This window comes from Arthrobacter sp. B3I9 (assembly GCF_030816935.1).
Taxonomy (GTDB): domain Bacteria; phylum Actinomycetota; class Actinomycetes; order Actinomycetales; family Micrococcaceae; genus Arthrobacter.
On sequence record NZ_JAUSYO010000001.1, the window covers coordinates 565,282 to 1,475,748 of the forward strand.

Annotated in this window: 838 protein-coding genes, 7 tRNA genes, 16 pseudogenes and 5 riboswitches (2 of these 866 cut by a window edge); of the genes and pseudogenes, 506 read left to right on the top strand and 355 right to left on the bottom strand. The window is 66.3% G+C overall.

Going from position 1 to position 910,467, the window contains the following annotated elements:
• Together QFZ65_RS02730 and QFZ65_RS02735 are read left to right on the top strand one after the other, a co-directional pair.
• Positions 1–825 carry the 3' portion of a UDP-N-acetylglucosamine 1-carboxyvinyltransferase gene (locus tag QFZ65_RS02730; RefSeq protein WP_306908041.1) on the top strand. The gene continues 699 nt to the left of window position 1, outside the view, so 825 of the gene's 1,524 nt are visible here — the last part of the coding sequence; the start codon falls outside the window, past its left edge; it ends in the stop codon at positions 823–825.
• A 149-nt stretch (positions 826–974) separates the two neighbouring features.
• Positions 975–2,162 (top strand): glutamate--cysteine ligase, encoded by a 1,188-nt coding sequence (locus tag QFZ65_RS02735; protein WP_306908042.1) that lies wholly within the window; start codon positions 975–977, stop codon positions 2,160–2,162.
• Between the two features lie 78 nt (positions 2,163–2,240).
• Here QFZ65_RS02735 and QFZ65_RS02740 read toward each other — a convergent pair whose 3' ends face one another.
• From QFZ65_RS02740 to QFZ65_RS02750, 3 genes are read right to left on the bottom strand one after another with little or no spacing between them, the layout of a single operon-like run.
• The gene (locus QFZ65_RS02740; RefSeq protein ID WP_306908043.1) at positions 2,241–3,449 is read right to left on the bottom strand and encodes an O-succinylhomoserine sulfhydrylase; all 1,209 of its coding nucleotides are present in this window, start codon (positions 3,447–3,449) and stop codon (positions 2,241–2,243) included.
• A complete protein-coding gene (locus QFZ65_RS02745; RefSeq protein ID WP_306908044.1) occupies positions 3,450–3,869 on the bottom strand; it encodes a rhodanese-like domain-containing protein in 420 nt (139 codons plus the stop codon).
• Positions 3,866–4,114, bottom strand: coding sequence for a DUF1737 domain-containing protein (locus QFZ65_RS02750; RefSeq protein WP_306912484.1), 249 nt, complete (start codon positions 4,112–4,114; stop codon positions 3,866–3,868). Before QFZ65_RS02750 ends, QFZ65_RS02745 begins: the two co-directional genes overlap by 4 nt.
• A 98-nt stretch (positions 4,115–4,212) precedes the next feature.
• A riboswitch (SAM riboswitch) is annotated at positions 4,213–4,329 on the bottom strand.
• A gap of 810 nt (positions 4,330–5,139) precedes the next feature.
• On the opposite strand from QFZ65_RS02750, the gene QFZ65_RS02755 reads away from it, so the two are divergent.
• Both QFZ65_RS02755 and QFZ65_RS02760 read left to right on the top strand, forming a co-directional pair.
• Positions 5,140–6,081, top strand: a complete 942-nt coding sequence (locus QFZ65_RS02755; RefSeq protein ID WP_306908045.1) for an ATP-grasp domain-containing protein — start codon at positions 5,140–5,142, stop codon at positions 6,079–6,081.
• Positions 6,068–7,156 (top strand): glycosyltransferase family 2 protein, encoded by a 1,089-nt coding sequence (locus QFZ65_RS02760; RefSeq protein WP_306908046.1) that lies wholly within the window; start codon positions 6,068–6,070, stop codon positions 7,154–7,156. The genes QFZ65_RS02755 and QFZ65_RS02760 overlap by 14 nt, the downstream gene beginning before the upstream one ends.
• A 75-nt stretch (positions 7,157–7,231) precedes the next feature.
• On the opposite strand, the gene QFZ65_RS02765 is transcribed toward QFZ65_RS02760, so the two are convergent.
• A complete protein-coding gene (locus QFZ65_RS02765) occupies positions 7,232–8,227 on the bottom strand; it encodes an aminodeoxychorismate lyase (protein ID WP_306908047.1) in 996 nt (331 codons plus the stop codon).
• Between the two features lie 78 nt (positions 8,228–8,305).
• On the opposite strand from QFZ65_RS02765, the gene cls reads away from it, so the two are divergent.
• On the top strand, positions 8,306–9,796 hold the full coding sequence (gene cls, locus QFZ65_RS02770) for a cardiolipin synthase (RefSeq protein ID WP_306908048.1): 1,491 nt from the start codon (positions 8,306–8,308) through the stop codon (positions 9,794–9,796).
• Between the two features lie 21 nt (positions 9,797–9,817).
• Here the strand turns inward: cls and QFZ65_RS02775 are convergent, their stop codons facing one another.
• From QFZ65_RS02775 to QFZ65_RS02815, 9 genes are all read right to left on the bottom strand, one after another.
• Positions 9,818–11,956: a chorismate-binding protein gene (locus tag QFZ65_RS02775; RefSeq protein WP_306908049.1), complete on the bottom strand. Its 2,139-nt coding sequence runs from the start codon at positions 11,954–11,956 to the stop codon at positions 9,818–9,820.
• Entirely contained in the window at positions 11,953–12,528 is a 576-nt protein-coding gene (locus tag QFZ65_RS02780) for a low molecular weight protein-tyrosine-phosphatase (RefSeq protein ID WP_306912485.1), read from the bottom strand. The genes QFZ65_RS02775 and QFZ65_RS02780 overlap by 4 nt, the downstream gene beginning before the upstream one ends.
• Positions 12,529–12,708: 180 nt before the next feature.
• Positions 12,709–13,962 carry an MFS transporter gene (locus tag QFZ65_RS02785; RefSeq protein WP_306908050.1) on the bottom strand — a complete coding sequence of 418 codons (1,254 nt, stop codon included), beginning with the start codon at positions 13,960–13,962 and terminating at the stop codon, positions 12,709–12,711.
• On the bottom strand, positions 13,959–14,420 hold the full coding sequence (locus tag QFZ65_RS02790) for a MarR family winged helix-turn-helix transcriptional regulator (RefSeq protein ID WP_306908051.1): 462 nt from the start codon (positions 14,418–14,420) through the stop codon (positions 13,959–13,961). The genes QFZ65_RS02785 and QFZ65_RS02790 overlap by 4 nt, the downstream gene beginning before the upstream one ends.
• Positions 14,421–14,683: 263 nt before the next feature.
• On the bottom strand, positions 14,684–15,307 hold the full coding sequence (locus tag QFZ65_RS02795; protein ID WP_306908052.1) for a LysE family transporter: 624 nt from the start codon (positions 15,305–15,307) through the stop codon (positions 14,684–14,686).
• An 83-nt stretch (positions 15,308–15,390) separates the two neighbouring features.
• Complete coding sequence (locus QFZ65_RS02800) at positions 15,391–15,942, bottom strand: dihydrofolate reductase family protein (RefSeq protein ID WP_306908053.1); 552 nt, start codon at positions 15,940–15,942, stop codon at positions 15,391–15,393.
• 203 nt (positions 15,943–16,145) lie between these two features.
• On the bottom strand, positions 16,146–16,607 hold the full coding sequence (locus QFZ65_RS02805) for a hypothetical protein (RefSeq protein WP_306908054.1): 462 nt from the start codon (positions 16,605–16,607) through the stop codon (positions 16,146–16,148).
• 332 nt (positions 16,608–16,939) lie between these two features.
• A complete protein-coding gene (locus QFZ65_RS02810) occupies positions 16,940–17,755 on the bottom strand; it encodes a methyltransferase domain-containing protein (protein WP_306908055.1) in 816 nt (271 codons plus the stop codon).
• 81 nt (positions 17,756–17,836) lie between these two features.
• Positions 17,837–18,367 (bottom strand): MarR family winged helix-turn-helix transcriptional regulator, encoded by a 531-nt coding sequence (locus QFZ65_RS02815; RefSeq protein WP_373427626.1) that lies wholly within the window; start codon positions 18,365–18,367, stop codon positions 17,837–17,839.
• A gap of 242 nt (positions 18,368–18,609) precedes the next feature.
• On the opposite strand from QFZ65_RS02815, the gene QFZ65_RS02820 reads away from it, so the two are divergent.
• Positions 18,610–20,856: an MMPL family transporter gene (locus tag QFZ65_RS02820; RefSeq protein ID WP_306908056.1), complete on the top strand. Its 2,247-nt coding sequence runs from the start codon at positions 18,610–18,612 to the stop codon at positions 20,854–20,856.
• Between the two features lie 84 nt (positions 20,857–20,940).
• On the opposite strand, the gene QFZ65_RS02825 is transcribed toward QFZ65_RS02820, so the two are convergent.
• Positions 20,941–21,906, bottom strand: a complete 966-nt coding sequence (locus QFZ65_RS02825; RefSeq protein WP_306908057.1) for an NAD-dependent epimerase/dehydratase family protein — start codon at positions 21,904–21,906, stop codon at positions 20,941–20,943.
• A 226-nt stretch (positions 21,907–22,132) separates the two neighbouring features.
• Here QFZ65_RS02825 and QFZ65_RS02830 point away from each other — a divergent pair, with 226 nt between their 5' ends.
• From QFZ65_RS02830 to treS, 7 genes are all read left to right on the top strand, one after another.
• Positions 22,133–22,621, top strand: a complete 489-nt coding sequence (locus QFZ65_RS02830; RefSeq protein ID WP_306908058.1) for a hypothetical protein — start codon at positions 22,133–22,135, stop codon at positions 22,619–22,621.
• 252 nt (positions 22,622–22,873) lie between these two features.
• Entirely contained in the window at positions 22,874–24,736 is a 1,863-nt protein-coding gene (gene dnaK, locus QFZ65_RS02835) for a molecular chaperone DnaK (RefSeq protein ID WP_306908059.1), read from the top strand.
• A 2-nt stretch (positions 24,737–24,738) separates the two neighbouring features.
• Positions 24,739–25,395: a nucleotide exchange factor GrpE gene (locus QFZ65_RS02840; RefSeq protein WP_306908060.1), complete on the top strand. Its 657-nt coding sequence runs from the start codon at positions 24,739–24,741 to the stop codon at positions 25,393–25,395.
• Between the two features lie 162 nt (positions 25,396–25,557).
• On the top strand, positions 25,558–26,538 hold the full coding sequence (locus QFZ65_RS02845) for a DnaJ C-terminal domain-containing protein (protein ID WP_306908061.1): 981 nt from the start codon (positions 25,558–25,560) through the stop codon (positions 26,536–26,538).
• A 15-nt stretch (positions 26,539–26,553) separates the two neighbouring features.
• On the top strand, positions 26,554–26,976 hold the full coding sequence (locus tag QFZ65_RS02850) for a heat shock protein transcriptional repressor HspR (RefSeq protein WP_306908062.1): 423 nt from the start codon (positions 26,554–26,556) through the stop codon (positions 26,974–26,976).
• Positions 26,977–27,058: 82 nt separating this feature from the next.
• The gene (locus tag QFZ65_RS02855; RefSeq protein WP_306908063.1) at positions 27,059–27,487 is read left to right on the top strand and encodes an ester cyclase; all 429 of its coding nucleotides are present in this window, start codon (positions 27,059–27,061) and stop codon (positions 27,485–27,487) included.
• 299 nt (positions 27,488–27,786) lie between these two features.
• Complete coding sequence (gene treS, locus QFZ65_RS02860; RefSeq protein WP_373427627.1) at positions 27,787–30,048, top strand: maltose alpha-D-glucosyltransferase; 2,262 nt, start codon at positions 27,787–27,789, stop codon at positions 30,046–30,048.
• A gap of 122 nt (positions 30,049–30,170) precedes the next feature.
• Here the strand turns inward: treS and QFZ65_RS02865 are convergent, their stop codons facing one another.
• The 8 genes and pseudogenes from QFZ65_RS02865 to QFZ65_RS02900 all read right to left on the bottom strand — a co-directional run bounded on the left by QFZ65_RS02865 (position 30,171) and on the right by QFZ65_RS02900 (position 39,777).
• On the bottom strand, positions 30,171–31,574 hold the full coding sequence (locus QFZ65_RS02865; RefSeq protein ID WP_306908065.1) for an MFS transporter: 1,404 nt from the start codon (positions 31,572–31,574) through the stop codon (positions 30,171–30,173).
• A gap of 66 nt (positions 31,575–31,640) precedes the next feature.
• Positions 31,641–33,146: an NAD-dependent succinate-semialdehyde dehydrogenase gene (locus QFZ65_RS02870; RefSeq protein WP_306908066.1), complete on the bottom strand. Its 1,506-nt coding sequence runs from the start codon at positions 33,144–33,146 to the stop codon at positions 31,641–31,643.
• A 20-nt stretch (positions 33,147–33,166) separates the two neighbouring features.
• Positions 33,167–33,982, bottom strand: coding sequence for an HpcH/HpaI aldolase/citrate lyase family protein (locus tag QFZ65_RS02875; protein WP_306908067.1), 816 nt, complete (start codon positions 33,980–33,982; stop codon positions 33,167–33,169).
• Positions 33,967–34,752: a 2-oxo-hept-4-ene-1,7-dioate hydratase gene (hpaH, locus tag QFZ65_RS02880; protein ID WP_306908068.1), complete on the bottom strand. Its 786-nt coding sequence runs from the start codon at positions 34,750–34,752 to the stop codon at positions 33,967–33,969. Before hpaH ends, QFZ65_RS02875 begins: the two co-directional genes overlap by 16 nt.
• Positions 34,753–34,754: 2 nt before the next feature.
• Positions 34,755–35,852, bottom strand: coding sequence for a 3,4-dihydroxyphenylacetate 2,3-dioxygenase (gene hpaD, locus QFZ65_RS02885; protein WP_306908069.1), 1,098 nt, complete (start codon positions 35,850–35,852; stop codon positions 34,755–34,757).
• A 123-nt stretch (positions 35,853–35,975) separates the two neighbouring features.
• Positions 35,976–37,517 (bottom strand): 5-carboxymethyl-2-hydroxymuconate semialdehyde dehydrogenase, encoded by a 1,542-nt coding sequence (hpaE, locus tag QFZ65_RS02890; RefSeq protein WP_306908070.1) that lies wholly within the window; start codon positions 37,515–37,517, stop codon positions 35,976–35,978.
• A gap of 38 nt (positions 37,518–37,555) precedes the next feature.
• Entirely contained in the window at positions 37,556–38,290 is a 735-nt protein-coding gene (locus QFZ65_RS02895) for a GntR family transcriptional regulator (protein WP_306908071.1), read from the bottom strand.
• Positions 38,283–39,777 (bottom strand): annotated as a pseudogene (locus QFZ65_RS02900) (fumarylacetoacetate hydrolase family protein). The gene QFZ65_RS02895 and the pseudogene QFZ65_RS02900 overlap by 8 nt, the downstream one beginning before the upstream one ends.
• Before the next feature lie 231 nt (positions 39,778–40,008).
• Between QFZ65_RS02900 and QFZ65_RS02905 the strand changes: the two are divergent.
• On the top strand, positions 40,009–41,919 hold the full coding sequence (locus QFZ65_RS02905; protein WP_306908072.1) for an FAD-binding monooxygenase: 1,911 nt from the start codon (positions 40,009–40,011) through the stop codon (positions 41,917–41,919).
• Positions 41,920–42,000: 81 nt separating this feature from the next.
• Here the strand turns inward: QFZ65_RS02905 and QFZ65_RS02910 are convergent, their stop codons facing one another.
• From QFZ65_RS02910 to QFZ65_RS02940, 7 genes are all read right to left on the bottom strand, one after another.
• The gene (locus QFZ65_RS02910; RefSeq protein ID WP_306908073.1) at positions 42,001–42,654 is read right to left on the bottom strand and encodes an IclR family transcriptional regulator; all 654 of its coding nucleotides are present in this window, start codon (positions 42,652–42,654) and stop codon (positions 42,001–42,003) included.
• A 21-nt stretch (positions 42,655–42,675) separates the two neighbouring features.
• Positions 42,676–44,364 (bottom strand): thiamine pyrophosphate-binding protein, encoded by a 1,689-nt coding sequence (locus QFZ65_RS02915; RefSeq protein ID WP_306908074.1) that lies wholly within the window; start codon positions 44,362–44,364, stop codon positions 42,676–42,678.
• A 124-nt stretch (positions 44,365–44,488) separates the two neighbouring features.
• Entirely contained in the window at positions 44,489–45,922 is a 1,434-nt protein-coding gene (locus QFZ65_RS02920) for a 2-hydroxycarboxylate transporter family protein (protein WP_306908075.1), read from the bottom strand.
• A gap of 51 nt (positions 45,923–45,973) precedes the next feature.
• On the bottom strand, positions 45,974–46,849 hold the full coding sequence (locus QFZ65_RS02925) for a hydroxymethylglutaryl-CoA lyase (protein WP_306908076.1): 876 nt from the start codon (positions 46,847–46,849) through the stop codon (positions 45,974–45,976).
• Positions 46,850–48,085, bottom strand: coding sequence for a CaiB/BaiF CoA-transferase family protein (locus tag QFZ65_RS02930; protein WP_306908077.1), 1,236 nt, complete (start codon positions 48,083–48,085; stop codon positions 46,850–46,852).
• Between the two features lie 175 nt (positions 48,086–48,260).
• Positions 48,261–49,118 carry a prephenate dehydratase gene (locus QFZ65_RS02935; RefSeq protein WP_306908078.1) on the bottom strand — a complete coding sequence of 286 codons (858 nt, stop codon included), beginning with the start codon at positions 49,116–49,118 and terminating at the stop codon, positions 48,261–48,263.
• 127 nt (positions 49,119–49,245) lie between these two features.
• Positions 49,246–50,655, bottom strand: coding sequence for an aldehyde dehydrogenase family protein (locus tag QFZ65_RS02940; protein ID WP_306908079.1), 1,410 nt, complete (start codon positions 50,653–50,655; stop codon positions 49,246–49,248).
• A gap of 320 nt (positions 50,656–50,975) precedes the next feature.
• On the opposite strand from QFZ65_RS02940, the gene QFZ65_RS02945 reads away from it, so the two are divergent.
• Positions 50,976–52,451 (top strand): APC family permease, encoded by a 1,476-nt coding sequence (locus QFZ65_RS02945; protein WP_306908080.1) that lies wholly within the window; start codon positions 50,976–50,978, stop codon positions 52,449–52,451.
• Positions 52,452–52,570: 119 nt separating this feature from the next.
• On the opposite strand, the gene QFZ65_RS02950 is transcribed toward QFZ65_RS02945, so the two are convergent.
• Together QFZ65_RS02950 and QFZ65_RS02955 are read right to left on the bottom strand one after the other, a co-directional pair.
• Entirely contained in the window at positions 52,571–53,533 is a 963-nt protein-coding gene (locus QFZ65_RS02950) for a helix-turn-helix domain-containing protein (RefSeq protein ID WP_306908081.1), read from the bottom strand.
• A gap of 129 nt (positions 53,534–53,662) precedes the next feature.
• The gene (locus QFZ65_RS02955) at positions 53,663–54,256 is read right to left on the bottom strand and encodes a TetR/AcrR family transcriptional regulator (RefSeq protein WP_306908082.1); all 594 of its coding nucleotides are present in this window, start codon (positions 54,254–54,256) and stop codon (positions 53,663–53,665) included.
• A 120-nt stretch (positions 54,257–54,376) separates the two neighbouring features.
• Here QFZ65_RS02955 and QFZ65_RS02960 point away from each other — a divergent pair, with 120 nt between their 5' ends.
• The 3 genes from QFZ65_RS02960 (at position 54,377) to QFZ65_RS02970 (ending at position 57,416) form a co-directional block, all read left to right on the top strand.
• Positions 54,377–56,320, top strand: coding sequence for a primary-amine oxidase (locus QFZ65_RS02960; protein WP_306908083.1), 1,944 nt, complete (start codon positions 54,377–54,379; stop codon positions 56,318–56,320).
• 9 nt (positions 56,321–56,329) lie between these two features.
• Positions 56,330–56,773 carry a hypothetical protein gene (locus QFZ65_RS02965; protein WP_306908084.1) on the top strand — a complete coding sequence of 148 codons (444 nt, stop codon included), beginning with the start codon at positions 56,330–56,332 and terminating at the stop codon, positions 56,771–56,773.
• A 211-nt stretch (positions 56,774–56,984) separates the two neighbouring features.
• Complete coding sequence (locus QFZ65_RS02970; RefSeq protein ID WP_306908085.1) at positions 56,985–57,416, top strand: hypothetical protein; 432 nt, start codon at positions 56,985–56,987, stop codon at positions 57,414–57,416.
• 6 nt (positions 57,417–57,422) lie between these two features.
• Here QFZ65_RS02970 and QFZ65_RS02975 read toward each other — a convergent pair whose 3' ends face one another.
• Entirely contained in the window at positions 57,423–60,878 is a 3,456-nt protein-coding gene (locus QFZ65_RS02975; protein ID WP_306908086.1) for a DEAD/DEAH box helicase, read from the bottom strand.
• Positions 60,879–61,062: 184 nt separating this feature from the next.
• The gene (locus tag QFZ65_RS02980) at positions 61,063–61,593 is read right to left on the bottom strand and encodes a hypothetical protein (RefSeq protein WP_306908087.1); all 531 of its coding nucleotides are present in this window, start codon (positions 61,591–61,593) and stop codon (positions 61,063–61,065) included.
• A gap of 184 nt (positions 61,594–61,777) precedes the next feature.
• On the opposite strand from QFZ65_RS02980, the gene QFZ65_RS02985 reads away from it, so the two are divergent.
• Both QFZ65_RS02985 and QFZ65_RS02990 read left to right on the top strand, forming a co-directional pair.
• Positions 61,778–62,278 carry a sigma-70 family RNA polymerase sigma factor gene (locus QFZ65_RS02985; RefSeq protein WP_306908088.1) on the top strand — a complete coding sequence of 167 codons (501 nt, stop codon included), beginning with the start codon at positions 61,778–61,780 and terminating at the stop codon, positions 62,276–62,278.
• 5 nt (positions 62,279–62,283) lie between these two features.
• Positions 62,284–62,970 (top strand): anti-sigma factor, encoded by a 687-nt coding sequence (locus QFZ65_RS02990; protein ID WP_373427557.1) that lies wholly within the window; start codon positions 62,284–62,286, stop codon positions 62,968–62,970.
• A 38-nt stretch (positions 62,971–63,008) separates the two neighbouring features.
• Here QFZ65_RS02990 and QFZ65_RS02995 read toward each other — a convergent pair whose 3' ends face one another.
• A complete protein-coding gene (locus QFZ65_RS02995; RefSeq protein ID WP_306908090.1) occupies positions 63,009–63,821 on the bottom strand; it encodes a DUF1206 domain-containing protein in 813 nt (270 codons plus the stop codon).
• A 127-nt stretch (positions 63,822–63,948) separates the two neighbouring features.
• Complete coding sequence (gene trmB / locus QFZ65_RS03000; protein WP_306908091.1) at positions 63,949–64,872, bottom strand: tRNA (guanosine(46)-N7)-methyltransferase TrmB; 924 nt, start codon at positions 64,870–64,872, stop codon at positions 63,949–63,951.
• A gap of 120 nt (positions 64,873–64,992) precedes the next feature.
• Between trmB and QFZ65_RS03005 the strand changes: the two genes are divergently transcribed.
• Positions 64,993–66,252 (top strand): MFS transporter, encoded by a 1,260-nt coding sequence (locus QFZ65_RS03005; RefSeq protein WP_306912487.1) that lies wholly within the window; start codon positions 64,993–64,995, stop codon positions 66,250–66,252.
• 9 nt (positions 66,253–66,261) lie between these two features.
• Positions 66,262–67,680 (top strand): MFS transporter, encoded by a 1,419-nt coding sequence (locus QFZ65_RS03010; RefSeq protein ID WP_306908092.1) that lies wholly within the window; start codon positions 66,262–66,264, stop codon positions 67,678–67,680.
• Positions 67,681–67,701: 21 nt separating this feature from the next.
• On the opposite strand, the gene QFZ65_RS03015 is transcribed toward QFZ65_RS03010, so the two are convergent.
• A complete protein-coding gene (locus tag QFZ65_RS03015; RefSeq protein ID WP_306908093.1) occupies positions 67,702–68,361 on the bottom strand; it encodes a bifunctional 2-polyprenyl-6-hydroxyphenol methylase/3-demethylubiquinol 3-O-methyltransferase UbiG in 660 nt (219 codons plus the stop codon).
• A gap of 149 nt (positions 68,362–68,510) precedes the next feature.
• Between QFZ65_RS03015 and QFZ65_RS03020 the strand changes: the two genes are divergently transcribed.
• The gene (locus QFZ65_RS03020) at positions 68,511–68,945 is read left to right on the top strand and encodes a hypothetical protein (RefSeq protein ID WP_306908094.1); all 435 of its coding nucleotides are present in this window, start codon (positions 68,511–68,513) and stop codon (positions 68,943–68,945) included.
• 446 nt (positions 68,946–69,391) lie between these two features.
• Positions 69,392–71,284 carry a DEAD/DEAH box helicase gene (locus QFZ65_RS03025; protein ID WP_306908095.1) on the top strand — a complete coding sequence of 631 codons (1,893 nt, stop codon included), beginning with the start codon at positions 69,392–69,394 and terminating at the stop codon, positions 71,282–71,284.
• A gap of 191 nt (positions 71,285–71,475) precedes the next feature.
• Here the strand turns inward: QFZ65_RS03025 and QFZ65_RS03030 are convergent, their stop codons facing one another.
• The 5 genes from QFZ65_RS03030 to QFZ65_RS03050 all read right to left on the bottom strand — a co-directional run bounded on the left by QFZ65_RS03030 (position 71,476) and on the right by QFZ65_RS03050 (position 74,847).
• Positions 71,476–72,126 carry an MBL fold metallo-hydrolase gene (locus tag QFZ65_RS03030; RefSeq protein WP_306908096.1) on the bottom strand — a complete coding sequence of 217 codons (651 nt, stop codon included), beginning with the start codon at positions 72,124–72,126 and terminating at the stop codon, positions 71,476–71,478.
• Between the two features lie 21 nt (positions 72,127–72,147).
• Positions 72,148–73,164: an aldo/keto reductase gene (locus tag QFZ65_RS03035; RefSeq protein ID WP_306908097.1), complete on the bottom strand. Its 1,017-nt coding sequence runs from the start codon at positions 73,162–73,164 to the stop codon at positions 72,148–72,150.
• 178 nt (positions 73,165–73,342) lie between these two features.
• The gene (locus QFZ65_RS03040) at positions 73,343–73,738 is read right to left on the bottom strand and encodes a multidrug efflux SMR transporter (RefSeq protein WP_306908098.1); all 396 of its coding nucleotides are present in this window, start codon (positions 73,736–73,738) and stop codon (positions 73,343–73,345) included.
• A 2-nt stretch (positions 73,739–73,740) separates the two neighbouring features.
• Positions 73,741–74,064: a multidrug efflux SMR transporter gene (locus tag QFZ65_RS03045; RefSeq protein ID WP_306908099.1), complete on the bottom strand. Its 324-nt coding sequence runs from the start codon at positions 74,062–74,064 to the stop codon at positions 73,741–73,743.
• 9 nt (positions 74,065–74,073) lie between these two features.
• Positions 74,074–74,139: riboswitch (guanidine-III (ykkC-III) riboswitch) on the bottom strand.
• Between the two features lie 21 nt (positions 74,140–74,160).
• Positions 74,161–74,847: a HutD family protein gene (locus tag QFZ65_RS03050; protein WP_306908100.1), complete on the bottom strand. Its 687-nt coding sequence runs from the start codon at positions 74,845–74,847 to the stop codon at positions 74,161–74,163.
• Positions 74,848–74,957: 110 nt separating this feature from the next.
• On the opposite strand from QFZ65_RS03050, the gene QFZ65_RS03055 reads away from it, so the two are divergent.
• Entirely contained in the window at positions 74,958–75,557 is a 600-nt protein-coding gene (locus QFZ65_RS03055) for a phosphoribosylanthranilate isomerase (RefSeq protein ID WP_306908101.1), read from the top strand.
• Positions 75,558–75,574: 17 nt separating this feature from the next.
• Here QFZ65_RS03055 and QFZ65_RS03060 read toward each other — a convergent pair whose 3' ends face one another.
• The 8 genes from QFZ65_RS03060 to QFZ65_RS03095 form a co-directional block, all read right to left on the bottom strand.
• Positions 75,575–76,297, bottom strand: a complete 723-nt coding sequence (locus QFZ65_RS03060; RefSeq protein ID WP_306908102.1) for a hypothetical protein — start codon at positions 76,295–76,297, stop codon at positions 75,575–75,577.
• 88 nt (positions 76,298–76,385) lie between these two features.
• Positions 76,386–76,556: a hypothetical protein gene (locus QFZ65_RS03065; protein ID WP_306908103.1), complete on the bottom strand. Its 171-nt coding sequence runs from the start codon at positions 76,554–76,556 to the stop codon at positions 76,386–76,388.
• Complete coding sequence (locus QFZ65_RS03070) at positions 76,553–76,930, bottom strand: hypothetical protein (protein ID WP_306908104.1); 378 nt, start codon at positions 76,928–76,930, stop codon at positions 76,553–76,555. Before QFZ65_RS03070 ends, QFZ65_RS03065 begins: the two co-directional genes overlap by 4 nt.
• Positions 76,920–78,797, bottom strand: coding sequence for a hypothetical protein (locus QFZ65_RS03075; protein WP_306908105.1), 1,878 nt, complete (start codon positions 78,795–78,797; stop codon positions 76,920–76,922). The genes QFZ65_RS03070 and QFZ65_RS03075 overlap by 11 nt, the downstream gene beginning before the upstream one ends.
• The gene (locus QFZ65_RS03080; protein ID WP_306908106.1) at positions 78,794–80,902 is read right to left on the bottom strand and encodes a glycosyltransferase; all 2,109 of its coding nucleotides are present in this window, start codon (positions 80,900–80,902) and stop codon (positions 78,794–78,796) included. The genes QFZ65_RS03075 and QFZ65_RS03080 overlap by 4 nt, the downstream gene beginning before the upstream one ends.
• Positions 80,903–80,913: 11 nt before the next feature.
• A complete protein-coding gene (locus tag QFZ65_RS03085; protein ID WP_306908107.1) occupies positions 80,914–82,014 on the bottom strand; it encodes a hypothetical protein in 1,101 nt (366 codons plus the stop codon).
• Positions 82,015–82,072: 58 nt separating this feature from the next.
• A complete protein-coding gene (locus QFZ65_RS03090) occupies positions 82,073–83,068 on the bottom strand; it encodes a glycosyltransferase family 2 protein (protein WP_306908108.1) in 996 nt (331 codons plus the stop codon).
• Between the two features lie 38 nt (positions 83,069–83,106).
• On the bottom strand, positions 83,107–83,850 hold the full coding sequence (locus QFZ65_RS03095; RefSeq protein ID WP_306908109.1) for a glycosyltransferase family 2 protein: 744 nt from the start codon (positions 83,848–83,850) through the stop codon (positions 83,107–83,109).
• A 648-nt stretch (positions 83,851–84,498) separates the two neighbouring features.
• On the opposite strand from QFZ65_RS03095, the gene QFZ65_RS03100 reads away from it, so the two are divergent.
• Positions 84,499–85,188 carry a glycoside hydrolase family 16 protein gene (locus QFZ65_RS03100; RefSeq protein WP_306908110.1) on the top strand — a complete coding sequence of 230 codons (690 nt, stop codon included), beginning with the start codon at positions 84,499–84,501 and terminating at the stop codon, positions 85,186–85,188.
• Positions 85,189–85,246: 58 nt separating this feature from the next.
• Here QFZ65_RS03100 and QFZ65_RS03105 read toward each other — a convergent pair whose 3' ends face one another.
• Positions 85,247–86,104 carry a metallophosphoesterase gene (locus QFZ65_RS03105; RefSeq protein ID WP_306908111.1) on the bottom strand — a complete coding sequence of 286 codons (858 nt, stop codon included), beginning with the start codon at positions 86,102–86,104 and terminating at the stop codon, positions 85,247–85,249.
• A 40-nt stretch (positions 86,105–86,144) separates the two neighbouring features.
• On the opposite strand from QFZ65_RS03105, the gene QFZ65_RS03110 reads away from it, so the two are divergent.
• Both QFZ65_RS03110 and QFZ65_RS03115 read left to right on the top strand, forming a co-directional pair.
• On the top strand, positions 86,145–86,357 hold the full coding sequence (locus tag QFZ65_RS03110; protein ID WP_306908112.1) for a hypothetical protein: 213 nt from the start codon (positions 86,145–86,147) through the stop codon (positions 86,355–86,357).
• A gap of 239 nt (positions 86,358–86,596) precedes the next feature.
• The gene (locus QFZ65_RS03115) at positions 86,597–87,142 is read left to right on the top strand and encodes a YceI family protein (RefSeq protein ID WP_306908113.1); all 546 of its coding nucleotides are present in this window, start codon (positions 86,597–86,599) and stop codon (positions 87,140–87,142) included.
• 18 nt (positions 87,143–87,160) lie between these two features.
• On the opposite strand, the gene QFZ65_RS03120 is transcribed toward QFZ65_RS03115, so the two are convergent.
• The gene (locus tag QFZ65_RS03120; protein WP_306908114.1) at positions 87,161–87,556 is read right to left on the bottom strand and encodes a hypothetical protein; all 396 of its coding nucleotides are present in this window, start codon (positions 87,554–87,556) and stop codon (positions 87,161–87,163) included.
• 191 nt (positions 87,557–87,747) lie between these two features.
• Between QFZ65_RS03120 and QFZ65_RS03125 the strand changes: the two genes are divergently transcribed.
• Together QFZ65_RS03125 and QFZ65_RS03130 are read left to right on the top strand one after the other, a co-directional pair.
• Positions 87,748–88,161: a YccF domain-containing protein gene (locus QFZ65_RS03125; protein ID WP_306908115.1), complete on the top strand. Its 414-nt coding sequence runs from the start codon at positions 87,748–87,750 to the stop codon at positions 88,159–88,161.
• Between the two features lie 19 nt (positions 88,162–88,180).
• A complete protein-coding gene (locus tag QFZ65_RS03130) occupies positions 88,181–88,699 on the top strand; it encodes an SRPBCC domain-containing protein (RefSeq protein ID WP_306908116.1) in 519 nt (172 codons plus the stop codon).
• Positions 88,700–88,714: 15 nt separating this feature from the next.
• Here QFZ65_RS03130 and QFZ65_RS03135 read toward each other — a convergent pair whose 3' ends face one another.
• From QFZ65_RS03135 to QFZ65_RS03145, 3 genes are all read right to left on the bottom strand, one after another.
• The gene (locus tag QFZ65_RS03135) at positions 88,715–89,584 is read right to left on the bottom strand and encodes a DUF4031 domain-containing protein (protein ID WP_306908117.1); all 870 of its coding nucleotides are present in this window, start codon (positions 89,582–89,584) and stop codon (positions 88,715–88,717) included.
• A gap of 36 nt (positions 89,585–89,620) precedes the next feature.
• A complete protein-coding gene (locus QFZ65_RS03140) occupies positions 89,621–90,106 on the bottom strand; it encodes a carboxymuconolactone decarboxylase family protein (RefSeq protein WP_306908118.1) in 486 nt (161 codons plus the stop codon).
• A gap of 257 nt (positions 90,107–90,363) precedes the next feature.
• A complete protein-coding gene (locus tag QFZ65_RS03145; protein ID WP_306908119.1) occupies positions 90,364–91,101 on the bottom strand; it encodes a polysaccharide deacetylase family protein in 738 nt (245 codons plus the stop codon).
• A 208-nt stretch (positions 91,102–91,309) separates the two neighbouring features.
• Here QFZ65_RS03145 and clpB point away from each other — a divergent pair, with 208 nt between their 5' ends.
• On the top strand, positions 91,310–93,982 hold the full coding sequence (clpB, locus tag QFZ65_RS03150) for an ATP-dependent chaperone ClpB (RefSeq protein WP_306908120.1): 2,673 nt from the start codon (positions 91,310–91,312) through the stop codon (positions 93,980–93,982).
• A gap of 136 nt (positions 93,983–94,118) precedes the next feature.
• Here the strand turns inward: clpB and QFZ65_RS03155 are convergent, their stop codons facing one another.
• The 6 genes from QFZ65_RS03155 to QFZ65_RS03180 all read right to left on the bottom strand — a co-directional run bounded on the left by QFZ65_RS03155 (position 94,119) and on the right by QFZ65_RS03180 (position 100,716).
• Complete coding sequence (locus QFZ65_RS03155; RefSeq protein WP_306908121.1) at positions 94,119–94,958, bottom strand: septum formation family protein; 840 nt, start codon at positions 94,956–94,958, stop codon at positions 94,119–94,121.
• Positions 94,959–95,160: 202 nt separating this feature from the next.
• Positions 95,161–96,387, bottom strand: coding sequence for a glycoside hydrolase family 26 protein (locus tag QFZ65_RS03160; RefSeq protein ID WP_306908122.1), 1,227 nt, complete (start codon positions 96,385–96,387; stop codon positions 95,161–95,163).
• Between the two features lie 178 nt (positions 96,388–96,565).
• Positions 96,566–97,885, bottom strand: a complete 1,320-nt coding sequence (locus tag QFZ65_RS03165; RefSeq protein WP_306908123.1) for a PP2C family protein-serine/threonine phosphatase — start codon at positions 97,883–97,885, stop codon at positions 96,566–96,568.
• Between the two features lie 87 nt (positions 97,886–97,972).
• A complete protein-coding gene (locus tag QFZ65_RS03170; protein ID WP_306908124.1) occupies positions 97,973–98,401 on the bottom strand; it encodes an ATP-binding protein in 429 nt (142 codons plus the stop codon).
• Positions 98,394–98,726 (bottom strand): STAS domain-containing protein, encoded by a 333-nt coding sequence (locus QFZ65_RS03175; protein ID WP_306908125.1) that lies wholly within the window; start codon positions 98,724–98,726, stop codon positions 98,394–98,396. The genes QFZ65_RS03170 and QFZ65_RS03175 overlap by 8 nt, the downstream gene beginning before the upstream one ends.
• Positions 98,716–100,716: a glycosyltransferase family 2 protein gene (locus tag QFZ65_RS03180; RefSeq protein ID WP_306908126.1), complete on the bottom strand. Its 2,001-nt coding sequence runs from the start codon at positions 100,714–100,716 to the stop codon at positions 98,716–98,718. Before QFZ65_RS03180 ends, QFZ65_RS03175 begins: the two co-directional genes overlap by 11 nt.
• Before the next feature lie 265 nt (positions 100,717–100,981).
• Here QFZ65_RS03180 and QFZ65_RS03185 point away from each other — a divergent pair, with 265 nt between their 5' ends.
• Together QFZ65_RS03185 and QFZ65_RS03190 are read left to right on the top strand one after the other, a co-directional pair.
• The gene (locus tag QFZ65_RS03185; RefSeq protein WP_306908127.1) at positions 100,982–101,215 is read left to right on the top strand and encodes a DUF3073 domain-containing protein; all 234 of its coding nucleotides are present in this window, start codon (positions 100,982–100,984) and stop codon (positions 101,213–101,215) included.
• Positions 101,216–101,528: 313 nt separating this feature from the next.
• Entirely contained in the window at positions 101,529–102,326 is a 798-nt protein-coding gene (locus QFZ65_RS03190) for a VOC family protein (protein WP_306908128.1), read from the top strand.
• 124 nt (positions 102,327–102,450) lie between these two features.
• Here the strand turns inward: QFZ65_RS03190 and purM are convergent, their stop codons facing one another.
• The 3 genes from purM to QFZ65_RS03205 form a co-directional block, all read right to left on the bottom strand.
• The gene (gene purM / locus QFZ65_RS03195) at positions 102,451–103,614 is read right to left on the bottom strand and encodes a phosphoribosylformylglycinamidine cyclo-ligase (protein ID WP_306908129.1); all 1,164 of its coding nucleotides are present in this window, start codon (positions 103,612–103,614) and stop codon (positions 102,451–102,453) included.
• Positions 103,611–105,305, bottom strand: coding sequence for an amidophosphoribosyltransferase (purF, locus tag QFZ65_RS03200; protein ID WP_306908130.1), 1,695 nt, complete (start codon positions 105,303–105,305; stop codon positions 103,611–103,613). The genes purM and purF overlap by 4 nt, the downstream gene beginning before the upstream one ends.
• Positions 105,306–105,372: 67 nt before the next feature.
• The gene (locus tag QFZ65_RS03205) at positions 105,373–105,732 is read right to left on the bottom strand and encodes a hypothetical protein (RefSeq protein WP_306908131.1); all 360 of its coding nucleotides are present in this window, start codon (positions 105,730–105,732) and stop codon (positions 105,373–105,375) included.
• Positions 105,733–105,856: 124 nt separating this feature from the next.
• Between QFZ65_RS03205 and QFZ65_RS03210 the strand changes: the two genes are divergently transcribed.
• The gene (locus QFZ65_RS03210) at positions 105,857–106,705 is read left to right on the top strand and encodes a class I SAM-dependent methyltransferase (RefSeq protein WP_306908132.1); all 849 of its coding nucleotides are present in this window, start codon (positions 105,857–105,859) and stop codon (positions 106,703–106,705) included.
• Between the two features lie 84 nt (positions 106,706–106,789).
• Here the strand turns inward: QFZ65_RS03210 and bcp are convergent, their stop codons facing one another.
• A complete protein-coding gene (gene bcp / locus QFZ65_RS03215; protein WP_306908133.1) occupies positions 106,790–107,269 on the bottom strand; it encodes a thioredoxin-dependent thiol peroxidase in 480 nt (159 codons plus the stop codon).
• A 150-nt stretch (positions 107,270–107,419) separates the two neighbouring features.
• Here bcp and QFZ65_RS03220 point away from each other — a divergent pair, with 150 nt between their 5' ends.
• The gene (locus tag QFZ65_RS03220; protein WP_306908134.1) at positions 107,420–107,659 is read left to right on the top strand and encodes a hypothetical protein; all 240 of its coding nucleotides are present in this window, start codon (positions 107,420–107,422) and stop codon (positions 107,657–107,659) included.
• Between the two features lie 73 nt (positions 107,660–107,732).
• Entirely contained in the window at positions 107,733–108,674 is a 942-nt protein-coding gene (locus QFZ65_RS03225) for a serine hydrolase (protein ID WP_306908135.1), read from the top strand.
• A 76-nt stretch (positions 108,675–108,750) separates the two neighbouring features.
• Here the strand turns inward: QFZ65_RS03225 and QFZ65_RS03230 are convergent, their stop codons facing one another.
• The 8 genes from QFZ65_RS03230 to QFZ65_RS03265 all read right to left on the bottom strand — a co-directional run bounded on the left by QFZ65_RS03230 (position 108,751) and on the right by QFZ65_RS03265 (position 118,951).
• Positions 108,751–109,875, bottom strand: a complete 1,125-nt coding sequence (locus QFZ65_RS03230) for a phosphotransferase (protein WP_306908136.1) — start codon at positions 109,873–109,875, stop codon at positions 108,751–108,753.
• Positions 109,876–109,879: 4 nt separating this feature from the next.
• On the bottom strand, positions 109,880–111,010 hold the full coding sequence (locus QFZ65_RS03235; RefSeq protein ID WP_306908137.1) for a phosphotransferase: 1,131 nt from the start codon (positions 111,008–111,010) through the stop codon (positions 109,880–109,882).
• A gap of 81 nt (positions 111,011–111,091) precedes the next feature.
• On the bottom strand, positions 111,092–112,813 hold the full coding sequence (locus QFZ65_RS03240) for an ABC transporter ATP-binding protein (RefSeq protein ID WP_306908138.1): 1,722 nt from the start codon (positions 112,811–112,813) through the stop codon (positions 111,092–111,094).
• Positions 112,814–112,974: 161 nt separating this feature from the next.
• Positions 112,975–114,153 carry a glycosyltransferase family 4 protein gene (locus QFZ65_RS03245; protein ID WP_306908139.1) on the bottom strand — a complete coding sequence of 393 codons (1,179 nt, stop codon included), beginning with the start codon at positions 114,151–114,153 and terminating at the stop codon, positions 112,975–112,977.
• Positions 114,150–115,370, bottom strand: a complete 1,221-nt coding sequence (locus QFZ65_RS03250) for a glycosyltransferase (protein ID WP_306908140.1) — start codon at positions 115,368–115,370, stop codon at positions 114,150–114,152. Before QFZ65_RS03250 ends, QFZ65_RS03245 begins: the two co-directional genes overlap by 4 nt.
• Positions 115,357–116,580: a glycosyltransferase family protein gene (locus tag QFZ65_RS03255; RefSeq protein WP_306908141.1), complete on the bottom strand. Its 1,224-nt coding sequence runs from the start codon at positions 116,578–116,580 to the stop codon at positions 115,357–115,359. The genes QFZ65_RS03250 and QFZ65_RS03255 overlap by 14 nt, the downstream gene beginning before the upstream one ends.
• Positions 116,581–116,698: 118 nt before the next feature.
• Positions 116,699–118,273, bottom strand: coding sequence for a HAMP domain-containing sensor histidine kinase (locus QFZ65_RS03260; RefSeq protein WP_306908142.1), 1,575 nt, complete (start codon positions 118,271–118,273; stop codon positions 116,699–116,701).
• 12 nt (positions 118,274–118,285) lie between these two features.
• Positions 118,286–118,951, bottom strand: a complete 666-nt coding sequence (locus QFZ65_RS03265; protein WP_306908143.1) for a response regulator transcription factor — start codon at positions 118,949–118,951, stop codon at positions 118,286–118,288.
• Positions 118,952–119,286: 335 nt separating this feature from the next.
• Between QFZ65_RS03265 and QFZ65_RS03270 the strand changes: the two genes are divergently transcribed.
• A complete protein-coding gene (locus tag QFZ65_RS03270; RefSeq protein WP_306908144.1) occupies positions 119,287–119,520 on the top strand; it encodes a hypothetical protein in 234 nt (77 codons plus the stop codon).
• A gap of 64 nt (positions 119,521–119,584) precedes the next feature.
• On the opposite strand, the gene QFZ65_RS03275 is transcribed toward QFZ65_RS03270, so the two are convergent.
• The 3 genes from QFZ65_RS03275 to QFZ65_RS03285 form a co-directional block, all read right to left on the bottom strand.
• Positions 119,585–120,694 carry a hypothetical protein gene (locus tag QFZ65_RS03275; protein ID WP_306908145.1) on the bottom strand — a complete coding sequence of 370 codons (1,110 nt, stop codon included), beginning with the start codon at positions 120,692–120,694 and terminating at the stop codon, positions 119,585–119,587.
• 9 nt (positions 120,695–120,703) lie between these two features.
• Positions 120,704–121,513 carry an SDR family oxidoreductase gene (locus QFZ65_RS03280; protein ID WP_306908146.1) on the bottom strand — a complete coding sequence of 270 codons (810 nt, stop codon included), beginning with the start codon at positions 121,511–121,513 and terminating at the stop codon, positions 120,704–120,706.
• Positions 121,514–121,638: 125 nt separating this feature from the next.
• Positions 121,639–121,887, bottom strand: coding sequence for a hypothetical protein (locus QFZ65_RS03285; RefSeq protein ID WP_306908147.1), 249 nt, complete (start codon positions 121,885–121,887; stop codon positions 121,639–121,641).
• A gap of 218 nt (positions 121,888–122,105) precedes the next feature.
• Here QFZ65_RS03285 and QFZ65_RS03290 point away from each other — a divergent pair, with 218 nt between their 5' ends.
• The 3 genes from QFZ65_RS03290 (at position 122,106) to QFZ65_RS03300 (ending at position 128,480) form a co-directional block, all read left to right on the top strand.
• The gene (locus tag QFZ65_RS03290; protein ID WP_306908148.1) at positions 122,106–123,845 is read left to right on the top strand and encodes an ABC transporter ATP-binding protein; all 1,740 of its coding nucleotides are present in this window, start codon (positions 122,106–122,108) and stop codon (positions 123,843–123,845) included.
• Entirely contained in the window at positions 123,842–125,845 is a 2,004-nt protein-coding gene (locus QFZ65_RS03295; RefSeq protein ID WP_306908149.1) for an ABC transporter ATP-binding protein, read from the top strand. Before QFZ65_RS03290 ends, QFZ65_RS03295 begins: the two co-directional genes overlap by 4 nt.
• A 490-nt stretch (positions 125,846–126,335) precedes the next feature.
• Positions 126,336–128,480: an AAA family ATPase gene (locus QFZ65_RS03300; protein WP_306908150.1), complete on the top strand. Its 2,145-nt coding sequence runs from the start codon at positions 126,336–126,338 to the stop codon at positions 128,478–128,480.
• 768 nt (positions 128,481–129,248) lie between these two features.
• On the opposite strand, the gene QFZ65_RS03305 is transcribed toward QFZ65_RS03300, so the two are convergent.
• Together QFZ65_RS03305 and QFZ65_RS03310 are read right to left on the bottom strand one after the other, a co-directional pair.
• The gene (locus tag QFZ65_RS03305) at positions 129,249–129,947 is read right to left on the bottom strand and encodes a hypothetical protein (protein ID WP_306908151.1); all 699 of its coding nucleotides are present in this window, start codon (positions 129,945–129,947) and stop codon (positions 129,249–129,251) included.
• Between the two features lie 287 nt (positions 129,948–130,234).
• On the bottom strand, positions 130,235–130,537 hold the full coding sequence (locus tag QFZ65_RS03310; protein WP_306908152.1) for a hypothetical protein: 303 nt from the start codon (positions 130,535–130,537) through the stop codon (positions 130,235–130,237).
• An 89-nt stretch (positions 130,538–130,626) separates the two neighbouring features.
• On the opposite strand from QFZ65_RS03310, the gene QFZ65_RS03315 reads away from it, so the two are divergent.
• The 4 genes from QFZ65_RS03315 (at position 130,627) to QFZ65_RS03330 (ending at position 134,418) form a co-directional block, all read left to right on the top strand.
• Positions 130,627–130,959 (top strand): phosphotransferase, encoded by a 333-nt coding sequence (locus tag QFZ65_RS03315; RefSeq protein ID WP_373427558.1) that lies wholly within the window; start codon positions 130,627–130,629, stop codon positions 130,957–130,959.
• A gap of 40 nt (positions 130,960–130,999) precedes the next feature.
• Entirely contained in the window at positions 131,000–132,478 is a 1,479-nt protein-coding gene (locus QFZ65_RS03320; RefSeq protein WP_306908154.1) for an HNH endonuclease signature motif containing protein, read from the top strand.
• A gap of 184 nt (positions 132,479–132,662) precedes the next feature.
• Positions 132,663–133,001, top strand: coding sequence for a hypothetical protein (locus QFZ65_RS03325; RefSeq protein ID WP_306912488.1), 339 nt, complete (start codon positions 132,663–132,665; stop codon positions 132,999–133,001).
• 208 nt (positions 133,002–133,209) lie between these two features.
• On the top strand, positions 133,210–134,418 hold the full coding sequence (locus tag QFZ65_RS03330; protein ID WP_306908155.1) for an MFS transporter: 1,209 nt from the start codon (positions 133,210–133,212) through the stop codon (positions 134,416–134,418).
• A gap of 13 nt (positions 134,419–134,431) precedes the next feature.
• Here QFZ65_RS03330 and QFZ65_RS03335 read toward each other — a convergent pair whose 3' ends face one another.
• From QFZ65_RS03335 to QFZ65_RS03350, 4 genes and pseudogenes are all read right to left on the bottom strand, one after another.
• The gene (locus QFZ65_RS03335) at positions 134,432–135,160 is read right to left on the bottom strand and encodes an LssY C-terminal domain-containing protein (protein WP_306908156.1); all 729 of its coding nucleotides are present in this window, start codon (positions 135,158–135,160) and stop codon (positions 134,432–134,434) included.
• A gap of 236 nt (positions 135,161–135,396) precedes the next feature.
• On the bottom strand, positions 135,397–136,032 hold the full coding sequence (locus QFZ65_RS03340) for a LysE family translocator (RefSeq protein ID WP_306908157.1): 636 nt from the start codon (positions 136,030–136,032) through the stop codon (positions 135,397–135,399).
• 78 nt (positions 136,033–136,110) lie between these two features.
• Positions 136,111–137,610 carry a SulP family inorganic anion transporter gene (locus QFZ65_RS03345; RefSeq protein WP_306908158.1) on the bottom strand — a complete coding sequence of 500 codons (1,500 nt, stop codon included), beginning with the start codon at positions 137,608–137,610 and terminating at the stop codon, positions 136,111–136,113.
• A 188-nt stretch (positions 137,611–137,798) separates the two neighbouring features.
• Positions 137,799–138,441, bottom strand: a pseudogene (locus tag QFZ65_RS03350) (DNA alkylation repair protein).
• 189 nt (positions 138,442–138,630) lie between these two features.
• On the opposite strand from QFZ65_RS03350, the gene QFZ65_RS03355 reads away from it, so the two are divergent.
• Both QFZ65_RS03355 and QFZ65_RS19080 read left to right on the top strand, forming a co-directional pair.
• Positions 138,631–139,236, top strand: coding sequence for a Clp protease N-terminal domain-containing protein (locus QFZ65_RS03355; RefSeq protein ID WP_306908159.1), 606 nt, complete (start codon positions 138,631–138,633; stop codon positions 139,234–139,236).
• A 19-nt stretch (positions 139,237–139,255) separates the two neighbouring features.
• Entirely contained in the window at positions 139,256–139,396 is a 141-nt protein-coding gene (locus QFZ65_RS19080; protein WP_373427628.1) for a hypothetical protein, read from the top strand.
• A 32-nt stretch (positions 139,397–139,428) separates the two neighbouring features.
• Here QFZ65_RS19080 and QFZ65_RS03360 read toward each other — a convergent pair whose 3' ends face one another.
• Entirely contained in the window at positions 139,429–141,339 is a 1,911-nt protein-coding gene (locus QFZ65_RS03360) for a transketolase (protein ID WP_306908160.1), read from the bottom strand.
• A 228-nt stretch (positions 141,340–141,567) separates the two neighbouring features.
• Here QFZ65_RS03360 and QFZ65_RS03365 point away from each other — a divergent pair, with 228 nt between their 5' ends.
• Complete coding sequence (locus tag QFZ65_RS03365) at positions 141,568–142,581, top strand: SDR family oxidoreductase (protein WP_306908161.1); 1,014 nt, start codon at positions 141,568–141,570, stop codon at positions 142,579–142,581.
• Positions 142,582–142,679: 98 nt separating this feature from the next.
• On the opposite strand, the gene QFZ65_RS03370 is transcribed toward QFZ65_RS03365, so the two are convergent.
• The 3 genes from QFZ65_RS03370 to QFZ65_RS03380 form a co-directional block, all read right to left on the bottom strand.
• Complete coding sequence (locus QFZ65_RS03370; RefSeq protein ID WP_306908162.1) at positions 142,680–143,003, bottom strand: hypothetical protein; 324 nt, start codon at positions 143,001–143,003, stop codon at positions 142,680–142,682.
• A gap of 117 nt (positions 143,004–143,120) precedes the next feature.
• Positions 143,121–144,233, bottom strand: coding sequence for a glutamate--cysteine ligase (locus QFZ65_RS03375; protein WP_306908163.1), 1,113 nt, complete (start codon positions 144,231–144,233; stop codon positions 143,121–143,123).
• An 818-nt stretch (positions 144,234–145,051) separates the two neighbouring features.
• A complete protein-coding gene (locus QFZ65_RS03380) occupies positions 145,052–146,110 on the bottom strand; it encodes a D-2-hydroxyacid dehydrogenase (protein ID WP_306908164.1) in 1,059 nt (352 codons plus the stop codon).
• 315 nt (positions 146,111–146,425) lie between these two features.
• On the opposite strand from QFZ65_RS03380, the gene QFZ65_RS03385 reads away from it, so the two are divergent.
• The 6 genes and pseudogenes from QFZ65_RS03385 to QFZ65_RS03410 form a co-directional block, all read left to right on the top strand.
• Positions 146,426–147,772: an MFS transporter gene (locus tag QFZ65_RS03385; protein ID WP_306908165.1), complete on the top strand. Its 1,347-nt coding sequence runs from the start codon at positions 146,426–146,428 to the stop codon at positions 147,770–147,772.
• 26 nt (positions 147,773–147,798) lie between these two features.
• Positions 147,799–148,443, top strand: coding sequence for a bifunctional 4-hydroxy-2-oxoglutarate aldolase/2-dehydro-3-deoxy-phosphogluconate aldolase (locus tag QFZ65_RS03390; protein WP_306908166.1), 645 nt, complete (start codon positions 147,799–147,801; stop codon positions 148,441–148,443).
• Positions 148,440–149,405 (top strand): sugar kinase, encoded by a 966-nt coding sequence (locus QFZ65_RS03395; RefSeq protein ID WP_306908167.1) that lies wholly within the window; start codon positions 148,440–148,442, stop codon positions 149,403–149,405. The genes QFZ65_RS03390 and QFZ65_RS03395 overlap by 4 nt, the downstream gene beginning before the upstream one ends.
• A 10-nt stretch (positions 149,406–149,415) precedes the next feature.
• Positions 149,416–150,459, top strand: coding sequence for an Ldh family oxidoreductase (locus QFZ65_RS03400; protein WP_306908168.1), 1,044 nt, complete (start codon positions 149,416–149,418; stop codon positions 150,457–150,459).
• 84 nt (positions 150,460–150,543) lie between these two features.
• Positions 150,544–151,332 carry an IclR family transcriptional regulator gene (locus QFZ65_RS03405; protein ID WP_306908169.1) on the top strand — a complete coding sequence of 263 codons (789 nt, stop codon included), beginning with the start codon at positions 150,544–150,546 and terminating at the stop codon, positions 151,330–151,332.
• A gap of 160 nt (positions 151,333–151,492) precedes the next feature.
• Positions 151,493–151,788: pseudogene (locus tag QFZ65_RS03410) on the top strand (enolase C-terminal domain-like protein); the annotation flags it as partial.
• Between the two features lie 35 nt (positions 151,789–151,823).
• Here QFZ65_RS03410 and QFZ65_RS03415 read toward each other — a convergent pair.
• The 10 genes from QFZ65_RS03415 to QFZ65_RS03460 all read right to left on the bottom strand — a co-directional run bounded on the left by QFZ65_RS03415 (position 151,824) and on the right by QFZ65_RS03460 (position 165,022).
• Complete coding sequence (locus tag QFZ65_RS03415) at positions 151,824–153,089, bottom strand: amidohydrolase family protein (RefSeq protein WP_306908170.1); 1,266 nt, start codon at positions 153,087–153,089, stop codon at positions 151,824–151,826.
• Between the two features lie 64 nt (positions 153,090–153,153).
• The gene (locus tag QFZ65_RS03420; protein WP_306908171.1) at positions 153,154–153,609 is read right to left on the bottom strand and encodes a GAF domain-containing protein; all 456 of its coding nucleotides are present in this window, start codon (positions 153,607–153,609) and stop codon (positions 153,154–153,156) included.
• Positions 153,606–155,144 (bottom strand): CdaR family transcriptional regulator, encoded by a 1,539-nt coding sequence (locus QFZ65_RS03425; protein ID WP_306908172.1) that lies wholly within the window; start codon positions 155,142–155,144, stop codon positions 153,606–153,608. The genes QFZ65_RS03420 and QFZ65_RS03425 overlap by 4 nt, the downstream gene beginning before the upstream one ends.
• A complete protein-coding gene (locus tag QFZ65_RS03430) occupies positions 155,137–156,219 on the bottom strand; it encodes a DUF917 domain-containing protein (protein ID WP_306908173.1) in 1,083 nt (360 codons plus the stop codon). Before QFZ65_RS03430 ends, QFZ65_RS03425 begins: the two co-directional genes overlap by 8 nt.
• The gene (locus tag QFZ65_RS03435; RefSeq protein WP_306908174.1) at positions 156,216–157,538 is read right to left on the bottom strand and encodes a methylhydantoinase; all 1,323 of its coding nucleotides are present in this window, start codon (positions 157,536–157,538) and stop codon (positions 156,216–156,218) included. The genes QFZ65_RS03430 and QFZ65_RS03435 overlap by 4 nt, the downstream gene beginning before the upstream one ends.
• Positions 157,539–157,612: 74 nt before the next feature.
• Positions 157,613–158,596, bottom strand: a complete 984-nt coding sequence (locus QFZ65_RS03440; protein WP_306908175.1) for an ABC transporter permease — start codon at positions 158,594–158,596, stop codon at positions 157,613–157,615.
• Between the two features lie 8 nt (positions 158,597–158,604).
• On the bottom strand, positions 158,605–160,128 hold the full coding sequence (locus QFZ65_RS03445) for a sugar ABC transporter ATP-binding protein (protein WP_306908176.1): 1,524 nt from the start codon (positions 160,126–160,128) through the stop codon (positions 158,605–158,607).
• A gap of 98 nt (positions 160,129–160,226) precedes the next feature.
• Positions 160,227–161,249, bottom strand: a complete 1,023-nt coding sequence (locus QFZ65_RS03450; RefSeq protein ID WP_306908177.1) for a sugar ABC transporter substrate-binding protein — start codon at positions 161,247–161,249, stop codon at positions 160,227–160,229.
• A gap of 37 nt (positions 161,250–161,286) precedes the next feature.
• Positions 161,287–162,960, bottom strand: a complete 1,674-nt coding sequence (locus QFZ65_RS03455) for a hydantoinase B/oxoprolinase family protein (protein ID WP_306908178.1) — start codon at positions 162,958–162,960, stop codon at positions 161,287–161,289.
• 10 nt (positions 162,961–162,970) lie between these two features.
• The gene (locus QFZ65_RS03460) at positions 162,971–165,022 is read right to left on the bottom strand and encodes a hydantoinase/oxoprolinase family protein (protein ID WP_306908179.1); all 2,052 of its coding nucleotides are present in this window, start codon (positions 165,020–165,022) and stop codon (positions 162,971–162,973) included.
• Between the two features lie 393 nt (positions 165,023–165,415).
• A riboswitch (cyclic di-GMP riboswitch) is annotated at positions 165,416–165,490 on the top strand.
• Positions 165,491–165,836: 346 nt separating this feature from the next.
• On the opposite strand from QFZ65_RS03460, the gene QFZ65_RS03465 reads away from it, so the two are divergent.
• The 4 genes from QFZ65_RS03465 to QFZ65_RS03480 all read left to right on the top strand — a co-directional run bounded on the left by QFZ65_RS03465 (position 165,837) and on the right by QFZ65_RS03480 (position 172,029).
• Complete coding sequence (locus tag QFZ65_RS03465) at positions 165,837–166,430, top strand: Clp protease N-terminal domain-containing protein (RefSeq protein ID WP_306908180.1); 594 nt, start codon at positions 165,837–165,839, stop codon at positions 166,428–166,430.
• A gap of 173 nt (positions 166,431–166,603) precedes the next feature.
• Positions 166,604–166,678, top strand: a riboswitch (cyclic di-GMP riboswitch).
• Between the two features lie 278 nt (positions 166,679–166,956).
• Positions 166,957–169,932, top strand: coding sequence for an EAL domain-containing protein (locus QFZ65_RS03470; RefSeq protein ID WP_306908181.1), 2,976 nt, complete (start codon positions 166,957–166,959; stop codon positions 169,930–169,932).
• A 117-nt stretch (positions 169,933–170,049) separates the two neighbouring features.
• Positions 170,050–170,481: a hypothetical protein gene (locus tag QFZ65_RS03475; protein ID WP_306908182.1), complete on the top strand. Its 432-nt coding sequence runs from the start codon at positions 170,050–170,052 to the stop codon at positions 170,479–170,481.
• Positions 170,482–170,733: 252 nt separating this feature from the next.
• Positions 170,734–172,029 carry a DUF4832 domain-containing protein gene (locus QFZ65_RS03480; protein WP_306908183.1) on the top strand — a complete coding sequence of 432 codons (1,296 nt, stop codon included), beginning with the start codon at positions 170,734–170,736 and terminating at the stop codon, positions 172,027–172,029.
• A 197-nt stretch (positions 172,030–172,226) separates the two neighbouring features.
• Here QFZ65_RS03480 and galE (QFZ65_RS03485) read toward each other — a convergent pair whose 3' ends face one another.
• The 5 genes from galE (QFZ65_RS03485) to QFZ65_RS03505 form a co-directional block, all read right to left on the bottom strand.
• Positions 172,227–173,291 carry a UDP-glucose 4-epimerase GalE gene (gene galE / locus QFZ65_RS03485; RefSeq protein ID WP_306912489.1) on the bottom strand — a complete coding sequence of 355 codons (1,065 nt, stop codon included), beginning with the start codon at positions 173,289–173,291 and terminating at the stop codon, positions 172,227–172,229.
• The gene (locus tag QFZ65_RS03490) at positions 173,269–174,351 is read right to left on the bottom strand and encodes a putative glycoside hydrolase (RefSeq protein ID WP_306908184.1); all 1,083 of its coding nucleotides are present in this window, start codon (positions 174,349–174,351) and stop codon (positions 173,269–173,271) included. The genes galE (QFZ65_RS03485) and QFZ65_RS03490 overlap by 23 nt, the downstream gene beginning before the upstream one ends.
• The gene (locus QFZ65_RS03495; RefSeq protein WP_306908185.1) at positions 174,348–174,689 is read right to left on the bottom strand and encodes a glycosyltransferase; all 342 of its coding nucleotides are present in this window, start codon (positions 174,687–174,689) and stop codon (positions 174,348–174,350) included. Before QFZ65_RS03495 ends, QFZ65_RS03490 begins: the two co-directional genes overlap by 4 nt.
• Positions 174,596–175,990 carry a GT4 family glycosyltransferase PelF gene (pelF, locus tag QFZ65_RS03500; protein ID WP_306908187.1) on the bottom strand — a complete coding sequence of 465 codons (1,395 nt, stop codon included), beginning with the start codon at positions 175,988–175,990 and terminating at the stop codon, positions 174,596–174,598. Before pelF ends, QFZ65_RS03495 begins: the two co-directional genes overlap by 94 nt.
• Before the next feature lie 152 nt (positions 175,991–176,142).
• Positions 176,143–177,531: a hypothetical protein gene (locus QFZ65_RS03505; protein ID WP_306908189.1), complete on the bottom strand. Its 1,389-nt coding sequence runs from the start codon at positions 177,529–177,531 to the stop codon at positions 176,143–176,145.
• A 900-nt stretch (positions 177,532–178,431) separates the two neighbouring features.
• Between QFZ65_RS03505 and galU (QFZ65_RS03510) the strand changes: the two genes are divergently transcribed.
• A complete protein-coding gene (gene galU / locus QFZ65_RS03510; RefSeq protein ID WP_306908191.1) occupies positions 178,432–179,322 on the top strand; it encodes a UTP--glucose-1-phosphate uridylyltransferase GalU in 891 nt (296 codons plus the stop codon).
• Between the two features lie 200 nt (positions 179,323–179,522).
• Here the strand turns inward: galU (QFZ65_RS03510) and QFZ65_RS03515 are convergent, their stop codons facing one another.
• Both QFZ65_RS03515 and QFZ65_RS03520 read right to left on the bottom strand, forming a co-directional pair.
• A complete protein-coding gene (locus QFZ65_RS03515; protein ID WP_306908193.1) occupies positions 179,523–180,266 on the bottom strand; it encodes an SCO1664 family protein in 744 nt (247 codons plus the stop codon).
• 1 nt (position 180,267) lies between these two features.
• On the bottom strand, positions 180,268–180,939 hold the full coding sequence (locus QFZ65_RS03520; RefSeq protein WP_306908195.1) for an MSMEG_4193 family putative phosphomutase: 672 nt from the start codon (positions 180,937–180,939) through the stop codon (positions 180,268–180,270).
• A 214-nt stretch (positions 180,940–181,153) separates the two neighbouring features.
• On the opposite strand from QFZ65_RS03520, the gene QFZ65_RS03525 reads away from it, so the two are divergent.
• The 5 genes from QFZ65_RS03525 to QFZ65_RS03545 all read left to right on the top strand — a co-directional run bounded on the left by QFZ65_RS03525 (position 181,154) and on the right by QFZ65_RS03545 (position 187,978).
• Positions 181,154–182,542, top strand: a complete 1,389-nt coding sequence (locus tag QFZ65_RS03525; RefSeq protein ID WP_306908197.1) for a sigma 54-interacting transcriptional regulator — start codon at positions 181,154–181,156, stop codon at positions 182,540–182,542.
• 15 nt (positions 182,543–182,557) lie between these two features.
• A complete protein-coding gene (locus tag QFZ65_RS03530) occupies positions 182,558–184,561 on the top strand; it encodes a VWA domain-containing protein (protein ID WP_306908198.1) in 2,004 nt (667 codons plus the stop codon).
• 76 nt (positions 184,562–184,637) lie between these two features.
• On the top strand, positions 184,638–185,678 hold the full coding sequence (locus QFZ65_RS03535; protein ID WP_306908200.1) for an Ldh family oxidoreductase: 1,041 nt from the start codon (positions 184,638–184,640) through the stop codon (positions 185,676–185,678).
• 107 nt (positions 185,679–185,785) lie between these two features.
• Positions 185,786–186,922 carry an AI-2E family transporter gene (locus tag QFZ65_RS03540; RefSeq protein ID WP_306908202.1) on the top strand — a complete coding sequence of 379 codons (1,137 nt, stop codon included), beginning with the start codon at positions 185,786–185,788 and terminating at the stop codon, positions 186,920–186,922.
• A 108-nt stretch (positions 186,923–187,030) separates the two neighbouring features.
• A complete protein-coding gene (locus tag QFZ65_RS03545; protein ID WP_306908204.1) occupies positions 187,031–187,978 on the top strand; it encodes a sugar phosphate isomerase/epimerase in 948 nt (315 codons plus the stop codon).
• 61 nt (positions 187,979–188,039) lie between these two features.
• Here QFZ65_RS03545 and QFZ65_RS03550 read toward each other — a convergent pair whose 3' ends face one another.
• Positions 188,040–189,443, bottom strand: coding sequence for an MFS transporter (locus tag QFZ65_RS03550; RefSeq protein ID WP_306908206.1), 1,404 nt, complete (start codon positions 189,441–189,443; stop codon positions 188,040–188,042).
• 190 nt (positions 189,444–189,633) lie between these two features.
• Here QFZ65_RS03550 and QFZ65_RS03555 point away from each other — a divergent pair, with 190 nt between their 5' ends.
• The 8 genes from QFZ65_RS03555 (at position 189,634) to QFZ65_RS03590 (ending at position 198,162) form a co-directional block, all read left to right on the top strand.
• Positions 189,634–190,731 carry a Zn-dependent alcohol dehydrogenase gene (locus tag QFZ65_RS03555; protein ID WP_306908208.1) on the top strand — a complete coding sequence of 366 codons (1,098 nt, stop codon included), beginning with the start codon at positions 189,634–189,636 and terminating at the stop codon, positions 190,729–190,731.
• Positions 190,732–190,801: 70 nt separating this feature from the next.
• Positions 190,802–191,344, top strand: coding sequence for a TetR/AcrR family transcriptional regulator (locus tag QFZ65_RS03560; protein ID WP_306908210.1), 543 nt, complete (start codon positions 190,802–190,804; stop codon positions 191,342–191,344).
• The gene (locus QFZ65_RS03565; RefSeq protein WP_306908212.1) at positions 191,341–191,694 is read left to right on the top strand and encodes a multidrug efflux SMR transporter; all 354 of its coding nucleotides are present in this window, start codon (positions 191,341–191,343) and stop codon (positions 191,692–191,694) included. Before QFZ65_RS03560 ends, QFZ65_RS03565 begins: the two co-directional genes overlap by 4 nt.
• Entirely contained in the window at positions 191,691–192,020 is a 330-nt protein-coding gene (locus QFZ65_RS03570; protein WP_306908213.1) for a multidrug efflux SMR transporter, read from the top strand. Before QFZ65_RS03565 ends, QFZ65_RS03570 begins: the two co-directional genes overlap by 4 nt.
• 76 nt (positions 192,021–192,096) lie before the next feature.
• Positions 192,097–192,681 (top strand): TetR/AcrR family transcriptional regulator, encoded by a 585-nt coding sequence (locus tag QFZ65_RS03575; RefSeq protein WP_306908215.1) that lies wholly within the window; start codon positions 192,097–192,099, stop codon positions 192,679–192,681.
• Positions 192,682–193,063: 382 nt separating this feature from the next.
• Positions 193,064–194,773: a choline dehydrogenase gene (gene betA, locus QFZ65_RS03580; RefSeq protein ID WP_306908217.1), complete on the top strand. Its 1,710-nt coding sequence runs from the start codon at positions 193,064–193,066 to the stop codon at positions 194,771–194,773.
• A 28-nt stretch (positions 194,774–194,801) separates the two neighbouring features.
• Positions 194,802–196,355 carry an aldehyde dehydrogenase family protein gene (locus QFZ65_RS03585; protein WP_306908218.1) on the top strand — a complete coding sequence of 518 codons (1,554 nt, stop codon included), beginning with the start codon at positions 194,802–194,804 and terminating at the stop codon, positions 196,353–196,355.
• A gap of 121 nt (positions 196,356–196,476) precedes the next feature.
• On the top strand, positions 196,477–198,162 hold the full coding sequence (locus tag QFZ65_RS03590) for an APC family permease (RefSeq protein WP_306908219.1): 1,686 nt from the start codon (positions 196,477–196,479) through the stop codon (positions 198,160–198,162).
• An 84-nt stretch (positions 198,163–198,246) separates the two neighbouring features.
• Here QFZ65_RS03590 and QFZ65_RS03595 read toward each other — a convergent pair whose 3' ends face one another.
• Positions 198,247–199,740 (bottom strand): PucR family transcriptional regulator, encoded by a 1,494-nt coding sequence (locus QFZ65_RS03595; protein WP_306908220.1) that lies wholly within the window; start codon positions 199,738–199,740, stop codon positions 198,247–198,249.
• A 148-nt stretch (positions 199,741–199,888) separates the two neighbouring features.
• On the opposite strand from QFZ65_RS03595, the gene QFZ65_RS03600 reads away from it, so the two are divergent.
• The 3 genes from QFZ65_RS03600 (at position 199,889) to QFZ65_RS03610 (ending at position 203,675) form a co-directional block, all read left to right on the top strand.
• Entirely contained in the window at positions 199,889–201,454 is a 1,566-nt protein-coding gene (locus QFZ65_RS03600; RefSeq protein ID WP_306908221.1) for a cytosine permease, read from the top strand.
• A 26-nt stretch (positions 201,455–201,480) separates the two neighbouring features.
• Positions 201,481–202,737, top strand: coding sequence for an aminopeptidase P family protein (locus tag QFZ65_RS03605; protein WP_306908223.1), 1,257 nt, complete (start codon positions 201,481–201,483; stop codon positions 202,735–202,737).
• 128 nt (positions 202,738–202,865) lie between these two features.
• Entirely contained in the window at positions 202,866–203,675 is an 810-nt protein-coding gene (locus QFZ65_RS03610; protein WP_306908225.1) for a creatininase, read from the top strand.
• Here QFZ65_RS03610 and QFZ65_RS03615 read toward each other — a convergent pair.
• A complete protein-coding gene (locus QFZ65_RS03615) occupies positions 203,672–204,244 on the bottom strand; it encodes an MOSC domain-containing protein (protein WP_306908228.1) in 573 nt (190 codons plus the stop codon). The two genes, QFZ65_RS03610 and QFZ65_RS03615, sit on opposite strands and share 4 nt — an antisense overlap.
• Positions 204,245–204,343: 99 nt before the next feature.
• Between QFZ65_RS03615 and QFZ65_RS03620 the strand changes: the two genes are divergently transcribed.
• The 3 genes from QFZ65_RS03620 to QFZ65_RS03630 all read left to right on the top strand — a co-directional run bounded on the left by QFZ65_RS03620 (position 204,344) and on the right by QFZ65_RS03630 (position 207,737).
• Positions 204,344–204,961 carry a helix-turn-helix domain-containing protein gene (locus tag QFZ65_RS03620; RefSeq protein ID WP_306908230.1) on the top strand — a complete coding sequence of 206 codons (618 nt, stop codon included), beginning with the start codon at positions 204,344–204,346 and terminating at the stop codon, positions 204,959–204,961.
• Positions 204,962–205,188: 227 nt separating this feature from the next.
• Positions 205,189–206,418, top strand: a complete 1,230-nt coding sequence (gene argE, locus QFZ65_RS03625; RefSeq protein ID WP_306908232.1) for an acetylornithine deacetylase — start codon at positions 205,189–205,191, stop codon at positions 206,416–206,418.
• The gene (locus tag QFZ65_RS03630; protein ID WP_306908234.1) at positions 206,415–207,737 is read left to right on the top strand and encodes an MFS transporter; all 1,323 of its coding nucleotides are present in this window, start codon (positions 206,415–206,417) and stop codon (positions 207,735–207,737) included. The genes argE and QFZ65_RS03630 overlap by 4 nt, the downstream gene beginning before the upstream one ends.
• 75 nt (positions 207,738–207,812) lie before the next feature.
• Here QFZ65_RS03630 and QFZ65_RS03635 read toward each other — a convergent pair whose 3' ends face one another.
• Positions 207,813–208,523 (bottom strand): GntR family transcriptional regulator, encoded by a 711-nt coding sequence (locus QFZ65_RS03635; RefSeq protein ID WP_306908237.1) that lies wholly within the window; start codon positions 208,521–208,523, stop codon positions 207,813–207,815.
• Positions 208,524–208,765: 242 nt separating this feature from the next.
• On the opposite strand from QFZ65_RS03635, the gene QFZ65_RS03640 reads away from it, so the two are divergent.
• Genes QFZ65_RS03640 through QFZ65_RS03655 form a run of 4 tightly spaced genes read left to right on the top strand, consistent with a single transcriptional unit; the run spans position 208,766 to position 212,607 of the window.
• Positions 208,766–209,680, top strand: a complete 915-nt coding sequence (locus QFZ65_RS03640; RefSeq protein ID WP_306908239.1) for an ABC transporter substrate-binding protein — start codon at positions 208,766–208,768, stop codon at positions 209,678–209,680.
• Positions 209,681–209,687: 7 nt separating this feature from the next.
• Entirely contained in the window at positions 209,688–210,647 is a 960-nt protein-coding gene (locus QFZ65_RS03645; RefSeq protein ID WP_306908240.1) for an amino acid ABC transporter permease, read from the top strand.
• The gene (locus QFZ65_RS03650; protein WP_306908242.1) at positions 210,644–211,408 is read left to right on the top strand and encodes an amino acid ABC transporter ATP-binding protein; all 765 of its coding nucleotides are present in this window, start codon (positions 210,644–210,646) and stop codon (positions 211,406–211,408) included. The genes QFZ65_RS03645 and QFZ65_RS03650 overlap by 4 nt, the downstream gene beginning before the upstream one ends.
• A gap of 14 nt (positions 211,409–211,422) precedes the next feature.
• Positions 211,423–212,607, top strand: coding sequence for an alpha-hydroxy acid oxidase (locus QFZ65_RS03655; protein ID WP_306908244.1), 1,185 nt, complete (start codon positions 211,423–211,425; stop codon positions 212,605–212,607).
• A gap of 140 nt (positions 212,608–212,747) precedes the next feature.
• Here QFZ65_RS03655 and QFZ65_RS03660 read toward each other — a convergent pair whose 3' ends face one another.
• The 4 genes from QFZ65_RS03660 to QFZ65_RS03675 are packed head-to-tail and all read right to left on the bottom strand — an operon-like array spanning position 212,748 to position 214,927.
• Positions 212,748–213,614 (bottom strand): class II glutamine amidotransferase, encoded by an 867-nt coding sequence (locus tag QFZ65_RS03660; RefSeq protein ID WP_306908246.1) that lies wholly within the window; start codon positions 213,612–213,614, stop codon positions 212,748–212,750.
• A gap of 21 nt (positions 213,615–213,635) precedes the next feature.
• On the bottom strand, positions 213,636–214,184 hold the full coding sequence (locus QFZ65_RS03665; protein ID WP_306908248.1) for a peptidase dimerization domain-containing protein: 549 nt from the start codon (positions 214,182–214,184) through the stop codon (positions 213,636–213,638).
• Positions 214,141–214,599 (bottom strand): M20/M25/M40 family metallo-hydrolase, encoded by a 459-nt coding sequence (locus QFZ65_RS03670; RefSeq protein WP_306912490.1) that lies wholly within the window; start codon positions 214,597–214,599, stop codon positions 214,141–214,143. The genes QFZ65_RS03665 and QFZ65_RS03670 overlap by 44 nt, the downstream gene beginning before the upstream one ends.
• On the bottom strand, positions 214,580–214,927 hold the full coding sequence (locus QFZ65_RS03675) for a hypothetical protein (protein ID WP_306908250.1): 348 nt from the start codon (positions 214,925–214,927) through the stop codon (positions 214,580–214,582). Before QFZ65_RS03675 ends, QFZ65_RS03670 begins: the two co-directional genes overlap by 20 nt.
• A gap of 195 nt (positions 214,928–215,122) precedes the next feature.
• Between QFZ65_RS03675 and QFZ65_RS03680 the strand changes: the two genes are divergently transcribed.
• On the top strand, positions 215,123–216,082 hold the full coding sequence (locus QFZ65_RS03680; RefSeq protein WP_306908253.1) for a D-2-hydroxyacid dehydrogenase family protein: 960 nt from the start codon (positions 215,123–215,125) through the stop codon (positions 216,080–216,082).
• Between the two features lie 141 nt (positions 216,083–216,223).
• Positions 216,224–217,684 carry an MFS transporter gene (locus QFZ65_RS03685; protein WP_306908256.1) on the top strand — a complete coding sequence of 487 codons (1,461 nt, stop codon included), beginning with the start codon at positions 216,224–216,226 and terminating at the stop codon, positions 217,682–217,684.
• A gap of 172 nt (positions 217,685–217,856) precedes the next feature.
• On the opposite strand, the gene QFZ65_RS03690 is transcribed toward QFZ65_RS03685, so the two are convergent.
• On the bottom strand, positions 217,857–219,263 hold the full coding sequence (locus QFZ65_RS03690; protein WP_306908258.1) for a ferredoxin reductase: 1,407 nt from the start codon (positions 219,261–219,263) through the stop codon (positions 217,857–217,859).
• The gene (locus tag QFZ65_RS03695; protein WP_306908259.1) at positions 219,260–220,564 is read right to left on the bottom strand and encodes an aromatic ring-hydroxylating dioxygenase subunit alpha; all 1,305 of its coding nucleotides are present in this window, start codon (positions 220,562–220,564) and stop codon (positions 219,260–219,262) included. The genes QFZ65_RS03690 and QFZ65_RS03695 overlap by 4 nt, the downstream gene beginning before the upstream one ends.
• Before the next feature lie 203 nt (positions 220,565–220,767).
• Between QFZ65_RS03695 and QFZ65_RS03700 the strand changes: the two genes are divergently transcribed.
• Positions 220,768–221,700, top strand: coding sequence for a LysR family transcriptional regulator (locus tag QFZ65_RS03700; protein WP_306908262.1), 933 nt, complete (start codon positions 220,768–220,770; stop codon positions 221,698–221,700).
• A 119-nt stretch (positions 221,701–221,819) separates the two neighbouring features.
• Here the strand turns inward: QFZ65_RS03700 and katG are convergent, their stop codons facing one another.
• From katG to QFZ65_RS03720, 4 genes and pseudogenes are all read right to left on the bottom strand, one after another.
• Positions 221,820–224,114: a catalase/peroxidase HPI gene (gene katG / locus QFZ65_RS03705; RefSeq protein ID WP_306908264.1), complete on the bottom strand. Its 2,295-nt coding sequence runs from the start codon at positions 224,112–224,114 to the stop codon at positions 221,820–221,822.
• A gap of 176 nt (positions 224,115–224,290) precedes the next feature.
• Entirely contained in the window at positions 224,291–226,339 is a 2,049-nt protein-coding gene (locus tag QFZ65_RS03710; protein ID WP_306912491.1) for a BCCT family transporter, read from the bottom strand.
• Between the two features lie 190 nt (positions 226,340–226,529).
• Positions 226,530–226,660 (bottom strand): annotated as a pseudogene (locus tag QFZ65_RS03715) (GTP cyclohydrolase I); the annotation flags it as partial.
• A 63-nt stretch (positions 226,661–226,723) separates the two neighbouring features.
• Positions 226,724–229,051 carry an FdhF/YdeP family oxidoreductase gene (locus tag QFZ65_RS03720; protein ID WP_306908266.1) on the bottom strand — a complete coding sequence of 776 codons (2,328 nt, stop codon included), beginning with the start codon at positions 229,049–229,051 and terminating at the stop codon, positions 226,724–226,726.
• 228 nt (positions 229,052–229,279) lie between these two features.
• On the opposite strand from QFZ65_RS03720, the gene QFZ65_RS03725 reads away from it, so the two are divergent.
• Positions 229,280–229,972 carry a GntR family transcriptional regulator gene (locus QFZ65_RS03725; RefSeq protein ID WP_306908268.1) on the top strand — a complete coding sequence of 231 codons (693 nt, stop codon included), beginning with the start codon at positions 229,280–229,282 and terminating at the stop codon, positions 229,970–229,972.
• A 54-nt stretch (positions 229,973–230,026) separates the two neighbouring features.
• Here QFZ65_RS03725 and QFZ65_RS03730 read toward each other — a convergent pair whose 3' ends face one another.
• The 4 genes from QFZ65_RS03730 to purU (QFZ65_RS03745) all read right to left on the bottom strand — a co-directional run bounded on the left by QFZ65_RS03730 (position 230,027) and on the right by purU (QFZ65_RS03745) (position 235,117).
• Complete coding sequence (locus tag QFZ65_RS03730; protein WP_306908269.1) at positions 230,027–230,902, bottom strand: bifunctional 5,10-methylenetetrahydrofolate dehydrogenase/5,10-methenyltetrahydrofolate cyclohydrolase; 876 nt, start codon at positions 230,900–230,902, stop codon at positions 230,027–230,029.
• Entirely contained in the window at positions 230,899–231,525 is a 627-nt protein-coding gene (locus tag QFZ65_RS03735) for a cyclodeaminase/cyclohydrolase family protein (RefSeq protein WP_306908271.1), read from the bottom strand. Before QFZ65_RS03735 ends, QFZ65_RS03730 begins: the two co-directional genes overlap by 4 nt.
• Positions 231,526–231,655: 130 nt before the next feature.
• Positions 231,656–234,148 carry an FAD-dependent oxidoreductase gene (locus tag QFZ65_RS03740; protein WP_306908273.1) on the bottom strand — a complete coding sequence of 831 codons (2,493 nt, stop codon included), beginning with the start codon at positions 234,146–234,148 and terminating at the stop codon, positions 231,656–231,658.
• A gap of 54 nt (positions 234,149–234,202) precedes the next feature.
• Complete coding sequence (purU, locus tag QFZ65_RS03745) at positions 234,203–235,117, bottom strand: formyltetrahydrofolate deformylase (RefSeq protein ID WP_306908275.1); 915 nt, start codon at positions 235,115–235,117, stop codon at positions 234,203–234,205.
• A gap of 122 nt (positions 235,118–235,239) precedes the next feature.
• Here purU (QFZ65_RS03745) and QFZ65_RS03750 point away from each other — a divergent pair, with 122 nt between their 5' ends.
• The 12 genes from QFZ65_RS03750 (at position 235,240) to QFZ65_RS03805 (ending at position 249,391) form a co-directional block, all read left to right on the top strand.
• Positions 235,240–235,917 (top strand): GntR family transcriptional regulator, encoded by a 678-nt coding sequence (locus tag QFZ65_RS03750; protein WP_306908277.1) that lies wholly within the window; start codon positions 235,240–235,242, stop codon positions 235,915–235,917.
• A 203-nt stretch (positions 235,918–236,120) separates the two neighbouring features.
• On the top strand, positions 236,121–237,419 hold the full coding sequence (glyA, locus tag QFZ65_RS03755; protein WP_306912492.1) for a serine hydroxymethyltransferase: 1,299 nt from the start codon (positions 236,121–236,123) through the stop codon (positions 237,417–237,419).
• Entirely contained in the window at positions 237,416–238,636 is a 1,221-nt protein-coding gene (locus tag QFZ65_RS03760) for a sarcosine oxidase subunit beta family protein (RefSeq protein WP_373427559.1), read from the top strand. The genes glyA (QFZ65_RS03755) and QFZ65_RS03760 overlap by 4 nt, the downstream gene beginning before the upstream one ends.
• Positions 238,637–238,673: 37 nt before the next feature.
• Positions 238,674–239,096: a sarcosine oxidase subunit delta gene (locus QFZ65_RS03765; RefSeq protein WP_306908279.1), complete on the top strand. Its 423-nt coding sequence runs from the start codon at positions 238,674–238,676 to the stop codon at positions 239,094–239,096.
• Positions 239,093–242,047: a sarcosine oxidase subunit alpha family protein gene (locus QFZ65_RS03770; protein WP_306908281.1), complete on the top strand. Its 2,955-nt coding sequence runs from the start codon at positions 239,093–239,095 to the stop codon at positions 242,045–242,047. Before QFZ65_RS03765 ends, QFZ65_RS03770 begins: the two co-directional genes overlap by 4 nt.
• Positions 242,040–242,678: a sarcosine oxidase subunit gamma gene (locus QFZ65_RS03775; RefSeq protein WP_306908282.1), complete on the top strand. Its 639-nt coding sequence runs from the start codon at positions 242,040–242,042 to the stop codon at positions 242,676–242,678. Before QFZ65_RS03770 ends, QFZ65_RS03775 begins: the two co-directional genes overlap by 8 nt.
• Positions 242,679–244,052 (top strand): L-serine ammonia-lyase, encoded by a 1,374-nt coding sequence (locus QFZ65_RS03780; RefSeq protein ID WP_306908285.1) that lies wholly within the window; start codon positions 242,679–242,681, stop codon positions 244,050–244,052.
• A gap of 32 nt (positions 244,053–244,084) precedes the next feature.
• The gene (locus QFZ65_RS03785; RefSeq protein ID WP_306908287.1) at positions 244,085–244,282 is read left to right on the top strand and encodes a hypothetical protein; all 198 of its coding nucleotides are present in this window, start codon (positions 244,085–244,087) and stop codon (positions 244,280–244,282) included.
• Between the two features lie 375 nt (positions 244,283–244,657).
• A complete protein-coding gene (locus QFZ65_RS03790) occupies positions 244,658–246,154 on the top strand; it encodes a GntP family permease (protein ID WP_306908288.1) in 1,497 nt (498 codons plus the stop codon).
• Positions 246,155–246,171: 17 nt separating this feature from the next.
• Positions 246,172–247,416 (top strand): CaiB/BaiF CoA-transferase family protein, encoded by a 1,245-nt coding sequence (locus tag QFZ65_RS03795; protein ID WP_306908289.1) that lies wholly within the window; start codon positions 246,172–246,174, stop codon positions 247,414–247,416.
• Complete coding sequence (locus QFZ65_RS03800) at positions 247,413–248,402, top strand: hydroxymethylglutaryl-CoA lyase (RefSeq protein WP_306908290.1); 990 nt, start codon at positions 247,413–247,415, stop codon at positions 248,400–248,402. Before QFZ65_RS03795 ends, QFZ65_RS03800 begins: the two co-directional genes overlap by 4 nt.
• Positions 248,402–249,391, top strand: a complete 990-nt coding sequence (locus QFZ65_RS03805) for a D-glycerate dehydrogenase (protein ID WP_306908291.1) — start codon at positions 248,402–248,404, stop codon at positions 249,389–249,391. The genes QFZ65_RS03800 and QFZ65_RS03805 overlap by 1 nt, the downstream gene beginning before the upstream one ends.
• A 45-nt stretch (positions 249,392–249,436) precedes the next feature.
• On the opposite strand, the gene QFZ65_RS03810 is transcribed toward QFZ65_RS03805, so the two are convergent.
• Both QFZ65_RS03810 and QFZ65_RS03815 read right to left on the bottom strand, forming a co-directional pair.
• Positions 249,437–250,219 (bottom strand): IclR family transcriptional regulator, encoded by a 783-nt coding sequence (locus QFZ65_RS03810; protein ID WP_306908292.1) that lies wholly within the window; start codon positions 250,217–250,219, stop codon positions 249,437–249,439.
• 54 nt (positions 250,220–250,273) lie between these two features.
• On the bottom strand, positions 250,274–251,176 hold the full coding sequence (locus QFZ65_RS03815) for a LysR family transcriptional regulator (RefSeq protein WP_306908293.1): 903 nt from the start codon (positions 251,174–251,176) through the stop codon (positions 250,274–250,276).
• Between the two features lie 151 nt (positions 251,177–251,327).
• Here QFZ65_RS03815 and QFZ65_RS03820 point away from each other — a divergent pair, with 151 nt between their 5' ends.
• The 12 genes from QFZ65_RS03820 (at position 251,328) to QFZ65_RS03875 (ending at position 265,512) form a co-directional block, all read left to right on the top strand.
• Complete coding sequence (locus tag QFZ65_RS03820; RefSeq protein WP_306908294.1) at positions 251,328–252,419, top strand: tartrate dehydrogenase; 1,092 nt, start codon at positions 251,328–251,330, stop codon at positions 252,417–252,419.
• A 177-nt stretch (positions 252,420–252,596) separates the two neighbouring features.
• A riboswitch (glycine riboswitch) is annotated at positions 252,597–252,694 on the top strand.
• A 158-nt stretch (positions 252,695–252,852) separates the two neighbouring features.
• On the top strand, positions 252,853–255,720 hold the full coding sequence (gene gcvP / locus QFZ65_RS03825) for an aminomethyl-transferring glycine dehydrogenase (RefSeq protein ID WP_306908295.1): 2,868 nt from the start codon (positions 252,853–252,855) through the stop codon (positions 255,718–255,720).
• Positions 255,721–255,729: 9 nt separating this feature from the next.
• On the top strand, positions 255,730–256,863 hold the full coding sequence (gcvT, locus tag QFZ65_RS03830; RefSeq protein WP_306908296.1) for a glycine cleavage system aminomethyltransferase GcvT: 1,134 nt from the start codon (positions 255,730–255,732) through the stop codon (positions 256,861–256,863).
• Positions 256,864–257,137: 274 nt separating this feature from the next.
• The gene (gcvH, locus tag QFZ65_RS03835) at positions 257,138–257,521 is read left to right on the top strand and encodes a glycine cleavage system protein GcvH (protein ID WP_306908298.1); all 384 of its coding nucleotides are present in this window, start codon (positions 257,138–257,140) and stop codon (positions 257,519–257,521) included.
• A complete protein-coding gene (gene glyA / locus QFZ65_RS03840; protein WP_306908300.1) occupies positions 257,518–258,843 on the top strand; it encodes a serine hydroxymethyltransferase in 1,326 nt (441 codons plus the stop codon). The genes gcvH and glyA (QFZ65_RS03840) overlap by 4 nt, the downstream gene beginning before the upstream one ends.
• Positions 258,844–259,123: 280 nt before the next feature.
• Positions 259,124–260,536, top strand: coding sequence for an L-serine ammonia-lyase (locus QFZ65_RS03845; protein ID WP_306908301.1), 1,413 nt, complete (start codon positions 259,124–259,126; stop codon positions 260,534–260,536).
• A gap of 13 nt (positions 260,537–260,549) precedes the next feature.
• On the top strand, positions 260,550–261,557 hold the full coding sequence (lipA, locus tag QFZ65_RS03850; RefSeq protein ID WP_306908302.1) for a lipoyl synthase: 1,008 nt from the start codon (positions 260,550–260,552) through the stop codon (positions 261,555–261,557).
• A 30-nt stretch (positions 261,558–261,587) separates the two neighbouring features.
• Entirely contained in the window at positions 261,588–262,424 is an 837-nt protein-coding gene (locus tag QFZ65_RS03855; RefSeq protein ID WP_306908304.1) for a methylenetetrahydrofolate reductase, read from the top strand.
• Positions 262,414–263,880, top strand: coding sequence for a D-serine/D-alanine/glycine transporter (gene cycA / locus QFZ65_RS03860; RefSeq protein WP_306908305.1), 1,467 nt, complete (start codon positions 262,414–262,416; stop codon positions 263,878–263,880). Before QFZ65_RS03855 ends, cycA begins: the two co-directional genes overlap by 11 nt.
• The gene (purU, locus tag QFZ65_RS03865) at positions 263,877–264,830 is read left to right on the top strand and encodes a formyltetrahydrofolate deformylase (protein ID WP_306908307.1); all 954 of its coding nucleotides are present in this window, start codon (positions 263,877–263,879) and stop codon (positions 264,828–264,830) included. The genes cycA and purU (QFZ65_RS03865) overlap by 4 nt, the downstream gene beginning before the upstream one ends.
• 71 nt (positions 264,831–264,901) lie before the next feature.
• Positions 264,902–265,072 (top strand): hypothetical protein, encoded by a 171-nt coding sequence (locus QFZ65_RS03870; RefSeq protein ID WP_306908309.1) that lies wholly within the window; start codon positions 264,902–264,904, stop codon positions 265,070–265,072.
• A 197-nt stretch (positions 265,073–265,269) separates the two neighbouring features.
• Positions 265,270–265,512, top strand: a complete 243-nt coding sequence (locus QFZ65_RS03875) for a hypothetical protein (protein ID WP_306908311.1) — start codon at positions 265,270–265,272, stop codon at positions 265,510–265,512.
• A 215-nt stretch (positions 265,513–265,727) separates the two neighbouring features.
• Here the strand turns inward: QFZ65_RS03875 and QFZ65_RS03880 are convergent, their stop codons facing one another.
• From QFZ65_RS03880 to QFZ65_RS03900, 5 genes are all read right to left on the bottom strand, one after another.
• A complete protein-coding gene (locus QFZ65_RS03880) occupies positions 265,728–267,101 on the bottom strand; it encodes a DUF3100 domain-containing protein (RefSeq protein WP_306908312.1) in 1,374 nt (457 codons plus the stop codon).
• Complete coding sequence (locus QFZ65_RS03885; protein WP_306908314.1) at positions 267,098–268,324, bottom strand: amidohydrolase; 1,227 nt, start codon at positions 268,322–268,324, stop codon at positions 267,098–267,100. The genes QFZ65_RS03880 and QFZ65_RS03885 overlap by 4 nt, the downstream gene beginning before the upstream one ends.
• Before the next feature lie 15 nt (positions 268,325–268,339).
• Positions 268,340–269,887: an aldehyde dehydrogenase gene (locus QFZ65_RS03890; protein ID WP_306908315.1), complete on the bottom strand. Its 1,548-nt coding sequence runs from the start codon at positions 269,885–269,887 to the stop codon at positions 268,340–268,342.
• Between the two features lie 36 nt (positions 269,888–269,923).
• A complete protein-coding gene (locus QFZ65_RS03895) occupies positions 269,924–270,880 on the bottom strand; it encodes an NAD(P)-dependent oxidoreductase (protein ID WP_306908316.1) in 957 nt (318 codons plus the stop codon).
• Positions 270,881–270,949: 69 nt separating this feature from the next.
• Positions 270,950–271,849: a MurR/RpiR family transcriptional regulator gene (locus QFZ65_RS03900; protein WP_373427560.1), complete on the bottom strand. Its 900-nt coding sequence runs from the start codon at positions 271,847–271,849 to the stop codon at positions 270,950–270,952.
• 189 nt (positions 271,850–272,038) lie between these two features.
• Between QFZ65_RS03900 and QFZ65_RS03905 the strand changes: the two genes are divergently transcribed.
• Together QFZ65_RS03905 and QFZ65_RS03910 are read left to right on the top strand one after the other, a co-directional pair.
• A complete protein-coding gene (locus tag QFZ65_RS03905; RefSeq protein ID WP_306908317.1) occupies positions 272,039–272,692 on the top strand; it encodes a GPP34 family phosphoprotein in 654 nt (217 codons plus the stop codon).
• 51 nt (positions 272,693–272,743) lie between these two features.
• On the top strand, positions 272,744–273,685 hold the full coding sequence (locus tag QFZ65_RS03910; RefSeq protein WP_306908319.1) for a 2-hydroxyacid dehydrogenase: 942 nt from the start codon (positions 272,744–272,746) through the stop codon (positions 273,683–273,685).
• A gap of 97 nt (positions 273,686–273,782) precedes the next feature.
• Here the strand turns inward: QFZ65_RS03910 and QFZ65_RS03915 are convergent, their stop codons facing one another.
• Positions 273,783–273,986: a hypothetical protein gene (locus QFZ65_RS03915; protein ID WP_306908321.1), complete on the bottom strand. Its 204-nt coding sequence runs from the start codon at positions 273,984–273,986 to the stop codon at positions 273,783–273,785.
• Between the two features lie 325 nt (positions 273,987–274,311).
• A complete protein-coding gene (locus QFZ65_RS03920; RefSeq protein WP_306908323.1) occupies positions 274,312–275,301 on the bottom strand; it encodes a sugar-binding transcriptional regulator in 990 nt (329 codons plus the stop codon).
• A gap of 315 nt (positions 275,302–275,616) precedes the next feature.
• Here QFZ65_RS03920 and QFZ65_RS03925 point away from each other — a divergent pair, with 315 nt between their 5' ends.
• The 7 genes from QFZ65_RS03925 (at position 275,617) to QFZ65_RS03955 (ending at position 283,054) form a co-directional block, all read left to right on the top strand.
• Complete coding sequence (locus QFZ65_RS03925; protein ID WP_306908325.1) at positions 275,617–276,579, top strand: sugar phosphate isomerase/epimerase; 963 nt, start codon at positions 275,617–275,619, stop codon at positions 276,577–276,579.
• Positions 276,580–277,548, top strand: a complete 969-nt coding sequence (locus tag QFZ65_RS03930; RefSeq protein WP_306908327.1) for a PfkB family carbohydrate kinase — start codon at positions 276,580–276,582, stop codon at positions 277,546–277,548.
• Between the two features lie 96 nt (positions 277,549–277,644).
• Complete coding sequence (locus tag QFZ65_RS03935; RefSeq protein WP_306908329.1) at positions 277,645–278,712, top strand: substrate-binding domain-containing protein; 1,068 nt, start codon at positions 277,645–277,647, stop codon at positions 278,710–278,712.
• A gap of 14 nt (positions 278,713–278,726) precedes the next feature.
• Positions 278,727–280,232, top strand: coding sequence for a sugar ABC transporter ATP-binding protein (locus tag QFZ65_RS03940; protein WP_306908332.1), 1,506 nt, complete (start codon positions 278,727–278,729; stop codon positions 280,230–280,232).
• Entirely contained in the window at positions 280,229–281,311 is a 1,083-nt protein-coding gene (locus tag QFZ65_RS03945; RefSeq protein ID WP_306908335.1) for an ABC transporter permease, read from the top strand. Before QFZ65_RS03940 ends, QFZ65_RS03945 begins: the two co-directional genes overlap by 4 nt.
• 30 nt (positions 281,312–281,341) lie before the next feature.
• A complete protein-coding gene (locus QFZ65_RS03950; protein WP_306908337.1) occupies positions 281,342–282,289 on the top strand; it encodes an amidohydrolase in 948 nt (315 codons plus the stop codon).
• An 84-nt stretch (positions 282,290–282,373) separates the two neighbouring features.
• Positions 282,374–283,054 carry an HAD-IA family hydrolase gene (locus QFZ65_RS03955; protein ID WP_306908338.1) on the top strand — a complete coding sequence of 227 codons (681 nt, stop codon included), beginning with the start codon at positions 282,374–282,376 and terminating at the stop codon, positions 283,052–283,054.
• Positions 283,055–283,102: 48 nt separating this feature from the next.
• Here QFZ65_RS03955 and QFZ65_RS03960 read toward each other — a convergent pair whose 3' ends face one another.
• The 3 genes from QFZ65_RS03960 to QFZ65_RS03970 are packed head-to-tail and all read right to left on the bottom strand — an operon-like array spanning position 283,103 to position 284,967.
• Positions 283,103–283,612: a gluconokinase gene (locus QFZ65_RS03960; RefSeq protein ID WP_306908340.1), complete on the bottom strand. Its 510-nt coding sequence runs from the start codon at positions 283,610–283,612 to the stop codon at positions 283,103–283,105.
• On the bottom strand, positions 283,612–283,923 hold the full coding sequence (locus tag QFZ65_RS03965; RefSeq protein ID WP_306908342.1) for a putative quinol monooxygenase: 312 nt from the start codon (positions 283,921–283,923) through the stop codon (positions 283,612–283,614). The genes QFZ65_RS03960 and QFZ65_RS03965 overlap by 1 nt, the downstream gene beginning before the upstream one ends.
• 9 nt (positions 283,924–283,932) lie before the next feature.
• Positions 283,933–284,967: a LacI family DNA-binding transcriptional regulator gene (locus QFZ65_RS03970; protein WP_306908344.1), complete on the bottom strand. Its 1,035-nt coding sequence runs from the start codon at positions 284,965–284,967 to the stop codon at positions 283,933–283,935.
• Positions 284,968–285,190: 223 nt separating this feature from the next.
• Here QFZ65_RS03970 and QFZ65_RS03975 point away from each other — a divergent pair, with 223 nt between their 5' ends.
• The 4 genes from QFZ65_RS03975 to QFZ65_RS03990 all read left to right on the top strand — a co-directional run bounded on the left by QFZ65_RS03975 (position 285,191) and on the right by QFZ65_RS03990 (position 290,612).
• Entirely contained in the window at positions 285,191–286,543 is a 1,353-nt protein-coding gene (locus tag QFZ65_RS03975; RefSeq protein ID WP_306908346.1) for an NAD(P)H-dependent oxidoreductase, read from the top strand.
• Positions 286,544–286,637: 94 nt separating this feature from the next.
• Positions 286,638–287,669 (top strand): DctP family TRAP transporter solute-binding subunit, encoded by a 1,032-nt coding sequence (locus QFZ65_RS03980; RefSeq protein ID WP_306908348.1) that lies wholly within the window; start codon positions 286,638–286,640, stop codon positions 287,667–287,669.
• Positions 287,670–287,754: 85 nt separating this feature from the next.
• Positions 287,755–289,674, top strand: coding sequence for a TRAP transporter large permease subunit (locus tag QFZ65_RS03985; protein WP_306908350.1), 1,920 nt, complete (start codon positions 287,755–287,757; stop codon positions 289,672–289,674).
• A gap of 11 nt (positions 289,675–289,685) precedes the next feature.
• The gene (locus tag QFZ65_RS03990) at positions 289,686–290,612 is read left to right on the top strand and encodes an NAD(P)-dependent oxidoreductase (RefSeq protein WP_306908352.1); all 927 of its coding nucleotides are present in this window, start codon (positions 289,686–289,688) and stop codon (positions 290,610–290,612) included.
• Between the two features lie 66 nt (positions 290,613–290,678).
• Here QFZ65_RS03990 and QFZ65_RS03995 read toward each other — a convergent pair whose 3' ends face one another.
• From QFZ65_RS03995 to QFZ65_RS04005, 3 genes are read right to left on the bottom strand one after another with little or no spacing between them, the layout of a single operon-like run.
• Positions 290,679–292,199 (bottom strand): carboxyl transferase domain-containing protein, encoded by a 1,521-nt coding sequence (locus QFZ65_RS03995; RefSeq protein WP_306908353.1) that lies wholly within the window; start codon positions 292,197–292,199, stop codon positions 290,679–290,681.
• Between the two features lie 2 nt (positions 292,200–292,201).
• Positions 292,202–293,431, bottom strand: a complete 1,230-nt coding sequence (locus QFZ65_RS04000) for a CaiB/BaiF CoA-transferase family protein (protein WP_306908354.1) — start codon at positions 293,429–293,431, stop codon at positions 292,202–292,204.
• Positions 293,432–293,482: 51 nt separating this feature from the next.
• On the bottom strand, positions 293,483–294,883 hold the full coding sequence (locus QFZ65_RS04005; RefSeq protein WP_306908355.1) for an SLC13 family permease: 1,401 nt from the start codon (positions 294,881–294,883) through the stop codon (positions 293,483–293,485).
• 126 nt (positions 294,884–295,009) lie between these two features.
• Between QFZ65_RS04005 and QFZ65_RS04010 the strand changes: the two genes are divergently transcribed.
• From QFZ65_RS04010 to QFZ65_RS04025, 4 genes are read left to right on the top strand one after another with little or no spacing between them, the layout of a single operon-like run.
• The gene (locus QFZ65_RS04010) at positions 295,010–295,717 is read left to right on the top strand and encodes a FadR/GntR family transcriptional regulator (RefSeq protein ID WP_306908356.1); all 708 of its coding nucleotides are present in this window, start codon (positions 295,010–295,012) and stop codon (positions 295,715–295,717) included.
• 6 nt (positions 295,718–295,723) lie between these two features.
• Entirely contained in the window at positions 295,724–296,542 is an 819-nt protein-coding gene (gene modA / locus QFZ65_RS04015) for a molybdate ABC transporter substrate-binding protein (RefSeq protein WP_306908357.1), read from the top strand.
• Position 296,543: 1 nt separating this feature from the next.
• Complete coding sequence (locus QFZ65_RS04020) at positions 296,544–297,362, top strand: ABC transporter permease (protein ID WP_306908358.1); 819 nt, start codon at positions 296,544–296,546, stop codon at positions 297,360–297,362.
• Positions 297,359–298,408 carry a sulfate/molybdate ABC transporter ATP-binding protein gene (locus tag QFZ65_RS04025; RefSeq protein WP_306908359.1) on the top strand — a complete coding sequence of 350 codons (1,050 nt, stop codon included), beginning with the start codon at positions 297,359–297,361 and terminating at the stop codon, positions 298,406–298,408. Before QFZ65_RS04020 ends, QFZ65_RS04025 begins: the two co-directional genes overlap by 4 nt.
• A 5-nt stretch (positions 298,409–298,413) precedes the next feature.
• On the opposite strand, the gene QFZ65_RS04030 is transcribed toward QFZ65_RS04025, so the two are convergent.
• The 7 genes from QFZ65_RS04030 to QFZ65_RS04055 form a co-directional block, all read right to left on the bottom strand.
• Positions 298,414–301,080, bottom strand: coding sequence for a PEP/pyruvate-binding domain-containing protein (locus tag QFZ65_RS04030; protein ID WP_306908360.1), 2,667 nt, complete (start codon positions 301,078–301,080; stop codon positions 298,414–298,416).
• Positions 301,081–301,278: 198 nt separating this feature from the next.
• Positions 301,279–301,758: a DUF5655 domain-containing protein gene (locus QFZ65_RS04035; protein ID WP_306908361.1), complete on the bottom strand. Its 480-nt coding sequence runs from the start codon at positions 301,756–301,758 to the stop codon at positions 301,279–301,281.
• Between the two features lie 13 nt (positions 301,759–301,771).
• On the bottom strand, positions 301,772–302,008 hold the full coding sequence (locus QFZ65_RS19085) for a hypothetical protein (protein WP_373427561.1): 237 nt from the start codon (positions 302,006–302,008) through the stop codon (positions 301,772–301,774).
• A gap of 10 nt (positions 302,009–302,018) precedes the next feature.
• Complete coding sequence (locus QFZ65_RS04040) at positions 302,019–303,347, bottom strand: FAD-dependent oxidoreductase (protein ID WP_306908362.1); 1,329 nt, start codon at positions 303,345–303,347, stop codon at positions 302,019–302,021.
• Between the two features lie 159 nt (positions 303,348–303,506).
• Complete coding sequence (gene trxB / locus QFZ65_RS04045) at positions 303,507–304,514, bottom strand: thioredoxin-disulfide reductase (RefSeq protein ID WP_306908363.1); 1,008 nt, start codon at positions 304,512–304,514, stop codon at positions 303,507–303,509.
• A 28-nt stretch (positions 304,515–304,542) separates the two neighbouring features.
• Positions 304,543–304,965, bottom strand: coding sequence for an arsenate reductase ArsC (locus QFZ65_RS04050; RefSeq protein ID WP_306908364.1), 423 nt, complete (start codon positions 304,963–304,965; stop codon positions 304,543–304,545).
• A gap of 189 nt (positions 304,966–305,154) precedes the next feature.
• Positions 305,155–305,826 carry a metalloregulator ArsR/SmtB family transcription factor gene (locus QFZ65_RS04055; protein ID WP_306908365.1) on the bottom strand — a complete coding sequence of 224 codons (672 nt, stop codon included), beginning with the start codon at positions 305,824–305,826 and terminating at the stop codon, positions 305,155–305,157.
• Positions 305,827–305,872: 46 nt separating this feature from the next.
• Here QFZ65_RS04055 and QFZ65_RS04060 point away from each other — a divergent pair, with 46 nt between their 5' ends.
• The 4 genes from QFZ65_RS04060 to QFZ65_RS04075 all read left to right on the top strand — a co-directional run bounded on the left by QFZ65_RS04060 (position 305,873) and on the right by QFZ65_RS04075 (position 308,101).
• Positions 305,873–306,613 carry an MIP/aquaporin family protein gene (locus tag QFZ65_RS04060; protein ID WP_306908366.1) on the top strand — a complete coding sequence of 247 codons (741 nt, stop codon included), beginning with the start codon at positions 305,873–305,875 and terminating at the stop codon, positions 306,611–306,613.
• Positions 306,614–306,684: 71 nt separating this feature from the next.
• Positions 306,685–307,035, top strand: a complete 351-nt coding sequence (locus QFZ65_RS04065) for a helix-turn-helix transcriptional regulator (protein WP_306908367.1) — start codon at positions 306,685–306,687, stop codon at positions 307,033–307,035.
• A 23-nt stretch (positions 307,036–307,058) separates the two neighbouring features.
• A complete protein-coding gene (locus QFZ65_RS04070; RefSeq protein WP_306912495.1) occupies positions 307,059–307,544 on the top strand; it encodes a GNAT family N-acetyltransferase in 486 nt (161 codons plus the stop codon).
• Between the two features lie 29 nt (positions 307,545–307,573).
• Positions 307,574–308,101, top strand: coding sequence for a DinB family protein (locus tag QFZ65_RS04075; protein WP_306908368.1), 528 nt, complete (start codon positions 307,574–307,576; stop codon positions 308,099–308,101).
• A gap of 42 nt (positions 308,102–308,143) precedes the next feature.
• Here QFZ65_RS04075 and QFZ65_RS04080 read toward each other — a convergent pair whose 3' ends face one another.
• The 5 genes and pseudogenes from QFZ65_RS04080 to QFZ65_RS04100 form a co-directional block, all read right to left on the bottom strand.
• Positions 308,144–308,833, bottom strand: a complete 690-nt coding sequence (locus tag QFZ65_RS04080) for a thioredoxin domain-containing protein (protein ID WP_306908369.1) — start codon at positions 308,831–308,833, stop codon at positions 308,144–308,146.
• Positions 308,833–309,273: pseudogene (locus QFZ65_RS04085) on the bottom strand (cation diffusion facilitator family transporter); the annotation flags it as partial. The gene QFZ65_RS04080 and the pseudogene QFZ65_RS04085, both read right to left, overlap by 1 nt.
• Positions 309,274–309,320: 47 nt before the next feature.
• On the bottom strand, positions 309,321–309,542 hold the full coding sequence (locus QFZ65_RS04090; protein ID WP_306908370.1) for a hypothetical protein: 222 nt from the start codon (positions 309,540–309,542) through the stop codon (positions 309,321–309,323).
• 114 nt (positions 309,543–309,656) lie between these two features.
• Entirely contained in the window at positions 309,657–310,499 is an 843-nt protein-coding gene (locus tag QFZ65_RS04095) for a cation diffusion facilitator family transporter (protein WP_306908371.1), read from the bottom strand.
• On the bottom strand, positions 310,496–310,822 hold the full coding sequence (locus QFZ65_RS04100; protein WP_306908372.1) for a helix-turn-helix transcriptional regulator: 327 nt from the start codon (positions 310,820–310,822) through the stop codon (positions 310,496–310,498). Before QFZ65_RS04100 ends, QFZ65_RS04095 begins: the two co-directional genes overlap by 4 nt.
• A 137-nt stretch (positions 310,823–310,959) precedes the next feature.
• Here QFZ65_RS04100 and QFZ65_RS04105 point away from each other — a divergent pair, with 137 nt between their 5' ends.
• Entirely contained in the window at positions 310,960–311,277 is a 318-nt protein-coding gene (locus QFZ65_RS04105) for a hypothetical protein (RefSeq protein ID WP_306912643.1), read from the top strand.
• Between the two features lie 148 nt (positions 311,278–311,425).
• Here QFZ65_RS04105 and QFZ65_RS04110 read toward each other — a convergent pair.
• Positions 311,426–312,004: pseudogene (locus tag QFZ65_RS04110) on the bottom strand (isocitrate lyase/phosphoenolpyruvate mutase family protein); the annotation flags it as partial.
• 88 nt (positions 312,005–312,092) lie between these two features.
• Here QFZ65_RS04110 and QFZ65_RS04115 point away from each other — a divergent pair.
• Together QFZ65_RS04115 and QFZ65_RS04120 are read left to right on the top strand one after the other, a co-directional pair.
• Positions 312,093–312,836 carry a GAF and ANTAR domain-containing protein gene (locus QFZ65_RS04115; protein WP_306908373.1) on the top strand — a complete coding sequence of 248 codons (744 nt, stop codon included), beginning with the start codon at positions 312,093–312,095 and terminating at the stop codon, positions 312,834–312,836.
• Between the two features lie 60 nt (positions 312,837–312,896).
• Positions 312,897–313,838 (top strand): 5'-3' exonuclease, encoded by a 942-nt coding sequence (locus QFZ65_RS04120; RefSeq protein ID WP_306908374.1) that lies wholly within the window; start codon positions 312,897–312,899, stop codon positions 313,836–313,838.
• Between the two features lie 83 nt (positions 313,839–313,921).
• Here the strand turns inward: QFZ65_RS04120 and QFZ65_RS04125 are convergent.
• The 3 genes and pseudogenes from QFZ65_RS04125 to otnK all read right to left on the bottom strand — a co-directional run bounded on the left by QFZ65_RS04125 (position 313,922) and on the right by otnK (position 316,915).
• A pseudogene (locus tag QFZ65_RS04125) lies at positions 313,922–314,843 on the bottom strand (2-hydroxyacid dehydrogenase).
• 117 nt (positions 314,844–314,960) lie between these two features.
• Positions 314,961–315,635, bottom strand: coding sequence for a class II aldolase/adducin family protein (locus tag QFZ65_RS04135; RefSeq protein WP_306908377.1), 675 nt, complete (start codon positions 315,633–315,635; stop codon positions 314,961–314,963).
• Entirely contained in the window at positions 315,632–316,915 is a 1,284-nt protein-coding gene (gene otnK / locus QFZ65_RS04140; protein ID WP_306908378.1) for a 3-oxo-tetronate kinase, read from the bottom strand. The genes QFZ65_RS04135 and otnK overlap by 4 nt, the downstream gene beginning before the upstream one ends.
• A 190-nt stretch (positions 316,916–317,105) precedes the next feature.
• On the opposite strand from otnK, the gene QFZ65_RS04145 reads away from it, so the two are divergent.
• The 5 genes from QFZ65_RS04145 to QFZ65_RS04165 all read left to right on the top strand — a co-directional run bounded on the left by QFZ65_RS04145 (position 317,106) and on the right by QFZ65_RS04165 (position 323,891).
• Positions 317,106–318,422 carry an MFS transporter gene (locus tag QFZ65_RS04145; protein ID WP_306908379.1) on the top strand — a complete coding sequence of 439 codons (1,317 nt, stop codon included), beginning with the start codon at positions 317,106–317,108 and terminating at the stop codon, positions 318,420–318,422.
• Between the two features lie 101 nt (positions 318,423–318,523).
• Positions 318,524–319,498, top strand: a complete 975-nt coding sequence (locus QFZ65_RS04150) for a 3-hydroxyacyl-CoA dehydrogenase family protein (protein WP_306908380.1) — start codon at positions 318,524–318,526, stop codon at positions 319,496–319,498.
• A gap of 80 nt (positions 319,499–319,578) precedes the next feature.
• Positions 319,579–320,400: a DeoR/GlpR family DNA-binding transcription regulator gene (locus QFZ65_RS04155; protein WP_306908381.1), complete on the top strand. Its 822-nt coding sequence runs from the start codon at positions 319,579–319,581 to the stop codon at positions 320,398–320,400.
• Positions 320,401–320,578: 178 nt separating this feature from the next.
• The gene (locus tag QFZ65_RS04160; protein WP_306908382.1) at positions 320,579–322,972 is read left to right on the top strand and encodes an excinuclease ABC subunit UvrA; all 2,394 of its coding nucleotides are present in this window, start codon (positions 320,579–320,581) and stop codon (positions 322,970–322,972) included.
• A gap of 103 nt (positions 322,973–323,075) precedes the next feature.
• Entirely contained in the window at positions 323,076–323,891 is an 816-nt protein-coding gene (locus QFZ65_RS04165) for a GAF domain-containing protein (protein WP_306908383.1), read from the top strand.
• 19 nt (positions 323,892–323,910) lie between these two features.
• Here QFZ65_RS04165 and QFZ65_RS04170 read toward each other — a convergent pair whose 3' ends face one another.
• The gene (locus QFZ65_RS04170; protein WP_306908384.1) at positions 323,911–324,183 is read right to left on the bottom strand and encodes a hypothetical protein; all 273 of its coding nucleotides are present in this window, start codon (positions 324,181–324,183) and stop codon (positions 323,911–323,913) included.
• A 238-nt stretch (positions 324,184–324,421) separates the two neighbouring features.
• Here QFZ65_RS04170 and QFZ65_RS04175 point away from each other — a divergent pair, with 238 nt between their 5' ends.
• Positions 324,422–324,631 (top strand): hypothetical protein, encoded by a 210-nt coding sequence (locus tag QFZ65_RS04175; RefSeq protein WP_306908385.1) that lies wholly within the window; start codon positions 324,422–324,424, stop codon positions 324,629–324,631.
• A gap of 12 nt (positions 324,632–324,643) precedes the next feature.
• On the opposite strand, the gene QFZ65_RS04180 is transcribed toward QFZ65_RS04175, so the two are convergent.
• Positions 324,644–325,777, bottom strand: a complete 1,134-nt coding sequence (locus tag QFZ65_RS04180; RefSeq protein ID WP_306908386.1) for a glycosyltransferase family 9 protein — start codon at positions 325,775–325,777, stop codon at positions 324,644–324,646.
• A 186-nt stretch (positions 325,778–325,963) separates the two neighbouring features.
• Complete coding sequence (locus QFZ65_RS04185) at positions 325,964–326,932, bottom strand: glycosyltransferase family 9 protein (RefSeq protein ID WP_306908387.1); 969 nt, start codon at positions 326,930–326,932, stop codon at positions 325,964–325,966.
• 103 nt (positions 326,933–327,035) lie between these two features.
• Between QFZ65_RS04185 and QFZ65_RS04190 the strand changes: the two are divergent.
• From QFZ65_RS04190 to QFZ65_RS04205, 4 genes and pseudogenes are all read left to right on the top strand, one after another.
• A pseudogene (locus tag QFZ65_RS04190) lies at positions 327,036–327,375 on the top strand (ArsR/SmtB family transcription factor).
• A gap of 20 nt (positions 327,376–327,395) precedes the next feature.
• Positions 327,396–327,893 (top strand): SRPBCC domain-containing protein, encoded by a 498-nt coding sequence (locus QFZ65_RS04195; protein WP_306908388.1) that lies wholly within the window; start codon positions 327,396–327,398, stop codon positions 327,891–327,893.
• Between the two features lie 222 nt (positions 327,894–328,115).
• Positions 328,116–329,276 (top strand): aminotransferase class V-fold PLP-dependent enzyme, encoded by a 1,161-nt coding sequence (locus tag QFZ65_RS04200; protein WP_306908389.1) that lies wholly within the window; start codon positions 328,116–328,118, stop codon positions 329,274–329,276.
• Between the two features lie 5 nt (positions 329,277–329,281).
• Positions 329,282–330,055: a DUF4386 family protein gene (locus tag QFZ65_RS04205; protein WP_306908390.1), complete on the top strand. Its 774-nt coding sequence runs from the start codon at positions 329,282–329,284 to the stop codon at positions 330,053–330,055.
• Here QFZ65_RS04205 and QFZ65_RS04210 read toward each other — a convergent pair.
• Complete coding sequence (locus QFZ65_RS04210) at positions 330,052–330,678, bottom strand: DedA family protein (protein ID WP_306908391.1); 627 nt, start codon at positions 330,676–330,678, stop codon at positions 330,052–330,054. The genes QFZ65_RS04205 and QFZ65_RS04210 overlap by 4 nt on opposite strands.
• 94 nt (positions 330,679–330,772) lie before the next feature.
• Here QFZ65_RS04210 and QFZ65_RS04215 point away from each other — a divergent pair, with 94 nt between their 5' ends.
• The 4 genes from QFZ65_RS04215 to QFZ65_RS04230 all read left to right on the top strand — a co-directional run bounded on the left by QFZ65_RS04215 (position 330,773) and on the right by QFZ65_RS04230 (position 337,724).
• Positions 330,773–333,349, top strand: coding sequence for a DUF4118 domain-containing protein (locus QFZ65_RS04215; protein ID WP_306908392.1), 2,577 nt, complete (start codon positions 330,773–330,775; stop codon positions 333,347–333,349).
• Entirely contained in the window at positions 333,324–333,995 is a 672-nt protein-coding gene (locus tag QFZ65_RS04220; RefSeq protein WP_306908393.1) for a response regulator, read from the top strand. The genes QFZ65_RS04215 and QFZ65_RS04220 overlap by 26 nt, the downstream gene beginning before the upstream one ends.
• A 241-nt stretch (positions 333,996–334,236) precedes the next feature.
• Complete coding sequence (locus QFZ65_RS04225) at positions 334,237–336,219, top strand: amino acid transporter (RefSeq protein ID WP_373427562.1); 1,983 nt, start codon at positions 334,237–334,239, stop codon at positions 336,217–336,219.
• Positions 336,220–336,392: 173 nt separating this feature from the next.
• Positions 336,393–337,724: a TrkH family potassium uptake protein gene (locus tag QFZ65_RS04230; protein WP_306908395.1), complete on the top strand. Its 1,332-nt coding sequence runs from the start codon at positions 336,393–336,395 to the stop codon at positions 337,722–337,724.
• Positions 337,725–337,743: 19 nt separating this feature from the next.
• Here the strand turns inward: QFZ65_RS04230 and QFZ65_RS04235 are convergent, their stop codons facing one another.
• A complete protein-coding gene (locus QFZ65_RS04235) occupies positions 337,744–338,565 on the bottom strand; it encodes a DeoR/GlpR family DNA-binding transcription regulator (protein ID WP_306908396.1) in 822 nt (273 codons plus the stop codon).
• Between the two features lie 179 nt (positions 338,566–338,744).
• Here QFZ65_RS04235 and galT point away from each other — a divergent pair, with 179 nt between their 5' ends.
• Both galT and galK read left to right on the top strand, forming a co-directional pair.
• A complete protein-coding gene (galT, locus tag QFZ65_RS04240; RefSeq protein WP_306908397.1) occupies positions 338,745–339,911 on the top strand; it encodes a galactose-1-phosphate uridylyltransferase in 1,167 nt (388 codons plus the stop codon).
• Positions 339,908–341,080, top strand: coding sequence for a galactokinase (gene galK, locus QFZ65_RS04245; RefSeq protein WP_306908398.1), 1,173 nt, complete (start codon positions 339,908–339,910; stop codon positions 341,078–341,080). The genes galT and galK overlap by 4 nt, the downstream gene beginning before the upstream one ends.
• A 175-nt stretch (positions 341,081–341,255) precedes the next feature.
• Here the strand turns inward: galK and QFZ65_RS04250 are convergent, their stop codons facing one another.
• Together QFZ65_RS04250 and QFZ65_RS04255 are read right to left on the bottom strand one after the other, a co-directional pair.
• A complete protein-coding gene (locus QFZ65_RS04250; RefSeq protein ID WP_306908399.1) occupies positions 341,256–342,605 on the bottom strand; it encodes a permease prefix domain 1-containing protein in 1,350 nt (449 codons plus the stop codon).
• On the bottom strand, positions 342,605–342,967 hold the full coding sequence (locus QFZ65_RS04255; protein ID WP_306908400.1) for a PadR family transcriptional regulator: 363 nt from the start codon (positions 342,965–342,967) through the stop codon (positions 342,605–342,607). Before QFZ65_RS04255 ends, QFZ65_RS04250 begins: the two co-directional genes overlap by 1 nt.
• 262 nt (positions 342,968–343,229) lie before the next feature.
• On the opposite strand from QFZ65_RS04255, the gene QFZ65_RS04260 reads away from it, so the two are divergent.
• The 4 genes from QFZ65_RS04260 (at position 343,230) to QFZ65_RS04275 (ending at position 347,076) form a co-directional block, all read left to right on the top strand.
• Positions 343,230–343,406 carry a CsbD family protein gene (locus tag QFZ65_RS04260; protein ID WP_306908401.1) on the top strand — a complete coding sequence of 59 codons (177 nt, stop codon included), beginning with the start codon at positions 343,230–343,232 and terminating at the stop codon, positions 343,404–343,406.
• Between the two features lie 182 nt (positions 343,407–343,588).
• Entirely contained in the window at positions 343,589–344,602 is a 1,014-nt protein-coding gene (locus QFZ65_RS04265; RefSeq protein WP_306908402.1) for an LssY C-terminal domain-containing protein, read from the top strand.
• Positions 344,603–344,681: 79 nt separating this feature from the next.
• Positions 344,682–346,046, top strand: coding sequence for a cytochrome ubiquinol oxidase subunit I (locus QFZ65_RS04270; RefSeq protein WP_306908403.1), 1,365 nt, complete (start codon positions 344,682–344,684; stop codon positions 346,044–346,046).
• A gap of 10 nt (positions 346,047–346,056) precedes the next feature.
• Positions 346,057–347,076 (top strand): cytochrome d ubiquinol oxidase subunit II, encoded by a 1,020-nt coding sequence (locus QFZ65_RS04275; protein WP_306908404.1) that lies wholly within the window; start codon positions 346,057–346,059, stop codon positions 347,074–347,076.
• A gap of 15 nt (positions 347,077–347,091) precedes the next feature.
• Here the strand turns inward: QFZ65_RS04275 and QFZ65_RS04280 are convergent, their stop codons facing one another.
• Positions 347,092–347,922, bottom strand: a complete 831-nt coding sequence (locus QFZ65_RS04280; RefSeq protein WP_306908405.1) for a DeoR/GlpR family DNA-binding transcription regulator — start codon at positions 347,920–347,922, stop codon at positions 347,092–347,094.
• Between the two features lie 236 nt (positions 347,923–348,158).
• Here QFZ65_RS04280 and QFZ65_RS04285 point away from each other — a divergent pair, with 236 nt between their 5' ends.
• The 8 genes from QFZ65_RS04285 (at position 348,159) to QFZ65_RS04320 (ending at position 356,216) form a co-directional block, all read left to right on the top strand.
• A complete protein-coding gene (locus QFZ65_RS04285; protein WP_306908406.1) occupies positions 348,159–349,457 on the top strand; it encodes a sugar ABC transporter substrate-binding protein in 1,299 nt (432 codons plus the stop codon).
• A 70-nt stretch (positions 349,458–349,527) separates the two neighbouring features.
• On the top strand, positions 349,528–350,475 hold the full coding sequence (locus QFZ65_RS04290; protein ID WP_306908407.1) for a carbohydrate ABC transporter permease: 948 nt from the start codon (positions 349,528–349,530) through the stop codon (positions 350,473–350,475).
• A gap of 3 nt (positions 350,476–350,478) precedes the next feature.
• The gene (locus QFZ65_RS04295) at positions 350,479–351,321 is read left to right on the top strand and encodes a carbohydrate ABC transporter permease (RefSeq protein ID WP_306908408.1); all 843 of its coding nucleotides are present in this window, start codon (positions 350,479–350,481) and stop codon (positions 351,319–351,321) included.
• Between the two features lie 65 nt (positions 351,322–351,386).
• On the top strand, positions 351,387–352,247 hold the full coding sequence (locus QFZ65_RS04300; protein WP_306908409.1) for a ketose-bisphosphate aldolase: 861 nt from the start codon (positions 351,387–351,389) through the stop codon (positions 352,245–352,247).
• A gap of 8 nt (positions 352,248–352,255) precedes the next feature.
• Positions 352,256–353,479, top strand: coding sequence for an ADP-dependent glucokinase/phosphofructokinase (locus QFZ65_RS04305; RefSeq protein ID WP_306908410.1), 1,224 nt, complete (start codon positions 352,256–352,258; stop codon positions 353,477–353,479).
• A 36-nt stretch (positions 353,480–353,515) separates the two neighbouring features.
• Positions 353,516–353,695 (top strand): hypothetical protein, encoded by a 180-nt coding sequence (locus QFZ65_RS04310; RefSeq protein WP_306908411.1) that lies wholly within the window; start codon positions 353,516–353,518, stop codon positions 353,693–353,695.
• A gap of 74 nt (positions 353,696–353,769) precedes the next feature.
• Positions 353,770–355,458, top strand: coding sequence for a long-chain-fatty-acid--CoA ligase (locus tag QFZ65_RS04315; RefSeq protein WP_306908412.1), 1,689 nt, complete (start codon positions 353,770–353,772; stop codon positions 355,456–355,458).
• Positions 355,459–355,619: 161 nt separating this feature from the next.
• Positions 355,620–356,216, top strand: coding sequence for a DUF1992 domain-containing protein (locus QFZ65_RS04320; RefSeq protein WP_306908413.1), 597 nt, complete (start codon positions 355,620–355,622; stop codon positions 356,214–356,216).
• Here QFZ65_RS04320 and QFZ65_RS04325 read toward each other — a convergent pair.
• Positions 356,213–356,983, bottom strand: coding sequence for a FadR/GntR family transcriptional regulator (locus QFZ65_RS04325; RefSeq protein WP_306908414.1), 771 nt, complete (start codon positions 356,981–356,983; stop codon positions 356,213–356,215). The genes QFZ65_RS04320 and QFZ65_RS04325 overlap by 4 nt on opposite strands.
• Before the next feature lie 208 nt (positions 356,984–357,191).
• On the opposite strand from QFZ65_RS04325, the gene QFZ65_RS04330 reads away from it, so the two are divergent.
• The 9 genes from QFZ65_RS04330 to QFZ65_RS04370 all read left to right on the top strand — a co-directional run bounded on the left by QFZ65_RS04330 (position 357,192) and on the right by QFZ65_RS04370 (position 367,256).
• Complete coding sequence (locus QFZ65_RS04330) at positions 357,192–358,556, top strand: MFS transporter (protein ID WP_306908415.1); 1,365 nt, start codon at positions 357,192–357,194, stop codon at positions 358,554–358,556.
• A gap of 142 nt (positions 358,557–358,698) precedes the next feature.
• Entirely contained in the window at positions 358,699–360,444 is a 1,746-nt protein-coding gene (locus QFZ65_RS04335) for a dihydroxyacetone kinase family protein (protein WP_306908416.1), read from the top strand.
• Positions 360,441–360,911 (top strand): ribose-5-phosphate isomerase, encoded by a 471-nt coding sequence (locus QFZ65_RS04340; protein WP_306908417.1) that lies wholly within the window; start codon positions 360,441–360,443, stop codon positions 360,909–360,911. Before QFZ65_RS04335 ends, QFZ65_RS04340 begins: the two co-directional genes overlap by 4 nt.
• Positions 360,895–361,749, top strand: a complete 855-nt coding sequence (locus QFZ65_RS04345) for a triose-phosphate isomerase family protein (protein WP_306908418.1) — start codon at positions 360,895–360,897, stop codon at positions 361,747–361,749. The genes QFZ65_RS04340 and QFZ65_RS04345 overlap by 17 nt, the downstream gene beginning before the upstream one ends.
• Entirely contained in the window at positions 361,746–362,561 is an 816-nt protein-coding gene (locus tag QFZ65_RS04350; protein WP_306908419.1) for a sugar phosphate isomerase/epimerase, read from the top strand. The genes QFZ65_RS04345 and QFZ65_RS04350 overlap by 4 nt, the downstream gene beginning before the upstream one ends.
• A gap of 1 nt (position 362,562) precedes the next feature.
• The gene (locus QFZ65_RS04355) at positions 362,563–363,423 is read left to right on the top strand and encodes a phosphogluconate dehydrogenase C-terminal domain-containing protein (RefSeq protein WP_306908420.1); all 861 of its coding nucleotides are present in this window, start codon (positions 362,563–362,565) and stop codon (positions 363,421–363,423) included.
• A gap of 230 nt (positions 363,424–363,653) precedes the next feature.
• The gene (locus tag QFZ65_RS04360; RefSeq protein ID WP_306908421.1) at positions 363,654–365,012 is read left to right on the top strand and encodes an NAD(P)H-dependent oxidoreductase; all 1,359 of its coding nucleotides are present in this window, start codon (positions 363,654–363,656) and stop codon (positions 365,010–365,012) included.
• Between the two features lie 85 nt (positions 365,013–365,097).
• A complete protein-coding gene (locus tag QFZ65_RS04365) occupies positions 365,098–365,823 on the top strand; it encodes a FadR/GntR family transcriptional regulator (protein ID WP_306908422.1) in 726 nt (241 codons plus the stop codon).
• 365 nt (positions 365,824–366,188) lie between these two features.
• Complete coding sequence (locus tag QFZ65_RS04370; protein WP_306908423.1) at positions 366,189–367,256, top strand: MFS transporter; 1,068 nt, start codon at positions 366,189–366,191, stop codon at positions 367,254–367,256.
• A 114-nt stretch (positions 367,257–367,370) separates the two neighbouring features.
• Here QFZ65_RS04370 and QFZ65_RS04375 read toward each other — a convergent pair whose 3' ends face one another.
• The 6 genes from QFZ65_RS04375 to QFZ65_RS04400 all read right to left on the bottom strand — a co-directional run bounded on the left by QFZ65_RS04375 (position 367,371) and on the right by QFZ65_RS04400 (position 373,804).
• A complete protein-coding gene (locus QFZ65_RS04375) occupies positions 367,371–369,245 on the bottom strand; it encodes a Na+/H+ antiporter (RefSeq protein ID WP_306908424.1) in 1,875 nt (624 codons plus the stop codon).
• Positions 369,246–369,305: 60 nt separating this feature from the next.
• On the bottom strand, positions 369,306–370,661 hold the full coding sequence (locus QFZ65_RS04380) for an ammonium transporter (protein ID WP_306908425.1): 1,356 nt from the start codon (positions 370,659–370,661) through the stop codon (positions 369,306–369,308).
• A 193-nt stretch (positions 370,662–370,854) separates the two neighbouring features.
• On the bottom strand, positions 370,855–372,171 hold the full coding sequence (locus tag QFZ65_RS04385; RefSeq protein WP_306908426.1) for a S8 family serine peptidase: 1,317 nt from the start codon (positions 372,169–372,171) through the stop codon (positions 370,855–370,857).
• Positions 372,172–372,491: 320 nt separating this feature from the next.
• Positions 372,492–372,809, bottom strand: a complete 318-nt coding sequence (locus QFZ65_RS04390) for a DUF6221 family protein (protein ID WP_306908427.1) — start codon at positions 372,807–372,809, stop codon at positions 372,492–372,494.
• A gap of 34 nt (positions 372,810–372,843) precedes the next feature.
• A complete protein-coding gene (locus QFZ65_RS04395) occupies positions 372,844–373,095 on the bottom strand; it encodes a DUF2630 family protein (protein ID WP_306908428.1) in 252 nt (83 codons plus the stop codon).
• Positions 373,096–373,381: 286 nt separating this feature from the next.
• Positions 373,382–373,804 (bottom strand): Hsp20/alpha crystallin family protein, encoded by a 423-nt coding sequence (locus QFZ65_RS04400; RefSeq protein ID WP_306908429.1) that lies wholly within the window; start codon positions 373,802–373,804, stop codon positions 373,382–373,384.
• Positions 373,805–374,052: 248 nt separating this feature from the next.
• On the opposite strand from QFZ65_RS04400, the gene QFZ65_RS04405 reads away from it, so the two are divergent.
• Positions 374,053–374,619, top strand: coding sequence for a type 1 glutamine amidotransferase domain-containing protein (locus tag QFZ65_RS04405; RefSeq protein ID WP_306908430.1), 567 nt, complete (start codon positions 374,053–374,055; stop codon positions 374,617–374,619).
• 133 nt (positions 374,620–374,752) lie between these two features.
• Positions 374,753–375,166, top strand: coding sequence for a VOC family protein (locus QFZ65_RS04410; RefSeq protein ID WP_306908431.1), 414 nt, complete (start codon positions 374,753–374,755; stop codon positions 375,164–375,166).
• Between the two features lie 17 nt (positions 375,167–375,183).
• On the opposite strand, the gene QFZ65_RS04415 is transcribed toward QFZ65_RS04410, so the two are convergent.
• The gene (locus QFZ65_RS04415) at positions 375,184–375,450 is read right to left on the bottom strand and encodes a hypothetical protein (protein ID WP_306908432.1); all 267 of its coding nucleotides are present in this window, start codon (positions 375,448–375,450) and stop codon (positions 375,184–375,186) included.
• Positions 375,451–375,662: 212 nt separating this feature from the next.
• Here QFZ65_RS04415 and QFZ65_RS04420 point away from each other — a divergent pair, with 212 nt between their 5' ends.
• Positions 375,663–376,487, top strand: a complete 825-nt coding sequence (locus tag QFZ65_RS04420) for an alpha/beta fold hydrolase (protein WP_306908433.1) — start codon at positions 375,663–375,665, stop codon at positions 376,485–376,487.
• Entirely contained in the window at positions 376,484–377,155 is a 672-nt protein-coding gene (locus QFZ65_RS04425; protein ID WP_306908434.1) for a triacylglycerol lipase, read from the top strand. Before QFZ65_RS04420 ends, QFZ65_RS04425 begins: the two co-directional genes overlap by 4 nt.
• A gap of 29 nt (positions 377,156–377,184) precedes the next feature.
• Here the strand turns inward: QFZ65_RS04425 and QFZ65_RS04430 are convergent, their stop codons facing one another.
• Entirely contained in the window at positions 377,185–377,949 is a 765-nt protein-coding gene (locus QFZ65_RS04430; RefSeq protein WP_306908435.1) for a GAF and ANTAR domain-containing protein, read from the bottom strand.
• Between the two features lie 369 nt (positions 377,950–378,318).
• On the opposite strand from QFZ65_RS04430, the gene QFZ65_RS04435 reads away from it, so the two are divergent.
• Complete coding sequence (locus QFZ65_RS04435; protein ID WP_306908436.1) at positions 378,319–379,674, top strand: phosphoribosyltransferase; 1,356 nt, start codon at positions 378,319–378,321, stop codon at positions 379,672–379,674.
• 78 nt (positions 379,675–379,752) lie between these two features.
• Complete coding sequence (locus QFZ65_RS04440; RefSeq protein WP_306908437.1) at positions 379,753–380,625, top strand: NAD(P)-dependent oxidoreductase; 873 nt, start codon at positions 379,753–379,755, stop codon at positions 380,623–380,625.
• Positions 380,626–380,677: 52 nt separating this feature from the next.
• On the opposite strand, the gene QFZ65_RS04445 is transcribed toward QFZ65_RS04440, so the two are convergent.
• Positions 380,678–381,415 carry a FadR/GntR family transcriptional regulator gene (locus QFZ65_RS04445; protein ID WP_306908438.1) on the bottom strand — a complete coding sequence of 246 codons (738 nt, stop codon included), beginning with the start codon at positions 381,413–381,415 and terminating at the stop codon, positions 380,678–380,680.
• Positions 381,416–381,554: 139 nt separating this feature from the next.
• On the opposite strand from QFZ65_RS04445, the gene QFZ65_RS04450 reads away from it, so the two are divergent.
• From QFZ65_RS04450 to manD, 7 genes are all read left to right on the top strand, one after another.
• On the top strand, positions 381,555–382,853 hold the full coding sequence (locus QFZ65_RS04450; RefSeq protein ID WP_306908439.1) for an ABC transporter substrate-binding protein: 1,299 nt from the start codon (positions 381,555–381,557) through the stop codon (positions 382,851–382,853).
• 113 nt (positions 382,854–382,966) lie between these two features.
• Positions 382,967–383,920, top strand: coding sequence for a carbohydrate ABC transporter permease (locus QFZ65_RS04455; protein WP_306908440.1), 954 nt, complete (start codon positions 382,967–382,969; stop codon positions 383,918–383,920).
• Positions 383,917–384,813, top strand: coding sequence for a carbohydrate ABC transporter permease (locus QFZ65_RS04460; protein WP_306908441.1), 897 nt, complete (start codon positions 383,917–383,919; stop codon positions 384,811–384,813). The genes QFZ65_RS04455 and QFZ65_RS04460 overlap by 4 nt, the downstream gene beginning before the upstream one ends.
• 7 nt (positions 384,814–384,820) lie before the next feature.
• Entirely contained in the window at positions 384,821–385,969 is a 1,149-nt protein-coding gene (gene dgoD, locus QFZ65_RS04465; RefSeq protein ID WP_306908442.1) for a galactonate dehydratase, read from the top strand.
• Between the two features lie 52 nt (positions 385,970–386,021).
• A complete protein-coding gene (locus QFZ65_RS04470) occupies positions 386,022–386,708 on the top strand; it encodes a bifunctional 4-hydroxy-2-oxoglutarate aldolase/2-dehydro-3-deoxy-phosphogluconate aldolase (RefSeq protein WP_306908443.1) in 687 nt (228 codons plus the stop codon).
• The gene (locus QFZ65_RS04475; protein ID WP_306908444.1) at positions 386,705–387,694 is read left to right on the top strand and encodes a sugar kinase; all 990 of its coding nucleotides are present in this window, start codon (positions 386,705–386,707) and stop codon (positions 387,692–387,694) included. The genes QFZ65_RS04470 and QFZ65_RS04475 overlap by 4 nt, the downstream gene beginning before the upstream one ends.
• Positions 387,695–387,754: 60 nt before the next feature.
• Positions 387,755–388,984: a D-mannonate dehydratase ManD gene (manD, locus tag QFZ65_RS04480; RefSeq protein ID WP_306908445.1), complete on the top strand. Its 1,230-nt coding sequence runs from the start codon at positions 387,755–387,757 to the stop codon at positions 388,982–388,984.
• A gap of 111 nt (positions 388,985–389,095) precedes the next feature.
• On the opposite strand, the gene QFZ65_RS04485 is transcribed toward manD, so the two are convergent.
• Positions 389,096–389,305 carry a hypothetical protein gene (locus QFZ65_RS04485; protein ID WP_306908446.1) on the bottom strand — a complete coding sequence of 70 codons (210 nt, stop codon included), beginning with the start codon at positions 389,303–389,305 and terminating at the stop codon, positions 389,096–389,098.
• A 321-nt stretch (positions 389,306–389,626) separates the two neighbouring features.
• Between QFZ65_RS04485 and QFZ65_RS04490 the strand changes: the two genes are divergently transcribed.
• Positions 389,627–390,409, top strand: coding sequence for a phosphatase PAP2 family protein (locus tag QFZ65_RS04490; protein ID WP_306908447.1), 783 nt, complete (start codon positions 389,627–389,629; stop codon positions 390,407–390,409).
• 41 nt (positions 390,410–390,450) lie between these two features.
• Positions 390,451–390,759, top strand: coding sequence for an MmcQ/YjbR family DNA-binding protein (locus QFZ65_RS04495; RefSeq protein ID WP_306908448.1), 309 nt, complete (start codon positions 390,451–390,453; stop codon positions 390,757–390,759).
• A 52-nt stretch (positions 390,760–390,811) separates the two neighbouring features.
• On the opposite strand, the gene QFZ65_RS04500 is transcribed toward QFZ65_RS04495, so the two are convergent.
• Positions 390,812–391,147 carry a MerR family transcriptional regulator gene (locus QFZ65_RS04500; protein ID WP_306908449.1) on the bottom strand — a complete coding sequence of 112 codons (336 nt, stop codon included), beginning with the start codon at positions 391,145–391,147 and terminating at the stop codon, positions 390,812–390,814.
• 140 nt (positions 391,148–391,287) lie between these two features.
• Here QFZ65_RS04500 and QFZ65_RS04505 point away from each other — a divergent pair, with 140 nt between their 5' ends.
• The 4 genes from QFZ65_RS04505 to QFZ65_RS04520 all read left to right on the top strand — a co-directional run bounded on the left by QFZ65_RS04505 (position 391,288) and on the right by QFZ65_RS04520 (position 394,342).
• Positions 391,288–391,713 (top strand): Hsp20/alpha crystallin family protein, encoded by a 426-nt coding sequence (locus QFZ65_RS04505; protein ID WP_306912497.1) that lies wholly within the window; start codon positions 391,288–391,290, stop codon positions 391,711–391,713.
• A gap of 114 nt (positions 391,714–391,827) precedes the next feature.
• Entirely contained in the window at positions 391,828–392,241 is a 414-nt protein-coding gene (locus tag QFZ65_RS04510; RefSeq protein ID WP_306908450.1) for a DnaJ domain-containing protein, read from the top strand.
• Between the two features lie 35 nt (positions 392,242–392,276).
• The gene (locus QFZ65_RS04515; RefSeq protein WP_306908451.1) at positions 392,277–392,666 is read left to right on the top strand and encodes a hypothetical protein; all 390 of its coding nucleotides are present in this window, start codon (positions 392,277–392,279) and stop codon (positions 392,664–392,666) included.
• Between the two features lie 104 nt (positions 392,667–392,770).
• Positions 392,771–394,342, top strand: a complete 1,572-nt coding sequence (locus QFZ65_RS04520) for a glycoside hydrolase family 1 protein (RefSeq protein ID WP_306908452.1) — start codon at positions 392,771–392,773, stop codon at positions 394,340–394,342.
• A gap of 58 nt (positions 394,343–394,400) precedes the next feature.
• On the opposite strand, the gene QFZ65_RS04525 is transcribed toward QFZ65_RS04520, so the two are convergent.
• Positions 394,401–395,471, bottom strand: coding sequence for an App1 family protein (locus QFZ65_RS04525; RefSeq protein WP_306908453.1), 1,071 nt, complete (start codon positions 395,469–395,471; stop codon positions 394,401–394,403).
• A gap of 227 nt (positions 395,472–395,698) precedes the next feature.
• Here QFZ65_RS04525 and QFZ65_RS04530 point away from each other — a divergent pair, with 227 nt between their 5' ends.
• The 4 genes from QFZ65_RS04530 to QFZ65_RS04545 all read left to right on the top strand — a co-directional run bounded on the left by QFZ65_RS04530 (position 395,699) and on the right by QFZ65_RS04545 (position 398,581).
• Positions 395,699–396,511, top strand: a complete 813-nt coding sequence (locus QFZ65_RS04530; RefSeq protein ID WP_306908454.1) for a hypothetical protein — start codon at positions 395,699–395,701, stop codon at positions 396,509–396,511.
• 154 nt (positions 396,512–396,665) lie between these two features.
• Positions 396,666–396,854: a hypothetical protein gene (locus QFZ65_RS04535; RefSeq protein WP_306908455.1), complete on the top strand. Its 189-nt coding sequence runs from the start codon at positions 396,666–396,668 to the stop codon at positions 396,852–396,854.
• On the top strand, positions 396,851–397,150 hold the full coding sequence (locus QFZ65_RS04540) for a hypothetical protein (protein ID WP_306908456.1): 300 nt from the start codon (positions 396,851–396,853) through the stop codon (positions 397,148–397,150). The genes QFZ65_RS04535 and QFZ65_RS04540 overlap by 4 nt, the downstream gene beginning before the upstream one ends.
• 63 nt (positions 397,151–397,213) lie before the next feature.
• Positions 397,214–398,581, top strand: coding sequence for a ferredoxin reductase family protein (locus QFZ65_RS04545; protein ID WP_306908457.1), 1,368 nt, complete (start codon positions 397,214–397,216; stop codon positions 398,579–398,581).
• A gap of 28 nt (positions 398,582–398,609) precedes the next feature.
• On the opposite strand, the gene QFZ65_RS04550 is transcribed toward QFZ65_RS04545, so the two are convergent.
• On the bottom strand, positions 398,610–399,341 hold the full coding sequence (locus tag QFZ65_RS04550; RefSeq protein WP_306908458.1) for a DUF72 domain-containing protein: 732 nt from the start codon (positions 399,339–399,341) through the stop codon (positions 398,610–398,612).
• A gap of 135 nt (positions 399,342–399,476) precedes the next feature.
• Between QFZ65_RS04550 and QFZ65_RS04555 the strand changes: the two genes are divergently transcribed.
• The 3 genes from QFZ65_RS04555 to QFZ65_RS04565 all read left to right on the top strand — a co-directional run bounded on the left by QFZ65_RS04555 (position 399,477) and on the right by QFZ65_RS04565 (position 402,398).
• Positions 399,477–401,270, top strand: a complete 1,794-nt coding sequence (locus QFZ65_RS04555; protein WP_306908459.1) for a glycoside hydrolase family 15 protein — start codon at positions 399,477–399,479, stop codon at positions 401,268–401,270.
• A gap of 98 nt (positions 401,271–401,368) precedes the next feature.
• On the top strand, positions 401,369–401,677 hold the full coding sequence (locus tag QFZ65_RS04560; RefSeq protein WP_306908460.1) for a hypothetical protein: 309 nt from the start codon (positions 401,369–401,371) through the stop codon (positions 401,675–401,677).
• Positions 401,664–402,398: an HAD family hydrolase gene (locus QFZ65_RS04565; protein ID WP_306908461.1), complete on the top strand. Its 735-nt coding sequence runs from the start codon at positions 401,664–401,666 to the stop codon at positions 402,396–402,398. The genes QFZ65_RS04560 and QFZ65_RS04565 overlap by 14 nt, the downstream gene beginning before the upstream one ends.
• A gap of 21 nt (positions 402,399–402,419) precedes the next feature.
• Here the strand turns inward: QFZ65_RS04565 and QFZ65_RS04570 are convergent, their stop codons facing one another.
• A complete protein-coding gene (locus QFZ65_RS04570) occupies positions 402,420–403,301 on the bottom strand; it encodes a CHAD domain-containing protein (RefSeq protein ID WP_306908462.1) in 882 nt (293 codons plus the stop codon).
• 86 nt (positions 403,302–403,387) lie between these two features.
• Between QFZ65_RS04570 and QFZ65_RS04575 the strand changes: the two genes are divergently transcribed.
• Both QFZ65_RS04575 and QFZ65_RS04580 read left to right on the top strand, forming a co-directional pair.
• Positions 403,388–403,702 carry a hypothetical protein gene (locus QFZ65_RS04575; protein WP_306908463.1) on the top strand — a complete coding sequence of 105 codons (315 nt, stop codon included), beginning with the start codon at positions 403,388–403,390 and terminating at the stop codon, positions 403,700–403,702.
• 70 nt (positions 403,703–403,772) lie between these two features.
• Positions 403,773–404,534 (top strand): SDR family oxidoreductase, encoded by a 762-nt coding sequence (locus QFZ65_RS04580; RefSeq protein WP_306908464.1) that lies wholly within the window; start codon positions 403,773–403,775, stop codon positions 404,532–404,534.
• Between the two features lie 44 nt (positions 404,535–404,578).
• On the opposite strand, the gene QFZ65_RS04585 is transcribed toward QFZ65_RS04580, so the two are convergent.
• The 3 genes from QFZ65_RS04585 to QFZ65_RS04595 are packed head-to-tail and all read right to left on the bottom strand — an operon-like array spanning position 404,579 to position 407,627.
• Positions 404,579–404,968: a sterol carrier family protein gene (locus QFZ65_RS04585; RefSeq protein WP_306908465.1), complete on the bottom strand. Its 390-nt coding sequence runs from the start codon at positions 404,966–404,968 to the stop codon at positions 404,579–404,581.
• A gap of 8 nt (positions 404,969–404,976) precedes the next feature.
• Complete coding sequence (locus QFZ65_RS04590; protein WP_306908466.1) at positions 404,977–405,993, bottom strand: asparaginase; 1,017 nt, start codon at positions 405,991–405,993, stop codon at positions 404,977–404,979.
• Between the two features lie 35 nt (positions 405,994–406,028).
• Entirely contained in the window at positions 406,029–407,627 is a 1,599-nt protein-coding gene (locus QFZ65_RS04595) for a molybdopterin-dependent oxidoreductase (protein ID WP_306908467.1), read from the bottom strand.
• Positions 407,628–407,987: 360 nt separating this feature from the next.
• Between QFZ65_RS04595 and purD the strand changes: the two genes are divergently transcribed.
• Positions 407,988–409,298: a phosphoribosylamine--glycine ligase gene (gene purD, locus QFZ65_RS04600; protein WP_306908468.1), complete on the top strand. Its 1,311-nt coding sequence runs from the start codon at positions 407,988–407,990 to the stop codon at positions 409,296–409,298.
• Between the two features lie 2 nt (positions 409,299–409,300).
• On the top strand, positions 409,301–410,257 hold the full coding sequence (locus tag QFZ65_RS04605; protein ID WP_306908469.1) for a phosphoribosylaminoimidazolesuccinocarboxamide synthase: 957 nt from the start codon (positions 409,301–409,303) through the stop codon (positions 410,255–410,257).
• Positions 410,258–410,264: 7 nt separating this feature from the next.
• Here QFZ65_RS04605 and QFZ65_RS04610 read toward each other — a convergent pair whose 3' ends face one another.
• A complete protein-coding gene (locus QFZ65_RS04610) occupies positions 410,265–411,533 on the bottom strand; it encodes a helix-turn-helix domain-containing protein (RefSeq protein ID WP_306908470.1) in 1,269 nt (422 codons plus the stop codon).
• A 127-nt stretch (positions 411,534–411,660) separates the two neighbouring features.
• On the opposite strand from QFZ65_RS04610, the gene QFZ65_RS04615 reads away from it, so the two are divergent.
• On the top strand, positions 411,661–411,879 hold the full coding sequence (locus tag QFZ65_RS04615; protein WP_306908471.1) for a hypothetical protein: 219 nt from the start codon (positions 411,661–411,663) through the stop codon (positions 411,877–411,879).
• Between the two features lie 139 nt (positions 411,880–412,018).
• Here the strand turns inward: QFZ65_RS04615 and QFZ65_RS04620 are convergent.
• The 5 genes from QFZ65_RS04620 to QFZ65_RS04640 all read right to left on the bottom strand — a co-directional run bounded on the left by QFZ65_RS04620 (position 412,019) and on the right by QFZ65_RS04640 (position 419,345).
• Positions 412,019–412,095: transfer RNA gene (locus tag QFZ65_RS04620), tRNA-Pro, on the bottom strand.
• A 123-nt stretch (positions 412,096–412,218) separates the two neighbouring features.
• Positions 412,219–414,048 carry an ABC transporter ATP-binding protein gene (locus tag QFZ65_RS04625; protein ID WP_306908472.1) on the bottom strand — a complete coding sequence of 610 codons (1,830 nt, stop codon included), beginning with the start codon at positions 414,046–414,048 and terminating at the stop codon, positions 412,219–412,221.
• A complete protein-coding gene (locus QFZ65_RS04630; protein WP_306908473.1) occupies positions 414,045–415,892 on the bottom strand; it encodes an ABC transporter ATP-binding protein in 1,848 nt (615 codons plus the stop codon). The genes QFZ65_RS04625 and QFZ65_RS04630 overlap by 4 nt, the downstream gene beginning before the upstream one ends.
• Before the next feature lie 160 nt (positions 415,893–416,052).
• Positions 416,053–417,000, bottom strand: a complete 948-nt coding sequence (locus QFZ65_RS04635; protein WP_373427563.1) for a metallophosphoesterase — start codon at positions 416,998–417,000, stop codon at positions 416,053–416,055.
• 2 nt (positions 417,001–417,002) lie between these two features.
• Positions 417,003–419,345: a transglycosylase domain-containing protein gene (locus QFZ65_RS04640; protein ID WP_306908475.1), complete on the bottom strand. Its 2,343-nt coding sequence runs from the start codon at positions 419,343–419,345 to the stop codon at positions 417,003–417,005.
• A gap of 37 nt (positions 419,346–419,382) precedes the next feature.
• Between QFZ65_RS04640 and QFZ65_RS04645 the strand changes: the two genes are divergently transcribed.
• From QFZ65_RS04645 to QFZ65_RS04655, 3 genes are read left to right on the top strand one after another with little or no spacing between them, the layout of a single operon-like run.
• Positions 419,383–419,538, top strand: a complete 156-nt coding sequence (locus QFZ65_RS04645; protein ID WP_003797879.1) for a DUF4177 domain-containing protein — start codon at positions 419,383–419,385, stop codon at positions 419,536–419,538.
• Positions 419,539–419,540: 2 nt separating this feature from the next.
• Positions 419,541–420,113 (top strand): RidA family protein, encoded by a 573-nt coding sequence (locus QFZ65_RS04650; RefSeq protein WP_306908481.1) that lies wholly within the window; start codon positions 419,541–419,543, stop codon positions 420,111–420,113.
• A 17-nt stretch (positions 420,114–420,130) separates the two neighbouring features.
• Positions 420,131–421,045: an NUDIX hydrolase gene (locus tag QFZ65_RS04655; RefSeq protein WP_306908483.1), complete on the top strand. Its 915-nt coding sequence runs from the start codon at positions 420,131–420,133 to the stop codon at positions 421,043–421,045.
• Positions 421,046–421,433: 388 nt separating this feature from the next.
• Here QFZ65_RS04655 and QFZ65_RS04660 read toward each other — a convergent pair whose 3' ends face one another.
• Positions 421,434–422,111 (bottom strand): Crp/Fnr family transcriptional regulator, encoded by a 678-nt coding sequence (locus tag QFZ65_RS04660; RefSeq protein WP_011693220.1) that lies wholly within the window; start codon positions 422,109–422,111, stop codon positions 421,434–421,436.
• Between the two features lie 217 nt (positions 422,112–422,328).
• Between QFZ65_RS04660 and QFZ65_RS04665 the strand changes: the two genes are divergently transcribed.
• Positions 422,329–423,513, top strand: coding sequence for a MarP family serine protease (locus QFZ65_RS04665; RefSeq protein WP_306908492.1), 1,185 nt, complete (start codon positions 422,329–422,331; stop codon positions 423,511–423,513).
• Here the strand turns inward: QFZ65_RS04665 and QFZ65_RS04670 are convergent.
• From QFZ65_RS04670 to acs, 3 genes are all read right to left on the bottom strand, one after another.
• A complete protein-coding gene (locus QFZ65_RS04670) occupies positions 423,503–424,564 on the bottom strand; it encodes a DUF2332 domain-containing protein (RefSeq protein WP_306908494.1) in 1,062 nt (353 codons plus the stop codon). The genes QFZ65_RS04665 and QFZ65_RS04670 overlap by 11 nt on opposite strands.
• A gap of 2 nt (positions 424,565–424,566) precedes the next feature.
• Positions 424,567–425,040, bottom strand: coding sequence for a type II 3-dehydroquinate dehydratase (gene aroQ / locus QFZ65_RS04675; RefSeq protein WP_306908495.1), 474 nt, complete (start codon positions 425,038–425,040; stop codon positions 424,567–424,569).
• A gap of 63 nt (positions 425,041–425,103) precedes the next feature.
• Positions 425,104–427,152 carry an acetate--CoA ligase gene (gene acs, locus QFZ65_RS04680; protein ID WP_306908497.1) on the bottom strand — a complete coding sequence of 683 codons (2,049 nt, stop codon included), beginning with the start codon at positions 427,150–427,152 and terminating at the stop codon, positions 425,104–425,106.
• Between the two features lie 367 nt (positions 427,153–427,519).
• On the opposite strand from acs, the gene QFZ65_RS04685 reads away from it, so the two are divergent.
• From QFZ65_RS04685 to QFZ65_RS04695, 3 genes are all read left to right on the top strand, one after another.
• A complete protein-coding gene (locus QFZ65_RS04685) occupies positions 427,520–428,890 on the top strand; it encodes a hypothetical protein (protein ID WP_306908499.1) in 1,371 nt (456 codons plus the stop codon).
• 103 nt (positions 428,891–428,993) lie between these two features.
• The gene (gene nth / locus QFZ65_RS04690) at positions 428,994–429,785 is read left to right on the top strand and encodes an endonuclease III (protein ID WP_306912498.1); all 792 of its coding nucleotides are present in this window, start codon (positions 428,994–428,996) and stop codon (positions 429,783–429,785) included.
• Entirely contained in the window at positions 429,782–430,462 is a 681-nt protein-coding gene (locus QFZ65_RS04695) for a CoA pyrophosphatase (RefSeq protein WP_306908500.1), read from the top strand. Before nth ends, QFZ65_RS04695 begins: the two co-directional genes overlap by 4 nt.
• A gap of 128 nt (positions 430,463–430,590) precedes the next feature.
• Here the strand turns inward: QFZ65_RS04695 and QFZ65_RS04700 are convergent, their stop codons facing one another.
• Together QFZ65_RS04700 and QFZ65_RS04705 are read right to left on the bottom strand one after the other, a co-directional pair.
• The gene (locus QFZ65_RS04700; protein WP_306908502.1) at positions 430,591–430,890 is read right to left on the bottom strand and encodes a YegP family protein; all 300 of its coding nucleotides are present in this window, start codon (positions 430,888–430,890) and stop codon (positions 430,591–430,593) included.
• Positions 430,891–430,993: 103 nt separating this feature from the next.
• Positions 430,994–432,751 carry a bifunctional 3'-5' exonuclease/DNA polymerase gene (locus QFZ65_RS04705; RefSeq protein WP_306908504.1) on the bottom strand — a complete coding sequence of 586 codons (1,758 nt, stop codon included), beginning with the start codon at positions 432,749–432,751 and terminating at the stop codon, positions 430,994–430,996.
• A gap of 92 nt (positions 432,752–432,843) precedes the next feature.
• On the opposite strand from QFZ65_RS04705, the gene ssd reads away from it, so the two are divergent.
• The 8 genes from ssd (at position 432,844) to QFZ65_RS04745 (ending at position 440,507) form a co-directional block, all read left to right on the top strand.
• A complete protein-coding gene (gene ssd / locus QFZ65_RS04710; RefSeq protein WP_306908505.1) occupies positions 432,844–433,965 on the top strand; it encodes a septum site-determining protein Ssd in 1,122 nt (373 codons plus the stop codon).
• 136 nt (positions 433,966–434,101) lie between these two features.
• Positions 434,102–435,382 carry a TadA family conjugal transfer-associated ATPase gene (locus tag QFZ65_RS04715; protein WP_306912499.1) on the top strand — a complete coding sequence of 427 codons (1,281 nt, stop codon included), beginning with the start codon at positions 434,102–434,104 and terminating at the stop codon, positions 435,380–435,382.
• 230 nt (positions 435,383–435,612) lie between these two features.
• Entirely contained in the window at positions 435,613–436,314 is a 702-nt protein-coding gene (locus QFZ65_RS04720) for a type II secretion system F family protein (RefSeq protein ID WP_373427629.1), read from the top strand.
• Positions 436,311–436,922 (top strand): type II secretion system F family protein, encoded by a 612-nt coding sequence (locus tag QFZ65_RS04725; RefSeq protein ID WP_306908510.1) that lies wholly within the window; start codon positions 436,311–436,313, stop codon positions 436,920–436,922. Before QFZ65_RS04720 ends, QFZ65_RS04725 begins: the two co-directional genes overlap by 4 nt.
• A 192-nt stretch (positions 436,923–437,114) precedes the next feature.
• A complete protein-coding gene (locus QFZ65_RS04730; RefSeq protein ID WP_306908512.1) occupies positions 437,115–438,968 on the top strand; it encodes a hypothetical protein in 1,854 nt (617 codons plus the stop codon).
• Between the two features lie 260 nt (positions 438,969–439,228).
• Complete coding sequence (locus QFZ65_RS04735) at positions 439,229–439,513, top strand: DUF4244 domain-containing protein (protein WP_306908514.1); 285 nt, start codon at positions 439,229–439,231, stop codon at positions 439,511–439,513.
• 128 nt (positions 439,514–439,641) lie between these two features.
• A complete protein-coding gene (locus tag QFZ65_RS04740) occupies positions 439,642–440,103 on the top strand; it encodes a TadE family type IV pilus minor pilin (protein ID WP_306908515.1) in 462 nt (153 codons plus the stop codon).
• Positions 440,104–440,135: 32 nt separating this feature from the next.
• Positions 440,136–440,507, top strand: coding sequence for an Rv3654c family TadE-like protein (locus QFZ65_RS04745; RefSeq protein ID WP_306908517.1), 372 nt, complete (start codon positions 440,136–440,138; stop codon positions 440,505–440,507).
• Here the strand turns inward: QFZ65_RS04745 and QFZ65_RS04750 are convergent.
• Complete coding sequence (locus QFZ65_RS04750) at positions 440,491–442,929, bottom strand: DEAD/DEAH box helicase (protein WP_306908519.1); 2,439 nt, start codon at positions 442,927–442,929, stop codon at positions 440,491–440,493. The genes QFZ65_RS04745 and QFZ65_RS04750 overlap by 17 nt on opposite strands.
• A 43-nt stretch (positions 442,930–442,972) precedes the next feature.
• The gene (locus tag QFZ65_RS04755; RefSeq protein ID WP_306908520.1) at positions 442,973–443,665 is read right to left on the bottom strand and encodes a GNAT family N-acetyltransferase; all 693 of its coding nucleotides are present in this window, start codon (positions 443,663–443,665) and stop codon (positions 442,973–442,975) included.
• A 155-nt stretch (positions 443,666–443,820) separates the two neighbouring features.
• On the opposite strand from QFZ65_RS04755, the gene QFZ65_RS04760 reads away from it, so the two are divergent.
• Positions 443,821–444,714 carry a rhodanese-related sulfurtransferase gene (locus tag QFZ65_RS04760; protein WP_306908522.1) on the top strand — a complete coding sequence of 298 codons (894 nt, stop codon included), beginning with the start codon at positions 443,821–443,823 and terminating at the stop codon, positions 444,712–444,714.
• Between the two features lie 95 nt (positions 444,715–444,809).
• Here QFZ65_RS04760 and QFZ65_RS04765 read toward each other — a convergent pair whose 3' ends face one another.
• Together QFZ65_RS04765 and QFZ65_RS04770 are read right to left on the bottom strand one after the other, a co-directional pair.
• The gene (locus tag QFZ65_RS04765; protein WP_306908524.1) at positions 444,810–445,361 is read right to left on the bottom strand and encodes a hypothetical protein; all 552 of its coding nucleotides are present in this window, start codon (positions 445,359–445,361) and stop codon (positions 444,810–444,812) included.
• Positions 445,362–445,458: 97 nt separating this feature from the next.
• On the bottom strand, positions 445,459–445,929 hold the full coding sequence (locus tag QFZ65_RS04770) for a hypothetical protein (protein WP_306908525.1): 471 nt from the start codon (positions 445,927–445,929) through the stop codon (positions 445,459–445,461).
• Between the two features lie 143 nt (positions 445,930–446,072).
• On the opposite strand from QFZ65_RS04770, the gene QFZ65_RS04775 reads away from it, so the two are divergent.
• The 10 genes from QFZ65_RS04775 (at position 446,073) to QFZ65_RS04820 (ending at position 457,255) form a co-directional block, all read left to right on the top strand.
• Positions 446,073–446,837 carry a MerR family transcriptional regulator gene (locus QFZ65_RS04775; protein WP_306908527.1) on the top strand — a complete coding sequence of 255 codons (765 nt, stop codon included), beginning with the start codon at positions 446,073–446,075 and terminating at the stop codon, positions 446,835–446,837.
• Positions 446,838–446,846: 9 nt separating this feature from the next.
• Positions 446,847–448,484 carry a methyltransferase gene (locus QFZ65_RS04780; RefSeq protein WP_306908529.1) on the top strand — a complete coding sequence of 546 codons (1,638 nt, stop codon included), beginning with the start codon at positions 446,847–446,849 and terminating at the stop codon, positions 448,482–448,484.
• A 72-nt stretch (positions 448,485–448,556) separates the two neighbouring features.
• Entirely contained in the window at positions 448,557–449,300 is a 744-nt protein-coding gene (locus QFZ65_RS04785) for a helix-turn-helix transcriptional regulator (protein WP_306908531.1), read from the top strand.
• A gap of 113 nt (positions 449,301–449,413) precedes the next feature.
• On the top strand, positions 449,414–452,158 hold the full coding sequence (gene topA, locus QFZ65_RS04790) for a type I DNA topoisomerase (protein ID WP_306908533.1): 2,745 nt from the start codon (positions 449,414–449,416) through the stop codon (positions 452,156–452,158).
• 59 nt (positions 452,159–452,217) lie between these two features.
• Positions 452,218–452,682, top strand: coding sequence for an SseB family protein (locus QFZ65_RS04795; protein WP_306908535.1), 465 nt, complete (start codon positions 452,218–452,220; stop codon positions 452,680–452,682).
• Between the two features lie 42 nt (positions 452,683–452,724).
• Complete coding sequence (locus tag QFZ65_RS04800) at positions 452,725–453,735, top strand: Ppx/GppA phosphatase family protein (protein WP_306908537.1); 1,011 nt, start codon at positions 452,725–452,727, stop codon at positions 453,733–453,735.
• Positions 453,736–453,846: 111 nt separating this feature from the next.
• Complete coding sequence (locus QFZ65_RS04805) at positions 453,847–454,188, top strand: YciI family protein (protein ID WP_306908538.1); 342 nt, start codon at positions 453,847–453,849, stop codon at positions 454,186–454,188.
• A gap of 27 nt (positions 454,189–454,215) precedes the next feature.
• Positions 454,216–455,520 carry an RNA polymerase sigma factor gene (locus tag QFZ65_RS04810; RefSeq protein WP_306908539.1) on the top strand — a complete coding sequence of 435 codons (1,305 nt, stop codon included), beginning with the start codon at positions 454,216–454,218 and terminating at the stop codon, positions 455,518–455,520.
• Between the two features lie 261 nt (positions 455,521–455,781).
• Positions 455,782–456,615 (top strand): pyrroline-5-carboxylate reductase, encoded by an 834-nt coding sequence (proC, locus tag QFZ65_RS04815; RefSeq protein WP_306908541.1) that lies wholly within the window; start codon positions 455,782–455,784, stop codon positions 456,613–456,615.
• Between the two features lie 55 nt (positions 456,616–456,670).
• Complete coding sequence (locus QFZ65_RS04820; RefSeq protein WP_306908543.1) at positions 456,671–457,255, top strand: HhH-GPD-type base excision DNA repair protein; 585 nt, start codon at positions 456,671–456,673, stop codon at positions 457,253–457,255.
• A 156-nt stretch (positions 457,256–457,411) separates the two neighbouring features.
• Here QFZ65_RS04820 and QFZ65_RS04825 read toward each other — a convergent pair whose 3' ends face one another.
• Both QFZ65_RS04825 and QFZ65_RS04830 read right to left on the bottom strand, forming a co-directional pair.
• Positions 457,412–458,050 (bottom strand): TrkA family potassium uptake protein, encoded by a 639-nt coding sequence (locus QFZ65_RS04825; protein ID WP_373427630.1) that lies wholly within the window; start codon positions 458,048–458,050, stop codon positions 457,412–457,414.
• 40 nt (positions 458,051–458,090) lie between these two features.
• A pseudogene (locus QFZ65_RS04830) lies at positions 458,091–459,525 on the bottom strand (TrkH family potassium uptake protein).
• A 103-nt stretch (positions 459,526–459,628) separates the two neighbouring features.
• Between QFZ65_RS04830 and QFZ65_RS04835 the strand changes: the two are divergent.
• Both QFZ65_RS04835 and QFZ65_RS04840 read left to right on the top strand, forming a co-directional pair.
• Positions 459,629–460,840 (top strand): acetoin utilization protein AcuC, encoded by a 1,212-nt coding sequence (locus QFZ65_RS04835; protein ID WP_306908547.1) that lies wholly within the window; start codon positions 459,629–459,631, stop codon positions 460,838–460,840.
• Positions 460,841–460,936: 96 nt separating this feature from the next.
• Positions 460,937–461,503: a helix-turn-helix transcriptional regulator gene (locus QFZ65_RS04840; RefSeq protein WP_306908549.1), complete on the top strand. Its 567-nt coding sequence runs from the start codon at positions 460,937–460,939 to the stop codon at positions 461,501–461,503.
• Positions 461,504–461,513: 10 nt separating this feature from the next.
• Here the strand turns inward: QFZ65_RS04840 and QFZ65_RS04845 are convergent, their stop codons facing one another.
• Positions 461,514–462,854, bottom strand: coding sequence for an alpha-hydroxy acid oxidase (locus QFZ65_RS04845; RefSeq protein ID WP_306908551.1), 1,341 nt, complete (start codon positions 462,852–462,854; stop codon positions 461,514–461,516).
• Between the two features lie 120 nt (positions 462,855–462,974).
• Here QFZ65_RS04845 and QFZ65_RS04850 point away from each other — a divergent pair, with 120 nt between their 5' ends.
• The 4 genes from QFZ65_RS04850 (at position 462,975) to QFZ65_RS04865 (ending at position 465,751) form a co-directional block, all read left to right on the top strand.
• Positions 462,975–463,664: a FadR/GntR family transcriptional regulator gene (locus QFZ65_RS04850; RefSeq protein ID WP_306908553.1), complete on the top strand. Its 690-nt coding sequence runs from the start codon at positions 462,975–462,977 to the stop codon at positions 463,662–463,664.
• A gap of 246 nt (positions 463,665–463,910) precedes the next feature.
• Entirely contained in the window at positions 463,911–465,023 is a 1,113-nt protein-coding gene (locus QFZ65_RS04855; protein ID WP_306908555.1) for a 3-deoxy-7-phosphoheptulonate synthase, read from the top strand.
• Between the two features lie 212 nt (positions 465,024–465,235).
• On the top strand, positions 465,236–465,448 hold the full coding sequence (locus QFZ65_RS04860; protein WP_306908557.1) for a helix-turn-helix domain-containing protein: 213 nt from the start codon (positions 465,236–465,238) through the stop codon (positions 465,446–465,448).
• Between the two features lie 204 nt (positions 465,449–465,652).
• Positions 465,653–465,751, top strand: a complete 99-nt coding sequence (locus tag QFZ65_RS04865; RefSeq protein WP_003792170.1) for a 30S ribosomal protein bS22 — start codon at positions 465,653–465,655, stop codon at positions 465,749–465,751.
• Positions 465,752–465,874: 123 nt separating this feature from the next.
• On the opposite strand, the gene QFZ65_RS04870 is transcribed toward QFZ65_RS04865, so the two are convergent.
• Positions 465,875–466,690: an HAD family phosphatase gene (locus tag QFZ65_RS04870; RefSeq protein WP_306908559.1), complete on the bottom strand. Its 816-nt coding sequence runs from the start codon at positions 466,688–466,690 to the stop codon at positions 465,875–465,877.
• Positions 466,691–466,781: 91 nt separating this feature from the next.
• Between QFZ65_RS04870 and QFZ65_RS04875 the strand changes: the two genes are divergently transcribed.
• Complete coding sequence (locus tag QFZ65_RS04875; protein WP_306908561.1) at positions 466,782–467,054, top strand: glutaredoxin family protein; 273 nt, start codon at positions 466,782–466,784, stop codon at positions 467,052–467,054.
• A 73-nt stretch (positions 467,055–467,127) separates the two neighbouring features.
• Positions 467,128–467,823 carry a redox-sensing transcriptional repressor Rex gene (locus QFZ65_RS04880; protein WP_306908564.1) on the top strand — a complete coding sequence of 232 codons (696 nt, stop codon included), beginning with the start codon at positions 467,128–467,130 and terminating at the stop codon, positions 467,821–467,823.
• Between the two features lie 47 nt (positions 467,824–467,870).
• Here the strand turns inward: QFZ65_RS04880 and QFZ65_RS04885 are convergent, their stop codons facing one another.
• Together QFZ65_RS04885 and QFZ65_RS04890 are read right to left on the bottom strand one after the other, a co-directional pair.
• On the bottom strand, positions 467,871–468,614 hold the full coding sequence (locus QFZ65_RS04885; RefSeq protein WP_306908565.1) for a hypothetical protein: 744 nt from the start codon (positions 468,612–468,614) through the stop codon (positions 467,871–467,873).
• Between the two features lie 236 nt (positions 468,615–468,850).
• The gene (locus tag QFZ65_RS04890) at positions 468,851–469,399 is read right to left on the bottom strand and encodes a YceI family protein (RefSeq protein WP_306908567.1); all 549 of its coding nucleotides are present in this window, start codon (positions 469,397–469,399) and stop codon (positions 468,851–468,853) included.
• 208 nt (positions 469,400–469,607) lie between these two features.
• On the opposite strand from QFZ65_RS04890, the gene QFZ65_RS04895 reads away from it, so the two are divergent.
• The 5 genes from QFZ65_RS04895 to ccsB are packed head-to-tail and all read left to right on the top strand — an operon-like array spanning position 469,608 to position 474,663.
• The gene (locus QFZ65_RS04895; RefSeq protein ID WP_306908568.1) at positions 469,608–470,273 is read left to right on the top strand and encodes a histidine phosphatase family protein; all 666 of its coding nucleotides are present in this window, start codon (positions 469,608–469,610) and stop codon (positions 470,271–470,273) included.
• A 2-nt stretch (positions 470,274–470,275) separates the two neighbouring features.
• Positions 470,276–470,917: a TlpA disulfide reductase family protein gene (locus QFZ65_RS04900; protein ID WP_306908570.1), complete on the top strand. Its 642-nt coding sequence runs from the start codon at positions 470,276–470,278 to the stop codon at positions 470,915–470,917.
• A gap of 10 nt (positions 470,918–470,927) precedes the next feature.
• Positions 470,928–471,683: a cytochrome c biogenesis CcdA family protein gene (locus tag QFZ65_RS04905; protein WP_306908572.1), complete on the top strand. Its 756-nt coding sequence runs from the start codon at positions 470,928–470,930 to the stop codon at positions 471,681–471,683.
• Positions 471,683–473,548, top strand: coding sequence for a cytochrome c biogenesis protein ResB (locus QFZ65_RS04910; RefSeq protein ID WP_306908573.1), 1,866 nt, complete (start codon positions 471,683–471,685; stop codon positions 473,546–473,548). Before QFZ65_RS04905 ends, QFZ65_RS04910 begins: the two co-directional genes overlap by 1 nt.
• Positions 473,548–474,663, top strand: coding sequence for a c-type cytochrome biogenesis protein CcsB (gene ccsB / locus QFZ65_RS04915; RefSeq protein WP_306908574.1), 1,116 nt, complete (start codon positions 473,548–473,550; stop codon positions 474,661–474,663). The genes QFZ65_RS04910 and ccsB overlap by 1 nt, the downstream gene beginning before the upstream one ends.
• 321 nt (positions 474,664–474,984) lie before the next feature.
• On the opposite strand, the gene QFZ65_RS04920 is transcribed toward ccsB, so the two are convergent.
• Positions 474,985–475,950, bottom strand: a complete 966-nt coding sequence (locus tag QFZ65_RS04920) for a hypothetical protein (RefSeq protein WP_306908575.1) — start codon at positions 475,948–475,950, stop codon at positions 474,985–474,987.
• Between the two features lie 569 nt (positions 475,951–476,519).
• Positions 476,520–476,948, bottom strand: coding sequence for a PLD nuclease N-terminal domain-containing protein (locus QFZ65_RS04925; RefSeq protein WP_306908577.1), 429 nt, complete (start codon positions 476,946–476,948; stop codon positions 476,520–476,522).
• Positions 476,949–477,071: 123 nt separating this feature from the next.
• Between QFZ65_RS04925 and QFZ65_RS04930 the strand changes: the two genes are divergently transcribed.
• Complete coding sequence (locus tag QFZ65_RS04930; protein WP_306908579.1) at positions 477,072–477,380, top strand: DUF4229 domain-containing protein; 309 nt, start codon at positions 477,072–477,074, stop codon at positions 477,378–477,380.
• A 95-nt stretch (positions 477,381–477,475) separates the two neighbouring features.
• Here the strand turns inward: QFZ65_RS04930 and QFZ65_RS04935 are convergent, their stop codons facing one another.
• The 5 genes from QFZ65_RS04935 to QFZ65_RS04955 form a co-directional block, all read right to left on the bottom strand.
• On the bottom strand, positions 477,476–478,357 hold the full coding sequence (locus tag QFZ65_RS04935; protein WP_306908581.1) for a 1,4-dihydroxy-2-naphthoate polyprenyltransferase: 882 nt from the start codon (positions 478,355–478,357) through the stop codon (positions 477,476–477,478).
• 48 nt (positions 478,358–478,405) lie between these two features.
• Positions 478,406–479,560, bottom strand: coding sequence for an AMP-binding protein (locus QFZ65_RS04940; RefSeq protein WP_306908583.1), 1,155 nt, complete (start codon positions 479,558–479,560; stop codon positions 478,406–478,408).
• 8 nt (positions 479,561–479,568) lie between these two features.
• Positions 479,569–480,522 carry a 1,4-dihydroxy-2-naphthoyl-CoA synthase gene (locus QFZ65_RS04945; RefSeq protein ID WP_306908585.1) on the bottom strand — a complete coding sequence of 318 codons (954 nt, stop codon included), beginning with the start codon at positions 480,520–480,522 and terminating at the stop codon, positions 479,569–479,571.
• Positions 480,523–480,543: 21 nt separating this feature from the next.
• Positions 480,544–480,984 (bottom strand): VOC family protein, encoded by a 441-nt coding sequence (locus QFZ65_RS04950; protein WP_306908587.1) that lies wholly within the window; start codon positions 480,982–480,984, stop codon positions 480,544–480,546.
• A gap of 70 nt (positions 480,985–481,054) precedes the next feature.
• Positions 481,055–481,816 (bottom strand): CPBP family intramembrane glutamic endopeptidase, encoded by a 762-nt coding sequence (locus QFZ65_RS04955; RefSeq protein WP_306908588.1) that lies wholly within the window; start codon positions 481,814–481,816, stop codon positions 481,055–481,057.
• Positions 481,817–482,148: 332 nt separating this feature from the next.
• On the opposite strand from QFZ65_RS04955, the gene QFZ65_RS04960 reads away from it, so the two are divergent.
• Positions 482,149–483,609 carry an amino acid permease gene (locus QFZ65_RS04960; protein ID WP_306908590.1) on the top strand — a complete coding sequence of 487 codons (1,461 nt, stop codon included), beginning with the start codon at positions 482,149–482,151 and terminating at the stop codon, positions 483,607–483,609.
• Between the two features lie 66 nt (positions 483,610–483,675).
• Here the strand turns inward: QFZ65_RS04960 and QFZ65_RS04965 are convergent, their stop codons facing one another.
• Positions 483,676–484,416, bottom strand: coding sequence for a dienelactone hydrolase family protein (locus QFZ65_RS04965; RefSeq protein WP_306912500.1), 741 nt, complete (start codon positions 484,414–484,416; stop codon positions 483,676–483,678).
• Positions 484,417–484,624: 208 nt separating this feature from the next.
• Positions 484,625–484,801, bottom strand: coding sequence for a CsbD family protein (locus QFZ65_RS04970; RefSeq protein ID WP_306908592.1), 177 nt, complete (start codon positions 484,799–484,801; stop codon positions 484,625–484,627).
• Positions 484,802–484,942: 141 nt separating this feature from the next.
• Here QFZ65_RS04970 and QFZ65_RS04975 point away from each other — a divergent pair, with 141 nt between their 5' ends.
• From QFZ65_RS04975 to QFZ65_RS04995, 5 genes are all read left to right on the top strand, one after another.
• On the top strand, positions 484,943–485,422 hold the full coding sequence (locus QFZ65_RS04975) for an SRPBCC family protein (RefSeq protein ID WP_306908593.1): 480 nt from the start codon (positions 484,943–484,945) through the stop codon (positions 485,420–485,422).
• A complete protein-coding gene (locus QFZ65_RS04980; protein ID WP_306908595.1) occupies positions 485,422–486,099 on the top strand; it encodes a pentapeptide repeat-containing protein in 678 nt (225 codons plus the stop codon). The genes QFZ65_RS04975 and QFZ65_RS04980 overlap by 1 nt, the downstream gene beginning before the upstream one ends.
• Positions 486,100–486,259: 160 nt before the next feature.
• Entirely contained in the window at positions 486,260–487,489 is a 1,230-nt protein-coding gene (locus QFZ65_RS04985) for an acetyl-CoA C-acyltransferase (protein WP_306908597.1), read from the top strand.
• Positions 487,489–488,292, top strand: a complete 804-nt coding sequence (locus QFZ65_RS04990) for an enoyl-CoA hydratase/isomerase family protein (protein WP_306908599.1) — start codon at positions 487,489–487,491, stop codon at positions 488,290–488,292. The genes QFZ65_RS04985 and QFZ65_RS04990 overlap by 1 nt, the downstream gene beginning before the upstream one ends.
• Positions 488,293–488,297: 5 nt before the next feature.
• Positions 488,298–489,227 carry a 3-hydroxyacyl-CoA dehydrogenase family protein gene (locus tag QFZ65_RS04995; protein ID WP_306908601.1) on the top strand — a complete coding sequence of 310 codons (930 nt, stop codon included), beginning with the start codon at positions 488,298–488,300 and terminating at the stop codon, positions 489,225–489,227.
• Positions 489,228–489,231: 4 nt separating this feature from the next.
• On the opposite strand, the gene QFZ65_RS05000 is transcribed toward QFZ65_RS04995, so the two are convergent.
• Positions 489,232–489,471 (bottom strand): DUF6480 family protein, encoded by a 240-nt coding sequence (locus tag QFZ65_RS05000; protein ID WP_306908603.1) that lies wholly within the window; start codon positions 489,469–489,471, stop codon positions 489,232–489,234.
• Between the two features lie 166 nt (positions 489,472–489,637).
• Between QFZ65_RS05000 and QFZ65_RS05005 the strand changes: the two genes are divergently transcribed.
• Positions 489,638–490,246: a GNAT family N-acetyltransferase gene (locus tag QFZ65_RS05005; protein WP_306908605.1), complete on the top strand. Its 609-nt coding sequence runs from the start codon at positions 489,638–489,640 to the stop codon at positions 490,244–490,246.
• A 92-nt stretch (positions 490,247–490,338) separates the two neighbouring features.
• On the opposite strand, the gene QFZ65_RS05010 is transcribed toward QFZ65_RS05005, so the two are convergent.
• Complete coding sequence (locus QFZ65_RS05010) at positions 490,339–491,202, bottom strand: SGNH/GDSL hydrolase family protein (protein ID WP_306908607.1); 864 nt, start codon at positions 491,200–491,202, stop codon at positions 490,339–490,341.
• A 160-nt stretch (positions 491,203–491,362) separates the two neighbouring features.
• On the opposite strand from QFZ65_RS05010, the gene QFZ65_RS05015 reads away from it, so the two are divergent.
• Positions 491,363–494,050, top strand: a complete 2,688-nt coding sequence (locus QFZ65_RS05015; protein WP_306908609.1) for a trypsin-like serine protease — start codon at positions 491,363–491,365, stop codon at positions 494,048–494,050.
• Between the two features lie 8 nt (positions 494,051–494,058).
• Here QFZ65_RS05015 and QFZ65_RS05020 read toward each other — a convergent pair whose 3' ends face one another.
• Positions 494,059–494,475, bottom strand: coding sequence for a PaaI family thioesterase (locus tag QFZ65_RS05020; protein WP_306908611.1), 417 nt, complete (start codon positions 494,473–494,475; stop codon positions 494,059–494,061).
• Positions 494,476–494,629: 154 nt separating this feature from the next.
• Between QFZ65_RS05020 and paaZ the strand changes: the two genes are divergently transcribed.
• The gene (paaZ, locus tag QFZ65_RS05025; RefSeq protein ID WP_306908613.1) at positions 494,630–496,741 is read left to right on the top strand and encodes a phenylacetic acid degradation bifunctional protein PaaZ; all 2,112 of its coding nucleotides are present in this window, start codon (positions 494,630–494,632) and stop codon (positions 496,739–496,741) included.
• Positions 496,742–496,915: 174 nt separating this feature from the next.
• Positions 496,916–497,323 carry a VOC family protein gene (locus tag QFZ65_RS05030; protein WP_306908617.1) on the top strand — a complete coding sequence of 136 codons (408 nt, stop codon included), beginning with the start codon at positions 496,916–496,918 and terminating at the stop codon, positions 497,321–497,323.
• Between the two features lie 135 nt (positions 497,324–497,458).
• Here QFZ65_RS05030 and QFZ65_RS05035 read toward each other — a convergent pair whose 3' ends face one another.
• The 4 genes from QFZ65_RS05035 to QFZ65_RS05050 form a co-directional block, all read right to left on the bottom strand.
• Positions 497,459–498,292, bottom strand: a complete 834-nt coding sequence (locus QFZ65_RS05035; protein WP_306908619.1) for a DUF427 domain-containing protein — start codon at positions 498,290–498,292, stop codon at positions 497,459–497,461.
• A 114-nt stretch (positions 498,293–498,406) separates the two neighbouring features.
• A complete protein-coding gene (locus QFZ65_RS05040; RefSeq protein WP_306908621.1) occupies positions 498,407–499,012 on the bottom strand; it encodes a TetR/AcrR family transcriptional regulator in 606 nt (201 codons plus the stop codon).
• Positions 499,013–499,036: 24 nt separating this feature from the next.
• Positions 499,037–500,377, bottom strand: a complete 1,341-nt coding sequence (paaK, locus tag QFZ65_RS05045; RefSeq protein WP_306908623.1) for a phenylacetate--CoA ligase PaaK — start codon at positions 500,375–500,377, stop codon at positions 499,037–499,039.
• 9 nt (positions 500,378–500,386) lie between these two features.
• Positions 500,387–500,923 (bottom strand): hotdog fold thioesterase, encoded by a 537-nt coding sequence (locus tag QFZ65_RS05050; RefSeq protein ID WP_306908624.1) that lies wholly within the window; start codon positions 500,921–500,923, stop codon positions 500,387–500,389.
• A gap of 143 nt (positions 500,924–501,066) precedes the next feature.
• Here QFZ65_RS05050 and pta point away from each other — a divergent pair, with 143 nt between their 5' ends.
• The 3 genes from pta to QFZ65_RS05065 all read left to right on the top strand — a co-directional run bounded on the left by pta (position 501,067) and on the right by QFZ65_RS05065 (position 505,037).
• Complete coding sequence (gene pta / locus QFZ65_RS05055; RefSeq protein ID WP_306908626.1) at positions 501,067–503,223, top strand: phosphate acetyltransferase; 2,157 nt, start codon at positions 501,067–501,069, stop codon at positions 503,221–503,223.
• A gap of 8 nt (positions 503,224–503,231) precedes the next feature.
• Entirely contained in the window at positions 503,232–504,404 is a 1,173-nt protein-coding gene (locus QFZ65_RS05060) for an acetate kinase (RefSeq protein WP_306908628.1), read from the top strand.
• A 69-nt stretch (positions 504,405–504,473) separates the two neighbouring features.
• Positions 504,474–505,037 carry a GNAT family N-acetyltransferase gene (locus QFZ65_RS05065; protein WP_306908630.1) on the top strand — a complete coding sequence of 188 codons (564 nt, stop codon included), beginning with the start codon at positions 504,474–504,476 and terminating at the stop codon, positions 505,035–505,037.
• 135 nt (positions 505,038–505,172) lie between these two features.
• Here the strand turns inward: QFZ65_RS05065 and QFZ65_RS05070 are convergent, their stop codons facing one another.
• The 7 genes from QFZ65_RS05070 to QFZ65_RS05100 form a co-directional block, all read right to left on the bottom strand.
• Positions 505,173–507,710 (bottom strand): hypothetical protein, encoded by a 2,538-nt coding sequence (locus QFZ65_RS05070; RefSeq protein WP_306908632.1) that lies wholly within the window; start codon positions 507,708–507,710, stop codon positions 505,173–505,175.
• 7 nt (positions 507,711–507,717) lie between these two features.
• Positions 507,718–508,497 (bottom strand): peptidoglycan-binding protein, encoded by a 780-nt coding sequence (locus tag QFZ65_RS05075; protein WP_306908633.1) that lies wholly within the window; start codon positions 508,495–508,497, stop codon positions 507,718–507,720.
• A 105-nt stretch (positions 508,498–508,602) separates the two neighbouring features.
• Positions 508,603–509,802, bottom strand: a complete 1,200-nt coding sequence (locus QFZ65_RS05080; protein WP_306908635.1) for an NAD(P)/FAD-dependent oxidoreductase — start codon at positions 509,800–509,802, stop codon at positions 508,603–508,605.
• Positions 509,803–509,806: 4 nt separating this feature from the next.
• The gene (locus QFZ65_RS05085; protein WP_306908636.1) at positions 509,807–510,013 is read right to left on the bottom strand and encodes a DUF2945 domain-containing protein; all 207 of its coding nucleotides are present in this window, start codon (positions 510,011–510,013) and stop codon (positions 509,807–509,809) included.
• Between the two features lie 108 nt (positions 510,014–510,121).
• Positions 510,122–512,335, bottom strand: coding sequence for a S9 family peptidase (locus tag QFZ65_RS05090; RefSeq protein ID WP_306908638.1), 2,214 nt, complete (start codon positions 512,333–512,335; stop codon positions 510,122–510,124).
• A 27-nt stretch (positions 512,336–512,362) separates the two neighbouring features.
• Positions 512,363–513,370 (bottom strand): LCP family protein, encoded by a 1,008-nt coding sequence (locus tag QFZ65_RS05095; protein ID WP_306908639.1) that lies wholly within the window; start codon positions 513,368–513,370, stop codon positions 512,363–512,365.
• A 67-nt stretch (positions 513,371–513,437) separates the two neighbouring features.
• The gene (locus QFZ65_RS05100) at positions 513,438–514,043 is read right to left on the bottom strand and encodes a low molecular weight phosphatase family protein (protein ID WP_306908641.1); all 606 of its coding nucleotides are present in this window, start codon (positions 514,041–514,043) and stop codon (positions 513,438–513,440) included.
• Between the two features lie 222 nt (positions 514,044–514,265).
• Between QFZ65_RS05100 and paaA the strand changes: the two genes are divergently transcribed.
• From paaA to galU (QFZ65_RS05135), 7 genes are all read left to right on the top strand, one after another.
• Complete coding sequence (gene paaA, locus QFZ65_RS05105) at positions 514,266–515,303, top strand: 1,2-phenylacetyl-CoA epoxidase subunit PaaA (RefSeq protein ID WP_306908643.1); 1,038 nt, start codon at positions 514,266–514,268, stop codon at positions 515,301–515,303.
• On the top strand, positions 515,300–515,779 hold the full coding sequence (gene paaB / locus QFZ65_RS05110) for a 1,2-phenylacetyl-CoA epoxidase subunit PaaB (protein ID WP_306908645.1): 480 nt from the start codon (positions 515,300–515,302) through the stop codon (positions 515,777–515,779). The genes paaA and paaB overlap by 4 nt, the downstream gene beginning before the upstream one ends.
• Positions 515,780–515,901: 122 nt before the next feature.
• Positions 515,902–516,765 (top strand): 1,2-phenylacetyl-CoA epoxidase subunit PaaC, encoded by an 864-nt coding sequence (paaC, locus tag QFZ65_RS05115; protein WP_306912501.1) that lies wholly within the window; start codon positions 515,902–515,904, stop codon positions 516,763–516,765.
• 11 nt (positions 516,766–516,776) lie between these two features.
• Positions 516,777–517,319 carry a 1,2-phenylacetyl-CoA epoxidase subunit PaaD gene (paaD, locus tag QFZ65_RS05120; RefSeq protein WP_306912502.1) on the top strand — a complete coding sequence of 181 codons (543 nt, stop codon included), beginning with the start codon at positions 516,777–516,779 and terminating at the stop codon, positions 517,317–517,319.
• A gap of 9 nt (positions 517,320–517,328) precedes the next feature.
• Positions 517,329–518,570 (top strand): 1,2-phenylacetyl-CoA epoxidase subunit PaaE, encoded by a 1,242-nt coding sequence (gene paaE, locus QFZ65_RS05125; protein ID WP_306908647.1) that lies wholly within the window; start codon positions 517,329–517,331, stop codon positions 518,568–518,570.
• Positions 518,571–518,612: 42 nt separating this feature from the next.
• Positions 518,613–519,392, top strand: a complete 780-nt coding sequence (locus tag QFZ65_RS05130; protein ID WP_306908649.1) for an enoyl-CoA hydratase/isomerase family protein — start codon at positions 518,613–518,615, stop codon at positions 519,390–519,392.
• Positions 519,393–519,488: 96 nt separating this feature from the next.
• Positions 519,489–520,379, top strand: coding sequence for a UTP--glucose-1-phosphate uridylyltransferase GalU (gene galU / locus QFZ65_RS05135; protein WP_306908651.1), 891 nt, complete (start codon positions 519,489–519,491; stop codon positions 520,377–520,379).
• A 79-nt stretch (positions 520,380–520,458) separates the two neighbouring features.
• Here galU (QFZ65_RS05135) and QFZ65_RS05140 read toward each other — a convergent pair whose 3' ends face one another.
• From QFZ65_RS05140 to QFZ65_RS05155, 4 genes are all read right to left on the bottom strand, one after another.
• A complete protein-coding gene (locus QFZ65_RS05140; RefSeq protein ID WP_306908653.1) occupies positions 520,459–521,433 on the bottom strand; it encodes a GDP-L-fucose synthase in 975 nt (324 codons plus the stop codon).
• Positions 521,433–522,461: a GDP-mannose 4,6-dehydratase gene (gmd, locus tag QFZ65_RS05145; protein WP_306908654.1), complete on the bottom strand. Its 1,029-nt coding sequence runs from the start codon at positions 522,459–522,461 to the stop codon at positions 521,433–521,435. Before gmd ends, QFZ65_RS05140 begins: the two co-directional genes overlap by 1 nt.
• The gene (locus QFZ65_RS05150; protein WP_306908656.1) at positions 522,458–523,732 is read right to left on the bottom strand and encodes a glycosyltransferase family 4 protein; all 1,275 of its coding nucleotides are present in this window, start codon (positions 523,730–523,732) and stop codon (positions 522,458–522,460) included. Before QFZ65_RS05150 ends, gmd begins: the two co-directional genes overlap by 4 nt.
• Positions 523,733–523,870: 138 nt before the next feature.
• Positions 523,871–524,335 (bottom strand): Lrp/AsnC family transcriptional regulator, encoded by a 465-nt coding sequence (locus tag QFZ65_RS05155; RefSeq protein WP_306908658.1) that lies wholly within the window; start codon positions 524,333–524,335, stop codon positions 523,871–523,873.
• A gap of 159 nt (positions 524,336–524,494) precedes the next feature.
• Between QFZ65_RS05155 and pdhA the strand changes: the two genes are divergently transcribed.
• From pdhA to QFZ65_RS05190, 7 genes are all read left to right on the top strand, one after another.
• Complete coding sequence (gene pdhA / locus QFZ65_RS05160; RefSeq protein WP_306908661.1) at positions 524,495–525,688, top strand: pyruvate dehydrogenase (acetyl-transferring) E1 component subunit alpha; 1,194 nt, start codon at positions 524,495–524,497, stop codon at positions 525,686–525,688.
• Positions 525,685–526,797 (top strand): alpha-ketoacid dehydrogenase subunit beta, encoded by a 1,113-nt coding sequence (locus QFZ65_RS05165; RefSeq protein ID WP_306908663.1) that lies wholly within the window; start codon positions 525,685–525,687, stop codon positions 526,795–526,797. The genes pdhA and QFZ65_RS05165 overlap by 4 nt, the downstream gene beginning before the upstream one ends.
• Before the next feature lie 2 nt (positions 526,798–526,799).
• Positions 526,800–528,485, top strand: a complete 1,686-nt coding sequence (locus tag QFZ65_RS05170) for a dihydrolipoamide acetyltransferase family protein (protein WP_306908665.1) — start codon at positions 526,800–526,802, stop codon at positions 528,483–528,485.
• 165 nt (positions 528,486–528,650) lie between these two features.
• Positions 528,651–529,982, top strand: a complete 1,332-nt coding sequence (hisD, locus tag QFZ65_RS05175) for a histidinol dehydrogenase (RefSeq protein WP_306908666.1) — start codon at positions 528,651–528,653, stop codon at positions 529,980–529,982.
• 14 nt (positions 529,983–529,996) lie between these two features.
• Positions 529,997–530,806, top strand: coding sequence for an ABC transporter substrate-binding protein (locus QFZ65_RS05180; protein ID WP_306908667.1), 810 nt, complete (start codon positions 529,997–529,999; stop codon positions 530,804–530,806).
• Between the two features lie 85 nt (positions 530,807–530,891).
• A complete protein-coding gene (locus tag QFZ65_RS05185) occupies positions 530,892–531,545 on the top strand; it encodes an amino acid ABC transporter permease (RefSeq protein WP_306908669.1) in 654 nt (217 codons plus the stop codon).
• The gene (locus QFZ65_RS05190) at positions 531,538–532,374 is read left to right on the top strand and encodes an amino acid ABC transporter ATP-binding protein (protein WP_306908671.1); all 837 of its coding nucleotides are present in this window, start codon (positions 531,538–531,540) and stop codon (positions 532,372–532,374) included. Before QFZ65_RS05185 ends, QFZ65_RS05190 begins: the two co-directional genes overlap by 8 nt.
• Before the next feature lie 12 nt (positions 532,375–532,386).
• Here the strand turns inward: QFZ65_RS05190 and QFZ65_RS05195 are convergent, their stop codons facing one another.
• Positions 532,387–532,989 carry a TMEM175 family protein gene (locus QFZ65_RS05195; protein ID WP_306908673.1) on the bottom strand — a complete coding sequence of 201 codons (603 nt, stop codon included), beginning with the start codon at positions 532,987–532,989 and terminating at the stop codon, positions 532,387–532,389.
• A 209-nt stretch (positions 532,990–533,198) separates the two neighbouring features.
• On the opposite strand from QFZ65_RS05195, the gene QFZ65_RS05200 reads away from it, so the two are divergent.
• The 4 genes from QFZ65_RS05200 to QFZ65_RS05215 all read left to right on the top strand — a co-directional run bounded on the left by QFZ65_RS05200 (position 533,199) and on the right by QFZ65_RS05215 (position 537,531).
• Positions 533,199–534,014 (top strand): MBL fold metallo-hydrolase, encoded by an 816-nt coding sequence (locus QFZ65_RS05200; protein WP_306908675.1) that lies wholly within the window; start codon positions 533,199–533,201, stop codon positions 534,012–534,014.
• A 237-nt stretch (positions 534,015–534,251) separates the two neighbouring features.
• Complete coding sequence (locus QFZ65_RS05205; RefSeq protein ID WP_306908677.1) at positions 534,252–535,460, top strand: MinD/ParA family protein; 1,209 nt, start codon at positions 534,252–534,254, stop codon at positions 535,458–535,460.
• A 58-nt stretch (positions 535,461–535,518) separates the two neighbouring features.
• Positions 535,519–536,256 (top strand): GAF and ANTAR domain-containing protein, encoded by a 738-nt coding sequence (locus QFZ65_RS05210; RefSeq protein ID WP_306908679.1) that lies wholly within the window; start codon positions 535,519–535,521, stop codon positions 536,254–536,256.
• A 60-nt stretch (positions 536,257–536,316) separates the two neighbouring features.
• Positions 536,317–537,531, top strand: coding sequence for an MFS transporter (locus tag QFZ65_RS05215; protein ID WP_306908681.1), 1,215 nt, complete (start codon positions 536,317–536,319; stop codon positions 537,529–537,531).
• A gap of 102 nt (positions 537,532–537,633) precedes the next feature.
• On the opposite strand, the gene QFZ65_RS05220 is transcribed toward QFZ65_RS05215, so the two are convergent.
• Positions 537,634–538,851, bottom strand: a complete 1,218-nt coding sequence (locus QFZ65_RS05220) for an aminotransferase class I/II-fold pyridoxal phosphate-dependent enzyme (protein WP_306908682.1) — start codon at positions 538,849–538,851, stop codon at positions 537,634–537,636.
• A 72-nt stretch (positions 538,852–538,923) separates the two neighbouring features.
• Positions 538,924–539,820, bottom strand: coding sequence for a phosphatase PAP2 family protein (locus QFZ65_RS05225; protein ID WP_306908684.1), 897 nt, complete (start codon positions 539,818–539,820; stop codon positions 538,924–538,926).
• A 54-nt stretch (positions 539,821–539,874) separates the two neighbouring features.
• Between QFZ65_RS05225 and QFZ65_RS05230 the strand changes: the two genes are divergently transcribed.
• The 5 genes from QFZ65_RS05230 (at position 539,875) to menD (ending at position 548,134) form a co-directional block, all read left to right on the top strand.
• The gene (locus QFZ65_RS05230) at positions 539,875–541,245 is read left to right on the top strand and encodes a glycoside hydrolase family 32 protein (RefSeq protein WP_306908686.1); all 1,371 of its coding nucleotides are present in this window, start codon (positions 539,875–539,877) and stop codon (positions 541,243–541,245) included.
• A gap of 77 nt (positions 541,246–541,322) precedes the next feature.
• Positions 541,323–542,363 (top strand): o-succinylbenzoate synthase, encoded by a 1,041-nt coding sequence (locus tag QFZ65_RS05235; RefSeq protein ID WP_306912503.1) that lies wholly within the window; start codon positions 541,323–541,325, stop codon positions 542,361–542,363.
• Positions 542,364–542,426: 63 nt separating this feature from the next.
• Positions 542,427–544,511, top strand: coding sequence for a PhoX family phosphatase (locus tag QFZ65_RS05240; RefSeq protein ID WP_306908688.1), 2,085 nt, complete (start codon positions 542,427–542,429; stop codon positions 544,509–544,511).
• A 111-nt stretch (positions 544,512–544,622) separates the two neighbouring features.
• On the top strand, positions 544,623–546,413 hold the full coding sequence (gene argS / locus QFZ65_RS05245; RefSeq protein WP_306908690.1) for an arginine--tRNA ligase: 1,791 nt from the start codon (positions 544,623–544,625) through the stop codon (positions 546,411–546,413).
• Entirely contained in the window at positions 546,410–548,134 is a 1,725-nt protein-coding gene (gene menD, locus QFZ65_RS05250) for a 2-succinyl-5-enolpyruvyl-6-hydroxy-3-cyclohexene-1-carboxylic-acid synthase (RefSeq protein ID WP_373427564.1), read from the top strand. Before argS ends, menD begins: the two co-directional genes overlap by 4 nt.
• Positions 548,135–548,209: 75 nt before the next feature.
• Here the strand turns inward: menD and QFZ65_RS05255 are convergent, their stop codons facing one another.
• The 4 genes from QFZ65_RS05255 to QFZ65_RS05270 all read right to left on the bottom strand — a co-directional run bounded on the left by QFZ65_RS05255 (position 548,210) and on the right by QFZ65_RS05270 (position 552,477).
• On the bottom strand, positions 548,210–548,986 hold the full coding sequence (locus QFZ65_RS05255) for an amino acid ABC transporter ATP-binding protein (RefSeq protein WP_306908692.1): 777 nt from the start codon (positions 548,984–548,986) through the stop codon (positions 548,210–548,212).
• On the bottom strand, positions 548,983–549,948 hold the full coding sequence (locus QFZ65_RS05260) for an amino acid ABC transporter permease (protein ID WP_306908694.1): 966 nt from the start codon (positions 549,946–549,948) through the stop codon (positions 548,983–548,985). Before QFZ65_RS05260 ends, QFZ65_RS05255 begins: the two co-directional genes overlap by 4 nt.
• 35 nt (positions 549,949–549,983) lie before the next feature.
• On the bottom strand, positions 549,984–550,937 hold the full coding sequence (locus tag QFZ65_RS05265; protein WP_306908696.1) for an ABC transporter substrate-binding protein: 954 nt from the start codon (positions 550,935–550,937) through the stop codon (positions 549,984–549,986).
• Between the two features lie 217 nt (positions 550,938–551,154).
• Complete coding sequence (locus QFZ65_RS05270) at positions 551,155–552,477, bottom strand: isochorismate synthase MenF (protein ID WP_306908698.1); 1,323 nt, start codon at positions 552,475–552,477, stop codon at positions 551,155–551,157.
• Positions 552,478–552,563: 86 nt separating this feature from the next.
• Between QFZ65_RS05270 and QFZ65_RS05275 the strand changes: the two genes are divergently transcribed.
• The 4 genes from QFZ65_RS05275 to QFZ65_RS05290 all read left to right on the top strand — a co-directional run bounded on the left by QFZ65_RS05275 (position 552,564) and on the right by QFZ65_RS05290 (position 557,010).
• Complete coding sequence (locus tag QFZ65_RS05275; protein ID WP_306908701.1) at positions 552,564–553,355, top strand: demethylmenaquinone methyltransferase; 792 nt, start codon at positions 552,564–552,566, stop codon at positions 553,353–553,355.
• Positions 553,356–553,367: 12 nt separating this feature from the next.
• Positions 553,368–554,723, top strand: coding sequence for a geranylgeranyl reductase family protein (locus tag QFZ65_RS05280; protein ID WP_306908702.1), 1,356 nt, complete (start codon positions 553,368–553,370; stop codon positions 554,721–554,723).
• Positions 554,720–555,820: a polyprenyl synthetase family protein gene (locus QFZ65_RS05285; RefSeq protein ID WP_306908703.1), complete on the top strand. Its 1,101-nt coding sequence runs from the start codon at positions 554,720–554,722 to the stop codon at positions 555,818–555,820. Before QFZ65_RS05280 ends, QFZ65_RS05285 begins: the two co-directional genes overlap by 4 nt.
• 368 nt (positions 555,821–556,188) lie before the next feature.
• A complete protein-coding gene (locus QFZ65_RS05290) occupies positions 556,189–557,010 on the top strand; it encodes a type IV toxin-antitoxin system AbiEi family antitoxin domain-containing protein (protein WP_306908705.1) in 822 nt (273 codons plus the stop codon).
• A gap of 132 nt (positions 557,011–557,142) precedes the next feature.
• Here QFZ65_RS05290 and QFZ65_RS05295 read toward each other — a convergent pair whose 3' ends face one another.
• Positions 557,143–557,565 (bottom strand): hypothetical protein, encoded by a 423-nt coding sequence (locus tag QFZ65_RS05295; protein ID WP_306908707.1) that lies wholly within the window; start codon positions 557,563–557,565, stop codon positions 557,143–557,145.
• A 13-nt stretch (positions 557,566–557,578) separates the two neighbouring features.
• Positions 557,579–558,250, bottom strand: a complete 672-nt coding sequence (locus tag QFZ65_RS05300) for a trimeric intracellular cation channel family protein (protein ID WP_306908709.1) — start codon at positions 558,248–558,250, stop codon at positions 557,579–557,581.
• A 61-nt stretch (positions 558,251–558,311) separates the two neighbouring features.
• Here QFZ65_RS05300 and QFZ65_RS05305 point away from each other — a divergent pair, with 61 nt between their 5' ends.
• The 9 genes from QFZ65_RS05305 to QFZ65_RS05345 all read left to right on the top strand — a co-directional run bounded on the left by QFZ65_RS05305 (position 558,312) and on the right by QFZ65_RS05345 (position 568,584).
• Positions 558,312–559,046, top strand: coding sequence for a sirohydrochlorin chelatase (locus QFZ65_RS05305; RefSeq protein ID WP_306908711.1), 735 nt, complete (start codon positions 558,312–558,314; stop codon positions 559,044–559,046).
• 142 nt (positions 559,047–559,188) lie between these two features.
• On the top strand, positions 559,189–560,937 hold the full coding sequence (locus tag QFZ65_RS05310; RefSeq protein ID WP_306908713.1) for a nitrite/sulfite reductase: 1,749 nt from the start codon (positions 559,189–559,191) through the stop codon (positions 560,935–560,937).
• Positions 560,934–561,743, top strand: coding sequence for a phosphoadenylyl-sulfate reductase (locus tag QFZ65_RS05315; RefSeq protein ID WP_306908714.1), 810 nt, complete (start codon positions 560,934–560,936; stop codon positions 561,741–561,743). Before QFZ65_RS05310 ends, QFZ65_RS05315 begins: the two co-directional genes overlap by 4 nt.
• Positions 561,740–562,717 (top strand): sulfate adenylyltransferase subunit CysD, encoded by a 978-nt coding sequence (gene cysD / locus QFZ65_RS05320; protein ID WP_306908716.1) that lies wholly within the window; start codon positions 561,740–561,742, stop codon positions 562,715–562,717. The genes QFZ65_RS05315 and cysD overlap by 4 nt, the downstream gene beginning before the upstream one ends.
• Positions 562,717–564,210 (top strand): sulfate adenylyltransferase subunit 1, encoded by a 1,494-nt coding sequence (locus tag QFZ65_RS05325; protein WP_306908717.1) that lies wholly within the window; start codon positions 562,717–562,719, stop codon positions 564,208–564,210. The genes cysD and QFZ65_RS05325 overlap by 1 nt, the downstream gene beginning before the upstream one ends.
• Before the next feature lie 63 nt (positions 564,211–564,273).
• Positions 564,274–565,440, top strand: a complete 1,167-nt coding sequence (locus tag QFZ65_RS05330; protein WP_306908718.1) for an RtcB family protein — start codon at positions 564,274–564,276, stop codon at positions 565,438–565,440.
• A gap of 223 nt (positions 565,441–565,663) precedes the next feature.
• Positions 565,664–566,860 (top strand): ABC transporter substrate-binding protein, encoded by a 1,197-nt coding sequence (locus QFZ65_RS05335; protein ID WP_306908720.1) that lies wholly within the window; start codon positions 565,664–565,666, stop codon positions 566,858–566,860.
• A 43-nt stretch (positions 566,861–566,903) separates the two neighbouring features.
• Positions 566,904–567,629 (top strand): ABC transporter ATP-binding protein, encoded by a 726-nt coding sequence (locus QFZ65_RS05340; protein WP_306908722.1) that lies wholly within the window; start codon positions 566,904–566,906, stop codon positions 567,627–567,629.
• Positions 567,619–568,584 (top strand): ABC transporter permease, encoded by a 966-nt coding sequence (locus tag QFZ65_RS05345; protein WP_306908724.1) that lies wholly within the window; start codon positions 567,619–567,621, stop codon positions 568,582–568,584. Before QFZ65_RS05340 ends, QFZ65_RS05345 begins: the two co-directional genes overlap by 11 nt.
• Positions 568,585–568,638: 54 nt before the next feature.
• Here QFZ65_RS05345 and QFZ65_RS05350 read toward each other — a convergent pair whose 3' ends face one another.
• Positions 568,639–569,100 carry a DUF4383 domain-containing protein gene (locus tag QFZ65_RS05350; protein ID WP_306908727.1) on the bottom strand — a complete coding sequence of 154 codons (462 nt, stop codon included), beginning with the start codon at positions 569,098–569,100 and terminating at the stop codon, positions 568,639–568,641.
• Positions 569,101–569,274: 174 nt separating this feature from the next.
• Here QFZ65_RS05350 and QFZ65_RS05355 point away from each other — a divergent pair, with 174 nt between their 5' ends.
• A complete protein-coding gene (locus QFZ65_RS05355) occupies positions 569,275–570,018 on the top strand; it encodes an MBL fold metallo-hydrolase (RefSeq protein WP_306908729.1) in 744 nt (247 codons plus the stop codon).
• Positions 570,019–570,099: 81 nt separating this feature from the next.
• Here QFZ65_RS05355 and QFZ65_RS05360 read toward each other — a convergent pair whose 3' ends face one another.
• Entirely contained in the window at positions 570,100–571,464 is a 1,365-nt protein-coding gene (locus QFZ65_RS05360; RefSeq protein ID WP_306908732.1) for an extracellular solute-binding protein, read from the bottom strand.
• Between the two features lie 199 nt (positions 571,465–571,663).
• On the opposite strand from QFZ65_RS05360, the gene QFZ65_RS05365 reads away from it, so the two are divergent.
• The 5 genes and pseudogenes from QFZ65_RS05365 (at position 571,664) to QFZ65_RS05385 (ending at position 577,513) form a co-directional block, all read left to right on the top strand.
• Positions 571,664–572,617 carry a carbohydrate ABC transporter permease gene (locus QFZ65_RS05365; protein WP_373427631.1) on the top strand — a complete coding sequence of 318 codons (954 nt, stop codon included), beginning with the start codon at positions 571,664–571,666 and terminating at the stop codon, positions 572,615–572,617.
• Positions 572,617–573,570 (top strand): carbohydrate ABC transporter permease, encoded by a 954-nt coding sequence (locus tag QFZ65_RS05370; protein ID WP_306908736.1) that lies wholly within the window; start codon positions 572,617–572,619, stop codon positions 573,568–573,570. The genes QFZ65_RS05365 and QFZ65_RS05370 overlap by 1 nt, the downstream gene beginning before the upstream one ends.
• 85 nt (positions 573,571–573,655) lie before the next feature.
• Positions 573,656–574,927, top strand: coding sequence for a uroporphyrinogen-III C-methyltransferase (gene cobA, locus QFZ65_RS05375; protein WP_306908738.1), 1,272 nt, complete (start codon positions 573,656–573,658; stop codon positions 574,925–574,927).
• An 89-nt stretch (positions 574,928–575,016) separates the two neighbouring features.
• Positions 575,017–576,472 (top strand): annotated as a pseudogene (locus QFZ65_RS05380) (FAD-dependent oxidoreductase).
• A 39-nt stretch (positions 576,473–576,511) separates the two neighbouring features.
• Positions 576,512–577,513 (top strand): DNA topoisomerase IB, encoded by a 1,002-nt coding sequence (locus QFZ65_RS05385; protein ID WP_306908740.1) that lies wholly within the window; start codon positions 576,512–576,514, stop codon positions 577,511–577,513.
• A gap of 13 nt (positions 577,514–577,526) precedes the next feature.
• Here QFZ65_RS05385 and QFZ65_RS05390 read toward each other — a convergent pair whose 3' ends face one another.
• Positions 577,527–578,354, bottom strand: coding sequence for a DUF1206 domain-containing protein (locus QFZ65_RS05390; protein ID WP_306908741.1), 828 nt, complete (start codon positions 578,352–578,354; stop codon positions 577,527–577,529).
• Positions 578,355–578,390: 36 nt separating this feature from the next.
• Entirely contained in the window at positions 578,391–578,684 is a 294-nt protein-coding gene (locus QFZ65_RS05395; RefSeq protein WP_306908743.1) for a hypothetical protein, read from the bottom strand.
• A gap of 188 nt (positions 578,685–578,872) precedes the next feature.
• Here QFZ65_RS05395 and QFZ65_RS05400 point away from each other — a divergent pair, with 188 nt between their 5' ends.
• A complete protein-coding gene (locus QFZ65_RS05400) occupies positions 578,873–579,409 on the top strand; it encodes a hypothetical protein (protein ID WP_306908745.1) in 537 nt (178 codons plus the stop codon).
• 228 nt (positions 579,410–579,637) lie between these two features.
• On the opposite strand, the gene QFZ65_RS05405 is transcribed toward QFZ65_RS05400, so the two are convergent.
• The 3 genes from QFZ65_RS05405 to QFZ65_RS05415 all read right to left on the bottom strand — a co-directional run bounded on the left by QFZ65_RS05405 (position 579,638) and on the right by QFZ65_RS05415 (position 583,084).
• Entirely contained in the window at positions 579,638–580,318 is a 681-nt protein-coding gene (locus QFZ65_RS05405) for a FadR/GntR family transcriptional regulator (RefSeq protein WP_306908746.1), read from the bottom strand.
• Positions 580,315–581,574: a CynX/NimT family MFS transporter gene (locus QFZ65_RS05410; RefSeq protein WP_306908749.1), complete on the bottom strand. Its 1,260-nt coding sequence runs from the start codon at positions 581,572–581,574 to the stop codon at positions 580,315–580,317. Before QFZ65_RS05410 ends, QFZ65_RS05405 begins: the two co-directional genes overlap by 4 nt.
• A 67-nt stretch (positions 581,575–581,641) precedes the next feature.
• Positions 581,642–583,084: a PucR family transcriptional regulator gene (locus QFZ65_RS05415; protein ID WP_306908752.1), complete on the bottom strand. Its 1,443-nt coding sequence runs from the start codon at positions 583,082–583,084 to the stop codon at positions 581,642–581,644.
• Between the two features lie 143 nt (positions 583,085–583,227).
• Here QFZ65_RS05415 and QFZ65_RS05420 point away from each other — a divergent pair, with 143 nt between their 5' ends.
• The 8 genes from QFZ65_RS05420 to QFZ65_RS05455 all read left to right on the top strand — a co-directional run bounded on the left by QFZ65_RS05420 (position 583,228) and on the right by QFZ65_RS05455 (position 594,684).
• Entirely contained in the window at positions 583,228–584,658 is a 1,431-nt protein-coding gene (locus tag QFZ65_RS05420; protein WP_306908754.1) for a gamma-aminobutyraldehyde dehydrogenase, read from the top strand.
• A gap of 49 nt (positions 584,659–584,707) precedes the next feature.
• Positions 584,708–586,063, top strand: a complete 1,356-nt coding sequence (gabT, locus tag QFZ65_RS05425; protein WP_306908756.1) for a 4-aminobutyrate--2-oxoglutarate transaminase — start codon at positions 584,708–584,710, stop codon at positions 586,061–586,063.
• A gap of 673 nt (positions 586,064–586,736) precedes the next feature.
• Positions 586,737–587,051 carry a hypothetical protein gene (locus tag QFZ65_RS05430; RefSeq protein ID WP_306908758.1) on the top strand — a complete coding sequence of 105 codons (315 nt, stop codon included), beginning with the start codon at positions 586,737–586,739 and terminating at the stop codon, positions 587,049–587,051.
• Positions 587,052–587,053: 2 nt separating this feature from the next.
• Entirely contained in the window at positions 587,054–588,394 is a 1,341-nt protein-coding gene (locus QFZ65_RS05435) for a glycosyltransferase (RefSeq protein ID WP_306908760.1), read from the top strand.
• 19 nt (positions 588,395–588,413) lie between these two features.
• Positions 588,414–590,186 (top strand): polysaccharide deacetylase family protein, encoded by a 1,773-nt coding sequence (locus tag QFZ65_RS05440; protein ID WP_306908762.1) that lies wholly within the window; start codon positions 588,414–588,416, stop codon positions 590,184–590,186.
• Positions 590,187–590,243: 57 nt separating this feature from the next.
• Positions 590,244–592,028 carry a polysaccharide deacetylase family protein gene (locus QFZ65_RS05445; RefSeq protein WP_306908767.1) on the top strand — a complete coding sequence of 595 codons (1,785 nt, stop codon included), beginning with the start codon at positions 590,244–590,246 and terminating at the stop codon, positions 592,026–592,028.
• Entirely contained in the window at positions 592,028–593,716 is a 1,689-nt protein-coding gene (locus QFZ65_RS05450; RefSeq protein ID WP_306912505.1) for an endo-1,4-beta-xylanase, read from the top strand. Before QFZ65_RS05445 ends, QFZ65_RS05450 begins: the two co-directional genes overlap by 1 nt.
• Before the next feature lie 95 nt (positions 593,717–593,811).
• Complete coding sequence (locus QFZ65_RS05455) at positions 593,812–594,684, top strand: universal stress protein (protein ID WP_306908770.1); 873 nt, start codon at positions 593,812–593,814, stop codon at positions 594,682–594,684.
• Positions 594,685–594,714: 30 nt separating this feature from the next.
• Here QFZ65_RS05455 and rarD read toward each other — a convergent pair whose 3' ends face one another.
• Positions 594,715–595,635, bottom strand: coding sequence for an EamA family transporter RarD (rarD, locus tag QFZ65_RS05460; protein WP_306908772.1), 921 nt, complete (start codon positions 595,633–595,635; stop codon positions 594,715–594,717).
• Between the two features lie 274 nt (positions 595,636–595,909).
• Here rarD and QFZ65_RS05465 point away from each other — a divergent pair, with 274 nt between their 5' ends.
• From QFZ65_RS05465 to QFZ65_RS05485, 5 genes are all read left to right on the top strand, one after another.
• Positions 595,910–597,346, top strand: a complete 1,437-nt coding sequence (locus QFZ65_RS05465) for an FAD-dependent oxidoreductase (RefSeq protein ID WP_306912506.1) — start codon at positions 595,910–595,912, stop codon at positions 597,344–597,346.
• Positions 597,347–597,426: 80 nt separating this feature from the next.
• Positions 597,427–598,809 (top strand): GAF domain-containing protein, encoded by a 1,383-nt coding sequence (locus QFZ65_RS05470; RefSeq protein ID WP_306908773.1) that lies wholly within the window; start codon positions 597,427–597,429, stop codon positions 598,807–598,809.
• A 134-nt stretch (positions 598,810–598,943) separates the two neighbouring features.
• Positions 598,944–600,467, top strand: a complete 1,524-nt coding sequence (locus QFZ65_RS05475; protein WP_306908775.1) for an aldehyde dehydrogenase family protein — start codon at positions 598,944–598,946, stop codon at positions 600,465–600,467.
• 165 nt (positions 600,468–600,632) lie between these two features.
• The gene (locus tag QFZ65_RS05480) at positions 600,633–601,040 is read left to right on the top strand and encodes a DUF779 domain-containing protein (protein ID WP_306908777.1); all 408 of its coding nucleotides are present in this window, start codon (positions 600,633–600,635) and stop codon (positions 601,038–601,040) included.
• Between the two features lie 115 nt (positions 601,041–601,155).
• On the top strand, positions 601,156–602,724 hold the full coding sequence (locus QFZ65_RS05485) for an APC family permease (RefSeq protein WP_306908778.1): 1,569 nt from the start codon (positions 601,156–601,158) through the stop codon (positions 602,722–602,724).
• 143 nt (positions 602,725–602,867) lie between these two features.
• Here QFZ65_RS05485 and QFZ65_RS05490 read toward each other — a convergent pair whose 3' ends face one another.
• From QFZ65_RS05490 to QFZ65_RS05510, 5 genes are all read right to left on the bottom strand, one after another.
• Complete coding sequence (locus QFZ65_RS05490) at positions 602,868–604,442, bottom strand: HNH endonuclease signature motif containing protein (protein WP_306912507.1); 1,575 nt, start codon at positions 604,440–604,442, stop codon at positions 602,868–602,870.
• 890 nt (positions 604,443–605,332) lie between these two features.
• The gene (locus QFZ65_RS05495) at positions 605,333–605,968 is read right to left on the bottom strand and encodes a DUF2461 domain-containing protein (protein WP_306908780.1); all 636 of its coding nucleotides are present in this window, start codon (positions 605,966–605,968) and stop codon (positions 605,333–605,335) included.
• A 165-nt stretch (positions 605,969–606,133) separates the two neighbouring features.
• Positions 606,134–607,651 (bottom strand): catalase, encoded by a 1,518-nt coding sequence (locus QFZ65_RS05500; RefSeq protein WP_306908782.1) that lies wholly within the window; start codon positions 607,649–607,651, stop codon positions 606,134–606,136.
• Between the two features lie 24 nt (positions 607,652–607,675).
• Entirely contained in the window at positions 607,676–608,143 is a 468-nt protein-coding gene (locus QFZ65_RS05505; RefSeq protein WP_306908784.1) for a Fur family transcriptional regulator, read from the bottom strand.
• A gap of 274 nt (positions 608,144–608,417) precedes the next feature.
• A complete protein-coding gene (locus tag QFZ65_RS05510; RefSeq protein ID WP_306908786.1) occupies positions 608,418–608,933 on the bottom strand; it encodes a hypothetical protein in 516 nt (171 codons plus the stop codon).
• Positions 608,934–609,071: 138 nt separating this feature from the next.
• Here QFZ65_RS05510 and QFZ65_RS05515 point away from each other — a divergent pair, with 138 nt between their 5' ends.
• Positions 609,072–609,221: a hypothetical protein gene (locus QFZ65_RS05515; RefSeq protein ID WP_306908788.1), complete on the top strand. Its 150-nt coding sequence runs from the start codon at positions 609,072–609,074 to the stop codon at positions 609,219–609,221.
• Positions 609,222–609,675: 454 nt separating this feature from the next.
• Here QFZ65_RS05515 and QFZ65_RS05520 read toward each other — a convergent pair whose 3' ends face one another.
• Positions 609,676–609,978: a hypothetical protein gene (locus QFZ65_RS05520; RefSeq protein ID WP_306908789.1), complete on the bottom strand. Its 303-nt coding sequence runs from the start codon at positions 609,976–609,978 to the stop codon at positions 609,676–609,678.
• 107 nt (positions 609,979–610,085) lie between these two features.
• Entirely contained in the window at positions 610,086–610,832 is a 747-nt protein-coding gene (locus QFZ65_RS05525) for a hypothetical protein (RefSeq protein ID WP_306908791.1), read from the bottom strand.
• A gap of 535 nt (positions 610,833–611,367) precedes the next feature.
• Between QFZ65_RS05525 and QFZ65_RS05530 the strand changes: the two genes are divergently transcribed.
• On the top strand, positions 611,368–611,697 hold the full coding sequence (locus QFZ65_RS05530) for a tyrosine-type recombinase/integrase (RefSeq protein WP_306908793.1): 330 nt from the start codon (positions 611,368–611,370) through the stop codon (positions 611,695–611,697).
• 19 nt (positions 611,698–611,716) lie between these two features.
• On the opposite strand, the gene QFZ65_RS05535 is transcribed toward QFZ65_RS05530, so the two are convergent.
• Positions 611,717–612,208, bottom strand: a complete 492-nt coding sequence (locus QFZ65_RS05535) for a YajQ family cyclic di-GMP-binding protein (protein ID WP_306908795.1) — start codon at positions 612,206–612,208, stop codon at positions 611,717–611,719.
• Positions 612,209–612,409: 201 nt separating this feature from the next.
• Here QFZ65_RS05535 and QFZ65_RS05540 point away from each other — a divergent pair, with 201 nt between their 5' ends.
• Positions 612,410–612,664, top strand: coding sequence for a hypothetical protein (locus QFZ65_RS05540; RefSeq protein WP_306908796.1), 255 nt, complete (start codon positions 612,410–612,412; stop codon positions 612,662–612,664).
• Between the two features lie 150 nt (positions 612,665–612,814).
• Positions 612,815–612,896, top strand: a tRNA-Tyr gene (locus tag QFZ65_RS05545).
• 65 nt (positions 612,897–612,961) lie between these two features.
• Here QFZ65_RS05545 and QFZ65_RS05550 read toward each other — a convergent pair.
• Together QFZ65_RS05550 and QFZ65_RS05555 are read right to left on the bottom strand one after the other, a co-directional pair.
• Positions 612,962–613,228 (bottom strand): hypothetical protein, encoded by a 267-nt coding sequence (locus tag QFZ65_RS05550; protein ID WP_306908798.1) that lies wholly within the window; start codon positions 613,226–613,228, stop codon positions 612,962–612,964.
• 158 nt (positions 613,229–613,386) lie between these two features.
• A complete protein-coding gene (locus QFZ65_RS05555) occupies positions 613,387–613,572 on the bottom strand; it encodes a hypothetical protein (protein ID WP_306908800.1) in 186 nt (61 codons plus the stop codon).
• A 95-nt stretch (positions 613,573–613,667) separates the two neighbouring features.
• On the opposite strand from QFZ65_RS05555, the gene QFZ65_RS05560 reads away from it, so the two are divergent.
• From QFZ65_RS05560 to QFZ65_RS05570, 3 genes are all read left to right on the top strand, one after another.
• Positions 613,668–614,309 (top strand): DinB family protein, encoded by a 642-nt coding sequence (locus QFZ65_RS05560; protein WP_306908802.1) that lies wholly within the window; start codon positions 613,668–613,670, stop codon positions 614,307–614,309.
• Between the two features lie 89 nt (positions 614,310–614,398).
• On the top strand, positions 614,399–614,575 hold the full coding sequence (locus tag QFZ65_RS05565) for a DUF1059 domain-containing protein (RefSeq protein WP_306908804.1): 177 nt from the start codon (positions 614,399–614,401) through the stop codon (positions 614,573–614,575).
• The gene (locus QFZ65_RS05570) at positions 614,572–615,765 is read left to right on the top strand and encodes an EAL domain-containing protein (protein ID WP_306908806.1); all 1,194 of its coding nucleotides are present in this window, start codon (positions 614,572–614,574) and stop codon (positions 615,763–615,765) included. Before QFZ65_RS05565 ends, QFZ65_RS05570 begins: the two co-directional genes overlap by 4 nt.
• A 5-nt stretch (positions 615,766–615,770) precedes the next feature.
• Here QFZ65_RS05570 and QFZ65_RS05575 read toward each other — a convergent pair whose 3' ends face one another.
• The gene (locus tag QFZ65_RS05575; protein WP_306908808.1) at positions 615,771–616,244 is read right to left on the bottom strand and encodes a DUF1810 domain-containing protein; all 474 of its coding nucleotides are present in this window, start codon (positions 616,242–616,244) and stop codon (positions 615,771–615,773) included.
• Positions 616,245–616,385: 141 nt separating this feature from the next.
• Here QFZ65_RS05575 and QFZ65_RS05580 point away from each other — a divergent pair, with 141 nt between their 5' ends.
• The 5 genes from QFZ65_RS05580 to QFZ65_RS05600 all read left to right on the top strand — a co-directional run bounded on the left by QFZ65_RS05580 (position 616,386) and on the right by QFZ65_RS05600 (position 619,241).
• Positions 616,386–617,114 carry an MgtC/SapB family protein gene (locus tag QFZ65_RS05580; RefSeq protein ID WP_306908810.1) on the top strand — a complete coding sequence of 243 codons (729 nt, stop codon included), beginning with the start codon at positions 616,386–616,388 and terminating at the stop codon, positions 617,112–617,114.
• A complete protein-coding gene (locus tag QFZ65_RS05585; protein ID WP_306908812.1) occupies positions 617,104–617,511 on the top strand; it encodes a DUF1801 domain-containing protein in 408 nt (135 codons plus the stop codon). Before QFZ65_RS05580 ends, QFZ65_RS05585 begins: the two co-directional genes overlap by 11 nt.
• A 58-nt stretch (positions 617,512–617,569) precedes the next feature.
• Positions 617,570–618,121 carry a GNAT family N-acetyltransferase gene (locus QFZ65_RS05590; RefSeq protein WP_306908814.1) on the top strand — a complete coding sequence of 184 codons (552 nt, stop codon included), beginning with the start codon at positions 617,570–617,572 and terminating at the stop codon, positions 618,119–618,121.
• A gap of 93 nt (positions 618,122–618,214) precedes the next feature.
• The gene (locus QFZ65_RS05595) at positions 618,215–618,760 is read left to right on the top strand and encodes a thioesterase family protein (RefSeq protein ID WP_306908816.1); all 546 of its coding nucleotides are present in this window, start codon (positions 618,215–618,217) and stop codon (positions 618,758–618,760) included.
• 67 nt (positions 618,761–618,827) lie between these two features.
• Positions 618,828–619,241: a co-chaperone YbbN gene (locus QFZ65_RS05600; protein WP_306908819.1), complete on the top strand. Its 414-nt coding sequence runs from the start codon at positions 618,828–618,830 to the stop codon at positions 619,239–619,241.
• Positions 619,242–619,285: 44 nt separating this feature from the next.
• On the opposite strand, the gene QFZ65_RS05605 is transcribed toward QFZ65_RS05600, so the two are convergent.
• Entirely contained in the window at positions 619,286–619,564 is a 279-nt protein-coding gene (locus QFZ65_RS05605; RefSeq protein ID WP_306908821.1) for a putative quinol monooxygenase, read from the bottom strand.
• A gap of 102 nt (positions 619,565–619,666) precedes the next feature.
• Between QFZ65_RS05605 and QFZ65_RS05610 the strand changes: the two genes are divergently transcribed.
• Complete coding sequence (locus QFZ65_RS05610; RefSeq protein ID WP_306908823.1) at positions 619,667–621,343, top strand: AMP-binding protein; 1,677 nt, start codon at positions 619,667–619,669, stop codon at positions 621,341–621,343.
• A 20-nt stretch (positions 621,344–621,363) separates the two neighbouring features.
• Here the strand turns inward: QFZ65_RS05610 and QFZ65_RS05615 are convergent, their stop codons facing one another.
• Positions 621,364–622,344: a DNA-3-methyladenine glycosylase gene (locus QFZ65_RS05615; protein WP_306908825.1), complete on the bottom strand. Its 981-nt coding sequence runs from the start codon at positions 622,342–622,344 to the stop codon at positions 621,364–621,366.
• A gap of 229 nt (positions 622,345–622,573) precedes the next feature.
• On the opposite strand from QFZ65_RS05615, the gene QFZ65_RS05620 reads away from it, so the two are divergent.
• Complete coding sequence (locus tag QFZ65_RS05620) at positions 622,574–623,020, top strand: VOC family protein (protein ID WP_306908826.1); 447 nt, start codon at positions 622,574–622,576, stop codon at positions 623,018–623,020.
• 9 nt (positions 623,021–623,029) lie between these two features.
• Here the strand turns inward: QFZ65_RS05620 and QFZ65_RS05625 are convergent, their stop codons facing one another.
• The gene (locus tag QFZ65_RS05625; protein ID WP_306908829.1) at positions 623,030–623,782 is read right to left on the bottom strand and encodes a FadR/GntR family transcriptional regulator; all 753 of its coding nucleotides are present in this window, start codon (positions 623,780–623,782) and stop codon (positions 623,030–623,032) included.
• A 195-nt stretch (positions 623,783–623,977) separates the two neighbouring features.
• Here QFZ65_RS05625 and QFZ65_RS05630 point away from each other — a divergent pair, with 195 nt between their 5' ends.
• The 5 genes from QFZ65_RS05630 to QFZ65_RS05650 all read left to right on the top strand — a co-directional run bounded on the left by QFZ65_RS05630 (position 623,978) and on the right by QFZ65_RS05650 (position 630,631).
• Complete coding sequence (locus QFZ65_RS05630; protein WP_306908831.1) at positions 623,978–625,510, top strand: ABC transporter substrate-binding protein; 1,533 nt, start codon at positions 623,978–623,980, stop codon at positions 625,508–625,510.
• Positions 625,511–625,574: 64 nt separating this feature from the next.
• Positions 625,575–626,522 carry an ABC transporter permease gene (locus tag QFZ65_RS05635; RefSeq protein WP_306908833.1) on the top strand — a complete coding sequence of 316 codons (948 nt, stop codon included), beginning with the start codon at positions 625,575–625,577 and terminating at the stop codon, positions 626,520–626,522.
• A gap of 2 nt (positions 626,523–626,524) precedes the next feature.
• Entirely contained in the window at positions 626,525–627,385 is an 861-nt protein-coding gene (locus tag QFZ65_RS05640; RefSeq protein ID WP_306908835.1) for an ABC transporter permease, read from the top strand.
• Positions 627,386–627,387: 2 nt separating this feature from the next.
• Positions 627,388–629,211: an ABC transporter ATP-binding protein gene (locus QFZ65_RS05645; protein ID WP_306908837.1), complete on the top strand. Its 1,824-nt coding sequence runs from the start codon at positions 627,388–627,390 to the stop codon at positions 629,209–629,211.
• Positions 629,212–629,221: 10 nt separating this feature from the next.
• Positions 629,222–630,631, top strand: coding sequence for an amidase (locus tag QFZ65_RS05650; RefSeq protein ID WP_306908840.1), 1,410 nt, complete (start codon positions 629,222–629,224; stop codon positions 630,629–630,631).
• Between the two features lie 8 nt (positions 630,632–630,639).
• Here QFZ65_RS05650 and QFZ65_RS05655 read toward each other — a convergent pair whose 3' ends face one another.
• From QFZ65_RS05655 to QFZ65_RS05665, 3 genes are read right to left on the bottom strand one after another with little or no spacing between them, the layout of a single operon-like run.
• Complete coding sequence (locus QFZ65_RS05655) at positions 630,640–631,416, bottom strand: FadR/GntR family transcriptional regulator (protein ID WP_306908842.1); 777 nt, start codon at positions 631,414–631,416, stop codon at positions 630,640–630,642.
• A gap of 28 nt (positions 631,417–631,444) precedes the next feature.
• Entirely contained in the window at positions 631,445–632,218 is a 774-nt protein-coding gene (locus QFZ65_RS05660) for an SDR family NAD(P)-dependent oxidoreductase (RefSeq protein ID WP_306908844.1), read from the bottom strand.
• A 41-nt stretch (positions 632,219–632,259) separates the two neighbouring features.
• On the bottom strand, positions 632,260–633,708 hold the full coding sequence (locus tag QFZ65_RS05665; protein WP_306908845.1) for an aldehyde dehydrogenase family protein: 1,449 nt from the start codon (positions 633,706–633,708) through the stop codon (positions 632,260–632,262).
• A gap of 170 nt (positions 633,709–633,878) precedes the next feature.
• On the opposite strand from QFZ65_RS05665, the gene QFZ65_RS05670 reads away from it, so the two are divergent.
• The 7 genes from QFZ65_RS05670 to QFZ65_RS05700 all read left to right on the top strand — a co-directional run bounded on the left by QFZ65_RS05670 (position 633,879) and on the right by QFZ65_RS05700 (position 641,695).
• Positions 633,879–634,613 carry a GntR family transcriptional regulator gene (locus QFZ65_RS05670; RefSeq protein WP_306908848.1) on the top strand — a complete coding sequence of 245 codons (735 nt, stop codon included), beginning with the start codon at positions 633,879–633,881 and terminating at the stop codon, positions 634,611–634,613.
• On the top strand, positions 634,610–635,746 hold the full coding sequence (locus QFZ65_RS05675; protein ID WP_306908850.1) for a 3-isopropylmalate dehydrogenase: 1,137 nt from the start codon (positions 634,610–634,612) through the stop codon (positions 635,744–635,746). Before QFZ65_RS05670 ends, QFZ65_RS05675 begins: the two co-directional genes overlap by 4 nt.
• A 10-nt stretch (positions 635,747–635,756) precedes the next feature.
• Positions 635,757–637,142 carry a cystathionine beta-synthase gene (locus QFZ65_RS05680; protein WP_306908852.1) on the top strand — a complete coding sequence of 462 codons (1,386 nt, stop codon included), beginning with the start codon at positions 635,757–635,759 and terminating at the stop codon, positions 637,140–637,142.
• A gap of 84 nt (positions 637,143–637,226) precedes the next feature.
• Positions 637,227–638,408, top strand: coding sequence for a cystathionine gamma-synthase (locus QFZ65_RS05685; RefSeq protein WP_306908855.1), 1,182 nt, complete (start codon positions 637,227–637,229; stop codon positions 638,406–638,408).
• A 5-nt stretch (positions 638,409–638,413) separates the two neighbouring features.
• Positions 638,414–639,718 carry a glycosyltransferase family 87 protein gene (locus QFZ65_RS05690; RefSeq protein ID WP_306908856.1) on the top strand — a complete coding sequence of 435 codons (1,305 nt, stop codon included), beginning with the start codon at positions 638,414–638,416 and terminating at the stop codon, positions 639,716–639,718.
• Positions 639,719–639,812: 94 nt separating this feature from the next.
• On the top strand, positions 639,813–640,352 hold the full coding sequence (locus QFZ65_RS05695) for a helix-turn-helix domain-containing protein (RefSeq protein ID WP_306908860.1): 540 nt from the start codon (positions 639,813–639,815) through the stop codon (positions 640,350–640,352).
• Positions 640,349–641,695, top strand: coding sequence for an MFS transporter (locus QFZ65_RS05700; protein ID WP_306908861.1), 1,347 nt, complete (start codon positions 640,349–640,351; stop codon positions 641,693–641,695). The genes QFZ65_RS05695 and QFZ65_RS05700 overlap by 4 nt, the downstream gene beginning before the upstream one ends.
• 106 nt (positions 641,696–641,801) lie before the next feature.
• Here the strand turns inward: QFZ65_RS05700 and QFZ65_RS05705 are convergent, their stop codons facing one another.
• From QFZ65_RS05705 to QFZ65_RS05720, 4 genes are read right to left on the bottom strand one after another with little or no spacing between them, the layout of a single operon-like run.
• Positions 641,802–642,992, bottom strand: a complete 1,191-nt coding sequence (locus QFZ65_RS05705) for an acyl-CoA dehydrogenase family protein (protein WP_306908863.1) — start codon at positions 642,990–642,992, stop codon at positions 641,802–641,804.
• A gap of 9 nt (positions 642,993–643,001) precedes the next feature.
• Positions 643,002–644,534 carry an APC family permease gene (locus QFZ65_RS05710; protein WP_306908865.1) on the bottom strand — a complete coding sequence of 511 codons (1,533 nt, stop codon included), beginning with the start codon at positions 644,532–644,534 and terminating at the stop codon, positions 643,002–643,004.
• Complete coding sequence (locus QFZ65_RS05715) at positions 644,531–645,748, bottom strand: glutathionylspermidine synthase family protein (RefSeq protein ID WP_306908867.1); 1,218 nt, start codon at positions 645,746–645,748, stop codon at positions 644,531–644,533. Before QFZ65_RS05715 ends, QFZ65_RS05710 begins: the two co-directional genes overlap by 4 nt.
• Before the next feature lie 2 nt (positions 645,749–645,750).
• On the bottom strand, positions 645,751–646,431 hold the full coding sequence (locus tag QFZ65_RS05720) for a Tat pathway signal protein (RefSeq protein WP_306908869.1): 681 nt from the start codon (positions 646,429–646,431) through the stop codon (positions 645,751–645,753).
• Positions 646,432–646,543: 112 nt separating this feature from the next.
• Between QFZ65_RS05720 and QFZ65_RS05725 the strand changes: the two genes are divergently transcribed.
• The 6 genes from QFZ65_RS05725 (at position 646,544) to QFZ65_RS05750 (ending at position 652,119) form a co-directional block, all read left to right on the top strand.
• Positions 646,544–647,197, top strand: coding sequence for an MOSC domain-containing protein (locus QFZ65_RS05725; protein WP_306908871.1), 654 nt, complete (start codon positions 646,544–646,546; stop codon positions 647,195–647,197).
• 407 nt (positions 647,198–647,604) lie between these two features.
• Positions 647,605–649,698: a DEAD/DEAH box helicase gene (locus QFZ65_RS05730; protein WP_306908873.1), complete on the top strand. Its 2,094-nt coding sequence runs from the start codon at positions 647,605–647,607 to the stop codon at positions 649,696–649,698.
• 154 nt (positions 649,699–649,852) lie between these two features.
• A complete protein-coding gene (locus QFZ65_RS05735) occupies positions 649,853–650,899 on the top strand; it encodes an AAA family ATPase (protein ID WP_306908875.1) in 1,047 nt (348 codons plus the stop codon).
• A 198-nt stretch (positions 650,900–651,097) separates the two neighbouring features.
• Positions 651,098–651,169, top strand: a tRNA-Thr gene (locus QFZ65_RS05740).
• Between the two features lie 61 nt (positions 651,170–651,230).
• Positions 651,231–651,304 (top strand) — tRNA-Met (locus QFZ65_RS05745).
• Between the two features lie 155 nt (positions 651,305–651,459).
• Entirely contained in the window at positions 651,460–652,119 is a 660-nt protein-coding gene (locus QFZ65_RS05750) for an NAD(P)-dependent oxidoreductase (RefSeq protein ID WP_306908877.1), read from the top strand.
• Here QFZ65_RS05750 and QFZ65_RS05755 read toward each other — a convergent pair.
• Positions 652,116–653,108: an IS481 family transposase gene (locus QFZ65_RS05755; RefSeq protein WP_306908879.1), complete on the bottom strand. Its 993-nt coding sequence runs from the start codon at positions 653,106–653,108 to the stop codon at positions 652,116–652,118. The genes QFZ65_RS05750 and QFZ65_RS05755 overlap by 4 nt on opposite strands.
• Positions 653,109–653,353: 245 nt before the next feature.
• Between QFZ65_RS05755 and QFZ65_RS05760 the strand changes: the two genes are divergently transcribed.
• The gene (locus QFZ65_RS05760) at positions 653,354–654,925 is read left to right on the top strand and encodes a Na+/H+ antiporter (RefSeq protein WP_306908881.1); all 1,572 of its coding nucleotides are present in this window, start codon (positions 653,354–653,356) and stop codon (positions 654,923–654,925) included.
• A gap of 6 nt (positions 654,926–654,931) precedes the next feature.
• On the opposite strand, the gene QFZ65_RS05765 is transcribed toward QFZ65_RS05760, so the two are convergent.
• Positions 654,932–656,110 (bottom strand): ROK family protein, encoded by a 1,179-nt coding sequence (locus tag QFZ65_RS05765; protein WP_306908884.1) that lies wholly within the window; start codon positions 656,108–656,110, stop codon positions 654,932–654,934.
• Positions 656,111–656,215: 105 nt separating this feature from the next.
• Between QFZ65_RS05765 and QFZ65_RS05770 the strand changes: the two genes are divergently transcribed.
• The 3 genes from QFZ65_RS05770 (at position 656,216) to QFZ65_RS05780 (ending at position 659,863) form a co-directional block, all read left to right on the top strand.
• Entirely contained in the window at positions 656,216–657,922 is a 1,707-nt protein-coding gene (locus QFZ65_RS05770; RefSeq protein ID WP_306908886.1) for a glycoside hydrolase family 13 protein, read from the top strand.
• Between the two features lie 35 nt (positions 657,923–657,957).
• Positions 657,958–658,917, top strand: coding sequence for an aldo/keto reductase family oxidoreductase (locus QFZ65_RS05775; RefSeq protein ID WP_306912508.1), 960 nt, complete (start codon positions 657,958–657,960; stop codon positions 658,915–658,917).
• 82 nt (positions 658,918–658,999) lie between these two features.
• Positions 659,000–659,863 carry a CoA ester lyase gene (locus tag QFZ65_RS05780; RefSeq protein WP_306908888.1) on the top strand — a complete coding sequence of 288 codons (864 nt, stop codon included), beginning with the start codon at positions 659,000–659,002 and terminating at the stop codon, positions 659,861–659,863.
• Between the two features lie 97 nt (positions 659,864–659,960).
• On the opposite strand, the gene QFZ65_RS05785 is transcribed toward QFZ65_RS05780, so the two are convergent.
• Positions 659,961–660,353, bottom strand: coding sequence for a VOC family protein (locus tag QFZ65_RS05785; RefSeq protein ID WP_306908891.1), 393 nt, complete (start codon positions 660,351–660,353; stop codon positions 659,961–659,963).
• A gap of 52 nt (positions 660,354–660,405) precedes the next feature.
• On the opposite strand from QFZ65_RS05785, the gene QFZ65_RS05790 reads away from it, so the two are divergent.
• The 5 genes from QFZ65_RS05790 (at position 660,406) to QFZ65_RS05810 (ending at position 664,000) form a co-directional block, all read left to right on the top strand.
• Complete coding sequence (locus tag QFZ65_RS05790) at positions 660,406–660,630, top strand: DUF3188 domain-containing protein (RefSeq protein ID WP_306908893.1); 225 nt, start codon at positions 660,406–660,408, stop codon at positions 660,628–660,630.
• 22 nt (positions 660,631–660,652) lie between these two features.
• A complete protein-coding gene (locus tag QFZ65_RS05795) occupies positions 660,653–661,126 on the top strand; it encodes a MaoC family dehydratase N-terminal domain-containing protein (protein WP_306908894.1) in 474 nt (157 codons plus the stop codon).
• 2 nt (positions 661,127–661,128) lie between these two features.
• The gene (locus QFZ65_RS05800) at positions 661,129–661,572 is read left to right on the top strand and encodes a MaoC family dehydratase (protein WP_306908897.1); all 444 of its coding nucleotides are present in this window, start codon (positions 661,129–661,131) and stop codon (positions 661,570–661,572) included.
• A gap of 84 nt (positions 661,573–661,656) precedes the next feature.
• On the top strand, positions 661,657–662,877 hold the full coding sequence (locus QFZ65_RS05805; protein ID WP_306912509.1) for an MFS transporter: 1,221 nt from the start codon (positions 661,657–661,659) through the stop codon (positions 662,875–662,877).
• Between the two features lie 55 nt (positions 662,878–662,932).
• On the top strand, positions 662,933–664,000 hold the full coding sequence (locus QFZ65_RS05810) for a UDP-N-acetylmuramate dehydrogenase (protein ID WP_306908899.1): 1,068 nt from the start codon (positions 662,933–662,935) through the stop codon (positions 663,998–664,000).
• A 12-nt stretch (positions 664,001–664,012) separates the two neighbouring features.
• Here QFZ65_RS05810 and QFZ65_RS05815 read toward each other — a convergent pair whose 3' ends face one another.
• A complete protein-coding gene (locus tag QFZ65_RS05815) occupies positions 664,013–664,510 on the bottom strand; it encodes a hypothetical protein (RefSeq protein ID WP_306908901.1) in 498 nt (165 codons plus the stop codon).
• A 97-nt stretch (positions 664,511–664,607) separates the two neighbouring features.
• On the opposite strand from QFZ65_RS05815, the gene QFZ65_RS05820 reads away from it, so the two are divergent.
• Positions 664,608–665,717 (top strand): winged helix DNA-binding domain-containing protein, encoded by a 1,110-nt coding sequence (locus QFZ65_RS05820; protein ID WP_306908903.1) that lies wholly within the window; start codon positions 664,608–664,610, stop codon positions 665,715–665,717.
• Between the two features lie 3 nt (positions 665,718–665,720).
• Here the strand turns inward: QFZ65_RS05820 and asd are convergent, their stop codons facing one another.
• The 8 genes from asd to QFZ65_RS05860 all read right to left on the bottom strand — a co-directional run bounded on the left by asd (position 665,721) and on the right by QFZ65_RS05860 (position 673,878).
• Positions 665,721–666,851: an aspartate-semialdehyde dehydrogenase gene (gene asd, locus QFZ65_RS05825; protein ID WP_306908905.1), complete on the bottom strand. Its 1,131-nt coding sequence runs from the start codon at positions 666,849–666,851 to the stop codon at positions 665,721–665,723.
• An 87-nt stretch (positions 666,852–666,938) separates the two neighbouring features.
• Entirely contained in the window at positions 666,939–667,157 is a 219-nt protein-coding gene (locus QFZ65_RS05830; RefSeq protein WP_306908907.1) for an NF038396 family protein, read from the bottom strand.
• Between the two features lie 3 nt (positions 667,158–667,160).
• Positions 667,161–667,751: a dihydrofolate reductase gene (locus tag QFZ65_RS05835; RefSeq protein WP_306908908.1), complete on the bottom strand. Its 591-nt coding sequence runs from the start codon at positions 667,749–667,751 to the stop codon at positions 667,161–667,163.
• Positions 667,748–668,551: a thymidylate synthase gene (locus QFZ65_RS05840; RefSeq protein ID WP_306908910.1), complete on the bottom strand. Its 804-nt coding sequence runs from the start codon at positions 668,549–668,551 to the stop codon at positions 667,748–667,750. Before QFZ65_RS05840 ends, QFZ65_RS05835 begins: the two co-directional genes overlap by 4 nt.
• A gap of 53 nt (positions 668,552–668,604) precedes the next feature.
• Entirely contained in the window at positions 668,605–669,582 is a 978-nt protein-coding gene (locus QFZ65_RS05845; RefSeq protein WP_306908912.1) for an NUDIX hydrolase, read from the bottom strand.
• An 11-nt stretch (positions 669,583–669,593) separates the two neighbouring features.
• Positions 669,594–671,858 carry an RNA degradosome polyphosphate kinase gene (locus QFZ65_RS05850; protein WP_306908914.1) on the bottom strand — a complete coding sequence of 755 codons (2,265 nt, stop codon included), beginning with the start codon at positions 671,856–671,858 and terminating at the stop codon, positions 669,594–669,596.
• Positions 671,859–671,985: 127 nt separating this feature from the next.
• Positions 671,986–672,957 carry a mycothiol synthase gene (gene mshD / locus QFZ65_RS05855; protein ID WP_306908917.1) on the bottom strand — a complete coding sequence of 324 codons (972 nt, stop codon included), beginning with the start codon at positions 672,955–672,957 and terminating at the stop codon, positions 671,986–671,988.
• Positions 672,958–673,179: 222 nt separating this feature from the next.
• The gene (locus tag QFZ65_RS05860; protein ID WP_306908919.1) at positions 673,180–673,878 is read right to left on the bottom strand and encodes a response regulator transcription factor; all 699 of its coding nucleotides are present in this window, start codon (positions 673,876–673,878) and stop codon (positions 673,180–673,182) included.
• A 227-nt stretch (positions 673,879–674,105) separates the two neighbouring features.
• Here QFZ65_RS05860 and QFZ65_RS05865 point away from each other — a divergent pair, with 227 nt between their 5' ends.
• The 7 genes and pseudogenes from QFZ65_RS05865 to QFZ65_RS05895 all read left to right on the top strand — a co-directional run.
• Positions 674,106–674,840, top strand: a complete 735-nt coding sequence (locus QFZ65_RS05865) for a permease (RefSeq protein ID WP_306908922.1) — start codon at positions 674,106–674,108, stop codon at positions 674,838–674,840.
• A 184-nt stretch (positions 674,841–675,024) separates the two neighbouring features.
• Positions 675,025–675,639, top strand: a complete 615-nt coding sequence (locus QFZ65_RS05870; protein ID WP_306908924.1) for an FABP family protein — start codon at positions 675,025–675,027, stop codon at positions 675,637–675,639.
• 8 nt (positions 675,640–675,647) lie between these two features.
• Positions 675,648–676,358 carry a flavodoxin family protein gene (locus QFZ65_RS05875; RefSeq protein ID WP_306908926.1) on the top strand — a complete coding sequence of 237 codons (711 nt, stop codon included), beginning with the start codon at positions 675,648–675,650 and terminating at the stop codon, positions 676,356–676,358.
• Between the two features lie 22 nt (positions 676,359–676,380).
• On the top strand, positions 676,381–677,463 hold the full coding sequence (locus tag QFZ65_RS05880; protein WP_306908928.1) for a folate-binding protein YgfZ: 1,083 nt from the start codon (positions 676,381–676,383) through the stop codon (positions 677,461–677,463).
• Positions 677,460–677,855, top strand: a complete 396-nt coding sequence (locus tag QFZ65_RS05885) for an ankyrin repeat domain-containing protein (RefSeq protein WP_306908930.1) — start codon at positions 677,460–677,462, stop codon at positions 677,853–677,855. Before QFZ65_RS05880 ends, QFZ65_RS05885 begins: the two co-directional genes overlap by 4 nt.
• A gap of 176 nt (positions 677,856–678,031) precedes the next feature.
• Positions 678,032–678,595 carry a PadR family transcriptional regulator gene (locus QFZ65_RS05890; RefSeq protein ID WP_306908931.1) on the top strand — a complete coding sequence of 188 codons (564 nt, stop codon included), beginning with the start codon at positions 678,032–678,034 and terminating at the stop codon, positions 678,593–678,595.
• 74 nt (positions 678,596–678,669) lie between these two features.
• A pseudogene (locus QFZ65_RS05895) lies at positions 678,670–680,196 on the top strand (DHA2 family efflux MFS transporter permease subunit); the annotation flags it as partial.
• A 77-nt stretch (positions 680,197–680,273) separates the two neighbouring features.
• Here the strand turns inward: QFZ65_RS05895 and QFZ65_RS05900 are convergent.
• The 5 genes from QFZ65_RS05900 to QFZ65_RS05920 all read right to left on the bottom strand — a co-directional run bounded on the left by QFZ65_RS05900 (position 680,274) and on the right by QFZ65_RS05920 (position 685,137).
• Positions 680,274–680,984 carry a GNAT family N-acetyltransferase gene (locus QFZ65_RS05900; RefSeq protein WP_306908933.1) on the bottom strand — a complete coding sequence of 237 codons (711 nt, stop codon included), beginning with the start codon at positions 680,982–680,984 and terminating at the stop codon, positions 680,274–680,276.
• Between the two features lie 833 nt (positions 680,985–681,817).
• Positions 681,818–682,843, bottom strand: coding sequence for a 6-phosphofructokinase (locus tag QFZ65_RS05905; protein WP_306908935.1), 1,026 nt, complete (start codon positions 682,841–682,843; stop codon positions 681,818–681,820).
• A gap of 184 nt (positions 682,844–683,027) precedes the next feature.
• On the bottom strand, positions 683,028–683,282 hold the full coding sequence (locus QFZ65_RS05910; RefSeq protein ID WP_306908937.1) for a PspC domain-containing protein: 255 nt from the start codon (positions 683,280–683,282) through the stop codon (positions 683,028–683,030).
• Positions 683,283–683,285: 3 nt separating this feature from the next.
• The gene (locus QFZ65_RS05915) at positions 683,286–683,582 is read right to left on the bottom strand and encodes a hypothetical protein (RefSeq protein ID WP_306908940.1); all 297 of its coding nucleotides are present in this window, start codon (positions 683,580–683,582) and stop codon (positions 683,286–683,288) included.
• 1 nt (position 683,583) lies between these two features.
• A complete protein-coding gene (locus QFZ65_RS05920) occupies positions 683,584–685,137 on the bottom strand; it encodes a PspC domain-containing protein (protein ID WP_306908942.1) in 1,554 nt (517 codons plus the stop codon).
• Positions 685,138–685,261: 124 nt separating this feature from the next.
• Here QFZ65_RS05920 and QFZ65_RS05925 point away from each other — a divergent pair, with 124 nt between their 5' ends.
• Both QFZ65_RS05925 and QFZ65_RS05930 read left to right on the top strand, forming a co-directional pair.
• The gene (locus tag QFZ65_RS05925; RefSeq protein WP_306908944.1) at positions 685,262–686,716 is read left to right on the top strand and encodes an ATP-binding protein; all 1,455 of its coding nucleotides are present in this window, start codon (positions 685,262–685,264) and stop codon (positions 686,714–686,716) included.
• A gap of 14 nt (positions 686,717–686,730) precedes the next feature.
• Complete coding sequence (locus tag QFZ65_RS05930; protein ID WP_306908946.1) at positions 686,731–687,405, top strand: response regulator transcription factor; 675 nt, start codon at positions 686,731–686,733, stop codon at positions 687,403–687,405.
• 82 nt (positions 687,406–687,487) lie between these two features.
• Here QFZ65_RS05930 and QFZ65_RS05935 read toward each other — a convergent pair whose 3' ends face one another.
• Entirely contained in the window at positions 687,488–688,705 is a 1,218-nt protein-coding gene (locus QFZ65_RS05935; protein WP_306908948.1) for a pyridoxal phosphate-dependent aminotransferase, read from the bottom strand.
• A gap of 276 nt (positions 688,706–688,981) precedes the next feature.
• Here QFZ65_RS05935 and QFZ65_RS05940 point away from each other — a divergent pair.
• From QFZ65_RS05940 to rplL, 9 genes and pseudogenes are all read left to right on the top strand, one after another.
• Positions 688,982–689,054 (top strand) — tRNA-Trp (locus QFZ65_RS05940).
• Positions 689,055–689,132: 78 nt separating this feature from the next.
• Positions 689,133–689,417 (top strand): preprotein translocase subunit SecE, encoded by a 285-nt coding sequence (secE, locus tag QFZ65_RS05945; RefSeq protein ID WP_306908950.1) that lies wholly within the window; start codon positions 689,133–689,135, stop codon positions 689,415–689,417.
• Between the two features lie 113 nt (positions 689,418–689,530).
• A pseudogene (gene nusG, locus QFZ65_RS05950) lies at positions 689,531–690,366 on the top strand (transcription termination/antitermination protein NusG).
• 129 nt (positions 690,367–690,495) lie between these two features.
• Complete coding sequence (rplK, locus tag QFZ65_RS05955) at positions 690,496–690,927, top strand: 50S ribosomal protein L11 (RefSeq protein WP_024365990.1); 432 nt, start codon at positions 690,496–690,498, stop codon at positions 690,925–690,927.
• 180 nt (positions 690,928–691,107) lie between these two features.
• Positions 691,108–691,815, top strand: coding sequence for a 50S ribosomal protein L1 (rplA, locus tag QFZ65_RS05960; RefSeq protein WP_078027250.1), 708 nt, complete (start codon positions 691,108–691,110; stop codon positions 691,813–691,815).
• 88 nt (positions 691,816–691,903) lie between these two features.
• On the top strand, positions 691,904–692,998 hold the full coding sequence (locus QFZ65_RS05965; RefSeq protein ID WP_306908959.1) for a GNAT family N-acetyltransferase: 1,095 nt from the start codon (positions 691,904–691,906) through the stop codon (positions 692,996–692,998).
• 103 nt (positions 692,999–693,101) lie between these two features.
• Complete coding sequence (locus QFZ65_RS05970) at positions 693,102–694,211, top strand: GNAT family N-acetyltransferase (RefSeq protein ID WP_306908961.1); 1,110 nt, start codon at positions 693,102–693,104, stop codon at positions 694,209–694,211.
• Between the two features lie 319 nt (positions 694,212–694,530).
• The gene (rplJ, locus tag QFZ65_RS05975; protein WP_306908963.1) at positions 694,531–695,154 is read left to right on the top strand and encodes a 50S ribosomal protein L10; all 624 of its coding nucleotides are present in this window, start codon (positions 694,531–694,533) and stop codon (positions 695,152–695,154) included.
• A gap of 76 nt (positions 695,155–695,230) precedes the next feature.
• Positions 695,231–695,608, top strand: a complete 378-nt coding sequence (rplL, locus tag QFZ65_RS05980; RefSeq protein WP_306908965.1) for a 50S ribosomal protein L7/L12 — start codon at positions 695,231–695,233, stop codon at positions 695,606–695,608.
• A gap of 184 nt (positions 695,609–695,792) precedes the next feature.
• On the opposite strand, the gene QFZ65_RS05985 is transcribed toward rplL, so the two are convergent.
• A complete protein-coding gene (locus QFZ65_RS05985) occupies positions 695,793–696,311 on the bottom strand; it encodes an aminoacyl-tRNA deacylase (protein WP_306908967.1) in 519 nt (172 codons plus the stop codon).
• Positions 696,312–696,318: 7 nt separating this feature from the next.
• Positions 696,319–697,518, bottom strand: coding sequence for an acetyl-CoA C-acetyltransferase (locus tag QFZ65_RS05990; protein ID WP_306908968.1), 1,200 nt, complete (start codon positions 697,516–697,518; stop codon positions 696,319–696,321).
• Between the two features lie 411 nt (positions 697,519–697,929).
• Between QFZ65_RS05990 and rpoB the strand changes: the two genes are divergently transcribed.
• The 7 genes from rpoB to QFZ65_RS06025 all read left to right on the top strand — a co-directional run bounded on the left by rpoB (position 697,930) and on the right by QFZ65_RS06025 (position 710,775).
• Positions 697,930–701,448 (top strand): DNA-directed RNA polymerase subunit beta, encoded by a 3,519-nt coding sequence (rpoB, locus tag QFZ65_RS05995; RefSeq protein ID WP_306908970.1) that lies wholly within the window; start codon positions 697,930–697,932, stop codon positions 701,446–701,448.
• A 105-nt stretch (positions 701,449–701,553) separates the two neighbouring features.
• Positions 701,554–705,453, top strand: a complete 3,900-nt coding sequence (locus QFZ65_RS06000) for a DNA-directed RNA polymerase subunit beta' (RefSeq protein ID WP_306908972.1) — start codon at positions 701,554–701,556, stop codon at positions 705,451–705,453.
• 521 nt (positions 705,454–705,974) lie between these two features.
• Positions 705,975–706,349, top strand: a complete 375-nt coding sequence (rpsL, locus tag QFZ65_RS06005) for a 30S ribosomal protein S12 (RefSeq protein ID WP_018773658.1) — start codon at positions 705,975–705,977, stop codon at positions 706,347–706,349.
• 1 nt (position 706,350) lies between these two features.
• Positions 706,351–706,821, top strand: a complete 471-nt coding sequence (gene rpsG / locus QFZ65_RS06010; RefSeq protein ID WP_011692813.1) for a 30S ribosomal protein S7 — start codon at positions 706,351–706,353, stop codon at positions 706,819–706,821.
• Positions 706,822–706,890: 69 nt separating this feature from the next.
• Entirely contained in the window at positions 706,891–709,005 is a 2,115-nt protein-coding gene (gene fusA, locus QFZ65_RS06015) for an elongation factor G (RefSeq protein ID WP_306908974.1), read from the top strand.
• Positions 709,006–709,266: 261 nt separating this feature from the next.
• The gene (tuf, locus tag QFZ65_RS06020) at positions 709,267–710,457 is read left to right on the top strand and encodes an elongation factor Tu (RefSeq protein ID WP_028269583.1); all 1,191 of its coding nucleotides are present in this window, start codon (positions 709,267–709,269) and stop codon (positions 710,455–710,457) included.
• Between the two features lie 192 nt (positions 710,458–710,649).
• Positions 710,650–710,775: a hypothetical protein gene (locus QFZ65_RS06025; RefSeq protein ID WP_306908977.1), complete on the top strand. Its 126-nt coding sequence runs from the start codon at positions 710,650–710,652 to the stop codon at positions 710,773–710,775.
• 2 nt (positions 710,776–710,777) lie between these two features.
• Here the strand turns inward: QFZ65_RS06025 and QFZ65_RS06030 are convergent, their stop codons facing one another.
• A complete protein-coding gene (locus tag QFZ65_RS06030; RefSeq protein ID WP_306912510.1) occupies positions 710,778–712,214 on the bottom strand; it encodes a GH1 family beta-glucosidase in 1,437 nt (478 codons plus the stop codon).
• Between the two features lie 438 nt (positions 712,215–712,652).
• Between QFZ65_RS06030 and rpsJ the strand changes: the two genes are divergently transcribed.
• The 31 genes and pseudogenes from rpsJ (at position 712,653) to QFZ65_RS06185 (ending at position 730,944) form a co-directional block, all read left to right on the top strand.
• Entirely contained in the window at positions 712,653–712,961 is a 309-nt protein-coding gene (gene rpsJ, locus QFZ65_RS06035; RefSeq protein ID WP_003803825.1) for a 30S ribosomal protein S10, read from the top strand.
• A gap of 17 nt (positions 712,962–712,978) precedes the next feature.
• Positions 712,979–713,629: a 50S ribosomal protein L3 gene (gene rplC, locus QFZ65_RS06040; protein WP_003803812.1), complete on the top strand. Its 651-nt coding sequence runs from the start codon at positions 712,979–712,981 to the stop codon at positions 713,627–713,629.
• Between the two features lie 4 nt (positions 713,630–713,633).
• Positions 713,634–714,257 carry a 50S ribosomal protein L4 gene (gene rplD / locus QFZ65_RS06045; protein WP_306908979.1) on the top strand — a complete coding sequence of 208 codons (624 nt, stop codon included), beginning with the start codon at positions 713,634–713,636 and terminating at the stop codon, positions 714,255–714,257.
• Positions 714,254–714,559 (top strand): 50S ribosomal protein L23, encoded by a 306-nt coding sequence (gene rplW / locus QFZ65_RS06050; protein WP_018773664.1) that lies wholly within the window; start codon positions 714,254–714,256, stop codon positions 714,557–714,559. Before rplD ends, rplW begins: the two co-directional genes overlap by 4 nt.
• 29 nt (positions 714,560–714,588) lie before the next feature.
• Positions 714,589–715,428, top strand: a complete 840-nt coding sequence (gene rplB / locus QFZ65_RS06055) for a 50S ribosomal protein L2 (protein WP_306908981.1) — start codon at positions 714,589–714,591, stop codon at positions 715,426–715,428.
• A 12-nt stretch (positions 715,429–715,440) separates the two neighbouring features.
• A complete protein-coding gene (gene rpsS / locus QFZ65_RS06060) occupies positions 715,441–715,722 on the top strand; it encodes a 30S ribosomal protein S19 (protein ID WP_120951155.1) in 282 nt (93 codons plus the stop codon).
• A gap of 38 nt (positions 715,723–715,760) precedes the next feature.
• Positions 715,761–716,126 carry a 50S ribosomal protein L22 gene (gene rplV, locus QFZ65_RS06065; protein ID WP_003803798.1) on the top strand — a complete coding sequence of 122 codons (366 nt, stop codon included), beginning with the start codon at positions 715,761–715,763 and terminating at the stop codon, positions 716,124–716,126.
• On the top strand, positions 716,127–716,975 hold the full coding sequence (gene rpsC, locus QFZ65_RS06070) for a 30S ribosomal protein S3 (protein ID WP_306908983.1): 849 nt from the start codon (positions 716,127–716,129) through the stop codon (positions 716,973–716,975).
• Complete coding sequence (gene rplP, locus QFZ65_RS06075; protein ID WP_018773668.1) at positions 716,976–717,392, top strand: 50S ribosomal protein L16; 417 nt, start codon at positions 716,976–716,978, stop codon at positions 717,390–717,392.
• A gap of 2 nt (positions 717,393–717,394) precedes the next feature.
• Positions 717,395–717,730: a 50S ribosomal protein L29 gene (gene rpmC, locus QFZ65_RS06080; protein WP_136321878.1), complete on the top strand. Its 336-nt coding sequence runs from the start codon at positions 717,395–717,397 to the stop codon at positions 717,728–717,730.
• Positions 717,727–718,035: a 30S ribosomal protein S17 gene (rpsQ, locus tag QFZ65_RS06085; RefSeq protein ID WP_306908991.1), complete on the top strand. Its 309-nt coding sequence runs from the start codon at positions 717,727–717,729 to the stop codon at positions 718,033–718,035. The genes rpmC and rpsQ overlap by 4 nt, the downstream gene beginning before the upstream one ends.
• Positions 718,036–718,395: 360 nt before the next feature.
• Entirely contained in the window at positions 718,396–718,764 is a 369-nt protein-coding gene (rplN, locus tag QFZ65_RS06090) for a 50S ribosomal protein L14 (RefSeq protein ID WP_009358299.1), read from the top strand.
• A 3-nt stretch (positions 718,765–718,767) separates the two neighbouring features.
• Complete coding sequence (gene rplX, locus QFZ65_RS06095) at positions 718,768–719,127, top strand: 50S ribosomal protein L24 (protein ID WP_306908992.1); 360 nt, start codon at positions 718,768–718,770, stop codon at positions 719,125–719,127.
• Positions 719,127–719,708, top strand: a complete 582-nt coding sequence (gene rplE, locus QFZ65_RS06100) for a 50S ribosomal protein L5 (RefSeq protein WP_306908993.1) — start codon at positions 719,127–719,129, stop codon at positions 719,706–719,708. Before rplX ends, rplE begins: the two co-directional genes overlap by 1 nt.
• Positions 719,709–719,801: 93 nt before the next feature.
• Positions 719,802–720,200, top strand: a complete 399-nt coding sequence (gene rpsH, locus QFZ65_RS06105) for a 30S ribosomal protein S8 (RefSeq protein ID WP_306908994.1) — start codon at positions 719,802–719,804, stop codon at positions 720,198–720,200.
• 18 nt (positions 720,201–720,218) lie between these two features.
• Complete coding sequence (gene rplF, locus QFZ65_RS06110) at positions 720,219–720,755, top strand: 50S ribosomal protein L6 (protein ID WP_306908996.1); 537 nt, start codon at positions 720,219–720,221, stop codon at positions 720,753–720,755.
• 2 nt (positions 720,756–720,757) lie between these two features.
• Positions 720,758–721,141 carry a 50S ribosomal protein L18 gene (gene rplR / locus QFZ65_RS06115; protein WP_306908998.1) on the top strand — a complete coding sequence of 128 codons (384 nt, stop codon included), beginning with the start codon at positions 720,758–720,760 and terminating at the stop codon, positions 721,139–721,141.
• 26 nt (positions 721,142–721,167) lie between these two features.
• Complete coding sequence (rpsE, locus tag QFZ65_RS06120; RefSeq protein ID WP_264354701.1) at positions 721,168–721,854, top strand: 30S ribosomal protein S5; 687 nt, start codon at positions 721,168–721,170, stop codon at positions 721,852–721,854.
• 3 nt (positions 721,855–721,857) lie between these two features.
• Positions 721,858–722,064 carry a 50S ribosomal protein L30 gene (gene rpmD, locus QFZ65_RS06125; protein ID WP_306909000.1) on the top strand — a complete coding sequence of 69 codons (207 nt, stop codon included), beginning with the start codon at positions 721,858–721,860 and terminating at the stop codon, positions 722,062–722,064.
• Positions 722,065–722,559, top strand: a complete 495-nt coding sequence (rplO, locus tag QFZ65_RS06130) for a 50S ribosomal protein L15 (RefSeq protein ID WP_306909002.1) — start codon at positions 722,065–722,067, stop codon at positions 722,557–722,559.
• 186 nt (positions 722,560–722,745) lie between these two features.
• Complete coding sequence (gene secY, locus QFZ65_RS06135) at positions 722,746–724,056, top strand: preprotein translocase subunit SecY (protein ID WP_306909004.1); 1,311 nt, start codon at positions 722,746–722,748, stop codon at positions 724,054–724,056.
• Between the two features lie 5 nt (positions 724,057–724,061).
• Positions 724,062–724,631 (top strand): adenylate kinase, encoded by a 570-nt coding sequence (locus QFZ65_RS06140; RefSeq protein WP_306912511.1) that lies wholly within the window; start codon positions 724,062–724,064, stop codon positions 724,629–724,631.
• Positions 724,632–724,737: 106 nt separating this feature from the next.
• Complete coding sequence (gene map / locus QFZ65_RS06145) at positions 724,738–725,565, top strand: type I methionyl aminopeptidase (RefSeq protein ID WP_306909006.1); 828 nt, start codon at positions 724,738–724,740, stop codon at positions 725,563–725,565.
• Positions 725,566–725,658: 93 nt separating this feature from the next.
• Positions 725,659–726,624 carry a P1 family peptidase gene (locus QFZ65_RS06150; protein WP_306909007.1) on the top strand — a complete coding sequence of 322 codons (966 nt, stop codon included), beginning with the start codon at positions 725,659–725,661 and terminating at the stop codon, positions 726,622–726,624.
• A gap of 169 nt (positions 726,625–726,793) precedes the next feature.
• Complete coding sequence (gene infA / locus QFZ65_RS06155; protein ID WP_009358723.1) at positions 726,794–727,015, top strand: translation initiation factor IF-1; 222 nt, start codon at positions 726,794–726,796, stop codon at positions 727,013–727,015.
• A 69-nt stretch (positions 727,016–727,084) separates the two neighbouring features.
• Positions 727,085–727,198, top strand: coding sequence for a 50S ribosomal protein L36 (gene rpmJ, locus QFZ65_RS06160; RefSeq protein WP_009358722.1), 114 nt, complete (start codon positions 727,085–727,087; stop codon positions 727,196–727,198).
• A gap of 181 nt (positions 727,199–727,379) precedes the next feature.
• Complete coding sequence (gene rpsM, locus QFZ65_RS06165) at positions 727,380–727,754, top strand: 30S ribosomal protein S13 (protein WP_306909009.1); 375 nt, start codon at positions 727,380–727,382, stop codon at positions 727,752–727,754.
• Between the two features lie 51 nt (positions 727,755–727,805).
• Positions 727,806–728,207: a 30S ribosomal protein S11 gene (rpsK, locus tag QFZ65_RS06170; RefSeq protein WP_066436904.1), complete on the top strand. Its 402-nt coding sequence runs from the start codon at positions 727,806–727,808 to the stop codon at positions 728,205–728,207.
• Positions 728,208–728,339: 132 nt separating this feature from the next.
• Positions 728,340–729,351, top strand: a pseudogene (locus QFZ65_RS06175) (DNA-directed RNA polymerase subunit alpha).
• Between the two features lie 77 nt (positions 729,352–729,428).
• Positions 729,429–730,022, top strand: coding sequence for a 50S ribosomal protein L17 (gene rplQ / locus QFZ65_RS06180; protein WP_306909012.1), 594 nt, complete (start codon positions 729,429–729,431; stop codon positions 730,020–730,022).
• Positions 730,023–730,053: 31 nt separating this feature from the next.
• Complete coding sequence (locus tag QFZ65_RS06185; RefSeq protein ID WP_306909014.1) at positions 730,054–730,944, top strand: tRNA pseudouridine(38-40) synthase TruA; 891 nt, start codon at positions 730,054–730,056, stop codon at positions 730,942–730,944.
• A gap of 3 nt (positions 730,945–730,947) precedes the next feature.
• Here QFZ65_RS06185 and QFZ65_RS06190 read toward each other — a convergent pair whose 3' ends face one another.
• Positions 730,948–732,651, bottom strand: coding sequence for an ATP-binding protein (locus QFZ65_RS06190; protein WP_306909016.1), 1,704 nt, complete (start codon positions 732,649–732,651; stop codon positions 730,948–730,950).
• A gap of 250 nt (positions 732,652–732,901) precedes the next feature.
• Here QFZ65_RS06190 and QFZ65_RS06195 point away from each other — a divergent pair, with 250 nt between their 5' ends.
• Positions 732,902–733,735, top strand: a complete 834-nt coding sequence (locus QFZ65_RS06195) for a response regulator transcription factor (protein ID WP_306909018.1) — start codon at positions 732,902–732,904, stop codon at positions 733,733–733,735.
• 18 nt (positions 733,736–733,753) lie between these two features.
• On the opposite strand, the gene QFZ65_RS06200 is transcribed toward QFZ65_RS06195, so the two are convergent.
• The 10 genes from QFZ65_RS06200 to QFZ65_RS06245 all read right to left on the bottom strand — a co-directional run bounded on the left by QFZ65_RS06200 (position 733,754) and on the right by QFZ65_RS06245 (position 742,214).
• On the bottom strand, positions 733,754–734,212 hold the full coding sequence (locus QFZ65_RS06200) for an Hpt domain-containing protein (RefSeq protein ID WP_306909020.1): 459 nt from the start codon (positions 734,210–734,212) through the stop codon (positions 733,754–733,756).
• A gap of 45 nt (positions 734,213–734,257) precedes the next feature.
• Positions 734,258–735,145 carry a type II secretion system F family protein gene (locus QFZ65_RS06205; RefSeq protein ID WP_306909022.1) on the bottom strand — a complete coding sequence of 296 codons (888 nt, stop codon included), beginning with the start codon at positions 735,143–735,145 and terminating at the stop codon, positions 734,258–734,260.
• Between the two features lie 6 nt (positions 735,146–735,151).
• A complete protein-coding gene (locus tag QFZ65_RS06210; RefSeq protein WP_306909024.1) occupies positions 735,152–736,087 on the bottom strand; it encodes a type II secretion system F family protein in 936 nt (311 codons plus the stop codon).
• Between the two features lie 7 nt (positions 736,088–736,094).
• Positions 736,095–737,609 (bottom strand): CpaF family protein, encoded by a 1,515-nt coding sequence (locus QFZ65_RS06215; protein WP_306909026.1) that lies wholly within the window; start codon positions 737,607–737,609, stop codon positions 736,095–736,097.
• Positions 737,610–738,800, bottom strand: a complete 1,191-nt coding sequence (locus QFZ65_RS06220; RefSeq protein ID WP_306909028.1) for an AAA family ATPase — start codon at positions 738,798–738,800, stop codon at positions 737,610–737,612.
• Positions 738,797–739,531 (bottom strand): Flp pilus assembly protein CpaB, encoded by a 735-nt coding sequence (locus QFZ65_RS06225; protein ID WP_306909030.1) that lies wholly within the window; start codon positions 739,529–739,531, stop codon positions 738,797–738,799. Before QFZ65_RS06225 ends, QFZ65_RS06220 begins: the two co-directional genes overlap by 4 nt.
• A gap of 82 nt (positions 739,532–739,613) precedes the next feature.
• Positions 739,614–740,654, bottom strand: a complete 1,041-nt coding sequence (locus tag QFZ65_RS06230) for a TadE/TadG family type IV pilus assembly protein (protein WP_306909032.1) — start codon at positions 740,652–740,654, stop codon at positions 739,614–739,616.
• Positions 740,642–741,016 (bottom strand): TadE/TadG family type IV pilus assembly protein, encoded by a 375-nt coding sequence (locus QFZ65_RS06235; protein ID WP_306909034.1) that lies wholly within the window; start codon positions 741,014–741,016, stop codon positions 740,642–740,644. The genes QFZ65_RS06230 and QFZ65_RS06235 overlap by 13 nt, the downstream gene beginning before the upstream one ends.
• Positions 741,017–741,108: 92 nt before the next feature.
• On the bottom strand, positions 741,109–741,345 hold the full coding sequence (locus QFZ65_RS06240) for a Flp family type IVb pilin (RefSeq protein ID WP_306909037.1): 237 nt from the start codon (positions 741,343–741,345) through the stop codon (positions 741,109–741,111).
• A 182-nt stretch (positions 741,346–741,527) separates the two neighbouring features.
• Positions 741,528–742,214, bottom strand: a complete 687-nt coding sequence (locus QFZ65_RS06245) for a prepilin peptidase (RefSeq protein ID WP_306909039.1) — start codon at positions 742,212–742,214, stop codon at positions 741,528–741,530.
• A gap of 305 nt (positions 742,215–742,519) precedes the next feature.
• On the opposite strand from QFZ65_RS06245, the gene rplM reads away from it, so the two are divergent.
• The 3 genes from rplM to glmM all read left to right on the top strand — a co-directional run bounded on the left by rplM (position 742,520) and on the right by glmM (position 745,019).
• Positions 742,520–742,963 (top strand): 50S ribosomal protein L13, encoded by a 444-nt coding sequence (rplM, locus tag QFZ65_RS06250; RefSeq protein ID WP_015937805.1) that lies wholly within the window; start codon positions 742,520–742,522, stop codon positions 742,961–742,963.
• A gap of 38 nt (positions 742,964–743,001) precedes the next feature.
• Positions 743,002–743,508, top strand: coding sequence for a 30S ribosomal protein S9 (gene rpsI, locus QFZ65_RS06255; protein ID WP_306909041.1), 507 nt, complete (start codon positions 743,002–743,004; stop codon positions 743,506–743,508).
• A 149-nt stretch (positions 743,509–743,657) separates the two neighbouring features.
• Positions 743,658–745,019 (top strand): phosphoglucosamine mutase, encoded by a 1,362-nt coding sequence (glmM, locus tag QFZ65_RS06260; protein ID WP_306909043.1) that lies wholly within the window; start codon positions 743,658–743,660, stop codon positions 745,017–745,019.
• Between the two features lie 85 nt (positions 745,020–745,104).
• Here glmM and QFZ65_RS06265 read toward each other — a convergent pair whose 3' ends face one another.
• Positions 745,105–746,001, bottom strand: coding sequence for a D-alanyl-D-alanine carboxypeptidase family protein (locus tag QFZ65_RS06265; RefSeq protein WP_306909045.1), 897 nt, complete (start codon positions 745,999–746,001; stop codon positions 745,105–745,107).
• A gap of 5 nt (positions 746,002–746,006) precedes the next feature.
• Positions 746,007–746,973, bottom strand: a pseudogene (coaA, locus tag QFZ65_RS06270) (type I pantothenate kinase).
• Between the two features lie 135 nt (positions 746,974–747,108).
• Between coaA and glmS the strand changes: the two are divergent.
• The 8 genes from glmS (at position 747,109) to QFZ65_RS06310 (ending at position 759,842) form a co-directional block, all read left to right on the top strand.
• Positions 747,109–749,001, top strand: coding sequence for a glutamine--fructose-6-phosphate transaminase (isomerizing) (glmS, locus tag QFZ65_RS06275; protein WP_306909048.1), 1,893 nt, complete (start codon positions 747,109–747,111; stop codon positions 748,999–749,001).
• Positions 749,002–749,005: 4 nt separating this feature from the next.
• The gene (locus tag QFZ65_RS06280) at positions 749,006–749,353 is read left to right on the top strand and encodes a holo-ACP synthase (RefSeq protein ID WP_306909050.1); all 348 of its coding nucleotides are present in this window, start codon (positions 749,006–749,008) and stop codon (positions 749,351–749,353) included.
• Between the two features lie 60 nt (positions 749,354–749,413).
• Positions 749,414–750,928: an NAD(P)H-hydrate dehydratase gene (locus QFZ65_RS06285; protein WP_306909053.1), complete on the top strand. Its 1,515-nt coding sequence runs from the start codon at positions 749,414–749,416 to the stop codon at positions 750,926–750,928.
• A 99-nt stretch (positions 750,929–751,027) separates the two neighbouring features.
• Entirely contained in the window at positions 751,028–753,406 is a 2,379-nt protein-coding gene (gene glgX, locus QFZ65_RS06290; RefSeq protein WP_306909056.1) for a glycogen debranching protein GlgX, read from the top strand.
• Positions 753,403–755,715, top strand: coding sequence for a malto-oligosyltrehalose synthase (treY, locus tag QFZ65_RS06295; RefSeq protein ID WP_306909058.1), 2,313 nt, complete (start codon positions 753,403–753,405; stop codon positions 755,713–755,715). The genes glgX and treY overlap by 4 nt, the downstream gene beginning before the upstream one ends.
• Positions 755,716–755,754: 39 nt before the next feature.
• A complete protein-coding gene (treZ, locus tag QFZ65_RS06300) occupies positions 755,755–757,518 on the top strand; it encodes a malto-oligosyltrehalose trehalohydrolase (RefSeq protein ID WP_306909059.1) in 1,764 nt (587 codons plus the stop codon).
• 30 nt (positions 757,519–757,548) lie between these two features.
• On the top strand, positions 757,549–758,586 hold the full coding sequence (gene mgrA / locus QFZ65_RS06305; protein WP_306909061.1) for an L-glyceraldehyde 3-phosphate reductase: 1,038 nt from the start codon (positions 757,549–757,551) through the stop codon (positions 758,584–758,586).
• A gap of 170 nt (positions 758,587–758,756) precedes the next feature.
• The gene (locus QFZ65_RS06310) at positions 758,757–759,842 is read left to right on the top strand and encodes an inositol-3-phosphate synthase (RefSeq protein ID WP_306909063.1); all 1,086 of its coding nucleotides are present in this window, start codon (positions 758,757–758,759) and stop codon (positions 759,840–759,842) included.
• Positions 759,843–759,925: 83 nt separating this feature from the next.
• Here QFZ65_RS06310 and QFZ65_RS06315 read toward each other — a convergent pair whose 3' ends face one another.
• From QFZ65_RS06315 to QFZ65_RS06330, 4 genes are all read right to left on the bottom strand, one after another.
• Positions 759,926–760,843: a DUF559 domain-containing protein gene (locus QFZ65_RS06315; protein ID WP_306909065.1), complete on the bottom strand. Its 918-nt coding sequence runs from the start codon at positions 760,841–760,843 to the stop codon at positions 759,926–759,928.
• A gap of 123 nt (positions 760,844–760,966) precedes the next feature.
• On the bottom strand, positions 760,967–762,691 hold the full coding sequence (locus QFZ65_RS06320; protein ID WP_306909067.1) for a formate--tetrahydrofolate ligase: 1,725 nt from the start codon (positions 762,689–762,691) through the stop codon (positions 760,967–760,969).
• 61 nt (positions 762,692–762,752) lie between these two features.
• Entirely contained in the window at positions 762,753–764,039 is a 1,287-nt protein-coding gene (gene mshA / locus QFZ65_RS06325) for a D-inositol-3-phosphate glycosyltransferase (RefSeq protein ID WP_306909069.1), read from the bottom strand.
• 119 nt (positions 764,040–764,158) lie between these two features.
• Positions 764,159–765,616, bottom strand: coding sequence for a 6-phospho-beta-glucosidase (locus QFZ65_RS06330; RefSeq protein WP_306909071.1), 1,458 nt, complete (start codon positions 765,614–765,616; stop codon positions 764,159–764,161).
• A gap of 95 nt (positions 765,617–765,711) precedes the next feature.
• Between QFZ65_RS06330 and QFZ65_RS06335 the strand changes: the two genes are divergently transcribed.
• The 6 genes from QFZ65_RS06335 (at position 765,712) to tsaD (ending at position 771,251) form a co-directional block, all read left to right on the top strand.
• Positions 765,712–766,803: a carbohydrate kinase family protein gene (locus tag QFZ65_RS06335; protein WP_306909073.1), complete on the top strand. Its 1,092-nt coding sequence runs from the start codon at positions 765,712–765,714 to the stop codon at positions 766,801–766,803.
• A gap of 207 nt (positions 766,804–767,010) precedes the next feature.
• Complete coding sequence (alr, locus tag QFZ65_RS06340; RefSeq protein ID WP_306909075.1) at positions 767,011–768,294, top strand: alanine racemase; 1,284 nt, start codon at positions 767,011–767,013, stop codon at positions 768,292–768,294.
• Positions 768,291–768,941, top strand: a complete 651-nt coding sequence (tsaE, locus tag QFZ65_RS06345) for a tRNA (adenosine(37)-N6)-threonylcarbamoyltransferase complex ATPase subunit type 1 TsaE (RefSeq protein ID WP_306909077.1) — start codon at positions 768,291–768,293, stop codon at positions 768,939–768,941. The genes alr and tsaE overlap by 4 nt, the downstream gene beginning before the upstream one ends.
• A complete protein-coding gene (gene tsaB / locus QFZ65_RS06350) occupies positions 768,941–769,612 on the top strand; it encodes a tRNA (adenosine(37)-N6)-threonylcarbamoyltransferase complex dimerization subunit type 1 TsaB (protein WP_306909079.1) in 672 nt (223 codons plus the stop codon). Before tsaE ends, tsaB begins: the two co-directional genes overlap by 1 nt.
• Positions 769,613–769,665: 53 nt before the next feature.
• A complete protein-coding gene (rimI, locus tag QFZ65_RS06355) occupies positions 769,666–770,145 on the top strand; it encodes a ribosomal protein S18-alanine N-acetyltransferase (protein WP_306912512.1) in 480 nt (159 codons plus the stop codon).
• Entirely contained in the window at positions 770,142–771,251 is a 1,110-nt protein-coding gene (gene tsaD / locus QFZ65_RS06360; RefSeq protein ID WP_306909081.1) for a tRNA (adenosine(37)-N6)-threonylcarbamoyltransferase complex transferase subunit TsaD, read from the top strand. Before rimI ends, tsaD begins: the two co-directional genes overlap by 4 nt.
• Positions 771,252–771,273: 22 nt before the next feature.
• Here tsaD and QFZ65_RS06365 read toward each other — a convergent pair whose 3' ends face one another.
• Positions 771,274–772,425 carry a glutamate--cysteine ligase gene (locus QFZ65_RS06365; RefSeq protein WP_306909083.1) on the bottom strand — a complete coding sequence of 384 codons (1,152 nt, stop codon included), beginning with the start codon at positions 772,423–772,425 and terminating at the stop codon, positions 771,274–771,276.
• Between the two features lie 262 nt (positions 772,426–772,687).
• Between QFZ65_RS06365 and QFZ65_RS06370 the strand changes: the two genes are divergently transcribed.
• Complete coding sequence (locus QFZ65_RS06370) at positions 772,688–773,530, top strand: shikimate 5-dehydrogenase (RefSeq protein ID WP_306909085.1); 843 nt, start codon at positions 772,688–772,690, stop codon at positions 773,528–773,530.
• A gap of 26 nt (positions 773,531–773,556) precedes the next feature.
• On the opposite strand, the gene QFZ65_RS06375 is transcribed toward QFZ65_RS06370, so the two are convergent.
• Positions 773,557–774,771: a class I SAM-dependent methyltransferase gene (locus tag QFZ65_RS06375; RefSeq protein ID WP_306909087.1), complete on the bottom strand. Its 1,215-nt coding sequence runs from the start codon at positions 774,769–774,771 to the stop codon at positions 773,557–773,559.
• Between the two features lie 56 nt (positions 774,772–774,827).
• Here QFZ65_RS06375 and QFZ65_RS06380 point away from each other — a divergent pair, with 56 nt between their 5' ends.
• From QFZ65_RS06380 to groL, 3 genes are all read left to right on the top strand, one after another.
• Positions 774,828–775,262 carry a hypothetical protein gene (locus QFZ65_RS06380; RefSeq protein WP_306909089.1) on the top strand — a complete coding sequence of 145 codons (435 nt, stop codon included), beginning with the start codon at positions 774,828–774,830 and terminating at the stop codon, positions 775,260–775,262.
• A 233-nt stretch (positions 775,263–775,495) separates the two neighbouring features.
• The gene (gene groES / locus QFZ65_RS06385) at positions 775,496–775,792 is read left to right on the top strand and encodes a co-chaperone GroES (RefSeq protein ID WP_284976420.1); all 297 of its coding nucleotides are present in this window, start codon (positions 775,496–775,498) and stop codon (positions 775,790–775,792) included.
• A gap of 77 nt (positions 775,793–775,869) precedes the next feature.
• Entirely contained in the window at positions 775,870–777,480 is a 1,611-nt protein-coding gene (groL, locus tag QFZ65_RS06390; RefSeq protein ID WP_306909094.1) for a chaperonin GroEL, read from the top strand.
• 68 nt (positions 777,481–777,548) lie between these two features.
• On the opposite strand, the gene QFZ65_RS06395 is transcribed toward groL, so the two are convergent.
• Complete coding sequence (locus tag QFZ65_RS06395) at positions 777,549–778,151, bottom strand: dihydrofolate reductase family protein (RefSeq protein ID WP_306909096.1); 603 nt, start codon at positions 778,149–778,151, stop codon at positions 777,549–777,551.
• 92 nt (positions 778,152–778,243) lie between these two features.
• Here QFZ65_RS06395 and QFZ65_RS06400 point away from each other — a divergent pair, with 92 nt between their 5' ends.
• The 5 genes from QFZ65_RS06400 to QFZ65_RS06420 all read left to right on the top strand — a co-directional run bounded on the left by QFZ65_RS06400 (position 778,244) and on the right by QFZ65_RS06420 (position 786,464).
• Positions 778,244–779,767, top strand: coding sequence for an ATP-dependent DNA ligase (locus QFZ65_RS06400; protein WP_306909099.1), 1,524 nt, complete (start codon positions 778,244–778,246; stop codon positions 779,765–779,767).
• A gap of 114 nt (positions 779,768–779,881) precedes the next feature.
• Positions 779,882–781,516 carry a helix-turn-helix transcriptional regulator gene (locus QFZ65_RS06405; protein WP_306909101.1) on the top strand — a complete coding sequence of 545 codons (1,635 nt, stop codon included), beginning with the start codon at positions 779,882–779,884 and terminating at the stop codon, positions 781,514–781,516.
• A 132-nt stretch (positions 781,517–781,648) separates the two neighbouring features.
• Positions 781,649–782,755, top strand: a complete 1,107-nt coding sequence (locus tag QFZ65_RS06410) for an NAD(P)/FAD-dependent oxidoreductase (RefSeq protein WP_306909103.1) — start codon at positions 781,649–781,651, stop codon at positions 782,753–782,755.
• A 214-nt stretch (positions 782,756–782,969) separates the two neighbouring features.
• On the top strand, positions 782,970–784,481 hold the full coding sequence (gene guaB / locus QFZ65_RS06415; protein ID WP_306909105.1) for an IMP dehydrogenase: 1,512 nt from the start codon (positions 782,970–782,972) through the stop codon (positions 784,479–784,481).
• 132 nt (positions 784,482–784,613) lie between these two features.
• A complete protein-coding gene (locus QFZ65_RS06420; protein WP_306909107.1) occupies positions 784,614–786,464 on the top strand; it encodes an ABC transporter ATP-binding protein in 1,851 nt (616 codons plus the stop codon).
• Here QFZ65_RS06420 and QFZ65_RS06425 read toward each other — a convergent pair.
• Positions 786,451–787,071: a hypothetical protein gene (locus QFZ65_RS06425; RefSeq protein WP_306909109.1), complete on the bottom strand. Its 621-nt coding sequence runs from the start codon at positions 787,069–787,071 to the stop codon at positions 786,451–786,453. The genes QFZ65_RS06420 and QFZ65_RS06425 overlap by 14 nt on opposite strands.
• A gap of 54 nt (positions 787,072–787,125) precedes the next feature.
• Here QFZ65_RS06425 and QFZ65_RS06430 point away from each other — a divergent pair, with 54 nt between their 5' ends.
• From QFZ65_RS06430 to QFZ65_RS06460, 7 genes and pseudogenes are all read left to right on the top strand, one after another.
• Positions 787,126–788,262, top strand: coding sequence for a GuaB3 family IMP dehydrogenase-related protein (locus QFZ65_RS06430; protein WP_306909111.1), 1,137 nt, complete (start codon positions 787,126–787,128; stop codon positions 788,260–788,262).
• A 74-nt stretch (positions 788,263–788,336) separates the two neighbouring features.
• Positions 788,337–790,088 carry a glycerol-3-phosphate dehydrogenase/oxidase gene (locus QFZ65_RS06435; protein WP_306909113.1) on the top strand — a complete coding sequence of 584 codons (1,752 nt, stop codon included), beginning with the start codon at positions 788,337–788,339 and terminating at the stop codon, positions 790,086–790,088.
• A 75-nt stretch (positions 790,089–790,163) separates the two neighbouring features.
• Positions 790,164–790,652: a PTS sugar transporter subunit IIA gene (locus QFZ65_RS06440; RefSeq protein ID WP_306909116.1), complete on the top strand. Its 489-nt coding sequence runs from the start codon at positions 790,164–790,166 to the stop codon at positions 790,650–790,652.
• 86 nt (positions 790,653–790,738) lie between these two features.
• Positions 790,739–791,656, top strand: a complete 918-nt coding sequence (locus QFZ65_RS06445; RefSeq protein ID WP_306909118.1) for an SURF1 family protein — start codon at positions 790,739–790,741, stop codon at positions 791,654–791,656.
• Positions 791,656–792,168 (top strand): DUF3817 domain-containing protein, encoded by a 513-nt coding sequence (locus tag QFZ65_RS06450; RefSeq protein ID WP_306909120.1) that lies wholly within the window; start codon positions 791,656–791,658, stop codon positions 792,166–792,168. Before QFZ65_RS06445 ends, QFZ65_RS06450 begins: the two co-directional genes overlap by 1 nt.
• Before the next feature lie 114 nt (positions 792,169–792,282).
• Positions 792,283–793,874 (top strand): annotated as a pseudogene (gene guaA, locus QFZ65_RS06455) (glutamine-hydrolyzing GMP synthase).
• 247 nt (positions 793,875–794,121) lie between these two features.
• A complete protein-coding gene (locus QFZ65_RS06460) occupies positions 794,122–798,276 on the top strand; it encodes a DUF4011 domain-containing protein (protein WP_306909121.1) in 4,155 nt (1,384 codons plus the stop codon).
• A gap of 111 nt (positions 798,277–798,387) precedes the next feature.
• On the opposite strand, the gene QFZ65_RS06465 is transcribed toward QFZ65_RS06460, so the two are convergent.
• From QFZ65_RS06465 to QFZ65_RS06475, 3 genes are all read right to left on the bottom strand, one after another.
• A complete protein-coding gene (locus tag QFZ65_RS06465; protein WP_306909122.1) occupies positions 798,388–799,005 on the bottom strand; it encodes a Flp pilus assembly protein CpaB in 618 nt (205 codons plus the stop codon).
• Between the two features lie 335 nt (positions 799,006–799,340).
• Positions 799,341–799,598 carry an FmdB family zinc ribbon protein gene (locus tag QFZ65_RS06470; protein ID WP_306909125.1) on the bottom strand — a complete coding sequence of 86 codons (258 nt, stop codon included), beginning with the start codon at positions 799,596–799,598 and terminating at the stop codon, positions 799,341–799,343.
• 135 nt (positions 799,599–799,733) lie between these two features.
• The gene (locus QFZ65_RS06475; RefSeq protein ID WP_306909127.1) at positions 799,734–800,372 is read right to left on the bottom strand and encodes a 5-formyltetrahydrofolate cyclo-ligase; all 639 of its coding nucleotides are present in this window, start codon (positions 800,370–800,372) and stop codon (positions 799,734–799,736) included.
• Positions 800,373–800,482: 110 nt separating this feature from the next.
• Here QFZ65_RS06475 and galU (QFZ65_RS06480) point away from each other — a divergent pair, with 110 nt between their 5' ends.
• The 5 genes from galU (QFZ65_RS06480) (at position 800,483) to QFZ65_RS06500 (ending at position 804,145) form a co-directional block, all read left to right on the top strand.
• Positions 800,483–801,400 carry a UTP--glucose-1-phosphate uridylyltransferase GalU gene (gene galU, locus QFZ65_RS06480; protein WP_306909128.1) on the top strand — a complete coding sequence of 306 codons (918 nt, stop codon included), beginning with the start codon at positions 800,483–800,485 and terminating at the stop codon, positions 801,398–801,400.
• Positions 801,401–801,405: 5 nt separating this feature from the next.
• Complete coding sequence (locus QFZ65_RS06485; RefSeq protein WP_306909130.1) at positions 801,406–802,032, top strand: GNAT family N-acetyltransferase; 627 nt, start codon at positions 801,406–801,408, stop codon at positions 802,030–802,032.
• A 111-nt stretch (positions 802,033–802,143) separates the two neighbouring features.
• Positions 802,144–803,127 carry a hypothetical protein gene (locus QFZ65_RS06490; RefSeq protein WP_306909132.1) on the top strand — a complete coding sequence of 328 codons (984 nt, stop codon included), beginning with the start codon at positions 802,144–802,146 and terminating at the stop codon, positions 803,125–803,127.
• A 95-nt stretch (positions 803,128–803,222) separates the two neighbouring features.
• On the top strand, positions 803,223–804,023 hold the full coding sequence (locus QFZ65_RS06495) for an SDR family oxidoreductase (protein ID WP_306909134.1): 801 nt from the start codon (positions 803,223–803,225) through the stop codon (positions 804,021–804,023).
• Between the two features lie 46 nt (positions 804,024–804,069).
• A tRNA-Ala gene (locus QFZ65_RS06500) sits at positions 804,070–804,145 on the top strand.
• A gap of 286 nt (positions 804,146–804,431) precedes the next feature.
• Here QFZ65_RS06500 and QFZ65_RS06505 read toward each other — a convergent pair.
• On the bottom strand, positions 804,432–804,575 hold the full coding sequence (locus QFZ65_RS06505; RefSeq protein WP_306909136.1) for a hypothetical protein: 144 nt from the start codon (positions 804,573–804,575) through the stop codon (positions 804,432–804,434).
• A 682-nt stretch (positions 804,576–805,257) separates the two neighbouring features.
• On the opposite strand from QFZ65_RS06505, the gene QFZ65_RS06510 reads away from it, so the two are divergent.
• Positions 805,258–805,536: a hypothetical protein gene (locus tag QFZ65_RS06510; RefSeq protein WP_306909138.1), complete on the top strand. Its 279-nt coding sequence runs from the start codon at positions 805,258–805,260 to the stop codon at positions 805,534–805,536.
• A gap of 853 nt (positions 805,537–806,389) precedes the next feature.
• Here the strand turns inward: QFZ65_RS06510 and QFZ65_RS06515 are convergent.
• From QFZ65_RS06515 to QFZ65_RS06565, 11 genes are all read right to left on the bottom strand, one after another.
• A complete protein-coding gene (locus QFZ65_RS06515; RefSeq protein WP_306909140.1) occupies positions 806,390–806,833 on the bottom strand; it encodes a hypothetical protein in 444 nt (147 codons plus the stop codon).
• 23 nt (positions 806,834–806,856) lie between these two features.
• Positions 806,857–807,123, bottom strand: coding sequence for an FAD-dependent monooxygenase (locus QFZ65_RS06520; protein WP_306909141.1), 267 nt, complete (start codon positions 807,121–807,123; stop codon positions 806,857–806,859).
• Positions 807,124–807,400: 277 nt separating this feature from the next.
• A complete protein-coding gene (locus QFZ65_RS06525; protein WP_306909143.1) occupies positions 807,401–809,521 on the bottom strand; it encodes an acyltransferase family protein in 2,121 nt (706 codons plus the stop codon).
• Positions 809,522–809,549: 28 nt separating this feature from the next.
• Positions 809,550–809,963 carry an alpha/beta hydrolase gene (locus QFZ65_RS06530; RefSeq protein ID WP_306909145.1) on the bottom strand — a complete coding sequence of 138 codons (414 nt, stop codon included), beginning with the start codon at positions 809,961–809,963 and terminating at the stop codon, positions 809,550–809,552.
• An 857-nt stretch (positions 809,964–810,820) separates the two neighbouring features.
• Positions 810,821–811,306, bottom strand: coding sequence for a hypothetical protein (locus QFZ65_RS06535; RefSeq protein WP_306909147.1), 486 nt, complete (start codon positions 811,304–811,306; stop codon positions 810,821–810,823).
• Between the two features lie 5 nt (positions 811,307–811,311).
• Positions 811,312–811,707, bottom strand: coding sequence for a hypothetical protein (locus QFZ65_RS06540; protein WP_306909148.1), 396 nt, complete (start codon positions 811,705–811,707; stop codon positions 811,312–811,314).
• Positions 811,708–811,717: 10 nt separating this feature from the next.
• Positions 811,718–812,074: a hypothetical protein gene (locus tag QFZ65_RS06545; protein WP_306909149.1), complete on the bottom strand. Its 357-nt coding sequence runs from the start codon at positions 812,072–812,074 to the stop codon at positions 811,718–811,720.
• Between the two features lie 395 nt (positions 812,075–812,469).
• Positions 812,470–812,640, bottom strand: coding sequence for a CsbD family protein (locus QFZ65_RS06550; RefSeq protein ID WP_306912513.1), 171 nt, complete (start codon positions 812,638–812,640; stop codon positions 812,470–812,472).
• Between the two features lie 201 nt (positions 812,641–812,841).
• Positions 812,842–814,635 (bottom strand): selenocysteine-specific translation elongation factor, encoded by a 1,794-nt coding sequence (gene selB, locus QFZ65_RS06555; protein WP_306909151.1) that lies wholly within the window; start codon positions 814,633–814,635, stop codon positions 812,842–812,844.
• Between the two features lie 3 nt (positions 814,636–814,638).
• Entirely contained in the window at positions 814,639–815,970 is a 1,332-nt protein-coding gene (gene selA / locus QFZ65_RS06560) for an L-seryl-tRNA(Sec) selenium transferase (RefSeq protein WP_306909153.1), read from the bottom strand.
• A gap of 36 nt (positions 815,971–816,006) precedes the next feature.
• Positions 816,007–816,101, bottom strand: a tRNA-Sec gene (locus tag QFZ65_RS06565).
• A 66-nt stretch (positions 816,102–816,167) separates the two neighbouring features.
• On the opposite strand from QFZ65_RS06565, the gene selD reads away from it, so the two are divergent.
• Positions 816,168–817,169 (top strand): selenide, water dikinase SelD, encoded by a 1,002-nt coding sequence (selD, locus tag QFZ65_RS06570; protein ID WP_373427632.1) that lies wholly within the window; start codon positions 816,168–816,170, stop codon positions 817,167–817,169.
• 33 nt (positions 817,170–817,202) lie between these two features.
• Here selD and nrfD read toward each other — a convergent pair whose 3' ends face one another.
• The 3 genes from nrfD to fdh form a co-directional block, all read right to left on the bottom strand.
• Positions 817,203–818,294 (bottom strand): NrfD/PsrC family molybdoenzyme membrane anchor subunit, encoded by a 1,092-nt coding sequence (gene nrfD, locus QFZ65_RS06575; protein WP_306909157.1) that lies wholly within the window; start codon positions 818,292–818,294, stop codon positions 817,203–817,205.
• Positions 818,291–819,301 (bottom strand): 4Fe-4S dicluster domain-containing protein, encoded by a 1,011-nt coding sequence (locus QFZ65_RS06580; protein ID WP_306909159.1) that lies wholly within the window; start codon positions 819,299–819,301, stop codon positions 818,291–818,293. The genes nrfD and QFZ65_RS06580 overlap by 4 nt, the downstream gene beginning before the upstream one ends.
• Before the next feature lie 104 nt (positions 819,302–819,405).
• On the bottom strand, positions 819,406–822,741 hold the full coding sequence (gene fdh, locus QFZ65_RS06585; RefSeq protein ID WP_306909161.1) for a formate dehydrogenase: 3,336 nt from the start codon (positions 822,739–822,741) through the stop codon (positions 819,406–819,408).
• Positions 822,742–823,003: 262 nt separating this feature from the next.
• Between fdh and QFZ65_RS06590 the strand changes: the two genes are divergently transcribed.
• Positions 823,004–823,204: a hypothetical protein gene (locus tag QFZ65_RS06590; protein ID WP_306909163.1), complete on the top strand. Its 201-nt coding sequence runs from the start codon at positions 823,004–823,006 to the stop codon at positions 823,202–823,204.
• 37 nt (positions 823,205–823,241) lie between these two features.
• Positions 823,242–824,003, top strand: coding sequence for a glycosyltransferase family 2 protein (locus tag QFZ65_RS06595; protein ID WP_306909165.1), 762 nt, complete (start codon positions 823,242–823,244; stop codon positions 824,001–824,003).
• Between the two features lie 18 nt (positions 824,004–824,021).
• Here QFZ65_RS06595 and idi read toward each other — a convergent pair whose 3' ends face one another.
• Positions 824,022–824,561, bottom strand: coding sequence for an isopentenyl-diphosphate Delta-isomerase (idi, locus tag QFZ65_RS06600; protein WP_306909167.1), 540 nt, complete (start codon positions 824,559–824,561; stop codon positions 824,022–824,024).
• A 34-nt stretch (positions 824,562–824,595) separates the two neighbouring features.
• On the opposite strand from idi, the gene QFZ65_RS06605 reads away from it, so the two are divergent.
• The 6 genes from QFZ65_RS06605 to QFZ65_RS06630 are packed head-to-tail and all read left to right on the top strand — an operon-like array spanning position 824,596 to position 829,720.
• Positions 824,596–825,666, top strand: a complete 1,071-nt coding sequence (locus QFZ65_RS06605; protein ID WP_306909169.1) for a polyprenyl synthetase family protein — start codon at positions 824,596–824,598, stop codon at positions 825,664–825,666.
• Positions 825,663–826,577, top strand: coding sequence for a phytoene/squalene synthase family protein (locus tag QFZ65_RS06610; protein ID WP_306909171.1), 915 nt, complete (start codon positions 825,663–825,665; stop codon positions 826,575–826,577). The genes QFZ65_RS06605 and QFZ65_RS06610 overlap by 4 nt, the downstream gene beginning before the upstream one ends.
• The gene (gene crtI, locus QFZ65_RS06615; RefSeq protein ID WP_306909173.1) at positions 826,574–828,184 is read left to right on the top strand and encodes a phytoene desaturase family protein; all 1,611 of its coding nucleotides are present in this window, start codon (positions 826,574–826,576) and stop codon (positions 828,182–828,184) included. The genes QFZ65_RS06610 and crtI overlap by 4 nt, the downstream gene beginning before the upstream one ends.
• Positions 828,181–828,528, top strand: coding sequence for a lycopene cyclase domain-containing protein (locus tag QFZ65_RS06620; protein WP_306909175.1), 348 nt, complete (start codon positions 828,181–828,183; stop codon positions 828,526–828,528). The genes crtI and QFZ65_RS06620 overlap by 4 nt, the downstream gene beginning before the upstream one ends.
• Complete coding sequence (locus QFZ65_RS06625; RefSeq protein ID WP_306909176.1) at positions 828,525–828,860, top strand: lycopene cyclase domain-containing protein; 336 nt, start codon at positions 828,525–828,527, stop codon at positions 828,858–828,860. The genes QFZ65_RS06620 and QFZ65_RS06625 overlap by 4 nt, the downstream gene beginning before the upstream one ends.
• Positions 828,857–829,720, top strand: a complete 864-nt coding sequence (locus tag QFZ65_RS06630; RefSeq protein ID WP_306909178.1) for a prenyltransferase — start codon at positions 828,857–828,859, stop codon at positions 829,718–829,720. The genes QFZ65_RS06625 and QFZ65_RS06630 overlap by 4 nt, the downstream gene beginning before the upstream one ends.
• Before the next feature lie 30 nt (positions 829,721–829,750).
• On the opposite strand, the gene QFZ65_RS06635 is transcribed toward QFZ65_RS06630, so the two are convergent.
• On the bottom strand, positions 829,751–830,629 hold the full coding sequence (locus QFZ65_RS06635; protein WP_306909180.1) for a neutral zinc metallopeptidase: 879 nt from the start codon (positions 830,627–830,629) through the stop codon (positions 829,751–829,753).
• 346 nt (positions 830,630–830,975) lie between these two features.
• Here QFZ65_RS06635 and QFZ65_RS06640 point away from each other — a divergent pair, with 346 nt between their 5' ends.
• Both QFZ65_RS06640 and QFZ65_RS06645 read left to right on the top strand, forming a co-directional pair.
• A complete protein-coding gene (locus QFZ65_RS06640) occupies positions 830,976–832,568 on the top strand; it encodes an ABC-F family ATP-binding cassette domain-containing protein (RefSeq protein ID WP_306909182.1) in 1,593 nt (530 codons plus the stop codon).
• Positions 832,569–832,633: 65 nt separating this feature from the next.
• Entirely contained in the window at positions 832,634–832,957 is a 324-nt protein-coding gene (locus QFZ65_RS06645) for a hypothetical protein (RefSeq protein WP_306909184.1), read from the top strand.
• Between the two features lie 46 nt (positions 832,958–833,003).
• Here the strand turns inward: QFZ65_RS06645 and corA are convergent, their stop codons facing one another.
• A complete protein-coding gene (gene corA / locus QFZ65_RS06650; RefSeq protein ID WP_306909186.1) occupies positions 833,004–833,999 on the bottom strand; it encodes a magnesium/cobalt transporter CorA in 996 nt (331 codons plus the stop codon).
• A 43-nt stretch (positions 834,000–834,042) separates the two neighbouring features.
• On the bottom strand, positions 834,043–834,573 hold the full coding sequence (locus QFZ65_RS06655) for an Lrp/AsnC family transcriptional regulator (protein WP_306909188.1): 531 nt from the start codon (positions 834,571–834,573) through the stop codon (positions 834,043–834,045).
• A gap of 176 nt (positions 834,574–834,749) precedes the next feature.
• Here QFZ65_RS06655 and QFZ65_RS06660 point away from each other — a divergent pair, with 176 nt between their 5' ends.
• Positions 834,750–835,991 (top strand): MFS transporter, encoded by a 1,242-nt coding sequence (locus tag QFZ65_RS06660; protein WP_306909189.1) that lies wholly within the window; start codon positions 834,750–834,752, stop codon positions 835,989–835,991.
• 14 nt (positions 835,992–836,005) lie between these two features.
• On the opposite strand, the gene QFZ65_RS06665 is transcribed toward QFZ65_RS06660, so the two are convergent.
• Together QFZ65_RS06665 and QFZ65_RS06670 are read right to left on the bottom strand one after the other, a co-directional pair.
• Positions 836,006–836,512, bottom strand: a complete 507-nt coding sequence (locus tag QFZ65_RS06665; protein ID WP_306909191.1) for an Lrp/AsnC family transcriptional regulator — start codon at positions 836,510–836,512, stop codon at positions 836,006–836,008.
• 168 nt (positions 836,513–836,680) lie between these two features.
• Positions 836,681–838,027 carry an MFS transporter gene (locus tag QFZ65_RS06670; RefSeq protein WP_306909193.1) on the bottom strand — a complete coding sequence of 449 codons (1,347 nt, stop codon included), beginning with the start codon at positions 838,025–838,027 and terminating at the stop codon, positions 836,681–836,683.
• Positions 838,028–838,120: 93 nt separating this feature from the next.
• Here QFZ65_RS06670 and QFZ65_RS06675 point away from each other — a divergent pair, with 93 nt between their 5' ends.
• Positions 838,121–839,104 (top strand): LysR family transcriptional regulator, encoded by a 984-nt coding sequence (locus QFZ65_RS06675; RefSeq protein WP_306909195.1) that lies wholly within the window; start codon positions 838,121–838,123, stop codon positions 839,102–839,104.
• A gap of 14 nt (positions 839,105–839,118) precedes the next feature.
• Here QFZ65_RS06675 and QFZ65_RS06680 read toward each other — a convergent pair whose 3' ends face one another.
• Positions 839,119–840,171 carry a nitronate monooxygenase gene (locus tag QFZ65_RS06680; RefSeq protein ID WP_306909196.1) on the bottom strand — a complete coding sequence of 351 codons (1,053 nt, stop codon included), beginning with the start codon at positions 840,169–840,171 and terminating at the stop codon, positions 839,119–839,121.
• 36 nt (positions 840,172–840,207) lie between these two features.
• Here QFZ65_RS06680 and QFZ65_RS06685 point away from each other — a divergent pair, with 36 nt between their 5' ends.
• From QFZ65_RS06685 to QFZ65_RS06725, 9 genes are all read left to right on the top strand, one after another.
• Entirely contained in the window at positions 840,208–841,170 is a 963-nt protein-coding gene (locus QFZ65_RS06685; RefSeq protein WP_373427565.1) for an N-acetylglucosamine kinase, read from the top strand.
• 89 nt (positions 841,171–841,259) lie between these two features.
• On the top strand, positions 841,260–841,724 hold the full coding sequence (locus QFZ65_RS06690; RefSeq protein WP_306909197.1) for an NUDIX hydrolase: 465 nt from the start codon (positions 841,260–841,262) through the stop codon (positions 841,722–841,724).
• A 245-nt stretch (positions 841,725–841,969) separates the two neighbouring features.
• The gene (gene rsgA / locus QFZ65_RS06695) at positions 841,970–843,130 is read left to right on the top strand and encodes a ribosome small subunit-dependent GTPase A (protein ID WP_306912515.1); all 1,161 of its coding nucleotides are present in this window, start codon (positions 841,970–841,972) and stop codon (positions 843,128–843,130) included.
• A gap of 176 nt (positions 843,131–843,306) precedes the next feature.
• On the top strand, positions 843,307–844,401 hold the full coding sequence (locus tag QFZ65_RS06700; RefSeq protein WP_306909199.1) for an ABC transporter ATP-binding protein: 1,095 nt from the start codon (positions 843,307–843,309) through the stop codon (positions 844,399–844,401).
• Positions 844,401–845,129 (top strand): ABC transporter permease, encoded by a 729-nt coding sequence (locus tag QFZ65_RS06705; protein WP_306909200.1) that lies wholly within the window; start codon positions 844,401–844,403, stop codon positions 845,127–845,129. The genes QFZ65_RS06700 and QFZ65_RS06705 overlap by 1 nt, the downstream gene beginning before the upstream one ends.
• Positions 845,126–845,872 carry an ABC transporter permease gene (locus QFZ65_RS06710; protein ID WP_306909201.1) on the top strand — a complete coding sequence of 249 codons (747 nt, stop codon included), beginning with the start codon at positions 845,126–845,128 and terminating at the stop codon, positions 845,870–845,872. The genes QFZ65_RS06705 and QFZ65_RS06710 overlap by 4 nt, the downstream gene beginning before the upstream one ends.
• Positions 845,869–846,831, top strand: coding sequence for an ABC transporter substrate-binding protein (locus tag QFZ65_RS06715; RefSeq protein ID WP_306909202.1), 963 nt, complete (start codon positions 845,869–845,871; stop codon positions 846,829–846,831). Before QFZ65_RS06710 ends, QFZ65_RS06715 begins: the two co-directional genes overlap by 4 nt.
• Before the next feature lie 168 nt (positions 846,832–846,999).
• Entirely contained in the window at positions 847,000–848,220 is a 1,221-nt protein-coding gene (locus QFZ65_RS06720; RefSeq protein ID WP_306909204.1) for a pyridoxal phosphate-dependent aminotransferase, read from the top strand.
• A gap of 68 nt (positions 848,221–848,288) precedes the next feature.
• On the top strand, positions 848,289–849,143 hold the full coding sequence (locus tag QFZ65_RS06725) for a polyphosphate kinase 2 family protein (RefSeq protein WP_306909206.1): 855 nt from the start codon (positions 848,289–848,291) through the stop codon (positions 849,141–849,143).
• A gap of 11 nt (positions 849,144–849,154) precedes the next feature.
• Here the strand turns inward: QFZ65_RS06725 and QFZ65_RS06730 are convergent, their stop codons facing one another.
• Together QFZ65_RS06730 and xseA are read right to left on the bottom strand one after the other, a co-directional pair.
• Positions 849,155–849,400 carry an exodeoxyribonuclease VII small subunit gene (locus tag QFZ65_RS06730; protein ID WP_306909208.1) on the bottom strand — a complete coding sequence of 82 codons (246 nt, stop codon included), beginning with the start codon at positions 849,398–849,400 and terminating at the stop codon, positions 849,155–849,157.
• A gap of 76 nt (positions 849,401–849,476) precedes the next feature.
• On the bottom strand, positions 849,477–850,763 hold the full coding sequence (gene xseA / locus QFZ65_RS06735) for an exodeoxyribonuclease VII large subunit (protein ID WP_306909210.1): 1,287 nt from the start codon (positions 850,761–850,763) through the stop codon (positions 849,477–849,479).
• Positions 850,764–850,999: 236 nt separating this feature from the next.
• Here xseA and QFZ65_RS06740 point away from each other — a divergent pair, with 236 nt between their 5' ends.
• Positions 851,000–851,842 carry a hypothetical protein gene (locus QFZ65_RS06740; protein WP_306909212.1) on the top strand — a complete coding sequence of 281 codons (843 nt, stop codon included), beginning with the start codon at positions 851,000–851,002 and terminating at the stop codon, positions 851,840–851,842.
• Positions 851,843–851,931: 89 nt separating this feature from the next.
• Positions 851,932–853,023 (top strand): 4-hydroxy-3-methylbut-2-enyl diphosphate reductase, encoded by a 1,092-nt coding sequence (locus tag QFZ65_RS06745; protein WP_306909214.1) that lies wholly within the window; start codon positions 851,932–851,934, stop codon positions 853,021–853,023.
• On the opposite strand, the gene QFZ65_RS06750 is transcribed toward QFZ65_RS06745, so the two are convergent.
• Complete coding sequence (locus QFZ65_RS06750; RefSeq protein ID WP_306909215.1) at positions 853,020–854,240, bottom strand: DNA recombination protein RmuC; 1,221 nt, start codon at positions 854,238–854,240, stop codon at positions 853,020–853,022. The two genes, QFZ65_RS06745 and QFZ65_RS06750, sit on opposite strands and share 4 nt — an antisense overlap.
• A gap of 115 nt (positions 854,241–854,355) precedes the next feature.
• On the opposite strand from QFZ65_RS06750, the gene ychF reads away from it, so the two are divergent.
• On the top strand, positions 854,356–855,441 hold the full coding sequence (gene ychF, locus QFZ65_RS06755) for a redox-regulated ATPase YchF (protein ID WP_306909217.1): 1,086 nt from the start codon (positions 854,356–854,358) through the stop codon (positions 855,439–855,441).
• Between the two features lie 326 nt (positions 855,442–855,767).
• On the top strand, positions 855,768–857,243 hold the full coding sequence (locus tag QFZ65_RS06760; RefSeq protein WP_306909219.1) for an aldehyde dehydrogenase family protein: 1,476 nt from the start codon (positions 855,768–855,770) through the stop codon (positions 857,241–857,243).
• Positions 857,244–857,600: 357 nt separating this feature from the next.
• On the opposite strand, the gene QFZ65_RS06765 is transcribed toward QFZ65_RS06760, so the two are convergent.
• The 3 genes from QFZ65_RS06765 to QFZ65_RS06775 are packed head-to-tail and all read right to left on the bottom strand — an operon-like array spanning position 857,601 to position 859,639.
• Entirely contained in the window at positions 857,601–858,368 is a 768-nt protein-coding gene (locus QFZ65_RS06765; protein ID WP_306909221.1) for an SCO1664 family protein, read from the bottom strand.
• On the bottom strand, positions 858,368–858,922 hold the full coding sequence (locus QFZ65_RS06770; RefSeq protein WP_306909223.1) for a DUF3090 domain-containing protein: 555 nt from the start codon (positions 858,920–858,922) through the stop codon (positions 858,368–858,370). Before QFZ65_RS06770 ends, QFZ65_RS06765 begins: the two co-directional genes overlap by 1 nt.
• 24 nt (positions 858,923–858,946) lie before the next feature.
• Positions 858,947–859,639, bottom strand: coding sequence for a histidine phosphatase family protein (locus QFZ65_RS06775; protein ID WP_306909225.1), 693 nt, complete (start codon positions 859,637–859,639; stop codon positions 858,947–858,949).
• A 277-nt stretch (positions 859,640–859,916) separates the two neighbouring features.
• Here QFZ65_RS06775 and QFZ65_RS06780 point away from each other — a divergent pair, with 277 nt between their 5' ends.
• Positions 859,917–860,327 (top strand): hypothetical protein, encoded by a 411-nt coding sequence (locus QFZ65_RS06780; protein ID WP_306909227.1) that lies wholly within the window; start codon positions 859,917–859,919, stop codon positions 860,325–860,327.
• Positions 860,328–860,511: 184 nt separating this feature from the next.
• Entirely contained in the window at positions 860,512–860,850 is a 339-nt protein-coding gene (locus QFZ65_RS06785; RefSeq protein ID WP_306909229.1) for an SRPBCC family protein, read from the top strand.
• Between the two features lie 177 nt (positions 860,851–861,027).
• Here the strand turns inward: QFZ65_RS06785 and QFZ65_RS06790 are convergent, their stop codons facing one another.
• Positions 861,028–861,591 (bottom strand): dihydrofolate reductase family protein, encoded by a 564-nt coding sequence (locus QFZ65_RS06790; RefSeq protein WP_306909231.1) that lies wholly within the window; start codon positions 861,589–861,591, stop codon positions 861,028–861,030.
• Positions 861,592–861,857: 266 nt separating this feature from the next.
• Here QFZ65_RS06790 and QFZ65_RS06795 point away from each other — a divergent pair, with 266 nt between their 5' ends.
• The 14 genes from QFZ65_RS06795 to QFZ65_RS06860 all read left to right on the top strand — a co-directional run bounded on the left by QFZ65_RS06795 (position 861,858) and on the right by QFZ65_RS06860 (position 878,147).
• Positions 861,858–862,355: a DUF2199 domain-containing protein gene (locus tag QFZ65_RS06795; RefSeq protein ID WP_306909233.1), complete on the top strand. Its 498-nt coding sequence runs from the start codon at positions 861,858–861,860 to the stop codon at positions 862,353–862,355.
• Positions 862,355–863,098 (top strand): hypothetical protein, encoded by a 744-nt coding sequence (locus QFZ65_RS06800; protein ID WP_306909235.1) that lies wholly within the window; start codon positions 862,355–862,357, stop codon positions 863,096–863,098. The genes QFZ65_RS06795 and QFZ65_RS06800 overlap by 1 nt, the downstream gene beginning before the upstream one ends.
• A gap of 10 nt (positions 863,099–863,108) precedes the next feature.
• Positions 863,109–863,546, top strand: coding sequence for a VOC family protein (locus QFZ65_RS06805; protein ID WP_306909237.1), 438 nt, complete (start codon positions 863,109–863,111; stop codon positions 863,544–863,546).
• A 320-nt stretch (positions 863,547–863,866) separates the two neighbouring features.
• Complete coding sequence (locus QFZ65_RS06810) at positions 863,867–864,307, top strand: SRPBCC domain-containing protein (RefSeq protein WP_306909239.1); 441 nt, start codon at positions 863,867–863,869, stop codon at positions 864,305–864,307.
• A 329-nt stretch (positions 864,308–864,636) separates the two neighbouring features.
• Entirely contained in the window at positions 864,637–865,620 is a 984-nt protein-coding gene (locus QFZ65_RS06815; RefSeq protein WP_306909240.1) for a DUF808 domain-containing protein, read from the top strand.
• Between the two features lie 57 nt (positions 865,621–865,677).
• Positions 865,678–866,661: a lipid kinase gene (locus tag QFZ65_RS06820; RefSeq protein ID WP_306909242.1), complete on the top strand. Its 984-nt coding sequence runs from the start codon at positions 865,678–865,680 to the stop codon at positions 866,659–866,661.
• Positions 866,662–866,864: 203 nt separating this feature from the next.
• Positions 866,865–868,613 carry an ABC transporter family substrate-binding protein gene (locus tag QFZ65_RS06825; protein WP_306909244.1) on the top strand — a complete coding sequence of 583 codons (1,749 nt, stop codon included), beginning with the start codon at positions 866,865–866,867 and terminating at the stop codon, positions 868,611–868,613.
• A 275-nt stretch (positions 868,614–868,888) separates the two neighbouring features.
• Positions 868,889–870,532, top strand: a complete 1,644-nt coding sequence (locus QFZ65_RS06830; RefSeq protein ID WP_306909246.1) for an ABC transporter substrate-binding protein — start codon at positions 868,889–868,891, stop codon at positions 870,530–870,532.
• A gap of 215 nt (positions 870,533–870,747) precedes the next feature.
• Positions 870,748–871,677 (top strand): ABC transporter permease, encoded by a 930-nt coding sequence (locus QFZ65_RS06835; RefSeq protein WP_306909248.1) that lies wholly within the window; start codon positions 870,748–870,750, stop codon positions 871,675–871,677.
• Positions 871,674–872,657, top strand: a complete 984-nt coding sequence (locus tag QFZ65_RS06840) for an ABC transporter permease (RefSeq protein WP_306912516.1) — start codon at positions 871,674–871,676, stop codon at positions 872,655–872,657. The genes QFZ65_RS06835 and QFZ65_RS06840 overlap by 4 nt, the downstream gene beginning before the upstream one ends.
• A gap of 11 nt (positions 872,658–872,668) precedes the next feature.
• The gene (locus QFZ65_RS06845; protein ID WP_306909250.1) at positions 872,669–874,384 is read left to right on the top strand and encodes an ABC transporter ATP-binding protein; all 1,716 of its coding nucleotides are present in this window, start codon (positions 872,669–872,671) and stop codon (positions 874,382–874,384) included.
• A 300-nt stretch (positions 874,385–874,684) separates the two neighbouring features.
• Positions 874,685–876,613 (top strand): translational GTPase TypA, encoded by a 1,929-nt coding sequence (typA, locus tag QFZ65_RS06850; protein ID WP_306909253.1) that lies wholly within the window; start codon positions 874,685–874,687, stop codon positions 876,611–876,613.
• Positions 876,614–876,692: 79 nt separating this feature from the next.
• On the top strand, positions 876,693–877,025 hold the full coding sequence (locus QFZ65_RS06855; protein ID WP_306909255.1) for a hypothetical protein: 333 nt from the start codon (positions 876,693–876,695) through the stop codon (positions 877,023–877,025).
• Positions 877,026–877,337: 312 nt separating this feature from the next.
• Positions 877,338–878,147 carry a type IV toxin-antitoxin system AbiEi family antitoxin domain-containing protein gene (locus tag QFZ65_RS06860; RefSeq protein ID WP_306909257.1) on the top strand — a complete coding sequence of 270 codons (810 nt, stop codon included), beginning with the start codon at positions 877,338–877,340 and terminating at the stop codon, positions 878,145–878,147.
• 300 nt (positions 878,148–878,447) lie between these two features.
• Here the strand turns inward: QFZ65_RS06860 and QFZ65_RS06865 are convergent, their stop codons facing one another.
• Positions 878,448–878,690 carry a hypothetical protein gene (locus QFZ65_RS06865; RefSeq protein WP_306909259.1) on the bottom strand — a complete coding sequence of 81 codons (243 nt, stop codon included), beginning with the start codon at positions 878,688–878,690 and terminating at the stop codon, positions 878,448–878,450.
• Positions 878,691–878,857: 167 nt separating this feature from the next.
• Between QFZ65_RS06865 and fdxA the strand changes: the two genes are divergently transcribed.
• The 3 genes from fdxA to QFZ65_RS06880 all read left to right on the top strand — a co-directional run bounded on the left by fdxA (position 878,858) and on the right by QFZ65_RS06880 (position 881,898).
• Positions 878,858–879,184 carry a ferredoxin gene (fdxA, locus tag QFZ65_RS06870; RefSeq protein WP_306909261.1) on the top strand — a complete coding sequence of 109 codons (327 nt, stop codon included), beginning with the start codon at positions 878,858–878,860 and terminating at the stop codon, positions 879,182–879,184.
• A 13-nt stretch (positions 879,185–879,197) separates the two neighbouring features.
• Positions 879,198–880,346, top strand: coding sequence for a succinyldiaminopimelate transaminase (dapC, locus tag QFZ65_RS06875; RefSeq protein ID WP_306909263.1), 1,149 nt, complete (start codon positions 879,198–879,200; stop codon positions 880,344–880,346).
• 268 nt (positions 880,347–880,614) lie between these two features.
• Complete coding sequence (locus QFZ65_RS06880; RefSeq protein WP_306909264.1) at positions 880,615–881,898, top strand: citrate synthase; 1,284 nt, start codon at positions 880,615–880,617, stop codon at positions 881,896–881,898.
• 111 nt (positions 881,899–882,009) lie between these two features.
• On the opposite strand, the gene galE (QFZ65_RS06885) is transcribed toward QFZ65_RS06880, so the two are convergent.
• Positions 882,010–883,023 carry a UDP-glucose 4-epimerase GalE gene (gene galE, locus QFZ65_RS06885; protein WP_306909266.1) on the bottom strand — a complete coding sequence of 338 codons (1,014 nt, stop codon included), beginning with the start codon at positions 883,021–883,023 and terminating at the stop codon, positions 882,010–882,012.
• A gap of 103 nt (positions 883,024–883,126) precedes the next feature.
• Here galE (QFZ65_RS06885) and QFZ65_RS06890 point away from each other — a divergent pair, with 103 nt between their 5' ends.
• A complete protein-coding gene (locus tag QFZ65_RS06890; protein ID WP_306909268.1) occupies positions 883,127–883,792 on the top strand; it encodes a TetR/AcrR family transcriptional regulator in 666 nt (221 codons plus the stop codon).
• A gap of 83 nt (positions 883,793–883,875) precedes the next feature.
• Positions 883,876–884,487 (top strand): hypothetical protein, encoded by a 612-nt coding sequence (locus tag QFZ65_RS06895; protein WP_306909270.1) that lies wholly within the window; start codon positions 883,876–883,878, stop codon positions 884,485–884,487.
• A gap of 37 nt (positions 884,488–884,524) precedes the next feature.
• On the opposite strand, the gene QFZ65_RS06900 is transcribed toward QFZ65_RS06895, so the two are convergent.
• Together QFZ65_RS06900 and dapD are read right to left on the bottom strand one after the other, a co-directional pair.
• Positions 884,525–885,376 (bottom strand): hypothetical protein, encoded by an 852-nt coding sequence (locus QFZ65_RS06900; RefSeq protein WP_373427566.1) that lies wholly within the window; start codon positions 885,374–885,376, stop codon positions 884,525–884,527.
• 78 nt (positions 885,377–885,454) lie between these two features.
• Complete coding sequence (gene dapD, locus QFZ65_RS06905; protein WP_306909272.1) at positions 885,455–886,465, bottom strand: 2,3,4,5-tetrahydropyridine-2,6-dicarboxylate N-succinyltransferase; 1,011 nt, start codon at positions 886,463–886,465, stop codon at positions 885,455–885,457.
• Positions 886,466–886,604: 139 nt separating this feature from the next.
• Here dapD and dapE point away from each other — a divergent pair, with 139 nt between their 5' ends.
• Positions 886,605–887,756 (top strand): succinyl-diaminopimelate desuccinylase, encoded by a 1,152-nt coding sequence (gene dapE / locus QFZ65_RS06910; protein WP_306909274.1) that lies wholly within the window; start codon positions 886,605–886,607, stop codon positions 887,754–887,756.
• 66 nt (positions 887,757–887,822) lie between these two features.
• Here dapE and QFZ65_RS06915 read toward each other — a convergent pair whose 3' ends face one another.
• From QFZ65_RS06915 to QFZ65_RS06930, 4 genes are all read right to left on the bottom strand, one after another.
• On the bottom strand, positions 887,823–888,668 hold the full coding sequence (locus QFZ65_RS06915) for an amino acid ABC transporter permease (RefSeq protein WP_306909276.1): 846 nt from the start codon (positions 888,666–888,668) through the stop codon (positions 887,823–887,825).
• Entirely contained in the window at positions 888,665–889,315 is a 651-nt protein-coding gene (locus QFZ65_RS06920) for an amino acid ABC transporter permease (protein ID WP_306909278.1), read from the bottom strand. The genes QFZ65_RS06915 and QFZ65_RS06920 overlap by 4 nt, the downstream gene beginning before the upstream one ends.
• Positions 889,316–889,411: 96 nt before the next feature.
• Positions 889,412–890,299, bottom strand: coding sequence for a glutamate ABC transporter substrate-binding protein (locus QFZ65_RS06925; RefSeq protein WP_306909279.1), 888 nt, complete (start codon positions 890,297–890,299; stop codon positions 889,412–889,414).
• A gap of 62 nt (positions 890,300–890,361) precedes the next feature.
• Positions 890,362–891,117: an amino acid ABC transporter ATP-binding protein gene (locus QFZ65_RS06930; RefSeq protein WP_306909283.1), complete on the bottom strand. Its 756-nt coding sequence runs from the start codon at positions 891,115–891,117 to the stop codon at positions 890,362–890,364.
• A 182-nt stretch (positions 891,118–891,299) separates the two neighbouring features.
• Here QFZ65_RS06930 and QFZ65_RS06935 point away from each other — a divergent pair, with 182 nt between their 5' ends.
• From QFZ65_RS06935 to QFZ65_RS06950, 4 genes are all read left to right on the top strand, one after another.
• Positions 891,300–892,196 (top strand): TIGR00730 family Rossman fold protein, encoded by an 897-nt coding sequence (locus tag QFZ65_RS06935; RefSeq protein WP_306909285.1) that lies wholly within the window; start codon positions 891,300–891,302, stop codon positions 892,194–892,196.
• A 47-nt stretch (positions 892,197–892,243) separates the two neighbouring features.
• The gene (locus QFZ65_RS06940) at positions 892,244–892,594 is read left to right on the top strand and encodes a DivIVA domain-containing protein (RefSeq protein ID WP_306909287.1); all 351 of its coding nucleotides are present in this window, start codon (positions 892,244–892,246) and stop codon (positions 892,592–892,594) included.
• A gap of 95 nt (positions 892,595–892,689) precedes the next feature.
• The gene (locus tag QFZ65_RS06945; protein ID WP_306912518.1) at positions 892,690–893,994 is read left to right on the top strand and encodes a hypothetical protein; all 1,305 of its coding nucleotides are present in this window, start codon (positions 892,690–892,692) and stop codon (positions 893,992–893,994) included.
• Positions 893,995–894,226: 232 nt separating this feature from the next.
• Complete coding sequence (locus tag QFZ65_RS06950; RefSeq protein ID WP_306909290.1) at positions 894,227–894,394, top strand: DUF3117 domain-containing protein; 168 nt, start codon at positions 894,227–894,229, stop codon at positions 894,392–894,394.
• Positions 894,395–894,561: 167 nt separating this feature from the next.
• Here QFZ65_RS06950 and QFZ65_RS06955 read toward each other — a convergent pair.
• Positions 894,562–895,195 (bottom strand): annotated as a pseudogene (locus QFZ65_RS06955) (O-methyltransferase).
• Positions 895,196–895,470: 275 nt separating this feature from the next.
• On the opposite strand from QFZ65_RS06955, the gene sigE reads away from it, so the two are divergent.
• From sigE to QFZ65_RS06970, 3 genes are all read left to right on the top strand, one after another.
• Positions 895,471–896,094, top strand: a complete 624-nt coding sequence (gene sigE, locus QFZ65_RS06960) for an RNA polymerase sigma factor SigE (RefSeq protein WP_306909292.1) — start codon at positions 895,471–895,473, stop codon at positions 896,092–896,094.
• Positions 896,095–896,201: 107 nt separating this feature from the next.
• Complete coding sequence (locus tag QFZ65_RS06965; protein WP_306909294.1) at positions 896,202–897,413, top strand: hypothetical protein; 1,212 nt, start codon at positions 896,202–896,204, stop codon at positions 897,411–897,413.
• A gap of 81 nt (positions 897,414–897,494) precedes the next feature.
• The gene (locus QFZ65_RS06970; RefSeq protein WP_306909295.1) at positions 897,495–897,893 is read left to right on the top strand and encodes a twin-arginine translocase TatA/TatE family subunit; all 399 of its coding nucleotides are present in this window, start codon (positions 897,495–897,497) and stop codon (positions 897,891–897,893) included.
• Here the strand turns inward: QFZ65_RS06970 and QFZ65_RS06975 are convergent.
• From QFZ65_RS06975 to QFZ65_RS06985, 3 genes are read right to left on the bottom strand one after another with little or no spacing between them, the layout of a single operon-like run.
• The gene (locus QFZ65_RS06975) at positions 897,890–899,056 is read right to left on the bottom strand and encodes an Mrp/NBP35 family ATP-binding protein (protein WP_306909297.1); all 1,167 of its coding nucleotides are present in this window, start codon (positions 899,054–899,056) and stop codon (positions 897,890–897,892) included. The two genes, QFZ65_RS06970 and QFZ65_RS06975, sit on opposite strands and share 4 nt — an antisense overlap.
• 39 nt (positions 899,057–899,095) lie before the next feature.
• Positions 899,096–899,845: a DUF1003 domain-containing protein gene (locus QFZ65_RS06980; protein WP_306909299.1), complete on the bottom strand. Its 750-nt coding sequence runs from the start codon at positions 899,843–899,845 to the stop codon at positions 899,096–899,098.
• Complete coding sequence (locus QFZ65_RS06985; RefSeq protein ID WP_306909301.1) at positions 899,826–901,109, bottom strand: magnesium transporter MgtE N-terminal domain-containing protein; 1,284 nt, start codon at positions 901,107–901,109, stop codon at positions 899,826–899,828. The genes QFZ65_RS06980 and QFZ65_RS06985 overlap by 20 nt, the downstream gene beginning before the upstream one ends.
• A 77-nt stretch (positions 901,110–901,186) precedes the next feature.
• On the opposite strand from QFZ65_RS06985, the gene QFZ65_RS06990 reads away from it, so the two are divergent.
• Positions 901,187–902,059, top strand: coding sequence for a general stress protein (locus QFZ65_RS06990; RefSeq protein ID WP_306909303.1), 873 nt, complete (start codon positions 901,187–901,189; stop codon positions 902,057–902,059).
• Positions 902,060–902,173: 114 nt separating this feature from the next.
• Here the strand turns inward: QFZ65_RS06990 and QFZ65_RS06995 are convergent, their stop codons facing one another.
• Complete coding sequence (locus tag QFZ65_RS06995) at positions 902,174–903,757, bottom strand: aminopeptidase P family protein (protein ID WP_306909305.1); 1,584 nt, start codon at positions 903,755–903,757, stop codon at positions 902,174–902,176.
• A gap of 70 nt (positions 903,758–903,827) precedes the next feature.
• Between QFZ65_RS06995 and QFZ65_RS07000 the strand changes: the two genes are divergently transcribed.
• Complete coding sequence (locus tag QFZ65_RS07000; RefSeq protein WP_306909308.1) at positions 903,828–904,673, top strand: PHP domain-containing protein; 846 nt, start codon at positions 903,828–903,830, stop codon at positions 904,671–904,673.
• Positions 904,674–904,746: 73 nt separating this feature from the next.
• On the opposite strand, the gene QFZ65_RS07005 is transcribed toward QFZ65_RS07000, so the two are convergent.
• The 3 genes from QFZ65_RS07005 to QFZ65_RS07015 form a co-directional block, all read right to left on the bottom strand.
• Entirely contained in the window at positions 904,747–905,619 is an 873-nt protein-coding gene (locus QFZ65_RS07005) for a site-specific DNA-methyltransferase (RefSeq protein ID WP_306909310.1), read from the bottom strand.
• An 8-nt stretch (positions 905,620–905,627) separates the two neighbouring features.
• Complete coding sequence (locus tag QFZ65_RS07010; protein ID WP_306909312.1) at positions 905,628–907,370, bottom strand: DEAD/DEAH box helicase; 1,743 nt, start codon at positions 907,368–907,370, stop codon at positions 905,628–905,630.
• A gap of 316 nt (positions 907,371–907,686) precedes the next feature.
• Complete coding sequence (locus QFZ65_RS07015; RefSeq protein WP_306909314.1) at positions 907,687–909,174, bottom strand: RNB domain-containing ribonuclease; 1,488 nt, start codon at positions 909,172–909,174, stop codon at positions 907,687–907,689.
• Between the two features lie 41 nt (positions 909,175–909,215).
• Here QFZ65_RS07015 and QFZ65_RS07020 point away from each other — a divergent pair, with 41 nt between their 5' ends.
• Positions 909,216–909,887, top strand: coding sequence for a ferritin-like fold-containing protein (locus QFZ65_RS07020; protein WP_306909315.1), 672 nt, complete (start codon positions 909,216–909,218; stop codon positions 909,885–909,887).
• A gap of 77 nt (positions 909,888–909,964) precedes the next feature.
• On the opposite strand, the gene thiE is transcribed toward QFZ65_RS07020, so the two are convergent.
• A protein-coding gene (gene thiE, locus QFZ65_RS07025) for a thiamine phosphate synthase (RefSeq protein ID WP_306909316.1) crosses the window boundary here: on the bottom strand, positions 909,965–910,467 show its 3' portion. Its footprint extends 193 nt past the window's final position; only the last 503 of its 696 coding nucleotides appear in the window; the start codon falls outside the window, past its right edge; its stop codon occupies positions 909,965–909,967.

Genomic DNA, 910,467 nt, shown 5'->3' on the forward strand with positions numbered 1-910,467 from the left:
AGCGAGCGCGGTGACACCGTCACCGAGAACGCGATCATGGCCGCCGCCCACCGCCCCGGCACCACCATCATCCGCAACGCAAGCCCCAACTACATGGTGCAGGACCTCTGCTTCTACCTCCAGGTGCTCGGCGTCGAAATTGCAGGCGTGGGAACCACCACCCTGAAGATTACGGGCCGCCCGACCGTGGATGCCGACATCGAGTACTTTCCCTCCGAGGACCCGATCGAGGCGATGAGCCTCATCACCGCGGGCATCGTGACGAACTCGGAAGTCACCATCCGCCGGGTCCCCATTGAATTCATGGAGATCGAACTCGCCACGCTGGAACAGATGGGCCAGGGCCTTGAGGTGTCCGGCGAGTACCTCGCCCGCAACGGCCGCACCCGGCTTGTGGACGTCACCACCAAACCCTCGAAATTGCGGGCACCGGAGGACAAGATCCACCCGATGCCGTTCCCCGGGCTGAACATCGACAATCTGCCGTTCTTTGCGGTCATCGCCGCCAACGCCCATGGCCAGACCATGATCCACGACTGGGTTTACGAGAACCGGGCCATCTACCTCACGGAACTAAACAAGCTCGGCGCCCAGGTGCAGTTGCTGGACCCGCACCGGATCTATGTCAACGGCCCCACCAGGTGGCGTGCGGCGGAAGTGGGCTGCCCGCCGGCGCTCCGCCCCGCTGCCTGCCTGCTGCTGGCGATGCTCGCTGCCCGTGGTGTCTCCGAACTGCGGAACATCTACGTGATCGAGCGCGGTTACGAGGATCTGGCCGAGCGGCTCAACACCATCGGCGCGAAAATCGAGTACTTCCAGGACTGAGCTGGTTCCGGGCCGGACAGGGTTCCCGGCGCCCCCTACGGCGCCCTTTCCGGCTCCGCCCCGCGCCCTTCCGGCTCCGCCCCGCGGCCGCGTCGCGGAGCCGGGAAGGGGGTAGGGCGTTTCCGCGAATCCTGTCGCACAATGGATGCATGCGCACCTTCGGTGTCGAGGAAGAGCTCTTGATCGTGGACCCTGAAACGGGGATGCCGCTGGCGCTGGCTGACGTGATACTGCCCAGCCTGGTACCGCCGGCGCCGGAGACCGGGCGCGTAGTCGCAGCGCAGCGGCCGGTCCACGAGGACGCCGGTTTCAGCTTCGAACTCAAGCTGGAGCAGATCGAAACCCAGACGCCGCCGTGTTTGGACTACAACGGGCTGCTCCGGCAGCTCCGACAGGGCCGGACCCTGGCCGACCAGGCCGCCCATGCGCACGGCGCCCGGGTCGCGGCCTTGGCCACCTCGCCCCGCGGCTCCGCGACGCACACCACGCCCTCGCCCCGTTATGTGACCATGCAGGAGCGATTCGGCCTCACAGTCCGTAACCAGCTCACCTGCGGCTTCCACGTCCACACGTTCGTGCACTCCGCGGAGGAGGGCGTGGCGGTGCTGGACCGGATCCGCGACAAGCTGGCCGTGCTGATAGCCCTCAGCGCCAACTCCCCGTACTGGAACGGTGCGGAGACCGGGTTTGAAAGCTACCGCACCCAGGCCTGGAACCGCTGGCCGGGCTCGGGCCCGGCGATGATCTTCGGCAGCCTGCCCGTTTACCGCCGGGTTGTGACCCGGCTGGTGGAAAGCGGTGTGCTCCTGGACGAAGGGATGATCTACTTCGACGCGCGGCTCTGCCGGCACCACCCCACCGTTGAGGTCCGGGTCGCCGACGTCTGCCTCCGCGCCGAGGACGCGGCCTTGATCGCTGTGCTGGTACGTGCCCTTGTGGAGTCCGCCAGCCGGGAGTGGGCCGACGGCGTGGAACCGGCCCCGGTGCCCACCTTGCTGCTGCGGATGGCCGCGTGGCAGGCCAGCAACTGTGGGGTCCGCGGCGAGCTGCTGGACTTCGGAACGTTCCTGCCCACCCCGGCGGCCCGGGTGGTCCGGGCACTCGTGGACTATCTGGCCCCGGTGCTCGCGGAGCAGGACGAACTGGAGCTGGTGCGCGACGGAATCGCCCGAATCCTCGCGGAGGGCACCGGTTCCCAGCTGCAGCGCCAGCCGTTCCCGCACGGCGGACTGCTGGCCGTCGTCGCCCGCGGGGTCGAGGTGACCACCCAGGGCGCGGACCCCTCGCGACGCGCGGACCAGGCCGCTGCGGCGGGTCCACCGGGCCTGAGCCGGTAGCCGCTGCCGAGATGACAGTTCGCGTCAGTGCCTCACGGACATCCTGCCGCGAAGTGTGCCTCGCGGCAGGACGCCGCCTTAGACCTGCTTGAGCGCCTGGCCGAGGTCGCGGATCAGATCGTCAACGTCTTCCAGGCCCACGGAAAGCCGCACCACCCCGTCGCTGAGGCCGATCGCCGCGCGGCCCTCCGGCCCCATGGCGCGGTGCGTCGTCGTCGCGGGATGGGTAATCAGTGATTTGGCATCCCCCAGGTTATTGGAGATGTCGATGATCCGCAGCGCATCCAAAAGCGCGAAGGCTGCCTCTTTCGCGGAGCGTCCGGGGGAAGGTGACAGCTCCAGCGTCAGTACGGTGCCGCCCGACTTCATTTGCTTCGCCGCCAGCTCGTACTGCGGGTGCGATGGCAGCAGCGGATACTTCACCCAGTTGACCGCCGCCTGCTCCTCGAGCCACTCGGCCAGCCGCAGGGCCGATGCGGAGGAATGGTTCACCCTCAGGGCCATTGTCTCCAGGCCCTTCGTGAGCACCCAGGCGTTGAACGCCGAAAGCGCCGGACCGGTGTGGCGCATCAGCTGCTTGACCGGGCCCTCGATGAATTCCCTGGTGCCCAGGATTGCCCCGCCGAGCACTCTGCCCTGGCCGTCGATGTGCTTCGTGCCGGAGTAGACCACGACGTCGGCCCCCAGGTCTCCGCAGCGCTGCAACAGCGGGGTGGCGAAGACGTTGTCGACGACGACCGTAGCGCCGGCGGCGTGTGCCAATGCGCTCACGGCGGCGATGTCCACGATTTCCTGCATCGGGTTCGACGGCGACTCGAAGAAGACCGCCGTCGTCGGCTCGGCCAACGCCAGGCGCCATTGCTCCAGATCCGGCCCGTCCACGAAGACCGTCTCCACGCCCCAGCGGGGCAGGACGTCGTTGAGGATCACGAAGCAGGAGCCGAACAGCGAGCGGGCTGCAACCACGCGGTCGCCGGCGCCAAGCAGGGCGCCGAGTGCGGTGAAGACCGCGGACATGCCGGACGCCGTCGCAAAGCATGCCTCGGTGCCCTCCAGCAGCCGGAGCCGTTCCTGGAAAGTGGCCACCGACGGGTTGCCGTACCGGGAGTAAACGAACCTGTCGTCCTCACCCGTGAAGGCGCGTTCCGCGGCGGCGGCGGATTCGTAGACGAAGCCGGAGCTGAGGAAAACCGGCTCGGTGGTTTCCTGGAAGCCGGTGCGGTCGAGACCCCCTCGGACCGCCTGGGTTTCGGCACTCCAGTCTGCGGCGTCAGGATTGAAGCCCACTTAGATCTTTCCAAGCCTGGTGGGAAGGCCGCGGTTCTTCCAGCCGTTGACGCTCCGTTCACCATATTGGTCCGGTACGCCCTCGAAGCCCTCCAGGACGTTGTAGGCGACGAAGCCGGCCTCCGACGCGGCGCGGGCGGCGGCGACGGAGCGGACGCCGGAACGGCACAGGAACAGGTATTCCGTCCCGGCAGCATTGGGGGCCTGTTCTTTCAGCTGCTCCACGAACTTCGAGTTGGGGATGCCCCCCGCCAGGTTCCACTGTATGAACAGCGGATCGTTGTGCCGGTCGTTTGCGGACGCGGTGTCAGGGACGCCGACATAGGTCCACTCGGACTGCGTGCGGACATCGACGAGGACGGCCCCGGCCTCGAGCTTTGCCCAGGCCTCCTGTGGGCTGAGGTCTCCGGCGTAGCTCATGAGAGTCCCTCGGTTGTCTCTTCGTAGCCGAAACCGTCTATTTCCAGGCCTTCCACAGCGTCCGCGACGGCGGCGCCGGCCCTCGCAATGGCGGCGGGCAACACAACGGCCTGTGCCACGATCACTGTGCTGCCGTTGAACGTCGCCGACGGGCTGCCGTGCAAAACGTAACCCTCTGCCAGCGCCGCGGAAACGCGCTCGCAGAAGGAGCGGTCGTCGGGACCGGTGAAGAGGCGGTAGGCCAGCCTTTCGTCCGGGGCAACACCGGGGACGGCAGGGGACGGCGCGGTTGCTGTGTTTGGAACAGTTGGGGCAGAAGCCTCGGGCACGACGATACTCCTTCTTCTCACGCTTGCAGCTCGAATGGTCGATATGCCGAGTAGTCACCTGAGGCACCCCGCCGCGAAAAAGGGAGGGTTGCCGACCGGCCAGTCAGGGCTTGGCACCGGTTCTCATTACTCCCCAAAAACGTAACACCTGCGCCAGGGGCGAGCACCGCCGTCGCCGTCATGTTCCGTAACCGGTGCGACCACCACCCGCGTGCCGGAACGAACGCGGACGCGGACGCCCCGGCCCCCGACGCCCCGGCCCGCTGTCCGGTGCCCCGCGGCCCCGGCCCGCTGTCCGGTGCGGGGCAGCCGCCCCTCGCCGGTGGACATGCCCTCTCCTCGGCTGCAGCAGTGGACATAGGGGCATCATGTCCGTCCGTTCACGGGCCCGGTGGACATGCTCTCCCGCGAGCAAGGCCAACGCCGGACATGCTCATTCCCGCACTCGGCCGGTGGACATGCCCTCTTCCCGGCCGCAGCAGTGGACATAGGGGCATTATGTCCGTCCGTTCGCGGGCCCGGTGGACATGCTCTCCCGCGAGCAAGGCCACCGCGGGATATGTCCAGTGCTGCACTGGGCCGGTGGGCATGCTCTCCGTCGAGCAAGGCCAACGCCGGACATGCTCATTCCTGCGCAGGAGCCGTTGGACATGCTCCCCCCTCCGGTGAGACCAACGCGGGACGCCCCTGCAGGCCGGGCCGGTGAGCCTCCTCTGGGTAGCCGCAGGCCGAATCCACGTACCGTGCGCCGCCACAGTATGCGCGCGGGGGACAGTTTCGAGTATCCGCTACTCGGGCGTTGTGATAGGCCGCTCGCTTTTACTGGTGAATAGAGGCCGCGGCGCATGGCGGCCTCAAGGTGCAAGGCCGCAGCTGGTTGAGGAAGTGTCACTCGGGCGTGCCGGGCTTTGCATATCGCCTCGGCACTGAATGGAGAAACCGTGAAACCCCGCGTCCTGATCACCGGCGCCGGCAGCCCTGCCGGCCGTGCACTCGCAGCGCAGTTGAGGTCCCGAGACATACCTTTCCTGGGAGCCGATAGCCGTGAACTGCCAGCTGGCGCCTGCTTCGACGCGGTGCGGGTGCCCTCCGCGACCGACCCCGAAATGGTTCCAGTGCTGCGGCGCCTCGTGGTCCGCGAGGGCATCAATCTCCTCATTCCGACCTCCAGCGAGGAACTGATTCACCTCTCGGCAGCCCGGGCCGGATTCGGCGGTGACGTCCGCGTCATCGTTGCAGACCCCGGTCCTGTGGCCTTGGCCAGCGACAGGCTCTTCACCGCATGGCAACTCCGCTCAGCGGGCGTCCCGGTCCCGCGCTTCGGCGTTCCCGGGGATTATCCCGACGCCGACGCGGCCATGGACGCGATGGACGGCCCCTTGGTCGTCCGGCCGCGGCTTCCGCGCAACGGAAACCCTGCGATCGTCATCGACGGAAACGACCAAGTCGACTGGTCTGCGCTACCCGACGGGCAGATCGTCCAAGAATACATTCCCGGCGCAGAATATGTTCTCATGGCCTTCGGTACTCCCGCCCACAACGGCACCGCGCCTTTCGTGATCGTGGCTGATCGGACCGCTACGGCAGATGGACTGGCCGGAACCCAGGAGGCCCGCCGGGCGGTTGCCGGGCAGGGGATCGACGTCGGCAACCTTGCGATGGCCGCCGTCCGTTCGCTGGGCCTGACGGGCCCGGTTGAGCTCCACGTTCGACGGCGGTCCGACGGGACGCCGGTGGTGCTGGATGTGAACGCCCGCTTCGGGGCCAGCAGCGGGGCCGCACCCGAACTGCTCGACGCCGTCCTGGCCTCCTTCAACCTTCCGTCCTTCAATCCGGCGTCGTTCCGCCAGCCATCCCGAGCCTTTGCCCATGCGGTGGTTTAGCGCAGCCGAACCGGACATCCAGCTCCTTCTGCTACTCATTGCCGGCGTTCCGGCCATCGCGACGATGTTCCTCCAGCTCCTCGTGGTGCCGCTTGCAGTGGGGTTCGAGGTCCGGGCGGCAAGCCGCCGGCGGCGTGAAGTCCCAACGCTCTGGGACACCTGGCCCACCGTGTCGGTCATCGTCGTGGCACACAACGCATCCGCCACTATCGAGAACTGCATCCGGTCCATAGGGCTGACCCGCTATGCCCGGTACGAGCTGGTCTTGGTCGATGACGGCTCCACGGACAACACCGGCGAAACAATGGCCTCCGCCGCCGCGGCCGATCTCCGGATCAAGGTTCTGCGGCAACCCCATCAGGGACGGGCCGCCGCCCTGAATCTGGGTGTACGCCATGCCACCGGCGACGTCGTGATGGTCGTCGGCGCGGATACTGTCCTCTCCCGGTGGACCGTGGATCACATGCTGCAGGGCTTTGAGGATCCCCGTACAGGAGCCGTGTGCGGGGAGGGGCGGCCGGCCCGCTGGCAACAGGGCGGGCTCCTGGCGACGATCAGCCGTCAGGGTGCGGCCCTGACGCGGCGTGCGCTGACCGGCCTTTTGGGTCTTCCATTCCCTCCCTGCGGTATCGAAGCGGTCACAAGCAAGATCCTCTCGGAGCTCGGGCCGTTTCAGGACGCCGCGGCCGGCGCGGAGTTGGAGCTGCTCTGGGGCGTGCATAAGGCGGGCTATCGGATCGCCTTTGAGCCGCTGGCCCGGGTGCACACCGCGTCTCCGTCGACGCTGCCTGCCCTCTGGCGGCAGCGCTCGCACCGGGCGCGCGGCCTCCTGCGGGCGGTCGTGGCCCCCCGCGGACGGACCGGCACGTCCTGGCAGGGCGTGGTCCTGCGCACCGAGCGGCTGGCTCCGTTCTTCCCGGTCTATTCGGTGTTCACGGCGCTGAGCATGCTGGCGGGCGTTCTCAGGCATGTCTGCGGACTGGTGGAGCGCCGGCGCCAGCCAGGAAGGGCGGGCGCCGGCGCAACCGACCGCCACGACGACGCCCGGCGCGAACTCCAGGACGCCTGGGCCTGAGCGCCGCGGTCCTCCGGCGGGCCCGCTGACCCGGCCGGCCTGAACGCCGTGGCCCCCGGAGACCCGCCGGGCCCGCTACTCGATGGTGGCGTAGAGTGCGTTCAGCTCTGCGGTCAGCTGCTTGCGCAGCTCCGGGGTGCCGATCTCCTTGCCGTCAATATGGTTGACCGGCGCCAGCAGCCTGATGCTGGAAATGAGCCACACAGCATCGGCGTCGAACAGGTCCTTGGGCTCCAGCGGCCCGTAGCCGAGCTCCCAGCCGGCGGCCTTGGCCGCGGTGAATAAGGCGCCCTGGGAGGTTCCGGGCAGGATGCCGCTGTCCAGCTGGGGCGTGATCAGCCTGCGGATCGTGCGGACGCCTCCCCGGCCGTCGTCGGACGTTTCCAGGTGGGCCAGCAGGACGGTCGACGTCGGCCCCTCAAGCACGCGGTCGTCCGCGGAGGTGAAGATGACATCGTCCGCGCCCTGGTGGTGGGCGTAGCGCAGCGCTGCCATGTTGACGGCGTAGGAGAGAGTCTTGGCACCAAGGAGCAGCCACGGGGCGCGTTCACCGACCTCGCTGTCGTAGCCCCGGTCCAGGAGCAGGACGTCGATCCCCGTCTCCCGCTGGCGTCGGCCGGCGGCGCCGGGAGCGGAGGCCTGGACCCAGCAGGTGGGACTGCCGCCGCCCTCCACCCCGCGCGTCACGAGGAGCTTCACCACAAGTTCGTCACCCTGCCCGGTTGCGGGGCCGGTGGCGGGGGAAGCCGCGGGGGACTCCGACACGTCATGCCCGTGCTGGCCCCGGAACTCGCGGATCGCCGTCTCGATGGCGCGCCGCCACCTGTCCTCCGCCGGGATGTCCAGCTCAAGCACCCGTGCGGAGCCGGCCAAGCGGTCCAGATGCGCCTGCAGCTTCCGGGGGCGGCCGCCCACGGCGAGCAGCGACTCGAAGACGCCGTCTCCGCGGGTGGCACCCTGGTCGGTGGCCATCAGCTGCGGTTTGGCTGCGTCGGCAACCCGGCCGTCTTCAAAATCGGGATCCAGGAACACCAGCACCGTAGCGGGGCCGGCAACAGAGGCAGAAGTCATGGTTTCAGCTTAGTGCGGCCTGGCCCGCGATAGGATCGATAGGTTGCCCGTTCCGGAAACGATCCGCGGGTCTGGAACATGAGGGGTTCGCTTGTGCTGTGGCCATTTCCGCTGGTGGGGACGCTTCCGTCCTGGGCGATACTGATCCTGACCCTGGTCGATTTTGCCATCCGGGTGCTGGCGCTCGGCATCATTCCCGGTAACCGGCGGCCCACCACGGCCATGGCGTGGCTGCTGGGCATCTTCTTCGTTCCGGTCCTGGGCCTGGTGCTGTTCCTGCTCTTCGGCAATTTCCGGCTCTCCCGCCGGCGCCGCGCCCAACAGCAGGCCGTCAACACGAGGATCCGGGCTGGCACCTCAGAGCTGGCGGACCTGGAGAGCCATTACGACGGCCCGGAATGGGTGGCCTCCGCAGCCGAACTGAACAAGACCCTGGGTTCCCTGCCGATGGTGGACGGCAACCGGGTGGACTTGCTGCCCGGCTATCCGGATTCCATCACGGCCATGGCGGCGGCGGTCCGCGAGGCGAAGGTTTTCGTCAACGCAGAGTTCTACATCATGAGCACCGACCACATCACCGACGAACTCCTGACAGCCCTCGAGGAAGCCGCGGAGCGCGGAGTCGAAGTCCGCCTGCTCTTCGACCACCTGGGCACCCTGCGGATCAAGGGGTACCGCAAGCTGATCGCCCGGCTCAAGGCCAGCAAGATCAGCTGGCGTCCCATGCTGCCGCTGCGGCCCGTCCACGGTCAGTGGCGCCGGCCCGACCTGCGCAACCACCGCAAGATCATGGTGATCGACGGCGAAGTCGCCTTCACCGGTTCGCAGAACCTGATCGAGCCGTCGTACAACAACCCGCGGCACCGGAAGGTCGGCCGGGAGTGGGTGGAGCTGATGGCCTGCCTGCGCGGACCGATCGTGAACACCCTCAACGTTGTTTTCGCTACTGACTGGCTCAGCGAAACCGACGAGTCGCTCGAGCACCAGCTGGGGCACCGGCCCGAGCTGCATGCGGGCGACATCACGGCGCAGGTGGTCCCCAGCGGTCCCGGCTTCATCACCGAGAACAATCTGCGGCTTTTCAACACGCTGATCTACTCGGCGCAGCACAAGGTGTCGATCTGCAGCCCGTACTTCGTTCCCGACGACTCGTTGCTTTATGCGGTGACGACGGCGGCGCAGCGCGGCGTCGACGTCGAACTGTTCGTCTCCGAAAAGGGGGACCAGTTCCTGGTCCACCACGCCCAGCAGTCGTACTACCAGGCCCTGCTGGAGGCCGGTGTGCGGATCTACCTGTACAGGGCACCGTTCGTGCTGCACGCGAAGCACTTTACGATCGATGATGAAGTGGCCGTGTTGGGCTCCAGCAATATGGACATGCGCTCGTTCTCGCTCAACCTGGAGGTCTCGGTGATGCTTCTGGGCGACGACATCGTGCAGAGGCTGCGTGCAGTGGAGGACACCTACCGGGACATCTCGCACGAGCTCGTCCTTGAGGACTGGATGCAGCGTCCGATGCTCGTCAAGTACGTGGACAACGTCGCCCGCCTGACGGCAACCCTGCAGTAGCCGCCCCCCGCGGACCCGGGCTCAGCCGGCAGGGAAAGCGGCGCCGAGGGCCGAGAGTACGCCGAACGCCTTGGTCCGCACCTCCTCGTACTCCTCCTCGGGGGAGGAGTCCGCGGTGATTGCCCCTCCGACGCCGAGGCTCAGCCGCGCTCCGCCGTCCCCGCCGGCGGACTCGCTGACTACCAGCGTACGGATCGCCACGGCGAGGTCCGTGGCCCCGGTGAGCGAGAAGTACCCGATCGCGCCCGAGTACACGCCCCGCGGCACGCGTTCCAGCCGGTCCAGAATGGCCATCGTGCTGACCTTCGGCGCCCCGGTCATGGACCCCGCGGGGAAGCACGCCGCCACGGCTTCCGCCCGCGGCATGCCGGGCCGGAGCCGCGCATCGATGGTGCTGACCATCTGGTGGACGGTGGCGTAACTTTCGACGGCGCACAGTCGGCTGACCGATACGGAACCGGGCACGGCGAAGTGGCTCAGGTCGTTGCGCAGCAGGTCCACGATCATGATGTTCTCGGCCCGGTCCTTGGGCGATGCTTCGAGCTCACGTTTCAGCCCCGCATCCAGGACGGTGTCCGTGTCCCGTCGCCTGGTGCCCTTGATCGGCTCGGCGCGCATGCCGCCGTCTGCCGCGATGCGCAGGAAGCGCTCCGGCGAGGTGCTGGCCACCGTGAGGTCCCCGAAGCGCAGGTAACTGGCGAACGGCGCCGGATTGCGGCGGCGCAGCGCCAGGTAGGCCTGCCAGGGATCCAGGCCGCCCGCCGGCACGCGCGCCGTCAGGGCCGTGGTGAGGCAGACCTCGTAACTGTTGCCTTCGGCGATCTGGTACTGCGCCTCTGAAACCTTGGCCTTGTAGGCGATCTGCGTGTCCCGCGCGGCAAAAACCGGACCGGCAGGCAGCCCGGCGGCGCCGCCGCCGCCCGCCGTCGCCCGCGCCGCAGCAGGGCCGGCGCCGGCGTGCTCTCCGTTCTCAGCCGCGGGCTCCGCCTCAGCGTCCGCTACGGCCGACCGGGCAGCAGCGAGCCAGTCCCCGGCGTCGGGGGCGTCCAGGGCGAGCAGCCACACCACGCCCTCCAGATGGTCCAGCACGACGCCGCGTCCGGCGAAGAGCAGGCAGGCGTCGGGAGTCTCGGAGCGGATGTCGCTGCCGCCGGTCTCACGCTTGAGCTCGTAGCCGAGGTATCCAAGCCAGCCCAGCACGAACTCGCCCGGATAGCCCTGCGGAGCCTCCACAGCACTGCGGCCCCACGCGTCGTCGAGCCAGCGGAAAAACGGTCCCTCGGTCTTGACCGTGGCGCCGCCCACGCTCACGGAGGTCTCGCCTGAACTGTGCCGGACCGTCTGGCCGAACCGGCCCCCGTCGTCGGCCAGAATGCTGAACCGGCTCCTCTCGGCAGCGGGCGCCGGCCGGTCCGTGCCGTCTCGGTCCTCGGGCGCTGGCTGAAGGGAATGCGGATCGAGGGAGGAGTCCAGCCATACCGCATTGGCGGAGCCGCCGAAGAGGCGCTCGAACAGTCTGGCGGCATCCGGCGCGGCATCGATTCGTTCGGTCCGGAGCTGCAGCCCGTGGCGAGCCGCGAGCTCGGGGCTCAGTGCCGGGGCCAGCGCGGGCAGGTGCTGCAGGGCCTCCAGCACGTGCTCCGGGGCGGCGCCGTCAGCGAGGTTCAGGACGCGCACGTCGACATGTGCCTGGACGTCGTCCGCGGCCAGCCATTCCTGCTCCTGTGCGGCCCACTGGTCCCAGTAGGGTTCGTAACTTGCGCCGTCGCGCCCGAGTGCCCGGCGGCGGCGGTCCTGTTCTGGAGCCTCCGCCCAGACGGCGGCGTGCAGGAATGGCCGGGCGGCCGCGGCTGCCGCCCCTACGCCTTCCACCAGCACTATCTCGGCGGGCAGGGTGGTGCGGGTTGCGCCGTCATAGTGGCGGTTCCAGTCCCAGCTCACCCATTCGGCGGGCTGCCCGCGCCGCAGTGGTTCCAGGACGGTGGAGACGTACTGTTCGATGCCGGCCGCAAGTCCGTTCCAGCCGGGATAGATGTCCTCGAGGTGGAACAGCGAGACCTTGTGGTGTTCCCGCAGCCGCGCGGCGAGTTCGATCGCCAGGGTGGTCTTTCCTGCACCGGACCGGCCGTCGATGGCGATGATCACGGGCGCAGGGGTCATGAAATAGAGCGTACCCGCTGCTCCGGGCGCTGCGTTTGGTCCGCGCCCGCTTGGTCCGGGCCCGGTTGGTCCAGCTGGGCCCGGACGTGCTCCACGATGCCGGGAACGGCGGCGCGGATGAGGCTCCAGGTCAGCTCGAAGTCCGAGTGGCCGCCGTACCAAGGGTCCTCGATGCCCTGATCCAGGGGATCCTCGCCCGCCACGGCCGGATCAAAGCTGCGCAGCATCCGGATCTTGGACAGGGAACCGCGGTCCGGCGCTCCCTGCCGGAGCCAGCCGTAGTGGTCTACGTCCAGGGCCAGGATCAACTCACGGCTCTGGAACCATTCCGGCCGCCACTCACGCGCCACGTGGCGGTCGGAGTTGATGCCGTACGCCAGAAGCGTCCGGGCGGCGCGGTGATCAATCGGGCGCCCGACCTCATAGCCCGTGGTGCCGGCGGAGTCCACGACGACGCCGGCAAGGCCCTCTGCGTCGAAAGCCTCCGTGAGCATCAGCGCGGCCATCGGGGACCGGCAGATGTTTCCGGTGCAGACCGTGATGATCCGGAACGGGCTGGGCGGACTCGACAATGAGGTCATGCTGCTAAGCATGGATGACCGGACCGTCTCTTGGCTAGCTGGCTCGCCTTGAAGTGTGACTGAAGCTGTCAACGGCTGTAACTTTTTGTCATACCCGACGTTGCCGGGTGCTGCCCAAGGACGTTGGGAGCCGGCGGGGCGGCGTTGGGAGCGTTGCCGCCGTCGTACGTTCTAGGCGGCAGCCTCACGGCGGAAGGCCAGACGGAGGGACTGGCGGAGCGTCAGTTCATTCCGCCGCGCCACCGCAATCACGGCTGCGATTCCGGTGAGGAGTACCACGATGCCGCCGCTGGCGACGCACCAGCGGGCGCCGAACTGGCTGCCGATCCAGCCCATCAGGGGTGCGCCCAGGGCTGTGCCACCTTGCAGGATGGCCAGGTACAAGGCCAGCACACGGCCGCGGAACTGCGGCTCCACCGAGAGCTGGATGCTGGTGTTGCAGCTGTTCAGGAACGTGATGGAGGCCAGGCCCACCGGGATCAGGACCGCCGCGTAGATCCAGAATGACGGCGAGACGCTGCAGACGAGTGTGAAGATCCCGAGGCCCAGCGCCCCGGCGAGCATGAACCGCAGCCTGGGGCCGGCCCGGCGCGCTGCCAGCAGCGCGCCCGCCAGGGTACCCACGGCCATGATGGAGCCGAGGAGCCCGAATTCGCCCGGGCCCACCCGGAATTCGGTAGTGGCCATGAGGGAGTTAGTGACGGCGAAATTCAGACCGAAGGCGCCTACCACTCCCACCAGGACCATGATCAGCATCAAATCCGGGCGGCCGCGCACGTAGTTCACGCCCTCGGCCACCTGGTGCTTGCCGCGGGTCGCTGGAGCCGGAGGAGCCGGCTGGGACGTGCGGATCCGGAACAGCGCGATGAGGACCGCGGCGAAGCTGGCGGCGTTGAGCAGGAAGACCGCGCCGGTGCCCACCCAGGCAATCAGTGCGCCCGCGATGGCGGGGCCGGTGAGCCTGGCGGTATTGAAGGAGGCGGAATTCAGCGCCACGGCGTTCGCAATGTTGTCCTGGCCGACGAGTTCGGAGACGAAGGCCTGCCGGGCCGGGGCGTCGATGGCACTGGCGATGCCGAGGCAGACGGCGGCCAGGTAGGCGTGCCACAGGTGAGCGGTCCCGGTGACCACCAGGAGTCCCAGCCCGAGTGCCGTCAGGCCCATGGCCAGCTGGGTCCAGAGCAGGATGACGCGCTTGCGGTACCGGTCTGCCAGCACGCCCCCGTAGGGCCCCAGCAGCAGCATGGGCAGGAACTGGAGCCCGGTGGTGAGGCCGACGGCGGCGCCCGAGTGGTCCGTGAGGACTGTCAGGACCAGCCAGTCCTGGGCTACCCGCTGCATCCAGGTGCCGATATTGGACACCAGTGCTCCGGCGGCCCAGGTCCGGTAGTTGGGGTTCTCAAGGGCGCGGAACATGGCGCTCATTTGCCGCTCATATCCTGCATCAGCTGGGCCGCGCGGCTGAGGATGAGGCGGTCCGCGTCATTGAGGCCGGCCACGCGTTGGGCCAGCCAGGCGGTGCGCTGGTTCCTCGCTTCCTCGAGGACCGTCTTGCCGGCGGGGGTGATGTCCACCCGGATCTGGCGGCCGTCGTCGGGGTGCGTCGTCCGGGTGACGAAACCTTGGTCGGCGAGGGCGTTGACGATGCGGGTCATGGACGGGGCCTGAACGTGTTCCTGTTCCGCCAGTTCCCGCAGGGTGCGCGGACCGCTGCCGTTGAGCTGGGCCAGGACGGTGTACTGCCCGGGGGTGATGGTCTCGCCGGTGGCCTCGACCCGGAGGCGGCGCGATGTTCGCATGACGGCGGTGCGGAGGTCGATGGCCAGGGTGTCCGGGGCCGAGGGGTCGGGTGTGGGCTGCTTCGTTGTGGGGGTGGGGGTCATATGGGCGGGTGCGCCTCCAGCAGGATTGGTTAGCATTGCTAATTAGCTCTGCTAACTATTATGCTCCCGTCCGGGTTTGCTGTCGACCCGTGGGGCGGATCCGGACCCGCCTGGCTGGACGGAAAGGCACAGCGAAAGCAGCAACGGCCGGGCTGGAAGCCCGGGACGTTGCTGCTTTCGCGTGCATCTGAGTTGTACCTGTGCGGTGGATGTCCCGCGGCCTGCGGGTACTGGGCCGAATGGCAGCCCAGGGACCACCTCGGCTAGTGGATGAGGGCGAGCAGGATGCCGACGCCGACAAACAAGACGCCGAATGTCCGGTTCAAGATGAGCTGCCCCCGCGCGTCGTGCGTGAAGCGCTGGAAGGACTTGGCCGCCGCCGCGAAGAAGAACCACATGACGAGGATGTCGATCGCGATCACGGTGGCGGACAGGACCAGGTACTGCGGCGCCAGCGGCTGCTGCGGGCGGATGAACTGCGGCATGAACGCCAGGAAGAAGACGACTGCTTTGGGATTGAGCAGGTTCACCCAGAGTCCGCGGCGGAACATCGACAACGCCGGCTCGTTGCGCAGGGCCACGGCCCGTTCCTGGTCCAGGTCGGGCTTGTGCAGGAACTGGCGGACGCCCAGGTAGACCAGATAGGCGGCGCCGGCATAGCGGATGACGTTGAATGCCACGGGCGAGCTGGCAACGAGCACCCCGACGCCCAGGGCCACGATGAGGATGTGCACCACGAGCGCGGCCTGCTGGCCCAGGATGCCCCAGATGGAGCGGCGGAAGCCCGAATTGAGGGAGTTGCTCATGGTGTTGATGGCCCCGGCTCCGGGGGTGAAACTGATCAGGGCGCCGGCGCCGGCCAGGGCCAGCCAAAGGGAGGGTTGCACTGATCCAGTTTACGGCGGGAAGAAGTCCGTTTTTCCCGTGCGCTTAGCCCGGAGCCGCGGCACCTCCGGCCGGAAGCGACGGTTCAGCTGCTCCGCACGCCGTAGCTCAGGACCATGTTTCCCTTGCTGGTCCGTTCTGATTCCTGCAATTCCAGCCGGGTCAGCGGGTCGCCGTCGTTGAACAGCCGCCTGCCGCTGCCGGCGATGACGGGGTGGACCATGAGCATCAAGGAATCGAGCAAGCCGGCGAACAGCAGCTGGCGGACCAGTGAGATGCTGCTGAAGATGCCGATGTCGCCGCCGTCGCTGTTCTTGAGGTCAACCACAAAGTCCTCCAGCGGCCCCTCGATCAGGTGCGAGTTCTGCCACTCGAGCTCGCCGCTAAGGGTCCTGGAGGCGACGAACTTAGGCAGGGGATTGATGAACCCCGCGAATTCCGCGTCCCTTTCGGCCTTCGGCCAGTACTCTGCCCACTGCTGGTATCCGATCCGGCCCATCAGGGCGGTGTCTATCCTGCCCATCATCACGCCCATGCCGGCGCCCAGCTCCTCGTCGAAACTGTCGAACTGCCATTTGAACGGGTCTTCAACCACCCCGTCCACGGAGCAGAAAAGGCCGGCCGTCAGTTTGCGCATGGGTTCTCCTCGTTCGGGTCCTCCGTGCACAATAACCGCGGATAAGCGCGTTGGGAATGGCTGGCGGCGGTGCGCTCGCGGAAGTGGTCCGGGAACCGCCCCGACGGCGGTACTGCCCGCTGCGTGTGTGCACGACGCCGGACGACGGCGGTGCCGCCGCCCGGCGTCGTGCCCGGCAGCCCGAAGGAACGGTCCTGTGGTGGTCAGCCGGCGGAGGTGGAGCTGTCCGCAGCGGCACCTCCGGAGCCGCCGTGGCCCCGGCCTCCACCGCCGCCGCCCTGGCCCTGGTCCTGGGTGCCGGTGACGGTGAAGTTCGCATCCAGCAGGACCGTGGCGTGCGTGCCGTCGGCCTTGGTGATGTGTGCTTCGTAGGTGGCGCCGTCGGCGTCGGTTTCCATCCTTTCGATCGTTGCGCCCGGCTGGGCCGCCCTGACGGCCGCCTCGACCTTCGCCGCGGTATCGCCGGTGAGGATCTCCTCGGTCTTGCCGTTGGCCTGGTGCGGCCCGCGGGCGGCTCCAGTGCCGTAGCCATCGGTGGGCTGGGTCGAGGACGAACCGGTGGCGGAGTCGGCAGCCATCGCCGGGATGGCCGAAGCACCGATGGCGCCGCCACCGATCACCGCAGCGAGCATGATGCCCGCGGTTACCTTGTTGATCTTTGCCATTGTGTTACTCCTTTGCTGGGGCCCGAAGACCGGGCCGGCCGGGGGTTCGGCCTGGAACCAGCTTCGGGTCCGTAGATAGGGGGCGACTTTGGCATGGCTGTGGCGGGGCTGTGAGTGCTGAACGCGCCCGCTGCGCGCCCTAGCCCGGGGATCCGTCCAAAGGGCCGCAATGACACCGCCCGTTTGCCGCAAAGGGCCGCAAAGCAACCGCCCGTTTGCCGCAAAGGGCCGCAATGACGTCACCTTTTCCGGCCATTATTGGCAAACGGGCAATGGACCTAGGGCAAACGGCGTACGGGCAAGCGGCCAACGGGGCAAACCTGCGGATGGCCTCAGGCCCGGGCGATGATCTCGCCGTTGGGAATGAGGAACCAGCCGTCGTCGGTGGAGCCCCAGCGGTGCCATCCCGCGGAGATCCGGGCCAGTTCGGCAGGGGTGGCGAAGCCGTACTCGAGGGCTTGCTCCGCGAAGGCCGAGTGCAGAACCCGTTCGCCCCAGACGCGGGCCTGCCACCGCCGCTCCTGGCCCGTGGCGTAGAGCCAGTTGCTGCTGGTCGGTGCGACGTCCGTGAACCCGGCGGACTGCGCCCAGGAGACCAGGCGCCGGCCGGCGTCGGGCTCCGCCCCGTTCCGGCGGGCAATCCGCTGGTAGAGCTCCATCCATTCGTCGAGTTCAGGGAGTGCCGGGTACCAGCTCATGCCGTGGAAGTCGGCGTCGCGGACGGCGACGATTCCGCCGGGCTGGGCGACCCGGCGCATTTCCCGTAGAGCGGCGACCGGCTCGGTGAGATGCTGCAGCACCTGGTGCGCGTAGACGACGTCGAACGTCTCATCCTCATAGTCGAGGTCGTAGATGTTGCCGGCCACGAACTCGACATTAGGCACTTCCCGCTCGGCCGCAAGCGTGGTGGCCTGGGCAATGACCTCGGGGGAGCGGTCCAGGCCGGTGACCTTGCCCGGGGCGACGAGGGCGGCGAAATCGCAAGTGATGCTGCCGGGCCCGCAGCCGACGTCGAGGACCGATACACCCGGAGTGAGGTACGGGACCACGAACGCACCAGAGTTCTCCGCGGTCCGTGAGGCATGGGCTCGGACCACCGATTCATGGTGGCCATGGCTGTACACGTCGTCGGGCTGTTGGGCGGTCATAAGGAAAAACTACGCCCGCCACGCCCGGAATCGGCGCATCTGACTGGCACTAGTTGTCGTTTTGAGCCCGCAAAACGACAACTAGTGCGAGCTGGTTGGGGGAGGGGTCCCCTGGGCCGCTTCCTCGCCGGCCCGGACGGTGGCCTCGATCATCGCGTTCAGAAAGCGGGTGGCGACCAGGAGTTCGTCGGGAGTGAAGTCCTGCATTGCAACCCCCATCTGCTGCGCGAGCGGGCGGAACATGGCGCCGCCGTCGTGGTAGGCCTTCGGCGTCATCCGCAGCTGCACCTGACGGCGGTCCGTCCCCTGGCGTTCCCGCACCACGTGCCCCGACTTGTCCAGCCGGTCGATCAGGGCGGTGGTGGCGGGTGAGCTGAGGTGTAGTTCCTTGCGCAGCAGGCCGGGGGTGACCACCTGGTTCCTGGCGGTGTGCTGCATGATCACGGACAGGGCGTTGAGGTCGGTGCGGTGCATGTCATTCCTCCCGCCTGCCGCGTCGGCGTAGCGGTTGGCTTCGAGGCTGAATTCCTGCAGCAGCCGGACCAGCGGCGGCACCGCCGGCGGTTCCGGCTCGACTGCGTGGTCCGGCTCGACTGCGTGGTCCGGCTTCACTGTGTGGTCCGGCTTGCCGGAGGGGCCCCGTGATCCCGGTGCTTCAGCTGCCACGGCCAACCTCCTGTTCCTCGCCTCTGGACATGTGGCGCCGAGTGCGCCTTCCGGAGTTTACTGCAGCGGCCGGTCATGGGTCCCGATTCCGCTAACCAAAGAAACAGCGGGAAACGCATATCTCCATGATGGAGATAGTCTATGATGGATAAAATTTTACTCCTCTGACGCGCGTACCTGAAGGACCCATGACTACGACACCAGACCGCACGGCCCGCGTCCCCTTCTGGCTGCGCTGGCTGGTTCCCGCGCTGCTCGTCACCATCTGGCTGGCCGTCGCCGGCATAGGAGGTCCGACCTTCGGCAGGTTGGACGAGGTCTCCTCGAATGACCAGGCGTCCTTCCTACCGGCTGGAGCCGAGGCCACCGCCGCGCAGAACTGGCAGGCGAAGTTCCGGGACTCCCGCGAGGTCCCTGCCATCGTCGTGATCGAAAACGGCTCCGCCTTCACCCAGGCACAGCTAGGCCAGGCTGCCGCGCTCGCGGGCAGACTGGAGGCCCTGGGCGCCGGCAGTACCGTCATCGGCCCGATCCCGTCCCGGGACGCAAAAGCCGTCCAGTTCGTGGTCCCCATCGACTCCTCCCGCGAGGTGAAGGACATCGTCAAGGAGCTCCGGGACGAGATGCGCGCTTCTGCCCCGGCGGGGATGCAGACCTTCGTCACCGGCCCGGCGGGGCTGGCGGCGGACCTCGCAAGCTCCTTCTCCGGCATCGACGGGATCCTGCTGCTCGTGGCCCTCGGAGCGGTGTTCCTTATCCTGCTGATTGTCTACCGTTCCGTGCTGCTGCCGGTCGCTGTGCTCCTCACCGCAGTGTTCGCCCTGTGCGCCGCCATCCTGCTGGTGTTCGGCATGGCCAAACTGGGCTGGATCCAGCTCAACGGGCAGAGCCAGGGCATCCTCTCCATCCTGGTGATCGGGGCCGCGACGGACTATGCCCTCCTGTACGTGGCGAGGTTCCGGGAGGCGCTGACTCACACCCGCGACCGGACGGGGGCGGCGCTGACCGCGTGGAAGGCCTCGTGGGAGCCCATCCTCGCATCAGGGGCCACGGTCATCATCGCCCTGCTCTGCTTGCTGTTTTCCGATCTCAACTCCAACAAGGCCCTCGGCCCGGTGGCAGCCGCCGGAATCCTGTGTTCACTCTTCGCGGGCCTGACCCTGCTGCCGGCCATGATGGCCTTGCTGGGCCGCGCGGCCTTCTGGCCCTTCCGGCCCGGACTTCTCCCGCCAGCCGAGCGCGAGCCGGAGCTGGCCACGGGGCTGGAAGGCCAGAAAGGACTCTGGCGGGCCACAGGCAACCTCATTTCGCGCCGGCCGAGGACCGTCTGGACGGCGTCCGTCCTGCTGCTCGTCGTTGCCTCCGCCGGGGTCCTGCAGCTTAAGGCCCACGGTGTGCCGCAGACGGACGTCATTCTCGCCGCCTCCGACGCCGTGGACGGCCAGGACGCACTGGCCCGGCATTTCAACGCCGGCTCCGGCAGTCCGGTTGTGATCGTCGCGGACGAAACGAAAGCCCGGGCCGTGTTGGACCTCGTGAAGGCGAGCGACGGCGTCGGGGACGCCAACCTGCTCGCAGCGGAAGGGGTGCCCGTCCCCACCGGCGAACCCGGGGCACCATTAGCTGCCGGCGCACCCGCCGTGGCGCGTGGCGCCGCCGTCGTGCCGGCCGTCCGGGATGGCAAGGTTCTGATCAACGCGACGCTGGACTACGCCGCCGATTCCAGCGAAGCCGAGGGCGTCGTGGACGTCCTCCGGTGGGAGGTCAGGAAAATCGACGGCGGCGCGCTCGTGGGCGGCGTGACGGCCACGGCGCTGGACACCAACACCACCGCCCAGCGCGACCTCGTCACCATCATTCCGTTGGTCCTCGCCGTCATCCTCGGAATACTGATGCTGCTGCTGCGCTCCGTGCTGGCGCCGGTCCTGCTGGTTGCCTCGGTGGTGCTGTCCTACGGTGCGGCCATGGGAGTGTCCGCAGTGGTGTTCAACCACGTCCTCGGATTCCCCGGAGCGGACGCCACGGTGCCGCTCTTCGGCTTCGTCTTCCTCGTGGCGCTGGGCGTGGACTACAACATCTTCCTGATGAGCAGGGTCCGCGAGGAATCCCTCAAACACGGCACCCGTGCGGGGATCCTCCGGGGGCTCGGGGTGACGGGCGGGGTGATCACCTCCGCCGGCGTGGTCCTGGCCGCCACGTTCGCCGCCCTGGGGGTCATCCCCATCATGTTCCTCGTGCAGCTGGCCTTCATCGTGGCGTTCGGCGTCCTGCTGGACACCGTGCTGGTCCGTTCGCTGCTGGTCCCTGCTCTGGCCTATGACATCGGACCGCGCATCTGGTGGCCGAGCCCGTTGGGACGGCCCGGAGCAGGGCCAGCTGGCCGCCCGGCGCCGAGCGCCGAGGAGCTGGAAGCCCGGAACGTCGGGGCGGGCTAGCGCCACTCGACCGACGCCGGCCCGAAGGACTCGCCAACTCGGCCGACGCGCCGCAGAACACGGACGTCGATCGAGCGCCCGCAGTCAGCGGGCCTGGTTCCGCCACCATGCCACGGTCGCAGCCGCTGCCTCCGGAAGCGGCGTCGGCTGCAGCCCCAGCGCCGCCTCACTGGCCCGGGAGTCCATCACGAAAGGCTGCTCGAACTGGTAAACGGTTTCGGCCAGTTCCCGGAAGGCGGGGGCGAGCAACCCCATGGCCCGCAACGCCCAGCCCGGTAGCGCTGCCACACGGGGTGCCCGCACGCCCGCGGCGGAGGCGAATGCTGCGGCGAGCTGGCGCTGGCTGAGTGCGGGGCCTGTCGGGGTATGCCACACACGGTTCCACAGCGAGCCGTCCTGCGCGATGCGGATCATGGCGGCCGCAAGATCCGGTACGTAGCTGAAGGAGTGCGGCTGGTCGGTGCCGCCGATCACCACGAAGGGTTTGCCGGCAAGGACCGGCTTCAGCATGCGCTCGCCGGCGTGCGCAGCGCGGACGCGCGGCCCGAAAAAATCACCTGCCACAACGCTCGCGTTGTCCGTCGCCGACGCCGCCCGGGCCGTGAGCAGGGCCGTACGGATGCCCCGCTTCCCGCCCTGCGCCTCCCGTGGACTGTCCTCGCGCATGGGCAGATCCGGCTCGCTGTAGGAGTAAAGGCTTTCAGGGAAGACGACGACGGCGCCCGCCTCGCCAGCCGCGGCCAGGACGGTCTGCTCGGCGCGGGGTAGCTCGGTCTCCCAGGCCCTGGTGCTGTACTCGGAACCGTGGATGCAGTGGAACACGGCCGCAGCACCCGCGAAGAGGCCGCCGAGACGGGCTGGATCGGACACGTCGGCCGGCACCCTTTCGATGAGCGGGTGGGACGGGCCGCTGCCGGACCGGGTCAGGATGCGGACGCTGTGGCCCGCCGTGGCGAGCTGTTCCGCGACAGTCCAGCCGACGGGCCCTGCTCCCGTGACGGCGTACAGCGCCCGGGCTTCCCGGGGCTCAGGCACGTGCGGCTCGGTCATCTGGATCTCCCTGGGTCAGGCGGGGGCAGCTCTCGGTGGATCCAGCATGCCGGGCCGGGGGCTTAAAGTCTCGCAGCCGCGGGAGACGCATTCTGCAGCGAGGCCGGCAGCGCCGCCCGGCCAGGCGGAGGATCCGTCCCCCGCCTCTGTTGCCTCCCCGGGCCGCTCGATAGACTGCCCGTGCGCCCGTCCGGGCCCACCCGATGCTTCCAGGAAGGATCCAACGATGTCCGAGAACAACGAGTTTGATCGAGCGGCCGCGGAAGCCGAGGTCGAGGCGGATCGAGGCGAGCTTTCTGAAGGGCAGTATGTCGAAGGTGACTACGGCGAAGCAGGCACTGCAGGCGAGAATCCGGCCACGGCCGAAGAGGGAGAATACGCGGCCGGTGACTACGGCGACGCCGGGACGGCCGGTGCATCGACGGTCGGCGCCGAGGAAGGCGACTATCCCGAGGGTGACTACGGCGCTGCCGGTGCGGTGGGCGGGGAGCCCCTCGCCACGGAGGAGGGCGACTACCCCGAGGGAGACTACGGCACCGGTGGCACGGCCGGCGAGGGTGGCACGGCCGGCGAGGGTGGCACGGCCGGAGCCGATGGCACGGCCGGCGAGGCTGGCGAGGCGGGCACCGGTGGCGCCTCAGCGCGCCCGGCTTCCAGCGGCGGGCAGGCCGGGAACCGGGGCGCCGTCGAGGATGACACCCGCGAGGACCGCTGATTCCGGAAGGACTTCGCGCAGAGCGAAATGCCCGGCGGGACACGCGCATTTCTCCCGGAAAGCAGCGGAGTTGGCGCCTGCGGACCCGCGCTCACGGCTGTCCTCAATCCAAACTTGAGCGCACACGGCTCAACTTTGGATTGACATTCAAACCGGCCTGAGTAAGGTTGAGTGCAGAACGCTCAACCAAAGCGGGGCCCTCGCGGCCTGCAGCCCACTCGGTATGTTTCTCCGGAAAGAAGGAAGCAACACATGTCACGTGCAGTAGGTATCGACCTCGGAACCACCAACTCCGTCGTCTCCGTTCTCGAAGGTGGCGAGCCCACCGTCATTGCCAACGCCGAGGGTGGCCGCACCACGCCGTCGGTCGTTGCATTCTCCAAGTCCGGCGAGGTCCTCGTCGGCGAGATCGCCAAGCGCCAGGCCGTCAACAACATCGACCGCACCATCGCCTCGGTCAAGCGCCACATGGGCACCGACTGGTCCGTCGCCATCGACGACAAGAAGTACACGGCGCAGGAAATCTCCGCCCGCATCCTGATGAAGCTGAAGAACGACGCCGAGTCGTACCTGGGCGAAAAGGTGACCGACGCCGTCGTCACCGTGCCGGCGTACTTCAACGACGCCCAGCGCCAGGCCACCAAGGAAGCCGGCGAAATCGCCGGCCTGAACGTCCTGCGCATCGTCAACGAGCCGACCGCGGCCGCCCTGGCCTACGGCCTGGACAAGGGCAAGGAAGACGAGCTCATCCTCGTCTTCGACCTCGGCGGCGGAACCTTCGACGTCTCCCTGCTGGAAGTCGGCAAGGACGAGGACAACTTCTCCACCATCCAGGTCCGCGCCACCGCCGGTGACAACCACCTCGGCGGCGACGACTGGGACCAGCGCGTCGTCAGCTACCTGCTGAACCAGCTCAAGGTCAAGGGCATCGACCTGTCCAAGGACAAGATCGCCCTGCAGCGCCTGCGTGAGGCCGCCGAGCAGGCGAAGAAGGAACTCTCCTCCTCCACGAGCACCAACGTCTCGCTGCAGTACCTCTCCGTCACCCCCGACGGCCCCGTCCACCTGGACGAGCAGCTGACGCGCGCCAAGTTCCAGGACCTCACCAAGGACCTGCTGGATCGCACCAAGAAGCCGTTCCAGGACGTCATCAAGGAAGCCGGCATCAAGCTCTCCGAGATCGACCACATCGTGCTTGTCGGCGGTTCCACCCGCATGCCGGCCGTGTACGAACTCGTGAAGGAACTCGCCGGCGGCAAGGAGCCGAACAAGGGCGTCAACCCGGACGAGGTCGTCGCCGTCGGTGCCGCCCTGCAGGCCGGTGTCCTCAAGGGCGAGCGCAAGGACGTGCTGCTGATCGACGTCACCCCGCTTTCCCTCGGCATCGAGACCAAGGGCGGCGTCATGACGCACCTGATCGAGCGCAACACGGCCATCCCGACGAAGCGGTCCGAGACCTTCACCACGGCCGATGACAACCAGCCGTCCGTGGCCATCCAGGTCTTCCAGGGCGAGCGTGAGTTCACCCGCGACAACAAGCCGCTGGGCACGTTCGAGCTGACCGGCATCGCCCCCGCACCGCGCGGCGTCCCGCAGGTCGAGGTCACCTTCGACATCGACGCCAACGGCATCGTGCACGTCTCCGCGAAGGACAAGGGCACCGGCAAGGAACAGTCCATGACCATCACCGGCGGCACCGCGCTCTCCAAGGAAGACATCGACCGCATGGTCCGGGACGCCGAGGAGCACGCAGCCGAGGACAAGGCCCGCCGCGAGGCAACCGACACCCGCAACACCGCCGAGCAGCTGGCCTACTCCGTGGACAAGCTGATTGCCGACAACGCCGACAAGCTGCCCGAAGAGGTCAAGACCGAGGTCAAGGCCGACGTCGACGCCCTCAAGGCAGCCCTTGAAGGTACCGATGACGCCGCCGTGAAGACCGCGTTCGAGAAGCTCCAGGCTTCCCAGACCAAGCTCGGCGAAGCCATCTACGCCCAGGCCGGTTCCCCGGACGGCGCCACCGGTGCCCAGGGTGCCCCGGCCGGCGAGCACTCCGCCGCATCCGATGAGGACATCGTCGACGCCGAGATCGTTGACGAAGACGAGAAGAAGTAATCATGCCGCATCACGGTAACGAAGAAGAGCACGGTTCTTCGGAGAACCGGGGCCCGGGCAGGGAGCAGGAGAACGAGCCGCAGAAGCCCGTTGTCCACGACAACCGCAAGGTTGACCCGAAGACCGGCCAGGCCCGCCACCCTGACCAGGAGCACGCTGAATCCGGGGACGCACTGTCCCAGGCGGAGGACATCCTGAACAGTGTGGAGGTCCCCGCGGAGGAATCCGTGGCCCAGGGCGTGGAACGGGCGGAAGCGGAGGAGCTGCGGAATGACCTCCAGCGCTTGCAGGCCGAGTACGTCAACTACCGCAAGCGTGTGGAGCGCGACCGCGCCGTGGCGGGGGAGATGGCCGTCATCGGCGTCCTGAACTCCCTGCTCCCGGTGCTGGACGACGTCGACGCCGCACGCCAGCACGGTGACCTGAGCGACGGCCCGTTCGCCGCCATTGCCGCCAAGCTGGAAAATGCGCTGAAGACGTACGGCCTGACCCGCATCGATGAGACCGGCGTGGAGTTCGACCCCACTGTCCACGAGGCCCTCATCCAGCAGCCCGGCGACGTCGAGCTGGACACGGTCAGCCAGGTCCTGCGTTCCGGCTACAAGGCAGGCGACCGCGTCCTCCGGGCAGCACAGGTCATCGTCGCGGTTCCGGCCTAGTTGCCTTCTGGCGCTACGCCGGATAGGGGGCGGTGCCCGCTCCGCGGTGCCCTCCACACCGCCGCCCCCTATCCGGCCTCCGCGCCAGCGTGTTGCTCGCCTAAAGTGAGTGGACAAACAGCTGCGAAGCGCACTCTGCACGACTTTTGAAAGGAAACGCCATTGGCTAGCCAGGATTGGGTGGACAAGGACTTTTACAAGATCCTTGGTGTTGCCAAGGACGCTTCCGACGCCGACATCAAGAAGGCCTACCGGAAGCTCGCGCGGCAACACCACCCGGACACGAACGCGGGGGACACCGCCTCGGAGAAGAAGTTCAAGGACATCTCCGAGGCTTATTCGGTGCTCTCCGACCCCGACGAGCGCCAGCAGTATGACGCCATCCGGGCCATGGGTGGAGCCCGCTTCGCCCCGCGTGGGGCAAGCGGCGCGGCCGGCGGCGCCGGCGGGTTCGATGATCTCTTCGGCGGCCTCTTCACCGGCGGAGGCGGCCGGCAATCCGGCGGCTATGGCACCTCCGGCGGCATCCCGCCCGAGTTCGCGGACCTGTTCGGCGGCGGCGGCTTCGGCGGCGGTCAGTCATTCCAGCGGGCTCCGCAGAAGGGCGCGGACCGCACGGCGTCCACCAGCATCTCCTTTGCCGGGGCGATCCGCGGCACCACCATCGGGCTGCGCGAGCCGGATGGCGAAGTGATTGACGTCCGCATCCCGGCCGGCATCAAGGATGGCCAGAAGGTCCGCGTACGCGGCAAGGGCCAGTACGGCCCTGCCGGCAACGGTGACCTGATGGTCACCGTCTCCGTGAAGCCGCACGATTTTTACGTCCGCGACGGCGACAATCTCCGCATCCACGTCCCCGTCAGTTTTCCGGAAGCGGCCCTGGGGGCCGACATCGAGGTCCCGACGATCGAGGGCGACACCGTCAGGGTGCGTGTTCCGGCCGGCACGCCCTCGGGCCGCACCCTCCGGGTCAAAGGCCGTGGCGTCAAGCACGCGAAGGCAACCGGGGACCTGCTCGTGACCGTCGACGTCGCCGTTCCCCGGAAGCTCAACCACGAAGCGGAGGAAGCCGTGAAGGCCTTTGCGGCCGCCACCACGGGCGAGGACGTGCGCGCCGGCCTGGCAGCCAGGGCCCGGCTCTAGGAACGGGGTCCTGGAATGGACATCGAGTTCGACCAGCCCATCTTCGTCATCTCCGTCGCCGCGGAACTGGCGGACATGCACCCGCAGACCCTGCGGCAGTATGACCGGCTGGGCATCGTCTCGCCGAGCCGCGCCCCGGGGAAATCCCGGCGGTACTCCCAGCGGGATGTCACCATGCTTCGCGAAGTGCAGCGGCTCTCGCAGGAGGGCGTCTCCCTCGAGGGCATCAGGCGGATCCTCCAGCTCGAGAACCAGGTGGCGGCGCTCCAGCGCCGGGTCACCGAACTGACGGAGGAGCTCGGGCGCCGCCGCCAGCCGCTGGATGCCCGCGTTTTCGCGGCCGGCACCGCCGGCGACGTCGTCAGCCTGGCCCGCGGCAAACGGCCCCGGCCGCGGTCCCAGGCCCTTGTGGTGTGGAGGCCGCGGACGCCGGAATAGCCGCCCTTGTCCGCACCCCCCGCGGCGACCAGACTTGTCGTAGCAGCCTGTCCGGCTGCCAAGCGCCGTCGGAGGAGGAACAATGGGCAGCGCGGATGAACTGGGCCTGGCCTACAGGCGGCTGATCGCAGCCGTCGTTGCAAACGACGAGGTTGCGCTGGCCCGGGTCGTCAGCGCGGACATTGTGGACCACAGCCCCGTTCCCGGCCAACAGCCGGGCTTGGCCGGAATTGTCTTCTGGATGCAGGGAATCCATGCCGGGCTGTCCGGCCTCACCGGAAGCGTCGAGGACACTGTCGCGGAGGGCGACAAAGTCGCCGGCCGGGTGACGTGGCAGGGGACGCACTCAGGACCCTTCATGGGCCTGGCGGCCACCGGCTTGCCCGTAACGGTGGCAGCCATCCACATCCTCCGCTTTGAGGACGGCCTCGCTGTCGACTGGTGGGGCGTACCCGACCTGTATGGAGCGCTGACCAGGATGGGCGCCCGTTTCGATATCCCGCCCGACTGACCGTAACCCTCCCATCCCGTCGAGCCAGGCCTGCCTCCTCGCTGCGTCACGGGCGTCGCATCCGCCGAGGCCTGGACTGCGAACTACACGACCCAGCCGTTGCAAACCGACGGCGTTCACCCAATAGTCGGAACGTAGGGAATACGCTCTCCATGGGGAAGATTGCTGCCGCACGTTCCGCGAATGCTCACGTCGTTCGGGGGTACGTGCCCAGTGAGCCAAGGATTTATGGGCACCGGCGGCACCGAAGAAAGCTTGTGGAAGGGGAATTGGTGAGGAAAGACAGTATCAGCGAGAGCATTGCAGGGTCCGAGGCAGCTGCCGACGGAGACGGGAAGACGGCTTCGGCAGCCGCTGAACCAGCGGTGGACGCGGACATCAGTTACGACGAGCAGTTTTATCCCGCCCGCCCCAAGGCGCTGCGGCCGATAGCACGCCGGCGGCAGTACCTTGCCACCAGGCCGTCCTTCGAATTCGACGGACGCAATGCGGCCTACGTGGAATGGCTGCGGAACCAGGCGATGCTCGGAGACGCCAACGTGCTGGCCCGGCAACTCTCGGGGCAAGCCAGCATGTGGCAGAACTCCTACGCGCATCCGAACCCCAGGGCAGCCGTCGAACGCGCACCGGTGTGGTTCACCGCCTACCCCTTGTCCTTCATCACCAGGTCCAACCAGTCCTTCCTTTCCGCTCTGGGTGACCCGGGCATGTGGGAAGCCTTCCGGGAAATAGGCATCCGTGCGATCCACACGGGACCCGTGAAGCTGGCAGGCGGCATCAGCGGCTGGTCCCAGACGCCGAGCGTGGACGGGCACTTCGACAGGATCAGCATGGCGATCGATCCGGCCTTTGGCACCGAGGACGAGTTCCGCCGGATGTGTGAAGTCGCCGCGGAGCACGGCGGAACGATTATTGACGACATCGTTCCCGGCCACACCGGCAAGGGAGCCGACTTCCGCCTCGCCGAGATGAACTTCAGGGACTACCCGGGGATCTATCACATGGTGGATATCCCGGAGGAGGACTGGCACCTGTTGCCGGATGTGCCCGAAGGGCAGGACTCGGTGAACCTGAGTCCTGACTCCGAACAGGCATTGCAAAAAGCCGGGTACATCATTGGCCGGCTGCAGCGGGTCATCTTCTACGAGCCCGGCGTCAAGGAAACCAACTGGAGCGCCACCCGGCCCGTCGTGGACACCACGGGAAAGACCCGCCGCTGGGTCTACCTCCACTACTTCAAAGCAGGCCAGCCGTCCATCAACTGGCTGGATCCCACGTTCGCCGGGATGCGCCTTGTGGTCGGCGACGCTTTGCATTCCTTGGTGGACCTCGGCACCGGCGCACTCCGGCTGGATGCGAACGGCTTCCTCGGAGTGGAGAAGAGCGCTGAAGAAGAGCCCGGCTGGTCTGAGGGGCATCCGCTCTCTGAAGCTGCCAACCAGCTCATTGGTTCCATGATCCGCAAGGTGGGCGGGTTCTCGTTCCAGGAGCTGAACCTGACCATCGACGACATCAAGGCGACCTCGGAAGCTGGCCCTGACCTTTCCTACGACTTCATCACCCGGCCTGCGTATCACTACGCCGTGGTCACCGCCGACACGGAGTTCCTGCGCCTGACGCTCCGCCTCTCGATGGAGATCGGCGTGGATCAGGCCTCGCTGGTTCACGCGCTGCAGAATCATGACGAACTCACCTACGAACTGATGCACTTCGCCGCCGGGCACAGGGACGAGGTGTTTGAGCTGGGCGGCCAGGAACTGACCGGGGCGCAGCTCGCCGAGCACGTTCAACGCACTATGCAGGAGCGCCTGACCGGGGAGAACGCGCCGTACAACGCGCTGTTCACCACCAACGGCATCGCCTGCACAACGGTGAGCTTCATCATGGCAGCGCTGGGAATCCGGGAACCGGACGCGATAACACCGGAAGAGGAGGCGCGAATCCAGGATGTACACATCCTCATGTCCATGTACAACGCCCTCCAGCCCGGAGTTTTCGCGCTTTCCGGCTGGGATCTGGCCGGCATAACGGCACTCGACCGTAAGAGTGTCGCAGAACTTACCGCCCAGGGTGACACCCGCTGGATCAACCGGGGGGCACACGACATCATGGGCACCAGTCCGGACGCCGAAACCTCCTCCTCCGGCATGCCGAGAGCCCGTAGCCTGTACGGGCCGCTCCCCGAGCAGCTGCAGAACCCGGACTCGTTCGCCCGGAGGCTTCAGCGGATCCTCACCGTAAGGGAAGAGAACGGCATCGCCACCGGCACGCTGCTGGATGTGCCGGATGTTTCGCACCGCGGCCTGCTGGTGCTGTGCATGCGCCTGGGCAGCGGCGCACTCCAGGTCACGGTGCTGAACTTCTCGGACCAGGACGTCGCCGGCAGCATCCAGTCAAGCCATCTGCTGCCTGGTGCGAGCGTGCACGATCTGTTCAGCGGCGCTGAAATCGGGCAGGTGGACGACCTCCACAGTTTCTTCCTGGAGTTGCCGGCCTACCAAGGAACGGCCCTGCTGCTCACCCATGAGGATCTCGGGGACGAGGAATCGCAGGCATCATGAGGCTGGGCGCGCACGAACCCTCAGCTGAGAAGTAGCGGCTGAACGTGGAAAAGGCTGGCCGGGGCACACCATGAGAGGTGGGCCCCGGCCAGCCGGCGGGCATGCTTGCGGTCAGGCGCCGGTCAGACGCTGGTTGCCGCCTTGGCCCCGGCAGAATCCTGCCCGCGCCGTTTGTCAAAGACCGTGGCACCGACTTCCTGCTCGGCCTGGTTTCCAATGCCCAGATCGATGCCCCGGCGTTCCCGAATGACCAGGACCGCTCCCGTCGAGATGAGAGCCATGACGAGCAGGTACACGGAAACGGACGTCGTGGTCCCTGTGGCCTGCACCAGCGCGGTGGCGATCGTTGGAGCGAAGGCGCCGCCGATGATGGCGCCCAGGGCGTAGGAGATGGCAACCCCGGAGAACCGGACGGACGCCGGGAACAGCTCACTGTAGAGGGCCGCCTGCGGCCCGTAGGTCAGGCCCAGGCCGACACTGAACAGCGACAGGCCCAGAAGCATGGCCCAGATGTTGCCGGTGTTGATGAGCCAGAACAGCGGGAAGAACGTGACAATCAGGCAGGCATAGCCGATGAGGTAGGTCTTCTTGCGGCCAAGGCTGTCGGCGAGGTAGCCGGAGATCAGCGTAAAGACGAACCAAAGCGCGGCGGAGACCGTCACGGCCAGGAGCACCTGCGTGCGGTCCATGGCGAGTCCCTTGGGTGCGGTGGCGTAGCTGAGGATGTAGCCGCCGGTGGTCATGTAGCCGGCGGCGTTGTTGCCTGCGAAGACCAGGGCCGCAAGGATCACGAGCAGCCAGTGCTTCTTGAACAGCTCCACAATCGGAACGCGGGTCTGCTGCTTCCGGGTGGCGATTTCGGCAAAGACGGGGCTCTCCTCCACACTCCGGCGGACGATGAAACCCACGATGATCAGGACGAAGCTGAGCAGGAACGGCACACGCCAGCCCCACTCCACAAATGCCTCCCCGGGAGAGACCACGCCGGACATCAGGCTGAGGACGCCGGAGGCAAGGAGCATGCCCAGGGGGACTCCGAGCTGCGGAAAGGAGCCGAACAGGCCCCGCCGGGAGCGGGTTGCGTGTTCCACGGCCATGAGGACGGCCCCGCCCCATTCACCGCCTGCCGAAATGCCCTGCAGGATGCGCAGCAGCAGCAACAGGACGGGAGCGGCAAGGCCGGCGGTCTCGTAAGTGGGCAGGACGCCGATCAAGGTGGTTGCGGCACCCATCAGGATAAGCGTGAGGACCAGCATGGCCCTCCGCCCCAGCCGGTCACCGAAGTGTCCGGCCAGGAACGCTCCAAGGGGCCGGAACAGGAAGCTCAGGCCCACCGACGCGAACGAGATCAGCAGCGCGATGTCGTTGCCCGCCGGTTCGAAGAAGAGCTTGGCGAACACCAGGCCGGCGGCATTGGCGTAAATGAAGAAGTCGTACCACTCGATGGTGGTTCCGATGATGGTGGCAAACGCGACCCGGCGGTTTTCCCGCGCAGAATTGCGATGTTCGTGCGACAGAGCGCTCATGGTGTCTCTTTTCCCGTGGCCACATCAGTGTGGCCCGCCGTCGGAGTGATGGATGGTAACGAAAACTCAGGATGCGTAGGGGTCGGCGATGCCGATGTATTGGGTGGTGGTGTATTCGGCGATGCCCTCGGAGCCGCCTTCGCGGCCGAGCCCGGACTGCTTCACTCCGCCGAACGGTGCGGCGGCGTTGGAGATGATGCCGGCGTTGAACCCGACCATGCCGAATTCAATCTGTTCGGCCACCCGCAACAGCCGGTTGAAGTCCTTGCTGTAGATGTAGGAGGCCAGGCCGTACTCGGTGGCGTTGGCCAGCCGGATGGCCTCTTCCTCGGTGGCGAAGGTGGTCACGGGTGCCACCGGCCCGAAGATCTCCTGGCCCAGGATCGCGGCGTCGTTCGGCACGTTGCCCAGCACCGTGGGCTGGTAGAAGTAGCCGGGTCCGTCCACGGGCGCGCCTCCGGTGAGGATAGTGGCTCCGGCGTCAACCGCGGCGGCCACCAGGGCGTGGACGTCGTCACGGGCGGCCGCGCCGATCAGCGGACCCACCTGGGTGGCCGGGTCGGTGCCGCGCCCGGTGGCCAGGGCACCCATCGCGGCGGCGAACCTGGCTGTGAAGTCGGCCGCGACGGAGTCCTGGACCAGGAACCGGTTGGCCGCGGTGCAGGCCTCGCCCATGTTCCGCATCTTGGCGGCCATGGCCCCCTCGACGGCGGCATCGAGGTCGGCGTCGTCGAACACGATGAACGGGGCATTTCCGCCGAGCTCCATGGAGGTCCGCAGCACGTTCTGCGCGGCGTCCGCGATGAGCCGCTTGCCGACGGGAGTGGAACCGGTGAAGGAGACCTTCCGCAGGCGCGGGTCGGCCAGCAGCGGCCCGGAAACCCCGGAAGCTGAAGACGAGGACACGACGTTCAGCACCCCGGCAGGCAGGCCGGCATCGAGCATGGTCTGCGCGAAGTACTGGGCGGTGAGTGGGGTGAGCTTGGCGGGCTTGAGGACCATGGTGCACCCTGCCGCCACGGCGGGGGCGACCTTGCGGGTGGCCATCGCCAGCGGGAAGTTCCACGGCGTGATCAGCAGGCAGGGCCCGACGGGTTTGTGCTGGACGAGGATCCTGTTCTTGCCCTCGGGCGTGGTGAGGTAGCGGCCGTAGTCGCGGACCGTTTCCTCCGCGAACCAGCGCAGGAATTCGGCCCCGTAGGCCACCTCGCCGCGGGCTTCGGCCAGCGGCTTGCCCATCTCCAGGGTCATTAGCAGCGCAAAGTCTTCGGTGCGTGCGGCGACCAGGTCAAAGGCACGGCGGAGAATTTCGGCCCGTACCCGCGGTGCCGTCCGCGCCCAGGAGGCCTGGACCGCATCGGCCGCGTCCAGCGCCGCCACGGCGTCCTCGCTGGTGGCCGAGGCGAGGGTGGCGAGCACCTCCCCGGTGGCGGGGTCGTTCACGTCAAAGCTGCCGCCGTCGGACGCGTCCCGCCACTGCCCGCCAATCAGCAGGCCAGTGGGAACGGATGCGAGGAGGGAAGCCTCACGTTCCGGCAAAATGGCAGGGAAAAGCCCAGAGGTAACTGTCATCGGGAAGTCCTTAGGAAGTGTCAGTAGCTGGCCGGGGTGCCGCCGTCGGCAGGCCGGATGAATTGCGCGGCGAGGGCTTCGGAGCCTCGTGCGAGGAGGGCGACGTCGGCCCCCACCAGGATGAAGCCGGCGCCGTTGGCGAGGTAATGCTGTGCCGTGGCGGGATTGAAGGCGTTGACGCCGGCAGGTTTTCCGGCCGCTTCTGCGGCGGAAAGGCAGTGCTCGACGGCGGCGCGTACGTCCGGGTGTTCCTGCTGGCCCAGCAGGCCCATGGAGGCGGCGAGATCGGACGGGCCGATGAAGACGGCATCCACGCCGTCCACCTTGAGAATGTCCTCCACGGCCTCGACAGCCGCGGTGGATTCGATCTGCACCGTGACGCTGACGGTCTCGCCGGCGCGGACCAGGTAGTCCGGCACCCGGTTCCAGCGCGCGGCCCGGGCCAGGGCCGAGCCGACGCCGCGGACGCCCTCGGGCGGGTAACGGGTGGCCGCCACCGCAGCTTCCGCCTCCGCCACGGAGTTCACCATGGGAATGAGCAGGTTCTGCACGCCCAGGTCCAGGTACTGCTTGATCACCACGGTGTCGTTCACGGGCGGCCGGACCATCGTGTGGACCGGGTAGCCGTTGACGGCCTGAAGCTGGGACAGGATGGACTCGAGCCCGTTCGGGCTGTGCTCGGCGTCCACCAGCAACCAGTCCAGGCCGGATCCCGCGCAGAGTTCGGCGATGAGCGGGCTGCCGGAGCACACCCACATTCCTGCCAGCGCCCGACCGGCCTCGCCGTGTTCACTGCGAAGGGCGTCGCGGAAGGTGTCTTCTACTCGAAGCGGCATGTCACAGCTCCCAGCGGGCCGTAGTCGGCGTGCACGGTGTCACCCTTGAAGACCCAGAGCGGGCGGGTGAAGGAGCCGGCCAGGATGATGTCCCCGGCCTTCAAAGAGTCCCCGTGGGCGGCGATCTTGTTGGCCAGCCAATGGACGCCGTTGGCCGGGTGGTCCAGGACGCCGGCCGCCACGCCGGTCTCTTCCACCGTCTGGTTCTTGTACAGGATGGCGGACACCCAGCGGAGGTCGACGGCGTCCGGCTTCACCGGGTTGCCGCCCACAACCATGGCACCCATCGCCGCGTTGTCCGAGATGGTGTCCACGATGGTCCTGCCCTCCATCTCGATCCTCGAATCCAGGATCTCGAGGGCCGGAACCACGTAGTCGGTGGCCTTCAGGACGTCGAAGATAGTGCAGCCGGGGCCCTTAAGCCCGTCCTTGAGGACGAACGCCAGCTCCACCTCCACCCGCGGGTGGGTGTACTTGTCCCACTCCACGGAGCAGCCGGTCTCCAGCACCATGTCATCGAAGATGGCGCCGTAGTCCGGTTCAGTGATTCCTGTGGCTGCCTGCATGGCCTTGGACGTGAGGCCGATCTTGCGCCCCACCAGGGTCCGGCCGGCTTCCTCGTTGCGGCGGCGCCACAGCTGCTGGACGGCGTAGGAGTCCTCCACCGTCATGTCCGGGTAGCGGGCCGTCAGGCGGGGAACAGGGGTACGGTTCCGGCCGGCTTCCACCAGTTCATCCGCAATGGCCTCAATCGTCGTGGCATCCAGCATGGCTACAGCTGCGCTCCCAGCTTGAACCCTGTCTTTTCGCCGGCGGAGCCGTTTTCTTCGCCCTCCGGCTTGCGGGTGTAGGAGAAGCCGTCGGCGCCGACGGTGACTGCCATTTCGCTCTTTTCCTCGCGGACGATGACCGGCTGGGGGTTGCCGTCGAGGTCCAGGACCAGGGAGGCCTCGGTGTACCAGGACGGGACCACGGGGTTGCCCCACCAGTCCCGGCGCTGGTTGTCATGGACGTCCCAGGTGATGGTGGGGTTGTCCGGGTCGCCGGTGTAGTAGTCCTGGGTGTAGATCTCGATGCGGTGGCCGTCCGGGTCCAGGATGTAAAGGTAGAACGCGTTGGAGACACCGTGGCGGCCGGGACCACGCTCGATCCGGTCGCTGATGCGCAGGGCGCCCATCTTGTCGCAGATCTGGATGATGTTGTGCTTCTCGTGCGTGGCGAAGGCGACGTGGTGCATGCGCGGGCCGTTGCCGCCGGTGAGGGCGGTGTCATGCACCGTCTGCTTGCGGTGCATCCAGGCGGCGTACGTGACGCCGTCGGCGTCCTTGATGTCCTCCGAGACGCGGAAGCCGAGGTCCTCCAAGTAGGCACGGCCGCGCGGGACGTCCGGGGTGACCTGGTTGAAGTGGTCGAGGCGGACCAGCTCACCGGCGGAGTAGAGGTCGTAGCGCTGGGTGAGGCGCTCCACGTGCTCCACGTCGTAGAAGAACTCGTAGGGGAAGCCGAGCGGGTCCTCGACGCGGACGGAGTCGCCGATGCCCTTGGTGAAGCCGTCCCTGCGGCGTTCGGTGCGGCAGCCCAGTTCCTTGTAGTAGGCCTCGGCGGCGTCCACCTCGGCCGGGGACTTCACCCGGTAGGCGAAGGCAGCCACCGCGGCGATGGGGCCCTTGCGCAGCACCAGATTGTGGTGGATGAACTCCTCGAGGGAGCGGAGGTAGATGTTGTTCTCGTCCTCCTCGGTGACGTGCAGGCCCAGGACGTCCACATAGAACTCGCGCGACTTGGCGAGGTCAGTGACCACGATTTCCATGTAGGCGCAGCGGACAATGTCCGGTGCCGGGACGGTGGGGGTGGGAACGAAGTTGGTCATCGTGTTCTCTCTTCTTTGAAAGGGGGTCTGTGGGAACCCAACTGACTCGCAGTAGGTGTCGTTTTGAAGCCTCAAAACGACAACAAATGCGAGCTAGTTGGGCGGCTCGCGCCTGGTTGGCGCTCAGCCTTCGTTGGCGGCAGCGGCTTCGATGCTGCCGAACTTCGGGGTGTGGACACTGCCGAGCGTGATGTGCACGGCCTGCTGGTCGGTGTAGAAGTCGATGGAGCGGTACCCGCCCTCGTGGCCCAGGCCGGACGCCTTCACGCCGCCGAAAGGGGTGCGCAGGTCGCGGACGTTGTGGCTGTTGAGCCACACCATGCCGGCTTCGACGTTCTGTGAGAAGTTGTGCGCTCGGGTCAGGTTCTGCGTCCAGATGTAGGCCGCCAGGCCGTACTTGGTGTTGTTCGCCAGGGCGAGGGCCTCGTCGTCGTTCTCGAACGGGGTGATGGCCACGACGGGACCGAAGATCTCCTCCTGGAAGATCCGGGCGTCAGGAGCGACGTCGGCAAACACCGTGGGGGCGATGTAGTTGCCGTCCGGAAGGCCTTCCGGCCGGCCGCCGCCGGCCAGCAGCCGGCCTTCGGACTTGCCGATCTCCACGTAGGAGGCCACCTTTTCGTAGTGCTCCGGGTGGACGAGGGCGCCCACCTGGGTCTTGGGATCGTGGGGGTCGCCCACCACGATGTTCTTGGCGCGGGCGGCGTACTTCTCGCAGAACTCGTCGTAGATGGCGCGTTCCACCAGGATGCGGGAACCGGCCGTGCAGCGCTCGCCGTTGAGGGAGAAGACGCCGAACAGTGCGGAGTCGATGGCGGCGTCCAGGTCGGCGTCGGCAAAGACGACGCAGGGGGACTTGCCGCCGAGCTCCATGGAGAGGCCCTTGAGGTTGGCGGCCGCGTTGCGGAAGATGGTCTGGCCCGTGGTGGTCTCGCCGGTGAAGGAGATCAGCGGGACGTCGGGGTGCTTCACCAGTGCGTCGCCGGCTTCCTCGCCGAGGCCGTTGACCAGGTTGAACACGCCGTCGGGCAGGCCGGCTTCCTTGAAGATGGTGGCCCACAGCGAGGCGGACAGCGGGGTGAACTCGGCGGGCTTCAGGACCACGGTGTTGCCCGTAGCCAGTGCCGGTGCGAGCTTCCACGACTCCAGCATGAACGGGGTGTTCCACGGTGTGATCAGGCCCGCGACGCCGATCGGCTTGCGGTTCACGTAGTTGATTTGCGAGCCGGGGACCTTCATGGCGTCGTCGAACTGCGCCACGATCAGGTCCGCGAAGAAGCGGAAGTTCTCAGCCGCCCGGAGCGCCTGGCCCTTGGCCTGGGTGATGGGCAGCCCGGTGTCGAAGGTTTCCAGCTCGGCCAGCCGCGCCTCCTGGGCTTCGACGGCGTCAGCGATCCTGTTCAGGATGCGGGCGCGTTCGCGGGGCTTCATTTTCGGCCACGGGCCGTTGACGAACGCTTCGCGGGCGGCGGCGACAGCGAGGTCGACGTCTTCCTTCTGGCCCGCGGCGGCGGTGGCGTAGTTGGTGTTGGAGACCGGGTCCAGGACATCGAAGGTCTTGCCGCCCACGGAGTCAACGAATTCGCCGTTGATGTAGTGCTGGATGTGGGTGGGCAGGTTCTCCGGGACGTAATGCGTTGCTGCGGTTTCTACAGGGGTCGTCATCGTTGAGGTCCTAACTGTGGTCTCGGGCATTGGGGGTCTTAGGCGTTGGGGTCTTTGGAGGTGGCCTGGGCGAGGTAGGCGTCCAGGGTGGCGGAGCGGTGGAGCCGCGCCGCCTTTTCGATCGTGTCGGCGTCGGCGCCTGTTTCGATGAGCCTGAGCAGGTTCTCATGTTCATCAACGGACGAACGGGCCCGGCCGGGGACAAAGCGGAACGTGGAGGACCGCAGGGATGCCAGCCGGTTCCAGCCGCGGTGGACCAGGTCCAGGATGTGCGGGTTGGGGCAATGCTCGAACAGGACGCTGTGGAAGTCCTGGTTGAGCCGGGTGAACCGGACGGGGTCGAAGTGCTCGAGGCACTCACGCATCTCGGCGTTCACCGCGCGGGCCCGGGCGATGTCCGCCGGACCGACCAGGGGTGCGGACAACGCGGTGGCCGCTCCTTCCACAATGCTGAGCGTCTGCATGGTGTAGAGGTACTCCGTGGGATCGATGCCCGAGACGGTGGCCCCGACGTTGCGCTGGAACTTCACGAGGCCCTCGGCCTCAAGCCGGCGGATCGCTTCCCGTACAGGGACCACGCTGACCCCGAGGTCCTTGGCAATGGCGGCCAGGACCAGCCGGTAGCCGGGCGTGTAGGTGCCTTCCACAATCCGTGCCTTGACGGCCTGGTAGGCCTGTTCGGCCTTGCTGCCGGTGCTGCCGGCCGTGACGTCGGCGGTGCTGTCCGTGGTGCTGTCCGTGGTGTTGCCGGGCGCGGTGGCCGTTTCAGTCATCTTTGCCTGCTTCCCATTCCTCATACTTCGCGCGCCATTCAGCGTTGAGCGGGTAGAGCCCGTCGACGCTGTGGCCCTGCTCCACCATCTCGGCGATGAAGACCTCTTCGCGCTCCTGGATGATGGAGTCGTCCGCCACTTCCTCGGCCAGGGCCGGCGGGATCACGAGGATTCCGTCCGAGTCGGCCACGATGATGTCCCCGGGTTGCACCGTGGTGCCACCGCAGGCGATAGTGATGTCCGTGTCCCACGGGATGTGCCGGCGTCCGAGCACTGCCGGGTGCGGGTTGGAATAGTAGGTGGGCATGTCCATCGCTGCGACGGCGGAGAAGTCGCGGACGCCGCCGTCGGTGATGATGGCCGCGGCACCGCGCACCTGCGCCCGCAGGGCGAGGATGTCGCCGATGGTGCCGGTGCCTTTCTCCCCGCGGGCTTCCATGACCAGGATTTCGCCTTCATTGACCGAGTCGATGGCGCGCTTCTGGGCGTTGAAGCCACTGCCGTGGGTTTTGAAGAGGTCCTCCCGGTTGGGCACGTAGCGCAGGGTCCGGGCCAGGCCCACTACTTTCTTTTCCGGCCGGGTGGCGGCGAGGCCGTCGATGCTGACGTTGTTGAGGCCGCGCTTGCGCAGCTGGGAGGACAGGGTTGCCGTGCAGACGCTTTCGAGCTTCGCCTTCAGTTCCGGCGTCAGGACGGAAACCGGCGCTTCTGCTGCCTGGGCCGGAAGACCCGCCGCTTCCCGTGACCCGTACGCCTCTTCCCGCTGCAGGTCATCGACCTGGGGCAGTGCGCCGAAGCCGGCGAACGGCGTCGTACCTTCCTCCACCCGTGTCACCAGGCGGCCGGTGGTGAGTTCCGCGCCGGCAGCGCCCGCCGCCGTCGTGCTGACTTCCACCTCGAGGACGTCCCCCGGCACGGCGACGGGAAGCCCCGGCGGGGGTGCCCGTGAGGATGACGTCCCCTTCTTCGAGGGTGAGCAGCTGGGACAGATCCGCCACCAGCCGTGCGAAGGGAAAGAGGAGGTCCTCGGTGGTGTCGTCCTGCACCAGGTCGCCGTTGTGCCAGGTGCGGATGCGCAGCCCGGCCGGGTCGACGGCGTCTGCCGGGAGAAGTGCCGGGCCCAACGGCGTGAAGCCGTCGCCACCCTTGGACCGGAGGTTGGATCCCTTGTCCGCGGAGCGCAGGTCGTAGACGCCGAGGTCGTTGCTGGCGGTGACCGCGGCGACGTGGCTCCAGGCGTCGTCGATCGTGACGCGCCGTGCGCTCTTTCCGATGATCAGCGCGATCTCGCCTTCGTAACCGAGCAGTTCGCACCCCGCGGGGCGTTCCACCGGGTGGCCGCTCAGCGCCAGCGAGCTCGAGGGCTTGAGGAAGTAGGAGGGCTGTGCAGGGGTCCGGCCGCGCTGGGCCGCACGGCTGGGGTAATTGATATGGACAGCGATCACCTTTCGCGCTGCCGCCAGGGTGTCGTCGTTGACGTGCTCCAAAGCTGTCTCCTCATCAAGTACGAAATCGTATACGAAGACTATGGCGCATCCGTTGGGGTGGGTCAACCCCTCAAATGCGCGGAATTCCGCCGCTCGGAAAGTGCGGGTTGTCGGCCGCATCACATTTATCGTACAGTTGACGCAATCATTTTGATTCGATTATCGAATTTCCTGTTCAGGTATAGAACAACCTTTTAGCGACAGCCGCCCACAACGAAGTGAGGAAAGCCCGTGCAGTTCCACCACCACGGTTACGTATCCGGTGACCCGCGAATCCAACCACCGGCAGGCGTCGGCATCAACCGCCCCGCGGAACTTCCCGACGAAGTCGACGTGCTCATCGTGGGATCCGGACCTGCCGGCATGCTCGCGGCCGCCCAGCTGTCCCAGTTCCCGGGCGTCACCACACGCATGGTCGAGCGCCGTCCCGGAAGGCTTGCCATCGGGCAGGCCGACGGCATCCAGGCCCGGAGCGTGGAGACCTTCCAGGCCTTCGGCTTCGCCGAGCGGATCATCGCCGAGGCGTACCGCATCACCGAGATGGCGTTCTGGAAGCCGGACCCTGAGGACCACTCCCGCATCATCCGGACCGCCCGCGCCGTGGACGACGAAATGGGCATCAGCGAGTTCCCGCACCTGATCGTCAACCAGGCCCGGGTGCTGGACTACTTCGCCGAGGTCATGGCAAATTCACCCACCCGGATGGTTCCGGACTACGGCTTCGAGTTCCGCAGCCTCGAAGTCACGGACGAGGGGGAGTACCCCGTCACCGTGACGCTTCTGCACACCGCGGGCCCCAACCAAGGCCAGGAACGCATCGTCCGGGCCAAGTACGTCATCGGGGCGGACGGCGCCCGCAGCAAGGTGCGCGAGTCGATCGGCTGCCACCTCGCCGGCGACCAGGCGAACCACGCCTGGGGCGTCATGGATGCCCTCGCCGTCACGGACTTCCCTGATATCCGCACCAAGTGCGCCATCCAGTCAGGCTCCGGCGGCAGCATCCTGCTCATACCGCGCGAAGGCGGTTACCTCTTCCGGATGTACGTGGACCTCGGCGAGGTGGACCCCGAGAACAAGGGCGCCGTGCGCAACACCACTATCGAGGAGATCATCGCCAAGGCGAACGCGATCCTCCACCCGTACACGCTGGATGTCCGCAACGTCGCCTGGCACAGCGTCTATGAAGTCGGACACCGCCTGACGGACCGGTTCGACGACGTCCTGCCGGAGCAGCGCGGCACCCGGACGCCGCGGGTGTTCATCACCGGCGACGCATGCCACACGCACAGCGCCAAGGCCGGCCAGGGCATGAACGTCTCCATGCAGGACGGCTTCAACCTGGCCTGGAAGCTGGGGCATGTGCTTGAGGGCCGCAGCCCGGAGAGCCTCCTGTCCACGTACTCGGCCGAGCGTCAGGTGGTCGCGAAGGACCTGATTGAGTTCGACAAGGTGTGGTCCACGCTCATGGCGAAGAAGCCCGAGGAGTTCGAGGACCCCTCGGAGCTCGAGGACTTCTACGTCCGCACTGCCGAGTTCCCCGCCGGTTTCATGACCGAGTACGCGCCGTCCATGCTGATTGGGGCCCCCGAGCACCAGGGCCTGGCCACCGGCTTCACCATCGGCAAGCGCTTCAAGTCTGCGCCCGTGGTGCGGGTGGGCGACACCAACCCCATGCAGCTTGGCCACCACGCGAGGGCCGACGGACGGTGGCGGATCTACGTTTTCGCTGACGGTGCCCTGCCCCGCACGGGTTCGGCCACCGACCGGTTTGCCGAGTGGATCGCCACTTCACCGGACTCACCCCTCGCAGCCACCCCTGAGGGGTCCGACGCCGATGCCTGGTTTGATGTGAAGGTCATCTACCAGCAGCCCCACACCGCCATCGACATCGGCGCCGTCCCCGCGGCATTCAAGCCCGAGGTGGGGCCCTTCAGGCTCACGGACTACGAGAAGGTCTACGCCACCGATCAGAACGCGGACATTTTCGTACAGCGCGGCCTGGACCGCGGCGGCGTCGTGGTGGTGGTCCGCCCGGACCAGTACGTGGCCAACGTCCTGCCGTTGACTGCCACCGAGGAGCTCGCGGAGTTTTTTGCGCCGCTGCTTCCGGTCCGCAGGCCTCTCGTCAGCAAGGGGGCCTAGAACCCTGCGGGCGCCGGCGGCCTACGGGCCGCCGGCGGCCTACGGGCCGCCGGCGGCCTACGGGCCGCCGGCGGCCTTTCGCTACGTCTGCCGTTCCACCGCCTCGGCGATCCTGGCGGCAGCACGGACTACCAGCTCGCCGAAGTCCCGGCCCGGGGACCCGGACACCCGGGCCAGGGGCATGGCCAGGCAGACGGCCGCGACAATCCCCTCGTCGGTCCGGACCGGGGCGCTGACGGAGCCCAAGCCCGGTGTCCGAGCCCCGACAGACTCAACCCAACCCGTGGAGGCCAGCTCCGCCAGGGCGTCCTCCTCGGCTGCGAGAAGACGGCCGCTGGACCCCTGCGGCAGGGGCAGCCTGGAGCCAGGAGGCAGGGTGGCGCGGAGTTCGTGCCGGCTGTCGGCACTGACAAGGCACACCCGTTCATCACTGCGCCGGACCCAGAGCTGCGCCGTCTCGCCGGTGTGGTCGCGCAGTTCCCGGAGGACAGGCATGCCAGCATTTTCCAGTGAGGAGCGGACGAACCGGTCACCAAGCCTGAAGGCGCTGGTTTCCGTGCGGCGCAGGAATCCGTAGTCAACCATCTGCAGGGCCAGGCGGTGTGCCGTGGACAGCGACAGGCCGGTCCGTCGTGACAGCTCGCTTGCTGAAACGGCGGATCGACCCACGGCGTCGAGGATGGCGGCGGCACGTTCGAGGGTGCGGTTGCTTCCGTTGGTGTCTGTAGAAGGCATGTGGACAGCCTATGACGTGGCCTATCCCTTCGCGGCGACGGACTCTGTCATGTATTCGGCCACCACTTTCTGCGAGATTGCAACGTCCAACACGAAGACCCCTTCCTCATGCGTGACGAGCCAGTCCTGAAGTTTCTCCAGGTCCGCCATGGTGCGCGCCTTGATCCCCTGGGCGCCAAGCGCGCGGCCCACGGCGGCGAAGTCGACTTCATCGATGAGCATCGCCTGGTTGTGCAGCCCCTTGACGGCATACTGGTGCAGCTCCGCGCCGTAGGCGGAGTCGTTGAGTACCACCACCACGCCCTTGCGCGTGGCCCGGAGGAACGTCTCGAAGTCGGCCAGGCCCATCAGCCCGCCCCCGTCACCGCTGACCAGGACTGTCGTGCGGTCGGGGCGGGCCACCGAGACTCCCGCGGCGGAGCCGAAGCCCAGGCCGATGGACTGGAAGGCGGTTCCCACCAGGATCATGGCGTGCGGGTCCGGGACCGAAAGGTACATGGGGGCCCAGCCGATGAAGTGGCCGCCGTCCATGACCACGGAGCGTTCAGCCGGCAGGATCCGGTCCAGGGCGGCGACGACGGCGCGCGGGTTCAGCCGTCCGTCGGGGCCGAACTCGGCGGGGTCCTCGCTGGGACGGGATGAGCGGAAGTCCGCTTGCGCGACCTCCGGGGTGCGGTCGCGCCAGGTGGAGGTGGCGGTGGGGAGGCGTTCGAGGATGCCTTCGATGAAGGGCCGGATGTCCGCGCGGATGTACTCCGCGGATCCCGGGATTCCGGTGTCGGGCTCGTTGTCGATCCGGATGATGGTGGTGTCGGCGGGAAACAGCGTTCCGTAGCGGGTCTGGAAGATGTTCTGGCTGGCGCCGACCACCAGGACGAGGTCCGCCTGACGTGCGATGTCGAGGCGGTGGCGGCGGGTGAAGCCGCCCGCGATGCCCAGGTCCCAGGGGCTGTTGAAGGCGTTGGCTGCCATGACCGACGTCATGAAAAGTGCGCCCAGCCGGTCTCCCACTTCCTTTAGCGGGGCGGTCGCACCGGCCAGAAGCACGCCGCGTCCGGCCAGAATCAACGGCCGTCGGGCGGCGGCGAGGAAGCCAGCTACCCGGTCGAGGTCGCCGGCAGCTGCGGGCCAGACGGACTTTGCCGGCAGCGGTTCGAGAGATTCCGGGTCAGAGGGCTGGGCGGTGGCGAGGTCGTAGGGAATCGCCAGCACCACCGGCTGGACGGTTTGCACCGCGAGGTCGAAGGCCCGGTGGGTCATGGCGGCAGCGTTGCCCGGACCAGCCACCAGCGTCACCACTCCGGCTGCCTCAGCGGCCTTCGCCTGGTCGATGTCGAAGGGACGGCGTCCAGTGGAGGGCCCGTCTCCCACCACGAGAACCAGCGGGATGCGGGCAATCCGTGCCTCCGCCAAGGTGGTGTAGGAGTTCGTGAAGCCGGCGCCGTAAGTGGTGGTTGCGGCTGCCACTTTCCCGGTTGCCCGGTAGTACGCGTCCGCCATGGCCACGGTGGCGGACTCGTGGCGCGCCGAGGTGAAGGGAAAACCGCTCCGGGTCAGCCGGCTGATCAGGTGGACGTTGCCGTTGCCCATCAGTCCGAACAGATGGCCCGCGCGCTCTGCCACCACATCGGCCACAATCGCTGCCACGTGGCCCTCGTCCGGAAGCGCAGGCGCCTCGCCCGGCAGAAGTTCTGTGCTGGTACTCGTCATGTGTTTTCTCTTTTTCCTAGGTTCGGGCAAGGCCCGTCGGACGGAAAGGGGAATCAGGACGGCGGCGTCCGCAGTGAACGCGGGCGCCGCCGTCGTCTTCCCTGTTGTTGGGTGGGGATCTTCGTTAGGTAAGGAACGGCACGATCAGTGACGTCACGAAGAGGACGAGCGCTCCGCCGAGGCGGTTGGTGAGGGCTGCGAACGGCATGAGATGCATGCGGTTCGCTGCGCTCAGGACTGAGACGTCGCCGCTGCCTCCGGTGTCGGCCATCACCAGGCCCGGCGTGATGGATGCCTCCACGAAGTTGAACTTCACCAGCCATCCCAGGGCCCCGGAGGTCAGGGTGGCGATGATGACTGTGCAGATGGTGAGCAGCACGAACTGCGGATTGCTCAGGGATGCGAAGACCTGGGTCATGTCGATGTAGGTGATGCTGACACCCACCAGCAGGGCCGGAACCAGCACCGCGCCGATCAGGTCTCCCCAGTCTGCAGTGGAATCCTCCACATCCTGCGGGAGCAGCTTGAAGATCTTCACCGCAGCGGCGGCGATGATGGTCCACGCGTAGGGGTGCAGCCCCGGGATGAAGGCGGCGATCAGATTTCCGAAGACAAAGAGGCTCCCGGCGATCAGCAGGCCCTTGCCGAGGGCGACGAAAGAGGACGAATCACGCTTGGGCGGCAGGGCCAGCTGGTCCGAGCGGCCGGCAATCCGCAGCAGCTGGCCGTGCCCGTTGAAGCCGACGAAGAGCTGCTTCTTGCGCTTGCCCAGGCCGTTGTAGATGCCGGCAATGAGGATGCACACCACGTTGGCCATCACGACGGCGGACATCAGGTCGCCCATGAATGCGGCAGAGTCACCGCCGGTTGCCGAGGCGTACATCTTGGACATGGGAAGGGCTCCGACGCCCAGGCCGCCGGCCATGATGGGCGCGGCGATGAACAGGATGCCTTCAACGAATCCGAAGCCGGTCAATGTGCCGAGGAGCCCGATGAGGACGAACGTGGCGATGAGGCAGCCGATCAGCGGGACCGCGAAGCGCGGTCCCGCCTTCAGCAGCAATGCCCGCGGCATGCCAAGGATTGAGCCGGCGATGATGCCCACCACGAAGAAGTCCAGGAAGCCCTGGCCGTCAACGAAGTTCTTCACCACCGTGACGATGTTCTCCGGCATCACGCCAAAGAACACCAGGGTGGCCGGGACAAACGTGCACAGGATGGTGGGGAGGCCGAAGTCCCGCACCACCGGGAAGAGGTTGCCGATCCAGATGAAGAGCCCGCCGAGCAGGATGGTGGTGGCGAAGCCCACCACCATCGTGTCCGGAAGATTGCCGGTGATGGCAGCGGCCAGGACCAGGCCTGCGAGGACGAGGTAGAGCGGGGCGGGAACACTGGCGATCTTGGACCCCTGCCGGCCGGGGTAATGGGTGCCCGGACGGGTTCCCGCTGTCCGGGCGACCGGGTGTTCGACGCCGCCGGCGGGACCGGGGGCAGCATCGCCCAGGGAGTCGCCCGCCGGGTGGCTGTCAAATTCCGTGGTGCGTGGGCCTGTAGACATCGTCGTCTCCAAAACTGTGAGTAGGAATTTCTATATGTAGCTGGGTCGTTTTTATCGAGCAGGGTCAAGCAGCCCGATCGCGGGGGAGTTCGTGACGACGTCGCGGGCCAGGCGGACCGCTTCCGCGAGGCGGGTCTCGTCAATGCCGGTGTCGTGGCCGGCGTCATGCAGGTGCCTTACGAGTTCCTCGGTGGCGATGTTGCCGTGGGCGCCCGGGGCAAAGGGACAGCCGCCGTAACCGCCGAGGGCGGCGTCGAAACGGATGATGCCGGTGTCCACCGCAGCGCTCGCGGTAGCCAGGGCTTGGCCGTGGGCGTTGTGGAGGTGCAGGTAGTAGGTGAGGTCCGGTTCTGCCTGGCGTATGTGTTCCATGCTGGCCAACACCTGCTCGGTGGGCGTGGTGCCCAGCGTGTCGGCCAGTCCGACGTCGTTAATGCCCATGTCCTTGAAGGCGCGGACCACGCGCAGGAGGTATTCGGGGTCGACGGTGCCTTCGAAGGGACACGTGAAGGCGGTGGAGATGCCGGCGACGAAGCGGGTGCCGGGGAACCTGGCCACTGCGGAGGCGAGGCTTGCCAACGCGTCCTCGATGGCTTGCCCGGCGTTCGCGTTGCTGTGGGCCTGGCTGGCGGAGGTGACCACCGCGATGTCAGTCGCGCCGGCGTCGACGGCCCGTTCAATGCCCCTGCCGTTGAGGGCCAGGCTCGTGTAGGTGACACCCGGGGCAACCGGCAGCGCAGCGATGACCTCGGCGGCGTCGGCCATCTGCGGGACCCGCTTCGGGTTCACAAAGGAAGCGGCCTCGATGCGTTTCAATCCCGCTGCGATAAGAGCCTCGGCAATTTCCAGCTTGTGTGCTGTTGTGACGAGAACTGCTTCGTCCTGAAGCCCGTCGCGCAGGAAGACGTCGGTGATTTCCACCTTCATTTAGCCCACCTCCTGCATTCCGAGGCCGGCGATTTCTGCAGCATCCATGCCGGCAAGCTCCTGCAGGACCTCCTGGGTGTGCTCGCCCAGTTCCGGGCCCACCCACTTGACGCGGCCTTCGTGGCCGGGGATCTTGGGCACAACGCCGGGGAAGCGTATGAGCTCCGGCTCCTTCTCGATGACCACTTCGTGGGTCTGGATCATGTCGCGTGCCAGGTAATGCTTGTCGACGGCGATGCTCGGGGCGTCGTAGACCGGGCCGGCGGGCACACCGGCGTCGTCCAGCTTGTCCAGCACTTCGGTGAGGGGCATGCTGCCGGTCCAGGCCGAAATGGCGCCGTTGAGCTCCTCCTCGCGGGCGCCCCGGGCCTCGGTGGCCAGGAGGGTTTCGTCCTCGGCGAGGTCCTCGCGGCCAATGGCTCGCATGAGGCGGACGAACACGGAGTTCGAGTTCCCGCCGATCACCACCTCGAGGTCGTCCTGGCAGAGGTAGGAGCCTGTGGGCACGACGCCCGGCAGGGCGCCGCCGGTGCGTTGCCGGATCATGCCGTACGCGTCATAGTCGGGCACGAGTGACTCGAGGAGGCTGAAGACCCCTTCGTAGAGGGCGACGTCGACCACCTGCGAGCCCGCTGTCTGGACGCCGCGGGCCTTCTGCAGCATCAGCATCAGGGCCCCGATAACCCCGTAAAGGCCAGCCACGGTGTCACCCATGCTGGCAGCCGCACGGCCGGCGGGGCGGTCTGGTTCGCCGGTGATGTAGCGCAGCCCGGCAAAGGACTCGGCAGAACTGCCGAAACCGGCGCGGTTCTTGTAGGGGCCGGTCTGGCCGTAGCCGGAGATCCGCACCATCACCAGCTCAGGGTTGAGTTCATGGAGGACGTCCGGGCCCAAACCCCACTTCTCGAGGGTGCCGGGGCGGAAGTTCTCGATTACCACGTCGCACTGGGCTGCGATCTTCTTGACGGCTTCGCGGCCGGTCTCGGACCGCAGGTCAAGAACAACCGACTTCTTGTTGCGGCCAATGGTGCGGAAAAGCATGGACGTTGTGCCGCGGGTCTTGCGCCAGTCGCGCAGCTCGTCGCCACCCTGGGGCTTCTCGATTTTGATGACTTCAGCGCCGAAGTCACCAAAGAGGCGGGCCGCGAAGGGCGCAGCGATGAAGCTGCCTAGCTCCAGAACGCGTATGCCCTGGAGAGGGAGAGTGTTTCCCTCGAGATGAAGTTCCTGTGTCATGTCATTCCTGCCTGCGTCGTCGGCTTACTGCCGGGCTTCCCACTGGATGGGAGAGCCTTGTCATTGGGCGGAGAGACTGTAGCAGGGCGGTGTGATCTGCGCAACAAGTCATAGGGTTTTCGGCGTGGCTGGGTACGGGAACGTGCATGCCAGCGGCGGCCGCCGGAACTGACGTTTAGACAGCGGCTGCCTGCCGCGTCCTGTATTCGGCGGCGGCGTAGACGCCGAGGATACGAACCTCTGTGGTGAAGAACTCCAGTTCCTCCAGCGCCAGGCTGAGCGGCAAGTCCTCCGGGTGCCCCTCGACGTCGGCCATGAACATGGTGGCGGCGAATTCGTTGCCCACCATGTAGCTTTCCAGCCGGGTCATGTTCACGCCGTTCGTAGCGAAGCCGCCCAGCGCCTTGTACAGGGCGGAAGGGACGTTCCTGACCCGGAACACGAAGCTGGTGACGGCGGGCCCGGGCAGTTCACCCCGGGCCGGTAGTTCCTTTTCCCGGGCCAGGACCACGAAGCGGGTGGTGTTGGAGGGATCGTCCTCGACGGCGGACGCCAGCACCTCCAGCCCGTACAGCTGCGCGGCGAGCGGGGGAGCGAGGGACAGTTTCGTGGGGTCATTCCAGTCCCGGACCTCGCGGGCGGACCCGGCAGTGTCACCGGCGATGACCGGGCGGAGACCGGCGTCGCGGATCAGCCGGCGGCACTGCCCCAAGGCGTGGATGTGGCTGTGGACCTCGGTGGCCGCCTCGATGGTGCTGCCCGGAATGCCCAGCAGGTCGAAGTGGATGGGCAGGAAGAACTCGCCCACGATCTGCAGGTGCGACTGCGGCAGCAGGATGTGGATGTCGGCTACCCGGCCGGCGATGGAATTCTCGATCGGGATCATGGCCAGTTCGGCGTCACCGCTGGACACCAGTTCGAAGGCGTCCTCGAAGCTGGCGCAGGGGACGCTTTCCATCCCGGGGTACATCTGCTCGCAAGCGATATTGGAGTTGGCGCCGGGCTCACCCTGGTACGCAATCTTCTGGGCCATGCTCCGTATGGTTTCACGGCTTGGCGCCGCCCGCCCAAGTAAGTCGCAGCAGGTGTCGTTTTGAGGGCTAAAACGACACCTGCTGCTGGTCAGTTGGGTGGCCGGGCGCAGCCTGACCCGGAGCGGGTCAGCCGTTGATCACCTGGGGAACGCCCACGGCCTTCAGGCCTTCAACGCCGAATTCCAGGCCGTAACCGGACTGCTTGGCGCCGCCGAACGGGACGCGCGGGTCAACGGCACCGTGCTTGTTGATCCACACGGTGCCGGCTTGGATCCGGGCGGCGACCTCGCGGGCTGCGGGCAGGTCGGAGGACCAGACGGAGGCGCCCAGTCCCACGTCGAGACCGTTGGCGTGCGCGACGGCCTCGTCCACGGTGCTGTACCGGATGATCGGCAGGGCCGGGCCGAACTGTTCCTCGGCCACGAGGGGGTTGTCATTGTGGATGTCGGCCACGAGTGTGGCGGGGTAGAAGTAGCCGGGCTGCTCCGGGTCGGGGTTCCCGCCGAGCAGGATGCGGGCACCGGAGTCCCGGGCGGACTCTACCAGGCGGGCGACGACGTCGAACTGCGCCTTGTTCTGCAGCGGACCGAGGACGTTGTTCTCGTCCAGCCCGACACCCATCGGCATTGCCTTCGCCACGGCAGTCAGCTCGTCGCAAACGGCGTCATAGATGTCGTCGTGGACGTAGAGGCGCTTGAGGGCCGCGCAGGTCTGGCCGGTGTTGATGAAGGCGCCCCAGAAGAGGTCTTGAGCGATGGCCTTGGGGTCGGCGTCGGGCAGGACGATGCCGGCGTCATTGCCGCCGAGCTCAAGAGTGAGCCGCTTGACGGTGTCAGCGGAGGATCTGATGATCGAACGGCCGGCGTCGGTGGAACCGGTGAACATGACCTTGCCGATGGCGGGGTGCTCGGCCAGGCGCGCACCCACACCGCGGTCACCGGAGACCACACTGAGGAGGCCTTCGGGCAGTTCCTCGTTGAGGACTTTGGCCAGCGCCAGCACGGACAGCGGGGTCATTTTGGACGGCTTGACCACTACGGCGTTGCCCATCCGGAGGGCGGGGGCGATCTGCCAGATGGTGATCATCATGGGCCAGTTCCAGGGGCCGATGGCCCCAACGACGCCGATGGGGCGGTAGCGCAGTTCGGCATACGTTTCGCCGTCGTCAACCACCACTTCGGAGTCCAGCGGCGTCGTAGCGGCGGCACGGATCCAGGCAGCACAGGCGCCGACTTCGAAACGCGCGTTCGGGCCGTTCAGCGGCTTGCCCTGCTCGCGGGAGAGCAGTCTGGCAAGTTCCTCGGCGGAACGCTCGACGGCGTCGGCGGCCTTGAGGAGCGCCGCGGACCGTCCGTCGTGGCCCAGGGCGGCCCAGGCCGGCTGGGCTCCGGCGGCAGCGGCCACGGCGGCTTCGAGGTCCTCAACGGTGTGGACAGGAGCTTCGCCGACGACGGTGCCGGTGGCGGGGTCAAGGATGGTCCGGGTTTCGCCGGAGACCGGGGTGATCGAGGCCAGCAGGGCGTCGTAAGTTTCCAAGGAGTACTCCACTTCGAGTTGGCGATGCACACGGCCGGCGTGGCCTGAGGCTATGTCTCGAGTCTGCCGGGATGCCCTAAAGGTGTCTTGTGTTTCCGCGAACGCCCCTTGACACCAGGCGAACAGATGCCGTGGGCTGTGCCTAAACCGTGCCGGTACCACTCCGAAGGAGCAGCACGGCGTGACTGCGCTCACGCGCAACAACTGAGCGCTCCACGACAAGTCGCATCCGCGGCAGACTGCCATGCTGAATTTACGGTGCCATCCACCTGCAGGCACCCCCAACACCTTTCAGCACTCATGACCGTTAGAAGGATCCAATGAGTATTCCGAATCCCGAATCCCGGACCGCGGAACCCGGTTCCCGCCAGGAACACTCCACCGCCCTGCGCGCAGGCAGCATTGGAGTCCTGGGCATTCTGTTCTTTGTCCTGTCCGCTCAGGCGCCGCTGACCGGAATCGTCGGAGCAGCGCCGCTCGCTGCCGCGCTTGGCAACGGTGCCGGCGCTCCGGGCGCCTACCTCGTCGTCGGCGTCGTAATAATTATTTTCGCCGTAGGCTTCGTGGCCATGAGCCGGAAGGTTCAGACCAACGGCGCTTTCTACGCCTACGTCACGGCAGCGTTCGGACGCAAAGTAGGCGCCGGGGCAGCATGGTTAGCGCTGCTGGCCTACAGCACCGTGCAGGCGGCAATGTACGGACTGTACGGCGCGGCGTTCTCCGGAGTCCTGGCAGGCGCCGGGATTACCGTCCCATGGTGGCTGCTCGCCGTCGTTACGATGGCCGGAGTCCAGGCCCTGGGATCGATGAACATCGAGCTAGGCGCCCGGGTTCTTGCCGTGCTGGTTGGCCTGGAAGTCGCCATCCTGCTCATGTTCGGATTGTCCGTCCTGTTCCAAGGCGGTGGCCCCGAGGGGCTGAACATCGCAGCCTCGTTCGCGCCCGAAGCCATCGCCAGCGGCGCTCCCGGCGTCGCCATCATGTTCGCCGTCGCCTCGATGTTCGGTTTCGAATCGACCGCCATCTACTCCGCGGAGGCCAAGGATCCACACCGGACCGTCGCCCGCGCCACGTATCTCTCAGTGGGCATCATCGCCATCTTCTTCTCCTTCATCACCTGGATGCTGGTCAGCTTCTACGGACCGTCGCATGTGGCCGAAGCGGCCGGAGCGGCACTGGCATCCGGCGACGCGACCTCATTCGTGATCGGCCCGCTGGTGGAGTTGTTCGGCCCCTGGGCAGGTGTCACCGCCGGGATCCTGCTGGTGACGTCCCTCTTGGCAGGGATCATCGCCTTCCACAACGGCATCAACCGCTACCTGCACTCACTGGCGTTGCGTGGGTCCCTGCCCTCCGTCATTGCACGCACCAACAAGCACCGCGCCCCGGCCATGGCCGCATGGATCCAGACGGCGGTCGCGTTACTTCTCGTGGCACCCTTTGCGCTGCTGGGACTGGACCCCGTGCTGACCCTCTTCTCGTGGTTCAGCGGCCTGGCCGTCGCGGCCCTGCTGGTGCTGTACATGCTCTCGTCCCTCGCCGTCGTTGGCTATTTCCGCCGGGAACCGGTGGCAGGACACCACTGGCAGACGTTGATCGCTCCGGTGCTCGCGTCCGTGTTGCTGGGATGGGTGCTCTACCTGGTGGTCAGCAACTTCACCGCCCTCATCGGGGGAAGCGCCGAAACGGCCGCGGGGCTGCTGGCGGCTGTGCCCGTCATTTTCCTGGCCGGGGTGCTGGTGGAAGTCCGGGTGGAGAAGCTGGCCCGGATTCCGGAACCAGTGCTGGCCGGGTAGCAAACCTTCGACGGCGGCGGCAGGTGCCGCCGCCGCGGGCAGCCTCGCTGTGCGGAGCCGCCCGCAAGCAGCAGAAAGCCGCCGGGCAGCCTATGGGCACGCCGGCGGCTTTCGCAAGATCAGGCGCCGCGCCGCCAGTCGCTGGGGGAGACACCGAAGGCATCCCGGAACGTGCGGCTGAAATGCGCAGCGTCCAGGAACCCCCACCGGCCGGCTACAGCGCCGACGGACGAGCCGTTGTGCAGCGGGTCTCGAAGGTCACGGCGGATGCGTTCCAGCCGCTGGCTCCGGATCCAACTGGCAACGGTGCTGCCAGTCTCGTGGAAGACGTTGTGCAGGTGGCGGGTGGAGATGAAGTGTGCCGCGGCAATGCTGGCCGGCGAAAGCTGCGGATCGGCGAGGTTGGCTTCGATGTACTCGCGCACCGACGTGGCCAGCAGGACCTGGGGCTTCATGCTGTCCCGTGCCATGTCCAGTTCCGAGTGCAGCATGGTTGCCACGAGATCGAGGGCGTTAGTAGCCAGCCGCGAACCGCTCGGGCCGCTGAGGGCCTCGAACCGCTCCGCCAGCTGGGAAAGGAATGGTCCCACGATGCCGGCCAAGCCGCCGCCCCCGGCGAGGCGGACCGCGGAGAGCTGCCCCACGTAGTCGGGCGGCAGCGATAGTGCATCGTGCGGGAACATGACCACCATCATCCGGGCCTGCTCCTCGAACGCCAGTGTGTAAGGCCGGTTGGTGTCATAGATGGCCAGGTCGCCGGGGCGCAGCACGGCTTCGCGGTTGTCCTGGATGAGGAGCTCGGATCCCTCCAGCTGAAGGTTGAGCTTGAAATAGCGCTGGTCCGACTGCGCCAGGAGGGCGGGCGTACGGTGGACGCGGTGACCGGAGGCTGATATTTCCACCAGGCACATGCGGTCCAGTACACGCGACCGCATCCGGCCGCGGAAGGCGTCGGGGTGGTCCGTGTCGACGGACAGCGGCACAAACGACTGCGCCACCAGGTGCCGCCAATGGTCAAAGGAAGCGGCCGCAGTGGAGGTGAGGTCCTGTCCGGCAGGACGGGCTGTTGTTGCTGCAGACATGGATATTCCTGACGATGGATGGCCACGTGGCGTGAGGTCCCCCAGAGCTGTGTCCTGCGACACAGTCATTTCAGGTTAGCGTCGAACTCCCTCGCTGTCATCTTTTTTCAACAGACGTCGAATAAAGGTTTACGGGCGGGTCAGCAGGGCAAGGAAGCTCTCGAGCTGCCGGGGCAGGCCGAGTTCTGTCTGGCTCTCCGGGAGCAGTGCGGCGGCGATCTGGGCGCCCAGCAGCATGTTGAGGAGCTGGCCGGCCAGGCTCGCATCGTCCACGACGGCGGTTACGTCGCCGCTGTCGCGCGCCTCCGCGAGGTAGCCCGAAATGGCTTCCAGCCACTGCTGCATGGAGTCCCGGTGGATCCGGGCCTTTTCGGGGTCATTGATCGCCTTTTGCCAGAAGGGGATGACGATACGGGCCTCATTGATCCGTTCTTCATCCAGGGGAAGCACTTCGCCGCAGAATGCCCGGAGGGCCGCCAGCCCCGAGAGGCCGGCTGTGACATCGGCAATGCGCTGGTTGGTCCGGTTGAAGACGTGGCCGAAGGCAAACGTCAGCAGCGTGTCCTTGGTCGAAAAGTACGGCTTCAGTGCGCCGTTCGCGAACCCTGCCTCCAATGCGATCTCCCGCATGGTGGCACTTTCGATGCCCAGTCGGGCGATGATCCGCCAGGTTGCATCAACCAGCTCCAAGCGGCGTTCGTCGTGGTCAACAATCTTTGGCACGCTGCCGCTCCCCGTGAATATTTTCGCCCCGACCCTTGTGAGCTATCTTACGTTCGCTTATTATCTACAACTATAGAAAATAAAACCGGACCTGCCAAGGTCACGAACCAAAAGGCCATCATGCTCCCCTCAATAGCCGACACGACTACCCCGTACCGCATGGCGTCGGGTGTTGAAATCACCGACGTCCAAGCCATTCTGCGCGCCGAGGGGCTCCTGGGCCCGGAGAAGCGAATCGCTTACCTTGGCCTGCTGGACCCGCCCCGGGGTTCAGCCCGGGACGCCGAGGACCGTCGTTTCCGGATCTTTATCCACGATGTGTCCGGCGGGCGGCCGTTGGACGTCACCGTTTCCACGACGAACGCCACGGTGACCTCCGCCGTCGAGCTCGATACCGCCGCAACGGGCGAGCTGCCCGTCCTTGAGGAGGAATTTGGAATCGTCGAGGAGTTGCTCGCGGCTGATGCCCGGTGGCTCAAGGCCCTTGCGGAGCGTGGGCTGGACGTCGAAAAGGTACGCGTTGCCCCGCTTTCGGCCGGTGTATTTGAGTATCCGGAGGAAAGTGGCCGTCGCATCCTCCGCGGGCTGGCTTTCGTGCAGGAGTTTCCAGAGGACAGCGCCTGGGCGCATCCTGTGGACGGTCTTGTGGCCTACGTCGACGTCGTCAGCAAGGAAGTCACGCAGGTCATCGACCTCGGGGCTGTGCCGGTTCCCTCGGAGCACGGCAACTACACCGATCCGAAGCTCACCGGCCCGTTGCGCGACACGCAAAAACCCATCAGCATCACCCAGCCGGAAGGCCCCAGCTTCACGGTGACCGGCGGAAACCACGTCGAGTGGGAAAAGTGGAGCCTGGACGTCGGCTTCGACGTCCGCGAGGGCGTGGTGCTGCACAACCTTGCCTTCCAGGACGGCTCGAAAAAGCGCCCCATCATCAAGCGCGCATCCATCGCTGAGATGGTGGTTCCCTACGGTGACCCTTCGCCCGTCCGTTCGTGGCAGAACTACTTCGACACGGGCGAGTACCTCGTGGGCCAGTATGCCAATTCCCTGGAACTGGGCTGTGACTGCCTCGGTGACATCACCTACCTCAGCCCCGTCATCAGCGACGCCTTCGGCAATCCCCGTGAGATCCGCAACGGCATCTGCATGCACGAGGAGGACTGGGGCATCCTGGCCAAGCACTCCGATCTGTGGTCCGGCATCAATTACACGCGCCGCAACCGGCGCATGGTGATTTCCTTTTTCACCACCATCGGCAATTACGATTACGGCTTCTACTGGTACCTCTACCTGGACGGCACCATCGAGTTCGAGGCCAAGGCCACCGGAGTCGTGTTTACCAGCGCTTTCCCCGACGGCGGTTCGGACAACATCTCCCAACTCGCCCCGGGGCTGGGTGCACCGTTCCACCAGCACCTCTTCAGCGCACGGCTGGACATGGCGATTGACGGCTTCACGAACCGGGTCGAGGAAGAAGACGTGGTCCGGCAGCCCATGGGCCCGGGCAATGAACGCGGTAACGCCTTCTCCCGGAAGCGGACCGTGCTGGCCCGCGAATCGGAGGCGGTCCGCCAAAGTGACGCCAAGGCTGGCCGGACGTGGATCATTTCCAACCCGGAATCCCTCAACCGGCTGGGTGAACCCGTGGGCTACAAGCTCCATGGCCAGGGCATGCCCACGCTGCTCGCGGACCCGGATTCCTCCATTGCCCGGCGCGCGGCCTTCGCTGCCAAGGACCTCTGGGTCACCCGGTTCGCCGAGGACGAGCGCTACCCCACCGGCGACTTCGTCAACCAACATGGCGGGGGAGCGGGCCTGCCGGGCTACATTTCGCAGGACCGCGACATTGACGGCCACGACATCGTCGTCTGGCACACTTTCGGCCTGACGCACTTCCCGCGAGTGGAGGACTGGCCCATCATGCCGGTGGACACCGTTGGCTTCAAGCTGCGGCCGGAAGGGTTCTTCGACCGCAGCCCGGTGCTGGACGTGCCGCCGAACTCCAGAGAGGCCTCCGGTTGCCACAGCGGGCCCGCCGCCGGCGAGCATTGCCACGGCTAGGCGCACGACGTGACAGCCCTGCAGGGATGGGGCCGCGCCTCCGGCCCCATCCTTCATACCCGGACGTGCGCCGCAGTGACCGCCGCTTCGTGCGTCCTCCACGTGTGGTTTGTGATCGCCAACCAGCACGGCCCCTGGCTCAACATCCTCATGCTGGCCATGGTGGCCCTCTGCCTTCCGTGCGCCCTGCACATCTGGCGTTACAGCCGTGCCAACGCCCTTCGCCAGGTAATGGCTTCCGCGCTGGCCATGGCCCTGGTGCACACGCTGTTGCTGGTCGGCAGCCGTTCCTCGGCTCACGGTCACCATGGAACAGCCGCCGGCGCAATCCACTCCCGGACCGAAGTGTCCCTGGCTGTCATTGCACTGGAGATGGCCACGGCCCTGCTAGCTTCAACCCTGCTGGCCCGGTTGCGGATGCGTACTTCCGGACGTAGCGCCGAGCCTGCCTGACGTTCCTGAAGTAGCCGGGCGCGGCCTGACCCCGGGGCGGCACGCCACAAGTAGTGGCCTGCCGGAAAAGACAGGTAGCGCCTGCCGGTGACTTTCGTACTTCCCGGCCGTTGGATTGCCTTCTAAACAGTTCCATTGGGGGGCAAGGGATGTTCGACTCGGCCGCTATGTACTCTGGCGGAACCTGTCCGCGGCTGCCGGCGGACCGGCCATGAGTTCCGGGCTGCAGGCAGCCGTGGTCTTCGCAGGATCCGTGCCAGGCTCGCTCCTCATATCGCTGGGGCAGGCCCTCGTGGTGGTTTGTGCCTGCTCCGACATGGTGCGTGCGGTCTCGGTGCCGCGGTCCCACCGCCGGTACATGGCGAACAGCCTCTTCCTGGCTCTCGCCTGGCCCTCGATTCTGATCAGCGGGGCCGTCGTGCTGCTCGATGCAGCCCGGGGTGACTGGCAAAAAGTCGCGGCCGGGGTTTTCGTCCTGGTTTTCGTGATCTTCCGGTGGCACTCCGCCGGCGATGAGGACAGCTGGTGGAAAGGCAAGGGGAAGGCACTGGGCCGCTGGCTCAGGAGGCAGACCGCCGCGCGTTCCTTGCGTCTCCCTGTTGCTACGGGCACGGTGTCGGCGTTTCTAGGCGCCCGGTCCTGAACACCGTCAGTCGTTGAACAGCCCGGCCAGGTCCTCCGTCGTCAACGCGCCCCCGGAAAGCGCATCGCCCTGCAGAACATCCGCGAACAGCTGGGACTTTCTGGCCTTGAGCGCCATGACCTTTTCCTCGATCGTGTCCTTGGCCACCAGCCGGTAGACCATCACGTTCCGGGCCTGGCCGATGCGGTGCGTGCGGTCAACCGCCTGCGCCTCCGAGGCGGGGTTCCACCAGGGATCGAGCAGGAACACGTAGTCCGCCTCGGTGAGGTTCAGGCCGAAGCCGCCGGCCTTGAGGCTGATCAGGAACACGGGAGCCGCGCCGTTTTTGAATTCATTGACGACGTCGGTACGGTTCCGGGTGCTCCCGTCGAGGTAGCAGAACTCGATGTTCTCCTCGACGAGCCGGTCGCGCACCTTGCCCAGGAACCCCGTGAACTGGCTGAAGATCAGCGCCCGGTGTCCCTCCGCCACAAGGTCCCCGAGCTGTTCGAAGAGCACGTCGAGCTTGCTGGACCGCACTCCCGAGAGGGACGGATCAACCAGCGAAGGATCCAGGCTGAGCTGGCGCAGCAGGGTCAGCGACTGGAAGATGGTGAAGCGGTTCTTGTTGACGTCATCGATCAGGCCGAGGATCTTCTGGCGCTCCCGCTGCAGGTGCGTCTGGTAGACCTTCTGGTGTCGAGGATTGAGCACCACCTCCAGGACCTGTTCCTGCTTGGGCGGGAGGTCCTGGATGACCTGTTCCTTGGTGCGGCGGATCATCAACGGCCGTACCCGGCGCCGCAGCTTTTCCAGCTGCGCCTTGTCGCCGTTCTTTTCCACCGGCTTCTGGTAGTTCTCGGCGAACCGGCTGGGGCTGGAAAAGAGGCCCGGGGCCACGATCGACGTCAGTGCCCAGAACTCCATCAGGTTGTTCTCCAGCGGGGTGCCGGTGATGGCGAGTTTGAAACCTGCCGGAAGTTTCCGGGCGCACTGGTAGGCCTTGGACTGGTGGTTCTTCACAAACTGCGCCTCGTCCAGCACAAAGCCGGACCACTGCCTGGAGGCGTACGAGTCGTAGTCGATGCGGAACAACGCGTAGGAAGTGATCACGATGTCCGCCCCGGCCATCGCTTCCGCCGGATCCTGGCCGCTTTTCGCGAACGTTTCACTGATGGCGCGCACGGTCAGGCCCGGCGCGAAGCGCGCGCTTTCCGCCGCCCAGTTCCCGACGACGCTGGTGGGGGCGACCACCAGGAACGGCGCCTCCCCGGCCGGTGCCGCGGCGGCCTCCCCGGCGGCCTCTGCCGCCTCCTTGGCCGCGCAGATCAGTGCCAGCGCCTGGACGGTTTTGCCCAGGCCCATGTCATCGGCCAGCACCCCGCCCAGCCCGTGCCGGTACAGGAAGCTGAGCCAGTTGTACCCCTCAAGCTGGTAGGGGCGCAGTTCGGCGTTGAGGGTCGGCGGCAGGGGCAGGCCCTGCGCCCCGCCTTCCAGGAGGCCGCCCACGGCCTGGCGCCACGCGGCGGCCTGCTCCTCGACGATCCCGAGCTGGGCCAGTTCATCCCAGAGGCCCGCCTGGAAGCGGCTGATCTGCAGCGGCGCGTCCTTGTTGTCCTGCAGCGAGCGGGCTTCGTCGATGAGCGCCCGGAGCTGGTGGAGTTCGGGCAGGTCGAGGGAGAAGTACGCCCCGCTGGGCAGCAGCATGCGGGTCTGACCGGCGGCCAGGGCGGAGAACAGGGCCGCGAAGGAGACCGGCTGGCCCTCCAACGTGATGACAATGCCGAGGTCGAACCAGTCCCGGTTGTCGGTGGCTTTGGTCGAAATCGCCACCACGGGCGCTTCCTCCGCCTCGCGGTAGTCGGCGATCTCGCCGGCCGTGTCCACCGTGACGCCAGGCAGCTCGCGGAGCCGGGGCAGGACCTCCTCGGTGAAGGCCAGCGTGTCCAGGCCGCTGAGCTCGGCGGAGGCGGCCAGGCGCGGCGTCCCCCATCCGCCGGTGGCAGATTCGCCGAGGGCGGGAACCACGTCCCAGGGCTGGCCCACAGTTTCCAGGATGGCCGCTTCCGCGGGGTCATCGCGGTACCCGTGGTCGCCGGGGTGGCGCCACAGCGGCTGGGCCGTGACGAGCGTTCCGGACGTGTAGTGCCATTCCCAGTGCAGCCTTACCCGGTGGTCCGCGCCGTAGTTGGCCAACAACGACAGGGTGGGGACCGCCAGGGCCGGCAGCTCCACGGATTCGTCGGAGGCCGTGACCCGGGCGGTCTGCTTCAGCTTGGGATAGAAGCCCGTGAGGAAGCGGGTTTCATCCCGGGCGGGGATGTGCAGGGTGGTCCCGGCGGTCACGAAGGTCAGCAGTTCCTCGCTGAGCCCGCCTTCAAGGGGGGCAAGGGTGATGGTGGGGTCCGACGGCGCGACGCCGGGCAGGGCGTCTCCGTCCGAGGTCAGGAAGATCCCGTGCGCCGGACGTCCGATGGTGCCGACCTGGGCGGGGTCGACCACGGCGCCTTCTACCGTGATGGTGGGCGCGAGCGACAACCCTCCGCCGTGCTCGCCGGCGGCATCAGCGGCTGCGGCTCCGCGGGCACCGGAGGTGTCCCCGCTCGGCGCATCGCCGAAGCGGGTGAGGTTGAGCCCGGCGGCGGCGGGGGCGTCCACCACGCGGACCGGCTCCTGGCCGCGGCCGTGGACCAGGGCGACGCCGATCTTGGAGGCCTGGGCCAGGAGGCTCCAGAGGTTCTTGCCGGCGTAGGTGTTCAGGCCCAGCCAGGGCGCGGTGCCCGAGTGCTGGCGGTTGGCAAGGGCGGTATGCGAGGCGAGGAACTCCTGCATCCACTCGACATGGGCCTCGTTGCACTCCCGGCGGTAGTTCAGGTAGCTCAGCGTGTTCCACGAAACGTCGCCCCGGATCCACTTGCCTTTGGCGCCCATGATCACAGGCCGGGCCTTCAGCTGCCGGACGCTGCGCAGCGGGTCCCGGCGGCCGGTGTAGGAGAAATGCGGGGCCGGTTCCTCAATTTCGAACTGGAGCGCGAGCGGAATCCCGTTGGAGGACTGCGTAATGCCCGGGCGGGCGATCAGCGGGCTGAGGGCCTGTTCCCAGTCCGGCAGTTCCAGGGCCGGCGCCTGGCGGGACAGCCTGGACGCCTCGGCGGGGGCCAGCAGCTGCACCCGCGTTGCGGGGTTGTCTTCGGCTGCAAAAAGCAGGGCCGCCACGTGCTTGCAATCCTTCCGGACCGGGCAGGTGCAGACCCCGACGGTGCAGCTCCAGCCGCCCGCTTTCCGGACCAGCTTCGCCGTCGTCGAATAGGGCGCATCCGAGCCGCCCCGCACTTTGCCGAGCATCAACCCGGTAGCGGCGTCGAAGGAGATACCGGAAACCCGGCTGCCCATAGCGTAGGCAAGCCCGGCCGCGAGGGAGCGGTCGTTGATCGCAGGTGTCTGTATAGCCAGCGCCGCACTCTCGTCCGGATGGGATGGCATGTGCGTACAACTTTCAGCAGGTGGTCATCTGATCCATCTTAGCGAGCCTTGGGGACCTGCTGATCCTGCCTGCATTTACAGCGTCCGCCTGCCGGTGCTGGCTGTTTCGTTGCCGGATCCGCCGCCCCCCAGCGGCGGCAGGAACCCGGCGGGCCCGGCACCTTTACAACACAACACAGGACCTTTACGATCCGGCGGCGGTGGTGATCATTTCGCCCGACGGCGCCACGAGGTACCAGACGCTGTTAACGCCCTGGCCCGTGATGTCCCCTGCGGCCTTGTCCTTGGCGTAGTAGTAGATGGGCATGCCGTTGATGGTCACCTGCTTCTTGCCGTCGGGGGTTGTGATGGTGCCGAGGGCGCCCATGACGCCTTGGACGGACGGTGTGGCGGAGGTGGTGGTGACGGGCGGCCAGGCGGTGAGGCATCCACCGGTGCACGCGCTTGTCCCGGAGTCCTTGGTGTCCTTGGTGTAGTAGTACACGCTCATGCCTTTGCCGTCGACCACAATCTGACCGACCTTGGACTCCGCGACCTTCAGCTCTGACGCGGCGGCCGGGGCGGACATCGAACTGGCCGGTGCGGATGAGGTAGGAGCCGAAGTTGCCGCCGCGCTGGAGGGCGCCGTGGTTGTGCCGCCGCCTCCGCCCGCGCAACCGGAAAGTAGTGCGGCAACTGCGAAAGCGGACAGGCCAATGCTGAGGTGCTTTTTCATCTGTTGCTCCTAGACTCATACCGGCCAACTCGTCAGGCCAGGCCTAACCGTTAAGACGCCTCCCGGGAAAGAATGGTTCACGCCGGGGAAGTGAACGTTTGGCCGATTCTGTACGTCGTAGGGGGCACGAGGCCAGAGGGGCGGAGGGTACAAAGGCGCAGGGTACAAAACGGGGAGGCATCGCATGTCGCTGGACGAAGACGTGGTGGCCGCGATCTACCGCGACCACGGCACGGCCCTCAAACGCTTTGTCCTCAGCGCCTGCCGGGACCCGCAGCTGACGGAGGACGTGGTCCAGGAGACTGTCCTGCGCGTCTGGCAGCAGGCGCCGGAGATTACCGGCAGCCTGCGCAGCTACCTGTTCAGGACAGCCCGCAACATCATGATCGACAACTACCGCAAAGCCCAACGCCGGCCACTCGAGGCCGCGGCGCACGATGCGGCGGAGTTCGCCGACCCGACCGAACGCGTCGACGAACTCCTCAACCGGGTTCTCATCGAGGAGGCGCTGCTGCGGCTGAGCTCCGAGCACCGGGACGTCCTGGTCGCCCTCCACTACCGCCGCTACACCGTCCAGGAGGCATCGCAACAGTTGAACATTCCGAGTGGAACAGTGAAATCCAGGGCGTTCTACGCGGTCCGTGCTCTTCGGACCATCCTTGACGAAATGGGGGTGCAGCGGTGAACAGCATGGAGCTACACCAGCTGCTCGGCGCCTATCTGCTGGGCGGACTCGACGCTGCAGACGGTGCGGCCTTCGAACGGCATCTGGAGTCCTGCGCGGAGTGCCGGAAGGAACTGGACGAACTGGCCAGCCTCCCTGCGCTGCTGGATGCGGTGCCGGTAGGGGACGCGGTCGCGCTCACCGGCGCCGCCGCTGCCGGTCCGGCGCAGGCGCGGCAGGAAGCCATTGCCGTTCCCGTCCCCAAACGGCTGCTGGATGAGCTGGCTGTCCGGCGCCGCAGGGTGCGCCGCCGCTGGTCGGTGGCGGTGGCGGCTGTAGCCGTGGCCTGCCTCGGCGCCGGCGTGCTGGCCGGCCCGCTGCTCAACCCGCTGCTCAACCCGCCGGCCAAGCCGGACGCGAGCTACTCGGTGCAGACCGGCGAGGGGCTGCAGTTCACGGTGGGGCTGGTCAAGAAGACCTGGGGCACGGAGCTCGCCGTGGACGGCCGGAGCCTGCCGGTCGACGGCAGGTTCTCGCTCTGGGTCAAGGACCGCGACGGCGGCGAAGACCGCGCGTGCGCGTGGACGGCCACACCGAGCGGCCGGGTCAGGATCACCGGCGCCACGCCGGTTCAGCTCACCAGTATCGCCAGCGTCGAAATGCGGGACGCCAAGCAGCAGACGGTGGCCGTCGTCGCGGTTCCCCGGGGGTAAAGGGGGCCGTTCCGGCGGCCCCGGGCCGCGCATGCACGCTACATCTTCCCGAGTTTGGAGCGCACCATCATGTAAATGCCGTAGCAAATCAGCCCGACGCCGACGGCGGCCAGCATGTACATCCCGAACGGCTGCTCGCGCAGGCCCTTCAGGCCGCCGTCGATTCCGGTTGACTGCTCGGGGTGCGCCGTCACGGTGGCGATGAGAATCAGCAGGCCTGCCAGGAGCAGGGCGATGCCTTTTGCGGCATAGCCGGCAACACCAAGGACCGTCACCGCCGTACGGGCCCTGGGCGAGGGCGGAAGCCGAAGGTACTTAACAAAGGACTGACGGATGCCGCGGACAACGTAGATGATCCCGGTGATTGCGACGGCGGCGCCGATGGCGAGCAGAAGCCCAAAGCCTCCGGGTGCTTCCATCATGGAAACCGTGAGGTCACTCGTGGAGGTGGAGTGGTCCTTGCCCGCGCCGTTGGCAAACGACAGCAGTGTCACGGCGAGACCGGCGTACACCGCGGCCTGAAGCGCGGCCTTGGATTTCTTTCCCAGCTTTTTCTTGCCCGGGAGGTGCTCGTAATCGAAGACGGCATCGCTGGCCTGCCATAGCGCCAGGGCGATGCAGGCCGCGAAGGAAACCCAGAGGAGCGCCGGGCCGGCGGGCTGGTTGGCGAGCTGCGCCACCGCCCCGCTCACATCCGCCTCGCCCTCGCCCCCCATGGCGAGCCGGATGGCGACCACACCGATCAGGAAATGCAGGATCCCGCTTACTGCGAAGCCGGCCCGCGCCACCAGTTCGAGGGGACGGGCGTTGGTCACGTCCTCCGTCGCCTCCACGACGTTCTTCAGTTCCATGTGATCCCGGACCCCCAGCTGACTCGATTCCGCTCCGGACGCAACCCGGCCCGGTGTATGCCGTCGAGTAATCGTGCCATGGCGGGAATTCCGGGAACAGCATGGTGGAGCCCGGTTCGGACCCCGTCTAGCGGCGCCGGTACCTGAGATCGAAGATCAGCCGCCCCGCCTCGTGCGCCTTGTTCTCGAAACTGGTCAGGATTCTGCCTTCGAACCTCGGTGCCCAGCCACCGGTCTCATCGGTGCCTTCGTTGGGGCCCGTATGTTCGGTGCTCACCGGTGGCCGGCCTTCTTTGACGGGCGCCCCGCCAACCAGGGCTTCGACGCCGGATTCCCAGACCTGGGTCAGTGGGCTGTCCGCGCCGCTGCGCTCGCCCTCGTGCAGGTTCTCGAAGTCGGGGGAGCCGGCCAGCACGTCACGCACGTGGACCGCATAGTTGGACCAGTCCGTCGCGATCCGCCAGATACCGCCCGGCTTCAGGGCGCGGGCGACGAGATCGGCGAACTCCGGCTGGATGAGCCGGCGTTTGTGGTGCCGGGACTTGTGCCACGGGTCCGGGAAGAACACCCACACCTCTGTGACCGAGCCTGCCGGGAGCATCGTGGCCAGCACTTCGGGGGCGTTCGCCTCCACCACCCGGACGTTCGTGAGTCCCCGGCTGTTGATCTTGATCAGGGTGTTGGCCAGGCCCGGGGTGTACACCTCGACAGCGAGGAAGTCCTTGTCCGGATTCTCCTCGGCGGCATGGCAGACCGCGTCGCCGAGGCCTGAACCGATTTCCACGATCAACGGGGCCTTGCGCCCGAATTCGGCTTCCGCATCAAACTCGTACTCCGGGTGCACGGAAGTGTTGGCGACGTGGCGGGGCACCTCCACGGCCCAGCGGTCAGCGTGCTCTTCCCACGCGGCCTGGCGCCGGCCCTGCAGCCGGGTGCCGCGTCGCACGAAGCTCACCGGCCGGCCGCCGTAGGTGCCGAACGAGGCCTGGCTGCCGGGGGTCACCGGGCGGGAGGGCTGCGGCGCCTCGGGTATTTCTGGGGTTTCACTCATCCCTTCCAGAATAGTGGAGTCGCGCCGGATGCCGGATCCCTTGGCGGGGGCGCGGAGAAGCCTGCCAGAATAGGTCGGGTGACGTCACCGCAGAACGCCCAGGACTCCGCGCTCCAGCGCATCCCCGCCGGCGGGGACCGGCGCAGCACGCTCGTGGACGCGGAGATCGACGAAGTTCCTGCGGCCGCGCCCACCCACGTCGGCAGCCGGCGCGGGCTCGTCTATCTGGGACTCTGCCTGGTCCTGATCGCGCTGAACCTCCGCTCCGTTTTCTCCAGTTTTCCCGCGGTGCTTCCCGAGGTGACGGCCGACGCCGGACTGCCGGGCTGGGCGGTCACGGTGCTCACCACGGTGCCCGTCACACTGCTCGGGCTGTTTGCCCCGCTGGCACCCGTGCTTGCCCGCCGCTTCGGCGCCGAACGCGTGCTGCTCGGCGCCATGGCGGTACTGACGGCCGGGCTGCTGCTGCGTCCTGTGCACGTCGGGGGCGCCGGGCACCTTCCCGCCCTGCTCGCCGGCACGGCCGCCTGCGGGGCCGCCATCTCGCTCTGCAACGTCCTGCTGCCCGGCCTGGTCAAGCGTGACTTCCCGCACCGGCTGGGCCTGATGGGCGGTCTCTACACGACGGCGATCTGCGCCTCCGCGGCGCTCGGCGCCGGCTTCACCTACCCCATTTTCACCGTGACGGGGGAATGGACGGCGGCGCTTTGGTTCTGGGCGCTGCCTGCCGGCGTCGTCCTTGTGCTGTTCCTTCCGCTCGCCGTCCGGCAGCACCCTGGCCGGCACCAGCTGGCGGCCGACGGCGTGAACGTATGGCGCTCGGCCATCGCCTGGCAGCTCACTATCTTCATGGTCCTGCAGGCCATGATGTCCTTCAGCGTCTTTGCCTGGCTGGCACCCATCCTGCGCGAGCGCGGCATGGACGGAGGCACGGCCGGGCTGATTGTTTCCGCCTCGATCGTGCTGCAGATGCTTGGGTCCCTCTTCGCTCCTGCCCTGGCTGCCCGCTTGCGTGACCAGCGCGTCATCAGCGCGGTCGTGGCCCTGATGACGGGGAGCGGATTTGCCCTCAGCATCTTCGGGCCGCTGGAACTGACCTGGCTGTGGACCGGTCTCCTCGGCCTGGGCCAGGGCAGCATGACCGCCGTCGCGCTGACCATGATCATGCTCCGCACCCGCGACGGCCACACCGCGGCCCGCCTGTCCGGGATGATGCAGGGCGTGGGTTACGGCGTCGGCTCCACCGGGACACTCCTGGCCGGCCAGCTGCACCAGTCCACAGGGTCCTTCGCGGCGGCAGGTTTGTTCTTCCTTGCGGTCGGTGCGCTGGCCGCGGTGTTCGGCTACTGCGCCGGGCGGAACCGCTTCGTCGGCGGCTGACCGTAGCCCGTGTCCCGCACTGTTCCAGCCCCGGTCCCGGAATCAGCCGGCCTCTTCCACCGCAGCTACCTGCTGGTGACGCTCGGCGCCTGTGCCTTGGTGTTCCTCGCCGCCTTCGAGTCCATGGCGGTGACGACGATCATGCCGCTGGTCAGCCGTGAGCTGGGCGGAGCAGCGTTGTATGCGCTGGCTTTTGCCGGCCCTCTCGCCACCGGCGTCATCGGCATGGTGGCGGCGGGCAACTGGTCCGACCGGCACGGTCCGGCGGGTCCGCTGTTCGCGTCGGTGGCCCTGTTCGTGCTGGGCCTGGTGATCGCGGGAACGGCCGGAAGCATGGCCGCCCTGGTGGCCGGCCGGCTGGTGCAGGGCCTCGGCGGGGGTGCCATGACGGTTTCCCTCTACGTGGTTGTGGCCCGGGTATATCCGCAGGTGCTGCATCCGAAGATTTTCGCCGCATTTTCCGCTGCCTGGGTGATTCCCTCGCTTGTTGGCCCCTTCGCAGCCGGCCTGGTGGCTCAACTGGCGAGCTGGCATTGGGTTTTCCTGGGCGTGGTGGGGCTGGTGGTGCCGGCGCTGCTCATGATCGTGCCGGCAGTGCGCGGGCTGCGCGGCAGTCCGGAGCGGAAATCCCCGGAGCGGAAATCGCCGGAGCGGAAATCGCCGGAGCGGACCCGAAACGGGGAAGGGTACGTCCGGTTGGCTTGGGCTGCGCTGGCCGCGCTCGCCGTGCTGGGGCTGAATCTGTCCGTTGAATTGCCGGCCGGCGGTGGTGTGCTGGCGGCGGGTTCCGTGGCCGTGGCGCTCGTAGCCGTCCGCCCGCTCGTGCCCCGCGGAACCCTCATGGCCCGCCGCGGGCTTCCCAGCGTGATCCTCACGCGCGGGCTGGCCTCGGCGGCGTTCTTCGGTACCGAGGTCTACCTGCCGTACCTGCTGGTGGAACGCTACATGTTCTCACCGACCTTCGCCGGCCTGACCCTTACGGCGGGAGCCCTCGCGTGGGCCGCCGCCTCCGGCGTCCAGGGCAGGCTGGGACCCCGCCTGATGGACCGCCGCGCCGTGCGGACCGGGGCAGGGATGGTGCTCGGCGCCGTCGTTCTTGCTCTGGTGACTACCGTGCTCGGCTGGCCTGCAGCCGTGCCGATCGCCGGCTGGGTGTTTGCCGGCGGGGGAATGGGGCTGATGTATCCGCGCCTGAGCGTGATGACCCTGGCCCTGTCCACCAAGGACACGGAGGGCTTCAACAGCTCGGCGATGTCCATTTCCGATTCCCTCGGGGGCGCACTGGCCCTGGCCGCCACGGCCATCGTCTTTGCCGCTTACCCGGGGACTGCAGGGTCCTTCGCCGGTGTTTTCACGCTCACCGCGGCCCTCGGGGTTGCCGCCCTCGTGGTCGCGCCGCGCGTGGCCAGGGCGCCGCGCGAAGGCTGACGGACGGCCGCAGCGCCTGTTTCAGCGGGCGATGCGGGTGGCGCGCAGCACGGCATCCGTGAGCTCGGCCGCCTCGCCGTCGGGTCCGGTCGCACTCCGGACGCGGATGTCCAGGACGTCGCGGCGCCACTCGGGTGCCTCGATCCGAAGTTCCTGCGCCACCTCCTCGGCAGTAAAGTACTGCTCGTGCGAGTGGTGGTTTCCCCAGGACGGCAGTCCGTCCGGGTGGTGCCCGACAATGAGCAGAGTGCCGCCGGTGCGCACCGCTGCCGCGGCCAGCCGCAGGCCCTGCTGCCACGGCAACAGGGTCGAGTGCAGGAACTGGGCGCTGACCAGGTCGTACTGCCGGTCCGGCACCCAGGTGGCCAGATCCTGCTGCACCCACTCAATGTTGCCGTCCTGCCCCACCTCGCGGGCATGCGCAGCCGCCCTTTCGAGCGCGACGGCGGAGACGTCCAGGGCCGTCACGGTCCAGCCCTGGGTGGCCAGCCACAGGGCGTCAGCGCCCTCGCCGCAGCCCAGGTCGAGTGCGGATCCCGGCTGCAGCCCGGACGCTTCGGCCACCAGCTGAGGATTGGGCCGCCCGCTCCAGACCCTGGGCCGGCTGCGGTACCGTTCATCCCACAACTGCGCCGCCGTGCCCGCGTCCGTTCCGCCGGCGTCGTGATGGTGCTCCGTCATGAGTCTCCTCCAGTTGGTTCCCCTCATTTTGGCAGGCCAACCGCTGGATGGACACAAAGAAATCACCCGGCCGAAACGCCGTCGAAACGTTTCATCGGCAAGCTGAAGGCGTAATCGAAAGCGCTGGAACTTTAGGGGAGGAGCAGGCGATGGCTGCAGAGGAGGTCGGCAGGGTCCGAACAGGTGCGGAGTTGTCGGTCGGGGACGAAATCGAGGCCTGGCACAACGGCAAGCTGTTCCACCGGGGCTGCGTCAGCCAGACGGTTGCGTCGATGGACCTGGTGTGGATCCGGGACGCCCGGACCGGGGCCCGAAGGCTGATCGACGTCGAGGCGCTGGTCATTCTCCGCGCCCCCACGCCCGCAGACACTGCCCGGCCCGCAACGGCGACGGACTCGGCAAAAGCGGCCGCAACGCTTGGCACCGCCGGAACGGCAACGCTCCGCACCGCCGGACCGGCAACCGCGACGGCGGGAACGGCATCACCGGCAACTGTGGCGGCGGCGAAGGGCGGCGCCAGGGGAGTTCCTGCCCGGCCGGCGTCGCACGTCCCGCTGTTCCACGCACCCGGCCTCGCGACCTGACCCGGCCGGGTCAACGCCCGCCGGGCGCCCGCGGCACCTAGGACGCCGTCCCCACCCAGCTAGCTCGCACTTGATGCCGTTTCGAGCCCTCAAACGGCATCAAGTGCGAGCGGGTTGGGGGGAGGCTGGAAACGAGAGGGCCGCCGCAGATGGTAGACTGGTGGAACTTGATGTGCAGTGATGCCCACTTTGGTCTTGAATGATCGGTCCGGTTCATCAACCGGTTCCCCTGCTGGATTCCTCCGGAATCAGCTGGCGGAGTGGGCTTTTTTCATGTGAGAGGCACATCCTGCGTCGATGAACGCGTTCTATTTGGTCCCGACCGCCGCTGCCGCAAGGCTGGTGGAGGCCCGGTTGATCACCTGACTTTTCTTCGGCGAACCCCCTTGCCAACCGGCATCGGGGCCGATATCCGCACGGATACCGCCTGAAAGACCTTTGACTATATGACTACTTTTGCTGCCCTCGGCACGCCCAAGGCCCTCGCCGACACCCTCACCGCCCAGGGGATCGAAACCCCGTTCCCCATCCAGGTCAAGACCCTTCCGGACACACTGGCAGGACGCGACGTCCTGGGCCGTGGCCGCACCGGCTCGGGCAAGACGATCGCTTTCGCCATCCCGCTTGTGGCACGACTCGCCGAGCGGGAAGCCAAGCACTTCCGCAAGCCCGGCCGCCCCATGGGCCTGGTCCTCGCCCCCACCCGCGAACTCGCCACGCAGATCAACGCCACCATTGAGCCGATGGCCAAGGCCATGGGGCTGAACACCACCGTGATTTACGGCGGCATCTCGCAGGCGCGCCAGGAAAAGGCCCTGCGCGCCGGCGTCGACATCGTCATCGCCTGCCCGGGCCGCCTGGAGGACCTGATCCGCCAGCGCATCCTGACCCTCGAAGCCGTCGAGATCACCGTCCTGGATGAGGCCGACCACATGGCCGACCTCGGCTTCCTGCCTGTGGTCAAGAAGCTCATGGACATGACCCCCAGCCAGGGCCAGCGCCTGCTGTTCTCCGCCACCCTGGACAACGGCGTGGACAAGATCGTCCAGCGCTACCTGTCCAACCCGCTGACGCACTCCGTTGATGATCCGCAGGCCGCGGTGACCACCATGGAGCACCACGTGCTCGTGGTCAACGACCAGACCGTCAAGAAGCAGCTGATCGTCGAGCTTGCATCCGGTGCCGGCCGCCGCGTGCTCTTCATGCGCACCAAGCACCACGCCCGCAAGCTGGCAAAGACCCTCACCGATGCGGGGATTCCCGCCGTCGACCTGCACGGCAACCTCTCGCAGAACGCCCGTGACCGCAACCTGGCCGAGTTCTCCTCCGGTGACGTCCGCGTCCTGGTGGCCACCGACGTCGCGGCCCGCGGCGTCCACGTCGACGACGTCGAACTGGTCATCCACGTGGATCCGCCCACGGAGCACAAGGCATACCTGCACCGCTCGGGCCGTACCGCCCGTGCCGGCTCCGACGGCACCGTGGTCACGCTGACCCTGCCGGAGCAGCAGTCCGACGTCAAGAAGCTGATGAAGGCTGCCGGCGTCGAGGTCAACTTCGAGCGTGTCACCGCGAACTCCCCGCTGGTAGCCGAACTGGTCGGTGAAATGGCCGACAAGATCGATCCGCGCACCCGCGCCGCGCTGCTGGCGGCCAAGTCCAACCAGGGCGGCGGCACTTCCACCGGAGCCAACGCCGAGCGCAAGCGCGCCCGTCGCCAGGCCTCTCCCACCGCGGGTGGCCGTGGCGGCCGAGGCGGACGCGGACGTGTTGGAGCCGAGGCTCCCCGCACGGACCTGCCCCGTTCCGAGCGCCGCGCCGTGGCCTACGAAGGCCAGGCCGCAGCCCGCAACGCGGCAGACCGCGTCGCGGAGCAGAACCAGGACCGTGCCGACGCCGAGCGCGCTGCACGCCGCAACGCCCGCGGACGGACCACGGCCTACGCGCACCACAACGATGTTCCGGCCGCAGGCGGCCGCGCATCGGCCGGCCGCGGCTCGGATGGACGCACAGACTCACGCATTACCCGCAGCGACGCTCCCCGCGGAGGCACCGGACGCCCGGCTTCCTCCGGCGGACAGCGCGGCGGACGCCCGGCAACCGGCCAGCGCGCCGCCGCGGGCGCGGGTGCAGGCTCGCGTTCAGGCGGCGGACAGCGCTCCGCCGGCGCCGGTGCGGCCAGCGGCGGCAACAAGGCTGTCTGGTCCTCCAACACCGGCGGCACCTCGGGCGGATCGTACTCCGGCGGCGGCAACGGCCGCTCCGGCGAGGGCCGTCCGGCACGCAGCGGCCCCCGCCGCGCATCCGCTCCGGCGTCGAACGAACGCCGCAGCCGCTAATCCCCAACCGCTCCCTAACCTCGCAAGCTCGGTCAGGGAACCCGGCCGTCGTGGCCCCAGCTTAACCAGCATCGATTGCTCCGTAACCGCCGTTTAGAAGGTTCATAACGGCGGTTTGGGCCCACGCCGGCAGGGTTCCCTGGCCGAGCTTGCGAGGCGAGGGGGCCGGTGGGGAGCAATCGATGGGGTTTTTACCAGCCGCGGGCGCGCCACTCTTCCAGGTGCGGGCGCTCGGCTCCGAGGGTGGTTGGCTTGCCGTGGCCCGGGTGCACCACCGTGTCGTCCGGATAGATCTCGAACAGCCGCTCGCTTACATCGGCGAGCAGCTGGGCGAACCGTTCCGGATCCTTCTGGGTGTTGCCGACGCCGCCGGGGAACAGCGAGTCGCCGGAGAAGATGTGCGCCGGGCCGTCCGGGTCGCGGTACACGAGGGCAATCGAACCCGGCGTGTGGCCGCGCAGGTGAACGGCCGTCAGGTCGAAGCCGTCGAAGTGGACGGCGTCGCCGTCGTTGACCAGCACATCCGCCGGCACCGGTAGCTCCGGGGCATCGTCCGTCCCGGCCGCCGTCTTCACGCCGGTGGCCTCCACAAGGCCCGGCAGCGCGCGGACGTGGTCCCAGTGCTGGTGGGTGGTGGCAACCAGCTCCAGCTTCGACGTCCCGGATGTATCGGCGGCGGCGTCCCCAAGCAGCCGCTGGATGGCGGCCAGGTCATCGGCCGCGTCGATCAGCAGCTGGGCGCCGGAGGCCTTGCCCGTGAGCAGATAAACGTTGTTGTCCATCTCGCTGACCGAGATCCGGCGGATGGTGATGTCACGTAGGTCGTAAATGAGCGAGTCCATGGGCTCCAGTCTACGGAGGCGCTATTCCCGGCCCTCAGACACCCAGTTGGGATCCGCCGAGCGGGACCCCACGACGGCGTCCGCGGCGGCGTCGAGCTGCTCAAGTTGCGCTGCGGTGAAGTCGAGCGTGAGGGCCAGTGCTCCCCAGTTCTCGTCGATCCGGGCCGTCCTGCGCGTGCCGGGAATCGGAACCACGGGCAGTCCCAGCTTCCGGCCCTGGGCGAGCAGCCAGGCCAGCGCCACCTGGGCCGGGGTTGCTGCCTGCCCGTCCACGCTCAGCTCGGCAGCGATGGCCTGCACCGCTGCCACCACACCCTGGTTGGCGCTGGCGGCGTCGTCGGAAAAGCGCGGGATCTTGCGGCGGAAGTCGCCGCTGCCCAGCGCCGAGGTGTCCACGGTGCCGGTGAGGAATCCGCGCCCCAGCGGCGCGTAGGGTACGAAGCCGACGCCGAGTTCGGCCGCAGCCGGAACGACGTTGCGTTCCACGTCGCGGCTCCAGATGGACCATTCGCTCTGGACGGCGGCGATCGGGTGGATGCTGCTGGCCTCGCGCAGCTCCTCGGCGGTCACTTCGGACAGGCCCAGATGCCGGACCTTACCGGCCTGCACCAGCCCCGCCATGGCTTCCACGGTTTCCACAATCGGAACGCGGAGGTCACGGCGGTGCATGTAGTACAGGTCGATGGTGTCGGTGCCCAGCCGTTGCAGGCTGCGGTCCACGGCCTGGCGCACGTAGGCGGCATCACCCCGGATATCGGTATAGCCGGCCGACGGTGAGCCTACGAGGCCGAACTTGGTGGCCAGCTGCACTTCGCCGCGGCGCTCCTTGAGCAGCCGGGCAATCAGCTCCTCGTTGCTGCCGCTGCCATAGATGTCCGCCGTGTCGATGAAGCTGACGCCGGCATCCACCGCGTGGTGCAGTGTCCGGAGGGCTTCGGCCGGATCCACGTCGCCGTACACGGGCGTCAGGGCCATGCCCCCGAAACCCAGGGGACTGACCGTAAGGCCGTCGCCGAGCTGGACTGTTGCTGCCGTCATCTGGGGCTCCATTCGCGCGTTGAACAACTCCGGGTAGTTCCGTCCCTGCCAAGAACCCCGGGACGCGCGAGGCTATTCCGGCTCCGGTTGTGGCCCCTGCTGGCAGCGGTTTCCCCACCTATGGTTTGTTGGGCTGCGGGTACGACGGCGTGTCCCGGGCACACGCCGTCGTACTGCCTTAAAGGTGGGGAGGTTCCGGGGAGGCGGGCGGCTTCTGCGCCACCGGGTCCGTCTGCTCCGCCACCGGCAGGAGCTTGAGGCCTGCCGCGCAGCCAACGATTCCGGCGATGAACAGCAGCTTCAGCGGACTGGCGGGTTCGGCACCGGTGGCCATGGCCCAGCAGACCGTCAGTGCCGCGCCGATCCCCACCCACACGGCATACGCCGTGCCGAGCGGGATGCGTTTCACGGCCACCCCCAGACCCACCATGCTGAGGGTGGCGGTGGCGGCGAAGACGACGGTGGGCAGCGGCCGGGTGAACCCGTCGGAGAGCCCCAGCGCGGTGGCCCAGACTGCCTCCAGCACGGCAGAGCAGAGCAGGATGGTCCAGGAAAGCGCCGACGGACGGGACATGCTCAGGCCACCACTTTCAGGCCGGCCACGCAGGCAGTGATCCCGCACAGCAGGACTATGCGGGCGGCCGTCGGCCGTTCCACCTTGGCCGCGATTGCGTAACCGGAGGTCAGCACGACGCCGACCCCCACCCACACGGCGTATGCCGTTCCGGTCGGGATTGACTGCATCGCGACAGCCAGGCCGGCTGTGCTGGCGGCGGCGGCGATCAGGAAGACGAAGGCCGGGACCAGCCGGCGCGAGCCCCTCGCCTGTGCTGCGCGGTGCAGGGCGGCGGCCCAGACGGCTTCCAGTGCCCCCGAAAGAACGAGGATCAACCATGACATGACGGCTCCTGTGGCCAGTCTTGTCGCGTGCCGGGTACTGAACCGTCGTCCGGAGGCCGGGGGAGGAGGCCTTGGTCCTATGTTAACCCAGAAGGGTCACAACCCGCCCGCCACCTGGTCAATGGACACCACGGCCAGGAACCCCCGGCCCAGGATCTCCGGCGTGGCCGTGTCTGAGCCGACGACGGCGTCGTAGCGCTCGAGTGTCTCCGGCCCGGCAGGCAGGTCCGTACCGCTGGCCGATGCAGGGTCGGGTTCCGCCCCGGACCCCGCGACAGCAATGCCCGGGCTGACTGTGGCCTGGCCCTGGAGCAGGATGCCGAGCTGGCCTTCGAACACGGGATGGGCCCTTTTCTTGGAAAGCTCGACGATTGACGTGTATCCCTTGAAGGCGCCGCTGCGGGTGATCACGTTGAGGTTGCGGACATCACCGGTGGGCAGGGTACCGGAGGAGGCGGCGTCGCCGGAAAACCGGAACGGGCGGTACTTCTCGAGCGGATGCTCGACGCCGTCCACGCTCAGGAGCAGCAGGTCCCCCTCGATGACGGTCAGAACGCGGTCCATACCGGGAAAGGGGGAGAACGGGCCAGCCTTGGAAACGTCGGCGATACTGACCCGCCACTGCCAGCCGGCGTCCTGGCCCCGGACGGCGGGCGCGGCGCCGATGTCCGCCGGAGCCGCTGTGTCCGCTTCAGGGGAGCGGAACGCGGCCACTTCCCTGGTCACCCCGCCGCCGTTGCGCCACGGTTGGGGTTTCAGGCCGGCGTAGCGGATGATTTCCATCGCTCCAGCCTAGCCGGACCGCGGAGAACGGCCCGATCGCCGGGGGTATGGTCGGCAGGCCCTGCTACAACTTGCTAACGTCGAGGGAGGAACCCTTTAAAAGGAGTCGAATGTTCGTCAAGGTGTGCGGCCTCAGCACCCCCGAGTCCGTCCTGGCCGCTGTCGGAGCCGGCGCGGACGCCGTCGGTTTTGTCCTCACCCCCAGCCCGCGTCAGGTGACCCCGGACCGCGCCAGGGAACTCCTGGTACACGTTCCCGCGGGTGTCGCCGCGGTGGGTGTCTTTCGGCACGAGCCGGCCTCGGATGCTGTCGCACTGGCCCGCTCTGCCGGTCTGGCGTGGGTCCAGCTGCACGGCAAACGCACTCCGGACGATGTTCGGGCCGTGCATGAGGCCGGCCTGAAGGTCATCCGGGCCGTGACCATGGAGTCAGGCCCGGAGGCGTTCAGCAGCTGGGGCGAGGAGCTGCTTTTGATCGACGCTGCGGTGCCGGGGTCCGGGGCCGCGTGGGATTATTCGTCGGTCCAGGCGCTGGGTCTGGCTGGACGCGAGTGGCTTCTGGCCGGTGGGCTTGCCCCCACCAACGTTGCCGACGCCGCGGTGCAGGCGGGAGCGTGGGGTGTGGACGTATCCTCCGGCGTTGAAGCGGCCCGAGGCGTCAAAGATCTGGACAAGGTCCGCGCCTTCGTCAACGCGGCGAAATCGGTCTAGGCTCCGGCCAGCATCCTCTAACGCTTGATGGTGACGTCATCGATGAACTCGTCGCCCTTTTGCCGGTTGTGCTCGGCCCCGAGTTGGACTTTGCTCAGGCTGGTGGCGTTGATGTTGACGGCGCTGCTGGAGTACTTCAGGGCGCCGTCCAGCCACACTTGAACCGTTGACTTGGAGCCGTTAGTCGTGACTCGCATGGCCACGCGGTGCCAGGCCCCCATAGAGACGCTTCCGCTTGTCAGCTTCGTGTACACGAAGCCGCTGGGGGACGTTACGCGCAGCCACATCTGCCCGTTGCTGTTGTACCGGTAAGTGTCGGCAATCCGGGTGGTGCCTGAGAAGAAGCGCAAGTACGGCACGTTGTTGCCGCTGACGCCCGCGGTGGTGATGTTGAACCAGCCGTCGGCGTAGACGGTCTTGGTTCCCGAGGGGAACGCGGGCGTCGAGAGGTTTGCGATGGAGCCGGACGTGTCAGTCACATGCAGCTTGGCGGAGCGGGTCCCGGAGTTTCTCTGGGAGGTTGACATGGTGGCGGTGCCGTCTCCTCCTACCGAAGGCTTGAAGTCGCAAAAGCCGTTGGTTTCAAAGCTCGTGGCCGTCGAAACGGTTCCCGGAAAGGAGTTCGCGGCCACGGTACCGCAAGTGGTGGCGGAGGCCGACTGGGCGGAACCGAAAACGAGTGAACCGGCAACGAGCAGCCCGAGGGAGCCTGCGGAGCCGAGGGTCTTTATTGTTCTCATTTGATCTACCTCAGAATCTGTTGGGGATTGTTTTGAGTAGTCCCGGAATATCTGGGGACGGGTTCAGCGGCACGCAAGCTGCGTTCCGCTAGAGAAGGCGCACCAGCTGCGCCACAACAGAGATGACCACTACCGAAAGGAGGGCGGCGGTCGCATAGGCCGCAGCCCGGGGGAGCGGCTTTTCCGGGTGGAGTACCCGGAACACGTCACAGGTAACGAGCGAGGTTATGGCGGCCAGGCCGGTGAGGATAACTATCATTTGGCACCTGCCAGGGAGGCCCCGGCCCGCTTGGCCTCAAGCGCCAGCAGGCCGAGCGTGAGGAGGGACAGGATGCACACGCCCACGGGTGGTGACCAGAGGCGCGCGTAGATCATCGCCGTCGAGACGAGCGTTGACATCGCAAGGCTGAAGGCGATGGCGACGGCGATGGCAAGCGGCACCGCTCCGCCGCTCTCCGCAGTGGGCGGGGGGCCAAACCTCAGCAGCAGAACCAAGGCTGTTCCCGGACCGGCGAGCATTAACAGCCCGATGACGGCCAGCCGGAGGCCATCCGGACCGAAGAATGACAGCGGTATTGCGGCTATCGCTATCGCGGCCGTGGCGTAGCTTAGGTAGCGGTGTTCAATGGCCATTTCCTGCTCCTTGGATGTGGAAAACTACGCCGTCGTCATTCTCGGCAATCCTCGTCCAGCCCGGGTTCGCGCTGCAAGTAGAGACAAAATTCCGAAGGTCCCCGGCGGGTGTCGACCCGCGGAGTTCTGCGGCGTGAAGCTGGCTGACTGTGACGATCAGGTAGGCGCCGGTCCGGCCGGCGATCTGGTTGGCAGCATCACAGGTCAGCGGGCTCGCGCCGGGCCGGAATTCAGCGGGGACCAACGCCCGGTAGTCGTAGCCGGCGTAATGCTCGAACTTCCAGGGGGTGTTGTGGACCGCTTCGATCAGTTTGGAACCGGGTGGTGCCAGATCGTACAGACGGTTTACCAGTGCGACTTCGTCGGTGGTGAAACTCTCCATGATGTCGTTGCCGTACCTGGTCACGATGGTGGTGGTGGAGAGAACGGCACCGAGCACGAAGAGTGCGACTGTCCGCGGCAGACCCAGGCTGCCTGGTTTGTCCGACATCAGCGGCAGCACGGCCAGGCACACAGTGAAGGGCAGACTGAAGAGGTAGATGCGCAGCAGCAGCTCGCCTCCGTAGGGCTGGACCGGGATGAGGACCACCACCGCCACTGCGCCCGCGGCCGCCGTGAGCCATGGTGCCCCGCGCCGGCGGCCCAGAACAGCCCCGGCGGCAGCGAGCAGCCACAACACCCCTACTTCGGCCAAGCGGGTGTAGACGACAAACTGGTGGGAGTCGCTCCCGGACACTCTGGAACCCAGGCTGCCGAAGGCGTTGGCTCCGATGTTGCCGAAGGATCCGAACAGCTGTTCGTAGTGGCCCTGCAGGTAGGTCGAGGCAGCAAATACCAGCCACCCCACCGGCAGCATCACCGCCAGCACGGGCAGAAAGCGCAGTCGCAGCCGGCCTGTCAGCAGGAAGGCGGCCAGGATCGGGATTGCCGCAAACGGTGTGAGCTGGTGGGAAGCGGTCATGGCCAGAAGAAGGACCGCGCACACCACCACCAGGACGGCGCTTTCTGCCCTGGGCGGTCCGGGCAGGCCGTGGGGAGGCATGCTGGGGTCAAGTTTCCGCACGATCCGCGCCAATGCGGTGGTTAACCGGTTCTGGTCGGTCCGCCAGGCCCACCCGGTAAAGCTACTCAGGATGCACGCGAGGAGGGTGACCAGCAGGATGAAGGCGTAGGCCTGGGGGGCGAGGTAGTCCTGGCCGACCCAGCTCGTCAGGTAGAAAAGCCAGACGGCGGTCCAGGCGTGGCGCCGGTGGGCGGTCAGCCGGGCTGCCAGTGCCAGGAGCGGGGCCAGAAGGAGGACGTTGATTCCGACGGGAGCCCACGTCGCCAGACCAGCCAGATCCTTGGCGCCGGTCGAACCGGAAAGCATGCCCAGCAGGTCGAAAAACCCTGGCCAGTTAAAGTACGCGTCCAAGGCGGGGTTCAGCTGGCCCGACTGGGATATGGTGTCCGCGATCCCGAGATGCCGGTAGCTCGCCTCGAGCCGCGGGAGTCCGTGAATGAGGGGGTCGGCGCCATGCAGGATAAATACCGTCACCAAAATCTGCCACGTCTGTAGGGCTGGATAGATCCGGGGCAGGCTTAGTGAGGCGAGGAATCCGCCCAGACTCAGGGCGAGCGCAAAGAAATAGATGGGCGGCAGCACCCCGATCAGCCCGGCCCCTCCGATGCGCCGGGGATCCACGCTAAGCAGGCCCCAGGTTCCGAGGGTGAGGGCTACGGCGGCCAGGGCGGCGAGTAATACTGCCTGCCACCCTGGCGCCACGCGGGGTTTGTGGCCTGCCGGGGGTTCCGTACCGGATCGGAGAGTGTCCTTCGGGCTGCGCCCCGTCATGACGGCTACTGTACTGGTCGGATCGTGTGTCATGGTGTCTCCATCTGGGTCGGCTCTTGGCCTGCGGACGAAGGAACTTGGGCGGCCCGAGGGGACGCCTTGGTGCGGGTCAGTACGAACAGGCGCCAGCTGGCGATCAAGGCAACCGCGGATTGCGCCAGGGACCACAGCGTGGAGACACCCGCGAGGCCAAATGTATGTGCCACTGGCGGAGCGGGTGCCAGAACTAGGGCCGCGGCGCACACGGCGAGAGCTGTGGATTCAAAGAGTCGGCCCTGTGCCCGGCACAGCCCGTAGTAGACCTGCGTGATGCAGCTCAGGAGGAGCGCGGGAACGAGGATGGGAATCAGCACCCATGCTGAGGCGTAATCCCGGCCGAGGAAACGGAGCAGGAAGGGGCCGACAAACACCAGCATCCCACCGGCCACCAGCGTGAGCAGAAGACTGGCTCGGATGGCCGAGGTGACAAGCCCGGGCCGGGAACGCGTACCCGCCAGCGCGGTCTGGAGCGAAAACCCGGCCGACTGCGGCACGAAGAACACAGCCGAGGCCATCATCCACACGATGTACCAAGCTGCTGTCGCTGCGGGTCCCAGGGTGGCTGCGACGATCAGGGGAAGAAGGTATCCGGGCGCACGGTCAGCAAGCATCAGGGCATGGTTGGGCAGCCCGGGCTTCAGGATTTTGAGGGCGTGCCGTGACCGTAGCCCATGCCGCCAGTCGGGGGAGACGTGGGCCCGGCGGAGCTGGCGCAGCCCGACGACCACGCTGGCCAGCGCGCCGGCAGAGACCGCGGCGATCACGACCGACAGTTGATGGATTCCAAGGATAAAAGCAGCCGCCACCACGGCGAGCTGGACCACGCTTTGAACCACGCTGCGGATGAGCGCCCGGTCAGCGCGTTCCTGGGCAAGGCCGACGTGGTCCAGCTGGTAGGCGACGGCGGCAAGGACTGCTGTGGCGAGAAACAACACCGTCACCGCGGGGTCCTCCCACGCCTCCCCGACGCCCGAACCGAATGCATTTGTGCCGGCCGCGAGCCCGAGAGCCGCAGCGAGGGAAAAGGTCGCCACGGTGAGCAGACTCGTGGCGATGAGGCGACGGCCGCCGTCGGTTTCGCCAGGCAACAGCGTCAACGTGGCCGGACCCACTCCGAACATGCCCAGCTGCACGGTGAGGAGGGCCGCCGAGATCACCACGGACCCCAGGCCGGTCTGCGCGGGAGGCAGCACGAGGGCCACCAGGGCCCAGAACAGGAAGCCGGCCACCATCGGGGCCACCCTCGCCGCGGCCAGCCACGCCGCGTTCCCGCCCACAGATAGCGGCTGTCCGGCAGGGCGCAGGATTTCGCTGGCCATGGAGCGGTAGTTGAAGAGGAAGAAGCCCGGCCAGTACGGCAGGAAGCGGGGTGCCCTTACCAGCGACATTCCTACGCCGCGGACGGTAGCGAGCAGGGGGAGTACCACCATCCAGCCAGCGCGTGCGGGATGTTTGCGGATGGTTCGGGCGATTCCCGAACCGTCCTGTTCCCACTGGTCGCGTGCCCCGGCGAAGGTGTCGGCAAACCGGTGCCGCACTACGGTCGACGACGACACGCCGATCCGGTAGCTGTCCTTCTCGAGACGAATCCGCAGCTCAACGTCTTCCCCGGAGATGAAGGAGTCATCGAATCCCATTGACAGCAGCAAGTCACGGCGGATGAGCGTGGCGCAGACTCCGAACCAGGAGCGTACCCGGCTGTGGTTGTGGTGCCAGGCCAGGGCCGACCCCCAGTAGCCGGGCCCGTCGGCCTCGCTGGCAAGCCCGAACTGGAGGCCGTCAAAACCGCCGGCCTCAAATTCGCGAATGAGCCGCTCCAGGCTGCCGGGCGGCAGGACGACGTCAGCGTCTATCAGCGCGACCAGGTCGCACTGAGCGCTCCGGACGCCCAGCATCCGCGCCGTGGGCAGCCCCCGGCCCTCGTCGGAGAGGACCCGGGCCCCCAAGGAACGGGCGATGGCCACCGTGTCATCGGTCGAACAACCGTCAACCACGATCACCTCACGGGGCCCCTGCCCGGTAATGGACTCCAGGCATTCGCGCAGCCAGGCAGCAGCGTTTCGGGCCGGAACAATAACCGAGACGTCGAGTTGGACCACGTGCGCTCACCTCACCCGTCAAGCTTTGAGCGCACCATGTTTGCGACGAAGTCTGAGGCCTGGTCCGCGGACCAGGAGGCGGGCAGACGGAGCAGCGAGCACGGCACGTCGTCGAGGGCACGGCGTACGACGGCGGCTTTCTCCCCGAAGTGTTCCGCCAACGGAACCAGGCCGGACGCACCCAAGGCTTCGACGAGGCGACGGGAAACCATAGGCAGTTCGGAATGGAAGTTGCCCACAATCCGGGACGTCATCCAGTCGGCGCTGCGGGGTTCGAGGCGTGCCTTTGCCCCGTCGTAGCGCTCCAAGAAGACGGCAAGCCGGGCCGGTGCCGCTGATGAGATCCGCTCGGGCCCGAAGACCTGTTCAGGGTGCACCATCCGGTGCTCCGGGGACCAGCGCCTGGTGAAGGCGGCCGTCTTCGGATAACGCACAATCACCGGGTGGACAGCTGTGGCGAGGTGGGCCACCGGAGTCGTGAGCCAGCCCGGAGCCAGGGGTTTGCGGGCTCCCTGGAACAACTGCGGGTAGATAACCCGGTGGTGGGGTTTGATGAACATCGGCTTCGCGTAGCCCTTGAGCATGCCGTTTGCGCCCAGGAAGGCCCAGTCATCTGCCATGAAACCGACACCGGGCGTGGCAACGAGTTTGGCCACCGTGCTGGTCTTGCCCACGCCCCCCCAGGCCGGAAGCAGGACTCCGGAGCCGCGGAAATCGACGACGGCGGCATGGACCATCGCGGTCTCTTCAAGGACGCAGAGCCTGTCCAGCAGGGGAATAACCGCGGTCAGCAGCTCGCCACTGCCCTGGATCCGGTAACCCTCGGCCGTTTCAATGATCTGGACGCGGTCCGCGGGGAGATAGAGCGAGTTCTCGGTGAAGCGGTAGGCGTCCTCCGCGTAGGACTGACCGGTAACGGGAGATATCGTTCCGCTGATGGAAAGCCACCGGGCAGCGGCGGATTTTCCGAGAAAGGGGGCAAGCATGTCCCGCAGCTGCGACTCCCCGGGCGTGCCCGCAGCAACCTCGATTCCGACCACACCATGGATGTCGAATCCGGCGCCGCCAGCGGCGCCCGACTGCTGGACGACGCCTTTTTCGGACTGGCTCATGATGGGAACTTCCTGACGTCGTATCGGCTGCGGCAGCACATTATGGGGGCCCGGTGCTTCACTGGACTTCCCGCCACAACTCGTCCGTCGGCGTCGGGGCTGTTTTCGCCACCGGAACTGCACGCAGGCGGCGGCCCCGCAGGTAACCGGTTGCGGTTGCGGCAAATACGGCCACGATCGCCCCTGCACGCTCCAGGCCTGCGGGGTCATCGCCCCGGAACCAGCCGCGGATACCGGCAAAGACCGCCCGCGGCAGCACCTGCCTGATGTAGCGGCGTTCAGGTCCCAGAGCGCGCTTGTGGCCCACGATCCGGCTGACCTGAGCCTTGGAGATCCCCTCCGACCAGGAGCGCGACAGCATATAGCGGAACGTACCGCGCACGGCCGGAACGTGGTGCTGCACGACCGCTGCGGGTTCGTAGACAACCCGCGAGCCGGGGGCACCAAGGACGGCCCGGATGCAGAGCTCCGTCTCTTCACAGCCGAGGGGCAGGGTGTTTTGGCGTCCCAGCGAGGGGTTGAACCCGCCGACGCGGTCCACGACGTCAGCCCGGAAAGACATGTTCGCACCAATGACATTGCGGACTTCAGCCGCGACCTTGGGCATGCCCCGGTAGGTGCAGCCGACAATCCAGTCCAGCTCTTCCGCGAAGTACCCCGGCCGGCCGGCCTCCCAGCGCGGCTCAACCCGTCCGCCAACTGCCAGCACATCCGGATCGTCATACATGGCGGCGAGGCGTTCGATCCAGTCCGGGGCTGCTTCCGCGTCGTCGTCGAGGAAGGCCACCACCGTAGCCTTAGCGACGGCGGCTCCAGTGTTGCGGGCACCGGAGAGACCCTTCGGCCCGTTGTTCTCGACGATCACCACGTCGGGGACGGTGAAGATCAGCCGCTTGTAGAGGTCCATGTTGTAGTCGACGACGACGATCGTCTGCTGCGGGGGGCGGGTCTGGGCCCGGACGGAGTCCAGCGCCCCCATCAACCTGTCCCAACGGTCCTCAGTGTAGGAGCAAATGACCACGGAAATCGTGGGAAAGGCTGCGGCGTGGGACATCTTAGGCCCCCGGCCGCAGGCCCAGGACACTCTGGGGATCAGTTGGGATGTGCGGGAACATCTCGCTGGGGTACTTGTATTTGACCCGACGCAGGGCTTCGGGGCGGGCGCCGGCGGTGGGCGCCTCCCAGAGAACGCGTTCCCATGGCGAGGGTGCGCAATACCCGCCACCCGTCGCGGAAGGTGTGCAGGTTGGACTTTCCGGAGATCCTGCACAACTCGTGGCTGGGGACCTCGGCTATCCGCAGCCCTGCTCTTGAGGCCCGGACAATCAGCTCGGTCTCGATTTCAAAGCCGTCGGACTGCAGTTCCAGGATCTCCACGCATTCCCGGCGCAGGGCAATGTATCCGTAGCAAAGGTCCGAGAAGCCGCTGTGCAGGACGGCGTTGGCCAACTTGGTCAGCACCCGATTGCCGGAGCTCCGCAGCCTGGTCAGGTCATCCGAGCCGCCGCCGGTGACGTATCGGGAGGCCTTGACGAAATCGTATTCGTGCTGGAGCGGCGTGACGAGCCAGCCGATTTCCTGCGGATCCATGCTGCCGTCGCCGTCGAGCATGACAATGATGTCGCCGGAAGCAGCGGCAAATCCCGCCCGCACGGCGTTGCCCTTGCCCGAGCGAGGTTCGGCTACAACCACGACGTCCATCCGCAGGGCACGCGCAACATCGACGGTGCAGTCCAGGGAACGCCCGTCGACTATGACCACTTCATCCACGTATGCCGGCATCCGGCGGAGCACCCACGGCAGGTTCATTGCCTCATTGAGGGTAGGAATGACCACGCTTACTGAAGGACCAGTCGGCGGAGGCGTTGTCTGGGGGCGCAACTGTGGTTTGAGATTCGGGATGGACATCGGCCTCACCACTCAACGACGTAGTCTGCTGCCCCAGCCACAGCTTGCCCGAGCGCGAACCGGCAAGCACAGCCGTAAGGCTGGTTGATTGTGGGCATTTAGGTACATTTCCCCCGGCTAAATACTGCTTCCGTCACCTTCCGGAAACCTTGGGTTAAGTTGAACCTTTGAGTGCCTGAATCCAGGAGTTGCGCTGAAAACTGGCGCCGGGGCCGGGAAAGCCTGTTGATTGCCCGGCTTTGGACGTGCGAGACTGACCCGATGCGGACATCCGTACGACGCGCTGCTGGACGAACGAGGCTCCGAAGCTCCCGGTTGGCGCTTGTTCCTGCCGTCGTACTGGTTCTCGCGGGATGCGGGGAAGGGTCCGCTCCCCGGCCCGAGCGTCCCTTCGGCGCGGAGTCCGCGTCGCCCCCGGGCACTGCATCGGCCACGCTCCCGCCCCCGGGCACTGCATCGGCCACGCTCCCGCCGCAGAAGCCTGCGGCGCCCCGTGCGCGCACTCCGTCCCCCAACTCCGACCGCACTGCCGACGTGAGCCCGGTGGGCGACCTGCCCGGGTGGAAGCAAGTCTTCATGGAGGATTTCACCGCGGGCGACGTCCCGCTCGGCGCCTTCCCGGGGCCGTTGTACGAAGAGCGTTGGACTGAGGGTTACAAAGACGGCACGCCGGACACTGCACGGCAACTTTACGGCACCAAAACGGGCTACTACCCAACCAAAGTGCTCAGCGTCCAAAACGGAATGTTGGACTGGTTCCTGCACTCCGAAAACGGGATCATTATGGGGGCAGCGCCCGCCCCCAAGTTTCCCAACGCCAGCATTAACCCGCCGCGCGCCAACAGCCTCCTTTACGGGCGATACTCCGTTCGCTACCGTGCTGACCCGATGCCCGGGTACAAGACGGCATGGCTCCTATGGCCTGACAGCGGCGTCTGGCCTCGGGACGGTGAAATCGACTTTCCCGAGGGTGATCTCTCCAGGATAATTTACGGCGCGTTTCACTTTGCTAGACCCGTTGATGCCTTCGCAAAATTTGACTCTGACCAGTCAGCAAGTTCGTGGCACGTCGCCACAACGGAGTGGAGCCCAGGGCGGGTTGAGTTTTTCCTTGACGGTCGGTCCCTCGGCGCAAGTACCACCGACGTGCCGTCGGCGCCTATGCACCTCGTCCTGCAGACCGAATCCTGCCTTACGGGATGCCCCGCCCCGGAAACCCAGGGCCACGTCTATCTGGACTGGATCAGTATCTGGGTGCCGGCCTAGCCGCCGGCACCGGCCAAGCGGGCGCAGCCGATCCGATGCCGGATCCGCAGCCTCAGCCCTATCCGCGCTGGATCGCGAATGAATCCTTGAGGCTGTAACCCTTCGCGGGAACGAACCTGGCAGTGAGCTCCTCCGCCGTCGCCTTCACGTCCAGCGTGCCGAACGTGGGGTTGCGGTTCTTGCCGGATGTCATCGCGAAGTAGCCCATTTCGGGGTCCTTGCTGTTGATGTCGTACAGTCCGATGCCGCCCGTTCCGACGGTTGCAAAGACCGTCCCCTGGCCCTGCCGCATCGTGCCGTCTGAATCGGCCAGGCAACCCCGCGAGAAGGCGGCTGGCTTGAGCCCCGGGCAACTGGCGCCCGTGCTCAGCTGGTGGGTCCGCTGATAGACGTGGTCGTGGCCGGAAAGCACCAGATCAACCTTTTTCTCGATCAGCATGTTGGTGAATTCCTCGCCGGCCTGGCAGCCGTATCTGCCCACGCTGAAGCAGGGGACGTGCATGCCGACGACGGTCCACGGTATACCTTGTGACTTGGCCGAATCGATGGCGTCGGTGGTCCAGCGCCACCGCTCGCTGCCCTTCGAATAGTCGAGCGGGCCGTTCCGGAAGTCGATGCCAGGGGACACCAGAACGAAACGGACAACGGGATCTTTTTCGGGGACATCGGCGTACCACTGCGTTCCGTATTCGCCCTGCAGCCCGGGAAGTTTGTTGGGCAGGCAGCGGATGTAGTTCTCGATGTCCCCTTCGTGGCCGTCGCTCTCGTGGTTGCCGGTCACTAGCTGGTACGGCAGGTCGGTGCCCAGTTTGCCCGTGACCATGTCGCAGAATTGCTCCTCGATGCCGGACTCGTAACCCAGGTCCCCCAGGGCCAGGTTCAGCTGAGGTTTTAGTTCCGCGATGGCGTCGAGCACTTTCTTTGCTCCTGACCCGATCCCGACGTCTCCTTGCGCGGTGAAATGGACCGTGCCGCTCGGGCCCGGCTGGGACGGGCTGGGCGGCGAGCTGGACGTGGAAGGCGACGGCTGCGATGAATCCGACGGGGACGGCCGGGGAGGCTCGGGCTGGCAGGCCGTCACGAGCAGTCCCGCCGCCAGCAGGCCTGCCGCGAGATTGAATTTCGTGCGTCGTCGCAGCGTTCCGGCCATGATGCCTCACAAGAGTTGATGGATCAGGCTTCTACCAATACGGGGTCATTTTTACAGGCCAGACTAACGGTGCACCCCGCAGGGCACCAGATACCAAATGCCTTGGCGTCGGGGCACCGCAACCGTAGGTTCCGCAGCCCCTCGTTCCGCGGCCGCGCTCCCTAGCCGGGGACCAGCCGCCCCGTTAGCATGCTCATTAGGGGAGTACCCCGACGACCGGCGGGTATGGTCCGCCACCCTGAGCCGAAGGAGACCGTTGTGACTCTGCCCGAAGGTTTGATCCCCGGCGTCTGGACGCTGGACATGTCCCACAGCGAAATCGGATTCAGTGTCCGCCATGCAGGCATCAGCAAGGTCCGCGGCCGCTTCAAGGCGGCGTCCGCCGAAGCCCGCGTGGGCGACTCCCTGGCCAACTCCAGCCTGCACGCGAGCGTTGAGACTGCCAGCTTCGATTCCGGCGACGCCAACCGGGACGCCCATGTCCGCGGCCCTGACTTTTTCGACGTCGAGAACCACCCGGAGATGACCTTTCACGCCACGTCCATCCGGGGCGACGGCGAGGACTACGTCCTGACGGGTGACCTCACCATCCGCGGCACCACCAAACCGGTGGACCTCGAGGTCGAGTTCAGCGGCGTTGCCGTGGATCCTTTCGGCGCCACCCGCGCAGGGTTCAGCGCCGAGGCGGAAATCAGCCGCAAGGAGTTCGGGCTGACCTGGAACGCCGCCCTCGAAGCCGGTGGGCTGCTGGTCAGCGACAAGGTGAAGATCAACGTCGAAGCGGCCATGGTGAAACAGGCCTAACCGGCGGCCAGTCGGTGCTCAGAACAGCAGCACGACAAAGCCGCCGACCGTCGCCACGGCACCGGTACCGGTCAGGATCCAGCCGACGATCCAGGCGGCGTGGTCCCGTTTGGGCGGCGCCAGCCCCCAGCGGGACGGATGGCACACGTCATAGAAGAGGACGACGTCGGCCCCGTCCACCAGGCCTTGCGCCTCCGCGGCGGGCAGAAGGGAGCGGTGGTCCGCGTCGTCCTGGTCCGTCCAGCGGTAACCCTTGAACCCTCCGGCGCTGATCACGGTGCCCGTTGTTTCGGCCCACACGCACCGGCGCCGCAACGATATCCAGCCCCAGGCCAGAAGCGGCAGCCCCAGGACGAACCCGACCCAGGTCATGACCTCGAGAATAGGCCCGACGATGCCCGCAATAGCCGTCACCGGATCACCCCAAGTTCCCGCGGCGGCAAGGTCAGGGAAAGCAACAGGTACGCTGGCATGCTCCAAGTATCATTTCCGATCCGGCGCAGACCAAGTCCGCCCAATGCGTGACCGTCCGTCGGGCGGGGATTCGGGGACTGCCGGGCGCAAACCCTAGGCGGAATGAGGCAAGTACAGGAGAGAATGGGGCCATGAAGACATTGCTGAACATCATCTGGCTGGTTTTTGGCGGGCTGTGGCTCGCGATCGGGTATTTCCTTGCCGGGGTCGTCTGCTGCCTGCTCATCGTCACCATCCCCTGGGGGCTCGCCTCCTTCCGGATCGCCTCCTATGCGCTTTGGCCGTTCGGCCGCACGGTGGTGGACCGGCCCGGCGGCACGGGTGTGTTCTCGCTGCTCGGCAATGTTGTCTGGCTGCTCGTGGCCGGCATCTGGATTGCGATCGGCCACGTGGTCACGGCCTTCGCGATGGCCGTCACCATCATCGGTATTCCGCTGGCGATCGCCAACCTCAAGCTCATCCCGGTATCCCTGATGCCATTGGGCAAACAGATTGTCCCGAGTGACAGGCCTTTCGTGACGGCGTACAGCAAGGCCTACCGCTAACCGACAAGGAGGAACCGCAATGTCCGAACACGTCAGCCCTGATGCCGCAAGTCCTGCTGGCCAGGGCGCCGGCCCTGAGGCGCTCCCCGATGACCTCATGCTCGTCATCACCCGCGAGTTCCAGGTTCCTATCGCCACAGTGTGGTCGGCCCTGACGGACCTCGATCAGGCTCCGGCCTGGTGGGGGCCGCGCGGCTTCCACACGCCGCGTGAAAGCATCGACGCCGACCTGGAGGTGGGCGGCTTCTACCGCGCCTGCATGATCCAGGGCAACACAGGCCAAGAGCACTGGTGGAGCGGAGTCCATACGGACGTGGAACCGCCGAATTTGTTGGTTTTCACCCACGCCTGGGACAAACCGGACGGCACCCGCGGCTATGAAACCGAGGTCACCTTCGAGCTGGAGGAGATCGACGGCGGCACCCGGATGACGTTTACGCAGGGCCCCTTCGACACTCTGGACAACCGGGACGGTCACGGCGTCGGCTGGCGTGAGTCGTTCGACCGCCTGGCCGAGCACCTCCGCTCGAAGGCGTGACGGGCGGCCTTCCGCTCAGGCGAGCTCGCCGCGTAGATTCCAGTGCGCCGCTGCCAGCCAAAGCTCCCTTGCCCGGCTGGTGTGGAAGAGCGGGTCGAGTTCCAGCAGGTTGCGGACGACGGCGGCGCGGCCGGCCGCGAAGTCTTCGTCGCCAATGTGCGCAAAATCCTGCCGGACGGCTGCCACATAACGGGCGTAGGAGGCCGGGTCCCCGCCGAGGACGGACAGGTCAGCATCGCTGAGGAGGGCGCCGTCGTCGTCTCCGGGCTCCGGGCGGTGGTCGGCGGTCATCCGCACCAGCCGGGCAACCTCATCCACGTCGGCCCCGGGCAGCCCCGTCTTCGGGAGCAGGTCCTCCGCCAGGCGGGCGGACTCCTCTTCATCCTGGCCGGCGATGCCGCGGTAGACGGCGTCATGGAACCAGGCCGCCAGCAGCACGGTGCGGGGCGGTGCGGCCGGTTCGGTCAACAGGTCGAGCGCCTCGAGCACCGCGAGGAGGTGGGTGCGGCCGTGATACCGGCGGTGCTCCTCACCCCACCGGTCCAGGAGGTCCAGGAATAGCGCGTCGTGACCCGGAAGCACCTCGTTCCAGCGGGTCAGCAGGGGAAGCTTGAGTGAGGCGCTGCGGCGCCGGGCCGGGATCCGAAGGCCGCTTCCGATCAGCTTGCGTACCAGGATCCGTGCCTCGACGGGCACGGCACCGGCGGCCACGAGGGCTCCATACCGGGCCTCGGCGACGTCATAATGGTCGCCGTCGAAGGCCCGCTCCGGAATGCCGGCAGCCGCTGCGAAGGCGTGCAGCTCCTCGAGGGAGGTGTCCGAGACCAGGTGCGAGAAGTGGGTGCCGTGGGCAGGCCAGAGCGGCGGATCAAGGTAGACGGCCATGGGTGCAGTCTATTCCGAGTGGCAAGCTCCCGATGCTTAGCCGCGGGCCTTCCGGACGGGGTGCTGGCTGACGATCGAGACCCGGTTGAACGCGTTCATTGCGATGGCGAGCCAGCTTACGGCCGAGAACTCCGCGGCGGAAAGGTGCTTCCGGGCAGCGGATCCTTCCCGCTCGCGTGCTTCGGCGTCGGAGATGGCGGTGATCGCCTCAGCCAGTGTCAGCGCTGCACTTTCCTTTTCAGTGAAGAGGTCCGTGTCCCGCCACGCGGGGAGTACCGCGAGCCGCTGCGTGGATTCGCCGTTCTTCAACGCGTCTCCCACGTGGAGATCCAGGCAGTAGGCGCAGCCGTTGATCTGGGAGATGCGGACGTTCAGCAGTTCAATGAGCGTCCGGTCCAGGCCTGCTTCCTCGGCAGCTTCCTTGGCTTTCAGGCCCAGCCCGTTCAGGGCCCGCCAGGCGGCAGGGTGCTCCTTGTCGAGGAAAACGCTGCGCGTGTGCTGGTGTGCCGTGATCTCGTCCATGCTCAAAGAGTACCCACGGAAAACTCCAAAAAATAACGTGACAGATTTGTCATACCTGTGACAAGATGCAAGAACAGCGGCATCCTGCTGGAGCGGTTCCCCGGCCGCGATGGTGCTGGTCCGCCGACATCGGACCAGTCCCATCAATCGACGGTCGGCTCCTTGGGGGAGCCGACCGTCGGATGGCTTAAAAGGGTCCATTGCTCCCGGCGGGCCGCGGCAGTACGCCCGTCCGGGCGGGTCACGCCGGGCGGAAGTTACCGGGGCGCGACTACGACGCCGCGCGAGCCCTCGTTCACAGGGTTGGCCGTGGCGGAGGGGGCGACCACCCCGAACTCGTAGCCCTTGGCCCGCAGTGCGTCAATGGTGGATGCGAGGTAGGTCCACTGTGTCGAGCGGCAGGACAAGACGTCCTCAGCGTCGTGGAGCAGGATGATCGCGCCGGGTGCCGCCTCCGCCATCACGTACTTCTGGACGCCGGCCGCACCGGGGCACTCGAAGTCGCCGGGGTTGCCGACGTGCCAGCGCCAGAGAACCCCGCCGCTCATACCGAGGGTCTTAAGGTAGCCGTTCGCGTAAGAGGTGCTGTTGCCGAACGGGAACCGCATGAGGCTGGGCGCCTCGCCGGTGATGGCCTTGATGGCAGCGTTGGTGCGGTCTATCTGCTGCTTCTGCTGCGCCTGGCTGATGTCCTGGAAGTTGGCGTGGTCCCACGAGTGGTTGCCGATCACGTGGCCCTCAGCCTTGATCCGGCGGACAAGGTCGGGGTACTGCTGCGCGTGGGTGCCCTCGAGGAAGAATGTCGCCTTGACGCCCTTCTGCTTGAGGACGTCGAGGACGAACGCGGTGCGCTGGGGCGAGGGCCCGTCGTCGAACGTCAGGCCGATCAGCGGCTTGTCGGCGGCCGGGGCTGCCATGGTGGGGCCGCCGGCGAGCAGGGCCACGACCAGTGTCACTGCGGCCAGGGCCGCGACGGAAAACTTGCTCTTCCTCATGGCGCTCAACTTCCCTTCACCAGGCTGTCTGCAACCTTGGGTTAGGAGAGCACCTTACGGCGCCGCTGAGGCGGTGTAAACAACTATTTGCTTGCGGCCGGAAATGTGGTTTCGCCGTGGGCAAACATGGACCGCAGGGGTGTTCCGAACAGACTTGAGCGCGTTAGACTCAAGTTTGATATCAGCACGATTCCGGAAGGAGCTCTCTTTGGACGCCAAATTCACCACCAAGAGCCAGGAGGCTCTTTCCGCGGCCGCGATGAACGCCTCGACGGCCGGGAATCCCCAGGTTGAGCCGGCTCATCTGCTCAAGGCGCTGATGGACCAGCGCGAGGGTGTCGCCGTCGCGCTCCTCCGGGCCACCGGCGCTGATCCGGACGCGGTTAGTGTCCAGGCGAGCACCGCGATTAAGGGGCTCCCCGCCACGTCCGGCAGTTCGGTCCAGCAGGCCCAGCTGTCCCGGACGGCGATGCAGGCCATCAAGAACGCGCAGAACGAGTCGGAACGGCTCGGCGACACCTTCGTTTCCACCGAGCACCTGCTGCTCGGGCTTGCTGCCGGGAGCGACGCCGTCGGCAAGCTGCTGCGCGACGCCGGTGCCTCCCATGAAGCGCTGCTCGCGGCCCTGCCCGGGGTCCGCGGCGATCGCAAGGTGGATAACGCGGACCCGGAAAACACGTTTCAGTCACTGGAGAAGTTCGGCACCGACCTCACGGCGATTGCCCGCTCCGGCAAGCTGGACCCTGTGATCGGACGCGACTCGGAAATCCGCCGCATCATCCAGGTGCTCAGCCGGCGCACCAAAAACAACCCGGTGATCATCGGCGAGCCCGGCGTCGGCAAGACCGCCGTCGTCGAGGGCCTGGCCCAGCGGATCGTGGCCGGCGACGTGCCGGAGAGCCTGCGCGGGAAGACCCTGATCGCCCTTGACCTCGCCTCTATGGTGGCAGGGGCCAAGTACCGCGGCGAGTTCGAGGAACGCCTCAAGGCCGTGCTGGAGGAGATCAAGAACTCCGAGGGCCAGATTGTGACCTTCATCGACGAAATCCACACCGTGGTGGGTGCGGGCGCCACCGGGGACAGCTCCATGGATGCCGGCAACATGCTCAAGCCGATGCTGGCCCGCGGCGAACTGCGGCTGATCGGTGCCACCACCCTGGATGAATACCGCGAGAACATCGAAAAGGACCCCGCCCTGGAACGCCGCTTCCAGCAGGTCTACGTCGGGGAGCCGAGCGTGGAGGACACCATCGGGATCCTGCGCGGGCTCAAGGAACGCTACGAGGCGCACCACAAGGTGGCCATCGCCGATTCCGCCCTTGTCGCTGCGGCCACGCTGTCCAACCGCTACATTTCCGGGCGTCAGCTCCCGGACAAGGCCATCGACCTCGTGGATGAGGCCGCGTCCCGGCTCCGGATGGAGATTGACTCGGCACCGGAGGAAATTGACCAGCTGCGCCGGGCCGTGGACCGGCTAACGATGGAGGAGCTGGCCCTGGCCGGCGAAACCGATGCCGCCTCGATGGAACGCCTCGCTGCCCTGCGCCAGGACATGGCGGACAAGAAAGAGGAGCTCGCTGCCCTCAACGCCCGCTGGGAGGCCGAGAAGGCAGGCCTGAACCATGTCGGCGACCTGAAGGCGAGGATCGATGAGCTGCGTTCGGCCGCGGAGAAGTACCAGCGCGAGGGTGACCTCGAGGCCGCGTCCCGCATCCTCTACGGTGAGTTGCCCGCCCTGGAGCGGGAGCTGAACGCCGCCGCCGAGGCGGAGTCCGCCCGGGTGGCCGGCGGCGGTGCCAAGCAGGAGCTCATGGTGGCCGACGAGGTCACGGCGGATGACATCGCCGAGGTGATCTCTGCCTGGACCGGCATCCCCGCCGGGCGCATGCTGCAGGGCGAGAGCCAGAAGCTGCTGGAGATGGAGCAAGTGCTGGGCAAACGGCTCATCGGCCAGCAGAAGGCTGTCGCGGCCGTGTCCGACGCCGTCCGGCGTGCCCGCGCCGGCATCAGCGACCCCAACCGTCCCACCGGCTCCTTCCTGTTCCTCGGCCCCACCGGCGTCGGCAAGACCGAGCTGGCCAAGGCCCTCGCGGACTTCCTGTTCGACGACGAACGCGCCATGGTGCGGATCGACATGTCCGAGTACTCGGAGAAGCATTCCGTGGCACGGCTTGTCGGTGCGCCTCCGGGCTATGTCGGCTACGAGGAGGGTGGCCAGCTCACCGAGGCTGTCCGCCGGCGGCCGTACTCCGTGCTGCTGCTGGATGAGGTGGAGAAAGCGCACCCCGAGGTCTTCGACATCCTGCTCCAGGTACTCGACGACGGCCGGCTCACGGACGGCCAGGGCCGCACCGTGGACTTCCGCAACGTCATCCTGGTGCTGACCTCAAACCTGGGCAGCCAGTTCCTGGTGGACCCGGGCCTGGATGCAGCCGCCAAGCGCGACGCCGTGATGGCCACCGTGAATGCCTCATTCAAGCCGGAGTTCCTGAACCGGCTGGATGAGGTGGTCCTGTTCGATCCGCTGAGCGTTGAGGAACTCTCCCGGATCGTGGAGCTGCAGGTCAAGGATCTGGGCGAACGCCTCAAGGGCCGCCGGCTCAACCTGGAAGTCAGCGAGGGTGCCCGCGCCTGGCTGGCCGTGACCGGGTTCGACCCGGCCTACGGGGCGCGTCCCCTCCGCCGCCTGGTCCAGCGCGAGATCGGCGACCGGCTGGCCAAGGCCATCCTCGCCGGCGAGATTGTGGACGGTGACACTGTGGTGGTGGACACTGCCCCGGACCTCATGGAGCTCACCATGGGCGGCGCGGCGGACTCCTCGGACCGGCCCGACGGCGGTTTCCCCACCGGAGGCGGGCTGTCGGTGCGCCGGAAGGGGTAGTCCGGATCGTCGGCCGGCGCCGGCGCGAGCGGCAGGCGCCGGCGTAGGGCGCCGAGCAACACAACATAAAAAGGAGGCCGCCCGGGTTTGTTCCCGGGTGGCCTCCTTCGTGTTTGTCCGATTGCGTCTGCAGGGGCTACGGCAGCAGGGATTCCTGGATCACGTTGCCCGTACCCACCACGGCATAGCAGTCCACCCGGCGGTCGCCCTTTTCCCAGCTGGGGGAGCTCGGATAAGCGAGCTTGTAACTGAGGTCGTAGTCGCCGGCCTTGGCCACCAGGGGAGCGGCCTTGCAGGCATCGCGGGCCCGCTGCTTCAGTGCGTCCCGGCCCGGGTAGGCGTCCGCGGCGGCGTACTGCTCGACGGCGACAAGCTGGGCTGAGTGGCCTGTGCCGCAGTCCACCACGGTCGACTGCGGCGCGTCGGGGTCAAAGTCCTCAAGGCAATCGCCCAACCGGAAATCCAGCGGGGCGACGTCTTTGAGCGGAAGCGGTCCCCGGCCGGCGGGAGCCGACGGTGAGGTTGCCGCCGCGCGCGAGCTGTCCGCTTCTGACGATTTGGGGCCGCCCAGCGTGGAGGCAAGCAACCAGACGAGAAGCCCGACGACGACGAGCACGACTGCCGCCGCTCCCATCCGTGGGAGCCGCTGCTGCCGGACCCACCGGCCCAGCCTGGCGGCGTTCGCCGACACCTGCTTCGTTGCGCGGGCCACTGCGGTGCTCGCGGCGGCCGGGGCGGCCGGAGTCGCGGGCGGGACGGTCGGCTCAACGGGCGGTGCAGCCGGAGTCGCGGGCGGGACGGTCGGCTCAACGGGCGGTGCAGCCGGAGTCGCGGGCGGGACGATCGGCGTCGCTGAGGTGGGCGGCGTCGACGGCTTGGGCGGAACGGCCACGGGCGTGGACAGCCCTCCGGCACCTCCGGCAGGGGGAACTCCAGGCGTGCCGGCAGTGCCGGGCCTTGCGTTCTCTTCGGTCACTGAGAATTCACCGCTTTCCTGCGTCTTTTGCCGCGGCGAAGGCCCGGCGTTGTGGTGCTTCCTGAAAGTCCACCCCGAAACTCTATCCAAGAAACCTGCCGGGACTGTATTCCGCCGATCCTTGACGAGTACCGGCACGCGGAAGTGCGCCGCGGGCCCCGCAAGGGCCGGCACCGGGAAGCAGGCAGGCTGCGGTACGTTCCTACCGTGGCCTGCCCGCTAACGCAGCCCGCAGGGCGTCAGCCGATGATCCGCTGCTGTTGATCCGCCAGTCTGTTTCCTTGTTGAAGTTGAACCACGTGACTGCGCTGACGTCGCCCTGGGCCGCGAGGTAGCTGATCAGGGAAGCGTTCCACTCGGCCTTGGATCCGCCCTGCTCTGCCGAAGACGTTTCAGCGATGAGGATCTGCTTTCCGGGAGCCAGGCTGCGGAGCTGTGCCAGTCCTTCCCCGAAGAGCTGGGGAGGGGACACCCAGGCGCTGGTGGCGGAAGCTCCCCAGTTATAACCGTCCAGCGCCACCGCATCCACGTAGGACGGTCCGGGATACAGGGCGCCGAGCTCGGTGGACCCCCAGTAGGGGACATTGGGGTTCCAGACCCAGGTGATATTAGACGCACCGGTGGACCCGATCACATCATGCACGTGGCGCCAGGCGGCCACGAAGTCGCCCGGTCCGTTGGAGTTGAGCTGCTCCGACCACGGATACCAGTTGCCGTTCATCTCGTGGCCGAACCGCAGCATCACGGGATGGCCCCAGCCCCTCAGTGCTTGTCCCCATTGCTGCAGGTAGGGATCGTAGTCTCCGGCGGTGATCCGGTCCAGGGAGTAGGCAGGCTGGGAGGCGCCGCCGCCCCAGGTCCATGGCTCCCAGGTCAGCAGGACCACGGCTCCGCGGGCCCGGGCTGCGTCCAGCTCAGCCAGCGGAGGAGGCTGCTGAAAGTCCTTGTACGAGAGGATGATCGAAGGCGCCTCGTTGACCAGGGCCGTGACTTCGTCGAGTTCGGCCGCCGCCAAGGGACCCCCAGGAGTACCGACGCCAAAGCGCAGTGGGGCGGTGTCCGGTCCTGCGGGGGCGGGTGCTGGCTGGGCGGGGGAGCTGGTGGTGTACGTGAACTGGGCTGCAGCTTTGGACGTGGCCGCGACCGCCTGCACGGACAGCGTGGGACCCGCAGCGGCTGGAATTACGACGTCGACGGCGAAGAATCCGGAGGCACTGGCCGTGAATGCCGCACTCGCGGTTCCCGCTTTGACAGTGCCGGCACTTTTCTTGGGGAATCCGGTCCCCGTCACTTTGACCGTCGTGCCCGCCGGTCCGGAGTTGGGGCTGAGGCTGATGGAAGCGGCCGCGCCTTCCGATGCGGCAGTGCCCGTCGTCAGACAACCGGCCAGCAAGGCCAGAACACACAGTGACAACCTCAACAGCTTCATGAAACCTCCGCGGGGGATAGCCGGCGGCCTTGGCCCCGAGGGCCCCGGACTGCACGGCAACCAGCAAGGTGGCTTGTTCCACCTCCTTCAAGTGTCCGGCAAGAGCAGATTCCGCGAAGCCGATAGGGCCGAGGTCGGGCGCAGGATCAGCGCAGGATTGTTGCAGGGCGCGTGACAGCTACCCGGCCGGGGCCATCACGGGGGACTCTCGGGCGGAATTCTTCACGCTTCCGAGTACGCCCTGCTGGGCGTCCCGGCGAACGGCGAGGATGGTTACGTCGTCCGGGTTTGCCCGTCGGGAGGCGCGTTTGCGCACTGCGTTTACGAGTTCCTTGGCCGAGCCGGCGGCCGTGGCGAGCCGGGCAATCTCGTCGATCGCGCGCAGGGTGCCGTCGTAAAGGTCCAGCACGCCGTCGCTAAAACTGACGATCATGTCGCCCGGGCCAAGGTGGACTTCGAAAGAGCTCCACGTCGCTTCCGGGAGGAGGCCGACGGGTAGTTCCCGGGAGGCAAGCCGCTCCCAGGAGCCGTCCGCCCGGACGAGGAGTGTAAGGCCGTGGCCCGCGTCCGAAAACAATACGCGTCCGTCGGAGGCGCGAAGCCTCGCGTGGAAAAGGGTGGCGAAGGCTGCCGCTTGACTGAGTTCTGTGGCAAGGCAGTCCGAGGTCAGTGCCAGGGCCGTGACGGGGTCTTCGCTCTTCCTAGCACTGCGGATAACTGCTCGCGTCGTCGCGGCGATCATGCCCGCACCGGCGCCCTTGCCCATCACATCACCGAGGGTGAAGCCCAGGCCGCCCTCGATGGGGTACCAGTCAAAAAAGTCGCCGCCCACAGCTTTCGAAGGCCTGCACGCACCGGCCGTTTCGTAACCGGGAAGCGGCGCTGCCTCTTTTGGCAGAAGGAAACGCTGGATTTGAGCGGCACGGCTCAGTTCCTCACCGGCCGCCGCGGCCTGCTCACGGGCTGCTCCCAAACGCCGTCGTGCCCGCGAAGCAAGATTGTTAACAACCCAGCCTGTAACTGCAAAAATGATTGTGCTGTAGAGGCCGCGCAGCAGTTCATTGGGATTGTCCTGCGTCTGTGCGCCGAGGGCGAAGGGCACCAGGATAGCAACGGCGGCCCCCAGGGCGCCGTAAAGGACGTAACGGCGTCCCTCCAGTGCGGCAAACCAAAGGACGGGCAGGAGCACGAGGGAAGCATAGATCGAATGGCTCTCGCCGGTGACGTGGCGCAGGCAGCCGGCGGCGAGGAAATCCAAGGCCGGGACAATGGTGGCGAATTTCAGCAGGGAGGCCCGGCTGAGGACCGCAGCCAGCAGGGTCGCCGCGACGATCAGGGCGCAGCCAAGGACCAGCGCCGGCCCGAAACTGACCGTCAGGGTTGAAATGGAACTGCTCATGACCAGCGCTGCGGCGAAGAGAGCGAAGATTGGCACTTGCTTCAGCAGTGGCGAGACTTCGTCGACTCCCGCCAGCCCTTCACCCGGGTTGAACGTCATTGCCCTGAGGACCTTTCATAGCTGTTCATTTCGTCATCGGTCCCCACGGAAGTCCTGCAGCGGCCGTCGCCGCTCTTCCTCCCGGGGTCACTCAGGGTGGGAATCCCGCGACAGAACCCACGTGTTGGTCCCGTCCTGGCGGAGAAAGGTCACCGTGGTGACGAGGGCCCGGATGAGCGCCAGCCCCCGCCCGGACTCAGCGTCTTCGTCCGGCATCTCGGGTTCCGGGTTCCCGAGGTGCGGGTCGGTAGCGCCGAAGGCACTGACTTTGGCCCGCAGGCTCTCCTCCCGGACGCAGATGTCAACGCCCAGGTCAACGGGATCAGCAGTTTCCGGGACGGCGTGCTGGACGACGTTGCACGCTGCTTCAACGACCGCCGTGGCAAAGGTCATGCGGTCAATCTCCGGAACGAAGGACGCGTCCTCCCACAGGGAGTCCAGGTGGACGTGCACCGATTCGATAGCTTCCGGCGTAGCCCTCTCCCGGAAGCGGCGGCTGGCTAAAACGTCACCCATTAGTAAAGGCCTCTGCGGCAGAAGCGTAAGACGTGAGCACCCGGTCCATGCTGGTCAATTCAAGGACCATCTTCACCTGGGGCTGCACACCCGCAATCCGCAGGTCGCCGCCGGCCTGCCGGGCAGCCTTGAGGCACCCGATCAGGGCGCCGAGCCCTGAGGAGTCCATGAAAGCCGTATCACTGAGGTTCACCACGATCCTGTTGGACCCGGCGGCTACCACCTCGGCCACAAATTCTCGTAGTTTTGGTGCGGAGACCATGTTGAGGCGCCCTGCTGCCGAAATTTCGGCGTATGAATCCTTGATCTCGTAACTAAGCTCCACTGTGTTTCCTCTCTTCGGCATAACGGTCGTCGGTCAGCAGGGGGCCGGCTTCGGAGGCTGGTCCAGAGGGCTGGAACCCTTGGTACAGGACGGCCCGGACGAGGATGCTCATGACCACGATGTCGAACACCACCCAGATGACGTTGACCAGCGTACCGATCGGTTCGGACAAACCGGTGGCAAGGCGCGCGATTCCCACGACAGCGGCGACCACGAGGAGAACAGTCACGATGAGCTGGGGCCGGATCAGGCTCCAACGGGGGCCGCCCGCCTGGCGGTCCTTTGGCGTGACTGCGAAGCCCAGGGGGCGCCCGAACCAGACGTTGCTGGCCGCCGTCGTACAGGCTTTGATCCAGGTCGGAAACAGGGCAAGGCTGTATTGCTGGCCACGCCAGGTGGGTATGCCCCGGCCGGCGACAGCGAACAGCAGCTGGTTGACGATCATGAAGGGGATGAAACGGATGAAGAAATCCGAACTTAAGCTGCTGACCGGAAGGATGCCCAGCAGGAGGTAGACGATCGGCGCCGCAAAGTAGATCACGGCGGCGAAGCCGCTCAAGTACGTCCACATCGTGCCGAAGTACATCAACCGCTGGCCAAGCTTGAGACCGCGCTGCACCAGCGGGTTCTCCCGCAACAGGACCTGCATGGTTCCCTGTGCCCATCGAAGGCGTTGTGTCAGCATGGTCGCAATGTCTTCGGGGGCCAGCCCGTAGGCGAGGATCTCATGGTGGTAGACGCTCTGCCAGCCGAGAGCGTGCAGCCGCATGGAGGTCGCCATGTCTTCCGTCACCGAGATCGTGGCCAGCGGCATCACTGGCTGCGCTTCATCCGCCCGCTCCACCGAGAGGGCATCAAGCACCGCCTGCACCGATTCCATTGCCCCCAAGGGGGACCAGTCCCGGGCGGACATCCGGTGCACGGCGTCATCGGCGACCACGGGGACGCCTGCGTCGCCGAGGTGGGCGAGTTCCATGGCAGCGATCTCCTCGAGATCGGCCTGCAGGGCCGAAACGTCAGCCTGGACCAGGGTCTGGACAGCCTGGTCCACCTTCCGGCGGACCCGGTAGGTGATTTCGCTTATCGCTTGCCCATCGTCCAGCTGTTGCCGGGCGTCCTCGATTGCTGCCTCCACTTCGGCAAGCATCTGAAGTACCAGCGGCGAGTCGGCGTCAGCAGACTTGCGGGCCCGCCGCAGGGCCGAGCGGGACGCGGCCAACGCCCGCCGGACACCTTTTTCGGTTTCCCTGACGTAGCCAACGAGGCCCAGTTGCATGAGAGCTTCGCGCCGGAGCAGGGCATTCGAGCCGCAGAAGAAGGCAGCGTTCCAGCCGTCCTTGCCCTGCTGGATCGGGCCGTAGAACAGCGGTGCCTGGCTGCCGAGGAGATCTGCCGCGGGCACGTTGCTGAAATACTGCGGCGTCTGCACCAGCGCGACGCGCCTGTTGTTGAAGTACCCCAGCGTCTTTTCCAGGATGTCCGGTTCGGGTATCTGATCGGCGTCGAGAATCAGCAGGAATTCGCCGTGCGTGACCATCAGGGCATTGTTAAGGTTGCCGGCCTTGGCGTGCCGGGGCATGTCCGTCCAGTCCTCGCCGCGGGTCACATAGCCCAGCCCATGCTCGGCGGCGAGGTCGCGCAGTTCGCTCCGTGCGCCGTCGTCGAGGATCCAGGTGCTGTGCGGGTGCCGGATCGCCTTGGCAGCCAGGGCGGTTTTCATCACCAGGTCCAGCGGCTCGTTGTAGGTCGCTATGAAGACGTCCACGGTCGCGTCGGCGGGCGCCGCGGGAGGCGGCGTCCGGATCTTCTGCCGCCACACCGTCAGGCCAAACAACAGCACGTCGACCAGGCTGTACGTTTCCGCCGCCACCAGCGGCACGGCGATCCACCAGGCGTCCCAGTTCAACGACGCCAGCCAGCGCCACCCCACGTAGTTCACGCCTAGGATCGCCGTGAGCACGACCGCCAGCCGTGTGCAAAACATTTTCATACCGTCACCTTAAAGTGCGGGAGTGCGGACCTATGAATTTGTCCATTTGTTGGCAGTCCGAGGCCTTCCGTGGCGGGTGATTCCGCGGGCGGCGTCCAGCGGCCTGTGCCAGGGCGGCGCCGTACTGTCCACAGCAGCGGTGCCGGCGAGCAGTCGGGGCCGAAAGCATGTAATCTAGGTGTACGACAAATTGACCAAACATTCCGGGGCCTCACTAACGCCAATGGTGACCACCTCCGGTCCGAGTACAAAAGGGGGTCACGCCATGGGGCGCGGCCGTCAAAAGGCAAAAGCTACCAAGCAGGCTCGGGACATTAAGTACTATTCCCCGAACACTGATTACTCTGCGCTTCAGCGTGAGCTCAAGAGCTCGGAGGTCCGTGCACCGAGTCGCTTCTCGAGCGAGCCGGTGGAGCCGGATTATTCGGCCTACGTGGATAAGTACGCGGACGATGTGGAAGATGACGACGACGAGGTTAACTCCCGTCGCATAGGTTAGTCGACGCTTCTTTCCGGCACCCTGACCCGTTTCAGGTTGCCGACCAACTGATTTCCAGGCCCGCGGGCCGCGCCCTCCTGAGGCGTGGCCGGCGGGCCTTTCCTGTGCCCCGGTGCACCTCGCAGTCCACGTCACACGGCCGCTAAGACGGTTCCGGACCCACTCGACACACAGGGCACGAACGTCTACTAGCGCGCAGGGAACCGTCGAAGCGGCGGAGGAGTTGGGCCGCATGTTGTCCCCGTCCCCGTAGCCGGACTAGGTTGATTCTGCCGGCCTGTCCGGCGTCGAACGTCTTCCCGGAAGGAACACCATGACCAAGCGCACGGGCTTTTCTGAGGGCGAGGTCTGCTGGACGGACCTGCAGACCGGCGACGTAGAGGCAGCCAAGGCCTTCTATGCCGAAGTCTTCGGCTGGCGGTACGAGGACCTGCCGACGCCGGACGGCCGCAGCTACGCCCAGGCTTTCCTCGGTGACGACCTGGTGAGCGTCATCGCGCCGCAGAACCCGCAGCAGCAAGCCGCCGGAGCCCCCGGCCAATGGAACGTGTACTTCGCAACCGACGACGCGCGTGACCTTGCCGACAGCCTCACCCACTCGAACGGCACACTGGAGTTCGGTCCCGAGGCCGTGGGCGACACGGGCGTGATGGTCTTCTTCGCCCCGCCCGGCGGTGGCACCACCGGTTCCTGGGAGGCGGGGACCCACTTCGGGACCGCCCGGACCGAGGAGCCCGGGGCCCTGACCTGGGCGGAGCTGCTCACCCCGGAACCGCAGGCCGCCGTCGGATTCTTCCAGCAGCTGTTCCGCCATGAGGTCACCGAATACCCGCAGGACGACGGCGGGAGCTACACCACGCTGATGGTGGACGGCGCCGAGGTGGCCGGCATCGCCACGGTGCCCTCCGACGCCGAAGGAACCCTTACGCCCGGCTGGCAGGTGTACTTCGGCGTCGCCAGCGTCGCGGGCGCGGTGGCGGCGGCGGTGGCCGCGGGCGGCGTCGTGCTGATCGAACCCGACGAGGCCGAGGGAGGCGAGGCCGAGGAAGCCGGCACCATCGCCACGCTCCAAGACCCGCAGGGCGGCGTGTTCAGCGTGCTCGAGGTCTAAACCAAATCGAGTGCTCCCCGCCGGCCCCCTCGCCTCGCAAGCTCGGCCAGGGAACCCTGCCGGCGTGGGCCCAAACTGCCGTTATGAGGGCTCAAAACGGCCGTTACGGAGCACTCGATGGGGGTTAGGCGTAGGCGTTGACCAGGCGGACGGCGCCGCCGTCGACGCCCTTGGCGCCCTGTACGTAGTCCGGGCCGGTCTTGAGGATCGCGTCGGAGTTTTCCTCCACCGTTCCCATGATCCAGGCGGGCAGGCCGCGGTCGTTCAGGCGGTTCACCGCGGCGTCGGCGACGTCGGCGGAGACGATCGCCACCATGCCCACGCCCAGGTTCAGCGTGCGCTCGAGGTCGGCCAGGGGTACGTTGCCGAGCTCGGCGACGAGCTTGAAGATGGCCGGCAGTTCCCAGGTGGCGCGGTCGACCGTGGCGACCAGGCCCTGGGGCAGGACGCGCGCCAGGTTGGCGGCAAGCCCGCCGCCGGTGACGTGGCTGAAGCCGTGGACGCCGTGGGCCGAGTTCACCGGGAAGGTGCGGGCCAGGTCCAGGCAGTCGGCGGCGTAGACGCGGGTCGGTTCCAGGAGTTCCTCGCCGAGGGTACGGCCGAGTTCGGAGACCTGGCGGTCGAGGGCCCAGCCGGCGTGGTTAATCACGCGGCGGACCAGGGAGTAGCCGTTGGAGTGCAGGCCGGAGGATGCCATGCCGATCACCACGTCGCCGGCGCGGACGCGGTCCGGGCCCAGCAGTTGGTCCGCCTCGATCACGCCGGTGGCGGCGCCCGCGACGTCGTACTCGTGCTCGCCCAGCAGGCCCGGGTGTTCGGCCGTTTCGCCGCCCACGAGGGCGGTTCCGGCGACCGAGCAGGCGGCCGCGATGCCGCGGACAATGTCCGCAATGCGCTCGGGCACCACCTTGCCGCAGGCGATGTAGTCGGTCATGTAGAGCGGTTCGGCGCCAACCACGACGATGTCGTCCACCACCATGCCGACGAGGTCGAACCCGATGGTGTCGTGGATGTCCATGGCCTGCGCGATGGCCACCTTGGTGCCGACGCCGTCGGTGCTGGTGGCCAGCAGCGGGCGCTTGTAGGTGAGCAGCTTCGAGACATCGTAGAGGCCCGCGAAGCCGCCGACGCCGCCGATCACCGAGGCGTTGTGCGTCGCCTTGACCGCGCCCTTCATGAGTTCGACGGCGCGGTCGCCGGCTTCGACGTCGACGCCCGCGGAGGCATACGTGATCCCGGCGGAGTTCTGGGCAGCGTTCATGTCAGCGGCCGGTGAGGCGGAAGTCATACGGGCTCTTTCTTTTCGGCGCCGGGGTTGGTGGCTTCGTGGTGAATCTCGGGCACAAGGTCAGCTTCGGTGAGCAGCTCTTCGAACTCGGAGTCCGGTCCTGGGTCGCAGCCCGTGGCGCCGGCCTTCTCGGCCGGATCGACCTGGGGCGAGATGGCGGTGTCGCGAGCGGCATCGACGGCTACGGGGGCGCCCAGAGGGGCAGGAGTTCCGGGAAGGCCGCCGAGGTCCGTGCGCTCCAGCAGGTTCTTGCCCAGCTTGTCCGCGGCCGGCAGTTCGATCGGGTACTTGCCGGTGAAGCAGGCGGTGCAGAGCCGTGCGCGCGGCTGCCGGGTGGCCTCGATCATCCCGTCTTCGGAGATATAGGCGAGCGAATCGGCGCCGATGGCCTGGGTGATTTCATCAATGGTGGCGCCGTTGGCGATCAGCTCCGCACGGGAAGCAAAGTCGATGCCGTAGAAGCAGGGCCACTTGACCGGCGGAGAGGAAATCTTGATGTGCACACTCGCCGCGCCCGCTTCCCGCAGCATCCGCACGATGGCGCGCTGGGTGTTGCCGCGGACGATCGAGTCGTCCACAACGACAACACGCTTGCCGCGGATTACCGATTCCAGCGCGTTGAGCTTTAGCCGGATGCCCAGCTGCCGCAGCGTCTGGGAGGGCTGGATGAACGTACGTCCCACGTAGGAGTTCTTGACGAAACCGTGCGCGAAGGGGATGCCGGATTCCTCGGCGTAGCCCACGGCCGCGGGGGTGCCGGATTCCGGCACCGGGATCACGATGTCTGCTTCCTGGGTGTTCTCGCGGGCCAGCTGGCGGCCCATTTCGACGCGGGATTCGTACACGGAGCGGCCGGCGATGGAGGCGTCCGGGCGGGCGAGGTAGACGTATTCGAAAACGCAGCCCGCGGGCGTCGCTTCCGCGAAGCGCTGCGAACGGACGCCGTCCTCGTCGATCGCGATGAACTCGCCCGGTTCGATCTCACGGATGAAGCTGGCGCCGACGGTGGCCAGGGCGGACTGCTCGGACGCGACCACCCAGCCGCGTTCCAGCCGGCCCAGGCAGAGCGGGCGGATGCCGTAGGTGTCGCGGGCAGCGTAGAGGGTGCCTTCATCCATGAAGACGAAGCAGAAGCCGCCCTTGATCTTGGGCAGCAGCTCCATGGCGGTCTCTTCGAGGGACTTGCCCTCCTCGCCTTCCAGCAGGGCGGTGACCAGGGCGGTGTCCGAGGTGTTGCCCTGCTTCATTTCGCCGCTGAGCTGGCCGCCGCTGCGTTCCTCGATCATGGCTTTGAGTTCGGCGGTGTTGGTCAGGTTGCCGTTGTGGGCGAGGGCCACCGTGCCGGTCGCCGTCGCGCCCAGAGTGGGCTGGGCGTTCGCCCAATGGCTGGCGCCGGTGGTGGAATAGCGGCAATGGCCGACGGCCAGGTGCCCGGTCAGGGTGTTCAGCGTGGTCTCGTCGAAAACCTGGGACACGAGTCCCATGTCCTTGTAGACGTTGATCCGCTTGCCGTCGCTGGTCGCTATGCCAGCGGACTCCTGACCGCGGTGCTGCAGTGCATACAGCCCGTAATAGGTGAGTTTTGCTACCTCTTCGCCGGGAGCCCAGACCCCGAAGACGCCGCAAGCGTCCTGGGGGCCCTTTTCGCCGGGAAGAAGGTCATGAGAAAGTTTTCCATCGCCGCGTGCCACTGGTCGATTATCTCACGTTGAACGCCAGGACTTCTCCGGGCCCCGGTTTGTGACCTGTAGGGCGGGATCAGGACCGGGGTCCGCTGCCCGTTCCGCCGTCGAACGCGCCGCCGTTTTCCGTCCCCGTTTCGGGCACGCTGTCCTCAACGGGCTCGACGACGGCGTGCTCCGCTCGGCGGATGCTGAGGCGGTCCAGCACCAGGGCGACGACGGCGCCCAGGACTGCGCCGCCGGCGGCGCAGGGGACCAGGAAGAAGCCGAAAACCGTGGCGGCGTCGTAGCTCTCATTGCCCGGGACCGCGTAGGCGAGGATGGCCGCGACGGCGAAGCCCAGCAGTGCGCCCAGGATCAGGAACGGCACATATTTCGGCGCCCGCCGGACGGTGACTTTGCGCCGCCCGGACGCGGGAGATTCTGGGGAAGACATGGCATTAACCCTACTGCCCCGGCTGCCTGCCCCGTGCCGCTGTGCGAAGTCATTGATCAGCCCACGGGAGGGGCGCACACTAAGGTCTGGGGGCCGACAGGTAGGGACAAGCTTAGGAATTGACATGTCAGCCTCCGCCGACGCGATCCGTGACCAGCAGCGCATCATCTGGGACGAGTTCTCCGCCGGATGGAGGAAATGGGACGCCGAACTTCTCGGCTGGCAGGGGCCGTTCGGCGACGCCTTGATTCAGGAAGCGGAGCTGCGGCCGGATGCTGCTGTGCTGGATGTCGCGGCCGGTTCGGGTGAGCCGGGACTGACCGCGGCCCGTCGGGTACCGGGCGGCACCGTGGTGATGACGGACATCTCCGAAGGAATGCTGCGGGTTGCCCACGAGAAGGCATCGGCCGCCGGCCTGGACAATGTGCGCTTCGTCGTTTGCGACGCGGCCGCCCTGCCGTTCGAGGACCGCACCTTCGACGCTGAGTTCTGCCGGTTCGGCTTCATGTTGTTTCCGGAGATCTCGGCGGCGGTGCGCGAGATGGTGCGCACGGCCAAGCCCGGGGCCCGGATCAGCGCCGCCGTCTGGAGCAGGGCGGCCGAGAATCCCTGGGCCAGCCTCATTCTGGGAACACTCGCCCGGCACACCGAGCTGCCGCTGCCGCCGGCCAACACGCCAGGGTTGTTTCGCTGCGCCGCTCCCGGCTCCATGGCCCAGCGGTTCAAGGACGCGGGCCTCACCGAAGTCACGGAGCGGAAGGTCAGCGCCGAGCTGGTGCACGGGACGCCCGAGGAGTACTGGGAATTCATGACGGAAATCGCCACCACGGTTTCCATGCGGCTGGCCCGGGCTGACAGGACATCGCGGGAGCTGATCCGCGCCGACGTGTTCGAGCTGCTGGGGCGCTATGAGCACGACGGCGCCATCCGGCTGCGGTCCACGGCGACAGTCGTGGCGGGGACACGCGTATAGCCCCTGCGCGGGCCGGAACGTACCCCGCGTCCTCACGCCGGAGTCATCGGACCCGCGCCGTCAGCGATGACGGGGCGGAAACGGCTAGACGCCGAGTTCTTCCTTGAGCGCGGCGACATGGCCCTGGGCCTTGACCTGGTACTGCGCGAGCTTCACCTTGCCTTCGGGGTCGAGGACAACAGTGGAGCGGACGATGCCCTCGGTAATCTCGCCCTTGACCAGCTTCTCGCCCCAGGCGCCGTAGGCGAGGGCCACCGCGTGGTCCTCATCGGCGAGCAGCGGGAAGGTGAGGTCGAAGTCGCCGGTGAACTCGGCGAGGGCCGACGGCGCATCCGGGGAGATCCCCAGGACCTCATACCCGGACCCCTGCAGGGAAGAGAGGCTGTCGCGGAAGTCGCAGGCTTCGGTGGTGCAACCCGGCGTCGCGGCCTGCGGGTAGAAGTACACAATGACGTTCTTGCCCCGGTAGTCGGCGAGCGATACCGACCGGCCCTCGGCGTCAGGCAGGGTGAAGTCCGGCGCGGGGGTGCCGGGCTGGAGCTTGACGGTGACATTCTGGCTCATGGAGTTCCTTCGGCAGATGGGTTGCGGTCTGAGGTGGACAACGCCACGGGCCATCAGTGTATTCCGCCGTGGGTGCGCGGCCCGGGGCGCACCCGGCCGGTTCAGGCTACTGTGGAAAGTGGTCCCGTTCCCTCCGCGAAAGGAAGTCCCATGAGTGATCCGCAGGCAAGCAGCAACGATCCGGCTGAGCTGCGCGGGCCGGGCGACCCGGACGCCGTCGAAACCCCGCACCCCGAAGGCGAGACGGCCCAGGCCGGGAACATCCGGGAGGAGCAGCTGACCCACGCTGCGGGGACCGTTCCCGCCGCTTATGTCGGATCAGGGGATCCAGAGGCGAAGGACAAACCGGAAGAGGCGGCCGGGGCCGGCATGTGGGACGAAGACGCCTGAAAACGCGTCCGGGCCGCTGGTGACAGCGTGTTCATAGCCCGGGCACAGGCTGGCTGGCTAACGTGGAACCACCATGGACGAACGCGCACCGCACCTATCAAGCCCTTATCAGGGCCGCCACTTCCGCCGCGCCCGCCGCTTTCCTGGCATCCGGGCCTCCCTGCTGGCGCTGGGCGCCGCGGTCCTGGCGGTGGCGGTCGCCGCAGGCGTCCACTCTGCCGCCGAAGCCCGCCCGGCAAGGGGCCCGGTACCGGCCGCTGCGGCCGCCGCGGCTGCGACCAAGGGAACACCCGGCCCGGCGGCGTTGAACGGAACTGCGTCCGGCGGCGTTGACGCCCAGCTGGACGCGGAGATCAAGCGCATTATCGATGACAACGGCGACTACCAAATCGGCGTCGCGCTCCTTGACCTCTCGGGTGGGCCGGTCCACGGATACGGCGTTGAGGACCCATTCGTAGCCGCCAGCACGGCGAAGGTCTTGGCGGCGGAGGCGTACTACAGTCTGGTCGAATCGGGCGAGGCCTCCCTGGACGATCCCATGGGGGACTACACGGCGGGGTTTCAGCTCAAGGAGATGATCCAGCAAAGCGACAACGACTCCTGGTCGCTGATCATGGATGCCGTGGGCCACGCGGCGTTGGCGGACTATGCGGCCTCGATGGGCGTGGACTATGACCCCGAGTCGAACGCCCTGACCCCCGCGGGGATGGCCCGGATCCTGGCCGGCCTGTATACCGGGGAGCTGCTGGACGCGCAGGACACCGCCGAGCTCTTGTCCTACATGCAGGACACCAACTACGAGGCGCTCATCCCGGCCGCGGTTCCGGCCGGTGTCACCGTCTTCCAGAAGTACGGCCTGCTCGGCGGGGAACTGCACGACGCGGCGATCCTCGAGAAGGACGGGACCGCGTATGCCTTTGTCGTCTTCACCAAGGGCGACGACCTGGCCTCGGTGCCGGCACGCACTGAAGTCATCCACCAGCTCACGGAGGCCGTGACAGACGCCTTGTTCTAGGCCACTCGGGACGCGTCACCGGTAAGGCTCTGCCCGTGGAGTTGCCTGCCCAGTAGCGGCGGCTGCCGGCCCATGGTCAGTTTCGGGATCCAAAGTAGCGGCTGGTGGCGGTCGGCATGGTGGACTTATGATGCTTCACGCGTTCCTCAAGAACACGGGTCGCCAGCCATCCCGAAGGGAGCGAAGAACAGGCGAAGCGCAGCCACCGGGCGTCCCCGTAGGCTATGAACCGGTCCGGGCTCACCTGCAACTGTTCGGCGACGGCCATCACCTCCGTGTGGGCCTTGAGGTATCGCGACGGCGTCAAGTTGTTGCGACGCAGGCGCCGCTCCAGATGGAAATCCAGGTATGCGAGGTCACGCGCCGCCTCTGCCTGGGCTGCATCGTCGAAGTCAAGCAGCCCGAAAGGGGATCCGTCGTCGGCGCTGGCGATGATCTGCCGGTCATGCAGGTCTCCATGGGACCACACCAGCGGGTCCGGTGCCGTCCCAAGCAAGTTCGTGGTCACCTGCTCTGCCATGGCCACCAGGATGTCGCGTCGGGTGGACAGTGCCGGAACCTTTTCTGAATGCTGGAGCCAACGTTTCACCCAACGGGCCGCGGACTTGGCTTCCACCTCCGGTGAATGGACCGGCAGCGCGCTTAGAACGGTTTGTCTGCTCGGGTCAGACGTCGAGCTCAGCTGGGCGACCCACGCGCGGGACCACTTTTCCCAGACGGCGGCGAACTCTTTGTCCCCGATCGTGGTGTAGTCCTCGCCGATTTCGCCCAGCGTCCGTCCGGGGAGTGCGCTGAGAACGAGGGTGTCCGGGGAGCTCTGGATCACCTCGGGTGCCGTAAAGGCGCCGGTGTCCAGCAGGATGTCCATCTGGGCGCAGCGCGCAGCGGGGATGACGGCGCTGCCTGGCCGGAAGATCTTGATGTAACGGCCTTCGGCCCTGATGATCGCCCGCGTGTGGGGCCAATGGGAGATGATTTCTCCGAGCTGCCTTTCCGTCCGAAGGGCCGGCAGCTCCGGGTCATCCTCGGGCAGGAGCTCAAAGTGGCCTTGGTTCAGCTGGGCTCCCCGGACGCCCGGCCATCCTGCGGTTTGGACCTCCAGCAGGTATTTTCCGGGTTGTCTGTCGCGCCACGCTTTGTGGACGCGCCACGCGGTGCCAGCGTCGTCGGTGTAATTCCAAAGCGGCAGGTGTCCGGTCATGCGATCAGCTCCAAAAACCGGCTGGCTGGCTGCCCGTCAGATTCGAGGATCCAAAGGGCTGTGGGCGTTGTGCTCGCTCCTCGAGAACGCCGGTTGCCAGGGTTGAGCGCGCGGGGAGCGAGGAACATGCCAGTCGGATCCAGCTGGCGTCGGAATAGGCGTCGAACCGTCCCTGGCTGACCTGCAGCTGTTCTGCAGCCCGCATCACCGCGGTGTGGGCCACGGCGTAACGCTCCGGGGTCAGGGTGCTCTGCCGCAGGCGCAGTTCCAAGTGGACGTCCAAGTTGGCCAGATCACGCGCAGCCTCGCCCTGGGCCGCGTCGTCAAAGTCAAGCAGGCCAAACGGCGGCCCTCCGTCGCGGACGATGACCTGCATGTCGTGGAGATCCCCGTGGTTCCACACCATCGGGTCCGGCGCAGCCTGGAGCAGGTTCGTTATTATGCGGTCTGCGCTGGCGCGCAAGGCCTCCCGTTGGGACGCCAGTGCCGGTACACGCTCGGCGTGGTGGAGCCAACGCTTCAGCCACCTGGCCACGACAGCGACTTCCTCCTCCGGTGAATGGACCGGAAGGGTGCTGAGGACCTTGCGCCGGGTTGCGTCGGAGGCGGCGGTCAGTTGCGCCACCCACGCCCGGGACCATGCCGTCCACGTGGCGGCGAAGGCCTTTTCGTCGACAGTGCTGTGGTTTTCGCCAATTTCGCGCAACGTCGGTCCGGGGAGGGCCCGGAAGACCAGGGTGTCGGGGGAGTGGTGCAGGATCGCGGGCGCCGTGAAGGCGCCGGCGTCCAGCAGCAGGTCCATCTGGGCGCAGCGTTCCGCGGGGACGTCGGCGCTGCCAGGCTGGAAGACCTTGATGTAGCGGCCGTCCGCCCGGATGATGGCCCGCATATAAGGACGGTAAGCAATGACCTCCCCGTGCTCCCTTTCGGCCCGGAGGGCCGGCAGCTCCGGGTCGTCATCAGGTAGGAGCCTAAACCGACCGTGGCTGATCTGGGCTCCTCGGACCCCGGGCTGCCCGGGAGCGAGGACCTCCAGAACATAGTCCGAGGGTTTCTTGTCGTGCCAGGCACGGTGGACGTGCCACGCGATGCCGGCGTCATCGGTGTAAGTGGGAAGAGGCGGATGCCATCCCATGCGATCAGCTCCCAAGCTTGGCGGTTGTGCCATTGGGTGTCGGCCGGCCGGTCGTTAGCCGCAGGTCCCGCAGCACGCTGCTCATGTTGGCACCTCGAACAGCTCATCCGGTTGCTTGGCCCGCTGCCGTCGGACCCACCCGGAGAACCGCGAGCCGGGATCGGCCAGCAGTAACTGCGGCGGCCCGTCTTCGACAATCTCGCCGTCTTCGAGCCAGATCACCCGGTCGCATGACTGCGCAGAGTTGATGTCGTGGGTGATCGTTATAGAGGTGCGCCCCTCAGTGAGTTGATCGAGGGCGCTGAGCACCGAATCGCGGGAGGCAGGGTCTAGGCCCGAGGTGGCCTCGTCCAGAATCACCACCGGTGCCTTCCGAAGCATGGCGCGGGCGACGGCCAGCCGCTGGCGCTGGCCCCCGGACAGGTCGTTGGCGGACTCGCCGAGGACTGTGTCGTAGCCTTCAGGCAGGGCACGGATGAAACTGTCGGCCTGGGCGAGGACGGCAACGGCCTCGATTTCCTCGTCGGTGGCGTCGAGACGGCCGAACCGGATGTTTTCCCGCACCGTGGTGCCGAACAGGACGGAATCCTGGAGCAGGATTGAGACGTGTGATCGGACCGAAGCGATCGTCACGTCCCGCAGGTCCTTGCCGCCGAGGCTGACGCTCCCCTTCCCTGGGTCCACCATCCGAAGGACCATGCTGGCCAAGGTCGATTTTCCGGCGCCCGAGGGCCCAAGCAAGGCGCAGTGCTGCCCCGCCGGTATGGTCAGGTTGATCCCCTTTAGCACGGTGGTTCCGTCGATGTGTCCGGCCCAGACGTCGTCAAAGACGATGTCCGGATGCGGGCAGTCCAGGGCAACGGCGTGGGGTGCTTCGGGCAGGTCGCTCTGGGCCTCTAGAAGGTCGGCTACCCGTTCTCCGGAGGCGGTCGCGCGGGCTACCCGGCTGGTGTAGCGGGCCACATCCTTCAGCGGCCTCATTCCGGTCTTGAGGTAGAAGAGGAAAACAACGAGATCCCCAGGCGTCATTGCCTGCTGCATCACCCGCCACCCGCCGGCGGCCAGGACGGCCGCCGTCGCGATCCCTATCAGGACATCGGTTTTCCGCTGGAGGCTGGCGGCCAGCCGGAGTGCGACGACGCCGGAACCCAGGGCGGCCTGGTTGCTCTTGCGGAACCCGGAGCTGATGGTGTCTTCAAGCCCGTACGCCTGAACTTCCCGCATGGCTCCCAGGGTCTGTGCGGCGGTGGTTGCCAGGGCACTCTCTCCTTTGCGTGACTTGCGGGCCGCCGAGGTGATGGAGCCGGAGCTCTTACGGGACAGCAGGACGAAAATGCCGATGGCAAGGAGAGTCACGAGGGCGATCAAGGGATCGAGCCAGATCATAAGGAATGACATGGCAATCAGGGACACGGTGTTGCCGATGAGAGGCAGTCCTGCGGTGACGGCTACTTCCTGCAGCCGCGATACGTCTCCCACCAGACGCTGTACCGTATCGCCCGTTGAGGCATGGCTGTGGTGCCGCATGGACAGGCTCTGCACATGGCGGAAGGTCCGGGCGCGCAGCTCGGAGGAAATCCGGGTGCCCACGAGGGCAAACGAAATTGCCGAAAAATAGCCTGCGATGGCCCGGATAACACTGATGAGCACCACGGCGCCGGCGCAAAGAAGTAGGAGCTCGGGGCTCGCCTGCACACTGAACGGGGTCTTGCGCACGGTGGCCCCGAGTGAGTGTGAGACGGCATCGAGGACGACCTTCACGGGCCACGGCTCAAGAAGCCTGAGGAGAACTTCGGCGGCCATGGTGATAAAGCCCCACGTGATGAGCGCCCTGTGCCCGTGCAGATGGGGACGGACACAACGCAAAGTCCGCCGCAGCGGTGATGGTGCTGCTGGCGTCTTGACCGGGGACCTTCGCCAGAAGGTCCGCCACCTCCGTCGCGGTGACTGCTGGGCTGGTGTGCTCATTGGGCGGCCAACCTCCGAACGGGTGGCAGTGAGTGGGTGATGCGCGTGAGCACACCGTCCCAGCTGAAGCGCTGCACGGCTTCTGCCCGTGCCGCAGCCCCGAGCCGTTCCCGCAGGTCGGAATCCTGGGCGAGCCGGGCGAGGGCCTCAGCTACCGCGGCAGGCTCCCCGGGTGGCACGAGGAGGCCGGTACGCCCGTGCTCCAGGATGGAAGGGATCTGACCCACGGCGCTCGCGATGATCGGTAGCGCTGCCGCCATGTATTCGTAGACCTTCAGCGGAGAGAAGTAATCGGCCTGTCCTTCGATCTCAGCCGGGTAGGGGGCAGCGGCGGCATCGGCGGCGTCCAGCAGCCCCGGCACGGAGTCGGGCGGCACGGCACCGGTGAATTCGGCCTCCACGCCGAGACCGACGGCGAGCAGTTCGAGGTCCTCCCGGACAGGGCCGTCACCGACCACGAGCACACGCCAGCAGCGTGCGGGGTCCGGTGTCTGGGCGTTGGCCAGAGCAACACCGTGCAGCAGCCCAGGCACACCGTGCCAGGGCTTGAGCGTGCCGACAAAGGCAACTGTAAGGCGGTCCGGGTTGCGCCTGCCGGGCCGGCGGGGCGTGATCCGGCGGACGTTGACGCCGTTGGGCACCAACACCGTCCGGGCGGTTGGAACCCGCTCCCGCACCCAACGGACCACCGGTTCCGAGACGCAGGCGACGACGTCCGCCGTTCCGGCATTGCGCCGCAGTACGGTTTCGGCTTTCCTTACGTCCACCAGCTGGCGGTACCGCTGCTGCTCCTCGATCAGCGGGGCGTTGACTTCGAGCACCGACGGGATATCCAGCACGGGGGCAAGAACAGACAGGGCCGGACTAAATAGCGAGTAGCGTTCGTACACTAGGCCGCAACCGCGATGGAGCACGTCGTCCACTAGGGCAAGTGCGGCGTCCTCGATGGCTTGTTCGCGGGCCGCCCCAACGGGGGTTGAGGTCGGTCGGACTTCCACGACGTCCAGATCAACCAGATCGGCAGGGATGTCGGTGCCGCGGTGGGTGCAGTAGACGGTAACGTCGGAGCCGGTGCCGCGCCACGCCCGGACGATCTCCTGGACATGGACCGAGGAGCCCTTGGTGCCGAAGACAGGCACTCCCGGGTCGGCGCAGAGATAGGCTACGCGCGTCATGCGACTTGCCTCTCCGGGCGGGAGAGGGCGCGGAGCAGCCCGGCCTGGCGGCGGACGTCGTAGTCCTCCTCGACCAGTGCACGGGCGCTGCGGGCCAAGGCAGCCCGGTCCGTGCCGGGGGAAGCGAGCGTGTGGACAGCGCGGGCCAGCGCGTGGGGATTCCCCGGCCGGACCAGGACACCGGTGGAGCCGTTGCGGATGGCTTCTGGGATCCCGGTGACCGAGGTGCTGACGCAGGGGACTCCGGTGGCCATGGCTTCGAGCAGAACAGTGGGCATGCCGTCAGCGTTGCCGTCGGCGCCCACCACGCACGGGGCCACGAACACATCGGCCGAGTCGAGCAGTTCGTGGATCTGGTCCTGGGTCTGGGGCCCGAGCAGGCGGACGGTGTCCTGCAACCGAAGCTGCCGGATACTTGCCTCCAGCTCCTCGGCCAAAATGCCGGTGCCTGCGATGCGCAGCTCCAGCTTGATGCCCTCGTCCCGTAATTCGGCGGCAGCCGGCAGCAGATGCTGGAACCCTTTCTTTTCCACCAGCCGACCCACCGCGGCGAGGCGCAACGTCGTATCGAGCGGTCGCGGGTCGCGGTACGGGAAGCGCTCCAGCTCCAGTCCGTTGCGGACCAAATGCAGCCGCGAGGTGGCGGCCGGGAAGCGGCGGCGAAGGTAGCGCAGGTTGAACCGGCTGATGGTCACGGCGTGGTGGGCCTGTTGGAGCTTCAGCTGGAGGTCATCGTCACGGACCGACTCGTGGAAGATATCCACGGCATGGGCAGTGAAGGAGAAGGGGATGCCTGTCATCGCCGAGGCAAGCCGTGCCACCGTAGTGGCGCCGGAGGCGAAGTGGACGTGCATGTGCCGAATGTTCCGGCCCTGAAGGACGGTGGCCAGATTAATGGCCTGGACGGCGTCGTCGGCTGTGGCGGCGGCGAGTTGGCTAAGATTCCGGCCAATGGCGGGCGTAAGTCCGGCCGCGACCGCGGTCTGCAGGCTCTCCCACAGGGCCACGGTCTTGATGGGCCGGTCGATGTAGGTCACCGGTGCCTGGACCCGGGCCAGTTCGGCGTGGAACCGGGCATCGGTGGTAGGCCGCAGGGAGAAGATCTCGATCCGGTCCCCGGCGGCTTCACGTGCCAGGATCTCGGAGACAATGAACGTCTCCGAGAACCGCGGATACATCTTGAGGACGTACGCCGTCCCCGGTTCAGACGGCAACACGGGCGGCACTTCCTTTCGCAGCTGCAGGGACCTCAAGCGCGCTTACTGCCGCTTCGTCTGCGGCGATACCGGCAGCCACGGCAGGCCCAAGCAGCCCAGCTGCCAGCTGCGGTACGCGGATCAGCCCGTCCAGGACCGCCCGCCGGCGGTCCACGGTGGTGCCGCGCCGCGTGTCGAGCCACTCGGCTAGGATCTCCGGGGTCAGCGTGCTGATCTCGTGCTGTTCCAAATAGCCGGCCGTGGCGAGGGAGTTGGCCCGGATGCGCTGTTCAGCGCGCGACTCCGTGCGCGGGACTATGAGGGCGGGGACGCTGGTGCTCATGATCTCGCACACGGTGTTGTATCCCCCCATCGCCACTACGGCGGCCGCATGGCGGAGGTGGAAGACGACGTCGTCCAGTGCCGGAACTACCTTCACACCGGGGCGCGCGTGGCGAACGAGGTCCTCGTACTCCTTTGTGGGCATCTGGGGACCGGCTACGACGAGGTGGCCCAGCCCGGCCGGGAGCGGGGCCGCGACGGCGATGCGGGCCAGGGCATGGCCGTCCGAACCGCCGCCCACCGTGGTCATCACATACGGGCCGTCCATGCAGCTCGTACCGGAGACCGAAGGACGCCCGGCGGCGAGGTAGCCGGTGTAGCGGATGAGCTTGCGGAGTGAGAACGGGATCTCGCCGGACGCCACCGGGTCGTGGACGGCAGGGTCGCCGTAGACCCAGATCGCATCGAAAAGGGACTTGACCATCCGCGCTCCACCGAACCGGGCCCACTCGCTGAAGGCGGGGCCCGGGGCGTCCAAGACTTCACGCAGGCCCAGCACCACGCGCACGGGACCAGCGGCACGGGCATGCCGCAGGGCGCCCTCCAGTTCCCGGTGGACGCCGGTGGCGTGGCGGTCCACAATCACCAGGTCGGGGCGGAAGCCAGCCAGCACTCCCTGTAACAGCCGCGAACGTAGGGACACGAGCTGGTCCATGGGCAGGCTGAGATTGCGTGGCAGGTAGCCCGCCGGGCTCTTCCCAATTCCGGGAAGCAACACCCAGTCCCAGCCTTCCGGTGCAGGGAAGCCGGGGGCGTGCGAGGTTCCGGTGATGAGGATACCGGTGACGGGGCGGCCGGTCAGCCCTGGGAGCTGGTTGGCGAGCGCGTGTGCCAGCACTAGATTCCGGCGCACGTGGCCCAGGCCCACTGAGTCGTGTGAGTAAAACACTATCCGCAGTGGCTCCACGGTAATCCTCCCGGCTTTTCCTTAGCTACAGCTTGCGGCCGCAGCGTGAGGAACCGATGAGGAGAGGATTAATGATTCTTAATCAGCCGCCTGCGTGGGCTCAGAGCCGGGCTACGACGGATTGCAGCGGGATCCGGATGAGGAAGCGGGATCCGTGGCCGTATTCGGATTCGACGCCGGCCGTCCCGCCGTGCGCTTCGGCGATTGCCGAGACAATCGCCAGGCCCAGTCCGGATCCTTCGTTCCCGCGGCCGGGGTGCGCGCGGCCGAACCGCTCGAAGATCCGTTGTTGGTCTTCTGCGGCGATGCCGGTCCCGGTATCCCGCACCCACAGCACCAGCGTGTCAGCCTCCAACGGCAGGGCATCCGGCACCAACGGGTTGTCCGGACGCGCGGAGCCCCCCGGCGCCGTCGAGCATTCAAGTCGGCTGCCGAGGGCGATGGTGGAGGACGGCCCGGTGTATTTGACCGCGTTGGCAGCAAGTTGGACCAGGGCCTGGGTGAGCCGTTGGGGGTCCGCGTCCAGAACGGCATCGGCTGTCTCGTCAAGCTGCCAATGGCGGTCCGCCAGAACGTGGACTTTTTCCATCACCTGGTGCAGGAAGTCCGGGAACCGGACGGGCTGGTTCCTGAGGAAATCAGGCCGGCCGGCGTTGGCCAACAGGAGCAGGTCATCCACGAGCCGCTGCATCCGGTCCACTTCGTCGAGCAGCACCTCCCGCGTGGCCGTCACGTCGGCGGGATCGTCCACTGACACGAGTTCCAGATGCCCGCGGAGAATCGTCAGCGGGGTCCGCAGCTCATGACCGGCGTCGTCGAGGAACTTCTGCTGCTGCTGTGCGCCTTCGTCCAGCCGTTCGAGCATGGTGTTGAAGGTCTTCATGAGCAACGTTACGTCGTCGGCGCCCCGGCGGACTTCCACCCGCTGTGTCATGTCCTCGGGACCGAAATCCTGGGTGGCTTCGCGCAGCCGCCGCAACGGGTACAGCATCCTGCCGGCCACCGCGCCGCCGAAAATGGCTGCGGCGAGCAGCGTGGTAGTCGCCACGAGGACGTAGGTCTGGACCGAGGCCGCGAGGTGCTCCTTCACATCGTGGGTGTCCCGTCCGACCAACAGATACGTCACCGGTCCGGGCGGGCCTTTCACCGGCACCACGACCGCCCGGAAATGAAGCGTCTGGGCCGTGATCTCGCCGAAAGCTGCGTCGGGAGTGCCGGTCAGGGCCACGGCGCCACTGTACAGCTCTTCGGCGAGGAGGTTCTGGCCGGGGCTGCCATCCACGGTCCATTCGACCTTCCCTTCGGTGATGCCTGCCATGACCTCGTTGCTGCGCGGTTCGATGTCTTCCGCGGCCTCATGCAGCCCGTGCCTGAGGGTTTCCCGGTCGGACCGTTCCTGAGTCGGCACCAGCTTGACCACGGCATGGGCCTTGTCCAGGAGGGCCTGGTCCGTCCTCGCATCTGAGTCCTGGAACTGGACAGCGAAGGTGATGAGCCCCGCAACCACCAGCCCGGCGAACATCATGAGCAGCATGGCCGCCACCACGCGAAAGCGCACCGAATGCGCACGGGCGCTCCAGCCGGGCTGTTCCGGATTGCCGCCCGGCGGTGGAACCGGCTGTGTGGACCGCGCCGCCCTGGCGCTTTCCCGCAGCCGGGTCAAAGTTGCGGTCACGGTTTCTCCTTTCTAGGCCAGACGGTATCCGGCGCCCCGGGTGGTGAGGATCTGGTCTGCGCCCAGTTTCATCCGCAGCTGGCGCACGTACACGTCCACTACGTTGGAGGTGCCGTCAAAGTCGTAACCCCAGACGTGGCTGAGAAGTTGTTGCCGGCTCAGGACCTGCCCCGGGTGGAGCAGGAACATCTCGGCCAGAGCAAACTCGCGGGCTGAGAGCTCCACGGTCTTGTCCCCGATGCTTATGGTGCGGGTATGGAGGTTCAGTTCCAGTCCGCCATAACGGAGGACATTGCCGGCAGGCGGGTCTCCGTTGTCGCCTGGCCGGAGCCGGGCCCTGATGCGGGCCACCAGTTCCTCGAAGCGGAACGGCTTGACCATGTAGTCGTTGGCTCCGCCCTCCAAGGCGGCCACGGTGTCCGCGGCCGAGCCGCGGGCGGTCAGGAAAATGACCGGGATTCCCACTTGGGCCTGCCGCAGTATGGAAAGGACCGTGAAGCCGTCCAGCCGGGGAAGCCCGACGTCGAGCAGCAAGAGGTCGAATTCGCCACTGGACGCGTAGTCCACGGCTTTGATTCCGTCCGCAACGACCGTGGGGGCGAAACCGGCCGCCCGCAGCCCCTTCTCAATGAACCGGGAGATACGTTCTTCGTCTTCGGCGATGAGTATGCGGATCAAGGTGGCCCCCTGGAAAAGCCCGGAGCCGGAAGGCCGGCAAAGCGCATGCTGCGCTGCCGGTATCCCCGGGTCTCTCAGGCCTACTCCAAAACTGCGGCGTCTCCTGCACGTGAGCTGGGAGGTGTCCGAGGCCCCAGCAGCCTCGAGGCGCCCGCGTGGCGGGCGCGGAGCGGACATCGGTGGTGTCCGTGTACAAGCTTTCCCGGGTCCGTCATGTGCGCGTTGGACCCGGTTCCCTTATCTTGCCCCTAGATTGATGCCTGCACCACCCTGCGCGGCAGGCTTTTCCAAGGAAAACCGCAGGTGTGATGCTCCGCCGCCGGTTACCATGCGCTATGGAAACGGCGGAGCAGACGTACCGGTCGGCGGAACGGGAGTACGCGTTGCAGCAAGCGCCGGGCAGGCCCGTCATTGTCCTCCGGCCCGTGCCGGTGACAGTGAGGGCCGTCAGCGGGAATGCGATCGCCTATACCGTCACCCACGTGCTGGTGGAACGGGACGCCGGCGAGGAATACAGTCTCAGGTGGGAAGCCAGCTGGCAGGTAAAGCGGCTGGCGAAGGTTTCGTAAAACGGCACGGCTCAACCCCGTCGGCGAAGACCTTCTTTCTGCCGCCGAGGAGGATCCCTCAGTTCTATGACCCGCGCAGCCGTCTTTCGTCGAGGACGGCGAGGACCAGGGAGAAGCGGCCCCGCAGCGGCGTCGAGGCGAAACGGAGCCAGCGGGCGTCCGAGTAGGCGTGGAACCGGTCCGGACTCACGTGCAATTCGTGGGCAGTGGCCAGCACCTGCGTGTGTGCCGTCCGGTAGCGTTCGGGTGTCATGCGGTTTTCCCGCAGGCGAAGCTCCAGGAAGACGTCCATGCTGGCCATGTCGAGGGCGGCCTCGGCCCGGGCCGTTCCATCGAAGTCCAGCAATCCCAGCGGGGATTGGCCGCCCGTGGCGATGATTTGCTTGTCGTGAAGGCCTCCGTGGGCCCAGACGAGCGGGTCCGGCGTGGTCCCCTGCAGCTCTGCGGTGACGCGCTCCGCTGCTGCCCGTATGGCATCACGCCGGGATGACAACGCCGGGTTGTTTTCGTTGTGCTGCAGCCAGAGGTCAACTGACCGCCACACTTTTCGGGCTTCAAGCGCGGTTGAATGGACCGGAAGGCTCGCAAGAACGTTCCGCGAGGCGGGGCCGCCGGTGCCGCCCACCTGCGCCACCCAGGCACGCGACCACTTCTCCCACGCGGCGGCGAAAGACTCATCGTCTGAAGTGGAGTCGATGTCGAACAGGGTAGGTCCGGGGATGGCGCTGAAATCGACGACGTCTTGGGGCCTCTGAGCCAGAACCCGGGGGGTGGTCAACGTGCCGGCGTCGAGCAGGACGCCCAGTTGCGCGCAGCGCTCGGCGGCTGCGGCAGCGCGGCCGGGCCGGAAAATCTTGATGTAACGGCCCTCCGCCCGGACCACGGCGCGGTCGTAGGGCCGATATGTGATGAGCTCCCCCTGCTCCGCTTCCGCCCGCAGGCCGGGCAGCTTTGGATCATCCGGCGGGATGAGGCTGAAGTGCCCTTGCCGTAGCCGGGCGCCCCGCACGCCGCGCCGTCCTGGCGTAAAGACCTCCAGCACGTAGTCTCCCGGCGTCCTGTGGGGCCACGCCCGCCGGACCTCCCACGCGGTGCCCGCACTATCGTGGGCGGACAAGGGGACCGGGGAGGTCCAGTCCGTATCGTCGCTGCCGCCTACGATTTCCCTTGCCACCTGCGCGGTCTAACCCTTCCGCCAATCGTGCCCCGTGATGTGCGAGCCGGCCTGCGGCCCCATCTGCAGCATGCCGCCGTCCACAGCCCAGGTGGCGCCGGTGACATAGCTGGAGGCCGGGGAGGCCAGGAACGCGATGACGGCCGCCACCTCCCGGGCATCTCCCGGACGGCCGAGGGGGACACCCGGTCGGTCTGTCTGGGTGGGGTCCTGGTCCGTCTGTCCGGTCATGGGAGTGGCAATCTCCCCGGGGGCGACGTTGTTTGCGGTGATGCCGTGCTCGGCGAGTTCCAGGGCCATGGTCTTGACCAGCCCGCCCAGGCCGTGCTTGGACGCGTCGTAGGCTGAGGAGCCCACCCGCGGCTGGAGTTCGTGGACGCTGGTGACGGCAATGAGGCGTCCGCCCCGCCCCTGCTTGACCATGCGCCGGGCCGCTGCCTGCAGGCAGACGAACGCGCCGTTGAGGTTGGTGTCGAGGGTCTGCATCCAGGTCTCGAAGTCCAGGTCCAGGAAGGCCACGTTGTCGCCCGTGCCGGCGTTATTGACGAACACGTCCACACCGCCCAGCTCCTCCGCGAGCGCGTCAATGGCAGCCGCGGCTCCACGGACATCGGTGGTGTCCAGGCGGCGGACCACGGCCTGGCGCCCCAGGCTGCGGACCTCGTCCGCCGTTGCTTCGGCGCCTTCCTGATCGGAATGCCAGGTGATGCCGACGTCGAGTCCGGCGTTGGCCAGCGCCACAGCCGTGGCGCGGCCTATGCCGGAGTCCGAGCCCGTGACGATCGCTGTGGCAGGCGAGAAGCTGGTGGTGTCTTCCATCGTGCAGCCTTTCGTGTTGGTGGTCCCGAACCGGGAAACGCCTTCACGTTAGGGGCGTTGGCCGCAGCAGGCAAGAGGCAGTGCGGACGCATCCAGGAGCCTCACCTGCCGAACGGCGCGCACGGTCAGTGCGGAACCAGCCGTTCGCGGCCCGGGCCGCCGTGCAGGCGGGCGGTAGGAGTACGGATCTCCCGCGCCAGGAACCGGTACAGATCCACCGTCAAGACCTTGATCACGAGAACCGCGAGCGTGACCGAGCCGGCCAAGAGCAGCAGCAGGCCGATGCCGATAATCAGGGGCAGGTACAAGAGGAAAACGCCAACAACTGCCGCGATGTAGCCGCCGGCGTAGGCAATAAGAGTGCCTTGATCCATCGGAATCCTTCCGAAAAGCACGGGTTTCGGCGGGGGTGAACGGGCCGATAGATGTTTATAGCACCGGCCATCCGGACCCGCAAGAGGCCGCAAAATGGACACCGTGGACCGCCATGACACTCCGAGGATCACGGCTGGCTGCCAGCCAGCCGTTTGACCACGTGCGGACGTAGACTGGCGTTCGAATCACTGTGTGGGACATGTGGCTGGGAGTCCGGATGCTCTGGAAACTGCTCGTCGAATACCTGCGGCCGCAGCGGCGGCTGCTTCTCGCCGTCGTCGTCTTCCAGCTGGCGCAGTCCATCGCCTCGCTGTACCTGCCCACCCTGAACGCGGACATCATTGATGAGGGAGTGGCGAAGGGGAACACGGCGTACATCCTGGGAACCGGCGGCGTGATGCTGCTGGTCACCCTGCTGCAGATCGCCTGCACCATCGCCGCGGTGTACTTCGGTGCGAAGGCCGCCATGGGGATGGGCCGGGACCTGCGCGGCTCAATCTTCAGCCGGGTGGCGGAGTTTTCCGAGCAGGAGGTCACCCGCTTCGGCGCCCCCAGCCTGATCACCCGGTCCACCAATGACGTCCAGCAGATCCAGCAGCTGGTGCTGATGGCCGCCACCATGATGGTCGCGGCGCCCATGCTCAGCATCGGCGGGGTGATCATGGCCATCCGCCAGGACCCGCAGCTGTCCTGGCTGATCGCCGTCAGCGTGCCCGTACTGCTGGCCGGGATCGGGGTGATCATCACCCGGATGGTCCCGCTGTTCCGGATGATGCAGACCCGGATAGACACCGTGAACAGGGTGTTGCGCGAGCAGCTCACCGGTATCCGGGTGGTCCGCGCCTTCGTCCGGGAGGACATCGAGACCGGGCGCTTCGGGCGGGCCAACGCGGATGTCACGGACACTGCCCTGCGCGCCGGCCGCCTGATGGCGCTCGCGTTCCCGGTGGTGATGCTGGTGCTGAACGTCTCGAGCGTGGCGGTGATCTGGTTCGGGGCGTTCCGGATCGAGGACGGCTCGATGCAGGTGGGCACCCTCATCGCGTTCCTGAGTTACCTCATGCAGATCCTGATGTCCGTCATGATGGCCACCTTCATGGCTATCATGATCCCGCGCGCCTCGGTCTCGGCTGACCGGATCGGTGAGGTGCTGCGCACCGAATCCAGCGTCAGGCCGCCCGAGCATGCGGTCCGGTTCCCGGCGGGAACCCGCCGCGGCGAGCTGGAGATGCACGGCGTCGGCTTTGCCTACCCCGGCGCCGAGGCCCCGGTCCTGAGCGGCATCAGTTTCACCGCCCGCGCGGGGCAGACGACGGCGATCATCGGCAGCACCGGCTCCGGCAAGACCACCCTGGTGAACCTGATGCCGCGGCTCTTCGACGCTACGGCCGGGTCGGTCCGGATTGACGGCGTGGACGTGCGCGAGCTGCATCCGGACCTGCTCTGGGGGCACATCGGGCTGGTCCCGCAACGGCCCTACCTTTTCTCCGGCACGGTCCGCAGCAACTTGCTCTACGGCAAACCGGACGCCTCCGAGGAGGAGCTCTGGCAGGCGCTCAACATTGCCCAGGCAGAGGACTTTGTCCGCGACATGGAGGGCGGGCTGGACGCGCCCATTTCCCAGGGCGGCACCAACGTCTCCGGCGGGCAGCGGCAGCGGATCGCGATTGCCCGGGCGCTGGTGAAACGGCCGGAGCTCTACATCTTTGATGATTCGTTCTCCTCGCTGGACACGGCCACGGACGCCCGGCTCCGGCAGGCCCTCAAGCAGCACACCGCCGGCGCCACGCTGGTGATCATCGCCCAGCGGGTCTCGAGCATCCTCGACGCGGAGCAGATCCTGGTGCTCGACGACGGCCGGATCGTCGGGCGGGGCACGCACGAGGAGCTGCTGCAGACGTCTGCGACGTACCAGGAGATCGTGAACTCGCAGCTCGCGGCGGAGGAGGCGGCATGAGCACCACGGATAAGGCGACGCCGCCGGCCGCCCCCGCCGCGGCCCAGACCCCGGCACGGATTCCGCGGCCCGCCGGCGGACCCGGCCGCGGCGGACCCTTTGCGGGGATGAACATCCCGGCGGAGAAGGCGATGAACTTCGGCCCGTCGGCGAGGCGGCTGCTGGGGCAGCTGCGCCCGGAGCGGCAGTGGCTGGCGCTGGTCCTGGTGCTCGCGGTCGGGAGTGTGGCGTTATCGGTGATCGGGCCGCGGCTCCTCGGCGAAGGCACCAACCTGATCTTCGCCGGCGTCGTGTCCAAGGAACTGCCGCCGGGGGTGAGCAAGGCGGAGCTGCTCGCCCAGCTGCGCGCCGCGGGGGAGGACCAAAAGGCGGACATGCTCAGCGCCATGGCCCTGACGCCCGGCACCGGCATCGACTTCACCGCACTGTCCTCCGTACTGCTCTGGGCGCTGGCGCTGTATGTGCTGGCGTCCGCGTTCGGGTGGGTCCAGGCATACATCCTCAACGGCGTCGTGCAACGCACCGTTTACCGCCTGCGCGAGCGGATCGAGGCGAAGATCAACAGCCTGCCGCTGCGGTACTTCGACTCGGTCCAGCGCGGCGAGCTGCTCAGCCGGGTGACCAACGACGTCGACAACATCTCGCAGAGCCTGCAGCAGTCCATCAGCCAGGCCGTCACGTCACTGCTGACCGTGGCGGGCGTGCTGCTGATGATGGTTCTCCTCTCGCCCACGCTGGCGGTCATTGCGCTGGTAACCATTCCCCTGACGCTCGCGACGACGGCGGTGATCGCCAAGCGCTCGCAGAAGCTGTTCGTGGCGCAGTGGAAGCATACCGGCGAGCTGAACGCGCAGATCGAGGAGACCTACACCGGGCACGCGCTGGTGAAGGTTTTCGGCCGGCAGCCGGAAGTGGAGGAACGGTTCCGGCAGAAGAACGCCGAGCTGTACGGGGCGAGCTTCGGCGCGCAGTTCATCTCCGGGCTCATCATGCCGGCCATGACGTTCATCGGGAACCTGGTCTATGTGGGGATCGCCGTAGTGGGCGGGCTGCAGGTCGCATCGGGGGCGATGCAGCTGGGCGATGTGCAGGCGTTCATCCAGTACTCGCGGCAGTTCACCCAGCCGCTGGCGCAGCTCGGGGCGATGGCGAACCTGCTGCAGTCCGGCGTGGCGTCGGCCGAGCGGGTGTTCGAGCTGCTGGACACGGAGGAGCAGTCACCGGATCCCGTTCCGTCCGTGGCGCCGTCCGGCGGGCGCGGGCGGCTGGTGTTCGTGGACGTGTCGTTCTCCTACTCGCCGGACAAGCCGCTGATTTCGGACCTGAGCCTTGTGGCCGAGCCGGGGCAGACGGTGGCGATTGTCGGGCCGACCGGCGCAGGGAAGACCACGCTGGTGAACCTGATGATGCGCTTCTACGAGCTGGACGCCGGGCGGATCACGCTCGACGGCGTGGACGTCGCCGCGATGTCCCGGCACGAGCTGCGCTCGCGGATGGGCATGGTGCTGCAGGACACCTGGCTGTTCGGCGGGACCATCCGGGACAACATTGCCTACGGCCGGCCGTCCGCCACGGAAGCGGAGATCCTGGAGGCGGCGCAGGCGACGTACGTGGACCGGTTCGTGCGGTCCCTGCCGGACGGCTATGACACCGTGCTCGACGACGAGGCCTCCAACGTCTCCGCGGGGGAGAAGCAGCTGCTCACCATCGCCCGGGCGTTCCTGGCCCGCCCGTCGGTGCTGATCCTGGACGAGGCCACCAGTTCCGTGGACACCCGCACCGAGGTGCTGGTGCAGAAGGCGATGAGCGCGCTGCGGTCGGATCGGACGTCGTTTGTCATTGCCCACCGGCTCTCCACCATCCGCGACGCCGACCTCATCCTGGTGATGGAGAACGGCCAGATCGTGGAGCAGGGGACGCATGCGGAACTGCTGGCCGCCGGCGGGGCATACGCCGCGCTGTACGCGGCCCAGTTCGTGGCTCCGGTGGCGGAGGTTTAGGGCCGCTGCTGGTACAAGCGAAGAGGCCCGCAGCTCGGCTGCACGACTGGGCGGCGCACTGAACGATGAGCTCGTGTAGTGCGGTTCGTGCGAAGGGGCCGTCTTCGCGTGAATGGCGTTCGAGTCCCCGTGCAGGGTCGACGTTTTCAATGTGCGGACACCGTTCTCGTCCGCAGCTGCGAAGTTCAACTCCATACCGCAACTGCAAGGGCGGGGCAATGGTTCGCCCTACCGGGCCGTTCTTCGACACAACCGACATGCATCGGCACTTCGCTGTTCCTGTCCGAGGGTTGTTGCACAATCTACTAGATGGGCCTTCTGCTGAGGGTAACAACTACATGGGGATAACGTGCTTCGGCGAATAGAAAATATCAAGAACGTAGGGCTCTTTAGTGACGCAAGTGCTGCTAGTCACAAACTGCAGCAAGTGACTCTTGTGTATGCAGGGAACGGCAGAGGAAAATCTACTCTCACGAGTGTTTTGCGATCCGTGGGTACTGGCGACTCGTCACTCGTTAGCGAGCGCCAGACGATCGATACCACAAAGAACCCTGAGGTTGGGCTGCAATTTGAGTCTGGCCATCCGGTAAAATACTCAAACGGATCATGGAGCGAACGGCGCTCTGAAATTCAGCTCTTTGACACGACGTTCATCGAACAGAATGTCTATTCGGGAGCCGAAATTACTGCGGAGCATCGCAAGAACCTCTTGGACTTCGCCATAGGTGACAACGCAGTGCAAAGTCGCAAGAAAGAGGAGGTCGCAGTTGCGTGCCAGCAATCTGCAACTGCTTCCATCAAGAGTCTAACTCTACAACTCACGCCCTACCTTAAAGGAATGCATCTGCCTGTGTTCAGGTCCTTGAAGGCTCCTCTTGATGCAGCCCTGCAGCGGAAGGATCTCGAGGGGCGGCGGGCGAACGCAATGCGTGCGGGAGCAATTACATCTCAAACCCTTCCCGATAACCTAAGTATACCCGCCTTGAACATTGACGAAATCTTTGAAGTTCTGAACCTTACGCTTGATGATATTCACGCCGAAGCCGAAGAGCTTGTTTCCGCTCACATCCACACACTTAGAGGCGAAAATGTTAGTGAATGGCTAAGCCACGGTAAAGAGCTTGATGATCAAACTCATTGTCCCTATTGCGGACAGTCAACTAAAGACGTGCCGCTAATCAAAATGTATCAGACGCATTTCAATGCATCCTATCTTGTCCTTAAAGAGCGCGTCGCCCATGCGTCACATGATATAGCGACGGGCACTTCTGTTGCCATCGTTGAACAGCTGGTAGAGCAGCGAAATCGCGCAAATGAGCGTCTTGTTGCCTGGAAGCCTTATGTCGACATCGAGGAACTGGCATCTGAACCGGATGAACTAGCAGTGGCAACGCTGCTAAATTTGCAGGACCTTTTGGTTGGTCTTATATCCAAAAAGTCCTTGGCGCCCACAGACCTGCTTGGAGATGAAGGAGAACGAGCAGAAGCAGTTCGGTTGTGGGAGCAATTTACGGCGATCTACTCCGATCAGAATGAACTGATTCAATCCTGTCTGCAGCAGATTGAGGGGTACAAGGGAGATCTCGAGAATGAAGATATTTCCCAACTTGATGCTGAATTGGCTCGCTTGGACCTTGCAGAAACGCGATTTTCGAAGCCGGTCGTAGATCTCTTCAATGAGCTACGGGACGCGGAAGCTTCATTGAAAGAGGCTGAAGCCGCCAAGCGAGCTGCACGGGAAGATCTTACAGCTGTGATGACGCAAACCCTGACGCAGTACCGTATTGACATCAACAAGCACCTGGCCAACCTTGGGGCTGCATTTGCAATTGATGAGATAAAGACCAACTTCCTCGGTGGAGCACCAAGGACTGACTATGGAATCACGTTGCGCGGTAAGTCGGTCAAACTGGCGGGCGGCAAACCGACCTTTGCAACAGCGCTCAGCGAAGGCGACAAGAGGACGCTCGCCTTTGCGTTCTTCATGGCATCGATGTTGGCGGCACCGGACTTGCAGAATCGAGTAGTTGTCATTGACGATCCAGTGAGTAGCCTCGACCGCTCAAGGAGGGCCTACACAACTGGACTGTTGGTTGAGTTGTCTGCAAAATGCGCCCAGCTCATTTTGCTTGCACATGACCCTAGCTTTCTTCGTGAAACTCAAAGTGCGATCAGGAAAATCAAACCTACCCCGCCAGGTATGATTACCCTTCAAATTCGGCGTGTAACGAGTGCTTATTCCAACTTTAGTGCGGTTGATCTGGACCGTGAGTGCGAGACTCCCTTTTACACCAACTATCGTGTTGTGGACGAGTACGTAGATGGAAAGCATGCCGATGTCCGAGGTGCCGCGACTGCCTTGAGGCCACTATTAGAGGGACACCTTCACCGTCGGTTCCCCGGAAAGCTGCCCAGCGACTTGACTTTGGGGCTCGTGCTGAACGAGATAGATTCGGCGGTCAGCCCGAGTCCTCTGGTATGTCTTCAGCCACAGATCAAGGAGCTTCGGGAATTGAACGCTTTTGCGGGTAAGTTCCATCACGACACAAATCCTGGCTTTCACGCTGAATTACCTGACCCAGATGCGGTAGTAGCGTTCGGACGGCGCACCCTCACCGTGCTGCACGGAGGTTAGGAGCGGCCAGCGGGGGCGCGCGCTGGCCGTCCTTGGCTATCTCAGGAGGGAACGACAGCGGGCGTCGAGCTGTCGTTCCCCCCTACAGTTGGACCATCGCGGGAGCAGCCGGAAACCCAGCTTGCCGCGCCGGTAGAGCCCGGGCTGGAAATCGGACAGCGGCCTCCGGCTTGTGAATCCCTAGCCGGAGTCGCTTCCGTACGGGACTTGAACGTTGCTTCTGCGGGGGAGGCGCCCCCGGAGTTCAGCTCGGCCCTTGGTGACAGCTGTCAACCGAACACCGCCTGCCCGTTTCGCCACGTCTCAAGTCACGCTGTCCCAACTGCTATCCTCGTCGACCCACTCAAAGGTTGGGAGGGCGATTTAGCCCTGAGCAAGGGCGGGCGACTGATCTTCCGCTGTCGATATAGCAGAGGCCGAATCCGACCTGGCTGGAACAATAGCCACTTGCGTGCCCGCGTGGCGACCGCCCGCGGTTGCCCTCCAACCGCGGGCATAGAGGACATCGACCGAGAGCCGGCGAGCCGTTCAGCCTGGACCCACCCCCCGTCGGAGAGATGCAGAGCCGGGAACCGCCGCGGCAACACGGTGCCCACCGGGGAGCGTCCGGCTGCGCACAAACGGATTAGGCCAAGCCAATATCCACCAGTCCTCCGCTCGCAACAGATAGTGCTGACGACTGCGGGACCAGTGCTCTGGCGTGCGAGATCAATGCCCGAGGCCACTTAGTTGCGGCCCAAAAGCAGGGAGCAGTCAAGCGATTTGCTGCTAGCGCGCCCAGCCCCGTGGGATGGATCTGAGGAATTCATGAGAAATCTGGCGAACAGAGGCAGGAACCGGGCTGCTGAAAGGAGTCTCGTCTCCCGCCCCGACCGCTACCCACCCGGATGAGTTGGCCCGAGAGAGCCGGTGGTATGCCTCGTGAATCTCCGGATCCACATGTGCACCGCCATCCTGATTGCTGAGCGCGAGGACGAGATCGCGTCGTGAAAAGTCCGTTCGAAAACCATCACGGATGACCGTCATTGTCCACCACTCTTCAAACGGTAGACGCCTTCCGGCAGCTGGCTCTTGGCTCAGGCCGAAGGCCGTCGGCCTGTTAAGCCTGGTCCGGTGAGAATAGTCGTCGAGCACCGGCAAATATGAAGGGGCTGTGCGGCCTTCGTTGTCGATCACGGTGACTCTCTGCACTGTAAGGTTCGTGGTTGACGCCAGATTCGTGTCCAGCAGTTGCCCAGCAGTGTCGAGGAAAGGGATCTGCGATTTGACCCCGAGCTGCTCAAGGAGCGAGTGGCTCGACCTGGTGTCGTGAAGCAGCACTCGGATAGCCGTCGCTGCAAGTTTTGCGTAGGCGGACTTGCCCTTGTCGAACTCAGAGCAGGCAGTGCTCAGAAAACCGAGCTGTTCGGCTAGGTGAGCACGCAACTCGTCGTGTGTCTGTGGAATGCGCATGATGAATTCTGACACGTGCGTCTGCAAGCGCTTGCCCCGCCCTCTACCCGGCCGGGTCGCGCCGGTCGCGATCCCTGGCATGGATGTTCGGCTTCAGCCGGACCCTCCTGCCCCAGCTCGAGCGGGCGCTGATTGCTGGCCACGACGTCGTCCTGCTCGAAGGGGACACGGCAAGACCGCAGTCCGGCGGATCGGAGAGCGCGAGCTGCATCAGAGTCTGTCGAATCCAGGCTGGATGCGATTCTTCTGGGCCGGGGTTCAGCATGCGCTCCGTTCTGCTGCTCGGCATCTCAGACCTGCGCTCAGGGGAGCGCGTACACACGGCGGGCGTTGTCGTGGGCGATGGGTTGCACGATCTTGCGGCCGTCCGCTTCTGAACAGTCTTCGTCGTCGATCCATTCGCCGACCACCTTGGTGATCGCGTTGCGCTTCAGTCGCGCTCCGAGGTAGAGAAGTTCGGCCGGGCCGAGCGCGTCGGAGGAGTACAGGATCTTCGTGAAGGGAGCCAGTTCGAACGAGCGGGCCACCAGATCCCGGGTTCGTGACCCGGTGAAGTTCAAAGCCAGGCCCACCTCCATGTAGACGTTTTCATAGGCGTGGGCCAATAGCCAGCCTCGCGCTCGGACGGATAGCAGTGGAGCATCATGATGGGTGTGTCCCGGATTCCCCCGCCAGAGCCTGGCATGGTGTGGCGATGATGATCCACGGGGACCTCCACCCTGGCAACATCCTGCGGGCAGACGACGGCGCTCTCGCCGGCGTGATCGATTTGGGCGACGTCGGGGCTGGCGATCCGGCGGTCGATCTTGCCGTGGGGTGGCTGATGTTCGACGCCGGCACTCGCCACCGCTTCATGGGCGCCTTTGGCTCCGCAGTTGAAGGCGACACCTGGATGAGTGCCCGCGGGTGGGCTCTCATCCTGTCCACCGCCATGATGAGCAACTCCGACGATAATCCGCGGATGTTCACCGTAGGAAAGTTTGGGATCAGACAGATCCTGGATGAAGGCCTTCGCCTCCAACTCTGAGGCCTGCTTTATTGTCAGGGGCTCCTGTCATGCTGTGGGTATGGAAGGCAGAGCAGCTGCGGAGACGTTGGAGGCCATAGAGGCCTCCCTTGCCAGGTTGTCTGCATTTGCGGCCCGGGGAGCCGCGAATGCGCCTTCGACTCGCGTTGACCCTCTTCGGGACGAAGCGGATGCGTGCCTCGACGGTATGGCTGAGGTGGCCAGCATGGAATCCAAGCTGGCCGCGCTGAAAGTGCACTTCGCCGCCCGATATGCCCGCGTTGCCGCCGCCATGGCGGACCCAGCCGCCTCCCCGCAGGAGCGCACCGCCCAGGAAATGGCGGTGACAGCAGAGGTGGCCTGTGCCCTAACCGTGAGCGAACGATCGGCGGCCGCCCTCCTAGCGGAGTCAGCCACCCTGACCACCGGGTTGCCCCTGACTCTGTCTGCGCTGCAGGCGGGAACCATGTCATGGCAACACGCGCGGGTGATGATTGAGGAAACGTCTGGTCTGGACCCCGCCGGGACGGCTGCTCTGGAGGCTCATTTCCTGGATCCAGAAGCTCCCTCTGCCGCGCGTGGCTGCCCGGCGGGTGAGCTGGTGCCGGGCAGGTTCCGGGCCAAAGCGCGCAAATGGCGTGAGCTGCACCATCCCGTAAGTATCGAAACGCGCCACCGCAGGGGTGCAGAGGACCGCCGGCTGGAATTCGTGCCGGACCGGGACGGCATGGCCTGGATCTCGGCCTATCTGCCTGCTGATGTCGCGGTGGCTGCATGGTCCCGAGTCACGGAGGCGGCGCGTGCCCTGCAGGGGCCGAATGAACCCCGGACCCTGACCCAGCTCCGTGCGGACGTCGCCGCTGACTGGCTGGTGGCGGGGGTGGCGGAAGGAACTCCCTCACCCAAGGCGCAGGTCCTGGTGACCGTGCCGGTGCTGTCTCTTTTGGGCGCTGGGACGGAACCGGCCACGCTGGACGGGTATGGTCCCGTTCCGCCGAGCATCGCGCGCCGGCTCGTGGGGGATGGCGCCGGATCGTTCCTGCGTGTGCTGACCGACCCGCGCAGCGGAGCGCCGCTGGAGATCGGGCGCACGAGCTACCGGGTTCCGAAGGCGATGCGCCAATGGTTGCGGCTTCGGGACGGCCGGTGCCCTTTTCCGGGCTGCAACAACCATTCCCTGGATAACGAAGCGGATCATCTGTTGGCGTGGTCCGGGGGAGGCGGGACCGGCATCACGAACCTGGGCCAGCCATGCCGGCGGCACCACCGGCTCAGACACACCACAGCATGGAGGCCGGTTGACGCGACCCGGGACCAGCCACCCGGTTGGATCTCGCCTGCGGGACGCTCCTATCCCAGCGAACAACAAGACTGGGAACCACCGCACTGGCCGCAGCACCTCGGCCACGCAGACGAAAGCCGCGAGTTGGAACCGCCCGACTGGCTCGACGAATTTGCCGGCGCCGTCGGAACCGGAGAGACCGGGCAGCCATTGCCTGTGGATCCCTTTCCTGAGTGGGAACTGTTCATCGCGGCGTAGGATCGGCGCTCCATGTTCCTGCCAATGGCTTCGCCCTCCATCACCTTCCTGCTCAGCTGACGGCGCGGGAGACGGCTTCGCTCAAACGCAAGCGGACGAGCTGCACGATCAGGCGGGCGTCCGCCTCGGGGCAGTCGTCGTGCCAACCGTAGTTCCCCATGCCAGACTTTCAGCCATGGAGCCCATGGATTGTCTGGTCATTTACGTCCCCACCGCAGCCGCGCCCGCTGTCCGGCAGGCCATTGGCGACGCCGGGGCGGGCAGTTTGGGCAATTACTCGCACTGCTCGTTCAGTCTTGAAGGCACCGGGCGGTTTACGCCGCTGCCGGGCGCGAACCCGACGGTCGGCGTCGTCAATTCGCCCGAGGAGGTGCCGGAAACCCGGATTGAGGCCGTTTATCCGCGCTCCCAGCGCAACGCCATCGTCGCTGCCGCACTGTCGGTGCACCCGTACGAGACGCCTGCCTTTATGACCTTCCCTATCGATGCCAGCCTGCCGGACGGCACGGGCACCGAAACCTAGCGGCTGTTCGCCATTGCCCCCGGGTACGCGGCGCAGTTCGTGGCGCCGGTGGCGGAGGCTTAGGAGTCCGGCGCCATCGTTGGACCGGCTGGCGCGGAATTGCAACCAGCCCGGCATAAGGTGGGTCTGCCGGCAAGTTGAAGAGCCCGGGCCGGAAATTGCCTGACGGCTCGCGCCCCCGATCTCCCGAAGGATGGAAGAACACACCATGTCCGCTGCCACCACCCGGAACGCGCCGGACCGCACCGCCAGGATCGGGTTCGCCTTCATCGGCGTTCTGCTCATCGCAGTTAACCTTCGGGTGTCCTTCGTCAGCGTGGGCCCGGTACTTGCCAACATCAGCAGCGACCTTGCATTATCGAGCGCCGCAGCAGGGTTCCTCACAGGCCTTCCGCTCATTGCCTTCGCTCTCTTCTCACCCGTGGCGCCCGGCTTCGCAACCCGTCTGGGGCTCGACCGCGCACTGTGGATCTCCCTGCTGATCCTCGCCTCCGGCATTGTGCTTCGCTCCTTGCCTTTGCCGGGCTTCCTTTGGGCGGGCACCGCACTTATCGGCCTGGCTATCGCATTCCTCAATGTCTTAGTGCCCTCCCTTGTAAAGCGGGACTTTCCGATGCGGGTCAGCCAGATCACCGGAAGCTACACCGCAACACAGGCTGCCTTCGCCGCAATCGGCGCCGGCGTCGTCGTTCCCGTGGCAGAAACGTCCCCGTCGGGATGGCGCCTTGCCCTCGGAATCTGGGTGGGGCTGGCTCTGATCGCCATGGCGGTGCTCCTGCCGTGGCTGCGCCGGCACAAGTCAGGCACAGCGCGCGCCGCCACGGCGGAGGTTTCCTACCGGTCGCCATGGACGTCCGCCCTGGGCTGGCAGGTGACCATCTTCATGGGACTACAATCGATCGCCTTCTACGTCTTGATGGCATGGCTGCCCACCATCGAACAAAGCCAGGGTATTCCCGCCACCACTGCGGGCATCCACCTGTCCTTATTCCTGCTCATCAGCGTGTTCGCCAGCCTTGCCGCAGGAGGAATCCTTCACCGCGGTTCGGACCAGCGGCTTGTATCTTTCACGAGCAGCGGGCTCATGTTCGTGACGTTTCTCGGGCTGGCACTTGCGCCGGACCTCGTATTGCTGTGGGTCCTACTCGGGGCAGTGGGGTGCGGGAGCAGCATTGTCATCGCCCTGTCCCTGTTCAGCCTCCGGACCACGAACTACCCGCAGGCAGCGTCATTGTCCGGTATGGCACAATCCGTCGGCTACGGCCTAGCTGCAGTGGGGCCGGTAATGTTCGGCGCCCTCCGCGATGCAAGCGGAAGCTGGACGCTTCCGCTCCTGGTTACCGCGGCCATAATGGCGGTTCTCGCCGTCACCGGGGTTCTTGCCGGGCGTGACCGGGTCATCAGCGGTCCATCGTGACGTAAGTTCCCTCTCAGGGTCCGGGAAATGCCCGGGCGTCCGGGCGGGGCTGGCCAAGGGAAATGATGGGGAGATCACCGTCTGTTTCGATGGCATCCCCGCCTCCGTTGCGGCTGTGATACCCGGTGGAAAAGTGCCGCACCACGTGTACGGCCGCTCCCGCCTCGCGCAGGACGCCGACAATGAGATCCCGTTCCTCATCCGTATCACGGGCAATCTTGTGGGTGATCTGGAAGGTGAACAGCGAGAGGCCTACCCTGCGGTCGAATGTCGCCGCGCCCACCATGTCCACATCGAATCCGCCCGGCAATTTCCAATCAGGAGGGCAGATCCAAAACCGGACGTGATGGCGTTGGGCGGGGCTGCCGGCCACTTCCCGCTCGAATGCGAGATCCTGCCTTTGCTGGAACACGAACAGCGGGCTGACCGGAGCGCCGGGATAGCTCCTGTGCAGCAACGCGGCGCGGACGATGTGCCAGCTGCTCCGGAGCGTCACGGGATCCGGTTCGCTCCATCCCGCCGACACCATTGACGACCGCAGCTGCTCCGGTGTCCCGACTACCGCGAGGTTGATGGGGTCCCCGAGCAAGCCGTCGGACGTGGTGGTCCTGCCGATGAAGTAGCTGGGAACGTAGATCCGGGCCAGCACCCTGTTGAGTCGCGGCAGCAGAACGTAGGAGGCCAGAACCCAGATGACCAGGAAAGGCCAAAGCTGGCGTCCGCCGTCGTCGATCTCTGCCAAAGCCAGCTGATAGACCACCCAGCCGACCAGAAGCGTCAGGACAAAGAAGAATCGCCCGCTGAGCCCACAAGAGGAAGGTCTCCGTCACGCTGGCCGACGGCGGACGCGGCAGCTTCATGTTCTCCGTCGGACCCGCGCTGTTCCTGTCGGTCATGGTCACATTATGCGCGCGAAGGCCCGCCGTGGTGCTCTAGCGGCGCTGCGGGAGAAGACGCAGCCGCCCGCCGAACCGAAAGTCAGGAGCTGGCGCTCGATGCCAGAACGCCCAGGCCGAGTGCGGCGATGATGCCGCTGCTGCCGCGTTCGAGCACGCTGCTCACCCGTGGGCGCTGCAGCCAGGCCATGGCCTTCGCTGCCGCGACGGCGACCGCCACCAGGTAGAGGAAACCGATGACGCTTTCGATGGCTCCCAGCACCATGGCCGTGTCCAGGGTGTTGCCACCGTGCGGAATGAACTGCGGTACGACGGCCAGGTAGAACAGGCCGACCTTGGGGTTGAGCAGCGTGGAGAGCGCACCGGCCCCAAACCCTGCCTTCCGGCTGTAGCTGCGGCGTGGGGAGTGCTTGGACGCTGGAGAAGTCGTGGTGCGGCGGGCCCGGATCAGCGACGAGATTCCCAAGTACAGCAGGTACAACCCGCCGGCGACCTTCAGCCAGCGGAACACTTCCGCGGACTCCTCCAGCACAGCGGCGAGCCCAACGCCCACCAGTGCGGCCCAGACCAGGGACGCCACCGCCGAGCCGAATGCCGCGGCGATGCCGGCCCCCGCGCTCTGCAGCGAGATCCGCAGCACCAGGAAGGTGTCCGGGCCGGGGGTGACGGAGAGCAGCAGGCATAGCCCGGCGAAGGCGAACAGAGTCACGGCAGTCATGGGCCCATTGTCCGGGTGCCCGCTCCCCGGTTGCAATCCGTTACGGTCCCGGCCGGCCGGGCGGCCCAGCGGAGGGTGTCAGGCGCCCAGCTGGCCGGTGAGGCGGCGGTGGAACCCGGCGCTGCGCTCGTCCAGGCCGACAATCGTCACCGTGGCGCCGTGGTCTTTGTATTTCGCCTCGATGGAATCGAGGGCGGCGACCGTTGAGGCATCCCAGATCTGGGCCCGGCTGAGGTCGACGGTCACGGACGCCGGATCCTCGGCGTAGGAGAACTGGTCCACGAGGTCGTTGCTGCTCCCGAAGAACAGCGGCCCCGTCACCTCGTACCGGACGGTCCCGCCGTCGTCCGCCACGGTCCGGTCGACGCTGATGACGTGCGCAACCCGACGCGCGAAGAGCACCATCGCGAGGACGACGCCGACGACGACGCCGTAGGCGAGATTGCCGGTGAGGACCACGACGGCGACGGTGACGCCCATGACGATCGTCTCCGGGAGCGGCATCCGCTTCAGGGTGGACGGTTTGACGCTGTGCCAGTCGACGGTGGTGACAGCGACGACCATCATGACCGCGGCGAGGGCCACCATCGGGATCTGTCCCATGACCGAGCTGAGCCCGGTCACGAGGGCCAGGAGGAACACCCCGGCCACCAGGGTGGAGATGCGGGTGCGGGCCCGCCCGGTCTTCACGTTCAGGACGGTCTGGCCGATCATCGCGCAGCCGGCGATGCCGCCATAGAACCCGGCGAGGATGTTCGAGACGCCCAGGGCCCAGGACTCGCGGCCCTTGGGGGAGCGGGTGTCGGTGATGTCGTCAACGAGCTTTGCGGTGAGGAGGGTTTCCATGAGACCGACGAACGCGACGCTCAGCGCCGTCGGCAGGATCAGCTGCAGGGTCGCCAGGTCCAGCGGAACGAGGAACGGGGTGAGCCCGGGGAGCTTCCCGGTGAGGGGGCCCTCGTCGGCGACGTTGGGAACGGCGAGGTGGGCGATGATCACGATGGCCGTGACGGCCACGATCGCCACCAGCGGCGACGGGATGACGTTCGTGAAACGCGGAAGGATGAAAATGATGGCGAACGTCAGGGCGAACAGGGCATAGGCGAGCCAGGGGACGTTCAGCACGTGGGGCACCTGCGCCATGAAGATGAGCACACCCAGGGCGTTGACGAACCCGATCATCACCGAACGCGGGATGAACCGCATCAGGCGGGCAAGGCCGGCGAGTCCAAAGACGATCTGGATGACACCGGCCAGGATCACCGTGGGCAGAACGTACTGGACTCCGTGGCTGTGAACGAGCGGGGCGATGACGAGGGCGACGGATCCGGCTGCGGCGGTGATCACGCCCGGCCGTCCGCCAAGGAAGGACATCGTCACGGCCAGGACGATGGAGGCGACGAGGCTGACCATCGGATCGACGCCGGCGACGATCGAGAACGAGATGACCTCCGGGACCAGGGCGAGCGTGGTGACCATGCCGGCGAGGACTTCACGGGACAGCTGCTGCGGCGAGCGCAGAGCGCTCAGTACGGTGACCGGGGTGCGGATGACGCGCGGGCGTTCGGCGGTGGCCAAGGAGCGGCTCCAGGGGCTTGGCTCTCTCGGGAGAGCGGTGGGTTACATGTCTGCACGCCACGTTGCGCACGGGTCCAGCCCCGTCACGGAATCCAGAGGGGGTGGGGAGAACGAGCAGGCCGGTCACTTTTCAGCCGCGACAGCAACATTACCCTGACGTGAAGGTTGAGTCGGAGGGGTGAGCTCTCCTAGCTATCTTGCTGGCGACGCACCATCTCGCTGATCCAAATGGGCGCGTACGGAGATGTGCAGTTCGGGGGAGTCGGGTAGTCCTTGAGCACCTCGAGGCGCTCGCCGATGTCGATCGCCCGGGCGCGGTGCTCGGGGTGTTGGATCCCGATCTGGGCGAGGCAGGAGTTCATTGCCCACTGCAGCCGGTCCGGGGCGTCCTTCATCTCCGCCTCGATGGTGTCGAGAAGCCCACGGAGGTTGAGGTCCTCAGGGTCCTTGACCACGCGTTCGGCGGTCAGGGCCCAGCCCGCGCTCGCGACCACCGGGTCCTGGTCGGCGGACCAGGCCAGGCGGAGTTCTTCGGAATGCGGGTTTTTCTTCACCACGTAGTTCACGAGCCAGTCGTGCACCTTCCGGCGGCGCCTGGCGCATCATGTGGTCCAGGTCGTCACGCTCGAATGCCTTCGGGCGGCAGATCAGGGTGGCCAGCAGCCTTGCCGCGGTGTCCTCCGTCGCCCAGAGCTCGCGGGCGAGTTCCTGCTGGATCTTCAGCCGCTTCGCGAGGGCGCGCAGCTTTCCGAGGTTCACGCCGTGATCGTCGCCGTGTTTCTCGTTGACCCTTCGTGCGCCCGGGTCTTCAAGCCCTGCCAGCTCCTCCATCACCTCCGCCACTGTGGTTTCGGTCAAGGCGTTCTCCTGTCGGTCATGTAGGCGATGCAGCTGGGACGACGTTCGACCGCCGTCGAAGCGGCCGGAAGTTTACCTACAGACAGCAGGCTAACCTAGGTGCCTTCACCCGGTCGTCAACCACGGGTTGACGCGCGGTCCGCGTCAACCTAACGTTGACCCATGACAGATCCACTTCGAATGACGAACCCCGTCCGGCTCGACGAACTCATCGAGATGATCAAGAAGGTCCACCCGGATGCCCTGGACCAGCTGTCCGACGCGGTGATCGCCGCAGATCATCTGGGCGAAGTGGCCGACCACCTGATTGGCCATTTCGTGGACCAGGCGCGGCGCTCCGGTGCCTCGTGGTCGGACATCGGCCGGAGCATGGGCGTCAGCAAGCAAGCGGTCCAGAAGCGTTTCGTTCCCAAGGGTTCCGCCGAACCCCTGGACCTCGACCCAGGCCAGGGATTCAGCCGGTTCACGCCCCGTGCCCGGAACGTGGTGATGGGGGCCCAGAACGAAGCGCGCGCGGCAGGCAATGACGAGATCGACCCCGGGCACCTGGTGCTGGGGCTGCTCGCCGAGCCCGACGGCCTCGGTGCCCGGGCCATCATCTCGCAGGGGGTATCCCTCGACGCCGTCCGGCAGGCCGCCAGCGCCGCGCTGCCGCCAGCGGCGGACCAGGTTCCCGACCTCATCCCCTACGACGCGCAGGCGCGGAAGACGCTCGAACTGACCTTCCGGGAAGCCCTGCGCTTGGGGCCACAACTACGTCGGGACTGAGCACATCCTCCTCGCGCTGCTGGAACTCGAAGCCGGCGCGGGTGTTCTCGCCGGCCTGGGTGTCGACAAGGCGGCGGCCGAAGCGTCGATCACGGCGGCTCTGGCCGCAATCCGCGTTGCCCACGAAAAAACCGAGGATGACGGCGGCGCGGAATCCTGACGTCTGCGCAGGGCGCACGTGGACCGGTGTTGCTAACCGTTGGGCGTTGGTACGGACCGGACCAAGCCGCGGGCGGCTGCAGTGATGTGGCGAGCGGAGATGCCGGCGGCGTCGAGAAGCTCCTGGGGTTTGCCGGAGGTCGGCAACCCCTGGACGGCGAGCAAGGCAACGTGGAGTTCGGGAGTGTCGGTGCCGGCGAGAGCTTCCAGGACGGCGGACCCGATGCCGCCTTCGGGGTAGTGGTCCTCGGCGACGACGATCCGGCCCCCGGTTTCCCGGCAGGCCCGGCGCAGGGATTCGGCGTCGACCGGTTTGATGGAGTAGAGGTCGATGACGCGGGCGTTGATTCCGTCGTCGGCGAGCTGCCCGGCGGCGGTGAGGCACTCGTGCAGTGTCACTCCGGCACCTACGAGCGTGACGGCGTCGTCGGTTCCTGCGTGATGGACCTTGCAGCCGCCGAGGGGGAATTCTTCATCGGGCCCGTAGATGACCGGGTAGGCGCCGCGGGTGGCGCGGAGGTAGGAGATGCCGGCGGTGTCCGCCATCGTCCGGATGAGCTGGGCGGTGGAGGGTGCGTCTGCCGGGTACAGCACGGTCGAGGTGTGCACGGCCCGCATGGCGGCGATGTCCTCCAGCGCCATCTGGGACGGCCCGTCCTGGCCGATTTCAACCCCGGCGTGCGTGCCCACCAGCCTGATGCTGGCCTGCGAGACGCCCGCCATCCGAATGAAGTCGAAGGGCCGGGACACCAGGAAAGCAGCGAAACTCGCGGCGAAGGCGATGTACCCCCGGACCGAAAGCCCTATCGCGGACGCGACCAGTTGCTGTTCGGCGATGAACATCTCGAAGTACCGTTCCGGTGCCACGTCCTGGAACTCGCCGGCGTGGGTCGAGTTTCCCACCTCGCCGTCCAGGACGACGACGTCGGGACGGGCGGCCAGCGCGGAAATGGCAGCACCGAAGGCGGCCCGGGTTGCGACCTCCTCACCCACTTCCCACCGTGGCAGTTTGACGGTGGCGTGCGGATCGGGGGTGATGGCAGGCGTGCCCGGTTCCGGGAGGGCTGTCTTGATCCGGAGGTCGCCGGGTCCGCCGAGGGCTGCCACGGCGCGGTCGGCCAGGTCCTTGGGGAGCGCCTTGCCGTGCCAGCCGTTCTGGTCCTCGACCTCGGGGACGCCTTTGCCCTTGATGGTTCTGGCGAGGATGACCGTGGGCTGGTCGGGCCGGGACTGTGCCTGGGCGAACGCGTCGTCGATCGCGGCTATGTCATGCCCGTCGATGACGAGGGGATGGGCGCCGAAGGCCTCCACCCGCCGGGCGTAGCGGTCCATGTCCCATTGGAGTTCGGTGGGGCCGTCCTGGCCCAGCCGGTTGACGTCCACGATGGCGGTCAGGTTGCCCAGCTTGTAGTAGGCGGCCTTGTCCAGGGCCTCCCAGATGGATCCTTCGGCCAGTTCGCTGTCCCCGCACAGCACCCACGTGCGGTAGGGCAGTTTGTCCAGGTACCGTCCGGCCAGTGCGACGCCGACGGCGTCCGGCAGACCCTGGCCCAAGGACCCCGTCGCGACGTCGACCCACGGCAGGACAGGGGTTGGGTGGCCCTGCAGCCGGCCGCCGAACTGCCGGTAGGTATGGATCAGTTCGTCCTCGTCGACCACTCCCACGGCCCGGTACATGGCGTACAGCAGCGGGGAGGCGTGGCCTTTGGAAAAAATGAGGTGGTCGTTGGTCGCCAGCGACGGCTGGTCCCAGTCATAGCGGAGGTGGCGCTCGAGGAGGACCGCCATGAGATCCGCTGCCGACAACGACGACGTCGGATGGCCGGACCCCGCCTCCGTGCTGCACCGTATGGAGTCCACCCGCAGTTGGGCGGCCAAGCTTCTGACGACGTCGGACTGCGCTGCCGCCATCTGCTCTGGGGCCTGTTTCTGGTCGTCGGTCATTTTCGTTTGCCTTCCGTGTTGTCAGGCTTGCTCGCCTTGTCCGGACTCTTTCTCCCCGTCTTACGCGCAAGGCAGGGCCGGGGGAAGGGGTCAGGGGTACTGTCGGAGCGCGTTCTATGGCACACACCTTGATGAATGACGGGCCGGGCCGGCTTGGATGAATCGTTGCCCCCGGCGTCACACCTCGGTACCATCAAACAAATAAGCCTGCTTAGCATCGAGTGCTGAATGGGACTACGGCAACAGGTGGGGGATCAGGTGCGCTCCAAGGGTTTGGTTGTAGTTATTACCGGTGCGTCGAGTGGCATCGGCCGCGCCACTGCTCTGCGCTTCGCCAAAAATCGGGCGCGGCTGGTGCTGGCCGCACGCAGTACCAAGGCCCTCGAAACGGTGGCGGAGGAATGCCGGAAGCGCGGGGCCCAAGCAATCGCTGTGCCCACCGACGTGACCGACCCGGAGGCGGTGCAGGCGCTGGCGGCGCGGGCTGTCCACGAGTTTGGCCGACTCGACGTGTGGGTCAACAACGCGGCAATATCCGTCTTCGGACGCATTACTGATGTCCCGCTCCGTGATTTCCAGCGGGTGCTCGATGTTAATGTGTCGGGCTATGTCCACGGTGCCCGGGCCGCCCTGCCGTACCTGCGCAAGCAAGGTTCAGGCGTGCTCGTCAATGTGTCGTCCATCGTTGGAGAAATCGCCCAGCCCTACACAGCGGCCTACTCCATGTCCAAAGCCGCAGTCCGGGCCCTGGGCGTCAGTATCCGTTCGGAACTGCGGCTGGACGGCGTAACCGGAGTGAAGGTCTGCACGGTCATGCCGGCCACCATGGACACCCCGTTTTTCCAGCATGCCGCGAACTACACCGGCCGCCGGGTGGTTGCAATGCCGCCGCTGTACACCGCGGAACGCACGGCGCGCACCATCGTGAAGGCTGCGAGGAAGCCCCGGCGGGAAACTGTCGTTGGTCCGGGAGGCCGGATGCTGGCTCTCCAGCACAAGATCACGCCCGGCGCCGTGGAGGCGACGATGGCCGTCCAGGTGGACAAGACCCACTTGTCCCGTCGTTACGACGCCCAGGACTCGTCAGGAAACCTGTACCAGCCATCGGAGGAAGGGCGGAAGGGGTCCGTTAAAGGTGGGTGGGGTGGCCGCCGCCGGACCGCGCAACGGCGTGCTCTCACCGCGTTGCTGCTCGGCGGAGGGGTTGCGCTGGTGGGAAGAGCGGTCCGCTCCGGGCCGTAAGAGCGGAGTTTGCCGCCAGCCAGTTCACGCCTCCGACGGTTCGGTGATCCTTCAGCCCAACGGCAGGTGGAGGTCAGACGTCACCGTGACGGACTGGCCTAAGTGCTGAGTTGCCAATGGACTCGGATGGCCTCGGCAAATGGGGCAACTTTGACGTCGACTCGGAAAGCGACGGGCGCGGTCCCTGTCTCTTCGATGATCGCATCACGGTATACGCGGCCGCATGACGGACACAGAGTGTAGAGATCCTCATCCGCGGGCCACTCCGCGAGTTCGGCGGGGACCGGCGTGTTCTCTCCGGTGTGGACGGGGACACCTTCTGAGTTGGCCTGAATCAATCCGTCCTTGCCGACTGTGTTCCCGCAGACACAGGTGATGGTGGTGACATCATGACCGCTCACTTCGGCGGTTTCGATCTCCATAATGACCTCCCGGCGCTGGAAGAGACGCTCTGGTATCAGCTTATGCCTGCTGATTTGCGCGGGCGTACTGCAATTGGGCGAGGGGCCGCTCGGGATGTTCGGCGATCGTCCGACGCCTTAGGCGGCGTCTCCCTGCAGGCTCGATGCGCAGTGGCTCACGTCGATAGCCGCGGTGACCACATCGTGCAGGGCGTTTCCCTGCTGCAGCGCCAAGCGTTGTTGCTGTGCGCCGGTTCCCCTGCGGTGGAGCCGGTTCAAGAGAACCTCAGTGTGTTCTTCATCCCCGTTTTCGGCCAGGGCGAACCTCACATGGTTCAGGAACTGCTCCAGGACCGCCCCGGCGGGGCGGGCCGACGCGGTTACGGGATCCAGCAGCTCCCCGGTGATTCCGGACCTGCTGGCTCGCCAGGCGGCAAGGCGGAGGACGGCGGCCGGTACGGGAACCGGCGGGACACCCGACTGCCATTCGCGGGCTGCGGTATCCACCAAGGCCCGGCACAAGGCGGCGATCAGCACTGTGTCATCCGGGTGCAGGCAGACATCGGCTACGCGGATCTCCACGGTGGGGTAGTTGCGTGAGAGGCGCGCGTCCAGATAAAGCATGGCCTCGTCCAGCGGGACTCCGGTTCCCAGCATCGCCTTGACACTCTGCCGGTAGGAGCCGGCGGAGCCGTAGATTTCGGCTGGCCCGCCCATCGGCCACCGGTACAGGGACTGTGTGCGGTAGCTGGCGTAACCGGTGTCCACGCCCTGCCAAAACGGTGAATTCGCACTCAGCGCCGACAGCACGGGAAGCCAGTTCCGGATGCGGTCCAGTACTGCGACCCCCTCCTCCGGCGAGGAGACACCGACATGGACATGGCAGGCGCAGGTCAGCTGTTCCTGGGCGGTCATGCCGAAGCGCTCAGTCATCGTCTGCACCCGGGAGACCGGGGACAGGTGCGGGGTAAATGGCAGAACGGGGGTCGCCAGGGCGGCCACCCTTGCGCCGAGTCTGCTGGCAAGGCCGTCAGCCAGGGAGCGGCCTGCCACAATGTCTGCGGCCAGCTCCTTCAGATCCGTATGCACCGGTGTGATGACTTCAATCTGCTCCAACTGCAGCTCGGCCACGAGTTCCAGGCCGGGTGCAGTGCGCGTATCCAGGGAAAGCAGCTCAGGCACCCGGGGCGTGATGAAACCGCTCTCGGGGTCGATCAACAGAAGTTCCTCTTCTACCCCGAAAGTACGCACCGGCTCAGCCTACGGCCAAGGACCGGCGTCCTGCACATGCTGGCTGCGTCGCCAAGGCCGTGCTGCCCCGTTCATTGGGGGCGTGTCCGTGGGCGGCCGGCCTCGGGACTACGGCATCGCGCGGCGAGGCCGTCGACTTCCGGCTCAGCGGTACGCTCGACAACGGCTCTTCTGCGCATTCCCTGATAATGCCGATTAAGGATCTTCCGTCAGGTTGGGGGCTCACTAGATTGGGAAGCGTAGGTGTGCGGTTGTGCCGGTGCCTAAGATGCAACAGCCTGACCCGCACTAACTACGCGAGCGTTTCTGCCGGAGGCAGCGGCTGTGAAACGTGCCGCGGACTGGCCCAGGGCGCGGGGCGAAAAAGAAGACTTATGCAGATGATGCCGAAGCGAGAAATTCATTCGCCGTTGCGGAGGGAACGGAGACCAGGGTTGATCAGAACGGGCCCGTGCGACTTGACCTCGCAAAATCGGCGCGGGATGGTGAGAGTGAGGCCGCGCCGGTAATTGCCCTGCTGGCGGGCCGGAGCAGCATAGAAGAACGCACGAGTCCCCACGAAAAATTCAATAGCCTAACGCCGTAGTGGATCCCTCCTGAGGCTGGGGCTCTGGGGCGACGGCAAATGAACACTGCCGGGGGCAACACATGGCTCTCAGTCCGAGGCAATCTTGAGTAACGAGACGAATCAACTGACCAACGGGGGAACCCCGCAGCGCTCTCCGACATGCCCTGATCTACCGCGCCGGCGTCGTTTGCGCCGTCACAATCGGGCTACGTCATAAGGCGACATGCCTCAGCCGACCCGCTGGGCCTCCTTAGTAGAACTCGACGGTGTCAACCCTGTTGATCAGGGGCCTGCCATCGAGGAACCGGCCAGCGTTCTCTGCGAACAGTTCGGCGATCAGCCGGTCCTCGGCGGCATTGAGCGCGGCGGTGTGCGGGCTGATCAGCACGTTGGGCGAAGACCACAGCGGGCTCTCAGGCGGCAGCGGTTCATTGGCGAACACATCAAGGGCGGCGAATCCGATCCGACCATCCTCCAGTGCAGCTGTCAGGGCTGTCTCATCAATCACCGTCCCACGACCAATACTCACCAGCGTGGCACCGGGTTTGACGTTTCTTAGAACCTCAGCGCTGACCATACCTTCCGTAGAGCTTGTGCCGGGCAGTGTCACGACTATGCCGTCGACATTCTTTACGACCTCGGTAAGCGCCTCTGTGCGGACCAGTTCGTCCACTTTGTCCACGGCAGCATCGTGCCTGCTCGTGCCGATGACATGAGCGCCGAGGGCGTTAAGCTTTCGAGCGACGGCCCGGCCGATGCTGCCTAGGCCAACAATTAATATGCGCTGTTCGCTGATAAGACCCATGGTCCAGCGCCCGGACCATTCTCGCTTCTGCTGCTGTGCCAGCAACCGGGGGAGGCTTTTTGCTCCTGCAAGCAGGCCGAAGATCGCATATTCTGCCAGTGGTTCAGCATGCACCCCTGCCGAAGTGGTGAACGCTACCTGGTCCAGCTGGTCCTGGCTTAGGCTCGCCGCACGGACCTGGGCGCCGCCTCCGGCAGGCATGGTGTGAACCCAGCGGAGGTTCGCATTTGCTTCTACGGCGCGCTTCAGCGTGGCCGGCTTTTCATCAGGCACCCCGTACAGAACCTCGGCCGAGTGGACGAGGGCATCGAACCGGTCTTGCTGCTCCGGCGTGCGCAGGAAGGCCGGATCCCCAGCGTGGTCGCCCGGATAACGCATCGGCGGAAGCAGTTCTTGGTCCCGCACGAAGTCGATCCGGGGTTCGAGCGAAATGATGTGCTGAATGAGAGTCTCGCTGATCGGAGTCGAAGCTACCACTCGAAGTTTTTTTTCTGAATTGCTCACGCCATTGACCTTATCCTCCGGCCCAATGAACCTAAAACCGTTTCATTCTGCTTGTTAGGTGGACCGCGAAGAGGCCGGGTCGATGAGGGTCAAGCTGCTGGGGCAGGCGCGGATCGAGAAGGTTGGGCTCAGGTGCTCCGGCCGGGAACCGACTTGTCGAAGAGGACACAGCGTTTCGTAGTACGAAATGTGCATTTGACCTGACGAAACACACCTCATACGGTGGCATGGTTCCGTCCTCCTCGTTCACCTCCATCGCTGGCTGTCGGGGTTGCCTTGCGGACGTTTCATCAATGGCGATAGGGGAGGACACAGTTGTCCACGCACGTTTCAACAACCGCACCAATAAGGCCCAAGGGCCTGCGCAACAACTTCCGGTGGTTCGTTATCGGCATGTGCTCGGTATCGTTCTTCATCAACTACCTGGATAGGACGGTTCTGGGGGTTGCGCTGCCTTTCATCCGGCAGGACCTTCATATCCCTGATGCCTTGTCCGGGTTGCTTCTGGGTGCGTTCTTTGCCAGTTATGCCTTGACGCAGATGCCCGTGGGCCGGCTTTTCGACCGGTGGGCTGTCCGTCCGCTCTTCGCCGGGGGCGCCGTGCTCTGGGGCCTCGTCACCATGGCCATCTCGTTGTCCACGAATTCGGTTCACCTGCTCATCACCCGCTTCCTTCTTGGCCTAGGTGAGTCGGTCAACTACCCGGGCGCTGTCAAAGTGACGTCGAAGTGGTTCCCGGTGGAGGAAAGAGTTTTTGCCACCAGCGTGTGGGACAACGGATCTCGATTCGGTTCAGCACTTTCCCTTCCCATCGTCACAGGTCTTATTGCCCTTGTCGGTTGGCGCGGTACCTTCGTGGTGGCGGGAGCGCTGGCGGTGCTTTGGGCCATCGGGTTCTGGTTCCTTTACCGGGATCCGGGGCATGGGCGCGGCTCAGCAGCGGAATTGGAATACATTCGGGCCGGCGGCGCCCGCGTCGATGACGCGCCGTCCGGCGCCCCCTCGATCCCGTGGCGCCAGCTGTTCCGCTACAGGACCGTTTGGGCCATGATCCTCGGCTTTTTCTGCCTCAATTACGTTATCTACTTCTTCATTACCTGGTTCCCGAGCTACCTGGTGCAGGCCCGTGGTTTCGATATCCTCCAGCTCGGCGTATTCGGAATGATTCCGGGGCTGGTTGCCGTCCTAGGCAGTTTCGCCGGTGGCTGGACTTCGGATTACCTCCTTCGCAAGGGCTGGCCTGCGGGTAGGGCACGGAAGCTCTGCCTGGTAGGAGGCATGCTCGGCTCCTCGGTTATCATTTTTGCCGCCTTCGCCGACAGCGCTGTCTCAGCCCTGGTGCTTCTCTCCATCTCCTACGGTGCGGTTGCCTTCGCCGGGTGCAACGTGGCGAGCCTGCCCGCTGATGTTGCCCCTGACGCAGGTCAGGTCTCTTCTCTCGCCGGTATCCAGAACGCTTTCGCTAATGTTGCGGGCTTCATCGGCCCTGCGCTGACCGGCCTGCTGCTGACTATCTCCGGCGGATCGTACGTCGTACCCCTGGTCATATCCGGATGTGTGGCCATCGCAGGGGCACTCATCTATGCCTTCATGATCGGAAAAATCGAGCCGTTGGAGATTAAAAGCCAGACTCGGGAGAAGGCCTTGGCGGGTGCCCTATGACAACGTTGAACTACCAAGGGACACAAATGGACCGATTGCTTTTGCCTGAACGAAGCCGCGAGGGTCGTATCATCGCGGTCCTGCGGGCTCCTGACGCCACCCAGTACGCCCCCGTGATCCGGGCACTGATAGCAGGAGGAATTCCCAGCGTCGAGCTGACCCTGACCACCCCCGGAACCTTCGAGCACTTCGGCGAACTGCTTTCCGAATTCGGGGATGACATCGATCTCGGGATCGGCACTGTCACGCGAGTCGAACAGGTCGAAGCGGCAGCCCTGGCGGGGGCCTCCTATATCGTGACGCCCGTCACCGACCACTATGTGCTGAAAGCGGCCGCTGCTGCGAGCCTGCCGATTCTCCCGGGAGGACTGACGCCGACCGAACTTCACGCCGGATGGGTTCAGGGAGCCGCGGCAGTAAAGATATTTCCCGCGGCCACCGTCGGACCGGGATATCTGGCCCAGATCAGGGGCCCGTTCCCTGACCTGATGGCCATCCCCTCAGGGGGCGTCGACCTCGCCGCCGCCGAGGAATGGCTCCGGGCGGGCGCGGCGGCGGTCAGCATTGGTGGCCCCCTCACGGGCGATGCCTTCAAGGGCGGGAACCTGAAGGAACTGACCGACAGGGCGCGCGGCTACGTGGCTGCCGAGGCGAAAGCACGCCTTCAGTGACGGTACAGGAAGCCTCCAGGGTAGTTACCTTCGGCGAAACCATGGCCCTCATGCGCTCACAGGAGCCCGGGCCCATCGCGCACGCCGGCTCCCTGCGGTTGGGCATCGGTGGAGCCGAGAGTAACGTCGCCATCGGTCTGGTGCGAGCCGGCGTGGCCGTGACGTGGGCCGGAAGAACCGGTGACGACTCCTTCGGCGAGCTTGTCCGCCGGGAAATTCGGGCCGAGGGCGTCCACGTTCACGTGACCATCGACCCGAATGCACCAACTGGCCTGATGGTCAAAGAGCGCCGCACAGCGGAACAGACACGGGTGCAGTATTACCGCGATAGGTCAGCAGGGTCCCGCTTGGAGGCCAAGGATCTGCCGCACGACCACATACGGAGCGCAGAGATCCTCCACCTGTCCGGAATCACCCCCGCACTCTCTGATACGGCGAGGGAGGCGGCGTGGTCGGCCGTCCAAACAGCAAAGGCTGCAGGGACGCTGATTTCCTTCGACGTTAACTACCGGTCCGGCCTTTGGTCACCTGACGAGGCAGCCGCGTCTCTTGGCCCCTTCATTAATGAGTCCGACTTGGTGTTTGCCGGACCTGATGAAGCAGCCATCGTGGTAGGTGGTCGGTCCACCGAGGAAGCCCAGCTCGAGGCATTGTCCGGCGAAGGTCAGCGGACCGCAGTACTCAAATTGGGCGCTCTCGGTGCGTTGGCCACTGCAAACGGCCGAACGTTCAGATGCGCGGCGAACCCCGTACAACCTCTGGACACAGTCGGGGCAGGGGACGCTTTTGTCGCCGGCTACTTGGCCGCCACTTTGTCCGGGGCCGACATTCCTGCCGCACTGCGGCGCGGCAACGCTCACGGCGCGTACGCCTGCCTGGCTGCAGGCGACTGGGAAGGCTCGCCTCGAAACGATGAGTGGAAAACCTTTGAACAACACGGGTTGGATCCCGTGACTCGATAAGAGGGAAACAATGACGAATTCAGAAGTAAGAACCCCCCGCCCGGAACTGCAGGCACTTGCCTCAAAGACACTGCAGGCAGTCGGCGCCTCTTCCGCGGAAGCGGAACTTGTCGCCGCTTCACTGATAGACGCAGACGCTAAAGGCATCCACTCCCACGGCCTGCTTCGCCTTCCCCTTTACGTTGAGTCAGTCGAAGCGGGCGGCATCGTTCCGCAGGCACCCCTGAAATGGGTGCGAAGTGCAGGTGCAACCGCGGTCCTGGACGCCGGCTCCGGCTTCGGGCAGGTAGGCATGCGTGAAGCGCTCAAAAAGGCCCGACAATTGGTGAGCGAATCAGGGGTTGCCGTCGTGGCGGTGAAGAACAGCACTCACTACGGCGCCGGTGCCTACTGGACGGACCAGCTGGCCAGGGACGGCCTCATTGCACTGCTGGTCTCCACCACTGGAGCCACAGTGGCCCCCTACGGCAGCGCCGAGCAACTTATCGGAACTAACCCCCTTTCGGTGTCGTTCCCGACCGGCGACCGGCCGGTGACGGCCGACCTGGCAACCAGCGCCGGGGCCTTCGGCAAAATTGTTGCAGCAGCCGGGGCAGGAGACCAGATCCCCGAGGGGTGGGCGGTAGACGCCAACGGTGAGCCGACCACAGACGCGGCCACCGCGGTGCAAGGAGCCCTGATCCCCTTCGGCGGTCACAAGGGTTCGGCCATAGCGGTAATGGTTGAATTGCTCGCCGGTGCCGGCGGCGGGGGAAAGTTCGCGCACGAGACCGTCGACATCTGGACTGACCGAAGCTCGCAGATCGGCACGGGAAACCTGCTTATCGTCATCGATCCGGTGTTTGTGCACGGGACCGAGGCGCCCATTTCCCGCGCTTCTGAGTTCCGTGACGAGTTGCGTCAGCTCCGTCCGGCAACTGGCGTGGAACGGGTCCTCGCCCCCGGGGACCCGGAAGCCATCAAGGCGTCCAGCAACGTTGATACAGTGGGTCTCCCACAACACGTCGACGAAGCCATCCGCGCCACCGCCAGCCGCGTCGGCGTCACAATCTAGCTGCGTCCCAGGGCGCCCAGACAGCTATTTTTCTGGGCGCCCCGGCTACGCGACACGCTGCTCCAGATCAGGAAGGACTTATTAGTGTCGGATGAGGAATCGCCCCTGGGAAGCGTCGACAAGGCACTCAGGGTGCTGGATCTGCTCGCCGAAGTAGGCTCGGAAGGACTAGGTCTGGCTGATATCGCCCAGCAGCTCGCGCTCAATAAGGCCACCGTCCACAGAACCCTCGCTGCACTGAAGTTCCGAGGCTATGTCTCCCAGAATCAGCGAGACGGCGCGTACCGACTCGGTAGCCACCTGACGACCCTGATCAGCCAGTACTATCGCAGCGAGAACCTTCCCGCGTTGATGAAACCGTCGCTCATGGAACTGTGCTCGGCCACCGGCGAACTTGTACACCTGGGCGTGCTCGACGGGTCCTCCATTACGTACATCGATAAGGTCGAGCCGGACCGCGCGATTCGTGTCTGGTCCGCGGTCGGACGCACGGCCGCAGTATCGTCCACCGCCCTCGGGAGGGCCATTGTTGCCTTCAGCGGCACCGACCCGGCCACCCTGCACAAATATCTGCCGGACCATTCAACGCCGGACTTCTCCAGCAGGAAGGAAGCGTTCCTGAACGCGGTCAGCCAGGCACAAAGATACGGGTACTCGCTGGAACGCGAAGAAAACGAACCCGGAATCGTGTGCATAGGCTTCCCGCTGATCTATGGAGGCCATCCCTCGGCCGCTATAAGCATCAGTGCCCCCGTGAGCCGGATGAAAGCCTCACGTGTCCCGCTGCTGGCCAAGACCGTCCGCGAAATTTTGGCACTCACCCTGCCCCAGGGGTTCACAGTGCCCTCGCAGATCGGGACAAAGCACGCCTAGATCGCACCGCCGGCAGCGCCCCCAGGTACCGGTTGATTTTTTTGTGCCGATAACGGACCTTCCGTAAAGCTGGATGCCTGAGGCACCGTCAGGTTGGGGTGCCCAAGCGGACGATCACGCTCGTAACTTTCTTAGAGTCCGACCCCAATAACTCCGCCGGGCCCGGCAGATCCACGACATGGCACGGGCGAACGGCGTAGCGGTTCGGTGCCGAGGAATGCTTAAAACGGGGCTGGGAAGGGCAGCAAAACGCAGCGCTGGCCGCCCTCCCGCTGTTCACACTACCCGGAGACATCTCCGCCTCTGGCCGGTTCTACGAGAGACCTGACCAGAACGTTTGTCCTCGACCGCGGCTACATCAGGGTGCCGACCGGTCCGGGACTTGGCGTAGAGCCAATTCCCGAAGTTCTGCGGGAACTGACCACCGACCTCTATGAAGTGACCGGGGGTGCGTAAGTGCCCTGGGAAGGCACGAACAATGTCGGCCAAATTTAGCCTGCGCGAGTCAGAGAGCTCTCGTGACCTTCTTTCATGTCCCCTGTGGTGACGATATGCCCGTCCTTGATGACGGTCCGGGCCCGGCCCTCGTCCCAGAGGATTGAGGGTTCATCGAAAGGATCGCCGTCCAGCACTACGAGGTCCGCACACGCACCTTCTGCTATTCGTCCCAGGTCTTCACGCCGCAGCAGGGCAGCGTTGGTTGACGTAGCGGAGCGGAGGGCGTCATACACGCCCAAGACTTCGCATTGAAGGCGCAGCCCCGCTAGTTGCTCGTCCTCCAACTCACCCATGAGGTCAGATCCAAAACCGATCCGGACCCCGGCGGCCCGGGCAAGTTCGACTGCCTCCTTGCCGGCATTCAGTACTTCCCGATTCTTGGCCGCTCCCACGTCGGTGAGGCCGATCTCCGTTCCACGCCGGTCCATGGCATCGTAGGTGACAAGCGTGGGTACGAGAAAGACCTCATGTTCGGCCATGAGTTGGGCGGTTTCTGCATCCAGCAGGTTACCGTGTTCGATGCAGCGAACCCCGTTCAGTACGGAATGGCGGATGGCTTCGGGCGAGTAGGCATGGGCGGTAGCGTAGCTGCCCCTGCGGGATGCCTCCTCTGTCACAACGCGGATTTCCGCCGCGCTGTATTGCGGAACCCGGATCGGGTCGACGGGCGAAATGACGCCGCCCGACGTCATGAGCTTGACCGCCGTGGCACCGGTCCGAAACCTGTGCCGCACCGCGCGCAGCAGGTCGTCGACGCCGTCCACCACTTCGCACATGTGGCCCCCATGGAAACAGCTTCCGTCATTGTTGGCGCGGATATCTCCGTGGCCGCCTGTCTGGCTCAGCGCGGGGCCGGTGAAGAAGTACCGTGGGCCGGGGTACAGGCCTTCGTCGATGGCGTTCGCGAGGCCGATGTCTCCTCCGGCCACGTCGCGGACCGAGGTGAATCCGCGGCGCAACGCGGCTTCAAGGCGGCGTACTCCCGCCAGGGCGGAGTAGCTTAGCGGGCCCGTTTCGTTCCGCGCCGAGGTCAGGCTGAGCGCGTAGGCGTGGAAGTGGGCATCGATGAGCCCGGGAATCACCGTGCGGCCTCCGGCGTCGAGCACCGTCGCGGCAGCGGGCACTGCCGTCTCATCGTTGCCCAAGGCGGCTATACGGCCGGCGCGGATGGTGATGGAGCCTTCGAACAGGTCGCGCGATTCGCCGTTAAAGATCCGGGCGTTCCGGATGGTCAGGGTACCCGGCTGATTTCTTGTCATGCAGCGTCCTTCCTTTCTGTCGTCTTTCCGTACGTGGCGCCGAGTTGCCGTGCCGCGGTTGGCACTAGTTGTTCCCGGCCAGGGCTTCTTCCAGCAGCCGGACCGAGCGCCGCGCGATTGTCATGGCAGCCTCCACCGACTTCTGGTCGTAGCTTCCCTCGGGCCCTAGGAAATTCATTGAACCGATGGTCTCGCCGTTGCTCACCACCGGAACGTTGACGATCGCCCCGCACCCGAGCGACTCAATGGTTGCCGAGTCGAAAAAGAAGGCCCGGACTGCCTCGGTGTCAGCGCCCAGGAACGGCTGCTGTCCTTTGACGACCTGCTCCAGCCATACCGGGTTGGTGTCCCCGGTGAGTGTTTTCCTGCCTCCCACGGGGTAGACCTCGGGGTGGGTGGTGAAGATGCGTGCCATGCTGGTGCCGGCGTCGGCGATGACGGAGGCCGTGAAGAGACGAACGCCCACGGTGTCCTGCGCGGAAGCGTAGACGTCGTCAAAGGAATCAAACTGTGAACTCATGGGGAGTCCTTTCTGGTTTCGATGGTGGGTTTTTGGAAGTTTGGTTTACCGCGGATCGGCCCGCGCAGCACATTGAGGATGAGATGGACGGACAACATCTCCGCCGGGCTGTCGAGCGGGACACCAAGCTCGCGGGCCCGGTTGAGCCTGGCCTGGAGTGTGTTCCGGTGCAGGTCCAGTGCTTTCGCTGCGAGGCTCACAGATCCGTGGTGGTCCAGGAAGGCGGCCACCGCCGCAACAATCACATCCCGGTCGGCGCTGGCCATCAACCGCGGCAGTGCGAGCTCGGCCACGAGCCTGACGGCGTCCGACTCGACGAAAGTCGTGGCCGCCGCCACCCCGAGGTTGGCGAAGGACAGAACCGTGCCCGGCCCCGCTGCCCAAGCGGATTCGGCGGCCAGGCGTGCCTCGCGCACGATGGCTGGAAGTAAGGGCGGGTCCTCGCGCCAGGCTGAGAGTCCGGCAACAAGCCCAAGCTCGGCAAGAGTCTCGGCGAGACGTGTCCTGACCCGGGCTTCCAGCAGTGACGAGACGTCGCGGTTTTCGGCCGGCACGAGTGCAAGCCAGCCGCCGCTGACTTCAGCCAGGGGGCGGCGTGCTGCCACCTTCCGCCATAGCAGGCGCAGCACGGCCGTCAGCTCGGAACGGGGGTCGTTCCCTGCTTGGCTCCGGATCCACAGGGCGACGTACTTATCCTCCGGCCGCCAACCCAGTTGGGTCAGCAGGTGCCGGTGTTCTATTTCGAACGCGCGGCCGGAGGAACCGGGGCCTTGGTCCAGTCCGGCGAGTGCGGCGGTGGGGACAGCGCGCGAGGCCTCGAGGAAGTCGCCCAACAGCCAGGCAGCCCTGACCGCAGGGATGGCGACCTCAAGGATCGAACGGACCAGCTGCAGGTTGTGGACGCCGGATGCGGGAACGCGGGCTGTCAGAGTCGAGCGGACGGCGTTGTTCCCACCGCGTATTTCCACCGCGATGACTTCGGCCGCTTCCCGCAGGGGCATTCCGGCAGAGGCCAAGACAACGCCGTCGTACTCCACCGAGATGCCCACGCCGTCGAGTTCGTTGGAAATGGTTTTAAGTACATCGCCAAGGGAGGTGTCTTTTGCGACCGCGCGCGCGAAGCGGGCCAGTTCCGCGTCAACAACGGACAAGGCGGCACCGATTTCAGCCGCCATTGCCAAAGCGACGCCGGCCGGGTCCTCGTCGGAGGCCAGCAGCGTGATGCCAAGCCGCTCGGCCAGGCCGATGACGGCAGTGGAGTAGGTGCTTTCGGCGACGACGACGGCGCTGGCCCTCCGTTCCCACGCGTGCCGTAGCGCCGCTGATACCAGCCAGCCGCCGGCTCCCATCGCGGGGGAGAGGACGACGACCGTGTTGGGCCGTACGCGCTGGATAGCTTCAAGCTGGGAGACGAGAACGACATTTTCTATCGTCGCGCTTGAGGGCGTGAGATATAGCGGCGTCGTGCCCCGGAGGGACCCGTGGGCCAAAAGCCCTGCAACGTCCAACCGGGTGACGCTTTTCGACCTATGCATGACCCCGCCTTGGGTGCCGGAGGGGAATGCCAAACGCCTTTGGCTCGGTGAGGTCAAGGCCGGCCGGCGAATACCACTGGGCTGCAGCGGGGTATTTGAGGACGTCCACGACGTTGCCCACGCGTAAGTCGTCGGGGCTGGCCACCGTGCCATGCTCGGAGTTCAGCAGCGTCACCATGTCGGGGACGGCCGCCGCTATGGCACCATCGACCAGGACCAGGAGAATCTCATTCTGGATCTCCAGCCGGACGATCTGGCCGGTGCTTTCGTCCTCGAGGGTCACGCTCGACGGCTGTGCCGGTAGCCCGAGGTCCGTGGGCCGGGAGAGGCCTTCGATGTGGCTCACGCGGGCGCGGGCGACGCGCGTGGCACCGAGAAGTTCCGCGAGCATCTGGAACTTTCGCTCGACCGACGTTTCCGCATCCAAGATTTGGCCTATTCGGATCATCCGGCTGACGGACCCGTGGACGCCATGTTCCTTCAGCTGTGCGGCAGTGCAGGGATACATGGCCGTGGCGGCCCAGCCGCCTAGTTCGGTGACGAGTGCGCGCACCAGAGTCTCGGCCCGCTGCGGATTGTTGGCTTCCACGAGAGCGCGTTCTCCCGTAACTCCCGTCATGGCGATCGGGCTGATAGCGACCCCGCCCATGTTGAGGGTTGTTTGGCTGATCAGGGGAAAGACCCGGCCCATCGGGTCGGAGTCGATCACGGGCAGTGAGGACTGCAGCCCGACCATGAGCGGAATGATTCCGTTGATGTTGGCGGCAGCGAGTGGATAAATTGCCCGGACCCTCCTGCCGAGGCCCGCTTCTATGGCACTGATGCAACTAATGAACTCGTCACCGACTGGAGGCATGTCGGCTATGAAGAGGCCCTGCGTCACCATTCCGACTGCCACGACCAAGTCGTCAGGGGCGAGTTCGTCGATGGCGGCGAGCTCCAAGGGCTGGTGCTCCATGGCCCGCAAAATCATGTCCGTGTAGACGTAGATGGCCGTCGGGTCGATGGCGCAGGCCAGAAAGTGCGCTCCTGTCCTGAGGCACCGGACATCGTCCGCCGTGATCCGGGTGCTCATGGTGTGGCACCCCGTGCTCCTGCAGCCAGAAACTGCTCCGCGTCACTTGGGGTCTCCCCACCGGCCGCTTGGACGCGGATCCTGACAATGCCCGGGTTGCCGTAGGGCATTGCAAAGACGTTCGATTCAATGATGCGGGTTTGCCCCGGGTTGGCACCCAGTTGCACCGCCGCCGACTGGGCGTCCTCCTCGGCCCGACGCTGCACGGCTTGGAGGTCGGTGCGTCCGCTGACCGTCTCGAGTCTGTCGATCCAGGAAGTAAGGGGCGCTGCGGCAGAACCTACCAGCGCGACGTCCTCGGCAGCGGGCAGGGTCGCAATAAGCCCGAACGGAGGTGGAGTCTTCTGATCTGCACGAAGATCAGCTACGACTGATGCGACGTCCGGGCGGGTTGGGTGGTTGGGAGTGTAGGAGTCGACAATTGCAGCGTTGCTGGCCAGGCTCGCCTCATACCCTTGCCGGATTAGGCTGTTTGCAGCAGGAAGGCCGCGCCGGGTGTAGCCCACGCTGACACCGGAGTCGGTGCAGAGAATAACTTCGCCGTCGGGGACGCTGGCAAGAGTGGCCGCACCGAGGGTTGCCATGGCCGGTTCCGGCCGGAGCCCGTGAACGGGCATCATTGCCAGCCGCGGAAGGGGGGCCCGGCCGCCGTCGTTCCTGGCGAAGGACAGGGTAGCGGCCGGAAAATGGCGCCGGCCAGCCGCCTCCAGGACTGCCGCCAGCTCTTCGCCCGTCTCCATGAGCGCGCTGTTCAGGATTGCCGTGTAGTCGCGGTCCCGAAATGTGCTGGAAAAGAAATCGCTGGAGATGCTGATCCGCATTTCGCTGTCATTGCTGAGGATGGCGTCAGCAATGCGCGTCTCGTGTTCCCTCGACGCTGTTGATCCGACGGACGTAATGGCGACGTTCCGCACATCCCCGGACACTATGCCGGGAAGCGCCGTGAGGAAGGCCTCGAGGTCCAGGGGAGCCAAAAGCCGGCCGCGCATATCGTGGCCGCCGCAGACATGCACCGTCCGGCTGACCGCCGGTTCGACAAGGGCTGGCAGCCCAGCCACGTGAAACGCATCAGCCGGCGGGCGGGGCGAAATGCGGACAGCGACGACGTCGGCCAGCTTCCGGGCCGCCAGGACGCGTCCGACGTCGGCGGTGATGTCCGTGATGCCGGACCCGAACTCACGGCGGATCCCCGACAGCGCCGAGTCCAGCGCCTCTACCAAGCTGTCGGCGTGGATCTCGCGGGCCGCTGAGACGATGTTCCTGCCGTCCAGCACGAGACTCCGGCATCTGGTTTCCTGCAGCCGCAGTCCTAGCCGCATCCTTCAACTTCCTGCTGCACGGCGCCTACGGGCCGCTGAATCGGTTCCATGTATATAGGGTCCACTATGCCCCGTCATCTGATCGCTTTGCGGAAGAACAATCCGTCGGCGGCGACCGCAACCAGGATGAGGACCCCGGTGACCACCTGCTGGTATGTCGTGTCCCAGTGCAGCAGGTTGAAGCCGTTGCTGATGACCGTCAGGATCATGACTCCCGCGAACGCCCGCCACATTGCGCCCTGTCCGCCGAGGATGCTGGTGCCACCGATCACTACTGCGGCAATGGCCGTGAGTTCCACGCCAATCGCCATGGCCGGCTGCGCCGAACCGGCGCGGGAAGCCAGGATCATGCCGGCCATGGCGGAGCACACCCCGCTTATGGCGAAGACAGCAACGTGGATGGTGCCGGTACGGATACCGCTCAGCCGTGCCGCCTCCAGGTTGCCGCCCACCGCATAAATCCGGCGCCCGAAGGTGGTTCGCCATAAAACGATGCCCAGCACAGCCGTCATGACAAGCATCAGGACTGAGCCCGCGGTGAGGCCGAAGAGGCTGGGCCAGGTCCAAGTCTGGAAGGCAAAAAGCTGCTCGGGCAACGGTGCGACGATTGCGCCGCCCGTGATCACAATGGCCAGCCCACGGTAAATAATGCTGACCGCGAGCGTGCCTATGAACGAGTTGACCTTCGTGCCCACGACAATCAGACCGGTGACGGTTCCCAACGCTGCACCGACCAGCAAGGCCCCGATGAATCCGGCCGCCACACCAAAGTGTTGGGTGATCATGACGCCCGCAATGGCGGAAACGGCCAAAGTGGCCGTCGAGGACAGGTCGAACACACCGCTGATGATGCACAAAGTGGCGGCTGCGGCGAGCAGGCCCACGATGGCCGCCTGGTCGAAGAGATTGATGAAATTGCGGCCCGTGAGGAACGTCCCCGTGTTCAGGGTCAGGAACAGCATGATGGCGATGAGGCCAAAAAGGATCCCGAAGTCCTTGACGTTAATCTTGAATTTTTTCTCTACCGGTTTGGACACGGCAACGGAAGCTGTGGTCATTGGTTCACCTATTTCAGAAAAGCGGAAGTCATGACTTCGTCGCGGGAGGCATCCCGGTCGAATTCGGCGACGATGCGGCCTTGCCTCATGACATGGATACGGTGGGAGAGGCCGATGACTTCCTCCAGTTCGGAGCTCACGACGATAACGGCCGTGCCCTTTGCTGCGAGTTCGACGATCAGGCCGTGGATGAGCGCCTTGGCGGCAATATCGACACCGCGGGTTGGCTCATCCACCATGAGCACCGCCGGAGGGCTGAGCAGCCATTTGGCAAAGAGCGCCTTCTGCTGGTTGCCCCCGGAGAGGTCGGCAATGGGCCCAAGACGCACGCCACGGATATCAACGGACTGGCTGATACTTGAAACCACGGCCTTTTCCCGACCGACCCGGACGAAGCCGAACAACGACCGGTCTGAGAGCGTAGCAAGGGCGATGTTCTCGGGGGCCGGCCGGGACATGACCAGGCCCTGCTCTTTCCGCGACTCCGGCACGAGCGCGATACCGGCCGCGATCGCGTCCCGGATGGAATTGGGCCGGGTACGGCGTCCGTTGATCTCCACGTGGCCGGCGGTGACCCGGTCGGCACCGAAAGCGGCCAACAAAGTCTCACTGCGGCCGCTGCCCACCAGGCCGGCAAGGCCGAGGATTTCCCCGGCTCGTACCGTGAAGGAGACGTCCTCGACCTTCGCGCTGGTCAAGCCGACTGCCTCGAATACCGTCTTGGCGCCGGCCGGGACCGGGGGGATTTCGGGGATGAGGAAGTCGATCTCCCGGCCCACCATCAAGCCGACAAGCGATTCAGGCGTGTGTCCCGCCGCGTCTTCGGTGACGATGTGCCGCCCATCGCGCAGGACCGTCACCCGGTCAACGAGCCCCAGAACCTCTTCCAGGTAGTGGGAAACGAGGATGACGGTGGTGCCGGTGCGGGCCAGGTTCCTGATTACCTGCAGCAGTTGCGCTTTCTCTGCTTCGTTCAGGACGGCCGTTGGCTCGTCCATGCACAGCACCTTGGCTCCGCGGGCCAGGGCTTTAAGGATTTCCACCTGCTGCGCCTGGCCGATGGGCAGGGTCCCCACGATTGCCCGCGGGTCCAGGTCAAAACCTGTCTCCTCCAGCAGCCGGGCAAAGTGGGCGGCGTCCTTCCGGGAACGAAGGAGGCTTCCCGTGTTGGACCACCGGCCAAGAAAGACATTTTCCAGCACTGAGAGCCCTGGAATGAGCGCCAGTTCCTGGGAGATCAAGGAAATTCCGTGGGAGATCGAATCCCGCGGTGTGGTGAACCTGACTGGGCGTCCGTTCAATGACACGGTGCCGGCATCAGCCACGATGGCTCCGCCGAGGATTTTCAGGAGTGTGCTCTTCCCGGCGCCGTTTTCTCCCATGATGCCGTGGATTTCCCCGGGGGCAACGGACAGTGTGACGTCCTGTAAGACGGTGCTGGAACCGTACCGCTTGGCGATTCCGGAGACTGTGATCTCCGGGGCCCTGTCCGCACGGACGTGCTCTGGTGTTTCCAACTGCTCTATAGCCATCGTGACCTCGGGGGGATGGAAGGGGATTCTCGTGCGGGATTTCCCGGGCCGGATCAGGAGTGATCCGGCCCGGGGTCCCATGTTGATGCCCGGCAGGGCTAGTCGGAGTACTTCGAGACGTAGTTGGCGGCGTCCAGCGCCTGCTTGGTTCCCTTGGCCCGGTTCGGGGCCAGGGCCGCCTCGTCCACTGCCGTCTCGACCTGCTGCCCCCGGGCCTTGGCGAGGCCGAGTTCGGTGGCCTTCGCGCCGTTGGCCACGACGTCGCTCACGTAAATGGAGAACCATTTGCCGGACCGGACGGCCTCAACGTTGGATGTGGACGAGCCGTTGCCGATGAACTTAATGTCGCTGCCGCCCGCCGCAGCCGCCGCCCCGGTGATCGCCTGGGACGCGCCGATTACGACGTCGACATCCGGGGTCGCTTGGGAAACGTTCTGGAACGCTTGGCGACCGCTGTCTTGGGTGTAGCCGCCTTCCACACTGGCCACCAGCTTGATCCTGGGGTCCGTGGCCAGCTCCGCCTTCACGGCATCGGTCCGGGCGTTGTCCAGCGGGAGGGACTTGAAGCCCTCCAGGTAGGCGACCTTGCAGGTGTCCCCGGGAACGGTGGCGCAAGCTTCCTTGCCCATCTCGCCCAGGACTTTTCCGTTGCTGGTCGGGAGGTCGACGATGCTGATGGCACCAGGAATCTGCGGCTGGATTGTGTCGAACTTCGGTCCGATGACCGAGAATTCGACAACCACCGTGATGCCGGCCTGTACGGCCTGCTGCAGGGGCGCGATGAGCGCCTGGTTGTCGTTGGCCTGGACCACGATCACCTCGAACTGCTTGGAGGTGACGGCGTCCTGGATCTGCTGGACCTGGGTCTGTGCGTTGAAGTTGGGGTCCACGAACGTGGCGGTGGCGTTGTTGGCCTTCGCCGCCTGCTCGACGCCGAGGAAGGTCCCCTGGGCGAATCCGTTGGACTTGGCGAAACCGAAGAAGCCGACCTTGAGCTGCTTGCTGGCATCGGCAGCGGACGTCGGTCCTGAGGCGGCTTGCGTGGGCGGCGTGCAGGCTGAGGTCAGCAGGGCGAGGCTCGCAAGAGTGATAGCTGTGGCTGATCGCTTGAGGTATTTCACGGGCAATCCTTTTTGTTGGGTATCTGGCGGCGGGTGCTTAGTATCCGTAGTGCGTCCTGGCAAAGTCCTCGGTGATGAAACCGTTGACGATGTCGTAGGCGATGTCCTCGCGGGAGCGCTTGGAGACATCTCCGAAGCCGCCACCGCCTCCGACGGCGAGGCGAACTATGTCGCCGGCCTTGACCTTCCGGGCATTGGCCTTCAAGGTGCGGACTTCGTCGCTGCGGCCGGGGTTGATGACAACTTCGGGGCCCTGAGCATCCGAACCGCCGAAGAGGCCCCATGCCGGGGTCTTTGACCTTTCGAACCAGAGCCCGACGACGCAGTCGGCCAGGAACTCGTATTCACGCACTACGCCGTTGCCGCCGCGCCACTGGCCGGGGCCACCCGAGTTGGGGCGGATGGAGTATTCGTTGATGCGGAGCGGGTAGCGGGTTTCCATCATCTCGATGGGCAGGTCCTTTAGGGAGCCGTTGACGTTGTTGATCATGGCGGACTCGCCGTCGGTGCCCTGCCAGGCGCCCCAGCCGCCGAGGGTGGCCTCCATGCTGACGAAGTTCCGGCCGAAGCGGGGGTCGAAGCCGGCCGCCGTGATGATCATCGAGTCACCGTGGCTGGCGCTTGCAACGCGTTCGGGCATGGCAGGGGCCATGGCCTTGGAAACGAGGTCGATCAACAGGCCAAGGTGGGAAAAGTACCACTGGCAGGGTGCCGGTGCGACCGCTCCAAGAACGGAGCCGGAGCGCACCTGCGTGGTCATTGGCCGGAAGGATCCGCCGTTGGAGTTCGAGTCCGGGCTGATCAGCAGCTTGTAGCCCACCCGCAGGGCCGAGACGGCCTGGGCTGCGCCGCAGTTGACGGGTCCCATGGTCTGGTCCGCCGATTCGGTGACGTCGAAGTCGACGGTGTCGCCGTCGACGGTGATCCTCAGTTTGATCGGAATGGGGGATTCCAGGTTGATCCCGTCGTTGTCCAGCACGCCCTCGGCTTCGTAGACGCCGTCGGGGATGGCACGGACGGTTTCGCGCTCGATTTCTTCGGTCTGGCGGAAGATTTCGTCACGCGCCGCGTCCAATTGCTCCATGCCGTATCGGCCCACGAGCTCCTTCATGCGGGTGGTCCCCATCCGAAGGGCGGCGATCATCGCGTGCATGTCTCCGATGGTCTGGTAGGGGAAACGCACATTGGTGCGGATCAGGTCCACGACGGACGTTTCGACCCCGGCCTCCATAAGCTTGACCGGGCCCATTCGGAAGCCTTCCTGGAAGATGTCGGTGGCATCCATGGAGCCGCCTACGTCCTTGGATCCCATGTCCATCCAGTGCGCGCGGGTAGCGGCGAAGCCGACTACCGCGCCGGCGTCGAAAATCGGCGCGAAAATGGTGACGTCGTTCAGGTGGGTTCCGCCCAAGTAGGAATCATTGAGGATCCATACGTCGCCCTCCTTCCAGACCTCCCGGCCGTAAAGCTCCTCCACCGCAATGGAGCAGGTTTCCAGGTTGCCCAGGAACAGCGGCAGGCCGGCGGACTGGCCGAGCACCCGGTGCTCGGTGTCCAGGAGGGCCACCACACAGTCCCCGCCTTCGTAGAGGATGGGGGAATAAGCCGAGCGGATCAGGGTGGCGTTCATATCATCCGCAGCGCTGGTGAGCGCGTTGCGGATGATTTCCACGGTCACGGGATCAAGGGTTTTGACTGCTTCGATTGTCATGATCGGTACCTCAGTTTTCTTCGACGTCTTGGGTGCGGATGACCAGTGAGCCGAATTCGTCGACGGCGACGTCGAACCCTGGCGGCACCACGGTCGTGGCGGTCTGCTCCACGATGATGGCGGGACCTTCGAACTTGTGGCCCGCGGCCAGATCGTCCCGGCGGACCACCGTGGTGTCGTGTTCGACGTGGTCGAAGACCACGCGGCGGATTTCGTGCTTGAATTCGGAGCTCTCCGCCGGGGCGAAGAGCGGCGCTTCCAGCCGGCCAAGGTCCCCGACGGCCTGAGTCCGGAGCGCGACGATCTCGATGGGCGCGCCGAGGTTGGAGTGACCGTAGCGCTCGTGGTACATGGTCGAGAAGCGGACCGCGAGGTTGGCGACAAAGTCGGGGGACTCCGGTTCGTCGGCAGAGGTCAGCGGTACATTCAGCGAGAATTCCTGCGACTGGTAACGGACGTCTACAGAGGCGGTGGTGCGGCGGCTTTCCTCCGGAACACCTTCCGAGACCAACGAGCTCAGGCCTTCGACTTCCATGGACCGCAGGACGCTGGCCATGTCCGCCGGATCGATGTCCTCGTCAAGGTAGAAATACGGTTCGGAAAAGTCCTTGCGGATGTTGGTTTGCAGCATCCCCCAGGCCGAGAAGGCGCCGGGGAACCGGGGAACGACGGTTTCTGGGATGCCCAGTTCCTTCGCAAGAAAAACAGCGTGCATTGGGCCGGCGCCGCCAAAGGCCACAAGGGCGAAGTCGCGGGGTTCGATACCGCGGGAGATGGTGATGGTGCGGATGGCCTGCGCCATCTGGGAGTTGGCCACATCGCAGATGCCTTCCGCCATGGCGATGGGGTCCAGGCCCAGCTGGTCGCCAACCGTCTTCAGTGCGGTGATGGCCGCCTCCCGGTCCAAAGCGACCTGGCCACCGGCAAACCAGTCCGGGTCGACACGGCCCAGCACGAGGTTGGCGTCGGTGACGGTGGGCTCGGTGCCGCCGCGGCCGTAGCAGGCCGGTCCCGGCGTCGCTCCGGCCGAGCGCGGACCGACACGGAGCCCGCCGGCTTCGAGCCAGGCCACCGAGCCGCCGCCAGCGCCCACGGTGTGGATGTTGACGACGCTCATGAGCATCGGCAGGCCTTCAAGGTGCGCCTCCGTGGAGACGTCGGGCTTGCCGTCAACCACTAGGGAGACGTCGAAGGAGGTCCCCCCCATATCCACGCCGATGAGGTTACGGTTGCCGGAGACGCCAGCCAGTTCGACGTCACCCATTGCGCCGCCGACGGGACCGGAGAGCAGAGTCTGCAGCGGCCGCTTGCGGGCCGATTCGGCTGTGAGGACGCCGCCGGAGGACTGCATGATGTGCAGCGGGGCTTCAACGCCGCGGTCCGCTAGTTTCTCTTCCAGATCCAGGAGGTAATTGCGGACCACCGGGCCGGTGTAGGCCTCGACGACGGCCGACGAGGTGCGCTCGTATTCGCGCCATTCCTTAGCCGCTTCGTGCGACAGGGAGACGGTAAAGTCGTCACCCAGTTCCTCGAGCAGGATTTCGCGGGCGCGGAGTTCGTGCGTGGGATTCTTGTAGCTGAAGAGGAAGGCGACGGCAACGGCGCCGTACCCCTCGTCCACTGCGCGGCGCGCCGCCTGCCGGACGGCCACCTCATCGAGGGGGCGGATTTCGTGGCCCTGACCGTCAAGCCGACCTCCGACGCCGATAACATCTTTGCGCTCAACCAGCGGCTCCGGCTTGCGGTACTGGGCGTTGTAAAGCTCGAGGCGGGGGCCGCGGGCAATGTGGTAGGTATCCTCAACTCCGGCGGTAGCCAGCAGTAGCACAGGCACACCGCGGCGTTCCAGGAAGGCGTTCAAGCCTTGGGTCGTGCCGTGGACCAGGAACTCGATGTCGGACAGGTCCGTGACAATCGATTCGAGTCCGGCGATGACACCGGCGCTCAGGTTGCCCGGCGTGGTGGACGCCTTGGTCGCCTCATAGGTTCCGGACTGCTGGTCGTACGCCACGATGTCCGTGAACGTTCCTCCAATGTCCATCGACACCCTGTAGTTCGGCATGTGTATCTCCTCATAGCTCTGCTGGACACGCTGTGTGGAAAATCACGCTATAGATGGGGCACTGCCCGCTCGTGTGCCCTTTGCACAATCCGGCCTGACAGGGGAGTGCAATGTGCACGCGAGTGCTCCAGTTGCCACGAGTTTTGGGGACGTTTTTCAGTCCGAAACACCGAGTGGCAGGGGACGAACGATTGACTTGACAGTCCGAGGCCTGGTCATCCATTAGCCCGCATACCACCCTTGGCGGAAGCAGAAGCCGCGGATACCAGCAGGCAAGGCTCAGGCCAGGCACACCCCTGGAGAGCTTCACTTAGCATTCAATACATGCAGCCGAGCGGGTGGCGGATGCGCTGCCGCGTTCTTGCTAACATGGCCCTCCAATGGGCGTCCGCTCATCGATAAAGGCAAACCCGGCGCGAGCCGGGGACGCAAAGCCACGGGACCCACGAGGTCAGCCGGGCCGCCGAACAGCAAAGGTCTTTCCCATGCACCTGATAATCCCGTTCGCCCTCCCATAGGTCAGGCCCGGCCGAGTTCGAATGCAGGCAGATCCCGTTCGGACCGACACCGGCGATACCACGCGTGCCGGTCCCGGTGACGCCGGCGCCCCAGCCGCACGCGGACTGACCGGGCAAGCCCGGCATGGCGGTGGGGACGCGTCTCCTATCCCCGTGGCTCCCCACGACTCCAGCGTGCCCAAGACCACCCTCGCGCATCCATCCCCTCCGGCCTTGCTTCGGCCCTGCGGGCAATGACGCCTGCCCTGTTCCCGCGCGACCGAAGCTGGCAACACATGACGAGAAAAGACCGTTCAATGTTTCAAACTGAATCCCGAATTACTTGCCCTTTCCGCCGACTGTTCTCGCGGATCCGGCCGCCACGTCCTTCCCCTTCCCCCGTCCTGCCGGACGTAAAACCTAGCCTCCTTGAGCGACTGACCCCCGGAGCGCTGAAGAGCCTGTCCGTCGCCCAGGAGGAGGCAAAGTCGCTGGGCCACCGTCACATAGGAACGGAGCACCTCCTGCTGGCTTTGACGAAGGACCCGGAGTTCACTGCGTACAGCGTCCTGGAGCAGTTGGGAGCCGTTCCCTCCACGGTCCGGGCCCAAGTGCTCCAAGTCCTCGAAACGGGACCGGGACCGGGACCGGGGCCGGGTCTGGAGTCTGAGGCGCTGGCCCTGACGCCGAGAGCCCGTCTCGCGCTCGAACTGGCCCACCGGGCTTCGATCCGCATCAATGTTCCCGAAACCGGCACGGAACACTTACTGATCGGGCTGGCGGGGGAGAGTGAAGGCATAGGCGCCAAGACGCTGGGGAAATTCAGCATCTCCGCAAAGGACGCGGAGCATCAGGTCACTACCAATCTGGACCGCGGAAACGCCCGGCATCCGAGGGACCAGAACGGCTGAACGCCGGCCGGGTTGCTGGGACGCTTCCCGAGGATTGACCCGGCTGAAGACTTCCGCGGCCCCTTCGAGCTTGCAAAACCGCCTGTTACTGGTGGGGCCTATGTAAATCAGAGTGCCGAAGGAGACCGTTGAACATTAAACTTGCTAGAGTGGCGCTTGGCTCAGCATCCGCTAGTCGATAAAGGCAAACCCGGTGCAAGCCGGGGACGCAAAGCCACGGGACCCACGCGGTCAGCCGGGCCGCCGAACAGCAAAGGTCCCTCTCGTGCTCCCGATTCCCCTCAGCGCCCTCCTCCCCTAGCCTGGGCACGCGGCCTCAGCATCTGGCATTTCACCCCACCGGGCTATCGGCCGCCCCGCGGTTCTTGGGAGCCACTTCTGCGAGATCGCCCGGGATCAGGATCATCGTCCAGCCCGGTCCGGCGTCAGAATGCAGTGCAGCGCGCATAGCCCGGCCACGTGAAGGTGCTGCATGAGGCCAATCGCCGTGTGCCGCTTCCCTTTGTGTCAGACCAGAAAGACAATCGTGAAAATACTGCCTCAACCGGTTCCAGGTTCCGGCCCGCTCAAGATCGGTCCCCAGGTCAGGGCGGGCAGCGGTTCTGATCGTGGCGGAAGCGAGGTTGTGCCCGGTACCTCGACGCAGACGACGCGGCTGGTGTTGCGGATTGTGGCCGAGCAGGCCGGTCCGGAAGGTGTCAGCCGCGTCCTGGGGCATGCGGGTCTGCACGATCAGCAGGTAGCGCTGAGGACCGTGGGCGGAAGGATTTCCTATACTGACAAGATTCGGCTCTTTGACGCCGCTGCCGCCGAACTCGGCGATCCCCGTCTCGGGTTAAGGCTGGGCCCGGCTCTGATGGAAGACCCGGCAGCCGCGCCGATGCGGGTGCTGGCACGGGCGTTTGGTTCACCGGCGGCACTGATCCGCCGCATCTCCCGGCTGTCGACGCGCTTTGATACTGCTTGCGTGTTGCGCTGCGAATGGGTTCAATCTGGTGCGGCAGTTGTGGGCTGGAGGGCGCTGCGGCCCCACCGTCCCAGCCGGGCGGACTGCGACTACACCATAGGCCTCATCGCCCAAATACCTGTCGTGTTTGGTCTGCCGCCGGCACGGGTGGATCACGGTGTCATCTGCCAGCTCAACGGCGCTTCGGAATGCATCTATCATCTGGCCTGGACAGAACCCCCTGTCAGTCGCGTGCGGAACATGCTGCGCAGGTTCACCGGCGCCGAACGGGGCCTTGGCAGGGAGTCATCCGCAGAGCACCGGCTGCGGGTTCTCGAGGGGGCGGCATCAGAGCTGGTCAGCACCGCACCTTTGGAGGCGTTGCTCGACCGGATCGCGACACGTGCCGACAGCGTGGTGCACGCACCTGGGCACCTGCTCGCCGTCCGATTACCCGCAGGGGGGCGCCATATCCGGGTCCGTGGCACCGGTGAGGCTTTGGCAGCAGCCCTCGCCGACGACGGCACGGCCCTGAACCTGACCGATAGCGCACTGGTGGAGCTGCCGGTCCTGAGCGTCCCGGTGGCCTCCGCAACACACCACTATGGCGTGCTGGCAGCCGTCGCCCACTCCGGGCAGGAATTTTTTCCCGACGACACCGACACCCTGGCAGCGTATGCCCGGCACGCGGCGGCCGTGCTGGACAGCGCCGGGTTACTTGCCGAGGCCCGGGAGAATGGTGAAACGTCCGAGCTCCTGCTCGACGTCGCCCGCGCCCTGGCTGAAGGCTCCACCGTAAAAACGGTTGCCGGGGTGGTTGCCGACGCCGTCCCGACCCTCTCGGGAGCCACCCGCTCCGCCGTGGCACTCTGGGATGCGGACGCAGGCGAACTCCGGATCGCAGGGCTAAGCGGCTGGCATGGGGAATTGGCAGAAAAAGCGGTCGACTACATGACGACGGCCCAGGAAAGCCCGGAGCTTTCCGAGCTGCTACGCAACGGTGCCCCGCTGCTCGTGAACCGGAACGGTTCGGACTGGGCAAAGAGTGTCCTCGCTGACTTCGACCTCTCGGCGTTCGCGGCCATACCGATCATGGCCGGGGACCAGCTCACCGGCATCGTGCTTGCGTACTGGGCCGACGGGAGGGCCCCGGAGCGCCTCGAAGGAGCCCTGACCAAGCGCCTCACCGGGCTGGCCTGTCTGGCGACGGTGGCGCTGGATAACATCCGGCTGCTCGAGGATGCCCGGAGGCAGGCCCTGCACGATTCGCTGACCGGGCTGCCCAACAGGGCACTGCTGGAGGACCGGCTGGAAGCATCGCTGGCGAAGGCCGGACGAGACGGGCGTAGGGTGGGACTGCTCTTCTGCGATGTCAACCGGTTCAAAAGGATCAACGACAGCCTCGGCCACGGAGCCGGTGACAGGGTCCTCCGGCACGTCGCCAACCAGCTCCAGAGCGCAGTGCGCACCAGCGACACGGTCGCACGCTACAGCGGCGACGAGTTCGTCATTCTCCTGCCCGACCTTGAAAGCGAGGCCGAAGCCGAATATCTGGCCGCCAGGGTCCGTGCCAGCCTGACCGAATCCCTCGAAATCAATGGCACGAACATTTTCGTCGACGTGGCCATCGGCACCAGTGTCAGCGGCGCCCTACCGCACGAGAGCACAGATACGCAGTCCGAGGCAGCCCGTCTCCTCATCGAGGAGGCAGACTTGCAGATGTACCGGTCGAAAGCCCGAGCCCGGGGCCAGAGACCCCCGGCAAAGAGCAAAGACAGTCTCCGACTCGAAACAGAGCTGCGCGGTGCTGCCGGCCGAGGCGAGCTGCGGGTGCACTACCAGCCCCAAATCCACGTGGCAACGAACGAAATAGTCGCCGCCGAGGCCCTAGTCCGGTGGCAGCACCCCGAGCTCGGCCTGCTCCCTCCGGGAGAATTTATTCCCTTGGCCGAAGAGAGCAACCTGATTACGGAGGTCGGCGCCTATGTTCTGACCGAGGCCTGCCGCGCCGGGGCTGGCTGGAGAGCAGCAGGACATGACATCGAAATTTCCGTCAACGTCTCAGCGGCCCAGCTCGACAGCACAGAGTTCACGGCATTCGTTCGGGATACCTTGAACCGGACAAAGTTCCCGGCCGCCGCACTCATCTTGGAAGTCACCGAATCGCAGGCAGTGTCCGAAGCGTCGATGAACGACGGAATCCTTCGCAGGCTCCGGTCCCTGGGAATAGGGATTTCAGTGGATGACTTTGGAACAGGATATTCCTCCCTCGCCCAGCTGCACCGGCTTCCGGTCACCGAAGTCAAGATCGACCGGTCCTTTACCACACGGCTCGGCGAAGAGGGATCCGCCGCTTTCATCGCAGGCATCGTCGGACTCGGGCATGGGCTGGGACTGCGCGTTGTCGCAGAGGGCGTGGAAACCCGGGGCCAGTTCGACGCCCTACGCGCCATGGGCTGCGAGCGAGTCCAAGGTTATCTGTTCGGCAAGCCGGTCGAAGCAAGCGTCCTGGAAGACCTGCTTGGCGTACCGGTGCTCGACCCGGCACGGGGTTAGGCGGCTTTGACGGGGGCGTCCCAGTGGGCGGTGTAGCGGGGCGAGAGCAAACCTGTTTCGTAGTCCAGCCAAATCCGCCCCGGATTCTAGTCAGTGCCCAAGCCCGGGTGTCGGGTGGTGCTTGTCGAGAGCGAACACAAAGCAGGTCAGGATGACCTGTGCCTGGGCGGTTTCGAGTTCGGCGGCCTTGATGCTTCCGGCCAGCACGGCCAGGAGTACGGCTTGGTAGAACGCTGTCTGGTACTTGAATCGGGTGTCGAAGTCGATGACGTTTCCCGCCTCGACTGCTGCGTCAGTGAAGGTGCTGGTGCCGGAGCCTGTGGTGCCCTGGCCAAAGCCGTCCCAGTCGTCGGAGTGTGTGACCCCGGGCTGGTGGGCGTTGACGACGGCGCCGGCGATTTCGCCCTTGATGAAGCGTTCCAGCCAGTCGGCATGGGGTTGCCTTTCGTGAACGCTGTGAGGGAATCGAATTCGATGATCGTTGGAGAACGCTTAGGCGGAAGCGGGTTGGGCCACTGCGGCTGGTACGGGGCCGGCAGGATTCCCTGAACCTCCGGACTTGCTCAATCCGGCGGGTTGGCCCCCTGATCGGGCAGCGCTTTCACATGGGTCGTGCTTCCGTCCTCGGGGTGCGTCCGGTCCGTGGTTCAAAAAGTCTTGGTTAAGGTTTGAAGAATTTTTGAGGAAAACCCGGTTTGTGGCCTTAGGATCAGTCCGACGTGCTGAGTTATAAACGCCGCTTGGGTGGTGGCGTATGTACGTCCCGGTCTCACTGGTGCTTGTCACCGATTGGTCTCACTGGTGCTAGTCACCGATTTTCAAGGGGAATTGCAATTGGATACATTGAGGTATCGCCTGCGCAGGAAAAAGCAGGGCGGACAGCCTTTTATTGCCGCGGTTGTCTCATGCTTTTTGGCCGCTGTGTTATTGATAGTCCCTTCTACGTCCACCGTTCCTGCGGCGGAAGCAGCGAACTCCTCGGGGGAGTGGGTTTCCCTAGCGGCTGGTCCTGCTCCTGCGAGCAATCCTCTGGAAGGTTTCGTTCCTTACGCGGGCAGCTACGAACGTGTGCCTTACTCCATGGAGTGGTTCTATGTCCCCGTCAACTCTGTCGTTGTAGGGGCTCGAACGTATAACTGGTCAAGTTTTGAGTCGCAGTTGAACGCTATAGCCGCACGGGGTCACCAAGCAGTATTCAGGTTCTACTTGGATTACCCAGGCAAGGCCTCGGGCGTTCCCGAGTATCTTTTGAAGTCAGGACTCACCACCCGCGCCTATACCGACCATGACAACCGTGGTGTGAGTGTCTCCCCGAATTACGAGGACCCGCGCCTATTAGAAGCCCTGGATGGTTTCATTGCCGCCTTTGGGTCCCGCTATGACGGAGATCCGCGAATTGGGTTCATCCAGATGGGCCTCCTGGGCTTTTGGGGCGAATGGCACACCTACCCTCATGACGGGTCGGCGACCCCCGAAAATTGGCTCGCATCACCGGCGACCCAGCAGCGGGTGCTCCAGGCCTACACCAAGGCTTTTACGCGAACAAAGCTTCAGGTGAGGTACCCGGATGCGGCTAACAGCACCCTTAGCGTCGGCTACCACGACGACTCGTTTGCTGTAGGAACTCTGCCAGGGACGGGCTGGCACTTCATGGACAAATTGACGCAGGCCGGCGCGACTGAAAAGTGGCTCACCCAGCCGGTGGGAGGAGAACTGCGCCCCGAGATCCAGCACTGTATCTTCGACGGGCCAATGCGCTGCCCGGTGATTGAAAACGGTGCCGACAACGACTTCGCAGCAAGCGCCAAAGCGACGCATGCCTCCTGGCTGCTCAACCAGCATGCATTCAACCCGGGATACTCGGGGCAGGCGCTCACCAATGCCACGACAGCTTCCCGGTCGCTTGGCTACCGGTTCCAAGCGACTGCCTTCGCCGTTACTCGTGGAGCGGTGAAGGGCCAGAGTGATTTGAGTGTGACGGTACGCAACACCGGAACCGCACCTTTCTACTATGACTGGCCTGTCCGGTCGCTGCAGTCAATAACGCGGGGAAGATTGTTCGAACATGGGCGACATCGTGGAAGCTTTCTGGGGTGAAGCCGGGGAGGACGGTGCAGTGGAAAACAGCAATCGGTGGTAGCGGACTGGCCCCCGGTCACTACACCCTCCTTGTGCGGCCGGTTAACCCGCTGGCAAACGGAGTGCCCCTGCGTTTCGCAAATTCTTCGCAGGACCAAACCTTGACTGGGTGGCTAACGCTTGGCCGCAAGTATTTACCGGCTTCTTAGTGAGGGTTAGCACGGCGGCCCTTCGCCAGGCAGAGACGTCTTTGTCCTGTAACCGTCAGGGTTGTTTTGTTGCCAGCGCCAGGCATCTGCGCACATATCCTCCAGCGTCTCTGAAGCTTTCCATCCCAGATCGTAGAGGGCCCTGGAAGGGTCGGCCAGGCTAATGGGGGCGTCTCCCGGACGTCGGTCCACGAGCTCGTAGGGAATTGTGGTGCCGGACGCAGCTTCGAAGGCCTGGATGATTTCCAGCACGGAGTAACCTCTGCCGGTACCGAGGTTCCAGGTGTGCAGCCCTTGGTGTTCGGCCAGGAAGTTCAGTGCTGCGGCATGGCCGGCAGCAAGGTCCATGACATGGATGTAGTCCCGGACCCCTGTTCCATCAGGTGTGACGTAGTCGTTGCCGAAGACGTGCACTCTGTCTCTGTGGCCGACGGCTACTTGAGTCACAAAGGGGAAGAGGTTGTTGGGTGGACCCTGAGGGTCTTCCCCGATCAGCCCGGAGGGATGGGCGCCTACGGGGTTGAAGTAGCGCAGAAGCGCTATCCGCCATCGCGCGTCGGCGGCCTGGAGGTCCGTCAGGATTTGTTCGACGTGCTGCTTGGTCCGGCCGTAGGGATTTGTTGCCTGTAGCGGAAGGTCCTCCTTCAGCGGCATATCGGGGTTTGTCCCGTAGACGGTGGCCGATGAGCTGAAGACCAGATTCCGGATGCCATAGGCGTCCATGGTCTCCAGAAGATTCAGTGTCCCGCTGACATTGTTGCGGTAGTAGCTTAGGGGCTGCGCAACGGATTCTCCGACCGCCTTGAAGCCGGCGAAATGAATAACCGCTTCAATATTGCCCTGATCGAAAATCTTCTGCAGGCAAGAGGTGTCGGCGATGTCTCCTTCCACAAAGGAGACTTCCCGTCCGGTTAGTTTCTCTACCCGCAGCAATGATTCGGGCAGGGAATTGGTGAGATTGTCGATGACAGTGATGTCGTGTCCGGCCTCGAGTAAACGAAGGATGGTGTGTGATCCGATGTACCCGCAACCGCCGGTAATGAGTATCTTAACGTTTCTGCCCTCGCTGATAGATGACGCCGCGTTGTGCCGGTAGAACCAGAGATGATGGGGCCGGGTTTCCTGCCGCGTCTGTCAGGCCCGGAGGAACACTGATTCGCCGCTTGCGGCGGCCGTCTTTGTTGAAGTTCACAGCAGCCCATCCGTAATCGAATTCCCGGGACCAGACGTGTTGACGGCCTTTCGGTTTTTCTTGGGGGCTGCCCAGGGCCCAGTCGAGTTCGGGGATGTGTTGAATGCGGCTGTAATCGTCGTGTCCGGTTGCCGTGAAGGATCCCCGGCCGGCGCTGAAAATCCAGAAAGCCGCCAGCCCGTACTTGAAGTTGGGATGGTTATCGTCTCCGTCGGTCGGCACGCGCAGGATTGACAGGCCAGGGCCATCCGCCTGCGGAAGCTGTGCCTCGGCCGTGTGCGGGTCAAAGAGGTTTGCCGGTCCGTAGCCGAGCCACACTTCTTCGAAGCCGCCTCCGTAAGCTGCGTGAGAGGCCCATCGGCCGGGCTCCCGCCGGGATTCGGCGATGTTGGGTACGAGGATCTTCTTGACGTTGTTCAGGGACTGGCCTGCGGCATGCACAAGAAGATCAAGTCCCTCCCGGAGGTCGGCCATGGAGGCGGCTGCCTGGATTGGGAGGCTTAGCTGGTAATAGTCGTCGAACACGTCGTTATCAGCCATTACTCCGTCGAAGGGAGAGTCAGTCAGTTCCGCGGTGACGTTCTGAACCCAGCGTGCACGGTACTTGGGGTCGCGGACGTTCATCTGCCAGTGACCGGGATACCCGCTCCACTGGATGCGGCTACCGTCCAGTCGGGTGGCGAACCAGTTTCCTCCCTCGGCCTCGGCTTCCTGATGCGTGACTCCTGAGCTGTAGACCGGCCCAGGTTCGTAGGCCCGGGTTGAGGACAGGCATTTGTAGCAAAGAACAGTCATATCGGGGCGGCGTCGCTTCAGTTCTGCCGCTGCTTCGAGCTCCCATGGCTGCAGAATCGCGGCGCGGTAGTGGCTGGCAGCGAATGCTATCTGTTCCGGGGTAATCGGATCGCCATAACGGATCCACGCACCCACACCGCTCACAGCTCTACCGGTGCCAGTTCTTTGCTAGTCGGCTCAACGCTTCGGTCAGCAACCGGAAGGTCGCCCAGAGCGCGGTAGATCGCGTTGTACGAGGACATGACCTCGTGCATTTGGAAGAGTTCCTGGAGCCTGGTGCGGGCGTTGGCGGCATAATCGGCGTAGGCGTCGATGTTTGCGATCACTGCCTGGATGCCGTCAGCCATCTGCACGACGTCGCCGGGCGTGACAGTTTCACCGCAAGGACCTATGGTGCGTCCGTCCGAGGTGAGGAGGTCATCGGCGATCTGTTGAGCGACGCCTCCCACGTCGGACCCGACGGTTGGGATACCGGCGGCCATGGCTTCGAGGATGACGATGGGTTGAGGCCTTCGTTGTAGCTGGGAAGCACCAGAAGGTCGAACTGATCGAGCATCTCCCGAACGTTGACGGTTCCATGGATGGTGACCTTGTCATTCAAGCCAAGGGCATCGATTTTCGCGAGGCAGGCTTCATAGTATTCGGGAACATGCTCGGTGGGACCCAGGACATCCAGGTGCAGGTTGGGGTACCCGCGGTCCCGCAAAATCTCCATGCTTGACAGCAAATCCAGTAGACCCTTGATGGGGACTACCCGGGCGATGTAGACGAGCCGCCAGGTGTGGCCGGCACTGTCTTGCTTCAGCTTCTCCAAGGCTTGTTGACGGGCGCGGTATTTGTCATCAAATTCCGCGATGACCATGCCGTTGGGCACAACAACTGATTTATGGATGTCGGACCCGAGGCGCGCCGCCTCGGTGATGGCACTCGGGTAGAGGTAGGTGATCAGCCGTGCACTGGGGTAGCAGAAACGTCCCATTTCAGTCCACCACGCCATCCAGGCGCGCTGATCGGCGGTCACATCGAAGGTGCGGTAATCGTCTGCGGTAATGGACAGGGCCATGTTGCGGTCCAGCAGGGTGTTGACCGTGTCACGGACGTAGAGGTTGTGCTCGGTCAGCAGGAATGACGTGTCATGGTCCCGTGCCGCAGCTGCTCCGAGAAGTGATGCGTAGCCGGTGGTGTGGGCGTGATAGACGCTGGCGCGGGGCATGGTTTCACCGAGCACGGCGAAGGCCAGGGAGAAAAAGTTACGCAGTGTCCAGAATGAGTTAGCCAAGGACAGGTTCAACTGGGGCATGCGTTCCTGCAGGGTCTGCATAAATTCCCTGGATCCCAGAAGGGCCCACAGGGGGTACCGACGGGAGCGCTCATTCAGGCCCTCGTCAATCAGTTCCCACAGTGCGTTTACTTCGCCGTTTTCAGACAATGCATACAGGGCGTCGAAGAGCCGGTGAGAGAGTTCCTCACGCTGCAGTGCAGTCATGCCCAGGTCTTTAACTGACACCGCGAGGAAGTCCTGCCGGTGTTCTTCCATGCTGAGGAACACGGTTCGCACCCAGCGCACATTGGAGGGCATCCCGTACAGGTCCGTCATTGGCGAATCTGAATCCCATGTGATGTGAATGATGCCGTAAGTCAGATCAGGGTTGTGCGTCACGATGTCATGAACAACCGCCGAGACCCCTCCCTTGAGGAACGGATAGGTGGACTCCATCACGATGGCGACATCGACATCTTCATACACAGGCTTGGCAGATGTCTGAACGGCGGAGGTCGCCACTGGTGGCAGGGCCTTCGGCTGCGTGTTCCGGCTTCTCGCGATCGAGTACAAAGTTTTCCCCTTAAACAGTTTGGACATTTAGACGTGCGGCTAGACGTGCGGCATTGATGGGCGAAAGAGTCTTCGCCGGTGACTTGCGTGCGTGCGGCGGGTTACCAGGTGGTGGCGTGGCGCCAGAAGAGCGTGTATTCCGGCTGGCTCCAGTGACGCTTGTAAAGCATCCAGGCGATGCCGATCAGTACGATGTCCACGGCCCCCAACAGCAGGTAGCTTCCCGCCGCCCCGGTGAGGACGCCGAACAGTCCGCCGGCCGCGAAAGCCAGAACGCAGACCGCCAGATGCACCGCTCCGAGGATTTGGGGTGTGGTCTTCTCTCCGATGAAATCCAGTTCGTAGCTCAGCAGCGTCAGGACCATGAAAGCCCACGATGCTGCGGCAGCTGCAACCGCCAACAGCGTATGCAATGGATCAACGCCGGCCATGACCAGGGATACCGAAAGTGTCAGCAGTGCTGCGATGACACCCGTGAGCACTACTGAGCGGTCGACAACACGGGTGAGCCGGCGGGAACTGCCTTTAAGAGAACTGATGGGGGCTTCAGCGATGTCCCGGTGAAGGCCCTGCAGAGCCCTGTCCACGCCGGGCGCCAAGTGGACGAAGTAGAAGTTGTAGGCGATAACCGCCGGCAGCATGGCTGCGAACACTGCAACGACCTGGAAGTCTCCCCGGGTGGCCAGGAACAAGGCGAACTTGTCAGCCCAGAGGACTGCCCCCATGAGGAGACCGCGGACCAAGTCCAGGCTGAAGACGCGCATGCCCACGCGTTGAGCAAAACCGAGGTAACGGAGGCCGGAGCGCATGGCCAGGACCTGTGTAACCGTCCCGACCAGGGGCGGAAGCCACCAGACGGTGGGAGCTATGAAGAGCGCGGCAGCGTAGCCTGACCAGGCGATAGCCCACAGGCTGCGGCGGTTCGCCACGTTGGCGAGGACGAGCGACTGGACAAAGAGCAGATGCAGAACGCAGAGGGCTGCATAATCGAACATTACTGTTACGGACCATCCGGTTGCCAACCACATAGGCACGGCGAACGCCGCGATCAGGGGCAGGGACTGGACAAATGTCATGGGCCAGAACTGGCAGAACCTACGCGTGATGTCTTCGAGGTTCCGCTCAGCCATGAGGTCTCCCAGAACCCGGTAGATGGGAAGGCATGCGGCTTGAGCCATCCAGGGCACGGTGATGGAGGAGGCGAGCACCACTAACGTCAGCGGAACCCCGTCGACGTCGACGGCCGCCATTGAAGGACTCACCAATGGGTATACGACGTTCAGCAGGAGCACGGGGGAGAGATACAGAAGAAGGGCGGCCCCCAACCGCTCAGTTGCGGGACCATCCCCGACGCGATCCGGACCCGCAATGCCTGGCTTGATGATCAGGGCGAGGGCCAGCAGCAAGGGAAGTGCAGCTGCGATGAGAACGGGAAGGTCTGCACCGTCGGGAAGAAGTTGAACGCCAACAGGTACAAGAGCTGACAACACTAGTCCTGTGACAATGACCATGGACATCTGGCGGGTGTACGAATCTTGCAACAAAGACTTCAAAGGATCTAGTTCTTTCCTCTAAGACAGGCTGGGGCGGACGGTTTAGGGAGTCGACGGCGGACTGGGGGGGCAGCCCGGTCTCAGGGGCTGGCTTCCGCCGTCGACTCCGGCTGGTGCCGGCCCCGCGAAGGAGGCCGAAAGGTATCAAATCCAATAACGACAATTCGGCGTGATGGCGCCCAAAGAGGGTGAACTCTAATTTGCGTAACCGTCATACCTATATACATCTCTGGATTCCCGCAGCATTAGCAAGATGCGCCCAAAAGCAGTTCTACTGCATCCAAGGGCGGCGATAATCCGAAACCCAAAGGTTTTTCGGACGTTCAGCAGCTGCTACAAACCAAGCTAATCACCGTCATCTCAATGTGTCCCTCCGCTCTCGATCAAGGCTCCGTCAAGATGTCGACCCTTTCTCAAGAATCCCGCAACTCCGGGCCAAGAAGTCGGTATCGTCCCAGGTGGGGCGCTGCCAACTCCGGCCGGGCCAGTGGTGGCCGCCCGATACTCGACAAATATGACGCTTTATGGGACCCAGCCGACTCGTGAGGCGTAGCTACGGCATGGGCTGGGGCGGCCCCTCCAGCAGCTCCTCACGGCGGTTTAGTCAAAGCGCGTCACTGTTGCGACCCTTCCGATGTTTGCGCACAATGGCTGTCATCGCTGAGGTGCAGCAACGGGAGGTAAATCAGGGCTGAGGGCCTGTGTGGGCGTCGTCAATGCGATGCTGAAAGACAAACGAGTTCAAAGTGACGTTGTTGCTGCTAAGGATCGATAATCTAAAATGCCCCGCACTCAATAATTTGTCATATATGCGAATCCATTTGTAGGGTCTCAACTATGACAACGAGGAAAGCAATAACTAAAGCCGTCATTCCTGCTGCCGGATTGGGAACTCGCTTCCTGCCTGCCACCAAGGCGATGCCAAAGGAAATGTTGCCGGTGGTAGACCGGCCGGCCATTCAGTACGTCGTTGAGGAAGCCGTGAAATCCGGGCTCAACGACGTCCTCATGATCACGGGGCGCAGCAAGCGCGCCCTCGAGGACCACTTTGACCGCGCCCCGGGACTGGAACGCGTGCTGGAACTCAAAGGCGACAACGACCGGCTGGAGTCCATACAACACGCTTCCGAGCTGGGTCCCATGCACTACGTCCGCCAAGGAGAGGCCAAGGGTCTGGGCCACGCGGTGCTCTGCGCAAAGCAGCACGTGGGGGAGGAGCCCTTTGCCGTGCTTTTGGGCGACGATCTGATTGACGAAGCCGAAACCCTGCTGACCACCATGATGGAGGTGCAGCAAAAAACCGGCGGTTCGGTCATCGCCCTGATCGAGGTTGATCCAGCTCAAATCAGTGCCTACGGCTGCGCAGACATCACTCCCGTAGAGCACGAAGAATACGTCCGCGTCAACAGCCTCGTGGAGAAGCCCGCCGTAAGCGAGGCGCCGTCCAATCTCGCCGTGATCGGCCGATACGTGCTGCACCCGTCCGTATTCGGCGTCCTGGAAAAGACGACGCCGGGCCGTGGGGGCGAGATCCAGTTGACGGATGCGTTGCAGACTCTGGCCACGGGCGAGAGCGAAGGTTCGGGCGTGTACGGGGTGGTCTTCAAGGGCCGCCGCTTCGATACAGGCGATAAGCTGAGCTACCTCAAAGCGGTCATCACGCTGGCATCTGAGCGCGTGGAGTTCGGCGAGGACCTGAAAACTTGGCTGAAGGGTTTCGTTAACTAGGGGGCTTAGCCGAATTGCATATTCCTTTATCCGAGGAAAAGCGATGCAGGGCTGGTGGGAACATGGCTCAGCCACTGGCTGGCCTCATCCACGGAAGTGACGTGAGCACCGGCTGGAAGCTGGATCCGGTTGCGCCTCTGAACGGCTTAAGTTGATTTAGGATCAGATAGGTCAAGACGCGGCTTAACGATGCAGCTCTTCTACACGAGCGGCCACGGGTAGCGCATGCTGGTGGGGCCGACCGGGAGCACCTGTGCGTGCAGCAGGCGTTGCGCGCGACGCTGCAGGGCGGTGATCTCGTCGTCATCCAGGAGCTCGGCCACCTCGGGAGGGGTGGCCTCGGCGAGCGGAGCGATGTCCTCGAGCAGGGCCTCCGGGACGGGTTCACCCGCAAAGTCCCAGATCACGGTGCGCAGTTTGAAACTGGCCGAGAAGCACAGCCCGTGGTCGATGCCCCACACCCGGCCGTCGTAGCCGCGCAGCACATGGCCACTCTTGCGGTCCGTGTTGTTGGTGACGTAATCGAACACGGCGATCCGGGCCAGGTCGCGGTGCGTCTCGGGGGCGTCAGCGAACAGAGTGAAGTAATGCTCACTGAAGTCGCACTCGATAAACCACTGCAGCGAGCCGACCCCCAGCGGTGCGTCCTCGCGGATCACCGTCAGCGGCACGAGTCCCCAGTCCAGAAACTCGCTGAGCAGGTAGGCGGCGCGTTCCCGCCGGTAGAGCCCGGGCTCGAAATCCAGCAGGGGTTTCTCCCCGGCCTCCGGCTTGTAAACCGCGTGCGCGGAGTCGTCCCCGAAGGAAACCTCGACGAGGAACGTCTCGTTGCTGCTGCGGGGGATGCGTCCCAGCAGCTCGACGCCGCCCTTGGTGAGCAGGGTCAGCTCCCGGCCGGACGCCGGGGGTCCCGTTTCACCGTTTGTCTCACCGTAAGCCGCCATCTCACTGCCCCCTCAGCCCGCTGAGCGGCTCCGACGTCGAATTCACCATGAGCACCGCCGGATCCTGGCCCTCCACAAACGAGATGGCCGACACCGAACCCGGGCTGATCACAATGCGCTGGAACAGATCCAGCTGCGTGCCCAGGAAGTGGGCGACGGCGGCCTTGATGGGATCGGCGTGGGAGAAGCAAACCACCACGCCCCCGGCATGGGCTGTGCACAGCACCTCCAGCGCTCCGACGATCCGGGCCTGCATCTCCGGAAAGCTCTCGCCGTCCGGAAAGCGGAAGGCGGATGGACTGTGCTGGACCGTCTGCCATTCCGGAAGAACAGCTAGGTCGGCAATAGTGCCGCCGGTCCACTCTCCGAAATCGCACTCAAGCAGGCCGTCGTCGTGGATGACCTCCAGTTCCGTGCGGGCCGCCGTCGGCTCCGCTGTCTCGCAAGCGCGCTCCAGTGGCGAGGAATAGAGTGCGCTGACCGGGAGGCCGTCGAGCCGTTCCGCGATCCGTTCGGCCTGATCCCGGCCGCGGTCCGAAAGATGGAGCCCCGGCGCCCGGCCCGGCAGAACCACGCCCGTCGTCGGCGTCTCGCCGTGGCGCACCAGAAGCAGAAGCGTACTGCGGGGCCCCGGTGAAGGCTCCGATGAAGATCCAAGCGTTGCTGTGGTCATCAGGATCTAAGCGTAGCGGCAGGGGCCACGCCCGAGCTTGCGAGGGATGGGGGAGACCGCGGAGCGGGAGCGGCAGGGGCCACGCCCGAGCTTGCGAGGGATGGGGGAGACCGCGGAGCGGTAGCGGCAGGGGCCCCGCCCGAGCTTGCGAGGGATGGGGAAACCGGGAGCGGTAGGGGGTGCCATGGCCGGGTGCGAGGACTACCTTAGAGGAGTGAGTGATCGCCCCGATATCTTCACTGTTGGTGAACTCCGCGCCTCCGGCCACGTTCACAAGGACCTGCGCCGCGAAATCCGCGACAACCTGCTCGCCGCGCTCGCCGTGGGCCGTGATCCCTGGCCCGGGATGTTCGGCTTCAGCCGCACCGTCCTGCCCCAGCTCGAGCGGGCCCTGCTCGCCGGGCACGACGTCGTCCTGCTCGGCGAACGGGGACAGGGCAAGACGCGGCTCCTCCGCACCCTGGCCGGGCTGCTGGACGAATGGTCGCCCGTGATCGAGGACTCGGAACTGAACGAACACCCGTACGGACCCATCACGGAGCACTCCCGCGCCCTCGCCCTCACCGAAGGGGACCGGCTGCGGGTGGCGTGGCGCCACCGCTCGGAACGGTACGTCGAGAAGCTCGCGACGCCGGACACTTCCGTCGCGGACCTGATCGGCGACGTCGACCCGATGCGGGTGGCGGAGGGCCGCCGCCTGGGCGATCCGGAAACCATCCACTACGGCCTGGTCCCGCGCTCCAACCGCGGCATCATCGCCATCAACGAGCTTCCCGACCTCGCCGAGCGGATCCAGGTCTCCATGCTCAACGTGATGGAGGAACGCGACATCCAGATCCGCGGCTACGTGCTGCGGCTGCCGCTCGACGTCCTCGTCGTCGCGTCCGCCAACCCCGAGGACTACACCAACCGCGGCCGGATCATCACACCACTGCGGGACCGCTTCGGTGCCGAGATCCGCACCCACTATCCGATAGAGCTCGACGACGAGGTGGCCGTCATCCGCCAGGAGGGGCACCTGGTGGCCGGCGTCCCGCCCGTCATCCTCGAGATCCTGGCCCGCTACACCCGGGCGCTGCGGCAGTCCCCGGCCATCAACCAGACCTCCGGGGTGTCCGCGCGGTTCGCCATCGCGGGTGCCGAAACCGTCGCAGCCGCAGCCCTGCGCCGCGCCAGTGTGCGCGGCGAGGAAGAGGCCGTTGCCCGGATCATCGACCTGGAGGCAGCCGTCGACGTCCTCGGCGGGAAGATTGAGTTCGAGTCGGGAGAAGAAGGCCGGGAACAGGACATCCTCGACCACCTCCTGCGCACCGCCACCGCCGAAGCCGTGCGGGCGCACTTCCACGGCATCGATATGGGCGCACTCGTGACCGCTCTCGACGGCCGCCATACGGTGACCACCGGGGAACTGGTCACCGCGCGGGAGTTCCTCGAGAACCTCCCGGCCCTCAACGGGTCCCGCCTCTACGACCAGGTCAGCGAGCGCCTTGGCGCGACAAACGACGGGCAGCGCGCCGCCGCCGTCGAACTTGCGCTGGAAGGCCTCTACCTGGCCCGGCGGATCTCCAAGGAGTCCGACGACGAGGCGACCATTTACGGGTAAGGACAGGAAGGTGCCATGAGCGTTCACAACCGGTCCCGCTACGGCCGGTACACGGGAGGACCGGATCCGCTCGCCCCGCCGGTCGACCTGGCGGAGGCGCTGGAAGCTGTCGCTGAGGACGTCATGGCAGGCTACTCGCCCCGGCGCGCCCTGCAGGAGTTCCTGCGGCGCGGCGGCCGAAACCGGGAAGGGCTGGACGACCTCGCCGGCCGCGTCCAGCAGCGGCGCAATGAACTGCTGGACCGCCACCGGCTGGACGGCACCCTCAACGAAGTCCAGAAGCTCCTCGAAACCGCGGTGCTGGAGGAGCGCAAGCAGCTCGCCCGCGACGCGATGATGGACAACACCGACCGCGCCCTCCGGGAGATGCAGCTGCAGAACCTGCCCAAGTCCACGGCAGCAGCGGTCAACGAACTCGCCTCCTATGACTGGCAGTCCAGCACGGCGCGGGAAGCGTACGAGCAGATCAAGGACCTGCTGGGCCGCGAGATGCTGGACCAGCGGTTCGCCGGCATGAAGCAGGCACTGGAGAACGCCACGGATGAGGACCGTGCGGCCGTGGGCGAGATGCTGCAGGACCTCAATGAGCTTCTCGACAAACACCGGCGCGGCGAGGACACCGACGAGGACTTCCATGAGTTCATGGCCAAGCACGGCGACTTCTTTCCGGAAAACCCCCAATCGGTCGAGGAGCTGGTGGATGCGCTCGCCCAGCGTGCGGCCGCCGCCCAGCGGATGCTCCGGTCCATGTCCGTTGAGCAGCGCGAGGAGCTGATGCAGCTCTCCGCCCAGGCGTTCGGCTCGCCCGGGCTGATGGCACAGCTGGGCCAACTCGACGCCAACCTGCAGGCCCTGCGCCCGGGGGAGGACTGGAGCGGCTCCGAACGCTTCGAGGGTGAGGAGGGCCTCGGGCTCGGCGACGGCACCGGCGTGCTTCAGGACATCGGGGAACTGGACGAGCTCGCCGAACAGCTGTCCCAGGCCTATAACGGCTCACGCCTCGACGATCTGGACCTGGATGCCCTCGCCCGCCAGCTTGGACAGAATGCCGCCGTGACGGCCCGCACCCTCGCGGAGATCGAGCGTGCGATGCAGGACGGCGGCTACCTCCGCCGCGGAGCCGACGGCGATCTCCGGCTGTCGCCGCAGGCGATGCGGCGGCTCGGAAGGTCCCTGTTGCGGGACACCGCCAGGCAGCTCTCCGGCCGGCAGGGGCGCCGGGAGACGCGTGTTGCGGGGGCGGCGGGAGAACAGACCGGGTCCAGCCGGCAGTGGGAGTTCGGGGACGCCGAACCCTGGGACGTCACGCGGACCATCACCAACGCGATCCGCCGGACCATCGCCGACGGCGGCGATCCGGGCCGCGGCTTGCGTCTCGCCATGGACGACATCGAGGTGACGGAGACGGAGGCGCGCACGCAGGCCGCCGTCGCCCTTCTCGTCGACGTGTCCTTCTCGATGGCGGCCGAGGGGCGCTGGGTGCCCATGAAGCGCACCGCGCTGGCCCTGCACCACCTCGTCACCACCCGCTTCCGCGGCGACCGGCTGCAACTGATCACGTTCGGCCGCTACGCCCAGTCCATGGATATCGGCGAGCTGACGGCCCTGCCGGCGCTGCGGGAGCAGGGAACCAACCTGCACCACGGCCTGCTGCTGGCCAGCCGGTTCTTTCGCCAGCATCCGTCGATGCAGCCCGTCCTCCTGGTGGTGACTGACGGCGAACCCACCGCGCACCTGCTCGGCGACGGCGAGTCGTGGTTTAACTGGCCGCCGGACCCGGAGACCATCCGCGTGACGGTGGCCGAGCTGGACCGGCTGGGGCGGGCCGGCACGCAGGCCACGTTCTTCCGGCTGGGTGATGACCCGGGCCTGGAGCGGTTTGTGCAGCGGATGGTCCGCCGTATCGACGGCCGTGTCGTGGCGCCTGAAGCTGGAGACCTGGGAGCTGCGGTAGTGGGGGAGTACCTCCGCGCCCACTTCCGCGGCCGCCCCTTTGAGGACGCCGACTGGGCCGGTTAGGCGGGGCACGCGCCCCTGATAGTCTCGCTGAGCACTTGCAAGCCACGGACAGCGTGGACTCGAAAAAGGGGAAACCATGCCTACAACAACCCAAGACGGCGCTGAACTGGTGACAGTCGATGAGCTGCGCCGGACGACAGTCGCCGCGCTGGCCGAGGCCGGAGCCCACGAAGAGGACGCCCTGATCCAGGCCGACCAGCTCCTCGAAGCCGAACTCCGGGGGCACCCCTCCCACGGGGTCAGGCGCGTCCCGGTGCTGTGCGGCCGGCTCCGCGCCGGGCTCATCGTTACCGGGACCGCTCCGACCGTTATCTGGGCATCAGAATCAGCGCTGGACGTGGACGGCAACCTCGGCTTCGGACCGGTGTCCGCGCACGCGGCCCTGGACTCGCTCCTTCCCCGCGCCGCGAGCACGGGGATCGCGGTTGCTGCCATACGGCGCAGCCATCACGTTGGAATGTTGGCCCCGTATGTTGAACGGATGGCTGCGGCCGGGTTCGTGGGCCTTGTTCTCACCACCAGCGAAGGCCTCGTCCATCCGTGGGGAGGAGCAGGCGCGCTGGTGGGTACCAACCCGATCGGCATCGGGGTTCCGTCAGGGGACAAGCCCTTGATTCTGGACATGTCTACCGCCGCGGTCTCGATGGGCAAGATCCTTGACTACAAAGCCCGTGGACAGGAAATACCGCTCGGCTGGGCCGTGGACCGGGACGGCCATCCCACGACGGACGCTGCCGCAGCAGCGGAAGGAGCCCTTTCGCCTTTCGGCGGACCCAAGGGCTACGCGCTCGGCGTCGCAGTGGAAGCCGTCGTCGGGCTACTGAGCAGAACCGCCTTCGGAACTGAAGTCACGGGCACCCTGGACACCGTGAATCCGACGACGAAGGGGGACCTGTTCATCGCCATCTCAACTGGGGTCTTCGGAGCTGATCGCCATGCCGCGGGGCTCGCACAATATTTCGAGCAGATCCGCTCCAGCGGTGTTGATTCAACGAGCGTCGGGATCCCCGGTGACCGTGCCCGCCAAACGCGCTCGGACAGGCTCGAGCACGGTGTCCCGGTAGACCCCGCGCTTTGGGCATCCCTGCAGGCCCTGTCCACCGGGAGCCAGTCCTGACTGACCGGGAATTGGCAGCCGGGAGCTCTCACCCTGCCCCCGCCAATAATCAGCAGGCTTATGATTGTGAGGTGCCGCATGCCCGATGTGACCAGACAGGATCCCTGATGACAGTACAAGAAGCACCCCCGGCAACCTTGACTACGGCTTCCCCCGCACGCAACCTCTGGGCTGACGGCCTGGGGAGGGTCGGCGTCCGGTCCGCGCAAGTACTGCTGGTACTGACACTGGCCGTCGTCGCCATCTATGGACTGCTGCAGATCCGGCTGCTGGTCATCCCGGTCCTGATCGCACTGATCCTCGCGGCTGCGATAGGCCCGTTTGTGAACATGCTGCGGCGCCGTGGCTGGAAGGGAGGCCTGGCAACGGCGGCCGCCTTCATGGCCTTGCTGGTGCTGCTTGCCGGGGTCATCAGCGTCATTGTCCTCTCGGTCCGCAACCAGTGGGAGGACCTTTTCAGCCGGGCAGGGGCAGGTCTGGACCAACTTGAAAACTTCCTCCTGACGGGTCCGGTGCCCCTTGACCGGGAGCAGCTCAACCAGGCCCGCGCCAGCATCGTGGAATTCGGGCAGAGCAGTCAGGTCCGCTCAGGCGCCGTGTCAGGGCTGTCGCTGGTGACCGAGGTCCTCGCCGGAGCCAGCCTCGTCGTCGTCATCCTGTTCTTCTTCCTCAAGGACGGAGCGAAGATCTGGGAGTTCTTCCTGCGCCCGTTCAAAGGCCACCGGGAAGCACGGTTCCGCCGCATCGGCCACCGCACCATGGAGGTGCTGGGCGGTTACGTCCGGGGAACTGCGATTGTGGCTCTCGCAGACACCATCGCCATAGGCGCCGTATTGCTGATCCTGCAGGTGCCCCTCGCCATACCCTTGGCCATCATCGTCTTTATCGGCGCATTCATCCCGCTGGTAGGTGCAACGGTGGCAGGAATTCTCGCCGCGCTCGTGGCACTGGTAGCCAACGGCCCCGTCGTCGCGCTGATCGTCGTGGCGGCGGTTGTGGTGGTGAACCAGCTCGAAGGCGACCTCTTGCAGCCGATCGTCATGGGCAAATCGCTGCAGCTTCACGCACTGGTCATCCTGATGGCCCTCACCGCAGGCACGATCCTGGCCGGGATCATCGGTGCCATCCTGTCCGTGCCGATCGCCGCAGTCGCGTGGGCAATCATTCAGGTCTGGACAGCAGAAGACCCCGAGCTGGAGCCGATGAATCCGGACCTGGCTCCTGCCAACAGCCAGCCGGTGTAGCTTTCGACTGCCGTGAGTAAGGAACAGCCCCTTTCCCTCCGATAAAAGATCCTATAGGATTGCACTATCAGGGTATCAATGGGGTGCCCTCGACTCATAGGAGCTCAAATGCCCGACGCCTCGTACGAGTTCACGCGTGACGGCTGGCCAATCGCCACTTGCCTGCATGGCATCCCGTCCACCGACAAGGACGGGGTCGCTTTCCACGACGCCGACCCCGCCGTCTGGGAGGACGCATTTGCCCAGGTTCAGGACGTCGGGTTCACCCTTGCCGAACTGGCCGACAGCCATGTGCGCCCCGCCGATCTTGAGCCGGCCCGGCGCGATGAATTCCTTTCCATCGCTGCCGCCCACGGCGTGCGCATCCCCAGTGTCCATCTCCAGCGGCAGAGCGTCATCTGGCCCGGACATGAAGAAAAGAACCTTGCCTACGCGCACCGCACGATCGACGCGGCGGCGGAATGGGGCATGGAAGTGTTCTCGACCGGCCTGCACCAGCCTTTCAGCGCCGCCCAGAAGAAGGCTCTGTGGTTCTGGACCGCTGAGGGGCCGAAGGATCCCGAGGACCCGGACGTCTGGGCCGCGGCCGTCAGCCGGCTCCGCGAACTCGGCAAGCACGCCGCCGAAGTCGGGTTGAAGATGTCCCTCGAGATGTATGAGGACACCTACCTTGGAACTGCCGACAGCGCCGTGCGGCTCGTCCAGGACATCGGCCTGGACAACGTCGGTCTGAACCCCGATATCGGAAACCTCATCCGGCTCCACCGTCCCATCGAGGACTGGCGGGAGATGTACGCCAAGACGTTGCCGTACGCGAACTACTGGCATGTCAAGAACTACATGCGCGACGAGAATGCTGACGGGACCTCCTGGACGGCTTTCCCCACCAATCTCGAACTGGGCCTCATCAACTACCGCCAGGTGGTTCGGGACGCCGTCGAACTCGGCTTCCGGGGCATCTTCCTGATGGAGCAGTACGGCGGCGACTCGCTGGGCGTCTGCGCCTCCAACGCGCGCTACCTCCGCACGCTGCTGCCCGCCTCAGCCGGCGCTTAGCCTGCGCACGGACGACGACGGCGGGAAGCTCCCGCCGTCGTCGTTTTCGTAACCGACGCACTCAGTCTGAGGTTGAGGAGGTGGTGTCCGCCGCGGCGGACGCCTCTGCGCCCGCCTCTGTATACGACGCCGAGACGCGGCGGTAGACCGGGGTCAGGAAGGCCAGCAGCGCGGCCGCGACCATGATGATCCCGGCGACCAGGAACACCAGGGCGATGCCGCGGGAGGTACCCTCGCCCAGCAGCGGCGCCAGCTGGGCCGCGCCCTCGGCGGACCGGGCGTAGGGGATGATCCAGAACTGGGCGATCGGGGCAATGAGGAACGCGGTGATCGGCGCTGCCGCGGACTCGAAAGCCATGGCGAAGCCGAACACCCTGCCCTGCCGGGGCAGCGGCACCACCTGCTGGATGACCGTCTGTTCGGCGGCCTCCACGAAAGGTATCAGGACCAGGTACAGCCAGATCCCGGCGATGTAGAGCCAGGCCCACTCGCGGAGCGTGAACACCGCACCGAGGAGCCCCATCAGCATCACCGCGAGAAGCAGGGTGCGCAGCGGGTTGGCCCCAAGCCCGAACTTTCCGATCAGGGCGCCACCCACGATGAATCCGGTGGAGCCGAGCGCGAAGACGGCCCCCCACATTTCCACGGAGAACATCTCCAGACCGTACGGATCCATCAGCGCCATATAGACGCCGCCGATGAAGTTGTTGAAGGTGGAGAACACAATCAGTGCGAACAGCCCGGTGATGGCAAGCACGGCCGCGAGTGAGCCGCGGAGGTCGAACCCGCCGTGCGCGTCCGTGGCGGCAGCGCGCACCTCCTCGGGCATGCGCAGGGTGAGCAGGTGTGCGAAGGCCAGCAAGGTGAGCACCAGCGCGACGACGATGGTCCAGCCCATGCCTAGCAGCCCCACCGACAGCCCGGAGAGCAGCGAGGTGATGATGAACATCAGTCCCTGCACCATGCCCACCAGTCCGTTGGCGTTTGCCCGCCGGTCCGGCTCGATGAGGATGGTGACAGTGGTGGAAAGGGCGATGTTGCGCAAGTTCTCCACCACGGCCCCCACCAGGATGACCAATGTGAACACCCAGAACCAAGGGTGGGTCAGATCCAGCAGCGAGGAAGCAGGTATCAGCAGGAACATGACCCCGGACAGCAGGAACATCACCAGGGTGAAACCGGCGGCGAAGCGCATCACGGCCAGCTTGCGGTAGCGGTCAACAAAGGTCCCGAAGCTGATGCTGGACAGGGCGATCAGCAGCATGTAGGCGCCGCCCACCACCCCGGTGGCGATCACGTTGCGCGTCTCCAGATACAGCCAGAACGTGAGCGCAAACCACAGGTAGCTGGTGGTGATATTGGCGAGGGCGGTGTTGACCAGGACCCCGGTGAAGGTGCGGGTCCGCTGCGCAGGACTCCGCAGGGAAGTGTCGGCCCTGCCCCGGACCGGTTCCTGCTCGGTCATGGGTCCCAGTGTACTGACAACCAGCCGCCCCGGACACGGTCGCGGCCGGCCCGGGAGGACCAGGCTTCTCGGTAAGCGAGACACCGTTTTGACGCCGCATTGCCGGCCCGCCCATAGTGTTGGAGGACAACCCGGAATGACGTGGATCACAAGGGCGGTCCTGACGGATTCAGACTATGAAGGAGTATCGGTGAAAGCAGCCGTAATGCAGGCACCCAATGAGCCGCTGAGCGTGGTGGATCTTGTCCTCGACGCCCCTGGTCCTGGTGAGGTGCGGGTGAGGATCGAGGCGGCGGGCGTGTGCCACAGCGACCTGCATTACACCAACGGCGACCTCGCCTGCCGGACACCGATCGTCCTGGGCCACGAAGGGGCCGGCATCGTGGAAGCAACCGGGCCCGGCGTCACTTCCGTCCGGCCGGGAGACAAGGTTGTGCTGACCTGGCGTCCGCGTTGCGGGCAGTGCGAGTTCTGTTCCAGCGGCAGGCCGGCCCTCTGCGTCCAGGGCAAGGTGCACGCGGAATCCAACGGACTGCTCCGCGGAGGCACCCGCCTCTCGCTCGGGGATGAGCCGGTGCACCATCTGATGGGCGTCTCCTGCTTCGCCGAGGCGTGCGTGGTGTCGCAGGAATCGGTCATCAGGATCCCCAACGACGTCCCCTCGGAGGTTGCGGCCATCGTCGGGTGTGCTGTCATTACCGGGATGGGTGTGGTGCTGAACCGGATGCCCGGTGCCGCCGGCCAGGGCGTGCTCATCATCGGTGCCGGAGGCGTGGGGCTTTCCGCCGTGATCGGCGCCGAACTGGTGGGCGCCTCGCCCATCATCGTGGCCGATATCGCCGACGACAAGCTCGAAAAAGCCTCGGAACTCGGCGCCACCCACGTGATCAATTCCAGCAAGGAAGACCTTGTAGCGGCGGTAAAGGCCATCACCGGCGACGGCGTTCAGTACGTCGTCGAAGCCATCGGGAAACAGGCCACCATCCAACAGGCCATGGCCAGCCTGCGCACCGGGGGAACCACGTTCGCCGTCGGGCTCGGTAACCCCAACGATGTGGTCAGTGTGCCGCTCAACAACCTGGTGCAGTCCGAAAAGTCCCTGCAGGGCAGCCTGTACGGCTCGTCCAACATCGGGGTGCAGGTACCGCAGATCCTGGACCTGTACCGCTCCGGCAGGCTTCCCTTGGACAAGCTCCTCGGCGACACCTACCGGCTCGATCAGGTCCAGGAAGCGCTGGACGGCCTCGCCTCGGGGACCGTCGGCCGCTCGGTCATTGTTCCGAGCTAACCGCCGCCAGAGGCGCCGACCGGCCGAGCTGAGCGCTCAAACTATACCTTCCAGATGGTAAAGTTTGAGGGTGAGAGAGAGTCAGCGCCCCCGGATTCTTGAGGCGGGACTGCGGGTGGCAGCGCGCAGTCAAGGGGCCGCCATCACCCTCGACGCCGTGGCATCGGAGGCTGGGGTAACCAAGCCCGGCCTGATGTACCACTTCCCCAGCCGGGATGCACTCCTGGCCGCCCTGGTCGAGTATGCTGCCGGGCAGCTCGAGCGGAGAATGACTGAGCTCCTCGGCAAGCGGGAGGCCACTGTTTCCGAACGGTACCGCTCGTACATCCACGCTGCGGCTGACGGGCAGAACATGCGGGCGGAATGGGCGCTGTGGTTTCACTCCGCCTACAGTGCTGAGCTGCGGGAAGCCTGGGGCCGCCACCTGGACCCCTGGCTCTTGATTCCGGAAGAGACGCCGGCCGCCGAACGTACGCGTCTCCTCACTGCCAGGCTGGCGGCGGATGGGTTGTGGGCGGCCCAGGCCAGCGGCGTGGCGGCCCCGGGGGAAGCCGACCGGGCGGTAATTGTCACCCACATCCTCGGCCTGATTGGCGAAGAGGGCGCGGAGTGAAGCAGTGGCTATGCCTGGGCGGAGCCGTTATCACGGAGGTTTCCGCCACTCTGGCCTTGAAGGCGGCACTGGAAGCGCCCGGCTGGTACGCGCTAGTGATTGCCGGGTATGTCGCCGCATTCTTTCTTCTGGCCGTCTGCCTTCGTTTAGGCATGACCATCAGTGTCGCCTACGGCGCCTGGGGTGCCGGTGGTGTGACGGCCACCGCGCTGCTGTCGGCAGGCATCTTCAAGGAGCCGCTTACGTGGCTGATGGGTATCGGTATCGTGCTCATCCTGGCCGGAGTCATCACCGTTGAAGTCGGATCACAGAAGGCCCACCGTGCCAAACAGGGAAGCGAAGGCGCATGACCTGGCTTTTCCTGGGCCTGGCCATACTCACCGAAGTTGCAGCCACAATGTCACTGCGCGCCTCTGAAGGCCTGAAGAAGAAGTTGTGGCTCGTTCCCATTGTCTGCGGCTATCTCACTGCCTTCGGCTCCCTTAGTATGGCCCTTGCCCATGGGATGCCGCTTGGAGTGGCGTACGGCATCTGGGTCGCGAGCGGCGTGGCACTGACAGCGGTGGCCAGCCGCATCCTGTTCAAGGAGCCGCTGACGCCGGCCATGGCGGTCGGGGTCCTGCTCATTTCCGCCGGAGTACTTGTGGTCGAGATCGGTGCCCGCCAGGCGCACTAGGGGCAGGCTGCCTGCCAAATTCGCTCCGCCCGGTCTGCGATGTGCGGCAGCCCACGTTCCGCCCTATGCTGGCCAAGTGGATACAGGGACCGTAAACTCCGGCGAGCAGGTTGACAGGCAGTCGCGCATTCTCGAAGCGGCACTGGACCTGCTGTCGCGCCACGGGATCTCGGGTGTCAACATGCGGGCCGTGGCACGCGAAGCCGGCGTCGCGCTCGGGCTGGTGAACTACTACTACGAAGACAAGTCGAGCCTGATCCGTGCGGCGCTGCACAGCGTCGACGAACACGACCTCGCGCTGGTCGCACCGGATCCTGCATTGTCCCCGAACGAACAGCTCCAGAATGCCCTCCGCCGGGTTGCGGGCCCGGAACTTCTGACCACGCGGTACCTGTCCCTCCGCCTTCACCTCTGGGCCCTCGCGAGGGCGCATGAAGACTTCGCCGTGATCAACGCGGTGGCATTCGACCGGTACCTGGACGGTCTCGCGGCCCTGATCGGAAATGCCAAACCGGAGCTCACGAGCAAGGAATGCAAGGAGCGGGCGGCCGACATCGTCGTAGTGCAGAACGGGATGTGGCTGACCGCGCTCCTCGGTGTGGACAAGGAATCCATCCGGCGGAGCATTGCCCGCACCGAAGAGATCGCCTTCGCCGCTTAGCGGCCCGGCCGCACCACGCCTGCGGCCTGGCCGCACTGCGCCTCCGGATGGCCGCAACCCAGCCGCTCCCTCCGCCAGCTGCCCTTGCAACCCGTCCACTCCGCGTCACATTAGGACAGAAGCGCGACATCTGGAACGTGCGGGCGCCGCTTTCCGCGCTCCACCCCAGCGGATACGCTTCGGCCCAGTAAATTTTGAACGCTTGTCCAGTTTTTCTATTGAACACTTGTTCAACGTGCACTACTCTCCTTGGATATGACCTACGCCACACCAGGGGATACCGCGGATTCTCCGGCGAACACGGTCAGCCTTTCGCTTTTCGGAAGAACGACGACCCGCCCTGGGCCACTGACCGGCACCAGGTAGAAGGAGAGTTTGCAGCATGACAAAAACCCACTACGACTACGTCATCGTCGGCGGCGGAAGCGCGGGCTCCGTGCTCGCCAGCCGGCTGAGCGAAAGTGGCCAGAGCAGCGTCCTGGTCCTCGAGGCCGGGCGCAGCGACTACCCCTGGGACCTCTTCATCCAGATGCCCGCGGCGCTCACTTTCCCGAGCGGCAATCCTCTGTACGACTGGCGCTACGAGTCGGACCCTGAGCCGCATATGGGCGGCCGCCGCGTGGCTCATGCCCGGGGCAAGGTTCTGGGCGGCTCCAGCTCCATCAACGGCATGATCTTCCAGCGCGGAAACCCGCTCGACTACGAACGCTGGGGCGCGGACGCCGGGATGGAGACCTGGGACTTCGCGCACTGCCTGCCGTACTTCAACCGGATGGAAAACGCCCTCGCCGCGGACCCGGACGATGAACTGCGCGGCCACTCCGGACCGCTCGTGCTGGAGCGCGGCCCGGCCACCAACCCGTTGTTCCAGGCGTTCTTCGGCGCGGCCCAGGAAGCCGGTTACCCGCTGACCGACGACGTCAACGGCTACCGCCAGGAAGGTTTCGCAGCCTTCGACCGGAACGTCCACAAAGGCCAGCGGCTCTCCGCGTCCCGCGCCTACCTGCGGCCCAACTTCGGCCGCAGCAACCTGACCGTCCTCACCCGGGCCCTGGCCACCAAAATCAATTTCAAGGGCAACGTGGCAACGGGCGTCACGTACCGCCGCAACGGCAAGACCCACCAGGTGAATGCCGGGGAGGTTATCCTGGCCGGCGGTGCCATCAACACACCGCAGCTCCTCCAGCTCTCCGGCATCGGCGATGCAGCCCACCTGAACTCCCTCGGCATCAATTCCGTGGTCAACCTGCCCGGCGTCGGCGAAAACCTCCAGGACCACCTCGAGGTCTACATCCAGCACGCCTGCACCCAGCCGGTGTCCATGCAGCCGGCCCTTGACGTCTGGCGTATGCCGTGGATCGGCATGCAGTGGCTGCTGGGACGGAAGGGCCCTGCCGCCACCAACCACTTCGAGGGCGGCGGCTTCGTCCGCTCCAACGAGGATGTTGCCTACCCGAACCTGATGTTCCACTTCCTCCCGGTGGCCGTCCGCTACGACGGCCAGAAGGCCGATGCCAAGCACGGCTACCAGGTGCACATCGGCCCCATGTACTCCGACGCCCGGGGCACCCTTAAGATCAAGTCCACCGATCCCACGGTGCACCCGTCCATGGTCTTCAACTATCTCTCCACCGACCAGGACCGCCGCGAATGGGTTGAGGCCGTCCGAGTCGCCCGAGACATCCTGGGCCAGTCCGCCATGCTGCCCTTCAACGGGGGCGAGCTGTCTCCGGGCCAGGCCGTGCAGACAGACGCCGAGATCCTCGACTGGGTAGCCCGTGACGCCGAAACAGCACTCCACCCGTCCTGCACAGCGAAGATGGGCCCCGATTCCGACCCCATGGCCGTAGTGAACCCGCTGGACATGACCGTGCACGGCACCAGGGGCCTCCGCGTGGTGGACGCCTCCGCCATGCCCTACGTCACCAACGGCAACATCTACGCCCCCGTCATGATGTTGGCCGAAAAGGCTGCCGACCTGATCGCCGGCAAGGCGCCTTTGGCACCACAGCACACGGAGTTCTACCGGCACGGCGTCAGCCCGCTGGAGCGTAACGGCGACCCGCTCACTGCTGCGGCAGCAAAGGCCTAGGCATGATGGATGTAAAGAAGGAGACACGATGACCGCAACCGCTGAGCGAGTCCAGCAAACCGGGGAAGGCAGCACCACGATCAAGGGTCTGTACTTCGACGGCGCCTGGCAGCAGGCGTCCGACGGCGGGACGTCCACGGTGCATTGCCCCGCGGACGGCCGCGAGGTGTCCGTTGTCGCCTCATCGACAGTGGAGGACGCGGAGCGGGCGATCGCCAGTGCGCGGGCGGCGTTCGACGGCGGCCCCTGGCGCCGGCTTACGGACATCGAGCGGGGCACCGTCCTGCTCCGCGTGGCTGAGCTGCTCGGGCGGGACAAGGCGGCTTATGCGCGCGCCGAGGCACTGGACACCGGCAAACGCCTGGTCGAGGCCGAATTCGACATCGACGACATCGCCGCCTGTTTCCGTTACTACGGGAAGATCGCGGGACTTGACGCCGGCCGGGTGATCGACACGGGCCGGGCGGATGCCATCAGCCGTGTGGTCTACGAGCCGCTCGGCGTGTGTTCCCTCATCGCACCGTGGAACTATCCGCTCCTCCAGGCGGCATGGAAGGTGGCGCCCGCCCTGGTCGCGGGGAACTCGTTCGTGCTCAAGCCCAGCGAGCTCACGCCGTCGACGTCGATCCTGCTCATGGAGACCCTCGCGGAAGCCGGCGTCCCCGCCGGCGTCGCGAACCTGGTGACGGGAACCGGGTCCAAGGTGGGCGGACCGCTCAGCTCCGACCCGCGCGTCGACCTCGTTTCCCTGACCGGGAGCGTGGCGACGGGCCAGAAGATCATGGCGGCCGCCGCCGAGACGGTGAAACGCGTGGCGTTGGAGCTCGGCGGGAAGAACCCCAACGTTATTTTCGCGGACGCGGACTGGGAGGCCGCCGTCGACAATGCCCTGACGGCTGTCTTCCTGCACTCCGGCCAGGTCTGCTCGGCGGGGGCACGGCTCGTGGTCGAAGAGACGATTGCGGACCGCTTTGTGGCCGAGGTGGTGGAGCGGGCGAAAAAGATCCGGATGGGCGGGCCGTTTGATCCCGACGCCGAGACCGGGCCGCTCATTTCCGCAAAGCACCGCGAGCAGGTCCACGCCTACGTCCAGGCCGGGATCGCGGAGGGCGCCGAGCTGTTGTGCGGCGGCTATATTCCGGACGAGGGTCAGCTCGCGGAAGGTTTCTTCTACCCGCCGACAGTGCTCGGCAACTGCCGCTCCGGCATGAGCGTGCTGCGGGAGGAGTCGTTCGGCCCGGTGCTGACGGTCGAGACGTTCCGGACCGAGGACGAGGCGGTCGCCATTGCGAACGATACCGAGTACGGCCTGGCCGGCGCGGTGTGGACGTCGGACGCGTCGAAGGCACAGCGGGTCGCGGGCGCCCTCCGGCACGGGACGGTGTGGATCAACGACTACCACCCCTATGTCCCGCAGGCGGAGTGGGGCGGCTTCGGGAAGTCAGGGATAGGCCGTGAGCTCGGCCGCGCGGGCCTGGACGAGTACCGCGAGGCAAAACACATCTGGCAGAACATCCAGCCCGCGCCCAGCGGCTGGTTCGGCTCATCTGGGAGTGACGCCGGGGCGGGGGCCGCCGGCTAGCAAGTGCATTTGGGGGAAACGGCCGGGCGCCCGCAGCGCGGTGCCCGGCCGCTGATTTCACCCGCGTCCAAAGGCGGCCGCGGGGGCAGCACCATCGTGCTTTTCTGACTTAGGAGTTCGGATGTTGGAACCCAGCAAGAGTACTGATTCAAGCGGCATGGACGAGTTCGGCTATGCCCAGACCCTGGACCGGAGCATCGGCAAGTTCGCCAGCTTCGCCGCCGGCGTCAGCTACATCTCCATCCTCACCGGTGTTTTTCAGCTTTTCTATTTTGGTTTCTCCATGGCAGGCCCGGCGTATGCGTGGTCCTGGCCGATTGTCTTCGTCGGCCAGCTCATGGTGGCGCTCTGCTTCGCCGAGCTGGCAGGCCGCTACCCGGTGGCCGGCTCGGTCTACAACTGGGCCAAGCGGCTCGCGTCCGGGACGTCAGCCTGGCTTGCCGGCTGGCTGCTGCTGTTGTCCTCCATCATGGCGCTGGGGTCCGTAGCGCTGGCCCTGCAGATCACCCTGCCGCAGCTCTGGTCCGGCTTCCAGTTCGTCGGCGACGGCACGGGACCGTTTGACTTCGCCATGAACGGCGTGGTGCTGGCCACCATCATGATCACCATCTCCACCCTCATCAACGCGTTCGGCGTGAAGCTCATGACCCGCATCAACAGCATCGGCGTGTTCGTCGAGCTGACAGCAGCGGTGCTGCTCATCCTCGCGCTGGGCTGGCACGTGGTGCGTGGGCCCGAGGTCTTCTTCGACACCGCGGGGTTCGGCGAAGGCCACGATCTCGGCTTCTTCGGAGTATTCCTCATCGGCGCGATGGCCTCCGGCTACGTCATGTACGGCTTCGACACCGCCAGCTCCCTCGGCGAGGAAACGAAGGACCCCAAACGCACTGCCCCCAAAGCAATCATCCGCGCCGTCACCGCCTCCTTCCTGCTGGGCGGGCTGATCCTGCTCTTCGGCATCCTGGCGGCACCGGACCTCACCGACCCGAAGGTGGGTGCTGCCGACGGCGGCCTGCAGCACATCGTGCTTTCCGTCCTGGGCGGACCTTTCGGCAAGGCCTTCCTCGTGTGCATCGTGGTGGCCGTGGCGGTCTGCACGCTGGCCGTTCACGCCGCCGCCATCCGCATGATGTTTGCCATGGCGCGGGACAACAACCTGCCGTTCAGCAGTCAGCTGAGCAAGGTGGATCCGGTCCGCAAGACCCCCACGGTCGCGGCCATCGTCATCGGCATCATGGCCGTCATCCCGCTGCTGGTCAACGTCATGCAGCCGGCAATTTTCACCATCCTGTCCAGCATCAGCATCGTCCTGATCTACCTGTCCTACCTGCTGGTCACGGTTCCCATGCTGCGCAACAGGTTCCTGAAGAAATGGCCACTCGCCGACGACGGCTCCGAGCCGGGCTTCACCCTCGGCAAGTGGGGCGTGCCGGTGAACATCCTCGCGGTCCTCTGGGGCGGCGCCATGACACTGAACCTGATCTGGCCGCGGCCGGAGATATACAACTCGGTGCCGCCGTTCGAGTGGTACCTGCAGTGGGGCGGGGTTCTCTTCGTGGCAGCCGTCACCGGAGGCGGTGCGCTGCTCTACCGGGTGAAGATCCGGCACCAGACGGGCGTCCTGGCCGAGCATGCCGCGGCAGCCACAGCACATCCCATGCCCGGCTTGTCGCACGGGGAAACTTCGGCTTCCTCCAGTCAGGTACCGGCCCCTGTCCAAGCCGCAGCTGCACGGCCCGGAGCGGAAATGGGAAACGGGGTCGCTGATGCGCTGCCAGTTCAGGTTGGCGCATCAGGCAGCGAGTGATCCTGGGATGTAAAAACCGTCCTCAACAGCAGGCAGGAGTGGTACTGCGCCCTCGAAGGGTGCCGTACCACTCCTGCCTGCTATCTAGGGCGTCCGCCTGGCCGGGGCCGGGGCGGCGGCCGCAGCCGCGGCGATGTGGAGGGCAAGCAACCTTCCCGAGGTCCGCGGGTCACCGCCCAACAGGACCTGGATCTTGCTCAGCCGCTTGTGCATTGTCTGCCGCTCGACATTAAGGGTGGCGGCCGACGCCGTCGTGTTACATCCCGAATCGAGCCAGCACAGCAGGGTCGCCAGCAGGGTGGTGCCGTGTTTCCGGTCCCAGTCGAGCACCGCCCCGAGGCTCGACTCCACGTAGGTCTGGAGAAATGCCGGGTCGGGCACCGCATCCAGGATCCGCCGTTCCAGGAAGTCCATGGCGTCCAGCACCTCGCCGGCGGCAGGCATCCCGAGCCGGATGGTCTCGTGGGCCTCAACGTAAGAGTCATGCGCGCGGAGGCCATCGGCCACGGTAGGTCCGAAAGCCGCGTAGTCATCGGAGCCGCCCACGGCCCCGCGTGCTGCCCGGAGCAGGGCCTCGCGGGCAGCATGGGCATCTTTGCGCGGCAGGGTGAACAGCACGGCTCTTTCCCCGTCCCACTGGTGGGACTTCACGGTGACGCCTCCCACGTGGAGGGCACGTTCGACGGCGGAGAAGTTCGCCTCCCTGCCGGTCGTCCGGAAGACGGCGACAACAGCTGCCTGGCCGGGCCGCAGTCCGGCCTGCTGCCAGAGCTGCCCGACGGTTGCGGCGTCGGCGCCCTCGATCACCGACTCCAGCAGGCGTGCATCGGCCACCTGCGCCGGCGTCGGACGAAAGGCCTGCGCGAGTGCCAGGGCGAGGATGCCGGAGAGCCTGTCGGCTGCAAGCTCGAGAAGGAACGGATCCCGCGAGGGGGAGCGGAGGGTCAACTGGGCCGCCAGCTGCCCGCCGACCACAATGCCGGCCACCGCGCTGGAGCCTTCCTCCTCGCCCGCGCTCCCGGCGTGGCCGAGCGGCGCTCCGTCGGGTGCCAGCAGTAACACCTCGGCCTCCAGCGTTGTGGCAAGCAACTCGAGGATGGTCGGCAGGTGCGGCCCCCGGTCGGTGATCTGCCGTGCAATCCGGCGGGAGGCGTCGTCGACCACCAGATGGGCCGCCGCCTGCTCATTGACCACCATGCGGTTCACTGTCTCGGCGACGTCGACGAAGGGCACCACTGCCCGCAGGTCTATCAACGGCAGCCCGTACCGGTCGGCCGCGGCAATGAGCGCCTCCGGCATGGGAGCCGCCTGGCCGGCCGTCTGCAGCGCCAGGGCCGCGATGTTCCGGCCCGCGAGGCTGCGGATGTAGTCCTCCTGCGCGTCGGCTGGGAGGCCGAGGAGCGCCTCTCCCCCCGAGAGCAGCAGTTCCCCTCCGCGCAGGAGAGGGGCAATCTCGAGCACTTCACTGGAATGCACCCACCGGACGGCGCGTTCCAAGGTGCCGGGCACGTTGCTGCACACCACGGGGTCCCCCGCGGACATCGGGCGGGAGGTCAGGACTTCGGCGAGCGTGATCATGGATACCCCGGAGGTAGTGGTGCGACATTGTGTCGCCTTATGTGGGCTGACTGTAAGCATAAAGTATCTGGGCTGTGGGTCAGGTCACCAATAAGCTGGATGCACTCCCTCCCGTTCTTCATCACAACGAAGTGAATTGAGGCACAGCATGAACCAAGCTCCACAAGGCTCGCACGAAGCGGCCACTGTAGAGGTTGAGGATGTCCTGCAACCCATTCCGGAATCGGCCCGGACAACCAAGCTCTCCGGCCAGTTCTGGATCTGGGCCGGTGCCAATGTGGCCCCCATCAACTGGATCCTCGGAGCCCTGGGCATTCACCTCGGGCTGGGCCTCGGCGACACCATCCTGGTGCTCGTCGTGGGCAACCTCATCGGCATGGCGGGCTTCGGCTTCTTTGTCATCCTGGGGCAGCGGACCGGTGCCACCGGCATGTTGCTGGCCCGAGGCGCCTTCGGCCGCCGCGGCGCCTACCTGCCGGCAGCGATCCAAGCCACCATCGCCATCGGCTGGTCGGCGGTGAACACGTGGGTCATCCTCGACCTGATCCTGGCCCTTTTCGGCATGATCGGCTGGGTCGACCCCGCCGAACGCAACATCGGAGTGCGCATCCTCGTCGCGGCGGTCATCATGAGCGTCCAGGTTGCTATCTGTTACCGCGGCTACCGCGCCATCTCAAAGTTCGAGCGGATCACCATGCCGCCCACCATCCTCGTCCTGGTCGGCATGTCCATCGTCGCCTGGACGCAACTGGACATCAACTGGAGCTACGCCGGTCCCGAGGGCGCCATCCTTGAAGGGCTGCCGCGGCTGGCCGCCATGTCCTCGATCATGACCGTCATCGGCATCGGCTGGGGGATCGGCTGGTTTACCTACGCCCCGGACTACTCCCGCTTCGTCAGCCGCAAGGTCAAGCCCGCCAAGTTGTTCACGGTCAGTGTCCTGGGCCAGTTCCTGCCCGTGGTCTGGCTGGGGATTCTGGGGGCCAGCCTTGCGACCAAGAACGGCCAGGCCGACCCGGGGGAGCTCATCGTCTCCAATTTCGGCGCCCTGGCCATTCCGGTCATCCTGCTGGTCATTCACGGGCCGATCGCCACGAACATCATCAACCTCTACACCTTCGGCGTCGCCTTCCAGGCCCTCGATGTCAAGATCTCCCGGCGCAAACTGTCCATCATGGTCGGAATCCTGTCCATGTTCGCCGTCGTCGGCTTCATGTTCGCCGAGGACTTCGCGATGATCCTCGACTCCTGGCTCGGCGCCATCGTCGCCTGGGTGGCCACCTGGGGCGGCATCATGGCGGTCCATTACTTCATCTTTGAACGGCACCACAAAGACTTCTCCTACCTCTTCCTCGACTCGAAGAAGACTGCTCTGAAGTCCGTCAACCCCGCAGCCTTCATCGCCTTCTTTGCCGGCATCCTCATGACCTGGATGTTTATGTACGGCGGCATCCCGGCCCTGCGGGGCCCGATCGCCACGGCGATGGGCGGCGTTGACTTCTCCTGGTTGGCCGGGACCGTCACGTCTTCGGTGCTCTACTTCGCCCTCGGCTACGCCCGCTTCCGCCGGCGCATCCGGGCCGGCGTGCCCCTGGGCATCCGCCTCAACCTGCAGGAAGAAGCAGTGCTCGCCGAGCACGGCGACGCCTGCGAAGACAAGCACAGCATTCCGGAACCGGCCCCGCGGCCTCAACCGGCACAAGCCACCTCCTGAAAACCACCACAACGTAAGGAATACGCATGACCATCACAACTTCCGGCCCCGCTTCCAACGTCTCCGAACTGGAGCGCCTGAAGGTTCTGAACAACGGCGAAAAAGTCAGCCTGACGTTCTCCGACACCGAGTTTGAGCGGCGCCTGGCCGGCCTGCGCCGCATCATGGCGGACAAGGACCTCGACGCCGTCGTCCTCACCAGCTACCACTCCATCAAGTACTACTCGGACTTCCTCTTTACCTACTTCGGCCGCTCCTACGCCATGGTCGTCACCAAGGATGACACCGTGACCGTGACGGCCAACATCGACGCCGGAATGCCCTGGCGCCGCAGCTACGGCGACAACGTCGTCTACACGGACTGGCGCCGGGACAACTACATCTTCGCCATCCAGGAGGCGCTCCGAACCCGCGGCATCAACCCCCGCCGGCTCGGCGTCGAAGACGACTCGCTCCCGCTGGACAACCGCAACAGGATCCAGGCGGCCTCCGAGTCGGCCACCCTGGTGGACGTCGCCCAGCCAGCCATGCGCCAGCGGATGATCAAATCCGCCGAGGAGATCGAGGTCATCAAGCACGGGGCCCGCATCGGGGACCTCGGCGGCGAGGCCATCCGCAACGCCATCACGGCCGGGATCACCGAGTACGAGGTGGCCCTGATCGGCACCGAAGCGATGGTCCACGAAATCGCCCGGACGTTCCCGGACTCGGAAATCCGCGACACCTGGGTGTGGTTCCAGTCCGGCATCAACACCGACGGCGCGCACAACTGGGCCACCACCCGCAAGATCCAGGAACACGACATCCTGTCCCTGAACTGCTTCCCCATGACCTCCGGGTACTACACCGCCCTGGAACGGACCCTGTTCTACGGCGAACCCGATGCCCGCTCCCTGGAACTGTGGAACATCAACGTCGAAGTCCACAAGCGCGGCCTGGAGCTGATCAAGCCGGGAGCCGTCTGCAAGGACATCGCGGCTGAACTGAACGAGATTTACGTCGGCCACGGGCTGCTCGCCAACCGGACCTTCGGCTACGGACACTCCTTCGGTGTCCTGAGCCACTACTACGGCCGGGAAGCCGGACTGGAGCTCCGCGAGGACATCGACACCGTTCTCGAGCCCGGCATGGTGGTTTCCATGGAACCGATGATCACCGTCCTGGACGGGCAGCCGGGTGCCGGCGGCTACCGGGAACACGACATCCTCGTGGTCGGTGAGGACGGGGCCGAAAACATCACCAAGTTCCCCTTCGGCCCCGAATACAACATCATCGACGCCTGACCCGCGCCAGCAACCAGCAAGGGTGCGGCGCCACGGCCACCGTGGCGCCGCACCCTTGCCCAGCACTTAACCGAGGCACCAAGCGCCACGCACGAAGCGCCACGCACTTAACAAGGAGCACCACCAGTATGGACAAGTCAGTATTTCTGGAGGACATGGATGCCTTCACCTACCGCGAAGCCCTGGCCTCCGGGGAAGCGGTGGTCCTCATCCCCGTCGGCTCGCTGGAACAGCACGGGCCGCACCTCCCGCTGGGAACGGACAGCGTCCTGTCATGCCGTTTCGCTGAGGGTGTCGCCACGCGGCTGGGTGCGCTGGTGGCCCAGCCCGTCGCCTACGGATACAAGTCACAGCAGAAGTCCGGCGGGGGAAACCACCTTCCCGGCACCACCAGCCTGGATGGGACCACCCTCATCGGGGTGGCGCGCAACCTGGTTAAGTCCTTTTTGAACCAGGGCGTCCGGCACGTGGTCTTCATCAACGGCCACTTCGAGAACTACCAGTTCCTCTACGAGGGCATCGACCTGGCCCTGGAAGACCTGGGGATCAAATCCGGCGCGGAGCAGAGTGTGCTGCTGCTGTCCTACTGGGACTTTGTCAGCCAGGACACCCTCACGCAGGTCTACCCTGCCGGCTTCCCGGGCTGGGACATCGAGCACGGGGGTGTCCTCGAAACCTCGCTCATGCTGCACCTGGAACCTGCCCGGGTGGCAATGGACCGCCTGGTGGACGGCCCGGCGGCCGTCCTGCCACGCTTTGACCGGCTCCCCGTGGTGCCCGAGCGCACGCCGGCCACCGGCTGCCTCTCCTCGGCGGCGGGGTCCAGCGCCGCAAAGGGGAGCCTGCTGTACGGGCAAGTGATTGACGACCTGGCCGCCGACATTGCGAGTGAACTGCTCCGGGAACCCGCCGCGGCGGCTGTTCCGCTGGCAGGCTAAGGCAATCGCGAGGGCCGCAGCAGGTTCGCGTCGCCCGCGCGCCCGGGATCGAGCGGCACGGGGCTGACCAGCACGGCCGGTCCGCGGTACAGGACGCCGCCGGAAAGCACCTGGCACCGCACGCCGCCGCGCCCGCGCATGGCCTTATGGGCGCCGGGGGCGAGCATCTCATCCATCCACACGCAAGGGTGCGCAGGGCGCCCGGCCTTGAGCCGCACCAGCTCTCCGCGGGTCTCCAGTGCGAAATCGTGGCCGAGCAGCGGCGCCAGCTCGGCTCCTCGAATGACCACATTGCGACGCGTCAGCAGCGGGTCAAAAGGTGCCGTTCCCAGCTCGGCGGCCATTGCTTCGAGGGCCTCGACGGCGAACACCGTGACGGCGGCATCCATGTGCGCGGCCTTGCCGAAGAACCGGTCCCCGACGATTCCCTTGCCGGCCACCAGCGTCGCCTGGCCGGCGTCGGTGGCGGGGACGTCAGCGGCGCCTTCGCTGGCGCGGCCGAAGTAGGCGTGGGCCGGCGACACCAGCAGATGCAGCACCTCGACGTCGTATCTGTAGCTAGCCGTCATGCCACCAAACTACCGCCTCCGGGTTAGGGCAGCATGCGCCCAGAACCCAGAGGAGTTCATTATCTTGACGATATCTTCACTATGACGGAGGATCGAAGAATGGACAATCACGGCGGCGCCCATCTCGGCATGCTCATGGAACACCCCGGCGTGGAGGACCAGGCCGAGCGCGCGATGACGGCCGTGGGGGCGCTCGTCCTGCAACTCCGGCGCGAAGCCGGGTACAGCATCGGCAGCCTGGCCGCGGCGGCCGGGCTCAGCCCCGGCCTGCTCAGCCAGATCGAGCGCGGCCAGGGCAACCCCTCGCTGACCACGCTCATCAAGCTGTCCCAGGCCCTGAAGGTGCCGGTGGGACGCTTTTTCGACACCAAGGACCAGGGTGGCGCCCTGGTGCGGCGCAATGACAGGCGGCGCCTCGAAGTTGCCGAGGACAACCTCATCTATGAACTCCTGACTCCTGACATGAGCGGGCAGCTGGGTATGCTCCGGGCCCAGATCGCGGCGGGGTGGGACAACGAGGACGCCCCCTTCAAGCATGCCGGTGAGGAGTGTGTGACCATCGTGCAGGGCCGACTCCACGTCTGCGTCAACGGCGTGGGGTATGACCTGGAGGAAGGCGACTCGCTGACCTACGACTCGTCGTTGCCGCACTGGTACCGCAATCCCACGTCGGAGGATGCGGTGCTCATCGGCGCGATGACGCCGCCGTCGTTTTAACCGTTCCCTTCGGTTCCAGTGCGCAAGGAAGCGCGCGACGGCGGGGCGCCGCCTTGCCGGCGCGCTTAGGGGTCGTTCAATAAAATGAAGAAATCGCTCCTAAAGTGTTGACAGCGTCAGCGGGCGGCCCGAATACTAGTGGGAGTGCGTGCGGCCGACAGGCTGACAGCGCCTCCGCTGCCGGTCACTCAGCTCCGGCCCGTTCACCACTTCCGAGGAACTTGCCCATGACGCCCACCACCGCACCGGCACCCGCCGCTCCGGCCACTGCAGACCCCAGCGCCGCAGCGCTCGCCTGGGCCAAGACGCTTGTCTCGTTCGACACCACCAGCCGCAACTCGAACGTTGCGATGATCCAGTGCATTGCGGACGAGCTCACCGCCCACGGCATCACCCCCCTCATCGTTCCCAGCCCGGACGGCAACAAAGCCAACCTCTTCGCTACCATTCCGGCACACGATGGCGCAGTCACCGGCGGGATCATGCTCGCAGGCCACACCGACGTGGTCCCGGTTGACGGCCAGGCGTGGGAAAGCGACCCCTTCACCCCCGAGGTCCGCGAGGGCCGGCTCTACGGCCGCGGCACCACGGACATGAAGGCCTTCAGCGGCGCAATCCTGGCCTTCCTGCCGGAGTTCCTGTCCCGCCCGCTGGCGGAACCGCTGCACTTCGCCTGGACCTACGATGAAGAGGTCGGATGCCACGGCGCCGTCGTCCTCCTCGAGGAGCTGAAGGCGCGTGGTATCCACCCGCGGATAGGTTTCGTGGGCGAGCCGACCAGCATGCGTCCTGTCTCGGCGCACAAGAGCAGCCAGCTCTACCGCGTCACGGTCAGCGGCATCGCCGCCCACTCCTCGATGACCTCCACCGGTGTCAACGCGATCGAATACGCGGCCAGGGCCATCGCCTTCATCCGTTCCCTCGCAGATGAGCACCGGCTCACCGGCCCGTTCGACCAGACCTTCGTGGTCCCCTACACCACCGCGAATGTCGGCGTCGTAAGCGGCGGGGCAGCAGTCAACACCGTTGCGGAAAAGTGCGAGTTCGAGTTCGAGTTCCGGACCATTCCCGGCGACGACCCGGGATCGGTGATAGCCCGCATCGAGGAAACCCTGGCCGGGCTGAGGGCCGAGATCCAGCAGGAGAACCCGGCAGCGGAGATCCGGATGGACTCGCTGGGCAAAGTTCCCGGCCTCAACCCCGACGGCCAGCGCGATGCACTCGCACTGGCCCAGAACCTCACCGGCCAGGCCGTCGAGGAGTCCGTGGTCTACGCCACCGAGGCCGGCCTTTTCCAGCAGGCCGGAATCGACACCGTGGTGTGCGGCCCCGGCAGCATGGACCAGGGCCACACCGCCAATGAATACGTCGAACTGACCCAGATCGCCGCTTGCGAAGACTTCCTGCAGGCTCTTACTGCCCACCTCTCCACGACCGAACGGACCCCGCAGCCATGAGCCATCAAACTGCCACGAGCGCTGGATCCAGCGACCAGGTCACCGACCCCCGTCCGCCGGCCGTCCTGGCCCTCGAAAAAAGCAACGCCCGCAAAGCCGTCGTCGCCGCTTCCATCGGCAACGGCCTCGAGTGGTTCGACCTGATCGTGTACGGCACATTCGCCGTCACCATCTCCAAGCTGTTCTTCCCCACCACGAGCGAAGCCGCGTCGCTGCTTTTGACCTTCGCGTCGTTCGGCGTTTCCTTCATCATGCGGCCACTGGGCGGCATCCTGATCGGGCGCTACGCAGACAAGGCCGGCCGCAAGGCGGGCATGCTGGTTTCCATCCTTGTCATGTTCGTCGGCACCCTGCTCATTGTCGTTGCGCCGACGGCCGCAGCCATCGGGGTGGCCGCGAGTGTTCTGGTGCTGATCGCCCGGCTGCTGCAGGGCTTCGCCACCGGCGGTGAATTCGGCACGGCAACGGCCTACCTGATTGAGTACGCCCCCAGCCGGAAGGCGTTCTACGGAAGCTGGCAGGTGGCCACCCAGGGTGGCGGCATCCTGCTGGCAGGAATCTTCGGATTCGTGCTGAACAGCTATCTCGCCGCGCAGTCGCTCGAGTCCTGGGGCTGGCGTCTGCCGTTCATCTTTGCGCTGGCCATCGGACCGGTGGGCTGGTACATCCGGTCCAAGATGGAGGAAACCCCGGAGTTCAGGGCCACCGAGAAGTCCGCCGCGCCGCTGAAGGAAACCTTCATTGGCAACGGCGGCCGGCTCTGGGCCATCGTCGGCGTTGTGTCCCTCGGGTCCGTGGGCGTCTATATCGCCCTGTTCATGCCGACCTACGCGATCGTGAACCTCGGCATGCCGAAGACCGTGGCGTTCCTGTCCACCCTGATCTTCGGTGTGGTCATGAGCGTCGGTTCCCCGTTCATCGGCATGCTCGCTGACAAGGTGGGCCCGGCCCGGGTCATGACCTGGGCGGCTGCCGGAACCATCGTCGTCGGCATCCCCGCGTTCCTGGGGCTCATCGCTGCGCCGGAATTGCCCACCATGATCGTGGTGGAACTGGTGCTGTCGGTGCTGGCCACGGCCTACTTCGCACCGCTGCCGGCCATCATGTCCTCGATGTTCCCAGCCCGCATCCGGTCCACGGGACTATCGCTGGGCTACAACATCGGCGTCACTGTCTTCGGCGGCTTTGCCCCGTTCATCCTGACGTGGCTGATCGGCAGCACGGGCTCCCTGCTGGTGCCCGGCTACTACCTGGTGGCCATCGCGGTCATCGCGGCGATAAGCCTGACCATTTCGCGGAAGGTCTACCGCCAGGCCTGATCCACAAGAAAGCGGCTCCCGATCCACCGGATCGGGAGCCGCTTTTGTTTTGTCCGCGGGCAGTGAACCCCGGGCTCAGTGCTGATTTTTACCGGCAAATTTTGTGAGGCCGGACGAGCGCGACCGAATCCCCGCGATGTGCTCGTTCATCGCGGCCATGGCGGCCTCGGCGTCGTGTGCACGAAAGGCGTCAATGATCGCTTGGTGTTCCCGCACTGTATGTTCGCCGCTCATGTCGTTCTGCACCAGGAGCCGGAACCGCTGAATGTGGCCCTCGATTGAGCTGTAGGCCCTCAGCAGGAACTCATTGTCCGTGGCTTCCGCGATGCGGCGGTGAAAGCTCTCATCGGCTTTCCAGTAGGCGCGGTAGCCGGCGAAGGTGTCGCCGCCAAGACGAGACGCGTCGAGATCCCTGTTGAACTCCTCAAGTTCGGCCACCAGCCCGTCGGTCACGTTGGTGCAGGCGATCCGCGTGAGTGCAGGCTCAAGGACGTGCCGGGAGGTCAGGAGCGCCTCTACGTCGGCTGCCGTCGGTTCCGGAGCGACCTTGTATCCCCGAAGTGCCTCGCGCCGGACCATCCCTGTTGCCTCGAGCCGCGCCAGGGCTTCGCGGACCGGAGTGGAGGACACCTTGAAACGCTTGGCCAGTCCGTCGATGCTCAGCGGCGAGCCGGTGGAGATTTTGTCGTCCAGCAGCAGGGACAAGACGGCCTCGAACACCTGGTCCACCAGCATGGGACGTGCGGCGAATGGGCCCGCTTCTTCTTCCGGCGAGATGGCGTTCATGTGGAGATCCTCTACGAAGTGATGGTTCTGGTTGGAGCGTAGTCCTAGTGCCTGCGTGCCTGACCGTTAGGGACTGTAACTCGTTGCCGGAGGATCATGCATGATGTACGGTACATGATACCAAGCGCCTAGTGATCTGGAACACACAAAGGCGCTGTTGTCCCTCCGACAACGATCGGCGGTTGGGCCCAACGGCTTGAGCCTTCCGACTCGGCATGAACTCGACTCTCAAAGGTGTGCAGATGAAGCAGCTCCGAACAACGTTTTTGTCCCTCGCCGCAGTCTCCCTTGCAGGCGTCCTACTGACGGGATGCTCTAACCCGTCGACGGCCAGCGGAACCACTCCAGAGGCGGCAAAATCTTCGGGCTCCACGGCAGCGGTCCAAACCGATGCCGCCGCTGCTGCAGCGCTTCCCCAGGCCATCCGAGACAAGGGAACCCTGACGGTGACCATGAGCCAGAGTTCGCCGCCGCTGCACTTCATGGCAGCAGACGGGACCACCACCATCGGCGTGGACCCCGAGATTGCGGCCGCACTGGGGCAGGCGCTAGGGCTCAAGACCACCGTTGTCAGCGGGCCGTTCGACGGCATCATTCCCGGCATTGCCGCCGGCAAGTTCGACATGGCCATTTCCCAGATGTCGCCCTCTGCCGAGCGGATGAAGGTGCTCGACTTCGTCGACTACTACCAGTCCGGAAGTGGGATCGGTGTTGCCCCGGGGAACCCCCAGCACCTTAGCGTGGACGCCCTATGCGGCAAGCGCGTGGGCGTGCTGAAGGGCTCATTCCAAGATCTCAAGAGGCTTCCGGCGCTGTCCGAAGCATGCACGTCCGCCGGTAAGGAAGCCATCCAGGCCATGACCTACCCCGATATGCAGGCGCCCAACCTGGCGCTTACTGCCGGCAGGATCGATGCCGTGTACGTTGACGGCCCTACTCTCGGCTACGCAATCAAGCAGGGCGGCCAGATCGAGCTGCTGGGGGAGAAGGACCTGTCGCCCGTCAGCATCGGGTTCAAAAAGGGTGCGGGCCTGGAGAAGGCGGTGCAACTGGGCATGGAGTCTCTTGCCAAGAGCGGCAAGTACAAGGAGATTCTCGACAAGTGGGGTGTAGGCACCGGTGTCATCTCGGACTTCGCCTTCAACAAGGCACAGTAGGCCGGCCATGAGCGACACCGCCATGGCATCAGGCGACCGGGCGCTTGCCGGCGACGGCATAGACCGCCAGCTTCTGTTGGGCCGTCCGCATCAGCGTCACGGGCTGTTGTGGCTGACCGCTGCCATCGTCCTGTTCGCCATCTTTCTGGTCGGCTACTCACTGGTCACCAATCCCCGATTCGAATGGGGCGTAGTTTTCGGCTGGTTCACCTCGGAGCGGCTGTTTACAGGCCTGCTGCGGACTCTTCAGCTGACGGTTATCGCCATGACCGTCGGCATCGTCGTCGGGGTCCTGCTGGCACTTGCCCGGCTCGCCCCGAACTTCATCATCGCTGGGGTCGCAGCTTTCCTGGTCTGGCTTTTCCGGGGCGTTCCGGTATTCGTCCAACTCCTCTTCTGGGGGTTCATCGCCGCGATCTATCCCCGGATCGCCGTCGGGGTTCCGTTTGGACCAGAGTTCTTCTCGGTGGACGCCAACGTGATCATCACCCCTTTCCTCGCCGCAATCCTCGGCCTCGGCCTCAACGAGGGCGCCTACATGTCCGAAATTGTCCGGGCGGGCCTCTTGAGCGTCCACCGCGGCCAGACCGAGGCCGCGAAGGCGCTGGGAATGAGGCGGTTCACCATCCTTTGGCGAGTCGTGCTGCCCCAGGCGATGAAGATCATCATCCCGCCCACCGGAAACCAGACCATTTCGATGCTGAAAACGACGTCGCTGGTCAGCGTCCTGGCTTTTCCGGAACTGCTGTACTCCGCACAGCTCGTTTACAGCGCAAACTTCAAAACCATCCCACTCCTGATTGCTGCAAGCCTTTGGTACCTGCTGGTCACCAGCATTCTGAGCTTGGGCCAGTTCTACATCGAACGCCATTTCAACAGAGGAACGGCAGCGCCGGGGCGCAGTTCCCGCCGCAAGGCTAGAGAATTGCGGTCCCGCACCACCGCCGCGCAGGAGGTCCAATCGTGAACGACGTAGTGGTAGAGGCCAGAGGCGTCACCAAGCACTTCGGTGACCTCAACGTCCTCAAAGGGATCGACCTAACGATTAATAAAGGCGATGTCACCTGCATCATCGGACCCTCCGGTTCCGGCAAGTCCACGTTCCTGCGCTGTATTAACCAGTTGGAAACGCTCGACGGCGGCTACATCCTCGTTGAGGGACAGCCGGTGGGGGTGAAGATCAAGAACGGCCGCGTGCACGCGCAGAGCAACGCCGAGGCCGCGAGATCCCGCGAAAACATCGGCATGGTCTTCCAAGGGTTCAATCTCTTTCCCCACATGACTGTGCTCGAGAACGTCTGCGAGGCACCAATAAGGGTGAGGAAGGAAAACCGCAAGGTCGTCCAGGAGCGGGCCCGGTCCCTTCTGGAGCGGGTAGGGCTGGCAGCCAAGGCGGACTCGTATCCGGGTTCCCTGTCCGGCGGGCAGCAGCAACGGGTGGCCATCGCGCGGGCACTGGCAATGGAGCCGCGGTTGATGCTCTTTGACGAGCCGACGTCGGCCCTGGATCCGGAACTGGTGGGCGAGGTGCTCCACGTGATGCGTGGGCTGGCCGATGCCGGGATGACGATGATCGTGGTAACCCACGAAATCGGTTTTGCCCGGGAGGTCAGCGACCACCTGATTTTCATGGACGACGGCAGCATCGTGGAGCAGGGCGATCCGCGCACTGTCCTGCGGGATCCCCAGCATGAGCGCACCAGGCAGTTCCTGGCGAAAGTACTTTAGACCTTTGAATTGGAGTGGGCATCTTGAGAAATAAATGGATTGTCAGCATCGACGACTACCGCAGAGCGTCCCGGAAGCACCTTCCGAGGATGATTTCTGATTACCTGGAGGGTGGCGCGCTGGACGAAATCACCATGCGAGCCAACGAGGAGCACTTCGACGCCCTGATGCTTCGCCAGCGTTCCATGGTGGACGTGACGGGCATGGACACATCCACTACCGTCCTTGGACGGTCCCTGGCGATGCCGCTCATGGTGGCGCCCATGGGCATGCTCACCATCTTCCACCCAGGTTCTGACCCCGCGGTTGCCCGTGCCGCCGTCCGGGCGGGATCGATTTTCATTCACAGCGCCTGGGCCGGATGCTCCCTCGAAGAAGTCGCCAAGGTGGCTCCGAACAATCTGTGGGCACAGGTGGCTTTCTGGAAGGATCCCGAGGAGACTGCCAGCTACATCAAGAGGGCCCGGGCAGTCGGTGTCGATACGCTGGTGGTCGCCGGTGACGTCGGGTCCTCTAGCAAGCGGGAACGCGACCTCCACCACGGGTTGTCCATGCCGCCGCGTCCCCCGGTCGCAGACTACTTCAACGCGGCGACCCGCCCCGGATGGCTGTGGCGGTGGCTCACCGGCCGGAAGATGACGTACGGCAACTATGCGGTGAACGGCCGTCCACTCCGGATGGATGAAATGAACAGCTGGATGGCGTCGAACAAGAACCCCGCAGCAACGTGGGACGACTTCGCTAAGCTCCGCTCGGAATGGTCGGGAAACCTCGTCATCAAGGGAATCATGGATGCCGAAGATGCGGCCCGCGCCGTGGACGAAGGGGCGGACGGCATCTTTATCTCCAACCACGGCGGCCGGCAGTTTGACGCCCAGCCTGCCACCATCGACGTCCTGCCTTCCATCGTCGAAGCTGTGGGCGGGCGGGCGGAGATCTACCTTGACGGCGGAGTCCGGCGCGGCCACGACATCGTGAAGGCTGTGGCGCTGGGAGCCCGGGCAGTGCTTGCGGGGCGGCCGTTCGCCTACGCCCTTGCCACCGGTGGAGAACCTGCGGTTGACCGCGCATTCGGCATCCTGCGTGAGGAGCTGAAGGGGGCCATGGGTTTCGTGGGCAAGGCCTCTGTTGCGGAACTGGACAAAACCGTCTTCGCGAACCAGAGCCACTCGCCGGTGTTGAACGGCGTGCTCCTGTAAATCCTGCCAGGGCTGGCATCAACGCGTCGGGCTACCCCCGGGTGAATGTGCCGGCGGGCGGCACCGTGGAGCCCGTCCGCAAACCCGGCGCCGATACTGAGGCGGAGCACTGACCAGGAGCAACGACCAGCAGCTGGTGGTCAGGATGTCTGGGACGCCGCGGCCGAGGGTTCAAGGTCCGAAAGAGTGAGCAGGTGCCTGGGGCTGTCCGGGAAGGGAAACCTCGTGGTGACAGCGAGATCAGGGCCGACGTGCACCAGCTCGCCGGGACTTAGGGCGCACCAGTCCGGGTTGCGGTCCATCGGTTCGGTGGCGATGAGGACGTGCCTGGAACGGGAAAGCTCTTTACTCCGGGCGTTGATCCGTGAGCTCTGAGCCTCCAAAGGGGCAGGTTCGGGAGCCGCGGCAGGGTCACGTTGCAGCATGTGTAACTCGTGGGTGGCGGGATACCTGACAGCCCAGAGGTCCGTCGCGGTGGTCACCACGATGTTCAGGCTGAAGACGGGCAATTCCGTGGCGACCCACGTGATGGCCCGGGTGATGCCCTTCTCGACATCGCCGCCAGCCCTGCGGCACTCGGCGGTGATCAGCGCGAAGAGTCGTTCGCTGTCGGTCTGGCCGTGCACGAGGTCAGCGGCCCCCAGCTCCGCCAGGTGGCGATCGAGCCGTTCGAGGCCACCGAAAGCGCCGTTGTGCGCGAACAGCCGCCCGTCCTGCTCGAACGGGTGCGTGTTGGCCATCGTGTGCGCTCCGGTGCTCGCGTACCGCACGTGGGCCAGGAATGTCGTGCTTTGCAGATCGCGTGCCTCGCGCGCGAAGGCGTGGTCCTCCCAGGCAGCCAGCGGCTGCTTGGCCACATGTGCCCTGCCTTCCGCGTCGAAGGTGCCTATGCCGGCGCCGTCGGGCTCCCTCCGGCTTTGCACTGAGAGGCTGTCCGGGGCGTCCAGCAGCCAGAACGTGGCCCGGACTGGTTCGGGCCCGGCGTGCAGGCCAAATAGTCGGCACATGCCACTCTTTCTTGGGGCTGGCTAGTGGTGGAATGCCGGGATCGGCTCAGCCCGGCCAGCCGTGCCCAACCAGGCCATGGCTGCAGTGACGAGTGCTTCGGTTCCGGTTTGCAGGGTCGGCTGGAGGACGGGCAAGAACATCGGTGAATGGTTGGCAGGAATGTCCTCCTGCATACGTCCGGCCAGTACCGCGGCACGGTAGGCCAGCGGCTCGGTTCCGCCGATGCGCCAGTACGTGTAGGGGATATTGCCGGCGCGGGGAATATCGCTGAAGTCCTCGCTGGCGGTCTGGAGTTCCAGGCTCCCGGCGCGCTCGCCGAAATAGGCGCCGAATGCCTCGGCGACACGCGTGGTTGTGGCGTCGTCATTGACAGTGAGAGGAAAGCTGCCGAAAATCTCGAAATCCGGATCTTTGGGGGAGCCGCTGGCGGCACACTCGGCCTGGACGGCACGCCGGATCGCGGCAAGGATCCGCTGGCGTGTGGCGTCCGTGTAGGTGCGCAGGTTGAGTTCCATCACTGCCTGGTCAGGGATGACGTTGCTTGTGGTTCCGGCGTGGAGGCTTCCCACGGTGAGGACGGCAGGTTCGGTAGGTGGGGGTTTCGCGGGAGATGATGGCCTGCAGGCGCACCACGATCATGGCGGCCAGCACCACGGGGTCAACAGTGTTCTGCGGCATCGAGCCGTGGCCCCCGCGGCCGTGGACCGTGATGCGGATGCTGTCGGCGCTCGAAAGAACAGGACCGTGCCGGGTGGCGACAGAGCCCGCGACGCCGGGCAGCACGTGCTGGGCGAGGGCGACGTCGGGCGGCGGGATGCGTTCCAGGAGGGCGTCCGCGAGCATGCCGCGGGCTCCGTCGCCGGTTTCCTCGGCCGGCTGGAACAGGGCCACGAGGGTGCCGCGCCAATGGTCCTGATGTTCGGCGAACAGTCTGGACGCGCCCAGCAGGCACGCGACGTGGATGTCATGCCCGCAGGCATGCATGACGGGCACCGGGTCCCCGCCCGGGCCCTTTGGCTGTGACGGTGCTTGCGTAGTCCGCGCCGGTCCGCTCCTGCAGGGGCAGGGCATCCATGTCCGCGCGGAGCAGAACCGTCGGCCCGTCGCCGTTCCGCAGCACCGCTACGACTCCTGTTCCCCCGATCCCGGTCTCCACTTCGAAGCCCCAGGAACTCATGTTGCGCGCAACGTTGCCGGCGGTGCGGTGCTCCTGGTGTGAGAGCTCGGGGTTTTGGTGGAGGTCCTTGTAGAAGTCCTCCTGGTCCGCCCGGATTGACCCGTAGTGCTGCAGTATCTGTTCGGTCTCGCGCACCGTGCCTCCTCCGCTCTTCCCTCCCCATCGGGCGTCTGCCCTACGCTCGGGTCCCAACCTACGCCGCGCCAGCCCGGCCTGCTAGGGCCTGCCCCGGGTCGGCTGCCGCCCCGCCGTCGCACGGAAATCACGCGGAAGCGCACCGGACTCACGTACCGTCTCAGGAAAGCCTTCTGACTAGGGGACCTGACTAATATGACCGAGTACCGGCTGGCAATCCTGGATGACTACCAGCAGGTGTCGGGCGACTACGCCGACTGGGGCTCCCTGGGTGCCGATGTCAGCGTCACCGTTTTCAGCAAGCCCTTTGCCTCCGAAGCCGATGCCGTCCAAGCACTGCTGGCCTTCGACGTCGTCGTCGCCATGCGGGAGAGGACACCGTTTCCGCGAGCTGTGCTGGCGAAGCTGCCCCGCCTGAAACTGCTGGTGACAACGGGCGCCGCAAACTCCGCCATTGACCTTGCCGCAGCGCAGGACCATGGAGTTACCGTCTGCGGAACGGCCGGATCGCCTTCGGCCGCCCCGGAGCTGACGTGGGCGCTCCTCATGGCCTTGGCCCGGAACGTCACGGCCGAGGAGAACGCCCTCCGGGCCGGCCGTTGGCAGCATACCGTCGGTTTCGAACTTGCGGGGAAGACTTTGGGGATCGTCGGGCTGGGCAAGATCGGCCACAAGGTGGCCGGCTACGCACACGCGTTCGGCATGAACGTCCTGGCCTGGAGCCAGAACCTGGATGAGGCGACAGCAACGGCCGCGGGGGTCCGGCGAGTCGATAAGGACGAACTCTTCCGGGAGTCCGACGTCGTGACCCTGCACCTCCGTCTCTCCCAGCGCTCGCAAGGGACAGTGGGTGAAGCGGAACTCCGGCTGCTGGGCCCGGACGGCATGCTCGTCAACACGGCCAGGGGACCGCTCGTAAACCAGCCTGCCTTGGTTCGTGCCCTCGAAGAACGCTGGATCCGGGGCGCAGCCCTCGACGTCTATGATCAGGAACCGTTACCCGCGGGCCATCCGCTGCTGACCGCCCCGAACACCCTCCTGACGCCGCATCTGGGGTTCGTGACGCACGAGAGCTATGCCCGGTTCTACGGCGGCGCGCTCGAGGACGTGAAGGCGTGGCTGGCGGGTGCCCCGGTCCGGCAACTGACCAGCTAGGGGCGTTAAGTCCGGCCCTTGATGTCAAGGTTCCCGGTCCGGCACGTCCGGGACTAAGTTGGTAGACGGTGCAGCTAAGCAGACGGAGCCGGACCGGTTCTGCGCGCAATGCCTCCCGGCAACCGATGGGAATGAGATCACGTGACGACAACGCATGCCGAAGGAGTCGGCTTCCGCTCCGATCGAGGACCGGTGCTCATTGCGCTGATGCTCTCAACGGGGCTGGTCGCGATTGATGCGACGGTTGTGGCGACAGCGGTGCCCTCGATTGTGCATGACATCGGCGGGTTCACCTCGTTCCCGTGGCTTTTCTCCGCCTACCTCCTGGCGCAGGCCGTGTCGGTACCTGTCTATGCCAAGCTCTCCGACGTCATCGGCCGCAAGCCCATCATGCTCCTCGGAATAGGCCTGTTCCTGCTCGGTTCGATTCTCTGCGGAGTCGCCTGGAGCATGCCGGTCCTCATCGCATTCCGTGTGGTGCAGGGCCTTGGCGCCGGAGCCGTCCAGCCCATGGCCGTCACCATCGCCGGCGACATCTACACGCTGACCGAGCGGGCCAAAGTGCAGGGCTACCTGGCCAGCGTGTGGGCGATCTCGTCTGTTGTTGGCCCGACGCTGGGCGGAGTTTTTGCCTCACTCGGCATCTGGCGTGGCATCTTCCTCGTGAACATCCCGTTGTGCCTGGTGGCAGGGTGGATGCTGCTCCGGTCCTTCCACGAGAACATCGAGCGGGCCAAGCACCGGGTCGACTATCTGGGGGCAGCCTTACTCACGGTCGCGCTCACCCTGGCCATCCTCGGGGCCCTGGAGGGCGGCCAGGCCTGGGCATGGAACTCCGCGATCAGCATGGCCGTGTTCGCCGGCGGCGCGGTTTTGTTCGCCGCTTTCGTCCTGGTCGAGCGGAAGGCGGCGGAGCCGGTCCTGCCGCCGTGGGTTGTGTCCCGGCGCCTGCTGGTTACGACCGCGCTGGTCTCCTTCGGCGTGGGAGCCGTCATGCTCGGCCTCACCTCTTACGTTCCCACGTTCCTCGAAGGCGCCCTCTCCACCTCCCCGATCCTGGCCGGACTCGCCCTGGCGGCGCTCACGATCGGCTGGCCCATCAGCGCATCCCAGTCGGGGCGCCTGTACCTTCGCATCGGATTCCGGCGGACCGCACTGATCGGCATCACGGTCACCGTCATCGGCGCAGCAGTACTTGCCCTCACCGCCCCATTCCCCAGCGTCGCCTTGGCTGCGGGCAGCTGCTTCATCGTCGGGCTAGGGCTCGGGCTCGTGGCGACCCCGACCCTCATTGCCGCCCAGTCGAGCGTCGAATGGAACGAGCGTGGCGTGGTCACCGGGACCAACCTTTTTGCGCGGTCGATCGGCAGCGCCATCGGTGTCGCCGTTTTCGGGGCGATGGCGAACGCGGTCTACGCCGGCACCCCGAACGGCAACACCGATCCCGCAACAGTCGTGTCTGCTTCCGGCGCAGTGTTCCTCGCCGTCGTGGTCGCTGCCATCCTTACCGTGGTGGCCGTTGTGGCGATGCCGGAAACTAAAAAACCGGACACGTCCACGCCGGCACGCGGGCTTAACCCGGAAGATGCCGACAGGACCTGAGGCCTTGGAAGTGCTGATCAGCACGCGGGGGACGCCGGGAACGTCCCGGTTGATCAGCACGGTGGGCTGCCTGGCCTGCGCGCCGCCGGCATCCCTCGTGGGCAAGGGGGCATAGGAAGGAAGGCCTGCAGGGGGCCGGCGGCTTCCCTGCAGGCCTTCCAACCGGAGGCGGCTAGGCGTCGATCACCAAATCGGTCCGCGCCGTGGAGCAGCAGGGCAGGAACTTCCCTGCATCGATTTCCCGGGCCCGGATGCCGCCCTGGTGGTTCATCTCGACCTCCCCGGTAAGCTTGACGACTTTGCAGGAGCCGCACATGCCTTCCTTGCAGTTCGCGCCGATCCTGACGCCCGCACGCTGCGCCGCCCCAAGGATGTGTTCATCGGGGTCAATCCGCACATTGATCCCGGTGCGCATGAAGGACAGAGTCAGGCTTCCCGTTCCCACCGTGCCAAAGCTCGAGGCATCCGGGGACGCGGCCTCCGGTTCTGTAGGTGAACCGCCGTCGGGGGCGGCAGTGTCGGGGCCGGCCGTTTCCAGCGGCAGCCCCGTGGCCTGCAGGGTTCCCTCGGCGTCGTAGCCGGGCTCGTAAAGCCCGAAGGCGCTGGGCTGGCTTTCAAAATAGTCCTCGGCGGAATCGGCGATTTCCTCCGCAATTTCTTCCGCAATGTCCGAGGCGAGCGCGATTTCTGCCTGGTATTCAAGGAGTGTCTGGCGGTCCCCCGAGAAGAATTCCATGTAGATGGAGGTGTCATCGACGCCGACCTTTTGGAGCAGTTCGGTGGCGGAGTTGAGGTAACCCTCCGGGCCGCAGGCATAGACCTGACGGCCGTTGGCGTCGGGAGCCACCTGATCGATCATGGCCGCTGTCAGCCTTCCGCTAAGCCCTTCCCATTGCGTGGGTTTGCTGCGGTCGCCCAGCGAGTAGAAGATCTTGACGCGAGAGTCCACTGAGGCGATATAAGCGAGCTCCCGGTGGAAGGCAAAGCCGCCTGCCTCCGCACCGTGGTAAAGCACCACCACGTCAGCAGTTCCGGGCAGCGAGTGGATGGTCCGCAGCATCGACATGATGGGAGTGATGCCTGCGCCGGCGGCCAGGAAGAGGTACCGGGCGCGCCGGTCGGCGTCGGGCAGGTGGAAGGCTCCCACCGGCCCCAGCATGTCGAGGACGGTGCCCGGCTTGACGTTCTGGTGCACCCATGGGGAAACCAGTCCCGTGGGGTCGCACTTGACTGTGACGTTGAAGGTCCACGGCTGCGTGGGCGAACTCGACAGCGAGTAGCTGCGGTCCACCGGCTCCCGGTCTTCGCCGTTCACGGGGAAGGCGATGTTCACGTACTGGCCTGCGCGGAACGCCAGGGGTGCCCCGTCGCAGCGGCGGAACACGAAGGTCATCATGCCGCCCGCCTCGGGAATGGTTTCCACACACTCGGCCATGAACTCCTGCGGATGCCAGGGGCCCAGTGCGCGGGCGGCACCGGCGGGTCCTTCGGTGCTGCCCATCACCCTGTTCCACGGCATCTCAAGCCCGCGGATGCGCTGGGGCTCCTGAATTGCCGTCTCAGTGAGGAGTTCGGTCATGCCAAGTGCTCCTGAACGCGCTGCACGTACCAGTTGATGAACGCCTCCACCTGGTACTCGCTCTTCATGTAGGGGCCGGGCTCGTAGGCGGGGCTCCCGGCACCCTTCTGGCACAACTCCACGAACGCCTTGTCCTGCAGGTTCGTCTGCTTCCAGGTGTAGGTGAGTTTCTCGAGGTCGTAGTCGACGCCTTCCTCGGCGTCGTCAGCCACCAGCCAGGTGGTGCGGACCAGTGACTGGTGTTCGTTGATGGGGAAGACACCGAACGTGATCACGTGGTCCCCGAGGAAATGGAACCAGCTGTTGGGTTGCAGGTGCATTGAGCAGCGGCCAAGGCGGAAGTCACGCAAGTCGCCAAGCAGCTTCTTCGAAAGCCTGCGCCCGTCGGGGGAGAAGGATTCGCCCTCGCCGTCGAGCGACTCCCGCGAGATGCGGATACCCGCGACCCGCGTGTCCAGTTCCTCGACCACCTCGTAGGGAAGGCCGTAGCGGCGGCAGCGCTCCTCGAGCGAGGACTGCGCGTTCTTGTTGCGGTCCCACACTTCCTCTAGGTGCGGCGGGATGAGGCCCTCCGTCAGGCCCCAGGTGGGGAAGAGGGAGCAGGCAAGCTCGGGGTGGCCGTCGCAGTGGTAGCACTCACGGTTGTTCTCCATGACGAGCTTCCAGTTGCCCTCTTCGATGATGTTCTGCTGGTAGGCGATTTTCGTCTTCGACAGATCGTGGGGTGCGAGGTAGGGCTCGAAGATCTTTGCGGTTTCATCGAAGTCCGTCGGCGGTTCATCTGCGATGCAGACGAAAATGAGGCCGGCAACCTCGCGGCCGTGGGCGCGCTTGAGGCCGAAGCAGCTCTTGTCGAACTTCGATTCCCCGGGTGCCGAGGCATGGATCAAATCACCGCTCGGGGAGTAGGTCCAGGAGTGATAGCCGCACACCAGGTTTCCGGTTGACCCGGTGGACTCGGTCAGGACCCGGGCGCCGCGGTGGCGGCAGACGTTGTGCAGGACGTTCACACCGCCGTCGTCGTTGCGCAGCACGATCAGGGAGTAGGGACCGTAGTCGACGGTGACGTAGTCGCCCGGTTCCGGCAGTTCTGCGGTGCTGGCGGCGAAGATCCAGTGCTGGCCAAAAATGGCCTGCATGTCAATGTTGAAGATCGTCGGGTCCGTGTAGAAGGGGGCATCGAGGGAATATCCCGCGCGCCGGAAATCGAACAGCTCGGTGATTTCAGCCAACTGCTCGGCAGGCACTGATGAAGCGAGTTTTCCGCGTGAATTGAGGGGCACGTTCACTGGAGCAGACATGTGTTTCCTCCCGGGAGGGGGTGGGTAAGTGTGTGATTCGAAGGGACCACGGAGTTGGTGCGGACCACGGAGTTGGTGCGGAACCACGGAGTTGGTGGGGCGCAACCGGCATTTTTTGCAAAAGCGTTCTAGTCATGAGATTAGAGACGATCGATCTGCAACAAAAGCGCAAGATTTAGGGGATAACAGCGCACAATAGATGCATGATCGATGCGCGGCTCATGACACTTCGGGTGTTTGCCCAGTGCGGCACCATTGGCGCGACGGCCGAGCTCATGGGTTATTCTCCTTCGGCCGTCTCCGCCCAACTGAGGGAGCTCCAGCGCGTGCTTGGAATGCACCTGCTGACGAAGGACGGCCGGGGTGTGCGGCTGACCGCCACGGGCCGTTTTCTCGTGGCGGGCTCGGACACCCTCATTGCGGAATGGGAGAGCCTGCGCGCGGCGGCCATGGAGGCCGGCGACCAGGTGCCGTCCCGTTTCGGCCTCGGCGGATTCTCCACAGCGGCCGCCCAGTTGCTCGCGCCGCTGGCCGCGACCCTGCGCTCGACACGCCCGCTGTTGGAGGTGCAGGTACTCGAGGCCAACCCGGCCCGCTGCTTCGACTTGTTGGTTGCCGAGCGAATTGACCTCGCGGTCATCGTCGCCATGCAGTCCGATGCCTATGTTGAGGACGATCCTCGCTTCGAGCAGACCGTCCTGCTCGACGATCCCCTGGACGTGATCATTCCCTCCGACCATCCGCTGGCATCGCGGGAAACGGTGACGCTCGAAGAGCTGGCGTCGGAACCTTGGATCACCGAGGCCGCCGGTTCCACCTATCACGCCCTATTCACCGCGGCGTTCACCGCAGTCGGGGTGACACCGCGGATTGCCCACGAGGCCGTTGAGTGGGAAACCCAGATCGCCTTCGTTGGTGCGGGGCTGGGCGTGGGCCTGCTGCCGCGACTGGCGCCCCTGCATAGTGCCGAAAACGTGGTCCGACTGCGTATTACCGGTAGGGGGAAGCCCACGCGCCGCATTGTTGCTGCTGTGCGCAGGGGCAGCATCACATCGCCCCTGATCCAGGAGTCGCTCGGCATCCTGCAGGTCCGCGCCAATCGGATCCTCGCCGGCCGACCCGAAGACGATCTCTGAAATCGCATGGCCAACGCCCTGTCCTCCGTAGACCGAGGGCAGGGCGTTGGTGTTCGGCTTTTGCAGGTACGCGGTCATCGACCGCGATTGTGATGGCTTGGGCGGCCCGGAGGCGTCGGTCAGTTGAGGTCGAAGCGGTCGAGTTCCATGACCTTGACCCAGGCGGCTACGAAGTCGTTGACGAATTTTTCCCGGCCGTCGTCGCTCGCGTAGACCTCTGCCAGTGCCCGGAGCTGGGAGTTGGAGCCGAAGACCAGGTCTACCGGTGTGGCGGTCCACTTCAGCTCGCCGGTGGTGGCGTCGGTGATTTCGTAGACGTTCTCCTCCGCCTCGGAGGCCTTCCATTTCGTCCCGGGGGAGAGCAGGTTGATGAAGAAGTCGTTCGTCAGGACCTGGGGCTTGTCGGTGAGGACGCCGTGGGCGGTTCCGCCGACGTTCGTGCCGAGGGCGCGCATGCCGCCGATGAGTGCTGTCATTTCCGGTGCGGAGAGGTCCAGCAGGTATGCCTTGTCGAGCAGGAGGGTCTCGGGCTGGAGCTTCCCGCCGGGGCGGACGTAGTTGCGGAATCCGTCGGCCCGCGGCTGCAGGTATCCGAAGGACTCGGTGTCGGTCTGGTCCTGGGTGGCGTCGGTGCGGCCGGGCCGGAACGGCACGGTGACCGGGAAGCCGGCGTCGCTTGCGGCTTTCTCCACGGCCGCGGAGCCGCCGAGGACGATCAGGTCCGCGAGTGAGACTTTCTTGCCGTTTTTTTGGGCGGAGTTGAACTGTTGCTGGACCGTTTCGATTGCCTGCAGCGCCGTGGTGAGCTGTTCGGGTTCGTTGGCCTCCCAGCCGCGCTGGGGTTCCAGCCTGATCCGGGCGCCGTTGGCGCCGCCGCGCCTGTCGGTTTTGCGGTAGGTGGACGCGGCGGCCCATGCGGTGCCGGCGAGCTGGGAGACGGACAGGCCGGAGTCCAGCAGCGCGGCCTTCAGTGAGGCGATGTCCTCCTCGCCGATCAGTTCGTGGTCTGCTGCCGGGAGGGGGTCCTGCCAGAGCTGGGCCTCGGGGACCCAGGGTCCGAGCAGGTGGGGGCCGACGGGGCCCATGTCGCGGTGCAGCAGCTTGTACCAGGCCTTCGCGAACGCGGCCGCGAACTCGTCCGGGTTTTCCAGGAAGCGCCGGGAGATCTGCCCGTAGGCGGGGTCCACGCGCAGCGAGAGATCGGTGGTGAGCATGGTCGGCCGGTGCTTCTTTTCCGGGTCGTGGGCGTCCGGGATGATCCTCTCGGCGTCCTTGGCGACCCACTGGTGGGCGCCGGCGGGGCTCTTGATGAGCTCCCACTCGTGTTCGAACAGGATCTCGAAGAAGCGGTTGCTCCACTGGGTGGGCCGGTCGGTCCAGGTGACCTCCAGGCCGGAGGTGATGGTGTCCGGGCCCTTGCCGGAGCCGTGGCTGCTGAGCCAGCCCAGGCCCTGCGTTTCGAGGTTGGCGGCCTCCGGCTCGGGGCCGACGTGCGCGTCGGCGTCCCCGGCGCCGTGGGTCTTGCCGAAGGTGTGGCCGCCGGCGATCAGCGCGACGGTCTCCTCGTCGTTCATGGCCATGCGTTTGAAGGTCTCGCGGATGAATGCCGCGGCCGCCAGCGGGTCCGGGTTGCCCATGGGCCCCTCGGGGTTGACGTAGATCAGGCCCATTTCCGTGGAGCCGACCTCCTCGGACATCTGGCCTTCGCCGATGTAGCGTTCATCGCCGAGCCAGGTGTCCTCCGGTCCCCAGAAGATTTCCTGGGGCTCCCAGACATCCTCGCGGCCGAAGGCGAAGCCAAAGGTCTCGAAGCCCATCGATTCGAGGGCGACGTTGCCCGCGAGGACGAGCAGGTCGGCCCAGGAGAGCTTCTGGCCGTATTTCTGCTTCACCGGCCACAGCAGGCGCCGGGCCTTGTCGAGGTTGGCGTTGTCCGGCCAGCTGTTCAGCGGCGCGAACCGCTGGCTGCCGTCTCCTGCACCGCCGCGGCCGTCGTGGACCCGGTAGGTGCCGGCGGCGTGCCAGCTCAGCCGGATCATCAGGCCGCCGTAGTGGCCGAAGTCCGCCGGCCACCAGTCCTGGGAGGTGGTGAGGACCTCGATGATGTCCTGCTTGAGCGCCTCGACGTCGAGCTTCCCGAACTCATCCCGGTAGCTGAACGAGGTGCCGAGCGGGTTGCCCGCCGGGTGATCGGTGTGGAGCACGGAGAGGTCCAGCTGGTTGGGCCACCAGTCCGTGACGGTGCGGGGCCGGTGCGCCTTGGGCTGGGGCGAGTCGATCGCCGGGTTCTCACTCTCGCTGCCATGCGAGGTCACGCTGCCATGCGCCACCGGGCATCCGCCCTGGACCTTGCTGTCCAGGCCCTGGGCGCTTCCGGGGGTGGGGATCGGGGGATGTTCCTGGGGAACGGTCATGCGCTTCCTTCCATATGGCCGAGGCCCCGGAGGGACTCGGGCAGCCGGTGCAGGGTGGATTTATCCACCTCTATTGTGATGGCGTCTAGTGTGGCCGCCGGAGGCGGGGTGCCCAGGCGGCACGGGCCAAGACAAGCCGCGTGCCGCCGAGGTGCGTAGCTAGCTAAGGTGTGTAGCTATTTGCTGTTTGCGTCCGGATGCTGGGGCTTGACGGTTGGGATGCTCCCCGTGGGAGTCCCTCCGAGAGAGTCCGGGTCGGGGCACTTTTCGGCGCAGTCGTGCTTTGTTACGAGGTCGAACTGCACGCCGCCATGTTGTTCCACGCCCGTGCGTATGGCCCGCTCCACTACGGAGGTGGCCAGGCGGCGCCGCAAGGAGAGGGGATCCCGGCGCAGGTCCTTGGTGAGGGCAAAGCAGAGCAACATCATGACGATGACGAACGGTAGCGCTGCCACGATGGTGATTCGTTGCAGGCCAGCCAAGGCTTCCGAAGGTTCATCGCCGCCGGCCAGCAGCATGACCGCCGCCACGGCGCCGGTGAGGCAGCCCCAGAAGATGACCACTCCGCGGCGGGGGTGCTCGGCGCCATTGGAGCTGAGCGATCCCATCACGATGGAGGCAGCATCGGCGCCCGTGATGAAGAAGATAGCCACCAGAACCATAGCCAGCACGATAACGGCAGCGGTGGCCCAGTCAGGCATGCTCAGGTTCTTGATCAGGTCGAAGAGTGCTCCGTCGAAGTTGACGGAGGGTGTCCCGTTGACCATGGTGACCAGGCCGGGGGCATTCGCCTTGTCGGCTTCCTGCTGGACGTGGAAGGCGGCGCCTCCGAAGATGGCAAACCAGATCACGCTGACGACGCTGGGCACCAGCAGTACACCGGTGACGAACTGGCGGATGGTGCGGCCGCGGCTGATGCGGGCGATGAAAAGTCCTACGAACGGGGTCCAGGAAACCCACCAGGCCCAGTAGAAAATAGTCCAGCTGGTCATCCAGCTACGCAGGGACTCATCGCCCACCGCTTCAGTCCGGGACGACATCTCCGCCAGGTCGCGGGCGTAGTCGCCGACCGCGGAGGGGATCAAGTTAAGGATGAACAGGGTGGGTCCGGCGACGAAGACGATCAGTGCAAGGACGACGGCCAGGACCATGTTGATGTTGGAGAGCCACTGGATGCCGCGGCTGATGCCAGAGACGGCCGAAGCGACAAAGCATAAGGTCAGGACGGCGACGATTACCACGAGCACGGGGGTGCCGATTTCGCCGAACCAACCGTTGGAGGTCATACCGCTGCCGATCTGCAGGGCGCCCAGGCCCAACGATGCAGCGGTACCAAACAAGGTGGCGAAAATGGCCAGGATGTTGATGAACTTTCCGATTGGCCCTTCGATTGTCCTGACGCCGAAGAGCGACGTGAAGGCGACGGAGATCAGTTGCCTGCGACCCAAGCGGTAGGTGCCGTAGGCCATTGCGATGCCGACCACTGCATACATGGCCCAGGGGTGAAGGGTCCAGTGGAAGATCGAGGTGGCCATGGCAGTCTGGATGGCATCGGGGGTCCGTCCGTCCACGGTGCCGGGCGGCGGAGAGACGTAATGGTAGAGCGGTTCGGCCACTCCGTAGAACATCAGCCCGATGCCCATGCCGGCGGCAAACATCATCGCGACCCAGGAGACAGTACGGAATTCGGGTTTTTCGCCATCCTTGCCCAGCGGGATGTTGCCGAACTTGCCCAGGGCCAGCCACAGGACAAAGACCACGAAGAGCGAGGCCAGGAGCATGAACAGCCATCCGGTGTACTCCATGACCCAGTTGAGGGCACCGGTGGAAGTGTCGGACAGGCTGTCGCGTCCCACGAAGCCCCAGATAACAAAGGCAATGGCGATGACGCCCGTGATCCCGAACGTGACCTTGTCGAGAATGAGCTTATGGTTCCGGCGACCTTCAACAGCCTGCTCGGTCTTGGCATGACGCAGCTCTTCGAGGATTTGCTCGGACTCGGCGTCGGGCGGAGGCGGTGCGCCTCCTTCCTCCGGATCGAAGGCGGCGGAGTGTCTATCTACTCCGCCGGAGACACTGATGACTGCTTTACTCTTGTCCCTACTTCCAGGTTCTTCGTTACGCGGAGCCTCTGCCACCCCGTTCTCAGCAGGCAACTCCTCGGGTGTATGGGATTTTACGTCGCTATTAAAAGTCATGAGCGGGTCCTTTGCTCGGTGAGGCATGGCGCTGCGATAAGCAGTGGCCTCGGGGGTCAGACCGGGCGGAAGGTTGGGGGCCTCGTCCGATTCGATGATCATGATGTCGCCGTCGACGACGGGTGCTGAGACGCGATTCAACTCTGATATCTTGGGACAACCAGCAAAGATATATCAGTCATCGTATTGCAGGACAGGGCGCGTGTCCAGAGATTTCCTAGCGGACGTGGATCAGGCTAAGCGCCTCCCCCCGGGCCGCCGGCAGGCGGAGCTCCCCGCGAACGGTGAAGTGATGGTCTTGGCCCCGGGCTTGCGGACACCGCGCATCGACATGCAGAGGTGCTCGCACGGCCTGCTCGACCCGCGGCCCGTCCACGCCCTTGAACGCTGTCGCCGTCGTCATGTCGGCGCTCACGCTTCGGCCCGTTCGAGACGCACGATGACGGACTTGGATGTCGGTGTACCGCTGGTGTCAGCTACTGAATCGAGCGGCACGAGTACGTTCGTCTCCGGGTAATATGCTGCCGCACAGCCCCGCGGTGTCGAGTACGTGACGATCCGGAAGTTGTCGGCCCGCCGCTCTGTCCCGCGGAACTCGGAAATCAAATGAACCATGTCACCGTCCCTAAACCCCAGCTCAGCGATGTCAGCCGCGTTGACAAGAACCACCCGACGCCCACCGTGGATACCGCGGTATCGGTCATCCTTGCCATAGATCGTGGTGTTGTACTGGTCATGTGAGCGCAGGGTCTGAAGGACCAGCCGCCCCTCGGGTACTTTGATGAATTCCAGTTCGTTGCCGGTGAAGTGGGCCTTGCCCGACGCTGTCTTGAACTGCCTGGCGTCCCGGGGAGGGTGGGGGAGGACAAAGCCGCCAGGGTGCTGGATCCGCTCCTCGAAATTTTCGAAGCCGTCGATGACCGCCTCGATGTGTTTCCGGATCAGGGAATAGTCGTCTTTCATCGAGAGCCATTCAGCTTTTGGCGTGTTGGGCAGTGGAAGGTTGTCACTGTCGGTAAAGAGCTTATGGGCGAGGTTGCACACTATGGCCACTTCCGAGTGGAGGTGCTCGCTGGCCGGCTTAATGCGTCCACGGGACGCGTGGACGGCGCTCATCGAGTCTTCCACCGTCACCCTCTGGTCCCCGGTGCGCTGCGCGTCCTTTTCGGTCCGACCCAGCGTCGGGAGGATCAGCGCGCGTCGGCCCGTCGACACGTGGGAATGGTTCAGCTTCGTGGAGATCTGTACCGTGAGGTCTGTGTTGGCCAATGCCCGCTCCGTGACCTCGGAATCCGGGGCCGCTCGGACGAAGTTTCCACCCATTCCCACGAAGACGCGGACTTTGCCGTCCCGCATGGCACGAATCGCCGCAACGGTGTCGTAGCCGTGCTCGCGAGGGGAAACGAACTCGAACTCCTGGTCCAGCCTGTCGTGGAACGCGTCTGGCATCTTTTCGAAAATGCCCATGGTGCGGTCGCCTTGGACGTTCGAGTGGCCGCGGACGGGGCACACTCCTGCTCCCGTCTTACCGATGTTGCCCTGGAGAAGCAGCACGTTGACCACGTCCCGGAGCGTGGGAACCGAGTGCTTGTGCTGGGTTAGGCCCATGGCCCAGCAGACGATGGTGGCATTGGAGGCCAGCAGACGTTCGCCCGTGGCCTTGATCTGCTCCAAGCTCAGGCCCGTGGCTTCGACTATGTCACTCCACTGGACCTTTTCGAGGTGCCGCACGTATTCGCTGATGCCTACGGTGTGGTTATCGATGAATTCGTGGTCCAGGACCGTAGTCAGTCCCGGAGTCTTCCTCCCTTGCGCCTCCGCCCCAAGGAGGTATTTGCCAAGCCCCTGGAAGAGGGCCTGATCCCCGCCAGCCCGGATCTGCAGGAAGTCGTCGGTCAGTTGCGTGCCGACGAGCGTTCCGGAGATCGTCTGTGGATTCTCGAACCGGAGGAGCCCGGCCTCGGGAAGGGGGTTGACGGAGATGATGACGGCGCCGTTCTTCTTCGCTTTTTCCAGGGCGCTGAGCATGCGCGGGTGGTTGGTCCCTGGATTCTGCCCGGCAACGAAGATCAGCGAGGCCGTCTCCAGGTCACCGAGGCTGACCGAGCCCTTGCCGATGCCGATGGTTTCAACGAGGGCTGAACCCGTGGACTCATGGCACATATTGGAGCAATCGGGGAGATTATTCGTGCCCAGTCCCCGCACCAGGAGCTGGTAGAGAAAAGCGGCTTCATTCGAGGTCCGCCCGGAGGTGTAAAAGACGGCCTGGCCGGGATGGTCCATCCCTTTCATCTCCTGGGCGATCAGCTCATAGGCTGCGTCCCATTCGATGGGTGTGTAGTGCGTGGCTCCCTCGTCCAAAAGCATCGGGTGCGTCAGCCGGCCCTGCTGACCCAGCCAGTAGTCGTCCCGCGTTTTCAGGTCCTCGATGGAGTGTTTGGCGAAGAAGTCGGGGGTGACGCGGCGGCGGGTGCCCTCCTCGGCCACTGCCTTCGCGCCATTTTCGCAGAACTCGGCTGTGTTGCGCTTTTCGTGTTCGGGCCACGCGCAGCCCATGCAGTCGAACCCGTCGACCTGGTTGACTGCCAGCAGCGTTTGGACACTGCGCAGCGGCCCCATCTGCTCGAGGGAGATCTTGAGCGAGTTCACCACCGCGGGAATTCCGACGGCCTTGGTCTTGGGTTTGGTGACGGTCAGCCTTGACTCGTCGATGTTATGCACGGGGGCTTTTGACGCCATGTGATCTTCCCTTCAGATCTGGGCAGGAAACAGGGGGCAAAGCCCCCTCGCGGCCAGAGGGCGCCTGCCTTGGCTGAGCTCCGGGCCAGCTTGAGCCAACGGCCGACGCCGAGGGCTTGGGGCCCTTGACATTCTTATGCCCACTTATTGATATATTAGTTCTACGAACAGTAGGTACTGGGAGCCGGGGCGTCAAGACTCCGACGAACGTCGGGAGGGGACTTGATAATGGCAAACGCTGGCGGATTACCAGTGGAGGCGGGTTCCCCGGTGCCGCTGAGGCAGGACGAAGAATCCTTTGCCGACTTCGCTTACAGGGTCTTGTGCGATGAATTAATCGTTCTGGACATCAAGCCGGGTGAGCCCCTTAACGATGAAGTGATTTCCCGGCGTCTCGGCGTCGGCCGGACGCCGATCCGGGAAGCTATGAAGCGGCTCGAGGGTGACCATTTGGTGGTGGCCTACCCCCGGCGTGGAACGTTCGCCGCCGGGGTCGACATCAAGGATCTGGCTGAGATCTCCGAAATACGCCAACTTCTGGAGCCTGCGGCAGCAGCGCGGGCTGCGCGGGTGGCGTCGCCGCAGCTTCGCCAGGAGCTCAGGGACTTTGCCCGGGAAGTCGGGCAGATTCTGCCAGCCATGCACTCCCAGCGGGATCTCATGCGCCTGGATATGCGGATCCATCGCAGGATCTACCGGGCCGCTGGAAGTCGGCACCTTGAAGATATCCTGATTCGATACGACAACCTCGCAACGCGGATTTGGAGCCTGGTGCTGGAAAAGCTCCCGCCGGTGTCCGAGCATATTGCCCAGCATCGTGAGCTGCTCGAATGCATCGCGGAAGGGGACTCCGAAGCTGCTGCGCGGTTGACCACCCAGCACGTCACCGATTTCGAGAACCTCATCAGGGCTGTGCTGTAGCCCCGGCCAGAACCCGCTCAGTGTAAGGGCAGCCGCCCGGTTCGTCGGGCAGCGTCAACGCACCGCCCCCGGGACCAAGGAACGCAGCTGTTCCCGTGCGGCCTCGGTTGTGTGCAGAAGAAGCAGGGATGTGGTGACGGAGCCGACGCCGCCCGGAACAGGAGTCAGTGCCGCGGCGACGCCCCGCACACTGCCCTCGTCGACGTCCCCGGCAAGAGAACCGTCAGGAAGGACGTTGGTGCCGACGTCTATCACTGTGGCCCCGGACGAAACATGGCCGCCGTTCAACAGACCGGTACGCCCGGCTGCGACGACCACGACGTCGGCGGTCTTGGTGTATCGCTCCAACGGGCCCGACCTGGAGTGGCAGACCGTCACCGCGGCGTCACGCTCCAGCAGCAGCAGGGACAGCGGCTTTCCCACCACGGCGGAACGGCCAATGACCACCACATTCCGGCCTGCCAGCGGAATGTCGAAGTGGTCAAGAATCTCGATTACGGCGCGGGCGGTGGCAGGTGCGAACGAGGGCTGGCCCACAGCAAGGCGGCCAAGACTCAAGGGGTTCGCGCCATCGATGTCCTTCTCCGGGGCAATGTGCCCCACCAGCTCATCTGTTCCGACGCCGGGAGGCAGAGGCGTCTGGAGGATGATGCCGTTAACCGATGGATCCTCGCTGAGGTCCTTCAGGACTGAGGCCAAGACCTGTCCGGTGGCATTGGGGCCAAGGTCCACGATCCGGCAACTGATGCCGGCACTTTCGGCGGCTCGTTCGATGGACCGGACATACCAGTGCGTGGAGCCGTCGTCGGTGGCCACGACCACTGCGAGCGCGGGGCGTACGCCGTCGGCTTCGAGGGCCCGGGCCTCATGCTGGACCTTCTGCTTGATGATCTTTGCCAGTTGTTTTCCGGAGAGGAGTGTGGCGCTCAACCGAGGATCCTTTCACGCACGCGCCCCACGAGGGAGTCTGCTGCCAGGATGACCTTTTCCTCCAGGCCGTCGGTTTGGTCAGCCAACCGCGAACGGGCCGCGGCGTCTTTGATGGCCACCACGTTGATGTCGACGTTCACCCGGGCGGTGCTTGCGGCTGCGCGGGCTGCGTCGGCGGCAGCAGCGACGTCGCTGATCACGTTGGCATTCGCGACCTCGAAAAGTTCCGTGGCAAGGTCCACGATGGAGCCGGCGACCCTAATGAGCTGTGCGGGCGTTTGCGCCGCCAGGATGAGCGCCGCCTGGATGGATGCGGTCCGCGCGGCCTTAAGCTCTTCGGTCCCGGACGGAAGTTTGTACGAATCAATGACGCCTTGGAACGCCTGTTGGTCAGCATCCGCGAGGCCCAGGGCCTCGGCTACCAGTCCGTCTGCGGCGCTGATGATTCTTTGGACAAGTTCGTCGTGCTGCTCGTATTTCGGGCCGGTGGTGTACCTGGCAGCCATGGCGACGAGTGCTGCCCCCTGGGCGGCGTGGAGCGCCGCGGCTGCCCCGCCGCCTGGGGTTGGTTCGCGCGAGGCAAGCCTTGCGAGGTATGCGTTGATTGTTTCTGAGCTGATCATGTGTCTTCCTAGGCTGAAGCTTGAGTCGACTGGGCAGGGGGATGGAAACTGCCGTGGAAGAGCAGCGGCCCGGACTCTGGGCGAGGTGACGAGTCCGGGCCGCGTGCCCTTGAATGGAATGGCGGCCGGGTTAGCCCCGGAGCCTCGTCATCGTCGGGTCGTAAAGCGGATCCGCTGTGACTGTGGCCTGTATGCGCCGCCCGAAATACTCGATTTCAACAGAGTCCCCAACGCTGACAGCGGCAGGAAGATACGCGTAGGCGATCGGCTTGGCGACGGTGTAGCCGTAGGCGGCGCTGGTGACATAGCCGACTGCCTGGTCCTTGTAGAAGACCGGTTCCTTGCCCAGCACGATGCTCCGGCCGTCATCGACCGTAAGGCAGCGCAAGCGGCGGGCGGAGTTCTCCTCGGTGCGGCCTTCCAGCGCGGCCTTTCCGACAAAGTTTTCCTTGGTCATCTTCACGGCGAATCCGAGGCCGGCTTCCAGAGGGTCGTGCTCGGTGGTCATGTCAGTGCCCCACGAACGGTAACCCTTTTCCAGGCGCAGAGAGCTGAAGGCGGCCCGGCCCGCGGCGATGACGCCGTGGGGCTGACCTGCCTTCCACAGGGCATCCCAGAGGCGCTGGCCATTGTCTGCGCTCGTGTACAGTTCCCAGCCCAGCTCGCCGACGTAGGACAAGCGCATCGCGGTTACGGTGACGCCGCCGATGACGACCTTCTTGGACCGGAAGTAACGAAGACCCTCGTTGGAGAAGTCATCGCTGCTGACAGTGCTGATCAGGTCCCGGGCGAGGGGGCCCCATAAGCCGATGCAGCAGGTGCCGCCAGTCGTGTCGCGCACCTGTACCCAGTCGCTGGCAGTTCCGCTTTCGGTCTGGTGGCGTGCGGCCCGCTCAAAGTATGCGGTGTCGATGTTTCCGTTGGCGCCGAGCTGGAAGGTGTCTTCGCTCAGCCGGGCCACGGTGATGTCGCTTCGGATGCCGCCGGCGTGGTCCAGCAACAGGGTGTAAGTGACTGCCCCGGGCTTCTTGTCCATCTCCGCTGTGGTGAGCTCCTGCAGCAGCTTCAGCGCTCCCGGTCCGGAGATCTCGAGGCGCTTGAGCGGAGTCATGTCGTACATGGCGACCGCGGTACGGGTCTTCCAGGCTTCAGCGGCGGCGATGGGCGAGCTGAACATCCCGGACCAGGCATCACGGGCCGGGGGCTGCCACTCAGCCGGCATCTCCTTCAGCAGTTCCGCGTTAGCTTCGAACCAGTAGGGGCGCTCCCATCCGCCGCCCTCCAGGAAGAACCCTCCCAGTGCCTTGTGACGGGCGTGAAAAGGGCTGACACGAAGGTTGCGGGGGGAGAGCCGGGGCTGCAGGGGGTGCAGGACATCATAGATTTCCACGAAGTTCTGCTGGGAAGTCTCGCTGACATACTCAGGGGTCAGCTGGACTTCCTCGAACCGGTGGATATCGCACTCACCCAGGTCGGTCTCGGATTTTCCGGTGGTCAGGAGTTCGGCAACAGCCCGGGCAATGCCGGCCGAGTGCGTCACCCACACGGCCTCGGCGACGAAGAAGCCATCGAGCTCCTTGGACTCGCCCACCAGGGCCCCGCCGTCGGGGGTGAAGGAGAAGATGCCGTTGAAGCCGTCCTCGATGTCGCTTTCCCGCAGTGCCGGAAGCAACTGCTTGGTGGCCTCCCAGGCCGGGAGGAAGTCCTCCAGGGTGAAGTCGAGGCGCGAGGGCATATTGTGCTCGCTGATGCTGTCAGCGTCGTAGGAGCCCAGGTCCGCAAGGTCCACGGGCATGGGACGGTGCGCGTAGGAGCCGATGCCGTAGCGGTCGCCGTGTTCGCGGTAATAGAGGTCCTGGTCCTGGTGCCGCAGAATCGGCAGCGAAGCCCCGTTGGGTAGTTCGTTGTGTCCCTTCCGCGCCGGTACCGGAGTGGTCTTCACGTACTGGTGCGCCAACGGCAGGAGCGGGACCGACATCCCGATCATCTCGCCGATCTTGGCGCCCCAGAAACCTGCACAGGAGACCACGATGTCGGCGGGGATGATACCTTCGGAGGTCTCGACACCGGTCACGCGACGGCCCGACTGCTCAATGCCCGTGACCGTGGTGTTGCCCAGGTACTTGACGCCCGCGGATTCCGTGCGCTTGATCAGCAGCTGGACGGCCCGGGCGGCACGTGCCAGGCCGTCACTCGGGACGTGGAGCCCGCCCAGGATCTCTTCCTCGTTCAGGAGCGGGTAGAGCTCCTTGCACTCAGCGCGGGAAAGGATCTTGCCTTCGATTCCCCACGCGGCGGCGTATCCGAGTTTCCGCTTCAGATCCGCCAGGCGGGTCTCGGTAGTGGCGACTTCGAGGCCGCCGACCTGGTCGAAGCAACTGACGCCGTCCTCGGTCAGGGACAGGAACTTTTCCACGGTGTACTTGGCGAAGGTAGCCATGGTCTTTGACGGGTTCGTTTGGAAGACGAGACCCGGGGCGTGGGACGTGGAACCCCCCGGCATGTTCAGCGGTCCCTGGTCCAGGACAGTGATGTTGTTCCAACCCCGGGCGACCAGTTCATCGGCCAGGTTGGTGCCGACGATTCCAGCTCCGATGATGACAATGCTTGGCGTCGATGCCATGTGGTTTCTCCTGCTGATTTTCGTGTGTTGTCTTTGCTGGTGGGGTGGTCGTGCTTAGCGGAACACGACAGTGCTGGTCTGGTCCAGCAGCACACGGTGTTCGCAGTGCCACCGCACGGCGCGTGACAGTGCCAGTGCTTCGGCGTCCTGCCCGACTGTTGAGAGGGCGGTCGGTCCATAGCTGTGGTCGACCCTGATGACTTCCTGTTCGATGATTGGCCCCTCATCCAGTTCCGCCGTTACGTAGTGGGCCGTTGCGCCCACCAGCTTGACTCCACGGTCGTAAGCCTGGTGGTAAGGGCGCGCCCCCTTGAATCCCGGGAGGAAGGAGTGGTGGATGTTGATTGCCCGGCCTTCCAGCGAGCGGCAGAGGTCGTCGGACAGTACCTGCATGTACCGGGCGAGCACGACGAGGTCAATGTTGTGCTCGTCCACCAGTTCCAGCAGGCGGCGTTCGGCATCCAGCTTCGTCTCAGGGGTTACCGGGAGGTAAATGAAGGGGAGGCCGGCGGCCTCGGCCATGGCCCGGTGGGTTTCATGGTTGGAAACAATGAGGGCGATGTCGCCCCCGAGGCTTCCGCCACGCCAGCGGAAGAGCAGGTCGTTCAGGCAGTGGCCAAACTTGGACACCATCACGAGGATGCGTTGCTTGGTCTGGTCATGGAAGCTGAACTTCATGTCGAAGCGGTCAGCGATCGAACCAAATTCCTCCTGGAGCCTCTCCGGGGTGTACTCCGGCGAGCCGCAGAAGGCGGTACGAAGATGCAGTGTCTGGCGGAGGCCGTCGTCGAACTGCTGGTGTTCCTCGATGTTAAAGCCACGCTCGAAGAGAAAGGTGGTGACCGCCTGGACGATGCCCGCCCGTTCGCCGCACGACAGTGTGAGCACGAACTTCTGCGTCTGGTCTTTTACGGGGGCCTCCGACTGAGGCAGCGTGCTGGTAGCTGAGTCTGTCGCCACTAGGGTCATGTCTCCTCCTTTGAATATATTTCAAGAATCAGTACTGATATATTAGGACTGGCAATTAGCGTATACTGGTCAGTGATGGAGGTCAATAGCCTTCCTGGCTTGATGGAAAAGGGGTCCACGCTATGGCTTTTGAAGTGCTGGCAATTGCTGATGCGGCAAAGAGGTCGCTGGCTGACGTAGCGTACGAGCGCATCCGGGACCGGCTGCTGATGCTTGACATCAAGCCTGGCGACCTCATCAATGACGACGACCTCGCCAAGGACCTTGGGGTCGGTCGGACTCCGGTGCGTGAAGCCCTGAAGCGGCTGGAGCTTGATCGCCTCGTGGTTTCCTATCCGCGGAGAGGTACCTTCGCGACGCGGGTGGAGGTCACTGACCTTGCGTTCATTTCCGAAATCCGCATCCAGCTGGAGCCTCTCGCCGCCTCCCGGGCTGCGCGGGTGGCAACGGAGTCCATGAGGGAGCAATTGCGCGCTGTGATGCGCGCTGTCGAGTCTTTCGAGACACGTGCGGCCTCCGTCGTTGAAACCCTGCGCCTCGACGCCCGTGTTCACCAGGGCATTTACGCGGCCGCCGCCAATCCCCACCTCGAAGATGTCCTGATTCGCTACGACAACCTCGCGACACGGATCTGGTGCATGGTCCTGGACCGCCTTCCCGACCTGTCCCGCCACGTGCATGAGCATGTGGACCTGCTCCGCGCGGTTATCGACGGAGATGAGGCCCGGGCCGCGGAACTCGCGCGGACCCACGTCACCGGCTTCGAGCACGCTGTGCGCGAGGCTCTTTTCGCGGCCTAGCCCAGGTCTCGGCACCAGAAACGGAGCGCGGCCCGGAAGGGCGGCGCTCCGTTCGTTCAAGGCCTCCGCCTGCTGCGCGGCCACGCTTGCATCTGCGGGCGAAACCCTCAGAAACCTGTTGACACCCTCCGGGCTCGGTAGCATACTTGAGTCACCAAACTAATATATCAACAGGATATTAGTCAGCAGACTTAGGAGAAATGATGGTCGACGTTCTGACCCGCTCGCTCGCAGAGACCGATCCTCAGATCCACGCCGCTGTGCAGCAGGAACTCCTGCGCCAGCAGGGCACCTTGGAGATGATCGCCTCGGAAAACTTTGCCCCGACTGCGGTCATGGAGGCTCAGGGATCCGTCCTGACCAACAAGTACGCCGAAGGCTACCCGGGCAAGCGTTATTACGGCGGCTGCGAACACGTTGACGTGGTCGAGCAGCTGGCCATCGACCGTCTTAAGTCATTGTTCGGCTCGGAATTCGCCAATGTGCAGCCCCATTCAGGCGCTCAGGCCAACGCAGCGGCGATGTTCGCACTCATCCAGCCCGGCGACACCATCCTGGGGCTGAACCTGGCACACGGTGGCCACTTGACACACGGGATGCGGATCAACTTCTCCGGCAAGCTCTACAAAGTGGTCCCGTACGGAGTCGGCGAAGACACCATGCTGATTGACATGGCTGAAGTCGAGCGACTGGCGGTTGAGAACAAGCCGAAGCTGATCGTCGCCGGCTGGTCCGCTTACTCCCGGCAGCTGGACTTCGCCGAGTTCCGCCGTATCGCGGACTTGGTAGGTGCCTACCTGATGGTGGACATGGCGCATTTCGCCGGCCTGGTGGCCGCAGGGCTCCACCCCAACCCCGTGCCTCACGCCCACATCATCACGAGCACCACCCACAAGACCCTTGGCGGCCCGCGGGGTGGTGTGATCCTTACCAACGACGCCGACATCGCCAAGAAGGTCAACTCCGCGGTGTTCCCCGGACAGCAGGGTGGCCCCCTGGAGCACGTCATCGCCGCCAAGGCTGTTGCGTTCAAGCTCGCTGCTGAGCCCGCTTTCCGCGACCGCCAGGAGCGCACCCTGGAAGGCGCCCGCATCATCGCAGAACGCATGCTGTCCACCGACGTTGCAGAGTCCGGCGTGACCGTAGTCAGTGGTGGCACTGACGTGCACCTGGTTCTGGTGGATCTGCGCAATTCGGAACTGGACGGCCAGCAGGGCGAAGACCGCCTGCACCGGATCGGCATCACGGTCAACCGCAATGCCGTGCCTTTCGACCCGCGTCCGCCGATGGTCTCTTCCGGTCTTCGTATCGGCACGCCGGCACTGGCCGCGCGTGGCTTCGGAAAGGCAGAATTCACCGAGGTCGCGGACATTATCGCCGCAGCACTCAAGCGCGAGTTCAGCGACGAGACCGTGGCGGAACTCCGGCAGCGGGTTGAAATCCTGGCCGGAAAGTTCCCCCTCTACCCGAACCTCTCCTCTGACGCGACCGAGGTGGCATGATGGCCGATCTGCTTCCGGAGCACCCGGAATTCCTCTGGCACAACCCGGACCCCAAGAAGAGCTACGACGCCGTGATTGTTGGCGGCGGCGGGCACGGTCTGGCTACCGCCTACTTCCTGGCCAAGAACTTTGGGCTGACCAACATCGCCGTCCTGGAAAAGGGCTGGCTCGCCGGCGGCAACATGGCCCGGAACACCACCATCATCCGTTCCAACTACCTCTGGGACGAGAGCGCGGCCATCTACGAGCACGCCCTCAAGCTCTGGGAGATCCTGCCTGAGGAGCTGGAGTACGACTTCCTGTTCAGCCAGCGCGGCGTCATGAACCTTGCCCACACGTTGGGCGACGTCCGGGAAAGCATGCGCCGCGTGGGCGCCAACAAGCTCAACGGCGTGGACGCTGAATGGCTGGACCCGCAGCAGGTCAAGGAACTCTGCCCCATCCTGAACATCAGCGACAACATCCGCTACCCCGTCATGGGTGCCACCTACCAGCCGCGCGCCGGCATCGCCAAGCACGACCACGTGGCGTGGGCCTTCGCCCGCAAGTGCGACGAGCTGGGCGTGGACATCATCCAGAACTGCGAAGTCACCGGCTTCATCAAGGACGGCAACCGCGTCACGGGCGTTAAGACCAACCGCGGCACCATCAACACTGAAAAGGTGGGTCTGTGCGCCGCCGGACACAGCTCGGTCCTTGCCGAGATGGCCGGCTTCCGGCTGCCCATCCAGTCCCACCCGCTCCAGGCGCTGGTCTCCGAACTGCACGAACCGGTCCACCCCACCGTGGTGATGTCCAACCACGTGCACGTCTACGTTTCCCAGGCCCACAAGGGCGAACTGGTGATGGGTGCCGGCGTGGATTCCTACAACGGGTACGGCCAGCGCGGCTCCTTCCACGTGATCGAGCACCAGATGGCTGCCGCCGTCGAACTCTTCCCGATCTTTGCCCGGGCCCACGTGCTCCGGACCTGGGGCGGCATCGTGGACACCACCCTGGACGCCTCCCCCATCGTGGGCAACACCCCGGTGGAGAACATGTTCGTCAACTGCGGCTGGGGCACCGGCGGCTTCAAGGGCACCCCGGCGGCCGGCCTCACCTTCGCGCACAACATCGCCACAGGCGCTCCGCACAAGCTGAACAAGCCGTTTGCCCTGGAACGCTTCGAAACCGGCGCCCTGATCGACGAACACGGCGCCGCCGCCGTCGCCCACTAGCGGCCAGCGGCCGACGCACTTTAGAAAGAAGACGCACATGCTGCTCATCTCCTGCCCCAACTGCGGCTCACGCGACGAGACCGAGTTCCACTACGGCGGCCAGGCCCACGTGCCCTACCCGGAAAACCCCAACGCGCTGAACGACCGCGAGTGGGCCGAGTTCCTCTTCTACCGGGACAACACCAAGGGCGCCTTCGCTGAACGCTGGCTGCACAGCACCGGCTGCCGCCAGTGGTTCAACATGCTCCGCGACACCGTCACCTACGACATCCAGGCCGTCTACCCGATGGGTATGCCGCGACCGGATGCCGCTGGTCAGGTGACCGCCGAAAGCGGCACTGCCAGCACCGCCGCTGACAGCACCACCACCGGGACGGCGGCGCCCAGCACCGCTGGAACCAGCACTGCCACAAGCACGACACCTGCCAGCACCACCGCCCCGGAAGGAGCAACCAAGTGACTTCCCAGAAAGCCCGCTTCGCCGCCGGCGGACACATCGACCGCACCATCTCCTGGCGTTTCACCGTAGACGGCGAGGAATTTACGGGCCACCCCGGTGACACGCTCGCCTCCGCCCTGCTCGCCAACGGGCGCATCGCCGCCGGCAACTCACTCTACGAGGACCGGCCCCGCGGCATCATGTCCGCCGGCGTGGAGGAATCCAATGCACTGGTCAAGGTGCAGCCACGCTTCCCCGGTCACGTGGCCGAGTCCATGCTCCCCGCCACGACCGTCACCCTGGTGGACGGCCTGAAGGCTGAGCTGCTCAGCGGCCTAGGCAAGCTGGACCCGGAGGAGGACCGCGCCGAGTACGACAAGAAGTACGTCCACACCGACGTCCTGGTGATCGGCGGCGGCCCCGCCGGCCTGGCCGCCGCCCGGGAAGCGGTCCGCACCGGCGCCCGCGTGATGCTGCTGGACGACCAGCCCGAATTGGGCGGATCGCTCCTGTCCGGGTCAACGGCACCCGGACTGGCTGAGACCATTGAAGGCAAGCCGGCCTTGGAATGGGTGGCGGACGTCGAAGCGGAGCTCGTTTCCGGCCCCGAATCCACCGTCCTGAACCGCACCACAGCCTTCGGCGCCTATGACGCGAACTACGTGATCGCCGTTCAGAACCGCACCGACCACCTGTCCTCCCCGGCCGCGTCCGGTGTGTCCCGGCAGCGGATCTGGCATATCCGGGCCAGCCAGGTGGTACTGGCCCCGGGCGCACACGAACGCCCGCTGGTGTTCGAGAACAACGACCGCCCCGGCATCATGCTTGCCTCGGCCGTCCGCAGCTACCTCAACCGCTACGCCGTGGCCGCCGGGCAGCGCGTGGTCATCAGCACCACCAATGACAGCGCCTATGCCCTGGCTGCTGACCTGCGCGCTGCGGGCGTCAAGGTCGCCGCAGTGGTGGATGCCCGTCCGCAGCTCACCGACGTTGCCGCTGCGGCCGTCGAAGCCGGAACGCGGGTGCTGATCGGCAGCGCGGTGGCCAACACATCCTCCTCCGGAGAGGGCACAGGGGATGGCCGCGTGGACGGCGTCACGGTCCGCAGCATTAACGACGACGGCGAACTCACCTCGGGCATCGAGCAGATCGCCTGCGATCTGCTGGCTGTTTCCGGCGGCTGGAGCCCGCTGGTGCACCTGCACTCCCAACGGCAGGGCAAGCTGCGCTGGGACGACGAGCTGGCCGCTTTCGTGCCGAGCACCGTGGTCCGCAACCAGCAGATCGTCGGCTCCGGCCGGGGCAGCTTTGAACTCGCGGATTGCCTCGCAGAAGGCATCTCCGCCGGAGCCTCCGCCGCGATCGCAGCAGGCTTCGAAGCAACCACGCAGCCGTCCATCATCGGCGAACCGAAAGCCAGCGCACCCACCCGCCAGCTGTGGCTGGTCCCGGGGGAGCAAGGCACCCCGGACGACTGGCACCACCACTTCGTTGATTTCCAGCGCGACCAGTCCGTGGCAGACGTCCTCCGGTCCACGGGCGCCGGAATGCGGTCGGTGGAACACATCAAGCGCTACACCTCCATCAGCACCGCCAACGACCAGGGCAAAACCTCCGGCGTCAACGCGATCGGCGTCATTGCCGCCGCGCTCCGGACAGCCGGCGAAGCATCCCGGGGCATCGGCGACATCGGCACCACCACCTACCGGGCGCCGTTCACGCCCGTGGCCTTCGCGGCCCTCGCCGGCCGCCAGCGCGGCGAGCTGTTCGACCCCGCCCGCAAGACGTCCGTCCACCCGTGGCACGTCGCCAGGGGCGCCCTGTTCGAGGACGTGGGCCAGTGGAAGCGGCCCTGGTACTACCCGCAGGCCGGGGAGGACATGGACACGGCCGTGCTGCGCGAGTGCGCCGCCGTGCGCGAGTCCGTGGGCTTCATGGATGCCACCACGCTGGGCAAGATCGAAATCCGGGGCAAGGATGCCGGTGAGTTCCTGAACCGGATCTACACCAACGCCTTCAAGAAGCTTGCCCCCGGATCCGCCCGCTACGGCGTCATGTGCATGGCCGACGGCATGATTTTCGACGACGGCGTGACCCTCCGCCTCGACGAGGACACCTACTTCATGACCACCACGACCGGCGGCGCCGCCAAGGTCCTGGACTGGCTCGAGGAATGGCTCCAGACCGAATGGCCGGACCTGGACGTGCACTGCACCTCGGTGACCGAACAGTGGACCACCATCGCCGTCGTCGGGCCCAAATCCCGCGAGGTCATCGCCAAGGTGGCGCCGGACCTGGCCGCCAACGGCGGGCTGGAAGCCGAAGCCTTTCCGTTCATGACCTTCCGCGAAACCACCCTCGCCTCCGGCGTCCAGGCCCGGATCTGCCGGATCTCCTTCTCGGGTGAACTGGCCTACGAAATCAACGTCCCGGCCTGGTACGGACTGAACACGTGGGAGGCCGTGGCAGCAGCCGGTGCCGAGTTCGACATCACCCCGTACGGCACCGAGACCATGCACGTGCTCCGCGCCGAGAAGGGCTACCCGATCGTCGGGCAGGACACGGACGGCACCGTCACCCCGCAGGATGCGGGCATGGAGTGGGTCGTCTCCAAGGCCAAGGAATTCATTGGCAAGCGCTCCTACTCACGGGCGGACGCCCAGCGCGAGGACCGCAAGCACCTGGTCAGTGTGCTGCCGGTGGACGGGACGCTGCGCCTGCCGGAGGGCACCCAGCTCGTGGAAAAGGGCCGCTCCACCAACCCGGCCTACGGACCGGTGCCAATGGAAGGCTTCGTCACCTCCAGCTACCACAGCGCAGCCCTGGGCAGGTCGTTCGGCCTCGCTTTGATCAAGAACGGCCGCAATCGCATCGGCGAAACCCTGGTGGCCGCCGCCGGCGACCAGCTGGTGGACGTCGTCGTCGCAGAAACCGTACTCTTTGACCCCGAAGGAACCCGCAAAGATGGCTGAAACAGCAGCACCCGCAACCACCCGCCAGAAGGACCTCGCCGTGCGTGTCAGCCCCGCTGCCCAGCTGCGGGCAGCCTTTGAAACCGGCTCCGTGAAGGGCGTGGTGGAAATCAATGAAGTACCCTTCCTGACCATGGTGGGCCTCCGGGCCAACCGGGACAGCGACGCAGGACAGCGCGTCGCCTCCGTCACTGGCGGCCTGCCCGCAGCGTGCGGCGGCGTCAGCGGTTCCGGGGACACCTCCGTGCTGTGGCTCGGACCCCAAGAGTTCCTGGTGGTGGCACCGACTGAAGCCCACGAGTCCCTGGGCGGCGGCCTGATCCGGGCCCTCCGTGAAGCGTTGGCTGATGGTGAAGGCCAGGTGGTGGACCTTTCCGCCAACCGCACCACGTTCGAGCTCACCGGCCCGCGGGCACGTGCCGTCCTGGAAAAGGGCTGCTCGCTGGACCTGCACCCCCGCGTGCTCAAGGCCGGCACGGCACTGTCCACGGAGATCGGAAACATCCCCGTGGTCCTGTGGAAGACCGGCGAGGAGACCTTCCGGATTTTCCCCCGCGCCTCCTTCGCTGATTTCCTGGGCCGCTGGCTCCTCGACGCCATGCGGGAGTTCGCCTCTCCCGAGGTCCCCTAAATGGCCCTCAGCGTCCTGGACCTGTTTTCCGTTGGCATCGGGCCGTCGTCGTCGCACACGGTCGGCCCGATGCGGGCAGCAAAGCTGTTCGCCGATGGACTCAAGGGCGACGGACACTTGAGTTCCACCAGGCGGGTGCAGGCCGAACTGTTCGGCTCCCTCGGTGCCACCGGGCGGGGCCACGGCTCGGACAAGGCCGTGGTCCTGGGCTTCAAGGGGCTGGACCCCGAAACCGTGGACACATTCACGGCCGATGACCAGGTGGCCGCCGCAGCCCTCGACGCCGAACTGTGGGTCGGCGGCAGCCACCGGGTGGACTTCAACTGGGACGAGGACGTGGTCCTCCACCGGCGCAAGGCATTGCCGGCCCACCCCAACGGCATGACGTTCCGCGCCCTGGACCACACCGGGGCGGTACTCAGCGAGCGGAGCTTCTATTCGATCGGCGGCGGTTTCGTGGTGGACGGGGACGCCGACGCCGGTGACCGCGTGGTTGCCGACGCCACCGTCCTTCCCTACCCCTTCAACACCGCCGACCAACTCCTCGAGATCTGCAAGCGCGAAGGCATGTCCATCTCCGACGTGATGCTCGCCAACGAGCTCGTATGGCGGTCCGAAGCGGAGCTGAGGGAAAAGCTGCTGGGGCTGTGGACCGTGATGCGCGAATGCGTGGACAACGGCTGCGCCGCGGAAGGGATCCTTCCCGGCGGCCTCAACGTTCCGCGGCGGGCTCCGTCCCTATTCCAGACCCTGACCGCGGACACCGGGGTGACCGATCCGCTGCGGGCGATGGAGTGGGTGAACCTGTTTGCCCTGGCCGTCAACGAGGAGAATGCCGCCGGAGGACGCATCGTCACGGCGCCCACCAACGGCGCGGCAGGCATCGTCCCGGCCGTGCTGCACTATTACATGAAGTTCGTCCCCGGGGCGAACGACGACGGCGTGGTCCGCTTCCTGCTGGCCGCGGCCGCCGTCGGAATCCTGTTCAAGATCAACGCCTCCATCTCAGGTGCCGAAGTAGGCTGCCAGGGTGAGGTCGGCTCTGCCTGCTCCATGGCCGCTGCCGGGCTCTGCGAAGTGCTGGGCGGCATGCCTGCCCAGGTGGAAAACGCCGCCGAGGTGGGCATCGAACACAACCTGGGCCTGACCTGCGACCCGGTGGGCGGACTGGTGCAGATCCCCTGCATCGAGCGCAACGCCATCGCCAGCGTCAAGGCCATCAACGCCGCCCGCCTTGCCCTGCACGGCGACGGCAGCCACAAGGTATCCCTCGACAAGGCCATCAAAACGATGCGCGAAACGGGAGCGGACATGAAAACCAAGTACAAGGAAACCTCCCGCGGAGGCCTTGCCGTCAACGTCATCGAGTGCTGAGCCCTAAAGCACCGGTAGCCCCGGCCCCACGTGTGAACAAACGCGGGCCGCGTAGCGACTGGGCCCGGCTCACGGGTCACACGGTGGAGGTGTGGCTCCTGGGGGAGCACATCATGACCGGCGTCGTGGAACAAGCCGCTGATGACGGCTCCGTCCTTTGGATTGCGGCCGCCGGAGCCAACACCCGAAGGCTCTTCGACAAGCCGACGGGGTACCGGATTCTGGCCTAGCCGCTCAGGGAAGGTCGCTTCCGCCCCGTCATCGGGATGCACCATCAATGCCGGGCTGCCCACCGCGATCGGGGCGATCATGCCCGCGCCGTGGCAGCGCATCGTACCCACTACGCGGCGAACCTGATGTCGCGCCGGACCCCGCCGTCGTCCCTCCCTCGAGCCCGCGATCCTCCGGCATGTGCCGCCGCCGCATGTGCATGCGGAAAACGAGGGTCCTAGGTTCCACCGTCCTTTTCCCAAAATCTTTGTTGCGGGCAGATACCCCATCGGTGCACCCGCCGGCTTCCGTTGACTCATATAGTGAGTTCATGTTCATATTGTAGGAGTGTGACGCGGCTTACTGACCAGCATGGATCCAACGGAGGATTACTCATGGAAGATTGGCAAATACTTGGCATCACGGGGGCGGTGATCATCGGCATCGTCGTCATGATCCTGCGGCTTCGGATCAATCCGGCGTTGTCGCTCGTGATCGGAGCAATGGTCCTCGGCCTCCTCACCGGCCTGGGAACGGCAGAGACGACGAAGACAGCGATGACCGGCTTCGGCGACATCATGACCAAGGTGGGTCTGCTGATCGCCTGGGGTGTGCTGATGGGAGCCATCCTGAACGAGATGGGAGCCATTGCGAAACTGGTGGACAAGCTGCTGCACGTCTTCGGACCCAAAGGCGTGCCGTACGCGCTGGGCCTGACCATCGGCACGCTGCTGCAGTCCATATTCCTCGACGTGCTTTTGGTGATGAGCGCTCCGCTGGCCCGAAGGATCGCCCCGAAGCTGGGCAAGTTCGGCACCGCGAAAATGGCAACGGCCATGGCGGTCAGCCTGGAATGCGGGATAGTCCTGATGGTCCCCGGCGTGGCGGCAGTTGCCCTTGCCGGTCTTCTCCAGGTCCCGTTGGGCGAAATGCTCGTCTTCGGCCTTCTGGTCATCATTCCCACGATCCTCGTATCGATTTTCCTGATGAGCTTCTTCATCGAGCGCGGACTGTGGAAGACGGAAACGGACGAGGAACAGGCCATAGCGGAATCGCCCGAACTGGAGGACGTCGACGGGATGCTTGTCCACGCCGTCGCGCACGGACAGGAGCATGGCGGGTCCTCCGACGAGATGGGGTCCGAGCACGCGGTTGTTCACGGCGGCGGGGCCGAACGCACGGCGACGTCGAGCCGCGTGGGTCTGCTGCCCCATGACGTGCGCGGGCCCGAGGCCGGAACCTCCCGGGAGCCGGGGCTCCTGCTCATGTTCGCGCCCATGCTTGTGTCCCTGGTGCTGATCGCTTCCGGAGCGTTCATGAAAATGGCGGGTTACAGCCCGGACGCGGCGGTCTTCCTTTCAACTCCGGTGGTTGCCCTGTTGATCGGGCTGCTGGGAACCAGCGTCGTTGCCCGGATGACGATCGGCACCAAGCGTGTCGAGGCCGCGGTGGTGAACGGTTTCAAGGAATCCGGGCAGATCCTGATCCTGACCGGCGCAGGAGGCTCGCTCGCAGCGATGGTGGCGACCAGCGGGATGGGCGAAATCCTCGGAAAGTACTTCTCGGCGTCGACAGTTGCCCCGCTGCTTGTGGTCTGGGGCATCGCGGCCGTCCTGCACATCGCCGTGGGCTCCGTTTCCATTTCGGCCATCACCGCCGCCGGGTTGCTCGCCCCGATCGCGCCTGCGCTGGGAATCAACCCCGTACTGCTGGCCCTGGCGGCCGGGGCGGGATCGCTGTTCGTCGTCCACGTCACGTCGAACACCTTCTGGCTGCTGCAGTCCATGCTCGGCCAGACCACCCGAGGGACCCTGAAAAGCTGCACGCTGGGGGTTTCCCTTGCGTCGGTCGTGGCTCTGGGCTTCACCCTCGTCCTGAGCATCTTCATCTAAGAAAGAACCGAAGCCAAATGACGATTGACAACACGGCCGCGCCGCTTCATGGCGTCCGCGTCCTGGAACTGGGCAACTACATCGCCGCCCCCACCGCCGGCCGGCTGCTTGCCGACTTCGGCGCGGAGGTCATCAAGGTGGAACGGCCCCGCACCGGCGACGAGCTCAGAAACTGGAGACTGTACGCGGGGGACACCTCGATGCTCTACAGAACTATCAACCGGAACAAGAAATCTGTCGTTCTGGACCTGCGGACCGAGGAGGGCCGCCAGCTTGTCCTGGAGCTGGCCGCGGCGTCGGACATCGTGCTGGAGAACTTCCGGCCCGGCACACTCGAAAAATGGGGTTTGGGCCCCGAGGCGCTGAACGAGGCCAACCCCGAGCTGATCCTGACCAGGATTTCCGCCTTCGGCCAGACCGGACCGATGGCGTCCCGGCCCGGCTTCGCCGCCGTCGCCGAGGCCTTCGGAGGCTTCCGGGACCTGGTGGGGGATCCTGACCGTCCCCCGGTCCGGGTGGGCGTTTCCATCGGTGACACCATCGCCGGCCTGTATGCGGCCTTTGGTTCCGTCATGTCGCTCTTTGAGAGAGAAATCAGGCGCGGCAAAACCCCGGTGCCCCTCCAGCAAAGGATGATCGACGTAGCTCTCAATGAAGCGATGCTGTCGGTAACCGAATCCCTGATCCCCGACCACACCGCCTTCGGCATCAACCGGCAACGGACCGGCGGGCGCATGGAAGGCATAGCCCCCTCCAACGCCTACCTGTGCATCGACGGAAGCATCGTGGTCGCGGGCAACGGCGACGCCATCTTCAAGCGCTACATGGAGGTCATCCGGCGCCCGGACCTCGCCGACGACCCGGGGCTGCAGTCCAATGCGGCCCGGTGGGAACGGCGGGATGAACTCGACCAGGCGATCGGCGACTGGGCCAAACACCTCACCACCTCGCAGGCACTCGCCATCCTGGACGCGGCAGGGGTGCCCGCCGGGCCGATCTACACGGCAGCGGACATCGTTTCAGACACCCAATACGCTGCCCGGAACATGATCCAACGCTTCGATGTGTCCACCGGCGAGGAAACCCTGACCAACGTGGCGTTTCCCGGGATCATCCCCGTCATCGGGGGGAAGTCACTGCCGATCAGGAATCTCGGCCCGGATCTCGGCGCCGACACCAAGGACGTTTTCGAACGTGTGCTCGGCAAGACGGCCGTTGAGGCCGATTCGATCATTGCAAAGATGGAGATGGAAACAGTATGAACACCGCCGGACCTGATTTTCAGTTGCGGGACGTGACCCTCCGGGACGGGCTGCAGCTCACCGGGGGGATGCTCTCCACGGACCGGAAAGCCTCCATTGTGCGCTCCCTTCTGGAGGCCGGGGTGCCGGCCATCGAGATCGGCTCCATGGCTCGTGCGGACCTGGTGCCGTCGATGGCCAACACCGTTGAACTTATCGGCGCCCTGACCCCGGATGAACTGGAGAAATGCTGGGTATGGGTGGCGACACCCGGGCATGTGGCCAGAGCTGCGGCCGCCGGTGCGCGGAACTTCCAGTACTGCCTCTCGGCCTCCGACTCGCACAACAAGGCGAACATCGGCCGCACCACCGATGAAAGCCTTGCCGCGCTGCCCCAGGCGGTGGCCAACGCAACCGCCGTGGACGGCCGGATCCAGCTCTGCATCGCCACCTCGTTCACCTGCCCCTTCGAAGGAACGGTGCCGGAGGAGCGGGTCCTGGCCATCGCCAACGACCCGCGCGCGGCGGGAACGACGGACATCGTCCTCTGCGACACCCTCGGCCAGGCCATCCCGGCACAGGTCTCCGGGCTGGTCCGGCGCGTCCGCGAAGAGTCCCCGGCCCGCCGGATCGTCTACCACGGCCACGACACCTGGGGACTCGGCGTCGCAAACACCCTTGCCGCCATTGAGGCGGGGGCCACCATGGTCGACGGCGCGCTGGGCGGCCTCGGCGGCTGCCCCTTCGCCCCCGGCGCCAGCGGCAACACCTCCACCGAAGACATCCTGTTCGCCACCCGTCCCGACTGGCTGACAACCGGCAGGTTCGCCGGGCTCGTCGGGATGTCCGAGAAACTCCTTGCAGAACTTGGTGAGCCTAACCGGTCAAAATCAGCCCAGGGTGCGCGCTCGAAGGCAGCGGCCTTCGAGTGGGTCATCCCGTCCGACAGCCCGGGTTCCGCCAGCATGGATTCAGCCAGCGTGCCCTGCGGTGCGGGAGGCAATTGATGGCCATCCACTTTCTGGTGACCACCGCCATACCGGAACCGGGCCTCCAACTGCTTCGCGACGCCGGCCAGGTAACCGTCCTGGCCGAACCTCCCGACTACGGGACGCTGGCGGCGCTGTGCGCCTCGGGTGATTTCGACGTCGTCCTCACCCAACTGCGCGACCGGATGGACGCGCCCCTTCTGGCAGCCGCCCGCGTGCGGGGCGTGTCCAACTTCGCCGTCGGGTACAACAACATCGACGTCGATGCGGCCACCCGCCACGGCATCCTGGTGGGCAACACTCCCGGCGTGTTGACGGACGCGACCGCCGACATCGCCATGCTGCTGATTCTTGGAACCGCCCGCCGGGTGGTGGAAGCGGACCGGCTGGTCCGCGACGGCCGGTTCTCCGGGTGGGAGCCGGAACTCCTGCTGGGTCGAGACGTCTCCGGTGCGGTGCTTGGCCTCGCCGGATTCGGCAGGATAGCCCGGGCCACCGCCCGGCGGGCCCTCGGCTTCGGCATGGACGTGCTCTTTGCCCCGCGGCCGCCGGGGGACCGCCACGTCAGCGACGACGAACTCGGCGAGTTCGCGGGCAAGGTGCGGCAGGTTACGTGGAACGAGCTCGTCCAGCGCAGCGACTTCCTCTCCCTGCACGTGCCGCTGACCGACCAGACGCGGCACCTCGTGGACGACGATGTGCTGCAGCGCATGAAACCCGAAGCCATTCTGATCAACACAGCCCGCGGGCCGGTGGTGCACGAAGCCGCCCTCGTCGAGGCGCTCCACTCCGGAACCATCGCCGGTGCCGGCCTGGACGTCTTTGAGGACGAGCCGCAGCTGACGCCCGGGCTGGCGGCGTTGCCCAACACTGTCCTCCTGCCTCACATCGGCAGCGCGACGGTGCCGGTCCGTAACGAGATGGCCCGGTTGAGCGCCCTGAACGCGGTGGCCATCGCCGAGGGCCGCGTGCTGCCGCACGCCGTGAACCCGCTGCTGGGTGCCTGACGTCCTGAAGCTCCGGACAGCGTCAAGGCGGTGCTGCGCCTGGTGTCAGGCTTCTCCGGGGAACCGTCCCCCGATCAGGCGCGTCATGTTCTCGGCTGTGGCAAGAAGGGGTTCCACCCACGCCTCGCACGTCTCGCGCGGCATCCGCAGAGTCGGACCGCTGATGGTCACCGCGCCCACCAGGGCGGCCGCAGAGTCGAAAACCGGGGCCGACAGGCCGGAAGCGCCGTCTTCACGTTCACCGACCGTGATGGCGAATCCGTCGGTCCGGGTCTTCTTCACCGCCATTTCCAGGTCCTCGGAGCTGGTGATCGTGGAATCGGTGATCGGTTCCAAGGGATCCCGCATGACGGCATCCATGAGTTCGGTATCCCAGGCCAGCAGGACGCGCCCGGCGGATCCGGCATGAAGAGGGAGGATTTTGCCGAGATGCATCTCGCGGCGGAGCGCGTGGCGGGTTTCGGCCATGGCGACGCACACACGGTAATGCTGTTCGGCCTTGAAGAAGCAGGCGGTTTCGCCCGTGCTGTCCCGCAGCGTCTTCAGTAGCGGGCCGATGATGTCCAGGACTTCCATTCCGCGGGTGGCTGGGGCAGCCCAGTACGCCATCCGAACGCCGATCCGGAACCGGTCGTCCACCCGGTCGATGAATCCATGCCCCACCAGGTTGCCCACCAGGCGTTGCACAGTGGAGGTCGGAAGGCCGGTCGAGTCGCGGATTTCGGCCAGCGTCAGCTCGGGCCGGGCGAGCGAGAAGGAATCCAGGATGTCACTGATCTTGGCCAGTACAAGCAGAGGGGCGGGCCCTTGGTTCGTGGGAGTAACCATGGGCCAATTCTATGGTCGGCCCGCATCGCTTTGCGGACAGCGAAGGCACTCAGGCTAGGCCAGGCGTTCCGCCAGTCCTTTCCTGAGGTATTCGATGGCTTCACTGACCCGGCGGGGCGTGTGCACCGCGGCGGGATACACCGCATGGATGTCCGCTGCGGGCGTCGGCACATCCGCCAGGACCTGCTGCAGCTGCCCCTGCCGCAGCAGCGGGTTCACGTGCCAGCTGGAGCGCATGATGAGTCCAAGGCCCTGAAGGCACCATCCGGTGACGACCTCTCCGTCGTCGCTGACCATATTGCCGTTCACCCGCACGTTTTGTTCCCGGCCCTCGGATCCGAACCGCCAGACCGCGTAGTCGCTGCTGTCCTGCCGGAGGACGATGCAGTTGTGCTGTTCAAGATCGGCCACTGCGGTGGGCCGGCCCACGGTGTCCAGGTACTGCGGGGCCGCGCACACCACCCTGCGGCTCTCCGCGAGGCGTTTGGACTTCAGCCGCGAGTCTTCGAGGCTGCCCACCCGGATGCCGATGTCGAAGCTTGTCCCTGCGATGTTCAGCGGAAGCGCGGACAGCTCAAGGTCAACCGAGACCCGGGGGTGCTCCCGCACGAACTCGCCGAGCAGCGGGGCGATGTGGATGCGGCCGAGGCCGATGGTGGAGTGCACGGCGATCCGTCCCTGCAGTTCGCCGTACTTCCGGGAAACCCCCTCCTCGAGGTCCGTTTTCTGTTGGAGGATTGACAGGGCCCCGGCGGCGTACTGCTCCCCTTCGGGCGTGAGCGTCAGTTTGCGGGTACTCCGCCGGACCAGCAGCACGCCGAGCCGGGACTCCAGCTGGGTCAGTCTTTTGCTGACGGCGGGGAGTGACTTTCCCCAGCTTCTGGCGGCATCCGTCAGGCTGCGCGAGCGGGAGATCTGCTCAAAGAACTCCAGGTCATCCACGCTGCCCAAATCCACTGCTGCTACTTCTTTCCCTGGGAGAAACAATGCCTTGCCGGAAAACCCCTGAATCCTGCCCTTCTTCATCCATACACTGGTGGAACAGAAGGTGCAACGCACTCCTCGGGTGCAACAGGCCGGCATCATTGCCCGACAAGAAAGTCTTCCGATGACACAGACTCATAAGATTGCCGTAATTGCCGGAGATGGAATCGGCCAGGAAGTGGTCCCGCAGGGGATGCGGGCACTGGAAGCCGCAGCGGAGGCCTTCGGATTCAGGCTCCAGACCACAGACTTCGACTTTGCCAACGGCGACTACTACCTCAAGCACGGAAAGATGCTGCCCGACAACTGGTTCGACCAGCTCAGCGGCTTCGACGCCATCTTCTTCGGCGCTGTGGGCTCCCCGGACACCGTCCCGGACCACATCTCGCTGTGGGGGAGCCTCCTGCAGTTCCGGCGCCACTTCGACCAATACGTCAACCTGCGGCCCGTGAAGCTGCTGGCCGGCGTGAAGAGCCCGCTGGCGGACCGGGTTCCCGGGGATATCGACTTCTACGTCGTCCGGGAAAACACCGAAGGTGAATACTCCAGCGTCGGCGGCCGGATGTTTGAAGGGACCGACCGGGAAACGGTCATCCAGGAAACGGTCATGACCAGGACCGGCGTCGACCGCATCCTGAAGTACGCCTTCAACCTTGCCGACAGCCGCCCCAAGAAGCACCTGACGTCAGCCACCAAGAGCAACGGCATCGCCATCACCATGCCGTACTGGGACGAGCGGGTCGAGGCCATGGCGCAGAACTTCAGTGATGTCAGGACCGACAGCTACCACATCGACATCCTCACGGCGAACTTCGTGCTGCACCCGGAGAGGTTTGACGTCGTCGTGGCCAGCAACCTCTTCGGAGACATCCTGTCCGATCTGGGACCTGCGTGCACGGGAACCATCGGCATCGCGCCCAGCGGCAACATCAACCCCGAGCGTCGTTTCCCGAGCCTCTTCGAACCGGTCCACGGCTCAGCGCCGGATATCGCCGGAAAGGGCATCGCCAACCCCGTCGGCCAGATCTGGAGCGCAGCGATGATGCTGCAGCACCTTGGCGAAGATGCCGCGGCTGCCGCCGTTGTGCAGGCCTTCGAGAACGTCCTGGCAAGGGGAGGCGAAGCCCTCACCCCTGACCTGGGCGGCAACGGCAGCACCGAACTGCTGGGAAAGACCATCGCGGACGAGATCCGCACTGTAGCCGCGAACGGCTGACATCCGCGCCTGTGAGGTACCGGGGCGGTCTTGGTGGACCGCCGCGGCCGGGCCGCCGCGGTCTGCCAGACCTCTTCACCGGCGCCTTCGGGAGGCGCCACGTGCGGGCCCGTTTTTGCATCCGGCCCGTCCAGCAGGTAGAGTGTGAGCCGTGTCACCCACCAGTGGCACGGCTTATGATCTGCGGCGGGAGAGTCTTGCCGGTACGTTCAGCAGGCGCCGTAGGAGCAAATCCTCCCCAGGAATCTCTCAGGCCCACGTACCGCCGCGGCAAGGCAACTCTGGAAAGCAGTCCGGGAAACCGGGCTCACCGACGGTGCAAGCGGCGCGCTGCTGACAGCAGGCAAAGCAAAACTCTCAGGTCCAATACAGAGCGGGGAGGAACCCGAATCAACGTGGCGCACTGCGCCACCTGAATTATGGAGTTCCTCATATGACGGTTCAATCGTCCCCATCCACCTTCGCAGACCGCCACATCGGCGCCCGCCGCCAGTCCGACATTGACACCATGCTCAAGGCCGTCGGTTACGACAGCGTCGACGGCCTCGTTGACAGCGCGGTCCCCGAGTCCATCCGCCAGGAAAAGCCCCTCAGCCTTGACAGCGCCCTCAGCGAAGTCGAAGTGCTGGCCGAGCTGCGCAAGCTTGCCGCGAAGAACAAGACCGCTGTCCAGATGATCGGCCAGGGCTACTACGACACCGTCACGCCGCCGGTGATCCGACGCAACATCCTTGAAGCCCCGGCCTGGTACACGGCGTACACCCCCTACCAGCCGGAAATCTCCCAGGGCCGGCTCGAGGCGCTGCTGAACTTCCAGACCATGGTCCAGGACCTCACCGCACTGCCGGTCGCCAACGCGTCCCTGCTCGATGAAGCCACCGCAGTGGCCGAGGCAGTGCTGTTGATGCGCCGGGCGAACAAGAACAAGTCCGCCAAGGACGGCAAGACCGTCCTCGACGCCGACCTCCTCCCGCAGACCATCGCCATCGTGCTGGGCCGCGCTGAAGCCCTCGGCTTCGAGGTGGAGGTTGCGGACCTGTCCAAGGGATTGCCCGACGGCGACATCAACGGCGTGGTGCTCCAGCAGCCCGGCGTGTCCGGCCGTGTGTGGGACCAGTCCGGCGTCATCGCCGCGGCCAAGGACCGCGGCGCACTGGTCACCGTGGCCGCGGACCTGCTGGCCCTCACCCTGATCACTCCTCCGGGCGAACAGGGGGCGGACATCGCCGTCGGTTCCACCCAGCGCCTGGGTGTGCCGCTGTTCTTCGGCGGTCCGCACGCTGCCTACATGGCGGTCCGGAACGGCATGGAACGCACGCTCCCGGGCCGCATCGTCGGCGTCTCCAAGGACAACGCCGGCGTCCCCGCCTACCGCCTGGCGCTCCAGACCCGCGAGCAGCACATCCGCCGCGAGAAGGCCACGTCCAACATCTGCACCGCGCAGGCACTGCTGGCGATCGTCTCCTCGTTCTACGCCGTCTACCACGGCCCGGACGGGCTGAAGGCCATCGCCGAGACCGTCCACAACAACGCCCGTGCCCTGGCCGCCACGCTGAAGGTCGCGGGCCGGGAACTGGTCTGCGACTCGTTCTTCGACACCGTTACGGTCCGCGTGCCCGGCAAGGCCGACAAGGTCATCGCCGCCGCCGAGGCCCGCGGCATCAACCTGCGCCTCATCGATGCGGACACAGTTGGCGTGTCAGTCGATGAGACCACGACGCCGGAGATCCTCTCCGCGGTGGTCGTCGCCTTTGGCGCCGGTCCGGTCGTGGAGGCTGCAGGGTTCGAGTTGCCTGAGTCGGTGCTGCGCACCTCCACGTACCTGCAGCACCCGGTCTTCAACACGCACCGCTCCGAGACCCAGCTGCTGCGCTACATCCGGAAGCTCTCGGACCGCGACCTGGCCTTGGACCGCACCATGATCCCGCTGGGCTCCTGCACCATGAAGCTGAACGCCACCGCCGAGATGGAAGCCATCTCGTGGCCCGAGTTCGCCTCCATCCACCCCTTCGCGCCGGACTCCCAGACCGCCGGCTGGCGTGAACTCATTGCCGGACTCGAAGCCGACCTCGCCGAGATCACCGGGTACGACCAGGTTTCCATCCAGCCGAACGCCGGATCCCAGGGCGAGCTCGCCGGGCTGCTCGCCATCCGCGGCTACCACCACTCCCGCGGCGACCAGCAGCGCAACATCTGCCTGATCCCGGCCTCGGCCCACGGCACCAACGCCGCCTCCGCCGTGCTCGCCGGAATGAAGGTGGTTGTTGTGGCGACCGCCGCCGACGGAACCATCGACCACGCCGACCTGCAGGCCAAGATCGAGGCCCACAAGGACGTCCTCTCGGCGATCATGATCACCTACCCGTCCACGCACGGCGTGTACGACGCCGACGTCCGCGAAGTGTGTGACGCCATCCACGCGGCTGGCGGCCAGGTGTACGTCGACGGCGCCAACCTGAACGCCCTCGTCGGCCTCGCCCAGCCGGGCAAGTTCGGCGGCGACGTTTCGCACCTGAACCTGCACAAGACCTTCTGCATCCCGCACGGCGGCGGCGGACCCGGCGTCGGCCCGGTCGCGGCGAAGGCCCACCTGGCACCGTTCATGCCCGGTGACGCCAACAAGGCCGCACACGAAGCCGACGCTATCGAACCAGGAACTGGTGTCGCAATTTCGGCCTCGCGCTTCGGTTCAGCCGGCGTACTCCCGATTTCCTGGGCCTATGTGAAGCTCATGGGCGGCCAGGGACTGACCGAGGCGACCAAGTCCGCACTGCTGGCAGCGAACTACGTTGCCGCCCGGCTGGATGAGCACTTCCCGGTCCTCTACACCGGAGAGAGCGGCCTGGTGGCCCACGAATGCATCCTGGACCTCCGGGAACTGACGTCCCGCACCGGCGTGACGGCGGAGGACGTGGCCAAGCGCCTGATCGACTTCGGTTTCCACGCTCCCACGCTGTCCTTCCCGGTGGCCGGGACGCTGATGGTGGAGCCCACCGAGTCCGAGGACCTTGCCGAGATCGACCGCTTCATTGAAGCGATGATCACCATCCGGCAGGAAATCGACCAAGTGGCTGCCGGTGATTTCACTGTGGAAAATTCACCGCTGCGGAACGCACCCCACACCGCTGCCGCCGTCGTCGCCTCCGACTGGGACCGGGAGTACCCGCGTGAACAGGCCGTCTTCCCGGTCCACGCACTCCGGCAGGACAAGTACTTCCCGCCCGTCGGCCGCATCGACGGCGCGGCAGGGGACCGGAACCTGGTCTGCTCCTGCCCTCCGCTTTCTGATTTTGAGAACTAAGGATTCCTGATGACTGAGAACTACACCGCCCTCTACGAGCAGCACAAAATCGCAGGCGCCTCCTTCACGGACTTCGGCGGCTGGCAGATGCCCCTGAAGTACAGCTCCGAGCTGGCCGAGCACCACGCCGTCCGCAATGCCGCCGGTCTCTTCGACCTCTCGCACATGGGCGAAGTCTGGGTCACCGGCCCGGACGCCGCGGCCTTCCTGGACTACGCCCTGGCCGGAAAGCTGTCCGCGGTGGCGGTGGGCAAGGCCAAGTACTCGCTGATCTGCCAGGAAGACGGCGGCATCATCGATGACCTGATCACGTACCGCCCTGGTGAGGAGAAGTTCCTGGTGGTCCCCAACGCCGGCAACGCCGTGGTGGTCGCGGCGGCACTGGCCCAGCGGGCAGAAGGTTTCGACGTCGAGGTGCAGGACGTTTCCGCGGATACCTCCCTGATCGCCGTCCAGGGGCCGAAGGCCGAGGAGATCCTCCTGGCGCTGGTCCCGGCCGAGCAGCATTCGCTGGTGACCGAGCTGAAGTACTACGCCGCCGTGGAGGTGGGCATCACCGTCAACGGCACCGCCCAGGACCTGCTCGTGGCCCGCACCGGGTACACCGGCGAGGACGGTTTCGAGATCTATGTCCCCAACGAAGGCGCCGCCGGCCTGTGGGAGGCGCTGCTCGAAGCAGGCGCCGGCCACGGCCTCGTCCCCGCCGGGCTGGCCTGCCGCGACTCGCTCCGCCTGGAAGCCGGCATGCCCCTCTACGGCAACGAGCTTTCCCGCAACGGCAACCCATACGCCGCGGGCTTGGGCCCGGTCGTCTCGCTCGCCAAGGAGTCGGACTTCATCGGCAAGGCCATGCTGGCCGAGCTCAAGGCCCTGGGCGCCGGGTCCACTTCAGGCCGCAAGCTCGTGGGGCTCAAAGGCCTGGGCCGCCGGGCAGGGCGCAGCCACTACCCGGTCCTCAAGGACGGCAACGTCGTCGGCGAAGTAACCTCGGGCCAGCCCAGCCCCACGCTGGGGTACCCGATCGCCATGGCCTATGTCGACGTCGAATTCACCGAACCCGGCACGGCCCTGGACATCGATCTGCGCGGCAAACCAGAGCCCTTCGAAGTCGTCGCACTGCCGTTCTACAAGCGCTCGAAGTAAGTTTCTCCGGTCGGGTTCGGACCGGCAGACCGGACTTTTCACGCGTGCTGCTCCTTCGTCGCTTTGACGCACGCTTTCGAAAAGCCCGGCTCTGCCGGCCCTCCGATGCTCTCTCACCTTTCGCGGCGCTTGAGCCGACGCTCTCTCACCTTTCGCGCGTTCTGGGCGAACGCTCTCTCACCTTTCGCGGCGCTTGAGCCGACGCTCTCTCACCTTTCGCGCGTTCTGGGCGAACGCTCTCTCACTTTTCACACACCAGATTAAGGAAATGCACATGGCAAAAGTTATTGCTGAACTGAAGTACTCCGCTGAACATGAGTGGGTTGCTGTTGATGGGTCCGGGCCGGTGGGGATTGGGATCTCTGCTGTTGCTGCCGATGCCCTCGGTGACATTGTGTACGTGGACCTGCCCGAGGTCGGCTCGGCTGTGACGGCGGGGGAGACTTGTGGGGAGGTGGAGTCCACCAAGTCTGTCTCGGACCTGTACGCCCCGGTCACCGGCGAGGTTGTGGAGATCAACGATGACGTTGTCTCTGATCCTGCGCTGATCAACAGCGACCCCTATGGTGCCGGCTGGCTTTTCAAGGTCGCCGTGACCGAAGAGGGCCCGCTGATGTCCGGTGAAGAATACGCAGCAGCCAACGGCGGCGAGCTGTGAGCGCCGCAACGACGGGTACCGTCGCGTTCGAGCAGGTTGTTTCCCCGTCGCTGGACGCGGACCTTGCCGCGCTGGATCCCAAGATCGCTGGAAAGATCGACGACGAGCTGACCCGCCAGCGTGACGGGCTGGAGATGATCGCCTCGGAGAACCACACGGCCAGGGCGGTGATGCAGGCGCAGGGCTCGGTGCTGACCAACAAGTACGCCGAAGGTTATCCCGGCAAGCGCTACTACGGCGGCTGCGAGCACGTGGATGTGGTCGAGCAGCTGGCGATCGACAGGGTCAAGGCACTCTTCGGGGCCGAATACGCGAACGTCCAGCCGCACTCCGGTGCGCAGGCCAACGCCTCGGTGATGCACGCGCTGATCAAGCCCGGGGACACCATCATGGGCCTGAACCTGGCCCACGGCGGGCACCTGACCCACGGGATGAAGATCAACTTCTCCGGCAAGCTGTACAACGTGGTGCCGTACGGCGTCCGCGAGGACACCCATGCCGTGGACATGGCCGAGGTGGAGCGGCTGGCACAGGAGCACAAGCCCGCGCTGATCGTGGCCGGCTGGTCGGCGTACGCCCGCCAGCTCGATTTCGCCGCTTTCCGCCGGATCGCGGACTCGGTGGGCGCCTACCTGATGGTGGACATGGCCCACTTCGCCGGCCTCGTGGCCGCCGGGCTGCACCCCAGCCCGGTGCCGCACGCCCACGTCACCACCTCCACGACGCACAAGACTCTCGCCGGTCCGCGCGGCGGGATTATCCTGACCAACGACGCCGACATCGCCAAGAAGATCAACTCGGCAGTGTTCCCCGGCCAGCAAGGCGGCCCGCTGGAGCATGTCATCGCCGGGAAGGCAGTGGCATTCAAGATCGCCGCGTCGCCGGAGTTCAAGGAGCGCCAGGAACGTGTCCTGGCCGGCGCCCGGATCCTGGCCGAACGCCTGGTCCAGCCCGACGTCACGGCCAAGGGCATCTCCGTGGTCTCCGGCGGCACCGACGTGCACCTGGTCCTCGTTGACCTGCGCAGCTGCCAGCTCAACGGCCAGGAAGCCGAGGACCGCCTCGCGGAAATCGACATCACCGTCAACCGCAACGCCGTGCCCTTCGATCCGCGCCCGCCCATGGTCACTTCGGGCCTGCGGATCGGCACCCCGGCGCTGGCCACCCGCGGGTTCGGCGAAGCCGCCTTTGCCGAGGTGGCGGACATCATCGCCGAGGCCCTGATCGCCGACGCCGGCGCTGACCTGTCCGGTCTGCGGTCACGAGTAGAGGCACTCGCCGCCGCCCACCCGCTCTATCCTTCCGTCACGAACCTCGCCTGAGTGCGTTATTGCGGCTGGGTCCGCGTTGGCGGACCGGACTTTTCACGCGTGCTGGCTCGTTCCTCGCCTTGACGCACGCTTTCGAAAAGCCCGGCTCCGCCAACGCTCGCGCTTCCGTGACCTTTGGCGAGGGGAACCTCGGAGGGGGTGGGGCATCCGGCAGCATGCGTCTAAGGGAGCGTCACGTCCGCGCAGCGGGCGTCTTCGCGACCGAGCATGCAGAGGATGTCCCGCCACCTCCCCTCCCAACCCGACCACACTTCTAGTTAGGAACCCGGCTATGGCTGTTGGCGTCTTTGATCTTTTTTCTATCGGCATAGGTCCGTCCAGTTCGCATACTGTGGGGCCGATGCGGGCTGCCGCTGTGTTTGCTGAGGAACTTAAATCCCTGGGCAAGCTTGCGGAAGTGGCGTCGTTGCGGGTGGACCTTTATGGGTCGCTGGCCGCGACGGGGCATGGGCATGGGACGATGACCGCGATCCTGCTGGGGTTGGAGGGGTTTCATCCGGAGCTGATCCTGCCGGAGGAGGTGGAGGACCGGCTGGCGGCGATCGCGGAGAGCGGGTTGCTGCAGCTGGCCGGTGCTGTTCCTTTGCCGTATGGGGTGAAGGACATGGTGCTGCGTCCGTTGACGGTTTTGCCGCGGCATACCAACGGCATGACGTTCGCGGTGTCCGACGCCGGGGGCGGTGTGCTGCACAGCGCGACGTTTTTCTCGGTGGGTGGCGGGTTCATCATCCGTGAGGGTGAGGAGGACGCGGCGCAGCAGGAGCTTGAGGAGTCCAAGAAGGAATTGCCGCTGCCGTTCCGGACGGCTGCGGAGTTGCTGGAGCACTGCCGGGAAACGGGGCTGGGCATCAGCGACGTGATGCGGGTCAACGAGGAAGACAGCCGTACCCCGGAGGAGATCCGGGAGGGCCTGCTGCATATCTACTCCGTGATGGAGGGCTGCGTGGCGGCCAGCTTGAAGCGTGAGGGTTTGCTGCCCGGGGGGTTGAAGGTCCGCCGCCGCGCCCCGGACTGGCATGAGCGGCTGTTGAAGGAAAGCGCCGGGCAGGACCCGGAGTACCGGGATCCGAAGTACTGGCAGGAGTGGGTGAACCTGGTTGCCCTGGCGGTGAACGAGGAGAACGCCTCGGGCGGCCGGGTGGTCACCGCTCCGACGAACGGCGCGGCCGGGATCATTCCGGCGGTGCTGTATTACGCGCTGCATTTCGCGCCGGGGATGGACAAGGCCACGCAGGGTGACCGCGATGACGTCGTGGTGAGGTTCCTGCTGGCCGCCGGCGCGGTCGGGGTGCTCTACAAGGAGCAGGCGTCGATTTCGGGTGCGGAGGTCGGTTGCCAGGGTGAGGTGGGGTCGGCGTCGTCGATGGCTGCTGCCGGGCTGGCCGAGGTGATGGGCGGTACTCCGGCGCAGGTGGAGAACGCGGCGGAGATCGCGATGGAACACAACCTGGGCCTGACGTGTGACCCGATCGGCGGGCTGGTCCAGGTCCCGTGCATCGAGCGGAACGCGATCGCTGCGGCGAAGGCGATCAACGCCGCGAAGATGGCCCTCTGGGGTGACGGCACGCACCGGGTGTCCCTGGACGAGGTGATCATCACCATGCGTGAGACCGGCAAGGACATGAGCTCCAAATACAAGGAAACGGCCATGGGCGGCCTCGCCGTCAACGTCGTCGAATGCTGAAGGAAAGAGAACTATGACACTGGCACCAGAAGGCCGGAAGATGCTGCGCATCGAGCAGCGGAACGCGGCCACACCGGTGGAACGCAAGCCCGAATGGATCAAGGCCAAGGTCCAGATGGGCCCGGAGTTCGTGCAGCTCAAGAACCTGGTCAAGAAGGAAGGCCTGCACACCGTCTGTGAGGAGGCCGGCTGCCCCAACATCTTCGAATGCTGGGAAGACAAGGAAGCGACCTTCCTGATCGGCGGCTCCGAATGCACCCGCCGCTGCGACTTCTGCCAGATCGACACCGGCAAGCCCTCCCCGGTGGACATGTTCGAGCCGACCAAGGTGGCCCGCTCCGTGCAGTCCATGCAGCTGCGCTACGCCACCGTCACCGGCGTGGCCCGCGATGACCTCGCCGACGAGGGCGTCTGGCTGTACGCCGAAACGGTCCGCAAGATCCACGAACTGAACCCGGGCACCGGCGTCGAACTCCTCATTCCGGACTTCTCCGGGAAACCCGAACACATCGCGGCGATCTGCGACTCCAAGCCCGAGGTGTTCGCCCACAACGTCGAGACCGTGCCGCGGATCTTCAAGCGGATCCGCCCGGCCTTCCGCTACGACCGGTCGCTGGATGTGATCACGCAGGGCCGGAAGCTCGGCATGGTGACCAAATCGAACCTGATCCTGGGCATGGGCGAGACCCGCGAGGAGATCTCCGAGGCCCTGCGGGACCTGCACGAGGCCGGCTGTGACCTGATCACCATCACCCAGTACCTGCGCCCGTCCGAGCGGCACCTGCCGGTGGACCGCTGGGTCAAGCCGCAGGAGTTCGTTGACCTGCAGCAGGAAGCGGACGAGATCGGCTTCCTCGGCGTCATGTCCGGGCCGCTGGTGCGTTCGTCCTACCGCGCCGGCCGGCTCTGGGCCACCGCGATGCGCAAGAAGGGCTGGGAAATCCCGGCCGAGCTCGCCCACATCGAAAGCTCCGGAAGCACCCGCCAGGAAGCCAGCTCACTGCTGGCCGCCACAGCCTGACCCACCAACCCGGATGTTCAGAGAGGACCAATGATGTTCCCCGTCAGAATAGAAATCATCCCGTCCGCGGGAATCGTCGAGCGCGTCACGGACCTCGTGCCGTTGACCACCGCGCTCACCGTGACGTGCCTGCCGCACCACGGCATCGAGCGGACCATGCGCACCGCCGTGCAGCTCAGTGTGCTGGGCTACACCGTCATCCCGCACCTGGCCGCGCGCAGCCTGCATGACCGCGCCGAGCTGACCGGCATCCTCCGCGACTGCGATGCTGCCGGCATCCACGAGGTGTTTGTCATCGGCGGGGACCGGAAGCAGCCGGCCGGGCCGTATGAGTCGGCCCTTCCTGTGCTGGAGGACATCGCGCAGTACTCCGGCGGGCTGATGCGGGCAGGCGTTGCGGGCTACCCGGAAGGCCACCCCTCCACCGGCCCGGTCGACATGCTGGACGCCCTGCTGGCCAAGCAGCATCTGGCCTCCCACGTGGTGACCCAAATGTGTTTCGCCCCCGAAAAAATCCTCGATTACGCGGCGCTCCTGCTCCGCGAGGGCGTTGAACTGCCCGTCTGGGCGGGGGTGGCGGGCGCCGTCCCACGGACCAAGCTCGTATCCTTGGCGACGCAGATCGGCGTCGGCAGTTCCCTCAAGTTCCTGAGCCGGAAGGGTCCGCTGCCCCGCAAGCTTTTGAGCGGCGACCACTACTCCCCCCAAACCCTCTTCGCCGGGCTGGAAAACCGCCCCGGCAACCTCGAGGGCATCCATCTCTACAGCTTCAACAGCCTTGATTCGGTTCCCGGTGGACCGGACCTGGCATCAACCTCCGCAGCACTCCAGCCAGCATTGATCCGAGGAGCAGCACGTGACTACTAAATCCCTAACTTCCCAGCAAGAGCCGCACCTTGAACGGCAGCTCAGCAACAGGCACATCCAGCTGATCGCCATTGGCGGCGCCATCGGCACCGGACTCTTTATGGGCTCGGGCAAAACCATCTCCGCGGCCGGACCGTCCGTCATCTTCGTCTACATGATCATCGGCTTCATGCTGTTCTTCGTCATGCGGGCCATGGGCGAGCTCCTGCTGAGCAACCTGAACTACAAATCCTTCAGCGACTTCGCCGCGGACCTCCTCGGCCCCTGGGCCGGCTTCTTCACCGGCTGGACCTACTGGTTCTGCTGGGTCATCACGGGAATCGCCGACGTCATCGCCATCGCCGGCTACTCCAAGGAACTCTGGCCGGGACTGCCGCTGTGGATCCCGGGACTGGCCACCGTGGCCATTCTGCTGTTCCTGAACCTCGTGACCGTCAAGGCATTCGGCGAGACCGAGTTCTGGTTCGCGCTGATCAAGATCGTCGCCATCGCGGCGCTGATCATCGTGGGCATGTTCATGATCTTCACCGGGTTCCAGTCCGACGCCGGCCCCGCCACCTTCACGAACCTGTGGAGCCACGGCGGTTTCTTCCCGAACGAGTTCATGGGATTCGTGGCAGGCTTCCAGATCGCCGTGTTCGCCTTCGTGGGCATTGAACTGGTGGGCACCACGGCCGCAGAGGCCAAGGACCCCGAGAAGAACCTGCCCAAGGCCATCAACTCGATCCCCATCCGCGTGCTGCTCTTCTACGTGGGCGCCCTCATCATCCTGATGTCCGTCACCCCGTGGACCCAGTTCCAGGCCGGCCACAGTCCCTTCATTGCGATGTTCTCCCTGGCGGGCCTGGGCGCCGCAGCCACCGTGGTGAACCTGGTGGTGCTCAGCTCGGCCATGTCCTCGGCGAACTCCGGCATCTACTCCACATCCCGCATGGTGTACGGGCTGGCGCAGGAGGGCGACGCGCCGTCCGCCTTCGGCGCTTTGTCACGCCGCAAGGTCCCGCAGAACGCCCTGTTCCTGTCCTGCGTCCTCCTGCTCTCCGGCGTCGTGCTGATGTACGCGGGCCAGGACATCGGCAAGGCCTTCGACATGGTGACCACCGTGTCCGCCGTCTGCTTCGTGTTCGTCTGGTCCATCATCCTGGCCAGCTACCTGGCTTTCCGCGGGCGCAGGCCGCACCTGCACCAGGCATCGAAATACCGGATGCCCGGCGGCAAGCCCATGGTTTGGGTGGTCTTCGCGTTCTTCGCATTCGTTCTTTGGGCGCTGACCACCCAGCCGGACACCCTCCTGGCGCTCCTGGTCACGCCGGTCTGGTTCATCCTGCTGGGCGCTGCATGGCTCGTGCTGCGCCGACGCCCCGCGCACCTCGCCCGGTACGCGGCATTCCAGGCCGACCTTGCCCAGGAAGAGGAAGCGGCCAACGCCCGGGAATTCGAAGGTGTTCAGAAATGAGCGCGGCGCAGGCTGTGAAAAGAACTGCCTCCAAGCCGGAGGACACTCGAACGGCGGTTGAGCATGTCCTTACGGTTGACTGCGCCGAAGCGCCGGGCATCGTCCACGCGATCGCGGGATTCCTGCTCGAGCACGGGTGCGACATTCTGGACATCAAGCAGTACGGGGACAAGGGGCAGGGGCACTTCTTCATGCGTGTCCACTTTTCCTCCGCCTCCTCCTCCGGCTCCCCGCAGGAGTCCTCAGCGCAGGACTCCTCAGCGCAGGAGGCCGGCACCGAGCTTCTGCGCCGGGAGTTCGCGCCGGTGGCCGAAAAGTGGAATATGAGCTGGCAGTTGGAGCCGCACGGCCGCAAGCGCCGTGTCCTGGTGATGGTCTCCAAGATGGGGCACTGCCTCAACGACCTGCTGTTCCGGGCACGTACCGGTGACCTTCCCGTGGAGATCGTCGCGGTGGTGTCGAACCACCGCGACCAGGAAGCTCTGGTGCAGTGGCACGGCATCCCGTTCTTCCACCTGCCGGTCACCAAGGACACCAAGCCCGAGGCCGAGGCCAAGCTCCTGGAACTCGTGGACGCACTGGACGTGGAACTCGTGGTCCTGGCCCGCTACATGCAGGTGCTCAGCGACGAACTGTCAGCCAGGCTTGCAGGGCGGACCATCAACATCCACCACTCGTTCCTGCCCAGCTTCAAGGGTGCGAAGCCCTACCACCAGGCCTACGACCGCGGCGTCAAAACCGTGGGCGCCACGGCGCACTACGTCAACGCCGAGCTCGATGAGGGCCCGATCATCGCGCAGCAGGTCATCGAGGTGGACCACACGTACACCGCCGATGACCTGGTGGCCGTGGGCCGGGACGCCGAATGCGCCGCCCTCCGCAACGCTGTGCGCTGGCATTGCGAAGGCAGGATCCTCCTGCTCGGCAACCGCACGGTCATCCTGCGGTAGCGCTCGTGAAAGCGACAAGGTTTCTGGAACCGACAAATGAATCACGCTGGCGCCGGGTGTCATGGAACGCCTTGCCCACAGGGCAGCCGGTGCGGCTCTCCCGCGACGGGCGCTCTCTGGGCTCCGGCGTCGTGGACTGCAGTACCCCCGACGGTTCCATCATCTGGGTGGTCCTGGACGGCTGGCGGGAACGGCGGATGTTTCACAGGGAGGACTATGTGCAAGTGGAAATCAACGCGTAGCGGGTCATGGCGCGCCCACGACGTGATGCGGAAACAGGCCGGGCTCCGGTTGCGCCTGGAAACGTGGGCGGTCTCCGTCACGTTCCTGGTCCTGATAGCCATAACCGTTTCCCAGTCGTTGACCATGGGGCACTGACCGCATTGCGGAATTCGCCGCATGTGGTTGACCGCCCGGCGATGACCGGACACGATGAAGTATGACCGACTCAGCTGACACCGCAGGGGCCCCTTTTGACGACGATGACGGCGTCGAGGAGGTGGACAGCGGAGAAACCACGGAGAGAATCGCGGAGGAAATCCGCGATGAGATCCGCCTGGGCCACGTCCAAGACGACGTAAGCCACGTGCTCGAGGAACGCTTCGAGGAGGCAGGCATCCACTTGCGTCCCGAAGCTGTCGACGACCTCGCGGAAGAGATCGAAAGGGACGCGTCGAGCTAACAGGACTGTGCGGGCCGGAAACGGCGGAGAACAACCTGGATTAGTGCGCTGGCCGTGTTGGGCGCATGGCTCCGAAACAATACTGATCAATACGGAGCAATACCAATGATCCAGGTGGCCCGCGCTAGGGACCGCAACTGGCACCAACGTGAGCGGACGACGGCGGGAGGTCCCGCCGTCGTCCGCTTACTTCTGCCGCCTAAGCAGCGCTTTGCTTAGTGCCAGAGCCCCAATGCGAACTCCGCGATCACGGTGGAGAGCAGGAAGGACGCGGTGACCGCGACCAGCCCCACGGGAATGATCTTCCAGCCGATGTTCTTCAGCAGCGGGATGTCCTTGCCCAAGGACAGGCCCGCAAGCGTCAGCATGACGGTGGCGATGGACAGGAAGTCGACGGTCTTGATGACCGCCGTGAGCGCGTCGGCCGCGAAGAACCACGGGCTGGAGATGTACGCGCCGATGGTGGTGATGTAGACGATGGCCGAGATCTTCCTGGTGACTTTCGCCAGCGCGATGCTGACCAGGACCAGGGCGAGCATGACTGCGTAGCCGGCGACGATGGACAGGCTGAATCCCTTCGCCGCCACCGAGGCCGTGCCGATGCCCAGGACCGTGAGGACGGACAGGGACAGCCACAGCGGGAGCTTGATCACTGCCGAGGATTCGGCGACGCGTTCGCGGAAGCGGCGGTTCTCTTCGGCCTGGGCCTCGTCCCGCTCGATGTCGGCACGTCCGCGCTCCACGGTACCCGCAGCTGCGACAGCAACCGCCTCGCGGGTCTGGTTGCGGGTGAGGACCCGGTAGAAACGGTCGGCCAGCGGCAGGGCGAGGTAGATGCCGACGTAGACGCCCAGGACGGTGGTGATCAGGTTGGAGACCGCCGCCATGCCGAGGACGGCGTCCTGGTCCCCGGGGTACGCCGCGACGATGCTGGCCGAGGACGCCGCCATCATGGACCCGGACCCCACGCCGGCGCCCATGGCCAGCGCCAGGGGATCGAAGATCTTCCAGTTGGCCACCAGCGAGGTGAGCAACGTGATGTACACGGCCCCGAAAAGGGTTCCGAACACGTACATGGCCAGCACGCCCCGGTACTGGTCCGAATCCGGACCGTACTTTTCGGAGACCATGGCGAAGGACGGCTCGCGGTCAAGGGAGAACGTGGCCCCCACCGTTGCCTTGCCCATCTTGAGCAGGACTGCCAGGGGGAGGGCAAGGGCGATGGTGCCCAGCAGGTGGCCCACCTCCTGCAGCAGCAGGGCGGGGCCGGCCTTGACCAGGCTGGGGAGGCTGGGGCCGATGTTGAACGCCAGCCTGGCGACCAGGAGCAGCACGGCCACGCCCACCAGCGCGGCTGCGATCCGTTGCAGATCCAGGCCGAGGGGCTTGAACTTCTGGATGGAGACCAGGAGCCCGAGGATGAGTCCCCAGACCATGGGGAAGATGACGATTGCGCCGATTCCAAGGTCGATCTTGGCCTGGCCGATGAGCTGGACGGCGACGGCAATGACAAAGGCCAGCGCTGCGACCGGAAGCGTCAGCCGGGCACCGGCTTTGTCGAGCCGAGCGGTTGTGGTGCTGGTACTCATGAGGTGCCTTCCTGGGTGACAGTACGACGGCGGTATGCCGCTTTGGTGAAGCGCGCCCGTTCGGCGGGGGTGGAGGCTGCGGCGGCAACGGTCCAGGCCAGCGCCGTGGCGGCCTCGAACATCACGCCGTACGCCGCGGGGGAGTCCGCGAGGGCGGCGAACGCGTGCGAGTGGATAGGCACGTCGGCGCCGGGGATGCTCAGCCACGGATGCAGGGACGGGATGACCTGGGAGATGTTGCCCATGTCGGTTGAGCCGCCGCTGAGGCCGTCGGCGGGCGAGGTGTCCTTGCCGAACGCCTCCATTGCCTCCGTCCAGTGCGCGGCCAGGGCGTTGTCCTGCAGCAGGGGTTCGTAGAGGGGCTCTGTCGCCTCGATGGCCAGCGTGGTTCCGGTGGCGAGGGCGGCTCCTTCGAAGCAGCGGCGGACGCGCTCGAGCAGAGCCTCGTATTCCGCCAGGGTGAAGGCCCGGCACTCAAACTGGACCACTGCCCGGTCCGGAATGATGTTGGTGACGTGGCCGGCTTCGGCGACGTAGAGGGCTATGCGGTGGTCGGCGGGGATCTGCTGGCGCAGCAGCCCGACGGCGACCTGGCTCAGCACCGCGGCGTCGGCCGCGTTCACGCCGTGATGCGGGGCTGCCGCCGCGTGGGCCGCCTTTCCGGTGAACGTGGCCTTGTAGCGGCCCACGGCCTGGGCGCTGGTGCCGGCCGGGTTGTAGGTCACGCCGTCCTGGACCGGATGGACCATCAGGGCAAGGCCCACGCCGTCGAACGCCCCCTGTTCCAGCAGCAGGGCCTTGCCGCCGCCGTGCTCCTCGGCCGGCGTTCCGATCGCCTTCAGCGTGATGCCGAGTTCGTCCACGTAGGGCCGCAGGGCAAGGGCGGCGGCCACGGAGGCGCCCGCGATCAGGTTGTGCCCGCACGCGTGTCCAATGTCGGGGAGCGCATCGTATTCCACGCACAGGGCCACGGTCAGGTCGCCGCTGCCGGCGCTCGCCGTGAAGGCGGTGGGAAGGCCGCCGGTGCCGCGTTCCACGTCGAAGCCGCCGTCAGCCAGGAGCGCCGCTGCCGCTTCGGCCGAGCGGACCTCCTCGAAGGAGACTTCCTTGGTGGCATGGATTTCCCGGGCGAGGGCCAGGACGCGCGGCTTCCATTCCTCGACGGCGTCGGCAAGGGCCCGGCGCAGTGTGGCCGTGACGGACGTTGCGTTTGTCAGTTCCATAAGTATCAGCCTGCTTCAGTAGGACAGAGACGGGAAGGGAGAACCTGCTGCGCGAGTGGGCACCCAGATGGCCTTCGTCTGGGTGTACTCGTCAAGGACGCCGGGACCGGACGAACGGCCGTGGCCGGAGTCGCCGAAGCCGCCGAACGGAACGGCCACGTGGATGGTCTTGTAGGAGTTGATCCAGAACGTGCCGGCCTTTACCTCACGGGCGATGTGGTGGGCGCGGGAAACATCGGAGGTCCACACCGCACCGGCCAGGCCGAAAGTGGTGTTGTTGGCCCGGGCGATGGCCTCGGCCTCGGTGTCGAAGGCGTCCGCCCCCACCACCGGACCGAAAACCTCCGTGGTTTCGAGCCGGTTCTGGGGCGTCACGCCGTCGAGCAGGGTGGGCATGACCCAGTGCCCGCCGGCCAACGGGGACCCTGCGAGTGCCTCCGGGAGCGCCGCTCCGGTGACCCGGCGGCCGCCGTCGTCCAGCCCTGCCTCGATCAGCGACCTGACCGTGGCGAACTGCTGTGCCGTGATGATCGGGCCGACCTCGGTGTCCGCGCTCAGCGGGTCGCCGATCCGCAGCTGAGCGGCCCGGTCGGCCACCAGTTCAACGAACTGTGCGTGCACGCTGCGCTCCACGAGGAGCCGTGATCCGGCGACGCAGGACTGGCCCGCTCCGGAGAAGATTGCCGAGATGGCGCCGTCGGCGGCCCGGTCCAGGTCGGCGTCGGCGAACACAATGTTCGCGCTCTTGCCGCCGAGTTCCAGAAGCGCGGGAATCCCGGCCTGCGCGGCTGCTACTGCCACGCGGCGCCCGGTGGGGACGGAACCGATGAAGCTGATTTTGCCGACGCGCCGGTCGGTGGTGAGGGCAGCGCCCACGGTCTGGCCCAGTCCCGCGGCCACGTTGAACACGCCCGCGGGAAGACCCGCCTCGTGGGCCAGCTGGGCGAGGCGGACGGATGAGGCCGGCGTGAATTCGCTGGGCTTGATGATCACGGCATTGCCGGCGGCCAGCGGCGCCGCGGAGTTCCAGCCGGCGGTGAACAGCGGAGCGTTCCAGGGGGTGATGGCGACGACGACGCCCCACGGAACGCGTTCGGTGTAGGTGTGCCACGGCCCGGGAACGGGAATGGTCTGCCCCGTCAGCTTGTCCGCCCAGCCCGCGTAATAGCCGAACATTTCGGCCACCTTGGCAGCTTCGACACGGGCGTCGCGGATGGGCTTGCCCGTTGTGGCGGACTCGAGGATGGCCAGTTCCTCCGCGTGTTCTTCCACGACGCGGCTGACGTTGCGCAGGATGGCGGCCCGTTCAAATCCGTTCATTTCGCCCCAGGCGGCTGCGCCGGCCGTGGAGCTTTCCAGGATGGCATTGGCGCCCTCGGCGCCCGGGTCAGCGTAGGAGGCAAACGCCTCGCCGGTGGCCGCGACGGTGAGCGTAATGCTCTCACCGCCGCCGGGAACGGTCCTGCCGTCAAGGAAGGCGCCGAGGCCGGCCGGAAAGGCTGCGTCCAGGACTGCCCGGGCGGTGGCCGCCGAGGATGAGGTCGGTGCTGTGGTGATGCTCAATGGGATAGGTTCCTTCGGGGCTCGTGGCGGGCTGGCTCAGGCGACGGCGGTGGTGCCGTTTGTGGTGACAGGGGCGGGAGGAGCGCCGGCAGGCGTGGTGCCGGGAGCGCCCGCAGGCGTGATGGCAGGGGCCACGGTCCGGGCGATCTCGGTGAAGTCCGCACGCGGTCCGAGGACGGCCAACGCCTCCTGCCACTGGCCCGCGACGGCGGCCAGCAAGGCCGGTGTTTCGCCGATTTGCGCGGCGACTTGCACGGCGAGGGCGGCGTCCCGGGCCATGAGGCCCAGCGAGAATCCCGAATCGTGGGTACCGGTGAGGACCCAGTTCGGGTACATGTTCGCGGATACTTTGCTGCCGCCGGAGGCTTGGCTGATGCTGGCCGCCGCCGTGGCGGGATCGATGCCGTAGGCCTGGGCGACGCCCAGGGCTTCGCCGACGGAGACGAGGTTGGCTGCAGCCAGGACGTTGTTGAGGAGTTTGACGACGTTTCCGCTGCCGGGGCCCCCGATGTGGCTGTATTTGCCGCCGGTAAGCGCGAGCAGGACCGGCTCGGCGGCGGCAAGGGCGCCGCCGGTCGCCCCGACGAAGGCGCTGAGGGACCCCGACGCTGCCCCGTCGCGGCCACCGGAAACCGGAGCATCCACGAAAGCGGCACCCTGTGCTTCCGCGAGGTCCGCCATCTGCCTGCTCGTGGCCGGCTCGGAGGTGGTGGTGTCAATGATCGCGATGGTTCCCGGTGCTGCCAGGAGTTGGGGGACTGTGGTTTGGACCATGCTGGCAGCCGGCAGCGAGAGGACCACGTACGGGGTTCCGGCGAGATCGGAAAGGGTGTCGGTGGCGCGAATCCCCGCGTCCGAGGCGGCAGACCTGGCGGCTTCGGAGGGGTCGAAGCCGGTGACTTCCCAGCCGGCGCGGTGGAGCGTGGCGGCCATTGCTCCGCCCATGGCGCCGAGGCCTATGACGGCGATGCGGCGGTCGGTGCTGGTGTTCATGAACTGCTCCCGGAAAAGGTAGGTATGGAATGGATGCGGTGGAAAGGGCGGGCAACTTCGCGCTGGCGGTCAGTCGAGGTAAATGTCCAGGTCCTTCCACAGTTGCTGGGTCCGGCGGATGGCGGCGCGGCTGCGTTCGGGCTGGGCGGCCTCCATACCCGCGAGCAGGCCGTAGATCAAGGAGTTCGCGGCGGTGACGGACTGGAAAAAGGAGATTCCTTCCGAAGCCACCACCAGGAGGTGGTCGGCCGCAGCCGCCAGGCGGCCGCGCCGCATGTCACTGATGGCGATCACCGTGGCGCCCGCCTGTTTGGCAGCCTCGGCGGCGACGATGATCTGCCGCACGGAACGCCACATGTTGATAACCACCAGAACGTCCCCCTTGCCGAGGGAGTTGGTGCTGGACGCCAGATGGACACCTCCGCGGTTCTCCAGAGTGATGGGGTAGCCCATGGTGGAGCCAAGATGCGCCATGACGCTGGCGGGACCCGCGAAGGACCCCAGCCCGAGGACGGTGATGGACTTGGCGGCTGCCATCGCCGCGATGGCGGCTTCGGCGTCGTCGGCGGTATTGGAGTCCAGTGTCAGGCGCAGGTTCTCGATGTCGTGGTTGAGTGCGTCATGGAGCGGGCTGCGGTGTTCGCCGTGCTCGGTCAGGGTGTCCTCCGTGGAGATCATCACCAGATACCGGGAACGCAGCTCGCGCTGGAGATCCGGCCAGCCTCGGTAGCCCAGATGCTGAGCTGCGCGGACCACAGTGGAGTTGTTGACGTCGGCGCGCTGGGCGATCTCGGCGATGTCGGCGTAGGAGGACAGCTGCGGGTTACGGCCGATGACATCAACTACCCGGCTCTGGGCTTTGGACAGTGGAACGTCCGGGAGGACGTCACCTAGCCAGGCGTGGGAGACGTTCGGGGCGCTGCTTCCGCCGCCCGCGCTGGCCCCTATGTCCGCCGCGCTGGTATTCAAATCCCAACCTCCGTTGTAACGTAGCGCACTCTGCAAGTGAAGTTGCATTCAATGTACTCTGCAACTGCACTTGCGGCTAGGGGTTTGCGTTTCAGGCTTGTAAATCTTCTATAGCCCAGCAGGACCGAAGTCCGGCGCCGTTTTCCGGGCGCCGTTGTGATGGGGGCGTGGCTGCGCCACCATGATCGTATGGATGCTGAAACGCCACGGGCCCAGGAGCTGAACCTTCCCCAGGCTTTGCTCCTTCTGGCAACGAATGACAAGGACGGCGAGCCGGTTGTGCCGCAGTCCGTGCTTAGGGCTGCTTTGGCCGGGGCAATACTGGCCGAACTGGACCTGATCGGTGCAATCGGGCTGCAGGGGAAGCATGTCCGGGCGACCGGCGCCGACCCGCAGTCGGACTTCCGTCACCAGTTGGAACTCATCCGGGACAAGCCACGGCCCCACACTCCCAAGCGGTGGGTCTCGATGCTGGAGAGCCGCGCTGAACTGCACCGCGTCTACGAGGGGATGGCATCGCTCGGCATCGTGGACCATGTCGGCGAGAAGCACCTGGGCCTGTTCAGGACCACGCGGTACCCGGAAAAGAATCACGCTCCGAAAGCTGCGCTCCTGCAAAAGATCGAAGCTGCACTTACCGCCGGGCCCCCGGACGCCGCGCCGCCCGATCCGAGGACTGCAGCCCTGATCGCGCTGCTTTCCGCAGCAGGGCTGCTCGAGAAGCTCTTCCCGGCAACAGATGAGGCCCGGGTGCGGGAACTGGCGCAGCAGCACTGGCCTTCCCGCGCCCTGGCGGACGAGCTCCGCATGATCAGGCTGGCGGAGGCTGAAGCCGCGACCTAGGTGCGCTGTAGTAGATTTTGGAGTTCGGCCGCATAATCGAGAGGTTCTCCGATGCAAACAGTCCGCACCGTCAGCTTCCCCGACCGTCAGCTCCTCGCCGATCTCTCGCCCCTGCCCGAAGGGCTGAAGGGAGTGCTTTGGGATCTGAAGTCGGACCCCGAGGGCGGGACCGTCAGTGAGATCGACGGCGTCATCCTCCCCTACATCGGCGCCGCCGCCGTGCTGGGATCCCTGGCGCGCATCGACGGCTTGAAGTTCGTGCAGGCGCAGTCGACCGGGTACGACGGGATCATCGAGGCAGCCGGACCGGACGCGGGCGTGGCCAACGCCGCCGGCGTCCATGCCGCTGCCACCGCCGAGCTGGCCGTGGGGCTGATGCTGGCGAAGCTGCGCGGCATTGACCAGGCAGTCCGTGATCAGCAGCGCGGGCTCTGGCGGCCGGAGCGGCGGCAGTCCCTCGCTGACAGGCGGGTGCTGCTGGTGGGCGTCGGCGGGATCGGGCACGAGATCGCCCGCCGCCTGGAGCCGTTCGAAGTCACGCTCACCCGGGTGGGGAGTTCGGCGCGCACCGATGAACATGGCGACGTGCACGCGTCCGCGGAATTGCCCGCGCTCGCCGCTACACACGACGTCCTCGTTTCGGTGCTGCCCCTGAATGAGCAGACCCACCAGCTGATCGGTGAAAGTGTCCTCGCCTCCCTGCCGGACGGCGCCCTGGTGGTGAATGTGGGCCGCGGCTCCGTGGTGGACACGGCGGCCCTGACCAAGGAGGTCCTTTCCGGGCGCCTGCACTGCGCCCTCGACGTCGTGGATCCCGAACCTCTGCCACAAGACCACCCGCTGTGGTCCGCACCGAACGCACTGATCACGCCGCACGTGGGCGGCAACGCCTCGGCTTTCGAGCCGAGGATCCTGAAGCTCCTGCGGCGACAGCTCGAGGCGTTGGCGGCCGGAAGGGCTCCGGCCAACCTCGTGCAAAAGGGTCCGTTTTAGGAAGCGGCCGTTTGCAAGGCCGCGAGCTGGGCCGGTGACCCCAGCAAAAAGGCGACGGCGGGAGATGGTTCCTCCCGCCGTCGCCCGGTGGTGTTCGCTACAGGTTGACTGTTTCGAGGTTGCCCTCGCCGTGGTTCAGGCTGAGCGTGAAGGTGTTCGGCCCGCTGGCGTGGACCGCGATGTTGCTCTTCGGGGTGTTGTGGCTGACCGACAGGTCGTGGACCAGGGCATCCAGTTCGTTGTGCATGTTGGAACGGTCCCAGAGCTTGTGGGTCACAGAGGTGGCAGTTTCAAACGTCATTGTTCAGTGCTTCCATTCATATCCGGATGTCCGGCTGCCGCACCGATGCGGAGCCTGCGTGAGCCAACCAGGAACGCCTGAGACCTTTGGCAGCTCTGCGAGCTCACCGGTTTGGCCTCATTGCGTCCACCAGGATGGGTAAAGCTTCGCCGCTGACCACACCCGTGCGCTTACGCGTTCGAGTGGACGTCAGGGCTGCATCGGCCGTGCGGTTTCCCTCGCGACCGTGCCTTTCCATAGTGCACAGCGGGGTCCCCGGGGCTCAAGCCAGAGAGCGATTGTTGCTCGTGAGTCTCATCACAGGCCGGTGTGCCGGCCGTTTCATTTACAGTTGCGGCGGCTCCAGGAGTTGTCTCGCCACGTCAGCGTCCGTTATCAGGACATTGATCCATCCCCCCGCGACGGCACCGCGGATGGCAGCCAGTTTGCGCATGCCGCCGGCGACGCCGATGCGGCGGGGTACACGCATCATGGCGTCGGCGTCAATGGAGATCATTCTTTCTTCAATGGCTGGCTTCATGGGCTGGCCCTTGATGTCGAAGAATCGCAAACAGATCTCCCCGACTGCGCCGGCTTTGGACAGTTCCCGTTCTTCCGCTCTGCTCAAGGCATTCCCGCTGGCCTGCCACAAGGGAGACGCCGGAAACGCCCCGATCCCCACAAGCAGCGTGGTCAGGCGGTCCCAAGCGGCGATGGAGGACGCCACGTTGGGATCCCCGATGAACGCTTCACGAATCTGCTGGTTGGCTACGAGTCCCGGGCACCCCATGTAGTAGGGCTTGGCCGAGGTCAGTTCTGCCAGGTGGGAAACCAGGCGCGTAGCCTGAATCTGGGCCTGAGGGCTGCCCACGCCGCCGATTAGTTGGATAACCTCACTGGCGATTTTTCTCGGCCGTGACCGCATCGCTTCGACCGTGTGCAGGAGCGTCGTGCTCCACGAGGAGATTCCCACGTAATCGTCGGGGTCGATTGTCGTTTCGAGGTAAGTGGCCGCGGAGGAGCCCAGGCGCATTCCCAGCGAGGCGCCGTCCATGACGTCCACGACCACAACCTCCCGGAGCCCGTACTTCTCTTCAAGCGCTTTCTCGAGACCGACATAGATTCCGGCCGGCTGAACTATCGACGTCCGTACGATTCCCAGTTCTACGGCGTTCTTGAGGTAACGCGAAACCCTTGCCTGGGAGAGGTTCAGTCGCTGCGAGATGTCGCCTTGCGACAAGCCCTCCTCGTGATACAGCACAGCGATCTTGGTGAACAGCCGGAGCTGTTCGGTGCTGACCGACAGCAGGGAAGACGGCGGGGTGATCTGCGTCATATTTCGTCACTTTCAGTGCCAGTATGAATATTTATGCAGGTGCGAATGGCGGCTCCTGCGGCTGCGGGGACCGCGCCTTGAAGGGCTGCCAGCGGCCGGGGGAGGCGGTGTTCCTGCTGCACCGGCGCGGACCCTTCTGAATCGATATTCAGCAATGAAAAATTCTAGCCCCTGATTGATTTTTTCCCGCCAGCCTCGGTCCTACGCCTCTTAGACTTCCAACACCAGCCCAACTTCAGAGCCGAAGTTCCGACAGGAATTTCGATCGCCGTCCACCTGGACCAAGTAGCGTTCACGATCGAAAGCGACACACAAATGACTGAAATCAAGTACTCCACCCGGCTGAATTCCTTTGGTCTGGGCAAGGGCAAGAAGTATCCCTCCGGTGAAGACTCCGTGCTTGACCTGATCGCAACCGCGGGAAGCGTGAAGGGGCTGACTACGCTCGAACTGAACTACCCGGAGCACTTTCTCAAGGACTCCGTGGAAGACATAAAGGCAGCCTTGGACAAAGCCGGCCTGGACGTTCGCGGCATCCAGCTTCGCTGGCCGGCGCCGCAGTTCGCCAACGGAGGGTTCACCAACCCAGACCCCGCGCTTCGGGAGGCGGCAGTCGGAATGGTGAAGGAAGCCATCAGCCTGTGCCGGGAGTTCGGCGCCGACCACGTACTTCTCTGGCCGGCCCATGACGGGTATGAGTACCCTCTGCAAATGGACTACATGAAGTCCTGGAACTGGATGGTCGAAAGCCTTCAGGCCGTCGCCGACGTGGACCAGGACATCCGCATCTCGATCGAATACAAGCCTGCCGAGCCCCGGGGACGCACCATCCTCAACACCACCGGCGCGGTCATGAACCTCATCAAAGATTGTGCCCGCCCCAACCTCGGGGTGACCTTGGATTTCGGACACCTGCTGATGGCGCGGGAAAATCCGGCTCAGTCCGCCGCCATGTGCCTGCGGGACCAGAAACTTTTCGGGCTGCAGCTCAACGATTCACACGGCGTGGCCGACGACGGCCTCGTGGTCGGATCGATCCACCTCTCCGAGACACTGGAACTCGTGTACTACCTGCTCCGCGAGGGATACGACGGAACGTTCTATTTCGACACTGATCCGGTACGGGAGAACCCCGTCGCGGAATGCGAAATGAACATTGAGAGAATGGCGGCCATCATCGACATGGCCCGCGACCTGGTCCGCGACCATCCTGACTTGCCTCAGGGAGACGCACTGCAGGCATCGTCCGTCCTGTGGTCGAAAGTCGTGGGTGTCTAGGTGCGTTCAACCGGTATCTGCGTCGTCGGATCGATCAATACAGATCTCATTGCCTACGTAGGCGCGGATGCGACTGCCGCGAGCTACGCAGCCGGATCCAACTTCGAGATGGCCGCAGGCGGCAAGAGCCTCAATGCGGCAATGAGTATTGCATCGCTGGATCCGACGGTGACGCTCGTGGGACGAGTCGGAACGGATGATCTCGGCCATTTCATCGTCCGGGCCCTCCACGAACGGGGCATTACCACCGAGGGCGTCATCCGGGATGAGCGGGCTCATACCGGTGTAGGGCACGTACGGGTCAACCCGGAGGGCGAGTACGACACCGTCGTTGTTCCGGGAGCCAACGGGAATTTCTCGGCGGCCGATGTCGACGCCTACCTCGAAGATCATGAAGCGCCGGCCTTTGTGGTTCTCAATCTGGAGGTCCCCCTTCCCGCCGTCCGGCGGGCAGCGGCGCGTTTCCGTGAACTCGGCTCGACCGTGGTGCTCAACCTCTCCCCGGTACATCCGGAGGCGAGGACGCTCCTCGGGCTGGCCGACGTCGTGGTCATGAATCGCAGCGAGGCCTGCCACGTCCTGGACGTTTCGCCGGACACCGACGCGCGGCTGTTGGTTACGGCTCTCCGTGAAGCCGGCGCCAAGACCCCGGTTCTGACACTCGGCGAGGGCGGGGTGGTCTCACTGAACGGGAACGACCTGCTGCACGAGAAAGTTGGGCCGGTCCGCGTGGTGAACTCAGTGGGGGCAGGCGACAGCTTCCTGGGAATGATGGTTTTGGCCATGGCCAGCGACCACCCGTTCTCCGTATGTCTCCGGGCAGCCAACGAGGCCGGCAGGCTCGTCTGCGGTCGCTCCGAATCGTTCCTCACCCCCGCGGACGTCCAGCACATCGAGAACGTCCTGGGAGTTTCTCTCGCCAAAACCTCCACCAGATCCCCGGAAGCACCCGAAAAAATCCACGGCTGAGACCCGGCGCCGGCCTTCTCCTAGTGGGGCGGTTGCCACCAATGAACATGAATTCCCGCTCCCGCGGGCCTTCCAAAGATGAAAGGAACACAGATCATGAACAAACTTCCCAGGGCGGCTGCCCAAATCGCCGCCGCTACCGCAGCCGTCGCGCTGCTCGCGGCCTGCAGCGCCACTCCCGAGGGTCCCTCCGGACAGTCCGGCCAGTCCGGCCAGGCCGCGGGTCCGGTCAGCCTCGTTGACGCGCAAGCAAAGACACCCATCAAGGATCTCACCAGCAGCCTGGGGCCGCCGACCGGATCGGCGGATACCAAGCTCTGCTACATCACTCGAACCCTGTCCAATGAGTTCTGGGGATTCGAGCGGGATGGGTTTGAAGCCGAGGCCAAGAAGCTCGGCGTGAAGTACCAGACGTTTGATGTGACGGACGAGTCGTCCATCACCGAGCAGCTGGACAAGGCAAAGAGCGCCGCGAACCAGGGCTGCACCGCCTTGCTCGCATCGCCTATCTCGGCGACCGGCCTGGACACGGTCTTCACCGATGCCCTCGCTAAGGGCACGCCCGTCGTCATCCTCAATGATGCCAAGGGCACGGTGCCGGGAAGCGTTTACGTCGGTCCCGATGCGCTGACGATCGGTGGGACTGCTGCTGATTACATTGCAACTAAGCTCCCCGACGGCGGCAAGGTGGCCATGATCGAGGGTGACCCGGGATCATCTAACGCGCTGAACCGCGGCGAGGGTTTCAAGACGGGCCTGGCCAAGCATTCGAACCTGCAGCTGGTCGCCTCCCAGACGGCCAAATGGGATCAAACCAAGGCGCAGGAGATTGCTTCGGCCATGCTCACGGCCAACCCCGACATTAAGGCGTTCTACTCCCAGAACGACGGGATGGCCCTGGGGGTCGCCGCCGCCATCGCGGCCAAGAACCTCACGGGCAAGGTCCTGCTGGTCGGCACCGATGGCATTCCTCAGGCCAAGAAAGAAATCCAGGCGGGCAATATGACTGCCACGGTGAGTGAGCAACCCGTCACCGAAGGCGCCAGCGGCGTGGACGCAGCGCTTTGGCTGCTGGCCGGCAAGAAGGTTCCCGGCTGGGTCGACGTTCCCGCCTTCATCGTCGATTCCGCCAATGTCGGGCAGTACCCGACCGGAATGCCGTAGGGACGGTAATCATCATGGTTGCTCCGCTGCTTGAGTTGCAGAATATCGCGAAGTCATTCCCAGGTGTCCGGGCCCTGAACGACGTCAGCTTCACCCTGGAAAGGGGCGAAATCTGCACGTTGGCGGGGGAAAACGGTGCCGGCAAAAGCACCCTGCTCGCCATCCTCGGCGGTTCGCTCGTCCCTGACCACGGTTCCGTGATCATCGACGGTACCCGCAGGGCACACTTCTCACCCCGCCAGGCACTGGCTGACGGGGTGAGGATTGCCCACCAGGAACCCGCCATTGTTCCGCAGCTGTCGGTGGAGCAGAACCTGGTGCTCGGGCGCACCGCACGTGAGCGCCGGGACGCCGGCACACACATCGACCAGGCGCTGGCCGATGTCGCCCAGATGGGGTTCCCCCTGAACGCCAAGTCCCCGGTGCGGGGGCTGAGCCCCGCCCAACGCCACGCCCTGACCATCGCCCGGGCCCTGGCCTTTGGCGCGAAAATCGTGGCCCTCGACGAACCCACAACCAGCATGCTGGAACACAACGTCGAAGGCGTCCTGAACCGTGTGCGGGAGATCGCCCACACCCGCGGGGTAGGCATCATCTATGTTTCACACAAGATGCCCGAGGTTATGAGCGTCTCCGACAAGGTCGTGGTCCTACGGGACGGCACGGTCAACTACACCAAGCCGATTGTGGAGACATCGGAACAGGACATAGTACGGAACATGGTCGGCCGGGAACTCCTGTCGTTCAAACGGCAGCACCCTGTCAAGCATGACGCCCCGGTCCTGTTTTCCGCCTCGGAGGTCAGCCACCCGAGCGGCGGCGGACCCCTCTCCCTGGACGTGCGGGCTGGCGAAGTGCTGGGAATCGCCGGCCTGGTCGGCTCGGGCCGTACTGAGTTCCTGCGTGCAATCATCCGGGCCGACAAAGGCAGCACCGGCACGATAAGCGTTGACGGGAAAAAACGCAGGATCCGCTCGCCAAGGGACAGCAGAAACGCCGGTATCGCGTTCATCCCCGAGGAACGCAAACACCAGGGTCTGGTCCTGCAGGTTCCTGCCTACTTCAACATCGCCCTCACCGCGGACAGGCAGTTCAACGGTTTTGGACCGATCATTAGCCTTCGAAAACAAATCGCCGCCGCGGAAGAGGCTGCGGCGAGAATGTCACTGCGCCCCGCCAACGTCCGTCTCAACGCCCGCCAGTTCTCCGGCGGCAACCAGCAAAAACTCGTCATTGCCAAGTGGACCTGGCGCAACACCAAGGTCTTCCTCTTCGACGAACCCACCAAAGGCGTTGATGTCGGCGGCAAAGTCGAAATCTACGAACTCATCGACGCGCTGGCCAAAGCCGGCAGCGCCGTCATCGTAGTCTCCTCCGACCTTCCGGAAATCATCTCGCTCAGCGATCGGGTCAAAGTAATGCGGCAGGGACAGTTCGTCTCCGAACACACCGGTGACGACATCAACGAACACAGCCTCGTGGCCAATGCCATGGGCATCGCAGAAAGGACAACGACATGAGCCAGCCCACCCTGCCCAAACACGCGGGCGAACAGGACCAGAACACCGGCGTGAACCGGCTACAGGGGGCCACCGCCAAGGGGAGACTTCGAACACGGCCGACCCTGAACCTCCAGGCCCTGGGGATTTACATCGCAGCTGTGGTCATCTTCCTGATTTTCGGACTGCTGAACCCGAACTTCCTCACCTCCGGCAACCTCCGCGACATCGCCGTCTCAGCCAGCGTCAACGCTATCATCGGGCTCGGCATCACATTCGTCATTATCACCGGAGGCATCGATCTCTCTGTCGGCTCGATCGCGAGCTTCGTCGGGATTGCGACCGCCACCATCATGGTCAATTCCGGGACCTCGCCGTTCTTCGCTTTACTCGCTGGCATTGCCATCGGACTGGTCTGCGGCGCCATCAACGGCCTCCTGATCACCAAACTCAAGCTGCCCCCGTTCATCGCCACCCTCGGAACGATGAGCATTTACCAGGGCTTCGCATACGTGGTCACCAACGGGAAGCCCGTCTACAACATCCCCAAGGACTTCGTGTTCATGCTTAACAGCTACGTCGGCGGAGTGCCGGTCGCGGTCATCCTCGTTGCGGTCCTCGCAGTGCTTTGCTGGCTGCTGTTGCGCCGCACCGTGTTCGGCCAGAATGTCATCGCCACCGGCGGCAGCGAAGAAACAGCATGGCTCTCCGGGGTCCGCGTAGACAGGGTGAAGATCGCCGTTTACGCCCTGTCCGGTGTGCTGGCCGGAATCGGCGGACTGGTCATCGTTGCCCGGATCAACGCGGCCCAAACCGACGCCGGCAGCCCCTACCTGCTGACGGCCATCGCTTCCGCCGTGATTGGCGGAGCGAACCTCATGGGCGGTGAGGGACGGATCGCCGGAACCCTGGTCGGAGCGCTGATCCTTGGCGCCCTGACCAACGGCCTCGTTCTGCTCAACGTCCCCAGCTTCTACGAACAGATTGTCACCGGGCTCGTCGTCGTGATCGCCGTGGCCCTGGACCAGGGCAGCAAGGGCTGGCCGATGCGGAAGAAACGGTCAGCGGAGAAGTCCGAGAAGAAGGAGGCAACGGCCTGATGGCGTCCGCCCTCTTGGGACGAGGGGGCGATGATGCTCGATTTTGAAATAATTGATGCGCATCACCACCTTTGCGATTTCTCCCAGTCCTATCCATGGCTTGAAGGACCCGTCGAACCCTTCCGGTACCACGGGGACGACCGGGCGCTCCGGAGGAGTTACCTTCTGAAGGACTACCTGGCCGACACGCAAGGGTTCAATCTGGTCGGCTGCGTCCACATCGAAAACGGCGCAGCCGACCCCCTTTGGGAAGCTGACTGGATACAGGGCTTGCATGACGGCAATGGCCTGCCTTCCGTTCAAGTAGCCAAGGTGTCCCTCACTGACCCGGCAGTGTTGCCCCTCCTGGAACAGGTGGCGGCCTTACCGACAGTGCGGGGGATACGGGACATCCTCAATTGGCATCCCGACCCGCGGTACACGCACACTGCCCGTCCGGACCTGCTCACCGACGCGGCATGGCTGAAGGGATTCTCGCACCTTGCATCCCTGGGCCTGTCCTTTGACCTGCAGGTCTTCCCCGCCCAGCTGGAGCAAGCCGCGCGGCTTGCCGCGGACCACCCGGAAACGCTGATCGTTCTGGACCATGCGGGGATGCCCATCGAACGGGACCCGGTATCCCTGCAGCGCTGGCGCAAAGGCATGCACCGAATGGCGGACCAGCCGAACGTGGTCGCCAAGATTTCGGCACTCGGAACGAACGATCATTCCTGGACCACGGCTTCTATCCGACCGATTGTCTTGGAAACCATTGACGCCTTCGGGCCGGATCGGACCATGTTCGGAAGCAACTTCCCGGTCGACAGCCTCTACTCCAGCTTCACCGCCCTCTACACAGCCTTCGATGACATAACTGCCACCATGTCAGGGCACGAACGCCATCAGCTGTTCGCGGAAACGGCGCGGCGGACCTACAGGATTGGATCAGAGCCCACACGGAGCAAGCCAAGACAGCTTGGTGCCGTTGGGCCGGACTGAGAATTCTGGTCAAGGGCTGAGAGTGGCGGTCTAGGTTGTCGTCACACTCGCCATTCTGCCGGTGGATCGGGTCATGATTGACGGATGGATACCCCCACGCCTGCCGCTCCACGCACCCTCGTCTGCCGCGCTGTCCTCTTCGATATGGACGGCACGCTGGTGGATTCCACACCCGTCGTGGAACAAATATGGAGCGAGTTCGCTCTCCGATACGGTCTGGACTACGCAGAGATCCTGCGCACGTCCCATGGCGTACAAGCCATTGACACTGTTCGACGGTTCGCCCCGGCGGGCTCCGACGTTTTAGCGCTTACTGCCGAGCTTGACGCCATGGAACGTGTCCGGACCGAAGGGATTGTGCCGTTGCCCGGCGCCAGTGAACTGCTGCACATCCTTCCCGACGACGCGGTTGCCTTGGTGACATCAGCCGACCGGATCCTGGCAGACCTCCGAATGGACGCGGCCGGGCTGACCATGCCCGCGGCCGCCGTCACCGCCGACGTGATCACCCGCGGCAAACCGCATCCGGAAGGGTACCTGCGGGCGGCCGAACTACTGGGTGTGCAGCCTGCGGACGCCCTCGTCTTCGAGGACGCTCCAGCGGGGATCGCCGCAGCCCTGGCTGCCGGCATCCGCACGGTGGCAGTAGGCCCGCATACCGGCCAACTTCCCGACGGCGTATTGCACCTCAATGACTACAGTTCCGTCCGCGCCACGGTGGAAACGGACATTGACGGCTCCCGGATTATTTCACTCCGGCTTTAGCCTCGCCCGTGGCCGCACATAGTCGGACCGCGTCACCTTGGCGCTACGTCACTGTACGGCGGCCGTGGTCAAAAGTTGAGCGAGGATTTGGTCAACAATCGCCTCGATGCTGCTGTGCGTCGTCACGGCGAATCCCGCTTCGTCTGCTTGCAGGGGTTCCAGTGTTTCCAGTTGTGACTGCAGGAGGGAGTGAGGCATGAAGTGACCAGGGCGTTGGGCTACGCGGTCTTGAAGGACGGGCAGCTCTACGCTGAGTTGGATGAACACCGTTCCAGGTGCTATGGCTCTGATGGCGTCCCGGTAGGTCCGTTTCAGCGCCGAACAAGCGACGATGATCCCCTCCGGGTGGTTTGACGCCAACTCGGTGCCTACCAGGCTGAGCCAAGGCCAACGGTCCCGATCATTCAAGGGGTTGCCGGCAGCCATCTTCAGCACATTTGCCTGCGGGTGCAGGGAATCAGAATCGACGAAAGCGGCGCCTGTGCGGTGGGCCAGCGCTGCCCCAACGGTGGATTTGCCGGCGCCGGAGACTCCCATGACCACGATGGCGCGGCTCACTAGAGGCTTCCCTGAAGCGCGTCCCCCGCCGGAATCGGCACGTGGCGCTGCACTTCAACCGGCTTCTCCAGGAGTCCGACAAGCGACTCATTGAGGCGTTTGACGGGCTCACCTTCGCCGTGGGCGTCCAGCAGTTCCGCGGTCTCCCACTTCTCAATCATGAGGACTTCGCCGGTGGGGGATTCATGGATGGCGTAGAGCAGGCACCCCGGTTCCTGATGGACCTCGGCAATGGCGGGGGAGAGGGCGGCAACGACGGAATCGAAGGCGCCTTCCTTCGGCGTGAAAAGGGCGGTGACGATGACGGGCATGGGCTTTCCTTACTTGATAGGGGAGAGGACGTGAGGTGAGCAGCTGCTGCGCGGCACGAAGTCCGCGCTGACTTCGATCGTCCGCGGGGCGGACGGAAGCCGGCCCTGCATTCGACCGAGGACGAGTTCGAGGGAGTGCACGGCGAGCATGTCGATGGGCTGGCGGATCACGCTGAGCGGTGGGCTGGTCAGCTCTGTCCAGGGGTTGTCGTCAAAGACCACGACGGACAGGTCTTCAGGTATCCGCACCCCGATCTGGACGAGGCGCCGGACTGAGCTCTGCACTTGGGCCGTGTTTGCAACGATGAGCGCCGTCGGAGCGTCGCGCAGGCCCAGCAAGGACCCGACGGCATCCCCCCCGCCATCTCCGCGAAACGGCACATCCCGGATAAGCTGCGGATCGACGCTGGCTGAGAAGTTCTCGTGCGCCGTCCGGTAGCCCTGGATCCTTGAGCGCCCCGTTGACGTGGTGAGGGGACCGGAGATAAGGCCGATCCGCGTGTGGCCCAGCCCGAGGACATACTCCGTCGCGCGTCGGGCTGAATCGGTGTTTTCGATGCTGACGACGTCGACGTCGGCCAATTCCGCTATGGTGCGGTCAACAAAAACCACGTTTACCCCCAGGGCCTGGAGGCGTGCCCACTTGTCGACGTTGGCTCCGGTCGGCGTCGCGATAACTCCCCCGACAGAACGGTCCAGCAGTGTGTCCAGGGACTCGGCTTCGAGGTGCGGATCCTCCTGGGTGGTCATGACCACTACCTGCACGCCGTGGCTGCGGGCTTCCCACACGATGCGGTCGGCAAGCTGGGCGAAGAAGGGGTTGGCGAGGTCGGCGACCACCAGGCCGACGGTCAGGGCGTGCCCCACGCTCAACTCACGGGCCGCAGCCCGCGGACGGTATCCGAGCTCACCGATGACCCGCAACACCAACTCGCGTTTGGCCGGGGCCACGGGGCCTGACTCGGGGTTAAGGACCCGGGATACCACGGAGACGGAAACGCCAGCCTCGGCAGCGACATCGCGAATAGTGGGTGCCTTTTTCACTTCTCCTCCTCCTTGAGGTCCTGGTATAGGGCGCGGCAGGTGCCTGAAGGCCTGGCCGGCCAGTGCTCCTGGTTTCGTTCGTGACTGTTGACACAGCCTAACATCCGCTGGTACAAAAGTGGTACCGGTTCCACTCCGGTCCTAAAACTCCAGTTTGCGACGAAGATGTTGCTCCACCTCCCGGTGGGCTCTCTCGACGCAAACGTCAAGTAGAGAGAACCCCATGAACCTTCACAAGCTCCTCAGTGACCGCGAGCAGCAAGGCCGCCCCGTTCGAGTCGGGCTCATTGGAGCCGGCCGTTACGGAACCATGTATCTGGCGCAGGCCAACAACATCCCGGGCGTCCACGTGGTGGCAATCGCCGACATCAACGTCAAGCGCGCAGAAGGCGCATTCGAACTTGTTGGATGGCCCAAGAACCAGATTGCTCCGGATATCGCTACTGCCCTCAGGGACCGCTCGACGGCGATCGTGGCCAACGCGGACGAGCTCTTCGATGTCGACATCGACGTCATCGTTGAGGCAACGGGCAACCCGATCGTCGGTGTGAAGCACGCGCTGCGGGCGATCGAAACGAAGAAGCACATCATCATGGTCACCGTAGAAGCCGACGCCCTGGCAGGACCGGCCCTGGCCAAGCGCGCAGAAGTCGCTGGTGTTGTCTATTCCATGGCCTACGGCGACCAGCCGGCCCTCATCATGGAGCTCGTCGACTGGGCACGCACCAGCGGCTTCGACGTTGTCTGTGCCGGCAAGGGCGCGAAGTTCCTTGAGCACTACCACGAGATGAACCCGGACAACGTCTGGGAGAACTGGGAGTTTTCCAAGGAGCTCACCGATTCGGGCCAGCTGAACCCGAACATGCATACGTCTTTCCGCGATGGCACCAAGGCTGCCATTGAGATGGCCGCCGTTGCCAACAGCGCCGGGCTGGTACCTTCGGACACCGGGCTGACGTTCACGCCGGGGGATGTCGAGGAAATCGCAACAATCTGCCGCCCGGCCGACGTCGGGGGAGCTCTCGCCCACGAAGGCACCGTCGACGTCATGTCCAGCGTCAAGCGTGACGGCACCTGGATCCCCCACAACACGCAAGAAGGTGTCTTCGTCGTCGTGAAGGCCACGAACGCATACGTTTCCGGCTGCTTCAACGAGTACCCTTGGCACCCGGACCCCACCGGGCAGTACGCCGCGTTGTACCGCCCGTACCACTACGTCGGCCTGGAACTCAACGTGTCCATCGCCAACGCCGCCCTCCGCGGCATCTCCACGGGTTCGCCGATCGGGTTCTTCGGCGACGTTGTCGCGACGGCGAAGAAGGACCTTAAAGCCGGGGAATTCCTCGACGGCGAGGGCGGGTACGCAGTCTGGGGCCAGCTGGTTTCGGCCAAGCACTCGGTCGCAACCGGCGCCCTCCCGGTTGCGCTGGCCCACCACGTGGAACTGCGCAATGACATAGCCAAGGGCGCCATCGTCGGCTGGGACGACGTCGTTATGGACGACTCCCTGGCCCAGGCGCTGGAGGTTCGGCGGGAAACCGAAGCGCTCGTCGCGGAAACCGCAGTCAGCGCCTGACCCCTCCTCGCACCAACCGGGCGCGGCCCTGGACCTCATGCAATGTCGTTCACGCCTCCGGAACCAGACTCCTTCCAATGAAGAAAGGCATCACATGACATCCAAGACCCGCGCCCTCACCGGAGTGCTGGCATGCACCCTTGCCGCCTCAGTCCTCGCCGGATGCGCCTCTGGTGCCCCCGGCGGGGCTGGAGCCCCGCCGGCCAAGATCCAGCTGTCCATTCCGGATCCCCTGACCTCCTCAGTCGGCGTCGCCGCCCAGCACTTCGCCGACCAGGTCAAAACGACATCCAACGGCTCCGTTACGGTCACGGTTGTTCCCAACGGAACAAGCTTCAGCGGAGACCAGAACGCAGCAGTCACCCGGCTGCAGGGAGGTTCCCTTGACGCCCTGATCCTATCCACGTCCGTGTACGCCGCCGTCGTGCCGGAAATGAACGCTATCAGCATCCCCTACATCTTCAAGGACACCACCGAGGAGGCGGCGTTCCTCAGCGGTGAGCCCGGCCAGACCCTGAAGAAGAAGCTGGAAGCGAAGGATACCGTTGCCCTCAGTTTCCTGACCAGGACCGGGCGTGAGATCACCAACTCTGTGCGCCCCATCGAGCAGCCCGCCGACCTCAAGGGCCTGAAGATCCGCGTTCCGGGCAATCCGCTGTGGACCGATTACTTCGGCAAGCTCGGCGCCAGCCCGACCACCATGGCCTTCTCCGAGGTCTTCACCGGCCTGCAGACCGGAACGATCAACGGTCAGGAGAACCCGATCGAGGTGCCCTGGACGAACAAGTTCTCCGAGGTCCAGAAGTACGTGTCGATGACCAACCACATCAACGACGCCTGGGTCCTGGCCCTGTCCTCGAAAAAGTGGGGGACCCTGTCCGATGCCCAGAAGAAGGCCCTCACGGACGCCTCGGCCGAAACTGCGACGTTCAAGACCGGGTACGACGCCGAGCAGTCCAAGAAACAGCTCGACGAGCTCGTCGCCAAGGGCATGAAAGCCAATGAGCTGAGCGCCGCCGGCCTGGAGGAATTCAAAGCGGTCTCCAAGAGCCTCTACCCGGAGTTCTCACAGCTGATCGGCAAGGAATTCTTCGACCAGGCGATCTCCTTCGCCCCTACTAAGTAATCCCGGCAGGCCCGGGGCGCCGGCGGCGCCCCGGGCCTGCCGCAAGGAAACGTCCCCACTCTCAATGTCGACAGTCTGGAAGCCCATGAAACACGTCACTACTCCCGAGGAACTCGAGGAGGTCCTCCCCTCGGACGCGGAAGAGATCCTGCATCACGGCCACATCCCCCCGCGTTGGAGCGGTGCCCTCTGGCTCGACAAGACTCTCGAAGGGGTTGTGGGTGCTGCCATCCTCGCCGAGCTTGTCGTGATCCTGCTCAACATCCTGGTCAGGGTGGTCACCGGAGACTCAGTGCTCTGGACCCAGGAAGTTTCAGAAATCGCGCTGCTGACCATCGCCTTCATCGGCGGTGCCATTGCTTATCCCAAGGGTGCGCACATGTCCGTTCAGGCGCTCGTCATGCGGCTGCCGGCAACCTGGAAGCCTTATCTGGCGGCCCTCGTGGACTGCCTTGTCCTGGTCATGGGAGCCGGTGCCTTCGCCCTTTTCGTTCCCACCTTGGTCCAGCAGATCGAGGAAAAGACCCCTATCCTGCAGCTCCCCGTTTTCTGGGTGTCGCTGCCCTTCTCCATCGGCATGGTCCTCATCGCCTGGTTCGCCCTCCTGAAGCTGTGGCGCCAGGAGCGGCGCCCGGTCATTACGGCAGCGGGCATCACCGCAGTGTTGATTGTCCTCATCCTCGTGGTCCAGCCGCTTTTCTACTACGCCTCACCGAACGTCCTTCTCGCCGTCGTCCTTCTGCTGCTGTTCATGCTGCTGTTCCTGGGCTTGCCCATCGCCTTCGTTCTGGCGCTGGCCTCCGGAATCTACCTCTACTTGGGCGGCATCGCCGAAGTCAGCGCCATACCCATCGGAATGGCATCGGGGGCAAAGGGTTTCGTCCTTCTGGCCATCCCGTTCTTCATTCTCGCCGGAACGGTCATGAACTCGGCCGGGCTGACGCTCCCGCTGGCCAAGCTGGTTGACGCGCTGATCGGGCACCTGCGTGGCGGCCTGCTCCAGGTGGTCGTCGTGACGATGTACATCTTCTCCGGCATCTCCGGCTCGAAAGTCGCGGATGTGGCGGCGGTGGGAACCACGATGCGCGGCATGCTCGAGGAGCGGAAGTACCCCCGCGGGGAAGTCGTGGCCGTCCTGTCGGCCTCGGCCATCATGGGCGAAACCATTCCTCCGAGCATCGTGCTGCTCATCCTCGGGTCAATTACCACCATCTCCACCACTACCCTCTTCCTGGCGGGCTTCGTCCCCGCAGCCTTCCTCGCCTTGGTGGTCATGGCGCTCGTCTTCCTCCGCGCCCGGAAACAGGGCGGCATCGCCAGCCCGAAGGCCACCTGGCGGGCCCGGGGATCGGCAACGTTCTTCGCCATCCCCACCCTGCTGCTGCCCGTCGGCATGGTGGTCGGCATTCTGAGCGGCTTCGCGACCCCCACCGAAGTGTCCTCCGTGGCCGTCGCCTACGCCTTCGTCCTGGCCGCCGCGTACCGCCGTGGAAGCAAACGCCTGCTTGGGGACACGCTGCGGGAGACTACGACGACGGCGGGAATGGTGCTGTTCATCATCGCAGCAGCCTCCCCGCTCGCCCAGACCCTGGCCCTGGCCGGCGTCTCCCAGCAGATCCACGACCTGATGTCAGGGCTGGGCGACTCGCCGCTGCTGTTCATGCTCTTCACGGTGGTGCTGCTGATCATCATGGGACAGCTGCTCGAGGGCCTCCCGGCAGTGTTGATCTTCGCACCGCTGCTGCTTCCGATCGCCGTCGACTTCGGCGTCAACCCGGTGCAGTACGCCATGGTCCTGATCATCTCCATGGGAATCGGGTCGTTCGCGCCCCCGGCCGGCGTCGGGTTCTACGTGGCCTGCGCAACCGGTCACGAGACCGTGGAAAAGAGCCTCAAACACTTCTGGCCCTATCTCATTGCCGTGTTCCTTGGGCTGCTTGTCCTTGCAGCCGTGCCGTGGTTCAGCACCTTCCTGCCGGCCCTCGCCGGACTGATCCCCTTCTAGGCCATACGAAAATGTCGATATCTGAGAATCAGACGCTGCCCGGCTTCGCTGGGTCCGTTGCCCTCCTGGGCACCGGACCCATGGGGGCCCCGATCGCCCGCAACATCCTTGCCGGCGGTGTTCCCCTCACCCTCTGGAACCGCACGCCCGAAAAGGCGCACGCGGTCGGCGGTGGTACCGTCGCGGCTGCCCCGGCCGGTGCAGCAAGCGACGTGGTGCTGACGGTACTGCCCGACCTGCCCCAGGTGGCAGCCCTGCTTCCCGGCGAGAACGGCCTGCTGGCGGGATGGAAGAGCGCCGGGATAGACCATCCAATCCTCGTGATTCACGGGACCGTTTCTCCCGTGGCGGTCGCAGAGTTCGCCGAGGACTGCCGGCGCCGCTGGGGGCTGACGGTTCTGGACGCACCCCTCAGCGGCGGCACGATAGGCGCCGAGGAACGCCGGCTGAGCATCATGGTCGGCGGCCCTTCCAACGCTGTGGAACACGTCAGGCCGCTCTTCGAGCTGTACGGCTCGACAGTGGTGTGGTTCGGCGAGACCGGTGCGGGTTCGACTGTGAAGGCATGCAATCAGATCGTCGTCGCAGCCACAGTTACGGCCCTGGCCGAGGCGATGGCCCTGGCAAGCACCGCCGGACTCGACCTGGAGAAAGTGCAGTCCGTCCTTGCCGGTGGCCTGGCTAAATCGGAAGTCCTCACCCAGAAAGGGCGACGATGGATGGATCAGGACTTCGAGGGGGGCGGGTCCGCAAAAAATCAGCTCAAGGACCTCCGGTTCATCACCGACCTCGCCAGGCACACGGGACTGAAACTCCCCGTGGCCACCTGCCTGCAAAGCGCTTTTGAGGACATGATCGCAGCCGGTGACGGCGACCTGGACCACACCGGCATCTACCGCACCATCCTGGAGCAGAGCACCAAACCGGCGCCGCGGTAGAAACGCGGGGAAGGGTCATCCGACGCGGATGGCGCGGGGCACCGGCTCCTGGCCGTCGCCCCGCGGTCACGCAGTGGCCGGGATCCGGCCCAGGCGGTGGTACTTGTCGAGTCGGCGCGGGAGCAGGCCGCTGATGTCCGCCGAGGAGAGCTCGGCCAGCTCATATTCGATGGCCTGCGCCAGGCGCTGGCAGAACGCCCTGCCCTCGAGCGCGGCATCGGTGCGCTCGTCCACGATGTGTTCCACGAGTCCGTTTGCGTACAGGGACGCCACGTTGACGCCCTGGGCCTCGGACATGGCCGGGGCGAAATCCGGGCTCCGGTGCACGATGGCGCTGGCGCCCTCCGGCGGAAGTGGGGACAGCCACGCGTGCTGTGCGGCGATGGTGCGGTCCGCGGGCAAGAGGGCCAGGGCGCCGCCGCCGGCCCCCTGTCCGAGCAGCACCGACACTGTCGGCGTCTGCAGCCCGATCAGATCGTGCAGGGAGCGGGCGATCTCACCGGCCAGCCCGCCTTCCTCGGCCTCCTTGGACAGCGCGGCGCCGCCGGTATCGATGACCGTGAGCAGCGGCAGGACAAGTTCCTCGGCCAGCCGCATGCCCCGCCGCGCTTCGCGGAGCGACGCCGGTCCCATCGCGGTCTGCTGCGAGGGCCGGGGCCTGGTGTGGCCGATGACCACGCAGGACTTCTGGCCGAAGCGCGCCAACGCCAGCTGCAGTCCCGGGTCCTTTTCGCCCTGGCCGGTGCCGTTGAGCGGAAGCACGTCACGGGCGCCGGCAGCGAGCAGCTGCCGCAGGTCCGGCCGCCGCGGGTTCCGGGAGATCTCGATGGATTCCCAGGCGCCGGCGTCGGACGGTTTAACGGACAGGGTGCGCGGCGGGCTGACCCGCGGATTCGGGCCGGTGACCAGAATGCTGAGGGCGCGGTCGACGACGTCGGACAGCTGCCAGGGCGGGACGACGGCGTCAATGAGCCCCTTGTCGAAGAGATTCTCGGCGACCTGGACGCCTTCCGGGAACGGGGCGCCATGCAGCGCCTCGTAGACGCGTGGCCCGAGGAAGCCGAGCAGGGCACCTGGCTCGGCCACCGTGATGTGCCCGAGGGAACCCCAGGAGGCCATCACGCCGCCGGTGGTGGGGTGCCGAAGGTACACGAGGTACGGCAGCCCGGCCTGGCGGTGGGACCGGACGGCCGCGCTGATTTTCACCATGGACAGGAAGGCGATGGTGCCCTCCTGCATGCGCGTGCCGCCGGAGGCGGGGCCGGCCAGGAGCGGCAGCCCTTCCCGGGTGGCCCGCTCGACGGCGCTGGTGATCCGTTCCGCTGCAGCGAGGCCGATGGAGCCGGCGAGAAAGCGGAATTCGCTGACAATGACGGCGACACGGCGGCCGCGGATGAGTCCTTCGCCGGTGAGGACGGATTCGTCGACGCCGGTCTTCTCGCGGGCGGCCGCAAGCTCCGAGCGGTACTCGGGGCCCGGATTGGGGTCCGTCACGGGAAGGTCCCAGCTCCGGTAGGAGCCGGGGTCCAGCGCGGCGGCAATGAGCTCCGCCGCATCCAGGTGCCGGACCCTCTGTTCTGCCGGCACGGTCAGTTCCCTTCCCCGGCAGCGGCGGCATCGGCCGGAACAAGGCCGAGCCATTGCCTGATCTGTTCGCCGTTCTGGTCCAGCAGCGGCGGTGCCATGTGGGTCTTGAGTGTGGTTTCCGCGGTGTCCGCGGCGCTGAAGAAGCGCAACGGCGGTCCGGGCAGGGTGACGTTGCCGAGGATTTTGTGGTCGACGTCGATCATGAGGCCTTGCGAGTGGACCTGTTCCCATTTGTAGACCTCGTCCAGGCTGCGGACCTTGCCTGCGGGGATTCCGGCCTGATTAAGCTTGGCGAGCAGGGGCTCGGCCTCGTAGTCGGCGAATACGCGTTCCACTTCTTCGACGACTTTTTCCCGGTTCCGGACGCGCTCCGCGTTGGAAGCAAATTCCGGGCGGTCCGCGTCAATGCCGAAGGCAGAAGCGAACGTATGCCAGAGCTTCTCGCTGCCCACACTGATCTGCACCCGACCCTGCCGGCAGTGGAACAGGCCGTAGGGCGCGATGGACGGGTGGTGGTTTCCCTGTGCCTGGGGCACCTCGCCGGCCACTGTGGCCCGCGTGCCTTGGAACGCGTGCACCCCGATTATTGCGGCCAACAGCGAGGTGCGCACGATCTGTCCCTGGCCGGTCCGTTCGCGTTGCAGCAGCGCCGCGAGCGTGCCGAACGCCCCGTACATCCCGGAGAGCAGGTCGGCGATGGGCACGCCCACTCGCTGCGGATCGTCCGGCCCGGAACCGGTCAGGGACATCAGCCCCGCCTCACCCTGCAGGATCTGGTCGTATCCGCTCCGCCCGGACTCGGGCCCGTCGTGCCCGAGCCCGGTAATCGACAGGACCACCAGTGAGGGATTCAGGGCATGCATGTCCTCGGGTGAGAACCCCAGCCGGTCAAGGACGCCGGGGCGGAAGTTCTCGATGACGACGTCGGCGCGCTCCAGCAGCTCGCGCAACACGGTGCGCCCGTCGTCGCTCTTCAGGTCCAGGGCGATGGACTCCTTGTTGCGGTTGCAGGACAGGAAGTATGTGGCCTGCGGATCGTCCTCGGGTCCAACGAACGGCGGCCCCCAGCCGCGGGTATCGTCGCCGGAGCCGGGGTTCTCCACCTTGATGACACGTGCGCCGAGGTCCGCCAGCATCATCCCGGCGTGCGGGCCGGCGAGGGCCCGGCTCAGATCGACCACGAGGTAGCCCACGAGCGGGCCTTCAGTATTGACAGTGGGTGCGGTGCTCATAAGGGTGTTCCTTCGTTGGTTCTGGGCTGCGGAGCGGGGTGGACGGGCGGACTACATCCAGCCCGGGACAACCATGACCAGCCAGGCGATAACGGGTCCGGCCACGACGACGAGGCCGCTGTAGGCGAGAATCTGCTTGTAGAACCTGTCCTTGTCCACGTCTTCAGGAGCGTTGGCGAGCACCAGGGCGCCGTTGGTGGAGAAGGGCGATACGTCGACGATCGTGGCGGAGACTGCCAGGGCGGCGATAACCCCGACGGCGCCGACCTCCCCGGAGGCCAGGAACGGCACGGCCAGCGGGATCAGGGCGGCGAGGATTGCCGTGGAGGACGCAAAGGCGGATACCACGGCGCCGATGTAGCAGATCAGCAGGGCGGCCAGAAGCGGCATGCCCATGTGCGCCACGCCGTCGGACACGAACTTGATGGTGCCCGCTTCTTCGAGGACGCCCACGAAGGTGAGCATGCCGCAGATGAGCAGGACGGTGGACCAGCTGATCTTGTTCACGGCGCCCTTCTGGGCCGCGGGGGACACCAGCGCCAGGATGATGGCGATGGTGATGGAGACAAAGCCGACATCCACTTTGAAGCCGAGGGAAATGACGGCGAGGGCGATCAGGCCCAGGATGGTGACCAGCTGCGGCACGGTGGCGCGGGCGCCGTTGGATGCGTCCGCGCCGGCGGAACCGGCTACAGCGGAACCCGAGGTCCCCTTGGCCGAGACGCCGGCGGGGGAGATGTCGGAACCCGAGCCCCGCAGGGTGGCGCCGGAGGTAGAGGCACGGGCGCCTACGCTGACGGCCATCCGGGTTTCCGCAGCCTGCTCCACCAGCCGGCCGGCCTTTGTGGAGCGGAACCGGTTGCCACCCAGGACGATGGACAACACCACCGCAATGGCGAGGTTGAAGATGAAGCTTGCCAGGAAGATTGCGATAGGGCTGGCTTCCAGATCCGTTTTGGCGATGATGCCGTTGACCGTGACGCCGTAGACGGCGATGGGGGAGAAGCCGCCGGCCTGCGCACCATGGATGACCATCATGCCCATCATGAGCGGGTTGATTTTGTGCTTGGCGGCGAAGCTCAGCGCGATGGGGGCGATGATCGCGACGGCGGCCGGAGAGAGGGCGCCGACGGCGGTGATCACGGCGGTGATGGTGAACATGACCCACGGGATGAGGGCCACCTTGCTGCCCACCATCCGGACGGCGCCTCTGACCAGGAGGTCAATGGTGCCGTTGTTCTGTGCGATGGCGAACAGGTACGTGACCCCGACGATGGTCAGGAACAGGCCGCCGGGGAAGTTGGCGAGGATGTCGTTGGTGGACATCCCCAGTACGACTGAGCCCAGCAGGAATGCCCCTACGAAGGCCAGGGCGCCCATGTTGAGGGGCAACACCGTGGCCAGGAGGAACATCACCGCCAGGATGATGATGGACAGGACGGGAGCGGACATCTTTGTTCCTCCGGATCAGAGTGCTGGTGTGAAGTGGCCCACTGGCCTAGCCTCCTAGACACTAGGTCTCCATGTCAATAGTTCTCGGGTAGTCTTGGTGCCGACGGCCTTGCCGAAAGGAAGCGCATGCCCAAGCGGTCAGCAACGCCCCAGATTTCCCGCGTTTCGCGGCCCCGGCTCTATGAACAGCTTGTCGAGCAGCTCATGGACTATATCGAGGCTGCCCAGCTGGGCCCTGGGGATACGTTGCCCGCCGAGCGTGAGCTTGCCGAGCGGCTTGGCGTATCGCGCGCCACCCTTGCCCAGGCCCTGGTGGCGCTGGAAGTCCTCGGCGTGATCGATGTCCAGCACGGCACGGGCGCGGTGCTGGTGTACCGGCCGAACGTTCCTTCCGTAATCAAGGGCCTGCGCGAGCACCGCAGCAGGCTGCCGGAGATCGTTGAGGCCCGGAGCACCCTCGAGGTAAAGCTTGCCGAGCTGGCCGCGGAGAGGCGCAGCGATGAGGACATGAAGGCCATCGACCACGCACTGGACGTGATGGCGGAAGAAGTCGCGTCCGGCGCCAAGGGCGCGCGGGGCGACGAGCTCTTCCACCAGGCCGTGACCGGAGCGGCGCACTCGGCAGTGCTCGCCCAGCTGATGACGTTCATTGCGGGCATGATCCTGGAGACGCGCCTCGAATCGCTGGGACAGCCCGGCCGGCCGGAGCAGTCGCTGGCATCGCACCGGAAAATCGCCGACGCAATCCGGGCGGGCGACTCCCGGGCAGCGGCGGCAGCGATGCTGGAGCACATCGACCTCGTTTCCGATGTGGCACTGCTGAAGAACGGCTGAAGGATCATGGCCACCACCGTGACCAGACACATCACCGCGCTGGCTGCGGCCTGTGTCCTTGCCGCAGGTTCGTCCGGCTGCGCCGCGGGACCGGGCGCCACCGGGGCCGCCTCCACCGCCGGCGCGGGAGCCGGCGGGACCACCAGGCTTTCCGGAACGGTCACCGTCTTCGCCGCGGCCTCGCTTAAATCGACCTTCACAAACCTGGCCCGCGACTTCGAAGCGAAGAACCCCGGCACCAAGGTCACGCTGAATTTCGCAGGCTCCTCGGACCTGGCCACCCAGATCACCCAGGGCGCCCCGGCTGATGTCTTCGCCGCCGCGGACGCCAGGAACATGGCCAAACTCACCGGCGAGGGACTGGTCGACGGCGCCCCGGCCACCTTCGCCACGAACGCTCTGGAGATAGCGGTGCCGCCGTCCAATCCGGCGTCCATCGGCTCGTTCGCCGACCTGGCCAAGCCAGGCGTGAAGCTGGTCATCTGCGCGCCCCAGGTTCCCTGCGGCGCCGCAACCGGCGCTGTGGAAAAAGCCACCGGCACCACCCTGGCCCCGGTCAGCGAGGAATCTTCCGTCACGGATGTCCTGGGCAAGGTCACCGCCGGTGAAGCCGACGCCGGACTTGTCTACGTCACGGACATCAAGGCCGCCGCCGGCACGGTCAAAGGCATTCCCTTCGCCGAGTCGGACGCGGTGGTGAATACGTACCCGATCGCCACCGTCGGCACGAGCAAGAACAAGGACCTGGCCCGCGCTTTCATCGCCACCGTCACCGGCAGCGAGGGCAAAAAGGTCCTCAGCGACGCCGGATTCGGCACGCCTTAGGATGGACCGACGAAGCAACGGCTACACCGGCATCCCGCCGTGGATCTACGCCATCGCGGCGGCGGGAGCGGTGCTCATCCTTCTGCCGCTGGTGGCCATGGCAGCCAAAGTAAGCTGGCCGCAGTTCATCCCGCTGATCACCTCCGAGTCTTCGCTGACCGCCCTCGGACTGAGCCTGCGCACATCCGCAGCCAGCACCGCCTTCTGCGTGGTCCTCGGCGTGCCCCTGGCCCTCGTACTTGCCCGAAGCCGGTTTCCCGGCCAGCGGCTTCTCCGCGCCCTCGTCCTGCTGCCCCTCGTCCTGCCTCCCGTGGTCGGAGGCATTGCCCTGCTCTACACCTTCGGACGCCAGGGGCTCCTGGGCAAAAGCCTCGAGCTGGCCGGAATCCAGATCGCCTTTTCCACCACGGCCGTGGTCCTTGCCCAGACATTCGTGGCCCTGCCGTTCCTGGTGGTCAGCCTGGAAGGCGCCCTTCGCACCGCCGGCAACAGATACGAGGCTGTTGCCGCAACACTGGGGGCCCGGCCCAGCACCGTCCTGCGCCGGGTGACTCTCCCGCTTGTCCTGCCCGGTTTGGCGTCCGGAGCCGTGTTGTCCTTCGCACGCAGCCTGGGTGAGTTCGGTGCCACCCTGACCTTCGCCGGCAGCCTGCAGGGCGTCACCCGTACCCTCCCGCTGGAGATTTACCTGCAGCGCGAAACCGACGCTGACGCCGCCGTCGCGCTTTCCCTCCTGCTTGTCGCCGTGGCGGTTGCCGTCGTCGGCCTCTCCTTCCGGCGCGCCGGCACCGCCGCAGCACCGGAGAGGATATCCCCGTGACCTTCCAGCTGGACGCCGTGCTGGCCGCACGCGGCTTCGAGGTCTCACTCAGCCTGGGCCCGGCGGAGACCATCGCCATCCTCGGCCCGAACGGGGCCGGGAAATCAACACTGCTCTCGGTCATCTCCGGGCTGCTGCGTCCCGACTCGGGCAAGGCCATGCTCGGAGGCCGGGTCCTCTTCGACCTGGCGGCCGGCAGGCACCTCTGGAGCGCCCCGCACACCAGGGGCACGGCGCTCCTGGCGCAGGAGGCACTCCTCTTTCCGCACCTGAGTGCCCTGGACAACGTCGCGTTCGGACCCCGCAGCGCCGGTGCGTCGAGCACCGCGGCCCGGGCGACGGCCATGCGCTGGCTGACGGAAGTCGACGCCGCCGACCTTGCCCCGCGGCGTCCCGCCCAGCTCTCCGGCGGGCAGGCCCAGCGGGTGGCCGTGGCCCGCGCCCTCGCCGCCGACCCGGATCTGCTGCTGCTCGACGAACCCATGGCCGCCCTCGACATCCACGCAGCCCCGTTGCTCCGGCGGCTCCTCAAACGCGTCCTGGCCGGCCGCAGGGCCATCATCATCACCCACGACATCCTGGATGCCCTCATGCTGGCCGACAGGGTGATCGTCCTTGAGGAGGGCCGGATCAGCGAGTCGGGCCCCACCCGGGAAGTACTTGAAAAGCCACGCAGCAGGTTCGCCGCCGGCCTGGCCGGGCTGAACCTCGTGGCCGGCACCCTCGGCAGCGCGGGCATCACCACACCGCAGGGAATGGTGGTCGCGGGCCACCACGACGGCAGCATCGAGCCCGGGCAGGACGGCGTAGCGGTCTTTCCGCCCTCGGCAGTATCCGTGTTTCTCAGCGAAGAGCACGGCAGCCCGCGGAACTCGTTCCGGGTGACCCTTACAGACCTAGAGCCGCATGGCGACCAGATCCGTGTCCATGCCGGCGGCCTCTTCGCTGACATCACTCCGGCCGCGTCGGCCGACCTCGGCCTCGTGCCCGGAATGCCCGCCTACTTCGTGGTCAAGGCCGCCGCCGTCGCCATCCATCCGGCCTAGACAGGTCAGGAGGCCGGCGTAGCGGGTGGATGCTCGATGGTGACGGTGCCGGCGTCGCCGTCGACGCGGATCTGCTGGCCGCTGGCAAGCCGCTGGGTGGCGACGCCGGTGCCAAGCACGGCCGGGATGCCGTACTCGCGGGCCACGATCGAGCTGTGGCTCAGCGGCCCGCCGACGTCGGTCACCACGGCGGAGGCCATGGCGAACAGTGACGTCCACGCGGGAGTGGTGATGCGGGCTACCAGGACGTCCCCGGGCACCATCTGGTCGAAATCCTGGGGCCCGGCCAGGACGCGGGCGGGAGCAGTGACCCGGCCCGAACTGGCGCCGGTGCCCTTGATGATGTCACCGGGCTGGCCCTGCGAGCGGGCGGGCATCCACTTCCCGAAGATGCGCTCCATCCACCGGCTTTCAGGCAGCAGCTGCGGGGCGGCAGCCTTGGCCTGCCCCCGCCACAGCATCTTGCGCTCCTCCACGGTGGCGGCGCGCACGGGGCGGTCCGCACCCGCGATGGCCACGGCTGACGGAGCGCCCGGAGAGGCGAGGCCGAACTCGACGGCGCTCCGCAGCTCCTGGAAGCGCAGCCAGAACACGTCGGCGGGATCGGCGAGAACTCCCGAGCCAACCAGCCGGTGTCCGAGTTCGAGCAGCATCCGCCGCAGCAGCGGCCAGGCGAGTCCGACGTCGGCCAGCGCATCTTCGCGGATGGGCGCGGTGCTCTGCGCCCACCGGAGCAAACGGAGGAACGCGGCGCGGCGGCGCGGACCGAGCCGGGAAGTCATCTGAATGGTCAGGTCTTCCCGGCGTTCGGAGGAGAGCCGCTGCCGCTCGTGCGGGTCCGTGCCCTGCCCCCGCAAGTAGAACTTCACCGTCTCCAGCAGGGCGGACGGATCGTCGGCCGGCACTGGGACGGCGAAATCGAGGTTGTAGACCGCGTGGCCGAAGAGGTCCAGATGCTCCTGGAAGGCGAAACGCCACTCCTGCCAAAGGACGGTGTCCACACCCGGGGGCGGGGAGCCGGTGCGCTGGCATTCGGTGAGCGCCGCCGTCGGCGTATTCAATAGCGCCGATGACAGGCCGGGATCGCTGCGGGCCCAGCCAGCCAGGTCATAGAGCGACTTCTCGGCCCGGATGGGGGCGCTGTCGTAGCCGAGGAGGAACGTCTGCGCGGGGGGATCCCCGTCCCGCCGGACGAGCTTGTCGTAGAACGCCCGGAATGTGATTTCGCTGGTGGCCGCGAGCGGAATGATCGACTGCACGGCGGTGTAATACACGGTGCCGGCGTCCAGCAGCGCCTGGACTCCTTCCAGCAAGTCCTCACCGGGCAGCTCCGGGACGGGTTTCGCCTGCCAGTCCTTGATCACCCGTTCGTAGCGGGGGTGCGAATACTCGCGCCAGCCGGCCACTCCCATGTTGGCCTTGCCGCGGGCCAGCGCCATCATGGCAGTCGGCGACTTGGCCATCATGCGCCACATTCCGGAGGTGCGGTAGTAGTAATAGGCGTAGCCGTTGACGGTGGGCAGTCCGACGTCGTCTTCGCGGATGATGTTCTTGCCGACGGCCTCGGCCATCAAGGCTCGCAGCGACCGGTTTACCGAGCCGTCGATCAGGTCGGCAAACAGCGGTGAGAGCGGGTCGGGCAGCTGTTCCACAATACTGGCCCGGAAGTAGAGCCCGTTCGGATAGGGCACGGGCCAGGTGTCCGGGGTGTCGGCCGCAGGTTCGGGAAGCGCCGTGATGGGCCGGGATTGCAGGATGAAGAACCGGCCAGCGTCCCGTGCCCATTCGATGTCCTGCGGAGCCCCGAAATGATCAGCGATCCGCTTCCCGTAGCTGGCAAGCTCGGCGGCAGCCGGGTCATCCAGTACGGGCTGATGCCGCCGCGCCGGCGGCACCGGCTGCTCCCGGGTGCCGCGCTCCGCGTAGACCGTCATGACCTCCTTGTCCGCGGTCCGGCGCGACAGGACCCGGCCGGACGCCCCCTCGACGACGAGGTCATCCGTGCTCACGGTTCCGCCCACCACGGACTCGCCCAGGCCCCACGCCGCGCTGATCACGATCTGGTCCCGATGCCCGTTCGCCGGATTGGCAGTGAACATCACCCCGGCGGCCTCGGCCTGGACCATCCGCTGGATCACAACCGCGAGGCGCACGTCATCCGGGCCGATGCCTTCGCGAGCACGGTAGGCCATGGCACGGGCCGTCCACAGGGAAGCCCAGCAATCGGTCACGGCCGCGGCCAAAGCCTCCGTCCCGCGGACGTTCAGGTACGTTTCCTGTTGCCCGGCGAAGCTGGCCGAGGCGAGGTCCTCCGCGGTGGCGGACGAACGCACCGCCACCGCCGTGTCACCGCTGCCGAGCTGCCCGTAGGCGGCACCGAGTTCGGACGCAACCGCGGCCGGCATGATGCCCCCGGCGAACAAAGCGCGGATCCGCTCCGAGGCGTCGTCGTAGTCCTGGGGAGAGGCCTGGGCCGGGAGTGCCGCCAGTTCGCGGATGCCGGCCCCGAGGTGATTGGCGTCCACAAACTCCGCATAGGCTTCGGTGCCCAGTACAAAGCCCGGGGGAACGGGCAGCCCGGCCTGAACGACGCCGGCCAGGCCGACTGCCTTGCCCCCGGCGATGCCGACGTCGCCTGGCCCCACATCGGCCAAGGTGTAGATGTAGGTCATGACCGTGCGTCCCTTCCCTCCGGAGCCTGGCCGCCTTTATTGCCTCTGACTCGCAACATACTGGCACTGCTGCAGGCGGGAGGCCAGAGCTGTGCCGGCCGGATAGTTTGCGGCCGCGTCCCTGAAACGCCGTCACGGATTAGGCGTCAGGAACACCAGGACGAGGGGCGCCGAGGTCGGCCGAACCCGCCAGGAACCTCAGGCGGTGTGGGCGTATCCTTCACGGATCCAGGTGAGCAGTTCGGCGTCGATCTCTGCGGGGTTCTTCAGGATCACTTCGTTGTGCCAACGGTTGGCCGACACACGCTCAGCGCGGTGAATCCGTGCCGATTCGAGTTCCCTGGTCAGAACAATGTTGATCAGGATCCCGCCACGGCGGGGATGGACACCGAGAAACGCTCGTCCGTGAGCAATGTGGAATGACGACGCGTTCTCCTGCAGCTCACACCCGTCCAGCTCAAATACCTTGTCCATAAGCGAGCTGTAAACGCGGGACGAAATTGGATCACTATCAATGCGTTCTCTTGCCGTGCGAGCCATCCAGCCAGCATAAGGCAGAGCGATACAGCGCTCTTCCTCAGTCGAAAGGTATGTCCCTGAGTCTTGAAACGCTATGGATACCGTGACAGTCGCGCTTCGAGACCCTCTTCGGGTGGATGGCTGTCCAACATATGCCATTCACCTGAGAGCACTAGAAAGATCTCCAAATCTGGCCTCTCGAGGGCGGCGAAAATAATCCGTCAATAAACACCGCCTGAGTCCTGGTAAGCCGTTCCTGGGCCTTTGATATAGGCACGGGCAGGGCCAGCGGGGCCCGGCCGGAAAGGCTTTCCAAAAGTGCGTGGAGGTGGGCTGGCAGATGCGGTGGGCTGGTGATCTTGGCTGTCCGTGCGAGGGCGGTGTAGGACCCAAAGACGTAGCGTTCCACGGTTTCGGGGTTAGTTGATGCCGGAGCGGCCGTGCGCCAGGCCTGTTGGGAAGCCGACCAGCACGGGTTCGGGGACGTCGCAGCTGGTGCCGGCGTCGGTGGAGCAGACGCCGGTTTCGGGGAGCTCAAGCTGCACGGTGTCCGCGGCTTCGCGGTCCCCGGCCAGGGCGGCGACGACGGAGCGGACCTGTTCGTAGCCGGTGGCCAGCAGGAACGTAGGTGCGCGGCCGTAGGATTTCATGCCCACGATGTAGAAGTCTTTGTCCGGGTGGGCCAGGAGCTGAGCACCGTGGGGCGGGACGGTGCCGCAGGAGTGGAACTCCGGATCGATCAGGGGGCCCAGTTCCATGGGTGCTTCGACGGCGGGGTCGAGGTTGAGCCGGAGTTCGCGCAGTATCTCCAGGTCCGGGCGGAAGCCGGTGCAGGGGACGATGACGTCAGCCTCGAGAGTCCGGCCGTCGACGGCTTTGACGCTCAGATGGGAGTCGAGGTTCTTGAGGGCGCTGATGCCGAAGCTGGTGTGCAGTTCGATTTTGCCTGCGTCGACCAGCCGCCTGACCCGGGAGCCGAGCTGGCCGCGCGCGGGGAGCCCGTCCGCGTCGCCGCCGCCGTAGACCTTCTCGGCAGACGGGCCACGGACCGCCCACAGGATCCGGGTGTTCGGCTCTTCCTTGGCGAGTTCGGCAAGGTTGATGAGGGTGCTGGCCGCTGAGTGGCCGGCGCCGACCACCAGGACGCGGCGACCGGCGAAGGTTGCCCGGTCGCGTCCGGTGACGTCCGGCAGCGGCGCGGAGATCCGGCCCGCTGCCGCGTCTTCCCCAAGCGCGGGCAGGCCGGAGGTGCCCAGCGGGTTGCGGTTGGACCAGGTGCCGGAGGCATCAATGACTGCGGCGACGATGTGGTCGCGGGTTTCACCGTCGGCGTGCTTGACCCTGACGGTGAAGGGTGCGGTGCCGCGGTCTTTGATGTGGGTTTTGTCCATGCCCTGACGGGTGACGGCCACGACGCGGGCTCCGGTCTGGAGTCGCTGTGCTATCTGCGGGAGCGAGGCCAGGGGCGCGAGGTAGTTATCAATCAGCTCCCCGCCGTACGGGAGTGCGGTGGGCCGGGGTGATTGCCAGCCGGTGGCTTCGAGGAGGCGGACGGCGGCGGCGTCAAGGTTGAAGCGCCAGGGTGAGAACAGCCGGATGTGACGCCACTGCTCGATGGCTGCTGCGGCCGCAGGGCCCGCTTCGAAGACCAGCGGTTCAAGTCCGCGTTCGAGCAGGTGGGCCGCGGCCGCCAGGCCCACGGGGCCGGCACCGATCACTGCAACAGGAAGGCTTTTCGCTGATTCCATGCTGTCCTCTTCTCTCTCCAGGTTGTTAGTGAGTGGGCGCCTGCCGGTCCCCTTGGGGTCCGGCAGGCGGCGGAGGCTAGCAGCAGTCCTCGTCGTCGCAGCAGTCGTTGTCGCCGCAGCATCCTGTCGTCATTGCGCTCACCTCCTCCCAAGCTCGGGTTATGCGTGCGTGGGTTCTTCCACCAAGGCGGTGGCGATGCTGTCCGCATCCTCTAACGCAGCCAGGTAGCGTTCGGCGTCCAGGGCCGCAGCGCAGCCGGTGCCGGCGGCGGTGATGGCCTGGCGGTAGCGGTGGTCCACGGCGTCGCCGCAGGCGAAGACGCCGGAGAGGTTGGTGACGGTGGTGGGTGAGTCCACCTTGATGTAGCCGTCCTCGTCCAGGTCCACCTGCCCGGTCAGCAGCTCGGTGCGCGGCACGTGGCCGATCGCCACGAAGATGCCGGTCGCGGCCTGGTGCCGGGTTTCCCCGGTGACAGTGTCGGTCAGGGTGACGCCGGTGACCTTGCCGTCGCCGTGGATGGCGGTGACGGCGGAGTTCCACGCGAAGCTGATCTTGGGGTTGTCCTTGGCCCGCTGCGCCATGATGCGGGAGGCGCGCAGTTCGTCCTTGCGCACGACGACGGTGACGGTCTTTCCGAACCGGGTCAGGAAGGTGGCTTCCTCCATGGCGGAGTCACCGCCCCCGACGACGATGATGTCCTGCTCGCGGAAGAAGAACCCGTCGCAGGTGGCACACCAGGAGACGCCGTGGCCGGAAAACTTCTTCTCCTCCGGCAGGCCGAGTTCCTTGTAGGCGGAGCCGGTGGCAAGGATGACCGCCGGGGCCTGGTGGGTCTCGCCGCCGCCGGTAACGACCGTCTTCAGGTGGCCTTTCAGCTGGACTTCTGTGACGTCGTCGAACACGACCTTGGCGCCGAACTTCTCGGCCTGCTCCTGCAGCCCGTCCATCAGTTCCGGGCCCTGGACGCCACCGGGGAAGCCGGGAAAGTTCTCCACCTCGGTGGTGTTCATCAAGGCACCGCCTGCGGTGACGGAACCGGCCAGCACCAGCGGGGCGAGGCCTGCGCGGGCGGCGTAGATGGCGGCGGTGTAGCCGGCCGGGCCGGAGCCGATGATGATCAGCTGCTCGGTGGTGGCGGCCGCGGGGGTGGCGTTGTTGCTGCTCACGGGTGTCTCTCCTGATGTCCTGGGCTGGCTACTTGGCGGCGGGGATGAGGGAGTCGATCAGGCCCTCGATGCGGGTCTTGATCTCGTCGCGGATCGGGCGGACGGAGTCGACGCCCTTGCCGGCCGGGTCCTCCAGGACCCAGTCCTCGTAACGCTTGCCCGGGAAGTAGGGGCACTCGTCGCCGCAGCCCATGGTGATCACCACGTCGGATTCCTTCACGGCCTCGGTAGTGAGGACCTTCGGAACTTCGGCGGACATGTCGATGCCGACTTCGGCCATCGCCTCAACGGCGGCAGGGTTGATCTTGTCGGCGGGGTGGGACCCGGCTGAGCGGACCTCAATCTCGCCCTTGCCCAAAGTGGTGAGGAACGCGGCGGCCATCTGGGAACGTCCGGCGTTGTGGACGCAGACGAACAGAACGGAGGGCTTCTTGGCGGTTTCGGTGCTCACTGTTTTCTCCTGGAATCAGTAGTGGGGGTGAATCGGTCTTTTAGTTGCCCGTCGCACCCACACATCCACCATCCCTCAATATTGATGATGGTCGATGTATGGAGTATCGGACGGTTGATTGATGATTGTCAATATAGGGACTGGGGTGCACAGGGTTATTGCGGTGCTCCATCTTGCGCCCAAGCGGGTCTAGGCGGCGTGCACCCGGGGAGCGAGGTCGCTGATGCGGCTGGAGATGTCGGCGAAAGCGTTCTCGAAGGCCTCCTCGGTGTTGGTCCGGAGCGGATCCGGCACGGACCAATGGATACCGTTGAGGCTGGTGAGTTCCTCATGGGCGTTGTCGCAGACGGTGACGATGAAGTCGCCGCCGGCCACCTCACCTAGCCTCCGCGGCGGAACCTCCGGGAGGTCCACGCCGTGGCGGCGTGCCACATCGATGGCTCCCTGGGAGATGCGGTCCGCCGGGTGGGTTCCTGCGGACGTTGACGGTATTTCACTGACCTGGCGCCAGAGGGCGGCGGCAATCTGGGAACGGGCGCTGTTCCGGGTGCAGACAAACAGAACGCGCCGCGCGCCGTGTTCGGACCCTGGCGCCAGGCCTTCCAGTGCACCTGCGGCCAGGCGGATGTAACTGCGGCGCTTGTCGGCCTCGGAGCGGTGGCGGGTCAGCAGCCCCGCGTCCTCCAGCGCGCGCAGGTGGTGGGACAGCAGGTTCGAGGGCATTCCCAGCTCGGCCTGGAGTTCCGTGGGCGAGAAGTCCCCGAGGGTCAGCAGGTCAACAATGCGCAGCCGCGCCGGATCGGCGAGGGCCGCATGCTTGGCGACCCGCGACTGGAACGCGTCTACTGGTTCAGTTCTCATTGACTCAATTTTGACTGAGCTAATTTTCTGCGTCAAGCTTGGTGCCATGACTACAAAACAGCCGCCGTTGTGGCGCCGTGCCATCGCTGAACTTCTTGGCACCAGCCTGCTCGTGATGATCGTCGTGGGCTCGGGGATCATGGCCCAGCGGCTGTCCCCAAACGATGTCGGCCTGCAGCTGCTGCAGAACAGCACCGCGACGGTGTTGGGCCTGACCGTCCTGATCCTCGTGTTCGGGCCGGTCAGCGGCGCACACTTCAACCCTGTCGTCTCGCTCGCGGACTGGGTCCTGGGACGGCGCAGCGGCACCGGCCTGTACCTGCCGGAGCTGGGCACGTACGTGACCGCACAGACCCTCGGCGCGATCAGCGGCAGCGTGGTCGCGAACGCCATGTTCGAGGTGGGAACCTCGATCTCGGGCAAGGACCGCGCTACGGGAGGTCATTTGCTGGGCGAAGTCGTTGCCACAGCCGGGCTCATTCTGCTGATCTTCGCCCTGGCCGCCACCCAGCGGGGCGTCCTTGCAGCCCCGGCCGTCGGTGCATACATCGGTGCCGCCTACTGGTTCACGTCCTCGACGTCCTTCGCCAACCCCGCCGTGACAGTCGGCCGGATCTTCAGCGACACCTTCGCCGGCATCGCACCTGCCTCCGTCCCCGCGTTCATCATCGCCCAGATCATCGGCGCGGCAGCGGGCCTGGGTCTACTGTTCCTCCTGTTCCCCAGGGCGCACCGCGCCGCCGTCGACGTCGTACTCCCACACGACACCGCAAAGAGCACCTCCTAGTCGACCTCACTGGAATACCCGACTACCACCCCACTCATTGATGAGCGTCAATATCGGCGCATAATGGGTAGATGAATTTGCTGCCAGTTCTCGAGCCAGACACGGACAAAGCCTGCTGCCCGCCGGCAGGAGGGCCTGCCATGAGCGCTGAGGCAGCGAAGCAGCAGGCCATAGTCTTCAAGGCGCTGGCTGACCCGAACCGGCTCCGGCTGCTCTCCATCATCAAGGCCGCACCGTCCGGGTCGACCTGCGTGTGCGACCTCACCGAGCCTTTGGACCTCGGCCAGCCCACGGTGTCCCACCACCTGAAGATCCTGGTCGAAGCCGGGCTGCTGCGCCGCGAGAAGCGCGGCACCTGGGCCTACTTCTCCCTTGCCCCCGGCGGACTGGACCGCGCCGCGGACCTTCTGGCGAACCTGTGACCTCCACCCTGACCATCCGGGCCATGGAACCGGCGGACTGGCAACAGGTCCGGAGCATTTATCAGGAGGGCATCGACACCGGCCACGCGACGTTTGAATCCTTTGCCCCGGACTGGGAACACTTTGACCAGTCCAGGCTGCCCGGGCACCGGCACGTTGCGGCTTCCGGCGACGGGACGGTCGTGGGTTGGGCGGCGGTCTCGCCCGTATCGGCCCGGCCGGTGTACGCCGGAGTGGTAGAACACTCCGTGTACGTTGCCTCCACTGCCCGCGGGTTGGGCATCGGCAAAGCCCTCCTCCAAGCCCTCATTGACTCCACCGAGAACGATGGCATCTGGACCATCCAGGCCAGTGTCTTCCCAGAGAACGAAGCCAGCCTCAAACTCCACCTGACCACTGGCTTCACCATCGTCGGCCGCCGGCGGCGCATCGCCCGGATGACATACGGCCCATTGAACGGGCAGTGGCGCGACACCCTCCTGATCGAACACCGCTCACCCAGCATCTAAACAACCAGCCAGCGGTGGGGAGGGGGAACGTGGAACCGACAGAGGACGAGATCATGGCCGGATACGGCCGGGCCCGGGCGGACCTTGAGAGGTGGCTGGCGGGCGCTACTGCCGCGGACCTTGGCAGTAAGAGCAACGGTACGAAGTGGACCAATGAAGAACTGCTCTTCCACATGGTTTTCGGCTACATGGTGGTCCGTTCGCTGCTGCCGCTGGTCCACCTCATCAGCAGGCTCCCCGCACCTGTTGGAAAGGCCTTCGCCGCACTCCTGAACGCGGGCACCCGCCCCTTCGACGTCATAAATTACTGGGGCTCCCGCAGCGCAGCGGTGTACTTCAACAAGCGGCGGATGGCCCGGAAACTCGACAAAACCATCAACGCCATCACCCGCACCCTGAAGCGCGAAAGCATGACATCCCTATCCAGGTCGATGCCGTTCCCGGACCGGTGGGACCCGTTCTTCGCACCCACCATGACACTCAACGACGTCTACGCCTATCCCACCAAGCACTTCGACTTCCACGCGCACCAACTCAGCCTGAACGGAGCTGCCTGAGTTTCCAGTCGGGTCGGTTACTCCTTTGCCCCCGCTGGGTGGTCACTTGGCCGCGTCGTCGAGCAGCTGTCGGAACTGTTCTTCGCTGTTGAGCGTGAGTTTTTGCCCGTCAAGGAAGAATGAGGGAGTTCCGGTGACCCCGAGGGCTTTTCCGTCCGCGAAGTCCTTGCGGATCCGTTCCCTGGTTTCTTCGGCAGCCACGGCGGCGTCGTACTTTTCCATGTCCAGGCCAAGTCCTTCGGCGAACGTCCTGAACAGGGCGTTCTGGAACTCCTGCTTTTCGCCCCACTGCGGCTGGGTTTCGAACATCTTCGCGACCATTTCCTCGTATTTGCCCTGCTGCGCCGCGGCTTCCACCGCGAGGGCGGCCTGGCCGGAGTTCTTGTGCGACGGGAGGGGAAAGTAGCGGTGCACGAACGTGATCCGGTCCCCGTACTCCTGCTTGAGTTCCTGCACCAGCGGATCGGCGGCACGGCAAGATTCACATTCAAAGTCCAGGAACTCCACCAGCTGTGCTTTTTCGGTGGCGGGGCTGGTGACACGGTGGCTGTCGTCCCTGACCAGCTGCGCTTCCGCGACCGGTTTCAGGGCTGCCGGTTCGGGTTTGGTGGCGGTGAACACCGCGTACCAGATCAGGCCGACGCCAACGACGGCGGCGAGCAGGATCCAAAGGACGATGCGGACCTTGCGTGCGGGGTCAGTGGCTTTGGTGGCCGGTGCTGCTGGTGACATTAGTGGGGGATGCTTTCCTGATCGCGGTGGGCGGCTGGTTCAACCTGGAAGGTGGAGTGTTCGAAGCTGACGTCAAAGTGTTCGGCGACGCAGCGCTGGAGGTCCCCCAGGATGGTCGCGGAGTGACCGTCACGCATGCACTTGTCCTGGACGGTGACGTGGGCGGAGAGGACCGGGATCCCCGAGCCCACCAGGGAGGCATGCAGGTCGTGGACGTCGATGACATGCGGCAGGGCCAGGATGTGTTCGCGGACCTTTGCCAGGTCAAGTCCGCGGGGCACGCTTTCCATCAGCACATCGGTCGTTTCGCGCAGCAGTTTCAGGGTGCGGGGAATGATCAGCGCACCGATCAGCAGGGATACGACGGCGTCTGCCTGGACCCAGCCTGTAACGGCGATGATCACAGAGAAGGTGATCCCGAAGACGATGACCAGCTTGCCTCTGTGGCCGCCGACGTCAGAGGCGCCATGACTGTGGTCGTGCCCGCTCAAGCCTCGACCCCCGTCAGGTCGAATCCGGCCAGGCCACGCAAAGCAGCGCGCAGCGACTCAACGGACGGCAGACCCGAAAGACCTTGATCGGTTTGATAAACCCGGCAGCTGATCCCGGGCCCCGCCACGGAGGGAAAGAGGTCCTGGCCGGCGGCTATGAACGATGGGGACCCCTGGAAGTTCAGGGCGGCCACGTCGGCCTCTGACGTTATCTCCATGATCTTCGCGAGGTCAGGATCAATCTTTTCGTCCCTCAGCGCTGCCCGAAAGAGCTCGAGTGCGGGCAGACTGTTTGGACAGCCAGGTATGGTGCGGAGCTCGTAGTACATCGCTTAATCGTCCCGGCGCTTCACGGTAAGACCCAGGCTGCGGGGGCCTGGCTCCGACGCGGTGGTTGAGCTGCAATCGTCGCAGCAGGTCGGGGCCTTGGTTGCAGCCACAGTGGAACCTTCGCCGGGGGCGAGGGCTGTGATCTCCTGGTCCTCATGGCCGTCCGGCCCAGCCGGGGCGCAGCAGTCGTCGCCTTCGTCGTGGCCAGTGTCGGCGCCGGGAACGGTGCAGCACACGTCACCCTTCCAGGCGTTGACCCCTTCGCGGATCGCAATCGCGGCGATCACCAGGGCTGCTCCGGCGTCGGCCCACCACCAACCAAGGGTGCTGTTCAGGACCAGGCCAACCAGCAGGACTGCGGAGAGGTAGGTGCATAACAGCGTCTGTTTGGAATCAGCGACGGCAGTACGGGATCCCAGCTCCCGGCCCGCGCGGCGCTGCGCCCACGACAGGACAGGCATGATAGCCAGGCTCAAGGCCGCGATGATGATGCCGGGCGTCGAATGCTGAGCCTCGCCTCCACCGGCGAGGGACCGTACGGCGTCCACGGTCACGAACGTCGCGAGGGCGAAGAAGGAGAGGGCGATGATCCGCAGGGTCAAGTGTTCGCGGCGTTCGGGATCCTTTGCGGAGAACTGCCAGGACAGGGCCACGGCCGACGATACTTCGATCACCGAGTCCAGACCGAACCCGATCAGGGCTGAGGAATCGGCGACCCCGCCGGCCCAGAGCGCCACCACGGCTTCGATGACGTTGTAGGTGATGGTCCCGGCGGCGAACAAACGGATCCTGCGGGACAGGACGGCCCTCCGTTGCTGGATCGGGGTCTGCAGCGCGGCCGTCATGCGAAGCACGTCCCGTCCGGAGCGCAGCAGGAGGGATCCACGGCCAGGACAACGCCGAGCAGGTCCTTGATCGCGTGGCCCAGCCGGGCATCTGCCAGTTCGTACCGGGTCCTCCGTCCATCAGGGACAGCGACAACCAGGCCACACCCGCGCAGGCAGGTCAGGTGGTTGGACATGCTCTGCCGGGACACCCCCAGGGCATCGGCAAGATCAGAGGGATAGGCAGGGGCGTCCGAGAGCGTCAGGAGGATCCTGGCGCGGGTCGCATCCGAGACGGCGTAGCCAAAGCGGGCCAGCACGGGCGCCTGAGTGAGGGTTTCCATAACCTCAAAGTACATCTATGGATGTATTCAGGCAATCCTGTAATGACTTTTACGGCCTGGCTTCAGGGACTGCTGCAACCCCCAACATTTCTTGGCGGCTCGGAACCCTAGGGATTCGAGGCGGGCGAATTCCAGTGGTGCCTGCAACACCGGACTTAGTTGAGGTGCAGGCGAAGCTGCGGGACTTCAGCGCGCAGACCGGCCTGCCGATGGAGGAGCTGCTGGCCCGGGCGGATCCGCCGGACCCGGCCCGGTTGCTCGAATCGGCAGGCTGGAACTGTGCGGAACATTCAGTGGCGGGGCTGTCGGCCCGCTACGGCCGGGCCATCTCGCTCGACGCAACGGACGAGCTCCTGGGGGAAGACCGCAACGACGGCGCACGCGGCGGGTTCGTGACCGCGTGGCTGCCGGCGCCTGCCTCACGCCAGCGGACGCGCAGTTACGCAGGCGGTTGAACCCCGGCTGCCGGTCAGCCGGTGGTGCGCTGGCTGAATGACACGAGACGGGACTGCATCTCCCAGTACGGAGTGGCAACCGGCACCTGGTTGCCGCGTCAACCGCTGCGCGGTACGGCAGGGAGCCGGAACTCACCCGCCTGACCCCCAGCTCACCCAGCTCGGCCACAGTCAGCGAGGGATGTGCCAGCACGTTGACCGGCAACCCGATACCGGCGGTGATGGTCTGGATGTCCTCCGGTGCCTTGAGGCCGGGGACAAAGATCCCGTCCGCCCCGGCGTCGGCGTAGGCGTTGGCCCTGCGCAAGACGGCAGCCACGGTGGCCTGTTCGCCGAACCAGATGTTGTCAACGCGGGCGTTGATGAACATCGCCGGGCTGCGTCGCTTGGCGGCGGTAACTTTCGCGGCAAAGGACGCTGGATCGACAAGGTTGCCGGCCGTGCTGTCCTCCAGGTTGACCCCGGCCACGCCCAGGGCCGCCAGCTGGGCTACATAGTCCGCCACCTCATCGGGGTCCTCGGAGTAGCCGTCCTCTATGTCCGCCGTCACGTGGACCGGCAGTCGGCGCACCTGCGCGACCAACGCGGCCGTTAGCGCCTTGCTGGACCGGCCGCCGTCGGGCATGCCGGCACTTGCCGCAATGCCAAAGCTGGTGGTGCCGACGGCCCGAAATCCTGCTGCCGCCAAAGCCAAGGCGGATCCGACGTCCCACGCGTTGGGCAGCACTGACCTTCACATTGCCGTCCCGGGCCGGTCACGGAGACCCTTTAGGGCTAGATTGGAACGGTCAGCCTTGAGTCCGAGAGGAGGCGGCATGGATTTTGATGAGCAGGGGCTTCGTGGCGAGGTAGCCGGGGAGCTCCAGGATCTGGTCCTGGACAGCGCCGATGTGGAGGAATTCCTCCGCGATTTGGCCCGCTACACCTCCCACGAGCTCTCCCGGACCGGCCGGCCCGTGATTTGCGGGATAACCATCATGCGGCATCGGAAACAGGCCACGAGGGCGGCGAGCAGCCCTGAAGCGTTCGCGATGGACGAGATCCAGAACAGGGCGGGGGACGGGCCGTGCCTTGCTGCGATGCGGGACCTGGCGACCGTATACGTCCCGGACGTGCGGCGCGAGGAGAGATGGCCGGAGCTTTCTCTTTCGGCGGCAAGCCAGGGTTATCTTTCCATCCTGGGTGTTCCGGTGTGGCTCGAGGACCAGACCCGGGCGGCGCTGAACCTCTACGCCTCCGGTCCTGCTTCCTTCACCGCGGCGGACGTCACCCTGGCTGAGAACTTCGCGGACCAGGCGTCCAAGTCCTTGCGGCTGGCACTGCGGATCGCCCGTCTTCGCGATGCCCGTGACGACCTGGCCGCCGCCATGGAGTCCCGGGCTGTCATTGACATGGCTGTCGGGGTGGTGATGGCCCAGAACCGTTGCGCTCCCGAGGAGGCCTTCGAACTGCTCAGGAGCGCCTCGAACTCCCGGAACACCAAGCTCCGGGAGGTGGCCGCCTCGGTTGTCGCCTCAATTTCGGGCAGGGCCGAGGTCAAGGCGCATTTCGAGGAGTAACTGCGGCCGAGTCCGGGTTCCGGCCGGTGCTTCGCGGGCACATCCGTGTCAGGATCAGTCATGACACACCGACTGATGCTGCTCGACACCGCCTCGTTGTACTTCCGCGCGTTCTATGGCGTTCCCGACACGATCCGCCGCGCTGATGGCACCCCGGTGAACGCGGTCCGGGGTCTGCTGGACATGATCGCGAGGCTGACAACCGACTATGGAGCGACGCACCTCGTGGCGTGCTGGGACGACGACTGGCGTCCGCAGTGGCGGGTAGACCTGCTGCCCACCTACAAGTCCCACCGGGTCGCGGAAGTGGTGGCAGGTGCCCCCGACGTGGAGGTGGTGCCCGACGCGCTCGAGGCGCAGATTCCCATGATCCGCAGGGTGCTCGGCCTCGCCGGCATTGCCATCGTGGGGGCCCCGGACCATGAGGCGGACGACGTCGTGGGCACCTACGCCAGCCAAGCGGAGCTTCCGGTCGACGTGGTCACGGGTGACCGGGACCTCTTCCAGGTGGTCGACGACGCCCGCCAGGTGCGGGTGATCTATACCGCGCGCGGCATGAAGAATCTCGAAACCGTGACGGACGTCGTGGTTGTGGGCAAGTATCGCGTGCTGCCCGAGCAGTACGCTGATTATGCGACCCTCCGCGGCGACGCCTCGGACGGGCTGCCGGGGGTGGCCGGGATCGGCGAGAAGACCGCCGCGTCGTTGCTGGGGGAATACGGCACGCTCGAGGGTCTGCTGGCGGCGGCAGCGGATAAGGGAAGCGGGTTGTCCGCGTCAGTGCGGTCCAAGCTCACCGCAGCGGCGCAATACCTTTCGGCGGCGCCCACGGTCGTGCGAATCGTCCGCGACCTTGAGCTGCCCACCCTTGAGGAGGCCAGCGCGCAGCTGCACCCTGTGACCGGTGATTCACGCGCCGAGCTGGAGCGGCTTGGCACCGAGTGGAACCTCGGCGGTTCGGTCCGGCGCCTCCTCGCAGCCCTGGACACCCTGTCCCAGTAAGAGCCGCGGACGACGCCGCGCACAGGGGCGCGGCCAACGCCGCGCACGGCGGCGCTTGAGAGCCGCCGCGGACGGGCGGCGGCTCAGCCGCCCAGCACCACGTTCGCGGGCGGTTCCCCGGCCAGCATGAGCTCAATCTGGCGCTGCAGGAGCCGGCCCATGCGGGGGCGCATCGCCGCACTCGCCCCGCCCACATGCGGGGTGATGATGACGCCGGGCGCCGACCAGAGCGGGTGGCCGGCGGGCAGCGGCTCCGGGTCCGTAACGTCGAGCGCGGCCCGGATCCGGCCCCCAGCCGTATGGCGGACCACGGCCTCGGTGTCCGCCACGGCACCCCGGGCCACGTTGACCAGCAGCGCACCGTCGGGCATGGCGGAAAGGAAGGCGTCATCGATCAGGTGCCGCGTGGAGTCGCTGTACGGAACTGCCACCACCACAATGTCGTGGTCCGGCAGGAGCCCGGGCAGCTCGGCAATGCCGTGGACAGGCCCGTCCCCGTCCGCCCGCGCCCGGCTGGCTACACGCGTAACGCTGGTTTCGAACGGAAGGAGCCGCTGCTCGATGGCCTTGCCCACGCCGCCGTATCCCACCATCAGGACGCGGCAGTCCGCCAGGCTCGCGGTCAGCTTGGCCTCCCAAAGACCCTCCTGCTGGTTGCTGAAGAGCCTCGGCAGCTCCCGCTGGCTGGCCAGGATCATGGCCAGGGCAAGCTCGGCGGTGGACGTCTCGTGCACGCCGGCGGCATTGGCGAAAACCCGGCCGGGGGGCAGGAACTCCGTCACGCCGTCGTACCCGATCGACTGGCTCTGCACCAGCGACGTCTCCACGTCCTCAAGCCTGCGCAACACCGTTGCTCCGCCCATGTAGGGGCGGGACAACGATGTCGATCTTGGACTGCGGAGCATCGTCTTCGAAGTCCCACTCGAGCACCGAGACGTCCGGGTGCGGTGCCAGGTACTGGCGAAGGGCGGCGTCCGGCAGGCTGACGCTGATTTTCCGGGTCATAGGTTTCCAACAGCTCCGTCGGCTCGGGGCAGGCCGTTCCGATGACTGGGCTGCCGGTTCGTTGATCTCCGCTGCCAGCCTAACCGAGCGGCAGGGGGGCGGTGCAATGCGTCCCGCTTAGGGGCCGCTGGTCTTCCACGTCGTTCCGTAGGTACGGGTCAGCTCAGCTATCTCGGCGTCGTCGAGCAGCCTCGCAGGCCGTTCCTGCAGCAGGAGTACAAGTTTGGCGGCTTCCTCGATTTCGATGATTGCGTCCACAGCCTGCTGGACCGATGCACCTGATGTAAGAGGTCCGTGATTTTGAAGCAGCACCGCGCTGAAGTCAAAGTCGAGACTGTTGATATAGGCGCCCTGGGAGCTGTTGCCGGGTGCTGCATACGGGATGAGGGGAACCTGTCCGACCCGCATCACCAAATACGGAGTGATGGGAGGAAGGGCGCTGTGCGGCGCCCACGGCTGGGTGCAGGAGAGCGCGGCGGCATTGGGGGAGTGGAGATGGACGACGGCGGTCATGTCCGGGTACCGGGCGTACATCGCCTGGTGTAGGGGAAACTCCTTGGACGCCTTCGGGCCGCCGAGCACGTCGCCGTCAAGGCTCAGGAGCGCCAGGTTTCCGGCATCGAGTGACGCGAGATCCGATCCGGTAGGCGACATCAGCACTGTGTCACCGATGCGCACACTGATGTTGCCGCTGGAGCCCGGGCTGAGCCCCAGCCCGGCCAGCGTTGCGCCGGCCTGTACGAGGTCCTGGCAAAGAGGGTGACCAGCAAGGTCCGCCTGCGCGGTGCTCATGACAGGTTCTCCCAGGCAGACGTGAACATGTCTACACCGGCGAAGTTGCCCGATTTCAACGCGAGCCGGAGGTCGGTTCCGTCGGGGGTCGTGCCGGCACCCCAGGCCACTCCTGCTGCGATGGCTGGACCGATGGTCAGGCTGGGGACTTGAAGTGCGCTGACGATTCTGCCCGAGGTTTCCCCGCCGGCAATGATGAACTGGCGTGCCCCTTGGCCGACGAGTCTGCGCGCGATGTCCGCCAGCGCCTCTTCCACTACTTCGTTGGCCGGGCGTTCGGTTGAGGCGGGGTCTGCGGGGTGAAGGTCTTCCAGGGAGTCCACGGAGTAGACGAGGACGGGCCGGAGCGGATCGTCCTCCCACTGGCTCTTCGCCCAGGCGGCGATGTCACTGGTTGTCTGCTCGAACCGCTCCCTCAGGTCCGTCAGGTTGAGCTTCACTGAGGGCAGGCTCGATCGCCCGTGGTTGACTTGCGCGCGTGTGGCCGCCGAGGCGCTGCCGCTCAGAACAGCGCGGAACCCTTTAACCGGGGGGAGTGCGCGTGCAACGTCGGGATCCTGCCCCGAATTGGGGTGGACGAGTCCGAGTGCCAGCCCCGAGCCGCCGGTGATGACTTTCAGGTCGGCCGACGCCGAAGCGATGGTCCGGAGGTCGGCGTCGTCCACCGCATCGATGACGACCAGGGTGGCCGGCTTGCTGCGGTGCTGGAGGCGGGAGTCCGCTATAGCCCGGGCCAAAGCACCGGCTCCTTCCCGCACAGTATCCAGCGGAACGTGCGCCACCGAGTTGGCTGTTTGGGGCTGCAGAAGCAGCTCGACGCGGGATTCGAGCATCGGCGTGAGCGGATGATGCCGCATGGAACTCTCGTGCAGGGGCACGTCTCCGACAAACAGGCGGCCGTCCCGGACGGTACGCCCCGCGGCAGGAAAGGCGGGGACCACTATGGTCGTGTCCTGGTCCAACTGGTCAAGAACCGCATCGATGATGGGACCGATGTTCCCCTTCGCGGTCGAATCGAACGTCGAGCAGTACTTCACGTAGATTTTCTCGACGCCCAGGGCTCCCAGGAAGTCCAAGGCCTGCAGGCTGCTGCCCACGGCCTCATCCACCGGTGCCGTGCGGGATTTCAGGGCCACGACCACAGCGTCGGCGTCCCGGATATCAGCGGTTGCGCCCTGGTGCCCGAAGACCACGACTGTACGCAGGCCCTGCGACACCAGGTTGGTGGCTAGGTCCGTCGCCCCGGTGAAATCGTCCGCTATGCATCCTACGAAGGGCATTTTCCTTCTCCATTCCGCGCAAAGCGCCGCCGGCCTTGATCAGGTGGTGTGAACAAATGTTCCCACAGTTGACTCATGTGTGAAATAACTATACCTTATGTGAGGCAGGGCACGTTTGGCAGCTGGTCGCCCTCTTCTGAACCCGAGTTCCAATTCCTCTTGTACCCACCCCAAAGGAGCGGTGACGATCATGTCGTCGAATACCACCGAAGAAGTGCGGCCGGTTCCGGCCCCGACGCCCCATGTTCTGAGGCAACGCCGCCGAGCGCAGCTGGGCTCCCTGATCGGTACCACCATTGAGTGGTACGAGTACTACATCTACGGTGCCACGGCCGCGCTGGTCTTCCCGGCCATGTTCTTTCCCGCAGATGATCGCCTGGTTTCGGTGATTTCCTCGTTCGCCTCGTTCGGCCTGGCCTTCGTTATCCGTCCCGTAGGCGCAGCCGTCTTCGGCCACTACGGGGACCGCATCGGCCGCAAGACCACCCTGATTGTCAGCCTGGTCATGACCGGCGTGGCCACGTTTGCGATGGGTTTCCTTCCCACGTACCAGCAGATAGGCCTGGCTGCTCCGCTGCTGCTCCTGTTCCTCCGCCTGGTGCAAGGCTTCGGTGTAGGCGGTGAATGGGGCGGCGCCGTCCTGGTGTCACTCGAGTGGGGCGACCAGAAGAAGCGTGGGGCATCCGGCTCCTGGCCGCAGATGGGCACCTCGATCGGCCTTATCCTGTCGACGTCGGCAGTCCTCATTGCCACTGCGGTTACGGGCGACCAGTTCCTCGTCTGGGGATGGCGGATTCCCTTTATCTTCGCCGGGCTGCTCGTCATCGTCGGCCTGCTGGTACGGCTCTCCCTGGAGGAGACCCCGTCGTTTGCCGCCACGAAGGACGCCGGGAAGATCGAGAAGAATCCGGTGGGATCGGTCCTGCGCCGCTTCCCGAAAGAGCTCATTCTCTCGGCCCTTATCCGCCTCTCCGAGCAGATGCCGTTCTATATCTTCACAGCCTTCATCCTCGACTACGCCACCAAGACCGCAGGCTACGACCGCACCTTCGTCCTCATGGGGACCCTTGTGGCCGCCTGCGTGGACCTGATCCTTCTGCCGTACTTCGCCCGCGTTGGTGACCGCATCGGCCGCCGGAAGATCTACTACATCGGTTGTGCCGTGCTCGTCCTGATGGCATTCCCGTACTTCTGGATGCTGGATTCGGGCAACCCGACGGTCGCTTTCCTGGCGATCTCCCTGTCACTGCTGCCGCACGCCATCCAGTACGGCGCCCAGGCATCACTGATTTCCGAGCAGTTCCCCGTGAACGTCCGGTACGCAGGTGCCGGCATCGGCTACCAGCTGGCCTCGCTCGTTGCGGGCGGACCTGCACCGCTGTTGGCTGCCCTGCTGCTCGCCAGCTTCGGCACCGGCTACTCGGTTGCCGCGTACCTCGTACTCGGTGGAATCATCGCAGCCGTCGCCCTGCGCTTCATGCCAAACCGCACCAGCAACACACTCTAATCAAGCCCGGGACCCGCGCCTGCGCGGGTCCCGGAGCGTTCCTGCACTACCGCTCCCGCGGCCGCCCCCTGTTCCCGGGCCGACTTACAAAGGATCTACAAATGAGCACAGACTCAGCGACACCCATCATCAAGAAGACCGCAGTCATTGGTTCCGGCTACATGGGCGGCGGCATCGCCCAGGTTCTCGCCTTGGGCGGCATGGACGTGGTGCTTGGCGACGTCGACGCCGAAACTGCCCACAAGTCCCGGCGCCGCCTGATCGACCAGGCTAAATCCTTTGAAGCCGACGGGCTTTTTGATGCGGGCTCGGCAGAACTGCTCGAACAACGCCTCACGGCCGCAGACTCCGTCGAAGAGGCCGTGGCGGATGCCGACTACATCACCGAAGCCGTGTTCGAAAAGCTGGAAGTAAAGCTGGAAGCCCTCGGCCGGATATCAGCGGCAGCAAAACCGGACGCCATCATCGGATCAAATACCTCGGCGATCCCCATCACCGAGCTTGCCGCCGTCGTCGTCAATCCGGAACGGTTCCTCGGCGTCCACTGGATGAACCCCGCTCCCTTTATCCCCGGGGTGGAACTCATCGCCAGCGCCGTGACCGATCCCGGTGTTCTGGACGTAGCCGAGAACCTCATCAAATCAGTCGGAAAGACCCCCGCCCGGGTTGCGGACACACCGGGATTCGTGGCCAACCGGCTGCAGTTCGCCCTGTACAAGGAAGCCGTCAAAGTTGTCGAGGAAGGCCTCGCCAGCCCGGCGCAGGTGGACCTCGTGGTCAGCAACGCGTTCGGTTTCCGCCTTGCGCTCTTCGGCCCCTTCGCCATCGGGGACATGGCCGGCCTGGACGTTTACGCGTCGTCGTACTCCACCCTTGCCAAAACCTATGGCGAGCGGTTTGAAGCACCGGATTCCCTGAAGGCCAGTGTGGAGGCCGGAAACCTGGGCGTAAAGTCAGGTGCGGGATATCTGGACATCGATCCGGAGCAGACCGCAGCCCTGCTCGCGTACAGGGACAAGGCCTACCGCCGCCTGAGCCAGCTCCGGACCGAGCTCGGACAGGCGCCCGGACTGTAGTCCCTGACGGCCTCCCGACTGCGCGATAGCATCGAAGCAGCGGGAGGCCTTTACCTCCCACCGCGAGAAAGTTGTAACAGATGTCCGAGTCGGAGACCCCCCTCATACCCGACCAGCGACGCGAAGCCCTCATGCGCCTCCTGCACCAGCAGCCCGTGCTCAGCGTCCTGCAGCTGACGGACCTCCTCGGTGTCTCGCACATGACGGTACGGCGGGATATCGCTGCCCTTGAGCGCGAAGGCCGTGCGGTGTCCGTGCCGGGGGGCGTGCGGCTAGCCAGCGGTTTGCGGAGCGAACCAACCTTCCAGGAAAAAGCGACCACCGAACCCTCCCAGAAGCGGGCAATCGCGGCCCACGCGCGCTCGCTGCTCAGGAACGACATGACCGTCTACCTGGACGCCGGCACCACGACCGGTTCGCTGGTGGCCGAGCTGCAGGCCTTCACCGGGCTGAGCATCATCACCAACGATTTCTCCATCGTGGATCACCTGTATGGCGCCAGCAACATCGAAGTCATCCACATCGGGGGCCGGCTCGAGCACTCCAACCGCTCCAGCGTGGGCCGGCTCGCAGCGGAAACCCTTCGAAAGCTGAACATGGACCTGGCCTTCATCAGCACCAGCTCCTGGGATCTGCAGCGAGGAGTGACCACGCCCACCGAGGCCAAGGTGGACGTCAAGCTGGCGGCGATGGGCGCTGCCTCCACCGCTGTCCTCCTAGCCTCCAGCTCCAAATTCGGCACCTTCGGGATGTATGACGTTGCACCCCTGAACAGGTTCGACCGCATCATCACCGACTCCGGCCTGACAGACGCCGCCGCCCAAGGAATCCGCGACCTGGGGCTCGCCCTGGATGTTGTCGACATCGAAACAGCGGAAAGCCCGGCCGTCCTCGCCGGCTGATCGGCTGAAGCCCGGGCGTACCGCGCCGCCCGTTGCGCGTGGCCGTACCGCGCCGCCCGTTGCGTGCGGCCGTGCCCGTCAAGGAGAATCGGACCTGCTGTTCGAAGCTGGTTAGATGGAGCCAGCGATGCCGGCGGAAGCCGCGAAGGCGCGGTCCCGAGCAACAGATGGAGAGACGATGCCCACGATCACGACGGCGGACGACATGCTGCCGCCCGGGGCGCATGTTGCCGACACCCACGATTTGATCCGTGTGCAGGGCGCCCGGGAGAACAACCTCAAGGACGTCACCATCGAGATCCCCAAGCGGCGCCTGACGGTGTTCACCGGGGTGTCCGGCTCGGGCAAGAGCTCACTCGTGTTCGCGACCATCGCCGCTGAATCGCAGCGGATGATCAACGAAACCTACAGCGCCTTCGTGCAGGGCTTCATGCCGACGCTGGCACGGCCGGACGTGGACCTGCTTGAGGGCCTGACGACGGCGATCATCGTCGACCAGGAGCGGATGGGCGCGAACCCGCGCTCCACGGTCGGCACCGCCACTGACGCCAACGCGATGCTCCGGATCCTTTTCAGCCGGCTGGGAACGCCCTATGTCGGCCCGCCCACCGCCTTCTCCTTCAATGTCCCCACGCGCAAGGCCAGCGGGGTGATGAGCACCGAGAAGAGCGGCAGGGTGGAGAAAAGCGTTGTCCAGAACGCCGTCTACCTGGGCGGCATGTGTCCACGCTGCGAAGGCATGGGCTCGGTCTCCGACTTCGACCTCACTGCGCTGTTCGACGAGAGCAAGTCGCTCGCCGAGGGCGCCCTGACGGTCCCCGGGTACAGCATGGACGGCTGGTACGGGCGCATCTTCAGCGGCGCCGGCTTCAACATGGACAAGCCGATCGCGAAGTACACCAAGAAGGAAATGCAGGACCTGCTCTACAAGGAGCCGACCAAAATCAAGGTCGAGGGCATCAACCTCACCTACGAGGGCCTCATCCCGAAGATCCAGAAATCGATGCTCTCCAAGGACGTGGACGCCATGCAGCCCCACATCCGCGCCTTCGTGGAGCGCGCCATCACCTTCCAGGAATGCCCGGAGTGCGACGGCACGCGGCTGAGTCCGGAGGCCAGGTCCTCGAAGATCCAGGGCAAGAACATCGCCGACCTGTGCGAGATGCAGATCAGCGACCTGGCCGGGTGGGTCCGGGAGCTGGACGCACCCTCGGTCGCGCCGCTCCTGAAGGGCCTGCGGCACCTGCTCGACTCCTTCGCCGAGATCGGGCTTGGTTACCTTTCCCTTGACCGTCCGGCAGGAACACTGTCCGGAGGAGAAGCGCAGCGCACCAAGATGATCCGCCACCTCGGCTCCTCCCTGACCGACGTCACGTATGTCTTTGACGAGCCCACGATCGGACTTCACCCCCACGACATCGAGCGGATGAACAAGCTGCTGCTGCAGCTGCGGGACAAGGGCAACACGGTGCTGGTGGTGGAGCACAAGCCCGAGGCCATCGCCATAGCCGACCACGTGGTGGATCTCGGACCCGGCGCCGGCACCGGTGGCGGCACCGTCTGTTTCGAGGGCACCGTGGAGGGGCTGCGGGCCAGCGGCACCATCACCGGACGCCACCTCGATGACCGGGCGGCGCTGAAGGGCTCCGTGCGTCGGTCTGCGACCACATTGGAGATCCGCGGCGCCTCGACGCACAACCTGAAGGACGTCGACGTCGACGTTCCGCTTGGTGTGCTCTGCGTGGTCACCGGCGTGGCCGGTTCCGGAAAAAGCTCTCTGATCCACGGCTCGCTGGCCAAGCGTGACGGCGTAGTGGTGATCGACCAGGGGGCCATCAGGGGTTCACGCCGGAGCAACCCGGCAACGTACACCGGAGTGCTCGAGCCGATCCGGAAGGCGTTCGCGAAGGCCAACGGCGTCAAACCGGCACTGTTCAGCTCCAACTCCGAGGGCGCCTGCCCCACCTGCAACGGCGCGGGCGTCATCTTCACGGAACTGGGCGTCATGGCCACTGTCGAGTCCACCTGCGAGGACTGCGAGGGCCGGCGGTTCCAGGCCTCGGTGCTGGAGTACACGCTGGACGGCCGCAACATCGCCGAGGTGCTCGCGATGTCGGTGACCGAGGCCGAGGAGTTCTTTGCCGCAGGCGAGGCGCGCACGCCGGCGGCCCATAAGATCCTCGACCGGCTCGTCGACGTCGGGCTCGGCTACCTTACGCTCGGCCAGCCGCTCACCACGCTGTCCGGCGGCGAGCGGCAGCGCGTCAAGCTGGCCGCCCAGATGGCAGAGAAGGGTGATGTCTACGTCCTCGACGAACCGACCACGGGCCTTCACCTCGCCGACGTCGAAAACCTGCTGGGTTTGCTTGACCGGCTCGTGGACTCCGGCAAGTCGGTCATCGTGATCGAGCACCACCAGGCGGTCATGGCGCACGCCGACTGGATCATCGACCTCGGCCCGGGTGCCGGACACGACGGCGGGCGGATCGTTTTCGAGGGCACCCCGGCCGAGCTGGTTGCCGCCCGGTCCACCCTCACCGGCGAGCACCTCGCCGCTTACGTCGGCGCCTGACCGGAGCCCCTGTGGGGGCCTAGAGATCACTTGGGCCCCGGCCGTATGCTGTCCCTATCGGTCCAGCAGCGAGCCGTCGTGTTTCTGATCAAGAGCGTGAAACGTGACCCAGGAAATCTCAGCAGACAGCGCGCAGATGGCCGACGCCGCCGTCCGGGGGACACGTTTCGACAGCCAGGACATCGGGGTGTTCCTGCATGAGGCGATCAGTGAGTTCGTCAACGATCTCGGAGCACCGGGCAGAGGCATCAGCTGGGCCATCACGCTCCTGCGGGAAGAAGGAAGCACCACGCTCGCGGCCGGCAGCCCGGCTTCCGAATCCGTGGACCAGTTGCAGGCCGCGTTTGAGGACGGCCCGTCCCGCGCCGCCGCCCGCGCGGGGGAGTTCGTGCTCATCACGGACATGAGGCGCGAGCGCCGCTGGCCCGGATATGCCGCTGCGGCCGTAAACCTTGGAATCCAGTCCGCCTTGTCCGTGCCCCTGTCTCCCGCCGACGTGTTCCGGACCGCGTTTAACATGTATGCACCCCTGCCCCACCTCTTCACGAGCACGGACATCACCGCCGCCGTCAGGTTCGCGCGGCGCGCGTCCTGGACGCTGCGCCTGGTGGAACAGGCGGGACGGCAGGCTAAGAACGAAGAGGAACTGTCCTCGGCCCAGCTGTCCCGGGTCCTGGCGGCCATGGCGTTACGGACGCTGGTGCGCGAATACGGATTCAGCGTGGAGGAAGCGCTGGAGTACCTGCGGCGCGCTGCCGGCAACCTTCCGCAGCCTGAAGGCCAGGCCGTCCCTCTCAGCACGTGGGAATTCCGGCCGGCTACGCTGGACCCGCGGGGGAGCACCGCGGTTCCGCCAGCACGGGGAAGCAAGCCCCGGACTCCCGGCCGTGCCCGTCCCGCGCCCGAGAGGTCGGCTTGAGCCCTGACGCAGCGGCTGCTCAGTGGCCTACGGGAGTGGTGCCGAACATCAGGGTTTTGCGGCTCACGTCGTAGAAGACGGTATCCGCACCGGACAGGAGATCCTGCAGGTTGTCCGCATCATCGGCATCGATGGTCAGGACTTCCTCCCAGGCGCCTTCGTCCAGCACGAGCTGCAGTGTCCAGGTGCCGGGTCCTGCCGCGTCGCCGGCGATCCAGCTGAACTGGTAATGGCTGACCTGGCGGACCTTGATGCTGTCGTCGGTGATTGGCTGCTTCGGTGTGGGGCTCATGGTGTCATCCTTGCCGGCTGCAACCGCCGTGCAGCCTCGTCGCTGTCTGCTGTTTGGTGTCCGGTCTGCTGTCTGGCCGGATCTCTGTTCCGCCGCCCGGCAAGTACGGGTCCACCACCGGGACCATTAATGTAGCCCCGGGCCGCAAGCATGTAAATCGCATTCGGGTTCCAACGGGCACGCCAGGATGGCGCGCGCGGGCGTAAGATCACTGCCATCGACGAGGGAAGGAACGTCCATGGACAAGGACAACGCGGCTCCAGCGGAACAGGATCCGAACAACAGCGGTTCCGTCGGGACCGGAAGCACAATACCGAAATCGGCGGACGGCGTCTCGATCACCTCGACACCCGGCGGATCCAGCTTCGAGCCGGAAGAGGACGCCCCGGCCCTGGACAGCGAAGCGGACAGCGGAGCGGACAAGGGCGGGCCGGACAAGCAGCCCTGATCCCGGCGGAAGTCAGTTTCCGGAGGCCGTGAACAACCGGATGTCGGCCAGGACGTCCTCCGGGCGGATCGAGGCGAGCAGGGACGGGTCGTGGGGACAACGGACTGACGTGTATCCAACCTGGGTCAGATCGCTCCCGCACTCCGGGCAGTGGGTGGTCCAGGCCAGATGGGCCCGGTGCAGGCTTCGGCCCAGCGGACCGGCGTTGATCAGGTTGCCCACCCAGTAAAGGCCCACCGTCGGGGTGCCGAGCGCCTGGGCAAGGTGCCTTGGCCCGCTGTCGTTGCCCAGCAGCACGCTGCACCGCGTGAGCAAAGCGGCCAGGGTTCCAAGGTCGAGCTGCCCGGCCAGCGACGTGACCTCGCGCGAGCAGGCGGCATCGACAACTTGGGACGCCAGATCCTTGTCCTCAGCGGCCCCCACCACGATCACCCTGCATCCGTCCGCCACGCAAGCAGCCGCCACCTTCCCGAACAGCTCCGCCGGCCACCTCCGGCGGGGGTCCGATGCGCCCGGGTGAATGGCAACAATCGGGGACTTCCCTGGTCCGGCAAGCATCTCAGCCTGCGCCTCAAACTCCGGCAACGGCCTAAGCTCGGCTTCCAGCGCCACGGGGGGAGCGCCGACCAGCCCCGCCACTTCAAGGGCGCGCAACGGCTCGTGCTGGTAGTAAACGTAGGGAACGGAACGGTCCAGGTCCGCGGCGTCGGCGGTCCGGAGCCCTGCCGAGTAACGGGCCCCCAGCCGGAGCAGGAACGGATTGGAGAAGCGGCCGCCGCCGTGCAGCTGGATGGCCAGGTCAAACTTTTCCGAGACCATGGCGCTGATGAAGCGTTCGACGTCGGCCGGATCCTCAGGGCCCGGCCGCACCCCCTCGGCAAACGGCAAAACGCGTACGTCCTGTACCGGACCGTCGGTGCTGTTGAGCAGTTCCCGGTGCAGCGGGGTTCCCAGCAGTGTCACCGACGCCTGGGGATAGGCCGCCCTGAGTGCGGCAACCGCGGGGAGGGCGAACATGAGATCACCAAGTCCCCCGCCCCGGAGCACTGCAATCTTGGCGATGTCCGGGAGTTTCTCCAGGACCGGCCCCACGCCCCAGCCAACTACTTCGGCGCCGCTGAACTCCGCGGTGGTCTCGTCCATCATCTGATTCCCGTCTCCTGGTGCCGTACCCGGGCACGCCCGCGCCGGCCGCTCCACGGCGCCGGCCATGCCGCCGCCTGTACTTCACTCCCTACCCACAACGACGTCCCGAATCACGTCATGCCCCGGCACAGAAGCAAAGCGCGGCCCGGTCCAGGACCGCCCGTGCGAGCCGTGTCGCCGGCATCCTCACAGCAGGCCAAGGCCGCGGACCGCCGCCAGCACCTCGTGGACCTCGACGCCGAGAAGGGCGGGGTCAGGTTCTGCGGCGAAGGTGTCTCCGCGCCGCAGTTCCGCCTTCGTCAGCACGGCATGGGGTCCGGGCGGCGGACCCCAATGATCAGGCGAGGCCGGGCCGAAGAGCACCACGGAGGGACGCCGGTACGCCGTTGCCAGGTGCGCCGCACCGGTGTCGGCGGAGACAACCAGCCGGGAATCGGCGATGAGAGCCGCGAACGCGCTAAGGGACTGCCGTCCGGCCAGGACGGATTCCTCGCCGAGGCCCGCCAGGGCGGCAATCCGCACAGCTCGCGGCCGTTCTCCCGCGCTCCCCGTGAAGACCACCTCGTGCCCGGCCAGCACCAGGGCGGATGCCACCTGGGCGAAGCGCTCCTCGGGCCACAGGCGGCTTCCGTACGCGGCTCCGGGGTGGACCACGGTCGCGGACGGCCAGTCCGTCCGGGCGGCGGGCGGATTCAGCCTGAAATCACCGGAGTCGGCCTCGATGCCGTGCCATTGCAGCAGCCGCGCCCACCGCTGGCGCTCGTGGACGTCGTCGTCCCAGGGCGGGCCGGGCCGGTGGTCGGAGCCGTGCCCGATGACCCGGCGGGGCCGAAGGGCTTCGAGCCGCGAGTCGCTCTCCGGTCCGCGCCCGTGCAGGTTCACCGCGACGTCCACCTGGCCCGCCGGCAGCGCCAACGGAACGTCCAGCCCGTGGGTCGGCAGCAGTTCGTAACCGCCCACCAGGGTAAGTGCCTCGCGAAGCCAGTCCTGGGCGGCATAGAGAAGCCGATGCTGGGGGTAGGCCCGGCGCAGGGCATGCAGGGCCGGTACAGCCACAAGCAGGTCGCCGAGCTTCAGAGCCCGCAATACCAGCACCACCGGACGGCCGTCGTCGGATCCGAGCACTGAGCCGCCCCCGTTCTGGAGATACTCCACTCCTTGATCGAGGAGTGTAGTCCGAAGTGTGCGTACCCGGAACCGGGAGGCACCAGCGGCAGCCTATTGACACTCCACGGCCCTGCGCCTAACCTACAACCAAATGGTTGTAGATCAGGAAAGCGATGCCGGCACTGACCGCCTCTTCCGGGCGTTCGCCGATCCCACCCGCCGCGACATCGTGCGCCGGGTGGCGGTGGCGGAGTACTCGGTGACCGGCCTGGCTGCACTCTACGCCATGAGCTTTGCCGCCGTTCAAAAGCACGTGGCGGTGCCTGGAGCGCGCTTCGCTGGTCACCAAGGAGAAGCGCGGAAGGGAGCAAATCGTGCGGGGCAGTTCCGAAGGCCTACAGAGAGCCCGCCGCTTGCTCGACGAGTACGACGCGATCTGGCGGCAGCGTGCCGGGCGGATCGCAGACATCCTCACCGAAGAACCTCGCTAAAGAACAGGAAGGGTTGTGCAGTGACGGTTATCAGTTCCACCAAGAATCCCGAGGCGCTCAGCTTCACGCTCATTGCCGAGTTCGACGCCGGCGTCGAACGCGTCTGGCAGGTCTGGGAAGACCCGCGCCAGCTCGAACGCTGGTGGGGCCCGCCGTCGTGGCCGGCCACCTTCGAAAAGCACGAACTCACCCCCGGCGGGGAGGCCAGCTACTTCATGACCGGGCCGGACGGAGAAAAGGCCCGCGGCTGGTGGCGCATCACCGCAGTGCAGGCACCGAGCCACCTCGAGTTTGACGACGGATTCGCCGACGACGACGGCGCTCCGGTCGAGGCGATGGGCACCACCCATGCCACGGTCACGCTCGAGGCGATCGGAGACCGCACCAGGATGACCATCCTGTCCACGTTCGAGTCCGAAGAACAGCTCAACCAGATGGTCGAGATGGGCATGGAAGAGGGCATGAAGGAGGCCGCCGGGCAGATCGATGCCCTGCTGGCCCAGCCCTCCCTCACCTGACCCCGGGTCTCTAGCCGGCTGTCCGGTCCGGCGGGCAGCGAACGACGACGGCGGGAACCTCCCGCCGTCGTCGTTCCGCGTCCGCGGCGGGGCCTTGGGCCCCTTGTGCCCCGCCGGGGCGGGCGCGAGCATGGAAGCGTCGGCGGACCCATTACCGCGGGCGGCGCTGGCGCTCCACTCCCGGCGATCCAGTGGCCGGTGCTCCAGAGGAGGTGCGGCAGCATGTCCGAGAACGAAACTGACCGCGAGCCCGGACTCACGCCCCTGGTCAGCCCCGGGGACTTCGTCGGCCTTCCCGGGCTGTGCCACCTGGCGGCGGCAGGGGAGACCCCGATGCTCGCCTCCCAGGCCGTCCTGTTCAGCGACTTCATGTACGACAAAGGCCTGGGAATGGCGGGCCGGGAACGCATTTACGCCAAGGTGTTCCGGACGGCCGAGTCCCTGGCCGCACTTCTTGGGTGCCAGGCGTCGGAGCTCGGATTCCCCCAGAACGTGGCTCAGGCCATGAACATGGTGGCCCGCAGCGTGGACCTCCCGGGCGGAAACGTGGTGATGCCGCAGTGGGAATACCCCTCGGTCATGTATCCCTGGCTTACCGGAACGGAGCTTGAGGTCCGGCTCGTGCGGAGCCCTGACCGCCTGATGGATGCCCGCCGGTTCCGGGACACGGTGGACTCCCGCACCCGGGTGCTTGCCACCAGCCTCGTCTCCTACTACACCGGCGAGCTGATCGACCTCGCCGAATACCGGGACATCGCCGATTCCTGCGGGGCACTCCTGATAGTGGACATGTCCCAGGCCCTGGGCGTGGGCAACTTCGACATATCGCTGACCGACTTCGCTTTCGCGTGCGGCTACAAATGGGTGCTGGGCACGCACGGCGCCGGAATTGCCTACTGCAACACGGCGCGGCAACCCGACTGGCAGCCGCGGGAAACCGGCTGGACCTCCGCCGCGTGGGTGGACGCCGACGTCCGCGACACTTCCCTGACGCGGGCAAGGGACGGCCGGCGCTTCGAACTCGGCAATCCCGCGGCACTGTGTGTGCAGATCCTCGGAAACGGCATCGACTACCTGCGGAGCGCCGGCATCGACGGCATAGAGCGCCACGTCCGGGCGCTCACCGACGTGCTGTGGACGGAACTCGAGGCCCTCGGCATGCGCATGCTCACGCCGTCTGACCCCCGGAAGCGCCTGGGGATCGTCGCGTTCGAGGTGGAGGACGAGGCCCGCTGGCGGCGGGGACTGGAAACCCGCGAGATCCTTGCCTGGACAGGCGACAAACGGGTGCGGATCTCGCCGCACCTGTACAACGGGATGGGCGACGTCTGGCAGGCCATCGATGCTGTTGAGGCCATTCGGAACGTCGTGGGGAAAGGGTAGCGGCCATGACCAACGGCCCGGCGGACGACGGCGGGGCGCCGGGGAAGGCGCTTGTGGCCGCTCCGGCGCAGCATGCAGCGGATGGTCCCGCCCTGAGGCTGTCTGCAGGGCTCCTCGTGGCGGGCGTCGTGGTTTCCCTGCTGGCGGGGCTGTTCCACCCGGACTCAGCTCCGGCCAACGACCATGCCGCGGCCTTCGCCGGCTACGCCCGCAGCGACCTCTGGATCGGGGTCCACCTGGCCCAGTTCGTCGGCATGGCCTTGCTCATTGCGGGGCTGCTGGCCTTGTGGTTCGCGCTCAACATCCGGGAGGGCGCCATGGCCTGGGCTGCCCGCTTTGGCGCAGCCGCGGTGCTGGCGGCGTTGGCCCTCTACGGCGCGCTGCAGGCTGTGGACGGGGTGGCACTTAAACACGCTGTTGACGCCTGGGCCGCTGCGGGCGAGCCGGAGAAAACCATCCGGTTCGCCGCCGCCGAGGACGTCCGCTGGCTCGAATGGGGCCTGCGGAGTTACCAGAGCTTCCTGCTGGGCGTTGGCCTCGTCCTGTTCGGTACGGTCGTCGTGGCGACTGCGCGGGTGCCGCGGTTGATCGGCTGTCTGATGGGATTGTCCGGGCTCGCCTACCTTGTCCAATCGTGGATTCTCGGCACCCAGGGCTTCTCCGCCGCGAACGCGGTCCCCACGCTTGCGGGCATTGTCCTGATACTGGCCTGGACCGTCTGGCTGCTGATCCACTCGTGGCGCATGAAGGCCGGGCGGCGCGGGAAGCCGGGCACCTAGCGGCCGGGGCTCCCGGCCCGGCGCCTGCTGCGCGCCTTCCGGAACCGCCAGATGATCAGGGCAAGGATGCCCAGTACTCCGATCACGACGGCGATATCGCGCCCCGCTGCGCGCGCGACTGCCTCGTAGGAATTGCCGGCCAGGTAACCCAGCAGGACAAACCCTGAACCCCACACGATGCCTCCCGCGGCGTTGAAAGCAAGAAACCGGCGGTAGGGCATGCGTGCGGCCCCGGCCAAGGCAGGCACGACGGCCCGGAAAAACGCCATGAAGCGGCCGAGGAAAACCGCGGCCCCGCCTTTGCGGCGCAGCAGATCCTGCGCCGCCTCCAACTTGCTGCGCTTCTTCCGGAAGACCCGCAGGTCAAGGAGCCGGGGACCGGTATGTTTGCCGACCTCGTAACCCACAGAGTCGCCAGCTATGGCGCAAAGGACCACCAGGAGCAGCATCAGCCACAGGTCCGCGTTCCCGCGGCTGGCAATGACTCCGCCCAACACGGCAGCCGTCTCTCCTGGCAGGACGAACCCGACGAATAACGCGTCCTCCCCGAAGACCAGACAGGCCACGAGCACGTAGGCGAGGAGCGGCGGAACGTCCAGGAGACTGTCGAGGAAGTTGGTCATGCGCAAATTTTGCACCAGAGGGCCCCGGGCCTGAAGATCGGACCGATTCGGGGCAACAAATCCGGCGGCGCCGCCGAGGGATAAGAATAGAACCATGGCACGAGGCAATCTGCGAATATTCCTGGGAGCTGCACCCGGGGCCGGGAAGACCTTTGCCATGCTGGAAGAGGGGCACCGGCTCCAGCTGCAGGGATCGGACGTGGTCGTCGGCGCGGTGTCCGTCCGCGGCCGCGCCGAAACCGCGGCGCTCCTGCAGGGCCTGGAGCTTTGCCCTCTTCTGCCGGGCGGACCAGCGGACGCAACCGAGCTGGAGGTGGCCGCCGTCCTGGAACGGAACCCGGGGGTGGTCCTGGTCGACGATTACGCCAGCAGCCGGGGCTCCGGCCCCGGGGGTACCGGCCGCTGGAAGGACGTCGCCGTCCTCCTGGACGCCGGAATCGACGTGATTTCCACGCTGGACATCCGCGCGCTGCAGTCCCTCTCCGACGTCGTCCAAGGCATCACCGGCATACCCGCGGCGGAGACCGTGCCCGACTCGGCAGTGCGGGCAGCCGACCAGATTGAATTGGTGGACGCTTCCCCTGAGCTGCTACGCGAGCGCCTGGGCGAAGGCAAGATTTATCCCCGCCCCCAGGATGCAGACGCGGCCCTGGTCGGCGAGTTCCGGACCGGGCCGCTCGCAGCGTTGCGGGAGCTCGCCCTGCTGTGGCTGGCAGAGGGGATCGATGTAGGTCTGGCCGGGGATGCGGCCTTGAAAACCATCAGGGACAGCTGGCCGGCCCGCGAACGGATCGTCGTCGGTTTGAGCGGGCTGCCGGAGGGGCAGGCCCTTCTGCGTCGCGCCGCCAGGATGCTTTCGAACGCTGCGGGCGGAGAGCTGCATGCGGTCCATGTCCGCACCATCAGCGCGGGGAGCGAGCTGAGTGCCGGCAAGGAACTCGAGCTGCAGCGGAAGCTCACCGTCGAGGCCGGCGGCGTTTTCCATTCGGTCGGCGGGGAGGACACCGCCGTCGCCCTGCTGGAAGTCGCCCGCAATATCAACGCCACCCAGATTGTCCTGGGAACGCCCCGGCGACGGGCGCGGACACCCTTCCGGCGCGGGACCGTGGCCGGCGTCCTGCGCGCCGCGGACGGTCCCGATGTGCACGTCGTTCCCCGGGAGGCTTCCCCGGAAAGTCCGGGGGCCGGCCGCACGACGTCGCGGCTGGGCCGACGCCGGGAGTTGACTGGATTCGCGCTGGCGCTCGGCCTGCCGGTGGTGCTGCAGCTCGTTCTGGGCCTGGTGCCGAACCGGCACCTTTCCACGGACATGTTGATTCAGCTCACCGGAATCCTGGCGGCCGCCCTTGCCGGGGGACTGTGGCCCGCCGTCCTGGCGGCGGTGTTGGCAGGGCTGATCGTCAATTACGTCAGCGTCAGGCCCGTCGGCACCCTTTCGGTGATCGACCCGGAGAACGTGCTTGCGCTTCTGGTTTTCCTGCTGGTAGCCGTGTCCGTGTCCCTCGTGGTGGACCGGTCCGCCAGGCGCAGCAAGGAAGCCCGGCGCGCCGGTGCCGAAGCGTCCATCCTGGGTGAGCTGAGCCGCCGCGCGGTCGCTGAAGGCAACAGCGTCCCGGCAGTCCTGGAGCAGGTCCGGGAGTACTTCCAGGTGGCAGGGGCGGGCCTTTGGATCCGGCAGGAAACGCATCCCGGAACCTCCCGCTGGCAGCTCCGGGAATACTCGGGCGCCACCGGGCCTACGGAGATGTCGGAGGACGACGTCGTCGAACAACTGGACGAGAAGCGGGTTCTGGTCCTGGCGGGACGGGAGCTCGGCCAGGACCAAAGACGCCTGCTCAGTGCCTTCGGGTCCCATCTGCTGGCCATGCTGCAGCGCGAGGAGCTGACCGCCAGCCAAAGGGAAAACCTCCGCCTGGCTGAAGGCAACAAGATGCGCACCTCCATTCTCCGGGCTGTATCGCATGACCTGCGGACGCCGCTGGCCGGCATCAAACTGGCCGCCAGCAGCCTCCGGGACGGCAGCGTTTCGTTCACGGCGGCGGAACAGCAGGAACTGCTTGCCACGATCGAGTCGGGGGCAGACCGGCTGGACCGGCTGGTCAGCAACCTCCTGGACATGTCACGGATCACCGCAGACTCCGTCGCGCCCCTCATCGCTCCGGTTTACTGGGCGGACGTCATCTCGGAAGCGCTCCGCGGAACCGTATCGCAACGGATCCGCCTGCTTCTGCCTGACAACATGCCTCCGGTTGATGCGGATCCCGGAATGCTTGAGCGGGTGGTCGCCAACCTCGTGGAGAACGCCCTGAAATACGCGCCGGACTCCGACGTCGTGATTGCCGGAGCGGTGGGCGGTTCCGGCAGCTCACAGATCGGTGGTGTCCCCGCCAGCGAGCTGCGCGTGGTCGACCACGGCCGCGGCATCCCCGCGGATGAAGTGCTCGACATGTTCCGTCCGTTCCAACGCGCCGACGACACAACGCCCGGGACCGGCATCGGATTAGGACTGGCCGTGGCCAAAGGCTTCACCGAGGCCATGGGCGGGGCCTTGCTGGCCGAGCCGACGCCAGGCGGCGGCCTCACCATGGTGATCCGCCTGCCGCTTTCCACCGGGGCGGGGCCCATCACCAGCCAGAAAGGACACCATGCCGGCAGTGCTGATCGTCGATGACGAAGTCCAGATCCTTCGCGCCCTGCAGATCAACCTCAACGCCCGGGGTTACTCCACGGTTACAGCGTTCACCGGCCAGGAAGCACTTGAGCAGGCCACCCGCCACCCGGTGGACGTCGTCATCCTCGACCTGGGGCTGCCGGACCTGGACGGCGTCGAGGTCATCCGCCGGCTGCGCCGCTGGAGCGGCGTTCCGGTGGTTGTCCTTTCCGCCCGGCACGGCTCGGAGGACAAGATCCAAGCGCTGGACGCCGGTGCAGATGACTACGTCACCAAGCCGTTCGGAATGGACGAGCTGCTGGCGAGACTCCGGGCCGCACTGCGCCGCGGGACCTCGGGGGATGCGCCGGTGGTGGAAACCGCCGATTTTGTGGTGGACCTGGCCGCGAGGCGGGTCACGCAGCACGGTGCCGCCGTACGGCTCACGCCAACCGAATGGAACATCCTGGAACTGCTGGCCAGGAACAGCGGGGCTCTGGTAACGCATGAGCAGCTGCTCACCCACGTCTGGGGCCCGGCCTACGCCGGTGAAACCGCCTATCTGCGCGTCTACCTCGCCCAGCTGAGGAGGAAACTCGAGCCGGACCCGTCCAATCCCCGCCATCTGCTGACTGAGACCGGGCTGGGTTACCGCTTCCAGGAGTGACACGGCCTGGCGGCGGGCTGCCGGGCCGGCAGGTGCGCCAGCACCGACAATGAACGGCGTTAAGAAAGCGTTAAGATCCCCGGATTGCCGGGGTGGCAGCGCCGGGACTCGGCTAGGCTCCGTTGGTTAGATTCCTGAGCGCTCGGTTCCTGAAGGCCCGCGTAACCCGCGGCCGCCAAGGTCCGCGCCGGGGAGTGGGATCGCCCTGGGCCCGCTTCCTGCAGTACAGAAAGACACGTCGTTGACCGCATCTGCCCAATTCTCGATCCCAGCCAGCGTTCCAACCCCGGAACGCCCCGTTGAACCCGGCAACTCGCTGGTTAGGTGGCTTCTGGAACATCGGGTGCACCCGCCGGTGGGCCCGGAAGCGGCCGAAGACACCGCGCACCAGCAGAGCTGGTGGAAGGTCATGTGCCTGACAGGGGTGGACTACTTTTCCACGCTGTCCTACCTGCCCGGCATCGCCGCGCTCGCCGCCGGGGCGCTTTCCCCGCTCGCGACCCTGCTCATCGTGTTACTTACCCTGCTGGGCATGCTGCCGATGTACCGGCGGGTGGCGAAGGAAAGCCCTCACGGGCAGGGATCAGTCGCGATGCTGGAAAACCTGCTGCCGTTCTGGCGCGGGAAGGTCTTTGTCCTGGTCCTGCTCGGCTTCGTCGCCACGTCCTGGATCATCACCATCACCTTGTCCGGGGCGGACGCCACCGTCCACCTGCTGGAAAACCCCTACCTGCCGCCATTCCTGGAAGGCCAGGCCGTGGCCATCACGGTGGTGCTCCTGCTGATCCTTGGCGGCGTTTTCCTGCTCGGCTTCACCGAGGCCGTCGCCGTCGCGATTCCGCTGGTGGCCGTGTTCCTCCTGTTGAACGCCGTCATCATCGGCGTAGGCATTGTCGACGTCTTCAGCACGCCGGGGGCTCTATCCACCTGGACGGCATCCCTTACCTCATCCGGAGGCGGCTTCGGCGGCATTTTCGGGCCGGCACTGATGGCGTTCCCCCTGCTGGTCCTCGGCCTGTCCGGATTCGAAACCGGTGTCAGCATGATGCCCCTCGTCGCAGCCAAGGGTGCCACGCCGGAGGAGCGGCTTGAATCCCGGACCAGGAACACCCGCAAGCTCCTCACCACGGCCGCGCTGATCATGAGCGTCTACCTGCTCGGCAGCAGCTTCGTCACCACGGTGCTGATTCCTGCCGACGCGTTCCACGAGGGCGGCCCGGCCAACGGACGGGCCCTGGCCTACCTGGCCCATGAGCGCTTGGGTAACGGCTTCGGCTCGGTGTACGACGTGAGCAGCATCCTGATTCTCTGGTTCGCCGGCGCCTCCGCGATGGCCGGGCTAATCAACATTGTTCCCCGGTACCTGCCTTCCTACGGCATGGCCCCGGAGTGGTCCCGCGCAATCCGCCCGGTGGTCCTCGTTTACACCGCCATCAGCATCCTCATCACGGTCGGCTTCAAAGCCGACGTCAATGCCCAGGCCGGAGCCTATGCCACCGGCATCCTGTTCATGATGGTCTCCGGTGCCATCGCCGTCACCATCTCGGCCGCCCGCCGGAAAAAGCGCGGGGCCGCCGTCGGATTCGCCGTCCTGACCGCGGTGCTGCTCTATGCCCTCGCCGAGAACGTCATTGAAAAGCCTGAGGGCATCGCAATCTCCGGCTTCTTCATCCTGGGAATCGTGGTTATCTCCCTCGTCTCGCGGGTCAGCCGGACCACCGAACTGCGGGTCGACAGGATCGAGTTCGATGACAACGCCCGGCGCTTCATCACGGACACGCTCGAGTATGACGGCCGTATCAACCTCATCGCCAACCGCCCGCAGGCCAGGGACGTTGCGGAATATGCGGGCAAGGAAAGCAGCCAGCGGGAAACCAATCCGGTTCCGGGCACGGCGGACGTCATGTTCCTGGAAATCGATGTCACCGATCCCTCCGGTTTCAGCGACACCCTCGAAGTCAAAGGTGTCGAGGTCGGCGGGCACCGCATCCTCCGTGCGGAGAGCCCCGCCGCCCCGAACGCCATCGCCGCCATCCTCCTCGCCCTGCGGAATGCCACCGGCGTGCGCCCGCACGCCTACTTTGAATGGTCCGAAGGCAATCCCCTGGCGCACCTGATGCGTTACTTGCTGCTCGGCCGCGGGGACACTGCACCGGTGGTCCGCGAAATCATCCGGGAGAACGAGCCGAACCCGGAGTGGCGGCCCGGCATCCATGTCGGGTGAACGTCGAAAGGAGCACGGTGTCGTCCGGGAACGGCGCTAGACTCCGCGGCCGGATGCCCGCCGCCAGGTCGGTGCTGACAGATTCGCCGAAGAAGGTTCCTCAGCCGAAGGTGTCACCGGGGAAGGGGCGGCCGCGGCAGGGCGAGCCTCCCGCGGCCCGCCCGGAGAGCGCCATGAGGCGCGCCCTGTATCACCCTGTGCGTTCCGTGCCGCTGGCCTTCCTCGCCGTGATCGTCGTCGGGGCGGGGCTGCTGATGCTTCCCATTGCCCGGGCCGGCGGCGGCGGGGATGTCCTGATGCCCGCGCTTTTCACCTCCGTTTCGGCCGTCTGTGTCACCGGCCTGATTACGGTGGACACGGCCACGTTTTGGACCCCCTTCGGTCAGGGCGTCATCCTGCTGCTCATCCAGGCGGGCGGGTTCGGAATCATGACCCTCGCCACACTCCTTGCGCTGCTCGTACGCAAGAGCATCGGCCTCCGCGGCCAGCTCGTCGTCCAGTCCGAGACCCACACCCTGAACCTGGGCGACGTGCGGTCCGTGCTGTTCCGCGTCGCCAGGATCATGGTCTTTTTCGAGGCCGCCACCGCGGCGCTTTTGACGGCCCGGTTCTGGATCGCCTACGACCACAACCCGGCCGCGGCGCTCTGGCACGGAACGTTCCACGCGGTATCGGCCTTCAACAATGCGGGCTTCTCGTTGTACAGCGACAACCTCATCGGCCTGGCGGAGGACCCGTGGATTATCGTGCCGATCTGCGCAGCAATCATCGCAGGAGGACTGGGTTTTCCGGTGATCATCCAGCTCTTCCGGGGCGGCATCCGCGTGCGGAACTGGAGCGTGCACCTTCGCCTCACCATCTGGGGGACCCTGCTTCTCCTGGTGGCCGGCATTGCGCTGGTGGGGGCGTTCGAGTGGAACCGGCACGAGACGCTAGGGCCGCTGACGTTGACCGGCAAGGTCCTGGGGTCCCTCGCCGGCGGCGTCTTCCCCCGCACCGCGGGATTCAACAGCTTCGACTACGGGGCCGCAGCACCGGAAACGCTCATGGTCACCAACATCCTGATGTTCATCGGCGGTGGCAGTGCAGGTACTGCGGGCGGCATCAAGATCACAACCTTCCTGGTGCTCGCGTTCGCTATCTGGAACGAGGTCCGGGGCAGCGACGAGGTCACCGTCGCGCACCGCTCCATCAGTGCCTCGACGCAACGCCAGGCGCTGTCCGTGGCGCTGCTCGGCGTCGCCGCTGTGGTCGGCGGCACGCTGCTGCTGCTCCTGCTTACCGATTACGGCCTTGAAAAGGTCCTGTTCGAGTCCATTTCCGCGTTCGCCACCGTCGGGATGAGCACGGGCATCACCTTCCACCTCCCACCGGCCGCGCAATGGGTGCTGATGGCGTTGATGTTCACGGGCCGGATCGGAACCGTGACAGTGGCGTCCGCGCTGGCCCTTTCGTCCCACCCCCGTTTGTTCCGGCTTCCCGAGGAACGTCCGATCATCGGTTAGGCGCGTCCGCCGGAACCTGTCAGGCCTTCGTGGAGGCTGCCGGAGCACCTGCCGGTGCACCCGCCGGTGCGCCCGCCCGCGCGAGCCGCAGCCGGCCCACCCGCTCGCTGAGGATCCGCCGGGCCTCACCGGGCAGCCCCTCGTCGCTGATGAGCTCGTCGGCTTCCTCCAGGCCGGCGATGGTGCTGATGCCGAAGGTTCCCCACTTTGTGTGGTCCGCCAGCACCACCACCCGGCGGGCTGCGGCCACAAAGGCCCGGTCCGTCTCAGCTTCCAGCACGTTGGGCGTGGTGAAGCCGGCGTCGGGATCCACGCCGTGGACGCCGAGGAAGAGCACGTCCAGGTGCAGCTGCTTCAGCGCAGAGGTGGCCAGCGGGCCCACCAGGGCATCCGACGGCGTCCGTTCACCGCCGGTGAGGATCACCGCTGACTGGGCGGAGCCCTGGTGGAAGACGTCTGCAATCCGCATCGAATTGGTGACAACGGTGATCCGGGGCCCGGCGGACAGCAGCCGGGCCAGCGCCCAGGTAGTGGTGCCGGCGCTGAGGCCCACCGCCATGCCCTCGCGCACCTGGGCCGCCGCTTCGTGCGCGATCGCCTCCTTCTCCTCAAGCAACTGCGTCGCCTTCAGCTCGAAACCCGGCTCATGCGTGCTCGCGCCGCCCGGCAGCTTCGCTCCGCCGTGGATCTTCTCCAGCGCGCCGGCGGCGTCCAGCGCGTCGATGTCGCGCCGGACGGTCATCAGCGAGACACCGAGCATCTGCGCGAGGTCCGCGACACGGACAATACGCTCGCGCTGCACTTCGGCAATAATGGCGGACTGGCGGGCTGCGGCTAGCATGCGGCGTCCTTCCTATGGTTTTGGCAACGGAACGGGGTGAGCGGGCGAATGGCTGCGGGAAGGGCCCGGCGGCGGCAAGGGCGGCTCCCTGATGCCCATCCTAATCTTCTGTCGCCGTCGTCTATCCGCCCCATTGTGCTCTATTGTTCGAAAATGTTTTATCGTGTACTAATTAGACCATGACACGAACCACGACGACCAGGCTGGCGGACGGCCGGGAGATCCTTTACTTCGACGACGCCGGGAGGGCCAAGCGCCCGGCGGAATCATTGGTGGACCACCGGGAGCTGCCCGCCCGCCCCGAGCCGGGCCAGCTGCGCTTCGATGCGCTCAGCCGGGAATGGGTGGCCGTCGCCGCGCACCGGCAGACACGCACCCACCTGCCGCCGGCGGACCAGTGCCCCATCTGCCCGACGACGGCGGCCAACCAGACCGAGGTTCCCGCGCCGGACTACGACGTGGCCGTCTTCGAGAACCGTTTCCCGTCGCTCGGGCCGGACACGAACGCGATCCCTGCCGCCCCGGTCTGGGGGACAACCGCCCCGGCCGTGGGGCGCTGCGAGGTGGTGGCCTTCACCCCGGAGCACACCGGATCCTTTGCCGACCTGGGCTGGCGGCGCGCGCGGACGGTGGTGGACGCCTGGGCCCACAGGACCGAGGCGCTCAGCGCCCTGCCCGGTATCCAGCAGGTCTTTCCATTCGAAAACCGCGGCCCGGAAATCGGGGTCACCCTGCACCACCCGCATGGGCAAATCTACGCCTACCCCTACGTGACGCCCCGCGCCGCAGCGCTGGCCGCCGCCGCCGGCCAGTATTTCGCCAACTCGGACGGCACCGCGACGCTCGCCGCATCCCTTCTGCAGGCCGAACGCAGCGACGGCAGCCGCATGGTCCTCGAAGGCGAACACTTCAGCGCGTACGTCCCCTTCGCCGCCCGCTGGCCATTGGAGGTCCATCTCGTACCGCACCGCCAGGTCCCGGACCTGGCCGCCCTGGACGGAGAGGAACGCGATGAACTGGCCGGGCTCTACCCGGAACTCCTGCGGCGTTTCGACGCCGTGTACCCGACGCCCACCCCGTACATCGCAGCCTGGCACCAGGCGCCGCTGGACCCCGCCATGCGCCGCGCCGGTCAGCTGCACCTCCAGCTGACCTCGCCGCGCCGCGCCGCAGACAAGCTCAAGTACCTGGCCGGCTCGGAAGCCGCCATGGGCGCGTTCATCAACGACACCACCCCCGAATCCGTCGCAGCCCGGCTGCGCGAAGTGGCCGGGGAGGCGGCCGGCGTCGGCACCGCTGCCCTCAGCAGCCCGGCCCCGATGAGCCCGGAAGGCGCCCCCGCATGAACACCACCGCGCGCACCGGCGCCCCGGCCGGCAACCTGGCGGACCGCTTTCACGCCACCTTCGGAGCTGCCCCGGACGGAATCTGGGCCGCTCCTGGCCGGGTGAACCTGATCGGCGAGCACACCGACTACAACGAGGGCTTCGTGTTGCCCTTCGCCATCGACAAGCGGGCGACGACGGCGCTCCGCCTCCGCGCGGACCACACCGTCCGGTTGCTGTCCACCTTTGGCGATCAGGGCCTCGTCGAGGCCGATGCTGCCGCCCTGGTACCGGGAACCGTCAAAGGCTGGGCCAAGTACCCGCTGGGCGTGGTCTGGGCCCTGCAGCGGCACGGCGTCGAGGTTTCCGGTTTCGACCTCCTGCTCGACTCCGACGTGCCGCTCGGTGCCGGGCTGTCCTCCTCCCATGCGATCGAATGTGCCGTCATCACCGCCCTCAACGAACTCACCAGAGCAAGGCTTTCCGCCGAGGACATGGTGCGGCTGACCCAGCGCGCGGAAAACGTCTTCGTGGGAGCTCCCACCGGAATCATGGACCAATCGGCGTCGCTGCGCGGAGCTGCCGGGCAGGCCGTCTTCCTGGACTGCCGCGACCAGGCCGTGCAACTCGTCCCGTTCGATGCGCGGGAGGCCGGGCTGGTGCTGCTCGTTATCGACACGAAGGTCTCGCACTCCCACGCCGACGGCGGGTACGCCTCCCGCCGCGCCTCGTGCGAGCTCGGCGCCGAGGTCCTCGGCGTTCCGGCCCTGCGCGATGTCGCCGTCGCGGACCTTGAGGAGGCTGCGGGGCTACTTGATCCGGAGACCTTCCGGCGGGTCCGACACGTGGTGACGGAGAACGACCGCGTGCTGCAGACGGTGGAGGCCCTCCGCGCCCAGGGCCCGGCGCACATCGGCCGGTTCCTGGATGCCAGCCACGCCTCCATGCGCGACGACTTCGAGATTTCCTGCCCGGAGCTCGACCTCGCCGTGGACACGGCCCGCGCGCACGGAGCCATCGGTGCCCGCATGACTGGCGGAGGCTTCGGCGGGTCGGCCGTCGCCCTGACCCCGGTGGACGACGAGCAACAGGTGCGCGCCGCCGTCGTCCGCGCATTTACCGAGGCGGGATTCACCCGGCCGGATATCTTCACCGTCACGCCGGCGCCCGGAGCGGAACGCATCTCCTGACGTCCATTCCTCCCCGCCTGCCATCCATTGCTCCGTAACCGCCCTTTTGACCCCTCAAAACGGCGGTTTGGGCCCACGCCGGCAGGGTTCCCTGGACGAGCTTGCGAGGCGAGGGGGCCGGTGGGGAGCAATCGATGGAGGTAAGGGGCCCGGGGCGGCGGGGAGTCGTCCTGATTTAGATGAAGCCGAAGACGGGCGGGAAGACGACGACGACGACCGTTGCCCAGGCGCCGTAGACCGGCAGGTAGCGCGTTTGCCAGCGCTCGACCGCAGCAAACGGGAGTCGGCCGCGCAGGAATCCGACGGCGAGCCAGGCAGCGCGGAGCAGGTGCATGAGCAACAGCAGGTTCAGGCCGAGTGCGGCGATCTTGTTCGGGCTGGAGCCGAATTCGGCGATTCGGGCCAGCATTGCGGTCAGCATCGCGGCGTCGAGGGCAAGGGCTGCGATGATGAGGGCCAGCTGCAGCGCGTCGAACAGCCCTGGAGGGGCGAGCGGGTCGCGTGCGGAGATCGAATACAGCAGCAGGCAGAGGACGAGTATGAGGATGGCGTCCATGAGGATGAGCAGGTTGCGGTCGATGCTGGCGAAGCCGCCCGCCGTGGCAAGCACTGCCAGCAGGACCAACAACATGGCGAGGGTCAGCGGCGTGAATACGCGGGTGAGGACAGGAGCCATATTTTCGACGACCTGCTGCTTCGCTTCGACCAGCCAGGCTGCCACCAGGAGAGCGCCGGGCACGGCGATGGGCAGGACCCAATCTTTCAGGACGGGCTGGAAGTCGACGCCAATGCCCTGGAGGGTTGCGAGTGTGAGAGCGATCAGGACGGCGCCCCCGAGCGCCAGCAGCGTGTAGTAGACCCCGAGCTCGCCGGTGAATCGGACGAAGTCCATGCGGCGCTTGTCCGACCGCCACCTTCCGCCGGCGTAGGCCAGACCCGTCAACAGCCACAGAATGACCGGGGCGTGCAGGGCCGAGAGCATCCCGGTGGCGCCCGCTGGGGCGAACGGATAGAGGTTGAGCACGACCCCCAGGCCGGCAAACGGAACGATCAGTGCTGCCGCCACATACCGGCTGATGCGCCGCTTCCACGCAAAGTACACCGCGAGGAAGGGGAAGACGAGCAGGCCGAGGTTGCGCATCAGGGCCCCGCTGTCGTCGGTCCAGGCCAGGCCGGCCTTGACCGCCACACCCGCGCCGACGGCGAGTGCCAGGACGACGGCCAGCTCGCGCCAGGGTGTCGCGTGGGCATTGTCGGTTTGCTCCGGCACCAGGACGAGCTGCTTCCAGAGCCGTTCGGAGTGCTCACGGGCGAATTCGCGTGAGACGGCGTCAAGGTTGCCCAGGCGCTTGATGGCGACGAGGAAGGCTTCCTCGTCGTCCAGTCCGGTCGCCTGGCGGTCGGCGATTTGCCCGCGCAGGTGGTCCTCCAGCTCGTCCACATCAGCGGGGGAGACGGCCCGGTTCCGCTGAACGTATCCGCGCCACCGGTCGATCTGGGCCTCGAGCTCCACGTGCGACGCCATCACGCCCATCCCTCAATCGCGGCTCCAGGCCCCTGAGCGGTCTGCCACACCTGGCGCAGCGCGTCAGCGACGACGGTCCACTGCTGCTGCCGGTCGGCGAGGACGTCCCGGCCCGCCGGCGTGATGGCATAGTGCTTGCGCCGGCGCCCGGCGTCGGACGTGCCCCACAGCGAGGAGACGTAACCGAGCCGCTCCAGCCGGTGCAGTAGCGGGTAGAGCATTCCGTCGGTCCACTGCATGCTGCCGTCCGAGAGCTCGCTTACCCGCTTGAGGATTGCGTAGCCATACAGGTCGCCCTCAGTCAGGATGCCCAGCACCAGGGGCGTGGCCGAAGCGGCGACCAGATCCTTATCAATGCGCACGGCGCCTCCTATACCTAGAGCTGAAGGGTATCAGGCCTAGCAGTTCTAGGTATAGACATTCCCTCTCCAGCAATCGATTGCTCCGTACACGCCCTGTTGACCCCTCAAAACGGCGGTTACGGAGCAATCGATGAAGGTCGGTCTGGGAAGTAGGGGAGCCACCCGCCGCGCTGCCGTTGGACGTGGTGGCGGTCACGGTTAGGATGGAGTCGTCAGCCGCCGGCAGTGCGCCGGCGGACAGCGGACCACAAGGAGAAATGCCATGGGTTTGGATGACAAGATCGGCAACGCAGCCGAGAAGCTGGGCGGCAAAGGCAAGGAAGCCGCCGGAGAAGCGTCAGGCGATGAGAGCCTGAAGGCCGAAGGCAAAGGCGACCAGGCAAAGTCCGACCTGAAGCAAGCCGGCGAAAAAGTCAAGGACGCCTTCAAGAAGGACTGACGGCCGCGACTGACGAACGTCAAGCTAATAGGTGTGGCTCCCAGGAGCCGCACCTATTTGTTTAGGCCCGGATTTTTAGGCCCGAATTTTCAGCATGGGTCCAGACCCGCCCTATCCTGTTGTCGTTGCAGTCGGCGGTCCCGGCCGCAGCAACGCAGTCCACAAGCCCGGGAGGAGACCGAATGGCCAACGCGGCACCGGCTGCCGACGGGGCGCCGGGCGGGCCTCCCGCACAGGAGCCGGACCATTCGAGGCACCCGGATGCCCGAGCGCGCTGGGCCAGCCGGTGGGCCACCGTCGTCGCCGTCGTGCAGCGACTGCTGTACGTCTTCGTCACGGTCGCGGTCGGCTGGGCTATCTATTACTTCCTGCTCGCCCGCCTGGCCCGGGGGCCGGAACAGCTGTGGGTGTTCCTGCCGGTCTGGCTGATCGCCGCCTATGCCCTGCTGCCCCGCATCCACAAAATCCTCAGCAGCCTCTACATTCCGGACTACTTCATCGGCCGTGCCCGCACGGGTGACGGCGTGCTGGGCGACCCGGTGAACCTGGCAGTGGTCGGGCCCGAGCACGAGCTGCGGGAAGCCATGACTGCGGCAGGATGGACTACGGCCGATCCGGTCACGCCGGCCACCGCCTGGCGCACACTGACCTCCACCCTGTTGCGCCGGAGCTATCCTGAAGCGCCGGTGAGCTCGCTGTACGTCTTCGGGAAAAAGCAGGACATGGCCTTCCAGCGGGAAATCGATGGGAACCCGCGGAAACGGCACCATGTGCGGTTCTGGAAGTGCCCTGCGGGCTGGAAACTCCCGGGCGGCTTCGCTGTTGACTGGGTGGGCGCAGGCACATACGACAAGCGGGTGGGACTCTCGCTCTTCACCTTCCAGATCACCCACAAGATCGCCGACGGCACCGATGAGGAACGCGACTTCATCATCGACACCCTGCGCAAGGCACGTTCGGTTGAATCGGTGCACGTCATCGAGCACTTCTTCTCCGGCTACCACCACCGCAACGGAGGAGGGGATGCCATCCGCACCGACGGGAACCTGCCCATTATCGATCTTCTTCCGCAGGACACGTCAAGAATCCTGCCGCAGGTGGTGCAGACAGTCCCCCCGGAGGCGGGGCCACAAGTCGGCGGCAGCCCCGCCGGCAGCGCGAAGCCCACTCCACGACCCCCTCACCATCCGCTCTAGTCCCCGCTCGGCGACCGGCGTACCGTGAGAGCTAAAATCCCCGTCGGCTTCTACGGAAGCCAAGCGGAAGGCGACGCCGATGCTGCTGGAAACCGCCCTGGACGTTCAGCCGGTCGACTTGATGGCCGCCCGGATGCAGATGGCACTGTCGCTCGGGTGGCACATCGTTATTGCCTGCTTCGGGGTGGGCATGCCGGCCATAACGGTCCTGGCGGAATGGCGCGGCTACCGCACCGGAGACCCTAACTACGCGTTGCTGGCCCGGCGCTGGGCGAAGGCCATGGGTGTCCTGTTCGCCGTGGGCGCGGTCTCCGGAACCATCCTGTCCTTCGAAATGGGGCTTCTGTGGCCCGGACTGATGGGCGTCTACGGTGAAGTGATTGGGCTACCGTTCACCCTGGAAGGGATCGCCTTTTTCATCGAGGCCATCTTCCTCGGCATCTACCTCTACGCCTGGGACAGGCTTTCGCCCCGGCTCCACCTGCTCAGCGCCGTTCCGGTGCTGGTCGCCGGCGTTGCCAGCGCCTTTTTCGTGGTCACGGCGAACGCCTGGATGCAGCAACCAACCGGATTCGATGAAGAGAACGGCCGGATCATTTCCGTGGACCCCGCCGCGGCCATGTTCAACCCCGCCACCCCCTCCCAGTCGGTGCATATGATTCTTGCGGCCTTCATGGTTGCCGGCTTCGGCATGGCCAGCGTCTACGCCGTCGCCCTGCTGCGGGGGCGCCGGGACCGGTATCACACGCTTGGCTTCCTGCTTCCCTTTGCTGTGGCCGCCCTCGTCACACCGGTGCAGATCGGCGTTGGTGACTGGTCTGCACACTTCGTTGCCGACAACCAGCCAGTGAAGCTGGCGGCCATGGAGGGAATCTTCGAGACCCAGAGCGGTGTGCCCCTTCACATCGGGGGCGTCGTCATCGACGACGAAATGCAATATGCCCTGGAGATCCCCTACGGGCTGTCCCTGCTGGCGCACTTCGATCCGAACGCCGAGATCATGGGCCTGAACGAGGTCCCGCAGGATGAATGGCCGCCGGTGAACCTCGTGCACCTGGCCTTCCAGGCAATGGTCGGGGCCGGGTTCGCGCTGCTGGCCCTCTCTGCCTGGCTGGCCGTCGTCTGGAAACGGCACAAGGCCCTTCCCCGAACGGCGTGGTTTCTCAGGGGAGCCTGCGTTTCAGGGGTGCTGGCCGTGCTGGCCCTGGAGGCCGGCTGGGTGGTGACCGAGGTGGGACGGCAGCCCTGGATCGTCTTCGGGGTCCTGCGCACCTCCGATGCGGTCAATCCGGCTCCCGGGCTGCTCTACGGATTCCTGCTGGTGACGGTTGTCTATGCCGCCCTGACGGTGGCCACCGTTTATGTCCTGCGGAGGCTGGCGCGGGACATCCCGATTCCGGTGGCCCCGCAGGAATCAGACGTCTCCGGTTACCGGATCACGTGAGGCCGCCGTGATGCCGCTCGCAGAGATTCTCCTCGCAGCCATGTGGATCTGCCTCACGGCCTACGCCCTGTTCGGCGGGGCCGACTTCGGTGGCGGATTCTGGGACCTTGTGGCCGGCCGGACCGAGGCGGGGCGCCCTCAACGGAACCTGATCGAGCACTCCATCGGGCCGATCTGGGAAGCCAACCACGTTTGGCTTATTTTCGTCATCGTCCTGGCGTGGACCGGCATGCCGTCCGTCTTTGCCGCCATCTCCTCCACCCTCTACATCCCGCTGACCCTCGCCGCTCTCGGCATCATCGCCCGCGGTTCCGCGTTCGCGTTCCGCAAGGTCAGTACCGAAGTGTGGCAGCAGCGCCTCTTCGGCGCCACGTTCGCGGCGTCCTCGGTGGTGACGCCGTTCTTCCTCGGCACTGTGGCCGGGGCCCTGGCGTCGGGCCGGGTTCCCCCCGGCATCGCCGCCGGACATCCGGTGTGGAGCTGGGTGAATCCCACCTCGATGGCCAGCGGGCTGTTCGCCATCGGCACTACCGCCTACCTGGCCGCCGCCTACCTCACACAGGACGCGCGGCGTGTCGGGGATCCCGTGCTCGTGTCAGCCTTCCGGTCCAGGGCCCTGGTTGCGGGGGCCGTGATGGGGGTCCTGGCCGTGGCCGAATTGATTGTGCTGAGCAGGGATGCGCCGCAGCTGTTCCGCGAGTTAACCGCAGGAAAGGCCTGGCCTTTTGCCGTCACCTCCGCCGCGGCGGGAGTTCTTTCGCTGGTCCTGATGTGGCGGCGGCAGTTCCTTGCCGTCCGGCTCTCCGCCGCCCTGGCCGTGACTGCCCTGCTCTGGGGCTGGGGCGTGGGCCAGTACCCGGAGATTCTGCCCGGCGCGACCGTGGCTGACGTCGCATCGACCCGGTCGGTGCTGAGCGCCAACCTCATTGCCATCGTCATCGCCGGTCTCCTGGTCATTCCCTCGCTCTGGTGGCTGTACGCCCTTTTCCAGCGCGACCAGCGGGACGCGGGGGCACCGAGGCACGAGTAAAAGACCACTAAGCCCTCAGGCATCCTCGTCCGGGGTGAGGATCTGGACATCGTGCTCGGCCAGGGCGGATGCCAGTTCGGCCGGGGGCGGTGCGTCCGTGACGAAGTAATCGGCCGCGCCGAGGACCGCGATCTGAGCGAAAAGGCTGCGCCCGAACTTGGAGGAGTCAGCCAGCACCGCCACTTTTGTGGCCCTGTGCATCATGTCCGCCATCATGACGGCCTCGTCGAGGTTGCTGGTGGAATATCCGGCGTCAAGGGACACCGCGCCTACACCGATGATGGCAAGGTCACAGCGGATGTTGATTTCGTTGACCTGCCCGGGCGCGCGGAAGGCGAGCGGCCCCAGCGTGGCTTGGGCGCTGAGCCGTACCGCCCCGCCGACCACCCACAGATCGCGGCACACCTGGGGTGACAGCTCCGCCGGGATCCGCAGGTTGTTGGTCACGACGGTCAGGCCTCGCTGGTCGTGCAGGTGCCGGGCGGCGGACAGGGCCGTGGTCCCGGCGTTGAAGAGGACCACGGATTCGTCCCTGACAAGCTTGGCTGCCGTGGCCCCGATCTTTTCCTTCGCCGTAGTCTGCAGCCTGGACCGGACGTCCACTCCCGTATCAGCGCGCGGGTGCGAATTAAGGCTGACCGCCCCGCCATGGGTCCGGATCAGGACGCCGTCGGCGTCAAGTTGGTCAAGGTCGCGACGGATGGTGTCCGACGAGACCTTGAAACGGTCCGCAAGTGCCGCGACCGTCACTTCGCCTTCGGCGCCGACGAACGCCGCCAGCTCGGACTTCCGTCCCGCGGGCAGGCGCGGGCGGGCTTGATCCAGTTCCCCGACAGATTTCTGCATCTAACAGATGTAGCACAGATTTGCGTTTTTCTGCCATTATCTGCTCGTTTCCGGCCCTCCGAAACCGGCCTGCTCCGGCTTACTCCGCTGCACGCGCCGGGCTTGCGTAGCAATTGAACCGGGTTCCGACACGATGTTGACGCCCTTTGTGACCTGCATTACTGTGCAGCTATACGCACAAGTTTGCAGAAAGATGCAACATCTCGCGTAAACAGGCACTCTTTGATAGGAGAGTTATGAGCAAGGTTGCTCGAGTCAAACGCGGCGCCGTTGCCGCTATAGCGGCAGCTGCGGCCATCACTTTGGTTGCCGGGTGTTCAGGCGGAAGCACGGAAAGCAGCAGCGCGGGTTCATCCGCTGCCGGCAACGTCACCCTCGAATTTGCGCAATGGTGGGAACCGGAGCTTCCCGCAGGTTCCCTCCGCAAGCTGATGGACCAGTTCGAAGCGGAAAACCCCGGAATCAAGGTCAACCTTCTCAGCGGGCCCTATGCTTCCACGAAGGAACAGGTGGTGGCGGGAGCAGCGGCCGGCACCATGTCCGACGTCGTAGGACTCGACGGTGCCTGGATCAGCGACTTTGCCAAACAGGGCGCGATAGCAGACCTCGGCAAGCTGATGTCCGACGCCGGCTACGACCAGAACCAGCTGACCAGCCAGGTCAAGGTCGAGGACACGTCCTACATGCTCCCCGTCTTGAACTTCGTCTACCCGATGTTCAGCAACGATGACCTGCTCGCCAAGGCCGGCATCGCCAAGGCCCCCACAGACCGGACCGAGTTCGCCGCCGCGGCCAAGGCGGTCAGTGCGCTGGGCGGCAACACCAAGGGCTGGGTCATGCCGCTGTCCCTGGAAGCGCCCAACGGAGTCCAGAACGACATCATGTCCTGGGCGTGGGCCTCCGGCCAGAGCATGCTCAAGGACGGCAAGCCGAATCTGACCACGCCGGAGATTACCGACACCGTGAACTACGTCAAGGGCCTTTGGGATGCCGGCGCGATCGCCCCCGGTTCCTTCACCATGAAGGAACAGGACAAGGTGGAGGAGTTCACGAACGGCCGGGTAGGCATGATGATCGATTCCCTGGCCCACATCACGGCCATCCGGGAAAAGAACCCGAACCTGAAGTTCAGCATCTCCGCGGTTCCCTCCACCGACGGCTTCAGCGGCAAGAGGGGCATCCCGTATGCCTCCTGGGGCATTGGGATCGCGGAAAACAGCGAGCACAAGGCAGAAGCCTGGAAGCTCATCCAGTTCCTCATGAGCGACAAGACCAACGGCGCACTGGCCACGACGGCCAATGCCTTCCCCGGCAACAAGAACGCAACGCCGGACTTCACCGGCAAGGACGAGCTGTTCAAGACGGCGTTCGATGTCTACAAGAGCGGCTACCCGGCGAATGAATTTGTCGGCCTTCCGGTCGCGGAAGAGCTCATGCGAGGTTTTGCCGAGCAATTCCAGAAGACACTTTCTGGAGACCAGTCCGTGGACGACATGCTGAAGAAAACCCAGGACATCTGGCAGCAGAAGTTCTAGCCCACCTACCGGGTACCGGGCTGCGCCAGACTGACACTCTGGTGCAGCCCGCCCCCAGGAAGCTGTAGACATGGTTTTGACAACCGAGAAGCAGGCCGCGCAGATCGCCGGTTCCGGGCCCGGGTCCGGAACCGCCGCCAAGCGCAAACGCAAGATCAATCTGGTTCCCTATGGGTTCCTGTCCCCGACAATCCTCCTGGTCGTCGTCCTCATGCTCATCCCCATCGTGATGGTCATCTGGTACTCGCTGATGGACAACGTCATCACCAAGAAGAATCCCAAGTTCGTCGGCTTCAGCAATTACGCGGAAGTGCTCGGCAGCGAGACCTTCCATACCGCGATCCTGAACACCGTGTTCTTCACGACGGTCAGCGTTGCCGCGCACCTGGTGCTGGGCCTGGCCTTCGCCATGCTGCTGAACACCCGTTTCCTGAAGTCCTTCACCAAAGCGATCTTCCGCGTCATCTACGTAATGCCGTGGCTGTTCACGGTGGCAATCATCGCCATCCTCTGGCGGCTCCTGCTGAGCCCGAACGGAATCGTAAACTTCCTGGTGATGGAACTGGGGCTGTCCAGCACGTCCGTCGAATGGCTGGCCTCACGGGACACCGCGCTGCTCGCCGTCACCTTCATCAATATCTGGGCCGGTTACCCGTTCTTCATGGTGAGCCTCCTGGCCGGTCTGCAGGGCATCCCGAAAGACCTCTACGAGGCAGCCCGGGTGGACGGGGCCAACCCGGTGCAACAGTTCATCAGCATAACCCTGCCGCAGCTGCGCCCCATCATCATCAGCATGGCGCTGCTGGACCTCATCTGGACAAGCCAGCAGTTCGCCCTCATCTGGATGACAACCGGCGGCGGGCCCATCAGCTCCACGGAAATGCTCAGCACGTTCACCTACAAGCTCGCCTTCAGCGAATACAACTTCTCGATGGCGGCGGCAAGCGCAGTGATCATCCTGGCGTTTTCGATGGTGCTGGCCTTCTTCTACGTCCGCTACCAAAAGGCGCGTGATTGACACATGATGACCACCAGACAGCGCCGCGAACAGGCCAGCAAAATAGGCGTTATCCTGGCGCTCTGCTGCGGAGCCGTATTTGCCGGATTCCCCGTCCTCTGGATGTTGCTGAGTTCCTTCAAATCCAACACCGAGATTTTCGAATTCCCGCCCCGCATCATCACGGAGAACTTTTCCTTCGGAGCCTACGGCGCCATCTTCGGAGACCCCGCCAAGGTCCGGTTCTTCATCAACAGCTATGTGGTGTCGCTGACCGTCACGGCCCTCACCCTCATCGTGGCACTGATGGCGGCGTACGCCCTGAGCCGTTTCGAGTTCCGGTTCAAAAGCACCCTGAACGTCGTCATCATCAGCGTCCAGGCGGTTCCGCCGATCACGCTCCTGGTGCCGTACTTCGGCCTCATGGTTTTCCTGAAGCTCTTCAACACCTATCAGGGCCTGATCCTGACCTACATGGTGTTTACGCTCCCGTACGCGATCATCATGCTGACCGGCTACTTCAACACCCTCCCCAGAGAGCTTGACGAGGCGGTCAAAATCGACGGCGCCGGCCACATGGTGGCGCTCTGGCGGGTCCTGGTTCCGGTGTCCGTGCCCGGCATCGTCTCGGTGGGCATCTACACGTTCATGATCGCCTGGAACGAGTACCTGTTCGCCCTCACGCTGACCAAGACCCCCGACATGCGGACCGTTCCGATTGGCATCCAGCTCCTGATGGGCCAGAACTCCTACGAGTGGAACGAAATGATGGCCATGAGCATCCTCGGCTGCATCCCCATCCTCATCCTCTTCCTGTTTTTCCAGCGTTACTTCATCGGCGGCATGACCTCCGGAGCGGTCAAGTAGACCCCTCGAAGTAACACTGCAACCAAGCCGCCCACCCTGGGTCAACCAAGAAAGAAGAATAGACAATGCTGGTAAATGGAAAAGTAATGCTCGACGTGGCAAATGCGAATAACTTTGCGGTCCCGGCCTTCAACATCAGCGATTACGCCATGATGAACGGGGTCTTCGAGATCAGCGAAGAGCTGGAGGCCCCGGTGATCATCGCGATCCACCCCGACGAACTCAGCCACATCGGCGTCGACATGCTGCCCGCCATCATTTCCCGTGCGAACCGCTCCACCGTTCCGGTCACCATCCACCTTGACCACGGAGCCACCTATGAGCAGGTCCTGACGGCCATCCAAGCGGGCTTCACCTCGGTCATGATCGACGGCTCCACCCTCCCGTTCGAGGAGAACGTCGCGATCACGAAGAAGATCGTGGAAACCGCCCACGCCGTGGGCCTGTCCGTTGAGGGTGAGCTGGGCACCATCGGCAAGACCGACGACGAGGCCGAAGACGGCACGGCGACCATCATCTACACGGAACCGGCGGACGCGGTCCGCTTCGTCCAGGAAACCGGCGTCGACAGCCTGGCCATCGCGATCGGCACCTGCCACGGCATCTACCCGGCCCACATGAAGCCGGAGCTGAAGCTGGACCTGCTCCGCGAGATCAAGGACGCCGTCAACGTCCCGCTCGTCCTGCACGGCGGCTCGAACAACCCGGACAGCGAAATCGGCGAATCCGTGAAGCTCGGCGTCAACAAGATCAACATCTCCAGCGACATCAAGGTGGCCTACCACCAGAAGATGCGCGAGGTCCTGGCCGATGCCGGGGTGCGCGAGCCCAACACCATCCAGCCGCCGTCGATCGCAGCCATGAAAGTGGTGGCGGCCCAGAAGATTGCCCTGTTCGACGCCGCGGGCAAAGCAAAGCTGTACTGAGCGCAATCATGACGCAGAATGTGGTGCTGGGGCTCGGCGGTACGGTCGACTATGAGATCAGGTGGGACTCCGCCGTCATGCATGAACTGGTGGTGTCCTACGGGATAGTGCCGGACGAGTTGTCGCGGACGATACCCGTCCAGAGCGAGCGCGACCTCGCGGTCACCCTGCTCGCATTCATGCGCGACGGCGTCGGGGGAGAGCGGTTCATCGCCTCCTCCGACGTCGTCGAGGCCTTCGCGGCCCGCTTCGACAAACGCGTCACCCTGGGCGGCACCCCCGTCAGGGCCGCGCTGGCCATGGACAAGCTGGGGCTCGGCAGCACCGTCCACCTGGTCAGCATCGACGACGACGTCCGCCGGCTGCTGCCGGCAGGTTGCCGTTATGTCTGCAGCGCCCCGGGTGACTCGACCGATCCGCACCTGATTGTGCAGTTCAGCCAGGGCGATGCGGTGCAGGTGGGCGACGTCGTCCTTCAGGCACCGCACTCCAACCGGGTCATCTACACCAACGACCCTCCGAACACGGCCATGCTGCTCAGCGACCAACTCGGCACGCTGCTGGACACTGCCGACGTCTTCCTCGTCTCCGGGCTCAACGTCATGAATGACCCCTCGGCGCTGGAGGAGCGGCTGCAGGAACTGCGGAGCCTCATCGGGAGGCTTCCCGCTGGCGCGCGGGTGGTCTACGAAGATGCCGGGTTCCATATTCCGGCGTTCGGTGACCGGGTCCGCACCGCCATGGCCGCGATGGTGGACGTCTACAGCCTGAACGAGGATGAAATGCAGGCGCACTTGGGCCGCGAGGTCGACCTGCTTGACGCCACGGAGATGGAGGGTGCACTCCTCCAGCTGCGGTCCGTGGTGCCGGCCAAGACCCTCGTGGTCCACACCAAATACTGGTCGACGGCGATCGGCCATGATGCCGGCGGCTATGCCGGCAGCCTCCGGGGCGGCATCACCATGGCCAGCACCAGGTTCTGCCTCGGTGATGACTTCACCGGCGCCGACTACCTGGCAGTCGGGCAGCTGCCGGCCAACCTTGCCGGGGCGGAATTCAGCGTGGCCGTCGAGGAACGGCTGGGATCCCTTGTCCGTTGCATTCCCGCCCTGGCACTCCACCCGGACGTGCCCACCACCATCGGCCTGGGCGATTCCTTCGTAGGCGGGTTCATCGCAGCCCTGGCCTCCCCGACACTCAGCCACGACGGGGATGCCGTGCTCTACGGCTGACACCATCCGTCCCGGCTCCGGCGACGAATTCCTGGCATGAACTACTACAGCCCGGCGGCGCAGGAACGGGCTCGGGACGCCGCATATGATGCAGTCGAGAAAGTCCTCAACAGCATGTTTGAGCCCCTTAGCAGGCATGCTTTCAACGCGCGGTGGAACCAGGCCTGTGAGGCCATGGCCAAGCACCTCGAAGCGCAGGACAACGGCGAAGAATGAGGTGAGGCCGGGGCCGACCATTTGCGGTGCCGCTGCAATTCGACCCCACAGGAGCTTCACGGCAGGATGTAAGCATGGCGAAAACAGACCAGCAGCCCTGGGTGAAGAACTATCAGCCGGGTGTTCCGGCCGAGATCGAACCACCAACGGAGTCGCTCGTCGCAATGCTAGAACGGTCCGTGGCCGAGGCGGGTGCCGCCCCAGCGCTGGAGTTCTTCGGGCGCCGCACCAGCTACCGTGAGCTCGGTGAGCAGGTGGACCGGGCGGCGGAGGGCCTGCGCCGCCTGGGCGTGCGCGCGGGCGACCGGGTGGCACTCATCCTGCCGAACTGCCCTCAGCACGTGGTCGCCTTCTACGCGGTGCTGCGTCTGGGCGCCGTCGTCGTCGAACACAACCCGCTGTACACCTCCCGGGAACTCCGCAACCAGTTTGAGGACCACCGGGCCAGGGTGGTGATCGTCTGGGACAGGGCCGCTGCCGCCATCGGGGACTTCCCGGCCGACGTCAAACCCGACCACGTCGTGTCGGTGAACCTCCTGGAGGCGTTTCCTGCTGTCAAGCGGCTGGCACTGTACCTGCCGGTGAAGAAGTTGCGGGACTCCCGTGCTGCTCTGACCGGCTCCGCCCCCGCGACCATGCCGTGGGCGGAGCTCCTCAGCCACGGCCGGATCGATCCCCGGCACCCCCGCCCCTCGGTGGATGACCTGGCCGTCATCCAGTACACGTCAGGCACCACCGGCCGGCCGAAAGGTGCCATGCTGACGCACTTCAACCTGCATTCCAACGCTTTGCAGGGCGAGGCCTGGATGGAGGGCGCCGAGTATCGGAAGGAAGTCTTTTACGCGATCCTGCCGATGTTCCATGCGTTCGGCATGACGCTCTACCTCACTTACGGCATCCGTAAGCAAGGCCTGCTGGTGCTCTTTCCCAAATTCGATCCGGACCTGGTGCTCAGCGCCATGAAAAAGTCCCCTGCCACCGTCTACTGCGCAGTGCCCCCGATCTATGAGCGCACCGCCCTGGCGGCGAAGGAAAAGGGCATCTCGCTGCGGTCCTGCAAGTACTGCATCTCCGGCGCAATGAACCTGCCCGACCATGTCGTGGAGCTCTGGGAGTCTGTCTCCGGGGGACTGCTCGTTGAGGGCTACGGGATGACCGAGACGTCACCTGTCGCCATGGGCAACCCGTTCCACCCGACCCGCCGGACCGGCACCATCGGCGTGCCGTTCCCATCGACCCGCATGAAGGTTGTCGACCTGGACAATCCTGCCCTTGAGGTCGCTTCCGGCCAGCCGGGGGAGCTGCTGCTGCAGGGCCCGCAGGTCTTCCAGGGCTATTGGAACAACCCCGAGGAAACCGCGAAGACCCTCACCGCCGACGGCTGGCTGCGCACAGGCGACGTCGTAACCGTCGACGCGGACGGCTTCACCACCATCGTGGACCGGTCCAAGGAGTTGATCATCACCGGCGGCTTCAACGTCTCACCCACCGAGGTGGAGAGCGTGCTGCGCCTCCACACCGGCGTCAAGGATGCCGCCGTGATCGGCAATGCGCAGGAACGGGGCGGAGAACTGGTGGTCGCCGTCGTAGAGCTGGAACCGGGCACCGTGCTGGACGAGGAGAAGCTGCGGGACCACTGCCGCGAGCACCTTGCCGGCTACAAGGTCCCGAAGCGGATCCTCGCCATCGAAGACATGCCGCGCTCCATGCTTGGCAAGGTGCTGCGGAAACAGGTGCGCGAGCAAGTGTTGCCGCAGCTTTGAGGCCCGACAGGGAAGAGGACGCGCCATCGCCGGACGCCACCGAGCGAATGCCAGGTCCGGTTCCTTCCGCACACACGGGTGCTTGAGCTCCCCGGACGGTAATCCGCATACTGGAAAGAGAGGGCAGGGTTTCCGAAGGAGTCTTCACGTGGCGGTGATCAATGGGTAGCGAGGCATCGGGGGCATTCCGACGCCGGGTGGAACGGGCCGCCGCACTCCGCGCGGTGCGGGCCAGCGGAAGTACGGCGCGGGAGAACGACGAGCTGGCCGCTGCCGAGGAAGAACTCCGGCATAAGCGCGCGCGGGTGGACGATGCCGCGAAGGCCGAATACCTCATCCGCGATGCCATGGCGCAAGGGAAGTTCGACAACCTCAAGTACGCCGGCAAGCCGATTCCGGGACTGGGGGAGGCATATGACCCCGACTGGTGGGTCAAAGGCCTCCTTCAGCGCGAGAACGTTACGGGCCTGGGCCCCAAGGCCATTCTGCTCCGCACCGAGGACGCCGGACTCGAGGCCAGGCTCGATGCCGAGTTCTCCGAAAAACAGGTGCGGGACCTGTTGGAAGACTTCAACCGCCGCGTTATCGACGCCCGGCGCCAGCTCCAGGGCGGGCCGCCGGTGATCACAAAGACGCGGGACGTCGAAGCCGAGCTTGTTGCGTGGCGTTCCCGCCGGGCCGCCATAACGGCCGCCGCGGCCCCGCCGGAACCGGAGACCAAGCGGCCCTGGTGGCGCCGGATCTGGAACAACTCCTAGGCGCTAGCCCCAGTCTGGCCGGCGTCGAGGCCAGCGTCGAGACCGGCCAGCAGGCGCCGGGCGGCCGTCTCCATGTGCGAGTGCATGGCGGCGGTGACCGCGGCCTCGTTCCGTGATTCCAGGGCACGGAAGATTTCCCAGTGCTCGGCCAGGGCGTCGGCCGCGTGCCCCTTTTCCGTCAGCGCCCGGTCCACCCAGATGCGCAACAGCGAGCGGATGCTTTGAAGGAGTTCCTGCAGGACCTGGTTGCCCGAACTGCTCGCGATCTCCCGGTGGAAGGCGGCGTCGGCCTCCACGAAGACGCCCAGGTCGTCCAGGCTTCCCTCCATGGTGGCGAGGTTGGCGCGCATCCGCTCCAGCGCCTCATCACTGATCCGCAGGGCCGCGAGCTGCCCGGCCTGCACTTCCAGGCCGCCGCGGAGTTCCACCAGTTCCCGGGTGCGCGGGGCGCCCAGCATGAGTCCCCAGCTGAGGGTGCGCGGGAGCAGCTCGGATATGTCATCGCGAAGGTATGTTCCGGAGCCGGGCCGGACGATGACGATGCCGAGGATCTCCAGGGCAGCCAATGCCTCCCGGACAGCGGAGCGGCCGACGCCCAGAGACGCCGCGAGCTGGCGCTCTGCGGGCAGACGGGTTCCGACGGCGATCTCCCCGCTGGTGAAATAGGCCAACAGGCGTTCCGCCACCTCGGACACCACCGAGCCCTGATCCATGGAACCGAGCGCGGCACTGATCTTGGCCGTCGAGGCGGCGGAGTTAACGGACACCCTCCCAGCCTAACAACCGGAGCCCCGGACAGAGGCGGGCACACCCGTCGGTCACAAACATGTCAACCGGTTGACCAATTTGGCTGGCCGGGCTTATGGTGTTGATCACAGGCTTTCCCGCGGCCGCCCTACTCGCGGATCAGGTACTGAGGCCCATCCCCGGCATCCAGCGAAGGACGCCGCCGGACATCAACATCTAGGAGTCAACGTGGACACCACACAATCGGTGGTCGAAAAATCTGCAATCAGGAAAGTGGCGATCCGGCTCGTGCCGTTCGTTGCCCTGATGTTCTTCATCAACTACCTGGACCGGACGGCCATCTCCTTTGCCGGCCCCAACGGCATGAACGCGGACCTCGCCCTCAACGCCGCGCAGTTCGGCTTCGCATCGGGCGTCTTCTTCATCGGCTACATCCTCCTCGAAGTCCCCAGCAACCTGGCGCTCCACAAGTTCGGCGCGCGGCGCTGGCTGGCCCGCATCATGGTCAGCTGGGGCATCGTATCCCTCCTCTTCACCTGGGTGAGCGGGGTCGAGCACCTTTACATCCTGCGCTTCATCCTCGGTGTGGCAGAGGCCGGCTTCTTCCCCGGCGCCATCCTCTTCCTCAGCCTCTGGGTCCCGTCCAAGCACCGCAGCAAGATCCTGGCACTGTTCTACCTGGCGCAGCCGCTGACTACGGTCATCGGTGCCCCGCTGGCCGGTCTCCTCATCCAGCAGCACGGTCTTTTCGGACTTGCCGGCTGGCGTGTGATGTTCCTCGGCGTAGCTATTCCGGCCATCATCGTCGGCGTCATCGCCTGGTTCTACCTGGCCGATTCACCCGCCAAGGCCAAGTGGCTCACGCATGATGAAAAGACCTGGTTGACCGGCGCCCTGGAGAAGGAAAAGAACGAAACCGCCGCCGGCAACAAGCACGTCAGCGTCCGCACTGTCTTCGGCAACGGCCGGGTCTGGATGCTCTCGGCGATCTACTTCGGCTTCATCTACGGCCTGTACGCCCTCGGCTTCTTCCTTCCGACCATCATCTCCGGGTTCGAAGGCATCTACGGCACCAAGTTCGACGTCCTCCAGAAGGGCCTCATCACCGCCATCCCGTACCTGCCGGCGGCCTTCGCGCTCTACTTCTGGTCCAAGGACGCCACGAAGCGCGGCGTCAAGACCTGGCACATCGCTCTTCCGGCCCTCATCGGTGGCCTGAGCATCCCGCTGGCTCTGTTCGCCGGCTCACCGGCGGCAACGATCGCTGTCATCACCATCACGGCCATGGCGATCTTCGCCGCGCTGCCCAACTTCTGGACCGTGCCCACCCAGTTCCTCACCGGAGCAGCGGCCGCCGCCGGCATCGCCCTGATCAACACCGTGGGCAACCTGGCGGGCTTCAGCGCCGGGTACATCACCGGCTGGCTCAAGGACTGGACCGGCAACTACTCCGTGCCCATGTTCGTGGTCGGCGGCTTCATGCTCCTCTCCGCGGTCCTGATGGTGGTGCTGAGCCGCTCCGGCAAGGTCAGCGAAGGCATCCCCGCGGAAGCCCTTGACCCCACCGGGGCCGGACACCATTCAGAGCCCTAACAGAACGGGCCCTTGCAGAACCGGCCGTAACAGACCCGGGGGCGCCCGCCTAACCCGAGGGCGCCCCCGAACCAGCCGCCATGGACGCATCCGCCCGGTACCGCCCGAAGCCCGATTCCGCACTGCAGCCCAGGAGTTCCGCATGACCCGCCTGTTCAATGAACCAGCAGCCTTCGCTGACGAGATGATCGAGGGCTTCGTCGCCTCCTCCGGCCGCTGGGTGAAGCGCGTCGCCGGCGGCGTGGTCCGCAACACCAAAAGCACCCCGGACACCGTGGCGCTGGTGATCGGCGGCGGCTCCGGCCACTATCCGGCGTTTGCCGGCCTCGTGGGCCAGGGCCTTGCCCATGGCGCCGCGATGGGCAACCTGTTCGCTTCGCCCTCGGCCCAGCAGGTCTACAACGTCGCCAGGGCTGCCGACAACGGCGCCGGGGTGCTGCTGGGCTACGGCAACTACGCCGGTGACGTGCTGCATTTCAACCAGGCCCAGGCCCGCCTCCGCAACGAAGGCATCGACTGCCGCAGCATCGCCGTCACCGACGACGTGTCCTCCGCCCCGCTGGCCGAACGCACCAAGCGCCGCGGCATTGCCGGTGACCTCACCGTTTTCAAGGTGGCCGCCGCCGCGGCAGAAGCGGGCTACTCGATGGATGACGTTGTCGCCGTGGCGGAGCGGGCAAACGAGCGCACCCGTTCGTTCGGCGTCGCCTTCACCGGCTGCACACTGCCCGGCGCGGACCAGCCGCTGTTTTCGGTCCCCGCAGGCCGGATGGCCGTCGGGATGGGCATCCACGGCGAACCCGGCATCGACGAAACGGACGTCCCAACGGCGGATGAACTCGCCGAATTGCTGGTCGGCAAACTGCTCACCGAGATTCCTGACGGCGTCGACACCCGGGGTGCACGGGTGGTGCCCATCCTCAACGGACTGGGCAGCGTCAAATACGAGGAACTGTTTGTCGTGTACCGCCGTGTGGCACAACTGCTGGCCGAGGCGGGCCTGGAAGCGGTGGACCCGCAGGTGGGGGAACTGGTCACCAGCTTTGACATGGCCGGCACGTCCCTGACCCTGTTCTGGCTCGACGAGGAGCTGGAAACCCTCTGGCACGCGCCCGCCGACGCCCCGGCCTTCCGCCGTGGCGCCGTGACCGCGGAAGCCCTCGAACCGGCGGCATTGTCCGACTTCGCGGAGACCGAGCAACCCATCCCGCACGCCAGCGCCGAGTCCTGCGACGCCGCCCGCCGTGTCCTCGCAGCGCTGGACGCCGCAAAGGCCGTGGTGGAGGCCAACGCCGATGAACTCGGACGGATCGATGCCGTCGCCGGCGACGGTGACCATGGCATCGGGATGGAACGCGGCGTCCGTGCCGCCGTTCTGGCCGCCCGCGACGCCGCCGCCCGCGGAGCCGGAGCCGCGACCACGCTGCACTTCGCCGCGGATGCCTGGGCCGACAGGGCCGGCGGCACGTCGGGAGCGCTATGGGGCATGGCGCTGCGGGCCGTCGGTGACGCCGTGGGGGACGCCGAAGCTCCCGACGCCGGAACTGTCGCCGCAGGAGTAGCCGGCGCTGCAGCCGCGATCATGGACTTCGGCAAGGCCAAGCCCGGAGACAAGACCCTGGTGGATGTCCTCGTCCCGTTCCGCGACGCCCTGGCGGCCGGCGTGAGCGACGGGCTCTCCCTCACCGACGCCTGGGGCGCAGCCGCCACCGCCGCCCAGCGCGCCGCCGAAGAGACCGCCCGGCTGCTGCCCCTCATGGGCCGTGCCCGCCCGCATGCCGAGAAAAGCCTCGGCACTCCGGACGCCGGCGCCGTGTCCATGGCACTGATCGTACGAGCCATCCACAACACGCTCATCGAGCGGACAACCATGAAGGAGAAAGCATGAGCGCCAAACTGCGCCTGGTCGTTGGAGCCGACGACGCCGGTTTCGACTACAAGGAAGCCCTGAAGGCTGACCTAAAGGCCTCCGAGCTGGTCGAATCCGTAACCGACGTCGGAGTGGATGCCACCAGCCACACCCCGTACCCGTCCGTGGCCATCGCCGCGGCCGAACTCATCGCCGCCGGCAAGGCCGACCGGGCCCTGCTGGTCTGCGGCACGGGCCTCGGTGTGGCCATCGCCGCGAACAAGGTCCCCGGCGTGCGCGCCGTCACTGCCCACGACAGCTTCTCTGTGGAACGCTCCGTCCTGAGCAACAACGCCCAGGTGCTGACCTTCGGCCAGCGCGTCGTCGGACTGGAACTGGCCCGCCGGCTGGCCCGCGAATGGCTCACCTACACCTTTGACGAAAACTCCGCCTCCGCCGGGAAAGTCACACTGATTAAGGACTACGAGAGTGTCACTTCCTGCTAGCCCCGCCGCCCCCGCCACGGTCGCCACCGCCACCGGCATGACACCGGCCAAGGCCATCATCGGGGTCAGCCTCAAGATGTATTTCGGCTACGGCCGCACGCTCGACTGGTGCCGCGAGATCGCCGGGATCGCCGCCGGCCACCCCGCAGTCCGCAACGGTGAGATCGAGATTTTCGTCCTGCCGTCCCACCCCGTGCTCGCCGAAGCGGCACGCATCCTCGGCCCTGCCGGGGCGTCCGCCGGGGCCCAGGACATCTTCTGGGAGGACGAAGGCGCCTTCACCGGCGAAGTCGGCGGCAGGATCATCGCCGAGACCGGCGGCCGCTACGCGGAAGTGGGCCATGCCGAGAGGCGCCGCATCTTCGGGGAAGACGACGACGTGATCGGGCTGAAGACCGCCGCCTCCTACCGGAACGGCCTGACCCCGGTCCTGTGCGTCGGCGAACCCGCCCGCGGCACGGCACACGATGCCGTCCGACACTGCATCGGCGAAATTGATGGCGTCCTGAACCGGGCCGAGAGCCTCGGCCAGTCCGGCCGGACCATCATCGCGTACGAACCGCAGTGGGCCATCGGAGCTGCCGAACCCGCAACTCCGGCCTTCATCAGCGACGTCATCCGGGGCCTTGACGCGCACCTCCGCAGCCGGCCCGGGCAGGCCGACAGCCGGGTCATTTACGGCGGCAGCGCCGGGCCGGGACTCATCGGCCAGCTGGACTCCCGCGTGGCCGGGCTCTTCCTGGGCCGCTTCGCCCATGACCCGGAAGCGTTCAGGACCATCCTGGACGAGACCGCGGAACGGATCGGACGGCTGACCCGGACCGAGGTGACAGCATGAGCGCCGCCAGCAGCACCGCCACAATCGGCCTGAGCAGCTATGCCTTTTTCTGGCAGCTTTCCGGGCAGGTCTCGGAGCCGCTGACCATCCACCAGGCACTGGAGCGGACGGCAGCCCTGGACGTGGACCTTTTCCAGATCTGCGACTACGAACCGCTTGAGTCCATGAGCGATGCGGAGCTCAGGGAGGTCCGGGCCACCGCGGACGCGCTGGGCATCGGGCTGGAACTGGGCACCAAAGGGATCCGCCCCAAGCACCTCCGGAAGTTCCTGCGGATCGCCGGCATCCTCGGCTCGCCACTGCTGCGGACAATGTTCAACAGCGCCGGCCACGCCCCTTCCGCGGACGAGGCCACGGCAATCTTCGCCGAGGTCCTGCCGGAGTTCGAGGCAGCCGGGGTGAAGATCGCCGTGGAAACGTACGAGCAGGTGCCCACCGCCCGGATTTTGGACGTCATCCGCAGGGTCGGCAGCCCCTACCTGGGCATCTGCAGCGATCCTGCCAACACCGTGGCGGCCCTTGAGTTGCCCCGTGAGGTGATCGACGCCGTCGCGCCCTATGTCCTCAACATGCACATCAAAGACTTTGCGTTCAGCCGCAAGGAGGGGTGGGTCGGGTTCACATACTCCGGCGCGCCGCTCGGCGAAGGCCTTCTCGACTATGACTACATGGCCGGAAAGCTCCAGCCCAAAGAAAGAAACATCAACCAGATCATCGAGCACTGGCTGCCCTGGCAGGACTCCGAAGAAGAGACCATCCGCCTCGAAAACCAGTGGACCCAACAAAGCCTTGATTTCCTAAGGAGCAAGTGAAATGTCTGCAGAACAATTGACCATCGCCGTCATCGGTGCCGGAGGCAAAATGGGACTGCGTGTTTCAGCCAACCTCCAGAAGAGCCCCCACAACGTCTTCTACAGCGAGAACTCCCCGGCAGGCCAGGAACGCGTCCGCGCCGAAGGCCGTGAGATCAGCAGCACCGAGGACGCCATCAAGGACGCCGACGTCGTAATCCTCGCCGTTCCGGACACTGTCCTGGGCGTCGTGTCCCAGGGCGTGGTGCCCCAGATGAAGTCCGGTTCGATCCTGCTCACCCTGGACCCTGCGGCCGCGTACGCCGGCCTGCTGGCCAAGCGGGACGACGTCGTCCAGGCCGTGGCGCACCCCTGCCACCCGTCCGTGTTCCTGGAACGCACCACCAAGGAAGAATGGGCCGATACCTTCGGCGGGCAGGGCGCCCCGCAGAACGTTGTCGCAGCCATTGACGAGGACGCGTCGGAGGCGACCCGCGCCATCGCCGAGGCCACGATCAAGGTCATCTACGCACCCGTGATCGACGTCCACTGGGTCACCGTCAAGCAGCTTGCCATCCTCGAACCCACCCTGGTGGAGACCGTGGCCTGCATGATCGGCACCCTTCTCAACGAAGCGCTCCACGAGACGGTGCACACGGCGGGCGTTCCGGAGGAAGCAGCCAAGGCCATGCTTTTCGGCCACGTGCAGATCGCGCTGACCAACGCCCTGCGCGGCTCCAACCCGTTCTCCGAGGCGTGCGAGATCGCCATCCAGTACGGCAAGGACACCATCATCAAGGACGACTGGAAGAAGATCTTCGACGACTCCGAGCTGGACAGCGTCATCGCCAAGATGCTGAAACTGGACGCCATCAAGCGCTAGGCAGCAGCACCGAAAGCAAGGCCAGAGGACGACGGCGGGACTATCCCGCCGTCGTCCTCTTGCGTCCGGTGCAGGGCTGCCCAGCCCGCCCGAAGAGGCAGGCCGACCGGTGACGGCCCGCCCTTGACATGGCATAAATTACGTGCGACGGTATATACATCAGATGGTCAGACCAACTGTCCTCTCTTCCAACTGCTTTTGGTTTCCCTGTTCTACAAAGGAGTAGCTTTATGAACCTCTATTCGCTCATGCAGAAACGAACTGCCGCCCAGGGGCCGATCCGCGTCGGTGTGATCGGTGCAGGCAAGTTCGCGTCCATGTTCCTCACCCAGGCGCTGAACACGGAGGGCATCCACGTCGTCGGCGTTGCGGACATCGACGTTCCCAAGGCCCGCGGCGCGCTGCAGCGGACCGGCTGGCCGGCGGAGCGGTACGCCGCGAAGAGCTTTGCCGAAGCCCTCCGGTCCGGAACAACGTTCGTCACCGACAGCTCGGCGGACCTCATCCAGCTGCCCCAGATCGAAGTGATCCTCGAGGTCACCGGCAATCCGATCGTGGGCACGGCCCACGCGGTGCAGAGCATCGACAACGGCAAGCACATCATCATGGTCAACGTTGAGGCTGACTGCATGGTCGGTCCCATCCTGCAGCGGCGTGCAGAGGCGGCCGGCGTCGTCTACTCGATGGCGTACGGCGACCAGCCTGCCCTCATCTGCGAAATGGTCGACTGGTGCCGCACCGTCGGTTTCGACATCGTTGCAGCCGGCAAGGGCACCAAATACCTTCCCGAGTACAACTACTCGACCCCGGACACGGTGTGGAACTACTACGGCTTCAGCGACGAGCAGCTGGCGTCGGGGGACTTCAATCCGAAGATGTTCAACTCCTTCCTGGACGGCACGAAGTCCGCCATCGAAATGGCGGCCGTGGCCAACGGAACCGGGCTCACGCCGCAGGACGAGGGCCTCTTCTTCCCGCCGGCCGGCGTCGACGACCTGCCCCACCTCTACCGCGAAAAGTCCGTCGGCGGGCTCCTGACCCGGCGGGGGACCGTCGAGATTGCCTCCAGCCTTCACCGCGACGGCACCGAAGTCGAGCGCGATCTCCGCTGGGGCGTGTATGTCACGTTCGAGGCCAAGACGGACTATGCGGCGCAGTGCTTCGCGGAGTACGGCGTGAAGACCGACTCGACGGGACGCTACGGATCGCTGTACCGCCCGTACCACATGATCGGCCTGGAACTGGGGGTCAGCATCGCTTCAGCCGTCCTCCGCGGCGAAGCGACGGGATCGCCCACCGGTTTCCGCGGCGATGTCATGACGACCGCCAAGAAGGACCTCAAGGCCGGCGAAGTGCTGGACGGGGAGGGCGGCTACACCGCCTTCGGAAAGCTCGCCCCGGCGAAGATCTCCCTGGAGCGCAATGCGCTGCCCCTCGGCCTCGCCCACGGCATGAAGCTCAAGCGCGACGTGCCCAAGGACGGGACCGTGTCCTGGGAGGACGTCGACGCCGACGAGACCCTTCTCGCGGTCCAGATCCGTCGCCAGCTCGAGACCGAGTTCCGCTCGGAGATGCTTTTGAGCAGGTAGGTCTGACCGTCAGGCCTACAACTACGATGGAAGGGCCGGGCCGCCAGCAGCAGGCTGGCGGCCGGAAATCGAAGGGGTGGTCCGCATGACGGCCGAAGCATGGGAACCCGTACAACGGGTCCGTACCTACGAACAAGTGATGGCACAGATCGAGGAGCGGATCCTCGACGGCAGGCTCAAGGCCGGCGACAAACTGCCCAGCGAGCGCGACCTGGCGGCCCTGCTGGGCGTGTCCAGGCCATCGCTCCGGGAATCCCTCCGGGTACTGGAAGCGCTCGGCATCGTGGACATCCGCCCCGGCGGCGGCGCCGACGGCGGGGCTGTCCTGGTGGGGGAGCCCGGTTCCGGTTTTGTGAACCTCCTCAAGCTCCAGCTGGCACTCGGGCAGTTTCATCACATGGAAGTCCTCGAAACCCGGATCGCCTTGGAGACCTGGTGCTGCGAGGAAGCCGCAGTGCGGGCCACCGAGCAGGACCACCGGGAACTTAGCCTGATCCTGGACCGGATGGACGACCCCGACATCACCACGGACGAGTTCAACCGCCTGGACGCGGCCTTCCACGTCCGGATCGCCGAATCCACCGGGAATACCCTGACATCGCACCTGATGGGGTCCCTGCGGATCGCCATCAACCGGCAAATGATTGAAGCCTACGCCCGGCTGGAGAACTGGAAAGAAACGGCCACCACGGTGCGGCGGGAACACCGGGACATCCTGGACGCCCTCCAACGGCGTGAGCCGGGTGCGGCCAGGCAGTGCGTGGGAGACCACATTCGAAGCTTTTACAACATAGGAAACGTCGGGGCCTGAACCAGCCTCGGTGACGCCGGCGGACCCGGCCTCACCTGGTACAGCGTCTGCGGCACGCAGGGGCAGGGATGATCCCGGCCCCATATCGAAGGAGATATGGACGCACATGAGCGCTCTTACGCAGTCACACTCGAAGCAGGCGGAGCAAGGCTCGCCGGACAAACTCAAGGTCGCCATCGGCAGCGCCGTGGGAACGACCATTGAGAACTACGACTTCCTCGCCTACGGCACGGCGGCAGCGCTGTACTTCGGCAAGGCCTTCTTCCCGGGCCAGGATCCGCTGGCGGCAACGTTGCTCGCCTTTGCAACCCTGGCCGTCGGGTTTGCCATGCGCCCCCTCGGCGGGCTGATCGGCGGTTACCTCGGTGACAAATTCGGCCGTAAGCCCGGTGCTGGTCGGTGCCCTGCTCGTCATGGGCGCCGCGACCTTCCTGATCGGCGTCCTTCCCACCTACGACCAGGTGGGCGTCCTGGCCCCGATCCTGCTCGTCGCCATCCGGATCATCCAGGGCTTGGCCTTCGGCGCCGAATGGGGCGGTGCCATCATGATGACCTTCGAGCACGCCCCCTGGCGTCAGCGGGGACGTTACACGGGGATCCCGCAGGCCGGCGTGCCGCTGGGCCTGCTGCTGGCCAACCTGGTCTTCCTCGCCACCACCGGCTGGAACAATGAGTGGTCCTGGCGCGTGCCGTTCCTTGCCAGCTCGATCCTGATCATCGCAGGCATCATCATCCGCCTGAAGGTCAGCGAATCGCCCGAGTTCGAGGAAACCAAAGCCAAGGGCGAACTGGTCAAGAATCCGCTCCTCACCGTCATCAAGGACGACTGGCGCAACATCCTGCGGGTGATCGGCCTGCGGCTGGCGGAATCCGGCGGCTTCTACGTCATCGTCACCTACCTGCTCTCCTACATCACCACGAACAAGATCGTCGACCGCCAGATCGGGCTGACCGGACTGGTGCTGGCAGCAGCCCTGGGCGTCGTCACCACCATCCTGTGGGGCGGCCTCACAGACAAGATCGGACGCCGCAAGCTCTACATCATTGGCTCGGCGGGCATCATCCTCTTCGGGTTCCCGATGTTCCTGCTGGTCAACACCGGGGCGCCGTTCCTGATTGTCCTCGTGTACATCATCGGACTCCCGATCCTCCACGACATGCTTGCCGGATCCCAGGGCGGCTGGTTCTCCGAGCTGTTCCACGCCAACACGCGAACCTCGGGTGCCTCCATCGGCTACCAGTTCTCCGCGGCGATCTCCGGCTTCATCCCCCTGATCGCAGCAGCCACCGCGGCAGCCTGGGGCTGGAGCGGCGTGTCAATCGTGTACGTGGCATGCGGAGCCATCGGGCTCATCGCGGCGCTGCTCACCCGGGAAACGTGGGGCGTCCGCGAGAAGAGCGAAGTCAACGAGCTGATTTCGGCCGGCAAATAACCGTGCACGTCCGCCCGGGCCGGCCCTGTGCCGGCCCGGGCGGACGTCTTTTCCCAGGACACTCACCGGGAACATCTGCGGTGCCCGGGGGTTGGTTCTTGAACAAGGAACATGTCACCCGAGCAAGTCATCCGCGTAGCACCACCGCCAGTCTTCACCCGGTTCGATGCTTCGCATCACGGGATGTCCCGTGGCATCGAAGTGCTTCGAGGCGTGGGTCCCCGGGGATGAATCACAGCACCCCACCGTGCCGCAGGACAGGCACATCCGGAGATGGACCGTCGTCGTACCTTCGCGCCGGCAGTCCGCGCAGAAGGCGTCGCTGGGGACGGCGGGGGAGCGCGCGGACTCAAGGTGCGCGCACACCCCGCCGGGCCGGGCAATTCCTTCCCCGCCGCCGCCTTCGGTGGTGTCCAGCTCATCCAGCGCGATATCCAGCATTGACTCTTCGACGTCGAGTTGGTCCAGGACGTTGCTCAGGATCTCGTGGGCGTACTCGCCGCCCCGCCGCAGCTCCAGCACCGTGGCCCGCTCGGCTTCCAGCATGGCCAGGCGAAGCCGCGCATAACGCTGGCTGGGAGTCGCGGCTTCCGCGGACGGGCGCCCGAGCCGTTCCCAGGCCGCAAGGCCGCGCTCCTGGGTACGCCGTTTCAGCATCGCCAGGACCTCCGGAGGATCGTTCTCGCCGCGCAGCTCCTCCAGGCGCTCCACCCCGGCAGCGGTGGCCAGTTGCACCAGCGATGCCTGGTTCAGCGCGTCCTCCCGGGGGTCCGGGCCCTGTACCCGGAGCAGCCGGACCAGCGCCGGGAGCGTCAACCCCTGCAACGTCAGCGTGCCCGCCACCACCACCATCGCCGCAAGGATCAGCACGGACCGGTGTTCCAGGTCTGCCGGCAGCACGAGCACCGCGGCCAGGGTCACCACCCCGCGCATCCCGGCCCAGGACACGATCGCGGCATATTGCCAGGGCGGCGCCGGATCGGTGCGGCGCACGGCAGGGATCAGCCGGGGGAGATACGTCGCGGGGAACGCCCAGACCGGCCGAAGCACCAGCACGGCCAGCAGGATCACGGCGCAGCCGGCCCAGATCCGGTCCATCCCCAGCGAGTCATCCTGGACCCCGTCAATAATGGTCCGTACCTGCAGCCCGATCAGCAGGAACACGGAATTCTCCAGCAGGAACTGCACGGTGTTCCAGTTGCTGCGCTGGCTCAACCGGGCGGCGCCGTTGGGCATGGACGGCGCCTTCGCCCCCATCACCAGGCCGGTGACGACGACGGCGAGAACCCCCGAGGCGTGCACGGCCTCGGCAGGAAGGTAGGCCAGGAAAGGCGCCATCAGCGAAATCGAGGTGTTGATCGCGACGTTCCGGATCCGCTTCCGGAACTGCGTGAGAACGTACGCCGCGGCGAGGCCGACCGCGAGTCCGCCGCCGGCGGCAACCAGGAAGTCACCGGCGATCCGCCCCACGGAGACAGACCCCGACAACGCTGCGATGGCCGCTCTCAAGCACACGAGCGCGGTTGCGTCGTTGACGAGCGACTCGCCCTCGAGGATGCTGACAATCCTCCGCGGCATGCCGACCTTGCGGGCGATCGCCGTGGCAGCCACCGCATCCGGCGGGGCCACCACGGCGCCGAGGGCCATGGCTGCAGCCAGCGGGATTTCCGGAAAGAGCCACCACACCACCAAGCCCACCGTGATGGTGCCGAAGATGACGTAGCCGACGGAGAGCAGGCCGATGGCGCGCCGGTTGGAACCGAAGTCGTACAGGGAAATCCGCAGCGCCGCGGCGTAGAGCAACGGCGGCAGGAGCCCCACGAGGACCAGTTCGGGATTCAGCTCGATCCGGGGGACGAACGGGAGAAAGGACCCCGCGACACCCGCGAGGACGAGGAGCAGCGGGACGGAAACATTGAGCTTCCGGCCCAGGGCGCTCCCGGCACAGACTACCGCGACGAGAACCACCAGTCCCAAGGCGACTTCCATTGGGCTATCTTCCCTCAGGTCAGGAGGGAGCTCCAGCCGCCGGGGGTGCGTCAGGCATTCCTAGACGAGGCTTTCCTGGTTCTCCCGTTGGGCGGACGCGGCCTCCTGGGCCGGAACCGCAGCCTGGGCCGGCGCCGTCCGGACCGGGTGGGCCTGTACGTGGTGTCCGAAGGGGTTGAAGCGGCTTTGTCCCAGATCGGCGAAGTCGTAGGCGCTCTCGGCGTGTTCGGAGCGGTCCACTCCGGCAATCTCGTCCTCATGGCTGACCCGGAAGCCGACGGTCTTCTGAATTGCAGTTCCAATGATGGCCGTTCCCAGCGCGGACAGCACCACGGTGATGACGACGGCAACCAGCTGCGCAACCAGCTGCTGGATGCCGCCACCGTACAACAGCCCTCCGCCGGCCCCGTCGACTGGCAAAGCGATGAAGCCCAGAGCGACCGTGCCGATCAGGCCGCCGCCGAGGTGAACGCCTACGACGTCGAGCGAGTCGTCAAACCCGTAGCGGTACTTCAGGTCCACGAAGATGGCGCAGGCCGCGCCGGCCAGCAAACCCAGGCCGAGGGCGGCGACGGGGCTGATGTTGGCGCAGGAGGGGGTGATGGCAACGAGGCCGGCGACGACGCCGGACGCGGCGCCGAGGGAGGTGGGGTGGCCGTGGCGGATTTTTTCCGTGACCAGCCAGCTGAGCATGGCGGCGGCCGGGGCAGCCATGGTGTTGATCCAGATCAAACCGGCCTGCTCGGCCGTGGCGGCTGCGCCTGCGTTGAACCCGAACCAGCCGAACCAAAGTATGCCGGCGCCCAGCATGATGAAGGGGATGTTGTGCGGGCGGTGGGACGCATCCTTGCCGAAGCCATGGCGGTTGCCCAGAATCAGGACCAGGACCAGTGCGGCCGTGCCCGAGCTGATCTCAACCACTGTCCCGCCGGCGAAGTCGATCACCTGGCCGAAGAGCGCGCTGACCGCCCCGTGCTGGCTCATCAGGCCCCCGCCCCACACCATGAAGGCGAGCGGGCAGTAGACAGCCGTGATCCAGATGGGCACAAAGAGAACCCAGGAGGTGAACTTGGCCCGGTCGGCAATGGCGCCGCTGATCAGCGCCACGGTGATGATGGCAAAGGTTGCGCCGTAACCGGCCTTGATCAGATCCGGTGAACCGAGGAGGCTCTGCAGGCCGAAGCTGGCGAACGGATTCCCGAAGATCCCCAGGACGCCGTTGCCGCTGGTCATCGAATAGCCCCAGAGGACCCAGACGACGCCGACGATTCCCGCAGACACGAAACTCATCATGATCATGTTGAGGGAGGCTTTAGCCCGGGTCATACCGCCGTAAAAGAGGCCCAGTGCCGGGGTCATCAGCAGGACGAGCCCCGCCGACACCAGCATCCAGACATTTCCCGCAGTGAGTTCCACGTGCCGTCCCTTCTCCACTTCGCGTACCGGCGTGCATCTCCGCCGGCCCCCAGTCCGGCTTCAATGCTCCCGGGTCCGTGTTTCCGACAGTGGGAAGGAAGGTTGCAGGGATGTTACGGGAAATGCTCCGGCGTGAAGATCACGTTCCGGTCATGTTTCAGGAATGTTAACGGCTGCTCATAAGGGGCCCCGTTCAGAGCTTGGCCAGTTGGGTCAGATAGCCGTAGTACCGCGCCCCTTCGGGGCGGATCGGATCACCCTCGAAGCCAAGGTCGTGGTCCTCCTTGTTAACGCTCTCTGCCTGGTCAAGGAAGTCCTCCATCACTTCTTTGCCCGAGCCGCGGCAGGAGTCCAGGCTGATGCACCGGGCTACCGATCCTGCCACCGCGGGGCTCGCGAAGCTTGTTCCGTGGTTCACGCTGTAACCACCCGGCGCGGTGGACAACATGCAGACACCCGGCGCCGCGACGGTATGGCGCTTGTCGCTGGAGTGCGTGGCGAAATTCGAGAAGAAGGCCGGCTGGTCGTCACGTTGTCCGGCACTCGCCCAGTTCTCGGCTCCGCAGAGCGGCGCGGCCACACCGCCGGGACGGCCGTCAAAGTCTGCCATCGCTGTCGCGGTGAGCACCTCGTGATAGGCGGCGGGTACCGTCCCGGCGAGGTCTGCGTGGGAGTTTCCGGCGGCGACTGCGTAGGCGACCCCTGCCCGGACCGAGCGGCAGATCGCGTAATGCATCGGATCCGTGCCCTTTCCGCAGTTGGGAGTGTTGCTGCCGGGCCCGCCGATGCTGATGTTGGCCACCTCAATGTCGTTGCTGTGGTCATCGTCCTTTCGGGTAGAAGTCACCCAGTCGATGGCACAAATCAGGCTTTCCTCGGTGATCACCTCGTTGTCGTCCACCACCCGGACGGACCACAGCGGTGTGCCCGGAGCAGTGCCGATGATCCCGAGGTCGTTGTTACGGGCTCCAATGATGCCGGCCACCGAAGTGCCATGACCGAGTTTGTCGACGGGGGCCACCTTGACCGGGGTGCCCGAGGTGCAGTCAACGCCTCCACGCACGTTGAGGTCCGGGTGGGCGCCGTCGATCCCGCTGTCAATGACGGCCACGTTCACGTCGACCGAATCCTCCGCCTTTGCGGTGCCGGCAACCCCTCCCACGGCCTGTTTCTTGGCCTCATCCACGGTCCCGCCGATTCGCAGCCACCAGAACGGGGCGACCTGGGCGTCGGACGGAACGGGGTCGTCGGGTGTGGCAAAGGTACGGCTCATCGTGACGAAGTCGACCTCCGGATCCACCGCGACCGCCTGCGCCTCGGACGCTGTCATGGTGCCGGCATATCCGCTCACCGCGTGGCTGTAGACCCTGGCCGCCCTGACGCCGTACTTGCCCTCGTGGGCAACCGCAGCAGCGGAAGCATCCGGCACCGTGTCTTTGAGGACCACGATATAGCTCTGCTCCGTCCCTGCGCCGAGTGACGGCGCCGCGGCAACTACGCCCCCGCCCACAGCCAATCCGATTCCGGCAAGAATCCCCAGCACCCGACGGCGCAGCACCCCTCCCGTGGGCGGATAGGCCGAATTCCAACACCGCCGCGGCGGCGCCGCCGATGATGCTCGGAACTGCGCAAAATGACCGCGGGCTTGGCTGTACATTGTGGCCTCCCATGAAGCGTCTTCGCTATCGAGTGCCCCCCTCTCCGTATGGTAGGCCCTTTGAAAAACCTTGGACAGCGTTGCGGCCGGTAAAAAAGAGGCAGGATCCGGCTCGACGGGCCGGTGGACGGGCGGCGTTCCGCATCCGCCGCCGGGGCGGACGCCGGCCCCACCTACAGCTGCAGCCAGCGCTGTTGAAAATCAGGGTGGTCCAAATAAGGCAAGGCGAGGGCGTTAAGGGAGCGTGTTGTCCACTCGATGGCCTGCGGACTCCACGGGGAATCGCCGTCGGAATCCCTGACCATCGCCGCGAGTGCGGCCTGGCGGGCCGATTCGACGATGCCGATAAGCCTTTTCTTGGCCTCGCATTCCAGCAGGACACGGCGTTCGTACCATTCGCCGGACTTGGAGAGTGACCTGTCGTTGAGCAGATTCAGCGCCGCGGCCTCGTCTTCGGCGATCCGCTGCGACAGGAATTCGACAACGTCCACAGTCTGAAGATTACGCGCCCGGGGGTCCCGGGCGTCAGTTTTCGTAGTCCTCCACCTGCTTCACAGGCCGCGGAGACGCTTCGTCCGGGTTCTCCCCATACTGGCGCTTCGCCCGCCGCTGCCGGAGGAGGTCCCAAGCCTGGTCCAGGTCCTCTTCCAGCCGCTTCAGCCGCTCATTGTCGGGGCCATGCTCGTAATCCGGCGAGGAGGACGGTGCCTTCTCCCGTAGCGTCTGCTCCTCTTCCACCAGGGCTGAGATCCGATTGAGGATGTCCTGTTCGTCCATAACTGGCCTGCTTTCTTCGGTAGCGTCCTCCCGCCAGCGTAGTGAGGCGCACGCCCGGTGGCCAGAGCGGCGGTGAACCGCGCCCACGTCGCTACGAGCGGGAGGCCGCGTGCCCTGGGGTGCGGGGGTGTGGAGACGGCCCCCGGCAGTGCCGGGGGCCGCTTTACCCGAAGGTGCCGTTCGCTTGCTGCCGGTGCGCTGTCTGGCGCTGTGGCGTGCACAAAGTGGCAATTCGCCCCAAATAGGCAGTCATCAGAGCGTCCGGACCTCCTGGTCCTCTGGGGAACTAGGCAGCGACCTCGCGCTGTGCCCCCTTGGTTCCTATCTCGATCTTGCGCGGCTCGGCCTTCGCGGCGACCGGGATCCGCAGAGTAAGGACACCGCCGTCGTAGGTTGCCTTTACATTCTCGGTGTCGAGGTTCTCCCCTAGGATCAGCTGGCGGCTGAACACGCCGCGCGGCCGCTCCGAAGCGATTAATTCAGTGTCCTTGCCCGCCGGATCGGGCCGTTCGGCCCTCACCGTCAGGACATTGCGGTCCAGATCCAGGTCAACTGAATCCACGTTCACCCCGGGCAGATCGAAGGCCACCACAAATTCCTTGTCCTCCTGCCAAGCATCCATCGGCATCGCCGCCGGCCGCGCTGCCGTGCCGAGGACCTGCTGGGCCAGCCTGTCCAGCTCGCGGAACGGATCGGTTCGCATCAACATGGCTTCCCTCCTCGAAGAGACGGTCCAACACATCATCCTTATCAGCCGATCTGTATTGGCTGATACAGATTTTCTAGCACCGGCAGGGGAGGTTTTCAAGGGGCTCCGGTCGAATTTTTTCGCCGGTTTTTCCTGCGCAACCCCGCGGGAACTACGTCTAGAGTGGAAAACGTAAGCCGTAACAGTTTCCGCGGGGGCACTTAAGTGGCATGCCGCCCTCTGGACCCCGCCCGGCACGAGGAGGACACATGTCAGAGCACAACATTGCAGGCAAGAGGGTCGCGTTTCTGCTGACGGACGGCGTCGAACAGGTGGAGCTCACCAGCCCCTGGAATGCCGTCAAGGAAGCCGGTGGCCAACCCACCCTAGTGGCGCCCAAGAGCGGCAAGCTGCAGGGCTACGACGGCACCGAGAAAGGCGAAACCTTCGACGTTGACCTCACGGTGGCCGAGGCCGACGCTGCCGACTTCCATGCACTGGTGATCCCCGGCGGCGTCGTCAACGCCGACCACCTCCGCGTGGACAAGGACGCCCAGGCCTTCGCCCGCGCGTTTTTCGAGCAGCACAAGCCGGTGGCATCGATCTGCCACGGACCATGGCTGCTGATCGACGCCGGCGTAGTCAGCGGCCGGAGCGTCACCTCGTACCACACCCTGCAGACAGACCTGAAGAACGCCGGAGCCAACTGGAGCGACGAGGAAGTGGTGGTTGACCAGGGGCTCGTGACCAGCCGGAACCCCGGAGATCTTGCTGCGTTCAACGACAAAATGCTTGAAGAGATCGAAGAGGGGGAGCACGCCGGGCAGACTGCCTGAACCGCCACGGAGGCTTGGGTGGACCCCTACCCAGACCGCCCGATCTGGGGCAGGATATGCCCTGTAACTGCACCCGCCCCGCCGAGGCCTTGCGCGTCGTGGGGGCGCCCCAAGGCCGCTAGGAGTCCAGGACATGACCACGCTCAATCCCTACTTAAGCTTCCGCGACAACGCGAAAGAAGCGATGACCTACTACCAAACGGTGTTCGGTGGTGAACTGAGCATGAGCACCTTCGGCGAGTTCCACGCCAGCGAGGACGCGTCCGAGCAGGACAAGATCATGCACGCTATGCTCACCACCGAAAAGGGCATGGTGCTGATGGGTGCCGATACTCCGAACGGGATGGACTTCACGCCAGGCAATAACATCTCGGTGTCCCTCAGCGGGTCCGATGAGGCCGAGCTCCGCGGCTACTTCGACAAACTGGCCGACGGCGGAACGGTAGCGATGCCGCTGGAGAAGGCACCGTGGGGTGACACCTTCGGGATGTGCAAGGACAAGTTCGGCATCGACTGGCTCGTCAACGTCGGCGCAAACGCCGTGTAGCCTGGCGGGCGGCGGCCTCAGTCCGGACTTGAATCCGTGGTGAGGCCGCGGTCGTCGCCGGTCTGTGCGTCCTGCTCTTCGGCAGGACCCACCGCCTTGTTGGCCTCCCGGTCGGCGTCCCGGGACCCGGGGTCGGCCTGCTCTTCGGCGGAGCCGGTCCCTTCCAGGGTGGACTCCTGGCCTTCTTGGCCTTCCTGGCGGGGTACCGGGGCGTTCCCGGCCGAGGTATCACCCTCAAGGCCGTCCTTGACGATGTCCTCTGGTTCCTTGGATCCGGTGCTCATCAGTTCCTCCCGTTGCGGGCCGCGGCTCCCGCGGCCCGTGTCCCCGTGGGGCTGTCCGTCCCAAGTTACAGGCAGCGGCAGTCCGCGTACAGGACGGGCGGCTATTGTGCGCTCTGGTGGCAACCCGCACCGGCCGGCGGTCCGTGCCGGTCCAAAGAGGTCAGTATGCTTACTGGAGGCTGCCAAGAGTCCTGAACAGAAATGAGTCCACCATGGCCAGGGCCGTCCGCTCTGAAATCGAGGCCGCGGGTCATCTCGGCCACGTGTACGCTTCCCGCCGCCCGCGCGTCCGCCCTGCAGACGCCGACCCCGGCGCGGCGCTGCCCGCGCCCGCCGTCGTGCTGGTCCACGGGATCGGGGTTTCGCACCGCTACCTGCAACGGCTGCACAGGGAGCTCGCCGAGTCCGTTGACACCTACTCCATTGACCTGCCGGGATTCGGCAGCACGCCCAGACCCGAGCACACCCTCACGGTCGCGGACCAGGCCTCGTACATCCTCGGGGCAATGGAGCAGTTGGGGGTCCTTGAATTCACGCTGGTGGGGCATTCGATGGGAGTGCAGTTCGGCATCGAGGCCGCGATCCAGCAGCCGGGGCGGATACCGCACCTGGTCCTGATGGGCCCGGTGGTGGACACGGAACGGAACACCGTGACGCAGCAGGCCCTGGCCCTGGGCCGCGACAGCCTGTTTTTTGAAAGCCCCTCCTCCAACGGCCTCGTCTTCACCGACTACCTCCGGTGCGGGCCGTCGTGGTACCTCAAGAACCTGCGCGTCATGATGGAGTACCCCACGGAACAACGGCTGGCTGCTGTCGAGGCGCCCGTCCTGGTGGTCCGGGGCGGGAACGATCCGGTGGCGCCCGAAGGCTGGTGCCGGCGACTGATTGAACGCGCTCCGCGGGGAAGGTTCGTGGAATTCCCCGGCAGCGGCCACGTCGTGCAGCACAACCGCTCAGCCGAAGTGGCGGAGGCCATCCTCGCCTTCACCCGGCAGCCGGGCGCTTGCAGCGAGGCATCCCAGGAGTTCCAGGCATGAGCGGGGCCCTGCAGGCGGCCCGCTGGTGGGCGCAGGACTATCTCTACGCCGCCGTCCGGCAGGTGCGCAGCGCATTTTCCCGGACCCAAGCGGATGAATTCCTCACCGGCACCGGCCGTCCCGTCGTCGTGATTCCCGGTATCTACGAGGACTGGCGCTTCATGCTGCCGCTGGTCCGGCAGCTGCACGAGGCCGGGCACCCGGTGCACGTGGTGACGCTGCTGCAGCGGAACCGGCTCGCGGTGCCCAAGGCCGCCGAGCTGATTGCGGGGTACATCCGCGAGCAGGGCCTGGAAGACGTGATGATCGTGGCGCACAGCAAAGGCGGGCTGATCGGCAAGTACACCATGATGTCCCTGGACCCTGAGGCGAGGGTGGCCGGCATGGTGGCCGTGTGTACGCCCTTTTCGGGTTCGAGGTACGCGGCGTTCATGCTCCTTCCCAGTCTGCGGGCTTTTTCGCCGCGGAACGCGGTCACGCTGCAGCTCGCCCGCGAGGAGCGCATCAACGAACGCATTGTCTCCGTTTACGGGCTTTTCGATCCGCACATCCCCGAAGGCAGCGTGCTCCCCGGTGCCCGGAACATCCAGCTGCAGACCGGCGGTCATTTCCGTATCCTGAGCCACCAGGACACCATCCGCACCATCCTGGCGGAGACCGCCGCCTGAGAAAGCCGGCGCCTGAGAAAGCCGGCCGACTAAGAATCGAAGTGCGTGCGGGCGGGCCCCTGGCCCAACGACTCCAGGACGCCTGCCGCCACGACCTGCAGCTTGACGTTGCGCGCGCTGGAGGCCGACTTGAGCAGCTCGAACGCCTCGTCCTGGCTGCAACGGTTCTGCGCCATGATGATGCCCACCGCGACGTCGATGCCCGTGCGCGTTTCGAGCGTGGCCAGCAGATTCGCCGCGGTCTCGCTGGAATGAGCAATCCGGACCGCGAGGCGGAGCGCCATGGACGTCTGGTTCACGAAGTCGCGGGCCAGTTCCACGGCCCTGGCGTCGAAACGGCCGGGCCGGTGTGAATAAAGGTTGAGTGCGGCACGGGTATCTCCGTCGAGCAGGAACGGCAGCGCCAGGATGGAGCGGACGCCCTGCTCCCGGACCGTCGCGGCGTACTGCGGCCAGCGGTCCTCGGCGTCCAGGTCGGGAACGTGGACCGTTTCCTGCTCCCGGGAGGCCGTCATGCAGGGGCCGTCGCCAAAGGCGTACTGGATCTCATCCATCGCCTGGGCGGCGGGACTGCTGCTGGCAACCGTGGCCGCCTTCCGACGCCGCAGGAGGGTGATGCCGCAGAGAATCTCGTCCCCGGGTTCAGACAGGCTCCGGGCGGAGACCTTCGCCAGTTTGCGCAGAAACTCCTCCACGTCGGCGCTGTTGAGCACCAGCTCGTGCAGGAACTGGTTGATCGAGGATGCATCAAGGGATGTTTCGTCTTCGGAGGTTGCCGTTGACTCGCTGGCCACTGTTTTCTTCGCACCGTTTCACTCAGGTTCAGTCGATGCGGCGGGCGGCACTTCCGCCTGCGGCAAGCGGCGGTAAAAGGGGCAGCGGTCAACCGGATCGATGGACAATCCAAACCGGCCCGCTGCAGGACCGAAAAAAATTATATACGGCGAGCGGCGGCTTTCTTCATTCGGCTCGGAACGGTGCCCGGAGGACCGACACCGGGCGCCTTTCCAATCCGGGCATTATGGCCCTCACCTGCTCCCGGGCTCCGGACCCATAGTGGAGGAGAGGCCGTCCGCTCCCTCCCCTGACTTTGGTGTCCTGACTGTGGTGCCCTTTCCGCGAGGAGGCCTTGACGGCTGACCTCTCACGTGGGAAGCCTTGCGATGAGCATTTTCGAGGACAGGGTCGACGCCGGCCGGCAGCTGGGGCGGCAACTCAGGAAACTGCGCGGACAGGACATCGTGGTCCTGGGGTTGCCGCGCGGCGGGGTTCCCGTCGCTTCCGAGGTTGCTGTCGCGCTCGACGCACCCCTGGACGTGATTGTGGTCCGGAAACTGGGTCTCCCGTACCAGCCGGAACTTGCCATGGGCGCCATCGGTGAAGGCGGAACGCGCGTGCTGGAACAACGTGTGCTCGCGCAGTCCCAGATCTCCGAAAAGGAGCTGGAGGCTGTCGAGGCGCGCGAACGGGCCGTGCTGGAGAACCGGGTGGTGCAGTTCCGGAAGGGACGGAGCCGGCGGGACCTCACCGGCCGCATCGCGGTGATCGTGGATGACGGGATCGCCACGGGATCCACCGCCCGGGTTGCCTGCCGAATCGCACGGCGGCTCGGCGCCGCGCGGGTGGTTCTGGCCGTCCCCGTGGCCCCCGCGGACACGCTCGGAGCCCTGACCGAGCCGGACGAAGTGGTCTGCCTGGCAACACCGCGGCACTTTTCCGCCGTCGGATACCACTACCGGGACTTTTCACCGACCGAAGACGAGGAAGTCGTGCAGCTGCTGGACGCGGCCGCCAGACGGGTGCAGGACTCCGCCCCCTGGGACCGAGACGATGCTGCCGACGGCGGTTTCGCACCGGCGGAATTTGACGGGGAGGTGGAGATACCGTCCCGGGGCGTCCGGCTCCAGGGCCAGCTGCACCTTCCTGTGCCGATGCGGGGGGTTGTCCTGTTCGCACACGGCAGCGGCAGCAGCCGGCACAGTCCGCGGAACCGGTTTGTGGCGGGTGTGCTCCAGCAGGCGGGCCTGGGCACCCTGCTGCTGGACCTGCTGACCCCGGGGGAGGAACACAACCGCGCCAACGTCTTCGACATCGAATTGCTGGCCCGCCGGCTGTCCTCCGCCACAGACTGGCTGGGCACGAGGGAAGACACCGCGTCCTGCAGGGCCGGTTACCTTGGTGCGAGCACCGGCGCCGGGGCTGCCCTGTGGGCCGCCTCCGAGCCTGTCTCCAGGGTCTCCGCCGTCGTCTCGCGCGGCGGCCGGCCCGACCTCGCCGGACCGCGGCTTTCGGCCGTGCGGGCGCCGACCCTGCTGATTGTCGGAAGCCTCGACTACGAGGTGCTGGAGCTCAACCGGAAGGCGAAGTCCCTGATGCGCTGCCCCAACCAGCTGGCCGTGGTGCAGGGCGCCACCCACCTCTTTGAGGAAACGGGCACGCTGGCGGCAGCCGCCATCCTCGCCCGGGACTGGTTCATGGAATACCTCGACTCCGCTGCGGAGACGCCGACGCAGACCTAGGGGCCGCGTGGCGGCAGCCACTGTTCTGCAGCCACCGTTCTAAGGTGGAACCGACCACCCGGCCCAGAGGAGACCCTGATGAGAATTGTTGTAACCGGAGGCAGCGGAAAGCTGGGCCGGAGCGTTGTGCGCCGGCTGCGCGACGACGGCCACACAGTCACTAACCTGGACCGCACCGGACACCGCGGGCCCGGCTTCACCGAAGTGGACCTGCGCAACTACGGCCACGTGGTCGATGTGTTCCTCGGCCTGGAGGACCGCCCCAGCGGTTTTGACGCCGTGGTGCACCTGGCCGCGATTCCTGCCCCGGGGCTGGCCCCCGACGCCGTCACGTTCGAAAACAACATGCTGGCCACCTACAACGTGTTTCAGGCGGCCCGCCGGGCCGGAATCAAGACGATCGTCTACGCCTCGAGCGAGACGGTCCTGGGACTGCCGTTCGACGTCGACCCGCCGTACATCCCCGTCGACGAGGAATACCCCGCCCGCCCGGAAAGCACATACTCGCTGGTCAAGCACCTTGAGGAGCAGATGGCCATCCAGCTCACCCGCTGGGACCCCGAGCTCAGCATCACGGGCCTGCGCTTCTCCAATGTCACCGACCCGGACGACTACGAGGACTTCCCTTCCTTCGACTCGGACGCAACGCTGCGGAAGTGGAACCTCTGGGGCTACATCGACGGCCGCGACGGCGCCCAGGCGGTTGCCCTCGCCCTGCAGCACGCAAAGCCGGGGTTCGAGGCATTCATCATCGCGAACGCCGACACTGTGATGGGCCGGTCGAGCACCAGCCTCGCCGCGGAAGTGTTCCCGGACGTGAAAGTGGTCAAGGACCTTGGCGAGCACGAGACCATGCTTTCGATCGATAAGGCCAGGCGCATGTTGGGTTTCGCCCCGGAGCACAGCTGGCGGAGCTACCACCCGCTCCGCACGACCCCCACGGAAGACTGACCCCCAGCCCGATCCTGGAAAGGAGCCGGAACTCCACGGCGGCCGCTGAGGGTCACATCGCCTGTGCCTGGTGGTGGCTGGACCAGATGTCACCCATTTCCTCGGTGGACTGCTCCACAATTCGGCTCATGGCGGCATGCGCGGCACTGGCCTCGCCGCGCTGAATAGCGCTGGCCACGTCCACGTGCAGCTGCAGGGCCTCGTGCTGCGGCAGCTGCGGCATGAGGCCGTGTTCGGTACGGCCGGTCAGCACCTCGGCCACCAGGTTGTGCAGCTGGGAAAACATGGGGTTGCCCGAAGCCTGGAGCACCGCGGCGTGGAACTCGATGTCCAGCCGGAGGAACTCGTCCCGGTCGCCGCGCTGGCCCGCTGCCCACAGCCGGGCCGCCTGGGACACGAGGCCGCTGCCGGCATCCCAGGAAGCGCGCTCAGCGGCAAGCCGAGCAGCCTGCGGTTCGATCGCGCCGCGCAGTTCGTTGAGCGCCCGCAGCTGCTCCAGCCGCCGGGGCGAGGCGAGGCGCCAGCGGATGACCTGCGGGTCATAGAGATTCCAGCACTCTTCCGGCTGCACCACCGTTCCCAGCCGCCGCCGTGACTCCAGCATGCCTTTGGACGACAGAACCCGGGTGGCCTCACGGACAACTGAGCGGGACACGTTGTGCTGGGTCTCAAGTTCATCCAGCCGCAGGATGGAGTGCGGCGCCAGGGACCCCTCGGCGATGGCAAACCCCAAAGTGTCGACCAGCACGGAGTGCAGGTCGGCTGAGGTCTCCGCCTTCGGGGATTTCATGAATAAATCATACGGGTGTGCCCTAGGGTCTTGTCTATGTCTGCTTTATTTATCTATGATCGCTTTCAGAGCAGATGTAAAGATGCATGTGCGGATGGCCGGGCGAGCACCGCCGGCCCTGAAAAGCAAGGGAGTCGTAATGAAGCGGCGTTCAATTGTGAAGTACGCGGCCGTTGCTGCGGCCATGTCACTGGGCCTGACCGCCTGTGGCGGCGGCGGCGGAGGCAGCAGCGATGCGAAGGCAGCGGGCACCGTCCGGGTCACGCTGGCCAACCACGTCTGGACCGAAGGCATCAAGGCAGCCATCCCGGAATTCGAAAAGGCAAGCGGCCTCAAGGTCGAACTGACCCAGCTCGGTGAAGACCAGCTCTCGGATCAGTACAACGTCAAGCTCAACGCAGGCAGCGACGAGATCGACGTCATGATGTACCGCCCGCTGCAGGAGGGCAAGGCGTTCGCAAAGAACGGCTACCTCGCGGACCTGACGTCCAAGGTGTCCTCGGACGCCACTTGGGACTGGAAGGATTACCAGGAGGGCCCGGTCAAGGCCTCCACCGTTGACGGCAAGGTCGTGGGCGTCCCGATCATCACCGAACGCGAAGTGCTGTACTACCGCAAGGACCTGCTGCAGGCCGCCGGACTCCAGGTCCCCAAGACCATGGACGAGCTCGAGGCCGCAGCCAAGGCGATCAAAGCGTCCTCGCCGGATACCGCCGGTTTCGTGGCCCGCACCGGCAAGTCCGCCGCCGTCACCCAGTTCTCCAGCTTCCTGTACAGCTTCGGTGGCGACTTCACCGATTCCAGCGGCAAGTCCGCCGTCAACTCCGACGCTGCCAAGAAGGCCTACGCCTTCTACGGCGGCCTGATCAAGAACTACGGTCCGGCCAACGTCAGCACGGACATGAGCTGGCCCGAGGCGATGGCCATCTTCACCCAGGGCAAGGCCGCCTTCTACACCGAAGCCGACTCGCTCTACAAGAACGCCACCGATCCGGCCAAGTCCAAGGTTGCTGACACGGTCGGTTTCGCCGCCCTGCCCGCGGGCCCGGCAGGTTCCAAGCCGTACAACATCCCGTCCTGGGGCCTGGCCGTGAACCAGGCCTCGAGCAACCAGGACAACGCCTGGAAGTTCATCCAGTGGGCCACGAGCAAGGAACGGACCCTGGCCGCACAGAAGGCTGGTGTCCCCGGACCCCGCGCCTCCGTCTGGTCCGATCCTGCGGGAACCTCGACCTACCCGAAGGATCTTGCGGACGCCATTGCCGCCAGCGCCAAGACCGGCATCGGACATGACCGTCCCGAGGTTGTCACGGTAGGCAAGGCCCGCGAAATCGTGGGCGCGCCGATCGTCGCCACCATCACGGGCGCAGACGCGTCCGCCGCCGCCGACTCGGCCCAGGACGCCTTCCAGACGTTCCTGGACAGCGAAAAGAAGTAGGGGCCGGGCGGATCCTGCGCCACGTGCACTACGCAGCCCCGGTTGGGTCGGCAGCGAACCTGCCGGCCCGCCGGGGCCCCTCTTCACTTCACCCCCAACTTTTTAGGTGAATCATGTCTGTACTGAACCCTCCCCGCAGTGCGCCTGCCCCCAGCGCCGGCCGCCCCTCCGGGGCGCGTGAAAACTTCTCCGCCTGGTCCAACCGGCACCGCAAATGGCTGTTCGCCGCCCCCGCCATGGTCTTCGTCGGTGTCCTCATTGTCTTCCCGCTGGCGTGGACCCTCTATCTGAGCCTCACCGATTCCCAGGGCTCCGTCCGTGCCGCTGCCGAGTTCATCGGCCTGCAGAACTACATGACGGTCCTCTCCGACACGGAACGCTTCTGGCCCGCCGTCGGCCGCACGCTGTCCTTCACCGGCGTCGCACTGGTCTGCGAGATCGTGCTCGGCATGTGCATCGCGCTGCTGCTGTGGCGCCCCTTCCGCGGCGAGAAATTCGTCCGGGTGGCCATCCTGCTCCCACTGGTCGCCACCCCCGTGGCCGTCGGCATGATGTGGCGGCTGATCTTCGACCCGAATATCGGCTTCGCCAACCAGCTGCTCGGCATGGTCGGCATCCCCGCCCAGCCGTGGCTCTCCGGCCAGGACACCGCGCTGGGCACCACGATCTTCATGGACGTGTGGCAGTGGACCCCCATGGTGGTCCTGATCCTGCTCGCGGGCCTGACCTCCCTCTCCGAGGAACCCGATGAGGCAGCCCGGATGGACGGCGCCAACTCCTTCCAGCGCTTCTTCTTCATCACGCTGCCGCTCATGATGCCCACCGTGATCGTCGCCATCCTGCTCCGGGGCATTGACGCCCTGAAGACCTTCGACATCCTCTATGCCACCAAGGGCAAGGGCGGCGGATCCTTCCACGAGGTGGAGACCCTCAACGTCTACGCCTACGGCCTGAGCTTCGACTACAACCAGTACGGGCTCTCCTCCGCGGTGCTGATCCTGTTCTTCATGATCATCATCGGCACCATGTGGCTGCTGACCATGCGCAAGAAAGCGGTAAGCAAATGACCGTATTGTCCGAAAACACAGACAACACCGGCTCCCGGACCTCCGACGCCCCGGCACCGGTACGGCGCCGCCGGAAGCCCCTGGGCACGCGTGCATACAAGGTCTTCCGCGTCCTGGCCCTGATTGCCGTGGTGCTCTTCCTGATCGCGCCGCTGATCTGGATGCTGCTTGCCTCCTTCAAGACCAACGTGGACATCTACGACACCGGCAAGGCGCTGCTCTTCAGCCCCACCACCGAGAACTACGCCAATGTGCTGCAGCGCAACAACTACTTCATCTTCATCTTCAACAGCTTCTGGGTGGCCTTCGTCTCCACGGTCCTTTCCCTGGTCCTGGGTGTCCCGGCGGCATACGCAATGAGCCGCTTCACGATGCACCGCTCGGCCCTTGTGGTCCTCATGGCCCGCGTCATTCCCGGCGTCTCCCTGCTGGTGCCGTGGTACTACGTGTTCTCCAACCTGAAAATGGTCGGCGGGTTCGAGGTGCTGATCCTCAGCCACATGTTCGTTGCCCTGCCGCTGATCGTCTACATCATGATGAGCTACTTCGATTCAATGCCGCTCGAGCTCGAGGAGTCGGCCCAGGTGGACGGGCTCACCCCGATCGGCGCCTTCCGCCGGATCACGCTGCCGCTTTCGGTCGCCGGCATCGCTACCGCTGGCATCCTGTCCTTCATCTTCTCGTGGAACAACTTCATGTTCGCCCTGGTGCTCTCCGGCTCCAAGACCAAGACCCTGCCGGTCGCGATCTTCGACTTCGTCTCCTACGCCAGCATCGACTGGGGCGGACTGATGGCGGCGGCCACGGTTGTCACTATCCCCATCATGATCATTGCGCTCTTCACGCAGAAGTACATCGTCTCCGGCATGACCGCCGGGGCGACCAAGGGCTAGGTACCAGATGACACTCATCAGCAGAATTGAAACCTTCCTCGTCGCGCCGCGCTGGCTGTTCGTCCGGATCGAGACGGACAGCGGGATCGTCGGCTGGGGCGAAGCAACGTGCGAGGGCCGCAGCGAAACCGTGCGCACCGCCGTCGAGCAGCTCTCCGAGCTGCTGATCGGCACCGACGCGCTCCGGATCGAGGACCACTGGCAGGTCATGACCAAGGGCTCCTTCTACCGGGGCGGCCCCATCCTGGCCAGCGCCGTCTCCGGCCTGGACCAGGCCCTCTGGGACATCGCGGGCAAGCACTTCAACACCCCGGTGCACCAGCTTCTGGGCGGCCACGTCCGGGACCGGATCCGCATGTACGGCTGGGTCGGGGGAGACGAACCCAACGAAGTCGCCGACCAGATCAGCGCCCAGCTGGAGGTCGGCCTTACCGCCGTCAAGATGAATGCCAGCGGCCGGATGAGCCCCGTCGCCTCCGTGGCCGAGCTCGACGGCGTCGTCGCCCGGGTCGCCGCCGCCCGCGAGGTCCTCGGCGAGCACCGTGACGTTGCGGTGGACTTCCACGGCCGCTTCACCCTGGCCAACGCCCGCCGCGTGGCCCCGCTGCTGGAACCGTACCGGCCCTTCTTCCTCGAAGAGCCCGTGGTCCCGGAAAACACGCACCTGCTGCGTGAGTTCACCTCCTCGACGACGACGCCGGTCTCCACCGGCGAGAGGCTCTACAGCCGGCAGGAATTCCTGCCCGCACTGCAGGCCGGCATCGCCGTCGCCCAGCCGGACCTTTCCCACGCCGGCGGCATCACCGAGGTCCGGAAGATCGCCTCGCTCGCTGAAATCTACGAGGTCCAGCTCGCCCCGCACTGCCCGCTGGGCCCGCTGGCACTGGCCGCCTGCCTGCAGGTGGGCTTTGCCACGCCGAACTTCCTGATCCAGGAACAAAGCATCGGGATCCACTACAACAAGGGCGCCGAGGTCCTGGACTACGTCGTGGACAAGACCCCGCTGAAGTTCGTGGACGGTCACATCGAACGGCTCACCGGTCCCGGCCTGGGCATCGAGATCGACGAGGCAGTGGTCCGCGCCGCGGACAAGCGCGGGCACGCCTGGCGCGGTCCCGTCTGGCGGCACTCCGACGGCGCCTTCGCGGAATGGTGACGGCCGGCATGACAGCCACAATGACGGACACCCTATGAAGGAGCAGCCCAGCATGGAGAACAGCCTGACCGCCGAGACCCTGACCCCCGAGACACTGCTCGCCGGGATACGGCAGACCCGCCTCGTCGCGATCGTCCGGGGCACCGACGGCGCGGCCGCAGCGAAGGCCGCGCTGGCGGCAATGGAGGAGGGCTTCCGCTACGTCGAAATCGCCCTCACCACGCCGGGTGCGCTCGAGGCCATCCGGGAGGTGCGGGCAGCGGCTCCCGCCGGAAGCTTCGTCGGCGCCGGAACGGTGCTCACAAAGCAGGACGTGGACAACGTCGCAGGGGCTGGCGGCCAGTTCATCGTCACCCCGTCACTGGCGCCGTCCATCGAAGAGGCGGCCGGCCGGGGCATCCCTGTCCTGGCGGGGGCGCTCACCCCAAGCGAGGCCCTCGAGGCGATGAACCGCGGTGCCACCGCGGTGAAGCTCTTCCCCGCCTCGATCGGCGGCCCGGGCTATCTGAAGGCGCTGCGCGACCCGTTCCCGGACATCCCCTTCATTGCTGTCGGCGGAGTGGGGCTCGACGAGGCGGCCGGCTACTGGGGAGCGGGCGCGATCGCTGTCGGACTCGGTGGCCCGCTGTTCGGCGACGCCGGATCAGGCGGCGATCTTGCTCCCGTGCGGCAGCGGGCCCGCAGTTTCGTCGCCCTGGCGTCCGACTTTGACCGTCGGCTTGCGGAGAGCGGGCGGTGACTGCCGCCGTCGGGCTTTCCCCCGTCGACCTCCTGACCTTTGGCGAATCCATGGTCTCGTTGCGCTCGGCGGGTCCGCTGTCCTCCGGCGGCGCACTGACGATGCATGTGGCCGGGGCGGAGTCGAATGTGGCGGTCGGCGTCGCCCGGCTCGGACACAGCGTCAGCTGGGCCGGCGTGGTGGGTGCCGACCCGCACGGCGAGTTCATCCTCCGCCAGCTCCGCGCCGAAGGCGTCGGGCTGCAGTACCGGCAGGACGGTATCCGCCGGACCGGCGTGATGTTCCTCGAACAGCGCACGGCCGATGTCACCCGGGCGTTCTACTACCGGTCCGGCTCCGCCGGGTCCACACTCAGCCGGGAGGACGTGGACACTGCCATGCAGCAGAAGCCGCGCATTCTGCACCTGACGGGCATCACGGCAGCGCTGGGCCCGGAATCCCGGAAGGCCGTGGAATACGCCGCCGAGCGCGCCGCTGCTGACGGCGTGGTGGTGTCACTCGACGTCAACTACCGGAGCAAGCTCTGGTCCCGGGAGGAGGCGCGTGAGGTGCTTCTTCCGCTTGTCCGGCATGCCAGCATCCTGATCGCCTCCGAGGACGAACTCGGACTGGTGTCGTCGGCGCCTGCGGACACCTCGGACCAGGACGCCCTCGAAACGGCGATGGTCGCCGAGCTGCTGGGCCGGGGCGTGGGCGAAGTTGTGGTCAAGCGCGGCGCCGCCGGCGCCGGAGTCCACACCGCCGACGGCCGGTGGGAAGCGGCTGCGGTGCCCGTGACCAGCATCGATACCGTGGGAGCCGGAGACGCCTTCACGGCCGGCTACCTCTCCGCACTGCTCGACGGCGCCGACGTGTCCGGCCGCCTGCAGCGTGGTGCCCTTACCGGGGCCTTCGCCGTCAGCACCGCCGGGGACTGGGAAGGCCTGCCGCACCGTGCCGAACTTGCGCTGCTGGCGACTACCCCCGGCGGGACCACCCAACGATAAGCCACCGCGGGCCGGACCCGGCACGCCTCCATCTCCCGACTAAGAAAGCCTGGAACTGCTGTGAAAATCATTGCCGCTGAAGTCTTCGTGACCAGCCCGTCCCGGAACTTCGTGACGCTTCGGATCACCACCGAGGACGGCGTGACCGGTATCGGTGACGCCACCCTGAACGGGCGTGAGCTCGCGGTCGCGGCGTACCTGAAGGAGCACGTTGCGCAGTTGCTGATCGGAAAGGATCCGCACCGGATCGAGGACACCTGGCAGTTCCTGTACCGGTCCTCGTACTGGCGCCGCGGCCCGGTGACGATGGCGGCGATCGCCGCCGTGGACATGGCGTTGTGGGACATCAAGGGCAAGCTGGCGGGCATGCCGGTGTACCAGCTGCTCGGCGGGGCGTCGCGGAACGGTCTGCGTGCGTACGGGCACGCCTCGGGCTCGGATCTGGAGTCGTTGTTTGATTCCGTGCGGGAGCATCTGGAGCTGGGCTACAAGTCGATCCGGATCCAGACCGCGGTGCCGGGGATCAAGGCTGTGTACGGGGTCGCGGCGCAGGCGCAGGCCTCGGGCGAGCGCTATGACTACGAACCGGCCGGGCGCGGGGCGTTCCCGCTGGAGGAGGACTGGGACACCCGCGCCTACCTGCGGCACCTGCCCACCGTGTTCGAGGCGGTCCGGAACGAGTTCGGTCCGGAAATCCCGCTGCTGCACGACGGCCACCACCGGATGACCCCGATCCAGGCCGCGAAGCTCGGCAAGGCGCTCGAACCATACGACCTGTTCTGGCTGGAGGACTGCACTCCTGCGGAGAACCAGGAGGCGCTGCGCCTGGTCCGGCAGCACACCACCACGCCGCTGGCCATCGGTGAAATCTTCAACACTGTGTACGACTACCAGACCATCATCAAGGAACAGCTGATCGATTACGTCCGGGCCGCGTCGACGCACTTCGGCGGGATTTCGCCGTTGAAGAAGGTGATGGACTTCGCCGCGCAGTACCAGATCAAGTCCGGCTTCCACGGGCCCACGGACATTTCCCCGGTCGGGTTCGCCGCGCAGCTGCACGTGGGCCTGGCGATCCACAACTACGGGATCCAGGAGTACATGCAGCACTCGGACAAGACCAACGAGGTCTTCGAGCAGTCGATGACGTTCGTGGACGGTTACCTGCACCCGGGGAACGAGCCGGGCCTCGGCGTCGAGTTCAACGCCGAAGCCGCGGCAGCCTACCCCTACCAGCAGGCGTACCTGCCCTACAACCGCCTCGTCGACGGAACGGTCCACGACTGGTAAGCGTTCCCGCAACCAAAATGGTCCCGGGAGGCGAGCTTTCGCTCAGCCGCCCGGGACCTGTTTTGTTAAGAGGGGTTTCCCTGCGTCCCGTTTACCGGGTCTGCCGGTGGCTCAGTGAATGAGTTCCCGGGTCATGCCGAAGGGGACCTGGTCGGACAGTGCCGCCGTGTAGTGCCCGGGCTTGTGCCGCGTGAGCAGGATGCCGTGCGTCCCGGTGGTCATGGCGAGCTGCTGCAGCCCGCGGACTGCCTCGTTGAGTCGTTCGTCGAGGACATGCCGGCTGTCGACTTGGATCTCAATGGAGTCGGTAATCGTGGTCATTGCTCAGTCTTTCTTGGAGTACTTCTAGTCGGCCCCAATGGATTCAGGAACCATAACGTCATATTTATTGTCTCGTCAAGTTTCTCCGTTGCCTCCGTCCGGCGCCCAAACCCGGCCGGGGCCCGGTGCTGGCTACTGACCTGCGGTTCTACTCCGGAACTGGTTCCGATGGTGAAGGTGGTCACCTCGACGCCCCGGGCGGTGCGAGCCGTGTCAAGGACGGCCGGAACGCCGCCCGTCCGCCGCCCGTCCGCTGCCCGGACAAAGGCGGTAATCTTCAGCAAGGACCTCTATCCACTTCACTAAAGGCGGAAGCAGAACATGGCCGAGGAGCAAGCCCGGACGTCGCAGGGCCGGTGGCGCGTCTTCCATGACAAATTTGTCGTGGAGGAACGCTATATAAGCGCGGCTGCACGGAGAAATCTCTTCCGGATCGCCGTCGTCCTGATAGTCGTCGGAATCGTGCTGTTTTCGGTCATCCTGACCGACGTTCTCCTGAGGGACGGCGTCGCCGACGCAGATGAGCCCGTGCGCTCCTGGCTCCTGACCCTGCGCTCAGGGCCGCTGACCACCATCATGATCATCCTCGCGATCATCTTCGGCCCGGTTGCCCTGCCGATCATTGTCCTGGTGGTCACCGTTGCGTGGGGGCTGCTGGCCAAGCACGCCTGGCGCCCCATCCTGCTCGCGGGGGCGATGCTGACCGGCGTGATCCTGGCCCAGGTGGTGGGCCGGACCGTGGAGCGGCAGCGTCCCCCGTTGGACCTGATGCTTTTTGGCGCCGACACCACTTTCTCTTTCCCGTCGGGGCACGTCCTCGGTGCGTGTGACTTCCTGCTCGTCACGACGTACCTCGTGTATTCGCGTCGGCGCAATCCGCGGTCCGCCGTGGTCGCTTTCGCCGTCGCCGGAGTCGGGATCTTCTTTGCCGCGGTCAGCCGCCTCTACCTCGGATACCACTGGACCACGGACGCCCTGGCGTCGCTGTCCCTTTCCTTCGTGGTGCTGGGCGCAGTGATAGCCCTCGACACCTGGCGGACCGCCCGGATCCCGGGCGAGCGCATCACCGGAACCCTCTCAAAGGCCGAAACCAGCAAGGACTAGTCCGCCCTTGTCCGGGGCGGCTGCCGATGCCACCATGGGCCATGGCCACCGAAGACGACGTCCGCCGCGCCGCCCTGGCCCTGCCGGGCGTGGTGGAGCGGTCGAGCTGGGGCCGGCCGGCATGGTTTGCGGCCACCCTGATGGCTCGGATCTGGGACGACGGGGTTCTGACGGTTAAGACGGAGGAGCGCGAGGCGCTGGCCGGTACAGACCCGGCAACCTACTTCTGGACGCCGCACCATGACCGGTCACCGCAGCTGGTGCTCGTCCGCCTGGAGCGCATAGGCCTCCAGGAACTCGGCGAGCTCCTTGACGAATCACACCGGCTCGCCGGGGGCCGACGCCGGTAGCGCCGCCATGGGGCGGGGTCAGGAGGCGGGGCGGGTCAGGAGGCGGACCCAGTCAGGAGGCCGGCCCGACGTCGCGGTCCACGTTTGCGGGCCGGGACCGGGACCTTGCCCGCGCCCGTTTCAGTTCCGCGCGGAGCCGCGCGTTGGTGGCTTCCAGCTCCAGGACCTTGGCCACCCCGGCCAGATTCAGTCCCTCGTCCAGCAGTACGTTGATCCGCCGAAGCACCGCCAGGTCCGCTTCGCTGTACTGCCGCGTCCCCCCGGCTGTGCGGTCAGGCGTCAGGAGTCCCCGGCGCTCGTACAGCCGGATGTTCTGCTGTCCCGTTCCGACAAGCTGGGCCACCACGGAGATCGCGTACAGGCCCACCTCCGGTGCACGTTCCTCCATGGTCCTCCCTCAGCCGGCCAAAAATTCCTGTTGCATCAGTTTGGCACTGGTGCTATAAAAAATCTATAGCCGTCACCATAGATATGGGATGGGCGGCTGAAGGAAAATATCTGGATTCTCGTCAGAAGGAGTGGATCATGATGTTGATGCGTACGGACCCGTTCCGCGAACTGGACCGGCTGACCCAGCAGGTGTTCGGAACGGCGGCTCGGCCCGCTGCGATGCCGATGGACGCCTGGCAGGAAGACGGGGAGTTTGTGGTTGCGTTCGACCTCCCCGGCGTCAACGTGGACACCGTCGATCTTGACATCGAACGCAACGTCTTGACCGTCCGCGCAGAGCGGCGTGATCAGACGCAGCCCAACGTTGAGCTGATTGCTTCGGAGCGGCCGCGTGGCGTGTTTAGCCGCCAGCTGATCCTGGGCGACACCCTGGACACGGAGAAGGTTAAGGCCACCTACGCCGACGGTGTCCTGACACTCCGCATTCCGGTGCTCGAGAAGGCCAAGCCGCGCAAGATCGAGATCACGAGCACGCAGGACAAGATGCAGGAGATCGGCAAGTAAACGGAGACGGGCAACAGCGGCCGGACCGGCAGCTCCTGGGCGCCGGCCCGGCCGCCCCTGTACCACCCATCCGTCCCGGCCTGCCGGAGAACACCTCGGATGCTGGAGGCCCCAATGGACAGTGACCCGCGAGGTTACTACGCAGCCCTTCACGTGACGCCGGCTGCCACGCAGGCGGACATCCAGCGTGCCTTCCGGGCATTGATCCGCCTGCACCACCCCGACGTCGGCAGCCCTGGACCGCAGGGCGGGGGCTCGGACGTCCGGAGCATCCTGGATGCTTTCGCCGTACTGCGGAATCCGGTAGCCCGGGCGGAGTACGACCGGAACGGGCGGGCGCCGGACAGCGGTGCGGCCAGCGGCGCGCGGGGGACCGACGGACCCCCGGAGGGCGGCGGACGCCCTGCGGAGCCGCCCGGCCCGGCCGGCGCGAGGGACATTCCGGTGCGCCACCACCCCGGGCGCGGCCCCGTGCTTCGGGTCACCCCGGTCCGGTGGGAACGCGGTCCCTGGAAAGGGCGCAGCTAACAAAGCGGAAACAGCACAACAGAAGGAGTCCTGCCATGAGCGCATGGCGCCGCTACGATTCGCATCTGATGCCGGTCTTCCACGAACGGTTCGAGCAACGGTGGGGGAAAGGCACGGCGCCGTTTCTTGACCCCGAGGCCCACGAGTCCCCCCTTCCACGGGCGCAGTGGATCAACGTGGACACGGGCGCCGCACTGGCCGTGGTACCCATCTGGACCGACGACGATAGCCAGCACCGCTCCTTCGGCGTTTTCTATCTTCCGCCCACCGGAGACATCTGGGTCCTGCGCCCTGGCTTCACGGACTACCTGGAGCCCTCCGCAAAGGAGGCCGAACAGCTTTTTTCTCTCCGGAACGACGCCTTCAAGAAAGCGGTGGGCCATGCCAGGGAATTCATCTACGGCCCGGAAGGCTCCGTTCAATAACGGGGCCGGACTCAGGAGGAGCCAAGCGTGCCTCGTGCCAAGGACAGCCCGTTCGGCCTAAGATCAAGCGACCACCTGCGCAACTACCCCGGGAGACTCCGCCGATGAAAGCCTCCGCCAAAGAACTGGCCGCCCTGCTTCCGCCCCGCTTCACCCTGGGGGTGGCAACTGCGGCCTTCCAGATCGAGGGCGCGCTGGACGAGGACGGGCGCGGGCCCTCCGGCTGGGACGTCTTCGCGGCGAAGCCGGGGTCGATCGTGGATGACCACAGCCCCGCCGTGGCGTGCGACCACTACCACCGGATGCCGGAAGATGTGGCCCTGATGAAAGAACTGGGCGTCGATTCCTACCGCTTCTCCCTTTCGTGGTCCCGGATCCAACCCGGGGGCAGCGGTCCGGTAAATCCTGCGGGCCTGGACTTCTACGACCGGCTCATTGACCTGCTGCTGGCCAACGGGATCTCGCCCATGGCCACGCTGTACCACTGGGACACGCCGCTGGAGCTGGATGAGGCGGGCGGCTGGATGAACCGGGACACCGCCTACCGGCTGGGTGAGTTCGCGGCGATCGCCGCCGCCGCCTACGGTGACCGCGTGACGCGCTGGGTCACCGTCAACGAACCTGCCACCGTCACCACCAACGGCTATATGCTCGGCATGCACGCCCCGGGCGAAACCCTCATGCTGAAGGCGCTGCCCAGCGTGCACCACCAGCTCCTGGGCCACGGACTGTCGGTTCAGGCGCTCCGGGCAGCCAACGTCCCTGGGGAAATCGGCATCACCAACGTGTACTCGCCGATGGTCCCGGCTTCGGCCAACCCGCTGGACAAGGTCAGTGCCGGCCTGATGGACATGGCCCAGAACCGGATCTATGCGGACCCTGTCCTGTTGGGGAAATATCCGGACCTGATCCGGGCCGCCACATTCTTCTCGTCCTTCAGCCCGTCCAGCGAGGACATGGCGCTGATCTCGCAGCCGCTGGACTACTACGGACTCAACTACTACATGCCCACCCGCGTGGCCTCCGGCCCCGGGGACGGCCCCGTGCCCGAGGGCATGGCCGCGGCCATGGGCGATGACCTCAGCGGCACGGCCCCCGGGTCCCCGTTCCACATCGCCACCTTCCCGGACACCGAGACCACCGCCTATGGATGGCCGATCAAGCCCGAGTACATGGCCGTGGCTCTGGCCGAGATGAGCGAGCGCTACCCCGACCTGCCCCCGGTATACATCACCGAAGGCGGGGCGAGCTTCGAAGACCTGGAGATCCGGGGCGCGGACGGGCAGCTCATCATCCCGGATGAACGGCGGGTGCGCTACCTCGCGGACCATATCGCCACGGCGGTTGAAGCCACCTCGCCAGGCGGAGCAGCCGAAAAAATTGATCTGCGCGGCTACTATGTGTGGTCTCTGCTGGACAACTTTGAATGGTCCGGGGGCTACAAGCAGCAGTTCGGCCTGCTGCACGTAGACCGGGAGACTCAGCTCCGCACGCCCAAAGCCTCGTTCTATTGGCTCCAGGAGCTGCTCGCCGCCCGGTCCACGGACGCGGTCCCGGAGGTTACCGCGGGGGCGGCGCTCGCCGGCATATCCGACGCCGACGAGCTGGCCGGCGTGCCGGACGAAGGCGAGCTGGCCGGCACGCCCGACGACGAATGGTCCCAGGCGGTCAACTGACGCTGGCGGGCTGTTGCTGCAGGGGCCCGAGCCCGGCCGGCGGGTACTAGAACGGCGCCTAGAGAATTGTCAGTTCCCGCAGGCCTTTCGCCAGGCCCGCGCCGTCGGGGGAGTAGATCCACGGAACGGACGAACCGGCGTGGTCCCCGGACTCCGTGTGTCCACCGGCCAGCACGGCTTCGCCGGTGGAGAGCTGGCGGATGCCGATGGCGGCCACGCGGTCTCCGTGCTGCTGGGCGAAGTGGGAGTAAATGGCTTCATCGTGCTGGCCGTTATCCCCGAAAAGCAGCCAGCGCATGTTCGGGAACTCCTCTGCCAGCAGTTCCAGGTTCCGGCGCTTGTGCTCCTGGCCGCTGCGGAACCAGCGGTCGTTGGTGAGGCCCCAGTCGGTGAGCAACAGGGGACCCGGCGGGTACATGTTCCGCGTGATGAAGCGCGCCAGGGTGGGCGCCGCATTCCACGGCCCGGTGGACAGATAGATCACCGGGGCCTCCGGGTGTTTGACCAGCAGACGGTCCATCAGCACAGCCATGCCTGGCGTCGCCATCCTGGCCCGTTCGCTCAGGACGAAGGTGTTCCAGAGCGCGAGGAAGGGCCGCGGAAGTGCGGTGACCATGATCGTGTCATCAATGTCCGAGACGATGCCCAGCTCGGTGTCCGGGGAAATGACGAACACCTGGGACTTCACCGGGTCGGTTCCTTCGGCGCGCAGTTCCGCCGTGTGCCAGCCAGGAGCGAGTGACACCGGCACCACGGTGTCCACCAGGCCGCCGCGGTCCGCCTGTACCCGGGCAGTGACGCCCCCGATCTCGACTTCCACTTCGGTGAACTGGATGGGCACACTGGTGAAAGCGCGCCAGCCCCGGACATTCTGGTTGCCGTTCTGGGCGGCCTGCTCCGCCGCGCTTCCGGGCTTCGGCTTGCTTGTCAGCACCACCCGGGCGAGCACACGGACCCAGGTGGTGGAGCCATAGCCCTGGTAGGCGACGGTCTGCGGAGTGAAGTGCCAGCTCCTGGCAGCCTTCAGCCGCAGCCCGTTGACGCTGTCCGAAATCCAGTGGGCGAGCCTGAAGATATTGTTCCCGGAGACCGCTGGCTGCTGGGGTGAGTGCTGCGACACCAAGTTCATGCCTCCACTCTCCCACAGCCGCCTGCAGTTCGACCGGACTGCCTTGGGAGGAATCCCAATGTTGTTGTCAACGGTGACAGGGAGGCCCGGGCGGGAACTCCGTCCGCGTCCAGCCTGCTGAAACACTCACAGTCTGTGCACAGCAGCGCGAAAGTGGTCCGACAGGGTCCCATTCAAAGATAGGAACAACTTCGAAATCCGGAGTGGAACCAGCAAGGAGCATAACTGTGAACAACGTCCGGAAAATCGCGGCAGGCGCCACCCTCATCGGTGCCCTCATCGGCGGCGGCGCCCTCACCGCCATGGCGCTGCCGGCCAACGCCGCCACCACCGACACATCAACCGCAGCGTCCGACGGCTCAAGCAACATGAAGGAAACGGAACTGACCGGTGACACCGCCACCAAGGTCAAGGACGCGGTGCTGGCCGCCAATGCCGGTGCAACCGTCAACCGCATGGAAACCGAGGGCGACGGCGGCGCCGCCTACGAAGCCCGCATCACCAAGGCCGACGGCAGCCGCGCCACCGTCAAGCTCGACGCCAACTTCACCATCACCGCGACCGAAACCGGCGGCAAGGGTGGCCGCGGGGGCGGGAACGAAACGGAACTGACCGGTGACACCGCCACCAAGGTCAAGGACGCGGTGCTGGCCGCCAATGCCGGTGCAACCGTCAACCGCATGGAAACCGAGGGCGACGGCGGCGCCGCCTACGAAGCCCAGATCACCAAGGCCGACGGCACCCACGCCACCGTCAAGCTCGACGCCAACTTCACCATCACCGCGACCGAAACCGGCGGCAAGGGTGGCCGCGGGGGCGGGAACGAAACGGAACTGACCGGTGACACCGCCACCAAGGTCAAGGACGCGGTGCTGGCCGCCAATGCCGGTGCAACCGTCAACCGCATGGAAACCGAGGGCGACGGCGGCGCCGCCTACGAAGCCCACATCACCAAGGCCGACGGCACCCACGCCACCGTCAAGCTCGACGCCAACTTCACCATCACCGCCACCGAAGCAGGCGGCAAGCACGGCCACTGATCCTGGGGCACCTTCGGGCGGACGCTGCGCTGCTGCCGTCCGCCCGGAAACCTCCCTCTAGCCGCGTATTTCGGACCACCCCGCCCCGTGCCAGTCCCAACGACTCAACCGCAGCACAGCGGTTGCCGGAACACCCGCTCCAAGGAGGACCCTGATGATCACTTACCGCCCCATTGCCCCGCTGACCACCGGCCGCCCGGGCCTTGTTTCCGCGTTGGTAGCCATGGCGTTGACCGCTGTGGTCGGCCCTACCTGGCCGGTTTCGACCGCGGCAGCGCCGGACGCGGTTGCGGACACGGCTGGGACCGCGTCCCCGCTCGCGGCCGGCCGGAACCGAAGGTGAGCGCGGCTGCGCCCGAGCGTCCAGGACGCGGACCAGCCTGGGCGCCAGCACGACGTCGCCCGCAGGTATGGGGCAGACTCCAGCAGGCACTGACCATCACGGTCATCGGCGCTGCCGCCATCACCGGTCTGCAGCTCGGCCTCAACGCACCCGCCATCTCGCCGGTGCAACCCGTTCCCCTCTCCGGCAGCGCAGCCCCCGACAGCTCCTCTGTACTTGCCGCACCGGACGAACAAGCCCTCCCCGAACCCGCCAGGGGCAGGGCCGCCCGCGGCCGCGGCAGGGGAGGACGCTGAGCAATACCCACCAAACAATGGACAGGCGATCGCAGCCACCCGGCCGCCTGAAGAAAGAAGACGATGACAGTGTCAGCCGACCGTCGATGGAACGGACCAAGTTACGCCGAGGTGTCCGCGAAGACTGCCGCGCGGAGCGTCCCGCCGGCTGTGGCGCTCTGGCTGATTGCGGCCGGCGCCGCCGCGGCCGTTGCGCTGGCCGGGATCAGTGCGCCCCAACCGCTGCGGTTCAACCTGCCGCTCCTGGCCCACGTGTCCGGCCTGTTTGCCGGATACGGGGTAACGGTCATGGTGGCCCTGATGTCCCGCGCCCCCGCCCTGGAACGGGGAGTCGGTGCCGACCGGCTGGCCCGATGGCACGGGACTGGCGGCAGGGCCATAGTCAGCCTGATCCTCATCCACGGCCTTGCCGCGACCGCGGCCTGGGCAATGGGCCGGGGCTCCTCATTATGGGCCGCAACCGTCGACGTCCTCCACATGCCGGGACTTGTCGCGGCCACAGTGGGAACGGCGGTCTTTCTATCCGTGGGAATCGCTTCGGCGCAGGGCGCGCGCCGAAGGCTGAGGTACGAGACCTGGCACTTGCTTCACCTGCTGACGTACCTGGCGATCGCCCTGTCGTTCTCCCATGAGCTGGCTGGACCCGACTTGGCCGGTCTTCCCTTCGTCCAGGTGGCCTGGAGCCTCCTCTACACGTTCAGCTTCGGGCTGGTCCTGCGATATCGGGTTCTGGCCCCGCTCACACAGGTCTGGCGCCACCGGCTGCGTGTCGATCATGTTGTCGATGAGGGAGCCGGAGTTGTCAGCATCGTCCTTCGGGGCCGTCACCTCGACGAGCTCAACGCTGAATCGGGGCAATTCTTCCGCTGGAGGTTTTTGACCAGGACGCTGTGGCCGTCGTCGCACCCCTTCTCACTTTCTGCCCCGCCCCATCAGCAGTTTCTGCGGATAACGGTCAAAGCGGTGGGCGACGGAACGCAGTTGATCCACTCCGTACGGACAGGTACAAGAGTCCTGGCCCAAGGTCCGTACGGTGCCATGACGAAAGAGCGGCGCCAGGGGCGGGGAGTCCTCCTGATCGGCGGCGGGGTCGGAATCACCCCGATGCGCGCCCTGTTCGAGACCCTGCCGGTCGCCGGAAACGAACTGACCCTGCTGTACCGGGCCTCCTCGGCGGACGAGATTCTCTTCCGGGATGAGCTCGAATACATCGCCCGGCACCGTGGTGCGCGGCTGATCTTCCTGACGGGACCGGCGTCGGACCCCCGGAACGCGATAACCGCCCAAAGCCTGGAGGCCATGGTCCCGGATCTTGTGGCCCGCGACGTCTACCTATGCGCGTCGCCCCGGTTCTCCTCCGCAGTGACGACGGCCTTGACGGAGGCCGGCCTGCCCCGGCGGCAACTCCACCATGAGGATTTTGCCTTCTAGCTCTCGCGCCGGAGGAACAACAGCCTGTTCAGGCCCCCTGAAGCAGATGCCGCAGGGTAAAGGCGTTGCGCACGGCGTTGCCGCCGCCGTCGTTGTTGAAATATACGAAAACGTCCCTTCCGGAACCGCGCCACTCCCTGATCCGGTCCGCCCACCACCGCAGTTCGTCGTCAGAATACGATCCACCGTAGAGGTGCTGGTGGTCAGGTCCGTGCAGGCGGAGATAGACGAACGGCGCCGTGGCGCGGAGGATGCAGGGCAGCCCGGCACCGCTCATCACGCAGTACGCGGCTCCGTGCCGTTCCAGGAGCGCATAGACCTCAGGGTGGTCCCAGCTGGGGTGGCGGAACTCGACACTGACCCGGATCCATTCCGGCAGCGCGGAGAGGAAATAATCCAGCCGGGCGTCGTCGCGCGCGAAAGCCGGCGGCAGCTGGACCAGCAGAATGGCCCGCTTGTCGCCCAGTTCGTGCCAGCAGCGGACGATCCGGTCAACCCAGACTTCAGGCGCGTACAGTTTTTTGGCGTGCGTCAGGCCGCGGGGAGCCTTTGCTGACAGGAGGAAGCCCTCGGGCAAGCGGCGGCGCCAGCTTGCAAAGGAGACCTCGCGCGGCCAGCGGTAGAAGCTTGCGTTCAGTTCCACCGTGGTGAAGTTCGCCGCGTAGAGCGCCAGCCTGTCCCGCGCCGGGAGGCCCGGCGGGTAGAGCACGTGTTCCCAGTGGTCGTAGCTCCAGCCGGAAGTGCCGATCTGCAGTGTCACCCTGTCCCTGCCTCCGTCCCTACGCCCGTTGGGTTGCGGGGCGTCCTGCGCTGCCCGGCCCGTTGCCATCGGGGAACGTGGTCCGGCCTCCTTGGATCCTAGCCCCGGCCAACGGCGTGTGGCACTGTAAGTCCCATGGTACGTATCGAGGATTACGCAATGGTCGGCGACCTCCACACCGCTGCCCTGATCAGCACCGAGGGCTCGATCGACTGGCTCTGCCTGCCGCGTTTCGACTCGCCGGCCTGCTTCAACGCCCTCATCGACACGCCGGAGGCGGGCCGGTGGCTCTTGGCTCCGGAAACCGGCGGGGAGTGCACCCGGCGGCACTACCGCAAGGGGACGCTGATCCTGGAAACGGAGTGGGAAACCCCCACGGGCAAAGTCAGGGTCATCGACTTCATGCCCCCGCGCGACGGGGTAGCGGACATCGTGCGGATCGTGGTGGGAGTCCGCGGCTCTGTCCGGATGCGCGGCGAGCTGTCCCTTCGCTTCGATTACGGCCACATCATCCCTTGGGTCCGCCACGACAAACAAGGAATCCACGCGGTCGCCGGACCGGACGCCGCCTATCTCGTGACGGACGCGCCGCTGCGGGGCGAGCGCATGAAGACGCTCAGCGACTTCACCGTCCACGAGGGGGAGCGGGTGCCGTTCGTGCTGACCTGGACGCCGAGCCATCTGAAGCGTCCCCGGACCGTGGACCCGGAGAAGGTCCTGGCCTCCACCGAATCCTTTTGGCAGGAGTGGGCCGACCGGTGCACCGTGACCGGCCCGTACCGGAAAGTCGTCCAGCGTTCGCTGATCATCCTGAAGGCACTGACGTTCGCGCCCACCGGCGGGATCGTGGCTGCCGTCACCACCTCGCTGCCCGAGGAACTGGGGGGCATCCGCAATTGGGACTACCGGTTCTGCTGGCTCCGCGACGCCACCCTGACGCTGCAGGCCCTGCTGGCCGCCGGCTACACCGAGGAGGCCGCATCGTGGCGGGACTGGTTGCTCCGGGCGGTGGCCGGAGACCCTGCGGACCTGCAGATCATGTACGGCATCCATGGCGAGCGCCGGCTGCCGGAAACCGAACTTACTTGGTTGCGGGGGTACGAGGGTTCCTACCCGGTGCGTACCGGCAACGCCGCAGCCGGGCAGCTCCAGCTGGATGTCTGGGGCGAAGTCCTCGACTGCCTGTCACTGACCAGGAACTCGCTCCTGGAGCACACGGATGAATCCTGGGACCTCCAGGTGGCGCTGATGGAACACCTCGAGAAGGCCTGGACCTGGCCGGACAACGGTCTCTGGGAAATGCGCGGGCCGCGGCGGCACTTCACGCACTCCAAAATCATGGCGTGGGTGGCGGCGGACCGCATGGTCAAGGGTGTCCGGGACTTCGGCCTGCCGGGGCCGGCCGACCGCTGGGAGGAACTTCGCGACACCATCCGCGAGGAGGTGATGGAGAAAGGCTTCGACGCCGAACGCAACACCTTCGTGCAGAGCTACGGGAGCTCCGAGGTGGACGCCAGCCTGCTGCTCATCCCCCGGGTGGGTTTCCTGCCGCCGGATGACCCGCGGGTGATCGGAACAATCGATGCCGTCCAGCGGGAGCTCACCCACGACGGCTTCGTGCGCCGCTACAAGCCGGCCAAAAGCGACGACGGTTTGCCGGGCGGCGAGGGGGTGTTTCTTGCCTGTTCGTTCTGGCTCGTCGAGGCACTGCTGGGGGCCGGCCGGCGGCACGAAGCCAGGGAGCTGTTCCAGCGGCTGCTGGCGCTGCGCAACGACGTCGGGCTCCTCAGCGAAGAATGGCATGTCGAGGAGGGCCGGCAGCTGGGCAACACCCCGCAGGCGTTCAGCCACTTCGCCCTGGTCCTGAGTGCCTTGGAACTGCAGGAGGATGCCGTGCACCGCAGCGATACCCCGCTGGCGGGCGGCTGACGGCTGTTTACCTTCTGGTTACCCGCGGGTTTACGCGGGCCCGTCCGTAAGTATACTTACTAATACCGAAGATGGGGAGAAGACTAAAGGAGTATGCGATGGCTGGACATTTCGAGCTCGTGGACGCGCCCGACGGCGGTTACCGGATCCGAATGCTGGACGGCGTGGGAGAACTGCTGGCCATCTCGGTGACCTTCCCCACCAAGCGGGCCGCCGTCGCCGGTGTGGCAAAAGCCCGTGAGATTGCCGGAACGGGCCTGATCAGGGACCGCAGCATGGATGGGCAGCCAGCGGCCAAGGGCATGTTGCCGCGAAGCGTCCGGAGGGCCGCGGGTGCAGCAAACCGCGGCACTTCGTTGAGCGGGGCGGCACTTTCGGCGGGAAAGAGGGCCCGTGCGCACCGCTGAGACCGCAGGAGACGGCTCGCCGCAGCACGGCGGCGGCCGCAGGGCGGCGGTACTGTTCGACGTCGACGGAACCCTGGTCGATTCGTCCTATATCCATACCCTGGCCTGGTGGCGTGCCTTCCGCCAGGCGGGTTATGACGTTCCGATGGCCAGCATCCACCGCTCGGTAGGAATGGGTGGGGACAGGATCCTCGACAGCCTGCTCCCCGCGGACCGGGATACGTCCGAGGACAGCACGATCATGACCTCGCATGCGGCGGTGTTCTCCACCTTCTGGCCGTCCCTGCGTCCGCTGGACGGCGCCAAGGAACTGCTGGCGCAGTGCCACGAAAACGGGCTCGCCGTGGCGTTGGCGTCGTCTGCCCGGGAGCGTGACCTCGAGGCCCTGCGCGCCACGATCGGGGCTGACGCCTTCATCGATGCGGCCACGAGCTCCAATGACGCCCAGGAGAGCAAGCCCGCCCCGGACATCCTCGTCGCTGCCCTGAAAGCCCTCGGCGTGCAGGCCTCGGACTCCGTCTACGTGGGCGACGCCGTCTGGGACATCTATGCTGCCGGGAAGCTGGATATTCCGACAATCGGACTCACCAGCGGCGGCACCAGCGAAGCGGAACTGCGCGACGCCGGAGCTGTCGAAATCTACGCATCCCCCCGGGATCTGCTTGAGAACCTGGGAGCCAGCATGATCGGGAAACTCAGCGCCCGGCGGCAGCAGGACTGACGGACGGACGACGGCGGTGCGCTACCCGTTGCGGGGGAACCTCCGCCAGGCCTTGAGGAAGTCGGCTTCTGCACCGGCCGCCACGGCCTCCTCCTTGGCATGCAGCCGGCCGTAGCTGAACCCGCTCTCTCCGGCGGGCAGGGAACGCAGGCCTAGCTCGGCGAGCAGGGCCCGGGCCATCACGGTGTCATGGTGCAGGCCCAGGATGGTCTGGATGCGGCGTGCGGCCTTGGCTCTCTTCCGCACCTGCTTGCCGGCGCCGCTGACGGTGGCCGCCAGTTCCGCTGAATAGCGGAGCCGCTTAGCCGCCTTCCGCACCTCGTGTAGCCCCGCGGCCCGGGCAGGGACGTTGCCGGGTGATGCTGCGGGAAGCCCGGCAACCGCACGGTCCAGGCGGGCAGTATCCCGGGCAAGGATCTTCTTGAAAGCCTTGCCCGGCCGCCGCGAGGCCCGGTCCGACAGCTTCCCGACGCTGAGCAGGACTTCCAGGCGGGCGATCAGCCTGGTGTAGCGCTCGCTGTCCAGTGCCGTGACGACGCCCTGGTGTCCGGCCGCAGCCGCCGCGTCGAGCTCCTCGTCGATTTTCCGGTCCGGGCGTCCGTGGCCGAGGTCCCCGGGTTCAGCGGCGAGCAGGTCCCGGAGCCTCGCCTGGACCACGCGGGGATCACGCGCAGCCCCGAGCTCCACCGAGATCCAACGCAGCTCGGCGCGCACGTCCGAAGGCTCTGCCGTGGCGAACAGTTTCCGGCCGCTGCCCAGCAGGGACCGGAGCCTGCGGGCCGCCACCCGCATCTGGTGCACGGCTTCCGCCTGGCCCTCGCGGGCTTCCGGTGCGTGCCGCCGCAATTCACCGAGCTGCTCCCTGAGGTAGCCCAGCAAGACGTCACCCGCGGTGGTTGCCATGGTTCACTGTACGACGTGGACGCCAGCCCGGGGTCGCCACGGGCGGACGCCAGCCCGGGGTGCCCGGGCGGCGTTAGAGTGAGTCCATGAATCCAGTGGGGGAACACCGGCCAGGTCCCGGCCGGAGGAAGCTCGCGGCGGACCTGGCGGCGCCGCTGCTGGCCGTGTTGCTGCTCCTGGCCGGACTGATTCTCACGTCTCTGCCCGTGCGCTCAGAGAACTTCGGCTGGTTTGCCTATGCGCCGTTGTCACAGCAGACGTTCCAGCTCCAGGGCCTCGTTATGATCGGACCCGAGGCCTGGGCGGGAATCGCGATGATCAGCCTGGGGTTGCTGATCCTTGCCTTCTGGTCCGGGTACCGCGTCGGATCGCACCGGCGGCAAGCTCCCGAACTGCAGTAAAGCCTCCATCGGCCCGGGTCGGGAAGTCCGGGCCGCTACCATTCCGTTCACCAGCACCGAGGAGTTCCGCATGACACGTCTGCACCAGCCCGGCCCCGTCGCCGTCGTCACCGGCGCAGGATCGGGGATCGGCCGGGCGGTGGCCCGCCTGATGCTGGCCGAGGGATACCGGGTGGTGCTCGGCGGACGGCGGGAGGCGCCGCTGCAGGAGACCGCCGCCGGCCATGCCCAGGCGCTCGTCGTGCCCTGCGATGTCACGGTGCCGGACGACGTCGAGCGGCTGTTCGCCGCGGCGCTCGCGCAGTGGGGCCGGGTGGACGTCCTGTTCAACAACGCGGGCGTGTTCGGGCCCGCCGCATCAGTGGACGAAATCAGCCTCGCGGACTGGGACGAGACGGTGGCAGTCAACCTCACCGGGTCCATGCTCTGCGCCGCGACTGCGGTGCGGGCCATGAAGGCGCAGTCCCCGCAGGGCGGCCGGATCATCAACAACGGCTCGATTGCTGCGCACGCGCCGCGGCCGCGGACCGTGGCGTACACGGTCACCAAGCACGCCATGACGGGACTGACGAAGAGCATCGAACTGGACGGCCGCGGGTTCGGCATCTCCTGCGGGCAGATCGACATCGGCAACGCGGCCACCGAGCTCATGGACACGATCGGCGTCGGCTCCGGCGCCCTGCAGGCCGACGGCAGCCGGCGCGTGGAGCCGACCTTCCCGGTGGCGGACGCCGCCCGCGCAGTGCTGCTGATGGCGGGAATGCCGCCGTCGGCAAGCGTCGGGTCCGTCGTGATCACGGCCTCCGGCATGCCGTTCATCGGGCGCGGATAAGCCGGCCGCTCCACGCTTCCGGAGGGCCCGTTGAGGCTCCCACGCTAAAGCGGCAGCAGCCCGGACAGGTCGGCGCGCAGTCCCGAGGCGGCCACCCTGCCGCTGCTGACGGCGTCGGCCCAGCTCAGGTGTCCGCAGACCATGGCAAGCCACGTGGCGGCGTCGCACTCGATGACGTTCGGGGGAGTGCCGCGGGTGTGGCGCGGACCCTGCACGCACTGGGTCACACCGAACGGCGGGACCCGGACCTCGACGGAATTGCCGGGTGCCCGGGCGGTGACCTCCTCAAGTGAGTAGCGCACCGCCGTCGCGATTGTGATGCGGGGGACGGTGCCCGCATTGCCCGGGGTGGCATCCGGGGTGCCGGCCTGACGCCAGGCGGCCAGCGCCGAGCGGCCTTCCTCGACTGCAATCCGGCGTCGTTGAATTGCCACGGTCCCGCCTAGTCCAGCAGCGCCGAGACAGCGCGCCCCAAGCGGATTTTGCCCACTTGCCGGCCGCCGCCCAGCACAGGGTCCACAACTTTCTCCAGCACGCTGGAGACCTCCGGGATTTCGACGGCGCCGGCGGCCGCGAGCATCGTAAGGCCCACCAGCGTCGTGGCGCGGATGTTGCCGTCGAGGACCTTGACGGCAACGGAGACGCCCTGGCTCGTGGCCATCACCAGGACGCCCTCGGCGCCGATCTTGGCGAGGACCCCGAGCTCGTCCATGACGATGGTGTTCGACTCGCCGCGGCCCTGCACCGCCCACGGGTAGTCAAGCATGGACGTGGCGATGGTGGCGGCCCGGGCGTTAGAGTGTTTGTCCCCGGGGGCCTTGGCCAGCTGTGAGTATGCCCGTGCCAGACCCGTCAGCGATACGGCCGCCACCGGGGCGCCGCAGCCGTCGATCCCGAGGTGGGCGATGCTTTCGCCGCAGTACTCCTCGATGACAGACCGGATCCGCTGCTGCAGGGGATGGTTCGGTTCCAGGTAGCTGTGGGTGTCCCAGCCGTTCTCCGTGCAGGCCCACAGGAAGGCGGCGTGCTTGCCGGAGCAGTTGAAGGCCAGACGCGACTTGCCGCGTTCGGAGTGCACCAGCCAGTTCCTGGCGGTTTCGTCCTGCGGCCAGTCCGCCGGGCACTGCAGCTGTTCTTCCTTCACCCCGGCGGCCTTGAGCATGCCCTCGACCACATCCATGTGATCCAGGGAGCCGACGTGGCTGCCGCAGGCAATCGCCACCTGCGCTCCGCGGAGGGGGACGCCGGACTGCATCGCCGCCAAGGCCTGCAGCGGCTTGAGGGTTGACCGGGCGAAGATCGGGTTGGTGATGTCGCCGAGTTCGGTCACCACGGTGCCGTCGGCGGCCAGCACGACGGCGGAGCCGATGTGGCGGGACTCAACGAAACCGCTGCGTTCCACCACTGCCAGTTCGACGGCGGACTCGACGGTGAAGGTGGCGTGCGAATTCAGGGGCATATCGCAAGTCTATGGTGCCTCCGGGGATACTCCCGTTATTGCACGGTCACCATGACCGACTGCCAGCCCGAGGCGCCGTCGGGAACCGGATCAGCACGTTTTCCCGTCTGGACTTCACCCGTGCCATCCGTGGCCCGGGCTTTCAGGTAGTGCGGACCCGGAGTCGCGTCCCAGTCGAAAGACCACTGCCGCCATGTGATGAGCGAGGCTTCGTCGGAGAGCGTCGCCTCGGTCCAGGGGCCGTCGTCGACCTGGACCTCGACCTTGGTGATGCCGCGGGTCTGGGCCCAGGCGGTGCCGCCGATAGCCACCCGCCCGGCGGGGACCTGGGCGAAGGACTTGGGAACTTCAATGCGGGCCATGGTCTTGATGGGGCCGTGCTCGGACCAGCCGCGCTGGGTCCAGTACGCCTTGCTGTCTGCAAAGCGGGTGACCTCAAGGTCCACCACCCACTTGGTGGCCGAGACGAAACCATAGAGCCCGGGCACCACCATGCGCACCGGGTAGCCGTGTTCGAGCGGGAGGGCCTCGCCGTTCATCCCGATGGCCAGCATGGCGTCACGGTCATCCTGCAGCACCTCCAGCGGCGTCGAAGCGCTGAAGCCGTCGATCGAGGTGGAGAGCACCATGTCCGCGCCATCCTTCGGTCCGGCCATCCGGAGCACCTCCCGGATGGGCAGGCCGAGCCACTTCGCGTTGCCGGCGAGGTTACCTCCTACCGGATTGGAGACGCAGGTCAGGCTTACGTGCGATTCGATCAGCTCGGCGTCGAGCAGGTCCTGGAAGGTGAGTCGGACCTCCCGCTCGACGAGCCCGTGGACGCGCAGCTCCCAGTCCCGGGCGTTGATTTCAGGCACGCTAAGGGCGGTGTCAATGCGGTAGAAATCCTTGTTGGGTGTCAGCCATGGTGTGACGCCCGGCGCCTTGGACTGCACGCCGGCGGGCACCGGTTGGGCCGCCCTGGCCGGCGCGGGCAGCTTGAGGGATTCGCGGGCCTGGGTCACGTTGCTGCGGGCTGCGCTGAGCAGGCGGCCCCCGGCCGCGGCGACGGCCGAGGCCGTCACGGTGATGCCGATCCCGCCGAAGAAGGCGCGCCGGCTGGTGGCGGGCCGGTCCGGTTCTTTCGCGGCGGCGTCGGCGGCCACGTCCGGCCATGCCCGCATCCGCCATAGCCGGCTGACCAGAAGCCGGAGCACGATGAGCCCGGCGGCTGTGCCGATCAGCGAGGGAATCGCGTCCAGCGGCCTGACGCTCGCCCGGGTGACCACGCTGGCCACGATTACGGTTCCCAGTAACAGCACGCCTGCTACGCCCAGGGCCCACTTGCGGTAAGCGACGACGCCGAGCACGCAGGCGAGCACCAGGATGGTCACCGCCATGCCGACGAATAGCGCGGCCTTGTCGTTGGTCCCGAAGGTGGCGATCGCGAAGTCCTTCATCCATGGCGGCGTGAAATCGATGAAGGTGGACCCAAGGGCGATCAGCGGTGTTGCCCGGGCCGTGAAGAAGGCGCCGACCAGTTCGGCCACGGACAGGACCACCCCCGCCGCCGCCACGCCGGCCAGGGCTGTGGCGGCCCCATGCCGCTGCCGGGGCTGCTGCGGGGACGGCTTCTGGGTGCTGGGCTTCTTCATACAGGCTCTTCGTAGCTGCAGGCCCCGCGGATTGTCCCTGCCCCACCGGACATGCCCTCCGCTCACGCCTAGGAGTGGACATATCCCGTGGTCACGGGCCTGAAGACTGGGCATGTTCTCCCGCTGCGTCCAGGGATGGGCATCATGCCATTGTGCCCGTTGCTCGCGGCAAGGACTGGGCTTGCCCCGCGCTCGCGGCAAGGACTGGGCTTGCCCCGCGCTCGCGGCAAGGACTGGGCATGCCCCGCGCTCGCGGCAAGGACTGGGCATGTCCCGTGACGATGCGCGCCAAGACTGGGCATGTCCAGCGGCGGTCACAGCTTAGGAGCCTGCCCAGTCCACAAAGTACCCTTGAGAACTGTGAAGGTACTCGTCATCGGCCCCGGCGGCCGCGAACACGCCATTGTCCGATCCCTGCTCGCCGACCCCAACGTTTCGGAGGTCCATGCGGCCCCGGGCAACGCCGGCATCAGCAAGCTGGTCCCCACGCACGCGATCGACGCGAACGACCCCGACGCCGTCGCCGCCCTGGCCACCAGGCTCTCGGTCGACCTCGTCGTCGTAGGACCCGAGGCCCCGCTCGCGGCGGGCGTCTCCGATGCCGTGCGCGATGCGGGCATCCTGGTGTTCGGGCCGAGCCAGGCCGCCGCCCAGCTGGAAGCGTCCAAGGCGTTTGCCAAGGAAGTCATGGCTGAAGCCGGAGTCCCCACCGCCATGGCGCGGGTTGCGGGCACCGCGGAGGAGGCCGCCGATGCGCTCGACACCTTCGGCGCTCCCTACGTGGTGAAGGATGACGGGCTTGCGGCGGGCAAGGGCGTGGTGGTCACCAACAGCCGCGACGAGGCCCTTGCCCACGCGCAGAGCTGCTTTGACGCCGGCGGCACGGTGGTGATCGAGGAGTTCCTGGACGGCCCCGAGGTTTCGGTATTCGTCCTCTGCGACGGCAGCAACACCGTCGCGTTGTCCCCGGCGCAGGACTTCAAGCGGATTTACGACAACGACGAAGGCCCCAACACCGGCGGCATGGGCGCCTACACCCCGCTGGAGTGGGCCCCCGAAGGCCTCGTCCAGGAGGTTCTCGACCGCATCGCGCAGCCCACCGTCAATCAGATGGCCCACCGCGGTACGCCGTTCGTCGGCGTGCTCTTCGTCGGCCTGGCCCTCACCGCCCGGGGCACCCGCGTCATCGAATTCAACGTCCGCTTCGGCGATCCGGAGACCCAGGCTGTCCTGGCCCGGCTCAAGACCCCGCTCGGCGGCCTGCTGATGGCGGCTGCGAAGGGCGAACTGGACAAGGTCCAGCCGCTGCGCTGGTCCAAGGACTCCGCCGTCGCCGTCGTGGTCGCCGCGGAAAACTACCCGGCAGCCCCGCGGACCGGTGACCGGATCCGTGGGTTAAAAAAGGTCGAAGCGATCGAGGGCGTCCACGTCATCCACGCCGGCACCAAGCTCGACGCCGAGGGCAAGGTGGTGTCCGCAGGCGGCCGCGTCCTCGCCGTGGTGGCGCTGGGAACCGACCTTGTCGAGGCCCGGGAACGGGCGTACGACGGCGTCGAACTGGTCCAGCTGGAGGGCGGCCAGTTCCGCACTGATATCGCCGGCAAGGCGGCCCGCGGAGAAATCAAAGTCAAAACGGCCGGCGTTCCTGCCGCGACGAAAGCGAAGGCCTGAGCATGACCGGCTCCGATTCCTCCCTGTCCGGCGACGCGCCGAAGGGCCTGGATACCGCCACCCTGGAGCTGCCGGGCTGGAAGCACGTCTACTCCGGCAAAGTCCGGGACCTGTACGTTCCGGCGGATGAGGCCATCACCGAGCGGATGGGACGCGACTGCGTCCTGGTGGTGGCGAGCGACCGGATCAGTGCCTTCGACCATGTCCTCGCCAGCGAGATCCCGGACAAGGGCCGCATCCTCACCCAGCTGAGCCTCTGGTGGTTCGACCAGCTCGGCGTGGAGCACCACGTGCTCGCGTCCACGGTCGACGGCGGTGTCCCCGCCGCTGTGGAGGGACGGGCGATGATCTGCAAGAAGCTGGACATGTTCCCCGTCGAGTGCATCGCCCGCGGCTATCTCACCGGCTCCGGACTCGCGGAATACCGGCAGACCCGCACGGTGTGCAGCATCGCGCTGCCGGAGGGCCTCGTCGACGGATCCCGGCTCGACCCGGCGATCTTCACGCCTTCGGCCAAGGCCGAGGTGGGCGAGCACGATGAGAACATCACCTACGACGCCGTCGTTCAGATGGTGGGCGACGACGTCGCGGCGCGGCTGCGCGAGCTCACTCTGGAGATCTACACCAAGGCGGAGGCCACCGCGCGGGGCCGCGGCATCATCCTGGCCGACACCAAGGTGGAGTTTGGTGTGGACGCCGCCACCGGCGCCATCACCCTTGGCGACGAGGTGCTGACCCCGGACTCCTCCCGGTTCTGGGACGCAGCCACCTACGAGCCCGGCCAAGCCCAGCCGTCCTACGACAAGCAGTACGTCCGCGACTGGCTGACCTCGGCCGCGTCCGGCTGGGACAAGTCCTCCGACGTGCCCCCGCCTCCGCTGCCGGCCGACGTCGTGGCCCGCACACGGAGCCGCTATGTCGAGGCCTACGAAAAGCTCACGGGCCGGACGTTCGTCTAGCCTGCTGCTAGGCTTCGGCCGACGCGGCAGCCGCGGCGCGGCGCTGCGCCAGCCGGATTTCCAGCACGGCATCCATGGCCTGCTGGACCCGGTCGGAGGCGCCGGCGGCGCTGAACTCTTTCTGGGCCTCCTCGAGGTAGACGAGGGCATCGGACGCTTCCCCGGCGGCTTTGAGGGCCTTTCCCAGCAGCAGCGACACCTCCCCGGCGGTGTGCTGGGCCAGTGCGTCGCGCTCGGCATGGATCTCGCGGAGCTTCTGTACGGCCGCGACAATGTCACCGGTCAGGTAGAGCCAGCGGGCGCGGATGAACGCGACCTCGAGCTCGTCCGTCCGGGTGCCGCCCACGATCGAAAGCGCCAGCTCGGCCCGTTCGATCGAGGACAGGGTCTCCGGTTCGACAATCCCGGAGGACAGCCGGACGGCGGCCGACGCCTTATTGAACCGTGCCCAAAGATCGATGTCATTGGCGGGGGAGAGCAGCCTGGCGGCGCGCTCGTGATACTTGACCCCTTCCGCATAGTCGTGCCGCATGAAGGCGACATTCCCGATGACCCAGGCGACTTCGCCGGCGAGCTGCGTCATGGAATGCTCGTTCATCCGCTCGTTCATGTCCTGGCAGTACTCCCAGGCCTCATCGAGCCGGCCGCTCTCGGCCAGGGCGCCAATGAGCGCCCGCAGCGCGCCGATGATCATCGTCGAGTCCTGGGGCAGTCCGGCGCAGAGGCGTACGGCCTCCTGCGCGTGGCTGACGGCGGTGGTCAGCTGCCCCTGCCCCTGTGCGGCCGCGGCGAGCATCTGCTGGGCCCTGACGCCCAGCCCGGCCGATTCCGCGGCCATGGGGTGGTCCAGCAGGTGCTGGACGACGTTCTTGCACTCCTGCCACAGCCCCTGCTTGATGAGGCATTCGGCCTGCATGTACGTCATGTTCCACCAGGCGCTGGTGTTTTTTGCGTCCTGGGCAATACGGGCGGCGGCCGCGGCGTGGGTTGCCGCCACCGGATAATCGCGGAGATCCCAGGCCTGCCTGGCATACAGTCCGGCGAGGACATACTCCGCGTCGCTCACGGACACGGGCTGGCTCCAGGCCTCCAGTGCTTTGGGTGCGAGTTCGAGCCTGTGGGCCAGCTCCTCTATGACGTCCGCGGTCGGCTCGCGGCGCCCGGTTTCCAGCAATGAGATGTAGCTGGGTGAGTACAGGTCCTTGCCCAGCTCCGCCTGGGTCAAGCCCCGATCCAGCCGTTCCGCGCGGAGCTTTTCCCCAAATCCGTTCCCCACGGACGCCTCCTAATCCCGGACAATCTTTGTACTAAATCCTTGACAGGCTCTGTGGAAATCATTTTACAATGTGTGTCAACAAGCTAGTGCCGATTTGTTTAAGACCCGACCCCTAGTGAGGATCTCTATGTTGAAGAAGATAGCAGCCGGTGCCGTTCTGGCCGGCGCCCTGGCTTTCTCCGCGGCGGCTCCGGCTGTTCTGTCCGCCGCCACCATCGCCGACAACGCAGGCATCACGGCAGTCGGCAACTGGCCGGATCCGATGAAGGCGCCGCAGGCGGTCGGCAACTGGCCGGACCCGATGACCAACTCCACCAACGTCGGCAACTGGCCTGATCCCATGTAGCTCTTCAGCCAGGCGTGACAGCCCCGGGACATGCGCAAACCATGTCCCGGGGCTGTTTCTTTTTGCTCCGGGACCCAGGCTGCTACCCGGGCGGCACGCAAAGAAGAGGGCCTTCCGGATGGAAGACCCTCTTCTTGATTGGTCGGGATGACAGGATTTGAACCTGCGACCTCGTCGTCCCGAACGACGCGCGCTACCAAGCTGCGCCACATCCCGATCCGCTGCTGCAAAAGCAACTTCACAAGAGTATCCGATGTGTGCCCCGGATGGGAAATCGGCCGGGAACGCGTCCGGCCACGCGGCGTCCGAACGACGAGGCCCGCGGCCGCGGCCGGCGGTTCACACCAGCGAATCCCGCCATGCCCCGTGGAGCCTGGCGAAGCGCCCGCAGCCGCCGATCAGCTGCTCCGGCGTTCCGTCCTCGACCACGCGCCCGTCGTGCACCACCAGGACCCGGGCGGCGGTCTCCACCGTGGACAGCCGGTGCGCGATGATGAGCGCGGTCCGGCCGTCGTGGCTGCCGTTGCCCTGCAGGAGCCGGGCAAGGCCGTTCTGCACGAGCCGTTCGGACGGGATGTCCAGCGAGGACGTCGCCTCATCGAGGATCAACACGGCCGGGCGCGCCAGGAAGGCCCGGGCGAAGCTGATCAGCTGGCGCTGCCCGGCGGAGACCCGGCCGCCGCGCTTGTTGACGTCGGTGTCGTAGCCCTCCGGGAGTTCCTGGATGAACTCGTGGGCCCCCACGGCCCGGGCGGCATCCTCGATCTCCTGCCGCGAGGCCTCGGGCCGGCCCAGGGCGATGTTGTCCGCCACGGAGCCGCTGAACAGGAACGCCTCCTGGGTGACCATCACGATGTTCCGCCGCAGGTCCGCCGTCGCGAGCTGGCGCAGGTCGACGCCGTCGAGCGAGAGGGACCCGGAGGTGACGTCATAGAACCGGGCAATGAGCTTGGCGAGGGTCGATTTGCCGGCTCCGGTCTGGCCGACCAGGGCCACGGTCTGGCCGGCGGGGATGTGCAGGTCCAGGGTCGGGATGACCACCGGACCGTCACCGTAGCGGAATTCAACCCCGCTGAAGTCGATGGTGCCCTTCGCGTCGCGGAGTGCCACCGGGTTCTCGGGCGGCCGGACGGTGGGGATTTCCTCCAGCAGGCCGGACACCTTCTCCAGCGCGGCCTGGGCGCTCTGGAAGGAGTTGTAGAACATCGCCATCTGGTCGACGGGCTGGAAGAAGCGTTTGGTGGACAGGATCAGGGCCAGCAGCACGCCGACGGCGAGCTCCCCGCCCAGCACCCGGAAGCCGCCGAAGAGCAGCACGACGGCGACGCAGACGTTGCCGATCAGCACCAGGCCGGGCTGGAAGATGCCGTTGAGGTTGATCGACCGGACGGTGACCTTGCGGTAGTCGTCGGCGAGTTCCGAGTAGCGGGCCGAGTTCTCGCGTTCTTTGCGGAAGGCCTTGACGGCGCGGATGCCGGTCATGGTCTCGACGAAGTGCACGATCAGCCGAGCGGACACCACGCGCGATTCGCGGAAGACTATCTGGGAGTGGTTCTGGTACCAGCGGGCCAGGAAGTACATCGGAACGCCTGCTGCCAGCACCAGCAGGCCGCTGCGCCAGTCCAGGGCGAACACCGTTGCGGCCGTGAACACCATGAACAACAGCCCGGACGCGAGGGAACTGACCCCGGAGTCCAGCAGCTCCCGGAGGGCCTCGAGGTCCGAGGTCTGCCGGGCGATGATCCGCCCCGAGGTGTACTTCTCGTGGAACTCCAGGCTCAGCCGCTGCGTCTGCCGGAAAACCCGGACGCGCAGGTCGAGCAGCATCGCCTGGCTGAGCTTCGCCGTCGAGGTCACATACAAAGCCGTGAGGCCCGCGGTCGCGAGGGCGGCCGCAAGGTAGGAGGCACCGGTGAGCGCCAGCGGGAGGCTGTCACCGGCCCGGAGGGCGGGGAGGGCCCGGTCGATGCCGAAGGCGATCAGCGCCGGGCCTGCCGCCCGCGCCGCCTGGGACAGCACGACGGCGGCGATGGTCAGCCAGAAGCGGCGGAGGACCGGCCGGATCAAGGACCGCAGCAAGGCCAGGGAGCGGCGCCGGACGGTCCTGCTCTCGCTCTTGGACAGGTGCGCGTTGTCCTCGTTTGCGGTGCCGAAAGTGGCGCTGCTCATCGGGAGATCTCCTCCGCGTCGAGGTCTGACAGGTCCGGGTCGTGCAGTTCCGAGTCCAGGTCCCGGGGCTCGGGGTCCAGGCTGGCGATGACGTAGCGGTAGTGGCTGTCCCGCGCCAGCAGCTCGGCGTGGGTCCCGACGGCGGCGATCCGGCCGTCCTTGAGAAGCGCCACCCGGTCCGCCAGCGCCACGGTGGACGGGCGGTGGGCGACGATCAACGTGGTGGTGTCCGCAAGGACCTCCCGCAGCCTGTGCTCGACCCGTTCCTCCGTGTTGACGTCCAGAGCGGACAGCGGATCGTCGAGGACCAGCACCTTGGGGCGGGCAGCGATGGCGCGGGCCAGGGCGATGCGCTGGCGTTGGCCGCCGGAGAGGCTGAGTCCTTCCTCGCCGATCAGCGTGTCCACCCCGTCGGGCAGCGAGTAGGCGAAGTGGGCCTGCGCGACGTCGAGCGCTTCTTCCAGCGCCTCGTCGCGGTTCGCTTCCTCGCGGTGCGCCTCCGAGCTGGCGCCCGGGGCGCCGAGGAGGACGTTGTGCCGCACCGAACTGGAGAACAGGGTGGTGTCTTCGAAGGCCACTGCGACGACGGTGCGCAGTTCCTCGACGCTGAACTCGCGCAGGTCCACGCCGTCGATCGTGATCGCGCCGGCAGTCACTTCGTAGAGCCGGGGGACCAGCTGGAGCAGCGCGCTTTTGCCGCTGCCTGTGATGCCGACCAGCGCCATGGTCTCACCCGGTGCGATGTCCAGGGTGATGTCCTTGAGGATCGGCTTGTCCGGGGCGTCCTGGAAGGCGAAGGCAACGTTGCGGAAGCTCACCGCGCCTTTGAGCACGTCGGGACGGCGCGGGTCCTCGGGGCTGGTGATGGTGTTCATTGCGTCCATGACCTCGTAATGGCGGTCGATGGCAGTCTTGGCGGTAAGTGCCATGGCCAGCAGCATGCCGCAGAACTCGACCGGTGCGGCAATCACGGCGGCGGTGGCGAAGAACGCCACGAGGGATCCGATGCTGAGATCTCCGTTGGAAGCCAGCAGCACGCCGACGACGAGTCCGGAGCCGAGGGCGAGCTCGGGCAGCAGGGTGACCACCAGGCTGAAGACGGCCAGGTGTTTTGCTTTGGCGATCTCGGTCTGGCGGAGCTCTTCGGCCTGTTCGTTGAAGTTCTCCAGCGCCTCCCGGCTGCGGCCGAATGCTTTGAGGACCCGGATGCCGTGCACGGACTCTTCAACCGTCGTGGCAAGGTCCCCGGCTTGGTCCTGGCTGCGGCGTGCCACCTTGCTGTACCGGGTGCGGAAGCGGAAGCCGTAGATCATGATCGGCACCGCGGCGGCGAGGAAAATCAGGGCCAGCTGCCAGCTCATCGAGAACATCACGACGACGCCGATCACCACGGTCAGGGTGGTGACCACGAGCATGATGGCGCCGAAGGCCATCCAGCGGCGCAGGAAGTTCAGGTCTGTCATGGCGCGGGAGAGCAGTTGGCCCGATCCCCAGCGGTCATGGAAGGACACCGTGAGGTCCTGCAGGTGGCCGTACAGGGACACCCGCATCCGGGTCTCCACCGTTGTGGCCGGGTTGATGACAAACTGCCGCCGGAGCGCCACCAGGCCGGCCTCCGCCACACCCAGGCCAAGGATCACGAGGGAGGCGCTCCAGACCGCATCGGCGCGCCCGCCGGGACGGAGGGATTCATTGACCAGGACGCGGAGGACCTGCGGGATGGTGAGGGCCACGACGCTGGCGAGCAGCGCGCTGAGCAGGCCCAGGACGAGTCGCGGCAGGATCGGCCTGACGTGCGGGTAAAGGCGGCTGATGGAAGAGAAAAAGGGAGTCTGCGTGGCCATGCCTGCTTCTTCAAACGTACCTGCGGAGTATCTAACGCAACTGGATGTAGTTTCCTGTAGCAACTACCCTAGGCCATCGGGTGACGGGGTCACAGGAAATCACAGGGCGTCCGGACTCTGCCGCCGGTACCGGGGCAGGGATGTCCGCCGCGGGAAGGGATCAGGAGCGGGACGTGAGGTTCAGCAGCACGGCCTCGGGCCTGCAGGCGATACGGACGGGGGCGAAGCGCGAGGTGCCGATGCCGCCGGAAACGTTTACCGGCGTCGTGCGTCCGTTGCTGTGCCACTCGTTCAACCCCCTGGCCCGCCAGGTGGGCAGGTCGCAGTTGGACACCAGGGCGCCGTAGCCCGGGAGGCAGATCTGGCCGCCGTGGGTGTGTCCGGCGAACAGCAGGTCCGCACCGTCCTCGGTGAAGTGGTCCAGGACGCGCTGGTACGGGGCATGGGCGACGGCAATGCGCAGGTGTGCGGACGCGTCCTGGCCCCTGGTGCCGCGCGGCCAGCCGGCGTAGCGCTCTCGGCCCAGGTGCGGATCGTCCACTCCGGAGAAATCCACACGCAGGCCCTTGACCACCAGCGACTGGGTCCTGTTGGTGAGGTCCACCCAGCCGCCCATTCCGAAGCCGGAGCGGAGCCGTGGCCAGTCCAGTTCGACGGCGTTCTGGCGCTCGCCCGACGGCCCCCGCAGGTAGGATGCGGGGTTCTTGAGCGTCGGTGCAAAGTAGTCGTTGGACCCGGGCACGAAGACGCCCGGGAACCGCATCAGGGGCTGCAGCGCCTCCAGCAGCGGATCCACCGCCTTGGCATGGCTGAGGTTGTCGCCGGTGTTTACGACCAGGTCAGGCGCCAGGTCCGCCAGCGAGGCGAGCCACCCGGCCTTCCGGCGCTGGCCGGGCACGAAGTGGATGTCACTGAGATGCAGCACCCGGATCGGTCCGTGGCCCGCCGGGAGAATGGCCAGCGATTCCTCGCGCAGGACGAACTGGTTCTTTTCCCACATCCCGTAGCCTGCGGCTGCGGCACCGGCGGCGGCGCCGAATGCAGCGGTTGCGGCCAGGCCGCGCCCGACGCTCCGGACGCGGCCTGCCAAAGTCATTCCCCCGTCCATGGCTACTTCTTCTTGTCGCTGGAGTTGTCGCTGGCGCTCGGGGACGGCTCCGGGTTCTCGGTGGGCACAGTGGGAGCGGGAACCGATTCCTTCGTCGCGGGCGGCATGGTGGGACGTTGGATGGGCGCCGGGGCCTGCCCGCCGACCAGGTTCGACGGCGGGGCCGGGAACGGGTTTGTCCCGTACGCCGGGGCCACGGCCGACATGAAGTTCGAGAACTGCGGACCTGCGATCATGTAGCCGTCGATCCCCCTGTAGAACTTGCCGTTCACGGTGACGTTCTGGCCCGCCCGCCCCTGGTCACCCAGTGCGTCGCCGAACCAGGAAGCGGTCGCGAGGCCGCTGGTGTGGCCCACCACCCAGGTGGAACCGTTGTTGTTCGAGGTACCGGTCTTGGCCGCGATCGGGAAGGAGGTGCGGGTGGAGATCCGCGGCTGGATCAACGCGCCGGAGCCGCGGTTAAGGACTTCCTGGAGCGCGTAGTTCACGCCGCGGGCAACCTCGGGCGTGAGCGCGTCGCGGCAGCTCGTGGTCTGGGCGGGGAGTTGCGCGCCTGTCTGGTCCGTCACCTCGGTGATGGCGATCGGCTCGCAGTACTTGCCGTCATTGGCGAAGGTGGCGAAGGCGGTCGCCATGGTCAGCGGCGAGGTCTGCGTCGAGCCCAGCAGGTTGGCCGTGGTGAACATGTTGACCTTCGGATTGGGGTCGGTGAGCTTGCCCGAGCTATCGCGCATGGGCCTTCCGTCTTTGTCCCGTGCGGGCAGGCCGGAGTGGAGACCCACCGAGTCGACGGTCTTCTGGATGCCGCAGAAGTCCAGCTGGGAGGCGGACGCGAAGGTGATGGTGTTGATCGAGTTGTAGAGGCCCTCCAGCACCGTCATGTACCGGTAGTGGTTCTCGTCAGCGTTCTGCAGGTCCTCTGCCGCGCCGAGACCCTTTTCGGCGGTGTTGTAAGCGCCGGTGGTCACGCCGCAGGAGTTCCGCCACCTGAAGTTCAGCGGATACCGGCGGACGGCCCCGTTGAGGATGGTGTTCATCGACTTACCCTCGTTCAGCCATTCGGCGAACGTGAAGGGCTTCATGGTGGAGCCCGGCTGGGCACCGCCGAGGCCGTTCAGGTCGTTCCCCTGGGCGTCGTACTGGTCGACGCTGAAGTTCAGCTGGGAATCGAATTTGCCGTCGGCGGGGAACCACACGGTGTTCTGGGCCATGTTGGTGATCTTGCCGGTGCCCGGCTGGACGGAAACAAGGGCCGCACCCCACTTGTCCGGGTTGGCGCCGGCGGATCCGTCAACCTGGGCCTGCGCCGCGGCCTGGGCCTTCGGATCGAGGGTGGTCTTGATGGTCAGGCCGCCGCGGAAGACCTTCTTGGTCCGCTCGTCGGCGTCGGCGCCGTACGCGGGGTTGTTCAGGAGCAGGTGGAGCACATAGTCGCAGAAATACGGGGCCGTCGTCGAGTACGCGCAACCCTGCCGCGCCGGGGTGACCTTGGTTTCGACCGGGGTGGCGACGGCGGCGTCGTAGTCGGCCTGCTTGATCTTTCCGGTGCTGAGCATCGCGTTGAGCACGAGGTCCCGCCGGTTCTTGGCGTTTTCCGGATTGGTGATGGGATCGTAGAACGACGGGCTGTTCACGACGCCGGCCAGCAGTGCGGCCTGCGGCAGCGTGAGGTCCTTGGCCGTGGTGCTGAAGAAGAACTTTGAGGCGGCTTCAATGCCGTACGCGTCACGGTTGAAGAACACGATGTTCAGGTAGCCCTCAAGGATCTGCTCCTTGGAGTACTTCTTTTCCAGCGCGATGGCCAGCTTCATCTCGCGGAGCTTGTCCCCGACACCCTTGTTGACGCCGTTCAGGAGAACCTGGTCGCCCTTGCCCTCGGCCTCGAGGGAGGAGTTGATGACGTTGTTGACGTACTGCTGCGTGATCGTCGACGCGCCCTGCTTGTTGCCGCGGGCGGTGCTGACGAGCGCGCGCATGATGCCGGTGGTGTCCACGCCGCCGTGCTCGTAGAAGCGGTTGTCCTCGATGGCGATCACCGCATCCTTGATGAACGGCGACATCTGGTCCAGGGACACCTTCGTGCGGTTCTCGGCATAAAGGTTGGCGATGACGCTGCCGTCCGCGGCCAGCACGGTGGTGGACTGGCTCGGCGGATCCACCTGCAGTTCGGCCGGGAGGGTATCAAAGAACTTGATCGACCCGCTCGCCGCGCTGCCGGAAACGGCAGCGGCCGGGACCAGCAGCCCCGCCACCAGGACGCCACAAATGGCGCTCACGCCCAGGAAAAGAAAGATCTTTCCGAGGGTGGTGGCCGTGTTGAATATAGGGTTTTTGCCAGTCGCCATGTTTTCCACTTTACCGGCAAGTACTAGGCTTACGCTCATGACCAAATGGGAGTACGCCACGATTCCGCTCATTATCCATGCCACAAAGCAGATCCTGGACCAGTGGGGGGACGACGGCTGGGAGCTTGTCCAGGTTGTTCCCGGCCCGGACGGAAACGGCCTCGTGGCCTACCTGAAGCGGGAGAAGCAGTAGCCATGAGCACCCCAGCAGCGGCCGCGCCGGACGCCTCAGCCTTCCCCGCCCAGCAGCAGAACCCTGCCGCCAATGCCTCCGCCGCAACGTCCGCCGTCGAACAGCGCCTGGCCGAGCTCGGGCTGAAATTGCCCGAGGTCGCCGCCCCGGTGGCCGCCTACGTCCCGGCGGTCGTCTCCGGCAACCATGTCTACACCTCCGGGCAGTTGCCGTTCATTGACGGCAAGCTCCAGGCCACGGGCAAAGTCTCCGCCGGCACGGAAGGAACCTCGGACGAGCCGACCGTTTCCCCCGATGCAGCGCGGGACTTCGCCGCCGTGTGCGCCGTGAACGCCCTGGCCGCAGTGAAGAGCGTCATTGGCGACCTGGACCGCATCACGCGGATCGTCAAGGTGGTCGGTTTCGTCTCCTCCGACCCCTCCTTCACGGGACAGCCGGGCGTCATCAACGGTGCCTCGGAACTGCTGGGCCAGGTTTTCGGCGACGCCGGGCAGCACGCGCGGTCCGCCGTCGGCGTCGCTGTTCTGCCGCTCGACTCTCCCGTTGAGGTCGAACTCATAGCCGAATTCGCCTAGAGGCCCGGTCGCTTCCCTTGCCTAAGCTAGCCCGCCGACTGTTCGTTCTTCCCGCCGATCTGGAGGGGGCGGCTCGCAGCTGGCTTGAGCACGGCGAACGAACGCCCCGTGCGGCCCGGTACGCGTCCTCGGTGGTCCTCCTGCGGGATTCCCCGATGGGGCTGGAGACCTGGCTGGGTTACCGACCGGGGTCCTCGCCGCTGGGTGTCGTCGCCTTTCCGGGCGGGTCCCTTGAGGCCTCCGACGACGACGCCATCGGCTGGCTGGGCCCCTCGCCCAAGCACTGGGCCGAGCAGCTGGGAACGGACGACGTCGGGCTGGTGCGCCGCCACGTGGTGGGCGCCATCCGTGAGCTCTTCGAGGAGACCGGCGTCCTGTTGGCCGGACCGGACCTGTCGAGCACCGTGGAGGGGACGTCCACCCCGGAGTGGATGCGTGCACGCGAAGCCGTGGCCGGGCAGGAGAAATCCTTCACCGAGGTGTTGGCTAAGCGCGGTCTGTCGGTGCGGACTGACCTGCTGAAGCCGCTGGTCAACTGGCTCAGCCCGGACTTTGCACACCGTCGTTTCAATACCCGCTACTTCGCGGCCACGGTCCCGATGAACCAGCAGCCCTCGCTGCTGGCGAGCAAGGGTGTCTGGGGGCGGTGGCTAAGCGTCCGAAAGCTCATTAACGAGCGCGACACCACGGCCCTGGGCGACGAGGTGGGCCAGGCCAACACCGTCGGGCTGCCCCTGAGCCAGCTCCTCGTTCCGGGCTCCGAGATCATGCTGGAGAAAATGGCCGCCGCCAACGGCTGCATCGCGTACCTGAGCTACAAGCGCAAAGCCCACGTCTACCAGCCCAAGCTCGTTGAGGAAGAGGACGGCACCCTCATGCTCGAGGTGGAAGCCGCGACCACCGTCGCGGGGGAGCCCCAGCGGGAACGCTGACCCGGCACGTATGAGCCACGGCCCGGGCACCGGCGCAGAGACGCCCGGACATGCTCCGTCCTGGGCCTGGCCAATGGACATGCCCTCCTCTGCTCCTGCCCGCAGGGGACATGCTCCGCCCTGGGCCTGGCCAATGGACATAGCGGCATTATCTCCACTCCTCGACGCCAGGACTGGGCATGTCCCGCGCAGCCCGGTGCCAGGACTGGGCATGTCCCGCGCAGCCCGGTGTCAGGACCGGGCGTGTCCCGCGTAGCCGGTGTCAGGACTGAGCATGTTCCGTCACGGGCCCAGCCATTGGACTTGCCCCGCTGAAGGGTCCGCAAGTTTAAACACCGAAGGCCGGTCCCGTTCGCCGGGCCGGCCTTCGTGATGCTGCTTGCTGCTGCTAGCGGGAGCGCTGCCGGAGGCGCTGCATGTCGAGGATGACGACGGCGCGGGCCTCCAGGCGCAGCCAGCCGCGCTGGACAAACTCGGCGAGGGCTTTGTTCACGGTCTCGCGGGACGCGCCGACCAGCTGGGCCAGTTCTTCCTGCGTGAGCTCGTGGGCCACCAGGACGCCGTCGGTCGCGGGACGCCCGAAACGGTCGGCCAGGTCCAGCAGCGCTTTGGCCACTCGGCCGGGCACGTCGGAGAAGACGAGGTCGGAGAGGGAGTCGTTGGTGCGGCGGAGGCGGCGTGCCAGGGCCTGCAGCAGCTGTGCGGACACCTCAGGACGGGTGCGCAGGAGCGCGTTGAGGCTTTCATTCTTCAGCCCCGCGAGGCGGGTTTCGGACACGGCCGTCGCGGTTGCCGTCCGCGGGCTCGGATCAAACAAGGCCATCTCGCCGAACAGCTCGCCGGGGCCAAGGATGGCCAGGAGCGATTCGCGGCCGTCCGGAGAGGTCCGGCCAAGCTTCACCTTGCCGGAGACGATGAAGTACAACTGGTCACCCTGATCGCCTTCCCGGAATACCGAGGCTCCGCGTGAGAGGTCCACCTCGGTGAGTTCGTCCGTCAGCAGACGGAACGCCTCGTCGTCGAGCGTGGCGAAAAGTGGTGCGCGGCGCAATACCTCGATGTCCATGAAATCTCCTGACTTACTGTGTCGGCTGGGGCGCTTCAGCCATTCTTCCAGAATTTTGGCGCTCCTGTGACGTAGTTGGCACCGAAACGCGCGAAATGGAACCGCCGTTGCCAACCCCGGGGGTATTCGGCACCCGCGCCCCGGCTGCCCTCCGGCGCGCGGTAAACCGTCGGCCCCGCCGGTAGAATTACTTTCTACCCGCCCCAAAGGAGGCCCAGTGTTCGGCATGACCATCCTGGACCTGGCATTGCTCCTGACGCTGCTGTCCTACCTGATCTATGGCCTGCGCAACGGCTTCCTGGTGACCCTTGGCGGCATTGCCGGCTTCGCCGCGGGCGCGGTGGCCGCATTCCTTTCCGTCCCGGTAGTCAGTGACCTTGTGGACGACGCCGGCTGGCGGCTGGCTGCCGTCGTCGCCACCGCTGTGGTGCTGATGGTCCTGGGCCACGCCCTCGGTACCATGATCGGGCGCAGGATCCGCAACGTCGTGAAGATCCGCCCGCTCCGGGCCGTGGACCGGGTGGTCGGCGGCGGAGTGAACGTGGTCGTGTCGGCCCTCATGATGTCGTTGCTGGCCTTCAGCATTGGTGCCCTGGGCGTTCCGTTTGTGTCCCAGCAGATCGCCGAGTCCAAGGTGATCCGGTTCATCGACGGCGTGACGCCGGTCCCCATCAAGGCGTCGATGGCGCAGCTCCGGTCTGCCGTCATCGGCGAGGGGATCCCTACGCTTTTCGAGGGCTTCGCCGAGGGCCAGCCCGTGTCCGTCCCGGATGCCAGCACCGACACCCCTGCACTGAACGCCGCCGCGGACTCCGTCCTGAAGATCGTGGGAACCGCTTATCAATGCGGACAGAACCAGACCGGCACCGGCTTCGTGGTGTCCCCGTCCCGGGTGGTGACCAACGCTCACGTCGTCGCCGGCGTGGCGGAGCCCGTCATCGAGGTCCCCGGCGGTGGCGCCCTCCCCGGACGCGTCGTGTACTTCGACAGCCAGCACGACCTCGCGGTCCTGGCGGTGGACGGGCTGCGCTCCTCCCCGCTGCCGCTCGGTTCCGATCTTCCGCCCGGCAGCCCGGCGGCGTTTGCCGGCTATCCCCACGGCGGTCCGTTCCAGTCCAAACCCGCGACGGTGCAGGACATCACCACCGTGCTCGTCCCGGACATCTACGGCAACAACGCGGCGCCGGAGGACGTTTACCGCCTGGCCGGAGACGTGCAGCCTGGCAACTCCGGAGGGCCCCTGCTGACCACGGACGGACAGGTCGCCGGCGTCGTGTTTGCCAAGTCGACGACCGGGTCCTCGCTCGGCTTCGCGATCACGATGGCGGATCTGGGTCCGGTGGCCGCCCGGGCGCCGGGACTCGACAACCCCGTCTCCGCGGGGCAGTGCATCAGGAAGTAGGCAGCTGGAGCCATTCCAGGCTTTGGCCGTGCGGTCCGGTGATGGCGACGGGATCGCCGTTGTGCAGCAAGAGGAACCGGCCCTGGAGCCGGGCGTCATCCATTTCCGGAACAACGCTGGAACCGTCCGCCTGGATGACCACCGTGTGCCCCTCGTTGGACAGCCAGTGGCAGCGGCGGTGTGCGGCAAGGCCCGCCATCGTCCCGCGGAACCGTTCCCGGGCGCCGGCGTCCAGATAGGCCATGACGGCGCTGTGGAACACCACCAGCGCGGCGTCCGGGGGCGCCTGCGCCACGAGGGCGAGCAGTTCTTCGTTGAGGTCCCCGGCGACGAGCACTGGCGGCTCCGCCCGGGCAATGGCGATGGCTTGCCGCAACCGCTCGCGGCGGAACTCCTGCTCGGGCCAGATGAGGGCCTGCAGCCAGGCGACGTCGTCCGGATCGCGGATATCGAGCGGATGAAGGTCGATTCCGGCGCGCCACACCACCCGGGGCAGCTCGGCGGGAAGGGGCACCGGGCCGGTGGTGGTGCAGCCCAGGACCGGAAACGTGCCGGGTTCCGCCCCGGCGGGAGACAGCGTCGTCGCGGCGCCGGGGCTTTCACCGAAATCGCCGGCGGAGGCGCGGAACTCGTAACCGTAGCGGTCCGGAAAGAGGGCCAGTCCGGCTGAGGCGCCGACTTCGATCAGCGCAAGCGGCCGTCCCTCGGCGGCGGCGATCCCCGCCAGCGAAGGCAGAAGTGTGGCGCAACGGCCGGCCTCGTTCGTTTGCGTGGAGCGGGACAGCACGACCCGGGAAACATCGTCCCAGTGCTCATCCAGGAACTGCCGGAACTCCCGGTAGGGGCTGATCTGGGCACCAAGATAGCGGGCCGCAGCCAGCACGAGCAGTGGCTGGCGCTTGCTGTAGGGCCACCGGTCGATGCGCCGGATCAGCTCGGTATCATCGGCGATGCCCACGGCCCACCGGGCATAGCACTCCGAGTTGCCCGGAGCATCGAAGGTGCCGAAATGCCGGTACCAGTCCGCGGTTGCCGGCTGCTCGGGCGACATGCTCAGTCCTGGCTGGTCTGTAACCCGGCGAGGTAGTCGACGGCGAAGCGGTAGCCAAGGACTCCGGCCCCGGCAATCACCGCCCGGCTGACGTCCGAGAGGTACGAGCGGTGCCGGAATTCCTCCCGGGCATGGACGTTGGTGATATGGACCTCGACCGTCGGCAGATGCACCGCGGAAATCGCGTCCCGGATCGCGACCGAGGTGTGCGTGTACGCGCCGGCGTTGATGACGATACCCATCGCCTTGCCGCGGGCTGCATGGATGGCGTCGATCAGGGCGCCTTCATGGTTGGACTGGAAACACTCGACCTCCAGTCCGTGGGCCACCGCGGCGTCCTTCGCGAGTTGTTCGACGTCGGCCAGGGTGGCCGTGCCGTACTTCTCCGGTTCGCGGGTGCCGAGCAAATTCAGGTTCGGTCCGTTGAGGACCAGGATGGTGCCGCGGCCGGCGCCGGCAGGGGTGGCTTCGCTCATGCCTGCCAATGTATCGCAGGGAGCCCGGGATTTCCTCTGCTGCCGCCGGCCGCGTCCCAACCGCTACTTCCTCAGCGACTGCGCAATCTGGGACATCACAGTGTTGTCGGCAAGGGTGGTGGCATCGCCGACTTCGCGTCCTTCCGCGACGTCCTTCAGCAGGCGGCGCATGATCTTGCCGGAGCGGGTCTTCGGCAGTTCCGGCACCACCATGATGGTCTTGGGCTTGGCGATCGGACCGATTTCCTTACCCACGTGGTCGCGCAGTTCCTTGACCATCGCGTCACCGGAGTCCACGGCGTCCCCGCGCAGGATCACGAACGCGACGACGGCCTGGCCGGTGGTCTCGTCCGTTGCCCCGACGACGGCGGCCTCCGCGACCGCGGGGTGGCTGACCAGGGCGGACTCGATCTCGGCGGTGGAGAGGCGGTGTCCGGAAATGTTCATCACGTCGTCCACCCGCCCGAGCAGCCAGACGTCCCCGTCCTCGTCCTTCTTCGCACCGTCACCGGCGAAGTACATGGTCTCGAAGCGGGACCAGTAGGTTTCCTTGAAGCGCTCCGGGTCGCCCCAGATGCCGCGGAGCATGGCCGGCCACGGTTCGCGGATCACCAGGAAGCCGCCATGGCCGTTGGGTACGGATTCGCCAAGCTCATCCACCACATCCACAGCAATGCCGGGGAGCGGAACCTGTGCGGAGCCGGGCTTCGCGGCAGTGACGCCAGGAAGCGGGGCGATCATCTGGGCGCCGGTCTCGGTCTGCCACCAGGTGTCCACGACCGGGGCCGGGACCTCTTTCCGTTCGCCGTTCTTTCCGGCGTTGCCGCCAATGACCTCGCGGTACCACATCCAGGCTTCGGGATTGATGGGTTCGCCCACGGAACCGAGGACACGGATCGAGGAGAGGTCGTACTTCGCCGGGATCTCCTTGCCCCACTTCATGAAGGTGCGGATCGCGGTCGGGGCGGTGTAAAGGATGGAGACCTTGTACTTTTCCACGATCTCCCACCAGCGGCCCTGGTGCGGGGAATCCGGGGTGCCCTCGTACATGACCTGGGTGGCTCCGTTGATGAGCGGCGCGTAGGCAACGTAGGAATGCCCGGTGACCCAGCCGACGTCGGCGGTGCACCAGTAGACGTCCGTCTCCGGGTGCAGGTCGAAGACTGCCTTGTGCGTGTAGGCGGTCTGGGTAAGGAAGCCGCCGGTGGTGTGCAGGATGCCCTTGGGCTTGCCGGTCGTGCCAGAGGTGTAGAGGATGAAAAGAGGGTGCTCGGAGTCGTGCCCCACTGCGGCATGCTCCGGGGAAGCCAGCCCCACCGTGTCCTCCCACCAGTGGTCGCGGCCCTCCGTCCAGTCCACCTTCTCGCCGTTGCGCTTGACGACGACGACGTTCTCGACCGTATGGCCGCTGTGCCCCAGGGCTTCGTCGACCGCCGGCTTCAGGGCGCTGGGCTTGCCCCGGCGGTAGGTGCCGTCCGCAGTGACCACGAGCTTGGCCTCGGCGTCGTCAATCCGGGAGCGCAGGGCCTCGGCGGAGAACCCGCCGAACACGACCGAATGGATGGCGCCGATCCGTGCACACGCCAGCAGCGTGATCACGGCTTCAGGAATCATGGGCAGGTAGACGGCCACGCGGTCACCCTTGGCCACGCCGAGGGATTCGAAGGCGTTCGCCGCCTTCTTCACCTCTTCGGTCAGCTGGGCATAGGTGTAGGTCCGGGTGTCACCCGGTTCACCCTCGAAGTAAATCGCCACCCTGTCCCCGTGCCCGTTCTCCACATGGCGGTCCAGTGCGTTGTACGCGGCGTTGATTTCACCGCCGACGAACCATTTCGCGAACGGAGGGTTGGTCCAGTCGAGTGTTTCGGTGAAGTCTTTGTCCCAGCTGAGGAGGTCGCGGGCCTGCTTGGCCCAGAAGGCGGGGCGGTCTGCGTCAGCCTCCGCGTAGTCGGCAGCGGTGACCACGGCGTTGCGGGCGAACTCCTCCGAGGGCGCAAATTTGCGGTTCTCGTGCGACAGGTTTTCAAACGCGTCACCCTGCTGGGGCGTGCTGGCCGAAGCCGTGCTGCCGGAGGCCTGGGTGGTCGTGGCGTCGGGGGTCTGCTGAGACATGGTGAACCTCATCATTCATCGATCCGTGCTGCGCGGGGCGTCCGGTTCTCCTCCGCGCCGGGCCGCCAGGGGCGACGTCGGACGGCGGGTCGATCACGGGCGTTCCGCTAGAACTGTTCCGCAACAAACACTAATACCTAGTGCGCCATATGGTGTGCCCAGTCACACCGGGAGCCGTAAACGGTGTTTGTTGAGCGCCGAATGGCACCGCTCCGCACGGCTTGTCAGCTAGTGATCACCCGGCCACTTGGCTAGGCTGGGAAGGAGTTGCGACATCCGATGGGGGCGCCAGGGCCGCCCGCGGACCCAGGTCCGTCTGCCGTTCCGCGGCGCCGTCCAGGGTTGCGCCATGCTAAGGAGAACAAGAATGAACGAGCAAGATAACGGGCAGCTCCACGCGCCTTCCGACGGCGGTTCAGGACCCGCCCGTCCTGCCGGCTTCGGGGACGCTCCCCGTTTCACGGCGGACAAGGCAAAGGGAAAGCCGGGCATGAGGAACGAGGCAGTCCTTGGTCCGTTCACCGTCCGGGATCTGACCGTTTTCGGCTCCACGCTGATTCTGTTCATCGCCTCGCTGATTCCGATGTTTGCCATCCGCTACAACCTGTGGAACCTGGGGAGTCTGTTCTTTCTGGGCCTTGGCATCCTGCTGCCGTTGATTGTCTGCGCCCTGTTCGTCGCACGCCGCCTCAGCCCCGGAACGAAGATGCGGATCGGCTCGTTGTCCGTGGACCAGTTCGCCTCCGTGGTGGCGTCCTTCGCCGTCGCGTTCTTCTTCCTCGCCGTGGCGGTTGCTTATGTGCCCAGCATGCTCCTGGCCCTCGTAGGTGCACTGGGACTCTTTGCAGGAACCGTCCTCGCCCGCTTTGTCCCGTACCTCGCCGGGGACTTCCTGGACCGCGCGGAAACCCCTGCGCATGTGGCCGCCCGCGACGCGGCGGCGCCGGTCCGCAAGCCCCGCACTCCTAAGGCTCCGGCCGAGGCGAAGGAAGCGAAGGACCAGGGACGCGGTAAGGAGACCGTTTCGGGCTGGGCTAAGCGGATACGCCCGGGCGGTCCGGCGGCAACGCCTGCCCCGGCCGAGCGCGACGCCGAGCCGCGCGACGCCGAACCGCGCGTCCCAGCTTCGGACGACGCCGTTCGCGGCACCGCCGCTGGCGGTTCCGGGGGAGCCACCGCTGTAGCGGCCGGCTCTCCGGAGCCCGCGGCTTCGCAGACCCCGCCGGCGCAGGCCGAGGCGGCACCCCACGCCGTTCCCTCCTCGGGGCACGGCGCCACGGCAACGGGCGCCCCGGCCACGCAGCTTTCCGGCGTGGTTCCGGCCGCCACGGCCTCCTCGACGACGGCCCCGGCCGCAGCTGCCACGACGCCGGCCGCCGCAGAGCGCGCCACAGCGGCTGCCGAAGAGACCCGCGCGGCGGAGGTGCCGCCAGCTGCAAGCACCAGCGCGCCGACTACCGTCAACCCCCAGGTGCGCGCCCAGGAGCCGATCGGTGCAACCGTCGATCCGGCGCAGCGCACAGCATCGAACCAGCCCCGGACGGTACAGGAGGCCTTCTGGTTCGCCGTCGCCCAGCCCCGCACGGCTGTCGACGAAGTCACCGGTGTTCCTGCGTTCGTCATCGAACCCGGCGCCTGGGTCCTGGCCTTGGAAGACCGGGGCAGCGAATTCGTGGTGCAGCACACCGACGGCCGGGTCGGCGTGCTCCGGGACCTCAGCAATATCGAACGCGGTTAGCAGGACGCCGGTGGCCACCGCGGAAGAATCAGCGCCAGGCAGTCCCGGGCAGGTTAGCCCTCGACAGGCCGGCTCCCGGCAGTCCAGCCCCCGGCCCGCCGGGCTGAAGGCTGCCGGCGAGTCCCTGCTGGGACTCAAGCGGCGCGCCCGCCGGATCAACCGGGCGCTGGCGGAGCAGTATCCGTACGCGCACGCTGAACTGGATTTCCGCAATCCCTTCGAACTTGTGGTGGCGACCGTACTCTCGGCGCAGACCACGGACGTGCTGGTTAACCAGATCACCCAACTGCTGTTCGCCCGTTACCCGGACGCGCGGAGCCTGGCCGAGGCGGATCAGGCTGAGCTGGAGGCCATCATCAAGCCCACAGGGTTCTTCCGGGCGAAGGCCCGGAGCCTGCTGGCGCTGAGCAACCGGCTGGTGGATGAGTACGACGGCGAGGTGCCCGGACGCCTGGAAGACCTGGTGACGCTGCCCGGCGTCGGGCGGAAAACCGCCAACGTCGTCCTCGGTAACGCGTTCGGCGTCCCCGGCATCACTGTTGACACCCACTTCGGCCGGCTGGCGAGGCGGTTCGGCTGGACGGACTCAGATGATCCCGTCAAGATCGAGTTCGACGTCGCTGAACTGTTCGAACCGAAGGATTGGACCATGCTGTCGCACCGGGTCGTGTTCCATGGCCGACGGGTCTGCCATTCCCGGAAACCGGCCTGCGGGGCCTGCCCGGTGGCCAACTGGTGTCCCAGCTACGGGATGGGGGAGACGGATCCGGAGAAGGCGAAGAAGCTGCTGAAGTACGAGCTGGCGCCGGGCCAGGAGGAGCTGCTCGCGAAGCTTCTCGCCGAGACCCACCGGGCCGCGGAAATCCGGATGGACTCGCAGAGGAAGCCTCGGTGACGGCCCGCAAGGACCTCATCGATCTGGCGGCAGCGGTCGCGGCGGGAACGGCCCCCGCGCCGGATCCGCGCTGGCGTGAACTGACAGTGGAGCCGGGAGAGCGGGTCCGCCGCGCCGCCGTACTGATGCTGTTCGGGTCCCTCGACGACGTCCCCGCGGCCTCCGGCAGGTTATTCGCCCCTGCAGACCTGGACGTCCTGCTGCTGCAGCGCGCCCAGACTCTGGACGACCATCCGGGGCAGGTCGCCTTCCCCGGCGGCGGCATCGAGCCCGGCGAATCGGCCGTTGATGCAGCGCTGCGGGAAGCCCAGGAGGAAACCGGGCTTGACCCGGCCGGGGTCGAGGTGATCGGAGTCATGCCCGAGCTGGCGTTGCCCCGCGGCAACTTCCTGGTGACGCCCGTCCTGGCCTGGTGGGCCTCGCAATCACCCGTGCGGGTAGTGGACTACGGCGAGTCCTCACAGGTCTTCCGGGTTCCGGTCCGCGACCTGCTGGACCCGGTCAACCGGGTGATGGCAACCGTGAGCCGGGCGGGCCAGACTTTCCAAAGCCCGGCGTTCACCGTCAACGGAGTAGTGGTGTGGGGCTTCACCGGAATGATCCTGAACCAGCTGTTCGAGCAACTCGGCTGGGCCGTTCCCTGGGACCGGACGCGGCTCTACGGCATCGACGTCTAAGGCCCCAAGTTCGCTGGGCCGCACTTCCGCTGGAACCGCTACGTGCGGCGGTCCGCTACCCCCGGGGCCGCACGTCCGCGGGCCCGCTGCGTGCGGCCGCCGGGTGCGGTTGCCCGGCGGGTGCCGCTCTAGCGAGACGTCCGTCGCGGGCCGGTGCGGGCGGAACCCGGCCGGCGCGCGGGCTCGCGGCCACCCGCCGGAGTCTTCCGTGGCCGGGACTTGTCGACGACCAGCCCGGTGGCGGCGTTCTCGCGAACAGCATTGATACCTGCTGCAGCCGCCTTGATGGTGTTGAACAGTGGCGAAACGGCGACAACCGTTCCATCCGGTGCGGTCAGCTTGAAGAAGTACGAATCTTCTCCAGCTTCGGCGATTTCAAAAGTGCCAGCCAAAATATGCTGCCTTCCCAAAAACATGCGTCGTTGCATCGGCCGGAACCGTAGGAATGGTCCCGGCCTTTCGAGCCTAACCGGGCCGATGGACCGGGCACAACGCTACCGACGGGTACGTTACGGCATGCCCTCCGGTTGATCATTTTGCTTTGTCATAGGAGTCCACCACGGCCACGCTGACCGGGAATTCAACCGGGATCGTGCCGAAAAGCAGTTCCTTGGCAGCGTTCGCCGCCTCTTCGATGGCCAGGATGCAGTCCTCCACCGTTTCCTCCGGGCAGTGCACCATGACTTCATCGTGCAGGAAGAACACCAGCTCCACGGCGGGTCCGCCGGCTGCCCGCATAGTCCGCAGCCGGCGTCGTAATTCCGCCAGCCAGCATGCCGCCCAGTCGGCAGCCGAACCCTGCACCACGAAATTCCGGGTGAACCGCCCCCGCGACCGGGCCAGGGAATCGGCGCGGCGCTGTTCCTCGGCGGTGGCGGAATGCTGGCTCCGCAGCCAGCCCTCCGACGGCGGCGGGCTGCTGCGGCCCAACCGCGTAGTCACAGTTCTCCCGGCCTCGCCCTCCCGCGCCGCGTGCTCCACGAAGCCGACAGCCTGCGGATAGGCGCGGGCAAGCTGGGGCATCAGGCGGCCGGACTCGCCGGTGGTGGCTCCGTAAATGGCTCCGAGGAGCGCTGCCTTGGCCTTGGCCCGGTCACCGCCGAACCCCTGGGCAGCGATGCCGGCATAGAGGTCTTTATCCCGTGCAGCCTCGGCCATTTTGGAATCCTGGGCGAGCGCCACCAACACTCGGGGTTCGAGCTGGGACGCGTCCGCGACGATCAGCTTGTAACCCGGGTCGGCGTGCACGGCTCCGCGGATCTGGCGGGGGATCTGCAGCGCCCCGCCGCCGCGGGAGGCCCAGCGGCCCGACACCACTCCGCCGACGACGTACTCCGGCCGGAACCGCCCGTTCGAGACCCAGGCGTCCAGCCATGTCCAGCCGTTGGCCGCATGGAGCCGGGACAGCTTCTTGTAAGCCAGGAGAGGACCGATTGCAGGGTGCGTCGCCTGCTTCAGCTCCCATTGCCGGGTGGTCTTCACCTCGATCCCGTTGCGGTGCAGGGCGCGCATCAGCTCTTGTGGCGAATCAGGGTTGAGCGCAGGGGAGTGGAGGAGCTCGCGGAGCTCGGCGGTGAGGGCCTCAAGTTTGGCCGGACGCTGGCCCTGCGGCGGGCGGGGACCCAGGTGGTCGGCGAGAATCTGCTCGTGCAGCTCCTCCCGCCACGGGACCCCAGCGTGCTGCATTTCCGCCGCAACCATGGCAGCGGCGGACTCGGCCGCAAGGAGCAGCTGCAGCCGCTGCCTGCGGTTGTCTGCCTGGCCGCCTCCCGCGTGGCTGCCTCCCGCGTGGCTGCCTCCCGTCTGGCTGCCGCCCGCGTGGCTCAGGGCGTCCTGCTGGGCGGCGAACTCTTCGCGCAGCTCCTCCGGGCCGCGGCCCGTCGCCTGCTGAACTACCAGATGGTCGAACAGCGCTCCCTGCTCGGCAGGCGGAGGAAGCGGCTGAAGCGCCCGCGGCGGCTGCTGCTGATCATCGTCCAGGGTCAACTTCTCGGCGTTTCTGGCGTACGAGGTGCCCGCGGTGAATTCGGAGTGGGCCAGGATCGCTCCGCACAGCGAGAGGTCGTAGCAACGTTCCAACTCCACCCCGGCGGCCAGCAACGCGGGATACCAGTCCTGCGTGCGGTGCCAGATCCAGCGCGGCCGCCGCTTCTCGAGCTGGAGCACGACGCCGGCCAGCTCAGCGGTGCTAACCACTCTCGGTTCAGGGGTGGCGGGGTGCGGGGCGCCCCGGGAAGTGAGTTCCTGAAGGGCTGCGCCGTCGGGGTGGGCGGCGAGCAGCAGATACATAGGCTCAATTCTGCCCTGCCTGACGGTGCGGCTTGTCCACATAGCGCGGGGGCCGGCTTACCGTCCTGCCCGCCCGAGGGGAGAGTGGCGGTATGAGCCGCCACCAGCTATTGAACAGCGACATTCCGCCAGGCCGCGCAGCCGACTCCCGAGACGTCGCCTGGCTGCCGGACACGTCGGCCGGGACGCTGCTGGTAACAGGAAACGATCTTCTCCGCGGTGAAGTGGAGCGCATCGTGGCCGCGGCCGGCGGCGCACTGAGGACCGTGCCTGACGTGCTGGCGGCAGCTCCATTCTGGGACGCCGCTGCGGTGGTACTCGTGGGCAGCGACATCAACACGCTACTGCCCCGGCGCCGGGCGCCGGGCGTTCTGGTTGGGCTGGCCGGTGACGGGGACAGGCTCTGGCAGCTGGCAGCTGCGATGGGGGCAGAACGTGTCGCCGTGCTGCCACAAGCCTCGGCCTGGCTTGCCGCGCACCTCAGCCGGTCCCGCTCACCCGCCGCCGGCGGCCTGGTCCTCGGCATCACCGGAGGCTGCGGCGGGGCTGGAGCTACCACGGCAGCCATCTGGCTGGCCCAGGCCGCTGCCCGGAACGGCGCACGGGTCCTTCTGGTGGACGGAGATCCCCGGGGCGGTGGCCTTGAACTTGCTTTGGCCGCCGAGGACGCCCCGGGCCTCCGCTGGCCTGATCTCGCCGGTGCCAGCGGCAGCATTGATCCGGGCCAGTTGATTGAGTCCCTGCCGGGCGTCGGCGGATTTTCCTTCCTGTCCTGGCCGGGCAGGCGGGAAGGGGCGGCGGTCGTGGAACCGTCCACCGTGTCCATCGTCCTGGATGCCGCCCGGCGGGGCTACCAACTGGCGATTCTGGACATCGGACGCGGAGGGGAGGCGTTCCGGGCCTTCGCCTGGGACTGCGACCGGATTGTCCTTATCGTTCCCGCCCAACTGCGCGCAGCTGTGGCCGCAGCACGGCTGCTGCACGATCTCCCTCCCGTGGAAACCTCCCTCGTCGTCCGTGGCAAGCCGGGTTCGATGCTGGATGGAGAGCTGATCGCGGAGTCAGTCGGAGTTCCCCTGTCCGGGGTGATGCCCGAGGTCCGGGGTACCGCCGCGGCTACTGACCTGGGACGGCTCCTGAACGCCGGGCAGCAACGTATCGTCCGCCGCTTCGCCGCCGCAGTACTCGAGCAGAGCGTCGGGGATCCCCGGTGAGCGCGCACCCAGCGGCGGAGCAACGTATCGTCCGCCGCTTCGCCGCCGCAGGGCTCGAGCAGAGCGTCGGGGACTTCCGGTGAGCGCGCACGCAGCGGCGGGTCCTCCGGATGCCGGTGCGGACAGCAGGCACCGCCTGGGGCGCCGGGCGGGGGCACCCGGCCCCACAGATGAACGGTTGCTGCAGACCGTGCGGGAATCTGTTCTGTCCGAAGCCGGGCCGGTTACTGCGTCCCGGGTGGCCGCGGCGGTGCAGGCCACCGGGCGCGTGCTCGGCACTGCGGGAGCACTGGCGGCCGTGGACAGCATCAGCGCGGAACTCACCGGGCTGGGTCCGTTGCAGGCACTGGCGGCGGACCCGGCCGTGACGGACATCTTCGTCAACGGTCCGGACTCGGTCTGGCTTGACCGTGGCAACGGCCTAGAAAAGGTTTCCGTGTACTTCTCCGGGGAACCTCAGGTCCGGGCGCTTGCCGCACGGCTCGTGGCGGCAGGCGGGCGGCGCCTCGATGACGGGTCTCCGTGCGCAGACGTCCGGCTCGGAGGCTACCGGGTCCATGCAGTCCTGCCGCCGATCTCCACGGCTGGCACGCTGCTCAGCGTGAGAATCCGCCGGGAGAGGGTGTTTACGATGCCGGAGCTGCGCAGACATGGCATGTTCGGCGCCCTTGTCCAGACGGTGCTCGAACGCATTATCGAGCGCCGGTTGGGTTTTTTGATCAGCGGCGCCACCGGTTCCGGCAAGACAACGCTGCTCGCCACGCTTCTCGGCTCCTGCCATGCCGCGGAACGGCTCGTTCTGATAGAGGATGCCTCCGAACTCAACCCAGTGCACCCGCACGTCGTGGCGCTGGAGGCCCGGCACGGAAACCTTGAGGAAAGCGGTGTCGTCGACCTCGGCGAGCTGGTTCGTCAGGCGCTGAGAATGCGGCCGGACAGGCTGGTCGTGGGCGAATGCCGGGGCGCGGAGGTCCGCGAACTCCTGACAGCGATGAACACCGGCCACACCGGTGGCGGCGGAACCATCCACGCGAACACCGCGGCCGCCGTGCCAGCACGCCTGATCGCGCTGGGGGCGCTGGCCGGCATGGGTCAAGAGGCCGTGCGCCTGCAGGTCGCAAGCGCACTGGAAGTCGTCATCCATGTGAGCCGAACCCGTAACCGGCGGTACGTCTCGTCAATCGGCGTTCTCGAGGAACTCGAAACGGGCCTCGCGGTCAGCATTGCCCTCGAAGTCGCGGAAGCCGCAGGCACCAGCGAGGCCGGCGAGGTCGCCGGGGTCGCCCAGATCGCCGGGGTCGCCCAGATCGCCGGGGGCGGGGACGGCCACGGTCTCGTCGTCCGGCGCGGGCCGGGCTGGCCCAAGCTCGCGGACCGTCTGGGCCTCGACCCCTCAGTTGTCGGGGTGCAAACGTGATTCCGGCCCTGGTCGTGGTGTTGGCGCTGGCGGTCTGGTTGGCTTTCCGGCCTCCATGCGACTCGAGCCGAAGACTCCGCCGACAGTTGGCGGAGCCGCCGATGGGGGCCGCGCCTGGCTCCCTCGAGCTCCGCCCAGGAAGAGGGGCCGGGAGCGACCAGGGCATGCGGACTGCCGGGGGAGGCGGAGGACGGGGAATGCCTGGTCACAGTGGCCTGCGGCCGTGGCGAATGCAGCGCAGGCCGACCTTCACGCCGATGGCCGTGTTCGTCCAGCAGTCGGCCGCTCTTCTCAGAGGGGGCCGCGCCCCCGCCCGGCTCTGGGATGAGCTGTGGCTGCTCTATGGTGGGCCGCCTTCCCCGGCGCCGTCGTTGTCGGATTGGCCGCTACCCGATGCCCCGGTACCTGATGTCGTGTTGTCAGGTGCGCCGCGGCCATTGCTTACCCCGCTTTCCTGCGCCATCCTGGTGGCCGCCCGTGCTGCCGCCGGGTCCGGAGCGCCTGTGGGTGCTGCCATCCGAGGCGCGGCTACTGCCGGGGCGCCCGGTGCAGGCGCAGCGCCGCGAAACAACGCTGCGGCCCGTGAACGCGGCGCTTGGATTGAGTTCGCGGCGTGCTTCGACATAGCGGAGGCGAGCGGTTCTCCCTTGGCCGACGTCCTGGCTCGCTTCGCTGCCCAGCTCGAGGCTGAAGACGATGCGGAAGCCGCACGCCAGAGCGCCTTTGCCGGTCCCCGGGCCACGGTCCGCCTTCTCAGCTGGCTGCCGGTTCTCGGACTGGGACTCGGCGTGGTGCTGGGCGTAGACCCGCTCGGCATTTTGCTGGGGGACCCCGCAGGTTTCGCGGCGCTTGTGGCTGGCGTTGCCCTCACCGCCGCCGGACGGATCTGGTCGGCCAAACTGGTCCGGTCTGCGGCTGGACAATCGGAATGACAGCCGGGCTGGCAGGTTTCGCCGTCGGGACATTACTGGTGGCGGCTACGGTGGTGGGATTTGGCGGCCACTCCCAGCCGGGGCGACGGCTCAGACGGTCCCACGACGAACGGCGGTGGGAGTACGGCGGAGGATCCGCAGGGACGGCCCTGGTCACTGAGGAGACTTCCGGCGCCGCGGGCCTTGACGACACGGCCATCATGCTCGAGCTCATCGGGGCGATGCTGGATGCAGGGTGCGGTCTTGGCAGGGCGTTGGAACTCATAACGGACCTCTCCTCAGCGGAGCTCCGCGGCCCCCTCCGCCCCGTGGTCTCCGCGCTGGCCCTCGGCGCCGGCTGGGACGTCGCTTGGCGTAGTTCGACTGTCCGGTCACCCCGGCTGGTGGCCTTGCAGCACGCGTTGGCATTCGCCGCCCTGACCGGAGCGCCCTCGTCTGCCGTTCTGTACGCCCAGGCGGGCCGGATCCGGCGGGAAAGATTCAGGACCGCCGAGAAACAGGCCGCTGCCCTTGGTGTGAAGCTGGTGGTCCCCCTCGGTCTGTGCTCTTTGCCGGCTTTTGTGTGTCTCGGCATCATGCCCGTCCTCCTGGCGATGGTCCCCGCGTGATCACCGGCTGATCCCACTGTGAGCCGCGGCTGATCCAAGGTTTTCCAAAGAGTCGCCGCATACGGAGCGTGAGGCAGCGCAGTACGAGCGCCCTCGTGTGTGACCCAGTGACAGCTACCCTCCCAGGGCGTCCGGTATCTCGGTACGTCTGCAAAAAAATATCCGGGAGTAGTGAAGGCAGGGGGCACGTCAATGATCCGACTGCGAAGGGCCGGCGTGATTGCGGCGCTGAATCTATTGGTGGTGGCCGGGCTAGCCGTCGGAGCCACGCCCGCTCAGGCTGTCACGTGCGCTCCCGGGATGCCGCCCACCAACAACTATCCCGGCACAACAGTGGTGGCGACCAGCTTTGAGGCACAGACAATCCAGGCAGCCGGATTCGCCGCTCCGGCCACCGCAGGGACTGGCTCGGCCGCGATTTCCACCACCACTGCCCACTCCGGACTCTGTGCCGCCAAGCTGCACGTAACCACTGCCGCCGGCTCCCTGGCGAATTTCTCAAAGCCGCTGCCCGCCGCGAGCAAGGACGTTTACGCTGACGGTTGGTTCAACGTCACCGCGAAGGGAGTGGACGGAAACAACGTTCCCTACTTCCGGTTCTTCACGGACGGCACCCGGGTTCTCGACGTCTTTCGCTCCAACAACGGAATCGGCCCGCTGTGGCTTCGTGTTGCGTCCCCGACCGGCACTCCCACGTACACCCGTCTCGCTCCCACCGTCGCCTTGAGCAGCTGGCATCACCTCACATTGCACGCCATCGCTAACGGACCCTCGACCACTGTGGAGATCTGGTTTGATGGCAAGCTCGTCTTCTCCAGCGGTCAGGTTGCCATCGACGTGGATTCCATTTCAGCGGTGCAGTTGGGGGCTGAACACCGGCGGCAGGCAGGCGACGTTTACGTCGACGACGTCGTCATCAAGAGCTCCAAGGGAGTCGCAGGCCAGCCCGGAACCTTCGTGCCGATTACTCCCAGCCGGATGCTGGACACCCGGGAAGGCTCGGCCGCGGCCAAGGATTCGACGGTGTCATTCCAAGTCGGGGGCGTAAATGGCATTCCAGCGAAAGTGGCCTCTGTGGTGTTCAACCTGACGGTCACGTCGCCCCAAGCCGACGGGTATATCACGGCCTATGCCTCAGGCCAGGCGACCGCTCCCAACGCTTCCAACCTGAACTTCGTCGCCGGGCAGACAGTGGCCAACCTTGTGACGGTCCCCGTAGGGAATGACGGAAAGGTCACTCTCCTCAACAGTTCCCCAGGGAGCTCGCAACTGATCGCTGATGTGAGCGGCTATTACGTGACCGGCACACCGTCCACGCCGGGTGCGTTCCAGTCGCTGGCTCCCTCCCGGATCCTCGACACCCGGAGCGGCTCGCCGGTAGGTCCGAATTCAACGCTGCCCCTCCAGGTCGCAGGCGTAGCGGGTATCCCTGCCGTGGCGGCAGCTGTGGTCTTCAACCTCACCGTGGCCGAGGCCAGCGCCCCGGGCTACATCACGGCTTACGCCTCCGGCGTTCAGACGGTTCCCACCGCTTCCAACCTGAACTTCCTCAAAGGGCAGATCGTGCCGAACTTGGTGACCGTTCCAGTCGGGGCTGACGGAAAGGTCTTGCTGCACAACCGCTCTGACGGTGCCACCCACCTCCTCGCAGATGTCACAGGCTACTACCTTTCCGGCAACCCCACGGCCCCCGGTGCCTTCAAAGCCGTCGGGACCGTCCGGGCACTTGACACCAGAGATACTGCCTCGCCTGCTCTGAATGACAAAGCAGTTGCCTTTCGGGCCGCCGGTGCAAACGGAATTCCCGCTAGCGTTTCCGCTGTCGTCTTCAACCTGACCGTCACCGAGCCCCAGGACTTCGGGTTCGTCACCGCCTTTTCCGGCCCGGAAAGGCCCGAAACGTCCAACCTGAACTTCCTCAAGGGGCAGACAGTGTCGAATCTGGTGGTTGTACCGGTGGGTTCCGATGGGCGGGTGTCGTTGTTCAACCGCTCCAACGGGAGCTCGCAATTAATTGCAGATATCGCGGGGTATTTCCTCCGATAAACAACTGAAGACGACGGAAGCTGAGCCGAATGGCCGAAGGCCTCTTAGCCTGGCGGGTACCGCCGATGGCTAAGGGCCCTTCCTTCTGCCCTGCCAAGCCTCGCCAAAGCTGGGGCCGCCCTCCGTGAGTGCTCCTCCACATCCCTCCGGACGGCATTGTTGTCCACTTGTGCGTTGTGGCGCCTTACCGGCGACTCCACGAGCAGGGAGAGTCGAAGGAGCCGGTGATCCCGCCGGTGCCCTTCGAAAGGAAAACAACCATGTCGATATACCGAGACGCCCCAGCCAAAATCCACCCGAGTCCCGACCGGTCCCGAACAGCGGAGGTCACGGAAATCTATCCCGGGGCCAGCTCCGCCGGCCTCGCCCTTAGCAGCAGTCCCAGGAGGCAGCGGGGAGCCGAAGCTGGAATGGCCACGGCGGAGTACGCCATCGCGACCCTGGCAGCCGTGAGCTTCGCCGGGGTGCTCGTGTTCATCATGCGCAGTGACGAGGTCCGCGGGTTCCTGCTCAACCTCATCCGTACGGCGCTGGCGCTGCCATGACCCGGGGTAATTCCCTCGCCAGGGCCGCGCCCGGACAGCCGGTCCGGCCGAAGCTCCGGGCATCCCGCGGCGCAGGCTTGCCGCCCGCGGATGGCCGCTGTCCGGCTGCGGACGACGGATTTCGAGCGTTGCCTAGGGTTGCCGGGCGCTCCTGCCGCGGTGCCGTCACTGCAGAATTCGCCGTGGCCTTGCCCGCGGTTGTTCTCCTGCTGGCCCTGCTGCTGGCCGGTTCGGCCGCGGGGGTGACGCAGCTGCGGCTCGAGGAAGCTGCCCGGGCAGGGGCGCGCGCGTTGGCGCGTGGCGACAGTGCTGCCGGCGTCGAGGCAATCGTGCGTCGGCTCGCCGGACAGACAGCCGGGTCGGCGGTGACCTCCGACGGCGAATGGATCGGCGTCACGGTTTCCGGGCGGGCGCCCGGTGCCCTCGGTTCGCTCCTGCCGTGGACTTTCTCCGCCCGCGCCTGGGCGCGGCTCGAGTCCAGCCAGGCGACAGGCTTTGTCCGGGTGGTGGCGCTGCTTCCTCACCGGGCCGCGGGGCCGAGCCGGTCCGCGGCGCTGCTTCCTCACCCGGCTGCGGGGCTGAGCGGGTGAGGCCTCCTACGACTGTCCGTGAGGACCCCGCGGTGCCGCACCCCCTCGACCGTGGCTCGGGAACGGTCCTGGCACTCGCCCTGGGGCTGGTCATCCTCATCGGAGCGGTCGTGATCACCATGCTGGGCCAGGCGGCAACGATGGCGTCCAGGGCCGCCGCTGCCGCCGACCTCGCAGCGCTGGCGGCCGCGGATGCTGCGCGCGGCATCACTGCCGGCGAGCCGTGCGCCGTTGCCGCTGAGGTTGCGCGCCGGCATGAAGCGAGGATCCTGAGCTGTGCCGAGGGGCCCGGGAACACCGTTCAGGTCCGGACCCGGGTCGACGCCGGCGCGGCGTTCGGGGCGGCCACCGGTCTCGCCCGCGCGGGTCCGCCTCCGCCGGCGCCTGCTACGGCGCCGCGGTAGCCGACGGTCCCACGGTCGTGCGCCCTGGTGCGTCGGAGGTCGGGCCAATGATCCCTGGCTCGGTGCCGATCTCCATGAAGTCCGAGGCGTCCTTCAGCAGGACGTTGATCAGCGTGACGGCGGCGTCCTTGTCCAGCGGATTGTTCTTGTTGCCGCACTTGGGTGACTGCACGCACGAAGGGCAACCGGACTCGCATTCACACGCCTTGATGGCATCACGGGTCGCGGACAGCCACACCCTCGCCTTCTCGTAGCCCCGTTCGGCGAAGCCCGCGCCGCCCGCGTGCCCGTCATAGACGAAGATCGTGGGCACTCCGGTGTCTGCGTGCAGGGCCGTGGATACGCCGCCGATGTCCCAGCGGTCACTGGAGGCAACCAACGGCAGCAGCCCGATGGCGGCGTGCTCCGCCGCATGTAGGGCGCCGGGGAACTGCGCCTCGATCAGCCCGGCACCGGTCAAGGAACGGTTGTCCATGACGAACCAGACGGCCTTGGTGAACAGGTCCCGCGCGCCAAGCTGCAGTGGTTCCTCACCCAGGACCTCGTTGGAAATCAATGCCTTGCGCTGGAAGGAGACCACCTGCGTCGTTACCTTCACGTCGCCGAAATGCACGGCCACGTCGCCCCACTGCGTGGTGTGCTGCGTTTCCAGCACCTCTATCTGGGTCACGTCCCGGGCGGTGGTGTAGTAGTCCGGGTTGGCGCGGCGGACCACCACGCAGTGCTCGTCCTCGTTCAGGTCCTCGACGACGTAGCTCTCGCCCTGGTGTACGTAAACGGCTCCGGTATGCGCCTGGTAGTGCGTCTGCGGCGAGTCCATGGTTCCCAGCAGGGAGCCGGTGGCCGCGTCGACGATGCTCACCGGCCCGCCGCCGTCGGCCCGCAGGTTCACCATTGCGGCTGCACTCTGTGGGTGGGTCCAGAACCAGCCGGCGGGCCGCTTGCGCAGGTAGCCCCTGGTCACGAGCTGGTCCAGCAGCTTTTCCGCCGTGCCCCCGAACAGCTCCACTTCGGCGTAGCCCAGCGGCAGCTCGGCGGCGGCGGCGCAGAGGTGCGGGCCGAGCACATAGGGGTTGGAGGGATCGAAGACGGTGGCTTCCACCGAAACGTCGAAGATCGCCTCCGGATGGTTCACGAGATAGGTGTCCAGCGGATCATCGCTTGCCACAAACGCAGCGACAGCATCCTGGCCGGCCCGGCCCGCCCGGCCAATCTGCTGGAACAACGATGCCCGGGTGCCCGGCCAGCCAGCCACCAGCACCGCATCGAGCCCGGAGATGTCGATGCCGAGCTCCAGGGCCGATGTGCTCGAGACTCCCAGAAGCTCGCCGGAGCGCAGGGCCTTTTCGAGAGCGCGCCGCTCTTCGGGCAGGTAGCCGGAACGGTAGGCCGCGACCCGCTGCGGCAGGCTGGGATCCACTTCGTCCAAAAGGCGCCTCGTTATGGACGCAATCGTCTCGGCACCGCGCCGTGACTTGATGAAGGCGATGGTCCGGACCCGTGACGACACCAGGTTTGCCAGCAGGTCAGCGGTTTCCGCTACCGCAGTCCGGCGTTCCTTGGCGCCGTTCTCGCCGCGGAGCTCGGTCAGCGCAGGCTCCCAGAAGGCAACGGTCGTGGCCCCGTGTGGGGAGGAGTCTTCGGAGACCGCACTGACCGGCGCCCCGATAAGCCTGCCGAAGGACGTCCCTGGCTCGGACGCGGTGGCCGAAGCAGCGATGAACACGGGCCCGGGGTGCGAACCTCCGGGGCTGTAATAGGCGCAGATGCGGCGCAGCCGTCGCATCAGATTGGCGACGTGGGAACCGAAGACGCCGCGGTAGCTGTGCGCCTCGTCGATGATCACGTAGCGCAGCCGGCGGAAGAACCGGGCCCACCAGGCGTGGTTGGGCAGGATGCCGAAGTGCAGCATGTCCGGATTGGCGAGGATGACATTGGCGTGGTCCCGGATCCAGCGCCGCGACGCCGGATCCGTGTCCCCGTCATAGGTTTCGGCCCGGACCGTGGGCAGCTTCAGCGACCGGATGGCTGCCAGCTGGTCGGCGGCCAGGGCCTTCGTGGGGGAGAGGTACAGGGTGACGGCGCCGTCGTCGTGGATTTTGCCGGGATCCGCCAGGACGCGCAGTTCCGAGCGGTGGATCGCGTCCAGCGCCGGCAACTGGTACGCCAGTGACTTGCCCGAAGCGGTGCCCGTGGCGATCACCACGTGCTCTCCGGCGTGCGCCAGTTCCGCTGCCTGGATCTGGTGGCGGTATGGCTCGTGGATCCCGAGGGAGCCGTAGGCGGCCACCAGATCCGGATGTGCCCACTCGGGCCACGGCGCGGTCACAGCCGGGCGGGAGGGGATGGTGCGCACATGGCGGAGCTGTTCCGGTTCCGGGCCGCGGCCCAGCAACGGAATCAGGGACTCATGTGGGTTCACTTGAACATTCTTTCACCCGGACCCAAATCGGCCGGGCGAGGAGTCAGCCCAGGGACAAGTCCGATCCCTCATCCGAGGCCGAAAGCATCAGCACGTGGCAGACCGTGCTCCAGCCAAGGTGGGAGTAAAGCTTCTGGCCGTCCAGGGAGGCCAGCAGCAGCCCGTTTTCCACCTCATGCTCGAATGCCTGGGCGGCCAAGGCCCGCATGATGAAGCTGCCCAGTCCGCGCCGCTGGAAGCCCGGTTCCGTGACGATCTTGTCGAAGATTGCGGTGCGGTCCACGACGAACACCTGTCCGCTCGCGGCCAGTTCGTCGCCGGCGCGGACCACTGCGTGGTGCACGCCGTCCGTAGTGGAAACCGCAAGCTTGAGGTCGTCGTCGGAAAGCCACGGGTCCTCTGAGTCCTGGGTCTCCATGTCCACGATCATCATCGTCTGGGAAGCGGAGGTGACGTTCAGGGCATGCCGTTGGGCCAGTGTCGTGTAGCGGTACACGTCGTTCGTGAAGATCGTCAGGACCCGGGCGGGGACTTCTGCGCTCCGCGCGGCCAGTTCGGCAAATTCCGAGTCCGAGGGATCGTGGGCGAAGTACTCCCACTCACGGGTTGTGTCAGCGCGGAGTGCTGCCGGGAACCGGCCCTCCCTGCGCGTCTCATAACCACGGCAGCCGGCCCAGCCGGCCACCCAGATTTCCACCAGATGCGTGGTGTCTTCAACCATGGCGTCCAGACTCATGAGATGAGCGTATTCCAGCCCTGCCGCGAGCAACAGTGGCAGGCCCCGGGAACCGCCCCCGCCGACGGGGTCTGAGGCTGCCCACGGGGGTGGCCGGCGAACCCTGCTGCAACCAACGTGCGCCCGCCGCCTGCCCCTCCAGTACCCTTAAATACGTGGCTTTGAACCGAATTGTGCTCTTTTATGGCTTTACCCCTCTCCCGGATCCGGAGGCTGTCCGGCTCTGGCAGCGCGCGCTGTGCGAGAAACTCGGCCTGACCGGCCGCATCATCATCTCGAAGGACGGCATCAACGCGACCGTCGGCGGCGAACTGCAGGCCGTGAAGCAGTACGTGAAGACCACCCGGGAGTACAGGGCGTTTCACGGCATCGACGTGAAGTGGTCGGAAGGCGGGGCCGCTGACTTCCCGCGCCTGAGCGTCAAGGTGCGGGACGAGATCGTGTCTTTCGGTGCCCCCGGAGAGCTCAAAGTCGACGCCAACGGCGTGGTGGGCGGCGGGACACACCTCCTGCCTGAGCAGCTCCACGAACTCATCGAGGCCAAGAAGCAGGAGGGCGACGAGGTTGTCTTCTTCGATGGCCGCAACGGCTTCGAGGCCCAGATCGGCAAGTTCAAGGATGCCGTGGTTCCCGATGTCGCGACCACCCATGACTTCATCAAGGAACTCGATTCGGGCAAGTACGACGCCCTCAAGGACAAGCCGGTCGTCACCTACTGCACAGGCGGCATCCGGTGCGAGGTACTGTCCAGCCTCATGGTCAACCGCGGTTTCAAGGAGGTCTACCAGCTCGACGGCGGGATCGTCCGCTATGGCGAGACGTTCCGGGACCAGGGCCTCTGGGAGGGCTCGCTCTACGTGTTCGACAAGCGCATGCACCTGGAATTCAGCGAGGACGCCAAGACCATAGGCCAGTGCGTCCGCTGCTCGGCGCCAACGAGCAAATTCGAGAACTGCTCGAACCCTTCGTGCCGCACATTGACACTCTATTGCGCCGACTGCGCCGCCAGCCCCGAGACCCTGCGCTGCCCGGAGGGCTGCGCGGCCTGAAGTCCGGCCTGAAGTCCTGACCGAAGAGCTGCCGGAAGTACCGCCGGCTGAGCGGCGACCGTCAGGTGATGCCCGCTAAATAGCGGCCAACAGGTTCAGATGCGGCTGACGCGGTACGCGAAATTCGCCGGCGCGTTCGCGTCCACCTTGATGGAGAGAACCGCATCAGCCGGCAATGTCACCACATTCACCCGGGATGTCCCGCACCGGAGGCTGAGGTCCACGAGTTCGTTCTCGCCGTCTTCTATGGAGAAGGACACCCGGCGGGTGCTCCGGCAGGCGAGGGTCAGGGCGTACGTGCCCTTGGGCAGCTGCGCGGTGGTGTCGCTGCGCTCCTCGTCGAGCTCAAGTGTGCCGAAGCCCGTGTGGAAAATCTCCCCCTTGGTGCCGGGCAGCACCTGCAGAACCCAGGCATCAAGTTCAGCCCCGGACACGGGCTGGTTCAAGCTGGGATCCGGTGGGATGGCGGCATTGCTTAACGTCGGTGCTGCGGAGGGGCCGACGCTGTCATTGGCTAGGCCTTCGTCGTACTCGTAGGCGCAGCCGGCAAGGACGCCGGCCAGCAAGGCAGCACAGGTGACGGAGGCTGCCGCCGTGATGCGCTTCCGCGGCATTGCTTGTTCCCGCACACTTTCCGGGCGAGGCATGACCTGACTTTAGGCGCGGGGAATACGAACCGCCAGAGCCGAACGTCCCAGTCCGGAGCGGCTGCCCCGCCCGGCTAAATGTACTGAATCAGGACAGCTAGGCGGGCGCGAGGTGGTAGCCGTAGATGAGCGGAGCGTCCACGCTGGAGGTGCTGATCTTCACGGTGCCGGCGGCGGGCAGGCTGATCGCGGCCGTCTCGTGGCTCCCGTTGCAGGCCGCCCCCGCTTCCGTCAGCAGGCGTCCGTCCAGCGAGACCTCAAAGAACGCCTTGCCGCCGCCGTCACAGCTCACCGTCAGCGTGTATTTTCCGGCGGGGACTCCTCCGGCCGTCTTGACGATCGGGTCGCGGCTCAGGATCTTGCCGGCATCCTCCAGCACAATGCCGCTGGCTGAAGGAAGCGCGGTAGCTTTCCATGCCGGCACGTCGGCGGACTCAACAGAACGGACGGGAGAGCACGCAGAGGCGGAGAGCACGACGGCGAGCGCCGCGGCGGCGCCGGCCGCCGTGCTGGCCAGTCGCCGCTGCGCGCCGGAGTTGCCGGGGAATCGGCCGGTACGGGAAGGCATTCCTCAAATCTACCCCCCCGCGGCCGTGCGGATTCCCCACGATGAGCTATCCCTACGAGACTTGACCTTGACGCAACGTCAACCTTTAGTCTCAGAGAACAGGGCAGCACAGGAAGCCCAACGTTCGGAAAGGACTCTGCACCATGGACTGGTCCGTGCAGCAGATCGCGAAGGTTGCCGGCACCACAAGCCGCACGCTGCGCCACTACGACGACATCGGGCTGCTCAAGCCCAGCCGCACCGGGCAGAACGGTTACCGGTATTACGACCAGGCGGCACTCGTGAGGCTCCAGCGCATCCTGCTCCTGCGTGAACTCGGGCTTGGCCTGCCGGCCGTTGCGGAGGTCATCGGCCGCGAGTCGGACGCGGAGAAGGCCCTGGGCCGTCACCTCGCCTGGCTCCGGAAGGAACAAGACCGGCTGGCCCGTCAGATCGCCTCGGTCGAGCAGACCATCCAATCAGTGAAAGAAGGAGAAGGAATCATGGCGGAGAAGATGTTCGACGGCTTTGATCACACCCAGTACAAGGAAGAGGTCGAGGAACGCTGGGGAAAGGACGCGTATGCCGCCGGCGATGCCTGGTGGCGGGGCATGGGCGCCGCGGAAAAGGACGCCTGGAAGCGGCGGTCGCAGCAGCTCGGCAGTGACTGGACCGCGGCTGCCCTAGCCGGCATCGCCCCGGACAGCGGGGAGGCGCAGGAGCTGGCCCGGCGGCACGTCCAGTGGCTGACCGGCATTCCCGGTACGCCCGCAGCTACAGGCACCGGCGAAAGGGACATCAAGGGCTACGTGGCCGGCCTTGGCGACATGTATGTGGCCGATCCCCGCTTCGCCGCGAACTACGGCGGCGAGGCAGGAGCGGCGTTCGTCCGCGACGCGTTGAGGATCTACGCGCAAATGCACCTCTAAGCTTGTCCGGTGACCGACTCAACGCTCTTTACCGACGGCAACATCCCCGACGCGCCCCGCAGCGACCTTCCGGGGTTGCTTGAAGCCCTGGCGGCCGACCTGGGGACCATCAGCTACACCGTCGACGGAGTAGCGGAACTGCTCGGCGAGGCAGCGCATTCGGCCCTCAGCCGGGACCAGCTGGTCCCGGCACTGATCGTCACCGGACGGGCCCTGTCCGGGGACCCGACGACGGCGGCGCTCGCCGCCGTCGTCCGGCTTTGGCTGCTGGCCGAGCCGCAGCCGGCCGCGACCGTCGACGCTGCCCTCCCCAGCATCCGCACCCAGGGCCTGCTGCAGCTGGGCCTGGTGGAACCGTCCGCGGAGGGTCTGGTGCAGGCGCGCGTTGACCTGCGCCCTTACGGCTGGGCCGGCACCGAGGGGGACGACACCGTCAGCAGCGGCGGAGCCGACCTGTGGGTCGCCAGCGACCTCGCCGCGCACCAGCGCCCCGGCGTCCTCCGCCACGACCATGTGCTGGGGATCGGGCAGGCGTCCACCACGCTGGTCCAGGTCACAACCCGCCGCCATGTTGCCCGGGCCCTGGACCTGGGCACCGGCTGCGGCATCCAGACGTTCCACCTGCTGCACCACGCGGAGCACGTCACGGCCACGGACATCTCGGAGCGCGCCCTGGCCTTCACCCGCTTCAATCTGTTGCTCAACGCCGCCGAACTGCATGTGGATCCCGCCAACCTTGCGGACCGCGTGAGCCTCCGCCTGGGTTCACTGCTGGAACCGGTGGCCGGCGAGAAGTTCGAACTGGTGGTTTCCAATCCGCCGTTCGTCATCACGCCACGTAGCGCCGGTGAAGCCGCGGCGGACCAGTTCACGTACCGCGACGGCGGCCTGCCGGGAGATGACATTGTCGCTTCCCTGGTCCGCGCCCTGCCCTCGGTTCTCGCCCCGGCGGGAACGGCCCAGTTACTGGGCAACTGGGAGATCCCGGAGGGGGCTGCCTGGGACGAGCGGCCCCAAAGCTGGGCCAGCCAGGACACGGACGCGTGGTTCATCCAACGGGAACAGGTGGGGCCGGAACAGTACGCGGAGACCTGGCTGCAGGACGCGTCCGAATCCCGGGACCGCCGGCTTTACCAGGACTCCTATGCCGCCTACCTTGACGACTTTGCTTCCCGGAAGGTGGGGGCCATCGGCTTCGGAATGATCTGGTTGCGGCGCCCGGCACAGGGAGCGGCCCCGGTGCTTTCCCGTTTCGAGGAAATCACGTACCCGATCGAGCAGCCCGTCGGGCCCCACCTGGGCGCCGCCGTCGAACGTGCCGACTGGCTGGCCGCCCACGAACTGGCGGACGCGCACCTGCTGGTGGCCGAGGATGTCACAGAGGAACGGCACCAGCGCCCCGGCGCCGAACACCCCGGCGTGATCCTGCTGCGCCAGGGTGCGGGCCTTCGGCGCACCAACCTGCTGAGCACGGAACTGGCCGGCTTTGTCTCTGCGTGCGACGGCGACCTGTCCGTCGGGCAAATCATCGGCGCCCTGGAGGCGTTGCTCGGTGGGTACGACGGCTTTGACGCCGGGACTTTCCATGGCGGGCTCCTCGCGGACGTGCGAAACCTGGTCCGGGACGGCTTCCTGCTCCCCGCCTGACGGCCACACGGACCCGGCTCAAGGCTGTCAAGCATCCCCTTCAGAGCCGGCGGCGCTCGATAGACTGGTTCCGTGAATGCAGAAACCCCCACGGCGGGGTCGCCGGACGCGAAGCGCCGCCAGCGCCCGGAAAAGAAAGTGGAAATCACCGATCCGAAGGCGATCCGAGCGCTTGCCCATGCCGCCCGGCTGGAAGTCATTTCCGAGCTGTATGCCACCCAGGTCAGCCGGACGGCCACCGAGCTCGCCGCCCAGACCGGCCTCACGCCCAGCGCCATGAGCTACCACCTCCGCGCGCTGCAGAAGTGGGGCATGGTGGTGCCCGCGGCCACTGCCGGCGACGCCCGCGAACGCCGCTGGAAAGCCGCCGGCACCGACTTCACGATCAACTCCGGCGGGGGAGTGGCGAGCCCGGAATTCGCCGTGCTGGACCTGGAGCTGGATGCGTTCCGCCGCCGCGTCAACTCCTATGCCAAAACGCGGGTCGAACGCCGCGAGCGGGGCGAGTCCGCGGACGGCCCCTCGTCGGTTGTGCTGGCCAGCAACCTGCTGTATCTCACACCGGACCAACGGACCGAATTGACCGAGCGGTTGTTTGCCCTGCTCCGGGACTACGAGCTCGAGGACCCGGACCGCGTGCCCGACGGCGCCCAGCGGATGGCGACCATGTGGTCGATGATCCCGGATGACCGCGGCAACGCTGCCGTGCCAGGGCGCGCCGCGGAGAGTCCCGCCGGCATGCTTGGCGGCAGCGCCGACGGCCCCTCCACAGGCCGGGGGCGCGGGCCGGAACACGGCGTCACATCTCTGCTCTGAGTCGCTGCGGCGGACCCGTGTTTTCCACACGGTTGCGCGGAAATCGGCAAAATATGGTGAACTAGGCGGGTATGGGCGCATCTGCCCGAGCAACCTTTTTCTGTAGGAGCACCGTGCCAAGCAAGGCCAAAACCGGCAAGAAACTCGTCATTGTTGAGTCTCCCGCCAAGAGCAAGACCATCGCCAAGTACCTCGGCGAGGGCTTTATCGTCGAGGCCTCCATCGGTCACATCCGCGACCTGCCGCAGCCCTCGGAACTCCCTGCTGAACTGAAAAAGACGTCGGTGGGCAAGTTCGCCGTCGACGTTGAAAACGACTTCAAGCCGTACTACGTGGTGTCCGCGGACAAGAAGAAAAAGGTCGCCGAACTCAAGGCCCAGCTCAAAGACGCCGATGCGCTCTATCTCGCAACCGATGGGGACCGCGAGGGCGAGGCCATCGCGTGGCACCTGCTGGAGGTACTGAAGCCCAAGGTGCCGGTTTACCGCATGACGTTCGGTGAAATCACCAAGGAAGCCATCCACCGCGCCATGGACAACCTGCGCGACGTCGACCAGGACCTGGTGGATGCGCAGGAGACCCGCCGCGTGCTGGACCGGCTGTACGGATACGAGATCTCGCCCGTGCTGTGGCGCAAGGTTGCCCGCGGCCTCTCCGCCGGCCGCGTGCAGTCCGTGGTGACCCGCATGGTGGTGGACCGCGAACGCGAGCGCATGGCGTTCAAGGCGGCCTCCTACTGGGACCTCACCGGCCAGTTCGGGACCGGAGCCGGTTCGGCGTCCTTCAAGGCCAAGTTGGCAGCGGTCGACGGCGCCAAGGTCGCCAGCGGCCGTGACTTCAACGACAATGGCGAGCTCACCGCCCGAAACGTCGTCCACCTCAACGAGGAACTCGCCACCTCCCTCGCGGCGGGGCTGCAGGATGCGGACTTCCGCGTCCGCTCCGTCGACACCAAGCCCTACACCCGCCGCCCGGCGGCGCCGTTCACCACCTCCACGCTGCAGCAGGAGGCCGGCCGCAAGCTGCGCTTCTCCTCGAAAAGCACCATGCAGGTGGCCCAGCGCCTGTACGAAAACGGCTACATCACCTATATGCGTACGGACTCGTCCGCACTGAGCAACGAGGCCGTCACGGCCGCGCGGCGCCAGGCCTCGGAACTGTACGGTCCGGAATACATCCCGGCGTCTCCGCGGGTCTACAGCGGCAAGGCCGCGAACGCGCAGGAGGCCCACGAGGCCATCCGCCCCGCCGGTGACTCCTTCCGCACCCCGGCCCAGGTGGCCAAGCAGCTGTCCGGCGACGAGTTCCGGCTCTACGAGCTCATCTGGAAGCGCACCGTCGCCTCGCAGATGGCCGACGCCAAGGGTTCAACGGCCACCATCCGCCTCGGCGCAGTGGCTGCTGCCACGACGGGCGCAAGCCGGGACGCGGAATTCTCGGCCTCAGGCACGGTCATCACGTTCCCCGGGTTCCTCGCCGCGTACGAAGAAGGCAAGGACGAAAGCCGCGGCGACGAGGATTCCGAGGAAGCCCGCCGGCTGCCGAACGTCGCCAAGGACGATGCCCTCACGGCCTCGGAGATTGTCGCCGTCGGCCATGAGACGTCGCCGCCGCCGCGCTTCACGGAAGCGTCCCTGACCGCCGAGCTGGAAAAGAAGGGGATCGGCCGCCCGTCGACCTACGCCTCCACCATCTCCACCATCCAGGACCGCGGCTACGTCCGGAAGCAGGGCTCCGCGCTGGTTCCGAGCTGGATCGCGTTCTCCGTGGTCCGGCTCCTGGAACAGCACTTCCACGACTACGTGGACTACGAGTTCACGGCCGACATGGAAGCGGACCTGGACAAGATCGCGAACGGCGAGGCGGCCGGTGCCACCTGGCTGAAGCACTTCTACTTCGGTGAAGACGCCGATCCCGGCCTCCTGAGCATCGTGAACAACCTCGGCGAAATTGATGCCCGCGAGATCAATTCGATCCCCATCACGGACGAGATCACGCTGCGGGTGGGCAAGTTCGGTCCTTACTTGGAGAGCTCCGCCGCGACGGTGGATCCAAAAACCGGTGAAGTCGTGGAGAACTCCCGCGCCAACGTTCCCGAGGACCTGGCGCCGGACGAGCTCACTGCCGCCAAGGCCGTCGAACTGATGGAGACCGCGGCGCCGGAGGAACGGGTGCTCGGCAAGGATCCGCACACGGGGCACACGGTCGTGGCCAAGAACGGCCGCTACGGAGCCTACGTCACCGAGATCATTCCCGAGATGACCGAGGAACAGCTGGCCAACCAGCCGGTGGAGTACTACAAGAACGGCAAACCCAAGCCGCCGAAAAAGCCCGTCAAGGCCAAACCGCGCACCGGGTCCCTGTTTGCGTCCATGGGCGTGGACACCATCACGCTGGATGAGGCGCTGCAGCTCATGAGCCTTCCCCGGGTGCTCGGCCAGGACGCCGAGGGCAACCCGATCACCGTCCAGAACGGCCGGTTCGGCCCGTACCTGAAGAAGGGTACGGATTCCCGGTCCATCGGGTCCGAGGAAGAAATCTTCACCATCACGCTCGAACAGGCGCTGGAGATCTACTCGCAGCCCAAACAACGTGGCGCCCGCGCGGCCGTCCCCCCGCTGGCGGAGTTCGGTCCGGACCCGGTTTCGGAGAAGAACATCGTGGTGAAGGAAGGCCGTTTCGGCCCGTACATCACCGATGGCGTCACCAACATCACCGTCCCGCGCACCACCTCGCTGGAAGAGCTGACCCGGGAACGCGCCGTCGAGCTGCTTGCGGAAAAGCGCGCCAAGGGACCGGTCAAGCGTACGACGACGGCCCGCAAGGCTCCCGCGCGCAAGGCCGTCGCCAAGAAGTAGGGCGGGCTGCCGGCGTCGTCGTGTTTGCGGAGCCGGCAGCGACGTGATCGAGTAGGAGCATGACTGAACAGCAGACTCCTTCAGATCCCCAGCCGCTGAACGATCTCGAAGAGCAGCTCGCCCGGGGTGAGCAGCCTGACGCCAATCCTATTGACGTCATCCTGGCCTTCCTCAATAACGAGGTGTACGTGGTCAGCTCCGACGCCCTTGAGGGACCGGACTCGCAGGTCGAGCCGCTTGTGCTCGCCAATTCCGCCGGCAAGCCCGTCCTGGCAGTGTTTTCGCACCCGAGCCGCGTCGGGGAGCAGTACCTGGAAGCTGCGCCCAATGTGCTTGGCACGCAGGGTGCCGCGATCATCGGCAACCTCGGGGACGAGCTCGGCATGGTCATCAACCCCGGCGCAGCATTCGGCTTCGAGATCGATCCGGAAGGCGTTGCCAACATCCGCCGCGATTTCAAGCCCGCCGATGCCGACGGGCAGGATGCCGGGGACCTCCCAGGACCCGGGGGCGGGCAGGGCTAAGGCCGGTTAGGCCAGCCGCCCCCGCGGGGGAATAATGGCACCATGCGTCTTGGCGTCCTCGATATCGGTTCGAATACCGTCCACCTGCTGCTGGTCGACGCGCACCCGGGCGCGCGCCCGGTGCCCTTCGCCTCCCACAAACGCCCGCTGTCCCTCGTGCAGTTCCTCGACGGCGACGGCAACATCAACGACGCCGGCCAGAATGAGCTGATTGAGTTCGTCCTGGAGGCCTGGGAATTCGCCGCCAAGCACAAGGCCGCCGATCTCCTGGCGTTCTGCACGTCGGCCATCCGCGAGGCCACGAACGGGCCCGCAGTCCTGGCCCGGGTCAAGCACGAAACCACCGTGACCCTCCAGGAACTGGCCGGCAGTGAAGAAGCCTCCATGACGTTCTTCGCGGTCCGCCGCTGGTACGGCTGGGGCGCCGGTCCAATCCTGGACCTCGACATCGGCGGCGGTTCATTCGAAATGGCCTACGGGCAGGACGAACTCCCCGAACTGGCCATGTCCGTCCCGCTCGGAGCGAGCCGGCTGACGCGGGACTGGCTGCGCGAGGACCCGCCCACGGCCAGGAGCGTCAAGGAACTCCGGGGCTACATCCGGGCCACGCTCAGTCCTGTGGTGCGCAACTTCGAAAGCCTGGGCCGGGCGAACCTCGTGGCCGGAACCTCCAAGACCTTCCGCTCCCTGGCGCGCATCGCGGGGGCCGCACCCAGTGCCGCCGGACCCTACGTCAAGCGTGAGCTGTTCGCCACGGACCTGGGCCTCTGGGCGCAGCGCATCTCGGCCATGACCATTGAGGACCGGCTGCACCTTCCCGGGGTCTCGGAGGCCCGTGCACCCCAGCTGCTGGCCGGTGCGCTCGTGGCGGAGGCGGCACTGGAGCTCTTCCGGTTCCCCAGCATGGAAATCTGCCCTTGGGCCTTGCGGGAGGGGCTCATTCTGCGGCGCCTGGACCAGCTGGTCTTCGACGGGCCGCTGGAACCGGCTCCGCACGTGGGCCGGCTCGCGGACACCCAGTCCGCCGCCCGCCGGGCCGCCGAGGTCAGCTGAGCGAAACCGGTGCAACTTCCGGCAGGAAAGTGTCGATCCGGGTGCAGTCCGTTCGTTTAGAAGGTGAGAGGCCGGTACAGAGCCGGCCGGATCGTCAAGGAGGACATCACGATGGCACAGTACCTGCTCAGCGTTTACCAGCCTGTTGGCCCGGCGCCGGAACCGGAGGTCCTAGAACCCATCATGAAGGACCTCGAGAACGTCAACCGAGACATGAAGGCCGCCGGTGTGTGGGTGTTCGCGGCGGGGCTGCACCCCACCGACACCGCCACCGTCGTCCGGCAGCAGGGTTCTGAAGTGCTCGTCACGGACGGTCCCTTTGTGGAGGGGAAGGAGCACCTCGGCGGGTTCACCGTCATTGACGCAGCGGATCTTGATGTGGCGCTTGGCTGGGCCGGAAAACTGGCCCGCGCAACCACCCTGCCCATCGAAGTGCGGCCTATCCAGCACTAGGAACTCGGCCAGCACAGGAATCAGGCCATGTCCCAGGACGAGCCCGGCGCGGAGATAGCGCGGATCTTCCGGCAGGAGTACGGACGTGCCGTGGCGGTCCTCACCCGGGCTTTCGGGAGTATCGACCTCGCCGAAGAAGCAGTCCAGGACGCTTTCACCGCCGCGCTGGAGCATTGGCCTGCCGGGGGTCCGCCCGCCAGTCCCGCCGGCTGGATCATCACCACGGCCCGGAACCGCGCCATCGACCGGTTGCGGCGGGAAGCCAGCAGGGACGACCGGCAGGCCAGGGCAGCCCTGCTGCAGGCAGCGCGGACGGGCCCGTCAAACGCAGCTTTCCCCGGAATCGGGACATCGGGCAGTGAGGCGGAGGAGGAAGCAGTGTCCGATGACAGGCTGCGGCTCATCTTCACCTGCTGCCACCCGGCGCTCAACAAGGCAGCCCGGGTGGCCCTGACGCTGCGCCTGTTGGGCGGGCTGGGCACGGCGGAGATCGCCCGTGCCTTCCTGGTTCCGGAGGCCACCATGGCCCAGCGGCTGGTCCGGGCCAAGGCAAAAATCCGGAACGCCAACATTCCCTACCGCGTCCCGCAGGGAGCCGAGTTGCCGGGCCGGCTGCGGTCGGTGCTCGCCGTCGTGTATCTCTTCTTCAACGAAGGCTACAGTCCGAGCTCCGGCCCCGGACCGGTCCGCCCGGACCTTTGCGCCGAAGCGGTTCGGCTGGGCCGGCTGCTCGCGTCCCTCATGCCGGATGAAGCGGAGGCAAAGGGCCTGCTGGCCCTGATGCTGCTCAGTGAATCCCGGCGCGGTGCTCGGTTGGATCCCGACCGGCGCGACGACGACGGCGGGCTGGTCCTGCTGGCGGATCAAGACCGGCGGTTGTGGAACAGGCAGCTCATCGCCGAAGGCCAGGAGCTGGTACGTCAGTGCCTGCGCCGCAACCAGCCCGGACCGTACCAGCTGCAGGCCGCCATCAACGCCGTGCACAGCGACGCACCCGACGCTGCATCGACCGACTGGGGACAGATCCTCAGCCTCTACGATCAGCTGCTCGCCGTCGCTCCCGGCCCCGTTCCAGCGCTCAACCGGGCCGTGGCCGTCGCCGAACTCTACGGGCCGCACGAGGCGTTGCTGCAGCTCGAGGGCCTGGGCCTGGACAACTTCTACCTTTTCCACGCCGTCCGTGCCGACTTCCTCAGGCGGCTGAACCGCTTCGGCGACGCCGCCGCGGCCTATCGTTCTGCCCTGCAGCTGGCGGGAAACGACGCGGACAAAACCTTCCTGGCAGCCCGGCTGCGGGGTCTGGGGATATCCCAGCCGCGGTGGAACGAGTAACGCCGCCAGCAACCCCACGCCTAGGCAGCACCCGCTCCTGAACAGCACCCGCGCCTTAAACGGCGAAGGCACCGGCGGGCCGCTGCGGGAAAAATGGGGGAAACCCTTGCAGACCACCGGTGCCAGGCAACCATCCGCATGGTTGCGGTATCACTCGCACCCTCAATGAGGTACTCACCAAGGTAGTGCCGCAATTTGTGAGAAGGCTGCGCCGTTGGTGTGAGCTGGCTGGGAATCATGGCGGACTGCAATGATGGGGACATGAGCAACCGAATCGCTTTCCTGGGCTGTGGGTCAATGAACGAGGCAATCATGGGCGGCCTGATCGCCGGCGGAACCGACCCGGCGGACATCGTCGCCACCGTCCGCCGTGCCGAACGCGCCGCGGAGTTGGCTGAACGGCACCCCGGCATCACGGCAATCGCCGGCGAAGAGGAACCGGACAACAATAAGCAGGCGGCCACCGGATCCCGGGTCGTGATCCTGGGCGTCAAGCCGGTGGGCATTGCGGACCTCGCCCGGGAGGTCGGTGACTCGCTCGCACCGGATGCGATCGTGATCAGCGTCGCCGCGGCGGTGTCCCTGGAGCAGCTGGAAGCGGCCTTGCCCGCGGGCCAGCCCGTCATCCGCACCATGCCCAACACCCCGGCGAAGCTGGGGCGGGGTGTCGTCTCGGTGTCACCTGGAACCCACTGCACCGCCGCGCAGCTCCAGCTCGCCAAGGACCTCCTGGCTGCCGCCGGCACCGTCGTCGAGGTTCCCGAGGACCAGGTCGACGCCTTGTCTGCCGTCAGCGGCTCCGGGCCTGCTTATGCTTTCTACCTCGCGGAAGCCATGGCGGCGGCCGGCGTTGAGCTGGGACTGGACCCGGAACTGTCACTGCTGATCGCCCGCGAAACCGTCGCCGGGGCCGGCCTCATGCTGGCCGAGCCCGGCGCGGATCCGACGGCGCTCCGGAAAGCCGTCACCAGCCCGAACGGCACCACGGAACGGGCCATCGCCACCTTCGACGAGCGCGGCCTGTCCGCCATCGTTGCCGACGGCGCCCGGGCCGCCGCCGAGCGCGCCGCGGAGATCACCAGGCAGCTGGCTTAGCGGGACTGCGGGCCCGGCCCATGACGCAGAGCGGACCGGGTGGCAGGATAGGCGCATGGAACTACACATCACAGGGGATCCGGCGGCGGACAGACTCCTCAGCGACGACGCGTTTGCCCTGCTCACCGGCATGCTGCTGGACCAGCAGGTGACCATGGAGTCAGCCTTTGCCGGTCCCGAAAAGATCCGGACGCGCATCGGGTCCATGGAGCCGGCGGCGATCGCCGCATACGATCCGCAGGAGTTCGTCGACGTGTTCAAGGAGCGGCCCGCCGTCCACCGGTTCCCCGGATCAATGGCGGCCCGTGTCCAGACCCTTGCTGAGACGGTACGCAACGACTGGAACGGCGACGCCACTGCCATCTGGACGCAAGGCGGCCCCGACGGGCAGGAGGTGTTGCGCCGGCTCAAGGCGCTGCCGGGATTCGGCGAACAAAAGGCGAAGATCTTCCTGGCCCTCCTGGGAAAGCAGTGTGGCCTCCAGGCTGAAGGCTGGCGCGAGGCCGCCGGCCACTATGGCGAGGACAACGCCTTCTTGTCGGTCGCTGACATTGTTGATCCGGAGTCCCTGGCCAAGGTGCGGGCCAGCAAGCAGGCCGCCAAGGCCGCCGCAAAGGCTGCCAAGACCGCCGGACCTTGATCCTGCGGTAGCCAGGCCAGCGGCACTGGGAAAGACGCGTCCGACGGCGGAGGCGCCCGGTCCCGGGTCAGCAGTCCCGGGTCAGCAGTCCCGGGTCAGCAGGGCCGAGCCCCATCGGGCCCCAGCCGGGCCCCAGCCGAGCCCCATCGGGCCCCGTCAGGGCCGGGCGGCGAACCTTTCCAGCAAGTCCACGTGGCCCGACACGATGAGCATGTCCCGGGCAGAGACCTTCGTCTCCGGGCGGGCATAGGTGAAGTCCTCGCCCGGGGATTTGACGCCCACGATCGTCACACCGTATTTGGAGCGGACCTTGGACTCCTCAAGGGTGAAGCCGACGGTTTCGCGCGGTGGGTACATCTTCACGATCGCGAAGTCGTCGTCGAACTCGATGAAGTCGAGCATCCGGCCGGAGACAAGGTGCGCCGCGCGGACGCCGGCGTCGGCTTCCGGATAGATGACATGGTGGGCGCCGATGCGGGTCAGGATCTTGCCGTGCGAGGGGGTGATCGCCTTGACCCAGAGGTGTTGGATGCCGAGGTCCACGAGGTTGACCGTGATCAGCACGGAGGACTCGATCGACGTGCCCACTCCCACCACAGCGGAGCTGAACTCCTGCGCGCCGAGCTGCCGGAGGGCGTCGATGTTGGTTGCGTCGGCCTCGACGACGTGCGTCAGGACGCTGGCCCATTTCTGCACCAGGGTCCGGTCGCGTTCAATGGCGAGCACCTCACGGCCCTGCTTGACCAGCTGCTCGGCGGTGGATGAGCCGAAACGGCCCAGCCCGATCACCAGCACGGGGGCGTTGTGGGCGGGCCGGTCGACGGCGCCTGTTGAACTAGCCAATGATGGGTCTCTCTTCCGGGTAGTGGTACAGCTGGCTGCGCTGGCGCAGGGCCAGCGCGGCGGCAAGGGTGACGGTTCCGACGCGCCCGGCAAACATCAGGGCGCTGAGGACATAGACGCCCGACGGCGGCAGTTCGGCGCTGAGGTTGGTGCTCAGGCCCACCGTGGCGAAGGCGGAGATGGTTTCAAACAGGACCCGGTCCAGGGACGCGCCGCTGATCTCAAGTAGCAGCAGCGCCGACACGGCCACCAGGGTTGCGCCGGCGACGATCACCGAGATGGCCACCCGCATGGTGCCCGCCGGAATGGTGCGGCCGTAAATCTTCACGTCCGAGTCTCCCCGGGCCTCGGCGACGATCGCCAGGAACATGACTGCGATGGTGGTGACCTTGATGCCGCCGGCCGTCGAGGCCGAGCCGCCGCCGGCGAACATCAGGGCATCCGTCAGCAGCATGGTGGTCGAATCCATCTGGTTCTGGTCCACCAGGTTGAAGCCTCCGGACCGGGTCATCACGGAGGCGAAGAGCGAATGGATGACCTTGTCCGAGTCGCTCATGCCGCCGATGGTCCGCGAGTTTTCCCACTCCATCAGCCCCCACAGCACGGTGCCCCGCCAACAGGAGGATGAAGGACACCTGGATGGTCAGCTTGGTGTGCAGGTTCCATTTCTTCCAGTTCAGTCCGTTCTGCTGCAGCACCATGACCACGGGGAAGCCCAGGCTGCCGAGGAAGACGCCCAGCATCAGCGGCACCAGGATCCACAGATCGGTCTCATAGGGGACGATGCCGTCCGAATGGGGCGTGAAACCGGCGTTGTTGAAAGCGGAGATGGAGTAGAACACGCCGTGCCAGACTGACTGGCCGAAACTTTCGCCCAGAGCGAGGAAACGCGGGATCATCGCCAGGGCGAGGGCTCCTTCGATCACCACGGAGGTGACGATCACGATCCTCAGCAGCGTGCCCACCTCGCCCAGCCGGCCGGCGTTCATGGCCTCCTGCGCAATCAACTTGCCGCGGACGCCCAGTCTCTTGCTGACCATGAGCGCCAACAGGGACGCCAGCGTCAGGGTGCCCAGGCCGCCGACGAAGACGCCGATCAGGATGACGAGCTGCCCGAAGAAGGACCAGTGCGCGGCGGTGGAGACCACCGTCAGGCCTGTGACGCAGACGGCGGACACGGCCGTGAACAGCGCCTGGTGCACGGGCGTGACGGTTCCGGAGGCCGAGGACAGCGGCAACGACAGCAGGGCCGTGAAGACCAGGATCACCACGGCGAAGGTGGTGAGTGCAAGGCGCGCGGGCGAGCTGTTGGCAATGCTGTCGATGAAGTCGCGCAGCCGCGTGAAGATCCACAGGCCCTCCCGCTCGGGGGGAGGCCCGGGATGCCAGCTGACCGGGCTCGTGGACCTCGACTGGCTTTGCGTCATGTGTGGCGTGTCCTCGGTTGAATCTTCTTCCTTCAGTAGTAAACCACTAAAGTCCGCGCAGTGACGGGGGAGCAGGCGGCCCGGCTCGGGTAGCCTGTGATTGATGACATACCTGCCCGGACTCGCGCGGACCGCATTGCCGACGACGGTGGTGTGGCACCCGGACATGACTGCCTACAATTTCGGGTACGGCCACCCGATGGCTCCGGAGCGGATGGAGCTCACGGCCCGGCTGGCCGGCAGCCTCGGCCTGCTGGACCTGGAGCACGTCAGCGTCGCGGCCCCCGAGGTGGCATCCGACAACGAACTCCACACCGTGCACAGTCCCGAATTCGTGGCCGCCGTCCGCCGGGTGAGTGCGGACCCGGGCACCTCCGATGTGGAGCGCGGACTCGGCACCGAGGACGATCCCGCTTTCGCCGGCATGCACGAGGCCAGCGCCCGGCTCGCCGGCGGCTCGCTGCTCGCCGCCGCCGCAATCCTCGACGGCAGCGCCGTCCGGGCGGTGAACTTCGGCGGCGGGATGCACCACGCCTCCCGCGAGCGCGCGAGCGGCTTCTGCATCTACAACGACGCCGCCCTGGCGGTCCAGCGCCTGCTCGACGGCGGCGTGCAGCGGGTCGCGTACATCGACGTCGACGCCCACCACGGCGACGGCACCCAAAGCATCTTCTGGGATGATCCGCGCGTCCTGACCATCTCGCTGCATGAGTCCGGACTGACCCTTTTCCCGGGCACCGGCTTCGCCAATGAGATCGGCGGACCGAAGGCCGAGGGCAGCGCCGTGAATGTCGCGCTTCCGACCGGCACCCGCGATGCCGGCTGGCTGCGGGCCTTCCACGCGGTGGTGCCGCAACTGGTGGGAGCCTTTGAGCCGGAGGTGATTGTCAGCCAGCATGGTTGCGATTCGCACCGGCTGGATCCGCTGACCCACCTGAACATCAGCGTGGACGGCCAGCGGGAAGTTGCCACGGCGATCGGCAACCTCGCCGCCCGCTATTGCGGTGACCGCTGGATCTCCACCGGCGGCGGCGGCTACAACGTCATAAGCGTGGTGCCCCGCTCCTGGAGCCACCTGATCGCGATCGCGGCAGGACGCCCGGTCCCGCTCCGGACGCCGGTCCCGGAGGACTGGCGGCACTACGTCCAGGACAAGTACGGCGCCGAACCGCCCGCCATGATGGGGGACGACGTGGACCTGTGGTGGCGATCCTGGGAGGTAGGGTTCGACCCCAACGACGAAGTGGACCGCACTGTCATGGCCACCCGCAAGGAAGTGTTTCCGCTCTACGGCCTGGATCCCTGGTTCGACTGACGCAGCCGGAGCCTCGCCTGGATCGGCGGAGCCTGGCCGGGACGGGCCGGGAAATAGTGGATGCCATCCGGCGTATATGTCGCTAGTGTGGAGGACATGGTGACAGACGACGTATTTGCCGTCATTGCTGAGGCAACCCGGCGTGACATTCTGGTGGCCCTCCGCAAGGGGGACAAGGCAGTGGGGGAGCTGGTCCAGGAGCTCGAGGCAAGCCAGCCCACCATCTCCAAACATCTGAAAGTGCTCCGCGAAGCGGACCTCGTGAGCATGCGGGCCCAGGGCCAGAAACGCTACTACGCCCTGAACCCGAAGCCGCTCGCAGGCATCGCGAACTGGCTCCAGACGTTCGACGTCGGCACCCCGGCCCCGCCCGCGGCCCGCTTTCCGGACACGCTGCTTGAGCCCGCTGCAGATAACCTCGCCCTGGCCGGCGCCAGCCCTGCCGCTCCGCAGCCGGCCGCCGCGGCCGCCGCCGCGGCCGGACCCGCCGCTGCCCTGGCCGGCCGGAGCGCCAGCAGCCCGCTGAGTCCCGCCGTCGTTCTCCCCGTCGGTGCCCCTGGCGAGGACAGGATGCCGCAACAGATCGGACGCACCGTCGGCCGTGCCGCCACGAAGGCCGCCGACCTGCTGGCCAACCTGCCGAAGTTCGGCCGCAGGAAGTAGCCGGGGCGGACTACTTCGTCAGCAGCCGCACGTGGTCCGGGTTCAGGTCCGAGAGCCGGCTGACGCCCAGCAGGGCCATGGTGCGGACCATGTCCGTCTCCAGGATCTCGAGGGCGCGGGCCACGCCGGCCTGGCCGCCGGCCATCAGCCCGTACAGGTATGCCCGGCCGATCAGCGTGAAGTCCGCGCCGAGGGCCAGCGCGGCGATGATATCCGCGCCGCTCATGATGCCCGTGTCCAGGATCACCGCCGCGTCGCTGTGATCGGCCTCGAGTGCCGCGTTCACGTCTGGCAGCAGGTGGAACGGAATCGGGGCGCGGTCCAGCTGGCGGCCGCCGTGGTTGGACAGGATGATCCCGTCCGCCCCGTGGTCCACCACCCTACGTGCGTCCTCGACGGTCTGGATCCCCTTGACCACGAGCTTGCCCTTCCAGGTCTCCCGCAGCCAGTCGAGGTCGTCAAAGGTAAGGGTCGGGTCGAACATGGAGTTGATGAGCTCAGCCACGGTACCCGTGTAGCGCGAGAGGGATGCGAAGGTCAGTGGCTCGTGGGTGAGAAAATTGAACCACCAGGCCGGGCGGTAGGACGCGTCCACAACGGTCTTGAGCGTCAGCGCGGGCGGGATGGTCATGCCGTTCCGGACGTCGCGCAGCCTGGCCCCGGCGACGGCAGTGTCCACGGTGACCATGAGGGTGTCATTGCTGGCCCTGGCGGCCCGCTCGATGAGTTCGAGGGAACGGTTCCGGTCGGTCCAGAGGTAGAGCTGGAACCAGTTCCGGCCGTCCGGGGCTGCCGCGGCCACGTCCTCAATGGAGGCCGTGCCCATCGTGGAGAGGGTGTAGGGGATGCCGGCTTCCGCGGCGGCCCGGGAGCCCGCATATTCTCCCTCCGACTGCATCATCCGCGTAAAGCCGGTGGGTGCGATACCGACCGGAAGCCGCGACGGCTTCCCCAGGATCTCGGTACCGAGGTCCACCTTGGACACGTCACGCAAGATGCCCGGGCGGAATTCGATGTCCAGGAACGCCTGCCGTGCCCGCCGCAGGGTGATCTCGGCCTCGGCAGCGCCGTCGGTGTAGTCAAAGGGGGCCTGCGGTGTGCGGCGCTTGGCCATGTCCCGGAGGTCCCAGATGGTGCTGGCACGGCGGAGTTTGGCGGTCCGGCTGAACTCCGGCTTCTTGAACTGCATCAGTGGGGCAAGGTCCGAGTACTTCGGCACCCGGCGCCTCAGCGCGTCGGGAACGAGCGGCGCGCCGCTGGCGGGGCGTGGTGCAGCGGCTCCGCCGGCCGGTGTGGAGTCGGCCGGGGCGCTGGGCACCTCGGGGTTGCCGGGCTTGATGGTGTGGGTCATGGCTGCCTCCGGGCAAGGTCTCGTCTGTGCAGGTGTGCTCTGTACCCGGCGAAGCTCCACCGGATGTGGTCCAACCACAGTCTAGGCCTGTGGTTGGACCACATCAAGTACGATGGGCCTATGCGAACCCACCAGCTTGTCCTGAAGTGGATTGAAGGACAGCTCTCCAGCGGTGAGCTGGTGCTGGGGGGCAGGCTTCCGGCCGAGCGCTCGCTCGCCGAGCAGCTTCACGTCTCCCGCACCTCGGTCCGCGAGGCCATCCGGGTGTTGGAAGCCATGGGTGTGCTCCGCGCCGGAGTGGGTTCGGGCCCGGACGCGGGGACGGTGGTGATCGCCGACCCCACCGCGGCCCTGGGCTCGGCCCTCCGCTTGCATGTCGCCACCACCCACCTGCCCGTTAACGACATCGTGGAGACGCGCGTGCTGCTGGAATCCTGGGCCGCGTCGCGCGCCCGGCCGGAGTCCCCGGCGCTCGCCGAGGCCGCCCTTCTGCTCGAGGCGATGGACAGCTGCGCCGGGACGGAGGAGTTCCTGGCCCTCGACGTGCGTTTCCATCTGGCCCTGGCGGACGCGGCCGGTAACGCCGTGGTCAGTGCCATGATGGGCTCCCTGCGCGAAGCGATCCAGGACTACGCGGGCCGGCTCACCGGAAACCTGCCGGACTGGAACGCCGTGGCGGCACGCCTCCGGGCCGAGCACCGGGGCATCCTGGCGGCCATCAAGGGGAACGACGGCGGCCGCGCGGCGCAGTTGGTGGCCGACCATATCGAGGGCTACTACGCGGAAGCTGGGCTGGGGCCGGGGAGCTGATTCCCGAGGCTGTGGCGCAATGTTACGCACCCCGGTTTGCCGCGCGGACGATTCCGGGGCTATGGTCGGGGCTATGACAAACCGTTGGTATGCGTATTTTTCGTTGGCTCTGGAGGGGCCCGCGTCTAACTGACACGCATCCAACTTTCCTTCAGAGCCAACAGGGCAGAGATCATTCTCTGCCCTTCGCCATTTCCCGGCGGGTTCTGATCAGGGCCCGCTCCGCACCTTGGACAGGACCCGAACATGAGCACCGAAGCAGCCCCCAAGTCGCAGCACTCGACGTCCAACCTGCGTGTCAGCGAGTTCATGCAGCTGCCCACACCGCAGGCCGTGATGGCTGAGTTGCCGCTGGGCGCCCGCGCCGCCGACGTCGTCGGACGAGGCCGGGAGGAGGTCCGGGCCATCCTGGACGGCGTCGACGACCGGCTCCTGGTGATTGTCGGCCCATGCTCCATCCACGATCCCAAGGCCGGTCTCGAATACGCCCGCAGGCTGGTCAGCCAGGCGGAAATGCACCGGGAAGACCTGCTGATCGTGATGCGCACCTACTTCGAGAAGCCGCGGACCACCGTGGGCTGGAAGGGCCTGATCAATGATCCTCTGCTCGATGGCAGCCACGACATCGCCGCCGGGCTGCGGGCAGCCCGAGGGTTCCTGCAGCAGGTCACCGCGCTCGGCCTGCCCACCGCCACCGAATTCCTTGAGCCGGTCAGCCCCCAATACATGGCTGACCTGGTCTCCTGGGGCGCAATCGGGGCACGGACCACCGAAAGCCAGATCCACCGGCAGCTCGCCTCGGGGCTTTCGATGCCGATCGGTTTCAAGAACGGGACCGACGGCGGGCTCCAGGTCGCGCTGGATGCCTGCAGTGCCGCCGGTGCTGCCCAGGCCTTCCTCGGGATCGACGACGAGGGCCGGGCTGCACTCGTGTCGACGGCGGGCAACCCGGACGCCCACATCATCCTCCGCGGCGGCCGGACGGGCCCGAACTACTCCGCAGCCGACGTCGAGGCCGCTTCCTCGGCTCTGGCCGCGCGGCAGCTGAACCCGCGCCTGATCGTCGACGCCAGCCACGCCAACAGCGGGAAGAGCCACCACCGGCAGGCCGAGGTCGCCCTCGAGGTCGGGGCCCAGCTGGAAACCGGGGGAGCATCGGCGGCGGCCATCGCGGGCGTCATGCTGGAGAGCTTCCTGGTCGGCGGAGCGCAGAACCTGGACGTGGATGCGCACGCGGCAGGACGGGACGAGCTGCTCTACGGCCAGAGTGTCACGGACGCGTGCATGGACTGGGAGGTGACGGCGTCCGTCCTCGCGCAGCTGGCGGCGTCGGCGCGAACTAGGCGGACCCGGGGCTAGGCGTCCCAAGGCCGGGGCTTCCCGCGGCGAGAAATCGAGCCGCCGCTCGGCACTTCTTGCGGGCGGTCTGCCCTGTTGCAGGCCGGGCCTTTCACAGCGGCACCATCAGCCCCTAGAGTATCTAACACACGGTTGTTTGATGGCTCAGCATCGGCACACCGCCATGTCCCCTGTCTTGGGGCTGCCGCTTGTTGAGTTAGGAATAGGGAAAAATGTCACCGGAGGCCAACTTCTCCAACGCACGATTCTTGACCGTGGCGGAAGTCGCGGCGCTTATGCGGGTGTCCAAAATGACGGTGTATCGCCTCGTCCACTCCGGTGAGATGCCCGCGGTCCGGTTCGGCCGCTCGTACCGGGTGCCGGAAAGCGCCGTCGAACAGTACCTCAAGGGTGCCGTGGTGGACGGCCACACCGAGACCGGTTAGATCCCGCGTGCCTGTTGGACCGGGGCCCTGCCCCGTGCCTCGGCCCCGGTGCCTTGGCCCCGGTCATGGTGTGCCCCGGATAGGCGGTACCCTGTTAAGGAACGTTTTACGTCAAAGTAAGAACCTGTCTGTTGTTCAGTCTGCTGCTTAGCCCGCGGACCCTTCCCAACGGCAGGTACTACATCTAGCCGGTAAGGAACTTTCGTGGGTTCAGTTATTAAGAAGCGTCGCAAGCGTATGGCCAAGAAGAAGCACCGCAAGTTGCTTCGCAAGACGCGCCACCAGCGCCGCAATAAGAAGTAGTACCACTTCGTACTGCAGGAAAGATGCCCGTTGCCTTCCAGGCCGCGGGCATCTTTTTTCTTTTTCGCAGTGCTACGGCGGCGGTCCATCCAACGGGAACGGACCCAGAAGCCCTAAGAGGGATCAGCGGGGGCCGCGGAAGCGGGAGAAGCCCCGCCACAGCCCGTAGATCACGCCACCGGCGGTGGCCGCCCTAAGGCCCAGCGTGGCGGCCCGCCGCCCGGAGCGGAAGTCGTAAACGGGCCAGTTGTTTTCCCGTGCATGGCGCCGCAGGCGGGAGTCGGGGTTGATCGCCACGGGGTGCCCCACCATGCTCAACAGCGGAATGTCGTTGTGCGAATCGCTGTAGGCCCAGCACTGGTTGAGGTCCAGACCCTCAGTCCGGGCGATCTCCCTGACTGCGACAGCCTTTGCCGGGCCGTGCAGGATATCGCCCACCAGCCGTCCCGTGTACGAGCCGTCCAGGATCTCGCCGACGGTACCCAGGGCTCCCGTCAGCCCCAGTCGGCTGGCGATCACAGTGGCCACCTCGATGGGCGTGGCGGTCACAAGCCAGACCCTGCGGCCCACCCTGAGGTGCTGCTCGGCCAGCGCCTTGGCGCCCGGCCAGATCCGGGATTCGATCATCTCGTCGTAGACTTCTTCGCCCAGCGCAGCGACGTCCTCAACCGTGAATCCGGACGCCAGGTTGAGGGCCGAGTCGCGGACAGCGTGCACGTCGTCCATGTTTTCGCCGCGCAGCACGAACATGAGCTGCTTCCACGCAAAGCCCGCCGCCTGCGGAATGGTGAACGCTCCGCGCTGGTGCATCTTGCGTGCAACATGGAACAGGCTCGCGCCCTTCATGAGGGTGTTGTCGACGTCGAAAAAGGCCGCTTCACCGTGCTGCGGCGCTGCAGCAGGGTTCGTGGTAACAGCGACGTACTTCTCCTCGGGCATGCCACGAGTCTAGTTCCTGCCGCAGCAGGGCCGGCGGCCGCGCCTCCGGCCCGCGTCGACGCCCGGCGATGCGCCGGGCTACCGTGGAACCATGCCTTCGCCCGCGCCCCGTCCCGATGTCGTTCTGATCACCAAAGCTGACTGCCACCTCTGCGCCGCCGCGCGCGCCGCCGTCGCGCGGGTCACGGAGGCGCTGGGGATCGGCTGGAGCGAGCAGTCGGTGGATTCCGACCCTGCGCTCCGGGAGCGCTTCGCCGAGGAGATTCCCGTGGTGCTGGTTGACGGTATCCAGCGGGATTTCTGGACGATCGATGAAGCCCGCCTTGAGCGGACCCTGCGACGGGCGCTCGACGGGCGGTCCTGAGCGCGACTGCTTTGTTGGCTGAACTGCGTGGGCTCTAGAGTGGGAAACACAACGCGACGCAATGGAGCAGATAGTGACTTCGCTGGATTCATCCCCCGAGGCTGTGCCCGGGGGAGCCGGGACTGCCGCAAAGCAGATCCCACCTGCCGCCGTGGCCCGGCTGACCATCTATCTGCGCGCCCTCACCACCCTGCTGGCCGACGGCGTGGACCGGGTTTCGTCCGAGTCGCTGGCCGAGGCCTCCGGCGTCAGCTCTTCGACTCTCCGCAAGGACCTGTCCTACGTCGGGTCCTACGGGACGCGTGGCGTGGGCTACGAGGTTCAATACCTCAACCGGAATATTGCGGCCGCTTTGGGCCTGACGCACGACTGGAGGGTTGCGATCGTCGGCGCCGGCAACCTGGGCAAGGCTTTGGCCCGGTATGGCGGTTTTGAATCCCGGGGATTCGACATCGTTGCGATCTTCGACGCCGACCAGATGGTTGTGGGCAGCGAAGTGGGCTGGCTGCGCGTCAGCGACGCGGCGGACCTGGAGTCCGTCCTGTTGCGGACAGGGACCAACATGGTGGTCCTGGCCCTCCCCGCAGCCGCAGCGCAGGGCATGTGTGACCGTGTGGTGGCGGCCGGCGTGCGGAGCATCCTCAGTTTCGCCCCGGTGATGCTGCAGGTGCCCCCTGGAGTCAACCTCCGCAAAGTGGATATGGCAACAGAGCTCCAGATCCTCGCGTATCACGCACAAAGGGCGCAGGACCCGGAGGACGCCGACTAACGTCAGCGGCTCTGGCTCCCGCGCCCCATGGGCGGCTGCCCGGCGGATCAGTGCCCGAACGGGCTCCCGGGCTGACCGTAGGGATTGGCGAAGGGCTGCTGCTTGCGGAAGTACGGCGACGTCGTCGGCAGATACAGCATCACGATGCCCGCGACGCCGGCCAGCACAGCGAGGGTGCCGATGCTCAGCGGGAACAGGCTGAGGAGTGAGAGCGCGGCAAAGACCGTGCCGAGTACGCGTGCCCAGTTCTTGCCCTTGCGGACGTTGAGGGCCACGAGCGCGTAAAGGCCGGCGCTGATCACGGCGAACACCAGGATGGTCCCCACCAGGAAGGGCTTGATGTCGTTGAAACTGACGTTGGCCCCGCTGGCGGCCATCTGCTCCTCGAACATGTCCCGCATGGCGGGAGTGTCCAGGCTGCCGATGGACAGCAGGAGCGAGAGCAGCCACACCACTCCCGAGGCAACAATCAGCCAGAAGGCAATGTTGACGAGCTTGGGCACGCCGTCGGCCGTCTGCTGCTGGCCCGCAGGGTACTGGGAGTAGGGCGATTGGGCGTAGGGCGACTGCCCGTACTGTGGCGCGTTCTGCCCGTATTGCGGGGCGTTCTGCCCGTACTGTGGCGCGTTCTGCCCGTATTGCGGGGCGTTCTGCCCGTATTGCGGGGCGTTCTGCCCGTATTGCGGGGCGTTCTGCCCGTACTGAGGCGGGTTCTGCCCGTAGTTCGGGTTCGGCTGGTCGCCCGGGACGGGGCCGTCGGGGTTTGCCGGGGGGACTGGAGGAATGCTCATGGTCGGTCCTTCACGTGTCGATCTGGTCGGCTACCGGGACCGGTTCTCTGGCCCTGCCCCCAGCATGGTCTAGTCCAACCGTACAGCGGGCTCAGGCTGCGCGGATCATTCGAGAGAGGTATTCTTCGGCCGGATCCAGAGACACGGCCGTACAGTCGGGCCACCAGCTGGTAGTCGCTTAAACAGGACACCCCGCTCCGTCCGGAAGACGGAACGGGGTGTCCTGCAAGAGGTGACTAGGCTGCGGGAGCGATGAAGGCCAGTTCCAGGTTGATGGCAACCTTGTCGCTGACGAGCACGCCGCCGGCTTCGAGGACCGCATTCCAGGTCAGGCCGAAGTCCTTGCGGCTGATGGTTGTTTCGGCGGACAGGCCGGCGCGGGTGTTGCCGAACGGATCGACGGCAACGCCGTTGAACTCGGTCTCAAGGGCCACCGGACGGGTAACGCCCTTGATGGTGAGGTCGCCCTGGAGTTCGTAAGCGTCACCCTTGGGGACGATGGTGCTGGAGACGAAGGAGATTTCCGGGAACTTCTCGACGTCGAAGAAGTCCTCGCCGCGGACGTGGCCGTCGCGGTTGGCGTCGCCCGAATCGAAGCTCGCCGTCTTGATGGTTGCGTTGACCTTGGACTCGGCCACGTTTTCTGCGAGCTCCAGGGTGGCTTCGGCATCCTTGAACTGGCCACGGACCTTGCTGATGCCCGCGTGGCGGACGGTGAAGGCAATCTCGCTGTGCGAGTTGTCGAGGGACCAGGTGCCGGTGGTGATGTTTGCGGGAAGAGCCATGATGTTTCTCCTTGTATCGGGCGGGTAGTGCTCTAGTTCTGATCGCCAGTTGAACCTTTGCTTGAAGTCTCAACTAACTGCTGCATCCAGTATAAACATGCATTTGCATCTTTTATTCCAACGGCAGGGAACATTTCTTTAAACTTTCCAGTTCTACCTCCTGTAGAAGATTTCGTCATTGACCCTGCCCTTTGAGAAACTGGTACACATGCCCCACGCCATCGTTCATTTGCTCCGCCACGGCGAGGTCCACAATCCCGACGCCGTCCTCTACGGCCGGTTGCCGGAATTCCACCTGTCCGAGCTCGGCCGGCAGATGGCGGAGACACTTGCGGAGTACTTCCACGACCGTGCAGCCCAAGGGGTGAACATCGTGCACCTGGCCGCCTCTCCGCTGACCCGTGCCCAAGAGACGGCGCAGCCCATCACCGAAGCGCTCAACCTCGACATCACCACCGAGGAGCGGATCATCGAGGCAGAGAACTATTTCGAGGGGCTCCACGTCACGAAGGCGGAACTCCTCAAGCCGAAGCACTGGCCCAAGCTCCGCAACCCGCTCCGGCCCTCCTGGGGGGAGCCCTACAAGCAGCAGGCTGCCCGGGTGATTGCGGCCGTCCAGGATGCGCGGCTTCGGGCCATTGAACTCGGGGGAGCGGACGCCGAGGCCATCCTCGTGAGCCACCAGCTGCCCATCTGGGCCACCCGGCTCAGCGCCGAAGGCAAACCCCTCTGGCACGACCCGCGGAAGCGGGAATGCACGCTCACCTCCGTCACGTCCCTGGTGTTCGACGACGCCGGCAGCCTCGTGCGGGTCGATTACGGCGAGCCTGCTGCCGCCCTTCTGCCTGGTGCCTCCAGCACCCCGGGAGCCTGAGCATGACCGGAAGCAACGCCGGCCGGCCCGAGGCGAAACCGGCCCGGGCGGCAGTGACCCGCCGCAGCGTCCTGGCCGCCGGCGGCGCGGCGTTCGCCGTCGTACTGGGACTCTCCGGGTGTGCCCAGGAAGATGCGCTGGCCAAACAGGCCAAGGCAGGCGACAACAAGAACTACGTGGCCGGCGACGGGTCGGTGACGGAATTTGCCGCCGCCGACCGCAAGAGCCCCACGGACATTCACGGCAAGCTGTTCGACGGCACCACGGTGACGGCCGGGGACTTCCAGGGCAAGGTCACCGTGCTCAACTTCTGGTTTGCCGCCTGCGCCCCGTGCCGCGTGGAAGCGCCCTCACTGGAGGCCCTGCACCAGGAGTTCAAAAGCCAGGGCGTGCAGTTCTACGGTGTGAACCTCCGCGACGAGGCAGCAACCGCGGACGCGTTCGACAAGACGTTCAACCTCACGTACCCCAGCTTCAACGACAAGGACGGCGCCGTGCTGTTGGCCGTCTCCGGGCTCGTGCCGCCCGGCGCCGTGCCCACCACCTTGGTGCTGGACAAGCAGGGGCGGGTCGCCTCCCGGGTCCTTGGCGAGATCCAGAAAGGGACGCTTAAATCCCTTATCGCCGCTGCCGTGGCGGAGTAACGGGCACCCCATGAACAGTCCCTTCGCCGAAGCCATCCTCAACGGCTCGCTCCTGCTGGCCATCCCGGTGGCGCTGCTGGCCGGGTTGGTCTCCTTCCTGTCGCCGTGCGTGCTGCCCCTCGTGCCGGGTTATCTGGGCTACGTCACGGGGCTCACCGGGGTGGACCTCCAGAAGCAGAAACGCGGCCGGATGCTGGCCGGAATCGGGCTCTTCGTCCTGGGCTTCTCCGTGGTCTTCGTGTTGCTCGGCGGGGCCTTCGGCCAGCTGGGGACGCTCATCACGGGCTCGGGGAACCGCTGGATCACCCAGGTCCTGGGCATTTTGGTCGTCATTATGGGTGTCGTCTTCCTCGGGGGTTTCGGCTGGCTCCAGCGCGACGCCAAGATCCACGCCAAGCCGCCGGCCGGGCTCTGGGGCGCGCCCCTGCTGGGCATCACCTTCGGCCTGGGCTGGGCGCCGTGCATCGGCCCCACGTATTCCGCGGTCCAGCTCCTGAGCCTTTCCGGCGGATCCTCCGCGGCCAAGGGGGCCTTCCTGGCCTTCGTGTACAGCCTGGGACTCGGCATACCCTTCCTGCTGATCGCGCTGGCCGTGCGCCGCGGTGTCGGTGTGATGTCCTTCTTCCGCAAGCACCGGCTCGCCATCCAGCGCACCGGCGGCGGGATCCTGATCGTGCTGGGCCTGCTGATGGCCAGCGGTGTGTGGGGGACCTGGGTTTCCGGGTTGCAGTACTGGTTCCAAACCGATGTGAAATTGCCGATCTGATGAGCGAGCGAGTGAACGTAGAGAAAAAGACCCCCGCCCCCGGCACCGCGCACGACGGAAAGGCCGGCGGCCCGGGCCGGCCCGCTGCGGCCAAGGCGGACGCTGTTCTGCCGACGCTTGGACCGGTGGGCATGCTCCGCTGGGCCTGGACCCAGCTGACCAGTATGCGCACGGCGTTGTTTCTCCTGCTGCTGCTCGCTGTCGCTGCGGTGCCCGGCTCGCTGTTCCCGCAGCGGCCCGCCAACCCCGCCACCGTCACGCAGTACATCAAGGACCATCCCGAGTACGGCAAGCTCCTAGACTCGCTGCAGCTGTACGACGTGTACTCCTCCGCTTGGTTCTCCGCCATCTACATCCTGCTGTTCATCTCCCTGATCGGCTGCGTGGTTCCCCGGGCCATCGCCCACTACAAGGCCATGCGCTCGCAGCCGCCGCGCACTCCGGCTCGGCTTTCCCGCCTGCCCGAGTACGGCACACTGGTCATCCCCGCCGAAGCCGGGATCCCGGCGTCGGCCGCCATCACGCAGTCCGCAGGACTACTGAAAGCGCGCGGCTACCGCGTAGACATCCGGGACCGCGACGGCGCGCGGCCGTCCCTGGGTGCGGAGCGCGGCTTCCTGCGCGAGGTCGGCAACCTGGTCTTCCACACCGCGCTGATCGGAGTGCTGGTTTCGGTCGCGATCGGGGGCCTGTTCGGTTACAGCGGACAGCGGATCCTGGTGGAGGGCGACACCTTCGTGAACACCCTCGTCGGCTACGACCAGTTCAACCCCGGCACGAACTTCCAGAGCAGCCAGCTGCAGCCCTACTCGGTCCAGCTGGACAAGTTCCAGATCACCTTCGACCGTGAATCGCAGGGCAAATTCGGCCAGCCCATCGACTTCAAGGCCGACGTGACCACCAAGGAGTCCCCGGACGCGCCCGCCAAAAAAGAGGTGCTGAAGGTCAACGATCCCCTCTCGCTTGGCGGTACCAGCGTGTACCTCACCGGCAACGGTTACGCCCCCATCGTCACCATCCGCGACGGCGCCGGCAACGTCGCCATGCAGGGCCCGGTCGTCGCCAAGCTCCAGGGCGAGAACTACTACTCGTCTGTGGTCATCAAGGTGCCGGACGCCAAACCCGAACAGCTCGCGTTCGCCGGCTTCTTCCTGCCCACCGCCTTCGTCACCGACAAGGGCGTGTCCTTCAGCGGTGACCCGGAGCTGTTCAATCCCCAGCTGACGCTGAACTCGTACTTCGGTGACCTCGGCCTGAACCAGGGCGCCCCGCAGAACGTTTTCGAGCTCGACGTGCAGAAGCTCAAGCCGCTCAACGCGCGCAACCTGGAGGCCGGGGGCATCACCCTGGCGCCCGGGGCCAGCTACACCCTGCCCGACGGCAAGGGCTCCATCAGCTTCGACGGCGTCAAGCGCTACGTCGGCGTCGACATCCACCACAACCCCGGACAGCTGGGCGCCCTGGTTTTCGCACTCCTGGCGGTCGCCGGGCTGGTCACCTCGCTGTACGTGGACCGGCGGCGCGTCTGGGTGCGGACCGGGACCCACGAGGACGGCCGCACCATGGTGGAATACGGCCTTCTGGCACGCGGCGAAAACCACCGGCTCGCCGGCGAAGCGGCCAGGATCCGGGCGCTGCTCGCGGAGACATGGAAGCTCGGCGACGCCGCCCCCGACGCGACGCCGGACGCGGCAGGATCCGCTACGGCAGCAGACTCCCAGTCAGCTCCCAGCGGGAACGCGGATAATAGCCGTTCGGACGCAGCCGGGGCCTTGGCCGGCCGGGAGCCGGCCTCCGCGGACCACCCCGCAACAGACTTCATTCCGTCATCAGCCGGCTCGCCCGAGCCAAAGAAGGATTCGTAATGTTCCCCATCAACGAAACCATGGGCCAGTACAGCGAGCTGTTCATGCTCCTCGCGGCCGGCACCTATACCGTGGCATTCATCGCGTTCGCCTGGGACCTGGCCAAGAGCAGCAAGGTGCTGCGCGCCGTCGACCTTAAAGCTGCTGAGCTCTCCGGGGCCGCCGGTGCCGGAGCCACGCGCGTCCCGGTTGCTGCCGGCGTCGGGTCCACGGGTGTGGTCGATCGCGCCGGATCGGCCGTGGCCGGGCCCGCGGGCCGTGCCGAGCGTCCGTCGTCGTCCGTCTCCCGCGACTCCAGCGGGCCCGCAGCCGGAATCGGCGGAACCGCCGACGCCGGCATGCGCTACGCCGCCGAGCGCCGCGCGCCCGCCCGCGTTGCTGTCGCAGTGACCGTTCTGGGTGCCGCGATCCATGCGGCGGGCGTGATCACGCGCGCCCTGGGAGCGGGCCGCGTGCCGTGGGGCAACATGTACGAGTTCCTGACCACCGGCGCCTTCGTGGCCGTGGCTGTTTTCCTGCTGGTCCTGATCCGTCGCGATCTCCGGTTCCTGGGGACCTTCGTGATCGGCCTGGCCATCATTATGCTGGTCGCGGCGGCTGTGGCTTTCTGGACGCCCGTGGGCCATCTCGTTCCCGCCCTGCAGAGCTACTGGCTGATCATCCACGTCTCCATCGCAGTGATCTCCTCCGCCCTCTTCACGTTGACCTTTGCGATGTCCGCCCTGCAGCTGGTCCAGGCCCACCGGCAGAAAACGGTTGCAGCGGGGGGTGCGGACAAGCTGGGCTTCATGCGGCTCGTACCGTCGGCGCTCAGCCTTGAGAACCTGTCCTACCGGATCAACGCCATCGCCTTCGTGGGCTGGACCTTCACCCTCATGTTCGGAGCCATCTGGGCCGAGAAGGCCTGGGGCCGGTTCTGGGGCTGGGACACCAAGGAAGTCTGGACGTTCGTGATCTGGGTGGTCTATGCAGGCTACCTGCACGCCCGTGCCACCCGGGGCTGGACCGGAACCCGTGCGGCCTGGCTGTCGATTGTCGGCTACCTCTGCGTGGTCTTCAACTTCACCATCGTGAACCAGTTCTTCAACGGCCTCCACTCCTACTCAGGACTGTAGGGGCTGTCGGGGCGGCTGCATCGTCTCCCGGCCGACCCGTAGTCTGACACCAAAGGCCGCTAAGAGGTCTCCCTTAGCGGCCTTTGGTGTCACATCGTCGGGGCCGGGCGGCGAAACCGGCCCGGGCCTTGGGGTTGGCACCGCCCGGGGCCGAGGATTGGCACCGGTCCAAGCCCGGCCCGGCCTGAGCCCAGCCCGGGATGAGCTCGGCTCGGAATACTGTTCCGGGGCATCGCCCGGCGATTTGCCACAAAAGACCGCTCAGGCGTCGTGCTTTGCCATAAAAGGCCGCTACGGCGTCTCGCTAAGCGGCCTTTTGCGTCACATCGTCGGCACGACGCGACGACCTCGGCCCCGGCGCCCTGCCGGGGCGGGACTCCATCCGCGGTCCCTAAGGGCAGCCCTGACCCGGACCACAGCGCTGGGCTCCATCCCCGGCTCGATCGGTGTCAGATCCCACTGCGTCAGGACGACGACCCGCCAGCCGGCGTCTCTGGCATTCTCGTCACGGAAGATATCGCTGCGTCGCTGGGCCGGAGTTGCATGGTGGCCGCCGTCGTACTGGATCGCTACCTTCTCGTCCTCGTACGAGAGATCAGGGTCCTGAAGCCAGCGGCCGTCCTGGTCGAATATCGGGACGTTGATCGCAGGTTCAGGCAGTCCATGGCAGAGCAGGAGGAGGCGAAGCTCGGTTTCTTTGGGTGAATCGGTGTTGGCGCGGACCAGGGCGCGCGCCCTCATGGCCCTCCGATAACCTGGGCGTCCCTGCTTGCCATCGAGGTACGCGTCCAGCTCCCCCAGGGTGGTCAACGGATTCCTCCGCCGAACGAGGAAGTCACCGGCAACCACTAGCTCATCGGTGCTCAGGATGCCGGCGAGATCCAACCACGTCCGTAGAGGAGAGGTGCAAGCCACCCGACGACCGACAGTGATGTCCTCCGGCGCGAGCACTTGTTGGTGGCCCACGACATCCTTACGACGCACCACGCGCCGTCCGGGCTGCGTCGTCAGGTGGACGGCATTGCGGCGTTCGACGGCGAGCGGCAGAGGGAAGCCCCAAAGCACGGCTGCCGAAATGTGGCTTACGACGGCGCCGGTGGCGATCGTGAGGGCACGAACGCGTTCGAGCAGGCCGTCGTCGGCCTTGGCGGCGGCGCGTACTCCGTGGCACGGGCTGACCAGGTCCGCTGCGCGCGTCCGGCGCCGGCTCAGCCCAGCAGAGCGAGCCTGTGCCACAGTGAACGGTCCGGACATGAGGTGGTTGGGAAGGTCGTGCGGATGGCGCATGGATGAATTGTGAGCTGGATCCGGGAGCGCTCACCGGTTATCCACAGAAGTTTCGCCTGTGGAGGGCTGGTGCCGTGCCGCACAGCCCTCGCGGGCCGGGCGGTAGCTTCATCGCTTCGCCGAAGGTGGCCGCTATGGTTACTCGCTTAGCGGCCGGATATGGCAAATCGCGGGGGAGGGCCGTCTCGCGGAGGAGGGCCGTCTGATTCGGTCTGGCTCACGTTAAGCCTCGGTTCGTCTCGCTCACCGTTTCGCCGAATATGGCCGTTACTATGGCTCGGATAGCGGCCGTATGTGGCAAATCGCGGGAGAGGGGCAGCTGGGGCGGCCTCAGGGGGCAAGCGGGCGCAAAGCGGGGCCTGACCGCGGGGGAGGGCCGTGTGATTCGGTCTGGCTCACGTTAAGCCTCGGTTCGTCTCGCTCATCGTTTAGCCGAATATGGCCGTTACGGGGGCTCGGATAGCGGCCGGATGTGGCAAATCGTGACCAACGCGGCCGTTGGAAGCCGACCGGCGCTGGCGGGAGCCCGGTGGAGCCCGGTTGGGAAGACTCAGTGGAGCAAGAGAGGTCTACTTGACCTCGTCGGTGCCTGGCGTGCCGGCGTCGCCGGAACCGTGGGCCTCATCGGAACCGGAGCCGTGTCCCTGGGCAGGGCCTTCGCCGCCGAGCTTGCGGTCCTTGGCGTCCATCTCGCGCTTGAGCTTCCGGAGCCGTTCGGCTTCAGCCTGATTCCGACGCCGGATCTCAAGGTTCCGCAGGAAGTCCGGGTCGTCGTCCGGGGCGACGGGATGGCTGTAGCTGGCAGGGCTCGGACCGGTCCCGCGGGGGCGTCCGATCAGGAACCACAGGACGGCGCCGATCACAGGAAGGACGACCTGCACCACGATCCAGGCGGGCTTCGAAATGCCCTTCGTTTGGCGCCGGTCCGTGCGGATCACGTCGACAAGTCCGTAGACGAACACGACGAGAACGGTAACGACGACCACTACACGGAGCATGTAATCAGTCTAGCGTCCGGGCGAGTCTCCGGCGCGGCCCACTGCTCCGGCCACAGGGACGCCGGGCCGGAGCCGCACGGACGGCCGGCGGGGCGCCCCGGCCGCCGGCGGTAAACTGGAAGTGTGGCATTCCTGAAATACTCCCTGATCCGGCTCGCACTGTTCGTGCCATTGTTCGCGCTGTTCGTGTACCTGCAGCTGGGCTGGCTCCTCGCCGTCCTCTGCGCTGGCATGATGGCCTTCGCCATCAGCTACCTCTTCTTCCAGAAGCAGCGCGATGCTGCGACCGCAACGCTGCATGACCGGTTTTCCGGCAAGGTCAAGCCGCGTCGGTCCATGGGCGAAGTAGCCGATGCCGACGCCGAAGACCGCCTCGTCGACGCGAACCCGGACATCACCGTCCAGCGGGACAAACCCCGCAAGGATTCTTAGAACGCAACGGTCCCAGGGGGGCCGGATCGCGCAGGACGTCGAGGCCCCACCGGGCTTGGGCGCCAGCCGCCGGCCAAACCGAGGCAAACCCGAGCCTAGAACCCGTGGCTCAGCACCAGTCCGAGCGAGAACAGGACGGCATACCCGAGGTTGATCAACCCAGTCTGCTTGAGTACCGGGATCAGGCTCTTGCGCCGCCGGCCGGCGATCATCAGCCAGGACGGCATCAGGCTGGCCGGAATGAGCAGCAGCACGATGAGCATCCAGGGCCGTCCGGGAGCCAGCACAATCACCAGCAGGATGGCCACGGCCAGCATCAGCACGTAGCTTTCGCGGGCATGCTTGTCCCCGAGCCGCACCGCGAGGGTCTTCTTGCCGGCCTTCCGGTCCGTGGGGATGTCGCGGACGTTGTTGGCCATCAGCAGGGCGCACGCAATCAAGCCGGTGCCGATGGCGCCGATGATCGCCGCGAGGCTCAGCTGGCCCGCCTGCGTGTAAGTGGTCCCGAGCGTGGCGACGAGTCCGAAGAAGACAAACACGAACACATCGCCCAGGCCCATGTAGCCGTACGGGTTCTTGCCGCCGGTGTAGCCCCAGGCTGCCAGGACGCACCCAATCCCGACGAGGATCAGCCACCATGCCTGCGTCAGGATCACCAGCACGAGGCCGAACACCATCGCCAGCCCGAACGCGGCGAAGGCGGCGTACTTGACCTGCTCGGGCTTCGCCGCGCCGGAGCCGACCAGCCGCAGGGGGCCCACCCGGTCCTCGTCGGTGCCGCGGATTCCGTCCGAGTAGTCGTTGGCGTAGTTCACGCCGACCTGGAGCAGCAGGGCCACGAGAGCGGCCAGCACGGCGTTCAGCAGGCGGAACCCGCCCAGCTCATATGCGGCCGCGGTGCCGATCAGTACGGGCGCGATCGCGGCCGGCAGGGTGCGCAGACGGGCGCCTTGGATCCATTGAGCGGCTGTAGCCACGTTCAGTACCTCGTGTTGGTTCGGCGACGCCGGGAGTGCCCGGCCTGTCTATTTTCCCTGATGGAGCTCTGTGAGCCGAACCGTCATGGCCAGCCGGTCGGGTTTCCCGTTGGGCAGCATCAGCAGTCCGCTGTCGGCCAGCACCGTCTTCGGAGCAAGCTTGCCCAGCGCCGGCGCCCAGGCAGCGCCTGCGGTGAAGTTCCGGATCCCTTCGGGGGAGCTGTCGGCCAGCGCCACATAGGCGGCGAGGGCCTGCCCCCACTCGGACGACGGAACGCCCGCGACAAAGGCCGCCCGGACGCCGTCGAGCTTTTCCAGCTCGGCCTGCACGTGCGCGGCGGACACCTTCATTCCGCCGGTGATGACCACATCGTCCGCGCGGCCCAGAACCACCAGGCGGCCATCACTGTCGAATTCGCCGAGGTCGTTGGTGCGGTACCAGCGGGTCCCGCCGTCCTCGACGAAGGCCTCTGCAGTGAGTTCGGCGGCGCCCAGGTAACCTGCAGCGATCGTTGCGCCACCGAGCAGGATGCGCCCGTCCTCAGCCAGCCGGACTTCGACACCGTCCAGGGGAACGCCGTCGTACACACAGCCCCCGCAGGTCTCGGCGGAACCGTAGGTGGTCACCACCCGTACACCGGCCGTCCGGGCCGAGGCCAGCAGCTCCGGGGGCGCCGGAGCGCCGCCGAGCAGCACGGCGTTGAAGCGACGCAGCACGGCCAGCGTGTCGGACGAGGGGGACTCCAGCAGCCGCTGCAGCTGGGTCGGGACCAGCGAGGTGAACCGGATCTTGTCCGTCAGTTCGAGCGCTGCGGCGGTGAAAGCCTCCGGGGTGAAGCCGCCGGTGCCATCCATGACCCACGGCCGGGTCCCGGCGAAGAGGGAACGGACCAGCACCTGCAGGCCGGCCACGTACTGCACCGGCAGCGCGAGCAGCCACTGGCCCTCACCCTTGAGCGCCAGAGCGGTCGCCATCGAGGACGCCGCCAGGGCATCGACGCTCAGCACGGTTGCCTTCGGCGTGCCGGTGGAACCGGAAGTCCGCACGACGGCGGCGGCATCCTCGTATCCCGGGGCTGTCACCAGTTCAACGACGGGAGCTCCGTCCGGGCCGGCGGACAGCTCGACGGCGGGGCCCTCGCCGCGGAGGGCGGCGGCCAGTGCCGCAAGGGCCGGTTCTATCTTTCCAACGGAGGAAGTCACGGCGTGCCTTAGAAGTAGTACGGGAACTGGGACCAGTCAGGATCGCGCTTTTCCAGGAAGGCTTCCTTGCCCTCGACCGCCTCATCCGTCATATAGGCAAGGCGGGTGGCCTCTCCCGCGAAAACCTGCTGGCCCGCCAGGCCGTCGTCGGCGAGGTTGAAAGCGAACTTGAGCATCCGGAGGGCCTGCGGGGACTGCCGGGCGATGTCGGCGGCGTATTCCAGGGCCACCTCCTCGAGCCGGGCGTGGTCCACCGCCTCGTTGACGGCGCCCATCCGGACCATGTCCTCGGCGGAATATTCGCGGGCAAGGAAGAAAATCTCCCGGGCGGCTTTCTGGCCGATCTGGCGGGCCAGCAGCGCGGAGCCGTAGCCGGCGTCGAAACTACCCACCGTGGCGTCGGTCTGCTTGAACTTGCCGTGCTGGCGGGACGCGATGGTGAGGTCCGAGACGACGTGCAGCGAGTGCCCGCCGCCGGCTGACCAGCCGTTGACCACCGCGATGACGACCTTCGGCATGGTCCGCATGAGCCGCTGGACCTCGAGGATGTGCAGCCGGCCGGCCCGGGCCGGATCAATCGTTTCCTGGGTCTCACCATCGGCGTACCGGTACCCGTCCCGGCCGCGGATCCGCTGGTCCCCGCCCGAGCAGAACGAGTGGCCGCCGTCCTTGGGGGAGGGACCGTTGCCGGTGAGGAGCACGGTTGCCACATCCGGGGTCATCCGCGCATGGTCCATGGCGCGGTACAGCTCATCCACGGTGCCGGGGCGGAAGGCGTTCCGGACCTCTGGCCGGTTGAAGGCGATGCGGACAGTGGGCAGGTCGCGGACCACCGTGCCGTCCCCGGAGCGCTCCACCTGCCGGTGGTATGTCATGTCCTGAAAGTCGTCGAAGCCGGACACGGTGCGCCATCGGGAGGGGTCAAAGACGTCGGATACCTTGGCGGGGATTTCGTTGCTCACGGTCCGAGTCTAGTAATCCCGTCAGCTGATGCAGAACTCGTTGCCTTCCGGATCCGCCATGGTGTGCCAGGAGTGCGGTCCCTCGCTGGCGGTCCAGAGGTACGTGGCGCCGCGTGCTTCCAGTGCAGACCGGACGGCGTCCTTGTCAGCGCCGGCGAGGTTCACGTCCCAGTGGATGCGGTTCTTGATGGTTTTCTCTTCGGGGGCCGTCTGGAAGAGGATGCGCCGGGTCGGCGGCTTGGCATCGAGTTCTTCGGGCGGCCGGATGGCAGCGCCGTCGCGCCACACCAATTTGCCGTTATGCCGGGTGGTTTCGGCCTCGGTGGCGAAGCCCTGGCCGATCATGGACCGGATGAAGTCCTCATCCTGCGGTTCCACGGACCAGTCCAGGGTTTCGGCCCACCAGTCGGCAAGCTCGTGCGGTTTCCGGCAGTCGACGGCGATCTGGATGTTGAGTGTCATGGAAAGAAACTACGACGCCGTGCCCTCCGCCCGGAAGACCCCGGCGGCAGAAGCCGCACGCACGCGGGTGCTAGCCCTGAAGGCGCTGCAGCTGATCCAGGACGTCCGGCGGGATGGCGTAGATGAAGACGACGGCCAGCATGTTCTTCGCGGCATGGACGAAGTAGGAGAACATCACGTTCATGCCGGTCCAGACATAGACGAATACCAGCACGGCCCCCATGGCGAGGTAGGGCATCAGCACGGGCAGGGTCAGGTCTTCCTGCCCGACTATGTGAAGGGCCGCGAACAGCACCACCGACAGAGCACAGCAAAACCAGATGTTGACCCGCCGTCTGAGCTTCCCGATCAGCAGGTGGCGGAAAATGTACTCCTCCACGAAGGGGCCCACGATGACGAGCAAGGGCACCATCAGCCACGCCGGGACCTGCTGCATGAGGGCCTGCAGGCCGGCCTGGTTCGCGGACGTCTGGACCGGGCCGCTGATGGCGACCAGGACCGCCGTCAGGATCATCATGACCACAACGGCGAGCGGGACCATGAGGAGCGTGAACCACGGCCTCGTGGCCAGGACGCGGAGATCCCGCACGGCAATCTTCCGGGCCGCGGCGACTGCCAGGACACCGACGGTCCCGTAGAAGAGCAGGTTCACCGCATAGGACGCCACGGCCGGGTTGTGCGAAATCTGCAGCATCAGGGGCGCCAGCAGCTCGCCGGCGGCCGTGAAGAATGCGGCGACGGCAACGTACAGTCCGGCGGTGGTCACGTCCAGCCGGGAAAAACGGTAAAGCTCAGGCCGGGGAGGGGGAGGAGTGCGGAGAGCGGTGCCCATTGAACCAGCCTAACGCCGCCGACGAGGGTGGGAGCACGTGAGATGCGGCGTTCCCCGGCGAAGTATCGGCAGCACGCGAGGTCCCCGGCAGTGCGGGTCAGAATAATGTTCAGCCGAACGCCGGGACCGCCTCATTTAATTGGGCTTGCCGTCGAGGAATGTTGCACCGGTCACGTCTGGGCCGGAAGAGCTTGTACGATGGATAGGCCGCGTGAAGCTTCGACCCTTTGTGAGGTTCGGTACACTTTGTTGTCCCCAGTGGATGACTCACCGAATTTTGTGTATCTGATCCCGGTCAGTCCCGGCCCTACTCCGACCTACAAGGAACAGCTGTGCCACCACTCACCCCCACAGAACTCAAGAGCGCGCCGGCGCAATCCGCCGTCGTCGACTCCACCCTCAGTGCCGAGGGCTACAAAAAGACCCTGAGCGGCCGCCATGTGACCATGATTTCCATGGGCGGGGCCATCGGCGTCGGCCTGTTCATGGGAGCCGGCGGACGCCTGGCCTCCACCGGCCCGGCGCTGATCTTCTCCTACGCCATCGCAGGCGTCATCGCCTACCTGCTGATGCGGGCCCTCGGCGAACTCATCATGTACCGCCAGACCTCGGGCTCCTTCGTCAGCTACGCCGGCGAGATGTTCGGCAAGAAGGGCGCCTTCGTCGCCGGCTGGATGTACTTCATCAACTGGGGCATGACGGGCATCGCGGAACTGATCGCCATCGGCCTCTACTTCCAGTTCTTCTTCCCCAACGTGCCGGTCGAAGCCTCCGCCATCGCCGCGCTCGCGCTTCTGGTCGCCGTGAACCTCCTCAGCGTCAAGGCGTTCGGCGAGTTCGAATTCTGGGCGTCCTGCCTCAAGGTCGGCGCCATCCTCATCTTCCTGGCCGTGGGCACGTTCATGGTGGTCACGAACGCCAAGGTCGGCAACGGCCATGCCTCCGTGGCCAACCTGTTCCACGACGAGGGCGGCATGTTCCCCAAGGGCGCCCTTGTGATGGTGCTCGTCCTGAATGCCGTCATCTTCGCCTACAACGGCATCGAACTCGTCGGCATCACCGCCGGTGAGATGGAAAATGCCAAGCGTGAAGTGCCCAAGGCCATCCGCGCCGTCGTGCTCCGCATTGTCGTGTTCTACGTCGGCTCCGTACTCCTGCTGGCCATGCTGTTGCCGTCCGACCAGTACAAGGCCGGAGTGTCGCCGTTCGTCACCGTGTTCGGGCAGATGGGCCTCGGTTGGGTGGGCGACGTGATGAACATGATCGTCATCACCGCCGCGCTCTCCTCCTGCAACTCCGGCCTCTACTCCATCGGCCGTGTCTTCCGCACCATGGCCAACAACGGGCACGCCCCGGCGTGGCTCACCAGGATGTCCTCACGGCACGTGCCGTACGCGGCGATCCTCGCCATCGCCGTGTTCTACCTTGTGGGCATCATGCTCAACATCTGGCTGGGCGGATCCCACGCTTTCGACCTCGCGCTCAACACGGCCTCCATTGGCGTGATCTTCACCTGGGGCGCCATCTTCGCGAGCCAGATCGCTCTGCGGCACCAAAAGGGCCGGGTCTCCAGCCTGCCGATGCCCGGTTCGCCCTGGAGCAGCTGGGCCGGACTCGTTGCCCTGCTGGCGATCTCCGTGCTGATCGGCTTCGACACCATGACGAGCAAGACCGGCGAGGTGTTCCATCTGGGTCTGTGGACCCTGGCCACCATCCCGTTCTTCGCCGTCGTGCTGTGGCTCGGCTGGCAGAAGGTCAAGAACAACGAACCCCAGAACCAGCTCTACAGCTAGCCTCTGGAAGTACGACGACGGCGGCGGCCACCTTCACGAGGTGGCCGCCGCCGCTGCTTTGAGGGCTCACACCTTCAGATGCTTGGCGAAATGGTCTTCGATGCGCTTCCATGCTTCGGGTGCGGACTGGGGGTGCGGGCCAATGCCCATCACCCGGAAAAGCGGAAGAAGGGCTTTGGGCCCTTTCTCGGTGTCGTTCAGGAAGGCGTGCCCGGCGGCCGGGAACTCCTTGACGTCGTGCTCAACCCCGAGTTCGTCCAGCACGGACTCCAGCTTTGCCGCGGCATTCCTGAGGGTGCGGTCCTTCCCCCCGAAGTTGGCCACGATGGGGCACGCGCCGGCGAGGGCCGCTTCGGGGTCCTTGGGCAGCCTGCCGTAGTTCACCGCGGCGGCATCGAAGCCGTCGTTTGCCAGCAGCAGGGCGAAGCCACCGCCCATGCAGAAGCCAATGACGCCGATCTTTCCCGTGGTCCGCCCATCTTCCCGCAACCACTCCGCAGCCCTCGCCAAATCCGCGAAGGCGCGTCCATGGCCGGCGGCGAGGGACCGCATGGTCGTGACGAGGCACCGCCGGGCGCCTCCGTCGCTGAAGAGGTCTACGGCCAGCGTCAGGTAGCCGGCGGCGGCCAGCCGGTCCGCATGGCGCACTGTGATGGCGTCCAGGCCGAACGCCTCGTGGATCATCAGCACGGCAGGGAACGGCCCGTTGCCTTCGGGCTCCGCCAGATAGCCGCGAAGCGTGCGGGAGCCCCCGGACGGTGCGCCGGCAGGACCAGGGGCTGCCTGGCCCGGGCCGGGAGCGCCCAGCCAGACGTTGCTTGGATCGGTGGTTTCTGATTCGCGGAAGCGTGCATCTTTGCTGTCCACGGAATACCCCTCGGTTGGTGTTCAGGACAGTCTCGCAAACAACCGGGAGTCAAGCGCGGCAAACGGATAATGGCACAAAAAAGCGGCGCCGGCCTTCCCCCAAAGGAAGTCCGGCGCCGCCGTTCTGCAAGACGTCTGCCTTGCGAAATCAATCCTTCTTGAAGGCGTCCTTGACGTCCTCGCCGACCTTCTTGGCGTCAGCAACGACCTGGTCCTTCTGGCCCTCGGCGCGCAGCTGGTCGTTGTTGGTGGCGTTTCCGGTAGCTTCCTTGGCCTTGCCGCCAAGGTGCTCTGCCTGGGCCTGAATCTTATCGCCGATACCCATGATGTGAGCCACCTTTCGTTTCCAATAGAAATTCAACGAGGTTTCACCATAACACGAAGCATGCTTACTAATTCAAGGGCTGTCCCCGACGGTCTGTCCTCAGGGGCCACTTTTACGCCGTACGCGGCTAGGCTCGGAGCCATGGACCACAAAACCAGCCTTACCCAGCACATTGCTGCTCCGGCGGAGAAGGTATGGGCGGTCATCACGGACATCCCTGCGTCGGCCGCAACGCTGTCCGGCGTCAAATCCATCCAGATGCTCACCGAGGGAGCCTATGCGGAGGGGACCCGCTGGAAAGAGACCCGCGCCATGATGGGGCGCGCCGAGACCGTGGAAATGTGGGTCGCGCAAAGCCGGCCTCCCTCGCAGCCCGGTGGCGGTCTCGCCAGCACTACGGTGAAGGCGGTGCAGGACGGGGCCGGCTACACCACCCACTTCGCACTGGCCGAGCGCGACGGCGGGACGGACCTTACCGTGACGTTCGCTGCCGAACTGCTCAAGCCCACACGGTTCAGCAAGGCCATGATGGCCGTTTTCGGGCCCCTCGGCATGCGGATCACCCGCAGGGCCCTGGCCAAGGACCTGGCGGAGATCGCGGCCAAGGCGGAGTCGCTCTGATGGCGGCAATTCCAAAGACGCCCCGGACCGCCAAGGTAACGGCGCCGCGGCTGGCGCCCGTCCGCCTTGAGGACCTCCGGGACGACCCGTCGCCGGACTTCCGCCGGGGTGAACGGTACGACGGCGTCCGGTACAGCCGCGCGGACGCCGACGGGCTGGAGCTCAGCGGCACGGATTTCGCCGAGTGCGAGTTCGACGGCGTCTCCTTCAACGAGACCCAGCTGCGCGGAGCCACATTCCGCGACTGCATCCTCTCCGAGCTGTATGCCCCCGTCTTCACCGCGGCCCGGAGCAGCCTGCGCGACGTCGAGATCCGCAATCCGCGCTGGGGCTCCGCCGAGCTCTATGAAAGCGGCTGGCAGTCCGTACGGATCGACGGCGGCAAGCTCGATTACCTGAACCTGCGCGGCTCCCGGCTGGCCGACGTGCGGATCAGCGACTGCATCATCAATGAACTGGACCTCGGGTCCGCCACCGCAACCCGCGTTGCGCTCAAGAACTGCACCATCGGCACCCTCGACGTGACCGGCGCCAGGCTCAAGGATTTCGACCTCCGCGGGACGGACTTCCGCGCCATCAGCGGACTGGGCAGCCTCGCCGGGCTGGTGATCGACGAGTACCAGCTCGGCCTCCTGGCGCCGCTGCTGGCCGGGCACCTCGGCGTCGTCGTTGCGTAACCCGCGTGGCCGCCCGGTTGACCGGCTGGCCCTGCCGTGTAATCTTTTATAGAACGAACGGTCGGTAAATGAGCGCCTTTCCCATCCGCGCTGCAAACTCCGGTAACCGTTCTTCTGGCTTTCGAAAAACAGAGACGTTTATCGCGTGAAGGGTGTATCCATGGCATCAGCAGCTGCAGGACCACAGGCATACCTGGTGGGTGGTGCCCGCACGCCCGTGGGCCGCTACGGCGGATCCCTTTCCGCTGTCCGGCCCGACGACCTCGCAGCCCTCGTGGTACGCGAGGCGGTGACCCGCGCCGGAGTCGACCCGGAGGCCATCGACGAAGTGATCCTGGGCAATGCCAACGGCGCCGGCGAGGAAAACCGCAACGTCGCGCGGATGGCAACCATCCTGGCCGGACTGCCCCTGCACATCCCCGGAATCACGGTAAACCGGCTGTGCGCCTCGGGCCTCAGCGCCATCATCATGGCCAGCCAGATGATCAAGTCCGGTGCCGCGGACATCGTGGTCGCCGGCGGTGTCGAATCCATGAGCCGGGCCCCGTGGGTCCAGGAAAAGCCACAGACCGCCTTCGCCAAGCCGGGCGACATTTTCGACACCTCGATCGGTTGGCGGTTCGTCAACCCGCAGTTCCAGCAGGGCGAGTTCTCCCGTGGCGGCAAGATGACCTACTCCATGCCGGAAACCGCGGAGGAGGTCGCCCGGGTGGACGGCATCTCCCGCGAGGACGCCGACGCCTTCGCCGTCCGCTCGCACGAGCGCTCCCTGGCGGCGATCGCCGCGGGCCGGTTCGCCGCCGAAATCGTCCCCGTGACCGTCAAGACCCGCAAGGCCGAGACTGTCGTCGATACCGACGAGGGCCCGCGCGCGGGCACTACGATGGACGTCCTCGCCGGGCTGCGCCCCGTCGTCGCCGGGGGCTCGGTGGTCACCGCCGGTAACTCCTCGACCCTCAATGACGGCGCCTCCGCGATCGTCGTGGCCTCCGAAGCCGCCATCAAACGCTTCGGACTCACGCCCCGGGCCCGCATTCTCGACGGAGCTTCCGCCGGATGCGAACCGGAGGTCATGGGCATCGGCCCCGTCCCCGCCACCCAGAAGGTGCTCGCCCGGGCCGGACTGAACGTCGGTGACCTCGCCGCCGTCGAACTCAACGAAGCGTTTGCCACCCAGTCACTCGCCAGCATGCGGCGCCTCAACCTGGACCCGGACATCGTGAACCGCGACGGCGGAGCGATCTCCCTGGGGCACCCGCTGGGCTCGTCCGGCTCGCGGCTCGCCATCACCCTTCTGGGCCGCATGGAACGCGAGGACGCCGGCCTCGGCCTCGCCACCATGTGCATCGGCGTCGGACAGGGCACGGCGATGCTCCTGGAGCGGGTCTAGTGGCGGCCGCCGGGGCCGGGCTCGACGCGGACGGCTTCAGCACGCTGAAGGTGGAGGAACGCGACGACCGGCTCGTGGTGCTGCTCAACCGCCCCGAGGTCCGCAATGCCATCGACCAGCACATGGTCGACGAACTCCATCTGGTCTGCGCCTACCTCGAGCAGACCCCCAAAGTGCTCATCATCGCGGGCACGGACGGCGTCTTTGCCTCGGGTGCGGACATCGGCCAGCTCCGCGAACGCCGCCGCGACGACGCGCTGCAGGGCATCAACTCCACCATCTTTGTCCGGATCGCCAAACTGCCCCTGCCCGTCATCGCCGCGCTTGACGGCTACTGCCTCGGCGGCGGCGCCGAGCTGGCCTACGCCGCGGACTTCAGGATCGGCACCCCCGACGTACGGATCGGCAATCCTGAAACGGGGCTGGGCATTCTCGCCGCGGCCGGTGCCAGCTGGCGGCTCAAGGAACTCGTGGGTGAGGCCGTCGCCAAGGAAATCCTGCTCGCCGGCGCAGTGCTCCGCGCCGAACGTGCCCTCGCGGTCAACCTCATCACGGAGATCCATGAGGCACCCGAGTTGATGGCCGCCGCCCATGCCCTTGCCGACAGGATCGCACGGCAGGACCCCTTGGCGGTCCGCATCACCAAGGCCGTGTTCCACGCCCCGGCCGAGTCGCATCCCCTCATTGACCAGCTGGCCCAGGGCATCCTCTTCGAGTCCCAGGCCAAATTCGACCGGATGCAGGCTTTTCTGGACAAAAAACCGGGTAAGAAATCAGCTGCCACGACCTCCGAGCGGAAGTAATAGACATGACCACCCCCGTGCCCGACTCCGTACCCGACGCCGCCCTGCCCGACGCCGCCCTGCCCGACGGCGCCGTACCCGACGCCGCCCTTCCCGACTTCGTCGGGGTGCTCGGCGGGGGCCGCATGGGCGCCGGAATCGCCCATGCCTTCCTGATTAAGGGCGCCGACGTGATCGTCGTCGAACGCGATGAGCAATCCGCTGAGGCCGCCCGCGAGCGGGTGGAGTCCGCGGCGGCCAAAAGCATCGAGCGGGGCACCACCGACGGCAATCTGGACGAGATGGTCTCCCGGCTGTCCGTGAGCGTCGACTATGACGACTTCAAGGATCGGCAGCTGGTCATCGAGGCGGTACCCGAGGACTGGGACTTGAAGGTCGCCTCGCTCCGCGGGATCGAGGAGCGCCTTGCCGCGGGTGCCTACCTGGCGTCCAACACGTCCTCATTGTCCGTCAACGGGCTGGCCCGGGAATTGACGCGGCCGCAGAACTTCCTGGGCCTGCACTTCTTCAACCCGGTGCCGGCGTCGACCCTGATCGAGGTCGTGCTGGGCGAGCACACCTCCGGGCCGCTCGCCCAGGCTGCCCGCGCCTGGGTGGCGGCGCTGGGGAAGACCGCCGTCGTCGTCAATGATGCCCCCGGCTTTGCCTCCTCGAGGCTGGGTGTGGCCATTGCCCTTGAAGCGATGCGCATGGTGGAAGAAGGGGTGGCTTCCGCGGAGGACATCGACAACGCCATGGTGCTCGGTTACAAGCACCCCACGGGCCCGCTGCGGACCACGGACATCGTGGGCCTCGACGTGCGCCTGGGCATCGCCGAATACCTTGCCTCCACCCTGGGCGAGCGCTTTGCGCCGCCACAGATCCTGCGCGAGAAAGTGGCCCGCGGCGAGCTGGGCCGCAAGACAGGCAAGGGCTTCTTCGAGTGGGCCGACTGACCTCTTAGGACAGCAGCCCGACGATGTAGCCGACGAAGTAAAGCAGCGTAAAAAGGACCACGACGCCGATCAGGATGATCCAGAGGTACTGGCTGAAACCGCGCGCTTCGGAAAGCCGGGGGCCCTGCGGACCTACAGAGGTTCCCTCGCCCGGCGGTGTTTCACCGGGCGGCACGCCGCCGCCCGGCTCAAGCCCGGTGAGCTTGTCGTTCAACGGATCAGGATCCGGTACCTGGGATGCCACGGTGTCCTCCTGCTGCGATGGATGTTGTTCCGGCCCGTCCGCCCGGCCCTGAAAGAGCCGACGGTGAGCATGGCTCCAGCCTAACGAGAAGTTCCGCCGAGGGTACCGGCACTGTGCGCGGCGGTGCCGATCGCACGTGCGGCGGCCCCCGCCTAGGATGATGCCTGTGACCTCCATCGAACCCATCACGCTGACCGGCAAGTACGTCGTCCTCGAGCCCCTGCGCGAGGACCACCACGACGGCCTTGTGGAGGCGGTCCGGGATGGCGAGCTCTGGAAGCTCTGGTACACCAGCATCCCTTCCCCGGACCAGATGGCATCCGAAATCAGCCGCCGTCTGACCCTGCAGGACCGCGGTTCCATGCTGCCCTTCACCACGCGGCTGCTTGATCCGGTCACCGGGGGCCCGGGCAGGGTCATCGGGATGACCACCTACATGAACATCGACGCCGATACACCGCGGGTGGAGATCGGCTCCACCTGGAACGCCGCGTCCTCGCACGGCAGCGGCAGTAACCCGGACTCGAAACTGCTGCTCCTGGCGCACGCCTTCGACACGCTCGGCTGTGCCGCCGTCGAGTTCCGCACCCACTGGCACAACTTCCAGTCCCGGGAAGCCATCGCACGGCTGGGCGCCAAGCAGGACGGTGTGCTCCGCAGCCACATGCGCACGGCCGACGGCGTCCTGCGGGACACCGTGGTGTTTTCCATCCTGGAACACGAATGGCCGATGGTCCGCAACGGACTCGAATTCCGGCTCGCAAGGCAGCGGTAACCGGGAGGCGGCGAGCCGGCGGCAGTAAGCCTCGAATCCTGCGGAGCGACCGGACTGTGGGATCCGCGCCGCTCTATAGGATCCGGGCCGGACTACGGGATCCGCGCCGCTGCGAGCGCCGCAGCGTAGCCGCTGGAGTATCCGGTTGCCGTGGGATGGAAAGCGTCAAACGGACTCGGGCTGCAGTTGACCGAGGGATTGCACAGTCCCGCTGGCGGCACGAGCCAGGGATCAGCGGAACCGATTCCGTGGCCGCTGAACCGCTCGGCGACGCCGACGTACTTGACCCCGTTCACGAGTGCCGAGTAGCCGATGGTGGCGTTGAGCAGGTCGGCGGCAGTATTCATCATCGTGGCTCCCTGGGTCTGCTCGGCCGTAAAAGCAGGGCTGACGGTGAAGAGCCGGGGATACCCGGTCAGCACTATCCGCGCGTGGGGCGCCTTCTTCTTGACGGTGTCCAGCATGGCGGCAATCCTGCCGGGCAGTTCCCGGAGCTTCACCGCCAGGGAGTTGTACAGGGCGGAACGGCAGGCGGGTGAGCTGGCCGAGACGGTACAGGCGACGGTGGTCTGGACCGCGTCAACGTCGTTTCCTCCGACGGTCACAGTTATCACTTGGGCACTCTTCAGGGCCGCAGCGTAGCGGTCAGCCACCGCGGCCACGTCGATTGTCGTGGCGCCGGCACAGGCCAGGTTGAGGGTGGCGTTGCGGATGACCGGATAGGCCTCCGCTGTCTGCAGGCACTCTGCCGGGAGACCCGCCGGAGGCGCAACGTATGCCCCGCCACCGGTGCCGGCGGCGTAGGAGTCGCCGAGCGCGATGTACACGGGCGCGGGAGGCTGTGACGGGTCCTCTGCTGCGGAAGCGGGCGCGGTGGTGAATCCGGCCACCAGCGCGAGTGCTGCCGCTGCGGACGCGAGCCGAGCCGCCCAGCGCCCCAATGACTTGTCGTTCATGCGGAAACAGTACCCGCGCGGGCGCCGGCCGGACACCGTGGCAGTTACTCGTTTATGGGGCCCTGTATCCGCCCGGACTACTGTCTTCCCGAGGACGAAACGGGCTGCCGGCCCGGGACTCGAGGCTTGCCGGGCCGGTCGGGGCCGATAGGGTAGCCGGGTGAAGACTCCGAAGTTTCAGCTGGCCGTGCGGGCAGTGTCCGCGGCCGCCCTCGCCCTGACCGGATCGTTCTGTGCCGTCCCGGCGTTCGCGGGTGGGGAGCCGGAACCCGCGACGACGGGGTCTCGGGCGGGCGCGCCCGTGTTGTTTCCCGCAACCGCTCTGCCGGCCCCGACGGGCCCCTCGTCGCCGGCTGCAGTGGTGCCGCCGGTCCCGAGCGAGAAGGGCCTCGCACAGGCCGTCCTGCGCGATCTCGGCATGACCCTGGCCGAGTTCAATGCCGCGGGCGAACAGGCCAGGCGCGCCGCTGACGCGTTGCCGTCACTGCAGAAACTTCCCGGCTTCGCTGCCGTCCGGCTGGATGGCGGCAAAATCGTCGTCGAGGGCGCCGGAGTGGAGCTGCAGTCCCGGGTGGCAGAGTTGAACCGTACGGGACGGGGAGATTTCGTCCTCGCGGCACCCGCCCCCGTCCCGGTGAAGAAGCAAGCGTCTGCAAATGCGCCGCAGCCCCAAAACGGGACCGCAGCGCGCGAGGCCAAACCCACAACGCCCGACGCCCGTTCGGCCGCGGATCTTGTAGCCACCAGCACGGAGCAGCTGTTCGAGGCCTTCGTCCGCGACGTCGGCACTGCCGGGCTGCAGGCCGTCGCCTACTCGGGCGGCCACTTCGTCATCCGCACCGGCGGAGAGAACGCAGCGGAAGCGGCGCAACCGGCACCGACCGCCACCGCACAATCCGCAAAGGTGCGCGGCAAGGTCTCGCCGGCGGACTTCGTGGCCCGCTACGCCAATGTGGCGCTGGAGAAAGGCTCGGCGATTGCCACGGAGGAGGAGCTCTTCGGCGGCCAAGGCTATGTCACCGACGCTAACGCCATCTGTTCCGCCGGCTTCGGCGCCTTCAGTCCCGCCGGCCGGCCGGTGGTGCTGACGGCCGGGCACTGCGCCCAGGACGGTAACGCCAAAACCGCAAGTGTGGAGCCGCGGACCTCTGCCCCGGCGTCCGGAGCGACGGCGCCGTCGTCCCCGCCCTACCCGGCACTCGGCACCTTCGGTTTCAGCCAGTTCGGTGGTGAGCAGAGCTCCTGGATCACCGGCGATGAGGACAACCCGGACAACGTGGGAACTGACATCGCGGTCATTGAATCACTCCGGAAGGGCCTGGGCGTCCAGCCGGCAGCGACGGTGTGGGCCCCCGGCGAGGCGGCCGACCCCGGAGCCAGCGCCGTCAAGATCATCGGAACGGTCGCCCCGTTCGAAGGCCAGCAGGTCTGCCGCTCCGGACGGACCACCGGCTGGTCCTGCGGCACGGTGCAGGAGCTGGGAATCTACGTCGTCGGCGGCACCACCGCTGATCCGGCCGACCTCCGCGCGTTCCACGGCTTCCTGTCCCAGGACGTCCAGTCCAGCGGCGGCGACTCCGGCGGCCCCTGGATCAGTGGCAACTTTGCGGTGGGGACCCACTCCGCCGGTGACGGCGCGGGATCCACCGGCAACTTCGCCATCGCGACAACGCTGGAGGACTCGCTCGCACGGATTCCCGGGGGCCTCGAGCTCCAGCTGTTCCTGAACAAGCCGGAACTCTCGACACCGGCAGGCCAGACATTGACGGCGGGCCAGCCGGTCACCGGTCGTGTTCCGGCGGCCCCCGCTTCCGCCGTGGCCGCGAATTCGACAGTCCGCGTGACCATCTCCGGCGACCCCGCTGCTGCGCCGCTCGAAGTCCCGGTGGACGCCTCGGGAAACTGGTCCTTCCCGGCGCCCTCAACCAAGGGTCCCCTCCGCTTTTCAGCCGAAACCGTGAACGGATTCAGCCGGTCGGGGAAGGCCTCCTTCTCGATCGAGGTCTCTGACCTGGCCGCACCCGTCATTACCAGTCCTGCTGAAGGCGCGGCCCTGACCGGCGTGGACCGCATCGACGGCACCGGAACGCCCGGACTCACGGTAAAGCTGTCCGGCGACGCCACCGGCACGGACACGGTCTCGCCGGACGGCCGCTGGAGCATCCGTGTGGCCGGCAAGCCGGTGTACGGCCAGCTCGCCGTGACCGCGACGCAGGTTGCCCCCAAGCATGCTGACAGCCCTCCAGCCATCCGCACCTTCACCGTCGCCCCGCCGGCGCCCGCCCTCTCTACCGTCCGTGAAGGGGCGAAGTTCGAACAGGAATCGCTTCCGCGGACCATTTCGGGAACCGGCGTCGACGGCGCCGCGGTGACCGTCACGATCGACGGCACGCCGGCCGGCACCACCACTGCAGAGGGCGGCCGCTGGAGCCTTCCGTTCCCGGCAGGCCTGGCTCCCGGACCCCACGTAATCTCCGCCAGCCAGGCGGTCGAGGGTGTGGTGTCCGAGCCGTTGGTCGCTACTTTCGTCATCACTGCGCCCGCGGAACCTGCAGCGCCGGCAACGCCCGCAACCCCGGTTGCTCCAGCCGAACCTGCTGCGCCGGCTGCGCCGGCGGCTGGTGCGGACGGCGCGGCACCTGCGGCCCCCGCGGCGGGGGTTGCCAAAGCTCCGGCGCCGGCCGCCGTCGTGCCTGCCGGCACGCCCGCCGGGCCCGACCAGCTGGCCAGTACCGGTGCCGGCTCTCTCCTGCCGGCAGCCGGGCTGGCCGCGGCTTCGCTCCTACTGGGGGCGCTGTTCCTGGTGCTCGGCCGGCGCAAACCGACGGCGGCGAAGCGGCAGGCCTAAGCGCGCTTTCAGGCCTTGCGGTCCAGCAACAGATTGGTGATCCGCAGGGTGCACAGCCGCTGGCCGCCCTCGTTGGTGATCACGACTTCGTGGGTGGTCAGGGTCCCGCCCAGGTGGATGGGGGTGGCTGTGACCGTGATGATTCCCTCGCGGGCGGACTTGTGGTGCGTGGCCGAAACGTCCACGCCCACCGCAGTTTTCCCGAGGGTACTGGCGTGAATGACCGCCGCCCAGGAGCCCACCGCCTCCCCGACGGCCAGCGAGGCGCCGCCATGAAGGAGCCCGAAGGACTGGCGGTTTCCCTCCACGGGCATGGTCGCAACAACGCGCTCGACTGATTCCTCGACGATCTTCACACCCATCTTCTCGTCGAGTTCCCCGAGCGTGATCTTCCACAGCTCGGCATTGCGCGGCTCGGGCGTCATGGATTCTCCTTTTTGGCCGGATGGTTCAGGCCGATCTGTGCTGCGCCACCTAGTGTGCGGCAGGCCTCATTCATGTACTGTAGACATATTACCGAACGGACGGTCAGTAATGTTCTGGCCGGATCTGCCCCCGCGTTGGAAGGACCCGTCAACGATGACCACCACTGCAACTGCTCCGGAATCCACACTAGACACCGTCGGGATCGTTCCCAGCTTCATCCGGGATTCTTGGTGGACTCCCGCCGCCGGTTCCGGGGCAGCTGCGGCTCCCGTCCTTGACGCAAGCACCGGGGAGCTCCTGGCGAAGGTGAGCACCGAGGGCCTGGACCTTGCCGCCGTCGTCGACTACGGACGCTCGACCGGGCAGGCGGAACTGGGCAAGCTGACCTTCCACCAGCGCGCACTCAAACTCAAGGAACTGGCGCAGTACCTCAACGGCCGCCGCGAGGAGTTCTACGCGCTCTCGGCGCAGACCGGTGCCACCAAGATCGACTCCCTGATCGACATCGACGGCGGCATCGGCGTGCTCTTCACGTTCGGCTCCAAGGGCCGGCGTGAACTGCCCAACGCCCAGGTGGTGGTGGACGGCCCCATGGAGGTGCTGTCCCGGGACGGCTCCTTCGCCGGCGAGCACATCTACACCCGGATCCCGGGCGTTGCCGTCCAGATCAATGCCTTCAACTTCCCCGTCTGGGGCATGCTCGAGAAGCTCGCTCCCGCGTTCCTGGCCGGTGTGCCCACCATCGTCAAGCCCGCCACCCCCACCGGCTATGTGGCAGCCGGAGTGGTCAAGGCGATCGACGAGTCGGGCATCCTGCCGAAGGGCTCGCTGCAGCTGATCTCGGGCTCCGCCCGGACGCTGCTGGACCACCTCGATTACCGTGACCTCGTGGCCTTCACCGGCTCCGCCTCCACCGCCAACACGCTCAAGAACCACCCGAACGTCCTCCGGGGCGGGGTCCGCTTCACCTCGGAAACCGACTCGCTGAACGCGGCGATCCTGGGGCCGGACGCCGTCAAGGGCACGCCGGAATTCGACGCCTTCATCAAATCCCTGGTCACCGAGATGACGGCCAAGGCTGGCCAGAAGTGCACCTCGATCCGCCGCGCCATCGTCCCGCAGGAACGTGTGCCGGACGTCGTTGCCGCTGTGGGGGACCGGATCCGCGAGCGCGTCGTGCTCGGCGACCCCCGGGCCGAAGGCGTCACGATGGGGGCCCTGGCTTCCCGCGAGCAGCTCGCCGACGTCCGGGCGGCGGTGCAGTCCATGCTCGACGCCGGCGGCGAACTCGCGTACGGAACCCTCGACTCGCCGAAAGTCACCCGCGCCGACGGGACAGTGGGTGTCGTCGAGGACGGCGCCTTCATGGCTCCCGTGCTTTTGAGCTGGGCCGATCCCGAAGCCGACGAGGTCCACTCGCTTGAGGCGTTCGGCCCGGTCTCCTCCGTCATCGGCTATGCGGACCTGGCCGACGCCGTCCGTCTCGCCGCCCGCGGCGGCGGTTCGCTGGTCGCCACCGTCTGCACCAATGATCCGGACGTCGCCCGCGACCTCGTGACCGGCATCGCTGCCCACCACGGCCGCGTCCTGATGCTCAACCGGGAGGACGCCCGGAGCTCCACCGGCCACGGCTCGCCGGTCCCGCACCTGGTCCACGGCGGTCCCGGCCGCGCCGGCGGCGGGGAGGAGCTCGGCGGCATCCGCTCTGTCATGCACCACATGCAGCGCACTGCCATCCAGGGCTCGCCCAACATGCTCACGGCCATCACGGGCATCTGGCACACCGGAGCCGACCGCAATTTCACCCTGGAGACTGAAGGCCAGCACCCGTTCCGGAAGTCACTGAGCGCCCTGCACATCGGCGACGCCATCCGCTCCGGGCTGCGCGAAGTCTCGCTGGAAGAGATCACCAAATTCGCCAACTCCACGGGCGACACCTTCTACGCCCACACCAACCAGGAGGCCGCGGCCGCCAACCCCTTCTTCCCGGGCATCGTGGCGCACGGCTACCTGCTGTTGGCCTGGGGTGCCGGACTGTTCGTGGAGCCGGCACCGGGCCCCGTGCTGGCGAACTACGGCCTTGAAAACCTGCGCTTCATCACTCCGGTGGCTGCCGGGGACTCCATCCGGGTCACGCTGACGGCCAAGAAAATCACGCCGCGGGAGACCGACGAGTACGGCGAGGTGGCGTGGGACGCCGTCCTGACCAACCAGAATGACGAGATCGTGGCCACCTACGACGTCCTCACCCTCGTGGAGAAGTAGCCCCCTCCCGACGCTCCCTCACGTCCTGCGGTTCCAGTCCGGACGCTCCCTCCTCAGTGAGGGAGCGTCCGCATGCGCTGCCGGAGGTGGGGGAGCGTCGCTCGATCGGGGCGCAATCTACACGGGCTTTCGGCCCCGCTCCGGCGTAAAATCTTGCTCGTAGGAGGTGGCGACATGACCCTAGTACTCAATAAAGCCACAACGGTCCTGCCAGTTGACGATGCGGCGCGTGCCCGGCATTTCTACGCCGACACGCTGGGGCTCCCGCACCGTGGCGTGGCGGACGACGGAAGCGATTTATTCGGCAGCGACGGCGGCCCCATGCTGCAGCTCATGCCAGTCAGGGACGGAAAGCATTCCGATCACACCACCCTGAGTTTCGAAGTCAGCGAGATCGAGAAGACGGTCGAGGAGATGGAATCGAAGGGGGTCCAGTTCCAGGACTACAACCTCCCGGATCTCAAGACGGAGAACCACATCTGCACGACGGAGTCGGAGAAGTGCGCCTGGTTCATGGACTCCGAGCACAATATCCTCTGCGTGCACGAGAACCGCACCTCGGCGGCGGACTACCGGATCTGAAGGCTGTCCAGCCGGCAACGGCAAAAAAGCGCCCCGGCCCAGGCCGGGGCGCTTTTTCTGTGCCCCTGCCTCGCAGGCGGGGGCACATTGGCACGGACACGCCGGGTGATTGCCGGGAAACCCGTGGTGCGGCCGTCAAAGTGCCCCCGGACTGCCGCTCCGGCGGGACCATGGCGACACGGGGCGCGGCTGCAGCACGCCTCCCACCGTCAAGTCGACCCGCTCGTTGAAGAAACAGATGAGGCCGTGGATCTGGGCGGCATCAATGAACTGCCGGTCGTAGCTCCACGCGATGTCCCGCCCCTGCCCGGAACGCGGATGGCTCCAGTAGCGGGCCTGGCCCTTGTAGGGGCAGACGGTCCGCTTCGGGCTTTCCTCCAGCAGGTCCCAATGCACGTCCGCGGGCGGGATGTAGTACCGCACCGGGAGCATCGTCTCGTAGAGCAGCTGCGCCCGGCTCGTGCTGGCGAGCGTCAGGCCGTCCAGCGCCACACCCACCTCCACGGAGGATGCCCGGACGTCTACACGGTGGAACGGATCGCGGGGGTAGCCGATGATCTCCTCGTCGTCTTCAAGCCAGTTGAAGGGGGCGAATTCCAGCACCACATAGCCGGCCAGGTCCGGGTCCGCCGGCCGGAAGGCCGCCCGGGGTACCCTTGCCCCAGCCGTCACCACGTCGAGTTCCTCGCCGGCGCAGGTGTGCCTGCCGAACGCCGTTCCCGGGTCGAGCGATGTGGCGGGCGCGCCTTTCCGAAGGGCGAAGGCGTGCTCCTCGACGGCGGGCGCGGGCAAGGCCGGTGTCTCGAGCTCTGCCCGCAGTTCCGGCTCCGGCACGGCAAAGAGGGGCGTGACCCGCTGCGGCTCCCACACCAGGCAGGCCCGCATCGTGTCGATGAGTACGTTTCCGTCAAGGCCCGCCCGGATCCTTTTGGCAGTGGGTTCGTAACGCAACTGCGGGAAAATGCCCATGAGGTGACTCGATAACCTGGTGGCCATCCTCATAGCGTGGCCCTCAGCGCCCGTTGCCGTCAATCTGGGCCGGCAATCGGCGCCGTCGATCAATCGGGTCCCGGGCGCGGCCCGTCACTGCGGGGCGTGGAGGCCGTGGAACGCCATGGTGATGACGTCGTCGGCCAGCTTCTCCGGCGAGAGCGAGCCGCCGGGCTTGTACCACTCGACGATCGAGTTGATCGTGCCGAAAAGCAGGCGTGTGACGGTGCGGGGGTCGATGTCCTGGCGCAGGGACCCCACGTCCCGGGCCTCCGAAATCAGGGCGGCGACCTTGTGGTCGAAGGTCCGCCGCCGTTCCAGCGCGTCCCGTTCGATCTCCGTGTTCCCGCGCAGGCGCAGGAGCAGGGTCACGAACGGCAGCCGTTCCACCAGCACGGAGATGGTCTGGCGGACCACGAACTCCAGCCGGGCCTCGGCCGAGCCCGAGGTGGCCCCGGGCTGGTCCAGGATCGCTTCGAGCCCGCCCAAAGCGTGGTCGAGGGCCAGCTTCAGCAGGTCGCCCTTGGACGGCACGTGGTGGTAGATCGCCGACTTGGAGATGCCCAGGTTCTCGGCAAGGATGCCCATCGACGTCGCGTCGTAACCGTGCCGGTTGAAGACCTCGACGGCGATCGCCAGCACCGACTGCTGGTCATAGCCGGGGCGGCCGCGTTTTGTGGGAGTTGCTGTGCTGGGCATAGAGGCTAGTTTCTCACGGCCCGATCAGGGCTTGGGCCGCAGGTCATAGATCCGGCGCAGCTTGCCGTTGGACCGTTCCAGCGAGCCCGGATCCACGACGTCCACCCGGCAAGTCGAACCCACCTGGATCTTGATCTGCTGCTGCAGCGCCTTGGCCGCGGCCGCGCTGCCCTCCCGCGGAACGGATTCGCGGCGTTCAATCTTCACCGTGAGCTCGTCCATGCGCTGGCCCTCAGGGCGGGCGAGTTCTAGCTGGAAGTGCGGGCTCAGCTCGGGGATCCGCAGCGCGATCTCCTCGATCTGCGAGGGGAACAGGTTGACCCCGCGCAGGATGATCATGTCGTCGCTGCGGCCCGTGATCCGGCCCATGCGGCGGTGAGCGGGGCGGGCCGTACCGGGCAGCAGCCGCGTGAGGTCCTTGGTGCGGTACCGGATGATCGGCAGCGCTTCCTTGGTAAGCGAGGTGAAGACCAGCTCGCCGTGTTCGCCGTCGCCGAGGACCGAATCCACCCCGACCGCCGGGTTGAAGGGGTCGATGATCTCGGGCCGGAAGTGATCCTCCCAGATGTGGCTGCCGTCCTGCGTTTCCACGGCTTCACCGGCGACGCCGGGGCCCATGACCTCGGAGAGGCCGTAGATGTCGCAGGCCTTGATGTTCATCGTCACTTCCAGCTCGTGGCGCATCTCCTCGGTCCACGGCTCGGCGCCGAGAACCGCGTACTTCAGTGAGGTGGAAGCAGGGTCGATGCCCTGCCTGACCATGGCATCGGCAATCGTGAGCAGGTACGTCGGCGTGGCCAGGATGACGTCGGGTTCGAAATCCTGGATGAGCGTGATCTGCCGTTCCGTCTGGCCCCCGGAGATCGGGATGACCGTGCAGCCCAGGGCTTCGGCGCCGGCGTGGGCGCCCATGCCGCCGGTGAACAGGCCATAGCCGTAGGCGTTATGGACCTTCATGCCGGGACGGACCCCGGCGGCACGGAAGCAGCGTGCCACAAGCTTGGCCCAGTCGGCGAGGTCCTGCTTGGTGTAGCCGACCACCGTGGCACGGCCCGTCGTGCCCGAGCTGGCGTGGATCCGGACCACCTCGCGCTGCGGCACGGCGAACATGCCGAAGGGGTACTCCAGCCGCAGGTCTTCCTTGGTGGTGAACGGGAACTTGCCGAGATCGGCGAGTTCGCGGAGGTCCGACGGGTGGACGCCGATCTCGTCGAACTTGCGCTTGTACAGGGGGACACGGTCGTAGGCGTACGCCACCGTGTGCTGGAGGCGGCTGAGCTGCAGTGCCTCGAGCTCGTCGCGCGAGATGGTTTCCTCGCGGTCCAGAACGGCATCAGCGGCGGTGGCGACGGTTTCTTGGGTCATCAGTGGTCCCTATTTCTGTTTCTTGGAGATGGTACGGCTGCGGCCGCGGAACTCGGCGATGAGTTCGCCCGGGGCGGTGTCGGCCGGCAGCTGGCCGGGGAGGGTGGCAGCCGGTGCCGCGCCCGCGGGGAGCTCCCTGTCCGGAGCGGTGTCGGCGGTGTCGGCGGGATCGGCGGCGTAGATCTGGATGTCGTACAGGCCGCTGCGCCCGGTGCTGGCCCGGCGGTTTGCGACGGCGGTCAGCACCTGTCCGCGGAACGCCGGCCGCAGGAAGTTGATGTCGACGCCGGCGGCAACGGTGATATTGGCGTCCTCGCCCGGCGGTGGTTGGACGGGATTGCACGCCAGTGCGAAGGCGGTGTCGCCGAAGGCGAAGATCATTCCGCCGTGGGCCATGCCGAAGCCGTTGAGCATTTCCTGGCGGAGGGTCATGCGGACAGTGGCGTGCCCGTCGTCGAGCGCGACGACGTCGATCCCCATCCATTCCGAGGCATAGTCGTCCTTCAGGATGGGATGGGATTCCCCGGAAACTGTCAGTCCAGCCATGCGTCATTGCCTCCAGCTTTATTTACCGAATGTTCATTAGGTAATCCCATTCGGGTGCCCGCTGTCAAGAGGAGACAGGGCGCCGGGCAGCGGCAAAGTAGGGTGGGACGGGAGCAGCACCACCTCACAGCGAAGGGCAGGCCATGGCTAAAGGTATTTACGTCAGCGCGACCACTCCGGGCTCGGGCAAGTCGTTGGTTGCGCTCGGCCTGGCGGACACCCTGCACCGGCATGCGGACCGTATCGGGTTCTTCAAGCCTGTGGTTAATGGCCCGGATGTTGCCGCGGACCCGATGGTCGCCTTGATGAAGTCCCGGTTTGACCTCGACGACGACCGCTGCCGGGGCGCACTGACGTTCGCCGAGGTCCGCGGGCTGCTCGCCGAAGGCAAACGCGAGGAAATCGACTCCCGCTGCGTGGAGATTTTCGCCGAAATGTCCCGGCAATGCGATGTCGTGATTGTTGAGGGGACCGACCTGACCGGCCAGGACGCCGCCGTCGAGTTCGACCTCAACGCCCGGCTGGCGAACAACCTCGCCGCACCCGTGGTCGCCGTCGTCGGGGCGAAGGGCCTGAGCGTGGCCGAGGCCGCCGACGCCGTCGAGGTGGCCCGCAAGGAGCTCCTGGCCGAGCGCTGCTCGCTCCTGGCCATCATGGTCAACCGTGCCGAGCCCGCCTCCATGGACGCGATCGCCGCCGCAGTGAAGCCGGGCAGTTCCGGCCGGCCCGTCTATGTCCTTCCGGAGCTCGAGGACATCGCCCGTCCCACCACGGGGGAAGTGGCCTCGGCCTTGGGCCTCGGCCAGGTGGCAGGGCTGCCGGACCTGGAACGCGACGTGCATTCCGTCAAGGTTGCTGCCATGAGCGTCGCCAACTTCCTGCATGTGCTCGACGACGGCGCGCTGGTGATCGTGCCGGGCGACCGGGCGGACGTGCTGGTCGCCTGCCTCGCGTCCTCCCTCTCGCCGGAGTTCCCCGTGCCGTCGGCGCTGATCCTCACCGGCGGGCTTGCCCCCGAGGCCAACATCTACTCCCTGCTGGCCCAGGCACCGTTCCCCGTGTTCACCGCCGCGGACGACACCTATGTCACCGCCAAACGGGTCTCAGAGGTGCGAAGCGAAATCTGGTCCGGGCACCGCCGGAAGGTAGCCTCCGCGCTGGGGCTCTGGTCCAGGCGCGTTGACGAGGCCGAACTGATCGAACGGCTGCATCTGCCGCGCCCCGAACGGATGACGCCGCTGCGCTTCCTGCACGAGCTGATCGAGCGGGCGCGCTCGCAGCGCCGGCACATCGTCCTGCCCGAAGGCAAGGACGCCCGGATCCTGCGGGCGGCCGAGATCCTACGCCGCCGCGACGTCTGCGAGCTGACCGTCCTCGGCCGTGAATCCGACGTCCGCGAGGTCGCGTCCACCCAGGGCATCGACCTCACCGGCATCAACATCATCGATCCGGCCAGCTCGGAGCTCCGCGAGGGGTTCGCGCAGGAGTACGCCAAACTGCGGGCGCACAAGGGCGTCGACCTGGCCAAAGCCCAGGAAGTCCTGCTGGACGGCAGCTATTTCGGCACCATGATGGTCCAGCTGGGCGTGGTGGACGGCATGGTCTCCGGGGCGGCGCACACCACCGCGCACACCATCCGGCCGGCGCTGGAGTTCGTGAAGACCAGCGACGGCGTCAAGATCGTCTCCTCGGTGTTCCTGATGCTGATGCCGGACCGGGTGCTGGTGTACGGCGACTGCGCCGTGAACCCGGAGCCCGACGCCGAGCAACTGGCAGACATCGCCCTGGCCTCGGCCGGAACTGCAGCCCAGTTCGGCGTGGAGCCGCGGGTGGCCATGCTCTCCTACTCCACGGGCGGCTCCGGAACCGGTGAGGCCGTGGACAGGGTCCGGCAGGCCACCGAATTCGTCCGGAGCAAGCGGCCGGACCTCCCGGTGGAAGGACCCATCCAGTACGACGCCGCCGTCGACGCCGCCATCGCCGAATCAAAGATGCCCGGCTCCTCGGTGGCCGGGCAGGCGACCGTTTTCATCTTCCCGGACCTGAACACCGGCAACAACACCTACAAGGCTGTCCAGCAGTCCTCCGGAGCCGTCGCCGTCGGGCCCGTGCTGCAGGGGCTGCGCAAACCCGTCAACGACCTGTCCCGCGGCTGCACCGTCGAGGACATTGTCAACACGGTGGCCATCACCGCCATCCAGGCCCAATCCCCGGAAAAATCCCCGGAAAACCGGTCCGCCGCCCCCAGCTCCGCCGAAACCCCGGCCGCGCAAAACCAGCCCACGGAAGCCAAGGCTTAGGAGGCCCCATGCTCGTGCTCGTCATCAACTCAGGCTCGTCCTCGCTCAAGTACCAGGTCCGCGATGTCGAAGCCGGCAGCGTGCTGGCCGAGGGGCTGGTCGAAAGAATCGGCATGGGCAACGGCGGCGACGGCGACGGCGAAATCGTGGGCCCCCGGGACCATGCCGAAGCCCTGGAACAGGTGGACGCCGACATCCACGCGGCGCTGGGGGAGCGGGAGCTGGACGCCGTCGGCCACCGCGTCGTGCACGGCGGGGAACGCTTCGCCGAGCCTGTGCTGGTCAACAACGAGATCACCCGGGCCATCGAACGGCTCAACCCGCTCGCGCCGCTGCACAACCCGGCGAACGTCCTCGGGATCCGCGCCATCACGAAGAAGTGGCCGGACCTGCCCCAGGTCGCCGTGTTCGACACTGCTTTCCACCGCCGCACCTTGCCCGAGCACGCCTGGCGCTACGCCGTGCCGGACGAGTTGTACACCAACCACGGCATCCGCCGCTACGGATTCCATGGCACCTCGCAGGAGTATGTGGCGCACCGGGCCGCCGCGCTGCTCGATGTCCCGCTGGACGAGTTCGACGCCGTCATCGCCCACCTGGGCAACGGGGCCTCCGTCACCGCAATCCGAGGTGGCGAGTCCATCGACACCTCAATGGGCTTCACTCCGCTGGAGGGCCTCGTCATGGGCACGCGATCCGGTGACCTGGACCCGTCTATCCTGGTCTTCCTCGCCCGCGCCGGCTGGTCCCCGGAGGACCTCGATTCCATGCTCAACCGGCAGTCAGGCCTCAAAGCGCTTGCTGGCAACAACGACATGCGCTCCGTCGTCGAGGCAGCCGAGGCCGGAAATGCGAGGGCGGCCATGGCCCTCGCCGTCGCGTCCTACCGGTTGGCGAAATACATCGGCGGCTACCATGTGGCGGTCGGCGGTGCGAAGGCCCTCGTGTTCACGGCCGGGATCGGCGAGAACTCGCACCAGTTCCGCGCGCTGGTCGCGGAGCGGCTCGGGGCCCTCGGCGTGGAGCTCGACGCAGGCCTGAATGGTGAGCGCTCCAAAGAGCCGCGGGTGATTTCCACTCCGGCGTCCGCCCTGCCGGTGCTCGTGGTGCCCACCGATGAGGAACGCGCGATCGCCGAGGCCACGGCCGCCGTCGTCAGCGCCGCATCGATTGCTCCGTAACCGCCCTTATGGGGCCTCATAACGGCAGCTGCGGAGCAATCGATGGGTAGCGGGTCCTAGGGTGGGGAAATGACAGAACTCGACTTGCCCATCCGTACGGGGCGGCTGGTGCTGCGCCGCTTCAAGGGATCGGACCTGGACGCGTACCACGCCTACCACTCGCTGCCCGAGACTGCGCGCTTCCTGCCCGGTGAGGCCAAGAGCTACACGCAGTCGATGGAGTGCGTGGGCAGGTACGCCAATTTCGTCTTCGAGAAGGAAGGCGACTGGGTCTGCCTGGCCATCGAGGCCGCAGGGGTGCCGGACGTGCTGCTCGGGGAGGTGGTGCTGAAATGGCTGCCCGGCCGCGGACAGGCCGAGATCGGCTGGAGCCTGGCGCCGGAGGCGCGGGGCAGGGGCATCGGCACGGAGGCCGCCGGGGCGCTGCTGAAACTCGGCTTCGAGGACCTGGGATTCCACCGGATCGATGCCAAGCTCGATGGCCTGAATACCGCCTCGGCCGCCCTGTGCGAACGCCTTGGCATGCGGCTGGAATCGCGGCAGGTGGACAAGTGGCACTACAAGAACCAATGGGCCACGGAAGTCGTCTACGCCATCCTCGCGGACGAATGGACGTCCCGGCAGCCCGGGTAGCGTGCCCGCCGATGAGGAACGCGCGACCGCCGAGTCGACTGCCGCCGTCGTCGGTGCCGCATCGGTTGCTCCGTAACTGCCCTTATGAGGGCTCATAACGGCAGCTACGGAGCAATCGATGGGTAGCGGAGCGGCCTAGGGTGTCGGTGAGGCCGTCGCTGTCGGCGCGGGCAGGACCTGGCCCGTCCCCGCGCCCGACGTCGGTGCAGGCGTCGGTGCGGGCGCCGCCGTCGTTGCGGCCGCGGAAGGGGCGGCGGGCGCCGACGCCGGTGTTTCCCCAGTGCCCCCGGTGGAGACCGCTCCTCCCGTGGGGGCCGGAGCGGTCGTGGCGGAGCCGCCGGCCGGCTGCGTTCCACCGGTGGCCCCCGGCGACGGCGACTGCGTGGACCCTGGGGACGGCGGCTGCGTGGCCGCCGGGGAGGGCGTCGCGGGAGGCGGGGTCGCCGAGCCGGACCGGGTTCCCGGCCGCGCGTTCGGATCGCTCCGGATCACGTCCATGATCTGTCGCTTGAACGCGTCCAGGCGTCCCTGGATCTCCGAGAGCGGCACGTTTTGCAGGCTCCTGCCAAAGTCCGCAATCTGCTGCCATAGCTCATCCAGCCGGGCTGATCCCTCGGCGCTCAAGGGCCCGTCCAGCGTGACCACGAGCTGGTCCGCCAAGGCGTAGGTCAGGCAGCGGAGGCAGTTGTAATTGGCGGCCGCCGAAAGGTTTTCGGGAACGATCACATTCGTCTGGCCGACGATCAGGACCACCTGGAAGCCCACCGCCACGGCGGCGCAGTCTGCGCAGCTGGCGAAGGCATAGGCCTCATTGCGGGCCGTGACGTCCTCGCCGTCGTCGGCCCAGACCAGCGCGAACGCGACATCGTAGACAACGGAGCCGTCCGTGGTGTTGACCGCGAGTGACTGGTTGCCGTCCTCCCCGGGCGCGGCCGGCCGGTCAAACGGGAACACCCAGGACGGAGCCCCCACACCGACCGCACCGGGAGCGCCGGCAGCACCGGCGGCACCTGAGGCGCCGTTTTGCCGGGGTACGAGGACCATGCTCAGCTGCGGTTCGTCCCGGGTCGGCTTCCTGGCTCCCTCCGGCCACAGAGCCACGGTCCTGCCCGCCTGGCCCTCCCGGAGCCGGCCGGTGGAGGCCGCCGGAAAAATCGCCGTGGTGGCGTCGGCGAGGGTGCCCCGCTCGTAGGGCTGGACGGGACGGTAGCTGTCCCCGCCGGGCCACCAGGCCCAGGCCAGCACGGCCACCACAGCGCCGATCGCCACCATGGCGGTCCCGCGCTTCAGCGCGCTGCCCTGGGTTTTCTTCCAGAGCGCGGCGACGGACTGGCGGACGAGGCGCAGCAGGATGTAGAAGATGCCCAGCACCGGCAATACGATGCAGGCGATCGCGACCACCCGCACGGCTGCCCCGGCCAGGTCCCCGTTGGACAGGCTGTTGGCGAGCATGGCCTGCTGCTTCCACCCGCTGTCCCACGCGGTGCCGAGAACCCTCGGCAGGGTGAGCACCATGGTGAGCATGCTGAAGACCAGCAGCGGCACGGTGACCAGCACCCAGATGGTGACAACGGCGCGCGCCCAGGGCTTCAGGAGCTGCGCTTCCGGTGCCGTCCGGCGCCACGGCACCAGGGCCAGCAGGGTGGGTTTGATGCGCTGGAACAGGTCCGGCACCCCGGTGGCGTCGGCCAGGATGTGATAGCCGTCGAAGCGGACCATCGGCATCAGCTGGCGGACCATCTGCAGGATCTGGGTGACCACCACGAGGAGCAGCGCGTCGTAACCGCTGGCCCACCAGATGCCCATGATCGCCACGGCCACGATGGCGTTGAAGTACAGGCCGCCGAGGTCCGTCCGCAGCCGTCCGCCGCGGCCGAGCCGGTAGGAATCGGTGACGTCGGTGTAGAACGCTGGCCACATCAGGTACAGGCCCGCACCCATGGCCCCGGGCGTGGCACCGCCGCGCCGCGCGGCCGCTGCGTGGCCGAACTCATGGAAGCCGGCGGAAAGCACCGTGACAGCCAGGATCAGCAGCACCAGGCCCGGGTTGGCGAAGGCCTCATGCGTGGCGGACGCCAGGCCCTTGACCGTGAGCACCCACCAGCAGATGGCGAGAAAGGCGGCCGTCACTGCCACGACGATCAGCGGGTTGAACAGCCGGGCGAACGGTGCCGTGAGCTTCCTGGTGCGTTCCGGGTCCGTCACGGAGTAGCGGAACCGCATGCCCAGCAGCGGGTTGGATTTCTTGACCGCAGGCTGGGAGCCGTCGGCCAGCCGCAGCAGCCCCAGCGGAAGGAGCTGAGAGGTGATGAGGGTCTGGACGTTCTCCGCGCTGACCAGCTTCCCGAATCCGATGCTGGCGTGCTCCGCTATCTCCTCGAGCCCGCGGTGGCCGTCGATGGCCTCAAGGACCAGGTACAGGAGCTTCGTCAGCTGGATCGTCTGGCCGTCTGAGCGGCGCACCAGGGATGGCGCCTCCCTGTACCCGGAGCCTTTCGTCTCGCCCAGGAGCTGGACGCCGTCCGCCCGGACAGGGACGGGCTGCTGGCGGACGGTCACGGACGACGCCGACGGCACGGGACCGGTGCGCGCCGAGGCACCGGCCTCCCGGGCGGCCACAGAGAAGGCCGGAGGGCCGTCCGGTTCAGACGGCCCTCCGTGCAATGTGCTCATCGAGGGTTTACTGCTTCAGGTCGGACTGCTGGTCGGCTGAGGCAGTGGCATCACCGTGGATGTCCTGGTTGATGATGGCGTCCTGTTGCGCGACGGCGACGGCGTTGCTGTCGATGGAACCGATGTTGGCGCCGACGGCGGCATCGATCGGTGCGGCGACGTTGGCGTTCGCCGCGACGGCACCGTTGATCGGCGCGGCGATGCCGGCGTCGGCGTCGAGGTTGACGTTCACGTTGAGCAGGTTGCCGTTCAGGGCACCCGCGGCACCAGCGGCCGCGCCGAGATCCGGTGCCGTGCCGTCGGGGAGGATCCCGCCGTCGGGCAGCAGTCCGTCGGTGGTTGCGGCAAGGAGCGTGCCGGCGTCGAGCGTCGTCCCGGCGCCAGCAGTTGTGCCGGCGTCCGTCGGGGCCGGGGAGGCAGTACCGGTATCCGTCCCGGCGTCCGTGGCCGCGCCCTGGTCGATGACGCTGTCCTGCGCGGAATCCGCCGTCGCATCGCCTGTGACGCCCTGGTTGATGATGGTTCCCTGGTCCGCGAGGGCCTGGGACTCGGAGCCGAAGGACAGGACGTTGGCGGAGGCGGCGGCGTCGATCGGTGCGGCGACGTTCGCGTTGGCTGCGACGCCGAGGTCGATCGGGGCCGCGGCGCTGATGCCCAGGTCCAGGTCGGCGTTCAGGTCGAGGACGGACGCCACCTCCTTGTCAGGCAGCGCGGTCCCGGCCTGGGACATCAGCTCTTCGTCGGACAGCGGTGTCAGTTCCTGCTCGGTGCTCAAGGCAAACTCCATCTCTGGCACCTGTGGTGCCCGGTAGGGTTCTTCGGCGACCCGCCCCCAGCGGACAGGTTCCACGCCACCATGACAGTAAATAGTAAGCAGGGTGACTATTCAAGCCTAGGCGCGGCCCTTGAGGATCAGGTTCCAGTAGACCTGGGGGAAGATGTCCCGGTCCACCACCCATGAGGCACGGCTCTCCTTCCACGTGTGCACCTTGGGGATGGAGGGCTTGGGCTTGTACTGGTCATCGAATTCGGCGAATACCACCGTGGAGCGGGAGACCGTGAAGGGGCACACGGAGTACCCGTCGTATTTTTGCGGCAGGGGCTTGCCTTTCCGGGCCGCGACCAGGTTCTTTGCCAGCACTTTCGTTTGCTTGCGCAGCGCCCCGCCCGACTTGGAGTTGGTGGTGGCCGCGGCGTCCCCGAGGGACCAGATGTTGGGGAAACGGACATGCCGGAGGGTCTGCGGGTCCACTTCCACGAACCCGCCGGCATCACCCGGTGCCGGCAGCTCGGTGGCTTTGAGCCAGTCCGGGGCCGACTGCGGCGGAACGGCGTTGAGCACGTCGTAGCGCAGCTCCTCGGTGGCGCCCGTTGCGTTGTCCCGGATCCACGCCGTCTGCCCGGCGGCGTCCACCGACGTGACCTCGCTGTTGCAGCGCAGTTCAATGCCGTACTCGGCAATCTTCCGGTTCAGCTCGTCATCCACGCCGGGCACGCCGAACACCGTGCGGGTTGGCTGCACCATCACCACCCGGATGTCCTGCAGCACTCCCTGCTCGCGCCAGTAATCGCAGGCCAGGTACATGGGTTTTTGCGCGGCACCGCCGCATTTGATGGGACCGGCCGGCATGGTGAAGACGGCGGTGCCGGAGGTGAGGCCGCTGAGCAACGTCCAGGCCTTGGGTGCCAGGCTGTATTCGTAATGGGACGCACCGAAGGGGGACTGGACCGCCTCGGCCATGCCCGGGATCTTGTCCCAGTCCAGCTGCAGGCCGGGGCAGACCACCAGCTGGCCGAACCCCAGCTGGTCGCCCGAGGCAAGGGATACGGTGTTCCCCGCCGGGTCTATGTCCGTCGCGCCGTCCCGGATCCACTCCACGCCGCGGGGCATGACGGATCCCAGCGGCCTGACCGCCTCCGAGGCCTTGGCCCGGCCGCCGGCGATATGGGAGAACAGCGGCTGGTAGAAGTGCGTTTCCCCCGGGTCGACCACCGCCACATCCTTCACCCCGTAGCGGTGCAGGCGCGCCGCCAGGGAGATTCCGGCGTTGCCGCCGCCGATGATCACTACTTCAAAGGACCGCCCGGCCACGGCGTTATTTCTTTTCCGTCAGGGCAGAGCCTTTGTGCGCGGCCCTGGCACCGGTTTTGGCCGACTCCACGACATACTGGGGCTCGTCCTCGCTGGCCCGGTGGGTGTGCCCGTCCAGTTCGAAGTCGCTGACTTTCTTCTCCACAACCGTTCCGTGCGTGGGGCCCTGGGGCGTGTTCCATTCCACCGGTGTTCCCTTACTCAGCGACATCTGTGCTCCTTGGGGTCTGGACGCCTTGCGGCGGTTGCGGGCCAGCAATGAGACTCAATAGTAAGCATGATGAACGTTGTCCGGAATGGGCCCCCGGGCCGGATCCTCCTATTTCGGTCCGGCTCCCGGCAGCAGCTCGCTGGCCCCGAGGGAATCGGCGACGAAGGCGTAGTCCCAGGCCCGTTCACGCCAATGCACGTAGCGGCCCGACGCCCCGCCGTGGCCGCCATCCATCTCGATCTTCATCACGACGGGTTCGCTGCCGGTTGTCTCCTCGCGCAGCCGCTGCACCCACTTGGCGGGTTCGACGTACAGCACGCGGGTGTCATTGAAGCTCGTGACGGCAGCGATTTTGGGGTAGGGCGCGCGGCGGACGTTCTCGTACGGCGTGTACGACTTCATGTAGGCGTACACGTCCGCGTCCGTGATCGGGTTGCCCCATTCCTCCCATTCCAGGGCGGACAGCGGCAGCTCCGGATCCAAAATGGTGGTCAGGGCGTCCACGAACGGCACGGCAGCGACAATCGCCGCGTACTTTTCCGGGGCAAGGTTGGCAACAGCGCCCATCAGCAGGCCTCCGGCGGAACCGCCCATGGCGGCCACCCGCGCAGGATCCACCCAGCCGGACCGGGCCAGCCAGTCGGTGGCCGCGATGAAGTCGGTGAAGGTGTTTTTCTTGTGCAGCTTTTTGCCGTTCTCGTACCAGTGCCGGCCGAGCTCGCCGCCGCCACGGACATGGGCGATCACGAACACCACGCCGCGGTCCAGCAGCGAGAGCCGGGGGATCGCGAAGCCCGGGTCCATGCTCAGCTCGTAGGAGCCGTAGCCGTACACGAGGCCGGCCGCCGTCGAGTCCTGCTTGACCGAGGCGTGGCGGAGTACCGAGAGGGGGATCCGGGTGCCGTCCGCGGCCACGGCCCACTCCCGTGAGGCCACGTAGTCGCCGGGCGTGTAGCCCCCGAGTACAGGGCTTTCCTTGCGCAGGAGCAATTCGCCGTCGGGTTTCCCCGCGGTCGGCAGCACGAAGTCGTACACGCGGGTCGGGGTGAAGTAGGAGGTGTAGCCCATCCGGATGACAGGGGCGTCGTAGTCCGAGCCCGCGACCTCGGCCGTGTAGAGCTCCTCCTCGAAGGCCGGCTCCACCGGAGCGGCCTGCGCCGGCGTGCCGAGGCCCGCGAGGGCAAGGACCTGCACCCGTTCGATGGTGTCCTTCCGCACGGAGACGAAGACATGCGTTGCGGTGACGCCGGCGCCGTTGACGCGGACCTCGTCGGAATGCCCGACGACGGTAGTCCAGTGCTGTTCGGCGACCGGTTTGGCGAGCTCCCCGGGGTCCACGAGGGAGATCATGGAGTTGACCGCGTCCCTGTTGTGCGTCAGGAGGAGCCGCTCCTCGCCATCCAGGAGGAACGGCTCGGCCTCGTACAGGATGCGTTCCGCGCGCGAAATGACGGTGCTGAGCCCGCCCTCCGGCGCGTCGAACCGCAGCAGCCTGGTTTCGCTGAACTCGGAGCAGCCGATGCTCAGCACCAGGTGGCGTCGGTCGGCCGAGAGTTCGAATCCGAGCCACATCGCGACGTCGTCCTCCTGATAAAGGACCTCGTCGTCGGCGACGGGTGTGCCGAGGACGTGGGACTTCACCTGGTAGGGCCGCCATGAGTCGTCCACCACGGTGTAGAAGATCCGGGTTCCGTCCGGCGAAAACGCGATGCCGTAAAAGACGTTTTCGATCACGTCAGGAAGGAGCGCGCCGGTCCGGAGGTCCTTGACGCGCAGCGTGAAGCGCTCGTCGCCGGAGTTGTCCACGGCGTAGGCGTAAAGGGTCCCGTCGACGGTCACGGCGGCGCCCCCCACCGAAAAGAAGGGCTTTCCCTCCGCCTCAACGTTGCCGTCCAGCAGGACTTCCTCACCGGGAACCTCGACGCCGGCCTCAACGGCGGGGGGAGTCCAGTCCGCCACCCGGTCCTCGGTGTCCTGGGCACGCACGCGGCACTGGATGCCGTATTCCTTGCCTTCGACCGAACGCGTGTAGTACCACCAGCCGTCCTTGCGGTTGGGCACGGAAAGGTCCGTCTCCTGCGTGCGCCCCTTGATCTCCTGGAAGATGGCCTCGCGCAGCGGCTCCTGGTGGGCGGTCACCGACTCCTGGTAGGCGTTTTCCGCCTTGAGCAGGTCCACGACTTCCGCAGAGTCCTTCTGGCGCAGCCACTCGTAGTTGTCCACGAACGAATCGCCGTGGTGCGTGCGGAGGAAGGGGACCTTCCTGGCGACGGGAGGCTGCGGTTCGTTCAGCGCAGTGGGCTGCGACGGGATGTGGGTCATTGGTCCAATGTACCGAAGAGCGCCTGCTCAGTTGCCGTTCTGCAGGTTGTTGGCGGCGACGTACTGGGCCAGCGTCCCCCCTGCAAGCGCTGCGGAGACCGCAGCGGTCGCCGCAGGATCCTGCAGGATGATCGACTGGCCGTCCCGGCTGGTTCCGCTGCCCGCCGTCGGAAGCGTGAAGAACACGCCGTGTCCGGGAGGCGTGCTGCGGAGGCTGTAGGCGAGGCTTTCCACCGCCTCAAGGCCGAAGCCGGCGTCGAGGGTGATGTGGGGCAGGACGGTCCGGACGAGTCTCTTGACGGTGTCCCGGTCCGCGAGACCGCCTTCGTTTGCCAGCTTCGCCAGTGCGGCTTTGAGGAAGGTCTGCTGGTTGCGGACGCGCTGGTAGTCGCCGTCGAGGAAGGCGTGGCGTTCCCGCACAAAGGACAGCGCCTGGGCGCCGTTAAGCCTGTTTACGCCCGCCGGAAAATAATACGGCGTGTCTACGGTGGACGTGAAGGGGAACTGCACATCGACGTCGATGCCGCCGAGGGCATCCGTCAGGGCGGCAAACCCCTCAAAGTCGGCCATCACTGTGTGGTCGATGGGCTGGCCAAACAAGGCTGCCACCGTCTGCGTCTGCAGCGGCAGGCCGCCCAGTTGGAGGGCAGCGTTGATTTTCGCGGCTCCATGCCCGGGAATATCCACCCACAGGTCCCGCAGAATCGAAATGCCGTAGACGTTCTGCCGGTCAGCCGGGAGGTGGATGAACACCAGGACATCGGCGCGCTGGTCGGAGGCGGCGCCGGAGGCCGCATCCGCGCGCGCATTCACCCGGCTGTCGCTGCCAACGAGCAGCAGGTTCAGGGCGGCCGGCGGCGGTTCCGGCGTCGGTGTGGGGGTGGGGGTGGGCGCGGGCGTGGGCACCGGTGAAACCTCCGGCGCCGCAGCTGCGGGACTGGCGGTCGCCGCGGGGGCGGGCGCCTCTGTCCGCGGCCGGCCCAGGAGATACGCCCCGCCCGCGACGGCGAGGATCAGCAGGGCGGCAATCGCCATGAGGAGGGGCCGCCGGTGGCGCTCTAGGAGCGGAGCAGCCGTCCTCCCCGCCGCCGAAGTGTCCACATCACACCTCCGCCGGCGCGGTCCGGTGGGCGAACCGGACGATGGCGAGCACAGCCGGGGCCAGTTCGTCCTCCATCCGCTGATAGGCCTCCGGAGCCAGCCCGTAGGGGTCTGCAACGTCATTGTCCGCGGCATCGCTTGCCAGGGCGAGGTGCCGCACACCTGCGGCCCGGGCGGGAAGCGTCCTCCACCAACCGACCAGATCGGTCTCCGGAGCAGGTCGGGAGTCGCGCTCCTCCAGTACGGTCAACATGCGGGCGAACTCGCGGATGGTGAAGGCGCGCTTCAGCACCGACGGATCCATCCGGACCACCTCGCTGCGATGGGTCGACGTCATGGTGAGGATGAGGTCAGTGCCGCGCAGCATCCCCGGCGTCAGCTGGCGTGCCGCAAAGCCGCCGCTCCTCCCGCCGTAGGTTTCAATGATTCGGGCACAAGGTAGGTGGATCGGGGAGCCAGTCATCGCGTACGTTCCCGCACTCTGAACCTGGAAGGTGCCGGCCCTGACCGCGTCGAGGCCGGCCTGAAGCGCGCGCTCCGCTACTGGGGAGCGACAGATGTTGCCGGTGCAGACCGTGAGGATCCGGACAATCGAGGGACTTTCCACGTTTCCTATTTTCCGTCGCCACTGTTCCTGGTGCCCGCGCGGTCACCGCGATTCCGCCGTGTGGCGATTCCGGCGGAGTGCTCCAGAGGCTACCACCGGGAGCTCCGGCAAAACTTGGAATCCGCTGGGACCGGCCGGGCCGGTGCTTGACGCATCTCCGAGCTTCCACATATCCTGAACGAACGGTCGGTAATTATTTATGGGATATGCATAGGAGCAACCATGGCATCGCAGACCCTGCAGTCGGCGCCCGCAGAGCCAACACCGGGACGGAACGGACAGAGCCTCGAGGATGCGGCGCGGCGGGACGTTGAGGGACAGGCCTACTTCGACAAGGTCATGGCGGACGATTCCCGCATCGAGCCGCGGGACTGGATGCCGCCGGCGTACCGCAAGACCCTGTTGCGGCAGATCTCCCAGCATGCCCACTCCGAGATCATCGGCATGCAGCCGGAAGCAAACTGGATCTCCCGGGCCCCGAGCCTCAAGCGCAAGGCCATCCTGATGGCCAAGGTCCAGGACGAGGCCGGGCATGGCCTGTACCTGTACTCCGCGGCCGAAACCCTCGGCCAGCCGCGCGACCAGATGATGGCCGACCTCATCGCCGGAAAGGCACGGTACTCCTCGATCTTCAACTATCCGGCTCTCACGTGGGCGGACATGGGGGCCATCGGATGGCTGGTGGACGGCGCCGCCATCTGCAACCAGGTGCCGCTGTGCCGCGCATCCTACGGCCCGTACGGCCGCGCCATGGTCCGGATCTGCAAGGAGGAGTCCTTCCACCAGCGACAGGGCTTCGAGATCCTGCTGGAGCTCTCCAAGGGGACCCCCGAACAGAAGCAGATGGCCCAGGATGCCGTGAACCGCTGGTATGCCCCGGCGCTGATGATGTTCGGCCCGCCGGATGACGATTCGCCCAACTCGAAGCAGTCCATGGCGTGGAACATCAAGCGCTTCAGCAACGATGAACTCCGCAGCCGCTTCGTGGGGATGATGGTGGAGCAGGTCAGGGTCCTCGGCCTGACCCTCCCGGACAAGGACATCCGCTTCAACGAGGAAACCCGGAAATGGGAGCACGGTCCGCTGGACTGGGATGAGTTCAAGGAAGTGCTCGCCGGCCGCGGCCCCTGCAACGCGCAGCGGCTGGAACGCCGAAGGGCAGCGCACGACGACGGCGCCTGGGTCCGCGAGGCAGCCGCCGCCTATGCGGACAAACAGCGGGCAAAACAGTCAGCGACGACGAAGGAATACGCAGCATGAGCCCACACGGCAACCCGGAAGTCCCGGCCAGTTCGGCCAGCGAGATCAACCGCGGCGCAGAAAGCGTCCCCGCCGGCTCCCCAGCCTCGCAAGCTCGGCCGGGGACCCCTGCCGGCGTGGGCCCAGCCGCCGGCTCCCCAGCCTCGCAACACACCGGGTCCCCGGCTCCACAGCAGAATGAGGAAACAGCAGGCCGCAACGCCTGGGGGCTTTGGGAGGTTTTCGTCCGGTCGAGCCGTGGCCTGAGCCATGTGCACGCCGGTTCCCTGCACGCCCCGGATGCCGCCATGGCCCTGCGCAACGCCCGCGACCTCTACACCCGCCGCAACGAAGGCGTCTCCATCTGGGTAGTCCCGGCTGACGCCATCGCCGCCAGTGACCCGGACGCCAAGGGCTCGTTCTTCGAGTCGCCCCAGGGCAAGGACTACCGGCACGCGACGTATTACACCAAGAGCGAAGGGGTGAAGCACCTGTGATCCCCACCGGCTCCCACAGCTCGCAAGCTCGCAGCGGGTCCCTCGCCGGCGTGGCCCCTGCTGACGATACGGAGACATCAGGCCACAGTGACATCTCCACCGGCATCCCCACCGCTGCAGGCATGGCCGGAGGCGACTCCAATGCCAGCGCCACCCGCATCACCCCCGGCAACGCCCTCCGCCCGGAGGACATCGCCCTCGAAGTCCGCACCGGCCTCGCCAAACCAACAGACGACGTAGCCGAATACGCCCTCAGGCTCGGCGACGACGCCCTCATCCTCGCCCAGCGCTTAGGCCACTGGATTTCCCGCGCTCCCGAGCTGGAGGAGGACGTGGCCCTCGGAAACATCGCCCTGGACCAGCTGGGCCATGCCCGTTCCTTCCTCAGCTACGCCGGCGGCTCCCTCGGCGGGGATGGCGGAGCGAAGAGCGAGGACGATCTCGCCTACTTCCGCCGGGAGCACGAGTTCCGGTCCGCGCACCTGTTCGAGCAGCCCAACGGGGACTTTGCCGTCACCATCGCCCGCCAGTTTGCCGTGAGCTACTACCAGTTCGAGTTGTACCGCCGGCTGACCGAGTCCACCGACGCCACATTGGCGGCCATAGCGGCCAAGGCCGTGAAGGAAGTGGACTATCACCGCGACCACAGTGCGCAGTGGATCCTCCGCCTCGCACTCGGCACGGAGGAATCCCGCAGCCGCATCATCCACGGGCTGCGGCTGGTCTGGCCGTACGTCGGCGAGCTGTTCGAGGACGATGAGCTGACCGCCCGCCTGGCTGAAACGGGCGCCGCCGTCGAACCGTCCAGCCTGAAAGCCGACTTTGACCGGCTCACCGGAGGTGTCCTGGCCGAGGCGGAGCTGGAGGTGCCGCAGGTGCCCTTCGCGCCGGGCGGTGGACGCCGCGGCCGGCACTCCGAGCACCTTGGCTACATCCTTGCCGAGATGCAGGTGCTGGCCCGGGAGCATCCCGGAGCAACCTGGTGACCGCCGTGGACATGTTTGTGCAGGACGCCGGGGCCAGGACCAGGGAAACCTCCGCGGAGCAGAAGGCGTGGGCCCTTGCGGCCACGGTCTGCGACCCGGAGATCCCCGTCCTCACCATTGAGGATCTGGGGATACTCCGCCAGGTCCGGGTGTTCGACGACGGCGGGATGGTCCCGGCGGTCCAGGTCACCATCACCCCGACGTACTCCGGCTGCCCCGCAATGGACGCGATCCGCGATGACCTCAAGGCTGTGTTCGGGGCGGCCGGTTACCCCAGCGTGCATGTGGAACTGGTGCTCGCCCCGGCATGGACCACGGACTGGATGACCGAAGCTGGAAAGGCCAAGCTGCAGGAGTACGGCATAGCGCCGCCCTCGGGCCGTGCTGCCGCCGGCGGACACTCCGGAACAGTCCGACTCACCCTCGCCGTGAAATGCCCGCAGTGTTCGTCGTTGAAGACCAAGGAACTCACCCGCTTCGGCTCCACCTCCTGCAAGGCGCTGTACGTGTGCCAGGACTGCAAGGAACCGTTCGACTACTTCAAAGTGCTGTAAGGAAGCCCCATGCCTGTTGTCCGCCAGACCGCCGCCGAATCGGCGCAGGCCACCGGCCGCCGCCGTCCGTCCTTCCACACGCTCGGCGTGAAGGAGGTGCGCCGGCTCACCGAGGACGCCATCGAGGTGGGCTTCCACGTCCCGCCGGAGCTCGCCGGGCAGTTCGACTACCTGCCCGGCCAGTACGTGGCCTTGCGCACCAAGCTCCCGGACGAGACCGGCGAACTGCACGAGGTGCGCCGCAGCTACTCCATCTGCGCCGAGCCGCGCAGCTTCGCGGACGGCAGCAGCGAGATCCGCGTGGCGGTGAAGAAGGACCTGGGCGGGCTGTTCTCCACGTGGGCCAACGCCGAACTGAAGGTTGGCGACACTCTGGACGTCATGAGCCCGATGGGCGCGTTCGTGTCCAAGCACGGCCGGGACGGCAAAGCCGTGGAGCAGAACCGCATGAACTCGATGAACAACCCGGAGGAGCTGGCGGGGGACGTCGCCTCCAGCGGGGAAGCGAGCTTCGTTGCCATCGCCGCAGGCAGCGGCATCACTCCGGTAATCGCGATCGCCCGCACACTGCTGGCCAAAAACCCGGAGTGCCGGTTCGACCTGATCTACGCCAACAAGGCCGCCATGGACGTGATGTTCCTGGAGGAGCTGGCAGACCTGAAGGACAAGTACCCGCAGCGGCTGGCCATCCACCACGTGCTGTCACGCGAGCAGCGGATCGCGCCGCTGCTCAGCGGCAGGATCGACGCCGAGAAGCTCCGCCAGCTGCTGGGCACCGCCATCCACGCGGACGACGTGGACGAGTGGTTCCTGTGCGGGCCGTTCGAGCTGGTGCAGCTGTGCAGGGACACCCTGGCTGAGCGCGGGGTGAAGCCCGAGAACGTCCGGTTCGAGCTGTTCACGTCCGGCAAGCCGGACCGGCCGGAGGGGCACGCCGGCCGGCCGGTGGTGGTGGACGAGTCCAAGGAGACCTTCAAGATCACGTTCAAGCTGGACGGCCTGCAGGGCGAGGTGGCCAGCCCGACGCACGCCCGGGAGTCCATCCTCAACGCCGCGCTGCGGGTCCGCCCCGATGTGCCGTTCGCGTGCGCCGGGGGAGTGTGCGGAACGTGCCGGGCCAAGGTGGTCACCGGCAGCGTGACCATGGACGAGAACTACGCCCTCGAGCAGGACGAGCTGGACAAGGGGTACGTGCTGACCTGCCAGAGCCACCCCACGACGCCGGAAGTCACCGTCGACTTCGACGTCTAGCCTCGCCGGCCCGAACCTGTCCCGACCCGAAAAAGGAACCCCATGATCTCCCTCTCCGTCGACGCCGGCATCGCCGAGATCGTGCTGGATGCACCGCACAAGCTCAACGCGCTGGACGAGCAGGCGCTGGCCGATCTTGGGCGTGCGTACGACGACGGCGCTGACGCGGCCGCGCGCGGGGAGGTCAGGGCGCTGCTGCTCCGGGGCGCGGGGCGGGCCTTCTGCGCCGGGCGGGACATCGCTGGAGTGACGCCCGAAAGCGACGACGCGCAGGCCTACCTCGGCGGGCTGGTCCAGCCGCTGCTCCAAAAGATGAGCTCCTTCCCGGCACCGACCTTCGCGGCCGCGCAGGGCGCCTGCCTCGGAGTCGGGCTCGGGCTGCTGCTGGCCACGGATGTGGTGTACGTCGCGGAGAACGCTAAGTTCGGATCCCCGTTCGCCAAACTCGGCGCCACCTTGGATTCCGGCGGCCACTGGTACTTCACCGAACGCCTCGGCATGCACCGGACCCTGGACCTTATCTATACGGCCGAACTGATCAGCGGCGCCGAAGCTGTGGCGCGCGGGCTGTTCAGCAGGGCGATGCCCGCGGACGAACTGCTGGAGCGCACCCGGGCGATCGTGGCCGGCGTGGCCACCGGTGCCACGGGGGCGTTCAATGCGAGCAAGGAACTGGTCGCGCACATCCGGGACCAGCGCCTCGGGCTGTGGGAAGCAATGGAAGAGGAAAACGCCGAGCAGGCGCGGCTGTGCAAGAGCGACGACTACGCCGAAGGGTTCCGGGCCTTCCAGGAGAAGCGGCCACCTGTTTTCAAGGGCTGAGGGCCGGGCCGCCCGACTACTGAGACCAAGTTGTCTCTGTACTTGTCTTTGGGCCAAGCGGTTCTCATTTCGAATACGCGCTTGTAGGGTTCGGATATGACTTCGGGGAAACGATTGATCAAGGCCGTCATTCCGGCTGCCGGGCTGGGAACACGATTCCTTCCCGCCACCAAGGCGATGCCCAAGGAGATGCTGCCGGTGGTGGACCAGCCGGCCATCCAGTATGTGGTGGAGGAAGCAGTCCGGGCCGGGCTGACCGATCTGCTGATGATTACCGGCCGGCAGAAGCGTGCCCTCGAGGACCATTTCGACCGCGAGCCCAGCCTGGAACGCGCGTTGGAGCTCAAGGGCGACCTGGACAAGCTGGACGCGGTCCGGCACGCCTCCGGCCTGGGCCCGCTGCATTACGTCCGCCAGCGCGACCCCAAGGGCCTGGGCCACGCCGTCCTGTGCGCCCGACAGCACGTGGGCGACGAGCCGTTCGCGGTCCTCTTGGGCGACGATCTGATTGACGAGCGCGATGAGCTCCTGACCACCATGATTGACGTGCAGGCCAGGACTGGAGGTTCCGTGGTGGCCCTGATCGAGGTCTGCCCGGCCGAAATCAGCGCCTACGGCTGCGCTGCTGTGTCCGGCATTCCTGGCGAGGACCACGTGAGGATTAACGGCCTGGTGGAAAAGCCCGACGCTGCCGATGCCCCCTCAAACTATGCCGTGATCGGCAGGTACGTGTTGCACCCCGCGGTGTTCGACGTTTTGGAACGCACTGCCCCTGGCCGGGGCGGGGAAATCCAGCTCACCGACGCGCTGCAGTCCCTGGCCGTCTCCGGCAGCGAAGGCGGTGGCGTTTACGGGGTGGTCTTCAACGGCCGCCGGTACGACACCGGTGACAAGCTGAGCTACCTCAAAGCCGTCATATCCATCGCCGCGGACAGGGTGGAATTCGGCGAGGAGCTGCGCGCCTGGATGAAAGCATTCGTAAGCTGACGGCAGGGAGTCCTCGTCAAGGGTGGCAAAGAAAAAGCGGTCCAGGGCTTGGTTGCCCCGGACCGCTCGTTTTTGTTCCTCAGGCCCTGATGTGCTCGATGTTTGCCCGATACCATTCGACAGTGCTTTTCACGCCCTCCGCCAGACCGATCCGCGCCGACCACCCGGCGCTAGCCAGCTTGGAGACATCCAATAGCTTCTGCGGCGTGCCATCGGGTTTGGTTGTATCCCAAGCAATCTGTCCGTCGTAGCCGACGGCCCCCGCCACAATGGAGGCCAGCTCCTTGATGGTGACGTCGGATCCTGTCCCTACGTTCACCTGCGCGGCACCGTCATAGTGCTCCAGCAGGTGCAGGCAGGCTGAAGCCATGTCGTCCACGTGCAGGAACTCGCGTCGAGGGGACCCACTTCCCCAGTTGGTGACGCTGCCGGCTTTGGCCTCGGCCGCTTCGTCGAGGCGGCGGATCAGGGCGGGAAGAACGTGGGAGCCCTCCCTTGAGAAGTTGTCCCCCGGGCCGTACAGGTTGGTGGGCATCGCCGAGATCCACGGCAGCGAGTACTGGCGGCGGATGGCCTGGACATGCATGATGCCAGCAATTTTCGCTATGGCGTAGGCGTCATTAGTAGGTTCCAAATGGCCGGTCAACAACGATTCCTCGCGGATGGGCTGCGCGGCGAACTTGGGGTAGATGCAAGACGACCCGAGGAACAAGAGCCTCTCCACCCCGCATTCGCGGGCTGCGTCCAGGACATTCACCTGGATCCTCAGATTGTCACTGAGGAAGTCGACCGGGTAGGTGTTGTTGGCGTGAATGCCCCCTACTTTGGCTGCAGCCAGGACCACGTAGCGCGGCTTGGTGGCCGCGAAGAATTCGAAGACGTCGGTACGGTTCTTCAGGTCCAGCTCCTCGGACGTGCGCCCGACCAGGTTGGTGAACCCTTCATATTTAAGATGCCGCCAGAGGGCCGACCCGACAAGACCTCGATGGCCCGCTATATAAAAGGCCGCCGAACGGTCCAGCGGGGCTGGTTCGAAGGCAACCGCGGTCCCCACTAGCTTTTCCAGCTTTCCAGGTCCACGCTGTCGATCCAGCTGTCGCCGGCGTGCTTCAACGCTTCGATATCGGCGTCCACCATGATTCGCGCGAGTTCAGGCGTGTGGACAGAGGCCTTCCAGCCGAGTTTTACCTGGGCTTTGGACGCATCTCCGATCAAGGCGTCAACTTCGGTCGGCCGCAGGTACCGTTCATCGAACCGGACGTGGTCCTCCCAGTTAAGGCCAGCGTGGTCGAAGGAGATCTGCAGGAAGTCACGAACGGTATAGTTTCCGCCGGTTGCAAGCACGAAGTCCTCTGGCTCATCGGCCTGAAGCATCCGCCACATACCCTCGACGTACTCCGCAGCGTATCCCCAGTCACGGACAGCGTCGAGATTTCCCATGTAGAGCAAATCCTGCTTGCCCGCTTTGATGGCAGCCACGGCCCGGGTGATTTTGCGAGTGACAAAGGTCTCGCCCCGCCGGGGAGACTCGTGGTTGAAGAGGATGCCGTTGACCGCGAACATGCCGTACGCCTCACGGTAATTCCTAGTGATCCAATAGCTGTAGACCTTGGCCGCACCATAAGGGGATCGCGGATAGAACGGAGTTTCTTCGTTTTGGGGAGGAGGTGTGGCTCCGAACATCTCGGAGGAGGACGCCTGATAAAACCTCGTTTGTATCCCTGACATCCGCACGGCTTCCAGGAGGCGGATCGTACCGACGCCGGTCGTATCGGCTGTGTGCTCGGGCTCGTCGAACGAGACGCGGACGTGGGACTGGGCCGCCAGGTTGTACACCTCATCCGGCCTGATCTGGGCCAGCAGCGTGACGAGGCGCGCACCATCACTCAGGTCGCCGTAATGGAGGAACAGTTGAGCGTTCGGGTCGTGCGGATCGACGTAGAGGTGGTCGACCCTGGCGGTGTTGAAGGTCGACGCCCGGCGAATCAGGCCATGTACCTCATACCCTTTGCTCAACAGCAGTTCTGTCAGGTACGAGCCGTCTTGGCCCGTAATGCCGGTGATAAGTGCACGCTTGGTCATTTTGTCCCCCATAGGTTCGAAAGAAGAAGATGCGCGGGCTTGAGCCTGCCCGCAGGTGTAAAGCTGTGAATGAATTCGTCATACGCGGCCATCGCTGCGGCTTCAGAAAGGGTTACCTGCCGGAACTTCAACCCGTTTTCGCCGAGTTCTTTGGCAAGAATCTTGTCAGAGCCGAGCGCCTCGGCTGCCGCGACTAAAGCGGCAGGATCATCCGCATCAACACGAACTCCGGCTGCCGCGGATGCGATCTCTTCGGCGGTCACGCTATTGGCGTCTGTCGCGGCCAAGACAGGAACGCCCGCATTGAAGTAGGACGTGAGCTTGCTCGGCACCGACATCTCTCTGACGCCGGGTAGCTCGTTTACCAGGAGGACGTCAGCAGCAGTCAGCGCGGTTTGGAAATCGGCGTCGGGAAGTGAATCCACGAAGGAAATGTTGCCTATTCCCTCAGCCGCCGTCTCCAGAGCCTTCCGTTGGTTACCGTCGCCCATGAGTATGAACCGCACCGCGCTTCCCCCTGCCGCGGCAAGGCGCGCAGCAGCGATGACGTTCTCCAGACCCTGTTTCTTCCCCATGTTTCCTGCGTGGAGAACGATGATTTCGCTGCTTTTCCAACCAAGTGTGTCCCGGAGCTCCTGCTGCCCAGTAGCCGGGGGCGGTGGGAGATGAGTCCAATTCCTAACTACACGGACTTTCCGGTCCGGAACGTCCAAAGCGTCTGTGATGTACGTGCGGAACCGCTCATGGATCGCGACCACCCCGTCCGCGCAGCCCAGAATCCCCGATTCCAGCCGCACGGCAAGGCGAGCGGCCGGTCCCGTTGCCATGCTTGTTTCCACCGCGCCCCGGCTGTACAGGTCCTGGACCCAGATGAGGATCGGAACCTTTTTGCGGGCCAGCCGCGCTCTAATGGCTGCGAGGCCCGTGGAAATGAGGGCAGGGCTGACCAGGATGATGACGTCAGGCGTATCCCATCGGGCAGCCACAACCCGTAGCCCAAACAGGACTTCCATTAAAACTCTCCGTAAGCCCATGGGCTTGCGCGGAATATAGTGACGGAGCCTCTTTATCTTGACACCGTCAACGGCCTCGGTTATTTGCCAACCGTCGTAACCCTGCCAACGTTGCCACTCGGGGTAGTGCGGAAACCCGGTTATGACACTTACCGCGTGGCCGGCCGCGGAGAGATTTTTAGCCAAACTCGTCGTATACGGAGCATTCCCGGACCGCTCGGGAGCGTAATTTAGCCCGATAATGGTGATTCTTGTCATTGAGACCGCCAAATACTGGTTATGAATTCCACGGATGTGGCATTAGCGACGCCCTGCTCGCCGTCAATGCGACTGTGTTGTTGACGATCTTAGAAAGGGCCGGCTAACCCGGCACGAGTATCTACTACTTGGTTTTTCCTACCGGGTGTCCAGGTCTTCAAACACGAGGAAGGTCTGGGTGTCGAGCACTCCGGGCATTGATTGGAGCTGGTCGAAGATGACGCGGCGCAGATCGATGTTGTCCACGGCGCGCACCAGCAGGATGACGTCGAAATCCCCGCCTACCAGGGCAATGTGGTGCACTTCGGGAATGGCCCGGAGCAACTCCCGAAGTTCCCGCCAGGAGTGCTGGCGCACCTTGAGGGTGACGTAGGCCGATGACTTAAGGCCGGCCTTGATGGGGTCCACCAGTGCCGTGAACTTGGTCAGGACCCCCTCGCCTGTCAGGCGGGCAATCCGGGTGTAGGCATGGGCCCGGGAGACGTGGACGTTTTCCGCCACCTGGGTCACCGACATCCTGCCGTCCCGGGTCAGCTCGGCAATGATGTGCCGGTCCACATCGTCCAGCGGCACGGCCGCCTGCTCCGGTTCGGTCTCTGCCATTTGTCCACAACTCCTGCCCGTAACCCAGCTCACACTTCCGTTTCGTCTTTGAGACTAGGCGCTATCCAGAGACTTTTCCATGATCCGCGCCAGGGGTGGATACGAAACCGCACCCGAATGCATACTGAGAGCGAATAGTGGATACAGAAGGACGGACCGATGACGATCTCCGCAGACCACACTGCACAGCACTCCGCCGCTGAGAACCCGGGAGCGGAGGCTGTCCGCAAGTTCGGCATCTCGGTTGAGGACTACATGCTTCCGGCGAGGCACCCGATCCAGATGGTGGGACCGGACGGCACACTCAACCCGCACACCGGGCAAGGCGCCCAGCCCGGTCATGAGTACAGCCTCCCCGGCGATGACGAGCTTCTGGCCGCCTACGAGCAGCTCGTGGTCGGACGCCGCGTCAATGACCAGAATTCCGCCCTCGTCCGGCAGGGCAGGATGGCCGTCTACCCCTCCAGCCATGGCCAGGAGGCCTGCCAGGTCGCGGCCGCGCTCTGCCTCTCGGACGGCGACTGGATGTTTCCCACCTACCGCGACTCGGTGGCCGTGATGGCCCGCGGCGTGGACCCGGTCCAGACCATGACGCTTTTCCGCGGCGACTGGCACGGCGGCTACGACCCCGCCAGGCATAAGGTGGGCATCCAGTGCACGCCGCTGACCACTCAGCTGCTCCACGGCGTCGGGGTGGCCCACGCCGCCAAGCTGCGCGGCGAGGACACCGTCGTCCTGGCCATGTGCGGCGACGGCGCCACCAGCGAGGGCGACTTCCACGAAGCACTGAACTTCGCGGCGGTGTTCCACCTGCCGGTCATCTTCTTTGTCCAGAACAACCAGTACGCCATCTCGGTCCCGTTGGCACACCAGTCCGTCGCCCCGTCACTGGCGCACAAGGCCGTCGGCTACGGGATGGCGGGCGAACGCGTGGACGGCAACGACGTTGTGGCCCTGCTCGCCGTGCTGCGCCGCGCCGTCAAGCTCGCCCGGGAGGGCTCCGGGCCGCTGCTCGTCGAGGCCCACACATACCGGATGCAGGCGCACACCAATGCCGACGATGCCACGCGGTACCGTCAGGACAGCGAAGTCGCGCAGTGGGTGGCGAAAGACCCGCTCAGCCGGATGCAGGCCTACCTGACGGAGCGCCGCCTGCTCGACGACGAGCGTGCCGCCCGCATCGCCGAGAAGGCCGAAGCCGTTGCGGCCCAGCTCCGCGAGGGCCTCAGCGAGGACGTCCCGGTGGAGCCGCAGGACCTTTTCAACTACGTCTTCTCGACACCGACCCCGCAACTGAAGGAACAGTCCGCCCTGCTCGCGGACGAGCTCTCCCGGGAAGAGGCAGCCAAATGAGCCCCACAGTCACCACGTCGTCCGAGGCGAACGGCAACGTCAGTTCCGCCACCGCGCGGGCGGCGGCCAAGGCGGCGGCAGCAGCCGAACTCACCGGGCCGCAGACCATCACGCTCGCCAAGGCGCTGAACACCGCACTGGCCGACGCCATGCACACGGACCCGTCGGTCCTGGTCTTCGGCGAGGACGTCGGCATGCTCGGCGGCGTCTTCCGCATCACGGACGGCCTGACCAAGACGTTCGGCTCCAACCGATGCTTTGACACCCCGCTGGCAGAGTCCGGCATCGTCGGCATGGCCGTCGGCATGGCCATGAACGGCATGCGCCCGGTCATCGAGATGCAGTTCGACGCTTTCGCCTACCCTGCGTTTGAACAGATCGTGAGCCACGTCGCCAAGATGCACAACCGCACCAAGGGTGCCGTCAAGCTCCCGATGGTCATCCGCGTCCCGTACGCCGGCGGGATCGGGGGAGTGGAGCACCACTGCGATTCCTCGGAGGCCTACTACGCGCACACCGCCGGGCTTAAGGTCTTCACCCCGTCCACGGTGGCCGACGGCTACAGGATGCTGCGCGAAGCCATCGACTCGGATGACCCCGTCATATTCATGGAGCCCAAAAAGCTCTACTGGTCCAAGGATCTGGTGGACCTGGACGGGCTCCGAACCGAACATGCGGCGAATGCGGCACGCGGCACCTCCTCCGAGGGCCGCGCCGCCGTCGCCCGCTCCGGCACCGACGCCACGCTGGTCGCCTACGGCCCGTCGGTCCCGACGGCGCTCGCCGCCGCAGCGGCCGCCGCGGACGAAGGGCGCTCGCTGGAAGTGATCGACGTCCGGTCGATCGTGCCCTTCGACGACGAAACGGTCTGCGCCTCCGTTCGCAAGACAGGCCGCGCCGTCGTCATCGCCGAGGCGCACGGCTTCGCCTCCGTGGCCTCCGAAATCGTCGCCCGCGTGCAGGAACGCTGTTTCCACCATCTCGCCGCGCCGATCCGCCGGGTCACCGGCTTCGACGTGCCGTACCCGGCGCCGAAACTCGAGCACTACTACCTGCCCGGCGTGGACCGCATCCTCGACGCCGTTGACGACCTCCAGTGGGAAGACTGACCATGAGCGAACCGAAAGTATTCCTCCTCCCGGACCTCGGCGAAGGACTCACCGAAGCCGAACTCGTCAACTGGCTCGTGGCCGTGGGGGACGAAATCCGCGTGGACCAACCGATCGCCGAGGTTGAGACCGCGAAGTCCATGGTCGAGGTGCCTTCGCCTTACGCCGGGACCGTCGCGGTGCTGCATGGCGAACCCGGCCAGACGCTCGACGTCGGGAAGCCGCTGATCTCTGTGACTCCGATTGGTGGTGCGGGCGTTGCTGCTGGCGCCGCCACAGGCAGTGCCGCACGTGGGGCCGCCACAGGCAATGCCGCCCCCGCCCCCGGTGGGGCCGCCGCGGATGATGCCGCCCCCGCCCCTTCGCCGGACGGCATTGCTGCAAGCAGCATGCCGTCCGGCTCCGACAGGCCCGATGCCACTCCCGGGGCGGCATCATCCGCGCCGACTGGGTCCGCGGGTACGTCACCTTCCGTCGATGATCAGCCGCCTGCTGCCGCGGCTGACCCGCCTTCTGCTGCTGCCGCCGGTGAGGCGTACCGGGAGGAGGAGAAGGCTGGGTCTGGGAATGTCTTGATCGGATATGGGACTCCTGGCGGGGCGGGGGTTGCTCGGCGGACGCGGGCTCCCAGGGCTTCCGTGAGCCAGGCCGTGGGTGCCGTGGAGGTGTCCGAGGCTGAGAAGGCTGCCGATGAGCTGTTGCTGATGCGGACCCGGGTGCCGGGGAAGCTTGGGGCTGTTATTTCTCCGCTGGTCCGGCGGATGGCGCGCGATCATGGGGTTGACCTGGGGGAGCTGCAGGGGTCGGGGACCAGCGGGCTCATCATGCGGCGCGACGTTGAGGCTGTCATCAAGCCCTCGACGCTGCCTGAGCAGACAAAGCCCGTGCAGACGGAGCCGGTGCGGACGGAGCGGGTGCGGCCGGCGGAAGCTGCCGCCGGGATGGAGGGCACCGACGCCCGCACGGGCCTGGGCATCACCGGACGCACCGCGGTCCGCGGGGTGCGCAAGGCGGTTGCCGCGAACATGAGCCGCAGCCGGTCCGAAATTCCTGAAGCCACCGTCTGGGTGGACGTGGACGCCACGGCCCTCGTGGAGATGCGCGCCGCTTTGAAGAAGGCGGATCCGCACCACACCCCGGGCCTGCTTGCCTTCATCGCCCGCTTCGTCACCGCAGGGCTGAAGAAGTTCCCGGAACTGAATACCCGGATCGTCACCACGGAGGACACCACGGGCGGGGCCAGCCAGGAGATCGTGGCCTTCGACGGCGTCAACCTCGGCTTCGCCGCTCAGACTGACCGTGGCCTGATGGTGCCGTCGGTGCGCAATGCAGACAAGCTCAGCGCCCGCGAACTGGACGCCGAAATCCGCCGGCTCACCGCCGTCGTGCGTGAGGGCAAGGCGACTCCGGCGGAACTGGGCAGCGGCACCTTCACGCTGAACAACTACGGCGTGTTCGGGGTGGACGGCTCGGCCGCGATCATCAACCACCCGGAGGTGGGAATTCTCGGCGTCGGGCGGATCATCGACAAGCCCTGGGTGGTCAATGGCGAACTCGCGGTCCGCAAGGTCACCGAGCTGACCCTCACCTTCGACCACCGAGTCTGCGACGGCGGCACGGCCGGCGGGTTCCTCCGCTATGTCGCCGACGCGATGGAGAACCCGGCCTCGGCGCTCGCGGACCTGTGACGGCTGGGACGTCCAGTTGGGAACGACGGGGTCCAGTGGGCTCAGTGCCGCCTGAAGGCCCCCTTTCACGCGGAAAACACTCCGCTTTGATCACCGGATGACCCGGTGACAGATACCGCTTCAGCACCCGTTGTGCGATCGGTTCCGGACCACTAGTTTTGACCCATGCAACTATCGGCGCGTGACGCGGCGCACATTCGCGGGAGCGTTACCACACTGAAAGGCCCGGCCGTCGGCGGGGTGCCAGCCCAAAGGCTGCCCGAGGTGGTGGCGACAGTATCCGCGATGCTTGGTGACGTCGAGGCCAACGGCATGGACGCCGTCGTCCGCTACGCGCAAGAGCTGGACGGATGGCAGGGCGGCAACCTGGAGGTCAGCCGGTCCGACCTCGCCCGGACCGGCGACTCGCTCTCCCCGGAACTGCGGGAAGCTCTCATTGCCGGCGCGGAGCGGACCAGGCTGTTTGCGGTGGAGCAGCGCGAACGACTCACTGATTTCGAAACCGAGCTCCTTCCCGGCGTCTTCACCGGACAAAAATACGTTCCGGTCGGCCGCGTGGGCGCGTACCTCCCGGCCGGCCGGTTCCCCATTCTCGCCAGCGCCTTCATGACCGTCGGCGTGGCCAAGGTGGCCGGGGTCCGCAACATAACGGCCTGCACCCCACCCGCAGGGCCGGGCAGCGGAAACCCAGCCGTGCTATACGCCACCTACCTGGCGGGCGCAGACCGGACCTTCGTCCTCGGCGGGGTGCAGGCCATGGCTGCCATGGCATTCGGCCTCCTGGACGAGCAGCCCGCGGATATCCTGGTGGGCGCCGGTAACGCGTACGTCACGGAAGCCAAGCGGCAGCTGTTCGGGCGCGTCGGCATCGACCTCCTGGCCGGCCCCTCCGAGGTTGCCGTCATCGCCGATGAAACTGCCGACGCTGAGCTGGTGGCCGCGGACCTCCTCGGCCAGGCCGAACACGGCCCGCAGTCGCCGGCCGCCCTTGTGACCACCTCGCGGGAGTTGGGCGAAGCCGTTCTCCGGCACATCGACCAGCAACTGCGGACGCTGCCCACCCGGGACATTGCCGGGCCGGCATGGCGGGACTACGGCACCGTCTACGTGGCTGAGGACCGGGAAACGGCCGTCCAGATCATGGACCGGCTGGCGCCGGAGCACCTGGAAATCCAGACCGCGGACGATTCCTACTACCACGAGAACCTACAGAACTACGGCTCCATCTTTCTGGGCCGGTGGTCCACCGTGGCGTACTCGGACAAGGGCTCCGCCGGCACCAATCATGTTTTGCCCACCGGCGGAGGAGCCCGGTCCTCCGCCGGGCTGTCAGTGTCCCGGTTCCTTAAACCCCTCACCTTCCAGCGGGTGGAACGGGATGCGACCCCGCGGCTGGCCAACTACGTCAGAACGATCTCCGATTTCGAAGGCATGGCAGCCCACAAAGCCACCGCCGTGCTGCGGCTTGACCGCTTCAACACACCCACCCATTCCTAGCAAAGGCGTTCACAATGAGTTCAAGATTGTTCCGCAATCGTTTCGCCGCCCTCGTGCCTTTGGGGATGGCAACTGTTCTTGCCCTTTCCGGGTGCGGCTCGTCGGGCGGCTCACCCAGCAGCGGCGGCAGCGAACAGAAGACCATCACCATCGCAACATCCAACGATGCGCCTTTCTCATTCACGGACCAGGCCTCCGGTCAGCTCAAAGGCATCGATGGAGAGATGATCAACGCCATCGCCGAAGCCAAGGGATGGAAGATCAAGGTTTTCACTTCCGAGTACGCCACGCTGATCGCGGCACTGAACGCCAAGAAGGCGGACGCGATTGTCGACGCCATGTACATAACTGATGAACGGAAGAAGGAGATCAACTTCACCGATCCGTGGTACACCGAGGGTGAAGCCATGGTGGTCCCGTCCGATTCAACCCTGGCCTCACGCGACGACGTCAAGGGCAAGGTGCTTGGCGCCCAGACGGGAACCGTGTTCAAGGAACTCGTCGACAGCCTGGGGGGCAGCCAGGTCAAGCTCTTTGACTCGCAGGCCGCCCTGCTCGCGGCTGTGGAAAACAGGCAGGTCGATGCCGTCTTCACCGACAGCGCCGTCGTCGGCTACAGCCTGGTCCAGAAGCCGAACCCCAAGTTGAAGCTCGTCGACCCGTACAAGCCGTTCTACCCGGGCATCATCGGGGCCGGCGTGCGCAAGGACGATACCCAGCTGCTGGGCGACCTGAACTCGGGCCTGGCTGAGCTCAAGAAGAGCCCTAAGTACCTTGAAATCCTTAAGAAGTACGGTCTCGGCGAAGCGAACGTGGCCAAGTAAGTTCCTGCAACAATCAGGGCCGGCGGGCATCCGCTTTCGCGGCAGCAGCCTGCTGGCCCTGCCCGACGTTACTTAGGAATTCCACGTGGACTTCATCAAAAACACCTTTGCCGTGTTTCCGGCGCTTCTGCAGGCCGTACCCGTCGTCGTGCAGCTGGCCCTTGGCGCGATGGCGATGGCGCTGGTCCTGGGGCTGCTCATCGCGCTGGCCCGCATTTCTTCAGTCAAGATCGTCCGCGGGATCGCCACGGTCTATCTAGAGGTCATCCGCGGCACTCCGCTACTGGTCCAGCTGGTCTACATCTTCTTTGTCCTTCCCAGCATTGGGGTCAGCATCGAGCCGGTACCGGCCGGCATCCTCGGGCTCGGGCTGAATTACGCCGCCTACCTCTCCGAGGTCTTCCGCTCCGCGATCCTGTCCGTAGAGCACGGCCAGACCGAGGCCGCGCTGTCCCTTGGCTATACGCCCGGCAAGACCCTGTGGAAAGTAGTCATTCCACAGTCCTTCGTGGTCTCGATGGGGCCAATCGGCAACTACTTCATCGCCATGATCAAGGACACCGCCCTGACCTCGGTGATCGCCGTGACCGAGATCCTGAAGACGGCCAATATCCTTAACAGCCAAACCTTCCAGACCACGGCCATCTACACTGCAGCTGCCATTCTTTATCTGATCATCAGCCTCCCACTCTCGCGCGTCGTGGTAGTGCTTGAACGAAAGGCACGGGCCAATGGCTGACGAGACGATCATCGATGTGCGCGACGTCCACAAGACCTTCGTCTCGGACACCAAGCCGACAATCTGGCAGCGGCTCAGGGGACAGGTGCACGTACAGAAAAGGGTGGAAGTGCTCAAAGGGGTGGACCTGGTGGTCCACCGGGGCGAGACCATCGCCATCCTGGGCTCCAGCGGATCCGGCAAGAGCACCCTGCTGCGTTGCATCAACAAGCTCGAGACGATCGACGCCGGCCGGATTTACGTCAAGGGCCACCTGATCGGCTACGAGGAACGCAACGGTGAGCTGGTCGCGGAAAAAGCAAGCATCACCGCGCAGAAGCGCATCGACATTGGCTTTGTGTTCCAGCACTTCAATCTGTTCCTGAACAAAACCGCCCTCGGCAACGTCATGGCGCCCCTCCGGGACGTCAAGAAGCTTTCGGCGGAGGAAGCCCGGGCCATCGCCGTACCCACCCTCGAAATGGTGGGCCTCGGCGACAAGATGGAGAACTATCCCAGCAAGCTCTCGGGCGGGCAGAAGCAGCGGGTGGCCATCGCCCGTGCCCTGGCCATGGAACCAGCCGTGATGCTCTTCGACGAACCGACCTCCGCGCTGGATCCCGAGCTAGTGGGTGAAGTCCTTGCCGCCATCCGGAAGATCGCCCAACAGGGCACCACCATGGTGATCGTCACGCACGAGATGCAGTTCGCGCGGGACATCGCAGACCGGATCGTCGTGATGGACCAGGGCGTGATCGTTGAACAGGGACCACCGAGCGTTCTCTTCACGGCCCCGCAGCACCCTAAGACCCGGGCGCTGCTGAGCCGCTCGGGGATTCTCCCGGAGTAGCCGGCCGGTCCACTACTCCGTCGCCGAAAACCGCCGCGTCAGCCACGACACCGGCACCAGCAGCAGCCACACGAACGGCGTCAGGGCATTGAGGGCGAAGGCCGCCGGAATGGACACCAGGAAAACCGAGGCGCCGGCCACCCGGGCGTTGAGCACCTTCTGGTACCGGCGTGCGGCCGTCTCCCGGTCCATCAGGCCGGCGTGCTTCGCGTACCCCCAGATCGACGCCATGGTCAGGTAGACGGCCGCGATGTTGGCCGCGTAAAGAACGCTCGGCCAAGGGGTGGGGTCATCACCGTACTCGCTGAGCACCGACGTCGGGCCAGGCAGCATTGCGATGAAGAACAAGAGGGCGAAATTCAGCCGGCCCAGGTTCGTGTTGAAGCGCAGAATCCCCTCGAAGTCGGCGTGGTGGTGCATCCAGGTCCTGGCGATGATGAGGAAGGACAACGCGTACGCGAGCAGCTGCGGCAGCGCCGCCACCAGGGCATCGTCCAGCTCCTCCGCGTGGAGGCCGGTGGGCAGCTTCAGGTCCAGCGCCAGGAGCGTCAGCGCGATCGCAAAGACCGCATCGCTGAAGAACACCATCCGGTCCAGGGAGGTACCGGAATCCATCGTGAGCCACCTCCGGTCGTCGGGGAGGAAGAGGTGTAGCAACGGGAGTAGCCATAGGTTACACGCCCGCAGGGGCCTGAGGCGATGGCTTCCTCCTCGGGCTCCGGCGCCGGGCCCGCCTCCGGGAATTGCCCGCCGGCCGTGGGTAGAATCGAGGCCTGAACATCGCAATACCAAGGCGCTGAACAGCGTTGGAATATGGAGATTTCATGTCACGATGGCTCGAAGTCGGTCCGGACAACTACGTCCTGACAACGCAAGGATCCCTGCTCAATACGGGCCTGGTGATCGGCACGGAACGCGCCATGGTGATCGACACCGGCGGCGGCCCCAGGCAGGGACGCGAAATCCTGGCCGCCGTCCGGGAAAAGACCGATCGCCCCCTGGTGGTCGTCAACACCCACGCGCACTACGACCACTTTTTCGGCAACGCCGTTTTTGCTGACGACGGCGTCACAGAGTTCTGGGCGCACGAGAACTGCGCCGCCGAGATTGAAGAAAGCGGGGACAACCAGCGCCGTGCCGTCGCTGCCGAGGAGCCGGAGATGGCCGCCGGCGAAGGCGCCGACGTCGAACTGGTGGTTCCCAATGTGATCGTGAAGGACCAGCCGGTCCTGGTGGATCTCGGCGGCCAGACCGTCACTTTGTTCTACCTGGGCCGCGGCCACACCGACGGTGACCTTCTTGTTGGGACAGCCACAACGCTGTTCGTCGGTGACCTCGTGGAACAGGGCTCGCACCCCTCATTTGAGGACTCGTTTCCTGAGGAATGGGCGGGCGCGCTCCGGCAACTGTCAGCGCTGCGCCACCGGTACGAATTCCTGATCCCGGGCCATGGCGAGCCCTGCGGCGATCAGTTCGTCAAGACCATGGCCAACACCATGAGTACAGCGGTGCGGCAGGCGGTCCAGGCAACCCGGGAAACCCCCGATGACGCCACCAAGGCCATCCCGATCCTTCCTTACGGCCCTGAGCAGTCACGATGGTTCATCAAGCGGCTGCGGGAGACCCGGGCGCACCACTGACGCACGAAACCCTCCGGATGATAAGGCTGCTCACTTTCCTCGCCTAGACTTGCCCTTTGAACGACGTCAAACAAGCGCCGCAGCGTGCCCCGCTGTGAGTCCTGGGAGAAATCAAAGATGCCCGAATCGGTGGAAGACCATACCGCTGCCACTAATGACAACCCAGGGCAGCCTGGAACCCGCCGCCGGCGAGACTTGCGCCGAGCCGACGGCGAAGATGCTGCCCGGACAGGAACCATGCCGGTCGTCAATCCCCGCACCAGCTCCCCCGAACCCTTTCCGCCGAAGCGCCGCAGTTCATGGGCCGAAGCGGCAGAAGCCGCCGACGAACGCAATGCGTCTCCGGGCACCGGCTCCGTGCCCGTGATGGTGGCCGCAGCACCAGCCGCAACCGCGGCGCCAGGCGAAGGTCCGGCGCCGTTGCCGCCGGCACCCGAGACGGCGCCCGCCGTTCCCGCCCGGCCGGGCCGCTCCACCCGCACGGCCAGCCGGTCCGCTGCCCTGGCGGCGGGGCCGGCGCCGGACTTCATCAGCTCGCCCGGGCTCTTCGTCCGCGAGCAGAAGCCGAAGCCTGTCGGCGGCTTCCGCGGTGCCCTGTACCAGATGACCGGCGGCGGGATCAATCTTGGTCCGAGCGCACGCCAGCGCGAAGAGGACGAACTTGCCCGGCGCATCTCCCGGCAGCTTCAGGGCAGCTACAACACCGCCGTCCTGAGCCTCAAGGGCGGTATCGGCAAGACCTCGACCACCGTCGGCGTCGGACTGACCCTGGCGGAATTCCGCGGGGATCCGCCCTGTGCGATCGATGCGAACCCGGACTCCGGTGACCTCGTCGAACGCGCCTTGGGCGAAGGCATCTACCAGCAGCAGAGCCCGCGCACCATCACGGACCTGCTCCGCAACATCGAGTCGGTCGACTCCCTCACCGCCCTGGCCCGGTACATGCACCACGCGGGCAGGCTCCACCTGATCGCGGGGGAACAGGACCCCGAGGTTTCCGACTCGCTGACCGCCGAGGAGTACCTGCGGATCCGCAAACTCGTCTCCGGCTACTACTCGGTGGCCCTCACGGACTGCGGCACGGGCGTGACCCACAATGCCATGAAAGGCATCCTGCAGTCCGCGGACAACCTCATCATTGCCGCCGGCTATGCCGTCAGCGGCGCCAAGCGGGCGCGCAGCACGCTGCACTGGCTGGCCAGCCACGGCTACGAGGAACTGGCGCGCAACGCCGTCGTGGTCATCACGGACAAGGACGAGGTCTCCTCCCGGGTGGACAAGGACGCGATCGAGGACCACCTGTCCGGAATCTGCCGCCAGCTCATCGCCGTCCCGCACGACCGCGGGGTGGCCGACGGCGACCTCGTCACCCTGGATGTGCTCCGGCCGGAAACGCGGCGCGCCTACCGGGAAATCGCCGCGGCGATCGTCGACGGCTACGTCTAGCCCTGCGGGGCTGTCCCGGCACAGCGGTCCCGGACGAGGGACCGGTTACCATTTAGGGATGACAAACAACTACGCCGCGGACGAGGCAGTCCTGCAACTGCAGGACTTCCTCCTGGGTACCGGGACGGTTGAGGATTTCCTCAACCGTCTAGCGGAGTTCTCGGCGGAGACTCTGAGCCGGTCCGTCGGGGCCGACATCGAATGCGGTGTGACGCTGCAGCGCCGCAAACGGTCCGCGACGGTGGCGGGCAGCAGCGAGCGGGCACTCATGCTCGACCGGATCGAGCACGCCGTCGGTGACGGTCCCTGCATCCAGGCGCTGCGGACCAAAAAGGTGGTGGTGCTGGCCGACGTTGCGACGGATCCCCGCTGGCCGGTCTATCAGGCCGAACTCGCGGCCGCGGGATGCCACAGCACCTTGGGTGTACCGCTTGAAATAGGCGAGGATGCGTCTGCCGCTTTGAACTTTTTCGCCGCACACGCAGACACCTTCACCGAAGACAGTATCCAGGAAGCCGCAGGCTTCGCTGATCTCGCGGGACGGTCACTGCAGCTCGCGGTCCGGATCGGCACGGCACAGACCCGGGCCGAGGACCTGCAGGCCGCCATGGAAAACCGTACTTCGATCGACCTGGCCTGCGGCGTCGTGATGGCCCAGAACCGCTGTTCCCAGGAGGAGGCGATGCATATCCTCACCAGGGTCTCCAGCCACCGTAACCAGAAGCTCCGGGACGTTGCCGCCGATGTCCTCCGGAACCTCACCAAGGTTGAGGTCCGAACCCACTTCGAGGCCTGAGAGCGTCCGGCGGCGGGCCGCCGCGCGTCGGCCTATGCCGTCAGACCTAGGATGAAGGGGATGACCACCACACGCCCCGCCGCGTTCAGCCTCCGCAGCATTGCGGTTCCCGCCTTTGGCCCGGCCCTGCTTTTCAGTGTCGGGGAAGGCTTGATCCTTCCCGTCGTAGCGCTGTCCGCCCGGGATCTTGGCGCCTCCGTTGCCGTGGCCGCGCTGACCGTCACCCTGATCGGGCTGGGATCCTGGTTCTTCAACCTGCCGGCATCGCTCATCACTCTCAGGTTCGGGGAACGCTGGGCGATTGTGGGCGCAGCAGCCGCAAGCGCCGTCGCCCTGGCGGCCGCGGCCCTGTCCGCGTCACTGCCTGGAGGGCTCTGGCTGCTCGCCGCGGCGATGCTCGTGGTGGGGATGGCCGCCAGTGTCTTCAGCCTGGCCCGGCAGAAGTACCTCACTGAGGCCGTCCCGGTGGTTCTCCGGGCCCGGGCGCTGTCCACTCTCGGCGGCGTGAACCGGATCGGCATCTTCATCGGCCCGTTCATCGGCGCGGCGGTGATGCAGTTCGGCGGTATTCCGGGCGCCTACTGGGCCGGCGTCGTGGCCATGGCCGCCGCGGCAGCGCTGTCGGTGACCATTCCGGACCTCGTGGCAAAGCCCGTACCGTCCGACGGCGCGCCGCCGGAGCGGGCCACGATGCGCGGGATTGCTGCGTCCCATGCCGGGGTCTTCCTGACCCTCGGGATGGGCGTAATGCTGCTCAGTGCCCTGCGCGCCTCCCGCCAGGTCGTGATCCCGCTCTGGGCCGACCACCTGGGCATGGACGCGACCCAGGCTTCCCTCATCTACGGCCTCTCCGGTGCGATCGACATGCTGGTGTTCTATCCGGCCGGCAAACTGATGGACCGCAAGGGCCGGCAATGGGTCGCCGTCCCCTCGACCCTCATCATGGGCACGGCGATGCTGGTGATCCCGCTCAGCACCGGCTTTGTCGGCTTGCTCCTCGCCGCGCTTCTGATCGGCTTCGGCAACGGCATCAGTTCCGGCCTGATCATGACCCTCGGGGCGGACTTCTCACCGGACAACGGACGCGGGCAGTTCCTCGGCATCTGGCGTTTTTTGGCCGACACCGGTTCCACGGGCGGCCCCGTGCTGCTCTCGGCAGTCACTGCCGCAGCGTCGCTCGGTCCCGGCGTGGCGGCCACCGGCGTGCTTGGCTTCGCTGCCGCCGCTGTTTTCGGCATCACAATTCCGCGACTGAAGCACCGGCGGAACTACTGAAGACGCGGATTGCGGCATCAGGACAGAATACGGGCCGGTTGGCGGCGACGCTGGCCTGGGGCGCAGGAACGCGCCAGCTGATGTGCCGCTCACCGGGCCGCCCTAGTGATTGCGCGTCGCACCGGCCGCATCGGCGATCGCCGCCCCGAATAACGGCAGGCTGCGCCGGATCATGTCATCGCTTGCCGTCAGTGAGATGCGGAAAAACCCGGGGGTTTCGAACAGCGTGCCGGGCAACACGAACACCCCGTGCCGGGCGAGGACGGCAGTGAAGGCCTCGTCGTCGCCGGCAGGAGCGTGGACGAAGAGGTAGAAGGCGCCCTCGGGACGGTGCACCCGGTATCCCCTCTCCGTCAGCGCTTCCACCAGAAGATCGCGCCTGCGCTGGAGTTGCCCGACGTCGATGGAGAACTGCTCCAGCCGGGGCAGCGCATACTGCATCACGGCGTTCGGATAGATCCAGCCCATCGCCATCTGGAGCGTCGTAAGGGCCTCGCGCATCGCTCCGCGTTCAGGCATCGTCGGAGGCAGAGCCAGGTAACCGATACGTTGCCCAGGTGCCAGATGTGTCTTGCCGTAGGAATAGGCGAGAAGAGTATGCGGATAGTATTCCGCCGGGCTGTGGAACCTGGCGCCGTCATAGACAATCCTGTTGTAGGCCTCGTCCGAGAGCAGGTAGATCCGCCGCGCGTTACGGCGGCTAGCCTGCTCGAGCAGCTCGGCGAGGTCCTGCAGCAGGGAGGGTGGGTAGATCCTGCCGGTCGGATTGTTCGGCGTGTTGACCACCACCACGCGCGTCCGGGGCGTGAGGGCCGCCGAGATGGCCGCCAAGTCGAGATCGAACGTCTCGGGGTTGCACCGCACTTTTACCGGGACCAGGCCGGCCTCGATCACAAGCGGTTCATAAAAAAACCACGGCGGCAGAGTGAAGATGACCTCGTCACCGGGGTCCGCGACGGCCTTCAGCGCCAACGGGATGGCCGTGAAGCCGCCGGTGGTGAGGTGCACATCGGCGGGTTCGAAGGGGATTCCCAACAGATCCCGCAGGGAGCCTGCCGCCGCGGTCCGCGCCTCAGGCTCGTTCGACTTGTACCCGAACCATCCCTCGTCACGGGGAGTGAGTGCGTCCCTGAGCGCCTGTACGTAGGCCGGCTGCGGCATCTCATGGGGGTTGCCGAAGATGAAATCGCAGATGCCCGGCTCGCGCTGCCGGCGGGAGTACTCGGAGTCGCGGAGGAAGTCATTGATCCGGTGTTGCGAGGGTACGGACGCAAGGGTGGCGGCGCGTCGTGATACCGGAGATTTCCCAAGATCGCCCATGGCGATAATTCTGGACCCACCCCCTTCCGGTGTAAACGGGTCCGGCGCCTAACCGTCACCGCGACTGAGGCCTCAGCGCCGCGCTGCGCGGCGCCGTCGTGCCGCAAGCCCGAACAGCCACACTCCGAACACCGTCGCGAGGTATCCTGCGATCACTATGAGGGAGGTTCCGGCCCAAAAGTAATTGGTGGTGCTGCCTTCCTGGCCCGAGCCGGGGGCGATCTTCAGCAGCGAGTAGCCCGCGACGGCGGCCGAGGCGAGCCCTGCCAGCATCGGCAGGGCGAGCCACAGCCGGGACGCTCCAAAGTGTTCCCCGTACCCGGTCCAGACGTTCCACCGTGGCCCTGTGCGGATAATCAACCAGCCGGCCGGAAGCATGAACACCCCCACTACGAGGAAGGCAGCCACGACGTCGGCCGGGCGGTGCCACTGGTTGATGAGCGTGGACACCCCGGTGGCGACGGCGAAGCTGCCGCCGAGGAAACCGACCAGCGGCCGCCAGCGCGGCGAAACCACCAGGAATACGGCCGCGGCGGCGGACGCCGCGAGTGTCGTGTGGCCCGACGGCAGGGAATTCAGCTCCAGGGTCTCGATCCCGCGGTATGGCCGGACGGGTGCAAGGTCCTTGAGGATCTGGGTGGCAATGTTGGCGCCCACGCAGGCCCCGACCGCGATCCCCGCCGCCGTCCAGCGCCGCCGAAGGACGGTGACAAAGAGGACGACGACGGTGGCGATCAGCACGGACGCGGCGGGCAGCCAGTCGAGCAGTTTGGTCGCCGCTTTGCCCGCAGTGCCGTGGATCGCGACCGCCTCGACGAGCGCCGATTCGTCGATGAACTGCCCGGTGGTCGTGCGGACAAAGAAAAAGTAGGTGGCCGCCAGGGCGGCGAGGCAGGCAAGCGTGGCGAGGACGAACACGGCTGCAAGGGCCTTGCCGGGCTGGTTTGTGCGTTCCTGACGAAAATCCATCGCTAACAGGTTCCCATAGAACTCTGCGAGGTGCCTGAGGCGTATGGTGTGGCCATGGACACCGTGGTGAATTCCCCGGACCCCGCCTTTCCACGCTTCCATGCCCGCCCTGCGAAGGGCTGGATCAGCGATCCGTGCGGGCTCACCTACGCCGGCGGCCGCTACCACGTCTTCTTCCAGTTCAACCCGGACTCCGCCCGCCACTCCGGCATCCGCTGGGGGCACCTGAGCTCCCCGGACCTGGTTCGCTGGGATGAGGAACCGGTTGCGCTCACGCCGCAACCGGGCGGTCCGGACGCGCTCGGCTGCTGGACCGGAGTGGTGACGGACGACGACGGCGTCCCCACCGCCGTCTATTCCGGCGGCGGGTCCGGGGACGGAAGAGCGCCGGTCCTCCTGGCGCGGGGCTCCCGGGACCTAACCACGTGGACGCAGGACGGCCACGTTGCGGCGGACATGCCGCCGGACCCCCAGGTGACCGCGGTGCGCGACCCGTTCCTCTTCCGCTTCCGGGGCCGGCGCTACGCACTCCAAGGCGCAGGACTGGGAACGGGCCGGGCGGCTGTGCTGCTCTACGGCGTGGACGATCCCCGGAACTGGACATATGAAGGCATCTGGTTCAGCTCCGACCATCCGCTCGCCGCCAAGCATCTGCCTTCGGACATCTGGGAATGCCCCCAGCTGGTCCGCGTACCCGATTCCTCCGGGGCGGAAACCTGGCTGCTGATGGCATCGTTATGGCTTTCCGGCGACCTCCACGAACATGCCAACGGAGTGGGCTATCTCCTCGGTTTGGTCGTCCCCGGCATTGCCGGCCTGCCGGTCTTCACTCCGGAAGCAGGGGGAAGAGCGGACCTGGGCCGGGAGTTCTATGCGCCCCAGATCCTCGCACTGCCCGAACGGACCCTGCTCTGGGGCTGGGCCCCGGAAGCGGCGGGCAGCGAAGGGCGGCCGGGCCGCAGCCGGGCGGACACTGATGACGCCGGCTGGGCTGGCATCCTGACCTTGCCGCGGGAGCTCTCCGTCCACGGCGGCACGCTCGCAGTGGAGCCGGCAGCGGAACTCCAGGCGTACCGCGGCACGCGGCTGTATGCCGGCGCCGCCGGAACCCTGCCACTGCCCCGGTACGCCGAGGCGCGCGTCACCGGCGGTGAAGGCCGGATCCGGCTTACCCTCCGCTCCACCCGGCACACTGTTGGTATCCAACGCACAGTAGCCACCCAACGCACTGTGTTGACCGAAGAAGTAGCCGGTGGTGACGAGTTCAGGATCTTCCTCGATGCCTCGATCGTAGAGGCGTACCGGCACCGCTCAGTACCGACGACCGTTCGTGTGTACCCCGAAGCGGGTGAGGTGTGGCAGCTCGAATTGCCGCACGGGGCGTCCGCCGATGCCTGGGAACTCCGTCATCCGGAGCCGACGTAGCCGCCCGGTAGAGTGGCAACATGCCCAGCAATGCGTCCCCGCGCTCGCCGGAACCGCCCCCCGGCGCAGCCGTTCCCATGGGCGCAGCCATTCCCGGGGCGGGACGGCTTCCCGGGCTGGACGAACTCCTCGACGCCGCCCATGTGGTGAGCCTGCCGATGCGCGTGAAGTTCCGCGGCATCCTCCACCGCGAAGCCCTGCTGCTGGAAGGGCCGCTCGGGTGGGCGGAATTCTGCCCCTTTCCCGAATACGGTGATGCGGAGGCATCGCGCTGGTTCGCGTCCGCCCTGGAAGCCGGCTGGCAGGGTTTCCCCGAGCCGCTGCGCGCGAGCATCCCGGTCAACGCCACCGTCCCCGCGGTTTCGGCAGACAGGGTGCCGGAGATTCTCGCCCGCTTCGGCCGGGTGGACGCCGTCAAGGTCAAGGTCGCCGAGCGCGGCCAGAGCCTGGCGGACGACGTTTCCCGCGTCGCCGCAGTCCGGGAAGCCCTGCCGGATGCCAAAGTCCGGGTGGACGCGAACGGCGGCTGGGACGTCCCGTCGGCCGTCGACGCGCTGACGCGGCTCGCCGACGTCGGACTCGAATACGCCGAACAGCCGGTGCCCGAAATCGCCGGCCTCGCGGAGGTGCGGCGCCGCCTGCGCTCGGCGGGGACCCCGCTGCTCATTGCGGCGGACGAAAGCGTGCGCAAGGAGGAGGACCCGCTGAAGGTGGCGCGTGCCGGGGCCGCGGACCTGATCGTGGTGAAGGTGGCCCCGCTCGGGGGAGTACGCCGCGCCCTGGAGATCGTGGCGCAGGCCGGCCTGCCCGCCGTCGTCAGTTCCGCCCTCGACACCTCGGTCGGCATCCGGGCCGGGCTGGCGCTGGCCGCGGCCCTTCCCGATCTGCCGTACGCGTGCGGACTCGGCACCGTGTCGCTGCTGGCGGCCGATGTCACCCGTGATCCGCTGGTGCCGGACGACGGCGCCATCCGGGTCCGCGAGGTCTCAGCAGACCCCGCACTGCTGGCGGAGCACGCCGCCGCCCCGGAGCGCCGGGACTGGTGGCTGGACCGGCTGCGGCGCGTCCATGCGGAATATATAAAATCACTGGAGTTCACCGGATCTTCATCCGGGTGACGGCTCTCGGTTGATATCGGGTGACACGGTGGGCAGGCACATCCCACCCTTGGAAGGTCTCCCATGTCTGTCATCCCCGGCCGCAAATTCGCCCTGCTTCCCATGCTCGGGCACACCAAAGGCAAGCGCAGCCCCGTCACCTGTGCCCTGAAGTGCGACAACGCCTGCTCCGGCGACGTCTGCAACACCAGCTCCAACGATTACTTCCGGGACATCGCTTCGACCGCCATGTCGCGCCGCGCGGTCCTGGGCTTCGGGGCAGCGGGAGCGCTCGCCGTCGCGTTCGGTGGCGGGCTCACGGCGGCAGAGCCCGCGGTGGCCGACGGTGGTCCGGGCCTCGCAGCGGCCGCCAAGAACGGCTTCGGCCGTTCCAAGCTCAGCTTCGCGGCCATCCCGGCGGTGGACGCCGCCGTCGACACCTTCACTGTGCCGGCCGGGTTCGGTTGGCGGCCGGTCATCCGCTGGGGTGACCCGCTGTTCAACGACGCACCGGACTTTGACCTCAACAGCCAGACCCCCGCTGCTCAGGCGCGGCAGTTCGGCTACAACAATGACTACACGGACATCCTCGAGGTTCCGGGCAGCAAGGGGCGCCGCGCCCTCCTGTTCGCCAACCACGAGTACACCAACGAGACCATCATGTTCCCGCCCTCACTGCCCGCGGCCCAGGTCCGGGCCGTGGCCGCCGCCGCCCACGGGCTGACCGTCGTCGAGTTGGAACGCCGAAACAAGAACCAGCCCTGGACCTACGTCAAGGGCGCCCCGCTCAACCGCCGGTACCTCATCGACACCACCTACGAGCTGACCGGCCCGGTTGCCGGCTCAGCCCTGGTCCGCACGGCAGCCGACCCGGCCGGCCGCTCGATCCGCGGGACGTTGGGCAACTGTTCCGGCGGCACCACGCCGTGGGGCACCGTCCTCTCCGGCGAGGAAAACTTCAACGGCTACTTTGTCTCCCCGGGCACGTCCGCGGCGGACAAGCGGTACGGGCTCACCAACAAGCCCACCGCGCGGCAGTGGGAACTGGATGATCCCCGCTTCAACACCAACAATGCCGGTTACGAGAATGAGGCCAACCGCTTCGGCTGGATCGTAGAAGTGGACCCCTTTAATCCCACCTCCACGCCGAAAAAGCACTCCGCGCTGGGCCGCTTCAAGCATGAGGGCGCCAACGTGATCGTGGCCAAGTCCGGGCACGTTGTGGCGTACATGGGCGATGACGAGCGCTTCGACTACTTGTACAAGTTCGTCTCCGCCGGAACCTACCGCGAAGGAGACCGCGCGCACAACATGACCCTCCTGTCCGAGGGCAACCTGTACGTCGCCAAGTTCACGGGCAGCTCGCCGGCCCTGCAGCTGGACGGCAGCGGCGCCGTGCCTTCCGACGGCGGCTTCGACGGCACCGGCCAGTGGCTGCCGCTGGTGGTGGACGGCAAGTCTGCGGTGGCAGGAATGTCGGTCGAGGAAGTCCTTGTCTACACGCGGCTGGCCGCGGACAAGGTCGGGCCCACCAAGATGGACCGCTGCGAGGACGTGCAGCCCAGCCTGCACACCGGCAAGGTCTACGTCGCCTGCACCAACAACTCGGACCGCGGCAACTTCGGCAAGGAGGGCGCCACCGAGGTCAACCCGCGCAACAACAACCGGAATGGGCACATCGTCGAGATCACCGAGACCGGCGACCAGGCATCCACCGCTTTCACCTGGAACCTCCTGATGGTCTGCGGCGACCCGGCCCAGGGCGATGCCACCTACTTCTCCGGCTTTCCGGTGGACCAGGTCTCACCCATCTCCTGCCCGGACAACCTCGCGTTCGACTCCGTTGGCAACCTCTGGATCTCCACCGACGGGGCCCCGTCGAGCACCGGCAAGGCGGACGGGCTGTTCAAGGTCACCCTGGACGGCCCGGAGCGCGGCCGGGTGGAGCAGTTCCTCGCCGTCCCGCGCGATGCAGAAACCTGCGGGCCCGTCATCCACGACGACGAACGCTCGGTCTTCGTCTCCGTGCAGCACCCGGGCGAGGACGGCTCTTTCGACGCGCAGCTCTCCTTCTTCCCGGACTACGTGGAGGCCGGCGCAAAGCCCGGGCCCGGCCAGGTCCGGGCGCCGCGCCCGTCCGTCGTGCAGGTCTTCCGCACCGACGGCTGACCCTCCTTGGGCAACGCTCCCTCACCTCCCGCCGCCACGACGGCGGAAGGCGGGGAGCGTTCGGGCCCGGCCGAAACTGATAATTTGAACAGTGTGAATAATCCGGCCGAAATGGTTGTCCCCAGAGTCCAGGCAGCGATCGCCAGCGCCTTCGGCGAAGAGTACCGCGGGACGGATCCGGTGGTCCGGCCCTCCCAGTTTGCGGACATCCAGATCAACGCCGCCATGGCGCTGGCCAAGAAGGTGGGGATGCCGCCGCGGGAAGCCGCCGCGAAGATCGTCGATGCCCTCGACCTGGACGGCATCTGCACCGGCGTCGAGATCTCCGGGCCCGGCTTCATCAACCTCACCTTCGACGGGACCTGGATCGAGGAGCTGCTCAACGACGAAGCCACCGCCGCCGCCGCGGGTGGCGCGGCGCCGGTCGTGCCGTCCCGGCAGCCGCGCCGGGTCGTCGTCGACTATTCCTCCCCCAACGTGGCCAAGGAGATGCACGTCGGCCACCTGCGCACCACCGTCGTGGGTGACAGCCTCGTCAAGGTGCTCGAGGCCCTCGGGGACACCGTCATCCGGCAGAACCATATCGGCGACTGGGGCACCCCGTTCGGCATGCTGATCGAGCACTGGCTCGAAATCGGGGAGGACTCACCCGAGGCGGCACTGCTGGTTGAGGACCCGAGCGCCTTCTACCAGGCTGCCCGCGCCAAGTTCGACGCCTCCGCCGCCGAGGACGACGGTTTCGCCACCAGGGCCCGGCTCCGCGTGGTTGCCCTGCAGGGCGGCGACGAGGAAACGTTCGCCGTCTGGCAGCGGCTGGTCGCCCAGTCCAAGCGGTACTTCAACGCCATCTACGGCACGCTCGGCATCAGCCTCACCGATGACCACATCGCCGGTGAAAGCTCCTACGACGCTCATCTGGCACAGCTGTGCCAGGAGCTTGAGGGCTTGGGGATCGCCCGCGTCAGCGACGGCGCGCTCTGCACCTTCCCCGCCGGGTTCACCGGGCGCGACGGCCAGCCGCTGCCGCTCATCATCCGCAAGTCCGACGGCGGTTACGGTTACGGCACCACCGACCTCGCCACCATCCGGTACCGGGTCCGCGACCTGCAGGCGGACCGGATCCTCTACGTCGTGGGCGCCCCGCAGAACGTGCACCTGCGAATGGTCATGGCAACGGCCCGCGACGCCGGCTGGCTGCCCGACACCGTGGAAGCCGTGCATGTGCAGATCGGCAACGTGCTGGGGGAGGACGGGAAGATCCTGAAGTCCCGTTCGGGTGCCCCCGTCAAGCTCATGGCCCTCCTGGCGGAAGCCGTGGACCGTGCCCGTGCCGTGATCGACGCGAGCCGCCCGGAGCTGACCGAGGAGGAGCGCGCCGTGACCGCCCGGCAGGTGGGTATCGGCGCCGTCAAATACGCGGACCTGTCCGTGGGACACGACACCGAATACGTCTTTGACTTCGACCGCATGCTGGCCCTCAGCGGCAACACGGGACCTTATGTGCAGTATGCCGCGGCGCGGATCCGCTCGATCCTGCGCAAGGCCGGAGTGCTGGAGCAGCACACGGCCGCCGCGGGAACGGCCACCGCCGGTACGGAAGCCGGCGGCGGCACGCCGGCAACCGCGATCGCCGTCGTCGAACCCGCCGAACGTTCCCTTGCCCTGCACCTGCTGGAGTACGGCGCCACGCTCAGCCGGGTGGGCGAGCTGCTCGAGCCGCACCGGCTGTCCACGTATCTGTTCGAGCTCGCGCAGCTCTTCACGGCCTTCTACGATCAGTGCCCCGTCCTGAAGGCCGAGGAACCGGTCCGGGACTCACGGCTGGCCCTGTGTGCCCTGGTGCTGCTCCGGCTCTCCGGAGGCCTGGAGCTGCTTGGCATCGAGACGCCGGAGAACATGTGAGTACCGGCGAACATGTGAGTACGGCCGGCGGACTCGGCGCGCTGGACGCCGCCCGCATCGCCGTCGCGGCGCTGCTGGACGGCGGGGTGCGCGTGGTGGTCGTGGCACCCGGCTCGCGGTCAGCGCCCATGGCCTACGCCCTCGCCGAGGCCGACGCCGCCGGACGCGTGGAGCTGCTGGTCAGGATCGACGAGCGATCCGCCGGCTTCACCGCCCTCGGACTCGCCCTGGCCACCGGGGCCCCGGCCGCCGTGCTGACCACTTCCGGAACCGCCGTCGGAAACCTGATGCCGGCCGTCATGGAGGCCAACCACGCCGCCGTGCCGCTGGTGGTCCTCTCGGCGGACCGGCCCGAGGAACTCAGGGGCACCGGGGCCAACCAGACGACACTGCAGCTGGACCTTTTCGGGGAGCATGTGCGTTTCGCCGTCGACGTCCCCGCCGGTACCGACCCGCAGCGCGCGGTGGAGACCGCACTGAGCGCTGCCACCGGAGCCTTCGAGGGCACCCCGCCCGGGCCTGTGCAGCTCAATCTGGCGTTCCGCGACCCTTTGGTGCCGAGTCCGGGGGAGAAGCTCCCGCCCGAGTCCGGCCGCCGCGTGTACCGGGCGGCCGGCAGTCCCTTGGTCCTGGAGTTTCCGCCCGCCTCCGGTGAACTTCCCAAGCGGCGCACAGTGGTTCTGGCCGGCCACGACGCCGGCCCCGTCGCCGAGGCGTTTGCCCGCGCCCACGGCCTGCCGCTGCTTGCCGAGCCCTCCTCCGGTGCCCGCTTCGGGCCGAACGCGGTGGGACCCTACCGGCTGCTGCTGGACCACTTCGGGCCGGAGTCGGCGCAACCGATCGAGCGTGTGGTGCTCTTCGGCCGGCCCACCCTCTCCCGGCCCGTGAGCGCCCTGCTGGCCCGCGCCGATGTCCCCTCGGCCCTGTACCAGCCCGTCCCGGTGGCCTGGTACGAACCCGGCCGGCGCACCGAACTGCCGCTGGACAACCTGACCGATCTGGCGGACTTCGCCGGGCGGGGGTCCGTTGCCTGGCTTGATGCCTGGCTACTCGCCGGTGCCGCCGCGCAGCACACCGTCGACTCCGTGCTGGCCGAAAGCGGCGCCGCCACCGGTCCGTCGGTGGGGGCTTTGGTCTGGCAGCACTCAACCGGGCAGCTGGTACTGGGGTCCTCCAACGGCATCCGCGACGTGGACCTCGCCGGCGCGCCGCCGCCCGAACCCCGGGCCAGCGTTTTCGCCAACCGCGGCCTCGCCGGAATCGACGGGACCATCTCCACCGCCACCGGCATCGCCCTTGGCGGACGGCAGGACACGACCGTCCTGCTGGGCGACGTCACCTTCCTGCACGACGCCGGCGGTCTCCTGCTCGGCGCCGGGGAAGCCGAGCCCGGTCTGCGGATCGTGGTCCTCAACGATGCCGGCGGTGCCATCTTTGGGCTCCTGGAGCACGGCGCGGTCGAGGTTTCCGGCCGGTACGGGAACGCCGTCGAACGTCTCTTCGGCACTCCCCACTCCGTGGACCTTGCCGCCCTCGCCGCGGCCTACGGCGTTCCGCACCGCCGGGTGAGCACTACGGCGGAGCTCGGCGCAGCGCTGGCCGAGCCATGGCAGGGCCGCGGCATCATCGAGGTGCGCACCGACCGGCACGGGCTCCGCGACCTGCACGGGCGCATCCGCACGGCTGTGTCCGCCGCGGTGACAGGGGTCCTCGGGCAGTAGCAGGGTACAAAAACAAAACAGCCGCTACGTTGATCCACGTAGCGGCTGTTCTATGGATTGCGCAAACGTTCCCGCCTACAGCACCCGGCTCAGGAATTCCTTGGTGCGGGCGTGCTGCGGGTTCGAGAGCACCTCACGAGGGTCGCCCGACTCTACGACGACGCCGCCGTCCATGAACGTCAGCCGGTCGCCCACCTCGCGGGCAAAACCAATCTCATGGGTCACGACAATCATGGTCATGCCGGATTTTGCGAGGTCCTTCATGACGTTCAGGACATCGCCCACAAGCTCCGGGTCCAAAGCGGAGGTGGGCTCATCGAAGAGCATCAGCTCCGGGTCCATGGCCAGGGCCCTGGCGATGGCCACGCGCTGCTGCTGCCCGCCGGACAGCTGCGAAGGGTAGTGGCCGGCGCGGTCCGCCAGCCCGACCCGGTCCAGCAGCTCCAGAGCCCGCTTCCGGGCAGCATCCCGCGGCTGGCCCTTGACCTGGACCGGGGCTTCCATGATGTTCTGCAGCGCCGTCTTGTGCGGGAAGAGATTGAAGCGCTGGAACACCATGCCGATCTCGCGCCGCTGCGCTGCGATCTCCTTGGCCTTCAGATCGTGCAGGCGGCCCTTGACCTCGCGGTAGCCGATGAGCTCGCCGCCCACGGAGATACGCCCGGCGCTGATCGTTTCCAGCAGGTTCACGCAGCGGAGCATCGTGGACTTGCCGGAACCGGAAGGGCCGATCACCACTGACACTTCACCCTGGTTGACGGTCAGGTCGATCCCGCGGAGCACGTGGTGGTGCCCGTAGAACTTGTGGAGACCTTCGATCTTGACCAGCGCGTTCTGGGTTGTCACGGTCATTTCGCCTCCTCCTCGGGGACGTCCATATGCAGGGCACCCTGGGCGTCGCTGTGCGCAACCGCCGCGGAGGCCTTGGCAGCTGCCGGGTTTACCGCAGCCGGAGCCAGGTTGTCCACGCCCTTGCCGTAATACGCCTCGATGAAGTGCTGGCCGACCATCAGGATGCTGGTGATGACGAGGTACCAGATGGCCGCCACAATCAGCAGCGGCACCGGCAGGTACGTCCGGTTGGCCAGGGTGTTCGTGGCGAAGGTCAGGTCCAGGGTGAACGGCACGGCGAGCACCAGCGAGGTGGTCTTCAGCATGCCGATGGTTTCATTGCCGGTCGGCGGCACGATCACGCGCATGGCCTGCGGCAGGATGATCCGCCACATGATCTTGGTCTTGCCCATGCCCAGCGCTTCAGCGGCTTCCATCTGGCCGCGGTCCACGGACTTGAGGCCCGCCCGGAAGATTTCGGCCAGGTAGGCGGATTCGTTGAGGCCCAGGCCCAGGATCGCCGCAACGGTGGCGTTGACAATGGTGCTCGTATCCATGCTGAAGAGCTCGGGACCAAACGGGACGCCGGCGCTGATCTTCGGATACAGAACGGAAATCAAGCCCCAGAAGACCAGCTGGGTGTACACGGGGGTGCCGCGGAAGAACCAGACCCAGACCCAGCTGGACCAGCGGAAGACCGGATTGTCGGACTGCCGCATGAAAGCCAGCAGGATGGCCAGGACGATGGCCAGAACCATGGACGCCACCGTCAGCAGCAGGGTCCAGCCAACGCCCTGGACCACCTTGACGTCCAGGATGTAGGTGCCCACGATGTCCCAGCGGAAGTTGCTGTTCGTTACCAGGGACTGCAGGAACACGGCCACGAAGCCGAGGATAACCACGGCGCTGATCCACCGGCCGGGGTGCCGCACCGGTACGGACTTATTGAGTACCGGTGCGGCGTTTTCCTGCTGACGTTCCATCGCTACACCTGATGGTTGGTGGGTGGCGGGAAGACTCAAGACGCGGCCGCCGGGTTGACCTCGGACTTGGTGATGGCGCCTTCGGCGTTGCCCCAGCCCTCAAGGATCTTCTTGTAGGACCCGTCCTCGATCAGCTTGGTCACCGTCTTCTGGATGACGTCGGCAAGGGCGGTGTCCGACTTCGCAACGGCGATACCCTGCGGGGCGGCATCGTAGACGTCGCCGAGCTTCTCCAGCTGGCCGTTGGTCTGGGTCAGCGCGTAGCCGATGATGGGGGAGTCGGCCGCCATGGCATCGATGCTGCCGTTGACAAGGCGGGTGGTGACGTCCGTCTGGTTCTTGAGCGTGACGATGTCGATGGGCTTCTTGCCTTCAGCGGCGCACTTCTTGTTCCGGTCGGACAGGTCCGGGTCTTCCTGGACGGTGCCGGTCTGGACGCCGATCGACTTGCCGCAGACGTCGTCGAGGGAGAACTTCTTCGGGTTGCCCTTCTGGACTGCCCAGGTGGTGCCGGCCTTGAAGTAGCTGACCATGTTCACGGCGCCGAGGCGCTCATTGTTAATGGTGAACGAGGACATGCCGATGTCGTATTTCGGGCCCAGCGCCGGAAGGATGCCGGTGAATTCTGCCGTCTGCACCTGCACCTTGAGTCCCAGGGTCGCGCCGATGGCTTTGGCGAGGTCAACGTCGTAGCCCACGGGGGTCTGGCCGTCATTGCCCAGGAATTCCGCGGGGGCGTAGCTCGTGTCCGAGCCCACGGTCAGCGTTCCCTTGGACTTGATGGCCGCGGGGACCATGGCCGCCAGGGAGTCGTCTTTCTGGACCGTCGCGGGGTCGAAGCTTGCTTTGGCGCTGCCGGAGGGCGTGGCTGCGCCTCCTGTGCCCGTCTCGGAGGCGTTGGTGCAGGCCGAGAGGGCCAGTGCACCGGCGGCAAGTACGACGGCGGCCTTGAGCGTGGTGTTGCTCAGGAGCGAACGGGAGATCTGCATTTTTCTTACCTTTTGTTGCAGGGGATGCGAGAACTAAGACGAGTTATAGTGTATCGCCGAACAAGAGATGTACGTCACAGAAAACTTACATTCACTATTGGATAACTATATCCACGCCGAATGCAAGCGGTACGGGGGCAGGCTGTCTGGGATCCCGGATCCGCCTGCCCCTCAGGTCAGGGGGTGGCAGACCTCGGGCGCCCGCACGTCGGTGGGGTCAGCTGCTGATGCCCAGGGATTCCAGCATCGGGCGGAACTTCGCCCAGGTCTCGGCCAGTTCGGCCTCGGGCACGGACCCCTCCACGACACCGCAGCCGGCATAAAGCCGGACCGTGTCCGGGCCCTCGATGACCGCGCCGCGCAGGGCGATGCCCCACTCGCCGTTGCCCGCGGCGTCAAGCCAGCCAACCGGGCCGGCATAGGGGCCCCGGTCCAGGTGCTCAAGTTTGCGGATCAGTGCCCCGGCCACGGTAGTGGGAGTACCGCAGACCGCAGCAGTGGGATGCAGGGCGTTGATCAGGGCCAGACACGTCGGCACATGGCCTTCCACCTCGGCCAGTTCGGCCTTCACGTCCGAGGCAAGGTGCCAGACGTTGGGCAGTTCCAGGATGAACGGCTCGCTGTGAGCGTTCATGGCCTCGGAGAACGGGGCCAGTTGGGTGGTGAGCGACTGGATGGCGATGTCGTGCTCGTGCCGCTGCTTTTCGGAGCCGGCAAGCACGCGTTCGGCAAACTCCAGCGGCGAGCCGGCTATTCCTTCGGCGTCGCGGCGGTCCAGCGTTCCGGCCAGGACGCGGGCCTGTGCAGTGCGGCCCTCCACCTGGATCAGCATCTCCGGGGTGGCGCCCACCAGCCCGTCGACGCCGTAGGTCCAGCATTCGCGGTACCGGACCGCAAGCTGGCGCAGGATCTCGGCCGCGTTAGCTCCGTCGGGGAGGGTGGCGACAATGTCCCTCGCCAGCACCAACTTCTCGAGCGCCCCGGTGCGGATCTCGGCGACGCCCTTGGCGACGGCGGCCATCCAGTCCGTCTCGCTGAGCGAGCCGGTGCTCAGTTTGGCTTCCCGCCCGGCGGGCTGTTCCGGCGACGACGACGGCGCCTCCCACCAGCGCCGCAGGGCGGCGCGGGCGCCCGCCTCGGTGAGCTCGTCGTCGTCGAACGTCAGCTGGGTAAGCCAGGCCTTGCCGTCCCGCATGCCCACCACGATCTCGGGGACAATCAGCCGGGACTCATGAGCGGACGCCTTGGAGAAAGCGAAGGAGCCAAAGGCCACGGGACCCGTGCCGGGGCAGCCGACAGCGTCGGTGACGTCCGCTTCCAGGACTTGGTGGCGCCACCAGATATCCGCTTCCAGGAACCGCTCGGGGCCGGTGGCGGTGAACCGTGCTACCTCGCCGAAGCCCACCAGGCCGGCCTCGCGGCGGGTCCAGCAGAGCACGTCGTTCCGGACCAGAAACGACGGCAGCCCCCCGGGGAACGAATCTGCATCGAGGGGGACTGTCAGTGTTCTGATAATTCTGGTATGGAACGCGCTCGTCATGATGAGACAACACTACTCCCGCCGCGCCCGCGCCCCGGCCGGGCCGGTGGTTAGGGGGTGCGTCGAAGATTTGAGACAATAACGGGGTGAACCGAGCATCCTTGGATAAGCGTCCGGACGAAGTAGCGACGATGTTCGACGACGTCGCCCCCAAATACGACGTCGTCAATGACGTCCTGTCGATGGGCCAGACGCGCCGTTGGCGCAAGGTCGTCGTCGAAGCCATGGATGTGAAGGCCGGCCAGCGCGTGCTTGACCTCGCCGCCGGCACGGGGACCTCCAGCGAACCGTATGCCGATACCGGCATCGACGTAATCGCCTGCGATTTCTCCCTCGGAATGCTGAAAGTGGGCAAGCGGCGCCGCCCCGACATCGACTTCATCGCAGGGGATGCCACCCGCCTTCCGTTCGTGGACAACACCTTCGATGCCAGCACCATCTCCTTCGGCCTGCGCAACGTCAATGAGCCCAAAAAGGCCCTGGCCGAGATGCTGCGGGTCACCAAGCCCGGGGGCAGGCTGGTCATCGCCGAGTTCTCCCAGCCCGTGGTGCCGCTGTGGCGCACCATGTACACCGAGTACCTGATGCGCGCGCTGCCCGCCATCGCCGTCAAGGTCTCCTCCAACCCGGACGCCTACGTCTACCTCGCGGAGTCGATCCGCGCATGGCCGGACCAGGACAACCTGGCTGCCTGGCTGCAGGAGGCCGGCTGGGAGAGCGTCACCTATCGGAACCTCAGCGGCGGGATCGTAGCCGTGCACCGTGCCCAGAAACCGGCCGACGCCGTCACCGGGCCCGCCGCTGGTGCTGCTGCGCTGGCTGCCAACACGGGCCCCGTCGCGAAGCTGCGCCGCAACATCAACCGGGCCGCACGTTAGCTTGCAGCCGCTGTGAAAGTACTGATTGTCGGAGCCGGCCCGGCCGGGTCCACCGCCGCGTATTACCTGGCCCAGGCAGGCGTGGACGTCACGGTGCTGGAAAAGACCAGCTTCCCCCGTGAAAAGGTCTGTGGCGACGGGCTTACCCCCCGGGCCGTGCGGGAGATCCAGAAGCTTGGCCTGCCGCACCCCGAAGCTGACGGCTGGCGCCGTAACAAGGGACTGCGCCTGATCGCCGGCGGACGAACCATCGAACTGCCCTGGCCCGAAGTGTTGGACTTCCCCCGGTACGGCCTGATCCGCACCCGCCTCGGCTTCGACGAGGAACTTGCCCGGCATGCTCAGTCGGCCGGCGCCGTCGTGCTCGAACGCCACAGCGTCACGGAAGCCCTGCGCTCCGAGGACGGCCGCGTGACCGGAGTCCGGGCCGCCCTGCTCGACTACGCCGGGCGCAAGACCGGTGAGACCCGCGACTTCGACGCCGACGTCGTGCTGGCTGCGGATGGAAACTCGAGCCGGACTGCCGTCTCGCTCGGCATTCCCAAGCGCGATGACCGGCCGCTCGGCGTCGCCGTGCGCACCTACTTCACCAGCCCCCGGCACGACGATGACTGGATGGAGGGCTGGCTTGAGCTTCCCGGCCGGGACGGCAAGCTGCTGCCCGGCTACGGCTGGGTGTTCGGCGTCGGCGACGGCACGTCCAACGTGGGCCTGGGCATCCTGAACTCCTCGAAGGAATTCGGCAAGCTCGACTACAAGCAGGTGCTCCGCGAATGGACCGCCGGCATGCCTGCCGAGTGGGGCTTTACGCCGGAAAACCAGGTCGGTGAGATCCGCGGCGCCGCCCTGCCGATGGGCTTCAACCGCACCCCGCACTACGCGCCCGGCCTGCTGCTGCTCGGGGATGCCGGCGGCATGGTGTCCCCGTTCAATGGCGAAGGCATCTCCTATGCAATGGAATCCGCCCGGTTTGCGGCCGAGTTCATCATCGGTGCTGCCGCCCGGCAGCGCGCGGGAGCGTGGGGCCCCGGTGCCACGGCCGACGCCGACGCCCACCTTGCCCGTTACGCGGACTATGTCCGGGGGCAATGGGGCTCGCACTTCACCCTGGGCCGGGCTTTCGCCGCTGTCATCGGCAAGCCGGCCGTCATGAAGCTTGCCCTCCGGACAGGAATGCCCATCCCCGTGCTGATGCGGTTCGTGGTGCGGCTGCTCGCCAACCTGACTGATCCGGCCGCAAAGGGCTTCGAAGACCGGGTCATCCGGGTCCTGGAACGGCTGGTTCCGGCCACCGGCAATACCGGCAGCCTGACAAACTCCGGCACCAACTCCGCGGTTTCCGCAACAAAAGTTAGGGTTAACCCGTGACCAACTCTGCAGACCAAAGCTGGACGCACGCCGGACACGGCCTGCCAGGCACCGAGCCCGACCTCAATACGACCGCTATCGCCACCGGTCTCCAGCTTCCGGCCGGGTTCGCGGCGATTGCCGGAGACCCCGACCTCGGGCCCGCGATCACCACCAACCTGGCGCGCGTGGAAAAGAAGCTCCGGGAAGCCATCGCCAACTCCGATCCGCTGGCGGACGCAACGTCGCGTCACCTCGTGGAAGCGGGCGGAAAGCGCGTCCGGCCGCTGCTGACACTGCTCTGCGCCCATTTGGGCGACGCCTCGCTGCCCGCCGTGGTGCAGGCCGCCGTCGTCGTGGAGCTCACGCATCTGGCAACGCTTTATCACGACGACGTGATGGACTCCGCGCCGTTCCGCCGCGGCGCGCCCACGGCCCACGAGGTCTGGGGCAACTCGGTCGCCGTGCTCACCGGCGACCTCATCTTCGCCCGCGCGTCCATCCTGGTTTCGGAACTCGGATCCCGCGCGCTCGGGATCCAGGCCCGCACCTTCGAGCGGTTGTGCCTGGGCCAGCTGCATGAAACCGTGGGTCCGCGGCCCGATGAGGACCCGGTGGAACACTACCTGTCGGTGATTGCAGACAAGACCGGTTCCCTTGTGGCCGCGTCCGGCCAGCTCGGCGCGATCTTCTCCGGCGCGGACGAGTCCTACGAGGCATTGCTGGTGGAATATGGCGAGAAAGTCGGCGTGGCGTTCCAGCTCGCCGACGACGTCATCGACGTTACGGGCATCAAGGTCAAGTCCGGCAAGTCGCCGGGCACCGACCTCCGCGAGGGCGTTCCCACCCTGCCCGTCCTGCTGCTGCGCAAGGCCGCCCAGGAAGGTGACGGGTCCGCCGTCGAGCTCCTGAAACTGATCGACGGGGATCTCAGTTCCGACGAGGCACTGGCCGCAGCGGTCGCCGGCCTCCGGGAGCACCCCGTCACCGCGGAGTCGTGGGTGGTGGCCCGAGCCTGGGCCGACGAAGCCATCAATGCCCTCGCGCCGCTGCCGGAGGGCGTGGTCAAGGCCTCGCTGACGAGCTTCGCGCGGGCCGTCGTGGACCGCAGCAGCTAGCGGCGGTACGCAACCCTGCTTAAGCGGATCGGCCCCGGTTCCGTACAACGTTCGAGGATCCGTTGTGCCGAACCGGGGCCATTCTCCGTTCGCATCAGATTCACCGGAGGCCTTTGGTGAACCCATGAACAACGTTATGACAGAACTGTCATGCTGTCTAGGGTTTCTGTAAATCTTCTTGTCACAGGCTCCTGGGCGTGGTGGTGACGAAGATTCCCCTCCTTTGGCGGCGGCTGGACGAAAAACCCGGCGTGTTTTGGAGACCCGCCGGCTTCGGGCTCCATAGCTGGGGAGAATCCGCGGCGGAGTTGTCCACATAGCCGCCATTCCCGGTCTGGGGCGGAAGTCTGGGCCGGTCTGCTGGATACATGGAGCTCACTGCCTACCTGATTTTCGCCGGTTCTGTAGCGCGCACAGCCACCCTGCTTCAGGCCGGATTCAGCGAACGAAACATCCGGAGCCACGTCGCGGCCGGGCAGATCATCCGGTTGCGGCACGGCGTTGTCGCACTGCCGGGTGCGGCCCCTGACTTGGTGGCGGCCGTGTTGGCCAATGGCCTGCTGTGCTGCGCTTCCGCAGCTCCGCACCACCGCCTCTGGAGACTCCGTGACCCCGATCGCCTGCACCTCCTTTGCCGCCACGGGGCCGCGGCCGGCGTCGTCATCCACCGCGGAAGCGTGGTCCCGCCGGAATTCCCACGACCCGTAGCCGGGCTGACGGACACTTTGCTGCACGCTCTTCGCTGCCTCCCGCAGGTCGAAGCTGCCGTTCTGGTCGAGAGCGCCCTCACGCAGGGCCGGACCGGCATCGACTACCTAGGGAGGCGGCTTCCGGGGAATCGGAATGGATCGGCTCGCAAGGTTCTGGAACTGGTCGACGGCACCGCGGATTCGGCAGTGGAGGTTGTGGCCCGCCTGTTGTTTCGCAGACACGGAATCCACACCGAGACACAGGTGGACCTGCCCGGGATTGGCATTGTGGACTTCCTGCTTGAGGGATTCCTCATTGTGGAAATCGACGGTAAGACGCACCTGCAGCCGGAGCAGGTTAGAAAGGACCGGCGGCGGAACAACGCCAGCACCCTGACGGGCTACGCCGTGCTCCGGTACGGGTACCAGGACGTCGTCTACCACCCGCAGAAGGTCGTAGACGAAGTGTGGCAGGTGCTTCGGGGCAGGGTGGTGCGCTGAAACTCCCCAGCTTCGGAACTAAAAGGGCCCAAGTGCACGGCGATTCCGCCCGACACGCCGGCTGGGTGCGGCAAAGGTGGGGAAAATCGGAAGCCCGCCAACAGAGCACGGCCAGCCCCCGGAAGCGGCGGCTCAGTCCTCGTCGTTGAAGGCCCAGTCGAACATGTCAAAGACGAACTCCGAGAAGGTTCCTTCTTCGCTTTTCCACTGCCCGCGGGCATTGTTGCGGCGGTACACAATGGGGTCAGGAACGCCGAGGTCGCCGATGCGGAAGCCCCAGGTGAACTGCTCCTCCTCGTCCTCGAGGAACATCAGGAAGCCGTCGTCATCGACTTCGAGCTCTTCAGGGTCCCAAAAGTAGTGGTACGCCTCCATGATGTCCTCGCAGCCGCCCACGGCCAGGTAGAACTCCCGCAATACCAGCGGCACCTGGAACTGGTGCTCGGCGAGGGCCGAGTCGAGTTCGTCGGGCGCCAGGCCATCCTCTTCCTGCCATTCGTCTTCGAGATACTTCGGAACAAGCGCGCGGAACTTCTCGAGGAACATGTCAGTCATGGTCTTATCCTAGCTAATCCTTTGTCCCGGATTCCCCGCCGGAGGCGCCCAGGCGGTGCCAGCCGCGGACGGCCAGCGGAACGTACCAGCGTCGCCGCCAGGCCGTGACGCGGAAGGCGAAAACGACGGCGGCCACGGCACTCGCGGTGACCGCGTTGAACGCTCCCGTGGCAGAGAGGATCACGGTCAGCGCCGCCCCCGCGAACGCCGGCAGCGCGTACAGGTCCCGCGGGTCGAAGAGCTGCGGGACCTCGTTGGCCGTGATGTCCCGCAGGAGGCCGCCACCCACCGCGGTGGTGACCCCGAGGAGCACGGCCGAGATCGGGTTCATCCCGGCGGCGAGGGCCTTGAGCGCGCCGGTGATGCAGAACAGGGCCAGTCCGCCGGCGTCGAAGAGGACCAGCAGGGACGTGAAACGCTGGACACTCGAGAAAAGGAAGTACACCAGCACCGTGGCCAGCAGCGGCGGTGCGAGGTACGCCGGGTTCGTGAAGGCGGCCGGGGATCCCGCATTGATGATGATGTCGCGGATGACGCCGCCGCCCAGGCTGACCACCGAGGCGAGCAGCAGCGAGCCGATGATGTCGAACTGCTTGCGCGCCGCGAGCAAGGACCCGGACACCGCGAAGAAGAACACACCGGCCAGGTCCAGCCAGACCAGGACGAGGCTAAAGGAAAAAGTCATGGAGCGTCCCGGTCGATCATCAGGGGGCGGATGGGGCGGCTCCAAGGTTACGCTAACGGCTATGAATAGCCCCATCCTGATCGCCTGCGCCCATGGCACGTCCAGCGCTTCGGGCGCCGCCGAAGTCAATGCCCTGCGCGACGGGATAGCGGCCCTGCGGCCGGGAATCGACGTACGCGAAGCGTACGTCGACGTGCAGGACCCGGAACTGCCGGACGTCGTGGCCGGGCTCCCCGCGGGGGAGAGCGCCGTCGTCGTTCCGCTGCTGCTCAGCGTGGGCTACCACGTCAAGGTGGACATCGCACGCGCCGTCAAAAGCCGGCCGGATACCTTCGCCGGCGCCCCGCTGGGCCCGGACCCGCGGCTGGCGGCCCTGCTGGACCAGCGGCTGCGCGAGGCAGGCGTGACGGAAAACGACGCCGTCGTCCTCGCCGCTGCCGGCTCGTCCGACCCCACCGCAGCGCAGAACGTGGAGGAGCTCGTAGGCCAGCTTCGCGCTTTGCGCTCCAACCGCATCGTGGCCGCGTACGGCGCGTCCGCCAAGCCTTCAGTGCCCGACGCCGTCGCGATGCTCCGTGAGGAGGCGTCGGGGGGCGCCGGTGCGGGGGAGTCCGCCGGGGGAGTGGATCTGGGCGGCCGCGTGGTCATTGCCTCGTACCTGCTCGCCCCGGGCTTCTTCCACGACCAGCTGGCGAAGGCCGGCGCGGACCTCGTCACCGCGCCGCTGCTGCCGTCCCCGGTGCTCGCCGAAATCGCCCTGGAACGGTACGACGCCGCTCTCGCTGCACGCGCCTGAGCCGGCGTCCAAGGCAGGGAATCACGCACAGCGAGCGGCCCACTTCAAGGCTCGCCGGGGGTTCGTGACGAATTGTTTCCCTAGGTGACCCCCCGTTTCCGAACCTTTGAAGCCGCATTACGGCCGGACCTACAGTCGATCCATGACTGATACAGCTCTAGCCGGAGCGTCCCCGGACCAGGCTGGCAACGGCCGCGCCAAGCGCCCGACTTCCCGCCCCGCTGCCAAGCCGCACGGCCAGTGGAAGGTTGACGGAACGGCCCCGCTGAACGCCAACGAAACCTGGAAGCAGGAAGACGACGGGCTCAACGTCCGCGAGCGTATCGAGTCCATCTACGCCAAGGAAGGGTTCGACGCCATCCCCGGCCAGGACCTGCACGGCCGGTTCCGCTGGTGGGGGCTGTACACCCAGCGCAAGCCCGGGATCGACGGCGGCAAGACGGCCACGCTCGAGCCGCATGAGCTCGAGGACAAGTACTTCATGCTCCGGGTACGGATCGACGGCGGGGCGCTCACCACCGAGCAGCTGCGCGTCATCGGCCAGGTCTCCGTGGACTTCGCCCGGGATTCCGCCGACCTTACCGACCGCCAGAACATCCAGCTGCACTGGATCCGGGTGGAGGACATCCCCGAGATCTGGAACCGCCTGGAAAGCGTCGGCCTGTCCACCACGGAGGCCTGCGGCGACGTGCCCCGCGTCATCCTGGGATCGCCCGTGGCCGGCATCGCCAAGGACGAGATCATCGACCCCACGCCGCTCATCCGGGAGCTGGGGGACCGGTTCATCGGCAACCCGCTGCTGTCCAACCTGCCCCGCAAATACAAGACCGCCATCACGGGCCACCCCAGCCAGGACGTGGTCCACGAAATCAACGACTTCGGCCTGGTGGGGATGGTCCACCCCGAGCTGGGTCCCGGCTACGACCTGTGGGTGGGCGGTGCACTCGCGACCAACCCGATGCTCGCCAAGCGCCTGGGCGCCTTTGTCCGGCCTGACCAGGCCGCCGACGTGTGGCTTGGCGTCACCAGCATCTTCCGTGACTACGGGTACCGGCGCATGCGCACCAAGGCCCGCCTGAAATTCCTGCTGGCCGACTGGGGCCCGGAGAAGTTCCGGCAGATCCTCGAGGACGAATACCTCGGCTACAAGCTGGCTGACGGCCCGGCCGCGCCGAAGCCCACGACGCCTGGCGACCACATCGGCGTGCACGAGCAGAAGGACGGCAGGTTCTTCATCGGCGCCACGCCGTTGGCCGGCCGCCTCTCCGGTTCGCAGCTGGTCAAGCTCGCCGACGCCCTTGAAGCCCGCGGCTCACAGCGGCTGCGCACCACCCCGCACCAGAAGATCGTGGTCCTGGATGTGCCCAAGGACGAGGTTGAGCAGCTGGTGGCGGAACTGGAGGCACTGGGCCTGTCCGCCCGGCCGTCCGTTTTCCGCCGCGGTACCATCGCCTGCACCGGCATTGAGTACTGCAAGCTGGCCATCGTGGAGACCAAGGTCACCGCCGCCACGGCCGTGGCCGAACTGGAACGCCGCCTTGCCGACCTCGCCGCCTCCGGCGAGCTGCCGCACGCGCTGTCCCTGCACATCAACGGCTGCCCGAACTCCTGCGCCCGCATCCAGACGGCGGACATCGGCCTGAAGGGCATGATGCTTCCCACGCCCGACGGCGACCCCACCCCGGGGTTCCAGGTCCACCTGGGCGGCGGGCTGGCTTCCAGCGACCGCGAGGAGGCAGGCCTGGGCCGTACCGTCCGCGGGCTGAAGGTCTATGTCGAGGACCTGCCCGACTATGTCGAACGCGTGGTCCGCACCTTCGTGGCCCAGCGCGCCGAAGGCCAGACCTTCGCCGAGTGGGCCCACGCAGCAGACGAGGAGGCACTGCAGTGAGTAAGCACGCACTCGGAATAGACCCGGTGGTCGCACCCGCTGAAGCCGAGGCAACGGTCGATGAGCTTGTCGAATCAAAGCTCGTCGAAACCGCCGTAGCACCGGCCAAGCGCTCCAACGAAGAACTCAAGGCCCTCGCCGAGGCCGGCGCAGCTGAGCTCGGCTGGGATGCACCCGCCCGGGACGTCATTGCCTGGGTGGAGCGCAACTTCGACCTGCCCGCCGTCGCCGTCGCCTGCTCCATGGCCGACGCCGTCCTGCCCGCCCTGGTAGCGGACCAGCTGCCCGGCGTCGACGTCCTGTTCCTTGAGACCGGCTACCACTTCCCGGAAACCTACGCCACGCGCGACGAGGTGGCCGCCAACCTCAGGGTGAATGTCGTCGACGTGCTCCCCGAGAACACGGTGGAACAGCAGGACCGGCTGCTGGGCAAGGACCTCTTTGCCCGCGACGCCGCCCAGTGCTGCGCCCTCCGCAAAGTGGCCCCGCTGCGCCGCACGCTGGCTGGCTACGAACTCTGGTTCACCGGCGTGCGCCGCGACGAGGCCCCCACCCGCACCAACACCCCGCTGGTGACCTGGGACGAGGCCAACGGCCTGGTCAAGGTCAACCCTGTGGCCGCGTGGACGTTCGACCAACTGGTCCAGTACTCCGACGACAACCTCCTGCCCGTCAACCCGCTGCTTTCCCAGGGTTACCCCTCCATCGGCTGCCAGCCCTGCACCCGGAAGGTAGCGCCGGGCGATGACCCCCGCGCCGGCCGCTGGGCAGGCTCCGACAAGACAGAATGCGGACTTCACGTATGAGCAATGTTGAGACTTTCGTGGCCGTCGACCTCGACGCCGCCACCTTCACCGGCACCGCCTCCGCGGCAGATGCCGCCCCGGCCCGCCTGTCGTCTTTGGACACCTTGGAGTCGGAGGCCATCCATATCATCCGCGAGGTGGTCGCCGAGTTCGAGAAGCCTGCGCTGCTGTTTTCCGGCGGCAAGGATTCCGTCGTGATGCTGCACCTGGCCACCAAGGCGTTCTGGCCGGGCAAGGTGCCCTTCCCCGTGCTGCACGTGGACACCGGGCACAACTTCCCGGAGGTCCTTGAATTCCGGGACCGGACGGTCGAGCGGCTGGGGCTGAAGCTGGTTGTCGGGAGCGTGCAGGAGTTTATCGATTCCGGCGAGCTGGCTGAACGTGCCGACGGCACCCGCAACCCGCTGCAGACCGTGCCGCTGCTGGACGCCATCCAGCGCAACAAGTTCGACGCCGTGTTCGGCGGCGGACGCCGGGACGAGGACAAGGCGCGCGCCAAGGAACGGATCCTGAGCCTGCGCGACGAGTTCGGCCAGTGGGATCCGCGCAACCAGCGCCCCGAGCTGTGGAACCTCTACAACGGCCGGCATACCGTGGGCCAGCACGTCCGTGCGTTCCCGATCAGCAACTGGACCGAACTGGACGTCTGGCGCTACATCGAGCGCGAGGGCATCGAACTGCCCGGCCTCTACTACGCCCACGAGCGCCAGGTCTTCTCCCGCGACGGCATGTGGCGCGCTGTCGGCGACGTCTCCCGGCCGCTTGATTCCGAGGAAGTCCTCACCAAGACCGTCCGCTACCGGACCGTGGGGGACATGTCCTGCACCGGCGCGGTCGAGTCCGCCGCCGCCACTGTGCGGGACGTCGTGATTGAAGTTGCCGCCTCCACCATCACCGAACGTGGTGCCACCCGTGCAGATGACCGCATCTCCGAGGCAGCCATGGAAGACCGCAAGAAGGACGGCTATTTCTAATGACTTCGACGATTGCGACAGGCTCAATCACCGCAACCAATGTGGGCCCACGCCGGCAGGGATCCCTGGCCGAGCGAAGCGAGGTGAGGGAGCCGGTGGGGACCCTCTTCCGCTTTGCCACCGCCGGATCCGTCGACGACGGCAAGTCAACTTTGGTGGGACGGCTCCTGCACGACTCCAAGGCCATCCTCGCCGACCAGCTCGACGCCGTCGCCCGCACGTCCGCGGACCGCGGTTTTGGCGGGGAGGGCGCCATAGACCCGAACGGGAAACAGCGGATCGACCTTGCCCTGCTGACCGACGGCCTGCGCGCCGAGCGCGAACAGGGCATCACCATCGACGTCGCGTACCGCTACTTCGCCACGGACCGGCGCAGCTTTATCCTCGCGGACTGCCCCGGGCATGTGCAGTACACCAAAAACACGGTGACCGGCGCGTCCACCGCGGATGCCGTCGTCGTGCTGATCGACGCCCGCAAGGGTGTCCTGGAACAGACCCGCCGGCACCTGTCCGTCCTGCAGCTGCTGCGCGTGGCGCACGTGATTGTGGCTGTGAACAAGATTGACCTTGTGGACTTCAGCGAGGACGTGTTCCGCGGCATCGAGGCCGATGTCCAGCAGGTGGGCCGTGAACTCGGTCTGGGCCGGGACGATCCGAATTCCGGCGGGGCCGCCGACCTTTTCGTGATCCCCGTGTCCGCGCTCGACGGCGACAACGTGGTGGACCGCTCCCGCCGAACCCCCTGGTATGACGGCCCGGCCCTGCTCGAAGTCCTTGAGACGCTGCCTGCCGCCGACGAGCTCGAGAGCCACCTGGAAAGCTTCCGCTTCCCGGTCCAGCTTGTGGTCCGGCCGCAGGGAGCGCTGGCTCCCGACGCCGTCGGCGCCGGCCTGGACCCGGCGGCGTACCGGGACTACCGAGCCTACGCCGGCCAGATCACCGAAGGCTCGGTGACGGTGGGGGACAGGGTATCCGTGCTGACTCCCGGCCAGGCTCCACGCACCACCACTGTGACAGGCATTGACTTCGCCGGACGCGAGCTGACCGAGGCCACGGCCCCGCAATCCGTGGCGTTGCGCCTCGCGGACGAATTCGACGTCGCCCGCGGCGACACCATCGCGGCTGCCGGGACAATACAGGAAGCGTCAGCCGACCTGTACGCAGCCCTGTGCTGGCTGTCACCCAAGCCGCTCCGCGAGGGAGCCAAGGTGCTGGTAAAGCACGGCACGCACACGGTCCAGGCCCTGGTCCGCAATGTGACGGGAAAGCTTGATCTCGCCAGTTTCCAACTGGAGCCCACGTCCACGCTGGAACTGAACGACATCGGCCACGCCCAGCTGCGGCTTGCCGCCGCGCTGCCGGTGGAGAACTACCTGCACCACCGCCGCACCGGCGCGTTCCTCGTGATCGATCCGCTCGACGGCAACACGCTCGCGGCCGGCCTCGTCAAGGGCCACCCGGGCGACCATGAGGACGAGCGCTACAGCATCTGAGCGAGCCGGCTGCTCTTGCCACCAGTTCCCGGCCCCACCATGATCGTCAGTGGGAGGCGAACCGTGGAAACCATCAACAGCAGGCTCATCAGCTGGGCGTCCATCCTCGACGGAAAAACCCGCGCGCAGGCCGTTTCCACGTCCCAGCTGCCCTTCATCCATCCGCATATAGCGCTGATGCCGGACGCCCACCTTGGCCTGGGTGCCACCGTGGGATCCGTCATTCCGACCCTCGGCGCCATCCTGCCTGCGGCGGTCGGCGTCGACATCGGCTGCGGCATGATCGCCGTCCGCACCCAGTACGCGCTTATGGACCTGCCCGCGGACCGGAAGCCGCTGCGGCAGGGCATCGAGCGGGCCGTGCCGCTCTCCGCTGGCCACAACAACCGGGAGATCTCGGCCTCCGCCGCACCCCGGCTGGCCGAACTGCGGGAACTGGCGGCCAGGGCCGGCTTTGACCCCGCGAAGTACACACCCAAGTGGGAACTTCAACTTGGATCCCTGGGGTCCGGCAACCACTTCATCGAGGTGTGCGTGGACGAAACCGACGCCGTGTGGCTGTTCCTGCATTCGGGCTCCCGCGGGGTGGGCAACAAGATAGCCCAGCGGCACATCGCTGAGGCCCAGAGCGTGGTGCGGCGCCGCGGCGTGGCCCTGCCGGACCGGGATCAGGCCTATCTGGAGGAAGGCACACCCGAATTCGACCGCTACATCCGGGAACTCGGCTGGGCCCAGCACTTCGCGTTGCTGAACCGCGAGGAGATGATGGACCGGTTGGTGCGGCAATTCGAATCATGGGTGGGAGGCCGCGTCCGGGAGATGGAGCGGATCAATTGCCATCACAACTTCACCGCGAAGGAGCGGCACTTCGGCAAGTCGGTCTGGGTCTCCCGCAAGGGAGCCATCCGGGCCGAAGCCGGCGACCCCGGGCTCATCCCGGGGTCCATGGGCACGGCGTCGTATGTGGTGGAAGGGCTGGGGAACCCGATGTCCCTCAACTCCTCGCCGCACGGGGCCGGGCGGGAGTACTCCAGGAACGCTGCGCGGAAGGCCTTCACGCTCGAGGAGTTGAAGGCCGCCATGCGGGGTATCGAATTCCGTGCCAGCGAGGCTTTCATCGACGAGATCCCGGCCGCCTATAAGCCCATTGACCAGGTGATGCAGGACTCAGCCGATCTCGTCAAAATACGGCACAAGCTCCGGCAGCTCGTCAACGTCAAGGGTGACTGACCGGCTCAACAAGCTGGATGCCGGCCCGGAATGTGACGCTCCGTGAACCCCCGTGACCCCCGGTTGCCGGACCGTTGAACCCTGTTCGGGACACTCCCTAGGGTGAATCCCATGACAACCAGCAGAAGCCTCTCCGGCAGCCTCGGCCGGATCTTCCGGAGGCGATGTCGCCGGAGCTGAACCCCCGCCCGGCCGCCCACCCTCCCAGAACAGGACTCCAGCTATGTCATCAACGCCCGAAAACCCCACGCCCGCCCCGCACAATCAACAACCGACGCCGGGCACCACCCGGATCGTCGCCGGCCAGACCGGCAAACCGAAACGCAAGCGCACCCTCGAAGTCGGCCTCGCCGCCGGACTTGCCCTGCTCATAGGAGCTGGCGCTGCGGTGGCTTCGACAGTATCCCGCGGCACGGAACCGGCCGCCGGCACGGCAACCGAAACAGCTGCCGCTCCGGCCGCGGAACTCCGGCTTGGCTACTTCGGCAACATCACGCACGCCCCGGCCTTGGTCGGTGTCAGCCGGGGCCTGATCGCCGAGGCCATCGGCGAGACGAAACTCAGCACCCAGGTCTTCAACGCCGGTCCTGCCGCCGTCGAGGCCCTTAATGCCGGCGCGATCGACGCCACCTACATCGGCCCCAACCCGGCGATCAACTCCTACGTCAAAAGTAAGGGCGAATCGGTGAGCATTGTCGCGGGCGCCGCTTCCGGCGGCGCGCAGCTCGTCGTCAAGCCGGAAATCACCTCCGCTGCGGACCTTGCCGGCAAAAAGCTGGCGTCGCCGCAGCTCGGGGGCACCCAGGACGTTGCCCTGCGGGCCTGGCTCGGCAAGCAGGGGTACAAGACCACCACCGACGGCGGCGGCGACATCGCGATCAATCCCACCGAAAACGCCCAGACCCTGAAGCTGTTCCAGGACGGCAAGCTTGACGGTGCGTGGTTGCCCGAGCCGTGGGCTTCCCGGCTGGTCCTGCAGGCCGGGGCGAAAGTGCTCGTCGATGAGAAGGACCTGTGGGACAAGGGTGAGTTCGTCACCACGGTCCTGATCGTGAACAAGAAGTTCGCGCAAGAGCACCCCGGCACCGTCAAGGCGCTGCTGAAGGGCCATGCCGAGTCCGTGGACTGGCTCAACACCGCCTCGGCCGCGGACAAAGCCACAACGCTGAACGCCGCATTGAAGGAATCCGCCGGGGCGGCCCTGCCGGCAGAGGTCATTGACCGCTCGCTCAAGAACATCGCGTTCACCGTCGATCCACTTGCCGGGACCTACCGGAAGCTGCTCCAGGACGGCGTGGACGCCGGCACCACCAGCCAGGCCGACATCAACGGAATATTCGACCTCACCGCCCTGAACGCGGTCCTGGCCGAGGGCTCCTCCGGGACGAGGATTTCCGCCCAAGGACTCGGCAAGGATTAACCGGCTCCCCCCGAACCGCTCCTCAAAATGTAAGGACGTGACCATGCCTGTCGTACTGGAAAACCTGGGCAAGCGCTTCGGCGCCGGCGCCCCGGTGCTGGACGACGTCAACGCCACCATCGGGCAGGGCGAATTCGTCGCCCTGCTCGGTGCGTCGGGCTGCGGCAAGTCAACCCTGCTGAACATCATCGCGGGACTTGAGGCCCCGACGTCGGGAGCCCTGGAGGTACCCAGCGACGGTGCCGCCTTCATGTTCCAGGACGCGGCCCTCTTTCCCTGGCTGACGGCCCGGGAGAACGTCGAGCTGGCCCTCAAGCTCCGCGGCGTCGGCAAGGCCGACCGCCGGGTGAAATCCGACCAGCTCCTTGAGCTCGTGCACCTGGACGGGGCCGGGGACAAGCGTCCGCATGAGCTTTCCGGCGGGATGCGCCAGCGCGTGGCCCTGGCGCGCTCGCTGGCCCAGGACCGCCAGCTGCTGCTCATGGACGAGCCCTTCGCGGCCCTGGACGCGATCACCCGGGACCTGCTCCACGACGAGCTGGAACGGATCTGGAAGGAAACGGGCCGCACCATCGTTTTCGTCACGCACAACGTCCGCGAAGCCGTCCGGCTCGGGCAGCGCGTGCTGCTGCTTTCGTCTAGGCCCGGTCGGGTCGTCCAGGAGTGGCACGTCAGCGAGGAACACCGCACCGACGCCGGCCTGGCCGGCCAGCTGACCGGCGTCATCACCGCCCGGCTACGCGAGGAGATCCGCCGCCATGCCAAGTAAGTCCCTGTTCCGCACCGCGGCCGGTGCCACCCCGGATCCGGCGCGGGCCCCCGCCAGGGCGGCGTCCGTCACCGCTGCGCTGACGCGTTCCTCCACCGGCACGGCCGACCTCCGCGAACTCGAGTCCGGGCTGGACTCGCTCCAGTCCGACGCCCGGCGCGGGGCCCGCATTGAATGGAACCGGATCCTCCTGCCCATCGCGGCCGTCGTGGTGCTGGTGCTCGCCTGGCAGTTTTACGTCTCGATGGGTTTCAAGCGGCGTGACCTGGTTCCGGGCCCGCTGGACGTGCTGGCACAATTCGGCCATCTCTGGGCCGGGGGCAAGCTGCAGGAAGCCGTCTGGACCTCACTGCAACGCGGACTCGTGGGGTTCCTCATCAGCGTGGCCATCGCCACTCCCATCGGGCTCCTGCTGGCCCAGGTGGCACCCCTGCGCCGCGCGTTCGGGCCGTTGATCTCCGGGCTCCAGGTGCTGCCGTCCGTGGCGTGGGTACCGGCCGCCATCATCTGGTTCGGCCTCACCGACGCCACGGTCTACTTCGTGGTGTTCATGGGGGCCATCCCCTCGATCATCAACGGGCTGATCTCCGGAGTGGACCAGATTCCGCCGCAGTACCGCAGCGTGGGCACGGTCCTGGGCGCCTCCCGGCTGCAACTGGCCCTGCAGATTGTTCTCCCGGCCGCCTTGCCCGGCTACCTCGGCGGACTGAAGCAGGGCTGGGCCTTTTCCTGGCGCTCCCTGATGGCCGCGGAAATCATCGCGGTCGGCGGAAGCATCGGCTTCGGGCTGGGGTCCATGCTCAACCAGGGCCGCGACCTCTCGGACATGACCATCGTCATGTCCGCCATCCTGCTGATCCTCGCCGTCGGCATCCTGATAGAACTGCTGGTCTTCGGCCCCATTGAAAAGCGCCTGCTGCGCCGCCGGGGCCTGCTTTCCGGCGGCACGCGCTAGCACGGCCCGGACGCGGACCGTGCTGAAGCGCGGGCGTAATCGGTGGGCTTCCCGTTACCGGGTGCGCGGCGTCGTAGCTCCCCGGCGGTTGGAGGAGAGAGCCAGGCCGAGGGCGATCATGCCAAGGCCCAGAACCAGGTGCAGCCAGTTGTCGGCGGTGTTGACCGGGACGAAGTTCGCCGCTGAATTGTGGTCAATCAACAGGCCGTAGAGCCACAGCACGATGTAAATGGCGCCGCCGACCACCAGGTAATTGCGGGCCTGCGCAGGCGTCCGGGCGAGCAGCAGGCCTGCAACCCCGAAAAGCAGGTGGACGATGTTGTGCAGGACGGAAACCTGGAAGACGCCCAGCAGCAATGCCGCCGAATCGTGACCGGCCATCCCGAGGGACGAATAGTTTGCCGTGATTCCAGGGATGAAGCCGAGGATGCCTACGAGCACGAAAACTGCTCCAACCGCTTGCGCCGCCTTCTGGAGGGCGGTTCTGTCCGCCGAGGAGCGGCTTGCTGTTGTCATGGTGAACTCCATTCGCTAGCCGGCCATCGGCCCCGCAAGGGAGCCCGACGTCGCCTGGTGGAAAGGGCCGGGCGGGATACCCGGCCTGCCTAGATGATAAGACTGCTTATCAGCAATCTCCAGAGCCCAAGGTCCCCGTCACCGGTGCCGGGCAAGAACGGAAGGAATGACCCCATGTCTATAACAGCTGTGGCAGATGGTGTGCATCTCATTTCACAGGCACACGTCAATTTCTATCTGGTGGAGGATGACGAAGGCGTTACGGTGGTGGATTCCGGGCTGCCGGCGATGTGGGGAGCCCTGCTGGATGCGCTGCGGGGTCTGGGACGGGGCGTCGATGATGTCCGGGCGGTAGTGCTGACCCACGCCCACTTTGATCATCTCGGACTGGCCCGAAGGCTCCGCAGCGAGCACGGAGTGCCCGTCTGGGTGCACCCCGACGACGCGTTCATAGCCCGCCACCCGTACCGCTACCGGCACGAGAGGTCACGGTTCGTGTTTTCGCTGACCCATCCGGCCGGTCTGCCGGTGCTGGCGAGCATGACGCGGGCGGGTGCCCTGCACGTGCGGGGCGTCGAGAATCTCAGCTATTTTCCGGGTCACGGCCCGCTGCCGGTCCCCGGCAGGCCGGAAGTGGTGTTTTCGCCGGGCCACACGAGCGGCCACTGTGCCTTGTTCCTTCCGGACCGGGGTGTCCTGTTCAGCGGCGACGCCCTGGTGACCCTGGACCCCTACACCGGACGCACCGGGCCGCGGATTGTGGCAGGGGCGGCCACCGCTGACAGCGGCCAAAACCTGGAGTCGCTCGGTGCGCTGGAGCGGACCGGGGCGGGCCTGGTGCTCCCCGGACACGGTGATCCGTGGACCCGCGGCATCGAGGAGGCCGTGGCCATCGCGCGGGACCACGGACCGGCGTAGGAGCGGCTTGGAAGCAAAAGCGGGCGGGACCTGCTGAGCAGGTCCCGCCCGGTTCCGCCTGTTAGGCCACGAAGATTACTGCTAGGACGCGGCCTGGTCGAAGGCCCGCTTGGCAGCCGCCTGGGCATCGGCCAGCGCCTTCTCCGCGGTCTTTTCGCCGAGCAGGGCTGACGCCACGGCGTTCTTCAGTTCGGTCTTGATTGCCTGGCCCGCGGGGGACGCCCCGAGGGTCTTGCCGTTAGGCAGGACGTCGTAAAACGTCGAGATGGTTTCGTCGAAGCCCGCATTTCCACTGGGCTTGACGAACTTCTCCCGGATCAGTTTGTCGGCCGACGGCGACCCGGTGAAGAGCCCGGTGTTGATGGCCCCCGGAGTCGCTGCAATCTTGGCCGCCCGCGCGGCGCCGGCCGCGGTCCAGGCGTCGTCCGTCACCAGCGACGTCATCCAGGCGCAGGCAGCATTCGGGTTCTTGGCCCCGGCCGGGATGACGAAGGACGTTCCGCCTGCCACGGTAACCGCGCTGCCCGACTTGTCCTTGAACGGCACGGCGGAAATGTTCAGGGTCTGGGCATACGGGGCAAGCACGTTGACATACCACTGGTTGTCCACCTGCGCGGCAACTTTGTTCGTGACGTACTGGTTGTCCTTTCCGAAGGTGTCGAACGAATCAGAGAAGCTCTTGACCTTGGCGTAACCGCCCTGGGCGTCGTGGATCTCCTTCAGGTAGTTCAGGGCTTCCGCGTTGGCGGGGTCGTCAAGGGCAGGCGCTCCCTTGTCATCCATGATGCGGCCGCCGTTGGCGAGCAGCCACAGCTCCGTCTGGCCCCCGGCCACCGGATCAAACCCGAGAGTGCTGGGGTTGTCGCCGCTGGTCTTGTAGGTCTTGGACACCGCGGCCAGGAGTTTCGTCTTGTCCGAGGTGTCGATCTGGTCCTTGTCCACTCCCGCGCCCTGCAGCACCGCCTGGTTGAGGATGATGGCCGCCGGCTGGTAGAACTGCGGCACCGCCCAGATCTGGTCCTTGTAGGTGACCTGTTCCGTCACGGCCGGGTAGAACTGCTTGGCGGGGTCCATGCCCTGGGCGCTGAAGCAAGCATCCAGGGGCTTGATCAATCCTTGCGCAGCATAGGTGGCCACGAAGGCGCGGTCCATCTGCACCACATCCGGCACGTCGCCGCTCGCTGCGCGGGTAGTGAACTTCTGCGCATCAAAAGCAGTCTGGTCCATCGTGATCTGCAGCTCTTTGTGCTGGTCGGCCGCATAGGCCATGCGGGCCTTTCCCACGTCGTCAGCGTTGTCGAAGCCCCAGGCGGTCATTGCGCCGGAGGCGTCCTTCGAGAATTCCGGCTTCTCCGCGGCAGTCCCGCTGCTTTGCGCCCCGCAGGCCGTCGTCGCAGCCAACGCCGCCACCACGGCCAGAGCCAGCACAGTTTTCCTAGCGCCCATGGGTTTCCTTCCGTTCCAGTTCCGGCGACAATGCCAGAACAGATATAAATGAAAGACAGTAGTCTTCCCAAAAAATAAGTACACTTGCTATTTCGAAAGCTAGCGTAACCCGGAGGGGCGCGCAAGGCGGCGGGCAGCCCCGCGGTCAGGCGTGCCCACTGCTCCGGGCCGAAGAACGGAGCACTCTGTGAGCGCAGGTTTGGCCCGGAAATCGGGCTCCAGCGGCACCAGACGCCCTGCCCGCCCCCGGCGGGTGAAGTACAACCGCCGTGAAGCGCTGGCCGGCTATCTCTTCATTTCGCCCTGGATCATCGGTTTTGTCGTGTTCATGCTGGGGGCCATGGCCTACAGCCTGGTGATTTCCTTCAGCCGCTACAACCTGGCGACCAACGTGGCGCGGCCGGCGGGCACCGCCAACTACGCGCTGTTGTTCGACGACCCCAAGGTTGCGCTCTCGCTCGCCAACACGCTCTTTTACGCGGTGATGGCCGTCCCGCTGGAAATCTGCGTGGCCCTGGGCCTGGCACTTTTGCTGAACCGGGTGGGACGCGGTGCAGGCTTTTTCCGGACGGTGTATTACCTCCCCAAAATGACCCCTTCCGTAGCGACGGCAGCGGTGTTCCTGCTGCTGCTCAACGGGAACACGGGCGCCATCAACCAGGCGCTGAGGTTTTTCGGGATTTCCGGCCCGCAGTGGCTGATCGATCCTGCCTGGGTGAAGCCGTCGATTGTCCTCATGACGCTCTGGGGTGTCAGCGGCACCATGGTGATTTTCCTGGCCGCGCTCAAGAGCGTGCCGAGGGACCTGTACGAGGTTGCGGCCCTTGACGGCGCCGGGCCGGTGCGGAAGTTTTTCTCCATCACGGTCCCGATGATTTCCGGAGCGATCTTTTTCAATGTCATCGTGCTGACGATCGCGGCGCTACAGGTGTTTGACCAGGCGTATCTGCTGTTCTGGCGGGACCAGACGAACGTCTCGCCGGAGTCGTCCCTGTTCTACGGCATCTATCTGTTCCAGCAGGCCTTCCGCGAATTCAACTTCGGCTTCGCCTCGGCCATGGCGTGGGTGTTGTTCGTGATCATTCTGCTGATCAGCCTGCTCCAGGTGAAGATCGGCAACCGGTACGTCTATTACGAGGGGGACAAGGGCTGATGGCAACAATAGGAACCACGCCGCCAAGTGCGGCGCCGGACGCGGCGCGTCCAGCGGAGCCAACCGGTCAGCCCGCAGCCCCGGCGCGGCCGCGGCGGAAGCGGCGTACCCCGCGATCGACGGCGGCGCGTGCGGCGTTGTGGGTACTCCTCATCGTCATCAGTGGCGCCTTCCTCTACCCGCTGGTCTGGCTCATCTCGGCAAGCCTGAAGCCGCGCGCCGAGGTCTTCGACAACTCCCTGATACCGCGGACCTTCGCTCCGGAAAACTTCGCCGAGGTCTGGAACCAGCTGCCGCTCCTGCACTGGATCGGCAACAGCTTCGTCATCGCCCTCCTCGCCGCGTTGCTCGTCACGTTCTCCAGTTCACTGGTCGCGTTCGGCTTCGCATACTTCCGTTTTCCGGGCCGGTCCATCCTGTTCGGGCTGGTGCTCGCCACGATGATGCTGCCGGGCGCCGTCACCATGGTCCCGCAGTACCTGATCTGGAAGAACCTGGGAGTGCTGGGCACCTGGATCCCTCTGTTCGGCATGAACCTGTTCGGCTCCGCGTTCTACATCTTCCTGCAACGCCAGTTCTTCCTGGGCCTGCCGCGGGAACTGTTCGAGGCTGCCCGGATTGACGGAGCGAGCTACTTCGGCCTGTTCCGCCTGATCGCCCTGCCGCTGTCCATCCCCTCGCTCGTGGTGATCTTCATCTTCGAGTTCCAGGCCAGCTGGAACAACCTGCAGTCCGCACTGATCTACCTCAACGCAGGCTCGCCGGAAGGCTTCACGGCCCCGCTCGGCATCGCCTACGCCATGACCAAATTCAGTCCGACCAACGGCGGCCAGGGGGATTACCAGTACGTCATGGTCGCCACGCTGCTGATCACGTTGCCCATGCTCGTTCTCTTCGCCTTCGGCCAGCGGCACTTCATCGAAGGCGTGGCCACCGAAGGCAGGAAGGGCTGAAGCCCATGTGACGCGGCGTTACCCCGCGTGAACGGGTGTTTCCGCGTCGTTGTTCCGCTCCGAAACGCCGCCCTATCGTCGATGCATGGCAATCTCGGACATTTATCCCACCGCGCTGCGCCTCCTCGGCCGCCCCGTACTGGTCGTCGGCGCCGGCCCCGTCGCCGCCCGGCGCGCCAAGGGGCTGCTCGACGCCGGTGCCGTCGTCACCGTCGTTGCCCCGCTCGCCTCGCCGGCACTGCGTGAACTCGCCGACGCCGGCCTCCTGACCTGGGAGCCGCGCCAGTACCGGACGTCCGACGTCGACGGCGTCTGGTTCGTCCAGACCGCCACCGGAAACTCCGAGGTGGACGCCCGGGTCTCCGCCGACGCCGAGGCGCAGCGCATCTGGTGCGTCAACGCCTCCGACCACGAATCCTCCGCGGCCTGGACCCCCGCCGTTGCCGTCATGGACGATGTCAAGATTGCAGTGAATGCCGGGGGAGACCCGCGCCGCGCCATGGCCCTGCGGGACGCCGTCGCGACCGCCTTGGAAACCGGGGACCTGCCGCTGCGGCGGCGCCGTGCCTCCCGAATCGATACGGCGCAGGGGTCCGTGGCCCTGGTGGGCGGGGGACCGGGCGACACGGGACTCATCACGGTCCGTGGGCGGCGGCTGCTCGGCCAGGCCGACGTCGTGGTGGCGGACCGCCTCGGTCCCCGCGAGCTCCTCAGCGAACTGGCGCCGGATGTCCGCGTGATCGAAGTCGGCAAAACCCCCGGACACCATCCTGTCCCGCAGTCCGAGATCAACCGGATTCTGGTCGACGAGGCCCTGCTGGGCCACCGCGTGGTCCGGCTCAAGGGCGGCGACCCGTACGTCCTGGGCCGCGGCGGGGAGGAAGCGGAGTTCTGCCGGCAGAACGGCGTCGAGGTGGAAGTGGTCCCCGGCGTTACCTCGGCAATCTCCGTCCCGGCCGCAGCGGGCATCCCGGTCACGCACCGCGGGCTGGCCAAGGGCTTCAGCGTGGTCACCGGCCATGAGGAGCTCTCGGAGGTACCGGCCAGGGCCGACCACACCGTGATTCTGCTCATGGGCGTCGGCCAACTCCGCGATTCTGCAGCCTCCCTGGCCCGCGCCGGTTTGCCAGCGGGGACGCCTGTTGGCATCGTAGAGAATGGATACCTGCCCAACCAGCGGGTGACCATCGGAACGCTCGGGACCATCGCGGACCAGGCGGAGGCCGCAGGCGTCGCGAACCCCGCCGTGATCGTGATCGGCGATGTGGTCCGGGTCAGCCCGTTCGCTCCGCCGCACTTCAAGACCGCCGACTACAGCACCACCACCGCGAACGCCCCGCGCGTCCTGACCCCCTAAACCCCGTCGATTGCTCCATAACTGCCGTTTTGAGCCCTCAAAAGGGCAGTTACGGAGCAACGGATGCAGAAGAACAAAGGAACACAGCCGTGTCACAGACCAGCCCCGCAGGAACCGCTGCCCGCCCGCTGCGCATCGCCGTCGTCGGATCCGGGCCCGCGGGTGTCTACGCTGCGGACCTCCTGACCAAGAGCGAGGCCGTCAAGAGCGGCGAACTCACCGTGAGCATCGACCTCTTCGACCGCTACCCGGCGCCCTATGGCCTGATCCGGTACGGGGTGGCCCCGGACCACCCGCGGATCAAGGGGATCGTCAACGCCCTGCACAAGGTCCTGGACCGCGGCGACATCCGCTTCTTCGGCAATGTGGACTACGGCACGGACCTCTCGCTCGAGGACCTCCGCACCCATTACGACGCCGTCATCTTCGCCACCGGCGCCATCAAGGACGCGGACCTCAACATCCCGGGCATCGAACTCGAGGGCTCCTACGGTGGCGCCGACTTCGTGTCCTGGTACGACGGCCACCCCGACGTGCCCCGCGAATGGCCGCTCGACGCCAAGGAAATTGCCGTGATCGGCAACGGCAACGTAGCCCTGGACGTGGCCCGGATGCTCTCGAAGCACGCGGATGACCTCCTGGTCTCGGAAATCCCGGACAACGTCTACGCCGGCCTCAAGTCCTCGCCCGTCACCGACGTGCACGTGTTTGGCCGCCGCGGCCCGGCCCAGGTGAAGTTCACCCCGCTGGAACTGCGCGAACTGTCCCACTCGAAGGACGTGGACATCATCCTCTACGCCGAGGACTTCGAGTTCGACGAAGAATCCGACCGCCAGATCCAGAGCAACAACCAGACCAAGACCATGGTGGGCACACTCACCAACTGGATCGCCGAGCAGCCCGAGGACCTTTCCGAGCTCACGGCCTCCCGCCGCCTGCACCTGCACTTCCTGCACAGCCCGGTGGAGGTTTACGACGACGCCGAGGCGCCGGGCCGCGTCGCGGGCATCAAGTTCGAGCGCACCGAGCTGGACGGCACGGGCAACGCCCGCGGCACCGGCGAGTTCGTGGACTACCCCGTGCAGGCCGTGTACCGCGCCATCGGTTACTTCGGCTCGTCCCTGCCCGAGGTGGAGTTCGACCACAGCAAGGGTGTTGTGCCGAACGACGGCGGCCGCGTCCTGGACGCCTCCGGCAGCCATGTCCCGGGCATCTACGCGACGGGCTGGATCAAGCGCGGGCCTGTGGGCCTGATCGGCCACACCAAGGGCGACGCCCTGGAAAACCGTGACCCACCTGCTGGAGGACCGCGAAAGCCTGCCGCTGGCAGCGGCACCGGCGCCGGACGCCGTCGTCGAGCTGCTGGAGAGCCGCGGCGTGCAGTACACCAGCTGGGAAGGCTGGCTGGCGCTGGACGCGCACGAACGGTCGCTCGGCGAAAAGGCGAGTACCGGTGCCGACGGGATTAAGCGCGAACGCATCAAGGTGGTCCCCCGCGAGGACATGGTGGAGATTTCCCGCGGCGGGGTAGCCGCCGAGGTCTGACGGGCGCATTCCCGGCGGGTAGTCAGTAGGCTTACCGTCATGAGGCTACGTCACAGCAATGCGTCCGGCCGGGGGTACCGCCGGGTCCCGGCCGGTACCGGGTTCAGCTACAAGGATCTGGACGGGTCTACGCTGCCTCCCGGTCCGGTTCGGGACCGGCTGGAGAGCATCGGTATTCCGCCGGCCTGGACGGACGTCTGGATTGCCCCGTACGACAACGGGCACATCCAGGCCACCGGCGTCGACGCGGTCGGCCGGCGCCAGTACATCTACCACCCCGGCTGGCGGGAACGGAAGGACCGGCTGAAGTTCGACCGTTCGCTCCAGCTGGCCGAGACCCTGCCCTCCGCACGCCGCCTGGTGACCATGGACCTCCGCTCGGAGGGCCTGACCCGCGAGCGGGTGCTGGCGGCCGCCTTCCGGATGCTGGACAGCGGATCCTTGCGGGTCGGTTCGGAACGGTACACGAACGAGAACGGCAGCCACGGTCTCGCCACCCTGCTCTGCGCGCACGTCAAGGTGCACAAGGACGAGCTGAGGCTCAGCTTTCCCGCCAAGAGCGGCAAGAAGTGGGAGTCGCGGATCAAGGATGCCGACCTTGCCGCCGTGGTGCGCCAGCTCAAGCGGCGCGGCGGCAATGCCCGGCTGCTGGCCTACAAGAATGGTCGCAGCTGGCACCCGGTGTCGAGTGCGGACATCAACGAATACGTCAAGGAGCGCACCGGGGAGGACTTCACCGCGAAGGACTTCCGTACCCTCCGGGGAACGGTCGCCGCGGCCGTCAGCCTGGCGAAGAGCGGGCCCCAGCCCAAGGTTTCGGCCCGCAAGCGCGCAGTGAGCCGGGCCATGGTGGATGCGTCGACGGTGCTGGGGAACACGCCGTCGATCGCCCGGAAAAGCTATGTCGACCCGCGGATCCTGGACCATTTCGCCGAGGGGGAGACCATTGACCCGAAACGGCTGGACTCCGCCGAGTCCGAGGTGCGGGCGCTGCTGTACCAGGAAGGCGATGTAGTTCCGTTGCGGAAGGCTACGGGCTGACTTCCTGAAGGACCTACATCCGGCCGAAGCGGGCGCGGACCAGGGCAAACGCGCCGTAGGCAATGAAGCCGGCCCCGATGGCCACCAGAAGGACGGGTCCGAAGGGGTGGTCCTGAAGGGCCTTGAGGCTGCCGTCGAGACCCGTCGAGGAGCCGGGATCGTTGGTGACAGCGGCGATGACAAAGAGCAGCCCGGTCAGGACGAGTGCAACCCCCTTGGCGATGTGTCCGGCGACGCCCAGCGCACTGACCAGGCGCCCCCGGTGCGTACCCTCAAAATGGCGCAGCTCGTCCTTGTACTTTTTCCCCACCCCCTTGAGCACGAAGTACACCCCGATCCCGATAATGGTCAGGCCGAGGGCAATCAGCAACGGGACCCCGAAGGGGCTGTGCACCAACGCAGTGCTGAAGTCCCGCGTCGAGTCGCCGGAATCGCCGCGCTGGCCCAGGGCGAAGCCTGCGAAGCTCAGGCCGACGCTGCCATAGGCGATGCTGAGGAATCCGGAGGAGACAAGCTTGCCGAGGCGCTGACCGCGCGGGAGATGCCGCGCCCGCAGCGTCGCCTCGCTCAGCTGCCAGAGCGAAAGCCCGGCGCAGCCGATGAAACCCGCCCACATCACCGCCGGGCCCCACGGGTTGGCCGCGAGCTGCTCGATTGCGCCGGTCGGTTCGGCCTGGCCGGGGGCCCCCAGAACCAGCGCCACGGCAATCGCACCGATGATGATGTGCAGCAGGGCCATCACCGCGAAACCGGCACGCGCGAGCACGTCGAGCACAGTGCTGTTCGACGCCGCCTCCACGGCGTCGGCTGCGTCTCCGATTGCAGTTCCGTTAGCCGACATCCGATCCGTCCCCGTCCTTCCGTTCCGCCGCCGTCTTCAACCGTTCATCGGGCCTTCGGGGTGGATCCTGCCCGCACCCGGGCCCACCACCGTCACGGTGCACCGGACGATGAGCCCGCCGCCCGGCGCGGAGTCCACTTCGGCCAGGGTCTCTCCCTGTTCGATCACTGCGTACGTCTCCGCGCCTGCTTCCACCTCGAAGCCGCGCGAGGAGGCGTCCTGCTTCGCGTTCGCCAGCGCCGCCTCCCGGAGGCCGTCCAGGTATCCCGGCTCGTGCGCCCGGGACTTGTCGCCGAAGGACCAACCGAAGAGCTGCCCAGTTTCTTTCATGGCCCCGATCTTACGCCGCAGGCGGAGCTTCCGCGGGCGGACACCCGAGGCACTACCAAGATGTTGGTAAGTGTGCTTACTATAGCTGGATCATGCCCGGCTTTCGGACATGCCCTCCCGGCAGCACGAGCATCAACAGCTGCTGCCGGTACTGCGGATCCGAGAACACACACGATAGGAAGCTCAACATGGCAGGTAATCTTGTTGCCCGATCCATCCACGACCTGACGGCGGGCGCCTGGTTCGGCGGCTCGCTGATGGGCGCCATCGGGCTGAACGGCGCGGCCGCCGAAGCCAAGGACCCCGCCGAGCGGACCCGGCTTTCGAGCCTGGGCTGGAAGAAGTGGTCCCCGTTCCAGACCGCCGCTTTCGGCGCCCACATCCTCGCCGGCCTGGCTGTCATCTGGGAGAACAAAGACCGGATGAGCAAGCAGGACGGCGTGACCCGGCTGACCATCTACAAGACCATCGTCACCCTTGCCGGGGCTGCTGTGACACTGTACGCGGGCCTTCAGGGCGCAAAGGTGGAGAAGCTCGCCAGCGAAGGTGCCGAAGGCGCGACGGAGCCGAAGCCGGGCGCGTCCGACGAACTGCGTTCCGCCCAGCAGCAGCTGAAGGCGCTGCAGTGGGCCATCCCCGTGTTCGCCGGCTGGGTAATCGTGCTCGGCGCGAAGCATGGCGAGATGCAGCGGCCCAAGAACGTCTTCAAGGGCCTCTCACGCTGATCTGATTCCACGCCGGTCCAGGCGGGACACAAGAGGCCTCCGGGCCGGAACCTCAGTTCCGGCCCGGAGGCCTTCGTCGTGCCGGCTCCTGCTGCTGGGCGCAGGAGCCGGCCGCTCAAAGTCGGCGTTGGCAGGCGCCGACGGCGGCTGAGTTCCAGCCCCGCGGGCGCAAAATGGGCCGGCCGCTGGGTCGAGCATCTTCGAGCGACCTTGGAAATCCCTTGGACGTTACTCCCGGAGCCACTCCGCACAGGAATTCAGGTTCCGGGTGACGCTTCCGACGGCGGCGGCTTCGTCCCGCCCGGCAATGGCGTCAACCAGTTCGCCGTGGCCCTCGTTGGGAAGCCCGTTGAACCCCGCCCGGCGCTGTTGCCGCAGGAGATCGGCGTGGAACACGACGCCGAAACTGGCGTAGAGCTCGTGCAGCAGGGGATTGGCGGACGCCTTGGCCACCATTACGTGGAAGTCCCAGTCGGCCTGGGCCCAGGAGGCATAGTCTTCGGCCAGCCAGGCGGCGCGGCGGGCGGCAAGCAGTTCCCGCAGGGCGGCAATGTCCCCGGCCGTCGCATGGCGGGCAGCAAGCCGTGCCGCCTGCGTGTCCAGCCCCACGCGGACCTCAAGGATGTGTTCCTCGGAATGGTCCTGGTACATCCGCTGCGCCGCACCCGACATCTCGCTGATGGCCCGGACGTAGGTGCCGTCCCCGCGGCGGACGTCAAGCATGCCGCTGTGGGCGAGGGCCTTGATCGCCTCCCGCAGGGTTCCGCGGGAAACGCCGAGGGCGGCCATCAGCTCCGGTTCCGCCGGGATGCGCTGCTGGAGCGGCCATTGTCCCGACTGGATGAGGGTGCGTAGCTTGGCAGTGATCTCTTCGACCAGCGGTGGCCTGTGGGAGGCAGTCAAGGTCATCGCTGGATCCTTTCCGCGGGCGTCGCCTGCCGCTTCTTGGGCCGCGCGGTCAGGAGGTGGCCGACGGCGACCTGCCCGAGGGCAACGGCCAGCAGCAGGACCAACGGGAGCGTCCAGGAACCCGTCGCGCTGTGCAGCAGGCCCATGCCGAACGGGCCGAGGGTGGCGAGCAGATACCCTGCCGACTGGGCGACCGTGGACATTGCGGTGGTCTCCGCGGTGGTCCGGCCACTGCGGCTGATCATCACCATGACCAAGGGGAAGATGCCGAGCCCGAAGCCAAGCAGCACCGCCGTGAGCGGGGCCCAGTCGACCGGCAGGACCAGCATCGCCAGGACGCCGAGCGCCATGGTCACCGTTGCCAGATAGAACGCGGTGCGCTGCATCCGGGGCCGGGAGCCGATTCCCACCAGAATCATGCCGGCGGGAACGGACACGAGCTGCATCAGGCCGAACATCAGCCCGCTGTCGGCCCCGGTCATTCCCAGTGTCACCAGCAGGTAGGGGAACCAGCTCAATACCGCGTAGGCCAGGAGCGCCTGTACGGTGAAGCCGAGCGTGATCAGGGCGCCCGTCCGGGTGCGCAGGAGGGGCCAGGGGGCCACCGGGGAGGCTTTGACGTCGGAAGCATTGCGGTGCGCATACAGGGCGATCGGCAGGAAGCCGAGGCAGGCGCCCAGGGCCAGGAAGCCGATGGCACCGAGGCCAGCCGATGCTGATCCGAGCCCCTGCGCCACCGGGACAATCAGCACAGCGACGACGGTGGCGCCCGTGGTCATGGTTACCGTGTAAAGCGCGGTCATGAGGGACGTCCGGTCCGCGAAGTGGACCCTGATGAACGACGGCATCGCCACGTTGCAGATGGCCAGCCCGGACATGCCCACCACTGTCCCGGCCAGCAGCATTCCGGTGGACGGAACGCCGCGGAGCAACAGGCCCGCGGCCAGCATTCCCAGCGAAAGCAGGATGGCCTTCTCAAGGCCAAGGCGCCGGGTGAGCCAGGTCGTGGCGGCGCCGGCGACGGCGAAGCACAGTGTGGGAATGGACGGGATGATCGCGGCAACCAGCGGCCCGTAGCCCAGGACCGCCTGCAGGTCGTGAAGCAGGGCGGCTGCCCCGGTGATGCCGGCCCGCAGATTCAGTCCGATCAGCACGAGTGCAACCACCCCGGCCACGAGAACGCCCCGCGGCCGGGCTGGTGCTGCGGGCCGGACGGTCGCGGTCTCGTGAGGTTCGGTCTGCGCCGTGGAAGTCATTCCTAAAGGTTAGACGTTTGACGTTTGCACGGCCGACTTAAGTGACACGCGTCGCGGGTGCAGCCCGTCAGTGCAGCTGGCGGGCCCCGAGCCGCTGTACAGCCAAGGCCAGCCACAACTGCACGCGGTCCGGCGTCTGGGCCGGGTCGTAACCCGTCAGCTCGGTAACTTGGGCCAGCCGGTAGCGGACGGTGTTCCGGTGCAGCGTGAGCTCTTCGGCGACGGCGGCCACGGAGCCGTTGTTGTTGAGGTAGCTTTCCAGCGTGGCCATCAGCTCGGCGCCGTGCGCGGCATCGAAGGCCCGGAGCGGATTCAGGGACTCGTGCGCCATGTCGGCCAGCGGCACGTCTTCGCTGGCCAGCAGCAGCGAGGTCAGGCTCAGGCGCTCCGGCTCGTTCACCGGCAGGCCCCGGCCCGCCGCGTCGCGTGCCTCGAAGTAGCTCCAGCGCAGGCCGTTGGGCTTGGTGTAGGCGCCGCCGATGCCGATGGTGGCATGGATTCCCGCCTCGGCCAGGTGGTCGCCCAGGGCGCGGGCAAGCGTGCCGGCTCCGCTTCCGTCGTCCGGGACGACGGCGATCAGGTCCTTCCCGACGGCGGCGCTCACCGCTGTGTCCAGCGGCTGGGGCAACGAGGTGCTTCCGAGCTGTTTGGAATGCGCCGCCGATTCAACGAGCAGCACGACGTTCTTTCGGGTGCTGTTGACACCGATGCCGGCGAGCCGGCGGGCGGCCTCGCTGGGCTCCAGGGTCCCGTGGATCACGTCCTCGAGGACCTGCCCCGCAAGGGCGCGCTGCGACTGCCGCTGCTTGACCATGTTGTTGAGTTCCACGCTGATGAGGTTCTGGGCGTAGCCCACGATGCCTGAGTCCTCGAAGGGTTGCTTGATCCAGAGCGTGCAGGCATCCCGGCGGCCGGTCGGGATGGGGTAGGAGGTCCAGCCGTCAGCGTTGGGGGCCGGGTTGCCCGGCACGCTGTTATAGAGCTGGGCGGTGAACTGGGTCAGCACAATCTCCGTGCGCAGCATGGAGCCGAGGTGTTTGAGCAGTTCGGTGAGGCCGCCGCCGGTCAGGAGGGCGCGGGCGAGGATCTGGTGCCCGGCGATGAGGCGCTCCAGCTTGCCGTAGTGGTCCGCCGATTGCGCGTCCGCTACGAGTTTCCCGATGGCGATGAACGGGGTGTCGTACGGGACCTCCACGACGGGCAGTCCCCACCGGTTGGCCTCGGCAATCAGGGCCGGGGGGACGGACTCGTGCGTGAGCCCGATACCGAAGCCGATTCCCACGGCGCCTGCCCTCTGGACCTGCCGGACGAAGCGGCGCTGGTCGGCTGCGCTGCGCAGCCGCATGCCGGTGGTGAGGACGAGTTCGCCGCCGTTGAGGAACCGTTGCGGGTCCTCTTGCTCGGTAACCGCCACCCAGATGATGTCCTGGTGCGAGGTCGTCTCGGCGAGGCCCGCCTTGGTGAGCTTCAGGGACGGAACCCCGAGCAGGGCGGCGAGGGAAATAGCCATGTCTTCAGGATAGCCGCGGCTGGTCAAACGCACTAAAGGCTTCCGACTGGGGTGTGCATGTGGCTATTCCCTGCCGACCTGCGTTGCCATAGGCTCGGAGCAATCCAACTGGGCCCTTCAGCGCGTGAAAGAGGTTGTACACCGTGGTTCAAACCTTGCAGAACTTCATCAACGGCGAGTTCGTCACCCCCGCAGGCACCGGGACTCTTGACATCGTCAATCCCACGAACGGTGAAGTGGTGGCGACGTCGCCGATCTCGGTGGCGGCCGACGTCGACCTCGCCATGACGGCGGCGTCGAACGCCTTCAGGAGCTGGAAGCGGGCAACACCTGCCCACCGCCAGCTGCTGCTGCTCAAGCTTGCCGATGCCATCGAAGCGAACAGCGATGAAATCGTGGAGGCCCAGCACCGGAACACCGGGCAGGTCCGCTCACTCATCGCTGCCGAAGAAGTAGCCGCCGGCGCCGACCAATTGCGCTTTTTCGCCGGCGCCGCCCGGGTGCTTGAAGGCAAGTCGGCCGCCGAGTACCTTGAGGGACACACCTCCTACGTCCGGCGTGAACCGATCGGCGTCGTGGCCCAGGTGGCTCCATGGAATTATCCGTTCCTGATGGCCATCTGGAAGATCGGACCCGCGCTGGCCGCCGGCAACACCGTGGTGCTCAAGCCCTCGGACACCACGCCCGAGTCCACCCTGGTCCTGGCCCGCCTGTCCGGCGAGATCTTCCCGGCCGGCGTACTCAACGTGGTCCTCGGCACGGGCGAGACCGGCGCCATGATGGTGGAGCACCGCGTGCCGGGCCTTGTTTCCATCACCGGTTCCGTCCGGGCCGGCATCGCCGTCGCCTCAGGCGCTGCCAAGGGCCTTAAACGCGCCCACCTCGAACTCGGCGGCAAGGCCCCGGCCATTGTCTTCAAGGACGCGGACATCAAGAAGAGCGCCGCGGCCATCGCCGAGTTCGCCTTCTTCAACGCCGGCCAGGACTGCACGGCAATCACCCGAGTGCTGGTTCAGGAGGAGGTGCACGACGACGTCGTGGCGGCCATGGTGGAGCACACGAAGACCTTGCACACCGGGTCCCAGAACGATGCTGACAACTACTTCGGCCCGCTCAACAACGTCAACCACTTCAAGGCAGTCACCGCCGCCGTGGAGTCGCTGCCCGATAACTGCAAGATCGAAATCGGCGGCCACCGCGCGGGTGAGAAGGGATTCTTCTTCGAACCCACCATCGTCACGGGGGCCAAGCAGAGCGACGACATCGTCCAGAAGGAAACGTTCGGGCCGGTCATCACGGTGCAGAAGTTCAGCACCGAGGAGGAAGCCGTCGAGCTGGCCAACGACGTCGAATACGCCCTGGCTTCCAGCGTCTGGACCACCGACCACGGCACGGCCATGCGCGTCAGCCGCGATCTGGACTTCGGCGCGGTGTGGATCAACACCCACATCATGCTCACCGCCGAGATGCCGCACGGCGGTTTCAAGCAGTCCGGCTACGGCAAGGACCTGTCCATATACGGCGTCGAGGACTACACGCGCATAAAGCACGTCATGTCTGCACTAGATGCATAGCCCCAATACTCCCCGCCCGCGTCCGCTCGACGCCCAGAAAGGCCTTCCCATGACCACCACCGCACATGACATCACCTACCGTCTGGAGCAGAAGCGCCGCGTCCAGGCTGACTTCCCGGGCCCCAAGTCCCTTGCCCTGACCGCACGCCGCAAATCCGTCGTGGCCGCCGGTGTCGCATCCAGCGTCCCGGTCTTCGTGGCCGATGCCGACGGCGGCATTATCCACGACGTCGACGGCAACTCCTTCATCGACCTCGGTGCGGGCATCGCCGTGACGAGCGTGGGAGCTTCGGATCCGGCCGTCGTCGGGGCCGTGAAGGAGGCCGTGGAGCACTTCACGCACACCTGCTTCATGGTCACGCCGTACGAAGGCTATGTTGCCGTCGCAGAGCAGCTGAACCGCCTCACCCCCGGCGACCACGAGAAGCGCACGGTGCTCTTCAACTCCGGTGCGGAAGCTGTCGAAAACGCCGTGAAGGTGGCACGCCTGGCCACCGGCCGCGACGCCGTCGTCGCCTTCGACCACGCCTACCACGGCCGCACCAACCTGACCATGGCGCTGACTGCCAAGGCCATGCCGTACAAGACCAACTTCGGCCCCTTTGCGCCGGAGGTCTACCGGATGCCGATGAGCTACCCGTACCGCGAGGAAAACCCGGAGATCACCGGTGCCGAGGCCGCCAAGCGCGCCATCACCATGATCGAGAAGCAGATCGGCGGCGAGCAGGTTGCCGCAATCATCATCGAGCCGATCCAGGGCGAGGGCGGCTTCATCGTGCCCGCGGAGGGCTTCCTTCCCGCGCTGGCGGCCTGGGCCAAGGACAAGGGCATCGTCTTCATCGCCGATGAAGTCCAGTCAGGCTTCTGCCGCACCGGGGAATGGTTCGCCGTGAACCATGAAGGCGTGGTCCCGGACATCATCACGATGGCGAAGGGCATCGCCGGCGGCATGCCGCTGTCCGCGATCACCGGCAGGGCAGACCTGCTCGATGCCGTCCACGCGGGCGGCCTCGGCGGCACCTACGGCGGGAACCCGGTCGCGTGCGCCGCCGCGCTGGCCGCGATCGGCTCGATGGAGCAGTATGACCTCAACGCCCGGGCCCGGCACATCGAGGAACTCGCCCTTGGCCGGCTGCGGGATCTCGCCGCCGAGGAGTCCGTGGTCGGGGACGTCCGCGGCCGCGGGGCCATGCTCGCGATCGAACTGGTCCAGGCCGGGTCCAAGGAACCGAACCCGGAATTGACCAAGGCCGTCGCCGCCCACTGCCTGAGGGAGGGCGTCATCATCCTGACCTGCGGCACCTACGGCAATGTCATCCGACTGCTTCCGCCGCTGGTCATCAGCGACGAGCTGCTGCTGGACGGCCTCGAGGTGCTGGCCGCGGCGGTCAAAGCCAACGCCTAGCCGGTATCGAAACCGGCGACCGGTAGGGGAATTACGGGTCGAGAGCCGAGGAAGAAGTGGGCAGCACTCCAGCATCGCTGGGGTGCTGCCTTTCTTTGTGCCCGCCTTTGGTCGCCGGGCCCAGGCGGGTTGGTACCTAACCGGCCCAGGGGCCAAGGACCGGTGCGTAAGTAGTTTTCGAATCACATTTAGGTACCGATTACTCGTGTTCAGCGTTGCAACCGGCTCGTATGGTTGACGAAGCCGGGAGGCAAATTCGGGCCCTGAAAGACCGAAAACGAAGCCACTCGTTAGGGGGTTCACCACATCATCGACGCCGCTAGGGCGTCGCGGTTTGCAGGGCTGGTAACTGGAGTTTCGACTCCAAGACTTCTTCTGCGCCGGCGAGGCTACGCCCCTTGGATTCGACACCGTCGTCGACAGGGTCCCGAAGCCGACAAAGACGTAATGCTCGGGAATGGGGAAATCGAATGATACAGGTGTCAACGGAATCAGATGCTGGTAGGACCGCCACCGCCGACGCGGGTTCGACGTCCGAGTTCACCACCCACCCCGACCAGAGTGCCCTGGCCTGCTTCCCGCGTGAGAGGGAGGCGCAGACCCCTATCGGCAGCCGCGGTCGGACCGCCATGGCACTCCGTACGACGGTGGAACAGGCCGGGGAGGGCCTCCGATGACGCACATCGATAACGTCGCCATGACCTCACAGATGACTTTCGGCCGGGACGGCGCCATGTTTGAGGGCCTGCTCGGCTTCGTGGCTCAGCTCAGCATGGTGCTGTGGGGCCTCGTGATCCTCACGACGATCATCCGCTTCGTCAGCATCTGGCTGTATCGGCGCGGAGCCGCCCGTGCGGCTCTCGCTGCGGCCGGGGCGCCGGCCGGCGCGTCCGTGCAGGTGCGTCGCCGCGCGCTGTGGAACCGTCGCGCCGACCGCCGGTCCGGCACGCACGTGCCCGTGCTCGCCGCTAACTCCCCGGAGGCGTGAGCATGGACTTCGCCCTCGTGATCTTCTGGCTCTTCGCCGGTGTGAGCATCCTCTACGTGGTGCACTTCGGCTTATACCTGGTGGGCGCCAACTTGTACGACGTCTGGCAGCAGCGGCGGAAGAGCATGAGGGGCGTCCGGCTCCCGGTCGAGTACGAGGCGGAGTGTGCAGCAACGGCCACCTGGACCCGGCATGCCCTCCCCGAGGTGCCCGGGCTGGTATCAATCGCCATCGCCGCCCACAACGAGGAGGCGGTGATTGTCAGGACGCTCGACTCCATTCGGCGCAGCACCTACCGCTCCTTTGAGGTCCTCGTCGCGGACGACGCGTCTACCGACCTCACTGGTCGGCTGGTCCGTGACTTCCAGGTGCGTCACCCCGAGATGGACCTTCGTATGGTGCGGATGCGCAAGAACGTCGGCAAGGGCGCGGCGCTCAACTCAGCGCTCCGCCGGCACGCGCGCGGTCAGTTCGTGATAACGCTCGACGCCGACTCGGTCATCGAGCCGGACGCCATCACCAACGCGCTGTCCTACTTCGATGACCCGCACGTGGCCGGTGTTGCCGCCAACGTGCAGATTCTGGAAGAGACGACGGCGCTCGGCATCCTTCAGCGGTTTGAGCATATGATCGGCTACCGCTCGAAGAAGCTCTACTCGCTGCTGAACTGTGAGTTCGTGGTGGGTGGAGTGGCCTCCACTTATCGGATGCGTGTGCTGCGCAAGGTTGGCTTCTACGACACGGACACCCTGACTGAGGACATCGGCCTGAGCGCGAAAATCACCAGCCTGGGCAACCGGCGCTTCCGCATGGTCTTTGGCGCTGATGTAGTCGCGAAGACCGAGGGTGTGCTCACATTCCGCGCCTTGGCGAAGCAGCGCTACCGCTGGAAGTACGGAAGCCTCCAGAACCTCGTCAAGTACCGCCGCATGATTTTCAACCCGAGCCGCCGATACACCGGCACCTTGGCCTACTACCGGATGCCAATGGCGGTGCTTAGCGAGTTCACGCTGCTTATCTCACCCCTGGCCTGGACGTACGCGGTCTACTGGTCGCTGGCGACGCGAACGCCCGCCCTGATACTTGGCGCGTACGCGACCATCACCGCCTACACACTGCTGACAATCTGGATGGATGAAAACCTGACCGTGCGTGAACGCTCCCGGCTGGCCGTCTACGCGCCCACGGCGTACTTCCTCTTCTACATCATGGACCTGGTCCAGTTGACGGCGGCGATTCGGTGCATTGCGCGCTCGCGGGGCCTGTTCCGCCGGACGGAAATGAACACATGGAAGTCGCCTCAACGGGCTGGCAGCATGGTGGTGATAGCCCGTGGCGCGTAAGCGCGGGTGGGTTCTCCGTGTGCTGCTGAATCCCCTAGTAGTCACCTCAGTGGTGGTCGTCATGATCACCGCCGGGTGGCTGCTGTACACGAACGGGACGAGCAGCATGGCTCAGGCGCGGCCCGGCGCAAATCTTCTCCCTGCGCTCGATCGGACTGCAGAGGGCGCTATGCCGGCGCCGGGCCCGTCCGCGCCAGCCGCCCCCATGGGCGGCTGGAACGTCAGCCACACCGGCGACGCCCGAACCTCGCTGGAGCTGGTCGGCGGGGAGCTGAACGCCCAGGCGCTGAAGCTCGAAGTCACCCAGTATTCGTCGGGCGATGTCACGTTGACGAGCCCGCGGGTGGACGTCCAGCCCGGCCAGACCTACCTGTTCAAGGCGTACACCACCAGTGACGCGGACTTCGCGCTGCTGGCCCGCCACCACCACACCGACGGCAGTACCACTCTGGAGCAGCTGCCCAACCCTCTCGAGCGGCCGGGAAATTCCGTGTTCACGGTGAGCGACGCGTTCAACACCGGAGACACGACCACAGCGGTGGAGTACGTCTTCAAGCTCACCTCTGCGGGCGCAGTCCGGGTCGAGGGCGCGTACCTCGAGGCGGCATCCGACGTCCGGCTGCCGCCCGCCGCGACGACGGCCCCCAACCTCATTCCTAATCCCGGGCTCGCCGGTTCCCTGCCGGCCGCACCCGACTCGTGGTCCCCGTACGCCTCCGGGATGTTGACTGTGGACTCCGGGCGCGGCGAAGACGAGCGCGGCGGCTACCTCCGGACCCGCATCACGAACTACCAAAGCGGTGAGGCGAAGTGGCAGTACCAGCCCATCCCGGTAACCGCCGACCGGTACTTCGAGTTTGGCGCGACCTACCAGTCCGAGCGGGAGGTGGACGTGGTGGCAGAATTCGAGCTCGCTGACGGTGGGCGTGCATTCCGCAACCTAGCGACGGTGCCGCCGGCGGGAGAGTGGACGACGATCAAAAAGGCGTTCCAAGTCCCCGGCGGAGCCAAGACCGCAATGGTTACCCTGGTGTCGCACGGGGACGGCACCACCAGCGTCCGCGGCTATTCGCTGGCCGACGTCACCAAGCCAGGACCCCTCCGTTGGGGCCAGCCCATGGTTTCGATTACCTTCGACGACGGCTGGCAGTCGGTGTACGACCGCGCCCTGCCTCTCCTGGACAAGCACGGCTTCCGATCCACCCACTACGTCAATGCCAGCTCCATCGAGACGCCGAACTTCATGACGGCCGCGGAGGTGCAGCAGCTGCACGATGCCGGGCATGAGATCGCCGCCCACAGCTACGAACACGTCGATCTCACGTCCGTCGGCGTCGACCGGCTCGACGAGCAGTTGCGGAAGAGCGAGGAGTCGCTGGCGGCTGCCGGCTTCGCCACCGATGACCTGGCACCCCCGTACGGACGGTCCGACCCCCAGGTCGACTGGTACGCGAGTAAGTACTTCAACATCGTCCGCGGGACGGACGATGGCATCAACACCCGGCAGAACCTCGATCCGCACGATCTGAAGGTCTTCTACGTGACCGACGAGACCACGCCGGACCAGTTGGCCGGAGCGCTGGCTGAGACATCCCGAGTGAACGGCTGGCTCATCCTCGTCTACCACCAGATCGCGCCGCCTGGCTCGACCGGCATCCGGGCGACCACCATCGCGACGGACCGGAGCACCGTCACTAGCGGCGTCCTCGCCGCCCAGCTGCAACAAATCGACGAAAGCGGCATCGAAGTCCAGCCAGTCAAGCAAGCATTCGAGCGTTTGCAGGCCCCCTAATTACATTCGTTGGTGCAACCCGGGGCCGTCGGCCAGCCGAAAAGAACGGAGAAGTTCATGACCAGGACCAGATCCAGCTGGGCGCGGGGTCGCGCCACGCTTGGAACCATCGGGTTGGCGGTGGGGGCCATGGCCGGCGCACTGCTGTCCCCGACGGCGGCGAATGCCGCCGTGGACAACCCGGCTCCGTCTCCGCTGGTGTCCTTCACCTTCGACGACGGGGCCCTCAGCGCGTTGACGCAGGCCGCGCCGACGCTGAAGAAGTACGGGCTTACCGGAACGAACTACGTCATCACCAACTGCGTCGGCAAGACGACTGTGCCCAATACCTGCCGGGCGGGCACGGACGTGCCCTACATGACCTGGGACCAGATCCTGCAGCTGAAGAACACCTATGGGTGGGAGATCGGGTCGCACACCGTCAGCCACCAGTGCCTCGTGAGCGCCGGCGGCGACTGCCAGGCCACCAAGCTGACGGCCGCGCAGGTCACCGCCGAACTGGCGAACAGTAAGTCGGCCTTCGCGGCGCACGGCATCACCACGACGGCCTTTGCCCCGCCGTACGGCGACTACGACATGTCGGCAGTGGCCCAGGTCGCCAAGTACTACAGCTCGATGCGCGGCTTCGCCGACACGGGCAACAACCCCTGGCCGCTCGGTGACTACCTGCTCCGCAACGTCCCCGTGCAGGAGGTCACCACTCCGGTCGCGACCCTCAAGGCGAAGGTCGACGAGGCGATCGCAAACAAGACGTGGGTGGTGTTCACGTTCCACGACATCCGGCCAACGCCGAGCAAGGACCCGGACGACTACCAGTACGGCACTGCTGAGCTGGACCAGCTTGCCGCCTACGTGAAGACCAAGGTGACGGCCGGCCAGATCAAGAACGTCAACATCAGCAAGGGCCTGGTGAACGGCAGCCCCAACAAGTTCGCGAATTCGACGTTCAACAGCGGCATTGCCGGCGGCTGGCGGACCGATTCCCCGGCGACGATCACCGCGGACACCGGGAACAACGGAAGCTATCCGGACTCCGCTAAGTCGGTGAAGCTGGTCTCGGGCACCACGGCCGGTCACCTGTTCTCGCCGATGGTTCCCGTGTCCCGGTCGACGAAGTACGTGTTCAAGGCCTTCCTCAACGTCGCTGCGATCAAGACCGGTGAGGTGGGTTTCTACGTCGACGAGTTCGACGCCGCCGGGAAGTGGATCTCCGGGCAGTTCCGCAAGCGGGAGACCTCGCGGTGGGTGGAAGCGATGAACTTCGACTACACGCCGACCTCGACCAGTGTGGCCTCGGCGAGCCTGCAGATCTGGGTGACCGGCACCGGCATCATGGCTTACGTGGACAACGTGCAGATGCTGGCGCTCAACGCGGAGACGGCCCCGGCAGCGTCCAACCTCGTCGCCAACGGCACGTTCGACGCCGGCATCAAGTCCGGCTGGACGACCGACTCGGCTACGACCATCGTGGCCGATGCCACGAACCACGGGAGCCCGGCCAACCCGGTGAACTCGGTCAGCCTGACGGCCACGACGGCGAACAAGCACCTGTTCTCCCCGCAGGTCGCGGTGACACCCGGTACCTACAAGATCACCGGGTACCTCAACGTCACGGCACTAGCCAGTGGTGAGGTGGGCTTCTACATCGACGAGTTCAACGCCGCCGGGCAGTGGATCTCCGGGCAGTACAAGCTCGGGGTAGCTGCCATTGGTGTGACCAATCCCGATCTGACATACTCGCCCACCAGCACTGCGGTCACCAAGGCGAGCCTGCAGGTCATCATCCCGGGCAACTCCGGCTTGAAGGCGTACTTTGACGATGTCCGCTGGTGGCGGCCGTGATGGCCGGGCGCCCGCGCGTACTGATCGTGCTGGCGTCCGGCCTTCTGCTCGCCCTCGCGGGCTGCTCCTCGGACGACCCGACACCGAAGCCCGATGTGGTCGTTGACCTGCTCCAGCAAGACTGGCAGCACACGCCGGGGGTGACGGCTCGCGGCGGAGGGCTGCAGATCACGGCCACCGCGCGGAGCATCGTCGAACAGGATGGTGCGGGAGGCCAGCCAAACCCGCCGCTCAACTTGGCCGGCACACACCTGGTGGTCGGCGGGGACTTCACCCTCACCGCCACGTTGGCCGATGTGACCGCGGACGCGACCTGGGCGCTGTACGACCGGCCTCCCGTGATCGCGGACGAGTTTCGCGTCGAGCCGGCGGGTCTGCGGCTCACCCTTAAAGACCACGACCTGGAGATCACCGTCTTCGACGGCAAACAGAAGAAGGAGATGAGGCAGCCGGCCCCCGTGCACGGCGAGCACGTAACGGTAAGGGACCCGGAGGCGCCGCTCACAGTGCGCCGGTCCGGGGACACGTTGAGGGTTACCAGCGGCGCGGACACACTCTCGTCGTTGCCCCTCGGAAAGGTGTTCTCATCGGGAAAGTTGTGGCTCGGATTTTCCAGCGACTCCGGGGCCTTCGACGTCACCTCCCTCAAAGCGGATGCGCCGGCGAACACCGGCTTGCGCACGTCGGGGACGGCGGTCGCGGACGTCCAGACGTCGGCTGACGGCCTGCAGGCACTGGCCGCCAGAACCCGGCCGGACTTCCGGATCGGTGCGGCCGTGGCGCTCGGTCCTCTGACCGGCGACGAGGAGTACGCGCGGGAACTGGTGTCCAACTTCGGCTCGGTCACGCCGGAGAACGCCATGAAACCTCAGTTCCTTTCCCCACGGCAGGGCGTCTACACCTTCGAGGAGGCGGACGCGATCATCGCGATCGCACAGAGCAAGGGCATGATCGTGCACGGCCACACCATCGCATTCAGCGAGGCGATGCCGGGCTGGATGCAGGAGCTGCGCAGCGGCACGGATGCCGAACGCAGGTCCAGCGCCACCGCGCTGCTCGACTACGTCCGCACGGTGGTGGCTCACTTCGCGGGCAAACTGGACTCCTGGGACGTGGTGAACGAGCCGTTCGGCGTCGACCAGGGGACCAGCCTCCAGCAGAACATCTGGTACCGCGTCTTCGGTCCCGGTTATCCGGCGGTCGTGTCGCAGGCGGTCTACGAGGCCGATCCGGACGTGAAGCAGTTCATCAACGAGAACGGGGCCGACGTGCCGGGGCGCCGCCAGGACGCTCTGCTCAAGCTCGCGCTCGATACCAACGCGCAGGGCGGGCACATCTACGGCGTAGGGCTTCAGGCGCACATCTACGACTTCACCACCGACGCCATTCCGCGGGCAAAGCTGTCCCAGACGCTCGACACATTCGACGCGGCAGGCCTCCGGGTGCGCATATCGGAGAACGACGTAAATGACGACGAGGGGATGGACGCCCAGGCGGAGCAGTACGTTACGGTGCTGACCACCTGCCTGCGTTCGCGAGCCTGCGTCTCCTACACGACGTGGGGCGTGGACAACCGCTACGACTGGTGGGTCGCCGACGACGGCAGCCTTCAGCAGGGTCACGACTTCCTGTTCGAAAACGGCAAGCCGACGCCCGCGTACGACGAGATGAAGCGTGCGCTGGGCTAGAGTCGTTCCTACCACTGCAAGAGTGCAGGCCGGCCGACGTCGCCCGGGCACCGGGAGCCACGCGGGATCTGCCCAGAACCATGAAGGGTTCTTCCATGCGATACGTAGTTGGCTATACGCCCAGCGAACGCGGAGCGGACGCAGTCGCGCTGGCCTCGGCTTTGGCCCGGGCCCAGGGCGCGCACCTTGACCTGGTTTATGTGGTGAACCGGCGCGCCGCCGGCACAGGCGCCAACGCCGCGGGGAACCGGGGCAGCTCCGCCGGCAAGGACGTGCTGACCGCGGAGCCCGAGGGGCTGGAGCTGGTTCCGGCTGGGTTGGAGGCCAAGTTCCACATGCGGCAGGCCGAGTCGGATGCCGCAGGCCTGATCGATGCGGCCGTCGAATACCAGGCCGGGCTGGTGGTGGTGGGCGCGGCGAACAACGGCCTGTTTAAGCGGTACAGCGTCGGAAGCGTGGCTAACGCCCTGCTCCATGCCTCGCCCGTCCCGGTGGCCTTGGCGCCGCGCGGCTATCGCCGCACTGACCCCATCACGCGGCTGACACTGGCGGTGGGGCAGCGCACCGGGGCGGAGGCGGCCATCGACGTGGCTATTGACTCAGCAGCGCGCCGCGGCGTCCCGCTGCGGCTCGTCTCGCTCGTGGAACTCGACGCCGGCGGGGACAGCGGGGAAAATATCAACGCCGCCCATATCCACGCCAACACCGTCCTGACGGAGGCCTCCCGCCGGCTTCAGGCGGGGCACAACGTCAGCGTTGAAGTGGCGCACGGCCGGACCATTGAGGAAGCGATCGACGACCTTGAGTGGGACGACGGCGAAGTTTTGATCATGGGCTCGTCGCGGCTCGGGGAAAAGAACAAGCTCTTCATCGGCAGCACCGCCAACAAAGTGCTGCGGGCCCTGCCAGTGCCGATGGTGGTGGTCCCCAGGGATTACGAGCGCGTCGATTCCAGTCTGCAGGTCTGACCGCGGCGGGCTTATTAGGCGGCGACAGCTTTAGGCGGCGGCCCGGGCCAGCTTCCGGCTGACCGAATTCTTGCGGGCGGTGCGGAGCATGTCCACGGTGAGCAGCAGGAGGGCAAGCCAGACGAATCCGAAACCGATCCAGCGGTCCGTGGTCATGGTTTCCTTGAGGACCACCAGGGCCAGAATGAACTGCAGGACCGGGGCGAGGTACTGCAGCAGCCCGATAGTGGTCATCGGCAGCCGGCGCGCGGAGGCACCGAAGAACAACAGCGGCACGGCGGTGATGACACCGGAAGCCACCAGCAGCCAGAAGTGTCCGGCGCCGTTGGTGGTCAGCGATTCCGCCCCGGTGACCCCGAGGAAAACCATGGTTGCGGCGGCGAGCGGTGTCAGGACGATCGTCTCGACGGTGAGGCTGGTGGCGGCGTCCACGCGGGGTCCCACCCGCTTCTTGACGAAGCCGTACAGGCCGAAGCTGAAGGCCAGGGTCAACGCTATCCACGGCAGTTTCCCGTAGGAGACCGTCAGGACGCCGACGGCGACGAAGCCGATGCCGACGGCGGCCCACTGCAAGGGGCGCAGTTTCTCCTTCAGGACGAAGACACCCAGCAACACGGAGACGAGGGGATTGATGAAGTAACCCAGCGACGCCTCAACGGCATGGCCGGTGGTCACGCCATACGTGTAGGTCAGCCAGTTCACTGCTATCAGTAGGGCTGCAATGCCAAGCGGGCCGATCACGGTGCGGTTCCGGAAGGCGGCGCCGAGCACCCTCCAGGAGCGTGTCACGGTGACCAGCAGGACGCAGAACACGAGCGACCAGACCACCCGGTTCGCAACAATTTCAACTGCGCCGGCGGGTGCGAGCGCAACGAAGTACAGCGGCAGCAGCCCCCACAGCCCGTAGGCGCCCATGCCGAACAGGACGCCCGCCGTCGTTTCCTTGTCCACGGCCCTGGGCGTAACGGGCTGCCCGGCTCCGGGGCTTCCCGAAGGTGCAGCGGCATCCGGGGCGGTCAGAGTGGGTGGGGAGAACGATCCATCTGGTTTAGGCACAAGATCAATAACACCACCTGCACGGCAGGTATTCCGGCCAATCGCTTCCACCGCGGTCGCGTAGCCTGCGATTTCCGTTACCGGAGCCCCGCCTGTTCCGGCGGACCTTTAGAATAAGGAACTGCGCTGCATGACACGGCGCAGCCGCCAAGATTCAGAAGGGCTTCCGGTGTCCAACTCGGCCGAAACCACGTCCAAGCGTCCGCTCCGCGTTGCGATTGTCGGCGCCGGACCGGCCGGCGTCTACGCTGCGGACATCCTGACTAAGTCCAACGAGGTCAAGGACGGCGATTTCGAGGTCAGTATCGATCTCTTCGAGGCGTACCCGGCGCCGTACGGCCTGATCCGCTACGGGGTGGCCCCGGACCACCCGCGGATCAAGGGGATCGTCAACGCCCTGCACAAGGTCCTGGACCGCGGCGACATCCGGTTCCTCGGCAACGTGACGTACGGTCGCGACCTGACGCTGCACGACTTCCGCGCGTTCTACGACGCTGTCATCTTCTCCACCGGTGCCATCAAGGATGCGGAGCTGGACATCCCCGGAATCGCACTTGAGGGCTCCTTCGGCGGGGCCGACTTCGTGTCCTGGTACGACGGCCACCCCGACGTTCCCCGCGACTGGCCGCTGGAGGCCAAGGAGGTCGCGGTGATCGGCAACGGCAACGTGGCACTGGACGTGGCCCGCATGCTGGTCAAGCACGCTGATGAGCTGCTCGTCACCGAAATTCCGGACAACGTTTACCGGGCCCTTAAGAGCTCCCCGGTCACGGATGTCCATGTGTTCGGCCGGCGCGGGCCGGCCCAGGTGAAGTTCACCCCGCTGGAACTGCGGGAACTTTCCCACCCCAAGGACGTGGACATCGTCCTGTACCCGGAGGACTTCGAGTTTGACGAGGCTTCCGACGAGGCAATCCGCAGCAACAACCAGATCCGCACCATGGTCAACACTTTGACCAACTGGCTCGTGGAGGAACACGCCGAGGCGGAGAAGCCCTCCTCCCGCCGGCTGCACCTGCACTTCCTGCACAGCCCCGTCGAAATCTATGACGACCCCGCCGACCCCGGCAGGGTCGCGGGCGTCAGGTTCGAGCGGATGCAGTTGGACGGCACCGGAAACGCCAAGGGCACGGGGGAGTTCCTCGACTACCCGGTCCAGGCCGTCTACCGCGCGATCGGCTACCACGGCTCCCCGCTGGACGAACTGGAGTATGACGCCCGGCGCGGCGTCATCCCCAATGAAGGGGGACGGGTGCTGGACGCCGAGGGCAACCCCGTCCCGGGAATCTACGCCACCGGGTGGATCAAACGCGGGCCGGTCGGACTGATCGGCCATACCAAGGGCGACGCGCTGGAAACCATCGGGTTCCTCCTTGAAGACCGGCTGACCCTGCCGCCGGCGCAGAACCCGGACCCGCAGGCCATCATCGACCTGCTGGAGGATCGGGGCATCAAGTACACGACGTGGGAAGGCTGGATCAAACTGGACGCCCACGAACTGGCCCTGGGCGAGGAATGGTCCGCCGCAGAAAACGCCGACGGCATAGTCCGGGAGCGCGTCAAGGTGGTCCCCCGCGAGCACATGATCGAGATCTCCCGCGGCTAGCCGGAGCGCGCGTCCGGCCATTAGACTTGCCGGACGCGGCCGCCAGCGGCAGGCCGCCGCGCCCGTCAGGTGGGAGTTCAATGAGGAATCTGGTCCATCCCGCAGCGCCCGGTGGCAACACCGCGGAGCTGCGCCAGAAGTATGCCAGAACGGGCCATGAGCAGCTGGACTCCCGGGGTTTGCTCTTCCCCGACGCCCGGCAGTTGCCCGGGCTCAGCCCGATGATCCAGGAGTCCTGGCGGCGTTCCGCCCAGCTGCGGGCCAATCCGGACCATCCCGAGGCGCCCCTGGCGATGGACCGCGAGGAACTCGAAGAGTACCGGCGCCAGCATCCCCTGGCCGCGATCATGCCCGTCATCCACAAGCTGTTGGTCCTGCCCGGCCACGACAGCGGACTGCTGGTGGCTGTCGGAGACGAGCTCGGACGGCTGCTCTGGGTCGAGGGTGACACCGGCATGCAGCGCAAGGCCGAGGGCATGATGTTCGTTCCCGGCGCGGACTGGTCCGAGGCGACCGTCGGCACCAGCGCCCCCGGCACCGCCCTGGCCGTGGGCCGCGGAATCCAGATCTCCGGCGCGGAGCACTACAAGCGCTCTGCCCACCCGTGGAGCTGCACCGCCGTGCCGTTCCACGATCCCGACTCAGGTGCCCTCCTCGGCGTCGTCGACATCACGGGCACCGAATCCGCCGTTGCGCCCCATACCCTGTCCCTGGTGGAGGCCACCGTCGCCGCCGCGCAGGCGCACCTGCGGGTGGAACGCCTGCAGCTGGCAGCTGCCAGTACAGCGCCACGTGCGCGGCGGCGGGGCCCCGCCGCACGGGTGCCGGCCGATGCCGCGGCGGCAACACCGGACGCCACGAGTTTGTACCGCAACAGCCTCCAGCTCCTCGGGCGCGACCAGGCCCTGCTGAGCATTGACGGCCGGACCGCCGCCCTGTCCGCCAGGCACAGCGAAATCCTGGCGCTGCTCAGCACACACCCGCAAGGGCTCAGCGCCGAAGAACTGTGTTCGCTGCTGTACCCAGGGGAGGCGTCGACCATGACGCTGCGGGCCGAAATGGTGCGCCTGCGCAAGGTGCTCCAGCAACTCAGTCCGGAAACGGTTCCGGAATCCCGGCCTTACAGGCTGCCCGTGGACCTGGTGCCGGACTCCGGTCAGGTGCTCAACTGCCTGCAGCGCGGCGCCCACCGGATCGCCCTGGAGGTTTACCGCGGCGCTGTACTGCCGCGGTCGGAAGCGCCCGGCATTGTCGAACTTCGGAACCGGGTCTCGTCCTTGCTGCGGGAGGCCGTGCTGACCGACGGAAGCGCCGAGTCGCTGCTCAAGTACGCCGAGCTTCCCGAGGCAAGGCACGACGTCGACGTCCGGGTCGCAGCGTTGCGGCTGCTGCCGCCCCGCTCGCCCAGGCGCGCCGCCGTCGTCGCTGATCTGGAACGGCTGGACGCGGAGCTCAGCGCGTGACTGCCGCCTATCCAGGAAGGTGACCTGGCTCACGGGGTTGCAACCTGGTTGCAACCTGCCGGCTCCTACGCTGAAGGCAACGGCGCGCGCCAGCGACAGGCCGCCATCAATCTTGCACAGCAAAGGAGCTAGCAATGACTGTTTACGCACAGCCCGGCACCGAGGGCTCGAAGGTCACCTTCGCGGACCGCTACGAGAACTGGATCGGCGGGGAGTGGGTTGCTCCGGTCAAGGGCCAGTACTTCGAGAACATCACGCCCGTCACCGGAAAGGCTTTCTGCGAGGTGGCCCGCGGCACCGCGGAAGACATCGAACTGGCGCTGGATGCAGCGCACAAGGCGGCACCGTCCTGGGGCAAGACCTCCGTCGCGGAGCGCGCCGCGATCCTGAACAAGATCGCAGACCGGATTGATGCGAACCTCGAAAAGCTCGCCGTCGCCGAAACGTGGGACAACGGCAAGCCGATCCGCGAAACCCTCAACGCCGACCTCCCGCTGGCTGCGGACCACTTCCGCTACTTTGCCTCCGCCGTCCGCGCCCAGGAGGGCCGCCTCTCCCAGCTCGACGACGACACCACCGCCTACCACTATCACGAGCCGCTCGGCGTCGTCGGCCAGATCATCCCCTGGAACTTCCCCATCCTGATGGCCGTCTGGAAGCTCGCTCCGGCACTCGCCGCCGGCAACGCCGTGGTCCTGAAGCCGGCCGAGCAGACGCCGACATCCATCCTCGTCCTGGTGGAACTCATCAGTGACCTCCTGCCGGCCGGCGTCCTGAACGTCGTCAACGGCTTCGGCGTCGAGGCAGGGAAGCCGCTGGCCTCCAGCCCCCGCATCCGCAAGATCGCCTTCACGGGAGAGACCACAACCGGCCGCCTGATCAGCCAGTACGCCAGCCAGAACCTTATTCCTGTCACCCTGGAGCTTGGCGGCAAGAGCCCCAACATCTTCTTCAACGACGTGGCCGACTCCAACGATGCCTTCTACGACAAGGCCCTCGAAGGCTTCACGCTGTTCGCCTTCAACCAGGGCGAGGTCTGCACCTGCCCGTCCCGGGCCCTGGTCCAGGACGGCATCTACGACTCCTTCATGGCGGATGCGCTTGCCCGCACAGAAAAGATCATCCAGGGGAACCCGCTGGACACGGACACCCAGCTTGGCGCGCAGGCCTCCAACGACCAGCTCGAGAAAATCCTTTCCTACATGGACATCGGCAAGCAGGAAGGCGCCAAGGCGCTGACCGGCGGCGCGCGGGCCGAACTTTCCGGTGATCTTGCCGGCGGCTACTACGTCCAGCCCACCATCTTCGAAGGCCACAATAAGATGCGCATCTTCCAGGAGGAGATCTTCGGCCCGGTCGTGTCCGTGACCCGGTTCAGCGACTACAACGACGCCATGGGCATCGCCAACGACACCCTTTACGGACTGGGGGCCGGCGTCTGGTCCCGCAATGGCAACGTGGCCTACCGCGCCGGCCGCGAGATCCAGGCCGGCCGGGTGTGGGTCAACAACTACCACGCCTACCCGGCCGGGGCCGCGTTCGGAGGCTACAAGTCCTCCGGCATCGGCCGCGAAAACCACGCCATGATGCTGGACCACTACCAGCAGACCAAGAACCTGCTGGTCAGCTACTCCGAAAATAAGCTCGGCTTCTTCTAAGCCGTATAGACCCGGGCGGGGACGGAACACGACTGATCCGTTCCCGCCCGCACCATTTCCCGGCCGCACCAATTACTTGGCCGCACACCACTTCCGCGACACACCACTTTCGAGACACGGCGCCGCAGTGCGCCGTGCCCTTCACGCCAACCAGAAGAGGCCCCGATGCCCCACACCCGGCTCGATGCTGCCGCGACCCGCCCCGGCGAGGATTTTTCCCGCGTGGCGCTCACTCCTGATGCCGTTGTCCTGTTGCGCAAGCTATGGGAGCAGCATGGACCGCTGATGTTCCACCAGTCCGGGGGCTGCTGCGACGGTTCGTCGCCCATGTGCTATCCCGCCGGCGAATTCATCACCGGAGACTCGGACGTGCTCCTGGGCCTGTTCGACATATCAGAGGCCGGCCTGCCCCAGCCCGTGGAGTTCTGGATGTCGCGGGAGCAGTTCAACTACTGGAGCCACACCCATCTCACCGTGGACGTGGTCCCGGGCCGGGGGAGTGGGTTCTCGGTGGAGGCCCCCGAGGGCAAGAGATTCCTGATTCGCTCCACCCTGATGGACTGGCCGGTTTAGGGCGCGTCTCGACCGGGGCCGTCTCACCATGTGGGACAAAAACGGCCGTCCAATGGATGGACACTACTATAGATAGGTCTGTTTCCGACAACTTATCGAGATTGTGGAACTTCCTATGAACCTTTTCCGGACCAAGTCTATCGAGCAGTCCATGTCCGACGCCGAAGAACCCGGACGCAAGCTCAAGCGATCGCTGAGCACCTGGGACCTGATGATCATGGGCGTGGCGGTTGCCGTCGGCGCCGGCATCTTCTCCGTGGGTGCCAAGGCTGCCGCGAATTTTGCCGGCCCGGCCGTGACCATCTCGTTCGCCATTGCCGCAGTCACCTGCGCGCTGGCCATCATGTGCTACGCCGAATTCGCCACCGCCATCCCGGTGGCAGGATCCGCCTACGTCTTCACCTACGCGACCATGGGCGAGGTGCTTGCCTGGATCATCGGCTGGAACCTGATTCTCGAGCTGTTCACGGCCGCGGCGGTCATCGCCAAGTACTGGGGCATCTACCTCAGTAAGGTGTTCGCCCTGATGGGCGTGGACATTCCCCCGTCCATCTCCCTCGGCGGAGTGGACCTCTTCTGGGGCGCCTTCCTGATCGTTGCCGTGTTCACGGTACTGCTGGTCCTCGGCACCAAGCTGTCGGCCCGGGTCGGCAACGTGTTCACCCTGATCAAGATCGCCGTCGTGCTCTTCGTCATCGTGGTGGGCTTCACCTACGTGAAGTTCGAGAACTACACCCCGTTCGTTCCCGCCTCGCAACCGACCGGCGGTACCGGAACCGCCGACGTCCTGAAGCAGTCCTTCTTCGGCTTCCTGACGGGTGCCGCCCCCGCCCAGTACGGCACGCTTGGCATCTTCGCCGGCGCCGCGCTGGTGTTCTTCGCTTTCATCGGCTTCGACGTGGTGGCCACCTCGGCCGAGGAAGTGAAGAACCCGCAAAAGACGCTGCCCCGCGGTATCTTCGGTGGCCTCGCCGTCGTCACGGTCCTCTACATCCTGGTCTCGCTCGCCCTCACCGGCATGGTGTCCTACACCCAGCTGGCGGAAGCTAAGAACCCGACGCTGACCACCGCGTTCGAGGCTGTCGGCAATAACGACGCCGCCAAGGTCATCGCCTTCGGGTCCCTGGTGGGCCTCACCACCGTGATCATGGTGCTGCTCATGGGCCTCTCCCGCGTGGTCCTCGCCATGAGCCGCGACGGCTTGCTGCCCCGCTCGCTGTCCAAGACAAGCGCTACCCGTGCGACGCCGGTCCGGCTCCAGATTATCTGCGGCGCTGCCGTGGCCCTTGTGGCCGGGCTGACCAACGTGGATCTTCTCGAGGAAATGATCAACATCGGCACGCTGTCCGCCTTTGTGATGGTCAGCCTGGGCATCCTCGTCCTGCGGAAAAAGCGCCCTGACCTGAAGCCCGCGTTCCGCGTTCCGTTCGGCAAGGTGCTCCCGATTGTCTCCGCGGTCCTCTGCCTCTACCTGATGACCAACCTCGCGGTGGAGACCTGGATCTTCTTCGCAGGTTGGCTGGTGATTGGCATCGCCATCTACTTTGCGTACGGCCAGCGGCATTCACGGCTGAACGAGAAGTTCGCTGAGGCCAAGGCTTCCGTCAATGGCCCGGCCGTCGAGACAGCCCAGACGGCTGACCAGAAGGTGCAGGACAAGGACGACGAGTTCACCCGCGCCTGACTCGAGTTCCGTGTGCCGGGGCTGCCAACCCTAGTGCACTCCCGAAACCGCCCGTCGATCCCCGGATCGGCGGGCGGTTTGCGTCCGCCGGCTAGCAGCACCCGCCGTCGGGCTGCTACCGCCGGTCAGGCTGCGGCCGCGGGTCACGCTGCTGCCGGCTCCCGATGGCGCGGACGTTTTCGGATTTTTGCGCGGTGCCGTAGTTCGCGTCGGTTGTCTGGTGGCGTGTCGGCCACCGAGCCGGCGCGCGGGTTCCCAGCCGCGGCCATCGGATCGCAGTCTGCCGGGCTCTCGGCCTCTGCCGGCCGCAGCGACGTGCCGGGCAGGGGTGGTGCGGTGGAGTGGTATTTGTGGCCGGTGGGGGTGGTGACTTCCAGGGCGTGCCGCTGTCCGGGCTCGTCATCGGTGGCGGGGCCGGGCCGGGGCCTGCTTGTCCAGCCGGGGATTTCCTTAGTGTGGTTGCAGGCTTCGCAGAGCCCGGCGCCGTTGGCCGCAGTAGTGGGTCCGCCTTCGGCCCAGGGGAGGACGTGGTCCATGTGCCGGATCGGGGCGTCGCAGTAGGGGGTGTGGCAGGTATCGTCGCGGGCGTGGAGGAAGCGGCGGAGCCCTGCGGGGAAGAGCCGGGCCCGGGAGTCCATCGCGACGAGGTCTCCGGTTCCGGGCGCGGTGTAGAGCCGCCTCACCCAGGCTTGCAGTTCTGAACTTTCTGCCGCGTTGACCGGACCGGGGTCGCCGGAGTGGGCGGTACCTTCGCCCGCGGGACCGGAAATCGGGACTGAGCCGGACCCCGCGCCGCCCGGGCCGGACCCCGCGCCGCCCGGGCCGGACTCCGCGCCGCCCGGTCCGGGACCCCGCAGTCCCGAAGCGCTGATGCCGGCTGCCGGACCCGCGCCTTCGCCTTTGATGAGCTTCCGGGCCCAGCCGGCGGGGACGATGCCGTAGCCGGGGAGCCTGGCGGGTTCGCTGTCGCCTTGAAGGAGGGTGCGGTCGGTCATAACGAGCTGGATTTCAATGCCGCTGATCCCGCCAGGGGTGCCGGTGGTCCATTCGACCAGCGCATCGGACATCAGCTGGCCGCGGCCGCGGGGGTCCCCGGCGGAGCGGGCGGTGTCGGCGTGCCGGGTGAGCGCCGCGTAAACGGCGACGCCCTCGGCCACCGGCAGCAGCGCGGTCAGGTAGCACATGGTATCCGGCGCCGGGCGCAGGGACACGTGGCGTTCGGTCGCGGCGTGGCTGGCCCTTTCGGTAGCGGAGCGGGGGTCCCGGCGGTACGCGGCGGCGCGGGCCGCGGCCACAATGGCGCGGTCCCCGGCGCCGGTGAAGGTGCCGGTGTCGGCAGCGAGTTCCTCGTCCACAGCAGCCCGGTCCGCGGCGGGCAGGCACGCGGTTTCGCGCACGATCAGGGTGGCGTGCCATTCGTTGAGCTGGCCGGTCTCGAGTCCGGCGAGGGTGTGCGGCATCTCGGTCACGAGGGCTTTGGCGAGGCCCAGGTGCCGGGAGCCTCGGGCCGGGGATTCGCGCCGGGCGAGGGCGATCTGCGCCCCGACTCCGGCCCCGAGTTCGGCCTCAAGGACGCCCGCCGCGCGCTGGGCGCGCCGCTGGACCAGGTCAAAGGCGACGGAGATCCGGGCCTGCCGGGCGGCAATAGCCGATTTCTGGTCCTCGAGTTCGCGGAGCTCATCAATCAACGCCGCCCCGACATCACCCAACACAGCCATGTCGTCGCCGCAATCGTCCGGTCCGCCGTCAAGGCCGGCGGGGCCGACGTCGTCAGGAAGAGAGGGGGGAAGGGAGTGGGGTAGGGAAGGGCGCACAGATTGGGCAGAGGAGCGCAGGCTGGCGGCATCGGTCACCGCCGCACCGTCTCCGGCGACGCGTCGGGTGCCGCCGTTTTCTGCCCGAACCACTTCGGGCCTCTGATTGCCGTCCATGATCCTAGTCAATCAGGCACCTGCGACAGTAAAGGGATGCGGCTTCGTGCGGCTCAGAAGGAGGGCTGCCATGGCCGCGACACGACTGGAAACTGTCTCGATTCTGGGACTACGGCGCGCGGGAGGCGGTCAATTTTTGCCCGCGGGCATGTCCAGAAGCGTGCCTTGGGCGTCCGTCTCTCCGAAGATGGCGACCTGAAGCCCACGGCATGCAGGATCCGAGGCACGCTTCCACATCGGCCTTGCACTCGCCCCGCCTCGCGACGAGTCCCTTCTTACTTGTCACCAATCCCTGAATCAGTCCTGGTCCTGCTCCGGTAAGTTAGCAGCGCCCTTACGATCATGTAGATAGAGCCAGCCGTGAGCAGGCTGTAGAGAATTCCGCGCCAATCGGAGCCGCCTGAGGCCCAAACTGTGACTGCCAGTGTCAACCAGAGCAGCGTTCCCAGCCCTCCGTAAACAATCCAGGTCTTTGGAGCTTCAAGCGACTTCATGAGATTTCATTCCCAATATGTTGAAGTTCAAACCGGTCCTGCGGCGAGTAGGGGCCACACCCGCACCCTACGACACCGCCGCTGGCTGCAACCGGTCTGGCCGCGTCGCACGCCCCCGCTTGGGAGCTCTTACTCACATGGAGTCGGCCAGGAGCGTGCGGTCCCGCACCGCGCTGGCACTCCTCACGGCGCGGCATGGCGGCCCACCCAGTCCACCAGCGGGCGCAACCGGTCCCACAGCGCAGCGATTTCCCCGACGGCCTCTGGGCCGGTTACCCACTCCGGCTGGCCGAGGTCCATGCCAGCGGAGAGCGACTTGTGTTTCAGGAGTTCGGCCCTCGGATGAGCGGAAGGAAAGCCCCGGGGGACCGTCTTGAGTTTTTCGCCTTCCACGGAGAAGCCGGCCTGGGTAACGGCATCCACGATGTGCTGCAGGGCCGCGCCCGTGCCGGAGGCATCCACAGAATTGCGGTACCGGACCAGCTGCGCGGGTGAATGGGAATGGTAGCCGCCACCGACCAGCAGGCCGTCGGCGCTTACCTGGAGGTAATAGCCCAGGCCTTCCTGCGTAGACGCGAACGCACCTTGCGCTGTCTTGTAGGGTGATTTGTCCAACGAGAACCGGATATCCCTGTTGGGACGAAAGATCTTGCCGGGCCCGAACCTGGGTTCCAGTTCATCGAGCAGTGCTATGAACGGATCGCGGACCAGGGCGTTGTAGCTGTCCTTGTGCGCCAGCCACCACTCGCGGTTGTTGTTGTCTTCGAGCTCCGCATAGAACGAAAAGGCCTCTGCGGGAATCCCCTGGAAAGTAGTCATGACGCGATACTAGGCACCGGGGCCGGTCGCAGCCACCGCCAGAACCGCTATGTGCAAACCGGGACTGCGCAGACAGGCGCGCTGTAAACAAGCCGGAAGACGCCTCGCCCCGCCACGGAATCCGTGACGGGGCGAGGGGTTACAGCGAAGGCGCACGAACCGCTATTAGCCGATCTTGTTTGCCGCTTCCGCGTCGGAAGCGTTTCCGAGGACGCCGGCCTCAAGCGCGCCCAGGTTGGCGCGCAGCTTGGCGCCGAGTTCGGCGTCGACGTTGGTCCAGTACTGGATAGCACGTTCCTTGATGCCGGGGCTCTTCACGCCGCCCACGGCACCGGTGATGGTCTCGAGCAGGCGGGCCTTTTCGCCGTCGTTGTAGACCTCGCGGTACAGCGTGCCGGCCTGGCCGAAGTCGCCGTCCTCGGCGTGCAGGGAGTGCGCGGAGAGCGTCAGCGCGCCGTCGTTCTCCCAGCCGCCTGCCGGGCTCTGCGGCTCAACAGCAGCCGGGCCCCCGAGCGAATTCGGTGCGTAGACAGGAACCGAAGGGGCGTTGAAGTTGTACCGGCCCTGGCCGTCCTGGCTGTAGTTGTTCACCGGGCTCTTCGGCAGGTTCACCGGGAGCTGGGCGTGGTTGGTGCCCACGCGGTAGCGGTGCGCATCCGCGTAGGAGAAGATGCGGGCCTGCAGCATCTTGTCAGGGGACGCCGCGATGCCCGGCACGAAGTTCGACGGCGCAAAGGTCGCCTGCTCGATCTGCGCGAAGTAGTTCTCCGGGTTCCGGTTCAGCTCCATGGTGCCGACCTTGATCAGCGGGTAGTCCCCGTGCGGCCATACCTTGGTGAGGTCGAACGGGTTGAAGCGGTAGGTCTTGGCGTCCTCGTACGGCATGACCTGGACGTGCAGGTCCCAGGACGGGAAGTTGCCGGCAGCAATGTTTTCCTGCAGGTCGCGGATGTAGAAGTCCGCGTCCGACCCCGCCAGCGCCTCGGCGTCGTCGCCCGTCATCGACTTGACGCCCTGGTTGGACTTGAAGTGGTACTTGACCCAGAAGCGTTCGCCCTCGGCGTTGATCCACTGGTACGTGTGCGAGCCGTAGCCCTGCATTTCACGCCAGGAGGCCGGCAGGCCACGGTCGCCCATGAGCCAGGTGACCTGGTGTGCGGACTCGGGGGAGAGGGTCCAGAAGTCCCACTGCATGTCGGCGTCGCGCAGGTGGCTGCCCGGGAGGCGCTTCTGCGAGTGGATGAAGTCCGGGAACTTGATGCCGTCGCGGATGAAGAACACCGGGGTGTTGTTGCCGACGAGGTCGTAGTTGCCCTCGGTGGTGTAGAACTTCACGGCGAAGCCGCGGGGGTCGCGCCAGGTGTCGGGAGAGCCGCTCTCGCCGGCCACCGAGGAGAATCGAATCAGCATCTCGGTTTCTACGCCGGGCTGGAAGAGTGCCGCCTTGGTGTACTTCGAAACGTCTTCGGTGGTCTTGAAGCTGCCGAATGCGCCGCCACCCTTGGCGTGCACTACGCGCTCCGGAACCCTCTCGCGGTTGAACTGTGCCAGCTTCTCGATCAGGTAGTGATCGGTGAGGATGATTGCGCCATCCGCGCCGGTTGCCTGGGAGTGGGCATCGGACGTGACCGGGGCGCCTGACTGGGTAGTCGACACTGCGGGCGCAGAGATGTTCAGGGTCATCTTTCTCCTATTTCTTGTTCTTGCTTAGTTTCGTTCTGAGGGAAGTTTTTGGCTGCGCTGGCAGTCCTGGCAGATGCCTTGGTACATCACGTCGGCGATCTGGATGGTCATTGGCCTGGCGCCCTCTTCCCAATGCGGGGTAAGGCATGGGGCGTGGCCGACTGCGCACTCGACGTCCTCGACGAGGCCGCAGCTGATGCATATGGCGTGGTGGTGGTTATCTCCCACGCGCGTTTCATACAGCGCCGGCGAGTGCGGGGGCTCAAACCGGCGCAGCATGTGCAGGTCGGTCAGGTCACCGAGGACCACATAGACGGACTGCGCCGTCAGCTCGGGCAGTTCTTCGCGGGCAGCGGCGAGAATGCTCTCAGCGGGGGAATGAGGATGATGTTCGACGGCGGCCAGCACGGCGAGGCGCTGCTTCGTCACCCGGCGGCCGTGGGCACGCAGGGCGGCGGCCCATGCGTCGTGAGTGCCCCCGGAACCTGTCATGGCTCCATTCAAGCACTTATTATGATTATCTCACAATAAGGCGAGGCTAATACGAGAACAAAAGGGCTGGCGACCCCCAAATACGGAGTTCCCAGCCCTTTTGCCCGTCGTCGAAAAACGGCCCCGCCAGCCCTTAGCTGCGGAAGTTCACAAACTGCCCGCTACTGGATGGGCGGCGGTGGCTGGCGTTGAAACCCGCTAGTTTCCGGTGATTTCAGAGTTGGCTGGCGCAGGCAGGAACTGACCTTTTGCGGACTTTTTGCGGACTTAACCGCTACCTGAACGGGTCGTGCTCGGGTTCCTCCTGCCACTCGTCTTTCTTGCTCTGCTTCTCACGGATCCACTCCCGTAGCCGCTTGATGTCGTCTTCGGTGAGCATGATGCGGCGATTGCTGAGCCGCGTGTGGATACCAGAGGCGAGGCAGTAGCCGCGGAGAGTGGACTTACTGATGCCAAGTTCCGGGGCGACTTCTTCCGGCGTACGGAACACGGGTTTGACCGGAGGGACGGTTAGCCGCTCCCGCGGCAGCCCCGGAAAAGGGCCAAGGTCCTCCTCCTGCAAGTCGCTAAGTGGCTGGTGTCCACCCCTCGGTTCGGTAGGGAGCGACCGCAACCAGTCGAGCAGCTCCTCGGCGAGGATGACCGGCTTGGTGTTCGCGTATCGGGCGAGGAGGTCATGCCGACGTATGGCGATCTGAAGTGTGCCAGTGCTGTAGCCGGTCGCCTCGGCCGCCTCTTCGAGGTTGAACGCAAGCTTGGGCTTTGGGGCAGGCGCCGGTTCAAGCGTCATGCGGACGATAGTATCCCTGCAGCACAGGCCAGGGCTTTTCTCTGCCCGCTTACGCCATAGCTGGAGTCGGCTCTACTGGTGCAAAGAACTATTCAGAACTGAACACTTGGCGGCCGGCGCGCTCCTAAGATGGGTGCCATGACTGAATCAAACGAACATGAAGACAAGACCGCCGAACCAGCTTCCAATTCCATGCCGAATCGGAAGCCGAAGACGCTCGACCTAGAGTCCTTCGTGGACGTGGGCCTGTCAGACGCTGAGATCCGCGCAAAGTATTCCGACGACTGACAGCCTGCTTCGCCCGACGCAGAAAGAGCCCCGGCACGCGTCGTAGGTCCGGGGCTTTTCTGTGCCGGGGTGGCGGGAGTTCGACGGGACGAGGGACTAAGACAAGCCTTTAGGTCAGATTCATCTTTGACAAAGCAAGAGGCCCCGGCCGGTCGTGAGACAAGCCGGGACCTTCCTGAGTTCCCCTCATGTGCTAGTTATAGGGGTTGTCCAAGTAGACGCTCTCATGGCAGGCCCTGAGGCTGCAGAGTCGTACCCACATCCCCTGGGCGACGTTTGGGTAGTAAAACGTGTCCGTTACGTAACCGCCTTCGTTACCGTTGGTATTCCTCTCGAGCCCATCGTTCCATCCCGTGGCGGTGTTTGGGCCGAAGCTCGTTGCCCAAAAGCGGCCAGCGTTTGCATGGACGTCTAGACAGGCAAGGTCTCGCCATTCGATCAGCGGTGCGTTACTTCAAAAATGGAATCGAGGAGCCATGCTTAAATCGCTCCGCAGATCCGGCATACGCGTAGCAGCTGCCAGCCCAGTGCGAGTGCCGGCCGTCGTCAGTAGGGGAACGGAAGCCAGCACCTTCGGATAATTTCCGTATGTCAAGGACTTAGTTTCTTCAGGTTGGTGCCCCGGGTCCGGTTTCAAGTACTCGAACGTTTCGCCGTCGAGCGTGAAGCTTGCCATGCCGCCATCGTAGCCGGGGCGGGTCTCAGTCTTTGGTCCGGCCAGCATCCTCCCCACAGCATCAACATCAATCTTCACCATGCCGCGACCGTAACCGCCAGGTCCGACAGCAAGGCCCCCACCCGGTCGGATGAGGGCCGCCACGGCTGGGCACCAAAGGCAACTGCGCGCCCCGCCGAACGCGGTGGCTACCGCTTGGGCCCAGCTGGCTGGTTCTTCCCATGGGTTGCAACGTAACTCGTGCAATCGCCCTGGTTTTTGAATCCGAGTGCTGGGTAGTTTTTCCATCCGCCCTTCTTGCATTGCTCGGCGGTGGTGGGAGCTGGCGGTGGAGCCGGTGTGAAGGTCTGGGACACGAACGACTCTTGGAAAGCATTCGGCGAAGTGAACGTTCCGCAGGTGGTGGGGCAGACCTTGAACGTTGTCGCGTTCGACACCCCTTGATCGGTGGCCGTGCCGGAAGGTGTTGTGATTTGAGCGGTGTAGGTTAGGTCCGCAATGACATTGAGGGCGCCGACTTCATTGCAGAGCGCACCGCCGGCCGTATCGCCCGTTGTCCTCTTGGTGCCAGTCACGGTGCCGTTGACGCTGGTTATGGTAAACGTCGCGTTGACATAATAGAGATTTCCAGGGTCGACCGATTGATCGAAAGCAATTTCGAGTGTCTCGGTGAAGGTCCCCGGATAGGGGCCAGTGGCAACGCCCGACGCCGTGAGAAACACCCTCGATGGGTCGCTACAATTGTAGCTGCTGGCGGTCAAACCACCGGGTCCTGACTGGATGAGCGTCTCGCCTGAAAGACTTTGCACAGTAGTGGCCGCCTGTGCTGGAACGGCCGCAGTAAGGCCGGCCAGCATCAAAATCCCGGCAGCGAATGCCGAGAATCTGCGCAGACGTTGAGTTGTTCTGACTCCATGAACATTTTCAGTAGGCATGCTGGGTCCATCCTTTCAAAAGGAGTAAGGTCAGCCAGCGTCCCAGCGTCCCAGCGCCGCAAAGCTGGTTCAAGTACGATTTTTTCTTCCCGCAAACCAATTGGAATGGTGCGCCTCGCTTGCAGCAGGGTCAACGGTAGCGCTCACCTGCCGTCCGCATCTCCCATACTTGGCCCGATCTCGCGCCCCACTTGCCCCATACCCGCCGTCAGTCGTACCCGGCGTGAGTCGTACTCGTCGTACCGAGCAAAAGCTGCCCTCCCGAGAGATCTGTCGAGGTGGTCAGCGGGCGCCGTGCCTCCCGAAGTCCTGCGGCCTGAAGCTGCCGTCCAGGACAGCCGCCCAAACCGCAGTCCCCTCGCCCCAGCCATAGACAGTGCCGGCCACCGATACCCGGTAACAGATGCCACCTTTGAACCACCCGAGGACCTCCCCACGGGGCGACGGCAAGCTCCGTCGGGTGACACGGTTAGGATCCACAGAGCCGATGAAGACGGGAGCCACAGCAGCCTGACGGGCAAGCCGCCTACTGCTCATGACGCACCACCCAACCAAGGGCGAGCATCCCCGTCGGCGTAAGCCGGCCGACCGCTGGCGGCAGGTCCGGGAAGCAGCCGGCATAGGTGAGTTCACTCTTCACGACCTCCGGCACTTTTACGCATCAGGCCTCATCGCGGATAGGTGCGACGTCGTCACCGTGCAGCGTGCGCTCGGCCACGCGGCGCCCTCGATCACGCTGAACACTTACTCCCATCTCTGGCCGACTGCCGAAGACAAAACGAGGACCGCAGGATCAAGGCTGATCGCTGCGGTCCTCGGCGATTCTGCGGACTCTGTGCGGACTAAGGAAACAACTTCCCTGTAACCACGCGGCAGAATCGCCCTTAGCTGCGGAAGTTCACAAACTGCAGATCGGCTTCGTCGAAGCCCTTCAGGATGTTCATCGTCTCCTGGAGGTCGTCGCGCGACTTGGAGGTCACGCGCAGTTCGTCACCCTGGATCTGGGACTTGACCGACTTGGGGGCTTCGTCGCGGATGAGCTTGTTGATCTTCTTGGCCAGGTCCTGCGCAATACCCTCCTTGATGGAGGCTTCCAGCCGGAATTCCTTGCCGGACACATAAGGCTCGCCGGTGTCGAGCGACTTCAGCGAGATGCCTCGGCGGATCAGCTTGGACTGCAGCACGTCCAGAACGGCGAGTACGCGCTCTTCGGAGTTTGCCTTCATCAGGATCTTCTCGCCGCTGAAGTCGACCTCGGCACCGACGCCCTTGAAGTCGTAGCGCTGGGCCAGTTCCTTCTGGGCCTGGTTCAGCGCATTCGCGACTTCCTGCTTGTCTACCTTGCTGACGACGTCGAACGTGGATTCGCCTGCCATGACTGTCCTCCTGATGGTTGTCGGGGCGCCTCTTGTGAGGCCCTGGTGTCTGCATTCCAGCCTAGTACGGATGCTCCGGATATGAAGGTGGAGGAAGCCGCTGCCGGATTCACAGTTGGCTCCAAGCCGAGGCTTGGCGGGAACGAAGCTTGGACGGCCAGAGTTGTATCGGTTTGAACAACTGCTCGAAAGGCAATGAACATGCACCGCAAGGCCGTCCGCTATGTCACCCGATCCACCGCCGCGGCCGCAGGGAGCATCGCCACGGCGGCGACATCCGTGGCCGCCGCGGCGCTGGCTGCTTCCATCATCTTCAGCCCGGCCGCGGATGTGTCCTCCCGCCTGGACGGCGTTCAGGCGGACTTGGCCCGCGCTGTCCAGCTGAACCAGATCACGGAGGAGCAGGCATCCAGGTTCGAGGCCAAGATCGCTGCGCGCATACTCGGAGAAGCCTGATATTCCGCGCTTTCTGGGGCTGTGGAGCGCCGATTCGATTCTTCGGCGGAAGTTCTGTAAAGTTGTCTTGCCCGCGGTTGCTGGAAGCGGAACGGACTGGAAACAGGCGTTCTGATGCCGGAAGCCGCGAGTGATCTTCTTTTGAAGTTCGGCAGATTACCCGAGCGGCCAAAGGGGGCTGACTGTAAATCAGCTGGCAACGCCTACGGGGGTTCGAATCCCTCATCTGCCACCCTTGGAAAAGTCTCCGGAACCACCAGGTTCCGGAGGCTTTTTCTTTACCCTGAACTGTCTGTCTTACGGCGCCATCCCGGGGTGTACGGGCACGAACTCGATTTTTTGCGACGGCTGGACCGTTTTCTTCGGTGCCCGGGAGTACCCCTTCGCGTCCAGGTGGTTCTCCGCCCGGTACACGGCCACGGCTTCGTCATAGACCTTGTTGAGCTGGCGGCCGGAGAACTGCTCCGTCGACCCGTCGCTGAACGTGATCGAGATAAGGGTGCTGCCGGGAAAGTGCCGGTTCATGCGGATGAAGCCGTCGGCGTCCTGCTGCAAATTGATCAAGGCAGTCCTGTCTGTACTCTTGGGAGCTTCCAGTCTCCCGTACGTTCCCTGTAATGGCGTCACAGTGTGGATAAGGCAATGCTGATGGCCCCGATGCCCGTACGCCTATGCGGACGAAAGGAAGGCCCCTCGCTGAGGAGCCTTCCTTCTGCTGCGGGCTAAACCTTCTCGCGGGTGCGGTCAACCGTTGCCGGTTCCTCGACCGTGAACTCCCTGGTGCGGCGGGGGAAAGCCCAGAACTTGACGTCCTTCTCTTCCACCCGGGGCTCCCGGCGCTCGTCAGATTCCTTTGCGGCATCCTTCTGGGCGTCGCGCCGGAAATCCCTATGGTACTGATAGCACATCACAGACCTCCTTTTGGTGACTGCCCCTTAATCCTCCTCCGCCGCAACCCATCCGTCGATACCCGCACACACTGGCGTTCTGTATAGTCCGCTTGATGGACGAGAAAGCGGTTTTGCACCAGTACCTGCGTGTCCGCCGTGCCAATCTGTTGGCGAAGCTCGACGGCCTCGACGAGTACAGCGCCCGTCGTCCCTTGACGGCAACCGGGACGAACCTGCTGGGCCTGGTCAAACATGTGGCCAGCGTTGAGCTCGGCTACTTCGGGGAGGTCTTCGGCAGGCCAAGCGGGCTGGAGCTCCCGTCGCTTGCGGACGACGCCGAACCCGACGCGGACATGTGGGCGGGCCCTGATGAGACGCGGGAGCAGGTTCTGGAGCTGCACCGGTTCGCAGCCGCGCACAGCGACGCAACGATTGAGCAGCTTCCGATCGACGCAAAAGGGGAAGTACCGTGGTGGCCCGAGGAACGTCGCCACGTGACCCTGCACCAGATCCTGGTCCACATGTGCGTCGAGACCGCCCACCACCTCGGACACGCGGACATCCTTCGCGAGCTCATCGACGGGACGGCCGGGCAGCGTCCCGGTGACCCCAACCTCACGCGGCGGACGTCGGCCGAATGGGCCGAGCACCGCGCAAGGATTGAAGCCGCGGCACAGGACGCGGCCACCCGGGCCGCGAGGGCGTCTGACCCGCCGACGGCTGCCCCCTCCTATTCGCCATCGCCTGGGTTCTGAACCTCCTGGCGTGTTCGGTCGAAACCGCCAGGGCTGCGGTGAACTCCGGAGTATGGTTAGGCAGTTCACATCGAAAATAAGGAGCCTAAGTGAAGTCGTTTGCATGTGGTGACGTAGTTCCCGGCTGCGAGGCCCGCTGGGTGTGCGGCACCGAGGACGAAATCCTGGTTCTCGTGGCAGCGCACGCCGCTTCCGCGCACGGGCTGGCTGAGCTGCCTGCGGACGTGGTCCAGTCGGTGCACCGGTCTATCGTCCACGCCAGTTGATTCCCGCGGCGGACGCTCCGCCGTCCGGTGCCGGAGTTTCTTCCGGAACGAACTGGGACGAGCTCCTCGCCGCAGCCTGCCGGGGTGAAGGCTTGTCCTCGGCGTACCAGCCGATCGTCGATACCGCCCGCGGCACCGTGGTGGGATACGAAGCCCTGGCCAGGTTTTCCGGCTTCAGCGAGAAGAACCCCGAGGTGTGGTTTGCTGCCGCGCGGTCCCATGGGATGGCCGCCGAGCTGGAGGCCGCCGCTTTGCGGACCGCGCTCGCGGCCCGGTCCACCCTGCCGCCCAACTGCTTCCTGACGGTTAACGTCTCACCCGAGCTGCTGCCCACGGCGAGCATCCGTCGCATCTGGCGGGAGGAGGGCAACCTGGGCGGGCTCGTCGTCGAACTCACCGAGCAGACCCCCATCGACTCCTACGTGGAGCTGGAACCGGACCTCAACCAGCTGCGCGCCGCCGGCGCGCTGATCGCCGTCGACGACGCCGGTGCCGGTTACGCGGGATTGCGGCACCTTCTGGCCCTGCGGCCCTCACTGATCAAGATTGACCGCGAACTCGTCCAGGACGTCGACCGGGATGAGGCGAAGCGTGCCTTGATCAGCATGTTCGGAAGTTTCGCCGGCCGGGTCGATGCCTGGATCCTCGCTGAGGGCGTGGAGCGTGTTGAGGAACTCGATGCGCTGGTTGCCCTCGGGGTACCGCTGGTCCAGGGCTATTGCGTGGGCAGGCCCGCGCCGCCGTGGGCCGGTATCGACCTGGACTTGGCGCATCGGCTGGCCTCGAAACGGCCGGTGGCGCGCAAGACGGTGATCCGCGACGTCCTGGAGACGGCGCCAACAGCATCCACTGCGGCCCTGGCCGCGGAAGCCTTTGCAGAGAACCCTGCGCTGCAGTCCATGGTGCTGCTCGGCGAGCATCTGCGGCCGGTGGCGGTGCTGGACGCAGACACCGCTGAATTTGGCCTGGTGAGTCCGGGGATGCGCGTAAATCTGGACACTCCCCTGAACGAAGCCCTTGCCCGCTCCATGACCCGGACGAAAGCAAGTCGGTTTGAGCCGCTGCTGGTGACAGACAATGCCGGCCGCTATGCCGGCGTCGCGCGGCTGGAGCGCATGATTACGGCGCTCACGGACGCCACGGAGGCAGATGGTCCGCGGCGCTCCAGCGGCGGCACGCCGGCGGACTGATCTTCCTAGGCGTTTCCGCTGAGGAGCTGGTCGGTGGCGGCGTCGGGCAAGCCCTCGAAATACTGGTCAAGCAAGCGCTGGAAGACGGGCTCCCCCGGTTCCGCCCGCAGGAACAAGGTGATCGATGAGCGCAGCTTTTTCTCATCGGTGCCGCCGAAAACCTGCCGGGCGCTCAGTCCCGTGAGGCCGGCCACCGCGCCGGCGCTTTCACGCAAGCGCGGGCCCAGCACGGGATGCTGAAGGTAGGCGCGCGCTTCATCCAGCCCGGAGATGGCGTATCTCCGCGCAGTCGGGCTGTTCCCGAGACCCGCCAACTGGGGAAAAACAAACCACATCCAGTGGCTGCGCTTGGCGCCTTGCTGAAGTTCGGACAGGGCCTGCCGATAGGTGCCACCGCCGTCCTGGGCGCTCACGAAGCGGTTTAGATCGTAAGGATCCGCCACGGCTTCCTCCTTTAGTCGGGTAGTTGCCGCCTCCATCCAAGCACCGATCCTGCAGGGCGGAAAGCCTCCGCGCGCGTGATCCTCCGGCCACGGTCCAGTCATTGCTAGAGTCGGCAGTACAGGCGGAAGGCATCGGCCGGGCCCGCTCCCACTGTCCGGCCAGGAAGGGCGCATGGCATGGGCCAGATGTTGGGACTGTTCAGCGAGACGAGCCTTGTGGAGCTCCTGGCCTTGCTCGCAACCTTCGTCCTGACCTCACTCATTGGCATCGAACGGCAGGTACGGCAGAAGAGCGCCGGCTACCGGACACACGTGCTCGTCGGGTTGGGATCCTGCGCGTTCACCCTCATCTCGGCCTACGGGTTTGCCTACGTGCTCAACCCGGGGGTTGCAGTGGATCCCTCCCGGATCGCGGCCCAGATCGTGAGCGGCATCGGTTTCCTCGGTGCCGGGGTGATCTTCAAGGGCCGGGACGTCGTCCGGGGACTCACGACGGCCGCGACCATCTGGGTGGCCGCCGCGGTGGGTATGGCCTGCGGAGCAGGAATGGTCTCCCTGGCCCTGGTGCTGACCATCTTCCACCTGATCACCCTGTTCGTCGTTGCACCGGCGGTCCGCAAAATCCCCTCCGTGGACCGGAACCGCGTCCTGCACATCACGTATGCCGACGGCCGGGGCGTGTTGCGGAAGGTTCTCGAAGTCGCCACCGCGATGGGGTTCAGCTCCTCGATCCTGCGCACGCGGAAGAGCGGAGATGAGCAGAAGCCGATGGTGTCCATGGATGTGCGGTTCTTCGGGCAACATCCGTTGCGGAACCTCGTCCCCCAACTCATGGACCTGCACGGCGTCGAAAGCGTGACCGTCAGGGGAACCGATACGAATGAGGACGACGACGATGCGGCCTGACCAGCTGCCCGCGAGCGATCCTCGGGTGGACGCGTTTATCGAGGCGCTTCCCGGGTGGCAGCAGGGGATTTGCAACGAGGTCCGGGCGCTGGTCCACGCCGCCGACCCGGACGTCCGGGAAACCATCAAGCGGACCACCCAGCCCTACTTCGTCCTGGAGGGCAACATCTGCGCGCTTCTGGCGGCGAAGGACCACGTCAACGTGTTTCTGTACGACGGCGCGATCGTTCCGGATCCGGAGGGCATCATCACCGGCGGTCACGGAAACAAGACTGCCCGCACTGTGGCCATCCGCCAGGGTGAAGCCATTAACGCCGCCGCCCTGACCGCGATCTTCCGGCAGATCATTGCGAACAACCGGGCCGGAGGCTGGCGGAAGCTCAAGGCCGACGCCTGAGCGTGCGGTCCAAGCGGTCCCGCTGCCGGTGCCTCCGGGATTTGCTTTACTGGAGGACATGGAATCTTTCGGGGGCACAGGGGTGGACCTTGTGGGCGGCGTCAGGATCAGGGTGGTACGCGTCTCCGACGCGGAGCGGCTTAGCGCCGCGTACCAGCGCAACCGGGATCACCTTGCTCCGTGGGAGCCGTGGCGGCACGAGGATTTCTTCACCGAGGCCGGGCAGGCGGCCAGCATCGAGTCCAAGCTTGCCTTGTTTATTGCCGGGTCCGATGTTCCGTGGGTGCTGGTGGACGGGGTCCATATCGTCGGGGTGATGACGCTGAGCGGCATTGTCCGCGGCCCGTTCCTCAGCGGCCACCTCGGCTATTGGGTGGACAAGGAGTACAACGGGCGGGGGATAGGCTCCGCGGCCGTGGCCCACGCAGTCGGTGCCGCGCGGGCCGAGCTGGGACTGCACCGGATCCAGGCTGCGACATTGCCGCACAACGGGGCCTCGCAAAAAATCCTGAAGCGTGCCGACTTCGAGGAAATCGGGCTGGCACCTTCCTACCTGAAGATCGCCGGCACCTGGCAGGACCATATCCTGTACCAGCGCATCCTGTACTGACGGCGCCAATGCCGGCCCGGAGAGCTCCGGTGCCTGGACGGCAGAGGGACCCGCTGCGTGCGGCCATTGTTACTCGCAGGTAACATGATCCGCATGCATCTGCTCCTGCGCACTCTGGCCCTGCTCTTCACATCCTCCCGTCGGACCCCGTTGAGTATCTGGGACACTTCCTCCCTGCCGCTGCGCGTCCTGCCCACGGACATCGACATTGCCCTGCATGTCAACAACGGCATGTACTTTTCCTTGATGGATCTGGGCCGCTTTGACCTCATGACCCGCAGCGGAACGTGGAAAGCCATGCGCCGGCGCGGCTGGAGCCCGGTGGCCGCCGGGGAAACCATCGCCTTCCGCCGCTCGCTGCAGCTCTGGCAGAAGTACACCATCGAAACGAAGATCATCGGCCTGGACGCGAAGGCGATCTACTTCGAGCAGCGGATGGTGGTGGACGGCGAGATCTACGCGCGGGCCTACATCGCCACCCGGCTGGTCAGCAAGGGCAGGCCGGTCAGCCAGGAGGAAATCCTCCGCGAGTTCGGCGAGCCTCCGGCCGGGCTCGAGCTTCCCGGGTGGATCCATGAGTGGCGGGAAAATGCCGGGTTGCCCGGCGCCCGGCGGCCCGCCCCGCACGTCTGGGCCTGAACCGGGAGCAGTGTGCCATCAGCGAAATGCGGGGGACATTGTCTGGCCTCTCGCGTACCGTTGACCCATGGCTACCGTTGACATCACAGGTGAACAGTTCGCATCGACCGTTGAGGGCAATGACATTGTGCTCGTCGATTTCTGGGCGGAATGGTGCGGGCCCTGCAAGCAGTTCGGCCCTACGTACGCTGCAGTTTCCGAGAAGCACCCGGATGTGGTGTTTTCTAAGGTCGATACCGAAGCCGAGCAGCAGCTCGCAGCCGAGGCCGGCATAACGTCCATTCCCACGCTGATGGCCTTCCGCGAAAAGGTCCTGGTCTTCTCGCAGCCCGGCGCCCTGAATGCGCAGCAGCTTGAACAGGTGGTTGACGCGGTCAAGGCCCTGGACATGGAAGAAGTCCACGCCCACGTTGCCCGGTCACGGGCCGAGGCAGCCGCCGCCGCAAATACCCAGGACGGCACCCAGATCCCCGAAGCCTAGGCTTCCGGGAAGATCCCGAAGCCTAAACTTCCGGCGCCTGCCGGCTAGAGCCGCTCGACCCGGACCGGCTCGGCCAGCAGGGCGCTGAGGGACTCGTTGAGGTCCTGAAGCGCCGCGCCCCTGGAGTGCTTGTCCAGGTCGGCCTGTGAGGCCCACTGCTCGGTCAGCACCAGTCGCTCCTCGGTGGCCTCGGTGAGTTCGTAGCGGAGGCAGCCGGGCTCCCGGACCACGTCATCGATCGCAATCTCCAACGCGAGTTTCACGCGGAAGAACTCGTCCTCGTTCGGAATGAATATTGCTTGCAGGTCGATGGGTGCACTCATGGGATTCACAATACCGGGCCCGGCTGCGGAGCCCGGAAACATGTCATAGGACTTCCTAGCTTCGCTCTTCTTTTGCCGCTCCACTGTTGGTAGCGTCGCACCATGCTTGCTTACACGGCCGGGGACACTGACGTCCCGCTGCTCGAGGAAACCGTCGGGGACAACTTCGAAGCGGTTGTGCGGAAGTTCCCGCTCCACGACGCCCTGATAGAGGCCGCTCCCATACCGGGGGAGGAAGCACGCCGGTGGAGTTACACCAAACTTAACGACGACGTCGACCGCGTTGCCCGCGCGCTGCTGGCCTTCGGCATCGGCAAGGGCGAGCGGGTGGGGATCTGGAGCCCGAACTGCGCGGAATGGACCATCCTGCAGTACGCGACGGCGAAAATCGGGGCCATCCTGGTCAATGTCAACCCGGCTTACCGCAGCCACGAACTGGAGTTCGTGGTGAAGCAGAACGGCATGCGGATGCTGGTTGCGGCGCCGTCGGACCGGAACAGCGACTACACCACAATGGCCCGGCGCTCGCTGGCGAGCTGCCCCGAGCTGCGTGAGCTGGTCTTCCTGCCGGATGCCGGCCTCACTGAGCTCCGGGCCGGCGTGCCGGAATCCGAGGCTGAGTGGACCTACGCGGAACTGCTCAAGCGGGCCGACGACGTCGCGCACTCCGCCCTCAAGGCCCGCATGGCTGAACTTTCCCCGCACGACGCCATCAACCTGCAGTACACCTCCGGAACCACGGGGTTTCCCAAGGGCGCCACGCTGACCCACTCCAACATCCTCAACAACGGCTACTCGATCGGCGAGCTGCTGAAGTACACCGAGAACGACCGGGTGGTGCTGCCCGTGCCGTTCTACCACTGCTTCGGCATGGTGATCGGCAACCTGGCGGCCCTCAGCCACGGGGCCGCCACCATTCTTCCGGGCCGCGGCTTCACTCCTGCGGCGGCGCTGGAGGCGGTCCAGGACTTCGGCGGAACCTCGCTGTACGGGGTTCCGACCATGTTCATCGCCGAGCTGGCCCTGCCCGACTTCGCATCCTATGACCTCTCCACCCTGCGCACCGGGGTGATGGCCGGATCCCTCTGCCCGATCGAGGTGATGAACCGCGTGATCTCGGAGATGAACATGGTGGATGTGGCGATCTGCTACGGCATGACCGAGACCTCGCCGGTCTCCACCATGACCCGGAGCTCGGACACCATGGCCCAGCGCACCCAGACCGTGGGCCGCACCATGCCGCGGCTGGAAAGCCGGATCGTGGACCCGGCCACCGGGGAGGTGCTGCCGCGCGGCCCGATCGGGGAGCTGTGCACCCGTGGCTATGCCGTCATGAAGGGCTACTGGAACCAGCCCGAAAAGACCGCGGAGGCGATTGACCCCGAGGGCTGGATGCACACCGGCGACCTCGCCCGGATGGACGAGGACGGGTACATCGTGATCGAGGGCCGGATCAAGGACATGGTGATCCGCGGCGGCGAGAACATCTATCCGCGCGAGATCGAGGAATTCCTTTATACCCATCCGGACATCCAGGACGTGCAGGTGATCGGTGTTCCGGATGCCCGGTACGGGGAGGAGCTGATGGCGTGCGTGATCCTGAAGCCCGGGGCCGCGCCGCTGGACGCGGCGGGGGTGGCGGAATTCTGCCGCGGCAAGCTGGCGCACTACAAGATTCCGCGCTACGTCGACGTCCGGGAGAGCTTCCCCATGACCGTTTCCGGCAAGGTCCGGAAGGTGGAGATGCGGGAGGAAGCGGTGGCACGGCTGGGTCTCTAGCCGTACAGCGGAGCGCAGGCTCAGTGCCCGCGGTGGTCCTGGATGGTCATGCGCGCGCCGAACGTGGGCTTCCGGAAGCCGCTGAGCCCGATCATCCGCACCACGCGCTGCCGGTGGCCCGCCCACGGCGCCAGCAGGCGGAGCATGCCGGCGTCGTCCGTGCGGCGGCCGGTCAGCGCCGCACCCACGTACGCTGCGAGGTGGTAGTCGCCCACCGAGATCGAATCCGGGCAGCCGTGCGTGCGTTGCACCACCTCCGCCGCGGTCCAGACGCCGATGCCGGGCACCGCCTGCATTTTCGCCGCTGCTTCTGCAGCCGGTAGGGCGGCCAGGCGTTCAAGTGCGACGGCGGAGCGCAGCGCCCGCATGACGGTGGCGGACCGCTGGGGGCCCACCCCCGCCTTGTGCCATTCCCAGGACGGTATCCGCAGCCACTGCTCCGCGGTGGGCTGGACCATGAGGTTGGCCGGTGCCACGCTGCCGGCGCCGGGGGCCGGGGTCCCGAAGCGGTACATGAGGTAGCGGTAGCCGCGGCGGGCCTCGATGAGCGTGACTTTCTGCTCCAGAACCGTGGGCACCAGCGCATCAATAATCCGGCCGGTGGCGGGCAGCCGCACGGCCAGGTTCCTGCGGCGGGCCTCCGTGACCATCCGCGGGAGTGTGGCGTGGAACGCGGGCTCGTCGAAGCCGGTCCAGTCGTCGTCGCGCCCCAACATGCGGGGTACCGCCTCGACCGCAAAGGCTGCTCCCGGCCCCCACGCCAAGGCATCGACGGCTACATCCGCGCCGTGGCCGAGGGATCCCAGGCGCAGGCTCGCCGGACCGGCCGGCGTCGTGAAAGCCATCCAGAGCCCGTCCGGCGCCGTAAGGACGGAGGGATCGCCGTGGCCGCGGAGAAGGGGGCCGACGGTCTGCTGGAGGTCGAAGGGGCCGTCCGGGTGCCAGCGCAACGAGGCGTCCGCCGCGGCAGCCCGGGCCGCGGGGATCTCTGCGATGCTCATTCGGACATTTTCCCACGCCGGGCCCCGCACCGGGACCGACAGCCCGGGAACCGCATCCCAGGAACCTGAGTCCGGACGCCCCCGGGCGGACGGCCCTGAGGCGGACGGCCCTGGAACCAGAGGCCGGACGGCCCTGATCAACCCGACCGCCCGAGACTAAAATCCGGGTGTGGCGTGGACCGCCCGCGCCTAACTTTTTGGCCCTACTTTTGAATGTCAGGTGAGCGTGATGGCCGGAGGAATAGTCCACTTCGAGATCCCGGTGGACGACGAAGAACGTGCGGGGAAGTTCTACAGTTCGGCGTTTGGCTGGGAGGTTAACCCCATGCCGGAGATGAGCTACACCATGGTCAAAACCACTCCGACGGATGACAGGGGCATGCCGTCGACGCCGGGTTCCATCAATGGCGGCATGTTCCGGCGGGAGGGGAACATCACCTCCCCGGTGGTCACCGTGGACGTTGACGACATCGATGCGGCGCTCGAGAAAATCGGTTCCTTGGGCGGCAGCACCGTCCTGCCGCGGCAGGAGGTGGGCGGCATGGGCTGGGCCGCTTACTTCAAGGACACCGAGGGCAACGTCGTGGGGCTGTGGCAGAGCGCCGCGCCGGAAGGCGGGGCCGCCGAAGCCGCCGGCACCGGAACGGCGGCGGGAGCGAACGACATCGGCGCCTGAGCCCGGTACTCACCCCGACAGCGCTTGTAGTCCCCGTGTTCCTTCATCGTCCAGATACTCGGCAAAGTACGCGGATATAGCGCTCCGCGCCGTTTCGCCTGCCGCCGCGCTGTCGCCTGCCGCGATCGCATCAAAAAGGGCGCGGTCCCGCTCCAGGGCGCCCTCCATGGCCGAGAGTGAGTCCTCGGAACGCTGCATCCTGTCATTCATGAGGTTCAGGATGGAGCCCGCGACGGCTTGGCCGCAGACGCGCAGAAGGCTGTTGTGGCTGGCATCCCAGATCGCTGCGTGAAAGTCCAAATCAGCGCGGTTGAAGTCCTCGGAGCCATTAGCAACTTGGGCTTCCATGCGCTGGACGGCGTCACGCATCTGGTCCAACTGCTCCGGCGTGTGTAAGGCGGAGGCGAGTTGGCAGGCGGAACTCTCCAGCACGATGCGGAATTGCACGAGCTCGGACAGGGACAGCGACGCTATCCGTGCCGCCATGGTGAATGAGCGGCCCAATGTCTCAGGGGATACGGGCAGGACCACCGGGCCTCCGCGGCCACCGGGCTTGGAGGCAATAAGTCCCTGGCTCTGCAGCACCCGCAGTGCTTCGCGCACCGTGGGGCGGCTGACTGAGAGTTGGACCATCAACTCCCGCTCGCTGGGAAGGTGCTGTCCAGGCTTAATTTCCCCGGACAGGATCGCCTGCTCGATCTGCTCAACCACCCGCTGGTAAGTAAGGGTGGGGACCGCCGGCGTGAAGGTCACGCTATTCATGGGATGCCTTCCATCGTCAGGGAGGTGTTCACCAACCGAGCCCGTGTCAGCAAGCTTACGTCCGCAACCGGCCGTAACTGCAGAAATGGGACGCTAACTGGTAAGACCATTTTACTAAGTAGATACATATAGCTTATTGGCTGTTAGATTGGTCACGTTGACGGACACCTGCCGTCTCGTTCGAGGGAGAGACTTTTGCGCCGGAGTAATAACCACGGCCTGGCACTTGCAATTCTGCTTGCCGGCTCGTTGTCCTTGACCGCCTGCAACGCAGGTTCGGGCGCCACCGGTGGAGGAGGGGCTGCTGCGGCCACCGCAGACAAGTCAAAGGTCACCGTGGCACTCACCGGCGAGCCGGTGAACCTCGACTTCACCAAGACGGCCGGCGCGGCGATCCCGCAGGCGCTCATGTCAAACGTTTACGAAGGCCTGGTCAAAATCGACCAGGACGGCAAGATCGTGCCGCTGCTGGCCGAGTCCTGGACCGTGAGCCCGGACGGCAAGGTGTACACCTTCAAACTCCGTCAAGGCGCCAAGTTTTCCAACGGCGAGGCTTTTACTGCCTCTGACGTGAAGTTCAGCATCGAACGCGTGAAGTCCGATGCCTGGGTCTCGAGCCTCAAATCCAAGATGGACGTCGTCGATTCGGTCAGTGTTGTCAGTGACACGGAGGTCGCCATCGCGCTGAAGCAGCCAAGCAACGCGTGGCTTTTCAACATGGGCACTCCTGTGGGCGCAATCTTCGATCCCAGCGGCGTGGCGGACCTTGCCAACACCGCCATCGGCACGGGCCCCTATGACATCAAGGCCTGGAACCGCGGACAGTCGATTGAGTTCGCTGCCCGGGACGGTTATTGGGGGGAGAAGCCCAAGGTCAAGACGGTTTCCCTGCGCTACTTCGCCGACGCCGTCGCCACCACCAACGCGCTGAAGACTGGCGACGTGGACGTCGTGTACAACATGCAGGCTCCGGAACTGCTCTCCTCGTTCACGAGCGATTCGAAGTTCCAGGTTCTGGAAGGGACTTCCAACGGCGAGATCGTGCTGTCCATGAACAACAAGGTGGCCCCGTTCAACGACGTGCGCGTCCGCAAAGCCGTTATGTACGCCATCGACCGCCAGGCAGTCGTGGACACCGCTTGGGGTGGCTACGGGAAGGTGATTGGTGCCCCGGTGCCGCCGACGGACCCGTACTACGAGGACCTGAACAATCTGTACCCTCATGATCCTGCCAAGGCCAAGCAACTGCTCAAGGAAGCTGGCGCCGAAAACCTGGACATCACCTTTACCGTCCCGACCCGGCCCTATGCCACGGCTGTGTCCGAGATAGTGGTCTCCCAGCTGGCCGAGGTAGGCATTAAAGCTAAGATCGAGTCCGCCGAGTTCCCGGCCGTCTGGCTGGACAAGGTGTTCACCAAGCACAACTACCAGATGTCCGTGGTGCTCGCCGTGGAAAGCCGGGACCTGCTAACAATGTTCAATAACCCCAACTACTACCTGGGCTACGACAACTCAAAGATCAAGGACGTGGCAGCCGCCGCTGATTCAGCAGATGAGGCCGGCTATGCGAGCGGTATGAAGCAGGTGGTCCGTACGATCGCCGAGGACGCCGCGGCGGACGCGTTGTTCCTCTTCCCGAACATCGTGGTGGCAAAAGCAGGCGTCACGGGTGTCCCGGCCAACTCTGTTACCGAGGCCTTGGATCTCAGTGCTATCGGCTGGAAGTAGCATCGGGCCCGAGAATAAAAGCCGTCTATCGAGCAACTGACAGCAAACTGAAGGAGGAGCTGGCGTGGCAATCCGCTTGCTGATCAACCTGGCGCGGTTCCTCGGAACCTATGTGGCCGCGACGGTCCTGGTGTTCCTGCTCATGCGGGCAATTCCCGGTGACCCTGCCCAGATCGCCTTGGGCGTCAATGCCACGCCGGAACTGGTGGCCAGGACGCAGGCCGAATTCGGGACAGACCGTCCCCTGGTCACGCAGTATTTCGATTGGGCCTTCGGGCTGCCCTTCGGCGACTTCGGCATCTCCTACGTCACGCACCAGGACATCAGTCCTCTGGTCCTCGACAGGGTCCAGGTCAGCCTGATCCTCGTCCTCCTGGCCATGATCGTGGCCCTGCTGATCGCCATCCCGTTCGGAACGTTTGCGGCGGTCCGCCACCGCAATCCCAGCGGCATCCTCATCAGCGGGCTGAGCCAACTGGGCGTCGCCGTGCCGAACTTCTTGGCCGGCATCCTCCTGGTGGTCGTCTTTGCCGTTGGCCTGGGCTGGTTCCCAGCAAACGGCTGGACTCCGCCGGGCCAGGATTTCGGCGGGTTCCTCAGCCGGGTGTTCCTGCCCGTCCTGGCCCTCGCCTCCGTGCAGGGGGCCATCCTTACCCGCTATGTCCGTTCCGCGGTGATGGAAGTGATGAGCGAGGACTACTTGCGCACGGCGCGCTCCAAGGGATTGGGCCCGCTGGAAAGCCTGCTCAAGCACGGGCTTCGCAATGCGGCGATTCCCGTTCTCACGGTCACCAGCGTGCAATTGGCCGCCCTGATCATAGGTGCCGTGGTGATTGAACGGGTCTTTGTGATCCCGGGGTTGGGGTCCATGTTGCTCGACGCCGTGGGCAACCGCGACCTCCTCACCGTCCAGTCCGTGGTGATGGTCCTCGTGGCCATCACGTTGGTCATCAACCTGGTGGTGGATGTTCTCTACACGGTTTTGGACCCGCGCATCCGGAAGAAGGCTTAACCATGACCTCGATCCCTGCTTCCATCGCCCTCAAAAAGGGCGGACGCGCGAAGCCCACGGCCGCCCTGGTGGTCGGCGCCGCTCTGGTGGCCCTAGTTGTGCTGGCTGCCGTGACGTCCTTCATCTGGACCCCCTACGACCCCGTGCAGGCCTACCCCAGCCAGCGGCTCCAAGGCAGCAGTGCGGCGCACATCATGGGAACCGACCGCTATGGCCGGGACTTGTTCTCCGGCATCCTGCACGGTGCCCGCATCACTTTGCTGGTGGGCCTGATTGCAGTCGGAATCGCGTTGGCCGTCGGCACCCCGCTCGGCATACTGGCTGGCATGCGGCGCGGGGCAACCGAGGAAATCACCATGCGCGCCGCGGACATCCTCCTCGCTTTCCCGGCGCTGCTCGTCGCCATCATGTTCGGTGCAGTCTTCGGCGCCAGCACGGCGACAGCGATGCTCGCCATCGGCATCGGATCGATTCCCGGCTTCGCCCGGGTTGCGCGAAGCGGCGCCCTCCAGGTCATGAGCACGGAATACGTGCTCGCGGCCAAGGCATCGAGCCAGAGCCCGTTGCGGATTGCGCGCCGGCATGTGGTTCCCAATATTGCCGGGATGGTGGTGGTGCAGTGCTCCGTCACCTTCGCCATTGCGGTGCTGGCCGAGGCTGCATTGTCCTTCCTGGGCCTGGGCACGCCCCCGCCGGTGCCCTCGTGGGGCCGGATGCTGCAGGAGTCCCAGCAGTTCCTGGGCACCTACCCAATGCTCGCCGTTTGGCCGGGCGCGGCGATCGCTGTCGCCGTCCTGGGTTTCAATCTGCTTGGCGATGGTCTCCGTGACCTTTTTGACCCGAAACTGAACGGAGAGCGCTGATCATGAGCAACGCCGGAAAACCTGGTGCCTTGCTGGACGTGGAGGGCATGGATGTTTCCACCCGGGACCGGGTCCTGGTCAGGAATTTCAACCTCCAGATGCAACGCGGAGAGAGAATCGGCCTGATCGGCGAGTCCGGCTCCGGGAAGTCCATGACGGCGACGGCACTTATGGGGCTGCTGCCCGAAGGTGTCACTGCGTCCGGCTCCATCCGGCTCGGCGGAGGGGACGAGAACCTGGTCGCGGCCGCAGACTCACGGCTCCGCAAGATCCGTGGCAAGGACATGGCCATGGTGTTCCAGGAGCCGCTCACGGCGCTGAATCCGCTCATGAAGGTCGGCCCCCAGGTCGCCGAGATCATGACCAAGCACCGGACCGTGTCGGGCCGGGCCGCCGCCAATGCGAGGGCCGTTGAGCTGCTGGCCAGCGTGAAGCTGCCCGATCCTGCCGAGGCGGCCAAGGCCTATCCGCACCAGCTCTCCGGCGGGCAGCGGCAGCGGGCCATGCTGGCCATGGCGCTCGCAAACGACCCGTCGCTGCTGCTCTGTGACGAGCCGACGACGGCCCTCGACGTCACCGTCCAGCGGCAGGTTCTCGACCTGATCCTGGAGTCTGTCCAGCAGCGCGGCACCGGCCTGCTGTTCATCACCCACGACCTCTCCGTGGTGGCCAATATGTGCGACCGCGTCTTGGTGATGAACAACGGCCAGGTGGTGGAGGAGGGAACTACTGAGGACGTCTTCGCCCGCCCCGAGCATCCCTACACCCGCGGACTGCTGGCGGCGTCAGACCTGGACGCAACCGACGCCGACGGCCGGCTCTTCACCGTGGCGTCCGCCGCCGCGTACATTCCCCCGGCGCCGGTGAAGACGGCCAACAGCGGGGACCCGGGTGGAGAACCAACTCCCGTTGGGAAAGTGCAGGCCGGCAACACGAGCCCGACCGGTGACAGGCTACCCGGGCAGCCGGCTGGCCGTGGTGTTGAAGCCGCTGCCGCCACTGAACCGGTTATCAGCGTTACTGACCTGGTCCGCACTTATCACCGAGGCCGCACGTCGCTGTTCGGAAAACCGACTGAGGTCCAGGCCCTGCGGGGGATTTCCTTCGAAGTCGCGGCCGGGCAACGCTTCGGGGTGGTGGGAGAATCCGGCTCCGGAAAGTCCACACTGCTGCGCATCCTTGCCGGGCTGGACCAGCCGAGTTCCGGCAGCGTCCGGGTGGCCGGCAATGAAGTGGCCGGGGCCAAGGAAAGCCAACTGGCCCAGCTGCGCCAGCAGCTCCAGATCGTCTTTCAGGACCCCATGGGGTCCTTGAATCCCCGGATGCGGGTGCAGGACATCGTGGCCGAACCGCTCCTGGCCCCGGGGCAAAAGGTGGACAGCGCCCGTCAACGCAAGCTCGTCGGCGAGATGCTCCTCGCCGTCGGACTGCCAGTGGACGCGGCCGAACGCTTCCCGCATCAGTTTTCCGGCGGCCAACGGCAGCGCATCTCCATTGCGCGGGCACTGATCTGTCAGCCGCGGGTGCTGGTCGCCGACGAGCCGGTCAGCGCCCTGGACGTCTCCGTCCGGGCGCAGGTCCTGAACCTGCTGTCCGATCTCGTTGATGAGTACCAGCTGACCCTCGTGTTTGTCTCCCATGACCTGGGCGTCGTCCGTCATGTCTGCGACAACGTGGTCGTCATGAACAGCGGACAGATCGTGGAGACCGGCAGCACCGCGCAGATTTACGAACAACCGCGCCACGAATACACGCGCACCCTTGTCAACTCCTCAATGTCCCTACGTTCTGAACTGGCTGCGCGTGAGCCCACGCCTGCACGCTGAAAGGATCGTCATGTCACAGCTTTCGACCACAACGCTTCACAACCTTTCCGCCGGAGAGCTTGGCAGCGCCTATGCCGCCGGCCAGCTGTCTCCGGTCGAAGTAGCCGAAGCCGTGATCCAGCGGGTGGAAGAACGGGAACCTGTGCTGAACGCGTTCTACCGCTTCGATCCGGCGGAAGTACGGATGGACGCGCAGGCCAGTGAACGCCGGTGGCGGAACGGCACGCAGCGCGGCCCGCTCGACGGCGTGCCGGTAACCGTCAAGGAGAACATCGCCCGCGCCGGAGTGCCGATGCCGTCCGGCACCGCGCTCGCCGCGCCCAAAGTCCCCTCGGTGAATGCGCCCATCACTGACCGCATCCTCGAAAACGGGGCAGTGGTCCTGGGATCCACAACGATGCCTGACTGGGGAATGCTCTCGTCCGGGGTCTCGAGCCTGCACGGCATCTCCCGCAGCGCCTGGAATCCGGAATGGACCACGGGCGGCTCGAGCGCAGGCGCCGGTTCCGCCGCTGCCGCAGGTTACGGCCCGCTGCACGTGGGGACCGACATCGGTGGTTCCATCCGGCTCCCCGGCACGTGGCAAGGGCTCGCCACTCTGAAACCGAGTGCAGGGCTCATTCCGCTGGATGTGCCTTATATCGGCCGGGCGGCAGGGCCGATGGCCAGAAGCGTTGCCGATGCTGCCCTGTTCATGAGCATCCTCGCCAAGCCCGACATCCGCGACTACACCTCCCGGCCCTACCCGGCTATGGACTGGACCATGGGCGGGATTGGTGTTTCGTCCTTGCGGGTAGCCCTCCATACCGACGCAGGTGCCGGGGCTGTACCGGACCCTGAGGTACTTGCTGCGGTGGAGGCTGTGGCGGAGCTATTTGCTGCCGCCGGGGCCACCGTGGAGAGGATCGCTGCGTTCATCGACCAGGACATGATGGACGGGCTGGACAATTTCTGGCGGACACGCTCCTGGGCCGACTACCAGGCGCTGCCTCCCGTGGAGCAGGAGAAGGTCCTGCCCTATATCGCCCAGTGGTGCTCCGGCGGCGCCCGGTTCGACGGCGCGGAGACCATCCGCAACTTTGGTCGCATCGACCAGATGCAAAAGGCGGCGATCGCGGCCACGTCCGGCTTTGACCTCGTGATCTCACCGGTGGCCCCGATGGCCGCCTTCCCGGCCGAGCAGCCAATGCCCGTGGACGACCCCCACCAGACAATGGCCCACATTGCGTTCACCGTGCCGTACAACATGTCCGGCCAACCGGCAGCGACAGTCAACTGCGGCTTCACTTCGGACGGCCGTCCGATCGGAGTCCAGCTGGCCGGCCGGATAGGTGCCGACGACGACGTACTGCGCGCCGCTGCCTGGTACGAGGGCGAGCGCCCGGCGTCAGCCGTTCCTGACTGGCACCTGCTGGACTGAACTGGCCGCTATTCGCCGGGAGCGGCAGGAGTGCCGAAGGAGGCCAGGGCTGCCAGGGCAGCCCGGTCATCGTCGTGCAGCAGATGGCCGTAGTACTCGAAAAGGCTGCTCCGGGCCAGGTGCTCCGCCCGGTGGGCATCCCGCTCGCGGATGGCGTCGAAGACGTCGCCGTGGTGGGAGATGGTCCGCATCATCAATTGGCGATCGTCGCTGCTGTCCCGGATCGACGACGTGATGAGCTCCTCGATGGACTGGCGCACCGCGTCCCCGGAGACCTGGATCATTGCGTTGCCGCTGGACCGCGCCACGATGTCGTGGAAGTCCAGATCCGCCTGCCCGAACTCCTGCTGCCCGAGCCTCACGGCCTGCCTCATCCGGGCCATGGCTTTTTCCAGCTGCAGCAGGTCATCGGCGGTGCGCCTCGAGGCGGCGAGTGAATTCGCGGCCGATTCCAGGGTCATCCGGTAGATCAGGAGGTCAGCCAGGCTGGTCGATGACGCCTGGGTCAACCGGGTCATCATTTTGCGCAGGGGTGCCGCGGTGGGGGCCAGTATGACGGCACCCCGAGGGTCTCCGGGCCGCGCAGCAACGAGGCCGTTGCTTTCCAAGACGCGCATGGCCTCGCGGACGGAGGACCGGCCGACCTCAAACTGCGTCACCAGCTCGCGTTCCCCTGGCAGCCGGTCGCCGGTCTTGAGGTCGCCGCTGATGATCGCCTGCTCGATCCGGTCCACGATCTCTTCGAAAGCGCGCTTGGTTTTCACCGGCGGCGCCTGATCTGTCACGTGCGATCTCTCCTTCGCGTGGATGTCCCTACGAGTTCGGCGGGTCGAAGCGCCCGTCGATCGCCGTCCAGCCGCCGTCGACGGTCAATACCGATCCTGTCACGAAGCTGGAGGCCTCGGAGGCCAGGTACACGACGGCCCCGGCCAGCTCTGCCGGCTTGGACCAGCGTCCCAGCGCGCTCTTGGCGGCATAGGCGTCGTACCACTCCGGGTTGTTTTTGATCTGCGCGGTCAGCGGCGTCTCCACGACGCCCGGGGCGATCACGTTGACGCGGACACCCATTGGCCCCAGCTCGGCTGCGGCCGTGCGGGCCAGCTGCACAAGGCCGGCCTTCGTTGCGGCGTAGACGCCCTGTCCGGCTTCCACGGTCACTGCCCGGATCGAGGCGAAGCCGATGATGGAGCCGCCGCCGTTGGCGGCCATGACGGGCCCGAAGGCCTGGAGCAGTGTGAAGGACGCCCGCAGGTTCAGGTTCACCACGCGGTCGAACTCGTCCATGGTGTAGTCAGCGATGCGCTTGCGGACGTTGGTGGCAGCGGTAAACACCAACGCGGAGATGTCGCCGTACTCCACGGCGGCAGCACGCACGGCTTCATGGTCCAGCACGTCCAGCACGACGGACGTCGCCGTGCTGCCGATCATGGCGGCGGTCTCGGCCGCCGTCGCGCCGTCCCGGTCGGCGCAGACGACGGCGGCACCATGCGCTCCCAACGCGAGCGCGGCCTCGCGGCCGATACCGCTGCCGGCGCCGATTACCAGCACCCTGCGACCGGAAAACTGGAAGAGCTGAGAGTAGTCCATGAGGTCTTTTCTGTAGAAGTTTTTGACTATTGGGCGGGTCGCTAGGGCCGGATCATGGCCATGCGGGTCACGGTGAATTCCTCGATCGCGAAGCGCGGGCCTTCACGGCCGGTTCCGGAATCCTTGACTCCGCCGTAGGGCATGATGTCCGAGCGGAAGCCGGGGATCTCGTTGACGACCACGCCGCCCACCTGGAGTTCGTTGACCGCACGGAACGCCGTTTCCAAAGACTTGGTATACACGGCGGCCTGGAGCCCGTAGCGGGACTCGTTGACCACCCGTATGGCCGTGTCTACATCCGGGACGGTCCGCAGGCACACCACCGGTCCGAAAATCTCCTCACACCAGAGCTCCGCGTCCTCGGGGACATCAGCCATGACAGTTGGCAGGATGGTCCGGTCCCGTTCCGTGCCGCCGGCCAGGACCCGGGCCCCGCCCTCAGTGGCCTTTGCGATCCAGCCGAGGATACGGATCCTGGAAGCTTCGTTGATGACCGGCGCAACGCGGGTGCTCTCCGACCGAGGGTCCCCGACGACCACCTCGTCGAGGCGGGACAGCAGCGCATCCTCAAACGCCTGCGCAACGTCCTCGACGACGACGATGCGCTGGATCGAGATGCACGCCTGGCCGTTGGCGTAGAAACCGCCGCGGATGACGGCGTCCACGGCGTCGTGGATGACGGCGTCGGCAGCGACGATGAAGCCGGTGTTGGAACCGAGCTCCAGCACTGCCTTGCGCGGCGCAGCGTTTCGGGCAATCTGGTGCCCGACGCCCGCCGAGCCTGTGAAGGAGACGACCGCGACCCGGGGGTCGGCCACCAGCGCCTCGCCCACGTCAATACCGCCCGTCACCAGCTGCACGGCTTCAGCCGGTGCGCCGAATGCCGCGAGGACTTCGCGCACGAGGTGGACTGCCCAGAGAGTGGTGAGGGGAGTGTTGGGCGCCGGCTTGAGGATGATCGGGCAACCCGCGGCGAGAGCGGGTGCGAGCTTGTGGCTCGCGAGCAGAAGCGGATAGTTGAAGCCGGCGATACCCACGATCACACCCGCCGGTTTCCGCGTCCAGTAACCGATCATCCCTTCGCCCAGGGGCTGCAGGTCCAGCGGCACGGTCTCTCCGTGGGTGTGGGACACTTCCTCGGCCGCGGATGCCCAGGTGGTCAGCGTGCGCGCCACCTCCACCCGGCAGTCCACCAGGGGCTTGCCCGTCTCCAGAACCAGCAGGTTTTCCAGTTCCGTGCGGCGCGCGGCAAGGGCCTCGTGCACGGCCAGCAGAATGGCTCGCTTTGTGCCCGTGCTGAGGGCGGCTACTGCCGGGGCGGCTTTGTCGGCGGCTTCCAGAGCCCGTTGCGCGTGCTCCACGCCGCCGACGGGGGAGTGTGCCACCGTGGACCCATCGAAGGGAAAAATGACAGGGGCACTGTCGGCACAGGGGACCCAGTTGTCCCCAACTGGCAGTCCTTCTGGATAAGCGGTGAGGTATGGGGACACGGTCTGTGCCTTTCGACTCTTCGGCGGTGAAGCGCGGGCTGCATTCCAAACTAGTGGTCTGACCAGTATTCTGCCTAGGCTAGTTCCGTTTACAGCCCGCGGTCAACAGATGGCTCCCTGGACCGCCCTTGCTCGCTACCTTTTGCCCGCCGCCATTGACAAGATGCTGGATGCAGGGCCAGAGTCGGAGGCGGTCCGACGCTCTGGAATCCCGTTACACCTTTGTCTCCTCCTACGAACCCCGGACGGTCACTTTGAATTCCTCATGGCGCAGCAGCGTCTCGCTCGTGGAGGAGACGGCCGCCGTCGTCCGTGAGCGGGTCTTTGCCGGCCGTTACCAGCCGGGAGACCGCCTGGCGCAGGAGGAACTTTCCGCCGAGCTGGGCCTGAGCCGGACTCCGCTGAGGGAGGCCTACCGCGTCCTCGCCCAGGACGGCCTGCTCGACGTCGATCCGGGCGGCACTGCGCGTGTGGCCGCTTGGGACGCCGGCCGGCTCAGCGAGGCCTATGAGTTCCGGCAAGCGCTCGGCACGACGGCGGTGCGCCTGGCATGCTCCAGGCTCGGCGAACGGACGCTCGGCGAGCTGGAACGCCTGGCGAGGGAACAGCGCCGCGCGTCGGGCCGTACCTACCACCGCCTCGGGTCCGCCTTCCATTGCCTCTTGTTAGAGGCCTCGGGCAACAGCCATCTGCAGCGCAACGAGCCGCTTGTCCGCATGACGGAGGAAGTCTTCCGTCCGCGCTACGGCCTCCTGCCCGAACACATCCTTGCCGTTTCCGCAGCCCATGCCGCAGTGGTCGGTTCACTGCGGGCGGGCGACCCGGACTCGGCTGAACTGCAGATCCGCAGCTACATCAGCCACGAACTCCAAATCATCTCGCAGCAGGAAAGGCCTTCACAGTGAGCACGCACAAGATCGCAGTCATCCCCGGAGATGGCATCGGTCCCGAAGTCATCGATGCCTCCCTCGGGGTCCTCGAGGCAGCGGGCCGGGCCTTCGGATTTACCACCGACCTGACAATGATCGACGCCGGGGCGGGCAGGTACCTTCGCACCGGTGAACTTTGGACCGCCGCGCTCGACGAGCAGCTGCGCGGCCATGACGCCGTGCTGTTCGGCGCGATGGGGGATCCCGCCGTCACGCCGGGCGTGCTTGAGCGCGGCTTCATCCTCGCCATGCGCACGGCGTTCCAGCAGGCGGTGAACCTGCGGCCGGTCAAACTCTATCCCGGGGTCGCGACGCCGATCGCCGACCTGACCCCCGAGCGCTGCGACCTCGTCATCGTGCGCGAGAACACGGAAGGCGCCTACGTGGGGCGCGGCTCTACCGTACACGCGGGCACGCCGCATGCTGTCGCCGTCCAGGAGTCGGTCAATACCCGCCAGGGCGTCGAGCGCGTGGTCGACTACTCCTTCCGGCTCGCGCAGCAGCGCCGCGGCAAGCTCACGCTCTGCCACAAGAAAAACATCCTCATTGAGGCCGGCACCCTGTGGCAGGACACGGTGGACGATCTCGCTGTGCGGTATCCGGATGTGGAGGTGGACTACGTGCACGTCGACGCCATGTGCTTCCATCTGCCCGTAGCGCCGGAGCGGTTCGACGTTGTGGTCACCGACAACCTGTTCGGCGATATCATCACGGACCTGGGTGCAGTGATCCAAGGTGGCCTGGGCGTTGCAGCAAGTGCCAACCTGAACCTGGACGGCTCTGCCCCCAGCATGTTCGAGGCCATCCACGGCTCGGCCCCGGACATCGCAGGCAAGGGCTGGGCGAACCCCGTGGGTGCGGTGCTTTCCACCGCCATGTGCCTGGCGCACCTGGGTGAGCGCGAGGCGGCCCTCGCTATTGAAGCCGCAGCGGTCAACGTGCTCCGTGGCCTGCCCGGGCTGTCCGGCCCGGCAATGGGCATGGATACCGGCGGGGTCGGCCGTGAAATAGCTGAACAGCTCGGCCAGGCGCCTGCCGTGACAGGGCGCTCGGTGATGGATGACCTGGCGGCATCCGCGATGGCAGGTTCCGCAGCGCCAAGACGGTAACTTTGTATATATGAAGTACGCGCAGTCCGTCCTGGACCTCATCGGCCATACCCCCCTCGTCAAGCTGAACCACGTCACCGACGGCATCGGGGCCACGGTCCTGGTGAAGTTGGAATACCTGAACCCGGGCGGTTCCATCAAGGACCGCATCGCGGCCAAGATGATCGAGGAAGCCGAACGCACGGGCAAGCTCCTGCCCGGCGGCACCATCGTCGAACCAACCTCCGGCAACACCGGCGTGGGGCTGGCCCTCGTGGCCCAGCAGAAGGGCTACCGCTGCATCTTCGTGGTGCCGGACAAGGTCGGCGAGGACAAGCGGGCAGTGCTGCAGGCCTACGGCGCCGAAGTCGTGGTGACGCCCACCGCCGTGCCCCCGGACAGCCCGCAAAGCTACTACGGCGTCTCTGACCGGCTGGTCACCGAGATCCCGGGCGCCTACAAGCCCGACCAGTTCTCCAACCCGGCCGCGCCGGCCAGCCACTATGAATCCACCGGCCCGGAGATCTGGCAGGACACCGACGGGACGGTCACCCACTGCGTCATCGGCGCCGGCACCGGCGGCACCATCACCGGCACCGGCCGGTACCTCAAGGAAGTTTCCGCAGCGCGGGCCGAGGCCGACGGCGGCGTGGTCAGGATCATCGGGGCAGACCCGGCAGGTTCCGTCTACTCGGGCGGCACCGGCCGGCCGTACTTCGTCGAAGGCGTCGGCGAGGACATGTGGCCCGCCAACTACGACAAGTCCGTCCCGGACGACGTCATTGCCGTCAGCGACGCCGACTCCTTCGCCATGACACGCCGGCTGGCGCGGGAGGAAGGCCTGCTGGTTGGCGGGTCCTCCGGCATGGCCGTCGTCGCCGCGCTGCAGGTCGCCCGCGACCTTCCCTCGGACGCCGTAGTCGTGGTGATCCTGCCCGACTCCGGCCGCGGGTACATGGCCAAGATCTTCAACGACCAGTGGATGCGCTCCTACGGCTTCCTGGCCAGCGGGGACGACGCCTCCGTGGGCGAGATCCTCAAGGCCAAGACCGGCGAACTGCCGGACCTCGTGCACATCCACCCCAACGAGAGCGTCCGCGACGTCATCAACATCATGAACGAGTACGGCGTCTCGCACATCCCCGTCCTGTCCCAGGAGCCGCCCGTGGTGATGGGCGAGGTCCTCGGCGCCGTCGACGAACGCACCCTGACCGCCAAGCTGTTCCGCGGCGAGGCAAAGCTGACGGACAAGATCTCCGAACACATGGAAGCCCGGCTGCCCGTCATCGGTTCGCTCGAATCGATCTCCACCGCCCGCGAACTCCTGTCCGACGCCGACACCTTGATGGTGACGTTCGTCGGCGCCCCCGTGGGCATCCTGACCCGCCACGATCTCCTCGCGTACCTCAGCAACTGACCCTAGCAAACCGACCTCAGCCAACTGGCCCGGAGACCGGAACTGCCCTGCCGGGCGCCCGGACGCCGGACGAAAGGACCTCCCATGTCTTTGCCTAAGAACCCCGGTTTCAACACCCGCGCAGTCCACGCCGGCCAGGCCTTCGAGCCGCGCACCGGCGCCGTCGTGCCCCCTGTGCACTTCTCCACCACCTATGCGCAGGAGGCCATCGGCGTGCTGCGCGCCGGCTATGAATACGGCCGGGGCACCAACCCCACCCGCGACTCGCTGCAGGAGCAGCTGGCCGCGCTGGAAGGCGGCGCCGCGGCGTTCTCCTTCAGCTCTGGCCTCGCCGCCGAGGACTCCCTGATCCGTGCGCTGACCCGGCCGGGCGACCATATCGTGCTCGGCAACGACGCTTACGGCGGCACCTACCGGCTGATCAGCAGGGTCCTGGGGGAGTGGGGCATCGGCAACACCCCCGTGGACATGTCCGATCCTGAGGCCGTGGCCAAGGCCGTTTCGGCCAACAAGACCCGGCTTGTGTGGGTCGAGACGCCCTCGAACCCGATGATGAAGATCACGGACATCGAGGCGCTCGCCAAGGTGGCGCACGACGTCGGCGCCCTCCTCGTTGTGGACAACACCTTCGCCTCGCCCTACCTGCAGACCCCGCTGACGCTCGGTGCCGACATCGTCGTGCACTCGACCACCAAGTACATCGGCGGGCACTCCGACGTCGTCGGCGGAGCAATCATCGTCAACGACCCCGAACTCGCCGAGAAGATCGGCTTCGTGCAGTTCGCCGTCGGCGCCGTGTCGGGGCCGATGGACGCCTTCCTCACCACCAGGGGGCTCAAGACCCTGGGCGTCCGGATGGACCGGCACAGCGACAACGCGCAGGCCGTGGCCGAGTGGCTGCTGCAGCGCCCCGAGGTGGAGGCCGTGCTGTACCCGGGCCTGCCCTCCCACCCCGGCCACGAGCTGGCCAAGAAGCAGATGAAGAAGTTCGGCGGCATGATCTCGGTGCAGTTCAAGGGCGGCGAAGCGGCGGCGCGGAAGGTGGCCGAATCGACCACCGTCTTCACCCTCGCGGAGTCCCTTGGCGGCATTGAGTCCCTGATGAACTACCCCTCCGAAATGACGCACGCGTCGGTCAAGGGCACCGAACTGGCCGTTCCGGTCAACCTGGTCCGGCTTTCCTGCGGCATTGAGGACGCCGAGGATCTCATCGCCGACCTGGAGCAGGCCCTCGACGGTCTCGCCGGCGTCGAGTCAGGCAGCTAACACTCGTGACCACCACCACCGCCCGGGCCGTCCCGACCACCACCCGAGGCTGGGTGGTGACGGCGGCCGGCGGGCTTGCCCTCGCCGCCGCCGTGATGGTGTTGTACAGCGCCTACATCCCGCTCCTGAACGACTTCGAGGTCTACTTCTACGGCGGCAACCGGGTGCTGCAGACCGGCGAGTCCGGCGTCAACGAACTGTATGCCCCGAGGGACGGGCTTCCGTTCACCTATCCGCCGTTCGCCGCGCTGCTGTTCGCGGCGCTGGCCGCGCTCGGCCAGGGCCTGGGAGGCCTGGTGTTCACCGGCACGGCGCTGCTGGGCGCGGGGATCGTCTCGGCCTGGCTGGCCCGGCACTACTTCCGCCTCGGCCGCTGGCGCGACGCGGTGGCGAACTGGCGCTTCCGGGCGGTGGCACTCGCCGGGACAGCCGCGATCCTGCTGCTCGGGCCCTGGCGCGACACCTTCGACTTCGGCCAGATCAACATCATCCTGATGGGCCTGATCCTGGCCGACTTCGCCCTGCACGGGAAATCCCGGGCCGGGGAGATCCGCTGGCCCGCGGGTCTGCTGATCGGAATCGCCGCAGGGATCAAGCTGACCCCCTTGGCGTTCGGGCTGTACTTCCTCGTCCGCCGCGACTTCAAGGCGCTCGGGTGGATGGCGGCCGGTTTCTTCGGCTCCATCGCCCTGGCCTGGGCGCTGCTCCCCACCGCGTCGGTGACGTTCTGGACCAAGATCCTGCCGGACACCGGGCGGATCGGCGGGCCGGCCTACGTCGACAACCTCTCCGTCAAGGGCCCTGCTGCTGCACCTGGGCCTGCCGGACTCCGGTTTCACCAGCATCCTCTGGCTGGTGGCCTCGCTGGCCCTGGCTGCGGTGGCGGCGCTGGTGATCAAGTGGGCCGTGGATGCCGACGAGAACTTCGTGGCCGTGTCCGCCACCGCCGTGCTGATGCTGCTGGTCAGCCCGGTGTCCTGGTCGCACCACTGGGTGTGGATGGCCGTGGCGTTGCCCTGCATGGGTTTCGCGATCCACCGGGTGCCGTCCCGCAACGGAAGGATGCGGCTGGCCGGCTGGATCATCGTGGCATTCTCGTCCGTGGCCTTCTACCTGACGCCCAAGTACCTGGCGGTGATGGCGGGCGCACACGAGTGGGGCAAGGACCCGCAGACCCAGTGGCAGCTCACCGTGGCCAGCCTCGGCGTGGTCGGCGGCATCGCCATGCTGGCCTACTGGGCGCTGGCCTACCGGCCCTCCCGCGGCGTCCTGCGCCAGGGCTGACCTGCCCCCCGCCGCCGCCGAGTTGACACTTCGCGGCAGTGTTGCGCGGAAACATTGGCGCGTGCTGCCATATCGATGGGAACCCTAGCTTTCTCCAAGAGAGTCAGCTAGGGTGGCGGCATGGCACTTCGATCCGACTGGTCCGCACGGGCCTGCAGCATGGCCCGCGGCCTCGACATCCTGGGTGACCCGTGGGGCATGCTGGTCCTGCGGGAGGTTTTCTTCGGCAACGGCCGCTTCGACGCCATCAAGGCGCGGCTCGGTGCGGCGGATTCCGTGCTCACCCGGCGGCTTGCCGCGCTGGTCGACGCCGGGCTGCTCACCCGCCAGCCGTACGACGACGCCGGCCGCACCCGCCAGGAGTACGTGCTCACCGAGAAGGGCGAGGACGCCCTCCCGGTGCTCAACGCCGTCGTGCTCTGGGCCGAAAAGCATCTTCCCGCACCGTCAGAGCAAGCGCACATGTTCGTGATCCACTCCACGTGCGGAGCCCGTACATCCTCGGCGGACACCTGCACCGCCTGCGGGGAACGGCTCACGGCCGACAACACCAGCTGGCACAGCCTGACCCGCAGCCCCGAGCCCGTGCCGCTCGCCACCGCCCTTTCCAGCCCGGCGGGATCCCGTCCGGCTGCCTCCCCGAACGGACAGGCCGCATGAGCGCACCCGAGACCACCCTCCTGCCGGCGCCCAGGCGGCGGATCCACCCGGCCTGGATCGTCGCGGCGGTCGCTTTCCTCGCCCTGGTGGGGGCCGCGGGCTTCCGCGCGGCGCCCGGAGTTCTCATGGTGCCGCTGCAGAACGAGTTCGGCTGGTCCACCACGGTGCTCTCGGCCGCGGTCAGCATCAATCTCGTGCTCTTCGGGCTCACGGCCCCCTTCGCGGCCGCGCTGATGGAGCGCTTCGGCATCCGCGGTGTCACGTCGGTGGCGCTTGTGCTGATCGGGGCCGGCAGCGCGCTGACCGTCCTGGTGAACCAGTCGTGGCAGATCCTGCTGACGTGGGGGCTGCTGATCGGGCTGGGGACAGGGTCGATGGCGCTCGTCTTCGCCGCCACGATTGCCAACACCTGGTTTGCTAAGAGCCGTGGCCTGGTCATCGGCATCCTCACCGCCGGCAGCGCCGCCGGGCAACTGGTCTTTCTGCCCTTCATCGCCCTGCTGGCCCAGGACCCGGGCTGGCGTCAGGCTTCGCTGCTGATCGCGGCGGGTGCGCTGGCGGTGGTCCCGCTGGTGATGAAGTTCCTCAAGAACTCCCCGGCGGACGCCGGAGTGCTGCCCTACGGCGCTGAACCCGGGTCCCTGTCCGGCGCCATCCCGGAACCCGGGACTGCCGCTCCGCACACGGCTGAGGAGGCCGCCGGGCCGCCTCGCAACGCCGCCGTCCGCGCACTGCACGTGCTCAAGCGCGCCAGCAGGGTCCGCACGTTCTGGGCGCTCGTGGCCGGATTCGCGATCTGCGGCGCCACCACCAACGGGCTGATCGGAACCCACTTCATCCCCTCGGCACACGACCACGGGATGCCCGAAACGACGGCCGCGGGACTGCTCGCCGCCGTCGGGATCTTCGACATCCTGGGCACCATCGCCTCCGGCTGGCTCACGGACCGCTTCAACCCGCGGATCCTGCTCGCCGTGTACTACCAGTTCCGCGGCATCGGGCTGCTGGTGCTGCCGCTGCTGCTCAGCGCCACGGTCCAGCCGAGCATGATCGTGTTCGTCGTGATCTACGGCCTGGACTGGGTGGCCACCGTGCCGCCGACCGCCGCGATCTGCCGGCAGGTGTTCGGCGCCGACGGAAGCGTCGTCTTCGGCTGGGTGTTCGCAGCCCACCAGCTCGGTGCCGCCGCGGCCGCCCTCGCCGCCGGTGCCATCCGGGACGCCACCGGGCAGTACACCTACGCCTGGTTCGGTGCCGCGGCCATGTGCACCATCGCTGCCGTCATCAGCGCGACCATCCGGAAGGACGCCGGCAAGAAGGAAGCCATCCCCGTCCCGGCCTAGCCGGGCACCGAGAGTGCACTTCGCGGCAGTGTTGCCCGTCGCGATTGCCGCGAAGTGCCAACTCGTTGCTGCCGACGGGCTCGCAGGGAGCGGATCGGTAAGCGGCTTAGCGGAACGCGGCCAGGCCCGTGATGTGCTGGCCCAGGACCAGGGTGTGGACCTCGTCGGTACCCTCGTAGGTGCGCACCGACTCCAGGTTCGCGGCGTGCCGCAGGGGTGAATAGTCCAGGGTGATGCCGTTCCCGCCGAGGATGGTGCGGGCCTCACGGGCAATCGTGATCGCCTCGCGCACATTGTTAAGTTTGCCCAGCGAGATCTGCTCGGGCCGCAGCCGTCCGGCGTCCTTGAGCCGGCCCAGCTGGAGCGCCAGCAGGGTGCCCTTCTGGATTTCCAGCAGCATGTTCACCAGTTTTTCCTGCGTCAACTGGTAGCCGGCGAGTGGCTTGCCGAACTGCAGCCGCTGCTGCGAGTACTGCAGCGCGGCCTCGTAGGAGTCACGGGCCGCGCCCATTGCGCCCCAGGTGATGCCGTACCGTGCCTCGTTCAGGCAGGTGAACGGACCCCGCAGCCCGGTCGCGCCCGGCAGGAGCGCCTCGGGCCCCAGCCGGACGCCGTCGAGCGTGACATCGCACTGCACCGATGCGCGCATCGACAGCTTCCGCCCGATCGGCGTCGCGGTGAGCCCGGGGGTTCCCGCCGGTACCAGGAAGCCGCGGACGCCGTCGTCGGTTTTCGCCCAGACCACCAGCACGTCCGCCACCGAGGCGAGCCCGATCCAGCGCTTGGCACCGTCCAGGATCCAGCCGGCGTCCTCACCCGCGCCGTCCCGCCGGGCAGAGGTGGTCATCGACGCCGGATCCGAGCCGGCGGTGGGTTCGGTCAGGGCGAAGGCGCCGATGAGTTCGCCCGCCGCCATCCGGGGGAGCCACTGCTGTTTCTGCTCCTCGGAGCCCCATGTGTGGATCGCCGTCATGGCGAGGGAGCCCTGCACGGACACAAACGTGCGGATGCCGGAGTCGCCCGCTTCCAGCTCCATGGCGGCCAGGCCGTATTCGACGGCGGTGCGGCCGGGGCAGCCGTAGCCGCGCAGATGCATTCCGAGGACGCCGAGTTCGCCGAGTTCCGGCGCCAGTTCCAGCGGGAAGACGCCGCTGTCGTACCACTCGGCGATGCCCGGACGGATCCGCTGGTTGGTGAAATCACGTACCTTTTCCCGCATGGCCAGCTCCTCGGAGCTCAGCAGGGAATCAATCGCCAGGACATCCGAGGCATCGGAAACTTCAGCAGGTCGGCTCATTCCAGCATCCTACGGCCGCAGGCTCCCGGACCGCGCCGCCCCGGCCGACGGCTGCCGCTGCAGGAAGTAATCCCGGGTTGACGGGGCGAAACGGCACACGGCGGCCAGCACTCCGCCCAGGCCCAGCAGCACCACGCCGCTGGCGAAGGCACCCCCGACGCCGAAAATCTGAGTGTCGCCGTAGCCGGGGTCCCACATCTGCACCGCGGAGACGACGAAGGCCGCGGTCAGCAGCAGGGCGCCGAGCAGCGGAAGGATCCCCCGGAACCACAGGTTGCGGGCCGAGCTGCGGAGCGTGGCACGGAAGTACCAGACGCACGCGAAGCCGGTCAACGCGTAGTAGAAGGCGATGAACAGGCTGATGGAGCTGATGGAGTCGGCCAGCAGGTTCTCGCTCAGGATGCTCATCAGCACGTAGTAGCCGACGGCGGCCGCGCCCATGATCTGGGTGGAGAAGCCCGGGGTCTGGTTGCGTGGGTGCACCTCGCCGAATTTCGGCGGCAGTGCCCCGTGCACGCCCATGGACAGGGTGCCGCGGGCAGTGGGAAGGATGGTGGTCTGGGTCGAGGACAGCACGGAGGCGAGCACCGCGACGACGATCAGCCAGCCCCAGGGGCCCAGCACCACGTCTTTCATCGCAAGGAAGACATCGCTCTGGTTGGCTTCGTTTCCGAGGCCGATCCCGTCCGTGCCCACAGAGGCATACATCATCACCAGCAGGGCCACGGAGACATAGATGGCCACGAGGACGACTGCCGAAAGCACGGCGCCACGGCCCGGCGTCGTGGCCGGGTTTTCCGTCTCCTCGTTCACCGCGAGGCAGGTGTCCCAGCCCCAGTAGATGAACAGGGCCAGGAGGACGCCGTGGACGACGGCGCCCGGGTCGGCAAAGGCGCCCGCCGGGTTGAACCATTCCAGATCGAATGGCTGCCCCGGACCGGTCCCGTCAGAGCCGCCCGCGGCAATGTGGAAGATGATCGCCACCGCGAAGATGCCGAGCGAGACGTACTGGACATAGGTCAGGGCGCGCTGGACATGCTCCCCGAGCCGAATGCCGCGGTAGTTCACGAAGGTCATGAAGACAATGAACAGCACGCCGGTGGCGGTGACGAGCGTGCTGTTCCGGGACAGGGAACCGTCGCCGACCAGCAGCCACAGGTACTGTCCGGCGACCTGGGCGAGGTTGGCGAGGACCACGACGCCGGCCAGGGCCACCCCCCAGCCGCCTAGCCAGCCGGCCCACGGACCGAAGGCGCGGCGGGCCCAGATGAATGTGGTCCCGCAGTCCGGCATGGCACTGTTCAGCTCGCGGAAGGCGTACGCGATGAAAAGCACCGGCACGAAGCCCAGGAGGAGGATCAGGGGGGTGTAGCTGCCGTTCACGGCCACGATCAGGCCCAGGGTCGCCGCCAGCGAATAGACCGGCGCGGTGGAGGCCAGCCCCAGCATGACGGAATCGCCCAGGTCCAGGATTCCGGCCCGCAGCCCCTTGGCCGGAACCTCCGCCGGGCTGCCGGCCGCCGTCGTCGACGGAATGCTCATAAAGTGATACCTGCCTCGTTTGTGTACTGGGCCGAAGCCGGGGGAGTGGGGGCCGGAGCGTCAATCGTGTTCGGCACGAAGCGGCAGAAGTAATCGGTGACCGGCCCGTCGGACTCCCGGATGCCGCAGCCGACCGATTCGCCGTCGACCACCCAGAGCCCGAGCACCGGGCGGTTCCCGTCGAAGTCGGGCAGGGCGTGGAACTGCTGGTAGCACCAGCCTTCCCGGCCGTAGTCGCCGGGCTGTTCTACATTGATGCCGGCGGCGTGGATCCTGATGTTGTCCCCTTCGCGGCCGTGCAGCGGCTTGGCTACCCATTCCTTCAGCGGGCCGGGCGCGTCCAGGTAAGCGGGCAGCACGTTGGGGTGGTCGGGGTAGAGATGCCACAGCGCCGCGAGCAGGGCCTTGTTGGACAGGAGCATCTTCCAGGCGGGTTCGATCCAGCGCGGGTTGTGGGCCCGCTGGAGCAGCCGCTGCCCGAATGGCTCCTTCATCATCTGTTCCCAGGGGTAGAGCTTGAACATGGTGCTGATGATGAAGTTGTCCAGGTCCACGAAACGGTTGAGGTTGGGATCCCAGCCGATGTCCGACATGTTGATGCCGATGGTGGTCCAGCCGGCCTGGCTGGCGACGTCCCGCATGTAGGCCGCCGTCATCCAGTCCTCACCGGATTGCTCCGCCTCGGAGTGGGCAACGTGGAGGGTGCTCATGCCCGTCCGGTACTGCAGCTTCTTCCACTGCCGGATGAGGGCCTCGTGGATACCGTTCCACTGGTCCTTTTCCGGAAAGACGTCCTGCAGCCAGAACCACTGCGCCACCGCGGCCTCGATGAGCCCGGTGGGAGTGTCGGCGTTGTACTCGAGCATTTTGGCGGGGCCGCCCTGCCCGTCGTAGACGAAGTCGAAACGGCCGTAGACGTCGATGTCGCCGGCCTGCAGTGACTCGGCCGCCAGTTCCAGTGCCTGCGGTCCGATGCCGATGGTGCCCATGGCGCCCGTCGCCAGGAACCGGGCGGCTTCCAGGCACATGCGGTGCATGTCCTCTGCCGTCTGCTCGAGGGTTTCCACCTCCTCCATGGTGAATTCGTAGTAGGCGGCCTCGTGCCAGTACTCTATATTCGCGCCGCCCGGCAGGGTGGTGGTGGAGAAGACCAGGCCCTGCTCTTCGATCCGTGCTTTCCAGTCCGGCCTCGGCTCCGATTTCAGTCGTTTCATCCCTAGCCTCCGGTGCTTCCGCCCTTGGCGCTGCCGCCGAAGCCGCCCCTGCTGACGGTGCCGCCCTTGGCGCTGTAACCCGTGGACGCCTTGGCCCCGCTCGGGACGGTCCTGGTGTAGCTCGGATACGCGGAGCGGTTCTGGCCCAGGCCGGGCACGCTGGCGCCCCGGGAATAGAAGTACCAGGCGTAGATCCCGGAACTGCGGCCATCCGTGCTGCTGTTGTCGCACTGGGTGTCCTCGACGCGCTCGCCGGTCTGGTCGTTGAAGCACACCTGGGCGTACTCCGGATCCTCATTGTTGCTCGCCACCATCGCGGTGATCGTGCCGGCCAGGAGCGCCGTGACGCCCAGCCCGACGACGACGGTGCGCCGCTGGGAGCGTTTCTTCCGCGCCGCCGCCCCGGCCTCCTCGCGCTCACGTTCGCGTTCGAAGGGATCGAACACAGGCGGCGGCGTTACATCCGCGGGAAGATCCGGCGGGGCGTCCCCGCGCTTGCCCGGCTCGCCCGGCTGGGCGGGCCGGGAAGCACTGTCCCCCCGCTGGCCGGGCGTGCCGCCCGGGCGCTGCAGCTCGGGCCGGAGTTCGGGCCGGAGTTCGGGTTTGGGCACCTGCCATGGCGGAGGTTTCGGCTCCCCGTCCTTTTTGGGCAGGTCATCGCCGTCGTGCTTGTCCTGATCCATCTTGTCCCCCTGCTTCGTTCCTGACCGCCGGGGCAATCCGCGCCGAGGACCCCGCCGTGCGTAGCCGTTCCAAATTCTGATGCCAGCCTAACCGCAGGCCTACACTGGTGCCATGGACACCGCAGCTGTGCTTGCCGTGTGCCGGGTTCACCAGCTGCTGGCGGACGCCGGCAGTGTGGGCGTGACCGCAATCGACAAGCGGGCGGTAGACGGACCCGTGCGGGTGCACAAGCTGGGATTGCGCGGGGACATCCAGGCCAGCCGGGTCCACCATGGCGGCGAGGACCAGGCGTTGTACGCCTACTCCCAGAACGACGCGGATTATTGGATCGGGGAGCTGCAGCGGGAGTTGCCGCCAGGCATATTTGGCGAGAACCTGCGGGTCGCCGGCATCGATGCCACGAACGCGGTCATCGGGGAACGCTGGAAGATAGGGCTGGACGTCGAGGTCGAGGTGACCTCCCCGCGCACGCCCTGCGCAACCTTCCAGCGGTGGATGGACGAACCGCATTGGTTCAAGAGGTTTGGCGACGCCGGCCGCGTGGGAACCTATCTCCGGGTGGTCCGGACCGGCAGCATCCAGGCGGGGGACCACATCCACCGGATCTACATCCCGTCGCATGGGGTTACGGTCGGCAAGTGGTTCCGCGATCCGACCGTCGAGGATATGGAGGCCCTGCGGGACGCCGACGCCGACGGCCAGATCCGCCTCCAGCCCGAGTACCACGAGGAATTCGCGAAGCTGCAGCGTCGGCTGGGCGTGTAGCGGCCGGACGCGCGCCCCCCGGAACTGCAGCGTGTGCGCAAGCTCACCGCCGTCGTCGGCCGTTCTGTTACTTAAGCGCGGATCCATACCCTACACTTGAAGTATCCCCCACTCCGGAAATCCCTTATTTCCTGCCCAATTCTTGAGGCAAGACTGGTAAGTGTTGGGGCCCGCACAATCGAGATGCGGGCATTTTCATAGGGAGAGCCGGCTAAAGAAAACGCTGTACAGACTGCTGGGATAGCAGCCAAGAGATGCAGTGCGAAGTCCTGCCACGGGATTGCGAAAGCGCCGGACTTCTGTGTGACCGGCCGGTCAATTAGGCCCGGCAATTACGGCACGTGTACTGCGGCTCCGCTCACCTCGGGTTGTGCCGCTTGGCCCCTATGGATGAGGAAAATTCACCTATGCCCGAAAATCAGAACAACTCCGCCGACACCGAAAACAACCAGGTCGACGTCGAGACTTCTGAAACGGTTGCCCCGGCAGCCGAGTCCGCCCCGGTAGCCACCGAGGCTCCTGCCGCCGAGCAGGCCGCGGACACCAAAACCGCTGCCACCTCTGCCCCGTCCGCCGCGTCCAAGGACGAGGACGACGAGGACGGCGTCAAGTTCGTAGACCTCGGCATCGACGGCCGCGTCCTTGCTGCCCTGCAGGACGTCGGCTACGAGAAGCCGTCCCCGATCCAGGCAGCAACCATCCCGCTGCTGCTCGAAGGCCGCGACGTCGTGGGCCTGGCCCAGACCGGCACCGGCAAGACTGCAGCATTCGCAGTGCCGGCCCTGTCCCGCCTGGCCGAGCTCCACGACCTCAACGGCCCGTCCCGCAAGACCCAGGCACTGGTCCTCGCTCCGACCCGTGAGCTCGCCCTCCAGGTCGCAGAGGCCTTCACCTCGTACGCCAAGCACATCGATGACTTCACCGTCCTCCCGGTGTACGGCGGCTCCGCCTACGGCCCGCAGCTCGCGGGGCTCCGCCGCGGCGCCCAGGTTGTTGTCGGCACCCCCGGCCGCGTTATCGACCACATCTCCAAGGGTTCCCTCGATCTGTCCGAACTCCAGTACCTGGTGCTGGACGAGGCGGACGAGATGCTCCGCATGGGCTTCGCCGAAGACGTGGAGCAGATCTTCCAGCAGACGCCGGAATCGCGCCAGGTTGCACTGTTCTCTGCCACGATGCCGAGCCAGATTCGCCGGCTGTCCAAGCAGTACCTGAACAACCCCGCCGAGGTGCAGGTCAAGTCCAAGACCACCACGGGCGCCAACACCCGCCAGCGCTACCTGCAGGTCATGGGCCCGCACAAGCTCGACGCGCTGACCCGCATCCTCGAGGTCGAAGAGTTCGACGGCGTCATCGCCTTCGTACGGACCAAGATGGCAACCGAGGACCTGGCTGACAAGCTGAAGGCCCGCGGCTTCCAGGCAGCAGCGATCAACGGCGACATTCCCCAGCAGCAGCGTGAACGGACAGTTGACGCACTCAAGGAAGGCCGGATCGACATCCTCGTTGCCACCGACGTCGCAGCCCGCGGCCTCGACGTGGAGCGCATCAGCCACGTGGTCAACTACGACATCCCGCACGACACGGAGTCCTACGTGCACCGCATCGGCCGTACCGGCCGCGCGGGCCGCTCCGGCGACGCCATCCTGTTCATGACGCCGCGGGAGAAGTACCTGCTGCGTTCCATCGAGAAGGCGACCCGCCAGCCGGTGGAGCAGATGCACCTGCCCACCGCCGAGTCGGTCAACACGCTTCGCCTGGGCAAGTTCGCGGAGAAGATCACCGAGACCTTGGCGTCCGAGGATGTCGCGGCGTTCCGCGACCTGATCTCCTCCTACGAGACAGAGCACAACGTCCCCGCCGCGGAGATCGCCGCGGCCCTGGCCGTCATGGCGCAGGGTGGACAGCCGCTCCTGGTCAAGGAACTGCCGGCAGCTCCCGAATACCAGAAGCGCGAACGGGCCAAGGACGGCTTCGGCTCACGTGGCCCGACCCGCACCCTGACCGAGGGCAACGCCACCTACCGGATCGCCGTCGGACGCCGCCAGCGCGTCATGCCGGGTTCCATCGTGGGCGCCATTGCCAACGAAGGCGGCATCTCCTCGTCGCAGATCGGCGGCATTGACATCCGCGCCGACCACTCGCTCGTGGAGCTCCCGGCGGACCTGAGCCCGGACCAGCTGAAGGCCCTCTCCCGCACCCGGATCGGCGGCGAGCTGATCCACCTCGAGCTGGACAACGGCCGGAAGCCCTCGGGCGACCGCGGCTCCTACCAGGGAACCCGCAGTGGGGACCGGGGCGAGCGCGGCGGCTACTCCGGCGGCAGCGGCAACTTCAAGGGCAACGGCGGCTTCAAGCGCGAATTCCGCAAGACCGACGGCGAGCGGTCCTCCGCAGACCGTGGCGGACGCTCCTTCAGCGACCGAGCCGAGCGGGGCGTCGGTTCCGACTCCCGCAAGCCGCGCACCGAAGGCGGCTTCAAGCCCCGCAACAAGTGGTAACAAGCGCTACACCGTGACCTGAGCACGGGCCGGCTACATGGACTGCTCCCCGAAAGTTGGACTGAAAATTCAGTTCTGACTTACGGGGAGCAGTTTCGTGTTTAAGGGCTGTTCCCCCCACCCCCCGCGGAGAATTGAGTACTAAAGTGGATGCATGGCTGGCAGCCGCAATCCGCTCGACGACCTGCGCGTAACCATCGGCCATCTGGCCGATCAGCTCAAGCTGCCCGGTTCCGAGCGCGTCGACGACCTGGTCGGCGAACTCATGGGTGCGCGGCCCGGCCCGGCCCGGCCGCTGTCAGAGGTGCAGGCCGAGCTCGACGCGCTGGTCGGACTGGACACCGTGAAGGAACAGGTGCGGGCCCTCGTCGCACTGCTCCAGGTCCAGGCCCGCCGCAAGGCGCACGGCCTGCCGGAGGTGGCCACATCACAGCATCTGGTGTTCCTCGGAAACCCGGGCACGGGCAAGACCACCGTGGCGCGGCTCCTGGCCGAGATGTACCGCGCCGTCGGTCTGCTGCAGAAAGGCCACCTGGTCGAGGTCGACCGTTCGGGCCTGGTGGGGCAGTACGTCGGCCAGACCGCCATCAAGACGGACCGGGTGATCCGGCGGGCGCTGGACGGCGTCTTGTTCATTGACGAGGCCTACGCGCTGGCCCCGGAGGACGGCCGGATGGACTTCGGCCCCGAGGCGATCGAGGTCCTGCTCAAGCGGATGGAGGACCACCGCCACCGCCTCGTCGTGATTGTGGCCGGGTACCCGCGGCTGATGGAGTCCTTCCTGCTCTCGAACCCCGGACTGCGCTCCCGGTTCGCCCGCGAGATCACGTTCCCCGACTACTCCGTCGACGCACTCCAGACGATTTTCCACCAGATGCTGGCCCAGCACGAGTACACGCTTGAGCCGGGCGCGGACGAGATGCTGCGCCGCATCTTCACCGGGCTCCACGCGGGCGAGGACTCCGGCAACGCACGGTTCGCCCGCACGCTGTTCGAGCAGGCGCTCAACCGCCAGGCACTGCGGCTGTCGCTCGACGCGAAACAAAGTCTGGACGCGCTCGATCGAGAGGCCGTCATGACGCTCACCGCGGACGACTTGGTCAAGGCCGCGCTGGCCTTGGGCGAGGAGCCGGAGCCGGAGCCGGAGCCGGAACCTACGCCGGAACCGGAGCAGTCACGCTGGTGGCGCTGGCTGGGCTGACGGGATCGCCTCAACAAGCCTGCCCGTCCTTGTCTGAGTTGGCTTCGTCACACCCGGTCCGTCAGGTGCTCCCGGACCGGCTGCGGGTGCACCTGCAAGCCTGTGGAGCCCCGGATTTCCGTCGAATCTAGCCAGCTTTGGCCCGGCCGTTGCCCGATTTGTTGAGCGGGCAATCGTCCGGTAGAGTATTTACTCGTTGCCCCCCTAGCTCAGTGGTAGAGCGCGTTCTTGGTAAGAACGAGGTCACCGGATCGATTCCGGTGGGGGGCTCTGAATGAGGGCCTGTGTCAAGGCGGTTTTGACCGGCTTCGCGCAGGTTTTCCTCATTTATGGCGGTGTAGCTCAGTTGGTTAGAGCGCACGACTCATAATCGTGAGGTCGGGAGATCGAGCCTCCCCACCGCTACAGGCAAGACCCCCGGAATCCGCGAGATTCCGGGGGTTTTTCTGTACGACTCCGGGTTTGCGCTATCGCTTTTGGGCCTCAAACCGCCGGCAAAGCCACCAAACCTGATAGGGCAACCTGTGCCGGGCCGCAGCAACGTGGGACAGAATGGGTCCATGACGCGAATCGCAATCATTGGCGGCCACGGAAAAGTGGCCCTTGAACTATCCAAGGTCCTCGCCGCGGACGGGCAGGACGTAACCTCCTTCTTCCGCAACCCGGACCACGCGGCGGATGTGGCGACCACTGGCGCTGCCCCCGTAGTCCTGGACGTCGAGAACGCGACGACGGCGGAAATCGCCGAGGCGCTTGCGGGACACGACGCCGTCGTATGGTCTGCCGGCGCCGGCGGCGGCAACCCGGACCGGACCTACGCCGTGGACCGTGACGCCGCAATCCGTTCGATGGATGCTGCCGCCGAGTCCGGCGTGGGGCGCTACGTCATGGTGTCCTACTTCGGAGCAGGGCCGGACCACGGGGTTCCCGAGGACAACCCCTTCTTCCACTACGCGGAGGCCAAGGCCGCCGCGGACTCCTACCTGCGCGGCACCAGCCTGAACTGGACCATCCTTTGCCCGGGCGCCCTCACGGACAAGCCGGGCAACGGCATGGTCGACGTCCACCGGAACGAGGCATGGGAGAGTGCCGAGACCGCCCGAGCCAACGTTGCGCTCGTCGCGGCAGCCGTCCTGGAGCTGCCCGCCTCGGTGGGCCGGTCCATCGGGTTCCGCGACGGCAGCCTGCCCATCGCAGCAGCCCTGGAGGCGATGGACTAGTTGTACTGGCCAGGCAGGTTGGTTAAGCGGCTGATGGGCGGGCGGCCTCCGATTGCCGTGTGGGGCCTGTGGTGATTGTAGTGGTGCAGCCATGCCGGGAGCGCGTTTCTGCGGGCTGATTCCGAGGCGTAGAAGCGCTTGAAAGCCCACCCGTCGGCGAGGGTCCGGTGGAACCGTTCGATCTTTCCATTGGTCTGCGGGCGGTAGGGGCGGGTCTTCTTGACCTTGATGTTCAGTTCCCGGCAGGTGTCCCGCCAGAGGTGGGATTTGTAGGCCGATCCGTTGTCGGAGAGAACCCGCTCAACGGTGGCGCCGCGGGCAGCGAACCAGGACACGGCCCGTTTCAGCACTCCCACGGCGGTGGCAGCTGTTTCGTCGCCGTGGATCTCGGCGTAGGCGACCCGGGAGTGGTCATCGATGACGGTATGCACGTAAGCGGTGCCGATCAGCGGGTTGCGGTAGCTGCTATGCGGTTTTGCAGGGGTACTTGCCCGATTCCTGTTGCCTTCCTGCCGGCCAACGTAGCGCCAGCCGCCACCGTCCGGGATGTTGCCGAGCTTCTTCACATCGACGTGGATCATCGCCCCCGGTGTCTCATGTTCGTAGCGGCGGATGACTTCTCCGGTGCGCTTGTCGATGTGATGCAACCGGTTCAGCCGGCACCGGACCAGGACTGCGTGGACCGTCGAGGCGGGCATGGCCAGCTTCGCTCCGATCGCGACCGGCCCCAACCGTTGCTTCCAGCGCAGATGCACGACCTTGCGCACCAGCTGCTGCGGGGTCCGGTTCACCACCCGGTGCGGACGCGAGGATCTGTCGGCCATGCCCGCCTGGCCCATAGCGGCGTAGCGTTCAGCCCAGCGCTTGGCGGTGGGCCAGGAGCAGTTGAATTGTTCGGCGGCCCGGGACACAGGCCAACCGTGGTCTACGACGAGACGCGCAACGCGTAAACGTTGGCGCGGAGTCAAAGCGGCATTAGCGTGGGACATGAGGACCTCCTGGTCGCTGCAGCGGTTGTCTAAGCAACTCCACTGTGCAACCGGAGGTCCTCACCTTTGGGTCAACGGCTCCAGCGAGTCACCACATTCACCGAACCAACGTCCCTGGGCAGTACAACTAGTCCCGCCGCTGCGGACGCCGATCGGCCGCTCCCCGGACCCCGATAAGGTGGGAGTGGCGGCCTGCGCATCCCGAACGGATGGCGGCCCCTGACACTCCCGGGGAAAGTGAGCACATGGACCAGCTGGCACTCATTATCGGACTGCTGCTGGCCACGGTGGTGGCCGTCGGCGTGGGGGACCGGCTGAAGCTGCCTTATCCGGTCCTGATGCTGATCCTCGCCGCTTTCCTGACCTTCATTCCAGGATTTCCGGAGCTGGAGATCCCGCCGGAACTCATCCTGCCCATCTTCCTGCCGCCGCTGCTGTTCGCCACCGCACAGCGCAGCTCCTGGGCCGTCTTCCGGGTCCGCTGGCGGACCCTCCTGATGCTCGCTGTGGCCCTGGTGGTCGTCTCCACCGTGGTTGTGGCGGGTGCGGCCTGGCTCATGATTCCCAGCATCGGGATCCCGGCGGCGATCGCCCTTGGCGCCATGGTGGCCCCGCCAGACCCCATAGCTGTGGAATCAGTCGCCGGCCGCGTGCACATGCCCCGCCGCCTCACCACGGTGCTGCAAAGCGAAGGCCTCTTCAATGACGCCGCAGCCATCGTCATCTTCCAGGCCGCGGTGGCTGCCACCGCCTCCGGATCGAAGATCGCTCCCGACGTCGTCCTGCAGTTCGCCCTCGGCGCCGCGCTCGCCGTCGCTGTCGGCATCGGCATGGGCTGGGTCACCCGGGTGATCACCAAGCTGGTGCAAGCGATGGTGGCCCGCAGCGCCGTCACCCTCGTGGTGCCCTTCGCCGCGTACATCCTGGCCGAAGAGGTGCACGCGTCCGGCGTGATCGCCGTCGTCGTCACCGCTCTGGAAATAAAGCGCCACTCCCGCCCCCAGGATGCCGCCGAACGGGTCACCCGCACGGCTTTCTGGGATGTGGTGGAGCTGTTGGTCACCGGCCTGGCATTCGGGCTGGTGGGGCTGGAAGTCCGGCAGGTCATCCGGACCGAAGGCTCGGGCATCTTCGGCATGATCGGTACGGCCGCCGTGGTGTGCGTGCTGGTGTTCGTGGTGCGGTTCCTCTGGCTCGCCATGATGTCCGGGCTGGCCCACGGCCGGAAGGACGTGCTGCGGCCGACGTCGGCCAAGGAGGTCCTGATCCTCACCTGGTGCGGAATGCGGGGACTGGCCACCCTGGCTCTGGCTCTGGCCCTTCCGCTGACCCTGGCCGACGGAACCCCGTTCCCGGCGCGGAGCGAACTTCTGGTGATCGCCTGCGCCGTGTTGATGGCCACTCTGGTCCTGCCCGGGCTCACGCTGCCCTGGCTCATGCGGGTCCTGAAGGCATCCGACGACGGCTCGGAAGAACGCGACGCTGCGCGGGTCCTGGCCCGGCGGGCGCAGCAGGCCGCGGTCGCCGCCCTGAAGGACGACAAGCTGATGAAGGAGTTGCCGCCGGAAAAGGTGGCGCTGGTCAGGGACAAGATGACCCGCCTGCACGCCGAACTGCTCGACGGCAGCCTCCGCAACGAGAGTGTGGATGACAAACGGAAGCGCGGGCGCGGGCTGGCGATCGCCGTGCAGACAATTGCGCTTGATGCCGCACGCAAAGAGGTGGTGGAGGCCCGCAACGAACCGGGCATGGATCCCGAGGTTGCGGACCGGGTCCTGCGCCAGCTGGACCTGCGCACCATGATCATGCCGGAGTAGGACGGATCACGCCCGACCAGGAAGCTCCAGTTCCAGCGCGTTGTGCTCGACGTAGTCCAGCGCATGCCGGATGGCGCCGACTGTGACGATCGAATCGCCCAGCGGCGAGACCGTCACCCGAGGCGGGGTCGCGGTGAAGCGCGGGAGCAGGGTGTTGATGCGGGGGAGCAGAACGCCGGCGGACTCGGCCACGGCGCCGCCGATCACCACCTGCTCGGGGTTGATCAGGCTCGCGATCGAGGCGATCACCCGCGCCATCCGTTCCGAGATCCGCTCCAGGATCTGCAGCGCCGCGGCGTCCCCTGCGGCAGCGTCCTCGAACACCCGCCGCGCGCTGGCCGCACCGCCAGCCCGCCGCGCGTTGCCGGCCGCGGACCACTGCCGGGCCAGGCTGGCGATGCCGTCACTGGAACCCACGCCCTCGACCCGTTCCAGGTAGCCCATCTCGCCGGCGGCTCCGCTGCGGCCGTGCAGCAGCCGGCCGGACTCGATCACCCCGGCGCCCAGCCGTTCGCCGGCCAGCAGCACCACGAGGTCGTCGACGCCGGCACCGGAGCCGCGCCAGCGCTCGCCGAGTGCGGCGAGGTTGGCGTCGTTCTCCAGCAGGACCGTCCAGCCGTGCAGCTCCTTGAAGGCGGAGCGGAGTCCGACGTCGAAGAGGCTCCAGAAGTGCTGGGTCACCAGGACGTTGCCGTCGCGGTCCACCGGGGCTGCGACGCCGGCCCCGGCCGCGAGGACTCTGGCAGGATCTGTCCCCGCTGCCGCCAGCGCCCGCCGGCAGGCCCGATCCACCACCGCGATCCGTTCCGCCGCGGGGAGGTCGACGGCGCGGAAGGCTTCGCTGGAACGGGCTATCACCTTTCCGCGCAGGTCCGCGACGGCGGCCGTGGTGGTCGCTGCGCCGATGTCGACGCCGAGGACGTAGCCGGCCTCGGCGTTAAGCTCAAAGCGCCGGGCCGGCCTGCCCTTCCGCAGGGTGCCGGGGGAGCCGGACGTGTCCAGTTCCCGGATCCAGCCACGGTGGATCAGGTCCTCGCAGACGGCAATCACGGAGGCCCGGGTCAGCCCGGTGCGGGCCATCAGCTCCGTTCCGGTGGCGGCAACCTCGAGCTCCCGGACAACCCGGAGGACCGCCTGGGCGTTCACCCGGCGCAGGAGCTGAGGAGTGGCGGCGGCCTGCGGCATCAAATCTTGACCTTCCCCGGACGCGGGACCCATAATTGTTCAGGCAATATATTTAGCTTGTATCTAAAATACCAGAACCCGGTTCCGAGCTCCGAAGGATTTCCCTTGACCCACACCGCCACGCTGGCAACCTTGTCCGGTTCCGACCTCGCCGCCGATCCCAACTGGTGGCGCCAGGCCTCGGTGTACCAGATCTACCCCCGCAGCTTCTCCGACTCCAACGGTGACGGTCTGGGCGACATCAAGGGCATCACGGCCAAGGTCCCGTACCTCAAGGAGCTCGGGATCGACGCCGTCTGGCTGAGCCCCTTCTATCCCTCCGCCCTGGCGGATGGCGGCTACGACGTCGACGACTACCGCGACGTGGACCCCAAGCTCGGCACCCTCGCCGACTTCGACGAAATGTCCGCCGCGCTGCACGCCGCAGGCATCAAGCTCATCGCGGACATCGTCCCGAACCACTCGTCCGACCGGCACATCTGGTTCAAGGAGGCGCTTGCCTCGCCCAAGGGTTCCGCGGCGCGTGACCGCTACATCTTCCGGGACGGCAAGGGCGAAAACGGCGAGATTGCGCCCTCGGACTGGGAGTCGGTCTTCGGCGGCCCCGCCTGGGAACGCATCACCGAACCCGACGGCACGCCCGGGCAGTGGTACATGCACATCTTCGCCAAGGAGCAGCCGGACCTCAACTGGTCCAACCGGGAGATCCGCGATGATTTCCTCAAGACGCTCCGTTTCTGGTCCGACCGCGGTGTGGACGGCTTCCGCGTCGACGTGGCACACGCCCTGACCAAGGACCTCACGGAGCCGCTGCTGTCCAAGGTGGAGCTCAACCCGGCCGGAACCGGCGCCGACGGCCACCTCGACGGTTCCCACCCATTCTGGGACCGCGACGAGGTCCACGAGATCTACGTGGAGTGGCGTGAGGTCTTCAACGAATACAACCCGCCGCGCACCGCCGTCGCCGAAGCCTGGGTGCACGCCAGCCGCCGGGCACGCTACGCCAGCCCGGAGGGCCTCGGCCAGGCCTTCAACTTCGACCTGCTGCAGGCCGACTTCGACGCCGAAGAATTCCGCGAAATCATCACCCGCAACCTCGCCGAAGCCACGGAGTCCGGTGCCTCATCCACCTGGGTGTTCTCCAACCACGACGTCGTCCGGCACGCCACCCGCTACGGCCTGCCCCAGGGCGGCGGGAAGCATGCCAAGGGACAGGACGGCAAGGGCTGGCTCCTGGCCGGCGCCCCGGCCGACGAGCTCGACGTCGAACTGGGCCTGCGCCGCGCCCGCGCCGCCACCCAGCTGATGCTGGCTCTGCCCGGCTCCGCCTACCTGTACCAGGGCGAGGAGCTGGGACTGCAGGAAGTCGGCGAAATCCCCGACTCCGAGCGCCAGGACCCGACCTTCTTCCGCAACAAGGGCGTCGAGATCGGCCGTGACGGCTGCCGCGTGCCGTTGCCCTGGGAAGCCGACGGCAGCTCCTTCGGCTTCGGCGACGGCGGCGCCCACCTGCCGCAGCCGGCCTGGTTCAGCCGCTACGCCGTCGCCGCGCAGGACGGGGTGACAGGATCCACGCTGGAGTTCTACCGGAAAGCCCTCAAGCTGCGGCGCGAACTGCAGGCCGCCGAAGAACTGGAATGGCTCGACTCCGGCAACGCCGACGTCCTGCACTTCCGCCGCCCCGGAAACTGGCAGACGGTGACGAACTTCGGGACCACGCCGGTGGAACTCCCCGCCGGCGAGGTGCTGCTGAGCAGCTCACCGCTGGACGGGAACCTCCTGCCGGGCAGCACCACCGTCTGGCTGCGGTGAGCCGGACGAGCCCGAGCCCGGAAACCGGCCTTTTGATCCAGGAGCGGGTCCCTGCGCAGGAACTCATCTATGGGTGCATGGGCCTCGGCGGCAGCTGGTCGGCGGAGCCCTACTCCTCCGCGGACGTGGACCAGGCGGCTGCCGCCGTCGACGCCGCCCTCGATGCCGGCATCACGCTGTTCGACCACGCTGACATCTACCGCAACGGCAAGGCGGAGGCGGTCTTCGGCGAGGTGCTGGCCCGGACGCCGGGCCTGCGGGACCGTATCCGGCTGCAGACCAAATGCGGCATCCGGCTGGGCGAGCAGGGCCTGGGGACGTTTTACGACCTGAGCCGGGACGCCATCCTGGAGCGGACCAACGAAAGCCTCGCGCGGCTCCGGACGGACTACGTGGACGTGCTGATGCTGCACCGGCCCGATCCCCTGATGGACCCCGCCGAGGTGGCGTCGGCCGTGGGGCAGCTGATGGCCGAGGGCAAGGTCCGTTCCGTCGGCGTGTCCAACATGTCCGGGCCGCAGATCGACGTGCTGCAGGATCGGCTGGAGGCCCCGGTGGTGGCCAACCAGCTCGAGATGAGCCTGCTGAAGCGCGCCTGGCTGGAGAGCACAGTGCTGGTGAACCATGCCGAGGGCACGGACTACAGCTTCCCGCACGGCACCGTGGAGCATTGCGTCCGGCAGGGCATCACGCTGCAGGCTTACGGTGCCCTAGCCCGCGGCCTCTACACCGGGGCGCCGTCCGGGCAGCCGACGCCGGCCGAGGAAGCCACCACCGCCCTGGTGGCGCAGCTTGCCTCGGAAAAGGGAACGACGGGGGAGTCGATCCTGCTGGGCTGGCTGATGAAGCATCCCGCCGGGATCGCGCCCGTGATCGGAACGGCCAACCCGGAACGCATCCGGGCCTGCGCCGGTGCGGCCGAGGCCGCAGCCGGCATGAGCCGGGCCGAGTGGTACCGGCTCTGGACCACGGCGCGGGGCAGTAACATCCCCTAAAGCTGTGATTTTGGTCTTAATGGTCACCCGGCCGGGCCGGAATACTTAGCGGGATAGTCCCGGGTGCGGATAGCGTAGAGACATGACCTCTACGACCGCAGCCGGGACCATCCGGCCTCAACGCAATGTTCCAGCCGAAATCGCCCGTTCGTGGCTCCTGGTCAACGCCATGAAACCCGAGCTCTTCGACCAGTCCGCCGTCTCCCGCGCGGACGCCATCATCCTTGACATCGAGGATGCCGTGGATCCTTCCCAGAAGGACGCCGCCCGCGGCCACGTGGTGGACTGGCTCACCGGGGGCGGCTCCGCCTGGGTCCGCATCAACGACGCCACCAGCCCCTTCTGGGCCGACGACCTCGCCGGCCTCCGCGGAACCCCCGGCCTGCTGGGCGTCATGCTGGCCAAGACCGAGTCCGCGGACCAGGTCACCGAAAGCTTCCACCGGATGGACGGCAAGACCCCGGTCATCCCGCTGGTCGAATCCGCAGTCGGGATCGAGGAGGCCAACCACATCTCGAAGGCCCAGGGCGCGTTCCGCCTGGCCTTCGGCTCCGGCGATTTCCGCCGCGACACCGGTATGGCCGCCACCCCCGAAGCCATGGCCTACCCGCGTGCCAAGCTCGTCGTCGCCAGCCGAGTGGGCAACCTGCCCGGGCCCATCGACGGTCCTACGGTGGGAACCAGCCACCCCATCCTGCGCGAGCAGACCGGCATCACCGTGACGATGGGCATGACCGGCAAGCTCTGCCTTGCCATCGACCAGACCCCGGTCATCAACGAGGTCATCAGCCCCACGCCGTCCGACGTCGCCTGGGCCACCGACTTCATGGCCGACTTCGAAGCGAACGGCCGCGTCATCCGCGACGGCTCGGACCTGCCCCGCCTGGGCCGCGCAGAGAAGATCATGAAGCTGGCAGTAGCGTTCGGGGTGCAGCCGGCCCTGTAGCCGCCCGCACCAAGCACAAAGACCCCGTGGCCGATATCCGTTATCCGGTCCACGGGGTCTTTTGCGACGTTCAAGGGGCTTCGGGCCGCCCGCGCGCCTAGTGCTGAAAGGCTTCCTTGACCTCCGGCCGCGTCGACTCCTGGATGACCCAGCGGTTCCCGTCGGGGTCACTGAAGTAGGCGAAGGCGACGCCGCCCATGTCCTGGACCTCGCTGATCCCGGCCCCGCGTTCCAGCAGTTCGGCACGCGTGGAGGCCATGTCCGGGACGACGAGCTGAAGCCCTTCCAGGCTGCCCGGGGTCATGCCGGTCATTCCCGTTCCGATCACTATCGACGCGGACGAGCCGGGCGGTGTGAGCTGGACCACCCTGACGCCCGGAATGTATTCCACGTCGTGGTCCAGGGCGAAGCCCAACTGGTCCGTATAGAACGACTTAGCCTTGTCCACGTCGGCGACAGGCACTTGCACAACCTCGAGGCGCATCTCCATGCGCCTCAGGCTACCCCGGATTCCTCCACCGCGGGGCCGGTAGACTGGGTCGGTGCTGAACGAATTCTGGGCCACCGCTTCCACCACCTACAAGGTGCTGGTTTTCAGCGCCATGGGCCTGATTGCCCTGGGCATCATCCTTAACGTGGTGGGCAACACCTCGCAGAACCAGGGCCTCGCCATCGCCTCGCTGCCGATCATCGGCCTGGGGCTGGTCCTGCACATCGCCGGGCTCGTGGTCCGCGGCCAGGCGATCCGGAAAAACCTCAAGCGCTGAGCGCTGCCGCTAGGCTGGATCCATGACTATCAATCCGGACCTGCAGGGCCGCAGCTACCCCGCCGCAGAGGTGTACGACGTCGGCCGGGAGAAAATCCGCGAGTTCGCCCGCGCGGTCAAGGCCACCCACCCCGCCCACTTCGACGTTGATGCGGCAGCCGCACTGGGACACAGTGACCTGGTGGCGCCGCCGACCTTCGCCATCATCATCGCCCAGCGCGCCGACGCCCAGCTGATTGAGGATCCGGACTCAGGCATCGACTTCTCCCGGGTGGTCCACGCGGACCAGCGTTTCATCCACCACCGGCCGATTGTCGCCGGTGACCGGCTCGTCACAGAACTGCATGTCGACGGCGTCCGCGCCATGGGCGGCGGCGCCATGATCACCACCCGCTCGGAAATCTTCGGGCTCAGTCCGGACGGGGCCGGCGAGGACTCGCGCGAGCCCGTTGCCACCGCCACCTCATCCATCCTGGTCCGCGGAGAGGGACAGTAACCATGACAACCACCCCCACCCTCGCCGGCCTGACCGTCGGCCAGGACATCGGCAGCCGGACCGTCGAGGTCACCCGGACGGACCTGGTGAAGTACGCCGGCGCGTCCGGCGATTTCAACCCCATCCACTGGAACGAGGCCTTCGCCACCGGCGTCGGACTGCCCGGAGTGATTGCGCACGGCATGTTCACCATGGGCTCCGTGGTCCAGCTGGTCACCGACTGGGCCGGGGACCCGGGCGCTGTCATCGACTTCCAGACCCGGTTCACCAAGCCCGTACCCGTGGCCGACACGACCGGGGTGCCCGAACCAGGCGCCGTGATCGAGGTCAGTGGCGCCATTGGAGCCCTCGACGCCGATGCCGGGACCGCACGGGTGGACCTGACCGTCGTTTCGGCCGGCCAGAAAGTCCTGATGAAGGCCCAGGCCGTCGTCAGGCTGGACTGAGCCTATGGTGCGGCGTTGAGTGACCGCGCCGTCACGGCGACGGATGTGAGCCTCTGGCGCAACGCCGTCGTCGTTTCCTATGCGATGAGCGGCGTTGCATTCGCCACCTGGGTCTCCCGGCTGCCGGCCATCCGGAACGGCCTCAACCTCACGCCCGGAACCGTAGGCCTGCTGCTGCTGTGCCTGACGGCCGGTTCGTTCATCTCGGTGTCGGCTTCGGGGCTGATCGTGTTGCGCTTCGGTTCCAAGCTGACCATCCGGACCGGCAGCATTGTGGTCGGCTGCGGGCTCGTCCTGGCCGGCTTCGGAACGTCCGTCCTGGGCAACCCCCTGGCCGCCGCCGCCGGCCTGGCGGTGATCGGCCTCGGCACCGCGAGCTGGAACACGGCCTCGAACGTGGAGGGCGCCGCCGTCGAAAGGGCGCTGGGCCGCCACATCATGCCGCGCCTGCACGGGGCGTTCAGCCTGGGCACCGTGGCGGGTGCCGGAATGGGTGCGTGGGCTGCGGGCGCCGGGACGCCGGTGTTCTGGCACTTTGCTGCTGTTGGGGTGCTGGTGGCCGGTTCGGTGGCTACCGCCGCGGCGTGGTTCCGCGCGGACACGACGCCGGTGGAGGCCGGAGAAAGCTTCCGGCCAGCCAAACGGGACACCTTCGAGGATCCGTCCACGGGACCGCTGCCGGTCATCGGCCAGGCAAGAGGCCAGGCCGGCGGCCAGCCCAAGGAGCCGTTGGACAGCAAGCGGCAGGTCGCGCAGGCATGGCGGGAGGGCCGGACCCTGCTGCTGGGCGTCCTGGTGCTGGGGCTGGCCCTGGCCGAGGGTGCGGCGGGGGACTGGGTGGCCCTGGCACTCGCTGACGGCCACGGCCAGTCCGATGCCGCCGGCGCCGCAGGGTATGGATTATTCGTCACGTTCATGACGGTGGGACGCTTTGCCGGCACGCTTGCCCTTGACCGCTTCGGCAGGGTGCCCGTGATGCGCTGGTGCGCCGCGATGGCCGTTCTGGGCCTGGGTCTGTTCGTTTTCGCCCCGGTTCCGTGGCTGGCCTACGTAGCGCTGGCCATCTGGGGCCTGGGCGCGTCGTTGGGCTTCCCCGTGGGCATGTCCGCCGCAGCAGACGATGCCGCCAAGGCCGCCGCCCGGGTCTCCGTGGTGTCCACAATCGGCTACGGCGCCTTCCTTTGCGGGCCTCCGCTGCTGGGCCTGCTGGCCGAACACGTCGGCATCCTGCACTCGCTTCTGGCCGTGATGGCAATGCTGCTGGTGAGTTTCCTGCTCTCACCCGTGGCCCGGAAGCTTCGCTAGGCCCTTTGCGCACTCCGCTTACGGCCAGCGCCAAGATCCCCGCTAGGCTTGTCAGGTGACCCAGACACTGCTTTCAGCCCTGACCACGGCCGCCGTCGGAGGCCCCGCCGGCAGCTTCATTGAGGCCCGCACCGAGGCCGAAATCATCGACGCCGTCCGCGCGGCCGACGCCGCCGGCGAGCCGCTGCTGATCATCGGCGGCGGCTCCAACCTGCTGGTATCCGACGCCGGGTTCCCCGGCACGGTTCTCAAGATCGCCTCCGAGGGGTTCACCGTCAATGCCGAGGATTCGTGCGGAGGCGTCGCCCTCGTGGTCCAGGCCGGACACAACTGGGACGCCTTGGTGCAACACGCCGTGCTGCACGCCTGGTCCGGCATCGAGGCGCTCTCCGGCATCCCCGGTGCCACTGGTGCCACCCCGGTGCAGAATGTCGGCGCCTACGGCTCGGACGTCTCCCAGACCATCGCCGCTGTCCGCACCTGGGATCGGGAACGCAACGCCGTCAAGACCTTCACCAACTCCGAACTGAAGTTTGGCTACCGGGACTCAATCCTGAAGCAGACCACCGTCAGCGGCTCACCGCGCTACGTGGTCCTCACGGTCGAGTTCCAGCTTCCCCTGGGCCGGATGAGCGCGCCCATCCGTTATGCCGAGCTGGCCAAGGCCCTCGGAGTCGAGCCCGGCAGCAGGGCGTACTCAAACGATGTACGGCGCGAGGTGCTGCGGCTCCGGGCCTCCAAAGGCATGGTCTGGGACGCCGCCGACCGGGACACGTACTCCACCGGCTCGTTCTTCACCAATCCGGTCGTGTCCGCCGACGCGGCGGGGGCCCTCCCCGAGGACGCCCCGCGCTACCCGGGCGGGCAGGACGGGCTGACCAAGCTCTCGGCGGCCTGGCTGATCGACCGGGCAGGCTATGCCAAGGGCTTCGGCCTCGAGCAAAACGGCCCATCGGGCGGCCGCGCCTCGCTCTCCACCAAACACACCCTCGCCATCACCAACCGGGGCGGCGCGCGGACCGAGGACATGCTGGCAATTGCCCGCGAGGTCAGGCGCGGCGTCGTCGAGCGCTTCGGCATCGAGCTGCACCCGGAGCCCTTGCTGATCGGCGTCGAGCTCTAAAAGCCCTGGGGCTCAGCCTTTGCGGCCGCCCGCGGAAACCTTGCTGAACAGCAGGAACGTGAAACCGGACGCCGCGGCGCCCAGCAGGAAGACCTGGCAGAAGGCGACGGACTGGGCGCTCGGGCCGCTCTGGAGCACCAGGCCGGCGCAGGCAAAGGCGACGGCACCCACGAGAAGGACCATGGAGCCCTGCAGGAGGCTCCGCACCGTGGCGGGAAGCTCCGCCCCGGATTCCGGGCGTGGCCCCGCGTCCCCCTGCTGGGCTGTGGAGCCGGCGCCGGCGCCGGCGCGCGGCTGCAGCGCTGCCGCCGGCACGAACGCGGTCACGGTGACAGCCATGCACGCTGCGGCGACCAGCTGCATGGTGCTCATCTCGGGCGAGAGGCGCGTTCCGCTGGCAATCGCGACCGCCAGTCCGGCAGCCATTCCGGCCGCGCTGGACGCCCAGCCCAGCAGGGCGAGCCTCCGGCACAGGGGCCGCAACTGCGGCCACATCTCACTCATGGTCATGCATCAAGGGTAGATAATCCTGCTGGAAGGCGGCTGGGAGCGGCGCGGACATAGCCGGCAGCGGCGTAGACCGGCGCTGTAGCCCTAGCATAAGTCCATGACAGCAGCGGTCTCCACCCGGCTCAGCCGAGGCATCCTGGGACGGCTCCGGCTGGCCTCGCAGTCACTCACGGGCCAGGGCCACGGAAGCGTCGCCGGGGCAGTCCGCTGGATGACGGCGATGCAGGCGCAGGATATGCAGGCCGCCCTCTGGGCGGTGGGGCAGCGCGTGCCCGGGTCGCATGCGGGCGATGTGCGGGGCGCTCTGGACCGGGGTGAAATCGTCCGCTCCTGGCCGATGCGGGGGACGCTGCACCTGTTGGCGCCCGAGGACCTGAAATGGGTCCTGGACATCACCGCCGACCGCCTGATCAGGGGCATGGCGGGGCGCCACCGGGAGCTCGGGATCTCAGCGCGGGACGTCGGCGCTGCTGCTGACGCCGGGCTGCAACTGGTCTCCGGCGGGAGAGCGGCCAGCCGGGCGGAGCTGTTCGAGGCCTTCGAGCGGGCCGGCCAGCCCACCGCCGGCCAGCGCGGCATCCACCTGCTGGGAATCCTGTGCCAGCGAGGCCTGCTGGTCCAGGGGCCGGTAGCCGGCAACCAGCAGCTGGTGGTCGCCTTCGCCGACTGGATCACGGCGTCGCGGAACCTGGACCGCGGGGAGGGGATCGCGGAGTGGCTGCTGCGGTACCTGCGCAGCCACGGCCCCGCCACGGAGCGTGACTTTTCCTGGTGGGCCGCCATTCCCCTCACCGAGGTCCGGGCGGCACTGGCTGAGGTCAAGGGCCAGCTGGTGGCATTGGAGTTTGAAGGGACCAGCTACTGGCTCTCTCCAGAAACTGCAGCACTGCTCGACGTCGGAAGCGTCCCGGGTGCACGATCCGTGCTCGCACTGCCCGGTTTTGACGAGTTCCTGCTGGGTTACACGGACCGTTCCCTGGTGTTGCCGCCGGAGCACGCGAACAAGATCGTCCCGGGCGGCAACGGGGTTTTTCGAAAGACGCTCGTCGCCGGGGGCCAGGTGGTCGGGACCTGGAGGGGACCGGCGGCCGGCCGCAGCGCCGCCGTCGTTCCCCAGCCGTTCGACACCGTTAACGGACTGCGGCCTGCCGCCCAAAGATCCTTTGGGCGGCAGGCCGCGAAATACCTGGAGTTTCTCCGGGCGTGACGCCTAGAGCGTTCCGGTGGCGATGTTGAGCATGCGGCGCAGCGGTTCGGCGGCGCCCCACAGCAGCTGGTCACCGACGGTGAACGCGCTGATGTACTGCGGACCCATTTCAAGCTTGCGGATCCTGCCGACCGGGATGTCGAGGGTGCCTGAGGCAGCTACGGGAGTCAGGTCCGCCATGGACGCTTCCTTGGTGTTGGGAACCACCTTGGCCCACTCGTTGTCCGCGTCCAGCAGCTTCTCGATCTCGGCGACGGAGAGGTCCTCGCGGAGCTTGAGCGTGAGCGCCTGGGAGTGGGAGCGCATGGCACCGATCCGGATGCAGAGGCCGTCCATGATGATGCGGTTTTCCTCGGAGGTGCCCAGGATCTTGTTGGTCTCGACCCCGGCCTTCCACTCTTCCTTGGACTGGCCATTGCCCAGGTCCGCGTCGATCCAGGGGATCAGGGAGCCGGCCAGCGGTACGCCGAACTGGGTGGCGTCGATGTCGGTGCGCTGGTGGGCGAGGACCTTGCGGTCAATGTCGAGGATGGCGGACGCCGGATCTTCCAGTTCGGTGCTGACCTCGGCGTTGAGCGTGCCGAACTGGCTCAGCAGTTCGCGCATGTGCCGGGCGCCGCCGCCGGAGGCCGCTTGGTAGGTCATCGAGGTGCCCCACTCGACGAGGCCGTTCTTGAACAGGCCGCCGAGGCCCATGAGCATGCAGGAAACCGTGCAGTTGCCGCCGATGAAGTCCTTGGTGCCGTTGACCAGGCCCTTGTCGATGACGTCGCGGTTGATCGGGTCCAGCACGATGATGGAGTCGTCGTTCATCCGCAGGGTGGAGGCGGCGTCGATCCAGAGGCCGTCCCAGCCGCGGCCGCGGAGTTCGCCGTGGACCTTCTTGGTGTAGTCGCCGCCCTGGGCGGTGACGATGATCGGCAGCTTCGCCAGGGTGTCGACGTCGAACGCGTTCTCGAGCTTGCCCACGCCCTCGGCAAACGTGGGGGCGGCACCTCCCGCGTTGGAGGTCGAGAAGAACACCGGGTTGATGTTGGCGAAGTCGCCCTCGTCCTGCATGCGCTGCATGAGGACGGAACCGACCATGCCGCGCCATCCGACCAGGCCGACGGAAGGGGTAGCTGCTGTAGTCATTGGTCCAGTTTAGTCGCCGGAGGAAGCAGGGCGCAGTCGGTTACGTCACCCAGGGCCGTCAGGGCCGTCGGGGCCGTGCGGCGGGGGCTAGTTGCGGTTCTGCTCCGGCAGCAGGGCGTGCTTGCGCTTCCTGAGGGCATAGACCGCCCCGAAAGCAAAGAACTGCGTGACCACGACGAGCACGATCGCGCCGACGATCTTGTTGCCGCCCAGGATCATGGTCAGTCCAACGATGGCGGAGAGCAGGGCCAGCAGCGGCAGGAGCATGTAGCCGAGGACGAACAGGGTTTCTGGTTTCTTCAGCATTTTTCAGGCCTCCGTCCGGCGCCAAAGGGTGATCCGATAGCGGGTGCCGTTCTCTGCCGTAAGCCAGCCGTCGGCGGGCAGGGATGCGGCGGCGGTCCAGTCATAGCCGAGATCGGGCGCGAACGTGTCGCCCTCCGCCGTGGTGTCGATGGTGGTGATGACGGCGACGTCGGCAAGGTCCAAGGACTGCGCGAACGTCTCCCCGCCGCCGATGATCCAGACCATCTCATGGCCCGGGGCGAACTGGGATTCCAGCAGGGCGTCGTCGAGGGATTTGACGGCGACCGCGCCGCCGGCCTGGGGCGTGCCGCCCCAGCCTTCCTGCCGGGTGATGACGAGATTGGTCCGGCCAGGCAGCGGGCGGAACTTGTCCGGGAAGGAGTCCCACGTCTTGCGACCCATGATCACCGGGTGGCCGCTGGTCAGCCGGCTGAAGTGCTTCAGGTCCTCGGGCAGGTGCCAGGGCATGCCGCCGTCCTTGCCGATGGCCCCGGTGCTGCTCTGGGCCCACACCAGCCCGAGGCCGGTGAGGGTGCCCCGGAGCTGTTCGGTGAAGTTGACTGCTTCGGTGGGCTTGCTGGTCTCGTTGCTCATACGGCGATCGGGGCCTTAATCGTGGGGTGGTGCTGGTAGCCGACCACTTCGAAGTCATCGAGCGTGTAATCGAAGATGGACTCCGGCTTGCGGGTGATCTTGAGTTGCGGGTACTCGTAGGGCTCCCGGGCCAGCTGCTTGAGGACCTGGTCCATGTGGTTGTCGTAGATGTGGACGTCGCCGCCCGTCCAGACGAATTCGCCGGGTTCCAGTCCGGTCTGCTGGGCGATCATGCAGGTCAGCAGGGCGTAGGACGCGATATTGAAGGGGACGCCGAGAAAGGTGTCCGCCGAGCGCTGGTACAGCTGGCAGGAAAGCTTTCCGTCCGCGACGTAAAACTGGAAGAAGGCATGGCACGGCGGCAGCGCCATGTCCTTGAGCTCCGAGACGTTCCAGGCCGAGACGATGTGGCGGCGCGAGTCCGGGTTGGCCTTGAGGTTCTCGACAAGTTCAGCGATCTGGTCGATATGACCGCCGTCAGGAGTGGGCCACGAGCGCCACTGGACGCCGTAGACCGGGCCCAGCTCGCCGTCGGCGTCGGCCCATTCATTCCAGATGGTGACGCCCTGGTCCTGCATCCATTTCACGTTGGTGTCCCCGCGCAGGAACCAGAGCAGTTCCACGGCCACGGACTTGAAATGCACGCGTTTGGTGGTGATCAGGGGGAAGCTCTTGCCCAGGTCGAAGCGCAGCTGACGGCCGAACACGCTGAGCGTGCCCGTCCCGGTGCGGTCCGATTTGTGCGTGCCGTGTTCCAGGACATCGCGCAGCAGGTCTTCATAAGGCGTTGGAATGCTCACCGTCCCAGTCTACTGACTGGCCGCTAGGCCCTCCACGCGGGGCCTGGGGTGCTTCAGTCATCGAACGGCTTGAACCGTTCCACGGCGACCACCTTGCTTTTGCTGCCGTGCGCCACATGGCACACGACGATCTCGCCCGGAGCCAGGAAGGGATCCGCCGAGGGCAGCTTGGTCTTCATCCGCGGGCTCATGTGTTTCTCGAGCTGTTTGAAGATGGTCGGCAGCGCCGGGCGGTGCGTGCACAGCGCCACAGCGCGCTCCTTGTCGAACAGGCCGTCCACGACGGCGGCCGTCTTGTGCGGGCTGCGGCCGTGCCGGTGCTCCGTGAGGGCCTCATTCAGCTTCACCTTGGCATCCGAGGCCTTGGCGTAGGGGGCGATCGTGGCCACGCACCGCAGCCAGGGGCTTGAGACGATCCGTGCCGGCTTCCACGCCTGCAATAGCCGCCCCACAGCCTGGGCCTGCCGCATCCCCGTCGCGGCCAACGGGCGGTCGCCCTCGGCCTTGCTCCACGAGGAACGGGGTTTGGCCTTCGCATGGCGCACAACCAGCAACGGCCACGTGCTGAGCTCGCCGCGGTCATGGGCGGCCACCAGATGCTCAAGCGGCCCGACGTCGCTGGGGTTGCTCAGCAGGCGGGCAGCCTTCTCGGGGGAACACCACATCACGCTGTCCACTTCCTTGCCGTCCGGCACGAGGCGGGCACCGTCGACGTCGACGGCCCAGTAGTGGACCACCTTCAAGCCTGCGGAAACGTGGTAGTGGATGGGAGGCAGCGGAATCCCCAGCGCGGCGTTGAGCCCGATCTCCTCCCGCACCTCCCGGGTGGCGCACTCCGGCACCGTCTCGCCCTTATCGATCTTGCCTTTTGGCCAGGACCAGTCGTCGTACCGCGGACGGTGGATCAGCAGGACTTCGAGCTCGTCCTTGTTATCCGCATTAAGCCGCCAGGGGATGGCTCCGGCAGCAGTGACCGCAATCGCTTCGCCGGGGTGGTCCGTCTGGTCCGCAACCAGTGCATCGCTACTCAACGCCCAAGCCCCTACCGCAGGCCGGCCGAACGCTGCCGCGACCGGGACGCGAGCAGCCAGGACTGCACGTCTTCCAGGCGGTGGCCGTCCTCGGTGACATGGTGGCGCTTCCACTCGCCGGAGCTGTCCAGGTGCCAGCTCGCCGTCTCCGGGTCCATGTAGCGACGGAGCATGTCCAGGACGTAGCTCGTGTCGTCCCCGCTGTTGAGCTGCACGAGGGCCTCCACCCGGCGGTCCAGGTTGCGGTGCATCATGTCGGCGGAGCCGATGTAGACCACGGGATCGCCGGCATTGGCGAAGGCGAAGACGCGCGAGTGTTCAAGGAAGCGGCCCAGGATGGAGCGGACCGTGATGTTCTCGCTGAGGCCCGGAACGCCCGGGCGCAGGGAGCAGATGCCGCGGACAATGACGTCCACGGGCACGCCCGCCTGGGAGGCCCGGTACAGGGAATCGATGACGGCCTCGTCCACCATCGAGTTGACCTTGATCTGCACCCGGGCCGGAAGGCCTGCGCGGGCGTTGCGGATTTCGGTTTCAATCCGGTCGATGAGCCCGGAGCGCACGGAACGCGGGGCCACCAGCAGCCGCTTGAAGGTGGACTTGGGCGCGTAGCCGGAAAGCTGGTTGAAGAGCTTGGAGAGGTCCTCGCCCACCTGCTCGTTGGCCGTCAGCAGGCCCAGGTCCTCGTAGTAGCGTGCTGTGCGCGGGTGGTAATTTCCGGTGCCGATGTGGCAGTAGCGGCGCAGGCCGTCCACTTCCTGGCGCACCACGAGGGACAGTTTGCAGTGCGTCTTGAGTCCCACGATGCCGTAAACCACGTGGACACCGGCCTGTTCCAGCTTCCTGGCCCAGGAGATGTTGGCCTGTTCGTCGAAACGGGCCTTGATTTCCACCAGGGCCAGCACCTGCTTGCCGGCTTCGGCGGCGTCGATCAGGGCATCGACGATCGGGGAGTCGCCGGAGGTGCGGTACAGGGTTTGCTTGATGGCCTGGACCTTCGGGTCCGATGCCGCCTGTTCCAGGAACGCCTGCACGGACGTGGAGAAGGAATCGTACGGGTGGTGCAGGAGGATGTCCCGCCGGCGCATCGCCGCAAAGACATTGGCCGCCTTCGAGGTCTCCGATTCGTTGAGGTACCGGGACGTGTGCGCGACATGCTTCGGGTAGTGCAGGTCCGCGCGGTCGATTCCGGCGATGACGGAGAGGCCGCGGAGGTCCAGCGGGGCCGGAACGGAATAGACCTCGGATTCCTCGACGCCGAGTTCGCGGATCAGCAGGGCCCGGATGTTCGGGTTGATGTCGGTGGTGACCTCGAGCCGGACCGGCGGGCCGAAACGGCGGCGCAGGAGTTCCTTCTCCAGCGCCTGCAGGAGGTTCTCGGCGTCGTCCTCTTCCACTTCGACGTCCTCGTTGCGGGTGACCCTAAACGTGTGGTGCTCCAGCACCTCCATGCCTGCGAAGAGCTGGTCCAGGTGGACGGCAATGACTTCCTCGAGGGCGATGAAGCGCGCCACCCGGCCGGGAACGGAACCGGCCCGGGGACCATCGATCGAGATCAGCCGGGGCAGCTGGTCCGGGACCTTGACGCGGGCGAAGAGCTCTTTGTCGCTGACCGGGTTGCGGACCACCACGGCGAGGTTGAGTGAAAGCCCGGAGATGTAGGGGAACGGGTGGGCGGGGTCCACGGCCAGCGGCGTCAGGATCGGGAAGACCTTCTCGGCAAACATGGCGCTGAGCTGGTCCTGGGCCTGGGAGTCCAGCTCGTCCCAGTGCATGAGGTGGATATGTTCGTAGGCGAGGGCGGGCCGGATCTGGTCCGCGTAGACCTGCGCGTGGCGCTGCTGCAGCCGGTGCGCGGCCTCACCGATCTGTTCCAGGACCTGCATGGGGCTCAGTCCGGCGGGGGAGGGCACGGCCAGCCCGGTGGCGATGCGCCGTTTGAGCCCGGCGACGCGCACCATGAAGAACTCGTCCAGATTCGACGCGAAGATGGACAGGAAACCGACCCGCTCCAGCAGGTACAGATTGGGGTCTTCGGCAAGTTCCAGGACGCGGGCGTTGAAGGCAAGCCAGCTCAGTTCGCGGTCCAGGAAGCGGTCCGGACTGATGTCCCCGTCCGGTTCCAGGTTGGGAGCGAATTCGGGGATGTCGATCCGGTCCTGGGTGGCGCGGGAGGCCGGCACTTCGGAGGAGCCGAAACGGGCACGCAGGGGACGCACACTTTTTTCCGACTTAGCGGCTTCAGACGTGGCGGTCCGGGCTGATTCCCGTTGCATGGTCTCTCCTAATGCTGGCGCGATTTAGCTTCAACCTTACAAGCATTCGCATCCCGCCGGCCCAGATGTCGGGCCCCGCTGCCAGCATGTCCGCCGACTTGAATTAAGGCCGCGCAGCTGCGCCCGGCTACCGTCCGTCCTTCGGCGCGTACATGATGTCCACGTCCCACCGGGTGAAGCCCAGGCGCCGGTACAGCGCCACCGCCGGGATGTTGTCCGCGTCCACGTACAGCATGACGGCGTTCAGCCCCTGCTTCTGCAGGTACTTGATCCCTCCGATGGTCAGGGCCTTGCCCAGCCCCGTGCCCTGCGCTTCGGGGGTCACGCCGACGACGTAGACCTCGCCGATCGCCGGGTGCTCGCCGTGACGGGGATGGACCTTGGTCCAGTGGAACCCGCGCAGCGCGCCCCCGGAGTCCACGGCGAGAAGGAAACCAGCGGGGTCGAACCAGGGTTCGGCCATCCGGGCCTCGAGGTCGGCGCGCGTCATGTTTCCCTGCTCCGGGTGGTGCGCGAAGGCGGCCCTGTTCGCGGCCAGCCACGCCTCCTCGTCCTGCCCCGGGACGAAGGTCCGGAGCGTGATGCCACCGGGCAGGGCGGCGTCCGGCAGCTGCGCAGCCGATGTGGTGAGCCGCATTTTCCAGAGTTCGCGCACGGGGCTGTAGCCATAGCGTGCCGCCAGCTCGGCAGCCGCCTCGTGGTTGCCATGGGACCACGCCTTGAGCCCGGCGAACCCGCGGATGGCCTGGAGCTCGCCCACGAGCCGGTCCGCCACGCCCTGGTTGCGGTAGCTGGGGTGGACGGCGACTTCCAGCACGCCGTTGCCATCGCGCTCCTCGACCACGACGGCGAAACCAGCGAGGTCCTGGCCGCTGGAAGGATCGGACTTCTCATCGGGGCTGTAGAGGGCCAGCGCCAGCAGGGATTGCTCGCCGGAGTCCGCGCCGCGGAGCGTCACGAGCGTCTGTTCGGACAGCGGCGGGTTGCCGTCGGATTCCTCCGCGGCGGCCACGAGGGCTTGGACGTCCTTCAGGAGCTGCGCATCCGCAGCCCCCTTGGCGACGAGTACGGGCCAGTTTTCCGGATGCGCGGGACTCATGGTGCAAGGCTATACGGTGGCGCCGCCGTCGGGCCGATTTGGACCTGCCGGATCCGTTACGTATAGTCGTTAACTCATCCGGCGGTTGGCTTCCAACCGTTGAACCGGATGCGAGGGGGATCCACCAGTGGGGTGGCCTCGATACGTTCGACCCGTATGTCCTCCACTCGATAAGCAGAAAGCCCCGGACTCCTGAGTCCGGGGCTTTCTTGCTGCTGGAGCCTAGGCCTCGCTGAGTTCCTCTTCGGGATGTCGGGCCAGGGTCAGGCGGTAGCCGACGTTCCGCACGGTGCTGATGAGGTTCTCGTGGTCGGCGCCGAGCTTGGCCCGCAGCCGTCGGACGTGGACATCCACAGTGCGGGTGCCGCCGTAATAGTCGTAGCCCCAGACTTCGGTCAGCAGCTGCTGCCTCGTAAACACCCGGCCGGGGTGCTGGGCAAGGTACTTGAGCAGCTCGAATTCCTTGAACGTCAGGTTCAATGCGGCGCCGTTGACGCGGGCGGTGTAGCTGGCCTCATCGATGACGACGCCGGCGGCCCGGATCTCTGTCGGCGCGTCGTCCAGGTCGGGCACCGCCCGGGCGATTCCGAGTCTGATGCGGGCTTCCACCTCGGCAGGTCCCGCGGACTCGAGCAGGATGTCGTCGACCGCCCATGCCGAGGAGACGGCGGCCATTCCGCCCTCCGTAAGGATCAGCATCAGCGGAGCGCTCAGGCCGGTGGCCTTGAGAAGCTGGGTGAGGGAGCGGGCGCCGACGAGGTCTTTGCGGGCGTCCAGGAGGACGATATCGCAGGGGTCGGTGTCCAGCAGGGCAGTGGGTTCCGCCGGCAGAATGTGGACGCGGTGGTTAAGCAATTCCAGCGCAGGCAGGACGTCCACCGATGAGCCGGTGCTGTTCGTCAAGAGCAGGATGTGCGACATGGTTCCTCCAAGGGGTGACCGCGCATCGTTGGGCGTCTGTAGCTGGGATTGAGTATACCGAAGGGCCCCCTTTCTGACAGGGTCCCGATCCCTTGGGCCGGTCCTTTTGCGACATATTGCGTTCACATAAGGCAGGATTGAGCCGTCAGGGCCCACGGTCCGGGCGAGCCGATCAGGTCCAATCGGGGTCCGCAGAAGCGAAGGTACGGGTTGATGGCGGGAATTCAGTGAAGACGTGGAGCATGGGAGTCATCGGCCTGGCTGGTCTTGCCGCCATCATCGCGGCCACCTACTCCTCGCCCGCGGCCCTGCTCGGCGTCGCAGGCCTCACGGCCCTCGGCACCGGGATCGGCTGGCCCTATTTCCTGGGGATCCCGGCGAAGAAGACCCTGGCGGCGCTGATCGGACTGCCCGGCGTTGGATCCGCGATCGCAGCCACCTATCTACCTGCCCCCGGGTTCCTGGACTGGACTCCGTCCTTTATCGCCGCCGGTGTCACGGCCATCTTCGTCATGCAGCTGCTCCGCGGGACAGGCCAGGCCCAGCGCCTGGAGTCAACGCTCGGCTCCTGCGCCGGCGTGATGTTGTCCTGCCTCGGGGCGGGATGGATCGCCTCCTCCCGTTTCAACGGAGTCCGGGAGATGGTCCTGGTGGCGGCGATCAGTTCCGCGATTGCGCTTCTGGCCGGTTTGATCCGGTGGCCGGACCGCGTGGTGGCGCCGTTGGGTATTATCGGTGCGGGGCTGGCAGGCCCGCTCGCGGGGCTGGTGTTTTCCGACATCGCCGTTCTTCCGGCAGCGCTTGTGGGCGTCGTTGTGGGGTCGGTGCTGGTGAGCTTCCGCCGGCTCGTGGTCCTCCGCGGCGAAACCCTGGACCTTCCGGCGGCCCTAGGGATCGGCCTGGCCCCGGTCTCGGCAGTAGGTTCGTTGGCATACTTCATAGACAAACTACTCATGTACTAACGCGTTAGGATGGCATCATGTCCGTACTTGCATTTGAGATTTTCTTCCTTGTCCTGCTTGGGATCGCCAGCATCTCGATGGCCTGGTTCGCAGGCTTTGTGGTCTACCGCCTCTTCAAGGGCCAGAAGTAACCCGCCAGAAGCGGATATCCGTCCAGAACCCGTAGTTTCCAGAGGTAGCTGCCGTGCCTATTGAAATTCCTACAGATCTGACACCGGAAATCGTTCCGCTGTCCTGGCTCATCGGTGAGTGGGAGGGCAGGGGCCGCCTCGGTGCGGGGGACCAGGATTCCGAGCACTTCCTGCAACACGTCTCCTTCACCCACAACGGACTGCCGTACCTCCAGTACCGTGCCGAGAGCTGGCTGACCGACGACGAGGGCACCAGGCTGCGTCCGCTCACGGTCGAAACCGGTTTCTGGGCACTGGAACGCAAGCAGCGCGAGGAAGACAGCGGGCCGGGTCTGATTCCCGGCGACATTGTTCCGGTCCTCAGGAGCGCCGAAGAGGTGGAGGCCCTGCGCAACAGCGACGGGGGCTTCGACATTTCGGTGTCCATCGGCCACCCCGGCGGGATCTCGGAGCTGTATTACGGCCAGATCAAGGGTCCCCAGATCCAGCTGAGCACGGACATGGTCATGCGGGGAAGCCACTCCAAGGAATACACGGCCGCCACGCGGATCTTCGGGCTCGTCGAGGGCCAGCTGCTGTGGCGATGGGATGTGGCAAGCGGCAAGAACTCCGGGCCCGGAGGCGGGCTGGAGGCCCATGCCTCCGCCATCCTGGCCAAGGTCGGCTGACCGCCACCGTGGAGAAGGGGAGCTACAGCGACCTTAATGCTGTGTTCTTCAACGGCACCCTCAAGAGATCGCCCCAGACGTCCAACACGCAGGGGCTGATTGACCTTAGCCGCGGCATCATGGAAAAGCAGGGGGTCACCACGCAGGTGATCCGCACTGTGGACCACGACATTGCCAGCGGTGTCTATCCGGACATGCGGGAGTACGGCTGGGCAAGCGATGAGTGGCCCGAGCTCTACCCCGCGGTCCAGGCGGCCGACATCGTGGTCGTGGCGGGACCGATCTGGCTGGGCGACAATTCCTCGCAGACCAAGAAGCTGATCGAGCGGCTCTACGCGCATTCCGGCCAGCTGAACGAGAAGGGCCAATGGGCTTTTTATCCCAAGGTCGGAGGCTGCCTCATCACCGGCAACGAGGACGGCATCAAACACTGCTCCTCGAACGTCCTCTACAGCCTCCAGCACATCGGCTTCACCGTCCCGCCGCAGGCCGACGCCGGCTGGATCGGCCCGGTCGGACCCGGGCCCAGCTACCTCGACGAAGGCTCCGGAGGCCCGGAAAGCGACTTCACCAACCGCAACACCACGTTCATGACCTGGAATCTGCTGCACCTGGCCCGGATCCTCAAGGATGCCGGCGGCTATCCCGCCTACGGCAATCTGCCCGAGGCCTGGAAGGCCGGTACACGCTTCGACTTCGAGAATCCGGAATACCGCTAGGCCGGAAGGACTTCTACTACATATGACTACCAAGAGCCCCCTGTTGTCGCGCCCGGGCGCGGTGGAAGCCGGCGGTGCCGATGCCGGCGTCGCGTCCCACTACGGTGAGCCGCTGCGCGAGCAGCGGTCGCTGGCCGCCGGAACCGCCGTCGTCGACCTGTCCCACCGCGGCGTCGTCACCGTCAGCGGGCCGGACCGCCTGAGCTGGCTCAACACGCTTTCCTCGCAACAGGTCACGAACCTGGCGGCCGGCCAGTCCACCGAGCTGCTCCTGCTGAGCGTGCAGGGCAGGATTGAGTACGACGCCCGGGTAGTGGACGACGGCGGCACCACCTGGCTGATCGTCGAGGCCGCCGAGGCGGCTCCCCTCGCTGAGTGGCTGACCAAGATGAAGTTCATGCTCCGGGTCGAGATCGCGGACGTGTCGGCGGAATGGGCCGTCCTGGGTTCCACCCGGCCGATCCCCGAGTGGTCCTCGCTGCAGGTGTGGGAAGACCCCTGGCCGCACATCGGCGCCGGCGGCTACTCCTACGCCGCGGTCGGCGAGGAGTCCCACCCGGGCCTGGAACGGCCCTGGTTCGAGTACCTGGTCCCGGCCGCCGAGCTCGAGGCCACGGTGGACGGGCGTCCGCTGGCCGGCGTCTGGGCCGCCGAGGCGCTGCGGATCGCGGCGTGGCGGCCGCGCTGGGGCGCGGAGACCGACGACAAGACCATTCCGCATGAGCTGGACCTGCTGCGTACCGCCGTCCACCTGGCCAAGGGCTGCTACAAGGGCCAGGAAACCATCGCCCGCGTCCACAACCTTGGCCATCCGCCACGGCGGCTCGTGTTCCTGCAGCTGGACGGCTCCCAGCACACCATGCCGGCCGTGGGCAGCGAGGTCCGGGCCGGTGACCGCAGGGTGGGCGCCGTGACGTCGGTGGCCCAGCACTACGAGATGGGTCCGGTGGCCCTGGCTGTCATCAAGCGGTCCGTCGCCCCGGATGAGGTCCTGACCGTCCTTGACGGGGACGAACCCTACACTGCGGCCCAGGAAGTGATCGTGGCTCCCGACGCCGGCCAGGTAGTGGGCCGCCAGACCGGATTCCTCAGGGGGACACGGTGACCGCCGGAAACAGTGCGCCGGACAGCGAGACGCTCGCCTTGGCCCATGCCCTCTTCGACGCCGCGCGGGAAGGCAACTCGGGGCTACTCGGCAGTTACCTGGCCGCCGGGGCGCCTGCCGGGCTGACCAATGCCGCGGGGGATTCGCTGCTGATGCTGGCGGCCTACCACGGCCATGCCGACGCGGTCCGGCTGATCCTGCAGCACGGCGGCGACGCCAATGCCGCCAACGACCGTGGCCAGACCCCGCTCGCGGGAGCCGTCTTCAAGGGCTACGCCGACGTCGTGCAGGCCCTGGTGGAGGCCGGTGCTGATCCGGACGCGGGAACGCCGTCCGCCCGGGCCGCGGCGCAGATGTTCGCCCGCGCGGACCTTTTGGCCCTGCTCGGCTGAGCTGTCGCCCGGGCTAAACCCTGGCCCCGATGTTCCTCGTCGCCTTGCGTGTCAATATTCCATGTGGAATAGTTCTCGTGGAATAGGTGTCCCGCCGAGGGACACCACGCGGCGCCGGGAGCGCCCCGTCCAGCGCGTGGAAGCCGCGTCCACCAGTGGAAAAGGATGACCGCACCATGGCCCGAGCCGCGACCCTGACCCCTCTGGGCGTAGCCGCACTCTCCCTGCTGGTCGAAGAGCCCATGCACCCTTATGAGATGTACCAGCTGCTGGTGGCCCGGCATGAGGACCGGCTCGTCAAGGTCCGCCCCGGCACCCTCTACCACGCCGTGGGCCGGCTGGAAGAGCAGGGGCTCGTTGAAGCCACCGGAACGGACCGCGAGGGCAACCGTCCGGAACGGACCACGTACAAAGTCTCCCCGGCCGGCCGGGAAGCGCTGACCCGGTGGATCCAGGACATGCTCGCCGTGCCGGTGAACGAGTACCCTGCCTTCCCGCTGGCGGTGTCCGAGGCGTACAACCTGCCGGCCGGCGTCGTCGTCGAACTGCTTGACCGCCGCCTCAGCGAACTGGAGGGGCAGCGGAAGCTGCTCATCGCCTCCCAGGAGAAGGTGCGGGCCAAAGGGGTCGACCGCAAGTACTTGATCGACCTGGAGTACCAGCAAACGATGCTCGGCGCCGAGATCGGCTGGATCCAGGGCCTGCAGGACGAGCTCGGCACCGGCCGGCTGTCCTGGTGACGGCATTCCCGGACCGGGCCGCCCCCCATCACTTATTCCCACCAACCAATCCCACCAGCACCTTAAGGAACCCTATGGAAAACGTAGCCAGGCCGTGGCCGGCACTCTGGTCCCTGGTGATCGGCTTCTTCATGATCCTGATCGACACCACCATCGTTTCGGTGGCCAACCCGCGGATCATGGAAGGCCTCAATGCCGACATCAACTCGGTGATCTGGGTGACCAGCGCCTATCTGCTCGCCTACGCCGTTCCGCTGCTGATCACCGGCAGGCTGGGTGACCGCTTCGGCCCCAAGAAGCTCTACCTGAGCGGGCTGGTGGTCTTCACCCTTGCCTCGCTCTGGTGCGGCCTCTCCGGCGACGTGCAGACACTCATCGTCGCACGGGTCCTCCAGGGGTTCGGCGCGGCAATGATGACACCGCAGACGATGGCCGTTATCACCCGCATCTTCCCGCCGGACCGCCGCGGCGCCGCAATGGGCATCTGGGGTGCAACGGCAGGCGTCGCCACCCTCGTGGGCCCGATCCTCGGCGGCGTCCTGGTGGACGGGCTCGGCTGGCAATGGATCTTCTTCATCAACGTCCCGGTGGGTATCACCGGTTTCGTCCTCGCCTTGCGCTTCGTGCCTGCACTGACCACGCACCCGCACAAATTCGACATTCCCGGGGTGCTGCTCAGCGCCGTCGGCCTCTTCCTGCTGGTCTTCGGCATCCAGGAGGGCGAGACCTATGACTGGGGGACCATCACAGGGCCGATCACCGTCTGGGGCCTCATCATCTGCGGCCTCGTGGTTCTGGCCGGCTTCGTGGTGTGGCAGCGGTACAACAAGGGCGAGCCCCTGCTTCCGCTTTCCCTCTTCCGGGACCGGAACTTCTCCCTTGCCAACATCGGCATCACGACCGTCGGTTTTACGGTGACCGCCTTCAGCCTGCCGCTGATCTTCTACTACCAGATCGTCCGCGGCCTCACGCCGACCCAGTCCGCGCTGATGATGGTTCCGATGGCCGTCATCTCGGGCGGACTCGCCCCCGTGGTCGGCAAGATCATCGACCGCGTCAACCCGAAGTACATCACGGCAACCGGGCTGGTCCTGATGTCCGTGGCGCTGTTCTGGAACGCCTCCCTGATGCACCCGGACACGCCGATCTGGCTGTTCCTGCTGCCCAGCGCCGTACTTGGCTTTGCCAACGCCGGAATCTGGGCGCCGCTGAGCACCACCGCCACCCGGAACCTCCCGCCCCGCCAGGCCGGAGCCGGTGCAGGCGTCTACAACACAACCCGCCAGATCGGAGCCGTGCTGGGCAGCGCCGCCATCGCGGTCCTGATTCAGGCACGGCTCGCGGCGGAACTCCCGGCAGCACCGGGGGGCGCGGCCAGCTCGGGCGAGGCGAGCCCGATGTCGTTCGGCGGAAGCCTGCCTGAGGCCCTGCACGCGGGATTCTCGACGGCGATGGGCCAGTCCATCCTGCTGCCGGCAGCCGTCATCCTGCTCGGCGCGGCGGTGGCCCTGTTCTTCGCCAAACCCCAGCCGGCGCAAAACTGGGGTGCCGCTCCGGGTCAGCGACCGGAAGGCGCGGCCTCACCGGGGGAACAGGCTGCCAGGCGGCGCTGGCGACGTTGGTGGGGCTGGCGCTGGCGCCCGGCGTCCGGCGCTGGCTGGCGCGCCCGGCATCCGGATCAGCCCAGCAGGACGCTGGTCTGGATGCCGCCGGCGGCGAAGCCGAGGCTCCTGGCGATCGCCAGGGAACCCTTGTTGCTGACATCGGAGCGCCACTGCAGCGTCAGGCCGGATGTGAGTGCCTCGTGGGCGGCGATTGAGGCAGCCAGCGAGCCCAGCCCCTGGCGCCGCCACTCAGGAGCGACCAGCACGCCCATGTGCGCCAGGATCCCTTCCCATTCTGTGTAGGCACCGCACGCCACCGGCGTCCTGCGGCCGTCCTCCAAGTGCAGAATCGTAAACCGGTGCTCGAGCTCTGACAGGCCCACTTCGTTGACATCATCCGGTGGACAGGCCGCTTCGAGTTCGACCGCTTCCGGGTTGCCGTGGGAGACGGTCAGGTCCTCTGAGGGCTGCGCCAGGGGCAGATCGTCCGCGAAGAAGAGTGCCGCTGCGCCAAGCCCGTGCCCGCCGTGGTTCCGGGTGATGGTCAAGAGGGTGACGTGCTGTGCGAGCTCTTCGTCGGGCAGCCCGGCGGCGGCATCGAGCGCCCACTGCGGGCCCACCAGGGCCGAGTTCCCGAACAGGCGGATGAAGTCGACCGTACGCCGGGACTCATCAGCCCGGGTGAGGCGCCTGCCGGCGGACGCGGCGAAGTCGCCGTCGTCGAATCCCAGATTGCGCGCCCACGCGAGCTGGATAATGTCAGCGGAACCGGGCTCAAGACTCATGCCTCAACCCTACCCACCGCCGGCCACGGCTCAGCGGAAGAGGGCTGCTGCCTCGGGCTCCAGCGGCCCGGAAGCGAGGGGCATGTCCAATCCAAGTGCCCAGGTGCGAGGGGCATGCCCAGTCCAGGGCCAGGTGCGAGGGGCATGTCCAATCCAAGTGCCCAGGTGCGAGGGGCATGTCCAATCCAAGTGCCCAGGTGAGAGGGACATGCCCAGTCCAGGGCCAGGTGCGAGGGACATGCCCAGTCCAGGGCCAGGTGCGAGGGGCATGTCCAATCCAAGTGCCCAGGTGAGAGGGACATGCCGGGCTCCAGCGGCCCGGAAGCGAGGGGCATGTCCAATCCAAGTGCCCAGGTGAGAGGGACATGCCCAGTCCAGGGCCAGGTGCGAGGGGCATGTCCAATCCAAGTGCCCAGGTGAGAGGGACATGCCCAGTCCAGGGCCAGGTGCGAGGGGCATGTCCAATCCAAGTTGCCCGGTGCGAGGGACATGCTCAGTCCTCGTGCCCAGGAATGGACATAACCCCACTATGCCCATTGGGCGGTGAAGGCGGGGAGCATGTCCCTCGGCGAACGGGAGTAGAGCCGGACATGCCCAGCCAAAAGTGGGTACGCCGGACATGCCCAGTCCAGGGCCAGAGGCGAGGAACATGCTCAGTCTTCGTGCCCAGGAATGGACACAACCCCACTATGCGCATTGGGCCGTGAAGGCGAGGAGCATGTCCCTCGGCGAAGGGGATGAAAGTGGGACATGTCCACTCGTCAGACTGAACTGGTCCCCGACCGCCCCGAGGAAGTGCGCTGTTCGCGGCTTCTTCTCGGAGCGGGACGGGCTCAGCCGAAGAGGACCGCCGCCTCGTCGTAGCGGTGCTGCGGAACCGCCTTCAGGTTGCCAAGGGCTGCGTCGAAGCCGACGTGGACAATGTCGGTCCCGTTGAGCGAAACCATGGTGCCCCAGCGTTCCTCGACGACCGAGTCGATGGCAGCCATGCCCAGGCGGGTGGCGAGGACCCGGTCGAACGCCGTCGGTACGCCGCCGCGCTGGATGTGGCCAAGGACCGTGGCGCGGGTTTCGATGCCAGTCATGGCCTCGAGTTCCGGGGCGAGCAATTCGGCGATGCCACCGAGGCGCGGGCGGCCGAAGGTGTCGAGGCCGCGTTCGGAGTGCGGAGCCTCCTGACCGTCCGGGACGAAGCCTTCAGCGACCACCACGAGGGGTGCACGGCCACGGTCGTGGGCCGATCGGACCCAGTCCGCGATCTGGTCCATCGAGGCTTTCTGCTCCGGGATGAGAATGGCGTGGGCGCCGGAGGCCATGCCGGCGTGCAGCGCGATCCAGCCCACGTGGCGGCCCATGACCTCGGCAATCATGCAGCGGTGGTGGGATTCTCCGGTGGTGCGGAGCCGGTCGATCGCCTCGGTGGCGATTTCCACGGCGGTGTCGAAACCGAAGGTGTAGTCGGTGGCGTCGAGGTCGTTGTCGACCGTTTTGGGGACTCCCACGATCTTGAGCCCGGCGTCCGTGAGCCGTTTCGCGGCGGCCAGGGTTCCCTCGCCGCCGATGGCGATCATGGCGTCGAGACCGAGGCGTTCCATGTTCGCCTTGATGACGTCGGGGCCACCGTTGTTCTCAAAGGGGTTGGTGCGGGAGGTACCCAGGATGGTGCCGCCCTGTTTGGCGATTCCGCGGACCATGGTGCGGGGGATGTCAATGACGTCGGCTTCGACGACGCCGCGCCAGCCGTCCAGGAATCCCACGAACTCGTGGCCGTGGACGGCGATGCCCTTGAGGACGGCGCCACGGATGACGGCGTTCAGCCCCGGGCAGTCTCCGCCGCTGGTGAGGATTCCAATTTTCATGTCTCTGCTCAAATCCTGGTGTGAAGGGGTACCGGCAGAGCGCCACGCTGAGCTCACCCTAGAGTCTAATGGCGTATGTGGGGCAGGACACAAACGGTTACCAAGAGGAGTGCCCCCGCCGGAGGGGCGGGGGCACTCCGGGGTGCTGCGGGCGCTTCCGGTCGGTCGGGCGCCGGGGGTCGGTTCAGGGCCGGCGCGACCTGTTCTCCAGGAAGGACTGCAGGACGATGGCGTTGCGCTGGTCCGGAAGGATCAGCCAGGCCGCGAGGTAGAAGATGAAAGCCGGTCCGGGCAACAGGGCGAGGAGCAGGAACGCGATCCGGACAAATGCGACGTCGACGTTCAGCTTGGCCGCGATACCGCCGCAGACCCCGCCCAGCCAGCGCTCCGGACCACGTTGCAGGCCGAGGCCCCTGACGATGCTGAAGAATTTTTCCATGGTTTAAGACTTCCCTGTCGAAGATTTTTTGTCACGCCCGCGGGCCGAAATGAGCCCGCCGACCACGAGCGCTGCCCCGGCGCCGAGCATCAGCCCGATCAGGACGTAGCTTCCGTTCAGGTCCACCAGGCCAAGCCGGGCAACAATGATCAGAGCGGCGAGGGCCAGCACGATCAGCCCCCAGACGATGGTCCCCACGCGGGCCGGCGGGCTTGCCGGTTGCTCCGGGCCGCCGGCGGTCCGGGGAGTGGCCGGTGTGTTCCTGGCGGAGCCGCCCGTCGGGTATTCAGAGCTGCTCATGTCAGTTTCCTTCCTGGATGGTCACGTTGCTGAAGGTGCCGGAGATCCGGAGGATCAGCCGTGCGCCGGGCTGGCCGGTGTTGTAGTCGTTTTGCTGGGTGGTCATGCCGCCGTGGCTCCGGCCGCCCTCATTGAGGTTGCCCATGGTCATGTCCGTCTGGATTTGCACGGGCACGGTGCGCGGGATGAGGACGGTCACGTTGCTCGCCGTTACGTCGAGAGGAACGGCGACGTCGGACGTGAGCGGCGGGGTAAGGGCCAGCTGGGTGAGGTCAACCGTCCCCCTGCCGCCGGTGATCTCAAACCCGCTCCGGGCCTGCTCGATGCTGGCCGGGGACCAGTCAGCGTCCTGGAAGCGGAACCTGTCGCCGTTCGGAATGCTGTTGAAGACGCTGCCGATAATCAGGGCTACTACGGCGAAGAAGCCGAGGATTCCCGCCGTACGCCCCCGGAGGCCTGCGACGAGGATCCCGAGGCCCAGGACAGCTGCCGCACTGGCCCAAACGATCGCGGTGCTCGAGTTCCCGAGGTCGACGACGTTGGCGGCGTCGAGCGCTTTGAGGCCGCCGCCGACGAGGAGGGCAGCCCCCGCCGTGACGGCCACGGCCGGGGCGCCGGGGCCAAGGTTGCGGGGCTTGGCCGGCGGGACCGGGCCGCCGGGAACGGGACGGTAAGGGCTACCGGGCGGTGGAGTCGTGCCTGACGGCGGGGCGGCACCCCAGCCGGGGCCGGGTAAGGTGCCGGCATACGGCGTGCTTGCGTACGGTGTGCTTGCGTACGGCGCGCTGGCGAAGCTTGCGGTCGGTTCCTGCTGGGCCGCGTGCGCCCGCCCGGCCGTTTCCGCCCCACTCACGGGGCCGCCGGGGTGGGCGTAGGCCATCGATGGAGCTCCGTCGGGTGTTCTGTTGCTGCGCCGGACGAGGTAGTAGACGAGGTAGCCGATGCCGACCAGCCAGAAGACGGTCCAGAGGAAGCCTCCGAAGCCGTGCCGGTCCCATCCCCACACGCCGCTGCCCAAGCCGGGCAGGCCGATGAGGGAAGTGACCAAGGCGCCGGTCATCCCGCCGCTCCACCGCCCTGCACCGGCTTCCTGCAGGTGGATCCGGCCGTCGGGTTCCGGGAGCAATGCCCAGGCGAGGCCGTACAAAAGCACGCCGACGCCGGCGAAGATGGCCAGGACAATGAAGATGCCGCGGACGATCAGCGGGTCGACGCCGAGCCGGTGCGCAATGCCGCTGGCAACGCCACCCACCCACCGGTCCCGTCCGCGGTAAATCCGCTGGCTCCTGACCCACTCGAAAAATGACTGTGAGCGGGCGCCGCCCGGCGCAGGTGTGTTGCCGTAGTACGGCGGGGGAGGCGGCGGGGGCGGGGGAAGAGTGCCGCCTTCCGCGCCGGCACCGGCCGGCACATCCAACGGGACGGTGGGCGATGTGCCGGCCGAAGCGGCGTCCGGAGATTCCTCGCCGGACGCAGGAACTGCAGAGGATCCACTGCCCGGTGCGGGGCTGGACGGGTCCTGGTTTTCATCGGGGTGCGGGGTGTGCGGATTCATACTTCGATCCTCCCCGTTGCCGCAGCAGCGCTCTACCGGGGAACACCCTGAACTGTCCCTGACTCAGCCCTGGTTAGGGCCGCAAACACGTCCGGGCAACCCTGATCCGTGCTTGGATTGAGGCATGACAACCGCCGTTTCCCGTCCGCCGCTGGTCCGCGGCGGTGACCGTGTGATAGCCGGCGTCTGCGCCGGACTCGCCCGTCACCTGGGCTGGCCGGTGCGGACGGTCCGGATCGGCATGGCGGTGGCAGCGCTCGCCGGCGGCGCGGGCGTGGTCTTCTATGCCTGGTTGTGGATCATGGTGCCCACCGCCGACGAAAGCGCCCGGCGCAATGCCCGCCGGCCGGCGTCGCCCATCGCCCCCGCGGTGAGCGCGCCGTTCGGCGGACCGGATGCGGATGGCTTCCCGGGCCGTTACCCGGGGTCCCTCGATTCGCCGGCTGGCTTGCTGGAACCAGGTTTTCCGGTGGACCGCGGGACGCAGGACATTCCTGCGGCAGACCAGGCACCCGGCGAGGCACCCGGCCAGGCACCGGCCACGGCAACGGCGTCCTGGTCATCCCGCGCCCGGACCGTGCCGTACGGCAAGGAGATCCTGTTGGGCTCGGGGCTGTTGCTGGCCGCGGGGATCCTGATCGCACGGCTGGCGGGTCTGGACGTACCACTGGGGACCCTGATCCCGGTGGCCGCCATTCTCGGCGGCGCCGCGATTGCCTGGATGCAGCTTGACGAGACCCGGCGCGCAGGCCTCGTGGACAAGACCAAAGCGGACCAGGCCGGAGGCTGGGCCAGGCTCGCAGCCGGACTGGCGCTGGTGGTCGCCGGAGTGCTGGTGATGGTGTCCGGCTCGGGTTCCTGGGAGCAGACCTGGCTCGCGTTGCTGGCCTCCGTGGCGGTGCTGGGCGGCGTTGCCCTTGTGCTGCTTCCCTGGGGGCTGAAGTTCTGGCGGGACCTGGAAGCGGAACGCTCCGGCCGGGTCCGCGCCACCGAACGCGCTGAGATCGCCGCCCACCTGCACGACTCCGTCCTCCAGACCCTGGCCCTGATCCAGCGGCGCGCAGGCAACGAGCACGACGTCGTCCGGCTGGCCCGGGCCCAGGAACGCGAGCTGCGGGGCTGGCTGTACCGGGACCCCGACAAGGAGGCAGGGCAGCTGTCCGAAGGCATTAAGGCAGCCGCCGCGGAGGTGGAGGATGCCCTGGGCCAGGCCGTTGAGGTGGTCAGCGTGGGGGACTGTGCCATGACCGAACGGCACGAGGCCTTGGTGCAGGCTGCCCGTGAAGCGATGTTGAACGCTTCCCGCCACGGCGGCGGCGCCGTATCGGTCTACCTCGAAGTCACAGACGGCGCTGCCGAAGTCTTCGTCAAGGACCGCGGACCAGGATTCGTTCCCGACTCCGTCCCCGCGGACCGGCTGGGCATCCGTGAATCGATCATCGGGCGGATGAACCGGCATGGCGGCACGGCCGTGATCATCAGCAACCCGGACGGCACCGAGGTGCGGCTCAGGTTGCCGCTTGCCGCCGGCTCTTCCGCCCCCTCGGGCGCCGCGGACAACGGAGAGGTAAAACTGTGAACAGGGCAGATACTGTGAGCAACGCAGGTACCGGAAGCCCGGCGCGGGCCATCCGGGTCGTGATCGTGGATGACCACGCGATCTTCCGTTCCGGGTTGAAAGCGGACCTGGACCCGGCCATCGTCGTCGCGGCCGAAGCCGGGACGGTCGAAGAAGCCATCGCCGTCATCGGCGCGGCGCGCCCCGACGTCGTGCTACTGGATGTCCATCTGCCCGGCGGCCTTGGCGGCGGCGGGCGGGAGGTCATCGCCGGTTCCGCACCCCTTTTGGGGGAGACCCGGTTCCTTGCCCTGAGCGTCTCCGACGCCGCCGAGGATGTCGTGTCGGTCATCCGCGCCGGAGCGCGGGGGTATGTCACCAAGACCATCTCGGGTGCCGAAATTTCCGACGCCGTGCGCCGGGTGGCGGGCGGCGACGCCGTCTTCTCGCCCCGGCTGGCGGGTTTTGTGCTCGATGCTTTCGGCACCGCTCCGGCGGAGATCGCCGACGACGAGCTGGACCGGCTTTCCGCCCGCGAACTCGAGGTGATGCGGCTGATCGCCCGAGGCTACAGCTACAAGGAAGTCGCCAAGGAGCTGTTCATCTCGATCAAGACCGTCGAGACCCACGTATCGGCCGTGCTCCGCAAACTCCAGCTCTCCAGCCGGCATGAACTGACCCGCTGGGCAGCCGAGCGGCGCCTGCTTTAGCCTAAAGATGCGCTATCAGATACGGTCCCTAAAACTCCATTTTGGGGACCATAAGTGATAGCGCATCGGAGTGGTACAGGGGTTACTTGGCCTTGCCGAGGAAGTCCTGCAAGCGGGCAACGCCGGTGGCCAGGTCCTCGTCGCCGAGCGCATAGGACAGGCGGAGGTAGCCGGACGGGCCGAAGGCCTCACCCGGAACGACCGCCACCTCCACCTCGTCCAGGATCAGTGCGGCCAGCTCGGCCGAGGTCGCCGGCCGGACCGGTCCGCTGGCGGACGGCAGTTCCTTGCCCAGCAGTGCACGGACGTCCGCGTAGACGTAGAAGGCACCCTTCGGCGTCGGGCATTCAACGCCCTCGATGGCGTTCAGGCCAGCCACGATCGCCTTGCGGCGGCGGTCGAAGGCGACCTTCATCTCGTCCACCGCCGTCAGCGGGCCGGACACGGCGGCAATGGCGGCGACCTGGGGGATGTTCGAGACGTTGGAGGTGGCGTGGGACTGCAGGTTGGTCGCGGCCTTGATGACGTCGGCCGGACCGATCATCCAGCCCACCCGCCAGCCGGTCATGGCGTACGTCTTGGCGACGCCGTTGAGGATGACCACCTTGTCGCCCAGCTCCGGGACGGCGGTGGCGATGGAGGTGAACGGCACGCCGTCGTACGTCAGGTGCTCGTAGATCTCATCGGTGACCACCCACAGGCCCTTTGCGGCTGCCCACTGGCCGATCTCCTTGACCTGCTCCGGAGAGTAGACGGCGCCGGTGGGGTTGGACGGGGAGACGAACAGGAGGATCTTGGTGCGGTCCGTGACAGCGGCGTCAAGCTGCTCCACCGTGACCAGGTATTCCTGCTCAGGTCCGGCGAACACCTCCACCGGCACGCCGCCGGCGAGGCGGATGGCCTCGGGGTAGGTGGTCCAGAAGGGGGTGGGGACGATGACCTCGTCGCCCGGATCCAGCAGCGTGGCGAAGGTGTTGTACACGGCCTGCTTGCCGCCATTGGTCACCAGGACCTGGGCGGCCTCCGCCTTGTAGCCGGAATCCCGCAATGTCTTGTCCGCAATGGCCTGCTTGAGTTCGGGCAGGCCCCCCGCGGGGGAGTAGCGGTGGTACTTCGGCTGGCTGGCGGCGTCGATTGCGGCCTGCACGATGTACCCGGGAGTCGGGAAGTCCGGTTCCCCGGCCCCGAAGCCGATGACCGGCCGGCCGGCCGCCTTCAGAGCCTTCGCCTTGGCATCGACGGCCAGTGTGGCGGATTCGGCAATGGCAGAGATGCGCTGTGAAATGCGGGCGGCAGGCATGGGCGGGTCCATTCTTCGCTTGCAGCTGGAGGGCTGGTTTGGGGGATTCGACGGAACCTACTCTATGCTGTTCAGCGGATCGCCCGGAGTGCCGGAGAGCAAATGTGACTGCACGCAGTCAGTTGGTTTCCGGTGGTCCGTCGGGGGTCCGGGAGAGCCCGGTTCGACGTAGGCGCAGTTGTTGCGTAGACTGGTTCTTCGGTGTTGAAAACACGATGATGGCTTGCGCCTCAGGAAAGCCTGGGGAAACGGCGTCAGACGGGTTTCAATCCACCTAGGGTAGTGGCGCAATTGGTAGCGCAGCGGTCTCCAAAACCGCAGGTTGCAGGTTCGAGTCCTGTCTGCCCTGCGCAAGCTGTTCCGGGTAAACCGGAACCAGCGCAGCAACCATGGTTCATTTCAGAGCCGGGTATCCGACTTTGCGAGGATGAGTGAGGATCAGGTGACCGAAACAGCTGCCAGCAGCTCCAAAGGCCGCCCCGCCAAGAATGCCGCCAAGGCAGGCTTCTTCGCTCGAATTGCGCTCTTCGTCCGCCAGGTAATCGGCGAACTGAAGAAGGTCGTTGCACCGACCCGCAAGGAATTGATCAACTACACACTCGTGGTGCTGGTGTTCGTGGCCATCATGATGCTCATCGTCACCCTGCTGGACCTGGCCTTCGGGACCGGAGTGAGCTGGGTCTTCGGCGGCACGGCTCCCACGGACCGCTAACGCGACCGGTCCGCAGACCGCGTGGATGACCCGGAATTCCGGCGCGTCCCCGGGGTGTGCGGAATTGAGTCATTTAAATAGGCATGTAAGGCAATGAGGAAGCAGGAGACCAAGTGTCTGAGCAGGAGCTCGAGGTAACTGAGACTGAGCTGGATAAGAGCCAGGACGCCGCGGTGGAAGCCGGGGACGAGTCCGAGGCTGTCTCCGCTGCGCCCGAATCCGACGTCGCCGAGGCAGACGCAGAGGCCGTAACCGACGAAGAAGCCGAAGACGCCGGCGCATCCGCCGACGAGTCAGAGGCAGGCGAGTCCGGTGACGCCCTCGCCGCCGCCGCTGCTTCCGCCGCCGTGGACCCGGCCGACGAGTTCAAGGCCAAGCTGCGCCGCCAGGAGGGTGACTGGTACGTCATTCACTCCTACGCCGGCTACGAAAACCGCGTCAAGGCCAACCTTGAGACCCGCATCCAGACCCTGGACATGGAAGATTACATCTTCGAGATCCAGGTCCCGATGGAGGAAGTCGTTGAGATCAAGAACGCTCAGCGCAAGGTCATCAACCGTGTCCGGATCCCCGGCTACGTCCTCGTCCGCATGGACCTGACCGACGCCTCCTGGGGCGCGGTCCGCCACACTCCCGGTGTCACCGGCTTCGTGGGCAACGCCCACAACCCGGTTCCGCTGCGCCTCGACGAGGTCTTCTCCATGCTCGCGCCGGTCTTCGAAGAAGAGCAGGCCGAGAAGGGCAAGCCCGTCAAGCACGCCGCCGCCCAGATCGACGTCGATTTCGAGGTCGGAGAGAATCGGTCATCGTCAAGGAAGGCCCCTTCGAGACGCTTCCTGCCACGATCTCCGAGATCAAGGTGGACTCCCAGACCCTCGTGGTGCTGGTCTCCATCTTCGAGCGCGAAACCCCGGTCACGCTGGCGTTCAACCAGGTCAGCAAGATCTAGCTTTCCCCACAGAATTCGCCCCGGGCTGCCCGCTTAGCAGTCCAGGGGCGGCCGGCCGCCTCGCCATGGCGGCCACCAACCTGAGGCACGCTCCTGTGTCCCAGGACGTATTTGAGAGAAGGACCTACATTGGCTCCCAAGAAGAAGGTCACCGGCCTCATCAAGCTGCAGATCCAGGCAGGTGCCGCTAACCCGGCCCCGCCGATCGGTCCTGCGCTTGGCCAGCACGGTGTCAACATCATGGAATTCTGCAAGGCGTACAACGCTGCGACGGAAGCCCAGCGCGGCAACGTTATTCCGGTTGAGATCACGGTCTACGAGGACCGTTCATTCACGTTCATCACCAAGACCCCGCCCGCTGCAGAACTCATCAAGAAGGCTGCAGGCGTCGCCAAGGGTTCGCCCACCCCGCACACCGTCAAGGTTGCAAAGCTGACCCAGGCCCAGGTCAACGAGATCGCCACCACCAAGATGGAAGACCTCAACGCCACGAGCCTCGAAGGCGCCGCGAAGATCATCGCCGGTACCGCCCGTTCCATGGGTATCACCGTCGAGGGTTAATTCCCCACCGCTGAAGCGCGGGTGCGGGAAACCGCTCACGACGCCGATCAGCACCGCCGGGCAACCGGCACACCTAAACATTGAAAATGTCGGGAACCCGGACACACCAGCCGGAATCCCGACTGTGGCAGGGCCCAGCGCGGTCCGCAGACCACAACTGCACAAGGAGAAATAAGCAGCATGGCAAAGCGCAGCAAAGCATATGAGGCAGCCGCAGCCAAGATCGACGCGGAGAAGTTCTACGCGCCGTTCGAGGCAGTGACGCTGGCCAAGGACACCAACCCGTCCAAGTTCGACGCCACCGTTGAGGTCGCTTTCCGCCTCGGCGTTGACCCGCGCAAGGCTGACCAGATGGTCCGCGGCACCGTCAACCTGCCGCACGGCACCGGTAAGGTTGCCCGCGTCCTCGTCTTCGCAACGGGCGACAAGGCCGAAGCAGCAATCGCTGCCGGCGCCGACTTCGTTGGTTCCGATGACCTGATCGAAAAGATCGCAGCCGGCTGGACCGACTTCGATTCCGCCGTCGCCACCCCTGACCTCATGGGCAAGGTTGGCCGCCTCGGCAAGGTCCTGGGTCCGCGTAACCTGATGCCGAACCCGAAGACCGGCACCGTGACCGCTGACGTCGCCAAGGCCGTCAACGACATCAAGGGCGGCAAGATCGACTTCCGCGTCGACAAGCACTCGAACCTGCACTTCATCATCGGCAAGGTTTCGTTCGACGCCGTCAAACTGGCTGAGAACTACGCAGCCGCCCTGGAAGAGGTCCTGCGCCTCAAGCCCTCCGCTTCGAAGGGCCGCTACATCCAGAAGGCCACCGTTGCCACCACGTTTGGTCCGGGCATCAGCGTTGATCCCAACGTCACCAAGGTCCTGACCGAGGTCTAATCCTCGACAAGCCCAAGCAGCGAAAAAGACCGTCCCGCAACTGCGGGGCGGTCTTTTGCGCGTTCCGCCTCCCGGTTAGGCTGTCCCGGTGACTACAGCGCCGTACCGCATCGAACCGCTGGTCCTGCCGGCAACGCTCGATTCTCCCGAGGCCGGTGACTTCCTGGCTGTGGCGGAACTCTGCGACGCCGTACAGCTGGACATCTGGGGAAACCTCGACCGGTCCGAGCCGTCCGCGGCCTTGCTTCAGGAGTGGCGGAGCGATTCCTACCGGCAGGTCCGCGTCTTCTTCGTCCGTCAGGCAGGGCGGATGGTGGGCGTCTCCTGGATCAGGTTCGAACTCCAGGAGAACCTCCGCAGCGCCTTCCTCCATGTGCAGGTGCTGCCGGCGTTCACCGGCCGGGGGATAAGCCGGGCTCTGCTGCAACACGCCCAGGAGCTTGCCGCCGCCCAGGGCCGCACCATTCTGCAGACCTATACCGAGCATCCCGCCGATTTCGAGCCCGAGGGTCCGGGGCTGCTGCGGCCCGCTACCGGAGCCGGTGCCCTGCCGGACGCGGCACGGGGCGTCCGGTTCGCCCTGGCAGCCGGCTACCGGCTCGAGCAGGTCGAGCGGTTCAGCGTCCTCGACCTGGCCGCGCACGCAGGTTCGTGGGATCCCCTGGAACGCGAGGCCCTAACCAAGGCAGGAGAGGAGTATGAGCTCCTGGCCTGGACGGGCAGCTGCCCGGAGGCTTACGTTGACGAGTTCGCCGTCCTGATGTCCCGGATGAGCACTGACACGCCGATCGGAGAGCTGAGCTACGACGAGGAAACCTGGGATGCCGCCCGCGTCCGGCACCTTGAGGGCCGGTGGAAGCAGGCCGGGATCCTGTCCCTCGTCGCCGTGGCCCGGCACCGGACCAGCGGCACGCTGGCTGCGTACTCGGTGCTGCAGCTCACTCCGTCGAAACCCTCGCTGGCGGACCAGGACGACACCCTCGTGGCCGCGGCCCACCGGGGATACCGGCTCGGAATGCTCGTGAAGCTCCTCAACCTGCGGCGTCTGCGGTCCGAATACCCGCAGGTGGAGCGCGTGATCACGTTCAACGCGGCCGAAAACCAGCACATGCTGGCCATCAACATCGCGTTGGGCTTCAGGCCGGCCGGCTGGGACGGTGAATGGCAGAGGATCGCCGGCTGACCCATGGAACGGCGGACCAAACCGGCATATGCTGGCGGTCAGAGCTACCGAGGCCGGGTTTCCGGCACCCGTAGTGGTTGCGGAATGTGGGATGGGGCCCCCTATGGCAGACGACGTACGGATTGAACAGCTCTGGATCCCCGACGCCGTGGACGGACCCGATGCCGCCGACTTCCTGGCCGCCATGGAAGTGGGCCGCAAGGTGCGCATGCAGACTTGGGGGAGTGACGACCTCGCGTACGCTCCGCAGGAAAAGCTCCTGGAGATGGCGGACCCGTACGAACGCCAGGTCATCCTTGTGGCCAGGATCGGCAGTGAGATTGTCGGGACCGTGGACATTGCCTTGCCGCTCGCTGACAACCTGGACGTCGCCGAATTCACGCTTGACATCCTGCCCGAGTTCCAGGGCCGGGGCGTGGGCCGGCAGCTGCTTGCAGCCGCGGAGCACCTCGCCCGGGACGAGGGCAGGCACACGATCCTGATCGACACAAACCACCCGGGTGCCTCGCTGGCCGACAGCGAAGCCGGGCAGCTCGTGCCGGGCAGCGGCATGGGCTTCGTTCCGCTGGGCACCCGCGAGGTGGAGTTCGCACGGCACACCGGCTACACCCTGCAGCACATTGAAAAGTTCAGTTCCTGTACGTTGCCGCTGGACACCAAGCTCGTCGCCGAGCTTGAGGCGGAGGCGGAGGACGCGAACGCGGGCCGCTACCGCCTGCACCACTGGACAGACCGATGCCCGGACCAGTGGCTGGAGGCGGTGGTGGCGCTGGAGAACCGTGCGGGCGAGGACGGGGTGCCGGGGACGCAGACGCAGGACATGGTGTTCGACGGCGGCATCCTCCGTGAAGCGGAAGAAGTCGCCATCGCGCAGGGACGCCGGACGGTGGTCACCGCCGTCGAGCACGTCGCCACCGGCGAGCTGGTGGGCCTCACTACCATCAGCGTCCTCGCGCTGCGCCCCGACGTCGTTTTCCAGGACGACACGGTGGTCCTCCAGGAGCACCGCGGCAACAAACTCGGCCTGCTGATCAAGGTCGCCAACATGGTGCGGCTCAGTGAGCAGTTCCCCGACGCGAGGGTTCTCTACACCTGGAACGCCCCGGAAAACCGGTACCTACTCACGGTCAACCAGCAGCTGGGCTTCACCACCGCGGGCGTGACCGGCATCTGGCAGAAGGAACTGCCGGACTTCGGGCCCAGCAAGAGCTGAACCCCTCAGGTACGGGTGCCGGCGCCCTCGATTTGGAACTCACCTGCCGTGTCGCGTAAGCTGGGAGGACCAAAGACCGTCGGTTGTTGGAAATCCACTCTCCCCAAGCAAGGCTCACTTCTGCAGCCGCGCCGGGAGAGACAGTGGATCTCCAGACGAAGGACCCTGACATAGGGCGGCCGGCGCAGGTGAACGAAGCAAAGCTCCGCGGTTCTGTACCGCGTCGAGACAAGCCCCGTGCATCTGCGCGGGGCGTTTTTAGTTTTAGCTCTGTTGAGCGGGGACCCGGAACACCGGCACTATCCCCGGAAGGAGGGTTATGGCAACGCCTAGCAAGGTTTCAGCAGTAGCTGAGATCACTAACGATTTCAAGGAATCGACCGCCGCTGTCCTGACCGAATACCGTGGGCTCACCGTTGCACAGCTCAAGCAGCTGCGTGTCTCTCTCGGCCAGGACACCAAGTTCTCGGTCGTCAAGAACACCCTGACCGCTATTGCAGCCAAGGAAGCTGGTGTCGAAGCATTCAACGACCAGCTCGCCGGCCCCACTGCAATCGCGTTCATCAAGGGTGACGCAGTTGCCGCTGCCAAGAGCCTGACGGATTTTGCCAAGGCCAACAAGCAGCTGGTTATCAAGACCGGTTACTTCGAGGGCAAGGCACTGGACGCGAGCGAAGTTGCCGCCCTGGCAGCACTCGAGTCCCGCGAGCTGCAGCTTGCCAAGGTTGCAGGCGTCCTCAAGGCTCCTGCTGCCGCCGCTGCACGCATCATCGACGCACTGCGCCTCAAGCTTGAAGAAGAGAACGGTGCACCGGCCGCTGCCGAAGCGCCCGCCGCTGAAGAAGCTCCGGCCGACGCTGAGGCTCCGGCCGAGGCTCCCGCAGCAGATGCAGCAGTAGAAGCCGAAGCTCCGGCTGACGCCGCAGCCCCCGAAGAGAAGTAACTCTCTTTCAAACCAGACTCCGGTGCGAAGGCAAGGCTTAGGCCGCCGAGCACCACTATAGGAAGGACGCCACACCATGGCGAAGCTCACCAACGAAGAGCTCATTGAAGCTTTCAAGGAACTGACCATCATCGAGCTCTCCGAGTTCGTCAAGCTCTTCGAAGAGACCTTCGAAGTTACCGCTGCTGCGGTTGCTGTTGCTGGCCCCGCCGGCGGCGGCGCTGCTGAAGAGGCCGAAGAGAAGACCGAATTCGACGTCGTTCTCGAGGCTGCTGGAGACAAGAAGATCGCAGTGATCAAGGAAGTCCGCGCAATCACTTCCCTGGGCCTCAAGGAAGCCAAGGACCTGGTTGACAGCGCTCCGAAGGCTGTTCTCGAAGGCGTCACCAAGGAAGCTGCCGAGAAGGCTGTTGCACAGCTCGAAGAAGCTGGCGCCCGCGTTACCCTCAAGTAACACGCCGCACTTCCGGTTAGACCTGGGAAACCCCGTCCACTTCGGTGGGCGGGGTTTCCTGCGTTTAACCCAACTGGGTCGCAGCACGTGTCGTTTTCAGCGCTCAAAACGACACCTGCTGCGACTTAGCTGGGGCTGCTGCCGGACGCGCGGGCGCAAGTCCAGCCGACTTAACCCGCCCGTGCTAGTTCGGTTCGGAGATGTCGGAGATGTCGGCGACGACGGCGTCGAGGGCGGCGGTCAGGGCATCGGCATCGACGAAAGCGCTGTAGCCGTGTTCACCCGCCCCCATGGAGATCCGCCGTCCCGCGATGCTCTGGTCCGCGTAGACGGGCCAGGCCACCGTACTTCCGAGCGGGGTGATGGTGCCGCGCGCGTAGCCGGTTGCAGCGAGGGCGACGTCGGCCGCCGGCAGTGACAGCTTGTTGACGCCGACGAGCGCCCGGAGCTTGGGCCATGAAATCTGGCGGTCCCCGGGAACGAGGGCGAACAGAAAGCTGCCGTCCTTGTGTTTGACGACCAGGGATTTCACGATGTCCCCAGACCGGATGCCCAGGATCCGCGCCGCCTCTTCAAGGCTGTTCACGGCGGGGCGCTCGACGACGCGCACGTCCAGCCCCCGGGCCGCGGCGTCGGTCAGGAAACGGTCCCGGCCGGACCCGGCGGCGGCCGGAAACACAGCCGCCGCCCGCTTGTCCGTCATGGCAGGCCTAGTCGCGGTACAGCAGGAGGGCCTCGCCCTGGCCGCCACCGCCGCAGAGGGAGACCGCCGCCTTGCCGGTGCCCCGGCGCTTGAGTTCAAGCGCGGCGTGCAGCGCCAGCCGGGCACCGGAGGCACCGATCGGGTGCCCCATCGCGATTGCCCCACCGTGGAGGTTGCACTTCTCCAGCGGGTAGTCGAGGTCCTTGAGGGACTGGACGGCGACGGAGCCGAAGGCCTCGTTGATCTCGATGAAGTCAAGGTCGGCGGTGGACCAGCCGGCCTTGCCCAGGGCGTCCTTGATGGCGTTGGAAGGCTGGGAGTGCAGGGAGTTGTCCGGGCCTGCGACCTGCCCGGGCCTGCCGACCACGGCGAGGTACTCCAGCCCGTTGTCCTCGGCGAACTTCCGTGAGGAGAGCACGAGGGCCGCGGCGCCGTCGGACAGGGGAGAGGCGTTGCCCGCAGTGATCGTCCCGTCCGTGGCGAACGCCGCCCGCAGCCCCGCAAGTGACTGCACCGTGGTGTCGGGGCGGACGCCCTCATCGGTCGTTACGACAAGCGGCTCGCCCTTGCGCTGTTTGACGCTGATCGGAGCGATCTCGTCGTCGAACAGGCCGTCCTTGGCGGCACGGGCCGCACGCTGGTGGGAGGCCGCGGCCACCTCATCCTGGGAAGCGCGGTCGATGCCGAGGGTCAAGTTCTTGCTCTCCGTCGAGAGCCCCATGGACTGGCCGTCGAAGGCATCGGTGAGGCCGTCGTGGGCGGCGACGTCGAGGGCCTGCACGGCGCCGTAGGTCCAGCCCTGCCGGGAACCGGGCAGGACGTGCGGTGCGCGTGTCATGGATTCCTGGCCGCCGGCCACCACGACAGTGGCGTCGCCGCCGCGGATCATGCGGGCGGCGTCGATGACGGCGGTGAGGCCGGAGAGGCACACCTTGTTGATGGTGACCGTGGGGACGTCCCAGCCGATGCCGGCGGCGATGGAGCTCTGGCGGGCGGGGTTCTGCCCTGCACCGGCCTGCAGCACCTGGCCCATGATGACGTGGTCCACCTGGTCGGCCGTTACGCCGCTGGCCGCCAGGGCAGCCCGGATGGCGTGGGCGCCGAGCTCCACGGCCGTGAAGCTGGCCAGCTGGCCGTTGAGGCGGCCCAGGGGCGTGCGGGATGCGCCGAGGATGACAACATCGCTGTTGTCCGCAGAGTTGCTCATGGTTTTCTCTTCCCATCATTTTCGAGTTAAACCAAGGTTATCGTGAGGCCGATCACCTATCCATACGGGGCGTGCCATACGGCACGGAGCGGGCAGGGTCCAGCGCCTGGCAGGACGAGGTGCCGGCAGGACGGGGTGCTTGCAATCGGAACGGAAGTGGGGTAGACAAGTAGGTTGCTTTGCCGTATCGTAGATATTTGCGTCTTCCCTGTTTACCTTCAGCCTTCATATTGCGGTGGGCTTAGCCTGGCTGCTGTGCCATCAATGTGCCGTCAACAACGGCACCAGCATGGACAGCGCGGGTCCCGGGTCATATAGCGGAACCGGACTGGTAGCACTGCGGAGTCACTTTCGCAGGGTGCATAGCGGGGGAGATCTGAAAACGCCTGAAGGTCTGTGGAAGGATCCCTCTTGGTCGCCTCGAGCACCTCTAATGTAAACAACGCTGCAACCGCTATCAATGCCGAAAGCACCGACGGTGCAACCCGGCGGCTCTCATTCGCAAAGATTCACGAACCCCTTGACGTTCCGAATCTGCTTGCCCTGCAAACGGACAGCTTCGACTGGCTGGTCGGAAATGAACGCTGGCAGGCCCGCGTTGCGAAGGCCGTCGAAGAAGGCGACCTGAGCGTCGCCACCTCCTCCGGTCTTTCCGACATCTTCGAAGAGATCTCCCCGATCGAGGACTTCCAGGGCACCATGTCCCTGAGCTTCTCCGAGCCGGAGTTCGCTGACCCGAAGTACACCATGGCCGAGTGCAAGGACCGGGACGCAACCTACTCGGCTCCGCTGTACGTCAAAGCCGAATTCATGAACAACAACACGGGCGAAATCAAGCAGCAGACCGTGTTCATGGGTGACTTCCCGCTGATGACCGAGAAGGGCACCTTCGTAGTCAACGGCACCGAGCGTGTTGTCGTCTCCCAGCTGGTCCGTTCCCCGGGCGCCTACTTCGAGCGCACCGCCGACAAGACCAGCGACAAGGACATCTTCACCGCGAAGATCATCCCGTCCCGCGGCGCCTGGTTCGAACTCGAAATCGACAAGCGCGACCAGGTCGGCGTTCGCCTCGACCGCAAGCGCAAGCAGTCCGTCACGGTGCTGCTGAAGGCGCTCGGCTGGACCGAAGGCCAGATCCTCGAAGAGTTCGGCCAGTACGACTCCATGCGCGCAACGCTGGAGAAGGACGCCACCGAAACCCGCGAGGACGCCTTGCTGGACATCTACCGGAAGCTGCGACCGGGCGAGCCGCCCACGGTCGAGGCTGCCCAGTCCCTGCTGGACAACCTGTACTTCAACTCAAAGCGCTACGATCTGGCCAAGGTTGGCCGCTACAAGATCAACCGCAAGCTCGGCATCGACCGCTCCCTTGGTGACAAGGAAGCCTCCGTGCTGCACGTTGAAGACATCGTCGCCATGATCAAGTTCCTCGTTGCGCTGCACGCCGGTGAGAAGACCCTCATGGGCAAGCGTGATGGCCAGGACCACGAGCTGCGCGTTGAGATCGATGACATCGACCACTTCGGCAACCGCCGCATCCGCGCCGTCGGCGAGCTCATCGAGAACCAGGTCCGCACCGGCCTGTCCCGCATGGAGCGCGTCGTCCGCGAGCGTATGACGACCCAGGACGTCGAGGCCATCACGCCGCAGACGCTGATCAACATCCGCCCCGTCGTGGCAGCCATCAAGGAGTTCTTCGGAACTTCGCAGCTCTCGCAGTTCATGGACCAGAACAACCCGCTGTCGGGCCTGACCCACAAGCGCCGCCTGTCGGCGCTGGGCCCGGGCGGTCTGTCCCGCGACCGTGCAGGCATGGAAGTCCGAGACGTCCACCCGTCCCACTACGGACGCATGTGCCCGATCGAAACTCCTGAAGGCCCGAACATCGGCCTGATCGGTTCGCTGGCTTCCTACGGACGGATCAACCCGTTCGGCTTCATCGAGACGCCGTACCGGCTCGTTTCCGAGGGAGTCGTGTCCGACGAGGTCCAGTACCTCACGGCCGACGACGAAGCCGAGGTCCTGATCGCACAGGCCAACGCCCCGCTGGATGAGAACAAGAAGTTCGCCGAAGAGACCGTCCTGGTCCGCGCCCGTGGTGGTGGAGGCGAGCCCGTGCTGGTTCCCGCCGCCGACGTCGAGTTCATGGACGTTTCCCCGCGCCAGATGGTGTCCGTGGCAACCGCCCTGATCCCGTTCCTCGAGCATGACGATGCTAACCGCGCACTGATGGGTGCCAACATGCAGCGCCAGGCCGTGCCGCTGGTCCGTTCCGAGGCACCGTTCGTCGGTACCGGCATGGAGCGCGCTGCCGCCGTCGACGCCGGTGACGTGGTCATCGCGAAGAAGGCAGGCGTGGTCACCGAGGTCTCCGCTGAGCTGGTCATCATGCTCAACGACGACGGTACGGAAACCAACTACCGGATCAACAAGTTCGCCCGCTCCAACCAGGGCAACTGCTACAACCACCGCGTACTAGTGAGCGAAGGCCAGCGCCTGGAGGTCGGCGGCATCATCGCCGACGGCCCGGCAACGGACCAGGGCGAACTTGCCCTCGGCAGGAACCTGCTCGTGGCATTCATGTCATGGGAAGGCCACAACTTCGAGGATGCCATCATCCTGTCCCAGCGCATCGTGGCCGAGGACGTCCTTTCCTCCATCCACATCGAGGAGCACGAGATCGATGCCCGCGACACCAAGCTTGGTGCCGAGGAAATCACCCGTGACATCCCGAACGTGTCCGAGGAAGTCCTGGCCGGCCTGGACGAGCGTGGCATCATCCACATCGGTGCCGAGGTTGAAGCCGGTGACATCCTGGTCGGAAAGGTCACACCCAAGGGTGAAACCGAACTGACTCCGGAAGAGCGCCTGCTGCGCGCCATCTTCGGTGAGAAGTCCCGCGAAGTGCGCGACACCTCCCTGAAGGTTCCGCACGGCGAGTCCGGCACCGTCATCGGTGTCCGCGTCTTCGACCGCGACAACGACGACGAGCTGCCCCCGGGCGTGAACCAGCTGGTCCGCGTCTACGTCGCCGCCAAGCGCAAGATCACCGACGGCGACAAGCTCGCCGGCCGCCACGGCAACAAGGGTGTCATCTCCAAGATCCTGCCGATCGAGGACATGCCCTTCCTTGCCGACGGTACCCCCGTTGATATTGTCCTGAACCCGCTGGGTGTTCCGGGCCGTATGAACGTCGGCCAGGTGCTCGAAACGCACCTCGGCTGGGTTGCCAAGACCGGTTGGAAGATCGAAGGCGAGCCCGAGTGGGTCAAGCAGCTGCCGAACCTGCCGCGCGAGAGTGGCTCGACCACTGTTGCAACGCCGGTCTTCGACGGTGCCCGTGAGGAAGAAATCACCGGCCTGCTCGACTCCACCAACGTCACCCGCGACGGCGACCGCCTGATCAACTCCTCGGGCAAGACCCGCTTGTTCGACGGCCGCTCCGGCGAGCCGTTCCCGGATCCGATCTCGGTCGGCTACATGTACATCCTGAAGCTCCACCACCTGGTGGACGACAAGATCCACGCACGCTCCACCGGTCCGTACTCCATGATCACGCAGCAGCCGCTGGGTGGTAAGGCGCAGTTCGGTGGCCAGCGCTTCGGTGAAATGGAAGTGTGGGCGCTCGAGGCTTACGGCGCCGCGTACACGCTCCAGGAACTCCTCACGATCAAGTCGGATGACATCCATGGTCGCGTGAAGGTCTACGAAGCCATCGTCAAGGGCGAGAACATCCCGGAGCCGGGTGTTCCTGAGTCCTTCAAGGTCTTGATCAAGGAAATGCAGTCGCTGTGCCTGAACGTGGAAGTGCTTTCCACGGACGGAACCACAATTGAAATGCGTGACTCTGATGACGCAGTCTTCACGGCTGCGGAAGAACTGGGCATCGATCTGTCTCGTGCAGAGCCCAGTTCCGTAGAAGAGGTCTAGCAGGTGATGTCCGACGGCGGGCCACCACCCGCCGTCGGACCTCACCTCCCTCTTCCCGTAACCCAAGACTTCAGAATTTAGAGAACAAGAGAGAACAGGGACCATATGTCCAGCGAATCCTCCTTCGGCCTCATGCAGATCGGCCTCGCCACCGCGGAAGACATCCGTGGCTGGTCTTACGGCGAGGTTAAGAAGCCGGAAACCATCAACTACCGCACGCTCAAGCCCGAGAAGGACGGCCTCTTCTGCGAGAAGATCTTCGGCCCGTCCCGGGACTGGGAATGCTACTGCGGTAAGTACAAGCGCGTGCGCTTCAAGGGCATCATCTGTGAGCGGTGTGGCGTTGAGGTCACCCGCGCGAAGGTGCGCCGTGAGCGCATGGGCCACATCGAGCTGGCCGCACCGGTCACGCACATCTGGTACTTCAAGGGTGTCCCGTCCCGCCTGGGCTACCTCCTTGACCTGGCACCGAAGGACCTCGAAAAGGTCATCTACTTCGCCGCCTACATGATCACGAGCGTCGACGCCGACAGCCGCCACGAGGAACTGCCCAACCTGCAGGTTGAGCACGACATCGAGAAGAAGCAGCTGATCGACAACCGCGACTCGGACATCGCCACGATCGCCCGCGACCTGGAGAACGAGCTTGCCCGTCTCGAGGGCGAAGGCGCTAAGGCTGCCGACAAGAAGAAGGCCCGCGACTCCGCTGACCGCCAGATGGCCAACGTCCGCAAGCGCGCGGATGCTGAAATCGAACGGCTCGAGCAGGTCTGGGACCGCTTCAAGAACCTGAAGGTCGCCGACCTCGAAGGCGACGAAGGCCTGTACCGCGAGCTGCGCGACCGCTACGGCATGTACTTCGAAGGCTCCATGGGTGCCGAGGCCATCAAGAAGCGCCTTGAGGGCTTCGACATGCAGGCCGAGTCCGACATGCTCCGCGACATCATCGCCAACGGCAAGGGCCAGCGCAAGACCCGCGCCCTGAAGCGGCTCAAGGTGGTCAACGCTTTCCTGACGACCAACAACAGCCCGCTCGGCATGGTGCTCGACGCCGTTCCGGTGATCCCGCCGGAACTGCGCCCGATGGTCCAGCTGGACGGTGGCCGCTTCGCGACCTCCGACCTCAACGACCTCTACCGCCGCGTGATCAACCGCAACAACCGCCTCAAGCGCCTGCTTGATCTCGGTGCCCCGGAGATCATCGTCAACAACGAGAAGCGCATGCTTCAGGAAGCTGTTGACAGCCTCTTCGACAACGGCCGCCGCGGCCGTCCGGTCACCGGACCGGGCAACCGTCCGCTGAAGTCCCTGAGCGACATGCTCAAGGGCAAGCAGGGCCGTTTCCGCCAGAACCTCCTCGGCAAGCGCGTCGACTACTCCGGCCGTTCGGTCATCGTCGTCGGCCCGCAGCTGAAGCTGCACCAGTGTGGCCTGCCCAAGCAGATGGCGCTGGAGCTCTTCAAGCCGTTCGTGATGAAGCGCCTGGTTGACCTCAACCACGCGCAGAACATCAAGTCGGCCAAGCGGATGGTCGAGCGCTACCGCCCGCAGGTCTGGGATGTCCTCGAAGAGATCATCACCGAGCACCCCGTGCTGCTGAACCGTGCACCCACCCTGCACCGCCTCGGCATCCAAGCGTTCGAACCGCAGCTCGTCGAAGGTAAGGCAATCCAGCTTCACCCGCTGGTCTGTGGCGCCTTCAATGCTGACTTCGACGGCGACCAGATGGCGGTGCACCTGCCGCTGAGCCCCGAAGCCCAGGCTGAGGCCCGCATCCTGATGCTGTCCTCGAACAACATCCTGAAGCCGTCCGACGGCCGCCCGGTGACGCTGCCTTCGCAGGATATGATCATCGGCCTCTACCACCTGACCACCAAGCGTGTCGGTTCAGCTGGCGAAGGCCGGGTCTTCTCCTCCGTTTCGGAAGCCATCATGGCGTTCGACCTGCATGAGCTGCACCTGAACTCGCAGGTCAAGATCCGTCTCGAAGGCTTCGTCCCGTACGCCGGCTGGGAAGCTCCGGAAGGCTGGGAGCCGGGTCAGACCGCTCTCGTCCAGACCTCCCTGGGCCAGGTCCTCTTCAACGAGACCCTGCCCGAGGACTACCCCTGGGTTGAAGCCGTTGCCGACAAGGGCGAACTGTCCCGCATCGTCAACGACCTCGCCGAGCGCTACCCGAAGGTTGTCACCGCGGCGACGCTGGACAACCTGAAGGATGCCGGTTTCTACTGGGCCACCCGTTCGGGCGTCACCGTTGCCATCTCCGACATCGAGGTGCCGGCCGCAAAGCCGCAGATCCTTGCCGGTTACGAGGAGCGGGCCGCCAAGATCCAGGGCCAGTACGACAAGGGCCTGATCGACGACGACGAGCGTCGCCAGGAACTGATCGAGATCTGGAACAAGGCAACCAACGAGATCGCCCAGGCCATGCGTGACAGCCTGTCGCCGATGAACACCATCAACCGCATGGTGTCCTCCGGTGCACGTGGTAACTGGATGCAGGTCCGCCAGATCGCGGGTATCCGTGGCCTGGTGGCCAACCCTAAGGGTGAGATCATCCCGCGTCCGATCAAGTCCTCCTACCGCGAGGGCCTGTCGGTGCTGGAGTACTTCATCGCCACCCACGGTGCCCGTAAGGGCCTGGCTGACACCGCGCTGCGTACCGCCAACTCGGGTTACCTGACCCGTCGTCTGGTGGACGTTTCGCAGGACGTCATTGTCCGTGAAGAGGACTGCGGCACCGAGCGCGGCCTGGTCACGGCAATCGCCGTGGCTGACGCCAACGGTGAGCTGGTACTGGACGAGAACGTCGAGAACAGCGCCTACGCCCGTACGCTGGCCGTGGATGTCGTTGACTCCAAGGGCAACGTCCTGGCCGCCGGCGGCACCGACTGCGGCGACGTCGTCATTGCCGAACTGTTCGCAGCCGGCATCACCGAGGTCAAGGTCCGCTCCGTACTCACCTGTGAGTCCAGCGTCGGTACCTGCGCCCTGTGCTACGGCCGTTCGCTGGCCACGGGCAAGACCGTCGACATCGGTGAGGCAGTGGGCATCATCGCCGCACAGTCCATCGGTGAGCCGGGCACCCAGCTGACCATGCGTACGTTCCACACCGGTGGTGCCGTCTCCGCCAGCGGCGGCGACGACATCACCCAGGGTCTGCCCCGTATCCAGGAGCTCTTCGAAGCCCGTACTCCGAAGGGTGTCGCACCGATTGCAGAAGCAGCCGGACGCATCACCATCGAAGAGTCCGAGCGCCAGATGCGCCTCGTCATCACCCCCGATGACGGATCCGAAGAGATCGCCTACCCGGTACTGCGCCGTTCACGTCTTCTCATCGAAGACGGCGAGCACGTCAGCGTCGGACAGAAGCTCATCAACGGTCCGGTCGACCCGAAGCAGGTCCTGCGCATCATGGGCCCCCGTGCCGCGCAGAAGTTCCTGGTGGACGAGGTCCAGGGCGTGTACCGCAGCCAGGGCATCGGTATCCACGACAAGCACGTCGAGGTTATCGTCCGCCAGATGCTGCGCCGCGTCACGGTCATCGAGTCCGGCGATTCGGACCTGCTGCCCGGCGAGCTCGCCGAGCGCAGCCGCTTCGAGGATGCCAACCGCCGCGTTGTCTCCGAGGGCAAGACGCCGGCTTCCGGCCGTCCTGAGCTCATGGGTATCACGAAGGCGTCCCTGGCGACCGAGTCCTGGCTGTCCGCGGCCTCCTTCCAGGAGACCACCCGCGTCCTGACGCAGGCGGCCATGGAAGGCAAGAGCGATCCGCTGCTCGGCCTCAAGGAGAACGTCATCATCGGTAAGCTCATCCCGGCCGGCACGGGTCTCCCGCGCTACACCGAGATCACGGTGGAGCCGACTGAGGAAGCAAAGGCCAACCTGTTCACCGGCCCCAGCGCCTTCAGCGACTTCTCCTACGATTCGCTGGGCGGCGACGGAGCTCCTGAGTTCCACGCCATCCCGCTGGATGACTACGACCTGGGCAGCGACTTCCGCTAACCGACTCCCGCTAACCGACTTCCGCTAACCGCTAGGTTGTTCGGAAGCCTGACCAGGGATGGTCCCGCACCGCAAGGTGGGGGACCATCCCCGTTTAACGATCGATTGCTTTGCCTAGCCCGTCGATTGCTCCGATAACGCCCTTTAGAGGGCCCAAAACGGCGGCTACGGAGCAATCGATGGGGAGGGAGGCCCGGATACCCCGCCGATTAAGGGCTGGGAGCCGTCCGTGTTAGACTTGAGACTAATTGTTATTGTGGCAGTGGATGAGTGCGCCGGTTGAGCTGAAAGGCTTCACCAGGACGACGTTTCCGGTTTGCAGGGTTGTTGTGCAACGTATGCCACATTTTCGCATGCCTAGGGGCAGTTCCGGATGAAAGTCCGCGGACCCCGGCGTGCGGTCCGACTATTAAGGCTTCGCCTCGGCCGCTGTGGAGAGAACTTCAGAGCTCCAGCGGCGGGGCGCAGCGACAAGAGAGCGGCCGCCAACGGCCGCTCCGGATAAAACGGAGAACACGAGAGTGCCTACGATTAACCAGCTGGTCCGTAAGGGCCGCACGCCGAAGGTCAAGAAGACCAAGGCCCCCGCGCTTAACGGCAGCCCGATGCGCCGCGGTGTTTGCACCCGCGTGTACACCACGACCCCGAAGAAGCCGAACTCGGCTCTGCGTAAGGTTGCCCGCGTGCGCCTCAACGGTGGCATTGAAGTCACCGCTTACATCCCCGGTGTAGGCCACAACCTCCAGGAGCACTCCATTGTGCTCGTTCGTGGCGGCCGTGTTAAGGACCTCCCCGGTGTCCGCTACAAGATCGTCCGTGGCGCCCTCGATACCCAGGGTGTGAAGAACCGTAAGCAGGCCCGCAGCCGCTACGGCGCAAAGATGGAGAAGAAGTAATATGCCTCGCAAGGGTCCGGCCCCCAAGCGGCCGCTAGTCCTAGATCCCGTTTACGGCTCCCCGCTGGTCACCCAGCTGATCAACAAGGTGCTGGTTGACGGCAAGAAGTCCACCGCGGAGCGCATCGTTTACGGTGCCCTCGAAGGTGCCCGTGCCAAGTCCGGCGGCGACCCGGTTGCAGCCCTCAAGAAGGCCATGGAGAACGTCAAGCCTTCCCTCGAGGTCCGCTCCCGCCGCGTCGGTGGCGCCACCTACCAGGTTCCGGTTGAGGTCAAGCCGGGCCGCTCCACCGCCCTCGCCCTGCGTTGGCTGGTCGGCTACTCCAAGGCCCGCCGCGAGAAGACGATGACCGAGCGCCTCCAGAACGAGATCCTGGATGCCTCCAACGGTCTCGGTGCCGCTGTGAAGCGTCGCGAAGACACCCACAAGATGGCCGAGTCCAACAAGGCCTTCGCACACTACCGCTGGTAATACTTCCCGGACGCCGCCGGCTCAACCGAGCCGGCGGCGAACGTGCAGTCCATCCGAAAGGGAGACACCGTGGCACAGGACGTGCTTACCGACCTTAGCAAGGTCCGCAACATCGGCATCATGGCCCACATTGATGCCGGCAAGACCACTACTACCGAGCGCATCCTGTTCTACACGGGTGTGAACCACAAGATCGGCGAAACGCACGACGGCGCTTCGACGACTGACTGGATGGAACAGGAAAAGGAACGCGGCATCACCATCACGTCTGCCGCCGTGACCTGCTTCTGGGAAAACAACCAGATCAACATCATTGACACCCCCGGCCACGTTGACTTCACGGTCGAGGTTGAGCGCTCCCTGCGCGTCCTCGACGGTGCCGTCGCCGTGTTCGACGGCAAGGAAGGCGTGGAGCCGCAGTCCGAGACTGTCTGGCGCCAGGCTGACAAGTACAACGTTCCGCGCATCTGCTTCGTCAACAAGATGGACAAGCTCGGCGCCGACTTCTACTTCACCGTGGACACCATCATCAGCCGTCTCGGTGCCAAGCCGCTCGTCATGCAGCTGCCGATCGGCGCCGAGAACGACTTCATCGGCGTCGTCGACCTCCTCTACATGCGCGCGCTGGTCTGGCCCGGCGACGCCAAGGGTGACGTCACCATGGGTGCGAAGTACGAGATCCGCGAGATCCCGGCTGACCTCCAGGAAAAGGCCGAGGAGTACCGCGAAAGCCTCGTCGAGGCCGTTGCCGAGTCCTCCGAGGAACTCATGGAGAAGTACCTCGAAGGCGAAGAAATCAGCATCGACGAGCTCAAGGCCGGCATCCGCAAGATGACGATCAACTCCGAGCTCTACCCGGTCTTCTGCGGTTCCGCATTCAAGAACCGTGGCGTCCAGCCGATGCTCGATGCCGTGGTCGACTACCTGCCGAACCCGCTCGACGTCCCGCCGATGATCGGTCACGATCCCCGCGACGAAGAGAAGGAGCTGACGCGCAAGCCGTCCTCCGAGGAGCCGTTCTCGGCCCTGGCGTTCAAGATTGCCGCGCACCCGTTCTTCGGCCAGCTCACCTTCATCCGCGTGTACTCCGGTCACGTGGAGGCAGGCGCCCAGGTGGTTAACTCCACCAAGGGCAAGAAGGAGCGCATTGGCAAGCTGTTCCAGATGCACGCCAACAAGGAAATGCCCGTTGAGGGCGCTACCGCCGGCCACATCTACGCAGCGATCGGCCTGAAGGACACCACCACCGGTGACACCCTGTGCGATTCCGCGAACCAGATCGTCCTGGAGTCCATGAGCTTCCCCGAGCCCGTGATCTCTGTTGCGATTGAACCGAACACCAAGGGTGACCAGGAGAAGCTCTCCACGGCCATCCAGAAGCTCTCCGCTGAGGACCCGACCTTCCAGGTCTCCCTCAACGAAGACACCGGTCAGACCATCATCGCCGGCATGGGCGAGCTCCACCTGGACATCCTGGTGGACCGCATGCGCCGCGAGTTCAAGGTCGAGGCAAACGTCGGCAAGCCGCAGGTTGCTTACCGCGAAACCATCAAGCGCGCTGTAGAGCGTCACGACTACACGCACAAGAAGCAGACCGGTGGTTCGGGCCAGTTCGCAAAGATCCAGATCGCGATCGAGCCGCTGGACACCGCCGATGGCGAGATGTACGAGTTCGAGAACAAGGTCACTGGTGGCCGCGTTCCGCGCGAATACATCCCGTCCGTTGACGCCGGTATCCAGGATGCGCTGAACGACGGCGTCCTGGCCGGTTACCCGGTTGTCGGCATCAAGGCCACGCTGATTGACGGCGCGTACCACGATGTTGACTCCTCGGAAATGGCGTTCAAGATCGCCGGCCGTATGGCTTTCAAGGAAGCCGCACGCAAGGCGAACCCTGTCCTGCTGGAACCGCTGATGGATGTCGAGGTCCGCACCCCTGAGGAATACATGGGTGACGTTATCGGTGACCTCAACTCCCGCCGTGGCCAGATGCAGTCCATGGAAGATGCCCAGGGCGTCAAGGTCATCCGCGCACACGTCCCGCTGTCCGGCATGTTCGGCTACATCGGCGACCTTCGTTCGAAGACCCAGGGCCGCGCTGTGTACTCCATGACGTTCAACAGCTACGCCGAGGTCCCGAAGGCAGTTGCCGACGAGATCATCCAGAAGACCCGCGGCGAATAGTCCTCGGACGCTCGCAGCGACAAACTCGGGTGCATCTCCGGTCTCCGGAGATTCGCTCGGTGCAGATGGCCGGTTCCCGGTCGGACGCAGTCCGGTCAAGCCGGGCCGGCCGTCTGCACCAACAGGCTCAACGGACTAGTATTAGTTCCTGAATCTGCAATTTCACCAATCCAAAGCCCCCCCAAGTAGACTTACTGAAGTTTCTGCCGCGACAAGCGCGGTCGAAGGGTAAGTCATTTGAAAACGTTCTAGGAGGAACCTGTGGCAAAGGCAAAGTTCGAGCGGACTAAGCCGCACGTTAACATCGGTACCATTGGTCACGTTGACCACGGTAAGACGACGCTGACGGCCGCCATTTCCAAGGTGCTGTACGACAAGTACCCGACTCTCAACGAGAAGCGTGACTTCGCGTCGATTGACTCTGCTCCCGAAGAGCGTCAGCGCGGCATTACCATCAACATCTCCCACGTTGAGTACCAGACCGAGAAGCGCCACTACGCACACGTAGACGCTCCGGGTCACGCTGACTACATCAAGAACATGATCACCGGTGCTGCTCAGATGGACGGCGCAATCCTCGTGGTTGCCGCTACTGACGGCCCGATGGCTCAGACCCGTGAGCACGTTCTGCTCGCCCGCCAGGTTGGTGTTCCCTACCTGCTGGTCGCACTGAACAAGGCTGACATGGTCGATGACGAGGAACTCCTCGACCTCGTCGAAATGGAAGTTCGTGAGCTGCTCAGCTCGCAGGGCTTCGATGGCGACGAAGCACCGGTTGTTCGCGTTTCGGGCCTGAAGGCACTGGAAGGCGACCCGGAGTGGGTCAAGTCCGTTGAGGATCTGATGGCTGCTGTGGACGAGTCCGTTCCGGACCCGATCCGCGACCGCGACAAGCCCTTCCTGATGCCGATCGAAGACGTCTTCACGATCACCGGCCGTGGCACCGTTGTTACGGGCCGCGCCGAGCGTGGAACCCTCGCCATCAACTCCGAGGTCGAGATCGTCGGCATCCGCCCGGTCCAGAAGACCACGGTTACCGGTATCGAGATGTTCCACAAGCAGCTCGACGAAGCATGGGCCGGCGAGAACTGTGGCCTCCTGCTCCGCGGTCTGAAGCGCGACGATGTCGAGCGTGGCCAGGTTGTCGTCAAGCCGGGTTCCATCACCCCGCACACCGACTTCGAGGCCAACGTCTACATCCTCTCCAAGGACGAAGGCGGACGTCACAACCCGTTCTACTCCAACTACCGCCCGCAGTTCTACTTCCGCACCACGGACGTAACCGGCGTTATCACCCTGCCGGAAGGCACGGAAATGGTTATGCCCGGCGACAACACTGAGATGACCGTTGCGCTCATCCAGCCCATCGCCATGGAAGAGGGCCTCGGCTTCGCTATCCGCGAAGGCGGCCGCACCGTTGGTTCGGGACGCGTCACCAAGATCATCAAGTAACAACTTGCTGATCGAATTCCTGAACGGCCCGGCCGCCTGACGGTCGCCGTGAAGTAGGAACAGCCCCGCTGCATTGCAGCGGGGCTGTTCTTTTTTGCCTTCGCGCACCTGCCGAACGGCGGTGCTGTCCCCACTGCCGTTTGCTGTTAAGGTTGCAGGATCAGCAGTGGAAGGCAGCGACGGGAGTCCGGTATGGAATGGCTCATTTTCCTGATTGTGGTCGTGGCGGTCGTGGCGGGTGTTTTCTGGGCACGGAAAACCTTCCGCCAGGAGATCGACCGGGCGAAGCGGATCAACCGCGCCAACAAGAACCAGTAGGCCTAGGCGGGCCGGGTCCGGCGGGCCCGGCTGAGCGCCTGGTACCAGTAGTAGGACTCTTTGGGTGTGCGTTCGAGCGTCTCGAAGTCCACGTGTACCAGGCCAAAGCGCTGCGAGTAGCCGGCCGCCCACTCGAAGTTGTCCATCAGGGTCCAGACGTAATACCCGCGCAGGGTAACTCCGTGGGCTATGCCGCCCGGGGAGGTTGCCTGGATGGCGTTCCTGAGGTGGTCTGCCAGGTAGCTGATCCGCCGGTGGTCCGCAATCGGGCCGGTGACGTGGTCTGGTTCAGGGAAGCTCGCGCCGCTTTCGGTGATGTAGACCGGTGGCAGGGCCTCCCGGTACCGGTCTTTGAGTTCCCGCAGCAGGATCCCGAGGTGATCGGGAGCCACCGGCCAGCCGAATCCCGTGGTTCCGCTGTCCGGGTAGCCCACCTCGTGGAAGGGCAACCGCGCGACGGCCTTGTGCGTATTTGCCGGGATGGGGACGGTTCCGCGCCCCAGGGCGACCCGAACGGGAAAGTAGTAGTTGAGGCCGTAGAAGTCCAGGGGCTGGTGGATCGTCCGGAGGTCGTGGTCGGATAGCCGCCCGAGGGAACGGAGCCACGGCCGGGCCATCAGGGGCAACCTCGGATAGCGCCCCAGCAGAACCGGATCCGCATAGATCCTGTTCATGAGCAGGTCGTAGAGCTTCGCCACCATTCCGTCGCCGGGCTTTCGGCTGGCCGGTCGGATGGGGGAGTGCAGATTCGTTACGCCCACCTCGCCCTTGACCCCTGCGGCGCGCAGCGCCTGCACGCCAAGGCCGTGGGCCAGAAGCTGGTGGTGGATCGAGGGCAACGCGTCGAACATCAGGGCCTTCCCCGGTGCGTGCACTCCGAGGGCATAGCCGTTAAGGGTGACGGACACCGGCTCGTTCAGCGTGACCCATTGCGCGACGCGGTCACCGAAGCGCCGGCCCGCGGCTGCGCAGTACTCGGCGAAGCGCTCGGCAGTCGCCCGGTTCATCCAGCCGCCGCTGTGCTCGAGGGGGAGCGGGGTGTCCCAGTGGTAGAGCGTGGCCATGGGGGAGATGCCGGCCTCGAGAAGCTGGTCGATCAGCCGGTCGTAGAAGTCCAGGCCTTCCTCATTGAAGGCGCCGCGGCCCTCGGGCTGGATCCGCGGCCAGGAGATCGAGAACCGGTAGGAATCCACGCCGAGGTCCCGCATCAGGGCCACGTCTTCCGCTGAGCGATGATAGTGGTCGCAGGCCACGGACGGGGAGTGCCCGTCGACGATGCTGCCCGGCTTTTCCGCGAAGGCGTCCCAGCCGGAAGGACCACGGCCGCCGGCCGACAGTGCCCCTTCGATTTGAAAGGCCGCCGATGCCACTCCGAGCTTGAAATTGGGCCCCAGGAGCGCGGCAAGGTCCTCAACGTCGACGGAGTCCTGCACGGTCATGTCCTTATCATCCATTCGAAGGTGACTGAAGGCAATGAGCCGGAAGCGGCGCCGTGTGAGTTCGCCCACGGGCGGTGCTCGAGCACGCCTCCGGGCAGTCCCTGATTAGCTTCTGGCCGATATTTCCGGCATACTAGATGAGTTGTTCAAGCGCTCTTTCGCGTCCCGATCCGGATAATGCCGGGTGCCAGGGTCCAAGTAGGAGACCAAACATAACCCACTCCCCAAGGAATTGCGGACGAGTACGCGTGGAAAGCGCGACACGCCCGACCGCGGGGGTCGGTTGCGCCGGCAGGTTGAGGAACCCGGATTGATCCGGATTCAGCTTGTGCGGCGGGTGGTAGTTACGACTTCAAATGCTTCGGCAGCCGCACAACAGGTAAGTGAACAGGGCAGCCCTAATCAGGGGAAGCACAGACTGAAAGAGAGTCAGGCGACATGGCGGGACAAAAAATCCGCATCCGGCTGAAGTCATACGACCACGAGGTCATTGACGTTTCAGCACGGAAGATCGTTGAGACGGTCACGCGCGCAGGCGCAACTGTAGTTGGCCCCGTGCCGCTGCCGACGGAGAAGAACGTTTACTGCGTAATCCGCTCTCCGCACAAGTACAAGGACAGCCGCGAGCACTTTGAAATGCGCACGCACAAGCGTCTTATCGACATCATCGATCCCACGCCTAAGGCAGTTGACTCGCTCATGCGTCTCGACCTGCCGGCCGACGTGAACATCGAAATCAAGCTGTAGGGAGGTGCTGAGAGACTATGACCGCAACCCGTAACGTAAAGGGCCTGCTGGGCACGAAGCTCGGCATGACCCAGGTCTGGGACGAGAACAACAAGCTCATCCCCGTCACTGTGGTCCAGGCTGACTCGAACGTCATCACGCAGCTGCGCAACGCAGAGACTGATGGCTACGTCGCCGTTCAGATCGGCTACGGCCAGATCGATCCCCGCAAGGTCACCAAGCCGCTGGCTGGTCACTTTGAAAAGGCGGGCGTCACGCCTCGCCGCCACGTCGTAGAACTGCGCACTGCAGATGCTGACTCTTACGAGCTGGGCCAGGAGCTCTCCGTAGAGCTCTTCGAAGCCGGCCAGAAGATCGACGTCGTTGGCACCACCAAGGGTAAGGGCTTCGCCGGTGTTATGAAGCGTCACGGCTTCCACGGTGTTGGAGCTTCCCACGGTGCCCACAAGAACCACCGTAAGCCCGGTTCTATCGGTGGCGCATCCACCCCGAGCCGCGTCTTCAAGGGCATGAAAATGGCCGGCCGCATGGGCGCCGTTCGTCACACCACGCTGAACCTCACGGTCCACGCGGTTGACGTCGAGAAGTCGCTGCTCCTGATCAAGGGCGCCGTTCCCGGTGCCCGCGGCCAGGTCGTACTCGTACGCACCGCCGTGAAGGGAGCCTAGTTCAATGACTAGCACTGTAAAGGTTGACCTGCCTGCAGAGATCTTCGACGTACAGACCAACGTGCCGCTGCTGCACCAGGTCGTCGTTGCCCAGCTCGCTGCTGCTCGCCAGGGTACCCACAAGACCAAGACCCGCGCCGAGGTTTCCGGTGCAGGTCGCAAGCCGTTCAAGCAGAAGGGCACCGGCCGCGCCCGTCAGGGTTCCATCCGTGCTCCTCACATGACCGGTGGTGGCGTTGTCCACGGCCCGACGCCGCGTGACTACAGCCAGCGCACCCCCAAGAAGATGATTGCTGCTGCCCTGCGCGGCGCACTCTCTGACCGCGCCCGTAACGGCCGCATCCACGTTGTCGCTGAACTGGTAGCCGGCACCAAGCCGTCCACCAGCGCCGCACTGGCAGCGCTGCGCGGTGTCTCCGAGCGCAAGAACCTGCTCGTCGTCATCGAGCGCGCCAACGATGTTGCTGCACTCTCCGTGCGCAACCTCGCCGGTGTCCACGTTCTGTACGCAGACCAGCTGAACACCTACGACGTACTCGTTTCCGATGACGTCGTCTTCACCAAGGCTGCCTACGAAGCATTCGTTGCTGACAAGGCAGTGGCAAAGAACGAGGAGGATGCCAAGTGAGTGCAGCCACCATCAAAGACCCGCGCGACGTCGTGCTTGCACCTGTCGTCTCGGAAAAGAGCTACGGCCTGATCGATGAGGGCAAGTACACCTTCCTGGTGGACCCCCGCTCGAACAAGACCGAGATCAAGCTGGCCGTGGAGAAGATTTTCTCCGTCAAGGTCGAATCGATCAACACCATCAACCGTGCCGGTAAGCGCAAGCGGACCAAATTCGGATGGGGTACCCGCAAGAACACCAAGCGTGCAATTGTGAGCCTCAAAGAAGGCACTATCGACATCTTCGGCGGTCCGCTCTCGTAGCGGAGACCACTTTAACGAGGAAATAAATTATGGGAATCCGTAAATATAAGCCGACTACCCCGGGCCGTCGCGGCTCGAGCGTAGCGGACTTCACCGAAATCACGCGGTCGACGCCGGAAAAGTCGTTGGTACGTCCCCTCCCGAAAAAGGGTGGCCGTAACAACACCGGTAAGATCACGACCCGTCACAAGGGTGGTGGCCACAAGCGCCAGTACCGTCTGATCGACTTCCGTCGCCACGACAAAGACGGCGTCAACGCCCGCGTTGCTGAAATCGAGTACGATCCGAACCGTACGGCTCGCATCGCCCTCCTGCACTACGTTGATGGCACCAAGCGTTACATCATCGCCCCGAACAAGCTGGCCCAGGGTGACGTCGTCGAGGCAGGTGCCGACGCTGACATCAAGCCCGGCAACAACCTCCCGCTGCGCAACATCCCGGTCGGTACCGTTATCCACGCGGTTGAACTGCGTCCGGGTGGCGGCGCCAAGATGGGCCGCTCCGCCGGCGCATCGATCCAGCTCGTGGCAAAGGAAGGCCGTTTCGCCCAGCTACGTCTGCCTTCCGGTGAAATCCGAAACGTTGACGTGCGCTGCCGCGCAACCGTCGGCGAGGTCGGCAACGCCGAGCAGTCGAACATCAACTGGGGCAAGGCCGGCCGCATGCGCTGGAAGGGCGTCCGCCCGACCGTCCGTGGTGTCGCCATGAACCCGGTCGACCACCCCCACGGTGGTGGCGAGGGCAAGACGTCCGGTGGACGTAACCCCGTCAACCCGAACGGTAAGCGCGAAGGCCGCACCCGCCGTCCCAACAAAGAGAGCGACAAGCTTATTGTTCGTCGCCGTCGTACTGGCAAGAACAAGCGATAGGAGCCTGGACACATGCCACGCAGCCTGAAAAAAGGTCCTTTCGTTGACCAGCACCTCTTTGTGAAGGTAGCCAGGGAAAACGAAAAGGGCACCAAGAACGTCATCAAGACCTGGTCCCGCCGTTCGATGATCGTCCCCGACATGCTCGGCCACACGATCGCCGTCCACGACGGACGCAAGCACATCCCGGTGTTTGTCACCGAGTCGATGGTCGGGCACAAGCTCGGCGAATTCGCTCAAACGCGGACATTCCGCGGCCATGTCAAGGACGACCGTAAGGGCAAGCGCCGCTAGGCGCCTGCACTTACGTCAAAGACGAGAGAAGGAAAGCAATGGAAGCCAAGGCAATTGCGCGTCATATCCGCGTAACGCCTATGAAGGCCCGGCGCGTCGTCAACCTTGTTCGTGGTAAGCAAGCGAATGAGGCTCTGGCAATTCTGAAGTTTGCCCCGCAGGCAGCTTCGGAGCCGGTATTCAAGGTAGTACAGTCAGCAATCTCCAACGCCCGGGTCCTCGCGGACCGCGACGGTGTGGCGTTTGACGAAGGCGACCTCATCATCAGCGAAGCGTTTGTTGATGAAGGCCCGACCATGAAGCGGTTCCAGCCGCGTGCCCAGGGTCGTGCATTTCAGATCAAGAAGCGCACGAGCCACATCACCGTGGTAGTCGCTACCCCGGAGAAAGAGGAGGCTCGCTAAGTGGGACAGAAAGTAAACCCGCACGGGTTCCGACTCGGCATCACCACCGATCACGTATCGCACTGGTTCGCCGACAGCACCAAGTCCGGCCAGCGGTACAAGGACTTCGTCCGCGAAGACATCCGCATCCGCCAGCTCATGTCCACGGGCATGGAGCGGGCCGGTATCGCCAAGGTCGAAATCGAGCGCACCCGTGACCGCGTCCGCGTGGACATCCACACGGCACGTCCGGGCATCGTCATCGGCCGCCGCGGTGCAGAAGCAGACCGCATCCGCGGCGAGCTCGAGAAGCTCACCGGCAAGCAGGTCCAGCTGAACATCCTCGAGGTCAAGAACCCCGAGATGGAAGCACAGCTTGTTGCCCAGGGCGTTGCTGAGCAGCTGACTTCCCGCGTGGCTTTCCGCCGTGCGATGAAGAAGGCCATGCAGTCCGCACAGCGTGCAGGTGCCAAGGGCATCCGTATCGCTTGCTCGGGTCGACTGGGCGGCGCAGAAATGTCCCGCTCGGAGTTCTATCGCGAAGGCCGTGTGCCCCTGCACACCCTCCGCGCGAACATCGACTACGGCTTCTACGAGGCCAAGACCACCTTCGGCCGCATCGGCGTGAAGGTCTGGATCTACAAGGGTGACGTCACCGCCAAGGAACTGGCCCAGCAGGCAGCTGCTGCTCCGTCCCGTGGCCGCGGTGCCGGCGACCGCCCGGGCCGCCCGGGTGGCGCTGACCGTGGTGACCGCCGTCGTCGTAACGACCGCCCGGCCGCTGACGCAGCACCTGCTGCTGCAGAGGCTCCGGCAGCTGAGGCAGCTTCCGCCGCACCGGCACAGGCTGTAGAAGGAGGACAGGCTTAAATGCTTATCCCACGTCGAGTCAAGCACCGCAAGCAGCACCACCCGGGTCGTTCCGGCGCTGCTACGGGCGGCACCCAGGTCTCGTTCGGTGAGTGGGGTATCCAGGCTCTGAGCCCGGCATACGTCACGAACCGTCAGATCGAGTCTGCCCGTATCGCGATGACCCGCCACATCAAGCGTGGCGGCAAGGTCTGGATCAACATCTACCCGGACCGTCCGCTGACGAAGAAGCCTGCCGAAACCCGCATGGGTTCCGGTAAGGGTTCTCCGGAATGGTGGGTCTCAAACGTCAAGCCGGGCCGGGTTCTCTTCGAACTCTCCGGTGTCAGTGAAGAGGTAGCTCGCGAGGCCCTGCGCCTGGCGATCCACAAGCTGCCGTTGAAGGCACGCATTGTGCGTCGCGAAGGTGGTGAGTAGAAATGGCAGTAGGATCCAAGGAACTTGCATCCGCACAGCTGGACGGTTTCGACAACGAGCGTCTGGTTGAGGAACTCCGCAAGGCCAAGGAAGAGCTGTTCAACCTGCGTTTCCAGTCTGCCACCGGCCAGCTGGAGAACCACGGTCGACTGCGCGCGGTAAAGAAGGACATCGCACGCATCTACACGGTTCTCCGTGAGCGCGAGCTGGGCATTCGTGCCGAGGTTGCCGCACCGGTTGTGGAAGCCAAGGAAGAAAAGAAGTCCAAGAAGTCCGCAGCCAAGGCCGAGAAGGCTGAAAAGCCGGCCGAGGCTGAGACTGAGGAGGACGCAAAGTGACTGAAAAGGACGAGAACGTGACGGAAACTGTTTCCGGCGCAGCTAAGGCTGACGAGCGCGGTTACCGTAAGACGAAGCGCGGTTACGTGGTCTCGGACAAGATGGAAAAGACCATCGTTGTCCAGGTCGAGGACCGTGTGAAGCACGCCCTCTACGGCAAGGTTCTTCGCCGCAACGCGAAGATCAAGGCTCACGACGAAGAGAACAGCGCCGGCATCGGCGACCTCGTTCTCCTCGCCGAGACCCGCCCGCTCTCCGCTACCAAGCGCTGGCGCCTCGTGGAGATCCTCGAGAAGGCCAAGTAACACCTGCAGCCCCGCTCAGCGGACGTTGCCCAGAAACCCCCGTTCCCGCTTGGGAGCGGGGGTTTCTCCGTGTATGCGCGGATTCTGTCTGACGGCGTAATCGTGCTAGGATATTGAGTTTGTATGGCGCCCTCTGTGCGCCATCGTCAACCTCGTAAACAATCGTGCCACGGCATAGTGCCCCCTTGTGTCCCGACCCCGTCGGGAACGCCTGGGAAGCAAATGTTTTTGGCACGGGCGTTTAGGCCTGGTCTGGCAAAATCCAGGCAGGTCAAGAGACACCCCGATCAACCGTTCCGCAAGGCTCATTCCGTAGGAAGATTTTCGGTCTGAGAACCAGCGCGACGCAAGGAGTAAATAGTGATTCAGCAGGAGTCGCGACTCAAGGTCGCCGACAACACGGGTGCTAAGGAAATCCTTACCATTCGCGTTCTCGGTGGATCTGGCCGTCGCTACGCAGGCATTGGCGACGTCATCGTCGCTACCGTCAAGGATGCAATTCCGGGCGGCAACGTAAAGAAGGGCGACGTCGTCAAGGCTGTCATCGTCCGTACCAAGAAGGAACGCCGCCGTGCGGATGGTTCCTACATCAAGTTTGACGAGAACGCAGCTGTAATCCTGAAGGGTGACGGTGACCCCCGCGGTACCCGTATCTTCGGACCGGTTGGTCGTGAACTTCGCGACAAGAAGTTCATGAAGATCGTTTCTCTGGCTCCGGAGGTGCTCTAGTCCATGGCTAAGATCAAAAAGGGTGACCTGGTTCAGGTCATCACTGGCGCCAAGGCTGAGCGCGGCGGCGACCGTGGCAAGCAGGGCAAGGTTCTGCGCGTATTCCCGGAGACCAACCGCGTGTTGGTCGAGGGCATCAACCGCGTAACCAAGCACACCAAGGTCGGTCAGTCGCAGCGCGGCACCAAGACCGGTGGCATCGAGGTCGTTGAGGCTTCAATCCACATCTCCAACGTGGCTCTGGTTGACCCGTCCACCAAGAAGCCCACCCGCGTCGGTTTCCGCACCGAGACCGTTGAGCGCGATGGCGTGCAGCGTGAAGTGCGCGTCCGCGTGGCCAAGAGCTCCGGGAAGGACATCTAATGACTGAGACTCTCGAGACTCCGGCAAGCAAGATCGTTCCTCGTCTGAAGACCAAGTACGCGGATTCCATCAAGGGCTCGCTCACCGAGGAATTCAAGTACCAGAACGTCAACCAGGTTCCCCGCCTGGTCAAGGTCGTCGTAAACATGGGTGTTGGAGATGCCGCCAAGGACTCCAAGCTGATCGACGGCGCCGTCCGCGACCTGACCCAGATCACCGGCCAGAAGCCGATGGTAACGAAGGCCCGCAAGTCGATCGCACAGTTCAAGCTGCGCGAAGGCATGCCCATCGGTGCACACGCTACCCTGCGTGGAGACCGCATGTGGGAATTCCTGGACCGTCTGGTCACGCTGGCCCTGCCCCGTATCCGCGACTTCCGCGGCCTCAGCGGCAAGCAGTTCGACGGCAACGGTAACTACACCTTCGGTCTGACCGAGCAGGTTATGTTCCACGAGATCGACCAGGACTCCATCGACCGCGTACGCGGCATGGACATCACCGTCGTGACCACTGCCAAGACCGACGACGAAGGCCGCGCGCTGCTCAAGGCGCTTGGCTTCCCGTTCAAGACCGAAGACTAATCTAGCTACGTAAAAGGTCCGTTGCGCTTGTTCTGAACTTTGGTTTGGGAACAGCACGGCGGAAACCGTTATGAGGAAGGGCATGAGCCCACCATGACAATGACAGATCCCGTCGCAGACATGCTTACGCGTCTGCGCAACGCAAACTCGGCATACCACGACACCGTGTCTATGCCGTACAGCAAGCTCAAGGCACGCGTCGCCGACATCCTGAAGGCCGAGGGTTTCATCGCCTCCTGGAAAGAAGAAGACGCTGAGGTCGGCAAGAAGCTGACCCTCGAGCTCAAGTTCGGTCCGAACCGCGAGCGTTCAATCGCTGGCGTTCGTCGTATTTCCAAGCCGGGACTGCGCGTTTACGCAAAGTCCACCAACCTGCCGCACGTGCTCGGTGGCCTGGGTGTCGCAATCCTGTCCACCTCTTCCGGCCTCTTGACTGACAAGCAGGCCGGCAAGAAGGGCGTGGGCGGCGAAGTCCTCGCTTACGTCTGGTAACGGGAAAGGAAGAGAATAATGTCACGTATTGGACGTCTCCCCATCACCGTTCCTGCCGGCGTTGAGGTCAAGGTTGACGGCTCTGTCGTCAGCGTCAAGGGTTCCAAAGGCGAGCTGAGCCACACTGTGCCCAGCCCGATCGAGGTTTCCCTGGAAGAAGGCACCCTGACTGTCGCCCGCCCGAACGACGAGCGCGCCTCACGTTCGCTGCACGGCCTGACCCGCACCCTGATCGCCAACATGATCCAGGGCGTCACCGCAGGCTACGAGAAGAAGCTTGAGATTGTCGGTACCGGTTACCGCGTCCAGGCCAAGGGAACTGACCTGGAGTTCGCTCTGGGCTACAGCCACCCGGTCAGCGTCTCGGCACCGAACGGCATCACCTTTGCAGTTGAGACCCCGACCAAGCTCTCTGTTTCAGGTATTTCCAAGCAGCAGGTCGGCGAGGTTGCTGCCAACATTCGCAAGCTGCGGAAGCCGGACCCCTACAAGGGCAAGGGCATCCGTTACGCAGGCGAAGTCATCCGCCGCAAGGTCGGAAAGGCTGGTAAGTAACCATGGCGATCGCAATTAACAAGAAGCGTACGAACAAGAGCAAGGCTGCCCAGCGCAGCCGCCGCCAGCTTCGTATCCGCAAGCGCATCTCCGGAACGGCTGTACGTCCTCGTCTGGTCGTCAACCGCTCCGCACGCCACGTATTCGTCCAGGTTGTCGATGACACCAAGGGCTTGACCGTAGCGAGCGCCTCCACATTGGAAGCTGACCTTCGTGCATTCGACGGTGACAAGACCGCCAAGGCCAAGCGCGTTGGCGAGCTGGTCGCCGAGCGTGCCAAGGCTGCCGGTATCGAAGCTGTTGTCTTCGACCGCGGTGGTAACAAGTACCACGGCCGGATCGCCGCCGTCGCTGACGGCGCACGTGAAGGTGGACTGGCACTGTGACCGAAAATAACGAAAAGGACATTCAGGTGACTGAAGCTGTAGCTGCTCCGGCAACTGAGACCGCTGCGCCTGCTACCACTGACGACCGCCGTGGTGGCGCTCGTCGTGGCGAGCGTGGCGACCGCGGCCAGGGCCAGGGCCGCGGAGACCGTGGTGGCCGTGGTGGCCGCGACGGTGGCCGCGAAGCCGAAAAGAGCCAGTTCGTAGAGCGCGTCGTAACCATCAACCGTGTTTCCAAGGTCGTCAAGGGTGGTCGTCGCTTCAGCTTCACCGCACTCGTCGTCGTCGGTGACGGCAACGGTATGGTCGGCGTCGGCTACGGCAAGGCTAAGGAAGTTCCTGCCGCAATCGCGAAGGGCGTTGAAGAGGCCAAGAAGTCCTTCTTCCGCGTTCCCCGCATCGGCAACACCATTCCTCACCGCGTTCAGGGTGAAGCCGCCGCAGGCGTCGTAATGCTGCGTCCGGCTTCCGCCGGTACCGGTGTTATCGCCGGTGGCCCGGTCCGTGCAGTACTGGAGTGCGTGGGCATCCACGACATCCTCTCCAAGTCGCTCGGTTCTTCCAACGCCATCAACATCGTTCACGCGACCGTTGATGCCCTGAAGCGTCTCGAAGAGCCGGCAGCCGTGGCAGCACGCCGCGGCCTCCCGCTCGATGAGATCGCTCCGCCGGCAATGGTGAAGGCGCTCCTGAACCAGAAGGCAGGTGTCTGAGTCATGGCTAAGAACGTGCTCGTCTCCGATGCAAAGTTGGAGATCACTCAGATCAAGTCCGCCATTGGCGGCAAGCAGAACCAGCGCGACACCCTGCGGTCCCTCGGCCTGAAGCGGATCGGACACACCGTTGTCCGCACCGCCGACGCCGTCACCGTCGGCATGGTCAACACGGTTCCGCACCTGGTAAAGGTAGAGGAGGCGAAGTAAATGGCAGAGAAGAACACCGCCGATAAGGCACAGGGCGCCGCTGCTGAGAAGCAGAACGCACTGAAGGTTCACCACCTGCGTCCCGCCCCGGGTGCCAAGACCGCTAAGACCCGTGTCGGTCGAGGCGAAGGCTCCAAGGGTAAGACCGCAGGTCGCGGTACCAAGGGTACTGCGGCTCGCTACCAGATCAAGGCTGGCTTTGCCGGCGGCCAGCTGCCGCTGCACATGCGCCTGCCGAAGCTGCGCGGCTTCAAGAACCCGTTCCGGGTTGAGTTCCAGGTGGTAAACCTGGACAAGCTCAGCGAGCTGTTCCCGGAAGGTGGCACTGTCACCGTGGAGAACCTGGTTGAAAAGGGTGCCGTTCGCAAGAACCAGCCCGTCAAGGTGCTGGGCACCGGCGACATCACCGTCAAGGTTGACGTCACCGTCCACGCATTCTCGGCCAGCGCCGCAGAAAAGATTGCCGCAGCTGGCGGAAGCACCACCGCCCTCTAACGAGGCGGCGGGGCAGAAGCCCGTTGTTGAAACTCCCGGTACCGGAGGGCCCAGGCCCTCCGGTACCGGGAGTTTTTTGCCTTCCGGGCCCTTCCGATTGTCCGCAGGGCGCATCCACCCGTTAGACTCGGTTGTTGGGTTATTTGACCTGTCTCACACGACTTTACTTATTACTCAGGAGGACGCTTGCTTAGCGCATTCGGCCGGGCCTTTCGCACGCCTGATCTGCGACGCAAGTTGTTGTTCACGCTGGGAATCATCACAATCTTCCGCTTGGGTGCTTTCATCCCCTCGCCTGGTGTGAACTACCAGAATGTCCAGCAATGCTTGCAGAACGGTCAGACCTCGGGCGGTATCTACCAGCTCGTCAACCTGTTCAGCGGCGGTGCATTGCTGCAGGTCTCGATCTTCGCGCTCGGGATCATGCCGTACATCACGGCGAGCATCATCGTGCAGCTGCTCAGGGTGGTCATCCCGCGCTTCCAGATGCTCTACGAGGAAGGCGCGTCCGGCCAATCCAAGCTGACGCAGTACACGCGTTACCTCACCATCGCCCTCGGCCTCCTGAACGCCACCACCCTGGTGTCCCTGGCGCGGTCCGGCCAGCTGCTGCCCAACTGCCAGCTGCCGATCATCCCGGACACGAGCATCATCACCACAATTCTCATCATCATCACCCTGACGGCCGGCACCGGCCTGATCATGTGGATGGGCGAGCTCGTCACCGAAAAGGGCGTGGGCAACGGCATGTCGCTGCTGATCTTCACGTCCATCGCGGCCGGGTTCCCCGGCTCCCTCGGTGCCATCTGGACGGCCCAGGGCCCCGGCACCTTCTTTATGGTCCTGGCCGTCGGCCTGCTGACCGTGGCGCTTGTGGTCTTCGTGGAACAGTCCCAGCGCCGGATCCCGGTGCAGTACGCCAAGCGCATGATCGGCCGCCGGACAGTCGGCGGGACCAGCACGTACATCCCGATCAAGGTCAACATGGCCGGTGTCGTTCCCGTCATCTTCGCGTCGTCGATGCTCTACCTGCCGGGCCTGATTTCCCAGTTCAATCAGCCCAAGCCGGGCGAGCCCGTTGCACCGTGGGTCGAGTGGATCAACAACAACCTGACCCGCGGCGACCACCCCATCTACATGGCTCTCTACTTCGCCATGATCGTGTTCTTCACGTACTTCTATGTCGCGATCACTTTCAACCCTGAAGAAGTTTCTGACAACATGAAGAAGTACGGCGGCTTCATTCCGGGGATTCGTGCCGGCAAGCCGACCGCAGACTACCTGCAGTACGTGCTTTCCCGTATTACCCTGCCCGGTGCCATCTACTTGGGCTTTGTTGCCCTGATCCCGCTGATCGCACTGGTCCTGATCAATGCCAACCAGAACTTCCCGTTCGGTGGCACCTCGATCCTGATCATGGTCGGCGTCGGTCTGGAGACCGTCAAGCAGATTGACGCGCAGCTACAGCAGCGTCACTACGAAGGGCTTTTGCGATGACGAGAATGTTGATTATCGGACCTCCCGGATCCGGCAAGGGGACGCAGGCGGAACGCATTTCGGAGCGTCTGGGCGTCGTGGCGATTTCCACCGGCGACATCTTCCGTGCCAACGTCAAGGGTGAGACCCCCCTGGGCATTGAAGCCAAGAAGTACATGGACGCAGGGGACTTCGTTCCGGACAGCGTGACGAACAAGATGGTCCGGGACCGCCTCGGCGAGGACGACGTCCAGAACGGCTTCCTCCTGGACGGCTACCCGCGCACCACCGCGCAGGTTGACTACCTCGATGAGATCCTGGCCGATGGCGACCAGAAGCTGGACGTTGTCCTGCAGCTCACGGCCGACGACGAGGAACTCGTTGCCCGCCTCCTGGGCCGTGCGAAGGAAACCGGCCGCAGCGACGACAACGAGGCCGTCATCCGCCACCGCCTGGACCTGTACCACGACCAGACGGAGGCCGTGGTGGCAAAGTACGCCGACCGCGGCATCCTGACCCGCGTCGACGGGATCGGCGGCATCGACGAGGTCACCGACCGCGTCATGCAGGCGGTCAAAGAGGCCGAGTCGGCCTGAGCGCCACAGCTTGATCTTGAGGCCCCTCCTGGACCACCGGGAGGGGCCTTAGCCATTTCGCCGCGCGGCCCCCGGAAAGCGTGGCACCACTGAAAGGACGCTGCAGATGGCCTTCGGCCAGCCCCGCATCGAATACAAGACCAACGCCCAGATGCGCACCATGCACGAGGCCGGGCTGGTGCTCAGCCGTGCCCTGGATGCCGCGGTGGCCGCCGCAGCGCCCGGCACGACAACGCGCGAGCTTGACGCCGTCTTCGCCGCCGTTCTCGAGGAGGCCGGCGCCAAGTCGAACTTCCTGGGCTACCACGGCTTCCCGGCAACCATCTGCACCTCGGTCAATGAGGAAGTGGTTCATGGCATCCCGGGCGACCGCGTGTTGCAGGACGGGGACATCATTTCGATCGACGGCGGAGCAGTCGTGGACGGCTGGCACTCCGATTCCGCCCGGACCGTGATTGTCGGGGCAGCCGACCCGGAGGACCAGCGGCTCTCTGACGTGACGGAGGCGGCGATGTGGCGCGGCATCGCCGCCCTGGCGACCGGCAAATTCGTCGGCGACGTCGGCTCCGCCGTGGACGACTACGTCTCCTCGGTGCCCGGGAAGCCGCTGGGGATCCTGGAGGACTACGTCGGTCACGGCATCGGGTCCGAAATGCACATGGCGCCGGACGTGCTGAACTACCGGACGAGCCACCGCGGTCCGAAGATCCGTCCCGGGCTGTGCCTGGCCATCGAACCCATGCTGGTGCGCGGCAGCATCGACACCGCCGTGCTGGAAGACGACTGGACGGTGGTGACGACCGACGGCAAGCGCTCCTGCCAGTGGGAGCACTCCGTAGCCGTTCACGAAAAGGGCATCTGGGTGCTGTCCGCTCCGGACGGGGGAGCCGCGAAGCTGGCACCGCTCGGCGTCGTGCCGGTTCCGATTCCCTAGCCGCTGCCCAACTAACTCGCAGTTGTAGTTGTTTAGCGGGCTCAGAACGACCCTTGCTGCGAGCCAGTTGGGGCCGGGGCGCACAATGGTGCCATGACAGCAATCACGGATGTGCCGGGAATCCGGGTGGGCCACGCCACGAAGGCCTCCCGGGGCTGGCTGAGCGGAGTGACCGTGATCCTGCCCCCGCCGGGCACCGTCGGCTCGGTGGATGTGCGCGGCGGCGGCCCCGGCACGCACGAAACCGATGCGCTGGATCCGACCACCCTCACGTCCCGGGTGGATGCGGTTGTGCTTACCGGGGGCAGCGCCTACGGCCTCGCGGCGGCCCATGGCGCCCAGCGCTGGTGCGAGGAGAACGGGCGCGGCTTCCCGGTGACCGGAGGAGTGGTGCCCATCGTTCCGGCCGCGGCACTCTTTGACCTGGGCCGCGGCGGTGACTTCACCGCCAGGCCTGACCCGGCCATGGGCTACGCGGCCACGGCGGACGCCGCCGCCCGGGAGGACGGGCACGACGTCGGACGCGGCAACATCGGCGCCGGCACCGGAGCGGTAATCGGCCGGGGACAGTTCAAAGGGGGAGTGGGCACAGCTTCAGTCACCCTGGAAAACATCTCAGCTGATGGACCGGTGGTGGTGGGGGCTCTAGCGGTGGTCAACGCCCTGGGGTCGCCTTATCCGGGCCTCGACACGCTCAACGACGAGCAGGAGAGGCTTTCGGACCTGCCGCCCCTGAACACGACGCTCGTCGTCGTCGCCACAAGCGCGGTCCTGGACAAGGCCCAGTGCAAGCGCACAGCCTCGGCCGCCCACGCCGGGCTGGCCCGGGCGCTGAACCCGAGCCACACCCTGGCCGACGGGGACACCGTGTTTTGCCTGGCCACCGGCGGCGTCGCCCTGGACCGCAGCAGCGAGGCCGCGCGCCAAGTGAGCCTGATCGCGCTGCAGAGCGCGGCCGCCGACGTCGTCCGCCTGGCCATCCTGGACGGGGTGGCCAGCGCAGAAGCTGTGGACACTCCTGCCGGCCGGTTTCGTGCATACGGGGACGTTGTGCGCTAGCATGGCTGGATTTAACATTCGGCCTGCAATGGCGTAGTGTTGTCTGTTGGTTGTCTGCCCTGTTGTGCCCTTTTGGGTACCGGGAGGCGTCAGCCAAACAATCAAAAACGTCCGCGGTCATTTCCGGTGCAATCCGGGAGGCGGCGGCAAACAACAGTTAGCGGAGGGTATGGCCAAGAAGGACGGGGTCATTGAGATCGAGGGCGTTGTGACCGAGGCGCTGCCTAACGCGATGTTTCGCGTTGAGCTCACCAACAAGCACATCGTTCTGGCACACATCTCTGGAAAGATGCGCCAGCACTACATCAGGATTCTCCCTGAGGACCGGGTAGTGGTGGAGCTGAGCCCGTACGACCTTACACGTGGTCGTATCGTCTACCGCTACAAATAAACACTGGGCGGCCAGAGCAACAGCCGAAGGCCGGTCCAGCTGACCAACTGCAACACGCAAAGGAATGCCATGAAGGTCAAGCCGAGCGTCAAGCAGATCTGCGAAAAGTGCAAAGTGATCCGCCGTAATGGCCGGGTCATGGTGATCTGCGAGAACCCGCGCCACAAGCAGCGCCAGGGCTAATTTCCCTTCCGGGAAATCCTGGGTTGCTAACCCACGCAAGTAAATAAAGGCAGCACAAGCTGATCTGGGACATTGAGCTAGAACGAGTCCGGACAGCTAACCCCCGGTCGGAGGCTGGGGCCGCACGAACCGTGCGGGTGTACTGCCTACGACCTCCGGTTTATCAAGGAGTACTGCCACTATGGCTCGTCTCGCTGGCGTAGACATTCCCCGCGAAAAGCGGTTGGAAATTGCGCTTACTTACATCTACGGCGTGGGCAAGACCCGTGCACACGAAACCCTGACTGCCACCGGCATCAGCGCTGACGTTCGGGTCAAGGACCTGACCGACGCCGAGCTGGTCCAGCTTCGTGACTACATTGAAGGCAACTACAAGGTTGAGGGTGACCTTCGCCGCGAGGTAGCCGCTGACATCCGCCGCAAGGTTGAGATCGGCAGCTACGAAGGCCTGCGCCACCGCAAGGGCCTGCCCGTACGCGGACAGCGTACGAAGACCAACGCACGTACCCGCAAGGGCCCGAAGCGTACCGTCGCCGGCAAGAAGAAGTCCCGTTAATCCCACTCGGGATTTACGGACTTCCCCCGATAACTTTCTGTAGGAGAAAAAATGCCCCCGAAGACTCGTGGCGCGGTTCGCAAGCCGCGTAAGAAGGACAAAAAGAATATCGCGCTGGGCCAAGCGCACATCAAGAGCACCTTTAACAACACCATCGTTTCCATCACGGATCCGAGCGGTGCTGTCATCTCCTGGGCTTCCTCCGGTGAGGTTGGCTTCAAGGGCTCCCGCAAGTCCACCCCGTTCGCTGCCCAGATGGCCGCCGAAGCCGCCGCAAAGCGTGCACAGGAGCACGGCATGCGCAAGGTTGACGTGTTCGTCAAGGGACCGGGTTCCGGACGCGAAACGGCCATCCGTTCACTGCAGGCTGCTGGCCTCGAGGTTGGATCCATCCAGGATGTTACCCCCAGCGCCCACAACGGCTGCCGTCCGCCGAAGCGCCGCCGCGTCTAAGGCTTACGCACGCCCAGGAGCTTGCCCGGACCGTCGCCGGTCCGGGCAAGCCCAGCCGCGTTAAGTCTGCAGACCAACTTTCCACCACCTGTGTTGCGTCATATAGCGGATGCTCGCCGAAAGGAAACCTAAGTGCTCATTGCACAGCGCCCCACCCTCTCCGAAGAGGTCGTCTCCGAAAACCGCTCCCGTTTCGTCATTGAACCGCTGGAGCCTGGTTTCGGTTACACCCTCGGAAACTCCCTCCGCCGTACCCTGCTCTCCTCCATCCCCGGTGCCTCTGTAACGAGCATCCGGATCGATGGCGTGCTGCACGAGTTCACCACGGTTCCGGGTGTCAAGGAAGATGTCACTGAGATCATCCTGAACATCAAGAACCTCTCGGTTTCCTCCGAGCACGACGAGCCGGTTGTTGCTTACCTGCGCAAGCAGGGCCCCGGAGTCGTCACCGCCGCGGACATTGCTCCGCCGGCCGGGCGTCGAATTCCACAACCCGGATCTGCACATTGCCACGCTGAACTCGAAGGGCAAGTTCGAACTCGAACTGACCATCGAGCGCGGCCGCGGCTACGTTTCGGCAGCTCAGAACAAGTCCGGCGACTCCGAGATCGGCCGCATCCCGGTCGACTCGATCTACTCGCCGGTCCTGAAGGTTACTTTCCGCGTGGAAGCTACCCGTGTTGAGCAGCGCACTGACTTCGACAAGCTCATTGTCGACGTCGAGACCAAGCAGGCCATCGCCCCGCGCGATGCCGTTGCTTCGGCCGGTACCACCCTGGTGGAACTGTTCGGTCTGGCCCGCGAGCTGAACACCGCAGCTGAAGGTATCGAGATCGGCCCGTCGCCGACGGACGCTGCCCTGGCAGCGGACATGGCCCTGCCGATCGAGGATCTGGACCTCACGGTCCGTTCCTACAACTGCCTCAAGCGTGAGGGCATCCACACCGTGGGTGAACTCGTGGCCCGCTCCGAGGCCGACCTCATGGACATCCGTAACTTCGGTGCGAAGTCCATCGATGAGGTCAAGGCAAAGCTGGTTGAACTGGGCCTGTCCCTCAAGGACTCGCCTCCCGGTTTTGACCTCGCAGCGCGCGCCGCCGCAATTGAAGAGGACGACGCCGCGTTCAGCGACGACGAACTCTAACAAACAGATCTTGGCCGGCTGGCTGCCCGCACTCCGGTGTGCGCAGCTGGCAGGCTTCCATATGAGGAGAAACTATTATGCCTACCCCCGCTAAGGGTCCGCGCCTCGGAGGCGGAGCGGCTCACGAGCGTCTTATGCTCGCGAACCTGTCTGCCGCACTGTTCGAGCACAAGCGGATCACCACCACGGTGACCAAGGCCAAGCGACTGAAGCCCTACGCCGAGCGCCTGGTGACTTTCGCCAAGCGTGGCGACCTGGCTTCCCGCCGTCGCGTGCTCGGCCTGATCAGCAACAAGGGCGTCGTCCACGAGCTGTTCACCGACATTGCCCAGGCAGTGGAGAACCGCGACGGCGGCTACACCCGCATCACCAAGATCGGCAACCGCAAGGGCGACAACGCTCCCATGGCTGTCATCGAACTGGTTCTTGAGCCGGTCTCCGCCAAGCAGGCCGTGGTGGCCGAGGCCACCTCCGCTGCCCAGCGTGACGCTGACAAGCAGGAAGCCGCCCAGGCAGAAGCCGCTCCGGTAGCTGTTACCGAAGTTGCCGCTACCGAAGAAGCTCCCGAAGCAGACGTCACCGAGGCTGCTCCTGAGGCTGACGCTGCAGCTACCGAAGAGGCTCCGGCCGCCGAGGAAGCAGCTGTCGAGTCCGAGAAGGACGCGAAGTAATTCGCTGATTTCTTCGCATAGACTTAAGTCTATGAACGACCAGAAACCCGTTGTCCCCGTTGAAGGGGGCGGCGGGTTTCTGCGTGTCCGGCTGGATCTTGCGTACGACGGCGGGCCATTCAGCGGATGGGCTGTCCAGCCCGGCATGCGTACCGTCCAGGGGATCCTTGAGCAGGCGCTGGAGCTGCTGATCCGGCGCCCTATCCGTGTCACCGTCGCCGGACGCACCGACGCCGGCGTGCACGCCCGGGGACAAGTCGTGCACCTGGATCTCACCGAGGCGGAATGGCTGGGGCTGAACCGGGGCGTGGAACTCGACCCCGCGGCGGCCCTGATACGCCGGCTCCGCGGTGCCCTGAGCAGGGGGCTCGGGGACCTCACCGGGGCGATCGCGGTGCACCGGGCCAGCGTGGCTCCGGAAGGCTTCGATGCCCGGTTTTCCGCACTGTGGCGCCGCTACAGCTACCGCATCGCGGACGGCCCGGGGCTGTGGGATCCTCTTGGCCGCACGTCAACGCTTTGGCACAAGGAACGCCTGGACGTCGGACTGCTCAACGAGGGTGCCGCCCGGCTGCTCGGGTTGCAGGACTTCCGGTCCTACTGCAAGCCGAGGGAGGGTGCCACCACGATCCGCGAACTGCAGCGCTTCGAGTTTGCCCGCGGCGCCGACGGCGTCATTGTTGCCACCGTCCAGGCGGACGCGTTCTGCCACAACATGGTGCGCTCCCTCGTAGGGTCGGCGTTGTATGTCGGAGCAGGCGCCGAGGAACCCGCATGGCTGTACGAACGCCTGCTCGCCCGTTCCCGGGACGCCCGGTCGGTCCTGGCCGCTCCGCACCCGCTGGTACTGGAAGAAGTCGCCTACCCTTCCGACGCCGGACTCCTGGCCCGGGCGGAACTGACGCGGGCGTTGCGAAGGTAGGACTTAGTGCGCCACGAGGCGGTCCAGCTCCCGCTGGGCGGAGTCAGGGTCCTCCTCGGCCGGCAATGTCATGGTGAAGGTCGTTCCGGCACCGGCGGTGCTTGAGCACGAGATGTCCCCGCCGTGCCTCTCGACTATGGCCTGCGTGATGGACAGGCCCAGGCCAACGCCCGGTATGCCCGCCTCCCGGGCAGCTCGCGTCCGGAAGAACCGCGTGAAGATCCGCGACGCTTCCTCTTCGCTGAAGCCCATCCCGGTGTCCTGCACGTTGAGCTGGACCGAAGTTCCGTCGCTCCGGGCGCTGACGGTCACGGAGCCGCCCTCGGACGAATACTTGATGGCGTTCGACACGAGGTTGTCGAGGGCCTGACCGATGCGGAGCGGATCCGCGTGTGCCCAGAGGGGCGCCGGAACGTCCGTCCTGAGGGACACCCCGGTGGCATCTGCCTGCGCCTGAGCAGACCCGATGCTCGTCTCAACCAGCCCGGCGAGGTCAGTCCGTCGTGGGTGGACGGTGGGCACAGCTGATGCGGACACAAGCAGGTCCGAGACAAGCGACAAGAGTCTTTCGGCGTTGCGCTGGACTACCTCAAGCCGCCGGACGGCTATGGGTGAGTAGCCTTCCAGCTCGCCGAGCACCAAATCCACGTTCCCGAGCACTGACATCAGGGGACTCCGGAATTCGTGGGAGACGTTGGAGATGAGGTCCTCTTTGGCGGCCAGGGCCTCTACAAGGCCGGTGACATCATTGTGGACGATCACGGCGCCGCTGAATCGGCCGTCGTCGCCCTTGATGACCCGTGCCGCTGTTGACATGGCCCGCTGGTCCTCGCCCTCGCCGATCCACACGAGATAGTCCGCGAAGGTTTCTCCCGACACCGCCCGGTGGACCGGACGCTTGTCCTCGGGAAGGGGCGTCACCCGGTCCTGGCCGAATATCAGCTGCTGCGACTCTTCGGCCGCCGAATTCGAGCCGGCAGGAGAGGCGGTGTGCTGGAATATGGCCTGCTGCCCGTTAACGAGGATGGCCCGGCCCTCAGCGTCGACGGCGACAATCCCGACGTCGATCGTGTCCAGAACGGTCTTGACCAGGCGTTCGCGCTCCCTGCTTTCAACCAGCAGTGCACGCAGCTCCGCATCCTTTTCCTCCAGCCGCCGGCGTTGGACCCGGACGTTGGCGCTGGCGAAGCGGATGGCCAGAGAGATGGCGAGCATCATTAGCGGCAGCAGAATTGCACTGGTGATGTCCGAAGGTGAAATGTTGGGAAACTTTTGCAGCAGGGACGGCAACGTCACCAAAAAACTGCAAAAGAAGCTCAGCAAGAAGGTGGTGCGGGCGTAAGCGTCGGATGCTGACAACCAGATCACTGGAAATATGACCAAAATTCCGAGCCCTGCCACTGCCGGAACTGCCCCGTTGCGGGCGAGGCCAATGACCACGAAATCGAGAATCGGAATCACAAGGTAGGCGTGCGCCGGCAACCGCTCCCAGGGAACCAGGAAACACGCAACGAAGAGGCCAGCCATGAGGACAATCGACGCGATGAACGCCCCGCTTGCGACCAGCACAGGCCATACCGCAGGCGCCGCCAAGGCAAGGGCCGCCAGGAGGACCGTCACCGGAAGCTGGCAGAGAGCCACTTGGCCACGGGGTTTCAGGCGCCGGTAAAAGCGGTCCGTGTCGCGGACCAGCAGCTGCTCACCCAACCCGGCCCCGTCCATAACTGGCCAGCGCTGTCGGTCTCCCTGACCGGAAGTGCATTAACCGAGGCATGGAGACCATTATGCACTGACTCTGTTGAACAATGTGACAAGCGTCCACATATGGGAGCTCGGGTAAAAATGGATTAGCGAATTTAGGGCGCCGACGCTATCCACGTTGTACCGTGGGTAATCTGGAAGTGCTTCCCGCATTGCGCTGGGCGATGCGGTGGTATTGCCGGTTAGAGGGACAGCTGTGAGCGATCTTGGTGTTGCCGTAGTAATTGAAGATGATGACGATGTGCGCGGTCTCCTCGACGCCGTCCTGGGCCAGGCAGGGTTCGAGGTGCACTCGGCGGCCACGGGCGGCGACGGCGTGGATCTTGCCAAACAGCGCCGTGCGAATGTAATCACCCTTGATGTCGGTCTCCCGGACATTGATGGCTACGAGGTGTTGCGTCGGATCAGGCAGTTCAGTGACGCCTACGTGGTCATGCTTTCGGGCCGCGATGAGGAGCTCGATACGGTCATGGCGCTGCAGGGCGGGGCAGACGATTACCTCGTCAAGCCCTTCCGGCCGCGCGAACTCCGGGCCCGAATCTCCGCGATGATGCGCCGGCCCCGGCAAACAGCAGTGCCGGTAGGAACGGAGGGCGTCGCCGCGACGGCCTCCGGTGCGTCCGCACGGAGCACGGCAGATGTGGGAGCTGCGGACACTTCCGGCTCCGCCCTTGAGCCCGGGCTGTCTGAGGGCGGCGAGGTCCTGCGGCACAATGGGCTCACGCTGAATCGCGGAACCCGGACGGTGGTCTTGCAGGGCAGGGAGCTCGTGCTCACCCGCAGCGAATTCGACCTCCTCCACGAACTCTTGCGGGGGACGGGCGCAGTGCGCAGCCGTGCGGACCTGGTGCGCGTTGTCCGTGGCGACCATTACGGGGACGACACCTACATCAGCGGAGCCGACGAGCGGGCCGTGGAGGTCCACATCGGAAACCTGCGTCGCAAGCTCGGCGAAGATCCCCAGGATCCCCGCTGGCTGATCACTGTCCGGGGAGTCGGCTACCGGCGGGCGCCGAAGCGGCCGGAGTGAGCAAGCACTGAGCGGGCGTTAGTCGTCCCGCGCGAGGTATCCGTGCTGGATCGCTTCCATGGTGGCTTTGCCGACTTCGGCCAGGTAGACCGCGCGGGACTGGGCCGAGGCCACGTCTCCGTCCTGGATGATGCGTTGGAAGTCCGCGGCCAGCTGTGCCAGCCGTGATGCACCGACCATGAATGAGGAATTTCGCACGCTGAGCACCGCGTCCATGGCGGCAGCGGGGTCGTTGTGCTCCACCGAACGCATCAGATACTGGATCCGTTTGTCCCAGATGTTGATGTATTCATTGGCAAAGGTGCGGGCGATGCTCGGATCGCCCAGCTCGTCCTCCAGCCGGTGAAGCACGGACAAATCAAGCAGGGGCATTTCGACCCCCAAGACTTCCGTCGCGCCGTGCTCCAGGTCCCGGGATGCCGGCAAGCAGGCGCCGCTCGCTCTGCCGTCGCCCGCACCGGGCCCTGATTTGGACATGATCCAAGGCTACTTTCGGACCTTGGGAAAACCCTGAGCCGTCCACTACTGGCCAGCGAAGGTGTTGATCGCATTGATGACGGCGGGGCCCAGGATGGCGATGAAGAGCACCGGGAAGATGAAGAACAGCAGCGGGAACAGGATGGTGACCGGCAGCTTCATGGCCTTTTCCTCGGCGCGTTGCCGGCGTTTGACCCGCATGACTTTCGCCTGGATTCTCAGCACCCGGCTGATCGCGATGCCGTAGGTGTCCGCCTGTACCACCGCCTGGACGAAGCTGCGCAGCTCAGGGATGTTGGTCCGCTCGGACAGCGCCAGGTAAGACTCGCGGCGGCTTCTCCCCACCTGCATGTCCTGCAGGGTCCGGACAAGTTCCTCGGCGAGCGGTCCCTTACCGTTTTCTCCCGCCCTGGCTACGGCGCCTTCAAACCCCAGCCCGGCTTCGACGGAAATGAGCATCTGGTCCAAGGTGTTGGCCAGTTCCAGCTGCATGGTTTTCTGCCGTTCCTGGCCCCTGCTGTAGAGCAGGAGGTCGGGGATGAAGTAGCCCAGCAGCATCACGAACAATCCGACCAGCTTGAGGACCGGTGCCGGCGCGCTGGCGAGCCACAGGCCGACGACGGCCCCCACCAGCCCGAGCAGCGGTTTGGCGGCCAGCACCCGCCCGAGCGGAAGTGAGGCCGGACGCCCGGCAAGCGCCAGCAGCTTGTCGAGGTTCCGGACGTAGGCCGGGGGAGTCAACCGGTAGCCGATGCGCTCCAGGAAGTTATTGCGTTTCCGCTCCGCGGGTTCGTCCGCGTCCGCATCGCTGCCGCGGGCCAGCATTTGCCGAATGGCCTGCTGCGATTTCCTGTCTACGGACAGGAGAGACCAGGCGAGATAGCCCAGCGGGAGGGAAACCAACAACAGGGCGAGGAGAATTCGGGAGTCCATGGCAGCTCAGAACTTCAGATCGATGATTTTGCGCATCCACAGACCGCCAATAGTCATCAGCACGACGGATGCCGCGATCATGCCCCAGCCGAGGGGATGCGTGAACATGACGTTCATGTAACCCGGGTTCACCAGCATGAGCATGACAACGATCCCGATGGGCATGGCCATCAGGATGTAAGCGGAGAACTTTCCTTCGGCGGCCAGGGACTTGATGTGTCCCTTTATCTCGCTGCGCTCGCGGATCGTCTCATTCACCTGGTCCAGCACCTCGGCCAGGTTGCCGCCCACTTCACGGTTGATTTGGATGGCCTGGGCGATCCAGACGAAGTCCTCGTTCCGCATCCGCTCGGAGGTGTCCGTCAGCGAGGCCAGGAGATCGCGGCCGAGGCTGGTTTCCGTAACGACCCGCCGCATCTCCTCCGAGGTCGGGCTTTGCGATTCGGTGGCGGCGGCGTCGATTGCCCGCAGGATGCTGTGTCCGGCCCGAAGACCCCCGGCAAGCAACTGGAGCGTGTCGCCGAGTTGCTCGTCGAATTTGCTCCGCCGTTTCCCGGCCAGGAAGCCGATGACGAGCTGCCCGACGAGCGGGGCGAGCAGGACCAGGAGCAGTGCGAGGAAGGGCCCGCCGACGACTAGGCCGGCCAGTGCCGCTACCAGCGCTCCGGCCGCCACCAGCACGAAAAAGTCCGCCTGGCGCATGCGCAGGCCGGCGTTCTCGAGGGCCTCCCGGTTGAAGAGCCGGACCTTTCGCTGGGAGAAAAGCCCGTCAACCAGCTGCACGGCGGAGCCGGCGAAGCGGGACAGCTGGGAATCGGATTGGTTTTCGGCCGGTCTCCGCCGGTCCATCGGCACACCCGTTCCACCGGTGGCCAGCAGCGCGTAACCGAGCAACAGCACCGCCGCGAAGAGGAGCCCCACTCCGATCGGAAGAAGTAACATGGCAGGCTTACATCCTTCCGGTCGCGGACGGAGGGGCTCCAAACACGCTGGGGGAGACGTGGATGCCAAGGTCCTCGAAGCGGTCGATGAAGCGGGGACGGATTCCCGTGGGAACTGGTTTTCCGAGGAAGCGGCCGTGCGCGTCGACGCCCGCCGAGTAATCGAACACGAACGCGTCCTGAAGAGTGACGATGTCCCCTTCCATGCCCTGCACCTCGGTGACGTGGGTGATACGGCGGGTGCCGTCGCGCAGCCGGGAAATCTGCACGATCAGGTTCACTGCTGAGGCTATCTGCTCGCGGATAGCGCGCAGCGGAAGGTCCATGCCGGCCATGAGGACAAGGGTTTCCAGGCGCGCGACGGCGTCGCGGGGCGAGTTCGAGTGGACCGTGGAGAGCGAACCGTCGTGGCCGGTGTTCATCGCCTGGAGCATGTCCAGGGATTCGCCGCCGCGGACCTCACCCACCACGATCCGGTCGGGGCGCATACGCAGCGAGTTACGCAGCAATTCGCGGATGGTGACTTCGCCCTTCCCTTCGGTATTCGGCGGCCGGCTTTCCAGCCGGACCACGTGCCGCTGCTGGATCTGCAGCTCGACGGCGTCCTCGATAGTCACGATGCGCTCGTCATCCGGAAGGAAGGATGAGAGCACGTTCAGCAGCGTGGTCTTGCCGGTACCCGTGCCACCCGAGACGATGATGTTCAGCTTCGCCTTCACACAGGCGTTCAGGAGTTCCGCCATTTCCGGAGTGAGGGTGCCGAACTCGATCAGGTTCCGGACGGTCAGCGGTACCTTGCTGAACTTTCGGATGGTCAGCGAAGAACCGCCCACTGCGAGCGGAGGGATAACAGCGTTGACGCGGGACCCGTCCTCAAGGCGTGCGTCCACCAGCGGGGACGACTCGTCGATGCGGCGGCCCACCTTGGACACGATCCGCTCAATCACCTTGCGCAGGTGGTCCTCTGAGCTGAAACGCGATTCAGTCAGGGTCAGCTTTCCGTGCCGCTCGACGTAGATCTGGTCCATGCGGTTGACCATGATTTCGGTGACGGCCGGATCATCCAGCAGGCGCTGGAGGGGTCCGTAGCCCAGAACGTCATCCGCGACGTCCTGGACCAGGCGGGAGCGTTCTTCCGTGGACAGCGGGACCTGCTCGGCGTCGATGATCCGGATGAGCTCCTCCCGCGCCGAGGTCCGCAGCTCATCTTCCTTGATGGCGGAATCGTTGAAACGGGCGCCCATCCGTTCAAACAGTGCAGTCGCGGCGCGCTGCTTGAGGGCTGCGAAGACGTCGACCGGTTGCTGGCTCCTGGTGCGGGAGGCGTTCGCTGGCTCCGGGAATGCGGCAGGAGCCGCGGGCTGCAGCCGACGTTCGGCGACGGTTGCCTGCGCTCCGGGTTCGACGACGGCGACCGGTGGCGTCGTCAGCCCGGTGCGTGCGGGCGCAGGGGCCGGCGTAGTCTGCCCCGGTGCCGGGGTCTGCGTGCCGTCGGCACTGCGGAGTCTTTCGGAGAGTTTCATCTAGACCACCACCCGCCGGTGCAGCTTTTTCTGGGCGGTGGCACGCCAAGCCGGATCGAACCGCTCGACGAGCTGGCGGAGTCCTTTGACGGCCGGGTCCCTGCGTCCGCTCTGGAGCACCGGTATTCCGCGGTTGGTCGAGAACGCCACGGCCCTGGACCGGGGGATGCTGACGTCAACGGGCGCGCCGATGGTCGCTTCGACGTCCTGGACACTCAGCCCTGCCTTGGAATCGGCCATGTTCAGCACCACGTGCCGGGTCTCTGGCAGCAAATCCAGCCGGCGCAGGATATCCAGCCCGGACCGCAGTCCCCGGATGCTGGGAACGTCCATGCCGGTTACCCACACCACGTCCGTGCATTGCTCCAACGCTGCCAGACCGATCTCCGGCAGCCCGGGCGCCGTGTCCACAACGACATACTGGAACTGCTCCGCAAGCTGCTCCAGCAGCCTGGTGATCTGCTGGGGCGTGATGTCATCCGCTTCCGCGGGAGTCCGTGGAGCACACAGGGCGTAGATGCTGCCCGGGTGGACGGTCAGGAAGGCCTTGAGGACCAGGGATTCCTGGCTCGCCGCGGTGGACACGGCGTCCGTCACAGTGTGTTCCGGGTCGAGGTAGAGGCCGGACGCCACATCCCCGAACTGGAGGTCCAGGTCCACGATGACCACGCTCATGGGCGCCACTTTGCCCAGCCCCATGGCGATGTTCGTGGCGATGGTGGTCTTGCCGACTCCGCCCTTCGGCGAGAACACGCCAATGACCAGGCCCTTCGGGCTGTCCGGGCTCTTCGGCATAGACGTCCGGGTCCTGCTGGCGAAGGACTGGCAGGCGCGTTCCAGGAGCACCCGGATCTGTGCGGGGTCGGAATCGGGGCTCAGGATGTCCCGGATGCCGGCGCGCATGGCCAGCAGGACGAATGCAGGGTCAGCCTCGCCGACGAGGATGACGCTCAGCTCCGGCAGCTGGACGTCGAACACGGTGGCAAGCCGCAAGGCATCTTCCACCGGCACGTCCGGCCCGAGGATCAGCACTTCGGGGCGTTCCTGGTTGAGCCTGGCAAACAGCTCGCTCGGGTCCGACGGGTTGACGGCGGCGAAGGTCTGCAGGCCGCCCGGAAGACCCCCCGCAAGTGCCTGGCGCACCCGTGAATCGAAGTCGGCATTGGGGGTGATGAGGACGAAGCGGCTCACTTGTAGACCTCCGGTTTTGTCATGATTCCGGGACGGCCGCTGTCCGCAGCGTCGAGCGGCTCCTTGCTCAACCAGATCTTGGCGTATTCGGCCGCATAGACGATCTTCGTGGCATCCACATCGTTGACAGCCACAGTCAGTAACAGCGGCCCGCTAGGCAATGAAGTATCTACCGCCGGAGCTCCTGGACTGGGGGAGGCTGACGGCTGCGGTGAAGGTGCTGTGGAGGGGGCACGCTGCACGCCGGTCACCAAAACTTTATGGATGGTCAATTGTGTCGTGGGCTTGTCCGGCTTGGCCTCGAGGCCTCCATTATCCAGATTGATGAAGATGCCGATGTGGTCGCCAGGTACCACCTGTCCTCCGACGACACGCGGTGCGTCCAGCTGGAAGGAGACTTCCTGCATTCCCTTGGGGACCTCAATTGACCCACTGGACTTCAGCTCTTCCGGTTGAATGAGCCGCTCGGCCACCAGTTGCTCGCCGGGGAGCAGCTCGACGGCGGTGACCTTGCCCGCTTGCCCGTCCAGGTTGTTGAGGGCTGTCTTTGAGACTGCCTTGCCTGGCAGTTCCTGGCTGCTGACGAAGGCCGTGAGCGATGCGACTGGAGTACCGGCAGGGACGGCCTTCTGAACCACCATCACGCTGACCGGTTCCAGGTTCTGCACGGCTCGGCTGTCGGCGCCCTGCGCGTAATTCACCACGATGATGGCCCCGACGATGGCAAGCACTACGGCGGCCACTCCTGCCAATAAGCGTGACTTCAAAGAACTGCTCCTGAACCGGTTGGTGAACGACGGGGTGAAGAAGGTGCTAGCTGGTGAGCCGGACGATGGTGGCTCCGTTGGCGTCGACGGGGCCGAGGGTGAAGCCATCCGCCAGGGACACGTATTTGATGAAGCTTCCGATGATGCCTCTGCAGTTCCCGTCACAGGCCACGGAGGAAGGGACGTCCGGCGACTTATTGTGGAACGAATCGGGGAGGCTGTTGTTACCGCTGAATTTCCACCCGGCAACCTTGAAGGCCACAAACGAGGTCAGGCCATAAACGGCGCCAGCGCCGGTACCCGTTACCCTGTCGTAGACCGGCAGGAGGACCACCACGTCGCGGCCGGCCGTGATTTCGGCGGCCCAGCTGGTAAGAGTCGCCTGACAGGAGCCCGGGGCGCTGTTGCCGGGGTCGCTTCCGCCTTCGGCGACGGCAAGATCAATCATTGCCCCGCAGATTCCCGGATCGCTTGGCAGCCAGCCAAAGCCGCCCGGCACCGCTGCTCCCGAAGGTCCGTAGAAGCAGTCCGGGTTGGCGTTGCTGCCGTGGTTCTGCAGCAGCTGGAGCGTGCCGTCCACGCGGTTTTTGACCTGGCAGATGGAATAAGTGACAGGGAAGGCCGTCGGACCACTGAGCGGGCTGCCCCACTGGACCGTTGAAGCTGCTGTGACCTCGGCGGTATTGATTCCGAGGGCGCGGGCAAAGAACAGCGAAACCTGGTTGGGCGCCTTGCCGGCCTCCTGCGATCCGGCGGTGACAGACACCGTGCGGGACGTCTTGTCAATCGTGAGAGCCGCGACGTTGCTCAACCCGTCGCCGGCGTTGCTGCTCGCCAAGCTGCGTGCCAGCGGCGACGTAGCGGAACATTCGACGTCGTCCGGGTCCCTGGCGCATTTCTGCGCTACGGCTATCGCAGCGGCATCGGATCCGTTCCGGAGTTGGATCCGCTCGGCATAGAGCATTCCCACGTCCACAACCAGGGCGGCGAATCCGAGAAGGGCAACCATGAGGATCGCCACCATGACGCTGATGGCTCCGCGCTCGCCGTCCTGCGCCGCTGATGCTCTCGCGCCTAGCCGCCGCACAACATGACTCCTTTGCCTTCCATCGGGAACGGCCCGGCGATTCCCGTCATCGTGGTCAGCGTGTAGGTGATCTTGACCGTTGTCTGGACCCCTGCCGTGCAATTGGTCGGAGTGATGGTGATGTTGCCGTCCGCCAGGGCGGGCTGAAGACCAGTAGCCGCATTCTTGACTGCATCCCGGGCGGCCGTAGCGTTGTTGCCGATGGCCATGACCCGGACGCCCTCGCGGGCGGCACTGGAGAGCGTGACCTGGGCGTTGTAGGCGCGGCCGAATTCCATGATCCCCAGAAGCAGCATTACCAGGACCGGCGCCAGGATGGCGAACTCCACCGCGACCGCGCCCCGTTCAGATGTCTTGGACATGCCCGGGGCCGCCTTCCTTGTTGCCCTAACTACGGCGTGGTGGCGACCGAGGGCCACCACCACGCGTTCACAACGCCGATTAGGGGAACGGACTACGGGGCTTTGGGCGTGCAAACACCCTTGCCCGCAGTGGCGCCGGCTGCATAAGTTCCACCGCTGACGGAGCACTGCACTTGTTTGAACGTGTCCTGCAAGGTCCCGCCCAGCAGCGTCACCGCCACGATGATCACGACGGCGATGAGGCTCACCATGATGCCGTACTCGACGGCGGTGGCGCCGCGCTGGTCGCGGCGAAGGCGGGCTGCGATGGTGGTGAGGAAGGAACGCATTGGGGGACTCCTGAGCGAGTTTGTGGCTGGTCCTGCACCAGCACTGAGACGAACGTAGCAAGCGCCGGCAGGGCCTCCGCCGGACTTCGACGCATCCTGCGCCAAGACTTCCCGAGGCGGACAATTCTTGAGAATTTCCTGCGGACAACCTGCGTCTGGACCGTTGCTCGCACTTGCCCGCCCTAGGCGAGCAGCAGGATGACAGCGAGGCCTGCAGCCAGCATGGAGGGACCGTGGGCGACTTCCCCTTGTTGCTCGCTTCCAGGGTGTTGCTTGCTTCCGCGGTTCTTTAGGACGGACACCAGCGAGGCGATGCCGCCGGCAACGAAACCCAGGGCTCCGCCATAGAACAGCTGCGTCCAGCCCAGGTAGCCCAAATAGAGACCAAGGGGAGCTGCCAGCTTCACGTCGCCCATTCCAAGGCCGTTTCGGCTGGTCACCGCCAGGACAAGGTACAAAAGGAACAAGGTCACGGCGCCGGCAACGCCCCGCAGGAGGCCTTCAGTTGCTCCCTGTATTCCGGCGGCGATAGCGAGAAGTGCCAGTCCAGCGACCGACAGCGGCAGCAGGAGCCTATTGGGCAGCAAATGGTGGACGATGTCGATCCGCGCCAGCTGGACGGCTGCAACGCCCAAGACCAGATAGGCAGTGAGTTCGGCGGAGCCGCCGAAGCGCCACGCGAGCAATACGGACAATACGAAGGTGACCGCCGCCGTCGTGATTCTTGCCCATCCCGCAGGCGGTGGGCCAAGGCGGGGGAGCGAGCGGGCGACTACCAGCTCCGTCACGACGCCGGCCAGCATCCCGAACACGCCAACGGCGAGGGCAAGAAGCGGTCCGCCGCCGTCTGCCATACCTGCTATGGACACAAGGACTCCCTGACTGGATCGGTGCGGGCTCGCCCGGCCGGCCGTGCACCCTGCACGAAGACACCCCATTTTGACCCAGCCGCCCGGCTTCCGCTATTCTTGGTAGTCGTTGTGCGTGTCCTTTCTCGATGATGCGTGCCGCTTGAGAATCCGGTTGCAGGATAGCTACTCAACGTGCACATTCGAGACCTTAGGATGACTGGTTACATAGAGCCCTCACCTCTGTTCCGGTAGCGCATAGATAGTAGGTGCACCCCGCGTGACGCCTAAAACAAGAACGCCAGAACAAGAACGAGGCAAACACCGTGCGTACGTACACCCCGAAGCCCGGCGATATCAACCGCCAGTGGCACGTCATTGACGCCACAGACGTTGTCCTTGGTCGTCTCGCCAGCCAGACCGCAATCCTGCTGCGCGGCAAGCACAAGGCCACCTTTGCGTCCCACATGGACATGGGCGACTTCGTCATCATCATCAACGCTGAAAAGGTCGCCCTGACCGGCGCCAAGCTGGAGCAGAAGCGCGCATACCGCCACTCCGGCTACCCGGGCGGCCTGACCTCCGTCAACTACGCGGAGCTGCTGGAATCCAACCCGGTCCGCGCCGTGGAGAAGGCCATCAAGGGCATGCTCCCGAAGAACTCCCTCGCTGCACAGCAGCTGGGCAAGCTGAAGGTGTACCGCGGTGCAGAGCACCCGCACGCCGCCCAGCAGCCCAAGACTTTCGAAATCACCCAGGTCGCCCAGTAGTCCTGGCCACCAAACAACTTATCTATACAAGGAGAATCGTGGCTCAGAACGAAGAGACCACCGAAGCCGTCGAGGCTGAGGAAACCCTGACCAGCTACACCTCGGAAAGCGGTCCTGCGGAAGCAGAAGCGCCGAAGAAGGAACGCCCGGCCCTCACGGTCGCCGGCGCAGCCGTTGGCCGCCGCAAGGAAGCCGTCGCACGCGTACGCATCGTTCCGGGCACCGGCAAGTGGACCATCAACGGCCGCGAACTGGCCAACTACTTCCCGAACAAGCTGCACCAGCAGGATGTCAACGAACCCTTCAAGATCCTTGATCTGGAAGGCGCCTACGACGTCATTGCCCGCATCCACGGCGGCGGCATTTCCGGCCAGGCCGGTGCGCTGCGCCTCGGTATCGCCCGTTCGCTGAACGAGGTTGACACCGAGAACAACCGCGCGACCCTCAAGAAGGCCGGTTACCTGCGCCGTGACGCACGCGTCATCGAGCGTAAGAAGGCCGGTCTCAAGAAGGCCCGTAAGGCTCAGCAGTACTCCAAGCGCTAAACACGCTTGCGCGAAAGCCCGTTCCGCCCCTGTGGCGGGGCGGGCTTTCGCCGTTTAACCGGCGGAACGCCGCACTTTCGAGCGGCACAGGGCGTCCGTGGCCCGCGTCCCGGGCCCGGTGTCCGCCCTGATCGACTAAACTTGATCCGATGTCGAGATTATTTGGAACAGATGGTGTCCGAGGTTTGGCGAACGGCCTGCTGACGGCTGAGCTGGCGTTACAGCTGGCCCAGGCCGCCGCCGTCGTGCTGGGACACGACCGCAATACCAACGGGGCGCGGCCCCGCGCCGTGGTGGCCCGGGACCCGCGTGCCAGCGGAGAGTTCCTCGCGGCCGCGGTGGAAGCCGGGCTCTCGAGCTCCGGAATCGACGTATATGACGCAGGCGTGCTTCCGACGCCGGCGGCGGCCTACCTGGTGGCCGATCTGGACGCGGACTTCGGCGTAATGATCTCGGCCTCCCACAACCCGGCCCCGGACAACGGGATCAAGTTCTTCGCCCGCGGCGGCCAAAAGCTGCCCGACGACGTCGAGGACGCCATCGAGGAACGGTTGGGCCAGGAGCCCTTCCGGCCCCTCGGCGGTGAAGTGGGCCGCATCCAGCGCTTCTCCGACGCTGAGGACCGCTACATCGTGCACCTCCTCGGGACGCTCCCGCACCGCCTGGACGGCCTGAAGGTGGTCCTCGACTGCGCCCATGGTGCAGCCAGCGGCTGCTCGCCCCAGGTTTTCAAAGATGCCGGGGCTGAGCTGGTCGTGATTGGCGCCGAACCTGACGGCCTCAACATCAACGAGGGTGTCGGCTCCACGCACCTGGGTCCGTTGAAGCGCGCCGTGCTGGAGCACGGCGCGGACCTGGGTATCGCCCACGACGGCGACGCGGACCGCTGTCTTGCAGTGGACCACGAGGGCAACGAGGTTGACGGCGACGAGATCATGGCGATCCTGGCGCTTGCGCTGAAGGCCTCCGGGAAGCTCAAGGACGATGTCCTGGTGGCGACTGTGATGAGCAACCTGGGCCTCAAGATCGCTCTGCGCCAGGCAGGCATCAGCCTGCGGGAGACCGGCGTCGGTGACCGGTACGTCCTTGAGGAAATGCGCGCCGGCGGCTTCAACCTCGGCGGCGAGCAGTCCGGGCACGTCATCTTTTCAGACCATGCCACGACCGGCGACGGCGTCCTGACAGGTCTCCAGCTGGCTGCGCAGGTGGCTCTGACGGGCCGGCCCCTGAAGGAGCTTGCCACCGTCATGACGAAACTTCCCCAGGTGCTGATCAACGTCAAGGGCGTGGACCGCACCCGGGTTAAGGGCGACGAAACGGTGGCCGCTGCCGTCGCGCAGGCCGAGGCCGAGCTCGGAGACACCGGCCGTGTTCTCCTGCGTCCCTCCGGCACGGAACCCGTGGTCCGTGTAATGGTCGAGGCCGCAGACGAAGCGACAGCACAGGCTGTGGCAGAACGCCTGGCCCAGGTGGTCCGCACCGAACTCGCCCTGGCGCTCGTTCCGGAGTAAGGACGAGTGCGGCGGGCGTCCCGCCCGTTTCTGAGGTCCAACTGCCGGCGGGATGCAAGATCCAGGCGGTAACGTCCGCTCCGGCCTACAGGTAGGCCGGAGCCGCTTCCAGGCCGAAGTACTCCTCCAGCGTCCCGATGCCGCGGTTCTTCATGTCGGTGGCCGCCTCCGGTCCTATATATCGCAGATGCCAGGGCTCGTAGTAATAGCCGGTGATCCCGTGCAGCATCCACGGATAGCGCACCACGAAGCCGAACAGGTGCGCATTCGCCTTGGCCCAGACGGCGGCCGGCTGATCGGCGAAGCACGGCTGGAAACTGCAGGCACCGCCGCCGTCACCGATGTCGAACGCCCAGCCGGTCTGGTGCTCTGAATACCCCGGACGGGCGGAGGCGGTGTCCGCTTCGGCCTGCCCCCGGGATATCACGTAGCCTTCGTACGTGGCGGACTGCGTGACGTACGAGCGGTACCCGCTGGCAAGCGTCATGATGACGCCGGCCGTTGCCGCGGCGGCAAACATCTTCTCCGCGGCAGCCGCCGTCGTGCTGTTAAGCAGGGCCGCCTCCCCGGTCACGGCGAGGCGGACGGCGGGACGGACGAGGTCTGCCGGCACAAACGTGGCAGGCGCCAGGGGGCGGTGCTTGTTGACAACAACCCAAGGGCTTGCCGGGTCGGTGAGCGAGTGGCGGGGCGCCGCCGGGTCGCTTGCTGGCGCTGGAGCAGTCGCCGTGGGCGCTACGGATGTCGCGTCGGCAGAGCCCGCTGGTGAGGACGACGGCGACGGGCTGGCACCTGCTGCCGGAGCCGCCGTCGTGCTGGCCGAACTTGCTCCGGGCAGCGGCGCCGGAGGGGTCCCGGGGGCGCAGGCGGCGAGAGCCGCAAGCCCGGATCCGGCCAGCAGCAGGCGGCCGAAGGCACGCCGGCCCGGACCGGGCGCCCCGGATTCCGGACGGTGTTGGTTCCCGGCTGCGTCGTGGCACACCTGTGCTAGACCTTCCGCAGAAGCATCCGCCGGATGGAGTGGTCCGCTTCCTTCGTCAGCACCAGCTGCGCCCGGCCCCGGGTGGGCAGCACGTTCTCCTCCAGGTTCGGCTCGTTGATCCGCTTCCAGATGCCGCGGGCAGTCTCCTCGGCCTCGGCGTCCGAAAGCGTGGCGTAGCGGTGGAAATAGGATTCGGGCTGGGCGAAGGCGGTGGTCCGCAACTTGCGGAAACGGTCCACGTACCACTCCTCGATGTAGCTCGTTTTCGCATCAACATAAATGGAAAAGTCGAAGAAGTCACTCAGTGCCAGGCCCTGCCGGCCGTCGTGCCGGGGACGCGCCGGAGCCAGGACGTTGAGTCCCTCCACAATGAGCACATCAGGACGGCGCACCACGACTTCCTTGCCGGGCACGATGTCGTAGGTCACGTGTGAATACCAAGGGGCCCGGACTTCCTCCGCACCGCTTTTGATTTCGCTCACAAAGCGGAGCAGGGCCCGGCGGTCGTACGACTCCGGAAAGCCCTTGCGCTCCAGCAGCTGGCGCCGTTTGAGTTCGGCCAGCGGGTAGAGGAAGCCGTCCGTCGTGATGAGTTCAACGTTCGGGGTTCCGGGCCAGCGGCGGAGCATCTCGCGCAGCACGCGGGCGATGGTGGACTTGCCTACCGCAACAGAGCCGGCAACCGCCGATCACGAAGGGCGTGCGTTGGGTCTTCTCGCCGAGGAAGGTGGTGGTTGCCGAGTGCAGCTGCCCGGCGGCCTCCACATACAGATGCAGGAGCCGGGACAGAGGAAGATAGACCTCGCGGACTTCCCTCATGTCGAGCGGATCTCCGAGGCCGCGCAGCCGGAGCACGTCCTCTTCGTTGAGGGGCTGCTCCATCTGGGCAGCGAGCCGGGACCAGGTCTGCCGGTCCAGCTCCACGAACGGGGAGACGCCGTCGCCGTTCGCTTCATTGCGTTGCAAAGTCACCCTAGAGATTCTGCCCTCCGCTGGGCTGAGAGCGAAATGGGAGACCCCGCAGTTCCGGGCCGGAAGGACGCTGGAGCCTCGTCACAGGAGCGCACCCTTCAGCTCTTCTTCGGGAAACCGGTTAGGCTTGTGCGCATGTGTGGAATCGTTGGATATGTGGGCCACTCCGCTGGCCGGACAAATACTGGACACAATGCCCTGGACGTTGTTCTCGAAGGTCTGCGCCGCCTGGAGTACCGGGGCTATGACTCGGCCGGCATCGCCGTGGTCGCGGACGGAACCATCTCCTCGCGCAAGAAGTCGGGGAAACTGAGCAACCTGATCACGGAGCTGGAGACCGCGCCGCTCCCGGAGTCCCTGACCGGCATCGGCCACACCCGCTGGGCAACCCACGGCGGCCCCACCGACCAGAACGCGCACCCGCATCTGGCCGATGGCGGGAAGCTGGCCGTGATCCACAACGGCATCATCGAAAACTTCGCCGAGCTCAAGCTGGAGCTCCTGAACAAGGGCGTGGAGTTCCGCTCCGAGACGGACACCGAGGTGGCTGCCGCGCTGCTGGGCGACATCTACCGCAACCAGCTGGACGGCAGCGCCGCCAACGGCGGCCTTACCAAGGCCATGCAGCTGGCATGCCAGCGCCTTGAAGGCGCATTCACCCTGCTCGCCGTGCACGCCGACCAGCCCGACGTCGTCGTGGCTGCCCGCAGGAACTCACCGCTCGTGGTGGGCCTTGGCGATGGGGAGAACTTCCTCGGCTCCGACGTTTCCGGCTTCATTGATTACACCCGGCGCGCCGTCGAGCTGGGCCAGGACCAGATCGTCAGCATCACCTCCGACTCCGTGGAAATTACCGACTTCTACGGTGCTCCCGCGGAAGGCAAAGAGTACAAGGTCGACTGGGATCCGGCTTCCGCGGAGAAGGGCGGTTTCCCGTCCTTCATGGAAAAGGAAATCCACGACCAGCCTGACGCTGTCCTGCAGACCCTGCTGGGCCGCTCCGACATCGACGGCAAGCTGACGCTGGACGAGCTCCGGATCGATCCGGAGCTGCTCAAGAGCGTCGACAAGATCATCGTCCTGGCCTGCGGCACCTCCGCCTACGCCGGCCAGGTCGCAAAGTATGCGATCGAGCGCTGGTGCCGGATCCCCACAGAGGTGGAACTCTCCCACGAATTCCGCTACCGGGATCCGATCGTCGACGCGAACACGTTGATCGTCTCGATCTCCCAGTCCGGCGAGACCATGGACACCCTGATGGCCGTCCGCTACGCCAAGGAACAGGGCGCCAAGACCGTCTCCATCTGCAACACCAACGGGTCCACCATTCCCCGCGAGTCCGACGCGGTGCTGTACACGCACGCCGGCCCGGAGATTGCGGTGGCCTCCACCAAGGCGTTCCTGGCGCAGATCACCGCCGCCTACCTGCTGGGCCTTTATTTGGCACAGCTGCGCGGCAACAAGTTCCAGGGCGAGATCAAGGACATCCTGTCGGACCTGGGCAAGATTCCGGCCAAGATCCAGGAAATCCTGGACAACGCAGACCAGATCAAGGAGCTCGGCGTAGCCATGGCAGACGCCAAGTCCGTGCTGTTCCTAGGCCGCCACGTTGGGTTCCCGGTGGCCATGGAGGGTGCGCTCAAGCTCAAAGAACTCGCCTACATCCACGCTGAAGGCTTCGCCGCGGGGGAATTGAAGCACGGGCCGATCGCGCTCATCGAGGAAGGGCAGCCCGTCTTCGTGGTGGTCCCCTCGCCCCGCGGCAGGGACTCCTTGCATGCCAAGGTGGTCTCCAACATCCAGGAGGTCCGGGCGCGCGGCGCCAAGACCATCGTGATCGCGGAAGAGGGCGACGAAGCGGTCCAGGCCTACGCCGAGCACGTCTTCTACATCCCGGAGACGCCTCCGCTGCTGGCGCCGCTGCTCAGCACCGTCCCGCTGCAGATCTTCGCCCTCGCCCTCGCCTCCGCGAAGGGTTACGACGTGGACCAGCCGCGCAACCTGGCCAAGAGCGTGACCGTAGAATAGCGCCATGATTGTTGGGATCGGCGTAGACGTCGTAGACATTGAACGGTTCGGCCGGCAGCTGGAGCGCACCCCCGGGCTGCGCGACAGGCTGTTCGTCCCCGCGGAGCGCGAACTGAACACGCGGTCCCTGGCCGCACGGTTCGCGGCGAAGGAGGCCGTGGCCAAGGTCCTTGGGGCGCCGGCCGGGATGAACTGGCAGGACTGCTGGATCGGGCTGGACCAGAACGGCCCGACGATTCAGGTCAAAGGCACTGTGCTGGCCGTCGCGGACTCGAAAGGCGTCAAACGCTGGCACCTCTCGATGAGTCACGACGGCGGAATCGCCACCGCCACGGTTCTCGCCGAGGGCTGAGCAGGACGGGCATGTCCCGAGTGATTTCCAGAGCGCCAATACCGCGAACGGACTGAAGCCATGATCAGCGCCTATACCGGAACCCAGGTACGCGAGGCTGAAAAGCCGCTTCTGGGTGCCGGCGGGGGCGCTGCCCTCATGCAGCGCGCCGCCTACGGGCTGGCCAACGCCGTCGTCCGGGAGCTGCTGAGCCGGGGACGGCGGCGCTACGGCGCCAGCGTGACAGTGCTGGCCGGCAAGGGTAACAACGGCGGCGATGGACTGTTCGCTGCAGCCCTGCTGGCCGGCCGCGGAATGCGCACGACGGCGGTGCTCACTTCGGAGGAGGCCCACGCCGAAGGCCTCGCTGCCCTTGAGAAGGTCGGCGGACGGGCGGTCCGCCTCACCCCCGGGAACTTCGCCGACCTGGCCGCGGCCGCCGCTCGTGCCGACGTCGTTCTCGATGCCATCCTGGGCACGGGCGCTCGGGGCGGGCTCAGGGGACCGGCAGCTGCGCTGGTGGGGGAGCTGGAGCGGCTCCGCCCGCGGCTGGTCATAGCCTGCGACGTTCCCAGCGGCGTCGAGGCGGACACCGGGGAAGTGCATCCGCCGGTGCTCACGGCCGACCTGACGGTGACCTTCGGAGCCGTCAAAACCGGCCTGCTCACGGACCCCGGAGCCGACCACGCCGGAACGGTGCGGCTGATCCCGATCGGAATCGAACCGCACCTGCCGGAACCCGACCTGCGCAGGCTGGAGGCCGACGACCTGGCCCGGCTGCTGCCGCACCCCCGGCGACGGTCCCACAAGTATTCCCGCGGCGTCCTCGGCGTGGTCGCCGGATCGGACCAGTACCCGGGAGCCGCGGTGCTGGCCTGCCGGGGTGCGCTGGCCTCCGGCGTCGGCATGGTGCGGTACCTCGGCCCGCCCGGCGTCGCCGACCTGGTCCGGCAGGCCTGCCCGGAGGTGGTCTGCGCCACCGGGCGCCCCGCCGACACCCATGTCCAGGCCTGGCTGCTGGGGTCGGGCCTCGACGATGGCGCCTCCGAGCAACTGGAGCGAGTCCGCGAAGCCGCCGCCACCGGTCTGCCGCTCGTGGCCGACGCCGGCGCACTGCCTGTCCTGCCGCGGAACCTCGCGGAAAACACCATCCTCACGCCCCACGCCGGTGAACTGGCCTCCCTTCTCGCCCGGTATGGCGCCGACGCCGGCCGGGACGGCGTGGAGGACGCGCCCCTCGCCGCCGCGCGCCGGGCCGCCCGGCTGACGGGCGCCACAGTGCTGCTGAAGGGCGCGACCACCCTCGTCGTGGCGCCGGGGGGAGCGGTCTTCAGCCAGGCGGAGGCAACGCCGTGGATGGCGACGGCCGGCAGCGGGGACGTCCTCGCCGGGGTGCTCGGGTCATTGCTTGCCCAGCTGGGCACCGAGGAAGAGTCGTTCGCCGCCCGGGGCATCCCCCGAGGAGACCGCTGGGCCGGGATCGCCGCGGTCGCGGCAAGCCTTCATGGCCGTGCGGGGCAACGCGCGTCGGGCGGGGGACCGGTCACCGCGGGGGCCATCGCGCAGGCCCTCCCTGAGGCGATGCGGGAAATGTAACGAAGAGCACATAGAGTGTTCCGAGAGTGATAGTAATCCTGCTTACTAGTAGTCTGTCTAGAGATTGCCCGCATTGCCCGCACCGCACGAGGAGAACACATGGAAGTCTGGCCCGGATCGGCTTATCCCCTGGGAGCCACGTTTGACGGCACCGGTACCAACTTTGCCCTGTTCAGCGAACGGGCTGAACGGGTGGAGCTTTGCCTCCTGGCCGATGACCTGACCGAGACCCGGATTGAGTTGACCGAGGTAGACGGCTACGTCTGGCACTGCTACCTGCCGCTGGTCCAGCCCGGGCAGAAGTACGGCTACCGCATCCACGGCCCGTACGAACCGGAGCACGGCAACCGCTTCAACCCCAACAAGCTGCTGATGGATCCCTACGCGAAGGCCGTCCAGGGCCAGATCGACTGGGACCCGGCGCTCTTCTCCTACGAGTTCGGCGACCCCGACTCCCGCAATGACAGCGACTCCGCGCCGCACACCATGCACGGCGTGGTCATCAACCCGTTCTTTGAATGGGACGGTGACCGCCAGCTGCGCATTCCCTACCACGAGTCGGTAATCTACGAAGCGCACGTCAAGGGCCTGACGAAGCTGCACCCGGAGATCCCCGAGGAGCAGCGCGGCACCTACGCCGGCGTGGCACACCCGGCCACGATCGAACACCTCCAGAAGCTCGGCGTCACCGCGATCGAGCTCATGCCGGTCCACCAGTTCGTCAACGACGGCACGCTCGTGGAGAAGGGCCTCAGCAACTACTGGGGCTACAACACCATCGGCTTCTTCGCCCCGCAGAACACCTACAGCTCCTCGGGCGACGTCGGGCACCAGGTGCAGGAATTCAAGGCCATGGTCCGCGACCTGCACAAGGCCGGCATCGAAGTGATCCTGGACGTGGTGTACAACCACACCGCGGAAGGCAACCACCTCGGCCCCACCCTCTCCTTCAAGGGCATCGACAACGCCGCCTACTACCGCCTGGTCGACGACGACCAGAAGCACTACATGGACTACACCGGCACCGGCAACTCGCTGAACGTCCGGCACCCGCACTCCCTGCAGCTGCTCATGGACTCCCTGCGCTACTGGGTGACCGAGATGCACGTGGACGGCTTCCGGTTCGACCTCGCCTCCACCCTGGCCCGCGAGTTCTACGACGTGGACCGGCTCTCCACCTTCTTCGAACTGGTCCAGCAGGACCCGATCGTGTCCCAGGTCAAGCTGATCGCCGAGCCGTGGGACGTCGGCCCCGGCGGCTACCAGGTGGGCAACTTCCCGCCGCAATGGACCGAATGGAACGGCAAGTACCGCGACACGGTCCGCGACTTCTGGCGCGGCGAGCCCTCCACGCTGGGCGAGTTCGCCTCCCGCCTGACCGGCTCGGCAGACCTCTACGAGAGCTCGGCCCGCCGTCCGGTCGCATCGATCAACTTCGTCACGGCGCACGACGGCTTCACCATGCGCGACCTCGTGTCCTACAACGAGAAGCACAATGACGCCAACGGCGAAGGCAACAACGACGGCGAATCGCACAACCGGTCCTGGAACTGCGGCGCCGAGGGGGACACCGACGACGAGAAGGTGCTGACCCTTCGGGCCCGCCAGCAGCGCAACTTCATCGCCACGCTGCTGCTCTCGCAGGGTGTTCCGATGCTCCTGCACGGTGACGAGCTGGGCCGCACCCAGCAGGGCAACAACAACACCTACGCGCAGGACTCCGAACTGAGCTGGATCCACTGGGATGCGCTGGACCAGCCGCTGATGGAATTCACCGCGGTGGTCAACAAGATCCGCCGGGACCACCCCATCTTCCGCCGCAGCCGCTTCTTTGACGGCCGCCCCGTGCGACGCGGCGAGGGAGAGAAGCTCCCGGACATCGTCTGGCTGAACACCGACGGCAGGGAAATGCTCCCCGAGGACTGGGGCAGCGGTTTCGGCCGGACCATCGGCGTCTTCTACAACGGCCACGGCATCCAGGAACAGGACGCCCGCGGACGCCGGATCACCGACGACAGCTTCCTGCTCGCCTTCAACGCCCATGACGGCAACGTGGACTTCCAGCTGCCGGCCGAGGAGTATTCGCCGTTCTGGGACGTGCTGGTGGACACCTCCGACGAGGCCGACACCGAACAGCCCCTCAAGGCCGGATCCGTGCTGAAACTGGCGGCTAAGTCCCTGGTGGTGCTCCGCGCCTACTCCGGCCCCGAGGTGGAGGTGGACTACTCCGCAGCCGCTTCCCTGGCCGCGATGGCCGAGCATGAGGACGAGGACGAGACGGGTACCGACGCCTCGGCAGCAGCAGCTGCGCCGGAAGCCCCGGAAGCCCCGGCTCCGGAGGCAGGCGAGGCGCCCGCAGCGCCCGCAGAAGAACCGGCCAGCGCATCGGGTGAGGGTTCCGCCAAGGAATCGGCGAAGGGTCCCGCGAAAAAGGCGGACGCCAAGAAGCCCGAAACCGGGAAGGGACCGGCTAAATGAGAACGCCCGCGTCCACCTACCGGCTGCAGATCCGGTCCGGCTTCACGCTCCAGGACGCCGCGGAAGTGGTGCCCTACCTGAAGTCGCTGGGCGTGGACTGGATCTACCTTTCGCCCATCCTGACCGCCGAAAAAGGCTCGGACCACGGATATGACGTCACCGATCCGGCCGTCGTCGATCCTGACCGCGGCGGGCCGGAGGGGCTCATCGCAGCGTCCCGGGCCGCACGGGAGGCAGGCATGGGTGTGCTCGTCGACATCGTGCCCAACCACGTCGGCGTGGCAACCCCGGCGCAGAACCCCTGGTGGTGGTCGCTCCTCAAGGAGGGACAGGCTTCCCCGTACGCCCCCGCGTTCGACGTCGACTGGGACTTCGGGGGCGGCCGCATCCGGATTCCCGTGCTTGGACAGGACTCAGACCTCGACGCGCTGGAGATCCGCGACGGGGAGCTGCGGTACTACGACCACCGTTTCCCGCTCGCGGAAGGCACCTATACCGCAGGGGATGACCCCCGTGAGGTCCACGCCCGCCAGCACTACGAGCTGATCGGCTGGCGCCGCGCGGACAATGAACTCAACTACCGCCGGTTCTTCGCGGTCAATACACTTGCCGGCATCCGGGTGGAAGTCCCGGAGGTCTTCGACGAGGCCCACGAGGAGATCGTGCGCTGGTTCCGCGAAGGTCTCGTCGACGGACTGCGCATCGACCACCCGGACGGACTCGCCGATCCGGAGGGCTACCTGCGCCGCCTGCGTGAGGTCACCGGCGGCAGCTACCTGCTGATCGAGAAGATCCTCGAGCCCGGGGAAGTACTCCCGGCCAGTTTCGAATGCGAGGGCACCACAGGTTACGACGCCCTCGCGGACGTGGACAGGGTCTTCGTCGACGCCGCGGGCGAGGGCACGCTGGATGCCCTGGACACCGAGCTCCGTGGCGGCCAGGCCGCAGATTACGAGGACATGATCCGCGGCACCAAGCGCCGGATCACGGACGGCATCCTCCACTCCGAGATGCTCCGGCTGGCCCGGCTGGTGCCGGCAGAAGCCGGGCTTGAGCCCGAAGCCTCCGCCGACGCGCTGTCCGAAATCATCGCGGCTTTCCCGATCTACCGCAGCTATCTGCCGACGGGTGCGGATGTCCTGAAGGAAGCCTGCGAGCTTGCCGTCAGGCGGCGTCCGGAACTGGACGGCGCCGTGGGCGTGCTCCTGCCGCTGCTGCTCGACGCCGAGGAGGAACTGGGACGCCGTTTCCAGCAGACCTCCGGCATGGTCATGGCCAAGGGTGTGGAGGACACCGCGTTCTTCCGCTACACCAGGCTGGGTACACTCACCGAGGTCGGAGCGGATCCCACGGAGTTCGCCGTCGCGCCGGAGGAGTTCCACGTCCGGATGGCCCGCCGGCAGGCAGAGCTTCCGCTGTCCATGACCACGCTCAGCACCCACGACACGAAGCGCAGCGAGGACACCCGTGCGCGGATTTCGGTGCTCGCGGAGCTGGCCGGCGAATGGACGGCCGCCCTGACCCGGCTGCAGCAACTCGCGCCGCTGCCGGACGGGCCGCTTGCCAACCTGCTGTGGCAGGCCATCGCCGGAGCGTGGCCCGCTGACCGGGAACGGCTGCAGTCCTACGCGCAGAAGGCGGCCCGCGAGGCCGGCAACTCGACCAACTGGACGGACCCGGACGCGGACTTCGAGGAACACCTCACGGCCGCCGTCGACGCCGCCTTTGATAACGAAGAGGTGCGCGCTGAACTGGAGAAGCTGGTGGCGCTGCTGGACCCGTACGGAGCCGTAAACGCTCTGGGCGCGAAGCTGGTCCAGCTGACCATGCCGGGCGTTCCGGATGTCTACCAGGGCACGGAATTCTGGGACCGTTCGCTGACCGATCCGGACAACCGCAGGCCCTTCAGCTTCGATGCCCGCAAGCGCGCCCTTGCGGCGCTCGACGCCGGCGAGCGGCCGGCGTCGTTCCTGGACGAAGCGGCGAAGCTGTTGGTGACCTCCCGGGCCCTTCGGCTGCGCCGCGACCGGCCGGAGCTTTTCACCGGCTACACGCCGGTGGTGGCAGCCGGTCCTGCGGCAGCTCACCTGCTGGCCTTCAACCGGGGCAGCGGCTCCGCCGGGGCGCTCACCCTCGCGACCCGGCTGCCCCGCGGACTGGAGCAGGAGGGCGGCTGGCGCGACACCTCCATCAGCCTGGACGTGTCCATGACCGACGAACTGACGGGCCGGTCCTTTGGCCCCGGCACGGTGGAGGTGGGGGCGGTCCTGGATACCTACCCCGTCGCCTTGCTGGTGCCCACCGCCTAAGCACACCGAAAAAACCGACATGGGGAACGGAAGAATGTCATGACCTTGCCTGCACACGGAAGCGAACGCTTCGATCTCTGGGCTCCGGAAGCGCAGGCGGTCACACTGCTTGCTGACGGACAGCAGTACCCGATGGACCGCGCCGGTGCGGAGCGGAACGGCTGGTGGACGGCTGCCGGCGCTCCCGCCGACGGCGAGGTGGACTACGGCTACCTCGTGGACGGCGAGAGCACGCCGCTGCCGGACCCGCGGTCCCGGCGGCAGCCGGAGGGTGTCCACTCGCTTTCCCGGACCTTCGACCCCGCCGGCCACACCTGGGCCGACGGGCAGTGGGAGGGACGCGCGCTGCAGGGTGCCGTTATCTACGAGCTGCACCTGGGCACGTTCACCCCCGAGGGAACGCTGGACGCCGCCGCCGGGAAGCTGGAGTACCTGGCGGAGCTTGGCGTTGACTTCGTCGAACTGCTGCCGGTCAACGGCTTCAACGGCACCCACAACTGGGGCTACGACGGCGTGCTCTGGTACACCGTGCACGAAGGGTACGGCGGCCCCGCAGCGTACCAGCGCTTCGTCGACGCGGCCCACGCCGCCGGCATCGGCGTCATCCAGGATGTGGTGTACAACCACCTCGGTCCCAGCGGGAACTACCTGCCCAAGTTCGGGCCGTACCTCAAGTCGGGGGAGGGCAACACCTGGGGTGACTCCGTGAACCTGGACGGCCCCGGCTCCGACGAGGTGCGCCGCTACATCCTGGACAACGCCGCCATGTGGCTGCGGGACTACCACGTGGACGGGCTGCGCCTCGATGCCGTGCACGCCTTCAAGGACGAGCGGGCGGTCCACCTGCTCGAGGACTTCGGCGCACTCGCCGACGAGGTGTCCGCCGAGACCGGACGCCCGGCCACCCTGATCGCGGAATCCGACCTAAACAATCCGCGCCTGCTCTACCCGCGCGATGCCAACGGGTACGGGCTCGCCGGGCAGTGGAGCGACGACTTCCACCACGCAGTCCACGTCAACGTCAGCGGCGAGGCCACAGGGTACTACGAGGACTTCGAGTCGCTGGAAGCCCTGGCCAAGGTCCTGCGCTCCGGGTTCTTCCACGACGGCAGCTACTCGTCGTTCCGCGAACGCCACCATGGCCGGCCGATCAACCCGGCGCTGGCCCACCCGGCCGCGCTCGTGGTCTGCAGCCAGAACCATGACCAGATCGGCAACCGGGCCACCGGTGACCGGCTGTCCCAGTCACTGCCATACGGGAAGCTGGCGCTTGCCGCCGTCGCCACCCTGACCTCACCCTTCACTCCCATGCTGTTCATGGGTGAGGAATATGGGGCCACCACGCCGTGGCAGTTCTTCACCTCCCACCCGGAACCCGAGCTCGGCAAGGCCACGGCGGAGGGCCGGATCAAGGAGTTCGAGCGGATGGGCTGGGACCCCGCCGTCGTGCCTGATCCCCAGGATCCGGAGACGTTCAGCCGCTCCAAGCTGAACTGGTCCGAAGCCGCCGAAGGGGACCACGCCCGGCTGCTGGAGCTCTACCGCTCCCTGATCGCGCTCCGCCGCACGACCCCGGAGCTCACCGACCCGGGCTTCGAAGCCACCGAAGTGGACTTCAGTGAGGCGGAAGGCTGGCTTGTGCTGCAGCGCGGCAGCGTCCGGGTGGCGATGAACTTCTCGGCCGAACCCCGGCGCATTGCCGTCCCCGCCGCGGCCCTGCTGCTCGCGACGGACGACGCCGCTGAGCTTGACGGCGGCTACCTCGAGCTTCCCGGCCACAGCGCCGTTGTTGCGACCGAATGAGCGTTTCCAAAAGGACGGGACTGTAGACCCATGACTTACGTTGCTGCCGACAACCGGTACGACTCCATGCCCTACCGCCGCGTGGGACGCAGCGGCCTGCACCTGCCGGCCATCTCGCTGGGGCTGTGGCACAACTTCGGGGATGACCTGCCCTTCGCGAACCAGCGTGCGATCCTGCGCCGGGCGTTCGACCTGGGCGTCAACCACTTTGACCTGGCGAACAACTACGGACCGGAGGCGGGCTCCGCCGAAACCAATTTCGGCCGCCACCTGCGCGACGACTTTGCCCCGTACCGGGACGAACTCATCATCTCCACCAAGGCCGGTTACAGGATGTGGCCCGGGCCCTTTGGGGAGTGGGGGTCGCGGAAGTACCTGCTCGCCAGCCTGGACCAGTCACTGAAGCGGATGGGCCTCGACTACGTGGACATCTTCTACAGCCACCGTCCAGACCCGCAGACGCCGCTGGAAGAGACCATGGGCGCACTGGACCATGCCGTCCGTTCCGGCAAGGCCCTCTACGCCGGCATCTCCTCCTACACACCGGAGCAGACCCTGGAGGCGGCCCGGATCCTGAAGGAGCTCGGTACCCCGCTGTTGATCCACCAGCCCAGCTACTCCATGCTGAACCGGTGGACCGAAAACGGAAGCCCTAACCTGTACGAGGCACTGGACCAGGTGGGTGCCGGGTCCATCGCGTTCTCCCCGCTGGCGCAGGGCATGCTCACCGATCGCTACCTCAACGGGGTGCCGGCCGGTTCCCGCGCAGCGCAGGATAAGTCCCTGGACGAATCCAGCATCACCGAGGACAAGCTGGACCGCATACGCGGGCTTCGGGAGATCGCCCAAAGCCGCGGCCAGACGCTCGCGCAGATGGCCATTGCCTGGATCCTCCGGGACCAGAGCAAAGGCTCGCCGGTCACCTCAGCCCTCGTCGGGGCGTCCAGCGTGGAGCAGCTCGAGGACACGCTCTCGGCCATCCACAGGCTGGATTTCTCGGCCGACGAGCTCACGGCGATCGACGAGTTTGCGGTCGAATCCGACATCAATCTTTGGGCGCAGAAGTAGGGGATTGACCCCGTAAGAGAAATAACCGGCGCCGGGAACAATCCCGGCGCCGGTTGCGTTGGGTAGAATGCTAAGTGGCGCCGTATGGCGCCGTGCCCGCCAGAGCCGCCGTCGTGCAACAGAGCACCGCCGTGCTGGGCACAATTGAAGTTTGTACTCAAAGGAGTTCCGTGTCTTCAAATCCGATTCGTGTTGCAATCGTCGGTGTGGGTAACTGTGCCGCATCGCTGGTGCAGGGCGTGCAGTACTACAAGGACGCTGATCCGCAGGCCACGATTCCGGGTCTGATGCACGTGGAGTTCGGCAAGTACCACGTCAACGATGTGCAGTTTGTGGCCGCCTTCGACGTCGACGGCAAGAAGGTCGGCACCGATCTCGCCGACGCTATCGGCGCCAGCGAAAACAACACCATCAAGATCGCCGACGTCCCGCCGACCGGCGTCACCGTCCAGCGCGGCCCGACCCTCGACGGGCTGGGCAAGTACTACCTCGAGACCATCGAGCAGTCCACTGATGAGCCGGTCGACGTCGTCCAGGCCCTGAAGGATGCCAAGGTCGACGTGATGGTCTGCTACCTGCCGGTCGGATCCCAGGAAGCCGCCGAGTACTACGCGCAGGCCGCTATCGACGCCGGCGTGGCGTTCGTCAACGCCCTGCCGGTCTTCATCGCCGGCACCAAGGCGTGGGCCGACAAGTTCACCGCCGCCGGCGTGCCGATCGTCGGCGACGACATCAAGAGCCAGATCGGTGCCACCATCACCCACCGCGTCATGGCCAAGCTCTTCGAAGACCGGGGCGTCACGCTGGACCGCACCTACCAGCTGAACGTCGGCGGCAACATGGACTTCAAGAACATGCTGGAACGCGACCGCCTCGAGTCCAAGAAGATCTCCAAGACCCAGGCCGTCACCTCGAACGTCGAGGCCGACCTTGCGGCCAAGGACGTCCACATCGGCCCGTCGGACTACGTGCAGTGGCTCGATGACCGCAAGTGGGCCTTCGTGCGCCTCGAAGGCCGCAACTTCGGCGACGCCCCGGTGTCACTGGAGTACAAGCTGGAGGTCTGGGACTCGCCCAACTCTGCCGGCGTGATCATCGATGCCATCCGCGCCGCCAAGATCGGCCTGGACCGCGGCATCGGCGGCCCGCTGCTCTCCGCGTCGAGCTACTTCATGAAGTCCCCGCCGGAGCAGTTCAACGACGACCTCGCCCGCGAAAAGGTCGAGGCCTTCATCCGCGGAGACGTGGAGCGCTAAACCGCATTCCCCCCCGGTTGCCCTATCACTTAAGGTCCCTAAAGCCCCGGCTTGGCCGCTCCAAGTGATAGGGCAACCGGCGTTTAACCGGCCCGGAGGGCGGCCCGGATCCGGCTCACCGCGCCGCGGAAATCCTCGGCCAGATCGTCCGCGTTGAACTTGAAATAGCGCCATCCCGCAGCGTTGAAAATCTCGTCGCGGCGGTTGTCCCGGGACTGCTGTTCGCGCGTCAGGTGGTGGCCGCCGTCGTACTGGATGGCAACGCGCCGCACACGGTAACCGAGGTCCGCAGCGGGGGAGCGGGGATCCCCCGGCACTATCTGGAGCTGCAACTCCGGCTCCGGCATCCCGGCTGCAGTCAGCGCCAGGCGGAGAAAAGTCTCCGGAGCCGAGTCGGCACCGGAGCGGATCATCCCCGCCGCCTCGCGCGCTTTGACGATTCCTTTGAGCTTAGGGTGCCGCCGCAGCATCACCTGCAACTGTGGAAGCGTTGCCCACGGCTCGCCGCGGCCCTCCAGCTCGGGATGGGGATGCCGCACCAGCTGGTCGCCCACCGCCACCAGGTCATTCAGCGGCAGGATGCGCGCCAGGTCCAGCCAGGTCCGCGCCGGCGTCGAGATCCGGATCCCGTCGCAGACCATGATTTCGTCGTCGAACGCCAGGACGGTATGCCCGACGACGCCCTGCCGCCGGACCGGTGGCAGGGCCCTGGGCTTGCTGAGGTGGAGTTCGGTGCTGCCGCGGTGCCAGGGCGGGAGCCACAGGCCAAGGACCACGGCCGCCGTAACGTGGGAGATCCACGCGCCGGGGGTCGCGGCCGACAAGGCACGCGCCAGGCCTCGGAGCTCAAACTCCCAGCCTGCGGGCAGGTAGAGCAGCCTGCCCGCAGAGGCCAGGTCGGATGATCGGAGCCGGCTGCTGCTCAGCCTCGCGGCCCGGGCCTCATAGGTGGTGAACGGAGCCATGGACAGGTGGGCCGGCAGAGCCGCTGGGGGACGCATGCGGACCATTCTGGTCCCCGGGCCCGGTCCCCGCTTTCGCTATCCACAGCCCCGCGTTGCGCTGTCACTTCGAGCGGCTAAACGGCCGGAATGGCGACCCAAAGTGATAGCGCAACGGGAGGGTTAGAAGAGGCCTACCGGGTTCCCGGCCGCGTCGACGTCCATCCGCATCGCGGCCGGGACCTTGGGCAGGCCCGGCATGGTCATGACCGCGCCGGTGAGCGCCACGATGAACCCGGCCCCGGTCTTGGGGATGAGGTCGCGCACATGCACGGTGAAGCCCTTCGGGGCGCCCAGCCGGTTGGGGTCGTCGCTGAAGGAGTACTGGGTTTTCGCCATGCAGACCGGGAAACCCGACCAGCCGTTCTTTTCGATTTCCGCGAGCCGTTTCAGCGCCGGCACCGAGAAGTCGACGCCGTCCGCCCCGTACACCTCCTGCACGATGGTGCGGATCTTGTCCTCCACCGACATCTCCAGCGGATACAGGTGCCGGAAGGCGTGCGGCCCGTCGATGGCCGCGGCAACCTTGGCTGCGAGCTCGTCCCCGCCGTCACCGCCGCCGCCACGGCCCCAGACATCGGCGACGGCGGCCTGAATACCCTCCGCGGCGCACCATTCCAGCAACCAGTCCAGCTCTTCGGGCGTATCGGTGGCGAACTGGTTGATCGCCACCACCGGGGGGACGCCGAACTTCTCCACGTTCCGCACGTGCCGCTGGAGGTTCGCGACGCCGGCCGCCAGCGCCGCGACATTCGGCTCCTTGAGCTGGTCCTTGGCGATGCCCCCGTGCATCTTGAGCGCCCGGATGGTTGCCACGACGACGACGGCGGACGGCGCGACGTCGGCCATCCTTGCCTTGATGTCCATGAACTTTTCCGCGCCCAGGTCTGCGCCGAACCCCGCCTCGGTGACCACGATGTCCGCGAGCCGGCGCGCCGTCTGCGTGGCGATCACGGAGTTGCAGCCATGGGCGATGTTGGCAAACGGGCCGCCGTGCACCAGGGCCGGTGTTCCGGCGATGGTCTGGACGAGGTTGGGCTTGATCGCGTCCTTGAGGAGCATGGTCAGCGCGCCCTGGACACCGAGGTCGGCGACTGTGACGGGCTGGCGGTCGTATGTGTAGCCGAAGGTGATCCGGCCGAGCCGTTCCCGCAGGTCGGCCAGGTCCGTGGCGAGGCAGAACACCGCCATGATCTCGGAAGCCACGGTGATGTCAAAGCCGTCCTGCCGCGGAACGCCCTGCGCCGGGCCGCCGAGGCCGATCACAACCTCCCGGAGCGAGCGGTCGTTCATGTCCAGCACCCGCTTGAACGTCATCCGGCGCGGATCGATGTTCAGCTCGTTGCCCTGGAAGATGTGGTTGTCCACGAGGGCCATCAGGGCGTTGTTCGCCGAGGTGATGGCGTGGAAGTCACCCGTGAAATGCAGGTTGATCTCATCCATGGGCAGCACCTGGGAGTAGCCTCCGCCGGTGGCTCCGCCCTTCATCCCCAGGATGGGCCCCAGCGAGGGCTCACGCAGCGCGATCATCACCTTGTGCCCAGCCCGGGCCAGCGAGTCCGCCAGCCCCACGGTGGTGGTGGACTTGCCCTCACCAGCGGGAGTGGGGGACATGGCCGAGACGAGCACCACCTTGCCGGCCGGGACTGCCGCGCCGCCGCCCAGTTTCGCCGGATCGATCTTGGCCTTGTACCGGCCGTAGAACTCCAGGGCGTCGGCGCTGATGCCGGCCTCGGCGGCCACCTCCTCGATCGGCCGCATCACGGACTGCTGGGCAATTTCCAGATCACTCGTCCCTGCAGGAGGAGCAGCGGCGGCAGGGTCCCCGGCGAGGGCGTCTTCTGGCATTGTTGTCCTTTGGCTCGTGGCGTCGGCGGATTTTCCGGCCATTGGCGGCGGCAGGCCGGCGTTACCGGCTGGCCGCCCCGGCGGCGGGCGCGTGGCCCATCGGGATGGTCAGGTTTCCAAAGTACTGGCTCAGCGCAGTGTGATAGCTCTCCTGGGTGATAGCCGCGGTGCGCTGCCACCCGAAGCCCTGGGCGTGGAGGGCCGCGGCGCGGCCCATGTCCTCCCGGGTGGCGGGGTCGTCGTACAGCGCCTCGAGGACGTCGGCCCAGTCGCCGGGCTTGTGGCCCTCCACGAGCAGTCCGGTGCGTCCGTCGAAGACCGCGCGGGAGAGCCCGCCGACCTTGGTCGCGACCACCGGCGTCCCGCACGCCTGGGCCTCGAGCGCCACGAGCCCGAAGGATTCGCTGTAGGAGGGCATCACCACGACGTCGGCCGAACGGTACCAGGCGGCAAGCTTCGGCGCGCTGACCGGTGGATGGTGGGTGACGACGTCGTCCATTCCTGCGGAGCTGATCAGGGCCTTCAGGTTGAAGTCCTTCGCCCCGCTGACTGCGCCGACAATGCTGAGGTGCAGGTCGATGTCCGGGCGCCGGGCTCGCAACAGGGCCGCAGCCTTGATCAGGATCTGGGGTCCCTTCAGGCGCTGGATCCGGCCGGCAAACAGCAGGTGGAAGCGGCCCGGGGGCACTCCGTGATCGGCCCGGGCCCGGCTGCGGAAGGCGGGCGTGAACACCGTCAGGTCCACTCCGGGCGGTGCGATGTCGATGTGGTCCATGTCCGCGTTGTAGTGGGAGACGAGTTCCGCGGCCTCCGTGCTGGTGTTGGCGATCAGCCGGGTGGCGCCGTCCACGATCCGGTGCTCGCCGTCCTCGCGGCGACGTGGTTCGGGCTGCTCGCCGGACTCCAGCAGCAGGTTCTTGACCTTGGCCATGGTGTGCATGGTGTGGACCAGGGGGACGCCCCACAACTGGGCGAGCTCCAGGCCGGCCACCCCGGAGACCCAGTAGTGCGAGTGGATCACGTCGTAACGGCCGTGCGGCTGCAGCCGGCGGATCCGGTCGATCTCAGCCACCATGCTGTGCAGCAGTTCAGGGAGCTCTTCCTTAGGCAGCTTCCGCGGCGGCCCGGCCATGACGTTGTGGACGCACACGCCAGGAGAAGGATGTTCGACGGCGGACTGGCCGGGGGAGGTTGACCTCGTGAAGATTTCCACCTCGACGCCGCTCTCGGCGAGAGCCGCGGCCAGCGCCCGGACGTACACGTTCATGCCGCCGGCGTCACCGGAACCGGGCTGCTCCATCGGCGAGGTGTGCAGGGACAGCAAGGCAACACGGCGGACCAGCGACACCCTTCGCCTCCCTTTGTTCCCGAACTGTATGTCGATAAAACACTACTCCTGAAGTCCCGGGAGGTTCACAGGCCGCTGCGGGCCACCGTCACCTGTGGCGCAGCGCTCTCCAACGAACATCAGTGCCGGTTGCCGGCGACGGCTGTCCAAAGCTGCTGCAGCTCAGGGAAAGCCGCCTCATAGCCGGCGAGGAGCTTGGCCGCGAGTGCGGTCGAATCAACGAGGGGGTGGCGTGCGAAGGCCCCCAGCGCCGCCTCGCGCCGGGTCCCGGATGCGGTACCCGCCTCCGCCCCCGCCGCAGCTTCCAGGCCCGCGGCCTGGACAACCAGCCGTTCAACCTCCTTCACGCGCTGCATCAGGGCGAGTTGTGCGGGCGCGGGGCGCTCCTGCCGAAGCGGCACCACGCCGTCGGGCGACACCCGGCACGGAACCTCGACGACGGCGTCCGCCGGCAGCCCCGGAATGGCGGGCTCGGGAACGGCCGGGTCCGCTCCCGGGACGGTGTTGGGCGTGTTCAGGACCAGCTCCGCCGGGCCGCCGCCGGAGAGTGCGCGCATGACCGACAGCGCCACGCGTTCGTAACCCCCGCCGTCGAGGTCCGCCTCGTTCCGGCGCTCGCTGGCCGGGCGGGCTTCGGCCAGGTACCCCTCCTCGCGCGAGCGGCGCGCTTCCTCCCAGAGCCGATACGCCCCCGCCCCGGCAGCCGCGAGCCGCGGGTAGAGCTCGGACTGCTGCCGGTCGATGGATTCACCACGGGTCTGGACGGCGGAGCGGATGCCGGACAGGGCGCGTTCCGTCTCGTAGTAGTAAAAGAGGTACTCGTTGGGCAGGCACCCCAGGTCCGCGAGGAAGGGCTGCGGGAACAGTTTCCCTTCCTCGAAACCGGCGAGGGCACCGGCATCCGCCAAGAGCCCGGGCAGCGCGTCCCGGCCGCCGGACTCCAGCCGGTACAGCCAGCCGAGGTGGTTGAGGCCGTAGTAACCGGCGCCGTCGAGCCTGCCCTCGGGCAGCGCGACGCCGGCCGCCCGGGCTGCACGGTGCACGAGTCCGCCGGCGGAATCGCAGATGCCAACCACCCTCCGCCCGAGCACCGGAACCAGGGCCTCGGTGACCATCCCGGCTGGATTCGTGAAGTTCAGCAGCCACGCCTCCGGGCAGCGGTCGCGCATCTCTTCGGCGAGCTCCAGCATCCGCGGTATCGACCGCAGCGCATAGGATATGCCACCGGCACCTGTGGTCTCCTGGCCAAGCAGCCCCAGCTCCAGGGCGATCCGCTCGTCGGCTATCCGGCCTGCGGTGCCGCCCGGCCGGATGGCGGCAAAGACCATATCGGTGCCGTCGAGGGCCTGCGGCAGCGAAGTCGTGGTGCGGACCGCGGGCAGGTTCCCCGGGGACGGACGGCCGGACGACTCCTGGATCCATAGCGCTGCCAGGACCGCTTCGACGGCGGCCAGGCGGCCGGCGTCGACGTCGTACAGCACCAGCTCCCGGACCAGCCCCGCGAAGGGGCCGGTGGAGAGAGCCCGGTAGACCAGCGGCACCCGGAATCCGCCGCCGCCGGCAATCATGAGCCGCATGCGGACAGTCTATGCACACCTGCTGCGGCTGGTAGCCCGGCGGGGGCGCATGGAACGCCTTTCCTGCCACCCCGGGACGGCGTAGTCTGCCGTACATGGACGCGAACCCACCGCGGCGCTTCGACCCGCTTTCTTCCGTCCGTTCCCCGGCCTCCGAGGGGTTCGATCTGCTTCTCACCGGCACAGTGTTCCAGGACATCATTTTCACGGGGTTGCCACACGCGCCCGTCGCCGGGACGGAAATCTGGAGCGACGGGATGGGAAGCTGCCCGGGCGGGGTCGCCAATCAGGCGATAGCCGCGGCCAGGCTGGGCCTCCGGACGGGCCTGGCGGCTGCCTTCGGCGACGACGGCTACGGCGACTACAACTGGAAGATCCTCGCGGCCCAGGAACACGTGGACCTTTCACTCTCCCAGCGGGTACCGGGCTGGCATTCCCCTGTGACGGTCTCGCTCAGCGTCGAGCAGGACCGCTCCATGGTCACCCACGGCCATCCGGCCCCGGTGACCTCATCGCAGCTGATCGGCACACCTCCGGCAGCGCTCGCGGCGGTTGCGGAACTCAATGAGGAACTGGAGCCCTGGGCCCTTGGTGCGCACAAGGCGGGAGTCCGCTTGTTCGGCGACGTCGGCTGGGACCCCACCGGGGCGTGGTCACCGGCGCGGCTGGAGAGCCTGAAGTACTTCCACGCCTTCATGCCGAACCAGCACGAGGCCATGGCGTTCACCGGCCGGGACAACCCGTGGTCGGCGCTGTACTCGCTGGCAGACCAGGTCCCGGTGGCCGTTGTGACGCTGGGTCCGCAGGGCGCCATGGCGGTCGACTCGGAGACAGGCGAAGAGGAGTGGGTGCCGTCCCTGCCGGTCGCGGCATACGATCCGACCGGCGCCGGGGACTGCTTCGGCGCAGCTTTCATCGTGGGCTGCCTGGCAGGCTGGCCGCTCGGGGACCGGCTGCGCTTCGCCAACCTGTGTGCCGCCCTGGCCGTGCAGGAAGTCGGCGGTTCGCTGGCCGCGCCCGGGTGGGGCGACATTGCCGACTGGTGGCAGCGCGCCAACGCCCGGAAGGAACGGCAGAGCAGCCAGTGGTTGCGCCGCTACTGCTTCCTGGACGACATCGTCCGCGACGTCCCGCCCGAGGCCCAGCGGCGGGCGACGGCAACCATCGCGCACCTCTCCGACGCCTAGAAGGACTCCGGCGGGGCTGGGGATTGGACATGCTCTCCGGCCCGGGCCTGGCCCGTTGAACATGCTCTGCGGCGCGGCTGGGGATTGGACATAGTTCCTTTATGCTCATTGTTCGGCGCCAGCAACGGGCATGTCCGCCGCAAGGGGAGGGCATGTCCACTGGCGGGCGAATTAAGCCGCACGCGCTCCCGCCCCTAGAATCGTTAAGTGACTTACCCAGCAGCAACCGGTGACTTCCATTCCGCCCCGGAGGCCGCGTCTGCCTTCGCCGAAGAGCGCGCGGCCGTAATCGATCTCGAAGCCATCCGCCACAACGTGCGTCGTCTTGCGGCTGTCGCCTCACCCGCGCAGGTCATGGCGGTGGTCAAGGCCGACGCCTATGGCCACGGTGCCGTGCCGGTCGCCCGGGCGGCCCTCAGTGCCGGTGCCAACTGGCTGGGCGTGGCCCACATCTCCGAGGCCCTGGCCCTGCGGGCGGCCGGTATCGAAGCGCCGCTACTGGCGTGGCTGCACACCTCCGACAGCAACTTTGGTGCCGCCGTCGCCGCCGGAATCGACATCGGGTGCTCGGGCTGGGAACTGCAGCAGATAGTCGCGGCGGCCCGAGAGCAGGAACGGCCGGCCCGCGTCCACCTGAAGGTCGACACCGGCCTCGGCCGCAACGGCGCGACGCTGGACACCTGGGACGGCCTCGTCGGCGAAGCCATGGAGTACCAGGACCAGGGGCTGCTGCGGGTTGTGGGCATCTTCTCCCACCTTGCCGTCGCCGACGAACCCGAGCGGCCCGAAACCGACGAGCAGCTCGAGGCCTTCCGGGTGGCGCTGGCGATCGCCCGGGACGCCGGGGTCGACCCCGAGGTCCGGCATCTGGCGAACACGCCGGCGACGCTTTCCCGGCCTGACACCCACTTCGACCTGGTCCGGGTGGGGCTGGGCATCTACGGGCTTTCCCCTTTTGAGGGGCAACGCTCCGAGGAACTGGGCTTGCGCCCGGCCATGACGGTCCGAACGGTCGTTTCGCACTGCAAGGACGTGCCGGCCGGCCAGGGCGTCTCGTACGGGCTGAACTACCGCACGCACGGCAAAAGCACGCTCGGGCTCATTCCGCTGGGCTACGCCGACGGCGTTCCCCGCGTCGCCACCGGCGGGCCGGTCCGCGTGGAGGGCGTGACCTACCCGGTGGTTGGCCGGATCGCGATGGACCAGATGGTGATTGACCTTGGCCCCCTGAACGTTTCCGCCGGCGGGCACAGCGTGCTCGGATGCGAGGCCGTGCTGTTCGGCAACGGCGACGACGGCGGACCCACCGCCGAGGACTGGGCCCGGGCCGCCGGCACCATCAACTATGAAATAGTCACCCGGATCAGCCCGCGGGTGCCGCGCCGCTACATCAACGAGGTGCCCGCTCTCGCCGACGAACCGGGCACAGAGGAACCGCGCAACGAGGAATCCAGCCAGGCGCCCGGACGCGCCGGGGAGCCGGGGCAGTGACCGGGCCCGCGTGGGAACTGACGCTGAAAGTCGGCACAGCCGGGCAGACCCACGCCCTAGCCGCGGTCCTGGGGGCGCAGCTGGTGGCCGGAGACCTGCTGGTCCTCACCGGCGAGCTCGGAGCCGGCAAGACCACATTTACGCAGGGACTCGGGGAAGGCCTGGGCGTCCGCGCCGGAATCATCTCACCCACTTTCGTGCTGGTGCGCATCCATCCGAGCCGGCCCGACGGACCCCGGCCGGGCGGCCCGGACCTGGTCCACGTCGACGCCTACAGGCTCGGCTCCGCCTCGGAGATTGACGACATCGACCTCGAAAACACTATGGACGGCGCCGTGACGGTGGTGGAGTGGGGCCGGGGCCGCGTGGAGCACCTGAGCGAGAGCCGGCTTGAGGTGGACCTGGTCCGCACCCTCGGCGGCGGTAGCCCGGCGGCCAACCTGACTGCGGGCGAGCTCACCGGGCGCGCACCTGCCGCTGCCACTGCCACCCTGGACTTCGACACCGACGACGACGACGAGCCCCGCACCATCGTGCTCCGCGGCTTCGGTCCGCGCTGGGTCACCCCGCCGGACCTGCCAGAGGCAGGACCAGGGCCAGCACCAGAGCCAGAACCAGAACCAGAGCCAACGGAACGGACCTCCTGATGCTGATCCTCGCAATCGACACCTCCGCGGTGGCCAGCGCCGCGCTCGTCTCGGATGACGCGATGGAGTCCGTCGTCGGCAGCTTCGCCACCGAGGACACGCGTAGCCATGCAGAGGTCCTCGCCCCGGGCATCGAACGGCTGCTTGCGGAGGCCGGCCTGGCCGGGGCCGACGTCGACGTCATTGTCACCGGGGTGGGTCCCGGCCCGTTCACCGGGCTGCGCTCCGGCATCGTCACCGCCCGCACCCTGGCCTTCGCCTGGGGCAAGCCGCTGTACGGGCTGATGAGCCTGGACGCCGTGGCCCTGGAGGTGGCCGAGTCCGTTGATGCCGCGCCGGAGTTCATCGTCGCCACGGACGCGCGGCGCAAAGAGGTCTACTGGGCGCGGTACAGCCTGGCCGGCGGGCAGCTGCCCGAACTGCTCGACGGGCCGCATGTCGGTTTTGCGGCTGATTTGCCGGACCTGCCCGTCTACGGTGCGGGCGCGGGAATGTATGCCGACGTCGTCAAGGCCGTTGACGGCTTCAGTTCCCGCCAGCCCGAGGCGCTCTCGCTCGGCCAGTTTGCGCTCGCCCGGCTGGCCGCGGGGGACAAGTTGCTGGATTCGACGCCGCTCTACCTGCGGGAATCGGACGCGCAGGTCCCCGGCCCGCGGAAGCGCGCCCTGTGAGCGGCCGGCACGCAGCGGCGGCGGAGCTGCCGGGCGGAACGGCGCTGCGGGACATGACCGCGGCGGACATCCCGGCCGTGCACGAGCTCGAACGCCAGCTGTTCCCGGTGGATGCCTGGCCCCTGCAGATGTTCCTCGACGAGCTGGCGCAGGCGGAAACGCGGCGTTATCTGGTGGCCGAACATGCCGGACGCATCGTGGGTTACGCCGGGTTGATGTGTATCGAGCCCATCGCGGACGTGCAGACAATCGCCGTCGTGCCGGAGCAGGAAGGCAGGGGCATCGGGTCGGCGCTGCTGCGCGAGCTCATCCGGGAAAGCCGGCTGCGCCACGCCCAGGACGTGCTGCTGGAGGTCCGGGCGGACAACCCGCGGGCGCAGCAGCTGTACCTCCGCTTCGGCTTCGAACAGATCCACGTCCGCCCCCGGTACTACCGCGACGGCGTCGACGCCCTGATCATGCGCCTCCGGCTGGAGCCTGACTCCGACCGCAGCCCGCACAGCCCTCAGCCACGGGAAGCAGACCGCCCATGAACCGCACCGAGCCCCTTGTCCTGGGCATCGAATCCTCCTGCGACGAAACCGGCGTCGGGATCGTCCGCGGAACCCGGCTGCTGACCAACACGGTGGCCTCCTCCATGGAGGAGCATGTCCGTTTCGGCGGCGTCATTCCCGAGATCGCCTCGCGCGCCCACCTGGACGCTTTCGTGCCGACCCTCCGGGAATCACTTGCCGAAGCCGGGGTGACGCTCGCGGAGGTCGACGCCATCGCCGTCACCTCCGGCCCGGGACTCGCGGGGGCGCTGATGGTCGGTGTGTGCGCGGCGAAGGCGCTCGCGGTCGCCACCGGGAAGCCGCTGTATGCCATCAACCACCTCGTGGCGCACGTCGGCGTCGGGCTGCTCGAAGCGGACTCCGGCGGCCCGCAGCCCTTCGCCGGCTCCACGGCGCAGAACGCGCTGCCGGAGAACCTCGGCGCGCTGCTGGTCTCCGGCGGCCACACCGAAATCCTGCGGATCCGCAGCATCACCGACGACGTCGAACTGCTCGGCTCCACGATCGACGACGCCGCCGGCGAGGCATACGACAAGGTCGCACGGCTGCTGGGCCTGGGCTATCCCGGCGGTCCTGCCATCGACCGGCTGGCGCGCACCGGCAACGCCAAGGCGATCCGCTTTCCGCGCGGGCTGACCCAGCCCAAGTACATGGGGACGGCGGAGGAACCCGGGCCGCACCGCTACGACTGGTCCTTCAGCGGACTGAAGACCGCCGTCGCCCGGTGTGTGGAGCAGTTCGAAGCGCGCGGCGAGACGGTCCCGGTGGCGGACATTGCCGCAGCCTTCCAGGAGGCCGTGGTGGACGTGATCACGGCCAAGGCCGTGCTGGCCTGCCGCGAGCACGGCATCACCGAGCTCCTGCTCGGCGGCGGCGTGGCCGCGAACTCCCGCCTGCGCCAGCTCACCGAGCAGCGCTGCAGCGCCGCCGGGATCCGGCTGACGGTCCCGCCGCTTTCGCTCTGCACGGACAACGGTGCCATGGTTGCTGCCCTCGGGGCGCAGCTGGTGATGGCCGGAATCGCGCCGAGCGGCATCGGCTTCGCGCCTGATTCGTCGATGCCGGTGACGTCCGTGTCTGCCTAAGCGGCGTGGCCGCCCGGGGACGCTAGGCTTCCGGTCCCTTGCGCATTTGCTTGACCAGGTCGAGGACGACGGCGCGAAGGTCGCCGCCGTGCTCCGCGGCAACCCGGCGCTGCCGCTGGTAGCCGGCGCCGCGGTCGATGATCTTCAGGACGTCGCCGAGTTCGGCGGTGCAGCCGAGCTTTGCCGCGACCGGTTCCAGCCGGTGGACCGTCTCACGGATGTGGTCGGTCACGAGCTGTTCGTTGCCTGCGGCGTCCAGGATGATGATGGCGTCCAGGCCGTAGCGGGCCGCGCGCCATTTGTTCTCCTGCACGTGCCAGGGCGGCATGGTGGGGATGGTGCCGCCGTTCTCCAGCGTGGTGGAGAACTCGTCGACAAGGCACTGCGTCAGGGCGGCGATGGCGCCGACTTCCTCCAAGGTTGCCAGGCCGTCGCAGATGCGCATCTCGATGGTGCCGAGGGCGGGGACGGGGCGGATGTCCCAGCGGATCTCGGAGATCGTGTCGATCACGCCGGTGGTGAACATGTCCTGGACGTAGGATTCGTAGTCCTCCCAGCTGGAGAACTGGAACGGCAGCCCGGCGGTGGGCAGCTGCTGGAACATCAGGGCACGGTGCGAGGCGTACCCTGTGTCCTCGCCGCCCCAGAACGGGCTGGACGCGGAGAGCGCCTGGAAATGCGGGAAGTAGTTCACCAGGCCGTCAACGATCGGGAGGACCTTGTCCCGGCTGTCGAGGCCCACGTGCACGTGGACGCCGTAAATGACCATCTGGCGGCCCCACCACTGCGTGCGGTCGATGAGCTTCGCGTAGCGCTCCTTGTCCGTCACGGGCTGCAGCTGCGGTGGGCTGAAAGGGTGGCTGCCGGCGCAGAAAACCTCGACGCCCATCGGGTCGGTGACGTCCCGGACCGCCGCCAGCGAATCGCTCAGGTCTGCCTTGGCCTCCGCAACCGTGGTGCAGATCCCGGTGACCAGCTCAACGGTGTTCAGCAGCAGTTCCTGCTTGATGTGGGGGTGCTCGTCGTCCTCGTTGAGCTCGGGATGGGCGGCGGCGACCCCCCGGAGCACCTCGTTGGCCACGGAGGCGAGTTCGCCGGTTTCGGCGTCGACCAGCGCGAGCTCCCATTCCACACCAAGAGTTGATTGCCTGGATGAAGCGAAATCAATCTTCATGTGGTCCCTTTACTGTTCTGCTGCCCGTTGCCGTGACCCCTTCTGGCAGCGGTACTGGCAGGGCGGTTGGCGTGGGCAACGGTGGTCCCAGTCTAATGCAGGGGCGGCAGGCAGACCGGTGATGAACGGCCGTCGGGAGGTGACTGTTTTCACACCATGAACGGCCGCATGAGCGGTGCCCAGCGGCCGCATGAGCGGCGGCCCAGCTGGCGCGCCGCGTCGGGCCGCTGGACCCCGGGCGCTGCTGGCGTTTAATGGGAGCGTGCCCATACTGAACAAAGACATGACGCTCTGCATCTCCCTCTCGGCCCGGCCGAGCAACAACGGGACGCGCTTCCACAACCATCTGTACGAACAGCTGGGCCTGAACTGGATCTACAAGGCGTTCGCGCCCACCGACCTCGCCCAGGCGATCGCCGGGGTCCGGGGCCTGGGCATCCGCGGCTGTGCCGTATCCATGCCGTACAAAGAGGATGTGATTGCCCTCGTGGACGTCATGGACCCGTCCGCCAAGGCGATCGATTCGGTCAACACCATCGTCAACGACGGCGGCCGCCTCACCGCGTACAACACCGACTACACCGCCATTGAGCAGCTGCTGCGGAACAACGCCGTTCCCACGGACTACTCGGTGTGGCTCCGGGGCTCCGGCGGCATGGCCAAGGCAACTGCGGCAGCCCTCCGCGACGCGGGCTTCACGGACGTGACGGTCATCGCCCGCAACGAGGCTGCGGGACGGTCGCTCGCCAAACTTTACGGCTTCAAGTGGCTGGCCGAGGTCCCGGACGCCGTGAGTAGCGGTACCGCCCAGATGCTGGTCAACGTGACACCTATCGGTATGGCAGGGAGTATGGCCGGCGGCCCGGACGCCGATGCGCTGTCCTTCCCGCAGGAGGCGGTGGACGCCGCGGAGGTGGTGTTCGACGTCGTTGCGCTGCCGGCCGAAACACCGCTGGTCAGGGCCGGCCGCGCCGCAGGCAAGACCGTGATCACCGGTGCCGAGGTGGCCACCATCCAGGCGCTGGAGCAGTTTGTGCTCTACACCGGGATCCGGCCCAGCGACGAGCAGGTCCGTGCCGCCGAGGACTTCATGCGGGCACAGTAGCCGGACCCGGTAACGGTGAAAAGGGCCTAAACGGGCTCCACCGAGATGGCCACCCGGTCCTCGCCGATCCTGGTGAGGACCAGGGTGGCCGTCTTTTTGCCCTTGTGCTTCCCGGGCAGCAGCTGCTTGCGCAGCTCCTCGGGCGTCACGGAGGTGCCGCGTTTCTTGATGTCCAGCACGCCGATGCCGCCGTCCTTGACCCACGCCTTGAGTGCCTTGACGTTGTAGGGCATCACTTCGAGGATCCGGTAGGCGCGGGCGAACGGCGTGTCCACCAGTTCCGGTGCGCAGATGTAGGCGATGTGCTCGTCCACAAGGTGCCCGCCCAACTGGAGTGCGACGTCGGCCACCAGGCCCGCGCGGATGACGGCGCCGTCGGGCTCATAGAGGTATCCCTCAACGGGGCCTACCGGGGCTGCCGGGCCGCCGTCGAAATCCTCGGGGCTGGTCAGCTCCGCGGCGCCCTGCGCTCCGAGCAGGAGCGCGGCACGCCGGACGCCCGGGCGCCGGACGGCGTTGAACCACAGCGCGACCTCGGTGACTTCCCCGCCCACGGAGACCCACTGCGCCTCGCAGTCGGCGGGTACCGCCTCGTGCGGCATGCCCGGGCCCATCTTCACCCCGACGGCCCGGCCGGAGCCGGCCAGCGATTCCGCAAAGGACAGCGGCGGGGAGAAGTCCTCAGGCTCCCAGAGCCGTTTCGTCCCGGACGTGGAGGTGGTGCGCCGGGCCGGATCCAGCCAGACGCCGTCGATCCCCTCGAGGGGCAGGGCCGTGGCGTCGGCGTGGACCACGGTGGCGTTCCGGAACGGGATCAGGTTCATGGTGGCGCAGGCTGCCGTTGTCTCGTCCATCTCCACCGCCGTAACCCGGATGTCCAGCGACGCCATCGCCATCGCGTCGGCTCCGAGGCCGCAGCCAAGGTCCGCCACATGTTCCACTCCGGCTTCCGCAAAGCGCTGCGCGTGCCGGGCCGCCACCGGAAGCCTGGTGGCCTGCTCCAGCCCCGCCTGGGTGAAAATCATCTGCCGGGCGAATTCGCCGAACTTGGCCTCTGCCTTGGTCCGGAGCCGGGACTGCGTCAGCGCCGCTGACACCAGTTCGGGAGAGTGCCCGGCCTTGCGCAGGGCTGCGTTCAGCCGGAACGCCTCATCCTCCCGGTACGGTCCCAGCGACGCCAGCAGCTCCCAGCCTTCGGGATTGAGGAGGGGCGCGATCTGGTCCTGCTGTGCGTCAGCCATGGAATCAAGGGTAGTTCAGGCGGCGGTGCCAGGGCGCGGCGGCTACGCTGGACGGCATGGAGGACAACGGCAGGGAAACCGGCGGACCGGAGGGCGCCCGCCCGGATCCCTGCGCCGCTGGGGAGGATGCCGCGGAGGGCCGGGCCCGCCGCCACGGCGTGGCCAGGTACGCGCGCCCGGCGCTGGTCACGGGCGTTGTGATCGCCGTCGTATGCCTGGCGCTGCTGGTTATCATCTTTTTCCTCGACTCCTTCAATGCCACCGTCTATTCGGTGGGCGGCAAGGACGTCCACGACGCCACGGACGAAGCCCGCTCCATCCGCGAGACCTACGCTGCCGCCCGGCTCGGCGGCGTGGTGTTCCTCATCGTCGGCCTGGCGCTCGCCGCCGCCGGCGCTTTCCTGGTGTACCGGGACCGGAACGGCGCAGACCGGAATGGCGCCCGGGACGACGGCGAGGACGTGGACTTCGAGGACCTCGGCGGGCAGTGAACCGCGCGGTCCGCACGGCCGCGGCACCTGCCGGGCGTCCGCCGTCGACGCATTTCTGGCACTCGCCTTGACCGAGTGCTAACCAATACATAGAGTCGTCATTAGCACTCTCCCTAGGAGGGTGCTAACCCCAAAGCTTCAGCCAGGCTGCGGCCGGCACCGCGACGACGGTCTGTACGCCATGGCACCACAGCTTTATAGTCCACGAATTTGCTGACGAATAGGAGAGGTCCTTGTCGGTCTCTATTAAGCCTCTTGAGGATCGTATTGTTGTCCGCCCGCTCGAAGCCGAGCAGACCACGGCTTCCGGCCTGGTCATCCCGGACTCCGCGCAGGAAAAGCCGCAGGAAGGCGAAGTTGTCGCAGTAGGCCCCGGCCGCTTTGACGACAACGGCAACCGCGTGCCGGTCGATGTCACCGTCGGCGACGTTGTCATCTACTCCAAGTACGGCGGAACCGAAGTTAAGACCGGCGGCAACGAGTACCTCGTGCTGTCCGCCCGCGACGTTCTGGCGATCGTCGTAAAGTAACTCTCTTGGACCCCGCGCCGCCGATCCCTCTTTGACGGGTCAGCTGCGCGGGGTTCGGTCTTGAAAGGACAAAAACCATGGCAAAGCAGCTTGCGTTTAACGACGCTGCCCGCCGGTCGCTTGAAGCCGGCATCGATAAGCTCGCCAACACGGTCAAGGTGACGCTCGGCCCGCGCGGCCGCAACGTCGTGCTGGACAAGAAGTGGGGCGCGCCCACCATCACGAATGACGGCGTCACGATCGCCCGTGAAGTCGAACTGGACGACCCCTACGAAAACCTTGGCGCGCAGCTTGCCAAGGAGGTCGCCACCAAGACCAACGACGTCGCCGGTGACGGCACCACCACCGCAACGGTGCTGGCACAGGCTCTGGTCAAGGAAGGCCTCCGCAACGTTGCGGCCGGTGCCGCCCCGGGCCAGATCAAGCGCGGCATCGAGGTCTCGGTCGAGGCCGTCGCAGCCCGCCTGCTCGAGAACGCCCGTCCGGTCGAGGGCACCCAGGTTGCCAACGTGGCCTCCATCTCCGCGCAGAGCGACGAGGTCGGCGAGCTCCTGGCCGAAGCCTTCGGCAAGGTCGGCAAGGATGGTGTGATCACCATCGAGGAATCCTCCACCACGCAGACCGAACTGGTCCTGACCGAGGGCATGCAGTTCGACAAGGGCTACCTGTCCCCGTACTTCGTCACCGACGCGGAACGCCAGGAAGCAGTCCTCGAAGACGCTCTGATCCTGATCAACCAGGGCAAGATCTCCTCGGTGCAGGAATTCCTGCCGCTGCTGGAAAAGGCGCTGCAGAGCTCCAAGCCGCTCTTCATCATTGCCGAAGACGTCGAAGGCGAAGCCCTCTCCACGCTGATCGTCAACCGCATCCGCGGTACCCTGAACGTCGTTGCGGTCAAGGCTCCGGGTTTCGGTGACCGCCGCAAGGCCATGCTGCAGGACATCGCCACCCTCACCGGCGCGCAGGTTGTCTCGCCGGAACTGGGCCTGAGCCTGGACACCGTCGGCCTCGAGGTGCTCGGCACCGCCCGGCGCATCACCGTCACGAAGGACAACACCACCATCGTCGACGGCGCCGGTTCGGCCGAGGACGTTGCAGCACGGGTCGCCCAGCTGCGCGCCGAGCTGACCCGCACCGATTCCGACTGGGACAAGGAAAAGCTCCAGGAACGCCTGGCCAAGCTGGCCGGCGGCATCGGCGTGATCAAGGTCGGCGCTGCCACCGAGGTCGAGCTGAAGGAAAAGAAGCACCGCATCGAGGACGCCGTGTCCTCCACCCGCGCTGCCCTCGAAGAAGGCATCGTGGCTGGCGGCGGCTCGGCCCTCATCCACGCCCTCAAGGCCCTGGACGAGGATCCTGCTGTTCAGGCGCTCGAAGGTGACGCGGCAGCTGCTGTCGGCATCGTCCGCCGCGCCCTGACCCAGCCGCTTCGCTGGATCGCCCAGAACGCGGGCTTCGACGGCTATGTCGTCGTTGCCAAGGTGGCCGAATCCGCCAACAACCAGGGCTTCAACGCCAAGACCGGCGAGTACGAAGACCTCATTTCCGCCGGCGTCATCGACCCGGTCAAGGTGACGCGCGCAGCACTGCGCAATGCCGCCTCGATCGCGGCGCTGGTTCTCACCACGGAAACCCTCGTGGTTGAGAAGCCGGCGGACGAGGACGAGCACGCGGGCCACCAGCACTGAGGCCCACCCACCACATAAAAACCGGTCCAGCATCCGCTGGGCCGGTTTTTTGTGCACGGGTGGCTGCGCTACGTGGCAGCCATTTCCTCCGTCTCGACGTCTCCCGCCCGCTCGTACACCAGCGACACCGCCCCCTTCGGGAAGGTGCGCGCCGGCTCGGCGAGGCGGAAGGAGGCGGGGATGGTCCCGGCGTCGAAGAGGCGCTTGCCCTGCCCCAGAGTGATCGGATAGAGCCAGAAGTGGAGGCGGTCGATCACGTTTTCCGCGAGCAGCGAACGGATGAGGACGCCGCTGCCGAACATGTGCACCTGCTCGTACTCCTCGCGGAGCCGACCCGCGGCCGCGGCATCCGGCAGCACCGTCGTCCCGGCCCACCCTGGGTCGGTCAGGGTGCTGGAGACGACGAACTTGGGCACCCGGTTGAGCGTGCCGCCGATCTCGTCGGACTGGTTCGGCCAGTAGGCCGCAAAGATGTCGTAGGTCTTCCGGCCAAGAAGCAGGGCGTCGATGCGGCTGATTTCGGCACCGATGGCCTCGCCCGCCTCGTCATCGGACACGGGAGCCTGCCAGCCGCCGAAGGCGAAGTCTCCTTCGGTGTCCTCCTCGCGGCCGCCGGGTGCCTGGTAGACGCCGTCGAGGGTGATGAACAGGTTTGCGACGATGATGCCCACGGGTCCCATTCTGGAACGGCCTTCGGACGCTGTCCAGAGCCGGCGGCCAGGCACTGCGCATCCGTGCCGGGCCCGCATGGCAGACTGGTGCCATGCTGCTCGAGGAGCTCGTCAGAACCGCGGATGCCGTCGCATCGACCCGCTCCCGGCTCGCGAAGGTCGACGCACTGGCCGACCTGCTGCGCCGGCTTGAGCCCGGGGACATCGCGACGGCCGTCGGCTTGCTGGTCGCCAAGCCGCGGCAGGGCCGGGTAGGGGTCGGCTGGCGCGGCATGACGGCGGCCATGGGGGAGCCGGCCGCCGAATCGAGCCTTACTGTCGCCGACCTCGACGCTGCTCTTGACAGGCTGCTTGCCACGGCAGGTGCCGGATCCGCCGCGGAACGCGCCTCGACCCTTAGGACGCTTACGGCGGCCGCCACCGAACGCGAGCAGGCCTTCATCGCCGGTGTGCTGCTCGGCGAACTGCGAACCGGTGCGCTTGAGGGGGTCCTGACCGATGCCGTTGCCCGAGCCGCCGATCGGCCCGTCGACGCCGTTCGCCGTGCGGCGATGCTCTCGGGTGATCTCGGCGGGACAGCCCTGCTGGCGATCACGGGCACGACGGCCCAGCTCGACGCCGTCGGCCTCGTCGTCGGCCGTCCGGTTCAGCCCATGCTCGCCTCAACCGCGTCCAGCGCCGGGGCGGCCCTGGAGGCCACGGGGACGGCGTCGGTGGAATACAAGCTCGACGGCGCGCGCATCCAGGTGCACCGTGCCGGCGACGAGGTGCGCATCTACACCCGGACCCTGGCCGAGGTGACCCACCGGCTGCCCGAGGTGGTGGACGTGGTGCGCGGACTGCCGGTGCGCGATGTGATCCTCGACGGCGAAACCCTTGCCCTCGACGAGGACGGCGGTCCGCGGCCGTTCCAGGAGACCATGTCGCGGTTCGGGGCGGACGCCGCACGGGCCACGGTGCTGCATCCCTGGTTCTTCGACGTGCTGCACATCGACGGCCGCGACCTGCTGGACGAGCCGCTGGCGACGCGCATCGGCGTGCTCGAGCGTATCTCCCCCGGCTACCGGATCCCGGGGGAGATCACGGCGGACGCCGACGTTGCTGAGAGTGTGTCACGCGATGCGCTCGCTGCGGGCCACGAGGGCGTGGTGGTAAAGGCGGTCGGATCAACCTACGCGGCCGGCCGGCGTGGTTCGAACTGGATCAAGGTGAAGCCGGTGCTCACCTACGACCTGGTGGTGCTCGCCTGCGAGTGGGGATCGGGACGGCGTACCGGGCTGCTGTCGAACCTGCACCTCGGGGCCCTCGACCCGGCCGGCGAGTTCGGCGAACCGGGCGGTTATGTGATGGTGGGCAAGACGTTCAAAGGCCTCACCGATGCGCTGCTGCGCTGGCAGACCGAGAGGTTCCAGGAGCTCGAAGTGCGCCGCACAGCGGGCACCGTCTGGGTCGAACCTGTCACCGTCGTCGAGATCGCGATCGACGGCGTGCAGCATTCCCCGCGCTATCCGGGCGGAATCGCCCTTCGGTTCGCACGCGTCAAACGGTACCGCGACGACAAGACGGCGGCTGAGGCCGACACCATCCAGACCTTGCGCGCGCTGAGGCGTTCCTAGCCCGGACGCCCCGCTTGTGCCCCTTCCCCTCCGGGCGTACGGTGACGCTTAAGTACCGTCTGGGGCGGCGAACGGTGGCGTGAAGCTGGCTGGGTGGGATCCGAAGGAGGCCAGATGTCAGCTGAGACGGGCATTGACCAGGGCCGTGCGGCCTTCCGGGAGCACCGCTGGACCGATGCCTTCGAGAATTTCCGGGATGCCGACCAGCAGGGCGGCTTGCCCGCGCAGGACCTTGAACGGCTCGCAACAGCGGAACTCCTGACCGGCAACCTCACCATGGGCCTGGATACGCTTACCCGCGCACACGAGGAATATCTGGTTCTCGGCGACCTGGTGGGCGCCGCCCGTTGTGCCGTCTGGATGGTGATGCATCTGGCGAACGCGGGGGAGACGGCTCGTGCTGGCGGCTGGTTGGCACGGGGCCAGCGGCTGGTGAACGAACTTGCCGAACCGGACGCGGTGCAGGGCTTCATGCTCCTCCCCGTGGCCCTGGAGACGCTGTACGGCGGCGATCCGGAAGCAGCCCTGCAGCTCTTCTCCCGGATGGCGGACTTCGGACAAAGGTTCGGGGACAAAGACCTGTCCGCGTTCGCCCTGCTCGGCAGCGGGCAGGCAACACTGGCGATTGGCCGGGCCGAGGAAGGCCTCGCGATGTTCGACGAGGTGATGGTGGCCGTGACCGCGGGGGAACTGTCCGCAGTGCCGTCCGGGATTATCTACTGCGCGGTCATCGGCAACTGCCAGCTGGCCTTGGATCTGGAGCGGGCGCTGGAGTGGACAGCGGCCCTTGACCGCTGGTGCCGCGACCGCCCGGACACCCTTGCGTTCAGCGGCCAGTGCCAGGCTCACCGCGCAGAGCTCTTCCGGTTGCACGGTGCCTGGCCCGAGGCGCTGGCGGCGGCCGCCGTCGCCCAGGAGCGTTCCAGCAACGGTGATCCCCGGGCGCTCTACGGCGGTTTCTACCAGCAGGCGGAAGTGCAGCGCCTCAGCGGCGACCTGGATGCAAGCGAAGCCTCCTACAGGCAGGCGGCCCGCAGCGGCTACGAACCCCAGCCAGGCCTTGCACTCCTGTCGCTGGCACGCGGAGACGCGGTGCGCGCCCAGGCGATGATCCGCAGGGCGGCCGGCACGGCGGACGCTGCCACACGCCGCCACCTGTTGCCCGCCCTGGTGGACATTGAACTGGCTGTTCCCGACCTTCCGGCGGCCCGTCAGGGTGCCCAGGACCTGCTCGCCTTTGCCCGGGAATGCCCCCGCCCCATGGTGGGCGCCGTGGCCGGCCAGTCAGACGGCGAAGTCCGGCTGGAAGAGGGCGATCCCGTGGGTGCCTCCCGGTCCCTGCGGCAGGCCTGGCACCTCTGGGCTGGACTTGGTGTGCCCTACGAGGCCGCCCGCTGCCGGGTCCTGATCGGGCGGGCCTGCCGTGACCTCGGCGACGAAGCCTCGGCCCTGATGGAATTCGAGGCCGCGCACGCGGAGTTCCTCGAGCTGGGGGCCGCTCCCGCTGCTGCCTGGGCCGCCTCCTTTATGGGCACTGCCGACGGCGGCGGGGCTGGGCCGCTGACGCCGAGGGAAGCGGAGGTGCTGCGGCTCGTTGCGTCCGGCAGCGGCAACCGTGCCATCGCGGGCGAGCTCTACCTGAGCGAAAAGACCGTCGCGCGGCACATCAGCAATATCTTCCTCAAGCTCGGCTTGTCTTCCCGGGCGGCAGCCACACGTTATGCGTTCGAGCACGGGCTCGCCGGCTGAATGCACAAAAATACCCACGTGACGGTGCGGCACAATTGCATGTTTCGGCCGACGCGGAGCGGAAGGCCCGGCTCGTAGCCTCAAAGCATGGACCTGCAAGCCGCAGGTTTCCACCTCAGGCAGGAGCAAGCAATGAACAGCAACCACGTGGCCGGCATGCTGGACACGATCATCATCGGTGGCGGCCAGTCAGGCCTGGCCCTGGGCCACCATCTGAAGGAGCAACAGCGAAATTTCCTCATCCTGGATGCGAATCCGCGTACCGGCGACGCATGGCGCGGGCGCTGGGACTCGCTGCGGGTGTTTACCCCGGCGAAGTACGACGGCCTGCCCGGCGAACCGTTCCCGGCGGATCCCCTGTCCTTCCCCACGAAGGATGAGGTGGCCGGATTCCTGGAGGGCTACGCTGCAAGAAACAGCCTGCCGGTGCTCCACGGAACCCGGGTGGAGCGCCTGTGGCGGGAGGCCGGCCACTTCGTTGCGGCTTCCAACGGCCAGCGCTGGGAGGCGCGCAACGTCGTCGTGGCCACCGGAGTCAGCCAGGCTCCCAACGTTCCCGGCTTCGCCACGGAACTGGCACCGTCGACGGTCCAGTTCCACTCCGGCGGCTACCGGAATCCCGGCCAGCTGCAGGACGGTCCGGTCCTGGTGGTCGGGCTGGGAAACTCCGGGGCGGAGATTGCCCTTGAGGTGAACCGGACACATCCCACCATCGCCGCCGGAAAACCCGGCGGTGAGCTTCCGGTGAAACATGGCCGGACCGCGGCGCGGTACTTCCTTCCGCTTGTGCGCTTCCTCGGGTTGCACATCCTCACCCTCGACACGCCCATCGGGCGCAAGGCGGCACCCTCCTTCAAGGCTCACGCTGCGCCGCTGATCAGGACCAAGACCAAGGACCTGGCGGCAGCCGGGGTACGGCTTGTCCCGCGGGTCACAGGAGTGGAGGATGGCCAGCCTGTCCTGGCGGACGGGACCAGGCTGGAAGTATCGAACGTCATCTGGTGCACCGGTTTCCGGGACGACTTCAGCTGGATCGATCCGGACCTGCTCGACGGCGGTGCGCTGCCGCGCCAGCACCGCGGCGTCGCCTTCGATGCGCCGGGATTGTTCTTCCTGGGCCAGGAATTCCTGTACGCGGCGGCGTCCGCCACCCTTCCGGGTGTCTGCCGCGATGCACGGTACCTGGCATCCAGAATCCCGGTCCCCGCCAGCAGCCAGGCCCTCGCCTCATCCACATGAGCCGGCGTGGCAACGGCACGGGGGTGCCGCCCGCGGAAACGCCGGCGGCACGCCGGATGCCGTTGCTCACATTCGGGCTTCGGAATATGGGGATCGCCGCCAAGGTTCTACTATTTATTCAACACTTCTGCACAGGCCATGCCCGTAATGACGGGCTGGTCATCTGTTGCAACCCCTACCCGTGAACCCCGTAACCAAGGTAAGAGGCGCACTCATGACCCAGCCCGAACACGACCCCTTCGGCTTCATCGGCCTGACCTACGACGACGTCCTGCTGCTCCCCGGCCACACTGACGTCATCCCCTCGGAGGCGGACACGTCGTCCCGGATCTCCAAGCGCATCTCGGTCCAGACCCCGCTGCTGTCCGCGGCCATGGACACCGTCACCGAGTCGCGGATGGCGATCGCCATGGCGCGCCAGGGCGGCCTGGGCGTGGTTCACCGCAACCTCTCGATCGAGGACCAGGCTGACCAGGTGGACCGGGTCAAGCGCAGCGAGTCCGGCATGATCACGAACCCGCTCACCATCGGTCCCGAGGCCACGCTGGCCGAGCTGGACGACATCTGTGCCCGTTACCGTGTTTCCGGTCTTCCGGTGGTGGACGAGGGCAACCGGCTTCTGGGCATCGTCACCAACCGCGACACCCGCTTCGTGCCGGAGTCCGATTTCCCGCTCCGGCTCGTCAGCGATGTCATGACGAAGATGCCGCTCGTCACCGGGCACGTCGGGATCAGCCGCGAGGAAGCCTCGCACAAACTCGCAACCAACAAGATCGAAAAGCTCCCGCTCGTTGACGAGCAGGGCCGGCTGAAGGGCCTGATCACCACCAAGGACTTCACGAAGGCCGAGCAGTACCCCCTGGCCACCAAGGACGAGGAAGGCCGCCTCCGTGTCGGTGCGGCCATCGGGTTCTTCGGCGACGGCTGGGAGCGGGCCATGACCCTGATCGACGCCGGCGTGGACGCCCTTTTCGTGGACACCGCCAACGGCCACTCCCAGGGCGTGCTGGACATGATCCGCCGGCTGAAGTCTGACCCGGTAGCCGCGCACGTGGACATCATCGGTGGCCAGGCTGCCACCCGCGAGGGCGCCCAGGCACTGATCGACGCCGGCGCCGACGGCATCAAGGTGGGCGTGGGCCCCGGCTCGATCTGCACCACCCGCGTGGTGGCCGGCGTGGGCGTCCCGCAGATCACCGCCATCTACGAGTCGGCCAAGGCGGCCATCCCGGCCGGAGTGCCGCTGATCGCCGACGGCGGCCTGCAGTACTCGGGCGACATCGGCAAGGCACTGGTTGCCGGCGCCGACACCGTGATGCTCGGCTCCCTGCTGGCAGGCTGCGAGGAGTCCCCGGGAGACCTGATCTTCGTAAACGGCAAGCAGTTCAAGAGCTACCGTGGCATGGGTTCGCTCGGGGCCATGCAGACCCGCGGCAAGAACACCTCCTACTCCAAGGACCGCTACTTCCAGGCCGACGTTTCCGGTGATGACAAGCTCATCCCCGAAGGCATCGAAGGCCGGGTGGCCTTCCGCGGCCCGCTGGCGTCCGTGGCGTACCAGCTCGTCGGCGGACTCCGCCAGACCATGTTCTACACCGGCGCCCCGACGGTGCCCGAGCTGAAGGCACGCGGAAAGTTCGTCCGGATCACCCCGGCCGGTCTGAAGGAGTCGCACCCGCATGACATCCAGATGACGGTGGAAGCGCCGAACTACGGTTCCCGCTAATCCCCACCCGCACCCGGGGGGCCCCAGCACCCGGGGGCCCACCCAAGTAGCTCGCAGTAGGAGTCGTTTTGGAGGCTCATAACGGCCTCTGCTGCAAGCCAGTTGGGCACATGCGTGTCCTAGGCTGAAGGTATGTCTGAACTCCGTCCTGCGCGTGAGCCGAAACGCAAGCTGGCGCTTCGCCCTTACGCGCGTGCCGTCGCGCAGGTACTACGGGTCAGTTTCCGGGCCTCGCCGGCCGCCGTGGTGATGAAGGTGGTGGGCTCGCTCATCTCAGCCCTGCTGCCGCTGGTCACCACGTACTTCGCCGCCCTGACGACGACGGCGCTTGCGGCTGCCTATGCCGGCGACGCCGGGGCGGGCCGGCAGGCCATCGTGTATGTCGTCATCACCGCGGCCCTGGGCCTGTTTTGGGGTGCGTTCAGCAGCGTGGACCGTTACATCCAGCAGCTGATGAGCTTCCGGGTGGGGGCGATCGTGGGGGACCTGATGTACGAGCGCTTCCTGGCGCTCGAATTCTGGCGTTACGACGACAAGGAAACGGTCGACCTCTACGACCGCGCCAAACGCTTCTCCGATTCGTATGCCCGCGTGCTCGACCGGATCGCTGCGATCTTCACGCAGCTCGTCTCGGTGGTGCTGGCCATCGGCGCCCTGCTGCTGGTCAGCTGGTGGATCGCCATGATCGTCCTCGTGGCGATCGTGCCAAGCGTGTACCTGCAGTTCAAGCTTTCGCGGGAACAGATCGCACACTGGAACACCCAGGTGGATTCCCGCCGGCAGCGCCGGATGATCGAGACCAACCTGCTGCGCCCGCAGCACATCGCCGAGATGCGCCTTTACGGAATCGTCGGCTATCTGATGGGGCTGCGCTCCCGGCTGCGGGACGCGGACGAGAAGCGCCGGCTGGATTTCCAGAAACGCTATATTCCCAAGCAGCTGGCCGCCGACGCCCTGCAGTACGGCGCGGAGGTGGTATCGCTGATCTGGGTAGTCGGCCAGATCATAGCCCGGGCCCAGCCGGTGGGGCAGTTCCTGTACGTCCAGCAGATCGTCAGCCGGGCCCTGTCCACCGCCAACAGCCTCGTCTCCTCACTGAGCTCCATCGACGAGGATCTCGCCAACCTCAAGGACTACGAGCTGTTCATGGCGCTGCCGGTCCACTCCAGCCACGCCCCGCCCCTATTGCAGGCGCCGAAAACGGTGGAACTCCGCGACATCCGTTTCACCTACACCGGAAGCGACCTGGAGGTCATCAAAGGCATCTCAGTGACCATCAGTGAAGGCCAGCACGTCGCCATCGTGGGGGAGAACGGCGCGGGCAAATCCACCCTGATCCGGATCCTCGCCGGGTTGTACCGCCCGGATTCCGGCCAGGTACTGCTCGACGGCGTCGACCTCGCCGCCGTGGATGTGACGTCCTGGCACCGGCACCTGGCGGTGCTGAGCCAGGAATTCCTCAAGTACGAGTTCGCCACCGCCGCGGACAACATCTTCTTCGGCGACGTCGACGCGCCCCGGGACGACGGGCGGATCCGGCGTGCCGCGGCTGACGCCGAAGCGCTGGACTTCCTCAGCAGGCTGCCCAACGGGCTGGACAACCACGTCAGCAACTGGATGGAGGACCCGCGCGGGCGGAAGGGCAGCGGGCTGTCCGGAGGGCAGTGGCAGCGACTCGCGATGGCCCGGAACTTCTACCGGGACGCGTCCTTCATGGTGATGGACGAGCCCACCTCGGCCATTGACGCGCTGGCCGAACACCGCATCTTCACGCGCCTTTTCGCGGACCACAGCAGCACGATCATCGCCATCAGCCACCGGCTCGCGACCATCGAAAAAGCGGATATCGTCTACATGCTCGAAGACGGCCGCGTTGTGGAACAGGGAACCCATAAGGAACTCGTCGCGTTGCGGGGCCGCTACTTCCGGATGTTCGAATCCCAGCTGGCCGTTCCGGACGCGGAGAACGTCAGCGGGGAGTGACCGAGGGGCCCTCGATGGTGGTCCGGACACGCGCCAGGCTGGGCTCCGGGGGAACGCTGCTGAAGCCGAAGCCGACGGCGGGCCGGATCGCGGAGAGCACGCCGGCGTCGGTGCCGTTCCAGCTGACCGTGGCTGATTCGATCCGGTGCAGGTCGGTGACCCCGTAGTACTCCAGCCTGCCGCCCTTTGCCGAGCCCGCCGTGCTGACGCCGGGCAGGATCCAGGCCGCGAGCGGGCTGACGGCGCGAAGCCACCGAGGATGCACCGCCAAGGCGCGCGGAATCAGCCGCGCGGCCGCGCCCAGCGGCGTCCGGGTTCCGAGGCCGGCGCGGATCCGCAGCGGCCCGGCGTCGATGCTCAACTGGCCGGCGGCCTGCGAGGCAGCCAGCGGGACGATCCGGGTCTCGTCGAAGTTGTAGACCGCGCTGATGAAGCCGCCCGCTTCTTCCGTCGGCGCGAGCAGGATCCGGTGGCCGGACGGCAACTGGACCATCGCGTCGGCGAAAGGGCCGAACGGGGACTGCGCCCACAATCCCACAACGGCCCGGAGGCCGGACGCAGTACCGATCCCGGCGATGTGCCCGTCGAAGATCCAGCGCTGGTTCATGACGCCACTGTACGTCGAAGCGGAGGCCTCCGTCCGCTGGGATAACCTAGAGCAGTGACTTACGAGATTGAGATTGGCCGCGGCAAGCGTGGGCGTCGTGCCTACTCCCTGGATGACATTGCGATCGTCCCCAACCGGCGTACGCGTGACCCCAAGGACGTCTCGGTGTCCTGGCAGATCGATGCCTACAAGTTCGATATGCCGGTCATCGCAGCGCCGATGGATTCGGCGATGTCGCCGGAGACGGTGATCGCACTGGGCCGTTTGGGCGGACTCGGCGTGCTGGACCTCGAGGGCCTCTGGACCCGGTATGAGGACCCGCAGTCGGTGCTGGACCAGATCGCGGCACTCCAGGACGAGACCAACAGCCCGGCCGTGACGCGCCGCATGCAGGAGCTCTACCAGGCACCCATCCAGCCCGATCTGATCACGTCACGGCTCGCCGAGATCCGGGCCGCAGGTGTCACCGTGGCCGGCTCGTTGACCCCGCAGCGGACCCAGGAGCACTACAAGACCGTCGTGGCCGCGGGCGTCGACATCTTCGTGATCCGCGGAACCACCGTCTCCGCCGAGCACGTCTCCAAGGACCACGAGCCGTTGAACCTCAAGCAGTTCATCTACGAATTGGACGTGCCTGTGATTGTCGGCGGGGCGGCGGGCTACACCCCGGCCCTGCACCTGATGCGGACCGGCGCGGCCGGCGTGCTCGTCGGCTTCGGCGGCGGGGCCACGACAACCACCCGCCGCGCCCTCGGGATCCACTCGCCGATGGCCTCGGCCATCTCGGACGTGGCGGCGGCCCGGCGTGACTACATGGACGAATCCGGCGGACGCTACGTCCACGTGATCGCCGACGGCGGCATGGGTGCCTCCGGTGACATCGTCAAAGCCATCGCCATGGGCGCCGACGCCGTCATGCTGGGCAGCGCCCTGGCCCGTGCCGACGAAGCGCCGGGAAAGGGCTGGCACTGGGGCCAGGAGGCGCACCACCTCGAACTTCCCCGCGGCGACAGGGTCAACGTCGGAACGGTCGGCCCGCTCGAAGAGGTGCTCTTCGGACCCGGCCACCAGACCAACGGAACGTCCAACCTCATCGGTGCCCTGCGCCGTTCGATGGCCACCACGGGCTACTCGGATCTGAAGGAATTCCAGCGCGTCGACGTCGTCGTTTCACCGTATGAGGGCAACTGACCCGCCCCTGCCCATCCGGTTGACTAGGAAGTAGTCTGGTGCCCTACGAGGTTCGATCCGGATGGAGGCGTGACATGAACAGTTTTCCCGGCGGTTCTCCCGTGGCCGGCGGTGCCCTTGGCCCTGCCGAACGCGAGGCTTCACTCGAGGTGCTCAAGGCCTCCGCGGATCCGGGCAAGGAACTCGACATCCTGATCGTGGGCGGCGGCATCGTCGGCGCCGGGGCTGCCCTCGACGCCGTCACGCGCGGGCTGACAGTCGGCATCGTGGAGGCGAACGACTGGGCGGCGGGTACGTCCTCGCGGTCCTCCAAGCTCATCCATGGCGGACTCCGTTACCTCGAGATGCTCGACTTCGGGCTGGTCAAAGAGGCGCTGCACGAACGCGGCTTGATCCTTTCGGTGCTCGCCCCGCACCTGGCCCGGCCGGTCCCGTTCCTGTACCCGCTTACCAAACCGTTCCTGGAGCGGCCCTATGTCGGCGCCGGCATCGCCCTGTACGACGCGATGTCCATCACTGGCGGCCACAGCCGCGGCGTGCCGTTCCACAAACACCTGACCCGCCGCGGGACCCTGCGGGCTGCTCCCAGCCTCAAGGATGACGCCTTCGTAGGCTCCATCCGGTACTACGACGGCCAGGTCGATGACGCCAAATACGTCGCAAACCTCATCCGCACAGCCGCGTACTACGGAGCCCACGCGGTGAACCAGACGTCCGTGGTGGACTTCCTGCGTGAGGGCGAACGCGTGGTCGGCGCCAAGGTGATCAACCACGAGGACGGGTCCACCTTTAATATCCGTGCCAAGCAGGTCATCAACGCCACGGGAGTCTGGACGGACGAGACCCAGGCCATGGTCACCGACCGCGGCCAGCTGAAGGTCCGCGCCTCCAAGGGCATCCACCTGGTGGTCCCGCGGGACCGCTTCCAGTCCACCGTCGGGCTCATCCTGCGGACCGAGAAGTCCGTGCTCTTTGTCATCCCCTGGGGCCGGCACTGGATCATCGGGACCACCGACACGGACTGGCACCTCGACAAGGCCCACCCCGCGGCCTCCAGCAAGGACATCGACTACATCCTCGAGCACGTCAACAAGGTCCTGAAACGCCCGCTCACCCGTGAGGACGTCGAGGGGGTCTATGCCGGGCTGCGTCCGCTGCTGGCCGGCGAGAACGACTCCACCGCCAAGCTTTCCCGCGAACACGTCGTGGCACATCCGGTGCCCGGCCTCGTCGTCGTCGCCGGCGGCAAATGGACCACCTACCGGGTCATGGCCAAGGACGCCGTCGACGAGGCGACCCGCAGCATGGACGAACGCGTCCCGGACAGCTGCACCGAGTCCATTCCGCTGCTTGGCGCGAGCGGCTTCAAGGCCGCCTGGAACAGGCGGAACCGGACGGCGGAAGAATCGGGCATCCACGTGGCGCGGATCGAGCACCTGCTCAGCCGCTACGGTGCCATGACGCCCGAAGTGCTGGCGCTCATCACCGAGCGGCCGGAACTGGCGGAACCGCTGCCGGGAGCCGACGATTACCTGGGCGCCGAGGCCGTCTACGCCGCCACCCATGAAGGCGCACGCCACGTGCAGGACGTTCTCACCCGGCGGACCCGCATCTCCATCGAGGCGTGGGACCGGGGTGTGTCCGCCGCTCCGGTAGTCGCTAAACTTATGGGGGACGTTCTCGGCTGGAGCGATGCGCAGCGCGAGAGTGAAATCAAGCACTACCTGGCCCGGGTCGACGCCGAACGGTTGAGCCAGGAGCAGCCGGATGACGAGTCCGCCGACGCCGCGCGCATGGGCGTCGAGGACATCGTTCCGCTGCGCTGACCGGCAACGCCGGACGGCGGCCCCACCGCGGGCGGCCGGACGGCCTGCACCCACGCACCTTCGAAGGGACACCTCTTGGCGGAACCACTGGACCGGTATGACGCCGATCTCACCACCCCCGAGATGGTGATCCTTGAAATGGACGCCGCGGACAAGGTCGACGCCGCGTCCCAGCTCGCCGGACGGATGCACGCCGCCGGCCGGATCACCGACCTGGAAGGATTCCTCAAGCACGTCAACGCGCGGGAACACCAGCTCGCCACCGGACTTCCGGGCGGGATCGGCCTGCCCCACGCCCGCAGCGAGTTTGTCTCCCGGACCTCGATCGCCATCGGGATCACCAAGTACGGCAGGGCCCTCGATTTCGGCGCCGCCGACGGGCCGGCCACCGTGGTCCTCCTGATCGCGACGCCGGCCAGCTCGTTTTCCGACCACCTCGAAGTGCTGGCCACGCTGGCCCGTTCCTTGTCCAAGGAGTCGTTCCGCGAGTCGCTCCGGCGGGCCTACGATCCCGAAGTGATCGCGGAGCTCATCAACTCCAGCCTGGTCTTCTTCGACCACTGAAGAGTGGGGCAGCAGGCCACCCCGCTCTTGGGGCAGCCGGCCACCCCGTTTCGTTGTTCTACACGAGGACGAAGTACGGTTAAGGGGTGCTGAAAACTGCCCTTAAGCCCCGTTGGATTGCAGGCCTGGTGTTTGCGATCCTCATCTCCGGGGTGTTTGTGCTGCTCAGCCAATGGCAGTTCGGCCAGTCCACCAAGTCAGCCGCTCCGCCCGCTGCCACTACCGAGGAACTCAAGCCGCTGACAGCTGTGCTGAAGCCTGCCGATTTCTTCCCGGCCTCCGCAGCGGACCAGAAAGTGTCCACAACGGGCAGCTATGACCCGCAGAAGCAGGTCCTGGTTCCGGGCCGCCTGCACGGCGGCGAGAAGGGCTACTGGATCGTGTCGGCCTTCGCTGTCGCGGATGCCCCGGTGCTGACCGGTGCAGGCGCGTCGCCGCAGACCTGGATCCCGGTGGCTCGTGGCTGGGTGGCGCATCCGGCTGAAGCGGTAGCGCCGCCGTCGGGCGTCATTGAACTCACCGGCCGGCTGATCCCGTCTGAGTCACCGCTGCCCAACACCGACGCCGGCCCCGGGCGGGCCACCGCCGTTTCCGTCGCGGAACTGATCAACGTCTGGGAGGTCAGCAGCTACCCCGGCTTCATTGCCGCGGACACGGAGAAGTCGGGCACCACCGACGTTTCGGCAGCCGCCGGCGGTGCTGTTAAGCCGCTGAACATCGGGCCGCAGCCTGCCGCGCAGAAAGTCAATCTGCTGAACATCTTCTACGCGGCCGAATGGGTTGTTTTCGCCGGGTTCGCGTTGTTTATCTGGTGGCGGCTGGTCAAAGACGACTACCGCCGGGAACTTGAGGACGCGCTCGACGACGCTTCCGACGGCCATGGAGTCCTGCCCCACGATCCGGACAGCACCGAGCCGCACATGGATACACAGCACGCCGCTGAACAGCACGCCACCCTACAGAACTCCCCGCAACAGAGCCCCACCAACCCGAGAGTGCAATGATGATCGAGCCCCAGCCGGCAGTCCAGCCACAGCAGAGCAGCGGAACGGGAAGCGCCACCGGCAAGAAGCGCCGGTTCGGCGGAACCGAGGCCCAGGTCCGCTCCGCCCTGAAGTTCTATAAAGCCCTCGCATACCTGACCGGCAGCATGTTGCTGCTGCTCTGCCTCGAGATGATTGCGCGCTACGCCTTTGGCCAGTACCTCTTCGCAGGCGGCACCAACGCCGCAACCGGGGAGCCGTTCGGGCTGGGGCTGGCTGACGCAGAGCCGCCGGGCGTTATCGGCGGGGTCAACCTCTCCGTCGCGGTCCTGATTGTTCATGGCTGGATGTACGTCGTGTATCTCATGTCCAACTTCCGGCTCTGGTCCCTGATGCGCTGGCCGTTCGCGAAGCTCATCATCATGGCCCTGGGCGGCGTCGTGCCGTTCCTGTCCTTCTTCGTCGAGAAAAAGTTCCACGCCGAGGTCGAAGCTGAGATCGCCGCCAACCCGCAGGCTCCGCAGCGGTACTGAACTCCCTTACTACTGGATGCGCTGGTGTGAGATCCCTTACCAGGCCGCCTGTTTGGCCGCCTGGAACGGCTCCTCGATGTGCGGCCCGGCCATGGCGCAAAGTAGGCTAGAGGGGTGACTACTCCCACTGCATCCCAGACGTCCCACAAGCCCGTGCTGGTTGTTGACTACGGTGCCCAGTACGCGCAGCTGATCGCCCGCCGCGTCCGGGAAGCGAATGTGTATTCGGAAGTGGTTCCGCATACCTACAGCACCGAGCAGCTGCTGGCCAAGGACCCCGCCGCCATCATCCTCTCCGGCGGCCCGTCCAGCGTCTACGCCGAGGGCGCCCCCCGTGTCGGCGCTGACCTGTTCGAAGCCGGTGTCCCGGTTTTCGGAATCTGCTACGGCTTCCAGGCCATGGCGAACGCACTGGGCGGCAGGGTGGCCCAGACCGGGCTCCGGGAGTACGGGGCGACGGAGACCACTACCGTCGGCGACGGCCGCTCCATCCTTGAGGGCATGCCCCAGCACCAGAGCACGTGGATGAGCCACGGCGACTCCGTCCACGAGGCGCCCGAGGGCTTTGAGGTCCTGGCCACCACGGCCGGCGCTGACGTGGCCGCTTTCGCCAACGAAGCAAAGGGGCTCTACGGCGTGCAGTGGCACCCCGAGGTGAAGCACTCCGCGTACGGTCAGCAGGTCCTGGAGAACTTCCTCTTCAAAGGCGCCAAGCTGGAGCCGAACTGGACCACGGGCAACATCCTTGAGGAGCAGGTCGAGCGCATCCGGGCGCAGATCGGCGACGCCAGGGTCATCTGCGGGTTGTCCGGCGGCGTCGATTCCGCAGTGGCGGCAGCCCTCGTCCAGCGCGCCGTCGGGGACCAGCTGACGTGTGTTTTCGTGGACCACGGGCTGCTCCGCGAAGGCGAGGCCGAACAGGTCGAACGTGACTTCGTGGCCGCGACGGGCGTCAAGCTTTACGTCGCCAACGAGCAGGAGCGGTTCCTCAGCGCCCTGGCCGGCGTCAGTGACCCGCGGAGACCAAACGCAAGATCATCGGCCGCGAATTCATCCGCGCGTTCGAGGAAGCTGAGCTGGCCATCATCTCCGAGGCGGCCGCGCACGGCGAGAAGATCAAGTTCCTGGTCCAGGGCACGCTGTACCCGGACGTCGTCGAATCCGGCGGCGGCGAAGGCGCGGCCAACATCAAGAGCCACCACAACGTGGGCGGGCTGCCGGAAGACCTGCAGTTCGAACTCGTGGAGCCGCTGCGGGCACTGTTCAAGGATGAAGTCCGTGCCGTCGGCGCCCAGCTCGGCCTGCCCCAGGAAATCGTCGGACGCCAGCCGTTCCCCGGTCCCGGCCTCGGCATCCGGATTGTCGGCGACGTCACCAAGGAACGCCTCGAGCTGCTGCGCAAGGCGGACGCGATCGCCCGTGCGGAACTGACTGCCGCGGGCCTCGACAACGAGGTCTGGCAGATGCCGGTCGTGTTGCTCGCGGACGTCCGCAGCGTCGGCGTCCAGGGCGACGGGCGCACCTACGGCCACCCGATCGTGCTGCGGCCGGTGACCTCCGAGGACGCCATGACGGCGGACTGGTCCCGGCTGCCCTACGATCTGCTGGCACGGATATCCAACCGGATCACCAACGAGGTGGACGGGGTCAACCGCGTGGTGCTGGACGTCACCAGCAAGCCGCCGGGAACCATCGAGTGGGAATAGCCCTTTAGCGAAGCGGCCGGCCTTCCGAGGCCGGCCGCTTCGCTTTTGGCCCGGGGTTCGGGCCGTCGGCCCGAGGCAATTCTGGTCAAATTTTGCCGGCGCCAGTGTTGCGGGCACTTGCTCGCCGCCGATTCGGGCTACTCTCGAAGGCATGCCGGTATGGTCCAGGGCGTCACGCTCCAAAACGGAAAACGCGAGCACAATCAACGCGAACCCAGCAAAAGCGAGCAGAGAAAAGAAGGCAGAAGTGTCAGTTGGTCAAGGCCACCACGAAGGCTCCGAGGAGCTCAGGAAATGGCTGTCGGGTCTCAAACCCGTCACCGGAGCAGATACCATGCTGCGCTTTACCAAGACGCCCGAGGGCTCGATCGACCTGACCCACGCGCACCCGTCGGGCCTGGCCCAGCTCATGGCCGGCCGCCGTACCCGGCTTTCCACCCTGATCCGGGACCGCCAGCAGTTCGTCGTAGCGGCCCGCGCCTCCCGGAACCTGCGCTCGAAGATTTTCGAACTCTCCAACGACCGCGGCATCGACGCAGGGTACTTCTCCGCCGGAACGGTCGTCTGGACTTCCGCCGTCGGGGGCAAGCCGCAGCGCGTCTCGGCCCCCGTCCTGCTCATTGCCGTTTCGCTTACCGTCCGGCCGGGCGAGGACGACTACGAACTCCAGCTGACGGAGCAGGCCCGCATTAACCCGGCCCTTGTCCGCCACCTGAAGACCGTCCACGGAATTGTTTTCGACGTAAACGCCGTGACCCGGATGGCGTACAGCACCGCCCGCTTCGATCCGCAGCCGGTCCTGGACCGGCTCGGCACCCTCGTCCAGCCCATCCATGGCGCCGAAGTGGAACACAACCTCCTGGTTTCCACGTTCTCGGACCTTTCGGGGAACCTCGAGGATCCGTGGATCAACGAAAACAACGCCATCGTTGCCGCCCTGGCCCGCGCTGCCGCCGGCGAGCCGGTGGCGGTGCCCGAACCCGATCCGGGCCGCTTCCCGAGCACGGATGCGCGGCACCCGGCCCAGGAACTGCTGCTGCTCGACGCCGACGCGGACCAGCAGTATGTCGTGGATGCCGTCCGCGCCGGGGACTCACTCGCCGTGAGCAGCCCGCCGGGGACGGGTCAGACCCAGACGGCCATCAACACTATCGGCGCGCTCGTCGACGCCGGCAAGACCGTCCTCGTGGTGGGCGACAGGCGCGCTGCCCTGGCCGAGATCTCGGGCCAGCTGGAGAGCCTTGGGCTCGAGTCCATGCTCCTCCAGCTCTCCGGAAACGCGGCCCCGATGCAGCTCAAGGGCCAGCTGGTCCGGGCCATCGTCCGCAATGAGAAGTCCCTCGAACCGCAGCTGAGCAACCTGCACACGACCCTCGTCGAGCACCGCCACGCCCTCATGGACCACGTGGCCTCGCTTCACAACATCCGCGAACGCTGGGGCTGCTCACCCTACGAGGCGATGCAGTCGCTCGCCGGTCTGACTTCTATCCACCCCGCACCGGCCACCACGGTGCGCCTGAAGCGCAGCGTGCTGGACAACATCCGGGACCGGGCGGAACTGGCCGGGAGGCTCCGCCGGGCTGCTGAGCTGGGCAGTTTCAGCCGTGCCTCCACCACCAGCCCCTGGCACGGAGCACGGCTGCTGACCCGGAAGGAAACGCAGGAAGCACAGCAGGTCGCAGTGTCTGTGGCACAGAAGCTGCCGCTGCTGCGCGAGCGGATGAACGGCGTCGCTGATCATGCTGAAATCCGGCTCGGCAACACCTTTGCTGAATGGGGAGAGCAGATCGAACTCCTCGTCGCGGTGCGCGAAAGCCTCGACAAGTTCACCCCGGACATTTTCGACCGCCCGGTCCATGACCTCATTTCGGCGACCGCTACCTCCTCCTGGCGGCGGGAGCGGAACATCGAAATGCCGTCCATGCAACGTTCCCGCCTGCGCCGCGTCGCGAAGGAATACGTCCGCCCCGGCGTCCACATTGCTGACCTTCACAGTTCGCTGGTCCTCGTCCAGGAACAACGGGCCGCCTGGTCCGGCTATGCCACCACGCAGCGCCACCCTGCGGTCCCGTCCGGGCTGGCGGATATCTCGGCCCTTTACCGTGAAGTGGGCGCCGAGCTGTTCGAACTTGGATTGGCCGTGAAGTACACCGCTGACGGCGGTGAGCTCGCGTCCACACCCTACGAGGAACTCATGGCGCGGCTGGAACGACTGGTGTCCGACACCGGCACGCTCGAGACCCTTCCCGAGCGGACCCTGCTCGTGGAGAACATGCGTGAGCACGGCCTGGGCGAGCTGCTCGCCGACTTGGCCGAGCGCGAGGTGCCGGCGGAATCGGTGGCGGCCGAACTTGACCTCGCCTGGTGGCAGTCCGCCCTGGAGGCCATGATCAGCGGGGACGACTATCTCGCCATGTCCGACGGCGACGCGCTGCGCCAGTTGGAGGCCGAGTACCGCCTCGCCGACAACGCCCACATCGCCAGTGGCGCTGCCCGGCTTCGCTGGGCGCTTGCGGAGCGCTGGCGGGCGGCTATTGCGGAGAACCCGCGGCAGTCGGACCTGCTGCGCAGCCTCCTCAAAGACGGACGCGTGACGCTCTCGGCCTTGACCGGTCAGGCCCCGGAACTGCTCCCCAAGTTGGTGCCCGTCTGGTCCGTCAGCCCGTACCTGATGCCCGGACTGCTGCCGATCGAGCAGACGTTCGACGCCGTGGTCATCCTCGACGCCGAGGCGACCTCACTGCAGGCCGTGCTTCCGGCCATCGCACGCGCCCAGCAGGTCATCGCCTTCGGCGACGACCGGATCGCCAGCCCGCGGACCTTCACCGTCTCAGTGGAGCGGCTGGCCGCCGGCGAAAGCTCGCACCAGGGTGTTGAAAGCGCCTACAAGGCCCTCGCAGCCGTCCTGCCGGTCGCCAAGTTGCGCAACGTCTACCGGGCGGTGGACGAGGACCTTGTGCGCCAGCTGAGCAAAGCCTTCTACGACGGCGGGCTCCGCCGGCTTCCCGAGGGCCAGTCCGCCACCGGTCTGGACCGTGCACTGACCGTGGAATACCTGCCCGGCGGCACCGGACTGCCCAGCGCGGACCACGACGGGGTTGAGTCCGTCGTCGCCGAGGTGAACCGCGTCGTCGAGCTTGTCTTCGAACACGCGCGCCTCCGGCCCCGGACCTCCTTGGCCGTGGTCACCGGCAGCCTCCGCCATGCCGCGCGCATCGGCGAGAGCATCCGGCTGCAGCTGCCCAACTACCCGCTGCTTGCAAGCTTCTTCACCGCAGGCGATGAATCCTTCCGGGTGGTGGACCTCGAGCGTGCCCAGGGCCTGGTCCGCGACCATGTCATTTTCTCCCCGGGCTATGGACGCACCCCGCACGGGCGCGCCCTGCACAGCCTCGGCCCGCTCTCGGCGGAGGGCGGACGGGCCAAGTTCGCCCTGGCGATGACCCGGGCCCGCCGCTCCCTGCACGTCCTCACCTGCTTCCGGCCCGAGGATCTCGACGTGACCCGGCTGAGCCACGGAGCCGTCGACTTCTACGAACTGCTGGACCGGGAAATGACAGGAAACTCCGACCTCGGCAGCCCCGCCTCCCGGGCCGCCGCGAGCGAGCAGGCCCTGGGCGCCGATCCGCTGGTGGCCGATCTGGGAGACCGGCTCCGGGCCCGCGGTGCCCGTGTCTGGCACCAGTACGACGGCGTCCTGAACATGGTGGCCGCCGCCGATCCCCTGCACACGATCGGCCAGGACGACGCCGAGATTCCGCGTCCCGTGGCCATCGAATCCGACGGGACCGAACAGTACCTTCGGATGACGGTCCGGGAACGCAGCCGGCTCCGGCCCCAGCAGCTGGAGAGGCTGGGCTGGCGCTACCTGCCGCTGTGGACCATAGAGGTGTTCACCGACCCGTCGGCCTGTGCCGACCGGATCGGCGGCTACCTGGGCTTGGAAAAGCCTCCGGTGTCCAGCGGCCGACGGTCCTCGTCCGGATTCTTCGACGATGACGTGGAACATCTGGCCGTCAGTGATGCACAGGCCGCGGCGGCACAGGAAACCGAGGAGCCGGCTGCCCGCGCCCTTTCCTCGGAGCCAGACACCGCAGATTCCCCGGACGCAGCGCACCAGCAGGCGCCAGCAACAGGCAGCAAGGAGGCCGACGGCATGAGTGCGGACGGCGACAATCACGACAACGCCCCGGAACAGCACACCGGTGCGCAGGATGTTGCACAGGACGTTGCACAGGCACCTGAGCCTGCCGGGGTGCCGACGGCTGCCAGCAGCTCAGCGTCCGCCGGAGTGCTGCCGAACAAAGCGGCCGAGGACGACCCGCGCCGCTGGGGCGACCGGCCCGACAGCTACGACCACGACTCCTGGCTGCAGGAACAAAAGCCCCCGCACTGGGGCTAGGCGGAGCTTGGGGGAGCGGCCCGCCGGTGTCCTGATCGAACCGGCGGCCGCCTGACCCTAGGAGACCCGTTTGACGCGCCGGCCCAGCCGGGCGCCGCAGGACGTGTCGCCCTAGCCGGGCGCCGTTGGCCTGCCGGGCGCCGGGGCGACGAGGACGAAGAACAGCTTCCCCTGGGTGGATGAACCGGCCAGCCGACGGGACTGGTCCGCATCTGCCGCCACGACGATGAGGCCGTCCGTCTCCCCGTCCCCAAGCCACTGCGTACCTTTGCCGCCCTGCGTTGAGGTCCACAGCACGGGAACGGAGGCGGCCAGCACCTCGGACCTCGCGGGTTGCTCATAGCCGTCGCCGCCGGAGAGGACCACGTTGATCAGTTGACCGGGGGAGACCAGCTGGATGGAGGACGGGTCCGCCATCCGGAGCGGCACGGCTACCGAGCCCGGAGGATTTCCGGCCAGCAGGCCGGGGCCCAGGAGCTGGGAGTCCGAGATCAGCTGGCCCTGCCGCAGGGGTACGGCAAGCTGTTTTCCTTGAAGCGCTGTGGTGTCGCTGAAGCTGCCGCCGGGCAGCAGGCCGCGGGGAACGTTCAGGAGCGCCAGGTCGGCCGGGTCGAGGGTCTTGCCGGCAGCCAGATCGCGGGTCGCGGCGAGGGCGCCGACAGTATCGTCCGGTGCCGGTGTGAGTTGTTGGACCGTGATCCCGGCGGCAATGCACAGCAGTAGGGCCACTGCCAGCCGCCGGTTCCGGTTGAGCCAGCCCGTAAGGCGGCTTCTTCTCCGCACCCCGCCCGGACGGCGGGGCCGCGGCGGACCCACGGGGCTCTGTCCGTAGACCCTCTGGCCAGCGGAACGGCCCCGCGCACGGCGGGAGCTGGCGCGGAAGACTGCACTTATACGTTGTGCGCGTAGGGTCCTGCGCGGAGGACAAAACAATGCGACGGTGGCCATGCCGCCACGCTAGCTCCGGGCGCCACAGAGTCGCAGGTGGCGGTGAGGCTATGTGGAAAGCCGCAGTTCAGCACAGGGGCCCGGTGGTATGGGGCGCCCGCTGATCAGGGTTGGTCTCAGCTCGCGGCGGCAGGCGCGGGGGCAGCAGGAGCGGCCGGGGTCGACGCGGGAGCGGGCGCAACAGTGCTGCCCTTGGTGTCGCGGGAATCGGTCCGGTAGAAGCCGGAACCCTTGAAGACCACGCCGACGCTGTTGAACTTCTTGCGCAACGTGCCTTCGCACTCAGGGCAGGAGGTCAGGGAGCTGTCGGTGAAGGACTGCACGATCTCAAAGGCGTGGCTGCAATCCTTGCAGGCATATGCATACGTGGGCACTGGAAATCCTCCTCAGGTACAAACGAGAGGTCCCGTGCTGCCCGGTCCGGACCAGGCCGGGCTATCAACCGACGGGTTCCGGCCTTAGCAGTCGCAGGGCCTGAGTGCTAATTCTATCACCCCCGGTTCAGGGCCTTATAGCAGGCGGACGAACCCGCCGGGGGTCAGGGCGGACGGAACCCGGCGGTCGAAGGACTCCACGGGAATGCTGCCGGCGGGCAGCACCTCGCCGTCGTAGAGCACTGCGCTTGCGGGGATCGGCGGAAGCCGTCCGCCGTCGTCGGACGGTCCGGCAGGGGCCGGGAAGAGCGATTCGAGCGTCGCCAGAAACTTGTCGTAATAGCCGCCGCCCTGGCCGATCCGGTTGCCGGAGAAGTCGACGGCGGTGGCCGGCACAAAAATGCCGGCGGCGGACCGCATGATCTCCGGCCCGAAGTGTTCGCCGACGGGCTCCTGGATCGGGGCAAAGCGGCTGCGGACGAGCGTGGATTCCGGCGTCCAGTACACCCAGCTCAGGCTGATGCCCGGTTCGCACACCGGCAGCAGCACCCGGTGGCCGGCGCCATGCAGGGCCAAGAGCAGGGGGAGGGTGGGGGGCTCGGTGCCGACTCCCACGTAAGCCGCAAACGTTCCCGGGCGGCCGCCGGCGAGTCCGTTGGCCCACGCCAGGCCGTGCCGGGCTATCGCTGCACCGGCGGCGTCGAGCGCGTCCGGGGCAAGCGCGGCCCGCCGGGCACGGTGGCTCGCGCGGATCTCTTCCTTTGCTGCGTTCATGCCGCCGCCTTCCACCTGTTCCCGCTTCAACCGGAGTCGCGGCAGCATCCGCGCCCAACACCGGCCGTAGCTAATTACCGAATGTTTAGTACCTCCGTTAGATTAGTCGGGTGACTACACCCAACGCTTCCGTCCGCAAGGCCGTCATCCCCGCTGCGGGCCTCGGCACCAGGTTCCTTCCGGCCACCAAGGCCATGCCGAAGGAAATGCTTCCCGTCGTGGACAAGCCTGCCATCCAATACGTCGTCGAAGAGGCCGTCAACGTTGGTTTGAGCGACGTCCTGATGATCACCGGCCGCAACAAGCGCGCCCTCGAGGACCACTTCGACCGCGTCCCCACCCTCGAAGCCACGCTTGAAGCCAAGGGCGACACGGCCAAGCTGGAATCCATCCAGGCGGCGAGCAACCTCGGTGACATCCACTACGTGCGCCAGGGCGACCCCCTCGGCCTGGGCCACGCCGTCCTGCGCGCAAAGCAGCACGTGGGCTACGAACCGTTCGCTGTGCTGCTCGGTGATGACCTGATTGATGCCCGGGACGAGCTCCTGAGCACCATGATCGAAGTTCAGGCCAAGACCGGCGGTTCTGTTGTTGCACTGATCGAGGTGGATCCTTCCCAGATCAGCTCCTACGGTTGTGCGGACATCCGGGAAATCCAGGGCGAAGAGTACGTCCGCATCAACCAGCTGGTGGAAAAGCCCAACGCTGAGGACGCCCCGTCCAACCTTGCCGTCATCGGCCGATATGTTCTTCACCCGGCCGTCTTCGAGGTTCTGGAAGGCACAGAGCCCGGGCGCGGCGGCGAAATCCAGCTTACGGACGCCCTCCAGACGCTCGCCTCCGGCGAGGGCGAAGGCTACGGCGTGTACGGCGTCGTCTTCCGCGGCCGCCGCTACGACACTGGCGACAAGCTCAGCTACCTCAAGGCCTGCGTGCAGCTCGCCTGCGACAGCGAGGACCTCGGTCCCGGCCTGCGCGAATGGCTGCCCGAGTTCGCCTCCAGCCTCACCTCCAGCCTGATCAAGTAACACCCGTGGGGGGCAGCTTCAACTGGCCGGTTACGCTGGAATGCGGTGACATCCAGCTGCGCCCGATCCGTTACCGGGACCGCAAGGAATGGACGGATGTCCGTTCCCGGAACAGTGAGTGGCTCGCCCCCTGGGAGGCGTCCAACCCCCTTCCGGGCGGCGGCCTTCCCGACTACCGGCAGATGGTCCGCTCCCTCAAGGCCCAGGCGGCGCAAGCCTCCGCCCTGCCGTTCGTCATCACGGAGTGGACGCCGGGCTTCCGGGATCCGGTGATTGTCGGCCAACTGACTGTCTCTTCCATCGTGTGGGGTTCTGGCATGATGGCCACCCTCGGTTACTGGGTGGACCAGCAGCGGGCGGGCCGCGGGATTGCCCCCACGGCCGTGGCCTTGGCCACCGACCACTGCTTCGGCACGCTCGGGCTGCACCGGATGGAAATCAACATCCGGCCCGAGAATTCGGCGAGCCTCCGGGTGGTGGAGAAGCTGGGCTTCCGCGATGAGGGCTACCGGCCACGTTTCCTGCATATCAACGGGCAGTGGGCCGATCACCGGACTTTCGCGCTGACCTCCGAGGAAGTGCCTGAGGGTCTCCTGGCAAGGTGGCTGAAAACCCGTCCGGGCGGCCACTGAACCCTGCGGTGACCAGCCGCAACGATCCTCGGTCAAGTATTTGCCGGTTGCCTCGCGACACACCGGCGGCAATGCGGTCGCTCCGGCCGTGTTGCTCATACCGTTTTGAGTGTGGACTTCCCCCTTAGCAGCTCTGTGATCCTTGTCATTGCTGTTGCGCTCTGGATTGTCTGGGTCGCACCCTACGTGCTCCGGAACGGACGCCACCAGCTGCAGCCCGCGGGCGAGCACCTGGCGGATGTCGTTGACAATGCAGCAGCCGACCCGCAAGCCGGGAAGGTCATGATGATGACGCCCCAGCAGGAGAGACCCGTGAGCACTTCCCACAGCAGAGTCCCCGCCCTGAGCTCCACTCCTCCTGCCAGTGATCCAAGGCATGAAGAGGCCGGCCAGGTTTTCCGGATCCGGTACGGGCGCCTCGGGCTTGCGTTGGCCGGCTTGCTCTGCCTTATCACGGGTGTCGTCTCTGCCGCGCTGCGGCTCTTCGGGATCGGCTCCGGCTGGCTGCCCGTCGGGACCCTGCTCGCCGCTATCGGATCGGTCGCGTTGCTCCGGCGGCTTGCCGTGCGCGACCGCCGACGCAAAGTGAACGATGCCTTCAGGGCCGCAATGAGCGCACCCTCCAGTGCCCCGGCGGAATTCGCTCAGCAATCAGCGCCACGCGAGACTGAGCTGCGCCGTGAGAGCCCTCTCTTCGACGCCCAGGCCGTTGCTCCCACGACCGCCCCGGACCCGATGCCGAAACCACTCGCAGCCTGGGAACTCCGGGAAGCGGCGCTGGCGGAAGCGGTTGCGTCCGGCGATCTCGCGGCTCGCCTGGACCAGGGCACCGAACCTTCCGAGGGCGCCCCGTGGGAGCCGGTGGAGGTGCCCAAGCCCACGTATGTCGAAGCGGCAAAAGCTGAGCGTGCGGCCCCGGGGCCGCTGGACCTGCCAGATGCGCCCAAGGCTGTTGGCAAGCCGTCGCTGAAGCAGGGCGCTAACCAGGCAGCAGCTGCCGTTTCTGCCGACGCCGACGACGACGCGAAAGCCGTCGGTAAGGGCCAGCGGGCGCTGAGCAACCTGGACGACGTCCTTCAGCGCCGCCGCGCCTGAACCTTCCTTCGCAACCCCGGGCAGCCACTGCGGCGGCCCGGGGTTTTTGCGTCCAGGGACTGCCTTGGACCGCTACCACGCGGTAACCTCGGGGCATGACACGAATTTGCGTTGCAGGCGGAACCGGGCAGGTAGGCCGAGAGGTTGTGCGGCAGGCGGTTGCGCGCGGGGTCTCCGCAGCCGCCCTCAGCCGCCGCCCGCCGTCGCCCGGTGCTCCCGGCAGGACCGACGGCGCGGACTATTTCCGCGGTGATGTCACCACCGGCGAGGGTTTGGTGGCGGCGCTTGTAGGTGCGGATGTGGTGATCGACTGCCTTGAGGGGCAGTCGGGCAGGTCCCTGAAAAACTTCGCCGACGGCGGGGCAAGGCTGCTGGCGGCAGCCCAAGATGCCGGGGTGACCAAGGCTGTGGTGCTGTCCATCATCAACTGCGACCGAAGCGGGTTCCGCTATTACCGTTCCAAAGCTGCGAAGGAGCAGGTTTACGAACGCTCCGGTCTCGAAACGGTGGTGCTCCGGGCGACACAGTTTCATTCGCTGCTGGCACAACTCTTCGCGGCAGGCTCGAAGGTCCGGATGATCCCGGTGGTCAAGGGCGCCCGGTTCCAGCCGATCTCGCCCGCCGAGGTCGCTGCTGCCCTGTTAGACGCCGCACTGGAGCCGTCGTCGGGCGATCGTCACCGCGTCCGAACCATCGGGGGACCGGAGGTCGCCGGCATGGCGGAACTGGCGCTGGACTGGAAGCAGGCAACCGCCTCGCGCGGACGCCTGGTGCCGCTGCCGCTGCCCGGGCCCATGGGAAAATACCTGCGCGCGGGCCTGAACGTGATCCCGGAGGAACGACACGGCACCGAGACATTCCGTGGCTGGCTGGCAAAGCGCGCAGATACTTTGTAGCCTAGGGTAACCGGCGACGCCGTTCCTTCTGGACCGGCGTTGCTTCGGGGCTATAGCTCAGTTGGTAGAGCGCTTCGTTCGCATCGAAGAGGTCAGGAGTTCGAATCTCCTTAGCTCCACCATAGATGTCTTATTCGAACCCATGGTTGAAAAGACGGCAGACAGTGAAATCGCCTCTGACGCCCCCGCATTGCGGGGGCGTCTTTCTGTTCCAGCCATGGCGTATTCGCCCTGGCGGCCGCCAGACCCCTCCCGGACAGCCCTGGCGCGATGGATCCCGGCGAACGGGTTAGCCAGATCCGTAGTCAGGCCGCCTCGCTCATCAACGTAGATCTTTTCAAAGAACGACTGATTCATCATGCGGCGGATACTGTCCGGCACCAGAGCAGCTATGCAAATATGGAAGTTTCAGCCTCCCGAAGGGTTCTCAACCGGTGTACCGTCGGGGTCTTCCGTAATAGGCGTGTCATCCTCAGGTTTGGTGCTCGGGTTGTTGGTTTGAGGGTCCTTGGGCTCGCCGGTGGGCTGCTCTTCGGGTTCTTGATCGCTCACGATGTCCCTCCTGTTGATTCGTGCCATGTGTCCAGTGAAGTAACCCCACTACAATGGGCGCATGTTTACGGGTTCGGCTGGTAGCCGGTCGGATTCGGCTGCCAGCATCATAAGCATGCTTAGGATCGGCTTTTCAAGTCCTATGCGCCTGCATGGCTCGTCTGTTGGCCTTGGTGCATGGAGGCGGAAAGGGACGAAGACCGCGCCACGACTCGTATCAGACCCGGGCCTAGCGTAAGACCGGGAGGGGTCGAGGAGTCACAATCTGCAGATCTCGCGCGACGAAAAGCTTACGAAGCAGCGGACTCCAGGGTCAGGGTCTCGAAAGCGGGGGTCGGGAGCCGACTGCAGCCACCGAGAGCGTGCGTCATCATCGCGCTGCTCGGGCTGAGTTGAGCCCTAAACGGGCGGCCACCTCGCCCGGGCGGTGGAAGCGGAAGAAAAACGGTCCGAGGTCACCCCTGCCGAGCGTGGCGGTTAGAGCGAGATCACGTTCTCGGTCAGCTTGAGAGCATCGGCATCGGCGGCGAAGAGGGTACTCGGTGGTATTGGCTCCGCGTCGATGGCGTCATAGATCGACGCGAAGTTCGTGTTGAAGGCCTTCGCTGTGGGTCCACCGGTAATCGCTTGGACCTGTCGCGCAATCGAGTCTTAGCCGGACGGACGATCGCCAAAGGTGTGGGTGGCATCGATTGTCACCTGCCCGGCCAGGCCGGAGACCTTGGCCAACCCGGCCACGATCGAGTCTCCCGGAATGGAGACCACCACAACCTGGGCGGCAGTTGCATCACCGCCGCCCCGGCCAAACGGGGAGCTGCGCGCCATACAGGTAGGTGGCCGGGCCGTCTGGCGCTTAGGCCTTCATGATCTCGAGTGCTACATCGCCGCCGCGTACCGGCGCACCGCCGAACGGGTCGCCGCCGATGAGATCGTAGACGACGGGGAGCCGAACCTCGAGTAGCGGGCACTGGCTTTTCGGAGGGTCACCTGCCTCCGCTCACCCGCACACCGCCAACCGCCCCTGTCCACGGAGTATCGCCCGGGCCGGGCAGGAACAGATGCGCGAAAACGTACCCCTGCTGAAGTGCAATGACCTGCGAAGTGGCACCGGTGCAATCCAGCGTGACTTCCACCGGTTGAAAGGGGGCGCCAGGATGCTCCTGCCCAACGAAGACCATCGCACTGGAAGCACCAACACAGGCTGCGGTGACGGTGTACTGCCCGGCCGCCGGCACCCTCTCCAATTTGCCAAAGCCCCTGAGCGGGCCGTCCAGTGGTCCCACATCGGAAAGGAGGACCCGACCCGGTGATGCCCCGAGGAGTCGCTCCAGCTCAGCGTAATTCTCCGCTTCCTGCTCCAGGACCTGGGTGTTGTTGTATGGCTGATGGGACGCTGTTACGGGCGCGGGGTCAGCTGTTGGGGTGTACTCGGGGACAGGCTCGGGCTCGGGGTCGTCATACGCGCACCCCGTCATGCCGCCCAGAGGCAACAGCAGGCAAAGGGCAACTGCAAGCAGGTGCCGCATGTCCCTCATTCCCACGCTTCCATGGTGGGCAACGGTGCCGTTCAATACAACCGCTTTCGGAGGCTCGCGGCCCGGAATATCAATCCTGTCGGTGCTGCACCCAGTTCATCAGTACCACTGGCACGGCAGTTTGGTCTCAACCTGAACTAGCAGCGAGATTTTTTCATCCGACCGGCACCGGGCCACATGGCATACTCCTTCGAGACTTCGGACAAAACCCGGCAGGACTGTGATTGCGGCTCATCTGGGTACGTCGGCCATGATTGGCGAGAAATTCGGCGTCCGCGCCTACGCCTGAGACAAGCCTGACTTGAAGGTGTGCATCCGGTGCAGCCCGAGGAAGTACAACCCACGGACTGGAGTGACGCCGCGCTGCTGGTCGGGCCTGCCGTGGCCGTCGAACACCGGGATCCCGATCATCCAGTTGAAGTCGTAGGCATGGCCGGTCGCCCAGATGACCGTTTTGATGCCTTTCCTAGCGAGGTTCAGCGAGTCGGCTTCTTCCACCCCAGGGAGAGGGATCGGTTCCTCCCGCTCGTCAGGGTCGAGCTGATCGTCGATCCCGTTGTTGCTGACGAACTGCCGTGCTGTCGACAAGAATGAGGTGTAGGCCTCATCGGCCTCAGCGAGCACTTGGTTCGCGTTGTCCTGGACAGCGGGGGTTGCTCCAGATGCGGCGATGACCCTGCCTATGACCCTGACACCGTGCGCGGCGAGTTGCCGAACGTTCACGTCGTATCCGCCGTTCACCCCGGTTACGACTGTGGAAGGCGGAAATTTGGCGCGCGAGATCGGTAACGCGTGGGGTCGATCTGCAGAACGGATGGTGGAACGTCATGGGCCAGTTCGGGGATCCGTGCACGCTGAAACCGCAACGAATCCCATCTTTCGGCGCGCCAGCGTTCACCGATCCGCCGGCGTTCCAAGACGACGTGCTCGCGCCCTCGCCGCTGCAGGACGCTGCTCATCGCGAGCCCGGCCTGGCCGCCCCCGATGACAACGACGTCCTGCTGCTCCCTCATGCTCAGCCCCGTGCGGAGTGGTGACACGCTGAGCGTACCAGCGGCGGTCCACAGGATGGGAGAGAGACACCCGCCGCAATTCAGATACAGCCAGTCTTCTGAGGGAAGCGAGATTCGTTGCCCTGGAGTTCCCGGCAGCGCGCCCAGTCTCAGGAACTATAGATCAATAGGACATTGCTCTGGCCTGTGGCTTTTTCCGGTGCGAGTTCGTGCTGGCCTGACGTGCGGCGGGGCGCCCCTCTGCCGTGCCTTCATAGCCGCGGGCCTACCGGTTCTATCAGCCGAGTAAGGCCGGGCCAAGCACCGGCGCCAGTTTCGCCGAGAACGCCGGAGTGAGGTGATCACCGTCGACAAATACGGGAGTGTTGCCGACAAAGGATGGGCAGAGGCCGTCCTTCGAGCAGAACCAGGAGAACGTCGAAACGTACTTCACGCCGGGCACGGCCGCTGCGGCGTCCTTGTCTGCCTGGAGGACTGCCTTATAGGAGCCACCGTCACTCACGCAAGCCCAGGGCTTGCTGATCTTGGTCGCGCACTTCTGAAGGTTCACCCCTGATGATGCGGGCGACAGCAGGACCACCTGCGCCTTCGAAAGCCCCTCAATCGTTTTAAGGGTTTCGATGCTGGCCTGCCGCCAGGAGTCATAGACGTCGGGGTTGTCTTTGGCGCCGATCATTCGATTCGGCGATTTGAGCGCGCTTGAGACGATGACCATCTGTGGCTGGATTTTGCGCACCTTGTCGAGGGCCCACTGCTGGTGAGCGCTGCAGATCTGTTCAAAACCAGGGTCAGTGGGGCGGGTCATGGGCACTTCGATAGCCGGGCACTGTCCCCGCGTCAGGACCTGAATCTTCCATCCCTGCTTGCCGATGGACTCACGCAGCCCCGGCATCCAGCTGATGGCCGCCGAGTCCCCGAGCAGGACGGCGGTCTTGGTTGCCGCGCGGTCACCGTAGAGGCAGCGGCCAACATTCTGGTCGTCGGTGTCGAGGCAGGCATCATCCTTCCACTCCGGCACCAAGGCCCCGTTGAGGGAATCGATGCTCGGTTGAAGCTCCGGCCATGCCTGGGCATCCAACGCGGCTGTGATCTGCAACGCGAATAACGCCTCCGGTGTGGGGCCAGTCTGCCGGGGCATAGCAGTGCTGCCCGCGCTGGCAGGCGCCGGTGTAGAAGTAGTAGCGTTGCCTGCGACAGTTGGCGGGACCGCAGGCGATGGCGCAGTTGCGCCAAGAGCCGTGACGGTGGTGGCAAGAACCAGCAGGGAAAGCACCCCCAACCCGACGTACTTCAGCCGATCACCCGATGGCAGCCGGCGCTTCTTTTCAGGTTCCAGCCATGAGGATTTCCGCACCTTATCTTCCACGAGGTGGTAGGACAGAGCTGAAACGGCAAGTAAGGCGGCGAGCACCATGAGGTCATTAGCAGCGCTGGTCCGCGGAAGCAGGGTTTCCCGGATGATGATGACGGGGAAGTGCCAAAGGTAAATCGAGTATGAGATGTCGCCCAGATAGACGGTGACCTTATTGGTTAGCGGGTACAGCCGACTGTCCCCACCGGTGCCCGAAGCGATAACGAGAGCCGCGGCCAGCGCCGGTAAGGCTGCGCCAGGCGCAGGAAACGGCGTCTCGGAACTGATGACGAAAAGGCTGGCTGTGATGCCAGCTAACCCGACGTATCCGAGTGAGGGCCTCAGCGCGCCTGGTATCGGCTGGAGCGCCGGGACCATCAGGGCCAGCAGCGCACCGATCCCCAACTCCCAGACGCGGGACGTCGTTGAGAAGTAGGCGATGGTGGGGGCGTTGGCAGTTTGAACAGCAGCGATCAGGAAGCTCCCGGCGACGATGAACACCATCACCAGGGTCAGGACACGCCGGGCCCGAGAGACCTCCCACTTCAGCCGGTGGACCAGCAAACCAAGGATGCCGACGATGATCAACGGCCACACCACATAGAACTGTTCTTCGACGGCGAGGGACCAGAAATGCTGCAGTGGAGACACTGGCCCGGCGGCCTGCATGTAGTCCGTCCCAACCGCCACAAAGCGCCAGTTCGCTCCGAAGACCAGCGCGAACAATCCATCCCAGGTAATCTCCTTTGCTCGGCCAGCAGGGAACACCGCCCAGGCTGCTGCCAGGGTGACGGCCAGGACGAGCACCGCTGCCGGGAGAATCCTTCGGGCCCGCTTCCGGTAAAAGCCAGCGAAAGAAATGCGCCCCTGCTTCTCATGAGAGCGCAAGGGAATGCCGGTGATCAGGAACCCCGAGATAACAAAGAACACGTCCACACCAACGAACCCACCCGCTGGCCACTCGAACAAATGGTCCGCGACCACAGCCATGACAGCCACGGCGCGAAGACCCTGGATGTCACGGCGGAGCCTGTGTTTCTTTGGCATCTGGTTTGTCTCTTGGTGAAGCGTCGATTCAGCCGACATCTAAGTCCCCCGCCTCGAAACCTGCCCCTGCTTGCCAGCCAAGCCAGGTGATCGCTTCCTGGGCGATGGGGGCCGGCACAGTGTGGGATCCATGGAACTCCCGGTAGGTAACGTCGTAGCCATTCCGCCTGAGGAGTGGCACCAATCTGCGACTGGTGCGATCGATCGGCAGGACGCTGTCGCTGTCTCCGTGGGAAAGGAAGACACGGGGCTGGCCTACCCGGGTTGCGGGAGGAATAAAGCCTGGGGAAAAGGCAATGATGCTGGAAAACAGGTTCCCGTTGGCCAGGCCTAAGCCCAGCGCATACGAAGCACCATCTGAGAACCCGCCGACGGCGGTGCGGTTCAGGTCCACGGGCGCCAGCTGGAAGATCCGCTCCAGTGCCTGGTCGATCAGCTGCACGTCAGGTCCGAAGTCGCCGCGGATGCCATCCCAAGTGGGCCCCTGTGATGACGGTGCCGCCATGATGATCTTGTGCGCGTCGGCAAAAGCTGACAGTAGGCCCAGGCCTCCTGCCGCATCCCCTCCGGCGCCGTGGAGCAGAAGAATTAGTGGGGCCGGCACGCTGGCCTCAAGCCCGGGAGGCACATAGAGCAGCGTGTCCCTGACGGATTCCAGGCCGAGCAGACGCTGCCCTGGAAGAGGCACTGAGGCGGGGGACCTGTCGGGTCTGGCGCTCAGTACAGCGGGATGTCGCTGGGCTCCCGGAGGGTACATGTCTACTCCCGAACACGCGGAGAGGGCAGCAGGCGCCGCGAGGGCTCCTGCACAAATCAAGAAGCTTCGTCGTGCTATCACCTGGGCTGCCAAATGGTTAGTGGCTGGTGACTCTTTAGTGCGGTTCAAACTATGGCGCGGTCCAGCGGTCAGCAACAGCGCCTGTTGTCAGGGGTAGATTGCCTGTTCTGATGGTAAGACGACCGGGGCGCCGTAACCAGCAAGGGGGATTGGTGGTTTTGCCGGCGTGTTCAACGGGGCAAGGATTTACCTGTACTGGCGCATCTCAGCGGTGGCCACAATCGGCGTTACGAGGGACTGGGGAACCAAAGATTCGTTCTAGCGTGGCTGGAGGCAAGGAATCGTTGCAGTTCACACCCTAAGGCTCTTCCTGGTCGAGCCCCCGGCTGGTTCAGCTGCCATGCCCACCGGCGTCTCAGGAACTATACCTGTCATTCACCTGGGTGGCCGACAGGGTCTGTCCCGCGAATCAGCTGAACCGGCGGGCGTGTGTTAATCCTGAAGCCCGCACGCTGCCAGCCCTAGGATACTCCATTCCCGGGAACCCAGCGGAAAGTGCTGAGCCACAGCAGCACGCCCGCCAGCCCGACCATTCCCGGGGCGAGCACCGGGGAGGCGCCAACTGACCCGGTGGCGGCCGCCCACAGGTGCGACATTGCCGACATCGACTCCCACTTGCCGGTGAAGCGCCCGCTGAGCGGACCAGCGTCCAGGTTCGCGCTGACATGTTGGTAAATACCGAACGCACTGCCTATTGCGGCTACCACTGCGGTCCCTTGCAGGATCCGCGCGGTCGTCGTGGAGCGACGAGTCAGCCATGCCGCCGCGGCGAGAAGCAGGAGGCCCAGGACCGCCCAGGGCACGAACTGGCCAGGGGTCTGCCAGTGGTGCAGCATCGCGAGCTCGGCGCAGGCTCCGAGAGCGGTGCCAACGCCGAGCCACGTCAGTATGCGGCGATATAGGGCGACCAGCTTCACCGGGTCGGAGCTGGCTGCTACGGTGCTCACCACGCTCAACCCACCTTGAGGGAACTGAGCACCCTTCGCAGCTGATCCTGGGAGATGTCGTACTTCCCGAGCTCCTCGGTCAGCTTGGGCTGGAGATTCTCGGCCGTGTAGGGGGCATACTCCTTGACCTCATCGGCCCACTTCTCGGGGTTATCGACCCCGGCCGACCGCAGTGCCGCTGTCACATCGTCGGCCGTCGCAGTGTTCGGATCGACGGTCTGCACGGCGGTGCCTGTAGCGGCCGACGAAGCAACCAATGGGGAGGCCGAGGAAGCAGTCGACGAAGCGGCCGCGGGGGCCGAGGTGGCGGCAGGGCTGCCCCCGCCCGGGCTTGAGCAACCGGTGAGTGCGGCCACGAGGACAAGGGAAAGAGAGGCGAAAAGTACCGGGGTATTTTTCATACGACCGGTTTTAGCAGGCTGGATCTGAGCGCGCAAGTGCCTGCGCATGGCGGGCCTTCACCTGCTCAGCGACGTCGACAGGGGTCATGCGCATCGCGCCGGCACGGCCGCGAGGCGGTCCTCTACGCCAGGCGGAGTTGGCAACCTGTTCACGGATGAGCCGGCCCACGAATTCGGACCCGGAGGTGCCCGGGGCGCTTTCATTGTGCAGGGCGACGATCTTGGTGCCGTTCCGGGCCGCGCCGGTGACGGCGCCCTCGATGAGAGGTGCGTCCGGCAGCGAGGTGCTGCATTCGACGCGGACTTCCTCATAGTCCTGGTTGTCCAGGTCCGCTTCGTAGCGATCGCGGATGAAGTGGATGTTCACGGTGTTCCGCGCGGACACGACGTAGGAGCTGTCATCGACATGGGAGCGGCGGACGTCGATGGACTCGATGACCTCACCGTCGGCGAGTTCGTTGATGTTTTCGTCTTCGCCCGGTGCGAGGTAGACCGGGCGGGCGGCCGGATCGGCGAGGGCGATGCCGGCTTCGGCGTGGGAGACAGCGGCGAATTCGCCACCGGTGGGGACTCCGGACGGTACACGGTTCTAGTTGCTCACGCCTGTCTGTGTGCAGCGACCTTAACCAGGTGTCAGCACCCGGTTAAAGGACTTCGGCTGCCGTAGGGCCATGCCGCAAAGCCCTTGTAAAATCCTGACCCGGCCAACTAAGGGCGCACCCCGGGTTGGAGGTGCGCCCTTCGTCTGCAGTCAGGACAGTCCTACTTGAAGGCGTCCTTGACCTTTTCGCCGGCCTGTTTCACATCGCCTTTGGCCTGGTCGGTCTGACCTTCAGCCTTCAGGCTCTCGTCGCCCGTGGCGTTCCCCGCAGCTTCCTTGCCCTTACCGCCAGCCTTCTCGGCAGCGTTCTCAATCTTGTCGCCTAGTCCCATGGTGTTTCCTCCTCTGGTTTGGCAGCCGGTTGATACGGCCATAACCCCATCCTAAGCATGCTTAGGGTTGCGATTTCAAATCCGGTGGGCCTGCTTGCGTGCCGCCGACCGTCTGCCTGCATGGAGGAATGACTGAGGGGCCTGGCCTACGGTCAGCGTGCCGGAACGTTGGACTTCATCACGACGTCTCGTTGGGATGAATCAACGCACCACAGTGCGGTGGCCGGCATCAAGGCGCCGCGTCCAGCCGCGCGAGTCTAGATGTTCCAGAAGGGGAACCGCCACCCGTCGTGTTGTTCCCAGCGCCTGGCGCGCCTGGCTGGTGGTGAAGGGTTGCTCCAAGCGGGCCAGCTCGCGCATCGCGAAGGCCGGCGCGGTAGGCAGCAGCACCACCCCGTCGCGCAACCGCAGCAAGCGCCCGGCGCGCTCGGCGGCAGCCAGTTCGCGAGTGCCTAGGCCCAGCCCGGCCAAGTCGTCCGCTTCCGGCGCGTGGAACGCGTCTGCCGTAAGCCTGCGCTCCAACTCGGCGATTGCGGGCCCCGCGGCGCCGAGGTTGGTATGGCTGCCGGGCAGCCGGACGTGGCCGCTCTCCTGTTCCAGGCCGGCGTGGCGCACGACGGGGGCAAGAAGCCTTTCATCGGGCAGCTTGAGCAGATCCCGCGCCGCACCCTGGGAAAGGCCCGGTGCCAACGGATCACGCTCATGCAGTGCCTCGAGCGCCGTGCGCAGCCGCTGCTGCCAGGCTTCGAAGACCGGAGCATGCACCCACCAATCGCCGAAGACGAGGACGCCGGAGGGCGCCTCCGCGTCGTGCGCACCGAGCAACCCGAGCCGACGCAGGTGTTGTTCCTGCACCGCCCCGCGGCCTGCCACTTCACTCAGCACGTCTCCGGAAGCGTCCAGGCCTGCGAGCCGCTCCGCCCAGTGGACGCCGTCGCCACGCCGCCGCAAGGCCGGGGGATCGGCGTCGAGGACTTGTGCGCCGCCCAGCACTGCCCGGCTCCCGGGGTCCCGGAGCACCAGACGGTCCCCGAGAACGAGCGGCAGGGGCCTGTCAAGGACTAGCCGGGCGTGGTCGGCACCAAAGGGACGCAGCCGGGCTGGCACCGCTGCTGTGCCGGCATGCACCATGAGCTGCTCCGGCACATCCGTGTAGGCCACGCCGGTGACGCGGTGGATGCCCAGAACGCCTGTGATGGGCCACGCGTCAGGAGTAAGCAGCGCGTCTCCGCGGCGGACGTCGGCGGCGGAAACGTCACGCAGGTTCAGCGCCACCCGGTTTACAGGACCCAGCGACGTGTATGACGTGTCGCGGCTTTGCAGGCCGCGGACCACGACGGGCCGCGAACCGTCGTGGCCGAGAAGCTGCAGCCGGTCACCCTGAGCGAGCGTTCCCGCCCCCAGCGTTCCGGTCACCACCGTTCCGGCACCGGTGATGGTAAACGAGCGGTCCACCCACAACCGGAGCCGCCCCGTGGTAGTGGGCGAAGGCACCCCGGCCAGTACGGCGCCGAGCGTGGCACGCAATTCGGCCAGGCCGGTGCCCTCGGTGGCAGACACAGCAACGGCGGGCGCGTTCTGCAGACCCGTTCCGGCCAGCTCCCTGCGGGTCCGGGCGAGCACTTCGCCGACCCGCCCGGGCGCCCGGTCGACGCGGCTGAGGACCACGACGCCGTACTCAATTCCCAGCGCAGCGACGGCGTCCCGGTGATCGCTTGACTGCGCCTGCCAGCCCTCATCGGCAGCGACGACGAAGCAGACGACGGGCGCCGGCCCGATTCCGGCAAGCATGTTGCCGAGGAAGCGTTCGTGGCCCGGTACGTCCACGAAGGCGACATCCTGCCCGGACGGCAACGTGGTCCAGGCGTAACCCAAGTCAATGGTCAGTCCGCGGCGCCGCTCTTCCTCCCAGCGGTCCGGCTCCATGCCGGTAAGGGCACGCACCAGCGTGCTCTTACCGCAATCCACATGTCCGGCGGTGGCGACGACATGCACGGTTCAGCCCGCCCTGCCTGCGTCCGCGCGGTCAAGGGTTGCCAGCGCGTGGCGTATCGCGTCGAGAATCCGGTCATCGTCCCCTTCGGGCACGCAGCGCAGATCGATCAGGCAAGAGCCGTCGTGGACGCGCGGCAGCACGGCCGGGTCGCCGGTACGCAAGGGACCCGCGGCCGCTTCGGGGAGCTGGAGGGCCCATCCCGGCAGGGCAACACCGGGTGCTCCGCCGCCGCCGACCCGGCCTTCGTGCGCGACGACCGGCACCCGGAGCGCCTCGGCGAGCCGGTCCGTACGGCTCCGCAGCTGATCCAGGTCCGCGTGCAACGCCTGGACCACCGGCGGTAATCCGCCCGCGAGCGTCGCCTCCAGCGCGGCAAGGGCAAGCTTGTCGGCCCGAAGGGCACGGGCAAGCGGGTGGCGTGCCAACCGGGTGATGATCTCCTTGCGACCGAGCAGCAAACCGGCCTGTGGTCCGCCCAGCAGTTTGTCGCCGCTGGCGATGACGACGTCGGCCCCGCTGGCCAACGCGGTGGCAACGTCCGGTTCTTCGGGCAGGTACGGATCCGGCGCCAGCAGTCCACTGCCCAGGTCGGCCACCAGTGCAACCCCGTGCTCCGCGGTCAGCGGGCTCAGGTCACCCAGCGGAACGGCGGAGGTGAATCCATCGACCCGGAAGTTGCTCGGGTGGACCTTGAGCACGCAACCGGTGGCCGGTCCGAGGACGCTGGCGTAGTCCCGCAGGTGCGTCCGGTTGGTCGTGCCCACCTCGCGCAGCCTTGCGCCCGTCGATTCGATCAGGTCCGGCAGCCGGAAGCCGGCACCGATCTCAACCAGTTCCCCGCGGCTCACCACCACCTCCCGGCCGGCGGCGAGGGCTGTGGTGGCCAGCACCAGCGCCGCAGCCCCGTTGTTGACCACCAGCGCGTCCTCGGCAGCGGGACAGGCGGCGAGCAAGGCAGCCCGGACACCGGCGCCGCGGCGGGAGCGGCTGCCGCTTGCCAGATCCAGCTCCACGTCGACGTAGCCGCTGGCAGCGACAAGTGCTTCAACCGCACTTGCCGAAAGCGGTGCGCGGCCGAGGTTGGTATGGACAATGACGCCGGTTGCGTTGAGCACCGGGCGGAGGGTTGTCGCCGTACACGCCGCGACGGCGGCCAGCAGGGCGGGTTCCACCTGGCCGGGAGCGAGCTCCCCGCGCCGCGCCTGTTCCTGGGTCTGCCGGACAAGTTCGCGGATGACGCGTGCACTCAGGCGCTTCCCGGCGGCGCGGACGGCCGGCAGGGCCAGCAGATCATCGGTGCGCGGAATCAGGCGGCGCGGATCGACCTGGTCCACAGTCCCTCCTCGTTCCGCGGCATGCGCACCAGTGGTTGGCGGAGGCGGACGGGAATCGAACCCGCCAGGCCGAGATACTCAACCTCACCGGTTTTGAAGACCGGGGGGCCCACCAGGACCCGGACGCCACCGCGTTCAATCTAGCAGATTGTCCACGGGGGTACGCTGGGGGAGTGAACGAGACCCAGACGTCTATTCTGAAACTCCACGACGACGCCGTCGGGGCTGTCCGGCTCACCGGCTATGCCCACGGTGGTGGGTGCGCGTGCAAAATCCCGCCCGGCGAACTCGAAGAAGTTGTTCGCGGCCTCACCGGCCAGCCTGGCGCGGACGTGCTGGTCGGTCTCGACAGCGGCGACGACGCAGCAGCGGTCCTGGTGCGTGACGACCTGGCGGTACTGTCCACCGCCGACTTCTTCACTCCCGTTGTCGACGACGCCTTTGACTGGGGCCGGATCGCGGCCGCCAACGCGCTCTCGGACATCTACGCGATGGGCGGGCGCCCGATCATGGCGATCAACCTCGTCGGCTGGCCCCGCGGCGTGCTCCCGCTGGAGTTGATGACTGAAGTCCTCCGCGGCGGCCTGAGCGTCGCGACCGAGGCGGGGTGCCCGGTGATCGGCGGGCACTCCATTGACGATCCGGAACCGAAATACGGCATGGCGGTAACAGGCGTCGCCCAACCCGACCGGCTGCTGCGCAACGACGCTGCCAAGCCCGGGCTGCCGCTCACGCTGACCAAGCCGATCGGCGTGGGACTGCTGAATAACCGGCACAAGCAGACCGGCGAAGTGTTCGCCGAAGCGATCGCGACAATGACGCGCCTCAACCGCGACGCGGCCGGGGCTGCAGTGGCGGCCGGAGTGCGTGCGGCCACGGACGTGACCGGCTTCGGTCTCCTTGGACACTTGTACAAGATGTGCCGCGCCTCCGGAGTGGGGGCGGTGATCGATCGGAAGGCAGTGCCTCTCGTCGACGGCGCCCGGGAGGCGCTGCGGGACGGCTTTGTTTCCGGCGGCACCCGGCGCAACCTCGATTGGGTTCGGCCGCAGCTAAGGCTTGCTCCGGGCGTCACCGAAGACGATCTTCTCGTACTTGCCGATGCACAGACCTCGGGCGGCCTGCTCGTCGTCGGTGAGCTGCCCGGGCATCCTGTAATCGGTCATACGGTCGCGGGCCAGGGCATCGAGATCCGCTGAACCCGCTGAACCAGCAGAACTAGGTCCGGCCGGTCATCGGGCAGTGGTGATCGAATCTTCGGTGATGCCGGCCGCGCGGCGGGCGGCCAGCCGGTTCTTCTGGGGTTCGATGGTGTAGCGCGGATCCCGGGCCGAGGAAAGGCCTGCCTCGAATACGCCGAACCGGGTCAGGGCCGAGGCGGCCAGCAGTGCCAACCCCGAAGCCGCGGCCACCGCCCGGTTACGCCCGCCCAGCAGCGTCCCCAGGCCGCCGGCGGCTGCCAGCCGCTCACTCCATTTCAGCATTGTGCCGGCCTTGCCCTCGTGCAGGGGCTCGGCTGCTACCGGGTCCATCCGGTGTTCCATGACGCGCATGGCGACCACGTCACCCACGACGCCCAGCATGGCAAGGTTCCGCGCGGGGCCCGCCTCGCGCACCGGAGTTGTGATCATGGCGAGCCCGGCAGAGGCGAGGGCCGCCGAACTCACGAAAACGAAAGGCAGTTCCTCGTGCGCCGCGTTCCACGTCGGCGTGGCTGTGTCGCCGAGCAGGACCGCCGTGTAGGCCGCCAGCGGTCCGGCGAACACCGCGGCCTCAATACCGGCCGGTCCCTCGACCGCCCGCAGCACGGTCCGCAACGGGCCCAACGGCAACCGCGAGCCGCTCATCCGGTCGATTTCCGCCACGGCAGACACGCCCGCGCCGGCGCTGAACGCGCTGAGAATCCACGAGCCGACACTCATCGGCGAAGTCACCTTGAAGGTCCGCAGCATATTCAGAAAGCGCTCTGGCCTGCCCAGGTCCTTCACCAGGGCGACAGCACCGAGGCTCACCGCCGTCAGGGAACTCAGGCGGGCATTCCGGCGCAGCGTCGGCCGTCCGGTCAGCTGTCCGCCTAGGCCAAGCAGAGCGGAACCCGCTGCGACCCCTCCAAGGAACAGGTAGGCGGCAACGTCGTCGCCCCACGGCGCCGGCTTAACCACCGGACGGCCGTAGTACGAGGTGAATTCCGGCTCCGGAACCATAGGCATTTCCCGGGATCCGTCACCATTGTCCCGGCGGCGGCCGGTGCCGCGCTTGTCGCCGGCACGGCGGCGTCGGGCGGGCTCCGGGGGCCGGAAGCTGTCGAACTCGGAGAGGCTCACTCCCGTCCTCCCAGGAAAGCCAGTGCCGCTGCCACGGCCATGCCCGCCACCGCCATCCCGGCCCGCCGGTACATCTTGGGCAGATCGGCGGTGGGCACCCGCGGGTCCGGCGGAAGTCCGTAGACCTCGGGTTCGTCGAGCAGGAGGAAGACCGATCCGGTTCCGCCGACCCCGTCGAGTTCGTTCGCGCCGTAAAGCCGCGCCTCGGTCATGCCCTGCGCGTGCAGGTCGGCGACCCGTTCCCGGGCCGTCTCCACCATGTCGTCGTGGTCGCCGAACTTGATCGACGTCGTCGGGCAGGCTTTGGCGCACGCGGGCGTCTCATCGGCGACCAGCCGGTCGTAGCAGAGGGTGCACTTCTGGGCGACGCCCACGTTGGGGACCTCGGGATGCTTGGCGTGCTGTTCGTCTCTGCTGGTGGCGACCTTCACCGTGCCATTGCTGCGGCGCTCGATCACGCCGAAGGGGCACCCGGCCACGCAGGTTCCGCACCCGTTGCAGACGTCGTCCTGGACCACCACGGTGCCGAACTCGGTGCGGAAAAGCGCCCCGGTCGGGCAAACGTCGAGGCACCCGGCGTGGGTGCAGTGCTTGCAGACGTCGGAGGACATCAGCCAGCGGAAGTCTGCCGTGTCCGGCGGTGTGGTGTCCGCCTCCGCAAGAGTCGTCGTGGCAGGCGCTGCCGGCGCCGGAGGGCCAATGCGGGGCATGCCCAGGTTGACGAGGGCGCGTCCGGACTCCCGTGCCTCCGTGATGCGTTCCTGGCCCTGTTCGATGAAGGCGACATGCCGCCAGGTGCTGGCGCCCAGCGATCCGGTGTTGTCGTAGGAGGATCCGAGCAGCTCCAGATTCCCGTCCTGCGGATTGTGGTTCCACTCCTTGCAGGCAACTTCACAGGCCTTGCAGCCGATGCAGATCGAGGTGTCGGTGAAGAACCCCTTGCGCGGATGGCTGTGCTGCCAGTGCGCATCGGCGGTGGGGTCGGTCGGTCCGGCCAGCTGGCCCATCTAGTCCTCCAACTTTGAGTCGGTACCGGGAACGTTAGCAGAATGGCCCGGCCGCGCGGGCGGGCCATGGTGCGGACCGGTGGGACCGGCAACGAAGATATTCATCATTGCGGCCCACCAGCGGTGCGGCCGTCCTCGCCCGGGCCGGGTTCGATGCCTTCCGCCGCCGGATTGGTGACGGCCTGATTACCGGTCTCGATGGTCACTCCTGCCCGCGCCTGATACTCAGCAACCAAGGCAAGCAGTTCCTCCCCCCGGGGCCGGCGGCCCGGACGGATGTCGCAGGAGGCCACCTTGGATTCCTGGATCTGGACGTTGGGATCCAGCGTCACGCCCAGCAGATCGTTGGCCGCGTCACCGCTGACGACGGCATTACTGCCGACGCCCCAGTGGTAGGGCAGTCCGATTTGATGCACTGTGTGCCCGCCAACGGTCAGCGGCCTCATCCGGTCAGTGACAAGCACCTTCGCCTCGATGGCGGATCGGGCCGAAATAATAGTGGCCCACCCGTACGGCTCAAGTCCGCGCTCTTCTGCCAGTTCGGGCGAAACCTCGCAGAACATCTCCGGTTGCAGCTCCGACAGGTAGGGGAGCCAACGGCTCATCCCGCCGGCGGTATGGTGCTCGGTAAGCCGGTACGTGGTGAAGACGTACGGATAGACGTCTGCGCCACTGGTACCGGCACTTGGCGCGCTGAGGTTATCGGCACGGGGGAACACCAGCCGCGCCGGATTCTGCTGTTGCGGGTAAAGCGCGTTGGCCACTGGAGATTCCTGCGCCTCGTAGTGGGTGGGAAGGGGGCCGTCCATGAGGCCTTTCGGCGCGAACAACCAGCCCTTACCGTCGGCCTGCATGATGAAGGGATCATCGCCGCCGAGTGCGGCGGCGCCGCCGAGATCGGGGTCGGGCTGGCTGCCCGGTGCCCGGTCAACGGGGAAGTCGGGAACATCGTCGCCGACCCACCGCCCCTGCTCCTGGTCCCACCAAATGTATTTCTTCCGCTCGCTCCACGGCTTGCCGGCCGGGTCAGCCGACGCCCGGTTGTAGAGGATCCGGCGGTTGGCCGGCCATGCCCAGCCCCATTCGGGAGCCGCAGGTCCCTGCTCCTGGCCGGGCTTCCGGTTGGCGGCGTGGTTGATGCCGTCGGCATACACTCCGGTGTAGATCCAGCAGCCCGCTGCCGTGGAACCGTCGGCGCGGAGCTCTGTATATGCGGAGAGGGGTTTGCCGGCATCCGGGCCGTCGAGGCGACGGCCGTTGATCTCGGCAAGCACCGCCTCCGCGTCCGGATCGCCGTGTTCGTCCGTGGGGTAGTCCCAGGTCAGGTCGAGCAGCGGACGGTCGCGTTCGTCGTCGGAACCGGCCAGCCTCTCCCGGATCCGCTGGCCCAGCTTGAAGAAGAACTCCAACTCACTCTGGCACTCCCCGGGCGGGGCGACCGCCTTGTGCCGCCATTGCAGCAGCCGCTGGGTCTGCGTGAACGAGCCAGCCTTCTCCACGTGGGTAGCTGCAGGCAGGAAGAACACTTCGGTCTCGATGTCCTCGGTGCGCAGTTCGCCCGATTCGATCTCCGGGCCGTCTTTCCACCAGGTCGCCGACTCGATGAGATTCAGGTCACGCACCACCAGCCATTTCAGATGCGACATGCCCAGCCGTTGCATCCGGCCGTTAGACGAGCCCACTGCGGGGTTCTGTCCGAGCAGGAAGTAGCCCTCCACCTTGTCCTCAAGCATGCCCATTACCGTCTCGTAGGTGCCGTGAGCTCCGGTCAGTCTGGGAAGGTAGTCGTAGGCCCAGTCGTTTTCCGCCCTCGCGGCATCGCCCCACCAGGCCTTCAGCAGGCTGACGGTGTAGGCATCAGCATCTGTCCAATAGCCCTTCTGCTTCTTGGAGGCGATGGCGCCCAAGTATTCGCTGAGGGTGTCATGGCGGCCGGCGCTGGGCATTGGCAGGTACCCGGGCAACAGGTTGAACAGGGTCGGTATGTCTGTGGAGCCCTGGATGCTGGCATGGCCGCGCAGGGCCATGATTCCGCTGCCTGGCCGGCCCACGTTTCCGAGCAGAAGCTGCAGGATGGCGGCGGACCGGATGAACTGCGTTCCCAGCGAGTGCTGGGTCCAGCCGACGGCGTAGGCAAAGCAGGTTGTCCGTTCGCGCCCCGAGTTTTCCGTAATGGCGCGGGCCAGGTACTCGAAGTCCGTGACGCTGATGCCGCACATGTCCTGGACCATCTCCGGGGTGTAGCGGGCGTAATGCCGCTTCAGGATCTGGAAGACGGTCCGGGGGTCCTGCAGGGTATCGTCACGCTGCACTTGGGCGTGCTCCAGGGGCGGACCTCCGCTGCCGAACTGGTGGCCAGCGGCACGGTCCGAAGCATCGGAGCCGTGTTCCGAGTCACCCGCAGGCTCTTCGATGGTGCCGCCGTCCTGTTCCGCGTAGGCCCATGACGCCGTGTCGTACGCTCCGGTCTCAGGATCGAAGCCGGAAAACAGCCCGCCGAGGTCTTCGGCGTCGCGGTAATCGGCGTGAACCAGCGTGGCCGCGTTGGTGTAGGCGCTCACGTACTCCTTGAACCACAGGTCGTGGGTGAGGACGTGGTTGATCAGCGCACCCAAAAGAACAACGTCAGAGCCGGCCCGGATCGGAATGTGCTTGTCAGCGACTGCGGACGTGCGCGTGAACCGGGGATCGACGTGGATGACCTTCGCTCCGCGGGCCTTGGCCTCCGCGACCCACTGATATCCCACAGGGTGGCACTCGGCCATGTTGGAACCCTGAATGATGATGCAGTCGGCGTTGGCCATGTCTTGCAGTGATTGCGTTGCACCACCGCGTCCAAACGAGGCTCCCAAACTGGGAACCGTGGCGGAGTGTCAAATGCGGGCTTGGTTCTCGATCTGCACTGCCCCGGCAGCCGTGAAGAGTTTTTTGATCAGGTAGTTTTCTTCGTTGTCCAGGGTTGCCCCGCCCAACGAGGCAATGCCCATCGTGCGGCGCAGCAGCCGGCCTTCATCGTCTTCCTGCTGCCAGGTCCTGCGGCGGGTCTCGATGAACCGGTCAGCCACCATGTCGATGGCTGTTTCGAGATCAAGATGTTGCCATTCGGAGGAGCGTGGCGCACGGTAGAGCACTCCGGTCTGCCGGCCCGGCGAGTTGACCAGCTGCTCGCTGGCAGAGCCCTTGGGGCACAGCCGGCCGCGGGAAATGGGCGAATCCGGGTCGCCCTCGATCTGAACGACTTTCTCGTCCTTGACGTAGACCCGTTGGCCACAGCCCACCGCGCAATAGGGGCACACGCTCTGCACGACTCGGTCAGCCGTGGCCGTCCGCGGCGTGATCGCCCTCGTCTGCGGGGAAGTTACTGCCGGCCCACGGCCCAGCAGATCGCCCGTACTCAGCTGCCGGACGACCGGCCATTGAAGAAAACTGCGCCGTGCCATGGCAGGAGCCTATCCCAACCAGGGCCCCCGGCAACAGAGACACGTCCATGTCGCGCCGCTCCTTCGCATTCCAGGTATCTGCGAAACAGGCCGAAAGTCCTATGTCCAAGGCGTGCACCGGGCGCATAAGCTCTACGAGGGTCGGGAGTGGACGCCAAACGTCGGCGCATTCCGGACTAATCATCTTCAGGGAGCCGAGCGCTCCGGTGACCCCAAGGAATGCGGCAACGGTGCCGCAGTCCAAGAGTCCGTGGGGGGGACAATGGCTACAAATGAGGACCGGGCCGGCGCCGAGGGCAGGCAGCCCGTCGTAGAGACCGACCATCCAGTGGGCAAGCCGCAGCCCGGGCCGTCGGCCAACGCCAGGTCCCGCTCGCTTCTCCACGATGACCTCTTCGCAGAGGCCGTCGTTGAGCCTGCTGCGCGGGGCTTCGATCGGAGTCTCTGGCCGGACCTGCGGTAGGCCCGCCAAGCGGAAGTAAAAGCGCTAGCATCGGGACATGCCGTCACTGTCCGTGGTCATCCCGTGCAAGAACGACGGCCACCTGCTGAAGCTCTGCCTCCGGGCGCTGCAATCCCAGACCGTGGCACCGCTGGAGATCATCGTGGTGGACAACCACTCCAGCGACAACACTGCCGAGACAGCGGCCCGGCACGGCGCCCGCGTTCTTTACGAGCGGGCGCCCGGGATCGCGGCCGCCGCGTCAACCGGCTACGACGCTGCCCGGGGCGACGTCATTGTCCGGTGTGATGCCGACACTGTTCCGCCGCCGGACTGGCTGGAGCGGATTGCGGCGCGATTCCACAGCGAACCCGACCTGGCGGTCCTTACCGGGCCGGGCAATTTTTACGGTACCGGCAGGATCCGCAGCCGGCTTGCCCGGGTTGCCTACGTCCAGGCCTACTTCGTCCTCATGGGTGCCGCGATGGGCCACTGGCCGCCCTTCGGATCCAACTGCGCCTTTCGGCGCCGGGATTGGAAAGGCGTCAGCAGGCACGTCAGCCGCTGGGACCAGGACGTGCACGACGACGTCGACCTCGGCTTTGCGCTCGGCCCCGCCTCGCGTACGGCCTACGACCGGTCGCTGCAGGTCGGCATTTCGGCCCGGGCGCTGACGGGCGGTGCCGCCGGGCGCCTGCGCTTGAAGCGCGCGTTTCACACCTTGGCCGTGCACTGGCGCAAGGCGCCCCCGTGGGAGCGCTGGCACAGAACACTGAACGCCCGGCGGGAGCGCCGCCGTCGAGCATCAGACCAGCGCTGAGCCGGCAGGAACTGCCGCCTACGCCGGGCCGAACCGGTCCGGGTAAAGCAGAGGCAGCTGAAGGGTCAGCCACGGACTGAACACCCAGGGCGTTGCGGCCACGGCGGTGGTGATCAGCGCAGGATCGGTCCACTGCCATTCCATGACCTCGTCCGCGCGCGGATCCAGCGGCGCAGCGGCACGCGCCGTGAACACGGGGCAGATTTCGTTTTCCACGATGCCGGACGCATCCACCGCCCGGTACCGGAAGTCCGGCACCTTCAGCTCCACCCTGTCCAGTCGGAGGCCCAGCTCGTGCTCCCCCCGGCGGCGGACCGCGTCCTCGAGTCCCTCCCCGGGAGCGGGATGCCCGCAGAAGGAATTCGTCCAGACGCCGGGCCACGTCAGCTTCGACAGTGCACGGCGGGTAATGAGGATACGGCCGTCGTCGTCATACACGTGCGCCGAGAAGGCCAGGTGCAGCGGCGTGGAGGACGAATGCACCGTGGCCTTGTCCTGGACGCCGACCGGTGACCCGTCGTCGGCGGCCAGGACCACCAGCTCTGCCGTCGCGTTCATTGCCCTCCCATGGGTGCCCGTGTTTACTTTACCTATGGATAAGGGGACCACGCTGGCTCACACTGACCATAGCCGCCTGGTCGATGATGTCCTGGCGGCCTTCTTTTCGCGGGCAAAAAGCCGGGCCGGCGCCATGCATCCCCACTACCTCAGCCTGTGGCAGCACCTTGAGTCGAGCATCGTAGGCGGGAAGCGCTTCCGTCCCCGGCTGGTGATGACGGCCCATGCCCTGCTGGGTGGCACCGACAGGACGGCGGCGGCCACCGTGGCCGCGTCCTTCGAGCTGCTGCATACCGCCCTGATCGTGCACGACGATGTGGTGGACCGGGACTTCACCCGACGCGGGGTACCGAATGTGGCTGGTACCTACCAAAGCCTGGCCGCGGCCCGGGGCAGCCGCCCTGACAGGGCGGAGCACACGGGGCTGTCAGTCGCCGTGATCGCAGGAGATCTGGCCCTCTCAAACGCGTACCGCCTTTTGTCGGAAGTTGATGTCGACTTCCGCACGCGGCAGCGGCTGGGCGATCTGCTGGACGAGGCCATTGTTGCTTCGGCTGCCGGCGAGCTCCTTGACGTGCTGGCGCCCCTGGATCCCTCGCCCCAGGCCGTGGACGAGGTTCTGGAGATGTCCAAGCTGAAAACGGCCGTCTACTCCTTCGGTGCGCCGCTGCGCGCCGGCGCGGTCCTGGCCGGCGCAGACCACAACATTGTGCAGGCCATGGGCGAGTTCGGGCGCATTATCGGCACCGCCTATCAGGTCGCTGACGATCTTGTGGGCGCTTTCGGCGATGAATCCCGGACCGGCAAGACGGGCTGGGGCGACCTGCGCGAGGGAAAACGCACCGCGCTGATCGCCTACGCAGCGGGACAGCCGCAGTGGCCAAGGATCGCGGAACTGCTGTCCCTCCAGGAACTGGCCGCCAGGGATGCCGCCGAGATCCGTGAGCTGCTGGTGGCCTGCGGCGCCCGGGACCGCACCCTGAAGCTGGCCGCGGACCTCACGGAGCAGGCCCTGGATTCCCTGGCCCAGCCGTTCGTGCCGCAAACTCTTCGTGATGGCCTGGCGCCCCTGTCCCGCCTGGTCACCGACCGCATGGGCGCATGAAGCGGGACCGCGACGCGCTGGCCGATTACACGGCTGCCGCCCTGAAGTCCTCCGGTGTGGTGCTCCGGGCCTACTCGACGTCCTTCGGACTGGCATCGCGGTTGTTCGACGACAGCGTGCGCCGCCCGGTGGATTCGGTGTACGCGCTGGTGCGGGTTGCCGACGAGATCGTTGACGGCGTGGCTTCCGCGGCGGGCCTGTCACCGGAAGAGAGCCGGCGGCAGCTTGACGGGTTCGAACAGGACACCGAGCATGCCCTGGCCACCGGATACAGCACCAACCTTGTGATCCATGCCTTCGCGGACACGGCCCGTCGGACGGGCATCGGCACGGACCTCACCCGCCCATTCTTCGCCTCCATGCGGGCCGACCTGGACCAGGTGGAACACACCGCGGAATCCTTCACCCGCTACGTCTACGGTTCCGCCGAAGTGGTGGGCCTGATGTGCCTGAAGTGCTTCCTGTACGGGCACCAAGTGGCTCAGGAGGAACAGGCCCGGCTGGAGCGCGGCGCGCGGCACCTGGGCGCAGCGTTCCAGAAGATCAACTTCCTCCGGGACCTGGCCGAGGACTTCACGTCCCTCGGCCGCAGCTATTTCCCCGGCGTTTCGCCCACCAATTTCGACGAAGTGCATAAGGCCCGGCTCCTGGCCGACATCGAGCATGACCTGCACGAATCCCGGGCCGTCCTGCGGGGCCTGCCAGCCTCCAGCCGCATGGCAGTGGCCCTCGCCCAGGAGCTTTTTGCCGAACTCGCCGTGCGGATCCGCGCGACGCCGGCACCCGACCTGATCAGCGCACGGATCAGCGTGCCCACCCATATGAAGCTGCGCATCGCCGCCGGAGTCCTTACCGGCAGGCGCGGGCTGGAACCCGTGAGCCCGCGGCCGGCACGTGTGGCGGCGCCATGAGGCACAAGCCCGTCGAGCCCGGGCGGACAGTGGTGGTGATCGGGGGCGGCATCAGCGGACTGGCGACGGGGGCCCTGCTCGCGGCCGAGGGGCACCACGTCACGGTGCTCGAGAAGCAGGAGACCCTGGGCGGCCGGGCCTACTCCTTCGGCGAGGCGGGATTCAGGTTCGACGCCGGGCCCTCCTGGTATCTGATGCCGGAGGTCATTGACCACTACTTCCGGCTCCTGGGCACGTCCGCGGACCAGCAGTTGGACCTGGTGAAGCTGGACCCCGGCTACCGCCTCATTTCCGAGGGGTCCGGCCGGCCCGTGGACGTGCCCGCGCAGCGCGCGGGGGTGGTTGAACTCTTTGACCGGCTGGAGCCCGGGGCGGGTGCCCGGCTGGAGAAGTACCTGGATTCCGCCGCAGACACGTACACCATGGCCAAGCGCCGCTTTCTCTACCCGACGTTCCAGTCATTCGCTCCGCTGCTGAGGGCGGACGTGCTGGGCCGGCTTCCTCGGCTTGGCCGCCTGCTGCTGGAGCCGCTGCACAGCCATGTCCGGCGGTATGTCAGCAACCCCAGCCTGCAGCAGATCCTCGAGTACCCCGCGGTGTTCCTGGGAGCTTCACCGTTCACCGCTCCCAGCATGTACCACCTGATGAGCCACCTGGATCTGGACGTGGGCGTGCACTATCCCATGGGCGGATTTGCCCGGCTGGTGGAGGCGGTGGAGAAGCTGGCCCGCGACGCCGGGGTGGTTATCGAGCCGAACGCCGAAGTGCTGGAGATACAGACGGTCCCGACGACGTCCCGGCGCCGTCCGGCGGCTGTACGCGGGGTGCGCTACCGCACCGGTGACGGAACCGCAGGAAGCCTGGCGGCCGACGTCGTGGTTTCCGCCGCTGACCTTCATCACACCGAAACTGCCCTCCTCCCGCGGAACCTGCAGACGTATCCCGAGCGCTACTGGTCGCGGCGCACCGCCGGGCCAAGTGCGTTGCTCCTCTACCTGGGTGTGCGCGGGGAATTGCCCCAGTTGCAGCACCACACCCTGCTGTTCACCGCGGACTGGGAGGAGAACTTCAAAGCGATCTTCGGCAAGGAGACGTCCATTCCGGCGCCGGCGTCGATGTATGTGTGCAAGCCCAGCGCCACCGATCCGGACGTGGCGCCGGCCGGGCATGAGACTGTGTTCGTGCTGGTGCCCATTCCGCCGGATCCGGGGCTGGGCGGGAGCGGCGATGAGCGGCTGAACCAGGCTGCCGACGCCGTCATCGGGCAACTGAGCGAGTGGGCAGGCATCCCCGACCTGGCGGAGCGCATTGTCCTGCGCCGGCTGTACGGTCCTGCGGATTTTGAGCGGGACTACCACTCCTGGAAGGGCACGTCGCTGGGGCCGGCGCACACGCTCAACCAAAGTGCGTTTTTCCGCGCCGGCAATGTCAGCCGCAAGGTCCAGGGGCTGTATTACGCAGGGGCCTCCACGATTCCGGGGATTGGCATCCCGATGTGCCTGATCAGCGCCGAACTGGTGCTTAAGCGATTGCGCGGCGATGTCAGCACCGGTCCCCTTCCGGTGCCGCTCAGCCCTGCCCTGAGCGGGCGGAGGACGGGGGTTTGACGGCGGCGGCGTACCTTTTGTTCCTGGCGGCCTCGCTGGGCTGCATGGTGCTCCTGGACCAAAGGCTGCGCCTGTTCTTCTGGCAGGACGCCCGCCGGGCGGCAGTGGTCCTGGCCGCGGGGCTGGTGTTCTTTCTGGCCTGGGACCTGGCCGGGATCGGGCTGGGCATCTTCTTCCGGGGGCACAACAAGACCATCGGCGTCGAGCTGGCTCCGGAACTGCCATTGGAGGAGCCGGTCTTCCTGCTCTTCCTCTGCTATCTGGTGATGAATCTGTTCCAGCTGTTCCGGCGCCACCTGGGATCGCGGCTGCTGCACCGCGAAAAAGCTGAGGAACTCTCATGAGCTACTGGGCACTTAACACGGTGTTCCTGCTCGCCGCCCTTGGTGCCGGAACCGCGGCGGCCCTCACCCCCAAGGGCCGTGCCCGCACAGCGGCCTTGGCAGCGGCCGGCGGGACGGCCGCCGTCGTGCTTGTCCTGACGGCCGTGTTCGACAACCTGATGATCGCCGCCGGACTCTTCACCTACGCCCCTGACATGATCTCCGGCGCCATGGTGGGACTGGCCCCGCTGGAGGATTTCGCGTATCCGGTGGCCGCGGTGCTGCTGCTGCCGGCGCTGTGGATTCTCCTGGGCCGCGCCTCGAAAGCCCGTCCGCCGAGGAGGCGGCCATGAAGACGTTCCGCATGCTCCTTCTGTCCTCCCGCCCGCTGTCCTGGGTGAACACGGCCTATCCGTTTGCCGCGGCGTACCTGCTCACGGCGCGGGAGATCGACCTCGCCTGGGTCCTGGGGACCCTGTATTTCCTGGTCCCCTACAACTTGGCCATGTACGGCATCAATGACGTGTTTGACTACGAATCGGACCTCCGGAACCCGCGCAAGGGCGGGGTGGAGGGGGCGGTCCTGGACCGCACCATGCATTCCGTCACGTTGCGGGCGGCCATTGCCACCAACGTGCCGTTCCTCGTGGCCCTGGTGCTGCTGGGCAGTCCGTTGTCCTGGCTGGTGCTGGCGGTCAGCATCTTCGCGGTCGTGGCCTACAGCGCCCCGGGGCTGCGGTTCAAGGAGCGCCCGTTCCTGGATTCGGCCACATCCAGCACGCACTTTGTGAGCCCGGCCGTCTACGGCCTGGTGCTGGCGCAGGCGCATTTCACGGCTCCGTTGTGGGCGCTGCTGGCTGCGTTCTTCCTGTGGGGCATCGCCAGCCATGCCTTCGGCGCGGTGCAGGATGTGGTGGCGGACCGTGCCGGCGGCATAGGGTCCATCGCCACCGTGATCGGAGGCCAGGCCACTGTCCGATTTGCGATCGCTGCCTACCTGGCCAGTGGCGCGCTGCTGCTGTTCACGCCGTGGCCGGGGCCGCTCGCATTCCTGCTGGCGTTCCCCTACGTGCTCAGCATCGTCCCCTTCGTCACGGTGACGGATCAAAACTCCGAGCAGGCCCACCGCGGATGGAAGCGGTTCCTGTGGCTCAACTACGTCACCGGATTCCTCGTGACCATGTTGCTGATCTGGTATGCGGCGGTGCGGTGAGGGCGGGCCGCCGGGCCTTTACGGGGCAGGCTACCCCGCCAGGATCGGCGTTTCCGGCAAGAAGGAGTTGCAGCCCGGAAGCCCGCCGGTGTAACCAAGCTGGAACGCGGCCACGCGTTCCGCCACGGGGATAGCCTCCTCACCGGGGTCCGGGGGAGCGACGGCGGCCATGACGGCATTGAGATCGCCCAGGTCCGCCGGGTAGTTCAGGTTGCCGGCCTGCGCAGCGTGCTGCGCCCAGGCCCCGGCGACGCAGTCGGCCTGCTTTTCCAGGACAGCATTTTCGGCGGGCGTTTCGGGTTCCTCGACCTGCATGAAGGTCTGGATATGGTGTCCCCATTCGTGGGCATAGGCGACGGCCGGAGCCGCGAGGCCAACGCCGTTGTAAAGCACCCACAGGGCGTCCTGTCCGGTGTAGATCGCCCGGTCGGCGGAGCAATAGGAGTGATCCGTGCTGGTGTACGCGTCAGGGGTCCCGTCGTCCTGGACGCAGGGGGTGGGCCCGGTCAGGCCGGCTGCCACATAGTTGAAAGCGGCCGGGCGGTTCGCGACGCCGTACTGTTCATCGAACATCGGGGTGAGGACCGCCAGCAGGTCGTCGAAGTAGCCCGCCATGTCCGCATAGCTGCGGCACCGCGTGGTGGCCCCTTTCGGGCAGTAGAGCGACGCGCGGTTGGCTGCGAGTTTCTCGGGTGGTGCCGGGACGGCAGCTTTCAGGGTGGTCGGAGGAGGCTCCGGCGCGGTGGTGGTTGGTGCAGGCGACGGCGTCGCGCTGGCCGTGCTGTCCGGGGACGGGGTCCCCGTGGCTGCCGTGGATTCAGCCGCCGGCGGCGTGCCGCCGGGCGTACAGGAGGCCAGCAGCACCGCTGCCAGCAGGAGGGGGATCGTTGCGGATAGGTGGCGGGCCATGGCGCACTCCTCGGTCATCACGAGACCAGAGTGATTGCCGTTTCCGACGTGACCCTGCGGGCCGTCCCCCAGGGCTCAAGGATAGGAGCCTCCCTTCCGGGGTGTCCACGACTCTTGCCCGGGCGTTATGGATCCGCAACCGCCAACAAACCTCAAGAGCTTTCCGGAGCCTCGGGAGCACTCGGACCGTCCGCCGGGCCCACGGGCCGGATGGACTAAAATGGCAGGAACGCCGGACGGTATTCCGGCAGCTGCCCCACAAGCGTGGCCCTCCCGGCCGGCGTATCCGCCGGCGTGGAGGGCCTTCTCTTTGGCAGGGCAGGAACATCCCTTGAGAGGACAGCCCATGAGCCTGGTCCGGCTGCAGGACGTCAGCGTCCGTTATGACAACACCCAGGTCCTCCGCGAGGCGTTTTTCCGACTGGAAGCAGGCGACCGCGTCGGGCTGATCGGGAAAAACGGCTCGGGCAAGACGACGATCCTCAAGCTGGTCCTGGACCAGGTGGCTCCGGACACCGGCACCGTCAGTCTCGGGCAGGGAATCAGGATCGGCTACTTCTCGCAGTTCTCGGAGCTCAACGGCGAGGCCACAATCCTCGAAACGCTCGACGGCCTCTTTGCGGCAATCAAGGCTACGGAGGCCGAACTGGCCTCCATCGATGCCGCCATCGCCCAGGATCCTGCCGGAGCGGAGCTGGACCGGCTCATCACACGCCAGGCGGAGCTCTTCGAGGACATGGACCGGCTGGATGGCTGGGACTACCCGCGGCGCATCGACACGGTCCTCACGACCCTGGGCTTCGACGAGGCCCACCGCAACTGCGCCATTGACGAGCTGTCCGGCGGCTGGCGCAACCGCGCCGCCCTGGCCAAGATCCTCCTCGAAGGCCCTGACGTCCTGCTCCTGGATGAGCCCACCAACTTCCTCGACGTGGCGGGCGTCGAGTGGCTGGAGAGCTGGTTCCGCGACTTCCGGGGCGCAGCGATCATCGTCTCGCACGACCGGAAGTTCCTCGACGCCGTCGTAACCCGGATCATCGAGGTGGAGAACTACCACCTGCACGAGTACCCGGGCAATTTTGCGGAGTATGTGGTGCAGAAGCAGTTCCGCCTCAAGGCCCTCGAATCACAGTTCGTGCACGAGTCCGAGTTGCTGGCCTTTGAAGCGGAAGGCATCGCTGACCGACGCGAAGCCGCCAAGGCTGCCAGCCGCGGGCTCGGGAACCAGCTCGCCAAGATCAAGAAATCCCGGACCCCTCGGCCGGTGGACCAGATCGTCACCGAGATTTACGGCGGCCTGCACGTGAAGGATGTGCTCTGCCGGGTGGAGGGGCTGGGCAAGTCCTACGGCCAGAAGGTCCTCTTCGAGGACCTGAGCTTCGAGATCCGCCGCGGCAACCGGATCGTGGTGCTCGGCGCCAACGGCAGCGGGAAGTCGACACTGCTCAGGGTGTTGACGGGCGAGGAGCAGGCCGATTCGGGCAGCGTGGCCTGGGCGAAAGGGCCGGGTTTCGTCTCCTACAACCAGATGCTGGAGGACCTCGACGACGGCGACACGGTCTCCCATGCGGTCAACGCACTGCCGGACAGCCTTGCCTTCAGCGCCACGAAGAAGTCCGTGAACAGGTTCCTGGCGATGTTCCAGTTCTCCGAGGCCGACCTCAAGCAGAAGATCGGAAACCTTTCCGGCGGGCAGAAGGCCCGCGTCGCCATGGCCCAGTGCCTGCTGTCCGGTGCCTCGGTTCTGCTGCTCGATGAGCCAACCAACCACCTGGACCTGTCCAGCACCCAGGTCATGGAACGGGCGCTGGTGCACTTTCCCGGCGCCGTCGTCGTGGTCAGCCACGACCGGTTCTTCAGCGAAAAAATCGCGAACCGACACCTCGTCTTCGGCGTCGAGGGCGCCGCGGCGGGCGAGATCGAGGTACGCGCCGCGTAGCCGCGGCGCGCCCCATCCGGACTCCGGGCAGGTGCCGGCGGATGGAAACGCGGGATAATGGAGATATGACCGAGCAGGATCAGGATCGCGACCCCTGGGAAGAGTTTGACCGGCTCCAGCCGGCAGGCCCGGACCGCGTTGCGGGATATCCCGGCGGCGAACCGCAGGGCTTCGGCTTCCGCACCGGGGTGCGGAGCGCCAAGGTGGCGATCGGCTTCGCCGTCTACGCCCTGACGCTGGGCACCGTCCTCGTCGTCGTCGGCATGGTCAACTTTGTCGGCCGGGGGCAGTGGCTGTGGTTCGGCCTGATGGTCCTCATCGAGGTCCTCTTTGTGCTGGCGTTCACGCGTTTGCTGGCCCAGGCCCGGAACCGGCGCTCCTCCCGCTGACCCGAGGCGGCCAAAAAACGCCGACCGGCCCCGCGCTACCTGGCGTCTAGAGCCAGTCCTTCTTCTTGAAGATCGCGTACATGAGCCCCGCGGTGGCTGCCATGAGTCCGATCGCCATGGGGTAGCCCCAGGCCCAGTGAAGTTCCGGCATGTGGTCGAAATTCATTCCGTAGACCCCCGCCACAAACGAGGGGGCGAAGAAAATCGCCGCCCAGGACGAGATCTTCTTGACCTGTTCGTTCTGCTCCGCGCTGGCCTCGTTCTGCCGGTTGGCGGTCAGGGTGCCGTCGAGGGTCAGCGCATTCTGGAGCAGGTCCCGGAAGGAATCGGCTCGCGAGATCAACCGCTCCACGTGGTCCTCCACGTCCCGCAGGTTGTGCCGGAGCTCGCCGTCGACGTCGTACTTCTCGAAGCCCCGCCGCAGCAGCTGCATCATGGCGGGAAGCGGATGGATGGCGCGCTGGAACTGGATGACCTCCCGGGCGAGCTCGTAGATGCGGCGGGACACCTTGGCGTCGCCGCTGAAAAGCTGGTCTTCGATTTCGTCGATGTCGTTCTCCAGGCCGGCAACCACGGGACCATAGTCATCCACCACCTGGTCCAAAAGCGCGTACAGCACTGCCTCCGGGCCGTGGGCCAGCAGGTCCCCGCGTTCCTCCAGCCGACGGCGGACCTGCGCCACGCCTGCCGTCTCGGCGTGCCGGACGGTAACTACAAAGTTCCGTCCGGTGAAAATGTGCAGTTCGCCGAACTCCACCGTTTCGCTCTCGTCGAGGTACCGCGCCGGCCGGAGCACGGTGAAGAGGTTATCGCCGTAACGCTCCAGCTTCGGGCGCTGGTGGGCTGAAATTGCGTCCTCAACGGCCAGCGCGTGCAGCCCGAATTCCGCGGCCACGGCGGCCATTTCCGTCTGGGTCGGACGGTAGAGCCCGATCCAGGCCATTCCGCCATGCCGGCTCAGGGTTTCAAAGGTCTGCTCGAGGCTTTCCGGCTCGGCGCTGCGGACGCCGTCAACGTAGACGGCGTTATCGATGATAGTCACCGCACAATTATGGTGCCTGGCGCTGGGGCCGGCCGCCAGGGTGTCAGTCCCGGCGGTCCGTCCGGGGTCCCGCCGGCGGCCTGGATCCGCCCGGCGCCATGCTGCTGCCCTGGGACAAACGGCTGATAAGCGGCTCTGTACGGTACGGGATGTGGGTATGCAGCGCGAGGACGGTCTCCGTCCGGATGACGCCCTTGATTTTCAGAATGGACCGCAGGGCGGCCTGGAGGTTGTGGGTATCGGTTGCCACGACGCGGCACCAGACGTCGCCGCGCCCGGAGATTTCGTGTACCTCCAGCACCTGCGCGATCAGGCGCAGGGCGCCCACCACACCGTCCAGCTCCCGGTGGGTCACCTCGATGGTGACAAACGCGACGACGTCGTAGCCCACCGCCTCGAGGTCGATCTCACGGCCGCCGTCGTGCAGGAGCCCGGAGCGCTGCATGCGCCGCAGCCGCGTCTGCGCCGTGTTGCGCGCGATGCCCAGCGTCTCACTGAGCTCGCCGATCTGGACCCGCGGATCCCGGATCAGCTCGAGCAGGATTTTCAGATCGGTGGGGTCCAAACCGTTCAAATCGTCACTCCTGGTTATTTACGCGGCGGTCACTTGATTATTTTGATCAATTTTGGCACAGAAAACCGGCTATCTGGGCTGGAAATGCCGGACTATTTACTTATCAACCTCCCACCGGACTTCCTGCACCGCCACCCCGTGTGCCAGGGAGCCCAAATTTCTGCAAGGCACGGATCATGACTGTTTTCAGCGAACTCCGCATGCGCCCGGCCACCGCCGACCGCTGGGGCTGGGACGCTTCCCTCACGGCCCGGCTGGTGATGGCAGGCGTCGTGATTTTCACGCTGCTGGTCGGCGCCAACCTGGCGACGCCGCTGTATCCATTGCTGCAGGCCAAGCTTGGGATCAGTGCCCTGGATGTCACGGTCGCCTTCTCCGTCTACGTCCTGGCTCTCGTGGCCACGCTCATGCTCGCGGGGCACTGGTCGGATCACATCGGACGCAGGGCCGCCCTCATGCTGGCCGTGCTCGCGGGACTTGCCGGCGGTGCGGTTTTCGGTTCGGCGGACAGCCTGCTCATGCTGTCCGTGGGCCGGGCCCTGCAGGGCATTGGAGTAGCGCTCGCCACGGGGGCCAGCTCCGCTGCCTTGCGTGAACTGCTGCCCAGCCGACCCGAGTGGGCCTCCCGGTTCACGCTGCTGGCATCCGCCGGGGGAGTGGCGGCCGGGCCGGTGATCAGCGGGGTGCTCTCGCTCCTGCCCGGGCCGACGTCGACGCCGTACGTCCTGCATTCCTGCGTCCTGGTCGCGCTGCTGGTCCCGCTGTTCCTGCTCAAGGCACGTCCGGCCATCAAAGCGGCCGCCGGTCCGCAGCCGCTGCGGGTGCTGGCCCCGCGCCGGCCGTCAGTGTCCAGCGAGGCGCGCGGTGCGTTCTGGCTGGCTTCCTCCGTGGGGTTCCTGAGCTTCACCGTGTTCGGATTCTGCCTCTCGCTCGCGCCGGGCTACTTCGCCCAGATCGTTCACGCCGATTCACGTCCCCTGATCGGACTCCTGGCGGGCCTGGCACTGGGTGCTTCGGCCGTGAGCCAGCTGGTAGCCGTCCGCGGTCGCTTTGTGGTGCCGGCGGGGCTGGGCATGCTGGCGGTCTCGGTGTTGCTGATCGCCGCGGCCGCCGCGTCGAGCAGCCCCTGGCTGCTGGTCCTGGCAAGTGTCACCGCCGGCCTGGGCCAGGGCGTGTCCTTCCGGACGGTCTTCAACGACGTGGCCGGAAAGGTCGAGCCGTCGCGGCACGCGCAGATCATCAGCACCGTCTATGTGATCACCTACCTCGGCAGCGCCGTCCCCGTCATTGGCCTGGGGCTCGCCGCCGGGGTGGTGGGCCTGCAGGCCGCCGTCGCGGGGTTCGTCGTACTGTGTGCGGTCCTTGCAGCCGTCCTCGCCGCAATCACCATTCGGGCGGCGCTGCGTCCGGCAGCCTGACTCTCGCGGAGCCGTCAGTCCGGCAGCGGCCCGTGGTTGCCCTGGATGTGTTCGAACACGAGCGTGGTTTCCGTGTGGCCCACAACGGGGTCGGTGGCGAGGTTGTCCAGCACCCAGTCCCGCAGCTCCTCGGTGGTGGCGACGGCGATGTGCAGCAGGTAGTCCACGGAGCCCGAGGTGTGGAAGGTCGACAGCACGGCGGGCAGACGGGGGACACGGGACGTGAAACGGTCGATCTGCTCGCGGTCATGCGCCCTGAGCCGGACGGCGATCAGTGCCTGGACCGAGCGCCCGATGGCCGACAGGCTGAGCTTTGCCTCGAACCCCTGGATGATTCCCCGCTCGGAAAGGGCGCGGGTGCGCATCAAGGCCGTGGACGGGGCAATGCCCACGAGTTCAGCCAGCTGCTTGTTGGAGATGCGGGCGTCCGCTACCAGCGCCGCGAGAAGGCGCTCGTCTACGGCGTCCAGCGGTTCCCCGGCACCTGCGGCCTGCCGGATGTTCTTGGCACTGTTCGTCACGGATCCTCCTCGAAGTCTTGTCAGTTCATCATAATCGCGCCACGTGGCAGTTCTATTCGTGAAGTACGCGATTCTTCGAACAACTGCGAGAAGTCCGCCCGATTCAACGGTGGATGTTCGCACAGCGAGGTTCGTTCCCGCGCCATGCGGGCTGTTAAAGACGCCACCTTAGGACGCCGGCACAACCGTTCCCCGCGCCGCACGCGCCGACGAAGGGTGCACGACGGCGGTGATCACCGCCGTCGTGCAGGCCAGTCCGATGACCGTCAGCGCCAGGGCTGTCCAGCCGAGAGTCTGGAAGACCAGGCCGCCGGCCCAGCCGAGGATGCTGGAGCCAAGGTAGTACGCCAGGTTGTAGAGGGAGGCGGCCTGGGCGCGGCCGGAGCTGGCGATGACTCCGGTCCAGCCTGCGCCGATGCCGTGGGCGGCAAAGAAACCGCCGGTGAATACCAGCAGCCCCAGCAGGATCAGCGGCAGCAGCTGCGTGAGCGTGAGGGCCAGTCCGCCCACCATGAGGGCAGTCCCCGCGATCAGCACATTGCGGCGGCCGAAGCGCACGGTCAGCCCCGCGGCCCAGCGGGCCGAAACGGTTCCCGAGAGGTAGGCGAGGAAGATGAGGCTGATGGCGGTGGCCGGCAGATTGAAGGGTTCCCCGGACAAACGGAAGCCAAGATAGTTGTAGATGGCCACGAAACCGCCCATCAGCAGGAAGGCCTGGATGTAGAGCGCCAGCAGCCTGGGGTTGCGCGCATGGCCCGCCAGGGTCCCGAGCGCGCCGCGGAAGCCGCTTGCCTCGGCAGCTGTGAAACCCTGCGCCTTAGGCACCAATAACAGGAAGATGACGGCAGCCGCGGTGGCAAGGACAGACACCGCGAGTGCCGCGGCCCGCCAGCCCCACAGCTCACCCGCCGGGCCGGCCACGATCCGCCCCGCCAGTCCGCCCAGCGTCGTTCCGGCGACGTAGCTGCCGGAAGCGAGCGCGGCATGGGCCTTGTTGACTTCCTCGTTGAGGTAGGCGATGGCGATGGCAGGGATTCCGCCGAGTGCCATCCCCTCAAGCATGCGAAGGCCGAGGAGGATCGGGAAGGTGGGGGCCAGCGGCACCAGGAGCCCCAGGACGGTGGCGGCCGAGATTCCCCATGCCATGGCCCGGACACGTCCGATGCGGTCGGCTGCGAAGGACCAGGGGAGTACGGTCGCCGCGAGCCCCACAGTGGCAAGGGAGATGGTCAGGGCTGCCTCGGCCGCTGTCACCCGGAGATCCGATGCGAGGATGGGCAGGACCGCCTGGGTGGAGTACAGCTGCGCGAAGGTGGCGACGCCGGCGAAGCCCAGCGCGGTGAGGACTCGTCCGTAGGCCCGCGAGCCTTTGGCGTGCCCGGTCCAGGGCTGTGGGGTCGACGGCCGTGCTGGTTCCGCGGCCGGTTCCGCTGCCGGGATGGGTCCCGCGGCCGGAGCGGGGGCGGCAGCGAGCGCGGTGGCAGCGGAGCGTCGGAAAGGGTGGAAGCGCGGCATCCTCCCAGACTAGGCCGCCCCGAAGCCATGCTTCCAATGCATGATTCGCATAGAATCCATAGCAAAACCAGAAGGCACGCACTGGAGATGGACATGGATCTGGAGCACAAACAGCTCGTGCAGCTGCTCCCGCTGCTGCCCCTGCTGGCGGAACTGGGCCGCACCCAGCACGTCACCGGGGCCGCCGAGCTGCTGGGGTTGCCGCAGTCGACGGGGAGCCGGGGGATCGCGCGGGCCAGCGCCCTTGTCGGAACCGACCTGCTGGTCCGTGACGGCCGCGGGGTACGGCTGACGCCTGCCGCGAAAGCGCTCATGCCGCACATCGAGGCTGCACTGGCCGAGTTCCAGGCCGGGCTTGACCTGGTCCGCCACCAGTCCGAGGTGGTGCGCGGGCGGATCGCCGTGACCTTCCAGCACACCTTCGGCGAGGCAATGCTGCCCCTGCTGATCAGCGCCTTCCGCGCCCGGCACCCGCAGACCGCGTTCGAGCTCAGCCAGGGTTCCCGGGACGGCTGCCTGGCCGAACTGGCCGCGGGTGATGCCGATGTGGCCCTGACCGCCCCGGTCGCTCCGCCCAGCCGGACGATCGCCTCCGCCGCGCTGTACCGCGAACCGCTGCGCCTCGTGGTGCATCACCGGCACCGGCTGGCCACGCGCCGCAGTGCGGGAATCAAGGAGATCCGGCAGGAGCCCTTCGTGGCCATGGGGCCGGGATACGGCATGCGCTCCCTGACCGATGCGCTGTTCCGCGAGGCAGGATTCCGGCCCCGGATCGCCTTCGAGAGCCAGGACACCCATACCGCCCGTGGGCTCGTCTCGGCGGGCCTGGGCGTGAGCATCCTGCCGCCGGGCGGAGCTGCCCCCGGCCGGAACCCGTCTGCGGACACCACCGGGCTTGGCTGGGTGGAGATCGCACTGGATTCCCCGCTGGCTTTCCGGGAGATCGGATTGGCGTGGCGGGAGAGCGGCGGGGGCGCGGGCGCGGAACCGGATCCCGTGCGGCTGTTCCGGGAGCTCGTGCTCAGCGACGGGCCGGCGTTGCTGTCCGGTTTCGTGCGGGAACGCTCGAGGACCTGAAAAGTTGAGCGGCGTCAGGCGTTGCGGAGCACCCCTGCCAGGATGCCCGCGACCGGTCCCGCCTGTGCCTGCCGCCACCCGATGCCGGCCCAGAGGTTCAGCCGCTCCTGGTCTCCGGCGGCTGCCGCGGCGGCGCGCAGCGGCGCTGTGAGGTGATGGACGGCCGGATACACCTCGGGGGCATCGGTGTGGTCACGGACAAACTCGTTCACCAGCGCCCTGGCCTTCCGACCGGTGAAGGCGGACGTGAGCCGCGTCTCGGTGTAGCGCGGGCTGGCAAGGGCATCCTTGTGCAACTGGCGGGCGCCGCTTTCGTCCGAGCGCAGCAGCGCTGTGCCCAGCTGGGCGGCTTCCGCGCCGGCTGCGAGCACGGCGTCCAGCCCGGCGCGGTCCATCACACCGCCGGCGGCAACCAGGGGAAGGTCGACGGCGGAGCGCACCAGGGCGACCAGCTCCGCCGTCGTGCCCGGCCGGCCGGCCTCCTGTCCACCGGCCCTGGTGCCGGCACCGGGCTGGAAGGCCCCGCTGTGGGCCCCGGCGCTCGCGTGCTGGAGCACCAGCGCGTCGACGCCCTGCTCCGCGGCAGCTTCTGCCTCATCCTTGGTGGTCACGGTGGCCAGGACTGCCGAACCTGCCTGCTGGAGTGCGCGCACGACCTCCGCGCCCGGGAGGCCGAAGGTAAAGCTGACCAGCTCCACCGGGTCCGCCAGGAGCACGTCGATCTTGCCCTGCCAGGCGTCATCGTCGTCGAGCCGGAGCGGCGGAAGTTCCGTGCCGTATCGGGCAGCATCCACCTGGAGGCGCGCGCGGTACTCCTCTAGCTCCACTACCTGCGCCGGTGACGGATGAAGCTGCACCGGGTCCGGGACAAAGACATTCATCCCGAACCGCACCCCCGCGGCCCGGACGGTGCGGATCTCCGCCTGCATCGCTTCAACGCTCTTGTAGCCTGCGGCGAGGAAGCCCAGGCCGCCCGCCGCGTGGACGGCCTGCACGAAGGACGGTGTTGAGGTTCCACCCGCCATCGGGGCGGCGAGGACGAGGGTATCGAAGAGTGCGTGCGGCATGGCTTGCTCCCGGGGTCCATTAAGTAGGCTGGTCTGGTGACTAATACTGACATCCCGCCCGCGGCGGACTCTGCTTCCTCCCCATCGGGCTCCCCGGCTTCCGGCACGGCGGCGACCGCCGGAACCGTGATCGGCCTGGATATCGGCGGCACCAAGACCCGCGGCGTCCGGTTCGAAGACGGCGCCGTTGTGGCGGACGAATCCGTGGGCAGCTCGAACGTCCAGAATGTCAGCCGCGAGGAAGCGGCACGCAACCTGGAAGAGCTCTTCTCCCGGATCGGCGGCGGGGCCGTGGCCCAGGTGTACGCGGGGGCCGGCGGAATCGACACCGACGACGATGCCGCCGCGCTCGCGGCGCTGATAGCGCCGCACGTGCCGGGCGCCCGGATCACCGTGGTCCACGATTCCCGGCTCCTGCTCGCCGCGGGCGGCGCCAGCACCGGCGTCGCCGTGATCGGCGGCACGGGCTCGGCGGCCTGGGGCAAAAACGGCCGGGGCGAGGAGGCCCGGGCCGGCGGCTGGGGCTACCTGCTGGGCGACGAGGGCAGCGGCTACTGGCTGGGCCGCGAGGCGGTCCGCCACAGCCTGCGCCGGATGAACCAGGGTCTGCAACCGGACGAACTCACCACCGCACTGCTGGCCTCCTGCGGGGTGGACCACCCGAACAAGCTGATCGCGCTGTTCCACTCCGCTGCCACCGGCCGGCGCTACTGGGCGCAACAGGCCCGGCTCGTGGTCGAGGCAGCCGACGCGGGCCACGCGGAGAGCCGTGAGCTGGTGGACCAGGCCGGCCGCGACCTGGCACAGCTCGCCGAACAGACGCTGCGGCAGCTCGGCATCGACGGGCCCGTGATCCTGGGGAGCGGACTGGGCATGAACGTGCCGCGGCTGCAGGAATCGTTCCGTGCGGCCCTGGCCGCCGCGGGTATCACTGACGTCCGGGTCCTGGACCAGGATCCGGTGTTCGGTGTGCCCCGGCTGGTCGCCGAGAACGGCTGAGAGCCGGATCGGCCTGACGCCGCCGGGACACCGCGCTCCGGCGATGTCCGTGGTCCGGGATGTCCGCGCTACGACACTACGCTGGAAGGATGAGCTTGAATTTCGATACCCGTCCGGCCGCCTACGCGGTCATTGTGCGCGATGATGCCATTCTGCTGGCGTACTGGAAACAGGGCGGCAAAGAAGGCTGGACCCTGCCCGGCGGCGGTCTGGATCTGGCCGAGCATCCCGTGGACGGATGCCGCCGGGAGATCTATGAGGAGACCGGGTACCATGCCGAGATCGGCGCGATGCTGGGGGTCGACGTCGGACACTGGCCCGCGGAGATCCGGATCGACGGCGGGGAACGGGACTTCCAGTCGCTTCGGCTTGTCTACGAGGCGCGGACCACCGGCGGGGAGCTGCGGCATGAGGTGAACGGGACCACCACGCATGCGGCCTGGATCCCGCTGACGGAGCTCGGGGGCCTGAACAAGGTCTCGCTGGTGGACGTCGCGCTTCGTCTTTACCGGGAAAGGCCGCTGAACGGCAAACTTGCCGACCGGCTGCCCTAGCCGCGCCGCGGCGGCGAGGATATCCTAGGACCGTTAAACAGAGCGGGGAGGTGGAGATGATGGGTGCCATTGAACAGCGCGCCACGCGCGCAAGAAGCCACGTCATTATTCCTGCCCCGGCTTTGAGCACCTAGTAGCCCTACAGCTGCCGGTTCCCGTGGAACCCCCAGCGCGCGGCACGTGCACCGGGGCCCATCAAAGGGTTTCCGTTGAGTTCATCATCTGCACATTTATCGTCTGCACAACTGTTCTCCCCGCAACCGGACGCCACCGGCGCCCAGCCGACCACCGGCCTTCCACCGGGTCCTGTCCGCTACGGCTACACCCCCGCCGCCGCGGAACGGTTCGCGGCGCATCCCCTGCCGGGCGGAACCGTCCCCGGCCGGGTGGTCCGGGTGGACCGGAACCGCGTCCTTGTCGCCGTCGCTGACGGCACAGACCATCTGCCCTACCCCCGTGACGCCATGGTGCCAGCCACCGGGGACTGGGTCTGGCTCGGCGACAACGGAGCGGGGGAGCACGCCATCGTCGCAGTGCTGCCGCGCCACTCGGAGCTGAGCCGCAAGCGTGCCTTCGAGGACTCCTCCGGGTCCCAGGTGCTCGGTGCGAACCTGGACGTCGTGGGCGTCGTCGTCCCGGTGGACCGGCCCCTGACCCACAACCGGCTGGAACGCACCCTGGTAGCGGCGTGGGACTCCGGTGCCAGGCCGCTGGTGATCATCACCAAAGCCGACCTCGCGGACGTCGCGGACGACGTCGTCTGCCAGGTGGGGCGGCAGGCAGCCAGCGTCGAGGTGGTGACCACCTCGGCCGAACATGGCGACGGCCTCGACGAGCTCCTGGCCCAGCTGCCTCCCGGGGGGACCCTCGTGCTGCTGGGACCGTCCGGAGCGGGGAAGTCCACGCTCATCAACGCCCTCGTCGGTTTCGAGGCGCAGCAAACCGGGGAAGTCCGGGCCGGCGACGGCAAAGGCCGGCACACCACGACGGCGCGGGAACTCGTTCCGCTGCCGGGCGGTGCAGTGCTGATGGACACCCCCGGAGTGCGCGGCTTCGGGCTGTTCGACGCCGACGACGGCATGGAGGAGATGTTCGGCGACCTGGAGGAACTGTTCGGGCAGTGCCGCTTTTCCGACTGCGCCCATGACCGGGAGCCCGGCTGCGCCGTACAGGCCGCGCTCGCGGACGGGTCCCTTGAGGACCGCAGGTGGGCCAGCTACCGGAAACTCCAGCGCGAACTGTCGGCGCTGGCGAGGCGGCACGACGCTGCGGCGCGCCGCGCATATCAACGGGAGTGGCACCAGAGGATCGCGGCGGCCGGCCAGAGCCACCGTGCCGCCGAACGGCAACGGCACGAGAAGGCCGAAGGCCGGAAAGGCAAGGGGCCCCATCCAAAACAGGCATGACTCCGAAGCCTTCGGGCAGCTTCGGCGGGCCGGCTCTTCCGGAACGGAATTCTCCGGCTTTGTCAGCTGCGCTGGATAGGGTGGGTCTTACCCGCTTTACAGCCAAAAAATTGCAAGCATATGATCAGTTGGCTGGACCGTCCGATGTTGCCGCCAACAGTTAGGTAAGCCCGGAAATGGCCGAAGCCATGATCGAGTTCCAGAGCGTCACCAAGCAGTACCAGAGCGGACAGCCTGCGGTGGATGAGCTGACCATGTCCATTGACAAGGGCACCATCACTGTATTTGTCGGACCATCGGGCTGCGGAAAGACCACGTCGCTGCGCATGATCAACCGCATGGTCGAGCCAACGTCGGGGACCATCACGGTCGGCGGGGAAGACGTCACGTCGGTGCCGGCGGCAAAGCTGCGGCGGTCCATGGGCTACGTCATGCAGTCCTCCGGCCTGATGCCGCACCGTTCCGTGCTTGAGAACATCGCGACGGTTCCCCGGCTCAACGGCGTGTCCAAGGCCGAGGCCCGGCAGCGCGCCGAGGAGCTGCTCGACGTCGTCGGGTTGGCCCCGGCGCTGGGCAAGCGCTACCCCTCGCAGCTTTCCGGGGGCCAGCAGCAGCGTGTGGGCGTGGCCCAGGCACTGGCGGCCGACCCTCCCGTGCTCCTCATGGACGAACCGTTCAGTGCCGTCGACCCCGTGGTACGTGATGAACTCCAGCAGGAACTCCTCCGGCTCCAGCGCGACCTCGCCAAGACCATTGTCTTCGTCACCCACGACATTGACGAGGCCACCGTGCTGGGGGACAAGGTGGCCGTCTTCGGCATCGGCGGAAAACTTGCCCAGTACGCCACGCCTGAGGAGATCCTTCGGGCCCCGGCAAGTGATTTTGTCGCCTCGTTCGTCGGCCGGGACCGCGGCTTCCGGCACCTTGGATTCAGCCCCTCCGACGGCGTCACCATCCACCCCGTCCGGACCGTCACCGCCGCCGACCTTCAGCACGAGGGCAGTTCCCTGGACGACTGGCAGCTGGTGGTGGACGACGCGATGCGTCCCCTCGGCTGGGCCGGCCCCGGGCAAAGCAGCGCGATGGTCCCCGGTGGATCGCTTTTCCGGAAGGGCGACACGCTCCGCCGGGCATTGGACGCCGCGCTCTCCTCTCCCTCCGGGCTGGGCGTGGCCGTGGGTAGCGACGGCCGCGTGGCCGGAGTGATCAAGGGCGACGAGGTGCTGGCGGTCATCGAATCGGACCGCCGGGTCCGTCAGGGCGTCCTCTGATGGAATGGTTCCTGGCTAACAGCGGGCGGGTGTACGGCCTCGCCGCGCAGCACCTGGTGCTGGCCGTGCTGCCGATGATCTTTGGACTGCTGATCGCCGTTCCGCTGGCACAGTTCGCCCGGCAGAACCGCGCCCTGCGCTCCGTCGTGGTGACGGCGTCCTCGCTGCTCTACACCATCCCCTCGCTGGCGCTTTTCATCATCCTGCCCACCGTGATCGGGACGAGAATCCTGGATCCGCTCAACGTTGTGGTGGCCCTGACCATCTATGCGGTCGCCCTGCTCGTCCGTGCCGCCCTGGACGCCTTTGATTCGGTGGACGAAGACCTCCGCCAGGCCGCCGTCGCCATGGGCTTCAAGCCGGCCGCCCGCTTCCTCCAGATCGACCTCCCGCTATCCCTGCCCGTGCTCTTCGCGGGGCTCCGCGTCGTATCGGTCAGCAACATCTCGCTCGTCAGCGTCGCAGCGTTGCTTGGCATCGGGAACCTCGGCATGTTGTTCACCTCCGGGCTGCAGCGCGATTTTGTCACCGAGGTCATTGTCGGAATCATCGCCATTCTGGTCCTGGCGTTGGTGATGGATGCCGCGTTGGTGCTGCTGGAGCGGCTGCTGACCCCTTGGACTCGCGCAGCACCTCGCGGCGCAAGCCAGGACCACGGCGTGGGCAGGACCGGCACCTCGGCAGCGCTGATGCTCTCCGACGCGAAGGCCGGAGGTGGTTCCGCGTGAGCAACGTCGTCACGGACACCTTTGCCTGGCTTGCCGAGCCGGAGCATTGGACCGGCAGCGCCGGGATTCCCGCACGGCTGGCGGAGCACCTGCAGTACACCGGCCTCGTCATGCTGATTGCCACCGCCATCGCTGTCCCGGTCGGACTCTTTGTGGGGCACACCGGCCGCGGGCGGGTGGCCATCGTCGCGCTTGCCGGCGCACTCCGGGCCCTCCCCACCCTCGGCCTCCTGACGCTGTTCGTGCTGCTGGCCGGCATCGGCCTCATGCCGCCGATCTGGGCACTGGTGATCCTGACGGTGCCGCCGCTACTGGCCGGGACCTATGCCGGGATCTCCAGCGTGGACCGCAACGTCGTGGACGCCGCCCGGGCCATGGGCATGACCGAACTCCAGGTCCTTTTCCGGGCGGAGTTCCCGAACGCGCTGCCGGTGATGTTCGGAGGGTTCCGCACCGGCGTGCTGCAGGTGGTCGCCACCGTCTCCGTGGTTGCCTACATCAACCTGGGCGGGCTCGGGCGGTACCTGTTCGACGGCCTGGTGCTGTCCGATTTCCCCCAGATGCTCGGCGGCTCCCTCCTCATTGCGGGGCTCGCGATCGCCGTCGACCTCGGCCTTGCCCTGTTCCAGCGGCTCTTCCTGTTCCGGGGAGCCCGCTCACAGCCGAACCGGAGCCAGCTGGCTGCGGTTGATCTCACAGACCCCGTAACCGCGGAGACTGTTGTTCAAGGAGGTACGTCATGAAGGAAATCCGCCAACGGGCACTCGGCAGGCGCGCATTCGGCGGCCTGGCCGCCGGCGTCGGCCTGGCCATGGCCCTGTCCGCCTGCGGGGGCTCGTCCAATCCGCTGTCCACCGCACCCGCGACAGGCGGGGCGACGTCCGCCGCCGGCGGAAACCTCGTCATCGGTTCCGCTGACTTCCCGGAGAGCCAGATCATTGCCGAGGTCTACGCCGGTGCGCTGAACGGTGCGGGTGTCACGGCGAGCACGAAGCCGAACATCGGATCCCGCGAGGTCTACTTCAAGGCCGTGCAGGATGGATCCGTGGACGTGATCCCCGACTACAGCGGAAATCTCCTGCTGCACGTCAGCAAGGATGCCACCGAGGTCTCGGCCGAGGACATTTACAAGGCGCTGCCGGGCAAGCTGCCCGAGAGCCTGGGCGTGCTGAATGCCGCCAAGGCCGAGGACAAGGACGCCATGGTGGTCACAAAGGCCACAGCCGAGAAGTATCAGCTGAAGTCCATTGAGGACCTTGCGAAGGTCTGCAGCGAGATCGTGGTGGGCGCCCCGGCAACCTTCGCCGAGCGGGCGTACGGCCTGCCCGGTCTGCAAAAGAACTACAACTGCACGCCCAAGAAGCTTGAGCCGTTCAGCGACGGCGGCGGTGCCGTCACGCTCAAGGCCCTGCTCTCGGACCAGGTCCAGGTGGCCGACATCTACACCACCACGCCGTCGATCGCCGACAATGACCTGGTGGTGCTGGAGGACCCGAAGAACAACTTCATCGCCCAGCAGGTCCTGCCGCTGTACAACAAGTCCAAGATGACCGATGCGGCCAAAACAGCCCTGAACGCGGTGTCCAACGTCCTCACCACCGAGGACCTGATCAACCTCAACCGCGCCGTGAGCGGCAGCCAGAAGCAGGACCCCAAGGATGCCGCAGCCGCGTGGCTCAAGGACAAGGGCCTGGTGAAGTAAGGCCTCCGGCCTTCCCTTCCTGATGTACGACGGCGGCCGCCGCACCCCGCAGGTTCCTTGGGTGCGGCGGCCTTCTCCCGTGGTTGCCGGGTACGGGGTGCCGGAGCGGGCGCGGGCTGTGAGGCAAGTCTCACGGGAAGTACATCCCCGATATGGCATATTTGGTAAATGGCAGAATTCAAGCAGTCCACCAAGCTTCATAATGTCCTTTACGACATCCGTGGACCGATCCTTCAGGCCGCCCAGCAGATGGAGGCGGAGGGTCACCGGATCCTCAAACTGAACATCGGAAACCCGGCCCCGTTCGGGTTTGAAGCGCCGGACGCCATCCTGGTGGACATGATCCGCCACCTGCCGCACGCCCAGGGCTACAGCGATTCCCGCGGCATCTTCTCCGCCCGCACCGCCGTCTCGCAGTACTACCAGACGCGCGGGATCCAGAACATCCACGTCGACGACATCTACCTGGGCAACGGCGTCAGCGAGCTGATCACCATGTCGCTCATGGCGCTGCTGGACGACGGCGACGAGGTCCTCATCCCCACCCCCGACTACCCGCTGTGGACCGCTTCGGTGGCGCTGGCCAGCGGCCGGCCGGTGCACTACCTCTGCGACGAGGACTCCGGGTGGCAACCGGACCTCGAGGACCTGGAAGCGAAGATCACCCCCCGGACCAAGGGCATCGTGGTGATCAACCCCAACAACCCCACCGGTGCGGTGTATCCGGAAGAGACGCTCAAGAAGATCGTTGCCCTGGCCGAAAAGCACGGCCTGATCATCTTCGCCGACGAGATCTACGAGAAAATCCTCTACGAGGACGCGGTGCACGTGAACATGGCCAGCATCACCGACGATGACGTCCTGTGCCTGACCTTCAGCGGGCTGAGCAAGGCCTACCGGGTCTGCGGCTACCGGGCGGGCTGGATGGCCATCTCCGGCCCGAAGAAGGAGGCCGCCGACTATCTCGAAGGCATCAACCTGCTGGCCAACATGCGCCTGTGCGCCAACGTGCCCGCGCAGCACGCCATCCAGACCGCCCTCGGCGGCTACCAGAGCATCAACGACCTGATTCTCCCCGGCGGCCGGCTGCTGGAACAGCGGAACAAGGCCTACGACATGCTCAACGCGATCCCGGGCGTCAGCACCCAGCAGGCCCGCGGGGCGATGTACCTCTTCCCGCGCCTGGATCCCGAGGTCTACCACATCCGCGACGACGAGAAGTTCGTCCTGGACCTGCTCCGCCAGCAGAAAATCCTTCTCTCCCACGGGCGGGCCTTCAACTGGGTCCGGCCGGACCACTTCCGGATGGTGACCCTGCCGAACGTCAAGGACCTGGAAGAGGCCATCAACCGCATGGCGGACTTCCTGAGCCGGTACCAGGGGAACTAGCCTGAGGGCAGCAGCGCAGCGGGGATGACCTTCCCGCGCACAGGCTGCCCGGACAGAAGAGGCTTTCCATGACAGACGTTGTGACCTTCGAGAAACTCCCCTCGGAAATGCTGCTCGCCGGAAAGGGGTTCCGGCTCAAGGACTCCGACCCGGATGCCACGCCCGGATTTCCCGGCGGCAAGTCCGACGGCGAGGCGCTCCTTGCGCACCTCGACGGCAGGCTGACCACGCTGCAGGAGACGCTGTTCGCGGAGTCACGCTTCGGCGGGACCAAGCGGATCCTGCTGATCCTGCAGGCGATGGACACCGCCGGCAAGGGAGGCATCGTCAACCACGTCATGGGGACGATGAACCCCCAGGGAGTCCAGCTGAAATCCTTCAAGTCACCCACGCCGGAGGAAAAATCCTACGACTTCCTCTGGCGGATCGAGAAGGCTGTTCCGGCCGCCGGGATGGTCGGCGTGTTCGACCGGTCCCACTACGAGGACGTCCTGATCCACCGGGTGCACCGCTGGGCCAGCCCCGAGGAACTCGAACGCCGGTACGCCGCCATTAACGAATTCGAGGCCCGGCAGACGGGCGCCGGGACCAAGATCGTCAAGGTCATGCTCAACATCAGCCGCGACGAACAGAAGGAACGGCTGCTGGCCCGGCTGGACGACCCCACCAAGCTCTGGAAGTACAGCAGCAACGACGTGAAGGAACGGGCCTTCTGGGACGACTACATGGATGCCTACCAAAAGGCCATCGAGAAGACCCACACCGACGCCGCACCCTGGCACGTCGTACCGGCCAACAAGAAGTGGTACGCCCGGATCGCCGTCCAGCAGCTGCTGCTGGACGCCTTAGAGGGACTGCACCTCAAGTGGCCGGTCCCGGAGCTTGACGTCGCCCTGGAACGGGACCTGGTCGAACGGTCCTGAGCCGCAGCCGGCTACCTGCCCTGGCCGGCCTGGTCCCGCGCTGCGGCCAGACGCTTCCGGGCGCCCTCCAGCCATTCTTCGCAGCGCTGGGCCAGCGCCTCACCCCGCTCCCACAGTGCGAGTGATTCCTCCAGGCTCGCCCCTCCCGCCTCCAGCCGGCTGACCACACCGACCAGCTGTTCGCGTGCGTCCTCGTAGCTCAGGCTGTCGATGTCGGCGTACGGGCCGCTCGTGCCGGGGGTGGTTTCCGCTGCCATGTGGTGCTCCTTGTTTCGTCGAAGTCGATGGTTTCCGGGTCTTAGTCCGGTCCGGGTGAAGTGCGGGCTACGGGGGTCAGCCGTCGGCGGGCACGTGGCCCCCGGTGGACTGTGCCGTGAACTTGCCGCCGGCAACACGCACCGTCAACCCGATGCCGGCGGGAGCCTGCGAGGGGTGCCGGACCACTTCATGCCGGGTCCCGGGCGCGGTCTGGCCGTCGTCGAGCTGAACGACGGCATAACCGCGGTCCAGGGTTTTCTGCGGGGACAGCGCCAGCACCTGGGCTTTGAGGTGGACCAGCTGGTCGGCGGCCCTCACCACCGCTGACGTGATGGCCGAGTGTGAGCGGCTCTTGAGCCGTTCGACGTCGTCGTGCCGGGTGGCGACCATGGCCTCGGGCGACGCGAGCACTGGACGCGAGCGCAGCGAGGACAGCCGGTCCGTTTCGCGCTCCACCAGCCGGGTGGCGCTGCGCCGGAGTTGTTCCCGGGCCTGCCGCACCCGGGCGAATTCTTCGGCCACGTCCGGCACGATCCGCTTCGCGGCGTCGGTGGGAGTCGATGCGCGGAGGTCCGCCACATCGTCGAGGATCGGGCGGTCGGCTTCGTGGCCGATCGCACTTACGACAGGCGTCACCGCGTCCGCCACCGCGCGGATCAGCTGCTCGCTGCTGAACGGAAGCAGGTCCTCCAGGGACCCGCCGCCGCGGGCGATGACGATGACGTCAACATCCGGGCGGCCGTCCAGTTCGCGCAGGGCACTGACCATCTGGGAGACGGCGGTATTGCCCTGGACGGCCACTTCGCGGATTTCGAACTCGACGGCCGGCCAGCGCAGGGCAGCGTTACGAAGGACGTCCTTTTTGGCGTCCGAGTCCCGGCCGGTGATCAATCCGATCCGGTGGGGAAGCATCGGCAGGCGCTTCTTGCGCGCGTCGGAGAACAGGCCCTCCGCCGCCAGGGCGTGCCGCAGCCGCTCGATCCGGGCGAGCAGGTCTCCGAGCCCCACAGGCCGGATGTCCTTTACCGACATGTTCAGGCGGCCCGTCTTCAGCCAGAACTCGGCTTTGATGAGGGCCACCACCCGGGAGCCGCGTTCCAGCGGAGACACCTGACGGTCCAGCACGTTTGTCCAGACAGATGCCGGAAGCGAGATCTCTGCGTTGACATCGCGCAGCGTCAGATACGCGTTGGTGCCGCGCCGGTTCAGCTCGATGACCTGGCCTTCCACCCACGCGGACGGCGCGCGGTCAATGTGCATCTTCAGTTTCTGGGACAGCAGCTGCAACGGCCAGGGATTATCCGGGCTGGTCTCCGCAGCCGTGGCCGGAAGCGTCGAGGCCGCCGTGCGCTCTTCAGACATGCGGGTGTCCCGTAGCGGGGCTTGCCGTATACATTTGCGTGCTGGTCCTTTGCGGTGCTGGCCTCGTAACGAGCTGGCTTTAGAGCGTGCTGGGATTAAAGCTGGCGGCTTTTGTCCGGTTCAACTCTATCCATAGCTCTACCACGCGGGTCCGACGATATTGCTGGCTTTGTCCCTCGCGGCGACCGCCCCCGTAGGATGGCACCGTCCCCCCAACAATCCGCTAGGACTTTCTCTTGCGCACTTTCGTCTCGGCCGTGGCAGTACTCATCGGGCTTGTGATGGCCGCCGTCGCCGTCCCGGCCATGTGGGCGGACCGGAACATCGTCCAGGAAGACGGCTTTGTTGCGCTGACCGCACCGCTGGGCAAAGACCCCGCGTTCCAGCAGCGGCTGGCCGCCGCCGCCGTGAACAGCTTCAGCTCGGATCAGATCCCCGGACCGGTCGTCGAAATCGTACGTCCCATCCTCGAGGATGCGGCCCAGTCACTCAGCGGACTGCCCGGTTATTCCGAAGCCTGGACGGAAACCCTCCGCAAGAGCCACCGGCTCAGTTTCAGCGATCCGAACACCTTGCCCGCGGAGATGAACGGGGTCAGCTCCCTTGCCCTGGACGTTGCGCCGCTCGTCGGGCTGGTGGCGAAGCGCCTGGCCGAGGTCACCAGCCTCCCCTTGGAGAGCCCCGAGCAGGTCCTGATTCCCGTCGGCCAGCCCAGCCAGCGCCAGCTCGTCGAACGGGTCACCGCCTACGCTCCCATGGGCTCCGCGGTCGCGGTCGGCTCGGCCATCGCTTTCGTTCTGGCCCTGGTGGCCGCGCGGCGCCGGTGGACCGTACTGGCGGGCGCTGGTGCAGGGGCGCTGGTCCTCGCCGCGGTCTGGAAGCTGGCGGCCGACGCCGTTGGCGGCGCAGTGGATGGGTCGTCCAGTGGCAACGCCATGGCAGACATCTTCAAGCATGAATTTGTCGCGGCCTCCACTGCGGGCTTCGGCCAGTGGATCCTGGCCGCCATGGTGGCCGGGGCGGTGCTGCTGCTGGCCGGGATCGTGCTGCGAGCCGTCGGCGGGCGCCGCCGGTCCTGATGTGGACCGGGGCTAAACCGGGTTCAGCGAGGCAGGTATCACGGTCCGGACGGAAACGTTGGGGCAGCCAGCACCGGTAAGATTGAGGGATGACTTCCACCGCTGTTTCCATTCCGATGCCAACCGTTCCCCGCCGGCGTCGCACGCCGGAAGAAGTCCTGGCGGCGGCCCCCGTCTCCGGGACGAAGAGGGTGCTGCTGGCGGCGCCGCGCGGTTACTGCGCAGGTGTGGACCGTGCCGTCATCGCGGTGGAAAAAGCCCTCGAGCACTACGGGCCGCCCGTCTACGTCCGCAAGCAGATCGTGCACAACGTGCACGTGGTCAGCTCCCTGGAAGAAAAGGGTGCCATCTTCGTCGACGAAACCGACGAGGTCCCTGAGGGTGCCCTGGTGATCTTCTCCGCCCACGGGGTCTCACCCGCCGTCGTGCAGTCCGCCGAAGACCGCGGCCTGCGGACCATCGACGCGACCTGCCCGCTCGTGACCAAAGTGCACAGGGAAGCAGTCCGCTTCGCCAAGGACGACTTCGACATTCTGCTGATCGGCCACGACGGCCACGAGGAAGTCGAGGGCACCGCCGGTGAGGCCCCCGAGCACATCCAGATCATCAACGGCCCGCATGAGGTCGACAAGGTCACGGTCCGGGACCCGGAAAAGGTCATCTGGCTGTCCCAGACCACCCTCAGCGTCGACGAGACCATGGAAACCGTGAGGCTCCTGAAGGAACGGTTCCCCACCCTGCAGGATCCGCCCAGCGATGACATCTGCTATGCGACCACCAACCGCCAGGTGGCCATCAAGAAGATCTCGCCCCAGGCCGACCTCGTCATCGTGGTCGGGTCCGCCAACTCCTCGAATTCCGTCCGCCTTGTAGAGGTGGCGCTGGAATACGGCGCGAAGGCCTCCTACCGCGTCGACTTTGCCAACGAGGTGGACGAGGCCTGGTTCGAGGGCGTCGCCACGGTGGGCGTGACCTCGGGGGCATCCGTACCGGAAGTCCTGGTTAAGGACGTGCTGCGGCTGCTGGCCGACTACGGCTACGGCTCGGTGGAGGAAGTCGTCACGGCCGAGGAAGACCTGCTCTTCTCCCTGCCCAAGGAGCTTCGGGCCACCCTCAAGCAGGCCGGCGACGTGACCCGCGCCCTCGGTGGCCGCGGGGCACGCCAGGCCAGGAACTCCTAGGCGGCGGTCTCCGCGGCGTCGTTCCCTGACTGCAGTTCCGGCGCCGCCACCGAGCGCGGCGTGGCCTCGACTGACGCCGGAGAAGTCAGCCCGGCGGTGTCCAGGGCGTTAAGCTTCCTGGCCGTCGGGAGAACGCGGGCCTCCAGCGTGCCGACCATTGAGTTGTAACGGTCCACCGACGTCTTCAGCGAAGTCCCCAGCTTGGTGACGTTTTCGCCCAGCGTCCCCATCCGCTCATACAGCTGGCGGGCGAGTTCGAAGAGCTCCCGGGCGCTGTCCGTCAGCACATCCTGGCGCCAGGTGAAGGCGACCGATTTCAGGACCGCCAGCAGGGTCCCCGGCGAGGCCAGCACCACGTTCTTGGACAAGGCGTAGTCCAGCAGGGCCGGGTCCGCCGAGAGGGCAGCAGCGAGGATGGATTCCGCGGGCAGGAAGCACACCACCAGCTCGGGGGAATTACCCGGGATATCCCAGTACTTTTTGTTGCTCAGAGCGTCCACGTGCGCCTTGAGCGCCTTGGCGTGGGCCGCGAGCAGCGCCTGCTGTCCCTGGGGGCCATGCTGGGGACTGCGCTGCCCGGCAGCGCCGAGCTCCTGGGCTTCCAGGTAGGAGCCCAGCGGAACCTTCGCATCCACCACCAGCTGCTTGGCTCCGGGGAGCTGCACGACGAGGTCAGGCCGGACGCTGCTGTCCGTGCCAGCGCTGTGCAGCTGTTCGTGGAAGTCGACGTGCCGCAGCATCCCGGCCGCTTCCACGACCCGGCGCAACTGCACCTCACCCCACTGTCCGCGGGCGCTGTTGGACCTCAACGCCGATTCCAGGGCATGCGTGGAGCGCAGCAACTGCTCGTCGGAGAGCCGCGCTTCCTGCAGCTGCTGGGCCAGCTGGCCGTACTGTTCCAGGCGGTCCCGCTCCAGGAGGGAAACCTGCTGCTGGACCGCTGTGAGCTTCTCCGCCACCGGGGCCAGCGCCCGCAGAACACTCCCGTCCTGTGTCCTGGATTCCCCGAGCTCCCGGTTCTGCGCGGCGAGAAGCCGCCGCTCGGCGTCGGCGGCCGCAAGCTGGGCGTTGACCTCGGAGAGCCTGGCCGAGACGCCGTCGAAGTCCTGTTCCACTGCCCGGTAACGGCGGCGGAGGAAGACATACCCGGCAGCGGCGCCGGCAACGGCACCCACGAGCAACATGAGCAGGGCGAGAATCAGTGCAAAAGCGTCCATAGCTTCACCTTGGCACGCCCCTGCGACAGTTTTGGCTCCGACGCACGGTGTGCCTGCCGGGCGGCAAGGGGACTGCGCGAGGTCGCCCTGGCCGCAGCGGGTAGAATGTATGCTCGTGGCTCTTACTATTGGCATCGTCGGACTGCCCAACGTCGGCAAATCAACTCTTTTCAACGCACTGACCCGCAACCAGGTGCTCGCAGCGAACTACCCGTTCGCCACGATCGAGCCCAACGTCGGCGTCGTGAACCTGCCCGACCCCAGGCTGGAAAAGCTCGCCGGCATCTTCGGTTCGGCCCGGCTGCTGCCCGCCCCCGTCTCCTTCGTGGACATCGCGGGGATCGTAAAAGGTGCGTCGGAGGGTGAAGGCCTGGGCAACAAGTTCCTCGCGAACATCCGTGAAGCCCAGGCAATCGCCCAGGTTGTCCGCGTGTTCGATGATCCCGACGTCATCCACGTCGACGGCAAGGTCGATCCCCGCTCGGACATGGAGACCATCAACACGGAGCTGATCCTGGCCGACCTCCAGACGATCGAAAACGCCATTCCGCGGATCGAAAAAGAAGTCAAAATCAAAAAACGCGACGCTGCCGAGCTGGCCGCCATCAAGGCGGCGCAGGCGGTGCTCGAGCGCGGGGACACCATCTTCTCCTCGATCAAGAGCGACAAGCTGGAGATGGAGCACCTCAAGGAGCTCGGCCTCCTGACCGCCAAGCCCTTCATCTATGTCTTCAACGCCGATGAGGGCGTTCTGGGCAGCCCCGAAAAGCAGGAGGAACTGCGGGCCCTGGTTGCCCCGGCGGACGCCGTCTTCCTTGACGCCAAGCTCGAGTCCGACCTCGTCGAACTGGACGAGGAGGAAGCCCGCGAGATGCTGGAAATGAACGGGCAGGACGAATCCGGCCTCGACCAGCTGGCACGCGTCGGCTTCCACACCCTGGGACTCCAGACCTACCTCACGGCAGGACCGAAGGAAACCCGCGCCTGGACCATCCACCAGGGGGACACCGCCCCGCAGGCTGCCGGCGTCATCCACTCCGATTTCCAGCGCGGCTTCATCAAGGCGGAGGTGGTTTCCTTCGATGACCTCATCGAAGCAGGCTCCATGGCAGAGGCCAAAGCCCGCGGCAAGGTCCGGATCGAAGGCAAGGAATACGTCATGGCCGACGGCGACGTGGTTGAGTTTAGGTTTAACGTCTAGTTCCTGAGCTCCCTGCGATCTCTGCGATAGCCGCTACGAACACTTGTTCCTAGCGGCTATCCGCCTTTCTGGCCGCCCGCCCAGCCTCATTGATGCCGCCGACATTTTGCAGCACAAGGCATGAGACTTCTTTCCGAGAGGCAGGACAAATTTCTCCGTCCAACTTCTCGGGGAGTAGTTCACAGGGCGGGGCGGCCTCACCACGCGGATCCTGGCCGGCGCGATTCCTTTGTGTCGCGCGGCCACCGACTACCCTAGAACCACAGATCGACCCCGCCGAGCCCCGGACCAGCCAGGCTCGGCCCAGCAGATGAGGAGCTCCACTCATGACGACGACCACCCTGGAATCCACCGCTACCTTCGCCGGCCAGCCAGTAAACCTGCAGTTCATCGCCGGCCAGTGGCGGGCCGGACGCTCGGAGAAGGTGAATACGGACACCAACCCGTTCGATGATTCCGTGGTGGCCGAGATCCGCCAGGCCTCCGTCGAGGACCTGGATGAGGCCTATCGCGCGGCTGAGACCGCCCAGCCCGACTGGGCCGCGACGTCCCCGTCCGAGCGGGCGAAGATCATTCGCCGCGCCGGGGAGATCCTCGAGGAGCGCCGCGAGGAGATCGTGTCCTGGCTGGTGAAGGAGTCCGGCTCCACCGTCATCAAGGCCAATGTCGAGGTCTCCCTCGCTGCCGGCATCACCACCGAGTCCGCCTCCTTCCCGACCCGGGTGCACGGCACCATCCACCCCTCGAACACCCCGGACAGGGAAATGCGGGTCTACCGTAAGCCCGTCGGCGTGGTCGGTGTGATCAGCCCGTGGAACTTCCCGCTGCACCTGTCCCAGCGCTCGGTTGCCCCCGCCCTGGCCCTGGGCAACGCCGTCGTGATCAAGCCTGCCTCAGACACCCCGGTGACCGGCGGACTGCTGATCGCCCGGATCTTCGAAGAGGCCGGACTCCCGGCAGGGGTGCTGTCCGTGGTGGTGGGCGCCGGCTCCGAGATCGGGGACGAGTTCGTGGCGCATCCGGTTCCGCGGCTGATCTCCTTCACCGGGTCGACGCCGGTGGGGCAGAACGTCGGCAAGGTCGCCGTCGGTGGGGAGCACCTGAAGAAGGTGGCCTTGGAGCTGGGCGGCAACGCCCCGCTGGTGGTGCTGGACGACGCCGACGTCGACGCGGCAGTCGCCCAGGCCGTGCCGGGCACCTTCCTGCACTCGGGCCAGATCTGCATGTCCGTGAACCGGATCATAGTCCAGGCACCGGTCTACGACGAGTTCGTGCAGAAGTTCTCCGGAGCTGCGAAATCCGTGCCGTTCGGTGACCCGTCCATGGAGGAAACGCTGGTCGGTCCGGTGATCAATGACTCGCAGCTGGAGGGCCTGAAGGCCAAGATCGCCGAGGCCGAGGAGGCCGGGGCGCGTGTGGTCGCCGGTGGCCAGATCGATGGCCGCGTGGTGCCGCCGCACGTGTTCGCCGACGTCACTCCGGACATGGAGATCGCCCGCGAGGAGATTTTCGGCCCCATGGTCGCGATCTTGCGGGCCAAGGACGAGGAGCACGCGCTGGCCCTGGCCAACGACCACGTCTACGGGCTCTCGTCCGCGGTGTTCACCCAGAACCTGGACCGCGGCGTGCGCTTCGCCCAGCGGGTCAAGGCCGGGATGACCTTCATCAACGAGATGACCGTCCAGGACGAGGCCCACGTGGCCTTCGGCGGCGAACGCAACTCCGGGCTGGGCCGCTTCAACGGCGAATGGGCCATTGAAGAGTTCACCACCGCCCACACCATCGGCGTCAAGCGACTCTGAAGACACAATCACCAGCCCAACAGAGAAAAGTTGTCCGCCCGGACACGTGGTCCGGGGGGCAGGCTTTGTCCTTCCGGAGCGACGGCACTAATAGGGCATGGACCGGGCTGAGAATCCGCTGCCCAGGCAGGAGTGCGGGTTCGTCCTACACTCTGTCGACGGCCAGTGCATGCCAGAGGTGATTCAGATGCTGAACGTGGTGGAGTTTAGGTTTAACGTCTAGCTCCTGACCTCCTGAGACGTTTTGCGATAGCCGCTAAGAACACGTGTTCTTAGCGGCTATCGCGCTTTTGGGACCGGTTGCTAAGTCGAAATGATGCCGCGGGACACGGACCGAAGCCAGTAGCCGTAACGTCTTCAGAACAGCGGCCAGGGTACCGCTGGCATCTCACCACTGGGAGCCGGAAATCGCCCTGCCAAGCGCAACCGGGCGCACCGCGCGGCGAGCGATGCGATTTCTTCGGCGCTAAGCAAGTCCGCCAGGTTTCGGCCCAGTGAACCGTGCAGTCCTTCTCTGACACGATCTATGCCGTCGCGTTCCTCGGCGCTTAGGGCGTCTCCCAGCCATCCCCACAGCACAGTGCGCAGCTTATGGTCACGGTGAAAGGTGAGCCCATGGTCGACACCGTGCCGGTGTCCGTCAGTCATGGGCAGAATGTGGTCGCCTTTGCGGTCGGCGTTGTTGACGATGACGTCGAACACCGCCATGCGTCTGAGCTCTGGCGTGTCCTCGTGTATGAGGGCGACTGTCCGCCCGTTCTCATCCTGACCCTCTAGGACGTGTTTCCAACCGCTCTCCGGTACGTCGGCCGCCCCTACGAGATCCACCGCGTTCTGGCCGGGGTCAGTCTCCTGCCACAGTTGCACCATTCCTTTGCCTAAAGGGCCATCGCGGAGCCAGGTGCGGGGCACCACGTTCCAGCCGAGGACCTCAGAAACCAGGTAGGCGGCGACCTCCCGGTGGGCAAGGAAGCCGTCGGGAAAGTCCCACAGGGGTTTTTCCCCGGCTATCGGTTTATAAACGACTGTGGTGTCGCCGATGCTGCCCAGAAAGGTGGCATTCGACGCCGTCGTGATGCGCCCGGTGAGCGTCAGCTCGGCAGTCATCAGGTCGGGCGCCGGCATCAGACCTCGGGAAGGGTACAGGTGTGCCCGTCGGCGTCTATGGGGTAACCGCAGAGCGGGCACGTCGGACGCCCAGCGCCCACGATCTCGCGGGTGCGCTTGGCGAACGCGCGGGCGGTGCCAACCGGCATCCGCACTAGCAGCATCTCGGGCACTTCCGTGTCGTCCTCATCACGCGATACGTCGTCGTCGTCAGGTTCGACATCAGTGACCGGATAGGCCTCTATGACGATCTGCGCCGTTGTCGGGTCCCAACCCAGGCTTATGGCGCCGGTTCGAAACTGCTCCTGGACGGCCTCGAGCTGGTCATTGTCGACAAGTTCAATGGGAGTGCTCGTGGGAACGCTGAAGGGGTTGCCCTCGACGGTGATGAGCTGGTCGAGAATTTCGTCGATCTTGTCCGCGAGTAGAGCCGACTGCTGCTTCTCCAGGGCGATACTCACGATCTGCTTTCCTGCGCGCACCTGCAGGTAGAACGTGCGCGCGCCCGGAAGCCCGATGGTGCCGACGACGACCCGGTCAGGCCAGGCAAATTCATGAACACGTGTAGGCATAAGAGCATTTTAGGCACATGAGGTTCATGGCGCCTTTTGCCCTGCACCGCCGCCCACCGGCGCATCGCCAGAGTGGATGCCGTTCGACAGCCACGACAGATCTCCCGCGTCGGTGTTGGTCGCGTAGACGCTCGGCCGACTAGCGCCGTAGCGCACGATTGATACGGAGGCGGGGCCCACGTTGATGCGCTGGAACAGGTCAAGGTGCATACCGAGCGCGTCGGCGAGGATTGACTTGATGATGTCACCGTGACTCACCGCCACCCATACGGCCCCTGGCCCGTACTCGGCTTCGAAGGCTGCGTCGTGGCGTCGAATCGCTGCCACTGACCGAGCCTGCATCGCGGCCATGGATTCACCACCGGGAAAGACGACCGCGGACGGTTGCGACTGCACAACCGGCCACAATTCCTCGGTTGTGAGATCACTGAGCGTGCGGCCCTGCCACTGGCCGTAATCGCACTCGGTGAGATCGAGATCGACCGGCGCGTACGGCGCGCCAGCCTGGCGATCGAGGATGAGCTGGGCGGTCTGTTGACAACGCTCAAGAGGGCTCGACACCACTCCGACTAGGGGCACGGGCGCGAGCCGCTCTCCGGTCAGAGCCGCCTGGTCCCGCCCGATCTGGTCCAGGCTGACGCCGACGGCCCGCCCGGCCAGCAGTCCAGTGGCATTGGCTGTGGTGCGGCCGTGCCGCACGAGAATAACTGTCGCCATTCACCCAGCCTAACCACCCGGTCGATGGCGATGGGAACCGTACAGGGTCGCGCGTCGAATCCGCCGTCCGCGGAAAGACTGCGACCGTGATCCGGAGATTCCCGTCAAAACCCTGAATGCGACAGGGCCATCAGTCTTCATTGCACGTGCCCGGGTCCAGCTCTCAATAGCGCCGATGTCCCGTGACACCAAGCTCATCGGCGGGCAAAGTGTGCTGCGTTCCGACCCTAGTCGCGTTAGTCTCTGCCAGAGTCTTATAGCGATACGGGAGTGCCTTATGGATGACAGCAGTGCCGCTTTCACAGTTCCATTTCCCGAGGCAAAGAAAACCAGAACGGCCGGCACCTTGGCCAGAGCTTTCTTCCTGGTGTTCTGGATCCTGTGGGGCGTCGACCTATTCGGGGCCCCGGGCGTTCCGGACCTCCCGTGGTTGAGTCTTGCGCTAATCCCATTCGTGCTGTTCTTGGCATTTTCCATTTACGGATGGCGGAAGCAGAAAGAGCTTGCACCCCTCATCAACCAACGCTTCGCTGAAGAGTTTGCCGCACACACCCAAGAGGACTACCCAAAAGACGTGGACATCTTGAAGGTGCAACGGTCCCTAGCTGTTAAGAAAGCAGACGGGTCAGTGCGTCGCTGGGGCGTGAAGCGCAAGGAGGACGTCTTTAACGTGTTTCCTATGGCCTGATACCCTGCGGGCTTAGAAGTTTCGCGGGAGCGTGCAGCCGGTAGCGGCGTGCCTAGTAATAGGTGAGACAGTCCCGGAAAAGGCCAGCCCGCCATCCGTACCAATCGGCCGCTTTGAGCCCAAGGTGTTGGCCGGACACTAGGCGGTCTTGCTCCGCCAGGGCGACTCGGTTCTACAATCGCGCATGGAGAATCTCCGATTCAGCGTCGACGTCGACGTCGACGCTCCCGCGCAGCACGTCTGGAACGTCATGCTCGACCTTGACACCTACCGCGAATGGACGGGCGCCTTCCACGAGGGATCGACCTACGAAGGCGGCTGGAACGTGGGCGATGAGATCCGCTTCCTCGGCCCGAACGACGTCGGCACGGCGAGCGGTCTCTTGGGCACCGTCGTCGAGAATCGTCCCACGAGTTCGTGTCGATCAGCTATCTCGGTGATGTCGAGAATGACGTCGAGCACCGCGAAGGGCCCGCCGTCGGGCTGCACGAGAACTACTCGTTCCGAGAGACCGGCGGGGTGACGACTCCCGTCGTCGAACTCGAGGTGCCCGAGGAGCGGGCCGACGACATGCGCGGCATGTGGTCGGAGGCGATCGTCACGATTAAGCGGCTGGCAGAGCGGGCCTAGGTCGACGAAATCCAGATCCGGTCAGGTATGAAGCAGAGGTTAACCCGTGACAGCGGGGAGGATCCGGCCCTCAGCGCCTCGTCTCGTACCGGGTCAGGACCACGCCGCCGGGAAACGTCCGCGTCTCCACCAGATTCAGGTTCACCCAGCTGTCCACAGCGGTGAAGAACGGAGTGCCGCCGCCCACCAAGACCGGATGGGTGGCCAGCATGTATTCGTCGATCAGACCGGCCCGCATGGCCGCCCCGGCGAGCGTTGCGCCGCCGATGCTCATCGAGCCGCCGTCCTCGGCCTTGAGCCGGGTGATCTCGGCGACCGCGTCGCCGGTGACCACGCGGGAGTTCCAGTCGACCTTGTCAATCGTCGAGGAGAACACCACCTTCGGCGTGTCCCGCCAGTTCCGAGCGAACTCGATCTCCGCCGCGGTGGCGTTGGGCTGCTGGTCGCCTGTCGGCCAGTAAGAACTCATGGTCTCCCAGAGCTTGCGGCCGTACAGCGTCAGGCTGCTAAGCGTCTCCTGGTCGAGCCACCACTGGAACAGTTCGTCGCTCGGCCCGCTCCAGCCAATGTCATCGCCGGCCGCGGCGATGTAGCCGTCCAGGGTCAGGTTCATGCCGTAGATCAGTTTCCGCACGGCGCCAGCCTCCCGTCTCGTAGTGGTCGAGGGCGTCATAGAACTCCGTCGACCCGCATATGATCGGTAGCATTCTGTCCCTCATGGAGCCACCGTAACTGCCCATGATCTGGATGCGATAGCCTTTGGTCCGCGTTTTAACTGAGCGGCCCGGTAAAGAATCGGCAAGCGGATTCCTCCCCGCCACAGCCTTGACCCGGCATGGTCAGGCCTGAGGCGCCGGGCCCACGTAGACTCTCGTTGAAGAACACCGGCTTGGGGGGCACATGGTTTTCAGCAAGAAGCGCAAGTGCGGGATGTGCGGGGGGACTCTGGCGGCGCATGACAGGGATGTCCGGTTCCGTCTCCCGGACCCTGTTCTGAACAGCCCCGAGCAGCAGCGTGCTGAAGGCAGCTGGCTGAGCGACCCGGACCCGACCACCGCCACGCTCATGCAGATCCCAGACATTAGCCCGGTCGTCCGCTCACTGCTGCCGGTCAGGTTGCAGGGCGGGCACGAGTTCCGGTTTGGGGTTTGGATTGCCATCCATCCGGATGACCTGCAGCATGCCTGTAGGGTTTGGAACGCGCCTGAGTATGCCGACCTGAAACTCACAGGCTACCTGGCTAACAAGATCAAGCCCTGGGGTTTCTTAGCCGTTCCGGTGAACCTGGCCGTGCTCAATGCGGAGCAAACGCCTTACTGCGTGTCCAGTTCGAATGAGGAACTGAACGACGTGCTGACCAGGGAATGGCCGCACGACATCCTTCATTCGATGCCGTGATGACCCGGCGGCCCGCCCGCCGTCCCTGGCCGTTAGCTGCGGTATGCGTCATGGTCCTCGCCCTGACGCTCCTGCTCTTTGGCCTGCATTGGGAGTCGGTGATCCAGCTGGTGCCCGGTTACGTTGCGGCGTACCTGCTGATCGGGGCGTGCATCTTCGGGCCGGCCGGAAAGCCGCCGTCGCTGCGCCAGGCCGTCGCGTTCCTGCTGCCCGGTGCCCTGCTCGCGCCCCTTGCATTGCTAAACCTGGGGTATTGGGCCGGCGGCTGGCTGCTCGGGCTACCAGCGTGGGGACTGCTGCTGAACTGGTGGACGCCGGAGGGCCCCATCAGGCCGAGCCAGGTGCTGAAGTTCCTGGGGCTGCTGGTGCTGGGCCTGGTGATCTTCACGTTCAACGTGATCTACCCGGTATTCAGCCTAGGCCTGTTCCTGTTGCCAATCATTTCCCTGATCCGGTTGGCCTACCCGGAGTACCGAGCCTGGCCGCTGCAGGCTGGTGCTGAGGTTCTCCTGGCAGTGGCCGCAGTCGTGGTGGCCCTGGCGATTCCCACCCCTGAAGGTTCGTGGTCCTCGCCTTGGACCTACGCAGGCGGGGCGGCGACCGTCGGGTTGATGACTGCGTTCTGGGCCCCGCGGTCTTCCCCGCCGCTCTTCTTCAAAGAGTCCGCCATTAGCCAACGCCCTGGAGCCGCTGACGAAGGCTCGGGCGCCTCGGCACTGGAGCTAATAGCTCCGCCTTGGTAGCTTTCAACGCATGGCCATCAAACTTGAGAATGTTGGTATCGCTGTTCGCGACATCGAAGCAGCAATCGCCTTTTTCACCGATCTCGGTCTTACGGTCATCGGCCGTGACACGGTCAGCGGCGAGTGGACCGATACTGCCGTTGGACTTGATGGAAACCACGCTAACATCGCGATGCTCCAGACCCCGGACGGTCATGGTCGGCTTGAGCTCTTCGAATACATCCATCCCGAGGCGATCGAGACGAACCCGACGCGACCCAACGACATTGGCATGCACCGCGTGGCCTTCTCGGTGGACGACATCGATGAGGCCCTCGAGGTTGCTGCCAAGCACGGGTGCTTTCCGCTACGCGGCGTGGCCACCTACGCTGATGTCTACAAACTCACGTACCTCCGCGGTCCCAGCGGAATCCTCGTGATGCTCGCGGAGGAACTGAAGAAAGACTGACGCCGAATAGGCCCAATCGGCCGTATTCTCCGGCCCCAGGGCCGGGGGAGCGTCCGGTAAGGGACCGGCTCACGTGCGCTGGTGACACCTGACTCAACCTCCGTTCCCGGCGGCGATTTCTAGAAAAGCGCGCGCATGAGTCCTGAGCTGATCGGCCTGTGCATATTGCATGTCTGGTGAGGGATCGGCTTAAGGGACGGTTCGAACGGGCAGGTGTGCGAGACCAGTGTTCTGTTTTGAGGCGGAGTAAGACCTTACGGGTGCCCGGAAAGGTGCCGCGGCTTCTATTGCGCCAGGGTGACTCGGTTCTACAATCGCGCATGGAGAATCTCCGATTCAGCATCGATATCGACGCTCCCGCGCAGCACGTCTGGAACGTCATGCTCGACCTTGACACCTACCGCGAATGGACGGGCGCCTTCCACGAGGGATCGACCTACGAAGGCGGCTGGAATGAGGGCGACGAGATCCGCTTCCTCGGCCCGAACGACGACGGCACGGCGAGCGGTCTCCTGGGCACCATCGTCGAGAATCGGCCCCACGAGTTCGTGTCGATCCGCTATCTCGGTGATATCGAAAACGACGTCGAGCACCGCGAAGGGCCCGTCGTCGGGCTGCACGAGAACTACTCGTTCCGAGAGACCGGCGGGGTGACATCTCTCGTCGTCGAACTCGAGGTGCCCGAGGAGTGGGCCGACGACATGCGCAGCATGTGGTCGGAGGCGATCGTCACGATTAAGCGGCTGGCAGAGCGGGCCTAGGTCGACGAAAAGTGAAACGCTTGGGGGAGTGAGCTACGCCGCTACTGCCGGGAAATCCGGACACTGTACCCGGCTCAACAACCGGCGAACAGTGCTCCACGAGGCCGACATAAGGCTTTTGTGGCCTTGGTCCGCAAGCGTAACGACAAGAACCGAGGGAGTGAAAGACTCCTCCGTGTAATGGCAGTCCGAGGAAAGTGACTCCAACATTTTTCGGGATCCGCCTTCCTTGCCGGCACGCCACCATATACTCCGAGCATGCTAATCACGCGCCTCGACCGAGACATCGACGCCCAGCCGTCCGCCCTCACGCAGTACGAGGAAGATCCGTGAGCGGCGGTCTCGTCGCCCTGCTGGACGACGTCGCAGCCTTGGCCCGCATAGCGGCCGCCTCGGTGGACGACATCGCTGCCGGAGCAGCCAAGGCCGGGGCCAAGGCCACCGGTGTCGTAATCGACGACGCCGCCGTCACCCCGCAGTACGTGTCCGGGGCGGACCCGTCCCGCGAACTGCCGATGATCAAGCGGATCTTCTGGGGCTCGCTCCGAAACAAACTGTTGATCATCCTGCCGGCGCTGCTCCTTGTCAGCGCCTTCGTCCCGGGAGCCATCCCCTACATCCTCATGCTGGGCGGCACCTACCTCTGCTACGAGGGCGCAGAGAAGGTCTGGTACAAGCTCCGCGGCCACCACTCTGCGGACGAGAAGGCGCCGGCGGTCGAACGCGGCCCCGAAGCGGAGGCGAAGATCGCCAAGGGCGCCATCACCACCGACTTCATCCTGTCCTGTGAGATCATGGTCATCTCGATGAACGAGGTGGCCGATGAGTCCTTGTGGGTCCGGGCGCTCATCCTGGTCATCGTGGCGTTCGTGATTACGGTGCTCGTTTATGGTGCCGTCGCACTCATTGTCAAGATGGACGACGTCGGCCTGCACCTGGCTTCCAAAGACTCTCCGGGCTCCCAGCGATTCGGTGAACTGCTTGTCAAGGGGATGCCCGCAGTGCTGGCAGCGATAACCCTTATCGGGACGGTTGCCATGCTGTGGGTTGGTGGGCACATCATGCTGCAGGGCGCATACGACCTCGGTTGGCACATGCCATATGACTTCGTCCATGCCCTCGAGACACCTTTCGCCGTGGTCCCGGTGGTGGGCGGCTTCCTGGCCTGGCTCGTGAAGACCCTGTGCTCGGCCGTCCTCGGGGCCGCCTGGGGCCTCGCCGTCATGATGATCTTGCACCCGCTGCTAAAACTGCTGCCGTTCGGCAGGAAGAAGAGCGTGCACGAAGTGGGCGACGTCGATCCCGCTTCGTAGCCGCAGGGGCCACCGGCCTGAAGGGTTCCACAGTTCAACCGGTCTAACATGTCCCACATGAAGGTAGCCCGAGAGGCGCGGTCTGCTGCGGTGGTGATCAACGCCGGTTCACGCCGTGGCGCGGCCGCCCACGAACTGGCGGTAGACACGATGGAAAAGGCAGGCGTGCCGATCTCCTCCGTGCACCACGTGCTGTTCGGTGCAGAGCTGGCCGGGACGCTCGACCGGGTGGTTGCGGACGGCCATGACCTGGTGGTTGTCGGTGGCGGCGACGGGACGGTGAGCTGCGCCGCCGGCCGGGTTGCTGGCACCGACGTCGTGCTCGGCGTTCTTCCGCTGGGCACCGCCAACGACCTTGCCCGCACGCTTGAGATACCGGTTAATTTGGCCGATGCGTGCGCTGCTGTCGCAGACGGAAAGGTGGTTGACATCGACCTTGGCCGGGCCAACGGTCAGCCATTCCTCAACGTCGCTTCCGTTGGGCTGTCTGTGGGTGTCACCGAGGCCTTGAGTCCCCGGCTCAAGCGGCATCTCGGGCCATTGGCGTACGGCGTCGCCACCCTCCGCGCCTATGCTCGGCACCAGCCGTTCGGAGCCCGTCTCGACTTCCCGGAGGGGGACCACGAGCCGATAACGCTCGAGCACCTGCTTCAGGTGGCCGTCGGCAACGGCCGGCATTACGGCGGCGGCAACACGGTCTCCCCGACGGCCGGGATCGATGATCACACTCTTGACATCTACGCGATCCTGGCGGCGCCGTTCCGGGAGCACGTGAACATTGCACGGTTGCTCAAGGACGGAAGCTTCGTCGAACACGACCGGGTGTACCACGTGACCAGCCGACGTGTCCGGCTCTTCACCGAGCCGCCGCTGTCGGTGAACCTCGACGGTGAGATCGCGACGATCACGCCAACCGACTTCGCCATCCAGCGCAACGCAGTTCACGTCGTCGTACCTCAAAGCAGCAACAGCGCATCGTTCGATGGACCGGGCGTTGCAAGCGGGCCGTTCAATCGAGGGCCTGTTGGCCCCGGGACGTGAGCGGCTAGGGATTCCAGCCGGGTGAAACACCCCAGCCTTTGACCCATTCAGCGCAGGCGCGGGTTAGGCTTCATTCCATATGGGACCAGCCAACCTGCCACCGGGGGAGGAGCACGCCTGCCCGGCGGCCGCCCCGCGGCAGGTCCACACCCGGGAAACGAGGAGGCCTAGTGCGTTGGGGTCACACTGCTAGGGCATGGGGCATGGCCGCGACGCTCGCCCTTGCTCTCGGGGCATGCTCTGCCAACAGCGAGCCGGCGCAGCCCACGCTTGCCGCAGTGCCAACCGTGTCGGACGGATCGGCAACGGTCGCCGAAGTTAACGCGTTCAGCACGTTCAACTCCAACACCGGCCACGGCAACACCGACATCAATGCCAGGATCAGCTACGCCACCCACTCCGGGTTTTTTTACATCGACAACAACCTGAACGTCGTACGCAACGAAAAGTTCGGCAAGATGGAAAAAATCTCGGATGACCCGCTGACGGTCAGGTACACCGTCAACGAGGGCGTAAAGTGGTCGGACGGAACGCCTGTCACGGCCGCGGACCTGCTGCTGCAGTGGGCCGCCTTCTCCGGCTACTACGACGACGCCGACGCCGGAGGCAAGACGGGAACGTCCTACTTCTCCTACGCCGGAGACCGGACCGGACTGGCTCTGACCGAGTTTCCCGAACTCGGGGCGGACAACCGCTCCATGACCCTGAAATACTCCAAGCCCTTCGCGGACTGGGAAGTCGCTATGGGCGGACCCGGGATCGACATCCCGGCCCACGTCCTCGCCGCCAAGGCAGGGCTGAAGGACGTCCGCGCCCTCGTTGAGCTCCTGAAGAACACGCCGCGCGGTGACGCCCGGGCGCAGAGACCGGCCAACGCCGAGCTCCGGGCTCTGGCCAACGTTTGGAATTCCGGCTTCGACACCAAGACGCTGCCGGCGGATCCGATGCTGTTCCTGTCCAACGGCCCGTACATCGTCAAGGCCCTCACTCCGGATCAATCCCTGACCTTGGTCCGGAACAAGGACTACAACTGGGGCCCCGAACCCAAGCTGGACGAGATCACCGTCCGCTACATCGGCTCCGCTACGGCCCAGTTGGATGCTCTCAAGAACGACGACGCCGACATCGCCGACCTGCAGGCCTCCGCCGACACGGTGGATGAGCTCACGGCGCTTCAAAGCCAGGGCGTCACGGCCAACATCGGCAACCAGCTCGCCTACGACCATCTCGACGTGAACTTCACCGGCCCCTTCGCGGACAAGAATATCCGCGAGGCATTCCTGAAAACGGTGCCGCGGAAGGCCATTGTCGACAAGATCGTCAAAACACTCGACGCGAACGCCGCACCGCTCGATTCGCAGGTGTTCTTTCCCGACGAAGCAGCGTACGCCGACGCCGTCCGGGACAACGGGTCCTCGGCCTACCAGGACGTGGACATCGAGGCCGCACGGCGGCTGCTGGACGGCGCGACCCCGGAAGTGCGCATCCTGTACAACAGGGACAACCCCAACCGCGCCGCGGCCTTCTCGCTGATCCGCGACTCAGCCGGCAAAGCGGGCTTCCGGATCGTCGACGGCGGACTTGGCGCCTCGGACTGGGGCGGGGCTCTGGGCGGCGGCACCTACGACGCCGCGATCTTCGGCTGGATCAGCACCGGGGTGGGCGTGGCCGGCGTTCCGCAGGTCTTCAAGTCAGGCAGCGGCTCCAACTTCAACGGGTTCAGCGACCCCGACGCCGACAAGCTGATGGATGAGCTGGTCGGCACGACCGAACGCAGCAAGCAGGACAGCCTGATGCAGCAGATCGACAAGAAGATCTGGAATTCCGCCTACGGCCTTCCGCTGTACCGGACAGTCGGAGTGATCGCCTACGACAACCGCATGGACGGCGTGAAGTTCATGCCCAGCCAGACCGGCGCCTGGTGGAACTTCTGGGAGTGGGCCCAGAAGTAACCGGGGCCCGCCCCCCAGTTAACCCCGCGTAACCAGATTGCCTTTTCCGTGACGTATACTACCAGCCAGTAGCGTGTGACTCACAATACAGTGCGGCTGACTCCGGTGATCACGCCCCGGCCGGGTCACGGTTTGGCAACAGAGTTCCATTATCCGGACACTTTGGGGCTAGGCTTCTTCCTTATGTAGGCCAGATCACAGGGACACCCCTGCGCCTGTCCACGGGAAAGCACAAGTTTTTCCCTCACGAACTCCCACAACTCATAGGAGGCGGAATGCGTTTCTCGCGCACTTCCAAAGCACTGGGCGTGGTGGCTATCGCCGCCCTCGCCCTGACCGGATGCGGTGCCGGCGGCGGCACGGCATCGGGCAGCGCCAGCACCGGCGGTGACACCAGCAAGGTGATCCTCGCAGACGGCTCCGAGCCCCAGCGGCCCCTGATGCCGGCCGACACCAATGAAGTTGGCGGCGGCAAGGTCATCGACATGATCTTCGCTGGTCTGGTCAGCTACGACCCCAGCGGCAAGCCGGTCAACGAACTCGCCGAGTCCATCGAGGGCAAAGACGGCCAGCACTTCACCATCAAGATCAAGAAGGACCAGAAGTTCACGAACGGCGAGGCCATCACGGCCAAGACCTTCGTCGATTCCTGGAACTTCGGCGCAGCAGCCAAAAACGCCCAGCTCAGCGGCGGTTTCTTTGAAAGCATCAAGGGCTACGACGAGGCCAGCGCAGAAGGTTCCACCGTCGAGACGATGTCCGGCCTGAAGGTCGTTGACGACCAGACGTTCACCGTTGAACTGAAGCAGCCGGAATCAGACTGGCCGCTGCGTCTTGGCTACACCGCCTTCGTCCCGGTTCCCTCCGGTGCACTTGCTGACCCGAAGGGCTTCGGCGAGAAGCCGGTCGGCAACGGCCCGTACAAGCTGGCCGACGGCGGCTGGCAGCACAACGTGCAGATCCAGCTCGTTCCGAACCCCGATTACAACGGCCCGCGCAAGGCCAAGAACGCCGGCGTGACGTTCAAGATCTTCCAGAACGACGACGCCGCCTACCAGGACCTGCTGTCCAACAACCTGGACATCCTGCAGACCATCCCGACCAGCGCGCTGAAGAACTTCAAGTCTGACCTCGGCGACCGCACCATCAACAAGCCGTACGCCGGCAACCAGACCATCGCCATCCCGGAATACCTGCCGGAATGGAGCGGTGAGGCCGGCAAGCTCCGCCGCCAGGCCATCTCCATGGCCATCAACCGCGACGAGATCACCAAGGTCATCTTCAGCGGCGCGCGCCAGCCGGCCAAGGATTTCACGGCTCCCGTGCTTGACGGCTACAGCGACTCGATCCCCGGATCCGAGAACCTGAAGTTCGACGCCGCCAAGGCCAAGGAAGCCTGGGCCAAGGCCGATGCCATCCAGAAGTGGGATGCCTCCAAGACCTTTGACATCGCGTACAACGCCGACAAGGGCGGACACAAGGCATGGGTCGAAGCCGTCGTCAACCAGCTCAAGAACACCCTGGGCATCAAGGTTGAAGGCAAGCCCTACGCCACGTTCAAGGAAGCCCGCAACGACGCCACGGCCAAGACCCTGACCGGCTCCATCCGCGCCGGTTGGCAGGCTGACTACCCGTCGCTGTACAACTTCCTCGGCCCGATCTACAAGACCGGAGCCGGTTCGAACGACGCCGATTACGCCAACCCGACGTTCGACAAGGCCGTCTCCGACGGCCTGAGCGCCTCCTCCGTTGCCGAGGGCAACAAGGCCATGAACAAGGCCCAGGAGATCCTGCTGCAGGACCTCCCGGCCATCCCCTTGTGGTACCAGGTCGCCCAGGGCGGCTGGAGCGACAAGGTAACCAACGTTGACTACGGCTGGGACGGCGTTCCGCTGTACTACAACGTCACCGGCAAGTAACAACACCACGACGGCGGGGGCTGCCCAGATCTTTGGGGCCTCCGCCGTCGTCTTGCCTCAACACATTTCTATAGCCCGGTTTGCCGGGCGAACTTTTCGCAGTCGCCCGGCGAATGAACCGGCGTCGTACTGCATCCATAATGAAAAGGTTCTTTGATGGACAACTCCACCGCATCCCCGGACAGGATGCCCCGTGACGGGGGCGTGCTTCGCTGATGACGACCTACGTTCTCAAGCGTTTCCTGCAACTGATCCCCGTTTTCCTGGGCGCAACCCTGCTGGTCTACTTCCTGGTCTTCAGCCTCCCCGGCGACCCCATCGTGGCGCTCTTCGGCGACAAGCCGGTCAATGAGGCCGTCGCGGCCAAGCTGCGCGCCCAGTACCACCTGGACCAGCCGTTCGGCATCCAGTACCTGCTCTACCTCAAGAGCATCTTCACCTTCGACCTCGGCCAGGACTTCTCCGGGCGCCCCATCGCCGCGGTACTCGCCGAAGTCTTCCCGGTCACTGCCCGCCTTGCCCTGATGGCCCTCATCTTCGAGGGCGTCTTCGGAATCTTCTTCGGCCTCATCGCCGGTCTGCGCAAGGGCAAGTTCTTCGACGCCACGGTCCTGGTGGCCTCGCTCATCGTCATCGGCATCCCGATCTTCGTGCTCGGGTTCCTGCTGCAGTTCTTCATCGGCGTCCAGCTCGGCTGGGCCAAACCGACCGTCAGCTCCGCGGCGACCGTCCAGGACCTTATCCTTCCCGCGCTCGTCCTAGGCCTGGGTTCGTTCGCCTACGTCCTCAGGCTGACGCGCACCAGCGTCATCGAGAACATGAGCGCCGACTATGTGCGCACCGCCACGGCCAAGGGCCTGTCCCGCTTCCGCGTGGTCCGGGTGCACATCCTGCGCAACTCCCTGATCCCCGTCATCACCTTCCTCGGTGCGGACCTGGGAACGCTGATGGGCGGCGCGATCGTCACCGAGGGCATCTTCAACGTCCCGGGCGTCGGGAACCGGCTCTACCGGGCTGTGCTCTCAGGCGAAGGCCCCACGGTGGTCTCGATCGTCACCGTACTGGTGCTCATCTACTGCCTCTCCAACCTGCTCGTTGACCTGCTCTACGCCTGGCTTGACCCGAGGATCCGCTATGACTCCTGATTACAAACCCCTCGAGGCAGAGCGCTGCTCCCGCGCGCCGCCACATCGAGCACTTCGTCGCAGATTTTTCAGAGACGCCCCTGCACGCGACCGACAAGGTCAAAGAGGGCAACGCGCCGCTGAGCCTCTGGGGCGAGGCCTGGCGCAACCTGCGCAAGCAGCCGCTGTTCCTGATTTCCGCGTTCCTGATCCTCGTGGTCGTGGCGGTGTCACTGTTCCCCGGGCTCTTCTCCCAGATCGATCCCACCTCCGAGGCCTGCCAGCTGGCCAACTCCGACGGCGGACCCGCCGACGGCCACCCGCTGGGCTTCACCCAGCAGGGCTGCGACGTCTACGCCCGCGTCATTTTCGGCACCCGGTCCTCGGTCACGGTGGGCCTGTTCACCACCCTTGGAGTGCTTGTGCTCGGCGGCATCGTGGGCGCCCTGGCCGGCTACTACGGCGGTTGGGTGGATGCCGTCCTGGCGCGCATCAACGACATCTTCTTCGCGCTGCCGCTCATCCTGGGCGCCATCGTGGTGATGCAGCTTCCGATGTTCCGCACCAACCGCACGGCCTGGACTCTGGTGCTGATCCTGGCCACGTTCGGCTGGCCCCAGATTGCCCGCATCACGCGAGGGGCCGTCATCGAGGTCCGCAACGCCGACTTTGTCACCGCGGCGCGGTCCCTCGGGGTTTCCCGGTTCGGAGCGCTCATGCGCCACGTCCTGCCGAACTCGCTGGCCCCGATCATCGTTGTCGCGACCATCTCCCTGGGCACGTTCATCGTGGCCGAATCCACGCTGTCCTTCCTCGGCATCGGGCTGCCGCCCAGCGTTATGTCCTGGGGCAATGACATCCAGGCCGCGCAGGCCTCGCTGCGGTCCAATCCGATGCCGCTGCTCTATCCGGCCATCGCGCTCTCCATCACCGTCCTGAGCTTCATCATGCTGGGCGATGCCCTCCGCGATGCTCTCGATCCCAAAGCGCGCAAGCGATGAAAGGGAACGCCATGAACGCCTCTGTTGAAATCCATGAAGCAGGCTACGCCACCGAGCGCCCGCTCCTTGAAATCAGGGACCTCGCGATCAGCTTCGCCACCAGCAACGGCGAGGTCAACGCCGTGCGGAACGCGCACCTGACCATCATGCCGGGCGAGACCGTCGCCATTGTGGGCGAGTCCGGTTCCGGCAAATCCACGACGGCGCTGGCCGCGATCGGGCTGCTGCCGGAGAACGGCCGCGTCTCGGCGGGGCAGATCCTGTTCGACGGCGAGGACATCTCCTCCGCCGGCGAGAAGCGCATGATCGAACTGCGCGGCAACAGCATCGGCATGGTCCCGCAGGACCCGATGTCCAACCTGAACCCGGTGTGGAAGATCGGCTACCAGGTCCGCGAGACGCTGAAGGCCAACGGGTTGCCCAGCGGCCCGGACGACGTCGCCGCGGTCCTGTCGCAGGCGGGACTGCCCGACGCCGCGAGGCGCGCCAAGCAGTACCCGCACGAGTTCTCCGGCGGCATGCGCCAGCGCGCGCTGATCGCCATCGGGCTGTCCTGCCAGCCGCGCCTGCTGATCGCCGACGAACCGACGTCGGCGCTGGACGTGACGGTGCAGCGGCAGATCCTCGACCACCTGGACAAGATGACCACGGACCTTGGGACTGCCGTGCTGCTGATCACCCACGACCTCGGCCTCGCTGCCGAGCGTGCGGACAAGGTGGTGGTCATGTACCGCGGCCAGGTGGTCGAATCCGGGCCGTCCCTTGAACTGCTGCGGAACCCGCAGCACCCGTACACCCAGCGGCTGGTCGCCTCCGCGCCGTCGCTGGCGTCACGCCGTATCCAGGTCGCCAAGGAACAGGGCGTCGAAACCGACGAGCTGCTGGCCCCGGCCGCTGACGTGGTGGTGGAGCCGGCGCTTCCCGAAGAGGTCCTGCAGATCGAGAACCTCAGCAAGGTGTTCAAGCTGCGCTCCGGCTTCGGGCGTTCAACCGACTTCACCGCGGTGGACAACGTCTCCTTCAGCGTCCGGCGGGGAACGACGACGGCGATCGTGGGGGAGTCGGGCTCCGGCAAATCGACCGTGGCGCAGATGGTGCTGAACCTGCTGCAGCCCACCTCCGGAAGGATCGTGTTCGACGGGGTGGACACGTCCACCCTGAACAGCAAGGAGATCTTCGCGTTCCGGCGGCGGGTACAGCCGATCTTCCAGGATCCCTACGGCTCCCTGGACCCGATGTACAACATCTTCCGTACCATCGAGGAGCCGCTCCGGACCCACAAGATCGGGGACAAGGCCAGCCGCGAGAAGAAGGTCCGGGAACTGCTGGACCAGGTCGCGCTGCCGCAGTCCACCATGCAGCGGTACCCGAACGAACTCTCCGGCGGCCAGCGCCAGCGTGTCGCCATCGCGCGGGCCCTTGCACTGGATCCAGAGGTGATCATCTGCGACGAGGCCGTTTCGGCGCTGGACGTCCTGGTCCAGGCCCAGGTGCTGAACCTGCTTGCGGAACTGCAGTCCCGCCTCGGCCTGACCTACCTGTTCATCACCCACGACCTCGCCGTGGTCCGGCAGATCGCCGACCACGTCTGCGTGATGGAGAAAGGCAGGCTGGTCGAGACCGGATCCACGGACGAGGTCTTCGATTCGCCGCAGCAGGACTACACGAAGGCACTGCTCAACGCCATTCCCGGCGCCCAGCTGATGCTGCCGCCGGAAGTCGCCTGACCGGGCCGTCGGACGTCGGCCCTCACCTCACAGCGTGAGACGGAAGCCGGCACCTGCCCTCCGGGCCGGTGCCGGCTTCCGGCGTTTTGCCGGAGTGAGATTGCTCATACTCCACCGCCGGATCCGGCCCATCTGCCCGTGCCACCGCTCCGCCGGCAATCGGGCATTTTAGGCCAATAAATGCCCTAGCGTTTAGACTTGTAGAAGGTGCCCTGTGCAAAGGGACTTCTATGTCGTGCGTTCCGGTTGGAAATGTCGCGATACAACAGCTGACTTCACCACTGAATCGAGCAATAACGCATGTCTGAAACCACCACCAACACTGCGGTAGCCACTGCATCGCGCAGTGACCTGCGCAACGTCGCGATCGTGGCCCACGTTGACCACGGCAAGACCACTCTGGTCGACGCCATGCTCAAGCAGACCAACTCCTTTGCCGAGCACAACCACCTCGAAGACCGGGTCATGGACTCTGGTGACCTGGAGCGCGAAAAGGGCATCACCATTCTGGCCAAGAACACGACGGTGGCCTACAACGGACCGTCCTCCCAGGGCGAGACCATCACCATCAACGTCATCGACACCCCCGGCCACGCCGACTTCGGCGGCGAGGTCGAGCGCGGCCTGTCCATGGTTGACGGCGTTGTCCTCCTCGTTGACGCCTCCGAGGGCCCGCTGCCCCAGACCCGCTTCGTGCTGCGCAAGGCCCTGGCCGCGCACCTGCCGGTAATCCTCCTGGTCAACAAGACCGACCGCCCCGACGCGCGGATCGAAGAAGTCGTTCACGAGTCCATGGACCTGCTCCTGGGCCTGGCGTCCGACCTCGCCGACGAGGTTCCGGACCTGGACCTGGACAAGATCCTCAACGTTCCCGTCGTCTACGCCGCAGCCAAGGTCGGCCGCGCGTCCCTCGAGCAGCCGGCCGACGGCACCGCTCCGGAGAACGAGGACCTCGAGCCGCTGTTCAAGGCCATCATCGAGCACATCCCGGCACCGACCTACAACCCGGACGGTGTCCTGCAGGCCCACGTCACCAACCTCGACGCCTCCCCGTTCCTGGGCCGCCTCGCGCTGCTGCGCATCTACAACGGCACCCTGCGCAAGGGCCAGACCGTCGCCTGGGCACGTGCCAACGGCGAGCTGAAGAACGTCAAGATCACCGAACTGCTCGCCACCAAGGCCCTGGACCGCGTCCCGGCCGAGTCCGCAGGCCCCGGCGAGATCGTCGCCGTCGCCGGCATCGAGGAAATCACCATCGGTGAGACCCTGACCGACGCCGAGAACCCGCAGCCGCTGCCGCTGATCACGGTGGATGACCCCGCGATCTCCATGACCATCGGTATCAACACCTCGCCGCTGGCCGGCAAGGTCAAGGGCGCCAAGGTCACCGCCCGCCAGGTGAAGGACCGCCTGGACAAGGAACTGATCGGTAACGTCTCCATCAAGGTGCTCCCCACCGAGCGTCCGGATGCCTGGGAAGTCCAGGGCCGCGGCGAGCTCGCCCTGGCCATCCTGGTCGAGCAGATGCGCCGTGAAGGCTTCGAGCTCACCGTCGGCAAGCCGCAGGTTGTCACCAAGACCATCGACGGCAAGGTCCACGAGCCGATGGAGCACATGACCATCGACGTCCCGGAAGAGTACCTCGGCGCCGTCACGCAGCTCATGGCAGCCCGCAAGGGCCGCATGACCAACATGGCGAACCACGGCACCGGCTGGTGCCGCATGGAGTTCATCGTCCCGGCCCGTGGCCTGATCGGTTTCCGCACCAAGTTCCTCACGGACACCCGCGGCGCCGGCATCGCAGCCTCCATCTCCGAGGGCTACGAGCCCTGGGCCGGCCCGATTGAGTACCGCACCAACGGCTCGATGATCGCCGACCGCGCCGGCGTTGTAACGCCGTTCGCCATGATCAACCTGCAGGAGCGCGGTTCCTTCTTCGTTCGCCCCACCTCCGAGGTTTACGAAGGCCAGATCGTCGGCGAGAACTCCCGCGCCGACGACATGGACGTCAACATCACCAAGGAAAAGAAGCTCACCAACATGCGTGCCGCTTCCTCCGACACCTTCGAGAACCTGACGCCGCCGCGCGACCTGACTCTCGAGGAGTCCCTCGAATTCGCCCGTGAAGACGAGTGCGTCGAGGTCACCCCGGATTCCATCCGCATCCGGAAGGTCATCCTGGACGCCAACCAGCGCGCCAAGTCCAACCGCGCCCGCGCCAAGGCCTAGCAGCACCGTCCCTAGCCTCGGCAACGGGTACTTGTGAATAAGAGAGCTGCCGGTACGGCAGGCGGCCTGGGCCGCCGCCGTGCCGGCAGCTCTTTTTGTTGCCACCGCGGGCACCGCCCTGCACCGTCAGGGCCTGGTGCTGGCCGGTACGGAGCTTCCCTGGGGAGCCATTGCCGCGCTGGCACTGCTCGGTTCCGCCCAGCTGTGGCTCGGGGCCGCTTTCCGCTCCATCCTCCCGACGGCCGCCTGCGGGGTCCTCTGCTACATCCTCACGGGCTGGTGGTCCACGGTGGAGAACGGCAAGCGCCTGGTGATCGGCGATGTCCCGGGCAATCTCTGGGTCTTCGGAAGCGCGGCAGTGACCCTAGTAATGCTGGCCTGGTGCCGGCGGTACCGCCCCTCGCCAGCGTAGCCCCAGGGCCCCCTGTGTGCTCAGGGGACATGCTCATTCTTCGTTGCGTCGCCGTGGGACATGCTCATTCTTGGTGCCGGGGCCGGGGGACATGCTCATTCTTGGTGATTACCGATGGACATAGTGACACTATGTCCATCGCTCAGGCGTGCCACTGGGCGTGCCCAAGGCTGACCACGGGACATGCTCATTCTTCGTTGCGGGAGCGCGGGACATGCCCATTCTTGGTGCCCTCAGCTTGTGGCGTCCGCTTGTGCACATACTGAAAGCGGCCGCTGTACCCGTCGAAGTCTGACGAGCCACCATGTCCCCATGGCCAAGATCTCCGAAGTGCTTCCGAAATACGACCGCGTAGCTCGCGCCAAACACCTTGCTGCCGCTGGGGTCTCACACTTCCAGCTGAAGGCCGCCCTGGCCAGTGGAGCTGTTTCGCGGGTCGCCCGGGGCGTCTACGCTGTCCCCGGCGCCGACGAGCAACTCATCGCCATCCGGTCGTTGCCAGCCGAGCCGGCGTGCGTCACGAAGGCGCAGCTACAGGGGCTTTGGGTCCTTGAGCCACCCTTGCAGCCGCATGTAGCCCTCACGCACAGTCGCAGTTATCCGGGGTATGTGTGCCATCGGTCGGCAGTGCCGCCAACAATCCTCGACACTGTCATTCAAAGCCTTCGCTGTCTCCCGGAGCTCGACGGTCTCGTCATAGCTGAGTCAGCCGTGGTGTTGAAAGGCGTGCCGATTGCAGCGTTGCGGCAACGTCTGTCGGGCCGGAACGATGTACGGGAGCGTCGGATTGTCGCCGGTATCGTCCCGCAATCCCAGTCCATCATCGAATGTCTGGCCAGATACCTCCTCAGGAAGGCCGGGTTCCACGTGGAGTCCCAGGTCAATGTGCCCGGAATGGGCCACCTTGATCTGATGGTGGATGGCAGGCTCGGCATCGAAACCGATGGTGCGGGATTCCACATGGACAAGGCGAGCTTCGAGGAAGACCGGCGGCGCTGGAACATGACAACCCGGCGGGGCATCCCGACGCTGGTCGTCAGCTATCCTTTGCTTCGCAACCGGCCAGATGAGTTTATCGCCATGGTCCGGGATGCCCTGAACAGGCTCTCAACGGCCGCATAAGCTGACCGGGTTCCAGTCCTCGCCACGTACTCGACGGGCCCTCCTGTAGGCCTGGGCTCCACGCCAGATGACCAACTTTCGCCGCAAAGCATGGACATGTCCCGCGCTAGTGCCCCTGACCAATGGGCATGCCCGGATTCCGCACGCACCGATGGACATAATGCCTACTTGTCCAGTTCCCCGGCGCAGGGGAGCGCATGTCCATCGGTCGGGCTTGGTGGGTGGGGGCATGTCCAGTTTCCCGGCGCAGCGGAGAGCATGTCCATCGGTCAGGAGGAGCACCCCAAGCCAGCCCCGAGATCAGGGATGCTTCGGGTTGCGGCGCGGCGGGGCCGGCGGGACTTCCTTCGCGGCCACGACAAGGGCCAGCGGTATCACCACGTCCGAGCGCCGGGTGCGGACCGTGCAGTCCCCGTCGCCCCGTCCCACGAGCTCGCCGAGCGCATCCGTCAGGCCATCCTCAATCCTGTACCTGACCACGACGCGGGTGCCAAGCGGGGCGTCGGAAAGGAACTGCTGCTGCGGGGGGATCGGCGGACTCACCAGTTCATACTAGGGCCAGCCCGCCAACCCGGACGGGCCTCTGTGACGCCCGGCTAGGTTCGCGGTGACCCACTGGGAGATAATAGGCTCAGAAGTCAGCAGCCCGGCGCTCAGGCCGGGAGCACCATCCGGCCGGTCGCCGGACCCAACGTGGAGAGGCAAGGGACGTGACGTACGTAATCGCGCAGCCGTGTGTAGATGTCAAGGACAAGGCATGTATTGAAGAATGCCCCGTCGATTGCATCTATGAAGGTGAGCGTTCGCTGTACATCCACCCCGACGAGTGCGTGGACTGCGGTGCGTGTGAGCCGGTCTGCCCCGTGGAGGCGATTTACTACGAGGACGACACTCCTGAGGAATGGGCGGACTACTACAAGGCCAACGTTGAGTTCTTCGACGAACTCGGGTCTCCGGGCGGGGCCGCGAAGATCGGCAACACGCACACGGACCACCCGATGATTGCGGCCCTGCCGCTACAGAACCAAGAGAGCTAGGGGCGGCGCTTCCGTGACATCCGCGCTGCGCAGTTTCGGCCTCAGCCTGCCCGATTATCCCTGGGAGGCGATGAAGCCGTACCTCGCCAGGGCAGCCGAACACTCCGGGGGAGTCGCCAACCTTTCCATCGGCACGCCCGTGGACCCGACACCGGAGGTGGTGCAGGAGGCGCTCCGTGCCGCGGCCAACGCCCCGGGCTACCCCACGGTCCACGGTACGGCGGCCCTCCGGGAGGCAATAGCGGCCTGGTTTGAGCGCCGCCGCGGCGTGCCCGGCCTCGATCCGCAGCACATCATGCCCACGGTGGGGTCCAAGGAACTGGTGGCGTGGCTGCCGTTCCTGCTGGGTCTGAAACCGGGCGACGTCGTCGTGCGGCCCACCGTCGCCTACCCCACCTACGACATCGGCGCCGCGTTTGCCGGCGCCGAGCACATCGCTGCGGATGACCTCGATGAGCTCGACGCCGCGACCCGGGCCCGCGTCCGCCTGGTCTGGGTCAATTCGCCGGCCAACCCCACCGGCAGCGTGCGGGACACCGCATCGCTCCGGCGCATCGTGGCGCAGGCACGTGACATCGGGGCCGTGGTGGCCTCGGACGAGTGCTACGCCGAACTGGGCTGGGGCGAATGGGATGTCCAGCGCGGCGGATCGCCGGTACCCAGCATCCTCAATCACGAAGTAGCAGATGGCTCGCACGAGGGCCTGCTGGCGGTCTACTCCCTTAGCAAGCAGTCCAACGTGGCCGGATACCGTGCGGCGTTCATCGCCGGCGACCCGGGCATCATGGCGAACCTCGTGAACAGCCGCAAACACGCGGGCATGATCGTGCCCTACCCGGTTCAGGAGGCCATGCGCGTCGCCCTGGGCGACGATGCCCACGTCCAGAACCAGAAGGATCTGTACCGCGGCCGCCGCGAACGGATCGTACCGGCGCTGGAGCGCTTCGGACTGACCATCCACGAATCCCGGGCCGGGCTCTACCTGTGGGCCACCGCCGGGGAGGACACCTGGCTCACGGTGAGCCGGCTTGCGGACCGGGGGATCGTCGTCGGTCCCGGGGTCTTCTACGGTGACGCCGGCAACGGGTTCATCCGGGTGGCGCTGACCGCCACCGACGAACGGATCGACGCGGCGGCGGCACGACTGGCCACCGGACCGTGATAGCGGGCCGAAGTACCGGACCGTGACACCAAGACCGTAACAATGTGTGACACGTGCCACAACCGGCGCATTTTCGGCCTTTCCGGAGGGCCTTGGATTAGTGCCACCCGCGAACTGAATGTAGTTTTTAACTGACTATCAATGGTGGCTTTCCACAAGAAGGCAGCGTAGCCGTTGGAATCCGTCTCCGGGCGGGTCCCGCTGGGCGGCTTCACCAGAAGTTGGACCGGCTTTCTACAGAGGCCCCGACGCCTCATGAGGAGACTCCATGACTGAGACCACCAGCGCGACCCTGCGCCATGCAGCAGGCGAGCTTGAACTCCCGCGCATCAAGGTTGTAGAAGGAAATGAAGGCTACGACATTTCCAAGCTGCTGAAGCAGACCGGCGCCGTCGCCTTCGACCCCGGTTTCATGAACACCGCGGCTACCACGTCCGCCATCACCTACATCGACGGCGACGCCGGCATCCTGCGTTACCGCGGTTACCCGATCGAGCAGCTCGCCGAGCACTCCAGCTTCCTGGAAGTCTCCTACCTGCTGATCTACGGCAACCTGCCGACACCGACTGAGCTGGAAGCCTTCGACCAGCGGATCCGCCACCACACCCTGCTGCACGAAGAACTCAAGGGCTTCTTCAGCGGCTTCCCCCGGGACGCGCACCCGATGCCCGTGCTGTCCTCGGCCGTGTCGGCGCTCTCGACCTTCTACCAGGACTCGCTGGACCCGTTCAACGCCGAGCACGTCGAGGTCTCCACGTACCGGCTGCTGGCAAAGATGCCGGTCATCGCCGCCTACGCCCTGAAGAAGTCCATCGGCCAGCCCATGCTGTACCCGGACAACTCCCAGAACCTCGTGGAGAACTTCCTGCGGCTGAGCTTCGGCCTGCCGGCGGAGCAGTACGAGGTGGATCCCGTTGTCGCGAAGGCACTGGACCTGCTGCTCATTCTGCACGCGGACCACGAGCAGAACTGCTCCACCTCCACCGTCCGGCTGGTCGGCTCCTCCAACGCCAACCTCTTCGCATCCGTCTCAGCGGGCATCAACGCCCTCTTCGGTCCCGCCCACGGCGGAGCCAACGAGGCCGTGCTGAAGATGCTGCGCCAGATCCAGGCCGACGGCACGAAGCCCGAGGACTACATGGAGAAGGTCAAGAACAAGGAAGACGGCGTCCGCCTCATGGGCTTCGGGCACCGCGTCTACAAGAACTACGACCCGCGGGCCAAGATCGTCAAGGCGACCGCCCACGAGATCCTCAGCAAGCTTGGCGGCAACGACGAACTGCTCGACATTGCCATGCGCCTGGAGGAGAAAGCCCTGAATGATGACTACTTCATCCAGCGCAAGCTCTACCCGAACGTGGACTTCTACACGGGGCTGATCTACAAGGCGATGGGCTTCCCCGAGAAGATGTTCACGGTGCTGTTCGCCATCGGACGCCTGCCGGGCTGGATCGCGCAGTGGCGCGAGATGATCGGCGACCCCAACACCAAGATCGGCCGCCCCCGGCAGCTGTACATCGGTGAGGCGGAGCGCAACTACCCCTCGGTGTAGCGGTTCGCTAGCACAACAGGTTCACAGACACCACAGCAGTACGACGCCGGCCGCGCCCCTCGTGAGGAGCGCGGCCGGCGTCGTACTGTCCAGGTTTAAGCGGTCAAGCGGTCAGGCGTTGTAGCCCTCCGGGTTGTTCTTCTGCCAGCGCCAGTGGTCCTCGCACATCTCGTCCACCGTCTTGGTGGTGGACCAGCCCAGGTCCGCCAGCGCCGCGGAGGCGTCGGCCCAGAACGCGGGCAGGTCGCCGGCGCGGCGGTCCGTGATCTCGTACGGGATGGGTTTGCCCGCGGCCTTTTCGAAGGCGTGGAGTACTTCCAGCACGGAGGAGCCGTGGCCGGAGCCGAGGTTCCAGCGGCGCACTCCGGGGCGGCCGGCGATGTGGTTAAGGGCGGCGACGTGGCCTTCGGCGAGGTCCACCACGTGGATGTAGTCGCGCTGGCAGGTGCCGTCCGGGGTGTCGTAGTCGCCGCCGAAGACCATCAGCTTTTCCCGCCGGCCGACGGCGACCTGGGCAATGAACGGGACGAGGTTGTTGGGGATGCCCTGCGGGTCCTCGCCGATCCGCCCCGAAGGGTGCGCGCCGACCGGGTTGAAGTAGCGCAGCAGTGCGATGTGCCACCGCTCGTCGGCGGCGCCGAGGTCGGCGAGGATGTCCTCGATCTGCTCCTTGGTCCGGCCGTACGGGTTGTTCGCGCCGATCTCCATCTTTTCCACGTACGGGCTGGGGTTGTGCTCGCCGTAAACGGTGGCGGAAGAGCTGAAAACGATCGACCGGACGTCGTGCCGGTCCATCGCGCGGAGCAGGTTCAGGGTGCCCGTGAGGTTGTTGTGGTAATACCGCAGGGGTTCCCGGACAGACTCACCGACGGCCTTGAGCCCGGCGAAGTGGATCACGGCATCGATCGCGTGCTCGGCAAAGACGGCGTCGACGCCGGGCTCGTCCACGAGGTCCACGCGGTGGAACGCAGCCGCGGTGCCGCTCAGTTCCGCAACACGGCGCAGCGACTCCTCGCTGGAGTTCACCAGATTGTCGATGACCACGACCTCATGGCCGGCCTCCTGCAGGGACAGCACGGTGTGCGAACCGATGTAGCCGGTGCCGCCAGTAACCAGAATTTTCATGAGTCTTAGGCTATCCCACCGCCGAACCCGCCCGCGGAGGCTGGCCCGGCCGGAGCCGGTGCGCCCCGCCGTCGTACGGGCACATCCGTGCTAAAAAAGACGAGTGCCGAAATTTGTCGACGCCGCTTTGCGGCGCCAGGAAGTGGTCGAAGCGGTCTTCCGGATTATTGCAGCCGACGGGCTGGAGCGGGCGTCGCTCCGGGAAGTTGCCGACGAGGCCGAACTCGCCGTCGGATCGGTCCGGCACTACTTCGCGAGCAGCGAGGAACTGCTCGCGCACGCCTTCGGTGCCGTGGTGGACCGGATCGTCGGCAGGCTTACTGCCGCGGATGACCGGCTCGAAGCGCTGCGGCCGGGCACGGAAGAGCACTACGAAGCCGTCGTGGCCCTGCTGGGCGAGCTCCTGCCGCTGGATGAGGAGCGGGCCGTCGACGCCTGCGTGTGGATGGCCTTCAAGAATGCCGCCAGGACGAAGCCGTTCCTGGCCCCGGAGGCCGACCGCAGCCACCGCGCCGTGGCAGCGGTCATGGGCCGGATCGTGATGGAACTTTCCGGAGGTGACGGCGACGGCGCGGGGCAGCCCGGCCCCCCGGGTCCGGACCGGCAAGGGCTCGTCACTGAAGCCGAAAGGCTGCTCGCCACCCTGGACGGGCTCACCATGCACGCGCTGCTCCAGCCCGAATGGATGACCGCCCAGATGTGCAGGGACGTGCTGGACGCCCACCTGTCGGGACTCACCGGCCGGGTTCCCGCCATTAACCTGCGTTAGCGTGAGGAATACACTGGGATAGTACGTCTTGCCAAGGGTGGCACCCGGTAAGGGAACCCGCGAGGCGGCAAGGGAGGCAATGGATGCAAGAGACCGGCGGACCTGGCTGGCGGATCACCATGGACACCTCTGGTCCGATGCTCATTGCCCTGTACATCCGTGACGTGGCCGGCCTCGACGGCGTAGGGCACCCCGCACTGTGCCACGTGGCACCCAAGATCCGTCCGTCCGACCACGCCCACCTCATCGCCGACGTGGGCGGAGCCAGCGCCCTCAGGACGGAGTGGGAGGCGTGGTGGGAGCAACTCCTCAAAGCGCATCCGGAGATGTCGCCCACGCTGGGGCCGCCTGGTTTCCGTGCCTTCAGCAATTCCCCGGCCCTGCGGCGCGTGCTGCAGGCGCATTTCGGCGCCGCGTTGTCCTGGGCCCGGGAACGCCGGAGCGAGTATGCCGCGCTCGAGGCGGAGCGGGAAGCCGCCGGCGGCGTGCAGCTCCTGGCCGACATGGTGGACGACAAGCTGCTGGAGGTCGGCCGCGACGCCAATCCCTTCAACCTGACCATCATTGAGCTTCCGCTGGCCGAACAGAGGGCCTGGTACGTCGAACCGGACAAGATCTTCATGAGCCACGAGCTGACGTCTGATCAGGAACTGTTCCGCAGCTACGTCCAGCCCGTGGTGGACCTGCTGGTCTAGAACCGGTCCGCGGCTGGTTCTCCGCCTGCGGCGCCGGCTACTGCCGCGGGGCCTCGGCCACTGTGATGCGGACCTGGCCGGCAGGCGCGTCGGAAGCCTTCCAGCCGTCGTGGGTCTCGCGGGTCCAGCTCTGGCCGCCGGTGCCGACCTCCGTGATGGAGAGGGCCTTGGCGTTGCATACCGCCCACTGCGCCACCGCCCACGCCAGCGGTCCGTCGGCCTCGATCTGCAGCACCCGGCCCTCGGCGGAGGCCGGAACGTTCCCGAAGGACGCCGACAGGCGCTCCTGCACGGCCGCCGGGTCGCCGGCCTCATCGGGGGCACGCAGCGTACATTCCAGCCCCGCGGGAGTCTGGCCGGTCAAAGCGGAGGCGAAAGCGCGGGCCATCACCTCGTGCTGGGCATACGCCCCGGGAAACGCTGAGCGCTGGACCCGCTGCGCGGCGTCGGCGATGTCCAGCGACTGGTAGCCGGAGACCTTCACCAGTGCGTTGTAAAAGGCGTTGGTGGCGTAGTACGGGTCCATCACCTGCTCCGTGGTGCCCCATCCCTGCGACGGACGCTGCTGGAACAGGCCACGGGAGTCCGGACCGGCCTGGTCCCCGTGGCCGATGTTCCGCAGCTTGGATTCCTGCATCGCGGTGGCCAGCGCGATGCTGGCAGCCCGGGCCGGGAGTCCGCGGCGGACGGCGACGGCGGCGATCAGCCCCGCATTCGCTGCCTGGTCGGTGGCAAGTTCGGCGCTTCCGGAACCCGCCGCCGTGCACCGTTCGGTGACCAGGGTCTCGGAACGCTGCAGGAACGCCACCGCCGTGTAGACGGCCCCGGCAACCATGGCCAGGATCAGCAGCAGCACAGCCCGACGCCGCCAGCTGCCTCTGCGTGCCACGAAACTACTCCCTTGGGCCCTGCCGGGGCCGGTCAAATCTGCTGAAGGCTCTGCTGACGCCGTGCGTGTTGCGGTGTCCTAGTTGGCGTGGAGGGCCTCGTTGAGCACCACCGTCTGCCCCTTCCGCGGAAGGACCTCGACTTCGCCGGTGGACGAATTGCGGCGGAACAGCAGGTTGGGAACTCCCGAGAGCTCGATGGCTTTGACGACCTGGCTGCTGTCCTCTCCGCCGGCATCCGTGGTCCCGACGAGGCGGACGCGGGTGCCGGCGGTGACATACAGTCCGGCCTCGACGACCGAGTCATCGCCGATGCTGATGCCCACACCGGAGTTGGCGCCCAGCAGGACCCGCTCGCCCAGGGAGATCTTTTCCTTGCCGCCGCCGGAGAGGGTCCCCATGATGGAGGCGCCGCCGCCGACGTCGGTCCCGTCACCGGTGACGACACCGGCCGAGATCCGGCCTTCGACCATGGAGGTGCCGAGGGTGCCGGCGTTGAAGTTCACGAACCCCTCATGCATGACCGTGGTCCCCTCCGCCAGGTGGGCGCCGAGCCGGACCCTGTCGGCGTCGGCAATCCGGACGCCGGAGGGGATGACGTAGTCGACCATCCGCGGGAACTTGTCCACGCCGTACACCGTCACGGCACCGCGCTTGCGCAGCCGTGCTCGCGTCAGTTCGAAGCCCTCCACAGCGGCCGGGCCGAAGTTGGTCCAGACGACATTGGGAAGTTTGCCGAAGATGCCGTCAAGGTTGATGCTGTTGGGCTGGACCAGCCGGTGGGAGAGCAGGTGCAGGCGCAGGTAGGCGTCCGCCGTGTCCGCCGGGGCCTCGTCGAGGTTGACCTGGACGAACACGACCTTCTGCTCGGTGCCCCGGTCCGCGTCGGCCCCGGTTTCGGCGATGTCTAGCAGCGACTGGTCCGCGTTGGCCGCATCGCGGAGGTGCTCCGTCGCAGTTCCGAGGGCCGGCGCCGGGAACCAGACGTCCAGCACGGTGGATTCGCCGTTGACAGTGGAGATGGTGGCGACGCCGTAGCCATAGGCGGAGCGGGTGTCAGCGGGCACAGCGGAAGAAGCGGTTTCAGTCATGCCTCCAAGTCTATAGACGGCGCCCGCGCTCCCCGAAACCCGTGACGGCCCAACCGGCTGGCAGGTGACGGCGTTTTGGAGCGTCAAAACGGCGTCAAGTGCCAGTCAGGTGGGGAGAGGCAGCGGATACAGTGGAACCGTGACTGCCCCGGAATCCACCGCCCCCGCCTCCCGTCCGCCTGCTCCCGTCCGCCTTGACCTCCGTCAGGACGTTGCCCTGCTGACCGCCGCCCTTATCGACATCGAGAGCGTGTCCGGCAACGAAACGCCGCTGGCGGACGCCGTGGAGCATGCCCTCCGCGCAGTACCGCAGCTTGACCTGGTCCGGGACGGTGACGCGATCATCGCCCGCACCAACCTCGGCCGCGCCGAGCGCGTGATCCTCGCAGGGCACCTGGACACCGTTCCGCTGCCCGGCACGGAGGGTTCCCTGGGCACCGTGCCGTCCTACTGGCCCTCCGGGGCACCGGGCGAGGGCATCCTCTACGGCCGGGGTGCCACCGACATGAAGGGCGGCGTCGCGGTGCAGCTGGCGCTCGCGGCCAGCCTGTTCGACGACGGCGCGGAACCGGCCCGGGACGTCACGTTCGTTTTCTATGACCATGAGGAAGTCGAGGCCGTGAAGAGCGGGCTCGGCCGGCTGGTCCGCAACCACGGCGAACTTCTCGCCGGGGAGTTCGCGATACTGCTCGAGCCCACGGCCGGAACGGTGGAGGGCGGCTGCAACGGCACCAGCCGCTTCGAGGCCACCACCCGCGGTGAAGCCGCCCACTCGGCGCGCGCGTGGATGGGCAGCAATGCGATCCACGCCGCGGCGCCGATCCTGGCCCGGCTGGCGGCCTACGAGCCGAAGACCGTCAACGTGGACGGACTGGACTTCAGGGAAAGCCTGAACGCCGTGAAGATCAACGGCGGCACCGCCGGCAACGTCATTCCGGACCGCTGCGTCGTCGAGATCAACTACCGCTTCGCCCCGGACAAGACCCCGGATGACGCGGAACGCCATGTGCGTGAACTGCTCGAGGGGTTCGACGTCGTCCGTACCGACAGCGCTGCCGGGGCGCGTCCCGGACTGAAGCATCCGGCTGCCGCGTCCTTCGTTGCCGCCGTGGGGGCCGAACCCAAGCCGAAATACGGCTGGACCGACGTCGCCCGCTTCAGTGAGCTGGGCATCCCGGCCGTGAACTTCGGCCCCGGGGACGCGCTGCTGGCCCACAAGGACAACGAGCACGTGGAGGCGGACGCGATCCGCGAATGCCTCCGCGCGCTCCGGAGCTGGCTTTCGGCATAGGCTGCTCCACGCAGAAGGCCCGGATCCTCACGGATCCGGGCCTTTTTGTGCAGTCAGTGTTGCCGGCTACGGCTTGGTGGCGGCCGCCTCCTCGACAGCCGGTTCAGCCTTGGCCACGCCGCCCGCGGCCTTCTTGGACCCGCGGCGCTCGATCCACACGGCGATGCGGGAGACGCAGAGGTTGATTGCAATGTAGATGGCCGCAGCCACGAAGAAGATGGGGAAGAGGTACTGGGTACCCAGGAAGTCGGCCATGACCTGCACCGCCCGGAGCAGTTCACCGTAGGCAACGATGTAGCCGAGCGAGGTGTCCTTCAGCAGCACCACGAGCTGGGCCACCAGGGACGGCATCATCCGGCGGATGGCCTGGGGAAGCTCGATGATCATGCGGGACTGGAAGCTGGTCAGGCCCACCGTCAGGCCGGCTTCGCGCTGGCCCTTGGGCAGGGACTGGATGCCGGCCCGGATGATTTCGGCGAACACCGCGCTGTTGTACAGCACGAGGCCCGCGACGACGGCGATGAACTGGTTGGTGCCGAAGACGAGCAGGACAAAGAGCATCATCAGGACCACAGGCATGCCGCGGAGGAATTCCAGCACGATCCGCGTCGGAATCCGGATGGCGGCCAGGTCGGAAATCCGCAGGAGGCAGAGCATCAGGCCCAGCGGGAAGGCGATCACGGCGGCGACGGCGGCCGCGCTGAGGGTGGCACCGATGCCGTTGCCGAGGAGCGTCCACACGTCAGCCCGGGTGAAGATGGCCCAGCGGCGTCCTTCGAAGATGCCTTGCTGTGCCAGTGTGCTGATGATCCACGCCAGCAGGCCCAGGATCAGCAGCGAGCCGACGACGGAGCCGATCACGGAAACACGGCGGGCCTTGGGCCCCGGGACGTCATAGAGGACGGAGCTCATCGGGCGATCGCCACCTTTCGTTCCACCGTGCTGGCGAGGATGCCGAGCGGGACGGTGATCAGCAAGTAGAAGAAGGCAACGCCCAGCAGGACTGCCATGACCTGGTCGCCGTTGGCGTTCGCGAGCTGCCTGCCGTAGCCGAACAGCTCGAGGACGAAGAAGGCACCGGCAACCGAAGAGTTCTTGACGAGGGCTATCAGGATGTTGATCAGCGGTGGAATGACGGTCCGGAGGGCCTGCGGCAGGATGATCAGCGACAGCACCTGGCTGAACTTCATGCCGATGCTGCGGGCGGCCTCGGCCTGGCCCACCGGAACGCTGTTGACGCCCGAGCGGACAGCTTCAGCGATGAAGGCTGCGGTGTACGCGCTGAGCGCGATGATGGCCGCGACCTCGAACTGCTCGAACTTCACCCCGATGCGCGGCAGCACGATCGCTGCAAAGAAGAAGGCGATGGTGAGGGGCGTGTTCCTCAGGATTTCCACGTAGGTCATGCTGAAGCCGCGGAGGGCTGCGACGGGGGAGACCCTGGCGGCGGCGAGCAACGTCCCGAGCAGCAGGGCGATCACTCCAGACACGGCAGACAGGAAAAGGGTTCGGAGAAAGCCGTTCCAGTAGAGTGGCAGGCTTTCGATGACGGCGTCCATAGGATCCTTCGGCTGGGTGTCGTGGACTGGAGCGAAAATGGGAGCGGCGGTTGCCGGAGCCGCGGCGAGCGGACCCCGGCAACCGCCTGACGTTAGCTAGTAACGGACGATGGCAGGAAGGTCCGGGGCGGTCTTGATGACCGAGCCCGCGGTGGCTTCCCAGGCCTTCTTGTAGGAGCCGTCCTTGGCGAAGCTTTCCAGCTGGTCGTTGATCCAGTTACGGAACTCGGTGTCGTCCTTCTTCAGGCCGATGCCGTAGGGCTCCTTGGTGAACGTCTCGTCCGAGGCCAGCTTGAAGGCATCGGGCTCCTTGTCCACGAAACCGGCCAGGATCACGTTGTCGGTGGTGACGGCCTCAACCTGCTTGTTGCGGAGCGGTTCAAGGCACGCCGAGTAGGTGGCGGCCGGAACGAGCTCTGCCTGGTACTTCTCAACGATCGTGGCAGCGGGGGTGGAACCGGTCACGGAGCAGACCTTCTTGCCCTTGACGTCCTCCGGCTTGGTGATGGAGGTGTTGTCCTTGTTGACCATCAGTGCCTGGCCGGCCTCGTAGTACGGTCCGGCGAAGCTGACAACCTGCTTGCGCTTGTCGTTGATGGTGTAGGTGGCGATGACAAGGTCAACCTTGCCCTGTTCGATGAACGGTTCGCGGTTTGCGGAAACGGTCTCGGACCATTCGATCTTGTCGGCAGGGATTCCGAGCTTGGCGGCGATGAGCTTACCCATCTCGACGTCGAAGCCGACCGGCTTGCCGTCGAGGCCGACCTGGCCGAACAGCGGCTGGTCGTACTTGGTACCGATCTTGATGGTTCCCGCGGAGGAGAGCTTTGCCATGGTGCTTCCGGCAGCGAACGAAGGCTTCTCGGCGACGGTCGGGTTGCTCGTGGTGCCGGTACCGCTGCCACCACATGCGCTGAGGGACAGCGCCAGGGCTGCGGATGCTGCTACCAGGAGGGATTGCCTCCGGGTGAAAAATGCCTTCATGACATTCCTTTCATTGGGCGGCCGCCGGGGACGGCCTGGGTGCGAACTCTGAGGGTGGCAGGTCAGTGGGTCAGGAGCTTGGACAGGAAGTCCTTGGCCCGGCTGCTCTGCGGATTGGTGAAGAACTCCTCGGGCTTCGCGTCTTCCACGATCTGGCCGTCGGCCATGAAGACCACACGGTCCGCGGCCTTTCGGGCGAAGCCCATCTCGTGGGTGACCACGATCATGGTCATGCCTTCCTTGGCCAGCTGGATCATGACGTCCAGAACCTCGTTGATCATCTCCGGGTCCAGCGCGGACGTGGGCTCATCGAAGAGCATGACCTTCGGCTTCATGGCAAGGGCCCGGGCGATGGCAACACGCTGCTGCTGGCCACCGGACAGCTGGGCGGGAAGCTTGGGGGCCTGGTGGCCCACGCCGACGCGTTCCAGCAGGGCCATTGCCTCCCTCTCCGCCTCGGCTTTGGAGACTCCCTTGACCTTGATGGGTCCGAGCGTGACGTTCTCCAGGATGGTTTTGTGCGCGAAAAGGTTGAACGACTGGAAAACCATGCCCACGTCGGCGCGCAGCTTGGCCAGTTCCTTGCCCTCTTCGGGCAGCACTTTTCCGTCGATTTGGATGACGCCGTCGTCGATGGTCTCGAGCCGGTTTATGGCGCGGCAGAGCGTCGACTTACCGGACCCCGACGGCCCGATGACAACGACAACCTCGCCCTTGCGGACGTTCAGGTTGATGTCCTTCAGGACGTGCAGCTGGCCGTAATGCTTGTTTACGGCATTCAGGGAGACGAGCGCATCGCCGGGCACTTGAGTAGTCATAGGTGTAATCTAGCGAACATCATGGCATTTGGCCGCAATCAGCCCCTGTTCCCTGAGATCGTGATTCAAGAGATACCTGCACGTCAGCATGCCTGCTGCGGGCCCTGCATCGGGGGCGCCCGCCGCCGGAAAGGCCGCCCGCACTACAGAGGATCGCAAGGTAATGGGTCTACCCTTTGCACATGAGTATCGATCCAAAGCAGAGCCCCGCCCCAGACGCCAGCGAGCAGCGGCCCACCGAACGGCGTGATGCGCCGGTCAACGGCATCCGCCACAAGGGCCCGCTGGAGCTGCGGCGGAAACAGGCCAAGGTCACGATGTCCGACCAGACCCTTCTCGATACCAAGGGCCCGGGACAGTTCGTGCACACCGACCCCTGGCGCGTGCTGCGGATCCAGAGCGAATTCGTAGAGGGCTTCGGCGCCCTGGCCGACCTGGGCTCGGCCGTCAGCGTCTTCGGCTCGGCCCGGACCGTCCCGGGCAGCCCGTACTACGAGCTCGCCGTCGAGGTGGGCCGGAAGCTGGCCGAGGCCGGGCTTGCCGTGATCACCGGCGGCGGCCCGGGCTCGATGGAGGCTGCGAACAAGGGCGCCGTGCAGGGAAATGGCGTGTCCGTGGGCTTGGGCATCGAGCTGCCTTTCGAGCAGGGCATGAACCAGTGGGTGGACCTGGGCATCAACTTCCGCTACTTCTTCGCCCGCAAGACCATGTTCGTTAAGTACGCTCAGGGCTTCATTGTGCTGCCGGGCGGCCTGGGGACCCTCGACGAGCTCTTCGAGGCCATGGTCCTGGTCCAGACCCGGAAGGTGACCTCCTTCCCGATCGTGCTGCTCGGTACGGCTTTCTGGAGCCCGATGGTGGAGTGGATTGAGGGCACGCTGGTTGCCGAAGGCATGATGTCGGAGGAGGATCTCGATCTGATCCACGTGGTGGACGATCCGGCGCTCGCTGTGGAGCTGATCGTGGAAGGTGCGGCGCGGCACCGGAATCCGAACGGCAACGGCAACGCCAACGGCCATGGCCACGGCCACAACGGCAACGGAACGGTCAACGGCAGCGGACGCGGCCCACTCGGCTGAGCCGCCCGGGGAGCAGCCCCGCGGCCGGCTTCTGGCACGATGGAGGAGTGAGCTTTTTCCTGATTTTCCTGGCGATCATCCTGATCGGCGTCGCCGTCCTGCTCGGCACCGGCGTCGCGTCGAAAGTTTTCCGCCGCGACGCGCCGGGCGCCATGCCGTTCGACGACGGCCTTGACGAGCCGGTGGCGTCCCTGCCCCCGGTGCTCCTCCCGGAGGACCCCGCGCCGTCCGACATTGACCATCTTCGTTTCGCCGTCGGGCTGCGGGGATACCGCATGGACCAGGTGGACCAGGTTTTGGACGAGCTGCGGGACCAGCTCGCGGCCAAGGACAAGAAGATCGCTGACCTCGGAGCGGAAGTGGGACGCTTGCGCCACGCCGCAGGGCAGGCCCGGTGAACGACCCGGCGCATCCGCCGGTTAACGCTCCGGCGGACACGCCACCGGCCGCGGCGGCGGCCGGTCCGCAACGCCACGGCGGAGCCGCAGGACGGGTGGCCCGGACCGCAGCCCTTAAGGGCCGCCTGGCTTCCGCCGGCGGGCAGGTGTCCGGGTGGCCGTGGTGGGTTCAGGTGAGCGGGCTGTACGTCGCCGCCCGGCTCGCAAGCGCGTGGATTTTCATGGCGGCCGCACTGCACCAGGGCGTCAACCCCTGGTTCCCCGCGCGGCCCGACTACTGGTCCTTCATCAATATCTGGGACGCGCGGTGGTATGGGGAAGCCCTGCAGAATGGCTATCCTGACGTCCTGCCAACGGATGTGTCGGGCGCCGTGCAGGAAAACGCCTGGGCCTTCTACCCATTGTTTCCGACGCTGGGCCGGGTACTCGCGGGCGTGACCGGAATGCACCCTGCCGTCGCCCTGACGCTGATTGCGTCCGTCTGCGGCCTCGGCGCAGCGCTGGTGGTCTATGGTCTGTTCAGGCTCAAGGCCACCCATGGCACGGCCCTGTGGGGGACGCTGTTCTTCTCCACCTTCCCGGTGTCGGCGGTCCTGCAGGTGCCCTACGCCGAGTCCCTGAATCTCCTGCTGCTGGCCGGGGCCCTGCTGCTCGTGGTGCAGCGCCGGTATCTGTCCGCAATGCCCGTCGTCGTCCTTATGTGCCTCTCACGCCCTACCGGGGTGCCGTTCGCGGCGATGGCGGGGCTGCTGCTGCTCTACCGCCTTTGGCAACGGCGCGCGGAACGCCGCCGCGGGGAAGGAACCGGCGAGGGCCATCGGACCCTGCATGCCGCCCCCGCGCCGGGGAGCGCCGCCCCCGCGCCGGGGAGCGCGGCGCCCTCCAGCGGCGCCGAACTCTGGTCCCTCGCGGGCCTGACCGCGGTCAGCGGGATCGGCGCCCTGCTCTGGCCGGCCATCGCATGGGCAATCACGGGCGACCTGCAGGCCTACACCAAGACCGAGACTGTCTGGCGGGGACACGACCTCGTCCCGTTCCGGCCGTGGTTTGACACCGGCGTCATGCTTTTCGGGCCCACTCTCGGAGTGCTGGCGCCCTTCGTTTTCGTTGCGCTCTTCGCCCTGCTCATGATGTCCCGGCCCGTGGCCGCCCTGGGCACCGAGTTGCGGCTGTGGTGCAGCTGCTACCTGGGCTACCTGCTGGTCTTCCTGCATCCCCAAACCAGCACCTTCCGGATGCTGCTCCCGCTCTTTCCGCTGGCCCTCAGCGCCGCGCTGGTCTCGCGGTCCCGTGCCTACCGCGGCACGGTGGTCCTGATGTTCCTGCTGCTGCAGATCGTCTGGATCGTGTGGCTGTGGGCCTGGGCGCCCCTGCCCGGCGGTGGCGACTATCCGCCGTGACCGCGAACACCTTTCCGCGGCCCCGCGCCGGTTCTGCGCGGCGGGGAGGAAAGTCCAACGATTAGCTACGGGCGCGTAGTTACGCGATAATAGGTGGTAAGCAAGGGCAAGAAGCACACTGAGTTCATGGCCATGATGGCTTCCATCACGGCCGCCGGGCGGCTTGATTGACTAAGCGGACGCAGCCCGGCCGGGCTGCTAAGTCACAGGACTAATGGAGGGGATATTCCTTATGGCGGCTATGAAACCACGCACCGGCGACGGACCGATGGAAGTGACCAAAGAGGGACGGAGCCTGATCATGCGGGTCCCGCTCGAAGGTGGAGGACGGCTCGTCGTTGAGTTGAATTCCGCCGAAGCCACGAACCTGAAGGAATGCCTCGTCGGCGCTACGGAGTAGTTGTTCCGGACAGCTCCACGACTAGTTCGAGAGGGCGGGCCGGCAGTCATTGACTGCAGGTTCCGCCCTTTTTCTGTTGGCTCAGCTCATCTGTTCGCTGGGCTCGTCTCGACTGCTGCGCCGGTCCGGCCGCAGCGGAAGGCGGCGGCCGGAGGGCGGCCCGCCGGCTACTTCTTGACGGCGATCAGCAGGCCGTCGCCGGTCGGCAACATGGCCGAGTGGAGCCGGTCATCGTCACGGATGGACTTGCCCACCTGCCGCAGCACCGTCGTGGTGGCGTCCCGCGCCGGCGGGATTGGCGACGCGGTCCTTGTCCAGGGCGTCGTTGAGCACCAGCAGCCCGCCGCGCTTGAGCAGGCGGATGGCCTGTTCGACGTAGCCGGGGTAGTTCGGTTTGTCGGCATCGATGAAGACCAAGTCGTAGGCACCGTCGGTCAGCCGCGGAAGGACGTCACCGGCCCGGCCCGAAATCGTCCGGGTCCGGTTGGCCGGGCTGCCTGCTTCCTGGAAGGCTTCCCGGGCCGCCCTGAGGTGTTCGACGTCGACGTCGATGGTGGTGAGAACGGCGTTCGGGCCCAGGCCGCGGAGGATGCACACGCCCGAGACGCCGGCTCCGGTGCCGATCTCCACCGCCGTCTGCGCCTTCGAAGCGGCAGCCAGCACGGTCAGCACCGCTCCGACCCCGGGGCCGACGGGCGTGACGCCGAGCTCGAAGGACCGTTCCCGCGCATGAATCAGGACCTCATCCTCGGCAGGCAGATCTTCTGCGTAGGACCAGCTCGTGGATTTATCGGCGCTCATGGGTTTTCGCTTTCTGGGCGGCAGGGGGAGTGTTCTTTACAGCCTACTGCGTCCGGCGGGGCAGGGCCGGGAGGCGCCTCCGCCTGTCCGGATCGGCAGCCCAAACCCGTTTCTGCCGTTGGCGGAAGAACGTCCGGGCGTCAGGGAATTCCCAGCTTGCTTTGAAATGATGGGAATCCGTTCATCCGCGTGGTGTTCGGCGCCGAATAAGGGGCAGGAGTTTGCACCCGCAAGCACCGTCCACGGCGAAGTGTCATCCACGAGGGGAGCGGACGATGTCGTTTCAGGCAGTAGTCCCTGCAGCTGAAGAGTCCAGGCCCGCCACGGAAAGCGAGTGGGTCCGGCCGACGTGGGAGGAAGTGGTGACCAACCACTCCGCCAAGGTCTACCGGCTCGCGTACCGGCTCACCGGCAACAAGTACGACGCCGAGGACCTCACCCAGGAGGTGTTCGTCCGCGTCTTCCGCTCGCTCGAAAACTTCAAGCCGGGCACGTTGGATGGCTGGTTGCACCGGATTACCACAAACCTCTTCCTGGACCAGGCCCGGCGTAAGAGCCGCATCCGCTTCGACGCGCTCGCCGAGGACGCCGAGTCCCGGCTGCCCGGCCGCGAACCGGGCCCCGAACAAAGCTTTGAATTCAACAACCTCGACCTCGACGTGCAGGCCGCACTGGAGGAACTGCCCCCGGACTTCCGTGCCGCCGTCGTGCTGTGCGACCTCGAAGGCTTGTCCTACGACGAGGTGGCCGTGGCTCTGGGCGTCAAGCTGGGAACAGTGCGGTCCCGGATCCACCGCGGCCGGACCATGCTCCGGGAAAAGCTCGCGCACCGTGACCCCCGGCCGAAGCAGACCCTCGCGCCGCGGCTCAAGCTGCCGCGCATCGCCGGCCTGCTCTGAACGGGTCAATGAAGCTGCTGAAACGACTGCTGGGCGGTTGCCCTTGCGGCTACTCCAGGCGAGCCAGGCGCCGGCGCAGCAGCAACCGCGCCGGACAGGTTTTCCGCGTGACCCCCTGGAGCCGGAAGCACCAACAAGTCTGCGACGAATGCAGGCTGCGGGAGCGCCGGGAGCAGCAATACCTGGAACGGCTGCGCCGTGCCGCCGTCCCCGCCGCCAGTGACGACCTGACCGCGCGGCTGCTGGCCCGGACCGGCGAACTGGCCCGCGCGGCGGACCCAGTGCCGGGACATGCGCCCTCGGCAGGCCACCCACCCGCGGCAGGGCACCCGGATTCAGTTGCGCCCTCGGCCCTGCACGGAGCGCTTCCCGCCGGCGGGCAGCCATGGGGACCGGTCCGCGGCGGCGTCCGCCGGCGAACGGGGCTTGTGGCCGCGACGGCCGGGGGTGCTGCCGCCGCCGTGGCCCTGATGGCCGGGTCAGCGTACCTGCTGGGAGAAAGCCCAGCGCCGCTGGCGGCCGGGGAAGCATCGACGGCGTTCCTGCAGAAGGACCTGGGTGTCTCCGCCGCCGCCCTGACGCCGGACGCCGGGCCGGCTCCCGCCTGGAGCATGCCCGGCGAGCCGGACATCTCTCCCGCCGACGCGCTCAGCGCCGGGCAACTTGCAACCCTGCGCGCGCAGGGCTGGACCTGTCCGGACCTCAGGGCCCTTGGCTTCCACCTTGTCTGGGCGCGGGGCGGCGTGGCGGCCGGGGCAGACGTCGTGGAACTGCGGCTCACTGACGGACGCCACTTTGCCACCGTCCTCGAGCAGCACGCGGGCGGGCCCGCGCGCCAGGGGGCGACAGCACTCCGGCAAACCGCTGCCGCTCCGGTGAATGTGCTGACCGGCCATTCCGCGGGTGCCGACGGTTTCGCGCCCGCGAGCCTGCCCGGGACACTCCGGCCCGCCGACAACCCCGTGGGCGCGCTCCCGGGCGGCGGGAACGGCGGGCTGTGGATCAATCCGGCGCCGCCCTTCCGTGCCATCGTGCAGGGTTCCGCCGGCACCTTCACCTACGTCTCGGACCAGCCCGCGGACGAGGCCGCCCGTGGCCTGGCCGCACTGGTGCGGACCTCGGCCGTGCCGGGCCGGGAAACTCAGGCTCTGGAAACTCAGGATCCGGAAACCCCGGATCCGGCAACCCAGGGCCCGGAAACGCAGGACTCCGAAACGCAAGCGGACGCCCGGAGCGCGCCTGCGGAGGCCACTCGGGCCGGGATCCAGGTCCGGTTGGAGCGCGGCTTCGGCAGGATGCTGGAGCTCCTGGCGCCATGACGAGCGGCCTGGCATGCAGCCGGCGTGCTGGGGGCACCGCGGAATCGCCGCTGCTTCACCGGAGAGGGTAATCTTCCTACAGTGCTTGGAATCAACGGACCGGAGTTTCTCCTTCTGCTGATCATCGGACTTCTGGTGATCGGTCCCAGCCGGCTGCCCGAATACACCCAGAAGCTTGCCAACGTGGTCAAGGAAGTCCGCCGGATGGCCTCGGGGGCGCGGGAACAGATCAAGGAAGAAGTCGGCATCGACATCGATGATGTCGACTGGAAGAAGTACGATCCGCGGCAGTACGATCCGCGGCGGATCATCCGGGAAGCGCTGCTCGAGGACGACACCAAGCCGGTCAGCGCCGGATCGCCCGCCGCGGTGGCGGCGGTGGCCGGCGCCACGGCTGCTGCCTCCGTGCCCCGTCCGGTCCGCGACGTCGAGCGGTTGCCCGAAGGGGAGCCCGCGCCTTTCGACGCGGAGGCCACCTAGCGCGGCTGCAGACCGAGGGACATGCCCTTGAGCCCGCGGGGCACCGCGGCAAGCTTTCCGGCGATCTCCAGCAGGGCCGCGCCGGCAGGGGTCTCCGGACGTCCCAGCACCAGCGGAATCCCCGCGTCGCCGCCCTCGCGGAGCAGGATGTCCAGGGGAATCTGGCCCAGCAGCGGTACCTCGGTGCCCACCGTCGCGGAGAGCCGTTCGGCGAGCACCGCCCCGCCGCCGCTGCCGAACAGCTCCATCCTGCCGCCGTCGGGCATCTCGAGATAGGACATGTTCTCCACCACGCCGGCCACGGACTGGCCGGTCTGGGTGGCGATGGTGCCGGCGCGTTCCGCCACGTCCGCGGCAGCGGCCTGCGGCGTGGTCACAACGAGGATCTGGGCCTTGGGCAACAGCTGGGCCACGGAAATCGCAATATCGCCGGTGCCTGGCGGCAGGTCCAAAAACAGCGCGTCGAGGTCGCCGAAGTAGACGTCCGTGAGGAACTGTTCGAGGGCGCGGTGCAACATGGGGCCCCGCCACGCGACCGGCTGGTTTCCGCTGACGAACATGCCGATGGAAATGACTTTGACCCCATAGGCCACCGGCGGCAGGATCATGTCATCCACCGGCGTCGGGGCTTGGGTGATGCCCATCAGCGCCGGGACAGAGAAGCCGTACACATCCGCGTCGACGATGCCGACGCGCAGCCCCTGGGCAGCCAGGGCACAGGCGAGGTTGACCGTCACGGACGATTTCCCCACGCCGCCTTTGCCGCTCGCCACGGCGTAGACCTTGGTGAGTGAGCCCGGCTGGTTGAACGGGATCCCGCGCTGCCCGCCGGGCCCGCGCAACTGCTCCTTGAGTGCGTTGCGTTGTTCCTGGGTCATGACTTTCAACTCGACCTCGACGCCGGTGACCCCCGGTACCGCGGCCATCGCCGCCTCGCAGTCCGCGGTGATGGTGCCCCGCAACGGGCATCCTGCAATCGTCAGAAGCACCGCAATCCTGACCGAGCCATCATTCCGGACCTCCACGGATTCGACCATGCCCAGCTCGGTGATGGGGCGGCGCAGCTCCGGATCAATCACGGTGGCCAGGGCCGCTTGGACGGCCGCGGCGAGGGGGGAGTCGATGGAGGAATCGAACGGGGCGCTGCCCTGTGTCGTACTCATGCTGCCGTGCTCATTCTGCGGTGCTCATGCCGTGGATACTCAGCTCTCGGGGAGGATTCGGTGTGCGGACGTCTCCGGGTTCGTCTCCGGCCCGGCCGGCTGGCCTTGCCCTTTGTCAGCGGCCTGGACCCGGGGGATCTGCTGCGTCCGGGGGCTGCGTGGCTTGTCCCGCCGGTCCTTCAGTTTGTCCTTGACCTTCTCGCGCTGGGGCTCATGCACCCCCGCGGAGGGGTCATGGCTGCGCAGTTCCTCCTGCGCCTCCAGCATGTCCTCCAGCAGGCTGCGGAGCTCCGCCCGGACGTAGTCGCGGGTGGCGACCTCCCGCAGGGCGATCCGGAGGGACGCCAGCTCCCGGGTCAGGTATTCGGTGTCCGAGAGGTTGCGTTCCGCCCGCTGCCGGTCCTGCTGCAGCGAGACCCGGTCCCGGTCATCCTGGCGGTTCTGCGCGAGCAGCAGCAACGGGGCGGCGTAGGAGGCCTGGAGGGACAGCATCAGGGTCAGCAGGGTGTAGCCGAGCGCCTGCGAGTCGAACTGCCAATCCTGCGGTGCAAAGGTATTCCAGACCAGCCAGAAGACCACGAACACGGTCATGTAGACGAGGAACGCCGGCGTGCCCATGAACCGGGCGAAGCCCTCAGTGGTTTGCCCGAAGGCGTCCGGGTTGGGGTAGAACTTGGGCAGGATCCGCTGCCGCCCGCTCAGCGGGGTGTCGAGGCTGCCGGTGGTGCGTGCTCCGGGGCGGACGCTGGAGTTCCGTGGTGTGCCGGTATCAGCCAATGCGGCCTCCAAGCTTCCTTATCGGGGCGTCGTCCTCGTGGGCGCGCCAGTCGTCGGGCAACAGATGATCAAGCACGTCATCAACAGTCACCGCCCCGACGAGCCGGCCGTCGTCGTTGACCACGGGGAGCGAGTTGAGGTTGTAGGTGGCCAGGGTGCGGGCGACCTCGCTGATGTGGGCCTGGTCCGAGACCGGCTCGAGATTCTTGTCTACCAGGTTGCCCAGCGGCTCCGGCGGCGGGTAGCGCAGCAGCTGCTGGATGTGCACGACGCCGAGGAAGCGCCCCGTGGGGGTCTCCAGCGGCGGGCGGGCGATGAAGATGGAGGACGCGAGGGCCGGGGAGAGTTCCTCGCGCCGGACGTGGGCAAGGGCCTCGGCGACGGTCGCCTCGGGGGGCAGGATCACCGGGACAGGCGTCATCAGGCCGCCGGCGGTGTCCTCGTCGTATTCGAGCAGGCGGCGCACGTCCTCGGCGCCTTCGGGTTCCATCAGCTGGAGCAGTTCCTCGGCCTGCGCGCTGGGAAGCTCGGCGAGGAGGTCCGCGGCGTCGTCCGGATCCATCTCCTCCAGCACGTCCGCGGCACGCTCGACGTCGAGGGCGGAAAGGATCTCCACCTGGTCGCCCTCGGGCATCTCCTGCAGGACATCGGCGAGGCGCTCGTCCTGGAGCTCGCTGGCGACCTCGAAGCGGCGCTTGTCGCTCATCTCCTGAAGCGCTTCGGCAAAGTCGGCCGGTTTAAGGTCCTCGTGCGTGGCGACGAACTGGGTCGCCGCCTGCGGTTCCGTCCGCGCACCCTGCCGAGCGTCGGCCCAGTCGATGATCATGGTTTCGTTGCGGCGCAGCCGGCTCAGCGGCGAGAGGGAATGGCCGCGGCGGACGAAGAGCTTGCTGACGAACCAGTCGCCGGAGCGGTGCCGGTCCATGGCGATGTCCTCGATGGTGGCGTCCCCGCTGCCGTCGGCCAGGGTCACCCGGCGGTCGAACATCTCGGCGACCACGAGGGTTTCCGCGCCGCGCTGTTCGAAACGGCGCAGGTTCACCAGCCCCGTGCAGATGATCTGGGTCTGGTCGATCGAGGTGATGCGGGTCATCGGGACGAAAACGCGTTTCTTCCCGGGCACCTCGACGACGATGCCCACCACATGGGGGGCGCCCCGGGTGCCGCGGGAGAGCACGACAACATCGCGCAGCCGGCCCAGACGGTCGCCCAGGGGGTCGAAGACGTCCAGTCCGAGGAGGCGCGCAACAAACACCCGCGTCAGATTTGTGCTCACTTGTACAGGCTACCGAGTCTGCTCTCTTTTAGCTGAATTTTCAGGCGCTGCCCAGCCGGATAGGTAAGAATGGGCTTATGTCAAACATTTTTGGTGCTCCCAGGGCCGGCGCCTCCGGCTCGGACGAGGCCCGCTCTGTCCCCAAGGGCGACACTGTCGGTTCCTACACTTCCTACCTGGATGCCCAAAAGGCGGTGGACTATCTGGCGGACCAGCAGTTCCCGGTGCAGATGGTCTCGATCGTGGGCAACGACCTGAAAATGGTGGAGCGGGTCACGGGCCGGCTCAGCTACCCCCGGGTGGCGCTCTCCGGGGCGGCGAGCGGCATGTGGTTCGGCCTCTTTGTCGGCGTCATGCTGTCTTTCTTCTCGCCCACCGGCGGCTACTTCTCGATCATCACATCCGTGCTGATGGGCGCCGCATTCTTCATGCTGTTCGGCATCGTCACCTACGCGATGCAGCGCGGAAAGCGGGACTTCACCTCCACCAGCCAGGTGGTGGCCACCAGCTATGACGTCGTGGTGTCCTTCGAGGCCTCCAACGAGGCGCGCCGGCTGCTCCACCAGTTGCCGATGACCACGCACGAGGCCTCCGCCCCGGCCGGCTACGCCCAGCAGGACTACCGGCAGCAGACGCACCAGGAGCCCGGCCAGCAGGGCCCCCAGCAGCCCGGGCAGCCTCCGCGGGGCCAGGCTCCGCAGCGCCCCGCGGGCTGGAACGATCCCTACGGCCAGCGCAGCGCCGAGGACGCGGGTGCCGCTCCGGCAGCCCCGGCCGAACCTTCCCGGCAGCCCGGAGCGGGCCGGACCGCCGAGGCCGCTCCCCAGGACGGGCAGGGCGAGGTCCGTCCGGCCGCGGTCCGCTACCCCGATCTGCCCGACGGCAGGCCGCAATACGGTGTGCGGGTTACGCCGAAGCACGATCCCGGCCAGGACGGCACGCAGCGTTAGAAGCAGGGCAAGGAAAGAGCCCCGGTCCCGGTGGATTGCTCCCCGGGCCGGGGCTCTTTTGTACTTCCGTGTGGGCGGGATAAGCCGGGCCTGCCGGCGGGATACGCCGGGAGGCTACGGCTGCTGGCCGTCAACTTCCTGGTAGATCCCCGCCATCCAGGACTCGACGTCGGCGGCCTTGCGCGGCAGCGCGGCGCTCAGGTTGACCGGCCCCGCGTCGGTCATGAGGATGTCGTCCTCGATCCGGACGCCGATCCCGCGGTATTCCTCCGGAATGCCAAGGTCCTCATTCTTGAAGTAAAGGCCGGGCTCGATGGTGAACACCATGCCCGCCGTGAGGATGCCGTCCAGGTACAGCTCGCGCTTCGCCTGCGCACAGTCGTGCACGTCCAGGCCCAGGTGGTGGCTGGTTCCGTGCGGCATCCAGCGCCGGTGCTGCTGGCCCTCGGGGCTGATGGCTTCCTCCACGGAGACCGGCAGCAGGCCCCATTCGGCGAGGCGTTCGGCGAGCACAGTGGTGGCGGCGGTGTGGATGTCGCGGAACTTGGTGCCGGGCTGCGCGGCGGCAAAACCAGCGTCGGCGGCGTCGAGCACGGCCTCATAGACCTTGCGCTGGATCGCCGAGAAGGTGCCGTTGGCCGGCAGCGTGCGGGTGATGTCCGCGGTGTAGAGCGACTCGGCCTCGACGCCGGCGTCCAGCAACAGCAGCTCGCCGGCGGTGATTTTGCCGGTGTTCCGGGTCCAGTGCAGCACCGTGGCGTTGTTGCCGGAGGCGGCGATCGTGTCATAACCGAGCTCGTTGCCCTCCTCGCGGGCGCGGGCAAAGAACACGCCTTCCACCACGCGTTCCCCGCGCTGGTGGGTGAGCGCCCGCGGCAGGGCCTTGACGACGTCGGTGAAACCCTCCACGGTGGCGGCGACGGCCAGCTTGAGCTGCTCCACCTCCCAGTCGTCCTTGAGCAGGCGGAGCTCGGAAAGCGCCTCGGTGAGCTTCTCATCCAGGGCATCGAAGACGCCGAGGTCCAGGTTCTCGGGATCCTTCGCCGTGTTGTAGCGGGCGGTGTCCACCAGGGCGTCGATGTTCTCGTCCACCTTGCGCACCAGCCGTACCGAGATGCCGCCGATTTCCGGGGCGCCGACGTTCTTGGTGATGGCCAGTTCCAGTTCGCCGAGGTCAGCGGTCGGCAGGCCGAGGAGGGCCTTGAATTCGGCCAGGGTGGGGCGGGCGCCGATCCAGAACTCGCCTGAGCGGGAGTCGGCGTAGAACTGTTCGGTGTCCCGGCCGGCCAGCGGGCGGAAGTACAGCGTCGCGCGGTGGTGGCCGCCGTCGTCGCCCTTGCCTTCCTCGGCAGGTTCCAGGATGAGGACCGCATCCGGTTCATGGTCCAGGCCAAGGCCGGTCAGGTGCGCGAAGGCGGAGTGCGGGCGGAAGCGGTAGTCGCAGTCGTTCGAGCGGACCTTCAGCGGGCCGGCGGGGATGACCAGGCGTTCACCCTTGAACTGCTCGGAGATTGCGCGGCGGCGGCGCGCGGCATGGCCGGCGACGGGGTCCCGCTCCGGGAGCTGCTGCTGGGACGGCGCCCAGTTGCTGGCCATGAAAGCCTTGAAAGCGTCGGAGCTTGGCCGCTGCGAGCGGTTGTTGACGCGCTCTTCGAGGGGCTGGGAAGCGGAGACTGGAGTGTTATCGGCATCGTTCACGGTCCCATCGTCTCACCAGCGGCTCGGCTAAGGCCAACAGGGTGCCGGACCCATCTACTAGGCTGAGGGGGTGAAGATCGACCTGCATGCGCACTCGAATGTTTCCGACGGCACCCAGACCCCGGCCGACGTGGTGGCGTCCGCCGCCGACGCGGGGATCGACGCCATCGCCCTGACCGACCACGACTCCACCGACGGCTGGGCCGAGGCGAGCCAGGCGGCGCGGGAGTACGGGGTGGTCCTGGTGCCCGGGATGGAGATCTCCTGCCGGACCGCGGAGGGCATCAGCGTCCACCTGCTCAGCTACCTGCACGACCCGGAGCATCCCGGGCTGCTGGAGGAAATCACCAAGGCCAAGGATGCGCGCTATACACGGGCGGAGCGGATGGTCAGCCTGCTCGCGGAGGACTACCCGCTGACATGGGACGACGTCATCCACCACGTGGCGCCCGGGGCCACCCTGGGCCGGCCGCACATCGCAGACGCGCTGGTTGCCGCCGGGGTGGTCGAGGACCGGACCGAGGCCTTCAGCACCATTCTGACGTCCCGCTCGCGGTACTACGTGCAGCACTACGCTCCGGATCCGGCGCTCGCCGTCGAACTGGTGCGCGCTGCCGGCGGCGTGCCGGTGTTCGCCCACCCGGTGGCGTCCGCCCGCGGACGGATCGTGGGGGAGCCCATCTACCGCGAGATGATCGACGCCGGACTTGCGGGACTGGAGGTCTACCACCGGGACAACCCTGAGGAGGGCCGGGAGTTCCTGCGCGGGCTGGCGAAGAAGCACGGCCTGTTTGTCACCGGGTCTTCGGACTACCACGGGGCCGGGAAGCCGAACCTGCTGGGGGAGAACGTGACTTCCCCGGAAGTTCTCGCCCGGATCGAGGACATGGGTACAGGGTCCGCCGTCGTGCGCTAAGGGTTTCCGGGCCCTACCCAAGTAGCTCGCAGCACGCGTCGTTCTGGGCGCTCAAAGCGACACCTGCTGCAAGTTAGTTGGGCGGGTAGGCGGCGAAGTCGGCATGCGCCGCGAGACGTTTGGCCATGACATCGATGGCCGGCTGGTTCTGGTCCACGCAGACGAACCGGCGGTCCAGCTTGGCCGCGACCGCTCCGAGGGTGCCGGAACCTGCGAAGAAGTCCAGGCACCAGTCGCCGGGCCGGCTGGACGCGGCAACCACACGCCGGATCAGGCCTTCGGGCTTCTGCGTCGGATAGCCGGTCTTCTCCTTGCCGGTCGGGGAGACGATGGTGTGCCACCAGACGTCGGTGGGCAGCTTGCCCAGTTCCCGTTTCGCCGGGGTCACAAGGCCCGGGGCCATGTAGGGTTCCCGGTCCACCTCGGCGCTGTCGAAATGGTACCTGGACGGGTTCTTCACATACACGAGGATGTTGTCGTGCTTGGTGGGCCAGCGGAACTTGGCCCGTGCCCCGTAGTCATAGGCCCAGATGATCTCGTTCAGGAAGCACTCGCGGCCGAAGATGGCATCGAGCATGACCTTGGCGTAATGGACTTCCCGGTAGTCCAGGTGCAGGTACAGGGTTCCGTCGTCGGCCAGCAGCCGCCAGGCCTCCAGCAGCCGGGGTTCCAGGAAAGTCCAATAGTCACTGAACGCGTCGTCGTAGCTGTGCAGTGCGCCCTTGATCGTGTCGTAGGACCGCCCCTGGAAGCCCACGCGGTCGCCCTCGCCCCCGGCGTTGCGCACCATTTTGGTCTCCTGGCGCCGCTGCACCCGGCCGGTGTTGAACGGCGGATCCACGTAAATGAGTGTGAAGGCGCCGTCCGGCAGCGTTGGCAGGTACTCCGCGTTGTCCGCGTGTACCACCAGGTTGCTGCCGTCCGGCGCCCAGACGGTGTCACCCATGAACCGGTTTAAGCCTCGGCGTTGCTGGGCCGGGCGTTGGCCTGCTGCGGTTCACCGGCAACAACCTCGCCGTTGCGGCGGCGGGTGCGCCGGCGGGCGCGGGTGGCGCGGTCGACCTCGGTGGGCACGCTGGCTGCCCGTGCCGGCACCTCGGCGGCCGGGTGTTCGCTGGCCTCGGCCTCGGCGGGCCGACGACGGCGCTCGCCGGAGCGTCCACCGGATTCGCCGCTGCGGCGGCTTTCCCGGCCGCTGTCCTTGGCGCGGCCGCCGTCACGGCCGCCGTCGCGTCCGCCGCCGTTTTGTCCGGCGCGGGCACTGTCCCGGCCGCCGCTTCGGCCGCTGTCTCTTGCGCTGCCGCGGGCGTTCTTCTTGCCGGTCTCGCCCAGGTCCTCGAGGGCCTCGGCGTCCACACCGGCCAGCACACGCTTGTTGCGGGGCAGCCGGCCCTTGGTGCCTGCGGGGATGTCCAGTTCCTCAAAGAGGTGCGGGGAGGAGGAGTAGGTTTCCACCGGCTCCGGGACGCTGAGGCCCAGCGCCTTGTTGATCAGGCCCCAGCGCGGCATGTCGTCCCAGTCCACGAACGTCACGGCCGTGCCCTTGTTCCCGGCGCGGCCGGTGCGGCCGACGCGGTGCAGGTAGATCTTTTCGTCCTCGACGCACTGGTAGTTGATGACGTGGGTGACGTCATCGACGTCGATGCCGCGGGCCGCGACGTCGGTGGCCACCAGGACATCCACCTTGTTGTTGCGGAAGGCGCGCAGGGCCTGCTCACGGGCGCCCTGGCCAAGGTCGCCGTGTATGGCCGCTGCAGCGAAACCGCGGTCCACGAGCTCTTCGGCAACCTTTGCTGCGGTGCGCTTGGTCTTGGTGAAGATGATGGTCCGGCCGCGGCCGCGGGCCTGCAGGATGCGGGCGACAACCTCGATTTTGTCCATGCTGTGGGCGCGGTAGATGAGCTGGCGGATGTCGCGCTTGGTGAGACCCTCGTCGTCGGGGTCGGCGGCGCGGATGTGTGTCGGCTTGGTCATGTAGCGGCGCGCCATGGCCACGACCGGGCCGGGCATGGTGGCCGAGAACAGCAGCGTCTGCCGGACAGCCGGGGTGCCGGCAATGAGGGTTTCCACATCCGGGAGGAACCCGAGGTCCAGCATCTCGTCGGCTTCGTCGAGGATGACCATCTTGACGTTCTTCAGCACGAGGAGCTTCTGCTTGTAGAGGTCGATGAGGCGGCCGGGTGTGCCGACCACAACCTCGACGCCCTTCTGCAGGGCCTCGACCTGCGGCTCGTAGGCACGGCCGCCATAGATCGTGACGATGCGGGCATTGCGCTTGCGGGCAGCGTTCTGCAGGTCATTGGCGACCTGGACGGCGAGCTCGCGGGTCGGAACGATCACGAGGGCCTGGGGGGCGCCGGGCGCGGGGAGGGCGTCGTAGCCGGCGTCGTCCGGTCCGATGACCCGCTGCAGCGCCGGGATGCCGAAGCCGAGGGTCTTGCCGGTGCCCGTCTTGGCCTGCCCGATGATGTCGTGGCCGGACAGGGCCACGGGCAGCGTCATTGCCTGGATCGGGAAGGGGTGGGTAATGCCGGCCTCAGCGAGCGACTCCACGATGTCCGCACGGACGTTGTAGTCAGCGAAGGTCTTCTCGGCGATCTCGTGCGGCATTTCGTCCGAGACGATGGTCTCTTCAGGCTCGAGCGTTTCCGTGCCGGATGCGTCGATCAGAAGCTGGTGCGTGTGCAATTCACTCACTAGGGGAGTTTCCTTATTCATTTTGGGTTGCGCTGCTTGCTCAACGGGGCCGGCGGGAGGCCGTTCCGGAGCACGCTCAGGCGCGCAAGCAATTCCAGTGGAAGCCGATCGCGGGCTATCTAAATGCTGGCACTGGGGACCAGCGGGTCTATCTCAAGATCGCGTAGGGGCGGGCTTGTTGAATTCGAAAATCAAGGAATCAACGACCGGGCATCCATATCTACCCCTCCAGTCTAGCTGTACCCGGCCCGGAACCTCGACCCGGGCGCGCGCCGCGTCTGCCGGCGCGCCGGAATGCGGCACCGGACAGGAAGCGTCAGCCGACCCGTTCCAGCCGGATCTTCCCGCTGGTGATGTCCGCGGAGAGCACCCGGACCCGGACCTGCGTGCCTGCCTCCAGCTCCCCGGGGCACCGCGCGGTCACGGCCGGTTCCGCTATCTGGACCGTCCCGGACGGCCCGTTGCCGTTGCCGTTGCCGTTGCCGTTCTTCCCGTTGCCGTTCCCGTTCTTGGCGGGCTTGGGACCGGAGAGGACGACGGCGTCGAACTCCTCGCCGATGTGGTTGCTCAGCAGCGCCGCTTCTACGGTGTCCAGGGAGAGCCGCTCCAGTCTTGCTGCGAGCTGGTCCGAGGTCCCCATGATGGAGGGCAGCGAGGGCAGGGCTTCGCGGGCCCAGCCCGGAACCGCCATGCCGTTGCTGAGCGCCTCGCAGATGACGAGAACGAAGCGGTCAATGAGCCGGCGCAACGGTGCGGTGGAGTGGGCATAGGCAGCGCCGATGGCTGACTGCGTGGCGGCTTCCGGAACGCTGCCGTCGAAGGGGGTGTATCCGGCTCCGCGGAACAGCATGCCGGCCGAGTGCACAATCGCCAGCTGCTGCGGGTCTGTGGGATCCAGGGTGCGGAGGTATTCGCCGTAGCTCACCTCCCCGTCCCAGGGCTTGCCCAGGGCACGGGTCTGGCGGTGGAAGTGCGCCAGCGAGTTCTCGTCCGGAGCGGGCATCGTGCGCAGGATGCCGACTTTTCCTTCGAGCATGATCCCGGCTGCGGCCATGCCGGTCATCAGCGAGATCTGGGCGTTCCAGTCCTCCACCGGCAGCGGCGGCGCAGCGACGATCCGGTAGCCGCCGTCGGGCAGCTGTTCAATTTCCTGTTCCGGCATGTTGAGGCTGGCGCCCCCGCGGAGCCGTTCCAGCTCCACGCGCTTGATCCCGACTTCCCGGAGCAGCTGGAGCACGGGCGCAGCGGTGCCGGCGTCGAGGTCCGCCTGGACACCCGGGTAGCTGAGCTGCGCCCGGCTGCGCACCCGCGCCCGCCGCACGAGCACCGCGGTGACCTCCGCGTCCGCGTCGAGCTCGAATTCCCAGACGAAGGCCGCGCACAGCTGACCGGCGAGCAGGCTGCCGGCTTCCTCGCTAATGACCTCGGGATGCAGCGGGATCCGGCCGTTCGGGGTGTAGAAGGTCTGGCCGCGGCGGCGGGTTTCGGCGTCGAGGGCCCCGCCGGGGGCTACAAAAGAGGGGACGTCCGCGATGGCGTAATGCACTTTGTAGCCGGCACCGGCGCGCGCGATGTGGAGGGCCTGGTCCAGGTCCGTGGAGGACTCCGGATCGATGGTCACGAACTCGATGTGGGTGAAATCAAGCTCCGGCAGCTCATGCGCGTCCACGGCCTCCTTCGCTTCCCGGAGCACGTCCTCGGGGAACGGCCCGGGCAGCTCCAGCGTGGTGCGCAGCGCGGTGAGCGCCAGGGCGAGCTGGTTCTCCTGCCGGTGGATGCTGGGGGTCAGGCGATGATGGGACACGAAAATCAGGTTAGCCCGAAATGCGCTATTAGTCTTGGATCATGAGCACATCACCGGCTGATCCTGCCCGCTACAACAGCTTTGTGGGGGATCTGCTGGGCGTGCTGGCCTATGGCGAGCTCTCCGCCTTCGAACGCCTCTCTTCCGACGCCCGCTACGCGCCCACCCTGCATGAGCGCGCCGTGCTGGGCAGGATCGCCGTGATCGAATTCCAGCATTACGAACAGGTCAGCGCACGGCTGGATGACATGGGCAGGGATCCGGAGGTGGCCATGCTGCCCTTCCAGCCTTCCGTGGACCACTTCCATCAGCGCACCCGTCCGGCCGACTGGTTTGAGGCGCTCATGAAGGCGTACGTGATCGACACGGTCTCCGCCGACTTCTACCGCGCCGTCGCCGGCTACGTCGACACGCCGACCCGGGAGCTGGCTGAACGGATCCAGGCCGACAAGGAGGTCACGTCCCTGCTGCGGGACCGGCTGACGGCGGCCCTTGCGGATGACCCCAGGCTGGCTTCGCGGCTTGCCCTGTGGGCGAGGCGGCTGCTGGGGGAGGTCCTGGCGCAGGCCCGGCGGGTCAGCTTTGAGCACGCGTTCCTCAGCGGACTGGCCGGACTGGACGGGGAGCCGTTCCGTGAGCTGGTCAGGGAACTGACGGCCCAGCTCGCGGCCAGTCACTCACTCCGGATGACGCAGCTGGGGCTGGCCGGGTAACGGCCCCGCCAGAGGCCGGCCTGCGGCCTGCCTGCATCCGCCGGCGTCCGCCGGTCGGCGTCAGACGTCCGCGGGTTTTAGACGTCCGCGGCGTCGAGGGCCGCGAGCAGGGCACGGGCGGCGGCCTCGGGATCATCGGCCTCGGTGATGGCGCGGACCACCACGATGCGGCGGGCACCTGCCTGCACCACCTGCTCCACGTTTCCCAGGTCGATGCCGCCGATGGCGAACCAGGGCACCACGCCGTCCACCTTGCCGATGCTGGCCTCCTCCGCGCGGCGGATCGCGTCCGCGGCGTACCGGACCAGCTCCAGCCCGACGGCGGCGCGCCCCGGCTTGGTGGGCGTGGCCCAGAGGGGTCCGACGCAGAAGTAGTCCAGCCCGCTGCGGCCCGGGGAAGCGGCGATGGCGGCGTCGACCTGTTCGGGGCTATGGGTGGAGAGACCGATGACGGCCTCCTTGCCGAGGAAGCCCCTCGCGGCGGGCAGCGTGATGTCCTTTTGTCCGATGTGGAACACCGGCGCGCCGGACAGGGCGGCCAGGTCCGCCCGGTCGTTGACCGCCCAGAGCCGGCCGTGCC

Excerpts from the sequence above, each read along its gene's own strand:
- QFZ65_RS06030 (WP_306912510.1), bottom strand. The coding sequence starts at position 712,214 with ATGACCGTGCAGGACTCCGTCGACGTTGAGGACCTTGCCGCGCTCCTG.
- guaB (WP_306909105.1), top strand. The coding sequence starts at position 782,970 with ATGACCCAGCCCGAACACGACCCCTTCGGCTTCATCGGCCTGACCTAC.
- QFZ65_RS02985 (WP_306908088.1), top strand. The coding sequence starts at position 61,778 with ATGTCGCTGGACGAAGACGTGGTGGCCGCGATCTACCGCGACCACGGC.
- glmS (WP_306909048.1), top strand. The coding sequence starts at position 747,109 with ATGTGTGGAATCGTTGGATATGTGGGCCACTCCGCTGGCCGGACAAAT.
- QFZ65_RS06540 (WP_306909148.1), bottom strand. The coding sequence starts at position 811,707 with ATGAAAAATACCCCGGTACTTTTCGCCTCTCTTTCCCTTGTCCTCGTG.
- QFZ65_RS02820 (WP_306908056.1), top strand. The coding sequence starts at position 18,610 with ATGACTACGACACCAGACCGCACGGCCCGCGTCCCCTTCTGGCTGCGC.
- QFZ65_RS04510 (WP_306908450.1), top strand. The coding sequence starts at position 391,828 with ATGGACAGTGACCCGCGAGGTTACTACGCAGCCCTTCACGTGACGCCG.
- QFZ65_RS04270 (WP_306908403.1), top strand. The coding sequence starts at position 344,682 with ATGCTGCTGGAAACCGCCCTGGACGTTCAGCCGGTCGACTTGATGGCC.
- QFZ65_RS03880 (WP_306908312.1), bottom strand. The coding sequence starts at position 267,101 with ATGAGTACCAGCACCACAACCGCTCGGCTCGACAAAGCCGGTGCCCGG.
- QFZ65_RS03145 (WP_306908119.1), bottom strand. The coding sequence starts at position 91,101 with ATGAGGAAGAGCAAGTTTTCCGTCGCGGCCCTGGCCGCAGTGACACTG.
- pta (WP_306908626.1), top strand. The coding sequence starts at position 501,067 with ATGGCTAAAGGTATTTACGTCAGCGCGACCACTCCGGGCTCGGGCAAG.
- QFZ65_RS04205 (WP_306908390.1), top strand. The coding sequence starts at position 329,282 with ATGACCAACGGCCCGGCGGACGACGGCGGGGCGCCGGGGAAGGCGCTT.
- QFZ65_RS05305 (WP_306908711.1), top strand. The coding sequence starts at position 558,312 with ATGAATAGCCCCATCCTGATCGCCTGCGCCCATGGCACGTCCAGCGCT.
- QFZ65_RS05835 (WP_306908908.1), bottom strand. The coding sequence starts at position 667,751 with ATGAGCAACGAGACCAGCAAGCCCACCGAAGCAGTCAACTTCACCGAA.
- dnaK (WP_306908059.1), top strand. The coding sequence starts at position 22,874 with ATGTCACGTGCAGTAGGTATCGACCTCGGAACCACCAACTCCGTCGTC.
- rpsM (WP_306909009.1), top strand. The coding sequence starts at position 727,380 with ATGGCTCGTCTCGCTGGCGTAGACATTCCCCGCGAAAAGCGGTTGGAA.
- rpsG (WP_011692813.1), top strand. The coding sequence starts at position 706,351 with ATGCCTCGCAAGGGTCCGGCCCCCAAGCGGCCGCTAGTCCTAGATCCC.
- lipA (WP_306908302.1), top strand. The coding sequence starts at position 260,550 with ATGACACTGGCACCAGAAGGCCGGAAGATGCTGCGCATCGAGCAGCGG.
- QFZ65_RS03330 (WP_306908155.1), top strand. The coding sequence starts at position 133,210 with ATGTCCGCTGCCACCACCCGGAACGCGCCGGACCGCACCGCCAGGATC.
- QFZ65_RS04850 (WP_306908553.1), top strand. The coding sequence starts at position 462,975 with ATGCGAACCCACCAGCTTGTCCTGAAGTGGATTGAAGGACAGCTCTCC.
- QFZ65_RS05910 (WP_306908937.1), bottom strand. The coding sequence starts at position 683,282 with ATGGAAAAATTCTTCAGCATCGTCAGGGGCCTCGGCCTGCAACGTGGT.
- QFZ65_RS02800 (WP_306908053.1), bottom strand. The coding sequence starts at position 15,942 with ATGCGCAAACTGACGGCCGGCCTTTTCTGCTCCGTGGACGGGGTGGTT.
- QFZ65_RS04500 (WP_306908449.1), bottom strand. The coding sequence starts at position 391,147 with ATGGAGGAACGTGCACCGGAGGTGGGCCTGTACGCGATCTCCGTGGTG.
- QFZ65_RS05510 (WP_306908786.1), bottom strand. The coding sequence starts at position 608,933 with ATGACGCTTGAACCGGCGCCTGCCCCAAAGCCCAAGCTTGCGTTCAAC.
- QFZ65_RS02875 (WP_306908067.1), bottom strand. The coding sequence starts at position 33,982 with ATGCCGCTTCGAGTAGAAGACACCTTCCGCGACGCCCTTCGCAGTGAA.
- QFZ65_RS05595 (WP_306908816.1), top strand. The coding sequence starts at position 618,215 with ATGCATCTGCTCCTGCGCACTCTGGCCCTGCTCTTCACATCCTCCCGT.
- QFZ65_RS05815 (WP_306908901.1), bottom strand. The coding sequence starts at position 664,510 with ATGACCATGAGTGAGATGTGGCCGCAGTTGCGGCCCCTGTGCCGGAGG.
- QFZ65_RS05230 (WP_306908686.1), top strand. The coding sequence starts at position 539,875 with ATGGACACCGTGGTGAATTCCCCGGACCCCGCCTTTCCACGCTTCCAT.
- QFZ65_RS05215 (WP_306908681.1), top strand. The coding sequence starts at position 536,317 with ATGACCACCACACGCCCCGCCGCGTTCAGCCTCCGCAGCATTGCGGTT.
- QFZ65_RS05205 (WP_306908677.1), top strand. The coding sequence starts at position 534,252 with ATGCCGGTCGTCAATCCCCGCACCAGCTCCCCCGAACCCTTTCCGCCG.
- trmB (WP_306908091.1), bottom strand. The coding sequence starts at position 64,872 with ATGAGTGAAACCCCAGAAATACCCGAGGCGCCGCAGCCCTCCCGCCCG.
- QFZ65_RS05935 (WP_306908948.1), bottom strand. The coding sequence starts at position 688,705 with ATGCCTGCCGCCCGCATTTCACAGCGCATCTCTGCCATTGCCGAATCC.
- QFZ65_RS05350 (WP_306908727.1), bottom strand. The coding sequence starts at position 569,100 with ATGACAACAGCAAGCCGCTCCTCGGCGGACAGAACCGCCCTCCAGAAG.
- QFZ65_RS05710 (WP_306908865.1), bottom strand. The coding sequence starts at position 644,534 with ATGAGCATTCCGTCGACGACGGCGGCCGGCAGCCCGGCGGAGGTTCCG.
- QFZ65_RS03400 (WP_306908168.1), top strand. The coding sequence starts at position 149,416 with ATGACGAATTCAGAAGTAAGAACCCCCCGCCCGGAACTGCAGGCACTT.
- QFZ65_RS03635 (WP_306908237.1), bottom strand. The coding sequence starts at position 208,523 with ATGAACGCCATCTCGCCGGAAGAAGAAGCGGGCCCATTCGCCGCACGT.
- QFZ65_RS05520 (WP_306908789.1), bottom strand. The coding sequence starts at position 609,978 with ATGGTGAAGATTGATGTTGATGCTGTGGGGAGGATGCTGGCCGGACCA.
- argE (WP_306908232.1), top strand. The coding sequence starts at position 205,189 with ATGACGCCCACCACCGCACCGGCACCCGCCGCTCCGGCCACTGCAGAC.
- QFZ65_RS04175 (WP_306908385.1), top strand. The coding sequence starts at position 324,422 with ATGGACAAGGACAACGCGGCTCCAGCGGAACAGGATCCGAACAACAGC.
- QFZ65_RS05455 (WP_306908770.1), top strand. The coding sequence starts at position 593,812 with ATGCGATACGTAGTTGGCTATACGCCCAGCGAACGCGGAGCGGACGCA.
- QFZ65_RS04095 (WP_306908371.1), bottom strand. The coding sequence starts at position 310,499 with ATGACGGCCGCGCTGCAGACCCCGATCCAGCAACGGAGGGCCGTCCTG.
- QFZ65_RS03875 (WP_306908311.1), top strand. The coding sequence starts at position 265,270 with ATGACCGACTCAGCTGACACCGCAGGGGCCCCTTTTGACGACGATGAC.
- QFZ65_RS05880 (WP_306908928.1), top strand. The coding sequence starts at position 676,381 with ATGACTACCAAGAGCCCCCTGTTGTCGCGCCCGGGCGCGGTGGAAGCC.
- QFZ65_RS03025 (WP_306908095.1), top strand. The coding sequence starts at position 69,392 with ATGACTACTTTTGCTGCCCTCGGCACGCCCAAGGCCCTCGCCGACACC.
- QFZ65_RS03700 (WP_306908262.1), top strand. The coding sequence starts at position 220,768 with ATGATCGATGCGCGGCTCATGACACTTCGGGTGTTTGCCCAGTGCGGC.
- QFZ65_RS05990 (WP_306908968.1), bottom strand. The coding sequence starts at position 697,518 with ATGAGCAACTCTGCGGACAACAGCGATGTTGTCATCCTCGGCGCATCC.
- QFZ65_RS02990 (WP_373427557.1), top strand. The coding sequence starts at position 62,284 with ATGGAGCTACACCAGCTGCTCGGCGCCTATCTGCTGGGCGGACTCGAC.
- QFZ65_RS03590 (WP_306908219.1), top strand. The coding sequence starts at position 196,477 with ATGTTGGAACCCAGCAAGAGTACTGATTCAAGCGGCATGGACGAGTTC.
- QFZ65_RS04295 (WP_306908408.1), top strand. The coding sequence starts at position 350,479 with ATGATGACCACCAGACAGCGCCGCGAACAGGCCAGCAAAATAGGCGTT.
- QFZ65_RS03315 (WP_373427558.1), top strand. The coding sequence starts at position 130,627 with ATGATGATCCACGGGGACCTCCACCCTGGCAACATCCTGCGGGCAGAC.
- QFZ65_RS05900 (WP_306908933.1), bottom strand. The coding sequence starts at position 680,984 with ATGAGTCTTGAGCCCGGTTCCGCTGACATTATCCAGCTCGCGTGGGCG.
- QFZ65_RS03775 (WP_306908282.1), top strand. The coding sequence starts at position 242,040 with ATGGCTGAAACAGCAGCACCCGCAACCACCCGCCAGAAGGACCTCGCC.
- QFZ65_RS06550 (WP_306912513.1), bottom strand. The coding sequence starts at position 812,640 with ATGGGACTAGGCGACAAGATTGAGAACGCTGCCGAGAAGGCTGGCGGT.
- QFZ65_RS05310 (WP_306908713.1), top strand. The coding sequence starts at position 559,189 with ATGACTGATACAGCTCTAGCCGGAGCGTCCCCGGACCAGGCTGGCAAC.
- QFZ65_RS04640 (WP_306908475.1), bottom strand. The coding sequence starts at position 419,345 with ATGGCGACTGGCAAAAACCCTATATTCAACACGGCCACCACCCTCGGA.
- QFZ65_RS05575 (WP_306908808.1), bottom strand. The coding sequence starts at position 616,244 with ATGGAGGCGGCAACTACCCGACTAAAGGAGGAAGCCGTGGCGGATCCT.
- QFZ65_RS04905 (WP_306908572.1), top strand. The coding sequence starts at position 470,928 with ATGAACAGTCCCTTCGCCGAAGCCATCCTCAACGGCTCGCTCCTGCTG.
- QFZ65_RS04340 (WP_306908417.1), top strand. The coding sequence starts at position 360,441 with ATGAGCGCCAAACTGCGCCTGGTCGTTGGAGCCGACGACGCCGGTTTC.
- QFZ65_RS04685 (WP_306908499.1), top strand. The coding sequence starts at position 427,520 with ATGAACGAGCAAGATAACGGGCAGCTCCACGCGCCTTCCGACGGCGGT.
- QFZ65_RS05755 (WP_306908879.1), bottom strand. The coding sequence starts at position 653,108 with ATGTCCCACGCTAATGCCGCTTTGACTCCGCGCCAACGTTTACGCGTT.
- QFZ65_RS07020 (WP_306909315.1), top strand. The coding sequence starts at position 909,216 with ATGAGCACATCACCGGCTGATCCTGCCCGCTACAACAGCTTTGTGGGG.
- QFZ65_RS03240 (WP_306908138.1), bottom strand. The coding sequence starts at position 112,813 with ATGGCCGCCGAAGTTCTCCTCAGGCTTCTTGAGCCGTGGCCCGTGAAG.
- QFZ65_RS04350 (WP_306908419.1), top strand. The coding sequence starts at position 361,746 with ATGAGCGCCGCCAGCAGCACCGCCACAATCGGCCTGAGCAGCTATGCC.
- QFZ65_RS05580 (WP_306908810.1), top strand. The coding sequence starts at position 616,386 with ATGGGCCAGATGTTGGGACTGTTCAGCGAGACGAGCCTTGTGGAGCTC.
- QFZ65_RS03950 (WP_306908337.1), top strand. The coding sequence starts at position 281,342 with ATGATGCTCGATTTTGAAATAATTGATGCGCATCACCACCTTTGCGAT.
- QFZ65_RS05830 (WP_306908907.1), bottom strand. The coding sequence starts at position 667,157 with ATGCTGAAGAAACCAGAAACCCTGTTCGTCCTCGGCTACATGCTCCTG.
- crtI (WP_306909173.1), top strand. The coding sequence starts at position 826,574 with ATGAGGCACAAGCCCGTCGAGCCCGGGCGGACAGTGGTGGTGATCGGG.
- QFZ65_RS04155 (WP_306908381.1), top strand. The coding sequence starts at position 319,579 with ATGTCCGAGTCGGAGACCCCCCTCATACCCGACCAGCGACGCGAAGCC.
- QFZ65_RS03895 (WP_306908316.1), bottom strand. The coding sequence starts at position 270,880 with ATGAACACCAGCACCGACCGCCGCATCGCCGTCATAGGCCTCGGCGCC.
- QFZ65_RS06645 (WP_306909184.1), top strand. The coding sequence starts at position 832,634 with ATGACCGAGCAGGATCAGGATCGCGACCCCTGGGAAGAGTTTGACCGG.
- QFZ65_RS06285 (WP_306909053.1), top strand. The coding sequence starts at position 749,414 with ATGATCAGCGCCTATACCGGAACCCAGGTACGCGAGGCTGAAAAGCCG.
- QFZ65_RS04065 (WP_306908367.1), top strand. The coding sequence starts at position 306,685 with ATGAATTTGCTGCCAGTTCTCGAGCCAGACACGGACAAAGCCTGCTGC.
- glgX (WP_306909056.1), top strand. The coding sequence starts at position 751,028 with ATGGAAGTCTGGCCCGGATCGGCTTATCCCCTGGGAGCCACGTTTGAC.
- QFZ65_RS05650 (WP_306908840.1), top strand. The coding sequence starts at position 629,222 with ATGTCACAGCTTTCGACCACAACGCTTCACAACCTTTCCGCCGGAGAG.
- QFZ65_RS06760 (WP_306909219.1), top strand. The coding sequence starts at position 855,768 with ATGACGACGACCACCCTGGAATCCACCGCTACCTTCGCCGGCCAGCCA.
- QFZ65_RS06720 (WP_306909204.1), top strand. The coding sequence starts at position 847,000 with ATGGCAGAATTCAAGCAGTCCACCAAGCTTCATAATGTCCTTTACGAC.
- QFZ65_RS05785 (WP_306908891.1), bottom strand. The coding sequence starts at position 660,353 with ATGGAGATGCGCCTCGAGGTTGTGCAAGTGCCTGTCGCCGACGTGGAC.
- QFZ65_RS02980 (WP_306908087.1), bottom strand. The coding sequence starts at position 61,593 with ATGAAAAAGCACCTCAGCATTGGCCTGTCCGCTTTCGCAGTTGCCGCA.
- QFZ65_RS04485 (WP_306908446.1), bottom strand. The coding sequence starts at position 389,305 with ATGACCACGATTACCGACTCCATTGAGATCCAAGTCGACAGCCGGCAT.
- QFZ65_RS06435 (WP_306909113.1), top strand. The coding sequence starts at position 788,337 with ATGAACAGTTTTCCCGGCGGTTCTCCCGTGGCCGGCGGTGCCCTTGGC.
- QFZ65_RS06810 (WP_306909239.1), top strand. The coding sequence starts at position 863,867 with ATGGAGAATCTCCGATTCAGCATCGATATCGACGCTCCCGCGCAGCAC.
- QFZ65_RS06380 (WP_306909089.1), top strand. The coding sequence starts at position 774,828 with ATGGAGGACAACGGCAGGGAAACCGGCGGACCGGAGGGCGCCCGCCCG.
- QFZ65_RS03965 (WP_306908342.1), bottom strand. The coding sequence starts at position 283,923 with ATGCCCGTCATCGTCACCGCCCTTTTCACGCCGAAGGAAGGCGCCTTC.
- QFZ65_RS03855 (WP_306908304.1), top strand. The coding sequence starts at position 261,588 with ATGATGTTCCCCGTCAGAATAGAAATCATCCCGTCCGCGGGAATCGTC.
- QFZ65_RS06315 (WP_306909065.1), bottom strand. The coding sequence starts at position 760,843 with ATGCGTCCCCCAGCGGCTCTGCCGGCCCACCTGTCCATGGCTCCGTTC.
- QFZ65_RS04995 (WP_306908601.1), top strand. The coding sequence starts at position 488,298 with ATGACCACCCCCGTGCCCGACTCCGTACCCGACGCCGCCCTGCCCGAC.
- gcvH (WP_306908298.1), top strand. The coding sequence starts at position 257,138 with ATGGCAAAAGTTATTGCTGAACTGAAGTACTCCGCTGAACATGAGTGG.
- hpaE (WP_306908070.1), bottom strand. The coding sequence starts at position 37,517 with ATGACGACCCCTGTAGAAACCGCAGCAACGCATTACGTCCCGGAGAAC.
- QFZ65_RS05090 (WP_306908638.1), bottom strand. The coding sequence starts at position 512,335 with ATGACCCACATCCCGTCGCAGCCCACTGCGCTGAACGAACCGCAGCCT.
- QFZ65_RS03125 (WP_306908115.1), top strand. The coding sequence starts at position 87,748 with ATGAAGACATTGCTGAACATCATCTGGCTGGTTTTTGGCGGGCTGTGG.
- QFZ65_RS06420 (WP_306909107.1), top strand. The coding sequence starts at position 784,614 with ATGTCTGAACTCCGTCCTGCGCGTGAGCCGAAACGCAAGCTGGCGCTT.
- QFZ65_RS03990 (WP_306908352.1), top strand. The coding sequence starts at position 289,686 with ATGTCGATATCTGAGAATCAGACGCTGCCCGGCTTCGCTGGGTCCGTT.
- QFZ65_RS05600 (WP_306908819.1), top strand. The coding sequence starts at position 618,828 with ATGGCTACCGTTGACATCACAGGTGAACAGTTCGCATCGACCGTTGAG.
- QFZ65_RS03790 (WP_306908288.1), top strand. The coding sequence starts at position 244,658 with ATGGAAGATTGGCAAATACTTGGCATCACGGGGGCGGTGATCATCGGC.
- QFZ65_RS03365 (WP_306908161.1), top strand. The coding sequence starts at position 141,568 with ATGGGACTACGGCAACAGGTGGGGGATCAGGTGCGCTCCAAGGGTTTG.
- galT (WP_306908397.1), top strand. The coding sequence starts at position 338,745 with ATGACACGAACCACGACGACCAGGCTGGCGGACGGCCGGGAGATCCTT.
- QFZ65_RS04440 (WP_306908437.1), top strand. The coding sequence starts at position 379,753 with ATGAGAATTGTTGTAACCGGAGGCAGCGGAAAGCTGGGCCGGAGCGTT.
- QFZ65_RS04280 (WP_306908405.1), bottom strand. The coding sequence starts at position 347,922 with ATGCAGAAATCTGTCGGGGAACTGGATCAAGCCCGCCCGCGCCTGCCC.
- rplR (WP_306908998.1), top strand. The coding sequence starts at position 720,758 with ATGGCGATCGCAATTAACAAGAAGCGTACGAACAAGAGCAAGGCTGCC.
- bcp (WP_306908133.1), bottom strand. The coding sequence starts at position 107,269 with ATGAGCCAGAATGTCACCGTCAAGCTCCAGCCCGGCACCCCCGCGCCG.
- QFZ65_RS05395 (WP_306908743.1), bottom strand. The coding sequence starts at position 578,684 with ATGAAAGAAACTGGGCAGCTCTTCGGTTGGTCCTTCGGCGACAAGTCC.
- QFZ65_RS05505 (WP_306908784.1), bottom strand. The coding sequence starts at position 608,143 with ATGACAGGTTCCGGGGGCACTCACGACGCATGGGCCGCCGCCCTGCGT.
- QFZ65_RS03670 (WP_306912490.1), bottom strand. The coding sequence starts at position 214,599 with ATGCATGCCTGCGGGCATGACATCCACGTCGCGTGCCTGCTGGGCGCG.
- QFZ65_RS04040 (WP_306908362.1), bottom strand. The coding sequence starts at position 303,347 with ATGGAATCAGCGAAAAGCCTTCCTGTTGCAGTGATCGGTGCCGGCCCC.
- mgrA (WP_306909061.1), top strand. The coding sequence starts at position 757,549 with ATGACTTACGTTGCTGCCGACAACCGGTACGACTCCATGCCCTACCGC.
- QFZ65_RS04840 (WP_306908549.1), top strand. The coding sequence starts at position 460,937 with ATGGTGACAGACGACGTATTTGCCGTCATTGCTGAGGCAACCCGGCGT.
- QFZ65_RS04455 (WP_306908440.1), top strand. The coding sequence starts at position 382,967 with ATGTCTGTACTGAACCCTCCCCGCAGTGCGCCTGCCCCCAGCGCCGGC.
- purM (WP_306908129.1), bottom strand. The coding sequence starts at position 103,614 with ATGACTTCCGCCTCACCGGCCGCTGACATGAACGCTGCCCAGAACTCC.
- QFZ65_RS05170 (WP_306908665.1), top strand. The coding sequence starts at position 526,800 with ATGAGCGAACCGAAAGTATTCCTCCTCCCGGACCTCGGCGAAGGACTC.
- QFZ65_RS02935 (WP_306908078.1), bottom strand. The coding sequence starts at position 49,118 with ATGGCCCAGAAGATTGCGTACCAGGGTGAGCCCGGCGCCAACTCCAAT.
- QFZ65_RS04030 (WP_306908360.1), bottom strand. The coding sequence starts at position 301,080 with ATGACCTACATCTACACCTTGGCCGATGTGGGGCCAGGCGACGTCGGC.
- QFZ65_RS05300 (WP_306908709.1), bottom strand. The coding sequence starts at position 558,250 with ATGACTTTTTCCTTTAGCCTCGTCCTGGTCTGGCTGGACCTGGCCGGT.
- QFZ65_RS03440 (WP_306908175.1), bottom strand. The coding sequence starts at position 158,596 with ATGACCACAGCTTCCGTTGCCGTGTCCAAACCGGTAGAGAAAAAATTC.
- QFZ65_RS06915 (WP_306909276.1), bottom strand. The coding sequence starts at position 888,668 with ATGAGCTCCGTCCTCTATGACGTCCCGGGGCCCAAGGCCCGCCGTGTT.
- QFZ65_RS05695 (WP_306908860.1), top strand. The coding sequence starts at position 639,813 with ATGGCACTTCGATCCGACTGGTCCGCACGGGCCTGCAGCATGGCCCGC.
- QFZ65_RS04870 (WP_306908559.1), bottom strand. The coding sequence starts at position 466,690 with ATGCCCGAGGAGAAGTACGTCGCTGTTACCACGAACCCTGCTGCAGCG.
- infA (WP_009358723.1), top strand. The coding sequence starts at position 726,794 with ATGGCCAAGAAGGACGGGGTCATTGAGATCGAGGGCGTTGTGACCGAG.
- QFZ65_RS05645 (WP_306908837.1), top strand. The coding sequence starts at position 627,388 with ATGAGCAACGCCGGAAAACCTGGTGCCTTGCTGGACGTGGAGGGCATG.
- QFZ65_RS04660 (WP_011693220.1), bottom strand. The coding sequence starts at position 422,111 with ATGGACATCGAGGTATTGCGCCGCGCACCACTTTTCGCCACGCTCGAC.
- QFZ65_RS05075 (WP_306908633.1), bottom strand. The coding sequence starts at position 508,497 with ATGGAGTTTGCCTTGAGCACCGAGCAGGAACTGACACCGCTGTCCGAC.
- QFZ65_RS06895 (WP_306909270.1), top strand. The coding sequence starts at position 883,876 with ATGCAAGAGACCGGCGGACCTGGCTGGCGGATCACCATGGACACCTCT.
- QFZ65_RS05335 (WP_306908720.1), top strand. The coding sequence starts at position 565,664 with ATGTCATCAACGCCCGAAAACCCCACGCCCGCCCCGCACAATCAACAA.
- paaD (WP_306912502.1), top strand. The coding sequence starts at position 516,777 with ATGTTTGTGCAGGACGCCGGGGCCAGGACCAGGGAAACCTCCGCGGAG.
- QFZ65_RS03710 (WP_306912491.1), bottom strand. The coding sequence starts at position 226,339 with ATGCCTCACCGAGCAAAGGACCCGCTCATGACTTTTAATAGCGACGTA.
- QFZ65_RS05235 (WP_306912503.1), top strand. The coding sequence starts at position 541,323 with ATGGGCGCAGCCATTCCCGGGGCGGGACGGCTTCCCGGGCTGGACGAA.
- QFZ65_RS05225 (WP_306908684.1), bottom strand. The coding sequence starts at position 539,820 with ATGGATTTTCGTCAGGAACGCACAAACCAGCCCGGCAAGGCCCTTGCA.
- QFZ65_RS03795 (WP_306908289.1), top strand. The coding sequence starts at position 246,172 with ATGACGATTGACAACACGGCCGCGCCGCTTCATGGCGTCCGCGTCCTG.
- QFZ65_RS03325 (WP_306912488.1), top strand. The coding sequence starts at position 132,663 with ATGGATTGTCTGGTCATTTACGTCCCCACCGCAGCCGCGCCCGCTGTC.
- ccsB (WP_306908574.1), top strand. The coding sequence starts at position 473,548 with ATGTTCCCCATCAACGAAACCATGGGCCAGTACAGCGAGCTGTTCATG.
- galU (WP_306908651.1), top strand. The coding sequence starts at position 519,489 with ATGACTTCGGGGAAACGATTGATCAAGGCCGTCATTCCGGCTGCCGGG.
- QFZ65_RS05030 (WP_306908617.1), top strand. The coding sequence starts at position 496,916 with ATGACCCTAGTACTCAATAAAGCCACAACGGTCCTGCCAGTTGACGAT.
- QFZ65_RS06765 (WP_306909221.1), bottom strand. The coding sequence starts at position 858,368 with ATGCCGGCGCCCGACCTGATGACTGCCGAGCTGACGCTCACCGGGCGC.
- modA (WP_306908357.1), top strand. The coding sequence starts at position 295,724 with ATGGCCACCACCGTGACCAGACACATCACCGCGCTGGCTGCGGCCTGT.
- QFZ65_RS04420 (WP_306908433.1), top strand. The coding sequence starts at position 375,663 with ATGGCCAGGGCCGTCCGCTCTGAAATCGAGGCCGCGGGTCATCTCGGC.
- QFZ65_RS06975 (WP_306909297.1), bottom strand. The coding sequence starts at position 899,056 with ATGAGTACGACACAGGGCAGCGCCCCGTTCGATTCCTCCATCGACTCC.
- QFZ65_RS04755 (WP_306908520.1), bottom strand. The coding sequence starts at position 443,665 with ATGAGTCTGGACGCCATGGTTGAAGACACCACGCATCTGGTGGAAATC.
- QFZ65_RS06520 (WP_306909141.1), bottom strand. The coding sequence starts at position 807,123 with ATGAGGGAGCAGCAGGACGTCGTTGTCATCGGGGGCGGCCAGGCCGGG.
- QFZ65_RS05050 (WP_306908624.1), bottom strand. The coding sequence starts at position 500,923 with ATGGCTGGACTGACAGTTTCCGGGGAATCCCATCCCATCCTGAAGGAC.
- QFZ65_RS03060 (WP_306908102.1), bottom strand. The coding sequence starts at position 76,297 with ATGAGAACAATAAAGACCCTCGGCTCCGCAGGCTCCCTCGGGCTGCTC.
- QFZ65_RS06625 (WP_306909176.1), top strand. The coding sequence starts at position 828,525 with ATGAGCTACTGGGCACTTAACACGGTGTTCCTGCTCGCCGCCCTTGGT.
- QFZ65_RS05800 (WP_306908897.1), top strand. The coding sequence starts at position 661,129 with ATGACAACCACCCCCACCCTCGCCGGCCTGACCGTCGGCCAGGACATC.
- QFZ65_RS04315 (WP_306908412.1), top strand. The coding sequence starts at position 353,770 with ATGGCGAAAACAGACCAGCAGCCCTGGGTGAAGAACTATCAGCCGGGT.
- QFZ65_RS06425 (WP_306909109.1), bottom strand. The coding sequence starts at position 787,071 with ATGAACCAGCGCTGGATCTTCGACGGGCACATCGCCGGGATCGGTACT.
- QFZ65_RS06640 (WP_306909182.1), top strand. The coding sequence starts at position 830,976 with ATGAGCCTGGTCCGGCTGCAGGACGTCAGCGTCCGTTATGACAACACC.
- QFZ65_RS04180 (WP_306908386.1), bottom strand. The coding sequence starts at position 325,777 with ATGATGGACGAGACCACCGCGGAGTTCAGCGGCGCCGAAGTAGTTGGC.
- QFZ65_RS06400 (WP_306909099.1), top strand. The coding sequence starts at position 778,244 with ATGCTGCTCGAGGAGCTCGTCAGAACCGCGGATGCCGTCGCATCGACC.
- QFZ65_RS03550 (WP_306908206.1), bottom strand. The coding sequence starts at position 189,443 with ATGACCGAGCAGGAACCGGTCCGGGGCAGGGCCGACACTTCCCTGCGG.
- QFZ65_RS03800 (WP_306908290.1), top strand. The coding sequence starts at position 247,413 with ATGAACACCGCCGGACCTGATTTTCAGTTGCGGGACGTGACCCTCCGG.
- QFZ65_RS03435 (WP_306908174.1), bottom strand. The coding sequence starts at position 157,538 with ATGCGGCTAGGACTGCGGCTGCAGGAAACCAGATGCCGGAGTCTCGTG.
- rplL (WP_306908965.1), top strand. The coding sequence starts at position 695,231 with ATGGCGAAGCTCACCAACGAAGAGCTCATTGAAGCTTTCAAGGAACTG.
- QFZ65_RS03750 (WP_306908277.1), top strand. The coding sequence starts at position 235,240 with ATGGCTTTTGAAGTGCTGGCAATTGCTGATGCGGCAAAGAGGTCGCTG.
- QFZ65_RS03955 (WP_306908338.1), top strand. The coding sequence starts at position 282,374 with ATGGATACCCCCACGCCTGCCGCTCCACGCACCCTCGTCTGCCGCGCT.
- QFZ65_RS05820 (WP_306908903.1), top strand. The coding sequence starts at position 664,608 with ATGACAGCAGCGGTCTCCACCCGGCTCAGCCGAGGCATCCTGGGACGG.
- QFZ65_RS06235 (WP_306909034.1), bottom strand. The coding sequence starts at position 741,016 with ATGTCCAAGACATCTGAACGGGGCGCGGTCGCGGTGGAGTTCGCCATC.
- QFZ65_RS05530 (WP_306908793.1), top strand. The coding sequence starts at position 611,368 with ATGACGCACCACCCAACCAAGGGCGAGCATCCCCGTCGGCGTAAGCCG.
- QFZ65_RS03285 (WP_306908147.1), bottom strand. The coding sequence starts at position 121,887 with ATGGATCAAGGCACTCTTATTGCCTACGCCGGCGGCTACATCGCGGCA.
- QFZ65_RS05590 (WP_306908814.1), top strand. The coding sequence starts at position 617,570 with ATGGAATCTTTCGGGGGCACAGGGGTGGACCTTGTGGGCGGCGTCAGG.
- QFZ65_RS05970 (WP_306908961.1), top strand. The coding sequence starts at position 693,102 with ATGGCAGACGACGTACGGATTGAACAGCTCTGGATCCCCGACGCCGTG.
- QFZ65_RS05535 (WP_306908795.1), bottom strand. The coding sequence starts at position 612,208 with ATGGCAGGCGAATCCACGTTCGACGTCGTCAGCAAGGTAGACAAGCAG.
- QFZ65_RS02910 (WP_306908073.1), bottom strand. The coding sequence starts at position 42,654 with ATGCCTTCTACAGACACCAACGGAAGCAACCGCACCCTCGAACGTGCC.
- QFZ65_RS05345 (WP_306908724.1), top strand. The coding sequence starts at position 567,619 with ATGCCAAGTAAGTCCCTGTTCCGCACCGCGGCCGGTGCCACCCCGGAT.
- QFZ65_RS04460 (WP_306908441.1), top strand. The coding sequence starts at position 383,917 with ATGACCGTATTGTCCGAAAACACAGACAACACCGGCTCCCGGACCTCC.
- QFZ65_RS03740 (WP_306908273.1), bottom strand. The coding sequence starts at position 234,148 with ATGGCATCGACGCCAAGCATTGTCATCATCGGAGCTGGAATCGTCGGC.
- QFZ65_RS04885 (WP_306908565.1), bottom strand. The coding sequence starts at position 468,614 with ATGAGCATTCCTCCAGTCCCCCCGGCAAACCCCGACGGCCCCGTCCCG.
- QFZ65_RS02790 (WP_306908051.1), bottom strand. The coding sequence starts at position 14,420 with ATGACCCCCACCCCCACAACGAAGCAGCCCACACCCGACCCCTCGGCC.
- QFZ65_RS06635 (WP_306909180.1), bottom strand. The coding sequence starts at position 830,629 with ATGGCCCGCCACCTATCCGCAACGATCCCCCTCCTGCTGGCAGCGGTG.
- QFZ65_RS05705 (WP_306908863.1), bottom strand. The coding sequence starts at position 642,992 with ATGAGCCGACCTGCTGAAGTTTCCGATGCCTCGGATGTCCTGGCGATT.
- QFZ65_RS04515 (WP_306908451.1), top strand. The coding sequence starts at position 392,277 with ATGAGCGCATGGCGCCGCTACGATTCGCATCTGATGCCGGTCTTCCAC.
- QFZ65_RS05165 (WP_306908663.1), top strand. The coding sequence starts at position 525,685 with ATGAGCCCCACAGTCACCACGTCGTCCGAGGCGAACGGCAACGTCAGT.
- QFZ65_RS05670 (WP_306908848.1), top strand. The coding sequence starts at position 633,879 with ATGCAGGGCCAGAGTCGGAGGCGGTCCGACGCTCTGGAATCCCGTTAC.
- QFZ65_RS05720 (WP_306908869.1), bottom strand. The coding sequence starts at position 646,431 with ATGGATCAGGACAAGCACGACGGCGATGACCTGCCCAAAAAGGACGGG.
- QFZ65_RS03515 (WP_306908193.1), bottom strand. The coding sequence starts at position 180,266 with ATGGCGGCTTACGGTGAGACAAACGGTGAAACGGGACCCCCGGCGTCC.
- QFZ65_RS04590 (WP_306908466.1), bottom strand. The coding sequence starts at position 405,993 with ATGCCCCTGAATTCGCACGCCACCTTCACCGTCGAGTCCGCCGTCGAA.
- QFZ65_RS03205 (WP_306908131.1), bottom strand. The coding sequence starts at position 105,732 with ATGTCTTCCCCAGAATCTCCCGCGTCCGGGCGGCGCAAAGTCACCGTC.
- rpsK (WP_066436904.1), top strand. The coding sequence starts at position 727,806 with ATGCCCCCGAAGACTCGTGGCGCGGTTCGCAAGCCGCGTAAGAAGGAC.
- QFZ65_RS05490 (WP_306912507.1), bottom strand. The coding sequence starts at position 604,442 with ATGGCTGTGTTGGGTGATGTCGGGGCGGCGTTGATTGATGAGCTCCGC.
- rplV (WP_003803798.1), top strand. The coding sequence starts at position 715,761 with ATGGAAGCCAAGGCAATTGCGCGTCATATCCGCGTAACGCCTATGAAG.
- QFZ65_RS06750 (WP_306909215.1), bottom strand. The coding sequence starts at position 854,240 with ATGGACGCTTTTGCACTGATTCTCGCCCTGCTCATGTTGCTCGTGGGT.
- QFZ65_RS06150 (WP_306909007.1), top strand. The coding sequence starts at position 725,659 with ATGACAGCAATCACGGATGTGCCGGGAATCCGGGTGGGCCACGCCACG.
- rimI (WP_306912512.1), top strand. The coding sequence starts at position 769,666 with ATGACCGCGGCGGACATCCCGGCCGTGCACGAGCTCGAACGCCAGCTG.
- QFZ65_RS03355 (WP_306908159.1), top strand. The coding sequence starts at position 138,631 with ATGACAGATCCACTTCGAATGACGAACCCCGTCCGGCTCGACGAACTC.
- QFZ65_RS04535 (WP_306908455.1), top strand. The coding sequence starts at position 396,666 with ATGATCACTTACCGCCCCATTGCCCCGCTGACCACCGGCCGCCCGGGC.
- rplQ (WP_306909012.1), top strand. The coding sequence starts at position 729,429 with ATGCCTACCCCCGCTAAGGGTCCGCGCCTCGGAGGCGGAGCGGCTCAC.
- QFZ65_RS04595 (WP_306908467.1), bottom strand. The coding sequence starts at position 407,627 with ATGAAGAAGCCCAGCACCCAGAAGCCGTCCCCGCAGCAGCCCCGGCAG.
- QFZ65_RS03390 (WP_306908166.1), top strand. The coding sequence starts at position 147,799 with ATGGACCGATTGCTTTTGCCTGAACGAAGCCGCGAGGGTCGTATCATC.
- QFZ65_RS06405 (WP_306909101.1), top strand. The coding sequence starts at position 779,882 with ATGTCAGCTGAGACGGGCATTGACCAGGGCCGTGCGGCCTTCCGGGAG.
- QFZ65_RS06775 (WP_306909225.1), bottom strand. The coding sequence starts at position 859,639 with ATGGCGACAGTTATTCTCGTGCGGCACGGCCGCACCACAGCCAATGCC.
- QFZ65_RS03915 (WP_306908321.1), bottom strand. The coding sequence starts at position 273,986 with ATGACGTTTGAAACTGCCACCTCTGTGACCCACAAGCTCTGGGACCGT.
- QFZ65_RS05475 (WP_306908775.1), top strand. The coding sequence starts at position 598,944 with ATGACTGTTTACGCACAGCCCGGCACCGAGGGCTCGAAGGTCACCTTC.
- QFZ65_RS03035 (WP_306908097.1), bottom strand. The coding sequence starts at position 73,164 with ATGACGGCAGCAACAGTCCAGCTCGGCGACGGCCTTACGGTCAGTCCC.
- QFZ65_RS05585 (WP_306908812.1), top strand. The coding sequence starts at position 617,104 with ATGCGGCCTGACCAGCTGCCCGCGAGCGATCCTCGGGTGGACGCGTTT.
- QFZ65_RS04630 (WP_306908473.1), bottom strand. The coding sequence starts at position 415,892 with ATGGCCACGCAGACTCCCTTTTTCTCTTCCATCAGCCGCCTTTACCCG.
- QFZ65_RS06705 (WP_306909200.1), top strand. The coding sequence starts at position 844,401 with ATGGAATGGTTCCTGGCTAACAGCGGGCGGGTGTACGGCCTCGCCGCG.
- QFZ65_RS06670 (WP_306909193.1), bottom strand. The coding sequence starts at position 838,027 with ATGCCGCGCTTCCACCCTTTCCGACGCTCCGCTGCCACCGCGCTCGCT.
- QFZ65_RS03610 (WP_306908225.1), top strand. The coding sequence starts at position 202,866 with ATGGACAAGTCAGTATTTCTGGAGGACATGGATGCCTTCACCTACCGC.
- QFZ65_RS03165 (WP_306908123.1), bottom strand. The coding sequence starts at position 97,885 with ATGACGTTCAACCCGGGTGAAGGGCTGGCGGGAGTCGACGAAGTCTCG.
- betA (WP_306908217.1), top strand. The coding sequence starts at position 193,064 with ATGACAAAAACCCACTACGACTACGTCATCGTCGGCGGCGGAAGCGCG.
- QFZ65_RS04335 (WP_306908416.1), top strand. The coding sequence starts at position 358,699 with ATGACCCGCCTGTTCAATGAACCAGCAGCCTTCGCTGACGAGATGATC.
- gcvP (WP_306908295.1), top strand. The coding sequence starts at position 252,853 with ATGACGGTTCAATCGTCCCCATCCACCTTCGCAGACCGCCACATCGGC.
- QFZ65_RS05515 (WP_306908788.1), top strand. The coding sequence starts at position 609,072 with ATGACTGAATCAAACGAACATGAAGACAAGACCGCCGAACCAGCTTCC.
- QFZ65_RS05070 (WP_306908632.1), bottom strand. The coding sequence starts at position 507,710 with ATGAGCACATTGCACGGAGGGCCGTCTGAACCGGACGGCCCTCCGGCC.
- QFZ65_RS04490 (WP_306908447.1), top strand. The coding sequence starts at position 389,627 with ATGGCCGAGGAGCAAGCCCGGACGTCGCAGGGCCGGTGGCGCGTCTTC.
- QFZ65_RS05290 (WP_306908705.1), top strand. The coding sequence starts at position 556,189 with ATGGAGCTCACTGCCTACCTGATTTTCGCCGGTTCTGTAGCGCGCACA.
- rplE (WP_306908993.1), top strand. The coding sequence starts at position 719,127 with ATGACTGAGACTCTCGAGACTCCGGCAAGCAAGATCGTTCCTCGTCTG.
- QFZ65_RS06680 (WP_306909196.1), bottom strand. The coding sequence starts at position 840,171 with ATGCCGCACGCACTCTTCGATACCCTCGTCCTCGCCGCCCCGATGGCG.
- QFZ65_RS04925 (WP_306908577.1), bottom strand. The coding sequence starts at position 476,948 with ATGCTCCGTGTAGTGGTCGTCGTTACCGTTCTCGTCGTGTTCGTCTAC.
- QFZ65_RS06365 (WP_306909083.1), bottom strand. The coding sequence starts at position 772,425 with ATGAAGATTGATTTCGCTTCATCCAGGCAATCAACTCTTGGTGTGGAA.
- typA (WP_306909253.1), top strand. The coding sequence starts at position 874,685 with ATGTCTGAAACCACCACCAACACTGCGGTAGCCACTGCATCGCGCAGT.
- QFZ65_RS06880 (WP_306909264.1), top strand. The coding sequence starts at position 880,615 with ATGACTGAGACCACCAGCGCGACCCTGCGCCATGCAGCAGGCGAGCTT.
- QFZ65_RS03225 (WP_306908135.1), top strand. The coding sequence starts at position 107,733 with ATGGACGAACGCGCACCGCACCTATCAAGCCCTTATCAGGGCCGCCAC.
- QFZ65_RS05240 (WP_306908688.1), top strand. The coding sequence starts at position 542,427 with ATGTCTGTCATCCCCGGCCGCAAATTCGCCCTGCTTCCCATGCTCGGG.
- galE (WP_306909266.1), bottom strand. The coding sequence starts at position 883,023 with ATGAAAATTCTGGTTACTGGCGGCACCGGCTACATCGGTTCGCACACC.
- QFZ65_RS04230 (WP_306908395.1), top strand. The coding sequence starts at position 336,393 with ATGAGGCGCGCCCTGTATCACCCTGTGCGTTCCGTGCCGCTGGCCTTC.
- QFZ65_RS06210 (WP_306909024.1), bottom strand. The coding sequence starts at position 736,087 with ATGTTACTTCTTCCGATCGGAGTGGGGCTCCTCTTCGCGGCGGTGCTG.
- idi (WP_306909167.1), bottom strand. The coding sequence starts at position 824,561 with ATGAACGCGACGGCAGAGCTGGTGGTCCTGGCCGCCGACGACGGGTCA.
- QFZ65_RS04705 (WP_306908504.1), bottom strand. The coding sequence starts at position 432,751 with ATGTATCTGCTGCTCGCCGCCCACCCCGACGGCGCAGCCCTTCAGGAA.
- QFZ65_RS06025 (WP_306908977.1), top strand. The coding sequence starts at position 710,650 with ATGGAATGGCTCATTTTCCTGATTGTGGTCGTGGCGGTCGTGGCGGGT.
- QFZ65_RS05370 (WP_306908736.1), top strand. The coding sequence starts at position 572,617 with ATGGCAACAATAGGAACCACGCCGCCAAGTGCGGCGCCGGACGCGGCG.
- xseA (WP_306909210.1), bottom strand. The coding sequence starts at position 850,763 with ATGTCTGAAGAGCGCACGGCGGCCTCGACGCTTCCGGCCACGGCTGCG.
- QFZ65_RS04950 (WP_306908587.1), bottom strand. The coding sequence starts at position 480,984 with ATGACACTCAACATCCAGATCGCCGTCGACTGCCGGAAACCGCACGAG.
- galK (WP_306908398.1), top strand. The coding sequence starts at position 339,908 with ATGAACACCACCGCGCGCACCGGCGCCCCGGCCGGCAACCTGGCGGAC.
- QFZ65_RS02930 (WP_306908077.1), bottom strand. The coding sequence starts at position 48,085 with ATGACACAGGAACTTCATCTCGAGGGAAACACTCTCCCTCTCCAGGGC.
- purU (WP_306908275.1), bottom strand. The coding sequence starts at position 235,117 with ATGACCCTAGTGGCGACAGACTCAGCTACCAGCACGCTGCCTCAGTCG.
- QFZ65_RS02920 (WP_306908075.1), bottom strand. The coding sequence starts at position 45,922 with ATGTCTACAGGCCCACGCACCACGGAATTTGACAGCCACCCGGCGGGC.
- rpsH (WP_306908994.1), top strand. The coding sequence starts at position 719,802 with ATGACAATGACAGATCCCGTCGCAGACATGCTTACGCGTCTGCGCAAC.
- QFZ65_RS06280 (WP_306909050.1), top strand. The coding sequence starts at position 749,006 with ATGATTGTTGGGATCGGCGTAGACGTCGTAGACATTGAACGGTTCGGC.
- paaK (WP_306908623.1), bottom strand. The coding sequence starts at position 500,377 with ATGACCCAAGAAACCGTCGCCACCGCCGCTGATGCCGTTCTGGACCGC.
- QFZ65_RS05925 (WP_306908944.1), top strand. The coding sequence starts at position 685,262 with ATGACAACCGCCGTTTCCCGTCCGCCGCTGGTCCGCGGCGGTGACCGT.
- rplA (WP_078027250.1), top strand. The coding sequence starts at position 691,108 with ATGGCAAAGCGCAGCAAAGCATATGAGGCAGCCGCAGCCAAGATCGAC.
- paaB (WP_306908645.1), top strand. The coding sequence starts at position 515,300 with ATGAGCCCACACGGCAACCCGGAAGTCCCGGCCAGTTCGGCCAGCGAG.
- QFZ65_RS02810 (WP_306908055.1), bottom strand. The coding sequence starts at position 17,755 with ATGACCGCCCAACAGCCCGACGACGTGTACAGCCATGGCCACCATGAA.
- QFZ65_RS02950 (WP_306908081.1), bottom strand. The coding sequence starts at position 53,533 with ATGTCTGCAGCAACAACAGCCCGTCCTGCCGGACAGGACCTCACCTCC.
- QFZ65_RS06745 (WP_306909214.1), top strand. The coding sequence starts at position 851,932 with ATGACTTCCACCGCTGTTTCCATTCCGATGCCAACCGTTCCCCGCCGG.
- QFZ65_RS06335 (WP_306909073.1), top strand. The coding sequence starts at position 765,712 with ATGGACGCGAACCCACCGCGGCGCTTCGACCCGCTTTCTTCCGTCCGT.
- QFZ65_RS05610 (WP_306908823.1), top strand. The coding sequence starts at position 619,667 with ATGCTTGCTTACACGGCCGGGGACACTGACGTCCCGCTGCTCGAGGAA.
- rpsJ (WP_003803825.1), top strand. The coding sequence starts at position 712,653 with ATGGCGGGACAAAAAATCCGCATCCGGCTGAAGTCATACGACCACGAG.
- QFZ65_RS02745 (WP_306908044.1), bottom strand. The coding sequence starts at position 3,869 with ATGAGCTACGCCGGAGACCTCAGCCCACAGGAGGCCTGGGCAAAGCTC.
- QFZ65_RS05065 (WP_306908630.1), top strand. The coding sequence starts at position 504,474 with ATGACAGAACTCGACTTGCCCATCCGTACGGGGCGGCTGGTGCTGCGC.
- QFZ65_RS05360 (WP_306908732.1), bottom strand. The coding sequence starts at position 571,464 with ATGGGCGCTAGGAAAACTGTGCTGGCTCTGGCCGTGGTGGCGGCGTTG.
- QFZ65_RS04860 (WP_306908557.1), top strand. The coding sequence starts at position 465,236 with ATGTCACCGGAGGCCAACTTCTCCAACGCACGATTCTTGACCGTGGCG.
- QFZ65_RS06825 (WP_306909244.1), top strand. The coding sequence starts at position 866,865 with ATGGCCGCGACGCTCGCCCTTGCTCTCGGGGCATGCTCTGCCAACAGC.
- QFZ65_RS04320 (WP_306908413.1), top strand. The coding sequence starts at position 355,620 with ATGGGTAGCGAGGCATCGGGGGCATTCCGACGCCGGGTGGAACGGGCC.
- QFZ65_RS04210 (WP_306908391.1), bottom strand. The coding sequence starts at position 330,678 with ATGACCAACTTCCTCGACAGTCTCCTGGACGTTCCGCCGCTCCTCGCC.
- QFZ65_RS02895 (WP_306908071.1), bottom strand. The coding sequence starts at position 38,290 with ATGACTGAAACGGCCACCGCGCCCGGCAACACCACGGACAGCACCACG.
- rpmD (WP_306909000.1), top strand. The coding sequence starts at position 721,858 with ATGGCTAAGAACGTGCTCGTCTCCGATGCAAAGTTGGAGATCACTCAG.
- gcvT (WP_306908296.1), top strand. The coding sequence starts at position 255,730 with ATGACTGAGAACTACACCGCCCTCTACGAGCAGCACAAAATCGCAGGC.
- QFZ65_RS03445 (WP_306908176.1), bottom strand. The coding sequence starts at position 160,128 with ATGGCTATAGAGCAGTTGGAAACACCAGAGCACGTCCGTGCGGACAGG.
- QFZ65_RS04635 (WP_373427563.1), bottom strand. The coding sequence starts at position 417,000 with ATGGACGGGGGAATGACTTTGGCAGGCCGCGTCCGGAGCGTCGGGCGC.
- QFZ65_RS03695 (WP_306908259.1), bottom strand. The coding sequence starts at position 220,564 with ATGTCTGCTCCAGTGAACGTGCCCCTCAATTCACGCGGAAAACTCGCT.
- QFZ65_RS03090 (WP_306908108.1), bottom strand. The coding sequence starts at position 83,068 with ATGTCCCACGCCGCAGCCTTTCCCACGATTTCCGTGGTCATTTGCTCC.
- QFZ65_RS04820 (WP_306908543.1), top strand. The coding sequence starts at position 456,671 with ATGGAACTACACATCACAGGGGATCCGGCGGCGGACAGACTCCTCAGC.
- QFZ65_RS06845 (WP_306909250.1), top strand. The coding sequence starts at position 872,669 with ATGAACGCCTCTGTTGAAATCCATGAAGCAGGCTACGCCACCGAGCGC.
- QFZ65_RS03065 (WP_306908103.1), bottom strand. The coding sequence starts at position 76,556 with ATGATAGTTATCCTCACCGGCCTGGCCGCCATAACCTCGCTCGTTACC.
- QFZ65_RS04250 (WP_306908399.1), bottom strand. The coding sequence starts at position 342,605 with ATGGCGTCGCACGTGGAGCTCGAGGCCCAGATCGACCGGTGGCGCGGA.
- QFZ65_RS04355 (WP_306908420.1), top strand. The coding sequence starts at position 362,563 with ATGTCTGCAGAACAATTGACCATCGCCGTCATCGGTGCCGGAGGCAAA.
- QFZ65_RS06660 (WP_306909189.1), top strand. The coding sequence starts at position 834,750 with ATGACTGTTTTCAGCGAACTCCGCATGCGCCCGGCCACCGCCGACCGC.
- QFZ65_RS02785 (WP_306908050.1), bottom strand. The coding sequence starts at position 13,962 with ATGAGCGCCATGTTCCGCGCCCTTGAGAACCCCAACTACCGGACCTGG.
- QFZ65_RS03760 (WP_373427559.1), top strand. The coding sequence starts at position 237,416 with ATGATGGCCGATCTGCTTCCGGAGCACCCGGAATTCCTCTGGCACAAC.
- hisD (WP_306908666.1), top strand. The coding sequence starts at position 528,651 with ATGCAACTATCGGCGCGTGACGCGGCGCACATTCGCGGGAGCGTTACC.
- QFZ65_RS05255 (WP_306908692.1), bottom strand. The coding sequence starts at position 548,986 with ATGACCGTGACAACCCAGAACGCGCTGGTCAAGATCGAAGGTCTCCAC.
- QFZ65_RS02925 (WP_306908076.1), bottom strand. The coding sequence starts at position 46,849 with ATGAAGGTGGAAATCACCGACGTCTTCCTGCGCGACGGGCTTCAGGAC.
- QFZ65_RS05355 (WP_306908729.1), top strand. The coding sequence starts at position 569,275 with ATGTCTATAACAGCTGTGGCAGATGGTGTGCATCTCATTTCACAGGCA.
- QFZ65_RS06610 (WP_306909171.1), top strand. The coding sequence starts at position 825,663 with ATGAAGCGGGACCGCGACGCGCTGGCCGATTACACGGCTGCCGCCCTG.
- QFZ65_RS06595 (WP_306909165.1), top strand. The coding sequence starts at position 823,242 with ATGCCGTCACTGTCCGTGGTCATCCCGTGCAAGAACGACGGCCACCTG.
- QFZ65_RS06375 (WP_306909087.1), bottom strand. The coding sequence starts at position 774,771 with ATGGCTGACGCACAGCAGGACCAGATCGCGCCCCTCCTCAATCCCGAA.
- QFZ65_RS04605 (WP_306908469.1), top strand. The coding sequence starts at position 409,301 with ATGACCGGCTCCGATTCCTCCCTGTCCGGCGACGCGCCGAAGGGCCTG.
- QFZ65_RS06715 (WP_306909202.1), top strand. The coding sequence starts at position 845,869 with ATGAAGGAAATCCGCCAACGGGCACTCGGCAGGCGCGCATTCGGCGGC.
- QFZ65_RS05340 (WP_306908722.1), top strand. The coding sequence starts at position 566,904 with ATGCCTGTCGTACTGGAAAACCTGGGCAAGCGCTTCGGCGCCGGCGCC.
- QFZ65_RS06820 (WP_306909242.1), top strand. The coding sequence starts at position 865,678 with ATGAAGGTAGCCCGAGAGGCGCGGTCTGCTGCGGTGGTGATCAACGCC.
- QFZ65_RS04800 (WP_306908537.1), top strand. The coding sequence starts at position 452,725 with ATGCGTCTTGGCGTCCTCGATATCGGTTCGAATACCGTCCACCTGCTG.
- QFZ65_RS04650 (WP_306908481.1), top strand. The coding sequence starts at position 419,541 with ATGAGCACCCCAGCAGCGGCCGCGCCGGACGCCTCAGCCTTCCCCGCC.
- glyA (WP_306912492.1), top strand. The coding sequence starts at position 236,121 with ATGGTCGACGTTCTGACCCGCTCGCTCGCAGAGACCGATCCTCAGATC.
- QFZ65_RS06930 (WP_306909283.1), bottom strand. The coding sequence starts at position 891,117 with ATGACTACTCAAGTGCCCGGCGATGCGCTCGTCTCCCTGAATGCCGTA.
- hpaH (WP_306908068.1), bottom strand. The coding sequence starts at position 34,752 with ATGCTGGATGCCACGACGATTGAGGCCATTGCGGATGAACTGGTGGAA.
- QFZ65_RS04835 (WP_306908547.1), top strand. The coding sequence starts at position 459,629 with ATGACATACCTGCCCGGACTCGCGCGGACCGCATTGCCGACGACGGTG.
- QFZ65_RS03495 (WP_306908185.1), bottom strand. The coding sequence starts at position 174,689 with ATGGCCGCCGGTATCCCAACCGTCGGGTCCGACGTGGGAGGCGTCGCT.
- QFZ65_RS05265 (WP_306908696.1), bottom strand. The coding sequence starts at position 550,937 with ATGCAGATCTCCCGTTCGCTCCTGAGCAACACCACGCTCAAGGCCGCC.
- QFZ65_RS04220 (WP_306908393.1), top strand. The coding sequence starts at position 333,324 with ATGCCGGCAGTGCTGATCGTCGATGACGAAGTCCAGATCCTTCGCGCC.
- rplJ (WP_306908963.1), top strand. The coding sequence starts at position 694,531 with ATGGCAACGCCTAGCAAGGTTTCAGCAGTAGCTGAGATCACTAACGAT.
- QFZ65_RS05725 (WP_306908871.1), top strand. The coding sequence starts at position 646,544 with ATGGACACCGCAGCTGTGCTTGCCGTGTGCCGGGTTCACCAGCTGCTG.
- QFZ65_RS04145 (WP_306908379.1), top strand. The coding sequence starts at position 317,106 with ATGTCGTCGAATACCACCGAAGAAGTGCGGCCGGTTCCGGCCCCGACG.
- QFZ65_RS05495 (WP_306908780.1), bottom strand. The coding sequence starts at position 605,968 with ATGACTACTTTCCAGGGGATTCCCGCAGAGGCCTTTTCGTTCTATGCG.
- QFZ65_RS05130 (WP_306908649.1), top strand. The coding sequence starts at position 518,613 with ATGATCTCCCTCTCCGTCGACGCCGGCATCGCCGAGATCGTGCTGGAT.
- QFZ65_RS04215 (WP_306908392.1), top strand. The coding sequence starts at position 330,773 with ATGGCACGAGGCAATCTGCGAATATTCCTGGGAGCTGCACCCGGGGCC.
- QFZ65_RS02775 (WP_306908049.1), bottom strand. The coding sequence starts at position 11,956 with ATGACCCCTGCGCCCGTGATCATCGCCATCGACGGCCGGTCCGGTGCA.
- QFZ65_RS04115 (WP_306908373.1), top strand. The coding sequence starts at position 312,093 with ATGGATTTTGATGAGCAGGGGCTTCGTGGCGAGGTAGCCGGGGAGCTC.
- QFZ65_RS02945 (WP_306908080.1), top strand. The coding sequence starts at position 50,976 with ATGAGTATTCCGAATCCCGAATCCCGGACCGCGGAACCCGGTTCCCGC.
- QFZ65_RS05390 (WP_306908741.1), bottom strand. The coding sequence starts at position 578,354 with ATGTCGGCTAACGGAACTGCAATCGGAGACGCAGCCGACGCCGTGGAG.
- QFZ65_RS03805 (WP_306908291.1), top strand. The coding sequence starts at position 248,402 with ATGGCCATCCACTTTCTGGTGACCACCGCCATACCGGAACCGGGCCTC.
- QFZ65_RS07005 (WP_306909310.1), bottom strand. The coding sequence starts at position 905,619 with ATGGGTGACACCGTCTGGGCGCCGGACGGCAGCAACCTGGTGGTACAC.
- QFZ65_RS03190 (WP_306908128.1), top strand. The coding sequence starts at position 101,529 with ATGACCAAGCGCACGGGCTTTTCTGAGGGCGAGGTCTGCTGGACGGAC.
- QFZ65_RS06770 (WP_306909223.1), bottom strand. The coding sequence starts at position 858,922 with ATGCCTACACGTGTTCATGAATTTGCCTGGCCTGACCGGGTCGTCGTC.
- QFZ65_RS03765 (WP_306908279.1), top strand. The coding sequence starts at position 238,674 with ATGCTGCTCATCTCCTGCCCCAACTGCGGCTCACGCGACGAGACCGAG.
- QFZ65_RS04055 (WP_306908365.1), bottom strand. The coding sequence starts at position 305,826 with ATGAGAACTGAACCAGTAGACGCGTTCCAGTCGCGGGTCGCCAAGCAT.
- QFZ65_RS04080 (WP_306908369.1), bottom strand. The coding sequence starts at position 308,833 with ATGTCACCAGCAGCACCGGCCACCAAAGCCACTGACCCCGCACGCAAG.
- QFZ65_RS03940 (WP_306908332.1), top strand. The coding sequence starts at position 278,727 with ATGGTTGCTCCGCTGCTTGAGTTGCAGAATATCGCGAAGTCATTCCCA.
- QFZ65_RS06795 (WP_306909233.1), top strand. The coding sequence starts at position 861,858 with ATGGTTTTCAGCAAGAAGCGCAAGTGCGGGATGTGCGGGGGGACTCTG.
- QFZ65_RS04955 (WP_306908588.1), bottom strand. The coding sequence starts at position 481,816 with ATGGGCACCGCTCTCCGCACTCCTCCCCCTCCCCGGCCTGAGCTTTAC.
- groL (WP_306909094.1), top strand. The coding sequence starts at position 775,870 with ATGGCAAAGCAGCTTGCGTTTAACGACGCTGCCCGCCGGTCGCTTGAA.
- QFZ65_RS05660 (WP_306908844.1), bottom strand. The coding sequence starts at position 632,218 with ATGGACTACTCTCAGCTCTTCCAGTTTTCCGGTCGCAGGGTGCTGGTA.
- QFZ65_RS04545 (WP_306908457.1), top strand. The coding sequence starts at position 397,214 with ATGACAGTGTCAGCCGACCGTCGATGGAACGGACCAAGTTACGCCGAG.
- proC (WP_306908541.1), top strand. The coding sequence starts at position 455,782 with ATGAGCAACCGAATCGCTTTCCTGGGCTGTGGGTCAATGAACGAGGCA.
- QFZ65_RS04855 (WP_306908555.1), top strand. The coding sequence starts at position 463,911 with ATGAGCACCGAAGCAGCCCCCAAGTCGCAGCACTCGACGTCCAACCTG.
- QFZ65_RS06605 (WP_306909169.1), top strand. The coding sequence starts at position 824,596 with ATGGATAAGGGGACCACGCTGGCTCACACTGACCATAGCCGCCTGGTC.
- QFZ65_RS05060 (WP_306908628.1), top strand. The coding sequence starts at position 503,232 with ATGCTCGTGCTCGTCATCAACTCAGGCTCGTCCTCGCTCAAGTACCAG.
- QFZ65_RS06410 (WP_306909103.1), top strand. The coding sequence starts at position 781,649 with ATGAACAGCAACCACGTGGCCGGCATGCTGGACACGATCATCATCGGT.
- QFZ65_RS05605 (WP_306908821.1), bottom strand. The coding sequence starts at position 619,564 with ATGAGTGCACCCATCGACCTGCAAGCAATATTCATTCCGAACGAGGAC.
- paaC (WP_306912501.1), top strand. The coding sequence starts at position 515,902 with ATGGCCGGAGGCGACTCCAATGCCAGCGCCACCCGCATCACCCCCGGC.
- QFZ65_RS03910 (WP_306908319.1), top strand. The coding sequence starts at position 272,744 with ATGCAAACAGTCCGCACCGTCAGCTTCCCCGACCGTCAGCTCCTCGCC.
- secE (WP_306908950.1), top strand. The coding sequence starts at position 689,133 with ATGAGTGAGGATCAGGTGACCGAAACAGCTGCCAGCAGCTCCAAAGGC.
- QFZ65_RS05385 (WP_306908740.1), top strand. The coding sequence starts at position 576,512 with ATGAGGCTACGTCACAGCAATGCGTCCGGCCGGGGGTACCGCCGGGTC.
- QFZ65_RS03160 (WP_306908122.1), bottom strand. The coding sequence starts at position 96,387 with ATGAAGCTGTTGAGGTTGTCACTGTGTGTTCTGGCCTTGCTGGCCGGT.
- QFZ65_RS06860 (WP_306909257.1), top strand. The coding sequence starts at position 877,338 with ATGGCCAAGATCTCCGAAGTGCTTCCGAAATACGACCGCGTAGCTCGC.
- ssd (WP_306908505.1), top strand. The coding sequence starts at position 432,844 with ATGAGCCGCCACCAGCTATTGAACAGCGACATTCCGCCAGGCCGCGCA.
- QFZ65_RS04415 (WP_306908432.1), bottom strand. The coding sequence starts at position 375,450 with ATGAGCACCGGATCCAAGGAACCAGAGGACATCGTCAAGGACGGCCTT.
- QFZ65_RS03270 (WP_306908144.1), top strand. The coding sequence starts at position 119,287 with ATGGAAACGGCGGAGCAGACGTACCGGTCGGCGGAACGGGAGTACGCG.
- QFZ65_RS06800 (WP_306909235.1), top strand. The coding sequence starts at position 862,355 with ATGACCCGGCGGCCCGCCCGCCGTCCCTGGCCGTTAGCTGCGGTATGC.
- QFZ65_RS06200 (WP_306909020.1), bottom strand. The coding sequence starts at position 734,212 with ATGTCCAAATCAGGGCCCGGTGCGGGCGACGGCAGAGCGAGCGGCGCC.
- QFZ65_RS02825 (WP_306908057.1), bottom strand. The coding sequence starts at position 21,906 with ATGACCGAGCCGCACGTGCCTGAGCCCCGGGAAGCCCGGGCGCTGTAC.
- QFZ65_RS05445 (WP_306908767.1), top strand. The coding sequence starts at position 590,244 with ATGACCAGGACCAGATCCAGCTGGGCGCGGGGTCGCGCCACGCTTGGA.
- QFZ65_RS04895 (WP_306908568.1), top strand. The coding sequence starts at position 469,608 with ATGCCCCACGCCATCGTTCATTTGCTCCGCCACGGCGAGGTCCACAAT.
- rplD (WP_306908979.1), top strand. The coding sequence starts at position 713,634 with ATGACTAGCACTGTAAAGGTTGACCTGCCTGCAGAGATCTTCGACGTA.
- QFZ65_RS05405 (WP_306908746.1), bottom strand. The coding sequence starts at position 580,318 with ATGACCTTGACTGCCTCCCACAGGCCACCGCTGGTCGAAGAGATCACT.
- QFZ65_RS04645 (WP_003797879.1), top strand. The coding sequence starts at position 419,383 with ATGACCAAATGGGAGTACGCCACGATTCCGCTCATTATCCATGCCACA.
- QFZ65_RS03925 (WP_306908325.1), top strand. The coding sequence starts at position 275,617 with ATGACTGAAATCAAGTACTCCACCCGGCTGAATTCCTTTGGTCTGGGC.
- QFZ65_RS05735 (WP_306908875.1), top strand. The coding sequence starts at position 649,853 with ATGGCTGGCAGCCGCAATCCGCTCGACGACCTGCGCGTAACCATCGGC.
- QFZ65_RS05150 (WP_306908656.1), bottom strand. The coding sequence starts at position 523,732 with ATGACAAGAATCACCATTATCGGGCTAAATTACGCTCCCGAGCGGTCC.
- QFZ65_RS03780 (WP_306908285.1), top strand. The coding sequence starts at position 242,679 with ATGGCCCTCAGCGTCCTGGACCTGTTTTCCGTTGGCATCGGGCCGTCG.
- QFZ65_RS05730 (WP_306908873.1), top strand. The coding sequence starts at position 647,605 with ATGCCCGAAAATCAGAACAACTCCGCCGACACCGAAAACAACCAGGTC.
- mshD (WP_306908917.1), bottom strand. The coding sequence starts at position 672,957 with ATGAGTCCCGCGCATCCGGAAAACTGGCCCGTACTCGTCGCCAAGGGG.
- QFZ65_RS04730 (WP_306908512.1), top strand. The coding sequence starts at position 437,115 with ATGATCCGACTGCGAAGGGCCGGCGTGATTGCGGCGCTGAATCTATTG.
- cysD (WP_306908716.1), top strand. The coding sequence starts at position 561,740 with ATGAGCAATGTTGAGACTTTCGTGGCCGTCGACCTCGACGCCGCCACC.
- QFZ65_RS04260 (WP_306908401.1), top strand. The coding sequence starts at position 343,230 with ATGGGTTTGGATGACAAGATCGGCAACGCAGCCGAGAAGCTGGGCGGC.
- QFZ65_RS04450 (WP_306908439.1), top strand. The coding sequence starts at position 381,555 with ATGAAGCGGCGTTCAATTGTGAAGTACGCGGCCGTTGCTGCGGCCATG.
- QFZ65_RS03220 (WP_306908134.1), top strand. The coding sequence starts at position 107,420 with ATGAGTGATCCGCAGGCAAGCAGCAACGATCCGGCTGAGCTGCGCGGG.
- QFZ65_RS04300 (WP_306908409.1), top strand. The coding sequence starts at position 351,387 with ATGCTGGTAAATGGAAAAGTAATGCTCGACGTGGCAAATGCGAATAAC.
- QFZ65_RS04160 (WP_306908382.1), top strand. The coding sequence starts at position 320,579 with ATGCCCACGATCACGACGGCGGACGACATGCTGCCGCCCGGGGCGCAT.
- QFZ65_RS02760 (WP_306908046.1), top strand. The coding sequence starts at position 6,068 with ATGCGGTGGTTTAGCGCAGCCGAACCGGACATCCAGCTCCTTCTGCTA.
- QFZ65_RS03030 (WP_306908096.1), bottom strand. The coding sequence starts at position 72,126 with ATGGACTCGCTCATTTACGACCTACGTGACATCACCATCCGCCGGATC.
- QFZ65_RS06675 (WP_306909195.1), top strand. The coding sequence starts at position 838,121 with ATGGATCTGGAGCACAAACAGCTCGTGCAGCTGCTCCCGCTGCTGCCC.
- QFZ65_RS03975 (WP_306908346.1), top strand. The coding sequence starts at position 285,191 with ATGAACCTTCACAAGCTCCTCAGTGACCGCGAGCAGCAAGGCCGCCCC.
- gabT (WP_306908756.1), top strand. The coding sequence starts at position 584,708 with ATGACCACCACCGCACATGACATCACCTACCGTCTGGAGCAGAAGCGC.
- paaE (WP_306908647.1), top strand. The coding sequence starts at position 517,329 with ATGCCTGTTGTCCGCCAGACCGCCGCCGAATCGGCGCAGGCCACCGGC.
- QFZ65_RS04035 (WP_306908361.1), bottom strand. The coding sequence starts at position 301,758 with ATGGCATATGTTGGACAGCCATCCACCCGAAGAGGGTCTCGAAGCGCG.
- QFZ65_RS06925 (WP_306909279.1), bottom strand. The coding sequence starts at position 890,299 with ATGAAGGCATTTTTCACCCGGAGGCAATCCCTCCTGGTAGCAGCATCC.
- cobA (WP_306908738.1), top strand. The coding sequence starts at position 573,656 with ATGGCAATCTCGGACATTTATCCCACCGCGCTGCGCCTCCTCGGCCGC.
- QFZ65_RS03070 (WP_306908104.1), bottom strand. The coding sequence starts at position 76,930 with ATGGCCATTGAACACCGCTACCTAAGCTACGCCACGGCCGCGATAGCG.
- QFZ65_RS06000 (WP_306908972.1), top strand. The coding sequence starts at position 701,554 with ATGTCCAGCGAATCCTCCTTCGGCCTCATGCAGATCGGCCTCGCCACC.
- QFZ65_RS06835 (WP_306909248.1), top strand. The coding sequence starts at position 870,748 with ATGACGACCTACGTTCTCAAGCGTTTCCTGCAACTGATCCCCGTTTTC.
- QFZ65_RS05040 (WP_306908621.1), bottom strand. The coding sequence starts at position 499,012 with ATGCCCAGCACAGCAACTCCCACAAAACGCGGCCGCCCCGGCTATGAC.
- rplB (WP_306908981.1), top strand. The coding sequence starts at position 714,589 with ATGGGAATCCGTAAATATAAGCCGACTACCCCGGGCCGTCGCGGCTCG.
- QFZ65_RS05640 (WP_306908835.1), top strand. The coding sequence starts at position 626,525 with ATGACCTCGATCCCTGCTTCCATCGCCCTCAAAAAGGGCGGACGCGCG.
- QFZ65_RS03340 (WP_306908157.1), bottom strand. The coding sequence starts at position 136,032 with ATGACTGCCGTGACTCTGTTCGCCTTCGCCGGGCTATGCCTGCTGCTC.
- treZ (WP_306909059.1), top strand. The coding sequence starts at position 755,755 with ATGACCTTGCCTGCACACGGAAGCGAACGCTTCGATCTCTGGGCTCCG.
- QFZ65_RS03690 (WP_306908258.1), bottom strand. The coding sequence starts at position 219,263 with ATGACCGAACTCCTCACTGAGACGGCAATTCAGGAGCCCCAGCGCATC.
- QFZ65_RS04670 (WP_306908494.1), bottom strand. The coding sequence starts at position 424,564 with ATGTCGCCCGAGCAGCCGGCAACCGCGGACTGGTACCGGCATTTCGGC.
- QFZ65_RS03620 (WP_306908230.1), top strand. The coding sequence starts at position 204,344 with ATGGACAATCACGGCGGCGCCCATCTCGGCATGCTCATGGAACACCCC.
- QFZ65_RS05890 (WP_306908931.1), top strand. The coding sequence starts at position 678,032 with ATGGCCCGAGCCGCGACCCTGACCCCTCTGGGCGTAGCCGCACTCTCC.
- QFZ65_RS04235 (WP_306908396.1), bottom strand. The coding sequence starts at position 338,565 with ATGCTAGCCGCAGCCCGCCAGTCCGCCATTATTGCCGAAGTGCAGCGC.
- acs (WP_306908497.1), bottom strand. The coding sequence starts at position 427,152 with ATGTCTCAGCAGACCCCCGACGCCACGACCACCCAGGCCTCCGGCAGC.
- QFZ65_RS06185 (WP_306909014.1), top strand. The coding sequence starts at position 730,054 with ATGAACGACCAGAAACCCGTTGTCCCCGTTGAAGGGGGCGGCGGGTTT.
- QFZ65_RS05220 (WP_306908682.1), bottom strand. The coding sequence starts at position 538,851 with ATGGGCGATCTTGGGAAATCTCCGGTATCACGACGCGCCGCCACCCTT.
- QFZ65_RS05920 (WP_306908942.1), bottom strand. The coding sequence starts at position 685,137 with ATGAATCCGCACACCCCGCACCCCGATGAAAACCAGGACCCGTCCAGC.
- QFZ65_RS04305 (WP_306908410.1), top strand. The coding sequence starts at position 352,256 with ATGACGCAGAATGTGGTGCTGGGGCTCGGCGGTACGGTCGACTATGAG.
- QFZ65_RS03170 (WP_306908124.1), bottom strand. The coding sequence starts at position 98,401 with ATGGGTGACGTTTTAGCCAGCCGCCGCTTCCGGGAGAGGGCTACGCCG.
- QFZ65_RS04555 (WP_306908459.1), top strand. The coding sequence starts at position 399,477 with ATGGTACGTATCGAGGATTACGCAATGGTCGGCGACCTCCACACCGCT.
- QFZ65_RS04435 (WP_306908436.1), top strand. The coding sequence starts at position 378,319 with ATGAGCATTTTCGAGGACAGGGTCGACGCCGGCCGGCAGCTGGGGCGG.
- QFZ65_RS03460 (WP_306908179.1), bottom strand. The coding sequence starts at position 165,022 with ATGCCGAACTACAGGGTGTCGATGGACATTGGAGGAACGTTCACGGAC.
- QFZ65_RS03130 (WP_306908116.1), top strand. The coding sequence starts at position 88,181 with ATGTCCGAACACGTCAGCCCTGATGCCGCAAGTCCTGCTGGCCAGGGC.
- QFZ65_RS04725 (WP_306908510.1), top strand. The coding sequence starts at position 436,311 with ATGACAGCCGGGCTGGCAGGTTTCGCCGTCGGGACATTACTGGTGGCG.
- QFZ65_RS02960 (WP_306908083.1), top strand. The coding sequence starts at position 54,377 with ATGCTCCCCTCAATAGCCGACACGACTACCCCGTACCGCATGGCGTCG.
- QFZ65_RS05470 (WP_306908773.1), top strand. The coding sequence starts at position 597,427 with ATGAGGAATCTGGTCCATCCCGCAGCGCCCGGTGGCAACACCGCGGAG.
- QFZ65_RS03290 (WP_306908148.1), top strand. The coding sequence starts at position 122,106 with ATGCTCTGGAAACTGCTCGTCGAATACCTGCGGCCGCAGCGGCGGCTG.
- QFZ65_RS06205 (WP_306909022.1), bottom strand. The coding sequence starts at position 735,145 with ATGGACTCCCGAATTCTCCTCGCCCTGTTGTTGGTTTCCCTCCCGCTG.
- QFZ65_RS06730 (WP_306909208.1), bottom strand. The coding sequence starts at position 849,400 with ATGGCAGCGGAAACCACCCCCGGCACGAGCGGCCCGTACGCCGACATC.
- QFZ65_RS04525 (WP_306908453.1), bottom strand. The coding sequence starts at position 395,471 with ATGAACTTGGTGTCGCAGCACTCACCCCAGCAGCCAGCGGTCTCCGGG.
- glmM (WP_306909043.1), top strand. The coding sequence starts at position 743,658 with ATGTCGAGATTATTTGGAACAGATGGTGTCCGAGGTTTGGCGAACGGC.
- QFZ65_RS03820 (WP_306908294.1), top strand. The coding sequence starts at position 251,328 with ATGACACAGACTCATAAGATTGCCGTAATTGCCGGAGATGGAATCGGC.
- QFZ65_RS03210 (WP_306908132.1), top strand. The coding sequence starts at position 105,857 with ATGTCAGCCTCCGCCGACGCGATCCGTGACCAGCAGCGCATCATCTGG.
- QFZ65_RS03370 (WP_306908162.1), bottom strand. The coding sequence starts at position 143,003 with ATGGAGATCGAAACCGCCGAAGTGAGCGGTCATGATGTCACCACCATC.
- QFZ65_RS03425 (WP_306908172.1), bottom strand. The coding sequence starts at position 155,144 with ATGCATAGGTCGAAAAGCGTCACCCGGTTGGACGTTGCAGGGCTTTTG.
- QFZ65_RS03100 (WP_306908110.1), top strand. The coding sequence starts at position 84,499 with ATGGAGGATTTCACCGCGGGCGACGTCCCGCTCGGCGCCTTCCCGGGG.
- QFZ65_RS04805 (WP_306908538.1), top strand. The coding sequence starts at position 453,847 with ATGGCACAGTACCTGCTCAGCGTTTACCAGCCTGTTGGCCCGGCGCCG.
- QFZ65_RS04395 (WP_306908428.1), bottom strand. The coding sequence starts at position 373,095 with ATGGACGAACAGGACATCCTCAATCGGATCTCAGCCCTGGTGGAAGAG.
- QFZ65_RS03735 (WP_306908271.1), bottom strand. The coding sequence starts at position 231,525 with ATGATCAGCTCAGAAACAATCAACGCATACCTCGCAAGGCTTGCCTCG.
- QFZ65_RS03540 (WP_306908202.1), top strand. The coding sequence starts at position 185,786 with ATGACAGTACAAGAAGCACCCCCGGCAACCTTGACTACGGCTTCCCCC.
- QFZ65_RS05035 (WP_306908619.1), bottom strand. The coding sequence starts at position 498,292 with ATGGGCATTTTCCCGCAGTTGCGTTACGAACCCACTGCCAAAAGGATC.
- QFZ65_RS06215 (WP_306909026.1), bottom strand. The coding sequence starts at position 737,609 with ATGAAACTCTCCGAAAGACTCCGCAGTGCCGACGGCACGCAGACCCCG.
- QFZ65_RS04875 (WP_306908561.1), top strand. The coding sequence starts at position 466,782 with ATGCCTTCGCCCGCGCCCCGTCCCGATGTCGTTCTGATCACCAAAGCT.
- argS (WP_306908690.1), top strand. The coding sequence starts at position 544,623 with ATGGTTGTCCCCAGAGTCCAGGCAGCGATCGCCAGCGCCTTCGGCGAA.
- cls (WP_306908048.1), top strand. The coding sequence starts at position 8,306 with ATGAGGGGTTCGCTTGTGCTGTGGCCATTTCCGCTGGTGGGGACGCTT.
- QFZ65_RS05625 (WP_306908829.1), bottom strand. The coding sequence starts at position 623,782 with ATGAATAGCGTGACCTTCACGCCGGCGGTCCCCACCCTTACTTACCAG.
- QFZ65_RS05615 (WP_306908825.1), bottom strand. The coding sequence starts at position 622,344 with ATGAGCATCGCAGAGATCCCCGCGGCCCGGGCTGCCGCGGCGGACGCC.
- QFZ65_RS03920 (WP_306908323.1), bottom strand. The coding sequence starts at position 275,301 with ATGACGCAGATCACCCCGCCGTCTTCCCTGCTGTCGGTCAGCACCGAA.
- QFZ65_RS05180 (WP_306908667.1), top strand. The coding sequence starts at position 529,997 with ATGAGTTCAAGATTGTTCCGCAATCGTTTCGCCGCCCTCGTGCCTTTG.
- QFZ65_RS05805 (WP_306912509.1), top strand. The coding sequence starts at position 661,657 with ATGAGCGGCGTTGCATTCGCCACCTGGGTCTCCCGGCTGCCGGCCATC.
- QFZ65_RS06935 (WP_306909285.1), top strand. The coding sequence starts at position 891,300 with ATGAGTATCGATCCAAAGCAGAGCCCCGCCCCAGACGCCAGCGAGCAG.
- QFZ65_RS04445 (WP_306908438.1), bottom strand. The coding sequence starts at position 381,415 with ATGAAATCCCCGAAGGCGGAGACCTCAGCCGACCTGCACTCCGTGCTG.
- QFZ65_RS04150 (WP_306908380.1), top strand. The coding sequence starts at position 318,524 with ATGAGCACAGACTCAGCGACACCCATCATCAAGAAGACCGCAGTCATT.
- QFZ65_RS04700 (WP_306908502.1), bottom strand. The coding sequence starts at position 430,890 with ATGCAACGACGCATGTTTTTGGGAAGGCAGCATATTTTGGCTGGCACT.
- QFZ65_RS04100 (WP_306908372.1), bottom strand. The coding sequence starts at position 310,822 with ATGGAAACCCTCACTCAGGCGCCCGTGCTGGCCCGCTTTGGCTACGCC.
- QFZ65_RS04625 (WP_306908472.1), bottom strand. The coding sequence starts at position 414,048 with ATGAGCAGCGCCACTTTCGGCACCGCAAACGAGGACAACGCGCACCTG.
- QFZ65_RS03985 (WP_306908350.1), top strand. The coding sequence starts at position 287,755 with ATGAAACACGTCACTACTCCCGAGGAACTCGAGGAGGTCCTCCCCTCG.
- QFZ65_RS03585 (WP_306908218.1), top strand. The coding sequence starts at position 194,802 with ATGACCGCAACCGCTGAGCGAGTCCAGCAAACCGGGGAAGGCAGCACC.
- QFZ65_RS03980 (WP_306908348.1), top strand. The coding sequence starts at position 286,638 with ATGACATCCAAGACCCGCGCCCTCACCGGAGTGCTGGCATGCACCCTT.
- QFZ65_RS06785 (WP_306909229.1), top strand. The coding sequence starts at position 860,512 with ATGGAGAATCTCCGATTCAGCGTCGACGTCGACGTCGACGCTCCCGCG.
- QFZ65_RS05780 (WP_306908888.1), top strand. The coding sequence starts at position 659,000 with ATGACCTCTACGACCGCAGCCGGGACCATCCGGCCTCAACGCAATGTT.
- QFZ65_RS04360 (WP_306908421.1), top strand. The coding sequence starts at position 363,654 with ATGAACCTCTATTCGCTCATGCAGAAACGAACTGCCGCCCAGGGGCCG.
- rplC (WP_003803812.1), top strand. The coding sequence starts at position 712,979 with ATGACCGCAACCCGTAACGTAAAGGGCCTGCTGGGCACGAAGCTCGGC.
- QFZ65_RS05095 (WP_306908639.1), bottom strand. The coding sequence starts at position 513,370 with ATGGCGATTGCCGCCCTGCTGATCCTCGCCGTCGCGGGCGGGGCGTAT.
- QFZ65_RS05010 (WP_306908607.1), bottom strand. The coding sequence starts at position 491,202 with ATGAACGACAAGTCATTGGGGCGCTGGGCGGCTCGGCTCGCGTCCGCA.
- QFZ65_RS03295 (WP_306908149.1), top strand. The coding sequence starts at position 123,842 with ATGAGCACCACGGATAAGGCGACGCCGCCGGCCGCCCCCGCCGCGGCC.
- QFZ65_RS05155 (WP_306908658.1), bottom strand. The coding sequence starts at position 524,335 with ATGGCAGAGACCGAACCGGAGCAGGCGGCCGTGCCGCTGGACGATGTG.
- QFZ65_RS03530 (WP_306908198.1), top strand. The coding sequence starts at position 182,558 with ATGAGCGTTCACAACCGGTCCCGCTACGGCCGGTACACGGGAGGACCG.
- QFZ65_RS03595 (WP_306908220.1), bottom strand. The coding sequence starts at position 199,740 with ATGATCACGCTCGCCGAAGTCCTGACCTCCCGCCCGATGTCCGCGGGG.
- QFZ65_RS05190 (WP_306908671.1), top strand. The coding sequence starts at position 531,538 with ATGGCTGACGAGACGATCATCGATGTGCGCGACGTCCACAAGACCTTC.
- QFZ65_RS05560 (WP_306908802.1), top strand. The coding sequence starts at position 613,668 with ATGGACGAGAAAGCGGTTTTGCACCAGTACCTGCGTGTCCGCCGTGCC.
- QFZ65_RS03570 (WP_306908213.1), top strand. The coding sequence starts at position 191,691 with ATGACCTGGCTTTTCCTGGGCCTGGCCATACTCACCGAAGTTGCAGCC.
- QFZ65_RS03600 (WP_306908221.1), top strand. The coding sequence starts at position 199,889 with ATGAACCAAGCTCCACAAGGCTCGCACGAAGCGGCCACTGTAGAGGTT.
- QFZ65_RS04765 (WP_306908524.1), bottom strand. The coding sequence starts at position 445,361 with ATGCCTCGCCCGGAAAGTGTGCGGGAACAAGCAATGCCGCGGAAGCGC.
- QFZ65_RS04910 (WP_306908573.1), top strand. The coding sequence starts at position 471,683 with ATGAGCGAGCGAGTGAACGTAGAGAAAAAGACCCCCGCCCCCGGCACC.
- sigE (WP_306909292.1), top strand. The coding sequence starts at position 895,471 with ATGTCGTTTCAGGCAGTAGTCCCTGCAGCTGAAGAGTCCAGGCCCGCC.
- QFZ65_RS03415 (WP_306908170.1), bottom strand. The coding sequence starts at position 153,089 with ATGACAAGAAATCAGCCGGGTACCCTGACCATCCGGAACGCCCGGATC.
- dapD (WP_306909272.1), bottom strand. The coding sequence starts at position 886,465 with ATGACTGAAACCGCTTCTTCCGCTGTGCCCGCTGACACCCGCTCCGCC.
- QFZ65_RS03615 (WP_306908228.1), bottom strand. The coding sequence starts at position 204,244 with ATGACGGCTAGCTACAGATACGACGTCGAGGTGCTGCATCTGCTGGTG.
- QFZ65_RS04425 (WP_306908434.1), top strand. The coding sequence starts at position 376,484 with ATGAGCGGGGCCCTGCAGGCGGCCCGCTGGTGGGCGCAGGACTATCTC.
- pdhA (WP_306908661.1), top strand. The coding sequence starts at position 524,495 with ATGACGATCTCCGCAGACCACACTGCACAGCACTCCGCCGCTGAGAAC.
- QFZ65_RS02805 (WP_306908054.1), bottom strand. The coding sequence starts at position 16,607 with ATGGCAAAGATCAACAAGGTAACCGCGGGCATCATGCTCGCTGCGGTG.
- QFZ65_RS04795 (WP_306908535.1), top strand. The coding sequence starts at position 452,218 with ATGACTGAACAGCAGACTCCTTCAGATCCCCAGCCGCTGAACGATCTC.
- QFZ65_RS03040 (WP_306908098.1), bottom strand. The coding sequence starts at position 73,738 with ATGTCCCGTCCGTCGGCGCTTTCCTGGACCATCCTGCTCTGCTCTGCC.
- QFZ65_RS04575 (WP_306908463.1), top strand. The coding sequence starts at position 403,388 with ATGAATCCAGTGGGGGAACACCGGCCAGGTCCCGGCCGGAGGAAGCTC.
- QFZ65_RS03630 (WP_306908234.1), top strand. The coding sequence starts at position 206,415 with ATGAGCCATCAAACTGCCACGAGCGCTGGATCCAGCGACCAGGTCACC.
- QFZ65_RS04020 (WP_306908358.1), top strand. The coding sequence starts at position 296,544 with ATGGACCGACGAAGCAACGGCTACACCGGCATCCCGCCGTGGATCTAC.
- QFZ65_RS02995 (WP_306908090.1), bottom strand. The coding sequence starts at position 63,821 with ATGGAACTGAAGAACGTCGTGGAGGCGACGGAGGACGTGACCAACGCC.
- QFZ65_RS04970 (WP_306908592.1), bottom strand. The coding sequence starts at position 484,801 with ATGGGTATCGGCGATAAGATTCAGGCCCAGGCAGAGCACCTTGGCGGC.
- QFZ65_RS03050 (WP_306908100.1), bottom strand. The coding sequence starts at position 74,847 with ATGGAAATCATCCGCTACGCCGGCCTGAAACCCCAACCGTGGCGCAAC.
- QFZ65_RS03720 (WP_306908266.1), bottom strand. The coding sequence starts at position 229,051 with ATGGCGTCAAAAGCCCCCGTGCATAACATCGACGAGTCAAGGCTGACC.
- QFZ65_RS02830 (WP_306908058.1), top strand. The coding sequence starts at position 22,133 with ATGTCCGAGAACAACGAGTTTGATCGAGCGGCCGCGGAAGCCGAGGTC.
- QFZ65_RS02735 (WP_306908042.1), top strand. The coding sequence starts at position 975 with ATGCGCACCTTCGGTGTCGAGGAAGAGCTCTTGATCGTGGACCCTGAA.
- QFZ65_RS03075 (WP_306908105.1), bottom strand. The coding sequence starts at position 78,797 with ATGACACACGATCCGACCAGTACAGTAGCCGTCATGACGGGGCGCAGC.
- QFZ65_RS04735 (WP_306908514.1), top strand. The coding sequence starts at position 439,229 with ATGTCGATATACCGAGACGCCCCAGCCAAAATCCACCCGAGTCCCGAC.
- QFZ65_RS03230 (WP_306908136.1), bottom strand. The coding sequence starts at position 109,875 with ATGACCGGACACCTGCCGCTTTGGAATTACACCGACGACGCTGGCACC.
- QFZ65_RS03140 (WP_306908118.1), bottom strand. The coding sequence starts at position 90,106 with ATGGACGAGATCACGGCACACCAGCACACGCGCAGCGTTTTCCTCGAC.
- QFZ65_RS03465 (WP_306908180.1), top strand. The coding sequence starts at position 165,837 with ATGTTTCAAACTGAATCCCGAATTACTTGCCCTTTCCGCCGACTGTTC.
- QFZ65_RS03810 (WP_306908292.1), bottom strand. The coding sequence starts at position 250,219 with ATGGTTACTCCCACGAACCAAGGGCCCGCCCCTCTGCTTGTACTGGCC.
- QFZ65_RS05795 (WP_306908894.1), top strand. The coding sequence starts at position 660,653 with ATGACTATCAATCCGGACCTGCAGGGCCGCAGCTACCCCGCCGCAGAG.
- QFZ65_RS03045 (WP_306908099.1), bottom strand. The coding sequence starts at position 74,064 with ATGTCATGGTTGATCCTCGTTCTTTCGGGGGCACTGGAAGCCGTCTGG.
- QFZ65_RS06830 (WP_306909246.1), top strand. The coding sequence starts at position 868,889 with ATGCGTTTCTCGCGCACTTCCAAAGCACTGGGCGTGGTGGCTATCGCC.
- QFZ65_RS03680 (WP_306908253.1), top strand. The coding sequence starts at position 215,123 with ATGACCGAGTACCGGCTGGCAATCCTGGATGACTACCAGCAGGTGTCG.
- QFZ65_RS05715 (WP_306908867.1), bottom strand. The coding sequence starts at position 645,748 with ATGAAACGACTGAAATCGGAGCCGAGGCCGGACTGGAAAGCACGGATC.
- QFZ65_RS04775 (WP_306908527.1), top strand. The coding sequence starts at position 446,073 with ATGGACTGGTCCGTGCAGCAGATCGCGAAGGTTGCCGGCACCACAAGC.
- QFZ65_RS03430 (WP_306908173.1), bottom strand. The coding sequence starts at position 156,219 with ATGAGCACCCGGATCACGGCGGACGATGTCCGGTGCCTCAGGACAGGA.
- QFZ65_RS06495 (WP_306909134.1), top strand. The coding sequence starts at position 803,223 with ATGACACGAATTTGCGTTGCAGGCGGAACCGGGCAGGTAGGCCGAGAG.
- QFZ65_RS03455 (WP_306908178.1), bottom strand. The coding sequence starts at position 162,960 with ATGACAATCGAAGCAGTCAAAACCCTTGATCCCGTGACCGTGGAAATC.
- QFZ65_RS06580 (WP_306909159.1), bottom strand. The coding sequence starts at position 819,301 with ATGGGCCAGCTGGCCGGACCGACCGACCCCACCGCCGATGCGCACTGG.
- QFZ65_RS06780 (WP_306909227.1), top strand. The coding sequence starts at position 859,917 with ATGGATGACAGCAGTGCCGCTTTCACAGTTCCATTTCCCGAGGCAAAG.
- QFZ65_RS05685 (WP_306908855.1), top strand. The coding sequence starts at position 637,227 with ATGTCTTTGCCTAAGAACCCCGGTTTCAACACCCGCGCAGTCCACGCC.
- hpaD (WP_306908069.1), bottom strand. The coding sequence starts at position 35,852 with ATGACCAACTTCGTTCCCACCCCCACCGTCCCGGCACCGGACATTGTC.
- QFZ65_RS04400 (WP_306908429.1), bottom strand. The coding sequence starts at position 373,804 with ATGTTGATGCGAACCGATCCGTTCCGCGAGCTGGACAGGCTGGCCCAG.
- QFZ65_RS06990 (WP_306909303.1), top strand. The coding sequence starts at position 901,187 with ATGTCAAACATTTTTGGTGCTCCCAGGGCCGGCGCCTCCGGCTCGGAC.
- QFZ65_RS03360 (WP_306908160.1), bottom strand. The coding sequence starts at position 141,339 with ATGACCGACGACCAGAAACAGGCCCCAGAGCAGATGGCGGCAGCGCAG.
- rplP (WP_018773668.1), top strand. The coding sequence starts at position 716,976 with ATGCTTATCCCACGTCGAGTCAAGCACCGCAAGCAGCACCACCCGGGT.
- QFZ65_RS04010 (WP_306908356.1), top strand. The coding sequence starts at position 295,010 with ATGCCCAAGCGGTCAGCAACGCCCCAGATTTCCCGCGTTTCGCGGCCC.
- QFZ65_RS04470 (WP_306908443.1), top strand. The coding sequence starts at position 386,022 with ATGGAGAACAGCCTGACCGCCGAGACCCTGACCCCCGAGACACTGCTC.
- QFZ65_RS02970 (WP_306908085.1), top strand. The coding sequence starts at position 56,985 with ATGAGTTCCGGGCTGCAGGCAGCCGTGGTCTTCGCAGGATCCGTGCCA.
- QFZ65_RS05765 (WP_306908884.1), bottom strand. The coding sequence starts at position 656,110 with ATGCCGCAGGCCGCCGCCACTCCTCAGCTCCTGCGCCGGGTGAACGCC.
- QFZ65_RS06920 (WP_306909278.1), bottom strand. The coding sequence starts at position 889,315 with ATGGACGCCGTCATCGAAAGCCTGCCACTCTACTGGAACGGCTTTCTC.
- QFZ65_RS04900 (WP_306908570.1), top strand. The coding sequence starts at position 470,276 with ATGACCGGAAGCAACGCCGGCCGGCCCGAGGCGAAACCGGCCCGGGCG.
- QFZ65_RS04000 (WP_306908354.1), bottom strand. The coding sequence starts at position 293,431 with ATGAGCACCGCACCCACTGTCAATACTGAAGGCCCGCTCGTGGGCTAC.
- QFZ65_RS05085 (WP_306908636.1), bottom strand. The coding sequence starts at position 510,013 with ATGTCGCTGAGTAAGGGAACACCGGTGGAATGGAACACGCCCCAGGGC.
- QFZ65_RS04810 (WP_306908539.1), top strand. The coding sequence starts at position 454,216 with ATGTCCCAGGACGAGCCCGGCGCGGAGATAGCGCGGATCTTCCGGCAG.
- QFZ65_RS03055 (WP_306908101.1), top strand. The coding sequence starts at position 74,958 with ATGTTCGTCAAGGTGTGCGGCCTCAGCACCCCCGAGTCCGTCCTGGCC.
- treY (WP_306909058.1), top strand. The coding sequence starts at position 753,403 with ATGAGAACGCCCGCGTCCACCTACCGGCTGCAGATCCGGTCCGGCTTC.
- asd (WP_306908905.1), bottom strand. The coding sequence starts at position 666,851 with ATGACTACAGCAGCTACCCCTTCCGTCGGCCTGGTCGGATGGCGCGGC.
- QFZ65_RS05500 (WP_306908782.1), bottom strand. The coding sequence starts at position 607,651 with ATGACCCTGAACATCTCTGCGCCCGCAGTGTCGACTACCCAGTCAGGC.
- rplF (WP_306908996.1), top strand. The coding sequence starts at position 720,219 with ATGTCACGTATTGGACGTCTCCCCATCACCGTTCCTGCCGGCGTTGAG.
- QFZ65_RS04580 (WP_306908464.1), top strand. The coding sequence starts at position 403,773 with ATGACACGTCTGCACCAGCCCGGCCCCGTCGCCGTCGTCACCGGCGCA.
- purU (WP_306908307.1), top strand. The coding sequence starts at position 263,877 with ATGAGCGCGGCGCAGGCTGTGAAAAGAACTGCCTCCAAGCCGGAGGAC.
- QFZ65_RS05760 (WP_306908881.1), top strand. The coding sequence starts at position 653,354 with ATGGACCAGCTGGCACTCATTATCGGACTGCTGCTGGCCACGGTGGTG.
- QFZ65_RS03605 (WP_306908223.1), top strand. The coding sequence starts at position 201,481 with ATGACCATCACAACTTCCGGCCCCGCTTCCAACGTCTCCGAACTGGAG.
- QFZ65_RS05435 (WP_306908760.1), top strand. The coding sequence starts at position 587,054 with ATGGACTTCGCCCTCGTGATCTTCTGGCTCTTCGCCGGTGTGAGCATC.
- QFZ65_RS05210 (WP_306908679.1), top strand. The coding sequence starts at position 535,519 with ATGACAAACAACTACGCCGCGGACGAGGCAGTCCTGCAACTGCAGGAC.
- QFZ65_RS04770 (WP_306908525.1), bottom strand. The coding sequence starts at position 445,929 with ATGCCTTCCCGTACCGGCCGATTCCCCGGCAACTCCGGCGCGCAGCGG.
- QFZ65_RS05860 (WP_306908919.1), bottom strand. The coding sequence starts at position 673,878 with ATGTCGCACATCCTGCTCTTGACGAACAGCACCGGCTCATCGGTGGAC.
- QFZ65_RS04200 (WP_306908389.1), top strand. The coding sequence starts at position 328,116 with ATGTCCGAGAACGAAACTGACCGCGAGCCCGGACTCACGCCCCTGGTC.
- QFZ65_RS03320 (WP_306908154.1), top strand. The coding sequence starts at position 131,000 with ATGGAAGGCAGAGCAGCTGCGGAGACGTTGGAGGCCATAGAGGCCTCC.
- QFZ65_RS05540 (WP_306908796.1), top strand. The coding sequence starts at position 612,410 with ATGCACCGCAAGGCCGTCCGCTATGTCACCCGATCCACCGCCGCGGCC.
- QFZ65_RS06590 (WP_306909163.1), top strand. The coding sequence starts at position 823,004 with ATGGCTACAAATGAGGACCGGGCCGGCGCCGAGGGCAGGCAGCCCGTC.
- tsaD (WP_306909081.1), top strand. The coding sequence starts at position 770,142 with ATGAACCGCACCGAGCCCCTTGTCCTGGGCATCGAATCCTCCTGCGAC.
- aroQ (WP_306908495.1), bottom strand. The coding sequence starts at position 425,040 with ATGAGCGAAGCCACCCCTGCCGGCGCCGGCCGCGGCACCATCCTGGTC.
- QFZ65_RS03235 (WP_306908137.1), bottom strand. The coding sequence starts at position 111,010 with ATGGGATGGCATCCGCCTCTTCCCACTTACACCGATGACGCCGGCATC.
- QFZ65_RS05700 (WP_306908861.1), top strand. The coding sequence starts at position 640,349 with ATGAGCGCACCCGAGACCACCCTCCTGCCGGCGCCCAGGCGGCGGATC.
- QFZ65_RS02850 (WP_306908062.1), top strand. The coding sequence starts at position 26,554 with ATGGACATCGAGTTCGACCAGCCCATCTTCGTCATCTCCGTCGCCGCG.
- paaZ (WP_306908613.1), top strand. The coding sequence starts at position 494,630 with ATGACCACCACTGCAACTGCTCCGGAATCCACACTAGACACCGTCGGG.
- QFZ65_RS05020 (WP_306908611.1), bottom strand. The coding sequence starts at position 494,475 with ATGACGCCCGAGCCGCGCAATGCCGAGCTGTGGAAGATCACGCTCGGG.
- QFZ65_RS02840 (WP_306908060.1), top strand. The coding sequence starts at position 24,739 with ATGCCGCATCACGGTAACGAAGAAGAGCACGGTTCTTCGGAGAACCGG.
- QFZ65_RS04290 (WP_306908407.1), top strand. The coding sequence starts at position 349,528 with ATGGTTTTGACAACCGAGAAGCAGGCCGCGCAGATCGCCGGTTCCGGG.
- QFZ65_RS03845 (WP_306908301.1), top strand. The coding sequence starts at position 259,124 with ATGGCTGTTGGCGTCTTTGATCTTTTTTCTATCGGCATAGGTCCGTCC.
- QFZ65_RS04135 (WP_306908377.1), bottom strand. The coding sequence starts at position 315,635 with ATGAGCACCGCGCAGGCGGACCTTGCTGGTCACCCTCTTTGCCAGGAC.
- QFZ65_RS03135 (WP_306908117.1), bottom strand. The coding sequence starts at position 89,584 with ATGGCCGTCTACCTTGATCCGCCGCTCTGGCCTGCCCACGGCACCCAC.
- QFZ65_RS06320 (WP_306909067.1), bottom strand. The coding sequence starts at position 762,691 with ATGCCAGAAGACGCCCTCGCCGGGGACCCTGCCGCCGCTGCTCCTCCT.
- QFZ65_RS05905 (WP_306908935.1), bottom strand. The coding sequence starts at position 682,843 with ATGAAAATTGGAATCCTCACCAGCGGCGGAGACTGCCCGGGGCTGAAC.
- QFZ65_RS04265 (WP_306908402.1), top strand. The coding sequence starts at position 343,589 with ATGGCCAACGCGGCACCGGCTGCCGACGGGGCGCCGGGCGGGCCTCCC.
- QFZ65_RS04985 (WP_306908597.1), top strand. The coding sequence starts at position 486,260 with ATGGCATCAGCAGCTGCAGGACCACAGGCATACCTGGTGGGTGGTGCC.
- QFZ65_RS05270 (WP_306908698.1), bottom strand. The coding sequence starts at position 552,477 with ATGACGAGCGCGTTCCATACCAGAATTATCAGAACACTGACAGTCCCC.
- rpsS (WP_120951155.1), top strand. The coding sequence starts at position 715,441 with ATGCCACGCAGCCTGAAAAAAGGTCCTTTCGTTGACCAGCACCTCTTT.
- QFZ65_RS04170 (WP_306908384.1), bottom strand. The coding sequence starts at position 324,183 with ATGAGCCCCACACCGAAGCAGCCAATCACCGACGACAGCATCAAGGTC.
- rpmJ (WP_009358722.1), top strand. The coding sequence starts at position 727,085 with ATGAAGGTCAAGCCGAGCGTCAAGCAGATCTGCGAAAAGTGCAAAGTG.
- QFZ65_RS03085 (WP_306908107.1), bottom strand. The coding sequence starts at position 82,014 with ATGAGCCAGTCCGAAAAAGGCGTCGTCCAGCAGTCGGGCGCCGCTGGC.
- QFZ65_RS03725 (WP_306908268.1), top strand. The coding sequence starts at position 229,280 with ATGGCAAACGCTGGCGGATTACCAGTGGAGGCGGGTTCCCCGGTGCCG.
- QFZ65_RS05525 (WP_306908791.1), bottom strand. The coding sequence starts at position 610,832 with ATGCCTACTGAAAATGTTCATGGAGTCAGAACAACTCAACGTCTGCGC.
- otnK (WP_306908378.1), bottom strand. The coding sequence starts at position 316,915 with ATGCCCTTCGTAGGATGCATAGCGGACGATTTCACCGGGGCGACGGAC.
- QFZ65_RS05415 (WP_306908752.1), bottom strand. The coding sequence starts at position 583,084 with ATGGCTATTTCCCTCGCCGCCCTGCTCGGGGTTCCGTCCCTGAAGCTC.
- QFZ65_RS03535 (WP_306908200.1), top strand. The coding sequence starts at position 184,638 with ATGCCTACAACAACCCAAGACGGCGCTGAACTGGTGACAGTCGATGAG.
- QFZ65_RS04615 (WP_306908471.1), top strand. The coding sequence starts at position 411,661 with ATGTTGAAGAAGATAGCAGCCGGTGCCGTTCTGGCCGGCGCCCTGGCT.
- QFZ65_RS03945 (WP_306908335.1), top strand. The coding sequence starts at position 280,229 with ATGAGCCAGCCCACCCTGCCCAAACACGCGGGCGAACAGGACCAGAAC.
- QFZ65_RS06690 (WP_306909197.1), top strand. The coding sequence starts at position 841,260 with ATGAGCTTGAATTTCGATACCCGTCCGGCCGCCTACGCGGTCATTGTG.
- QFZ65_RS05410 (WP_306908749.1), bottom strand. The coding sequence starts at position 581,574 with ATGACTTCCACGGCGCAGACCGAACCTCACGAGACCGCGACCGTCCGG.
- QFZ65_RS05555 (WP_306908800.1), bottom strand. The coding sequence starts at position 613,572 with ATGTGCTATCAGTACCATAGGGATTTCCGGCGCGACGCCCAGAAGGAT.
- QFZ65_RS04505 (WP_306912497.1), top strand. The coding sequence starts at position 391,288 with ATGTTGATGCGTACGGACCCGTTCCGCGAACTGGACCGGCTGACCCAG.
- QFZ65_RS04375 (WP_306908424.1), bottom strand. The coding sequence starts at position 369,245 with ATGGAAGTCGCCTTGGGACTGGTGGTTCTCGTCGCGGTAGTCTGTGCC.
- QFZ65_RS06950 (WP_306909290.1), top strand. The coding sequence starts at position 894,227 with ATGGCGGCTATGAAACCACGCACCGGCGACGGACCGATGGAAGTGACC.
- QFZ65_RS06475 (WP_306909127.1), bottom strand. The coding sequence starts at position 800,372 with ATGAACGCAGCAAAGGAAGAGATCCGCGCGAGCCACCGTGCCCGGCGG.
- QFZ65_RS05750 (WP_306908877.1), top strand. The coding sequence starts at position 651,460 with ATGACGCGAATCGCAATCATTGGCGGCCACGGAAAAGTGGCCCTTGAA.
- QFZ65_RS03545 (WP_306908204.1), top strand. The coding sequence starts at position 187,031 with ATGCCCGACGCCTCGTACGAGTTCACGCGTGACGGCTGGCCAATCGCC.
- QFZ65_RS04560 (WP_306908460.1), top strand. The coding sequence starts at position 401,369 with ATGGCTGGACATTTCGAGCTCGTGGACGCGCCCGACGGCGGTTACCGG.
- QFZ65_RS03245 (WP_306908139.1), bottom strand. The coding sequence starts at position 114,153 with ATGACGCGCGTAGCCTATCTCTGCGCCGACCCGGGAGTGCCTGTCTTC.
- QFZ65_RS05325 (WP_306908717.1), top strand. The coding sequence starts at position 562,717 with ATGACTTCGACGATTGCGACAGGCTCAATCACCGCAACCAATGTGGGC.
- QFZ65_RS06630 (WP_306909178.1), top strand. The coding sequence starts at position 828,857 with ATGAAGACGTTCCGCATGCTCCTTCTGTCCTCCCGCCCGCTGTCCTGG.
- QFZ65_RS05195 (WP_306908673.1), bottom strand. The coding sequence starts at position 532,989 with ATGGATTCCGGTACCTCCCTGGACCGGATGGTGTTCTTCAGCGATGCG.
- QFZ65_RS05915 (WP_306908940.1), bottom strand. The coding sequence starts at position 683,582 with ATGAGCAGCTCTGAATACCCGACGGGCGGCTCCGCCAGGAACACACCG.
- QFZ65_RS05400 (WP_306908745.1), top strand. The coding sequence starts at position 578,873 with ATGGCAGGTAATCTTGTTGCCCGATCCATCCACGACCTGACGGCGGGC.
- QFZ65_RS04285 (WP_306908406.1), top strand. The coding sequence starts at position 348,159 with ATGAGCAAGGTTGCTCGAGTCAAACGCGGCGCCGTTGCCGCTATAGCG.
- QFZ65_RS02915 (WP_306908074.1), bottom strand. The coding sequence starts at position 44,364 with ATGACGAGTACCAGCACAGAACTTCTGCCGGGCGAGGCGCCTGCGCTT.
- QFZ65_RS03185 (WP_306908127.1), top strand. The coding sequence starts at position 100,982 with ATGGGGCGCGGCCGTCAAAAGGCAAAAGCTACCAAGCAGGCTCGGGAC.
- QFZ65_RS06330 (WP_306909071.1), bottom strand. The coding sequence starts at position 765,616 with ATGCGGCTCATGATTGCCGGCGGCGGCGGATTCCGGGTGCCGCTGGTC.
- QFZ65_RS05295 (WP_306908707.1), bottom strand. The coding sequence starts at position 557,565 with ATGACTGACATGTTCCTCGAGAAGTTCCGCGCGCTTGTTCCGAAGTAT.
- QFZ65_RS04975 (WP_306908593.1), top strand. The coding sequence starts at position 484,943 with ATGGACCACAAAACCAGCCTTACCCAGCACATTGCTGCTCCGGCGGAG.
- map (WP_306909006.1), top strand. The coding sequence starts at position 724,738 with ATGGCCTTCGGCCAGCCCCGCATCGAATACAAGACCAACGCCCAGATG.
- QFZ65_RS06240 (WP_306909037.1), bottom strand. The coding sequence starts at position 741,345 with ATGCGTTCCTTCCTCACCACCATCGCAGCCCGCCTTCGCCGCGACCAG.
- QFZ65_RS06140 (WP_306912511.1), top strand. The coding sequence starts at position 724,062 with ATGTTGATTATCGGACCTCCCGGATCCGGCAAGGGGACGCAGGCGGAA.
- QFZ65_RS06805 (WP_306909237.1), top strand. The coding sequence starts at position 863,109 with ATGGCCATCAAACTTGAGAATGTTGGTATCGCTGTTCGCGACATCGAA.
- QFZ65_RS04070 (WP_306912495.1), top strand. The coding sequence starts at position 307,059 with ATGGAACCGGCGGACTGGCAACAGGTCCGGAGCATTTATCAGGAGGGC.
- QFZ65_RS04005 (WP_306908355.1), bottom strand. The coding sequence starts at position 294,883 with ATGTCCGCTCCCGTCCTGTCCATCATCATCCTGGCGGTGATGTTCCTC.
- QFZ65_RS05620 (WP_306908826.1), top strand. The coding sequence starts at position 622,574 with ATGGCCGGAGGAATAGTCCACTTCGAGATCCCGGTGGACGACGAAGAA.
- QFZ65_RS03905 (WP_306908317.1), top strand. The coding sequence starts at position 272,039 with ATGGATGCTGAAACGCCACGGGCCCAGGAGCTGAACCTTCCCCAGGCT.
- QFZ65_RS05485 (WP_306908778.1), top strand. The coding sequence starts at position 601,156 with ATGAACCTTTTCCGGACCAAGTCTATCGAGCAGTCCATGTCCGACGCC.
- QFZ65_RS04570 (WP_306908462.1), bottom strand. The coding sequence starts at position 403,301 with ATGGCAACCACCGCGGGTGACGTCTTGCTGGGCTACCTCAGGGAGCAG.
- QFZ65_RS02855 (WP_306908063.1), top strand. The coding sequence starts at position 27,059 with ATGGGCAGCGCGGATGAACTGGGCCTGGCCTACAGGCGGCTGATCGCA.
- QFZ65_RS02870 (WP_306908066.1), bottom strand. The coding sequence starts at position 33,146 with ATGACAGTTACCTCTGGGCTTTTCCCTGCCATTTTGCCGGAACGTGAG.
- paaA (WP_306908643.1), top strand. The coding sequence starts at position 514,266 with ATGGCATCGCAGACCCTGCAGTCGGCGCCCGCAGAGCCAACACCGGGA.
- rplO (WP_306909002.1), top strand. The coding sequence starts at position 722,065 with ATGGCAGAGAAGAACACCGCCGATAAGGCACAGGGCGCCGCTGCTGAG.
- QFZ65_RS03280 (WP_306908146.1), bottom strand. The coding sequence starts at position 121,513 with ATGGAAGACACCACCAGCTTCTCGCCTGCCACAGCGATCGTCACGGGC.
- QFZ65_RS04845 (WP_306908551.1), bottom strand. The coding sequence starts at position 462,854 with ATGACCCACACCATCAAGCCCGGCAACCCCGAGGTGCCCAGCGCCCCG.
- QFZ65_RS04520 (WP_306908452.1), top strand. The coding sequence starts at position 392,771 with ATGAAAGCCTCCGCCAAAGAACTGGCCGCCCTGCTTCCGCCCCGCTTC.
- QFZ65_RS06525 (WP_306909143.1), bottom strand. The coding sequence starts at position 809,521 with ATGCCAAAGAAACACAGGCTCCGCCGTGACATCCAGGGTCTTCGCGCC.
- QFZ65_RS04980 (WP_306908595.1), top strand. The coding sequence starts at position 485,422 with ATGGCGGCAATTCCAAAGACGCCCCGGACCGCCAAGGTAACGGCGCCG.
- QFZ65_RS04310 (WP_306908411.1), top strand. The coding sequence starts at position 353,516 with ATGAACTACTACAGCCCGGCGGCGCAGGAACGGGCTCGGGACGCCGCA.
- QFZ65_RS03015 (WP_306908093.1), bottom strand. The coding sequence starts at position 68,361 with ATGACGGAGCACCATCACGACGCCGGCGGAACGGACGCGGGCACGGCG.
- rpmC (WP_136321878.1), top strand. The coding sequence starts at position 717,395 with ATGGCAGTAGGATCCAAGGAACTTGCATCCGCACAGCTGGACGGTTTC.
- katG (WP_306908264.1), bottom strand. The coding sequence starts at position 224,114 with ATGACCGTTCCCCAGGAACATCCCCCGATCCCCACCCCCGGAAGCGCC.
- QFZ65_RS03420 (WP_306908171.1), bottom strand. The coding sequence starts at position 153,609 with ATGAGTTCACAGTTTGATTCCTTTGACGACGTCTACGCTTCCGCGCAG.
- rplX (WP_306908992.1), top strand. The coding sequence starts at position 718,768 with ATGGCTAAGATCAAAAAGGGTGACCTGGTTCAGGTCATCACTGGCGCC.
- QFZ65_RS03660 (WP_306908246.1), bottom strand. The coding sequence starts at position 213,614 with ATGTGCCGACTATTTGGCCTGCACGCCGGGCCCGAACCAGTCCGGGCC.
- QFZ65_RS05850 (WP_306908914.1), bottom strand. The coding sequence starts at position 671,858 with ATGCAACGGGAATCAGCCCGGACCGCCACGTCTGAAGCCGCTAAGTCG.
- QFZ65_RS03520 (WP_306908195.1), bottom strand. The coding sequence starts at position 180,939 with ATGACCACAGCAACGCTTGGATCTTCATCGGAGCCTTCACCGGGGCCC.
- QFZ65_RS04365 (WP_306908422.1), top strand. The coding sequence starts at position 365,098 with ATGACGGCCGAAGCATGGGAACCCGTACAACGGGTCCGTACCTACGAA.
- QFZ65_RS04405 (WP_306908430.1), top strand. The coding sequence starts at position 374,053 with ATGTCAGAGCACAACATTGCAGGCAAGAGGGTCGCGTTTCTGCTGACG.
- QFZ65_RS04275 (WP_306908404.1), top strand. The coding sequence starts at position 346,057 with ATGCCGCTCGCAGAGATTCTCCTCGCAGCCATGTGGATCTGCCTCACG.
- QFZ65_RS04410 (WP_306908431.1), top strand. The coding sequence starts at position 374,753 with ATGACCACGCTCAATCCCTACTTAAGCTTCCGCGACAACGCGAAAGAA.
- QFZ65_RS03640 (WP_306908239.1), top strand. The coding sequence starts at position 208,766 with ATGAAGCAGCTCCGAACAACGTTTTTGTCCCTCGCCGCAGTCTCCCTT.
- QFZ65_RS04120 (WP_306908374.1), top strand. The coding sequence starts at position 312,897 with ATGACACACCGACTGATGCTGCTCGACACCGCCTCGTTGTACTTCCGC.
- QFZ65_RS04720 (WP_373427629.1), top strand. The coding sequence starts at position 435,613 with ATGCAGCGCAGGCCGACCTTCACGCCGATGGCCGTGTTCGTCCAGCAG.
- QFZ65_RS03885 (WP_306908314.1), bottom strand. The coding sequence starts at position 268,324 with ATGGAACTGACAAACGCAACGTCCGTCACGGCCACACTGCGCCGGGCC.
- QFZ65_RS04920 (WP_306908575.1), bottom strand. The coding sequence starts at position 475,950 with ATGCGCCATCCGCACGACCTTCCCAACCACCTCATGTCCGGACCGTTC.
- QFZ65_RS05430 (WP_306908758.1), top strand. The coding sequence starts at position 586,737 with ATGACGCACATCGATAACGTCGCCATGACCTCACAGATGACTTTCGGC.
- QFZ65_RS05450 (WP_306912505.1), top strand. The coding sequence starts at position 592,028 with ATGGCCGGGCGCCCGCGCGTACTGATCGTGCTGGCGTCCGGCCTTCTG.
- QFZ65_RS02975 (WP_306908086.1), bottom strand. The coding sequence starts at position 60,878 with ATGCCATCCCATCCGGACGAGAGTGCGGCGCTGGCTATACAGACACCT.
- dgoD (WP_306908442.1), top strand. The coding sequence starts at position 384,821 with ATGACACTCATCAGCAGAATTGAAACCTTCCTCGTCGCGCCGCGCTGG.
- galU (WP_306908191.1), top strand. The coding sequence starts at position 178,432 with ATGACAACGAGGAAAGCAATAACTAAAGCCGTCATTCCTGCTGCCGGA.
- QFZ65_RS04090 (WP_306908370.1), bottom strand. The coding sequence starts at position 309,542 with ATGGAGATAACGTCAGAGGCCGACGTGGCCGCCCTGAACTTCCAGGGG.
- QFZ65_RS05680 (WP_306908852.1), top strand. The coding sequence starts at position 635,757 with ATGAAGTACGCGCAGTCCGTCCTGGACCTCATCGGCCATACCCCCCTC.
- QFZ65_RS06700 (WP_306909199.1), top strand. The coding sequence starts at position 843,307 with ATGGCCGAAGCCATGATCGAGTTCCAGAGCGTCACCAAGCAGTACCAG.
- QFZ65_RS03180 (WP_306908126.1), bottom strand. The coding sequence starts at position 100,716 with ATGAAAATGTTTTGCACACGGCTGGCGGTCGTGCTCACGGCGATCCTA.
- QFZ65_RS05200 (WP_306908675.1), top strand. The coding sequence starts at position 533,199 with ATGTCACGATGGCTCGAAGTCGGTCCGGACAACTACGTCCTGACAACG.
- QFZ65_RS02865 (WP_306908065.1), bottom strand. The coding sequence starts at position 31,574 with ATGAGCGCTCTGTCGCACGAACATCGCAATTCTGCGCGGGAAAACCGC.
- QFZ65_RS04890 (WP_306908567.1), bottom strand. The coding sequence starts at position 469,399 with ATGGCTCTTCCCGCAAACATCACCACCGGCACCTGGTCCCTCGACAAC.
- tsaB (WP_306909079.1), top strand. The coding sequence starts at position 768,941 with ATGCTGATCCTCGCAATCGACACCTCCGCGGTGGCCAGCGCCGCGCTC.
- QFZ65_RS03645 (WP_306908240.1), top strand. The coding sequence starts at position 209,688 with ATGAGCGACACCGCCATGGCATCAGGCGACCGGGCGCTTGCCGGCGAC.
- QFZ65_RS06450 (WP_306909120.1), top strand. The coding sequence starts at position 791,656 with ATGATCGAGCCCCAGCCGGCAGTCCAGCCACAGCAGAGCAGCGGAACG.
- QFZ65_RS03020 (WP_306908094.1), top strand. The coding sequence starts at position 68,511 with ATGGCTGCAGAGGAGGTCGGCAGGGTCCGAACAGGTGCGGAGTTGTCG.
- QFZ65_RS05985 (WP_306908967.1), bottom strand. The coding sequence starts at position 696,311 with ATGACGGACAAGCGGGCGGCGGCTGTGTTTCCGGCCGCCGCCGGGTCC.
- QFZ65_RS03935 (WP_306908329.1), top strand. The coding sequence starts at position 277,645 with ATGAACAAACTTCCCAGGGCGGCTGCCCAAATCGCCGCCGCTACCGCA.
- QFZ65_RS04060 (WP_306908366.1), top strand. The coding sequence starts at position 305,873 with ATGACTACAAAACAGCCGCCGTTGTGGCGCCGTGCCATCGCTGAACTT.
- QFZ65_RS05480 (WP_306908777.1), top strand. The coding sequence starts at position 600,633 with ATGCCCCACACCCGGCTCGATGCTGCCGCGACCCGCCCCGGCGAGGAT.
- gmd (WP_306908654.1), bottom strand. The coding sequence starts at position 522,461 with ATGACCAAGCGTGCACTTATCACCGGCATTACGGGCCAAGACGGCTCG.
- QFZ65_RS02765 (WP_306908047.1), bottom strand. The coding sequence starts at position 8,227 with ATGACTTCTGCCTCTGTTGCCGGCCCCGCTACGGTGCTGGTGTTCCTG.
- QFZ65_RS06725 (WP_306909206.1), top strand. The coding sequence starts at position 848,289 with ATGACAGACGTTGTGACCTTCGAGAAACTCCCCTCGGAAATGCTGCTC.
- QFZ65_RS05260 (WP_306908694.1), bottom strand. The coding sequence starts at position 549,948 with ATGGAACGTCAGCAGGAAAACGCCGCACCGGTACTCAATAAGTCCGTA.
- QFZ65_RS04495 (WP_306908448.1), top strand. The coding sequence starts at position 390,451 with ATGGCCACCGAAGACGACGTCCGCCGCGCCGCCCTGGCCCTGCCGGGC.